This window comes from Shewanella aegiceratis, assembly GCF_019457495.1.
GTDB lineage: Bacteria > Pseudomonadota > Gammaproteobacteria > Enterobacterales > Shewanellaceae > Shewanella > Shewanella loihica.
The window spans coordinates 1958204-2880949 of sequence record NZ_CP080416.1 but is presented as its reverse complement, the minus strand read 5'-3'; the positions used below and the strand labels follow the sequence as shown (position 1 = coordinate 2880949).

The 922746-nt window shown below is 52.9% G+C and carries 741 protein-coding genes, 26 tRNA genes, 3 rRNA genes, 1 riboswitch and 1 other annotated feature (2 of these 772 only partly in view); of the genes, 391 read left to right on the top strand and 379 right to left on the bottom strand.

Translation table 11 applies throughout. The features are described from left to right. The 3 genes in view from K0H80_RS12680 to dinG are tightly spaced (at most 38 nt apart) and all read right to left on the bottom strand, a layout consistent with a single transcriptional unit that may run on beyond the window. Window positions 1-269, bottom strand: the 5' end (the start) of a protein-coding gene (locus K0H80_RS12680; RefSeq protein WP_220071812.1) for a primosomal replication protein. It extends 394 nt beyond the left edge of the window; only the first 269 of its 663 coding nucleotides appear in the window; its start codon is at window positions 267-269; its stop codon lies off the left edge, out of view. Then, window positions 266-1039: a sulfite exporter TauE/SafE family protein gene (locus K0H80_RS12675; RefSeq protein ID WP_220071811.1), complete on the bottom strand. Its 774-nt coding sequence runs from the start codon at window positions 1037-1039 to the stop codon at window positions 266-268. The genes K0H80_RS12680 and K0H80_RS12675 overlap by 4 nt, the downstream gene beginning before the upstream one ends. Before the next feature lie 38 nt (window positions 1040-1077). Then, window positions 1078-3150, bottom strand: a complete 2073-nt coding sequence (gene dinG / locus K0H80_RS12670; RefSeq protein WP_220042836.1) for an ATP-dependent DNA helicase DinG — start codon at window positions 3148-3150, stop codon at window positions 1078-1080. 138 nt (window positions 3151-3288) lie between these two features. On the opposite strand from dinG, the gene K0H80_RS12665 reads away from it, so the two are divergent. The 10 genes from K0H80_RS12665 (at window position 3289) to K0H80_RS12620 (ending at window position 17150) form a co-directional block, all read left to right on the top strand. After that, complete coding sequence (locus K0H80_RS12665) at window positions 3289-5703, top strand: DNA polymerase II (RefSeq protein WP_286670252.1); 2415 nt, start codon at window positions 3289-3291, stop codon at window positions 5701-5703. 233 nt (window positions 5704-5936) lie between these two features. Further along, entirely contained in the window at window positions 5937-7148 is a 1212-nt protein-coding gene (locus K0H80_RS12660; RefSeq protein WP_011866278.1) for a porin, read from the top strand. Window positions 7149-7995: 847 nt separating this feature from the next. After that, window positions 7996-10626: a TonB-dependent receptor gene (locus K0H80_RS12655; RefSeq protein WP_220071810.1), complete on the top strand. Its 2631-nt coding sequence runs from the start codon at window positions 7996-7998 to the stop codon at window positions 10624-10626. A 110-nt stretch (window positions 10627-10736) separates the two neighbouring features. Further along, window positions 10737-11696 (top strand): class I SAM-dependent methyltransferase, encoded by a 960-nt coding sequence (locus K0H80_RS12650; protein WP_258406090.1) that lies wholly within the window; start codon window positions 10737-10739, stop codon window positions 11694-11696. A gap of 502 nt (window positions 11697-12198) precedes the next feature. Beyond that, window positions 12199-12981 (top strand): DUF3450 domain-containing protein, encoded by a 783-nt coding sequence (locus K0H80_RS12645; RefSeq protein ID WP_011866275.1) that lies wholly within the window; start codon window positions 12199-12201, stop codon window positions 12979-12981. Then, a complete protein-coding gene (locus K0H80_RS12640) occupies window positions 12981-14336 on the top strand; it encodes a MotA/TolQ/ExbB proton channel family protein (RefSeq protein ID WP_011866274.1) in 1356 nt (451 codons plus the stop codon). The genes K0H80_RS12645 and K0H80_RS12640 overlap by 1 nt, the downstream gene beginning before the upstream one ends. Beyond that, on the top strand, window positions 14336-14863 hold the full coding sequence (locus tag K0H80_RS12635; protein WP_011866273.1) for a MotA/TolQ/ExbB proton channel family protein: 528 nt from the start codon (window positions 14336-14338) through the stop codon (window positions 14861-14863). The genes K0H80_RS12640 and K0H80_RS12635 overlap by 1 nt, the downstream gene beginning before the upstream one ends. A gap of 13 nt (window positions 14864-14876) precedes the next feature. Beyond that, window positions 14877-15281, top strand: a complete 405-nt coding sequence (locus tag K0H80_RS12630) for an ExbD/TolR family protein (protein WP_011866272.1) — start codon at window positions 14877-14879, stop codon at window positions 15279-15281. Window position 15282: 1 nt separating this feature from the next. Continuing rightward, window positions 15283-15900, top strand: coding sequence for an energy transducer TonB (locus K0H80_RS12625; RefSeq protein WP_011866271.1), 618 nt, complete (start codon window positions 15283-15285; stop codon window positions 15898-15900). Between the two features lie 2 nt (window positions 15901-15902). Continuing rightward, entirely contained in the window at window positions 15903-17150 is a 1248-nt protein-coding gene (locus tag K0H80_RS12620; RefSeq protein ID WP_011866270.1) for a tetratricopeptide repeat protein, read from the top strand. 59 nt (window positions 17151-17209) lie between these two features. On the opposite strand, the gene K0H80_RS12615 is transcribed toward K0H80_RS12620, so the two are convergent. Further along, window positions 17210-17719, bottom strand: coding sequence for a GGDEF domain-containing protein (locus K0H80_RS12615; protein ID WP_011866269.1), 510 nt, complete (start codon window positions 17717-17719; stop codon window positions 17210-17212). 79 nt (window positions 17720-17798) lie between these two features. On the opposite strand from K0H80_RS12615, the gene K0H80_RS12610 reads away from it, so the two are divergent. The 6 genes from K0H80_RS12610 to K0H80_RS12585 all read left to right on the top strand — a co-directional run bounded on the left by K0H80_RS12610 (window position 17799) and on the right by K0H80_RS12585 (window position 23341). Further along, on the top strand, window positions 17799-19640 hold the full coding sequence (locus K0H80_RS12610; RefSeq protein ID WP_220071808.1) for a DUF885 domain-containing protein: 1842 nt from the start codon (window positions 17799-17801) through the stop codon (window positions 19638-19640). Window positions 19641-19731: 91 nt separating this feature from the next. After that, the gene (locus tag K0H80_RS12605) at window positions 19732-20010 is read left to right on the top strand and encodes a peptidylprolyl isomerase (protein WP_011866267.1); all 279 of its coding nucleotides are present in this window, start codon (window positions 19732-19734) and stop codon (window positions 20008-20010) included. Window positions 20011-20017: 7 nt separating this feature from the next. Continuing rightward, complete coding sequence (locus tag K0H80_RS12600; protein ID WP_220073978.1) at window positions 20018-20563, top strand: GNAT family N-acetyltransferase; 546 nt, start codon at window positions 20018-20020, stop codon at window positions 20561-20563. Window positions 20564-20611: 48 nt separating this feature from the next. After that, a complete protein-coding gene (locus K0H80_RS12595) occupies window positions 20612-20842 on the top strand; it encodes an RNA-binding S4 domain-containing protein (RefSeq protein WP_011866265.1) in 231 nt (76 codons plus the stop codon). A 32-nt stretch (window positions 20843-20874) separates the two neighbouring features. Continuing rightward, window positions 20875-21261 (top strand): ribonuclease E inhibitor RraB, encoded by a 387-nt coding sequence (locus K0H80_RS12590; protein ID WP_011866264.1) that lies wholly within the window; start codon window positions 20875-20877, stop codon window positions 21259-21261. A 109-nt stretch (window positions 21262-21370) separates the two neighbouring features. Then, window positions 21371-23341 (top strand): NERD domain-containing protein kinase family protein, encoded by a 1971-nt coding sequence (locus K0H80_RS12585; RefSeq protein ID WP_220071807.1) that lies wholly within the window; start codon window positions 21371-21373, stop codon window positions 23339-23341. 3 nt (window positions 23342-23344) lie between these two features. Here the strand turns inward: K0H80_RS12585 and gcvA are convergent, their stop codons facing one another. Further along, window positions 23345-24268, bottom strand: coding sequence for a transcriptional regulator GcvA (gene gcvA / locus K0H80_RS12580; protein ID WP_220071806.1), 924 nt, complete (start codon window positions 24266-24268; stop codon window positions 23345-23347). 110 nt (window positions 24269-24378) lie between these two features. On the opposite strand from gcvA, the gene K0H80_RS12575 reads away from it, so the two are divergent. From K0H80_RS12575 to K0H80_RS12530, 10 genes are all read left to right on the top strand, one after another. Continuing rightward, window positions 24379-25143: a TSUP family transporter gene (locus K0H80_RS12575; RefSeq protein ID WP_220071805.1), complete on the top strand. Its 765-nt coding sequence runs from the start codon at window positions 24379-24381 to the stop codon at window positions 25141-25143. 167 nt (window positions 25144-25310) lie between these two features. Further along, a complete protein-coding gene (locus K0H80_RS12570; RefSeq protein WP_220071804.1) occupies window positions 25311-27632 on the top strand; it encodes a hypothetical protein in 2322 nt (773 codons plus the stop codon). A 9-nt stretch (window positions 27633-27641) separates the two neighbouring features. Next, window positions 27642-29414 carry a toxin-antitoxin system YwqK family antitoxin gene (locus K0H80_RS12565; protein ID WP_220071803.1) on the top strand — a complete coding sequence of 591 codons (1773 nt, stop codon included), beginning with the start codon at window positions 27642-27644 and terminating at the stop codon, window positions 29412-29414. A 105-nt stretch (window positions 29415-29519) separates the two neighbouring features. After that, complete coding sequence (locus K0H80_RS12560) at window positions 29520-31838, top strand: toxin-antitoxin system YwqK family antitoxin (protein ID WP_220071802.1); 2319 nt, start codon at window positions 29520-29522, stop codon at window positions 31836-31838. A gap of 110 nt (window positions 31839-31948) precedes the next feature. Further along, the gene (locus K0H80_RS12555; protein ID WP_220071801.1) at window positions 31949-32992 is read left to right on the top strand and encodes a toxin-antitoxin system YwqK family antitoxin; all 1044 of its coding nucleotides are present in this window, start codon (window positions 31949-31951) and stop codon (window positions 32990-32992) included. 105 nt (window positions 32993-33097) lie between these two features. Next, the gene (locus tag K0H80_RS12550) at window positions 33098-33445 is read left to right on the top strand and encodes a hypothetical protein (protein ID WP_220071800.1); all 348 of its coding nucleotides are present in this window, start codon (window positions 33098-33100) and stop codon (window positions 33443-33445) included. Between the two features lie 243 nt (window positions 33446-33688). Continuing rightward, window positions 33689-34549 (top strand): glutathione-dependent disulfide-bond oxidoreductase, encoded by an 861-nt coding sequence (gene yghU / locus K0H80_RS12545; RefSeq protein ID WP_220071799.1) that lies wholly within the window; start codon window positions 33689-33691, stop codon window positions 34547-34549. Between the two features lie 239 nt (window positions 34550-34788). Further along, window positions 34789-35931 (top strand): exonuclease SbcCD subunit D, encoded by a 1143-nt coding sequence (locus tag K0H80_RS12540; protein WP_220071798.1) that lies wholly within the window; start codon window positions 34789-34791, stop codon window positions 35929-35931. Then, window positions 35928-38984 (top strand): AAA family ATPase, encoded by a 3057-nt coding sequence (locus K0H80_RS12535; protein WP_220071797.1) that lies wholly within the window; start codon window positions 35928-35930, stop codon window positions 38982-38984. Before K0H80_RS12540 ends, K0H80_RS12535 begins: the two co-directional genes overlap by 4 nt. A gap of 246 nt (window positions 38985-39230) precedes the next feature. After that, a complete protein-coding gene (locus K0H80_RS12530) occupies window positions 39231-40487 on the top strand; it encodes a peptidoglycan DD-metalloendopeptidase family protein (RefSeq protein WP_258406249.1) in 1257 nt (418 codons plus the stop codon). A gap of 76 nt (window positions 40488-40563) precedes the next feature. Here K0H80_RS12530 and K0H80_RS12525 read toward each other — a convergent pair whose 3' ends face one another. The 3 genes from K0H80_RS12525 to K0H80_RS12515 form a co-directional block, all read right to left on the bottom strand. Continuing rightward, a complete protein-coding gene (locus K0H80_RS12525; RefSeq protein ID WP_220071795.1) occupies window positions 40564-41070 on the bottom strand; it encodes a M48 metallopeptidase family protein in 507 nt (168 codons plus the stop codon). Between the two features lie 75 nt (window positions 41071-41145). Further along, complete coding sequence (locus tag K0H80_RS12520) at window positions 41146-41586, bottom strand: DUF3010 family protein (RefSeq protein ID WP_011866250.1); 441 nt, start codon at window positions 41584-41586, stop codon at window positions 41146-41148. A 337-nt stretch (window positions 41587-41923) separates the two neighbouring features. After that, window positions 41924-43267, bottom strand: a complete 1344-nt coding sequence (locus K0H80_RS12515) for a DEAD/DEAH box helicase (RefSeq protein ID WP_220071794.1) — start codon at window positions 43265-43267, stop codon at window positions 41924-41926. A gap of 253 nt (window positions 43268-43520) precedes the next feature. Between K0H80_RS12515 and rssA the strand changes: the two genes are divergently transcribed. The 6 genes from rssA (at window position 43521) to ribA (ending at window position 49710) form a co-directional block, all read left to right on the top strand. Beyond that, complete coding sequence (gene rssA, locus K0H80_RS12510; RefSeq protein ID WP_220071793.1) at window positions 43521-44468, top strand: patatin-like phospholipase RssA; 948 nt, start codon at window positions 43521-43523, stop codon at window positions 44466-44468. A gap of 205 nt (window positions 44469-44673) precedes the next feature. After that, the gene (locus K0H80_RS12505; protein ID WP_220071792.1) at window positions 44674-45381 is read left to right on the top strand and encodes a Rossmann-fold NAD(P)-binding domain-containing protein; all 708 of its coding nucleotides are present in this window, start codon (window positions 44674-44676) and stop codon (window positions 45379-45381) included. A 250-nt stretch (window positions 45382-45631) separates the two neighbouring features. Beyond that, entirely contained in the window at window positions 45632-47749 is a 2118-nt protein-coding gene (gene nrdD / locus K0H80_RS12500; protein WP_011866246.1) for an anaerobic ribonucleoside-triphosphate reductase, read from the top strand. 120 nt (window positions 47750-47869) lie between these two features. Continuing rightward, the gene (gene nrdG, locus K0H80_RS12495; RefSeq protein ID WP_220071791.1) at window positions 47870-48343 is read left to right on the top strand and encodes an anaerobic ribonucleoside-triphosphate reductase-activating protein; all 474 of its coding nucleotides are present in this window, start codon (window positions 47870-47872) and stop codon (window positions 48341-48343) included. A 158-nt stretch (window positions 48344-48501) separates the two neighbouring features. Further along, window positions 48502-48858, top strand: a complete 357-nt coding sequence (locus tag K0H80_RS12490; protein ID WP_011866244.1) for a YibL family ribosome-associated protein — start codon at window positions 48502-48504, stop codon at window positions 48856-48858. A gap of 234 nt (window positions 48859-49092) precedes the next feature. After that, window positions 49093-49710 (top strand): GTP cyclohydrolase II, encoded by a 618-nt coding sequence (gene ribA / locus K0H80_RS12485; protein ID WP_011866243.1) that lies wholly within the window; start codon window positions 49093-49095, stop codon window positions 49708-49710. A 126-nt stretch (window positions 49711-49836) separates the two neighbouring features. On the opposite strand, the gene K0H80_RS12480 is transcribed toward ribA, so the two are convergent. The 19 genes from K0H80_RS12480 to K0H80_RS12390 form a co-directional block, all read right to left on the bottom strand. Beyond that, window positions 49837-50313 carry a hypothetical protein gene (locus tag K0H80_RS12480; RefSeq protein ID WP_220071790.1) on the bottom strand — a complete coding sequence of 159 codons (477 nt, stop codon included), beginning with the start codon at window positions 50311-50313 and terminating at the stop codon, window positions 49837-49839. 144 nt (window positions 50314-50457) lie between these two features. Further along, window positions 50458-50808 carry a VF530 family protein gene (locus K0H80_RS12475; RefSeq protein WP_220073977.1) on the bottom strand — a complete coding sequence of 117 codons (351 nt, stop codon included), beginning with the start codon at window positions 50806-50808 and terminating at the stop codon, window positions 50458-50460. Between the two features lie 99 nt (window positions 50809-50907). Continuing rightward, window positions 50908-53319 (bottom strand): S8 family serine peptidase, encoded by a 2412-nt coding sequence (locus K0H80_RS12470; protein ID WP_220071789.1) that lies wholly within the window; start codon window positions 53317-53319, stop codon window positions 50908-50910. A 712-nt stretch (window positions 53320-54031) separates the two neighbouring features. Continuing rightward, window positions 54032-54346, bottom strand: coding sequence for a rhodanese-like domain-containing protein (locus K0H80_RS12465; RefSeq protein WP_398351624.1), 315 nt, complete (start codon window positions 54344-54346; stop codon window positions 54032-54034). A gap of 92 nt (window positions 54347-54438) precedes the next feature. Continuing rightward, window positions 54439-54651, bottom strand: coding sequence for a YgaP family membrane protein (locus tag K0H80_RS12460; RefSeq protein ID WP_011866238.1), 213 nt, complete (start codon window positions 54649-54651; stop codon window positions 54439-54441). Window positions 54652-54662: 11 nt separating this feature from the next. After that, a complete protein-coding gene (locus K0H80_RS12455) occupies window positions 54663-57917 on the bottom strand; it encodes an efflux RND transporter permease subunit (protein ID WP_220071788.1) in 3255 nt (1084 codons plus the stop codon). Between the two features lie 30 nt (window positions 57918-57947). Continuing rightward, window positions 57948-58964, bottom strand: a complete 1017-nt coding sequence (locus K0H80_RS12450) for an efflux RND transporter periplasmic adaptor subunit (RefSeq protein ID WP_220042810.1) — start codon at window positions 58962-58964, stop codon at window positions 57948-57950. 114 nt (window positions 58965-59078) lie between these two features. Continuing rightward, window positions 59079-59789 (bottom strand): SIMPL domain-containing protein, encoded by a 711-nt coding sequence (locus K0H80_RS12445; RefSeq protein WP_011866235.1) that lies wholly within the window; start codon window positions 59787-59789, stop codon window positions 59079-59081. 74 nt (window positions 59790-59863) lie between these two features. Next, on the bottom strand, window positions 59864-60250 hold the full coding sequence (locus K0H80_RS12440; protein WP_220071787.1) for a VOC family protein: 387 nt from the start codon (window positions 60248-60250) through the stop codon (window positions 59864-59866). A gap of 105 nt (window positions 60251-60355) precedes the next feature. Next, on the bottom strand, window positions 60356-61672 hold the full coding sequence (locus K0H80_RS12435; protein WP_220071786.1) for an OmpP1/FadL family transporter: 1317 nt from the start codon (window positions 61670-61672) through the stop codon (window positions 60356-60358). Window positions 61673-62053: 381 nt separating this feature from the next. Next, window positions 62054-63505, bottom strand: coding sequence for a sodium/proline symporter PutP (gene putP / locus K0H80_RS12430; RefSeq protein WP_220071785.1), 1452 nt, complete (start codon window positions 63503-63505; stop codon window positions 62054-62056). A gap of 375 nt (window positions 63506-63880) precedes the next feature. After that, entirely contained in the window at window positions 63881-64585 is a 705-nt protein-coding gene (locus tag K0H80_RS12425; protein ID WP_220071784.1) for a DUF3379 domain-containing protein, read from the bottom strand. Continuing rightward, entirely contained in the window at window positions 64578-65141 is a 564-nt protein-coding gene (locus K0H80_RS12420) for a sigma-70 family RNA polymerase sigma factor (RefSeq protein ID WP_144200587.1), read from the bottom strand. Before K0H80_RS12420 ends, K0H80_RS12425 begins: the two co-directional genes overlap by 8 nt. A gap of 84 nt (window positions 65142-65225) precedes the next feature. Continuing rightward, window positions 65226-66866, bottom strand: a complete 1641-nt coding sequence (locus K0H80_RS12415) for a BatD family protein (protein WP_220071783.1) — start codon at window positions 66864-66866, stop codon at window positions 65226-65228. Next, window positions 66860-68917 carry a vWA domain-containing protein gene (locus K0H80_RS12410; protein WP_220071782.1) on the bottom strand — a complete coding sequence of 686 codons (2058 nt, stop codon included), beginning with the start codon at window positions 68915-68917 and terminating at the stop codon, window positions 66860-66862. The genes K0H80_RS12415 and K0H80_RS12410 overlap by 7 nt, the downstream gene beginning before the upstream one ends. Then, a complete protein-coding gene (locus K0H80_RS12405) occupies window positions 68914-69933 on the bottom strand; it encodes a vWA domain-containing protein (RefSeq protein WP_220071781.1) in 1020 nt (339 codons plus the stop codon). The genes K0H80_RS12410 and K0H80_RS12405 overlap by 4 nt, the downstream gene beginning before the upstream one ends. Continuing rightward, a complete protein-coding gene (locus K0H80_RS12400) occupies window positions 69921-70415 on the bottom strand; it encodes a DUF4381 domain-containing protein (RefSeq protein ID WP_220071780.1) in 495 nt (164 codons plus the stop codon). The genes K0H80_RS12405 and K0H80_RS12400 overlap by 13 nt, the downstream gene beginning before the upstream one ends. Next, window positions 70416-71345, bottom strand: a complete 930-nt coding sequence (locus K0H80_RS12395; RefSeq protein ID WP_220071779.1) for a DUF58 domain-containing protein — start codon at window positions 71343-71345, stop codon at window positions 70416-70418. After that, entirely contained in the window at window positions 71345-72301 is a 957-nt protein-coding gene (locus K0H80_RS12390; RefSeq protein ID WP_011866224.1) for an AAA family ATPase, read from the bottom strand. The genes K0H80_RS12395 and K0H80_RS12390 overlap by 1 nt, the downstream gene beginning before the upstream one ends. Before the next feature lie 408 nt (window positions 72302-72709). Here K0H80_RS12390 and fadI point away from each other — a divergent pair, with 408 nt between their 5' ends. The 3 genes from fadI to K0H80_RS12375 all read left to right on the top strand — a co-directional run bounded on the left by fadI (window position 72710) and on the right by K0H80_RS12375 (window position 76510). Then, the gene (fadI, locus tag K0H80_RS12385) at window positions 72710-74020 is read left to right on the top strand and encodes an acetyl-CoA C-acyltransferase FadI (protein ID WP_220071778.1); all 1311 of its coding nucleotides are present in this window, start codon (window positions 72710-72712) and stop codon (window positions 74018-74020) included. Window positions 74021-74024: 4 nt separating this feature from the next. Continuing rightward, the gene (gene fadJ / locus K0H80_RS12380; RefSeq protein WP_220071777.1) at window positions 74025-76145 is read left to right on the top strand and encodes a fatty acid oxidation complex subunit alpha FadJ; all 2121 of its coding nucleotides are present in this window, start codon (window positions 74025-74027) and stop codon (window positions 76143-76145) included. Window positions 76146-76309: 164 nt separating this feature from the next. Continuing rightward, window positions 76310-76510 (top strand): hypothetical protein, encoded by a 201-nt coding sequence (locus K0H80_RS12375; protein ID WP_041406657.1) that lies wholly within the window; start codon window positions 76310-76312, stop codon window positions 76508-76510. Window positions 76511-76929: 419 nt separating this feature from the next. On the opposite strand, the gene K0H80_RS12370 is transcribed toward K0H80_RS12375, so the two are convergent. From K0H80_RS12370 to K0H80_RS12360, 3 genes are all read right to left on the bottom strand, one after another. Further along, on the bottom strand, window positions 76930-77565 hold the full coding sequence (locus K0H80_RS12370; RefSeq protein WP_011866219.1) for a hypothetical protein: 636 nt from the start codon (window positions 77563-77565) through the stop codon (window positions 76930-76932). Between the two features lie 150 nt (window positions 77566-77715). Continuing rightward, window positions 77716-81996, bottom strand: a complete 4281-nt coding sequence (locus tag K0H80_RS12365; RefSeq protein ID WP_258406089.1) for an EAL domain-containing protein — start codon at window positions 81994-81996, stop codon at window positions 77716-77718. Between the two features lie 631 nt (window positions 81997-82627). Beyond that, window positions 82628-85417, bottom strand: coding sequence for an insulinase family protein (locus K0H80_RS12360; RefSeq protein WP_220071775.1), 2790 nt, complete (start codon window positions 85415-85417; stop codon window positions 82628-82630). Between the two features lie 211 nt (window positions 85418-85628). On the opposite strand from K0H80_RS12360, the gene sixA reads away from it, so the two are divergent. Beyond that, the gene (gene sixA / locus K0H80_RS12355; protein WP_220071774.1) at window positions 85629-86099 is read left to right on the top strand and encodes a phosphohistidine phosphatase SixA; all 471 of its coding nucleotides are present in this window, start codon (window positions 85629-85631) and stop codon (window positions 86097-86099) included. A gap of 173 nt (window positions 86100-86272) precedes the next feature. On the opposite strand, the gene smrB is transcribed toward sixA, so the two are convergent. After that, window positions 86273-86800 (bottom strand): endonuclease SmrB, encoded by a 528-nt coding sequence (gene smrB / locus K0H80_RS12350; RefSeq protein WP_220071773.1) that lies wholly within the window; start codon window positions 86798-86800, stop codon window positions 86273-86275. A gap of 79 nt (window positions 86801-86879) precedes the next feature. Here smrB and prmB point away from each other — a divergent pair, with 79 nt between their 5' ends. The 6 genes from prmB (at window position 86880) to K0H80_RS12320 (ending at window position 92464) form a co-directional block, all read left to right on the top strand. Then, the gene (prmB, locus tag K0H80_RS12345) at window positions 86880-87824 is read left to right on the top strand and encodes a 50S ribosomal protein L3 N(5)-glutamine methyltransferase (RefSeq protein WP_011866214.1); all 945 of its coding nucleotides are present in this window, start codon (window positions 86880-86882) and stop codon (window positions 87822-87824) included. Between the two features lie 131 nt (window positions 87825-87955). Further along, a complete protein-coding gene (gene aroC / locus K0H80_RS12340) occupies window positions 87956-89050 on the top strand; it encodes a chorismate synthase (RefSeq protein WP_144200617.1) in 1095 nt (364 codons plus the stop codon). A gap of 232 nt (window positions 89051-89282) precedes the next feature. Then, complete coding sequence (locus tag K0H80_RS12335) at window positions 89283-90446, top strand: MFS transporter (RefSeq protein ID WP_220073976.1); 1164 nt, start codon at window positions 89283-89285, stop codon at window positions 90444-90446. Window positions 90447-90466: 20 nt separating this feature from the next. After that, window positions 90467-91633 (top strand): ATP-NAD kinase family protein, encoded by a 1167-nt coding sequence (locus K0H80_RS12330; protein ID WP_220071772.1) that lies wholly within the window; start codon window positions 90467-90469, stop codon window positions 91631-91633. 22 nt (window positions 91634-91655) lie between these two features. After that, complete coding sequence (locus K0H80_RS12325) at window positions 91656-91937, top strand: YfcL family protein (RefSeq protein ID WP_220071771.1); 282 nt, start codon at window positions 91656-91658, stop codon at window positions 91935-91937. A gap of 2 nt (window positions 91938-91939) precedes the next feature. Then, window positions 91940-92464: an RNA methyltransferase gene (locus K0H80_RS12320; RefSeq protein ID WP_220071770.1), complete on the top strand. Its 525-nt coding sequence runs from the start codon at window positions 91940-91942 to the stop codon at window positions 92462-92464. An 82-nt stretch (window positions 92465-92546) separates the two neighbouring features. Here the strand turns inward: K0H80_RS12320 and mnmC1 are convergent, their stop codons facing one another. Then, window positions 92547-94544, bottom strand: coding sequence for an FAD-dependent 5-carboxymethylaminomethyl-2-thiouridine(34) oxidoreductase MnmC1 (mnmC1, locus tag K0H80_RS12315; RefSeq protein ID WP_258406088.1), 1998 nt, complete (start codon window positions 94542-94544; stop codon window positions 92547-92549). 175 nt (window positions 94545-94719) lie between these two features. On the opposite strand from mnmC1, the gene fabB reads away from it, so the two are divergent. After that, window positions 94720-95931 (top strand): beta-ketoacyl-ACP synthase I, encoded by a 1212-nt coding sequence (fabB, locus tag K0H80_RS12310; protein WP_011866207.1) that lies wholly within the window; start codon window positions 94720-94722, stop codon window positions 95929-95931. Between the two features lie 187 nt (window positions 95932-96118). Here the strand turns inward: fabB and K0H80_RS12305 are convergent, their stop codons facing one another. Next, window positions 96119-96856, bottom strand: coding sequence for a YciK family oxidoreductase (locus K0H80_RS12305; RefSeq protein WP_011866206.1), 738 nt, complete (start codon window positions 96854-96856; stop codon window positions 96119-96121). A 260-nt stretch (window positions 96857-97116) separates the two neighbouring features. Between K0H80_RS12305 and K0H80_RS12300 the strand changes: the two genes are divergently transcribed. From K0H80_RS12300 to K0H80_RS12290, 3 genes are all read left to right on the top strand, one after another. Further along, entirely contained in the window at window positions 97117-99603 is a 2487-nt protein-coding gene (locus K0H80_RS12300) for a VolA/Pla-1 family phospholipase (protein ID WP_220071768.1), read from the top strand. Between the two features lie 128 nt (window positions 99604-99731). Beyond that, complete coding sequence (gene sohB, locus K0H80_RS12295) at window positions 99732-100763, top strand: protease SohB (RefSeq protein ID WP_220071767.1); 1032 nt, start codon at window positions 99732-99734, stop codon at window positions 100761-100763. Between the two features lie 138 nt (window positions 100764-100901). Continuing rightward, window positions 100902-101915, top strand: coding sequence for a helix-turn-helix transcriptional regulator (locus K0H80_RS12290; protein ID WP_220071766.1), 1014 nt, complete (start codon window positions 100902-100904; stop codon window positions 101913-101915). On the opposite strand, the gene K0H80_RS12285 is transcribed toward K0H80_RS12290, so the two are convergent. The 3 genes from K0H80_RS12285 to K0H80_RS12275 form a co-directional block, all read right to left on the bottom strand. Beyond that, window positions 101912-103147 (bottom strand): SO2930 family diheme c-type cytochrome, encoded by a 1236-nt coding sequence (locus K0H80_RS12285; RefSeq protein ID WP_220071765.1) that lies wholly within the window; start codon window positions 103145-103147, stop codon window positions 101912-101914. The two genes, K0H80_RS12290 and K0H80_RS12285, sit on opposite strands and share 4 nt — an antisense overlap. A 52-nt stretch (window positions 103148-103199) precedes the next feature. Next, a complete protein-coding gene (locus K0H80_RS12280; RefSeq protein ID WP_220071764.1) occupies window positions 103200-105851 on the bottom strand; it encodes a parallel beta-helix domain-containing protein in 2652 nt (883 codons plus the stop codon). A 551-nt stretch (window positions 105852-106402) separates the two neighbouring features. Beyond that, window positions 106403-106996, bottom strand: coding sequence for an arylesterase (locus tag K0H80_RS12275; RefSeq protein WP_220071763.1), 594 nt, complete (start codon window positions 106994-106996; stop codon window positions 106403-106405). 34 nt (window positions 106997-107030) lie between these two features. Between K0H80_RS12275 and K0H80_RS12270 the strand changes: the two genes are divergently transcribed. Both K0H80_RS12270 and K0H80_RS12265 read left to right on the top strand, forming a co-directional pair. Then, window positions 107031-107771 (top strand): ABC transporter ATP-binding protein, encoded by a 741-nt coding sequence (locus tag K0H80_RS12270; RefSeq protein ID WP_220071762.1) that lies wholly within the window; start codon window positions 107031-107033, stop codon window positions 107769-107771. Beyond that, window positions 107771-110221: an ABC transporter permease gene (locus K0H80_RS12265; RefSeq protein ID WP_220071761.1), complete on the top strand. Its 2451-nt coding sequence runs from the start codon at window positions 107771-107773 to the stop codon at window positions 110219-110221. Before K0H80_RS12270 ends, K0H80_RS12265 begins: the two co-directional genes overlap by 1 nt. Before the next feature lie 105 nt (window positions 110222-110326). Here the strand turns inward: K0H80_RS12265 and K0H80_RS12260 are convergent, their stop codons facing one another. Then, on the bottom strand, window positions 110327-111256 hold the full coding sequence (locus K0H80_RS12260; RefSeq protein WP_220071760.1) for a TIGR01777 family oxidoreductase: 930 nt from the start codon (window positions 111254-111256) through the stop codon (window positions 110327-110329). 96 nt (window positions 111257-111352) lie between these two features. After that, a complete protein-coding gene (folX, locus tag K0H80_RS12255) occupies window positions 111353-111718 on the bottom strand; it encodes a dihydroneopterin triphosphate 2'-epimerase (RefSeq protein ID WP_011866196.1) in 366 nt (121 codons plus the stop codon). 75 nt (window positions 111719-111793) lie between these two features. Here folX and K0H80_RS12250 point away from each other — a divergent pair, with 75 nt between their 5' ends. Together K0H80_RS12250 and K0H80_RS12245 are read left to right on the top strand one after the other, a co-directional pair. After that, window positions 111794-112963 carry an AI-2E family transporter gene (locus tag K0H80_RS12250; RefSeq protein ID WP_220071759.1) on the top strand — a complete coding sequence of 390 codons (1170 nt, stop codon included), beginning with the start codon at window positions 111794-111796 and terminating at the stop codon, window positions 112961-112963. Between the two features lie 63 nt (window positions 112964-113026). Next, a complete protein-coding gene (locus tag K0H80_RS12245) occupies window positions 113027-113950 on the top strand; it encodes a class I SAM-dependent methyltransferase (protein WP_220071758.1) in 924 nt (307 codons plus the stop codon). Between the two features lie 74 nt (window positions 113951-114024). On the opposite strand, the gene K0H80_RS12240 is transcribed toward K0H80_RS12245, so the two are convergent. The 4 genes from K0H80_RS12240 to ackA form a co-directional block, all read right to left on the bottom strand. Then, window positions 114025-114249 carry a hypothetical protein gene (locus tag K0H80_RS12240; protein WP_011866193.1) on the bottom strand — a complete coding sequence of 75 codons (225 nt, stop codon included), beginning with the start codon at window positions 114247-114249 and terminating at the stop codon, window positions 114025-114027. 763 nt (window positions 114250-115012) lie between these two features. Further along, window positions 115013-115444, bottom strand: a complete 432-nt coding sequence (locus K0H80_RS12235; protein ID WP_011866192.1) for a hypothetical protein — start codon at window positions 115442-115444, stop codon at window positions 115013-115015. A 327-nt stretch (window positions 115445-115771) separates the two neighbouring features. Continuing rightward, entirely contained in the window at window positions 115772-117910 is a 2139-nt protein-coding gene (gene pta, locus K0H80_RS12230; protein WP_220071757.1) for a phosphate acetyltransferase, read from the bottom strand. A 96-nt stretch (window positions 117911-118006) separates the two neighbouring features. Further along, window positions 118007-119203 carry an acetate kinase gene (gene ackA / locus K0H80_RS12225; protein WP_011866190.1) on the bottom strand — a complete coding sequence of 399 codons (1197 nt, stop codon included), beginning with the start codon at window positions 119201-119203 and terminating at the stop codon, window positions 118007-118009. Window positions 119204-119398: 195 nt separating this feature from the next. Here ackA and yfbV point away from each other — a divergent pair, with 195 nt between their 5' ends. Beyond that, a complete protein-coding gene (gene yfbV, locus K0H80_RS12220; RefSeq protein WP_220071756.1) occupies window positions 119399-119842 on the top strand; it encodes a terminus macrodomain insulation protein YfbV in 444 nt (147 codons plus the stop codon). A gap of 6 nt (window positions 119843-119848) precedes the next feature. Here the strand turns inward: yfbV and pflA are convergent, their stop codons facing one another. The 3 genes from pflA to K0H80_RS12205 all read right to left on the bottom strand — a co-directional run bounded on the left by pflA (window position 119849) and on the right by K0H80_RS12205 (window position 125072). Continuing rightward, window positions 119849-120589 carry a pyruvate formate lyase 1-activating protein gene (gene pflA / locus K0H80_RS12215; RefSeq protein WP_220071755.1) on the bottom strand — a complete coding sequence of 247 codons (741 nt, stop codon included), beginning with the start codon at window positions 120587-120589 and terminating at the stop codon, window positions 119849-119851. A gap of 103 nt (window positions 120590-120692) precedes the next feature. Next, entirely contained in the window at window positions 120693-122975 is a 2283-nt protein-coding gene (gene pflB, locus K0H80_RS12210) for a formate C-acetyltransferase (RefSeq protein ID WP_220071754.1), read from the bottom strand. A 564-nt stretch (window positions 122976-123539) separates the two neighbouring features. Continuing rightward, window positions 123540-125072, bottom strand: a complete 1533-nt coding sequence (locus tag K0H80_RS12205; RefSeq protein WP_011866186.1) for a DUF3360 family protein — start codon at window positions 125070-125072, stop codon at window positions 123540-123542. 961 nt (window positions 125073-126033) lie between these two features. Here K0H80_RS12205 and focA point away from each other — a divergent pair. Beyond that, a complete protein-coding gene (focA, locus tag K0H80_RS12200) occupies window positions 126034-127560 on the top strand; it encodes a formate transporter FocA (protein WP_220071753.1) in 1527 nt (508 codons plus the stop codon). A gap of 158 nt (window positions 127561-127718) precedes the next feature. On the opposite strand, the gene K0H80_RS12195 is transcribed toward focA, so the two are convergent. After that, window positions 127719-128633 carry a LysR substrate-binding domain-containing protein gene (locus K0H80_RS12195; RefSeq protein WP_220071752.1) on the bottom strand — a complete coding sequence of 305 codons (915 nt, stop codon included), beginning with the start codon at window positions 128631-128633 and terminating at the stop codon, window positions 127719-127721. Window positions 128634-128975: 342 nt separating this feature from the next. Here K0H80_RS12195 and yfcC point away from each other — a divergent pair, with 342 nt between their 5' ends. Further along, window positions 128976-130505 (top strand): putative basic amino acid antiporter YfcC, encoded by a 1530-nt coding sequence (gene yfcC / locus K0H80_RS12190; protein WP_220071751.1) that lies wholly within the window; start codon window positions 128976-128978, stop codon window positions 130503-130505. Between the two features lie 72 nt (window positions 130506-130577). Here yfcC and K0H80_RS12185 read toward each other — a convergent pair whose 3' ends face one another. Together K0H80_RS12185 and K0H80_RS12180 are read right to left on the bottom strand one after the other, a co-directional pair. Next, window positions 130578-133265: a TonB-dependent receptor gene (locus K0H80_RS12185; protein WP_011866182.1), complete on the bottom strand. Its 2688-nt coding sequence runs from the start codon at window positions 133263-133265 to the stop codon at window positions 130578-130580. Between the two features lie 985 nt (window positions 133266-134250). Further along, window positions 134251-135318, bottom strand: a complete 1068-nt coding sequence (locus tag K0H80_RS12180) for a methyltransferase (RefSeq protein WP_011866181.1) — start codon at window positions 135316-135318, stop codon at window positions 134251-134253. 254 nt (window positions 135319-135572) lie between these two features. On the opposite strand from K0H80_RS12180, the gene K0H80_RS12175 reads away from it, so the two are divergent. Then, window positions 135573-136229 (top strand): TetR/AcrR family transcriptional regulator, encoded by a 657-nt coding sequence (locus K0H80_RS12175; protein ID WP_220071750.1) that lies wholly within the window; start codon window positions 135573-135575, stop codon window positions 136227-136229. Window positions 136230-136289: 60 nt separating this feature from the next. Here K0H80_RS12175 and cysK read toward each other — a convergent pair whose 3' ends face one another. After that, window positions 136290-137258 (bottom strand): cysteine synthase A, encoded by a 969-nt coding sequence (gene cysK, locus K0H80_RS12170; RefSeq protein ID WP_220071749.1) that lies wholly within the window; start codon window positions 137256-137258, stop codon window positions 136290-136292. 263 nt (window positions 137259-137521) lie between these two features. Between cysK and K0H80_RS12165 the strand changes: the two genes are divergently transcribed. Next, a complete protein-coding gene (locus tag K0H80_RS12165; RefSeq protein WP_220073975.1) occupies window positions 137522-138751 on the top strand; it encodes an RDD family protein in 1230 nt (409 codons plus the stop codon). A 48-nt stretch (window positions 138752-138799) separates the two neighbouring features. Here K0H80_RS12165 and cysZ read toward each other — a convergent pair whose 3' ends face one another. After that, window positions 138800-139573 (bottom strand): sulfate transporter CysZ, encoded by a 774-nt coding sequence (gene cysZ, locus K0H80_RS12160; protein ID WP_011866177.1) that lies wholly within the window; start codon window positions 139571-139573, stop codon window positions 138800-138802. A gap of 188 nt (window positions 139574-139761) precedes the next feature. Between cysZ and smc the strand changes: the two genes are divergently transcribed. The 13 genes from smc (at window position 139762) to K0H80_RS12095 (ending at window position 156922) form a co-directional block, all read left to right on the top strand. Next, on the top strand, window positions 139762-143196 hold the full coding sequence (smc, locus tag K0H80_RS12155; RefSeq protein ID WP_220071748.1) for a chromosome segregation protein SMC: 3435 nt from the start codon (window positions 139762-139764) through the stop codon (window positions 143194-143196). Window positions 143197-143219: 23 nt separating this feature from the next. Then, the gene (gene zipA / locus K0H80_RS12150; RefSeq protein WP_220071747.1) at window positions 143220-144230 is read left to right on the top strand and encodes a cell division protein ZipA; all 1011 of its coding nucleotides are present in this window, start codon (window positions 143220-143222) and stop codon (window positions 144228-144230) included. Between the two features lie 67 nt (window positions 144231-144297). Then, entirely contained in the window at window positions 144298-146307 is a 2010-nt protein-coding gene (gene ligA, locus K0H80_RS12145) for an NAD-dependent DNA ligase LigA (RefSeq protein ID WP_220071746.1), read from the top strand. Between the two features lie 161 nt (window positions 146308-146468). Further along, the gene (locus K0H80_RS12140) at window positions 146469-146939 is read left to right on the top strand and encodes a DUF2919 domain-containing protein (protein WP_220071745.1); all 471 of its coding nucleotides are present in this window, start codon (window positions 146469-146471) and stop codon (window positions 146937-146939) included. Window positions 146940-147437: 498 nt separating this feature from the next. Further along, window positions 147438-148646 (top strand): cyclic di-GMP phosphodiesterase, encoded by a 1209-nt coding sequence (locus K0H80_RS12135; protein WP_434086649.1) that lies wholly within the window; start codon window positions 147438-147440, stop codon window positions 148644-148646. A 63-nt stretch (window positions 148647-148709) separates the two neighbouring features. Continuing rightward, complete coding sequence (locus K0H80_RS12130) at window positions 148710-149624, top strand: SDR family oxidoreductase (protein WP_220071743.1); 915 nt, start codon at window positions 148710-148712, stop codon at window positions 149622-149624. A gap of 221 nt (window positions 149625-149845) precedes the next feature. Next, window positions 149846-150478 carry a thiol:disulfide interchange protein DsbA/DsbL gene (locus tag K0H80_RS12125; protein ID WP_220071742.1) on the top strand — a complete coding sequence of 211 codons (633 nt, stop codon included), beginning with the start codon at window positions 149846-149848 and terminating at the stop codon, window positions 150476-150478. A gap of 310 nt (window positions 150479-150788) precedes the next feature. After that, the gene (locus tag K0H80_RS12120) at window positions 150789-151055 is read left to right on the top strand and encodes a DUF4212 domain-containing protein (protein WP_011866169.1); all 267 of its coding nucleotides are present in this window, start codon (window positions 150789-150791) and stop codon (window positions 151053-151055) included. Window positions 151056-151066: 11 nt separating this feature from the next. Next, a complete protein-coding gene (locus tag K0H80_RS12115; protein ID WP_220042760.1) occupies window positions 151067-152785 on the top strand; it encodes a sodium:solute symporter family protein in 1719 nt (572 codons plus the stop codon). Window positions 152786-152922: 137 nt separating this feature from the next. Beyond that, complete coding sequence (locus K0H80_RS12110; protein ID WP_220071741.1) at window positions 152923-153543, top strand: class I SAM-dependent methyltransferase; 621 nt, start codon at window positions 152923-152925, stop codon at window positions 153541-153543. Window positions 153544-153664: 121 nt separating this feature from the next. Beyond that, window positions 153665-155512, top strand: coding sequence for a DUF294 nucleotidyltransferase-like domain-containing protein (locus K0H80_RS12105; protein WP_220071740.1), 1848 nt, complete (start codon window positions 153665-153667; stop codon window positions 155510-155512). A 3-nt stretch (window positions 155513-155515) separates the two neighbouring features. Then, the gene (locus tag K0H80_RS12100) at window positions 155516-156193 is read left to right on the top strand and encodes an exonuclease domain-containing protein (RefSeq protein WP_220073974.1); all 678 of its coding nucleotides are present in this window, start codon (window positions 155516-155518) and stop codon (window positions 156191-156193) included. Between the two features lie 138 nt (window positions 156194-156331). Beyond that, complete coding sequence (locus K0H80_RS12095) at window positions 156332-156922, top strand: lecithin retinol acyltransferase family protein (protein WP_220071739.1); 591 nt, start codon at window positions 156332-156334, stop codon at window positions 156920-156922. Window positions 156923-157023: 101 nt separating this feature from the next. Here K0H80_RS12095 and K0H80_RS12090 read toward each other — a convergent pair whose 3' ends face one another. The 5 genes from K0H80_RS12090 to dapA (K0H80_RS12070) form a co-directional block, all read right to left on the bottom strand. Beyond that, window positions 157024-158091, bottom strand: a complete 1068-nt coding sequence (locus tag K0H80_RS12090) for a ketoacyl-ACP synthase III (RefSeq protein ID WP_220071738.1) — start codon at window positions 158089-158091, stop codon at window positions 157024-157026. Between the two features lie 99 nt (window positions 158092-158190). Beyond that, window positions 158191-158862 (bottom strand): GntR family transcriptional regulator, encoded by a 672-nt coding sequence (locus K0H80_RS12085; protein WP_011866162.1) that lies wholly within the window; start codon window positions 158860-158862, stop codon window positions 158191-158193. Window positions 158863-158968: 106 nt separating this feature from the next. After that, complete coding sequence (locus K0H80_RS12080; protein WP_220071737.1) at window positions 158969-160534, bottom strand: aldehyde dehydrogenase (NADP(+)); 1566 nt, start codon at window positions 160532-160534, stop codon at window positions 158969-158971. 26 nt (window positions 160535-160560) lie between these two features. Then, complete coding sequence (locus K0H80_RS12075) at window positions 160561-161562, bottom strand: 4-hydroxyproline epimerase (RefSeq protein WP_220071736.1); 1002 nt, start codon at window positions 161560-161562, stop codon at window positions 160561-160563. A gap of 20 nt (window positions 161563-161582) precedes the next feature. Further along, on the bottom strand, window positions 161583-162497 hold the full coding sequence (gene dapA, locus K0H80_RS12070) for a 4-hydroxy-tetrahydrodipicolinate synthase (protein WP_220071735.1): 915 nt from the start codon (window positions 162495-162497) through the stop codon (window positions 161583-161585). Window positions 162498-162700: 203 nt separating this feature from the next. Here dapA (K0H80_RS12070) and K0H80_RS12065 point away from each other — a divergent pair, with 203 nt between their 5' ends. The 3 genes from K0H80_RS12065 to K0H80_RS12055 all read left to right on the top strand — a co-directional run bounded on the left by K0H80_RS12065 (window position 162701) and on the right by K0H80_RS12055 (window position 165810). After that, window positions 162701-163741, top strand: coding sequence for a proline racemase family protein (locus tag K0H80_RS12065; RefSeq protein ID WP_220071734.1), 1041 nt, complete (start codon window positions 162701-162703; stop codon window positions 163739-163741). Between the two features lie 14 nt (window positions 163742-163755). Continuing rightward, window positions 163756-165069: an NAD(P)/FAD-dependent oxidoreductase gene (locus K0H80_RS12060; protein WP_258406087.1), complete on the top strand. Its 1314-nt coding sequence runs from the start codon at window positions 163756-163758 to the stop codon at window positions 165067-165069. Between the two features lie 162 nt (window positions 165070-165231). Further along, window positions 165232-165810 (top strand): uracil-DNA glycosylase family protein, encoded by a 579-nt coding sequence (locus K0H80_RS12055; protein WP_220071732.1) that lies wholly within the window; start codon window positions 165232-165234, stop codon window positions 165808-165810. An 81-nt stretch (window positions 165811-165891) separates the two neighbouring features. Here K0H80_RS12055 and K0H80_RS12050 read toward each other — a convergent pair whose 3' ends face one another. Next, window positions 165892-167211 carry an aminopeptidase P N-terminal domain-containing protein gene (locus tag K0H80_RS12050; RefSeq protein WP_220071731.1) on the bottom strand — a complete coding sequence of 440 codons (1320 nt, stop codon included), beginning with the start codon at window positions 167209-167211 and terminating at the stop codon, window positions 165892-165894. A 179-nt stretch (window positions 167212-167390) separates the two neighbouring features. Between K0H80_RS12050 and gmhB the strand changes: the two genes are divergently transcribed. From gmhB to K0H80_RS12015, 7 genes are all read left to right on the top strand, one after another. Continuing rightward, a complete protein-coding gene (gene gmhB, locus K0H80_RS12045) occupies window positions 167391-167945 on the top strand; it encodes a D-glycero-beta-D-manno-heptose 1,7-bisphosphate 7-phosphatase (protein ID WP_220071730.1) in 555 nt (184 codons plus the stop codon). Between the two features lie 602 nt (window positions 167946-168547). Further along, window positions 168548-170090, top strand: a 16S ribosomal RNA gene (locus tag K0H80_RS12040). 204 nt (window positions 170091-170294) lie between these two features. Continuing rightward, a tRNA-Ile gene (locus tag K0H80_RS12035) sits at window positions 170295-170371 on the top strand. A gap of 114 nt (window positions 170372-170485) precedes the next feature. After that, window positions 170486-170561: transfer RNA gene (locus K0H80_RS12030), tRNA-Ala, on the top strand. A 245-nt stretch (window positions 170562-170806) separates the two neighbouring features. Further along, a 23S ribosomal RNA gene (locus K0H80_RS12025) occupies window positions 170807-173699 on the top strand. A 122-nt stretch (window positions 173700-173821) separates the two neighbouring features. Continuing rightward, a 5S ribosomal RNA gene (gene rrf / locus K0H80_RS12020) occupies window positions 173822-173937 on the top strand. Together the 16S, 23S and 5S rRNA genes with 2 tRNA genes alongside form the textbook arrangement of a ribosomal RNA operon. 1048 nt (window positions 173938-174985) lie before the next feature. Then, on the top strand, window positions 174986-175873 hold the full coding sequence (locus K0H80_RS12015; protein ID WP_258406086.1) for a patatin-like phospholipase family protein: 888 nt from the start codon (window positions 174986-174988) through the stop codon (window positions 175871-175873). 88 nt (window positions 175874-175961) lie between these two features. On the opposite strand, the gene K0H80_RS12010 is transcribed toward K0H80_RS12015, so the two are convergent. Next, window positions 175962-176705 (bottom strand): DUF2057 domain-containing protein, encoded by a 744-nt coding sequence (locus tag K0H80_RS12010; RefSeq protein ID WP_049766526.1) that lies wholly within the window; start codon window positions 176703-176705, stop codon window positions 175962-175964. 191 nt (window positions 176706-176896) lie between these two features. On the opposite strand from K0H80_RS12010, the gene K0H80_RS12005 reads away from it, so the two are divergent. Further along, window positions 176897-177265, top strand: coding sequence for a hypothetical protein (locus K0H80_RS12005; RefSeq protein WP_011866151.1), 369 nt, complete (start codon window positions 176897-176899; stop codon window positions 177263-177265). Between the two features lie 161 nt (window positions 177266-177426). Then, entirely contained in the window at window positions 177427-178374 is a 948-nt protein-coding gene (gene corA / locus K0H80_RS12000; protein ID WP_011866150.1) for a magnesium/cobalt transporter CorA, read from the top strand. Window positions 178375-178448: 74 nt separating this feature from the next. Here the strand turns inward: corA and K0H80_RS11995 are convergent, their stop codons facing one another. Continuing rightward, the gene (locus K0H80_RS11995) at window positions 178449-178757 is read right to left on the bottom strand and encodes a DUF3135 domain-containing protein (protein WP_220071729.1); all 309 of its coding nucleotides are present in this window, start codon (window positions 178755-178757) and stop codon (window positions 178449-178451) included. A gap of 89 nt (window positions 178758-178846) precedes the next feature. Continuing rightward, window positions 178847-180112 carry a cyclic di-GMP phosphodiesterase gene (locus K0H80_RS11990; protein WP_011866148.1) on the bottom strand — a complete coding sequence of 422 codons (1266 nt, stop codon included), beginning with the start codon at window positions 180110-180112 and terminating at the stop codon, window positions 178847-178849. Window positions 180113-180232: 120 nt separating this feature from the next. Here K0H80_RS11990 and K0H80_RS11985 point away from each other — a divergent pair, with 120 nt between their 5' ends. After that, window positions 180233-180928 (top strand): 2OG-Fe(II) oxygenase, encoded by a 696-nt coding sequence (locus K0H80_RS11985; protein WP_220071728.1) that lies wholly within the window; start codon window positions 180233-180235, stop codon window positions 180926-180928. Here K0H80_RS11985 and K0H80_RS11980 read toward each other — a convergent pair. Both K0H80_RS11980 and K0H80_RS11975 read right to left on the bottom strand, forming a co-directional pair. Next, the gene (locus tag K0H80_RS11980; protein WP_220071727.1) at window positions 180925-182274 is read right to left on the bottom strand and encodes an ATP-binding protein; all 1350 of its coding nucleotides are present in this window, start codon (window positions 182272-182274) and stop codon (window positions 180925-180927) included. The genes K0H80_RS11985 and K0H80_RS11980 overlap by 4 nt on opposite strands. Continuing rightward, window positions 182265-182939, bottom strand: a complete 675-nt coding sequence (locus tag K0H80_RS11975; protein WP_011866145.1) for a response regulator — start codon at window positions 182937-182939, stop codon at window positions 182265-182267. The genes K0H80_RS11980 and K0H80_RS11975 overlap by 10 nt, the downstream gene beginning before the upstream one ends. Window positions 182940-183178: 239 nt before the next feature. On the opposite strand from K0H80_RS11975, the gene K0H80_RS11970 reads away from it, so the two are divergent. The 3 genes from K0H80_RS11970 to K0H80_RS11960 are packed head-to-tail and all read left to right on the top strand — an operon-like array spanning window position 183179 to window position 186259. Beyond that, window positions 183179-184033 carry a putative selenate ABC transporter substrate-binding protein gene (locus K0H80_RS11970; protein WP_220071726.1) on the top strand — a complete coding sequence of 285 codons (855 nt, stop codon included), beginning with the start codon at window positions 183179-183181 and terminating at the stop codon, window positions 184031-184033. Window positions 184034-184037: 4 nt separating this feature from the next. Continuing rightward, window positions 184038-184712, top strand: a complete 675-nt coding sequence (locus K0H80_RS11965; RefSeq protein ID WP_220071725.1) for an ATP-binding cassette domain-containing protein — start codon at window positions 184038-184040, stop codon at window positions 184710-184712. Between the two features lie 32 nt (window positions 184713-184744). Then, window positions 184745-186259, top strand: coding sequence for a PhnE/PtxC family ABC transporter permease (locus tag K0H80_RS11960; protein ID WP_220071724.1), 1515 nt, complete (start codon window positions 184745-184747; stop codon window positions 186257-186259). A gap of 75 nt (window positions 186260-186334) precedes the next feature. Here K0H80_RS11960 and K0H80_RS11955 read toward each other — a convergent pair whose 3' ends face one another. Together K0H80_RS11955 and K0H80_RS11950 are read right to left on the bottom strand one after the other, a co-directional pair. Then, window positions 186335-186670, bottom strand: a complete 336-nt coding sequence (locus K0H80_RS11955) for a hypothetical protein (RefSeq protein ID WP_220071723.1) — start codon at window positions 186668-186670, stop codon at window positions 186335-186337. 96 nt (window positions 186671-186766) lie between these two features. After that, on the bottom strand, window positions 186767-187543 hold the full coding sequence (locus tag K0H80_RS11950; RefSeq protein ID WP_220071722.1) for a hypothetical protein: 777 nt from the start codon (window positions 187541-187543) through the stop codon (window positions 186767-186769). 337 nt (window positions 187544-187880) lie between these two features. Between K0H80_RS11950 and K0H80_RS11945 the strand changes: the two genes are divergently transcribed. Together K0H80_RS11945 and K0H80_RS11940 are read left to right on the top strand one after the other, a co-directional pair. Continuing rightward, entirely contained in the window at window positions 187881-189515 is a 1635-nt protein-coding gene (locus tag K0H80_RS11945) for a sensor histidine kinase (RefSeq protein ID WP_220071721.1), read from the top strand. Next, window positions 189515-190867, top strand: a complete 1353-nt coding sequence (locus tag K0H80_RS11940) for a sigma-54-dependent transcriptional regulator (RefSeq protein ID WP_220045291.1) — start codon at window positions 189515-189517, stop codon at window positions 190865-190867. The genes K0H80_RS11945 and K0H80_RS11940 overlap by 1 nt, the downstream gene beginning before the upstream one ends. An 80-nt stretch (window positions 190868-190947) precedes the next feature. Here K0H80_RS11940 and K0H80_RS11935 read toward each other — a convergent pair whose 3' ends face one another. Next, on the bottom strand, window positions 190948-191445 hold the full coding sequence (locus tag K0H80_RS11935; protein WP_220071720.1) for a protein disulfide oxidoreductase: 498 nt from the start codon (window positions 191443-191445) through the stop codon (window positions 190948-190950). Between the two features lie 69 nt (window positions 191446-191514). Continuing rightward, window positions 191515-192108 (bottom strand): acyl carrier protein phosphodiesterase, encoded by a 594-nt coding sequence (locus tag K0H80_RS11930; RefSeq protein ID WP_220071719.1) that lies wholly within the window; start codon window positions 192106-192108, stop codon window positions 191515-191517. A 176-nt stretch (window positions 192109-192284) separates the two neighbouring features. Between K0H80_RS11930 and K0H80_RS11925 the strand changes: the two genes are divergently transcribed. From K0H80_RS11925 to K0H80_RS11885, 9 genes are all read left to right on the top strand, one after another. Then, a complete protein-coding gene (locus tag K0H80_RS11925; protein ID WP_220074042.1) occupies window positions 192285-192446 on the top strand; it encodes a hypothetical protein in 162 nt (53 codons plus the stop codon). Window positions 192447-192517: 71 nt separating this feature from the next. After that, window positions 192518-193555, top strand: a complete 1038-nt coding sequence (gene queA / locus K0H80_RS11920; protein ID WP_220071718.1) for a tRNA preQ1(34) S-adenosylmethionine ribosyltransferase-isomerase QueA — start codon at window positions 192518-192520, stop codon at window positions 193553-193555. 168 nt (window positions 193556-193723) lie between these two features. Continuing rightward, on the top strand, window positions 193724-194848 hold the full coding sequence (tgt, locus tag K0H80_RS11915) for a tRNA guanosine(34) transglycosylase Tgt (protein ID WP_011866134.1): 1125 nt from the start codon (window positions 193724-193726) through the stop codon (window positions 194846-194848). A 27-nt stretch (window positions 194849-194875) separates the two neighbouring features. Continuing rightward, window positions 194876-195208: a preprotein translocase subunit YajC gene (gene yajC, locus K0H80_RS11910; protein WP_041406650.1), complete on the top strand. Its 333-nt coding sequence runs from the start codon at window positions 194876-194878 to the stop codon at window positions 195206-195208. 39 nt (window positions 195209-195247) lie between these two features. Then, window positions 195248-197098 (top strand): protein translocase subunit SecD, encoded by a 1851-nt coding sequence (secD, locus tag K0H80_RS11905; RefSeq protein WP_220071717.1) that lies wholly within the window; start codon window positions 195248-195250, stop codon window positions 197096-197098. A gap of 13 nt (window positions 197099-197111) precedes the next feature. After that, a complete protein-coding gene (gene secF / locus K0H80_RS11900; protein WP_220071716.1) occupies window positions 197112-198059 on the top strand; it encodes a protein translocase subunit SecF in 948 nt (315 codons plus the stop codon). Window positions 198060-198231: 172 nt separating this feature from the next. After that, window positions 198232-198549, top strand: coding sequence for a putative signal transducing protein (locus tag K0H80_RS11895; protein WP_220071715.1), 318 nt, complete (start codon window positions 198232-198234; stop codon window positions 198547-198549). A 70-nt stretch (window positions 198550-198619) separates the two neighbouring features. Further along, entirely contained in the window at window positions 198620-199531 is a 912-nt protein-coding gene (locus K0H80_RS11890; RefSeq protein ID WP_220071714.1) for a precorrin-2 dehydrogenase/sirohydrochlorin ferrochelatase family protein, read from the top strand. Between the two features lie 68 nt (window positions 199532-199599). Continuing rightward, the gene (locus K0H80_RS11885; RefSeq protein WP_144204362.1) at window positions 199600-200139 is read left to right on the top strand and encodes a YaeQ family protein; all 540 of its coding nucleotides are present in this window, start codon (window positions 199600-199602) and stop codon (window positions 200137-200139) included. A gap of 135 nt (window positions 200140-200274) precedes the next feature. On the opposite strand, the gene K0H80_RS11880 is transcribed toward K0H80_RS11885, so the two are convergent. From K0H80_RS11880 to K0H80_RS11870, 3 genes are all read right to left on the bottom strand, one after another. Continuing rightward, window positions 200275-201711, bottom strand: coding sequence for a carbon starvation CstA family protein (locus K0H80_RS11880; protein WP_011866127.1), 1437 nt, complete (start codon window positions 201709-201711; stop codon window positions 200275-200277). Between the two features lie 119 nt (window positions 201712-201830). Then, window positions 201831-202541, bottom strand: a complete 711-nt coding sequence (btsR, locus tag K0H80_RS11875; RefSeq protein WP_220071713.1) for a two-component system response regulator BtsR — start codon at window positions 202539-202541, stop codon at window positions 201831-201833. Continuing rightward, window positions 202538-204235 carry a sensor histidine kinase gene (locus K0H80_RS11870; protein WP_220071712.1) on the bottom strand — a complete coding sequence of 566 codons (1698 nt, stop codon included), beginning with the start codon at window positions 204233-204235 and terminating at the stop codon, window positions 202538-202540. The genes btsR and K0H80_RS11870 overlap by 4 nt, the downstream gene beginning before the upstream one ends. 157 nt (window positions 204236-204392) lie before the next feature. Between K0H80_RS11870 and K0H80_RS11865 the strand changes: the two genes are divergently transcribed. Continuing rightward, a complete protein-coding gene (locus tag K0H80_RS11865; protein ID WP_041406649.1) occupies window positions 204393-204635 on the top strand; it encodes a YecH family metal-binding protein in 243 nt (80 codons plus the stop codon). Between the two features lie 62 nt (window positions 204636-204697). Here K0H80_RS11865 and K0H80_RS11860 read toward each other — a convergent pair whose 3' ends face one another. The 6 genes from K0H80_RS11860 to suhB form a co-directional block, all read right to left on the bottom strand. Continuing rightward, window positions 204698-205042 (bottom strand): replication protein RepA, encoded by a 345-nt coding sequence (locus K0H80_RS11860; RefSeq protein ID WP_220042713.1) that lies wholly within the window; start codon window positions 205040-205042, stop codon window positions 204698-204700. Beyond that, entirely contained in the window at window positions 205029-205697 is a 669-nt protein-coding gene (locus tag K0H80_RS11855) for an AAA family ATPase (RefSeq protein ID WP_011866122.1), read from the bottom strand. The genes K0H80_RS11860 and K0H80_RS11855 overlap by 14 nt, the downstream gene beginning before the upstream one ends. 113 nt (window positions 205698-205810) lie before the next feature. Further along, on the bottom strand, window positions 205811-206113 hold the full coding sequence (locus tag K0H80_RS11850; RefSeq protein ID WP_220071711.1) for a PilZ domain-containing protein: 303 nt from the start codon (window positions 206111-206113) through the stop codon (window positions 205811-205813). 320 nt (window positions 206114-206433) lie between these two features. Further along, a complete protein-coding gene (locus tag K0H80_RS11845; RefSeq protein WP_011866120.1) occupies window positions 206434-206838 on the bottom strand; it encodes a phosphate-starvation-inducible protein PsiE in 405 nt (134 codons plus the stop codon). Between the two features lie 108 nt (window positions 206839-206946). Beyond that, entirely contained in the window at window positions 206947-208119 is a 1173-nt protein-coding gene (locus tag K0H80_RS11840; protein ID WP_220071710.1) for an NnrS family protein, read from the bottom strand. 347 nt (window positions 208120-208466) lie between these two features. Further along, window positions 208467-209270, bottom strand: a complete 804-nt coding sequence (suhB, locus tag K0H80_RS11835; RefSeq protein WP_011866118.1) for an inositol-1-monophosphatase — start codon at window positions 209268-209270, stop codon at window positions 208467-208469. A 157-nt stretch (window positions 209271-209427) separates the two neighbouring features. Here suhB and trmJ point away from each other — a divergent pair, with 157 nt between their 5' ends. The 20 genes from trmJ to K0H80_RS11735 all read left to right on the top strand — a co-directional run bounded on the left by trmJ (window position 209428) and on the right by K0H80_RS11735 (window position 230369). Continuing rightward, entirely contained in the window at window positions 209428-210183 is a 756-nt protein-coding gene (trmJ, locus tag K0H80_RS11830) for a tRNA (cytosine(32)/uridine(32)-2'-O)-methyltransferase TrmJ (RefSeq protein WP_220071709.1), read from the top strand. A gap of 7 nt (window positions 210184-210190) precedes the next feature. Beyond that, window positions 210191-211012, top strand: coding sequence for a serine O-acetyltransferase (gene cysE, locus K0H80_RS11825; protein WP_011866116.1), 822 nt, complete (start codon window positions 210191-210193; stop codon window positions 211010-211012). A gap of 196 nt (window positions 211013-211208) precedes the next feature. Next, complete coding sequence (gene iscR / locus K0H80_RS11820) at window positions 211209-211670, top strand: Fe-S cluster assembly transcriptional regulator IscR (RefSeq protein ID WP_011866115.1); 462 nt, start codon at window positions 211209-211211, stop codon at window positions 211668-211670. Between the two features lie 77 nt (window positions 211671-211747). Beyond that, a complete protein-coding gene (locus K0H80_RS11815; RefSeq protein ID WP_220071708.1) occupies window positions 211748-212962 on the top strand; it encodes an IscS subfamily cysteine desulfurase in 1215 nt (404 codons plus the stop codon). Between the two features lie 36 nt (window positions 212963-212998). After that, window positions 212999-213382 (top strand): Fe-S cluster assembly scaffold IscU, encoded by a 384-nt coding sequence (gene iscU, locus K0H80_RS11810; protein WP_011866113.1) that lies wholly within the window; start codon window positions 212999-213001, stop codon window positions 213380-213382. A gap of 14 nt (window positions 213383-213396) precedes the next feature. After that, window positions 213397-213720, top strand: coding sequence for an iron-sulfur cluster assembly protein IscA (gene iscA, locus K0H80_RS11805; RefSeq protein WP_011866112.1), 324 nt, complete (start codon window positions 213397-213399; stop codon window positions 213718-213720). 15 nt (window positions 213721-213735) lie between these two features. After that, a complete protein-coding gene (gene hscB / locus K0H80_RS11800; protein WP_220071707.1) occupies window positions 213736-214257 on the top strand; it encodes a co-chaperone HscB in 522 nt (173 codons plus the stop codon). 72 nt (window positions 214258-214329) lie between these two features. Beyond that, complete coding sequence (gene hscA, locus K0H80_RS11795) at window positions 214330-216192, top strand: Fe-S protein assembly chaperone HscA (RefSeq protein ID WP_220071706.1); 1863 nt, start codon at window positions 214330-214332, stop codon at window positions 216190-216192. A gap of 8 nt (window positions 216193-216200) precedes the next feature. Beyond that, on the top strand, window positions 216201-216536 hold the full coding sequence (gene fdx / locus K0H80_RS11790) for an ISC system 2Fe-2S type ferredoxin (RefSeq protein ID WP_011866109.1): 336 nt from the start codon (window positions 216201-216203) through the stop codon (window positions 216534-216536). Window positions 216537-216655: 119 nt separating this feature from the next. Then, window positions 216656-216847 carry a Fe-S cluster assembly protein IscX gene (iscX, locus tag K0H80_RS11785; protein WP_220071705.1) on the top strand — a complete coding sequence of 64 codons (192 nt, stop codon included), beginning with the start codon at window positions 216656-216658 and terminating at the stop codon, window positions 216845-216847. A 201-nt stretch (window positions 216848-217048) separates the two neighbouring features. Then, the gene (gene ndk / locus K0H80_RS11780) at window positions 217049-217480 is read left to right on the top strand and encodes a nucleoside-diphosphate kinase (RefSeq protein WP_011866107.1); all 432 of its coding nucleotides are present in this window, start codon (window positions 217049-217051) and stop codon (window positions 217478-217480) included. 144 nt (window positions 217481-217624) lie between these two features. Then, entirely contained in the window at window positions 217625-218755 is a 1131-nt protein-coding gene (locus tag K0H80_RS11775; protein ID WP_220071704.1) for a 4-phosphoerythronate dehydrogenase, read from the top strand. A 2-nt stretch (window positions 218756-218757) separates the two neighbouring features. After that, on the top strand, window positions 218758-219774 hold the full coding sequence (locus K0H80_RS11770) for an aspartate-semialdehyde dehydrogenase (protein WP_220071703.1): 1017 nt from the start codon (window positions 218758-218760) through the stop codon (window positions 219772-219774). Between the two features lie 200 nt (window positions 219775-219974). Then, on the top strand, window positions 219975-222638 hold the full coding sequence (locus tag K0H80_RS11765; RefSeq protein ID WP_220071702.1) for a FimV/HubP family polar landmark protein: 2664 nt from the start codon (window positions 219975-219977) through the stop codon (window positions 222636-222638). A gap of 216 nt (window positions 222639-222854) precedes the next feature. After that, window positions 222855-223640 (top strand): tRNA pseudouridine(38-40) synthase TruA, encoded by a 786-nt coding sequence (truA, locus tag K0H80_RS11760; RefSeq protein ID WP_220071701.1) that lies wholly within the window; start codon window positions 222855-222857, stop codon window positions 223638-223640. Between the two features lie 44 nt (window positions 223641-223684). After that, window positions 223685-224977, top strand: coding sequence for a bifunctional tetrahydrofolate synthase/dihydrofolate synthase (gene folC / locus K0H80_RS11755; RefSeq protein WP_220071700.1), 1293 nt, complete (start codon window positions 223685-223687; stop codon window positions 224975-224977). Beyond that, a complete protein-coding gene (dedD, locus tag K0H80_RS11750; RefSeq protein ID WP_220071699.1) occupies window positions 224978-225712 on the top strand; it encodes a cell division protein DedD in 735 nt (244 codons plus the stop codon). Between the two features lie 218 nt (window positions 225713-225930). Next, entirely contained in the window at window positions 225931-226419 is a 489-nt protein-coding gene (locus K0H80_RS11745; protein WP_011866100.1) for a CvpA family protein, read from the top strand. Between the two features lie 87 nt (window positions 226420-226506). Continuing rightward, window positions 226507-228021 carry an amidophosphoribosyltransferase gene (purF, locus tag K0H80_RS11740; RefSeq protein WP_011866099.1) on the top strand — a complete coding sequence of 505 codons (1515 nt, stop codon included), beginning with the start codon at window positions 226507-226509 and terminating at the stop codon, window positions 228019-228021. A 230-nt stretch (window positions 228022-228251) separates the two neighbouring features. Beyond that, entirely contained in the window at window positions 228252-230369 is a 2118-nt protein-coding gene (locus K0H80_RS11735) for a methyl-accepting chemotaxis protein (RefSeq protein WP_220071698.1), read from the top strand. Between the two features lie 158 nt (window positions 230370-230527). On the opposite strand, the gene K0H80_RS11730 is transcribed toward K0H80_RS11735, so the two are convergent. Next, complete coding sequence (locus tag K0H80_RS11730; RefSeq protein ID WP_220071697.1) at window positions 230528-230803, bottom strand: hypothetical protein; 276 nt, start codon at window positions 230801-230803, stop codon at window positions 230528-230530. Window positions 230804-230967: 164 nt separating this feature from the next. On the opposite strand from K0H80_RS11730, the gene K0H80_RS11725 reads away from it, so the two are divergent. Then, a complete protein-coding gene (locus K0H80_RS11725) occupies window positions 230968-232968 on the top strand; it encodes a DNA topoisomerase III (protein ID WP_220071696.1) in 2001 nt (666 codons plus the stop codon). Between the two features lie 146 nt (window positions 232969-233114). Here K0H80_RS11725 and K0H80_RS11720 read toward each other — a convergent pair whose 3' ends face one another. From K0H80_RS11720 to K0H80_RS11710, 3 genes are all read right to left on the bottom strand, one after another. Further along, window positions 233115-235058 (bottom strand): glycoside hydrolase family 97 protein, encoded by a 1944-nt coding sequence (locus K0H80_RS11720; protein WP_220071695.1) that lies wholly within the window; start codon window positions 235056-235058, stop codon window positions 233115-233117. 150 nt (window positions 235059-235208) lie between these two features. Next, complete coding sequence (locus K0H80_RS11715) at window positions 235209-236798, bottom strand: PEGA domain-containing protein (RefSeq protein ID WP_220071694.1); 1590 nt, start codon at window positions 236796-236798, stop codon at window positions 235209-235211. A gap of 279 nt (window positions 236799-237077) precedes the next feature. After that, a complete protein-coding gene (locus tag K0H80_RS11710; protein WP_220071693.1) occupies window positions 237078-239882 on the bottom strand; it encodes a TonB-dependent receptor in 2805 nt (934 codons plus the stop codon). Between the two features lie 333 nt (window positions 239883-240215). Here K0H80_RS11710 and K0H80_RS11705 point away from each other — a divergent pair, with 333 nt between their 5' ends. The 3 genes from K0H80_RS11705 to K0H80_RS11695 all read left to right on the top strand — a co-directional run bounded on the left by K0H80_RS11705 (window position 240216) and on the right by K0H80_RS11695 (window position 245270). Continuing rightward, entirely contained in the window at window positions 240216-241091 is an 876-nt protein-coding gene (locus K0H80_RS11705) for a helix-turn-helix domain-containing protein (protein ID WP_011866092.1), read from the top strand. A gap of 347 nt (window positions 241092-241438) precedes the next feature. Next, entirely contained in the window at window positions 241439-243589 is a 2151-nt protein-coding gene (locus tag K0H80_RS11700; protein ID WP_258406085.1) for a glucosidase family protein, read from the top strand. 112 nt (window positions 243590-243701) lie between these two features. Next, window positions 243702-245270: a tryptophan halogenase family protein gene (locus K0H80_RS11695; RefSeq protein WP_220071691.1), complete on the top strand. Its 1569-nt coding sequence runs from the start codon at window positions 243702-243704 to the stop codon at window positions 245268-245270. Between the two features lie 62 nt (window positions 245271-245332). Here the strand turns inward: K0H80_RS11695 and K0H80_RS11690 are convergent, their stop codons facing one another. Then, window positions 245333-246232 (bottom strand): LysR family transcriptional regulator, encoded by a 900-nt coding sequence (locus K0H80_RS11690; RefSeq protein ID WP_220071690.1) that lies wholly within the window; start codon window positions 246230-246232, stop codon window positions 245333-245335. A 128-nt stretch (window positions 246233-246360) separates the two neighbouring features. Between K0H80_RS11690 and K0H80_RS11685 the strand changes: the two genes are divergently transcribed. Both K0H80_RS11685 and K0H80_RS11680 read left to right on the top strand, forming a co-directional pair. After that, window positions 246361-246897: a DMT family transporter gene (locus K0H80_RS11685; RefSeq protein ID WP_220071689.1), complete on the top strand. Its 537-nt coding sequence runs from the start codon at window positions 246361-246363 to the stop codon at window positions 246895-246897. Next, window positions 246894-247430, top strand: a complete 537-nt coding sequence (locus K0H80_RS11680; RefSeq protein WP_258406084.1) for a DMT family transporter — start codon at window positions 246894-246896, stop codon at window positions 247428-247430. The genes K0H80_RS11685 and K0H80_RS11680 overlap by 4 nt, the downstream gene beginning before the upstream one ends. A gap of 120 nt (window positions 247431-247550) precedes the next feature. On the opposite strand, the gene K0H80_RS11675 is transcribed toward K0H80_RS11680, so the two are convergent. Continuing rightward, window positions 247551-250760 (bottom strand): NPCBM/NEW2 domain-containing protein, encoded by a 3210-nt coding sequence (locus tag K0H80_RS11675; RefSeq protein WP_220071688.1) that lies wholly within the window; start codon window positions 250758-250760, stop codon window positions 247551-247553. Between the two features lie 478 nt (window positions 250761-251238). Between K0H80_RS11675 and K0H80_RS11670 the strand changes: the two genes are divergently transcribed. From K0H80_RS11670 to galE, 4 genes are all read left to right on the top strand, one after another. Further along, window positions 251239-252345, top strand: coding sequence for a UDP-glucose--hexose-1-phosphate uridylyltransferase (locus K0H80_RS11670; protein ID WP_220071687.1), 1107 nt, complete (start codon window positions 251239-251241; stop codon window positions 252343-252345). A gap of 41 nt (window positions 252346-252386) precedes the next feature. After that, the gene (gene galK / locus K0H80_RS11665) at window positions 252387-253580 is read left to right on the top strand and encodes a galactokinase (RefSeq protein ID WP_220071686.1); all 1194 of its coding nucleotides are present in this window, start codon (window positions 252387-252389) and stop codon (window positions 253578-253580) included. 95 nt (window positions 253581-253675) lie between these two features. Then, a complete protein-coding gene (locus K0H80_RS11660; RefSeq protein ID WP_220071685.1) occupies window positions 253676-255235 on the top strand; it encodes a sodium/sugar symporter in 1560 nt (519 codons plus the stop codon). Window positions 255236-255262: 27 nt separating this feature from the next. Continuing rightward, complete coding sequence (galE, locus tag K0H80_RS11655) at window positions 255263-256273, top strand: UDP-glucose 4-epimerase GalE (RefSeq protein ID WP_220071684.1); 1011 nt, start codon at window positions 255263-255265, stop codon at window positions 256271-256273. A gap of 31 nt (window positions 256274-256304) precedes the next feature. Here the strand turns inward: galE and K0H80_RS11650 are convergent, their stop codons facing one another. Beyond that, window positions 256305-256499 (bottom strand): DUF4250 domain-containing protein, encoded by a 195-nt coding sequence (locus tag K0H80_RS11650; protein WP_258406083.1) that lies wholly within the window; start codon window positions 256497-256499, stop codon window positions 256305-256307. Between the two features lie 313 nt (window positions 256500-256812). Here K0H80_RS11650 and K0H80_RS11645 point away from each other — a divergent pair, with 313 nt between their 5' ends. Continuing rightward, window positions 256813-257970: a porin gene (locus K0H80_RS11645; RefSeq protein ID WP_220071683.1), complete on the top strand. Its 1158-nt coding sequence runs from the start codon at window positions 256813-256815 to the stop codon at window positions 257968-257970. A gap of 123 nt (window positions 257971-258093) precedes the next feature. Here the strand turns inward: K0H80_RS11645 and K0H80_RS11640 are convergent, their stop codons facing one another. Beyond that, entirely contained in the window at window positions 258094-259617 is a 1524-nt protein-coding gene (locus K0H80_RS11640) for a sigma-54 interaction domain-containing protein (protein ID WP_220071682.1), read from the bottom strand. Between the two features lie 195 nt (window positions 259618-259812). Here K0H80_RS11640 and K0H80_RS11635 point away from each other — a divergent pair, with 195 nt between their 5' ends. The 7 genes from K0H80_RS11635 (at window position 259813) to K0H80_RS11605 (ending at window position 267379) form a co-directional block, all read left to right on the top strand. Continuing rightward, on the top strand, window positions 259813-261372 hold the full coding sequence (locus tag K0H80_RS11635) for a flavocytochrome c (protein ID WP_220071681.1): 1560 nt from the start codon (window positions 259813-259815) through the stop codon (window positions 261370-261372). 96 nt (window positions 261373-261468) lie between these two features. Then, entirely contained in the window at window positions 261469-263067 is a 1599-nt protein-coding gene (locus K0H80_RS11630; protein WP_434086648.1) for an HAL/PAL/TAL family ammonia-lyase, read from the top strand. 67 nt (window positions 263068-263134) lie between these two features. Further along, window positions 263135-263515: a cytochrome c3 family protein gene (locus tag K0H80_RS11625; RefSeq protein ID WP_011866076.1), complete on the top strand. Its 381-nt coding sequence runs from the start codon at window positions 263135-263137 to the stop codon at window positions 263513-263515. 220 nt (window positions 263516-263735) lie between these two features. Then, entirely contained in the window at window positions 263736-264644 is a 909-nt protein-coding gene (locus tag K0H80_RS11620) for a LysR family transcriptional regulator (protein WP_220071679.1), read from the top strand. Window positions 264645-264951: 307 nt separating this feature from the next. Next, window positions 264952-265392, top strand: a complete 441-nt coding sequence (locus K0H80_RS11615; RefSeq protein ID WP_011866074.1) for a DoxX family protein — start codon at window positions 264952-264954, stop codon at window positions 265390-265392. Between the two features lie 78 nt (window positions 265393-265470). Further along, window positions 265471-266445 carry a glutathione S-transferase family protein gene (locus K0H80_RS11610; RefSeq protein ID WP_220071678.1) on the top strand — a complete coding sequence of 325 codons (975 nt, stop codon included), beginning with the start codon at window positions 265471-265473 and terminating at the stop codon, window positions 266443-266445. 55 nt (window positions 266446-266500) lie between these two features. Continuing rightward, window positions 266501-267379 carry a DODA-type extradiol aromatic ring-opening family dioxygenase gene (locus K0H80_RS11605; RefSeq protein ID WP_258406082.1) on the top strand — a complete coding sequence of 293 codons (879 nt, stop codon included), beginning with the start codon at window positions 266501-266503 and terminating at the stop codon, window positions 267377-267379. Between the two features lie 577 nt (window positions 267380-267956). On the opposite strand, the gene K0H80_RS11600 is transcribed toward K0H80_RS11605, so the two are convergent. The 8 genes from K0H80_RS11600 to K0H80_RS11565 all read right to left on the bottom strand — a co-directional run bounded on the left by K0H80_RS11600 (window position 267957) and on the right by K0H80_RS11565 (window position 275771). Further along, on the bottom strand, window positions 267957-268571 hold the full coding sequence (locus K0H80_RS11600; protein WP_220071677.1) for a hypothetical protein: 615 nt from the start codon (window positions 268569-268571) through the stop codon (window positions 267957-267959). Between the two features lie 95 nt (window positions 268572-268666). Further along, window positions 268667-269062, bottom strand: a complete 396-nt coding sequence (locus tag K0H80_RS11595) for a hypothetical protein (protein ID WP_220071676.1) — start codon at window positions 269060-269062, stop codon at window positions 268667-268669. Further along, window positions 269052-269318 (bottom strand): hypothetical protein, encoded by a 267-nt coding sequence (locus tag K0H80_RS11590; protein WP_220071675.1) that lies wholly within the window; start codon window positions 269316-269318, stop codon window positions 269052-269054. The genes K0H80_RS11595 and K0H80_RS11590 overlap by 11 nt, the downstream gene beginning before the upstream one ends. Window positions 269319-269442: 124 nt before the next feature. Continuing rightward, window positions 269443-269721 carry a hypothetical protein gene (locus K0H80_RS11585; protein ID WP_220071674.1) on the bottom strand — a complete coding sequence of 93 codons (279 nt, stop codon included), beginning with the start codon at window positions 269719-269721 and terminating at the stop codon, window positions 269443-269445. Window positions 269722-269849: 128 nt separating this feature from the next. Then, window positions 269850-270419 carry a hypothetical protein gene (locus tag K0H80_RS11580; protein ID WP_220071673.1) on the bottom strand — a complete coding sequence of 190 codons (570 nt, stop codon included), beginning with the start codon at window positions 270417-270419 and terminating at the stop codon, window positions 269850-269852. Window positions 270420-271266: 847 nt separating this feature from the next. Then, complete coding sequence (locus K0H80_RS11575; protein WP_220071672.1) at window positions 271267-271839, bottom strand: hypothetical protein; 573 nt, start codon at window positions 271837-271839, stop codon at window positions 271267-271269. Beyond that, complete coding sequence (locus tag K0H80_RS11570) at window positions 271832-273508, bottom strand: choice-of-anchor X domain-containing protein (protein ID WP_220071671.1); 1677 nt, start codon at window positions 273506-273508, stop codon at window positions 271832-271834. The genes K0H80_RS11575 and K0H80_RS11570 overlap by 8 nt, the downstream gene beginning before the upstream one ends. Before the next feature lie 973 nt (window positions 273509-274481). Continuing rightward, complete coding sequence (locus K0H80_RS11565; RefSeq protein WP_220071670.1) at window positions 274482-275771, bottom strand: alpha/beta fold hydrolase; 1290 nt, start codon at window positions 275769-275771, stop codon at window positions 274482-274484. Between the two features lie 186 nt (window positions 275772-275957). Here K0H80_RS11565 and K0H80_RS11560 point away from each other — a divergent pair, with 186 nt between their 5' ends. The 7 genes from K0H80_RS11560 to K0H80_RS11530 all read left to right on the top strand — a co-directional run bounded on the left by K0H80_RS11560 (window position 275958) and on the right by K0H80_RS11530 (window position 283661). Further along, entirely contained in the window at window positions 275958-276602 is a 645-nt protein-coding gene (locus K0H80_RS11560) for an MBL fold metallo-hydrolase (RefSeq protein ID WP_220071669.1), read from the top strand. Between the two features lie 176 nt (window positions 276603-276778). After that, window positions 276779-277843 carry an XdhC family protein gene (locus K0H80_RS11555; protein ID WP_220071668.1) on the top strand — a complete coding sequence of 355 codons (1065 nt, stop codon included), beginning with the start codon at window positions 276779-276781 and terminating at the stop codon, window positions 277841-277843. Continuing rightward, window positions 277840-278586 (top strand): nucleotidyltransferase family protein, encoded by a 747-nt coding sequence (locus K0H80_RS11550; protein ID WP_220071667.1) that lies wholly within the window; start codon window positions 277840-277842, stop codon window positions 278584-278586. The genes K0H80_RS11555 and K0H80_RS11550 overlap by 4 nt, the downstream gene beginning before the upstream one ends. 79 nt (window positions 278587-278665) lie before the next feature. Then, window positions 278666-279172 (top strand): (2Fe-2S)-binding protein, encoded by a 507-nt coding sequence (locus K0H80_RS11545; protein WP_144202869.1) that lies wholly within the window; start codon window positions 278666-278668, stop codon window positions 279170-279172. Continuing rightward, a complete protein-coding gene (locus tag K0H80_RS11540; RefSeq protein ID WP_220071666.1) occupies window positions 279169-281412 on the top strand; it encodes a xanthine dehydrogenase family protein molybdopterin-binding subunit in 2244 nt (747 codons plus the stop codon). The genes K0H80_RS11545 and K0H80_RS11540 overlap by 4 nt, the downstream gene beginning before the upstream one ends. Window positions 281413-281646: 234 nt before the next feature. After that, window positions 281647-282141, top strand: a complete 495-nt coding sequence (locus K0H80_RS11535; protein ID WP_144202875.1) for a DUF1097 domain-containing protein — start codon at window positions 281647-281649, stop codon at window positions 282139-282141. Between the two features lie 71 nt (window positions 282142-282212). After that, window positions 282213-283661: a methyl-accepting chemotaxis protein gene (locus tag K0H80_RS11530; protein ID WP_220071665.1), complete on the top strand. Its 1449-nt coding sequence runs from the start codon at window positions 282213-282215 to the stop codon at window positions 283659-283661. A 239-nt stretch (window positions 283662-283900) separates the two neighbouring features. On the opposite strand, the gene xthA is transcribed toward K0H80_RS11530, so the two are convergent. Genes xthA through K0H80_RS11515 form a run of 3 tightly spaced genes read right to left on the bottom strand, consistent with a single transcriptional unit; the run spans window position 283901 to window position 285578 of the window. Further along, entirely contained in the window at window positions 283901-284710 is an 810-nt protein-coding gene (gene xthA / locus K0H80_RS11525; protein WP_220071664.1) for an exodeoxyribonuclease III, read from the bottom strand. A 23-nt stretch (window positions 284711-284733) separates the two neighbouring features. Beyond that, entirely contained in the window at window positions 284734-285033 is a 300-nt protein-coding gene (locus tag K0H80_RS11520) for a YciI family protein (protein WP_011866059.1), read from the bottom strand. Then, window positions 285033-285578, bottom strand: a complete 546-nt coding sequence (locus tag K0H80_RS11515) for a septation protein A (protein WP_011866058.1) — start codon at window positions 285576-285578, stop codon at window positions 285033-285035. The genes K0H80_RS11520 and K0H80_RS11515 overlap by 1 nt, the downstream gene beginning before the upstream one ends. A 386-nt stretch (window positions 285579-285964) precedes the next feature. Here K0H80_RS11515 and K0H80_RS11510 point away from each other — a divergent pair, with 386 nt between their 5' ends. Continuing rightward, a complete protein-coding gene (locus tag K0H80_RS11510) occupies window positions 285965-287149 on the top strand; it encodes a cyclic di-GMP phosphodiesterase (RefSeq protein WP_220071663.1) in 1185 nt (394 codons plus the stop codon). 121 nt (window positions 287150-287270) lie between these two features. On the opposite strand, the gene K0H80_RS11505 is transcribed toward K0H80_RS11510, so the two are convergent. From K0H80_RS11505 to K0H80_RS11470, 8 genes are all read right to left on the bottom strand, one after another. Continuing rightward, window positions 287271-287801 (bottom strand): CIA30 family protein, encoded by a 531-nt coding sequence (locus K0H80_RS11505; RefSeq protein ID WP_220071662.1) that lies wholly within the window; start codon window positions 287799-287801, stop codon window positions 287271-287273. A gap of 93 nt (window positions 287802-287894) precedes the next feature. Beyond that, window positions 287895-288500: an HAD family hydrolase gene (locus tag K0H80_RS11500; protein WP_220071661.1), complete on the bottom strand. Its 606-nt coding sequence runs from the start codon at window positions 288498-288500 to the stop codon at window positions 287895-287897. A 293-nt stretch (window positions 288501-288793) separates the two neighbouring features. Beyond that, window positions 288794-289597, bottom strand: a complete 804-nt coding sequence (trpA, locus tag K0H80_RS11495; RefSeq protein ID WP_220071660.1) for a tryptophan synthase subunit alpha — start codon at window positions 289595-289597, stop codon at window positions 288794-288796. Next, window positions 289590-290798, bottom strand: coding sequence for a tryptophan synthase subunit beta (trpB, locus tag K0H80_RS11490; protein WP_041407223.1), 1209 nt, complete (start codon window positions 290796-290798; stop codon window positions 289590-289592). Before trpB ends, trpA begins: the two co-directional genes overlap by 8 nt. A gap of 51 nt (window positions 290799-290849) precedes the next feature. After that, window positions 290850-292301 (bottom strand): bifunctional indole-3-glycerol-phosphate synthase TrpC/phosphoribosylanthranilate isomerase TrpF, encoded by a 1452-nt coding sequence (trpCF, locus tag K0H80_RS11485; protein ID WP_220071659.1) that lies wholly within the window; start codon window positions 292299-292301, stop codon window positions 290850-290852. Next, on the bottom strand, window positions 292301-293356 hold the full coding sequence (trpD, locus tag K0H80_RS11480; RefSeq protein WP_220073970.1) for an anthranilate phosphoribosyltransferase: 1056 nt from the start codon (window positions 293354-293356) through the stop codon (window positions 292301-292303). Before trpD ends, trpCF begins: the two co-directional genes overlap by 1 nt. After that, window positions 293353-293961: an aminodeoxychorismate/anthranilate synthase component II gene (locus K0H80_RS11475; protein ID WP_220071658.1), complete on the bottom strand. Its 609-nt coding sequence runs from the start codon at window positions 293959-293961 to the stop codon at window positions 293353-293355. Before K0H80_RS11475 ends, trpD begins: the two co-directional genes overlap by 4 nt. Beyond that, complete coding sequence (locus K0H80_RS11470; RefSeq protein ID WP_220071657.1) at window positions 293958-295511, bottom strand: anthranilate synthase component 1; 1554 nt, start codon at window positions 295509-295511, stop codon at window positions 293958-293960. The genes K0H80_RS11475 and K0H80_RS11470 overlap by 4 nt, the downstream gene beginning before the upstream one ends. A 447-nt stretch (window positions 295512-295958) precedes the next feature. Between K0H80_RS11470 and rnm the strand changes: the two genes are divergently transcribed. The 7 genes from rnm to K0H80_RS11435 all read left to right on the top strand — a co-directional run bounded on the left by rnm (window position 295959) and on the right by K0H80_RS11435 (window position 304365). Continuing rightward, window positions 295959-296819: an RNase RNM gene (gene rnm, locus K0H80_RS11465; protein ID WP_220071656.1), complete on the top strand. Its 861-nt coding sequence runs from the start codon at window positions 295959-295961 to the stop codon at window positions 296817-296819. Then, the gene (locus K0H80_RS11460; RefSeq protein ID WP_011866047.1) at window positions 296816-297436 is read left to right on the top strand and encodes an L-threonylcarbamoyladenylate synthase; all 621 of its coding nucleotides are present in this window, start codon (window positions 296816-296818) and stop codon (window positions 297434-297436) included. Before rnm ends, K0H80_RS11460 begins: the two co-directional genes overlap by 4 nt. A gap of 163 nt (window positions 297437-297599) precedes the next feature. Next, window positions 297600-298388 carry a segregation and condensation protein A gene (locus tag K0H80_RS11455; protein ID WP_220071655.1) on the top strand — a complete coding sequence of 263 codons (789 nt, stop codon included), beginning with the start codon at window positions 297600-297602 and terminating at the stop codon, window positions 298386-298388. 15 nt (window positions 298389-298403) lie between these two features. Beyond that, the gene (gene scpB / locus K0H80_RS11450) at window positions 298404-299021 is read left to right on the top strand and encodes an SMC-Scp complex subunit ScpB (RefSeq protein ID WP_220073969.1); all 618 of its coding nucleotides are present in this window, start codon (window positions 298404-298406) and stop codon (window positions 299019-299021) included. Beyond that, window positions 299014-299880, top strand: a complete 867-nt coding sequence (gene rluB, locus K0H80_RS11445) for a 23S rRNA pseudouridine(2605) synthase RluB (protein ID WP_220042662.1) — start codon at window positions 299014-299016, stop codon at window positions 299878-299880. Before scpB ends, rluB begins: the two co-directional genes overlap by 8 nt. A 302-nt stretch (window positions 299881-300182) precedes the next feature. Then, the gene (locus tag K0H80_RS11440; protein WP_220071654.1) at window positions 300183-301097 is read left to right on the top strand and encodes an exo-alpha-sialidase; all 915 of its coding nucleotides are present in this window, start codon (window positions 300183-300185) and stop codon (window positions 301095-301097) included. Between the two features lie 589 nt (window positions 301098-301686). After that, window positions 301687-304365, top strand: coding sequence for a TonB-dependent receptor (locus K0H80_RS11435; protein ID WP_220071653.1), 2679 nt, complete (start codon window positions 301687-301689; stop codon window positions 304363-304365). Between the two features lie 222 nt (window positions 304366-304587). Here K0H80_RS11435 and K0H80_RS11430 read toward each other — a convergent pair whose 3' ends face one another. After that, a complete protein-coding gene (locus tag K0H80_RS11430) occupies window positions 304588-304944 on the bottom strand; it encodes a TraR/DksA family transcriptional regulator (protein ID WP_011866041.1) in 357 nt (118 codons plus the stop codon). A 252-nt stretch (window positions 304945-305196) separates the two neighbouring features. Beyond that, on the bottom strand, window positions 305197-306126 hold the full coding sequence (gene dusC, locus K0H80_RS11425) for a tRNA dihydrouridine(16) synthase DusC (protein WP_220071652.1): 930 nt from the start codon (window positions 306124-306126) through the stop codon (window positions 305197-305199). Between the two features lie 441 nt (window positions 306127-306567). On the opposite strand from dusC, the gene K0H80_RS11420 reads away from it, so the two are divergent. The 8 genes from K0H80_RS11420 to recR all read left to right on the top strand — a co-directional run bounded on the left by K0H80_RS11420 (window position 306568) and on the right by recR (window position 314982). Beyond that, a complete protein-coding gene (locus K0H80_RS11420) occupies window positions 306568-307008 on the top strand; it encodes an HvfA family oxazolone/thioamide-modified RiPP metallophore (protein WP_011866039.1) in 441 nt (146 codons plus the stop codon). 102 nt (window positions 307009-307110) lie between these two features. Beyond that, window positions 307111-307947 carry an HvfB family MNIO-type RiPP peptide maturase gene (locus tag K0H80_RS11415; protein ID WP_220071651.1) on the top strand — a complete coding sequence of 279 codons (837 nt, stop codon included), beginning with the start codon at window positions 307111-307113 and terminating at the stop codon, window positions 307945-307947. After that, the gene (locus tag K0H80_RS11410; RefSeq protein WP_220071650.1) at window positions 307948-308691 is read left to right on the top strand and encodes an HvfC family RiPP maturation protein; all 744 of its coding nucleotides are present in this window, start codon (window positions 307948-307950) and stop codon (window positions 308689-308691) included. Window positions 308692-309023: 332 nt separating this feature from the next. Continuing rightward, the gene (locus tag K0H80_RS11405; protein ID WP_220071649.1) at window positions 309024-309392 is read left to right on the top strand and encodes a YbaN family protein; all 369 of its coding nucleotides are present in this window, start codon (window positions 309024-309026) and stop codon (window positions 309390-309392) included. A 159-nt stretch (window positions 309393-309551) separates the two neighbouring features. Further along, window positions 309552-310106 (top strand): adenine phosphoribosyltransferase, encoded by a 555-nt coding sequence (gene apt / locus K0H80_RS11400; protein ID WP_083764354.1) that lies wholly within the window; start codon window positions 309552-309554, stop codon window positions 310104-310106. Window positions 310107-310491: 385 nt separating this feature from the next. Continuing rightward, window positions 310492-313812 carry a DNA polymerase III subunit gamma/tau gene (dnaX, locus tag K0H80_RS11395; protein WP_220071648.1) on the top strand — a complete coding sequence of 1107 codons (3321 nt, stop codon included), beginning with the start codon at window positions 310492-310494 and terminating at the stop codon, window positions 313810-313812. 238 nt (window positions 313813-314050) lie between these two features. Further along, the gene (locus K0H80_RS11390) at window positions 314051-314380 is read left to right on the top strand and encodes a YbaB/EbfC family nucleoid-associated protein (protein ID WP_144202934.1); all 330 of its coding nucleotides are present in this window, start codon (window positions 314051-314053) and stop codon (window positions 314378-314380) included. A gap of 2 nt (window positions 314381-314382) precedes the next feature. Beyond that, window positions 314383-314982 carry a recombination mediator RecR gene (gene recR / locus K0H80_RS11385; protein WP_144202937.1) on the top strand — a complete coding sequence of 200 codons (600 nt, stop codon included), beginning with the start codon at window positions 314383-314385 and terminating at the stop codon, window positions 314980-314982. A 7-nt stretch (window positions 314983-314989) separates the two neighbouring features. Here recR and K0H80_RS11380 read toward each other — a convergent pair whose 3' ends face one another. Continuing rightward, window positions 314990-315136 (bottom strand): hypothetical protein, encoded by a 147-nt coding sequence (locus tag K0H80_RS11380; protein WP_220071647.1) that lies wholly within the window; start codon window positions 315134-315136, stop codon window positions 314990-314992. A gap of 2 nt (window positions 315137-315138) precedes the next feature. On the opposite strand from K0H80_RS11380, the gene htpG reads away from it, so the two are divergent. From htpG to K0H80_RS11355, 5 genes are all read left to right on the top strand, one after another. Next, window positions 315139-317058 (top strand): molecular chaperone HtpG, encoded by a 1920-nt coding sequence (gene htpG / locus K0H80_RS11375; RefSeq protein ID WP_220071646.1) that lies wholly within the window; start codon window positions 315139-315141, stop codon window positions 317056-317058. A 119-nt stretch (window positions 317059-317177) separates the two neighbouring features. Next, the gene (locus K0H80_RS11370) at window positions 317178-318017 is read left to right on the top strand and encodes a co-chaperone YbbN (RefSeq protein ID WP_220071645.1); all 840 of its coding nucleotides are present in this window, start codon (window positions 317178-317180) and stop codon (window positions 318015-318017) included. Between the two features lie 543 nt (window positions 318018-318560). Next, entirely contained in the window at window positions 318561-319205 is a 645-nt protein-coding gene (gene adk, locus K0H80_RS11365; RefSeq protein WP_011866028.1) for an adenylate kinase, read from the top strand. Window positions 319206-319341: 136 nt separating this feature from the next. Then, window positions 319342-320355 (top strand): ferrochelatase, encoded by a 1014-nt coding sequence (gene hemH, locus K0H80_RS11360; protein WP_220071644.1) that lies wholly within the window; start codon window positions 319342-319344, stop codon window positions 320353-320355. 197 nt (window positions 320356-320552) lie between these two features. Then, window positions 320553-321857, top strand: a complete 1305-nt coding sequence (locus K0H80_RS11355) for an inosine/guanosine kinase (RefSeq protein WP_220071643.1) — start codon at window positions 320553-320555, stop codon at window positions 321855-321857. 174 nt (window positions 321858-322031) lie between these two features. On the opposite strand, the gene K0H80_RS11350 is transcribed toward K0H80_RS11355, so the two are convergent. Next, on the bottom strand, window positions 322032-323351 hold the full coding sequence (locus K0H80_RS11350; protein WP_220071642.1) for a dicarboxylate/amino acid:cation symporter: 1320 nt from the start codon (window positions 323349-323351) through the stop codon (window positions 322032-322034). A 216-nt stretch (window positions 323352-323567) separates the two neighbouring features. Here K0H80_RS11350 and K0H80_RS11345 point away from each other — a divergent pair, with 216 nt between their 5' ends. After that, window positions 323568-326027 (top strand): Ig-like domain-containing protein, encoded by a 2460-nt coding sequence (locus K0H80_RS11345; RefSeq protein ID WP_220071641.1) that lies wholly within the window; start codon window positions 323568-323570, stop codon window positions 326025-326027. A gap of 638 nt (window positions 326028-326665) precedes the next feature. Here K0H80_RS11345 and astB read toward each other — a convergent pair. Continuing rightward, window positions 326666-328003: an N-succinylarginine dihydrolase gene (gene astB / locus K0H80_RS11340; protein WP_220071640.1), complete on the bottom strand. Its 1338-nt coding sequence runs from the start codon at window positions 328001-328003 to the stop codon at window positions 326666-326668. A gap of 358 nt (window positions 328004-328361) precedes the next feature. On the opposite strand from astB, the gene topA reads away from it, so the two are divergent. The 6 genes from topA (at window position 328362) to K0H80_RS11310 (ending at window position 334007) form a co-directional block, all read left to right on the top strand. Beyond that, entirely contained in the window at window positions 328362-331010 is a 2649-nt protein-coding gene (topA, locus tag K0H80_RS11335) for a type I DNA topoisomerase (protein ID WP_220071639.1), read from the top strand. Window positions 331011-331197: 187 nt separating this feature from the next. Further along, the gene (locus K0H80_RS11330; protein WP_258406081.1) at window positions 331198-331773 is read left to right on the top strand and encodes a YceI family protein; all 576 of its coding nucleotides are present in this window, start codon (window positions 331198-331200) and stop codon (window positions 331771-331773) included. Between the two features lie 119 nt (window positions 331774-331892). Continuing rightward, window positions 331893-332243, top strand: coding sequence for a DUF3802 family protein (locus K0H80_RS11325; RefSeq protein ID WP_011866020.1), 351 nt, complete (start codon window positions 331893-331895; stop codon window positions 332241-332243). Between the two features lie 99 nt (window positions 332244-332342). After that, entirely contained in the window at window positions 332343-332630 is a 288-nt protein-coding gene (locus tag K0H80_RS11320; protein WP_150099962.1) for a hypothetical protein, read from the top strand. Between the two features lie 17 nt (window positions 332631-332647). Further along, on the top strand, window positions 332648-333022 hold the full coding sequence (locus K0H80_RS11315; protein ID WP_220071637.1) for a SpoIIAA family protein: 375 nt from the start codon (window positions 332648-332650) through the stop codon (window positions 333020-333022). 130 nt (window positions 333023-333152) lie between these two features. Then, complete coding sequence (locus K0H80_RS11310; protein ID WP_220073968.1) at window positions 333153-334007, top strand: putative ATP-dependent zinc protease; 855 nt, start codon at window positions 333153-333155, stop codon at window positions 334005-334007. Window positions 334008-334065: 58 nt separating this feature from the next. Here K0H80_RS11310 and K0H80_RS11305 read toward each other — a convergent pair whose 3' ends face one another. Together K0H80_RS11305 and K0H80_RS11300 are read right to left on the bottom strand one after the other, a co-directional pair. Continuing rightward, entirely contained in the window at window positions 334066-336705 is a 2640-nt protein-coding gene (locus K0H80_RS11305) for a PAS domain-containing protein (RefSeq protein ID WP_220071636.1), read from the bottom strand. Window positions 336706-336834: 129 nt separating this feature from the next. Then, the gene (locus K0H80_RS11300; RefSeq protein WP_220071635.1) at window positions 336835-338337 is read right to left on the bottom strand and encodes a methyl-accepting chemotaxis protein; all 1503 of its coding nucleotides are present in this window, start codon (window positions 338335-338337) and stop codon (window positions 336835-336837) included. Window positions 338338-338729: 392 nt separating this feature from the next. Between K0H80_RS11300 and pheS the strand changes: the two genes are divergently transcribed. From pheS to lpxM, 4 genes are all read left to right on the top strand, one after another. Then, window positions 338730-339713, top strand: coding sequence for a phenylalanine--tRNA ligase subunit alpha (pheS, locus tag K0H80_RS11295; protein ID WP_041407220.1), 984 nt, complete (start codon window positions 338730-338732; stop codon window positions 339711-339713). Between the two features lie 15 nt (window positions 339714-339728). Then, window positions 339729-342116, top strand: coding sequence for a phenylalanine--tRNA ligase subunit beta (pheT, locus tag K0H80_RS11290; RefSeq protein WP_220071634.1), 2388 nt, complete (start codon window positions 339729-339731; stop codon window positions 342114-342116). 4 nt (window positions 342117-342120) lie between these two features. Then, window positions 342121-342417: an integration host factor subunit alpha gene (gene ihfA / locus K0H80_RS11285; RefSeq protein WP_011866012.1), complete on the top strand. Its 297-nt coding sequence runs from the start codon at window positions 342121-342123 to the stop codon at window positions 342415-342417. A 120-nt stretch (window positions 342418-342537) separates the two neighbouring features. Continuing rightward, window positions 342538-343473, top strand: a complete 936-nt coding sequence (gene lpxM / locus K0H80_RS11280; RefSeq protein ID WP_220071633.1) for a lauroyl-Kdo(2)-lipid IV(A) myristoyltransferase — start codon at window positions 342538-342540, stop codon at window positions 343471-343473. 117 nt (window positions 343474-343590) lie between these two features. Here lpxM and K0H80_RS11275 read toward each other — a convergent pair whose 3' ends face one another. The 17 genes from K0H80_RS11275 to hisG all read right to left on the bottom strand — a co-directional run bounded on the left by K0H80_RS11275 (window position 343591) and on the right by hisG (window position 368127). After that, window positions 343591-345753 (bottom strand): M3 family metallopeptidase, encoded by a 2163-nt coding sequence (locus K0H80_RS11275; protein ID WP_220071632.1) that lies wholly within the window; start codon window positions 345751-345753, stop codon window positions 343591-343593. Between the two features lie 827 nt (window positions 345754-346580). Then, on the bottom strand, window positions 346581-347687 hold the full coding sequence (locus K0H80_RS11270; protein WP_220071631.1) for a phosphoribosylaminoimidazolesuccinocarboxamide synthase: 1107 nt from the start codon (window positions 347685-347687) through the stop codon (window positions 346581-346583). Window positions 347688-347969: 282 nt separating this feature from the next. Further along, a complete protein-coding gene (locus K0H80_RS11265; protein ID WP_220071630.1) occupies window positions 347970-349130 on the bottom strand; it encodes a proprotein convertase P-domain-containing protein in 1161 nt (386 codons plus the stop codon). A gap of 81 nt (window positions 349131-349211) precedes the next feature. Beyond that, on the bottom strand, window positions 349212-352688 hold the full coding sequence (locus K0H80_RS11260; RefSeq protein ID WP_220071629.1) for a S8 family serine peptidase: 3477 nt from the start codon (window positions 352686-352688) through the stop codon (window positions 349212-349214). 387 nt (window positions 352689-353075) lie between these two features. Further along, window positions 353076-353198, bottom strand: coding sequence for a pentapeptide repeat-containing protein (locus tag K0H80_RS19790; protein ID WP_220071628.1), 123 nt, complete (start codon window positions 353196-353198; stop codon window positions 353076-353078). Between the two features lie 287 nt (window positions 353199-353485). After that, a complete protein-coding gene (locus K0H80_RS11250; protein ID WP_220071627.1) occupies window positions 353486-355303 on the bottom strand; it encodes a S8 family serine peptidase in 1818 nt (605 codons plus the stop codon). Window positions 355304-355813: 510 nt separating this feature from the next. Next, on the bottom strand, window positions 355814-358096 hold the full coding sequence (locus K0H80_RS11245) for a tetratricopeptide repeat protein (RefSeq protein WP_220071626.1): 2283 nt from the start codon (window positions 358094-358096) through the stop codon (window positions 355814-355816). A gap of 6 nt (window positions 358097-358102) precedes the next feature. Continuing rightward, window positions 358103-358843 (bottom strand): response regulator, encoded by a 741-nt coding sequence (locus K0H80_RS11240; protein WP_220071625.1) that lies wholly within the window; start codon window positions 358841-358843, stop codon window positions 358103-358105. Between the two features lie 445 nt (window positions 358844-359288). Further along, window positions 359289-360338, bottom strand: coding sequence for a GGDEF domain-containing protein (locus tag K0H80_RS11235; RefSeq protein ID WP_220071624.1), 1050 nt, complete (start codon window positions 360336-360338; stop codon window positions 359289-359291). 515 nt (window positions 360339-360853) lie between these two features. Continuing rightward, a complete protein-coding gene (hisIE, locus tag K0H80_RS11230; RefSeq protein ID WP_220071623.1) occupies window positions 360854-361474 on the bottom strand; it encodes a bifunctional phosphoribosyl-AMP cyclohydrolase/phosphoribosyl-ATP diphosphatase HisIE in 621 nt (206 codons plus the stop codon). A gap of 28 nt (window positions 361475-361502) precedes the next feature. Continuing rightward, the gene (hisF, locus tag K0H80_RS11225; RefSeq protein WP_220071622.1) at window positions 361503-362276 is read right to left on the bottom strand and encodes an imidazole glycerol phosphate synthase subunit HisF; all 774 of its coding nucleotides are present in this window, start codon (window positions 362274-362276) and stop codon (window positions 361503-361505) included. After that, entirely contained in the window at window positions 362258-362995 is a 738-nt protein-coding gene (hisA, locus tag K0H80_RS11220; RefSeq protein ID WP_220071621.1) for a 1-(5-phosphoribosyl)-5-[(5-phosphoribosylamino)methylideneamino]imidazole-4-carboxamide isomerase, read from the bottom strand. Before hisA ends, hisF begins: the two co-directional genes overlap by 19 nt. Continuing rightward, the gene (hisH, locus tag K0H80_RS11215) at window positions 362992-363666 is read right to left on the bottom strand and encodes an imidazole glycerol phosphate synthase subunit HisH (protein WP_220071620.1); all 675 of its coding nucleotides are present in this window, start codon (window positions 363664-363666) and stop codon (window positions 362992-362994) included. Before hisH ends, hisA begins: the two co-directional genes overlap by 4 nt. After that, window positions 363663-364733 carry a bifunctional histidinol-phosphatase/imidazoleglycerol-phosphate dehydratase HisB gene (gene hisB / locus K0H80_RS11210; RefSeq protein ID WP_220071619.1) on the bottom strand — a complete coding sequence of 357 codons (1071 nt, stop codon included), beginning with the start codon at window positions 364731-364733 and terminating at the stop codon, window positions 363663-363665. The genes hisH and hisB overlap by 4 nt, the downstream gene beginning before the upstream one ends. Window positions 364734-364810: 77 nt before the next feature. Continuing rightward, window positions 364811-365890 carry a histidinol-phosphate transaminase gene (hisC, locus tag K0H80_RS11205; RefSeq protein ID WP_220071618.1) on the bottom strand — a complete coding sequence of 360 codons (1080 nt, stop codon included), beginning with the start codon at window positions 365888-365890 and terminating at the stop codon, window positions 364811-364813. A gap of 1 nt (window position 365891) precedes the next feature. Further along, a complete protein-coding gene (hisD, locus tag K0H80_RS11200; protein WP_220073967.1) occupies window positions 365892-367193 on the bottom strand; it encodes a histidinol dehydrogenase in 1302 nt (433 codons plus the stop codon). Between the two features lie 34 nt (window positions 367194-367227). Continuing rightward, complete coding sequence (hisG, locus tag K0H80_RS11195; RefSeq protein WP_011865995.1) at window positions 367228-368127, bottom strand: ATP phosphoribosyltransferase; 900 nt, start codon at window positions 368125-368127, stop codon at window positions 367228-367230. Between the two features lie 68 nt (window positions 368128-368195). Continuing rightward, window positions 368196-368316 (bottom strand) — a sequence feature (His leader region). Between the two features lie 280 nt (window positions 368317-368596). Here hisG and yoaA point away from each other — a divergent pair. Then, complete coding sequence (gene yoaA, locus K0H80_RS11190) at window positions 368597-370522, top strand: DNA repair helicase YoaA (RefSeq protein WP_220071617.1); 1926 nt, start codon at window positions 368597-368599, stop codon at window positions 370520-370522. A gap of 12 nt (window positions 370523-370534) precedes the next feature. Here yoaA and K0H80_RS11185 read toward each other — a convergent pair whose 3' ends face one another. After that, window positions 370535-371836: an NAD(P)/FAD-dependent oxidoreductase gene (locus tag K0H80_RS11185; protein ID WP_220071616.1), complete on the bottom strand. Its 1302-nt coding sequence runs from the start codon at window positions 371834-371836 to the stop codon at window positions 370535-370537. 12 nt (window positions 371837-371848) lie between these two features. Next, entirely contained in the window at window positions 371849-372763 is a 915-nt protein-coding gene (locus K0H80_RS11180; protein WP_220071615.1) for a DMT family transporter, read from the bottom strand. A 417-nt stretch (window positions 372764-373180) separates the two neighbouring features. Between K0H80_RS11180 and tsaB the strand changes: the two genes are divergently transcribed. The 7 genes from tsaB (at window position 373181) to rnd (ending at window position 380097) form a co-directional block, all read left to right on the top strand. After that, window positions 373181-373894, top strand: coding sequence for a tRNA (adenosine(37)-N6)-threonylcarbamoyltransferase complex dimerization subunit type 1 TsaB (gene tsaB, locus K0H80_RS11175; protein ID WP_220071614.1), 714 nt, complete (start codon window positions 373181-373183; stop codon window positions 373892-373894). 65 nt (window positions 373895-373959) lie between these two features. Next, window positions 373960-374328: a hypothetical protein gene (locus K0H80_RS11170; RefSeq protein ID WP_220071613.1), complete on the top strand. Its 369-nt coding sequence runs from the start codon at window positions 373960-373962 to the stop codon at window positions 374326-374328. Window positions 374329-374457: 129 nt separating this feature from the next. After that, window positions 374458-375159 (top strand): M50 family metallopeptidase, encoded by a 702-nt coding sequence (locus K0H80_RS11165; RefSeq protein ID WP_220071612.1) that lies wholly within the window; start codon window positions 374458-374460, stop codon window positions 375157-375159. 82 nt (window positions 375160-375241) lie between these two features. After that, window positions 375242-376090 (top strand): class I SAM-dependent methyltransferase, encoded by an 849-nt coding sequence (locus tag K0H80_RS11160; RefSeq protein ID WP_220071611.1) that lies wholly within the window; start codon window positions 375242-375244, stop codon window positions 376088-376090. Window positions 376091-376092: 2 nt separating this feature from the next. Beyond that, on the top strand, window positions 376093-377028 hold the full coding sequence (locus K0H80_RS11155) for an alpha/beta fold hydrolase (RefSeq protein ID WP_258406080.1): 936 nt from the start codon (window positions 376093-376095) through the stop codon (window positions 377026-377028). A gap of 198 nt (window positions 377029-377226) precedes the next feature. Then, window positions 377227-378900: a long-chain-fatty-acid--CoA ligase FadD gene (gene fadD / locus K0H80_RS11150; protein WP_220071610.1), complete on the top strand. Its 1674-nt coding sequence runs from the start codon at window positions 377227-377229 to the stop codon at window positions 378898-378900. A gap of 90 nt (window positions 378901-378990) precedes the next feature. Next, window positions 378991-380097 (top strand): ribonuclease D, encoded by a 1107-nt coding sequence (gene rnd, locus K0H80_RS11145; protein WP_220071609.1) that lies wholly within the window; start codon window positions 378991-378993, stop codon window positions 380095-380097. Between the two features lie 109 nt (window positions 380098-380206). Here rnd and minE read toward each other — a convergent pair whose 3' ends face one another. The 3 genes from minE to minC are packed head-to-tail and all read right to left on the bottom strand — an operon-like array spanning window position 380207 to window position 381969. Further along, entirely contained in the window at window positions 380207-380467 is a 261-nt protein-coding gene (minE, locus tag K0H80_RS11140) for a cell division topological specificity factor MinE (RefSeq protein ID WP_011865984.1), read from the bottom strand. A 2-nt stretch (window positions 380468-380469) separates the two neighbouring features. Beyond that, entirely contained in the window at window positions 380470-381279 is an 810-nt protein-coding gene (minD, locus tag K0H80_RS11135) for a septum site-determining protein MinD (RefSeq protein ID WP_220071608.1), read from the bottom strand. 24 nt (window positions 381280-381303) lie between these two features. Next, a complete protein-coding gene (gene minC, locus K0H80_RS11130; RefSeq protein WP_144203067.1) occupies window positions 381304-381969 on the bottom strand; it encodes a septum site-determining protein MinC in 666 nt (221 codons plus the stop codon). A gap of 126 nt (window positions 381970-382095) precedes the next feature. On the opposite strand from minC, the gene K0H80_RS11125 reads away from it, so the two are divergent. From K0H80_RS11125 to K0H80_RS11095, 7 genes are all read left to right on the top strand, one after another. Continuing rightward, window positions 382096-382377, top strand: a complete 282-nt coding sequence (locus tag K0H80_RS11125; protein WP_011865981.1) for a YcgL domain-containing protein — start codon at window positions 382096-382098, stop codon at window positions 382375-382377. An 81-nt stretch (window positions 382378-382458) separates the two neighbouring features. Beyond that, window positions 382459-383385, top strand: a complete 927-nt coding sequence (locus tag K0H80_RS11120; RefSeq protein WP_258406079.1) for a lytic murein transglycosylase — start codon at window positions 382459-382461, stop codon at window positions 383383-383385. Window positions 383386-383500: 115 nt separating this feature from the next. Beyond that, window positions 383501-383941: a YcgN family cysteine cluster protein gene (locus tag K0H80_RS11115; RefSeq protein ID WP_041406638.1), complete on the top strand. Its 441-nt coding sequence runs from the start codon at window positions 383501-383503 to the stop codon at window positions 383939-383941. Window positions 383942-384709: 768 nt separating this feature from the next. Next, window positions 384710-384997, top strand: coding sequence for a DUF3892 domain-containing protein (locus K0H80_RS11110; RefSeq protein ID WP_220071606.1), 288 nt, complete (start codon window positions 384710-384712; stop codon window positions 384995-384997). A 353-nt stretch (window positions 384998-385350) separates the two neighbouring features. Next, complete coding sequence (locus tag K0H80_RS11105; RefSeq protein ID WP_220071605.1) at window positions 385351-385977, top strand: hypothetical protein; 627 nt, start codon at window positions 385351-385353, stop codon at window positions 385975-385977. 240 nt (window positions 385978-386217) lie between these two features. Continuing rightward, window positions 386218-386475: a hypothetical protein gene (locus K0H80_RS11100; protein WP_258406078.1), complete on the top strand. Its 258-nt coding sequence runs from the start codon at window positions 386218-386220 to the stop codon at window positions 386473-386475. A 141-nt stretch (window positions 386476-386616) separates the two neighbouring features. After that, the gene (locus K0H80_RS11095) at window positions 386617-387213 is read left to right on the top strand and encodes a hypothetical protein (protein ID WP_011865975.1); all 597 of its coding nucleotides are present in this window, start codon (window positions 386617-386619) and stop codon (window positions 387211-387213) included. Between the two features lie 515 nt (window positions 387214-387728). Here K0H80_RS11095 and dsbB read toward each other — a convergent pair. After that, entirely contained in the window at window positions 387729-388244 is a 516-nt protein-coding gene (gene dsbB / locus K0H80_RS11090) for a disulfide bond formation protein DsbB (RefSeq protein WP_011865974.1), read from the bottom strand. Between the two features lie 87 nt (window positions 388245-388331). After that, window positions 388332-389927 (bottom strand): sodium/proton antiporter NhaB, encoded by a 1596-nt coding sequence (gene nhaB, locus K0H80_RS11085; RefSeq protein WP_220071604.1) that lies wholly within the window; start codon window positions 389925-389927, stop codon window positions 388332-388334. 298 nt (window positions 389928-390225) lie between these two features. On the opposite strand from nhaB, the gene fadR reads away from it, so the two are divergent. Further along, window positions 390226-390987, top strand: a complete 762-nt coding sequence (gene fadR, locus K0H80_RS11080) for a fatty acid metabolism transcriptional regulator FadR (RefSeq protein ID WP_011865972.1) — start codon at window positions 390226-390228, stop codon at window positions 390985-390987. A gap of 90 nt (window positions 390988-391077) precedes the next feature. Here the strand turns inward: fadR and tamB are convergent, their stop codons facing one another. Together tamB and K0H80_RS11070 are read right to left on the bottom strand one after the other, a co-directional pair. After that, window positions 391078-395007 carry an autotransporter assembly complex protein TamB gene (gene tamB, locus K0H80_RS11075; protein WP_220071603.1) on the bottom strand — a complete coding sequence of 1310 codons (3930 nt, stop codon included), beginning with the start codon at window positions 395005-395007 and terminating at the stop codon, window positions 391078-391080. Next, window positions 395004-396851, bottom strand: a complete 1848-nt coding sequence (locus K0H80_RS11070; protein ID WP_434086626.1) for an autotransporter assembly complex protein TamA — start codon at window positions 396849-396851, stop codon at window positions 395004-395006. The genes tamB and K0H80_RS11070 overlap by 4 nt, the downstream gene beginning before the upstream one ends. Window positions 396852-397023: 172 nt before the next feature. On the opposite strand from K0H80_RS11070, the gene K0H80_RS11065 reads away from it, so the two are divergent. The 3 genes from K0H80_RS11065 (at window position 397024) to K0H80_RS11055 (ending at window position 402521) form a co-directional block, all read left to right on the top strand. Beyond that, window positions 397024-398031, top strand: a complete 1008-nt coding sequence (locus K0H80_RS11065; protein ID WP_220073964.1) for an isoaspartyl peptidase/L-asparaginase family protein — start codon at window positions 397024-397026, stop codon at window positions 398029-398031. A 434-nt stretch (window positions 398032-398465) separates the two neighbouring features. Beyond that, a complete protein-coding gene (locus tag K0H80_RS11060) occupies window positions 398466-401303 on the top strand; it encodes an ExeM/NucH family extracellular endonuclease (RefSeq protein WP_220071601.1) in 2838 nt (945 codons plus the stop codon). 288 nt (window positions 401304-401591) lie between these two features. Next, the gene (locus K0H80_RS11055) at window positions 401592-402521 is read left to right on the top strand and encodes a universal stress protein (RefSeq protein ID WP_011865967.1); all 930 of its coding nucleotides are present in this window, start codon (window positions 401592-401594) and stop codon (window positions 402519-402521) included. Window positions 402522-402719: 198 nt separating this feature from the next. On the opposite strand, the gene K0H80_RS11050 is transcribed toward K0H80_RS11055, so the two are convergent. The 4 genes from K0H80_RS11050 to K0H80_RS11035 form a co-directional block, all read right to left on the bottom strand. Further along, the gene (locus K0H80_RS11050) at window positions 402720-403040 is read right to left on the bottom strand and encodes a YdbL family probable chaperone protein (protein WP_220042610.1); all 321 of its coding nucleotides are present in this window, start codon (window positions 403038-403040) and stop codon (window positions 402720-402722) included. A 21-nt stretch (window positions 403041-403061) separates the two neighbouring features. Next, entirely contained in the window at window positions 403062-403205 is a 144-nt protein-coding gene (locus tag K0H80_RS11045) for a YnbE family lipoprotein (RefSeq protein ID WP_160290154.1), read from the bottom strand. Between the two features lie 183 nt (window positions 403206-403388). After that, window positions 403389-407342, bottom strand: coding sequence for an intermembrane phospholipid transport YdbH family protein (locus K0H80_RS11040; RefSeq protein ID WP_220071600.1), 3954 nt, complete (start codon window positions 407340-407342; stop codon window positions 403389-403391). Window positions 407343-407538: 196 nt separating this feature from the next. Further along, the gene (locus K0H80_RS11035; protein ID WP_220071599.1) at window positions 407539-408393 is read right to left on the bottom strand and encodes a D-hexose-6-phosphate mutarotase; all 855 of its coding nucleotides are present in this window, start codon (window positions 408391-408393) and stop codon (window positions 407539-407541) included. A gap of 251 nt (window positions 408394-408644) precedes the next feature. Here K0H80_RS11035 and K0H80_RS11030 point away from each other — a divergent pair, with 251 nt between their 5' ends. Then, entirely contained in the window at window positions 408645-410435 is a 1791-nt protein-coding gene (locus K0H80_RS11030) for an acyl-CoA dehydrogenase C-terminal domain-containing protein (RefSeq protein WP_220071598.1), read from the top strand. A 151-nt stretch (window positions 410436-410586) separates the two neighbouring features. On the opposite strand, the gene K0H80_RS11025 is transcribed toward K0H80_RS11030, so the two are convergent. The 3 genes from K0H80_RS11025 to K0H80_RS11015 form a co-directional block, all read right to left on the bottom strand. Beyond that, window positions 410587-411189, bottom strand: a complete 603-nt coding sequence (locus tag K0H80_RS11025) for a DUF938 domain-containing protein (protein WP_220071597.1) — start codon at window positions 411187-411189, stop codon at window positions 410587-410589. 123 nt (window positions 411190-411312) lie between these two features. Next, window positions 411313-413391 (bottom strand): bifunctional 2',3'-cyclic-nucleotide 2'-phosphodiesterase/3'-nucleotidase, encoded by a 2079-nt coding sequence (locus K0H80_RS11020; RefSeq protein ID WP_220071596.1) that lies wholly within the window; start codon window positions 413389-413391, stop codon window positions 411313-411315. Between the two features lie 311 nt (window positions 413392-413702). Next, complete coding sequence (locus K0H80_RS11015; RefSeq protein WP_220071595.1) at window positions 413703-415883, bottom strand: M3 family metallopeptidase; 2181 nt, start codon at window positions 415881-415883, stop codon at window positions 413703-413705. Between the two features lie 263 nt (window positions 415884-416146). Here K0H80_RS11015 and K0H80_RS11010 point away from each other — a divergent pair, with 263 nt between their 5' ends. Both K0H80_RS11010 and K0H80_RS11005 read left to right on the top strand, forming a co-directional pair. Continuing rightward, entirely contained in the window at window positions 416147-417862 is a 1716-nt protein-coding gene (locus tag K0H80_RS11010) for a dipeptidase (RefSeq protein ID WP_220071594.1), read from the top strand. Between the two features lie 120 nt (window positions 417863-417982). Then, window positions 417983-419554, top strand: a complete 1572-nt coding sequence (locus K0H80_RS11005) for a methyl-accepting chemotaxis protein (RefSeq protein WP_220071593.1) — start codon at window positions 417983-417985, stop codon at window positions 419552-419554. An 84-nt stretch (window positions 419555-419638) separates the two neighbouring features. On the opposite strand, the gene ggt is transcribed toward K0H80_RS11005, so the two are convergent. After that, a complete protein-coding gene (gene ggt / locus K0H80_RS11000) occupies window positions 419639-421369 on the bottom strand; it encodes a gamma-glutamyltransferase (protein ID WP_220071592.1) in 1731 nt (576 codons plus the stop codon). Between the two features lie 118 nt (window positions 421370-421487). On the opposite strand from ggt, the gene K0H80_RS10995 reads away from it, so the two are divergent. Next, on the top strand, window positions 421488-422879 hold the full coding sequence (locus K0H80_RS10995; RefSeq protein WP_220071591.1) for a GNAT family N-acetyltransferase: 1392 nt from the start codon (window positions 421488-421490) through the stop codon (window positions 422877-422879). 129 nt (window positions 422880-423008) lie between these two features. Here K0H80_RS10995 and K0H80_RS10990 read toward each other — a convergent pair whose 3' ends face one another. The 3 genes from K0H80_RS10990 to K0H80_RS10980 all read right to left on the bottom strand — a co-directional run bounded on the left by K0H80_RS10990 (window position 423009) and on the right by K0H80_RS10980 (window position 426042). Then, entirely contained in the window at window positions 423009-423626 is a 618-nt protein-coding gene (locus K0H80_RS10990) for a LysE family translocator (RefSeq protein WP_220071590.1), read from the bottom strand. Between the two features lie 123 nt (window positions 423627-423749). Next, window positions 423750-424790 carry a 4-hydroxyphenylpyruvate dioxygenase gene (hppD, locus tag K0H80_RS10985; protein WP_011865953.1) on the bottom strand — a complete coding sequence of 347 codons (1041 nt, stop codon included), beginning with the start codon at window positions 424788-424790 and terminating at the stop codon, window positions 423750-423752. A gap of 91 nt (window positions 424791-424881) precedes the next feature. Beyond that, entirely contained in the window at window positions 424882-426042 is a 1161-nt protein-coding gene (locus K0H80_RS10980) for a homogentisate 1,2-dioxygenase (protein ID WP_220071589.1), read from the bottom strand. 154 nt (window positions 426043-426196) lie between these two features. Here K0H80_RS10980 and K0H80_RS10975 point away from each other — a divergent pair, with 154 nt between their 5' ends. Continuing rightward, window positions 426197-427102, top strand: a complete 906-nt coding sequence (locus K0H80_RS10975; RefSeq protein ID WP_220071588.1) for a LysR family transcriptional regulator — start codon at window positions 426197-426199, stop codon at window positions 427100-427102. An 88-nt stretch (window positions 427103-427190) separates the two neighbouring features. Here K0H80_RS10975 and K0H80_RS10970 read toward each other — a convergent pair whose 3' ends face one another. Further along, entirely contained in the window at window positions 427191-427535 is a 345-nt protein-coding gene (locus K0H80_RS10970) for a hypothetical protein (RefSeq protein WP_011865950.1), read from the bottom strand. A 355-nt stretch (window positions 427536-427890) separates the two neighbouring features. On the opposite strand from K0H80_RS10970, the gene K0H80_RS10965 reads away from it, so the two are divergent. Then, window positions 427891-428268 (top strand): DUF6508 domain-containing protein, encoded by a 378-nt coding sequence (locus tag K0H80_RS10965; RefSeq protein WP_220071587.1) that lies wholly within the window; start codon window positions 427891-427893, stop codon window positions 428266-428268. 136 nt (window positions 428269-428404) lie between these two features. Here the strand turns inward: K0H80_RS10965 and K0H80_RS10960 are convergent, their stop codons facing one another. Next, the gene (locus K0H80_RS10960; RefSeq protein WP_220071586.1) at window positions 428405-428632 is read right to left on the bottom strand and encodes a PGPGW domain-containing protein; all 228 of its coding nucleotides are present in this window, start codon (window positions 428630-428632) and stop codon (window positions 428405-428407) included. Window positions 428633-428852: 220 nt separating this feature from the next. Between K0H80_RS10960 and K0H80_RS10955 the strand changes: the two genes are divergently transcribed. Then, window positions 428853-429629: a substrate-binding periplasmic protein gene (locus K0H80_RS10955; protein ID WP_258406076.1), complete on the top strand. Its 777-nt coding sequence runs from the start codon at window positions 428853-428855 to the stop codon at window positions 429627-429629. Between the two features lie 87 nt (window positions 429630-429716). On the opposite strand, the gene K0H80_RS10950 is transcribed toward K0H80_RS10955, so the two are convergent. Next, window positions 429717-430124, bottom strand: coding sequence for a YccF domain-containing protein (locus K0H80_RS10950; RefSeq protein WP_220071585.1), 408 nt, complete (start codon window positions 430122-430124; stop codon window positions 429717-429719). 230 nt (window positions 430125-430354) lie between these two features. Here K0H80_RS10950 and K0H80_RS10945 point away from each other — a divergent pair, with 230 nt between their 5' ends. Further along, window positions 430355-431281, top strand: a complete 927-nt coding sequence (locus K0H80_RS10945; protein WP_220071584.1) for a 1-aminocyclopropane-1-carboxylate deaminase/D-cysteine desulfhydrase — start codon at window positions 430355-430357, stop codon at window positions 431279-431281. Between the two features lie 149 nt (window positions 431282-431430). On the opposite strand, the gene K0H80_RS10940 is transcribed toward K0H80_RS10945, so the two are convergent. Further along, window positions 431431-431604: a hypothetical protein gene (locus K0H80_RS10940; RefSeq protein ID WP_011865944.1), complete on the bottom strand. Its 174-nt coding sequence runs from the start codon at window positions 431602-431604 to the stop codon at window positions 431431-431433. Between the two features lie 490 nt (window positions 431605-432094). On the opposite strand from K0H80_RS10940, the gene K0H80_RS10935 reads away from it, so the two are divergent. Both K0H80_RS10935 and K0H80_RS10930 read left to right on the top strand, forming a co-directional pair. Then, on the top strand, window positions 432095-433708 hold the full coding sequence (locus tag K0H80_RS10935) for a mechanosensitive ion channel family protein (RefSeq protein ID WP_220071583.1): 1614 nt from the start codon (window positions 432095-432097) through the stop codon (window positions 433706-433708). A gap of 108 nt (window positions 433709-433816) precedes the next feature. Next, complete coding sequence (locus tag K0H80_RS10930) at window positions 433817-434770, top strand: chemotaxis protein CheV (RefSeq protein WP_220071582.1); 954 nt, start codon at window positions 433817-433819, stop codon at window positions 434768-434770. Window positions 434771-434830: 60 nt separating this feature from the next. Here K0H80_RS10930 and K0H80_RS10925 read toward each other — a convergent pair whose 3' ends face one another. After that, the gene (locus K0H80_RS10925; protein ID WP_220071581.1) at window positions 434831-435499 is read right to left on the bottom strand and encodes a hypothetical protein; all 669 of its coding nucleotides are present in this window, start codon (window positions 435497-435499) and stop codon (window positions 434831-434833) included. 57 nt (window positions 435500-435556) lie between these two features. After that, complete coding sequence (locus K0H80_RS10920) at window positions 435557-435931, bottom strand: DUF2750 domain-containing protein (RefSeq protein WP_415837055.1); 375 nt, start codon at window positions 435929-435931, stop codon at window positions 435557-435559. Between the two features lie 255 nt (window positions 435932-436186). Between K0H80_RS10920 and K0H80_RS10915 the strand changes: the two genes are divergently transcribed. The 4 genes from K0H80_RS10915 to K0H80_RS10900 all read left to right on the top strand — a co-directional run bounded on the left by K0H80_RS10915 (window position 436187) and on the right by K0H80_RS10900 (window position 439400). Further along, window positions 436187-437374 (top strand): lytic murein transglycosylase, encoded by a 1188-nt coding sequence (locus K0H80_RS10915; RefSeq protein ID WP_220071580.1) that lies wholly within the window; start codon window positions 436187-436189, stop codon window positions 437372-437374. A gap of 113 nt (window positions 437375-437487) precedes the next feature. Further along, window positions 437488-438360, top strand: a complete 873-nt coding sequence (locus K0H80_RS10910; protein WP_220071579.1) for a WYL domain-containing protein — start codon at window positions 437488-437490, stop codon at window positions 438358-438360. 74 nt (window positions 438361-438434) lie between these two features. Further along, a complete protein-coding gene (locus tag K0H80_RS10905) occupies window positions 438435-438917 on the top strand; it encodes an FKBP-type peptidyl-prolyl cis-trans isomerase (protein WP_011865937.1) in 483 nt (160 codons plus the stop codon). Between the two features lie 258 nt (window positions 438918-439175). Continuing rightward, complete coding sequence (locus K0H80_RS10900; protein WP_220071578.1) at window positions 439176-439400, top strand: DUF3389 family protein; 225 nt, start codon at window positions 439176-439178, stop codon at window positions 439398-439400. Window positions 439401-439521: 121 nt separating this feature from the next. Here K0H80_RS10900 and K0H80_RS10895 read toward each other — a convergent pair whose 3' ends face one another. After that, window positions 439522-440529 carry a glutathione S-transferase family protein gene (locus K0H80_RS10895; protein ID WP_220071577.1) on the bottom strand — a complete coding sequence of 336 codons (1008 nt, stop codon included), beginning with the start codon at window positions 440527-440529 and terminating at the stop codon, window positions 439522-439524. Window positions 440530-440721: 192 nt separating this feature from the next. Here K0H80_RS10895 and K0H80_RS10890 point away from each other — a divergent pair, with 192 nt between their 5' ends. The 3 genes from K0H80_RS10890 to K0H80_RS10880 all read left to right on the top strand — a co-directional run bounded on the left by K0H80_RS10890 (window position 440722) and on the right by K0H80_RS10880 (window position 444588). Next, the gene (locus tag K0H80_RS10890; RefSeq protein ID WP_220071576.1) at window positions 440722-441396 is read left to right on the top strand and encodes an alpha/beta hydrolase; all 675 of its coding nucleotides are present in this window, start codon (window positions 440722-440724) and stop codon (window positions 441394-441396) included. Between the two features lie 604 nt (window positions 441397-442000). Beyond that, window positions 442001-443704 (top strand): bifunctional UDP-sugar hydrolase/5'-nucleotidase UshA, encoded by a 1704-nt coding sequence (gene ushA / locus K0H80_RS10885; protein ID WP_011865933.1) that lies wholly within the window; start codon window positions 442001-442003, stop codon window positions 443702-443704. Between the two features lie 446 nt (window positions 443705-444150). After that, window positions 444151-444588 carry an Hsp20 family protein gene (locus K0H80_RS10880; RefSeq protein ID WP_011865932.1) on the top strand — a complete coding sequence of 146 codons (438 nt, stop codon included), beginning with the start codon at window positions 444151-444153 and terminating at the stop codon, window positions 444586-444588. Between the two features lie 94 nt (window positions 444589-444682). On the opposite strand, the gene K0H80_RS10875 is transcribed toward K0H80_RS10880, so the two are convergent. The 10 genes from K0H80_RS10875 to rmuC form a co-directional block, all read right to left on the bottom strand. Continuing rightward, window positions 444683-445687 carry a D-alanine--D-alanine ligase gene (locus K0H80_RS10875; protein WP_220071575.1) on the bottom strand — a complete coding sequence of 335 codons (1005 nt, stop codon included), beginning with the start codon at window positions 445685-445687 and terminating at the stop codon, window positions 444683-444685. A gap of 141 nt (window positions 445688-445828) precedes the next feature. After that, window positions 445829-446752: a hypothetical protein gene (locus K0H80_RS10870; RefSeq protein WP_220071574.1), complete on the bottom strand. Its 924-nt coding sequence runs from the start codon at window positions 446750-446752 to the stop codon at window positions 445829-445831. After that, a complete protein-coding gene (gene recD / locus K0H80_RS10865) occupies window positions 446749-448737 on the bottom strand; it encodes an exodeoxyribonuclease V subunit alpha (RefSeq protein WP_220071573.1) in 1989 nt (662 codons plus the stop codon). Before recD ends, K0H80_RS10870 begins: the two co-directional genes overlap by 4 nt. Next, window positions 448734-452429 carry an exodeoxyribonuclease V subunit beta gene (gene recB / locus K0H80_RS10860; RefSeq protein WP_220071572.1) on the bottom strand — a complete coding sequence of 1232 codons (3696 nt, stop codon included), beginning with the start codon at window positions 452427-452429 and terminating at the stop codon, window positions 448734-448736. Before recB ends, recD begins: the two co-directional genes overlap by 4 nt. 1 nt (window position 452430) lies before the next feature. Further along, window positions 452431-456057, bottom strand: a complete 3627-nt coding sequence (gene recC, locus K0H80_RS10855) for an exodeoxyribonuclease V subunit gamma (protein ID WP_220071571.1) — start codon at window positions 456055-456057, stop codon at window positions 452431-452433. 218 nt (window positions 456058-456275) lie between these two features. Then, window positions 456276-458318, bottom strand: coding sequence for a transglutaminase TgpA family protein (locus tag K0H80_RS10850; RefSeq protein ID WP_220071570.1), 2043 nt, complete (start codon window positions 458316-458318; stop codon window positions 456276-456278). Further along, window positions 458308-459303, bottom strand: coding sequence for a DUF58 domain-containing protein (locus K0H80_RS10845; protein ID WP_258406075.1), 996 nt, complete (start codon window positions 459301-459303; stop codon window positions 458308-458310). Before K0H80_RS10845 ends, K0H80_RS10850 begins: the two co-directional genes overlap by 11 nt. Window positions 459304-459330: 27 nt before the next feature. Next, the gene (locus K0H80_RS10840) at window positions 459331-460242 is read right to left on the bottom strand and encodes an AAA family ATPase (RefSeq protein ID WP_220071568.1); all 912 of its coding nucleotides are present in this window, start codon (window positions 460240-460242) and stop codon (window positions 459331-459333) included. A gap of 318 nt (window positions 460243-460560) precedes the next feature. Beyond that, window positions 460561-462498, bottom strand: coding sequence for a transglycosylase SLT domain-containing protein (locus K0H80_RS10835; RefSeq protein WP_220071567.1), 1938 nt, complete (start codon window positions 462496-462498; stop codon window positions 460561-460563). Window positions 462499-462589: 91 nt separating this feature from the next. Then, window positions 462590-464065 carry a DNA recombination protein RmuC gene (gene rmuC, locus K0H80_RS10830; protein ID WP_220071566.1) on the bottom strand — a complete coding sequence of 492 codons (1476 nt, stop codon included), beginning with the start codon at window positions 464063-464065 and terminating at the stop codon, window positions 462590-462592. Between the two features lie 181 nt (window positions 464066-464246). Between rmuC and msrP the strand changes: the two genes are divergently transcribed. Together msrP and msrQ are read left to right on the top strand one after the other, a co-directional pair. After that, window positions 464247-465272, top strand: a complete 1026-nt coding sequence (gene msrP, locus K0H80_RS10825) for a protein-methionine-sulfoxide reductase catalytic subunit MsrP (RefSeq protein WP_258406074.1) — start codon at window positions 464247-464249, stop codon at window positions 465270-465272. Window positions 465273-465310: 38 nt separating this feature from the next. Next, window positions 465311-465928, top strand: coding sequence for a protein-methionine-sulfoxide reductase heme-binding subunit MsrQ (gene msrQ / locus K0H80_RS10820; protein ID WP_220071565.1), 618 nt, complete (start codon window positions 465311-465313; stop codon window positions 465926-465928). On the opposite strand, the gene K0H80_RS10815 is transcribed toward msrQ, so the two are convergent. Continuing rightward, entirely contained in the window at window positions 465925-467283 is a 1359-nt protein-coding gene (locus K0H80_RS10815) for a GGDEF domain-containing protein (RefSeq protein ID WP_220071564.1), read from the bottom strand. The genes msrQ and K0H80_RS10815 overlap by 4 nt on opposite strands. 14 nt (window positions 467284-467297) lie before the next feature. Continuing rightward, a complete protein-coding gene (locus tag K0H80_RS10810; protein WP_220071563.1) occupies window positions 467298-468278 on the bottom strand; it encodes an ABC transporter substrate-binding protein in 981 nt (326 codons plus the stop codon). Between the two features lie 225 nt (window positions 468279-468503). Between K0H80_RS10810 and K0H80_RS10805 the strand changes: the two genes are divergently transcribed. Next, window positions 468504-470150, top strand: a complete 1647-nt coding sequence (locus K0H80_RS10805; protein ID WP_220071562.1) for a methyl-accepting chemotaxis protein — start codon at window positions 468504-468506, stop codon at window positions 470148-470150. A gap of 35 nt (window positions 470151-470185) precedes the next feature. Here the strand turns inward: K0H80_RS10805 and K0H80_RS10800 are convergent, their stop codons facing one another. Beyond that, window positions 470186-470500: a hypothetical protein gene (locus tag K0H80_RS10800; RefSeq protein ID WP_220071561.1), complete on the bottom strand. Its 315-nt coding sequence runs from the start codon at window positions 470498-470500 to the stop codon at window positions 470186-470188. Between the two features lie 209 nt (window positions 470501-470709). Here K0H80_RS10800 and K0H80_RS10795 point away from each other — a divergent pair, with 209 nt between their 5' ends. Next, entirely contained in the window at window positions 470710-471204 is a 495-nt protein-coding gene (locus K0H80_RS10795) for a putative 4-hydroxy-4-methyl-2-oxoglutarate aldolase (protein ID WP_220071560.1), read from the top strand. Between the two features lie 37 nt (window positions 471205-471241). After that, the gene (locus K0H80_RS10790; protein ID WP_220071559.1) at window positions 471242-473086 is read left to right on the top strand and encodes an AsmA family protein; all 1845 of its coding nucleotides are present in this window, start codon (window positions 471242-471244) and stop codon (window positions 473084-473086) included. Window positions 473087-473300: 214 nt separating this feature from the next. On the opposite strand, the gene K0H80_RS10785 is transcribed toward K0H80_RS10790, so the two are convergent. Next, window positions 473301-474836 (bottom strand): LysM peptidoglycan-binding domain-containing protein, encoded by a 1536-nt coding sequence (locus tag K0H80_RS10785; protein WP_220071558.1) that lies wholly within the window; start codon window positions 474834-474836, stop codon window positions 473301-473303. Between the two features lie 98 nt (window positions 474837-474934). Continuing rightward, window positions 474935-475714 carry a hydroxyacylglutathione hydrolase gene (gene gloB, locus K0H80_RS10780; RefSeq protein WP_220071557.1) on the bottom strand — a complete coding sequence of 260 codons (780 nt, stop codon included), beginning with the start codon at window positions 475712-475714 and terminating at the stop codon, window positions 474935-474937. 137 nt (window positions 475715-475851) lie between these two features. Here gloB and K0H80_RS10775 point away from each other — a divergent pair, with 137 nt between their 5' ends. After that, complete coding sequence (locus tag K0H80_RS10775; RefSeq protein WP_011865911.1) at window positions 475852-476574, top strand: methyltransferase domain-containing protein; 723 nt, start codon at window positions 475852-475854, stop codon at window positions 476572-476574. Window positions 476575-476618: 44 nt separating this feature from the next. Here K0H80_RS10775 and rnhA read toward each other — a convergent pair whose 3' ends face one another. After that, window positions 476619-477095 carry a ribonuclease HI gene (gene rnhA / locus K0H80_RS10770; RefSeq protein WP_144204276.1) on the bottom strand — a complete coding sequence of 159 codons (477 nt, stop codon included), beginning with the start codon at window positions 477093-477095 and terminating at the stop codon, window positions 476619-476621. 68 nt (window positions 477096-477163) lie between these two features. On the opposite strand from rnhA, the gene dnaQ reads away from it, so the two are divergent. The 5 genes from dnaQ to K0H80_RS10745 all read left to right on the top strand — a co-directional run bounded on the left by dnaQ (window position 477164) and on the right by K0H80_RS10745 (window position 481893). Then, the gene (dnaQ, locus tag K0H80_RS10765; RefSeq protein ID WP_220042563.1) at window positions 477164-477892 is read left to right on the top strand and encodes a DNA polymerase III subunit epsilon; all 729 of its coding nucleotides are present in this window, start codon (window positions 477164-477166) and stop codon (window positions 477890-477892) included. 10 nt (window positions 477893-477902) lie between these two features. Next, window positions 477903-479225: a TIGR03503 family protein gene (locus K0H80_RS10760; RefSeq protein WP_220071556.1), complete on the top strand. Its 1323-nt coding sequence runs from the start codon at window positions 477903-477905 to the stop codon at window positions 479223-479225. Between the two features lie 117 nt (window positions 479226-479342). After that, window positions 479343-479419: transfer RNA gene (locus tag K0H80_RS10755), tRNA-Asp, on the top strand. Window positions 479420-479468: 49 nt separating this feature from the next. Continuing rightward, a tRNA-Asp gene (locus K0H80_RS10750) sits at window positions 479469-479545 on the top strand. Window positions 479546-479961: 416 nt separating this feature from the next. Next, entirely contained in the window at window positions 479962-481893 is a 1932-nt protein-coding gene (locus K0H80_RS10745) for a cation:proton antiporter (RefSeq protein WP_220071555.1), read from the top strand. 107 nt (window positions 481894-482000) lie between these two features. On the opposite strand, the gene fadE is transcribed toward K0H80_RS10745, so the two are convergent. Beyond that, entirely contained in the window at window positions 482001-484448 is a 2448-nt protein-coding gene (fadE, locus tag K0H80_RS10740; protein ID WP_220071554.1) for an acyl-CoA dehydrogenase FadE, read from the bottom strand. Between the two features lie 240 nt (window positions 484449-484688). Here fadE and K0H80_RS10735 point away from each other — a divergent pair, with 240 nt between their 5' ends. Beyond that, window positions 484689-485474 carry a class II glutamine amidotransferase gene (locus tag K0H80_RS10735; protein WP_011865905.1) on the top strand — a complete coding sequence of 262 codons (786 nt, stop codon included), beginning with the start codon at window positions 484689-484691 and terminating at the stop codon, window positions 485472-485474. Between the two features lie 257 nt (window positions 485475-485731). Here the strand turns inward: K0H80_RS10735 and K0H80_RS10730 are convergent, their stop codons facing one another. From K0H80_RS10730 to K0H80_RS10720, 3 genes are all read right to left on the bottom strand, one after another. After that, complete coding sequence (locus K0H80_RS10730) at window positions 485732-486535, bottom strand: DUF3108 domain-containing protein (protein ID WP_220071553.1); 804 nt, start codon at window positions 486533-486535, stop codon at window positions 485732-485734. Window positions 486536-486582: 47 nt separating this feature from the next. Continuing rightward, window positions 486583-486909: an MGMT family protein gene (locus K0H80_RS10725; RefSeq protein WP_186300680.1), complete on the bottom strand. Its 327-nt coding sequence runs from the start codon at window positions 486907-486909 to the stop codon at window positions 486583-486585. Between the two features lie 375 nt (window positions 486910-487284). Beyond that, window positions 487285-489006 carry an MFS transporter gene (locus K0H80_RS10720; protein ID WP_220071552.1) on the bottom strand — a complete coding sequence of 574 codons (1722 nt, stop codon included), beginning with the start codon at window positions 489004-489006 and terminating at the stop codon, window positions 487285-487287. Between the two features lie 179 nt (window positions 489007-489185). On the opposite strand from K0H80_RS10720, the gene def reads away from it, so the two are divergent. From def to K0H80_RS10695, 5 genes are all read left to right on the top strand, one after another. Then, window positions 489186-489677, top strand: a complete 492-nt coding sequence (gene def, locus K0H80_RS10715; RefSeq protein WP_220071551.1) for a peptide deformylase — start codon at window positions 489186-489188, stop codon at window positions 489675-489677. A gap of 300 nt (window positions 489678-489977) precedes the next feature. After that, entirely contained in the window at window positions 489978-490778 is an 801-nt protein-coding gene (gene imuA, locus K0H80_RS10710; protein WP_220071550.1) for a translesion DNA synthesis-associated protein ImuA, read from the top strand. Continuing rightward, the gene (locus K0H80_RS10705; RefSeq protein ID WP_220071549.1) at window positions 490779-492788 is read left to right on the top strand and encodes a Y-family DNA polymerase; all 2010 of its coding nucleotides are present in this window, start codon (window positions 490779-490781) and stop codon (window positions 492786-492788) included. Further along, window positions 492788-496024, top strand: a complete 3237-nt coding sequence (locus K0H80_RS10700) for an error-prone DNA polymerase (protein ID WP_220071548.1) — start codon at window positions 492788-492790, stop codon at window positions 496022-496024. The genes K0H80_RS10705 and K0H80_RS10700 overlap by 1 nt, the downstream gene beginning before the upstream one ends. 166 nt (window positions 496025-496190) lie before the next feature. Further along, the gene (locus K0H80_RS10695) at window positions 496191-496742 is read left to right on the top strand and encodes a DTW domain-containing protein (RefSeq protein WP_220071547.1); all 552 of its coding nucleotides are present in this window, start codon (window positions 496191-496193) and stop codon (window positions 496740-496742) included. Here K0H80_RS10695 and trhA read toward each other — a convergent pair. After that, complete coding sequence (trhA, locus tag K0H80_RS10690) at window positions 496716-497426, bottom strand: PAQR family membrane homeostasis protein TrhA (RefSeq protein WP_258406073.1); 711 nt, start codon at window positions 497424-497426, stop codon at window positions 496716-496718. The two genes, K0H80_RS10695 and trhA, sit on opposite strands and share 27 nt — an antisense overlap. A 517-nt stretch (window positions 497427-497943) precedes the next feature. Between trhA and K0H80_RS10685 the strand changes: the two genes are divergently transcribed. The 9 genes from K0H80_RS10685 to K0H80_RS10645 all read left to right on the top strand — a co-directional run bounded on the left by K0H80_RS10685 (window position 497944) and on the right by K0H80_RS10645 (window position 507717). Beyond that, on the top strand, window positions 497944-498849 hold the full coding sequence (locus K0H80_RS10685; protein WP_220071546.1) for a hypothetical protein: 906 nt from the start codon (window positions 497944-497946) through the stop codon (window positions 498847-498849). 147 nt (window positions 498850-498996) lie between these two features. Further along, a riboswitch (TPP riboswitch) is annotated at window positions 498997-499095 on the top strand. Window positions 499096-499275: 180 nt separating this feature from the next. Next, window positions 499276-501297: a phosphomethylpyrimidine synthase ThiC gene (gene thiC / locus K0H80_RS10680; protein WP_220071545.1), complete on the top strand. Its 2022-nt coding sequence runs from the start codon at window positions 499276-499278 to the stop codon at window positions 501295-501297. 2 nt (window positions 501298-501299) lie between these two features. Beyond that, window positions 501300-503021: a bifunctional hydroxymethylpyrimidine kinase/phosphomethylpyrimidine kinase gene (locus K0H80_RS10675; RefSeq protein ID WP_220071544.1), complete on the top strand. Its 1722-nt coding sequence runs from the start codon at window positions 501300-501302 to the stop codon at window positions 503019-503021. Continuing rightward, complete coding sequence (locus K0H80_RS10670) at window positions 503008-503856, top strand: HesA/MoeB/ThiF family protein (RefSeq protein ID WP_220071543.1); 849 nt, start codon at window positions 503008-503010, stop codon at window positions 503854-503856. Before K0H80_RS10675 ends, K0H80_RS10670 begins: the two co-directional genes overlap by 14 nt. Beyond that, the gene (gene thiS / locus K0H80_RS10665; RefSeq protein WP_011865891.1) at window positions 503849-504058 is read left to right on the top strand and encodes a sulfur carrier protein ThiS; all 210 of its coding nucleotides are present in this window, start codon (window positions 503849-503851) and stop codon (window positions 504056-504058) included. The genes K0H80_RS10670 and thiS overlap by 8 nt, the downstream gene beginning before the upstream one ends. A 1-nt stretch (window position 504059) precedes the next feature. Continuing rightward, entirely contained in the window at window positions 504060-504833 is a 774-nt protein-coding gene (locus K0H80_RS10660) for a thiazole synthase (protein WP_220071542.1), read from the top strand. A 4-nt stretch (window positions 504834-504837) separates the two neighbouring features. After that, the gene (gene thiH, locus K0H80_RS10655; RefSeq protein WP_220071541.1) at window positions 504838-505956 is read left to right on the top strand and encodes a 2-iminoacetate synthase ThiH; all 1119 of its coding nucleotides are present in this window, start codon (window positions 504838-504840) and stop codon (window positions 505954-505956) included. Between the two features lie 102 nt (window positions 505957-506058). Then, on the top strand, window positions 506059-506328 hold the full coding sequence (locus K0H80_RS10650; protein ID WP_011865888.1) for a hypothetical protein: 270 nt from the start codon (window positions 506059-506061) through the stop codon (window positions 506326-506328). 15 nt (window positions 506329-506343) lie between these two features. After that, on the top strand, window positions 506344-507717 hold the full coding sequence (locus K0H80_RS10645) for a putative metalloprotease CJM1_0395 family protein (RefSeq protein ID WP_434086625.1): 1374 nt from the start codon (window positions 506344-506346) through the stop codon (window positions 507715-507717). Here the strand turns inward: K0H80_RS10645 and K0H80_RS10640 are convergent. Genes K0H80_RS10640 through cmoA form a run of 8 tightly spaced genes read right to left on the bottom strand, consistent with a single transcriptional unit; the run spans window position 507694 to window position 516412 of the window. Then, window positions 507694-508605: a LysR family transcriptional regulator gene (locus K0H80_RS10640; protein ID WP_220071539.1), complete on the bottom strand. Its 912-nt coding sequence runs from the start codon at window positions 508603-508605 to the stop codon at window positions 507694-507696. The two genes, K0H80_RS10645 and K0H80_RS10640, sit on opposite strands and share 24 nt — an antisense overlap. A 15-nt stretch (window positions 508606-508620) precedes the next feature. Continuing rightward, complete coding sequence (locus tag K0H80_RS10635; RefSeq protein ID WP_220071538.1) at window positions 508621-509772, bottom strand: DUF3541 domain-containing protein; 1152 nt, start codon at window positions 509770-509772, stop codon at window positions 508621-508623. After that, window positions 509747-511486 carry a hypothetical protein gene (locus K0H80_RS10630; protein WP_220071537.1) on the bottom strand — a complete coding sequence of 580 codons (1740 nt, stop codon included), beginning with the start codon at window positions 511484-511486 and terminating at the stop codon, window positions 509747-509749. The genes K0H80_RS10635 and K0H80_RS10630 overlap by 26 nt, the downstream gene beginning before the upstream one ends. Beyond that, complete coding sequence (locus K0H80_RS10625) at window positions 511449-512405, bottom strand: alpha-L-glutamate ligase-like protein (RefSeq protein ID WP_011865883.1); 957 nt, start codon at window positions 512403-512405, stop codon at window positions 511449-511451. The genes K0H80_RS10630 and K0H80_RS10625 overlap by 38 nt, the downstream gene beginning before the upstream one ends. 2 nt (window positions 512406-512407) lie before the next feature. Beyond that, the gene (locus K0H80_RS10620) at window positions 512408-513913 is read right to left on the bottom strand and encodes an inactive transglutaminase family protein (protein ID WP_220071536.1); all 1506 of its coding nucleotides are present in this window, start codon (window positions 513911-513913) and stop codon (window positions 512408-512410) included. A 15-nt stretch (window positions 513914-513928) separates the two neighbouring features. Then, a complete protein-coding gene (locus K0H80_RS10615) occupies window positions 513929-514666 on the bottom strand; it encodes an ATP-dependent zinc protease family protein (protein WP_220071535.1) in 738 nt (245 codons plus the stop codon). Between the two features lie 25 nt (window positions 514667-514691). Then, window positions 514692-515684: a tRNA 5-methoxyuridine(34)/uridine 5-oxyacetic acid(34) synthase CmoB gene (cmoB, locus tag K0H80_RS10610; protein ID WP_220071534.1), complete on the bottom strand. Its 993-nt coding sequence runs from the start codon at window positions 515682-515684 to the stop codon at window positions 514692-514694. Continuing rightward, complete coding sequence (cmoA, locus tag K0H80_RS10605) at window positions 515681-516412, bottom strand: carboxy-S-adenosyl-L-methionine synthase CmoA (RefSeq protein ID WP_220071533.1); 732 nt, start codon at window positions 516410-516412, stop codon at window positions 515681-515683. Before cmoA ends, cmoB begins: the two co-directional genes overlap by 4 nt. A 383-nt stretch (window positions 516413-516795) precedes the next feature. On the opposite strand from cmoA, the gene K0H80_RS10600 reads away from it, so the two are divergent. The 7 genes from K0H80_RS10600 to K0H80_RS10570 all read left to right on the top strand — a co-directional run bounded on the left by K0H80_RS10600 (window position 516796) and on the right by K0H80_RS10570 (window position 528162). Next, window positions 516796-519582 carry a transporter substrate-binding domain-containing protein gene (locus K0H80_RS10600; RefSeq protein WP_258406072.1) on the top strand — a complete coding sequence of 929 codons (2787 nt, stop codon included), beginning with the start codon at window positions 516796-516798 and terminating at the stop codon, window positions 519580-519582. Between the two features lie 169 nt (window positions 519583-519751). Next, window positions 519752-521530, top strand: a complete 1779-nt coding sequence (aspS, locus tag K0H80_RS10595; RefSeq protein WP_220071531.1) for an aspartate--tRNA ligase — start codon at window positions 519752-519754, stop codon at window positions 521528-521530. A 70-nt stretch (window positions 521531-521600) separates the two neighbouring features. Then, window positions 521601-522347 carry a YebC/PmpR family DNA-binding transcriptional regulator gene (locus tag K0H80_RS10590; RefSeq protein WP_220042536.1) on the top strand — a complete coding sequence of 249 codons (747 nt, stop codon included), beginning with the start codon at window positions 521601-521603 and terminating at the stop codon, window positions 522345-522347. 7 nt (window positions 522348-522354) lie between these two features. Then, window positions 522355-522876 carry a crossover junction endodeoxyribonuclease RuvC gene (gene ruvC, locus K0H80_RS10585; protein ID WP_220042535.1) on the top strand — a complete coding sequence of 174 codons (522 nt, stop codon included), beginning with the start codon at window positions 522355-522357 and terminating at the stop codon, window positions 522874-522876. Then, window positions 522873-523490, top strand: a complete 618-nt coding sequence (gene ruvA, locus K0H80_RS10580) for a Holliday junction branch migration protein RuvA (protein ID WP_220071530.1) — start codon at window positions 522873-522875, stop codon at window positions 523488-523490. The genes ruvC and ruvA overlap by 4 nt, the downstream gene beginning before the upstream one ends. Before the next feature lie 19 nt (window positions 523491-523509). Then, window positions 523510-524523, top strand: a complete 1014-nt coding sequence (gene ruvB, locus K0H80_RS10575; protein WP_220071529.1) for a Holliday junction branch migration DNA helicase RuvB — start codon at window positions 523510-523512, stop codon at window positions 524521-524523. A 1128-nt stretch (window positions 524524-525651) separates the two neighbouring features. Then, window positions 525652-528162 (top strand): TonB-dependent receptor plug domain-containing protein, encoded by a 2511-nt coding sequence (locus tag K0H80_RS10570; protein ID WP_011865872.1) that lies wholly within the window; start codon window positions 525652-525654, stop codon window positions 528160-528162. Between the two features lie 60 nt (window positions 528163-528222). On the opposite strand, the gene gloA is transcribed toward K0H80_RS10570, so the two are convergent. From gloA to K0H80_RS10500, 14 genes are all read right to left on the bottom strand, one after another. After that, complete coding sequence (gene gloA / locus K0H80_RS10565; RefSeq protein ID WP_220042531.1) at window positions 528223-528633, bottom strand: lactoylglutathione lyase; 411 nt, start codon at window positions 528631-528633, stop codon at window positions 528223-528225. A 603-nt stretch (window positions 528634-529236) separates the two neighbouring features. Continuing rightward, window positions 529237-529878, bottom strand: coding sequence for an endonuclease III (gene nth / locus K0H80_RS10560; RefSeq protein ID WP_220071528.1), 642 nt, complete (start codon window positions 529876-529878; stop codon window positions 529237-529239). Window positions 529879-529881: 3 nt separating this feature from the next. Further along, window positions 529882-530580, bottom strand: coding sequence for an electron transport complex subunit E (locus tag K0H80_RS10555; RefSeq protein ID WP_220071527.1), 699 nt, complete (start codon window positions 530578-530580; stop codon window positions 529882-529884). After that, window positions 530573-531211 carry an electron transport complex subunit RsxG gene (rsxG, locus tag K0H80_RS10550; protein WP_220071526.1) on the bottom strand — a complete coding sequence of 213 codons (639 nt, stop codon included), beginning with the start codon at window positions 531209-531211 and terminating at the stop codon, window positions 530573-530575. Before rsxG ends, K0H80_RS10555 begins: the two co-directional genes overlap by 8 nt. A gap of 20 nt (window positions 531212-531231) precedes the next feature. Then, window positions 531232-532284, bottom strand: a complete 1053-nt coding sequence (rsxD, locus tag K0H80_RS10545) for an electron transport complex subunit RsxD (protein WP_220071525.1) — start codon at window positions 532282-532284, stop codon at window positions 531232-531234. 2 nt (window positions 532285-532286) lie between these two features. Next, entirely contained in the window at window positions 532287-534935 is a 2649-nt protein-coding gene (gene rsxC, locus K0H80_RS10540) for an electron transport complex subunit RsxC (protein ID WP_220071524.1), read from the bottom strand. After that, window positions 534929-535498: an electron transport complex subunit RsxB gene (gene rsxB / locus K0H80_RS10535; protein WP_144204256.1), complete on the bottom strand. Its 570-nt coding sequence runs from the start codon at window positions 535496-535498 to the stop codon at window positions 534929-534931. Before rsxB ends, rsxC begins: the two co-directional genes overlap by 7 nt. A gap of 2 nt (window positions 535499-535500) precedes the next feature. Continuing rightward, window positions 535501-536079 carry an electron transport complex subunit RsxA gene (gene rsxA, locus K0H80_RS10530; RefSeq protein WP_220071523.1) on the bottom strand — a complete coding sequence of 193 codons (579 nt, stop codon included), beginning with the start codon at window positions 536077-536079 and terminating at the stop codon, window positions 535501-535503. A gap of 83 nt (window positions 536080-536162) precedes the next feature. Further along, window positions 536163-538091, bottom strand: coding sequence for an EAL domain-containing protein (locus K0H80_RS10525; RefSeq protein WP_220071522.1), 1929 nt, complete (start codon window positions 538089-538091; stop codon window positions 536163-536165). Between the two features lie 116 nt (window positions 538092-538207). Continuing rightward, window positions 538208-538283 (bottom strand) — tRNA-Asn (locus tag K0H80_RS10520). Window positions 538284-538307: 24 nt separating this feature from the next. After that, window positions 538308-538383, bottom strand: a tRNA-Asn gene (locus K0H80_RS10515). Window positions 538384-538407: 24 nt separating this feature from the next. After that, window positions 538408-538483, bottom strand: a tRNA-Asn gene (locus tag K0H80_RS10510). A 26-nt stretch (window positions 538484-538509) separates the two neighbouring features. After that, window positions 538510-538585 (bottom strand) — tRNA-Asn (locus tag K0H80_RS10505). Window positions 538586-538626: 41 nt separating this feature from the next. Continuing rightward, window positions 538627-538702 (bottom strand) — tRNA-Asn (locus tag K0H80_RS10500). A 745-nt stretch (window positions 538703-539447) separates the two neighbouring features. Here K0H80_RS10500 and uvrB point away from each other — a divergent pair. Further along, on the top strand, window positions 539448-541466 hold the full coding sequence (uvrB, locus tag K0H80_RS10495; protein WP_220071521.1) for an excinuclease ABC subunit UvrB: 2019 nt from the start codon (window positions 539448-539450) through the stop codon (window positions 541464-541466). Between the two features lie 141 nt (window positions 541467-541607). Here uvrB and rrtA read toward each other — a convergent pair whose 3' ends face one another. Beyond that, window positions 541608-542192: a rhombosortase gene (gene rrtA / locus K0H80_RS10490; RefSeq protein ID WP_220071520.1), complete on the bottom strand. Its 585-nt coding sequence runs from the start codon at window positions 542190-542192 to the stop codon at window positions 541608-541610. Then, window positions 542186-542869: a 7-cyano-7-deazaguanine synthase QueC gene (queC, locus tag K0H80_RS10485; RefSeq protein ID WP_220071519.1), complete on the bottom strand. Its 684-nt coding sequence runs from the start codon at window positions 542867-542869 to the stop codon at window positions 542186-542188. Before queC ends, rrtA begins: the two co-directional genes overlap by 7 nt. A 184-nt stretch (window positions 542870-543053) precedes the next feature. On the opposite strand from queC, the gene queE reads away from it, so the two are divergent. Further along, entirely contained in the window at window positions 543054-543722 is a 669-nt protein-coding gene (queE, locus tag K0H80_RS10480; RefSeq protein WP_011865859.1) for a 7-carboxy-7-deazaguanine synthase QueE, read from the top strand. A gap of 146 nt (window positions 543723-543868) precedes the next feature. Here queE and K0H80_RS10475 read toward each other — a convergent pair whose 3' ends face one another. The 4 genes from K0H80_RS10475 to K0H80_RS10460 all read right to left on the bottom strand — a co-directional run bounded on the left by K0H80_RS10475 (window position 543869) and on the right by K0H80_RS10460 (window position 545560). Continuing rightward, window positions 543869-544930 (bottom strand): PLP-dependent cysteine synthase family protein, encoded by a 1062-nt coding sequence (locus K0H80_RS10475; protein ID WP_220071518.1) that lies wholly within the window; start codon window positions 544928-544930, stop codon window positions 543869-543871. Window positions 544931-545231: 301 nt separating this feature from the next. Further along, window positions 545232-545316 (bottom strand) — tRNA-Tyr (locus K0H80_RS10470). A 43-nt stretch (window positions 545317-545359) separates the two neighbouring features. After that, window positions 545360-545444: transfer RNA gene (locus K0H80_RS10465), tRNA-Tyr, on the bottom strand. A 31-nt stretch (window positions 545445-545475) separates the two neighbouring features. Then, a tRNA-Tyr gene (locus K0H80_RS10460) sits at window positions 545476-545560 on the bottom strand. A 125-nt stretch (window positions 545561-545685) separates the two neighbouring features. Here K0H80_RS10460 and K0H80_RS10455 point away from each other — a divergent pair. From K0H80_RS10455 to K0H80_RS10445, 3 genes are all read left to right on the top strand, one after another. After that, a complete protein-coding gene (locus K0H80_RS10455; RefSeq protein WP_041511182.1) occupies window positions 545686-546174 on the top strand; it encodes a VC2046/SO_2500 family protein in 489 nt (162 codons plus the stop codon). Between the two features lie 72 nt (window positions 546175-546246). After that, window positions 546247-546534 carry a DUF406 family protein gene (locus K0H80_RS10450; protein ID WP_041511183.1) on the top strand — a complete coding sequence of 96 codons (288 nt, stop codon included), beginning with the start codon at window positions 546247-546249 and terminating at the stop codon, window positions 546532-546534. Between the two features lie 159 nt (window positions 546535-546693). Further along, window positions 546694-548853 (top strand): sensor domain-containing phosphodiesterase, encoded by a 2160-nt coding sequence (locus K0H80_RS10445; protein WP_220071517.1) that lies wholly within the window; start codon window positions 546694-546696, stop codon window positions 548851-548853. Window positions 548854-549061: 208 nt separating this feature from the next. On the opposite strand, the gene K0H80_RS10440 is transcribed toward K0H80_RS10445, so the two are convergent. Further along, window positions 549062-549541, bottom strand: a complete 480-nt coding sequence (locus K0H80_RS10440; RefSeq protein WP_220071516.1) for a YchJ family protein — start codon at window positions 549539-549541, stop codon at window positions 549062-549064. Next, on the bottom strand, window positions 549534-550100 hold the full coding sequence (locus K0H80_RS10435) for a YybH family protein (protein ID WP_220071515.1): 567 nt from the start codon (window positions 550098-550100) through the stop codon (window positions 549534-549536). Before K0H80_RS10435 ends, K0H80_RS10440 begins: the two co-directional genes overlap by 8 nt. A 479-nt stretch (window positions 550101-550579) precedes the next feature. Between K0H80_RS10435 and smrA the strand changes: the two genes are divergently transcribed. Next, window positions 550580-551170: a DNA endonuclease SmrA gene (gene smrA, locus K0H80_RS10430; protein ID WP_220071514.1), complete on the top strand. Its 591-nt coding sequence runs from the start codon at window positions 550580-550582 to the stop codon at window positions 551168-551170. A gap of 214 nt (window positions 551171-551384) precedes the next feature. Here the strand turns inward: smrA and K0H80_RS10425 are convergent, their stop codons facing one another. Beyond that, the gene (locus K0H80_RS10425) at window positions 551385-553253 is read right to left on the bottom strand and encodes a M2 family metallopeptidase (RefSeq protein ID WP_220071513.1); all 1869 of its coding nucleotides are present in this window, start codon (window positions 553251-553253) and stop codon (window positions 551385-551387) included. A gap of 219 nt (window positions 553254-553472) precedes the next feature. On the opposite strand from K0H80_RS10425, the gene psrA reads away from it, so the two are divergent. Both psrA and K0H80_RS10415 read left to right on the top strand, forming a co-directional pair. Continuing rightward, on the top strand, window positions 553473-554111 hold the full coding sequence (gene psrA / locus K0H80_RS10420) for a TetR family transcriptional repressor PsrA (RefSeq protein ID WP_220071512.1): 639 nt from the start codon (window positions 553473-553475) through the stop codon (window positions 554109-554111). Between the two features lie 8 nt (window positions 554112-554119). Continuing rightward, complete coding sequence (locus K0H80_RS10415; protein WP_220071511.1) at window positions 554120-556396, top strand: acyl-CoA dehydrogenase; 2277 nt, start codon at window positions 554120-554122, stop codon at window positions 556394-556396. A gap of 125 nt (window positions 556397-556521) precedes the next feature. On the opposite strand, the gene pyk is transcribed toward K0H80_RS10415, so the two are convergent. Further along, window positions 556522-557961, bottom strand: a complete 1440-nt coding sequence (pyk, locus tag K0H80_RS10410) for a pyruvate kinase (protein WP_041511192.1) — start codon at window positions 557959-557961, stop codon at window positions 556522-556524. A 183-nt stretch (window positions 557962-558144) separates the two neighbouring features. Then, window positions 558145-558999 (bottom strand): MurR/RpiR family transcriptional regulator, encoded by an 855-nt coding sequence (locus K0H80_RS10405; protein WP_041511193.1) that lies wholly within the window; start codon window positions 558997-558999, stop codon window positions 558145-558147. A gap of 308 nt (window positions 559000-559307) precedes the next feature. Between K0H80_RS10405 and zwf the strand changes: the two genes are divergently transcribed. From zwf to K0H80_RS10385, 4 genes are read left to right on the top strand one after another with little or no spacing between them, the layout of a single operon-like run. Next, a complete protein-coding gene (gene zwf / locus K0H80_RS10400; RefSeq protein ID WP_041511194.1) occupies window positions 559308-560780 on the top strand; it encodes a glucose-6-phosphate dehydrogenase in 1473 nt (490 codons plus the stop codon). 12 nt (window positions 560781-560792) lie between these two features. Further along, window positions 560793-561491: a 6-phosphogluconolactonase gene (gene pgl / locus K0H80_RS10395; RefSeq protein ID WP_220071510.1), complete on the top strand. Its 699-nt coding sequence runs from the start codon at window positions 560793-560795 to the stop codon at window positions 561489-561491. Between the two features lie 9 nt (window positions 561492-561500). Further along, a complete protein-coding gene (gene edd / locus K0H80_RS10390) occupies window positions 561501-563327 on the top strand; it encodes a phosphogluconate dehydratase (protein ID WP_220071509.1) in 1827 nt (608 codons plus the stop codon). Between the two features lie 21 nt (window positions 563328-563348). After that, window positions 563349-563990 (top strand): bifunctional 4-hydroxy-2-oxoglutarate aldolase/2-dehydro-3-deoxy-phosphogluconate aldolase, encoded by a 642-nt coding sequence (locus K0H80_RS10385; RefSeq protein WP_144204237.1) that lies wholly within the window; start codon window positions 563349-563351, stop codon window positions 563988-563990. 103 nt (window positions 563991-564093) lie between these two features. Here the strand turns inward: K0H80_RS10385 and eco are convergent, their stop codons facing one another. Continuing rightward, on the bottom strand, window positions 564094-564651 hold the full coding sequence (gene eco / locus K0H80_RS10380) for a serine protease inhibitor ecotin (RefSeq protein ID WP_220071508.1): 558 nt from the start codon (window positions 564649-564651) through the stop codon (window positions 564094-564096). A 424-nt stretch (window positions 564652-565075) separates the two neighbouring features. Here eco and dmeF point away from each other — a divergent pair, with 424 nt between their 5' ends. From dmeF to K0H80_RS10360, 4 genes are all read left to right on the top strand, one after another. Continuing rightward, complete coding sequence (gene dmeF, locus K0H80_RS10375; protein ID WP_220071507.1) at window positions 565076-566212, top strand: CDF family Co(II)/Ni(II) efflux transporter DmeF; 1137 nt, start codon at window positions 565076-565078, stop codon at window positions 566210-566212. A 42-nt stretch (window positions 566213-566254) separates the two neighbouring features. Further along, entirely contained in the window at window positions 566255-566668 is a 414-nt protein-coding gene (locus tag K0H80_RS10370) for a MarR family winged helix-turn-helix transcriptional regulator (protein ID WP_220071506.1), read from the top strand. Between the two features lie 566 nt (window positions 566669-567234). Beyond that, a complete protein-coding gene (locus K0H80_RS10365) occupies window positions 567235-568863 on the top strand; it encodes a phosphoethanolamine transferase (protein WP_220071505.1) in 1629 nt (542 codons plus the stop codon). Window positions 568864-569012: 149 nt separating this feature from the next. Further along, window positions 569013-570041 carry a GGDEF domain-containing protein gene (locus K0H80_RS10360; RefSeq protein WP_220071504.1) on the top strand — a complete coding sequence of 343 codons (1029 nt, stop codon included), beginning with the start codon at window positions 569013-569015 and terminating at the stop codon, window positions 570039-570041. A 153-nt stretch (window positions 570042-570194) separates the two neighbouring features. Here K0H80_RS10360 and K0H80_RS10355 read toward each other — a convergent pair whose 3' ends face one another. After that, entirely contained in the window at window positions 570195-572897 is a 2703-nt protein-coding gene (locus tag K0H80_RS10355) for a bifunctional acetate--CoA ligase family protein/GNAT family N-acetyltransferase (protein ID WP_220071503.1), read from the bottom strand. A gap of 293 nt (window positions 572898-573190) precedes the next feature. Between K0H80_RS10355 and K0H80_RS10350 the strand changes: the two genes are divergently transcribed. Continuing rightward, window positions 573191-573634, top strand: a complete 444-nt coding sequence (locus K0H80_RS10350) for a DUF3718 domain-containing protein (RefSeq protein ID WP_220071502.1) — start codon at window positions 573191-573193, stop codon at window positions 573632-573634. 60 nt (window positions 573635-573694) lie between these two features. Here K0H80_RS10350 and K0H80_RS10345 read toward each other — a convergent pair. The 3 genes from K0H80_RS10345 to K0H80_RS10335 all read right to left on the bottom strand — a co-directional run bounded on the left by K0H80_RS10345 (window position 573695) and on the right by K0H80_RS10335 (window position 575484). Next, window positions 573695-573771 (bottom strand) — tRNA-Val (locus tag K0H80_RS10345). A 20-nt stretch (window positions 573772-573791) separates the two neighbouring features. Continuing rightward, a tRNA-Val gene (locus K0H80_RS10340) sits at window positions 573792-573868 on the bottom strand. 230 nt (window positions 573869-574098) lie between these two features. After that, entirely contained in the window at window positions 574099-575484 is a 1386-nt protein-coding gene (locus K0H80_RS10335; protein ID WP_220071501.1) for an MATE family efflux transporter, read from the bottom strand. A gap of 28 nt (window positions 575485-575512) precedes the next feature. Here K0H80_RS10335 and K0H80_RS10330 point away from each other — a divergent pair, with 28 nt between their 5' ends. Beyond that, entirely contained in the window at window positions 575513-576124 is a 612-nt protein-coding gene (locus K0H80_RS10330; protein ID WP_220071500.1) for a riboflavin synthase subunit alpha, read from the top strand. Window positions 576125-576257: 133 nt separating this feature from the next. Here K0H80_RS10330 and K0H80_RS10325 read toward each other — a convergent pair whose 3' ends face one another. From K0H80_RS10325 to K0H80_RS10315, 3 genes are all read right to left on the bottom strand, one after another. Continuing rightward, window positions 576258-576458 (bottom strand): CPXCG motif-containing cysteine-rich protein, encoded by a 201-nt coding sequence (locus tag K0H80_RS10325; RefSeq protein ID WP_011865833.1) that lies wholly within the window; start codon window positions 576456-576458, stop codon window positions 576258-576260. Then, on the bottom strand, window positions 576455-577201 hold the full coding sequence (locus K0H80_RS10320; protein WP_220071499.1) for an SDR family oxidoreductase: 747 nt from the start codon (window positions 577199-577201) through the stop codon (window positions 576455-576457). The genes K0H80_RS10325 and K0H80_RS10320 overlap by 4 nt, the downstream gene beginning before the upstream one ends. A gap of 192 nt (window positions 577202-577393) precedes the next feature. Next, window positions 577394-577669, bottom strand: coding sequence for a hypothetical protein (locus tag K0H80_RS10315; RefSeq protein ID WP_220071498.1), 276 nt, complete (start codon window positions 577667-577669; stop codon window positions 577394-577396). Between the two features lie 318 nt (window positions 577670-577987). Between K0H80_RS10315 and thrS the strand changes: the two genes are divergently transcribed. From thrS to rplT, 4 genes are all read left to right on the top strand, one after another. Beyond that, window positions 577988-579916: a threonine--tRNA ligase gene (gene thrS / locus K0H80_RS10310; protein WP_220060710.1), complete on the top strand. Its 1929-nt coding sequence runs from the start codon at window positions 577988-577990 to the stop codon at window positions 579914-579916. Between the two features lie 3 nt (window positions 579917-579919). Beyond that, entirely contained in the window at window positions 579920-580462 is a 543-nt protein-coding gene (infC, locus tag K0H80_RS10305) for a translation initiation factor IF-3 (RefSeq protein ID WP_041406632.1), read from the top strand. An 87-nt stretch (window positions 580463-580549) separates the two neighbouring features. Next, the gene (gene rpmI / locus K0H80_RS10300) at window positions 580550-580744 is read left to right on the top strand and encodes a 50S ribosomal protein L35 (RefSeq protein ID WP_011865828.1); all 195 of its coding nucleotides are present in this window, start codon (window positions 580550-580552) and stop codon (window positions 580742-580744) included. Window positions 580745-580762: 18 nt separating this feature from the next. Then, window positions 580763-581122 carry a 50S ribosomal protein L20 gene (gene rplT, locus K0H80_RS10295; RefSeq protein ID WP_011865827.1) on the top strand — a complete coding sequence of 120 codons (360 nt, stop codon included), beginning with the start codon at window positions 580763-580765 and terminating at the stop codon, window positions 581120-581122. Window positions 581123-581413: 291 nt separating this feature from the next. Here the strand turns inward: rplT and trxB are convergent, their stop codons facing one another. Together trxB and ald are read right to left on the bottom strand one after the other, a co-directional pair. Then, entirely contained in the window at window positions 581414-582364 is a 951-nt protein-coding gene (gene trxB, locus K0H80_RS10290; protein WP_144204223.1) for a thioredoxin-disulfide reductase, read from the bottom strand. A gap of 131 nt (window positions 582365-582495) precedes the next feature. Next, the gene (ald, locus tag K0H80_RS10285; protein ID WP_011865824.1) at window positions 582496-583611 is read right to left on the bottom strand and encodes an alanine dehydrogenase; all 1116 of its coding nucleotides are present in this window, start codon (window positions 583609-583611) and stop codon (window positions 582496-582498) included. A 179-nt stretch (window positions 583612-583790) separates the two neighbouring features. Between ald and lrp the strand changes: the two genes are divergently transcribed. The 6 genes from lrp to serS all read left to right on the top strand — a co-directional run bounded on the left by lrp (window position 583791) and on the right by serS (window position 590837). Next, a complete protein-coding gene (gene lrp, locus K0H80_RS10280) occupies window positions 583791-584294 on the top strand; it encodes a leucine-responsive transcriptional regulator Lrp (protein WP_011865823.1) in 504 nt (167 codons plus the stop codon). Window positions 584295-584476: 182 nt separating this feature from the next. After that, window positions 584477-587002: a DNA translocase FtsK gene (locus K0H80_RS10275; protein ID WP_220071497.1), complete on the top strand. Its 2526-nt coding sequence runs from the start codon at window positions 584477-584479 to the stop codon at window positions 587000-587002. A gap of 145 nt (window positions 587003-587147) precedes the next feature. Next, on the top strand, window positions 587148-587774 hold the full coding sequence (lolA, locus tag K0H80_RS10270; protein ID WP_220071496.1) for an outer membrane lipoprotein periplasmic chaperone LolA: 627 nt from the start codon (window positions 587148-587150) through the stop codon (window positions 587772-587774). Between the two features lie 58 nt (window positions 587775-587832). Continuing rightward, a complete protein-coding gene (locus tag K0H80_RS10265) occupies window positions 587833-589164 on the top strand; it encodes a replication-associated recombination protein A (RefSeq protein WP_220071495.1) in 1332 nt (443 codons plus the stop codon). After that, window positions 589157-589531 carry a fluoride efflux transporter CrcB gene (crcB, locus tag K0H80_RS10260; protein ID WP_011865819.1) on the top strand — a complete coding sequence of 125 codons (375 nt, stop codon included), beginning with the start codon at window positions 589157-589159 and terminating at the stop codon, window positions 589529-589531. Before K0H80_RS10265 ends, crcB begins: the two co-directional genes overlap by 8 nt. A 19-nt stretch (window positions 589532-589550) precedes the next feature. Further along, window positions 589551-590837, top strand: a complete 1287-nt coding sequence (serS, locus tag K0H80_RS10255; protein WP_220071494.1) for a serine--tRNA ligase — start codon at window positions 589551-589553, stop codon at window positions 590835-590837. Window positions 590838-591061: 224 nt separating this feature from the next. On the opposite strand, the gene K0H80_RS10250 is transcribed toward serS, so the two are convergent. The 6 genes from K0H80_RS10250 to punR all read right to left on the bottom strand — a co-directional run bounded on the left by K0H80_RS10250 (window position 591062) and on the right by punR (window position 594401). Continuing rightward, the gene (locus K0H80_RS10250) at window positions 591062-591385 is read right to left on the bottom strand and encodes a TusE/DsrC/DsvC family sulfur relay protein (RefSeq protein ID WP_434086647.1); all 324 of its coding nucleotides are present in this window, start codon (window positions 591383-591385) and stop codon (window positions 591062-591064) included. 8 nt (window positions 591386-591393) lie between these two features. Next, window positions 591394-591675 carry a sulfurtransferase complex subunit TusB gene (gene tusB, locus K0H80_RS10245; RefSeq protein ID WP_220071492.1) on the bottom strand — a complete coding sequence of 94 codons (282 nt, stop codon included), beginning with the start codon at window positions 591673-591675 and terminating at the stop codon, window positions 591394-591396. Further along, window positions 591675-592031: a sulfurtransferase complex subunit TusC gene (gene tusC / locus K0H80_RS10240; RefSeq protein ID WP_220071491.1), complete on the bottom strand. Its 357-nt coding sequence runs from the start codon at window positions 592029-592031 to the stop codon at window positions 591675-591677. The genes tusB and tusC overlap by 1 nt, the downstream gene beginning before the upstream one ends. Before the next feature lie 36 nt (window positions 592032-592067). After that, window positions 592068-592457 carry a sulfurtransferase complex subunit TusD gene (tusD, locus tag K0H80_RS10235; RefSeq protein WP_220071490.1) on the bottom strand — a complete coding sequence of 130 codons (390 nt, stop codon included), beginning with the start codon at window positions 592455-592457 and terminating at the stop codon, window positions 592068-592070. A 186-nt stretch (window positions 592458-592643) separates the two neighbouring features. Further along, the gene (locus tag K0H80_RS10230; protein ID WP_011865812.1) at window positions 592644-593303 is read right to left on the bottom strand and encodes a Bax inhibitor-1/YccA family protein; all 660 of its coding nucleotides are present in this window, start codon (window positions 593301-593303) and stop codon (window positions 592644-592646) included. Window positions 593304-593498: 195 nt separating this feature from the next. After that, window positions 593499-594401, bottom strand: a complete 903-nt coding sequence (gene punR / locus K0H80_RS10225) for a DNA-binding transcriptional activator PunR (RefSeq protein ID WP_011865811.1) — start codon at window positions 594399-594401, stop codon at window positions 593499-593501. A gap of 131 nt (window positions 594402-594532) precedes the next feature. On the opposite strand from punR, the gene punC reads away from it, so the two are divergent. Next, entirely contained in the window at window positions 594533-595825 is a 1293-nt protein-coding gene (gene punC / locus K0H80_RS10220) for a purine nucleoside transporter PunC (RefSeq protein ID WP_220071489.1), read from the top strand. Between the two features lie 80 nt (window positions 595826-595905). Continuing rightward, window positions 595906-595996, top strand: a tRNA-Ser gene (locus K0H80_RS10215). Between the two features lie 561 nt (window positions 595997-596557). Here the strand turns inward: K0H80_RS10215 and K0H80_RS10210 are convergent. From K0H80_RS10210 to K0H80_RS10200, 3 genes are all read right to left on the bottom strand, one after another. Next, window positions 596558-599740: an efflux RND transporter permease subunit gene (locus K0H80_RS10210; RefSeq protein ID WP_220071488.1), complete on the bottom strand. Its 3183-nt coding sequence runs from the start codon at window positions 599738-599740 to the stop codon at window positions 596558-596560. A gap of 6 nt (window positions 599741-599746) precedes the next feature. Further along, complete coding sequence (locus K0H80_RS10205; protein WP_220071487.1) at window positions 599747-600934, bottom strand: efflux RND transporter periplasmic adaptor subunit; 1188 nt, start codon at window positions 600932-600934, stop codon at window positions 599747-599749. A 688-nt stretch (window positions 600935-601622) separates the two neighbouring features. Further along, complete coding sequence (locus tag K0H80_RS10200; RefSeq protein WP_258406071.1) at window positions 601623-602765, bottom strand: ecdysteroid 22-kinase family protein; 1143 nt, start codon at window positions 602763-602765, stop codon at window positions 601623-601625. Between the two features lie 237 nt (window positions 602766-603002). Between K0H80_RS10200 and K0H80_RS10195 the strand changes: the two genes are divergently transcribed. Continuing rightward, window positions 603003-603698: an SDR family oxidoreductase gene (locus K0H80_RS10195; RefSeq protein ID WP_220071486.1), complete on the top strand. Its 696-nt coding sequence runs from the start codon at window positions 603003-603005 to the stop codon at window positions 603696-603698. 90 nt (window positions 603699-603788) lie between these two features. Here the strand turns inward: K0H80_RS10195 and K0H80_RS10190 are convergent, their stop codons facing one another. Next, window positions 603789-604868 (bottom strand): hypothetical protein, encoded by a 1080-nt coding sequence (locus K0H80_RS10190; RefSeq protein ID WP_220071485.1) that lies wholly within the window; start codon window positions 604866-604868, stop codon window positions 603789-603791. 131 nt (window positions 604869-604999) lie between these two features. Between K0H80_RS10190 and K0H80_RS10185 the strand changes: the two genes are divergently transcribed. The 4 genes from K0H80_RS10185 (at window position 605000) to K0H80_RS10170 (ending at window position 607871) form a co-directional block, all read left to right on the top strand. Continuing rightward, window positions 605000-605554, top strand: a complete 555-nt coding sequence (locus tag K0H80_RS10185; protein ID WP_220071484.1) for a GNAT family N-acetyltransferase — start codon at window positions 605000-605002, stop codon at window positions 605552-605554. Window positions 605555-605614: 60 nt separating this feature from the next. Continuing rightward, complete coding sequence (locus K0H80_RS10180) at window positions 605615-606946, top strand: NAD(P)/FAD-dependent oxidoreductase (protein WP_220071483.1); 1332 nt, start codon at window positions 605615-605617, stop codon at window positions 606944-606946. Window positions 606947-607060: 114 nt separating this feature from the next. Then, the gene (locus tag K0H80_RS10175; protein ID WP_011865802.1) at window positions 607061-607336 is read left to right on the top strand and encodes a hypothetical protein; all 276 of its coding nucleotides are present in this window, start codon (window positions 607061-607063) and stop codon (window positions 607334-607336) included. Between the two features lie 202 nt (window positions 607337-607538). Continuing rightward, window positions 607539-607871 carry a hypothetical protein gene (locus tag K0H80_RS10170; protein ID WP_220071482.1) on the top strand — a complete coding sequence of 111 codons (333 nt, stop codon included), beginning with the start codon at window positions 607539-607541 and terminating at the stop codon, window positions 607869-607871. Between the two features lie 116 nt (window positions 607872-607987). Here the strand turns inward: K0H80_RS10170 and gap are convergent, their stop codons facing one another. Then, entirely contained in the window at window positions 607988-608998 is a 1011-nt protein-coding gene (gap, locus tag K0H80_RS10165) for a type I glyceraldehyde-3-phosphate dehydrogenase (protein WP_220071481.1), read from the bottom strand. Between the two features lie 211 nt (window positions 608999-609209). Then, window positions 609210-610016, bottom strand: coding sequence for a DUF2989 domain-containing protein (locus K0H80_RS10160; RefSeq protein ID WP_220071480.1), 807 nt, complete (start codon window positions 610014-610016; stop codon window positions 609210-609212). 236 nt (window positions 610017-610252) lie between these two features. Here K0H80_RS10160 and K0H80_RS10155 point away from each other — a divergent pair, with 236 nt between their 5' ends. From K0H80_RS10155 to K0H80_RS10135, 5 genes are all read left to right on the top strand, one after another. After that, the gene (locus tag K0H80_RS10155) at window positions 610253-611689 is read left to right on the top strand and encodes a glyceraldehyde-3-phosphate dehydrogenase (protein ID WP_011865798.1); all 1437 of its coding nucleotides are present in this window, start codon (window positions 610253-610255) and stop codon (window positions 611687-611689) included. A 233-nt stretch (window positions 611690-611922) separates the two neighbouring features. Then, a tRNA-Gly gene (locus tag K0H80_RS10150) sits at window positions 611923-611998 on the top strand. A gap of 35 nt (window positions 611999-612033) precedes the next feature. Continuing rightward, a tRNA-Cys gene (locus K0H80_RS10145) sits at window positions 612034-612107 on the top strand. 38 nt (window positions 612108-612145) lie between these two features. Beyond that, window positions 612146-612232, top strand: a tRNA-Leu gene (locus tag K0H80_RS10140). Window positions 612233-612626: 394 nt separating this feature from the next. Beyond that, window positions 612627-613820 (top strand): amino acid aminotransferase, encoded by a 1194-nt coding sequence (locus tag K0H80_RS10135; protein ID WP_220071479.1) that lies wholly within the window; start codon window positions 612627-612629, stop codon window positions 613818-613820. Between the two features lie 62 nt (window positions 613821-613882). Here K0H80_RS10135 and yvcK read toward each other — a convergent pair whose 3' ends face one another. Beyond that, window positions 613883-614794 (bottom strand): uridine diphosphate-N-acetylglucosamine-binding protein YvcK, encoded by a 912-nt coding sequence (yvcK, locus tag K0H80_RS10130; protein WP_220071478.1) that lies wholly within the window; start codon window positions 614792-614794, stop codon window positions 613883-613885. Window positions 614795-614929: 135 nt separating this feature from the next. Between yvcK and K0H80_RS10125 the strand changes: the two genes are divergently transcribed. Further along, window positions 614930-615757, top strand: coding sequence for a glucosaminidase domain-containing protein (locus tag K0H80_RS10125; protein ID WP_220071477.1), 828 nt, complete (start codon window positions 614930-614932; stop codon window positions 615755-615757). Then, window positions 615735-616358, top strand: a complete 624-nt coding sequence (locus tag K0H80_RS10120; RefSeq protein ID WP_220071476.1) for a DUF2987 domain-containing protein — start codon at window positions 615735-615737, stop codon at window positions 616356-616358. Before K0H80_RS10125 ends, K0H80_RS10120 begins: the two co-directional genes overlap by 23 nt. Window positions 616359-616438: 80 nt before the next feature. Here K0H80_RS10120 and ttcA read toward each other — a convergent pair whose 3' ends face one another. The 11 genes from ttcA to ccoN form a co-directional block, all read right to left on the bottom strand. Beyond that, window positions 616439-617392: a tRNA 2-thiocytidine(32) synthetase TtcA gene (ttcA, locus tag K0H80_RS10115; protein WP_220060731.1), complete on the bottom strand. Its 954-nt coding sequence runs from the start codon at window positions 617390-617392 to the stop codon at window positions 616439-616441. Window positions 617393-617476: 84 nt separating this feature from the next. Then, window positions 617477-618409, bottom strand: coding sequence for a universal stress protein UspE (gene uspE / locus K0H80_RS10110; protein WP_144199325.1), 933 nt, complete (start codon window positions 618407-618409; stop codon window positions 617477-617479). Window positions 618410-618503: 94 nt separating this feature from the next. Further along, a complete protein-coding gene (etrA, locus tag K0H80_RS10105; RefSeq protein ID WP_011865791.1) occupies window positions 618504-619253 on the bottom strand; it encodes an electron transport transcriptional regulator EtrA in 750 nt (249 codons plus the stop codon). 55 nt (window positions 619254-619308) lie between these two features. Continuing rightward, complete coding sequence (locus K0H80_RS10100; RefSeq protein WP_220071475.1) at window positions 619309-620001, bottom strand: sulfite exporter TauE/SafE family protein; 693 nt, start codon at window positions 619999-620001, stop codon at window positions 619309-619311. Continuing rightward, window positions 619998-620183 (bottom strand): cbb3-type cytochrome oxidase assembly protein CcoS, encoded by a 186-nt coding sequence (gene ccoS, locus K0H80_RS10095; RefSeq protein ID WP_220042481.1) that lies wholly within the window; start codon window positions 620181-620183, stop codon window positions 619998-620000. The genes K0H80_RS10100 and ccoS overlap by 4 nt, the downstream gene beginning before the upstream one ends. Further along, entirely contained in the window at window positions 620180-622591 is a 2412-nt protein-coding gene (locus K0H80_RS10090; protein ID WP_220071474.1) for a heavy metal translocating P-type ATPase, read from the bottom strand. The genes ccoS and K0H80_RS10090 overlap by 4 nt, the downstream gene beginning before the upstream one ends. 6 nt (window positions 622592-622597) lie before the next feature. Continuing rightward, the gene (locus tag K0H80_RS10085) at window positions 622598-623077 is read right to left on the bottom strand and encodes a FixH family protein (protein WP_220071473.1); all 480 of its coding nucleotides are present in this window, start codon (window positions 623075-623077) and stop codon (window positions 622598-622600) included. Between the two features lie 110 nt (window positions 623078-623187). Continuing rightward, on the bottom strand, window positions 623188-624156 hold the full coding sequence (ccoP, locus tag K0H80_RS10080; protein ID WP_220045271.1) for a cytochrome-c oxidase, cbb3-type subunit III: 969 nt from the start codon (window positions 624154-624156) through the stop codon (window positions 623188-623190). A gap of 2 nt (window positions 624157-624158) precedes the next feature. Continuing rightward, window positions 624159-624326 carry a CcoQ/FixQ family Cbb3-type cytochrome c oxidase assembly chaperone gene (locus tag K0H80_RS10075; RefSeq protein WP_011865785.1) on the bottom strand — a complete coding sequence of 56 codons (168 nt, stop codon included), beginning with the start codon at window positions 624324-624326 and terminating at the stop codon, window positions 624159-624161. A 15-nt stretch (window positions 624327-624341) separates the two neighbouring features. Next, complete coding sequence (gene ccoO, locus K0H80_RS10070) at window positions 624342-624947, bottom strand: cytochrome-c oxidase, cbb3-type subunit II (protein ID WP_011865784.1); 606 nt, start codon at window positions 624945-624947, stop codon at window positions 624342-624344. Between the two features lie 12 nt (window positions 624948-624959). Further along, a complete protein-coding gene (ccoN, locus tag K0H80_RS10065) occupies window positions 624960-626387 on the bottom strand; it encodes a cytochrome-c oxidase, cbb3-type subunit I (protein WP_220073878.1) in 1428 nt (475 codons plus the stop codon). Between the two features lie 318 nt (window positions 626388-626705). Between ccoN and K0H80_RS10060 the strand changes: the two genes are divergently transcribed. Beyond that, a complete protein-coding gene (locus tag K0H80_RS10060; protein ID WP_220073877.1) occupies window positions 626706-627149 on the top strand; it encodes a hypothetical protein in 444 nt (147 codons plus the stop codon). Window positions 627150-627333: 184 nt separating this feature from the next. Here K0H80_RS10060 and K0H80_RS10055 read toward each other — a convergent pair whose 3' ends face one another. After that, on the bottom strand, window positions 627334-628905 hold the full coding sequence (locus tag K0H80_RS10055; RefSeq protein ID WP_220073876.1) for a response regulator: 1572 nt from the start codon (window positions 628903-628905) through the stop codon (window positions 627334-627336). Between the two features lie 322 nt (window positions 628906-629227). On the opposite strand from K0H80_RS10055, the gene K0H80_RS10050 reads away from it, so the two are divergent. Beyond that, window positions 629228-630499: a tyrosine-type recombinase/integrase gene (locus K0H80_RS10050; RefSeq protein ID WP_220073875.1), complete on the top strand. Its 1272-nt coding sequence runs from the start codon at window positions 629228-629230 to the stop codon at window positions 630497-630499. Window positions 630500-632210: 1711 nt separating this feature from the next. Here K0H80_RS10050 and K0H80_RS10045 read toward each other — a convergent pair. The 5 genes from K0H80_RS10045 to K0H80_RS10025 form a co-directional block, all read right to left on the bottom strand. Beyond that, on the bottom strand, window positions 632211-633110 hold the full coding sequence (locus K0H80_RS10045) for an AraC family transcriptional regulator (protein ID WP_220073874.1): 900 nt from the start codon (window positions 633108-633110) through the stop codon (window positions 632211-632213). Then, window positions 633097-633753, bottom strand: coding sequence for a flavodoxin family protein (locus K0H80_RS10040; protein ID WP_220073873.1), 657 nt, complete (start codon window positions 633751-633753; stop codon window positions 633097-633099). The genes K0H80_RS10045 and K0H80_RS10040 overlap by 14 nt, the downstream gene beginning before the upstream one ends. A gap of 136 nt (window positions 633754-633889) precedes the next feature. Then, window positions 633890-634825: an alpha/beta hydrolase gene (locus K0H80_RS10035; RefSeq protein WP_220073872.1), complete on the bottom strand. Its 936-nt coding sequence runs from the start codon at window positions 634823-634825 to the stop codon at window positions 633890-633892. 73 nt (window positions 634826-634898) lie between these two features. Next, on the bottom strand, window positions 634899-635813 hold the full coding sequence (locus tag K0H80_RS10030) for an alpha/beta hydrolase (protein WP_220073871.1): 915 nt from the start codon (window positions 635811-635813) through the stop codon (window positions 634899-634901). Between the two features lie 421 nt (window positions 635814-636234). After that, window positions 636235-637170, bottom strand: coding sequence for a GGDEF domain-containing protein (locus K0H80_RS10025; RefSeq protein ID WP_220073870.1), 936 nt, complete (start codon window positions 637168-637170; stop codon window positions 636235-636237). Between the two features lie 312 nt (window positions 637171-637482). Here K0H80_RS10025 and K0H80_RS10020 point away from each other — a divergent pair, with 312 nt between their 5' ends. Continuing rightward, window positions 637483-639885, top strand: coding sequence for a Lon protease family protein (locus K0H80_RS10020; RefSeq protein ID WP_220073869.1), 2403 nt, complete (start codon window positions 637483-637485; stop codon window positions 639883-639885). A gap of 217 nt (window positions 639886-640102) precedes the next feature. On the opposite strand, the gene K0H80_RS10015 is transcribed toward K0H80_RS10020, so the two are convergent. Continuing rightward, on the bottom strand, window positions 640103-641023 hold the full coding sequence (locus K0H80_RS10015; protein WP_220073868.1) for a manganese-dependent inorganic pyrophosphatase: 921 nt from the start codon (window positions 641021-641023) through the stop codon (window positions 640103-640105). A gap of 236 nt (window positions 641024-641259) precedes the next feature. Next, entirely contained in the window at window positions 641260-641826 is a 567-nt protein-coding gene (locus tag K0H80_RS10010; protein ID WP_220073867.1) for a GNAT family N-acetyltransferase, read from the bottom strand. 375 nt (window positions 641827-642201) lie between these two features. Between K0H80_RS10010 and K0H80_RS10005 the strand changes: the two genes are divergently transcribed. After that, window positions 642202-643344: a serine hydrolase domain-containing protein gene (locus tag K0H80_RS10005; protein ID WP_220073866.1), complete on the top strand. Its 1143-nt coding sequence runs from the start codon at window positions 642202-642204 to the stop codon at window positions 643342-643344. A 96-nt stretch (window positions 643345-643440) separates the two neighbouring features. Further along, complete coding sequence (locus K0H80_RS10000; protein WP_258406225.1) at window positions 643441-644859, top strand: Xaa-Pro dipeptidase; 1419 nt, start codon at window positions 643441-643443, stop codon at window positions 644857-644859. A 639-nt stretch (window positions 644860-645498) separates the two neighbouring features. Here K0H80_RS10000 and K0H80_RS09995 read toward each other — a convergent pair. The 3 genes from K0H80_RS09995 to K0H80_RS09985 all read right to left on the bottom strand — a co-directional run bounded on the left by K0H80_RS09995 (window position 645499) and on the right by K0H80_RS09985 (window position 648075). After that, window positions 645499-646248, bottom strand: coding sequence for a tRNA-uridine aminocarboxypropyltransferase (locus K0H80_RS09995; RefSeq protein ID WP_220073865.1), 750 nt, complete (start codon window positions 646246-646248; stop codon window positions 645499-645501). 169 nt (window positions 646249-646417) lie between these two features. After that, window positions 646418-647731, bottom strand: coding sequence for a CDP-diacylglycerol--serine O-phosphatidyltransferase (pssA, locus tag K0H80_RS09990; protein ID WP_220073864.1), 1314 nt, complete (start codon window positions 647729-647731; stop codon window positions 646418-646420). 11 nt (window positions 647732-647742) lie between these two features. Beyond that, window positions 647743-648075 (bottom strand): DUF1904 domain-containing protein, encoded by a 333-nt coding sequence (locus tag K0H80_RS09985; RefSeq protein ID WP_220073863.1) that lies wholly within the window; start codon window positions 648073-648075, stop codon window positions 647743-647745. Between the two features lie 230 nt (window positions 648076-648305). On the opposite strand from K0H80_RS09985, the gene K0H80_RS09980 reads away from it, so the two are divergent. Together K0H80_RS09980 and dacB are read left to right on the top strand one after the other, a co-directional pair. After that, complete coding sequence (locus K0H80_RS09980; RefSeq protein ID WP_220073862.1) at window positions 648306-648482, top strand: hypothetical protein; 177 nt, start codon at window positions 648306-648308, stop codon at window positions 648480-648482. A gap of 127 nt (window positions 648483-648609) precedes the next feature. Then, window positions 648610-650136, top strand: a complete 1527-nt coding sequence (gene dacB, locus K0H80_RS09975; RefSeq protein ID WP_258406224.1) for a D-alanyl-D-alanine carboxypeptidase/D-alanyl-D-alanine endopeptidase — start codon at window positions 648610-648612, stop codon at window positions 650134-650136. A gap of 107 nt (window positions 650137-650243) precedes the next feature. On the opposite strand, the gene K0H80_RS09970 is transcribed toward dacB, so the two are convergent. The 10 genes from K0H80_RS09970 to aroA form a co-directional block, all read right to left on the bottom strand. Further along, a complete protein-coding gene (locus K0H80_RS09970) occupies window positions 650244-651995 on the bottom strand; it encodes an acyl-CoA dehydrogenase C-terminal domain-containing protein (protein WP_220073860.1) in 1752 nt (583 codons plus the stop codon). Window positions 651996-652189: 194 nt separating this feature from the next. After that, window positions 652190-652732, bottom strand: a complete 543-nt coding sequence (locus tag K0H80_RS09965) for a DUF2058 domain-containing protein (protein WP_220073859.1) — start codon at window positions 652730-652732, stop codon at window positions 652190-652192. 38 nt (window positions 652733-652770) lie between these two features. Beyond that, window positions 652771-653586, bottom strand: coding sequence for an SDR family oxidoreductase (locus tag K0H80_RS09960; RefSeq protein ID WP_220073858.1), 816 nt, complete (start codon window positions 653584-653586; stop codon window positions 652771-652773). A 63-nt stretch (window positions 653587-653649) separates the two neighbouring features. Further along, a complete protein-coding gene (pyrF, locus tag K0H80_RS09955; protein WP_220073857.1) occupies window positions 653650-654345 on the bottom strand; it encodes an orotidine-5'-phosphate decarboxylase in 696 nt (231 codons plus the stop codon). 35 nt (window positions 654346-654380) lie between these two features. Beyond that, window positions 654381-655541 (bottom strand): lipopolysaccharide assembly protein LapB, encoded by a 1161-nt coding sequence (lapB, locus tag K0H80_RS09950; protein ID WP_220073856.1) that lies wholly within the window; start codon window positions 655539-655541, stop codon window positions 654381-654383. A 1-nt stretch (window position 655542) separates the two neighbouring features. Beyond that, window positions 655543-655860, bottom strand: coding sequence for a LapA family protein (locus K0H80_RS09945; protein WP_041407148.1), 318 nt, complete (start codon window positions 655858-655860; stop codon window positions 655543-655545). Window positions 655861-655982: 122 nt separating this feature from the next. Next, a complete protein-coding gene (gene ihfB, locus K0H80_RS09940) occupies window positions 655983-656270 on the bottom strand; it encodes an integration host factor subunit beta (protein WP_011865753.1) in 288 nt (95 codons plus the stop codon). Between the two features lie 72 nt (window positions 656271-656342). Further along, window positions 656343-658010 carry a 30S ribosomal protein S1 gene (gene rpsA, locus K0H80_RS09935; RefSeq protein ID WP_011865752.1) on the bottom strand — a complete coding sequence of 556 codons (1668 nt, stop codon included), beginning with the start codon at window positions 658008-658010 and terminating at the stop codon, window positions 656343-656345. A gap of 99 nt (window positions 658011-658109) precedes the next feature. Continuing rightward, on the bottom strand, window positions 658110-658802 hold the full coding sequence (gene cmk, locus K0H80_RS09930; RefSeq protein WP_220073855.1) for a (d)CMP kinase: 693 nt from the start codon (window positions 658800-658802) through the stop codon (window positions 658110-658112). 176 nt (window positions 658803-658978) lie between these two features. Continuing rightward, a complete protein-coding gene (gene aroA, locus K0H80_RS09925; RefSeq protein ID WP_220073854.1) occupies window positions 658979-660259 on the bottom strand; it encodes a 3-phosphoshikimate 1-carboxyvinyltransferase in 1281 nt (426 codons plus the stop codon). A 389-nt stretch (window positions 660260-660648) separates the two neighbouring features. On the opposite strand from aroA, the gene K0H80_RS09920 reads away from it, so the two are divergent. Then, entirely contained in the window at window positions 660649-661839 is a 1191-nt protein-coding gene (locus K0H80_RS09920) for an amino acid aminotransferase (protein WP_220073853.1), read from the top strand. A gap of 67 nt (window positions 661840-661906) precedes the next feature. Here K0H80_RS09920 and serC read toward each other — a convergent pair whose 3' ends face one another. Both serC and gyrA read right to left on the bottom strand, forming a co-directional pair. After that, window positions 661907-663001 carry a 3-phosphoserine/phosphohydroxythreonine transaminase gene (serC, locus tag K0H80_RS09915; protein WP_220073852.1) on the bottom strand — a complete coding sequence of 365 codons (1095 nt, stop codon included), beginning with the start codon at window positions 662999-663001 and terminating at the stop codon, window positions 661907-661909. Between the two features lie 130 nt (window positions 663002-663131). Next, entirely contained in the window at window positions 663132-665771 is a 2640-nt protein-coding gene (gene gyrA / locus K0H80_RS09910) for a DNA topoisomerase (ATP-hydrolyzing) subunit A (RefSeq protein WP_220058219.1), read from the bottom strand. A gap of 253 nt (window positions 665772-666024) precedes the next feature. Between gyrA and ubiG the strand changes: the two genes are divergently transcribed. The 5 genes from ubiG (at window position 666025) to yfaE (ending at window position 671855) form a co-directional block, all read left to right on the top strand. Beyond that, window positions 666025-666813 carry a bifunctional 2-polyprenyl-6-hydroxyphenol methylase/3-demethylubiquinol 3-O-methyltransferase UbiG gene (gene ubiG, locus K0H80_RS09905; protein ID WP_258406223.1) on the top strand — a complete coding sequence of 263 codons (789 nt, stop codon included), beginning with the start codon at window positions 666025-666027 and terminating at the stop codon, window positions 666811-666813. Further along, window positions 666806-667525, top strand: a complete 720-nt coding sequence (locus K0H80_RS09900; protein WP_220073850.1) for an HAD family hydrolase — start codon at window positions 666806-666808, stop codon at window positions 667523-667525. The genes ubiG and K0H80_RS09900 overlap by 8 nt, the downstream gene beginning before the upstream one ends. Before the next feature lie 502 nt (window positions 667526-668027). Next, complete coding sequence (gene nrdA, locus K0H80_RS09895) at window positions 668028-670316, top strand: class 1a ribonucleoside-diphosphate reductase subunit alpha (RefSeq protein ID WP_220045152.1); 2289 nt, start codon at window positions 668028-668030, stop codon at window positions 670314-670316. 59 nt (window positions 670317-670375) lie between these two features. Next, on the top strand, window positions 670376-671506 hold the full coding sequence (gene nrdB / locus K0H80_RS09890) for a class Ia ribonucleoside-diphosphate reductase subunit beta (RefSeq protein ID WP_220073849.1): 1131 nt from the start codon (window positions 670376-670378) through the stop codon (window positions 671504-671506). Further along, the gene (gene yfaE, locus K0H80_RS09885; RefSeq protein WP_220073848.1) at window positions 671475-671855 is read left to right on the top strand and encodes a class I ribonucleotide reductase maintenance protein YfaE; all 381 of its coding nucleotides are present in this window, start codon (window positions 671475-671477) and stop codon (window positions 671853-671855) included. The genes nrdB and yfaE overlap by 32 nt, the downstream gene beginning before the upstream one ends. 250 nt (window positions 671856-672105) lie before the next feature. Here the strand turns inward: yfaE and K0H80_RS09880 are convergent, their stop codons facing one another. Beyond that, window positions 672106-672537: a YciI family protein gene (locus K0H80_RS09880; protein ID WP_258406222.1), complete on the bottom strand. Its 432-nt coding sequence runs from the start codon at window positions 672535-672537 to the stop codon at window positions 672106-672108. Window positions 672538-672748: 211 nt separating this feature from the next. Further along, complete coding sequence (locus K0H80_RS09875) at window positions 672749-674764, bottom strand: NADPH-dependent 2,4-dienoyl-CoA reductase (RefSeq protein WP_220073846.1); 2016 nt, start codon at window positions 674762-674764, stop codon at window positions 672749-672751. Between the two features lie 165 nt (window positions 674765-674929). On the opposite strand from K0H80_RS09875, the gene sppA reads away from it, so the two are divergent. Both sppA and ansA read left to right on the top strand, forming a co-directional pair. Then, the gene (sppA, locus tag K0H80_RS09870; protein ID WP_220073845.1) at window positions 674930-676771 is read left to right on the top strand and encodes a signal peptide peptidase SppA; all 1842 of its coding nucleotides are present in this window, start codon (window positions 674930-674932) and stop codon (window positions 676769-676771) included. A gap of 121 nt (window positions 676772-676892) precedes the next feature. Continuing rightward, window positions 676893-677906, top strand: a complete 1014-nt coding sequence (gene ansA / locus K0H80_RS09865) for an asparaginase (RefSeq protein ID WP_220073844.1) — start codon at window positions 676893-676895, stop codon at window positions 677904-677906. A 222-nt stretch (window positions 677907-678128) separates the two neighbouring features. Here the strand turns inward: ansA and K0H80_RS09860 are convergent, their stop codons facing one another. From K0H80_RS09860 to K0H80_RS09840, 5 genes are all read right to left on the bottom strand, one after another. Continuing rightward, a complete protein-coding gene (locus K0H80_RS09860; RefSeq protein ID WP_011865737.1) occupies window positions 678129-678410 on the bottom strand; it encodes a YeaC family protein in 282 nt (93 codons plus the stop codon). After that, window positions 678407-678724, bottom strand: coding sequence for a hypothetical protein (locus K0H80_RS09855; protein WP_011865736.1), 318 nt, complete (start codon window positions 678722-678724; stop codon window positions 678407-678409). The genes K0H80_RS09860 and K0H80_RS09855 overlap by 4 nt, the downstream gene beginning before the upstream one ends. A 9-nt stretch (window positions 678725-678733) precedes the next feature. Next, entirely contained in the window at window positions 678734-679861 is a 1128-nt protein-coding gene (locus K0H80_RS09850; RefSeq protein WP_220045144.1) for a M14 family metallopeptidase, read from the bottom strand. Between the two features lie 125 nt (window positions 679862-679986). Further along, complete coding sequence (locus K0H80_RS09845) at window positions 679987-680667, bottom strand: response regulator transcription factor (protein ID WP_220073843.1); 681 nt, start codon at window positions 680665-680667, stop codon at window positions 679987-679989. Between the two features lie 164 nt (window positions 680668-680831). Beyond that, window positions 680832-682610 carry a DUF885 domain-containing protein gene (locus K0H80_RS09840; RefSeq protein ID WP_220073842.1) on the bottom strand — a complete coding sequence of 593 codons (1779 nt, stop codon included), beginning with the start codon at window positions 682608-682610 and terminating at the stop codon, window positions 680832-680834. Window positions 682611-683360: 750 nt separating this feature from the next. Here K0H80_RS09840 and K0H80_RS09835 point away from each other — a divergent pair. Further along, the gene (locus tag K0H80_RS09835; RefSeq protein WP_220073841.1) at window positions 683361-683903 is read left to right on the top strand and encodes a substrate-binding periplasmic protein; all 543 of its coding nucleotides are present in this window, start codon (window positions 683361-683363) and stop codon (window positions 683901-683903) included. 29 nt (window positions 683904-683932) lie between these two features. Here the strand turns inward: K0H80_RS09835 and K0H80_RS09830 are convergent, their stop codons facing one another. Then, window positions 683933-684811 carry an endonuclease/exonuclease/phosphatase family protein gene (locus tag K0H80_RS09830; protein WP_220073840.1) on the bottom strand — a complete coding sequence of 293 codons (879 nt, stop codon included), beginning with the start codon at window positions 684809-684811 and terminating at the stop codon, window positions 683933-683935. Window positions 684812-684975: 164 nt separating this feature from the next. Between K0H80_RS09830 and cls the strand changes: the two genes are divergently transcribed. After that, window positions 684976-686502: a cardiolipin synthase gene (gene cls, locus K0H80_RS09825; RefSeq protein WP_220073839.1), complete on the top strand. Its 1527-nt coding sequence runs from the start codon at window positions 684976-684978 to the stop codon at window positions 686500-686502. Between the two features lie 166 nt (window positions 686503-686668). Here the strand turns inward: cls and K0H80_RS09820 are convergent, their stop codons facing one another. The 9 genes from K0H80_RS09820 to astE form a co-directional block, all read right to left on the bottom strand. Then, a complete protein-coding gene (locus tag K0H80_RS09820) occupies window positions 686669-687013 on the bottom strand; it encodes a zinc ribbon domain-containing protein YjdM (RefSeq protein ID WP_011865729.1) in 345 nt (114 codons plus the stop codon). Window positions 687014-687199: 186 nt separating this feature from the next. Continuing rightward, window positions 687200-687391, bottom strand: coding sequence for a ribbon-helix-helix domain-containing protein (locus K0H80_RS09815; RefSeq protein ID WP_144199243.1), 192 nt, complete (start codon window positions 687389-687391; stop codon window positions 687200-687202). A gap of 337 nt (window positions 687392-687728) precedes the next feature. Next, a tRNA-Ser gene (locus K0H80_RS09810) sits at window positions 687729-687816 on the bottom strand. 135 nt (window positions 687817-687951) lie between these two features. After that, complete coding sequence (locus tag K0H80_RS09805) at window positions 687952-689940, bottom strand: methyl-accepting chemotaxis protein (RefSeq protein ID WP_220073838.1); 1989 nt, start codon at window positions 689938-689940, stop codon at window positions 687952-687954. Between the two features lie 314 nt (window positions 689941-690254). Next, window positions 690255-691322: a quinolinate synthase NadA gene (gene nadA, locus K0H80_RS09800; RefSeq protein ID WP_220073837.1), complete on the bottom strand. Its 1068-nt coding sequence runs from the start codon at window positions 691320-691322 to the stop codon at window positions 690255-690257. 119 nt (window positions 691323-691441) lie between these two features. Further along, window positions 691442-693004 (bottom strand): dihydrolipoyllysine-residue acetyltransferase, encoded by a 1563-nt coding sequence (locus K0H80_RS09795; RefSeq protein ID WP_220073836.1) that lies wholly within the window; start codon window positions 693002-693004, stop codon window positions 691442-691444. Window positions 693005-693015: 11 nt separating this feature from the next. After that, window positions 693016-693993, bottom strand: coding sequence for an alpha-ketoacid dehydrogenase subunit beta (locus K0H80_RS09790; RefSeq protein ID WP_011865724.1), 978 nt, complete (start codon window positions 693991-693993; stop codon window positions 693016-693018). A gap of 3 nt (window positions 693994-693996) precedes the next feature. Next, entirely contained in the window at window positions 693997-695175 is a 1179-nt protein-coding gene (locus K0H80_RS09785) for a thiamine pyrophosphate-dependent dehydrogenase E1 component subunit alpha (protein ID WP_220073835.1), read from the bottom strand. 183 nt (window positions 695176-695358) lie between these two features. After that, entirely contained in the window at window positions 695359-696411 is a 1053-nt protein-coding gene (gene astE / locus K0H80_RS09780) for a succinylglutamate desuccinylase (protein WP_434086646.1), read from the bottom strand. A 334-nt stretch (window positions 696412-696745) separates the two neighbouring features. On the opposite strand from astE, the gene msrA reads away from it, so the two are divergent. After that, the gene (gene msrA, locus K0H80_RS09775) at window positions 696746-697225 is read left to right on the top strand and encodes a peptide-methionine (S)-S-oxide reductase MsrA (RefSeq protein WP_220073833.1); all 480 of its coding nucleotides are present in this window, start codon (window positions 696746-696748) and stop codon (window positions 697223-697225) included. A 159-nt stretch (window positions 697226-697384) separates the two neighbouring features. Here the strand turns inward: msrA and pgm are convergent, their stop codons facing one another. Together pgm and seqA are read right to left on the bottom strand one after the other, a co-directional pair. Continuing rightward, window positions 697385-699052, bottom strand: coding sequence for a phosphoglucomutase (alpha-D-glucose-1,6-bisphosphate-dependent) (gene pgm, locus K0H80_RS09770; protein WP_220073832.1), 1668 nt, complete (start codon window positions 699050-699052; stop codon window positions 697385-697387). A gap of 44 nt (window positions 699053-699096) precedes the next feature. Further along, window positions 699097-699627, bottom strand: coding sequence for a replication initiation negative regulator SeqA (gene seqA / locus K0H80_RS09765; protein WP_220045131.1), 531 nt, complete (start codon window positions 699625-699627; stop codon window positions 699097-699099). 300 nt (window positions 699628-699927) lie between these two features. Here seqA and K0H80_RS09760 point away from each other — a divergent pair, with 300 nt between their 5' ends. The 9 genes from K0H80_RS09760 to K0H80_RS09720 all read left to right on the top strand — a co-directional run bounded on the left by K0H80_RS09760 (window position 699928) and on the right by K0H80_RS09720 (window position 707413). Then, on the top strand, window positions 699928-700686 hold the full coding sequence (locus tag K0H80_RS09760; RefSeq protein ID WP_491572526.1) for an alpha/beta fold hydrolase: 759 nt from the start codon (window positions 699928-699930) through the stop codon (window positions 700684-700686). A gap of 81 nt (window positions 700687-700767) precedes the next feature. Then, window positions 700768-700989, top strand: a complete 222-nt coding sequence (locus tag K0H80_RS09755; RefSeq protein ID WP_011865717.1) for a DUF2788 domain-containing protein — start codon at window positions 700768-700770, stop codon at window positions 700987-700989. A gap of 11 nt (window positions 700990-701000) precedes the next feature. Then, on the top strand, window positions 701001-701273 hold the full coding sequence (gene ybfE, locus K0H80_RS09750; protein WP_011865716.1) for a LexA regulated protein: 273 nt from the start codon (window positions 701001-701003) through the stop codon (window positions 701271-701273). A 50-nt stretch (window positions 701274-701323) separates the two neighbouring features. Beyond that, window positions 701324-701851 (top strand): flavodoxin FldA, encoded by a 528-nt coding sequence (gene fldA / locus K0H80_RS09745; RefSeq protein WP_011865715.1) that lies wholly within the window; start codon window positions 701324-701326, stop codon window positions 701849-701851. A gap of 224 nt (window positions 701852-702075) precedes the next feature. Further along, window positions 702076-703245 carry an elongation factor P maturation arginine rhamnosyltransferase EarP gene (gene earP, locus K0H80_RS09740; protein ID WP_220073830.1) on the top strand — a complete coding sequence of 390 codons (1170 nt, stop codon included), beginning with the start codon at window positions 702076-702078 and terminating at the stop codon, window positions 703243-703245. A gap of 47 nt (window positions 703246-703292) precedes the next feature. Further along, a complete protein-coding gene (gene efp / locus K0H80_RS09735; RefSeq protein ID WP_011865713.1) occupies window positions 703293-703853 on the top strand; it encodes an elongation factor P in 561 nt (186 codons plus the stop codon). Between the two features lie 278 nt (window positions 703854-704131). After that, window positions 704132-705346 carry a pyridoxal phosphate-dependent aminotransferase gene (locus K0H80_RS09730; RefSeq protein ID WP_220073829.1) on the top strand — a complete coding sequence of 405 codons (1215 nt, stop codon included), beginning with the start codon at window positions 704132-704134 and terminating at the stop codon, window positions 705344-705346. Between the two features lie 125 nt (window positions 705347-705471). Further along, window positions 705472-706059 (top strand): 5'-deoxynucleotidase, encoded by a 588-nt coding sequence (yfbR, locus tag K0H80_RS09725; RefSeq protein WP_220073828.1) that lies wholly within the window; start codon window positions 705472-705474, stop codon window positions 706057-706059. 28 nt (window positions 706060-706087) lie between these two features. After that, entirely contained in the window at window positions 706088-707413 is a 1326-nt protein-coding gene (locus K0H80_RS09720; RefSeq protein ID WP_220073827.1) for an anti-phage deoxyguanosine triphosphatase, read from the top strand. Window positions 707414-707501: 88 nt separating this feature from the next. On the opposite strand, the gene K0H80_RS09715 is transcribed toward K0H80_RS09720, so the two are convergent. Beyond that, complete coding sequence (locus K0H80_RS09715) at window positions 707502-708137, bottom strand: YchE family NAAT transporter (RefSeq protein ID WP_041406624.1); 636 nt, start codon at window positions 708135-708137, stop codon at window positions 707502-707504. A gap of 320 nt (window positions 708138-708457) precedes the next feature. Here K0H80_RS09715 and adhE point away from each other — a divergent pair, with 320 nt between their 5' ends. The 3 genes from adhE to K0H80_RS09700 all read left to right on the top strand — a co-directional run bounded on the left by adhE (window position 708458) and on the right by K0H80_RS09700 (window position 713135). Further along, window positions 708458-711076 carry a bifunctional acetaldehyde-CoA/alcohol dehydrogenase gene (gene adhE, locus K0H80_RS09710; protein ID WP_220073826.1) on the top strand — a complete coding sequence of 873 codons (2619 nt, stop codon included), beginning with the start codon at window positions 708458-708460 and terminating at the stop codon, window positions 711074-711076. A gap of 254 nt (window positions 711077-711330) precedes the next feature. After that, window positions 711331-711993 (top strand): 2OG-Fe(II) oxygenase, encoded by a 663-nt coding sequence (locus K0H80_RS09705; protein WP_220073825.1) that lies wholly within the window; start codon window positions 711331-711333, stop codon window positions 711991-711993. Between the two features lie 515 nt (window positions 711994-712508). Next, window positions 712509-713135, top strand: a complete 627-nt coding sequence (locus K0H80_RS09700) for a hypothetical protein (protein ID WP_220073824.1) — start codon at window positions 712509-712511, stop codon at window positions 713133-713135. A 92-nt stretch (window positions 713136-713227) separates the two neighbouring features. On the opposite strand, the gene K0H80_RS09695 is transcribed toward K0H80_RS09700, so the two are convergent. Beyond that, complete coding sequence (locus tag K0H80_RS09695; RefSeq protein WP_220073823.1) at window positions 713228-713656, bottom strand: GFA family protein; 429 nt, start codon at window positions 713654-713656, stop codon at window positions 713228-713230. 280 nt (window positions 713657-713936) lie between these two features. On the opposite strand from K0H80_RS09695, the gene K0H80_RS09690 reads away from it, so the two are divergent. Next, window positions 713937-714350, top strand: a complete 414-nt coding sequence (locus tag K0H80_RS09690) for a GNAT family N-acetyltransferase (protein WP_220073822.1) — start codon at window positions 713937-713939, stop codon at window positions 714348-714350. A 189-nt stretch (window positions 714351-714539) separates the two neighbouring features. On the opposite strand, the gene K0H80_RS09685 is transcribed toward K0H80_RS09690, so the two are convergent. Together K0H80_RS09685 and K0H80_RS09680 are read right to left on the bottom strand one after the other, a co-directional pair. Continuing rightward, window positions 714540-716585 (bottom strand): dipeptidyl-peptidase 5, encoded by a 2046-nt coding sequence (locus K0H80_RS09685; RefSeq protein WP_220045121.1) that lies wholly within the window; start codon window positions 716583-716585, stop codon window positions 714540-714542. Window positions 716586-716761: 176 nt separating this feature from the next. After that, window positions 716762-718285 (bottom strand): fumarate hydratase, encoded by a 1524-nt coding sequence (locus tag K0H80_RS09680; RefSeq protein WP_011865702.1) that lies wholly within the window; start codon window positions 718283-718285, stop codon window positions 716762-716764. A gap of 127 nt (window positions 718286-718412) precedes the next feature. Between K0H80_RS09680 and pabB the strand changes: the two genes are divergently transcribed. Both pabB and K0H80_RS09670 read left to right on the top strand, forming a co-directional pair. Next, entirely contained in the window at window positions 718413-719846 is a 1434-nt protein-coding gene (gene pabB, locus K0H80_RS09675; protein WP_220073821.1) for an aminodeoxychorismate synthase component I, read from the top strand. 17 nt (window positions 719847-719863) lie between these two features. Next, window positions 719864-720445 carry a CoA pyrophosphatase gene (locus K0H80_RS09670; protein WP_220073820.1) on the top strand — a complete coding sequence of 194 codons (582 nt, stop codon included), beginning with the start codon at window positions 719864-719866 and terminating at the stop codon, window positions 720443-720445. Window positions 720446-720590: 145 nt separating this feature from the next. Here the strand turns inward: K0H80_RS09670 and K0H80_RS09665 are convergent, their stop codons facing one another. Beyond that, the gene (locus tag K0H80_RS09665) at window positions 720591-720926 is read right to left on the bottom strand and encodes a hypothetical protein (RefSeq protein ID WP_011865699.1); all 336 of its coding nucleotides are present in this window, start codon (window positions 720924-720926) and stop codon (window positions 720591-720593) included. A gap of 246 nt (window positions 720927-721172) precedes the next feature. Between K0H80_RS09665 and asnS the strand changes: the two genes are divergently transcribed. Beyond that, complete coding sequence (gene asnS / locus K0H80_RS09660; RefSeq protein WP_220073819.1) at window positions 721173-722573, top strand: asparagine--tRNA ligase; 1401 nt, start codon at window positions 721173-721175, stop codon at window positions 722571-722573. Window positions 722574-722768: 195 nt separating this feature from the next. Here the strand turns inward: asnS and K0H80_RS09655 are convergent, their stop codons facing one another. From K0H80_RS09655 to K0H80_RS09630, 6 genes are all read right to left on the bottom strand, one after another. Beyond that, window positions 722769-723542 carry a DUF2971 domain-containing protein gene (locus K0H80_RS09655; protein WP_258406221.1) on the bottom strand — a complete coding sequence of 258 codons (774 nt, stop codon included), beginning with the start codon at window positions 723540-723542 and terminating at the stop codon, window positions 722769-722771. A 282-nt stretch (window positions 723543-723824) separates the two neighbouring features. Then, window positions 723825-724859, bottom strand: a complete 1035-nt coding sequence (locus K0H80_RS09650; RefSeq protein WP_220073818.1) for an FAD:protein FMN transferase — start codon at window positions 724857-724859, stop codon at window positions 723825-723827. Then, window positions 724856-726193 (bottom strand): DUF3570 domain-containing protein, encoded by a 1338-nt coding sequence (locus K0H80_RS09645; protein ID WP_258406245.1) that lies wholly within the window; start codon window positions 726191-726193, stop codon window positions 724856-724858. The genes K0H80_RS09650 and K0H80_RS09645 overlap by 4 nt, the downstream gene beginning before the upstream one ends. A gap of 175 nt (window positions 726194-726368) precedes the next feature. Continuing rightward, window positions 726369-726587, bottom strand: a complete 219-nt coding sequence (locus K0H80_RS09640) for a DUF4266 domain-containing protein (RefSeq protein ID WP_220058257.1) — start codon at window positions 726585-726587, stop codon at window positions 726369-726371. After that, window positions 726577-727146, bottom strand: a complete 570-nt coding sequence (locus tag K0H80_RS09635) for a TlpA disulfide reductase family protein (RefSeq protein WP_220073817.1) — start codon at window positions 727144-727146, stop codon at window positions 726577-726579. The genes K0H80_RS09640 and K0H80_RS09635 overlap by 11 nt, the downstream gene beginning before the upstream one ends. A 201-nt stretch (window positions 727147-727347) precedes the next feature. Next, the gene (locus K0H80_RS09630; RefSeq protein ID WP_220073816.1) at window positions 727348-729282 is read right to left on the bottom strand and encodes a VRR-NUC domain-containing protein; all 1935 of its coding nucleotides are present in this window, start codon (window positions 729280-729282) and stop codon (window positions 727348-727350) included. A gap of 318 nt (window positions 729283-729600) precedes the next feature. Between K0H80_RS09630 and K0H80_RS09625 the strand changes: the two genes are divergently transcribed. Then, window positions 729601-730020: a secondary thiamine-phosphate synthase enzyme YjbQ gene (locus tag K0H80_RS09625; protein ID WP_011865691.1), complete on the top strand. Its 420-nt coding sequence runs from the start codon at window positions 729601-729603 to the stop codon at window positions 730018-730020. Between the two features lie 43 nt (window positions 730021-730063). On the opposite strand, the gene K0H80_RS19755 is transcribed toward K0H80_RS09625, so the two are convergent. The 4 genes from K0H80_RS19755 to K0H80_RS09605 all read right to left on the bottom strand — a co-directional run bounded on the left by K0H80_RS19755 (window position 730064) and on the right by K0H80_RS09605 (window position 738126). Then, window positions 730064-733483 carry a DEAD/DEAH box helicase gene (locus K0H80_RS19755; RefSeq protein ID WP_258406220.1) on the bottom strand — a complete coding sequence of 1140 codons (3420 nt, stop codon included), beginning with the start codon at window positions 733481-733483 and terminating at the stop codon, window positions 730064-730066. A gap of 240 nt (window positions 733484-733723) precedes the next feature. After that, window positions 733724-734944 carry an RsmB/NOP family class I SAM-dependent RNA methyltransferase gene (locus K0H80_RS09615; protein WP_220073815.1) on the bottom strand — a complete coding sequence of 407 codons (1221 nt, stop codon included), beginning with the start codon at window positions 734942-734944 and terminating at the stop codon, window positions 733724-733726. Between the two features lie 181 nt (window positions 734945-735125). Beyond that, a complete protein-coding gene (locus K0H80_RS09610) occupies window positions 735126-736391 on the bottom strand; it encodes a sugar MFS transporter (RefSeq protein WP_220073814.1) in 1266 nt (421 codons plus the stop codon). Between the two features lie 109 nt (window positions 736392-736500). Next, entirely contained in the window at window positions 736501-738126 is a 1626-nt protein-coding gene (locus K0H80_RS09605; RefSeq protein WP_220073813.1) for an alpha-glucosidase family protein, read from the bottom strand. Window positions 738127-738611: 485 nt separating this feature from the next. Between K0H80_RS09605 and K0H80_RS09600 the strand changes: the two genes are divergently transcribed. From K0H80_RS09600 to K0H80_RS09590, 3 genes are all read left to right on the top strand, one after another. Further along, complete coding sequence (locus tag K0H80_RS09600; RefSeq protein ID WP_220073812.1) at window positions 738612-741440, top strand: TonB-dependent receptor; 2829 nt, start codon at window positions 738612-738614, stop codon at window positions 741438-741440. A gap of 173 nt (window positions 741441-741613) precedes the next feature. Continuing rightward, window positions 741614-743578, top strand: a complete 1965-nt coding sequence (locus K0H80_RS09595) for a glycoside hydrolase family 13 protein (protein WP_220073811.1) — start codon at window positions 741614-741616, stop codon at window positions 743576-743578. Beyond that, a complete protein-coding gene (locus K0H80_RS09590; RefSeq protein WP_220073810.1) occupies window positions 743578-745581 on the top strand; it encodes an alpha-amylase family protein in 2004 nt (667 codons plus the stop codon). Before K0H80_RS09595 ends, K0H80_RS09590 begins: the two co-directional genes overlap by 1 nt. A 216-nt stretch (window positions 745582-745797) precedes the next feature. Here K0H80_RS09590 and K0H80_RS09585 read toward each other — a convergent pair whose 3' ends face one another. The 3 genes from K0H80_RS09585 to K0H80_RS09575 all read right to left on the bottom strand — a co-directional run bounded on the left by K0H80_RS09585 (window position 745798) and on the right by K0H80_RS09575 (window position 749018). Further along, a complete protein-coding gene (locus K0H80_RS09585) occupies window positions 745798-746151 on the bottom strand; it encodes a hypothetical protein (protein ID WP_220073809.1) in 354 nt (117 codons plus the stop codon). Window positions 746152-746208: 57 nt separating this feature from the next. Beyond that, window positions 746209-746901 carry a hypothetical protein gene (locus K0H80_RS09580; RefSeq protein WP_220073808.1) on the bottom strand — a complete coding sequence of 231 codons (693 nt, stop codon included), beginning with the start codon at window positions 746899-746901 and terminating at the stop codon, window positions 746209-746211. A gap of 638 nt (window positions 746902-747539) precedes the next feature. Next, entirely contained in the window at window positions 747540-749018 is a 1479-nt protein-coding gene (locus tag K0H80_RS09575; RefSeq protein ID WP_220073807.1) for a DEAD/DEAH box helicase, read from the bottom strand. Window positions 749019-749453: 435 nt separating this feature from the next. Here K0H80_RS09575 and K0H80_RS09570 point away from each other — a divergent pair, with 435 nt between their 5' ends. Together K0H80_RS09570 and K0H80_RS09565 are read left to right on the top strand one after the other, a co-directional pair. Then, a complete protein-coding gene (locus tag K0H80_RS09570) occupies window positions 749454-749690 on the top strand; it encodes a hypothetical protein (RefSeq protein ID WP_011865681.1) in 237 nt (78 codons plus the stop codon). A gap of 342 nt (window positions 749691-750032) precedes the next feature. Beyond that, complete coding sequence (locus K0H80_RS09565) at window positions 750033-751319, top strand: HD-GYP domain-containing protein (RefSeq protein ID WP_220073806.1); 1287 nt, start codon at window positions 750033-750035, stop codon at window positions 751317-751319. A 1-nt stretch (window position 751320) separates the two neighbouring features. Here the strand turns inward: K0H80_RS09565 and K0H80_RS09560 are convergent, their stop codons facing one another. The 5 genes from K0H80_RS09560 to K0H80_RS09540 all read right to left on the bottom strand — a co-directional run bounded on the left by K0H80_RS09560 (window position 751321) and on the right by K0H80_RS09540 (window position 754568). Beyond that, window positions 751321-751722: a DUF3465 domain-containing protein gene (locus tag K0H80_RS09560; RefSeq protein ID WP_220073805.1), complete on the bottom strand. Its 402-nt coding sequence runs from the start codon at window positions 751720-751722 to the stop codon at window positions 751321-751323. 192 nt (window positions 751723-751914) lie between these two features. Beyond that, window positions 751915-752355, bottom strand: coding sequence for a hypothetical protein (locus K0H80_RS09555; RefSeq protein WP_011865678.1), 441 nt, complete (start codon window positions 752353-752355; stop codon window positions 751915-751917). 50 nt (window positions 752356-752405) lie between these two features. Then, a complete protein-coding gene (locus tag K0H80_RS09550; RefSeq protein WP_258406641.1) occupies window positions 752406-752837 on the bottom strand; it encodes a GNAT family N-acetyltransferase in 432 nt (143 codons plus the stop codon). Window positions 752838-752977: 140 nt separating this feature from the next. Continuing rightward, the gene (locus K0H80_RS09545) at window positions 752978-754063 is read right to left on the bottom strand and encodes an NAD(P)H-dependent flavin oxidoreductase (RefSeq protein ID WP_220073804.1); all 1086 of its coding nucleotides are present in this window, start codon (window positions 754061-754063) and stop codon (window positions 752978-752980) included. Window positions 754064-754163: 100 nt separating this feature from the next. Then, window positions 754164-754568 carry a GFA family protein gene (locus K0H80_RS09540; protein WP_011865675.1) on the bottom strand — a complete coding sequence of 135 codons (405 nt, stop codon included), beginning with the start codon at window positions 754566-754568 and terminating at the stop codon, window positions 754164-754166. A 681-nt stretch (window positions 754569-755249) separates the two neighbouring features. Here K0H80_RS09540 and K0H80_RS09535 point away from each other — a divergent pair. The 6 genes from K0H80_RS09535 (at window position 755250) to K0H80_RS09510 (ending at window position 767529) form a co-directional block, all read left to right on the top strand. Then, complete coding sequence (locus K0H80_RS09535) at window positions 755250-757250, top strand: glycoside hydrolase family 97 protein (RefSeq protein WP_258406218.1); 2001 nt, start codon at window positions 755250-755252, stop codon at window positions 757248-757250. Between the two features lie 386 nt (window positions 757251-757636). After that, on the top strand, window positions 757637-759136 hold the full coding sequence (locus K0H80_RS09530) for a M28 family metallopeptidase (RefSeq protein ID WP_220073802.1): 1500 nt from the start codon (window positions 757637-757639) through the stop codon (window positions 759134-759136). Window positions 759137-760062: 926 nt separating this feature from the next. After that, on the top strand, window positions 760063-761613 hold the full coding sequence (locus K0H80_RS09525) for an MFS transporter (RefSeq protein ID WP_258406217.1): 1551 nt from the start codon (window positions 760063-760065) through the stop codon (window positions 761611-761613). A gap of 90 nt (window positions 761614-761703) precedes the next feature. After that, window positions 761704-764205, top strand: coding sequence for a glucan 1,4-alpha-glucosidase (locus K0H80_RS09520; protein WP_220073800.1), 2502 nt, complete (start codon window positions 761704-761706; stop codon window positions 764203-764205). 529 nt (window positions 764206-764734) lie between these two features. Further along, the gene (gene fusA / locus K0H80_RS09515; RefSeq protein WP_011865670.1) at window positions 764735-766819 is read left to right on the top strand and encodes an elongation factor G; all 2085 of its coding nucleotides are present in this window, start codon (window positions 764735-764737) and stop codon (window positions 766817-766819) included. 95 nt (window positions 766820-766914) lie between these two features. After that, window positions 766915-767529 carry a 3'-5' exonuclease gene (locus tag K0H80_RS09510; protein WP_220073799.1) on the top strand — a complete coding sequence of 205 codons (615 nt, stop codon included), beginning with the start codon at window positions 766915-766917 and terminating at the stop codon, window positions 767527-767529. On the opposite strand, the gene K0H80_RS09505 is transcribed toward K0H80_RS09510, so the two are convergent. Together K0H80_RS09505 and K0H80_RS09500 are read right to left on the bottom strand one after the other, a co-directional pair. Continuing rightward, complete coding sequence (locus tag K0H80_RS09505; protein WP_011865668.1) at window positions 767526-768554, bottom strand: LacI family DNA-binding transcriptional regulator; 1029 nt, start codon at window positions 768552-768554, stop codon at window positions 767526-767528. The two genes, K0H80_RS09510 and K0H80_RS09505, sit on opposite strands and share 4 nt — an antisense overlap. Before the next feature lie 64 nt (window positions 768555-768618). Continuing rightward, entirely contained in the window at window positions 768619-769311 is a 693-nt protein-coding gene (locus tag K0H80_RS09500; RefSeq protein ID WP_011865667.1) for a DUF3334 family protein, read from the bottom strand. A 392-nt stretch (window positions 769312-769703) separates the two neighbouring features. Between K0H80_RS09500 and K0H80_RS09495 the strand changes: the two genes are divergently transcribed. From K0H80_RS09495 to K0H80_RS09430, 14 genes are all read left to right on the top strand, one after another. Continuing rightward, a complete protein-coding gene (locus K0H80_RS09495; protein ID WP_220073798.1) occupies window positions 769704-771341 on the top strand; it encodes a methyl-accepting chemotaxis protein in 1638 nt (545 codons plus the stop codon). 239 nt (window positions 771342-771580) lie between these two features. After that, window positions 771581-771973, top strand: a complete 393-nt coding sequence (locus K0H80_RS09490; RefSeq protein ID WP_011865665.1) for an ACT domain-containing protein — start codon at window positions 771581-771583, stop codon at window positions 771971-771973. 31 nt (window positions 771974-772004) lie between these two features. After that, a complete protein-coding gene (locus tag K0H80_RS09485) occupies window positions 772005-772262 on the top strand; it encodes an HPr family phosphocarrier protein (RefSeq protein ID WP_011865664.1) in 258 nt (85 codons plus the stop codon). A gap of 11 nt (window positions 772263-772273) precedes the next feature. After that, on the top strand, window positions 772274-773980 hold the full coding sequence (gene ptsP / locus K0H80_RS09480; RefSeq protein ID WP_220073797.1) for a phosphoenolpyruvate--protein phosphotransferase: 1707 nt from the start codon (window positions 772274-772276) through the stop codon (window positions 773978-773980). Between the two features lie 66 nt (window positions 773981-774046). After that, window positions 774047-774556 (top strand): PTS glucose transporter subunit IIA, encoded by a 510-nt coding sequence (crr, locus tag K0H80_RS09475; protein WP_011865662.1) that lies wholly within the window; start codon window positions 774047-774049, stop codon window positions 774554-774556. Window positions 774557-774843: 287 nt separating this feature from the next. Beyond that, window positions 774844-775188, top strand: coding sequence for an ArsC family reductase (locus tag K0H80_RS09470; protein WP_011865661.1), 345 nt, complete (start codon window positions 774844-774846; stop codon window positions 775186-775188). Then, entirely contained in the window at window positions 775185-776315 is a 1131-nt protein-coding gene (gene dapE, locus K0H80_RS09465) for a succinyl-diaminopimelate desuccinylase (RefSeq protein ID WP_220073796.1), read from the top strand. Before K0H80_RS09470 ends, dapE begins: the two co-directional genes overlap by 4 nt. Further along, window positions 776309-777073, top strand: coding sequence for a M15 family metallopeptidase (locus tag K0H80_RS09460; RefSeq protein ID WP_220073795.1), 765 nt, complete (start codon window positions 776309-776311; stop codon window positions 777071-777073). The genes dapE and K0H80_RS09460 overlap by 7 nt, the downstream gene beginning before the upstream one ends. 6 nt (window positions 777074-777079) lie before the next feature. Continuing rightward, window positions 777080-777916 carry an alpha/beta fold hydrolase gene (locus K0H80_RS09455; protein ID WP_220073794.1) on the top strand — a complete coding sequence of 279 codons (837 nt, stop codon included), beginning with the start codon at window positions 777080-777082 and terminating at the stop codon, window positions 777914-777916. Window positions 777917-778055: 139 nt separating this feature from the next. Beyond that, window positions 778056-778667 carry a carbonate dehydratase gene (can, locus tag K0H80_RS09450; RefSeq protein ID WP_011865657.1) on the top strand — a complete coding sequence of 204 codons (612 nt, stop codon included), beginning with the start codon at window positions 778056-778058 and terminating at the stop codon, window positions 778665-778667. Window positions 778668-778921: 254 nt separating this feature from the next. Continuing rightward, on the top strand, window positions 778922-780109 hold the full coding sequence (kdnA, locus tag K0H80_RS09445; RefSeq protein WP_220073793.1) for an 8-amino-3,8-dideoxy-alpha-D-manno-octulosonate transaminase KdnA: 1188 nt from the start codon (window positions 778922-778924) through the stop codon (window positions 780107-780109). 89 nt (window positions 780110-780198) lie between these two features. After that, window positions 780199-781269: a 3-deoxy-alpha-D-manno-octulosonate 8-oxidase KdnB gene (gene kdnB / locus K0H80_RS09440; protein ID WP_011865655.1), complete on the top strand. Its 1071-nt coding sequence runs from the start codon at window positions 780199-780201 to the stop codon at window positions 781267-781269. Window positions 781270-781353: 84 nt separating this feature from the next. Next, window positions 781354-782091, top strand: coding sequence for an 8-amino-3,8-dideoxy-manno-octulosonate cytidylyltransferase KdsB (gene kdsB / locus K0H80_RS09435; RefSeq protein ID WP_011865654.1), 738 nt, complete (start codon window positions 781354-781356; stop codon window positions 782089-782091). Between the two features lie 30 nt (window positions 782092-782121). Next, the gene (locus K0H80_RS09430) at window positions 782122-782373 is read left to right on the top strand and encodes a DUF2897 family protein (RefSeq protein WP_220073792.1); all 252 of its coding nucleotides are present in this window, start codon (window positions 782122-782124) and stop codon (window positions 782371-782373) included. A gap of 103 nt (window positions 782374-782476) precedes the next feature. On the opposite strand, the gene K0H80_RS09425 is transcribed toward K0H80_RS09430, so the two are convergent. From K0H80_RS09425 to dapA (K0H80_RS09395), 7 genes are all read right to left on the bottom strand, one after another. Next, entirely contained in the window at window positions 782477-783847 is a 1371-nt protein-coding gene (locus tag K0H80_RS09425) for a hypothetical protein (protein ID WP_220073791.1), read from the bottom strand. A gap of 440 nt (window positions 783848-784287) precedes the next feature. Continuing rightward, window positions 784288-784605, bottom strand: coding sequence for a hypothetical protein (locus K0H80_RS09420; RefSeq protein ID WP_011865651.1), 318 nt, complete (start codon window positions 784603-784605; stop codon window positions 784288-784290). 247 nt (window positions 784606-784852) lie between these two features. Further along, window positions 784853-787981, bottom strand: coding sequence for an efflux RND transporter permease subunit (locus K0H80_RS09415; RefSeq protein ID WP_220073790.1), 3129 nt, complete (start codon window positions 787979-787981; stop codon window positions 784853-784855). Next, window positions 787978-789063, bottom strand: coding sequence for an efflux RND transporter periplasmic adaptor subunit (locus K0H80_RS09410; RefSeq protein ID WP_011865649.1), 1086 nt, complete (start codon window positions 789061-789063; stop codon window positions 787978-787980). Before K0H80_RS09410 ends, K0H80_RS09415 begins: the two co-directional genes overlap by 4 nt. A 163-nt stretch (window positions 789064-789226) precedes the next feature. After that, window positions 789227-791599, bottom strand: a complete 2373-nt coding sequence (locus K0H80_RS09405; protein WP_220073789.1) for an EAL domain-containing protein — start codon at window positions 791597-791599, stop codon at window positions 789227-789229. A gap of 292 nt (window positions 791600-791891) precedes the next feature. Beyond that, window positions 791892-793013 (bottom strand): NlpB/DapX family lipoprotein, encoded by a 1122-nt coding sequence (gene bamC, locus K0H80_RS09400; RefSeq protein ID WP_220073788.1) that lies wholly within the window; start codon window positions 793011-793013, stop codon window positions 791892-791894. A gap of 4 nt (window positions 793014-793017) precedes the next feature. Continuing rightward, the gene (dapA, locus tag K0H80_RS09395) at window positions 793018-793902 is read right to left on the bottom strand and encodes a 4-hydroxy-tetrahydrodipicolinate synthase (protein WP_011865646.1); all 885 of its coding nucleotides are present in this window, start codon (window positions 793900-793902) and stop codon (window positions 793018-793020) included. A 243-nt stretch (window positions 793903-794145) separates the two neighbouring features. Between dapA (K0H80_RS09395) and K0H80_RS09390 the strand changes: the two genes are divergently transcribed. Together K0H80_RS09390 and bcp are read left to right on the top strand one after the other, a co-directional pair. Further along, on the top strand, window positions 794146-794700 hold the full coding sequence (locus tag K0H80_RS09390) for a glycine cleavage system transcriptional repressor (protein ID WP_011865645.1): 555 nt from the start codon (window positions 794146-794148) through the stop codon (window positions 794698-794700). Continuing rightward, window positions 794697-795167, top strand: a complete 471-nt coding sequence (bcp, locus tag K0H80_RS09385; protein ID WP_011865644.1) for a thioredoxin-dependent thiol peroxidase — start codon at window positions 794697-794699, stop codon at window positions 795165-795167. The genes K0H80_RS09390 and bcp overlap by 4 nt, the downstream gene beginning before the upstream one ends. 117 nt (window positions 795168-795284) lie before the next feature. Here bcp and K0H80_RS09380 read toward each other — a convergent pair whose 3' ends face one another. Then, window positions 795285-795908, bottom strand: coding sequence for a LysE/ArgO family amino acid transporter (locus K0H80_RS09380; protein ID WP_220045078.1), 624 nt, complete (start codon window positions 795906-795908; stop codon window positions 795285-795287). 137 nt (window positions 795909-796045) lie between these two features. Here K0H80_RS09380 and K0H80_RS09375 point away from each other — a divergent pair, with 137 nt between their 5' ends. Further along, window positions 796046-796933 (top strand): LysR family transcriptional regulator ArgP, encoded by an 888-nt coding sequence (locus tag K0H80_RS09375; RefSeq protein ID WP_220073787.1) that lies wholly within the window; start codon window positions 796046-796048, stop codon window positions 796931-796933. Window positions 796934-797005: 72 nt separating this feature from the next. Here the strand turns inward: K0H80_RS09375 and K0H80_RS09370 are convergent, their stop codons facing one another. Both K0H80_RS09370 and K0H80_RS09365 read right to left on the bottom strand, forming a co-directional pair. Continuing rightward, window positions 797006-798106: an AI-2E family transporter gene (locus K0H80_RS09370; RefSeq protein ID WP_220073786.1), complete on the bottom strand. Its 1101-nt coding sequence runs from the start codon at window positions 798104-798106 to the stop codon at window positions 797006-797008. Window positions 798107-798274: 168 nt separating this feature from the next. Further along, complete coding sequence (locus K0H80_RS09365) at window positions 798275-798496, bottom strand: sulfurtransferase TusA family protein (protein WP_220073785.1); 222 nt, start codon at window positions 798494-798496, stop codon at window positions 798275-798277. Window positions 798497-798665: 169 nt separating this feature from the next. Here K0H80_RS09365 and bepA point away from each other — a divergent pair, with 169 nt between their 5' ends. From bepA to K0H80_RS09350, 3 genes are all read left to right on the top strand, one after another. Continuing rightward, the gene (gene bepA / locus K0H80_RS09360) at window positions 798666-800123 is read left to right on the top strand and encodes a beta-barrel assembly-enhancing protease (RefSeq protein ID WP_491572523.1); all 1458 of its coding nucleotides are present in this window, start codon (window positions 798666-798668) and stop codon (window positions 800121-800123) included. A 108-nt stretch (window positions 800124-800231) separates the two neighbouring features. Next, window positions 800232-800579: an arsenate reductase (glutaredoxin) gene (gene arsC, locus K0H80_RS09355; protein ID WP_220073784.1), complete on the top strand. Its 348-nt coding sequence runs from the start codon at window positions 800232-800234 to the stop codon at window positions 800577-800579. A 14-nt stretch (window positions 800580-800593) separates the two neighbouring features. Beyond that, window positions 800594-800965: a DUF2069 domain-containing protein gene (locus tag K0H80_RS09350; protein ID WP_220058297.1), complete on the top strand. Its 372-nt coding sequence runs from the start codon at window positions 800594-800596 to the stop codon at window positions 800963-800965. A 142-nt stretch (window positions 800966-801107) separates the two neighbouring features. Here the strand turns inward: K0H80_RS09350 and hda are convergent, their stop codons facing one another. Together hda and K0H80_RS09340 are read right to left on the bottom strand one after the other, a co-directional pair. Continuing rightward, on the bottom strand, window positions 801108-801818 hold the full coding sequence (gene hda / locus K0H80_RS09345; protein ID WP_220045073.1) for a DnaA inactivator Hda: 711 nt from the start codon (window positions 801816-801818) through the stop codon (window positions 801108-801110). 90 nt (window positions 801819-801908) lie between these two features. Further along, complete coding sequence (locus tag K0H80_RS09340; RefSeq protein ID WP_220073783.1) at window positions 801909-803039, bottom strand: DUF2066 domain-containing protein; 1131 nt, start codon at window positions 803037-803039, stop codon at window positions 801909-801911. Between the two features lie 197 nt (window positions 803040-803236). Here K0H80_RS09340 and K0H80_RS09335 point away from each other — a divergent pair, with 197 nt between their 5' ends. Further along, complete coding sequence (locus K0H80_RS09335) at window positions 803237-804472, top strand: uracil-xanthine permease family protein (protein WP_011865634.1); 1236 nt, start codon at window positions 803237-803239, stop codon at window positions 804470-804472. A gap of 119 nt (window positions 804473-804591) precedes the next feature. On the opposite strand, the gene K0H80_RS09330 is transcribed toward K0H80_RS09335, so the two are convergent. Continuing rightward, window positions 804592-804942, bottom strand: a complete 351-nt coding sequence (locus tag K0H80_RS09330; RefSeq protein ID WP_011865633.1) for a Grx4 family monothiol glutaredoxin — start codon at window positions 804940-804942, stop codon at window positions 804592-804594. Between the two features lie 231 nt (window positions 804943-805173). On the opposite strand from K0H80_RS09330, the gene sodB reads away from it, so the two are divergent. The 4 genes from sodB (at window position 805174) to K0H80_RS09310 (ending at window position 811005) form a co-directional block, all read left to right on the top strand. Then, window positions 805174-805758, top strand: a complete 585-nt coding sequence (gene sodB / locus K0H80_RS09325; RefSeq protein WP_011865632.1) for a superoxide dismutase [Fe] — start codon at window positions 805174-805176, stop codon at window positions 805756-805758. Window positions 805759-806213: 455 nt separating this feature from the next. Next, entirely contained in the window at window positions 806214-808148 is a 1935-nt protein-coding gene (locus K0H80_RS09320) for a PrkA family serine protein kinase (RefSeq protein ID WP_220073782.1), read from the top strand. Window positions 808149-808195: 47 nt separating this feature from the next. Next, the gene (locus tag K0H80_RS09315) at window positions 808196-809464 is read left to right on the top strand and encodes a YeaH/YhbH family protein (RefSeq protein WP_144199091.1); all 1269 of its coding nucleotides are present in this window, start codon (window positions 808196-808198) and stop codon (window positions 809462-809464) included. Window positions 809465-809472: 8 nt separating this feature from the next. Continuing rightward, window positions 809473-811005, top strand: coding sequence for a SpoVR family protein (locus K0H80_RS09310; RefSeq protein ID WP_220073781.1), 1533 nt, complete (start codon window positions 809473-809475; stop codon window positions 811003-811005). Between the two features lie 96 nt (window positions 811006-811101). Here the strand turns inward: K0H80_RS09310 and rplY are convergent, their stop codons facing one another. The 15 genes from rplY to K0H80_RS09235 all read right to left on the bottom strand — a co-directional run bounded on the left by rplY (window position 811102) and on the right by K0H80_RS09235 (window position 824959). Beyond that, on the bottom strand, window positions 811102-811389 hold the full coding sequence (gene rplY, locus K0H80_RS09305; protein ID WP_011865628.1) for a 50S ribosomal protein L25: 288 nt from the start codon (window positions 811387-811389) through the stop codon (window positions 811102-811104). A 136-nt stretch (window positions 811390-811525) separates the two neighbouring features. After that, window positions 811526-812074: a peptidoglycan L,D-endopeptidase MepK gene (mepK, locus tag K0H80_RS09300; protein ID WP_220045070.1), complete on the bottom strand. Its 549-nt coding sequence runs from the start codon at window positions 812072-812074 to the stop codon at window positions 811526-811528. Between the two features lie 111 nt (window positions 812075-812185). Continuing rightward, window positions 812186-813562 carry a L,D-transpeptidase family protein gene (locus tag K0H80_RS09295; RefSeq protein WP_220073780.1) on the bottom strand — a complete coding sequence of 459 codons (1377 nt, stop codon included), beginning with the start codon at window positions 813560-813562 and terminating at the stop codon, window positions 812186-812188. A 129-nt stretch (window positions 813563-813691) separates the two neighbouring features. Further along, on the bottom strand, window positions 813692-814258 hold the full coding sequence (locus K0H80_RS09290; protein ID WP_220073779.1) for a prepilin-type N-terminal cleavage/methylation domain-containing protein: 567 nt from the start codon (window positions 814256-814258) through the stop codon (window positions 813692-813694). A 205-nt stretch (window positions 814259-814463) separates the two neighbouring features. Next, window positions 814464-814550 (bottom strand) — tRNA-Leu (locus K0H80_RS09285). A 39-nt stretch (window positions 814551-814589) separates the two neighbouring features. Continuing rightward, window positions 814590-814663, bottom strand: a tRNA-Cys gene (locus K0H80_RS09280). A 12-nt stretch (window positions 814664-814675) separates the two neighbouring features. Beyond that, a tRNA-Gly gene (locus K0H80_RS09275) sits at window positions 814676-814751 on the bottom strand. A gap of 140 nt (window positions 814752-814891) precedes the next feature. Further along, window positions 814892-815449: a CDP-diacylglycerol--glycerol-3-phosphate 3-phosphatidyltransferase gene (gene pgsA, locus K0H80_RS09270; RefSeq protein ID WP_011865624.1), complete on the bottom strand. Its 558-nt coding sequence runs from the start codon at window positions 815447-815449 to the stop codon at window positions 814892-814894. 47 nt (window positions 815450-815496) lie between these two features. Continuing rightward, the gene (uvrC, locus tag K0H80_RS09265) at window positions 815497-817326 is read right to left on the bottom strand and encodes an excinuclease ABC subunit UvrC (protein ID WP_220073778.1); all 1830 of its coding nucleotides are present in this window, start codon (window positions 817324-817326) and stop codon (window positions 815497-815499) included. A 31-nt stretch (window positions 817327-817357) separates the two neighbouring features. Next, complete coding sequence (gene uvrY, locus K0H80_RS09260) at window positions 817358-818002, bottom strand: UvrY/SirA/GacA family response regulator transcription factor (RefSeq protein WP_220045265.1); 645 nt, start codon at window positions 818000-818002, stop codon at window positions 817358-817360. Window positions 818003-818270: 268 nt separating this feature from the next. Continuing rightward, on the bottom strand, window positions 818271-819440 hold the full coding sequence (gene prpF, locus K0H80_RS09255; RefSeq protein ID WP_220073777.1) for a 2-methylaconitate cis-trans isomerase PrpF: 1170 nt from the start codon (window positions 819438-819440) through the stop codon (window positions 818271-818273). A 58-nt stretch (window positions 819441-819498) separates the two neighbouring features. Next, window positions 819499-822087, bottom strand: coding sequence for a Fe/S-dependent 2-methylisocitrate dehydratase AcnD (gene acnD, locus K0H80_RS09250; protein WP_220073776.1), 2589 nt, complete (start codon window positions 822085-822087; stop codon window positions 819499-819501). 86 nt (window positions 822088-822173) lie between these two features. After that, complete coding sequence (prpC, locus tag K0H80_RS09245) at window positions 822174-823298, bottom strand: bifunctional 2-methylcitrate synthase/citrate synthase (RefSeq protein WP_011865619.1); 1125 nt, start codon at window positions 823296-823298, stop codon at window positions 822174-822176. 101 nt (window positions 823299-823399) lie between these two features. After that, the gene (gene prpB / locus K0H80_RS09240; RefSeq protein ID WP_220073775.1) at window positions 823400-824278 is read right to left on the bottom strand and encodes a methylisocitrate lyase; all 879 of its coding nucleotides are present in this window, start codon (window positions 824276-824278) and stop codon (window positions 823400-823402) included. Window positions 824279-824290: 12 nt separating this feature from the next. Next, a complete protein-coding gene (locus K0H80_RS09235; RefSeq protein ID WP_011865617.1) occupies window positions 824291-824959 on the bottom strand; it encodes a GntR family transcriptional regulator in 669 nt (222 codons plus the stop codon). Window positions 824960-825356: 397 nt separating this feature from the next. On the opposite strand from K0H80_RS09235, the gene K0H80_RS09230 reads away from it, so the two are divergent. Together K0H80_RS09230 and fabA are read left to right on the top strand one after the other, a co-directional pair. After that, on the top strand, window positions 825357-827066 hold the full coding sequence (locus tag K0H80_RS09230; protein ID WP_220073774.1) for a S16 family serine protease: 1710 nt from the start codon (window positions 825357-825359) through the stop codon (window positions 827064-827066). A 67-nt stretch (window positions 827067-827133) separates the two neighbouring features. Next, window positions 827134-827649, top strand: a complete 516-nt coding sequence (gene fabA, locus K0H80_RS09225) for a bifunctional 3-hydroxydecanoyl-ACP dehydratase/trans-2-decenoyl-ACP isomerase (protein ID WP_144199071.1) — start codon at window positions 827134-827136, stop codon at window positions 827647-827649. 58 nt (window positions 827650-827707) lie between these two features. Here fabA and rmf read toward each other — a convergent pair whose 3' ends face one another. The 5 genes from rmf to rlmKL all read right to left on the bottom strand — a co-directional run bounded on the left by rmf (window position 827708) and on the right by rlmKL (window position 834233). Then, on the bottom strand, window positions 827708-827884 hold the full coding sequence (gene rmf, locus K0H80_RS09220; RefSeq protein ID WP_011865614.1) for a ribosome modulation factor: 177 nt from the start codon (window positions 827882-827884) through the stop codon (window positions 827708-827710). 185 nt (window positions 827885-828069) lie between these two features. Further along, window positions 828070-829923: a DUF3466 family protein gene (locus K0H80_RS09215; protein ID WP_220073773.1), complete on the bottom strand. Its 1854-nt coding sequence runs from the start codon at window positions 829921-829923 to the stop codon at window positions 828070-828072. A gap of 24 nt (window positions 829924-829947) precedes the next feature. After that, window positions 829948-831867, bottom strand: coding sequence for an ABC transporter ATP-binding protein (locus K0H80_RS09210; protein ID WP_220073772.1), 1920 nt, complete (start codon window positions 831865-831867; stop codon window positions 829948-829950). Window position 831868: 1 nt separating this feature from the next. Next, a complete protein-coding gene (locus K0H80_RS09205; RefSeq protein ID WP_144199065.1) occupies window positions 831869-832105 on the bottom strand; it encodes a glutaredoxin family protein in 237 nt (78 codons plus the stop codon). Further along, the gene (gene rlmKL / locus K0H80_RS09200) at window positions 832098-834233 is read right to left on the bottom strand and encodes a bifunctional 23S rRNA (guanine(2069)-N(7))-methyltransferase RlmK/23S rRNA (guanine(2445)-N(2))-methyltransferase RlmL (RefSeq protein WP_220073771.1); all 2136 of its coding nucleotides are present in this window, start codon (window positions 834231-834233) and stop codon (window positions 832098-832100) included. Before rlmKL ends, K0H80_RS09205 begins: the two co-directional genes overlap by 8 nt. A 270-nt stretch (window positions 834234-834503) precedes the next feature. Here rlmKL and K0H80_RS09195 point away from each other — a divergent pair. The 4 genes from K0H80_RS09195 to K0H80_RS09180 all read left to right on the top strand — a co-directional run bounded on the left by K0H80_RS09195 (window position 834504) and on the right by K0H80_RS09180 (window position 834952). Beyond that, window positions 834504-834580 (top strand) — tRNA-Met (locus K0H80_RS09195). A gap of 47 nt (window positions 834581-834627) precedes the next feature. Next, window positions 834628-834704, top strand: a tRNA-Met gene (locus tag K0H80_RS09190). Between the two features lie 47 nt (window positions 834705-834751). Continuing rightward, window positions 834752-834828, top strand: a tRNA-Met gene (locus K0H80_RS09185). Window positions 834829-834875: 47 nt separating this feature from the next. After that, window positions 834876-834952 (top strand) — tRNA-Met (locus K0H80_RS09180). A gap of 835 nt (window positions 834953-835787) precedes the next feature. On the opposite strand, the gene K0H80_RS09175 is transcribed toward K0H80_RS09180, so the two are convergent. The 13 genes from K0H80_RS09175 to K0H80_RS09115 form a co-directional block, all read right to left on the bottom strand. Next, entirely contained in the window at window positions 835788-836321 is a 534-nt protein-coding gene (locus tag K0H80_RS09175) for a cell division protein ZapC (protein WP_011865609.1), read from the bottom strand. A 159-nt stretch (window positions 836322-836480) separates the two neighbouring features. Continuing rightward, window positions 836481-837506: a quinone-dependent dihydroorotate dehydrogenase gene (gene pyrD / locus K0H80_RS09170; RefSeq protein WP_011865608.1), complete on the bottom strand. Its 1026-nt coding sequence runs from the start codon at window positions 837504-837506 to the stop codon at window positions 836481-836483. Between the two features lie 62 nt (window positions 837507-837568). Then, on the bottom strand, window positions 837569-842413 hold the full coding sequence (locus tag K0H80_RS09165) for an NAD-glutamate dehydrogenase (protein WP_220073770.1): 4845 nt from the start codon (window positions 842411-842413) through the stop codon (window positions 837569-837571). A 264-nt stretch (window positions 842414-842677) separates the two neighbouring features. Continuing rightward, window positions 842678-844981, bottom strand: coding sequence for an efflux RND transporter permease subunit (locus K0H80_RS09160; RefSeq protein ID WP_220073769.1), 2304 nt, complete (start codon window positions 844979-844981; stop codon window positions 842678-842680). A gap of 12 nt (window positions 844982-844993) precedes the next feature. Next, window positions 844994-846007, bottom strand: a complete 1014-nt coding sequence (locus K0H80_RS09155; RefSeq protein ID WP_220073768.1) for a WD40/YVTN/BNR-like repeat-containing protein — start codon at window positions 846005-846007, stop codon at window positions 844994-844996. 115 nt (window positions 846008-846122) lie between these two features. After that, complete coding sequence (locus K0H80_RS09150; RefSeq protein WP_011865604.1) at window positions 846123-847487, bottom strand: DUF1329 domain-containing protein; 1365 nt, start codon at window positions 847485-847487, stop codon at window positions 846123-846125. A gap of 18 nt (window positions 847488-847505) precedes the next feature. Next, the gene (locus tag K0H80_RS09145) at window positions 847506-849554 is read right to left on the bottom strand and encodes a DUF1302 domain-containing protein (RefSeq protein WP_220045042.1); all 2049 of its coding nucleotides are present in this window, start codon (window positions 849552-849554) and stop codon (window positions 847506-847508) included. A gap of 325 nt (window positions 849555-849879) precedes the next feature. Beyond that, window positions 849880-850098 (bottom strand): DUF2835 domain-containing protein, encoded by a 219-nt coding sequence (locus K0H80_RS09140; RefSeq protein WP_398351467.1) that lies wholly within the window; start codon window positions 850096-850098, stop codon window positions 849880-849882. A 156-nt stretch (window positions 850099-850254) separates the two neighbouring features. Continuing rightward, window positions 850255-852816: an aminopeptidase N gene (gene pepN / locus K0H80_RS09135; protein WP_220073767.1), complete on the bottom strand. Its 2562-nt coding sequence runs from the start codon at window positions 852814-852816 to the stop codon at window positions 850255-850257. A 72-nt stretch (window positions 852817-852888) separates the two neighbouring features. Next, entirely contained in the window at window positions 852889-854934 is a 2046-nt protein-coding gene (prc, locus tag K0H80_RS09130) for a carboxy terminal-processing peptidase (protein WP_220073766.1), read from the bottom strand. A gap of 31 nt (window positions 854935-854965) precedes the next feature. Continuing rightward, window positions 854966-855610, bottom strand: a complete 645-nt coding sequence (gene proQ, locus K0H80_RS09125; RefSeq protein WP_220045263.1) for an RNA chaperone ProQ — start codon at window positions 855608-855610, stop codon at window positions 854966-854968. A gap of 272 nt (window positions 855611-855882) precedes the next feature. After that, the gene (locus K0H80_RS09120; RefSeq protein WP_220073765.1) at window positions 855883-856341 is read right to left on the bottom strand and encodes a GAF domain-containing protein; all 459 of its coding nucleotides are present in this window, start codon (window positions 856339-856341) and stop codon (window positions 855883-855885) included. A 17-nt stretch (window positions 856342-856358) separates the two neighbouring features. After that, on the bottom strand, window positions 856359-856655 hold the full coding sequence (locus K0H80_RS09115) for a YebG family protein (RefSeq protein WP_220073764.1): 297 nt from the start codon (window positions 856653-856655) through the stop codon (window positions 856359-856361). Between the two features lie 244 nt (window positions 856656-856899). Here K0H80_RS09115 and K0H80_RS09110 point away from each other — a divergent pair, with 244 nt between their 5' ends. From K0H80_RS09110 to K0H80_RS09095, 4 genes are all read left to right on the top strand, one after another. Next, window positions 856900-857526, top strand: a complete 627-nt coding sequence (locus tag K0H80_RS09110; RefSeq protein ID WP_041406612.1) for a paraquat-inducible protein A — start codon at window positions 856900-856902, stop codon at window positions 857524-857526. Continuing rightward, on the top strand, window positions 857519-858151 hold the full coding sequence (locus K0H80_RS09105) for a paraquat-inducible protein A (RefSeq protein ID WP_011865595.1): 633 nt from the start codon (window positions 857519-857521) through the stop codon (window positions 858149-858151). The genes K0H80_RS09110 and K0H80_RS09105 overlap by 8 nt, the downstream gene beginning before the upstream one ends. Next, entirely contained in the window at window positions 858138-860762 is a 2625-nt protein-coding gene (locus K0H80_RS09100; RefSeq protein WP_220073763.1) for an MlaD family protein, read from the top strand. Before K0H80_RS09105 ends, K0H80_RS09100 begins: the two co-directional genes overlap by 14 nt. A gap of 157 nt (window positions 860763-860919) precedes the next feature. Further along, on the top strand, window positions 860920-861939 hold the full coding sequence (locus K0H80_RS09095) for a GGDEF domain-containing protein (protein WP_011865593.1): 1020 nt from the start codon (window positions 860920-860922) through the stop codon (window positions 861937-861939). A gap of 66 nt (window positions 861940-862005) precedes the next feature. On the opposite strand, the gene K0H80_RS09090 is transcribed toward K0H80_RS09095, so the two are convergent. The 3 genes from K0H80_RS09090 to pdsO are packed head-to-tail and all read right to left on the bottom strand — an operon-like array spanning window position 862006 to window position 865916. After that, window positions 862006-862785 (bottom strand): class GN sortase, encoded by a 780-nt coding sequence (locus K0H80_RS09090; RefSeq protein WP_258406216.1) that lies wholly within the window; start codon window positions 862783-862785, stop codon window positions 862006-862008. Then, window positions 862785-865121 carry a marine proteobacterial sortase target protein gene (locus K0H80_RS09085; protein WP_220073762.1) on the bottom strand — a complete coding sequence of 779 codons (2337 nt, stop codon included), beginning with the start codon at window positions 865119-865121 and terminating at the stop codon, window positions 862785-862787. The genes K0H80_RS09090 and K0H80_RS09085 overlap by 1 nt, the downstream gene beginning before the upstream one ends. Before the next feature lie 39 nt (window positions 865122-865160). Further along, on the bottom strand, window positions 865161-865916 hold the full coding sequence (pdsO, locus tag K0H80_RS09080; protein WP_220045034.1) for a sortase-associated OmpA-like protein PdsO: 756 nt from the start codon (window positions 865914-865916) through the stop codon (window positions 865161-865163). A 219-nt stretch (window positions 865917-866135) separates the two neighbouring features. Between pdsO and pdsR the strand changes: the two genes are divergently transcribed. The 3 genes from pdsR (at window position 866136) to K0H80_RS09065 (ending at window position 870293) form a co-directional block, all read left to right on the top strand. Further along, window positions 866136-866828 (top strand): proteobacterial dedicated sortase system response regulator, encoded by a 693-nt coding sequence (pdsR, locus tag K0H80_RS09075; protein WP_011865589.1) that lies wholly within the window; start codon window positions 866136-866138, stop codon window positions 866826-866828. 2 nt (window positions 866829-866830) lie between these two features. After that, a complete protein-coding gene (gene pdsS, locus K0H80_RS09070; protein WP_220073761.1) occupies window positions 866831-869005 on the top strand; it encodes a proteobacterial dedicated sortase system histidine kinase in 2175 nt (724 codons plus the stop codon). A gap of 100 nt (window positions 869006-869105) precedes the next feature. Further along, window positions 869106-870293 carry a cystathionine beta-lyase gene (locus tag K0H80_RS09065; RefSeq protein WP_220073760.1) on the top strand — a complete coding sequence of 396 codons (1188 nt, stop codon included), beginning with the start codon at window positions 869106-869108 and terminating at the stop codon, window positions 870291-870293. Between the two features lie 180 nt (window positions 870294-870473). Here K0H80_RS09065 and K0H80_RS09060 read toward each other — a convergent pair whose 3' ends face one another. Further along, on the bottom strand, window positions 870474-870971 hold the full coding sequence (locus tag K0H80_RS09060) for a CreA family protein (protein WP_220073759.1): 498 nt from the start codon (window positions 870969-870971) through the stop codon (window positions 870474-870476). Window positions 870972-871046: 75 nt separating this feature from the next. Beyond that, on the bottom strand, window positions 871047-872432 hold the full coding sequence (gene yegD / locus K0H80_RS09055; protein WP_220073758.1) for a molecular chaperone: 1386 nt from the start codon (window positions 872430-872432) through the stop codon (window positions 871047-871049). Window positions 872433-872604: 172 nt separating this feature from the next. On the opposite strand from yegD, the gene K0H80_RS09050 reads away from it, so the two are divergent. Together K0H80_RS09050 and K0H80_RS09045 are read left to right on the top strand one after the other, a co-directional pair. Beyond that, window positions 872605-874092, top strand: coding sequence for an NfeD family protein (locus K0H80_RS09050; RefSeq protein WP_220073757.1), 1488 nt, complete (start codon window positions 872605-872607; stop codon window positions 874090-874092). A 9-nt stretch (window positions 874093-874101) separates the two neighbouring features. Further along, on the top strand, window positions 874102-874905 hold the full coding sequence (locus K0H80_RS09045; protein WP_220073756.1) for a slipin family protein: 804 nt from the start codon (window positions 874102-874104) through the stop codon (window positions 874903-874905). Here K0H80_RS09045 and K0H80_RS09040 read toward each other — a convergent pair. The 4 genes from K0H80_RS09040 to trhO all read right to left on the bottom strand — a co-directional run bounded on the left by K0H80_RS09040 (window position 874902) and on the right by trhO (window position 879208). After that, window positions 874902-875930, bottom strand: coding sequence for a DUF2955 domain-containing protein (locus K0H80_RS09040; protein WP_011865582.1), 1029 nt, complete (start codon window positions 875928-875930; stop codon window positions 874902-874904). The two genes, K0H80_RS09045 and K0H80_RS09040, sit on opposite strands and share 4 nt — an antisense overlap. A gap of 9 nt (window positions 875931-875939) precedes the next feature. After that, a complete protein-coding gene (locus K0H80_RS09035; protein WP_220073755.1) occupies window positions 875940-876998 on the bottom strand; it encodes an HlyD family secretion protein in 1059 nt (352 codons plus the stop codon). Window positions 876999-877003: 5 nt separating this feature from the next. Then, window positions 877004-877483 carry a transcriptional regulator SlyA gene (gene slyA / locus K0H80_RS09030; RefSeq protein WP_220073754.1) on the bottom strand — a complete coding sequence of 160 codons (480 nt, stop codon included), beginning with the start codon at window positions 877481-877483 and terminating at the stop codon, window positions 877004-877006. 744 nt (window positions 877484-878227) lie between these two features. Then, complete coding sequence (gene trhO / locus K0H80_RS09025; protein ID WP_011865579.1) at window positions 878228-879208, bottom strand: oxygen-dependent tRNA uridine(34) hydroxylase TrhO; 981 nt, start codon at window positions 879206-879208, stop codon at window positions 878228-878230. A gap of 285 nt (window positions 879209-879493) precedes the next feature. Here trhO and K0H80_RS09020 point away from each other — a divergent pair, with 285 nt between their 5' ends. Further along, window positions 879494-880165: a glutathione S-transferase gene (locus tag K0H80_RS09020; RefSeq protein ID WP_220073953.1), complete on the top strand. Its 672-nt coding sequence runs from the start codon at window positions 879494-879496 to the stop codon at window positions 880163-880165. 65 nt (window positions 880166-880230) lie between these two features. Here the strand turns inward: K0H80_RS09020 and K0H80_RS09015 are convergent, their stop codons facing one another. Further along, window positions 880231-882114 carry a choice-of-anchor I family protein gene (locus K0H80_RS09015; protein ID WP_220073753.1) on the bottom strand — a complete coding sequence of 628 codons (1884 nt, stop codon included), beginning with the start codon at window positions 882112-882114 and terminating at the stop codon, window positions 880231-880233. Window positions 882115-882345: 231 nt separating this feature from the next. On the opposite strand from K0H80_RS09015, the gene K0H80_RS09010 reads away from it, so the two are divergent. The 4 genes from K0H80_RS09010 (at window position 882346) to ilvN (ending at window position 887331) form a co-directional block, all read left to right on the top strand. Beyond that, window positions 882346-883233: a class II glutamine amidotransferase gene (locus tag K0H80_RS09010; protein WP_220073752.1), complete on the top strand. Its 888-nt coding sequence runs from the start codon at window positions 882346-882348 to the stop codon at window positions 883231-883233. Window positions 883234-883437: 204 nt separating this feature from the next. Further along, window positions 883438-884661 (top strand): multidrug effflux MFS transporter, encoded by a 1224-nt coding sequence (locus tag K0H80_RS09005; protein WP_220073751.1) that lies wholly within the window; start codon window positions 883438-883440, stop codon window positions 884659-884661. Between the two features lie 454 nt (window positions 884662-885115). Further along, complete coding sequence (locus tag K0H80_RS09000; RefSeq protein ID WP_011865574.1) at window positions 885116-886837, top strand: acetolactate synthase 3 large subunit; 1722 nt, start codon at window positions 885116-885118, stop codon at window positions 886835-886837. Next, entirely contained in the window at window positions 886837-887331 is a 495-nt protein-coding gene (ilvN, locus tag K0H80_RS08995; RefSeq protein WP_220073750.1) for an acetolactate synthase small subunit, read from the top strand. Before K0H80_RS09000 ends, ilvN begins: the two co-directional genes overlap by 1 nt. Before the next feature lie 188 nt (window positions 887332-887519). Here ilvN and K0H80_RS08990 read toward each other — a convergent pair whose 3' ends face one another. Further along, entirely contained in the window at window positions 887520-888002 is a 483-nt protein-coding gene (locus K0H80_RS08990) for an excinuclease (RefSeq protein WP_220073749.1), read from the bottom strand. Window positions 888003-888303: 301 nt separating this feature from the next. Here K0H80_RS08990 and K0H80_RS08985 point away from each other — a divergent pair, with 301 nt between their 5' ends. Next, window positions 888304-889224 (top strand): LysR family transcriptional regulator, encoded by a 921-nt coding sequence (locus K0H80_RS08985; RefSeq protein WP_220045018.1) that lies wholly within the window; start codon window positions 888304-888306, stop codon window positions 889222-889224. A 92-nt stretch (window positions 889225-889316) separates the two neighbouring features. Here K0H80_RS08985 and K0H80_RS08980 read toward each other — a convergent pair whose 3' ends face one another. From K0H80_RS08980 to K0H80_RS08950, 7 genes are all read right to left on the bottom strand, one after another. Continuing rightward, window positions 889317-889904 (bottom strand): cytochrome c3 family protein, encoded by a 588-nt coding sequence (locus tag K0H80_RS08980; protein ID WP_011865570.1) that lies wholly within the window; start codon window positions 889902-889904, stop codon window positions 889317-889319. A gap of 10 nt (window positions 889905-889914) precedes the next feature. After that, on the bottom strand, window positions 889915-890394 hold the full coding sequence (locus K0H80_RS08975) for a nitrate reductase cytochrome c-type subunit (protein ID WP_011865569.1): 480 nt from the start codon (window positions 890392-890394) through the stop codon (window positions 889915-889917). 11 nt (window positions 890395-890405) lie between these two features. After that, window positions 890406-892895, bottom strand: a complete 2490-nt coding sequence (gene napA / locus K0H80_RS08970; RefSeq protein ID WP_220073952.1) for a nitrate reductase catalytic subunit NapA — start codon at window positions 892893-892895, stop codon at window positions 890406-890408. A gap of 2 nt (window positions 892896-892897) precedes the next feature. Further along, window positions 892898-893155 (bottom strand): chaperone NapD, encoded by a 258-nt coding sequence (locus K0H80_RS08965; protein ID WP_041406610.1) that lies wholly within the window; start codon window positions 893153-893155, stop codon window positions 892898-892900. Window positions 893156-893194: 39 nt separating this feature from the next. Beyond that, window positions 893195-893353 (bottom strand): nitrate reductase, encoded by a 159-nt coding sequence (locus K0H80_RS08960; RefSeq protein WP_011865566.1) that lies wholly within the window; start codon window positions 893351-893353, stop codon window positions 893195-893197. A 418-nt stretch (window positions 893354-893771) separates the two neighbouring features. Beyond that, complete coding sequence (hrpA, locus tag K0H80_RS08955) at window positions 893772-897659, bottom strand: ATP-dependent RNA helicase HrpA (protein WP_220073748.1); 3888 nt, start codon at window positions 897657-897659, stop codon at window positions 893772-893774. 156 nt (window positions 897660-897815) lie between these two features. Further along, window positions 897816-898232, bottom strand: a complete 417-nt coding sequence (locus K0H80_RS08950; protein WP_011865564.1) for a CBS domain-containing protein — start codon at window positions 898230-898232, stop codon at window positions 897816-897818. A gap of 342 nt (window positions 898233-898574) precedes the next feature. On the opposite strand from K0H80_RS08950, the gene hyaA reads away from it, so the two are divergent. The 12 genes from hyaA to K0H80_RS08890 all read left to right on the top strand — a co-directional run bounded on the left by hyaA (window position 898575) and on the right by K0H80_RS08890 (window position 910683). Continuing rightward, window positions 898575-899711: a nickel-dependent hydrogenase small subunit gene (gene hyaA, locus K0H80_RS08945; RefSeq protein ID WP_011865563.1), complete on the top strand. Its 1137-nt coding sequence runs from the start codon at window positions 898575-898577 to the stop codon at window positions 899709-899711. A gap of 4 nt (window positions 899712-899715) precedes the next feature. Next, window positions 899716-901422 carry a nickel-dependent hydrogenase large subunit gene (hyaB, locus tag K0H80_RS08940; protein ID WP_220073747.1) on the top strand — a complete coding sequence of 569 codons (1707 nt, stop codon included), beginning with the start codon at window positions 899716-899718 and terminating at the stop codon, window positions 901420-901422. 10 nt (window positions 901423-901432) lie between these two features. Then, window positions 901433-902104 carry a Ni/Fe-hydrogenase, b-type cytochrome subunit gene (gene cybH / locus K0H80_RS08935; protein ID WP_011865561.1) on the top strand — a complete coding sequence of 224 codons (672 nt, stop codon included), beginning with the start codon at window positions 901433-901435 and terminating at the stop codon, window positions 902102-902104. A gap of 11 nt (window positions 902105-902115) precedes the next feature. Then, window positions 902116-902679: a HyaD/HybD family hydrogenase maturation endopeptidase gene (locus tag K0H80_RS08930; protein ID WP_220073746.1), complete on the top strand. Its 564-nt coding sequence runs from the start codon at window positions 902116-902118 to the stop codon at window positions 902677-902679. After that, a complete protein-coding gene (locus K0H80_RS08925) occupies window positions 902660-904444 on the top strand; it encodes a NiFe hydrogenase (RefSeq protein ID WP_220073745.1) in 1785 nt (594 codons plus the stop codon). The genes K0H80_RS08930 and K0H80_RS08925 overlap by 20 nt, the downstream gene beginning before the upstream one ends. A 1-nt stretch (window position 904445) precedes the next feature. After that, window positions 904446-906815: a carbamoyltransferase HypF gene (gene hypF, locus K0H80_RS08920; protein ID WP_258406215.1), complete on the top strand. Its 2370-nt coding sequence runs from the start codon at window positions 904446-904448 to the stop codon at window positions 906813-906815. A gap of 151 nt (window positions 906816-906966) precedes the next feature. Further along, a complete protein-coding gene (gene hypB / locus K0H80_RS08915; protein WP_220073744.1) occupies window positions 906967-907767 on the top strand; it encodes a hydrogenase nickel incorporation protein HypB in 801 nt (266 codons plus the stop codon). 2 nt (window positions 907768-907769) lie between these two features. After that, on the top strand, window positions 907770-908018 hold the full coding sequence (locus K0H80_RS08910) for a HypC/HybG/HupF family hydrogenase formation chaperone (protein WP_220045013.1): 249 nt from the start codon (window positions 907770-907772) through the stop codon (window positions 908016-908018). Beyond that, window positions 908015-909130 carry a hydrogenase formation protein HypD gene (gene hypD, locus K0H80_RS08905; protein WP_220073743.1) on the top strand — a complete coding sequence of 372 codons (1116 nt, stop codon included), beginning with the start codon at window positions 908015-908017 and terminating at the stop codon, window positions 909128-909130. The genes K0H80_RS08910 and hypD overlap by 4 nt, the downstream gene beginning before the upstream one ends. 2 nt (window positions 909131-909132) lie before the next feature. Continuing rightward, window positions 909133-910143: a hydrogenase expression/formation protein HypE gene (hypE, locus tag K0H80_RS08900; RefSeq protein WP_220073742.1), complete on the top strand. Its 1011-nt coding sequence runs from the start codon at window positions 909133-909135 to the stop codon at window positions 910141-910143. After that, on the top strand, window positions 910143-910493 hold the full coding sequence (gene hypA, locus K0H80_RS08895; RefSeq protein WP_144198980.1) for a hydrogenase maturation nickel metallochaperone HypA: 351 nt from the start codon (window positions 910143-910145) through the stop codon (window positions 910491-910493). Before hypE ends, hypA begins: the two co-directional genes overlap by 1 nt. A gap of 25 nt (window positions 910494-910518) precedes the next feature. Continuing rightward, a complete protein-coding gene (locus K0H80_RS08890; protein ID WP_181006099.1) occupies window positions 910519-910683 on the top strand; it encodes a hypothetical protein in 165 nt (54 codons plus the stop codon). 1164 nt (window positions 910684-911847) lie between these two features. Here the strand turns inward: K0H80_RS08890 and K0H80_RS08885 are convergent. Continuing rightward, a complete protein-coding gene (locus K0H80_RS08885) occupies window positions 911848-914250 on the bottom strand; it encodes an SIR2 family protein (RefSeq protein ID WP_220073741.1) in 2403 nt (800 codons plus the stop codon). A gap of 704 nt (window positions 914251-914954) precedes the next feature. Then, the gene (locus tag K0H80_RS08880; protein ID WP_220073740.1) at window positions 914955-916457 is read right to left on the bottom strand and encodes a hypothetical protein; all 1503 of its coding nucleotides are present in this window, start codon (window positions 916455-916457) and stop codon (window positions 914955-914957) included. 783 nt (window positions 916458-917240) lie between these two features. Here K0H80_RS08880 and K0H80_RS08875 point away from each other — a divergent pair. Continuing rightward, a complete protein-coding gene (locus K0H80_RS08875) occupies window positions 917241-917477 on the top strand; it encodes a hypothetical protein (protein ID WP_220073739.1) in 237 nt (78 codons plus the stop codon). 295 nt (window positions 917478-917772) lie between these two features. Here the strand turns inward: K0H80_RS08875 and K0H80_RS08870 are convergent, their stop codons facing one another. From K0H80_RS08870 to K0H80_RS08850, 5 genes are all read right to left on the bottom strand, one after another. Further along, the gene (locus K0H80_RS08870; RefSeq protein WP_220058355.1) at window positions 917773-918162 is read right to left on the bottom strand and encodes a hypothetical protein; all 390 of its coding nucleotides are present in this window, start codon (window positions 918160-918162) and stop codon (window positions 917773-917775) included. Window positions 918163-918297: 135 nt separating this feature from the next. Continuing rightward, complete coding sequence (locus tag K0H80_RS08865) at window positions 918298-918696, bottom strand: hypothetical protein (protein ID WP_011865545.1); 399 nt, start codon at window positions 918694-918696, stop codon at window positions 918298-918300. Window positions 918697-918743: 47 nt separating this feature from the next. Continuing rightward, a complete protein-coding gene (locus K0H80_RS08860) occupies window positions 918744-919196 on the bottom strand; it encodes a GNAT family N-acetyltransferase (RefSeq protein ID WP_011865544.1) in 453 nt (150 codons plus the stop codon). Between the two features lie 26 nt (window positions 919197-919222). Beyond that, window positions 919223-919828 (bottom strand): GNAT family N-acetyltransferase, encoded by a 606-nt coding sequence (locus K0H80_RS08855; RefSeq protein WP_011865543.1) that lies wholly within the window; start codon window positions 919826-919828, stop codon window positions 919223-919225. A 261-nt stretch (window positions 919829-920089) separates the two neighbouring features. Continuing rightward, on the bottom strand, window positions 920090-920593 hold the full coding sequence (locus K0H80_RS08850) for a GNAT family N-acetyltransferase (RefSeq protein WP_220058358.1): 504 nt from the start codon (window positions 920591-920593) through the stop codon (window positions 920090-920092). A 76-nt stretch (window positions 920594-920669) separates the two neighbouring features. On the opposite strand from K0H80_RS08850, the gene K0H80_RS08845 reads away from it, so the two are divergent. Both K0H80_RS08845 and K0H80_RS08840 read left to right on the top strand, forming a co-directional pair. Then, window positions 920670-921287: a chemotaxis protein gene (locus tag K0H80_RS08845; protein WP_220073738.1), complete on the top strand. Its 618-nt coding sequence runs from the start codon at window positions 920670-920672 to the stop codon at window positions 921285-921287. 40 nt (window positions 921288-921327) lie between these two features. Further along, entirely contained in the window at window positions 921328-922059 is a 732-nt protein-coding gene (locus tag K0H80_RS08840) for an oxygen-binding di-iron domain-containing protein (RefSeq protein ID WP_220073737.1), read from the top strand. A 246-nt stretch (window positions 922060-922305) separates the two neighbouring features. Here K0H80_RS08840 and K0H80_RS08835 read toward each other — a convergent pair whose 3' ends face one another. Beyond that, window positions 922306-922746: the 3' portion of an NAD(P)H nitroreductase gene (locus K0H80_RS08835; RefSeq protein ID WP_220073736.1), read on the bottom strand. The gene runs 108 nt beyond the window's last position; only the last 441 of its 549 coding nucleotides appear in the window; its start codon lies beyond the right edge, outside the window; its stop codon occupies window positions 922306-922308.

Below are 922746 nucleotides of genomic sequence, written 5' to 3'. Positions count from 1 at the left end.
TCCTGAATACCTTCGCAGGCCAGGGCGATGGTCGTCGCCGAAATATTGCCCTGGAGCAACTTCTCGAGCTGAGCAATCTTCTTACTGAGCTGATCTATGCAGGGGCCAAGCTGAGCACCCGCCTGATTAAACAGATTGTCGTTAAATCGCTCTGTATCTTGCAGCAGCTTCCGCTCGCCCTTAGGCAATAGGCTGTCGTGTTGCAGCACCTCTTGCTCTAACTGTTTCAGTTGGACTCGCAGGCGGTGGATAAGTTCATTTGTCTTCATGCCCAGGCTCCCCAGGCCAGATTAATGGCGATGAGTATCACTATGCTAATAAACAGGGGGCGAATAAAAGGCACACCAAACTTGATGGCGGTGCGGGCGCCGATGAATGAGCCAAGCATCATACACAGCCCCATCGACAGTCCGACCATCAGGTTCACCTGGCCTAATGCCAGAAACACACTCAGTGAGGTGAGGTTGCTGATCAGCGTCATGGCTCTGGCAAGGCCACAGCTATTGAGTACAGGCAGCTTATATTGAGACACGCTGCTGATGGTCCAGAAGGCGCCGGTCGCCGGGCCGGCAAATCCGTCGTAGAATCCAAGCGGTAACCCTTGGCGCCACTGCTTGAACTTCGAGGGCGGCTTTACCGGTGGCTCATAGGTGGGGCAGCCCATGGCATTGGGTTTTAGTAGCGTATAAAGTGCCACGGCGATGATAAATAGCGGTAGCCACTTCTCGAGCCATTGATTGTCGATGAGGTAGACCACAAAAGTGCCTATGACAGCGCCGATAAAGGTGGCAATGGAGGCGTGATACCAAAATCTGGGGGTGAAAAACTGCTTGCGATAGTAGGTGAAGGCCGCCATGGAGGAGCCGAAGCTGGCCGCCAACTTGTTAGTGCCCAGTGCCGTATGGGGTGGAATGCCTATGGTGAGCAGGGCCGGGATCGACAGCAGGCCACCGCCACCGGCGACGGCATCGATAAAACCTGCGATAAAGCCGGTCGCAGCCAGAATCGCCCAGCTACCTGGGTCGAGTAATAGATCCAATGGTTATCCTATTCGGTTGCTTTCTATTAGATTGCTTTCTATTCAATGACTTGACGAAAGGGAGGCAGGGCATCCAGTAGGGATTTGCCGTAGCGTTTGGTCACTAAACGGCGATCCAATATGGTGATTCTGCCATAATCCTCTTCTTTACGCAGTAATCTACCACAACTTTGGATCAGTTTACGCGAAGCATCTGGGATCGTCAGCTGCAAGAAGGGATTTCCTCCCTTTGCCTTAATGTATTCCGCGTGTGCCTGTTCCACCGGTGAGGTGGGCACGGCAAAGGGCAGTTTTGTGATGATCAGGTTCGTCAGGTAGTCGCCGGGAAGGTCGAGACCCTCAGAAAAACTGCCGGTACCGAAGATGATGCTGACCTCGCCGTTATCGCAGCGCTGCTTATGATCTTGCAGCAGCTGCTGACGGGAGGCTTCCCCTTGGATAAGCAGCGGCGACTTTATCTTGCTTCTGACCAGATCGGCCACCTTCTCCATCTGCCAGTAGGAGGCAAACAGTACCAGGGTCGCCATCTCACCGTCGATTAGGGTGAGGATCTGTTCCGCCAGCTCGTCGGTATAGCGATCGTCCGTAGGTTCGGTGCGCATCTTGGGCAGATACAGGGTGGCGTTCTGCTGGAAATCAAACGGACTGTCCATGGCCAGATAGCGACTGCCATCGTTGATAGAGAGTCCTACCTGATGGGTAAAGTGGTTGAAGTTATTAAGTGCCCTTAAAGTCGCGCTACAGAGCACCACGCCGGCGGCCTTCTCCCACAGCAGGGTTTCGAGCATATAACCCACCTCAATCGGCGAGACGTTAAACAGATAGTCGCTCTGCTTACCTACCAAATGCTCGACCCAGCGGGCCATGGGGGCGCCCTTGGCGCTGTCTTCCTTGGCCATCATCTTCCACAGCTTCTGCAGATTCTCCAGACGCTGCAACATGAAGCCAGTCTCACTCAGTAGCTGCTCCGACTGATGCTTAGGTAGCTCGCCATCCTTAATCGCCTCGTTGAGCAGCACCAGCATCTTATTAAATTGCTTGAGCGCGCTGCTCGACGCCGTGGCCAGGTTTTCCGCCAGCATGGTCAAGGCCGCCGGCAGCTTGCCGTGTTCGAAGCGGATGCGCCGCTCGGGGTTATCAAACTTCGCCGCCTGGCCGTCGCAATATTGGGCGACGCTGGTGAGCAGGCTGGTGAGATCGTTGATGTGATCTAGCATGGCCTGGGCTGGGGCGATGATGTTGTTGCTCTTGAGCTGGTTCTGCAGCTTGGCGCTGGTCTTGCCGACCTTTTCAAGCCAGTCGATGGCGCCCCTGAGGGTCGCTTGGGCGCTGGAAAAATCTCTGGCCACTATCGGCAGGTGATGGGCTTCGTCGATCACATAATAGAGCTCTTCCGGATCTGGCAGAATCACCCCGCCGCCCAGCTCGAGATCGGCAAACAGTAGGCTATGGTTGGCAATAAGTACGTCCCAGGTGTCTACGTCTTCACGGGCCTTATGGAAGGGGCAGTGTCTGTGGCTGGCGAGCTGTCTGTGGCAGCTGTGTTTATCACAGGCGATCTGCTGCCACAGGTGATCCGGCAGCTGCTGAGACAGTGTGTCTCGCTCGCCGTTCCAGCGTCCTTCGTGAAAGTCTTTCAGCAGGCCTTGTAAGAGCTCGACCTGGCTATGATCCGGCTTGGTCTGCCACATGGCCATCTGAGTGCCGTCATCGCCGCCGATCAGCATCTCAAGCTTAGAGAGACAGACATAGCGTTGACGTCCCTTTACCAGGCCGAAGGTGAAGTTGAGCCCTGATTGTTTGGAGAAGAAGGGCAGGTCCTTGTTGAGCAGCTGCTCCTGCAGAGCAACCGTGGCGGTGGCGATACAAACCTTCTTCTTGCTTGCCAACGCCAGTGGAATCGAACCTAAGATATAAGCCAGCGACTTACCTATGCCTGTGCCTGCCTCGACCACTATGATGCGTCTATGCTTGTCATATTCTCCGGCGAGTGTCTTGGAGATCTCGGCGACGATATAATTTTGTTCCCGACGCGATCTAAAGTTAGGCAGGGCGGCGGCAATCTCTTTGTAAATCGTTCGGATCTGGGTTTTAACGTCGGCAGATAACATGAAGGCTTAGTGCTGGCAAATAATGCTGTACATAATAACAGTGATTACATAGCCTAAGAAGAGTAGAAGTAAGGAATTCACGACTTATTTGTTGTCGTGTCACCTAATGTGTTGAAATTAATTGGATAATAGCCAGGCTTGCATGATTTAAACATCCCGCTGGTGAGCGTAAAAGGGCGGATCTTAACCCGTCACCACCAAGGCAGCGAATTACATTATTATCTTAGTACGGCCGAAGGGCCGGCTCGGGTCATTGTGCCCAATGCCGAGCGCATCTGTTTTTGTCGCACTCAGGATGAGTTGAGCCTTCTCGGCGGCAACCATGAGAGTGGGGTACGCAGCGAGGCGCTTAATCTGACCACCTTCGACGATGAGCCGGTCAGCGCCCTCTATTTCGCCAATAATCAAAGCTTTCGTCATCTAAGCCGTATCGCCACCGATAAGGGGATCTCCCTTTACGAGTCTGAACTCAGGGCCGAGCAGCGTTATCTCATCGAGCGTTACATCGCCTTGGACGTAGAGTTTATCGGCCGCTGGCAAAGCAGCCAAGCACTAGACACGCCAACGCTCATCGCCGAGCGGGCCAGACGCTGTGAGCTAGATGTTAATCGAGAAGTTAAGCTGGCTGTGGTCTCGCTAGATTTCGAATGTGCCATGGATGGTGAGCTTTTTAGCGTCGGGCTGTACGGCCAATCGGCCAGCGGCGAGCCCTATCAGCAGGTGATCATGGTGGGGGAGGCGTGTGACTCGCCGCCTGAGTATCTCGAGCTTGTGCCCAATGAGGCTGCGCTGATTAAGGCGCTGCTCGACTGGTTTAAGCTGCATGATCCCGACATCATCATAGGCTGGGCGGTTGTGACCTTCGACCTGGCGCTCTTGTATCGCAGGGCCAAGGTGCTCAATATTCCGCTGACGCTTGGCAGGCTAGGCACTCAGCTTTCCTGGCGTGTCGATAACAAATATCGACCGGAGACCTTAATCTTGCCTGGCCGTGTGGTGCTCGATGGCATCGACTGGCTCAAGGCGGCCTTCTATCAGTTTGACAGTTTTAGCCTGGAATCTGTCGCCAGAGAGCTACTCGGCGAGGGGAAGGCGATTCACAACGTCAGTCACCGCGCCGAGGAGATAGCGACCCTGTTTCGTGAGGATAAGGCGGCGCTGGCCCATTACAATATTACCGACTGTCGCCTGGTGTGGGAGATCTTTGCCAAAACCGATTTGCTGGCCTTTGTGATGGAGCGTTCGCGTCTAACCGGCTTGGAGCTTGGCCGCGTCGGCGCCTCGGTGGCGGCGTTTAATAATCTTTATCTGCCCCATCTGCACCGCGCTGGCTATGTGGCCCCCAGTGTGCCGGTCAGCGATGGCATAGAGAGCCCCGGCGGCTATGTGATGGATTCCAAACCCGGTCTCTATCAACATATATTGGTGCTCGATTTTAAGAGCCTGTACCCGTCGATCATCAGAACGTTTCTAATTGACCCCAAGGGGCTGGTGGAAGGATTAAAAGCAGGGGCTAATGCTGGGGTAAGGGGAGCAAATGAAGGCAATGATACCGTGCCTGGCTTTTTGGGCGCCCAGTTTAGCCGCAACTCGCCCATTCTGCCTGAGCTTATCGCTAGCCTGTCTGCCAAGCGCGAGGAAGCCAAGCGCGAAGCCAATGCCCCCCTGTCGCAGGCGATAAAGATCATCATGAACTCACTATACGGCGTGCTGGGGTCTCGCGGCTGCGTATTCCATGATGCGCGCCTGGCAAGCTCAATTACCCTTAGGGGTCATGAGATCATGAAGCAGACCAAGCAATGGATTGAGGCGCTGGACTTGACCGTTATCTATGGCGATACTGACTCTACCTTCGTGCATATCTCCTCGCCCGAGCGTGTCGGTGATATCGATGCCTTTGCCAGGGAGCTGGTGGCATCCATCAACGAGAAATGGCGACTCAAGCTCAAGCAGGAGTTTCAGTTAGATTGTTATCTCGAGCTTGAATATGAGCGACATTTCGAGCAGTTCTTCATGCCGACACTGCGTGGCTCTACCGAAGGCTCCAAGAAGCGTTATGTTGGCGCCTACCTGCAGGAGGACCAAAGCCTCAAGCTGGTGTTTAAGGGGATGGAGCAGGTGAGGAGTGACTGGAGCCCCTTGGCGCGGGAGGTGCAGGCCGAGCTCTATTATCGACTGTTTGCCAAGCAGGATGTGCTTGGCTATTTGAAACAAATTGTGGATGCGCTGCAGCGGGGAGAACTCGACGACAAGCTGATTTTTTCTAAACGCCTCAGGCGCAATATCGAAGACTATACCGCCAAGTCATCACCCCATGTGAAGGCGGCGACTCTTTGGTGTCAACGAAGTGGCGATGACAGTCATGGCAAGCGGGGCGAAAAAATAAGCTATCTGATGACACAAAACGGCGCAGAACCTGTACAGCATCTACTCGGAAAGATCGATTATCAGTATTATCTGGATAAACAGATCGCCCCCATTTCTGATCCCATACTTTCAATTTTAAACACTAGTTTCAATAATCTTGTGGCCAAGCAAATGTCGTTAATTTAGTTGTTTTCTGGTTGTTGAGATAGTGATGAGTTGTTAACGTTTGGTGTAAAGTCTGAGTTTTCTGGAATTCTTTAGTTAACTTGGTGAAAAATAGCGCCGTTATTGTGATATTCGTCTTTGAGGGAATGCTAATCTTTTGCTAGTCTTTAGCTGAAATTGGAACGAAATAAAACAACGGAATGTCGCACAATAAGATAAAGCAAACTGAACATAACAAAAGGTTAGACTAACAGATGAAGAAGAGTGTAATAGCAACAGCGTTAGCGGCTGTCATTTTTGTCCCCGCTGCATCCGCTATCGAAATCTATAAAGACGATAAAAATGCGGTAGAAATTGGTGGTTTTATTGATGCCCGTGTTATTAACACTCAAGGTTCAACTGAAGTGGTTAACGGTGCGTCACGGATCAATTTTGGTTTCACCCGTGAGATGAGCGACGGCTGGAAGGCGTTCACTAAGCTGGAGTGGGGTGTTAACCCATTCGGTAACAGCGAAATCGTTTACAGCAGTGAGAGTAACTTCGAATCTAAGAGCGGTGACTTTCTTAACAATCGTCTAGGTTATGTCGGTATCGCCCACGATCTTTATGGTAGCCTGACCATAGGTAAGCAGTGGGGTGCTTGGTATGATGTGGTTTACAACACTAACTACGGTTTCGTATGGGACGGTAACGCTGCCGGTGTTTACACCTATAACAAGGCAGATGGTGCGGTAAACGGTGTGGGTCGTGGTGACAAGATCGTTCAGTACCGTAACAGCGTAGGTGACTTGAGCTTTGCGGTTCAGGCGCAGCTAAAGAACGATAAGTTCTATACCTGTGAATATGATCCTAACCTGTCTACCGACTGTAAAGAGCGTTGGGACAGCCAAGATCCTGTCTTAGATTCAGAAGAAGTTAAGTACAACTACACCTATGGCGCGTCTGCGACCTATCAGGTTAACGACAAGCTTTCTGTCTCTGCTGGTATCAACCGTGGTGAGTTTGATGTCACCTTCAGAAAGACCTCAGAGCAGATCACCGCAATCGACGTGATCTACGGTATGGGTGTGACCTGGGGTAACTGGGACGCCGACGGTTTCTATGGCGCGGCTAACTTTAACAAGAACGAGAACCACGATACCGATAACCTGGGTCGTCTGATCAAGGATTCGTACGGTGTCGAAACACTGTTCTCTTACAAGTTTGATAACGGTTTCCGTCCTTTTGTTTCTTACAACATCTTAGACGCGGGTAAGGACTATGTGATCCAGCCTAACAACGTTGACCCTAACTCTTCGTTCAAGCGTCAGTTCGTGGTTGTTGGTCTGCACTATGTGTGGGATGCCAACACAGTGCTTTATGTTGAAGGCCGTAAAGACTTCAGTAAGTTTGAAGGTGCCGATGCTGAAGCCCAGGCTAAATTCGAAGAAGACGGTATAGCCATAGGTATTCGTTACACTCTGTAATACGCCTTGTCATTACGAGTGAAAGTCTGAACAATTCAATGAAAAGCGCCTAATAGGCGCTTTTTTATTACCTTTCTAAAATCCCAATTCTTATCCATTGATGGCGAGTGATGACCCTGCCATAAGCTACTCTATTTATTCTGCTCGACTGGTTTTTCACACTAATATTTGAGTGTCTATCAAGAGTCGAAGCTAGGTCTCATTGCCTGGCTCGAGGCTAGTCTCTATCTGCGCCTAGTCTAGTCTTAGTAGGATCTGGGTCTAACCTTAGTCCTTACCTTGTTTTATCTTAACTACCCCTAATGCTGCCGAATTTGCCTTATGTGAGAGGTATTGCGATTTAATCTCTAACAGCAGGTTAATTTGTAATCAATTCTTTACGTACGGTTGCTGATTTTACCCAATTGACAGCGTGATTTTACAATTAAGCTTCTTTGTTACAACTACTGATATTTAACATCTTGTCGATCATTGGTTTGATGAATCGCTAATTAATAGCCCACCTAAATTAGTTTTATCTGTAATCAGTGTCCGTATGTCAAAATACTATATCTCATTGGTTTTGTGGGGTTTATTTATAACTCCTCTCTGTTCGCAATACTTTGTTGCGGCAATTTTTGCCCTAAATCGTCGACTTGCTACATCTAGCAAAAATCTGACTTATTGTGACAGGCGTCTACAAATTGAGCGATCGCCAATTAAATCTGTGAAAATAGTGATGCGATTGTTGATTAAATGTTTCACATGTGGTTCTATTTGTTGGCGAATGTGCACAAGTGTAACGATTGATGTTTATTTGTGTTTACTTTCACAAAAAAATAAAAAATAAAGTCCAGGGAGAAACAACATGTATAAGAACAGCTTATTAGCTAATTCAGTGCGTTTCGCACTAGTTGGCGGTGCAGCTATGACAGCTTTTACTGCTCCAGCAGTATTCGCGGCAGACGAGCAAGCTGCAGATAAAGTTGAACGTATTGAAGTTACTGGTTCACGCATTAAGCGTAGTGATCTTGAAGGTGCTTCACCTGTAACAACGATCACTGCAGACGATATGAAAGTTGAAGGTAACTTTACAGTAGCCGATGCGCTACGTAACAGTAACTTAAACTCTTTTGGTTCATTCTCTGAGCGCTCTGGTAGCTCTGCTCAGTCTCAAGCAACAATCAACCTACGTGGTGCTGGTTCAAGCCGTACCCTAGTTCTGATCGATGGTAAGCGTTTCCCAGGTTCACCTACTCTAGGTGGTTCTTCTGCTAACCTTAACGCCATCCCTATGGCAGCGGTTGAGCGTATTGAAATTCTAACCGACGGTGCTTCTTCTACTTACGGTTCTGATGCGATTGCTGGTGTTGTTAACATCATCATGAAGAAGAACTTCCAAGGTATCGAATTCAACGTTGGTGGTGGTTCACGTGACCGTGACGGCGGCCTGACAAGTAAAGAATTCTCTGTGGTTGCTGGTTATGAAATGGATAAGGGTAACATTACCTTTGCATTCGACCATCAAGACCGTAAGGGTATCGCTGACGGCGACCGTGCTTTCTCTGCTCCTTGGATGCGTGACCTGAACGGTGACGGTGAAATCCAGGCTTACAGCGAAACTGATGGCTGGTCTATCTATGGTGCAACCATTGCTTCTCCAGACTTCTCAGAAGCTCAAGCTTCACCACTTTGTGATGACTTAGCAGCACAATACGGCGACAACGTATTCAAGACTGTTAAAGCTGACGATGACTGGGGCCCAGGTTCAACCTACTGTATGTATGCATACGGTAACGTTTCTTACAACAAAGCTTCTGTTGACCGTAACACTGTATATGTAGATGCAAACTATGAAATCGCTGAAGATGTAGAGTGGTTCGGTCGCATCATGTTTACGCAGAACAACTCTTTCGGTCGTTATGCGCCTCCAGCAGCTGCTTGGAACAACATGTCTGCCGATAACCCACATAACCCTTACGGCGAAGAAACTCGTGGTTACTTCCGTTGGGTTGGTATCGGTACTCGTGACGGTAACGTAGATGACTACAACCAAGATTACCTGACTGGTCTTCGTGGTTCTATCAGCGCATGGAACGATGCGACTTGGGAATTCTACTACCACTACAACAAGGCCGATAACAAGTCTATCGGTGAGTACTACCTGAGCTACTCTGGTCTTGCTTACAACGAAGCTAACGGAATCGATCTAGGTTCTGAAGCCGGTGTAAACAACATGAAGGCCACTACTCTGACTCAAGACCGTGCTACCTTCCACCAGTACAATGCTGGTATCGGTTTCGATGCATTTGAACTGCCAGGTGGTGCTGTTGCTCACTACTTCGGTTTAGAGTACTTCGAGCAAGATTTCGCTTCTATCTATGACGCGCAATCTGAAGCGGGTCTAATCGGTGGTAGCGCAGGTAACTCTGCTGGCGGTGACCGTCAAGTATGGGCTGCATTCTATGAAGCGGCTATGCCTCTAACTGACACCATCGAACTGAACATCGCAGCTCGTTACGATGATTACAGCGATTTCGGTAACAACGTAGCGCCTAAGGCATCTGTTCGTTGGCAAGCTCTGGATAACTTGGTTCTACGTGCTTCTTACTCAGAAGCGTTCCGTGCACCAGCTCTGGATCAGCTATATGCTGCAACCACTTTCAGTGCTGATGACGGTACCGACTACCCATACTGTGTATCTAACGGCATTGCTGATTGTCCTGAGAAGCAATACGATACATACATCCGTGCTAACAAGGACCTAGGTCCTGAGACTTCTGAGTACATCAACTTAGGTCTTGCATGGGATATCGTAGATAACTTTGGTATTAAGGTTGACTACTTCGACCTGAAGATCGATGACGTTATCAGCCGTCGTTCTATCACTAACGTAATGCGCGGCATTGCAAGTGGTAACTTGGCTCCATCTGATACCTTCTACGTAGTTCGTGCTCCAGGTGAAGCAGGTAAACTAGGTAAGGCATTAGAAGTTGGTACTGGTTATGGCAACAGCGATAAGCTACAGATCAAAGGTATCGACGTTGGTCTAAACGGTAACTTTGAAACTGATTTCGGTGACTTCGGTATCGCATGGACTAACAGCTTCGTTCTTGAGTATGTTGAAGAAGTTGAAGGCGGTTCAGGTGCAATCGACACTGCTGGTTGGTCAGGACAGCCTGAGTACAAGTCTGTATTTACTACTACTTATACAATGGGTGACCACCGCGTATCTTGGAACATGAACTACACTGACAGCACTTATGAGTCAAGCAAGTCAGTTGGTGACACTATTGTTCCAGAAGGTAGCTTAGATTCATGGTTGATCCACAACATCAGCTACACCTATGATGCAGGTTCTTTCGGTCGCATCATGCTAGGTGTTAACAACCTAACTGACGAAGATCCAGTTCTATCTTCAGACGGTAAGTTTGAAAACGCTGATCTGTACAACAACTATGGCCGCGAATACCGCGCAAGCTACACTCTGAAGTTCTAAGAGTAAGCCAATAGTTTTAGTATAAATATCTGATAAAAAGGCCCTATTTAGGGCCTTTTTTTATGGTATTAATAAAAGCCGATAACAAAAACGACAAAAGGGCGAGCATTATGAGCCATCATTGGGACGAATACTGGCAACAGGGACATCTGACATCTTTTGGTGACAGTTTTTCTGGCAATTACTCAGGCGTGCTAGAGACAAATTGGCATCAGGATTTTAATGCCTTAGCAGACAACTTTAAGGTGCTGGATCTCGCGACTGGCAACGGGGCATTACCGCTGCTGTTGAATCAACATTTCAAAGGCGCTAATAAGAAAGGTGAAGTAATAGGTGTAGACCTTGCCCAAATTAATACAAATTTAGATGAGTTAGCGTTAAATGAACAGGTGAGGCTATCACTGCTTTCCCACATAGATTGTTCAAGCTTGTCTTTTGAGGACAGTAGTTTTGACCTGGTTATCTCCCAATATGGTTTAGAGTACTCTGATTTAGCCCTTTCTATTCCGGAGGCGATTCGTGTGCTTAAGCCCGGAGGCAGACTTAGCTTGGTGACTCACCATAGCCGTTCGATGATCATTAATCGAAACCGGCGAATTTTGAATGTCGTCAGTCAGCATTCGATAACCAAAGTATTCGAGACCATAGAAGCGCTCATTTTGAAAATGGGCACGCTCACCAACGCAGAAGATGTTCAGCGCATCAAGCAAGATATCGAGTGCGAGCAATTGCGCCACCAATTGAATCAAGAGATCTCAACCCTGGCTCAGTCCGATGAGGAAGGGCTGAAGGACAGTGAGTTGCTTACCTATGTGGCGAGCCTTTTTCAACAAGGCCTCTTTTGGCCCTTGGCAAAGAAGCAGCAATATCTCGCTTTTGCACGGCAGCAGATTGAAACATTAAGAGATCGCCTCGGTGAGCTTGTCGAAGCATCTCTAGATGAATTGGCACTTTCAGCCATGTTAGCTAATCTAATTGAACTGGGTGCGAACTTAAGCAGCATTAATCAGATTGAAGATAATGCCGGTCAGGTTTTGGGTTGGAAGATTGTTATAAATAAAACTATCTAGTATCTGCAGGCCCCAATTCGCTATATGTATAAAAGATGTTTCAGATAGACCACGTGGTAATACCAGCACAACATAATTTGATGCAAACGTTTGCGATAAAGTTATTTGGTTAATAGTTTGTTAACAGTATATTTGGTTTTTGTTGTTTGTTATATCTTATTAAAATCATGTGGTTAGATATGTATTGTTGTTTAAATCGACTCGTGGGAATTAGAATTGTAAATATTGACTTGTTTGAAAAAACACCTCTTGTGTTATTTTCAGCCCCTAAGAGCTTTTTCTGCTAGTTTTAGCCGTTTCCAAATGTTGACACAGGTCAACATTTTGTGAAATGATGCCTGCGGGTCTACACCTTGATTGGTGTAGAAAAGGGAAGATAATAACTAACAATCACAAGAGAAATGCACACTTATGGTGGCGGAATTCATGCAAATATAAGCAGAAAACCCGTGTTACCAATAAGTTAAACCTTTTATTTTTCACTTCAAATTGGTTGGGAACTATGTCCAAGGTAAGCAATAGAACTAAAATCGCTACGGCGCTCATTGGCGCGCTGGCCTTAGCAGGCAGTAACTTAGTGGTTGCCGATCCACTTTCTGATGTTCAGAAAGCGGATGCGAAAATTCATGCAGATGCAGCCGCATCTCAAAAGAAAGTTGATAAGTATTACGATCAAGCGCAAGACATGGCGTTTGAATATGGCCAAGTTGCAGACACTCGTGAGTCAACTAAGTCATACAACGATTATGTAGCTGGCCTGGTAGCAGACCAAGAAGCCACCATGAAGCTTATCCAAGAAGACATCAACGGTGTTGATAAGCTACGTCAAGGCGTTGTACCGCTAATGTTCAAGATGGTTGATGCACTAGAGCAGTTTGTTGCTCTGGATCTGCCATTCAACAAAGAAACTCGTGAAGCCCGTATCAAGCGTCTTCGTGAAACTCTAGATACCGCTAACGTAACGCTAGCTGAAAAATACCGTCTGATCCTTGATGCTTATAACATCGAGCGTGAATATGGTTCTAAGTTGAATGTTGAAACCGGTAAGCTGCAACTTGACGGTAAAGAGATCCTGGTTGATTTCATCAACTTCGGTCGCGTTGCCTACTACGCACAAAGCCTAGATCAAAAGTCTGCATGGATGTTCAATCCTGAGACAAAAGCATGGGATAAGCTAGAAGATAGCTATCTACGTAACATTACTAAAGCAATTCGCCAGGCTCGTGGCCAGGGTGCTCCAGATATGTTCGCGTTACCAATCCCAGCTGCGGAGGCTGCACAATAATGAAAAAGTTAATCTCTACAGCAATCGTTGCTGCAAGTCTGTCTTTAACTGCTGGCATGGTGAGCGCTGCTGATGCGCCTAAGAACATCGACCAGCTACTTAAGCAAGTTCAAACCGACCGTGCTAACGCTGCTAAAGTAAACAAGAAGCGTGAAGCCGAGTTCCAAGCCGAGCGTGGCGATAAAGCTGCACTGCTAAAGCGTGAAAAAGCGGCTCTAGCGGCTGAAGAACAACGCGGTAAAGATCTTTCTCAAGCATTTGCCGATAACGAGCGTAAAATCGCTCAGTTAGAAGAAGACCGTAAGATTGCTCAAGGTGACTTGGGTGAGATGTTCGGTGTTGTTAAAGGTGAAGCCGGTGATTTCGCCGGTAAGCTTGTTTCATCAAACGTAAGCGCTCAGTTCCCTGGTCGTGATGCTTTCATCGCCGAGCTAGGTGCACGTAAAGAACTGCCAAAAATCGAAGAACTAGAAAAGTTCTGGGAAGAGCAGCTATTCGAAATGGCTGAGTCTGGTAAAGTGGTTACTTTTGAAGGTGCCGTAACTGGTATCGACGGTAACGTTCACAACACCAAGATCACTCGTGTTGGTGCTTACAACCTGCTAGCCGATGGTCAGTATGTTGTTTATAACGCCGATCTAGGTCTGGTTCAGCAGCTTTCACAACAGCCAGGTAGCGAGCAAGTTGCCAGCGTTAAAGACTTTGAAGGTCAAACTTCAGGCGTTCACAAGCTGTTTGTTGACCCTGCACGTGGTGTACTGCTAAACGTGTTCACTCAGAAGGCAACTATCGAAGAGCGTATCGAAGCCGGTGGTACTATCGGTTACATCATCATCGGTCTGCTTGTTCTTGGTGCCCTGATCTCTATCGAGCGTCTGGTGACTCTGTATGTTGTTGGCGCGAAAGTTAACGCTCAACGTAAGAACATCGACAACCCAGGTAATAACCCACTGGGTCGCGTACTTAAGGCATATCACGACAACAAAGATGTTGACGTTGAAACCCTAGAGCTGAAACTTGACGAAGCGATTCTGAAAGAAACTCCAGCACTTGAGACTCGTATCTCTATCATCAAGGTTTTAGCGGCTATCGCACCTATGATGGGTCTACTGGGTACAGTAACAGGTATGATTGCAACCTTCCAAAGCATCCAGCTATTCGGTACTGGTGATCCTAAGCTAATGGCTGGTGGTATCTCTATGGCTCTGATGACAACCGTACAAGGTCTAGTTGCTGCACTGCCACTAATGCTAATGCACGCTATCGTGATTGCACGTAGCAAGTCAGTTGTTCAAGTACTTGAAGAGCAAAGTGCAGGTATCGTTGCCGAGCACGCTGAGAAGAGGAACGCCTAATGATGCTATACCTGATGGACATCTGGGATTCCGTCAGGGGCTTCATGGCCTCCGGAGGCGACGTCCTCTGGTTGGTTGCGGCAGTGCTATTCCTCATGTGGGTGTTAATGCTTGAGCGCTATTGGTATCTCAATCTGATTGCGCCAAAAGAGCACAAAAACATTATCACCGCATGGGACAAGCGAGAGGATTCAACCTCTTGGCATGCACACCGTATCCGTGAAGCTTGGGTATCCCAAGCGAAACAAGATATGAATGCTCGTATGCTGATTATCAAAACCTTAGTAGCCATCTGTCCAATGATCGGTCTACTAGGTACCGTAACCGGTATGATACAGGTATTCGATGTGATGGCAGTTCATGGGACGAGTAATGCTCGTATGATGGCAGCTGGTATTTCAATGGCAACCATGCCGACAATGGCGGGAATGGTCGCAGCGTTATCGGGAGTATTCTTTAGTACTCGCCTAGACGCCAAGATGAAAATCAGTATGGAAAAGCTAAAAGATAGCCTGCCACACCACTAGAGAGAGATTGAACATGGCACGTAAAAAGCATTCAAGTATAGAAGAAGAAGCGCAAATTGATATGACACCGATGCTCGACATCGTGTTTATCATGTTGATCTTCTTTATCGTAACAACGTCGTTCATTAAGCCATCTGGTCTTGACTACAACAAGCCAGAGGCTTCTCAAGCGACAACTCAGAAGTCGGCAAACATCTTTATCGGTGTGAGCAAGACAGGCGTGATCAAGATGGAAAACCGTCAGGTTGACATCGAGCGTGTAACAGCAAACGTTGAGCGTATGCTGGCTGAATCACCAGAAGCGGCTGTATTGATCGAAGCAGATAAAGAAGCTGAACACGGCATTGTTGTTAAGGTTATGGACAATGTGAAGAAAGCTGGGATCAACAAGATTTCGGTATCAGCGGGGAAAGACTAATATGCTGAGAGGAATAGTATCATTATTAGTTGGTGGTGCTGTTACTTTCGCCCTGTTTGTTTTCATGGCCTTCTTGGTCGGTGGCGGCGCGAAACGCGCCGACACTGCCACTGATTCTCCGGTTATTGAGATCAGTATGGATAAACAGGATACGAAAGTGCAGGACAAGCCTAGGGTTAAACCTAAGCCACCTACACCGCCTGAGCAGCCACCTTTACCAGATACGCCACCGCCTGATAGCTCATCAGACATCGACACTAACATGTCTTTCAACATGACTGGTGTAGTAGCAGGTGCAGCATCTACCGGCTTTAAGCTGGGTAACATGATGACTCGTGACGGTGATGCAACACCTATCGTTCGTATCGAGCCACAGTACCCGATTGCTGCAGCGCGTGACGGTAAGGAAGGTTGGGTTCAACTTAGCTTTACCATCAACGAACTTGGTGGTGTAGAAGATGTGCAAGTGATCAACGCCGATCCTAAGCGTATCTTCGACAAAGAAGCTAAGCGTGCACTGAAGAAGTGGAAGTACAAGCCAAAGATTGTTGACGGTAAAGCCCTTAAGCAACCTGGTATGACTGTACAACTAGACTTTAAACTTGATGGAGGCAAATAGAGATGCAAAAGGTTAATACACTTGCAGCCGCACTATTGCTTGCCATTGGTGGAAGCCTAGTCGTTGCACCAGCAGCAAACGCTGCCGAAAAATGCCCCATTGAGAAGCGCCAGTCTAAGGCTGTAGGCCAAAGCTCGGCAAAGAAAGTGCAAAAGTCTTTCGAAGCTTATCAAGAAGGCAATATCGACGAAGCGATTGCCGTGTTGCTTGAAGCCAGCCCACGCGATGCTTTTGATAAGGCCTATATTGCCCGTATGTTGGGTAACTTTTACGCCGAAAAAAATCAGATGGGTACGGCGATCAAGTACCTGAAGCAAGCCGTTGACGCTGATGTACTTGGCGGTACAGACCATGGTGCAACCCTGCGTCTATATGCCGACCTGTTGATTCAGGAAAAGAAGTTTAAAGAGTCTATCCCTTATTACTACGAGTGGATGAAGTTTACCTGTAAAGAAGATCCACAAGTGTATCGTCGTATAGGTATCGCTTATTCAGAGCTCAAAGAGTGGGATAAGGTGCTCGGCGTTGTCGATAAGGGTCTGTCTATCAGTACTAAGCCAGATAAAGGCTTGTACCAGATGAAGCTGACTGCTTACTTCAACAAGAAAGATTATAAAAATGCGATTAAAGTCCTAGAGACTATGGTGCCTCTTTTCCAAGAAGATGGCCGTCTATGGGTACAGTTAGCGCAGTTTTATTTGATGACTGAAAGCTATGATAAGTCTTTAGCAACCTACGACTTAGCTTATAAGAATGGATTTTTAGAGACGTCGGGTAACATCACGCGTCTGTCTCAACTGCTGGCGCAAAATGGTTCACCATATCGCGCGGCGAAAATCTATGAAAAGCATATGAAGAGTGGCCTGATTAAGGAAGATGAGAAGACTTTCTCTATCCTGGGTGGCTTCTATCACAATGCTAAAGAGCTAAAGGAAGCGGCGGATTATTATGGTAAGGCTGCTGCCATCAACAACGATGGTAAACTTTACCTTAAACAAGCCCGTCTGCTCACTCTGCAAGAGAAGCACAAAGAGGCGATCCCTGTGCTGAAAAAAGCATTGGCTGCCGGCGGTGTGAGTGAAGGTGAAGTTGAGTTTGAACTAACCTTGGCTTATCTAGGTACTAAGCAGATTAAAGCAGCATACAATGCCTGCTTGAAGGCTGCTAAGGATGAGAAGACTAAGCGTTCAGCGACAAGTTATCTCGCCTATATCAAGGAAAAGGCACGTATTTATAACGTCGCACTTTAAGCCTTAAAATAAAAAGCCCCGCAAGGGGCTTTTTTTATGCCTGTAGATAAGTAAACAAGTTAGTTCAGACAATGCATCGCCGTATGGTGTTCCTTCTGCCCCTCTAAGGTGTGGGTCAATGAGCGGACATCTTCAAACAGGTTTTCGATGTTGAGATCGCTCTCGGGTTGGCAGAGACACCCGGCCAGCTCATAGTCGATGCGGTTGCTGTGTTTGCGTTGATAGTCTTGATTGAAGTCCATTATTTTCTGTTCTATGCGGGCGATAACGATTTCGGTTCCTTCTCTATCTATGTTAAACAGCCCCAAGGCAAAGTTATCCTGATTCAGTCTGGCGACCATATCCGTTGTCCTAAGTATCGCTTCTTGAACCTGTTTCATGAATAATTCCAGTAAATGAGGTTGCTTTACTGTTTCATGAATGTGTGGGCAAAGATACAATAAGGCCAGCGTCTGGCGTTCGCGCATGTGGCGGTGCCACTCACGGTTAAACACCTCCATAAAATAGGTTTGGTTGTAGACGCCAGTTTCGGGATCTCTGAATCCAGAATTACTAAATGAGTAAATCATTAGCTCGCTCCTCAGATACACCTAAGGTAATTATAGAAAACAACACTCACTTGCACAGAATATGAAGGATATAACTCGAATGAACAAAACGCTTCTCGCATTGACGATATCAGCTTTAGTGGCCATGGTGGGCTGCTCAGACAAGGAAACCAGTGCAAGCCAGGCCAAGAGCAATGCGCCAGCGCCAGAACAGACTGTGGCGCCTCAGGCACAAAGCGCAGAGCAGGAATACCTCGCCTTAGTGGATCGTTATTTTAACGACATGCTCAAACTAGAGCCAATGTACGCCACCTTTGTCGGCGTCAATGACTACAACGACCAGTTTGGCGGCGATCTGACTGAGGAGTATCTCAAGGCGCGTCACGAGCTTAACAGTCGCTACCTGAAGGCGGTAAAGGCGATAGATCGCAGCGCCTTACCCGAGTCGCTGCAGCTGAGCTATGACATGTTTACCTACGACAGAAACATGGCGCTGGTGTCCGAGACCTTCCCATCCTATTTCATGCCAATGAACCAGTTCTACAGCACAGTCATTACCATGGTGCAGCTGGGCAGCGGTGAGAGCGCGCAGCCATTTAACTCGGTTAAAGACTATGAAAACTGGCTATCGCGTCTATCGGGCTTCATCAACTGGACTAAGTTGGCCCAAGCGCGCATGGATGAAGGTATCGCCAGCAAGGTCGTTTTACCAAGAGTCTTGGTCGAGCGCATCATACCGCAGCTGGAGGCCCAACTGGTCGAGCAGCCGAGTGACAGCCTCTTTTATGCGCCTATCACTAATCTGCCAGAGAGCTTTAGTGAAGAGGAGAAGCAGAAGCTGACCCAGCAATATGACACTCTGATCGGCAAAGAGCTGATCCCTGCACTGGCGTCGCTCAAGCAATATTTCCAGGAGACCTATCTGCCCGTGGCCAGAGCCAGCGATGGATGGTGGGGACTGCCTAACGGTAAACTCTGGTATCAGCATCTAGCCAATGCCCACACCACGACCACTATGCCGGTTGATGAGATCCACCAGATTGGCCTTAATGAGGTGGCGCGTATTCTCAGCGAGATGGATAAGGTCAGAGAGCAGGTGGGCTTCACGGGCGATCTCAAGGCCTTCTTTGCCTCACTGTCTTCTGAGCCGCAATATTTCTTTAGCGAGCGTCAGGGGCTGATCGACGGCTACATGGTACTGAAGGACAAGATCAACGCCGTATTGCCTAACTACTTCAATGTCATGCCTAAGGCCGACTATGTGGTCAAGCCGGTCGAGAGCTTCCGCGAGCAGTCTGCGGCCGGTGCATCTTATGAGGCGCCTGCGGTCGATGGTTCGCGTCCAGGTGTGTTTTATATCAACACCTACAATCTGAAGGCGCAGCCTAAGTGGGGGATGACGACACTGTCACTGCACGAGGCCGCACCTGGGCATCACTTCCAGATCGCCATCAAGCAGGAGCTGACCGGTGTGCCTGAGTTCCAACGCTTTAGCGGCTATACCGCCTTCGAAGAGGGCTGGGCCCTGTACGCCGAGTATCTCGGCATCGAGATGGGCCTGTTTGAAGATCCTTACCAGTATTTCGGTAAGCTATCCGATGAGATGCTGCGCGCCATGCGTCTGGTGGTCGACACAGGGCTACATGCCAAGGGCTGGAGCCGCGAACAGGCCATTCAGTATATGAAGGATAACTCGCCGATGGCCGAGACCGACATCATCGCCGAGGTGGAGCGCTACATGGCTATCCCTGGCCAAGCCCTCTCATACAAGGTGGGACAGCTGAAGATCTTGGCTCTGCGCGCCGAGGCGGAAAAGGCTTTGGGTGATAAGTTCGATCTCAAAGGGTTTCACGATCAGATCTTAACCTCTGGCTCGCTGCCGATGGCGGTAATGGAGCAAAAAATCCACCGCTGGATAAAAGCTCAGGGCGCAAAGGCATAATCTGAGCGTTATACCTTTTTAAACCCAGCAAATGTTTTATACTTGCTGGGTTTTATTTTATTCATTTTTAGGGAAATCAAAGGAGTGCCACATGGTACAAGCAACAGCACGTCATCTATTGGTTAGCAGCGAAGAAGAATGCGCACAGATCAAGCAACAGATCCTGGATGGCGCAGATTTCGGCGAGATGGCCAAGGCGCATTCATCTTGTCCATCAGGGGCGCAGGGCGGCGACCTGGGGTCTTTCGGTCCTGGCATGATGGTACGTGAGTTCGACGAGGTGGTCTTCAGTGCGCCGCTAAACGAGGTGCAAGGCCCGGTTAAGACCCAGTTCGGTTATCACCTGCTCGAAGTGACCAGCCGCGGTTAATCTCTTGATCGTCGAGTTATATACAGACAACTTAAAGATCCGCTCGCTCATGCCTGAGGACTGGCCGAATTTCTTGTCGGTCCATCAGGATGAGCGGCAAAACCGCTATGTCAGGGCGCCCCAAACTGAAGGCGTGATCCGGGAGAAGTTTGAGCAGCGTCTCGCGCCCTGGGATTACGAGTCTGGTGCCTGGCTGACCCTGGTGATTGAAACCATAGAGGATGGTGAGTTTATCGGTTTCACCGGCTTCTATGGCGTCGATACCAGCCTGGGTCAGGTCGAGGTGGGCTATATGCTAAGCAATAGTGGCCAGGGGCGCGGTTATGCCACCGAGAGCCTCAGGGCGGTGATCGATTGGGCCTGCCTGCAGTTTAATGCCCATAAATTTATTGCGCTCTGTACCGACCAGAATCTGGCCTCGGCCCGGGTGCTTGAGAAGTGCGGCTTTATCCTTGAGGGCACCTTAAGGCATAACTTCAGGCTAAATGATGCCTGGGTGGACGATCGTTATTATGGATTGCTCGCCTCGGAGCGCAGTGATAGCCCGCAATAGGCCAGAGTGATATACTCCCGCCGACTCAGTTAAATAAAGGTAGTTAGTGTGACCACAGAATCTCAAACCTTGACCCTGTTACCGGGTGAAGAGTTTATTGAACTCTATAAAGTATTGAAGGTGCAATCCATGACCTCAGGTGGCGGCGAAGCCAAGATGGTGATCAGCGAAGGCCTGGTGACCGTCGACGGTGAAGTCGAGACCCGTAAACGTAAGAAGGTGATTGCCGGACAGGTGGTCAGCTACAACGGCGAAAGCGTGACAATTGTCGCTGAGTGATTCGTCGCGACAGATCCAGAAGGAGTCAAACTATGCAGTTCCCAGATGATGATAATGGCAAGATGTTAGCCGCCATGGCCGAGGCCGGTATCGATTTAACCAAGGCCTTGGATGTGGATTTTTTCCTGATCTTCGACGATCAGCGCGATGCCGAATCCGCGGTGGAAGAGCTTTCCCAGTCAGAGCTAGAAGGTGAGTTGGAGCTACACCTCAACGATGAGCTCGGTAAGTGGGAATTGATCGTCTGCATCAACATGGTGCCGGAATATCAGGCCATCGTCGATCAGGAGGTTGAGCTCAACGAGTTTGCCGCCGAGTTCGGTGGGGCGACCGATGGCTGGGGCGTGATGCAGCATCAGGAAGGTGACGATGAGTTTGCCGACCATGACCATGAATGCGATGACGACTGCCATCATTAATCGCGACTAATTCAAAGTGCCACTAATTTAATAAGCCACTATTTATAGTGGCTTTTTTTTGCGGTAACGTAAGCAATAAGATAAGCGAGCCAAGGATTAGGGAGAGCAGATGGCGAAGCAGATCAGTTTTGGTACCCCGGTCAACGACGCCGAGCGCTGGGCATTTGCCATGCTGGCCGACGAGTTGCCCGACAACTACATACTGCTGACCAATGTGGAGATCCCCACCAAGTCGGGACAGGCGATGGAGGTCGATGCGCTGGTGATCGGCGAGTGGGGCGTTTATGTAGTCGACGTGAAGGGCTATATCGGTCGTCTGGACGCCGGCCTGCATGCCTGGTCGCTCGATGGCCGTCAGGTGGATAACAGCCTAGCCAAGGCCAACTATGTGGCTCGCGTGCTGGCAGGCAACGTCAAACACAAGATCCCCGTGGGGGTCTATGCGCCCTGGTGTCAGGGGATGGTGTTTGTCACCGGCCGCAAAGGGGAGGAGATTGAGCTTGAGAAACAGCAGGGCTCTTTGAGCATCTATACTCCGAGTCAGATAGTCGCCGCGCTCACCAAAGAGTGGGGCCTCACGGCGCCGCGTAAGCATCAGGTGACCGACAAGCAGAAACAGATGGTGCTGGAGACCATAGGCCAGGTGGCCTTGGTGGAGCAGCGCAACAATAAGATCCAGGATTTCGTTAAGCTCAAGTGTCTCTTCATCCAGAGCGGCCTCGAGGTGTGGCAGGCGGAGTACAGCCCCGGCGGTTGGACGGCGCCCTGGCTGCTCAAGGTATTGGTGCCGACTCAGTTTGAGAACAGCGATGAGTCGCTGCAATATGAGCTGCGTCTGCGCGATGAGTTTAAGCGCCTGCAGACCCTGGCGGGCTGTAGCTGCGTGCCGCAATGCGCGCCGCTTATTCAAGATGGCGAGCAGTTGGTGTTGCCCATTCGGATGCCACGGGGCGTGCCACTGGATGTGCTCGAACATGAGCAGCTGACCACCTATCAGCTACTTGAGATCCTGCGCCGCGCCGTCTCCGGCTTGCAGCAGATCCATCGTCGTGGTGTCACGGTTGGCGGCTGGCAGAGCAACTGTCTGTTCGTCTCGGATCTCGGCGATGTCGAGTTTATCGATATCAAGGACAACCTCAATGCCAGCCAAGATATCGCCGCCTTCGCCGCCAGTTTTCTTTCATTGGCGGAGCAGACACGTCAGCCGAGGATCTATCAATGGTTTCGCCAGGCTGCCAGTGGCAGTACCACAGATCTGGATATGATCCGCTGTGATATCGCGGCATTAATAGACAACGGCGTCTGCGACACCCTGCCGGAGCACATCGAAATTGCCAGCGGCGCCATTATCGATCATCACTATCAGCTGGAGCAGTTCATCGCCGCCACCGACCATAGCCAGTTCTGGCGCGCGCGTCATCTTCAGGGCAACTATCCCTGTGGCGTCTCAATCTATGCCAAAGTGGAAACCGACTGGCTGATGCTCAGCAGCCTCTATCGCAGCCTGTCGAAACTCTATCACCCCCATGTGGAGCAGGTGCTGAATTTCGGCCAGCTGCCCCAGAGCGATGAGCTGTTTATCAGCCGCGCCTGGGAGCGCGGCGTGTCGCTGGATGAGCTAAGGGATATTCAACTTGGGCAACCGGCAACCTGGTTTACTCAGTTATTGTCGGCACTGCAGTATCTGCATCAGATGGATATCTATCACGGCGCCATCTGCCCGAAAAACATCATCTGCAGCGAAGATAAGGCTGTACTGGTGAACTTCGGCATAGGGCTGGATATCGCCACCAGTCATTATGCTCGCCGTTACGCCGACCCTCAGCTGTGGGCCGCCGAAGGGGAGGCGGAGAAGGACCTCTACGGTTTGGTGGCAAGCTTTATCGCCACCCTGACGCCGGTCAAACTCCAGGGGGATGGTGGTCAGGCTGGGATCATCAAGGCGCTGTATGCCTTCGACCGGGAGTGGTTTGGTGAGAAGACCTTCGATACCTGCCTCAAGGTGCTCAACTTCGAGTTCGATGTGGGCCAGGGCGTTAACTATCTCGACGCCTTCGACGCGAGCGATCTGCTTGAGTAAGTTCTAGCTTAGATCGTCGCTTTGGTGGCGGTATGGGGCAAAGATCTCCAGCAGCCAGTCGATAAAGGCCTGAACCTTGAGTGGTCGCTCACTTTGCTTTGACGGCGGTAGATTCGGCGTCAACACATAGTAGGCGTAGGGGCTGGTAAATTGGGTCGCTAAGGGGATCACCAGGCTGCCCTCTGCCAGCTCCTTTTCGATGAAGAAGCGGGGGATCAGGGCAAGCCCCATGCCACTGACCGCCGCCTGGCTCAGCATATAGAAGTGCTCCATCCCAAGCATCTTGTCTGTGGTCAGCTTGAGCCCCACTTTCTCGGCCCACAGTGGCCAGAGCTCGGGGCGGGTGGTGTGCTTCAGTAACGTCTGACGGTTGATATCTTGAAGGCTGTCTATCTGCTTGGCCAGCTGCGGGGCGCAGACCAGGCAGAGATCTTCATCCATCAACTTGAGCACATGGCAATGGGTCGGGCGCACGGTGGCGCTACGAATGGCCACATCATACTTATCCCGCTTGAAATCCACCTGAAAGTCGCCGATGGAGAGATCCACATAGAGGTGGGGATGGCGGGCCTTAAACTCCTCGAGTCTCGGGATCAACCAGTTGATGGTGAGGCTGGGCAAGACGTTGATCGACAGCGCCTGCGCGATACCCGGTTGTGACCTCAGCTCCTCTGTGGCCTGGCTGATGCTTTGCAGTGCGCTGCTGATATGGCGCAGATAACGCTCGCCCTCAGGCGTGAGGCTGAGCTGTTTATGCTGGCGGCTGAACAGGCTGACATCTAGGTAAGACTCTAGTGTTTTTATCTGCTTACTGATGGCGCCATGGGTGACAAAGAGTTCATTCCCGGCGCGGGTAAAGCTTAGGTGTCTTGCCGCCGACTCGAAGGCACGCAGGGCATTTAGGGGCGGGAGTGTCAGTTGATCCATATTTTATTTGTGAGATTATTTCACGCTAAGGCGAGGATAACTCCTTTGCCAAATGGATGCAAAGCGCGTTTAATAGCGGCCAATTGTGAATAAACCTTTATAGAGTCCCTATGTCCCTCGAACTGAGTTATGAACTGATGGCACTGCTGTTTGCAGTGGCCGCCCTGGCCGGTTTTATCGACGCCATCGCTGGAGGCGGCGGCCTGATCACCATTCCAGCGCTCATGTGGGCCGGCCTGCCACCTACGGCGGCGCTGGCGACCAACAAGCTACAGGCCTGTGGTGGCAGTTTCTTTGCCAGTTTCTACTTCGTGAGAAAGGGGATGGTGGATCTCAGTAAGATGAAATTAGCCATCTGCTGCGCCTTTCTTGGCGCCGCGCTTGGGACGGTCGCGGTGCAGCTAATCGATGCCAGTGTGCTTAAGCTGCTGCTGCCTTTCTTGATCCTGGCGATCGGCTGCTACTTCCTGTTTTCCAAGTCCATCAGTGAAGAGGATAAGCATCAGGTGATGTCGCCAACCCTCTTTGGCCTGACGGCCGCCTTAGGGGTAGGCTTCTACGACGGTTTCTTTGGCCCAGGCACCGGCAGCTTCTTCGCGCTGGCCTTCGTGTCGCTCGCCGGATATGGGCTGGCGAAGGCGACCGCCCATGCCAAGGTGCTCAATTTCTCCACCAACATTGCCTCACTGATCTTTTTCGCCTTGGGCGGCAAGGTGCTCTGGCTGCTGGGCGGTGTCATGCTGCTGGGTCAGGCGATTGGCGCTACCTTAGGTTCGCGCATGGTGGTAACTAAGGGCAGTAAGATCATTCGCCCGCTGGTGGTAACCATGTCGATCGCCATGAGCGGCAAGTTGCTGCTGGAGCATTACCTGTAGTACTTTCTCTGACATAAAAGAGCCGTAGTCTCTGTAAGTCAGTGACTTAGGGGATTTGACAGCGGAAATCGAATGCTGTGTATTTCACCTGAGTTTTGTGTAGAATGGCTGAAGGTTTAGTTTAATCTAATTACATTTCAGTAACATGCAAAGCCAGGGAAGTTAGGATGGCCTTTAGCCAAAACAGGATTGTTTGTACGGCATTGACGCTCTGTTTGAGCCTGTTCGCGTCTCAGAGTCATTATTGTAAGGCGCATAGCCGGGAAACGGATGCCCGCGCCCATGAATATCAAGTCACCATGAGTACCCTCTATGCCCATGGTGACAGCCAGCAAGTCGGCGTCCGGGCCCGGGCGCTCCTCAAGTATCAAACTGATTCTGCATCGAGTAACACCGAGTCGGTTAGCCTCTCTGTTATCCCGACTATGTTGCAGTATCAAGACCCTGCCTATCGACTCAATATTAATAGTTTCGATGATGCCGGCCGCGGCGCGGCCCTGGCCAAGATAGTGCGTCAGGGAGCGCAATTAAGCGGTGACGACAAGGTCGCTACAAGTCAAAGCCAGGCGCGTTTCAAGGCTCAGGATGAATGGGATGCCTATCTCGCCAAGCAGGGCAAAGAGGCAACTAGGGCGCTGGCACCGCTGAAATCCCTGTTCACGCTCAATCCGCTCATACCCTTAGCTCAAAGGGAAGCTAAGGCGGCTAGTGTGGGTGACACCCTTGTGCTCGGTGACCTGTTTCAAATCGCAGCGAGTGAGTCAGCACCCTGGCAGATAACCGCCATCGAGGGGCAATGGGTGACGGCGACGCTCGAGCAGAGCAGTGTGCAACAAGGAATAGAAAACCGACGCTATGGCCAGCTGAGGTTCGATAGGCATACCGGCTGGCTAGATAGGCTCTTGTGGGTGGAGCAGCAAGAGAAAGGCGATAGGAGGCAGACGCGTCGCTGGCTGCTGGCACCTAAATCGACTCTCTATGTGAGCGACATGCTGTGGCAGGATGATGGAAGCACTTTCGATGATAGTGGCTTCCCCCTTGAACCTGATGATGATCTCTTTGAGATCCCAACCTTGCCCATGACGCCGGACGACCCTGATGCTAGCCTCCCTATGATGGAGCCGGACCAAGGGATCATGTCAGCCGGTTGGGGCGGTGATGATATCGAGCTGCGCTACATTCATGGCCTAGTCGCGGGGGACTTTGCCACCTCGGTCGAATACCAAAATATCCAGCTTATCGACTGGCGGGACAGAGAGATAGATCTGCCCTTGTGGCGCCATAGTGTCCGCGGCGCCAGCGCCCTGGAGGGTGTGGTCAGCTCAGGGGTTAATCTGCTGCCGCTCGGCTGGGGCGAGAGCCGGGCCAAGTTGGAGGAACTCTATCAGATCCGCGCCGAGGTGAACTTCACTCCGGTACGCACATACACTGAGCAAGTCTCCTGGCAAGCGCTGTTGAAGCAGTCTTACCGCTTTGGTGAGGCGACGCTAACACTCAGTGCACTGAACAAATCCGGTCGCTATCGCCTGGTCGTGACTAATCGTGGAGTTAACAGCCTGTCGCCTGATTTCAACGGCCTAAACGGCAAGTTGGGCTTCGAAGCGCCAGTAGGTCAGGGGCCTAAGTGGCTGACGAGCACAGAGCAGCTACTGCTCGAGGAGCTATTTTTCCGTGAGCAGGCCTCCCGTGAACAGGTTTCTGGCGAGCAGGCCTCCCGTGAGCAGACTAGTCATGTCTACATCTTGCAGTTAGCAGAGGTGCCCACATCACTCTCAATCCTCCATGGCGAACAGCTAAGAGATAGGGTGAGGACAAAAGCGATCACCTTTGTGACTCAGTCAGACTATGAGGCGAACCTCGCCAATCCACCGCTAACGCCAGTCTCAAGGTACAGCTTTGATGGCGATGCATCTGCTAAGTCGAGGGATAGATGGCAGTTTGCCGAGCCATCGGTCGTCTCTCGTACAGGGAACGATCTCTATATCCCTATGCCGACGGCCCTTGCCGAGGTGTGTCGGCCGCAGATAGATACAGGATTTAGCGAGGCCGGTAAGCCGGTACAGTGGCGCCTTATCGATAACGGTCAGGGGCAAAGCGCCTATGTGCTGGCCAGCCAAGATGGCAGCCGGCGCTATTTCTACGACAAAAGCATCCAAGGCAGCATTGTCTGTCAGGGGCGCCCACAATGGCAGAGCATTGGGCAGGGCGATAAGCGTCGTCCCTGGCTGGTGGATCTAACCCCCTGGCTATCTAATCTGGATAAGCGCAAGGCTAAGGTGAGTCGTTTATATCGTTCGCTGCTGATAACAGACGCCGAGGGACGGCCACTGTCGCCGCGTCTGCCTAAGAATGTCGAGGGGCTGGAGAAGGCCTTGGTTGAGGGGCGATTTCTTAGCGTCGATGGCGCGGCGAGCAGCGCCGCCTATCTCGCCATCGGCGATGAGCCTATGAGCTTTCCCTATCAGTTTAAGCTCAAGCCACTGCCCTAGGAGATGAGTATGCAGCGTATCTTACTGTTTCTGCTTGTCTTGTTTTTAAGCTTGGGCGCCGCCGAGGCGAGCATCTGGCTCGATAAGGACTGGCAACCGACCGAGCTAAAGAGCGAGGCCAAGTTTTATCTCAAAAAACCACTTGAGCCTCTGCCCGGCCCGTCCTTGGGGCGGTTTCGCTTCGAGCCCTATTATCTCGGCACAAACATCAAGCAATTTAGTGGCGACCTAAGCAGTGACCGCCTGGGAGATAAGGGCACTCATCCCGTGGGGCCTTATCGCTTCTTCGCCAGCGATGGCGCCTTGATCGAGCAGGGCGAGTTTAATGACCAAGGGCAGCGCCACGGTCAGGTGAAGATTTACGATGAGCAGGGAAAACTCAGCTGCGACTGTCAGTTCGATAGGGGCGAAAGAGAGGGCGCGCAGAAAGAGTATTACCCAACAGGCGAGCTTAAGCGCGAGTCTGTTTATCACCAGGGTAAGCCAGTGCAGCAGGAGATGGTCTATACACAGACCGGGGCGCCGGTACGTACCTTTTGTCATACCGGGCGGTGCAGTGACCGCTTCTACAACCCACAAGGTCAGCTGACCATGGAAAGCCAGAAACGAGGTGGGCGTAAACATGGTACCGAAACCTTCTGGCAGGATGGCAAGGTGGAGGTGACCCAGGCCTATCGTGACGGCAAGGAGGAGGGGGATTACTTTGCCTATTTTCAAAGTGGTCAGCTCAAGCAGCATCTCAGATGGAAAAATGGGGTCAAGACCGGCGAGCAGCTGAACTATTTCGAAGATGGTCGCCTGGCCAAACGCGAGGTCCTCGATGAACGTGGCCGCACCGAGAGCGTGGTCGAGTATCGTGACAATGGTGAGAGCTATCTCGAGGCGGAATATCGCTACCTCGCCGATGGCGACCGCCAAGAGGTGAGGCGCTTCTATCAAAAAGAGGTCTTGGTCAAGCAGATAGAGCAGCACAAACAGAGGCAGTGGCGTCTGGTCAGCCAATATCTTGAGGGCGAGATGATAGGCCGCGAGGAGACTATAGCGGGTAAGCTCACCGGATTAAAAATTGAGGCAAAGCTTGGCGGTAACAACAGGCTTGGCGCCAACAATAGCCACGCCACTAATAATAACCACGGCCGGAATAATCAAGTCGCCTGGATAGAGAAGAGCCACTATCACGACGGCGTGAAGCAGGGAAAGGCCGAGAAACGAAGCGGCGATGGCAGGCTCATCTATCAGGGAGAATATGCCGCCGATAAGCCGGTGGGTGATTGGGTGATGCAGAGCCGCGAGATGCGCACCCAGTGCCACTATAACCGCCATGGCCGGCTCGATGGCGAGTATTTATCCCTGGGGGAGGCGGATCAGGTGTTGGAGCGAATCCATTATCGCGATGGCGAGCTGACCGGCAAATTTGAGCGCTACTATAGCGACGGCGAGATCTACGCCCTAGGGCAATATCTTAACGGTCAGCGTGACGGCGATTGGATAGTGCCGCCGAGCGAGGGGGATTATTCGCCGCGCCCCGTGACTCGGCGCGAAAATTGGCAAGGCCGATATCGGGCAGGCAAGCAGGTGGGGAAATGGCAGCGTTTCAGCGCCCAGGGCTATAGGCTGGCTATCGCGAAGTTTGATGAGCAGGGGCGCCTGCATGGCACTCAGTATGCGTTTTATGATGATGGCGCCCTGAGCAAGCGAAGCGAATATCGCCACGGCGAGCCGACCGCGGCAGAGCAAAGCTGGCCCTATCGCACTCAGCATGAGCGGATCTTCCAGCGATAGCAGCAGGGCCTGGCTGCTCACAGCATTATTCAGTAAATATTATTTTTTAGACGTCTTTTAGAAACATGTTTTTAGGAACAAATGGTTAGGTACAAGGAAGCTCATATGCACTCTAATTGCGCTTATTCTGTGTTGTTGGCTGGGTTCGGCCTGGGCGTGTCTAGCTTTATTGCCAGCCCCGTGGCGGCGAGTCAGAATCTTTCCTCTCTGATGGTGGAGATCCGCCAGCAGGAAGGGATCGCCACCTACTACAACCTGGCCACCGGCATGGCGCTGAGTGGTCAGGTGACCCTGGTGCGGGATAATCAAGGCTATACCCTGGGGGAGTTTGCCCAGGGCGTGCCCAATGGTCGTTGGCAGGTCTATCTACCTAATAATCAGAAGTTGGTGGACGGTGAGTATGTCAGCGGCCTGCAGTCGGGGCGCTGGCAGCTGTTTAGCCCAAACGGCGAGCTCAGCGAGGAGCAGTTCTATCTCAACGGCGTGGCAAGCGGCGAGTGGGCCGAATATGATGACTTGGGTAATCTGTATCAGAAGACGGTCTATGAGGCTGGGGCGAAGACCCAGGTGCTGCGCTATTTCGCCAGCGGTAAGCTTAAGGCCAAAGAGACTTATGTCGATAATCTGCGCCACGGAGTGTGGGAGACCTACCATGCCAACGGCGTGCTGGCTCAGCGCCAGCAGTATGCCAATAACCAGTTATCCGGCCCTTATCTTGCGCAAAATAGCGAGGGACAGGTGATTGAGACAGGCACGCTAGATGCCAATGGCGAGCGTCAGGGCCGCTGGCAGACGTTCTATGATGATGGCACGCCCGAGCGCGACGAGCATTACGTCGCCGGTCGCCTCCACGGCGAGAGTCTAAGCTACTATCCCAATGGCCAGTTATCGCTGCAGGGGCAGTATCGTGAGGATCTGCGCCAAGGCACTCTGGTGCATTACAGCGACACTGGGGTCAAGCTCGAGGAGGAAAACTACCTCGATGGCGAACATGACGGCATTCAGCGCTATTTTAACCGCGCCGGTATCCTGGTGAGCGAGCTGAACTATAAGGCGGGCTTGCAGGCGGGCGAGCAGAAGACCTATTTTGACGATGGTAAACCCAAGAAGGTGATTCGCTACCAGGATCAGATACTGGCCGACAACGGGCAATATCCCTTGCATGGCCTGCAGCAGCGCTTCGATCCGGCGGGTAACCTGCTGGCCACTGAGCATTACGATATGGGGCTGAAAGATGGCAAGTTCGAGACCTATCGTCAGGGCAAGTTGCAGCGTCAGGAGCAGTGGCGTCAGGGCGCGCGCCATGGGGATTTCATCGCCTATTACGATAATGGCCAGTTGCGCAGCTTGGATCAGTATCAGGACAATCGCCAGACAGGCAAGGCCGAGCGCTATTTCGACGACGGCACCCTCAAGGAGCGCGGGACTCGCATCGACGGGCAATGGGTCGGCAAATATGAATCCTTCTATGAGACGGGTAAACCCAGAGAGCTTATGCATTATAGCGATGAGAAAATCGCCGGTCGCAGCCGCTATCCGCTTCATGGCGAGTTTTCCCGCTGGTATGCCAACGGCGATCTCAACGAGGCTGGCGAGTACAAGGATGGCGAGAAACAGGGTCCCTGGCGTCAGTATCGTCAGGGCATAGTGAGCCGCGAGATGACCTTCGAGGCGGGTAAGCTAAACGGGCCTTACAGAGAGTTCGATAACGGACGTCGCCGGGTGACAGGTCATTACCTTGAGGATCGCAAGGAGGGCGAGTGGACCGAGTATCGCTACCAGGAGAAGGATCCCAGCTTTGGCCCTATTCCCGAGGGCAACATCTATCGTGTCAGCCATTATCGCCAGGACAAACTCGAGGGCGAGCGGGCCTATTACAGCTTTAAGCAGGTGCGTTATCGCAGCGAGCAATATCAGGCGGGTGAACTCAGCGGCCACTACAGCGAGTACTACGCCAATAACGGCCAACTCAAGCGTGAGGGCGAGATGCTCAAGGGGGAGCAGGTCGGACTCTGGCAAAGCTGGTTTGAAGACGGCGTGCTGTCGGAAAGCGGCGAGTATCTTGCGGGTAAACTTAACGGCGAGTACGCCAAATATTACCCCAATGGCCAGCTAAAGGTGCGCGCCCACTACCAGAATGACAAGCTGAGTGGCGAGCAGCTCAGCTACTTCCAGACGGGTAAGCCCCAGGCCAAGGAGCAGTGGCTGGATGGTCAACGTGAAGGCGAGGCCAGCTATTTTCACGCTAATGGTAAGCAGGCCGAGCAGGGGGCCTTCCTGCGCTCTCGCAAGGAAGGCTTGTGGCGCGCCTACTGGCCAAGTGGTGAGCTGCGAAGCGAAGGCAGTTATATCGCAGACCGTCAGGCCGGCGACTGGGCCTTCTATGATCAATTCGGCAAGCTGATCAAGACGGAACATCACTAGATGAGAAGAAGATTCGTGCCATTTATCCAAAGGACGCTGGAACAGCTCAATTTGATCAAAGCAGGAACAAGAATTCGAGCTTTGCTCGAAAAAATTGGAGCCGGGATAAGATGAAGCCTGGCGTCAAGCTTTTCTCCCCGGCGCTCTTTGCCTTATTGCTGTTACCTGGCTGCCATCAGGCGCCTCAGCTGCCCATCGATGAGCAGTTACTTACGCCTATCGCGTGCAGCAAGCAGGAGGTTTACGGGATCTGGGTCGAGACCGATTGCCTCACTGGCTATCGCGGCAAGCCCTTTAGCGGCATAGCGACCCGAGGCGAGCCGGCGACCTACTTTGGCGCCACCCAGTACCTCGAGGGGAAACGTCATGGATTTAGCTTCTCGGCCGAGGGCAGTCGCATCTTGTCCCAGGGTTGGTATCGCCAAGGGATAAGAGAGGGTGAGCACTTAGACTACCATATGCAAAGCCAGCGACCGAAACGTCAGGCCATCTACAAGAATGGCGAGGAACAGGCGGTCGCCCTGTTCGATGAGGCTGGCATCATAGAAAGTTATCGCCGCCTGGAGGGCGATAAGACAGTAGAGTCCATCACCTATGAGCAGGGACGCCCCTGGACGCACCTCTTCTTTCAGGACGGCGAGCAGCGTGAGCGCCAGCGTCACTATTTCCCAGACGGTAGCTTGGCCAGCGACGCCCTGTTTCGTAAACAGGATCTTAAGCGGCTCAGCGAGATAACCTATTATGCCAGCGGCAAGGTCAAGACGCGCTATGCCTATGATAGGGAGAGCAACCAGGCCACGCAGCAGACCTACTGGCCAAACGGTCGCCTACAATCGCAGCAGCAATATGGTTTCGATCCGCTGATTGTGCGCCATGGTGAGCAGCGCAGTTTCTGTCAGTCTAGCGGCGCGCTCGAGGAGCTCGCCCACTATGAGATGGGCGTCGAGCAGGGGCGATTCGAGTCGTATCACTGCAATGGCCAGCTGATGAATGCCAAGGAGTATCGACAGGGGGTCATGGTGGATACAGAGGTGAAGACCTTCGATGAATCGGGCAACTTGATTAAGCGTGAGCGCTTCGACGGCCAGGGGAAATTGCTCGAGGCGTTTTACTTTAATGCTGCGGGTCAGCAGACCTATTACGAGTGGCCATGAACCAAGACTATGACTCAGGGGCTTTGATCCGGGCGCTATGATCCAGGTCCTGTTTTGTTATCTCAGGGAAAGGTAATATAGCCGTCTTATTTTTCGTCAGATTCGATGGAGATTTCAACGCCCGTGACGCGCAAGCCTGATAGCACCACCGCCATGTTACAGCTGATCGATCAGGTCAAACAGACGATGCCGCTCAATGAGCCCGAGACCTTCGTCTGTGGCCCTCAGGGTTCCTGTATCGGTTGCCCCAAGAAGTTACTCGAGCTGGTAGACAGCGAGATGCGCTATTGGGAAAGCGCCATACAGCAGGGGGATACGCCACTACTCGGTGAGGTGAGCCGCTTCGCCAAGCTGTGCCGCAATGTGCATCGCGGACTTGCCCGCAGCGGGATCTTAGAAAGATATCAGGCCAAACAGGCCGGCGAGTCGGATGCTGATGCGGATTCGGATTAAGTCAGTCTGAAACGCCTTTTATTGAGCGAACGCCTGTCAGTTGTGGCCTTGCGGCGAATGGCGATTTTCTTTCATGCCAATTCAGTTGGCTCTATAGCCAAAGGTTCTATCCAATTGACCCCACAAGGGTTTAAATTGTCAGCATACGCCCCGAGATCACTCCAGGACAGAGTATGTCCCCAGCGGGCATGGCGCGACGACACTATTGATCGCGACACCAACTAATAAGATAAAGGAAGCAGTATGTCTGAAACCTATATTCCCCCGAAAGTGTGGACCATGGACAGCGAAAATGGCGGTACCTGGGCCAGCATCAATCGCCCCACGGCGGGCGCCCGTCATGAGGCCAAACTGCCCCAGGGCGAGCATGGCTTGCAGCTCTATTCTCTGGCGACACCTAATGGCCAGAAGGTCACCATTATGCTCGAGGAGCTTCTCGCCCTCGGCGCGGATGCCGAGTATGACGCGCATCTTATTCAGATAGGGGAGGGCGAGCAGTTCTCCAGCGGCTTCGTGGCGGTCAACCCCAACTCTAAGATCCCCGCCTTAATGGATAAGACGGGTGACACCGAGGTTAATGTGTTCGAGTCTGGTGCAATCTTGCTCCACCTGGCTGAGAAGTATGGCCATTTCCTGCCAGCGACTGGTCATGAGCGCACTCAGGTACTCAACTGGCTCTTCTGGCTGCAGGGCGCGGCGCCCTATCTCGGCGGTGGCTTCGGCCATTTCTACGCCTATGCGCCGGAAAAGTTTGAGTATCCTATCAATCGGTTCTCCATGGAGGTGAAGCGTCAGCTGGATCTGCTGGACAAGCAGCTGGCCGAGCACACTTATATCGCCGGGGACAACTACTCCATCGCCGACATGGCGATCTGGCCCTGGTATGGCAATCTGGTGCTGGGTCATGCCTATGACGCCGCTGAGTTCCTCGACGTCGACAGCTATCTGCATCTCAAGCGCTGGGCCGAGCAGATCGCCGCGCGGGACGCGGTGAAGCGCGGTCGCATCGTCAATCGCACCTGGGGTGAACCTTGGGAGCTGCTGGCCGAGCGTCACAGCGCTGATGATATCGACGCCGTGCTGACGTTGACGCCGGAAAAATAGCTTTTGCGTAAAAGCTTTGTAAACAGAGAAGGCCCACCCGTTAAGGTGGGTCTTTTTTATTTAGACGAAATAAAACGCTGGCCAAGAGTTTTTGGCAGGGCAGGTTTGGGCCTAATACTGAGCAGCTGCTAAGCCGCTTTCACAAAGCCTTGGGCAGCGCATTGCCTAATGGGGTGACATTTCTTACTATAGCCTGCAGAGCTTCTCTTCCTATCCTCCTCATTTTTAAACGAGAAAAGATGAAATTTATTCATACCTCAGACTGGCATATCGGCCGTCAGCTGCACAATCAGAGCCTGCTGGACGATCAGCGTCATGTGCTCGATCAGATAGTCTCCCTGGCTAAGACCCATGAGGTCGATGCCCTGATTGTCGCCGGTGATATCTATGATCGCTCCGTGCCGCCGGCCAACGCTGTGGCCCTGCTCGATGAGGTGCTCAACGAATTTATCGCCCTTGGGATCGACATCATCATGATCGCCGGTAACCATGACGGCCATGAAAGGCTGGGGTTTGCCGCACGCCAGATGCAGGCCAGCGGCCTGCACATCATAGGTCCCTTGGCGCCCAAGGTGAGCCCCATAAGATTAAGCTCAGGCAGCGGCGATGCTGTTTTTTATCCGCTGCCCTATGCCGAGCCCGCCACCGTCAGACAGCAACTGGAATGCGAGGCCAGCAGTCATGAGGAGGCGATGGTCGAGCTGCTCAAGCAGGTGCAGGACCATGACAGTCAGGGATTGCCTAAGGTGGTGATAGGCCACTGTTTCCTCGACGGCGGCAGCGAATCGGACTCAGAGCGACCACTGAGTATCGGCGGCGCGGACAAGATCTCGCCTAAGCATTTCGTGCCCTTCGACTATACGGCCCTGGGCCATCTCCATGGCCCGCAATACAAGGGGGCGGAGCAGGTTCGCTACTCTGGCTCCATCCTCAAATACTCCTTTAGCGAGCAGCATCAGAACAAGTCGGTTACCCTGGTGGAGCTCACGGCAGACAGCCAGGCTGTCATGACACTGCTGCCGCTCAGCCCACTTCGCGATGTGCGTATCATAGAGGGCGCGCTCGATGACTTGTTGCAGCAAGGGGTAAAAGATCCCGGCCGAGAGGATTATCTGATGGTGCGTCTGCTGGATAAACACGCCATCTTAGATGCCATGGGCAAGCTCAGAAGCGTCTATCCCAACGTGCTGCATCTGGAGCGCACCGGCCTGATGGCCAATAGCCAGCAGCTGGCCATCGCCTCGGATCACATCAAGAAAGGTGAGCTCGAGATGTTTAAAGATTTCTTCACACAGGTCTCCGGCGATCCACTTAACGAGGCGCAGCTTGAGCTGATCACCCAGACCCTGGATGAGCTGCACAAAGGGGAGGCGGCGCAATGAGACCACTGCGACTGACCATGACCGCCTTCGGCCCCTTCGCCGACGAGCAGACCATAGATTTTGCCGCCCTGGGCAGTAACCCGCTGTTTCTAATCAACGGCCCCACGGGGGCGGGTAAGACGACGATTCTCGATGCTATCTGTTTCGCCCTCTATGGCAAGACCACAGGGGATGAGCGCGAAGGTACCCAGATGCGCTGCGACATGGCCGATGAGCAGAGGCTGACTCAGGTCAGCTTCGAGTTTGAGCTGGGCAGCACGCGTTATCTCATTCGCCGCGTGCCCGAGCAGCCAAGGGCCAAGAAGAGTGGTGATGGGGTGACGCTGCAAAAGAGCGAGGCGCAGCTGTCTCGCGTCGACACGGATGGCAGCGAGACCCTGCTGGTGGCAGCCAAGGTGTCTGACGCCACCGCGCAGATAGAGCAGCTGACTGGCCTGGATGTGGATCAGTTTCGTCAGGTGATGGTGCTGCCCCAGGGCAAGTTTCGCGAGCTCTTGATGGCCGACTCCAAGGCCAGGGAGAAGATCTTCAGCCAGCTGTTTCAGACCCATATCTATCGCCGCATCGAGGAGCGCCTCAAGCAGCAGGCGGCCGGGATCCGCCGAGACGTCGAGGCGATGCGCAATCGCCGTGGTGGTATTCTGGAGGGCGCTTCGCTTGAGAGCGATCAGGCACTTATCGATGAGCAGGCACTCATTGCTCCCGAGCTGGAACTTGCCCAAGCGCAAAAGCAGCAAGCCGAGCATACGCTGCTGACCGCCAATCAGAATCTGGACAAGGGCCAGAAGCTGCAGAGCGATTTCAATCGCCTGCAGGCGCTGCAAAGCGAGGGCGAGGGGCTCAAGGCTCGCCAGCTTGAGGCGACTTTGTGGCAACAAAGACTGCAGGCGGCCGGTCGAGCCAATAGCCTAAGCCCCCTTTACCGGGCGATGCAGTCCCGCCTCGGCGAGCAGCGCTCGGCAAGCCAGCACTTAGGTGAGTGTCAGCAGATTCAAGCAAGCGCCGAGCAGGCATTGAATCAGAGCCAGCAGGCATTCGAGCAGCTGGGCGCGCTCGAGCAAGAGCAATTGAGCCAGCAGCAGCGCCTGACCCAGCTCGAGGCTCTAGCGCCTCAGCTTGAACTGCTTAATCAACTGAACCAGCGACTCGCCGATGGTCAGGCCAAGATGCAGGCAGCCGAGACCAGTGGTAAGCAGAGCGCCAAGCAGCTAGACGAGCTTAATCAGGCCCGGCAGGAGATGGTGAGTCGCCGCGAGACCCTTAAACGTGACGCCGAGCCGCAGCTCGCGTTGCAACAATCTCTGAGCGACGGTCGTGCCCAGCTCAAGGTGTTTGAGCGCTGGCAGCAGCAGGGGCTGGAAATAACGGCGCTCGAGCAGAAGTTAACGGCGGCTAAGACAGCTGGCAGTGAGCTTGCCGAAAAGCACCAGCAGGCGATCGATGCCCATAAGCGTCTGGAGCTTAGTTGGCATCGCGGTCAGGCCGCGCGCCTGGCGGCAGAGTTATCACCGGGCGAGCCTTGCCCCGTCTGTGGCAGCCTGGAACACCCAGAGCCTGCCATGGGCGAGTTTGACCTGCCGAGCGACGAGGCGCTGGCCCAGGCCAAGCAGCGAGAGAGCGACGCGCTTAATCTGCTGCATCAGGCCAGAAGCGAGTATAAGCTGCTCCAGCAATCCCTTTCGAGCCTGCAGCTAAGTGCATCTCAGCTACAAGAGGAGCTTGGCGAGGCGGCGGGTTTGTCGTTTGATGAGCATCAGGCGCGACTTGCAGAGCTCAGCGACGGGTTCGAGCGGGCCAAGGCGGCGCAGCAATCACTTGCCCAGTTAGAGACTCAGCTTGAGCGCAGCGAGCGCCAGGGACGAGAGCTACAAACCGTGCTGGATGAGGCGCGTGCCCACTACGGCAAACTGGCCGAGCAGCTGGCCAGCGACAAGGGGCAGTATCAGCAGATAAGTGCGGTCATTCCACAGGGCTTTAGTGACATGACTACGCTCGGCGCGGCCATCGCCGATCTTACCAAGACTATCGATGAGCTTAAGTCGCGCCAGCAATCGGTGAGGGTGGCCCATGCCAAGGCGGAGCAGGATAGTGCGGCGGCCAAGGCCTCGCTGGAGGCGGCGAGCCGCCGTCTTGGTGAGGTGAATGCTCTAGCCGAGCAGGAGAGCCTGAGTTTCCAACAGGCGCTAGCGGCTTCGGAATTTGAAAGCGTTGCCGCCTTCGAGCAGGCCAGCCTGACCGAGGCCGAGCAGGCCGAGCTGTCCAATCAGATTAAGGCGTTCGAGCAGGCGCTTATCACTCATCAGGCCAACCTGTCTCAGCTCCAAGAGGCCTTAGCCGGTTGTGAGGCGCCGGATATGAGTGCGCTCGAGCAGCAAAAAATGGACGCCGAGCAGGTGATGCAGCAGACCTTGGCTCAGTGGCAAAAGGTGAGCGCCAGGGCGGCTCAGCTAAGTCAAACCCAGGAGCAGCTCAAGGCGCTGGATCTTAAGGCCGGCGCTCTCGAGCAGCAATACGCCGTGGTCGGCACCCTGGCCGATGTGGCCAATGGCAACACGGGTAACAAGATAAGCCTGCAACGTTTCGTGCTGAGCGTATTGCTGGACGATGTCTTGCTGGAAGCCAGCCACAGGTTGCAGCTGATGAGTAAGGGGCGCTATCGCTTGCTGCGCAAGGAGGAGAGGGCCAAGGGTAACAAGGCCTCTGGCCTTGAGCTGGAGGTGGAAGATGCTTACACCGCCAAGGTGCGTTCAGTGGCGACCCTGAGTGGCGGCGAAAGCTTTATGGCGGCTCTGTCCATGGCCCTTGGCCTGTCGGATGTGGTGCAGGCCTATGCTGGCGGCATTAAGCTCGACACCCTGTTTATCGACGAGGGCTTCGGTAGCCTGGATCAGGATTCTCTCGAGCTGGCCATCAGAACCCTGATGGATCTGCAATCGGCCGGTCGCATGGTGGGGGTGATCTCCCACGTGACCGAGATGAAGGAGCAGATCGCTAGCCGCATCGATATCCTTAAGAGTGCCGAAGGTAGCGAGATTAAATTAGTTTTACCTTAAGCTGGATTAAGAAGGGTGCTGATATCAGTGGGATTTTCAGCACCTTTTTAGTTTTTTTGTCTGTTTGGTCGCCAAAAACCTCTGTTTATTCCATTAAATTGTGTTGTTGATCGGTTTGTAAATGCCGCTATTTTTGATATAACTTGGCATCGACCCCATGTTTTATGGGGTTTTGGGGTCTAATGATAAGCATAATAATGAAAAATGAGGCACAGGTTGCGCGCAGGTAAAATTTCTTTTTTGAGCATGTCTCAATCCCGTATCATGGCGTTACCCTCGCCCCACAAGAAGATCTTATTGGCGGCCGGGCTGGTCGTGGGCGCGGCGCTGCTTTGGCCAAGCCAGAAACAGGCCCTGCCACAACGCATTCCGGTGGCGTTGGATATTGAGTCTCTGGTGACTAACCTGCACCTGGGCGACGAAGCGGTCGAAACCCTGTCTCATGCCGATTTTGTTAAGACCATAGTGTCCGGCGATACCCTCAGCGGCTTGTTTGTCGAGGCCAATGTGGATCAGCAGACCATGTACAAGGTGTTGGAGGCGGATCTGAATATCCTGGCCCTCGATACCTTAAAACCCGGCAACATCATACGTTTCTGGCTCGATGATTCGGGTCAGCTGGAGAAACTCGAACTCTACTTCAATGCGGCGCGCCAGGTGGTGTTTAGCCGTTACGAGGAGGGGGGATTCAGCGTCGATGAGATCAATATTGAGGGGATCTGGCAGGACAGGGCCTTAAGCGGTGAGATCCAGGGCTCCTTCTATCTGTCGGCTCAGCGTATCGGCCTGAATGCCGGTGAGATCCAGCGTATCGAGTCTCTGCTGAAAGAGAAGCTGAATTTTGCCCGGGATCTGCGCGCGGGCGACCGATTCTCTGTGCTTAAGAGCGATCAATATATCGACGGTGAGGTGACGGGTAACAGCGACATTCTCGCCATCACCATAGAACGTGGCCGCAGTACGATCAACGCCTACCAGAATAGCGACGGCAACTTCTATGACGAACAGGGCCGCAGCCTGGCAAGGGCCTTCCAGCGTGTGCCGCTGCAGAAGAACTACCGTGTCAGCTCGCGCTTCAATCGTCATCGTCACCATCCGGTCACGGGTCGCACCGCGCCCCATAACGGCACTGATTTCGCCACGCCGATTGGCACTAAGGTGGTAGCCCCTGGTGATGGCATAGTCTCTTTGGTGACCGACCATAGATATGCGGGTAAATATGTGGTGATCGACCACGGCAACAAGTACCGTACCCGTTATCTGCATCTCTCCAAAGCCTTGGTGCACAAGGGACAGAGGGTGTCTCGAGGTCAGGTGATTGCCCTGTCGGGTAAGACGGGCCGCATCACAGGGCCACATCTGCACTATGAGTTTCATATCAATGGCCGCCCCGTGGATCCTATGAAGGCGGATATTCCTATGGCGAGTAAGCTGTCGAAGAAGCAGATGGGCGAGTTTGCTCAGCTGGTCAAGGTGCGTCAGATGATGATGGGCCAAAGCTAAAAAGCTAATTAATACCGATTGATATAACTGTTTATCGAATATAAAAAACGCCACATGATGTGGCGTTTTTTTATGGTCAGGCTTTCTCTTGGGCCTCGAGATCCAGCATGGTAAGCCATAGCCGCAGGTCAAATTCCAGCTGATGGTAGTCACCCAGCATATGGCAGCAGAGCTGATAGAAGGCCTTGTTGTGATCCTTCTCTTTAAGATGCGCCAACTCATGTACCACCACCATACGCAGCAGGGGCTCGGGCACCTCCTTGAGGTGCGCGGCGATGCGGATCTCATTCTTCGACTTGGTCTTGCCGCCGTGATTCTTGGCGACATAGCTGTGCAATCCCAGGGCCTGCTTCTTGAGAGTGATCTTATCGTCAAAGATCACCTTACTCAGGGGCGAAGACTTCTTGAGATAGCGGTTCTTCAGCGCCATGGTGTAGTCGTACAGGGCCTTGTCGCTGCGGATTGTGTGACTGTCTGGGTAGCGGCGTTCGAGGACACTTCTCAGTCGATTGGTCTCGATCAGTTCGTTGACCTGGCTGATAAGCTCGGGCCGATAGCCTTGCAGATAGGGCAGTGATGACATAAGCGAAAGCCTAGTGGATGACGGCTGAGATGACGCGATTAGATAATGCCGGGCGGGATGCGCCCGGCAACAGGCTTAATCTTTCTTGGCGAAGATGCACTTGTTTTGGTAGCAGTAGGCGACCTCGAAGGCGCTCTTTTGGAAACGCTTGAGATCCAGTCCTTCGAAATCCACCATAGGTGGATTGCGCTTGAGCTGTTCCTTGATGTTGACCGGTGAGATCAGCTGCACCGGCAGGCCGCAAAGCTGAATCGCCGCTTCCATCTTGAAGCTGGTGGCGCTGCCCGCTAGTTTACCTTTCTGCTCGCGCTCTATGATGGCGACCTGATCGACCTTGTAGTCTTGCATCAGCTTGCTGAAGGCGAAGTGGAACTCTTTGATCGACTCAGTGCTGGCCGAATTAGAGATGGTCAGTGAGCGAGAACGGCAATCTGGGATGTTAAAGGTCTCACCCTCATAGCTCAACAAACAGATGATGGCTTCGCCACCTTTTAACTCAACGCCACAAACTCTCATGATAACCCTAATATAAAAAAATCAATGGCGGCTATTGTAACCTTAATTGGTCCGATTGAGCACTAGTTGTTAGGTGAAAATCGCCGCTATCGTCTGCCGCTTGATTTAAATATGGTGACATGTGCCATAGATAACCGCCCGACACGATTGGCGTCGGGAGATGTAGAACAAATACAGAATAGATGCAGAACGGGTACAGAACAGTAGAGAGCAGATAGACAAGAGGTAAAACGGGCAATAAAAAGCGGCCCTCAGTGAATACTTTGGGACCGCTAAGTGACCGCTAAGTGCCCGCTAAGTGACCGCAAATCATAGGTTTTTGGCTCGGGGCCAGGCGTTAATCTTCAGGCGTATCCTGCAGTTTTGCCTTGGGCTTTCTAAGCATAGGCGCATCGCCTACATCGACGCCTGTGATGAAGCGCTTATCTCGCGGCTTCGTCGGCTTGGCGCTGCTGGCGGCTTTAGCCTTCTTGGCCTTAGGTTTCGCCTGCTGCTTACCTTGGCGCTTCTCCTGGCTCGGCTTGTCTTTTAGCCCCTTAAACTTAGGCGCCAACTCCTCCAGCTCGCTGAACTCAAAGCTTTTACGCAGGAAGTTTTGTACCTGCTTGAAGTTGACCCAGTCTTTCGGGCCTACCAGGGAGATAGCATCGCCCTTGGCGCCGGCGCGGCCGGTACGACCGATGCGGTGAATATACTCTTCGGCAAACTTTGGCATGTCGAAGTTGATCACCAAGGATACGTTAAGCAGATCCAAGCCGCGGGAGGCCACGTCAGTGGTGACCAATATCTGCTGCTGACCGCGGCTGAATTGGTCCATGATCTGGTTACGCGCCGCCTGTTTCAACTCGCCGCTGAGGGAGCTGGTGCTAAAGCCCTGTTCGGCCAGCACGCCGGCCAGGCGGTCGGTATCGCCACGGGTGGCGGTGAAGATGATCACCTGCTTGTGGGGCTCAAGCTGTAGCAGGCGGGTGAGCAGCTGCTCCTTGTGGCTCAGGTTGTCGCACAGGTAGATCTTCTGGGCGATATCCTGGTTCTCCACATGAGAGGCGCCTATGGCAACATGCTCCGGCTCCTTGAGCAGCTCGGCGGCAATCTCGTTGATCTGGCCGTGATCTAAGGTTGCCGAGAACATCAGGGTCTGGCGACGCTTGTGATCGGCGGCCTGGTTGATGGCCCTGAGCTGCTCGGCGAAGCCAAGATCCAGCATGCGGTCGGCCTCATCTAAGATAAGCAGCTCGAGTCCGTTGAGGAACAGGTGACGCTGAGCCAAATGATCCGCCAGACGGCCAGGGGTTGCGACCACGAAGTGGGGGTCTCTCGCCAGGGCCTTGGCCTGATCGTTAAAGTTCTCGCCGCCGAGGATCTTGATCGCCTTGTATTGGGTGTTGGCGACTAACAGACGCAGTTGACTGTAGACCTGGGTGGCCAACTCTCGGGTCGGCAGCAGGATCAACACCCTGGGATCGCGCTTGCTTAGCGCCTTGGTGGCGATGACACGCTGCATTGCTGGCAACAGGAAGGCCAGGGTCTTGCCCGAGCCCGTCTTAGACGATGCCATAAGATCTCTTCCCGATAAGCCTACGGGTATCGATTGCGTTTGGATCTCGGTCGGCGTGTCGATGCCCATGTGTTCAAGGCTGGTCAGTAGACGTTTATCGAGTGAAAAATCTGAAAATTGCAATGCTGTGCTCCGAAATATAGATAGGGGCGCATTATACATCGCTGTGAGCGATTCAGCCATGACTTGCGCGCTGGCTCGTCGCCAGTCAATGCTAAGGCGCAGCGCTTAGATTAATTTTTTTCCGCTATAGGCTGTGCGGCGTCATGGTTTGGCTTATGATGAAAGCTAAAGACAATAAGACGCGGCTTGCTCAAGTGACTTACTTAAGTGACTAACTTAAGTGGCTCGCGTCCCGGGGAGAGAAACAGAGAAGATGGCGAATATCGGCATTGCACTGGGCAGTGGTGCGGCGAAGGGATGGGCCCACATAGGTGTGCTAAACGAGCTGGCGAACATGGGAGTCTTCCCCAACAAGGTGGCCGGCTGTTCTATCGGCGCCGTGGTGGGCGCCGCCTATGCGCAAGATAACCTTAACGATCTAGAGGCTTGGGTGACCAGCTTTTCCAGCTGGGATGTGTTGGGCCTGATGGATCTGAGCTGGCGCAAGGGCGGGCTGATTGGCGGCGAGAAGGTGTTCGACGTGATGCAGCAGCATATCGGCAACCTGGATATCGAGCAGATGCAGATGCCCTTTGCCGCGGTGGCGACCGACCTTTATACCGGCCAGGAGATCTGGTTTAAGCAGGGTAGCCTGCGTCATGCGGTGCGAGCCTCCTGCTCTATGCCGGGGATCTTACCGCCGGCGCGCATTGGCGAGCGCTGGCTGGTGGATGGCGCCGTGGTTAACCCTGTGCCCGTATCGGTAAGCCGGGCCATGGGCGTCGACTTGGTGATTGCCGTGGATCTTAACGCCCACAGGAAGACCCGCCATCAGCAGCTGCCTGTGGCCATCTCTTCCGACGTGAAGGCGAGCCAAGCAGAGCAGGTGAAAGCCGAGAAGGAGCTGGAGAGCGGCTTCATGGATCTCTTGGCCCGGGGACGGGATTATGTCAGCGGCCTGACCGATAAGTTTTCCCTCGGCAATCGCAGCGAGCCAGGCATGTTGGCTGTGATGTCTCAGTCGATGGATATCCTGGAGCAGCGCCACAAGCGGGTGCGCCTGATGGGGGATCCACCGGATATCCTGATCACCCCTAACGTGATGGAGATAGGCACCATGGAGTTTCACCGCGCTGGCGAGGCTATCGAGGCGGGACAGGAGGCTGTAAAACAGGTGGCTCATATCATCCGCGCCCGTATCGATGAGCTGGAGCGTCACTGATAGCCTAAGTAATAGTCTAAGTAATAGTCTTTAGGCGTGACTGCGTAGTTGTTAGCCCTTAGGCGTCAGTCCTTATAAACAGGAGTTGTTTAAATAAACGGCTAACATTCCCTAAGGCTTGTCTCTTTAGGAGCTCTGGCTAGGTCTTTGGCCTGGTTTTTGCTGCTTGTAGGGATATTTCTCTGCAGTAGTCGAAAAATTGACAATGAATTCAATTAGCCAGGCCATTAATGGTTCACAAGCCAATCTGATCGCCAACAGCTATGGCCAAGAAACACAGGGTCAGGACACACGTAATGTCGACGGATCATCGGCCAGCGACAAGGTGACCCTGTCAAATCAAGGCTCCAAGGTGCAAACGACAGGACCAGATATCCCCCAAGAGGCGGTATTTCTCTCGCCAAGGGCCGAGCGGGCGCAGAAGATAGAGGCGATGGCCAAAGACTTCTTCTCCAAGGGGCAGTTTGGCATCGGCGATATTCCCAAGTTAATTCAGCGTCTGCATCAGGACGGCATCTTGTCAGAAAGTCAGCTTAATCGCCTGAGTCAGGCGGGCTTTGAGATCCCAAGGGGCGATGGGGCGCAGCCGTCACTGCTTGATTTTATCGCCAGCCAGCGCGAGCAGCTCAAGGAGAGTAATCCCGATAGCGTGATGATCGCCATGCTCGATGACGCCGAGTCTGTGCTTAAGCAGATGGACAGCCTCGACAGTCAGGGTTTGAACCAGAAGGCGGCGCGGGTATCGGCCCAGCTGTCGGTGTTTGTACAGGGCGATAACGGTCTGGCGAGCAGAGACAAGGAGATGTGGCAGGCGCTTAAATCCACCATGCAATTGGCCGCCGCATCGGGAAGTTCGCAACAGGCTTCCGGGCAATTACAGCGTTATCTGGCACTATCTAAACGAATTACGTAATTTATTCACAGCTTGTCCCATTTTTATCCCGCATCTAGCTCCCTTTGCCGACTGGGTCAAGGCAAGTTTTAACGATAAGTGGCCCAGTTGGCAGTAATCTTGTGTCACAAAATTCCATCCGCAAATTAATGATCTGGATCAAGGTACTTGAGCCTAACTTGTAGCTTAATGCGCTACATATTGTGTTCATCGTCTATATTAACACTATATATGGTGTTAATTTGGCCGTTACTTGAGGAGATATTGAACAATGCCAGTGGTTATTAAGCGGGATGGTTACCGCACGCCTTTTGACGAAACAAGGATTCGAGATGCAGTGGTTGCTGCAGCAAGTTCGGCAGGTATTGATGATGTTGCCTATGCCACCGAGGTGGCCTTACAAGTACGCCAGTCGGTGGCCGAACTCGAGCAGGTGGATATTCACGACCTGCAAGATGCGGTAGAAAATCAGTTGATGGAAGGCCCCTATAAGCAACTCGCCAGGGTCTATATCGAGTATCGCCACGACAGGGATATTCATCGTGAGTTGAGCAGCCGTCTCAACCGCGAGATCCGTGGCTTGGTCGAGCAGAGCAATGCGGCGCTGCTGAACGAGAACGCCAACAAAGATTCCAAGGTGATCCCCACCCAGCGTGATCTGCTGGCGGGCATTGTGGCCAAACACTATGCCACACGCCATATTCTGCCTAAGGATGTGGTGGCGGCCCATGAGTCGGGTGAGATCCATTATCACGATCTCGACTATGCGCCTTTCTTCCCCATGTTTAACTGTATGCTGATCGATTTGGCAGGCATGTTGACCCATGGTTTCAAAATGGGCAACGCCGAGATCGAGACTCCTAAGTCTATCTCGACTGCGACTGCGGTTACAGCGCAGATCATCGCTCAGGTGGCCAGCCATATCTATGGCGGCACCACTATCAACCGTATCGACGAGGTGCTCGCGCCTTTCGTTGCTAAGAGTTATGACAAGCACTATCAGGTCGCGCTGACCTGGGGGATCACAGATGCCAAGGCTTTTGCCACGGCGCAGACAGAGAAAGAGTGTCACGACGCCTTCCAGTCGCTGGAGTATGAGGTCAACACCCTGCACACAGCCAACGGCCAGACGCCTTTTGTCACCTTCGGCTTCGGCCTGGGCACCTCCTGGGAGTCGCGCCTCATCCAGTCATCCATGATGAAGGTGCGCATGACGGGCCTGGGTAAGAACCGTAAGACGGCGGTCTTCCCTAAGCTGGTCTTCGCCATTCGCGATGGCATCAACCACAAGGCGGGCGACTGCAACTATGATATCAAGCAGATGGCGCTCAAGTGTGCGTCGATGCGCATGTACCCGGATATCCTCAACTATGAGCAGGTCGAAAAGGTCACCGGCTCCTTTAAGACGCCTATGGGGTGTCGCAGCTTCCTCGGTACCTACGAGGAGGAGGGCGAGCTGGTGCACGAAGGGCGTAACAACCTTGGTGTGGTCAGCCTGAACCTGCCGCGAATCGCCATCGAGGCTAAGGGCGACGAGACGCGTTTCTATCAGCTGCTGGATGAGCGTCTGGCGGTGGCCCGCCGCGCCCTGGACACGCGCATCGAGCGTCTACAAGGCGTGAAGGCGAGGGTCGCACCAATTCTTTATATGGAAGGCGCCTGTGGCGTGCGTCTGCGCGCCGACGATGAGATCAGCGGCATCTTTAAGAATGGCCGTGCCTCTATTTCCCTGGGTTATATCGGCCTGCATGAGACCATCAATGCCCTCTATGGCAGCGAGACCCATGTGTATGACAGCGAGGCCCTGCGCGGCAAGGCGCTTGCCATTATCGAACACCTCAAGGCGGCGACCGTGCGTTGGCGCGAGGAGTCGGGCTATGGCTTCAGCCTCTACAGCACGCCGAGCGAGAACCTGTGTAGCCGCTTCTGCAAGCTGGATACCGAGGCCTTTGGGGTGATCGACGGCGTAACAGATCGCGGCTATTACACCAACAGCTTCCACCTGGATGTGGAGAAGAAGGTGAATCCGTACGATAAGTTGGATTTCGAGCAGCCCTATCCGGCACTCACCAGTGGCGGCTTCATCTGCTACGGCGAATACCCTAACATGCAGCACAATATCGAGGCGCTGGAAGATGTGTGGGATTATAGTTACAGCCGGGTGCCTTACTATGGTACCAACACCCCGATTGATGAGTGCTACGACTGTGGCTTCACCGGCGAGTTTAGCTGTACCAGTAAGGGCTTTACCTGTCCTAAGTGTGGCAACCATGAGCCGAGCCGGGTGTCTGTAACCCGCAGGGTGTGTGGCTACCTGGGCAGCCCGGATGCAAGACCCTTCAACTATGGTAAGCAGGAAGAAGTTAAACGCCGGGTGAAGCACCTCTAATGAGCTGAGCCAAGCAGCATTAAGTTTCGGCTGCGGGCACAAAGTGAATGTAGAAAGTGAAAGAAAAGATGAAGATAGCAAGGCGCCCCGGGGCACTTGCTATCTTTGTATGAGGGGCACATGAACTATCATCAATATTTTCCCATCGACGTGGTCAATGGACCCGGCACCAGGGCGACCCTGTTTGTCTCGGGCTGCGAGCATCAGTGCCGGGGCTGCTACAACCAATCGACCTGGAATCCCGAATCGGGCCATCTGTTCGACGAGGCTATGCTTGAGCAGGTGATTAAGGATCTCAATGATACCCGCATTGTGCGCCGCGGCCTGTCGCTCTCTGGCGGCGACCCGCTGCATCCGGGTAATCTCGATGTCATCTTGGCCTTAGTTAAACGTGTAAGGCAGGAGTGCCGGGGCAAGGATATCTGGCTGTGGACTGGCTATAGACTCGATGAACTCAGCCCGGCCCAACAAGCGGTTATCGCCCATGTGGACGTGCTGGTGGATGGCAAGTTTGAGCAGTCGCTCGCCGATCCCAGTCTGGTGTTTCGCGGGAGCAGCAATCAGGTTATTCACTATCTCACCGAAAAACGCTGAAATTAGCGGCAGATACTGCTGTGGCTAGGACGCTGCCGATGCCGGATGACTTGTTCGTACCTTCCTCATTAGTGGTATAATGTTCGCCAAACTGGCAAATGCTGCCTATTTTTATCTGAGTGGCATTTGTATATTCGCGAGATTTTTAAGGCAAGTTAATGAATTTAAAGCAAGAGTTACAGCAGTTAAACGATCGTCTCGATAAGTATCGTCGTAAATTAGATGCGGCAGAGAAGCGTGGCGATCAGGCGGTTATTTTGCAATTTAAGCAAGAGATCAATGCGGTAACTAAGCAAATTACCCATGTTAAACAGCAGCAGAGCCGTCAGTTGAACAAACGCGGCACAGAGGTGAGCGAACTTGCCTTTAGCCGTGCGCTGACCAAGGCCGAGCAGGCGGATATGGGTAAGCTCAAGCGTTCGGTGAAGGGCTTGATCGTTGTGCATCCCATGACGGCCCTTGGGCGCCAGATGGGACTGACTCAGGTGACTGGATACGCGCCTAAGGCCTTCTAGGCCATAGAGGTTTTTGATGGCGGCGTGAGCGACTTCATAGCCTTGCCGCCACTCAGGGCGTATCCTTATAAGCCAAAGCGGTTGCGGTGAAGCAATAACCGATTTCATCACTCGGGTATTTCACTGTTAGGCAAAAACACATAGAATGCTCGGTCTGAGAAAGGGGAGAGTCTCTCCTCCTGGTTTTCATTTTTCGTTCGCATCTCAGACAGAGCGAGTTGTAAAGGTTATTTCATGTCGATTAAGTATGTCGCCACCTCAAAGCTTCCCACCCCTTGGGGAGTGTTTGCCATGCATGGTTTCGAAGATACAGAGACGGGCAAAGAACATGTGGCGCTCACCTTTGGCGAGTTAGATGCGAGCCAGCCCATTCTGGGCAGAATTCACTCCGAGTGTCTGACCGGCGATGCCCTGTTCAGTCTGCGCTGCGATTGTGGTTTTCAGCTACAAACCGCGATGCAAAATATCGCCGAGGCGGGTCAGGGATTTATTCTCTATCTGCGTCAGGAAGGCCGTGGTATAGGCCTTCTCAATAAGATCCGTGCCTATGAGCTGCAGGATCAAGGCGCCAATACGGTGGAAGCCAACGAGCGTCTGGGTTTTGCCGCCGATATGCGCAAATATGACATGATCAAGCCCATGCTTGAGAAGATTGGTGTGCAGCAGGTGAAGCTGATGACCAATAATCCCCGCAAGGTGAAGGCGATGAAGGAACTTGGCATCGCGGTTATCGAGCGTGTGCCACTGCAGGTGGGTAAGAATCGTTATAACGAGGCCTATCTGAAGACCAAGTCGACCGAGCTGGGTCACATGATGTCTGAATATCACTTCACCGAAGAGCATCAAGACTAATCCTGCTTTTGCCGTGGCTAAGTTCACGGTATAGGCTTTGGGATAACTTCTAAATATGAGTTAGCACCGTGGTGACCTTAATGTGTCGCCACGGCCTACATGCTGACAACTCTTCCTCTATAGATACTATTCTCTGGGTTGAACCTGCTTCTCTTTGGCCTTAAGCAGGGCCATCAGCTGGTTGGTGGTGATGGCTATCTGATCTTGTATCTGCTTGCGCTCCAGCTCTGCCGCCTCAGAATCGTCTCCCTGCAGGGCCTGAAGCTCTAGCTGTAGCTCTTCGAGTTTCTGTTTTAATTCTTTGATCTTCTTGTCGATATCAGACAAGTTTTCATCGTCTTCTGCTTCCTCAGTCTTGCGCGCCTTGTCAGTCTTGGCGGCTTCGCTGTTGTGCAGCGCCTTGCCGGCTGCATCGGCGAGGGCCTTCTTGCCGGCCTCAGACAGGCTGACTCTGTCACTGCTGGACTGAGTTTGTTCACTCTGGTTTCGGTGACTTGGATTTTGAGCCGCCTCGGGCGCATTGGAATCGCGCACATCGACTGAGCTTAGGCTCTGAGGGCCCAGGCTTTGGGCGCCGAAGGCGTTTATACCGTGAACATTCATCTGCTTAACCTTCCTTGTTACTTCATTAAAGAGATGCAATTAAAAGTATGCCTGACGTTAGTATCGGCAGGCAGGGAAGAAGCTTAAGCGGATTTTGATGGGATTAATCTGATGAGGCTCGATTTTCTGGTGAAATCACCTGGCTTAGTCGTCAGATTTGCCCCAAATATGTTGGTTGACACCGCTGGTGCCTGAGCTTTCCGCCTCATCGTCAGTGGTGCGTTTAGGCTTGGGGGCATCTATAGGACGACTGGCATCGCCGCGTAGGTGCGCCGGGATAGGCTCGCCAATCATCTTGAGGTAGAGGCGCTCCACCTTTTCCCTGGCCCACTGGGTCTTACGCAGGAACTTGAGACTGGATTTGATGGATGGGTCGTGGTTAAAGCAGCGTATGTCGATACGTCTGCCAAGCTCTTCCCAGCCGTAGTGGTCGACGAGGTCTGTGAGTAGGGCTTCGAGTTTGATGCCGTGTAGTGGGTTATTCGCCTGAGTCATGGTGATAGCTGAGTAAAAAATTTGGCCCATTATATCAGCTTATCCAAGGCGTTTTCGATAAAAAAGGGGACCCTGAGGTCCCCTATCTTGATGATGCGATTATTGGAAGCTTAGCTGCCACGCATCGATAGTGCCTGTGTCGCGACGGGCGCTATCAACTGCCTTCAGTGTCCAGGTGCCGGCAGATTCAACGCCAGACATGTCGACTGTGTAGCTCTTGATGATGTTGTCGGCACTGCCGCCACTGTTGTCATGTAGCACGGCTACCTGACCGCTTGGGCTGTGCAGTTCAACCTGCAGATCGCCGATGTAGGTGTGGGTAATGTTAACTGTTACCGTTACCGTGCCAGAGTCGCCGCTGCGAGTCACATCGATTGGGCTGCTGATACCCGCAGTGTTGTTGTCAGGGATCGCATAGCTGGTGTTGTTGGTATAGGTGGCCGGGCCGCCTGTGTTACCGCCAGTGCTCTGCTCTGTGTAGCTGGCTGTCAGGCTAACACCGCTAAAGTCGCTATAACCTTGAACCATCACATAGTAGGTACCCGCCTGTGGCGTGCTCACTGGGCAAGACTCGCTGTTGCCACCTTTCCATGGACGACAGTCGTAGCTGCTCAGCGTAGGTGCCGCGCCATATTGAACGTAAAGGTCAGCATCGCCAGTACCACCGCTCATGGAGAAGTTCAGATCGCTGGCACCGGCTGGTACGTCGATAGAGAAGTGTAGCTCGTCGCCTTTCACGCCAGTCAGGTTGGTCTTAGCCACGCCATTTTCCAGCACGTTACCACCTGTGCCAGTACCTGGATCGGTTGGGCCGTTACAAGAGGCATCTAGGTACTCTTTGGCGGCAACCGCGTTAACCAGACCGTAACCAGTCTTGTCGTCGCGACCGGCAACGTCGAGATCTTCAGCCGTTGCTGTTAGCGCAGCACGCACCTGAGCGGCGCTACACTCTGGGTGGTAGCTCCACACCAGGGTTGCAACACCCGATACGTGTGGTGTCGCCATAGAAGTACCATTGTAGTACTCGTAATCTTCACCACTAGTGTTGGCTACTGTGACGTTAGTGCCTAGGTGAGCACGTAGTGCCTGACCTGTGGCGCGATCGACAGACACAGAAACCATTGGGGCTTCGTTGTTGGTGTCAACCAGGAAGGGGTTTTGCAGACCTGGCAGCGCAGTGTTACTGAACACGATAGCTGCCTGTGCGCCGGCGTTGTTACATGCCTTAACCGCGTCGATTTCTGGGTAGCTGGCGCCTTGGTTGCCAACACGCTCAACCAGACAGACTTTGCCAGTCATGTCGCCACAGTTAAAGACACCGCCCGATACGCTACACTCGGCCAGCTCGGCTGTGACAGAACCTGTGATAGGAGTGCCAACATAGTTGCCGCTGCTGTCTTTCACATAGCGGTTGTGAGGCACTACGCCATTGTCGAAGTATGACTGACCACCGGCGGTGATGTTAGCCAGACGACCTTCACCGCGTGTAACGGTTGAAAGAATCGCTTCACCTGGACCAGAGATCTCCACCTGGTTGGTGTACTGAGAGAAGGCCGCGTGATCTTTGTTGTTATCAACTGCAGCTACAGACATAACCGCATCGTATGATGCTGGGTAGCTGTGGGTGTTGTTACCGTCGTTACCGGCCGCTGCGATCAGCAGCACGCCATTGTTGGCGTGAGCGGCTAGGGCGTTTTTCTCTGTGGTGGTTGACTGAGAGCCACCCAAAGACATGGTCACTACGTTCGCGCCGTTGGCCACACAAGTGTCAACCGCCGAAACCAAAGATGATGAGTAGCCCCAACCATCTGAGTTAAATACTTTCACTACGTGGATGTTGGCGTTCTGGTTTGGCATCACACCGACCACGCCGTCGTTGTTGGCAATTGCAGCTATGGTGCCCGCTACGTGAGTACCGTGAGCGTTGTGGGCGCCTGGCTCATACCAGTTACCCGTACCTGAGTTGTTGGTACCTGTGACATTGTTGCCGCTCAGCTCGCTGTGGCTACGATCGTAACCCGAGTCGATGATACAGATGGTGCGGTTGCCGGCCATGCTGTCGCTCAGGCTGGTGGCGCCCACAAAGGTTTGACCCCAAGGTGTGGTCTCACTCAGCAGGTGGCGCGGCATATCTTCTTCAACATAATCAACGTCGGCGCGCAATTTCAGGGCCTTAACGCCATTGTTATCCAGCTGCGCCGAGTAAGCGTTTGAGCGACCGATGCGCTTCATCTGCTTGGCCTTAACGCTGTTCAGTGCTCTGTGCTGAGAGAAGACTTCGTTGGCTCTTGGTTGATAGTCGTTCAGGCTGTTGGCATCGGCCTGTGCGGCGGCCTGGGCATTCTTAAACTTGACGATATAGCGCTTAGGCAGGGGAGATGCTTGATTGATACGAGCATTTTCTGCCTGAAGGTGGAGTCCTTTCGCAGGCGCCGCATTGACGTTTGCTGCAATTGCCAGGGCAAGCGCAGACAAAGACATAGCGACCGCAGTTGTCTTTTTAACTGTCATATTGTCTTCCATTTTAAAAGTTAGAATTAATAATTATTATTGGAGTGCATAGCAGCATGACTGCCATCATATGCGTTACTCGACAGTGAATTTATCTGCTGATGAAACATTTGTAAACAAGCTGTTAAGTCAGTGTTTGGGTAAAAGAAGCGATCTGTGTAGAGCATTTTTATGCAGAAAATATTCAGTGAATACGATTGTTTCGCCGATGGGATAGTGTGTTTTTGAGTATTTATTCGAATTTTCAGCCTGTTTATTTGCTCGGTGCGTTGCCTGATTACCTGCGACGTAAAATTGACCTTAATTTATAACTTATTGTAATTATAGGATAATCGTTATTCCATAAGTGTAATAACATATAGCGAATAGTTATATGTTGTTTCAATTGTTACAATTTGGCAGCGTCCTAATGTCGCGAGATCCTTAGCCTTCTAAAGGGGGAGGCATGCATTATCTGTGAAAAGGCGCCTGTTTAAGAAGGTCGCTAACGAACCAGCTTGCTAATGAGCGAGGCTGCTAGTCAACAAGGCTGCTATTGAACGAGGCTATTAGTGAACACGGCTACTAGTGAATAATACTGGGAATTAAAAGGCAGCTAATGAAAAAGGCAGCTAATGAAAAAGGCAGCTAATGAAAAAGGCAGCTAATGAAAAAGGCACCCTGGGATGCCTTAGTCGGTTTAGGGATGTCTGAGCGTTAAGCTCATCTTCTCCTAGTGCTTAGCCAGGCTCTGATAGCCGCCACCATTATAGGTGTTGCTGTAGCCTAGCTTTACCAGACTCTCCTGAGCGATGCCGCTGCGACGGCCACTGCGACAATAGAGCACCACAGACTGATCTTTGGCGATGCCGCGCTTGGTAAACTCTTCGGCAATGTTTTCAAAGGGAATATTAATCGCGTTCTCTAGATGTCCCTCGGCAAACTCCTCCGGGGTTCTGACATCAACGACCATGGCCCCTTGCTGTATATGCTCCCAGGCAACCTTAGGGTTTTTCTCTTCGCCATAGCTTGGCGCCGATACGCCCATGATGGCGACAAATAGCAGCGCCATCAGGCTGATGATTGATTTGGGTAGCATCTTATTGGCTTGTCTCACGTTGGCTCCTTGTGATCTGTGAGTTATTTCATGCGGGCCAATTCCGCTTCCGTCTTGATCCCCATCTTCTTCATTAACATGGCGGCCGGACAGAAGCCGGTAAAGGCGCTTTGAAATAGATTAGCGCCTACAAAAGCCGTTAGCCAGATAAAATTAGGGTGGACAAAGGTCGTGAGCAGCAAAGACAACATGACCATAAAGCCTGCAAAGGCGAAAATACTACGTTCGACAGACATACTGTATCTCCTTAAGATTGCGGATTAACCGCGGCAAAATATTCGGGGCGGTGACGCATCACGGCGTAATAGAGCACGGGGATCACCACCAGGGTTAACAGGGTTGATACCAAGATGCCGAAGATCAGGCTGATGGCCAGGCCGTTGAAGATCGGATCATCTAAGATGAACAGGGCACCAATCATGGCAGCCAGTCCCGTCAGCATGATGGGCTTGGCCCTGACGGCGCCAGAATGGATCACCGCCTGCTCGAAGGGCACACCCGCGGCGGTTTCCTGATTAATAAAGTCCACCAAGAGGATGGAGTTACGCACTATGATGCCCGCCAGGGCGATCATGCCTATCATAGAGGTGGCGGTAAATTGTGCCCCCAGTAGGGCATGGCCCGGCATCACCCCTATGATGGTGAGCGGAATAGGCGCCATGATGATCAGCGGCACGCTGTAGGAGCGGAACTGACCCACCACCAGGAGGTAGATGGCGATCATGCCCACGCCATAGGCGATACCCATGTCTCTGAAGGTCTCATAGGTGATCTTCCACTCGCCGTCCCAGAGCACGGCTATGCTGTCCAGCCCTGAGGGTTGCTTGACATAGTGTTGATCGAAGCCCAGACCACCCTCTTGATTGATGCTGCCGGCGATCTCGAACATGCCATAGAGCGGGCTGTCCAGTGGACCTGCCATGTCGGCGACCACCATGATCATAGGGATCATGTTCTTGCGTATGATAGGCGCGTCTATGGCTCGCTTGTGTATGGTGATCAGCTCAGAGACGGGCACAGAGTTCCCCGAGGCATTGGTGAGCCTGAGGTTAAGCACCTGCTCGAGATCCACCTTGGCGCCTTCCTCCAGCTGAAGTTTGATAGGCACTGGCGACTTTTGATTCGGCTTGTGCAGGTAGCTCACCGCCTTGCCGCCCACCGAAGTGGCCACCAGATCGACGATATTGCTGTAGGGCACGCCCATCAGGCTGGCCTTGGCGCGGTCGATATTGACCTGCCATTTCTGTTGCGCAGCGGGCAGGTAGATGTCGATATCCACCACATCCTGGGTATCGTGGAACAGCTGCTGCAGTGCATTGGCTGCGGTCTCACGCATCTCGGCGTTAGGGCCATAGACCTCGGCCAGGATCGGCGACCACACAGGTGGGCCAGGGGGCACTTCCACCACCTTGACGTTGGCATTGTATTGCTTGGCGGTGGCCTGCAGCGCGCGGCGCACCTCTGAAGCTATGCTGTGGCTGTCTCTGTCGCGATCGCCTTTATCAACCAGATTGACCTGAATGTCTCCCAGCTCCTGGCTCTGTCTGAGGAAGTAGTGGCGCACCAAGCCGTTAAAGTTCATCGGCGCGGCGGTGCCGGCGTAGAGCTGATAGTTGTCCACCTCTTCGACCTTATCCAGCTCCATGGCTAGGGCCTTGAGTACGCGCTGGGTCTGCTCAACCGGCGTGCCTTCTGGCATATCCAGCATCACCTGAAACTCCGACTTGTTATCGAAGGGCAGCATCTTGAGCACCACCAACTGACCCACGGGCAGGGAGACGGCGATCATGATCAGCAGGGCGATGGCCGCGCCCAGGCCAATCCTCGCCTTACCGGCCTGTTTGCCTCTGACGAAGGGGGAGATCAGCCCAGTAAACAGCCTTAGCATGCGATCGTCTACATCATGCTCGCCATCACCACCTTGGTGTTGATGACCCTTGAGCAGCTTAGTGGCCAGCCAGGGGGTGACGATGAAGGCGATGGCCAGGGAGATCAGCATCCCCATGCTGGCATTGATGGGGATCGGGCTCATGTAGGGGCCCATGAGGCCGGATACGAATGCCATCGGCATCAGCGCGGCGATCACGGTAAAGGTCGCCAAAATAGTCGGCCCGCCCACCTCATCGACGGCGACGGGGATCAGCTCCACAAAGGAGCGTTTGCCCAGCGCCATATGCCTGTGGATGTTTTCCACCACCACGATGGCATCATCGACGAGTATGCCGATAGAGAAGATCAAGGCGAACAATGAGATACGGTTAAGGGTAAAGCCCCAGGCCCAGGAGGCAAACAGGGTGATCGCCAGGGTGATGATGATGGCGATGCCCACCACCACAGATTCGCGTAGCCCCATGGTGAGGAAGACCAAGATCACCACGGCCGAGGTGGCAAACACCAGCTTGAGGATCAGGGTGTTGGCCTTGTCGCCCGCTGTTTTACCATAGTTGCGCGAGACCGTGATGTTGACATCGTCGGGCACGAGTATGTTGTCTATCTTGTCCAAGCGCTCGAGGATCACATTGGCGATATCCACGGCGTTCTCGCCGGGCTGCTTGCCGATGGCGATGGTGACCGCAGGATAGATGGCCGACTTATCGCCGTGCCAGGCGTGCTGGGTCGGGATGTCGCTATTGAGCCTAATCTTGGCGATATCGCCCAGGTACACGGGGGCGCTCTGGCCCGACTCGTCCTGATACACGGCGACAACCAGCTGCTCAACCTCTTGTTTCGATTTTAAAAACTGCCCAGTCTGAACCTTGATCTCCTGATTATCCTGCACCAGAGATACCGGCATGGAGACATGGTTATTGCTCGACAGGCTACGGTTGATATCGTCGTAGGTGAGGCCATAGAAGCTCATCTTGGCGGGATCGATCCGCACGTTGAGGCTGATCTCATGGCTGCCGACGCTGTAGATCTCGCGGGTGCCCGGAATGCGTTTCAGCTCGCTCTCCAATCCCTTGGCGATATGGGTTAGCTGCTCGGCAGATTGCGCCTTGTCTTTCGACCATAGGGTCAGGCTAACGATGGGCACATCGTCGATGCCGCGGGGCTTGATCTGTGGCTCGCCCACGCCTGCCTGGCTGGCAACCTTGTCCTTGTTGGAATAGACCTGATTGTAGAGCTTGACGATCGCCTCGTTGCGCGGGATCCCCACCTCGAAGATGGCGATGATCAGTGCGCCGTCTGGTTGTGAGAAGGAGTAGAGGGTGTCTATTCCCTTGATCTGCGAGATCACCTCCTCCATGGGCTGGGTCACCAGATGCTCGACCTCGCTCGGCGTGGCGCCGGGGAAGGGGATGTAGATGTCGGCAAAGGTGACATCTATCTGCGGCTCTTCCTCTTTGGGGGTCACCATGACGGCAAACAGCCCCAGCAGCAGGCCAAGCAGGGCCAGCAAGGGGGTGATGGCGCTCAGCTGGAACATGGCCGCCAGGCGTCCGGAAAATCCCAGACGTTTTGGGCTGTGCGGATTATCTTGGTGTCGATCTTGCTGATTCATATCTATACGGCTCCTATTCGATCACCAGATCTATTGTTTCAGCTTCAGCAGCACTTGATAGGCGTCGATGGCGATGGTGTCGCCATCACTCAGGCCCGAAAGCACCTCGAAGCTATCGCCCTGCTTGTTGCCCAGGCGCACCTGATTGAGCATGAATTGATTGTTCTGCATCAGGTAGACCGCGCTCAGTTCGTTGTTGTAGATCACCGCTGACTCGGGGATGGTCAGGGTATTGCGATCGCCGGCGTTGAAGCTGGCCTTGACCCACATGCCGGGCATCAGGTTGGGCTCCTGCGGTGGCAGGTCGATACGTGTCTTATAGCTGTGGCTCTTGGCATCGGCGAAAGAGAAGATGGTCAGGGCGTCTGATTCGAGCTCCTTGCCGTTGGTCAGTACTAGCTTCATCTTGGGATTGGCGCGCAGCGCATCTATGTAACGCAGGGGCACATGGGTGACGGCGCGCATATGCTCGGTGGCAAAGCCGCTCAGCAGTGCCTGGCCGGGAGACACGGTTTCGCCCACTTCTACATGGCGCTTGGTGACCACGCCGGCAAAGGGGGCGCTGACAGTGGTGTACTGCAGAGACTCGTTGGCCTGGATGATACGGGCCCTGGCCGCGCTGACCGCCTGGGCCGAGGCGCGGGCGTTGGCGATGGCCTGATCCATATCGCCTTGGGAGATGGCCCCCTGGGGGAACAGCTGCTCATAACGCTTACGCTGTTTCTGCGCCTCTTCGTTTTGGGCCTGGGCGCGGGCAAAGTCGGCCTCGGCGGCCGCCAGCTCGGCGCCCTGGGCCTTGCTGGTGATCTCCAGCAAGGATGCGCCCTGGGGCACGATATCGTTGACGTCATAGTTGATCTTGATGATGCGGCCCGAGGTTTGCGCCGATACCGTCGCCGATTTTACCGCCTCAAGCTGTGCATCTAAGGTGATCCACTGGGGCTGAGAGTGTTTGGCTACCGTCATGGTGGGCAGTTCGCTGGCGCCAGATACCAGGCTGACGAGTGACAGCAAAATGCCGATGGAAAGTGTGTGTTGTACTTGCATGGAAGATCACCTCTTAAAACTTCATAAGAAAATTCTAATGGACTTTTTAAGCTTGTGCAATCTTTTATTAGAAAAATACGATTGAAGGGGCGAAAATCCTTTGCCCCTTTAAAACTAATCGTTTAAGTAATAGGTTAGGGTCGAAACCACCCTGACTTTCTTGATACTCGGCGTGTTGCTGTCACGGTTGCTGATGGTAAATTGCCCCTGAGACGCCTGTTTAATCTTGCCAAGTTGGGAGGCGGAGTCTTTGGCAAACTTCTCGGCGGTTTGGCGGGCATTCTCCGTGGCCGTCTGCACCATCTGCGGCTTAAGCTCATTCAGGCCGGTGAAGAGAAACTCGGTGCGGCCATTGTAATCCTGGTTGGAAATGGCAATCCCTTCCTTAGTCAGCTCGATAAGATTGCGCTGGGTGCCCAGCAGCAGATCCACCCGCTTAGTGTAAAGGGATACGGTGACCTGGGCCGCGTAGCGGTATTTGACGTTAGGGTCTACATAACCCTGGGCCTGCCTGTCTTCGATGGAGGGCAGGGAGCTTGAGATCTCATCTTGCGTAAAGCCTTGTTTAATCAGGAAGGCTATCACCTTATCCGTCTTGCTTTGCACCTCCTGATAGAGGTTATTGAGATCATTGTCTACCTGGGTGAAGCGGATGGGCCAGATGGCGGTATCGGCCTTTACCTCGACTTCGGCGAGGCCCTTGACCGTGACGGTTCTTTCCATGGCACGCATCTTGATGATGCTATCGCCAAGGCTAGTGCCTAACAGATAGAGACCGGCGCAGATGAAGCCGCCTAAGAGAATACTTGCCAGTGATTTTTGCATGGATAAGCGTCCGAGTTGCTATGGGATAAAGCCAGCATATGCTTGTTTCGTTTGGTTTTCCAGGGAAACAGCGCTCAGGTTTGGGTGCTTGGTTGCCAGAGCTCGACCTTGTTGCCGTCGGGGTCGATAAACCAGCCGAATCGGCCAAATTCTGAGTCCTCGGTTTCGGCCAAAAGCTCGGCGCCGCCTTCGGCCACCTGGGAGAGGGCCTCGTTGAGATCGTCGACGATCAGGTTAAACATAAACTCTTTGCTAGAGGGGTGAAGATAATCTGTGTCTCTCCCCATTGGGGTCCAGACGCTGTAGCCGGTGGCGGCCATCGGCATCAGATTATTGAGGTAGAAGGCCGCGCCGCCCCAGTTTTCTACCGGCACCTGCAGGTAGGTCTTGTACCACAGTGCGAGTCGCTGGGGATCGTCACTCTTGAAAAATATGCCACCTAAACCAATTACTTTTGCCATTGTCCATCTGTCGTCACGGGAGCTTTGTATTAACTGTAGAAAAGTTTTCCGATAACTACAAAAAAGCCGCAGTAGGCTGCGGCTTTTTGGGGGCAGTGATACAAGTTAGAACTTGTAGTTGTACTGCATAGAGTAGTAAGTGGCGTTCGAGCGTGTGGTCGCGTGAACCATGCCGGTATCAGGACCGATTGGCAGACCGCCTGTGATGGCGCTGTGCTCGATAAGGTCTACATCTTCACCGCGGATGAAGGCGACACCGAAGTCCAGGCTCGCGTGTTTGCCCAGGTTATAGGTGGCACCAGCGGTGAACCACTGACGGTCAGAGTCAGGGATGGAGATAGAGCTGACTTCGCCAACGACGCCTTGGTCAAACATGTAACCGGCACGTAGTGTCCAGTCTTGGTTGAGGGTGTAGGTACCGCCGACGCTGAACAGCCAAGAGTCATCCCAGGCGTAGGTCTTGAGGCTAGCCTCTGGCGCCACAGGCACGCCGCCTATGGTGCCGTCGGTCACTGTGATCTCTTTGAAATCGCCCCAAGTGGTCAGCTGCGCCGTGTAGTGCAGGGCAAACTTCTCGGTTAGCTGATGGAAACCCGCCATCTGGAAGATATCCGGCATAGGGATGTTGATCTCATCGAAGGCGACGTTGGCACCGGCAACTGGGTTATACATGTTGATGTCGCCCGTCGCCTTGAAATCTGGGCTGAAACGGTAGCTCATACCGAATCTGTGATCGGCATTGATCTCATACACTGCCCCTATGATGCCGCCAAATGCTACGCCGTCGGCGTCAACATCCACAAGATCTTGCTGCACTGCACCGGCTTGAGTCGGTACCAGGCCGCCGCGGGTCAGGGTGCCTTGACCATAGATCACATCGACGCCGGCGCCGACGCTGAAGTGGTCGTTAAAGCGGTAAGAGGCGCTCAGGTTGAAGTTGAGCGTGGTCACTTCTGTCTTACCCAAAAGATCTAGCGGGGCAGGCAGGCCGTTAACCAGCTGCTGTGACATAGGGGTAGTGTCGGTACCTGTGCCAAAGTTGCTGAACATGGCAACGCCATAGGCAAACTTGTCGTTAACTGGGCTGACATAGTAGAAGTTAGGGATGATCTTGGCTTCTGCCGCATCATCCACATGACCATAGTGGATCGGGCCCACTAGCGAGTCGATGTAAACATCTTTAACACTGACTTCGACATCGGCGTAGGTCAGGCCCATAGAAAGTTGCTTCTCGTCAAACAGGGCCATGGCCGCTGGGTTGCGAGACAGCACTGAGGCGTTGTCAGCGATGACGGCATCACCGGCAAAAGCGCGGCCGACACCAGTGGCTGACTGGCTGTTGAGTTGGAAACCGGCGGCCATCGCCTGTGAGCTAGCGAGTGTGACGGCTACTGCGAGTATTGTCTTGTTGAAACGCTTCATAGTTTGTTCTCGTTATTGTCGGCCCGGCTGCATATTGTGCTCATGCTTGTGCCTGAGTCGTGGCGGCCAGGTCCATTTTATAATTCCCGTGCATAGTAGGGATGAGGTGTTACCTCAACAACTCCGACCAGATACAACTTTTTGTTGATTTTGTGTTAAATGGATGGCCGGTTTTATGCGGGAAAGTTAGCTGTTGTTTGAAGAGGTGCTTGATGGCGCTATGCCACGTAGCTTCTGGGTTTGATTAAGGTTTTGCTAAAAGTTAATGGGTTGTGAAATGGCAAATTGTAAGTAAAATTTATGCGGTATAAAAAAAGCGTACACTTGTACGCTTTTTTGATCTTCCGCTCATTTTTACGTCAGCGAAGTGGGAGCCTTGCCTCAGAGTTTCTGGCTAAATTGCTCAAATTGTTCGCGGGTGCTGTCGGCTGGCGCCGAGACCAGGCTGACTAAGACACCGGCCAGGGTGGCGAAGAGGAAGCCAGGCAAGATCTCATACAGGTCGAAGATGCCACCGGTACTCTGCTTCCAAAGCACCACTGTGATAGCGCCAACGATGATAGTGGCTACCGCGCCATTGCGGCTATAGCCACGCCAGAAGAGAGACAGGATCACCACAGGGCCAAACGCCGCGCCGAAGCCTGCCCAGGCATAGCTTACCAGGCTCAGCACACTGCTCTCAGGGTTCAGGGCGATGACGCCAGAGATGACGGCTATGGTCAGCACGCCGATACGGCCAATCATCATCAGCTCCTTGCTGCTGGCATCGGGTCTGAGCCACTTCTTGTAGAAGTCTTCGGTGATCACGCTAGAGCAGACCAGCAGCTGTGAGTCTATGGTGCTCATGATGGCCGAGAGAATCGCCGCCACCAAGAGGCCACCGATCCATGGGTTAAAGGCGGCGTGAGCCAGGTGGATAAAGATGGTCTCTGGGTTGTCGATAGGCTGATCGGCAAAGTAGAGGGTGCCGGCAAGACCGGTCGCCAGCGCGCCCATCAGCGCCACTATCATCCAGCTCATGGCGATACGGCGCGAGACCTTAAGATCGTCGGCGCTGCCGATGGCCATGAAGCGCGACAGGATATGGGGCTGACCGAAATAACCAAGACCCCAGGCAAGCAGAGATGCCAGGCCTATCATAGTGGTGTTATCGCTCAGCAGTGACAGCATGGCAGGATCCAGGCTATGGATGCCGTTCTGGGTCTCAGGCTGGCTGAAGATGGTGACCGGCACGATCAGCAGGGCGATCAGCATCAGACAGCCCTGGAAGAAATCGGTCCAGCTCACGGCGAAGAAGCCGCCGACGAAGGTGTAGGCCACTATGATGCCAGAGCCGATAAGCAGGGCCAGGTTGTAGTCAAGGCCAAACACCTTCTCGAACAGTATGGCGCCGCCCACCATGCCTGACGAGGTATAGAAGGTGAAGAAAACCAGAATGGTGATCGCCGAGACCAGCTTAAGCACGGACTGCTTGTCTTCGAAGCGTTTCTCGAAGAAGTCCGGCAGGGTGAGGGCATTGTCGGTAAACTGGGTGTAGATCCGCAGGCGTTTGGCCACGAACAGCCAGTTTAGCCAGGCGCCAAATACCAGGCCTATGCCGATCCAGGCTTCGCCCAAGCCGCCGAGATAGACGGCGCCGGGGAGTCCCAGCAGCAGCCAGCCGGACATGTCCGAGGCGCCCACGCTGAGAGCGGTGACGGCTGGTCCCATGGAGCGGCCACCCAAAATATAATCGTCGACAGAGTCGGTTGCTTTATATGCCCAAAGGCCAATGCCCATCATGAGGATGAGGTAGCCGAAAAAAGTAACTAATATCGGTAATTCAATATTCATGCTTTCGCCATATTGTTCTCATGCCAATGCCTTTTGTTAGCCGGGATGTGAGCCCAGCGTCAAAGTGCGCTGACATGTCTGTTTTAAATGAGCCTGTATGCTAGCAGATGTTTGAGCGCTAGCCCAAATCTGCCGTGAAATGTGATCAAGATCTAGGCTTTATCGGTCGATTAATTGCCAAGTTATGCGGAAATGTTGTGGCTTTGTTGGTCATATTGGCGGATTGCGGCTCGTATATGTTAGTGGCCGTGGGGTTAAATCAAAGCTCGCAAGTGTAAGTGCAAGTGCAAGGGAGCCAACCTGTGGTCGACTCCCTGTATTAGCTTACCTGACTAATTGGAATGTGCCTTGGACTCTGGTCTAACGGTAGGAGCCCTAGATGAAAGACTCTTTCACTTCGTCTCTGACAAAATCCAGATCTGTGGCATGCTCGCCGACCAAGAGGACGTAGGCGTTGTCAGACTTGAAGCCCATTCCCTGATAACGGTTGTCGGCAAAGGCCTCCTCGAGCACCATGCGATCTTCCAGCGGCACGATAAATAGGGTGACCTTGCCTTGCTTGCCCTGCATCACCAGATGGATACTCTTCACCCCCTGGAAGTCACAGTAGGTGCTGTAGAGCACGCGACCGGGCTGCTCGGTAAAGTGGGCATGCTTCAGGCTAGTCAACGAGGCCAGCTGAGTATTGACCTCATCGACGCTGATGTTCTCTTCACTCTTCATCGCCATCTCTTCATGATAGACATGAGCCAGGGCGTGCTGTCCCAGATCCACCGGGGCGAGACGCAGCAGGGTGAAGCTGATGCCAGCGATGAAGGCGATAGAGGCCACCAGGGCCAGGGTAAAGCCTGTCTTGCGGCGATCCACCTGATGCTGATGCAGCTGTTGATTGAGCAGCAGTTTAGCCTCGAGATCCTCTGGCACCTCTATCTTGAGGGCGGATTCGAGTTTCTTGTCTAATAGCTTGAGATCGTTGACAAAGGCAGTGCGCTCACTCGACTCGTGCATCGACGCAAGAAACTCGTCGTCTTGACGGTTTGGATTTTCATAGGCCTCGCGGCGGAATTTGAGCTCATCCATTAGAGCGCCCCCTGGTTTGCGTGTCATCGAGTATCTCTTTTAGCTGATTTCTGGCGCGAAATAAGCGAGTCATTACGGTATTACGATTCAGATCTAAGATATCGGCGATCTCTTCGCCGCTGAAGCCGCCGATCACTTGCAGGATCAAGGGCTCGCGGTATTCGGCTTCGAGCTTGGCTATCTGGCGTCTGAGCATATGCTGCTCCATGTTCTCCTCGCTGGAGGAAGAGATATGGTCGGCGATATCGGCCTGCTCCACATCCGAGTAGTCGAACTGCTTACGCTCGAAGCGGCGGGCGTTTTCACGCCGTAATATGGTGATCAGCCACGCCTTGGCGGCCTTGTCATCTTTGAGTGATTCCAAGGAGCGCCAGGCGCGTAAGAAGGTTTCTTGGGTGATATCTTCAGCGATATGTTTATCCCCGCACAGCCAGAAGGCGTAGCGGAACAGATCGCCATGAAGTGCCCTGACAAGGCTATCGTATCGTCGTTGTTTATTCAGCATGTCTCTATTGACCGACTTTTTCGGTTTTTTATTTCGTATCACGCTAAACATTTTTTACTCGCAGCATAGAAAGGAGGGGAGGCGCGTCAATTGTTTCGACTACGTTAACGCCATTGGCGCGCCTGAGGCAAGTTGTTAGAGCGGATTTAAGGGCCTTAAAGCAGATTGTGTGCTGTGGGGCGCAGCTTTTGGGGCATTTTTCACCGCAGTGATCACTTTTTCAACCTCTAGCCCCTGGCCATCAGGGCTGTATCCCTGACGCTGAATGGCTTGAATCGCCTGGTCGAGATCGTAGCTTAGGGCCGCGATATCGGTCAGGGTCATTGGCTTGCCGGCCTGCTGGCTCATGTGACGCTGCAGGGCAACTAGGGCATCGCCCGTCTTACCATCCCGGCAGGCGATTTCAAATTGACGTAACGCATCCGTGGCTTTGGGCGCGTGACTCGTAGCACCTTCGTCTGCACCGCTTGGCGTGGCGCGATAACGATAAGCTTGGTAGTGACGGTACCAGAGCAGGCTAGTCGCCAACCAGAGCAGGGCAAACAGGGCGCTGATGGCCGGCCAGAGGCCGCTCGAATCCGATTGTGGTGTTACCGTGGTGAGCTGCGGACTCTCCTGGTTGGCGCTAGCCGGCGCGACGCTGATGTTGCGCGCGGGCAGGGTGGCGAACTCCTGCTTCTGGGTACGGCTGTTCCACCAGGGAATACGGATCTCGGGCAGGGTATAGCTGCCGGGCTGTGTCGGGACTATCGCCGTGGTCTGGTTGAGCTGGGCGACCACCTGCTTATCGCGCACATAGGTCTTGCGCTGGGGTTTTTCCGGATAGACCTTAAAGGAGTCAGGCAGGCTCAGGCTGATGCTGGGCAGGCTGGTGTCGTCAGCATTGGAGGCCAGCAGGCTGATGTTGCGGGTGATGGGCACGCCTACCTGATACTGGGCATCTTTTTTCCAGTCCTCTTTTAAGACCACGAGATCGCTCACCAGCCAGTCGCCCTGATAACCTGCGGGGATAGGCAACACCTCTATCTCACTCGGGGCGGCCTTGGCCTGCATGGGACGGCTCTCGTTGAAGGAGAACATGCCGCCGCGACGGGAAGATTCCACTAAGACATCACCGGAGAAGCTGGCGCCGGAGAGCGACAGCGTGCCGGGCTCGTCGGCGATCAGGCTATAGGTGCGCTCGATCACCCGGTAGCGACGGCCATCGATGATCTCTGCGCCATCGACATCCTCCCCCAGTTGCTTAAGCTGCGCCCCCTCGACGTTGGGCGCGCTGAGTACGCCCCGTTGCAGCTCGACGCCCAGGTAGAGTTTGACCTTATAGGTGATCAGCTGGCCCACATAGGCGGTCTCGGTCGAGACACTACTGCGGATGAATAGATTCTTCATCTGCTCGGGTTGGCTGCCGGGGGCGGCCACCTTGAGCTCTATGGGATCTGAACTTATGTTATCTATGGTCATGGCGGGAATGATCACAGTGCCGGTTTGCTTGGGCGCCAGCAGGATCTGCCAGCGGGTCTCTTTGCTGGCGTCGAAATTCATGATCTGGGTGCTGCGACTGACACTGGTACGCCCGACGATAAAGTCTTTTAACAGACCGCTGGTATCCAGGCTGGCGTTGTCCACATCGTCATCGGCCTTGATGCTGAGCACCAGATATTCCCCCTGGATGGCGGGGTTTCTGTCTACCGATGTTTCTACCTTGGTTAAGGCATAGGCTGGCGCCGACAGGCAGAGCGCCAAACAGGCTAAGGTCAAAAAGCGTCGTATTACCACTGTTGATTGTCCTTTATGGTCGCCCCCTGACGGCGGCGTTTTTGATATTCCAGTTGCATCTTGTTGCGCAGCAAGACCTGAGGGTCGTCTATCACCCCGGTAAGGGCGCGCTGCATCTCGGGGGGCAGATCTTCTGGCGCAATGGCGTTGGTTGCGGCCGCGACCGGCTCGCCTTGTTCATCGCCCTCGCCGGGTTTGCCCTGGGTCATATTCGCGGCCTGGGCCTGATTCTCGGGGCTGTCTTGTTCGTCTTGCGCCTGCTGCCCCTGTCCCATCTGCTGGCCAGCGTCGGATTGGCTCGCGTTGGCGTCCATTGGGTTTTTGGCGTCCTTGGCCGGATCGGCGCTCATCTGAGCGTCATTAGCGGCGCCTGCCTGCTGGTCTTGCGACTGACCATCCTGGCTGGCATCCTGCTCGCCAGAGGCTTGTTGTTCAGGACTTTCTTGGCTAGCGCCTTGCTGGCCAGTGCTTTGTTGGTCAGTGCCTTGCTGGTTTGAGTCTTGCCCATTCTCTCCCTGAGCATTCTGGCCCTGATCATTTTGGCCTTGAGACTGCTGGCCTCTCGATCCCTGGCCCGATTGCTGATCGCCTTGGCCTTGTTGCTGGCCTTGATTTTGCCCGGCGCCATCTTGTTGGGACTGCTCTTGCTTATTTGAGTCCTGATTCGACTGGTCGTTATCATATTGGCCTTGATCTTGGCTAGCTTGCTGTTGCTGCTTTAGCTGCTCTGCCATCTCAAGATTTTGCTTGGCCTGAGTAAGCTGAGGGTCTTTCTTGAGCGCCTGCTGATAACGCTCGATGGCCTTATTAAGGTCATTGAGTTGCATCAGGCTGTTGCCCTGATTAAACAGGCCACTCGCCGAGTCATCCTGCTCGAAAAGCTCGAGCGCCTCTTGATAATCACCATTCTTGTACAGGGATGCGGCCTTCCACTGGGGCGAGGTAAACTGCTCGGCCGCACCTTGATAGTCTTGCGCCTGATAGGCCTGCATCGCTCTCTGATCGTCTGTGGAGAAGGGGTGTTGCCAACTGGCAGCCTGGGCCTCAGGGCTCGGGGCGAGAATTGCCAGGCAGGCCAGTGCGGCGAAGGCGTGTCTGAAACTCAGCAGCGCCGGTAGCAGCAGGAGCAGGGTTAGATAGGGGCCGAGATCTTGCCAGGCTTCTCCCTGGAGATCTGCGGTCTTGGCATCGCTCTCCAGGCTTAAGCTTTGGGTCAGTGACTCAAGATCTTTGCCATCGGCGCGGTAGGCAAACAACTTGCCGCCGCTGTTGCCAATTAAACTATTAAGCTGAGCGAGGTCCGTTTGACTGACCACCACCTGATCGCTTTGGTCACGCATCAGTTGTCCATCCGGTAAGCGGATGGCGGCGCCCTGGTTTGTCCCCATGGCGATGATGGAGAGACGATACTGAGTATCGTCCAGTATCGATTTGGCTTCGCCGATTTGGTCCGGATTCACGCCATCGGCCAGCAAGATGATCTCGCCCTTGAGGTGACCGCCCTGAACAAGTAACTGCTTGGCCTGCTCTAGCGCCGCTGGCAGGTTGGAGCCCAGCACAGGCATGATCTCCGGCGACAGGGTTGGCAGCAGGTTTAGTAGAGTTGATTTGTCCCGGGTCAGCGGGCTGATGGTAAAGGCGTCGCCGGCGTAGGCCACAAGACCCGTCTCGCCCTCCTTGAGGCTTTTAATCAGATCCGTTGCCTTGAACTTGGCCTGAGTCAGCCTGTTAGGCGCCAGATCGGTTGCGTACATGGAGAGCGACATATCCATCACTATCACCCTGCCAAGGTTGGCTTCAAATACCGGTAGTTGCTGCTTGGTCAGCGCCGGGCCAGAGAGCGCCAGGACGCTAACGAGCCAGATAAAGGCGATGAGGCCCAAGTGTTGTTTCTTGTTGCTTGCCTGACCGCTCACTAACACCTTGGCTAGGTGCGGCGCGATATAGCGATTCCAGCTAGAGGCCTGATGTCGCTGGCGCTTTCGCAGCCAGAGCAATAGCGCCAGGGGGATGAGGGCCAACAGCCATTCGGGACGGAGAAAATGGATCATGAGGCGCTCCGTGGTAAACGTTGAACTAAGGCCTGCACGGCAGCGAAGCCACTTAACATCATGAGCACACTGACAAGCAGGGCAATGGTCAAGGGATAGTAGAAGAGCTCCGCCTGTGGTCGATAGCTGAGTTGGTCGCTGTCGGTAGGCTCTAGCTTGTCTATCTCCTGATAGATCTGCTCTAACTCATCTGAGTTACGTGCCCTGAAGTAACGCCCCTTGGTCTTCTGGGCCAGCAGGGTGAGCTGCGTCTCATCGAGATCCATCGACGGATTGACGCGCTCCTTGCCAAACAGGGTGCGGCGCTCCATCACCTCGGCGCCCACCCCTATGGTGTAGATGGTTACGCCTCGCTTGGCGGCGATATCGGCGGCCTGCTCCGGCGTGATGCTACCCGAGTTATTTGAGCCATCGGTGAGCAGGATAAGCACGCGGTTGCTCTGCTCGGCCTTGTCGAAGCGTTTAACCGCCAGCGCGATAGCTTCGCCGATGGCGGTCTGTTTGCCCACTAGGCCGATTTGCGCCTCGGTGAGAAACTGGGCCACCGAGCGTCTGTCCTGGGTGAGCGGCGCCTGCAGATAGGCGTGATCGGCAAACAGTATCAGCCCCAGCTTGTCGCCCTTGCGGCGCTCAATAAACTCACTCATTACCTGCTGTACCATGGCGAAACGATCGACCGTCTTACCATTCAGCACCATATCTTCTATCTGCATACTGCCTGACAGATCCACCGCCAGCATGAGGTCGCGTCCCTTGCTGGGGAGCTCTATTGCATCGCCAACCCATAGCGGGCGGGCAACGGCAAATACCAGCGCCGTCCAGATGAGCCAATAGGGCCAGCGGCTTCGGCGAGGGGAGTGATCGAACCTTGTCGTTGGCGCTTCAGCGACGCCGGGCATCTGTAGATGACCGCCGCCCGTCTGCGTGGCTTGTTTGCTGCCGCTTGCTTTGCCGAGAGAAAAAATCAGCGGCAGCGGGAGTAATATGAGTAGCCAGGGCCAGGCTAGTGTGAACATGACGCCTCCTTGCCAGCCTTGAGTGGCAGCGCCTGCTGTAGCCAGGCTTTGGCGCCATCGAGGAGTTGCGTGGCCTCACTTGGTGAGAGCTTATCTGCTTGGAAACGCTTCTCCAACAGGCTTGGCAGCATAGGATCCATGCTCGGCACTTGGGCCCTTAGCCAGGCATACCAGGCATCGCCCTGTAGTGAGGCGACCTGCTCCCGGGGCAGATAACTCATGGCGCTGCGTTTTAGCAGGCTGTTGACCGCCAGCGGTAGTTGAGGGGCCTCTGACGTCACCTTAGAGAGAAGAGTAAGCGCCTCGCGTTTGGCCGCCAGCAGCTTGCCTCTGCGTTTAATATAGATGAACAGGGCCGCTATCAGCATAAGCACTAGTAGCGCCAGCAGGTAATAACCATAGGCGAGGGGCCAGACGCCGACCGGGGGCGGGGTGATGATATCCTGCAGATTGGCGAGCGCAGGTTGACTTGCCGCTTGCATTTACCTCAGGGCTCCAATTTGTTGGTTTAACGGCTGGGCCGCGTCGATGCGTCTTGGCCGCGCGTTGATCTGATTCATCATGGTGATAAATCCCTGTTGCTGTGTTTGTTGCTGAGCCAGCCAGGCATCGTAGCTGCGTCTGTCTAACATCAGCTCCTTATCGCCATCCCTCACCGGAAATTGAAACTGGGGCGGCAGCTTAAGGGTGCCTTGCCTGAGGGGGTCAGTGATCAGAAAGGCGCCGATATCGCAGTGGCGTTTAAGCTCGCTCAGTGGTCCCAGACACTGGGGGCCGAAATGGCTGCCATCGCTGATGATCCAGATTAGCGAGCCAGGCTTGGCGATTCGCCTCAGGCGCTGACAGGCCTTGAAGATGTGCTCGGGCTGTTTCACCGGCTGATTTAGCTGATGAAGTTGCTGCTGGTGGACCTGCTCTATGGCAGAGATAAGTGCCAGCATGCCGGTTTGTCGGCTGCGGGGTTTAAGCTCGAGATGCTCGGCCTCGCTGGCGATCAGTGCGCCCAGGCGATCGCCGTGACCGACGGCGGCCCAGCCCAGGGTGGCTGCCAGATGCGCCGCCTGCACCGATTGTAGCATTAGACTCGAGCCGAAATAGAGGCTGTGGCTGAGATCCAATAGCAGTAATACCGGGCGCTCACGCTCCTCGACAAAAAGCTTGGTATGGGCCTTGCCGGTGCGGGCAGTCACTCGCCAGTCTATGGTGCGCACATCATCGCCGGCTTGGTAATGGCGAACCTCGGCAAACTCCATTCCCCGTCCCTTGATGCTGCTGGCTCTGTGGCCGGCTAGTGCCGCGCGCGCCTTGCTCTTGCGCTCGGGCAGGGCCCGGGCAAGATTTTGGCAGGCTAACAGCTCTTTCTGATTGAGGGAGACGCCATCGGCAAATAGGGGTAAAGCATTCTGTCCCATTAAGGCACCGCTACCTGACTCAGAATATGGTTTATTACCTGATCGCTGCTCACGCCTTCGGCCTGGGCTTGATAGCTGAGTAGCAGGCGGTGACGCAGTACGTTGGGCACCACGGCCTGAATATCTTCCGGCGAGACAAAGTCGCGTTCCATCAGCCAGGCGCGGGCGCGGGCGCAGCGCTCGATGGAGATGGTCGCACGCGGGCTGACGCCATACTCCAGCCAGTTAGCCAGTTGATCGCTGTATTGCTGTGGCTGGCGGGTGGCCATCACGATGTTGACAATATACTGCTCCAGCGGCTCGGCGAGATAGATATCCAGCGCGGCCTTACGGGCGGCGAATACCTCTTCCTGGGCGATAGGCTCAACCTTTGGCAGCTCCTGGGTGAGGGCTTCACTGCGGGACAAGCGCATGATCTCAAATTCGGTGGCGGCGCTGGGGTAGTCAAGATTCAGGTGCATCAGGAAGCGGTCAAGCTGCGCCTCGGGCAGGGGATAGGTGCCTTCGTTTTCCAGCGGGTTTTGTGTCGCCATCACCAGAAACAGTTTTGGCAGCTTGTAGCTCTGTTTACCCACGGTAACCTGGCCCTCGGCCATGGCTTCCAGTAGCGCCGACTGTACCTTAGCTGGCGCACGGTTGATCTCATCGGCCAGGATAAGGTTGTGAAAGATAGGGCCTGCCTCAAACTCGAAGGTGGCCGTCTGGGCGCGATAGATGTCGGTGCCGGTGAGATCCGCCGGGAGTAGGTCCGGGGTAAACTGAATACGGTGAAAGTCCCCCTCTACGCCATCGCTCAGCGCCTTGACCGCACGTGTCTTGGCCAGACCCGGCGGGCCCTCAACCAGTAAGTGACCATCGGCAATCAGTGCGATCAATAAGTTTTCGGTAAGAGTGGGTTGACCCAGGATCACTTTATCCAGGTATTCACGTAATGCATGAAATCGACTTAAGGGCATGATGCTACTCGGTATTATCTATTGTGTGAGCTGTAGACAGCGTATCGGGTAAAAAATTCAGTGATAAACGCCTTACCTCAGCCTTAGGTGAGTTGGATGACCTTGTGGGCTTGGCGGCGCCAAATTTCAATCAGCAAAATAAGTTAGCATGCTTAAACTGGGAATTAAACCGGCATTAATGGCTAATTTTGCTTTTATTAAACATTGTTAATCAACATCTTTTTCGATATTTGTCGTTTAAAAACCAAACAGGTGTTTAAAACCTTGAAATAAGAAGTTAGAATCAGATCACACTTTGATGGTCTGACCTGTTGCGAGAGTGTAGCGAGATACCCGGCAACGGGGTAGGGAAGAATAATAACGGCGTTAGTAGAAGCGTTTCTATCAGACGCGTCACGAGGGCAAAAGATGAGTGAATTACAGCAAGTAAGGAACGCGAAGGGCGATCGCATTGCGATAGTGATGGGGCTTAGAACCCCCTTTGCTAAACAGGCGACCGCGTTTCATGGGGTGTCGGCATTGGATATGGGCAAGATGGTGGTGAACGAACTCCTGTCTCGCTCGGAACTCGACCCGAAAGAGATTGAACAGCTCGTTTATGGTCAGGTAGTACAGATGCCAGCGGCGCCCAACATCGCCCGCGAGATAGTCTTAGGCACGGGCATGAATGTGTCCACCGATGCCTATAGCGTGACACGTGCCTGCGCCACCAGTTTCCAGTCGACGGTCAATGTGGCCGAGTCCATCATGACGGGCAATATCGAGATAGGGATTGCCGGCGGCGCCGACTCATCATCTGTATTGCCTATCGGCGTGTCGAAGAAGCTGGCTCACGCCTTGGTAGATCTCAATAAGGCGCGCAGCTTTGGTCAAAAGTTGGCTATTATTCGTCGCCTTGGACTGAAAGATCTGCTTCCTGTGCCCCCTGCGGTTGCCGAATACTCGACCGGCCTTTCCATGGGACAGACCGCCGAGCAGATGGCCAAGACCTATAACATCAGCCGCGCCGATCAAGATGCCCTGGCGCATCGCTCACATACCCTGGCGACAGAGACCTGGGATTCGGGCCACCTGCGTGATGAGGTGATGGTGGCGCACGTACCGCCATACAAATCCTTCATCGACAGAGATAACAACATTCGCGAAAACTCTTCGCTCGACTCTTACGCCAAGCTGCGTCCAGCCTTCGACCGTAAACACGGCTCTGTGACGGCGGCCAACAGTACGCCACTGACCGATGGCGCCTCGGCGGTCCTCCTGATGAGCGAGAGCCGTGCCAAGGCCCTGGGTTATGAGCCGATTGGTTATATTAAGAGTTACGCCTTTAGCGCCATCGACGTGTGGCAGGATATGTTGATGGGGCCTTCCTATGCGACGCCGTTGGCACTGAAACGTGCCGGCATGGAGCTTGAGGATCTTACCCTTATCGAGATGCACGAAGCCTTTGCGGCGCAGACCCTGGCCAACATGCAGATGTTTGCCTCGAAGAAGTTTGCCAAGGAGAAACTGGGTCGCGATCGCGCCATCGGCGAGATCGACATGACTAAGTTCAACGTCTTGGGCGGCTCTTTGGCCTATGGTCACCCGTTTGCGGCGACCGGGACGCGTTTGATCACTCAGGTGTGTCGCGAGCTCAAACGACGTGGCGGCGGTACCGGTCTGGCAACAGCCTGTGCGGCGGGCGGTTTAGGTGCAGCTATGATAGTAGAAGTGGAGTGATCTCATGGATAAGAGTTTTACATTAAATCGTCTCGACAACGGCATCGCCGTGCTGACCATGGATGTGCCTGGCGAGACCATGAATACCCTTAGAGCCGAGTTTGGCCCGGAGATCTGTGAGATGTTGGCCGAGATCAAGGCCGATACAGGGATTCGCGGTGTGGTGATCATCTCGGGTAAGAAGGACTCCTTCGTAGCGGGCGCCGATATCTCTATGCTGGATGCCTGCGCTACCGCCGAAGATGCCAGGGAGCTGTCTAAGCAGGGCCACGAGGTGTTTTTTGCGCTGGAGTCGCTCTCGATTCCCGTGGTAGCGGCCATCAATGGCGCCTGTCTCGGTGGGGGGCTAGAGCTGGCCCTGGCCTGTCATCAGCGTGTCTGTACCGACAGCAACAAGACCATGTTGGGATTGCCCGAGGTGCAACTTGGTCTGCTGCCAGGTGGCGGCGGGACTCAGCGTCTGCCACGTTTAGTGGGTATTGCCAAGTCGCTGGATATGATGCTCACCGGCAAGCAGCTGCGCGCCAAGCAGGCATTGAAGATGGGGCTGGTTGACGATGTGGTGCCGGAATCGATTCTTTTGCAGACGGCGATAGAGATGGCGCTGGCCGGAGCACGTCCGGCGAAGAAGCCAAAGCTGTCGACAGTAGAGAAGCTGCTCGAGGGCACACCTGTTGGTCGTAACATCATCTTCGAACAGGCGCTTAAGCAGGTCAATAAGAAGACTCAGGGTAACTATCCTGCGCCAGAGAAGATCATCGATTGTGTGCGTCAGGGCGTGACCAAAGGCATAGTGAAAGGCCTAGAGGTTGAGGCGCAGCACTTTGGCGACCTAGTGGTCTCCAGTGAGTCAGAGGCTCTTCGCAGCATCTTCTTTGCAACCACTGAGATGAAGAAAGAAACTGGTGCCGGTGATGTATCGCCAAAGGCCGTCAACAAGGTGATGGTACTGGGCGGTGGCCTGATGGGTGGCGGTATCGCCTCTGTGACCACCACCAAGGCGAAGATCCCGGTGCGGGTAAAAGATATCAGTGAGACTGGTTTAAGCAACGCACTGGCCTATGCCTATAAGTTGCTGGCCAAAGGGGTGAAACGTCGTCACATGACGCCTGCGGTGCGTGACAATCTGATGGCGCTGATGACCACCACCACCGAATATAAAGGGATCAAGGATGCAGACATGGTGGTGGAAGCCGTGTTTGAAGATCTAAACCTCAAGCATCAGATGGTGAAGGATGTCGAGCGTGAATGTGGCGAGCATACGATTTTTGCCTCGAACACCTCATCCCTGCCCATCAAGCAGATCGCCGAGGCTGCCGAGCGTCCTGAAAATGTGATTGGCCTGCACTACTTCTCGCCGGTTGAGAAGATGCCGCTGGTCGAAGTGATCGCCCATGACAAGACCTCTCCCCAGACTATCGCCACTACGGTTGCCTTTGCCCGCAAGCAGGGTAAGACGCCTATCGTGGTGAAAGATGGTGCAGGTTTCTATGTTAATCGTATTCTAGCGCTCTACATGAACGAGGCGGCGAATCTGCTGCTGGAAGGGCAGAGCGTAGATCACTTGGATAAGGCGCTGGTGAAGTTTGGTTTCCCGGTAGGTCCTATGACGCTGCTCGATGAGGTCGGCATAGATGTGGGCGCCAAGATCTCGCCGATTCTGGAGAAGGAGTTGGGTGAGCGCTTTAAGGCACCCGCGGCTTTTGACAAGTTGTTGGCCGATGACCGTAAAGGTCGTAAGAATGGCAAGGGCTTCTATCAATACGGTGCTAAATCGAAGAAGAAGCTGGTGGATGAGAGCGTCTATGGTGTGCTTGGGTTAACACCTGGCGCCGACAGCGAGCCAAGAGCGTTGGCTGAGCGATGTGTGGTGCAGATGCTTAATGAAGCGGTTCGTTGTCTGGAGGAGGGGATTATCGCCTCGCCACGAGACGGTGATATCGGCGCTATATTTGGTATCGGCTTCCCGCCATTCTTGGGTGGACCTTTCCGCTACATGGACTCCCTGGGTGCCAAGCACTTGGTTGAGGCCTTGAAACGTTATCAAGATCAATTCGGGGAGCGTTTTGCGCCTTGTGATCGCCTAGTCGAGATGGCCGAATCTGGCAGTAAGTTCTACGAATAGCCCTCTCTATATTTAACAATGCGGCAACATAATGCCGCATTTTTTTTGCCTTAGGATTATTTTTGCCTGTTTTTTGTTCATTCAAGGCGTGGATTCGGTTATCATGCTGGGCTCGTTTTGGCTGTTTTTAGCCTTATTGACGCCGTTGTTGTGAGGTAGTGTCTGTGGTGATTTACATTCTTGGTGTGTTGATGGTGAGTAGTGTGGCGATGGGCAATATGGCATTTCGCGCCGGGCTAGGGGTGAAACGCTGGGCCATGCTAGGACTCATCATAGGGCCGGTCGCCTATCCGCTATTTAGCACTCACAAGCGATTCGCGCAGAAGCGGGCGCAGGGTAAGCAAAGCATGTCTATTAAGGTATAGAGCTATTAAGGTATAAAAGCCATAAGGGTGTAGCGCTATCAAGATGTAGAGCAGTGGTGGATATGAGTGACTTATTAGCAAGTTTGAAGTGCCAGCAGATGCCATCATCTCTGCTCGTTTAGCGTGGCATGGGCGTTGGGCCTAGATATCTACATCTCGGATAATAGTCAGTTAATATAAAGAAATAGATAAAAAAATCAGATAGATAAGTCAGATAAAAAAAGGAGCCTCTTGGAGCTCCTTTTTTATGTGTCTGGTTTTCGAAAGACGTTTGAAGTCAATTAGTTCCACCAACCTTTTGCTGGGATCACCTCTAAGTGATTCAGGCCTTCTGGAAGCTGTACTTTTTTGCGCTCTGGTTTGTGAGTAAGTCCTAGAGCTTTTTTCAATGAATCTAACATAATCATTCTCCTTAAGACTTAAGCAACGGCTGAGTTGATGAATTTGACGTGTGGGTAGCCAGCGACTTCTACAGGCTTGAATTTAACGTGTGGGTAGCCAGCGACTTCTACAGGCTTGAATTTAACGTGTGGGTAGCCGGCAACTTCGACAGGCTTGAACTTAACGTGTGGGTAGCCAGCGACTTCCACTGGCTTGAACTTAACGTGTGGGTAGCCAGCAACTTCTACAGGCTTGAATTTAACGTGTGGGTAGCCGGCAACTTCTAGAGGCTTGAACTTAACGTGTGGGTAGCCAGCGACTTCTAGAGGCTTGAACTTAACGTGTGGGTAGCCAGCGACTTCTAGAGGCTTGAACTTCACGTGTGGGTAGCCAGCGACTTCTACAGGCTTGAACTTAACGTGTGGGTAGCCAGCGACTTCTACAGGCTTGAACTTAACGTGTGGGTAGCCAGCGACTTCTAAAGGCTTAAACTTAACGTGTGGATAGCCAGCGACTTCTACAGGTTTAAACTTAACATGTGGGTAGCCAGTTACTGCTAATTGCTCGGTCTTTTGCACCGCAATATCTGACACAATCGACACTTCGTCTGTATTAATGTTTGCAGTTGTTAAGCTTGTTGCTAAAGCGATGGCAGTAACTAGTCCGTTAATCATTGTCTTTATCTCTCAGGGTTATTGAAGTTATAGTGCCAACAATTTGTTGACGTCTGAGAGATGTATTGCAGGTGTTATGCCAATTTTTATTTTTAGCTTAATTTTAGTTAAACATATTCCTCTTTAAGTGTGTGTTTTCCCATTCTATGGCTAGGCTTTCTTGTGTTGTGAGACAGGTGTATAGGTAAAACTTTCCTGTTTTAGTAACTCGGTGAAGCTGGTTTCATCTACCGCCTTGCTGTATATAAACCCTTGTATTTCTTCGCATTTTAGTGCTTTCAATATGCTGAGTTGAGAGGCTTCCTCGACGCCTTCACCGACCACAGAGAGCCCCATGTTATGGGCGATAGTGATAATAGAGTCGACCATCTTTAGATCTCTGTCAGATTTATCTATGTCGTCAACAAAAGCCTTATCGATTTTTAGGGTGTCAATTGGGAAGCGCTTTAAATATGACAGTGACGAATATCCTGTGCCGAAGTCGTCTAACGCAAGGCTGACGCCCATCTTAGAGAGTTGCATCATCACTTTTATCGCTTTTTCTGGCTGTTTTATGACGGTGCCTTCGGTAATTTCAAGCTCAAGGTTGGCTGCAGGCAGTTGAGTTAGACGTAAAATTGACTCTATCCGTTGTTGTAAGTCCGGAAGAGCGAATTGTTGTGATGATAAATTGACAGCGACCCGGCCGTTGAACAAATTTTGACGACGCCAATTTTGTGCCGCGAAGCAGGCTTTACGTAGTACGACCTCGCCAATCTCGACGATGAGTCCATTCTCTTCGGCCAGTGGGATAAAGTCGCCTGGCGGAATGAGACCGTGTTCAGGATGATTTAATCTCACCAGGGCCTCCATACCGGCCATCTTGCTGGTTCTAAGGTCAATCTTAGGTTGATAGTAGACTTCGAAGAGATCGTCCCTTAAACCTTCGCGGATAAGGTTCTCCACTTCCAGCTGGCGAATGGCATTACGGTTGAGAGACTCCGAATAGAATTGATAACGATTGCCACCGGCAGATTTTGCGTGATACATGGCAATGTCTGCCTTGCGCAGAAGCGCCTGTTCATTTTGATCGTCTTCTGGGTAGAGCACTATGCCTATACTGACGCCGACAACAACTCTGTCTTTGGTGAGCTCGAATGGGCTTGAGAAGGCATCGACAACATGATTAGCGATGACGGCGCTGGAGCCGATATCTGGATTGTTATCGACCAGTATGGCGAACTCGTCGCCCCCCAAACGATAGATACTCGTATGGTAAGGAACAGTGGATTCGATGCGTCTCGCTACTTTGATCAATAGCTCATCACCCACCTGGTGCCCCAGTGAATCATTGATCTTCTTAAAGTTATCTAAGTCCAAAACCATCAGGGTGTGATGGGTATCTTTCTTCACCAAGTTACCCAGGGTGACCATGAGGCTAGAGCGGTTTGGCAGACTGGTGAGTAGATCGTTGTTGGTTAGTTTACGTAACTCTTCTTCCTGCTGCTTACGACGGGAGATATCAGAGAACACCCCTACATAGTGGGAGAGGACACCTTGTTCATCGTAAATCGCATCGACGGTGAGCTCCATCAGGAAGCTACTGCCGTCGCCCTTGGCGGACTCGACTTCGTTACTCCAGCTGCCTTGCTGCTGCAGAATATGACGAATTTGCTCTGAGTAACTCTCGGGATAAAGGTCAAACTTAAACAGCTCGCCAATAAAGTCATTGCGACTCTTCTCACACAGATCGCAGCAGGCCTCGTTGACCTCAACAAACTTAAATTTGTTGTCCAGGATGAACATGCCTTCTGAGATGTTCTCGATGGCGCGTTCGAACAGTCTGAGCTGCTCCTCGGCTTGTTTGAAGTTGCTGATGTTTTTGATTGTACCTGTCATACGCAAGGCTTTATCTTCTTCATCGCGTTCAACGATCTTTGCTCTATCCAAGATCCAGACCCATTGGTCATCTTTGCCCTTAACGCGATAAGCTGCTTCGAAGTGATCGGTTTCACCGTAGAAGTGTTTATTCAGCGCCGTGTTAACACGTTCTTGATCCATCGGGTGAATGTTACTCTCTTCACCTTCCTCACCGGAGCGTTGACCATCTCGTGGAAACTCGAGAGACCCCCAGATATTTGAGCGGTAGATTTGACCCGTTTCGATATCCCAGTCCCACATCTCATCACCACTCCCCCACAGGGAGAGTTTCAACCGTTCTTCCGACTTAGCGATCTGACGCTGTACCTCTCTTCTTCTAAGCGCTGCCTTGACTATGATGCCCGTGATCAAGAGGGTAATAAGCAGGTAGACGACTTTAGCTTGAATCGATAACCACCAAGGAGGGGTGATTTCAATTGAAAGACTTTGTGTAATACCTAATTTTTTTGTTAAGGGGTCTATGGTGTGTACCTTAAAATAGTATTCACCTGGTGATAAATTAGTGTAAGTCGCGGAGTTAATGCCTTTAGAGTTTATCCATGTATCTGAAAGTCCCTCCAACTGATAGGCATATTCTAATGTTTTATCTATGTTTCCTGGGGTACTAAATTTCAGTGTAAATGGATAATCAGAATACTTTAGACTTATCCTCTGGGTCTTAGGTAGTTGTTTCTTTAATATGCCACCGTTTACTTTTTCTGGTACATTAAAAACTAACAAGGTGTCCACAATTACTTTTGGAGGTATTCTTTCTGTTAAGAAGTTAGAAATTTTTCTTGTATTTAAAACGCTTAATCCATTTATACCACCTATGTAAATTGTTTCGTCTAAGCTGGAGATGGCCTGAGAGTTATATTCATCTTGGCTACCATAAGATGAAGGGAATGAGTACATATCGTGATCGTTTGTGATCAAAAAGATTTCAGCATTTGAAGAAGCTATTATGTTGTCACCTGATTTTTCAATGGCATAAATAGGCTTGCTACTTTTAAATATTTCTGTTACGAGATTTGTTAAGGTGTCATATTTTGAAAGTGAATTTCGAGTTGTAAAGTATACTGTGTTCTCATCTATAAAAATGCTACTAACTAGGTCGGCGGCAACGACTTTAGAGACCACGCCAGAATTCAATGAAAATAAACCGCTCTGAGTTGCCACCCAAGTAGTGTCTTTTTTTATTTTTATATCATATATCGGATTGCCACTATCAATAGTGACTGGCGTTGTAATTTCGTCATCTAGGCTATAAAAAAATACTTTACCATCAAATGAGCCAGTGATAATTCTATTCTTATCCTTATCGCTTCTAACAATCAAAAATCTATTGTTGCTCAGAACTTTATGCTCTCTGCTTGAGATGTCTATTGATTGTAGCCCTTCGGTGGAAGCAATGTATATCTTATTGTTCTTTATTATCGCAGACTTTGGACCTGCAATTTTCGAGTCATAACTATTAATTAATGTTAAGTTCTTATCAAATACTTCTATTAAAGGTGAGTCTGAAGCGACAATCAATTTCTCTTTATTATAGCTGTCAATTGACCATACATTTTTGTTTGATATGTAGTTCTTTATTAGGTTTCTATCATGTTTTATGATCGTTATCCCGTTGTTTATTGTTGCAATGTAGATCCCTTTATTACTTGAATAAACTAGCGGTGGGTAAGTTGTCGCTGAGTCAGTTTTTAATGTTCCTATTACCTCTACTTTTAGGTTGTTATCAATAGTCGTAATTAGATTATCTGTTAAGATTACCGGAGTTGAGTTGTTTTCTGAAATGCTCGTGATTTCGCTTGGGAATAGTACTTTTTCTTTTGTTAATATATTGACGAGGTTGTATTTTTGTAGGGTGAAAATACTGTTTTTAAATAAAAGTAACCCTATTGAATTTTTAGTGACTAAGTTAACCCTTCCTTTGGTGTACTCATAGATTTCACCATCATAATTTCTAAGGTATATTTTGTCGTTGAGTGAAATAGTCTTTTTTATACCGCCAAAATCATAATTTGTTAGCAGTTGAACTTTGTTTTCTGATTTGTTTATTTCAATTAAGTTACTTTCTGTTCCAATCAAAATTGATTTTTTATCTTCACTAATAGACCAGATTGCTTGCTCTTTTATTAGTTGGTTTTCAAAGCTTTCAAAATTGTCTAAATCATCATTGTAGATGACTAACCCTTTGTCTGTACCAACTAGTAATCTACTACTATCGTCTATATACAGGCTTCTAATGAATGAACTTGGTAATGACCCATCTACCCCTTCGGCAAAATATTGTTTAAATTGGGTGCCATCAAAGCGATTAAGGCCATTTAACGTACCAATCCATATATAACCATGCTCATCTTCGACGATGGAGGTGACAGTACTCTGCGATAAGCCTTCGGGAACGTTATAGTGATCGACCTTTAAGATCGGCGCGTTGCTTGGTATTTCACTAGCGGAGACATAGCTGGAGACAGTCAGGGCCATTAGCAGTGAGAGTAGCAATCTTGAGAGGATTTTAGGCATAATTATTAGTTTGATTATTAGCCAATAATGCATAGGCAACAGTTATTTAACCTACTTTATTCAGAAATAGGGGGATTTGTCAAAAGAACACTGAATTTTCTTGTTTGCAAATTACTTTCATTTTCATTGTCTTTTAGGGTTTTGTACTGCTAAATCTTCTTTGTGATTTGGCTTTGTCTGTTGTGTGCGAGCCAATCAGACGTTCGAACTATATCGCGTATTTTAGCGGTTGAAGAAAAAAGACGCTAATAATCAGTGTCATGGCGTTGGGATAATGTTGGGTCGGGGCTGTAAGGTAAAAGCAGATTCGATCTGTTAACGATTCTCACAGTAGTCTCGTAGTGGATCAGATAGGGGGTAAGCGCTTAAAACACAAGAACTAACCAAAGGACTAAGACGAATGTATCAAGTATTGAGGTTAGCAACTCTGTCTTAAACTTGCGAAGTGAACTACTCCTTTTCAAGAATATGCCTTAAGCATTTTATCAGAAGTATGCTAATTAAAGAGCTGCGCCTTTAACACTTTACCTTTTAACTATGTGCGCAATCTAAAGCCCAAGGCCCAAGGCCCAAGGCCCAAGGCCCAAGGCCTTAGACATAAGAGTGCCAGATTTTAGGGGAGGGCGTTAGCCTAATAGCTAAACTTGGCGGCTCGCTGTTTAAAGCTTCTCAGATCTGTGATCATATTGTCTGAGGTCAGCTGTTCCTGATTTCTGTGTTGCTCCCCTGTGGTGAAGAGGATCAGGCGGTCGCCGTGTTTGGTGCGCATCTTCTGCATCATAAACTTAATCAGATCCGAACGGGTGAGTTCGCCAATTTGCTCGGCGACCAGTTCTCGCTGGTTAAAGTCGTAGTCTTTGTTTCCTATGCTCGACCAATATCTCTGCCCCCGGGTCTTAAGATTGGGGTCGTGTTCCATGATCTGGTTGATCAGCCCTTGCTTGGTGAGTTCCCATTGATCATTGGTGATCTGCATGACGGCGTAGTTAAAGTCGGCAATAAACTCATCTATGGCCTCCAGTAGCTTTAAGGGGCCGGCAGTGGGGGACTGTACATAGAAGATCATCCCAGGATAACGATTCAGCGGCAGATAACCTGTGCCCACCATGTAACCTAGCTGACGCTTGGTTCTCAGCTCGTGGAAGAAGGTCGAGGACATGGTGTGATTTAACAGGCTAAACAGGGCCATCTTTAGCGGCGTTGCCTGGGCCGACTGGTAGTAGACTATGATGCTGCTGTCCTGATGATTAACGCTGACCTCACGCATCAGGGTGCCGACATTCTCAAGTTTGATCAGCTCTCGCTCAGACTCGCCGCTGGGTGAGGAGACCAAAGAGAGTATGTGATCCAATCGTTTACCCAGGGCCTGAGCCTCTTCGGTCAGCCAGTCGCCATAGACCAGACCCTCGAGATGGATCTTCTCATAGAAGGCCCTCACATGGTTGTGGAGATCGTCCAGGGTGATGTCTTCTAGCTCCTCAGCCATACGTTGGGGCTCGAAACTGCGTTTCTGCAGCGTTACCGTCAGGCTGGTAAATAGCTGAGAGATGGGCTTTGCGCGGCTCTGATTAAACCAGTTGCGTAGGATCTGCTTCTTTATCTGCTTAAACCTGTCCTGGGTAAAGTTACGTTCCCTGGCTTTGTTGATCAGCAGTGACAGTAGGGCCTCTTGTTTACCGGTCAAGCCCGTCAGATGCAGAGTGATCCCCCCTTGGTGAGGGTAGATGTTGTAGCTGAGCCCGGCGACTTCTGCTGGATAGGTAAACTCGGTTAGATAATCGAGCAACATCTCCACGTAGAGGCGGGTCAGCGCCGCATGTTTTGGGGTTGCGGCTGCTTGGTGCGAATCGAGGGACAAGTACATATGTCCCTTTGGCACGTTAAACTCGTCATCTTTCTTGTGCCAAATTCGATAGCCGGTTTCCTGACAGACGACAACTGGCACCGGATGGTCACTCTTAACGTCTCTGGCGATCGAGTCTTCGATAATAAAGGGGTTAGGCTCCGGCAGTTTAAGTGCCTCTCGAATCTCAGGCTCGCGCCAATGCTTGAGCCTCTGTGCATCTATGGGCTTCATCTGATAGGGCGAGTGATACCAAGCGGCCTGTTTCTCTGTATCTAAGTCGGGTGAGATCAGCTGAATACGCAAGTTATCCGGGCTCATCAGGTCCAGCAATTCGGTGACCTGAGCTACATCCAAACCATCCATGCGATAGTCGCCATAGATGAGATCAGATACCTCGTAGTGGTGCATGTTGATGCTGAGATGACTGGCCAGATCCAGTGGTTTTATCTGTTCCTGATATTTGAAGGCAAGCTTGAGCAGGTTGGCTCGCTCTTGATAGCGCCATGCCTGCATGCCCTGGGTCTTGATCAGCTTCAGGTATTCGAAGCTTGCCTGAATCATATCGTCGAGCTGTAACAGGCCTTTCTCGGTCAGCTGAATGCTGATGTTATAGTCTTTAAAGTTATAGCCATTGACCCCGCCACCGGCCGAGAGGTTGATGGCCAGTCCCTGATCCTTGAGGTGACTCAGCAGGCTGCCCTTGCCCTCAAAACCCAATAGATGACTGATAAAGGTCAGCGGCTTGCGCTTATAGAAGCGGTCGATAGCGGGAAGGGGAAAGGTGATCGCCACGCGTCGCTGCTCTTTTAGCGGCACTATGTTGATCTGCTGGCCAAGCTGGGCGGCTTCATAGATAGCCACATTTGGGTATTGCTTTGCCAGTTTGCGGTTTTCAATCGGTGCAAAATAGCGCTCGGCCAATGCCAAGAGTTCATCTAGTGGTAAGGGTGCTACCAGACACAGGGTCATCAGATTGGCGCTGTAATGGGTCTGATAGAAATCCAGCAACTCCTGTCTCAGGGCTTTCTCATCGCCGTCTAAGGTCTTGAGATTGCCAACCGAAAACTTTGAAAAGGGATGAGCCGGATTAACCGTTTCCTTCTGAACCTGATAGGTGCGGCGGATATCATCTTTGAGTTTTAGGCTGAATTCAGACTCGATGGCATGGCGCTCTCTATCGACCAGCTCAAGATCGAAGCAGGGCGCGATAAAAAACTGGCTAAATCTATCCAGAGACTCTTCAAACACCTCGGCGTCGATGGAGAAGAAGAAGTTGGTCTGCTCAGTGCCTGTCCAGGCATTGTTGCTGCCGCCGTGTTGATTGATGAAGGCATGGTATTCGCCAGACTTGGGGTATTTTTCTGTGCCCAGAAACAACATATGCTCAAGAAAATGAGCCATGCCAGGACGCGAAACGGGATCGTCAAAATGGCCGACGTTGACCGCCATCGATGCGGCGGCCTGTTGCGCCTGGAGATCTTCCACTAGCAATACACGTAGCCCATTGTCCAGCTGCAGATATTGATACTGGCGATGATCGTTGGGGCTTTTAGTGATCGGCATAGATGTTTGCAATGGCTGGCTCCATCCTTATGCTGGACAAACGTATGATATTCATCGGAGTTTAGGCGACTAAAGCGGTAAGCCTACATATTGAGCCTCAAAAAAGACTTTGGCAAATATCTTATCCATTATTCGACTAATTAATAACAGGGTTAAGGTTTGTTGCGCTGCACTTTAACGCTACAATTCATAGTAGAACAAGAATAATCATAGCGAGAGTAGTATGAAGCTATATTTGATGCGACATGGCGAGGCGGGTTATCACGCCCACTCAGATCGAGAACGAGTACTGACAGAAATCGGCCGTTATCAGACTGAATTGATGAGTAATTGGCTGGCCCGTGATGTGACCGAGTTCGATCTCGTGTTGGTGAGTCCCTATCTGCGTGCGCAGCAAACATGGCAGGAAGTGAGTAAGCACTTCCCCGAACCGAGAAAGTGGCTGGTATTAGACGAGCTGACCCCATCGGCCGAGCCGACCCTTGCTGCCGATCTGACCATGGCCTATGCCGAACAGTATAAGGCAGACAGTGTGTTAGTGATTGCCCACATGCCGCTGTTGGGCTATATGGTTAGCGAGTTGGTGCCTGGCATAGAGCCGCCGCTGTTTGCCACCTCAGGTGTGACCCTGATTGATCGTCACGGTGAGCGTGGTTCGCTCAGCTGGCAGCATACGCCTCACACGGTGAGCTAACTCAGAGAAAAGTGCATTAACGCATTTGCGTAACCATTGAGCACATAAACAAAAGGACGCCTCGGCGTCCTTTTTGATCTCTACAGAAATAAGAAGGCGGCTATTCAGTCCGCTCGTCAATCAAGCAGTGAGCTTTATCGTTTCCGCCGGTCACATTTCCAAAAGACAAAGGATTAATCCCAGCTCGGTAACTCGCCAACGTCAATCAACACCAAGAGGGCCGCATCGCCGCCCCATTCCTTAGGCGCCTTGTGAAAGGCCTTTACCTGAGGGTGCTGGGCAAGCCACATGGGAAGATTCTGTTTTAAGATGCCGGTGCCATGGCCATGCATGACGCAGCAGCAGTGGCTGTGCTGTTTAACGCAGGCCTGGATCAGGGCCGCAAGTTCGAGTTTGGCCTCGGTTTGGCGCATGCCGTGTAGGTCCAGCAGCAGATCCGGTTGATAGTCGCCGCGTCTGAGCCGTTTGAGTTCGTGGCTGTCGACATCTTCTCTCGCCCAGCGCATGGCGCCCTCCAGGGGCAGCAGGGGCTGGTAGGTATCGGAGAAGTAGCTATCGGCGTGCAGCTGGGTGGTGGCTATCTCCAGCTCTCGCTTCGGTTTTTGCGGCGCGGCGAAATGACGCTTATCCTGTTTAAGCGGCTTTATCCCTTTGGTTAACGCCGAAAAAAGCGCCAATTCATCATCATTTTCTTTATTCATGGCGCTATTTTATTGAATCCGATGCCATATGAATAGAGTTCAGTTACAATGAGGCGGAACTATCTAGCGGGAGCCAGTTTTGGACAAGATTTTTGTTGATGAAGCCGTGACGGAATTACGTACAATCGGCGATATGTTACGTTGGGCGGTGAGCCGCTTTAACGATGCCAATATCTACTATGGTCATGGTACCGATAACGCTTGGGATGAAGCCATCGCCCTCGTATTCCATGCGCTGCACCTGCCAGAAGAGATTGGTCAGCAGGTGATCCATAGCAATCTCACCAGCAGTGAAAAGCATAAGATTGTCGAGCTCATCATTCGCCGGGTACGCGAACGTCTGCCCGTGCCTTATTTGACCAACCGCGCCTTCTTTGCCGGCCTGGAGTTCTATGTGGACGACAGGGTGTTGGTGCCGCGCTCGCCGATCGCCGAGATGATCGCTAACCGTTTCAGCCCTTGGCTCTATAACAAGCCAGTCAACCGTATCCTGGATCTTTGTACCGGCAGCGCCTGTATCGCCATCGCCTGTGCCTATGAGTTTGAAGATGCCGAGGTCGATGCTATCGACATCAGCAGCGATGCCCTGGAAGTGGCGCAGATCAACATTGAATCATTAGGCGTGATGGACAGGGTATTCCCTATCGAGTCTGACATGTTTGCCGCTATCCCTAAGGGACCGCAATACGATCTGATCGTCTCTAATCCGCCTTATGTGGATGCCGAAGATATCGGTGACATGCCAGAGGAATATCACCACGAGCCAGAGCTAGGCTTAGCCTCGGGTCGCGATGGTCTGGATCTCACCAAGCGCATCCTTGCCAATGCGGCCGATTACCTGACTCAAGATGGTCTGTTGGTGGTCGAGGTGGGTAATTCTATGGTTCACCTTATGGAACAGTTCCCCGAGGTGCCATTTACCTGGGTTAACTTCGAACATGGCGGCGACGGCGTGTTTGTGCTGACTCGCGATCAGTTAGTTGAAAATGAATCACTTTTCGCCATCTACAAAGATAGTGAATAATGTATGGTCGGCTAGAGTCTGATTGGCCAATGTTTTGTCGGCTTAGAATGACTAAGCCGATTTAGGAATATAGCCAGTGGCGGCTTTAGGTTATGCTGAGGCAAATAATCAAGTAGAGGTGAAGTAAGCGAATGTCGGGTAACAGTATCGGTCAAAATTTTGTGGTGACGACTTTTGGTGAGAGCCACGGTAAAGCCTTAGGTTGTATTATCGATGGTTGCCCTCCGGGTCTGGCGATCGATGAAGCCGATATGCAGCATGATCTCGACAGGCGCCGTCCGGGCACCTCGCGTTACACTACAGCCAGACGTGAGCCGGATCAGGTGAAGATCCTCTCGGGTGTGTTCGAGGGGCAAACTACCGGCACCTCCATCGGCTTAGTGATCGAGAATACCGATCAACGTAGCCAGGATTACTCCAACATCAAAGATCAGTTCCGTCCGGGCCACGCCGACTACACCTATCAGCAAAAATATGGCCTTAGGGATTATCGCGGTGGCGGGCGCTCATCGGCGCGGGAAACCGCCATGCGTGTAGCGGCCGGCGCTGTGGCCAAGAAGTATCTAAAACAGGTGCACGGCATAGAGATCAAGGGTTATCTGTCGCAGCTTGGGCCTATCTGCGCCGAGACCCTGGATTTTGATCAGGTTGAGCACAATGCCTTCTTCTTTCCCGATGCCGCTAAGCTAGAGCAACTCGACGAGTATATGCGTGAGCTTAAAAAGAGCGGTGACTCCATAGGCGCTAAGGTGTCTGTGGTGGCGACCAATGTCCCGGTGGGACTGGGCGAGCCGGTGTTCGACCGTCTCGATGCCGATATCGCTCACGCCCTGATGGGGATCAACGCCGTTAAAGGGGTGGAGATTGGCGATGGCTTTGCCGTGGTAAACCAGAAGGGCTCAGAGCACAGAGATCTGATGTCGCCCGAGGGGTTCGCCTCTAACCATGCGGGCGGTATTCTCGGCGGGATCTCATCGGGTCAGCCTATCGTTGCGCATATCGCCATGAAGCCGACTTCCAGCATCAGCGTGCCGGGAGAGAGCATGACGGTGCAGGGTGAGCGTGCCGAGGTGGTTACCAAGGGACGTCACGATCCCTGTGTAGGCATTCGTGCCGTGCCGATCGCCGAGGCCATGTTGGCTATCGTCCTGATGGACCATCTCCTCAGGCACAGGGCACAAAACATGAATGTCGAGAGCATTACCCCTGTGATTGGGATGAAGTAATACGTAATTGAGCGAAAAAGAGGGCACAGTATTGTGCCTTCTTTTATGGGAGCCATTAATGCTATGGGTTCCAGTCATTATAAGAATTCAGAATTAAAGTCATTATAAGAAGTCGCTCCGAGTCACCTCGAGAGCAGATAGTAACCCTGCTAGAAATCGCCCTACACATAGGAATAGCCCTACACAAATGTCGTCCAACGCCCAGTCATCCACTAGCATGTCGCCTAACGGCATGCAACAGTCTGATCCACAACACCAACTGTACTGGATTAGCGCCTGTTACTTTTTCTTCTTCGCGATCCTCGGCGTGCTGGTGCCTTATCTCGGGGTCTTCTTCGAGAACCGGGGTTTCGATGCGCAGCAGATTGGCTTTTTGCTCGCCATCCTGATGGCGACACGCATCATAGCCCCCAATATCTGGGCCATGGTGGCCGATAAGACAGGCATGCGTGGTCAGTTGGTGAAGATGGGGGCTGCCTGCTCGGCGGTCACCTTTATGAGTTTCTTCTATCATGGTGGCTTTGTCTATCTGGCCATCAGCCTCAGCATCTATACCTTCTTCTGGAACGCTATCTTGGCCCAACTCGAGGTGATCACCCTAGAGACCCTAGGGGAGAACACCGGGGGCTATGGTAAGATCCGCAGCTTCGGCAGCCTGGGTTATCTGGTGTTCGTGGTCAGCGTAGGCTTTGCCATCAGCCAGTTCGGCACAGAGATCTTGCCCTTTGTCGGTCTCGCTCTGTTCCTTGGCTTGCTGGGTTGCTCCCTGGCTCTGCCAAGTACCCGGGTGAAAGTTGATAAGAGTCAGGCACCCACGCCGCTAAAGCTAGATGCGGGTATCATCTGGTTCTTGCTATCGGCCATGTTATTGCAGATGAGCGCCGGACCTTTCTACGGCTTTTTTGTGCTGTATCTGAAACAGGTGGGTTACAGCGAGTCCAGTGCCGGCATCTATGTCGCTCTTGGGGTGCTGGCCGAGATAGTGATGTTTATGTTTGCGCCGAGATTGTTGGGTCGATATGGGGTCAGTGTATTGTTGGTTATCTCTATTGGCTTCACGGCGGTGCGGTGGCTACTCATGGCCTTTTGTGCCAGCAACATGGTCTGGCTCGGGGTTAGTCAGCTGCTGCATGCCTTTACCTTTGGTCTGGTGCATGCGGCCTCGATTCAGTTCGTTCATCAAAGATTCGACGTGCGCCACCGCAGTAAGGGGCAGGCGCTCTATGCCAGCCTAAGTTTCGGTGTCGGCGGCGCGCTGGGCACCTGGCTGTGCGGCTTTATCTGGGGGGACGGTTCCCAGGCATGGCTGAGCTGGTTGGCGGCTGCCGTTTGTGCCTTGCTGTCCATGCTTGCGGTACTGTTAATCCCTAAGACGCGCGAAGTTGCAAAACAATAAGAGATGATAAGGAAATATCCATGAAACAGACATTTCGCCTCGGCGTGATCATCAATCCTTTGGCTGGGCTTGGGGGCAGTGTGGCACTCAAGGGGAGCGATGGCGTGGCGGATGAGGCGATAGCCCGCGGCGCCGAACCTAAGGCCCATCTGAGAATGGCCCAGGCGCTAGAGGTGATTAAACCTTATCTGGATAAGATCACTGTCGTTACTGCCTCAGGTGCCATGGGCGCCGATTTAGCCGCGCAGATGGGATTTAACCATCAGGTGGTTTATCAGGTGGGTGATACTACTGCGGCCAGCGATACTCAAGCTGCCGCCAATGCGCTGCAGGCCGCAGGCGTGGATCTCTTGCTGTTTGCCGGTGGCGACGGTACGGCGCGGGATCTGTTTGAGGTGATCGATGAGACTCAGCCCGTGCTAGGCGTGCCGGCCGGGGTGAAGATTCACTCGGGCGTCTATGGTATTACGCCTCACGCCTCGGGCATGGTGGTCAAGTTGCTGCTCGAGGGGGCTTTGGTGAGCCTGATGTCGGCCGATGTGATGGATATCGACGAGGTGGCCTTCAGGCAAGGTGTGGTAAGGGCGCGCCGATTCGGCGAGATGCAGGTGCCTGCCGAGCCACGCTACATTCAGGCAGTTAAGATGGGCGGCAAAGAGGTCGATGAGTTGGTGCTGGCGGATATCGCCGCCGAGGCGATTGAGCAGATAGGCGATGGGCTCGCCATCATGGGCTCGGGCAGCACAGTCGCCGCCGTGATGGAGGAACTTGGGCTGGATAACACTCTGCTGGGGGTGGATCTGATTGACGCGGGCGAGCTGCTTGCCAGCGATCTCAGCGCCAAGTCACTGCTCGAGGCGACCTTAGGCCGTGAGTGTAAGTTAGTGATCACCCTCATTGGTGGCCAGGGGCATATCCTGGGGCGGGGCAATCAACAGTTGTCGCCGGCGCTTATTCGTCAGGTGGGCAAAGAAAATATTATCATCCTGGCGACAAAAACTAAGTTAAAAGCACTTGAAGGTCGGCCCTTAATTGTGGATAGTGGCGACCCAGAGTTAGACAGCAAATTATGTGGTTATTATAAAGTCGTGACCGGCTACCACGATTATGTGATGTATCAGGTGGCTAATCCTGACCTAATCAGCCTAGATTTAGTCAGCCCAGATGTGATCGGGCAGCCTGAATAGCAAGAAGACAATTGGAGACACAATGTTAGAGCAGTATGAGCAAGCATTAGACGAGTGGATCGCCACTAAGGTAGCAGGCGGTGATGACGACCAACTCTTTGCCAGTGGTTACCTACAAGGGCATGTGGCCGTGGTGCTGTCAGAGCTCGAGCAGGAAACGGTGCAAGACAGCGAGGCGCTGGAGGCTAAGATGCAGGTCTGTCTGGAAACGGCCAAGTCTGAGCTCGAGCCTGCCGATCTTGCCCTGGTGGTTAATGCCTGGGCTGAGCTGCGCGAGAAGATGGCTCAGGTAGCAAACGCCTAGTTATGGCTAATGCGAGCAAGGTGATCATAGGGTTGCAAAACCCAAAGAGCCCGACGAACGTGGGCGGCGTGATGCGCGCCGCGGGCTGTTATCGCGCCGATGAGGTGCGTTACACGGGTAAACGTTATGCGCTGGCCGCCAAGCACAGGGGCGAGCAGTACAATACCGACACCAAGCGGGTGAGTCAGCATATTCCCCTCAATGGCGTAGAGTCGCTGCTTGACTCACTCGATGCCGATACCAAGGTGATCTGCGTCGATCTGGTGGAAGGCGCCACGCCATTGCCAGCCTTTAGCCATCCGCAGAAGGCCATCTACCTATTCGGCCCCGAAGATGGCACCCTAGATCAGGCGCTTATCGACTGCGCCGATGAGGTGGTCTATGTCCCGACCGTGGGCTGCATGAATCTGGCCTCCTCGGTCAATGTGCTGCTCTATGACAGGTTGGCCAAGGGGGAGCATCTCTCGGGCGATGACCTCATTCGCGCCAGTCGTGACACCAACAACCGCGTTAAGGTCAAAGCCTAACTCATCTGGTGGATCACTTACCAAGGGCTTAACGACTCGCCCTTGGTACTCATTGCTTACCCTTAATCTCTCAATTTAGCGCTTACAGCGCTTTACCCTTAATCAGCTTTCTCATCCACATGCGGTTGGGGTTGAGCAGGGCTAATATATCCTGAGTGGCGGGCAGGAGCTCGCCGCAAAGCTGGGCGGCTAAGATCTCTGCCGCCAGTGGGCCAGAGGTGAGGCCACGCGAGCCAAGTCCGCCGAGAATAAACAGTCCCTGATGCACCGATGCCGGTGTCGTCTGCCAATACTTGGCGCTTTCCTTGGTACTCTTCTTGGTTTGCTGATGGTTGAGATAGGTAGCCGATATCGCCTCAAAGTCAGGTGCACAGCCCATCATAGGGGCGTGATCCCGTGTGACCATGCGCACCCCTACGCGAGCGCTATGGCCTGTGATATCCACCGCCTTGGTCCACTCGCCGCCGTAGCTGGTGCGGATCTTGTCTAAATTCTCCACCTGCTCCACCGCGCTGTAGTCCAGGTTACTGGCGTCTTTCACATAGCTGGCCCCTGTGCAGTGCAGCTTATCGTGGGCAGGCGTCAGGTAGCCGTGGGCGCAGAGCACCGTCTTAAGATCCTTAAGTGGCGCTCTTGCCGGAATATGGCTAACCTGGCCACGAAAACCGCTGATGGGTAGGCGGGCGGTTTGCGCGAAATCGGTCAGGTGGCGGCCATTGGCCAGCACCAGATTGGCAAAGGGGCCAAATTCAACTTCTTGACCGTCTTGACCACCTTGAACCGCCCTGAGATACCACTGCTGGCTCTCGAATCTAATCGCTGTAACTTGGCATTGGTAGTGGCTGGTTTGTGTACCTAACCGTTCGGCCTGGATGATGGCGGCGCGGGTAAAGGCTTGTGGCGACACCCAACCCGCGAGCGGATAGTAGAGTCCCTGGTGTTCTATGCTGACCCCGGCGAGCGCCGTGGCCTGGGACGCATTGACGGGCAGAGCGATCGATTCCGCCCAGGGCTGGGCGTTGATTATCTTAGTGAGGCGCTTATGGCTGCGCTCATCGTGACCGGTCTGCAGCACGCCGCAAAAATCATGGGGGATCTCATGGCCAGCCTCAAGGAGCTGCTTGATCCTTTGACGACTAAAGAGGTAACCCTGCAGAAAATAGTGACTCAGGCTGCTATGCTCTGGGGTGAGCAGGGGATAGATGGCGCCCTGTTTATTGCCCGAGGCCTGCTCGCCCGGCGCCTTATCCATACAGAAGAAGCTAACCTTTTTGCCGCGCTCGGCCAGTGAGAGCGCCAGGTTCGCGCTGGCGACCCCACCACCTATGATGGCGGTTTCTCCCTCACGACCTTGTGTCAAAGGATTGAAAGCGAACTTATCTAATTGTTGGCGCCTGAGGGCGCGCCGCTCCACCATGGCGATATCCTGCGACGCTAGACTTGGTTTTTCGGCCAGAGTCACGAGCTGGTCATCTTCTGGAGATAAGTTAAGGCGATAGCAGGTAAAACCCGCCTTGATGATCAACTGGGTCAGTAAGTTTGTATTGGCGTTATCTGAAGTCTTGTCTAGATTAACATCGACATTCTCGAGAAGGAGAAACTCGGCGTTATCTTGGCTGAGGCGCGCCATCTGCCAGATAAGCGCCTCATCGGTAGCCTGGGTATCCGCCAACCAGCCTTGGATTGCTTGACTTGCTAAGCTTGGGGCGACTAAGTCCTTGAGTTGGGAAAGCGGATCGCCAAGATGGATGTCGATGATTAGCCGGGCGTTTGCCAGCTTGAGCCTGTGACAGCCCGACACCCGAGCGTCGTAAATTGCCTTAATTTGTTCTTTGGCTGGTGACGATAGGGACTCATTCTCGGCAAGAGTCTTAAGCCAGGTTGCCTGATGTTCGGCAAACAGGTGTAGATGAAGATGCTGCTTTTGAAGGTGCTGCTTTGAACCGGCTTGTGTTAGTCGCTCTGTTATAAGCGCGGCTGGCCAGTTGGTGTCATGGCTTGGGAGTAGGGCGATAATTTGGTGAGAGTTTTGACTCTTTACCGCCGATAAATGGCTGAAAATTGCGTCGAATGTAGGCATTTTGTCACTATTTTGTGCGTTATTCGGGTGTTCGGTGGCCAATGAATTTACTCTCAAGGGGATATTAGGCATTATTTTACCTGCCTTTATGGAAAGCTGACCACTTAAATGCAGTAAAAGCGATACTATTGGCGCAGCTAAATTGGTACTAGACGTACGGAATGGATAGTAAATAATGAAAAGAGTCGTGATCACCGGCCTTGGCATAGTGTCAAGTATCGGTAACAACAAGCAAGAAGTCACCGAGTCACTCAAAGCGGGTCGCAGTGGTATTACCCACTCAGATCAGTTTGAAGAAATGAAGCTTCGTAGCCATGTTTGGGGCGACATTAAGTTAGACCCTAAAGAACATATCGACCGTAAAGCATTACGTTTTATGGGTGATGCAGCCGCATACGCTTATATTGCCATGGAGCAAGCGATAGCCGATGCTGGCCTCACCGAAGAACAATATTCAAATCACCGCGTCGGTATTATCGCCGGTACTGGCGGCGCGTCATCGGCTAACCAGGTTCAGGCTGCCGATACCCTGCGTGAGAAAGGTGTGAAGCGCGTTGGTCCTTATATCGTGCCACGCATCATGTCGAGCACGGCCAGTGCCTGTTTGGCTACGCCTTTTAAGATCAAGGGCATGAACTACTCAATCAGTTCGGCTTGTGCCACCAGTGCTCACTGTATCGGCCATGCGGTGGAACTCATTCAGATGGGTAAGCAAGACATGGTCTTCGCCGGTGGTGCCGAAGAGGTGGATTGGACCCTGACCATGGGCTTCGACGCCATGGGCGCACTATCGACTAAGTATAACGACTGCCCTGAGAAGGCTTCTCGTACCTATGATGCGGACCGTGATGGTTTCGTTATCTCTGGTGGCGGCGGGATCGTGGTTGTCGAAGAGCTTGAGCATGCGCTCGCTCGCGGCGCTAAGATCTATGCCGAAGTGATCGGTTACGGCGCTTCTTCAGATGGTTACGACATGGTTGCACCATCGGGTGAAGGCGCGGTGCGTTGCATGAAGATGGCCCTCGAAGGTGTAGACACACCAATCGACTACATCAACACCCATGGTACTTCAACGCCTGTTGGCGACATGCGCGAGTTGGAAGCCTTGGCCGAAACCTTCGGTGACAACCTGCCTGCTATCGCATCGACCAAGTCTTTGACTGGTCACGCTCTGGGCGCCGCGGGTGTGCATGAGGCGATCTACAGTCTGATCATGATGGAGAACAGCTTCATCGCACCGAGCATCAACATAGATACTCTCGACGAGAAGGCCCAAGGTATGCCTATCGTGACCGAATATCGCGATGCCGAGCTTAACACTATCATGAGCAACAGCTTCGGCTTCGGTGGCACAAACGCTACCCTGGTCATGCGCAAGTACAAGTAATTGCTCAGCTGTTTTTGACAGTTATTAGAAAAGGGAAGCAGATGCTTCCCTTTTTTGTGCCTAGCTTCTGCTGGTCATCTTACTGATAAAAAGTGAAACACGCCCATAAATACGGGCGTGTTTTTGATGACTGAGCTTTAAACTACCGTGGCTTAAACTACTGAGTCTTAAACTACTGAGTCTTAAACTACTGAGCGTTAAACTGCTGGCCCGTGACGCCCTTAGCATCGTCACCCATGAGGTAGAGATAGGTCGCCATGATCTCTTCTGGCGCCTTGAGATCCTGTGGGTTCTCTGCCGGGTAGGCATTGGCGCGCATCTTGGTGCGGGTGGCGCCTGGATTGATGCTGTTGACTCTCAGGTTGCTGTCTTCATATTCGTGGGCCAGAGACTGCATCATGCCTTCGGTGGCAAATTTTGAGATGGCATACTCGCCCCAGAAGGCGCGTCCCTGACGGCCAACGCTGCTGGAGGTGAACAGGATAGAGGCTGCAGGAGCTTTCTTCATCACGGGAAGCAGCGCCTTGGTCATCATGATCTCTGCGACCAGGTTAACCTGTAGTACTTCTTTTACCGAATCCATCGAGATATGTTCGAACGGGCCCAGTACACCCAAGAGGCTGGCGTTGTGCAGCAGGCCGTCGAGGTGACCAAACTGCTGCTCTATGGTTTCGGCCATGTCCTGGTAGTTTTGCTCTGTGGCGCCCTTGAGATCGAGTGGCACGATAGCGGGGGTAGGGTAGCCGGCCTGTTCTATCTCATCATAGACGGCTTCCAGTTTCTTGACTGTCTTGCCCAGTAAGATCACCGTGGCACCATGTTCAGCGTAGGCCAGAGCAGCGGCGCGGCCAATACCATCTCCGGCGCCTGTGACCAGTATCGTTTTATCTTTAAGTAAATCTTTTGCTGCCTGATATTCCAACATGAGTCAATTTTTCCTGTTAGCGGAATTCCCCGCCATTTCTATGATTTATTTGAGCCTGAAACGAATGTTTAAAACAAATGACTGATTAATGACCATCGTTCTGTTGTTTGTGTGTGACAAAATTGTAGCTAACTCAATAATTTTGCGTTAACTTGAGTAGCCATAAGGACACTAAAAGTCCTATTGGTCACACAAGGAAGACTATTGTGACCAATTTTTGGGGAAAACAAAATTATTACAACAAGATTTGGGGAAAAAAGATGAAAAGACTCTTTTTGGGTGTCGCAATTGCATCCGCATTGGGAATGGCTGGTTGTAGCGAAGATAGCGTCGATCAACTCGCAGAGAAGACTGAGCCGCTAATCCCTCTTTCACACATGGTATTCGATCCTGCTAACAGCAAGGTACCATTACCCAACGATCTACTCTTTAGTGGCACCACCGACGGTACCTTGACCATGCCGGGCGAAAAAGCTGACGGCTCAAGCGATTACACCGACCCTCAGATGGCGCTGGGCGCACTGGACGGTTGGTCTACCACCTCTCCCATCTCTATCACGGTTGAACCTGCTACCGACCATGACGGTACCATGCTGACGCTGGCGGCTGCCTCTGTGGCCCAGCCTGGCGCGGTGCGCATGTTCGAAGCCACTGTAGGTGGTCCGCTATCATCGGATCCCGAGTGTCAGTCTGCGCCATCTGTGTCAGCCTGTAAGATAGGCAACGAGCTTCAGTTTGGCGTTGATTTTGTTGCTAGCGCCTCGGGCAACACTATCGCTATCGTACCGCTTAAGCCACTTAAGGCGGGCCAATCTTATGTGTATGCGACCACAGACCTGATTCAAGACTCGGCTGGCCGTTCTATTGCGCCGTCGACCACCTATGCCACGCTGAAACTCGATATCGAGACCAAGCCGCTGCAGACGCCAGATCAGCTGATGCTGCAAACGCTGGTGAACAGTTATGAGAAGGGCATGGCTGCTGCTCACGGTGTAGATAGCGCGACTATCAGCTATGCGGGCCTGTTTACTACCCAGGCGATCAGCGATGTCTATGAGACGACTAAGTTACTGATGCTGCAAGAGGGCACACCTTTTGCGCCGTCTATCTCTGTGCCTCAACCGCATCCGCTGGGGATCACCGTCGCTCAGGCGGCTGGCCTGACTCCTGCCGATGGCGTGGCCTATGTGGTCTCTAGCCTGGCCGATGTTTATGTTGCTGAACTGACCCTGCCTACTTATGGCGCCTGTAACTCTGTGATGTGTAATGGCATTAACGGTAACTGGCATGCGCTGGGCGACAGCCCTGTAGCCGTATTGTTAGCCCTGCAATCGGGTACCCTGAGTCAGCAAAATTACGGCGCTCAGGCCGTGGCGCACGGTATCGACCCCGCAGCGGGTCTGGCCGATCCTGCCCTGTTAGCGGGTAAGACCTGGCTACTTGATGATGGCACACCGGCCGATAAGGCCAAGCACCTGACTAAGTTCAACCCTATCCCTGCACCAACCGGTGCAGAGAAGGTTCCTGTGTTGATCTCTATGCCAAACGCCGAGCGTCTGGCGCAGTTCTACGCCTCTCAGGGATTACCTTTTACCCCGCCAACGGGTGGTTGGCCGACTACCATCGCCATGCATGGCCTGGGCGGCGGTAAAGAGATGTCACTGGCCTATGCCGGTAGTTATGCTGCCATGGGGGTTGCCACTATCGCCATCGATATGCCGCTGCACGGCGCTCGCTCATTCGACGCTAACGGTGACGGCATCTATGAGGTATCGGCTTCAGATCCAGCATTTGGCGCTGTGATAGGTAACCCTGATGCGTTCCAAAACGGTAACCCCTTGGTGTTTGTTAACATAGCGAGCACTCTGGCGGTACGTGATAACTTCAGACAGGCAACGGTTGACCATCTAGCGCTTCGCGCCGCCCTCACAGGGCTTGCCGGTGGCTTGGCCGCCGCGCAGATGCCGCAGATGTTCGATATCACCAAGATCAGCGCACAGGGCCTGAGCCTTGGCGCCATCGTCGGTACCGACTTTGCTACCTATGCTAACTCTGGCCTGAGCCATCCGGCTAACGGCGCAGACCTTAGCTATGTGCATAAGCTCAATGCGGTTTCTCTGGTTGCGCCAACTGGCGGCTTGTCGGGCACCTTCATCGGCTCTGCCACCTTCGGCCCGCTGCTGTTTGAAAACGTGACCGCCAGCGATACCTTCAAGGCATTGGTGGATGAGGCTAACGTTGCCGGTTATGAGCCTGGTACGCCTGAGTATGCGGCCCTGGTTCAGACTGTGTACGCCGAGTTCATTCCAACCTTCGCCTTCGCGGTACAAACGGCGGTAGATGGTGCGGATCCTATCAACCATGCAGCGACGCTTAAATCGACTGGCCTGCCTGTACATCTGATTGAAGTCGTGGGAGATGGCAGCAACTTAGGGGATCAGGTACTGCCGAATCGCGTAGACAAGTTCCCTGTGGCGGGTACCGAGCCGCTGATTGCCAACCTGGGTCTTGAGTGTATAGATACCACGACAGTTGGCTCTGGCGCCGTGCGCTTTAGCAAAGGTCATCACAGCTCGCTGATTAGCCCAAGTGAGGTTCCTGGTGTGACAGATGGTAGCGCCGCCGCAGCTACAGTTGAGATGCAGCAGCAAGTTGCCGCGTTTGCCCTGACTGCGGGTAAGGGCCAGGCAAGCGTACTGGTGCAGGATGATTCAGTGATTCAGCCTTGCGCGGTGCCAGCTAACTAAGCCTAAATCCAAAAAGGACTAAATAAAAACCCAGCCTGGCTGGGTTTTTTTATGGCTGGATTTGTTATTGCCCTCAGGGCTGATAGAATAGCGGCCAGATTTTAAAGGCCTGATCACGGAGCTGAATTTTGGAATTTTTGTACGAGTATGGACTCTTTCTGGCAAAAGCCGTCACCATAGTGGTGGCTATCGTCGCCGTTGTGGTGCTGGTGCTGGCCTCGGCGGTGAAGCAGAAGGCCGATAAGGGTGAGCTTAAGCTGACCAATGTGTCTGAAGATCTTAAGGCACTCAAACACGACTTGAAGGAAGAACTGCTGAGCAAGAAGCAGTTTAAGGCCTACGAGAAGGGCCTCAAGGCCGAGGCAAAAGCCAAGGAGAAGGCAGAGAAGGCCGATGGCGAAGCCGCGCCTACACCTCGTGTATTTGTTATCGACTTCAAGGGCAGCATAGATGCCCATGAGGTGGCGTCACTGCGAGAAGAGATCAGCGCCATCCTGGCCATTGCCGAGCAAGGCGACGAAGTGGTTGTCAATGTCGAGAGTGGCGGCGGCATGGTACATGGCTATGGCTTGGCGGCGAGCCAGCTCGACAGACTGCGAAGCGCGGAGATCCCACTGACCATCTGTGTCGACAAGGTGGCCGCGAGCGGTGGCTATATGATGGCCTGTGTAGCCAATACCATCTATGCTGCGCCTTTTGCCATCGTAGGTTCTATCGGCGTGGTCGCGCAGATCCCTAACTTCAATCGTCTGCTGAAGAAGCATGATATCGATTATGAGCAGCACACCGCCGGTGACTTCAAGCGTACCCTGACCCTGTTTGGTGAAAACACCGACGAAGGAAGACAGAAGTTCCAGGAAGAGCTGGAAGAGACCCATGTACTGTTTAAAGCCTTTATCAGCAAGTATCGTCCTACATTGGACATCGCCAAGGTGGCGACCGGTGAGCACTGGTATGGTCAACAGGCGCTGGATCTTGGCTTGGTCGATGGCCTCTCTACCAGTGACGATGTGGTGATGAAGCTTGCCGAAGAGAAGACGGTGATCAAGGTTCGCTATCAGCTGAAGAAGAAGATCGCCGACAAGTTTGCCCATAGCGCCTCACAGGCGGTCAATGCCGTGTTCAATCGCTTGGCAGAAAAGAATCAACCCCTTAACTAAGGGGTGTGACTTTCACCGGATAAAAACCCGCCCTCGGCGGGTTTTTACATATTTGTAACTTTTTATCCCTGCTGGGCTTTTACTCGTCTCTAAAATCTTATACAAAATACTATTATCCTTGGATGTTGTAATGATGAGATGACGAGTAATACCCGCTATCAGGCGACATTAAAAGTTGGCGATCAATCTTATCCCGCCTATGAACTGAGAAGCCTGGTTCATTTCCTGGCCGAGCGTTACGGCGAGCATCATGCCGAGCAGCTATGTCAGGAGATAGGCCTGGGGCTTAATGAGCTGGCCAAGTTAAACTTTGTCTATGTCTGGCAGGTGGATTACGCCATGGCCTTTTTGGGGAACTTAGCCGATGACCCTCAGATAGGTGCGCGGCTCGGCGAGACCTACAAAGTGGAAGAGCTGGCGCTTATCTGGCCCTATCTGGCCAAGTGTCAGACCTTAGGAGAGTGCCTTGAGTTTGTTATCGCCCATCCCGAGCTGGTGGGCAGCGTCTCCGATACCCTGGTGAGCCATGGCGAGCGATGCCTCTATTTTCGCTGGCTCAATACGGCGAAGATCTCGGCGCCCTATTTCAGCCTGCAGTTTCAAAACAGCGTCTGCTCCATGTTAGCCCTGGCGCGTCAGCTCACGGGGGAGATGGTGACACTCGAGCGGGTGCAGCTGGCCACTCCGGCCCATGACAGTGAGTTCCTGGCGGCCTTTTGCCAGGCAGATGTTGGTTTCGACGGCGAGTTCTTCGAGTGGGCCATCTCCCATGAAATGCTTTCGCTGCCTGTTGTGTATGACTTCTCCCTACTACAACTTGATGAGCAGGCCCTGCATGACACCTCCTTGATCGAGAAGGTGCTGGCCATCCTAAACCAGGATTTTCCCAATAACCCTAAGCTGGAGTCGATGGCGCTGAGACTCAACATGAGTGATCGCACCTTGAGACGACACCTAGCGAGTGCCGGCACCAGCTATCAGAAGCTGGTGGATCAGGTGCGCTGTCAGACGGCTATCGGCCTCATCGTTCAGGGCGACAAGAGCATAGTGGATATCGCCGACATCATGGGGTTCGGCGATGTGAGCCATTTCCGCCAGAGCTTCAAGCACTGGCTTGGCTTGCCGCCAGGCCAGTTTATTCGCAAGATCTAGCCTGCATGTTGGCAGTTGCCTAAACTTGGCGACAGGCTATCTATCCAGCTTTGTAGCACGGTCAACGCCTCCACATGACTCAGGCTTCGGCCAATAGGCGGCATGCGATCTTTGGGGGCATCAAGTATCTGGCGATAGAGCAAGATGGAGTGCTCGCTATCTCCGGGGATGATGTCGTAGGAGAGCCCCTTCTCGCCGCCGTCCCAGCCAGGTGGCTGCTTACAGATCCCATATTGATAGCTGGTATGATCCACATAGAAACCCAGGCGCAGCCCCGAGATGCTGGCAAAGCCTTCGGCCCTGTGACAGTGGGCGCAGTTGATATCCAAATATCCCTTGGCTCTAATGGTCAGTTCGCCGCTCCCATCTGTGATCGCCGGCGCCGAATCTGGGGCGCCGCCCACTGGTAAGCCGTTTAAGCGCCCCTGGTCGCGCCAATGCTTGAGCTGATTCACCGTCTGATTATCGACTAATACTTCATGGTTTAGCAGGTAGGGCTTGAGGCCTATGGGATAGATCTGGGCGCCATTGTCACCAGCGCGTTGATGGCACACCTTACATTCTGCCCGGCTGGGCACATGGTAGGTGAACTCCAGTTGCTCGCCTTGACGCGTCAGGCTGTGGGCCTGATTGGCGCCAGCAACGGCGAGGCGCGCCTCGCCGCCTTGCCAGAGATAGGGCAGCGCCGTCCAGCCGCTCTCGCGGTGGATAAGCAGCCGGGTCTCGACCAAGGTCTCGTTGGCTTCATCTGTGAGCTGGGTGTCGCTCGGCAGGGCAAAGGTTTTAACCAGCACAGCGCCTACCGGTAGGTTGAAGGTATCGCTCGGGTGATAGTCGATTTGGCTGCCATCGGGCAGGAAGATGAAACGGTATTTATGGGCGTAGTCGGTAAATAGCTGGCTGGAGAGTTCGTAGCTAAAACCTGGGCCATTAGGAGCTGTGGTTGGTTTATCAGGCTGCTGAAATAGCCGATATTGGGACAGAAGCTGACAATCTTGCTCCATCAGCGCCTGCCAGTTGATCTCCCCCTCCTGGCTATCGCAGATATCCGTAGAGGGATCTGTGCCGCCCGTCGGCGGGGTCACAGGTGTGCCAGGCTGGTTGGTGTCTGTGCCTGTTGGATTGGTCGAGGAGTCATCGCTGCCGCCGCAGGCCGTGAGGCATAGCAGCAAGAGAGCTAATAAAACTGGGCTCGAAAGCGGCAGCAAACCTTTTACTGGGCTGGTTAACATAGTTTCGGCTCGTGAGAAAAAGGGCCGCCAGATGGCGGCCCTTGGGTTGGGATTATTGAGAGCAGGTGGCCAGCGGTAATCGCTTGATCCACTCGGCAATCAATGCCGTGCCTTCGGTGTGGGACAGGCTGCGACCTATCTCTGGCATGCGATCGCCAGGTGTCGTGCTATCCATACGGAAGTGCAGGATAGAGGTCTCGCTCGAGCCCGGCACCACATCGTAGCTCAGCGAGCCACCGCCATAGGCGATTGGCGACTTACAGGTACCGTGAGAATAACCGCTGTCCTCCTCGTAGGTACGCCAGTACTCCAGCTTCAGGCCTGTGTTAGAGGCGTTGCCTTCTGGGCGGTGACAGTGAGCGCAGTTGATATCCAGGTAGCCCTTGGCGGTTTGCATCAGCTCGGCGTCTGTCATGGCTGCTACCTTGGCCTCATCGCCATCGTGGAAGGCGGGCACTGTGGGGATGCTTGCCGTGTCTGGCACGCCCTGCAAGATACCGGCGGCCTGCCACTTCATCAGCTGATTTATGGTGCCGTCGCTATAGGCGTAGTCCTTGTTCAGATGACGCGCCTTAGGGCCTATGGGCACGAATACCGCGTTACTTGCATCATCACTCTTAAACTGGTGACACTGCTTACACTGGTTCATGCTGGGGACCACATAGTCGAAGTCCAGCGTCTTGCCGTTGTGAATCACCTGCTTGGCCTGGATGGCACCGGCCTTGGCCAGTACCGCATCTGTCTGCTCTGCGTTAAACACATAGGGCAGGGCCGACCAACCTGTGGCGCGCTTGATCAACAGTCGGGTCTCGACCAGTGTCTCGTTGGCCACACCGCGCTTGCTGGTGTCGCTAGGCAGGGCGAAGGTCTTAGTGATCACAGTACCGACCGGGAAGTCCATGCTCTCGTTGGCCGAGTAGTTGGCTACCTTGCCCTCTGGCACGAAGACGAAGCGATACTTGCTGGCATAGTCGGTAAACAGCTGAGTGTTGAGATCGTAAGGAATACCGCCTGAGTTCGCCCCAGTGCTCGGATCCTTGGTGTCGGCAAACAGCTGATAGTTTGAGAGGTTAGGGCAGTTGGCGCCCAGCAGGGCATCCCAATTTACGCCCGGGGTGGTGGTGCTACACAGGCTAAGGTCACCATCGCCCACCAGGCCGCCTTCACCTTCGCCTATGGTGCCGCCACCACCGACCAGGTTACCGCCGTCACAGCCCTCGACATCGTCATCCACGCCGCAGCCGAAGATCTGATCGCCAAAGGTGACAGTATGCACAGGCAAACTGACCTGGGCACAGTTCATGATCTTATCCTGGGTCTTCTCATAGAGGACGTCGGCGATGCTGATATCTGTGTTGTTGTTGGCATAGAGACGACCGAAGGAGACATCGCCGTTATCCCGGGCACAGATGTTGTCGCTGCCATCATCGGCAAAAGGCAACTCCTTAAGCCCCAGGTAGGCGGCGGTGCCGTTGTTGGAGAGCATCTCACCCAGGCCATCGTAGAGGATCCCCGGGAAGGCGCCGTGGCTCAGGAGGTAGGCCTTGATGATATCTTCAATCAGATAGCCATTAGGCTTCTTGCCATAGTCTGTGATGACGTTGTCATGTAGATAGATGTTGCGCGGTGTCGGGCGCCAGCCATCTTCAATGGGCTGGCCCGGCTGGCCATAGTTGCCCACAAAGCTGGTCATATCCGGCTCGGCGATGAAGAAGCTGGAGACGGTCACACCTAAGGTGTCGTGGCCGGTGATCTCGTTGTTGAAGATCTCCACATCGTTGGTGGAGAGGATGATCACCCCTGTGCCCGGCGGCACGATATGCACTCCGGCAGGGTTAGAGGAGGCGTTGGCGAAGTTAGGGGTATTGTTGTTATACACCTTGTTGTTGAAGATACGCACGCTGGAGCCATATCTGTGGTTGTTGATCGGCAGATCGAATACCAGGATGCCGCCTGTGTTGCCCATGGCTTCGTTGTCGTAGACGTCGGCGTATTTAGAGTTTTCAATCTCGATACCGGCGACGTTTTCCTTGGCGATGTTGCGGCGAACCACTATGTACTCAGACTGACCCACATAGATACCGGCATCGGCGCTGCCGCGCACATAGGTGTCTTCGATGAGGATGTTTTCACACTCCACCGGATAGAGGCCGTAGGCGCCGTTATCTTCATCCAGCGCACCTTCCCATACGGTGGCCAGGCGTCTCAAGATGATGCCGTTGGTGTTTTTCAGCTTGATGCCGTTGTTCTTGGCCTCATTGACCGACAGATCCTGGATAGTGATGTTAACGGCGTTCTGCACGAAGATACCATCGCCGGTGATCGACTCGGAGAAGTCCAGCACAGTCTCTTCCATGCCGTAGCCCATGATAGTGATGTTCTTGGCATAGGCACCGTCACCATCCACGTCACCGTCAAACAGCAGAGTAGACTCTATCTTAAAGTGTCCCTTAGGCAGCACGATCACATCATTGCTCTGGGCGTTGATCAGGGCTTCCTGAATGCGGGTGGTCAGGTTCTCACCATCTTCGATGATGATGGCACCGACCGGAAAGCTTGGGCCGGGATCCGTTGGTGTGGTGGTAACAGGTGGTGTCTCGACGTTAGGGGTATCTTCATCATCAGAGGAACAGGCGGTGATGGAGAGGGCCACTGCACTGGCCACTAGACTTGGGAGCAGCCATGAAGGCATCTTGTTGAACATAGTATCTCCTACTTATTGTTATTATTCCCACTCTAGATTGCACTGGCGTACTAGATAAGCAATGTGAAATCCGGCCAACAAATCATTAACATCCGTAACAGTCAGTGGCTTAGTACATTTATTAAACAAGTGTTTGAGATAAAATTGAGGGAAAACAGTGAGGTGTGCGATTTATCAAACGGTAAAATTTACCACACTCAACTGGTAGGAGGAGTTGATTTTGGCGTTCAAGCCTGATAGGGAGCCTAAACCGTTAGCTTTAGGGCCGTTGCTTGGGGCGTAGGGCTTAGAGCTTAGAGCTTGGTGGCATGGGCGTAAGCCGTTTGCGGTAAATCGTGGCGAGGCACGGATAGGCAGAGGCGTAAGAATTAGCACGGGCTTGAGCAAGCAGGGCCTTGGAGACATCTGGGCGCAGGTTGGTGCACAACAGGAAGGGGAAAGCCAAGCCTACAGTCAGGGGGAACTGTCAGCACTTGGCGTAAGAATAAATCACTCGGGCAAACAGGTGTGCATACCGGGATAGCCTGCCCAAATGCGTGCCCGAGGTGATCCTATTCACTCGGTTGCTGCGTATCGATAAGCCAAGGGCGAATAAAGCTGACAATCTGTGGCTGCGCCTCCTCGTTGGGGTGTATGCCGTCGGCCTGCATCAGCTCGGGATGAATGGCTATCTCTGTCATGAAGAAGGGCACTAAGGTGACCCCTTGCTCGCTCGATAGCTCCTGATAGACCTGGGTAAATTGTTTGGCGTAACGCGGACCATAGTTGGGCGGCACCATTACCTCGCTGAGCAGCACCTCGGCGCCTGAGTCCTTGGCGAGCAGTATCATTTTTGTAAGATTATTTTTCAATTGCTTAGGCGAAAATCCGCGCAGGCCGTCGTTGCCGCCGAGCTCGATAAAGACCCGCTTGGCCTTGGTCGAGTCAAGCAGGGCGGGCAGTCGGCGCAGACCGCCCGCCGAGGTTTCGCCGCTGACCGAGCCATTGATTATGGTGACATCGGGGGATTGCTGCTGCAAAAGATGCACCCAGCCCTTGTCTTGTTCCATGCCGTAGCTTGCGCTTAGGCTATCACCTAAGATCAATATCGGGTTAGCATGGGCCTGGGGGATCAAGAATATGACAAGCAGGCAAGTGGCTTGCACAAAACGGCTTAAGCGACGAAGCGAGAAGGAATTTATGTTAGAAAATAGTGCTATCAAGGTCAGTGATCTCTATAAATCGGTAACTACCCAAGAGGGAGAGCTTACTATCCTCAATGGCATCAATCTGGATGTCAAGTCGGGGGAGAGTGTGGCGATTCTTGGCCCCTCTGGCTCGGGCAAGTCGACTCTGCTCGGACTGCTGGCGGCGCTCGACTCGCCCAGCAAGGGGGAGATAGTCCTTGATGGCGTGACCCTCAATGGTTTGGATGAGGAAGGCAAGGCCGCACTGCGTAAACAGAAAGTCAGCTTTATCTTTCAGTCTTTCATGCTGGTCGATACCCTCAACGCCCTGGAGAACGTTATGCTACCGGCCGAGCTGTCTGGGATCGGTAACGCCAAGCAGAAGGCGCAGCAGATGTTAGAGCGAGTGGGATTAAGCCACAGACTCAACCATTTCCCCAACCAGCTGTCGGGCGGCGAGCAGCAGCGTGTTGCCATCGCCAGGGCCTTCATCTGTGAGCCTAAGGTGCTGTTTGCCGACGAGCCGACGGGAAACCTGGATGGGGCCAACAGCGACAGGGTGGCGGACATGCTGTTTGAGCTCAACCGCGAGAGTGACACCACCTTGGTACTGGTGACCCATGATCTCCAGCTGGCCAATCGTTGTCAGCGCCGCCTGAACATGCAGGCGGGGCAGTTGAGTGAGGTGATGAGCGAAACTGACAACAGCGGCGAGCAAGAGATGGCCCGTTCGAGCGCAGCGGAGGCGAGTTAATGGAGTCTCGCATCGCATGGAAGTTGTTTAAACGAGAGCTGCTACAGGGGCAGCTCTTACTCATCATTTTGGCGATCACCCTTGCTGTATTGTCGGTATCTGGTCTTGCGCGGGTGAGCGAGCGCCTGCAGCTTGCCATTAACGGTCAGGCCTCTAAGTTTATCGCCGCCGATCGCATCATTAACTCGCCGGTTCCGCTGGACGAAAAGATCTTAGCCAAGGCCGACGCACTGGGGCTCAGACACGTTGCCAGCATGCAGTTTAACTCTATGGCTTATGCAGGTGATGCCTTTCAGCTGGTGACGGTAAGGGCGGTCGGCGACGGCTACCCCTTAAAAGGGGTGATAGAGCTGAGCGATGGCCCGACCGATAAGCTGCCCAAGGCGGATCAGATCTGGTACGAGACCCGCCTGGGTGGGATCTTGGGTTACCCTAAGCAGCTCGAGCTAGGTAATGCCAACTTCAGCCTGAGCGCCGAGATAGCCAGGCTGCCCGATGCGGGCTTTAATCCCTTCGCTTCATCGCCTGTGGTGCTGATGCGTCTGCAAGATGTGCCCAAGACGGGAGTGATTCAGCCGGGCAGCCGGGTGAGCTATATCCATCAGTTCGCTGGAGAGCCTGACCAGCTCAAGGCCTTCGAGGCCGAAGTTAAGCCGCTGCTCAACAACAGTCAGCGCTGGGTCGATGTGCAGTCGGGGGACTCGCCAATCGCCGGCGCGGTCAAACGGGCCGAGCGCTTCTTGCTGCTCGCCAGCCTGCTGGGGATAGCGCTTGCCTGCGCCGCCTTAGGGATCGCCGCGCAGCGCTACTGTCAGCGCCATTTCGACGTGGTGGCCATGCTCAAGACCTTCGGTGCATCGAGTCGGCAGATCCGCATTCTCTTTGGCCTGCATCTACTTTTAGTAACCCTTGCGGGTATCGCGTTGGGGCTCATAGGCGGTTTCCTGCTCGATACGTTGATCAGCGCCTATCTGCCGGCATCTATTTCGGCGTATTCGCCGCCGCTGTTTAGGCCTATCGCCTTAGGGGTCGCCACCGGGCTTATCTCGGCCTTCATGTTCTCGGCCTATCCGCTGATGAGGCTGCTGGCTATTCCGCCCCTGAGGGTGTTGCAGCGCCAGCTGGAGGGGATCCAGCTGGGGATGTGGCTGCACCTGGTGCTTAGTCTATCGGCGATGGCACTGCTTGGGTATCTCTATTCACAGAGTCTAGTACTTACCTTGACTGTAGTTGCTGCCGTCATGTTGCTCGGTGTCTTGCTGAGTCTGTTTGGTTTCTTGTTGATCCGCGCCGGTCACAGCGTAGGCATGAAGACCACCAATCCGATGCAGCTGGCCTTGGCGGGGCTCAGACGCCGCGCCAGGCAAAACGCGGTGCAGCTTGTGGGCTTTAGTAGCGCCCTGGTGTTACTGCTGACCATCATAGCGCTTAGGCAAGACCTGCTCGATGAGTGGCATAAACAGCTGCCCGAACAGTCGCCCAACTACTTCCTGGTCAACATAGCGCCCGAGGAGCAGGCGCCGCTGGAGGCCTACTTCAGCGACAATCGCGTCAAGGCAACCGATATCTATCCTGTGATCCGTGGCCGTCTGGTGGCGATCAATGGCGAGACGCTGATCTCTGCCGAGCAGGCCGATGAGGGGGCCCAAGGCCGAGTAGGGATTTCCCGTGAGCTGAATCTGACCTGGCGGACCTCTCTGCCGCCTAATAACGAGCTGCTATCGGGTCACTTTAACCAAAAGGCCGATGAGGTGTCGGTGGAGTCAGGCGTGGCCGAGCGTCTCGGTATTGGGCTCGGGGATGAGCTGAGCTATGTGATAGATAACCAGCCGCTGACCGTAAAAGTGGCCAGCATTCGCGCCGTACACTGGGAGACGATGCAGCCTAACTTCTTCATGATCTTCCACCCCGACGCCTTAGCCCCCTTTGCCTATACCTCAATGGCAAGTTTCTATCTGGACGATAGCAAGCGACCTTTGGTGATCGAGTTGATCAAACGCTTCCCCACGGTATCCATCATAGATGTTGGCGCCATGGTGAAGCAACTTAGGCAGATCATCGATCAGGTCTCTCTGTCGCTGACCCTGGTGTTGGTGTTGGTACTGCTGGCCAGCAGTCTGGTGATGATAGCGCAGACCGAGGCGGGAATGGCGACGCGTCAGCGCGAGCTGGCGGTGCTGCGCACCTTCGGCGCATCGGGTTGGTTGCTGCGAATGGCCACGGCACTGGAGTTTGCCCTGCTAGGGCTTATCGCCGGCTTGCTGGCCGCCATAGTGGCCGAGTTCACCATCTATCTGCTGAAGACTCAGGTGTTTGAGCTGGTGGTCTATATGCATTGGGATTGGTGGCTGTTAGCGCCGCTTGCTGGTGCGGCCATCGTTGCGCTGCTGGGCACCTGGCGTTGTCGTCAGCTGCTGCAGAAGTCCTGCCGACAACTCCTGCAAGGTTAACGGGAAGTAAAAGAGAAGAGCGGCGCGAGTGGTTAGCGCGCCGCTGGTTCAAAGTTCAAAGTTCAAGGCTCAAGGTTTAAGCCTTTAAGGCTCGAGGGGAAGACTTTAGCTTGTGGAGGCGCCAAATAGATTTGTCAGCGCGTCATCCAGATGGGTGTAATGAAAACTAAAGCCCTCTTGGGTTAGCCGATCGGGGTAGACATATTGGCCTTCCAACAAGAGCTGAGACATCTCACCTAGAGCCAGACTTAGGACAGAGGCAGGCATGGGCAGCAGAGTTGGGCGGCTCAGTGCGGTGCCCAAAGAGTTGGTAAATTCGCGATTACTGACCGGGTTAGGGGCGGTGGCGTTATAGATCCCCTGGCACTGCTCGTTATTTAACAGAAACAGTATGATGGCGATAAGATCTTCTCTGTGGATCCAGCTCATCCCCTGTTTGCCAGAGCCCACCACGCCGCCAGCGCCCAGCTTGAAGGGCAGCAACATCTTCTTCAGTGCGCCGCCGTTTAAACCTAGCACCAGGCCAATACGAATCACACAGACCCTGCTCAGCCCCTGGCACTGCAGGGCTAACTCTTCCCACTTGGCGCAGACGCTATGGGGGAATTTCTCCTCTTTGCCTGTGTCTTTGAAGTGGGCGAGATCGAAACTCTCATCCAGGTGCACTTGCTTGTCATGATCGCCATAGATGCCGATGGCAGAGCCGCTGATGAAGACCTTAGGCGGTGTCTTGCTGGCCTCGAAGAGTTTGGCCAAACGCGCTGTGGTATCCCAACGACTGTCGCAGATCTTCTGCTTTACCTCCAGGCTCCAGCGCTTATCGGCAATGGGTTCACCCGCCAGGTTGATGACGGCATCGAAGCCGTCGAGATTGGCTAGGGCGCCAAGGTTACCCAGTAACTTGTGTTGGTTACCAAGGGTGAGATGGGCCTTGCCGGCCGAGCGGGTGAGCAAGGTGAGTTGATGTTCGCCTTCCAAGGCCTTCACCAAGGCCTTGCCTATGAATCCGGTTCCGCCGGTGATCAAAATCCGCATGCCGACTCCAATTTTTTAGGGGATATCAAAAATATACACCATAGCGAGGGATTCGGATCACTTTTAGGCGGCAGGTAATTAGGGAATGGGTGAGGCTTAGCCCTTTTGGTAGCAGAGCTGCATCGAGACCGAATCGGCAAATCTCAGGGCGTGGGGCTTGTCTATCTCGACCGAGGCGAAATCGACCCATTCATGATCGCTGGCAATGCTTAACACCTGATCCGTGAGGTGTTCGAGCAGTGAGAAGCGATTGTTTTCAACTAAAGCAATGATTTTTTTCGTTATCGTGCGATAATTCAGGGCGTCTTGCATGTTGTCGCTGTTACGGGCCTTAGCGGCGCAGTAATGGATTTCTGCGTTGATGGTGACGTCCTGTTTGTTGTTGATCTCATCTTCCTTGATGCCAATGTAGGTACGAAGACGGAGATTTTTAATTCGAATGATGGCGATTTCTGGTTTCATGATCGTAATTTTTCTTGTGTAAGATTTAAGTTAAGCCTATCAATATTATGGGTAATTCAGAAGGACTTTATTTAGATGACTCGATTTGATAATCAGGGGGTCGCGTTTAAAGGTTTTGCCATCATGGCGTTTATCGTCGTGATTTTGGCAGGGATAAAAGCCGCCAGCCCTATCGTGGTTCCCTTTGTGTTGTCGGCCTTTATTGCGGTGATCTGCAACCCGGCAATCAATGGCATGACCCGCCTTAAGCTGCCCCGCGCATTGGCGGTGGCCATCATGATGGTATTTATCGTGCTGATGGGGCTCTGGCTGGCCTCCTTGGTGGGGAGCTCAATCAACGAATTTTCCCGTCAGTTGCCCCTTTATAGGGATCAGCTGGTGGAGCAGTTTTCCTGGGTATTGACCAAGTTACAGGCGCTGAATATCGAGGTCTCCAAGGAGCAGATCTTGGCCTATTTCGACCCGGGTATTGCGCTGTCGATGACCACCAACATGTTGTCCAGTGTCGGTGGCGTGATGGCTAACCTGTTTCTGATCATTCTGACCGTAGTGTTTATGTTGTTTGAGGCCCAGGACTTGCCCAAGAAGCTGCATTTCGCGCTGGACGATCCTGACATGCGCATCAAGCAGATAGACAAGTTCCTGCAGTCGGTAAACCAATATATGGTGATCAAGACGTTGGTGAGCGTGGGGACCGGCGTGGTGGTCGGGACGGGGTTGGCGCTGATGGGCGTCGATTACGCCTTGCTCTGGGCCGTTGTCGCCTTTCTGTTTAACTATATCCCCAACATAGGCTCTATCATCGCCGCGATTCCGCCTGTGCTGCTGGCCTTTATTCAACTGGGCCCTGCCGGGGCGGGGGGCACGGCGCTGCTCTATCTGGCGACCAATACCGTGATGGGTAACATCGTCGAGCCCAAATATATGGGACGCGGCCTGGGACTCTCGACTCTGGTGGTGTTCCTCTCCTTGATCTTCTGGGGCTGGCTGCTGGGTTCTGTGGGCATGTTGCTCTCTGTGCCGCTGACCATGATCGTCAAGATAGCGCTGGAGTCGAGTCAGAGTGGTGGTTGGCTGGCCATCTTGCTGGCCGATCGCGTCGATGAGACCCTGGTTAACGCCGATGCACAGGTTAATGCCGAGGTACAGGTTAACGCTGAGGTACAGGTTAACGCCGATGCTCAGGTAAGTGGCAAGGCCAGCAAACAAACCGATGCCGGCGAACAAGCCGACGCGGAAAAGTAGTTCATTATTCGATAAAGCAAATAGCATTAGTTAAAGCATAAAGTAATAGGTAAATAGCGTTAGATGGAGTCATTTAAGCAAGCAATACAGCAGGTGCAATTCTCTGATGAGGCCGAGCGGTTGTTTCATGGCCGTGGTGGTCGTTATGAGGGCGCCGAGCATCTGTGTCTCGACTGGTTTCCCCCTGTGCTCCTGCTCACCAGTTTCAAAGAGATCGATGAGGCGGCGCTTGAGGAGCTGACTCAGGCGATTCAGGCGCGTTGGAGAGAAGAGCAGGGAGAGCAGGGCTTTAACCTGGTATTCCAGCTCAGATGCGCTGGGCAGACCCAGACCCATCTGCTATATGGTGAGGTGCCCGAGCCACATCTGGTGAGTGAAAACGGGGCGCGTTTTCAGATCCATCTGCTGCGCGGGCAAAACCATGGCCTGTTTCTCGATATGCGCGCCGGGCGCGCCTGGGTGAAGGCTAATGCCGCCCAGGCCAATGTGCTCAACCTGTTTGCCTATACCTGCGGCTTCTCTGTGATGGCGCTACAGGGCGGTGCGGATCAGGTGGTCAATATCGACATGAGCAAGGGGGCGTTAGCCATAGGCAAGCAGAACCATCTGCTCAACGAGTTCCCCCATGGTGCACGCTTCTTGGGGCACGATATCTTCAAGTCTTGGGGCAAGCTAACCAAGATGGGGCCTTATGATCTCATCATCGCCGATCCGCCGAGTAATCAGCGCGGCAGCTTCGTGGCGACTAAGGATTATGCGCGCCTGCTGCGCCGCCTGCCTCAGTTGTTGGCGCCAAAGGGCGAAGTCCTGCTGTGTCTCAACGCGCCCGAGCTTGGCATAGATTTTCTCAAACAGCAGGTGGCAGAGCAGAGTCCGACGCTGGAGTTTGTCGAGCAGCTGGCTAATCCCGAGGTGTTTCTAGATAAAGATCCCGACAAGGCGTTGAAGGTGCTGCGCTATCGTCAGCGCCAAGCAGAATCAGAATAGGCTTTAAGGGCTAATGAGCCGCGCTCATGGCCAGATCTATTAAAGCCATGAGCCTCTAGTTTGTAGGGGTAGAGTTAGTAGCGGTAGAGTTCCTGAATCAAGGACTGACCGTGAGATTCGATGACCTGGGCTATCTGTTGGTGGTCCAGATTTTTTAATGCCGAAATTTCGTTAAACAGTTTCTCTTGTACGTCGAAGGGCATGGACATTGAGTCCATGAATAGGTGGATAGATAAGGTGTCTCCCTGCGTAAACAGGTCGGCTAGCCTTTGGGCCTCAAATTCGATCAGCGTGTTCATTGCATCACCTCACTCCTGCTTGCGCAAACGATTCGCTATTAATTAATTGATAGCAGTTCTCATTTGAGTCATTAGATCGTTTTATTGTAAAGAAAATGTTTTTTAGTTTTCGCAGCAGTAAAAAAATGAAAGACTTTCACCCTGACCATTGAATATTGACACTTTTAGGCGTTTTTTTGCTAAATGTGGCCACAATACTGAAAGTTTTCTGTAAGTCTCACTTTTTTAGTGTTACACTAGCGCCCATGAGTTAGCAGATAGTTGCAGCTTATACCCAAGGCAAAATGCACCAATAAAAAAGCATGCCTGTACCCTACACAAAAATCTGGAGTTGTTATGGAAGCCCGTGAATACGAGAGCGCTTATTACCAAGTACAAGATGAAGTAATTGAGTCATTACCCGTTGAGATGGATGACGAAGCGTTTTTGGATTAAGGAAATATCCAAACTGAATTTTCACTTAAGTGCTGAGTCTGACTGGGTGCGTTAAGTTGGGAGTCTTCAGACAGAAAGAGCAGCCCTAGGGCTGCTCTTTTTTGTGGTCGGTAGGTTTGTTTCTTTCTTATGCCGCTTTATGGGCGACATGATCGGCCGTGTTTTTGTAGGCTCGGCCTCTAAGCTCGATCTCTAAAGCGAGGCCTCCAAAGCTAGGCCTCTAAACCTAGGTCTCTAAAGTTAGAAGCCTGGCATCGGCCACTTCTGTCGAGACTAGCATTTGTTGATATTAGCGCTTGAAGAGACTAACGCATGAAGAGACTAGTGCTTAGTTGAGGTTGCCTTTCTCCGGCAGAATTTCCACTATCACCCAGCGTTTATTGACCTTGTGCAGGCGTATGGTGCGATCGTCTATCCAAGGTTGGCCGCCCTTGAGTCCCGTCATTTTGACGATCACCGTGACATCCTTGGTAAATTTGCGGAAGAAGTCGATATCTATCTCTTCGATCTCCAGGGTCACATCGCGCATGGAAAGGTTTAACACGTGGCGCTGCACCGAGGCGGCGATGTAGTAGTGCGACAACACCTTCTGCATCGGCTCGTCGACAAACTGCTTGGCCTTCTCGACATCTCTGTCGACATAGATGGCACGAAAGAATCCTAATGAGACCTGCTCAGGTGTCATGACGCCCGACACGGTTTCCGAGTCTGGGCTGCATGCCGTTAAGAATAAAATGAAGATAAAGAGTAATTTTTTCATAGGGTTTAATTGAAAGTCTTTGACCTAGTATCGCGATTCTCTAAAGCCTTGGCAAGCGGGGCGCGTCAGTCGAAAGTACTTGACTCTTAGGAGCTGGGCTGGCATATCTGAATGAACAAATTGTTACGGTTATCCACAGAATCTGTGGACAAGTATGTTGAAGAGTCGATGCATAACTCTTAAGTGACTGAACTTAATTGGTAAATTTGTGTGGTCATTTTTTGACGCATTGTGCATCTCTGAATATTTTTTAATCTTGCCAAACCGTTCCTGTATAAAAAAAGCCTGTCTCGTGACAGGCTTTTTCGATCTTACGGCGAGTATAGATTAGTTCTGTGAGGCTTGAATCGCCGTTAGGGCGATGGTGTAGACGATGTCGTCGACCAGGGCGCCACGAGACAGATCGTTAACCGGCTTGCGCATACCCTGCAGCATAGGGCCGATACTGATCAGGTCCGCACTACGCTGAACCGCCTTGTAGGTGGTGTTACCTGTGTTCAGATCTGGGAAGACGAACACGGTTGCCTGACCGGCCACAGGGCTGTTAGGCGCCTTAGACTGAGCCACGTTTGGCATCACGGCGGCGTCGTATTGCAGTGGACCGTCGATCACCAGCTCAGGGCGTTTCTCCTTGGCGATACGGGTTGCTTCACGCACCTTATCGACGTCTGAACCTGTGCCTGAGCTACCAGTTGAGTAGCTGATCATAGCAACCTTAGGCTCGATGCCGAAGGCGGCGGCGCTGTCTGCCGACTGAATGGCAATATCCGCCAGCTGCTCGGCGTTTGGATCTGGGTTGATGGCACAGTCACCATAAACCAGTACCTGATCCGGCATCAGCATGAAGAAGATAGAGGAAACCAGGCTAGAACCCGGCGCCGTCTTGATCAGCTGTAGTGGCGGACGTATGGTGTTGGCGGTGGTGTTTACCGCACCAGAGACGATACCGTCGACTTCACCCTGGGCCAACATCATGGTACCCAGTACCATGTTGTCTTCAAGCTGCTCACGGGCGACCACTTCTGTCATGCCTTTGTGGCGACGCAGTTCAACCATAGGCGCAACATAGCGCTCACGAGCGGTTTCAGGCTCGATGATTTCAACGCCTTCGCCCAGGGTTACCCCCTGTTGGCTGGCGATACGCTGGATCTCTTCACGGTTACCAATAAGCACACAGCGGGCGATACCACGCTCGGCGCAGATGGCGGCCGCCTCGATGGTTCTTGGTTCGTCACCCTCAGGCAGAACCACTGTCTTGGCCGCAGCGCGGGCAAGTTCGGTGAGCTTGTAGCGGAACGCTGGTGGCGACAGTCTGTGCTCACGCGGTGAGTTCATGGTGACGCTTTCTACCCAGCTCTGGTCGATATGGCTGGCAACATATTCCTGCACCTCTTCGATACGCACGGCATCATCCACAGGCACCTCATGGTCGAAGCGCTGGATGTTGAGCGAGGTCTGCCAGGTGTTGGTGTCGATCAAGAATACCGGCAGGCCTGTCTCGAAGGCTTGCTCACACAGGGCCATGATCTCAGGCTCTGGCTCGTAGCTACCTGTCAGTAGCAGTGCACCCACCTTGACGCCGTTCATCGCCGCCAGACAGGCAGAGACGATCACGTCCGAGCGGTCGCCCGAGGTCACTAGCAGAGAGTCTGTCTTGATGTGGGTAACCATGTTAGGAATACTGCGGGCGCAGAAGGTGACCTTGCGCAGACGACGGGTATTCATCTCACCGGCGTTGATGATGCGGGCACTCAAGTGCTTGGCCAAATCTGAGGCGCGTGGGGCGACCAGATTCAGGTTATATGGCACGCTACCTAAGATACGTAACTTGCTCTTACCTGGAAGCTGGAACATGCTAGCGGCGTCTGGACGCTGCACATCCTGGTGATCGAACACCTCTGACAGATCCGGGCGGGCACGGCCTTCATCGTCTACCGGGGCACCAATCTTGTTGATGATGGCGCCGATGAGGCGTTTGTTCTTGCTGCCACCCCAAGCGTTGTGGGCGATCTCGAGACGATTCATCAAGGCAGTCGGGGTTTCGTTACCCGGCGCGGCGACGAAGATGATGTCTGCATCCAGTGCCTTGGCGATCTCATAGTTGATGTCATCAGAGAAAGGGTGGTTGCGGGTTTGCACCAGACCTTCGACGATCAGAGTCTCGCTTGGGTCGGCACACTCGGTTGCGCGGGCGATGATCTGCTCCATCAAGACATCAGTCTGATCGGTGCGGATCAAGTGCTCGGCGTGAGCCATGTCGAAGGGCTCGAGCGGATTAACCGTCGGCGACTTGCTTAGGATGGTGGTCGAACGCTCAGGGCCCTTATCGGTTGGGCGCTGCTGGGCGATAGGCTTGAAGAATCTCACCTTTACCCCGTGGCGCTCCAGCGCGCGTACCATGCCTAGACTGATAGAAGTCAGGCCGACGCCGGTACCATTGGGGATGAGCATAATATTGCGAGACATAGTTACCTCTTATGCCCCGGCCAGATACTTGGCCGGGTCTTGTCAAAATTGGTGGCGGCGTTTGGCGCCGCGATAGCATTTACTGCTTCGATAACATTACTTTAGCAGTGAAACGGCGTCTTCGGCGATCACCCACTCTTCGTTGGTTGGGATCACCATGGCAACTGGGCCATTATCTGTGGTGATCTGACCCTGGTTACCAAAGCGTGCCGCCTGGTTACGCGCTGGATCCACTTCGAAGTTGAAGATAGCGAGCAGGTTAAGCACCTTCTCACGGATAAGATCTGAGTTCTCACCGATACCGCCGGTGAATACCAAGGCGTCCAGACGACCCAGTGGCACAGTGTAAGAGGCGATATATTTGGCCAGACGGTAGCAGAAGATCTCAAGCGCCAGCGTCGCGCCCTTGTGGCCTTCGGCGTAGCCTTCTTCGATGCCGCGACAGTCGTTAGTCAGCTCAGAGATGCCCAGCAGACCGCTCTGCTTGTTCATCAGGTTGTTGACTTCATCTAAGGTGTAACCCAGACGATCTACCAGGTGGTAGATGATAGAGGGGTCGATGTCACCACAGCGGGTACCCATGACCAGACCTTCGAGCGGTGTCAGACCCATAGAGGTATCGACACTCTTACCGCCTTTAACCGCGGTGACAGACGCGCCGTTACCCAGGTGGGCACAGATGACGTTGGTGTCGGCTAACTCTTTACCCAGCGCCTTGGCGGCTTCGCGGCTCACAAACAGGTGGCTGGTGCCATGCATGCCGTAGCGACGGATGCCATGCTCGCGATAGAGTTTGTAGGGCAGGGCATACACGAAGGCGCGCTCTGGCATGGTTTGGTGGAAGGCGGTGTCAAACACGGCTACCTGTGGCAGGCCAGGGAAAGATGCCTGGGCGGCGCGAATACCGATAAGGTGCGCAGGGTTGTGTAGCGGTGCCAGAGCGGCACAATCTTCGATACCCGCGATCACGCTGTCATCGATCACCACAGAGTGGGTGAACTTCTCACCACCGTGAACCACGCGGTGACCGATTGCCTGGATCTGGGCGGCGACGTCAGGATACTGGCCCAGAATCTCTTTAACGATAAACTCGACCGCCTCGCGGTGGGCGGTGAAGGCCCCTAGCTTAGACTCGAATTTGTTGCCATCGACTTTCCACTTGATGCGTGAATCTTCCAGACCAAAGCACTCTGCTAGACCTGAGATCTGGTCGTCACCCGTAAGCGCGTCGATAATGGCGAACTTCAGTGATGAGCTGCCGCAGTTTAGTACCAAAACCAGTTTGTTAGACATGTTTAAAACCTTTTGCAAAGTGAGTGAATGACTGGCATTCACCAAAATTAAATGACCACAAAGCCTAGGGCCGGTGTCGCTTTAAATTCTCGTTCCTGAGATTAAGATTCGGTCTTTGCCAAGGCGATGCCGCTTGGGGCTGACGCTCGCCTTGTGCTATGGTAAAGACAGTCTCTTAAGTGTTAGGTGTCATCATTGACTGTTCAAGTGTTAAAAACCTTAGGGGTCGGTCGTCGCTATATGAAGACCTGGCCTATGGTTAGACAACTTAGTTTTTATTTTCCAGAGTATCGCGTGATCCACGCGACGGCTCTGGCGATTCGCTTGATGCCGCTGCTGGCCCTGCTGGCCGGCGGCAGTCAACTCTATCTGTATGGCTGGGCCTGGTTACCTCAGGCTATCACCATCGCCTTATTCTTTATTAGCTTGCCTATTCAAGGCTTGCTCTGGCTCGGTTGGCGAGCCAAGCATCCGCTGCCACTTTCTCTGCTGGATTGGGGCAATAATCTGTCCGCCAAGCTCCAGGGGATGGGAGTGGCTTGTCCCCCGCTAGGTGCCAGTGCCTGTTATCTTGACATGGCGGTCATCTTGAAGATGGCCTTCGAGCGTCTCGATAAACACTACTGGGAAGCGCTCTAACCTTTGTTAGTACACGGCAGCTATGCCGGCTTCCACAAACACCTGTTTAATCTGTTCCATGGTCTCGCGCGATGGGGGAGAGATATCCTTGAGGGTGTACTCTTCGCCCATGGCTTCCCATTTGTGTTTTCCTAGCTCGTGGTAGGGCAGTAGCTCTACCTTCTCCACGTTGGTCATAGGTTTAATAAATTCTGCCAAGCCCTTTGCCGAAGCAATATCATCGGTGTAGCCGCCCACGACCACATAGCGTATCCACACTTTTTGTTGGCGTTTTTGGAGATACTGGGCAAATTGCAGCGTGCGATGATTGCTGACATGGGTTAAGGCGATGTGTTGGTCGTCATCGATATGTTTGATATCGAGCAGCACCAAGTCTGTGTTATCGAGGAGTTCATCGATAACAGGGGTGTATTTACGTACGAAACCGTTGGTGTCTAGGCAGGTATGTATCCCTTGCGCTTTGCAGGCCTTAAACAGGGCCGCGACAAATTCGGCTTGCAGTATGGCTTCGCCGCCACTGGCAGTGACGCCTCCGCCGCTGGACTCGAGAAAAGGTCGATAGCTGATGATCTGTTCCATCAGCTCGTCGACCTCAATTTCACGTCCACCGTGAAGATCCCAGGTATCACGATTGTGGCAGTATTGGCAGCGCATCAAACAGCCTTGCATAAAGGTGATAAACCGAATGCCGGGACCGTCAACTGTGCCGAAGGATTCCAGTGAGTGAATCCGCCCTTTTACTGTCATTGTGACTCCGAAAACTTCAATTAAAGTAGGCTGTGCTAAATTAGTGCACAGCCTAGCTTATATTCACCAAAAATCTAGCGTTTGACCGCTCGATTGACGGAAATTACATCCCTTTGGTGAAAGTACGTGTAATGACGTCCTGTTGCTGCTCTGGTGTCAGTGCGTTGAAGCGCACGGCGTAACCAGAAACACGGATAGTCAGCTGTGGATACTTGTCTGGGTTAACCACGGCATCTTCCAGCATTTCGCGGTTCATCACGTTCACGTTCAGGTGTTGACCACCTTCGCGGGTCTCGTTGTGAGCGAAGTAACCGTCCATGAGCGCAGCCAGGTTAGCGCGGCGGCCGTCGTCATCTTTACCCAGGGCATTTGGCACGATAGAGAAGGTATAAGAGATACCGTCCTGTGCGTGAGCAAATGGCAGCTTGGCAACAGAGGTCAGTGACGCGATAGCGCCTTTCTCGTCGCGGCCGTGCATTGGGTTTGCACCCGGAGCAAATGGCGCGCCGGCTGGACGACCGTCTGGCGTAGTACCCGTCTTCTTACCATAAACCACGTTTGAGGTGATGGTGAGGATAGACTGAGTCGGGATCGCGTTACGGTACATCTTCTTGTGACGGATCTTAGCCATGAAGCGCTCAACCAGCTCGGTAGCCAGGTCATCGACGCGTGCATCGTTGTTACCAAACTTAGGATATTCACCTTCGATGTCGAAATCGACGGCGATGCCGTTTTCGTCACGAATTGGCTTAACCTTGGCAAACTTGATGGCAGACAGTGAGTCGGCAGCAATAGACAGACCAGCGATACCACAAGCCATGGTGCGACGTACGTCTCTGTCATGTAGCGCCATCAGGGCCGCTTCGTAAGAGTACTTGTCGTGCATGTAGTGGATAGCGTTCAGTGCAGACACATATTGGGTGGCTAACCACTCCATCATGGTGTCCAGGCGGCCCATCACATCGTCAAAGTCCAACACTTCATCTTTGATTGGCTCAAACTTAGGACCGATCTGAGTCTTAAGCTTCTCATCCACACCGCCGTTGATGGCGTAAAGCATGGTCTTGGCCAGGTTAGCGCGGGCGCCGAAGAACTGCATGTGCTTACCAACAACCATAGGGCTCACACAACAGGCGATGGCGTAGTCGTCAGAGTCGAAATCTGGACGCATCAGGTCATCGTTTTCGTACTGGATAGAGCTGGTGTCGATAGAGACCTTAGCGCAGTACTTCTTGAAGTTAAGCGGTAGCTTCTCTGACCAAAGCACTGTGATGTTTGGCTCAGGGCTTGGGCCCATGTTGTACAAGGTGTGCAGGAAGCGGAAGCTAGACTTAGTCACCAGTGTACGGCCATCAAGACCCATACCTGCGATAGACTCGGTAGCCCAGATTGGGTCGCCAGAGAATAGCTCGTCGTATTCTGGTGTACGTAGGAAGCGCACCATACGTAGCTTCATCACGAAATGGTCAACCATCTCCTGAGCTTGCTGCTCGGTCAGGACACCATTATTGATGTCGCGCTCGATGTAGATATCCAGGAAGCTAGAGGTACGGCCAAGAGACATGGCGGCTCCGTTTTGGCTCTTCACTGCGGCCAGGTAGCCGAAGTAGGTCCACTGAATCGCTTCTTTAGCGTTGGTTGCTGGACCTGAGATGTCACAGCCGTAGCTGGCAGCCATCTGCTTCATCTGACCCAGGGCTTTGTGCTGCTCGGCGATCTCTTCGCGTAGCTGCATGGTGGCTGAAAGATCTTCACCCGCTTCAAACTGCGCCTGCAGTGAGCTGAACTGAGCAAATTTTTCCTGCATCAGGTAATCGATACCGTACAGGGCGATACGACGGTAGTCACCAATGATACGACCACGGCCGTAGGCATCTGGCAGGCCTGTCAGTACGCCAGACTTACGGCAGCGCATGATCTCAGGGGTGTAGATGTCGAACACGCCTTGGTTGTGGGTCTTGCGGAGCTCTGAGTAGACATACTTGATGTTTGGATCCAGTTCGCGACCATATGCAGCGCATGAACCTTCGACCATGCGGATACCGCCATTGGGTAACATGGCACGCTTAAGTGGCGCGTCTGTTTGTAGACCGACAATGGTTTCAAGATCTTGGTCGATGTAACCTGCTGCATGAGAGGTAATGGTAGAGACTTTGTCGGTATCGAAATCAACCGGCGCGTGGGTGCGGTTTTCCTGCTTGATACCTTCCATCACTTTGTCCCAAAGCACACTGGTCGCTTCGGTGGCGCCTGCTAGGAAAGATTCGTCTCCTTCATAGGGCTTGTAGTTCTTTTGAATAAAGTCGCGTACATTTACTTCAGACTTCCAATCACCAGGAGTAAAACCTTCCCACGCTTTGGTGAACAGCTCAGTTTTTTCGGTCATCGTACTAATACCTTCTGTTTGAGATAAAGGTTATTGGTTATCGAGAGGCTGTCACTGCAGACGTTGCGATACACCAATAGCTATTCTTCGCAGCTCCCTTCAATGTATTACCCGGATGATGGGAACTGAATTATCGAACCGGTAAACCGTATCGATTTAAATCTGTTTTACGCGATATCCGAAGCCGTTTGACACTCACTGTCTAAATTGATTCGGCTATCATTAAATTGGTAAGACCAATTAACCATGTGCATAGTACCATATCTCCCTAGGCGCTGCATCTGAATCGGTCCGCTTTTGCCCGAGTTAATGCCAAAATTGCTATCTGGTTATCATTTTTGGCGCAAAATTTCGTTTGCATCTCACCTAAGAGTCGGTTATTTGCGCGAGGTGGTTCACACCTTTGTCTGACTGCCTATGACATCAAAGATAAGGGCGATTCCCCGGCGTTATGAGCGTCATGCCCATAGGGCATATTGATGCCTGTTATCAGCAAGTTTGATGTAAGTATAGGGGAGATAAAAATGAAGAGGGCCTAAGCCCTCTTCGTTGTCGTTTGCGCGATTAAAGTAGCGCCGGGATCCCTTGAATCATCCCCACCGCGAGCATGGCGGCGAGACAGATAACAAAGGCCAGACCCGGAATGATCAGCCTGTCGGCAAGGCTCAGGCTAGCGGCACGTTCTTTGTCGCCAATCAGGCCGTTATTGTCTAACAGCATGGTGAGTGCCCAGGCCAGCACAGGGTTGGCGACGAATGATGCGAAGATACAGATCCCCGCCGCCTGGCTGCTTTGGGTGTCTTTCACCATCTGCATGCCGGCTTCCAGTAGCGGCAGGAATACGCCAACCAGCAACGCGATTGACATCACTGGACGCCATACGGTGACATCCATTGGGTAACCCAGTACCGCGACTATGATACACAGGCTGCCCAGCAAGATGGCGCCGGCAGGAATAGGACGCTTAGCGATCGCCGCCGGGATCATGTAGGTACCCCATGAAGAGGTGATGTTACCACCACCCACAGCCGTACCCACGATTTGACGTAGCGAGCAGGTGGTCATGGTGTCATCCACATCCATCAGCACTTTCTCTGTGCCTTTAGGGTAGTTCAGCTCCTGGAAGATACGGTGACCTAGGAAGTCTGGTGACCACATGGCAACCGCCAGGATGGCGAAAGGCAGTGATGCGATGAAGTGCTCGAAGTTAGGTAAGCCTAGCTGCCAGCCGTGTTCGGTAGAGCCCCACCAGTACACTGGGTTCAGATTAGGGATGCCAGGCGCGGTAACAAACTGCAGATCTAAACCGGCGCCGAGGGCGAAGGCCAGCGCAATTGCCGCGATAGAACAAAGCGGAATAGCCAGCCAGCGTTTACCCACCTTGGCCAGGTAGGCGTAGAGAACGACGTTCACCAAGAGGATGAAGAAGGCCACGTAGCCCAGGCTATAGTCCAGGGCGTGCTTGGCCTGCAGGCCGCCGGCCCAGTCAAACAGCGAAGTGATCTGACTCTTAGCGCCCATGAAGCCGAGGAAGACTAAGAGTCCCCCCGCGACGCCGCTGGAGGTGAGGTTTACCAACCTGGAGCCACCTTTAAAGTAACTGAGCAGCAGACCAAAGATACCCAGAAGGATCGCAAGCGCTAATGGGTGCGCGCCAGCTAAGGCGATGGTACCGATAAGCGGGATCATGGGGCCGTGGTTGCCGCCAAGGTTAGCGCGAGGGTTGATAAAGCCGGAACTGATGATACAGAAGAGCAGGGCGGGGATGAGCATTTCGACGCGAACCACCTGAATGGCGAATTCGGCGCCTAGGTTGATGTGTTCCCAGCGCTCACTCAGGCCCGATGCCCAGGCGGCCATGACGGCGGAATACATTACCGTGATGCCGATAGTACCAGCGATGGCGGGTACTAAGTCTTCCCACTCGAAACGGAAGTCGCGTCCCGGCAGGTTGAGGCCCCAACGTCTGGGCTTCATGATCTGTAATTCGTGGTCTAAATATTCTTCACGAGTGGCAAACTCGCTGGCAGGACGGTGAAGCGCCTTGTAAGTCAGCTCAGAGGCTTCCATCTCTTCTTTTTTGACTGTTTCTGACATAATTTCTCATTCTCCGAAAAGAACTTATTGACTCATCAATTCGATGAAGACTTAGAGGTAATCCTTGCAAGTCAGCGAGTGTCGTTTGTTGATAAACCCCCAGGTGCCACTCGAGTAACTTGTCCGCCCCCTAGAATGGATAAAACACCCTAAATCCGGCGAGCAGTTGCATCCCTAACGCTGTTTAAAATTGGTCTGACCAATTTACCTCATAAATCTTAACATAGTGAATTTCACCTGACATTAACTATCAATAAACTTGAAACTGGTGATTAGATGATTTGGGAGCTAGTTAACATCTTGTATCGCCATTTCAGATCAATTTTTACATTAGGCATATATATTGCGTTTGGATATGGATCGCGCCTTTTGTCACTTTTGGGAGCCACTCCCCCCATTCTCAGCAAATTAGAGATGCTTCGCACGGCTCACATTTTTGGCTGGGGCGGGCTTCACAAAAAGCCAGTACGGTGTGCTTCGTGTCTCGAAAATGCTCATCTGGGTCTGCCGCTTCGTCTCCTGCGCGCCCACACAAAGGATTCGCCAGGGATGTTAATCAAGATGCCTTATAGCTTAGGCAATAGGTGGTTAGTTGCCAGTTTGCCCTTGTGAGCCGCACGCCTTTACACCTCATGGGCGCTTTTATCTCTATTTTCCCAAGTAACATTTGGTTTCTTATAACTTATTGTATTTAATCGCTTTAAAGGTTATTTGTTGCTGACTTAACAACTTGCTTACCTCCAGGTTTGATTATCAATTTTACTGATTACCTCATTCATTATTATCAAATTTTATTTCCTTCTTTTAATGGCTAATCTCGGCATCAGAGAGTGAGGCAATAGGCTAACTCTTTGTAAAAACATTTATTAATCAATAGCCGTCTTTCGGGACTTGGCACTTGCGGAGATGATGTTAATGAAATTTCACCCCTGTTTTACGCTCGGCTGGAGATGGACGCGCCATGACGATACCTAATCTAGTGCCACTTGCAGCCAGGCGGGTCGAGCCAGCGCCTTCGATCGAGCCTAGCCTGTGTCAACGCGCCGCGACTTATGGTCAGGAGAAGGTAACTAAGCAGGCGATGCAGTCTATCGGTCAGGCGATGTTTGCCGGCGCCTTTATCGCACTCGCCTTCGTGTTTTATCTCACCGTCACTACGGGAGCGTCGGGCGATTGGGGCATGGTGCGGCTCGTTGGCGGCCTGGCCTTTAGCTTGGGGCTGATGTTGGTGGTGATCTGTGGTGGTGAGCTGTTTACCAGTAGCGTGCTGAGCAGCGTCGCCTGGGCGCAAAAGCGTGTCAGCACGCGGGAATTGTTGGCCTGTTGGGGACGTGTCTATCTGGGTAACTTTTGCGGCGCCATGTTTATGCTGGCTTTGATCCTCAGTGCCAAGATGTACCTGTTGGACGGTGGACTCTGGGGCCTCAACGCTTTGAAGGTTGCCCAACATAAGCTGCACCACTCCTGGGGCCAGGCGTTCGCACTGGGCATCTTATGTAACATGCTAGTTTGTTTAGGGGTTTGGATGACCTTCGCCAGTAAGGAGGCGCTGACTAAGGCCATCTTGTTGATGCTACCCGTGGCGATGTTTGTCAGCAGCGGCTTCGAGCACAGCATAGCCAATCTCTTCATGGTGCCCCTGGGGATCGCCATTAAGCAGTTGGCCATCTGGGGCTGGTATCAGATCCCCGGATTTACCGCCGAGCAGTTTAGTGATCTGACGCTGCTTCATTTTCTAACCAATAACCTGATCCCTGTGACCGCGGGCAATATCGTCGGCGGTGGCCTAGTGGTGGGGCTGGGTTACTGGTGGATAGATTCAAGTAAGGCACATGTTGGCCCACTCGCTCAGGTGACATCTATGACGGTGCATCTCGAGCCTGTGTTAAGCCGCAGTGATCAGAGTAACAGACAGGACAACGGCAGCGAGCTCGCTGCACATTCAATCTCAATATTATCTAGTAAAGTTTGTAGGGGAGAGACCCAAATGCCTAAATCGATTCAAAAATTAAATGTCAGCGCGCTGATGGAGCAGACACCTTTTACCCTAGCACCTGAGCTCTCTGTGTATGAGGGGCTGAAGCAACTCAACGAGAAGCAGCTGCGCGGCGCGCCCGTGGTTGATGCTAAGCAACGTCTGCTGGGTTTTGTCTCTCAGCAAGATCTGCTGCGTAGCCTATGGTCAGAAGAGTTTGTCCGTGGCATTAGCTACAAGGTGGCCGATCTGATGCAGACCCGGGTGCTGACGGTAACCCCTGATGATGCGGTGGCCGATCTTATTGAGGTGATGGTGGTAGATCGTGACAAGCTGTTTCCCGTGAGTGACATGGGGGTGCTGACCGGCCATACCTATGCCAGTTACGAGGAGCGACTGCGCCACGCCAGCGCCAGTAAGCCCAGCTGTTTTCCTGTGGTCAGTGAAGGCAAGTTAGTTGGGGTGATTAACCGAGAGTCCATCGTAGCCAAGGTATGCGCCATCTACGAATAGTGGCCAAGACCAGCTGTTAACAACAAAAAAGGGGCGAATGCCCCTTTTTAATGTCTACTGAGTTACTAGCTCAACTGTCTGTTCGATTTGCAGTTCAATTGCCTATTCATTTACCTTTGAGTTAAGCAGTCAGTGAGTTGTGCAACTAACCAAATTCGCTATTTATTGCCTTTGACGTGCTGGCGATGTTTGCTCAGGCGTCTGGCCTCGGTGATCACGCAGTCACGTAGCGGATTCTCGCCTGAATCGCAGCGCCATACGAAGGAGAGGTGCCTCTGCATATTGAGCTGCGGGGTCGGTAAGATAACCAACTCGCCGGCGGCCACCTCTTTCTCCACATCCAGGAAAGGTAGGCTACTCAGATAGGGGCCATTTTTCACCAAGGCCTTGAGCAGGGAGACATGCTCATACTCTTTCCATACGTGAAGCTTTTCGATGACGCCGTGGATCGCCCCCTCGAAGATGCGGCGGGTCCCGGCGCCTTGCTCGCGCAGCACCCATCTTGCCTGTTCAAGCTGCGCCAGGCTGATGTTGATCTGCTTGGCATAGGGATGATGAGGCGAGGCGACTACCACCAGATGATCGTCTAACCATTGCTCCTGATAGAGTCGGCTGTCGTCGTTACGGCCTTCTATGATGCCAAAGTCATATTCGTAATTAAGTAAGCCCTCGACCACGTTCTCGGTATTTTCCACTGTGAGCTCGATCCTAAGTTCGGGAAAATCGGTATCGATTTTACTGATGAGCTCGGGCAGCAGATGCTCGGCTGCCGTCTGACTCGAGCATAAACGAAAACGACCGCTTATAAGGTGTTGTTCGTGAAGGCCTAATTCGATCTGTTGTGCATCCTGTAGCAGGCGTCTCGCCCTTGGGCGTAACCAGTTTCCCCAGTGGCTGAGGGTGAGGCGATTGCCCTGTCTGATAAACAGGGGGCGGCCGAGCAGGTTCTCCAACTGGCCAAGGGACATGCTGACTGCAGACTGAGTCATCGACAGTTTTCGCGCCGCGGCACTCACACTCTCCAGGCTGGCTACGGCATCGAACACCATGATTTGTTTTAGTGAGTACTTCATCGAGCTTTTGGCGTCCTAACTGATTTAAACAATAAAGAAAACTATCAATAAAATTGATGCTTGTGTGATATTGATTGTATGAGCGCCCGAATGCTTTCACAAGTAAAGCGTTGATTTTATCTAAGTTACTCGACCTGCCTCACTCTTTGGCGGCGTCTTGTGCGCCCCATGACAATTTTGACCAATACGTGCATCCTATCCAGGGATGCTTGAGCAATATGGCCGCCTGGTTTGAGGGTTATCCCTTATTGGCCTGCGCGGGGGATTCTTGTGCAGCAAAAGGGGAATTGGTTTATATTGGCGGGCAATAACTTAGACTCCAAGAATAACCACGGAAAAGCAATGGCAAATCAAGCGCCTTCCCCGGCGGCGAACCCGCAAAATAAAATCCCTTTACCCGATACCTTAGTGATCATCTTCTTCGTGGCCCTGGCTGCCATGTTGCTGACCTATCTGGTACCTGTTGGCTCCTTCGAGACCCAGGAGATCCATTATCTTGCCGATGGCGTCGAAAAACAGCGTAGTGTGGTCGACCCGAACTCGTTTCGCTTTAGCCTGGATGAGGCCGGAGAGCATCTCAAGCAGCCGGTCGCCTTGTTTGAGGGAGGCGGAGGCATAGGTTTCTTTAACTTTGCCTTCGAAGGCTTAACTTCGGGTTCTAAGTGGGGCACCGCCATCGGGGTGATCATGTTTATGCTGGTGATAGGCGGTGCCTTCGGCATAGTGATGGAAACCGGCACCATAGATAATGGCATCATAAGGCTTATTGATAAGACCCAGGGTAATGAGCGCCTCTTCATTCCCGTGCTCTTTATCCTGTTCTCCCTTGGCGGCGCCGTGTTTGGCATGGGGGAGGAGGCGATCGCCTTTGCCATCATTATCTGCCCTTTGATGATACGTTTAGGGTTCGATGGCATCACCACAGTGATGGTGACTTATGTGGCGACACAGGTGGGTTTTGCCAGCTCTTGGATGAATCCCTTCAGCGTGGCGATTGCTCAGGGCATCGCTGGCATTCCCGTGCTTTCCGGGGCTGGGGTAAGGGGCCTAATGTGGGCAGGCTTCACCCTGATGGGGGTGATCTTTACCATGCGCTACGGCGCTAAGATCCAGGCCAATCCCCAAAGCTCACTCTGTAATGAGTCGGACAGATATTTTCGCGAGCATCATGGAGCGAACGAATTACAGAGCCGGTTTAACCTCGGCGATAGCCTGGTGCTGCTTACCATCTTGCTAACGGTGATCTGGGTTATTTGGGGCGTTGTCGCTAACGCTTGGTTTATTCCCGAAATAGCCAGTCAGTTCTTTGCCATGGGGATTGTTGTGGGGATGATTGCTGTGATCTTCAGGCTCAATGGTATGACGCTGAATCGTATGGCGACCAGCTTCAAACAAGGCGCTGGCACCATGCTTGAGCCAGCTCTGCTGGTAGGCTGCGCCTCGGGGATCTTGCTGCTTCTCGGTGGCGGTAAGCCTGATGAACCTAGCGTACTTAATACCTTACTCAACAGCGCAGGCAGCCTGATTGGCCAGTTACCTGCGGTCGCCTCGGCCTGGTTTATGTTGCTGTTTCAGTCGGTGTTCAACTTCTTTGTGACTTCGGGGTCGGGTCAGGCCGCGTTGACCATGCCCTTGATGGCTCCTCTTGCCGATATCGTCGGCGTGTCCCGTCAGGTGGCTGTGTTGGCCTTTCAATTGGGCGATGGTTTTACCAATGTGCTGGTGCCGACGTCGGCGTCATTGATGGCCACCTTAGGTGTTTGCCGCGTCGATTGGGGCATTTGGGTCAAGTTTATCTGGCGTTTCATGCTGGCGCTGTTTTTGGTCTCTAGCCTAGTGGTAGTCGCCGCTCACTATCTCGGCTTTGTCTAAGAGCAAGTTTTTAATTTTGGCAATAAAAAACGGCATCCTAGGATGCCGTTTTTTCATTAAAGTTCAGTTAGATTAGAACTTCACTTCACCTTCTAGGAACCACTCACGACCACGTGCGTTGTACACTGAACGTGGGTAGTGCGGCCAAGAAGTATCGGTTGGGTCAAAGTTAGGACCTGCATCGAACAGGTTAACTACGCCAGCTTTCACCTTGATAGCATCAGTGATGTTGTAACCTGCAGTCAGGTTCCACTTAGTTTGTGATGCCACTTCGTGTGCGCTTTCGTCGAATGCTTCGTTGTTGTCGATAGCAGATTGCTTGAACGTCTTGTATTGAACACCGTGCATACGCGCAGTGTGGTAAGCACCTAAGGTCGCTTCGAAGTCATCGATGTAGTAACCCAGTACAACGTTTGCACGGTACTGTGGCAGACCACCGTTTTCTAGATCGTCTTCAACTGGATCAGTTGGTGACAGTTGGTACTCAGACAACAGGATGTAAGTACCGGTGAAGTTAAGCTTCAGCTCACCAATGTTGTCCAGATCCCAGCTATAACCAGCAGTGATATCTAAACCACGTACTTTTTGGAATGCCAGGTTCTGTGCAACGGCGTTCACGTGAGTGATAGTGCCGCTTGCATCACGAGTCAGCATGCTTTCGTACTGTTCGTATTCACGAGCAGCCTTGCTAGCGCTGATGTCGCTAACCATGTCATCCAGTTTCCATTCCCATAGGTCGAATGATGCGTTGAGTGCATCACCGCCCCATACCGCGCCTATGTTAGCTGTGTAACCAGTTTCGGCTTCCAGATCTTTGTTAGCACCTGTTGTAGTGTCTACGTGAAGTTCCTTACAAACAGCATTCAGTGTTTCATCGCCTGGGTAGCCCTGACCTGGAATACCACCAAGTGCTTGACACTGTTTGAAATCGATAACAGTAGAGAAGCCCTTAGTCGCATCACCATATACACGATGCATGTCTGGTGCGCGGAATACTGAGCTGATAGAACCACGAACCAATAGCTCGCTTAGTGGACGGTATTCAATAGTCAACTGTGGAGACAGGTTGCCACCGAAATCATCGTAGCGGTCATAACGTAGTGCCGCGTCGACAGTCAGTACGTCAAGAACAGGTAGGCTCAATTCGGCATAAGTTGCCCAGAAAGAACGCTCACCGGCACCTGAAGAACCACCAGTGGTAAGGATGTTACCTTTCTTAGACTCTGAATCTGTGTTGGTTTCATAGTCTTGCTCTGTGTACTCAGCACCGAATGCAAACTGAGCGTCACCCGCTGGCATTTCGAACGCCATACCAGAGATGTTAGCCTGGATGTTCTTCTGAGTAGACTGAGCCTTCTCAAATGGTGAGTAAGAGGCTTGTTCTACATCTTCTGCGCTCATGTTCTTCAGCAGAGAGTTGCCGTTTTCACCGGCAGTGATGTAGTCGAACATGCCGCCAACAGTAGCATAGCCACTGCGGAACACGTCTACGTTAGTACGGCCGTAGTTAACTGATGCATCCCAGCTGTATTCATCAGCCAGTGTGCCTTCCAGACCAGCGGTGAAGAAGTAGTTACGCGTCTTAGTCTCGCCAGCACGGTTGCTGAACTCGTGTAGACGACGTAGGTAGTTGTAATCACCATCGGTTGCGTTGGCGAAGTCACCGCCTAGGGCAGTAGTCTTGTCGTTGAAAGTCTTGCTTAGATCGCCATTGCTTACGGTGACGCTGTTGCCTGCGACTTTGATGTCGTAGTCATTGATCGCCATAGGCTCGATGTTAGTGGTAGATTTCGCTTCGGCGAAATCTAAACGACCTACGAAGCTAATGTCATCGGCCAGCTCATAGTTGAAGTTGGTTGAGCTGATGAAACGTGAGCTCTTAGGTTGTAGGTCGCGCCATTCTGAACGGTCGAAACCACACAGAGAGCCAGTCCACAGGTAACCGCCAGCGGTACATTCTTCTTCAGTCAGTTGACGTGCGCCAGTACCAGAACCTACGATGCGAGCACCGTATGAGCTGTAAGCAGAAAATTCGCTGTATGGTACTTTGTCAGTGTGTAGACCGAAGTTTTCACGATCAGTCGCTTTTAGCTGCTCGTTATCGGTAAATTCGATGAAAGTCGATACGTTACCGCGATCAGATGAAGCACCTAGAGAAAGCGCGATACGGTCACTTCCGCCGCCACCGTTTGTGGTGTCACCGTGACGGTACTTAAGTGCTACACCTTCGAAGTCTTTTTTCAGGATGATGTTGATCACACCACCAACGGCGTCAGCACCGTAAATAGCAGAACCACCAGATTGCAGTACTTCGATACGTTGTACCGCTTCCATAGGTAGGTTAGCAGTATCTACGAAGTTATCGGTACCACCAGATGGCTTTGGATATTGGTTTAGACGCTTACCATTGATCAGTGTCAAAGTACGGTTAGCACCGGCGCCACGTAGACTGATAGATGAGGCGGCTGGTGTGAAACCATGAACTGACTGGGTGGTCATTGCACTGGTGGTTGAAGTTAGGCTTTCCAACGCATCTTGAACGTTAGTGAAACCCTGTTTCGCCATGTCTTCTGCGCTCATGACGGTAACAGGTGTAGCCGTTTCCATATCGGTACGCTTAATACGTGAACCTGTTACTTGAATACGTTCTACGCTGTCTTCGTCCGCCGAATAAACGGCAGGTACGCTTAGTGCTGCCGTCGCGGCACCACCAATTAATGCGAAACGAACAGCTTTAGCCAATATAGAATTAGGCTGCATTGTGTTTCTCCCTGAGACTTATTTTAATTTTTGATTTAACACTTATGGACTGACCGTTTGTATTCGATCTAAGTGTCGATCTTTATTTAGTAAAAACTTTTCAAATATTTACTTATATTGATAAATCTTTACCTCGTGCTCGATATAATCATAGAGAGGTAACAACTGCAACAAGGTGGCTACAGCCGATACGCCTACTCACGCACTTAGATTTTTATCCTTTTTTTAACAAAGAAAAAACAATTAACATTGCAAGATGGGTGTTAAATAAGCGATTTATTTCAAAATGCTTCCTAATGTTATTTTTTGTGGTCGCTTGTAAAGGTGGTGTGAAATCTTGTGCGATTATTTGTTTTTCATTTGTTTTTGTTTTTGTGTCTAGTTGTTTTTTACTTGTGCTGTTTGTTATTTAAAAAAAATACAAAAAATATGAAAAATATTGTGGAAATGATTTGTTTGTGACCAAAATCACCGCTATTCATGTCTGTTTAATTGTTTGTATATTGTTAACGGCAAGGTGTGAGGGGATTAAATTCTAATACTAATGTGCGGTGTTTTTCTTAATTCATGGTCTATTTGGCGCTCATGATAAGTCATTATTATTAAGTTTGAGGGTTAGGCTTGTTAAATCTGTGTTGCTCTTTTCCGCTCGACTATTTGCACCAATGAGAGGGCAAAAGGAAGGAAAAGGGAAAGGGAAAGGGAAAGGGAAAGAGAAGTCACTTTGACGGGCGACGGTTTGTTGGCTGAGAAGGTGCTTAGCAACACAGTTGGCCCTGTCGAATTGGCTATTAAGCTAATTAATCTAGCGTCTATACATCTATTAACCCAAACCTAGCGCTATTTAACAGAGTACACATCGGTACTATAGAGACTAGAGAAAGTCGAGAGCTAGGTAGACCGCATACCTGAGGTCATTGGTCTACCTAAGATTTTTAAGGTTAAAGATTTAAGGTTAAAGATTTAAGAATTTAGGTTTAAGTATTTAAGGCTTTCTACGACAGCGCAGCAAGGTATGACCTAGTCCTATGTTATCGATATCCTCGTCGACATAGAGGCCCGCCGATGAGATCAGCTTGAGCAGATCTTTCGAGTGGTACATGCGGCTATTGCCGTTTGCCATGGCAGTGAAGTAGAGCGAGGTGGCATTGACACAATAGGCACCGGCTTCGCAGGGTTGTCTGTCCCAGAAGGTCTCTAAGATACAGAGTTCGCTATGGGAAGCCATATTGGCGGCGGCTAGTTTTAATATGGTCAGTATCTGCTCCTCGGAGAAGCAATCTAAGAACTGACTCATCCAGTAAAGATCCCCTCCCTTAAAGAAGGGCGTATCTGCCTTTAACAGATCGCATTCGAAGCCATGGATACGGTCACTCAAGCCCTTGTCTTTGGCATTTTCCATGGCGACCTTCAGCTGACCCGGGAGATCCATGATGGTGACTTCGACCTCGGCATCGTAGCGGGTGCAGGCGAGTGCCCATTTTCCCGTGTTACCACCTATATCCACCAGTGTCTTCGGCTCGGCCTTAAAGATCAGTGGCAGCACAGTGCCAAAGGCGTGATCGGAATAGAAGTGGTCGAATTCGAACCAGCTCTGCTTGGCCGCCGGTGGCAGCTGGCTTAGGCCAGGATAGATGGTCTGCCAATCGCCAAACACCTTCAGACCACTGGCTTCGCCATTCTCCAATGCCTTGTCGAGCTCGAACATCCCTTGATAACAAACGTCATGGTTGAAGTTAAGGTTGACTCTGGACATCTCATCGTGAAGCAGGAAGTGGCCTATCTTGTCCAGGTGAAAGCCTTGATCATCTTGCCAGACGAGTCCCATGCTCAGGGCCATATCCAGCAGGACACCGACGGCATAGTCTGATAGATCAACCAGACTCGCGAGCTGTGGGCGGCTCGAGCCAGGTTTAGCTTCGATTTGGGCTAATAGATCGAATTTCAGCAGGCAACGGGCAACCTGGAAGGTTATTGGAGCGAATGCGATTTTTTGTGCTTCAAATTTGGCATCAAATGCCGATATCTGTTTCGGCGATTGGTAAAAGTCCATCAGAGTCCTGACGCTTGAGTGAGTGAAATGCCATCCACTCTAGCCCGATCCCCTGCTGAGGACATCAAGTCTATGTCGTTTTATCGACCTGGCTCGCGAAAACAGTCCCAAGATAGCCGAAATTATCTACGATACAAGGCGTTATTGATCGTTGAGAGGGGCGTGTAACGATGCTGTGCTAGGTCAAGTGTTACTCCGGTGTTAACATAGCATCAGCTCTGTCGCCGATGGTTTAGTTCGATAAGGATAGATAAATGCAGCAACCTCTTAGTTATGTTGGACGTATCACCCACAGGGCCGATGGTGAGGCGCGGCGCGTGGCCATCTTAGAGGCGACTCTAAGGTTGATCGTCAAGGAGGGGGTACGCGGCGTGCGTCATCGCGCCGTGGCAACAGAGGCGCAGGTACCGCTTGCCTCGACCACCTATTACTTTAAAGATATCAAAGATCTGATCAGCGACGCCTTAACCTACTTTGCCGAAAAAACTCTGTGGATGAACAACACTCTGGAGCAGAAGAGTTTTCAGTTGCTCGAGGCACTTAAGGCAGACAGTCACCAGATGGCCCCGGACAAGGTGGCGGCGCATCTGACCGAATTTCTCTGTGAACATATTCAAACCCAAGTGAGTCATAGGGACGATCGCATTCTCGAGGTCGCGTTTCACGAAGAGGCGCTGCGTAATCCCGCGCTCGCCGAGGCGATTCAACTGTTGGACAATGGCTTTGTCAGCACTATCGAGCAGTTTTTTACCGCCTTAGGATCAACCACGGCCAATGCCGATGCCCATCAGCTGTTGGGGCTGATTCGTTGGGTGGAGTATCAGAGCATTATCAGTGGCAATCTGGACAGCGACTTTTTGCAGCAGACCCTTGGCGCCTGTATCGACAAGATCCTGTGTGCCATAAAATAAAGCCCCAATATTAAAACTATCGGGGCTTCAAGTGAGTTAACCTGCCTTATTAGGCGAGTCTTACTGAACGTTTTCCGCGTCGCCAAATTGGCCTTGGAACAGGACAGAAGAGAGGTAACGCTCGGCCGCAGATGGCAGGATCACTACGATGTTCTTACCTTCAAACTCTGGCAGTTCGGCGATACGGTTAGCCGCAACAACCGCTGCACCCGAAGAGATACCTACCAGGATACCTTCCTCTTTCATCAGGCGCTGGGCCATCTCGATCGCTTCTTCGTTGGTCACGGCTTCTACGCGATCGATCACGTCAAGGTCTAGGTTGCCTGGGATGAAACCTGCGCCGATACCTTGGATCTTATGTGGACCAGGCTGCACAGGTTGACCGGCCATGGTCTGGCCAATGACAGGAGAGTCTGCAGGCTCAACTGCAACCGAGGTGATCGCCTTGCCCTGGGTTTGCTTGATATAACGACTCACACCTGTGATGGTGCCGCCGGTACCCACGCCCGCCACAACCACATCGACTTCACCGTCTGTGTCGTTCCAGATCTCAGGGCCTGTGGTCTTCTCGTGGATCTCTGGGTTAGCTGGGTTATCAAATTGACCCAAGATCAGGTATTTTTCTGGCGCAGATTGACGCAGCTCTTCAGCCTTGTCGATGGCGCCCTTCATACCCTTGGCACCTTCGGTCAGCACAAGATTGGCACCCAAAGCTTTAAGCAGTTTGCGACGCTCGAGGCTCATGGTGTTTGGCATGGTCAGGGTTAGCTTATAACCACGGGCCGCGGCGACATAGGCCAGTGCAATACCTGTGTTGCCTGAGGTCGGCTCAATCAATTCTTTGTCTTTAGTGAGCAAGCCCTTCTTTTCGGCGTCCCAAATCATATTCGCGCCAATACGACACTTTACACTAAAGCTAGGGTTACGGGCCTCAACCTTGGCGAGCACATTTCCCTTGCTGACGCGATTTAGGCGAACAAGAGGTGTATTACCTATGGTATATGAATTGTCTTCGAAAATTTTACTCATGGATTACTTGCTCCTTAATGTTTACAGCTAAATCATAGTGTGGTTTGGGCGCATTAGAAATGATAGTTTCATCTTCGTTATTCTTTTCTGTTATAAAAGCTGTCACTTATATCATAATTACATCGCTAAGGGGGCTGGTCTAATGGGGATCCTATTGATAAGTTAGCGAAATGTATCAAGCCCGCTAGCCAAAATAAGCAGAATAAATCGCAGGGAGCAGATGAGTGAGCAGCACAAACGATAGGATAGGGGATGTGGCAAATATGCCGAGCACAGCGCATCAATCTGCGAGCCCTGATTCAGCTAAAAAATCTAAGACAAAAGCTCCAAACTCCAAAGATCGTAAGACCAAAGATCCTAAGAGCAAGGACCCTAAGACAATAGTCACCCCCTTCGCCTTTCACGTAGCGCCAGAGCTGCTCTATACCCCGCTGGCCTCGCCACTCAAGCGTGGCCTGGCGATGCTGATCGATGGTTTGCTGATTAGCGTATTAGCTGAGCAGGCCGGCGCCCTGTTTATTCTCCTGGTCGGCTTAACCTTAGTCATTGAGCGTCGCAGCCATCAACTGGGCAAGGCATTGAAGTGGGGCCTCTATCTTGCCATGCTCTTGATGACAATCTGGGTCACCAGCGACAACATCATCTCCTACGGCGATGCGAATAAAGGTAAAGACGGGGAGAAAGTGGCGCAAACCACGGGTCAGCAGGCGGAGTCACTGAATGCACTTAAGGTCATGCCGCAGATCATAGCCCTTAGCCTGTGTGAGGAGGCAAGCTGCGCCGACGAGAAATTAACTAAGCTGCTTAGCGCGATGGACAGCTTAGAGGCAAGCGACAGGGAGAAAGTGGCGCTGGCATCTCAGCTGATCGACGAGCTGTCTCTGCCGAGTCAGGAAAAACAAGCACTGATGCAGCGCCTAAAGCAGGCTTACCCTAATGGCTATGCTGTAAAGCAAGGCGAGGTTAAGCAAGACGTGGTGAATTCAGAAGCACTGAAGCAAGAGACGGTGAAACAAAGCACGGTGGAGCAAGAGGCAAGTGAGCCAAGCCAACAAGCCTTAATGGATGAGCCAGCAGCGCTCGGGATTGACCCGGATAAACTTGATGAAGAGGAAGATAAGCCTTCGCCCTACAGCCTGCTGGAATGGGCCAAAGGTATCTTAAACGATCTCGGGCTCGGCTTTGGCTGGGCCGCCTTCTACTTTACTATCTTTACCGCCTGGTTCGATGGCCAGACGCTGGGTAAGAAATTGCTCAACATTCGGGTGGTGCCGCTGGATGCCTCATCTATCTCGTTATGGGATGCCTTTGGACGTTATGGCGGCTATGGCGCCGGTTTCGCCACAGGTTTACTCGGCTTCCTACAGATATATTGGGATGCTAACCGTCAGGCGATTCAAGATAAGATCTCAGAAACTGTCGTTGTTGATCTCTCTAAGCCAAGAGAAACCCCAGCAGGGGAGAGCTCCCCTGAGGTATATGGTGGCGCCTGATTCGTAATAAAAAGGCCTGCAATTGCAGGCTTTTTTTTGAAGTGAGCTTTATTCAGGGGCAATCTGCTCATTGCGATAGGCGGCGCGGTATTTGTCGACCCACATAGAGGTGGCGCCACAGATGGCAACCGGCATCACGATAAAGTTGATGATGGGGATCATCGAAAACAGGGTGACGGCTGCGCCGAAGCTAAAGCTACTGCCCTTGGTCTGATTAAGGGCAAACTTCATATCATTAAAGGGCACCTTGTGGTTATCGAAGGGATAGTCACAGTATTGGATCGCCATCATCCAGGCGCTAAACAGAAACCAGAGTACAGGCGCGGCGGTCTGGCCGATGAAAGGCACCCAGAACAAAATGAGAAACAGTATGGCTCTGGGCAGATAATATTTCAGTTTTATCCACTCGCGCCCCAGGATACGCGGCAGATCTTTGATCAGATCTATGGTGCCACCGGTATTGAGGTCTTTGCCGGTGAGATACTGCTCAACCTTCTCCGCCAGCAGGCCGTTGAAGGGGGCGGCTATCCAGTTCATCACAGAGCTGAAGATAAAGGAGAGCACTACCAAGAGGGTGAGCACCGCCAGCGGCCAGAGCAGGAAGTTCAGCCAGCTCAGGTATTCGGGCAGTTGACCATTGATCCACTGAAACACCTGTTCCAGCTGACCGATGGCGAAGTAGATCACCGCCGCAAACAGCACTAGGTTGACGCTCAGCGGGATGAAGACGAAGCGTCTCAGCCCCGGCTGTTTGATCAGTCGAAAGCCATCGAGAAAATAGTTCACGCCACTCTTAGCGGGCTTGCTTGCTTTTTGATTCATAGTCTTATCTGAATATCCTTATGTCTTGCTTAAGGCCGATTGTGTGTCAGCCCTGTTATAAAAACAAGGGTGAAATCACGCCGCCTAACAGAAAAAACGTTACAAAATGCGGCATGCTTTGATAAAGTGGTTAGTAATAATAACAGCGATATCAAGCGCGCCTCCCAATAGACGACCAAACTGGCACAATGAGACTCACACAGATAAAACTTGCTGGATTTAAGTCGTTTGTCGATGTCACTAAAATCCCTTTTAACCAACCGCTTACGGCAATTATCGGCCCCAATGGCTGTGGCAAGTCCAATGTGATCGACGCGGTGCGCTGGGTGCTGGGCGAAAGCTCTGCCAAACACCTGCGCGGCGACTCCATGGCCGACGTTATCTTTAACGGCTCCTCGGTCAGACGCCCGGTCTCCGTGGCCAGTGTCGAGCTCAGCTTCGACAATCAGCAGGGCCGTCTGGGCCGTCTGGGCGGTCAGTATGCCAGCTATCAGGCGATTGCCGTGAAGCGTCAGGTGAGCCGCGACGGTGAATCCAGTTACTTCCTCAATGGCCAAAAGTGCCGTCGTAAGGACATTACCGATCTCTTCATGGGCACGGGACTCGGTCCGCGCAGCTACGCCATTATCGAGCAGGGCACCATCTCACGGCTTATCGAATCTAAGCCTCAGGAGCTGAGGGTCTTCATAGAAGAGGCCGCCGGCATCTCCCGCTACAAGGAGCGGCGACGCGAAACGGAAAACCGCATTCGCCATACCCGCGAGAACCTCGAACGCTTAGGGGATATCCGTCAGGAGCTGGGCCGACAGATAGACAAGCTCGCCGAGCAGGCAGAGGCTGCGCGTCAATATCGGGCGCTGAAACAGACGGAGCGGGATCAACATGCCCAGCTCGAGGTGGCCAAATACCTGGAGCTGAGCGCCCAGTCTGACAAGTTATCCCAGGAGATAGAAGCCAAGACGCTGACCCAGAGCGAGGGCGACGCCGGGCGAGAAGCTCTGTCGCGCAACTTGACCGAGCTAAAACTCAAACTCGATGAGCTTGAGCGCCAGGAGCAGCAACAGGTCGAGGCCTTCTATCTTAACGGTAATCAGATCGCCAAGCTCGAACAGGAGGTCAAGCATCGCCAGCAGCAAGATGCGCACCTCAAGCAGCGTATTAAGCAGGACGAAGATAAGCTGGCACTGTTAAAAGCTCAGGAGCAGGCGCTTATATTGGCGCGCGGCGATCTCGATGAGCGTCAGCACGATGCCCGGCAGGCCCATCAGACCTTGCAGCTGCAGCTCGAGCTACTCGATGAGCAGCTTGGCGAGGTCGAGTTATCCCTGGAGCAGGCACAGGAAGCCGAGAGTCAGGCCAAGCAGGCGGTTAACCAATGTCAGCTACGCCTGGAACTCACCAAGGGGGAGCTCAAGCATAAGAAGAGCGCCCTGACTCAGCTTAAGTCGCAATATGAGAGCGCGTCACGCCAGCTCGAGCAATTATCCCATCAGGATGAGAGCGCCAATCTAGCGCTGCAACATGCTCAGTGTGAACGTCTCGCCCAGCGGCTCGATGAGCTGAAGGGCGAGATAGAGCTGGGGGCTGCCACTCAGTCTCAGCGACAGGAGCAGGCGCGCCAGACCCAGGCGCAGGTCGAAGCCCTGTCGCAGTCCTTGGCCGAGGAGCGGGGGCGTCTGGCGGTAGTCAAGCGTATCTTACCTCAGGAAGACGCGCTTCAGGGCCGCGCCCTCTGGCAGGCGATTCAGGTGACGCCCGGTTGGGAAGCGGCGGTCGACCTGTTGCTCGACGGTCTGCTCACTCAGAAGGTGAGTGACAAGCACAGCACAGAGGAAACAGATAATGAGGGCGGCTTTAAGTTAAGCAGATCTCAGCAGTGGACAGGGCTCAGCAGCGAGGTCAACCTGGCGCCCTGGCTGTCCAGGCTTAGCTGGGTTGATAGCCTGAGTCAGGCTAAGGCGATGCTGGATTCACTCGAAGATGACGAGCGTATCGTCACCGCCGATGGCTATATCGTCGGTAAAGGCTTTGTGCTGCAAAAGGCCGAGCAGGGCAGCCAGTTGGTGCAGCTCAAGGCCGAGCAGGAAGCATTGGAGCTCAGCATAGCGGCCAGTGTCGAGGCGATCGATGAGCGCAGGGCGGTGCTTGCCGAGGTCAATCAGGGCTTGGATGAGCAGCGTGAGGCGCACACCCAGCTTAATACCAGTTTGCAGGGGACGCAGCTTGAGCGTGAACGCCTGCTGGCGCAGGCTCAGGCGACTCAGGAGCGTATCGCCCAGCGAGGGGAGCAGCAAGCCAGGTTAAAGGCCTTGCTCGAAGAGCAGAGCGGCGAGCTAGAAGCTGTGGAACAAAGCCTGAGTGAGCTTACAAGTCGCCGCGATCAAGACGAGGCGCAGCTGACCGAGCTGACACGCTCAGCTGACAGCCAGGTGGCAGGACTTGCCGATCGCCGCGCCCAGCATAAGGACCTTGGTCGCGAGCGTCAGGCCTTGGCGCAGCAGTCCCAGCAGCTACAGCAGTCGCTGCAGGCGATCAATACCGAGCAAGCGCTTAGCCGCCAGCAGGGTGAGCAGCTCGAGCGGCAGATGACGGAGCTGGCCCAAGAGCTGAGCGAGCTTCAAGGGCAACTAGAGGGGCAGGATAAGCTAGATGGTAAGCTGCAAGCCGATGCCATGACGGCCCAGCTCAATGATGCGCTGGCGCGTCAGGGGGAAGCCCAGGCGGCGCTCGATGCCCTGCGTCTGCAGCAGACTGAGCTGCAAAATCAAGCAGACGAGATCAGCGCCAAACAAAAACAACAACTTGGCAAGTTAGAGCACTTGACTCAAGCCATCAGCGCGTTAAAGTTACGTCGCGAAGGGATAAAAGGTCAAATTGACAGTCAGTTGGCCCAGATCAGGAGCCAAGAGGTGGATATCGCCGAGGTGCAAGCTTCGCTGGATCTGACCGTGAGCCTAAGTCATCGTCAGAAGATGCTTGAGCGCACAAAGGCGCAGATTGAACATCTTGGCGCGATAAATTTGGCGGCGATAGAAGAGTTCGAGCAGCAGAGTCAACGCAAGGCCTATCTCGACAGTCAGGATGCGGACTTGGCCAAGGCCCTTGGCAGCCTGGAGGAGGCGATTCGCAAGATCGACCGCGAGACCAAGACGCGCTTTAAGGAGACCTTCGATAAGGTCAACCAAGATCTTGGTGTGCTGTTTCCTAAGGTGTTTGGCGGCGGCAGCGCCTATCTGGCGCTGACCGATGATGATCTGCTGGAGACTGGGGTCACCATCATGGCCAGACCGCCGGGGAAAAAGAATAGTACGATTCACCTGCTTTCGGGTGGAGAAAAAGCATTAACCGCTTTATCATTGGTATTTGCGATTTTCAGGCTGAATCCAGCGCCATTTTGTATGTTGGATGAGGTCGATGCACCGCTCGATGATGCCAATGTCGACAGGTTCTGCCGGCTGGTAAAAGAGATGTCTCAGAGCGTGCAATTTGTTTATATTAGTCACAATAAGATCACCATGGAATTGGCCGATCAACTAATAGGTGTCACTATGCACGAGCCAGGGGTTTCACGCATAGTTGCCGTCGATATCGATGAGGCGGTGGCATTAGCCGACGCAGTATAATTTTGGGAAAAACAGGGTAATCAATGGAAAATTTGCAACTGGTATTGTTCGTGTTAGGCGCGGTAGCCATTATCGCGGTACTTGTGCATGGTTTTTGGTCCATTAGGCGGCAGCAACCTAAATCATTAAAAGAATCGCCCATGACAGGGCTATACACAGATAAGACACGTGACAGTGACGGTTTCGACGCAGATGGCGTTGGCCCTGTAAGAGTAATTAAAAATAACGGCGAAGATCGCAGCATTCCTAAGGCCACCTCGACCAGTCGTGCCACACCTATTGGTGCACGCGCGCAAGAGAGCGAGCCAGCAGAAGTCTCGCCCAGTTTCTCCCTGTCGGATGAGCCTAAGCAGAAGGCGCCGCGTTCGCGTCAAGAGCCGGTGATGTCGGTAACCCCTAACGAAGACCTTAGCGATGCACATCTCGAGCAGATGGAGCTTGGCCTGGGTCAGGCCCCGGCGCAGCCTTCGCTGTTTGAAGACCCTGTTACCGAGCGTAAGCAGGAAGCAGTGCGCCCCGCACCGAGAGTCGAAGCGACTCAGTCAGTAGCGCCTGCGTCTGTAGAGCCAGTGCCTGTTGAACCAGAGCCCGAGCCAGAAGTGGCCGAAGAGGCGCCGCTTGGCGATCCGCAGGATGTACTGGTGCTACACGTGGTGGCCAAAGAGGGTGAGGCCCTCAATGGTGCCGAGCTGCTACCTAGCCTGTTAACCCTTAACTTCAAGTTTGGTGACATGGATATTTTCCATCGTCATGAGGATAATGCTGGCACAGGCAAGGTGCTGTTTTCATTGGCTAACATGGTTAAGCCTGGGGTATTCAACCCAGATGAGATGGAGCAGTTTACCACTCAGGGCATAGTGCTGTTTATGACGTTGCCTTGCTATGGCGATCCTCTGATGAATTTCTCAATCATGCTTAACTCGGCCCATCAGCTGGCCGATGATCTCGGCGGCGAAGTGCTCGACGGTGGTCGCGGCGCCTGGAGCGAGCAGACTAAACAGTCTTACCTGCAGCGCATTCGCGCGCAGATGTGATACCTAGACCGACATTGAAGTAGAGGCCGCATCAGCGGCCTCTGTTGCTTAAACTGGATAAGAAATCATGCAAGCCATACAAGACGAGATTAAACAGTTAACCGACGAGCTTAATCAGCACAACTATCGCTACTATGTCGATGACGCGCCCTCAATTCCCGACGCCGAATATGACCGTCTGATGCGTCGCCTGCAGGAGCTGGAGGCCGAGCATCCCGAGCTGGCGCTGGCCGACTCGCCAACCCAGAGAGTCGGGGGCGAGGCGCTGAGCAAGTTTAATCAGGTGGCTCACCTCAAGCCCATGTTGAGCCTGGATAACGTCTTTAGCGAAGAGGAGTTCAACGCCTTCTATAAGCGTGTCGGCGATAAGCTGCCGGAGGCGCCGGCATTTTGCTGTGAGCCTAAACTCGACGGTCTGGCGGTGAGTATCCTCTACCGCGATGGCGTGTTTGAGCGCGCCGCCACCCGCGGCGATGGCACTGTCGGTGAGGACATTACCGAGAACGTGCGCACCATCAAATCTGTGCCATTGAGACTTAGAGGCAGCGGTTTCCCGCCACTGCTCGAGGTGCGCGGCGAAGTCTTTATGCCTAAGGCAGCTTTCGAGGCGGTCAACGATAAGGCCCGCGCCAAGGGCGAGAAGCTTTTCGTCAATCCGCGTAATGCCGCCGCCGGTAGTCTGCGTCAGCTAGACAGTAAGATCACCGCCAGCCGCTCCTTGGCATTCTATGCCTATGCCCTGGGCGTGGTGGAGCCAGAAACCTGGCCGCTGGCAGCCAGCCATTTCGAGCAGTTGATGCAGCTTAAAGAGTGGGGCTGTCCGGTGAGCAGTGAAGTCAAGGTATGTGAGGATATCCCCAGCGTGCTGGCCTATTATCAGGACATACTGACCCGTCGCAGCGAGCTGGCCTATGAGATTGATGGCGTGGTGCTTAAGGTGAATGATATCGCCCAGCAGCAAACTCTTGGTTTCGTGGCTAAGGCGCCTCGCTGGGCCACCGCCTATAAGTTTCCGGCCCAGGAGGAGATCACCCTGCTCGAAGGGGTAGACTTCCAGGTGGGCCGTACCGGCGCGGTGACCCCGGTTGCGCGCCTGCAACCTGTCTTTGTCGGCGGGGTTACCGTCTCCAACGCCACTTTGCATAACGCCGATGAGATCGCCCGTCTCGGGGTGATGATAGGCGATAGCGTGATCATCCGCCGCGCCGGTGACGTGATCCCTCAGGTCGTTGCCGTGGTGCCCGAGAAGCGCCCGAGTGATGCCCAGCCGATCCAGTTCCCGCCGCAATGCCCCGTGTGTGGCAGCGACGTGGAGCGCGTCGAGGGTGAAGCGGTTGCCCGTTGTACCGGTGGTCTCTATTGTGAGGCCCAGCGTAAGGAGGCGATCAAGCACTTCGCCTCTCGCAAGGCGTTAGATATTGATGGCATGGGTGACAAGGTGGTGGAGCAGCTGATCGATAAAGAGCTGGTGACCAGCCCTGCGGATCTCTTCAAGTTGACCGCCTCGGCGATCACTATGCTGGATCGTATGGGGATGAAGTCGGCCACTAATTTGGTCAATGCCCTGGAAGCGGCCAAGCAAACCACCTTTGCCCGTTTCCTCTATTCGCTGGGGATCAGGGAGGTGGGTGAAGCCACCGCCGCCAACTTGGCTAACTATTTCAAGACCCTTGAGAAACTTAAGCAAGCGGACGCTGAGACCTTTATGAAGGTTGACGATGTGGGGGTGATCGTCGCCCAGCATCTGGTGCACTTCTTCGAGCAGCCCCATAACCTTGAGGTGATCGATGGCCTGTTGCAAGCTGGAGTGCACTGGCCCGATATCGAAGAGGTTGCCGAAGAGGCGCTTTCCCTGAAGGGACAGACCTGGGTACTAACCGGCACTCTGACGCAACTCAATCGCAACGATGCCAAGGCTAAGCTGCAGGCATTAGGTGCCAAGGTCGCGGGTAGTGTCTCGAAAAATACCGATTGCTTGGTTGCCGGAGAGGCGGCCGGCTCTAAGTTGACCAAGGCGCAGGAGCTTGGGGTGAAGGTGATCGATGAGGCCGAGCTCTTGGCAATCCTAGGCTCTTAAATTGGCTGTGTGAATTAGCCGACTAAATTAGGTCGAAGTTAAACGAGAGCGTCATCGAGAGATGGCGCTTTTTTTATCGTTCACCGCCTCCATTTGTTATCAGATATTGAAATCTGCGACATCATCACCATATAGAGAGAAACGGGGGAGGGAGAACACTATTGAATTTTGGACATATTAATTGGTTAGACGATAAGGGACACTTTAAGCCGCCGCTTATGTTGTACCTGATGCTGGCCTTTATCGCCCGGGGATGGTGTGTGTTTATCGCCTCCCTGACTCAGGCCAGCGATCGAGCCGGTTTGGTCGCCCTCATCTATCCGCAAAAGTCTGACTTTCTGATGGCCTTGGCGGCCGGTGTCGGTGGCTTATTTCTCTATGGCTTAGTGATCGCCGAGCGCAAACGCGCTCCACTCTGGTTAAGACCTGCCTTTAATCAACTCAAACCTCTGCTGATCGCGCTCTTGATGTTAGATGCCGGTCTCTTGTTGCAGCGCCTGATTCATAACCATTTTCTTTATAGCTGGAGCTTCGGTCTGGACGCGCTGTTTCTCTTCTGGAGCCTGCTCTACATCGGCAAGTCGAAGCACCTTAAATACTACCTGCAGGATTGGCGTAATCAGACGGATTAGCGAATCGCGGTCAAAAAAAAGCGCTGCAAGATGCAGCGCTAAGCATATCTCTTTGAATGAAAATTCAGTCTCAAGATATCGGAATGTTACAAAATACCTTATAAATCAATGTGAAAAACAACAAATTCACAGGACTTATATTAAGGACAATTGACAGCAACACTCTTTAAAGAAACATAATCCGGGGTTGCTACGTATCTCTAAAGAACAGAAGCATACTAACATCAATTGAATATTGTATACAATAAATAATTTCAATCTTAGTTTAGATTTTTTGCATATCTTATAACCAGCAGCTAATTGTCTCTCGGTGCACTTTGGCGTCAATCTGTGCGTAAGTGGTCAATTTAATGACAGATTGTACAAATTGAGTTGCTATTGACTATAGTTATGTTATTAAAGTTAGGTTGCTTTTCATATTCTTAGGGGATCATCCCGCATCCAGATCTGGAGCAGGGGACCCAATGGGTATGGGGAAAATCAATGGAGTTGCTTCGAGTGGCCAGAACTGAGCCGATACAATTACCCCTGTCTAAGTTACAAACAGGTATCACTGTTAAGTTACCCTTGTCTTGGAAAAACCATCCTTTCCTTTTTAACCGCATCAAGATTGAAGAAGAGGCGCAGATAGAGCTGATCAAGAGTCTTGGCGTGCCCTATGTTCTGTTGGTGTCGGGTGAAGAACTGTTGGAAGAGGAGAATGATGAGGGGGACGAGCAGGCTGAAAAGGCAGAAGAGGTGGTGGATCCCATCATAGAAGCCAAACGCAATGTGCGCAAATCCCTGCGTCTGAGTCAGAAACGCTTCATCGATTGTGTCAACGAGTGCCGCTCGACCTTTAGCAAGATAGCCAGCGATCCCGAGGGTGCCTATCGTGAGGCCGCCTCGCTGGTGGAGTCGCTCATCGAGCATATGTTTGAGTATGAACAGACCCACCTGGCGTTAGTGACTGCAGGTGAGAGCGACAATAGCGTGACCCAACACGGCATCTCGGTGGCGGTATTGGCGCTGATGATCGCCAGGGCCATGGAGCTGCCCAAATCGGATATGCGCGACATCGCCCTGGGCTGCCTGTTCCATGACATAGGTAAGCTCAAGGTACCTGAGTCTATCCGGCGCAAGAAGACACAGTTAACGGCCTCCGAAGCCAATTTCCTCAAGATGCACCCCAACTTTGGCTACGAGATGCTCAACAAGACGGGCCTGTTTAATAAGGCGGTGCTCAGCATCGTCCTGCATCATCACGAGTTTATCGATGGCTCGGGCTTTCCCGACGGCCTGACAGAGAAGAAGATCCCCATCACCACCCAGCTGGTGAGCCTGGCGAATGATTATGACGGTCAGCTGTGGGCCGAAGAGAGCCGCTCGCCTCAGATAGCCCTGGGTTATCTGTTTAAGAACCATGCGGGGAAACATTCGGAGACGCTGATCGCCGTGTTGGTCAAGCTGCTGGGGATCTATCCGCCGGGCACTCTGGTGCGTCTCAGCGATGGCGATGTCGGTAAGGTGATGGTCACCACTCAATCGGTGAAACAACCTCAGGTGTGGGCCTGTCATCCCGACGGCAGTGAGCCGGGCCTGCGTTTCCTCAGTCAGGAGGAGGTGTTTGTCGATAGCGTGCTAAAGCTTGAAGAATTAACCGAAGGTGCAATGCGAGTGTTACAGGCCGACAGTGGAATTAGTTTTTATTTTGCTGGTACCCCCTAGTCCCCTTGCGTTATTTTAGAAGTCTGGTTTCAAGTCAAAATATTTTAATTTAGAGCATTCAAGATGATAACTTCTGTTGCCGTCGTCGGCTGCGGCTGGTTTGGTCTGCCTTTGGCCAAGGTGCTGGTAAGCCAAGGATTAAAGGTCACGGGCTCCAAGCGCTCGCCAAAGGAGGCCGAGGCCTTATCAGCCGATGGAATCGCAGGCTTTGCGCTGGATTTAGAAGCACTCGAGAGTGAAGGTTTGTCCTCTCAGGCCCGTGAAGCGATAACTCAAGGCCTCGCCTGCGATGCCATAGTGATCAACATTCCCCCCGGACTTCGCCGTGGTGATAACGGCTATTTGGATCGTCTCAAGCGCCTCAAGGCGTTAATGGGGACTCACGAATATCAGCGCATCATTTTTATCAGCACGTCTGGTGTCTATCCTGCCGGTGGCGGTTGTTTTTCGAGCGAGAGTGCTGAGAGTGGTTGCGTCGAGAGCGATGCTAAGGTCCACAGCCCGGCGAGCGAGACCTTGCTGGCCGCCGAGGCGCTCTTCTCTGGTGCTAACTCTGCCGATGGCGTGTTTAACAATCACTCCGCTGGTGGCGAGTCTAAGAATAACTGCGTCGTCGTGCGTTTTGCCGGTCTCATAGGTCCCAAAAGGCATCCAGGGCGATTCCTAGCGGGAAGAGAGAATGTGCCTGGTGGTAACCTGGCGGTGAATATGGTGCATCTCGATGATTGCATTGGTGCCGTGACCTCACTGCTGAAAGCCGAGGGGCCTTTATCGCCAGCCTATAATCTCTGCGCGCCGCTGCATCCCACCAAGGCGGAATTTTATCAAAAAGCGGCGACTCAGCTGGGGCTCACGCCGCCAAGCTTTATCGAGGGACACTTAGCTGAAGATAAGCGCGTCGATGGAGGCCTTATCACTCGGGAGTTAAACTATCAGTATAAGTTTACCGATCCCTTAGCTATGTTGGTCCATTGCTAGGCTAATGCTTGTGAAAGCTAGTGTTTGTGAAGGCTAATGTTCATAAAGGTTTGCGTTCAAAAGGCCGAGAGCGTATTTGATTAACCTTTTAACTGAATTTATGAGTCCTTGTCTTGGTAAGAAAAGATGGTAAGAGAAGATTGTGAGATAAGGTTGCAAGATAAATAGCCTCAGCTAAGCCTGGGGTAGAAACATTTTTTCAATAATAAGAAGAGTTGGTTATGAAAAGAGTCGTGAATCTATGTCGTTATGTGAGTCTGTTATTTATCGCCCTGGCCGCCTTTCAGGTTAGCGCTCAGGCTAAGTATGTCGAAGGGGTCGACTATGTGAAGGTGGCGGGGATCCCTGAGGTGAATCAGCCTGTGGTGCGTGAGTTCTTCTCCTATAACTGCCCCCACTGTTATCGTCAGGATGGCTTGATCACCTCGGCCGTGTCCAAGTTAAAGGCGGAGCTGGGGGATGAGCTGGCATTTGAGCGCACGCCGGTGGCGGGCGGCCGCGCGGCCTGGCAGCTGAGCCAGGAAGCCTACTACCTGGCGAAGAAGTTCCATGTGACCGAACAGACCCATGGCAATCTGTTTAAGCGGATCCATGAGGGTAACGGCGCCTTTAAGCGTCAGGAGGAGCTGAGTCAGTTCTTCGTCGAGCAGGGCTTGTCCAAGGCTGAGGTCGACAAGGCGCTGGCGTCGGTAGATAACAAGTTGGCGATCGCCGATTATGATACTCAGGCGCAATTATCTGGGATCCGCGGGGTGCCTTCGCTGCTGGTGAACGGCAAATATCTGGTGAGCAATAAGCAGCGCAGCGCCGAGGAGTTGGCCGATCTGCTTGCCTATCTTTCGACCCTGAAATAGGCCACTTCTTACTAGGAAGTCCCTCAATAGAGAGTCTCTTAATTGGAAGCCTCTCTAATCCATCAGCCGCCACTTGGCGGCTTTTTTGTACATTCCATTAACAATTCTGTTCGACCTTAGTCTAGTTTGCAAGCCTATGAAAATTATAGCTTTACGCTGGCGTCAACTTTGATCTTATTGTTTTGTAAAGAAAATGTTTTAATTCGCGCTCAGGTTGACGCTGGCGTTAGACCAAAGTCGCGATTGTCCTAATGACTGCGCTTGCTAGATTAATTCATGACTTAATAATAATCAGCACAGGGGAGTCGCAATGGCTTTTGAAAATAACGAAAAGGCAGAAGGTTACTGGCGTGAAAATTTACGTCTAGTGCTCGGACTGCTAGCAATTTGGGCTGCAGTGTCATTTGGCTGCGGTATTTTATTGGTCGATGTACTCAATGAGATCCATTTCATGGGCTTCAAACTGGGCTTCTGGTTTGCTCAGCAGGGGGCCATGTATGTATTCGTTGCACTGATTTTTGTCTACGTGGCGAAAGCCAATGCGCTGGACAAAAAATACAATGTTCATGAAGACTAAGGAGCAATGAGATGGATGTTCAAACGTTAACTTATTTGATAGTGGGCTTTACCTTTGCCCTCTATATTGGCATTGCGATCTGGTCTCGCGCCGGTTCAACCAAAGAGTTCTATGTTGCTGGCGGTGGCGTACACCCTGTGATGAATGGTATGGCCACGGCGGCAGACTGGATGTCGGCGGCGTCTTTCATTTCATTGGCGGGTATCGTCTCCTTCGTCGGTTATGACGGCTCCGTCTACTTGATGGGCTGGACTGGCGGCTATGTGCTGCTCGCGCTCTGTATGGCACCTTACCTGCGTAAGTTTGGTAAGTTTACCGTGCCTGACTTTATCGGCGATCGTTACTACTCCCAGGCGGCCCGTACCGTTGCGGTAGTCTGTGCCATCTTCATCTGTTTCACCTACATTGCCGGTCAGATGCGCGGTGTGGGCGTGGTGTTCTCACGCTTCTTGGAAGTAGAGGTCGATACCGGTGTTTATATCGGTATGGCCGTGGTCTTCTTCTATGCGGTACTCGGTGGCATGAAGGGCATTACCTATACCCAGGTGGCTCAGTACTGCGTATTGATCTTCGCCTTCATGGTACCTGCTATCTTCATCTCTGTGATGATGACAGGCCACATCCTGCCGCAGCTTGGCTTCGGCGCCGAGTTGGTGGATGCCGCGGGCAACAACACGGGTGTCTACCTGCTTGAGAAACTCGACGGTCTGTCAGCTCAGCTTGGCTTCTCTCAGTACACAGAGGGCTCTAAGGGGATGATCGACGTCTTCTTCATCACGGGCGCACTCATGTTCGGTACTGCGGGTCTGCCACACGTTATCGTTCGCTTCTTCACCGTGCCTAAGGTGAAAGATGCACGTGTCTCAGCCGGTTGGGCATTGGTGTTTATCGCCATCATGTACACCACTATTCCTGCACTGGCCGCCTTCTCTCGCGTGAACATGATTGAGACAATCAATGGTCCTGAGTCAACGGGTGTGGCTTATGAGACGGCACCAGATTGGATCAAGAACTGGGAGAAGACAGGTCTGATCAAGTGGGACGATAAGAACAACGACGGCAAGATCTACTATGCCAAGGGCGAAACCAACGAGATGAAGATCGACCGCGACATCATGGTACTGGCTACTCCTGAGATCGCTAATCTTCCAGCCTGGGTGATCGCTCTGGTTGCGGCAGGTGGTCTGGCGGCGGCGCTGTCAACTTCTGCGGGTCTGCTACTGGTTATCTCAACGTCGGTATCGCACGATCTGTTGAAGAAGAACTTCATGCCGGATATCTCGGATAAGCAGGAGCTGCTCTATGCTCGTATCGCTGCGGCGCTGGGTATTGTCATGGCGGGTTACTTTGGTATCAACCCTCCAGGCTTCGTAGCGGCCGTGGTGGCAATCGCCTTCGGTCTGGCGGCATCGTCACTCTTCCCGGCGATCATCATGGGTATCTTCTCTCGCACCATGAATAAAGAGGGTGCCATTGCCGGTATGGTGATAGGTCTGCTGTTCTCGGCAAGCTACATCATCTACTTCAAGTTTGTGAACCCAGGTGATAACAACGCGGCGAACTGGTTGTTTGGCATCTCGCCAGAAGGTATAGGCATGCTGGGGATGATCATCAACTTCGCGGTAGCCTTTATCGTCAGCAAGGTAACGGCTGCAGTACCACAGAATGTGGTTGATATGGTGGAATCAATCCGCTTCCCTAAGGGAGCCGGTGAGGCCCACGACCACTAATCGATAGACTTATCGACCTAGGGAGCGCAGTGCGCTCCCTTTTTTTATTTCATATCTTATTGATTTACCTTTTGCTTATCTGGCAGTCTCAGGGTTTGTGTTTAGAGTTTATGGTTGGAGTTTTCGGGGGAGTAGGGGTGAGTAACTATCAATTATCTGTGGCCACCTTTAATAAGCTGGCGCGCCAGTATCAGGATAAATATATGCAGATGCCGCTCTACGAGCCCACCTATGCCCGCTTGAGTGAGTTACTCGGCGAGCAAGATAGGGTGCTGGAGCTTGCCTGCGGCCCAGGTAACATCGCCCGCTATCTGTTAGCGCGCCATCCTCAGCTCGATTATTTGGGGACAGATCTGGCACCGCAGATGGTGAGCCTGGCAAGAGAGAATAATCCCACCGGCAAGTTTGAGGTAATGGACTGCCTGGCTATCGACAGTCTAACCGTGATGTTTGATGCCATAGTGTGTGGTTTCTGCCTGCCTTATCTCAATCGGGACGAGGCAAAGGCCTTGATCCTGGCGATGGCAAGAAGGCTTAACGCTGGTGGCCTGCTCTATTTGAGCACCATGGAGGGCGATTATGCCGCCTCAATGCTGCAGACTTCCAGCACTGGCGATCAGGCTTTCATCTATTATCACTGCGGCGAGTGGCTCAGCGCTGAGCTGAGCTCGGCAGGTTTTGAGCTGCTAAACTGCCACCGTCAGGACTATCCCGAGCGGGGCGATGTGGATCTCTTCATCATTGCCAGGCGGCGCTAGGGAATCGGCTGGCCTTTAGTCGTATAGCAAGAGTTTGTTTGTTAAGGCTATAGTGAATAAAACGGCCGATGCTTGGCGAGAGTCTAGGGCGAGATGCCGACCATAACGTAAGAGGGAGATCATGGACGCGAGCGAACTGCAACCTATTACCCAATTTCTTGGCCAGCTGACGCCCTTTGACAGCCTATCTGAGCAGACTCTGGAGCGCTGCTGCCGTGCCCTCACCGTCGGTTATTACAGCCGCTCCTCTGTCTATGTGCCGCTGGATGAGGAGCATCCTCAGCTCTATATCGTCCGCAGTGGCGCCTTCGAGGTGCGCGGCGAAGATGGTGACCTGATCGACAGGCTCGGCGACGGCGATTTTTTCGGCTTTCCCTCGCTGCTCTCCGGCGAGAAGGTGAGCAACAGAGTACAGATCCTCGAAGATGGCCTTGTGTATCACTTAGACCCAGAAACCTTCAATCAGCTAAGAAGCGAGAGCCGCGAGTTCGATCGCTTCTTTAACCGCGCCTTTGCCAAGCGGCTGCGCCATCAGGGGCGCTTCAAGGCCAAGGAGCTTGGCTCTACCAATAGGGTCAGCAGCCTGATGTCCAAGCAGCCCCTGTGTCTGGATATCAATGCCAGCGTCAGCGACGCAGCCCGCCTGATGCGGGATAATCGGGTCTCATCGGTACTTATCATAGATAACCACAAGCTTGCGGGGATCCTCACCGACAGGGATCTGCGCAATCGCGTGCTAGCCGAGTCCCTCGACGGCAGCCTGCCTGTGCATCAGGCGATGACGGTAACCCCGACCACCCTGAGTGCCAATGCCCTGGTGTTCGAGGCCATGTTGCTGATGAGCCAGCACAATATTCACCATCTGCCCATCATGGACGAAGAAAACCCCATAGGGGTGATCACCAGCACAGATATTTTGCGGGGCCAGAGCTCGCAGCCCTTGCTGCTGATTGGCGAGATAGAGCGACAACATGATCTCGAGAGCCTGATCCATGTCTCTAAACAGATCCCGCTGTTGCTGCAAAACCTCATCAGCGCCGATGCCAGGGCCGAGGAGATCGGCAGGGTGCTGACCTCGGTAACCGATGCCTTGACCCGGCGGCTGATCGTGCTCAATCAGCAGATCCTCGGTCAGGCGCCTATGCCATTTTGCTGGCTGGCGTTTGGCTCTCAGGGGCGCCAGGATCAGGCGGCCTGTTCGGATCAGGATAACGGCCTGCTGTTGGCACATGAGATGGATGAGCATGCCCAGGGCTATTTCGAGGCCCTGACCAAGGCGGTCTGCGCCGGGCTGGATCGCTGCGGTTATGTCTACTGCCCTGGAGATATCATGGCGCAGAACCCTAAATGGCGAATGACGCTAGCCCAGTGGCAACAGAAGTTTGCCAACTGGGTCGAGCATCCCGAGCCTAAGGCGTTGATGCACGCCAGCATCTTCTTCGATATGCGCTGCGTCTATGGGCCGTCGAGCCTGTTTGAGGGGCTGCAGTCTCAGGTGCTGGAATCCACTAAGGATAACGATATCTTCCTCGCGGGGATGGCGGGCAACGCCCTGCAGGTGTCACCACCGCTGGGCTTCTTCAAGAAGTTTGTCCTGGAGCGTGACGGTCAGGAGGTGAAAGGCATCGATCTTAAGCACAAGGGCAGCGCGCTCATCAACGATATCGCCAGAATTTACGCGCTGTCGGCGGGCATTAGCGAGGTCAACACCGCCAAGCGTATTCGCCTGCTGATGGAGCAGAACATCATCAATCGCAAAGATGCGCTGAATCTCGCCGATGCCCACGAGTTTATTGCCCATATGCGCCTGTCGAATCAGGGCTATCAGTATACCCATAACCAGCCCCTCACTAATTATCTGATGCCCCAGCAGCTCTCCTCTCTGGTACGTCATCAGCTGCGTGACGCCTTCAAGGTGGTACATGACGCGCAGGCGGGTCTAAAACTTAAATTTACCCGGAGCTTCTAGGTGCTGGCAGGGATTAAGGTCAGGTCGCAGCTCTGTTGGCGAGCCCTGAAGGCAAAAGATGCCGGGCTCAAGGCCTATCAGCAGGCGTTGATGCCGGTTATCGACAAGTCATTCGCTGAGGCGGAGCTGCTGGCCATAGATCTTGAGATGACAGGGCTTAATGCCAGCTTCGATCAGATCTTGAGTATCGGCGTGGTGCCTATCCGTCAGGGGCAGCTTATTCTCAGCGAGGCGCAGCACAAGTTGGTGCAGATAGAGGGCAGCGTCGGCCAGAGCGCCACCATACACGGCATCTTAGACACCCATCTGGATGCGGCCTTGACCCCGGAGCAGGCGATGGCCTGGTTTTTATCCGTGAGTGAAGGCAAGGTGTTGGTGGCCCACCATGCGCCGCTGGATCTCGCCTTCTTACAATCTGGCCTGCAGGCCTGTTTGGGAGAGAAGCCGCGCCTGCTAGCCATCGATACCTTATTGCTAGAGAAGCAGCGACTGCTCAGACAACAGGAACATCTGCAAGAGGGCTGTCTGCGCCTGGGGCGCAGCCGCGCCCGATATGGTCTGCCCGTGTATGCCGCTCATAACGCACTCATCGACGCGCTGGCCTGCGGCGAGTTGCTGCTGGCGCAGGTGGCGGCCATGGGCGGCGCAACTAAGGTGAAGATCGCCGAGCTGCTGCCTTAATACCTGATTATACTTAGTTACATTTTGCGCCTTTATCTTTGGCGACTTTCCGCCATTATCTCAGTAGAGACAAGATGTTGGACGCATTGAGACAAGTAGGTGTCCGGCAGTGTAACGGTTAGAGCAAAGAGGTTAATCATGGCGCTTCCTTTACTCTGGCTCGGCGGGGCCGCACTAGGGGCCGCCTTTATCGCCGACGCCAAACAGAAACAACGACAGTTGACCTTAGACAGGCGGTTAGGCCGTGCGCCCAAGGCGCCAGAGGGTAAGCGGGTGAGCCCACTCGCCCCCAGTGTGTTGCACCTTGGTGAGGTCAAGGTCACGCCGCCTCCCGGCGCTATGGTGTGCTGCTTCGTCTTCGGGGTGATAGAGCATACAGGTATCTGGCTTGGCGACGATACCTTGGTTGAGCTGCACGGCTGCGGTCTGATCCGGCCTGTGTCATCTAAGCGTTTCTTGGCGGGGCGCACCGGTAGCCGTATCTTCGTCGCCTGTGACCATCAACATAGACCCTTAATTGGTGAATCCGTGCTTGAGAGGGCGCAGCAGGCCATCTATCAGTATCGCGACTATGATCTCTTCGATAACAACTGCCATCGCTTCGTCTGGTATTGTCTTACCGGCGAGGAGCTGAGTATCTCGAGTTTCGATAAGTTTAATCGTCTGCTGGCCAGCCATTTCGCCCAGGCCATCTATTGGGATGAGGCGGCAATAGCGAAACGCGATTAAGAAAGGCTTAGCTTGGACCTGGTTCGAAGGTCAATTCATTAAGTGTTAAGCTAAAAAAAATGCCGACATCATGTCGGCATTTTCTGTTTCCAATCTGACGATTATTCGCCGCAGAAGTAGTTCACGGCGCGCTTCACCAGCTCGATGCCTGTCTGATCGCATGGCGGTAGCTCGGCATCCGATTCGCTGATCGGTGTCACGCGCTCGCCCCACTTGAACAGCACTGCTGCCGAGGTCAGGCCGGCACCAAAGGCGCAAGACAAGATGGTTTGATTTGGCTTGATCAGACCCTTCTCCAGCGCATCGCAGATGGCGATAGGGATAGTGGCCGCCGAAGTGTTGCCGTAGTTGGCGATATTCACCACTGCCTTCTCTTTCGGGATCTTCATGCGGTTGATCAGGGTATCGATAATGCGCTCGTTCGCCTGATGCGGGATCACCAGATCCACTTCGTCTTTGTCGACGCCACATTTTTCCAACACTGTGTTGCTGAGCTTACCCATACCGGCGATGGCGCGTTTAAAGATCTCTTGGCCGTTGAACTCGATATAGAAATCCAGTGAGGCGGCGTTGAATCTGTCCATGGCGGTACCAAAGCCAGCCTTGAGGATGTCGCGACCGGCTGGGTCGTTGTTGAGCTCATAGCCCAATACGCCGCCAGGCTGGTCTGTGGCTTCGACGACCACGGCGCCTGCACCGTCACCGAAGAGGACCGCGGTTTCCCGGCGAGACCAGTCGAGGTAGAAGGAGAGACGCTCGGCGCCGATCACCAATACCTTCTTCGACTGACCACTCTTGATCTGTGAGCTGGCCAAACCTAAGCCGTAGAGGAAACCACTACAGGCGGCGTTGATATCGAACGCACCACAGCTGGCGCCAATGTTGGCCTGTACGGTTGATGCTATGTTTGGAATCAGCGTATCAGGGCTGGCGGTCGCCAGTATGATAAGATCTATCTCTTCGCCCTTAACACCGGCAGCGGCCAGGGCGCGCTGGGCGGCAACGGTGGCTAGCTCAGAGGTGTTGACATGACTGATGTGTCGCTGACTGATCCCAGTACGCGGCTTAATCCATTCATCGGAAGTGTCGATAAAAGTGGCAAGATCATGGTTGGTAAGCGTTGCGGGGGGAACACATTTTCCCCAGCCGGTAATGGTGGCGTACTGCATCTGAATATTCTCTCAAAAATAAAAAGGCAGAGTACATCAGCTCTGCCTTATCAAACTAATCTAATAAGCCTAGCAATAAGTCAAGCAAGCTACAGTGATTTAGCTCACCTGTTGGGCAACCAGCTCACGTATGGCATTGGCTGCATGTAATATGTGGTCTCTCAGAAGCGTTACTGCCTTGTCAATTTCTTGGTTACGACAGTAGGTGAGCAAGTCTCTATGATCTTGCGCCGCTCTGGGGATGCCGCCTGCCAGCAGAAGCTGTAGACGTATGTAGCGATCACAGTTGGTATTTAGACCGTGTACCACATCCATGGTGTGAGGACGATCGGCCGCCTGATACAGGCAGGTGTGGAACTTGGTATTGAGTTCACTCCAGCTGCTCACGGCATCTTCCTGTTGGAAAGCCGCCTCCAGTTCATCCAGGTACCCCTGGGCCTGAGCCAGCATCTCATCATCGAGATTCGGGATCGCCTTGGCAAGCAGATCGGTTTCGATAAGGGCCCTTAGCTCAAACAGCTCGGTAACCTGATCGACCGATAATTCGGTGGCAGTAGCGCCCTTATGGGCTTCAAACTTTACGAGTCCTTCGGCTTCGAGTTGCAGCAGGGCTTCTCTGACCGGGATGCGACTGACGTTCAGTGCCTCGGCTAAGGCGCTCTGGCGTAATGGTTCGCCGGCGGCAATTTCGCCTGAAAGGATTTTCTCTCTTAAGACTTCCACCACGACCTGGGTGCGCGTTTTATGAACGATTGGAGTTGTTCGGCTCATAGTTCCCGTAATGTCTTTTCGTTATTATATGTGATCCGCATAAGATTACCGCTTATAGCACTATAAATAAAGGGAAACCGTGGTTTCCCTTTATTTAATATGCCTGTTAGAAGTGCTTTAGGAGACTTTGTCCATCTCGCAATGCTTCGGGCAGCAAAGCAGATGGCATGTTTTGATAGCAGATGGGCCGTGTCCAGCGGTGTATCGCCATGCTGCCCACCGAGGTGCTGCGACTGTCGGTGCTGGCAGGGTAGGGCCCGCCATGGTTCATGGAGTGACACACCTCGACGCCTGTTGGCATCTGATTGAAGATAAGCCTGCCAACACGCTGACCTATGGCATCCACTAGGCTATGGGCATGAGCCCAATCGCCCTCGTTGCCATGAAGCGTGGCGGTAAGTTGCCCCTCAAGCTGCTCGGCAACGGCCTGCATATGCGCGCCGTCTTGGCACTCTACCACTATCGCGAAGGGACCAAAGACCTCCTGTTGCAGCGCGCTGTCGGCCAGATAACCGGCAGCATCCACCTTTACCGCCGCCGGGCGGGTATGGTGGCTGGCCTCGGCCGCCTTGCCCTGGGCCAGAAGCGTTAGCCGTGGATTTGCCAGCAGGGCCTCGGTTTGCTGCTGATAGGTGGCGGCGATGCCTGGGGTAAGCATGGCGCTTGCGGCTTGTTCGGCCAGGGTCTGGCTGAGTCTGTCACAGTAGCGGGTCAGCGCCTCGCCCTTGATGGCGACAATCAGCCCTGGACTGGTACAGAACTGACCGTGGCCCATCATCATAGACTGCACCTGAGTCTCGGCCAGCGTCTCTGCCTGCTCGGCGAGTATTCCTGGCAGTAGGAATTGTGGATTGGTAGAGCCAAGTTCGCCATAGAAGGGGATTGGCTCGGGGCGCGCCGCGCAGCGATCGGCCAGGATGCGACCCACCTTTAATGAGCCGGTGAAGCCCACCGCCTTGATCTCTGGCGCCTCGACCAAGCCTGTCGAGAGGTCCGGGGTATGTCCCTGCAGCAGACTAAATACGCCGGCTGGCATGTCGCAAGCCTTGATAGCCTTTTCTATGGCCTGGGTGACCAGCTCGCTGGTGGCAGGGTGCGCCGGGTGGCCCTTGACGATAACGGGGCAACCAGCGGCGAGCGCCGATGCTGTATCGCCCCCCGCGGTGGAAAACGCCAGCGGGAAGTTAGAGGCGCCGAAGACGGCCACAGGCCCTATGGCAACCTTGCCTAGGCGGGTATCTGGCTTTGGCAGTGGCTGACGCTCTGGCTGAGCCATGTCGGCAATCGACTGCTCTATCGGGTTAACAAGGTTTTGGGCAAATAGGCGCAGCTGACCACAGGTGCGCCCGGTTTCGCCCTGCAATCTAGCCAGAGGCAGGCCGGTTTCGAGGTGGGCGGCTTCTATGATCGCCTCTTTGTCGGCCTCGATATGCTCGGCAATGGCGCTCAGAAAGGCGGCGCGCTCGCTGTCGCTCTTGCTGCGATAGCTGTTAAAGGCCTGCTCAGCAGCCTTGGTGGCGAGTGCGAGCTGCTCATCATCCGCGCAGGCAAAGTGCCAGGCAATTGGAGTATTAGCGACGGGGTTAAAGCTTTGAAAGGCGCAGGCTTCGCCCTGCCACTCGCCATTAATGTAATGCTGGCCGGTTAATCTGTTGGTGATGCTTAGTGTCATTGCTATTGTCCTTTTGGGATGGCCGGTTAGACCACCTGAAATCCGAAGGCATAGGGATCGTCATCGTCGACCGTGATGGCGTTATGCCCGGTGATCCGCGCCCAGCCCTTGATACTCGGCATGATGGCGTCAAACGCACCCACCTTGGTGGCGGCTTCGATGCGACCGACAAACTGGCTGCCTATGATGCTCTCGTGGGTGTACTCATCGCCGACCTTGAGTTCGCCGCGGCTATAGAGCTGAGCCAGACGGGCGCTGGTGCCTGTGCCGCAGGGTGAACGGTCGATCGCCTTGTCGCCATAAAACACTGCATTCGCGCCATTGGAGCCTTCGCTGATGGTGTCGCCGGTCCAAAGTACGTGGGAGACGCCGTTGACCGTGGGGTCGTCTGGGTGCACGCAGTTTAGTTCTCTGTGGGCGATTTCGCGCACGATCGGGCTCCAGCGCAGGATATCGCCGGCGTTCCAGTGGCGCAGGCCAGGGAAGTTGGCCTGGGGATCGACGATGGCGTAGTAGTTACCGCCGTAGGAGACATCTATCTTGAGCGGCCCAAGGCCTGGGATATCCAGCACCACATCTTTATGGGCCAGATAGGCGGGTACGTTGAAGATCTTGACCCAATCCACTTTGGCGCCGCTTTGCTGATACTGCACCTTAATCTGCCCGGCGGGTACGTCTATGGTGAGCTGACCGGGCGTTTTAGGGGCTAACAGGCCAGACTCGAGCGCGGCTGTGATGGTGCCTATGGTGCCGTGGCCACACATGGGCAGGCAGCCGCTGGTCTCGATGAACAGGATGGCGGCGTCGGCGTTGTCGCTGCAAGGGGGGTAGAGGAAGGCGCCAGACATCATGTCGTGGCCCCTGGGTTCAAACATCAGCGCCTTGCGGATCCAGTCATACTGCGCCAGGAAATCCTGGCGCTTCTCGCTCATAGTGCGACCCTTGAGGTCCGGATGGCCACTGGTGACCAAACGGACCGGGTTACCGCAGGTATGAGCATCGACGCAAAAGAAGGTACCTTTTAACATCTATGCCATACTCCCTAGAATTAGTTGAGGTTGTACTTGTCGAGATCCAGGCGGGTAGCCAAGGCTTCGGCCATCACCTTTTCCACATAGGCACGCTCTTCACCGATCAAGGTCATGCGAGGCAGGCGCACATTTTCGCTGCCGCGGCCGACGATCTGCTCGGCAAACTTGATGCACTGTACCAGGGTCGGAATGGTGTCTAGGCGCAGCAGCGGCATGAACCAGCGGTAGATCTCACGGGCTTCTTCGATACGGCTGGCACGGGCCAGTTTAAACAGAGTAACAGATTCTCTTGGGAAGACATTGGTTAGGCCAGAGATCCAACCTGTGGCGCCCAGCAAAATGCTTTCCAGCGCAATATCATCGACACCGCAGAGGATGTTGAAACGATCGCCAAAGCGGCTCTGCAACTCGGTGAGGCGGCGAGTATCTGTGGTCGATTCCTTGATGGCCACTATGTTTGGCTCTTCGGCCAGCACTGCGGTCATCTCCAGGTTGATGTCGACGCCATAACCCACAGGGTTGTTGTAGATCATGATTGGCAGCTTGGTCGAGCGCGCTACGTGTTGGTAGTGGGCGATCACCTCGCGGTCAGTGCCGCGGTAGACCATGGCGGGCAGTAGCATCAGGCCATCGACGCCGAGCGCCTCGACATCCTGGGCGTATTTTGCCGCCTGCTGGGCTGTGTTCTCGGTGCAGCCAGAGAGCACCAGGATGCGGCCATTGACCGTCTCGACCGTGTGCTTGATGAATTCACGTTTTTCTTCCGGAGAAAGGGAGGCGTTCTCGCCTATGGTACCCAGGGCGATCACCCCATCGATACCGTCACGAATGAGGTCTTCCAGCATTCTTGCGTTCGACTCATAGTTGATCGAACCATCGTCATTAAATTGGGTAGAAATTGCTGGGAATACACCTTGCCAGTTTACTTTCATGTTCAGACCTCTATAGATATTGCCGTGCAACGTGCGCGGCGAAAAAGTGATATCAAGTTTTGGCGTTTACCAAAAGCTATAGTATATTGTATACAATTTTAAGGGGAAGAAAAGCCCCTTGATGAGATTGCCGCTATTTATGTTTTTATCTCTCACCGGTAAATACTATATATTGCATACAAACAATAACAAAGGAAGTCCCTATGCGCCTATTAGATTTAAGTCCTAGCTATCTCGATGCTTGTACCCGATTTAAGACCCTCGACGCTCACACCGAAGGCGAGCCGTTGCGGATCCTGCTGGAGGGATACCCCGAGATCCCCGGAGACACCATTTTGGCCAAACGCAGATATCTCACGGCGCATCTGGACCATTATCGTAAGCTCTTGATGCATGAGCCCAGGGGCCATGCCGATATGTACGGCGCCATCATCACAGCGCCTATCACCCCGGGCGCCGATTTCGGCGTGCTGTTTCTCCATAACGAGGGTTACAGCAGCATGTGCGGTCACGGGATCTTGGCCTTGGTAACAGTGGCGGTCGAGACGGGCACCCTAGCGCTTGGCGATACGCCAAGAGAGATAAAGATAGATGCGCCTGCAGGGCTTATCCATGCCAAGGCCTATCGTGATGAGACGGGAGAGCTTAAGGTGAGCTTTCGTAACGTGCCTTCCTGGGCCGAGGCGCTGGATTGTCGCGTAACCGTCGAGGGCATTGGCGAGGTGGCTTACGATATAGGTTTCGGCGGTGCCTATTACGCCTATGTCGATGCCGATGGGCTGGGGTTAAGCTGCGCACCAGATAATGTCGCCCAGCTGATAGATTGGGGACGTCGTATCAAGCACGCCGTGATGGCTCAGCATCCGCTAGCTCATCCATTAGAAGCGGATTTAGGCTTTCTCTACGGCACTATATTTACGTCAAATAAGACCAGCTCCAATGATGCCCACTCGCGCCATGTGTGCGTCTTTGCCGATGGCGAGGTGGATCGCTCACCAACGGGAACAGGGGTTGCGGGTCGAATAGCTTTGCTTCATGCTCGCGGCGAGGTCACACTGGGTGAGCGCCTGAAGATTGAGAGTATCGTCGATGGCGCCATGCAGGTTTGCGCGCTGGAAAACGCCGATTTTTATGGCAAGGCAGCGGTGATACCCGAGGTGAGCGGCCGCGCCTTTATTACCGGGCGTCATGAGTTTATCTTAGAGCCTAAGGATCAGTTTCAGCAGGGATTTATGCTCAGATGATCGAGGCTAATCACATGACAAACCATGAGTTAACTAGCCAGGATAAAGCCTCACAGGCCAACGTGTCTTCTGCCCGAAACGTGGATGTCACTGTAATAGGCGCTGGCGTTATAGGGCTTGCCAATGCCATCGCCTTGCAAAAGGCAGGTTTTAGTGTGCGCGTTATCGACAAGCAAGGGGTGGCGGCGGGCGCCTCCTTTGGAAACGCGGGCCACTTCGCCACCGAGCAGGTGTTTCCCCTGGCCGACCCGGCTATGTTACTCAAACTGCCCGGCATGTTGCTCGACCCATTAGGGCCGTTTCGCATTCAGCCGCGCTATTTCCTCAAGGCCTTGCCTTGGTTTATGCGCTTCTTAGTCAATATGTTGCCCGCAAAACGTGCCCACAACTCGGCGGCGATCAAGTCGTTAAATCAAAAGAGTATCCATGCCTGGCAGCAGCTGGTGAGCGAGTGCGGCTGCTCCGAGCTACTCAAACTCGAGGGCAGTCTCTTGGTGTTTGAGCAGACGCCTCTTGTCGAGGTCGAGCGGGTATACAAGAGCTACCGTGATGCCGGCGTGGCGGTGAAGCTAATCAGTGGTGAGGAGGTGAGGGCGCTAGAGCCGGATCTTAGCCTCAATATCAACCACGGACTATGGTTTACCCAGGTCGGCCATACGCCGGACCCGGCCGAGCTGTGTCATCGCTTGGCAACCCAGTTTGAGAAGCTGGGCGGCAAGCTGGTGATAGGTGAGGTGACTCGATTGGCTAATATAGGCAAGGGCGAGCAATGTGTCAGCGTCTGTGTGGGTGAAGGTGTTAATTATCAAAGTGATAAGTTGCTACTCAGCGCCGGCGCCTGGTCAAAACCTTTGGCGCAGCAGCTTGGCTTTAAGGTGCCGCTGGAAACCGAGCGTGGTTATCATCTGATGATGCCACAGCAAAGCCGTCTGCAGCGGCCGGTGGCATCTTTCGAGCGTAAGTTCATCATCACTCCCATGAATCGGGGGATTTGTCTGGCCGGCACGGTTGAATTTGGCGGTCTCAAGGCGCCGCTGGTCGAGGCCAGAGCCGACTGTCTACTGCCCCATGCCAAGGCGCTGCTGCCCGAAGTACTGGTTGGCGCTACAACTTCTCAGGGGGAGCGGTGGATGGGCTTTAGGCCATCGCTGCCAGACTCCCTGCCTGTGCTGGGTGCCTCACCCAAGAGCGATAAGATCTTCTTTGCCTTTGGTCATCAACACCTAGGACTCACCTGGGCCGCCTTTAGCGCACAGCTCATGGCGGAGACCATCAAAGGGGAGAAGACTCAGGTGGATATGACCCCTTACCGTATCGACCGATTTTAAGCGGCATGCTAAGAGACAAACATAGTGATTTAAGGAAAACGAGATAGAAGGAAGGCGAGCATGCATGTTTGTAAGATCGCATCTCGGTAAAGATTCGATTGCGCTTTAGCTCTGGCATTGCTGTAGCATTATAGTGGCTAATAATATTTTGCCGGAGCCTCTATGGAAACCTTAGATCAACTACTCGAGCGTATTGCCCGCTGTCAGATCTGCCAGCCGCATCTTAGCCATAAGGTGCGGCCCGTGCTGCAGGCGGCATCGAACGCCAAGGTGTTGATTGTCGGTCAGGCGCCGGGCACTAAGGCCGCGGCCAGCGGACTTCCTTTCGACGATCCCAGCGGTGACAGGCTCAGGGATTGGCTCGGTGTTAGCCGCGAGCAGTTTTACGATTCTTCCCTGTTTGCCATAGTCCCCATGGGGTTTTGTTATCCGGGGAAGGGACGCTCTGGGGATTTGCCGCCAAGGGGAGAATGTGCGCCGGCCTGGCGAGAGCCTCTGCTGGCACATCTTAAGAATATTCAACTCACCCTGGTGATTGGCCAGTATGCCCAGGCCTATCATTTCGGTAAGCAGTGTGGCGGGGTGACCGAATGCGTGCAAGGCTGGCAACTTTACGGCAATCAGATCATGCCGCTACCGCATCCCAGCCCTCGCAACAATCTCTGGCTCAGGCGTAACCCTTGGTTTGAAATCGAATTATTGCCCGTACTCAAGGCTCGGGTGGCGAGCGCTATCGCGTAATAGCTTTTTTAGAGTTCTAAGCCCAAGAAACCTTGAGTCATTAGAGCCCTAATGCTGTTATAGCGCTCACGTCATTAAAAACTAGCCGCGCGCCATGAAGGCCTCGATCTCGGCAATTGACCTAGGTACTTTCTCTGACAGGTTTTCATGGCCGTCAGCAGTGACCAAAATATCATCTTCGATGCGGATCCCCATGCCGCGATAGGCTTCTGGCACATCTGTGGCTGAGGATGGAATATAGATGCCTGGCTCTATGGTAAAGATCATCCCTGGCTTAAGCCTGCGCCACTGGCCATCCTCATCGTGATAGGGGCCGACATCGTGGACATCCATTCCCAGCCAGTGCCCTGTCTTGTGTACCGTGAAGCGCTTGTAGCTTTCGCTGGCCATCACCTCCTCATAGCTCCCCTGTAACAGGCCGAGTTCGATGAGGCCGCGGGCCATTACCTGCATACAGGTCTCATAGAGGTGGTTCCAGGGCGTGCCAGGTTTGACTTTGGCGATGGCGGCATCGAGGGCGTCGAGCACAAGCTGGTAGATAGCTTTTTGTGCCTGCGTAAAGCGGCCATCTACCGGATAGCTGCGGGTGATATCGGCGGCGTAGTGATTGAGCTCGGCGCCGGCATCGATCAGCAGCATCTGACCTGATTGGGTCTGACAGCAGTTCTCCTCATAATGGAGGCAGCAGGCGTTGTCGCCCGCCGCCACTATGTTGGGGTAGGCTACCTCATTAGCGCCGTGGGCGGCGATGGCATAATTAAAGGTGGCGGCAAGCTGCGCTTCATTTATCCCTGCGCGGCAGGCTGTCATTACTGCTTTATGGCCGTCGATAGAGGCGTTGACCGCAGCGCGAATAGCAGCCTGCTCGCTCTCATCTTTGATCACTCTCAGTGGATGCAGATGCTTGGCCAGCGGCGTGATGCTGCGAAAGCATTTAGGCGTATCGAAGGCGCTGCCATGACGCTGGGCGTTACACCACGCCAGCAATTTATAATTAAAACGGCCCAGCTCGTCGCTGATAAATACTTGAGTCTGATGAGTGAGGCTGGAGGCGATGACGCTGTCTAGCTCGGCGATATCAAACGCCTGGTTGGCGCCAAAATCTTCGATGGCACCCGTGACGCCGGCTCTGGCACCGAAGCTGACCTCTTGTTGGGGATCTTTTGGGCGGCAGAGCAAGGTGTAATTTATCTCGCCTTGCGGGCTACGATAGAGCAGAGCGACCGCATCAGGCTCGTTAAAGCCGGTGAGGTAGAGAAAATCATTGTCTTGGCGAAAGTGATACTTGATGTTCTTGCTGCGCACCTTTTGCTGATAACCCACGAGGATCACAAAGCTGTCCTCGGGTAGGCTATCCATGAGGCGTTGGCGTCTAATTACATATTGGCTGTTTGCGGGCATCTCTATCCCTATCCCTATCTTTTTATAGCGGTATGCGAATGGCTTAACTATATTTGTATATTTTATTCATTTCTAGTCCTCATCGACTTTATTCGTGATTGTTCGGTGCATTTTGTTGATTCAAGTGTGATAATAATGGTCAACTAATTTTTGGGTTCAGTCGGATTGGGGAAGTTTTCGTGAATCGTGCCGTTTTCCTAGATAGAGATGGAGTGATTAATATCGACCATGGTTATGTGCATCAGGTCGATGATTTCGAATATGTCGAAGGAGTATTCGATGCGTGCGCCGCGTTAAAGCAGCAAGGCTATAAGCTTGTGGTGGTGACCAATCAGTCGGGCATTGCCCGCGGACTCTACACTGAAGATCAGTTTCACAGCCTGACCGAATGGATGGACTGGAACTTCGCCGATAAGGGTGTCGACCTCGATGGCATCTATTACTGTCCTCATCACAGCGAAAAAGGCATTGGCGAGTATAAACAGGACTGTGATTGCCGTAAGCCTAAACCCGGCATGCTCAAGAGTGCAGCGCAGTTTTTAAAGATAGACCTGAGCCGCTCTGTCATGGTGGGGGATAAGCGTGACGATATGCTAGCTGCCGAGGCCGCAGGGGTGCCGACACGTATCTTAGTGCGCACTGGCAAAACGGTAACAGATGAAGCCATAGCCGCGGCTACTGTTGTTTTAGACTCTATCGCCGATGTGCCGACTTACCTCGCGTCGCTAAACTAGTTACAAGTCCTTATAAGCTAGTGATCAAGTCATTATCGGATTAAGCCGTTATCTGATGAATGTGTTATCTGATGAATGTGTTATCTGATGAATGGTTATCAATAGCTATTAAGTCGCCTTTATATGCCTTTGATGGACGAATCTAGTCAGAATCGCCTTTTTGCTCGTTTATCTCGACCAGATTAGACGAACCTAGTGACCGAAAATCACTATATCATTCCTCAAAATGTGCCTTTTCTGATGGCTAATTCGTCATGTTGTTCGATGTTTGAGCATTTGAGCCGAATTTATAAAACAATCTGAGAAAAGGCCTTGACGCCTCGGTCGCCCTGAGTAGAATACGCAGCCCTAGCCACTTGGAACTGCCGAGATGTGCTAGCGCTCATGAGGTGTTTAAGCCACCATGGGCACGCTCTTTAACAATTTATCAAGTAATCTGTGTGGACACTCACAGGTATTGAGTTAATCGAAAACGATTTAGATCTCAATGCAACGATGAGTGTTCATAGCAATATGTACAAACATGTAGATGATTCTTCCGAGTCATTTATGTGAATCAGAATTCATTGAGTCGTTTGGCGTAAGTCAAACACAAAAACTTTTAATTGAAGAGTTTGATCATGGCTCAGATTGAACGCTGGCGGCAGGCCTAACACATGCAAGTCGAGCGGTAACAGGAGGTAGCTTGCTACTTTGCTGACGAGCGGCGGACGGGTGAGTAATGCCTAGGGAACTGCCCAGTCGAGGGGGATAACAGTTGGAAACGACTGCTAATACCGCATACGCCCTACGGGGGAAAAGAGGGGATCTTCGGACCTTCTGCGATTGGATGTACCTAGGTGGGATTAGCTAGTAGGTGAGGTAATGGCTCACCTAGGCGACGATCCCTAGCTGTTCTGAGAGGATGATCAGCCACACTGGGACTGAGACACGGCCCAGACTCCTACGGGAGGCAGCAGTGGGGAATATTGCACAATGGGCGCAAGCCTGATGCAGCCATGCCGCGTGTGTGAAGAAGGCCTTCGGGTTGTAAAGCACTTTCAGCGAGGAGGAAAGGTTAACGGTTAATACCCGTTAGCTGTGACGTTACTCGCAGAAGAAGCACCGGCTAACTTCGTGCCAGCAGCCGCGGTAATACGAGGGGTGCAAGCGTTAATCGGAATTACTGGGCGTAAAGCGTACGCAGGCGGTTGATTAAGCGAGATGTGAAAGCCCCGGGCTTAACCTGGGAACTGCATTTCGAACTGGTCAACTAGAGTCTTGTAGAGGGGGGTAGAATTTCAGGTGTAGCGGTGAAATGCGTAGAGATCTGAAGGAATACCGGTGGCGAAGGCGGCCCCCTGGACAAAGACTGACGCTCAGGTACGAAAGCGTGGGGAGCAAACAGGATTAGATACCCTGGTAGTCCACGCCGTAAACGATGTCTACTCGGAATTTGGTGTCTTGAACACTGGGTTCTCAAGCTAACGCATTAAGTAGACCGCCTGGGGAGTACGGCCGCAAGGTTAAAACTCAAATGAATTGACGGGGGCCCGCACAAGCGGTGGAGCATGTGGTTTAATTCGATGCAACGCGAAGAACCTTACCTACTCTTGACATCCAGAGAACTTTCCAGAGATGGATTGGTGCCTTCGGGAACTCTGAGACAGGTGCTGCATGGCTGTCGTCAGCTCGTGTTGTGAAATGTTGGGTTAAGTCCCGCAACGAGCGCAACCCTTATCCTTACTTGCCAGCGGGTAATGCCGGGAACTTTAGGGAGACTGCCGGTGATAAACCGGAGGAAGGTGGGGACGACGTCAAGTCATCATGGCCCTTACGAGTAGGGCTACACACGTGCTACAATGGTCGGTACAGAGGGTTGCGAAGCCGCGAGGTGGAGCTAATCTCACAAAGCCGGTCGTAGTCCGGATTGGAGTCTGCAACTCGACTCCATGAAGTCGGAATCGCTAGTAATCGTGGATCAGAATGCCACGGTGAATACGTTCCCGGGCCTTGTACACACCGCCCGTCACACCATGGGAGTGGGCTGCACCAGAAGTAGATAGCTTAACCTTCGGGAGGGCGTTTACCACGGTGTGGTTCATGACTGGGGTGAAGTCGTAACAAGGTAGCCCTAGGGGAACCTGGGGCTGGATCACCTCCTTACCTATACGATTGACTGATATTTGTTGAGTGTTCACACAGATTACTTGATAGAAGATAGAGCAAAGATATACACGTCTATTTAGACGCTGTTAATTTGTTTCAGCGCTAGGCGTTTGAATTGCTAACGAAGGAATGTAGATAACTACATGACTGAGTGAGTAATGAAAAACAACAACGCGATGGAGCAAAGAAACAAGTATAAATGGGTCTGTAGCTCAGCTGGTTAGAGCGCACCCCTGATAAGGGTGAGGTCGGTGGTTCAAGTCCACTCTGACCCACCAATTCTTCGTTGATGCTGCGTTATGTATTTTGTCGTTTAGCAGGCTAAACGTCCTCAATACATGCCTTGTTTCAACTCGAATTGGCAATGGTATACTTTGTTCGCTGCATGTAATGGGGCTATAGCTCAGCTGGGAGAGCGCCTGCCTTGCACGCAGGAGGTCTGCGGTTCGATCCCGCATAGCTCCACCATTTGCTCTTAAAGAGAGCATGCAGTTATGGTTAGAGATGCCAAAGATAAATGCAGAATTTATCTTTGGCTTTTTTAAGCCCGCTCTTTAAAAATTTGGAAAGCTGATAGTAATAACCGAAAGGTTATTGCGAAAAATAATTGAGTTCTCAAAACACACTTTAATCAAGTGACTTGAGTATTCTTTTGGCGAAAGTAGAAACCGTTAGTTGCGATGCGACTCAGATGAAACTCATTTGGGTTGTATGGTTAAGTGACTAAGCGTATACGGTGGATGCCTTGGCAGTCAGAGGCGATGAAGGACGTAGTAACTTGCGAAAAGCGTTGGCGAGCTAGTAACAAGCATTTGAGCTAACGATGTCCGAATGGGGAAACCCGGCACCATAAGGTGTCATCACTAAGTGAATACATAGCTTAGTGAGGCGAACGAGGGGAACTGAAACATCTAAGTACCCTTAGGAAAAGAAATCAACCGAGATTCCCCTAGTAGCGGCGAGCGAACGGGGATTAGCCCTTAAGCCTAGAGGGTGTTAGTGGAATGTGTTGGAAAGCACAGCGATACAGGGTGATAGCCCCGTACATGAAAACTAACTTTAGGTGAAAACGAGTAGGACGGGACACGTGATATCTTGTTCGAATATGGGGGGACCATCCTCCAAGGCTAAATACTCCTGACTGACCGATAGTGAACCAGTACCGTGAGGGAAAGGCGAAAAGAACCCCTGTGAGGGGAGTGAAATAGAACCTGAAACCGTATACGTACAAGCAGTGGGAGCGGTTCTTGAGACCGTGACTGCGTACCTTTTGTATAATGGGTCAGCGACTTACATTTTGTAGCGAGGTTAAGCGAATAGCGGAGCCGTAGGGAAACCGAGTGTTAACTGCGCGTTTAGTTGCAAGGTGTAGACCCGAAACCCGGTGATCTAGCCATGGGCAGGTTGAAGGTTGAGTAACATCAACTGGAGGACCGAACACACGTATGTTGAAAAATGCGGTGATGACTTGTGGCTGGGGGTGAAAGGCCAATCAAACCGGGAGATATCTGGTTCTCCTCGAAAGCTATTTAGGTAGCGCCTCGAGCGAATACCATTGGGGGTAGAGCACTGTTAAGGCTAGGGGGTCATCCCGACTTACCAACCCTTTGCAAACTCCGAATACCAATGAGTACTACTCGGGAGACACACGGCGGGTGCTAACGTCCGTCGTGAAAAGGGAAACAACCCAGACCATCAGCTAAGGTCCCAAAGTTATTGCTAAGTGGGAAACGATGTGGGAAGGCTTAGACAGCTAGGATGTTGGCTTAGAAGCAGCCATCATTTAAAGAAAGCGTAATAGCTCACTAGTCGAGTCGGCCTGCGCGGAAGATATAACGGGGCTAAGCAATACACCGAAGCTATGGGTACTAGCGCTTGCGCTGGTGCGGTAGAGGAGCGTTCTGTAAGCCGTTGAAGGTGAAGGGGTAACCCACGCTGGAGGTATCAGAAGTGCGAATGCTGACATGAGTAACGATAAAGGGGGTGAAAAACCTCCTCGCCGAAAGACCAAGGGTTCCTGTCCAACGTTAATCGGGGCAGGGTGAGTCGACCCCTAAGGCGAGGCCGAAAGGCGTAGTCGATGGGAAACGGGTTAATATTCCCGTACTTCTGCTAACTGCGATGGAGAGACGGAGAAGGCTAGGCTAGCGCGGCGTTGGTTGTCCGCGTTTAAGGCTGTAGGTAGGGTGCTTAGGCAAATCCGGGCACCTAATACTGAGAGTTGATGACGAGTCACTACGGTGATGAAGTAGTTGATGCCATGCTTCCAGGAAAATCTTCTAAGCTTCAGGTTAGCAGGAATCGTACCCCAAACCGACACAGGTGGTCGGGTAGAGAATACCAAGGCGCTTGAGAGAACTCGGCTGAAGGAACTAGGCAAAATGGTACCGTAACTTCGGGAGAAGGTACGCTCCTGTTGGTGATGAGACTTGCTCTCTAAGCTGACGGGAGTCGCAGATACCAGGTGGCTGCAACTGTTTATCAAAAACACAGCACTGTGCAAAATCGCAAGATGACGTATACGGTGTGACGCCTGCCCGGTGCCGGAAGGTTAATTGATTGGGTTATCTTCGGAGAAGCTCATGATCGAAGCCCCGGTAAACGGCGGCCGTAACTATAACGGTCCTAAGGTAGCGAAATTCCTTGTCGGGTAAGTTCCGACCTGCACGAATGGCGTAATGATGGCCACGCTGTCTCCAGCCGAGACTCAGTGAAGTTGAAATTGCGGTGAAGATGCCGTATACCCGCGGCTAGACGGAAAGACCCCGTGAACCTTTACTATAGCTTGGCACTGAACATTGACCCTACATGTGTAGGATAGGTGGGAGACTTTGAAGCGGGAACGCCAGTTCTCGTGGAGTCATCCTTGAAATACCACCCTTGTAGTGTTGATGTTCTAACTCTGGCCCCTGAATCGGGGTTGAGGACAGTGCCTGGTGGGTAGTTTGACTGGGGCGGTCTCCTCCCAAAGAGTAACGGAGGAGCACGAAGGTTGGCTAAGTACGGTCGGACATCGTACGGTTAGTGCAATGGCATAAGCCAGCTTAACTGCGAGACATACACGTCGAGCAGGTGCGAAAGCAGGTCATAGTGATCCGGTGGTTCTGAATGGAAGGGCCATCGCTCAACGGATAAAAGGTACTCCGGGGATAACAGGCTGATACCGCCCAAGAGTTCATATCGACGGCGGTGTTTGGCACCTCGATGTCGGCTCATCACATCCTGGGGCTGAAGTCGGTCCCAAGGGTATGGCTGTTCGCCATTTAAAGTGGTACGCGAGCTGGGTTCAGAACGTCGTGAGACAGTTCGGTCCCTATCTGCCGTGGGCGTTGGATGATTGAAGGGAGCTGCTCCTAGTACGAGAGGACCGGAGTGGACGAACCGCTGGTGTTCGGGTTGTCATGCCAATGGCATTGCCCGGTAGCTACGTTCGGAATCGATAACCGCTGAAAGCATCTAAGCGGGAAGCGAGCCCTAAGATGAGTCATCCCTAGACCTTTAAGGTCTCTAAAGAGCCGTCCGAGACTAGGACGTTGATAGGCAGGGTGTGTAAGCGTTGTGAGGCGTTGAGCTAACCTGTACTAATGACTCGTGAGGCTTAACCATACAACCCAAAAGGGTTTCGTATAATGGTTTTACGTAATCAAAAGAATACAAAGTACTTGATTGAAGTGCGAACTCAGATTGACTCTTAGATAAGAGTACAGCTTTCCGAATTTCCAAATTTGTCTGGAAACCATAGCATTGTGGTCCCACCTGATCCCATCCCGAACTCAGAAGTGAAACGCAATCGCGCCGATGGTAGTGTGGGGTCTCCCCATGTGAGAGTAGGTCATTTCCAGGCGCCTAATAAACGAAAAAATCCCCAGCACTTAGTGCTGGGGATTTTTTCGTTTAACAGCTTTTGAAATATCGACTCGAACATGGGGAATATAAAGAGCCCGAACGTAGTGAGGTGCATTTCCATGTGAAGTAGGGCGAATATCGCGATAGCGATGTGCTTATGAGCGCGAAGCTTTAGCGGAGCTGGCCATGACAGGCGCCTAAATTGCTCCCAGCAATTTAAGGCACTTCCTACATCCATGTAGGTCGCGCGAAAGTGCTACTTCACATGCAGCCCACAGCCACTTCGTGGGTGGCAGTTAAGTGCTCCAATCATTAACTGCATTTCCGCCATCCATGGCGGTCAGGCCCCTCAGCTCGCAGCATAGCTGCTTCGCGCTACAAAGCCCTTATATGCTACGCATCTATAGCAGGGCTTCTCCGCCCCCATGTGAGATGAGTCGTTAATAACCACCTGATATTTTATTTGAATATGACTATGACAGGTGCCTAATATTACCGCTGAGCTTGGCCATAAACTGCATCCTGCGTTTATAGCATTCGGCACATCCATGTGCCTTGCCCCTCAGCTTGCAGCATAGCTGCTTCGCGCTCTAGCCATCCATCAGGCTTCGCTTGATAAGCGTATAACTTACGCCCCCATGAGAGAGGCAGTCTGCGTACGCCATTTCTTTTGCTAGGCCTCGACCTAACAGTTTATCTCCATCCGTTAATAAGCACTGAATTGGCAGATGTCTTACGCCTCTATGTGAGAGGCTCGGATAGGTTACTTTGAGCTTACTTGGGCGTTAATAGATGTTTTCTATCTGCGCGATTTGATCATTCAATTATACAGGGGAGCTAGGGGGATTTAGATTTAGGTTATGAAGCTAATGGCTAACTGGGGCACTAAATCTGTGATGCATTCTCTTAATACTGGCTTTCCTAATGCTGGTTTTTCTACTGCTAGCTTTCCTAACAATGGTTCTCAAAATAATGATTCTACCGGCTCGCTTTCTCTGTTGGGGTCATCCTTGACTCCTAGGGGAGAGGACAGTCAGCTAGGGCAAGTGCTAACGCCCGTTCAGGCTAATACGGCGCTGATCGCCGAAGGGGGTGGGCAGCGGGGAATATTTACCGCCGGTGTATTAGATGCCTGGCTTGAGAGGGGTTATAACCCTTTTGCGCTGCTCATCGGTACTTCGGCTGGTGCGCAGAATCTCTCGAGTTATCTCACGGGGCAGATTGGCTTTGCCAAGCAGGCGATTAAGGGCTTGTCCCGCGATCCGCAATTTGTGAAGGTGAGTCGCGGTCTTGCTGGGAAGAGTACTGTGGATCTCGATTGGTACTTTAATCAGGTGCAAGGCGAGTCGTTAGGCTTGGATCTGTCTGCCGGGATGCGGGCATTGACCCATCGCCGACTGCTTTTTAGCATGACCAATGGTTCTAACTATCAGGCGATATTTCGTCAGCCCGATAAGCAGAACTGGCTGGAGTTACTCAAGGCGTCGAGCGCGCTGCCGTTTCTCTATCGCCAAGGAGTGCCTTTAGAGGACAGCTTTTATGTCGATGGCGGCCTGTCGGCTCCGTTGCCGGTGGAGGAGGCCTATCGGCGTGGGGCGACTAAGATAGTGGTGATCCGTACTATGCCCGAGGAATATCAGGCTTATACCCCTTGGGTGAATCGTCTCAAGTCTTGGATCTGTAGCTCGAATCGCTGCCCTAGGGCGATTGAGTTTTACCTGCATCATGAAGCGGAATATAAGCGCTCACTTTCCTTTATCGACAATCCACCTGAGGGCGTGGAGATCATTCAGCTATTTCCCCGCCGGGCACTAGCGAGCAAGTTACTCGGCAGTTCGACGGCAGAGCTTGATAGGGACTATCGCCTCGGGCGGCTGGCGGGATTTAAGTTCCTGAAACAGGATAGCCTTTCCACCATGAAATGCGCCGCATAACGTTATGCTGGCTAAAGCTATTTTACTTAAAGCTATTTCATTGAAAGTCATGCCGCCTATCGATACCGAGAGTATCTAACCGGCTGGCTTAGTGCCCGTCTCGCTGAGCCTGTTCAATGAGCCCTATACGCTTTTTAAAGGCTTCTCTGGTGGCTTCATCCGCTTGTTCGTACCAGAAATCTAGCATCTGGCCGACATTGATCTGATCGCGGCGCGGCGTGCCTGTTTGACTTACAGGCTGGGTGTTTGGTTGACTAGTTGGCTGGCCAACCGGCTGAGCGCCTTGTGGCGCAGTGGTTTGCTGCGCTGCCAAGGCCGTTGAGGTCGCCGCAGGACTTGCCGCGCCGCTTGAGGCACTGCTTGAGGTGCTAGGTGCCATCTGGACAGGCTGATTGATCGCTATGGCCGCAACGCCTTGGCCGATGTTGTAGGCCTTTATCTCTTCGCTGTAATTGCGGCCTATCTGAATTCCATCCTTTAGCAACTTATCTATCTTGTAAGCGACCTTATTGCCCTGGGTATCCGTGAGACCAATTTGAGGGACGTCGTTAAATTTCTCCGCCGATTTAGGTGAGCTGATCTTAGGTAGGCTGACGCGATAGTGATTGTTTTCGCCAGAGAAGGTGACGATAAGGGTTTCTGAGACGAAGCGCTTTTGTTGGCCAAATTCCCGGTAGCTGGCGCGGGCATTAAAGACCAGCTGCTGCGGGCCATTTTGTGAGATCAGCTGATGGCTAGTGATATCCTTACCGTTAAGCAGCAGTGGCTCTGCGCTATCTGGCAGTGTGATGGTGACTTCGGCGTGCGCTTGTACAAAAAAGAGTGGGATCAAGAATAGGCAATGGATTAAAGATTTCATGGTAAACCGGGAAAAGAATAATTTATCTGTGTTATAGCACCTCGTGGCCCAGTTGGACAACTTTACAAGCGGCCATTGGGCTTTTTGAGCATCCTGGGGGATGGATTACAGTAATTTGTTTGCTAAGACTCTATAATGGTGGGGATTAATTTCAGGAGCTTAGCGTGTTAACTAAAATTTTAGTGACTCTGTTAGTGATTGCCGCGGCGATCGCCTATCTTCGACGACCTAAGGTGGTCAGCCAACCGACGGCCAGTCAGTTGGGTCAGCGAATCGTATTTAAATACCTTGCCTTTGGTATCGCCGCCCTGGCACTGCTGGGGAGTGCTGGCTACTGGTATTGGTCCTGGCAAGAGGGCAATCAGCTAGTGTATGTCACCATTATCTCGCCGGCGTCTGCCTCGAAAGAGGTCTACCAGGTACGTAAACGCGAGTTACAGAGCGATGCCTTCACCACTGTCGACGGCCTCAAGGTTCGCTTGTCGACTCAAGAGCGGATCGTGATAGCCGATACCCCGCCGAATATGAGGTAGGCTGGTTTTTAACACCGCTTCATTTTTATTTTGGTTATATTCCCTTCATTAGCAGTCGATTAGGCTGTTCAATGGCGCGTTATTCGGTAGAATAACGCCAAATTATACCCTGCGCTTGGATGTGGTGCGTTTTCATCTAAGTGTCTTTTTCAGGAGGTCCTATGATCACGGCTTATGTCTTTCAAGCGAATAAGTTATCCATTGTCGAGTTGAATATTCGAGACAGTGTTCCCGAGGGTACCTTATGGCTGGATCTCTACAAACCTGAAGATGACGAACGTGAATGGCTGAGGGGCTATTCGGTAGAGGAGCTACCGGACGAGGAAGATATTAACGAAATTGAGGCCTCGGCGCGTTTCTATCAAAACAAGGATGGTCTACACATCAACTCATTGTTCCCCCAGCGTGTGGGACAGGATGTTAAAGGGGTGAACGTCTCCTTCAACCTGCGTCCACAGTTTCTGGTGACCCTGAGGGAAGATGATGTGGGGCTGATCCGCTTACTGCGTAACTATCTGCGTTTAGGCCGCTTAGAGGTACAGACGCCACAGGCGCTGTTCCTGGAGCTGTTCAATCTTAAGGTGGATTACCTCTCGGATCTTATCGAAGATGTCTATTCCGTGCTTGATAGTGTGGGTGAGCAGGTGTTTGAGAGCAGTGAACTCGACGATGTGTTTAAGCTGATCACCTTGCAGGAAGACTCCAACGGTAAGATCCGTCTGAGTTTGCTCGATACCCAGCGTTCCCTGCGTTACATGCAGCGTTATTATCGCGGTAAGTTGACCGATGAAGATCTGAAAGATCTGCGGGAGATGTTGTCGGACATCGAATCTCTGATGCCCCACAGTCAATTCATCTTCGATAAGTTGAACTTCCTGCTCGATGCGGCTATGGGTTTCAGTGGGCTACAACAAAACAAGATCATCAAGATCTTCTCGGTTGCGGCGGTGATCTTCCTGCCTCCGACCGTGATTGCCAGCGCCTATGGGATGAACTTCGCCAACATGCCAGAGCTTGAGTGGCAGTGGGGTTATCCTATGGCGATCATGATGATGATTGGCAGCGCGGCCTCTACTTATTTCTTCTTCAAGCGTAAAGGCTGGCTCTAATATCAGTCTGAGGTTGCTACCGGCCTGGCTTAAAGCTTTGGCCGGCAGTCAAACGCACATCTTAACGGCGTGAGCTATCTACCTGGATAACAGAGCACCTTGGCTCTGTTATCTGTGTATAGGTCGGGCTGATTGATCACTTGGTTTAAGGTGATGAACTTGTCATTCATCAGCCGCAGCGCCATATAGCAGCGGGCGTAAGGCGTGGTGCAGCGCGACAGCTTGAACTCGAGATGATGACGAATGGTTTCCAGTTGGGCGCGGTTGTTGGCATGGGCCTCGTTGATCAAAGCCTGGTTGAGATTTTTCTGCAGGGTGGCCAGTTGCTGCGGCGCATGCTGCGCCAGCCATTTCAGGCTGTCGAAATCGGGTAGCTCTACCATACTCTTTCCCCTTAGCGCATAAACGCCATAATGCAAGGCCAGTACTCTAATTTTAGTCTGGCCTGCGGAGAAAGACAGTCAGGTGTGCGTTACGCCTTCTTATCGCCACCAAAGAAATAGCTGACCCGCTCTCTGGGACTCAGGTATTTGAAGATCTTTTCCGGCAGGGCCGAGGGGGCGATACACCTGACGATAGTTAGGCCTTCGCTCTCCAGATCCACGATAGGCGCCTGCTCTTTCGGCACGAGCGCGTCGTATACCAAGATCCTTGGGAAGAGGATCTTCTCGAGATTCACCGCCATCACCATGGCATATTGTCCGCTGGAAAGTTCCACCACACTGCCAGGCGGATAGACGCCGAGCATCTTGATGAGCTTACCAATCGCCTCCTGATTTAGCCGCTCCTTGTAGTTCTTGTACAGGTAGCCCAGCGCCGCATAGGGGGTTCGCGCCTTAACTTGCCCCTCTGGATGGCAGAGCTGATCGTAGAGGTTGACCGCGGCGACCAGCTGGGTTGGCAGGCTGATCTGTTCCGCCTTCAAGCCCCTGGGATAGCCGCTGCCATCGAGAAACTCATGATGGTCTCTGACGATTGGCGCCGCATCTTCGGGGAAGTTATTGGCCAGCTTCAACAGTTCTATCCCCATGGCGGGGTGCTGCCGGATGAAGTTCAGCTCGGGCTGAGTGAGCGGGGTTTTCTTGCGAAGCAGCTGAGGCGGGATCTTGAGTTTGCCCGTATCGTGAAACAGGGCGCCCATGCCGACGGCCTCGATATCCTCTCTTGGCCAGTCCAGCTCCTTGGCGATCATCATAGAGAGCACCGCCACGTTGAGGGAGTGATAGTAGATCCCGTCGCTGTCTTTGGCGTCACTCATCAGGTGCAGCACCAGGTTGTCAGAGTTGAGCAGCTCTTCGGTGATGCTGTTGATCAGCTCCTTGGCATCGGAGATGGCGTTAAGCGGGCGATTTCTCAGCTTGGCGATCAGGTTGCGCATCATGGCAACTGAGCGGTCAAATTCCTGCTCGGTTTTCTTGAGATCGCGCTTGAGTTTCTTGAGGTGCTCGATACGCTCCTGCTTGTTTTGATTCATCTGCTGACTGAGTTTGGTCAGGTCGCCGTCATCTCTAAAGCTTGGGGCATCGTAGGCATCTTCTTTGCCCAGCGGCGGCGCTGAGCTCTTATCCAGGTCGACAAACACATACTCGATACCGAGTTTTTTGATCAGTTCGATCTGAGCTTCTTGCTTGAGTCTAAAGGAATTAAATAGAAAGGGATGGTCTTTCCAGGAGACAGGTAATCTAACAAAATTGCCCACTTGTAGTTGGTTTGTGTTTACCTTACAGCTTCTGCTCATGTGTCTTTACGTTTGCCTTAAGTTGCGCGTTATTTTATCTGAACCAGCTGGCTTTACAATTACTTAAGCTATGTGTCAGCATAGTTGCATCACAAATTTGTCTAATTTAGCGAGTTGTACATGGATTTCATCGAAGTCTACCCCAATGCCATTCCAGATGAACTGTGCGATCGTCTCATCGAGACCGTCAACACACATCCTGGTGTCATTGATGGTATTACGGGTCATGGTGTTGACCTGGAAAAGAAAATTAGCCGTGACATAACCATGGATAACTTTCAGGAGTTACTGCCACTGAGAAACGAACTCCTTAATTATACGCTAAAACACAGCGCGCAATATTTTGAAAAATATGCCCTGGGTTTGATGGGGGCGGTGGCGGTCACTCTGGCGGACGAGCAGGGTAAGCCGCAGACGCTGACCCCGGACAACTTCGATACCCTGGGAAGGCACAGGGTACAGCCTTTGGTGCAATACCTGTATCGCAGCGGCACCATTAATATTCAGCATTATCAGCAGGGTAAGGGGGGCTATCCCCACTGGCACTCGGAGCAGTTTCCGCAGATGGGACATAACGAGGCGCTGCACAGGGTCGTGCTCTATATGTTTTATCTGAACGATGTGGAAGAGGGCGGTGAAACCGAGTTCTTCTATCAGCAGCGTAAGATTAAGCCGAAGAAGGGTACCATGGTGATCGCCCCTGCTGGCTTCACCCACAGCCACAGGGGTAATATGCCCATCAGTGGCGATAAGTATATCGCCACCTCCTGGGTGATGTTTAATCGCGCCGAGAAGCTATACGCCTCTGTGGGTTAAAGCGGGATCTTGATGGTGAACCTCGCCCCCTCGAGGGATGAGGTATCTATGCTGAGGCTGCCGTTGTAACTGGAGACGATTTCGTTACAGACGGCAAGCCCTATGCCTTGGCCAGCCTTCTGAGTGTCGGCGCGCACGCCGCGCTCAATGATACGTTGACGAATGGCCTCGGGAACCCCCGGGCCGTCATCTTCCACGATCAAGATAAACTCGCTGTTCTCGCCGTAACGGGCGGTGACCGCGACCTTGCTGATACAGAGTTTGAAGGCGTTCTCCATCAGATTGCCGCACAGCTCCATCAGATCGCCTTTGTCGCCGGGGAACACCTGATCATCCGGGATATCGGCGCTAAATTGGATCTGCTTGTCACGGTAGACCTTAAACAGCATCTGCGACAGCTGGTCGATCAGCGGCGCAACCAGGGTCTGCTCCTGTTTCAGGCCCTTACGGCCGAGCATGGCACGCTTGAGCTGATACTTGACCAACTGATCCATCTGACTGACTTGTTCCATGATCTTCTCGCTGGCACTCGACTTGCTCAAACTCTGGTCGTCCGTGATGGCGTGCACCGCCGCCAGACGCGTCTTCAGGCTGTGGGCGAGATCGTTCATCGCGTTCTGGTAGCGCTCCTGCTGGGCGCTGGATTGTACCAGCAGCTGGTTGAGCGCCTGGGTGACCCCTTCGAGCTCCACAGGGTAATCCTCGGAGAGCGCCTTGGCCTTGCCGCTGCTGACCTGGTGCAGCTCGTTACGCATACGCACCAATGGACGCATTCCCCAGTAGCCAGCACTGATCAATAGCACTAAGGCCAGGGCCAAGATCATGCCGAGGCGCCAGTAGGTGCGGCGACTGAACTTGTCGAATTCCTGCTCCAGCTTCTGAGCGTCTTTCATCACCAGCAGGTTGTATTTTTGCTTGGCGATCTCCACCGAGAGCAGGTAGACGAAGTAGTTTTTACTGTCGGCGAGATTGAGGTAGTAGGGCGGCGAGTCGAAGCGTATCTCGTTGAAGCGCTCGCAGGTATCGAACAGACCACGGTCTACGGCCAGAGAGGAGGTCCATACCTGCTTAAAATCCTCGTTGCAGCTGGCGATGATATATTTTTCCGGGGTGTTGTTCTCGTCCAGCCATTCTGAGGTCTCTGGGATCAGGTCGTGCTCCCTCAGCTCGGCGGCCACCTTGGGGATCTCGGCGATAAGCTCGGCGGTTTCCTCGTTGTAGCTATTCTGGGCATACAACAGGTTGACCAGCCAGGCGAGGCCGAAGCCCACCAAGGCGATGATGGAGAGCGAGGTGAGAAACATCCGCGTGAGCAGACGCTGTTTGGGCTTAAACCTTATTTGCATGGCAGATTAAACTTGTAGCCCTGACCGCGAATGGTGGCGATGGGGTTTTCCAGTCCGCCCTTGGTCAGTTTCTTGCGCAGACGGCTCACCATTACTTCAATTGTGTTGGGATCGCCTTCCTTATCGCCATAGATCACATCCAGCAGTCGCTGTTTAGCCACCACCTCGTGACAGTGGCGCATCAGGTATTCGAGGATCTGATATTCGAACGCGGTCACCTCCATGGGGCTCTGATCCAGGGTGACCTGTTTGGCGGCCAAGTCCAGCTCAAGCGGTCCGCTGGTGATCTGCGGCTTGACGAAGCCCGCACTGCGACGCACCAGGGCGTCGAGCCTGGCGACCAGCTCCTCTTTTTGGAAGGGTTTCACAAGATAGTCGTCGGCGCCGGCGTTGAGCCCCTCGACCTTATCCTGCCAGTTGACCCGGGCGGTGAGGATAAGAATAGGCGCCTTAAGTTCGGCCTTGCGCAGAGACTGGATCAGCGAGATACCGTCTTGATCCGGTAGGCCAAGGTCTATGATGGCAATGTCTATGGGATAGTTAGTCGCTTGATAGAAGCCTTCTTTGGCGGTCTGGGCGACTTGAACCTGGTTGCCTAACTCGCTCAGTTGTACCTTGAGGTGGTGGGACAGTAGGGGATCATCTTCAACGACCAAAATTCTCATATGCTTTGCCTATGTTTATTTAAGTGCTCGCTCGGTGACCCGTTAGGGCAATTGTTAGCCAAGCGGAGGACGTTTTATAAAACATTAATTTATAATAGGTTAGCTTAACAGGGACTGACTCATCTTCAAACAAAGTTTAGTTGTTAGATTTTTGTGAGCAATAAGGTCATGTTCCGCCTGTTAATTTGCCTGTCAAATGGTTAGAATCCGGTAAATTTCTTACTCGTTTAGGCCTAGATATGTCCTTCGCTAAAATTCTACCCTTAATCTTTACCTGTTTGTTTGTGCCGGCGACATTAGCCGAAACCTTTACCTTTACCGCCATCCCTGATGAAAACGAGAGTCAGCTAAAGACGCGTTTTAACAAGGTAGCAAAGTACCTGGAGACTGAGCTGGGCGTTAAGGTGAACTATGTCCCGGTCAAATCTTACTCGGCAGCCGTTACCGCGTTTCGTAACAATCAGGTGCAGCTGGCCTGGTTTGGTGGCCTCTCTGGCGTGCAGGCGAGACGTCTGGTGCCTGGCTCACAAGCGATTGCTCAGGGTTATGAAGATCAATACTTTAAGAGCTTCTTCATCGCCAATGCCTCGACTCCGCTCGAGCCGTCGACCAACTTCCCTAACCTGAACGGTTATACCTTTACCTTCGGTTCGAAAGGATCGACCTCTGGCCGCCTGATGCCGCAATTTTACATCGAGCGCAACATGGGCAAGCAGGTGAAAGATATCTTTACCCGTATCGGTTTCTCTGGCGACCATAGCCGCACCATCGCCCAAGTCGAGGCCGGCGCCTACCAGGTGGGCGCGGTAAACTACAAGGTGTGGGAAACCGCTGTAGCCAATGGCACAGTCGATACCAGCAAGGTGAAGGTTATCTGGGAAACCCCTGCCTATCCCGACTATCAGTGGACGGTACGCGCCGACGCCGATCAACGTTTCGGTGCAGGCTTTACCGAGAAGCTGACCAAGGCGCTACTGGAAATGAAAGATCCGGATCTGCTGGCCAGTTTCCCACGTCAGTCGTTTGTTGAGGCAGACAACGCAGATTACGAGCCTATCGAATCTGTGGCCACGGCGATCGGCCTGCTAGATTAATTCTGTGCTCCAAATAGAATCACTCTCCCTGAGTTATCGTGAGACTCGGGTCATCGACGATCTCGACTTGTCGATTAAACGGGGAGAGTCTTTAGCCATAGTCGGTCCTTCTGGGGCGGGTAAGTCGACGCTGCTGAGTTATATCTACGAGCAGCTTAAGCAAGACGCCGCCCTATGCAGTCAGTCCCAAGGTTTGGTTGATGCCCTGAGCGTGTTCCATAACGTCTATATGGGCGCGCTGGCCAGACACTCCTTTGCCTATAACCTGTTAAATCTCGCCTGGCCATTGGCGGCGAGGCGTGAAGAGGTGGCCAAGCTGTGCGCTGAGTTGTACCTTGAGGCGCCGCTGCAGAAGCCTGTCTCTTCGCTCTCTGGTGGCCAGCGCCAACGGGTTGCCCTGGCGCGGGCGCTCTATCAGCAAAAACCTAGTTTCATCGGCGACGAGTCGTTTTCCGCCCTGGATCCCGTGATGGCCCAGCGCCTGCTGAGTCTGGTCAAGGCCCGTCACGAAACCGTGATCATGGTGCTGCATGACAGCGACTTAGCCCTGAGTCACTTCGATCGCATCATAGGCCTTAGCGAGGGAAAATTGGTGCTCGATAAGCCGACGTGTGAGCTCGATGGTGAGCAGCTGGCCTGCTTCTTCGATAACCAGATGGCGGCGAGCGGGGATGTTTAAAATTAGATGTTCACATTCGATGTTTAGATCAGATGTTTAAGTTTGTCGGGCCCTGGCAGCGGCTGACATTGGGCCTCTGGCTGCTGGTGGCGATCAGTCTGCTGTTTGTCGATATTGAGATCATCAGCCTGGATCCCTGGGGTGAGCTGCTGCGCATGGGGCAGGGGCTGCTGACGCCAGATTTCTTCGCCACCGAGTCGCTGGTCAATGCCCTGTGGCAGACGGTGAGCTTTGCCCTGCTCGGGGTGAGTTTCGGCCTGCTGCTCGGCTCTCCTTTGGCGCTGATTTATCGCTCCCCTTGGGTCGCGGCCTGCTGCGCCATGGTGCGGGGGATCCATGAGATCTTCTGGGCGCTGCTCTTTCTGCAAGTCTTTGGCCTGTCGCCGGTGACGGGGGTGCTGGCGATCGCCTTACCCTATGGCGCCACCTTCGCCAGGGTATTTCATGACATACTGCTGCAGGCACCCATTAGCACCAATGACACCTTGCCTTTCGGTTGCGACAGGCTGAGTGCTTACTTCTACGGAAAGCTTGGTCATGTGCTGCCTTTGATGCTGGCCTATGTGCGCTACCGGTTCGAGTGTGCCCTGCGCAGCAGCGCCGTGCTGGGCTTTATCGGCATGCCGACCCTGGGTTTCTACTTGGAGACCGCCTTTCGTCAGGGTAAGTATCATGAGGGGGCGGCGCTGCTCATCCTCTTCGTGGTCCTGATCGGCACTATCCCGCTCTGGTCACGCAGGCGTCTGCTGCCGCTCTATCTGTTGGCGGCGCTGTTTACCCTACCTAAGCTGACCAGCGTGGATCTGCAGCTGGTTTGGCAGTTCTTAACGGTAGATATTCTGCCTCCGGGGATCCGTGAGGTGATCTATGGGCAGCAAGAGCTTGCTCAGGGACTGTCGCGATTTGCCAGCTGGTGGCAGCGTTTGACTGTTGAGCAGGCCTTACCCGGCGTGGGGGCCACCTTAGTGCTGGCGATAAGCGCACTTGGCTTGACCCATCTGCTGGCACTTTTCGGCCATCGTTTTGCCAGCATGCATAGCCGCGGCAAGTTTTCTATGCCCATAGGGCAACTCTTGTTGCTGATCCTGCGCTCCATGCCAGAGTATATTCTGGCGTTCATCTTCATGATGCTCTGTGGCCCTTCCATGTTGCCCGCCATCTTGGCTTTGGGGCTGCACAACGGCGCCCTGATCGCCTACCTGCTGACGCGCCAGGACAGCCTGGTCAAACCCAGCGCCCTGTACCAGCGCCGCAGCGACCACTATGGTTATGAGGTGTTGCCGCGCATCTATCCCAACCTGATGTCGCTGCTCTTCTATCGTTTCGAGGTGATACTGCGGGAGACCGCCATCTTTGGCGTGCTGGGGGTGATGACCCTAGGTTTCTATATCGATAGCGCCTTTAGCGAGATACGTTACAACAACGCCTTCTATCTGCTTATCGTGACCGCTTTACTCAACGTGCTGGTGGATAGCCTGGCGCGGCGAATGCTGGCCAAGCGCCTGAATCAAGGGATGGCGGTCGGCCAGGTATCTTGCGTGGTCTAACTTTTTTGCGAAAGACAAGTTAGCGAATGATTCGTTAGTGCATGACTTATTAGCGAATGACTATTAAATGAGAGTCTAGCGCCTAGCCTGTCGCAGGCGCTGCACGCCTTGGCAGCAAAATGATGCCAGCAGGGTAAACAGGGTCACCGCCGACATTATGATGGCGAGTCTTAGCCAGGGGGCGTCCATCGAGATGCGCATCTGTACATAATCCAGGCCGCTCAGGCCCCAGACGAAGATGGCGCTTAAGATAAGCACCAACTGTAGGGTGCGGGTGATGGCCACGTGGCGAATGAGTAACAGTAGTGGCGCTGCGATGAAGGCCGCGCTGATCAGCGTCTGGCCGAAGCGCATAAAGTGGGCACCGAGCAGTGCGAAAGCGAGAAAGATGATGAGAATGCGCCACCACATGATAATTGCCTCAAGTTGTCGGAGTGAGAGTAAACATCTTGGTGGCAGATTACCTTGGGGCAGCGGCGCATTCTATCGCATTGTTCACAATTTCATTTATTTGCGATCATCATTGTTTAGCGCCTGTTGAAGTTTGCGCCTTTGGTCATCGCTCAGCTTGCCGGTTTCGATAAGCTGGATCAGCTGCTCCACATCGGCTTCGTCATCGCCTCTTATCACCACAAACTCTCGCTCACCGTCACCGTGGTATTTCATTTCGATCTCGGCAATCTCGGTGGCGATCTCGGCGATATCGTCCGACAACAGCTCAATGTTCTTATTAAACTCGCCGTCTTGCGTATCTATAATCACCTCAAATTCACGGGCCTTAGCCTCAAGCTCTGCGGCTTTACGTTCCATTTCGGCTCTTTTGGCTTCCATTTCAGCACTTTTGGCCGCAACTTTAACTTCTATCTTGGCGATGTGCTTGGCTAGTTCGGCCTCTTTCTTGGCCATCTTCTTGGTGAGCGCGTCCATTCTGGCCTGATCGGCTTCAGATAGCTCACTGTGGCGCAGATAATGGTAGTGAGACTCGTCACGGTCGATCTGCTTGAGCAGGCGAACCATCTTATCTTGGGTCTCTTTAGGCAACTTGGCGAGCTTCTGTCTAATGAGCTTCTCATCTTTTATCTCATCATTGCTGAAGCTGTAGTGGTGCTGCTTACCTTCAAGATCCAGAGTCAACTTAGTGTCCTTGTCGCCATCTTGAATCAAGTTGGCCTTGAGTTGATTGTCATTAAAATCGATTTGACGCACGTCGGTAGGTGCCGCCGCCAGGGTAAATGACAACAGCGCAGAGCAGGCGATAAGCGAAGTGAGATTATTGAGTTTCATGGTGTTTCCTTCCGTAGTGATGAATTATGATTTCCCTATGTACTGCTAGAGGCGTGCCAAACTAGCGAAATCCAGACTGGATAAGGCATTCGCGAGCAGTTGTCGTTAAAACTCGCCTGTCGCCATTGCCGACTTACCCCCATATGGGACATAGATTTCCCGATATGGGGAAATTTAAATCTTAACCTAGGCATGGCTGGAGACACCCGGCGGCTAATCGGGTGATCCACAAGGGGTTTTATCTTGGTACTGTTTTTGTATAACCTGAGAGACGGGCGCTCTATTACTAATCTTCTCAAGCGCCGGCGCGGCATTGTTATCGAAACGAGAGGGCTCTATGTCGATTAAAGGTTATCTGTTTGTGCTATTTGGCGCGCTCATCCTGATATTGGGGGGCAGCCAGCTGCTGGTTTCCCATTTCTATAAGGCGCAGCTGCAGAGCGAGCTCAGTGAACGCTCGCGGGATCTGTCGCAAAACCTGGTGAAGGTGCTGATCGACAACGTCGGCACAGAGCAAGAGTTTGTGGTGCAGTTTGATGAGCAGGCCCTGCAGGAGTCGCTTCAAGATGCCGAGGCGCTCAGGCAGGAGTTTGAGCAGGATATCGAATCTGTCTCCCAAGCGATTGCCCAGCTTAGCGAAGAGGTGGTGCGCATGGAGATGGAGACGGACAACGCCTCTGCCGAGCAGAAAGCATTCTTTCGCGCCAAATTGGCGGCCAAGCAGCAGGAGCTTAGGGATCATCTCAACGCCATGATGTCCTACGAGAAGGAGCTGAAGCAGCGCCAAAGAGCCAGTATTGCCGAGGCCAAGCGCGAGGCCGCCGATGAGTATCGCCGGCGCCTGCATGACGCCGTGAGCCAGATTGAGATCGACACCAACAGCTGGCTCGACAAGGGTAACGTGGCCATCATAGACGCGCCTATCTCGCCCACCACGCCTGAGAAGGGTAAGGTTGCGGTGGAGTTTGCCCATGATATCAACTTGCCTAATCAGGAGACCAACGAGCAGCTGGAGCGTTTCAGCGAGTCCATGATAGGGGCGATTCTGATGAGCTCACTGGCTGGCCTCTTACTGGTCTATATGCTCAGCCATGTGATCAGCGCGCCGCTATCGGCCCTGGCGAAGGGCCACAAGAAGTTGGGACAGGGGGAGCTTGGTTATCAGGTGGATGAGCGTGGGGTCAAAGAGTTAAAGAGTATCCTCAACGGCTTTAATAAGATGAGCAGTCAGCTCGCCTCCCTAAGCGAGCAGAAGAAGCAGATGGCGCAGCAGAAACAGCTTGCCGAATTGGGTGAAGTGACTCGAGGGATCGCCCATAGCCTGCGTAATCCGCTGCACACCCTGGGGCTCTTGTCTGAGGCGGTCGCCCAGTCAGCGTCAATCGATGATGCCAACAAGCTGCTCAGCCAGATGCAGCAGAAGATCGCCATGATGGATAAGAGCATTCAATCTCTGCTGACACTGTCGAGCACTCAGGTGAATCGCCAGTCTTGGGTACCACTGGCGGCCACAGTGCAGGATATCTTGCTGGAACTGTCGATCAACGGCAGCAAACCCAGCATCGCTTTTCACTGTGAGGATCAAGGGGTTCAGGTGCAGGGCGCCGAGTCGGAGATCCGCAGCATCTTGCATGCCGTGATGATCAACGCGGTGGAGGCCACCCCGGACACAGGCCGTATCGACCTGACCCTGGCGGAAGATGATGAGAGTTATACCTTAGTCGTGGCCGATACAGGCAAAGGGATCAGCCCTGAGGTGCGTGATAAGCTGGCCCAGCCCCATGTGACCACCAAGGCAGAAGGTACCGGCATGGGGATCTATATCGCCGAGCGTTTGATTCAAGGGCATTATGGTGGGCGCATCACCTTCGATGATAATCCCGGCGGCGGCACTCTGGTGACCCTCTATTTCGCCAAGCCGGATAGTAATAAAACACAGCAAGAAGATAAGCCCCAGACAGAGGAAGTATGATGGAGCAGCCTAAGTTGCATATTTTGGTGGTAGAGGATGAGCCGGATCAGAGAGCATTGATCGTACAGATGTTGACGGCCAACCAGTATTTGGTGGAGAGCGCCGACAGCGTCGAGCAGGCGATCGTGATGATTAAGGCATCGGCGCCGGATCTGGTGTTTTCCGACTGGAAGCTGGGGCAGTTAACCGGCATGGATCTGCTTAACTATGTGCGCCGCGAACATCCGGACATGGGCTTCATCATCGCCACCGCCTACGGCACCATCACCCATGCGGTGGATGCCATGCAGGCGGGGGCAGACGACTATCTGGCCAAGCCCTATCAGCGCCAGAGTCTATTGTTGGCCATAGAGAAGGTGGCCAAGTCTATTGCGCTGAAGCGGCAGAACCGCCGCCTCTCTTCCGAGCTGTCTCAGCAGCAGGAGCTGGTGGGGCTGGTGGGGCGATCTGCCCTGATGCAGAAGGTGTATCAGAGGGTACAGAGGGTGAGCGCCACAGATGCGACCGTGCTCATTGGCGGCGAGAGTGGCACGGGCAAGGAGCTGGCGGCTAGGGCGCTTTACCAGCTGTCGGCGCGTAGCCATAAGCCCTTCATCGCCATCAACTGCGGCGCTATCCCAGAGTCTCTGGCCGAGGCAGAGCTGTTCGGCGCCGAGAAGGGGGCCTACACGGGGGCCAATACCCAGAAGATAGGTAAGCTAGAAGCGGCCGATGGCGGCACCGTTTTTCTCGATGAGATAGGCGAATTGCCCCTGCTGCAACAGACCAAGTTGCTGCGTTTCTTGCAGGAGGGGGTGATATCCCGTCTCGGGCAGAACAGTGAGATCAAGCTGGATGTCAGGGTAATCGCCGCGACCCATAGGGACCTGCAGCAGGAGGTGGCCGAAGGGCGTTTTCGCGAGGATCTCTATTACCGTCTCAACGTGGTGCCTATCCATATGCCGGCGCTTAGGGAGCGACCCGAGGATATCGGCCGACTGGTGGAGCACTTTCTTAAACTCCACGCCAATCAATATGGCATGGAGGTGCCCAAGCTAAGCCGGGATACCCTAAAGTCGCTGCTGGACCATAGCTGGCCGGGTAACGTGCGCGAGTTGGCGAATCGCATCGAACGTTTCGTGTTACTCGGCGATGAAGAGGAGATGGTGCAGGAACTCGGCGCCGCGCCGCAGCCGCTGGATACCAGGCGTTTTGTCTTGCCCGAGGCGGGTATCGAGTGGGAGAGTTTCGAGAAAGATTGCCTGCGCCAGGCCTTGGACCGTTTTGAAGGCAATCGCACCAAGGCCGCCAAGTGTTTAGGCCTGAGCTACAAGGCCTTCCTCTATCGATTAGAGAAATATCAGCTGGTCTAGATTAGCTGTGTTGCCGCATTAGCGGCCTGCTGTCGCTCGAGAAGGCTATTGATAGCGTCTATGTCAATTAAAGCGATAGCTCACCAGGCCGCGAGCAACAGCCTGAGTCTCATGCCCCAGCTGCTGGTGGCGCCAGAGGTCTTAAAACGAATTTGCCCTTGCTTGTCGACGATATAGATGGCGGGGAAAACGTTTGCGCCCCAGGCTTGGTGCAGCATCTCCTCATCGCTGATGACGTCAAACTGATAGCCGTGCTCCGCCATGAATTGGTTGATCTCACCATCCGTGCCCGAGGCAACGGCTATGCTGATCACCTTGTGCTGCTCGGAAACGTTACTGACCATGGGGGAGGTGACGCGGCAGACCGGGCACCAGGTGCCCCAGAAATAGACCAGGGTAACTTCCCCCTGCTTAAGTGCAATGGGCTGGCCTTGGATGGTGAAGCCGCTCAGGGGCGGCGCCTCGCCTGAGATCATGTTGCGCTGCTGATAGCTGAGCACCGCAAAGGCAACCAGCACCATTAACGCGGCATCTCTGAGATAGCGATAGCGCTTGCGCCTAGGCCTAACGAACGGCATTAGCTTGCTTGCCAGGCTTTTGAAGGTCGATGACACAGAATTGAACCCTTAGGTTTAGCGCTTCACCGGCTAGAGAAACTCGGGCGGCGTCTGGCGGGTCCAAATGCGGCTGTAGGCCATCAGCTGGGGATAGAAGGTGCGAAAGGCTATCTCTATCTCGGTATCCATCCGCTTAACCGTGTCGATGGCGCCATCGAAAATTTCGGGCTTAGAGACCCTTTTGCTCACCGCCTTGATGGTCTGATTCAGCCCTTCACGGCTTTCATAGGCGATAAGCCAGTTTTCCTGGCGCATGCGAATGATGATATCGCTCAGATTAACAGGCAGCTGCTCGGCGCTGCTGAGCGCTAGGTAAGCCTGCTGGGCAAAGTCGGGCAGGGACAGGTGATGATACTCTTCCCAATATTTGGCCAGCATATGGTCGAAGGCCAGATCGATCAGTATCGGCGCGGCGCGTTGCAGCGTCTTGGGAAAGGCCGCCTTGAGCTCCTTGGTGAGTTCATGGCTATCGGTAAGCGAGTCTATCTGCCTGTGCAGCCAGATCCCCTGTTGCAGGGCTTTGGGATGGTCGGCGATATTGCCCTTGGCAAAATCACCGGCAAGGTTGGCGGCAAGATCGGTTTTACTGTTATCTGCCAGGTGCAGATGAGCCAAAAAGTTCATTAGATAAAGTTAATTGCTTTGTTAAATCACGCTTTTCACGTTATCATGCCAGAAGGTGCGATGAAACCTTTATTCTACGCGACGTTATCTTTAACCGACTGCTCGCTTAGGTATTGGGATCGGCAGGATGTGCACCTATGACTCCTCATATTAATTATCGGTTTAAAGGATCATGGATGATGTGGAACTGGTTAATGAAACGCCTAGGCAAAAAATCTTCCTCTCGACGGCGGCGGGTCGAGGTCGATATCCCCTTCGAACAGCACAGTTATCGAAAAGCCAGCTTAGATCTTCAGGCCAATCTTGTTGTGGCAGACAAGGAGAAGAAGGCCAGCTAAGCTGTGTGTCTTGATCTTATCATCATCTGCCAATAGACTAGCGGCCGATTTATGCTAAGCAGAGACAGACTATGCGCGTTGCCGACTTTTCTTTCGATCTTCCCGATGAGTTGATCGCCCGTTACCCCATGCCTAATCGCACGGCGTCCCGACTATTGACACTCGATGGAAATAGCGGCGCGGTGGCGGACAAGCAATTTACCGATATCCTGGAGATGGTTAACCCTGGCGATCTCATGGTGTTCAACAACACCCGAGTGATCCCGGCGCGCGTCTTCGGTCAGAAGCAAACCGGTGGCAAGCTGGAGATCTTGGTCGAGCGTATGCTGGACGACAAGCGTATTCTGGCTCATGTGCGTAGCTCCAAGTCACCTAAGCCCGGCACCATCATCTGCTTAGATGGCGGCTACGAGATGACCATGCTTGCCCGTCACGACACCCTGTTTGAGCTTGAACTCAATAGCGAGTCCAGCATACTCGAGGTGCTCGAAGAGGTTGGTCATATGCCACTTCCGCCCTATATCGACCGTCCCGATGAGGATGCCGATAAGGAGCGCTATCAGACCGTCTACAACCAGAATCCTGGCGCGGTGGCTGCACCGACTGCGGGTCTGCACTTTGACGATGCTCTGCTCGCCGCGCTGAAAGAGAAAGGGGTAAATGTTGCCTTCGTGACCCTGCATGTGGGCGCGGGCACCTTCCAGCCGGTTAGGGTCGACAGCATCTTAGATCATAAGATGCACTCCGAGTGGGCCGAGGTGCCTCAGGATGTGGTCGATAGCATTAAGGCCACCAAGGCGGCCGGTAAACGCGTCATCGCCGTGGGCACCACCTCGGTGCGCTCATTAGAAAGTGCGGCCAAGGCCAGCGAAGGGGAGCTTAAGGCTTACAGCAACGACACCGACATCTTTATCTACCCAGGTTATGAGTTTCAAATTGTCGATGCCATGGTGACTAACTTCCACCTGCCGGAATCGACCCTCATCATGTTGATCAGTGCCTTTGCCGGCTTCGATGAGGTGAAAAACGCCTATCAGCACGCGATTGCGCAAAAATACCGCTTTTTCAGCTATGGCGATGCCATGTTTGTGACTAAAAAAGCGATCTAAGCGATGATTTTGCTTTAAAATACCCACCCACACTTGAGGTGGGTATTTTTTTAGAGATTTTTATTGATTAGGGTTGATACTGAGTTGTTTGCCCTTATCTCTATTGTTCAGCTGTGTCTGTTTTAATGGCACGAAGAGAGTCAGACTGTTTCTCTGGCGAGGTTAAAAATGAAATTTGAATTAGATACAACCGATGGTCGCGCGCGTCGCGGTCGCTTAGTGTTCGAACGCGGTACGGTAGAGACGCCGGCATTCATGCCTGTGGGCACCTACGGTACGGTTAAAGGGATGACGCCAGAAGAAGTGCGCGCCACGGGCGCCGATATTCTGCTGGGGAACACCTTTCACCTTTGGTTACGTCCTGGTGAAGAGATCATGCGTAAGCATGGCGATCTGCATGACTTCATGAACTGGCAGCGTCCTATCTTAACCGATTCAGGCGGATTCCAGGTATTTAGCCTGGGTGACATTCGTAAGATCACCGAAGAGGGCGTGCATTTCCGCTCGCCAATCAACGGCGAGAAGATCTTCATGGACGCGGAAAAGTCGATGCAGATCCAATACTCGCTGGGCTCAGATGTGGTGATGATCTTCGACGAATGTACGCCATACCCGGCGACCCACGACGAGGCACGTAAATCGATGCAGATGTCGCTGCGTTGGGCACAGCGTTCACGCGATGAGTTTGACCGTTTGGAAAACCCTAACTCCTTGTTCGGGATCATTCAGGGCAGTGTGTATGAAGACCTGCGCGATGAGAGCCTTAAAGGCTTGTTAGAGATAGGATACGACGGTTATGCCGTCGGCGGTTTGGCGGTTGGGGAGCCAAAGGAAGATATGCACCGCATTCTGGAGCATGTCTGCCCACAGATCCCGGCCGATAAGCCGCGTTACTTGATGGGGGTAGGTAAACCGGAGGATCTCGTTGAGGGGGTACGTAGAGGTGTCGACATGTTCGATTGCGTCATGCCGACTCGTAACGCGCGCAACGGCCACCTGTTTACCAGTGAAGGCGTTATCAAGATCCGCAATGCGCGTCATCGTGATGATACTTCACCGCTCGATGCTAAGTGTGACTGCTACACCTGTAAGAACTACTCACGGGCGTATCTGTACCATTTAGATCGTTGTAATGAAATTTTAGGAGCACGTTTAAACACCATTCACAACTTGCGTTACTACCAAATGTTGATGGAAGGTTTGCGTGGTGCTATCGAGACAGGTACATTAGACGCCTTTGTTGAGGAGTTCTATACCAGTCAAGGTCGCGAAGTTCCTAAGTTATCCGATTAATTTTACTGCTAATAAGAAGAGAGAAATATGTTCATTTCAAATGCATACGCAGCCGATGCGCCAGTAGGTGGTGCGGGTGGTACCATGGAACTGGTTTTCATGCTGGTCATTTTCGGTCTGATCTTTTACTTCATGATTTTCCGTCCGCAATCTAAGCGTGTAAAAGAACATAAGAACCTGATGAGCTCGTTGAGCAAGGGTGATGAAGTGCTCACTAGTGGTGGGATCTTGGGTAAGATCGCTAAGATCAGCGATGACAACGATTATGTGTTGCTGACGATCAACGAAACCTCAGAAATCACAATCAAGAAGGATTACATAGCGGCTGTTTTGCCTAAAGGGTCTATTAAGTCACTTTAAGTTGAAAGTTAAGTCACTTTAAGCCAAGAGGGCGATGGTGTGTTAAATAAATACCCAATGTGGAAGAACCTGATGGTGGCGTTGATCATCGCCGTCGGTGCCTTCTACGCAATACCAAATTTATTTGGTGAAGATCACGCGGTGCAAGTCGTGGCCACACGTGGCGCGGAAGTTAATGCTTCGACTCAGAGTGAAGTCACTGACATCCTGTCGGCGAAAGGCATCGCGGTGAAGCGTTCAGAGTTGGAGAACGGTCAGCTATTGGTACGTGTTGCCGATGCAGACCAGCAACTGCTGGCGAAAGAAGCAATTGCCGAGGTACTCGGCGACAAATATATCGTGGCGCTTAACCTGGCCCCGGCTACGCCTCAGTGGCTGGAGTCTATGGGTGGTAGCCCGATGAAGCTGGGTCTGGACCTTCGCGGTGGTGTGCACTTCCTGATGGAAGTGGACATGAGCGAGGCGATCCGTAAGATGACCGAAGCGAAAATTGCCGATTTCAGAACCGATCTTCGTGGTGAAAAAATTCGTTATGCGGGTATTCGCAATACCCCTAAAGGGATTGAGATCAAGTTTCGTGATGCCGAGAATTTAGCCAAGGCAGAACGATTCCTCAAGAGCCGCACTAACGAGATGGTGTTCGTCGATGCGTCGTCTGGTAGCGATTTCATGCTGCTAGCGAACATGAGCGAGATCTACCTCAAGCAAGTGAAAGAGGAAGCGCTGCAGCAGAACATCACCACCTTGCGTAATCGTGTAAACGAGTTGGGTGTTGCCGAGCCTGTGGTTCAGCGCCAAGGCGCGGAGCGCATCATAGTCGAACTACCGGGTGTTCAAGACACGGCCCGCGCCAAGGATATCCTAGGTGCTACCGCGTCTATTGAATTCCACATGGTAGACGAGAAGGCCGATGCGGCGGCGATTGCAGCCGGTCGCGTATCACCAGGTTCGCAGATCTACGATCGCCGCGAGGGCGGTAAAGTGGCCCTGCACAAAGAGGTGATGCTCACCGGTGACCATATCCAGGGCGCACAACCAAGTTTCGATGAATACAGCCGTCCTCAGGTGTCTATTAACCTGGACTCTAAGGGGGGTTCTATCTTCTCCAACGTGACCAAGGACAACATCGGCAAGCCGATGGCGACCCTGTTCATCGAGTATAAAGATAACGGTGCCAAGAATCCTGACGGCAGCGTGAAGATGGATAAGATCGAAGAGGTGATTTCGGTTGCGACCATCCAGGGGCGTCTGGGCCGTAACTTCGTTATTAACGGTCTTGATCACTCTGAAGCGCAAAGCCTTGCCCTCTTGCTACGTGCCGGTGCCTTGATCGCGCCAGTCTCAATTGTCGAAGAACGCACCATTGGTCCTAGCCTGGGTGCGGAGAACATCGACAACGGTCTGCAGGCGATGATCTGGGGTATGGCGGTCGTGTTGATCTTCATGCTGGTCTACTATCGCGGCTTTGGTCTTATCGCTAACCTGGCGCTGACGGCTAACCTAGTAATGGTAGTGGGCGTCATGTCTATGATCCCCGGCGCCGTGCTGACCCTACCGGGTATTGCCGGTATGGTATTGACAGTCGGTATGGCGGTTGACGGTAACGTATTGATTTACGAGCGTATTCGTGAAGAGTTACGTGCAGGACGCAGCGTACAACAGGCGATCCATGAAGGTTATGGCAACGCGTTCTCAACCATTGCCGATGCCAACATCACAACCTTTATGACGGCCTTGATCCTGTTTGCCGTGGGTACGGGTGCCGTGAAAGGCTTCGCCGTGACCCTGATGATAGGTATCGCGACCTCTATGTTCACCGCCATCGTGGGTACTCGCTCGATAGTTAACGCTATCTGGGGCGGTAAGCGCGTGAAGAAACTGTCTATTTAAGGGGACGTTGACCATGTTCGAGATTTTATCAATTAAAGGCACGATCAACTTCCTGCGTCACGCCGTAGCTATCAGTGCGCTATCACTCATCTTGGTGATCGGCTCTCTGGCTTCTCTGGCGATTAATGGAATTAACTGGGGTCTGGATTTCACCGGCGGTACCGTCGTTGAGATGGAGTTTAAGAACCCTGTCGATCTGAATCAGCTGCGCGCAGCCCTGACCTCAGACGAGACAGATGGCGCCGTGGTGCAGAACTTTGGTTCGAGCCGCGACGTGCTCATTCGTCTGCCGGTAAAGGAAGGCGTTAAGAGCGACCTACAGGTTGCGCATGTGATGGAGGCTGCGGCCAAAGTCGATCCTGGTGTAAGCCAGAAGCGTGTCGAGTTTGTTGGTCCTCAGGTGGGTAAAGAGCTCGCCGAGCAGGGCGGCCTAGCCGTCTTGGTGGCGCTGATCTGTATCCTTATCTACGTCTCTTTCCGTTTCGAATGGCGTCTGGCGCTCGGTTCGGTGGCGGCATTGGCGCACGACGTGATCATCACGCTTGGTGTGTTCTCGCTGTTCCAGCTGGAGTTCGATCTGACGGTGCTGGCGGGTGTGCTGACGGTAGTAGGTTACTCGCTCAACGATACTATCGTTGTGTTTGACCGTATCCGTGAAAACTTCCTCAAGATGCGTAAGGGCACCCCTGAAGAGGTGGTAAACAACTCTATTACCCAAACCATGAGCCGTACCATCATCACCACAGGTACGACCCTGGTGGTGGTTGTGGCCCTGTTCCTCAAGGGCGGCACCATGATCCACGGCTTCGCGACAGCCTTGCTGATGGGTATCTTCGTGGGTACCTTCTCCTCTATCTATGTGGCGAGTTTCCTGGCGGTCAAGCTGGGGATCAACCGCGAGCATATGATGCCTGTGGAGATCGAAAAAGAGGGCGCGGATCAGGATGCATTGATGCCGTAGGCACATGCTGCCCGACCAGTGTCATGAAAAAGCCACGATTTCGTGGCTTTTTTATTGCCAATTTGGCCGGATCCCGACTCGACAAAATGTAAGTTTTAAGGCTAGGATGTTCAGCGATTAATCAATACACCTGATAATTTGCCAAAAAGAGCAAGCGTTGTAGGGGATAAAGATGGAAGAGCGCAGTAAGTTGGTGGCCGGTGGTAACTTATTACAGGCCCATGCTTGGAAAGGGATGTTGGAGGCCTGCGGTATCGGGGTCGAACTGCGAGGCGAGGCCTTGCTGGGGGGGATCGGCGAGTTGCCGGTCGACTTGCAGGATGTCGAGCTTTGGGTGGCCGAATCGCAATACGAAGATGCCAGGGCGCAGCTTGAGACCCTAAACAGCGAGAGTCCAAAGTGGCAGTGCGTCAAATGCCACGAGATGAATGAAGGTAACTTTGAGCTCTGCTGGCATTGCAGCGCCGAGCGTAGCGAGCAGCTTAGCTAGTAGTGCTTGCCGCTCGCAGAGGCTTACTTTACTCTTGTCTTATCCTTAGTCGAGACAAGTCATTTAATCGATGCAATATTTTCCCATTTTCGCCCAGGCCGATGGGCTGAAGATCCTGATGATAGGCGCAGGCGACGTCGCCAGCCGCAAACTTGAGTTGCTGAGCCGCACCCAGGCCCATATTCGGGTGATCGCCCCAGATGTCTGTGACGCCGTGATGGCCATGGCTAACCAGGGGCAGATCGCCCTGGAGCAGAGATTTGCCGAGCTCGATGACCTCGAAGGGATAGATCTGCTTTATATGGCCACCAGTGACGAGCCTCTCAATCGTCAGTTTGCCCTGCAGGCCAAGGCAATTGGGCTCTGGGTCAATGTAGTCGATGCCCCCAAGCTCTGTAACTTCATCACCCCCGCCATCGTCGACAGGGGCCGCTTACAGGTTGCTATTAGCACCAGTGGCGCCGCCCCCGTGTTTGCCCGCGAGCTTAGGGCACGTTTGGAGACCTGGCTGCCGGCTTCCTTGAGTGAACTGTTCGATTTTATCGCAGGTAAACGCACCGAGGTGCAGCATCGCCTGCCGGCATTTGAGCAGCGTAAGCTGTTCTGGGAGCAGTTCTTCCGCCTCAATGGCGACAGATTCGATGAGCGCTCGGGTAGCTATTTCGAGCAGGCGTTCGGTACGCTTTCGGGTAGCGGCGAGCTCTTGCTGCTAGAGGCCCACACCCCAATCGATCTGCTGCCTCTGGCCGCCGTGCCTATGATGCAGCGTCTCGACTGGCTCTGTAGTGACTTAGCGTTGCCAGAGCGCCTGTCTGAGTTGGTGCGCCGCGACGCCGGGCGTCAGCCCATGTTACCGCTCAGTGAGTTGTCAGCCAGATTAGACAAGGGCGAGCGGGTGATGGTCTACGCTGAAACTGAGACTATAGCTCAGCTGGTGGCCCATTTCCCCATGGCGAAACACCTGCGCCCGGGCGCACTGTAACGCATCTCTTGCTCAAAGGGCGCCTATTTAGGGTAAACTAGGCGCTTTATTCTTAACGACTGAGCATTATGGCGCCCAAAGCAACCGTTTATAAAGTGCAGCTGCAGATTGCCGACATGGATCGTGGCTACTATCAAGATCATTCCCTCACGCTGTCACAACACCCCTCCGAAACCGATGCCCGCATGATGGTCAGGCTGCTCGCCTTTGCCCTGAACGCCAGCGACACCCTGGCCTTTAGCAAGGGGCTGTGCGTCGAGGGTGAGCCCGAGCTGTGGCAGAAATCCTTGAGCGACGAGATAGAGCTGTGGATCGAGTTTGGTCAGAGCGATGAGAAGTGGCTGAGAAAGGCCAGCAGCCGCGCCGATAGGGTGTTGCTCTATACCTATGGCGGCCGCGCCGTGCCTATCTGGTGGCAGCAAAATGAGCAGGCCCTCAGCCGTTATCAGAACCTTGCTGTGTGGAACCTACCCGAAGAGCAGGTGAAGGCAATGGGCGAGATGGTCAGTCGCAACATGAGCCTGCAATACAATATCAGCGAGGGTGAGGTGTGGCTCTCCAACGATAGCGGCAGCGTGCATATTACCCCTGAGCAGCTAAAGGGATAAATCGCTCAGGCGTATAGCGCTAAAAGGATTGGTGTTGAGCGTTAAAAGGATTGGTGTTGTGAGCGACACCGACACAGACATAAAAAAACCAGTCTCGCGACTGGTTTTTTACTTTGGGGATGTTACTGGAGAGAATTAGGCTTCTTCGGGTAACTCTTCTTCGCCGCGGCCCTTAGTCTTCACTATGATGAGTGCGGTAATGACCAAGGTCGATACCACACCGGCAATGGTAGAGACTGTCATAGGTAGGCCAGCACCTAAGGTGGCAGAGTTCAGCAGGAAGCTAATAACCACAGTGGTCATAAACATGGCCGGTACGGTACAGATCCAGTGCAGCTTGTTATGGCGCAGCAGGTAGGCAGAAGCGGTCCAAAGCATCATCACGGCCGTGGTCTGGTTAGCCACACCGAAGTAACGCCAGATCACCCCGAAGTCAACCTGAGTCAGAATCGCACCAATCACAAACAGTGGGATAGCCAGAACCAGACGCTTAGGCAATGCAGTCTGTGGCATCTTGAAGAACTCAGACAAGATAAGACGTGCAGAGCGGAATGCGGTATCGCCAGAGGTGATAGGGAGAACAATCACACCTAGGATAGCCATGAATCCACCCACAGCGCCTAGCAGGCCTGTAGAAGCTTCATACACAACGTTTGCAGGGTTGCCCGCCATGCCGGCATTCAGGCCTTCTACACCGCCGAAGAATGACAGTGCGATAGCACACCAGATCAGGGCGATAATACCTTCACCTATCATGGCACCGTAGAACACGAAGCGGCCGTTAGATTCATTCTCGACGCAGCGAGCCATCAGCGGGGACTGAGTGGCGTGGAAGCCAGATACGGCGCCACAGGCGATGGTGATGAACAGGGCAGGCCAGAGTGGCATGTCGTTAGGGTTCAGGTTAGACAGGAAGTCACCGGCGCTGAAACCTGGCAGCAATGTGTGCTCGCTAGAGACGATCAGTGCTATGGTCAGACCCACAGACATGAACAGCAGCAGGGCGCCGAAGAAGGGATAGAGGCGACCAATGATTTTGTCGACCGGCACGATAGTGGCGATCAGATAGTAGGTGAAGATGATGCCGAGGAACAGGCTAACGTCCCAACCGGTTAACTTACCGAGGAGGCCAGCTGGCGCCGAGATGAAGACCACGCCCACAAGCAGTAGGAGTATGATGGCAAACACGTTCATGAAGTGCTTGGCGCTGTTGCCCAGGTACTTACCGGCAAGGTTTGGCACAGACTGGCCATTGTTACGCACCGACAGCATGCCAGAGAAGTAGTCATGCACCGCACCGGCGAAGATACAACCGATCACGATCCACAGCATGGCGGCGGGACCATAGAGGGCACCTAAGATAGGGCCGAAGATGGGGCCGACGCCAGCAATGTTCAGCAGCTGGATCAGATAAACCTTACCTTTTGACATAGGCACATAGTCGACGCCGTCTGTCTTGGTAAAGGCGGGGGTTTGGCGAGCGGTATTGATACCGAACACCTTCTCAACAAACTTACCGTAGATGAAGTATCCGCCGAGTAGCAGGCCGACACACATTAGAAACCACATCATAATTAGTACTCCCATTTAAAGTTAACAAGAGTGTAACCTGTCGGCAATTTAAGGAAACCGACATTTAGGTGAGTGGTCGAATAAGCAGATTAAGCGGTAAAATCGAGCCAGTAACTGTATTAGTGAAAGCCGAAGAGCTGTTTTATCGGTTTCAGGAAGCGGCGGGAGACGGGAACCGTCTTCCCCGAGTGGGTCAGGACCTCGGCGCCGTTTTCTAAGATAACTATCTCGCTGATCGCCTGGGGCGAGACCAGATACTGCTTATGGCAGCGTACCAGATCTGTCTTCTCCTCCAGCACCTTGAGAGTTAGATGGGTGTGCACCTGCTCCTGTGCCGTGGTGACATGAATGCCGCTGAGATCGCTAAAGGCAAACTCCACCTCTTCGACGTTGATCACCTTGAGACGGTTACCGCAGTAGCAGGGGACATGTTCGAGCATCGTTGGCAACACGGCATCGAGTGGCACTTGGTGCAGGTCTCTGCGCACCCTGGATATAGTGGTGGCCAGGCGCGCCTCGTCCACGGGTTTGAGCAGATAGTCGAAGGCATGATTGTCGAAGGCCTTGATGGCGTATTCATCGAAGGCGGTGACAAACACGACCCTGGGCATGCTGTCGGGATCCAACATGGCCACCATCTCGAGCCCGCTTATCTTGGGCATCTGAATATCGACGAAGATCAGCTGCGGCTTGAGCTTGCCTATGGCCTGCATCCCCTCGATGGCGTTACTGCATTGGCCTATCACCTCGAGATCGGGATAGGCTTGAAGTTGGTCGTTGAGGGCTTCGCGGGCAAAGGGTTCATCATCGATAATTAAGCAAGTGATCACGCTGTGGGTTCCGTTTGTGCCACATCATTTAGCGGCAGGGTAATAATGACTTGAGTAAAACGGTCCTTCTCGCAGTTGATCTTAACGCCATAGTGGGGGCCAAATAGGCTCTGGATCCGCTTATGGACGATGGACATACCTAATCCTGAGGTGTCTGCATTGAGCTCTTCTCGATACAGACCTGCATTATCTTTTACTTCCAATATTAATAAATTTTGCTCGGCTCTGCCACTGACCCAGATTTCCCCGGGCTCCAGCAGGTGTGAGGTACCATGCTTCACCGCATTCTCTATGATGGGCTGCAGGGTAAAGGCCGGTAGGCGGTACTGATGCAGCGTGGCTGGAATGTCGATATGCACGCTGAGCTTATCGATAAATCTCGCCTTTTCTATGGTGAGATAGGCGTCAATATGTTCCAGCTCGTCGCTGAGGGTCACCAGGCCTGTGGTGCGCTTGAGGTTGATGCGCAAAAACTGCGACAGATGTTGCAGCAGCTGCCTCGCCATCAGGGGATCTTTGCCTATGATGGCGGCGATGGTGTTGAGCGCGTTAAACAGGAAATGGGGATTGACCTGCGCCTGCAGCAGTTTGAGCTCTGCCTGAGTCAGCAGGCTCTGTTGCAGCTCGTAGCGACCATAGAGGATCTGGTTACTCATCAGCCTGGCGATCCCTTCACCCAGCGTGCGGTTGATGTTGAGAAACAGCTTATTCTTAGGCTCATAGAGCTTGATGGTGCCTATCACTTCAGACTCGCACCTCAATGGGATCACCAAACTGGAGCCGAGGCGACACTGAGGCGAGATTGAGCAGGCATAGGGGGTCTCCACACCGTCGGCGAACATGACGCAGTTCTGCTCTATGGCATCTTGGGTGATCTTAGATGAGATGGGCGTGCCGGGAATATGATGGTCGTCACCGATGCCGATGAAGGCCAGTAGCTTCTCCCTGTCGGTGATCGCCACCGCGCCGACATTGGTCTCCTCTAAGATGATCTGCGCCACCTTAGTGCTGCCCTCCTGATCGAACCCCTTGGAGAGGATCCCCACGCTGCGCTCGGCAATCTTAAGTGCCTTGGTGGAGAAGGCTGAGGAGAGCTTGTCGAACATGGTCTTCTGATCCCGCACCATGCTCATGAAGAGGGCGGCGCCGATGGAGTTGACCGTCAACATGGGCAGGGCTATCTGTTTCACCAGGGCTAGGGCCTCGCCATAGGGTTTGGCGATGGCCAGGATCAGCGCCATCTGTAACATCTCGGCGGAGAAGGTGACCAGGGCGACCAGCAGCGGCGCATAGACCATCTCGCTGCGGTTTTGCTTACGCAGGTAATAGCCGACTATGCCCGCCGATAGGCCCTCTAACGTGGTGGAGATGGCACAGGCCAAGTCGGTAAAGCCGCCCATGCTGTATCTGTGCAGGCCGCCGGTTAGGCCCACCAAAAAGCCGGTAACCGGTCCGCCTAACAGGCCGCCGAGCACGGCGCCCATGGCGCGGGTATTGGCGATGGCATCGTTGGTCTGCTCGCCAAAATAGGTGGCCATGATGCAGAAACCCGAGAAGATAAGATAGATGTAGATCTTATGAGGCAGACGGGTTGCCGTCTCGGCAAATAGCTTAAACAGTGGCGTCTTACTCAGCAGGTACACTATGACCAGGTAGAGGCACATCTGTTGGGTGAGCAGGAGGATTAAAGGCATAGAAACTTGGGTACTCGTGTGGGAGAGGCCTTAGTGATCCTCAGCATAGCACTGGCGCTGGTTTTAGGACAAGGGCGGGCTTTGGGCTCGGGATCAAAGTTTCTGCTACCGAGATAGGTTATAAAGAGATATCTATTTTATATCTTTTAGGAAGAGTATGTCAGATTCAATTCATGGCCATCAGGTGATGGAACTTATGTTGTCCCTGGGCCGCGCAATATCTAAGGGGGAGCTGACTCAGCTCATGCATAAGGAGTTTGGTGAGCAGGCTCGTTATCATACTTGCTCGGCCAGCGAGATGGACGCCCAGGAGCTGATCGCGTTTCTCGAGCGTAAGGGTAAGTTTACCGAGTCGGCCGAAGGGATAGCCACCGCAGCCGATCGTATCTGTAATCACTAACGACTTGTCATCAACGACTTGTCATCAACTAATAGCCACTAACGAATAGCCCCTACGGATGACTAGTCTTGGCTGAGCTCTATTAGCACCTCTAGCTCGGCCTTGGATTTTCTGGCGAACTCGGTGATCATCATACGGATCAGCCGAGACTTGGCGACCTTGCTCTCCTTCGCCAGCGTATTGAGCTGGGCTATGCTGGTCTCGGTCAGGGTGAAGGTGGCGTGGCGAAAGATGCGACTCGCCTGTTTCTTCTGATTGACCGTGGTGTTGGTTTTGCGCGATTTCTTGACGCGATTGGCAAGGCTCGGCTGACCAAACGCATAGTTGTTGGCATCCTCGATAAAATCTTCAACCGACAATTTCTTGCGAGGTTTGGATTTACGACGTTTAAGATCAGTTAAGCTCATAGGAATTTTCTGGTGGTATCGCAAACAGTTCATCGGCGATAGCACGTATCTCGGCGGCGGCTTTTCCATCCGGTTCGATTTCGATGACCGACGATCCCTGTTCTTCACTGTCATCGTAGACGTTGCGGCTAAAGGTTACCGCGTCCAATACCCTCAGCCCAAATGACTCAACCACCTCTTTGGCCTCCAATATGCGTTTATATTGGCTGGGCAGCGCAGGGCATTGCGTCATCACCACGGTTGCAACCATCTTAGGGTTAACCATCTTACAGGTGCTGAGCATATCTTCCATATGGGGGAGGGTCTTGAGATCGCGCCGCTTGGGCCTGAGTGGCAGCACCACATAGGTGGCTACCGACATGGCCGCACGCATCGCCAGGTTATCCTGACCGCCACAGTCGACGATCACATAGTCAAACCTTTGGTCCAACCCAAGCAGATCATTACGAATTTTACCGTACAGTTGGATACAGTTGATCGCAGGCAGGCTGGCATCTTCGTTACGGGCCTGGATCCAGTCTGAGGTGGTGCGCTGGGGATCACAGTCGACCATCAATACGTTGGCATTGAATTTTTGAGTGATATGTACGGCGATATTCTGGGCCAGGCAACTCTTGCCCGCGCCGCCTTTCTCACCCCCAACAAGCAGAATCATAGCGTGTCTCCCTCAAGCATTGGCACTGATTTATGTCGCAGAACTTGTGCTGTTTAGTATAGAACAGAGTTATGGATACTGCCTGAACTCCCGTTTTTAGTTCACTGAAAAGCCTAAATAATTTGCATCGCAACCTGGAAACGGTGCGGGGCACATTCGCTGCAGCGACACACCTGAGCCTTGATGCTGTTTTGTTTATCTGTGTTGGGATTGAAGGTAACGGTGAGCAGCTCGCCCAGGGTAAAGGCCTGCTTGTATTCAATCAGCACACCACGACGTGCCAGATCCATACAGATAGCATCATCTGTGTGCACCACGCCTAAGCCATCTGTCCATGAGATCTGTATGCGTTCGGCTTCCATGTCAACCCGCAGGGATTGACGGCGTTCTTCAAAATCTTCGTGGCTTTGATCCATCAGAGTATTCCTTGCTGTTAGAGATAGGGGTAAAGCCTTTTAAACGTAGCACAGTTTATGAGGGAAATAATAGTTATAACAACATGAATAACGGTTAGTTATTTGCAGGCGAGCTGATGGGGTAAACCGGCTAGTGAGGAGCGATGAGGAGTGAATAGGCGCACAGTGACGCTTGAGGGATTTACGTGTGTCGGCCGAGTCAGGCATTTTGTGATAAGAGGGGCGGCACTTACCGTCTTAATAGCATACCGTCTTAATAGCTTACCGCCCCATAACTTGCTGGCCATTGCCAGCCTAGAGCTCACTGGCTCTTAAACAGGCTAGTGGTCGTCCTCTTTGCGCGGATAGGGGAGTTTTAGCTGACCCCAGCGGATCACGATAACCGTGCTGGCAAGCACCAGGGTAGATACTGAGATAGCCAGAATGCGCCAGTCTTCCATTCCCTTCATATCCAATATCAGATAACGGGCCAGGGCGACGATGGCGATATAGAGCGGCATCCGCACCGGCAACTTACCCGACTCGGCGTAGTTGGCCACCATGGCCAGCACCTCAAGATAGATGAAGAGTAGCAGTAGATCCGCCAGTGCCACCTCTCCCATCTTGATGATGTGCGCTATCTCTTGCCCTATGGCCACTATGGTGGCGATGGCGATGATAATTAAAACAAAATGTTCTATTGCTTTGAGGCTTTTAGAGCCATATTGCGTGTAGAGTTTTCCCATAAATAGCGCTCAATTGTGTTTTTATAGATGGTAACAAGTATTGAGCGCTACGCCAGCGTCTGGGTGTGATGCTTTTCACAATCTGACGCTTTAGCCTCTGTTAGGCGCCTAGCCCGGTCTGCCATCTACCCTTGGCGTGAGCAAAATGGGGGCATAGCAGATAACGAAGGTGCCAAAGGCGAAAATCCAGGCGACCAGTGCGATGGTTAGCCAGAGCATAAACTGCGCCGGGAACAGGCTGGCCAAGACCCGGGTGATGGTCGAGATAAGGATCAGCGCAAAAGCACCCGTCATCACCTTAGGTGGCAAGAGGTTGCGACCCGTGTGACCTAGCGAGACTCTGGCCATCATCGCCAGGATCATGCCGCCGAGTCCCCCCACCGTCATGGCATGCAGACCGGCGGAGACGCTGGCGCCCACAGCGATCAGCAGCAGACCCACAGGGATGCAGAGATAGCTCAGATGTAGCGACCAGAGCAGTGGCACGCCAAAGGTAGACTGCACGCCCCAGCGGGACCAGCGCACCAGTAGGGTGATCCCGGCCACGGCGGCGCAGAGCATTATTGCAAGAGACTGACCGATAAGCATGGCGATAAAGAGTGCCATCAGGCTGACGAAGGTGAGCTTTTCCAGCCAGGAGATGTTGTCCAGTCGCTGCCACTGTGTGGCTCTGTCGGTGAAGAAGGGGATCACCCGACCGCCGATGAGGGCCACTATGGTCACCATCAAGATGGTGGCGCCGTGAAACGCATGGGACACCAGCAGGCTGTTTTGGCTGCTGACGCCGTAGTAACTCAGGGCGTTGGCTACCGTCAGCAGGAGGAGAATGGGGATGAAGGCAAAGTTGCGCCACTGCCTGACGGCAATCACCTGTCTCGCCAGTACCAGCGCGGCCGCCGGAGCGAAAAGCAGATCCAGCATGGCGACCACCTCAAATGTGCCCCATTGATTGTTTGCCAGCAAGATGCGCGGCGCCAGCCATAGCAGGAAGAGGGCGCCTAGCGGCCAGCCCTTGATGCTCTTCTGGCCGGTCCAGGTCTGGGCGGCGGTTAACAGGAAGCCGGCGACAATCGCCATTACGAAGCCGAATAGCATCTCATGGCCATGCCACCATAGCGGATTTCCATGGGGCGTGAAGCCGAGACGACCGGTGAGAAAGCTTCCCCACAGCGCCAGGGCGACCAGGCTGAACAGGGCGCCAAACAGGAAGAAGGGACGAAATCCCAAACGCAGCAGGGCGAGTTTGGGTTGGAGATGGGCGGGTTCGTCTATGTTAAGCATACGCGTCTCATTAAATATCCGAGTAATTATGTCAGATATTATAAGGTGTAATTTATATGCATGTAAATAAGCGCAGCTTGCTTTTAATGAATGTCGATTGAATCAGGGCAGCGGCTTTGAATGAAGGTGGCTTCTTCATCTGGGACGGTAATTTCGCGTGGTGGCTTTTAACAAGGCGCACTCTTGAGGAAAGCTTACGGCAACTAACAGTTGAACGTAGGACAGACATAGAGAAAAGCGCTACTCATAGACAGAAACAAAATCTATTAACAGATGTCTTAATTTTCAGGCAAAAAAAAACCGCCATGAAGGCGGTCTTTAGCGTGCGATGCTGTTTAATCCGGGGATTAACGCTTTAGGGCATCGCTCAGCAGAGGGCGGAAGCTCTTCACCATGGCAACAGTCGCCTTAGGGCTACCAGCGATGATGTTGCCTGAACCCATGTAGCCATGGTTACCGGTAAAGTCGGTAACGGTACCGCCGGCTTCACGGACGATCAGATCGCCAGCGGCTATATCCCAAGGCTTGAGACCGATCTCGAAGAAGGCGTCCATACGACCCGCTGCTACGTAAGCCAGATCCAGGGCGGCTGAACCTGCACGGCGCAGATCGGCACATTGGCTAAAGGTAGAAGCAAAAAGTTTCATGTAAGTTTCAGTGTGTTGCTTCGCCTTGAAGGGGAAACCTGTACCCACGATGGCCTCATCAAGATCGCTCGCCTTGCTTACGCGAATACGGAAATCGTTTAGCTTGGCGCCTTTACCGCGCACAGCAGTGAACAGCTCGTCACGAACAGGATCGTAGACGACGGCAACTTCTGTCTTGCCTTTGTGTTGTACGGCGATAGATACCGCGAAATGAGGGATGCCTCTAACAAAGTTGTTAGTGCCATCCAGAGGATCGACAATCCACATGTAGTCGCTGTTTTGACCCTTGTTCTCACCATTTTCTTCACCAACTATGGTGTGGTCCGGGTACGACTTGCGGATTTGATATGTAATGGCAGCTTCTGCTTCTTTATCTACGTTAGTCACGTAGTCATTGATACCTTTTGCGCTAACTTCTACACGGTCGAGTTCGGTATAGGCACGCATAATTGTTTGGCCGGCGGCGCGAGCGGCGCGCACGGCGATGGTCTGCATCGGATGCATTACAATCCCCTGGATGTTAAAGAACAGATATAAATAATCGGCGCGTATTATACGCTTTTCAATCGTTATATCAAATATAGATTTTTATATTAAGGGATCCCCTTGCGCTGTGATACCATCAATCCACTGTTCTATAGAAAGAAATCAAACTTGTTTCATGCTTAGCAATATTCGTGTCGTTCTCGTAGGAACCACTCATCCAGGTAATATAGGTTCAACCGCCCGTGCCATGAAAACCATGGGCCTTTCCACGCTTTATCTCGCCGAGCCCAAGGTGGCACCCGATGGCCAGTCTGTAGCCCTTGCCGCCGGGGCGTCGGATATCCTTAAACATGCGGTGACCGTCGATTGTCTGGAAGATGCCATCGCAGACTGCAGCCTGGTGATCGCCACCAGTGCTCGCAGCCGCACCCTGGACTGGCCCATGTTGGATCCCCGCCAGGCGGGTGAGAAACTCGCCGGCGCCGCCGTTAACGGCCCAGTAGCCATCGTCTTTGGCCGCGAGAGTAACGGTCTGAGCAACGACGAACTGCAAAAGTGCAACTATCATGTGACCATACCGGCCAATCCTGAGTACACCTCGCTTAATCTGGCCCAGGCGGTGCAGATCATCTGTTATGAGGCGCGTGTTGCGCACCTCGCCATGGATCCCGAGACGGTAGAAGAGCAGGCGTATCCCCTGGCCAAGGAGCAGGAAAACTTCTTCGTTCACCTGGAGAAGACCCTGTTGTCGACCGGATTTATCATCAAGCAACATCCGGGGCAGGTGATGACTAAGCTCAGACGCCTCTTTAGCCGGGCGAGAATCGAGAGTCAGGAGATGAATATTCTCCGCGGTATCCTGACCTCGGTGGATAAGAAGGTTGAATTGGCACAGCAGGCCACACAAGACGCACAGTCAACGAAGGAATAATAGAGCCATGGGCGTGATTTCCAGAATTAAAGATGACATAGCCTCCATCTATCACAGAGACCCGGCGGCAAACGGTACCCTAGAGATCCTGCTCAACTACCCTGGTATGCAGGCGATTTGGATCCACCGTGTCAGCCATAAGCTTTGGAAGGCCAAGTGGTGTCTCACCGCACGCATGATCTCTACCTTCTCCCGTTGGCTGACCGGGGTGGAGATCCATCCTGGTGCCACCATAGGCGACCGTTTCTTCATCGACCACGGTATGGGCGTGGTGATAGGTGAGACTGCCGAGATAGGCAACGATTGTACCCTTTACCATGGTGTCACCCTGGGAGGAACGACCTGGCAGGCGGGCAAACGTCACCCGACCCTGGGCAACAATGTAGTAGTGGGCGCCGGCGCCAAGATCTTGGGGCCGATCACCATGCATGATGGGGCGCGTGTCGGCTCTAACTCTGTGGTGGTCAAAGAGGTGCCAAAAGATACCACTGTGGTGGGGATCCCTGCCCGTGAGGTGGCCAGGCCCAGCGAAGAGGCCAAGGAGCATGTTCAGCGCCGCACCGAGATGGCCAAGAAATATGGCTTCGATGCCTACGCGGTATCGCCCGATAATCCGGACCCTGTGGCCAATGCCATCGGCAAGATGCTGGATCATATGCACCTGATGGATTCTAAGGTGCAAGAGGTGTGTCAGGCCGTGCAGAGCATGGGCGGCAGCGTCTGTACCGAGCGCCTTCCCGAGCTTGAAGTGGGTGAATTTAGCGACGCCGAGCAGGCCGCGGCCGAGAAGCGCCAGCAGGCGATAGATGAGTTTGATCCCATTATTTGATAAAGAGTGAGATTTATTGCCCTCTGAGCGTTGAATCTTTGCCTTGAAACAGGTTAAATACCCCAGCAACGAAGCAGGGTATTTCCTGTTTCCGATAACGTCCTTAATACCTGACTAATCTGCTAGGTTTTATACTTGACTAAAACAGTCAAGTATGGTTGAATTGACCTAAGCATTTTAGAGAGCAGTGGTAGCTATGAAACTAACTTCAAAAGGTCGGTATGCGGTAACGGCAATGTTAGACGTTGCAATGCATTCTACTTCTGGCCCGGTCCCATTAGCTGACATCTCCGAGCGTCAGGGAATCTCCCTTTCCTATCTTGAACAACTCTTCGCTAAATTACGTAAGCATGGTTTAGTCTCCAGCGTCAGAGGACCCGGTGGCGGTTATCGTCTCGGTTTCGACGCGAGCGACATCTCCGTGGGCATGGTGGTTAGGGCGGTAGATGAGTCGGTCGACGCCACACGTTGTCAAGGTTTGGGAAATTGTCAGAGCGGCACCCGATGTTTAACCCATTCGCTCTGGGGCGATTTGAGCAAACAGATTTCAGATTTTTTAAATGGCATTAGCCTTGCGGGTCTGATGAACAAGCGAGATGTGCAATTTATCTCAATCAAGCAAGACAAGATGCAACAGGAACAAAGGGTAACCCTGTAAGTTAACTTTGTTATTAATTATTACTATATGTACGTGGTTAAGTGGTCGCGCCATGACTACTCAGTACGGAGTGTGAGATGAAGCTTCCTATTTATTTAGATTACGCTGCTACGACGCCGGTCGATCCGCGCGTGGCAGAGAAAATGATGCAATACATGACGATGGACGGGATTTTTGGTAACCCCGCTTCACGTTCTCACCGTTACGGCTGGCAGGCCGAAGAGGCGGTGGATATCGCCCGTAACCAGGTCGCCGAGCTGATCAACGCCGATCCACGCGAGATCGTTTTCACCTCGGGTGCTACCGAGTCTGACAACCTGGCCATCAAGGGTGTTGCGCATTTTTATCATAAGAAAGGCAAGCACATCATCACCAGCAAGACAGAACATAAGGCTGTGCTGGACACCTGTCGTCAGCTAGAGCGTGAAGGCTTCGAGGTGACTTACCTTGAGCCTGAGTCAAACGGCATCATCCCTATCGAGAAGCTCGAAGCGGCGATGCGTGAAGACACCATACTGCTCAGCCTGATGCATGTTAACAACGAGATAGGCGTGATCCATGATATCGACGCCATCGGCGAGCTATGCCGTGCCAAGAAGGTGATCTTCCACGTGGATGCTGCTCAGAGTGCCGGCAAGCTACCTATCGACCTGCAACAGAGCAAGGTCGACCTCATGTCTATCTCGGCGCACAAGATGTACGGCCCTAAAGGCATTGGCGCCCTGTATGTCCGTCGTAAGCCACGTATTCGTCTGGAAGCGACCATGCACGGTGGTGGACACGAGCGTGGCATGCGCAGTGGTACCCTGGCGACTCACCAAATTGTGGGCATGGGGGAAGCGGCGGCGATTGCCAAGTCCGACATGGAAAGCGATAACGCCCGTATCCGTCGTCTGCGCGACAGACTGTGGGACGGCATCAAGCATATCGAAGAAACCTATATCAACGGTGATGCAGAGCAAAGATACTGCGGCAGCCTGAACGTCAGCTTTAACTTCGTCGAAGGTGAGTCTTTGATGATGGCGCTGAAAGATCTGGCGGTCTCTTCTGGTTCTGCCTGTACCTCAGCAAGTTTAGAGCCTAGCTATGTGCTTCGTGCATTAGGATTAGACGATGAAATGGCGCACAGCTCAATCCGTTTCTCTATTGGTCGTTTCACGACTGAAGAGGAGATTGACCATGCGATCGAGACCATTACCAAGTCTATCGGTCAGTTGAGAGAGATGTCTCCATTGTGGGAGATGTTTAAAGATGGTGTTGACTTGTCAACAGTGCAGTGGGCACACCATTAATCCGGCCGATAAACGAATAGAGATTGGAGCAGAATCATGGCTTACAGTGAAAAAGTAATAGATCATTATGAGAACCCGCGTAACGTAGGTTCATTCGACAAGAACGACCCTTCAGTGGTTACCGGTATGGTAGGTGCGCCTGCCTGTGGTGACGTTATGAAGCTTCAGCTGAAGATCGACGACAACGGTATCATCGAAGATGCCAAGTTCAAGACTTACGGCTGTGGTAGCGCTATCGCGTCAAGCTCTCTGGTCACCGAGTGGGTGAAGGGCAAGACGATTGAAGAAGCGCAAGCGATTAAAAATACGGATATTGCTGAAGAGCTTGCCCTACCGCCTGTGAAAATTCACTGCTCAATCTTGGCTGAAGACGCCATCAAGGCAGCGTTAGACGAGTACAAGGCTAAGCACGAAAAGTAATAGTCGGAGTAATAATGGCAATAACGATGACACCGGCGGCGGCCGATCGAGTAAGAAGCTTCTTGGCCAACCGCGGTAAAGGTATCGGATTACGTTTGGGACTGAAGACGTCCGGCTGCTCCGGCATGGCGTACGTGCTGGAGTTCGTCGACGAACTCAACGACGACGATGAAGTTTATGAGATCGATGGGGTGAAAATCATCATCGATGCCAAGAGCTTCATCTACCTGCAAGGGATCGAGTTAGATTTCGTCAAAGAGGGACTCAACGAGGGCTTCCAGTTCAACAACCCCAATGCAAAAGGGGAGTGTGGCTGCGGCGAGAGCTTCACCGTTTAGAGCGAATCGAGATACATGAACTATTTTGAGTTGTTTAGTTTATCGCCATCGTTTGAGCTAGATACCGCTGTGCTTTCAGAGCGGTATCGCGAACTGCAGCGTGCGGTGCACCCTGACAAGTTTGCCAATGCCAGCGAGCAGGACAAGCGCCTGGCGGTGCAGCACACCGCCCAGGTCAACGATGGTTATAACACCCTGAAACATCCCATCTCGCGCGCCGAGCACATGCTCTGCCTCAAGGGAATCGACCTCAGCCACGAATCCACCACGGTTAAAGACACAATGTTTTTAATGCAGCAGATGGAGTGGCGCGAGGCGCTGGAGGAGATTGCCGATAGTGACGATCCCGACGAGGCTATCGAGCACTTGCATCAATCCTTTGGCGAGTATCGCAGCGACATCACGGCGCAGCTCGCGCAAAAGATAGGCAGTGAAGAGGCTTCAGTCCTGGAGCAGGCCGCCGACCTGGTGCGTAAACTCAAGTTTATGGATAAGTTGCAGGCGGAACTCGAGCGAGCCGAAGACGCTCTCTATTAAGCGCGAATGTTTTTTATGGCTCTGTCGTCGATTACGGTCGACTGAGCCTTTATTTTTTTAAGTTGGAAAGATATGGCACTTTTGCAGATCGCTGAACCCGGACAGAGCGCCGCACCGCACCAGCACAGGCTGGCGGTAGGCATTGACTTAGGTACGACCAACTCACTAGTGGCGGCCGTGCGCAGCGGCGTAGCCGATACCCTGGCCGATGAATCCGGCCGTCATGCCCTGGCTTCCGTTGTGCGTTACAGTGAAGACGGAGTTCAGGTTGGCGTGGATGCCGAGCGTTTCTCCGCCCAGGACCCGCTCAATACCGTGGTCTCTGTGAAGCGTTTCATGGGCCGCAGCCTGAGTGATATTCAGGCCAAGGACGCCTCGTTACCTTATCATTTCTCTGCCAGCGAAAATGGCCTGCCACTGTTCAACACTCAGGCGGGGCAGTTTAACCCCATTCAGATCTCTGCCGACATCCTAAGGCCGCTAGTGGATCGCGCCGAGAAGACCCTTGGTGGTTCCCTAGAAGGCGTAGTGATCACTGTGCCAGCCTATTTCGATGACGCTCAGCGTCAGGGCACCAAAGAGGCGGCAAACCTGCTTGGTGTCAAGGTGCTGCGTCTGCTCAACGAACCGACGGCGGCGGCCATCGCCTATGGTCTGGACTCAGGCCAGGAAGGGGTGATTGCCATCTATGATCTGGGCGGCGGCACCTTCGATATCTCTATCCTGCGCCTGAACAAAGGCGTGTTTGAGGTTCTGGCGACCGGCGGCGACTCGGCGCTGGGTGGTGATGACTTCGACCACGCCCTGGCCGAACATCTGCAGAGTAGCTGGCAACTGACCAGCCTCACTGCCAGTGAGCGCCGCGCACTTTTAATCGAGAGTCGCCGCGTGAAAGAGGCCCTGACCGAACAGGCAAGTGTGACCGCGAGTCTGACCCTGGAGCAGGGCAACGTTCACGAACAAGTTGTCGACAAGGCGCAGTTTGACGCCTTGATCGAATCTCTGGTGAAGAAGACTATCGCCAGCTGTCGCCGCGCGCTGCGCGATGCGGGGATCAGCAACGATGAAGTGCTGGAAACCGTGATGGTGGGCGGCTCGACCCGCGTGCCTCTGGTGCGTGAGCGCGTCGAAGGCTTCTTCGGTAAGGCGCCGCTGACCTCAATCGATCCTGATCGTGTGGTCGCCATCGGCGCCGCGATTCAGGCTGATATTCTGGTGGGTAACAAGCCAGAATCGGATCTGCTATTGCTGGATGTGATCCCGCTGTCGCTGGGTATCGAAACCATGGGTGGCCTGGTGGAGAAGGTGGTGTCTCGTAACACCACGATTCCGGTCGCCCGCGCCCAGGAGTTCACCACCTTTAAGGATGGTCAGACGGCCATGGCATTTCATGTGGTGCAGGGTGAGCGTGAGCTGGTGGCCGATTGTCGCTCCTTGGCACGCTTTACCCTCAAGGGCATTCCGCCTATGGCAGCCGGCGCGGCGCATATTCGCGTCACCTTCCAGGTCGATGCCGATGGCTTGCTCAGCGTGACCGCCATGGAGAAGTCGTCTGGCGTGCAGGCGAGCATTCAGGTGAAGCCTTCATTCGGTCTGACCGACGAAGAGATCGGCACCATGCTCAAAGATTCGATGGCCCATGCCAAAGAGGATATCGAGCGCCGCATGTTAGCGGAGCAGCAGGTAGAAGCGGCCAGGGTATTAGAGTCCCTGTCGGCGGCGCTGGCCAAAGATGGCGATCTGCTGGACGAAGCGGAAGCGGCGACCATCCAGGCGGGCATGGCCAATTTGGCACAGGTGGCGAGCCAGTCTGATACTGACGCCATCGAGAAGGCAATTGCTGCGCTGGATGATGCCAGCCAGGACTTTGCCGCGAAACGTATGGATAATTCCATTCGATTGGCGCTCAAGGGCCAGTCGGTTGACAATATATAGGTAACAATATGCCTCAGATAGTTTTTTTACCCCATGAAGAGTTATGCCCGGACGGCGCGGTAGTCGAGGCCCAAGTGGGCGAGACTGTGCTGGATGTGGCGCTGCGTAACGGCATCACCATAGAGCACGCCTGTGAGAAATCCTGTGCCTGTACCACTTGTCATGTGATCATCCGTGAAGGCTTCGATGAGCTGGAAGAGAGCGATGAGCTGGAAGATGACATGCTGGATAAGGCCTGGGGCCTCGAGCCTGAGAGCCGTCTGTCGTGCCAGTCTAAGGTACCTGACAGCGATCTGGTGGTAGAGATCCCTAAATACACCATCAACATGGTGAGTGAAGGCTAAGACTGATTAGCGTATTAGCTATCTCAAAGAAAGCCGGTCTATCAGATCGGCTTTTTTGATCCCGCTATCTGCCTAGGGGCTAAACTTAAGGGATAAGCATTTGCGATAGAGGTAAGACAATGAAATGGATAGATTCTCTCGATGTGGCGCTCAGTCTGCTCGAGGCCCATCCCGATGTGGATCCCGCCAAGATCCGCTTTACCGATCTGCGGGAATGGATCCTGGACCTGGATGAGTTTGACGACGACCCAAACCATTGTAACGAACGGATCCTGGAGGCGATTCAGGCCTGCTGGATCAACGAGTACTGAGCCTGTATCGAGGTTTAAAGTCTCGCTTGCTTACTAGCTGGTTTCGATTTGCACATGCCAGTTTGCTAGCCGGATCGCGCCAGCCTAGATGACGGTTTGATGAATGTCTCATTCATCTCGCTATAAAGGTAGGTTTTTCGGATTTAATTTCGTATAATCCGCGCGAATTTTTAAAAACCTGTTTAATGAAGGAAGCTAGACATGGCTATCGAACGTACTTTTTCTATCATCAAGCCTGATGCTGTTGCTAAAAACCACATCGGTGCTATCTACAACCGTTTTGAAACCGCTGGCCTGAAAATCATCGCTTCTAAAATGGTTCACCTAAGCAAAGAACAAGCTGAAGGCTTCTACGCCGAGCACAGCGAGCGTCCTTTCTTCGGCGCACTGGTTGAGTTCATGACTTCTGGTCCTATCATGGTTCAAGTACTGGAAGGCGAAAACGCTGTTCTGGCTAACCGTGAAATCATGGGTGCAACTAACCCTGCTGAAGCGGCTCGTGGCACTCTGCGTGCTGATTTCGCTGACAGCATCGACGAGAACGCCGTTCACGGTTCTGACGCCGTTGCTTCTGCAGAGCGTGAAATCGCTTACTTCTTCAGCGCTGAAGAACTTTGTCCACGTACTCGTTAATTCGAGTCTGATGCAAAACTCTCGAAAAGGAGCCTTAGGGCTCCTTTTTTGTGCCCGAAATTTACTGCAAAAAAATAGTGCGGCAAAATAGTACGGCGAAATAATACGATAAAGTAGCCCTAAGTAAACTGTGAAGAGAAGTCGATGAAAATTGTAGCCGATGAAAACATGCCCTATGTCGAAGCCCTGTTTGCCGATCTTGGTGAGGTGGTGATGGTCGATGGCCGCACCCTGACCCAGGCTCAGGTAAAAGATGCCGATGTGCTGCTAGTGCGCTCCGTCACTAAGGTGAATAAGAGCCTACTGGACGGCTGCGACAAGCTCTCCTTTGTGGGCAGCGCCACTATAGGCATGGACCATCTGGACTTGGACTATCTTAAGCAGCGCGGCATCTTCTGCACCAATGCACCGGGCTGTAATGCGGTGGCCGTCGGTGAGTACGCCTTCAATGCCATGCTGGAGCTGGCCAGACGCTTTCACAGCCCGCTTAAGGGCAAGACGGTCGGCATAGTCGGCGCGGGTAACACGGGCACGGCGCTGCAAAAGTGTCTGCAGGCTTATGGGGTGAAGACCCTCCTGAACGATCCCTTGCTCGAAGAAGCGGGTGATGCGCGTGAGTTTGTCTCGTTAGATACGCTTATTGAGCGCTGTGATGTGATCTCTTTGCATGTGCCCCTGACTCGAGATGGCGAGCATCCCACCCACTATCTATTTGACAAGGCACGCCTTAACACACTCGGTGAAGGCACCTGGCTGCTGAACTGCTGCCGCGGTGAGGTGATCGATAACCGCGCGCTTCTCGAGGTGAAACAGCGGCGCAGCGATCTCAAGCTGGTGCTCGATGTATGGGAGGGGGAGCCGCTGCCAATGCCTGAGTTGGTGCCACTGGTTGAGATAGCCACCCCACACATAGCCGGCTATAGCCTGGAGGGTAAGGCCCGCGGCACCTTTATGCTATATCAGGCCTTGATGGCGCAGCTGGGCAGGGAGGTCGACAAGTCGCTTGCCAGCCTGTTGCCAGTGCTCTGGAGTCATCAGTTGTCGCCCTTGTCTGTGCCCGATGAAAAGGCCTTGCTCAGCCTGGTGCGACTGGTCTATGACCTACGCGATGACGACGAACTGTTTCGCCAGCGCTTTCAAAATAACAAAGGCTTCGACCTGATGAGAAAAAATCATAAGCATCGACGTGAATTTAGCGCGTTAATGCTAGCCAATACCGCGGGTTCTGATGTAGATTGGTTGCTCGAATTAGGTTTTTCAGGAGTCGGTCTGTAATTATGTCGCAGGAATTTAACGTCGTCGTTTTAGGTGCATCGGGAGCCGTGGGTCAAACAATGATTGAGATCCTCGAAGAGCGCAACTTTCCCGTTGCCAACTTGTATCCTCTGGCCAGTAGTCGTAGTGCGGGCGACACGGTAACTTTCCATGGTAAACAGGTCGAAATTTTAGATGTGGAGACCTTCGATTGGTCTCAGGCGCAGATAGGTTTCTTCTCGGCGGGCGGTGACGTGTCGGCCAAGTGGGCGCCCATCGCCGCCGAACACGGTTGTGTGGTGATCGATAACACCTCGCACTTCCGTTACGACATCGATATCCCTCTGGTCGTTCCCGAGGTGAACCCACAGGCGATCGCCGATTTCCGTAATCGCAACATCATCGCCAACCCGAACTGTTCGACTATCCAGATGCTGGTTGCCCTTAAACCTATCTATGATGCTTACGGGATCTCACGTATCAATGTGGCGACCTACCAGTCGGTATCTGGCTCGGGCAAGCAGGCTATCGAAGAGCTGGCTAATCAGTGCGCCAAACTGCTTCAGGGGCTGCCGGTAGAGCCTACGGCGTACCCTAAGCAGATCGCCTTTAACGTGTTGCCGCAGATCGATAAGTTTATGGACAACGGCTACACCAAAGAAGAGATGAAGATGGTCTGGGAAACCCAGAAGATCTTCGGCGATGACCAGATAGTAGTTAACCCAACCGCGGTACGTGTACCGGTATTCTACGGTCACTCTGAGGCGGTACATATCGAAACCGTGCAGCCGGTGAGCGCCGAGGATGTTAAGGCCGTGTTGCGTGATGCGCCGGGTGTTGAGCTGTTCGAGTCTAACGAAGAGTACCCAACGGCGGTGACTGAGGCGGCAGGAACCGATCCTGTATACGTGGGCCGCGTGCGCGAAGATATCTCTCATCCTAACGGCATCAACCTCTGGGTTGTGTCTGATAACATTAGAAAAGGCGCGGCGCTCAACAGCGTGCAGATCGCCGAAGTCTTGGTCAGAGACTACTACTGATCCCTGGCCCTGACGGGCTAAGTAGCGCATAAGTGGAGAAAAAGCCTGCAGTTTGCAGGCTTTTTTTGTGTGATCACTTGTTTTTGAAATGTGAACAGTAGCAGGCCACCTAAAACTGGTTTATAGTAATCTCAATAAATACAATTGCCTAAAGCACACTGCCAAATGGCAGTCCATCATCGCTTGAAAGGGAAGAATTGATGAACTTTCGCACATCGCATCTTGCTGGTTTGCTAGCCAGCGCTCTGCTTGTTCTCTCGTCGACTTCGGGTCTTTTATCTGCCGCAGAACCTCTCAATATTACCGGCCCAGATGGCGAAAGTCGCCAGACTCTGCGTCAATACGGGCCGACCACGGCATCCGATACCTTCTGGAGTATTGCACAGAAAACCCGTCCCGATGCGAGTGTGACCATCTATCAGGTGATGGCAGCGATTTATGAAGCCAATCCTCATGCGTTTACCAGCGACAACTACAACAGCCTAGAGAAGGGGATGATCCTGCTGATCCCATCTAAAGAGGTGATGCTGGCTATTCCTAAGAGCCTGGCCAAACAGCAGGCAGAGAGTAACGATAAAGGCTGGCGTCAGAAGCCGCAGACGGCAGCAAAGCCTAAGCCGGTAGTGACACAGACTAAACAGGCTCAGGCGTCAGAAGCTAGTCAGCCAGAGATGGTTCAGGCTGATAAGCCTAGCGCCGAGCAGCAGAAGCAGATCGAGGCGTTAACCGCCAAGCTCGAGGCTGAGCAGGCCAAGAACCTGTCGCTCACCGACGAGCTGGCCAGGGCACAGGATAAGTTAAACCTGGGCAACAACGACAGCGAGATGCTGCAGGCTAAGATAGACGAACAAAGCAGCCGAATCGCCGAGCTGGAAGAGGCGCTGCTGGTTCAAAAAGAGCAGAAGGCGCAGCTGAACAGCGAAGTCGAGCAGCTTCGTCAGCAGCTGGCCGCCGCGACCCAACCGGCCAAGCCTAAAGAGGTGGACGACAGCTGGCGCACCATGATGGACAACCCCCTCTATCTCGGTCTGTTCGCTGCCATTCCGGCGCTATTGCTGCTGGTATTGGTATGGTTATTCATCAAGCGTCGCAACAACAAGAGCGAAGCGGTAGAGTCGAGCACGCCCGTAACGCCGCCGATGGACGACAAGCCAGTCGCGCCAGCGCCTGAAGATAGCGAAGAGATGATGGCGGTGCATCTGGATACAGATGATGAGGCCGATTCGCTGGATTCCTTGATGAAGGTCGATGAGACTCAGCTTAAGCCTGAGGCGGATCTGAGTGATGAGCTGCCCCAAGAAGCTGCCGAGATGGTAGTGGATGCGGGTGATGAGCAGGTGATGTCACCGATTGAGGATGAAGGTCAATCACTGGACGATCTCTGGGCCGAGGCCATGGGTGAGCAGGAGCAGGAAGAAGCCAAGACAACTCAGGAAGATGATCTCGATAGCCTGCTTGCCGAACTGGATGCCCCGCAAGAAGCGCCAATCGAAGAGACGCATGTCGAAGAGAAGAGCATCGAAGAAACTGCCTTCGAGGCGCCAACTTTTGAAGAAGAGGCGACCACAGAGACAGATCTCGATGAGTTGCTAGCCGAATTTGAGCAAGAGACGCCAAGCGAAGACGCTAAAGAGGAAGACTTGGATGCGCTGCTGGCGGAGTTTGACCTGCCGGCAGAAACTGCGAACGAAGAGGCTAACGTAGAAGAGATTAAGCCAGAAGAAGCCGTCGAGCCTGAAGCGACAGCAGCGTCCGAGGAAACCTTGGCCGATGAGATCGCTCAGGAGCTTGAAGAGGCGATCGAGGCCAAGGGCGATGAGGGCGATGTCGATGAGACAGATCTCGACGCCTTGCTGGCCGGATTCGATGCCGAGCCGGCAGCCCAAGCGACCGATAGCGAGGATGATGAGATTGCTCGTCAGATCGCCGCCGAGCTTGAGGAGGAAAACGATGAAGTCGAAGAGGCGGATCTTGATGCCTTACTGGCCGAGTTCGAACCTGCTGCATCGACAAGCGAGCCAGAAGCTGAAGTCGCCGATCTTGAGTTCGCCGAGGCTGAAGCTGAGGAGACTGCACCTGAGGAGACAGGGCCAGAACTTGACGTTGCAGCCGAGTTAGCCGCAGAGCAGGAAGAGAGTAAGCCGGCCGGTCATGCGCCGCTCGAGTTCGACCTGGGTGAAGATAAGCCGGCTGTAGAGGCGGAAGCTGAGGAAGAGATTAAGGCCGAAGATGACGGCGAGGTGGATCTCGACGCACTGCTTGCCGATCTCGAATCGGTCGAAGAGGCGGAAGAGCCTAAGGTTGAAAAGGGCGAATCGGGTTTCTTCGGTGATCTCAAGGGGAACAAGCGTAGCAGCGATAATATGCTGGAGTGGGAATCAGCCTTGACCAGCGACGCGCCAAGCACCCAAGAGACGCCGGTTGAGGACGATGACGACGCTATCTCGCTGCAGCTGGACGATGACGATAATCTGACCGTAGATCAGGCCTTGGCTGCCCTGGATGCGGCGGAGAAGAAGCGTCCCGCCAGAGCCGTGCCCGAGCACGACCTGACCGCCTTCCAGCAAGACAACGGCTTTATCGATATCGACAGACTGCTCAATGAGGCCGACGAGGAGCAGCTGGATGTCGATAAGTACAAGGAGCTGGACGTCGACATGGGCGAGCTCGATAGCCTGATGGGCAACGCCGCCATGGTCGATGTGGACGATGAAGAGAATGCGGTGAATGCCAAGCTGGATCTGGCCCGCGCCTATATCGAGATCGACGATATGGACAGCGCCAAGGCGCTGCTTAAAGAGGTCGAGCTGGACGGCAACGAGCGTCAGCAGCAGGAAGCCAAGAAGCTGCTAGACGAGCTCTAATTTATACGAGATTTAGTCTAGAAAAGCGATTTGAAAAACGGTGCTTAGGCGCCGTTTTTTTATGGCGGCGAGCCAGAGCGTTAACTATGGGGGCAGTTAACTCTCCAGTTAACGCGCCATTTACTATCCAGTTAACACCTAGCTTGTGCTAGAATCCGCCGCCTAGCGAACAGATTTATTTATACATGAGTAATTAAACATGAGGACAGGTATTTCATGCGCGTAGCATTAGGTATCGAATATGATGGCAGCCGTTATTTTGGCTGGCAACGTCAGGCCGAGGTGGACTCGGTACAAGCCCAGCTCGAGAGAGCCCTATCTTTCGTTGCCAACGAACCTATTTCGATTCAATGCGCCGGACGTACCGACGCGGGCGTTCATGCCACGGGGCAGGTGGTGCATTTCGAGACCAATGCCGTGCGTAAAGAGAGTGCCTGGACCCTAGGGGTCAATGTCAACCTGCCGGATGATATCGCCGTGCGCTGGGCCAAGGATGTGGATGACGAGTTCCACGCCCGTTTTACCGCCACCGCCCGCCGTTATCGCTACATGATCTATAACCATCAGTTCAGACCCGGCATTCTCCGCTCTGGCGTGAGCCACTATCCGGGGCAGATAGATGAGAGCAAGATGCATGAGGCGGCCCAGTATCTGCTGGGTGAGCAGGACTTTACCAGCTTCCGCGCCATCCAGTGCCAGTCAAACACCCCGTTTCGCTGTGTTCACGAGGTCAATGTGACCCGCCAGGGCATGTATATCTGTGTCGACATCAAGGCCAACGCCTTCTTGCATCACATGGTGCGTAATATCGTTGGCTCCCTGCTCGAGGTGGGCTATGGCCGTCAACCTGTGAGCTGGATTAAAGATCTGCTGGCGCTGAAGGATCGCACTCAGGCGGCGGCGACCGCTAAACCTAACGGCCTCTATCTGGTGGATGTGACCTATCCCGAGCACTATGCCCTGCCTAAACTGGCCCTGGGGCCACTGTTTATGCTCGACTAACCCAAACTAAACATCTGATTACCAAAGATTAAAAAGATTCTGATATGACGCCTGTACCCAACGCACAATCTGGCCTTAACGACTGGCTGAATCATTTGATGGCTATCCATCCCACAGAGATAGATATGGGCCTTGGCCGCGTTGCGGCCGTTGCCAAGGTCATGGGGCTGGACAGCCTCGAGGGCACCAAGGTGGTGACCGTCGCCGGCACCAATGGCAAGGGAACCACCTGCGCCATGATAGAAGCCATCATGAGAGAAGCCGGGCAGCGCGTCGGTGTTTACAGCTCGCCTCACATGCTCAAATACAATGAGCGGGTACGCATCGATGGGGTCGATGTCAGCGATGAGGCGCTTATCGAGGCGTTCTGCGCCATAGATGCCGCGCGCGGCGACACCTCGCTGACCTTCTTCGAATATGCCACCCTGGCCGGACTCTACCTGTTTAAGCAGGCGAAACTGGATCTCGTGTTACTCGAGGTGGGTCTGGGTGGACGCCTGGATGCCACCAATATTATCGATGCCGATATCGCGGTGATCACTGCCATCGACATCGACCACCAGGAATACCTGGGCGATACCCGGGAGTTGGTGGGCCGCGAGAAGGCGGGGATCATGCGCGCTGGCCGTCCCGCGGTGATTGGCGACCCAGATTTGCCGGCAAGCGTTATTGAATACGCCGAGTCTATCGGCGCCAATATGCTGCGGGTGAATCATGAATTTAGCTACCAGGCGAGCGAGACTGACTGGTGTTTTGAGCTAGGTGATATGCCTCAATCGTCTGTGCCTCAATTTTCATTGTCAGGCTTGCCATTGCCAACCTTACCCTTGGCCAATGCGGCAACCGCCCTGGCTGTGGTGCAGCAACTTTTGCCGGAACAGTTTGTGACAGCAGCGGCTCGTACATTTATCGATGCCGGGCTAAGCGGGGCTAATTTGACTGGTCGTCTTGAGGTGGTCAGCGAGCAGCCTAAGATCATCTTAGATGTGGCCCATAACCCCCATGCGGCGGCCTATCTGGCCCAGCGACTCGAGGCTTACAAGGGTAAGCGTATCTTCGCCCTGTGTGGCATGCTAAAAGATAAGGATTGCCGCGCCGTGCTCGGCCTGCTCGAGGATCAGATCCACGCCTGGTATCTGACGGACCTTAACTGTGAGCGCAGCGCTAAGGCGCAAGATCTGCTCAGCTATTTGAGTGGCGATAAAGCTGCCTATGGGTTTGCCTCGGTTGAGCAGGCATACCAGGCGTTAAAGCCAGAGATTGGCCAATCCGATGTGGTAATTGTGTTTGGCTCCTTTTACACTGTGGCAGAGTTTAAGCAATTGGACCTAAGTTAAATGCAGGTGGATGAAGTAGAAGCCAAACAAGAGAAGGTATCGAGCCAGTTTCAAAACCGTCTGGTGGGCATCATAGTCTTGGTGGCCCTGGGGGTGATCTTTTTGCCCGATATCTTAGATGGTAAGAAGCAGCATCAGGAAGAGCAGTTTGCCGAGATCCCATTGCGGCCCCAGGCCGAGTCCCGCCTCGATGAGCAGGAGAGTATTACGGCCATTGACCTGAGTGAGCAGCAGGCTCAGTTTGACAACCAGGTGAGCGCCCAGAATGATAGCGTCGGCCAAGCCTCAGCCGAGCAGCAGGGGACGAATGATGGCGCGGATGATAAGACAAGCGCGGCGAAAACGGACGGCTCTAATACCAGCGTAGCTAAAACCAGCGAGCCTAAAACCAGTGAAGCTAAAACCAGTGAAGCTAAAACCAGTGAAGCTAAGCAAACCCCAGCGAAAGTCACGCAAGCTAAGGCGACTGAATCTAAGGTTGAGGTCGCAAGCTCGGCCTATACCCTGCAACTGGGTAGCTTTAAGAATGCCGATAATGTCAATGCCCTGGTCAAGCGTCTGCGAGGCGAGGGTTACCGCGCCTATACTGTGCCGCAAAAGCCGGTGGATGGTCAGCTGACTAAGGTGTTTGTCGGCCCGGATATCTCCAAGAGCAAGCTACAAAAGCTGCAGACCAAGCTGGATAAGTTTACCGGCCTTAAGTCGGCGGTGGTCGACTATAATCCGCTGCTCTAATCCACTGCACCGATTTGCAGTTATCACTTCCAAACGCCCAGACTTTGTCCTGGGCGTTTTTGTCTGCGCTACAGGGTGAAAATAGCCTCAAGTCAGAACTCAGTGTCCGTAATTGCGGATAAACTAAATCACTTTTAAATCAGGCTAGGGGGTGAGAATGTCTTCAGTCTCTGGTAAAATCCCGCCGTCTTAATGCTAATGCTGGATCACCTTATTCAATGGTTTGGATCGATTATGCCATTATTGCGGTCATCGCAATCTCGACTTTAATTAGTCTGCTTCGTGGTTTCGTTAAGGAAGCCATGTCACTCGTGGTCTGGTTTGCCGCCTTCTTCGTGGCGAGTCAATTTTATGAAGATCTCGCCGTCTACCTGACCCAGATGCAAGATGAAATGGTGCGTAACGGCATCGCCATCGCCATCCTGTTCATCTCGACCCTTATTCTCGGTGCCTTAGTCAATTACCTTATCGGCCAACTGGTGGTCAAGACGGGCCTGTCTGGCACAGACAGGGTGCTGGGCCTCTGTTTCGGCGCCCTGCGCGGCGCACTCATCGTTAGCGCGATACTCTTTTTCCTGGACGCCTTTACCGGGGCGCCCAAGACAGACTGGTGGGCCAGCTCGCAACTGGTTCCCGAATTCGGAGTGGTTATCCAGTGGTTCTTCGACTATGTGGAAAACACCTCAAGCTTTGTACCTAAAATATAAGAATGCGTAAGCATAGGCGTGCCTTAACCTCAGGTCATGGCCGCAGATAATAATTATCAGAACATCTTAAAATGAGGAAACCTACCCATGTGTGGTATCGTCGGAATAGTTGGCCGAACATCGGTTAATCAGACAATCTATGATGCACTCACTGTGCTACAGCATCGTGGCCAAGACGCCGCGGGCATTGTCACCGTTGATGGCAATGCGTTTAGATTGCGTAAGGCCAATGGTCTGGTAAAAGACGTATTTGAACCTAAGCATATGCAGCGCCTGCAGGGCACCGCCGGCATAGGTCACGTGCGTTACCCAACTGCGGGTAGCTCGAGCGCGTCTGAGGCGCAACCTTTCTATGTTAACTCTCCTTTCGGGATCTCTCTGGCGCACAACGGCAACCTGACCAACACGGTCGAGCTGCACGAGCGTCTGGTGAAGCAACGTCGTCACGTTAACACCACCTCAGATTCTGAAGTCCTGCTGAACCTGTTGGCCGACGAGCTACAACACACCAAGAGCCAGTACCTCACTGCCGACGAGGTGTTTGAGGCGGTCACTAAGGTACATGAGCTGACACGTGGCGCCTACGCCGTGGCGGCGATGATCATCGGCCAGGGCCTGGTGGCGTTTCGCGATCCTTACGGCATCCGTCCTCTGGTACTGGGTAAGAACGAGACAGAGCAGGGCACCGAATATATGGTGGCCTCTGAGAGCGTGGCCCTTGATGCCGTAGGCTTCGAGACGGTACGTGATGTCGCTCCAGGCGAAGCCATCTATATCTCGTTAGATGGTCAGCTCTATACCCGTCAGTGCGCCCAGTCGCCAAGTTATTCACCTTGTATCTTCGAATACGTTTACTTTGCACGTCCAGACTCGACCATCGACAAGGTGTCTGTCTACGGCAGCCGTGTTAACATGGGTACCATGTTGGGTGAGAAGATCAAGAAAGAGTGGGAAGATCACGATATCGACGTGGTGATCCCGATCCCTGAAACCTCATGCGATATCGCCCTAGAGATCGCCCGTAACCTGGACCTGCCATACCGTCAGGGCTTCGTGAAGAACCGTTACATCGGCCGTACCTTCATCATGCCGGGTCAGCAGGAGCGTAAGAAATCGGTTCGCCGCAAGCTAAATGCCATCAACGCCGAGTTTAAGGGCAAGAACGTGCTGCTGGTGGATGACTCTATCGTGCGCGGTACTACCTCAGAGCAGATCATCGAGATGGCCCGTGAAGCCGGTGCCAAGAAGGTTTACTTCGCCTCGGCGGCCCCTGAGATCCGTTTCCCTAACGTCTATGGTATCGACATGCCAACCTCGAGCGAGCTGATCGCTCATGGTCGTGACGCGGAAGAGATCAACAAGCTGATTGGTGCCGACGGCATCATCTTCCAGGACCTGCAAGATCTTATTGAAGCCGTACGTCAGCAAAACCCGGATATCAAACGTTTCGAGACCTCGGTATTCGACGGTAACTATATTACCAACGACGTGGATCAGGCCTATCTGGATCACCTGACCCAGCTGCGTAACGACGATGCCAAGGCCAATCGCATCAAGGATATCGGCACTAACTTAGAGCTACATAACGTCTGTCATCCCTAAGGGATAGCGCATGCGTTAGCTAAAAACCGACCCCTAGTGGTCGGTTTTTTTATGGGAGTGGTCGGTATTTTTATAGAAGTGGTCGGTTTTTTTATGGGGCATTTTGCTACATCTCTTCTTCTGCAAGGGTAATTAAATACCTGATAGCATGGTGTTTTAATGCTTTAGTGCTATGTTTAATGAGTGAAAGTATTAAGCCTCGAGCCTGCCGTCATCCCTAGGAGTGATAAATGAAACACTTGTCCATCAGTACTAAGTTGCTTTGGATCACCTCAGCGCTGTTTTTGATCATAGTCGCCATCCTCTCCTTCAGCCTCTGGTGGTCGCTCAGCGATAAAAACGCGCAACTGGCAGGCCAGGTGCAAGGCGCGCTGCATGATGAAACTCGCCAGCGCCTCAGTGCCCGGGCCGGTGAGTATGGCGAGCGGGTGGCGGGTTTTATCAATGAGGCCTATCGGATCCCCTTTTCGTTTGCCGGCATGATAGAGCAGAGCGCCGCTAGCCAGCCGCTATCTCGGGAAGGGGTAGAGGAGTCGGTGGCCGGCGTGCTGCGAAAGAACAGTCAGCTCTCCTCCATGTATGCCCAGTTCGAGCCCAACGGCTACGATGGTCGCGACGGCGACTATACCCAGAAGATCAGTCATAGCGTGCCCGAGGTGGGTACCCTGGAGATCTATTACACCCGCAGCGATGATGGCAGCGTCGAGCATCAGCAGGTGGATGACGCCAGCGAGAAGTACGATGCCACCCTCAAGGAGTTTGGCGTACGCGAGGCCGAATGGTACCTGTGCGCCAAGGATACTAAGCAACCTTGCCTGATGGAGCCCTACCTGTATGAGATAAGCCCGGGCAACACGGCGCTGATGACCTCCTTAACCGTGCCTGTGGTGGTGGGCGGCAGCTTTCGCGGCGTAATCGGCGTGGATGTTAATCTGCCCGTGTTTCAGAAGCTGATCGACGAGCTCTCAGCCAGCCTGTATCAAGGTAAGGCCAAGGTGACCCTGCTGAGCCAGAAGGGTTTAGTGGTGGCGGCCAGCCACTATGATAAGAAGGCACGGCCACTGGGCGAGTCTATCGCCCCGTCGCTCGCCAGTCAGTTGACCGGGCTACATCGCCAAGGCGGTTATCTGGAGCAGGGCGATAACATCGTAGTTGCCTATCCCATCGAGATCCCGCTCGCCAAGGCGCAGTGGTCACTGGTGATTGAGGTGGCCAAGGCCGATGCCTATCAGGCGGCGAATGCCATGGATAAGGCGATGTCTGCCATGGCCAGCTCTCTGGGCAGCCTGCTGCTGATCGTAGGCGTCATCGTCTCGCTGATCGCCGTGGTTACCATCAGCCTGGTGATCCGCTCTATTGTCGCGCCGCTCAAGGTGATTCAGAGCCGGGTGGAGAACTTAGCCAGCGCCGAAGGGGATCTGACCCAGCAGGTCACGGTGGAGTCCCATGCCGAACTCATCGCCCTGGGCGGTGGCATTAACGGCTTTATTAATAAGTTGAGGCTGCTGATCGGCGAGCTTAAGGAGCTGGCGTCACGCTCGCAGGCCGAGAGTCAGGTGGCGGCGGAGATCGCCCAGCAGACCCACAACAGCGTCAATCGTCAGTACAGCGATATCGAGAGTGTGGTGACTGCGGTTAATGAGATGAGCGCCACCGCGCTCGAGGTGGCCAAGGCGTCTGAGCAGACGGCGTCGGAAACCGAGGCGATGACCCTCAACGTCAAGGCAGGTGAGGACAGCCTGAGCCAGGCCATGGGCTATGTGACTCATATGTCTCAGGAATCCCTGCTGGCTAAGGAGGCCGTGGGTAAGGTGGCGGAAAGCAGCACCAACATCAGCAAGATCCTCGAGGTGATCAGCGCCATCGCCGAGCAGACCAATCTGCTGGCACTTAACGCCGCCATCGAGGCCGCCCGCGCCGGTGAGCAAGGCCGGGGCTTCGCCGTGGTCGCCGATGAGGTGCGCGCGCTGGCCTCCAAGACCCAGAGCTCGACCGATGAGATAGGCAAGTTGATCGAGGCGCTGCAGCGCGAGGTCAACAGTGCCTCGCAGATCATCGACCAAGGGGTGGACGGTGCCCAGCGCGCCGTGGCCCAGACAGAGTCGGCCCTGAGTTCACTCAACACCATAGTGAATCAAATTCAGGAGGTCTCCAGCCAGGTGACCCATATCGCCACCGCGGCCGAGGAGCAGAGTGCCGTCACCGAAGAGGTCAGCCGTAACATCACAGGTATCTCAGATTCCGCCTCTGAGCTGGCGAGACTCGCCGACGAGGCCCAGCAGAGCAGTGCCAGCCTGGCGGGCCTGGTAGAGCAGCAACATCAGCAGCTGGGTAAGTTAAAGACCTAAAGCTGAGGTTTTCATATCTGTAATATAGGCGTCTCCTGGGAGGCGCCTTTTTTGTGGTCAGATGGCAGTCGCATCGAATGCACGGCCGTGGCTGTGGGAGGGGCAGCGGCCGCGGCAGAGCTAAGTTTTAGCTTATAGGGGCAAGCGCAGGTTAGCGATCACACCGGCATGAGTAACCCCTGGCTTACCCACACCATTAGCCAGAGGCCGAAGAGCAGCCCAAGGGCCGGTCTATGGTGTGCGCCATGGCGTGCGAGGGCAAACAGGGTGCCGGCGCAGCTTAGCAACAGCAGCAGGCTAAATTGCACCAAGGGATCCAGGCGCCAGGGAAAGAGAGAGGATGACAGCGAGAGTAACAGCAGCGCCGTCGTCATCAGTGTGGCGTAAATCAGTAGGTGTTCGGGTCGTTGTGGGGTCTTGAGTCGTGTGTGCATATTTGCCTCCGTGAATTGCCCTCAGACTAGCCCTTAGATTAGCCATTAATGAGAATGATTCTCAACAAGATTTACACGTAAGCATGAGATCGCCTTTCCTATTTGCGCCAAGGCCGCGAGTGGTTTAAAGTTACTGTTAATTTATACAGTAATTTGATGTCAGCATGATCTTATACATAGCAGAGAAGCCCAGTCTCGGGCGGGCAATCGCCGATGTGTTACCTAAACCCCACAAGAAGGGCGAGGGCTATATCACGGCGGCCAATGGCGATACCGTCTCTTGGTGCATAGGCCATCTGCTGGAGCAGGCCGAGCCCGACAGCTATGATCCGGCCTTCAAGTCCTGGTCGTTCGACCACCTGCCCATAGTGCCGCAGCAGTGGAAGATGACCCCCAAGAGCAAGACCCGTGGTCAGCTCAGCGTGCTGAGAAAACTGGTCAAGCAGGCCAGTCAGTTGGTGAACGCCGGGGACCCTGACCGTGAAGGTCAGCTGCTGGTGGATGAGGTGATCGCCTATCTGGGGGTCAAGGGCGACAAGCTAGAACAGACCCAGCGCCTGCTGGTGAGCGACCTCAACCCCCAGGCCGTTAAACGGGCCTTGGGGCAGCTGCGTAGCAACCGAGAGTTTATCCCCCTGTCGACCTCGGCCTTGGCGCGATCCCGCGCCGACTGGCTCTATGGCATGAACATGACCCGCGCCTATACGCTGCAGGGTCGCAAGGTGGGCTATCAGGGGGTGCTCTCTGTCGGCCGGGTGCAGACGCCCCTGCTGGGCCTGGTGGTGCGCCGCGATGAGGCCATTGAACATTTTGTCAGCAAGCCTTTCTATGAGGTGCTGGCCAATCTCTATACCCAAGAGCAGGCGCATTTTAAGGCCAAGTGGCAGCCCAGTGAGGCCTGTCAGCCCTACATGGATGAGGAGGGGCGGGTGCTGTCGCGCCGTCTGGCGGAAAACGTGGTAGGGAGGATCACAGAGCAGCCTGCCAAGGTGACGGATCTGCAGGCTAGAGATAAGCAGCAGGGCCAGCCCTTACCCTATAACCTTTCGTCGCTGCAGATAGATACGGCGAAGCGATTTGGCATGAGCGCTAAGACGGTGCTCGATACCTGTCAGTCACTGTATGAGAAACATAAGCTGATCACCTACCCGCGCTCCGATAGCCGTTATCTGCCCAAGGAGCAGCTGGCCCTGGCCCCCAGGGTGATCGATGCCGTGCTCAAGGGAGCTGGCGAACTCACCGCCCAGTGCGCCTCGCCGGATCCTAAGATAGTCTCTAAGGCCTGGAACGATGCCAAGGTGGATGCCCACCACGCCATAGTGCCCACCGAGAAGGTGGCCAACCTGAGTGCCCTGACTCAGGCCGAGAAACAGATCTACCTGCAACTGGCCCGTCAATATCTGGCGCAGTTTTACCCCGTCTATCGTTACCATGAGACTCAGGTTGAGGTGGAGATCGCCGGCGGCCATTTTCACACCAAGGCTAAGCAGGAGATCGCCCCCGGTTGGAAGCAACTGTTCCCTAAGCGCAGCGATGACAAGGCCGACGGCGAGGGCGACGAGGCGCTGGCCCAGCTGCCGCCGCTACATAAGGGGCAAGAGCTGCATTCTGGCCAGGGAGAGCTTATCGAGAAGCAGACCCAGCCGCCCAAAGCCTTTACCGATGCGACCTTGCTTAGCGCCATGACGGGGATCAGCCGTTATGTGACCAACCCAGAGATCCGTAAGATCCTTAAAGAAACCGACGGCCTGGGCACAGAGGCGACCCGCGCGGGGATCATCGAGTTGCTGTTCAAGCGTGGTTTTCTGGCCCGCCAGGGGAAGTCTATCGTCTCGACCCCGGTCGGTCGCGGCCTCATCAACAGCCTGCCCGAATCTGCCACCACGCCTGATATGACGGCACTGTGGGAGAGTCACCTGGATGCCATCAGCCGTAAAGAGGCCAAGTACCTAAGCTTTATGGCGCCGCTAGTCGAGTCGCTCAATGGGCTTATCATGCAGGCAGGTGCCCAGCTGCCCAAGGCCTTGCAAGGTGTCGAGGCGCCTAAGCGTTCGTTTAAGAAACGTAGCTATGGCAATCGACGCGGCGGGACGACAAGTGCCAAAGGCAAGGCTAGCGGGGCGAAAAAGACTGCGACTAGAGCCGCGGCTAAGGCAAAGGCCTAAATAAGAGGCTAAATAAGAGGCTAAATAAGAATCTGAGCAAGAGATAAGGGCCTAAGCAAGGGCATAGGCAAGGGCGTAAGCAAGAGAAAAGGCAAGGGCCTGAACGCATGGAATGTGATGCAACTCAGACCCTTGGGGTGGGGCGTTTAACGCTTGATCAGCTGTATGGCATAGCCGCCGTTGGCCGCCATGTTGAGATCTAGGCTGTCGCCCTTGGTAACGGTTTTCTTGATCAGCTTATAGTCTTCGGCGAAGTTACCCGCGTTGATGCCATCTTGCAGCAGCTGCATCTCATACTCACCATCTCCAAGAAAGTCCAGGCTGATCTGCTGACTTCTCGCCTGGGTATTGGTCATGGCGCCAATGTACCAGTTATCACCTGCGCGTCGCGCTATGGTGAAATACTCGCCTATGCTGGCATGCAGCACCTTAAAGTCATCCCATACCGTAGGGATGGCGGCGATAAAGCGCGGGATCTCAGGTTCGGCGCGGTAGCTGGTGGGGGTGTCGGCGAGCATCTGCAGCGGGCTCTCGTAGATCACATACATGGCAATCTGTTGCGCCCGGGTGGTGAGGCTCATGGGGCGAGACCAGACCTTGTTGAAGTTCTTCTGTTGGGCATTGGCCATGGCGCCCGGGGTGTAATCCAGCGGACCCGCTATCATGCGGATGAAGGGCAGATGCAGGTTGTGGGTAGAGGTCACCTCTGACCATTTGTTGTTCTCCAATCCTCTGACCCCCTCGCGGGTCATCACGTTGGGGTAGGTTCTGTGGATCCCCGCGGGCTTGTAGGCGCCGTGGAAGTTGACCATCAGCTTGTACTTGGCGGCCATGGCGGCGGCGCGCCAGTAGAAATCCACCCGCTTGATGCTGTCGCTGTCCATGAAGTCTATCTTGACGCCGTTGATCCCCCATTTGGCGTAGAGCTTAAACGCCTCTTCCAGGTTTTTGTCCAGCGCCGAATAGGGCACCCATAGCTGTACCCCGACGCCTCTGGCCTTGGCATGGGCGATGATCGCCTGCATGTCGATCCCCGGCAATACGTTAAGTACATCCTCCTGTGACGACCAGCCATCGTCGATCAAGATATTTTCGATGCCAAAGTCGGCGGCAAAATCGGCGTAGTATTGGTAGGTCTCGGTATTGATCCCCGCCTTGAAGTCGACCCCCTTGAGGTTGTTTTCGTTATACCAGTCCCAGGCTATCTTGCCGGGTTTGATCCAGGAGGTGTCTTCGATGCGTGATGGCTCGGCCAGGGTGTAGCTCATCTGGTTATCGAGCAGTTCGCCGTCGCTGCGGGCGATGGCCAGGATGCGCCAGGGGTAGCTGCGGGACTTGCTGACGATGCCCAGATTTTGGGTGTACTGCTCGTCTTTATCCAGCTCGAACGGATGCACGCCATAGACATTGCCATCGCCCTTGCCCCTTAGCCAGAGACCGGGGTAGCTCTGTAAGTCAGTCTCTGTCAGCAACACATTGATGCCATTGACCACAAACAGGGCGGGCAGGCTGCCCAGCTCGTCGCCATCGATCCCCTTGGCGGCGATGGGGGTAAATCTGGGCTGGGTGGCGCTGGCAAATTTTTTCTCGAAGGGGAAGTAGGCGAAGGCACCTTTGGCGAAGTTAAACTCGGCCTGCTCAGAGGTGAGGGCACTCTTGCCAGACTGCTGGGCGCTGAAACGATAGGCGACTCCTTCATTGAAGGCGCGAAACTCCACCCGGTAGTTATCTTTGAAACTCAGGCTCAACTGGTTGTATTGGTTGTCTATCTTGGCGGTACGCACCTTGATAACCGGAGTGAGCTGCTCTGAGATAGCACTGCGCTTGACCTCAACAACCTGAGGCGCGTTGCCGAGCGCCGTGCCATCGGCAAAGGTCATGGCGATGTGTGATGGGGCCAGGATGGTCTGGCCGTCGACGCTGACGCGATAGCTGAGTTGCTCCTCGGCGATGACATCGACCAAGATGCTGCCGTCCGGGGAGCTGAGTTGATAGGTCTCGCCCATGGCCAGTGCGCTGGGAAGCGTTAGTACTCCTGCCAACATCAGCTGCTTATACGCTTGGGGCGCCGTCAAAAAACGCTGCAACATGTTTCATTACTCCTGATTCATACGGGGAAATTCCCGAAGGTAAGTCATTGAAGCATGTCGATTGACGCCCGGGCGCATGAAAACGGGGCTAATGTTTCCCGAAAAATAACCTCTGTTTCGCCCCGCCTGCTGCGTGTTAGATAGATACTCCTAGAGCGAGTGCGCCATCAGTGCTCTTAGCTCAATTAAGATCTCATCTAAGTCGAGGTGCTCATGTTCAATAAAGGTTTTTTTGCTGGTTAAAAGCCCGCTGGCTAAAAGCCTGCTGGCTTGGTCAATGGGCAGCGTGATTACACGCGACGACTGCTCCTCTGCTAGCCAAGGCGTAAAGCTGAGACGGGCGCTGGACGGCTCGCCGCAGAGGCTTTCATCTAAGGTGAGTGCTAGGGTGCCATCGCCGAGCAGGTAGCTGACGGTGTGGCGATTGAGGCAGAGCTGCTCACCGGACGGGATCTGACCAAATGAGACCCGGCCATCTCGATAGGGTCGGCTCACCGTCTGCCAGGACACCTTTTGTCCGGCGATCTTGTCATAGAGCAAGGATGTTTGAATCAAGGCCTCTGGCGCCGTCTGACTCGAGGCGTCTGATGCTGCTTGACCTGCGGCGCTCGAGCACAGGCCTAAGGCGTCTTCGCTGACGCTACAGCCGAGCAGGGCGTCCGGGCCTATGCCCACATAGCTGGCTTGCTGTTTCACCTGGCCGCGAATGAGGTCTCTATACCAACTCATCCAGGGCCAGCTGTAGTCGTATACCTCGGCGGCGTGGACCACCTGGCCGTCGCTGCTGGGCTGGGCATAGCCCTGATCGGGAAAGAACCACTCCGCCGTGGTGTGCAGCCACTCGTGGATGTACATGCCCGGATCTCTGTCATTTGCCTTGGCCGCCTCGATACGCCCGCTAACATCATCATAGAAGCGTATCGTGTAGTAGGAGGCGTCTGAGTTGAGCACGCGATAGTCATACCAGGCGATGCCCTTGAAGTCGTCTATGTAGCAGTCATCGCTGCCGGCGCCGCCGCGAAAGAAACTGACGATGAGGTCATAGTCGCCCTTGTCGACGTTCGTCAGATAGGGCTCGATCTCCGCCGGGCCGATGAGCTTTTCATTGCTGAGGGTCACCACCTCATCCGTGATATCCAGGCGCTCAAACTGCCAATCCATGGTGTGATAGCTGTAGGGCTCGACGCGCTCCTTAAAGCTCCAGCGAAAGAAGTCAAAGCCAGCGTCGAGCTGCTCGGTCTGGTATTGGCTGACACAACTATCACCCTGAGCCTGCACCTTGGCCACACCGATAAACAGCGCCTTCCAGGCCTTGGGCGCCTGGCGATCGCTCTCATCCAGCGCCAGGCTAATGGTCTGGTCGGCCTCTACCTGAACCGTGTGTCTAAGATACTGCTCACTCTGGTTGAGCCCCACGCCTATGGTGTATTCGCCGGGCTCGAGGGTGAGTTCGGCCGGGGTCAGCTTGCCAGTGAAGCGCCCATCTAGGTAGATGGCGGCGCCGCTCTCACTGGCGCTGACTGTGAGACTCCCCTCTGGTGTCGGTGTGGCTACCGGTGGTGTAACCGCTGGCTCGCTAGTTTGGCCGTCATCGCCACCCGAGCCGCAGCCCGGCAGGCTGAGGCCTATGACACCTAAGAAGAGTAGGCTCAGTAGGGTGGATGCTCCGTGCTTGCTTAACTGTATGTTTGGCTTATTGCTTAATTGCCTGTTTGGCTTATTGCTCAGTTGTTTGTCCATGTGAAAAATCTCCCTGTCGATGAAGAAGTAGGTGATTGTGTTGGTGATGGATTGATATCCATGGGCGACTAAAAATTAAGCTATCCAGGCTGACCCATTCAAGGGCTAATCAGCCCTAGAGTAGTTTTCGAGAAACACTATTAATTATTCAGGAATATCAGTTGGATAAGTTGAGTTTTGCGGCGGGAAATGGGGATAAAAAAGCCCATCACCTAGTGGTAATGGGCGAACAAAACGATTGCTTAAATTGTCTTTGAGCGAATCATTTAACAAGGGAGATTAAAACTTGAAGCGAACCCCCGCACGATAACTACGGCCCCAGCTGGAGATATAGTCCACGTGGTTCTTGTCCCCGTTCAGGTACTGCACATAATCGGGGTCAAGCAGGTTGTTGGCCTCGAAGGTGAGGGTGATATTGTCTGTGACGTCATAGCCCACCTGCATATCCAGCTGGCCCCATTCGTCGACCTGTAGGGTCTCTGAAGTCCAGTCGTTGAGGGCATTTGACCAATACCACTGCTTGCCCAGGCTGTACTCGGAGCGATAGTTATAGGCCACATTGACCTTAAGCCCATGGTTCTCGTAGAAGGCGACCACATTGTACTGATGATCAGACAATCCCTTGAACGGCAACTGCTCGCCATCGTCCGTGTATTCACCCGACTCGCTGTTGTTATAGGTATAATTGGCCTGCACACCGAAGCCCGCGAGGGCATCAGGCAGGAAGTCGTCGAAGGTCTGTAGCCAGTTCAGCTCATAACCCCGGATACGCGACTGGTTTTCATCGTCGTTGTAGGGGCGGGTGACCTCGAAGCTGGCGCCATTGATGGTTTCCCGCGTCGGCTCGTAGATCACGAAGCCGTGCAGCTCCTTGTAGTAGAAGGCCAGGTTGAGGGTGCCGCTATCGCTGTAGTACCACTCCAGCGTGGTATCGAGCTGATCGGCATAGTAGGGCTCCAGGCCTGGATCGTTCTCATAGATGAAGTTCTCCGGCGGCGTTTTCTCTTCGTTCTGCCAGATAGAGGTAACCGGCGACAGGTTGGTCAGCGGCGGACGTGATATCGCCTGTGACAGCGACAGACGCCAGACTAAATCATCGGTTAGCCCCAGCTTACCGTTGAAGCTCGGCAGCAACTTGTTGTAGTCGCCTTCAAACTCCACCAGGCCGACGGTATCCACCGCGTCGGTAAACAGGCCGTTTTCATCGAAGGCGATGTTGGCGGGATCTTGAGAGTAGCCCCAGGAGGTAACGGTTGTGTCTATATAGCGCAGACCGAAGTCGAGCATATAGGGCATGCCGGCAATCTCATCTTCGAGGATCAGCTCGGCGTAGGCGTGGATGGTCTCCTCTTTCACCCCATAGGTGTTGCCGCCAGTGAGGTTAGGTCTGGGCACCAGGTATTGATCGAACGCCTCGCTGTCCAGCGAGCGATAATAGTCGAACAGCCCGGGAATGTTGATCCCCGCCCAGGTGTTGGGCAGCATGGCGTTTGAGCTACCCATGAAATCGTCGAAGTTGCCCGGATTGAGGGCCGTCGCCGGTAGTGGCCCCCAGAGGGTGTTGCCGGCAATATCCACCTTTTCGCTATCGGGGGCATTGATCCACTCACTCTCTGTGACGCCGTTGCGGAAGGTATAGGCGCTGGGGTTTTCCTGGCTCCAGTAGGTCTTGCCCTTGTCTTGCATGTTATAGCCGGTGCCGAACAGCACCTTGCTGATGATGCCATCGTCCGGCTCATAGGTGCCGTTGAAGTTAAAGTTACCCGTCTTGTCTTTCACCTTGTCGCCGTCGATGCGGGCATACCAGGCGCCATAGTCGATATTCTCGTCCAGCACTGTATCGCCAAAGGAGATGTCGGGCACCTGCTCGCCGTTATCCCAGTTGACCGTGAGGGTGTCGATGGCGGTGCGCACCACCACCCAGCTGACCGCCGCCGAGGCATCTTCCGCCTCCGAGTAGGCCACATCGAAGTTAAAGTTAAAGTTGTCCCAGATATAGTTGAGGTTCAGCCCCACCTGCATGGCATCACTGTCGCGGGGATTTTGCGATTCCAGCAGCTCGGCGATGGCCGGCGAGTCCATGTTGCCCGGCTCACCGATAGTGATGCTGTTGGTGTGACTGTCGGCGCCAAACTGCACATCCTGGATGTTGTCCAGGTTGGTGCCCTCAAACAGGGCCAGGGAGATCATGTTCCCCGTGGATTCAATCTCATACTTGGTATAGAGGGCGTCGAAGTTGATATCCAGGTTCGGGGTCGGCCGCCACTGCAGCGCCAGCGTACCGCCGCTGCGCTCGCGCTGATCCGTGCTCACCATGATGTTAGGCCAGCTGGGGAAGCGGCCCGACACGTTAGGATCGCCGTTTGGCATCAGCTCGGCCTCGCTCCACTCGTTCCAGCCCCACTGAGCGCTGTGGCTGTCGAAGCGGGTGAAGGAGGAGGTGTGGTTGGCGGAGATCAAGATCCCCAGCTCGTCGTCGTTAAAGGTCTCGCTGATCAACAGCGAGGCCTGGGGATCTGTCTCACCGGCGCGCTCGTTATAGTAGCCCTCGATAGAGCCGGCTACCTTACTGCCCACGTTGAGGGGCTTGAGGGTGTCTATGTTGATGATGGCGCCTATGCCGCCTTCGGGCAGGGAGGCCTGCTGGGTCTTGTTGACCTGAATGCCGCCAATCAGCTCGGCGGCGATCAGATCATAGTTAAAGTCGCGCCCCACGGTTTCCGAGGCGATCTTTCTGCCGTTGAGCGTAGTGACGTTGTAGTCACCACTCAGACCGCGCACGGTCACGCTCTGACCCTCGCCGCGCAGGCGGTTAACGCTCACCCCAGGGATGCGCTGCATCGCCTCGGCGACGTTGCTGTCGGGGAATTTACCTATATCTTCGGCGACCAAGGCGTCGACCACGTTGTCGGCTTCCTTCTTGATCGACTGCGCCTCTTTCAGACTGCTTAAGATCCCCCGCACCTCGATGACTTCCATCTCGGTCTCATCATTTTGTTGCTTCTCTTCGTCGTCGGCCCCGTAGGCGGGAAGTGAAGAGGCCAATGCAAGGCTAATCGCAAAGGCAAGATAATTTCTTTTCATAGTGTTCCCTTCGTGTTTTCAGGCTTTTTGAGCTTTATTGTTTGGGCTGAATTAATTCTTATCAGGCTCAATAAACTAATTTTTGAAATCAGTTCACACTGATATTTATATCCCCGAGACTGGAAGGGAAACTTCCCGAAATAGTGCCTATGATTTCCAGAAAATATCCTAACGAATATTTAACATCTGGCGTTTTCATGTTTGCTACTTGAGTAAGTTTCACTCTGAACCTTCCTGAAAATCAGGTATAACTTCCCGAAAAATAACTTATGTTTGTTAATCAAATGTATTTGGGTTAGGTTCGCTTGAGGTGGGTTAACCGGGGTTATCCTTATGTTCGAATGGGTCGAGAAAATTTCGTTTAGTGAAGCCAGTCCGTTAACGGCGCAGGCGCAGGACAATAAGTTTGGCTTTCATCGTAAGCGGCCAGAGGTGATGGCCCACAGCCATTGGCATGGCCATATAGAGATTAACTACCTCTTTGATTGTTCAGCCGATTATTTGATTAATGGTCAGGAGATCTCTGTGCCCGAGGGGCGGATGATCATCTTCTGGGCTTCGATTCCCCATCAGATGACCGCTTGTCATGGCGACGGTGAGATAGTCAATATCTACATTCCGCTGCAGGCCTTCCTCACCTGGATGCTGCCGGGGGAGTTTGTCAGCCAGCTGCTCCACGGCGAGGTGATGGTGTCGGACAGCCTCTATGTGTGCGATCGCCAGCTGACGCAGATCTGGGAGGCGGATATCGCCAGCCAGGAGCCTCTGCTCGCCAGTCAGGTGATCAACGAGATCCGCAACCGTATCCGCCGCATGGCGATAGAGCATTACAGCACCTTTAATCTGGCTCATCGTAGCGGCCATGGGGTCGACAAGCCGGTGTTTGGTGGGCTTAACCATATCCAGACCATGCTGCGTTATATCGCCGACCATTATGATCAGAAGATCACCATAGAGAATGTGGCCATGTCCACCGGGCTGCACAAGAACTATGCGATGAAGCTCTTCAATCGCGTAATGAAAGTCTCAATAAAACAATATATTAACCAGCTACGGTTGCAGCATGCCCAGGCCTTGCTGATCGATACCGAGAATCCTGTGCTGAACATAGCGCTGGAGGCGGGATTTGGCTCGGTGAGCCGTTTCTATGACATCTTTCAGCGTGAGTTCAACATGTCGCCGCTGGAGTTTCGTCGGCGGGTGGGATGAGGGTTATTTTTCGAGAAAGTGTCATTGTTTTTTAGTAAGCCTGTTGCCGCTCTCGCGTGCTTCAATCTGTAAAGCGCTAGCGCTTAGCCCGTCCAGACTGGCTAATCAACAAAGGCGCAGCGAATAAAGGCTTGGCAGGTAAATAGAGAAGGCTATTTAACAAGAGTATCTATTTCCTTGGATATTTATCGGCACGAGCCACTTATAAAAAATAATACTGAATAGTAATAACCGAGTGTCTTTGATTATTGGGTTAAGCCTTAATGGCTTATTTTATATTTTGACTTTATAGATAGCCAAATATTCGGATGACACAAGATAAAAACGTTATTAATACCGAGAAGAGTATGAAAAAAAGCATTTTATTATCGGCATGCGCAATCTCCATCCTATCGGCCTGTTCTTACCAAGCGCCCCGTTCAGGCGAGCAGCAAGTCGCCCCAGAAGCCCCTCAGGCCCAAATGCAGTTAAACGATCAGGTGCAGTTAAACGATCTCGCCAATACCCTAAATGATCGCTGGCAGTTGGGCGATGAGGGGATCACCTGGCAGGTACAGGACAAGCATGAGGATCATATCGAGATGAGCGGCGAGCAGATCTCGGCCATCATCTACTACGGCAGCGACGAGCAGGGACAGCTGACCCTGAAGCGTAAGCTGGTCTGGCCCATGCTGCGCACCATTCCTAACGACACCCATGCCAGCCTGATCCATGATTTTCCACTCAGCGTCTCGCCTGAGATCATGCTTGGCGGTAAGCCGCCTGCGAAAGAGTCACTTGCGCGTGTGACCATAGATGGCACCCTGAATCTAACCAGCCAGCTATCCGATGCCCAGGGCAGCAAGGTCCGCCTCAGTCGTACCCTGTCACCCAGCACCACTGGGCCTAAGATGATCGAGCGCTTGCGGTTTACTAACCAGGGCGAGCAGGCCGTCGTGCTGGAATTTAAGCCTTTAGATTACAGGGTCGAGACGGATGCGGATAAGGGGGTCTATGGCCGCTACCTCATCCAGGCTAGCAGCGACAAGGCGGGGCAGTTCAGCCTGGCGCCCGGCAGCAACCTGGAGCTCTTCGTGACCTTCGAGGCCCACAGAGCCGACAAGCAAGCCGGTGAGGCGGGTCCTGGCCAGGCGCGAAATCAGGCAAATGATCTATCTCAAGCGAACCAGCTAACGCCGGCACAGGAGATAAGCGCACGTAAGGATTATGTCGCCGAGCTGAATCAAAACCTTCGTCTGGAGACGCCAGATCCTGTGCTCAACAAGATGTTTGAGTTTGCCAAGCTGCGCAGCGCCGAGTCTATCTTCAGAACCAAGGGCGGCTTGATGCATGGCCCCGGCGGCGGTCGCTACTACGCGGCGATCTGGGCCAACGATCAGGCGGAGTATATCAACCCCTTCTTCCCCTTCCTGGGGGATAAACGCGGCAACGAGTCGGCCATCAACAGCTTCGCCCACTTTGCCCGTTACATGAACGATGAGGGCCGGGCGATCCCATCCTCTATCATCGCCGAGGGTGACGATTACTGGAACGGCGCCGGTGACAGGGGCGATTGTGCCATGATCGCCTATGGTGCCAGCCGTTTCGCCCTGGCCTATGGTGACAAGCAGCAGGCCCGCGAGCTACTGCCTCTCATCGACTGGTGTATCGACTTTAGCTACAAGAAGCAGACCCAAGATGGGGTTATCGCCTCCGACAGCGATGAGCTGGAGGGACGTTTCCCCGCAGGAGAGGTGAACCTCAGTACCAACATGTTGACCTATGGCGCACTGATCTCCTCGGCCTACCTGAATCAGGAGCTGGGCCGCACTGAACTAGCCAGCGACTATCGCCAGCGAGCCGAAGCGCTTAAGGCCGCCATCGAGGGTTATTTTGGCGCGAACGTGCAGGGGTTCGATACCTATCAGTATTATCAGGGCAACGACAAGCTGAGGGCCTGGATCGCCTTGCCGCTCACCTTCGGCATCTTCGACCGTAAGCAGGCGACCCTGGATGCCCTGCTGTCGGACTACCTGTGGAGCCCAGAGGGGATCTACAGCGAGGCGGGCAACAAGACCTTCTGGGACAGGGCGACCCTGTACGCCTTCAGGGGGATCTTCAGCGCCCAGGAGACAGACACCGCCATGCGCTACTTTAAGTATTATTCGCGCAAACGCCTGCTGGGTGAGCATGTGCCCTATGCGGTCGAGGCTTGGCCCGAGGGTAATCAGCGCCACCTCTCGGCCGAGAGCGCCCTCTACGCCCGGGTCGTGACCGAGGGGATCTTCGGCATGGAACCCATAGGCTTTAATCGCCTCAAGGTCGCCCCCTATCTGCCGACCGGTTGGAATAACATGTGTTTAAGGGGGATCCGCGCCTTCAACAGCAAGGTAGATCTCTGCGTCAATCGCACCCAGGCTAAGGGCGATGATGCCTACCAGATCAGCGTTAAGCAGCCAGATGGCAAGGAGCAGAAGTTCAGCTGGGACGGCCAGGGACCTGTGTCGCTCTCGCTCTAAGCTGTTATCGCTAACAAGCGCCTTTCTGGCCTTTAAGGGGGCGGAAGGGCGCGTCTTCAACTTGTTGCGAGTCAGGTCTGAATCGCCTTAGCCCATATCGGAGGCCCTAGCTGTGAGCATCTTATCCATTGCCATCGTCGGTGGCGGCGCCAGCGGTTGGCTGGCCGCCAACCATCTGGGCCTGGCGCTCAAGGGACGTAGCCCTAAGGTGAGCATTACCCTTATCGAGTCGCCCGATGTCCCCACCATAGGGGTGGGTGAAGGCACAGTGCCCATGATCCGCAAGTCCCTGCAGGCGTTCGGCATTGAGGAGACGGCGCTATTCAGGCGCTGCGATGCCAGCTTCAAGCAGTCGATCAAGTTCATCAACTGGCGCCACCGCATGCCTGGCAGCGAGATGAGCGCCTTTCATCACCTGTTCGACCCGCCGAGTCCCTTTGGTGTGGATCTCAGCGGCTTCTGGCTCGATGGGTTCGCAAAGGGTGAGAACCCCATGGGGTTCGATGAAGCCCTGTCGCCCCAGAGTTTCAGCTGCGAGGCGCAAAAGGCGCCTAAGACGCTCGCCTCCGCACCTTATCAGGGGGCCCACGCCTATGCCTATCACTTCGATGCCGCCAAGTTTGCCGAGCTGCTCAGGGAGAATGCCATAGAGCGTTTCGGCGTCGAGCATATCCAGGATCACCTGCTCGAAGTAGAGACGGACAGGGCTGAAGTGGGTAATGATAGTAAAAATGATAAGAGGATAGTGGCCCTGCATCTCAGGGAGGGCGGTCGCCGCTGTTTCGACTTCTATCTAGACTGCTCAGGCTTTAGTGGCCTCTTGATGGAGAAAGCCCTCGGCGTCGAGTTTACCTCCCTTGCAGATAAGCTCTGGATGAACAAGGCGTTAGTGACTCAGGTGGCCAGCGCGCCCGATGCGCCGCTGCCGCCCTATACCCAGGCGAGCGCCCATCAGGCCGGTTGGATCTGGGATATCGCCCTGCCCAAGCGGCGAGGCGTGGGGCTGGTCTATTGCGACCGCTACCTGAGTGACGATGAGGCGCGCCAAAAGCTAAAGCGGTATCTGGGTGACCAGCTGCCAAGTGCCGGCGAGTTTCGCAGCCTCACCATGCGGGTAGGCCACCTGCAAAAGTTCTGGCAGGGCAACTGCGTCGCACTTGGGCTGGCCCAGGGCTTTCTCGAGCCCCTGGAGGCGACCTCTATCCTGCTGACCGACTTCGCCGCGTCATTACTTGCACGAAAATTCCCCACAGACAGTGAGACACTGCCTGTGCTTGAGGCCAGGTTTAACCGTATCGTCGGCCACGCCTGGCAGGCGGTGATCGACTTCGTGGCGCTGCATTATCAGCTGTCGGATCGTAGCGACTCCGCCTTCTGGCGCGATTATCGTACTCATCTGAGTGCCCAGCCGACGTCCGAGGAGCTGGCGCGGCGACTCGCCCTGTGGCAACACTTCACGCCCCATCCCGACGACTTCTTCTCTCAGTTCGAGGTGTTTGGGGTGGATAACTATCTCTATCTGCTCTATGGCATGGGCTTCAGTACCCAGCCAAAGACCCTCGATGACGCGGCGCGCCAGCAGGCCAGGGCCCAGCTGGATAAGATCGCTCACGCCAAGGCCTTTCTGGCGCAGAAGCTGCCGGATCACAGGGCCTTTATCCGGGCGATATCTCAGGGCTAATCTCAGGCTTTTTCTCTGGCTTAAGCGAGGTCAGGCTAAAGTGAGGTCAGGCTGGAAAGGTGTTACCAGTTCGCCCCGCGCTCCGCCAACGCCTGCTTGAGAAAATCGATAAACACCCTGAGCCGGGCGGGCATATGTTGCCGCTCCGGGGTGAGGGCGTAGATGCCATGTGTCGGCGCCTGGTAATCGCTGAGCACTGGCACCAGGGTGCCCGCAGCCAACTCCTCTTCCACCAGATACCTGGGCATCAGGGCGATCCCCATGCCATCGAGCAGCAGGCGGCGGATCACCTCGCTGTTATTCACTTTGATGTTGCCTTGGGGCTTGATTCGGTTCACCTCGCCGCGCCGCTCAAAACTCCACTCCAGTCCGCCGCGAAAGTAGGAATAGAAGAGGCAGTTGTGCCCTCTGAGATCCGTAATGCTTCTTGGATGGCCCTGGCGCGCAAGATAGTCGGGGGAGGCGCACAACAGGCTGTGACAGGGGGCGAGCTTCACCGCTACCAGGCTGGAATCTGGCAGATCGCCTATTCGCACCACCATATCCAGGCCCTCTTTAAGCAGATCCACCACGCGATCGTCCAGGCTCACCTCTAAGTTGATGGCCGGGTATTGGCGGCTAAATTCGCTCAGCAGCGGCGCGATATGACGCTGACCGAAGACGTTGGGCAGGCTCACCTTTAGGTTGCCCTGTACTGCCCCCTGTTGGCTGGCCAGGGCATCCTGGGCCTGTTGCATCAGGGCGGCCGCCTGGTGCACATACTCATAGTACTGTCTGCCGGCATCTGTGAGGTGCAGTCTGCGGGTGGTGCGCTGGATAAGCTTGACCCCTAAGGCCTGCTCTAAGGCGCTGATGCGCTTACTCACCGCCGACTTGTTGATGCCTAAACGCCGTGCGGCCTCGGAGAAACTGCCCAGCTCGACCACCGAGACAAACAGGGGAATGTTGGCGTAGATGTCCAAATATAGTTTCCATTATGGCAACAAAGAGTTTCGAATATAACGGATTATCTATTTTATAGGAACAGATTAAAGTAGCGCCATCGAGATTAAGATGACTGATAAGACGCTACTTAGCGTGGAACGAGACGATGACGAAACAGCTAATACCACAACTTATGCCACAAGAACCGACAAGCCAGGCTCACATTGACCTTAAGCCACAGGCGAGCACGCCACTAAACCTGATGCTTGGGCTGCTGGGCGGAGTGGCCCTGGCGGTGATGATCGCCCTAAACAGCGAGCTGGCCAAGTATGGCTCGCCGCTGCAAGCCTCTTGGGTCGCCCATGGGGTCGGCACTCTGGTCTCGCTGTTATTGTTGGGCGCGGTGCGCCTCAGACAAGGTGCCCTTGCAAGGTGCAACGAGGCAGCGCCCTGGTGGGCCTATCTGGGCGGTCTGCCCGGCGCCTTTACCGTGGTGTTGGGCGCCATGACGGTCAACAGCACCCTGGGGCTGAGCGCTAGTATCGCCTTTATCATGGCGGGGCAAATTCTCTTTGGCCTCTTGTGCGATCGTCTCGGATTATTAGGGATGGTCAAGCGTCGGCTGACCTGGGGCCAGGGGGCGGCTCTGACCGTGATGGCCCTGGGCGCGCTGATTGTGTTGCTGGCACAGGAGGGCGCATGATGATAACTCTTATCTTACTTGCGCTGCTTAACGGCGTCTGTATCGGCCTGTGCCGCATCCTCAATGGTCGCTTGGGTCAGGCGAGCGATGCCTACTATGCCTCACTTTGGAATCATGGGGTGGGCTTTGCCCTGTTGAGTCTGTTGTTGGTATTGATGCCGACTACCCCCATTAGCGGCCTGCTCGATGCGCCCCTCTATGCCTGGCTTGGCGGCGTAGTGGGCGCCGGATTTGTGGTGCTTAACACTCAGGTGATCCTAAGGCTGGGGGCCACCCTCTGCAGCCTGCTGGTGATCTCGGGCCAGCTCTTCTCCGGCGTACTGTTTGACTTGATCGTCAAAGAGGTCAATCAGCTGCAGCTACTGGGTGTACTCTTCATCTTTATCGGGGTGCTAGGCTTTCGCCGCATGGAGGCCCAGGCAGATAGTGCAAATGCAGACAGTGCAAAGGCTGATAGCGCAAATGTCAGTAGCGAAAATGCAGGTAGCGCAAAGCCAGAGCTGGTGGAGACTGAACCTGAACCAGCTAAGTGATAATCAAGGACACCGTAAGAAATTAAGCATCTGGTTTCTAATGTGAGGTGAGCCGCCGAATGTAAGAAGGCGAGTGGGGCTAGCCACACTCGCCGCAAAGGTGGCACTCGAGCCTATCGGCTAGTGACCGTTTTGAATGAGCACAGGCTCGGCCCAGTCGGCATGATCGAAGTTGATGTTATCGCCGCCGTCTGTGGTGACCAGACGCATCTGCTGGGCGCCGCTGACATCGACGGCGATGGCATGGGGGGAATCGCTGCCAAGCAGTGTGCCAGAGTCGTAGGCGAGCTGACCATCGAGGTAGATCTCAAAGGCCACACTACCATTGGTGCCGGTCTCATCGTCAACGCCGACTTTGGCCTCGAAGTCGCTATAGAGGCCCTTTAGGTCGTAAACAAGTTCGCTGGTGGAGTGGGTACCTATGCCAGTCGCAAAGGTCTGGCCGCCCAGGGTGAGCGGATTGCCCTCTATGCTCCTGTCATACTGCATGTTGCCCCAACCTGTGCTGGCACTCAGGGGCGTGAGGCTGGTCAGCGGCACTGTTACCTTCTGGGTAAGGCGGGGCTGTAGCCAGTCGGCGTGATCGCTGTTGATGCCATCGCCGCCATCCTCAATAACCAGCCTAAGCTTCGAGACTCCCACGACATCCAAATCGAGCGCACTGGCGGCGTCACTGCCTGTCTTCACGCCTGAGTCGAACGCCAGCTGATTGTCAAGATAGACCTTGAAGCGCACCGAGCCGTTGCTGCCCACCTCATCGTCGACCCCCACCAGAGCGGTAAAGCCTTTGTACTGTCCCTGCAGGTCGTAGATGATCTCGCCACTTGCATGTGTGCCTATGCCGCTATCGTATTGCTGACCGCCGACTCTCAGGGGGTTACCGTCCACGCTCTTATTAAGATTGATGCTGCCCCAGTCGCTCTGCTGGCTGACGGGCGTAAGATCTGTCAGTGGTGTCCAGGCTACAGGCGGCTCTACCGGTGGTTCGACCGGCGGCTCGGTGCCATCTTCTGAGGTCGAGACAACAATGCTCTGGCCGCCGTTGAGGTCGAGATCCACATAGGAGAGGGTGACGCCGTTGATGCTTGCCTGGCTGGCGGTCAGGGCCTGACCATCTACATAGAGACTTGGGTAGCTGCCGATAAACTGGGCGCGCCAGGTCAGGGGCTCGCCGCTACCTGCGCTACGGCTCAGTGTCGTGCTGTGCTGGCCGTCGTGACGCAGAGTGAGCAGGCTGTCTATCTCCCTGTGATAGTCGCTGGTCTGCATCAGGCTCTGGCCAAGGGGGAGGTTGGCTACCTCGACATGCCCAAGGCTCGCCGGCAGGCGCGATAGGGTGCTGACGCTGTGCTGGGGTACATTGGGCTCGAAGCCCATCATATGGGTCACCAGGTTGGAGACGTTGGTGAAGGCGATCTCAGGATAGGTCTTGATCACCTGATCGTCACTGCGATCGGCGAAGAAGCGTTTGAGCCCTGCCTGCATCCAATACCAGCCGCGGTCGTTCTGGCCGTAGTTGAAGAAGGCCTCAGGCAGGTAGGTTTTGGCCTCTTCGTTGAGGTTCTCCGAGTTATCGTGGATAAAGCTTAGGTAGGCGTCGGCCTTAGCCCCAGGCTCCAGCAGATCTTTCATCGGCATGAAGAAGCTGTTTTCATGGCCCCAGCCGAAGATGGCGTTGCCATAGCCGTCAAACGCCCTGGCGTAGGTCAACTGTGTATCGTCGTACCAGCGGGTCTGGAAATCGCTCAGCAGTGACTGGGCACTGACCTGATACTGGTCGGCCTTGGTGATAAGCGTCGCGGCCTCCTGGTTGTCGTTCACCAGTAGCGCCTTGGCGCGCAGCATCTGCTCATAGGCCAGTATGGCCTGGTACTGAACGCCCAGGGTATCCCCGGCTTCGACCACGCGGTTCATGTTATTCTCGATGCGATAAAGATCGCGGTTTTCCGTTGGTGTCTGGCTGAAATCCAGTGTTAGATTTACATCCTGCAGATTGTTCCAGTCCAGGGTGACGCTGTGTTGACTCAAGATGGCATCGGCGTAGCTGTGGGAGCCAGATTCTACCACCAGGCGGGCTTGGCTGGCATCGCTAAACTGGAAGCCGAAGGAGAACTTATAACGATAGGAACTGTTGTCTATAACCCTATCGAAATAGCTCTTGCTGAGGGTTACCTGATTGCCGTTGACGCTATAGTCACTGCCCGGCACCAAGGCGCTCTTGCCATCGGTGAGTGCAGTCAGTGTGACGCCGGGCGCTCGGTTAAAGCTGAGCAGCAGATCTTGGGTTGGCTGGGTATTTTCGATAAACAGGTAGTCGTTAGAGAGGATAGGTGCCTCGCCCGTGGCGGAAGTCAGGTTGTTTATTCTGACCCTGAGGTAGTCGTCGCGGCCGTTTCTAAATCTCACCTTAAGGCTCATGTCCTGCACATGGAGTCGGGCGAAGTAGCCCTTGTCGATGATGAGACTGCCGCCTTGCTGATCCGCCGACAGGCTAAAGCTGAGTTCGTTGTCACCGATATGGCTGGCGCCCTCAAACTCCCACAGGGTGGGCAGTATCCCTTCGTTACCGCGGTTGTCGACTATGCCGTTGCCGTTAAAGTCGTAACGACTGGCGAACTCATTGAGCAGCTGCTCACCATAGTCCATGAAGGTCTGGGATAACCAGCGCTCATCGCCGGTAAATCGATACATGCGATAGACTTTTTCTAACAGCTCAAGCGGCGCGGGCAGTTCCTGAAAACCTGCATCCATATAGTAAGGTGCGCCGTAGAAGTTGTAGGACCATAGGGTCCAGTACTCCTGCCAGAAACTCTTAGGGCGCGCCGAGGCCCAGGGGTCTAAGGGGTCGAGATTGGGGTCGCTGACTTCAACTCGCTTATCCTGCAGGGCGTCGAAGGCGAAGCGGGTCAGCATGTCGATATTTTCTTCGTTGAGGCTCAGCAGGGCCGCGCCCTCAGTCTGATGGGCGACATCCCGCAGGCAGAAGTTTTCTCTGTAGCCCGTGGCATTGGCCGTCGGTGTGCCGTGGTAGCTGCCCCACAGGGAGGGAACGGCGGGTACCCCAGCATCGCGAAACTTAGTGATCCGCTCGGCTTCTTCCGTGGTGGGGTATTGCTGAGGGCCGACCACCAGATAGTCGTAGATGTAATCGACCGAACGTGCGATGGCGAGATCCAGCTGAGGATCGCTGGAGCTAACCGTGATCTGGGTGTCAGGCCTGATCCTGGGGTCGCGGATCAGGCCATCGGCCAGACCGGCCTTAGGCAGGGTGCCCAGCGCGAGGCCGATAGCCAGGGTGAGAGTTACACAGGGTCTTGGGGTTATTTTCATTGTTAAACTCCTGATGAGTTATTTATACATGATGATTAACCTCAGCAACTTCAGCCGAATCAACAGTTTGGCTATGCAATAATTATCGGTGGCTTTCTTTTTGATAAGCCAGACTATCCAAGCATCCCAAGTTGTAATGGATCACCTCGAAAATACGTCAATCATTATTGAAAAATCAGTTTTGGGCTTTTTAACACCTTTTGCTGCCAGCCTGATTTTGCCGCCAATAGTTGGCCCGCTATGCTCCGGCCGCAAAGCTTTAGCCGTAACGTTTTGGTTGTAAAATTTTGGCGGCGATTGTTGGGCTAAGATAGTCATTTTGTTTGCACGGAATCGAATTAAGATTGCGCGGTAGAGAGGGGCTCATAGGGTTCAGGCAAGAAAATGGGAAATAAAAGCCCCTTTTCAGGAATGACGAAGCAGGGGCAACTGGCCGAGCATAGCGATCACTTAAGAACCAAGGATGTAGATCGCTATTATGTTTCAAAAGACCCAGGCTAAGCCGCAGTTTTCAACCGATGAACACCCCCATCGCCGTTTCAATCCTCTCACCGGCGAGTGGGTGTTGCTGTCACCTCACAGAAGTAAGCGGCCCTGGCAGGGACAGACCGAGGCGCTGGATCTGACCACGGCGCCCAGTTACGACAGCGAGTGCTTCCTCTGCCCTGGCAACAGACGCATCAATGGCGAGCAAAACCCCAAGTACGACACCACCTTCGTGTTTCAAAACGACTTCGCGGCCCTCAATAGTGACGGTCCCAAAGCTCAGGGGGAGGACCCGCTGTTTCGCTTCAAGACGGTAGAGGGGGAGAGTCGGGTGCTCTGCTTCTCGCCGGATCACAGCCTGACGCTGGCGCAGCTCAGCCACGAGGCGATGCAGGCGGTGATCGCCGCCTGGCAGAGTCAGAGCGAGCTATTGGGGAAGAAGTATCTCTGGGTGCAGGTATTTGAAAACAAGGGCGCCGCCATGGGTTGCTCTAACCCCCATCCCCATGGGCAGATCTGGGCCCATAACCATCTTCCCACCTTGGTGGCGACGAAACAGCAGCGCCTTGCGGATTACTACCTGCAGCATCACGGCAATCTCCTGGGTGACTATGTCGAGCGTGAGCTACAGCAAGAAGTGCGCATTGTGGTGAGCAATGATGATTGGGTGGCGCTTGTGCCTTACTGGGCCAGCTGGCCCTTCGAGACCCTGGTATTGCCAAGATTCGACATCCGTCGCATGCCGGAGCTGACGGTCGAGACCCGGGCGACGCTTGGGGCGATCATAGGCGCGCTCACCGTGCGTTACGACAACCTGTTTCAGTGCGCCTTTCCTTATTCCATGGGTTGGCACGGCGCGCCGTTTGATGGCCAGGACCACCCCGAGTGGCGCCTGCACGCCCACTTTTATCCGCCGCTGCTGCGTAGTGCCAGCGTGAAGAAATTCATGGTGGGGTACGAGCTGCTGGCCGAGATCCAGCGGGACATCACCCCAGAGCAGGCCGCCGCGCGCCTGAGGGAACAATCCCCAATCCACTACAAGAGTTGCCATTACAAGAACAGCCAACACAAGCAGAGTCACAACAAGCAGAGCCAATAAAAACACAGATAAAGCCAGGCTTTAAATAAAAGGACAGAAAGATGAAAAATGGCGAGCTAACTCAAGCCCTTACCTATGCCTTCACCCAGGCCTTCACCCAGGCCTTCGGCCAAGAACCGGCGTTGGTGGCCTATGCCCCGGGGCGGGTCAACCTGATTGGCGATCATACCGACTACAACCTGGGCTGGGTTTTACCTGTGGCGCTCGATAGAGGCACCTGGGTGGCAGCGTTACCGAGCGATGAGCCGCAGATCCAGGTGGTGGCGAGAGACATGGGCAATGAGCAGGTTAGCTTTTCGCTCGATGACCAGGCTGTGGCGCAGATGCCACTGGATAGCGTCTCGCCCTGGAGCAACTATGTGCGTGGCACGGTGAAGATGCTAAGCGCCTATCTGGCCGAGACGGGTCAGCCACCTCTCAGGGGCGCTAGCCTGATGATCACTGGCAATCTGCCTAAAGGAGCTGGGCTTAGCTCATCGGCGTCCCTTGAGGTGGCGCTTATCAAGGCCTTCGCCGGGCTGTTCGATCTTAAGATTGACGGCATCAAGGCCGCGCAGCTGGGCCAGCAGGCGGAGAATGATTTTGTCGGTTGTAACTGCGGCATCATGGATCAGTTGATCTCGGCCATGGGAGAGGCGGAGCGCGCCATGCTGCTCGATTGTAGCGATCTCGCTATCAATCAGGTGCCGCTGACTGAGGGGCTTAGGCTGATGATCATCAACTCTAACGTGAAGCGGGCGCTGGTGGGCAGCGAATATAACCTGAGGCGTGAGCAGTGCCAAAAAGTGGCGCAGCATTTCGGCGTGAGCTCGCTACGGCAGGTGAGCTATGAGCAGCTGTGTCAGGCAGAAGCCTCGCTCGAGTCCACTCTGTTTCGGCGTGCCCGCCATGTGGTGAGTGAAAACGCCCGGGTGCTTGAGATGGCTGAGGCGCTAAGCGCAGGCGACAGCGCCCGCATTGGCCATCTGATGGCCGCCTCTCATCGCTCGCTGCGGGATGATTTTGCCGTGAGCACTCCTGAGGTGGACTGTCTGGTGGCACTGGTTAGCGAGGTGCTGGGCATGGATGGCGGCGCGCGCATGACTGGCGGCGGCTTCGGTGGCTGCGTGGTCGCCCTGCTGCCAGAGCACAAGATAGCCGAGGTGCGCGAGACAATCGCCGCCGAGTATCAGGCAAAGACAGGGCTGACGGCGGACATCTATCTGTGCCATAGCGGGGCGGGGGCCTTCGCCTAAGCGTCTAAGCGCCTAAAGGCCTAAGCGCTTAAGCCTGTTTTGGGGGCGGGCCAGGGGCTCGCCATAGAAAACGATAAGAATAAGAGAAGACGACTATGTTAGAGACATTGGATATTGGCATATTGCTGGTTTACGCCCTTGGGCTGTTGGGGTTGGCGCTGTGGATCTCCCGCCAGGACAAACGTCATGAGCGAGACACAAAGGACTACTTTCTGGCGGGCAAGGCTTTGCCCTGGTGGGCGATCGGCGCCTCACTCATCGCCTCTAACATCTCCGCCGAGCAGATCATCGGCATGTCGGGCTCTGGTTATGCCATCGGCCTGGCCATCGCCTCTTACGAGTGGATGGCGGCGATCACCCTGATCTTGGTGGGCAAGTATATGCTGCCCATCTTCATCAAGAACGAGATCTACACCATGCCCCAGTACCTGGAGCAGCGCTTCGACAAGCGGGTCAAGACCACGCTGGCGCTGTTCTGGTTGTCTGTCTACATCTTGGTCAACCTTACCGCCGTGCTCTGGCTCGGCGGCCTGGCGATCGAGACGGTGGCAGGGATCGACTGGCTCTATGGCATGGTGTTGCTGGCGTTGTTTTCCCTGGCCTACTCCCTCTATGGCGGCCTCAAGGCGGTGGCCTACACTGACATCATTCAGGTGGTGCTGCTGATCTTCGGCGGCCTGCTGCTCAGCTATCTGGCGCTGGACAGGGTCGCCGACGGGCAGGGCGTCTGGGCCGGATTCGACAGGCTTTCCAGCGCCTTGCCGGAACATTTCGAGATGATCCTGAGTCAGAGTAACCCCCACTACATGAGCCTGCCGGGGATCTCTGTGCTGGTGGGCGGCTTGTGGATCATGAACATCAGCTACTGGGGCTTTAATCAGTACATCATACAGCGCGCCCTGGCGGCCAAGAGCGTGGCCGAGGCGCAGAAAGGGATCGCCTTCGCCGCCTACCTCAAACTCTTGATGCCGCTCATCGTGGTGCTGCCGGGGATCGCCGCCGTGCTCCTCTATCCCGGGCTGGAGTCGCCGGATCAGGCCTATCCTTCCATGATGGCCCTGATGCCCGCCGGGGTTAAGGGGCTGGTGTTTGCCGCGCTGGTGGCGGCCATCGTCTCCTCCCTGGCCTCCATGACCAACAGCATCTCGACCATATTCACCATGGATATCTACGCCATGTTGCGCCCGGCCAAATCCGAGGGGCACTATGTGTTGGTGGGCAGGCTGTCTAGCCTGATAAGCCTGTTGATAGCCCTGGTGATGGCCCAGCCGCTGCTGGGTGAGTTCGAGCAGGCCTTTCAATATATTCAGGAGTTTACCGGGGTCTTCACCCCAGGGATCGTGGTGATCTTCCTCACGGGCATGTTCTGGCGCCGGGCGACCTCTCAAGGCGCGCTGGCGGCGGCGCTGGGCTCGGCCATCTTCTCCTTCGGCCTGAGGTTCTACTGGCCCGAGCTACCCTTCATGGATCGCATCGGCCTGGTGTTCCTGCTCTGTCTGGCCCTTAGCGTGATGGTGTCGCTCATGGGGCGCTCTCTCGAAGAGGGGGCGAGTGTGGCGCTAGGCGGTGTCAGCTTCAAGACGGGCAGAGCCTTCAACCTCAGCGCCCTTGGGGTGGTGGTGATCCTCAACTTCCTCTACGTCACCTGGTGGTAGGGCATTCAGCAGATGAAAGGTGAAAAGATGAACGTCTTAGTCACAGGGGGCGCCGGCTATATCGGCTCCCATGCCTGCGTCGAGCTGTTAAGCGCAGGCCATCAGTTGGTGGTGCTGGATAACCTGTCGCGGGCCAAATTCGAGTCCCTGGCGCGGGTCGAGCGGATCACTGCGGCTAAACTCATCTTCGTCGAGGGGGATATTCGCGATGAGCGGGCGCTCGATGCCCTGTTTGAGCGTTATGTAATAGATGCCGTGATGCATTTTGCCGGACTCAAGGCGGTGGGGGAGTCGACCCGGCTGCCACTGGAATATTACGATAACAATGTGGTCGGCTCCATGCGGCTGCTTAGCGCCATGACTCGCCACGGGGTGAAGACCCTGGTCTTCTCCTCCTCGGCCACCGTCTATGGGGCCAATCCAACATTGCCCATCACAGAGTCGGCGCCCCGTTCCAGCACTAACCCCTACGGCCAGACCAAGCTGGTGGTGGAGCAGATGTGCGCCGAGTGGGCCAGGGCGCAGCAAGATGTCAGCGTGATCCTGCTGCGCTACTTTAATCCCGTCGGTGCCCACGAGTCCGGACTGATTGGTGAAGATCCCAAGGGGGAGCCCAATAATCTCTTGCCCTACATCACCCAGGTCGCCATGGGACGTCGGCCCTATCTGTCGGTGTTTGGTAGCGACTATGCCACAACCGATGGCACAGGTGTGCGCGACTATATCCATGTGGTGGATCTGGTGCAGGGGCATCTGGCGGCCCTGACGCGGCTACATGGGGTGGCGGGGTGCCATACCTTTAATCTGGGTTCGGGGCAGGGCTATTCTGTGCTTGAGATGGTAAGAGCCTTCGAGCAGGCGAGCGGTAAAGCCATTGCGCTGCATATGGCGCCGCGCCGCCCCGGGGATATCGCCGCCAGCTATGCCTGTCCGGATAAGGCGGCGAGTGAGCTTGATTGGCGGGCGGCGAGAGATCTTACGCAGATGATGCAAGACAGCTGGCGCTGGCAGTGTCGCAATCCCCAGGGATATAGCTAAACAGCTTCTTAACTCGCTGGCAGGTTAATCGCTATTTGCAGGCCTTGTATTGGTTGCTGATGGGGTCATATTCGAACCCAGAGGCCGCCAGCTTCTGCTCCAGCTGGGCACTGGGAATGTCCAGCTGGTAGAAGAGGTCTTGCTTGTCATGACAATTCAGCCTGAGCTGCTCGTTGACTATGCCCACCAAAATATCGCCGCTTAGCTGGGTTAAGTGGTAATCCATCTCGTCCTCCTGCATCTGAGTATGCATCTGTTATAGGTTTAGCCCAGTTTTTATGGGCTGACAACGGCGCTGTTACCTGGCTCCGCCCTTTGATGACACCTCTTTCCATAGCTATTTACAACGATATTTAACTGTTAACACGATATTTAGTGATGACGTATCACGATATTTCGTGAACGTTTGATCTTATTCTAACTTCCTGTCGATACAGCCCTTTTATCCAGTGCTGGCACGTTAGCTGCTGGTAGAGAGCTCATTGGGAATACCCAAGCTAACAAAAAAACAGCGTAAACACTGATAAAGGGAAAATGTGATGAATAAGAAGTTATTGGCTCTGTTGATCCCATCTGTATTGATGGCCAGCTCGGCGCAGGCTATCGAGTTGTACAAGGATCAAACCAATGCTCTGAATATGATGGGCTGGCTAGGTTTTGCCGCGGTCAACGATGGTGATGATACTGCCGTAGTTGATAATTTTTCGCGTGTCGGCTTCCGGTTTGACCGTCAGGAGAAGAACGGCTGGCGCAGCTTCGCTCACACCGAGTGGGGCATCAACATGGTCACCAGCGACGATTCGCTCAAGTATGTGGGCGGCCAGCTGGGCGCGCAGAAGACCTCAGACTTCCTGTTTAACCGCCTGGGTTATGTCGGCCTGTCTCACGCCAAGTGGGGTAGCCTGAGCTTTGGTAAGCAGTGGGGTGCTTACTATGATGTGGCCTACACCACCGACGTGCTCAACGTCTATACCGGCTACTCGGTCGGCGCCTATACCTTCGGTGACGGTGGCCTAACGGGCGCGGGCCGTGCCGATTCAGCCTTCATCTATCGCAACATCTTCGGCGACCTGGATATCGCGCTGCAATACGCCGCCAAGCAAAATGGTGACGTCGCTCTGTTTGATAAGAATGGTCAGGCGGTGGACGATGGCTCTCACCTGAGCTTCGACACCAGCTATGGCGCCAACCTGACCTATCATGTGACCGATAAGTTCAAGGTACTTGCCGGCTTTAACCGCGGCGATTTCGAGGGTGAGTTGGCCGGAGTTAGCGTCGATGATACCAACGAGATCATAGGTATCGGCGCCCAGTATGGCTCCTTCTACCAGTATGCGCCGGGCCGCGACGCCAAGGGCCTCTATGTCGGTTTCAACGCCCATCAGAGCAAGCAAAACGAATTGGTGGCCGGTCAGCTGTATGACTCTACCGGCGCCGAGTTCCTGCTGGCCTACCACTATGACAATGGTTTCGTGCCAAGCTTCCTGATCTCTTATCAGGATCTGGATACCGACGAGACTACGGCCATCAAGGGTAACTGGACACGTCAGTTTGCCGTAGTAGGCCTGCACTATCGCTACAGCCGCGATACCGTGATGTTTGCCGAAGCTAAGTTCGACTTCAGCGACATGGATGACAAGGGGTTCGAGGCGGCACAAGACAACAGCTACGCCGTCGGTATCCGCTACTTCTTCTAGTTTGATTGTTCCCTGCAAAGTTCAAAGCACTCCTCGGAGTGCTTTTTTGTCTCTGATATATAAAGGCCTAGCGCCAAGATTTTAACGCTAAGCTATTAATACAAAAGCATTTAGCTCTGGCAGTTAACACAGCCCCAGCTTCTTCATCTTGCTGCGCAGGGTGTTGGGGTTGATGTCCAGCATCTCGGCGGCGCCGCCCGGCCCATAGAGTTTACCGCCGGTGATCCGCAGTGCATGGGTGATATACTTACTCACCATTACATCCAGGGGCACCAGCTTATCGCTGGCATGGCTGGGATCGATAATAATGGTCTCATGTTTGCTGCTGGCCGCGGGTTCCACTTTGTCCACCTGAGTCAGGTTGAAGTTAAGCGGCCCCTCTGGGGTTTCGATCATGGCCCTTTCCAGCACGTTGATCAGCTCACGCACGTTGCCCGGCCAATGGTAGTGATTCAGGCTGTCGAGTTGTTCACTGCTGACTCTGGGGAGCTTGTCCAGATTAAACTTGGCCGCCAGCACCTCGATAAAGTGCTGCACCAGCAGGGGAATGTCCGAGCGGCGCTGACGCAGCGAGGGGATCTCGATAGGAAAGACCGCTAGGCGATACCAGAGATCTTCACGAAAGGTCTGCTTCTTCACCATGGCCTGCAGGTTTCTATGGGTGGCGGCGATCACTCGAATATCTAGGTTAATGGCATCGAAACCGCCTACCCGGGTGATGGTGCCGTTCTGCAGCACCCGCAGCAGCCGTACCTGTACCGACAGGGGAAGCTCGCCGATCTCGTCTAAGAAGATGGTGCCGCCGTTAGCCTGTTCGAAGAAGCCCGCCTTACGCTGCTCGGCGCCGGTGAAGGCGCCTTTCTCGTAGCCAAACAGCTCAGAGTCGATGAGGCTCTCTGGGATGGCGCCGCAGTTCACCTTAATGAAGGGCTTGTCGGCCCGCTGTGACTTGCAGTGAACGGCGTTGGCGATCACCTCCTTACCACAGCCAGTTTCCCCCAGGATCAACACGCTGGTATGCAGCTTGGCGATCGCCTCTACCTGGGTCATCACCCGCTTAAGGCCAGAGTCGGCACCTATCACCCCGCAGGGATTGAAGGCCTGTTTGAGTAGGCGGTTTTGCTGGGTGAGTGCCTGATTGGCCCTGAGCAGGTTGCGCCCCTTGAGATTAAAGGCGGTGATCAGCGACAGGGTGTCCTTGTGGGGCTCGATAAGCTCGGCGTGGCGATGACAAAACTGCGCCTTCTGCTTGGCATAGAAACCCACCACCCCCAGATGGGTGTTGCCGCTGAGCATGCGCAGCAGAATCACCGACTGGATATTGGGGATCACCTGAGGCGCGACGAAGCCTGTCACCTGATCGTGCTCGAGATCGTTGATGATGCGGATCACCGGGCGGTCGGGCTGGCTCAGTAGGGTCTCCATCTCGGCGGAGATCTTCACCTGTTTATTCAGCGCCGTAGTCTGCGCCTCATCCACATGGGCCAGAAACTGGATGTCGCCATATTCGGGGCGGTAGATATTCAGGTAGATGCCGTCGATGGGCAGGTGCTGCCTGACATATTCGAAGTAGGCTCGCAGGGACTGCTCCAACTCCAGGCTGCTACAGAGTCGCTGGGTGGCTTCGAAATAGAATTGTTTTTGCATTGATATGTCACGGTGATCACGAAGTTTCGTGATTGTAGATCATCATATTTCGTGATTCTGTGCCCCCCTTCATAAATTGTTCCTTATCCCCCTCTTTTTAGGTAGTTGGCATGCCGGGTGCAATCTTATCTGCATGAAATCGAGGTGAATTCCCCCGATTCTACTTTGCTCAAATGGTCGAAAGGAAAATTAAAAATGAAACAGAAAGATCTGATAAGCCCGGGTCGTCGCCAGCTGTTAAAAGGCGGCGCCGCGATGGCCGTCAGTGTGGCGGGACTGGGTGCCATGAGCGCCCAGGCGGCCGAGTGTAGTGGCGATAAACCGCCTCATTTCGATGAGATAGTCGATGTCTTGGTGATTGGCAGCGGTTTCGCCGGCATGTCGGCGGCGCTGCAGGCCAAAGAGGCCGGTGCCAGCGTCATGGTGATCGATAAGATGCCCGTGTTTGGCGGCAACTCCACCATTAATGGCGGCGCCATGGCGGTGGCCGGTTCTAAGTTGCAGGCTAAGGAGGGGATCAAGGATTCGGTCGATACCATGGTGGCCGACATGCTCAAGGCGGGTCGCGGCATGAACGATGTCGAGATGCTCAAGCTGGTGTGTAACGGCACCGCCGAGTCTTGCCAGTGGCTGGAGGCCTATGGCGTCGAGTGGAAGCCTTTTGTGCAGCACTTCGGTGGCCACTCGCTGCCGCGTGTGCTGCAGACGGTGCAGAGCTCAGGCGCCGGCATCATTCGCCCTCTGATCAAGGCGGCGAATCAGCATGGTATCGAGATGCGAAATCAGACCAAGCTCGAATCTTTCGTGAAAGATCCGGCCGGTCGCGTGATCGGTGTCCAAGTTCGCGATGGCTATTATTTCCCGCAGGAGCGCACGGGTAAAATGCGGCTTATCGGCGCTCGCAAGGGGGTGATCATGGCCACCGGCGGTTTCTCCCGGGATCTCGAGTATCGTCAGATGCAGCAGCCTGAATTAAATGGCGATCTCGACTCGACCAACCATCCCGGCGCGACCTCTGAGGCCCTCAAGCAGATGATGTTGATCGGCGCCAACCCGATCCATCTGGACCAGATCCAGCTCGGCCCCTGGGCTTCACCGGACGAGAAGGGCTTCGGCACCGCCTCTCAGTTCAACACCATCGCCACTTATCCCAGCGGCATAGTGGTGGATGTGCGCACCGGCGAGCGTTTCTTCAACGAACTGGCGGACCGTAAGGCTCGCGCCGATGCCATCATGACCCGCCGTGATGACCAGGGTAATCCCGTCTATCCCGTGGGATTTACCAATGCCAAGGGCGCGGCCCAGGCCCAGACCCTGGAGTGGGGCCTCAAGTACAAGGTGATCCAGAAGGCGGACACATTAGAAGAACTCGCGGCCCTGTATCAGATCCCCGCCAAGGCATTGAAAGCCCAGGTGGCGCGCTGGAACGACGCGGTAAAAGCCGGCGAAGACAAGGAGTTTGGTCGCCCCATGCAGAAGGCCATGGCGCTGGAAGAGGGCCCCTGGTATGGCGTGCGTATGTGGCCCAAGGTGCACTACTGCATGGGCGGCGTGAAGGTGAATACCCAGTCTCAGGTGCTGCACCTGGTGAGCAACGAGCCGATCGATGGCCTGTATGCCGCCGGTGAGGCGACGGGTGGCATCCATGGGGCGAGCCGTCTCGGCGCTTGCGCCGTGGCAGAAGGTGTGGTGACGGGCAGAAACGCCGGTCGTATCTGCGCGGCGAGCGCGGCAATCGAATTAAAACAGGCTTAGCACAGGTGTGCAGCCGAGAAAAATATTAAGGAATTGATGATGAAAAAAGTAAATACTCTGTTGGCAACTACCGCCCTGGCCACTAGCGCCTTGGCGATGACTGCAGGCGCCGCCATGGCAAGCGATACCGTGGTGCTCGACGGTCAGCATCTGACTCAGGCCCAGGCCTGGGCGATCGCCGATGGCGCTAAGGTAGATATCGCGCCTCAGGCGGCCTCCGCTTTGGTGAAGGCCCACGATCTGCTGATGGAAGCGGCGCGTCTGGGTAAGCCTGTGTATGGTCTCACAGTAGGCGTTGGCCTGAACAAGGACCACAAGCTGTTCGATGCCAACGGTGAGTTAAGCGCCGAGGTGATGGCGGCCTCTAAATCCTTTAACTACAGCACCCTAAGAGCACACAGCGCGGGCGTTGGCGAGCCGATGCCGGTAAGACTCACCCGTGTCGCCCTGGCGGTTCGCTTAAATACCATCTTGTCTGGTCACACCGGCGTGCAGCCCTATGTGGCCGAGATCTACAAGGCCTACCTGAACCAGGGGATCACGCCTGTGATTCCATCGCTGGGTACAGTAGGCGAGGCGGACATTTTGCTGGCATCCCACGTGGGCCTGGCGATGATCGGCGAGTGGGATGTGTTTTATCAAGGCAAGCGCATGAGCAGCCTCGATGCGATGAGCAAGGCTGGCGTCAAGCCGCTTAAGCCTATCGGTAAAGATGCGCTCTCTATTTTGTCGAACAACTCGGTCGCCGTGGCCTACGCCATGCAAGGTTATCAGGACGCCGAGCATCTGCTGCAGGTCTCGCCAACCGTGTTTGGCCTGAGCCTGGAAGGGCTAAACGGTAATGTGGCGCCATTCCTGCCACAGACCAATGACATTCGTCCTTTCCCTTATCTGAAGGCGACCACTGAGGATATCTTAGGCTCACTTTCTGGCAGCTACCTGTGGGATCTCAACAGCGAGCGTCCGCTGCAAGATCCGCTGAGCTACCGCACCACCGCCTATACCCTGGCGAGTGCCCAGAAGGCGCTGTCTGATCTCGGTCAGGTGATCGATATCCAGATCAACCACTCAGACGATAACCCTGGGGTGATCCTGGGCGCCAGCAAGCAGTACGCCGAAAACTCTCAGGTGGCCAAGTACCTGGTAGAAGGCAAGGGCGGTGTGTTCCCAACCACCAACTTCGAGCCGCTCCCCGTGGCCCTGGCGGTGCAGCAATTGAGTGTGGCCCTGACCCATGTGTCTCACAACAGCGCCATGCGCACCATTCACCTGTCGGACGATCACTTTACCCATCTGCCACGCTTTTTGAGCGCGCCGGGTAACAATGGTCACGCCTTCGGCGCCATCCAGAAGACCTTCGTGGATATGCAGGTGCGTAACAAGATGTTGGCGACCCCTGTGTCATTCGACGGCATCCAGATCGCCGGTAACATCGAAGACACCTTCACAAACCTTAAGCTGGCGAGCGATAACCTGATCCAGATCGTCGACAACATCAACACCATGTATGGCCTGGAGTTGTTGCACTCTACCCAGGCGATCGACCTGCGCAAGGCCGCCAACGCCGACCTTAAGCTAGGTAAGGCGACCCAGGCCATGTACCAGGCGTATCGTCAGCAGGTGTCATTCGTCGAGCTTGACCGTCCGTTCACGCCAGACATTCAGGCGTCACACGACTTCATCGTCAAGTACTGATGGGTTGGGCGTTAGCCTAAGCAAGTTATTAGCTGGGGCGCTGGGCGCCCCACAATAAGGATTCAAGATGTTAAGAGTATTATCGGCCCTCTGTTTGGCGGCGCTACTGAGCGCGCCGGGCGCACAGGCCATGAAGTTAAAAGATTATCATAAAGAGATCATGACCAACGAGCAGGGCAAGGTGGAGTGCAGCGCCTGTCATGGCGAGGCGAAACGCAAGAGTATACCTAAGATGAGTGCCTGCGAGTCTTGCCACGGCACGGCGGCCGAGATGGCCGAGCTGACCAAGCGTCCCGAGGGGGCAGGCCACAGCGTAGAGCCAAACCCCCACGACAGCCTGCACTATGGCAGCGATCTTCCTTGTACTTACTGTCATCAGGAGCACAAGGAGAGCAAGGTGTACTGTAACCAGTGTCATGAGTTTAAGTACCCTAAGATGAAACGTTAGCCAAGTTAGGCTAGGGCGCCCAGTGCCGAGTCTGGGGACAAGGGCCACAGCGCACGCTCCCGCTGCTGTGGTCTTTTTCTTTGCTTTTTTCTTTGTCTCTTCCCCGCAATTTTCCAGCTATTACCTTCAGTTATTCGATTAAATAGGCTACTTTGTCTTTGATTATCAACATCTGATGACTAATTTGGCGACTGATTAAGAACGAATAGGGGAGCTTATCTTGGATAGAATCGATACCATGAAGGCCTTTACCGCCGTGGTGCAGGAGGGCTCCTTCACCAAGGCGGCAGACAGGCTAGGACTCTCCTCGCAGCTGGTCAGCAAGTATGTGTCTCAGCTCGAGGAGCATCTCAAGGTGCGCCTGCTCAATCGTACCACGCGGCGGGTCAATGTGACCGAGGCGGGCAGGGCCTACTTCGAGCGTTGTCAGCAGGTGCTTATCGATATCGAGGAGATGGATAACGCCCTGACCAACCTCAGCGAGACCGCCTCGGGTCTGCTTAAGGTCAGCGCCCCCATGTCTTTCGGCATTCACCATCTGCCGAGCGCCCTGGTTCAGTTCCAGCAGCAACACCCGGATGTCAGGCTGGATATCACCCTGACGGACAAGAAGGTGGATCTGCTGGAGGATGGCGTCGATGTGGCGCTGCGTATCGGTCAGCTCTCGAGCTCCTCGCTTATCGCCAAGAAGCTCACCCCGATCAAGCTGGTTGTCTGCGCCTCCCCCGAGTATCTGGCCGAGCGCGGCGAGCCCAAGACCCCGGCGGATCTTATCCATCACAACTATCTGCACTTTAGCTACTCGGATCTTGGCGCGGCATTCGGTCGTTTCGGAGAGCATTTCTCGGCGCTGAAGATCCCAAGCGACCTGGCCTGTAATAACGGCGACATGCTGGTGGAGGCAGCCATCGCCGGTCGTGGCATAGTGGTGCAGCCTACCTTCTTGGTGAGCAAGGCCCTGCGTAGTGGTAAGCTGAAAGCGATCCTCACCGACTACACGCCAGAGCCCTTTGGCCTGTACGCCGTCTATGTGCACCGTAAGTTTCTCGCCAGCAAGGTGCGCTGTTTCGTCGACGCCCTGAGCCAATACTATGGCAAGACCCCTTACTGGGATGCGATAGACGACTAGCTGGCTTTGGCTAGCTTTATAGCTTTAGCCAGCTTTCTCGTCCTCAAGCTTTCCGCGCCCGAGCGCTAAGCCTTAAGCCCTAAGCTTCAAGACTAATGCTCCAATACCAAAGCTAAAAGACGTAAGCCCCATCTGCCGTCTAGGTTTATTATCGCCATTTTGTTGTTAATCATTAAATGATAGTGATGTTTATCAATTTAGCGTTGAGAGCTACATTTACCTCATCGGCAGCGAATGGCTAATGACTTTTATCTAATCAAAGTCAAAGGCCAAAGGCTGCAAACCAAACATCTTTGAGGAGATCACTATGAACAAGCAAACGTTAATCAAACTACTTAACAGCGATGCAGGACTGGCCCCCTTGGTACTGCGTCTACCCCTAGGACTCATCTTCGCCGCCCATGGCGCCCAGAAGCTGTTCGGCTGGTTTGGCGGCTATGGCCTGGAAGGAACAGGGCAGTGGATGGCCAGCGTCGGCTTCGAACCCGGTTACCTGATGGCCCTGCTGGCCGGTAGCGCCGAGTTCTTCGGTGGTCTGGCACTGGTGCTGGGTCTGCTGACCCGTCCCGCCGCCGCGCTGACGGCCTTCACCATGGCGGTGGCCATGACGCTGCACGTGGGCAACGGCCTGTTTGTCTCTAATAACGGCTACGAGTTTGCCTTGATATTGCTGGCGGCCTCACTATCTCTGGCGGTGCAGGGCGGTGGACGCTACTCGGTCGACAAGCTACTGACCGGTCGTCTCTAAGGTTAGCCAATTTTACGGTAGGGGCGGGTGTAGGAGACTATGCCCCGCATCCTGTTACGGGTTTAGAAGGAGAAGCAGATGTTAGTCGATGGTCGTTGGAATGGAGATTGGCAGCCGGTGCAGGCGAAGGATGATGAGGGGCGTTTCGTGCGTCAGATCTCTAGCTTTCGCAACTGGATAACGCCGACAGGTGAGGCTGGCCCTACGGGTGAGGGCGGTTTTAAGGCGGAGTCTGGTCGCTATCATCTCTATGTCGCTTATATCTGCCCCTGGGCCTCACGTACCCTGATGGTGCGGGCGCTCAAGGGCCTTAGCGAGCATATCAGTGTCAGCGTGGTCAACCCCGTGCTTTCGGAGCAGGGCTGGCAGTTTGGCGGCGCGATTGATAGCAAGGTAGTTGGAGACAGCGACATCCTCAATGGCCACAAGTATCTGCATCAGCTCTATACCCAGGTGGATCCACGCTTTACCGGCAGGGCGACCGTACCCGTGCTCTGGGATAAGCAGCGCCAGGTGATAGTGAATAACGAATCGGCAGACATCATACGCATGTTAAACACCGCCTTCGATCACCTTACCGACTCGGCACTAAATCCGGCATTGGACCTCTATCCGCAGGGGCTGCATCAAGCTATCGATAGCCTGAATGAGCGTCTCTATCATGAGCTAAACAATGGCGTCTACAAGGCGGGCTTTGCCACCAGTCAGTTTGCATACGAAGAGGCCTATCAAGGCGTCTTTAGCCTGCTCGATGAGCTGGAGCAGACCCTGAGCGATGGTCGCCCCTACTTGCTCGGCGAGCAGCTGACCGAGTCGGATATTCGCGCCTTCGTGACTCTGGTGCGCTTCGATGTCGCCTACTATGGCCTGTTTAAGTGTAACCGTGAGCTGATCGCCCAGAAGCCGCAGCTACAGGCCTATCTGCAGCGCATCTATGCCCTCGATGGCATCGCAGCCTCGGTCAATATCGAGCATATCAAGCAGGGCTACTATTCGATCAAGGCGCTGAATCCGACAGGCATAGTGCCTGTCGGCCCTCAGGTTAGCTTATGACGCCAGGTATGGAGTCGAAAGTGAGTTCAGAAAGAGTTTAAAAGTGAGTCAAAGCATGAGTACAAGACAAATCTCCCCTGAGGTGAGTGAGCAGCTAAAGGTAGCAACCATAGCAACAGCAACCAGCGCCGGGCTAATGCCCAGCCTGTTCGTCTCCCACGGCTCGCCCATGTTGGCCCTGGATGACAGCGACAACGCCGCGTTTCTCGCCGAGCTGGGCCAGGTGCTGCCAAGGCCCAAGGCGATACTGGTGTTTTCGGCGCACACGGATCTCAGTGGCAAGGTGCGTATCGCATCTAGCGAGGCCCCGCGCACTGTGCACGACTTCTACGGCTTTCCCGACGCCCTCTACCGAGTCAACTATCCGGCCCCTGGCGCGCCTAAGCTGGCTGGCGAGGTCGCGGATCTTCTGCAAACCGCCGGGTTTGACGCCAAGTTAGATGAGCAGCTTGGCTGGGATCACGGCCTCTGGACGCCGCTCAGCCGTCTCTATCCCGAGGCGGATATCCCTCTGGTGCTGGTCTCTATCGACAGCCGTCAGGGCGCAAACTATCACTATCGCCTGGGACAGGCGGTAAAATCCCTGCGCGCCGACGGCGTGCTGGTACTGGGTTCGGGTGGCATCAGCCACAACCTGGGCGAGTTGTTTCGCCGCCCCGGCGACCCGCAAAAAGTAGAGAAAATGCAAAGCTTCGTGAATTGGATCGCCGATAAGCTTTCCCAAGGAGATCTACCCGCGCTGCTGGATGTCGAGCGCCAGGCCCCACACGCCAGGTTTAACCACCCCAGCATAGAACACCTGATGCCCTTCTACGTCGCCCTAGGCGCAGGACAGGGCGAAGGAGTTAATGAGGCCACTAAGCCGCCACTACGACTACACCAAAGCGTCGAACTACAAATCCTCGCCCTAGACACCTACGCCTGGCTCGAGTAACTATCAGCGTGGTAGAGGTGTCTTGCGCGACATAACTTATTTTGGACAAAAGCAAGTAGACCGTCGAATAAAGGTATTGGCTTTTTAGATTGTAACCTTTAGCGGCATAGGTTTTTACTTCGCTGATGGTAGCGTTGACCATCATGGTTTTGAATTGCCTGCGGCAAGGCTTATGTGCAAACACATTTGTGACACGGTGAGTGAAGCCTAGCTTCGTGCATACGAACGAGAGGCATGGATGCCGAACTGGCCGTTAGACAAGGATGTTGTTCGAGCACTTCCCTGTGAGCTCTACCTCGGCATCTGACCTCCACGGAAGGAGGGAATGCCAAAAATGTCGGGAACATTTTTGGCCATACATAGGAAGGTCACAAATGTGTTTACACCAGTATCTATCGTCTCTTCGATTTGACGTTACAGGACAGCCCAGCTTTAAAATATTCTTGGACATTTTCGAGTTAAAGCCTTAACTCTAACCTGTCAGTTTCGGATAAAAATTTCTATGGGATAACACCCAAATCATGGGCAAATGTGGAGCGCAGCGGAAGATTTGTCCCTGTGCCTGCGTTTGTTATGCCTAAACCCACGATGAGGTTAAATCACCATGGCAAATAGCTCTATCGAATAGATTGTTTACCAAAATTGGTTCATAGACATAATCTTTGTTTAATGGATCAGTTACCATAGCAACTGGTTGACCGGCGAGCTTTCCTTTGGCCGCTAATGAAAACTGAAGAGTAAGATCGATAACACTCAGATCGAACGAAGTTATCCAAACGTGTATGTTAACGTCTGAAACGCCTTTACCTTTCTTTATTAAAGCCTCTATTGACTCCTTACTTGCTAACGATGGCTCTGGCTCACCTTTGTAATAGACATTGCCCACGGTCAGAAAGAATGGCAGCTCAGGTAATCGGCCTCGGTCTTGTAAATCCTCAATTAATTGAACTGCGTAGGTGGAATACTCTAAACATTTATTCGCAGGTTTAACAAAGCCTTTGTTAATTAATTGTTCCTTTAGCAGCTCTACTAACTCTTTATTAAAAGAACGGTTGCGATTTTGACTCCCTGATTTTTCAATTCTATCAATAAAATCCCCCAACTCATCTGCATCTACTGACCAGCCTGAGAGCAACTGGTTACCAAGCTTGATAGCTTCCAAAAACTTTTCTTTATATTCAGATTTACACATTGGGGTTCCAAATATTTAGGCATAACGCCCAAAGCAGCGGCGCGCGTTAGCGCGTCCAGCCCGCAGGGCGAAGCTGCGTTTGTTTGTTAGCTGTTTTACTCTTGCTCAGAGTCTTTTATCTGGCATATAAGGAAATCAGTTGTACTTTCTTTCCAGTTTAGCCACATTGCAATAAGGCTAGCAACAAGCCAGATTCCAGAACCAATTGCGGCTAAAATAAAAACCGCTTCCCATGTGTTTGCGGGGATTCCGAATTTTTCAGTGAACGCAGCAGATACATTTGCTAGAACTACCGATATGAAAAGACCCAAAGGAGCTAGCCAGCCTTTTCTTGTTCCCATTTTTTTAAGATGTTTCAAGAGAATGTTTTCTAGCTTATCTTCAGTAATTTCAATTAAGTCAGATTTTACGTTTGAACGACGTTCATTGACAAAGCGACTTTCACTAGCATCACTTGTTTCGAAGCTGGCTATTTGCTCATTATTTTCCATCGGTTCCTCCCTCTTTAGGAAGCATATCTAAAGCTCCTAACGCATGAGAGGTGATTGCGCCGCAATTATTGCAAGCGATATGTGCCACAGGCACACTCGGGCCTCCTATGAAAAAACCAGCAGAAAAATCATCTTGGATCTGGATATTTGTGAAGCCCTCTAGAACAGTAAAGGCATTCTGCCCACAACGATGACAAGGACGAGTAGCCCCCTTCTCGCTTAATTTCTTTGCTATTTTATCTCTATCAATTGCCATTAATTTTAAATCCTTCCTTCGAGATTACGTAACAGCTAACGCCGCGAACACGGGCCGGAAAAGCGCGCAGCGCTTTGGAGGTCCAGCCAGCTTCGCTGGCGAACGTGCTTTGCTTTGTTAAGCATTACTTGATTTCATACTGTGCCAGGCCTTGCCAACCATCGACATGTGAAACGGTACGATAGATTTGGTTACCTCTTATTTCATATTGCGGAAGCCCTTGCCAGCCGTTTACATGTGAAACTGTTCGGTATATTTCGTTGCCTCGGATTTCATACTGGGGCAAACCCTGCCAGCCATCGACGTGCGAAACAGTACGATATATTTCGTTACCACGGATCTCATATTGTGGGAGACCTTGCCATCCATCAACGTGGCTAACCGTTCTATAAATTTGTGCCATTCATAAACTCCTGTAAATTCTGGTTTTGATGCTTAACGCCACCTTAAGCGGCTAAATATAGTTGGCTAAAATATTGAACGGAGTGAAAATAGCCAACTGTATTTTGTCCGTTTGAAGGCCTTGTTAGGCTAGTTATCACCACTATTTAATAGTGGCTTTATTTTATTATTTATTAGATCACAACCTGTTTTGATTGCACTTTCTAACTCTAAAATACCACCTGAAATTCCTAATTCTTTCTTTATAACAGAAATAACCTTAGGCATTTTTAACATGTGATCAGTGTGCTTTGAAAGTGCGAATGATAAAAGCTCTCGTGAGTCACACTCTGGGCTACCTTTCTTTAAAGAAATTTCAAAGATGGTTTCAGCTATATTAGCTAGATACTCTAGAACAACTTTTGATGTTTCTGCATTTGCGGCTGTAAACATTTGACCAAAAATGAATTCATTTTCTGAGAGCACTTTATTAATATCAGCCTGTTCAGTATTAACGTCGGCCATTTTTATAATTAATTGAGTTTGCCTATTGATAGCTCCCGAGACTTTTAAAAGCGTATCCTTTTTTATATCTTTCTTATGGTTCTTATAATTCCAAGCGTTAGTAACAATAAATGTTATAAAAGCCACACAAACCGCAACGATAGAAATGATTTCACGTGTACTCAATAATTCAGATACAACCTCAGGTGTGCTCATAACTTTCCTTAGTAGCCTAACATTTTATTAGTGCGCATGCGCGTTTACCTCGTTGGACCAGTGAAAACGCGCACAGTTAACTATCTGTATACAATGAACTTATCAGCATTTTGCTAAATATACCATCTGGAAAAACGCGCATGCGCGTTTGCCAAACCTATTATCTCAAGTCGTCAACACATAACTGATTGATAAAAATGAGTTATATGAAATATCACGTGTACAAACGCGCGTTGGGTATAAACAAGTTAACTTTTTGACTCCTTTCCGCACTCAATGGGACCAAATCGAAGAGACGTTTAGATACTGGTGTAAGCACGCTTTTGGCTCTCGGCGGCATGGACGCCGCCGTGAAGCCCACACGGATGTGCTTGCGGCGTGCCAAAAGTGTGCTTGCACATCCCTCGCCGGGCAGGCGTTAGATAGCAATGAAGGTTCGACCTTCAAATCACCTTAACAAACGCCAACACCGCTAACGGCGAAAGTAATCATGCTAAAAATATGAAAAAGCCTCGACGGACGAATCGGCTAACGAAACAGGAAATGAGCAAGAGATAGAGCAGGGGAAAAGGGGCGAGCGATACGCCCCCGAGAAGATTTACCTAAGCCTCTCCCCAAGTTGATTCGATTTAATCTTGTGAGAAACTTTTGGACAGAAATGCGATAGAGCATGAACTCTAAAGCTAGGGGGGAGGAAAAATATGGTAATCAAATAAAGTCTACTCTTACCCCACATATCACTGACTCCACATATCATATGGCGAGCCCGATTAATTTCTTTTGCGCTCTAGAGACGGGCTTGAGTGATGTTGAAGTGTTGTTGGATGGTATCCATAATTTATGCAATTTACTTCTTATGCCAAAAAAATGAGGGATCGGATGACCATGTTCCACTTTTAATATCCAGAGTTCCCCAAAATGATTCTCTAACATACACCGCAAACCGCCCATGCTTTTCTAGATCCCAGGAAACATCAGTTTCTACTTCACTGGGAAATTTATTATTGGCGTAAACACTAATAGTCCAATAATGAGGTCTAAATGGATCAAATAAGCTTCTAGTCCTTGGAACTGCTATGAAATCGCTATATAAGATATTGTTGTTATCCAAATACTGTGTGGCGGCGGCAACTATCTTGCTTGGGGGCTGATAGACTCTTTTTTCAACAGGATATAACAAGACAACAGCCAACATGCCTATGGTTCCAAAAACCAACATATTCGGCCATTTAGCAGGCCCGAAATACCAAGCGATAAGACCGGATAATATTAGCCAGATAGCAAAGCATATGTAGAGCGGCTCTAAATCCAGCAACATAGGGAAAAAAGAGATACCTGTATCCCCAGGCGCTGCACTGTAAAACAGTGCTGCGCCGAATAATAGCGAACACAACGCCTCTAACATTCTTAACTTAATCAAACTGAATGCTCCACTGTGTTAACGTGCCAAAATTATCTTTCTTTTGATCGCTAACCTTGAGCAAATCACCGTCATAGTCATTTTGGGCTACATGTATATACATGGCTTTTCCAGTAGAAGTGACCTCATCGCCTACCGCAACGGGAGTGGCATTCTCGGCCGTTGAACAGCCTAGAAATTCCCAGCAGGAATATAATGCACTGGTTGCCACATTCCTTTTAGATATAACATTGCCACCCTTTATCAAGGGGTACATGGTTAATTGGTTTATTTTCAATGCTGTGTTTGATTGTAGTTTTGCAAAATCAGCAGCAGGAATGGAGAATGTAATTCTGTTAATCCCTTTCTTCAGTTCGATGTCAGGATTGCCATAGACTCCGACATGCTCGTCACCGACAGTGGTTATTGTGGCCGAATAGCCAAACTTTGCTGCTGCGGGAAGCGTATCCACCTCAAAGGATACGTTTATCATTTCGATGAAACGTCCATCCGCGCTGTCAATGGGCTCGAATGTCACATTACCTAAATAAAGTAAATCGTCTCGTTCCCAGGAATCTTGTTCAAAATATGAAGTAGTGTAAAAATTATCTTTATCTTGAATCCTCAAATAACCATAATCAAGCCAGAAATCTGAAACTGTAAATTTACCTGAATATCCTAGGCTCCTTAGTTTCTCCCCCTTAAACGTTACAAAAATTTTATTTTTTGTAGCATCCATTTTGTTCCCTGCAAAAATTTTAGTACCATCTTCGGTCTCTAACGTAACCCCGTTGTAATAAAATCCTGTCGATTGAAATGGGCCTGCAGTCTCAAACTCCAATCTGAGTTCATCAATATAACCATCTTTATCTAAGTCGACCAATATCTCATTAACACTGCCGGTAACATATACTTGTGGGAGTATAGATTTAAAGCTTTGGTCAACACTGACTTCAAACCTCTCACCGTTTAAATTAGTACCATTAATTCTGACAAGCACAGTGTACTCCCCCTCAACCTCAGGGATGAAAAAAGCATGATAACTCCCATCACTGGCTTTGAAGTCCATTCCAGAGCCATCATCTACAGCTATAATCTTGCTGACTACAACACCATCTTTCACAAACTCAAAAGAGGCTTCGGCTGTAGCCAGTGGAACGCCATCATCATACAGTTGCACATCGACAGGAAACATATTTCCTACGCTAATTGGTTTTTTATTTGGACCAACCTCGCCAACTGTTAATGCAACATTTATCTTTGATGTAGGGAATTTTATACTGATTGGGATAAGAGTTTGAGAGCCACTCGCCTTTCCTGTAATGACATAGTTACCTGAGGTAACATTATTGAGCTCTATGATAAGGCTCTTTTCTAACGAAATTAAGTGTTCTTGTGGAGTCAATGGGGTAAAGAATAGAAAGTTACAATTGTAATTTGAAGCATTCTCAGAATTAATGACAACTCCACTCGGCATAATTAACTGAATATTGCTAATGTTCGTATCATCAACCATAGAGATCGAAATGACAAACTTTTCAAGAGCAGGTGACATAAATGATGTTGAAAACTCACCATTTATAATCTCGCCAGACTTATTAATCTGTATGCTTTGTGGTATTGAACTAGCACTAAAAGTATTGAGTACAGCCAAGATACCTAAAAATGTACTTAAAATCAGCTTGTTCATTTCAAATTACTCCACCCCAACATTCCACCAAGCACATCGTCTATGACTTGTCCATCTGTCCAGACCTGGTGCCAAGATTTCCATAAAGTACGATTGCGTGATTCCGGCTGTTTTCCCAATTAAATAGGGTCAGAGTTAACTTATTGAGGGATTTGATTGGTGCTTGTTGGTTTTTTCATTCCCTGTATGGCGTCGTCGATGTTTGAATCGAGTTGGCCTAGCTCTGTCCTTGATTGGTGAAACTTTAATCTAATCTATAGTTGGTATTCAACATGACGCGTCATATTTTATGCGCTGTTTTCCTTAAAAATAATAGCTTATATCAACGAGAAACAGATGAAGCTAAATCGAGGAGATGTTAGATACCGAGTGCAGATACGCCGGTGACCTTCGGTTTCAGGGATGAAACCGCAGAGCGGTCAAGGCCAAAAATGTTCCCTACATTTTTTGGCATTCCCTACATCCATGTAGGTCAGAAGGCGCACAGCGTGTCACAGGCGTATCTGCACATCCGTCGCTCCTTCACATCCCTGTGATTACGACATTTGTACTTCCATGTACAGCACCCGCCGGAGCAGGCGTTAGATTGCCATGAAGGTACAACTCCCAACTCACTTAACAGATGAACAGTTACAATTACTTCTCGTAACAAATGAAGCCAAATCGAAGAGACGTTGGATACCGAGTGTAGATACGCCGGTGAGCTTCCGAAACAGGGATGTTTCGGTAGAGCCTAAAGGGATTTATTCACGGCGTCTCACAGGCGTATCTGCACATAAGCCTGCCGCAGGCAATTAACAGCAATGTAGGTACGATCTTCAAATCATCTCAACAAAATCCATCACCGCCAACGGCTAAAATAACTATGCTAGAAACGCGAAATAGCCTCGATGTTCGAGCCGCCGAATGAAACAGGAAATGATCAAGAGATAGAGCAGGGGAAAAGGGGCGAGCGATACGCCCCCGAGAAGATTTACCTAAGTCGCTCCCCTCGATTAATCTCAATCAACCTATCCAATATATGCTCCCCATCCATACGGATGCCATTATGCTCATATTCAGAGGTGAGCCAGTACCTCAGGTTACCCACCTGAGCTGCCGTCTCCAGGCTGTAATTCATCTCCACAAACATATCTTCGCTGTAGATGGCTGCAGCGACCGGCACCTGGTTGTCGGCCAGCTTGGCGGGATCGTAGAGCATGGGCCAGTCGGCCTTGTCGGCCAGCAGGTGCGCCGCGTGTTTCAGCGGTTTCAGGTTAGTGAACTGATCGAAGAACCAGGGGTAGACCATCTCGCCGGTAAACAGGAAGGGCTTGTCTGCCTGGTAGTTAAACTCGTTATAAGTCTGTCTTACCCTATGGGCCGCCCAGCTCGAGGCGTCTTGCTGACAATAGATGCTCTCGTGCAGCAGGGCGAAGATGGGGTTGGTGTTAAAGTCCAATAGCTGGCAGAAGTGAGCCAAAAACAGTGGGTTGACCTGAGTGCCCTGGGTCGTCTCTATCAGGGCCTGCTCCAGCAGGTAATAGACGGGTTCGCCGCCTTGCTCCATGCCTATGTTGATCCCAAGTAGTTGCAGCATCTCCACCGTCAGACGCTCGCCGGTGGCGATGCGCACTTCATTTTCTTGCAGGTAGCTGGCCAGGCGTTTAACCAGCTCCTGCGCGTCTGGGAAACGGGCGAAGAAGTCCTGGTTCTTGGCTAGCACCCGCTTGTAGGCGGCCTGATAGACCTCATCGGCGCTGCGGGTCAGCGAAGGGATGCCGCCCGTGATATAGGCCTCATGTAGGCCATGGGGCGCATCGTTTAGGTATTTCAGTACGCAGAAGCCGCCGAAGCTCTGACCGAGTATGCTCCATTTCTCATCGCCTATGAGCTGCGCGCGAATAAGCTCGGCATCCTGGATGATGCTGTCGGCGCGAAAATGGCTGAGGTAGTCGGCCTGGGCTTGTGAGTCCAGATGGGCCAGTGAGGCATAGTTGATCGGGCTCGAGAGGCCGGTGCCGCGCTGATCCAGCAGCAAGACGCGATATTCCTGCAGGGCGCGCTTTATCCAGCCGCCGTTGGCTGCGGGTCTGATGGCGCCAAAGCCAGGGCCGCCCTGGAAGTAGACCAGATAAGGCAGATTGCGATCAGTGTGTTCAGGCGTCACTAACTCCCGGGCGAAGACTGTGATGCACTCGCCATCCGGGGTTTGATGATCCAGTGGCAGCGAAAAAAAGTGTTTGCGGCAATGGATGCCGGCGAGGCGTTGTAGATCGGACATGATGAGCCTTTGATTGATTCTTGTTGGTAATGCTTTTTGATGAATAAATGTGCGCTAATGTCAGGCAGCAGGGTACTAAATGACGCGGATAGGTTATCCTAGATCAATCTTTTTGTCAGTGCCGTTAGAGAATCCCAACCCGATGATTTAACCTATGCCGGGGTGGATGAAAGTGGAAAGAATAAGATGAAGTATCAAATTGTGCCTGTGACGCCATTTCAGCAAAATTGCAGCATCATCTGGTGTGAAAAAACCAAACAGGCGGCCGTGGTCGACCCGGGTGGCGACATAGAGCGGATCCAGCAGCAGCTGGCCCATCATGGCTTGACCCTAGAGAAAATCTTGCTCACCCATGGCCATATTGACCATGTGGGCGGCGCCAAGGCGCTGGCCGACGCGGCGGGGGTGCCCATCATAGGCCCCCATAAGGATGATGCCTTCTGGCTGGAGACCCTGCCGCAACAGAGCAAGCACTTTGGTTTTCTGCCCGTGGCCGCCTTCGAGCCAGCCCAGTATCTTGTATCGGGCGATCGCGTCACCGTGGGCGAGCAGACCCTGGAAGTGCTGCATTGCCCCGGGCATACGCCGGGCCATATCGTGTTCTACAGTGAGGCCGACAAGCTGGCCTGGGTGGGTGATGTGCTGTTTAAGGGCTCTATCGGCCGTACCGATTTTCCTCAGTCGAGTCATACGGATCTGATAAACTCCATCACCCAGGTGCTCTGGCCTTTGGGCCGTGAGGTGAGCTTTATTCCCGGTCATGGGCCTATCTCGACCTTCGGCGCCGAGCGTCAGCAAAACCCCTTCGTGGCGGATCAACTGCTGAACTGATCTCACTAACTAATCTTGATAATCAGGATTCTAAATACTTGTTTTAAGACGGCGGTTCATTCGAATCGCCGTTTTTTCGTTGTGAAATCTTTTGCAACGCTTTGAGTCTGTTTTTTATTTCTGTGTCTGCTAGGTTAAGGCATTAGTCCTTAATTTTGCCTAAGAGACACAGGGATATGTCACATCACATCGAAGATCTGCTCAACGCCTGGTCGGCGGCGCCCCAAGATGATTGGGTGCTGGCCGTGGTAACCCATGTGGAGGGCTCGGCCTATCGGAAGGTGGGCGCCATGATGCTGATCCACGGCATGGGTATGAGTGTCGGCCTGGTGAGCGGCGGCTGCCTGGAGGCCGACCTGCGCCGCCTGGCCCAGAAGGTGATCCAGACGGGGCAGGCCGCCAGCGTCTGTTACGATGCCACCGACGAGGCCGATGCCAGCTATCAGCTGGGCTGTGGCGGACTCGTTCATCTCATGCTGGTGCCCCTGTGCGCCGCCAATCACTATCTGCATTTTCAGGCGCTTAAGGCCGCGCTCGCCAGCCAGGGGCGATGCCATTATCAGCTAGATCTTGTCGATGCTTCGCTGTCGCTCGATTCGACTAGTGCCGCTGGCTCCTCAGATTCAGTTGACGCCCAGGTGTGGACCAGTCAGCAGGCCCTGGATGATGCCAAGGCGGGCTGGCAACTGAGCGACTTTCCCCGTCCCGGCGTCCTGCAGGGTGAGCTAGCCAGTCTCATAATTCCCCTGCGTGAACGTCATCGCATCGCCATCTTCGGCGGCGGCCTGGATGCCCAGCCAGTGTGTCAGATTGCTCAGCAGCTGGGCTGGCGAGTGGATGTGGTCGACCGTCGCACCAGCTATGCCAGGGAGTATGACTTTGTCGGCGCCAACATCATCAAGCTGCCGGTCAACGAGCTGCCACAGAGTTTCTGGATCCGCCTCGATGGCGCCATCGTCATGCAGCACAACCTGGAGCTGGATGCCCAGGCCCTGGCGGCAATTCATCAACACGCCCGGGAGCTTAGCTACCTGGCGCTGCTGGGCCCTGGCCATAGGCGTGACAGGGTGCTGGCCCTTGCCGGGCTAGAGGTTGCAAGCTTTGGCGCCTATTTCTCGGCGCCGGCCGGCCTGGCGTTAGGGGGCGAGCTGCCATCTTCGATAGCCCTCTCCATATTGTCCGAATGTCACGGCGTGCTGCACGGCGCCAAGCGGGTCGCCCTCAAAGAGGTGATGGCGTGAAGCCTGATACCTGTATCCAAGGTAAGGTGATGCTCGCCCTGCTGGCGGCGGGGGAGAGCCGACGTTTCGGCGGCGTGAAGCTGGCGCAGTCCCTAACAAATGATGATTTGGCGAGTGATGACTTAATCGCTAATGACCTAGCAAGTGCTTCGTCAGAACCTAAGCCGACTGAATCTAAAAACATAGTGGCTCATTACGTTGCCGGTCCATCCCCGACGACCCTGATAGGTCACCAATTTCATGCGCTAAGTGAGGTGGCAGCCAGATTAGGCGCGAGTCTTTGTGTGATCACCGGTGCCTACCATGAGGCGGTGGCAGCCTGCTTGCCGCCATCGGCTAAGCTAGTGCATAACCCTGACTGGAAAGGGGGGCTTGGTCACTCTATCGCCGCGGCGGCCAAGGAGGCCAGGTCGAAGCGCGCCGAGACGCTATTGATTGCCCTTGGGGATCAGCTGCTACTGGGGGCTGATGATTACCTTGGGCTGTTTCGCGCCCGCGTCCGGGCAAACACCCGGGTTTGTGCCTATTATGAGTTAACTCTGGGGGCGCCGGCGCTGTTTCATTTTGACGATTATGAGGCGCTGTCTAACCTGAGCGGCGATCGCGGCGCCAAGGCCCTCTTGTCTCGACGTTACCAGGAGGGCAGCCTCATCGCCATGGCGATGGAGGCTGCCAGCGTCGATATCGATACCCGATCTCAGCTAATGGCGTACTTGGCGAGGAGCAAGGCGGGCGCCCAATGACACCACCGACTCGAATTAAAACTATTCAAATTAAAGCAAGGCCGTTAACCATAGCCTATTGGTCAACAAGGAGAAACTGATGTCCCAATCCAAACTAGGACTCAAGATAAACGGAAAAGATTATACCTTAGATGCCGATCCCAATATGCCAGTGCTCTGGGCCATCAGGGATCTCCTGGGGCTGACGGGTACCAAATATGGCTGCGGCGCCGGTCTCTGTGGCGCCTGCACCATACATGTCGATGGCGAGCCCGCCAGGGCCTGTCTGACCAGCCTAAAGCAGGTGCAGGGCAAGCAGGTGACCACCATAGAGGGGCTGGCGGCCGATGGCCTCAAGCAGGCCTGGCGCGACAATAATGTGCCCCAGTGTGGCTACTGTCAGGCGGGGCAATTGATGTCGGCGGCGGCGCTGCTGAGTCAATATCCTCAGCCAAACGATGCCCAAATAGAGGAGGCCATGGTGGGTAACCTGTGTCGCTGCGGCACCTATACCCGCATCAAGGCGGCGATCAAACAGGCGAGCGGCACAGCGGCTCAGCTTGATCTGAGCGAAAGGGATGTGAGCGAAAGGGAGGTCGAGGCATGAGTCAGTTCAGCGCGGTACAAAATTTCAGTCGCCGGGATGTGTTAAAGCTGTTTGGCGCGGCCGGTGGCGGTCTGGCCCTGGGAGCCAGTGGCCTTGCCTGGAGCCCGATGGCGCTGGCCCAAAACGGCGAGGCGCGCCTCAATCTGTTCATCGCCATCGGCGAGGATGACAGGGTCTATCTCACCTGTCACCGCTCCGAGATGGGGCAGGGGATTCGCACCGGTATCCCTCAGGTGCTGGCGGACGAGCTAGGCGCCGACTGGGACAAGGTCGTGGTGGTGCAGGGGCTGGCGGACAAACGCTACGGCAGTCAGAACACTGATGGCTCCCGCAGCATACGCAAGGGGTTCGACAAGATGCGTGAGATGGGCGCCATGGCCCGTACCATGCTGGAGCAGGCCGCGGCCGAACGTCTCAAGGTGCCGGTAGCCGAGCTGAGCACGGCCGATAACAAGGTCACTCACTCGGGCTCCGGTCGCAGCCTCAGCTTCGGTGAGCTGGCCATGGCAGCCGCTAAGCTGCCACTGCCCGAGGTGACCGGCCTTAAACTCAAGTCAGCCAAGGCCTTTACCCATATCGGCAAGGGCCACACCATAGTGGATATGGAGGCGATTTTAGACGGCAGCGCCGAGTATGGTTACGACATCCAGCTGGAAAACATGCTCTATGCCAGCATAGTGCGCCCGCCGGTGCTCGGCAGTAAGGTGGACAAGCTCGATGATAAGGCGGCCCGCGCCGTCGCCGGAGTGGTGGATGTTATTACTTTGCCGGGACATCAAGGCGCACCAAGTTTTCAGCCGCTGGGCGGCGTCGCCGTGCTGGCCACTAACTCCTGGAGTGTGGCCCAGGGGCGTAAGGCGCTTAAAATTAGCTGGAGCGACTCACCAAACCATGGGCACGATTCCAGCGCTTATCTGGCGCAGCTGAAGCGCGCGGTGCAGAAGAGCGGCAAGCCCGTCAGGCAACTTGGCGAGCAGAGCCAGAGCTGGCCGGCGGACAAGACCATAGAGGCGGTCTACAGCGTGCCCTATCTGGCCCACGCCATGATGGAGCCGCCGGCGGCGGCCGCCAGCGTGACCGATAAGGGCGCCGAGATCTGGGCATCGACCCAGACGCCTCAGAGTGCCCAAGGCACAGTTGCCGCAGCCTTGGGGCTGCAGGCCGAGCAGGTGACAGTGCATGTGACTCTGTTGGGCGGCGGCTTTGGTCGCAAGTCTAAGCCAGATTTCTGTGTCGAGGCGGCGCTGCTGTCCCAAAAAATTGGGCGGCCGGTCAAGGTGTGCTGGAGCCGGGAAGATGAGCTGCAAAATGGTTACCTGCATGCCATCAGCGCCCAATATTTCAAGGCCAGAGTCGGCGACAAGGCGGTCGAGGCCATATTGCAGCGCACCGGCTTCCCCAGCATCAGCTCCACCTTCGCCGAAGGTGTGGATGAACCCAGCGCCTCCGAGCTGGATCTGGGCTTCGTGGATGTGCCCCTGGCCATCGACAGCCTGCGCTGTGAGTCGGTAAAGGCCAGCGCCCATACCCGTATCGGCTGGATGCGCTCTGTGTGCAACATTCAGCATGGCTTCGGCATAGGGGTATTTGTCGATGAACTGGCAAGCAAACGCGGCCTGGATACCTTTACCATGTGGCGCGAGCTGCTGGGTAAGGACAGGCTGGAGACCTTTAGCGATCAGCAGTTCAACTATGGCAACTATGGCGAGACGTTAGAGCGTCACCCTGTGGACACCGCCCGTTATAAGGGGGTGATCTCAGCGGTGGAGCAGAAGGTGAAGCAGATGGCTAAGCCTGAAGCAGGCCAGGGGTGGGGCTTTGCGGTGCACCGCAGCTTTACCGCCTATGTGGCGGCCGCGAGCCTGGTGGAGGTGACTCAGGATAAGCAGCTTAAGGTGCTTAAGACGGTTATCGCCATCGATGCCGGCACCCTGGTCAACCCTGACCGGGTGGCCTCTCAGCTAGAAGGCGCCGTGATGTTTGGCCTGAGCATCGCCCTGATGGGGCGCATTAGCTTTAAGGATGGACGGGTAGAGCAGTCTAACTTTCATGACTATCCGCTGCTGCGACTGAGTCAATGCCCCGAGATAGAGACCATCTTGGTGCCATCTATGGCGCCGCCCGCCGGGGTGGGCGAACCGGGCGTACCACCCATCGCGCCCAGTATCGTCAACGCCATCTATGCGGCCAGCGGCACGCGCATTCGCGATCTGCCCCTGAGCGATCATTTCAAGATCTAGCCGCTATCCATAGATAGGCTGTAGACCATTAAAGCCAGTCGTTATATCGACTGGCTTTTTTCTCGCCGTTCTTATGCACTTGTGACACGATTTTTGGTTCTTTTACTACAAATGCTGCCGGTTTTTCAATTCAATAACATTTAATCCGGTTTATTTGGCCTAGATCCTGTTTTTGTCATTCAATTTGGAGTAATTTAACCAAAAATAATATTCCACTGTAATGAGGGGTCATACATGGAAAATCGTATGCAGGTCGCATTATCTGCAGGGCTACTTGCTGCCGTTTGGGCAGGGGTCGCCGATGCATTTCACTTAGTCACTTGGGTTGGCTTTCTCGCGTGTAGCACTTTCTTCGCTCAGCCAAAGGCGGGCTTTCAAGGGGTGTTAATGACTTGGTTCACTAATCTCTCCGGCGTGTTCTGGGCCTGGGTGGTGATCTCCGGTGGTAGCTATTTCGATACGCCGCTGGTGGGTTATCTGCTGACAGGTATCGTTACCAGCCTGATGTGTCTGCAAGCCAGCTATCAACGACTCGCCTTTATTCCCGGCGCCTTCATCGGCTGCTGCATCACCTTCGCCCTGGGTGGCGATATGGCAAGCATACTGCCGCCACTCGTGATAGGTGCGCTGTTGGGTTATGCCATGACACTCCTAACGGGACAGATGGTGGCTTTTACCGCCAAGACTATACCTGCCATAAAGTTACGTCTAATCAAGGCTCAACAATAAAAATTGTGCTTAACTTGATTCTGTAGGTCGAAAGAAATTGTCAATTTAGCCTGATAAACAAGTGGGTTTCCATGAAAGCTATCCAGTTTAGAAAGATAGATGCCTTGCTGATCAAACTCAGTCTTAACGGTAAATTTTGGGTGGTCTGCTCTATGGTGACGGCCATTACCCTGACCATCGCCTTGCTGAACTTAAATGCCGCCAACAATCAATTGCACGCCGGCTCGGCGGCCCGGGTACAGGCGAGCGTCGATGCCTATGCCAAGGTGGCGAGCCAGATGGGCTTAAGTGGTGACTCGCTGGCGCGTTTTGCCCAGGACAACAGCCTGAGGCTGGCATCTCGAGATGAGCAGTCGCGCCGCGGTGATAGCGTGACCGCTAGCGCGCCGGTCGCCGGTCAATATCTGCAGCTGAGCCAGGACGTTGCCGCCTGGGAAGCCGAAGGCAAGAGCGATGCCTGGTGGATGCTGTGGGTCGCCCTTATCGCCCTCTATCCGCTGTATCAGCTAAGTTACTGGATCTCTACCTCCCTGGGCGGCGGCCTGTGGGACATGTATATCGCTATCAAGCGCTTAGCCGATGGCGATCTCTCCTTCAGACTCAATTTCTTCGGTAAGGATGACTTTAGCCTTATCGCCAGGGAGATCGACCGAAACGCCGACAACATGAGCGAGATGGTTAAGGCCATAGGCAACAACGCCAGGACGCTCGCTAATGCCTCCGATGAGTTTAATCTGCAGGCGAAGCAGAACGATGAGCTGGCGCAGTTCCAGCATCAGTTTCTCGATACCGTCGCCGTGGCGATGGATCAGATGACCGCCGCCATCGAAGAGGTGTCCCATAACGCGGCAAACACCTCAGATCATACCAAGCATAATGCGACGGCCGCGGCCGACAGCAAGCAGCGTATCGCCGAGGCGGTGCGCCGTATCGGCCAGTTGACTGGCCAGATAGATGCGGCCTCCAGCGCGGTGGATCAGCTGTCGGGCAACGCCACAGAAATTGGCGCCGTGGTGACCACCATCAACGGTATTTCCGAGCAGACCAACCTGCTGGCGCTGAATGCGGCCATCGAGGCGGCGCGTGCCGGTGAGCAGGGCCGTGGCTTTGCCGTGGTGGCCGACGAGGTTCGTACCCTGGCGGGACGCACCCAGCAGGCGACGGTGGAGATACAGTCGATGATCGAGGGGCTGCAGTCGGGCTCGGGTCAGCTGGCGGATATTACCCATGAGATCGTCGAGCAGGCCGAACTTGGCCGCGCGGCCATAGAGTCAGTGGGCAGCGATGTGGATACCATGGCCGATTCTATCGATCAGGTGTTCGACATGAGCTCGCAGATCGCGGCCTCGGCAGAAGAGCAGAGTGTATCGGCGCGGGATATCGCCTCCCAGCTCAATGAGATCCGTGACCAGTCCCAGACCATCAAGGAGACCGCCGAGCGTTCGGTGGTCTTGGCTAGCGAGCTGCAGCAGTCTTCCACTGAGCTGGATGGGATTTTGTCGCAATATCGCTTGCAGTAGCTAGATGAATCAATAGTCTATAAAAGTGACTCAATAAAAAAGGCGCCCTCGGCGCCTTTTTCGATCCATCAACTAATGATACCAATCGTAGTAAATAATTGATCATGCTAGCTGGTTAGAACCTCCGCTAACGGCGTTACTATTTTTGATTGTAGAATAATTACTTATCGAAAAATACTGCCTTGTTCTCGACCGTTTTTCCTGTGCTATTTCTGATCACTTATTTACCGTGATTGGTATTAGTCTTTGAAGCAGCTCCAGATGGGTGCATGATCGGAAGGCTTGTCGATACCGCGCAGATCATAGTCTACGTCAGATTCGGTCAGGCGCTCAGCCAGTGACGGCGTTGCCAGGATCACGTCGATGCGCAGGCCGCGGTTATCATCGAACCCCTTGCTGCGATAGTCGAACCAGGAGTAGCGCTCAGAGCGTGTCGGATGCAGCTGACGGAAGGTGTCGATTAATCCCCAATCCAGCAGCGTCTGTAGCCACTCACGCTCTTCGGGCTGGAAGCTACATTTACCCGTCTTCAACCAACGCTTGGCGTTGACTTCACCTATGCCGATATCCAAATCGATTGGCGAGATGTTGATGTCGCCTATGATGGCGATATCTTCATCTGGACTATGGTGCTGCTGCAGATAGAGCATCAGGTCCTGGTAAAACTTGCGCTTGGCCGGATACTTGGTTTCATGGCTGATGTTCTCGCCCTGGGGGAAGTAACCGTTGAGCACCGTCAGTTGACGGCCGTTGGCCTGGGTAAAGGTGCCCATGATCATCCGGCGCTGGGCTTCGTCATCATCTGTGGGGAAACCTTTCTGCACCTTGACCGGTGGCAGTTTGGAGAGCATGGCCACGCCATAGTGGGCCTTGCCACCATGGTAGTGCACCTGATAGCCCATGGCCTCGACCTCGGCCAGGGGGAAGGCCTCGTCGTGGACCTTGGTCTCCTGCAGGCCGATGATATCCGGGCTATGGCTGTCGATCAGCGCCTGTAGCTGGTGCAGTCTGGCCCTGAGACCATTGATGTTAAATGAAACAATTTTCAAGTGCTTGCTTCCTGCGATTTTGGTTAAGGGAGTACGCGCTTAAAGGGTTTTACGATGACGCTTTGGTAGACGCCGGCGGCCACGTATGGGTCTTGATCTGCCCAGGCCTGCGCCGCTTCCAGTGAGTCGAACTCGGCAACCACCAGAGAGCCTGTAAAGCCGGCTTCACCTGGGTTGTCGCTGTCGATGGCTGGGTGTGGGCCTGCGATCATCAGGCGCCCCTCGTCAGAGAGCTCCTGCAGGCGTGCCAGGTGGTCAGGACGGGCTTGAAGGCGTTTTTCTAAGCTGTTTTCAACATCTTGAGATGAGATCATGTACCACATTATTTGAGTTCCTTTTTATGTTCTTCAGGCATGTGTTTGTAGAGGTATACCACAGTGATCACTGTGTTGATCAGTGTCAGGGCCGTGAGGCCAAACACCTTGAAATTGACCCAGGTTTCCTGAGACAGGTTAAAGGCGACATAGATGTTAACCAGGCCACAGGCGAGGAAGAAGGTGACCCAATACCAGGTGACCCGCGACCATATCTTGTCGGCGACGATAAGCTCCTTACCTAGCATCCCTTTGAGGATTGGCTTCTTCAGATATTGGCTCAGGGCCAGCGCCAGGGCGAACAGGGCATAGACTACAGTGACCTTCCATTTGATAAAGGCATCGTCGTGAAAGACCAAGGTGAGGGTGCCGAAGAAGCTCACCATGGCGAAGGTGATCAGGTGCATCTTCTCTATCTTCTTATAGAGCAGATAGGTGACTACCAACTGCAGTGCGGTGGCCACGATCAGGGCGCCGCTGGCGATATAGATGTCGAAAAATTTATAGACGGCGAAAAAGATCACCAGAGGTAAAAAGTCGAGCAGTTGTTTCATGTAGGCTAGTTCACCAAACAAGGGATATAGATGGCTGGCAGTGTAACATGCCTCTTGAGTGGGGCAAACGTTGGGGCGCGGTGAAAGCGGCGCAATTGGGATGAAATTCCCTTAATCTGGGATAGCGCACATCTGGTGTTTGATAATTAAGTGACCATGCTGTTGCTCTTTTGCGCAGTCAGGCTAGCCTTAGTGGATATTTGTTGTTTGTATGTTAATGATTATTGGTGAGATTTTTGATTTGTCTCAAATCTTGATGCTATTGAGGCGCAGTTTTTTGTTTAAGCTTGTGTTACATTTTTGCAGATGATGCCAAGTAGGTTTTTGAAAACCTTGGCGTCTCAGAGCAAGCAGCGAATTTCCTCCTGGGGGCAGGCGTACAGCATATGAAAGTGGAACTGGATGTTTCTGAACTGGCCGTTGGCATGTATGTGGTTGAGATCACTCAGCCCAAGAACAAGTTTCAACTGGCGGAGCAGGGATGGATCACTAAACAGCAGGTGATTGATGGCTTTAAGCGTAAAGGCATTGAGAAGCTGTTGGTCGACAGCAGCAAACAGCGTGTAACACCAGCTGAGCCTGCCAAGGTTAAACAAGCCGCCCGGCTAACGAAACCTCCTGGACTGTTTAAACAGCGACTTAGCCAGGCCAAGCAGCTGTTTAACGAGTCTAAGGCGATACAGAGACGCCTGTTTGACGATGCCCAAGCTGGCGTGCCCCTGACGCTGGAGCCGGTGAGACGGGTCACGGAGCAGTCAATCGAGGCGATATTCGATAATCCCGATGCGCTGGCCTGCGTGATCAACATACGCCATAAAGATCAATATCTGCTGGAACACTCGGTGGCCGTCTCTGTGCTGATGACGATTTTTGCCTGCTATCTCAAGATAGATAAAGAAATAGTGAGTGAGCTGGCGATCGGCGCCTTCCTACACGATGTGGGTAAGATCATGATCCCCCCAAGCATTCTCGATAAGCCGGGTCGGTTGACGACCGAGGAGTTTGAGGTGATGAAGACCCATGCCAATCACTCCATCCGCATCATAGAGAATACACCCAACATCAGCCCGCTGAGCCTTGAGGTCGCCAGGCTGCATCATGAGAAGCTCAACGGCAAGGGTTATCCCTTTGGCGTCAGCGCCGAGGCGATCTCCCGTTTTGGCCGGATGATCGCCATCTGTGACATCTTCGATGCCTTGACCGCCAATCGCTGTTATAAGGCGGGTTATCCTCAGGTGAAGGCCTTTAGCATACTGCGCGCCCTGGGGGAGAATAACGAGCTGGATGCCGAGTTGGTGGATCACTTCATCAAGTGCATGGGGGTCTATCCCGTGGGTTCTCTGGTGCAGCTGGAATCTAACCGTCTGGCGATCGTCGAGAGTCATAATCATCAAGACCCTATCCGCCCCAAGGTGAAGCCCTTCTATAGCCTGAATCCCAATCATTTCGAGATCTCCGCCAATATCGATCTGGCGGCGATGCGTGACGACATCATAGTCAAGAATGTGCGCGCCGATGATTTCGACCTCGACATGGATGAGATCATCGAGTTTCTCTCCCACGAGGGCTAGCGCTTTTTTGGACGAGCCCTAGCTTATTAACGCCTTAGCTTTTTAGCCCTTAGCTCATTTAACCCTTAGCTCATTTAACCCCTAGCTCTTTAACGACCGGAGTTAATTGGGCTTTCCTGGATCATTGCGAGGCCGGTGTGTATTGAATTGCCAGCTCGGCGAGTTGCAGCTCAAAATCTCCCGCTTGGCCATTACCAATCAAGAGACCAACGGCGACCAGTTGCGTCAGGTCTGGGTAGGGCCGCGTTGGATAGTCCGCGCCGCGAAAGGTCTCGATAAACTCCCCTGGGGTAAATGTCCACTGCTCGAGTCTGCCCGCCTGGGTATCGAAGTTTGCCTTGTAGCTGACCAGCTCGCCCTGCTTAAGCACTTTGAGTCTGAGCTGGTAGTGCTTGCCATCACCTAAGGTGGTGAGGCGAATGCCGCCTGGACGAGCCTGTTGCAAAATCTGCTGCTCCTCCTGGCTTAATGTGCGCGACACCGAGGCGAAGCCGCCGTTGTTCTCGAGGGAGACATTGCCGCTAAAGCGCAGTCGATATTGCTGATTGGCGTTGAGGAACTCACTCAGCTCGCTCTGGGAGCGGCCTCCCATTACCCCATCGTTGACGATTTGCCAGTGACCTGGATGAGTCAGTAAGGCTAATGTTTCCATCTTAGTATCGACTCCTTGGATAGTGAGAAGGTAAGGGCCTAGCAAGGTCAAGCCAAGTAGCATCTTCATGTGCGCTGCTTATTGTTTGCAAGCTCAGGCGCACAGAGAGATGGACGGCAAGGCCCTGTGCAGCGCCATGAGATCCCTGAAGATGTAGCTGGCGTCATGCTGCTCGCCATAGGCTCTCTGCTCGCTGACTAGCACAGATGGCATGCCCGCTCGTTTGGCCGCCTGGATATCATAGTGATGGTCGCCCACATAGGCTATCTGCGACGGCGGCAGCTGCCACAACTTTGCTAGCGCCAGCAGACAGCTGGGATCTGGCTTGGCCGGGCCATCGTCGCGGCTGAGAATGAGATCGATTGGCAGGGCGCAGCGCTCTATCTTTAATTCGGCCGCCTGGCGGCTGTTGCGGGTGACGATTGCCGTTGGGATCTGTTGCAGCAACAAAAAATCCAGCAGGGCTAAGGCGCCACTCATCGCCTTGGCGCTCATAGCGTCCAGGTGCTCGGCCTGGGTGATGATGCTATGGGCCTTCTTGGCGCGCTCTGTTGGCAGTTGCTGCACGAAGGCGAGAATATCCTGGTCTAACGGGCAGCCGACCGCCCGCTTGAGGGCCTTAAAGTCGAGGGAGCTGCTCACTAAGGTGCCGTCGAGGTCGAAGATCACTCCCTTAAACAAGTTATTAAAGCTCTGCATGAAGAGTCCTTATCTAGATTCAAGGCGAAGGTTGTTGTTAAGAAGGTTGCTGTTAAGAAGGCTGTTGTTAAGAAAGTCGCTAGCTTAATAGCTATCAGTATAGCCAGTAGCTGCCTGTCACTCCTGTTAGGGCTGACATTAGCGAGCGTTTCAAGCGCCAACTCCCTTTTGGTTTGTCTGAGGTGATACGGCGCCGGGCGACTAATGGATCAGTAATGGGGAGTAGCGGATAAAAAAATCCCCGCTGGTGCGGGGATTTTAGATTGGATGAGAAGGGGGTTAGACGTTTAGGCTTAGGTCGCCGCCTTCATCTCGCGGGTAAACTGACCCAGGGCGCCGAGCAGGGCCTGCTCGTCGTCTTGATGGGCCTCGATGATCTTCACCACGGCAGAACCCGAGATGGCGCCCGCCGCGCCCGAGTCGATGGCGGCCTTGACTTGAGCTGGCTCTGCGATGCCAAAGCCCAGTAGGGGCGGCGGCGCGTCGAAGGCTTTGAGCTGGGCCAGGATATCATCCAGCGGCATGCCGGCCTTAGACTCTGTGCCCGTGACGCCGGCGCGTGATAGCAGGTAGGTGTAGCCCTGGCCCTGCTCGGCCACCTGGCGCAGCGTCTCGGCATCGCCATTGGGCGGCGCGATAAAGATTGGCGCTACCTCGTGGGCCTTGGCGGCGGCGATAAAGGGCGCGGCTTCTTCCACCGGCACGTCGGCGATAAGCACAGAATCCACGCCGGCGGCCTTGGCTTTGGCGTAGAAGGCTTCGACGCCGTTGGCATACACCAGGTTGGCGTATAGCAGCAGGCCGATGGGCAGCTCAGGGTACTTGGCGCGCACCGCAGTGATGATCTCGAAACAGCCACCCGGGGTGGTGCCCGCGGCTAAGGCGCGCAGGTTTGCCCCCTGGATCACCGGGCCATCGGCGAGAGGATCTGAGAAGGGAAAGCCCAGCTCCAAGGCGTCGGCGCCATTCTCTACCAGGGTCTCGATGATCTTCAGCGACATTTCTTTATTGGGATCGCCTATGGTGACGAAAGGCACGAAGGCGCCGCGCCCGCTTGCGTTAAGTGCGGCAAATGCTGCCTGATAACGGTTACTCATTGCCGCTCTCCTCGTTGTTTGCTTGTTGTTTCTCTAAGATGTCGGCGACGGTGAAGATATCCTTGTCGCCGCGGCCAGAGAGGTTGACCACCAATAGGGTCTCCTCGGTGGCGGCCTCGGCCAGCTTGATGGCGTAGGCTAGGGCATGGGCCGATTCCAGTGCCGGGATGATCCCCTCGCTGCGGGCCAGCAGCTGGAAGGCTGCTAAGGCCTCATCATCCGTGGCCGACTCATAGGTGGCGCGACCGGTCGCCGCCAGATGGGCGTGCTGCGGGCCCACCGATGGGAAGTCTAAGCCTGCCGAGATGGAGTAAGACTCCTCAATTTGGCCCTCTTTATCTTGCATCAGCGGCGCCTTCATGCCGAAGAAGATCCCCGTCTTGCCGTGCTTGAGCGGCGCGCCGTGTTTAGGCGTGTCTATGCCGAGTCCTGCGGGCTCGACACCGATAAGCTTTACCGAAGGCTCGTCGATAAAGTCGGCAAACATGCCGATGGCGTTTGAACCGCCGCCGACACAGGCGATCACCGCATCGGGCAGACGTCCTTCACGTTCGAGTATTTGCGCCTTGGTCTCTTCGCCAATCATGCGCTGGAATTCGCGCACTATGGTGGGGAAGGGATGGGGACCGGCTGCGGTACCCAGCAGGTAGTGAGCCTTGTCGTAGCTGGCTGACCAATCGCGCATCGCCTCGTTACAGGCATCTTTCAAGGTGGCAGAGCCTGAGGTGACGGGAATCACCTCCGCGCCCATCAAACGCATGCGGAACACGTTGGGCGATTGACGCTCGACATCTTTGGCGCCCATGTAGACCTTACACTTGAGCCCTAATAGCGCGCAGGCCAGGGCAGTGGCCACGCCGTGCTGTCCGGCGCCGGTTTCTGCGATGATCTCTTTCTTGCCCATACGCTTGGCCAGCAGGGCCTGCCCCAATACCTGGTTGGTCTTATGGGCGCCGCCATGGAGCAGATCTTCACGCTTGAGGTAGATCTTCACCAGAGGATTGGGGCTGAGGTTACGGGTCAGCGTCAAGGCGGTCGGTCTGCCGGCGTAGTTTTTCAACAGATCGGTAAATTCGGCTTGAAAGCTCGGATCGTTTTGCGCATCGACGAAGGCGGCTTCGAGCTGCTTGAGGGCGGGCATCAAAATCTGCGGTACAAACATACCGCCATATTCGCCGAAATAAGGGTCCAGCTTAGTCATCATAAAGCTCTCTCTGTATGGAGCGGCGCCGTTAAGGTGCGCCGCAAAACGTTAATATTCTCTAAGGGCGGTAAAGGCTTGCTTGATAAGCTCCTCATCCTTGACGCCGGGAGCCGACTCGAGGCCCGAGTTAAAGTCCAGGCCGAAGAAGCCCTGCCTGGCGGCGTCGAAGGCGTTGCCTGCGTTAAGCCCTCCGGCCAACATGGCATCAGCCTTGTTCGGCAGTTGCTGTTGCCAGTTAAAGGCATGGCCCGTGCCGCCAAACTGCACGCCGTTTGCCGCCTTTGTCTTGCTGTCGTAGAGCAGGCGATCGGCATTGGCTGGCGTGGAGGGGGCCTGGCAATCGTCGCTATCGACGCTGACGGCTACCGCCTTCCAGATCTGGGTCTGGCAATCAAGTTCATTTAGCTTAAGTCTGAGCTGATCGATATCATATTCGCTCTCGCTGCCGTGAAGCTGCACCGCAAACAGGTTTAAACGTTTGGCCAGCTCGGCGATGATGGAGACCTCTTCGTTGACGAAGACGCCGACAAAATTCAGCCCCTTACCACTGCTTCGCTGCTGCTCGACTATGTCTAGCGCCTGCTCTTGGGTCACGTAGCGAGGCGATTTCTTGGCAAAGATTAGTCCGCCATAGAGGGCGCCGGCGTCAGCGATGGCACGCACATCTTCGCTGCGGGTCAGGCCGCATACCTTGTTGTGGCCAAGGGTCAGGGCGCGGCAGGCGAGATCCAGATCGGCCTCGGCCATCAGCGAGCTGCCCACCAGGAAGCCATCCACTAGGGGGCTCAGGCGTCTCACCTGCTGCTGAGTGTAGATGCCTGATTCGCTTACTACCACGCGGTCGGCCGGGATATGCGGTGCAAGCGCCTCCGTGGTCGCCAGATCTGTGGTGAGATCTCTCAGGTTGCGGTTGTTGATCCCTATGATGGCGGCGTCTAGGGCGATGGCGCGCTTGAGCTCTTCTTCATTGCTGACCTCGGTCAGCACATCCAGCCGGTACTGGGCCGCCAGGCTTGCCAGCTGGCGGTAATGCTCATCATCCAGTACCGACAGCATCAGTAGTATGGCATCTGCGCCCTGGTGGGCCGCCAGTTTCACCTGATAGGGATCGACGAAGAAATCTTTACATAAGATGGGTTGGCTCACCCGGGCACGTACCTTGGGTAGGTAATCCATGTCGCCCTGAAAAAACTGCTCGTCGGTCAGCACCGAGATGGCCGCAGCATAATGCTTGTAGACATCGGCGATGGCCTCGACATCGAACGCTTGTCTGATCAGGCCCTTAGAGGGGCTGGCCTTCTTGCACTCGAAGATGAAGCCGGCATTGGGCGCCTTGAGGGCCTGATACAGGCTGCGATCCGACACCTTGGGCGTTAGCGAGGCCTCGGGGAAGCGCTGTTTCAGGGCGGCGATGTGGGCTGGCTTAGTGTCGACGATACGGGTCAGCACATTGCTGCTTGTGTTCGACGTACCTGTTTGACTGTTTATACTCGCTTGCATCAGTTTGTTCCTAGGTTGTCACTTTGGCTCGCGCGAGCAAGCTGCTCGAGTAGGGTGTATGCCTTGCCGCTGGCGAGGGTCTGTAGAGCCAGCGCCGTGCCTTGCTGTGGGCTGTCACAGCAGCCGGACACATAGAGGGCGCAGCCCGCATTGGCAGCTACCGCCTCAGTGTGCGCCAACTCGCCATGGCCTTGCAATATGGCGCGGGTGATTTCGGCGTTTTCTGCAGGGCCTGCACCGGCGAGATCGCATATCTCGGCGCGGCTGAGCCCCAGGGCCTCGGGTGAGAGGTAATATTCGACAATTTCGCCCTGTTTCAACTCACAGACTAAGGTTTCGCCGTGTACCGCCACCTCATCAAGGCCGCTGCCGTGAACCACCATGGCGCGTTTGACGTCCAGCGCCTTGAGCACGTCGCAGATAGGACGCACCAGCATAGGATCATAGACCCCCAGCAGCATGTAGTCGGGCCTAGCCGGATTGATCAATGGACCTAATACGTTAAACAGGGTGCGGGTCTTCAGTGCCTGACGCACAGGTACCGCGTGGCGCACGCCGCCGTGATAGTGGGGCGCGAACAGGAAACAGAGCCCAAGATTGTTGAGACAGTCCCTAGCTGTTTCGGGCGCCATGGTGAGATCGATACCAAACTGCGCCAGTAGATCCGACGAGCCAGACTTGCTCGACACGCTGCGATTGCCGTGTTTGGCCACCTTAGCGCCCGCCGCCGCGGCCACGAAGGCAGAGGTAGTCGAGATGTTGATGGTGTTGTGACCGTCTCCGCCTGTACCCACGATATCCACTATGCCCTGGGTGCGTGTCGCCTCACTGGGGGCGGGAAACGCCTTGGCGGCTTGCAGCAGGGCGTCGGCGGCGCCTGAGATCTCATCTATTGTCTCGCCGCGCATCTTCATCGCGACCAACATGCCGGCCATGGCCACGGGATCCATCTTGCCCTCGACTATCTCGCTAAACAGCGCCTTGGTCTCCTCGCGGCTGATGGTTTGCCCCTGATAAAGCCTGTCGAAAATCGGCTGTAGTTCACTCATTACTATACTCCTTGGCCGCTGCTTAATTGGGCATCTTGGGTCAGATAGGTCAATGTCTGGGTCAGTAACTGGCTGCCGAGCGTGGTCAAGATAGACTCGGGATGGAACTGAAAGCCAACCGCCTTGACGCTCTTGTGGGAGATGGCCATAGGCATCTCCTCTGTGGTGGCGATCACCTCGAGGCAGTCGGGCACCTGTGTCGCTACCAGGCTGTGGTATCGGGCTACCGGCAGCGGCGAGGGCAGGCCGGAGAAGATCCCCTGGCCGTTGTGTATCGTAGGGCTGGCCTTGCCATGAACCACCTGTTTGGCGCGCTCCACCTTGCCGCCGAAGTGTTCGATCATCGCCTGGTGGCCTAAACAGATCCCCAGCATGGGCACCTTGCCCGCCAGGAGGCCGATGAGCGCCATCAGGCAGCCCGCCTCATGGGGCGCTCCCGGGCCGGGGGATAATACCAGCGCCGCCTTGCCTTGCTCTTGCAGTAGCTTGTCGGCGATAAACTGGGCATCTAAGTCGTTGCGGTAGATCACCACCTCGAAGCCCAGGCTGCGGAACTGATCCACCAGGTTGTAGGTAAAAGAGTCGAAATTATCCAGTAGGTAGAGCTTCATTGTCCGCCTCCCATCTTGATGGCTGATATGACCGCCTGGGCCTTCTGGCGGGTCTCGTCGGCTTCGGTCAGGGGATCTGAGTCATACACCACACCTGCGCCGGCTTGAATATGGGCCGTACCCGCTTTAACGAAGGCGGAGCGGATCACTATGCAGGTGTCCATGTCGCCAAGGCCGTTGAGATAGCCCACGGCGCCGCCATAGCTGCCGCGACGTGTCTTTTCGGCGCCGCGAATAAGCTGGGCCGCGCTCACCTTGGGCGCACCGGTAAGTGTGCCCATGTTCATGCAGGCCTGGTAGGCGTGCAGGGCATCGAGATCGCTTCTAAGCTGGCCGGTGACCCGGCTGACCAGGTGCATCACGTGGGAGTAGCGATCCACTTTCAGCAACTCGGCCACCTTGCGGGTGCCGCTCTGGCTGATGCGGGCCACATCGTTTCGGGCCAAGTCCACCAACATCAGGTGTTCGGACAGCTCTTTCTTATCCAGGCGCAGTTCCAGCTCGATGCGGCTGTCGAGATCGAAATCGATCTCGCCGCTCGCAGTCTTGCCGCGCTTGCGGGTGCCGGCGATGGGGTAGATCTCCACCTGGTTGGTGCTGGCCTCATACTTGAGGGCGCTCTCGGGCGAGGCGCCAAACAGGGTAAAGTCATCGCCTCTGAAGTAGAACATGTAGGGGCTGGGATTGGTTAGTCTCAGGGCGCGGTAGGCGCCCAGGGCATTCGGGCAAGGCAGGCTGAAGCTGCGCGATGGCACCACCTGAAAGATATCGCCGGCGACGATATGAGACTTAAGATCTGTCACTATGTTCTTAAACTCATCATCTGACACATTAACCTGGGTCTCTGCATCCACAGGGCAGAGCGGGGCGATATCGGGAAGCCTGCTACAGGCCTGGTGCAGCTGGGTGACTCGCTCGGCCAATGCCGCCTTAACTTCTGCCTGTTGGGTAAAGTTATGGCTGATGATATCGGCGCTGCGCGCTTGGTGATCGACCAGGATCAGGGTTTCGGCCAGGTAGAAGAGGTAATCAGGGCAGCTATTGGCGCTCTGGCTCACCTTGGGAAGCGGCTCTACCGTGTCGATAAGATCGAACGCCAGTACGCCGCCGAGGAACAAACTTTCAAACTGGGCATCATCGCCCATGTCGATATGCTTTATCAGGCTGCGTAGGCCATCGAGCGGTGAGGTAGATTTTAATCTGGCATCTTCATCCAGGAGCGAGGTGTCTTTTTGTAGGACTAAGGTCAATGTGTTGTCGATGACCTGACTTTCATCTTCGCCGAAGAAGCGGGCGATGGGGACCAGCAGCGCCTGACCATTGTCGCTCAGCGCGGTGAAACAGAGTTGGTAACCTTCACACCGTATGGCCAGGGCGGCGTGGGTCATGATGATGCTTTTAAGGTGGTCCTTACTGTCGATCTCAGCCGACTCCAGCAACATGGTATGTGCCGCATCCTGCGTCAGGTGCTGATACAGCTGGAGCGGATCATCATGATAGGTGATCCGCTCCTTTATGGTGTTGACGCTGGCCAGAAACTCTTGCCCCATATTTGCGCTCCTACTTGCCGATAGTAGACTAACTTGTTTATGCGTTTGGGTTAGTCGTTTATAAATCTATTAATAAAATTAGGTGATTAAATGCAAAAAGCCCGCATCGAGTGCGGGCTTTTTGTTTAAATCTTGTCTCTTTTACATGAGCACAGAAATTCACACCACCCGCTATGTTGGGAAGTGCCACCACCAGTTGATGTTGTTGAATAGCTGCGTTGTCATTTCAGTGTCTATCTCATGTAAAGGTAAAATCTTGTTGATGGCTATATAAAAACATCCCCCCCGCAGCCTTGTCAATTGAATATTTTTCTATTTGGCTGTTATTTAGCACTTTAAGATCACAATCTGCAGCGATTGCCGAGGAGATTTAACGAATCTCATGCAATTTCGTCCATTTTCATCCAATTAGATGTTTCTAATAACAAAGTCGAGTAGAATAAAGGGATGACAGATGAAACGCGTTTAATCGATCTTCACAGCCACACCACGGCATCCGACGGCCAGTTAACCCCGTCAGAATTAGTGGCCCGCGCCCTAGACAATGGGGTGCAGATGCTGGCCATTACCGATCACGATACCTTAGCCGGTCTTAAGGAAGCCCACAGCTTCAACGACAGTCAAGCAGAGCCTCTAACTCTGATTAACGGCTGCGAGATCTCTACCCGCTGGAATAACTTCGATATTCATATCGTCGCCTTGAATATTGACCCTGAACATCAGGGGCTGGATACCTTCCTGACCCAGCAGAGGGCCTTGCGTGAGGCGCGGGCGATGGAGATAGGCGTGCGCCTGGAGAAGGCGGGCATCAGCGGCGCCTATGAAGGGGCTAAGGCGTTAGCCGAAGGTGCTGCGCTGAGTCGTGGCCATTATGCACGCTGGCTGGCGGACAACGGCTATGCTACCAATGCTGCCGCCGTGTTCAAGAAATACCTGGCCCGGGGCAAGACAGGCTATGTGCCAAACAATTGGTCTGACATGGATACAGCTATCGCCATCATTCATGAGGCGGGCGGCGTCGCCGTGCTGGCACACCCTAGCGGCTACAAGTTGTCGGCCAAATGGTTAAAGCGTCTGGTACGTGAATTTAAGGCCGCCGGTGGCGATGCCATGGAAGTGGTGCTGGGTCAGCAGACCCTGGACGATCGTAACAATTTAATTGCCTTGAGTCGGCTCAATGAACTGCATGCCTCGCTGGGAAGCGATTTTCATTTTCCCGGTAGCTGGCTCGAGTTAGGCAGAAATATGTTCCAACCCCAAGGTGTCGATTGGGTTTGGCAAATGGATAATTGGATGGGAAACCCATGAGTCAATTTTTTTATGTACACGAGGAAAATCCTCAGGTTCGTCTGATTAATCAGGCGGTCAATGTGATCAAGCAGGGCGGTGTGGTGGTCTATCCCACAGACTCGGGCTATGCCCTAGGTTGTCTGCTGGGTGAAAAAGATGCGATGACCCGCATAGTGCGTATTCGTCAGATAGAGAACGATCACAACTTCTCCTTGATGGTGCGTGATCAATCAGAGCTGGCGACCTATGCCAGGGTGGATAACCAGGCTTACCGCGTGCTCAAGCACAACACTCCTGGTCCTTTTACCTTCATCTTCAAGGCCACCAAAGAGGTGCCTAAGCGCCTACAGAACCCGAAGAAGAAGACTATCGGTATTCGCGTGCCAGACAATGTGATCGCCCTGGCGCTGCTTGAGGCGCTCGATGCGCCGCTGATGTCTACTAGTCTTATCCTGCCAGGTGAAGAGTTTACCGAGTCAGATCCCGAGCATATCCGTGACATCCTGGAGCATCAGGTAGACGTGATTATTCATGGCGGTTATCTGGGTGAGAAGCCGACGACGGTTATCGATCTCTCCGAGGGCGATATCGAGATCTTACGTGAAGGTGCAGGGGATGTTAGCCAGTTTGGCTAAAGCCCTGTCTATTGGTCAAATTTGCAGGTATAATCGCGCGTTTGGTGTCGATTAGCCTCGCCAGAAACCGGTGATTATTCGCCCTAAATGGCGGTAATTTATCGTTATTATCTAACCTTTAGCCTGTGGCAGGCAATTGCCTGTCTGCTGACTTGGAGAGCGGATGCAGGGGACTCAGCAAAGTTTACCTTTGGCCGTGGTCAGGGGCGAGCCCGTTAAGGAGCTGCCGGCGGATCTCTTTATTCCGCCCGAGGCGCTAGAGGTGTTTCTCGAGTCTTTCGAAGGCCCGTTGGATCTGCTGCTCTATCTGATCCGTAAGCAGAAACTGGATGTGGTCGAGATGGCCATTTCGCCGGTGACGGATCAATATCTTGAGTATATCGAGCTGTTGCAGGGGGCGAGGGTGGAGCTTGCCGCCGACTATCTGGTGATGGCCGCAACCCTGGCCGAGATCAAGTCGCGCCTCTTGCTGCCAAGACCCGAGCTTGCAGAGGAAGATGAGGCCGATCCCCGCGCCCAGCTGATCAGACAGCTTAAGGCCTACGAGGTGATTAAAGATGCGCAGCAAAGGCTAGATGCCTTGCCGCGACTCGAGCGAGATGTGTTTCAGGCTAAGGTGTTGCCCGCGCCTGATATCAAGCCGGTGTTAGTGCCGCCGTCTGTTTCTCTAGTGGAGTTGGCCGGTGCCTTCGCCGCCGTGTTAAAGCGGGTCGAGGCCACTGAGCATCACCATGTGCAGCGCGAGCATCTGTCGACACGGGAACGCATGACGCAAATATTGGCTATGCTAGAAGGCAAGTCCTATGTGCCTTTCGAGCAGCTGTTTGATGTTTCTGAGGGGCGAGCCGGCGTGGTTGTGAGCTTTCTTGCGCTGATGGAGCTGGTAAAAGAGCTTTTGGTCGACCTTATTCAGGCGCAGCCGCTGTCGACCATACATGTTAGGGCCTATTGATTGTCGAGTAAGAAACTGCAAATAAACCCGGATCAGCTCAAGCAGCTGATTGAAGCCAGTCTGTTTGTGATGGCTAGGACTGTCTCTATCAAGCACTTAAACGAGAGTGTGCTGGCAAACTTTAGCGTCTCCCGCGCCAAGGTTAAGGCCGCCATAGAGGAGTTGCAGCAAGATTATCAGGGGCGCGGCATAGAGTTAGTCAAGGTGGCGGGCGGATATCGTTTTCAGTCCATCGAAACCTTGAGTCCCTATCTGCAGTCACTGTGGCAGGAGAAGGCGCCGAGATACTCCCGGGCGACCCTGGAGACCCTGGCGGTGATCGCCTATCGTCAGCCGGTCACCCGCGCCGATATTGAGTTTGTACGTGGTGTGGCCGTGGGAAGCCATATCATCAAGAGTCTATCCGATAGACACTGGATTAAGATTGTCGGTCATAAAGAGGTACCGGGCAGGCCCGCGCTCTATGCGACCACAAATGAGTTTTTAGCCTATTTTGGCTTGGACAGGATAGCGGACCTTCCTCCCTTATCCGATGCCGAGTCACTAGCGGCGCTGTTTGGACAAACCCAGGCGGTCGAGTCGACCCCTGACAACACAGCGCCTCAAACCGATGAAGAGTCTACTAATGAGTGAAAAATTGCAGAAAGTCTTGGCCCGTGCAGGCCATGGCTCCCGTCGTGAGATGGAGGCATGGATTGCTGCAGGCCGAGTTAGTATAGACGGTGAAATTGCCAAATTGGGCGATCGTATCGAGGCCGATGCCAAGGTGCGTATCGATGGCCGTACGGTATCGATTAAGTCGGAAGACGACTTGGTGTGCCGTGTGATCGCCTATCACAAGCCTGAAGGGGAGATCTGCAGTCGCAAAGATCCCGAAGGGCGCCCGACGGTATTCGACCGTCTGCCTAAGACCCGAGATTCTCGCTGGGTGGCGGTAGGTCGTCTGGATATCAACACCTCAGGCTTGTTGCTGTTTACCTCTGACGGTGAGCTGGCCAACCGCCTGATGCACCCGTCTCATGAGGTGGAGCGTGAATACGCCGTACGTACCTTTGGTGAGGTGACTGACGCCTGCATTCAGCGTCTGCGCAGTGGCGTTACCTTGGAGGATGGCCCGGCGCATTTCGATAAGGTGAAGCCTGCCGGTGGCGAGGGCATGAACAAGTGGTGGCATGTGTCGCTGGCCGAAGGCCGTAACCGCGAGGTTCGCCGTCTGTGGGAATCGCAGGAAGTGCAGGTGAGCCGCCTGATCCGTATTCGCTACGGCATGATAGATTTGCCTAAATCCCTGCCTCGCGGTGGTTGGGTCGAGTTGCCAATCGAGCAGGTGAACTATCTGCGTAAACTGGCCGGTATGGATGAGGAGACGCGCACCCTGCTGGGCACAGACAAACACAGTGTGGCCCGCGCCAAGGTAAAAAGCGCCAAGATCCGCCGCGCCGTGCGTAAGCACAAGACCACAGCGGGTAAAACGCCGCGTCAACGCAGCTAAAAAAGTGTGTAGTAAAAGCCGCCTCGTGCGGCTTTTTTTATGCCTTTTTCTAGTGTTGCCTAAGGAAGGTGCGAACAAGTCGTCGCAAAGCCCCGCAGGGCGAGGCTTACAGTGGTATTTACTGCGTTACAGTTCTTGCGAAGGACTAGGGCCATTCGCTGCAAACTGTGCCTTGCATCTACCCACTTTAAGCACACGCAGAGCAAGCACGGGACTTATTCGCACCTTCCCTAAGCCTCACAGACTTGAGTCATCTGTCGTCGTCAGCCATGATGAAGCTTATTAGCTTCAGGAAGCGCAAGATGAAATTATGCTCAGTCACCAAAATATGGGATAAGTCGGCTCACAATGCCTTTACCGATCTTGCTCTCTATCGCGGCAAGCTCTATTGCGTATTCAGGGAAGCCAGTGCCCATGTGTCACCTGATGGCGCGCTGCGGATCCTATGCTCCGATAATGATGGACAAGACTGGCATAGTGTTGCCCTCATCGAGGCCGATTTTGCCGACCTTAGGGACGGTAAACTGGTGATCGAGGGGGATAGCCTGTTTCTGTTTGGCGGCGCCGCTATGCATGAGGGCAAGGGTGAGGGCATGCGCTCTTACTGCTGGCAGTCTGATGATGGGATACATTGGTCTGCGCCAAGGGCGCTGGTGAAAGAGAGAGAGTGGCTGTGGCGCATCACGCCCCACAAGGGCTACTTCTATGGCATAGCCTATTATTGTCATGAACATGATGGCTATGCGGCGCTGTATAAGAGTGACGCTAATACCGATTTTTATCCCCTGGTGGAGAAGCTTAGTCAGGCCGGTTATGTCAATGAGTCTGGTTTAGTGTTCGACGAGGAAGACAAAGCCATCTGTCTGCTGCGCCGGGATCCACTGTGGCTGACCGATGAGCGTGCATTGCTGGGCGAGTCAGCGCCTCCATATACCCAGTGGCATTGGCAAACGGCGAATTGCCGCGTAGGGGGACCCGTAACCTTTCTCTATCAAGGTCAGCTTTATGGCGTGGTGCGCCTCTATGATGGTCGTGTGCGTACCGCTCTGGTGGCGATCGACAGACAAAGCGCGCAAATAGCGGAGTTGCTCACCCTGCCTTCGGGCGGCGACACCAGTTATGCCGGTGTCGTGCTCAGTGACAATATCTTGATGGTCAGTTATTACTCCTCCCACGAAGGCGACTGCGCCATTTATTTCGCTAAAATTGCCCTTTAACCTATTTAAGACCGAGTGAGACATCATTTGGTCTTTATCACTTCTGTATTTTCGCATTTTGTTTAGTCAAATATCCTGAATGTCAATTCTTTCTAATTCTGTGGATTTTTAATTTATTTTTAAGGTAAAGGTTAAGGTGCGTAATAGATAAGTTTTAATGTTTTTGTTGTTAAAATTGTTGTTTACCATTTCTTACTATCGAGATACATTATTTTACATTGTTACTTTTGTGGTTGTTTTTTATATTTAATTGATCTTTCGTTAAACTATTAAACATATTTGGTACAGACGTATTAATTTGTATCGTCTGATTGTTTTTTCATTTTTACATTTTCTGACAATCTTGGTGTTATGAAAACTCGTTGTAAATCAAGTGTATGTGTTGTTTTTGGCGGTTGAGTGTTATCGGTTTTTATTATCGAGTTGTATCAATGTTTATCATTGTGGTTATTTTCATGTTAACTGCGTTGACTTATTTTATCTTTTTTCACAATATCTTCACCGAAGGACATTCTTCTTATTTTAAAAATAAAAAATAAATTAATGATCGAAACTCAGATTGTCTGGTTTCGTATTGTGAGGGAAACATATGAACTCTTTGACCTTAACAGCAAAAGCGGTTCGCGTAGGCTTATTTGCCGCCGCGACATCTAGCATTGCATTTTCTGGTATCGCAATTGCTGAAGAGCAAAGCGATAAAGTTGAACGCATCGAAGTAACTGGTTCGCGTATTAAGCAAGTTGATATGGAGACTTCGTCTCCTGTGACTGTATTAAGTGCGGCAGATATCGCGTTGACCGGTGAAAAAACTGTTGCCGACGTATTGAATAACTCTTCTATCAACGCCTTTGGTTCTTGGCGTGGTACTTCGGGTTATGGTTCGGGTGCGAGTGCGACTTCAACAGTCAACATGCGTGGTTTAGGTTCTCAGGCTACCTTGGTATTGCTTGATGGCCGTCGTATGCCTGGTACCAGCTCTAGCTCGGGTGCCGAGGCAGATACATCTCAGATTCCACTAGCAATCGTTGAACGTATCGAGATCCTACGTGATGGTGCATCTGCAGTTTATGGCTCAGACGCCGTAGCAGGTGTAATTAACATCATTACCAAGAAAGAGTTTGATGGATTCCAAGTCGACTTCAGCACAGAGCAGCCTAGCGTAGAAGGCGGTGATGCCAATCGTTTCTCTATTGCGGCTGGCTTCAACTCTGAGAAAGGTAATGTGACTTTTACCTATGAGTACTATGACACTAAGGCTGTGATGGACCGTGACATCTGGAACATGGATGATCCTAGCTATGGTGACTACAGCTCTTTTAGCTCTGTGCCGAATGGCTATTATAACACCGGCGAGAAAGATGCCGATGGCGATGATATCTATGCATTCTACTCAAACTCTGAGATGTGTGCCGATACCGATAACGTTGCCGATACCACAGATGGTCAGAACAATGGTCGCTGTCTATACAGCTATGGCGCGGTAACCAAGCTATTTGGCGACATGACCCGCAACTCTTTCATGACCAACTTTAACTATGACATCACGGATAACATTCGCTTCCGTGGTCGTGGTACCGCATCTTTGAGCGAAACCAACACACGTTATGCCGGTACACCCGTATCGACTAACTATCCTGTGATGAGCGCGGATAACCAATATAACCCAACGGGTAAGGACATGACGCTGTACATGCGCTCTGTTCAGATTGGTGAGCGTGACACCCTAACCGAAACAAACAGTTTCGATATCCTAGGTGGCTTCGTGGGTTATGCCGACGTGGGTAATGGTATCGATTGGGAGCTGAACGCGCAGCATTCTGCATCGACCACTAACGCCTTTAACTACAACCTGATCAATGACAACATCATTCAGAGCGAGATCGATACTGGCAACTATGATGTCTTCAATACCTCAGGTATGAGCTATGCAGAGTGGGAGCAGCAGATGACTGCACTGTATTCTGCCGCTAATCACACAGGGGTATACCAAGGTAAGTTCGACAGCACGCAGATCGACGGTCTTGCCAGCACCATGCTGTATGAACAAGGTGATTTCTCAGTGGCCATCGTAGGTGGTTTAGAGTATGAGATGATCAACTTCAAGCAAACCTCTGATCCAGAGTCGGCTTCTGGCATTATCTCTGGTGGTTCGGGTGGTGACGATGTTGATGCTGAGCGTACACGTCAGTCTGCCTATACCGAAATCCAGATGGCACTACCTGCCAACTTCGAACTGTCAGCGGCGCTACGTTATGAGCGTTATGAGCAGGAAGGTACCTTGACGGGTGCAGAAGGTCAGGTGACTAACTCTTCTACGTTCGATGCTGTTGTACCTAAGTTTGGTTTGAGCTGGCGCCCTGTCGATTCGTTGCTGCTTCGTGCTAGCTACGGTGATTCATTCCGCGCACCCAATATGGGTGAGATGTTCTCGTCGCAATCTCTGAGCTTCGAGAAGGCCTACGATTCGGTTTGGTGTGAAGCCAACAACAACTCTGACGCCAACTACTGTGCTACAGGTAACCAGCACAAGACTTGGTTTGGTGGTAACCCGAATCTAGAAGCGGAAGAGGGTAACTCACTGACATTGGGTGGCGTCTGGAACGTGACCGATGCGTGGAGTGTTGAACTGTCATATTACTCAATCACTTATGACAACAAGATTGAAGCCGTTAGCGCATCAGACGTGATCCGTGATGAGAAGATCAACGATGGCTCTGACTTCGTGACTCGTGGCCCAGATGGTAAGATTGAGTACCTTGAAAGTGGTTATGTGAACAAGGCATCGCTGGAAACGTCTGGTTTTGACTTTGCTTCTTCATACAACTTCGAGACAGGCTTCGGTGACTTCAACCTTAAGCTAGATGTTACTCACATCCTCGACTTTAAAGAGCAGGCCGATGCCGAATCAGAGAAGATCGATTACTCAGGTACCCAAGACTATCCTGATTGGCGTGGTAACTTCGCCGCGGCTTGGTACTACAACGATTTCAGCGCGGCTTGGACAACCGTGTATATCGGTAGTCAGTCAGGTGCAATGTGGCGCGACCTTGGTTACGACTACATCATCGACACACCAAGCTACTTCAAGCATAACTTCCAGGTGGGTTATACCCATGATTGGAACGGTACCATCACAGTGGGTGTGAACAACCTGTTCGATGAGAAAGCACCGACTTGGTATGACTATGCGGGTTATCGCGATGTGAACACCAACCTATACGATGTATTGGGTCGTACCTTCTATCTGCGTATTAACCAGAAGTTCTAAATCGTTATTCACCCTCCCTGTGACTTAACGATAAAAGCCTCCTGATTCAGGAGGCTTTTTTTATGGGGGTCATTAAGTGGACTGTCTTTTAAATTAGTTGTCGACTGGCGCGGCTATCGTGACTGGCGTGATTAATTCGGCTGACGCGACAAGCTCACTAACTCAATTGGCGCGATTGAGCGAACTGCTCGATTAGCAAGCAGCCCGCTTAGGGATGTGTGCTTAGTGGGTGAGCCTGAGCTCGTGCCTGTGCTCGTGGGCGTAATCGGCGGCGCACTGGGTGCAGCGCTGCTCGAGCGGATTGGCGTTGAGCCGCTCGGCTTCGATATCGGCCTCACAGTCTGAGCATAAGCCGTAGAGACCCAGATCCAGCTGGCACAGCGCCGCATCGAGTTGGGTCAGTTTGATAAATAGGGGCTCGTCGGCCAGTTTGGCCGCGGTCATCTCGTCGATGAGGGAGGTCAGCGAGAGTTGCTGGGTATCGAGCGTTATTTGATGTAATGCCAGCAGGGTACCTAACTCTTTCCTGAGATTCGCTTCAAGCACCGACAGTTCATGTCTGATATGGGATCTGCTCACAAATCATTGCCTAGTTGATATTCTTAGATAATCAGTCTAAACCGCTTGGGCGTATTGGCTATGACTAAGATCAAAAGTCGGTGACTTTTATAGTGAATCGCGTTGAGGGATGTGAAGATCAGACCAGTTAAGGCGCGACTGGGCTGGCTATTTGTCGCGCCTTGAGATAGGGAAGGCTTGAAGGTTAGCAGTGCCTGATGCCCTGAAGCATCATAGAGCCTACAGATGCGACCGTCAGGCACAAGTATCTTGCTAGCAACTGCGTAGCAGGGACAAGATGCTCTGGGTATCTTTCAGTACGCGTACCTGGCGGAACAGGGCTTCGCCCCCCTCATAGTGGCGGGCGATAAACCTCAGCCACTGTTTGATGCGCGCCGGATAGTACTTCTCTTTCTCGCTGACTATCTCAAACTCTGAATATTGCAGCAGCAGCGCCAGCACCTCGGGCCAGGGCATAGGCGTCTGCTCGCCTTTAACGACGTGGGCCAGGTTGGGGATGGTCAGGGCGCCGCGTCCGAGCATGACATCATCACAGCCGCTGGCCTCGCGGCATTTGAGGTAATCTTCTCTGCCCCAGATCTCGCCGTTGGCGATGATGGGCAGGCGAGTGACAGATTTTATCTGCGCGATATATTCCCAGTGCGCCGGCGGTCGGTAGGCTTCCTCTTTGGTGCGGGCGTGCACCGTGAGTTCGGTGGCGCCGGCTGCCTCGATAGCTTGGGCAATTTCGGTGCAGCGGCTCTTGTCATCCCACCCCAGGCGGATCTTGGCCGATACAGGCTTGTCCTTGGGCACCGCCTGCCTCACGGCCTGGGTTACCCGGTAGATGGTTTCGGGCTCTTTTAACAGCGCCGCGCCGCCCTTGCTGCGATTGACCATAGGGGCAGGGCAGCCATAGTTAAGGTCGACGCCGCGAGAGCCGAGCTCGACGGCGCGAATGGCATTCTCGGCCATCCAGTTAGGCTCCTGCCCCAGCAATTGCAGGCGCACGGGAGTGCCCGAGACGGTTCTGCATTGGTACTTAAGCTCGGCGCAGAGTCGGTAGAAGACTTTTTCCGGCAGCAGCTGATCGACGACACGAATAAACTCGCTGATCACCATGTCATAGCCACCAACGCTGGTTAGCAGGGCTCGCATCGGGGCGTCGGCAACGCCTTCCATCGGGGCTAAGATGACACGCATGATTCTTGTTTTCTCATTAATTTAAGGCGCAGAGCCTAAAAAGGTGAACCTGTCGGCCATGGTGTACGTATTGCTTTAGTACTGCATTGCCAGGCCGGGTAAAAAGGCGCTTATTCTACGTCAAGCGCCTGGCAGATACAAAGCCTGTGTGCGTGCGGGAAGGTGTGGGGATAACGGCTGTGCCCAGCCAAACTTATGAGTCAGATACGAGTATCTTTTGTTATTGATGACTGGCTTCTCGATTTTTAGTCAATAAAGACGTGAGATCAATCGATTACTGCTGTTTAGATGCTTGCGCTAACACATAATTTGGGTCATAAATGTGATGCCTGATAAGTTTTTTGAAATAAAAATCTAGGGGGCCGGGTCATATTATCCGAGCCAGCAACGCACTGATGTTGGCAAACCATTGCATATAAGAGATCAACAAAGGAAGAGATTATGAAATTAGTTAAGAATACTGCTGTTGCTGTAGCGTTAGGCACTGTGTTTGTTGGTAGCGCGTTTGCGGCGCAGGCTCAAGCTAATCCGTTTGGTTACAGTGAAATGCAAGCTGGTTACCAGATCGCCGATGGCGAAGGTAAGTGTGGCGAAGGCAAGTGCGGCGAGAATATGAAGAAAGGCGCCAAAGAAGGTAAGTGCGGCGAGAACATGAAAGCCAAAGAGGGTAAATGTGGCGAAGGCATGAAGAAAGGCGCCAAAGAAGGTAAGTGTGGCGAAGGTAAATGCGGCGCCCAGATGAAGGCCCATAAAGAGGGTAAGTGCGGCGAAAACATGAAAGCCAAAGAAGGTAAGTGTGGCGAGAACATGAAGGCCAAAGAGGGCAAGTGTGGCGAAGATATGAAGAAGGGTAAAGAAGGCAAGTGTGGCGGCCATAAGTAATAGGCCTTAAGGCAATTGCCCATGTCGATTAGGCCAGTGAATACTGGCCTAATTCTTTTTACATAAGGTAAATGCGTCAATTTGTTCACTAGAGGTGGAGTGATGATGACACAAGCTAAGGTGGGGCTCGGCCTGCGCCGCGAGATGCTAGATGAGTTTTGCCAGTCTGTCCCCGGTGCCATCGATTTTTTCGAGGTGGCGCCTGAGAACTGGATGACACTTGGTGGTAAGTTTGGCCGTCAATTTAGGCAGTTAACCGAGAAGCACAAGTTTTTCTGCCACGGACTGTCGCTCTCTATCGGTGGCCCAGAGCCCCTAGATACGCGTTTCGTTAAGCAGATTAAAACCTTTCTAGACCATCACGACATAGAGATTTATTCGGAGCACTTAAGTTACTGTTCGGGCAAGGGCCATCTGTATGACTTGATGCCAATCCCCTTTACTGATGAGGCGGTGCGCCACGTGGCAAGGCGTATTGAGCAGGTACAGGATATCCTTGAGCGTCCCTTTATTCTGGAAAACGTATCCTTTTACGCCTCGCCCGCGAGCGAGATGAGTGAGTGCGAGTTTGTCAGCGCCGTGCTGGAAGAGGCAGATTGTCGCCTGCTGCTGGATGTGAACAACATCTATGTTAACTCGATCAATCATCAGTATGACGCCGAGGCCTTTCTGAAGGCCATGCCCAGTGAACGTATCGCTTACCTGCATATTGCCGGTCATTACGATGAGGCAGAAGATCTTAAGGTCGATACCCATGGCAGCGAGGTGATCGACCCCGTGTGGCGTTTGTTAGCGATCTGCTATCAGACCCATGGTGTGTTTCCAACCTTACTAGAGCGTGACTTTAATATTCCAGCCACCTCAGAGTTGCTCAAAGAGATCAACAAGATACATGACTATCAGACTAAGGCATTGCAGCCCAGTCATCGGAGCGCCTAGATGAGTTTTACCCAAGTTCAGCAGTCGTTTATCGATTACATCAAAGACCCTTCATCGCCCCTGCCTCAGGGGACGGACGAAAGGCGTATGGGGATCTATCGCGAACTGTTTTTTAATAATGTGAAGGGGTTTGTCGCCAGCGGCTTTCCCGTGCTCTGCTCCTTGTATGAAGAAGATGACTGGCAGGCGCTGGTGCAGCAGTTTTTTGTGACCCATGATTGTCAGACGCCGATCTTCATCGAAATCGCCCAGGAGTTTTTGCTGTTCTTGCAAAACGAATATCAGCTGAGCGAGCAAGATCCCGCCTTCATGCTAGAGCTGGCTCACTATGAATGGTTGGAGCTGGTGGTGGCCACGGCGCTCGATGACAGACAGTCGCAACGTATTGACGAGCAAAGCCTGGAAACCCAGCCCCTGGGGTTAAGCTTGGCCGCCAGGGTGGCCCAATACCATTTTGAGGTGCAGCGCATTAGCCCCGACTATCGCCCCGAGGCGCCTAGCGAGCAGCCAAACTTTTTCTGTATCTACCGGGATGCTGACGATGAAGTCTGTTTCTTGCAGCTTAATCCGCTTACGGCACAGGTGCTGGCCTATATCGAGCAGCAAGATGGTGTGGAGTTTGCTGCGCTATGTGACTGGCTTGCAGCCCTTTATCAGCAGATGCCGAGGCCTCAGATAGTAGAGGGTTGTCGGCAGTTGCTGCTGGATATGGCGCAGCGGGGCATAGTGGTCGCCGCGAGATAAAATTTGTCCAAATTAAGCCTTTCTATCGTGCTGGCTTGTCACTATAATGGCGGTGAAAATTGATCTAGATCAATAAAAGTTGTCAATCATGAGTGAGGAAAGTATGAGTCAGCCGTTTAAAGACCCGTTTAATTTTGTTTATTTTCTTGGTTTCTTGCTGGTAATGATGTTGCCTACGCTGCCAGCTACCCTGTCATGGTTGAAACACCTAAACCTGATCTCTTAAGCGTTAGCCTTAAGCATTAGCCTTAAGCGGTTAAGCAGCTAGCTTAGCGGGCTAAGTCGGGTATACTAACCACTCATTCTTGAGTGGTTTTTTATGCGAGGAATTCATGGTTATCAAGCGGGGCTTCTATCTACTCCTAGGCCTTAGCAGTCTGTTTCTCGGCCTGCTTGGCATTGCCCTTCCGCTGCTGCCGACCGTGCCTTTTATCTTGCTGGCAGCCTTTTGTTTCGCCCGCTCGAGTTCGCGCCTGCATGACTGGCTGATGACCCATCCTTGGTTTGCCGACGCGCTGCAGAACTGGCATAGCGAGCGCGCCATTCGCCGCGGCTTGAAGCGCAAGGCTTATATCGCCACCTGTTTAAGTTTTAGCGTGAGTATCATCTTGGTGCCGCTGCTGTGGGTGAAGTTGACGCTGCTGGCCATGCTGACAGGCTTGCTGCTTTACCTCAGGCAAATTCCCGAATTAGACGACTGATTGTGAACTTAGGTTGTGAACCTTGGCGGTGAGTTTGGTTAAGCTTTGTGACATTCGCTGTTGCAACCCATATCAAAGGAGCTTAAGCTTTAGCCGAAAATTCTAGTCAAAACTGGCCCTATGGCCAGTTTGTCCTTTTTAAGGGCTCAAACGAAAAAGATGGTAGTAATGAATACAGACAAGTTAGCCTTGATCAAGCAGAGCATTAAGACAATTCCAGATTATCCGAAACCAGGGATCATGTTTCGCGATGTAACCAGTTTAATGGAAGACCCAGCGGCCTATCAGGCGACGATTGCCCTGTTTGTTGAGCGCTATAAAGATCTTGGCGTGACCAAAGTGGTGGGCACAGAGGCGCGTGGCTTCCTTTTCGGCGCGCCGCTGGCGTTAGAGTTGGGCGTCGGTTTCGTGCCTGTGCGTAAGCCGGGTAAACTGCCGCGCGAAACTATCTCTGAGAGTTATGAGTTGGAATATGGCCATGACATGCTGGAGATCCACACGGATGCCATTAAGCCAGGCGATAAGGTATTGGTGGTCGACGATCTGCTGGCTACAGGCGGTACTATCGAAGCGACGGTAAAGCTTATCCGTCAGCTCGGTGGTGAGGTTGAGCATGCGGCGTTTGTGATCTCTCTGCCAGAGCTTGGCGGCGAGCATCGTCTAGCCGAGATGGGCCTCTCTCTGATGACCCTGTGTGAGTTTGAAGGCGAGTAATACCGTCTAATTGATCACTCTGGTTGATCATATAAGTGCCGTGGCTATGCCGCGGCATTTTGCTATCTGGACATCTGTGATGTTAGGCCTGTGACATATGTGAGCCTGTTGTCTACCCCATGGGATTGATGGGTGAGGGAGATGGCTAATATTGCCTTGTCAACTCGCTAAAGACTGGCTAAAGAGTGGCTCATGATGGCTTAGCATTAGGCCTCATCTGGGCGGGCAAAGCGGGTGATAGGTTAAACATGAAGCAAGCTGGCTTAACAAAGATAAATTAAGGCGCGCTAAGCGCTTAGCTTGCTAGCGAGATGGACCTTGGCATGTTATTGTTTGCTGATTAATGAAGTGTGCTTCGTAATAGTTACCAACCTTGGGGAGTTCCATGTCATATCAGGTGTTAGCCAGAAAATGGCGCCCTGCAACATTTGAGCAAGTTGTCGGTCAGTCACATGTGCTGCATGCCCTTACCAATGCCTTATCGCAAAACCGTCTACATCATGCCTATCTGTTTACCGGTACCCGAGGGGTAGGTAAGACGAGTCTGGCCAGGCTATTTGCCAAGGGATTGAATTGTGAGCAAGGAGTAACGGCCACGCCCTGTGGCCAGTGTGCCAGCTGCGTCGAGATCGCCCAGGGTCGCTTTGTCGATCTTATCGAGGTGGATGCGGCGTCGCGCACTAAGGTTGACGACACCCGCGAGCTGCTGGACAACGTTCAGTATCGCCCCACACGTGGCCGCTTCAAGGTGTATCTCATCGATGAGGTGCACATGCTCTCGCGCAGCAGCTTCAATGCCCTGTTGAAGACGCTGGAAGAGCCCCCTGAGCATGTTAAATTCTTGCTGGCGACCACAGATCCCCAGCGTCTGCCGGTCACCGTACTCTCCCGCTGTCTGCAATTTAACCTTAAGAGTCTGACACTCGATGAGATCTGCGTGCAGCTTGGCCACATCCTGGCGCAGGAGCAGGTTGGCTATGACGATGGCGCGGTAAAACTACTCGCCAAGGCAGCCAACGGCAGTATGCGTGACGCCTTGAGTCTGACGGATCAGGCCATCGCCTTCGGGGCTGGTCAAGTCAGGCTCACTCAGGTGCAGACCATGCTGGGCACCATAGATGAGCATCATGTGATTGTCTTGCTAAAAGCCCTGTGCGATGGCGATGTGGATCAGCTCATGAAGGTGACTGGGGATGTTTTATCCTTCGGCGCCGATCCCCATGAGGTTTTGCGCAGCCTGCTGGAACTGCTGCACCAGATCACCTTGACCCAGTTTGCGCCCAGCGCCGCTCAGCTGTCGCAATATGCCGAGCAGATCAAGGCCTTCGCCAAACAGTTAAGGCCCGAGCAGGTACAGCTCTATTATCAATTATTGCTAAACGGTCGGCAGGATCTACCCCATGCGCCCGATCCTAAGTCTGGCCTAGAGATGGCGCTATTGCGCGCTATCGCTTTCGTGCCCGAGGCGCCCGTGCAGCGCTGGATGGGCGAGGCCGGTAGTGAGATCCTCTTGCCTGAACCTCTCTTACCAGAACCGGGCAAGGGTGAAGATGTTGCGCCAATCTCTGCTAAGCCAGATGAAACAGTTAAGCCGGTAAAACCTGCTGCGTCTGTGTCAAACAGTCAGGGCGAAGTGGAAGCCGAGGTTGAAGAAAAGACTAAGGTAGAAGAAAAAGCTAAGATTGAGGCCAGCAGTAAAGCAAGTGCGGCAATGTTTTCTCAAGACGATGCACAAGCAACTGCTGAGCAGACGAAAAAGTTAAACGATACTGACGGCCCAATTGAAGCGGATTTAGTCGAAGCGGACTTAGTTGCAGCGGATTTATTCGAAGCGGATTCAGCTGAGCAGGAAGAGCTTGAGGAGGATGAGGGCGCACTCGATCTGTTTGCCGAGCAGCAGCTGATCTTGAGCCAGGCCCAAAGCCAAGGGCACAGCCCTGAGCTTAGCACTAACCACAGCCCTGAGCCTAGCACTGAGCCTGTGTCTAGCCTTGAGCCGAGCTCGCAAGAAACAAGCTCGGCAAATAAGAGTCCCGTAAGCGAAGCATCTGCCGATTCTAAAGCGGATGTGTCGACGAGTGCTGCGACAGCACAAGGCGGTGAAGCGGTTCAGCCTAGCGAGCTAAAAATGCCGGCAGAGACCGTCGAGCAAACAGCTTCAATAGCCGAGCAAGCTGCATCATCGGCAAACGAGAGTGGCAGTTTTTACGATGACCTCTATTTCAGTTCAGATGGCGATGAGTCCGGCGACCCAAGCGACTATGAAGCCTACCTTGCCTATCAACAGGGCCAGGATAGTCAGGCATCTGGTGATATCTCTTCCTCTGCGGCAACAAGGCCTGTTGACAACAGTGCCCAGGCTAGCGCTTCGGTAAATGAAGATGCCCCCCATGGCGGCTTGACGCCCGATACAGCATCGCCAAATGAAGAAACAACGTCCAACCTGTTAGAAGATGATCTGCTCGACGCCGTATTGAACGCGCGTCAGAGCCTGCTTAGCGATCTTGAGGAAGATGCGGCTAAGGAGGACGCGGCTAAGGAGAGCGCATCAAAAAAGCCTCTAGTCGGCGCTAAGAAGCCTGGGGCTAACCAGGTTCAACCGAGTAGCGAACAGCTGACGGGCGAAGAGAACAAGTTTGGCGCAGAGCCTTATGTGCCACCCAAACGGCCAGAGCAAGCAGCCCTGAGCGGAGAAAAAGCAGCCCTGAGCGGGAATGATGAAGCCCCGAGCGTAGGTGAAAATGCCTTGAGCGGGGAAGCTACTCCCCAGAGCTTTGGTGAGACAGCTCAGAACGATCAAGATAATGCCTTGAGCGTCGAAGCTGTCTCGAACATGACTGCGATGACGGAGCCTGGGACGGATGCGTCTGAGACGCAGAACAATAATTCTGCGCAGCAGCCTACTGCATACCTAAATGATGAAGACAGGCCGCCTTGGGTGGCGCCTGAGCCGAGCCAGCAGGCAGTTACTGCCCCAAGCGATGACGCGCCTAATCTTGCTGGGCAAGTTGATACTCAATCTGAGTCACACGCCCGCGCCGATGCAGTTGCCCAGACTGAACAAGGCTTGGATGCTCGCAGCTTGGAGGACCATAGCTCGGATGACCAAAGCCCAAATGAAAGCGCTGCTTTCGGCAACCATCCCGTCCAGCGCCCTGCAGCGCAGGAATCTTCTGCATCTTCAGCAGTAACCGAGCCCGTCAGTCAGACGACCCGGGTGGCCTTTGTGACTGATGAGATCACAGGGCACGATACGGATCTTAAGTGGTACCGCTTGATGTCGGCGCTGGAGATCGGCGGCCGGGTAAGACAGCTGGCGGTCAACGCCGTATGTCAGGCCTTTAGTGAGCCGCTGCCTTTGGTGCTCAAACCCAATCAGAAGCACTTGGCGGCGCCAGGCGCCATCACGCAGCTCGAAGATGCCTTGTCGAAGGCCTTGGGCGGCAGTTGCCAGGTGGCGTTTAGTGTCGGCGTCGAGCCGGAGCGCGAGACGCCGCTAGAGATACGTCAGCGTTTTCATCGCGAGCTGCTCGAGCAGGCGCATCAGGGGTTATTACAAGATGAAAACATTCAATGGTTGACACAGATGATGCAGGCAGAGATGGAGCCAGATAGCTTAAGTTATCTGCCAGAGCTGCTGGGTAAGCGGGGCCAGACGATAGCACTTATCGATAAGTCGAACTTTGTGGCGACAGAGGAGTCTTAACTTTCGCGAGTTATCGCTTACATTAGTCATGCTTGAGTCAGGCGTTAGTGCGACTAACTAATATCGTGAGCAAATGCAGTGAGCTCGTGCAGTAGGCTCGATAGAATGAATGAATGGAGCGAGCAAAGCGAAAGGGCTCGCAGGTCATAAGTTTTAAGATTGGTGATCAGCTTTGATTGCTTATTGGTGCTAATTCAGTAAGATTAGCCAGTTTTTTTAATATTGAAGAGAACTCGATATGTTTGGAAAAGGCGGTATGGGCAACCTGATGAAACAGGCCCAGATGATGCAAGACAAAATGGCCAAGGCGCAAGAAGAGATCGCGCGTATGGAAGTCACCGGTGAAGCCGGTGCGGGTCTTGTTAAAGTCACTATGACAGGCTCTCACAGCGTACGTAAGGTCGAGATCGACCCAAGCCTGCTAGAAGATGACAAAGAGATGCTCGAAGATCTGATCGCGGCGGCTTGTAACGATGCGGCGCGTCGTGTCGAAGAGAGCCAGAAAGAGAAGATGGCTGAAGTCACAGGCGGCATGCAGTTGCCACCTGGCATGAAGATGCCTTTCTAACGATGAAATTTAGTCCCCTGGTCGATGAGTTGATCCAGTCGCTGCGCTGCTTGCCTGGGGTTGGCCCTAAGTCGGCTCAGCGCATGGCGTTTCAGCTGCTTGAGCGCGACCGCAAGGCGGGTCATAAGCTGGCTCAGGCATTGTCGAGCGCCATGAGTGATGTAGGGCACTGCAGCAGCTGTCGCACCTTTACCGAAGAGAGCCTGTGCCCCATCTGCGCCAGTAGTCGCCGTGGCAGCTCAGATCTGATCTGTGTGGTCGAGACGCCTGCCGACGTGCTGGCGATTGAAGCCGGCGGTCACTTCTCTGGCCGTTATTTTGTGCTCTTAGGCCACCTGTCACCCCTCGATGGTGTGGGACCGGACGAGCTCGGGCTGAGCCTGCTGGAGACCCATCTGGCCAGTGGCGAGGTGAGCGAGCTCATCCTGGCGACCAACCCGACGGTAGAAGGGGACGCGACGGCGCACTTTATCGCCGATATGGCCAAGCAGCATGAGGTCAATGTGAGCCGAATCGCTCATGGTGTGCCCGTGGGCGGCGAGCTCGAGTATGTCGACAGCACCACGCTGGCGCTCTCCTTTAATGGACGCATTCCGTTATAAGGCCCCTTTAAAGTCCAGCAATAAAATCCAGTTCATCTTGAGCTGGATTTTTTTTGACCAAATAAAATCCTTTGTCTGTTTTTGGCTTGAAAAGCAAAAATCCAGCCCCATCTCTAATGCCATAAGCGTTTTTGTGAAATAGAGAAGGAAACATCCATGTCACATCAAGAAACCCATGGCTTTCAAACAGAAGTCAAACAACTACTCAATTTGATGATCCACTCTTTATACTCCAATAAAGAGATTTTCTTGCGTGAATTGGTCTCTAACGCCGCCGATGCGGCCGATAAACTTCGTTACGAAGCCCTGACTAAAGATGAGCTTTACGAAGGCGACGGTGAGCTGCGCGTACGCGTCAGTGCCGATAGCGAGAAAGGTACAGTGACCATCGAAGATAATGGTATCGGTATGACCCGCGATGGCGTGATAGAACATCTGGGTACCATCGCCAAGTCGGGCACCGCAGAATTTTTCAAGAATCTATCGGGCGATGAGTCTAAAGACTCACAACTGATTGGTCAGTTTGGTGTGGGCTTCTACTCGGCCTTCATCGTTGCCGACAAGGTGACCGTACGCACTCGCGCCGCCGGCCATGGCGCCGACGAGGCGGTGCAGTGGGAATCAGCCGGTGAGGGCGAATTCACCGTCGAAAATATTGTCAAAGAGAGCCGCGGCACAGAGATCATTTTGCATCTTCGCGAAGAAGAGAAAGAGTTTGCGAGCGATTATCGTCTGCGCTCTATCATCACCAAATACTCAGATCATATCTCGGTACCGGTAGAGATGTGGCAAGAAGGCACGCCAGCCCAGGAAGCGACCGAGGAGGGCGGTGAGGCCATTCCTGCTACCGAAGGTCACTGGCAGGCGATGAACAAGGCGACCGCCCTGTGGACTCGTAACAAGAGCGATGTCACCGACGAAGAGTATCAAGAGTTCTACAAGCATATCTCCCATGATTTTGCCGACCCTCTGCTGTGGAGCCACAACCGCGTTGAGGGTAAGCAGGAGTACACCAGTCTGCTTTACATACCATCGAAGGCGCCTTGGGATCTGTGGAACCGCGACCGTAAACACGGCCTGAAACTCTTCGTGCAGCGCGTATTCGTGATGGACGATGCCGAGCAGTTTATGCCGAGCTACCTGCGTTTCGTACAGGGTCTTATCGACTCAAACGATTTGCCGCTGAACGTCTCGCGTGAGATTTTACAGGACAACAAGATCACCACGGCGCTGCGTACTGCGGTGACCAAACGCGTGCTTGGCATGCTAGAGAAGCTGGCTAAGAACGATCCCGAGAAGTATCAAACCTTCTGGGCCGAGTTTGGCCAGGTACTGAAAGAAGGTCCGGCGGAAGATTTCGCCAACAAGGAGAAGATTGCCGGGCTGCTGCGCTTTGCCTCGACTCACACCAACGAGGCGGCCCATACCGTTTCACTGAGTGACTATGTTGAGCGCATGAAGGAAGGTCAGAGCAAGATCTACTATATCGTTGCCGACAGTCATGAAGCGGCGGCCAACAGCCCACACCTAGAGCTACTGCGTAAGAAGGGGATCGAGGTGCTATTGATGTCAGAGCGTATCGATGAGTGGTTGATCAACCATCTCACCGAGTTTGACGGCAAGCAGCTGCACTCGGTGACCCGTGGTGATCTCGAACTGGGCGAGCTGGAAGATGCCGCCGAGAAAGAGGCCCAGGAGAAGCTGGAAACCGAGTCTGAAGGCCTGGTTAAACGCGTCAAAGAGGTGCTGGGTGATAAGGTGGCCGAGGTGAAGGTAACCAGTCGTCTAACCGACACCCCAGCCTGTGTGGTCGCCGGCGCCGGTGAGATGTCGTCGCAGATGATTAAATTGATGCAGGCTGCAGGCCAGGCCGTGCCAGAGAGCAAGCCTGTGTTTGAGCTTAACCCCGAGCACCCGCTGGTGAAACGTCTGGACACAGAGCAGGATGAAGAGGTGTTTGGTCAGTGGGCCGAGCTCTTGCTGCAACAGGCGCAGCTATCTGAGAAAGGCAGCCTGGCTGACCCATCAGCTTTTATCAAACTGATGAACAAGATGTTGTTAGCCAGCGTTAAATAAATCTAAGCTAGAGTTAGTAAGAGGCAGTTTGACTGCCTCTTATGCTATCTACTTATCGCTAACTCATTAACAGAGACAAGCTCTCTCAAAAAAGAGACGCTCTCGATAAAAGAGATTTTATGGATTCAGTATTGGATTTAACCAAAGAAAACATTCAGCAAGTGGTCGATGCCTCCATGCAGCAGGTGGTGGTCATGACGTTTTGGAGCCAGCAGAGCCCAGAGAGCCTGCAGCTGATGCAGATGCTGACCCAGATAGCCGCCCAGGGACGTTTCCTGCTGGCTAAGGTCAACTGCGATCAGGAGATGGAGATAGCCAACTATTTTCAGATCCAGAGCCTGCCGACCACCTTGGTGTTAAAAGAGGGTAAGCCGGTCGATGGCTTTGCCGGCCTGCAAGAGGCGGCGCAAATCGAGGCCTTACTCGACCAGCATCTGCCTAAGGCCTGGCAAGTCGCCCTCAATCAGGCCAAGGTCCAGCTCGCCGAGGGCGATGCAGAAGGGGCGTTGCCGCTGCTTAAGCAAGCCTATCAGGAGTGCCAGACGGCCGAGATATCCTTAGTGTATGCCGATGCGCTGCTGGCCGTGTCAGACATTAATCAGGCTAAGGTGTTGCTCGATGGTATCGGCCTTGCCGATCAAGACGCCTACTATCAGAGCCTCAAGGCCAAGCTCTCCCTGGCGCTGGACGCCGCCGATACGCCGGAGATTAGAAGTCTGCTGGATGATGTCGAACAAGACCCCAGCGATTATGCCAAGCTACTTTCCCTTGCCAAGGCACTTCATGGCGCCAAGCGCGATGAAGAAGCGCTTGAGCGTCTCTATCTGGTGTTAAAGACAGATCTGCAGGCTCAGCAAGGTGAGATCAAGCAGCTTTTCATGGAGATCCTCACCGCATTAGGTCAGGGACATGCCGTGGCCAATCAATATCGCCGCAAATTATACACCTTGCTCTACTAGGGCCTGTTGATCTTTGCTGTTTGTTTTTGCTGCAGTTTGTAGGTGATTTATACAAGGCAGAGCCTGTGCGTGTAGTGTTTTTATAAACCAGAGTTACACAAACGGGCGATAACGCTGTAAAAATGGCCTACAAACACTGCCCAATGGGTTCATCTAAACACGCACTGCACTTTATGAAAGGCTTCCTGCCTTTCACCGTGGGCGGTCAGCAATGCTGTTAGAAATCGTTCCAGACGATTTCTTGGTTGTTCGCCATTCACATAGAGTAACTATGCTTCATGACTCTCGCCTCGTGCAAAACGCGTTTAGATTGAACAAAAATCAAACTTGAAAGTACAACAGTCCCTAATGAGTCTCTGCATCGGGTTATCATACCAGTGATATATGCTGACCCGGTTGCTTTATGAGGTGGTATGTGTGGTATCAGCCTAAAGTCGAATTAAAACTGGCCATGCGGCCCTTCAAATAGGCGCCCATTTGTGCGAAGATCGCCGCCCAGATAAAACTAATAATCAAATTTATGCGAAATAAGAGGACTCTCAGATGCGCATTATGCTATTAGGTGCCCCAGGTGCCGGTAAAGGTACTCAAGCCCAATTCATCATGGAAAAATACGGTGTGCCACAAATTTCTACGGGCGACATGCTCCGTGCAGCCGTTAAAGCGGGAACGCCTCTGGGTCTAGAAGCCAAAAAAGTGATGGATGCAGGACAGTTGGTTTCTGATGAGCTGATTATTGGACTGGTTAAAGAGCGTATCGCCCAAGACGATTGCGCCAAGGGCTTCCTGCTAGACGGTTTCCCACGCACCATTCCTCAGGCAGATGCCATGGCGGCTAGCGGTATCGATATCGATCACGTGATCGAAATCGACGTGCCAGACGAAGAGATCGTTAAGCGCATGAGCGGTCGTCGTGTACACCCAGGCTCTGGCCGTGTTTACCACATCGTTTACAACCCACCTAAGGTGGAAGGTAAAGACGATGTAACCGGCGAAGATCTGGCTATCCGCCCAGATGATGAAGAGAGCACAGTGCGTAAGCGTCTAGGCATCTACCATGAGCAGACTAAGCCGCTGGTTGAGTACTACGGTAAAGTCGCCGAACAAGGCAAGCTGACCTACAACAAGTTCGACGGCACTCAGAGTGTTGGTGCTGTGAGCGAAGCTATCGTTAAGGCGATTGGCTAATCCCGCTGCTATAAAGTAAAGCGCTATATGAGCTGCTTCTCATATTTGAAAAAGCCCACCTAGGTGGGCTTTTTTTATGTCAGGGTGGGTGCTAGCCTAGCGCTATCCTTGCCAGAGAATATGAGTAGAGTAATTCTTGAATAAAGTCGACAACTTATCTCCCGCTAAGCTTGGTGTCTTGCTGGTTAATCTCGGCACGCCCGATACGCCCACGCCTAAAGATGTAAAGCAGTTCTTAAAACAGTTTCTCAGCGATCCCCGTGTGGTCGACCTAAATCCTTGGATCTGGAAACCCATACTCAATGGCATCATCTTAAATACGCGTCCCAAGGCCGTAGCCAAGCTCTATGAGTCTATCTGGTGGCCCGAGGGCTCGCCCCTGATGGTGATCAGCGAGCGTCAGCGTGAGGCGCTGAGTGCGATTCTAAAAGCGCGTCATGGCAGCGATATTCCGGTGGAGTTGGGGATGAGTTACGGCAATCCCTCACTGTCGTCGGGAATAGACAAGCTGATAGTACAAGGCGTTGAGCGCCTGGTAGTGCTGCCGCTATATCCCCAGTATTCCTGCTCCACCGTGGCACCGGTATTCGATGCCATCGCCAGTGACTATAAGGGCAGACGCAATTATCCCGAGACTCGTTTTAGTAAAGAATACTATCAACATCCAGCCTATATCGCGGCGCTGGCCGATTCAGTGCGGCGTCATTGGCAAGATAAGGGCCAGGGCGATTGCCTCTTGATGTCCTTTCATGGCGTGCCGCTACGTTATGTCACCGAGGGTGACCCCTATCAGCGTCAGTGTCAACGTACTGCCGAGCTGCTGGCCGAGGCCTTGGGGCTTACAGAGTCACAGTGGCGCCTGTGTTTTCAATCGAAATTTGGTAAGGAGGAGTGGCTGACACCGGCAACGGATGCGCTGCTCGAGAGCCTTCCGGGTCAAGGGGTAAAGCGCGTGGACATTCTCTGTCCGGCTTTCGCCGTGGATTGTTTGGAGACGCTTGAAGAGATCTCCATTGGCGGCAAAGAGAGCTTTATTGAGGCCGGCGGTGAGGCCTATCATTTCATCCCTTGTCTGAACGAGGATGAAGCTCACATGCAGCTGCTTGCGGACTTGGTCGACGAACATGCGGCGGGCTGGCTTAAATCTTAAGCAAAGAATCTTAGGTAAACGGCATAAATCACTGCCCGATGCTATTTTATATGGTACGATCTGCCGCCGTTTTTTTGAGGCGATGGCGTCCGCGTAGCATTAACCATAACGCGGCCTGGTAGACAGCAGACTAAGGGGGTCTAGTGTGCTGTTTATTCTTATTTGATTCTGCATGGATGCATTAGAGTGAGTTCTGTATGAAGTTTCCCGGTCAACGTAAGTCGAAACATTACTTTCCAGTTAAGAATCGCGATCCATTATTGGCGCAGTTAACCCTGCAGCCGCAGCATATTTCCACCCATATCAGCGGGATTGATCAGACGCTGGTCGACATCGAGGCCAAAGTGGGGGACGAGCTGCTTAGCCGTTACGCCCTGCCGAAAGGAAACTCGACGCTGATCGATGACGAGAAGGCGCACCAGCTCTACACCGAACTGAAGTCTTCTGAGCTGATCAGCGATGAATTTGCCGGTGGCACCATAGGTAACACGGTACACAACTACTCTATTCTCGCCGACGATCGCTCAGTGCTGTTTGGGGTAATGAGCAACCACATCGAGGTGGGCAGTTACGCCTATCGTTATCTGTGCAACACCTCTTCTAAGGTAGATCTTAATTTTCTGCAGCCGGTGGATGGGCCTATCGGTCGTTGTTTCACCCTGATCTCAGAGTGCGGCGAGCGTACCTTTGCCATCAGCAAGGGCTCGATGGATAAGCTTACGCCTGAATATATCGACCAGGAGATAGTGCAGACCTCGTCGGCGCTAGTGCTTACCGCCTACCTGATGCGCGCGAGCGGTGGCGATATGATCACAGATGCCGCATTAAAAGCCATCGAGTATGCCAAGGCGGCAGATGTGCCCGTGGTACTGACCTTGGGGACACGCTTCCTTATTGAGGAAGATCCCCAGTGGTGGATCGAATTCATTAAGGAAAATGTCACCATACTGGCGATGAACGAAGATGAGGGCGAAGCCCTGACCGGCTTTAAAGACCCCTTGAGTGCCAGCAACGCGGCGTTAGAGTGGTGTGATATGGTGCTTACCACGGCAGGCCCGCTGGGGCTCTACACCGCAGGCTATACCGAGGACTCTGAGAAGCGCGAAACCAGTCATACGCTGCTACCCGGCGCAATTCCAGAATTTAATCGCTTCGAGTTCTCAAGGCCTAAACTAAAGCGTGACTGTCAGACGCCGATCAAGGTATTTGCGCATATCTCGCCTTATATGGGCGGTCCTGAGATCATACGTAACACTAATGGCGCGGGAGATGGTGCGCTGGCGGCGCTGCTGCATGACCTTGCCTCTAACACCTATCATAAGGCCAATGTGCCGGGTTCGAGCAAGCATAAACGCGACGGCCTGTGTTACTCCTCTTTCTCGCAGATCTGTAAGTATGCCAACCGCGTGGCTTACGAGGTATTGGCGCAGCACAGTCCACGCCTGTCTCGCGGCCTGCCAGAGCGGGAAGACAGCTTAGAAGAAGCCTACTGGGAAAGATAGGCTATTGGGAGTGATAGGCTTTGGCTGCTTTAAATAGGCATGTGCTGTTTTAAAGAGGCTTGTGCTGATTTAGAAAGGCTCTAATAGAGCTAATTCCTGTTTTACCGTATATCAATAGAAAAGGCGCCCATTGGACGCCTTTTCGTTTTTACAGATTGATGATATCTAGCATATTTACTCTTTGAGCTCGGCGTTTACCTGATCGACAAAGCTGCCTGCCGTCTTACCTGCTTGAGGATCATCGAAAGTAGCTTGGTTAAAGGCATTTTCCGATTTGGCGATGATCACAGTCGCCACCGAGTCGCCGGTCACGTTGACTGCGGTTCGCACCATATCTAGCAGTCTGTCTACCCCCATGATGAGGGCGATACCTTCAACAGGCAGACCCACCTGATTGAGTACCATTGCCAGCATGATAAGACCGACGCCAGGTACACCTGCTGTGCCGATAGAGGCGAGGGTCGCTGTGACCACCACCATGGCATAGTCGGTAATGGTGAGATCGATACCAAAAACCTGGGCGATAAAGACTGTGGCGACACCCTGCATAATTGCCGTGCCATCCATGTTAATGGTGGCGCCCAGCGGCAGAGTGAAAGAGGCGACCTTATTATCCACCCCTAGACGGTGCTCAGCGGTCTCTAGTGTCACTGGCAGCGTGGCATTTGAGCTGGCCGTACTAAAGGCGAACAGCTGCACATCACGCATCTTACGAATAAAGGTAAAGGGACTGAGTCCGGAGAAGAGTTTTAATAGCACAGGGTAGCTCACGAAGGCGTGCACTAATAACACCGCCAGAACTACCGCGAAATATTTAACAACGCTTTCAAAAGTCTCGAGACCTAAGGTTAAGGCGAGTTTACCCATGAGGGCAAATATACCGTAGGGGGCCAGTTGCATGATGAGGGTGACCACACGCATGATCACTTCATTTAAGTCATTAAATAGTGCCGATACACGTTTGCCGCGCTCGCCAATATGGGAAATAGCAAAGCCAAAGATCACTGCGAAGATGATGATCTGCAGCATATTGCCCTCTGTCATTGCCTGTATCGGGTTGCGGGGAACCAGGTTGATCAATACGTCCGAAAGGCTAGGGGCCTCTTTAACGCTGTACTGCATGTTCTCTGCCGCTAGCGAGGCGTTACCTGGATGAACGAGCAGCGCGACCAAGATGGCCATTGAAAGGGCAATCGCCGTGGTAAACAGATAAAAAGCGATGGTTTTTCCGCCGAGCCTGCCAAGGGATGATGGGTCACTCAGCGAGCAGGTACCACAGACCAGGGAGATGAAAACCAGAGGGACGACCAACATCTGTAAACTCGAGATAAAAATACTGCCGACCACGTTCAATAAGCCGTTAGTAATATACTCTTCGATAAACTCACTACCGGGGAAAAAACTGCGTAGCAGTAGCCCGGTTAAAATGCCTCCGGCCATACCTATGAGTATTTTTCCGGTGAGGCCTAATTTTTTGTTTTGCGTGCCAGCCATAGTGCTTCCTGTATTATTTTTATGCTTTTCAATTTGCACCTAAAGCCTAGCAAGAAACCCTAGGTGATGAAACGGCTAAATAGTTAAAGTTTTTGTCACTTTTACGCTCTTAATTGCGATTAGTGATGGAAAAGTTATGGGAAAATTGTGTAATGTTAGCCTATAAGTAATAAGCAGATGCTTTTAATGATAATCTGAGTAACAGGGAGTCTGACAATGAAGTCAGCGTTTAAAGTTTTTACCTCATATTTATTTTTGCTTTTTATTGTCGCCTGTAGCGGCGGGGGAAATGTCACAGATGGTGGTGGCGGTACGCCGACTCCAGGTGAGGACTCTTATAGTTTGTCGCTTGCGTTAGTTAATGGAAGTGGTGAACCAACTACTGACATTTCCAATGCTCAACCTGGGAAGTTATATGCAACCCTAACTAAAAATAGTTCTCCTTTATCTGGAGGCAGAATAGTTTTTTCACTTCAAGGGGAAGGGGTGCTGACTCCTGATAGTGGTGTTAGTGATGCTGATGGTAAAGTCTCGATAGATGTACTTCCTGGAGATAAGTTGGGGTCAGGTAAGATAACCGCATCCTATGAAACTATAGGCGGTACGACAGTAGAAGCTTCCGTTTCTTTTAATACTCAAGGTGATGGCGGCGCAGCAACAGGTGGTGCGCAAGTTGCTCTGATATTAGTTGACGATTTAGCCACTATGACTCCGATTAGCACTATATCCTCATTATCGCCAGGTTATTTGGTCGCTACAGTAACGGGAATTTCCAAAGCAACGATTGTTAAGTTCACTAGTGATATTGGCGAACTACCTATTGAGACCGCTGCCACAGAAGATGGTAAAGCTTATGTACAGATATTAGCTGGTTCTCAGCCTGGTGCGGGCATTGCCACTGCAACACTTGTAACGGGGGAAAAGGCTGAATTAGTCTTTAAAGTTGGGGCGACAAATGTGTTGATGGGAAGTGGTGATCCGTTCCAATCTGAAGTAGCCGCTGTTTCGCCTGCTGTTGTCTCTGCAGGCGGTACGGCGAGTATCTCTGTTACGCTTCAAGATGATGCCGGTAATCTTTTTAGCGAGCCGGTTGAAGTTAAGTTTTCATCTGTTTGTGCAAATAAAACACCAGCAGAAGCAGAAATCAGTTCTCCTGTTGTAGCCGTAAATGGTGTAGCGACCACAACTTACCTTGCAAAGGGGTGTGTGGGTGACGATGCTATTAATGTGAATGCAGTCGTTGGTAGTAAATCGTTGTCAGCCAAGGCTACACTCAACGTTTTGTCGGCTAGTGTAGGAAGTATTAAGTTTGTTGAAGCAATACCTGAACTTATTCGATTAAAGGGAACTGGAGGCGCTGAATCATCAACAGTTAAATTCCAGGTGATGGATAAGAATGGTAATCCTGTCAGCAATCAAAGGGTGAATTTTTCGCTTAACTCGGATACTGGTGATATTGTACTCGATCCGACAACTGCAACGACTAACAGCCAAGGTATAGCGCAAACAGTGGTTAACTCTGGTACCGTTGCTACATCTGTTAGAGTAACTGCGGTTGTTGACGGCAGTTCACCTGAGATTTCAAGTCAATCTAATTTATTGGTTATATCGACAGGTTTACCGGATCAGGATAGTTTTTCGCTTTCTGCTGATATTCTTAACCCCGAAGGTTGGGATTATGATGGTGTCGAAGTTAACATAACTGCGCGTTTGGCGGACGCATTTAATAACCCTGTACCTGATGGCACTGCGGTCTCCTTTACAACAGAGGGTGGCGTAATTGATTCATCGTGTACGACACAGGATGGTGTATGTTCGGTGAAGTGGAAGAGCCAAAACCCAAGACCTACTGGTAAGACACTTTTTGAACTTGGCCAAGAACCTACGCTGGGAGCCGACATTGGGCAACCGTATGGCGGACGCGTGACTATTTTGGCGAGAGCAATCGGTGAAGAGTCTTTCCCCGATCTTAACGGAAATGGTCGTTTCGATTTAGTTGAATTTGAAGACTTTAAAACTAAACAGGACGTATCGGGTAACCCTTATGATTTAGATGAAGCTTTCGTCGACCATAATGAAGATGGATTATACAATCCAAAGTTCGATGGCGAAGCTGGTGGTGATGCCGAAACTTTTGTTGATTTTAATAATAACAAAGAGTTTGATGTAGCTGATGGTCTATATAATGGTAGTTTGTGCGCCTTAGATGAAACTGGTGCGCCGCACGCGGGGTGTTCTTCGGTGAAGAAATCGTTAGACGTAAGAGCCTCTTTGGTTTTAGTTATGTCAGGAAGCACTGCCGTAGCGTCCACTCCTATTATTGTGGATAGCTGTACTGAAGATACGTCACTTACTGACGATCCTTGTAAAGGTCTTAATGGAAACCAAACGATCGATATCCTGGGCAAGTCAACGGGTGGTGTGTCGATCATTGTCGGTGATCTTCACAACCAACCACTGCCACAGGGAACAGTAATAACTTTTACTCCATCAGCAGGTAGCTTGGCAAGTAAGGGAAGCTATACGGTTACATCAACCAATGTTAATAGAGCGGAACCTTATAGTGTGACTATTAAAGGTGCCGATCAACCAGATGCGGGTACGCTTATAATTGAAGCAACAACGCCTAAGGGTGATATTAGTGAATTGGCGAAAATTCCAATCACGATTCACTAAATTGAATTTGGTTATTTATAGAAGCGCGCAGTTTACTGTGCGCTTTTTTTTGGGCAATCTGAAACCACCTCCTATGGAGGTGGTGATCGTTCCTTCTGGGCTATGCCCGTACTTTCTCCTAGACAGTATCTCTCGTATTTTCAATCTTTCCCTATTTACTCAAAACATCTTTGTTGTTAAGTGTTTGAATAATTTTGTGATTATTCTGGTTTAGGTATTGCCTGTGGTGGAATGATTGAGGAAGAGTGAAAACTAAAATAATGTTGCTGAAGACGAAAGTAGGTCATAGAGAACACTAAAATCTCTATGGCACCCTTATAGAGTACCTCAAAAGCAAATCCACCTGCTATGCAGGTGGATTTTTACATGCCAAAGAGTTGATTTAAAAATAGAAATCGTCTGAAGTAAAAATATAATTTGATGGTAAGTTATAGAAGGTGCTTTAACTATAAAAATCATGGGTCGAAATCGGCTAACTTATTGATTATATTGATTTAAATTCTTATGTGAGATGTTGGGCTAGAATTACGTCACTATGGGAGAAATTTAGACAAGGGATTGTAAGCACCTGATATTAGCATTAAGTGAAAAAGCCATCTTTTCAGATGGCTTTTCAGTTTTAACTTAGTAATTAATAGCTATTTCTGGAACTGATACACGCTGCCGAGCTTCATGATCTGTGTCAGTTCGTCCAGCGCGGTGCGCGATTCGACGATGAGCTGTGGATCGGCGAGATCGTCGATGGCGAGCTCATCACGATAGTGTTTCTCTACCCAGAGGTTCAGCCTGTTAAACAGCTCATCATTCATCAAGGTGTTGGGGTTGACGGCAGCAAGCTCGGTCTCGTTCATGGCGACGCGCAGGCGCAGACAGGCGGGGCCACCACCATTTTGCATGCTCTGCTTCACATCGAAATAGTGCACCTGCTTGATCGGTGTGCCCAAAGTGACGAGCTCATTAAGGTAGGCATATACCGCTTGATTTTCCTGACAGTTTGTCGGCGCAATAATTGCCATCTCACCGTTTGGTAGGGTGACTATCTGGGTGTTGAATAGATAGCTCTTTACTGCATCCTGAATGCCGACTTTGGCGGTAGGGACTTCAATAAAGTGAAGCTCTTTACCGTTGAATTTATCTTGGATTTCGGCCAGTTTCTTTTGTGTATCGACAAAGGCCTGCTCGTGGTAGAAGAGCACATTCTGGTTACCCACGGCAATCACATCGTTGTGGAACACGCCTTGATCGATGACATCGGGATTTTGCTGGATAAAGACGCTGCTCTCATCATCGAGCTGATGCAGACGGGCGATGGCCTGTGAGGCTTCGAGTGTCTGTCTTGCCGGGTATTTCTTTGGCTTTGGCGCGTTAGGGTTGGTCGCTTCCTGACCGTAGACGAAGAGTTCGATACCGGCATGACCGTATTCGCTGCACAGACGCGTATGGTTAGCAGCGCCTTCATCGCCGAAACTTACGTGTTCAGGCAGATGCTGATGGTGATGGAAGTAACGCGAGTTATTAAAAGTAGCGGCCAAGATGTTACCTGTGGTCACAGGCTCAATGCTGCGATGGAGTTTGTCTACCAGGTTTGCCGGGGTGAAATGAATCTTGCCATCATGGGTATCGGCGCTTGGTGAGACGGTTGCCGCATTGGCCGTCCACATGCTAGAGGCGCTGCAACAGGCTCTAAGGAGCGCAGGGGCTTGTTTGGCGGCTTTATTTAATACTTCGGCGTCTGTACCAGAAAAACCAATTCGACGCAGTGTGTGAAGATCTGGACGCTCCTGAGGGGCAAGCATCCCTTGGGCCAAGCCTAAATCGGCGAGGGCTTTGGCTTTCTTGAGGCCTTGTTTCGCAGCCGCCTTAGGGCTGGATATTGCGGCGGCGTTATTTAAAGAAGCCACATTACCGTATGACAGGCCCGCATAATTATGAGTCGGTCCGACGAGTCCATCAAAATTCGCTTCGTAATGCTTCATTGCATATCCTTCAAGTTATTATTGCTTTAATAGGGCGTCAACACAGGGTAGAGGTGGCGCCGCAATTCGTTGAATTTGTGCTCCAGTATACTTGAGCTTTGGGGCATAACAAGCTAGGGGGAAGGGGCCTTATCTGTGATATTGGCTCAGAAATGCATAAGTATTACTTGCTAGTTGGGGAATAATGAAATATTAGTTTTTAATTACGCAATATTATTTTTCACATTTTTTTCAAAAACGGTTAAAAATTGGCTCGCCGTAACAAATAAAACAGGGATTAGCTTGAAACTATTGATACAACCCTCTATATATGGAGCCAATTTACAGAATTTTGAGACTTTTTGGCGCAGATCATTCTATGGGTAAATCGCTAGTTATTGTCGAATCACCGGCCAAAGCCAAGACTATTAACAAATATCTCGGCAAAGATTACATCGTAAAATCGAGTGTGGGTCACATCCGTGATCTCCCTACCTCATCCTCCAGTGACGCCAGTTCGTCGACTAAATCGCCCGCCGAAGTGCGCAAGATGTCCCCCGAAGAGAAGGCTAAATATAAGGCAGAGAAAGCGAAGAAAGCCCTGGTTGCGCGCATGGGAGTGGACCCAGAGCGAGGCTGGAAGGCTAAGTACCAGACGCTTCCGGGCAAAGAAAAAGTCGTTAAAGAATTACAGTCACTTGCTGAAAATGCAGATCATATCTTCCTCGCAACCGATTTGGATAGAGAGGGGGAGGCAATTGCATGGCATCTTCAAGAAGTGATTGGTGGGGATCCTGAGCGCTACCAGCGCGTGGTCTTTAACGAGATCACCAAGAGCGCGATTCAAGAGGCGTTCAGCCATCCGTCGCAGCTCAACACCAATATGGTTAATGCCCAGCAGGCGAGACGTTTCCTCGACCGTGTTGTGGGTTTCATGGTGTCCCCCCTGCTATGGAAGAAAGTGGCCCGTGGCCTCTCCGCAGGGCGTGTGCAATCGGTTGCGACGCGTTTGGTGGTCGAGCGTGAAGGCGAGATTAAGGCGTTCGTACCTGAAGAGTTCTGGGACATTCATGCAGAGCTGACGACCCTAGGTAACGAAGGGCTCAAGATGCAGGTGGCTAAGTTTAAGGGGGATAACTTTAACCCTGTAAACGAAGCCCAGGCTATGGTGGCGGTTAACGCACTACAAGACAGCAAGTACCAGGTTTCTAGCCGTGAAGTCAAAGCGACGTCTAGCAAGCCCTCGGCGCCCTTTATCACCTCGACCCTTCAGCAGGCGGCCAGTACCCGCCTAGGCTTTGGGGTGAAGAAGACCATGATGATGGCTCAGCGTCTCTATGAAGCGGGTCATATCACCTATATGCGTACCGACTCGACTAATCTAAGTCAGGAAGCCCTCGATAGTGTGCGTGACATGATCGGCAAGGAGTATGGCGATAAGTACCTGCCCGATGCACCGATCCGTTATGGCAGCAAAGAGGGGGCACAGGAGGCTCACGAAGCGATTCGTCCGTCCGATGTGAACGTTAGTGCCACCAGCCTTAGCGATATGGAAAGAGATGCCCAGCGTCTCTATGAGTTGATCTGGCGCCAGTTTGTTGCCTGTCAGATGACCCCAGCCAAATATGATGCGACGCGTTTGACCGTGACCGCAGGGGATTACGAACTCAAGGCCAGTGGCCGTACCCTTAAGTTTGACGGTTGGACTCGGGTTCAGACCGCGCTTAAGAAGAAAAACGAGGAAGATAACACCCTGCCGATGGTTGCCGAGGGTGATGTGCTGGCATTAGAAGAGTTATTACCCAAGCAGCATTTCACTAAACCACCGGCGCGTTATAGCGAAGCATCACTGGTGAAAGAGCTCGAGAAGCGTGGCATCGGTCGTCCATCGACCTATGCGACCATCATCTCAACCATTCAAGATCGTGGCTATGTGAAGGTCGAGAATCGTCGTTTCTACGCCGAGAAGATGGGTGAGATCGTTAGCGAGAGCCTCATCGGCAGCTTCGAAGAGCTGATGAGTTACGACTTCACCGCCGGCATGGAGCAGACCCTGGATAACGTCGCCCAGGGCCAGCTCGAATGGAAGAAGGTGCTGGATAACTTCTATAAAGGCTTGACCGCTCAGCTCGAAAAGGCCGAGCTACCGCCGGAAGAGGGCGGCATGCGCCCTAACGAGATGGTGCTGACCGATATCGCCTGTCCAACCTGTGGACGCCCAATGGGTATTCGTACCGGTACTACCGGCGTCTTCCTCGGCTGTTCAGGCTATGCCTTGCCGCCAAAAGAGCGCTGCAAGACGACCATGAACCTGACGCCGGGCGAAGAGGCCGTCAGCGAAAACAGCGAAGATGCCGAAACCGATGCACTGCGCGCCAAGCACAGATGTGATGTCTGCGGCACGGCGATGGATAGCTATCTTATCGATGAGAAGCGCAAGCTGCATGTGTGTGGTAATAACCCCATCTGCGGCGGCTACGAGGTCGAGCAGGGGCAGTTTAAGATCAAGGGGTACGAAGGGCCGATTATCGAATGTGATCGTTGTGGCAACGATATGGAGCTGAAGAATGGCCGTTTTGGTAAGTATTTTGGTTGTACCAACAGCGAGTGTAAGAATACGCGTAAACTGTTGAAAAATGGTGAAGTGGCGCCGCCAAAGGAAGACCCAATCCACCTGCCAGAACTGAAATGCACCAAGTCTGATGGCTATTTTGTGCTAAGAGACGGCGCCGCAGGCATCTTCTTGGCGGCGAGCACCTTCCCTAAATCCCGCGAAACCCGCGCGCCTTTAGTGGAAGAGCTGGTGAAGTACCGTGAGCTCTTATGGCCCAAATATCAATATCTGGCCGATGCCCCTGTATCGGATGATGACGGTAATAAGGCAGTTGTGCGTTTTAGCCGTAAGACCAAGGAGCAGTATGTGGCAACCGAAATCGACGGTAAGGCGACCGGTTGGACGGCCAAGTTTGTCGGCGGTAAGTGGGTAAGCGAAGCCAAGGCTAAGCCAAAGGTGAAGAAAAAAGCCTAACTGACAGACTGTCATTTATCTAGCAAGAGCCCTAACTGAGTTAGGGCTTTTTTATTGGGATAAATATTAGTGGTTCATAATCTGTTGTATTAGGCTAATATAGATAAGATTACCTTGCTAATCATTAAACTAGCTGGGTTTCATCGCAGAGGTTTCGACGGACTACGGGTTATAAATGGAGCGTAAAATGAAAACACTGATCATGGCAGCAGGACTTGGGATCTTAAGCTTAAACGCCTATTCGGCCGATTGGCAGGTGAGTAACCAGGGCTCACGGGTTAACTTTATCTCAATCAAGAAGGGCGATATCGCAGAGGTGCATCATTTTACTCAGGTCTCGGGTCAGCTTAGCGACGCTGGCGCCTTTAGCCTGTCTATTCCCCTTAACAGTGTGGTCACCAATGTGGAGATCCGCGACCAGCGTATGAAAGAGATACTGTTTGAAACCGCTCAGTATCCGAGCGTCGAATTAACTGCCAGTCTCGACGGACAAGCGATCGACAAAGCCAGTGTCGGCACCATAATGTCGATGAGTGTCGATGCCAAGGTGAGCCTGCATGGTAAGACCCAGACTCTTCCTGTGATGGTGAGTGTGGCCAAGGTGGCCGGTGATAAGTTGATGGTGGCCAGTGAGGCGCCACTGGTAGTCAATGCAGGTGACTTTGGCCTGACACCTGGGGTTGAGAAGCTCAGAGAATTAGCCGGTCTGCCTGCTATCAGCAAGGCGGTGCCGGTTTCTTTCGTGTTAACCTTAATGCGATAGAAAAACGTGCACTAACAACAAGATTGGATACTCGATTTATATCATAATGGCGGTAGAAACTGGATATTGAGCATGGGCTATACCATGCTCATATATAAGTCGCGTGTTTAGGGTAAAAAATGGTTACTGATAAAGACGGATACATACATCTAATACAATATCTTACCGAGCATCTAGGCCTGTTTGAGGCCTCCGAAGCAGGTGGGGTAGCGGGTGACACCGTCATGGAATTGTTTGAAGAGCAGTTGGCGGCGCAGATCATCATGGTGTGTGGCCAAAATCCTTCCTTAACCTTTGCCGAACGCAACATGGTAATTCGCGAAGTCGACGCCATCGTCTATGACTTAGAAGAGATCTTAGCCAAGGTGGCTAACCACAATGCCACCCAAGAGCAGACCCTGTTTATTACCGAGTTTTCGGGATTGATCAAAAATCTGTTCGATCAAGAAATTGCCAAGATGCAAGCTTAGGTTTTGCAATCCGAAACAGGTGTTTACAACTCACTGCTTGAGAATGTCAGCCTTTATTCCTACTGTTAGCATAAGTGCGAAATTGGGAAGTTTGTGTGCATGTCTGCAACCTCTATCAGTAAACAACATTTTGTTATCTATGCGGTACTCGTGTTGTTTTGGGTCATTTTTCAGATCTTTAGTGCTAACGCCTTGGCGTTTGGCTGGGGGTTCATTCCGTTTGTCATCTCCTTGCCCTTTGTGCCCTTCATCTTGGTCTGGTTGGGGGTGCAGTTTGTACGTCATTACAGGTACATACGATTAGGGCCCAACATCAGCGAGCACCTGGTGCATTGTGTCTGTACCTGTACGCTATTTTGTCTCTTCGTCTATCATTTTGTTTATTAGTTCAAAAGGAGTGGTTGATGATAGAACTACTGTCGGGATTTCATCATGATACCGTGGCGGTCAAAGCCAGAGGCGTGCTCTCTCGGGCCGACTATGACCAGACTCTGGTTCCGGCGATAGAGACCAAGTTGCAAGATCACTCAACCATTAAGCTCTGGTATGAATTTAGTGAAGAATTTGAAGGGGTTTCTGTTGAAACCTTGTGGGATGATGCCAAATTAGGATTCTTTCATTTGACGGACTTTTCCAGAGTCGCCATCATCACAGATAGCGAGTGGGTGGCCAACACTGCCAAAGTGATGGCCTATATGGCGCCCTGTCCGGTGAAGGTGTTTGCCCGGCAGGCGGCGGATGAGGCGCTGCGCTGGCTGAGTGAGCGTTCGCCGGATTAAGATTGTAGATAGGCCGACACTCAGTCGGCTTCGTTTCATTGGGTTTAGGATATTTTTTATGATTAGAATGTTGACCTTGAGCATGTTGACCTTGAGAATGTCGAGCCTTAAATCGTTGACCAAAGCATTAATGTTAGTGGCGCTATTTCTGCTTGCGCCTGCCTATGGCGCCGATAAAGCCGTCATTGGCCAGACGGCCATGATGACGGTCGATGAAGCCGGGCTCGTCTATCAGGCCCGCATCGATACCGGCGCAGGTAATACCTCCTTGCATGCCTTCGACCTTGAGATCAAAGGGGGCAGCGCCAAGAAGATGGCTGACAACGTGGGTAAGACCATCTGGTTTACCACAGAAAACGCCGCAGGTGAGCGTAAGCGCTTGAGCGCCAAGATAGTTAAAACCTCCACCGTCAGCAACTCTCAGGGCACTGAGACACGTTACATGGTGGAGATGCACGTCGGTTTTGCCGGTGAAACCCGCAAGGTCAAGGTAAACCTTAGAGACAGAGGCCACATGGATTACAAGCTGCTGATCGGCCGTAACTGGCTAAAAGGCAAGTATGTGGTGGATGTGTCTGAAAAGCGGGTGATAGGTGCCAGGGCCCCCATCAGCATTCTGGAAACTGGCCTCTTGTTTGATACCCGTATCGATACCGGCGCGGTAGAAAATTCGCTGCACGCGGTGGATCTCAAGGTGGAAAATGGCGTCGAAGATATGGAGCAGAATGTCGGTAAGATGCTCGCTTTCACCACGGAAAACGAGAAAGGTGAAACAAAACGTGTCCATGCCCGTATCGTCGAAACCTCGCTTATTCGCAATGCCCAGGGCAGTGAGGTGCGCTACATGGTGGAACTCAATGTGGGTGAGCCGGGCAGGGAGTATAAGGTCAAGGTGAACCTGAGAGACCGTACAAAGATGACCAACAAGCTCTTGATAGGCCGTAACTGGTTGCAAGGCCACTATCTGGTCGACGTCGCGAAGTAACCTGTTAGTCAAGGCAGACAAAATAGCGTCCCCGGAAGTGGCTACCTCCGGGGATTTTTTACGCCTTATCGAGATGTAACTCGCATACCAGCTCGGTAAACTGCGCGCTCTGGCTGCTGACAGTGAGTCTGCCGTTGAAGTGAGCCTTGAGCCACTGATTGATATGGATGAGGGAGCCTTGTCCCTTGTCATTATTATTGCTACTGCTGTCTAGCGCGTGAGTGAGTTTCTCCAGCCGAGCTTGGCCAATCCCCAGGCCGTTGTCTCTCAGAGTCAGAGTGAGCAAGCCTTCTCGATAGCGAATACCTAGGCTCAGCTGTTTCGGTCGATTGAGTGCCTGACCGTCGGGAAACGCATGTTGCAGGCTGTTGCCGAGCAATCTGTGGCAGAGCACCAGAAAATGCCAGGGTGAGATGGGCAGTGTCAGGTGATGGGGACAGTCTATCTCCACCGCTACGCCCTTGGCGTCGAGCTGAGGCCTTAACATGGCCACCAGGTCTTGCAAGAAGAGGTCGGCAACAGTGGCGCGAACATCTGTGATGTCTGCGCTGATCAAGGATTGACCATGACGTATGATATCTATCTGGGAAGTCAGGGCCTCGGTAAATTTGGCAAGCTGAGGTTCATCGATATCACCTGCATCTAACTGACGCAGCATGATAAAGATCTGCTCTAGCGCCTGCAGCTCCTGGCGCAGTAACTGATGAACGACTTGAGGCAAGATAGCCTGCTGGGCCAGCTCTATCTGTTTAAGTTGCGCCAGCCCCTTGGGATCTATTCCTTCTTTTACCACGGCTTGTGGCTTGGCATCTAAGGCCTGCTTTAGCTCAGTGTTTCTTGCCCCCTGTAGCTTGATGGTTTGTTCCAGCTCTGCCTGCTTGGCCTTGAGGCTGCTGATATCCACTGCCATGGCACCCAGGGCGATAATATTGCCATCCTTGTCTTTGATTGGGTACTTGGTGATCAGGTAGATACGCTCACCATGTACAGTCGGCATGGGCTGCTCGAAGCTCTGGGCCTGATCGCTGCCCAAGATGATGTGGTCGTGATGATTGATGATCTCGGCAATATGCGCCGGATAGAGGTCGCTGTCGCGCATGCCTATGACCCGGGCTCGCTCTATGCCCATCACCTCGCAAAACTTGTCGTTGACCAAGGAGTAACAGCCATGGGTGTCCTTGATGCAGATGAGGTTTTGCGAGGCGTTGAGCAGGGAGTTGATCAATTCTTTCTTGTTCTCCAGCTCCTGCTGCGCCAGTTGCTGCATCGCCAGTTGTTGCTCCAACGCTAGGTTGCTGGCATCGAGACTGGCATAGGCGATCTCCAGCTGATTGCTGCGGGCGATGAAGGCCTTAGCCAGTTGGCCAACCTCATCGTGGCGCTTGTTGGCATCGAGCTCCAGCCTGCCCAAGTTACCGCTTTGCAGCGCCGAGACGATCTGAAAGATTGGCCGGATAAAGAGCTTGTGCTGGAAGATAAACAGAATGAGCAGGGCGATAAGCTGCGCCAGCAACAGAAACGCGCCTATCTTCAGCGCGATGGCGTTGGCCTGGGATGCGAGGCTCGACAGCGGCGTTACCAGGATGATCTTCCACTGAGTCTGGGCCATGGTGAGGATAGACACCAGCACCGGTTCCTTAAACAGGGGATCGCTACTTAGCTCCAGGGTCACTATAGGCGTCTTGCCATGGCTTCCCCTGATAGAGGCATTGATGAGTGTGGTTAAGCGCTCTCGCTCCTCTCTAGGCGTCTGTACGAGCACTTTCTCGAGCTGTTCGGGGCGATAGGCTGGGCTGGTCATTATCTGCTGACTAAAGGTCTGGTCCATCGTCTCTATGCGTTTGGCAATGGGGGCGAGCTGCGGGTAGCGCTGAATAAGTCTGGAGAGCGGCTGGCCGAGCATGGAGGTCTGCTGCTTATCAGACTCGTCGAAAGGATCCGCCAGCAGATTGTTGTAGCTGTCCAGCGCCAGGATATATCCCTTCGACAGGGGATTCTGGTCGGAAAAATTAAAGCGCTTATCCAGGCCGCGCAGGGCGATGTCGACTGTGGCCACGCCGATAAAGCTGTGGTCGGCACGCATGGGTACAGAGGCGGTGATCATCACCTCCTTGGTGTAGGGGTCGACATAGGACTTAGACCAGTGGGTATGGCCGTCTTGGAAATATTTTGCCGGCAGGTACCAGAAGGCCTGATGATAGCCAGGGCCTTCGGCGCTGTTGTAGTTGTCTAGGTATTGAAACTCATCATGCTTGTCCCGCGCCCAGAAGAAGCTGTTGCGCGTCTTCTGTTTACCGAACATGCCGGGCTCGGGCCAGATCCCGCCGCCGGCGATCAGCTGATGGCGCTCGCCGATATCCAGCAGGGAAGGGATCAGCTCTGTCACCACCTCATCTTGGCCGCGATAGGTTTCGCCCACTATGCCTATGGTGTTCGCCAGTGTCTCGATTTTGGAGGTGACCTGTTGCAGCTGCTCTATGACCGCCAGGCCATAGTTCTGGCTCAGCGAGAGCTGGGTGTCCATGTGATGTTTCTTCTCGGTTGAGAAGATCAACCAGATGCTTGAGGCGATGATCAGAACCGCGACCACAAATTGGACTATGGTGAATTTAAAGGTAAGGCTGTTTTTCCACTGGGTGTTTAATGAGCCGGCCTCGTCTTTCTCATTGGCGACCATAGGGGCTTGTGATCCATTCATGCATTAGTGATAGCTCAAGATTAAATCAAAATGCGACAGGATTAAACTCTTATGAAGTCGGCTTAGGGTGACGAGTTGCCTCCCTAAGCCGTTAAAGTGACTAGCTTTTAGTGACTAGAGCATTGGTGACTAGACTTTCAGTCCAACCAATAGCTGATCCAACTGCTCGGCGGTGGCGTGCAGCTCGTCGCAGCCTGAGACAGACTGGTTGGCAGACTGCTCCACATCGTGCGATTGGTTGCGGATCTCCATCAGGTTGGTGGCGATCTCGTTGGCGACCGCCGATTGTTCCTCGGCCGAGGTGGCGATCAGCACGCTCATCTCATACACCCGCTCGCTGTGGTGGGCGATGGCCTTGAGATCCTCACCGGTTTCCAGCACATGCTGCTTGCCGTCCTGGGCCTTCTCGACCGTGCGTTTCATCACCTGAGTGAGTGCGTGAGAGCCTGTCTGCAATGCCTCGATCATCGACTTGATCTCAACCGTGGCGGCCTGGGTGCGTCCGGCCAGGGTTCTGACCTCATCGGCGACCACGGCAAAGCCGCGACCCTGTTCACCGGCGCGGGCCGCTTCGATGGCGGCGTTAAGCGCCAGTAGGTTGGTCTGCTCTGAGATGGCGTTGATGGTGGTGACCACCTCGTCGATTTTGGCGGCATTGTCGTTCAGGGTATTCACCGCCGTCGAGGCGTCGCCAATCTCGTTGGCAAGATCGCCAATGGCTTCAACCGTGATGGCGATATCTTTCGAGCCCGCCTCAACCTGTTGGTTGGCCTCTTGGGTCTCGTTAGATGATTGCTCGGCGTTGCGGGCCACCTCTTTCACCGCGGCGGTCATCTCCTCCATAGCCGTGGCCAGTGAATCCAGATGCTGACGCTGTTCGGCGGCCAGAGTTTGTCCCTCCTGGGCCGTCTGCCTGAAGGCCTGCACTACGGTGCGGATCTGGCTGCTGGCCTGAGTCATGCGGCTCACCAGCTGATGCTGACGCTCGACGAGTGTGTCTATGCTCACCGCCAGGATGCTGAACTCATCTTTCACCTCAAAGAAGTTCAGTCGTCCGGTGAGATCGCCATCGGCCGCGCGTTTAAGTGCCATCACGTTGGTGTAGAGGGCGCCGCCGACGAAGGTGGAGATATAGTAGCTGCTTAGCAGGATAACAAAGATAAGCGCCACCAGGCTGATGATGACCACGCTCTGAGCAGAGCTCAGTACCTGGTCGAGATCTGTCACCTCTGTTTTGGCTACCAGGTTGGCGCTTGAGGCGCGGCTATGGGCTGTCAGGCTGTCCCCCTGCATTAAGGTGCCACCACCGGCCTGTACCAGGCGGCTCGCCTTGGCGTTGAGGGACGATGGGTTATCGGCAAAGCCGGCACTGACCAGTTCCTGCTTAAAGCTCGCCGCCTTGTCATTTGGCACGTACTTAAGGCTCAGGTCGATAAGCTCCACCATCTTCTGGGCATCTGCCAAGGCACTCTGTTGGTGACTCTGCTTAATCTGGCTATTGAACTGCCCATAGAGGATATAGGAAAGCCCCATTAGGGTGATGATGGGGATGATGGCCAGAATGGTAAATTTGGTTTTCAGGGTCATATGGATAAGATACTGATCTATCCATCGAAACTTTACTTCTCTCATAGCTTTTCTCTGCCGCCTGGGGATGATCTCGTTATCGGATCGCAAAGTGATTACTTAACGAGAATTTTGCCCCAGGGCGTTTGTTTGTTGTTTATTTGTACTGGGATTTTATCGTTATTGTTAAATAAGGTACGGCTCAAGTGTACATGCTTGCTGAGATCGCGGCGAATCAAAATTACATTTTGGGATGGCTTTTTAGCCTATCTGAGTTTGATGCTTAGCCAGCTTGGCCTTTTCTCACGGATTTCGTTAGAAAAATACCAAATAAGCCCTAGTCAAACGTCTTATGGTCACGTAAAATTTGTCTCTTTTTCTATTTTCGTAAAGATTAAATAGTCAGCATATAGAAAGTCTTGGCTCTCAGCGTGAGGGCGGGCGTACTGGAAGAGATGATGTCAGAGTTAACAGAAATCGTAGAACAGGCCTTACAGGCAATCGAAGGGACAGATGATCTGAAAGCCCTCGATGACCTTCGTGTCGATTACCTGGGTAAGAAGGGTAAGATCACCGACATGATGAAGATGATGGGTAAGCTGAGTCCAGAGGAGAAGCCGGCCTTCGGTCAGGCGGTCAACCAGGCGAAGCAAGCGGTACAGCAAAAGCTGTCTGAGCGTATCGAAGGCTTAAAGGCTCAGGAGCTCGAAGCTAAGCTGAGCGCCGAAAGTATCGACGTGACCCTACCTGGACGTCGCATCGACAATGGTGGCCTGCATCCTGTGACCCGTACCATCGAACGTATCGAAACCTTCTTTGGTGAGCTGGGATTCAGCGTAAAGCAGGGGCCAGAGATCGAGGACGATTTCCATAACTTCGATGCGCTCAACATTTCTGAGCATCATCCGGCACGTGCCGATCACGATACCTTCTACTTTAATCCTAAGCTGATGCTGCGTACCCAAACCTCGGGCGTGCAGATCCGCACCATGGAAACGGAAAAGCCGCCGCTGCGTATCATCTCTCCGGGCCGCGTTTACCGTAACGACTATGACCAGACTCATACGCCTATGTTCCATCAGGTAGAAGGTCTGTTTGTCGATGAAAATGTTAACTTCGCGGAGTTGAAAGGGATCTTGCATGATTTCCTGCGTAACTTCTTCGAAGAAGATCTACAAGTACGCTTCCGCCCCTCTTACTTCCCATTTACAGAGCCTTCGGCCGAAGTTGACGTAATGGGTAAAAACGGCAAGTGGTTAGAAGTCTTGGGTTGCGGCATGGTTCACCCGAATGTGCTACGCAGCGTTGGCATCGACCCCGAGAAGTACCAAGGTTTCGCCTTTGGTATGGGGGTAGAGCGTCTCTCTATGTTGCGTTATGGGGTTAATGACCTGCGTTCTTTCTTCGAAAACGACCTACGTTTTCTTAAGCAATTCAAATAACGGAGCGAGTAAATAATGAAATTCAGTGAGTCTTGGCTTCGTGAGTGGGTCAATCCAAATATTTGCCGTGACGATTTGTCACATCAGATCACCATGGCGGGCCTGGAAGTCGACGGTGTCGATCCGGTAGCCGGTGATTTTTCAGGCGTGATCGTGGGTGAGGTGGTCGAGTGTGGCCAGCACCCAGACGCCGACAAGCTACGTGTCACTAAGATTAATGTTGGTCAGGATGAGTTGATCGATATCGTCTGCGGTGCGCCAAACTGCCGTCTGGGACTGAAAGTGGCCGTGGCTATGGTGGGCGCGGTATTGCCGGGCGACTTTAAGATCAAGAAGGCCAAGCTACGCGGTCAGCCATCATTTGGCATGCTCTGCTCCTATGGCGAGCTGGGTATCGACATCGAGAGCGATGGCATTATCGAGCTGCCGCTCGATGCGCCTATCGGTCAGGACGTACGTGAGTATCTGGACCTTAATGATGCGGTGATCGATGTCGATCTGACCGCTAACCGCGCCGACTGTCTCGGCATGGTGGGTCTGGCCCGCGAAGTGGGCGTGCTTAACCGTCAAGCGGTTGTTGCCCCGACATGGGAAGCGGTCACCCCTAGCATCGAAGATGCTATCGAGATCGATAATCAGGCCCCTAGCGCCTGCCCACGCTACCTGGGTCGTGTGGTGAAAAACGTTAACGTTAAGGCGCAGTCGCCACTCTGGATGCAGGAAAAACTGCGTCGCAGCGGCATTCGCTCTATCGATCCTATCGTCGACATCACCAACTATGTGTTGATCGAGTTCGGGCAGCCGATGCACGCCTTCGATTTGGCGAAAATCGACGGCAAGATCCAGATCCGTCTGGGTGATGGTGAAGAGAAGCTGACTCTGCTCGATGGCAACGAAATTACCGTACCAAACGATACCCTGGTTATCGCCGATAACAGCCAACCTCTGGCCCTGGCCGGTGTGTTCGGTGGTGAGTACTCGGGTGTGACCGGTGAGACCCAAGATATCCTGCTGGAGTGCGCCTTCTTCGCGCCGCTGGCGATCATGGGTAAATCACGTCGTCTTGGCCTGCACACAGACTCGTCACACCGCTTCGAGCGTGGCGTTGACCCTGAGCTGCAACATAAGGTGATAGACCGTGCTACGCGCCTGGTACTAGAGATCTGTGGCGGCGAAGCCGGCCCTGTGGTTGAGTCTAAGGCCGACGAGCATCTGCCTCAGCCTGCCAACATACTGCTGCGTCGCAGCAAGCTAGATCGCGTGCTCGGCCATCATATTGCAGATGCCGATGTCACCGAGATCCTTGAACGTCTTGGCTTTGGCGTGTCACGTGTGGATGACAACTGGCAGGTCGTTACTGCGACTTACCGTTTCGATATGGCGATCGAAGAAGATCTCATCGAAGAGGTTGCCCGCATCTATGGCTACAACAACATTCCGAATGTTGCGCCTGTAGCGGCCCTGAGCATGCCTCTGCACAATGAGTCAGATATCGACCTTAAGCGCGTGCGCGCCATGATGGTGGCCCGTGGCTTCCAGGAAGCCGTGACCTACAGCTTCGTCGATCCTAAGCTGCAGCAGTTGGTACATCCGGGCGTAGATGCCATGGTGTTGCCAAACCCTATCTCGGTTGAGATGTCGGCCATGCGTTTGTCTATGTTCACCGGTCTGTTGACTGCTGTGGGCTACAACCAGAGCCGCCAGCAAAACCGTGTTCGCCTGTTTGAAACCGGTCTGCGTTTCGTGCCAGATGCCAAGGCCGAATCGGGTGTGCGTCAGCAGGCTATGCTAGGTGCCGTCATTGCCGGTAACCAAAATGACGAACATTGGTCGATGGAATCAAAAACTGTAGACTTTTTCGACCTTAAGGGCGATCTCGAAGCCATTATCGGCTTGACAGTTTCAGAGGATGAATTTACTTTTAAAAAAGCATCTCATCCGGCGCTTCATCCGGGGCAATGTGCTGAAATCTTAAGAAATGATCGTGTGATTGGTGTCATTGGTGCCGTCCATCCGAGCCTGGAAAAGCCTTTCGGCTTAAATGGTAAAACCATCGTATTCGAGCTCGAATTAGACGCCTTATTGCACGCAAGTTTGCCGCAAGCCCAGACTGTGTCTAAGTTTCCAGCAAACCGACGTGACATTGCCATCCTGGTTGATGAAGATGTCTCGGCAGGAAATGTTGTAAATTTGATAAGAAAAGTTGGCGAAAATCAGTTGGTTGGCTTAAACTTGTTCGATGTATACCAAGGTAAAGGTGTTGAACCAGGTAAAAAGAGTCTGGCGATTGCACTTACACTACAAGACAACGCTCGTACACTTGAAGAGAAAGAAATTGCTGAAATGGTAGAAAAGGTAGTTTCTGAACTCAAGACCGAGTTCAACGCACTGTTGAGGGATTAAAAGTATGGCACTTACCAAAGCCGAAATGGCAGAACATCTTTTTGAAACGCTTGGCATTAACAAGCGAGTTGCGAAAGAGATGGTTGAGGCATTTTTCGAAGAAATTCGTCAAGCCCTCGAGAACGGTGAGCAGGTCAAGTTATCTGGCTTTGGCAACTTTGACCTAAGGGACAAAAATCAAAGACCGGGTCGCAACCCTAAAACAGGCGAGGATATCCCGATTTCTGCTCGCCGCGTGGTGACTTTCCGTCCAGGGCAGAAACTTAAGAGTCGTGTTGAAGAGGCTAACGCCGGTAAATAATCCGACTTAATACATAGAGAAGGCCACTCCTTGAGTGGCTTTTTCTGTTTCTTCTGAACTGGTTATCTGTTGTTTCAGCCTGTGTGGTCACAGGCGCTGGATGAGTAAGAGGTTGTACTCTTGTCTAGAAAACCTAAGTATTTCGATCGCCGCTTTCGCGCCGAGTTATTACATCCTAAGCATTGGCCGACCTGGTTTGCCATAGGGCTGTTGGTGTTTTTCGGCCTTATGCCCGCCTGGCTAAGGGATCCGATAGCGCGCCTGCTCGCGCGTCTGGTGAAGAAGATCGCCAAGAAGCCCCTCAGGGTGGCCAGGGCAAACCTAGAGACCTGTTTTCCGGATAAATCGAAGGGAGAGATCGACAAGCTACTCGATGAGAATATTGAGAATTTCGTGTTGATCCTGTTGGCCCAGTCTGAGCTGCTACTGCGCTCAGATGCTAATCTGCGTCGCCGGGTCCAGCTTGAAGGCTTCGAGCATGTGCAGCGTGCCCGTGATGCAGGTCAGCCGGTGATCTTCATCATGCCCCATGTATGGGGCATAGAATACGCCGGGCTCAGGTTGAACCTGGAGCTGCCCATGGTGACCATGGCCAAGGCCCATCGTAACAAGCTGTTTGACTGGTTCAATAACCGCATGCGCAGCTCCAAGGGCGGCAACGTCTATATGCGCGAGGCGGGTATACGTGCGCTCCTGTCAGAGCTGAAAAACGATAACAGTTTCTTCTATCTACCAGACGAAGACCTAGGCCCAGAGAAGAGCGTCTTCGCGCCATTTCTTGGCACTGTTAAGGCCACTCTGCCTGTGGTGGGGCGTCTGGCCTCGGCGGGCAACGCTCAGGTGATGCCGGTGAAGATTGGCTATGATCAGCAAAAGCGTCAGTACCTGCTGACGGTACTGCCGCCCATCTCACCCGAGGAGATGCAGGGCAAGGAGAATGAGGCCTTAGCATTAAACCGCGCGGTGGAGCAGGTGATAAACGCCTATCCAGAGCAATATATGTGGTTCCTCAAACTCCTGCGTACTCGTCCGCCGGGCGAAGCCTCTATCTACTAGCTTTTAAAGTAAGCTCTTGAAAGTTTGCGTTAGAGTTAGGGAAAAGATTGCACTGAAGCAGATAGCGATAAAAAAAGCGGCTCAATGAGCCGCTTTTTTAATGCCTGAAATCCAGACTTATTCCGTCAGGCCTCTGTGCTTTAACAGGGCATCCACGGTTGGCTTTCTGCCGGTGAACTTGATGTAGTCCTGCATCAAATCTTCACTGTTACCCTTAGACAGCACGTTGTCGCGGAACTTGTTACCGTTCTCCAGTGACAGGCCGCCGTTGTGGCTCATGAAGTCGAAGGCGTCTGCCGCAAAGACCTCGGTCCATAGGTAGGCGTAGTAGCCCGCTGAATAGCCGCCGGCGAATGCATGGCTAAAGTAGGTTGACTTGTAGCGTGGCGGGATAGGCGCAAAGTCGATGCCGTGTTTCGCCAGTGCCTGCTGCTCAAACTTAGCCACGTCGTCGATCTTGGCATCGACACCAATTGAGTGCCACTCCATGTCCAGGATTGCCGCCGCTAGATACTCTGTAGTATCGAAGCCTTGTCCAAACTTACTCGCCGCCAATACCTTCTTCAGCAGCTCGGCAGGGATAGGCTCGCCGGTCTGATAGTGCTTGGCGTAGTTGGCCAAAACTTCAGGATCGATAGACCAGTCTTCGTTGGCCTGTGATGGGAATTCGACGAAGTCTCTCGGTGTCGCCGTACCTGCCACACTTGGATATTTCACCTGAGAGAAGAGACCATGTACGGCGTGACCGAACTCGTGGAACATGGTGCTGACTTCATCATAGGTCATTAGGGTTGGGCCTGAGGCTGGCTTTGGAATGTTCAGCGCGTTATAGACCACAGGCTTAGTGCCCAGCAGGCCGCTCTGAGTCACAAACTCATCCATCCAGGCGCCGCCGTTCTTACCTTCTCTGGCGTAAGGATCCAGATAGAAGATACCGACTGAGCTCTTGTCTTTGTTAAAGATCTCATAGGCCAGCACATCTGGGTTCCAGACAGGCAGATCTTTGCGCGGCTTGACCGTGATGCCGTAGAGTTTTTCCATGGCGAAGAAGAGGCCGTCGTTGAGGACGCGGTTAAACTCGAAGTAAGGCGTAACCTGACTCTGATCCAGGTCGTACTTGGCCTTACGAACCTTCTCGCTGTAATAGGCCCAGTCCCATGGTGCCAGTTCGAAGTCTTGACCCGATGCCTTAATCTGCGCCTGTATGTCCGCCGCCTCTAGCTTGGCCTTGGCCACAGCTTTAGGGGCTAGGTCATCTAAGATCTCATACACGGCCGTCGGCGTCTTGGCCATCTGATCGGCTACAGTGTAGGCTGCCCAAGAGTCATAGCCAAGTAGCGCCGCCTTTTCAGCGTGCAGGTGTGACTGCTTGACGATATTCGGGCCGTTAAGCGCCATGGCGCGGTTTGCCGAGGTCTTCCACACTTTCTCTCTTAGCTCGCGATTGTTCAGGCTGGAAAGAATTGGTTGACGGGTGGTGTTCACAAGAGTGATCAGGTATCCCTCTTTGCCGGCATCTTTTGCGGCCTGGGCGAGGGTAGCGATTTCGGCGTCAGATAGGCCGTCGAGCTCCGCTTTGTCTTTAACTATGATCACTTCGTTTTTAAATGAATCGAGAACGTTCTTAGAAAATTCTGTGGTTAGGCTGGCGAGCTGACCGTTGAGATCGCGCATCTTCTCTTTATCTGCGTCAGATAGCTTGGCACCGGCGCGCTCGAATGCCAGGTAGTAATACTCGACTAAGTGTTTATCTTCGGCGCTCAGGCTGTCGCGGCTCTTGTAGACGCTCTCGACGCGGTCAAACAGCTCAGGGTTAAGGAAGATGTTGTCCCAGTGCGCAGACAGCTTAGGTGCTAGCTCGGCTTCCAGGGTTTGTACCTGGCTGTTAGAGTTAACGCTGGCCAGGTTAAAGAAGGTCTTGGCCACGCGGGTAAGCAGGCTGCCAGACTTTTCCATGGCAACTATGGTGTTGTCAAAATCTGCGGCTGCCTGGTTGTCGATGATCGCCTGGATCTCTTTATCATGCTCTATGATCCCTTGGGTGAAGGCGGGGGCATAATCGTCGAAGGTGATCTTATCAAACTCAGGCGCCTGATACTGTAACACGCTCTTCTTGAGCAGTACGTTGCTGGCATTGATTTGACCTTCACTCGCCTGTACGGCAGGCTTCGCCGCTTCGCTACTTGCTACTTCTGTATTGCTTGCTTCCTGGCTTGCTGGTGTACAGCCAGTGAGATATAGACCGGCTAAGATAGCCGTGGTGAGGATAGACTTGCGCATGGGTTCTCCCTGTTGCTGGCGCCCAATCGTTTTTTTATTGCCTAACAGGCATGGGGGCGCTAAAGATGTGATTGCCGCCATACCTTATCAAGCGGGGCAGGGGCGCGGCAAATCAAAAGTTTAAGATTGGATTAATAAAGTTGTGAGAAAATGTTAAGGCCATCCTTTTAACTGGGTTCTGAACTGTGGTTTCAGTTGCCAGATCCCGTCTTGTCTGTCTCTCGTTAGTTAATGTTTATTTCATTGCCTTAGCTTTATGAAGTTGCGGCGAGCGGTGCTTTAGAGACGAGTTGCAGCTTTTATCACCACCGAATACCCAGGCCTGAGTGGATTGAGGCTTGTATATCATCCTGATTTTAATGGTTATTGTGTGTTAATCATTTAAATGGATGTGCTGGCGCTATTTGAGCTAAGCCATGCCGGCCGACCGCGTATGAGGTTTCCCACTCTGAGGTAAGTTGCCATCTTGGTCATGTTTGGCCAAAGCGAATCATTGGCGCAGATTAAGCGAATTTTTAGTCGCCGTTCGATGGCGCGCCTATCTGCTTTAGCAGATTAATTTTCTTTCATCATCGTCTTATGAGCGAGCTGTGGCAGGTTTTAGCGCCATTGCTGGCGGCTTTTAGGGCTCAAGCTCAAGCATGATAAAACCACTTCTGGGTGACTTTCCAATAAAAAGGCCCAATCGAATCTCAGGTGAAACGCAGATAAACACGCATAAAAAGGCCAGCGTCTGTTGAACGCTGGCCTTCGTTTTCTAGTCTGCCCTGATTATCTCATCTTGCCCTGGCAAATTATGCCAGTTGAGCATCAGGAGCTTAGCGCCATTAGGCTTGGATCAGCTGATACTCATCGCGCAGGATATCGATGATCTCCTGACGAGGATTCTCGCTCAGGTGTAGCTTATGACCTATGATGGTCTCGGCGATGCCTACGTAGGTGTTAGAGATATCCATCATCACCTCGGTTGGCAGCTTGTTGTCGCGCGCCAGGGCGAAACGCTCAGGCATACGCTCCTTGTTGAGCAGAATATCGGGATCTGGGAAGTGGTTTAGCAGCCACTGTCTGAAGCCTTCTTTCGACTTCTCGACGATTTGGCCGTTACGACGGGCTTCACCGTCCCAGATACGTGATGAGTCAGGGGTGCCGACTTCATCCATATAGATCAGCTTTTCCTGACCACTGGCATCTTTCACGTAACCAAATTCAAACTTGGTGTCGACGAAGATCTGATCTTGCTCGGCCAGGGCCTCGCTGATCACCGCAAAGCCCTCTTTAAGCAGCTTCTCGTAAAGGTCGATATCGCCCTTGCTGTGGAAGTTGAAGCCTTCAAGGTGACGCTCCAGATCCGCACGTGAGACGTTAACATCATCGGCTTCGGGGACGCCCTCAAGACCTGTCAGTACACCTTTGGTCGATGGGGTGATCAGCACCTCTTCCAGCTTCTGATCCTTCTCCAGTCCCTCGGGTAGTGTGATACCACAGAAGTCGCGCTCGCCCTTGCTGTAGGCACGCCACATAGAACCTGTGATGTACTGTCTGGCGATCGCTTCGACCATCACTGGCTGCGCCTTCTGCACGATCCACACGAAAGGATGTGGAACATCCAGAATATGGCTGTCTGCTAAGCCTTTCTCTTTAAATAGCTTGAACCAATGGTTAGAGATAGCATTAAGCGCCGCCCCTTTGCCAGGGACGCCGTTGAGGCCGTTTTCGCCTTGCCAGATGCAGTCGAAGGCAGAGATACGGTCACTGATCACCATGATCGCCAGCGGCGTGTCAGCGGGAACGTCATAACCTTTCTGCTCGATCAGGCGCGCACTGTCTTCGGCGGTTAACCAATAAACACTGCGGACTTTACCTGAATGTACCGGCTTGTCGGTGCGGATGGGCAGATCATCGTTAACGGCTAGAACTTTATTAGATTGATTCATAGGGTACTATTTTTATATGTAATGTTAGAGGAGGAAATTACGGCGAAATTGTAGCAGAACTGCTATGGGACAACAGCTTTTTTGCTTTAATTCTTTTGCGAAAACAGAGTGTTCTCATTGGCAGAAGGTGAATGCAAGATGCACGATAAAATAGGCGTTTTCTCGCGCGAAATGGCGGCTTTTTAGGCGAGTATGCTTGGATGTTGCTCTGCCGTGATTCAGTACGTATCTGGCTCATGTCATTGCATGGATTATGGACTTTGGTCTACGGAGGACTAAGGACTAAGGACTAGCACTTATCTCTTGTGGCTGAGCAGCCGAGTAACCCGAGATGAGGAGTTGCCAGCCCCTTAGCGTGCCTACATCGCCTGCTGCCAGGTCACTCACCTTGAGGGTCCAGTCGCCTCTTATCGCCTCGTGATTGAAGGCCTGGGTACGATAATCTCGATACTGACTGTCTTTTCCAGCATGGCTTTCGCTCACCAACTGATAGCTTGTGCCCATGGGGGAGGTAAGGGTCATGCTAAGATCCCTGTGCCAGGTGTGGGCGATATTGACCAAGATGCGCACGCCAAAGGCGGCAAGTTCATCTTCGACGGCGATGCGACTCACTGTTCCCTCAGGAGTATTGTCTATGATGGGATGCCAGGTGAAGTTGGCCTGCTTTATCTCGCGTATGTCGCCGGGAAGCAGGCTGAGATTGACACTTTGCTGCTTGACCCAATTGCCGCCGTCAGCCGAGGCGGTCACGGTAAACATGTAGTCGCCCCATCGGGCGTCACTATTTGATGGCACCAAGAGGCTGAATGTGTCGCCAGGATGAATCCTTTCCTTAGTAAGCCTGGCGCCGGGAAGCGAGGAGGCCAGGCTCAGGCATATCTGTCCCCCTAATTTCTCGCTAGCCAAACTCGTTCCTGTAAGGCTAGTGTCTATAAGCGCTCTCTGTTCAAGTGCTCTGTCTTCAGGTGCTTTGTCTACAAGAGTTCTGTCTTCAAGTGTCGAGAAGTGATAAATCGCAGTCTCACCGGCAGCTTTGCTTAAGCGTTTCTCTTTTACCGACAGCACGAAACCGGGCGTCAATTCCGTAGGCTTGTCCTCTGGAGTGGCTGAAGCCTCCTTTTGAACGCTCGCTATCGGCGTCTTGCTTTTTGTGTTCGTTTCGCTGATCCGTTTGGGTTTTATCTCTACCGAGCCGATAGTTGCCTTGTGCTGGGCGTTAAACTTTTCAAGCGTTTCCCTGTCCTCGGCAACCATATTGAGCAGTGGGTCGTCATAGCGGCTCTGGTAGGCGCGAAATTCGCTCGAGCCATGGGTGAAGGGCGTTAGCATAAATAGCAGGAGTATCGCGAATAGGGAGAGTCGGTTGTTGTTCACCGCTTGTGCCTCGGGTGTCTGCCCGGCCTGGATATAGGTCAATCCAGCGGCGGAGTGATTGCTTTTCATAACGTTAGATAGCGTTAGCTAAAATTAGATATAGATAGAAAAAAAGGAAGGCTCTTGGCAGAGCCTTCCCTGGGTTACAACTTACTTGTTTCTACCTTTAGTCTTAGGAGTAGCCACAATGGTTTCCTCTAAAGAACAGGTGCTTGTGCCAGTTTCACATACTTGGTAAGTGAAGCTAGTAGCGTTAGAGCTGAAGCGATCTGTGTAGCTTGTTTTTCTTACACCAGAGCTTACTAGGGCACCGTCGCGGTATACATCGAAGTTTACCTTATTCTTCGAAGTCCAAGACAAGCTTGCTACCACACGGCTACCATCACTGCTTGCGCTGCCTTCTAGTACGATAGATGGCTCAGTTACAGTTACTTCTTTAGTGACTGAGTGCTCGGCGCCATCATCATCGCTAACGGTCAGGGTGACAGTGTAGATGCCTGCGGCGTCATAGCTGTGGCCTGGGTTTGCCAGCGTTGAGCTAGCACCGTCGCCGAAGTCCCAAGACCAGCTGCTTATCGCGCCGTCGCTGTCGCCTGAAAGGTCGCTAAAATGCACCGCTAAGAAGTTAGCCGCGAAGCTGAAGTCAGCCACTGGGGCTTCGTTAGCAGGCGCATCTAGCACGGTAAAGCTTACCTGTGCCTGGTCGAATGCGTCTTCAGAGTCGTGAGCTACTGCTGTCACTATGTGGTCGCCTGCGACGAGTGAGCTAGTCGTGAATAAACCACCGGTACCAATCTTACCGCCGAAGTTTGAGTACCAGTCGATACGTGAACTGATGTTACCTTCTTCTGCGTCGATTGCAGTACCTGTGAAGGTGATGCTGTCGCCTAGGTTGAAGCTAGTACCACCCATAGGTGCATTGATAGTCATCACAGGCGCAGTGTTTTCAGCAGGAGGCGGAAGTACCGCATCGCCGTTTGAAACCGAGATGCTCCAGTTGTTCAGTACGCCATTCATGATGTAGCTAGAGGTATCTTCTACAAACAGACGCCATGTACCCATGCTCGACTCACCTGCGAACTCAACCGGGTTGAAGGTCTTAACCAGGTCTTTGTTCCAGAACTGACGCCAAGTCACCAGTTTAACCAGGGTGCCAGACGGAGACTGTAGCCACACGTTCAGGTATTGAACCGATTCGAACGAGATATCGACATTGACTTCGATTGCATCGATAGCAACGCCGGTAGGCAGGTCGATTTCAGTAAATACCTTGCCGCCCATCTCAGGCATAGCAATAGCCGTGTTATTAGCACCGCTTACTGTAGTGTTAGCATCGGCAACAGATAGCTCAACAGTTTCTGTGCTTGCCTGGCCTGCTGAATCAGTAGAGGTCGCAGTGATCACGTGGTCGCCTACTGACAGGTTAGACTTAGTGAAGGTTGCGCCGTTACCGATAACGCCGTCGATGCTTGAGGTCCAAACGATGCCAGACGTCAGGTCGCCGTCTTCGGTGTCGTTTGAGCTTGCGCTGAAGCTGACGGTTTCACCGGTCAGGTACGCGCCTTGGTTAGCAGGTGTCGCTATCTGTACGTTTGGTACGAAGTCCGTGCCTGCCGATGGCGCGCCAGTCAGTTTTAGCGACCAGCTGTTGATAGCACCCGTGTCGCCCGCAACTTCGTCAACAACTTTCAGTGTCCACTCACCCAATGCGTTGTCCAGCTCGTATTCGGTAGGAATAAAGTTGCCAACAAGGCCAGTACCATTGCCGCCCGCACGGTCGTGCAGAATGACTTCTTCGCCGGCTGGTGAAATGACAGACACAAGCATGTCAGGTGCCCAGGCGTGGGTGATGTCAACAAATATTTCAACCTGAGTCAGCGTCATGTCGTATGGAACATTGATGCTGCTGGTTGCAGGGAATGAAGGATCGTTATCGCTGATAGGCACGACTTGGTTGCTGGTCAACATAGTAGAAACAGTACCTTGAGGCCATACTTTCAGCTCCAGGTTGATGTTCTTAGACACGGCTCCGTCAGTGGCGTTGACCGTCATGTTGTACGTACCTGGCGCAGTTTGCTCGGTCGTATTGATAGTCATAGTGTTAGTGGTGTCGCCCGCAACCGGGTTTTGTGCAAATACCACTTCTGCGTTGAGCTCAGGCACGCTGCTCAGACTCATAGTCGCTGTGCCGTTGAAACCGCCCGCAGCCACCAGATCGATAGCATAAGCTTGGCTGTCGCCTTGGTTGACGGTCGATTTAGTTGGTGTTGCTTCCATGAAGAAAGAAGGACCCGCTCCGCCTGAATCGATCAGGGCGTTGGCAAGGTTCAGGCGCTTACCTGAGATGGTTTTACCTTGCAATGCTGTAAGCGCATCACCAGTATTCATGAGTACACTTTTTAGCTGAGACGTGGTCAGGTTAGGGTTACCTGCTAGGATCAGGGCTGCGGCGCCGGCTACGTGCGGTGTCGCCATAGAGGTACCGCTGAAAGTGTCGTAGCTGTTGTTAGGCGTCGTTGACAGGATGAATGAACCCGGTGCAGCCAGGTGAACCAGTTGATCGCCGTAGTTAGAGAAACCAGACAGGTTGTCGGCGCTATCGGTAGAGGCTACCGCCACTACGTTAGGCACATCGTAACCGGCAGGGTAGAAACCACCGTTGTCTATGTCTGCAGAATCGTTACCCGCAGCCGCAACGAAGAGGATGTCGGCATTGTTGGCCGCCGAGATGGCATCCTTTAGGGTTTGGGTGAAGCCACCGCCCCCCCAGCTGTTGTTCAGCACGCGGACGTTGTTGCCGGCGTTTTTAAGACCGATCATATAGTCGATACATTGAACGCCATCGGCTAGGGTACCGCCGCCTGTGCCGAGGAAGCTACAGCCGACCATGTTGGTTTGCCAGTTTACCCCGACAACACCCAGGGCGTTGTTACCTTTGGCACCGATAGTGCCAGATACGTGAGTGCCGTGAGCACCTGTATCAGACGGGTTACCGTTATCTAGGATAGCTGAGATACCGTGGATATCATCAATGTAGCCGTTGCCGTCGTCATCGATACCGTTGCCCGCGATCTCATTTGGGTTGGTCCAGATGTTGTCAGCTAGATCTGGGTGGTTGAAGTCGAAGCCGGTGTCGATAACACCAACAACAACAGAAGAATCACCGATCACATAGTCCCAGGCAGTTTCAGCTTGGATCTTCTGCATGCCGTAAAGGCTTGCATATGAAGTATCGTTGGGCACTGCAGTGGTGTGTACTATGTAGTTAGGTTCTGCGTATTCAACTAGAGGGTGGTTTTTCAGGCTGTTGAGGACGGCCTCTACCTGGCGACCCTGGCCCAGATCCAGCACGGCCAGGCGACCATTGGCGATGTTACGCAGGCGGTCATCCACGCCGTCGTTGTTCTTATCTTTGAAAGAGACGCCCAGGTTACGGGTTAGCGCCTTACGATCTTTCTTAGTGACTTTCTGCTTGAACTTGACCAGTACGCTTTGGTTATCGTACTGCGGCATTGCCTTCAGCGGCGCCTTGGTTACGGCCAGTGCTACAGGGCTCAAACCAGTTAAGAGTGAGGCACCTAATAGTGTTGTGAGCAGCTTGGAAGATGATTTCTTGGGTGTAGTCATCAACTGTTCTCCTGTTGTTATAAAATTTATAAGTACTCAGTGTTGTCGCACCCAGTTACTTGATGAGGTCTTCAATAGGGCTATATCACATACAAATGTATTCGATATGTATACATTTATATACCTCGATTTGGTTTTGATCAACATTTGTTTATCAAAAATGTCACAAATTAGTCTTAAATGTGAATTTATGTATATAGGTTTTTGTGTGTTAATCTGACTGAGTGGTCGCAATGGACTGATATTTATAAATAAATAGCATTTTATTGGAGATAGACGCGATGGAGAAGGGGAGTGCTCTGTAAATAGTGTGGAAGTGGTGAAGCAGTGTATGAGTTGGGGAAATGTACTGGGATCGACGAATCCCTAGACGACAAACACTGGGATTCAACTAATGTTGCTTAATCGGGCACTGTTTAATCGAGCCCTATCTAGCCGAGATTTGTCTAGTTGAGCTTTGTCTAATCTCGCCCTGTCGAATTGAGATATGTCTAATTGAGCTCTGTCCAATCAAGAATAAGGGCAGAGATCAAATGAGATGATCTCCGCCCTTCAATTTACTTACGCATAAGGCGCTCGTGTCTAACGAGTTTGTGCTCAATCAGCTTGTGCTTTACGAGCCTTTTCTTAGCGAGCCTTTTCTTAGCGAGCTTTTTCTTAGAGAGACAGTGCCCAATGAGCTCACGCTTGATGAGCTATTGCTCAATGGCTAGCGTCAGCCGCTATAGCACTCATCTCTCAGGCTATCAGCACCTTACCAAATCGCCTTGATTAGCTGCAGCGACAAATCTCAGTGACTAGAAGTTGACGCTTTGGGTCTCGGTACAGATCTGGGTATTTTCCTCACAGGCCTTGTAGCTGAAGTTGCCGCTTGCCTTGCGACCAAAGCTATCGGTATAGAGGGTGTTTGCCGCTACCGTGGCGATGAGCTGCTCGTTACGGTAGATGTCAACCTTAGGGCTAGATGCCGCGACCGTCGTCAGGTTAATCCTGTGTTTGCCTCGCGCGTATTCATACTCGGCGTTTAGGCTAAAGCTGCCCGGCGTGCCGCCTTGACCGTTACAGCCACTGCTTTGCAGATAGTCATAAGCGGCCTTGGCCTTGACTATGCCATAGCCAAAATACTCATCGTGTCCAGGTATGCCCTGATCTTCGGCGGTCGCCTTAAGTGCTTGACGGATCTCGCTACCAGTACACTCTGGGAAGTTTGACCACACCAGTGCCGCAACGCCCGACACGGCAGGGGTCGCCATCGAGGTACCGCTCATATAGCCATAATCACCACTCGCGATAGACACAGATGCCTGAGTCGCTGCCATTAAGGCTGTGCGGTCACTGAGCGCCGCACCCACGGCGGGAATCTGAGTGCTGTTGGCGTCACCCAGCGTGCCATATAGCATGCCGTCGACGTTATTGACAATGATGGCGCCGATACCGCCAGAGGCCTCACAGTTGGCGACCTTGTCATGGAAGGAGATGTTGCCGCGATCGATAACGCAGACACTGCCCTGTGCTCGGGTGTCTAAGGTTTCGGCCGTGCCCATGAAATAGGTGCCGCCACTGGCGCTGCCGATATTTTCCATGGCCGAGGCCTCGAAGAAAACATCATTCGCCGACATGGCGGCTATGGTGGCCATTTTGGCGGGATAGGTCGACAGCGTTTGTACGCCGCCAGCGGTGACTTCTACGCAGGTCGTTTCATCTTGGGTTGCATGTTTGCCTCGGCCACTGCTACAGCTAGGAAATTGCGAGAAACTGGCGATATTATTATCGGCGTCGTTAGCGCCAACCATCATGACGGCGGGGTAGGCGGCCGGGTAGGAGCGGGCGTTGTTACCATCGTTGCCCGCGGCGGCGACCACCAGGCCACCTGCCTGGGTAAAGGCTTCGAAGGCGTTAGATTCGATGCTGTTCGCACCGCCACCACCCAGGCTCATGCTGATGATGTTGGCGCCCGCCTGGCTACAAAGGTCGGTGGCATGAGCCAGATCAGAAGAGTAGGCCCAGCCGCTGGCGGTAAAGACCTTGATGATATGCATATCGACCCCAGGTGCCATACCAACGACACCTATGCCGTTGTCGGCCGCGCCTATGGTTCCGGCAACGTGGGTACCGTGAGGTCCGCCGTTGACATCCCAATCGCCTGTGCCTGAATCGTTATCGCCTGTGATGGCTCCCCAGTTAAAGTCAGGGTTGCTTCTATCCAGGCCCGAGTCGATCACGCACACCTTAATGCCGGCGCCCGGCACGAAATCAACTTGATCTGCCTGAGACTGATAGATGGCATAGGGGGTGAGTTGGCTCAACATAGGGTCGCCTGCATCATCCTGATAGAGTGACTGCAGGGTACGGCGTTGGTCTTCCTCGACCAGCTTCACATGGGGATTGTTTAACAGGCCTTTGACCTGGGCGAGATCTTGGGCGTTAAAGCTGGCGGCGAAGAAGCCATCACCGTCGAGTTCGATTGTCGCGCCCGACTTGACTGCCAGGGCCTTCACTATGCCCTTGTGTTGATTATCGACTTGAACCACATAGCGGTTGTCTGCTGCCTGACTCGAGGCGGCGATGCCCAGTGTGATTAGGGAGATCATGCCTGCTAGTTTACTGATTTTCATCTTATATGCTCCACGATTTCCTGTTGCATTGGCTGCTTGCATATCCTGCTATACCGCTGCCGGCTCAGGTGCCTCGTTGTTATTGTGTGTGGTAGGGATGAGCTAGGCTCATGGCGCCGCTCCCCTTGCTGAGGGGGATTTCTCTGCAAGATTTACAGCTTTAAATATACATTTATATGCAAAAATATTCATTTGATCAAATATATTTAACAAATAATAAACATTTTTTAGGGTGGTTTAGTAGATTAGGCGGAAAATGTTGGGATGCAACCGGATGAACTCTCGTCGCTTGGGGGTGAAAAGTTGGCTTATCAGCAGGGAGATTAGCAGGGGCATTAGAAGAGGAAGGGGGATGAGCAGCGAACTGGCACTAGCAGCGGATCGGTTTTATAGACCTGTTTCTACAGGCTTTACCGACTTTCTGTTTCTGGCTTATCTGTTTTCAGGGGCTTTGCTTGTGGCAGCTTGGTGAGCGGCCGCTTGATGTTCCGTTGCCTTATGTTCTACCGCTTAGTGTTCAGCTGGCTTGGTTGAAGAATTTTTGTTATCAGACTCTCTGTTAACTAAAGGGCAGGCGAGCGACAACTTAGCGCCGCCGAGCTTGGACGAGGAGATGGTGAGGGCGCCACCATGGGCTTCGCATATCTTCTTGGCCAGCGCGAGACCCAGGCCGATACCGCCCGAATCCCGACAACGGCTTTGATCGAGCCTGACGAAGGGCTCAAATACCCTTTCTCTCTGCTCCGTGGGGATCCCTGGGCCATCATCTTCGATGATGACCAGGATACGGGACTTTTCTTGCTTGAGGCTAATGAGTACCTGAGAGCGGGCGAAGCGCGCCGCGTTGCGCAGTATATTGGAAAATGCCCGCGCAATCTGGGTGCTATCGGCCTTAACTAGACAAGTTTCGCTTGGGTTAACCTCCAGCTTAAAGGCCTTATCGGGATAGAGGACACTATTAGCGTCCATCAACTCACCCAGCAGCTTATTGAGGTTAACCTGTGAGAGGTGCAACGGCCTGGATTTACTCTCTATCTGAATGAAATCCAGCGCCTCTTTGATCAGCTTCTCCAGCTCACTCAGGCCTTTGTTGATGGTGTCGATGAGGCGAGTGGGTTTGTCCTGCTCAAACTGTTCTTCCAGCATGTCGAAGGCCAGCTGAACCCGGGCAAGCGGGGATCTAAACTCGTGGGCAACGGCTTGAATTAATTCACGTTGAGATTGAATGTTCTGATTGAGCGAGGCGTTGATCTTGCGCTGGTGATGACGATTCACCAGCAGGAGCAGGATGATAAACAAGACGCTCAGACCACCTAGCCATACGTTGCGCTGATAAGTATGTTGCGCCAGTTGGGTCTTCTGCAGCGCCTGATCGGCCTGCAGCAACTTTATCTGCTGTTCCTGCTGCTCGGCCTCGAAGTGGCTGAGGAGAAAGGCCATTCTCTGGTCGCTCTCAGAGTTAAACATCTCATCGTTCACCTGCTTAAAGGCTTCCAGACTCGCCAGTGCCTGTTCGGCCTGCCCGAGATGTTTGTAAAGCTGATAGCGAAACTCGTGTGCGTCGCGCACGATACGCTTATCTTGCAGCTGCTGGGAGCTGTTTAACGCCGCCGCACTCAAGGTGAGGGCGCGTTCACTGTTGCCGCGTAGCTTCTCCACCTTGGCGAGGGTCAGCAGGCCATAGGCGCTGAGGGAGACGATGCCGAGCTTATTGGCCTGATCTAAGCCCGTGGTGATCTGCTTGAAGGCCTGTTCGGGATCATCGAGTTCGATATAGGCATTGGCGAGATCTATGTTGATCCTGGCCTCGAGCGCCGTATCTGGGATCGCCTTGGCCAGGGACAGAGCCTCTTGGTACTGCAACAGCGCCGATTCCAATTGATGCTCGTGCAGATGGACCATGCCTAGGTTGCCGTGGATCTCGGCGATGCCCTGTTGATCCTTGAGGGATTCGTAATAGCCCAGAGAGCGTTGCAGGTAAGAGAGGGCCTGTTCGCTGTCCTTCAGATAGAAATAGGTGAGGCCGATATTACCCAGGATCTGCGCCAGGCCAGGCAGATCGTTCAGCTCCTCGCGAATCTTCCTCGACTGCAGTTGATAGTCCAGCGCCAGGCTATAGTTGCCGCTGGTGCCATACATGTTGGCGATGTTATTGAGGGAGACGGCTATGCTCTTCTCATCACCCACCTCTTTTTGAATGTTGAAGGCGCGGATGAAATAGTCGAGCGCCTTCTCAGGTTGGCCCAGGGTCTGGTAGATGATCGCCATATAGTTGGTTGTGCTGGCGATTCCCCTGAGATTCTTCTCCTGCTTGGCTATCTCCTGCGCCTGTTCGAAGGTCTTGAGGGCGGTCTGATAGTCCGCCTTGCGCCAATAGATGATCCCCTGCATGGTCTGTGCGGTAAAGAGTCCATGTGGGTCATTGCTTGCCTTGGCCAGTTGTTTGGCTTGGTCGGTGCGCAGCTGGGCATTTTCATACTGACTCAGGGAGACATATATCCAGGCCATGTTGTTCAGCACTGTGACTTTACGGATATCGTCGGGGATCTTGGAGAAGAGGGTCAGCGCCTGTTCACCATAGGCCAGGCTCTTGAGGGGGTCGTTGTCGCGATAATGTTTGACCAGCGCGGTGAGCAGCTCTCCCTGCTGGTTTTCCGGTAGCGTCGTCAGCTGCGCCTCTCGCTCTGTGATGTCGGCCCTTGCCTCGGGAGGATCCATACGTGCGGCGATACCGACCAGGCTTAGGCTGATCAGTATCGCGAGCAGTAGTAAGGCAATGGGCTTTTTTCGCATCTAGAGTCAGTCTCCGACAAACAGATAACCCTTGCCGTGGATCGTCTTGATGCGGGTGGCGTGGCTGGGATCGTCGCCAAGCTTGCGGCGAATGCGTGACACCCTGAGATCTATGGTCCTGTGGGAACTCTCGTATCCCAGGTCGCTGAAGTAATCAGAGATAGAGTCTCTGTCGCAGATCTCGCCGGGTCGGCTGGCCAGCAACCACAGCAACTCAAATTCGGCAGTGGTGAGTTCGATATCCTGTCCATGTTGTTGGATACGTTGATATTTCTTATCTATGCTGAGGCCGTCAAATTCGATGAGGCTTTCGTTATTGCTGTGAAGCTTACTGAGCTTCTCGGTGACAGGTGGCTCAGGCTTACGTCTCAGTAGGGCCCGGACTCTGGCGAGCAACACCCGGGAGCGCACGGGTTTGGCCAGGTAGTCGTCGGCGCCTGTCTCCAGGCCGGCAACTTCGTCGATATCGTTGTTAAGGGCGGTCAGCATCAGGATAGGGCCGTTGTAGCTACCCTCGATCCCCGTATGGCCATGACGCACCGCGCGGCAGATGGACAAGCCGTCCATGTCGGGCAGCATCACATCTAAGATAACCAACATAGGTTGCTCGGCAATGATGCGCTCGACGGCCTTGGCACCGTTATGTTCTATCTCGGTTTTATAGCCGTTCATTTCGAGAAAATCGGCGACCAGATTTGCCAGATCGGCATCGTCATCGACAATCAGTATCCAGTTATTATCCTTCACGATATCCCTCTGAAGTGTTGCAATACTGTAAAAGGTTTATTGCCAGTTATTATATATCACTTTTGTATTCTAATGTATGTTTATGTATATAAAACTTGTTGTGAAAGCAATAGTTAGCGCAAAATCGGTCCAACTTAGTGGCAAACAAGCTTATTTTCCAGTCTCTTTTTGACGTTTATTTTCGAAGCTTAATTTCGAAGCTTAATTTCGAAGAGTGGCTAGAAACTATAGCAAGCGACATAAGCTAGCAGCATAAGTTAGTGACATAAGTTAACTGCGTAATGGAAGGGTTAGAAGCTGAGGGGAGATAAAAAAGTTTAAGGCTTCCCTGCCTTAAACATGAAACCTAGCACTTAGCACTTAGCACTTAGCACTTAGCACTTAGCACTTAGCACTTAGCACTCAGAACGAGATAAGGCTGTAGTAGGGGGGTTAGAAGTTTTGCTTAAAGAGCGGCTTTCCTTAGATCAAGACTCTGCCTGGACAATGGCTTAGATGAAACCATAGCGATTCGAGGGATCTTGGTGGGGTCTAATTGCAGCTCATCCGGGATAGGCAGCTGGTCACTCCCCATGTAACTAAACCAGGTATTGCGCGAACTCGTCTTGGCTTGGTATAGCGCTATATCGGCAAGATGAACCACCTGCTCCCAGCTTATCCTGTCCGCCTGGGCTGTGGAGAAGGGGTAGGGCGCGGCGCCGACCGAGGCGGTGATCTTTATGGTGCGCTTAGCGTCGAGTTCGATCTCCATCGACTCGATGGCGTGACGGACTTTTTCCGCGAGCTGGTTTATCTCTTGGCGATCGATAAAGCGTGCTACCACCAGAAACTCCTCACCGCCCCAGCGCACCACATAATCATAGTTGCGAAACAGTGTAGTCAGTCGCTGACCCACCTGGCTCAGGACGCGATCGCCGGCCAGATGACCATAGGTGTCATTAATGGGCTTAAAGTGATCGATATCTATGATGAGCGCCAGCAGGTCGGCTTTGCTCGGCGTGCCTTCACCCCTTAGCTGCGTGGCGTCATAGCTGCGGTCGACCCGATTCAGGTCTTGGGCAATCATCTCTTCGATGAAGCGGCGATTCTTAAGGCCGGTCAGGGGGTCTCTGTGACTCATCTCCTGCAGGCGCAGGTTTTCAAGTTGCAGCGCCTGAGTGCGTTCATCGATCGCTTGCTCCAGTCGTGTTCTGGACAGGGTACTGGCCTGTCTGTAGACCCGCTGCATCACCAAGGCGATGGCAATGAGCGGCGCAAGATAGTGAAGCAGCAGATTCGGATAATGGGCTTTGAGCTTGCCCAGCCATGAGGAGGCAATGCCGGCCTGGCGGCTTGGGTCGTACGGCGGTGATGCTGAGGCCTTGGAGTTTTGGGAAAGGCCTACGGAAGCCATGTTAGATTGCGCCGGGGCATACCGGAATGGTTTACCGCTCAGCTCAAGTCTAGGGCTTGCGGTGGCGACCATGCTATAGGGGGCGGCCAACGTACTAGACATGAGGGCGTGAGATGTGAGTGCATAAGGCATGATCATAGGCTGAGCCTGGCTAGCACTCGCCGCGACTTGGCTAGAGACTAGTAGCATTAAGCTACAGGCAAAGCATGTAGTTGTTTTGAGTGTGAGCTGTCGAAAACGCCTAGCCATAACCGGATACCTCTTGTTTGAACGCTAACATCAGTGGGCATTTCATCGGTGAATTTGTAATGAATTTGTTGCTAATAAGTCCGTTTGTTACACTGTGTATTCTTTTGTATATGAATGTATATTATTCAGCAAGGTGGATTTTTGCAATAGCGGTGTGGATTTTTGCGCCAGGGAAGTGGATTTTTGCGATAGCGTAGCGGATTTTAGAGATAGCGTAGTGGATTTTAGAGATAGTGGCTTAAGTCACCCAGAGGAGTAAGAAAAGGGGGATAGCGTGGGGATGGGCATAAACCGTCATGGCAAGATATAGAGCTGGGCGCCGGCTTCTCCCGGACGCCCTTAATTGTATGGCTAATGCTAGCCTTGGCCTATTTGCTGGCGGCGCTGTGACGCGCCAGCAGGTTGGCGGTGATATCCTTCAGGCTAAGGTCTTGATCTTCAAGCAGCACCAGCAGGTGATAGATGAGATCTGAGGCCTCGTTGATCAGCTCCTCCTTGTCATGGGTGGCGGCTGCGAGGGCGGTCTCCAGTCCCTCTTCGCCGACCTTTTGGGCGATCCGTTTGGTGCCGCGCTCGAACAGGTGCGCCGTGTAGCTGCTCTTGGCATCTTGTCCCCTGCGCGAGGCGATGAGATTTGCCAGATTGTCGATAAAGGGATGTGCCTCGCCGTCGGGCCAACAGCTTTCTCGTTCCAGGTGACAGGTGGGGCCATTGGGGATCACCTGCACCAGCAGGCTGTCGTTGTCACAGTCGCTGTCGATGGCAATCAGATCTAGGGTGTTGCCCGAGGTTTCGCCCTTGGTCCACAGGCGCTGCTTGCTGCGACTGAAGAAGGTGACCTTGCCGCTTGCCAGGGTCTGGGCCAGCGCGTCTTGGTTCATATAGCCCAGCATCAACACCTTGCCCGTGAGGTGGTTCTGGACCACGGCGGGCAGCAACCCCTGCTGTTTGTCCCAATCTAAGTTGTTAAAATCTTCTAGGTTTTTCATCTTTATTCCTTGAACAAATTTGCGGCGGTTACAGGCGCATCTGTACACCATTGTCGAGCAGGTATCGCTTAAGCGCCTCTATCTCTATGATCCCTTTGTGAAAGACGCTGGCCGCGAGGGCCGCATCCACACCCGCCTGGGTGAACACCTCGAGGAAGTGTTCCATGGTGCCGGCGCCGCCCGAGGCGATGAGGGGCACGTCGCAGATGGCGCGCACCATGGCGAGTTGCTTGATGTCATAGCCTTGGCGAACGCCATCTTGGTTCATCACGTTCAGCACTATCTCGCCGCAGCCACGTCTCTGCACCTCTTCCACCCAGTCTTGGGTATACCACTGGGTATCTTTGGTGGCGGCCTCGTCACCGGTAAATTGCTTCACCTTGTAGCTGTTGGTATCGGCGTCATAGTAAGAGTCTATGCCTATCACGATACATTGACGGCCGAATTCATCTTGCAGGCGATCGATCAGGCTGGGATCGCTCAGGGCCGGCGAGTTTATCGAGATCTTATCGGCGCCGAACGCCAACTTTTCCCGCGCCTGCTCGATACTCTTGATGCCGCCGGCGACGCAGAAGGGGATATCTATCTGCTCGGCGACGCGGCTGACCCAGCTCTTGTCCACCACTCTGTCGTGGGCGCTGGCGGTGATGTCGTAAAATACCAGCTCGTCGGCGCCCTCTGCGGCGTAACGGGCAGCCAGGGGCACTATGTCACCGACGATCTCATGGTTACGAAACTGAACCCCCTTGACCACCTTACCGTCACGGACATCCAGACAGGGAACTATGCGTTTGGCCAGCATGCGATCGCCTCCTTCACGGTAAAGTTGTTGATGAGTAGGGCCTTGCCTATGATGATGCCGCTGGCGCCGCTATCACGCACGGCGCTCACATCTTCCAGGGTGGCGATGCCGCCCGAGGCCTGCCACTCAATATCGGGATAACGCGCCGCGATCTCCTGATAGAGCTGGGTATTGCTGCCTTGCAGTGTGCCGTCTCGGCTGATGTCGGTAACTAGGGCGTGCTTGAGCCCATAGGGGGCGAAGGTGGCCACCAGAGATTCCAGTGTCTTGCCGCCGCCACTCTGCCAGCCCGACACGGCGACTATCTTCTCGCCCGCCTCGTTGATGTTTACATCCAGTGCCAGGCAGATGGCGTCGCTGCCATAGGTCTCGAGCCAGGATTGCACCAGCTCTGGCTGTTTGACGGCGAGCGAGCCTATCACCACCCGCTTGACGCCGAGATCTAACAGCTCCTTGACCTGGGCCTCGCTGCGAATGCCGCCGCCGACCTGAATATTGGCCTCGAGATTCTCGACCAGTTCACCTATGAGTCGGGTCTGGCGTCTGTCTGGGTCTTTCGCGCCGGTTAGATCGACGATATGCAGCCAGGTCGCACCTTGGGCCTGATAGGCCTGTAGCTGGGCGAGCGGACTCAGTTCGAAGGTGGTCTGCTGGGCATAATCGCCCTGGTAGAGACGCACCACTTGGCCCTCGATGAGATCGATTGCTGGGATGATCATTGGGCGCTCTCCTGTGTAGATTTGTGGTTATCGGCAAAACTGTCGGCATTCATTTTCATAAAGTTTCTTAATATGGTGGCGCCCACCGCGGCGCTTTTTTCCGGGTGGAACTGCACCCCCATGAAGTTGTCTTTTGCGATGGCGGCGCTAAAACCCTCGCCATATTCGCACTTGGCGATGGTGAAATCGCCAAGCGGCGCCCGGTAGCTGTGAACGAAATAGACATAGCTGCCCTCGGCAACCCCGGCAAACAGTGGGTGATTGCCCGGGCTTATCTGATTCCAGCCCATATGGGGTAGCGGCAGGCCCTTTGCGTCCAGCTGCTCTATATTAGTGTCGATCAGCCCAAGGCACTGACAGTTCTTGCTACTATTCCCGTAACTTAAGCCACCGCGCTCCTGTGAGGCCTTGGTCAGCATCTGCATGCCGAGGCAGACGCCAAGCACAGGCTGGGTGAGGGAGCAGATGGTGTCGATAAGCTTCTTGTCCTTCAGCGCCTTCATGGCGGCCCTGGCGGTACCTACGCCCGGCAACACGACTCGGGTGGCTGCTTTTATCTTGTCGATATCGTCACTCACCTCGACGTCGGCGCCGATCCGCTCGAAGGCGTAACGCACCGAGCTTAAGTTGGCGCAGCCGGTATCTATGATAATGGTATCAGGGCTGCTCATAGCACCCCCTTGCTCGATGGCAGGGCGTCACCTTCGACCTTCACCGCCTGGCGCAGGGTACGGCCAAAGACCTTAAACAGGCTCTCCACCTTGTGGTGATCGTTATCGCCCTGGGTCGAGAGGTGCAGGGTGCAGCGAAGGCCATCGGCGAGGGAGCGGAAGAAGTGAGGTACCATCTCAGTGGCCATCTCGCCTACCATCTCGCGCTCGAACTGCCCCTCAAACTTGATGAATGGGCGACCCGAGAGATCCAGCAGGCAGCTGGCACTGGCTTCATCCATGGGGATGCTAAAGCCGAAGCGGGCGATGCCGCGCTTATCCCCAAGGGCCTGTCTGAGGGCATCACCAATGGCCAGCGCCGTGTCTTCCACGCTGTGGTGATCGTCGATTTCAAGATCGCCATCGACGCTGACATCTAGCCTGAAGTTACCGTGGGTGGCGATCTGATCCAGCATGTGGTCGAAGAAACCGATGCCGGTATTGATGCTGCTCTTTAGCTGGCTGTCGAGATCGACAGTGACCTTAATGTCGGTTTCCTTGGTGGTGCGAACCACAGTCGCCACGCGATTACCCCCAAGCAGTTGTTCGGCGATGGCGTCCCAGTTCAAGGTCTCGCGATTGTACTGTATGCCTGTGATGCCCATCGCCTCGGCCAGGCCAAGGTCTGTCTCTCTGTCGCCGATCACCGCCGACTGGGTAAAGTCGACCCGGCCCTCGGTGAGGTAAGCCTTGACTAGGCCCAGCTTAGGTTTGCGGCAGCTACAGTTTTCATCGTCAAAGTGTGGGCAGATGAGCACATCATCGAACTTGACCCCCTGGCTGTTGAAGATCTGCATCATCATATCCTGGGGCGCATCGAAGTCATCCTTGGGGAAGGAGGGGGTGCCCAGACCGTCCTGATTGCTCACCATCACCAGGCGGTAGCCGGCGCCCTGTAGCTTAAGCAGTGCGGGGATCACCTTAGGCTCAAATACCAGCTTGGCCAGGCTATCGACCTGCTTGTCGGTGACCGGCTCCTCGATCAGTGTGCCATCGCGGTCGATAAAGAGGATTTTCTGTTTCATCATGCTTCTACCTTAAATCTGCTTCTATCTTAAATTTGTCGTTATTGTCTGGCTGGGTGCGGATTTACTTCGTTTTGCCATTAGGCCTTGAGTATGGCAAGCAGCGTCTCTGTCTGGTCGTCGCTGGCAAAGCTAAAGCGTATCGCATCGGCAAGGGCCGGGTCTTTGTAGGCCCTGGCGACCACACCCGACTGTTTGAGACGTGCCTGCATCTCACCGATTTTTATCTCATTTGCCTGGTCGAAATAGGCCAGCACGAAGTTGCCATAGGCGGGCAGCACTCTGGCGCCAGCTTCCCGTAGGGCATCGGCGAGTCGTTGGCCATTGGCCTTGAGCTGAGCGACCTGGGTCTGCATTCGGGCTATCCCTTCCTTACTTAGCGCATCTATGGCCAGCTTGGCGACCGGTAGCGGTACGGGATAGGGGGCGATCACCCGCATCACCATCTCGATGACCTCAGGGTTTGCCAGCATGAAGCCGCAGCGGGCACCGGCTAGGGCGAAGGCCTTGGACAGGGTGCGCAGCACCACCAGGTTGTCGTACTTATCCAGCAGGCTTGCCACGCTGTAGTCTGGGCAAAACTCGATATAGGCTTCATCCACCACGACCAAGGTATCTGGCAGGCTGCGGATTACCGCCTCTATGGTGGCCGGGGCGATCACCGTGCCGGTTGGGTTATTGGGATTGCAGATAAACACCAGCTTGGAATCGCCGACCTGACTGCAAAGTGCTTGTGGCAGCTGATACTCATCATCCAGGCGCAGCGCCTTGACGCCGACGTTGAAGGTCTTAGCGCTGATGGCGTACATGCCGTAGGTGGGGCCGAAGCAGGCAATGCTGTCCCGCCCCGGGATACAGAAGGTGCGGATAAGCAGCTCTATGGCTTCATCGGCGCCGCGACTGGTAAGCACCTGTTGATTGCTTACGCCCGCATACTCGGCGTAACGCGTAATAAGCTTGGGCGGCTGGCACTCAGGGTAGCGGTTGAGGCCATCCAGGTCACTGTTGTTAAAGGGCGACTCGTTGGCATTGATCCAAATTTGCCCCTCGCCACCGATGCGCCGCGCCGACTGATAGGGCTCCAGAGTCAGGAGCTCGGGTCTGGCGAGACGCTCGGCGAGCGATGTCGCGTTAACATTCATCTTAGCTTCTACACTCATCTTATTTCTCCTCGCCCGTAAGCGTGGCAAGGCGCACGGCGACGGCATTTCTGTGGGCATCGAGCTGCTCGGCGCTGGCCAGGGTCATCACGCACTCGCCCAGTCTCTGTAGCCCCTGGGCGCTCAGCTCCTGCACGGTGAAGCGGCGGCTAAAGTCGGCCAGAGACAGGCTGGAGACGGCGCGGCTATAGCCATAGGTTGGCAACACGTGATTGGTGCCGCTGGCGTAATCGCCAACTGACTCAGGTGTGTAGGCGCCAAGAAATACCGAGCCGGCGGCGCGGATTTTACTCAGCAGTTCACGGGGCGCGCGGGTCTGAATGATCAGGTGCTCAGGGCCATAGCGGTTAGAGACCTCGGCGGCCTGGGCCATATCCGCAACAATCAGGGTGCGACTGGCGCTCAGGGCCTGCATGGCGATCTCGGCCCTGGGCAGTCTTGCCAGTTGCTCGCCAAGGCTCTGGTTGACCGCGTCTGCCAAGGTTTGGCTGTCGGTGACCAGCATCACCTGAGAGTCGGGGCCGTGCTCGGCTTGAGAGAGGAGATCGGCGGCGATGAAGTCGGGGTTGGCATCGCCATCAGCGATCACAAGCACCTCTGAGGGGCCGGCGGGCATGTCTATGCTGACCACGCAGCGGCTGTCCTGGGCAACTAAGCGCTTGGCCTCGGTGACATAGCGGTTGCCTGGACCGAAGATCTTGTCAACCGCAGGCACAGATTCAGTGCCCAGGGCCAGGGCGGCGATCGCCTGGGCGCCGCCTATCTGATAGATATCTGTGATGCAACAGGCCTTGGCAGCGTAGACGATAGCATCGTCGATCGGTGGCGGGCTGACCAACACCCGCTGCTCACAACCGGCTATCTTGGCCGGCAGGGCTAACATGAGCACGGTAGAGATGAGCGGCGCACTGCCACCGGGAATATAGAGGCCCACCTTTTCGATTGGCTCGCATCGCAGCTCGCAGCGTACTCCGGCTTGGGTCTCAAGGTCGATCCCCTTGAAGGCCTGGGCCTGGTGAAAGGTCTCAATGTTCTGTTTGGCCTGCTCGATAGCTGCCTTGATCTCGGGCGTGACTCGCTCGCTGGCGGCTGCTATCGCCGCATCGCTAAGGCGCAGGGCGTCGAGTTCTACCTTATCGAATTTTTGTGAGAAGGCTTTTAGTGCCGCGTCGCCCTGGCTGGCCACCTGGTCGATGATCGCCTTGACCTGCTGCTCAAGGTTGGCATCGCCAATCAGGGGCGAGCGCGACAGCGCCTCCCGTCTTGCCTGGTCATCGAGCGCCTGCCAGTCGAGGCGCTGCATCTGTGTGGATGTCATGGTGTTTGTCGTCATGGCGTTATCCCATCATCTTTTCGATTGGCATCACCAGGATGGAGCTGGCACCCAGCTGGGTCAGGGCCTCCATGGTATCCCAGAAGAGATCTTCGCTGCTGACTGCGTGGATTGCCACACGATTGGTGTCATCGTTGAGCGGCAGTACGGTCGGGTTCTCGGCGCCTGGCAGTAGGGCGACGATCTGATCCAGTGTTTCGGTCGGGGCGTGTAGCAGGATATATTTGCTCTCCTTGGCGCGCACCACACCGTTGACGCGGGAAAGGATCTTATCGATCAGTGCCTGTTTAGCCTCGCTCTGCTCCTGGGTCGATTGGATGATGCAGGCCATGGAGCGGTAGATCACCTCAGTCTCGTACAGGCCGTTGGCCTCTAACGTGGCGCCAGTTGAGACCAGATCGCAGATACCGTCGGCCAGGCCAGCACGGGGGGCCACCTCTACCGAGCCCTTGAGCATACAGTCGCGATAGCTAATGCCTTTCTCCTGCATGTAGCGACGTAGCAGGTTAGGGTAGGAGGTGGCGATACGCAGCCCCTCGAGCGAGCTGGCGTCTTGATAGCGAAATTCGGTAGGCACCGCCAGCGACAGGCGACAGGCGCCGAAATCCAGTTGGCGCAGCTTGATGCACTCGCTCGGCTTATCCAGGGTTTGACGCTCGATCTGCTCCTCTTCGAGGACGTTCTCGCCTATGATGCCAAGGTCGACCACGCCGTCCATCACCAGGCCGGGAATGTCGTCGTCACGGACCCGTAAAAGGTCGATAGGCATGTTGTCAGAGTGGGCGATGAGGCGTTGTTCGTTAACGTTAAACTTGATGCCGCAGCTCTTGAGCAGCTTCTGGGATTCCTTGGACAGGCGGCCGGACTTTTGAATGGCGATACGTAATCGGTTTGACTCTGACATAGGATGTTTCCTCATTTGTTGATTCAGTAAAATTGTTTAAATCGTTTTAAAACAAAATCTTAAGCTAAAAACTAAAAACCCCCGGAATTCCTTCCAGGGGTCTTAGATCGCTTTTGAATCAACCGCCAGAAGGAAATAGTCCTCCGGCAGTAAGCATCCGAAGGCTACCGCATATGATGGTGATGATGGATAGTATTCAAACGCTGTGTCATGTTCTGTCTTCTCTCGCTTAGTGCGTATCAATGGGCAGTGTCTGCCCTAAGTTGTATTTAAACTAATCAAGTTTTTCGGTGTATGCAAGCGCTAATTTGGGTCGATTGAAAATTATTCAACTAACACTGCAATATCCCCATTGGATCTCAATGATTTCCTGTTTATTTATCGCGGGTGCTTTGTGGCTTGTACTGGGTAAGAAAATCCGCATAATGCCAGCATGTCATTTTAAACATTAACTATCATCAGCCATTCATTGAATAAACGACTGACCCAAGATGTACAGCAGGTATTCGCCCCAGATGGCAGCTTAAGCCGTCATATCAAGGGCTATAGCTGTCGCGTTCAGCAGCAGACGATGGCGACTCGGGTGAGTGAGACCCTGCAAAAGGGCGACAACCTGGTGGTCGAGGCGGGCACGGGCGTGGGCAAGACCTACGCCTATCTGGTGCCGGCACTACTCAGCGGTAAGCAAATCATTGTCAGCACCGGCAGTAAGAACCTGCAGGAGCAGTTGTTTTTCAAAGATCTACCCGCACTGCTCAACATCTTAGGGATCAGGCCAAAAGTGGCTCTGCTTAAGGGGCGCAGTAACTACCTGTGCCAATACCTGATGGAGAAGCAGCTCAGCGGTGTCGAGGTGAACGATGGCAAGATCCTCGACGACCTGCTGCGAATCGATCAGTGGGCCAGCCAGACGGTGGATGGCGACATCGGCAGTCTCTACGCCGTGCCGGAAAACTCCCCGGCGATCCCGCTGGTGGTCAGCAGTAAAGAGTCCTGCATAGGTAAGGCCTGCGATCACTATGAGGCCTGCTTTACCCGCAAGGCCCGCGCCAAGGCACTCGATGCCAAGATCATAGTGGTCAACCATCACCTGTTTTTCGCCGATCGCATCCTAAAAGAGACGGGATTTGCCGAGCTGCTCCCCGACAGCGACGTGGTGATCTTCGATGAGGCGCATCTGCTGCCAGATATCGCCGTGACCTATTTCGGCCAGCAGCTCAGCATCAAGAGCCTCATCCGCCTGCTGGAACGTTTTAACGAACTCTATCGTACTCAGATGGCCGATTCGCCGCAGATTGGCGCTATGACGGCCCGCTGCCATACTCAGCTGATCCATTGGCAGGGACTGCTGTTTGCCAGCGAGGAGCGTGACTGGCGAAGGCTTATCGGCGATAAGGCACTGATGGAGGCGGCTTGGTCGCTGGTCTCCGAGCTGACCGCCTATCGCACCATGTTGCTGGGTTACCTTGGTCGCAATGAGGCGTTCGACGACGGCGTCGAAAAAATCGATGGGCTGCTCAGCAAGTTAACCGTGTTTATTCAATGCGATAACCCTGATAGCGCCTACAGCATAGACTATGGTTATCAGCACCTGACCTTGAGGATCTCGCCCATCAAGGTGGCCAAGGAGTGTCAGTCGCTGTTTAGCCCGGATGTCAGCTGGATCTTTACCTCGGCTACCTTGCAGATCAATCGCGACCTGTCGCTGTTTACCAAGGCGATGGGGCTGGAGAAGGCCAACACGAGTATATTGGACAGTCCCTTCGACTATCGGCGCCAATCTCTGTTCTGTGTGCCGCGCCATCTGGCGTCGGTCACCAGCCAGGAGCGCGCCGCCAGGCAACTGGTGGAGGTGGCGGTGAAGGCGATAAACGCCGCCAAGGGCCGCACCTTCATGTTGTTTACTAGCCATCGCATGCTCAATCTGGTGGCGGTGATGTTACAGGGACGGGTCGATTATCCGCTCCTGGTGCAGGGACAGGCGGGCAAGCAGACGCTTTTGAAGAAGTATCGACAGCTGGGCAACGCCGTGCTGCTGGGCACGGGCGCCTTCTGGGAGGGGGTGGATGTACGCGGTAAGCTGTTGAGCTGCGTCATCATCGACAAGCTGCCCTTCGTCTCGCCGGACGATAACCTCTACAAGGCCAGGGCCGACGGGGTGCAGCGTGAGGGCAAAGATCCCTTCATGACCCTGTCACTTCCCCAGGCGGTGATAGCGCTTAACCAGGGTGTCGGCCGCCTGATTCGCGATGAGAAAGACAGGGGCGTGTTGATCCTGTGCGACAATCGCATCGTCAATCGCCCCTATGGTCAGGCCTTTATCAACTCGCTGCCGCCCATGCATCGCACCCGGGATCTCGACAGGGCGGTGCGTTTCCTGCAATCCATAGACTAGCGTTAAGCCTGCTTAGTGCAGCTTCATCCGTGGGCGCACCACTCGCATCATCTTCTCCACCAACCAGAGGGCGATGGTCTTGGCCAGGCCGTGAATTGCTTTTTGGTGCATGCGGTAGAGGGAGATATACATGAAGCGGGCGATCTTTCCCTCGACAAACATGCTGTCTTTAGTGAGGTTACCCATCAGGCTGCCCACGGTACTAAAGCGTGACAGATTGACCAGGGAGCCGTGATCCACATACTCATACTCGGTGAGACCTAGGCCTCTGAGCTCGTTGAGAATATTGTGCTCGACACACTGGGCCATCTGGTGCGCCGACTGCGCCCTGGGCGGAACGAAGCTGCCATCGGCCTGCTCGCAGGCGCAGCAATCGCCGATCACATAGAGATCGTCGTGCCCCTGGGCCTGCAGGGTAGGACGCACCAGGATCTGATTGGCGCGGTTGAGGTTAAGTCCCTCTATCTGCTTGATAAAATCTGGCGCCTTGACCCCGGCCGCCCACAGCATCAGGTTGGCGGCGATCAACTCGCCGTCTGCAGTGACAAAGCCCTTAGAGCTCGCCTCTTCGATGCGGGTGCTCTGACGTACCGATACGCCCAGTTTAATCAGCTCACGGGTGGCCGAGGCGGCGATACGCTCGGGCAGGGCGGGTAGGATGCGCGGGCCCGCCTCGATCAGTGTGATACTCAGCCTGTCGGCGGTCATCTTGCTCAGGCCATAACTCTTGAGCAGATCGGTCACATGGTAGAGTTCGGCTGAGAGTTCCACCCCAGTCGCGCCGCCGCCGACGATGGCAATATTGAGCTTTTGCTGCTCCTCAGATTGATGCATGCGGGTGAAGCTGTCGAGCAGGGCGTTGTGAAAACGGCTCGCCTGGTGGTGGGAGTCGAGAAAGAAGCAGTGCTCCTTCACGCCCGGGGTGCCAAAGTCGTTGCTGACGCTGCCAACGGCCAGCACTAAGGTGTCGTACTCAAGTTCTCTGGCGGGCAGTAGCGCCTCGCCCTTATCGTTGCTGATGGCGCCAAGCTGCAGCCGTTTGCCTTGAAGGTCCAGCCCGGTGAGTTCCCCCAATTGAAACTGGTAGCCATGTTTAACCGCATGAGCGGAGTAGACCACGCCGTCGAGGTCGGCGTCGAGTGAACCTGTGGCGACCTCATGGAGCAAGGGTTTCCAGATATGAGTGCGGTTCTTGTCTATCAGTAGGATCTCGGCCCGCTGCTTCTTGCCTAGCTTGTGTCCCAGTTGGGTGGCCAGGCCGAGTCCGCCGGCACCGCCGCCCACTATCACGATTCTTGGGATCTTTGCACTCATCGACAACTCCTTCTATTGGGGATTAGGGGCCCGGCGCCGTTTGCGCGTCTGTATCAGTCCGGCGCAGATGATAAGGCCACAGCCCATTAATTGTATCGGGGTGAGGTGCTCGGCAAACAGGCTCCAGCCGAGGATCACCACTGTCACAGGTTCGATATAGGCCAAGGTGCCGAAGGTGGCCGCGGGCAACACCCGTAGCGCCTTGACCGCGAATAAGATCGCCAGAAAGCCGGGAAACACGCCGATCAGCGCCAGCCAGAACCACTGGGTTAAGCTGGGGAGCACGGCTTGATGCAGGGCGAAAGGCAGCAGGCAGAGGGCGCCGAAACTCAGTTGAATAAGCGTGCTCTGGTAGGGGCTGGCACTTGCGGGGCGGCGATTGATTAACATGAAACCGCTGTAGCTCAAGAGAGCCAGCAGGGCAAAGCCATAGCCCTTGAGTTCGGCCGTGCTGCCCGTGAGGCTCTCAAGGCTCGGCAAGATGGCTACGACGCCAATAAGGGCGATGCCTATGGCCAGCAGGTCCTGGCGCCTAAGCCGCTCATGGAAGAGGAAGTGAGCGCCAATGGCACTGACCAGGGGGGCGAGATAGATCAGCATCACCGCATTGGCCATGTTGATGTAACCTATGGATTGCACGTAAAACACCATGAAACCGGCGAGCATAGCACCATTAAACAGATGGCGTTTCCCTGGACGATGGAAGATCTGCCGGGCCTTGCCTGTGGCAAGCATGTAGGCGATGAGGCAGGCGGCGCCGATCAGCAGGCGATAGAAGGTGATGATACTGGCATCGAGGTTGGCGGTGCGCGCCAGTGCGCCGATTGTGCCCATTAAAATGGCCGAGCCTAGTGCCATCATCACGGCCTGGGAGGAGTGGGATGGCGATTGTGACAGAGGTTGGGACTGTGCTCTTGATTGACTCATTACGTCATTAGCCTACATCTGAGTGCGACTCTAGATCCTTGGGTTGAGTGTCTGTGCTAGCTTTCTGTATTTGATTTTGTATTAGGTCATTAGCTTTCGTGCAGATTTAAGTGCCAATTTAAGCTAAGAAGCCGATAAGCGTGAGCCTATCCTATCGGGTTTATCTCAAAGAGAAAACGGATTTTTTGCCCTGGCGTCGATATCAACTCAAGGGGCTATAGGGCCAAAGGGCAAGTGACGTCTAGTCGCTAAAATACCTAGGTTGACCGCTATGGAGCGGGCAATTAAGGCTATACCTAAGCGGGTTTTACGTTATAATCGGCGCCATTCATCCTATGGTTTTGGCGATGAGGGGTTTGCGCAGTTCGATTAGCAGCGCAATGCCATGATATCGCGACAGATTTGGTTCGTTTTTGCATGCCGGAAAATAAAGATTTCTCAGCCCCATTAAGTTTACTCGCCCTGGACACCTGCACAGAGTTTTGTTCGGTCGCCCTGCAATATCAGGGACAGGTGTTTGCCCGTGAGGCCGACGCGCCGCGGGAACACAGCCAACGCCTGCTGCCCATGGTGCAGGAGGTACTGCAGGAGGCGGGGATCGAGCTGAGTAAGGTGGATGTGATCGCCTATGGCCGCGGGCCAGGCAGCTTCACCGGAATCCGTATCTGCACCTCTATGACCCAGGGGCTGGCTTTAGGCCAAGATCTTCCCGTGGTGGGGATCTCAACCCTGGCGGCCATGGCCCAGGCGGCTATCGAGATAAAGGGCGCGACTCAAGTAGCGACCGCCATCGATGCGCGCATGGGTGAGATTTACTACGGCGAGTACCTGTCTGTAGATGGCTTGGCCAGCCTGGTTGGGGAAGAGCGGGTCTGTGCGCCAGAGGAGTTGTCGAGCCAGCTGGCTTTTGATACGCCCCTTGCCGCCTGTGGCACAGGCTTCGATGCCTATCCGGCGCTATTGACCGAGCAGATGAGCCTGGTCGAGGAAGCCAAATTCCCACTCGCGCGCTTTATGTTGCCGCTGGCAGAAGCCGCGGTGAAGGCGGGGCAGGCGACCGATGTGGATCAGCTAAAGCCTGTGTACCTGCGTGATACCGTGACCTGGAAAAAACTGCCCGGTCGCGAGTAATTTGGTGTAGGCTTGAAGCATAATCGCGTAACCAGACTGTTAGGAGAGAAGGGGAAATTACTTTGATGCAAGTTTCGTCATCTAACCTGATACCTGGGCTCTCTTCTGGCGCCTCTGCCATTAGCGATGCTATCGCCCCACAGCAGGATCTGCGGACCAATGTTATCGATGTGACGCCAGTGGGGCCGGCCGTACCTGCTAGAGACGAGATCCAAGTTGCGGCAAATGCTAGTGCCACTAGCGATGCAAATAGCGACGCTACTCAGTTGGTCGAGCGCAAGCAGGAATCCCTCGAAGAGCGGCTCAGCGCCAAGCTTGAATACGATCAACAAACTGGCGGCAGTCGCGGCGCCATAGGCCAATATCTGCTGCACCAACACGCCGCCCAGCGCGATGCCATCTCCCAGATGGTGGGCATAGACACCTATGTCTAGGTTCATGTTTAGTCTCGTAAACAGGGATATGTTTAGTCTTCAATAAAGGAAGATGTTTCGGCGTAGCGCCAGCGTGTCTAAATTGCCGGCCATTAAGGCATCAACAACCTATAGGACGGGTTCTTCAGTATGGCTTTTTCTATCGATTCTCCCTCTTCTCGCTCTGGTATGCCATCTCGCAGCCTCTTCATGGTCGAGTTACTGCTGGCTTTAGTCGTCACCCGCATTCCCTATCTGAGCGTGCCCTTCAAGTGGCTGGAGAGTTATTTTCACGAGGCGTCTCACGCCCTGGCGACCCTGATTAGCGGCGGGATAGTGAGTCATATCGAGCTCTATCCCAATGGCGCCGGTCTGTGCGTGAGCCAGGGGGGCTGGCCTGTGCTGATTGGCTTTGCCGGCTATTTCGGCGCCGCGCTCTGGGGGCTACTCATCTTTCATTTGGCCACCTGGGCCAGGGGGATCCGCGTGAGTTTTAGCTGTCTCGGGCTGGTGGTACTGCTGAGTATCGTGCTCTGGGGGCGGGATCTGCTCACCGTCGCCATCTTGCTGATCCTCGCCTTGCTGTTTCTGCTGCCGTTAAAACTCAGTCATAGTCCACTGCTGACCTTTGCCCTCAGGGTGATGGCGCTGATGGTGATGTTGAACGCGCTAGCCAGCCCGACCGTGCTGCTGGGCATGCCGGGGCGCGGCGATGCGGCCATGCTGGCGGAGCAGACCTGGATCCCGGCCTGGATCTGGGTAGGCATCTGGCTGCTCACCAGTTTAACCATGCTCTGGCTCTGCTGGCGCCGGGTCGATAGTGCCAATCAGCTGAGCGCGCAAAAAGTGTAACCGACTGTATATCTAGTTTAATTTTCGTTATTAGCCTGATAGCTTAGGTGTTTTAGCCTTATCTAATATCTAGGGAGAGAATATGAAAAGTTTAACCTTAGCGGCCTCACTGGCATTAGCCATAGGCGTGGCGGCGCCTAGCCTGGTCAGCCCAAACTATGCCCAGGCTAACGAGACACACCTGGTCAATCAGCAGGTCACAGATGCGCTCACCAATCCACTGAGACAAGCGGCAAACATGGAGCGTGATCAGTATCGTCACCCGGGTGAGACCCTGAGCTTCTTCGGCGTTAAGCCAAGCGATACCCTGGTGGAACTCTGGCCGGGCGGTGGCTGGTACGCCGAGATCCTCGCCCCATACTTGGCGAAAGAGGGTCACTATATCGCCGCGAATTTCGATGCCAACCCGCCAGAGGGCCTAGAGGTGCCGGGCTATCGTATTCGCCTGGGTAAGGCGCTGGACAAGTGGCTCAAGGATCATGGCGATACCTTAGGTCAGGCGTCGAGTATCAGTTTCGATCCCCCAAGGCTTGCGGAACTCGGCGCACCTAACAGCGCAGATGTGGTGCTGACCTTCAGAAATCTGCACAACTGGGCCAAGTCCGGAGTATTGGAGCAGGTGTTCGACTCGGCCTACAAGGTGTTAAAGCCTGGTGGTACCTTTGGCGTGGTGGAGCACAGGGCAAACCCTGGCATGGATCTGAGCACAGGCTACATGGTGCAGGATGAGATGATCGCGCTTGCCGAGAAAGTCGGCTTTACCCTGGTGGCCAGCAGTGAGGTCAATGCTAACCCTAAGGACAGCAAAGATCATCCTAAGGGCGTCTGGACTCTGCCGCCGAGCCTGCGTCTGGGCGATCAGGATAAAGCCAAATATCTTGCCATCGGCGAGAGCGACCGCATGACGCTTAAATTTGTGAAGAAGTCTTAACCATGAGCGATCCGCTAGCCCCTCTGTGTCAGCCCTCAATTGATGGCAATGAAGTGATGCTTTCACTGCCCCATATTCGTCTCTCTGGTCGGCTGTGGGGGGAGGCGGATAAGCCCCTGCTATTGGCGCTTCACGGTTGGCTGGATAATGCCAACAGCTTTGCGCCCTTGGCGGAGCACCTAAGCGAGTATCGACTGCTGGCGATCGATTGGCCCGGTCATGGCGCGTCACAGCACAGGCCCGGTGGCTATCCGCTGCACTGGATAGACTACCTCTATGATCTCGAGCTGCTTATCGATGCCATAGTGCGTCATCAGCCCCTGCATGGCGTGATAGGTCACTCGCTGGGCGGCATAGTGGCCTCGGCCTACAGCGCCGCCTTTGCCGAGAAGGCTAAGCATTGGATCGTTATCGAGGCGCTCGCGCCCCTGTTTGAGGCGCCCGCTAAGAGCAAGTTAAGGCTCAGGCGCAGCTTCGATGCCCATCAGCGGGCCGCCATGAGTCAGCAGACCCCCAAACCTGTGGTGCTGGATGCCGCCGTCAGGGCAAGGCATAAACTCACCGGGCTGGATATGCCCTGGTGTAGGCTAATCCTCGAGCGCAACCTGCAGCTAACAGACGGTCACTACTACTGGCGTAGCGACCCCAGACTCAAGTTAGATTCCCCCATGCGGCTCGATTTTGACCATGTCAGCGGCCTGATGCAGGGCCACGCTGGCAGGGTGCTGGTCATTAGAGGCAAAGAGGGTTATCCCCTGATGGGCTATCACCAGACAGAAAAGGTGTCTGAAGCCCATGACACGGCTGGCGATGAGCTATGCGAAACCGCCGCTTCTTGGTATCAAGATCTCACTCAGGTGACCCTCGAAGGTGACCATCATCTCCATATGGGCAATAGCCTGGAGGTGGCTGCGGCAATTAAGGCATTTTTAGCGTGACAGCCCCTCGGGGAGGGATGGTAAAATTACACTAGGATTTTTACTCTAATTGTGTGATGATGTTCAAAATTAAAACGCCCGTATGATTTTTTGGGTGTTACCTACAATATTTATAAGTCAGTGTTTAGTTTCTGTTTTTGAAACCTTAAGTGAATGACCTCATTCACCTAACTCTGCCTGGGGATTTAGGAGAGACTCGTGGAACAGCTTTGGACGAAAAATTTACCCCATGATGTGCCCGCTATTATCGATGCAAAGCAATACAGCTCGCTGATCGACCTGTTTGAAAGCTCGGTAGCCAAGTATGCCGATCAGCCCGCCTTTGTGAACATGGGCGCGACGCTGACCTATCGAAAACTCGAAGAGCGCAGCCGTGCCTTTGCGGCTTATCTGCAAAACGAACTCAAGCTGCAGAAGGGCGATCGCGTGGCGATCATGATGCCTAACCTGCTGCAGTATCCCATCGCCCTGTTTGGCATATTGCGTGCCGGTATGGTGGTGGTCAACGTGAACCCTCTGTATACCCCAAGAGAGTTGAAGCATCAGCTCAACGACTCGGGTGCCAAGGCGATCGTCGTGGTATCTAACTTTGCCAATACTCTGGAGCAGGTGGTGGATCAGACGCCGGTGAAGAGCGTGATCTTAACCGGTCTTGGCGACTTGCTCAGCGCGCCTAAGCGCACCCTGGTGAACTTTGTGGTGAAGTACATCAAGAAGATGGTGCCTAAGTATCATCTGCCACATGCCATCTCTATGCGTCAGTCGCTCTCTAAGGGACGCCGCCTGCAGTATGTGAAGCCGACTATCAAGGGGGACGATATCGCCTTCTTGCAATACACAGGCGGTACAACCGGTGTGTCTAAGGGCGCTATGTTGACCCATGGTAATATCGTCAGCAACCTGCTGCAGGCCGACGCGGCCTATTCGCCGCTGCTCGCCGATGGTAAGGAGTTTGTGGTTACCGCACTGCCGCTGTATCACATCTTCGCCCTGACGGTGAACTGCCTCTTGTTCCTCCATAAAGGCGCGAACAACCTGCTGATCACTAACCCAAGGGATATCCCGGCCTTCGTGTCTGAGTTGAAGAAGCATCCATTCACGGCACTTACCGGGGTGAACACCTTGTTTAATGCTCTGGTGAGCTCGGAAGAGTTTAAGACCTTGGATTTCTCCAACCTTAAGCTCTCTATCGGTGGCGGTATGGCGGTGCAGCGCGCCGTGGCCGATAAGTGGCAGGGGATCACCAAGACACGTCTGCTGGAAGGTTACGGCCTGACCGAAGCATCGCCGCTGCTGACCTGTTGCCCCTATAACCTGGAGGGCTACAACGGCTCTATTGGTTTCCCGGTCGCCAATACCGACATGCAGGTGCGCGACGAAGAGGGCAATGTGCTGCCTCAGGGCGAGACCGGCGAGCTCTTTGCCAAGGGCCCTCAGGTGATGAAAGGCTATTGGCAGCGCCCGGAAGAGACGGCCAAGGTGATCGATAAGGATGGCTACCTGGCCACCGGCGATATCGGTTACATGGATGAGCAAGGCTTCTTCTTTATCGTGGATCGCAAGAAGGATATGATCTTGGTCTCTGGCTTTAACGTCTTCCCCAACGAGGTGGAAGAGGTGGTTGCCCTGCATCCTAAGGTGCTGGAAGTGGCCGCAGTCGGCGTTCCCCATGAGGTGAGCGGCGAGTTGGTGAAGGTATTTGTGGTACCAAAAGACAAATCTTTGACCGAAGAGCAGGTGATCAAGCATTGTCGTCATCATTTGACGGGATATAAAATTCCTAAGCTGGTAGAATTCAGGGATGAGCTACCTAAGAGCAACGTGGGCAAGATCTTACGCCGCGAGTTGCGTGACGAAGCCAAATCGGCCTAGTTATATAGGAAACCACCCGTTGTAGGTGACTCAAAGCCGGCATTATGCCGGCTTTTGTGTTCACCGAGCCATAGCATTTGGAGATGAGATTTGACCTTTCAATATGTAGAGGATGACGCCAGCCTAACAGAGCTGGTGGCTAAGTATCGTCAGGCTAAGGTCCTGATGTTGGATACCGAATTCGTTCGCACCCGCACCTATTACGCCAAGCTGGGACTGATCCAGGTTTATGACGGCGAGACCCTGGCGCTGATCGATCCTGTTGCGGTAAGCGATCTCTCTGCATTTTGGGCCCTGCTGGAGCGCGACGATATGATTAGCGTGCTGCACTCTTGCAGCGAAGATCTCGAAGTCTTGGCCCGTTACGGTCGCTGTCAGCCTAAGGTGCTGTTCGACAGCCAGATCGCCGCCGCCTTCTGTGGCTGGGGTCATGGCATGGGCTACGCCAAGCTGGTGGAGCACTGCCTGGGCGTGCAGCTGGATAAGGGCGAGTCGCGCACCGACTGGATGAAACGTCCGCTCAGCGATGCTCAGCTGCAGTATGCGGCTAACGATGTGGATTATCTCTATCGGCTCTATCCTCAGCTGCTAGAAAAGCTGCAAGAGTCTGGCAGAATGCCTTGGCTGCTCGAAGAGGGCGAGCGCATGACCCAGGGGCGTCTTGAGAGCCCGGATGGTGACACCGCCTACCTCAAGGTGAAGAACGCCTTCCAGCTAAGCCCTAAACAACTGGCCTATCTGAAGGTGCTGGCCAAGTGGCGCCTGCAAAAAGCGCTGGACCGAGACTTGGCCCTGGGCTTCGTTATCAAAGATCACGCGCTGCTGGCGCTGGCCAAGAAGCAGCCCAAGAGTACAGGCGAGATCTTCAGGATGACAGAGCTGACCGAGCAGGAGAAGCGCCTGCATGCCAAGGCAATCATCGCCGAGATGGCCAAGGCGGATCTGGATAACCTGCCCGAGGCTATCGACGTGATCGCCCTGAAACCCGGCTACAAGTCGGCCTTTAAGGCGATCAAACAGGCGCTGACCCAGGTGGCGGAAACCAATGAGGTGCCGATGGAGCTGCTTGGCTCTAAGCGTCATATTCATGAGTACCTTCAATGGCGCTGGAACGATGGTCAGGGCGAGATGCCCTTAGTATTACAGGGCTGGCGCGGTGAGCTGAGTAAGGACGCCTTGGCCGAGATCAGCTGTTAAGGCTGGATTATTTAAGTTGCTATTAGCCAAACGGCGCCCATGAAAAAGCCCTCAATTGAGGGCTTTTCTGTATGCATATTCTGGCTATTGAGTAAGACCTGCTCGTCGCCTAAGGCTTTTCCGGCAGGGTCACGTTCAGTTCCAGTACCGACAGGTTGTCGTCGTTCTGATCCAGCTGCACCGATACCTGATCGCTGTCTATCTGCACATACTTGCGGATCACCTCGATGATCTCCTGCTTCATCGCCGGAAAGTAGTCTGGCGCATCACGCTCGCCGCGCTGATGGGCGACGATGATCTGCAATCTCTCCTTGGCGGTGGTTGCGGTCGTAGGCTCTTTTTTCGCTCTGAAGTAATCGAGTAAAGACATAATTAGCTACCAAATATCCTTTTCAAGAATCCTTTTTTCTCTTCGGTGACGAAACGCATCTCTACGTCTTCACCCGTTAGTCGTGCCACGGCGTCGCTGTATGCCTTACCGGCATCGCTCTCTTGGTCGATGATCACAGGTACGCCCGAGTTAGAGGCCTTGAGTACGGCTTGTGACTCGGGGATCACCCCAAGTAGCGGAATGGCCAAGATCTCTTCCACGTCGGCTACGCTCAGCATCTCGCCGGTGGCGACGCGGGTAGGGGAGTAACGGGTCAGTAGCAGCAGCTCCTTGACCGGCTCCAGGCCCTCTTCGGCGCGCTTAGACTTGCTCTGCAACATGCCCAGGATACGGTCAGAGTCGCGTACCGAGCTCACCTCAGGGTTGGTGGTGACGATCGCCGTGTCGGCAAAATAGAGGGCCATCATGGCGCCTGTTTCGATACCCGCAGGTGAGTCGCAGATGATGTATTCGAAATCTTGTTTAAGCTCGTCCAGTACGCGGCCCACGCCCTCTTTGGTCAGGGCGTCTTTGTCACGGGTCTGAGAGGCGGGCAGCACGAACAGGTTGCTGGTGCGCTTGTCTTTGATCAGCGCCTGATTCAGGTTGGCTTCGCCGTTGATCACATTGACGAAGTCGTACACCACGCGACGCTCGCACCCCATGATGAGGTCCAGATTACGCAGGCCGATATCGAAATCGACTACCACGGTTTTATGTCCTTTCAATGCCAGGCCGGTGGCAATGGCCGCACTCGAAGTGGTCTTGCCCACTCCACCCTTACCTGAGGTGACAACAATAATTTGTGCCATGTTTGTTTCTGTCCTTTTCAATTTCTATAGCGATAGTGCTTCGACGGTAAGGCTGTCGCCGTCAAGCCTGATGCAACCGCTCTTGATCGAGGCATGTGCCTGTAGATTCTCGGTTAACCAATATTGCCCGGCGATGGAGACCAGCTCGGCATCGATATTCTGGGCGATGATCACGGCATTCTTGTCGCCATTGGCACCCGCCATGGCCTTGCCTCTAAGACTACCGTATATGTGTATGCTGCCATCTGCAATCACTTCTGCGCCATTACCCACGGCGCCTATGATGATGAGATCGCCATTTTGCGCGTAAATCTGCTGCCCGGAGCGAATGTTCTGCTTCACTATCTTGGTGGTTTTCGGCAGCTGCGGCTGGGTCTGACTCTGTTTGCCAGACTTGATCAGCGCAAGCCCCAAGGCCTTGGCCTGATTAGCGATAGCACTCGGCGCGCCGGTGATCCCCACAATCACCAACTGCCTGGAGATCAAGAGATCTTTGAGGCCGGCGAGGTTGTAATCGGGGTCTGAGATGGCGCTGAGGTTGACCACCAGGGGCGCACCAAGAAAAAACTGCGGCGCGATGGCCAGTTTATCGTCGAGTTCGCGGGCAATTCCGTCGAGATCTGCATCATTAATATGCAGCACTGAAAGCGTAAATGAAGAGCCTTTTAATTCGAGGCTAGGTTTCTGCATTCCTAAACTTGCTCTTGATAAAATTAACCGGCTCGCGCCGGCTAGATATTATTATAATCCTTGCGCTCCATGTTATAGTGTGCGCAATTTGCTGGCAAGTTGAATAAACTGGAAATTTCACCCTATATGATCTGTGCTGTATATAAGAGTCGCTTAAAACCCGATAGCTATCTTTTTGTGGAGAAACGTAACGATTTCGAGCGTGTGCCCGAGCCTCTGATGAAGATGTTTGGCACGCCAGAACTGGTGATGTTGCTGCCGCTAAACAAACGGGAACAGTTAGCCCTTGCCGATATAGAAAAAGTAAAAGTTGAACTAGCCGAGAAGGGGTATTATCTTCAATTACCACCACCGCCGGTTAACCTACTCGAAGAGTACAAGAAAGAGATAGGTTATAGCAGAGACTAGTTACCGATAGGAAAGTGCATGTTTTTGAAGAATGTTTTGCTAAGTGCTCTACTTGCAAATGGCTTGCTTTTGGCCAGCCCCTTGCAAGCCCAAGAGTCAGCGCTCAGTTATGATCAATATCTCTCTGAGTTAAAGCAGCAAGCAGTCGAGCAGGGGATCGCCCAAGGCACCATAGACGCGGTTTTCGATCAGATAAAGCTGTTCAAGAAGGCGGTGGTTAACGAACCCGCCGCCAATGGCCCGCAAAATGGTCCGCAAAATCTGGAAACCTATCTCCCAGAGCGGGTGAGCGAAGCCCTGGTAGAGCAGGCGAGAAGCCTTTATCGCGACAACAAGGCGCTTTTCGACCGTCTCGGTAAGGAATATGGCGTCCAGCCAAGGTTTGTACTGGCCTACTGGGGCATAGCCTCGGCATTCGATGCCAGCGACTATCCGGCCCTGACGGTGATCGCCTCCAACGCCTATCATGGCGAAGGCCAGGATGCGGCGTTTCTCGCGGCGCTCAAGCTGATGGAGCGTGACCAGCTCAGCTTCGACAGTCTCAAGAGCGATGCCACCGGCCTGATGGGCTACCCCCACTTTACCCCCAAGCAGCTGGCCAAATACGGCAAAGATGGTAATGGCGACGGTAAGGTGGATATCTGGCAAAACCTCGCCGATGCCTTCGCCACCACGGCAAATTATCTCAAGCAGCTCGGCTGGGATTATGATGGCACCTGGGGACGCCAGGTGAAATCCCCTAGCGAACTGCCCAAGGATCTGGTGGGGCTCGAGGTACACAAAGGCTTTGATCAGTGGCAGGCGCTCGGCGTAAGGCGCTTCAATGGCAGCGACCTGCCGTCACGCAAAGATATGCAGGTGTCGCTGATTAGGCCCGATGGCAAAGGCGGTCGCAGCTATCTGGTGTATGACAACTACCGGGTGCTGAGACAGACACAGGCGTCGGATCATCTGACCCTGGCTGTGACCTACCTGTCAGAAAGAATTAAGTATCCTGAGATAAAATAGGCTACTCGAGACGCTTAGCCGGTTTAAGCTGGCTCGGCGCCTAAGCACTCCGCCAACTCCTGGTCATTGAAATATATGGCCTTTAAAAGAGTTGGCCCTTGAAAGAATTGTAAAGATGTCGTTTTGGAAAGAGAAAACCCTCGCAGAGTTGAGTGCCCAGGAATGGGAATCGCTGTGCGATGGCTGTGGTAAGTGTTGCCTCAACAAGATCATCGACGATGAAACCGATGAGCTCTACTACACCAACGCCGCCTGTAAGCTGCTCGATGCAAAGGCGTGTAATTGCATGCACTATGAGCAGCGTTTTACCTTCGTCCCCAGCTGCACTAAGGTGACGGTGGATAACATCGCCGAGCTCACCTGGCTGCCAGACAGCTGCGCCTACCGCCGCCTGTATCAGGGCAGGGACCTGCCGAGCTGGCATCCGCTGTTAACCGGCGACAAGACCAAGATGCATGAGTTGGGGATGTCGACCCGCAACAAGATAGTGAATGAGAACAAGGTTAGGTACCTTGAGGATCATATCGTGTTGTGGCCGCTCAAAGATTGCGACTAGTTCTTCACTTAACTCGTGAAAAGTGGTTTTAGTCTTCTTTGATTGACATCACTTAGCTGTAGCGTTAACCGTTAATGTTACTTATTGCCTGCGGCAGGCTCTTCGTGCAGGTGCCGCTGCGGCACGCTGTAAACCCCTCCCTGGGCGCTCTACGACAGCATCCCTGCTGTCGAAGGCCTCAGCCGCACCTGCACCAAGTTAATTGTCTCTTCGATTTAACCTTTCTGGTATCGGATAATGTTTGGGCCTGAGCGTCTAGCTACGTTTTGTATTTGGAAGGGCACCTAGAATCATCACTTCATGGTGGATCAATTGCCTCCGGCAGGCTTATGTGCAGATACATCTGCTACACGCCGACTCTTTGTTTTAAAGGGAGTCATCCTTGGAGGCTCGACGATGGCATCTCTGCCATCGACGTCTGCAGATGCATCTACACTCGGTGTTTAATGTCTCTTCGATTTAGCGTCATTGGGCGGGTATTGAGACAAGTTATTCTTTTTAAGAAAAAAACGTACAAAAATGTGACGGAACTTGTTGATTGTTACCTGACCAATAGCTTAATGTGTAACCAATCAAGGACAGAGCTAGGCCAATTCGAATCAAACATCGACTACGCCATTCAGGGAATGAAAAAGCCAACCAATATGCTTCAATCTAATCCCTCAAAAGTTAACTCTGACCCCATTTATTTGCATGCTTGGACTCCTACCTTGCAAGGTATCACTAATAAGTTGTTAGGCTAAAAACCAAAACACAAGGAGTAGAAAAATGGCTGAGAATCATCAAATAAAATGTATCAACAAAACCAATCGTCAAAGTGCCCATGAGCGTATTAGCCATGTTGGTGGTACTAACGGTGATGGAAGTCGTTGGAAACTAACTTTAGATCGAGCTATAGAAGGAATCGAGTCCGGTAAGTGGAAATTCTATGTGAGTGTAAACGGCCAATCAGTTTGGGTTGTCGTTTCAACCAGCGCAGCTGGAAATAAATACTTAAAAACGCAAAATGACGGCGAACAACCAAATAACTTGCTTAGTTTACCTGAATGCCCTTAAAGCCAGAGATTTCTCAATGACTTATAGAACTTTTACTAAACTTCAATGTAATTGTGGTCATGTTGGTCAAATTGTCGAAAGCGAGAACGACCAGCCATACTCTAAAGAGTGGTCGAAAACCAGCCTCAGAGATCTCGATGGAAAGGGGCAATATTCGGGCGCTCATCACCTTGTGGCAAAAATGAGACCGTCCTGCCCCATATGTGGTCGCTCATTAACACCTGAGCACATCGTCAATGAATAAGCCTAACAAACGGCAGCAATCGCTCCCTACGGGAGCTGGGACAGCCAAAACGCTGCGCTTATTTGTCTGCCCTTGTGCCGGGCGTTAGCCTCATAAAGAAATATTCGTTATGAAAAAAGAAGATGGCAATCCTCATTCTCCAATTTGGCTTATTGGAGACTCAGAACCGCATAAATTAGCGTCGATACTCGAATTTCCTTTAGATTCAAGGCATCCGACAAGACATAACATTTGGACACCAATTCTTGATCAAATTCAAGAGGTTGTATTTACTCAAAAATTAAACAGATTATCTCAAAATGCTTTTTACATAAGAAATGCTGTATCCAATTCAGAGTTAAAGAAAAACCTTACTAGCAGCTCGAAAAACTTAGATCGTGAAATAAATGAGCTTAATGAGCTTTTTAATCGCTACAAACCAAAACTAATTTTTAGCTTTGGTTCATTTTCATTCGAATTTTGCAGGCGAGCATTAAATGAAACCGTTAAACATGCACCATCATATTGGTCAGTTGAACGATTGAATAATGAGTTTACTGCGAGAATCGCATCTACAACATCATTAATCCCTCTATTACATGCTGTGATTGCAAGAGGTCAATTTATGCTTTGCCATCAAACATTCTCTGGTAATACTGGTAACTATTTTTCACATACAGGTTCATTGCTAGCAGAAAGAATTCTTTATGAATGCGGCGATAGAAGTGACGTGTGGATGCATAACGCTAATAAATAATTGGTGTGGGACAGCACGCTGCCCCACAATTAGAAGTTAATTGGAAGGGGCATGTACAAGCTTCTAGCCTAACCGAAAACGACATATCTTGGGCAGCGAGAATAAATGGGGGCAGAGTAAGCTTTTTAAGAGAGTTGATTGGCACATGATTCTTGTTGAATTTTGTGTTCATCGTGCGATGGGGTAGGCTGGGTAGTAGCGTTGCTTACGCTGAATACGGTGTTATATGGAAATCGAGTTATGGAGAAGTCGATGAGGATAGAGAAATGGAAGCAAGTACGTGCCAAGGGCAAAGCTAGGTTTATCTGGATGAATGGCTTTCTACTTTGGGGCGTTTCTACTGCAGTGCTATGGTCAATTTTGATGCAGGTCTTTCAGCCACAAGAACCTATTTGGGTTAGACCGCTTGTCGCTATTATCGTTTTTCCCGTTGGCGGTTTAATTTGGACCAATTGGCTTTGGTACTTCTCAGAGCGCAAGTATCGTAAAAAGGCATAATAAGCCAATTAAAGCTGGAATTATAAATCTTGGCTCAATTTTTGCTCAATTTGGCTTTGCTAAACAGTATAGCCAAGTATTATCAGCCCATTATTGTGGTATTAGCCACTACTTAATTAACTAGAACTAAGGAGGGTTCTAATGAAAAATATTTTTGCTCTATTGTGTTGTATAGTTTTCTATTCTCCTCAGTTAAAAGCTGATGAATCTTGGGATTTCATCCAAATTTCCTGTAATAAAGATTTGTCATACTTTTCTCTTAATACGTTTCAGGTATGGAACCCTAGCTATGAAGGCATGGAAAAGGATTCAAAAATTGTAACGGCACATGAGCTACAAAAAAGTCCTTTTATATGCGATTTAACAAAAGACGTTACTGTTGAAGTAAAAGGCTACTGTAAGTCTGGAGCTGGAGAGTGTGCTCCCGGTTTTGGACCTGCTGCAGAAGGTTTTGCTGTGTTTATAAATGGTAAAATATGGCCTTTAAAGTCTGGATACCCACCCTCAAAGAAAGAATATCTAGGATGGATTGAATACACCCAGTACAGAAATTGGTCTGTATCAAACAACATTGGGCTTACGGTCAAAACATACGATAATGGAAAAGGCTATGTGATTAATGCACGGCATTGCAGAATAGAAGATAAAGTGGCACCAATGTACTCTGATATAGATACCGATAAAATGGAGTATGAAAGTTTAAAGTCGTATTGTGCAAGGTACAGATTTTCATCTTAATGATTTGGTTACAAAACAAGTATTTAAAAGTGAAGCCAACAGGTGGAATTTTTGTCTCCGTGTTAGGGTTTGTGCTTATCGTAGATGACTTAGGCTAGGGGGTATCATTACTCACACTGAATGTGGCGTTTAGCCTATTTATCTTAGTTTTCACACATCCTAGCTCCCTATTCTTAAGAAGGGGCTTGTACCTCTAATCTCTGTCTTATCTTCTTTTCATTACCAATGCCGCCAAATCGAAGAGACGTTAGATACCCAGTGTAGATGCATCTGCGGACGTCGATGGCAGGGATGCCATCGTCGAGCCTCCAAGGATGGATTTACGGCGTGTAGCAGATGTATCTGCACATAAGCGAGCCGCAGGCTATTAACTAGATTGAAGGAGTGATTTTCACATATCAATTCAATAGGATTTAAGGTAGATGTGTGAACAAGCGACTTTCGTGGCTAGGCGATAGCTAGCCACAAAAAACGCCCATTAAGGGCGTTTCTTAAAAGCGATAACCTAAACGCAATTAGGCTTTCTTAGTCGGCATTAGTGCCGGAACAATAAACACCACCAGGGCAATCAGGTAGGTGCTGAAGGCCACCACCATCCACTGTGACATAGTGATGCCAAACATCTCCCAGGGGATGTCGGTGCACATGCCGGTGGGCAGGAAGACTGACGGGAACCATTCGTGTAGCGGCATCCATTCTGGAAATTCCGGCAGGAAGGAGCAGGTGGAGAAAGGTGATGGGTTGGTCTGCATCTCGACCAGTTCAAGTGCCAGCTTGAGGCCCCAGGCGGCGCTAACGCCCCAGAGGAGTACGCCGAGGAAACGCAGCAGGCGGAATTGATGGCCAACCACGCCAATGAGGCCGGCGGTGAGTACGCCGAGCACCGCTAAGCGCTGATAGATACACATGACACAGGGGTCGAGTTTCATCACGTGTTGAAAGAAGAGGGCACAAGCTTCCAGGCCTACGGCTGTGAGTAGCAGTAGAGTCCAGGCTAAACGAGACTGTGCAAATCGGGTCAGGGCACTCAACGATATTCTCCTATAAAAAAACGCCTCTAACTGCTAGAGGCGTTTTTAAGACTTTACGAAACTAGATAAGTTCAGTCAATCAACAAATTAGTGTCCGGTGACTGCGCCTTTGGCCGCTTCCGCCACCGAGTGGTGGATCAGCAAATGGGAATCGTAGAAGTATTGGGTCATCTCGCCCAGGAATCCTGTCTCGATGGCCAGGATGCCCACGATAGACAATACGATAGTGTAGGGCAGCGCCATCCACACCATGCGACCGTAGGAGAGTCTGATCAATGGGGCAATCGCCGAGGTCAGCAGGAACAGGAAGGCTGCCTGACCGTTAGGGGTTGCCACAGATGGCAGGTTGGTACCCGTGTTGATGGCAACCGCCAGCAGGTCGAACTGGTCGCGGGTGATCTGGCCATCTAACAGCGCGGCTTTCACCTCGTTGATATAGACAGTACCCACAAACACGTTATCACTCACCATAGAGAGCAGGCCGTTGGCGATATAGAAGATCACCAGCTGGGTGTTACCCTCGTAGCTCAGTGCCCACTGGATCACAGGGGCGAACAGTTGCTGGTCGATAATCACGCCCACGATGGCGAAGAAGACCGCCAGCAGCGCGGTGAAGGGCAGTGCCTCTTCGAAGGCCTTGCCCAGGGCGTGCTCGTTGGTGACGCCGTTAAAGGCGGTGGTCAGGATGATAACCGACAGACCGATAAGACCCACAGAGGCTAGGTGGAAGGCTAGGCCGACGATCAGCCATACACCCACAAACGCCTGGATAACCAGCTTGATCTTGTCATGCTTGGTGCGGTGCGCATCTTCATAGGAGGCGTAATCGGACAGGATCTTATGTACCGCCTCTGGCAGCTGTTGGCCATAGCCAAACCACTTAAACTTTTCCACCAGGAAACAGGTGGCGATACCCGAGATGAACACAGGCACTGTGACCGGGCCCATGCGCAGGGCAAACTCACCGAACTGCCAGTTGGCCTGGGCGGCGATGATCAGGTTTTGCGGCTCACCCACCATGGTGCACACACCACCCAATGCGGTACCAATACCGGCATGCATCAGCAGGTTACGCAGGAAGCCACGAAACGCCTCCAGCTCATCTTCACACAGGGGATGGCCTTCACCGTGACTATCTGAGGTGTGGTCGTGATCGTCGGTAAAACTCTTGCCTGAGGCTACCTTGTGGTAGATGGAGTAGAAACCTACGGCCACGGCGATGATCACGGCGATTACCGTCAGCGCATCGAGGAAGGCAGACAGGAAGGCGGAGGCGATACAGAACATCAAGGAGACCACTACCTTAGAGCGGATCTTGGTGATCATCTTGGTGAACACGAACAGCAGCAGCTGTTTCATGAAGTAGATGCCGGCCACCATGAAGATCAATAGCAGCAGTACTTCCAGGTTGGCTTCTATCTCATGCAGCACCTGACTGGGCGAGGTCATGCCTATGATGACGGCTTCGATGGCCAGCAGACCACCGGGTTGTAGGGGATAACATTTCAGCGCCATTGCCAGCGTGAAGATGAACTCGACTACCAGTAACCATCCGGCGACGAATGGGTTGAGGTAGAAGACGATCGGGTTGATCACTAAGAATGATAAAATTGCGATTTTGAACCACTTAGGAGAATTTCCTAAGAAATTGTCAATAAACGCCTGACTCATGGTCACAGGCATGGCATCCTCTCATCTATATAATTATTTTTTGACAGAAAGTTAACGAACTGTCCGCTGTTCAATTCAGTGTATCCTAATGATATGTAGAATTTAATACCTTTATGGTCCCCATTGCCCAAAAACAGACATTAACTGCAATCTATATCACAAGCTTGTTGATGTGGTGTGTATTTTGCTCATTAATGAGATCTGAGTCCTTGATCTTATCCAGTAATGTTACGGATTAGGTTTCCATTTTTTACCGCTCTGGTATGATCAGTTCCCAAGATAACTTTGAATAAATTGGAATAGTGGCCTGATGACAACTGTCCCCCAAGTACCTGTAGCGCCTAAAGACAAAGATATTATTGAAGCGAAAGGTCCTGCGAGCTTTGCCGAAAAGTATATTGTTCGTTCGATTTGGGAGGGAAAGTTTCCACCCGGTTCCATTCTACCCGCCGAGCGTGAACTGTCTGAACTGATCGGCGTGACACGTACTACGCTGCGTGAAGTGCTGCAGCGCCTGGCCCGCGACGGCTGGTTGACCATTCAACACGGTAAGCCAACACGAGTTAACGATATCTGGGAAACCTCGGGTCTGAACGTGCTGGAAACCATCGCCGATCTTAACCCTGCCGGTGAACCTGTGCTGCTGGAGCAGCTGCTATCTGCCCGCACCAACATCAGCGCCATCTATTTTAAGGGCGCCGTGCGTTACAACCCAGACAAGGTGCTTGAGGCGTTAGCGCCACTGGCCACCCTGAAAGATGATGCCAAGGCCTTTATCGAGTTTGATTACCAGTTGCATCACACCCTGGCGTACCACTCGGGTAATCCTTTGTATGTGTTGATCCTCAACGGCTTCAAGGGCCTCTATAGCCGCGTGGGTGAAGAGTACTTTGCCATCGAGAAGGCGCGCGAGCTGGCGCTGGACTTCTACCAGGCGCTCGAAGCCCTGGCCAAAGATCATAACCACAACGACGTACCTGTATTGATGCGCAGCTATGGCATCAACAGCGGTAAGGTGTGGCAGCGTTACAAGGCCAACCTGATGCAGTCGGCCGAGGCGAGCAAGGCTTAAGCGCCAGCCGCAACACCCTTTGATAAAAAAAGCCGCTCATTGAAGCGGCTTTTTTTATGGCGTCTTTTTATCTGGTAGTTTTTCGCGGCGCTAATCGATGTCGAAGTTGTAGTAGATATCCAGGGTCTTGGAGATGGTACCCGAGACGCTCTCCAGATAGAGCTGAGACATCAGGTAGTAGCGCACCGTCATCTCATAGCCTGGGTTGAACACCCCCACACCATATTTGACCATGAGATCTTCGCCGATGAAGCCGCTGATGGCGACCTTGCCTTCGTCGTTGGCGTCGAACTGCACGTTGGAGATGCCGAACTTCTCTATGATGCCGGAGGCGGAGCTGCCGAGATTGCTAAAGGCGTTATCTCCCAGCTGATTGCCCAGGGTGAGGGCGGCGCCCATCATCAGGGCATTGTTCTGATCTGAGCTCGAGTTATTCAGCCCAGTGCCCTTGATGATGTAGGAGAGGATCTCCGCCTGCTCCTTGGCGGGATTGGAGAAGAGGGTGACCACAGGTTTTAGCGGCGTGCCCGTAATGCGCACCCCGGCGACCACATCTTCATCCTTGATCTCGCGGATCGCCTCGATATTCAGGTTAGGCACCGCCATGGGGCCGATAAATTGCACCTCGCCCGCCTTGATCGACAGTGTTTGACCCATAAATTTGTAGTTACCGTTAACCACCTTGATGTCGCCATAGAGCAGCGGCGGCTTAAAGGCGGCTTGGCGCAGCTCCAGGGTACCGACTAGCATGCCTCGCAGCCCCATGCCGTCTATGGTGAGCTTGTCGCCTACCTTGACCGCTATCTGGCTGGTGACGGCGATGGGATCTTTTACCTGGCCTTGGCTGGCCAGGCTGTCGTTGAACACCACATCGCTGGACTCGGCCACGCCGCCCTCGGGCAGCTGGACGATTTTGATATGCCCAGATGGCACATCCAGCTTGCCGCGAATATCCAGGTGCTTATCGCTAAAGCTGATGTCGAGATCCGGTGACACATCCAGTATCGCCAGCGGCGGCTGAATGATCGCCAGCTTGTCGCCGCTAAAGTTAAGATCCCCCTTGAGTCCCTCTTGCCAGCCGATCACGCCATCTAGGCCAGCCTTGCCATCGCCCATGGTCCACTGACCCTTCACCTGACCCGTCTGCCCCAGCAGGGTGAGTTTGAGGTTGATGTTATCCAGCAGGGTCGGGTTGGCGGCGGCCGCCAGTTGGCCGTCGATGAGATCTACTGTGCCGCTGAGATCAGGCTCGCTCAGCGTACCGCCCAAGATGATGGCGCTGGAGACCTTACCGTCGAGCACCTCAAGCTGGGGCGTAAAGTCGGCCAGGGCATGCAGGTCGATATCTTTGAGATCTATCTTGCCGCTCAGCCTGTGCTCTGGGTCGGTACTTATGGTGAGTTGACTGTCTATCTTGGCAAAACGCTCAGATTCCAGCTGAGTATCGATGGCAAGTTGTAGCTCATCCAGGCGAGCCTTGAGGTTGAGGTAATGGTATTGGGCCTCGATATGGCGCTTGGTGGTGGTGAGATCAAACTGTCCCGGCGCCATGGCCAGTGTCAGCTGACCCGTGGGCTTGGCGCCCTTGGCCCATTGCAGCTCGCCATCGAGCTGAGTCGGTCCCTTCCATTTGAGGTTTTCCGGCAGCACGGGTGCCAGCAGGGCGCCGAGATCGCCGGCAAATTGCAATCGGGTATCGCCCTTGTCGCCAAGCTCGGCTGTGTCGGTGAGGCACAGGCTGGCGGCATCATGGCGCCAACAGAAGGGGGAGATCTCGCCCTTGGCGTGCTTGTTGTCCCAATAGAGGTCGAAGGGTTCATCCAGCGCCATGGCGCCGAGGCGAGAATTGAGGCTGATGCGCTTTATCTTGGCGTCGAAGCGCTGGGTTTTCTCGTCGAAGGTGGAGGCGATAGAGGTGTTGAGCTGCAGGTTACCATAGGTCTGCAGGCCCAGTTTCTGTTTGGCGATATCCCCCTTGAAGCCCAAGGTGAGGTCGCTCAGTGCCATGCCTTGCCCCTTGATACCCGTAGATTTTAGTGACAGGGCAAATTGGTGCGCATCCTGGGGGCGGTAGAAGGCGATGAGCTTAGCCTTGTCTACCGTGATATCGGCGTACTTAAACTCTATGGTGTCGGCGTTGATGGCCACTTCCGGGTGCTCGTCATCGCCCGAGACATTGATCACCGCCTTGATGGCGCCGCTGGCGCTCGGATCCCACAGGCTCAGGGCAGGCACGCTCAGCTGGCCATCTAGCGCCCAGGCATCATCGACCCGTCCGGAGAGGGTGAGCTGTGACTCAAGGGCGTCGAGCTGCAGATGCTCGGCGTTAAGCTGGAACTTATCGTTTAGGGAGATATCCCCCTGGAGCCTCAGTGGATATTGATCCACCTGGCCTTGGAGATCCGCCTGGCTGATGCCTACTGACCACTGCTTGTCGCTAAAGCGTCCCTGGCTATGCAGGCTGCCGCTTATCTGGGTCTCGGGCAGGGGCTTGTCTGGCATCACGTCCAGCTGGGCAAGATCTAGGTCTTGGGTGTCGGCCTCGAGCTGCCAGCTAATCGCCTCGCCGTAACCCAGCTTGCCCTTAAGATCCAACTTGCCCATCTCGCTGTCGATGGAAAGCGCAGCCACCTCGACGTTTTGGTCTTGATGGGTCAACTGGGTGTTCAGGCTTAACCATGGATGATAAGGGGTCTTAAGCTCACCGGTCAGTTTGAGATTTTGGGATGCCAGGTTGCCGCTCGATTCAAGCGCCAATGCCTTGGCCTCATATTGCGCCTGGGTAAGTGGCCACATCAGGTGCGGGCTGGAAAGCGTTATCTCGTAGGGCATCGCAGGCGTGCTCAGGTTTCCTTTGGCGTCGAGATCCAGCTCGAGGTGGCCTTCGCCCTTGAGCTTGACGGCAAGGGCCGAGAAACCGCCGTTGATCTCGGCGTTCAGGCGCTGGTGCTTGAGTTCCGGCAGCTCGCTGATCTTGTTGGCATTCAACTCCGCCTCGAGATGCAGCGCCATGGGATAGTCTTGAGTCAGGCTCATCTCGCCATCGAGGCGCGCCTTACCATAGTCATGACTGAAGGCCAGGCTATCGACGGTGATCTTATAGCCAAGGTAACTGCCGGACAGATCGATAGCGGCAAATTTGTCTATGCGCTCGCCGAGCCTGAGCTCGCTGTCAACCAGATGCGCGCCATCGACGAAGATGGGTATGGGGATCTCGACCTCGGGTAGCTGACTCAAGGGCCAACTCGCCTTCGTTTCTTGCTGGTCAGTTTTTACCTGATTTTGAGCCTGCATTTGGCTATTAGTTTGATTTTGCTGCGCGCCATCTTCGCTCTGCCCAAGGGGAATCGAGACCAAGAGTCCGCTGCTGTCGAGCCGATTGACCCTCAGGCCTGTCTCTAACCAGCTGGCCTTGACCGCGAGCTGCTCGGCATTAAACTGCATCTCATTGACCCGCACCCTAATCTGATTGAGATCGCTCTGGTTGAGTATGATGCCGATAGGCAGGGTGAGCGGGCCATGGTCGCTTGTTTCGTCAGTCGGAGCTGTCTCCTCGAGAGGAGACTCTGGCGATGATGCGGTGAGCAGGTCTGTATCAATATCGACGCGCACCGCATCGGCGCCTAGCGAGTCGACACACACCTGGCGCTGCAGCAGACACAGGGGGCGCCAGTTGAGGCTAAGCCCCTCTGTTTCGACCTCTATGCCCGTCATCTGCCACTTAGCATGCTCCAGTTGCAGCTGACCGTTGAGGGTACCGCCGCCATAGCTCAGGCTTAAGTCCGGCACCAGGAGATCGGCGAGGTTGACCGCGATGCGACTGCCAAAGGGGGTGCCTATCAAGATGGCCAGCAGGATGAGCAGGGCCAGTGGCAGATAGAGCAGCACCCGAACAAGGTTACGCAGCCAGCAGAGCAGGCGGTATAGCAAAGATCTTGGCGGCGCTTCGCCGCCCTGCGCCGATAGCGGCTGTTCCTGGGTCATCTGCCCTTGGTCGATTCCATCTGGCCGCTCTATCATAGCTCGGCCCCCATGGTGATATGGATGCGCCAGCTGCGATCAACTGTCTCTGTTTCCTTAAGGCCGACACCGAGATCCAGCTTGATGGGGCCGATAGGGGAGATCCAGTGGACACCGCCGCCCACAGAGACGATGGGCTCGAACTGCTGATTGTCGAAGGCGTTACCGGCATCGACGAAGGTGGCTAGACGCCAGGTGGGGGTGAGGTAGTATTGATACTCCAGGCTGCCGACCATCAGGTAGCGGCCACCCACTACCATGCGGGCCAGCTGATCTTGGCTGTTGGTATATTCGATATAGGGGCCTAGCTCCTGGTAGCTATAGCCGCGGATGCTTTGATCGCCGCCGGCAAAGTAGCGCAATGAAGGCGGAACCATGGGCAGATCCTCTTCGCTCACCAGGTTGGCGCCCAGATCCAGCCGGGAGACAAACCTGTGCTTGTCGAAGAAGGTGTCTATCCACTTAAACTTGGCCTGGAGCCGGGTCAGACGCAGATCTGAGCCAAGACTCGGGTCGGCATACTCCAGGCTGTAATATTGGAAGAAGCCCGACTTAGGATCCAGGCTCTTATCGCCCCTGTTGGTCTTGGACAGGCTGGTGCCGAGCAGCAAGATGTCGGGATTATATTTGATATCCGACTGGGTATACTCTTCGTTGATGGCATCTAACGAATAGGTAAACAGCCATTGATTGTGCAGGCGTTTTTGCCTGACGACCCCCACGAGTTTCTTGACCGACTCCAGCTCACCCGTGTTGCGATAGTCGCGCTTATCGGGGTCGTAGATCTGGGTCACCCCATATTTGTCCCTCAGCAGGCCGAGGCGTAGCTTGAGCTGATCATCCAGCGGATGGGTGAGGGGAATGGTATAGGTGGTCAGAAACTTAGGTCTGTCCGGCGACCATTCCAGGCTGGTCTCCTGGGAGTGGCCATAGCGATTGATCTGCGGCGTGCGCCAGGTGACTCTGACTCTCGGCTCTATGTTATTGTCGATGGAGTTGCCTATGTCGGCGCCCAGACCCAGCTCGATGGAGTGGCTGGGTTTAGGTGTCACCTCAACCCGAATCGGCACCCTGTCATCCTGCATCTTGTCCAGCTGCGGCAACACCTTAATGTTGGTGAAGTAGCCGGTATCTACCAACTCACGATTGAGGGCGCCTATCTTACCCGTGCTGTAGTGGGAATCTGGCTCAAAGGGGATCAGCTTGTCGAGAAAGCCGGGCACCAGGTCGTGACCGTTGAAGCTGACCTCGCCGATGCGATAGCGCGGGCCGGAGTCGTAGTGCAGGCTGATCTGCGCGATGTCGAGATCCCGGTTGACCACTATCTTATTGGTCAGATATTTGCCCTCGAAGTAACCCCTGGCCAAGGCGTAGGTGAGCAGCTGCGACTTGATCGCCTCATATTCGCCATGATTGAGCACATCACCGGGTTTAACCTTTATCTGTCTGAGCCAGGCGTTGATCACCTCATCATCGAGGATCTCACCCGAGAGCTGAATATCTATCCACTGGATCACCGTCGGGGCGCCCGGGGTGACGGTGAGGCGGAGCGTCCAGGGGCCGGATTCCGGGCTCTCCAGCTGCTGGTCTATCTTGCCCTTGTAGTAGCCAAGGGAGTGAAGCGCGGCCTCTATATTCTCTTCGGCGTTGAAGATATAGGCACGGCGCTGCACCTCTGAGCTTGGGAGGGCGCCGAGGTGGGCGGTGATGTTGCGTTTGAGCGACTCATTCGCGCCGTCGACCTCGACCTTCAACCAGTCGTTTGCCCAGACGGGGGAGATACCCACGCTGAGGCTGAGTAGGGCGAGTATCGATAGCCGGGATAAGGTCGCAAAGATCCGCAAGAAAAAGGCTCTATCTAGTTGAAAAGTTTGTTGCTGTTTATTGTCGCAGATTATAGAGGCCAAGCAAGATGGTGATTGTAATTAATGATGAAAATCGGTACAAAGAAGGCAAACAATAACGAGGAAGCCTACCGTGAGAAGCACTATTACCCCCTCCCTACTCGCCGGCCTGATGGGCCTGTTGATCAGCACTAGCACTCTGGCCGAAACCCAGCCATTTTCCATCGCTATCCATGGCGGCGCCGGCACTATCTCTAAGGCCAATCTGACCGAGGCGCAGCAGCAAGCCTACCGCGACAAGTTAAAAGAGGCGGTGGATGCCGGCTATAAGGTGCTGGAGAAGGGGGGCGATAGCCTGACGGCGGTGACTACTGCCATCAATATTCTCGAAGACAGTCCGCTGTTTAATGCGGGTAAAGGCGCGGTTTACACCTATGACGGCACCCATGAGATGGACGCCTCCATCATGGATGGTCGCAGCCTCAACGCCGGCGCCGTGGCCGGGGTGAAGCATATCAAGAACCCGATCAATCTGGCGCGCGCCGTGATGGACAAGTCGCCCCACGTGATGCTATCGGGCCAGGGAGCGGAGGAATTCGCCCTGAGTCAGGACTTTAGCCTGGTTCCTGTGACCTATTTTGATACCGACAGCCGTTATCAGCAGCTTATCGGTGCTAAGGCCAAGCTGAAAGCGGCCGAGAGCAAGGAGGCGGGTAAGCCAGACTATCAAGCTTCGGTTAACTATCTGGATCTGGATTACAAATTTGGCACCGTGGGCGCCGTGGCGCTGGATAAGCAAGGCAACCTGGCGGCCGGCACCTCGACCGGCGGCATGACGGTCAAGCGTTTCGGCCGTATCGGTGATTCGCCGGTGATCGGCGCCGGCACCTACGCCGAAAATCAGGTGTGCGCCGTGTCGGCCACCGGTCATGGCGAGTATTTCATTCGCTACCATGTGGCGGGGGATATCTGCGCCAAGGTGAAATATCAACAAAAATCGATTCTGCAGGCGGCAGATGAGGTGATCAATCAGCGCCTGATCACCGCAGGTGGTACCGGCGGGGTGATTGCCATCGATCAGCGCGGCAACATCGCCACCCCATTTAACACCGAAGGCATGTACCGCGCGACCCGCAAGGGCGGCGAGCCGGCCAAGGTGATGATCTGGCAGGATAACTAAGCACTTTTAACAATCAGTACATTCAACAATAAGCTATCTAAAGTATTAGCTTGTTTTTAGCCGGGCCTGGGCGTATAGCCTTGGGTCTGGCTTTCGCTTCTAACATCTCTTTTTAGCTTTATTTCAAAAACCTATTCGTACTTCTTCACGTCAGATTCTAAATCCGTCTACCTCAGTAAGCCTCTATTGAATGACTTCATCGAACCGCTCATTGAAGAGGATTGTGCTGCAAAATCGCCTCTAAGCTGTCAATTGTGCTTAACACCTAATGCATTAACTTTATGTAAAATTTGTAACCTCTTTGTCACTAAGCTGATTTATAGTGTGCGCTGGTCGAAGGATCAGCACCGCAGTAATTTGAGCGATAAGACTCGGATACTGTCTAGCACAGCACTAGTTAAACACTAGGTTAATGGATAATTTTAGGGGTTAATATGTTTACCAAAGCAAGCGCGCTTGCCTTGGCGATTGGTGGTGTCTCCACCTTTGCCCAGGCCGCAGACGATCTGATCATCTCAGAGTATGTAGAAGGCAGCAGCAACAACAAGGCCGTCGAATTCTACAATCCCACCGGCGCCGCCATCGATTTAAGTCAATATCAACTCGAGTTCTATTTTAATGGCAGCACCAGTGCTGGCTCTACTATAGCCCTTACCGGTAGCCTGGCCGCCGGCAAGACCTATGTGCTGGCCGACAACGATGCCGCCGGTGAGATCTTAGCGGTCGCCGACCAGCTAAGCACGGCCAGTTTCTTCAATGGTGACGACACCTTAGTACTGCGCAAGCAGGGCCAGGTTATCGACAGCCTTGGCCAGTTGGGTACAGATCCGGGGTCTGAGTGGGGTAGCGGCGATCTGTCGACCCAGAATAACACCCTGCGCCGGGATCCTAACCAACTGATCGCCGATACTCAGCTCGATGATGCCGTGACCCTGGCCACCTGGACAGGGCATGCACAGGATGATTTTAGCGATCTCGGCCAGTTTGCCGGTCAGGGACCGACAGACCCAACCGATCCGACGGATCCGACCGAGCCGCCGGTGAGTCTGGTCTGTCATGATCCGGCCATCAAGATCTCAGAACTCCAGGGCAGTGGCGATATCAGCCCGCTCAATGGTCAGAGTGTAACGGTCGAGGCGATCGTCACCAGCAACCAGGAAGCCGGCCTCAAGGGGCTGTTCCTGCAGATGGCCGATGCCGAGGCTGACGCTGACATCAAGACCTCTGAGGGGGTCTTCGTTTATACCGGTGGTTCGCTGGGTTATCAGGCGGGCGATCGCGTGCGTCTGACTGCCACGGTCAAGGAGTACAACGGCCTGACCGAGCTGACCAATGTCAGCGAGCACGCCTTGTGTGACAGCGATCAAGAGTTGCCGAGCGCCGCCGAGGTGAGCCTGCCGCTGGCTCAGAGCAGCGACCTGGAAGCGGTCGAAGGCATGCGCGTACACTTTACCCAGAACCTGGTGGTGAACGAGGTCTATAACTTAGGACGCTACGGCGAGATCCTGCTTGGTAGCAAGCGTCACTTCATCGGGACTCAGGTGGCCGAGCCTGGCAGCGAGGCGCTGGCGGTGAGTCAGGCCAACGCCTTAGACTCAGTGCTGCTGGACGATGGATTAACCTCGCAAAACCCAGATCCTGTGCGTTATCCAGCGCCTGGCCTGAGCGCCGATAATACTGTGCGTGTGGGCGACTCAATTACCGAGCTTCACGCCGTGATGCACTATGGCTTTGGCAAGTACCGTCTGATGCCAATCGATACGGTTAATTTCGTGGCGACCAACCCAAGAAGCAGCGAGCCAGCCCTGGTCGCCGGCGGTAACCTCAAGGTCGCCAGCTTCAACGTGCTGAACTACTTTAACGGCGATGGCCTGGGCGGCGGCTTCCCGACGGATCGCGGCGCCGACACGCCGAGCGAGTTTGCCCGTCAGCGCGCCAAGATCATCAGTGCCATGGTGAGCATAGACGCCGATATCTTCGGCCTGATGGAGATAGAAAACGACGGCTTTGGTACTGAGTCGGCCATCAATGACCTGGTTAGCGGTCTGAACCAGGCGGTGGGTGAGGCAAGATACCAGTTTATCTCGGCGCCAACGCCAACCATAGGTACTGACGCCATTACCGTGGGCATGCTGTATCGTAGCGATCGCGTCACGCCCGTGGGCGCGGCCAAGGTGCTGTCTAGCGCCAACTCGCCGCTGGATGAGCAGGGTGAGGTGCTGTTTAACGATGGTAAGAATCGTCCGAGTCTGACCCAGGCCTTCGAGGTCTTGGGTGAAGAGCAACAACTTGTGGTGGCGGTGAACCATCTTAAGTCTAAGGGCAGTGATTGTGTCAGTCTGGGCGACCCAGATCTCAACGACGGTCAGGGTAACTGTAACCTGACTCGTACCCGTGCGGCGACCGCCCTGGGGGCTTGGCTGGCCAGCGAGTATGGTGAGCTGCCGACCCTGGTGATTGGTGACATGAACGCCTATGCCAAAGAAGATCCAATCGATGCACTACGTGGCGCAGGATACCTCGAGCTGTTCGACCATCTGGGCAAGTCGGGAGCATACTCCTATGTCTTCTCCGGTGAGACGGGGCAACTGGATCATGCACTGGCCAATACCCAGTTGGCCGACAGGGTTGTCGATGTGACCGAGTGGCATATCAATACCGACGAGCCAAGACTGCTGGACTACAACGAAGAGTTTAAGTCTGCCGGTCAGATTGAGTCCCTCTACAGCAGCGATGCCTATCGCTCTTCGGACCATGACCCTGTGGTGATCTCCCTGCTACTAGAGCGTGAGACCATAGCGCCAGTTGCCAGCTTTAGCTATGAGCTGCAGGGCCGCACCCTGAGCCTGGTGAGCAGCGCCACGGATGAAGATGGCGAGATTGTCGATTATCAATGGGATCTTGGCAATGGTGAGACCGCCAGCGGCCAGCAGCTAAGCTATCGCTATGCCAAGGCCGGTGAGTACCCAGTGACCCTGACGGTAACCGACAACGATGGTTTGAGCCATAGCGTGACTCAGGTGGTGAAGGTACAGGTGAAGCAGCAAAAGCCTGTTGCCGTTATCGAGCATCTGGATCTCTGGTTTATGCATCTGTTTGTCTCGCTAAGCTATGACACTGACGGTGAGATAGTGTCGCAGTCGTGGAAGTTTAACAATGGCGGCAAGCAGACGGGCCCTGTGGCCATCAGCTTGGGTCACCGCGCCAGTAAGGTGAAGCTGACCGTTGAGGATAACGACGGCCTCAAGGGTAAGGCTAAGTTAAACTTCTAATGTTTAGCTAATACAGTTTGAAAAGGCCGCCCTAGGGTGGCCTTTTTTATGCTTAATATATATCAAATTCTATGTAATCTGGTGATTTTAATGGTTAAAAAGCCATTTTGCGCTCAGCTAATAGCTAAAGGTTTGCATTGGGGCTAGGTTAGCTAAAAATGTTCTTAACAATAATCATTTCTATTATCATAAAGTTGCCGCAAACCCACGCCAATAAAGGGCTAGCGCCATTTTGGCGCCTCTGGCTTGAGCTACAATTAGGTGCGAATCCTAGGTGAGAGCAAAGTTATGGATAGCTATCAGAGACTTTTAGTGGTTGTAGATGAACACGATTTCAGTTTAAAGGCCGTTTCCCGAGCCGTGTATCTGGCCAGTAAAACCCACGCGGCAATCATAGTGATGATGTTAGAGCACAGCCATTTCGTCAATCGTCTGGTGGACACCTTCGAGGCCGATGGCAACGAGGGGCAGACCCAACCCCTGACCAAGGAGCGTAAGCTGAGCTGCTTAAATGCCTTTATCAGTCAGGCCGCCCAATCGGGGCTCTCTATCTCCAAGGCGTCTATCGCCTGTCATAGCAGCGACGATGTGCTGCAGTTTTGCGACGACTTCAAGGTGGATGCGGTGATCTTGGCCGCCTCGCGCCATAAGCTATGGAACTGGCTGACCATCAAACCGCTGGATGTGCGGCTGATCCGCGAGTCTTCCCGCCCCGTGGTGGTGGTTAAGGACCATCTGTGGCAACCCGGCGGGCACATTCTTTCCCTGGTTGAGCCCTGCGCCGATGATGTTACCCATAGGGCGCTCAATGACGCCGTGCTGCAGACCTCTGAGCATTTCTCTCAGCTGCTGGCTGGGGATTGTCATCTTATCGATTGCTACTATGGCGAGACGCCAAGCATCTCCTTCCATCAGGCGCTGGCCCCTGCCAATGATGAGAACTACCACCTGCAGAAGATGTCCAGTTATTCCAGCCGCTATCACCTGCAGCCAAAGGGGGCGGCGGTGAGTAATCATCATCTTCATCTGGCCAAGTCACTGCCGGAAGATGCCATCGAGTCCTTAGCCAAGGAGGTGGACTCTGAGCTGGTGATCGTCGGCGATACCGGCAATGGCAGCATGTTTTCCAACATGTGCGGTCATGTGGGGGAGCAGGTGATAGACAGGATCCAGTGCGATCTCTTGGTGGTTAAACCCCAAAGCGCTCACGCCATCTAGTTTTTTTAGTTGAATGAGCCACTGTGAGAGTAGGTGGTTAGTCGGTTAGATAAATGAGAGTTAAAGAAACCAATAAGCGACGCATTAGGCGTCGCTTATTGGTTAGGCACTCATCATAAATTGAGGGGAACTAGCAGCCAGGACTATCAACGGCGACTTTTTGCCCATCTATTTTTACCCCATCTATTCTTTGACCATTTATTTCTTGACCCATTTTCCTTGGGGAGTCTGAATGTAATGGCCCTTGGCGGTGGCCGCTATCGCCTTCTCGGCGGCTAGCTTGGCCACATCATCTACGCTGATCTGGTTCTTGCGGGCGATCTTTTCGTAGTGCGCCTTACGCTTGGCGTTGACCGACTTGGCCAGGGCGCTGGCTTCACTATTGCTGACCACCACACCTAGATAGCCGTTGACCTGTTCGCCCACTAACCCTTGCGCCTTGGCGTCTTGCAACGAGATGGCGAAGGCATTGAGGCTGAGAAGAAGTCCGGCCATGAGGAGGAGTATTTTGCTTTTCATTGGGATCACCTTATACCTTGATTAGAAGAGTTCATCGTTGTTGATCAGCTCATCGAGCTCTTTATCCACCTTAATCTTGATCTCATGTTCAATCTTAACGTTAAGGTTGATAACGATAGGCTTCTCAGGTGGCTCTATCTTGACCGTTGGCGTGCAGCCGCCCATGAGCAGCAGGGCAGCCAGGCTCAGGGTTATCGTCGGCAAGGTTAGCAATTTCTTCACAGTGCTTCCTTAATCTGGTTGAAAATTCTATTGGCTATGGTCTTAGTGTAGATCCCTAAGATGACCATAGGCTGAACGTTTGCATTTGTCGCTGGCTATGACTCTTATGTCGATGCTTGTGCGAAATTAGTTGGCCATGGCCCGCTCGATTTCAGTCTGCAGTCTATCACCGATTTGTAAACTCTTGAGTAACTGCAACATATTTTCTTCCTGAGCGTAGTTTAAATGGATAGGACGTTCAATATCTTTGGCCCGGCCTTTCACCTGAACCTTTAGCAGGGCATCGCCGTTGGGGGCCATGTCGAAACTGCTGGATAGCTGGGTGTAGTGCAGCTCCTCCAGCGCCGAAAAGGCGAAATCGAGATAGGGCTGCGACAGGCGCATCTGCAGCACGGCCGGATTGTCATCCACCTTGATGAGGCCACCGGGGGCGCGCGCCGCGAGCTGCCCATTGGTGATGCTTACCTGACCATGCTCCAGTTGCACCGGCAGCACGCCGTCGAAGATGCCGTCGGCATAGATGCCGGTTTGGGGCTGGGCGGCGAGCAGCTGCTCGAGATCCAGCCCCTGCAGTACCAGATAGGCGGAGGAGGGGGCGCCGAGGTTAAGGTTAAAGATGGGCAGTAAGATCTCGCCCCCCAAGGTGTTGGCCCTGGCATCGAGCTTGACATCGGCGCCGCTGAGCGCCAATTCAGCACCTGTTTGAGCACCGAGTGCAGCTTCCGTTTCTCCCTGGGTCAGATCTAACTCTAGCCTGGCGTGGGCGTTTATGTCGGTGATCAACACCCCTGGATTGAAGGCGGCGACCTTGAGTGACAGCGGCTCACAGGCAAGCTTTGCCGTTTGAGAGTGAGGCGCTTTGACACCATCTAACTGGCATTGGCCAATAAACTCTGCCTGCTCGAACGGCAGGGCGTTATAGCTACCCTCGCTGAGCTTAACCTCTGGGGTCAAGGCAAAGGCAAAGTCCATCTTATCGCCATGCCATTTGAGGTTATGCTGGCTGGTGAGATTGATATCGCCAATTAAGGGATTTTCCAGGCTTGCGCCCTGCATTCGAGATAAACGCTTCATCAGCTCGTTGGCATCACTTGCTAGTGTGAACTCTCCGGTAAGCAGGCTTGGCTTAAGTGAATGAGTCAGCGCAAGAAGATGCTCGCTGTAAAATGGCAGGCCATCCAGGTTCCACTCTTCTTTGGTTGTCAGCCCGTAGTGCCCACTCAAATCGCCGGCTGATTGGATCAAAATTTTTGATGGCTCAGCTACAGGCTCTGAATAGGACTTAGTGCCTGAGCTGCCTGAAGTTTGCAGGGAACCTTGCCAAAGCAGCGACTGACTCAGGCTGGCGTTAGGGAGCTTAAGCAGCGTCTTGCGGCGCAATTTATTGAGGCGAACACTCTCCTCGCTCACCTTAAGATTGGTCAGCTGGTAGTTCACCTCACTCTGCCAGGGGAAGGCTAACAGGGCATCTGGCGACAGTGATAGCGTCGACTGTGATAGTGTCACCGCTTTGTTTTCCGCTTCTGTCCCAGCCTTGGTGGCTCCTGGCGTTAGCGCTATGGTTTGGGTGGCAAGGCTTAACTCATCCAGGTTGACCCGAGTGGTTCTAACTTGAGTTGTTTTAACTTGAGTGGTTTTAACCTGAGCTTGAGCCTGTTCTTGGCCCTTTCCCTTAACGGCTTTCTGTTCGCTGGCGGCCAGCGCAATAACCTTTAAGCCGACGGGCGGGATCACCAGTGCTTGCGCATCGAGGCGCAGTGGCTGCGCGGCTTCGAGTACAAATTCACTGGCGGTAAGTTCACGCTCCAGCGGCTTTGCTGCTTTCTCTGTTTTTGAGGCGCCTGTCATTGAGGTGTCTGTTATGGAGATCTCACCCATTGAGGCCTGTGGCAGCGTCAGATGAGGGGAGCGAGTGACACTCATAAAGCTCGCTAACTCGGCCAGAAGAGGCTTACCTGGGCTAAAGGTAAAATGACCTGCGCCAAAACTCGTGCGGGTCTGTTCGCTGGTTAGCTGTGCTTTTGGCTCTTTGTTAGCCATCTCCTGCATCGCTGGCCAGCTTAGATGATGCCCATCGATCGCGACGTTTAGCCCTTGCCAATCGAGGTTTAGCTTAAGTTCTGGCCCAGTCTCGAGGCTGAGATTAAGAGGCGCCGGAATTTCTGTGGCGATTTGGCTAGCGCCCACCTTAAGGTCTCTGTGATTAAATTCGGGTTGCGCTAGGTTCAGCTCGCCCGCCAGGGTTAGATTGAGAGTGCTATTTTTTTGCGAATCATTTGTCGCATCATCTGTCGCATCTGCTTGTCTGGCATCCAGCTCGCCTTCGAGTTTCAAGTTTGCTTTAGCAAGCGTGAGGCGGTTGTCTATGTTGGTTTTATTCTTAGGCCGATCCTGACAGCCGTTGCCTGTCTCTGGATAGGGCGGCAGGATTAGGCACAGCGGCTGCTTAAGCACTGCATCAAGTTGCCAGTTGCCGGTGAGCTGCCAGGCCGAAGTTGGCTTTGACTGAGGATCTGAATCAGGATTTGAGGCTGACTTTGGCTGGCTAACGTGTTCTAGCCTAGCTTTTTCAAGCTTAGCTGCGAGCATCAGGCCTTGAGTTTCAACCTTGGCGGTGAGAACTCCTAGCTGCAAGTCTACATCTTGGAGCGAAAAATCGAGCGCATCTTCACCACTCATCTCTTGGCCAAGCTCCAGAGAGAGCTTGGTGGTTTGTTCATCGGCTGAGCGCTTGTTTGGAGCTCGCATATCTGGCGTCTGCTTATCATGTGCTTGCTCATCTAGAGACTTTTTATCATTAGACTGGGCCTTAAGTGCCGTGAGCAGGGCTGTGAGCGGCTCAGATTCGCCTGCCAGTTCTCCAAGCTGCTCCAGCGATGTGCTGCTGGTGACTAAGGTAGGCGACAGCGTCAAATGCAGATCGTTAAGGGGGCCATTCAGTCCAAGTATCATGCTCTGATTGGACTGAGCCTGATTGGACTGAGCCTGACTGGACTGAGCCTGACTGGACTGAGCCTGACTGGTCTGAGCCTGATTGGATTGTGCATGACTTGATTGAGTTTGACGGGACTGACCGATATTAGCGCTTTCTTGTTTAGCTTGCGCCTGGCCAGTCACGGCAATGCTTAGCTCTGGAGAAAGCTGCTGGCCACCTAACCGTTTTAGCTGAATCTTGAGCCCATCAAATTCATGGCTTGAATGCAGTTCGCCCTTGATAAGGTCTAATTCGCCGCGGGAGCTGAGACCGCCACTTAGGGTAAAGATTTCGGTTAAACGCTTATTAACATCATGCAGGGCCGTGACTAATGCGGGCGCCTCTGAAACGCCAGACGTCTCTGAAGCGTTAGATGCCTTTTGCCTAGCTGAAGTGTCTGGCTTTGGTTCGCTTTGGCCGGCAGAGGTGAGCGCACTAAGTTCGCCGATGAGGCGGCCAAGGGGCTCGAATTCGAGGCGACTCTCGAGTCGCCAGCGGGTCTTCTCGAGTGTCGCCGCAAGGCTCAGCAGTGGCGCCTGATAGAAGCTGAGGGCGCCGGTGAGCTGACCTTGATTATCCAGGTTAAGATAATCCAGCTTGAGGCCCAAGGGTTGCGTCTTTAAGGAGCTAGCTTGTTTGCCTAACAGGTTGAAGCTGACTTCGCCTAGGGCGATCTGCGGCAGGGCGCCCAGATTGAGGGCGCTGCTGGCGCCTGATGCTTGCTCACGACCTAAATTATCGAAATAGTCCTGGCTCAGTGACACCTCGGCGCGCCGCACCGAAAGCGAGTCTATCTGGGTGAGACCCATTGGCGCCGATAACCAGTCTTCGGCGAGTGTAAGCTGAAGATCGTCGAGTCTCACCAGATTATTATCGACCTTAAGCTGCGCCATGGGCAGCTTAAGCGCCATCAGATCGCTGGAGCTTAAGCGCAGCGCTTCTATGCTGATGCCGGCATCAGCCAGATAGGGATTGGCGAGACGTTTAACCAGGTATTCCAGTTGACTCGCCGCTAGCACAAGGAGCAGCAGCAACAGCAGTAGGGACATCGCCATGGCGCCGGCTATCCATTTTATGCTGCGGGAGGTAAAAAAGCGTCGCGACATCTGTCCCTGTCTCTGATTATTTAGCGAAAGTTGCTAGCGCTGGTTACTTAAGGTCTCAATGATTGAAACTAACCTTTCCATTTTAGCGCTCTTGCCAGTAAAACCAATGACCAATAGGAGAGAACGGCTTCGATGCATCGCTAGTTTACCTGGCTAAAGAGGGTACCTTATTAACCTGGTGCCCAGAAACTCAAGTTTAGCCCTGAGGTTGCCAGCGGATATGAGTGCTCAGGGTATGGGATTCACCCGGCGCCAGCTCGACCCTATCTTCTAATACATTAGCGGCCTCGAGGCAGACCATGGTGAGATAATCCTGGTCGTTAAAGCGCGACAGACGCTTAGACTTTTCTATCCAAGGATTCCACAGCACCGCCGATCGGCTGTTATCACGGCGCACCTCTATGATCCCCTGTGGGGTATGCAGTAGCTGGCAGTCGCCAAGCTGGGTGTAGACACGGTCGGTTTCCCGATCAAAGTGCACCTCATCTCCCTCCTGCTCGAAGGGGCCTTCGCCAAATTCGATATAGCGGGCGCCGCTAAAGCCACTGGCCTTAAGCTGATGAATATCTTCGATAGGGAGGTAGGTGTGCAGCGCCTGGGTCAGGTTGAACGGCGCATCACCCAGGTTGGTGTTGACCAGGCTGACGCTTAGGCTATCGCTTAAGGTAAAGATGAGCTCGACCCTGCTCGGATGCGCCCAGTACTGCCTGTCTTCATCGCTTACCGTCAGGCTGAATCTGAGCTCCACGACCTGATCCAGCATCTGCACCGAATCTAAATTCCATAGGCGGGTACGGGCAAAACCGTGTTGCGGCCACTGAGGGTTCTCATGCATGCCAAACCAGGGCCAGCAGACAGGGATGCCGCCACGAATGCCGCTACCCGGCTGGTAATCGTCGGCGCTAGACACCCAGAGCAGCGGGGCTTGGCCCTTAGGCTGAAACCTGTCTATCTGGGCGCCTTGCATGAAGATGCGCGCCTGACAGAGATCGGTATCGACCTCGACATATTCGAGTCCCTGGGGATGTTTTTTTACGGTTACAGAACCCATAAATGCTCCTCACGAGTTAAGCCGGGCTGGTCATTTAGCTGATGACCTAGCTTACAGAGTTTTCGCGCTAAGCTGTAGTATGACCTTGATTGTTTTTAGGCTTTTTGACGATTGAAATAAAACAGCTGAGTTTAAGGGCTGTATTTTTGAGCAGATTTGGGTAAAGTGGTCGGAGCACTATAGTTGAGCGAGCGCTAATGTCCCGGCTAGCGCCTGTTCGTTTTGGGTTTCGACAAAAGAAGGATTAAGGAATGCCAATCTATCAAGCTCCACTGCGCGACTATCAGTTTATTCTCTCCGAGCTACTTAACATCTATGGGCGCGATGACCTTCAGGGATTCGATGAGATCGACGCCGAGCTGACTGACGCCATTCTTCAAGGGGTCGCCGACTTCACCACAGAGATCATGCTGCCGCTCAACAGCCAGGGCGATACCCAGGGTTGCCAGCTGGTGGACGGTCAGGTGCGCACCCCCGAAGGCTTTAAAGATGCTTATCAACAATACGTGGATAACGGCTGGGCGACGCTCACCAGCGACCCAGAATATGGCGGTCAGGGTCTTCCCGAATGTATCGGGGTGTTTGCTACCGAGATGAAGACGGCGACCAACATGGCCTTTGCCATGTATCCAGGCTTAACCCACGGCGCCTATGCGGCGATCCATGCCCATGGCAGCGACGCCCTCAAGGCCAAGTACCTCGAGAAGCTGGTCTCGGGCGAGTGGACCGGCACCATGAACCTGACAGAGGCCCATGCGGGTACGGATCTGGCGCTGCTGCGCACCAAGGCTAAGCCGGTGGGCGAAGACACCTATGCCATCAGCGGCGAGAAGATCTTTATCTCATCTGGCGATCACGACCTGGCTGACAACATAGTGCACCTGGTGCTGGCGCGCCTGCCCGATGCGCCCGATGGCGTGAAAGGGATCTCCCTGTTTGCCGTGCCCAAATATCTGGTGAATGACGATGGCACCTTAGGTTGCCGCAACGGCGTCGAGGCCAGTGCCCTTGAGCATAAGATGGGGATCCACGGTAACTCTACCTGTGTCATGGTGTTTGACGGCGCCATCGGTGAGCTGGTGGGTGAACCCCATCAGGGGCTGAGGGCCATGTTTACCATGATGAATGAGGCCAGACTCGGCGTGGGCGTGCAGGGGCTCGGGGTCTCTGAGATCGCCTATCAAAATGCCCTGAGTTACGCCAGAGAACGTCTGCAGGGGCGCGCCTTAAGTGGCGTCAAGGCAAGCGAGTCACCGGCCGACCCGATTTTGGTTCATGGCGATGTCAGACGCATGTTGATGGCCCAGAAGGCCTTTAACCAAGGTGCTAGAGCCCTGATGGGTCAGCAGGCTCTCTGGCTCGACGAGTCCCATCGTCATCAGGATAAGGCCAAGGCGACTACCTCGGCCAAGTTAGCGGCGCTCTTTACCCCAGTGGTGAAAGGCTTCGTGACCGATCAAGGCTTTAAGGCCTGTGTCGATGCCCAGCAGGTCTATGGCGGCCATGGGTATATTCACGAGTGGGGCATGGAGCAATTTGTGCGCGATAGCCGCATCGCCATGATCTACGAAGGTACCAACGGCGTGCAGGCGCTGGACCTCGTTGGCCGTAAGCTGCTTGCGGATAAAGGCGAGGCGCTGGGGCTCTGGTCTGAGATGGTTAAGCCGTTCCTGGCTAAACATCTCGAGGATGAGGCGCTGAAACCTTCCCTGATGCCGCTGATGGAGGCCACTACAGATCTCGAGAAGGCGACCCAGTATATCGTCGCTAATGGGGTGAAAAATCCCGACATCATAGGCGCCGCTTCTATGGGTTATCTGCAGATCCTGGGTATAGTGGCTCTGGGCTGGATGTGGGCGCGCATGGCGGTCAAGGCTCATCAGGCCACGGTGGCGGGCGAAGAGGAGGCCTTCTACGCCAACAAGCTGGTGACGGCGAAATTCTACATGAGTTACTGGGCGCCTCAGACCCGGAGTATTCGCTACCAGATGGAGCGTAGCTGTGAGCTGCTGACTCAGTTACAAGACGGCGATTTCGACTAAGCCAGATTCGATTCGGCCAGATTCGATTCGGCCAGATTCGAATGGGCAAGTTAGGATTGAGTCAGATTCGATCTAGCAAGAAGGGCCGCAAGGCCCTTTTTTCATGCCCATTCACTTGCTGATTTAAAGAGTAAGCGACAGGGGGATGTCGTTATCGCATGAAATGCAGCAAACGGTTGTTGGCCGGCATCTCATGGTCGGCCTCTAGGCTTAGGCCTGCAGCCTCGGCGAGTTCAGTTATCCATTCTATGTCGCGGATGCCACTGTGGATGTTGCGATGCTTGAGCCAGATATCGAACTGGCGATTGCTGTCGCTGGTGTATTGGTTGTGGTAGTTGAAGGGGCCGTAGACGCAGAGGCTGCCAGTCTCGCTGAGGTGGCGATCAACCCCCCTGAAGAAATCGGTCACCATGGCCTCACTCATGATGTGCAGCGTATTGGCGCTGAAGATGCCGTCGACCTCTCCCTGGGCCAGGGGCCAGGGGGCGGTGACATCTAAGCTAACGGGCTTAGCGATATTATCGCCGCCTTGCAGGGCGATTCGCTTCTCGAGCGGCTCGATAAATCGCGGCTGATCGCTGGGGCACCAGGTGAGATGGGGCAGGTGCGCCGCAAAGAATACCGCGTGTTGGCCCGTGCCGCTGCCGATTTCAAGCACTCGCCGTGTGGTCCTAAAGCTCTGTTGCAGTACCGCCAGAATAGGCGCTTTGTTGTTTTCGCAGGATTGTGAAAAGGGCAGTTGGCTGAGAGACATAATGCATGTTAATTGTGGGCAGTGAGTGTCAATCTACGATATTTCAGCGCCTGTTCGCAAGCCAATAAAAAAGCGCCCGCAGGCGCTTTTGGCTATTTAGCTAAGATGCTCATTACAGAATGATCATTTCGCGACGGGTTCGCTGGTCAGATCGATGCGGTAGATGGCAAAGCCAAGGGCATCTGGCTCGGCCAGCTTTTCCATCTTGCGCAGCTGGTTGTCGCTGATGAACTTGTCGGCCTTGTCGCTGTTCTGAGTCTCGAAGCGAATATCTAGCGCCACCTGAGTGTTGATGGTCTTGAAGTCCCAGTTGTAGTCGGCTCTTGGGTCGACCATGTCATCATAACCCCCCTGATCGTTTGGCTTGGATTGCGCCGTGATATAGGCGGCCAGGGCCTCACGGTTGGTGTCTGGCAGCTCCATCACCACATACTCTGAGCCCGTACCGGCAAATTTACCGCCAAAGGCGCGGTAGTTGTTAGAGGCTACGATAAACTCCTGGGCGCTTAGCGCATCACCGGTTAACACCTCGCCCGTTGGCGTGGTGTAGGCCAGATCGACGATACGCTGGGCGTTCTCGTTGCCAGCAATAACGGCGCAGTCACGGTCAAACTTGCTAGGCTGAGTGACATCTATCTTATAGGTTACGCCGTCGATCACATCGAAGTTGTAGGTCGGATGGCCATTCCAGTTGATCAGCGACTGAGGCTCGCTCGAGCTTGGATCGATCTGATTGAACTGGTTGGCGCTACATTCGAGCCAGTCTTTCAGCTCGACACCTGTGATCTTCACCGCCACCATGGTATTAGGGTAGAGATAGAGATCGGCGGCGTTCTTAAAGGTCAGATCGCCGGCATCCACCTGCACGAACTGTGAGGCATCGGCCTCGGTGGCGTGACGCCCACCCGCCTTGAAGGGGGCCGCTGCTGAGAGGACTGGGATCCCCTGTAGCGATTCGGGTAGCTTGGCGCTCACCTGGGCAATCTGTGCATCCGAGACGATTTGTACCGTAGGATCATCTTGTACCAGAGTCAGGAAGCTATACATATCCGCCGCGGCGACCCCTATGGGCTGATCAACGAAGGTCAGGGTGCCTTGATGCTCAAGTTCGACCGCATCGTGAATATCCTTGTCGGCATCGACCAGCGCTACCTTGTTGGCGCCATCATAGATGGGACGCGCCTCGGTCTGGGCATCGGTTACCGACCAGGCGCCATCTTTGAGGGTCAGCTTAAGATCCACCACCCCTAAGTTGTCGCCCCAGCGGCCCGGCATGACGGCGGCTACGCCGTTGAGCAGACCCTTCTCCACATCGGTATTGGGCAGATCGGCATAGTTAGCGTGTGGGAAGATAGAGTGGCTATGGCCGAACATGATGGCATCGATGCCTTCGACATTGGTGAGGGCGAAGGTGGCGTTCTCGGCCATGGCATCGCCAGGGTTTTCCGTCGAGCCTATGCCAGAGTGAGGGATGGCGATGATCACATCGGCGCCCTCGGCCTTCATCTTAGGCACGAACAGCTTGGCGGTCTCTATGATGTCTTTGGCCTCGACCTTACCGGTCAGGTGCTGCTTGTCCCACAACATGATCTGTGGCGGCACGAAGCCTATGTAACCTATCTTGATGGTGTGTTCACGCCCCTGGGTGTCGATAACCACTTTTTCCTTGATCAGGTAAGGGGTAAACAGGTTGTCGCCTTTCTTGATGTCATTCCAGCAGTCATCGGCCGCGCAGTAGACGTTGGCGTTGATATAGGGGAACTCGGCGCCGCTGAGGGCCTTCTCAAGGAAATCCAGGCCATAGTTAAACTCGTGGTTGCCTATGTTGGCCACCTCATAGTCTAAGGTGTTCATCGCCTTGTAGGCTGGATGGACATCACCTTCCTTGAGGCCGATCTTGGCCATGTAGTCGCCCATTGGACTGCCCTGCAGCAGGTCACCGTTATCCACTAGCACGAAGTTAGCTGCCTCTTTACGGGCGGCGTGGATCAGGCTGGCGGTGCGCGCCAGGCCTATGGTGGGATCGACCTTAGACTGGTAGTAGTCATAGTCCATGATGTTAGTGTGCAGATCTGTGGTTTCCAGTACCCTGAGCTCCACGTTTGCCGAGGTGATCGTATCCTCATCATCATCGTTCCAGCTACAGGCGGTGAGTCCGATACTCGATGCGATAACCACGGCTAATAGTTTTTTATTAAACATATCCATCAATCTCTATTAATTATTGTTTGACCCCGAAGCCGCTGTTGATTTCAGTTGGGCTTCATTTGTGCGGCAAGGCCTTGGTCAGGCTTATTTTAGGCCTGCTTAATCCCGAGTGCCGCCTGGCGAATTATAGAGAGATGAAATGTAAAAACTGTGACAGTAAGCGACTGTTTATGTGACAGTTTGTATCGACTTGCTATGAATCGGTGAACCCTTGAGCAAGTTGCGCGGGAATTGTGCAATCTCGCGGTTTGATGGGATAAAAAAAGCACGCCGGAGCGTGCTTCTTGTCGATTGACAAATGCAGCTTACTTGGCGAGCAGGCCACGACTGCGAAGCAGCGGCTCGATGCCCGCTTCCTTACCGCGGAACTGCTTGTAGAGCAGCATAGGATCTTCGCTGCCACCTTGAGACAGTACGTTGTTTCTGAAGGCGTCGGCGGTTGCCTTGTCGAAGATACCGTTCTCTTTAAAGGCCTCGAAGGCATCGGCGCCCAGGATATCAGACCATAGGTAGCTGTAGTAACCGGCCGAGTAACCACCGGAGAAGATGTGTGAGAAGTAGGTGCTGCGATAGCGCGGCGCGATCTCCTCGATAAGGCCCATCTTGCTCAGCGAGTCGGCTTCAAACTTGGCCGCATCTTTTGGCTCGAAGTCACTCAGGGTGTGCCAGTCGAGATCCAGCTTGGTCGCCGCCATATATTCAACCGTGGCAAAGCCCTGGTTGAACTTGCTGGCCGCCTGAATTTTCTCAACCAGGGACTGAGGGATCACTTCGCCCGTCTTGTAATGCTTGGCAAACTGCGCCAATACTTCTGGTTGGGTCATCCAGTTTTCCATCACCTGTGATGGGAACTCTACATAGTCACGTGGCACAGAGGTACCGGCCTGTGAGCGATACTCGACATCTGACAACATGGCGTGCAGGGCATGACCAAATTCGTGGAACAGAGTGCTGGCCTCATCGAAGGTGAGTAGCGCCGGCTCGTCGCCTACCGGACGTGGGTAGTTGAGTACGTTCACGATAATCGGCTTAGACTCGACTCCATGCATTCTGTACTGCTTACGATAGGCGTTGGCCCAGGCGCCACCACGCTTGCTGTCGCGCACATAGTAGTCGCCCATGAAGATCGCCATCAGCGAGCCATCTTTGTCATACACTTCCCAGGTACGCACTTCGTCGTTGTACTTAGGCAGGTCGGTGCGCTCTTTAACTGTGATGCCGTAGAGACGGTTGGCGGTGTAGAACACGCCTTTCAGGGTGTTTTCCAGCGAGAAATATGGGCGGGTTTCCTGCTCGTTGAAGCTGTACTTGGCCACACGGATCTTGTCTGCATAGTACCACCAGTCCCAGGCCGCCAGCTTGAAGTTGCCGCCTTCGGCGTCGATAAGCTCCTGCATTACGGCGACTTCTGCCTTGGCTTGACCAAGGGCTGCCGGCCAGACCTTATCTAACAGACCGTAGACATTTTCAGGGGTCTTGGCGGTGCGCTCTTCCAGCACGAAGTGGGCGTGACTCTTATAGCCCATCAGCTGGGCGCGCTCGGCGCGCAGGGCCGCCATCTGAGCCAGGATCTTCTTGTTGTCGTGGGCGTTGTTATTGTTGCCACGCTCAACGTATCCCTTGTAGATCTTCTCACGCAGCTCGCGGTTGTCGGCATAGGTGAGGAAAGGGGTGATAGATGGACGCTGAGTGGTGAATACCCATTTGCCCGGATGACCCTTCTTCTCGGCTGTTTGCGCGGCGGTGTTGATCACATCCTGCGGCAGACCTTTGAGGTCGGCGGCGTTATCGATAACCAGCTCGAAGGCGTTGGTTTCGGCCAGTAGGTTATCGCCAAATTCCAGGCTCAGCTTGCCGATCTTCTCGTTCAGGGCTCTGAGTTTAACCTTGTCGGCATCGCTCAGGTTAGCGCCGCCGCGAGTGAATGACTTGTAGGTATCTTCCAGTAGCTTCTGCTGGGCGGTATTAAGCGCCAGGCTATCGCGCTGGTCATATACGGCCTTGACGCGCTTGAACAGCTGGTCGTTGAGCAGGATGTCATCACCGGCGGCAGACAACATAGGCGAGACCTCTTTAGAGATCGCCTGTAGCTGCTCGTTGGTGTCGGCACTGGTCAGGTTATAGAAGACACTGGCCACCTTAGTGGTGAGATCGCCGGCAAATTCCATGGCTTCGATGGTATTGGCGAAAGTAGGGGCCGCCGGGTTATCGATAATGGCCTGGATCTCAGCCTTGTGCTGGGCGATACCCGCCTTGAAGGCTGGCAAGTAGTGCTCTGGTTTGATCTTGTCGAAATCTGGCATACCCAGGAAGGTATCGTAGGGCTTGAAGAAGGGGTTGCTGGCGTTGTTGTCTATGATGCGCTGCGCGACCACGTTGGGTGCGACTTCCGCTTGCTGGCTGCTACCTTGCTGGGCGCTACAGCCGCCTAAGGCGATGGCGAGTGCCATGGCCGACACGATTGGCTTGAGGGTCAATCCCTTCATAGTTAAATTCCCCGATGATTGGCTTGTTTTAGGCCGCGATCTGGCGTCACGACTCGTTAAGCGGCCAAATTGACCGCGAATATCTGCGCTTAAATTGGCTTAAGCGGCGACATTAAACTGCTCATTATCAGGTTTCTGACGGTTAAATCTATCGATTTTGTGTTTTGTTTGTAACAAATGTTTTGAGTTGGCTGTTTTTGCACCCTAGATGCACATAAATGTGGCAAAATGCGTCAATTCAACGTTAAAAATGATAATAACAGATGACTCTTAAACTCTCCCTTAAAGCCGCCAGCGCCCTTAGTCTATTGCTGTGCAGCGGCTTAACTTTTGCCACGTCTCAAGCCGATTCACAGCTTAGTGCTCAAACTAGTTCTAATGCCCCTCTAAAAGCCGCGCCTAAGGTCTCGGCCCTGGCCGACCGAGTGGCTCAATATGCCCTTAATACCTATGGCGATGAGACCATCTCCGCGCTATCGACCCTGATCCCCTTTAAGACGGTGGAAACAGAGGGGATGACCCCCTTGACCCATCCCGAATTTATCGGTTTCAAGGCGCAGTTAAAGTCTTTGAGTCAGAGTTTGGGGCTGGATTATAGCGATCAAGGCTATGTGGTACTCATCGGTCTGGGGGAAGGGGAGCAGAAGCTTGGGGTGATCACCCACGGCGATGTGCAGCCTGCCGATGCCAGTTTCTGGCAGCAAGACCCCTTTACTCTGGACAGTCAGTCACAGCCAGGTTTTTTGATTGGTCGCGGCACCGAAGATGACAAGGGGCCCATAGTCACCGCCATGTATGCCATGAAGGCGATCAAGGACAAGGGCCTAGCTTTAAACAGGCGCATCGAGCTGCTGGTCTATCTGGCCGAAGAGTCGGACTGGGCGCCGCTTAAGGCCTTTTTGACCGAATTTACCCCCGCCGATATCAATATCACCATAGACGCCGAGTACCCGGTGGTGACCGCCGAGAAGGGCTGGAGTGAAATTCGCCTGACTATTCCTAAGATGCCCAAGACGGCCAAGATGCCTAAGGATGGTAAAGCCGCTTCTGGCGCGATGGCCAGCCTAGATAGTTTTTCTGGCGGCGCCTTCGACAGCCAGGTGCCCCAGCAGGCGGTGGCCAAGATCTCTGGGCTAGATAAGAAGACAATCGCTGCGCTTAAGGATAAGGCCAGCGCCCAGCAGGGGATGAAGTATCAGTTTGAGCAGACATCATCTGCGGGCCAGGTTAACGGACTGCTGACCATCACTGCCGAGGGCAAGTCGACCCACTCTTCTACGCCCGAGGCGGGGGTCAACGCCGTGACCCATCTGGCCGAGCTGTTGAAGGGGATTCATTTTGCGCGTAGCGAGTCGGCGATGACGGCGCAGTTTATCCAGCAGATGGTGGGGCTAGGGCTCTATGGCGAGCAGTTTGGCGATATCGCCTATGAAGATGATTTTATGGGGCCCATGACCCTGGCCGCAACCCTGGTGAAGCCAAATGAGCAGGGCACAGAGATAGTGCTTAACTTGAGGCGCCCCGTGGGCAAGACGCCCGAGCAGCTGGACCAAGAAACGTATCAGGCGCTGGAGAGCTGGCAGGCGCAGCAAAGTGTGTCGCTTAAGGGGATCGAGACCTATTGGGGCGAACCTAAGTCGATGGACAAGGCGCCGCATCTGCAGACCCTGCTGTCGGTATTTGGTCACTTTACCGATACGCCATCGCCAAGGCCTGTGGCCATCGGCGGCTCGACCAACAGCAAGCTGTTTCCCAACGCATTAAGTTTTGGCCCCGCCATGCCCGGCGTTGAATATACCGGCCATAGCGAGCACGAATTCATCACCAAGGCGCAGTTTATGCTCAATCTACAGATGTATACCGCCGCCTTCGTCGAGCTGGCCGTATCGACAGAGCAGCTATCCGAGCAGGCTAAGCAAGAGACTAAGCAAAAGACTAAGCAAGCGGCTAAGACCGGGGCGCAGCGCACCAGCGATTAAAGCTTGCAAAATAACCTGACTGTTTTTAAGGTAATTTAGTCTTTGTTGATAATTATCAATGACTTTTTAATTGCGTTAGATAAGCATAGCTAACGTCTTTGTACCCAGAAGAACAATAATATGAAAAATAACCAACCTGTCACTCAGAAAGAGAAGGTGTTTGCCGCCGACACTATCTTGTTGTCGACCACAGACCTTAAGGGCAAGATCAAATACGCTAATGCTGGCTTCACTCAGGTGTCTGAGTTTACCCAGGATGAACTCTATCGCCAGCCACACAATATTGTTCGCCACCCGGATATGCCGCCGGCGGCCTTCGAGTCCATGTGGTGTCGCCTCAAGCAGGGCAAGCCTTGGATTGGCATAGTGAAGAATCGCGCTAAGTCGGGAGATCACTACTGGGTCAACGCCTATGTGGCTCCTGTGTTCGAAGGCGGCCAGGTACACGAATATCAATCGGTGCGCAGAAAGGCCACCCAGGCGCAGATAGATAACGCCCAGGCCCTCTATGGCGAGCTCAACGCTGGTAAACAGCCCCGCGCCCTCAAGGCGGCGCGCCTCGGCTTTGGTAAGCGTTTGGGCTTGGTCCTGCTGCTGAGCCTCGGCGTCGGCGTCGCGCTCGCCGGCTATTCGCCCCTGCTGGCACTGCTGGTGGCGGCGGGCCTGGGACTAGCCGGACTCGCTCTGCTCCTCAAGCCCTTTAATGCGCTGGTTGAACAGGCGAGCGGCATCATAGACGATCCGCTGGCGACCGCCGTGTACTGTGGTCGTCAGGATGAGCTGGGTAAACTCAGTTTCGCCTTGCAGTATCTGCTGACTGAAACCGGCGGCGCCGTGGGACGCATGGCGGACTCGGCCGAGTCGATACAGGAACTCAGCGTCAGTCTGAATGAGACCATCAGCCATACCCGGGATCGCGCCGACAGTCAGAGCCAGCAGACCAGCCAGGCGGCTACCGCGGTGGAGGAGATGAGCGCCAGCTTTAATGAGGTGAGCCAGAATATCCAGCATGCGGCCGAAGAGATGTCGATGAGTCATGAGGCGGCCGAGAAGGGCCATGAGCTGCTGGTCGAGGTGATTCAGGCCATCAAGGGTCTGCATCAGGAGGTGAGTAACTTCTCCGCCGTGGTGGCCTCTATCGAGCAGGACAGTCAGGAGATCAACGAGGTGCTGGAGGTGATACGGGGTATCGCCGAGCAGACCAACCTGTTAGCGCTCAATGCCGCCATCGAGGCGGCCCGCGCCGGTGAATCTGGCCGGGGTTTCGCCGTGGTGGCCGATGAGGTGCGCCAGCTCTCCAGCCGCACCAGCGAGTCGACCAGCCATATCGAAGCGATCGTCAGCAAGTTCAGAGACAGCACCTTAAAGGCGAGTCAGACCATGCAGGCGGGTCAGCGTCAGGCCCAGCACTCGGTAGGCTTGGCCCAGCAGGTGGATGCCTCCTTCGAGGAGCTGCGCGCCTCTATCGATAAGATCAACCAGATGAGTGATGCCAACGCCGCGGCCATGAGCCAGCAGACGGCGGTGGCCAGTGAGATCAGCCAGTCGATTCAGCTGATCAACGAGCTAGCATTGGCCAGCCTGAGTCAGACCCAGGCCGCGGCAGAGCGGGGCGGTCAGGTGGCGCGTCTGTCGGCCAAGACCCATCATCTGTCACAGCAGTTCTGGCGTCAGAGTCTGCGCATTAAGTGATAAAACATTGAGTAGAAATATTGAGTAAAGAAAAAAGGGAAGCTTAGCTTCCCTTTTTTGTGGGTCATTCTACTGCGAATGATACTAGTAACCCGCAGTCGCGCTGCCGGCGCGGCGAGGATCTGAGGCGCCAAACAGGCCCTCATCTGTGATCATGATCGACTGAGTCGAGCCCATGGCATCTTTGACGCTAACCTTGTGACCTCTGGCTTCCAATAGCGAGATGGTGTCGCGATTGAGGCTCTTCTCCACTCTCAGCTCATCTGGCAGCCATTGGTGATGCACACGGCTGGCGTAGCTGGCCTCGGCGATATTGAGTCCATGATCGATCACATTCATGATGATCTGCAGTGTGGTGTTGATGATGCGTGATCCACCTGGGCTGCCGGTGACGATGAAGGGCTTGCCATCTTTCATCACTATGGTGGGGCTCATAGAGCTGAGGGGGCGCTTGCCGCCTTCGACCGCATTGGCATCGCCGCCGATCAGGCCATAGCCGTTAGGCACACCGGGTTTTGCGGAGAAATCGTCCATCTCATTGTTGAGCAGAATGCCCGTGCCTTCGGCCACCAGGCCCGAGCCATAGCTGAAGTTCAGGGTATAGGTGTTAGCCACCGCATTGCCCCACTTGTCGACCACTGAGTAGTGGGTGGTCTGTGGACTCTCGTAACCGGCGAGCTTGCCCGGGGCAATTTCGCTGCTTGGGGTGACGCGGTTGATGGCGATCCCCTTGGCGCGGGACTTGGCATAGTCTTTACTGATGAGCGCTTTCACCGGTACCTCAACAAAATCGGGATCCCCCAGATATTCGCTGCGATCGGCATAGGCGCGTTTCATCACCTCGGCCATCAAATGCAGGGTATCGGCCGTATTATGGCCTAACTTGGCGATGGGATAAGGCTCGAGCATGTTGAGCATCTCGATAATGTGTATGCCACCGGATGAGGGGGGCGGCATGGAGATCACCTGGTAGCCGCGATACTCGCCCTGCACGGGCTGACGCTCGACCACACGATAGCCTTTAAGATCATCTAGGGTCATGATGCCGCCGGCCTGGGTGACGCTGGCGACTATCTTATCGGCGGTTTCGCCCTCATAGAATCCCTTGCTGCCGTGCGTCTTGATCAGCTTGAGTGAGTGGGCCAGCGCCTTTTGGCTGAGGGTGTCACCTATCTCGAAGTTGCTGCCATCTGGGCGATAGAAGATCGCCTTGGAGCTTGGCCACTGAGAGATGCGACGTTTAAGCCCGACAAGGGAGGTGGCGAGATCCGGGGTGACTGTGATGCCTTGCTCGGCAAGCTTAATGGCGGGCTCGATCACCTGGGCCATGGTCATGGTGCCATATTTCTTAAGGGCCAGTTCCATCCCCATGACGGTGCCGGGTACGCCTACAGCCAGGCCATGTTCGCGGCTGAGTTTGGCGACCGCATCGCCTTGCTCGTTAAGGAAGATATCCTTGTGGGCGCGTTTTGGGGCAACCTCGCGATAATCGATGGCGACCGTCTTGTTGCCCTCGGCCAAATGCACCAGCATGAAACCGCCACCGCCTATGTTGCCGGCCCTTGGCAGGGTGACCGCCAGGGCAAACCCGACGCCGACCGCCGCATCGACCGCATTACCGCCTTGCTTGAGAATATCGACCCCGACTTGAGTGGCTACGGCCTCTTGGCTGGCCACCATGCCGTGCTTGGCCCAAATAGGCTGAACTGTGGCGCTGTGGCTATAGATGGAGGATTCGGTGGCCTGGGCAAATTGACCTGCGACGAGCGGCAGGCTGAGGCTGATGGCAAAGAGTAAGGTTTTTATTGGACGCACACGGGTTCCTTAATGATTAAAGTAATAAGAGTATTGCAATGAATACGCGCGTTAAGAGTAAGAAGAGTGATAAGAATATTAAGCGTGTTAAGCTACTGAGTCAGTTCTCTTGGTTTCAATGTGCCGATTTTCACTGCTGAAATCAAGCCATCTTTTTAAGGAGCAGGTCTTGGCGGTATCATATTCGATTCAGTGTGTTAGTCAAATCGCTATCCTGGGGGCGCCTCTGTGGAATGCCCTGATGGCGAGCGCGAACATGCAGGATCAGAACGGACAGGCTAACCCCTTTTGTCGTTATGAGTATCTACATGCCCTCGAGCTAAGCGGCTGCGTGGGGGAGCAGACGGGTTGGCGACCCATGCATCTTGTGGTCAGCAAGGCCGGGCAAATGGGGGATAATAATCAGGCGAGTGCTCAGGGAGGTGACAGACAGCTTGATCCCAATAAGGTGCTTGCCGTGATGCCGCTCTATCTCAAGGGGCACTCCTATGGCGAGTATGTGTTTGATTGGGCCTGGGCCCAGGCCTATGAGCGCCACGGGCTCGAGTATTACCCTAAGCTGGTCAATGCTATCCCTTTTACTCCGGTAACGGGGTCGCGCATCGGCTTTAGAGCCGGTCTGTCTGAGGCGCAAAAAGCGGGGCTTATCGGTAAAATTGGCGAGCATCTGGACTTGCTGGCCAAGGCCTGCTCGGCATCGAGCTGGCACAGCCTGTTTCTGTTAGAGCATGAGCGGCTGCCTTTGGTGAGTCAGGGGTATCTTGAGCGCCTCGGCACTCAGTTTCACTGGTTTAATAAAGGTTATCAAAGCTTCGATGATTTTCTCTCGAGGCTTACCAGTCGCAGACGCAAGTCGATCCTCAAGGAGCGCCGCGCCATCGTAAACGCTGGGCTGAAATTTCGCTTCATCGACGGAGTAGATATCACTGAAGATGAACTCACTCAATTTGTGCGCTGCTATCAGCGCACCTATTACAAGCGCTCCGGCCATCAGGGCTATTTAAACGCCGCCTTCTTCAGCGCTATCGTCAAAAATATGGCCGATAATGTGCGCCTCTTAATGGTTGAGCGCCCGCAAGTTAACAAGCTTGAAGCCCAGGCAGGGAGTGAGGCAGGGAGCAAGGCAGAGAAGGAGGCAAAGAGCACGCAAGAGTGCGCGCAAGAAATCGAGCCCATCGCGGCGGCGCTCTATTTCGTCGGTAATGATTGCCTCTATGGCCGTTACTGGGGGGCTCTGGAGGAGATAGAGGGGCTGCATTTCGAGACCTGTTACTACCAGGGGATAGACTATGCCATCGCACAGGGGCTTAAGAAGTTTGATGCCGGCGCCCAGGGAGAGCACAAGGTGCTCAGGGGCTTTGAGCCTATCCCCACCTATTCGATACACGAGAACTTACACGGTGATTTTCGCCGCGCCATTGCCGATTTCATCGAGCAGGAAGCGCAGGCGGTGAAGATCTATATGAGTGAGCTTGAGGCCATCTTGCCCTTTAAGCGTGAGGGAGACTAACTAAGTAAGCTAAGAAAGCTAAGAAAGCTAAGAAAGCTAAGAAAGCTAAGAAAGCTAAGTAAGCTAAGTAAGCTAAGTAAGCTAAGTAAGCTAAGTAAGCTAAGTAAGCTAAGTTAACTTAAGTTAAGCCTAGCCCAACGCCAGCCAGAATCCGACCCCTATCATCAGAGAGCCCGCGATACGATTGAGCCACTTGATGTTATCGCCCTTGGCCAGAAACAGTTTGAGCGACTTGCCGCCGCTGGCGTAGGCCAGCATGCTGACAAATTCTGTCATCATGATGATCATCAGTAGCAGGCTCAGCTGCGGCGCCACCGCGCGCTCTACATCGATGAAAGGCGGCAGCAGAGAGATCATAAAGGCCCAGCCCTTGGGGTTAGCGATGGCGGTAACAAAACCCTGTGAGATCAAGGCCTGGTTGCTGATCTGTGTACTTTGGTTATCAAGGCTCGCCATCTTGCCCTTGGCGCGCCACATCTGTATGCCGATATAGCCAAGATAGGCGCCGCCGACCCACTTGAGGACCTCGAAGATCTGCGGATAGTTTAGCATCATGGTGGCGACTCCCATCACGGCGGCAACGGCCACCAGGGCTACACCGGCCAGCTCGCCTATCATCATCCACAGGGTGCGGCGCACTCCTATGCTCATGCCGAGGGTCATCGCCAGTGTCATGCACATCCCGGGTGTAATGGAGACGAAGAAGAAGGTGGGCAGAAAAACGGCAATAAGAATATGATCTGACATCTTGCGGTGCGATGAGTGAGTGACTAGGCAGGCTAGTGTAGTGATTTATCGCCTTGCTGCAAAGAAAAAAACCAGCCGGTGAGGCTGGTTTTTAGTGTCACACTGCTCTGTATGAGCCAATGTTTAGAGTACGCCGCGACGAACCTGGTCACGCTCAATAGATTCGAACAGCGCCTTGAAGTTACCCTCGCCGAAGCCCAGGTTGTTCTTGCGCTGGATGATCTCGATGAAGATAGGACCAAACAGGTTCTTGGTGAAGATCTGTAGCAGGTAGCCGTCCTCGTCTCCGTCCACCAGGATCTGGTGATGCTTGATGCGCTCTCTGTCTTCGGTTACCTGTGGCAGCTTGTCGAAGATGGTGTCGTAGTATTCAGGGATGATATCCAGGGTCTGAATCGAGCTACCTTCCATCGCATCCAGTGAGGCTACGATGTCGCGGCTGCGGAACGCCAGATGCTGTACGCCTGGGCCGTCATATTCTCTCAGATACTCGTCGATCTGGTTTCTGTCATCGCCTTTACCTTCGTTGATTGGGATACAGAAGCTGCCATCGGGAGAGCGCAGCGCATAAGAGATCAGTGCGGTCTGTGAACCCTTGATGTCGAAGTAGCGTACCTCGGTAAAGCCGAAGATATCTTTGTAGAAGTTTGACCAATGCTCCATGGTGCCTTTGTAGACGTTGTTGGTCAGGTGGTCGACTTCGATAAAGCCTTTCTCTTGTACGATTTCTGGGTTTTCAAGATCGACAAAATCTGTGGCGTAGATGTTGTTGTCCGCGCCGAAGGTGTCGATAAAGTAGATCAGGCTATCGCCGATGCCGTAGATGGCCGGATAGGGCAGGTCTTTCACCTCATCACCTGCAGGCTTGGCGCCACGGGCAACCGCACCCTCGAAGGCGAATTTGGCATCTTCTACGCGCCAGCCCATAGAGCTGATGGCAGCACCGTGCTTCTTGGCAAACTCGGCGGAGAAGCCGCTCTTCTCGTTATTTAGCAGGAAGTTGATGTCGTTTTGTTTGTAGTAAACGATATCTTTTTGCTTATGCTTCTTCAGCTTAGAGAAACCAAAGTCGATAAAGACCTTGTGCATAAAGTCGAGATCTGGGGTGCAAAACTCGGTAAATTCGATGCCCAGTAATCCCAGTGGATTTTGTTCGCTTGCCATGTGAGTATCCTCGTTCAATTTGTTACAACCACAGTCACTCTTTGGTGACTTGTCTGGCTATTCATTGTGATTCGGTGTGTACCGAACGGTATTAGTCTTCTAACCAAGAGCGGTTGTAGTCTTTACTCATGCAACCTTGTACATGTTGGGTTAGCTGCAGTGGGGCGAAGGTGTCGACCATCACTGCGTATTCATAGGTCTCTTTCTTGCCGACCGAGGCCTCGGTGCGGCCAGGTTGTGGTCCGTGTGGTACCCCTTTCTGGTGCAGCGTCATGTAGCCGACCTCGATGCCGGTTCGGCTCATGAAGTCGCCGTCGACATAGTAGAGCACTTCGTCGCTGTCGATATTGTTGTGGTAGTAAGGCGCCGGGATCGACTGGGGATGGAAGTCGTACGGGCGCGGCACAAAGTTACAGATAACGAAGTTGTGGGCGGTAAACACCAGATGATCCGACGGCGGCAGGTGGATCTGACCCACCTTAGGGGCGTAATCCTGAATGTTGAAAGCCCAAGGGTAGACACAGCCGTCCCAGCCCACGAGATCGAAGGGATGCCATTCAAGCTGTGTCAGCTGATACTTGTCACCAAATTTACACACCAAGGGGAAGGCGCCTTTCTCTACTACGGCTTCTTGTAGGCTAGGAACTCGGATGTCGCGCTCACAATAGGGAGCGGACTCCAAAAGCTGTCCGTACTCGTTTCTAAAATGCTTAGGTACTTCAACCATTGAGAAGGCTTCGATAACAAACAGGCGAACCTGTTGGTAGTCGTCAAACTTAAGCTGGTAGGTGGTGCCGCGCGGGATAACCAGGTAGTCCCACTTTTTCACCTCGAGCACACCATATTCGCTATAGAGCTTGCCCTGGCCCTCGTGGACGAAGATCACCTCATCGGCGTAGGCGTTGCGGTAAAACTCTTCGGTGTCTTGAGTGACCTTGGCGCTGTACATGGCCACGTCGTTATTAAAGAAGATCTTGTTGCGCGCCGAGTAGAAGTTACCCTCGCGGTCGGCCTGCTTAGCGTCCAACTTATAGTTCTGAATCAAGGTGTCTTGCCAGGTTTGGCCGTGATTGACCTCGAACGGGCTCACCTCTAATGCCTTGGTCGGCATGTTGTGGTGATACTTGTTGGAGTAGATATTGGAGAAGCCATGGGTGGAGAAGAGTTCTTCCCGGTAGAGTTCACCATTCGCTTTCTTGAAGGTGATGTGGCGTTTATGGGGGATCTCCCCCTGTCTTACATAAAATGGCATGGCTTCTTTCCTTGGGTGCTTTAGCGGGCACACTTATGTTTATGTGATCTAAGTAACAATTTAGTTGCTGGCATGAACAAAAAAAAGAATAATAAATAGCTTAACTCAATCTAAATTTTAGATGGTTGTCTTTTGTTTACGCCGAGGATGTGAGATGAAGATCGATGTGGAAGCCTTTAGAGTGTTGTCGATTCTGGTAGAAGAGGGCAGTTTCGCCAAGGCTGCCGAGCGATTGCACAAGGCGCAGTCGGCGGTGAGCTATCAGGTAAAGAAGCTGGAACAGCACCTGGGTGTAAAGCTTTTTTGTCGGGATCAGTATCGCGCCGAATTAACCCCAGAGGGTAAGGTGATCCTTGCCGAAGGCAAACGCTTGCTGCAATACCTTGGCAACATTGAACATTTAGCCAGCCGTTTCAGCGAAGGCTGGGAGCCTAAACTCGAACTTGTGGTGGATGGCTCACTGCCCATGGAGCCTATCATGCGGGCGCTGAAGCGGGTGTCTGAGCATAAGATCCCTACCAAGATCCAGCTCAACATGGAGTTTCTCGGTGGGGTACAACACAGGTTCGAGCGGGATAATGCCGATCTCATGTTGGTGAAAGACTATCGCACCGGGCCTAACTATCGGCCGCAGCCTCTGCCTGACATCAACAGCATACTGGTGGTGAGTCGCTCTCACCCCTTAGCCAAGGCCAAGGAGCTCAGCCTGTTTGAGTTGCTGCAGCATGTGGAGCTGACCATCGAAGATTCCTCCCCCGGCAAGATCCACAGCGATGAGCTGCAATTTGGCGGCGATAAGGTGTTTTACCTGTCAGGCTTTATCATGAAGAAGAATGCCCTGCTGATGGGACTGGGCTTTGGCTGGATGCCTGACTTTCTGATCAAAGAGGAGCTGGCCAGCGGTGAGTTACAGGAACTGGATTTTCTCGGTGGCAGTCGTTACAGCTTTACCCCTCAGTTGGTATCGACCATGGAGCGCCCCTTAGGTCGCGCCGGCCGGCTCTTTACCAGCCTGATCCTGGAAGAGTTTAACCTTTACCAAGCCCAGGCCAGTCGTTAAAGCCGATATTTTTAGATCAAAAAAGCGAGCCGTTAAGCTCGCTTTTCTATATGGCTAGTCTTAATTGAAAGCTAGTCGCTAATAATAGCTAGTCGTTAATAATGTCTAGGATACGACGTGTCTTGTCGTGCAGCTTAATAAAGGTGCCATCGACATCTATGGTGATGTTGCCGTCACGGTCGATAGGCACATGGATCTTGCCGCGATCATAATAGTCATCAGACAGGTAATCGCCCTTGTGCAGTTTCTTCTGCCAGCCCGGTGGTAGCGGCTCGCCGCGGGCCACCTTCTTCTGCAATCCTGGTGGCAGGCTCTTTTCGTTATGGGCCTTGGCACCATGTTCATGCTTATCGTTTTTAGCCAGGGTTAGCGGTGAAAAACCGATAGACAGTCCCAGTAGGATAAGGCTAACGCCTGTGGTGTATTTCTTCATCTGAATTCTCCAGCGCAATCATTGCGTTCTCAGCTAGCATATGGTCTCGCCCTGTTAATGTCCAGCCAGTCAGGACCTTAGCCATGTTCAGCTTGTATTCAGCATCTTCTCATTAACCTGGAGTTAAGTCATTGATAAAGCGCCGGGCGCACCAGGCTATTAGCCTCCTAGATAAGCTGTGGTACGGAGTATGCAAATTCTCTAGGTAAGGGGCTTAGCGAATGTCTTCTTTTTAAGACTCAGCAAGCTTTTTATGAGATGTGAAGTCAGGTAAACGCCTAGAAAGTAAGGCGAAAGGCGTTAGGGCAATGGGGGCCGCTAAGGGCAACCAGTCCTTGGGACTAAGGAGTGCGATATGAAAAGTGTAATATCTTTGCAGATAGCAAATCTCTACTCTCAATATGCCACGCAGTTTGCCCGTGGCGATCAGGCCAGCAGTCAGCTGACGATGCAGGGCTTTGTCGAGCAGCTTGCTCAGCAGGGACTGTTACTCGATACCCTCAACTGGCAGGAGTGGTACCAAAATGCTCATCTGGTCGATAAGCCAGATTATATCCGCGAGGCGAGCTTTTATCAGTGCCGCTTACTGTTAACCGCCATGAGCCGCTTGGAGCGCTTCAGCCGAGGCGTATTGGAAAATATGCGCAGGCAAGGGGTGTTGCTGGCGATTCTGGAGCGGCTCAACGTATTGACTCATAAGAGCTGCGGGCGCGACCTCTTCGCGCTGGCCTAACTCTTTGTGCTGACCTTGCTTTTTGTTGGTTTGCCACCCTTTATTGGGCTAAGGCGCCTTAGCGCCCAAGTCATCATTGGTGGGGAATAAGCACTATTGGCGGGAAATAGCGCTAATGGTGGCAAATAGCCGCATATTAGCGGCTGTAACGCCAATCGCGCAACTTGGCGTCAAGCCAGGCGGCGCTGCGGGTCATCTGTTTCTGGCTCTTCTTTAGCCAGCCTCTGGCCCAGTGGTACTCCAGGCTTAATACGGCAAGTCCTATGGGGAGCAGTAACCAGGCCGGGCCAGGCAAGATAACCAGCGCCAACCCGAGTAGACAAAGTGCGCCGCCGATGACGGTGATCAAGGTTTTTCTCAGCATAAATACCTCATTTGACCTTCTCTCCTATACTTGTTTTGCATCATCTTGTTTATCCATGCCAGTGAAAATGTGTAACAAAAGGACATCTATGGTGCGATGGAGTGCGGCGAAACAGTGATTCGGGGGAAGGGTATTGATGAGACTAAGCGGCTTTAACTTAAGCATAAAAAGAGCTAATAGGCAGTCCTTGCTCTCTACGTCGCTATTGCCAGCACCGCTAATGCCAGTAAAGCTATGGCCAGCAAGGCTACGACGCTTCCATTTACTGCTTGTCTCCATCTTCATTTCTACCTTGTTGTGTGTTGCTTCAGCCCCGAAGGCCGAGACACTCAAGCTTTCCTCTTTAAATTGGCCACCCTATTCGGGGCCGACGCTGAAGGATGGCGGCGCCTGTGTGGTGGTGGCCAGAGCCGCACTTGCCGCTATGGGTCATGAGCTTCAGGTGGACTATTTCCCCTGGAGCCGCACTGTGCGAGTGGTGACCCGTGATGACTCCGGCTATCAGGGCTATTTCCCCGAGTATCATCACCCAACCGATAAATTCATCTTCTCCGACTCCATGGGACAGAGTCCCCTGGGGATCTTGGAGCAGAGCCAGCACCCCATTACCTGGTCGCGGGTGCAGGACCTCAATGCCTACACCTTGGGCGTGGTCAGAGACTATGTGAACACCCAGGCGCTCGATGAGATGATTGCCATCGGCGCCCAACCGGTAGAGCTGGTGAGCTCAGATGAACACAATATCCGCAAGGTCGCCACAGGAAGGGTTCAGGGCGCCGTCATGGATCTCTATGTTTATCAGTTTCTCATCGAGCAGCCACACCTGAGCGAACTCAAGACTAGGCTGCAATTTAATAAGCAGTTACTGGAGTCGAAACAGCTCTATATCGCCTTTAGAAACACCCCAGAGGGGCGCAGGTGGCGAGAGATCTATAACGCTGGCCTGGCCCGTATCCAAGTCGAGCAGCTCCTCGAAGATTACCTGCAAAGCCTCTAGTTCGTCGTACGGTAGTAATCCTGATTCGCTTCTGCTGTCGAGGTTCGCGAACTCCCCTCCAGCCCCTAAATCAAGCCTTTAAGGTTTTTAAGCCTTTGCCGTGATCGTCTGCCCTATAGGGGTCAGGCTCAGCAGTGCCAGTTTTAGATGCTGAATACCAAAAGGGATCCCTATGATGGTGATGAAACAGGCCAGCGCGTGGGTGATATGACCGATGGCAAGCCAGATCCCGAAGAGCAGGAACCAGATGATGTTACCTACCATGCCGAGCGGGCCTGTGCCGATATCATCGACCCCTTGCAGCGCGCGGCGATTAACGTTTTGCTGACCAAAGGGCCAGAAGGCCATCTCACCGATAACGAAACAGGCACGGCCGAAGGGGATGCCTATGATGCTGATAAAACAGAGTAGGCCAGCCAGCCACCAGGCCAGCCCCATCACGAAGCCGCCTAAAATAAACCATGCAATATTAAAGATTAAGCGCAGTAGTGCCATGAAGAGCTCCTTGTTGCAGTGCTTTTATTGTTGTTAAGGCATTGGCCTTAAATTAGATCTACTTCGGAATAAGCGAAAAGCATGCCATATTATATCTGTATGTTTTTATTGGTTATTGTGCTGGTGTGATTCTGGGGTTATTGACATAATATGCCAAAAGTCGGTCAAATTACGCATTTGCCGTTAAAGGGTGTACACTCTGGCGCGTCATTTCATTCAGGCCCGATAACATGAAGCTTAGCCACACGCCCGTAGAGGCTGTCTGCCTTGGGGAGCACAAGGTCTATGTGAAGCGCGACGATCTGCTGCATCCCGAGTTTTCCGGTAATAAGGCGCGTAAGTTCGCCTATTTTCTCGAGAACGACTTTCCCACTGTTAGGCAACTGATTGGCTATGGCTCGCCCCAGGCCAACTCCCTCTATTCGCTTTCGGCCCTGGCTAAGCTCAAGGGGTGGCAGCTGGATTTCTACGTGGACCATCTCCCCGGTTATCTGACGGAGCATCCCTGCGGCAACTACCTGGCCGCGTTAAATAACGGCGCTAACATAATAGATCTCTCAAGAAAGACGGATCGAGATGGATTGGATAGCGAAGCCTATATCAGGCAAAGGGTGTTAACGGGCAGTGATGAGCAGCTGTTTGTGCCAGAAGGCGGGCGCTGTGCCTTTGCCGAGCCAGGTGTGGCCCAGCTCGCCCGCGAGATAGCCAGCTGGAAAAACGCGCAGCCACTTAACGAGTTAGTGGTGTTCCTGCCATCCGGCACAGGTACCACGGCGCTCTATTTGCAAAAACAGTTCCTAGCTATAGATCCCTGCATCAGCGTCATGACCTGCGCCGTGGTGGGGGGCGATGAGTATCTTAAGAAGCAATTTTTAGAACTTGAGCAAGACGAAGCGCTGCATCCTCAGATTATCCCGGCTGCCAAGCGCTACCACTTTGGTAAGCTGTACCCTGAGTTTTACCAGATGTGGCATGAACTCGAGTCGACGGGGATAGCGTTTGAGTTGCTCTACGATCCTCTTGGCTGGCTCTGCCTTAAGCAGCTGTGGCAACAGGGGTTAGCTGCGCCCGTGCTCTATCTGCACCAAGGGGGCTTGCTGGGTAATCAATCTATGCTGCCTAGGTATAGGCGTAAGTTTGGTGAGCTAGAGAGATAAATGCCATTTGGCCAGGTCGGTACCTGTGAAAGGGGTACAACCTGAGCCAAATGTTACCTGCTGAGTCGTTGACGAATGGGGTCAATCCTACTTGTTGCCTGGGCAACCTTCGATACGTGTGAGAGGAGGTGTATCGAATAGCGTGGGGGTTATTTATTGCTTGAGAGCAACCATTTCATAAATTGCAGGGCGTCGGTACGCTTAGCAAAAGTTTGTTTGTTTTTTCCTAGGCTATCGGTAAATGCGATAGAGGATTTGTTGACTGAAATTGAGTCCACCGGGAAGTTTACCGTGATCTCATGACCGTTAACTTTGTACGACATAGGCCATACTCCTTATTACTATAACTGCCTTGTGGCAGTAAAAATTTAACAAATAATAGATCCTTAGCTGTTGCGAAAGATGAATTAAATCCTTTCTGAGACTACCCAGCCTAATTTAAATAATCAAGTGATCTGCCTCGCTAAAGCCGTTGCTTGGGCCCTAAACGGGGGCTTTTCACCGGATTGGACACAGTAAATCATCAATAAATGACAATAGTGTGACGAGATAACTGCGAGTTGTTGAAGCGATGACTATGCGATGATTTAGAGTCTAGCGATGCAAAACTTGAAGGCAGAAAACTTAAAGCAGGGTACTGCAGAAGGAACGCATTATAATCTCGGCGGCGTACTTGTCAATATTTAATCAATTCTGTCGATTTGACCAGGCCCATGGCGATGAAAAGGCCCGTTCCTGCTTCGCTTTCTACTGTGCAATTTAGGAATAAATGCTAATATTTCTAGGCGCTTGTTAACAATTAAGGGGACTGGGATGCGCTTTGTTGTTTGGCAGTTTATGTTGGTGATGAGTTTTTTTGTTGGCAGTGCCTGGAGCGCGGCGCCAAATAGTCTGGTGGGGGCCTTAAGTGATGCCGCCGCCGACAGTGGTCAGAGCCAATTTGTGCGCTCGGTTGAGCACTTCGATTATCAGGATAGCCTGCAGCGTGATACCCCAAGGGGCACGGTAGAAGGTTTTATGGCGGCGGTTTATGAGCAGGATTATGAGAAGGCGGCAGAATATCTGGATCTGCGTTACCTGCCCGAGGGGATGTCGGCCAACGAAGGCGCCGAATATGCCAAACAGCTGCAGCTGATCATAGAGCGTAATCTCTGGCTCGACCTGGGACAGCTTAACGATACTCCACTTGGACAGGATAACGATCAGCTTCCCGCCTATCGGGATCTCTTCGGCCGGGTCGCCTTGCAGAGCGATCAGATAGCCCTCTATCTACAGCGGGTGCCCAGCGAAGGCGGCACCATCTGGAAGGTCTCTAACGCTACCGTCGCCAAGGTGCCTCAGCTCTATCAAAACCTGGGCTATGGGCCTGTGGCCGAGTGGTTTGTCAATCATATTCCCGAGGGGCGCTGGTTTAACGTCAACCTGTGGGAGTGGACCCTGCTGCTGGCGTATCTGATCACCGCATTTCTGGTGATGGTGCCCATTACCTGGATCATCAAGCGCGTGATCTTGCTAACTCAATATGAGCTTAAAGAAGAACTGGCCTATATCGTCGCCGGGCCATTGCGTTTGCTGGCGGCCGTGTTACTGGTCAGAGCCTGGGTGTCTCATAGCAGCATCTCTCCGGCGGCAATCGAGATGATAGACACGGGATTCTTGTTAGTGTCGGCCATCATCTGGTTTGGCTGGAGCGCCATGGGGATCTTCCAGCAGGGTCTGAAGAAGCGTTGGAAAGAGCAGGGCAAAGATCAGGCCGCCTCTCTGCTCCGGCCGCTGACCAATTTCCTGCGGGTGATCTTCGTGATCATGGCGGTGCTGTTATGGCTAGAACACTTAGGCTTCAACGCCAGCGCCATCATCGCCGGCATGGGGATAGGGGGCATCGCCATCGCGCTCGCCTCCAAGCAGTCGATTGAGAATTTTATCGGCACCATCACCCTCTATTCGGCGGCGCCGATTAAGGTGGGTAATCTGTGTAAGTTTGGTAGCATCAGCGGCACGGTCGAGGAGATAGGCCTGCGCTGCACTCAGATCCGCACCCTGGACAGGACGCTTATCCATGTGCCTAACGCTAAGTTGGTGGAGATGGAGATCGAAAACATCTCCCAGCGCGAGAAGATCCGTTTCAAGGCGGATATTCGTCTCGATTATGCGGTGACCACCTCAGAGCAGCTCAAGGCGATTGTCGCCGAGATAAAAGCCATGCTCGAAGAGCATGAGCTGGTGCTCAAAGAGCCCCTCAGGGTCACCTTTAAGGGCTTCGGTCTCCATGGTCTACAGGTTAATGTGCTGGCCTATATCGGCACCAAGAGTTTTCCCACCTTTCAGTTGGCATCGGAAGAGTTACATTTAAAAATCATGGATATAGTGGTGAAGAATGGCTCTCGCATCGTGCCGGTGGCACCGGTTGCCCTGAATAATGGATAAATGTTAAAGCTGTGATCTCTGGGTCTTGATGTCGGCTCGAAATCCGGGGATCATGGCTATAATTAATGGCGTATCGCGTCCATCACATCATGACGTAGTGAGAATTGTATGGCTAAAGTGCTAGAGAGTGTCGATCAGCGTACCCAGTTGGTTGGCGAAAACCGTCTCGAGCTGTTGCTGTTTCGTATCAATGCGACGCAGCTGTTTGCGATCAATGTGTTTAAGGTCAAAGAGGTGGTTAAGCTGCCAAAGCTGAGCGCCTTGCCAGGTAGCCATCCTAGCATCAAGGGGGTCGCCAACATTCGTGGCACCTCGATTCCCGTCATCGATCTTCGTGCCGCCATCGGTTTTCAGCCCATGAACAGCGACCAGGAAGCGAACCTTATCATCACCGAATATAACCGTAGCGTGCAGGGCTTCATGGTGGGCAAGGTCGACCATATCATTAATATGACCTGGAGTGACATCATGCCGCCGCCCAAGAGCACCGGCAGTCACAACTATCTGACCGCCATCACTAAGGTGGAGGTGGATGGCGCGACCCGTCTGGTCTCCATTATCGATGTGGAGAAGGTGCTAGCGGAAATCGTGCACTATGATATCGCCATCTCGGAAGGGGTGTTAGATGAGGCCTTGGTGGATAAGATGATAGGGCGCAAGATCTTGATCGCCGATGATTCGGCTACCGCCCGCCGCCAGGTGAAAGACACGCTCGCCCCGCTGGGTATCGAGGTGATAGAGACTTCGGATGGCCTGCAGGCACTTAAGCTGTTGAAGTGTTGGTGCGATGAGGGCCGCGATATCAACCAAGAGATACTCATGCTGATCACCGACGCCGAGATGCCCGAAATGGACGGTTATCGTCTCACCTATGAGGTACGTAACGACAAGCGGATGGCCAATCTCTTTATTACCCTCAATACCTCACTGAGTGGCAGCTTTAATAATGCCATGGTGGAGAAGGTGGGGTGCGATCGCTTTATCTCTAAGTTTCAGCCCGATCTTTTGGTGGATGTGGTTCAGGAGCGTCTACGTACTCAGTTGCCCGAACAGGTAAATTAAGCGGAAATCTTTCGGTACTTTTAGTCAATTACTAGCCAACTACTAGTTATTGTCGGCAAGCTATTTATCGTCTAGCGAATCATAGTCGAGTGTCTGCTCGGCAAGGATATCTCGCAATACCTGACGCTTGACCACGGCGGTGGAGACGATATTGATCCTGGCGATGCGCACCGCGTAGCCGAAACGGTCACGGCCGACGGCGGCCAGCAGCTGATGCAGAAAGGCCTTATCCAGTCCCAGCATCTTGGCGTAATGTTCCACGGCCTTGGCCAGCGACGAAAATTGCACGCCATCGAACTCAAAACCGCCGCCAAAACCAGCTGTGTCGAGTGGGATCCCCTTGAGGCTGAGGGGCCAGGGCGCAACGCTCACCCGAGCTTTGGCGACCTGATACATAAACCAGGCGCTCTTCTTAAAGCCTTCGAATACCTTACAGCTAAATTCCGACTCTTCGAGCTCCTCTTGGGTCCAGTTTTCGCCTATGGCCAGGTGTTTGGCATAGCGGCGCATTAACTCGTCTTTAACTGCGCTGTGACAGTCCCAGATAGAGCTGAGCGGTGCCTTCTCGGCGATCTGCAGACACTCCTTACAGGCGGGAACCGCTAGCGAAGGGTGAGGACAATGGCCCAAGGCGTGATAGTCAAACTGATGAGCACAGGGCTCGGCGCAGAACCAGCATGTATGGCGTCTGTCGAAGGGGATGTCGACCAGGGGCAGGCTTGCAGACAAGGGCTATCCCCTGTCTGCGACTTGGCATAAGCGCATATTAAAGCGCAAGCTCTGGGCTTACTCTTGCTCTATGTCGACCAGGCTCTTGGCCAGGGTGATAGGGTCGAGCTCCAGGCATTCCTGCTCGGCGACCCAGTCGATACCCACTAATACGCCGTCATCGTGCAGATCTTGAATCCAATATTCCAGCAGCTCTTCCAGTGGAATGGGAGCCGGCTGATAATCCTGCCATTCTTCAGTGCAGTGTACTTTGGCCTGTGCTTCGCTAGACCACAGCGGCATCACATCCGTTTCTTCATATTCTGACGAGTCACACACGACCCAACCTTCGCCAGTTTCATCTTGCAGGCCCCAAACGGCTTGCTGCTCTTTTACGTTGTCGATAAAGCTTGCTAAAACGGGACTGTTGTCTGTCATCTTAGTGTCTGTCATGTGAGTTCTCTTAGAGTAGGTAAAATCGAGCCCATTATACGCGATGTGGCTAACGAGCCAAGCGCTAGGTGACCCGAACAGTCCACTATTTATCCGCTCACGGTGCAAACTGGTCTTAGTTCGAATAATTAATCATAAATCATTTAGTATAAGTGCCTCGAGTCGTTATCATGTCTGGGGAAGGTCTGGTTTCTCGCCGGCTGCAGATCATTAAGTTTCTTATTTTTTTAGCCGTTTTCTCTTGGAGTCTCTATTTTGAAAAAATTGCTCACCTTTGCATCCCTGATCCTGGCAACCGGCTTGCCAAGCCTTAGTGTGCTCGCCCAAGATTTCGATACCTGTGTCAGCGCACTCAAGCAAAAAGCGCTCGCCGCCGGAGTGTCGAGCAAGACGGTAGAAGAGGGTCTGGGTCAGGTGAAATATGTGACCAGGGTGATTGAGCTGGATAAGAAGCAGCCGGAATTTAGTCAGACCTTCGACAACTATTTCTCCAAACGCGTCACTGACTGGCGGGTGCAGGAGGGCAGGCGTTTGCTTAAGCAGCATGGCCCGCTGCTGCACAAGTTGCAGCAAGAATATGGTATACCGCCCCAGTATCTGGTGGCCTTCTGGGGACTGGAGACCAATTTCGGCTCCTATAAAGGCAAGATGCCGGTGATCGACTCCCTGGCAACCCTTGCCTGCGATCCGAGACGCAGCGACTATTTTACCGGTGAATTGATTCAGGCGTTGAAGCTTAAAGAGGCCTACCAATTTGATAACGCCCAGATGCAAGGCTCTTGGGCAGGCGCCATGGGGCACACTCAGTTTATGCCCTCGGCCTATGCCAAGTATGCGGTGGACGCCGATGGTGACGGCAAGGCCGATCTGTTTAACAGCACTGAGGATGCTTTATCTTCGGCAGCTAACTTCTTGAATAATCTCGGTTGGATGCGCAACGAGCGCTGGGGCCGCGAGGTCTCCCTGCCAAAGGATTATGATTTTCGGCATCTTGGGCGTAACGATAAACAAAGTTTAACCACCTGGGCCGGTTTGGGGATCACTCAGGCCAATGGCCGCGCGCTGTCGACTCCCGACATGCAAGCCGCCCTCTATCTTCCGGCCGGGCATACTGGGCCGGCATTCTTAGGTTATGCCAACTTCGATGTGATCATGCGCTGGAACCGCTCAGAGTTTTACGCCATCGCCGTCGGGCATCTGGCCGATCGCATCAATGGTGGGGCTCGCCTGCATGTGGCGCCGCCGAAACATGACAATATCAGCCGCGCCAAGCTTAAGCAGTTGCAGGCCAAACTCAACGAGAAGGGCTATGAGGTGGGTAAGCCAGATGGCGTGCTTGGAGTCAACTCCCGTGCCGGCCTGCAGGCCTTTCAGCGCAGCATTGGCCTGGTGGCCGACGGTTTTCCAAGCGATGAGACCTTCAGCGCCCTGGGCATCAAATAGTGCTAACCATTATGATTGCATCTCGATAAGAATTACATTAGCTTAAGATTTTGGCCGGGCATTTTGCTCGGCCAAATTGTAACAACTAACGAGTGGCCACATAAGGTAGCAATATGGATGCGATGGAGAGTTTGTCATTTGCCCAGCGGCAACGTCTGGCGTTTATCGACTTTAGTTTGCAATATTTTGGCCAGGTATCGCGCCAGGACTTGATCGCCAAATTCGCCACAGGCCTGGCGGCGGCGACAAGGGATTTCGCCAGCTACCGCGAGTTGGCGCCCCACAACATGGAGCTGGTGCATCAGACCAAGCGCTATCACAGACGCGCCGAGTTTATCCCCCTGTTCGACCATGATCCCGAGGCGATCCTCCATGGATTGGCCAATGGCTTCGGTGACGGGCTATCCCATCCGGTGACACCAAGTAGCGTCTGTCTGGATGCGGTGCAGCTTATTCATCCCGATACCAATATTATCGCCGCCGTGATGCGGGCTATCGCCCATAAGCAGGCGATAGCCGTGACCTATGTGTCCGTGTCATCGGGGGAAACTCAAAGAGAGCTGGTGCCGCACACCCTGGTGAACAACGGTCAGCGCTGGCATGTGCGATGTTTCGACCGCACCCATCAGGTGTTTACCGACTTTGTGGTGACCCGCTTCAAGGCGGTGACTCAGAGCGCCACCGAGCCCTTCGATCATGAACTGCAAGACAAAGATGGCTACTGGCAGAAGCTGGTTTGTCTGGTGTTGATCCCCCATCCCAGCTTGAAGCATCCCGAGGCGATTGCGCTGGACTATCAGATGAGCGAGGGGGAATTGGTACTCAGTTGCCGCGCCGCCCTGGCGGGTTATCTGCTGCGCCAGTGGAGCGTAGACTGCTCGGCCCAGCATCAGATCCGCAGCGGCGTCTGTCAGCTCGCCCTTAAGAATCACGCCATCTTAAGCGAGATAGAGCATCTGGCCATAGTGCCGGGCGCCAAGGCATAACAGGCGTAGCGCCCCGGGGGAAGTTTTGCTAAGCTTCGCCCACTTGATGAAAAGAGACTAACTAAGGACGCTTGATGAGCATTAAAGACGATATGGTCGTGCAGTTTAACTACACCTTACGCGATGAAGCAGGTGAAGTGCTCGAAACCAACGAAGGATTAGATCCTATTGCCTACCTACATGGGCATGACAACATGATGCCTGGCGTCGAGAAGGCGATGGAAGGTAAGGCTGTGGGTGAGAAGTTTTCTGTGACCCTGCCACCGGAAGAAACCTATGGCGTACGTAACGAAAACGGCGAGCAGCGCGTGTCTATCAAGCATCTGCAAGGCGCGAAAGTGTGGAAGCCTGGCATGCGTGCCATCGTGAGCACAGACCAGGGCCAGCGCCAGGTGACTGTACTCAAGGTGGGTAAGTTTATGGCGACCGTGGATATCAACCATCCTCTGGCTGGCCGCGAACTGACTTTCGATCTTGAGGTTGTCGACGCGCGCGAGGCGACTGCCGAAGAGATCGCCCACGGTCACGCCCATGGCGTCGGCGGTCACCACCACTAGAATGGTCACGGCCACTAGGCTGGTGGCGAGCACCTGAATAACCATAGAGACCCGGGCGAACCTGGGTCTTTTTATATCAATCACGGTAAGTAAGTGATCAGAAGTTGCGTTGGAAAACGTTCGAGAACAAGGCATGATTTTTCGATAAGTCATTATTCGACAATCAAAAAATAATAACGCCGTTATCGGACGATTTAACAAGCTAGCATGATCAGTTATTGACTAGGATTGGTATGATATCAATTGAAGGAAGAGCTTGTGGTCATCGAATTTTCAGGGGGACGGATAATCGTCTCGCCCCAAGAGGTGCTGGTAAAACTCACCACTGGTGTCAGCCTCTTTGCGATGGCCGATGATCTGCGCCTGCTCAGCGCCGGCAACATCATGGTGGCCGATGCAGGCGCGGTGCGTTGGCACCTCACCTTAGACGATGCAAATCAGCTAGGTGATATCGCCGAGTGTCTCGGTATCGATATCGCCTAACTACGTTTGATTTTTACTTCATCAGTTGCTGCCCATGCCGCCCGTTAATGGCCATGCTTGTGGCGAATAAGCTGGTCGCGGCTAAGCAAGTCTCATCTAAGCAAGTCGCGTCTAAGCAGGGCTAATTGTGGCCAAGTTTGTCGCGGCCGTGGGGCGAGTCGAGATCTAACCTGGGCCCCTTGGGAACCACGCGCGTCGGATTGATCTGGCCATGGCTGAAATAGTAGTGCTGCTTGATATGCTCGAAGTTGACCGTCTTGGCGACCCCAGGGTGTTGGTATAACTCTTTCAGGTAGGCCTGGATTGCCGGCATGTCAGCGATGCGATTACGATTGGTCTTGAAGTGACCCACATAGACGGCGTCGAAGCGCACGAGTGTGGTAAACAAGCGCCAGTCGGCTTCGGTAATTTGGTCGCCCACTAGATAGCGCTGCTGGCTAAGACGTGTCTCTAAGGTGTCTAAGGCGTCAAATAGCGCGTCGAAGGCCTGCTCATAGGCCGCCTGTGTGGTGGCAAAACCGGCTCTGTATACCCCGTTATTGATCTTGTTGTAGACCCAGTGATTGATCTCATCTATCTCCTCTCTGTGAGCGGCGGGGTAGAAGTCGAGATGATTGCCGGTGATCTCGTTAAAGGCGCTGTTAAACATGCGGATGATCTCCGCCGACTCGTTACTGACTATCGTTTGGGTCTGCTTGTCCCACAGCACGGGCACTGTCACTCTGCCGCTATAGTCGGGTTTTGCTAACTGGTAGATCTGATAGAGATAATCTTTGCCGTTGAGCCTGTCGATCTCGCTGCCTTCTATGTGCTGGGCGCTCTCACTCTGCTTGGGGCCACTAAACTCCCAACCGTTGCTCAGCATATGGGGCTCAACGACCGTGACGCCGATATGGGCCTGCAACGACTTCAGCTCGCGAAAGATAAGGGTTCTATGCGCCCAGGGACAGGCGAGAGAGACATAGAGATGGTAGCGACCCGACTCGGCTTTAAATTCGGGCTCAGGCTCATCTGCGCTTGGCGCCTTTATCCAGCGGCGAAAGGCGGCGTCTTCTCTCTCAAACGCGCCCTTGCTCTTATCTGTGTCATACCATTTATCGACCCATTGGCCACCTTGAAGTAATCCCATCTGTGTCTGCCTCGCTTTTCTAACTCGTTAAGTGCAGTGTAACAGTCGCCTAAGCGGATAAAAAACGCGAAAACTGGCGTTTTTTATTCGACTTTATCGAATAGTTGGGCGGGCTATAGTTGGGTGGACTTAGGCTTCCTGATATGATCGGCCGCACATAAACACCTAATGAAGAGTAATAAAGGAAACCCTATGTCTCAACAGCCGTTAGAGCGGATCACCATAGAACCTCAATCCCAGTGCCGCGCCTGCGTGATCTGGTTGCATGGCCTTGGCGATTCCGGTGCCGGTTTTGCCCCTGTGGTGCCACTTCTGGGTCTGCCCGATGAACTCGGCGTGCGTTTCATCTTTCCCCATGCGCCAAGCATACCGGTGACCATCAACCAAGGGTATGTGATGCCCGCCTGGTATGACATCAAGGGGATGGATGTAGACAATCGCGCCGATATGGCTGGTGTGTTGGCCTCTGAGCTGGCGATTGCAACACTTATCGAGGAGCAGATCGCCTCTGGCGTGCCGAGCGATAAGATAGTCCTGGCCGGTTTTAGCCAAGGCGGCGTGATGAGCCTGTTTACCGGCTTACGCTTCCCTAAGTGCCTGGCGGGGATCATGGCACTATCTTGCTATCTGCCGACGGGCCATGCCATGCCCGATAACTTGAGTGAGGCCAATCGTAATACGCCGCTGCTGCAACAACACGGTGAGCAGGATGAGGTGGTGCCACTGGCTCTTGGCCGCGCGGCCTATGATCTGATTTCCAAGGCGGGCTATTCCAGCGAGTGGCATACCTATCCTATGGGCCATAGCGTGTTGCCAAATCAGCTTCAGGAGATAGGTCAGTGGCTTAAGGCGCGTCTGAGCCAATAGGCTACCTGTTTACCTGGCTATTACCTGCCTGATCTGAAACAGGATTATTACAATAAGTGAGGGGCGCCAGTTGGCGCCTCTTTTTTATGCTTGCAAGAGTGTGATGGATATCACGTCAATCAATTGGCGGGTACAGCCTGATCATTTTGCCGTAACCATAAGTTAACAATTACCGATAAATGGCGACCTTTGCGGCTAAAAAAGCATCGATTTGTGCTGTATTACGTTTTACTGCTTTAGATAAAGTTGATCTAGTGTGAAATTTTTACCGGTTTTGTGATCTAGGTACGCTAGAGCTTGTTTGTTTAATGGGAGTATCCTCATTTTTTAGAAAATAGGTGCAAGTTAATAAAATAGATGGGAAATCGATATCTATGGCCGTTTTAATTTATCGATAGGTCTCGCGATTCATTTTTACCTTGTTCTGATGGTGAAACAATGAAAGGCGTAAAACGCTTTTAAAATAAACATTTGCCCTATGTTTGTTCATAAAAATGCCACATTTCCTAGATATTGTTTGCTATTATATTTCGCGGCGAGATTATGACGTTCGCTATCAAAAAATATGATGGTTAATAAAAAAGATAATCTAGGGGTTGATGTAATGACAAATAAGCTTTTAAAAGGATTAGTCGCTACCGCTGTATTAGCAGCACTTGCTGGTTGTAACAGCAGCGATGACGACAAGGCGCCAACAACATGTGCTGAAGCTGGCACTGCTTGCACCAAATTTACCGTACTGCACACCAATGATAACCATGGTCGTTTCTGGGAAAACAAAGACGGCGAATATGGTATGGCGGCACGTAAGACGTTGATCGAAAAGATCCGCGCCGAAGTGGCGGCCAATGGCGGCGAAACGCTGCTGCTTTCTGGTGGTGATATCAATACAGGTGTACCTGAGTCTGATCTGCAAGACGCACTGCCAGATTTCCTTGGTATGAACGATATCGGTTATGACGCTATGGCGGTCGGTAACCACGAATTTGATAACCCATTGGCGGTACTGGATTCACAGCGTTCTATCGCTAACTTCCCAATGCTAGCGGCTAACATCTACAAAGAAGATGGCACTCGCTACTTCGAAGCCTACAAGGTATTCGATGTTAACGGCATCAAGATTGCTGTTATCGGTCTAACCACCGAAGACACGGCTAAGCTGGGTAACCCAGAATTTATCTCAGGTCTTAAGTTCACCGATCCTAAAGAAGAGATCGTTAAGGTGATCAAAGAGATCAAAGACGCTAAGGCAGCCGATCTTATCTTCGCAACGACTCACATGGGTCACTATGCGAACGGCGAACACGGCAGCAACGCACCTGGCGACGTGGCTCTGGCCAAGGCGCTTGAGCAAGGTCAACTTCAGGCTGTGATCGGTGGTCACTCACAAAACCCAGTTTGTATGGAAGGCGGCGAATATGCTGACTTCGCACCGGGCGACGAGTGTACGCCTGATCAGCAAAACGGTACCTACATCATGCAAGCTCACGAGTGGGGTAAGTATGTTGGCCGTGCCGATTTCGAATACTTCAACGGTGAACTGCACCTGGCTAACTACAAGCTGGTTCCAGTTAACCTAGTGAAGAAAGTAAAAGATGAGCAAGGTAATGAGACTAAAGTACTGGTAGGTGAAGCGATCGAGGCAGATGCTGCACTGAAAGAGATGCTTTCTTACTACCAAGAGCGTGGTCAAGGCCAACTGGATGAAGTGATTGCTTCTACCGATGGCTTACTAGACGGTGAGCGTGCAAACGTACGTTACATGCAGACTAACCTGGGTCGTCTGATCGCCGATGCACAGCGTACCAAGGTTGCAGCCGATGTGGGCGTGATGAACTCTGGTGGTGTTCGTGCGTCAATCGAAGCCGGTGACATCTCTTACCGTGACGTTCTGACTGTACAGCCTTTCGGTAACATGGTGACTCTAAGCACTATGACAGGTGAAGAGCTTAGCGCTTACCTGGGTGAAGTGGCTAGCCTACAGATTGGTGCAGGCGCTTACGCTCAGATCACTGGCGTTAAGATGACGGTTGACTGTGCGGCTAAGACAGTGGCTATCAGCGAAGTTAACGGTAAAGAGTACAGCGCGACTGGCTCTTACACCATGACAGTACCTAGCTACAACGCGGCAGGTGGTGACGGCTATCCTAAGCTAAACCCAGTACAAACCGGTTATGTTGATGCCGAAGTACTGTACACCTTCTTCAAGGATGCAGGCACTATCGTAGCGGCCGACTACAACCCAGTAGGCGATATCGTTTACGAAAACTCTGAAAGTGTTGAAGGTTGTCAGATCACTGCTCAATAAGCAGGATTAAGCGACACAAAGGGCAGCCTCAGGGCTGCCTTTTTTATGCCCGAGATTGCGCATTCACCGTATTGGGACCTAGTCAGTTTATGAGAGGAATTAGCCGGGTCATTCTCTTGGTGATTCTCTAGGCCATTCTCTGATCCACGCTCTGATTCGATTTCTGGTGCAATTTCTGGGTGATCAGCTTGTGTATTTGCCCATTCATAAGCGCAGAAAAATTTTTTAAATTTCTTCCTTGAAATCATAAATGCCTATCCACATATAGTGAGTATGGGGCGCTCATCGAGGCCCCTGATGTTACCCAAGATGTTGATCTTGTTATGGCAGTGCCTTTGGGCTGCCCGGTGATATCACTAAAAGGCGCGGCGCAATTTATTCGAATCATATCGTGTGAATTATTGTCGGCCACTAACCTCTATATTGCTTAATAAAAGGATATACCTATGCGTAATTATGATTTAACCCCTCTATACCGTAGTGCCATTGGATTCGATCGTTTAGCCCAGCTTGCCGAGCATGCTGCATCGAACAAGGGTAATTCGGGTTATCCCCCATACAACATCGAGTTGCTGAGCGAGAATCGCTATCGCATCACCATGGCGGTGGCCGGCTTTGCGATGGAAGAATTAGATATCACTAGCGAAGGCGACAAGCTAGTGGTGAAAGGCACCAAGGCGGAGCAGGAGAGCGAGCGTAAATACCTGTATCAGGGTATCGCTGAGCGCGGTTTCGAGCGCACCTTCCAGCTGGCCGACTATGTGACTGTGATTGGCGCCGATCTTGAAAACGGCCTGCTCAATATCGATCTGCAGCGTGAGATCCCCGAGGCCCTAAAGCCGCGCAAGATTGAGATCTCAACTTCAAGGCTGCTAGACGCCTAAATGAATGTCTAAGTGCAGCGCTTTAGAACGCAGCATCGAATAAAAAAGGGAGCCCAGGCTCCCTTTTTTGATGGCTATCGTTCACTTTTCTGGCTTAGCGATTAAGCCCGGTCAGAATGGCTTCGTTCAGGTATTGGCTAAAGTCATCGCCATGGTTGGCCAGCATCTTAGGGAACATAGATATCGGTGTCAGGCCCGGGAAGGTGTTGATCTCGTTGAGTAAGATCTCGCCCTCTGGCGTGAGGAAGAAATCGATGCGCGACAGGTGTCTAAGCTTCATGCCATCGAATACCTTTACCGCATAGGCGCGGATCTGCTGGGCTATCTCATCGCTTACCTCGGCCACGACCCGAGTGGTGGCCTTACTGTCGGCGGCATACTTTTCATCATAGGTGTAGAAGGTGCCACCGGCGCAGATCACCTCGCCAGGCAAGGTGGCGACTGTCTCGCCGCGATATTGATAGACGGCGACTTCCAGCTCACGCGCCTGAATGGTCTTCTCCACCACCACATAGGGCGAATAATGAAACGCATCGGCCAGAATGGCCGGGATCTGCGCCGCGTCATCGACCCGGTAACAGCCCACAGAGGAGCCTTGTGAGGCGGCCTTTACGAATACTGAGCCCCACTTGGCTAGGGCGTCTGTGGTCTGGGCAATTGCCTGCTCGTCCAGTTGATTCAGGAAGAGGTAGGGGGTGTTAGGGATCCCCAGGGCGCTAAACCACATCTTGGCGGTGATCTTGTTGAAACAGTTGCGCGAGCCCTCGGCGTCACAGCCGAAATAGGGCAGATTTATGAGTTCGAAATAGGACTGAATGTCGCCGGTTTCGCCAGGGTAGCCGTGAATACAGGGGATCACATAATCCACCGGCCAGTGCGCCAAGCTCTCATCTTCGAAACGGATCTCACGGCGGTTGGTCAGCTCACAACGCTCACCTGATTTGGTTTGATATTGTCCCTTGGCATCGAGTTCGACCCGCAGCACATTCAGGTGGGGAAGTTTCGCCAGCGAGGTCTCGAAGTAGTTGGCCGACAGCAGGGAGATGGCGTGTTCATCGCCGCCGCCACCGCATAAAAGTAAAAGGTTGATCGGATTCATCGGGTCTCCGTTTTCGACTCAGTATCGTTTTCCATGCTCACTATGACGTGCTGATTTTTTTATGCAAGTCCTGGATGCTGCTTAAAGAAAGCTTAATGTCTGACCGGGCAATTTGTGGCCGAAATCATTATCTATGGCGCCTTAACGCCCGGCCCAAGGCGCCTCATAGAGCGCATCATAATCGGTTTGCGCCAGCACAGTTACGCCTACCGCCTCAAGAAACAGCGCTTGTCCCTGGGAGATGGGCTCACCGGCGTAAACATAGTAGGCCGCGCGCCTGCGCTCGGGAAAGGCCTTATACAGCTTGGCGCGCTCGATAAGCAACCAGCGCAGAAAGATCTCGTTGCTTTCAAGCCCGAGTCCGATAAACACCAGTTCGTTATGCAGCAAGATATTGAGCCAGGTGCTGTTGCCGCGCCAATGTTCCTTTAGCGCCTTTTTAAAGCCACCACCCAGATGGCCCTGATGCAGAATATCCCTGGCCCTGTCTACCGCCCCCATGTAATGACTCAGTCCAAGGCGCACGCTGCGGGCATACCTCTGCATGCCGTTAATGTGCCAGATGGCAAACTCTTCGGTGGGTGAGGCGATGGGCGCGCTAGCGAAGTAGCTGGACCAGGGGTAGAAGTCGGTAAAATGTTTGGCCTGCAGGTGATGTAGTTTAAGTTGGTGACTTTTCGCGAGGGTCTGTTCGAAGTTGGTGGTCAGCACGGGCGTGTTGTTCGCCGCTGCCCAGGCAATCATTCGTTGGTGTTGACGCTGGGGTTGCCAGCTGGCCATAAGATTACAGAACGCTTTTTGTAGCTGCGTGTTGGGCTTACTGCTAATGAGATCCAGCGCATCATAAAACTCGGTGAGGGCGATGCCTGCCGGGATGCTGGCCACCTCATCGCCCTGGTGGGCACGCCAAAGGCTGAGAAGCATCTTATCCCAGGCGTTGATGCTGGTTACTTGCTCGTCACTTTGACTGCGAGGGCGATAGCGATTGATGCCGTTACCCACCACTAATGCCCTCGGATGGGCACTCGGGCGCTGGTTGAGCAGCTGGGACAAGGTTTGAGTCATGCTGGCCACAACCTATGTGCCAGACCCGAGGCCCTAAGGGTCGCCTGGCTGCAGGCCGCCTCGAACACCGCCTGGCTGCCAAGACAGCTAAAGTGTCCCTTGGCGCGGGTGATGGCGGTGTAGACCAGCTCTTTGGTCAGTAGCTGACGCTGGGCGACGCTGGGCCTTGGCGGTAAGACGAAGGCGACCTGCTGAAACTCGCTGCCCTGACTCTTATGCACCGTCATGGCGTAACAGGTCTCGTGGCTGGGCAGGCGGGCGGGCAGTACCTTGAGCAGGCTGCCATCGGCCTGAACGAAATAGGCCATCAGGCGGTGAGTGGGGCCGTGACCTGGCAGGATCACCCCAATATCGCCGTTAAACAGCCCTAGGTTATAGTCGTTACTCTGAATGATGATGGGACGTCCGGCGTAAAATTCGCTGGATGGCTGGATCAGCTTGGCATCTTTCAGTGCCTGGGTGACCGCCGCGTTGATCCCCTCGACGCCATATTCGCCGGCACGCATGGCGCAGAGGATACGGAAGTCGTTGAAGCGAGTGATGATCTGGTTGGCGATTTCGTCCAGATCCAGTTGTTGATCTGACTCTTTATCTACTTCTTGAACCTGCTCTTTGTTGGCCAGGTGACCGACCAAGTCCAGATAAGGACGATATTTGTCGACGCTCTGAGCCATCAAGGCCGTGAGTCCGGCATTGCCCTGGGGCGAGAGTTGATGCTCAAGCCAGCTAAGTTCGTCGTATCCTTTCTGCCAGACACTTAATATGCCCGTCAGATCTCGGCGGTTGACGGCGCCGGCTAGCTGTCCTATACCGGCATCGCCCTTAAATCTGTGGCTGTGCATCAGCATGGCCAGACTATCGCCCAGTGCCGGGCGCGCATCGATATAGGCGCTGAGATCTTCCTTGGTTAATTGACTGAGGAGTGCTGCCTTCTCTTGTGAGTAGCGCATGCGCCAGCCACTTTCCTGTGAGTCTGTCTGTTTTAGCCCTGCGCAGATATCAGCCAGCACGGCGCCGGCCTCGACCGAGGCGAGCTGGTCCTGATCGCCAAGCAGAATAAGCCTGGCGTGCTCCGGCAGCGCTTCCAGCAGCTTGTGCATCATGGGCAGATCTACCATGGAGGCCTCATCGAGGATCAAGAGATCCAGCCTGAGAGGATTGTCCTTATGGTGCCTGAATCTGTGGGAGCCGGGGATCACCCCCAGCAGACGGTGCAGGGTGGCCGCCTCTTCGGGGACCTGCTTAAGCTGCTCAAGATCTAACTCGTCGCCATAGGGCGCCAGCTCCTGGGAAAGCCTCGCCTTGGAGGCCTTGATCGACTCGCTCAGGCGCGCGGCCGCCTTACCCGTTGGCGCCACCAACTTGATGGTGAGTTGCTGCTCCAGACAGAGCAGCAGTAATAGCTTAGTCACTGTGGTTGTCTTGCCCGTACCGGGCCCGCCGGTGATCACCGCCAGTTTCTGGCTAAAGGCGGTGGCGGTGGCGATCTTCTGCCAATCGGGCTTCTCGGCCTGACCGGCAAACAGAATATTCAGTATGCTGGCTACCTTATCTGGCGCCGCAACTCTGATGGGCTGATTGAGGCGAGTGAGACGCTCGGCCACCTGAGTCTCAAACTGGTAGTAACGCTGCAGGTAGAGCCTGTCGCCATCGAGGATCAAGGGGGTGTTTAGCTCGCCATCGGCCGGGCTAATGGCTTGATATTGCGTCAACTGCTCGGCCAGTGCCTGGGGCGACAGTTCAAGTTGACATTGGGGCAGCTGCTCATGCAGCGGGTTATCCCTGTCTATCTGAGTCAGGGGCAGACAGGTGTGTTGCTGAGACAATTGACGGCTGAGCAGGGCGCAGATCAGGGTAAAGAGATCGTCGCCATCGCTGTGCAGGGCTTGCATCTGCAGGGCAAAGTGGCGATCCAATGGGGTCAGCAGTCCCTCCTGTTGCCAGTGCTTAAGCAGCTGGCTAAGTGGCTGTGCTAGCTGGATCATAGGTCTAGCTCTCCTTGTGCAGGGCCTGATGGCATGTCAGATTGCCTGTCTGTTGGCGAGTGCGACTCAGGCTCAGCTTGAGACTCAGCTTGAGACTCTGCTAGTGACTCAGCTTGAGACTCTGCTAGTGACTCAGCTTGAGACTCGCTGGTTTCTGCCTCGCTAAGCAGGGTGTCCAGGGCCTGGATCAGCCCAAGGGGCGGCTTGTCGTAATAGACACCGGTACTCGGTGAGTTGGCCGACATGCCCCTAAGGAAGAGGTAGTAGCAGCCGCCCACATGTTGGTCATACTGGTAGCCGGGCAGGCGCAGCTTGAGGTAGCGATGCAGTGCCAGGCTATAGATGATGTATTGCAGGTCATAGTGGTGACCGGCGATGGCCCGCTGCATGGCGGGCTTTTCATAATGACTCAGGTGATCCCCCAGATGATTGGACTTATAGTCGGCGATATAGAACTTGCCCTGGTATTCGAAGGTTAAGTCGATAAAGCCCTTGAGCATCCCCTCTAGGGTCTCGAAACTCAGTGTGGCGCTATAGCCATACTGACTCAGCAGCTGATTAAGCCCATGTGCATCGAGCTTGCCTATTGGCATATAAAACTCCATCTCCACCAGTTTTTGTGCCTGGCTGAGGCTCGCGAGACGCAGCCCATCACCATCGAGCGGCACATGCAGCAGATCCAGATACCAGGCATGCAGCATCGCTTGCCACTCGCTATCGATGCCGAAGCGCTCCATCGCCTTGGGCAGCTCGTCGCCTAGGCAGGTATCGGCCTGGGTAAAGTCTATCTGCTCCAGCACCCAGTGGAGGAAACTTCCCGCGTTGGCGCCGCGCTCGAAGCTGAACCTGGACAGCTGCTCGCTATCGGTAGCTAACTGTTCAAGCTCGGGAAAGGCCTCATCGCCCATGCCTGGGCTGACTTGTTCGTGAGCCGAATGTTTCACCAGGCCTGAGTAGCTGCCCACCCGCCAGGGGATCTCGCGCCTGCGGCTAAGTGGCCGCGGCGCCAGCTTGGCGGCATCGGTAGTGTCGATAGGGTCAAAGTCTAGTTTGGGCGCGTCGCTTTCCACCAAGTCGACCGAGATCGCCTCGCTCGCCAGTGCCTGAGCGGCGGCCTGAATGTCGGCAAACTCGCAGGCCTTGGTCTCTATGCCCAGAAGGTAGCCGATGGCAGTCTCGAATAACTGGCTGCTGATCCCGTCACGCTTGGTGAAGCGCGAATGGTTGGCGACATAGCAGTAGCAGGCCAGCACGGGTCGGGTAAGCGCCACATAGAGCAGGCGCAGATCTTCGGCGAGATTCTCCGCCTTGTATTTGGCCCAGCCCTCGTCGCTCTGGTCGATATCCCACACCAGGGCGTCTTGCTCATGGTAGAGCATAGGCGCCGGCTTGCGGCGATTGTCTCTGGCCAGGCTGACGAAGGGCAGGAAACAGATGGGATATTCCAGTCCCTTACTCTTGTGTATGGTGACTATCTGTACCAGATTCTGCTCGCTCTCCAGCCTGAGCTGGGCCTCTTCCGTGCTGCTCACCTCGATCAGCGTCTGCTGATACCAGTTAAGCAGGGCGCAGATGCCGTCCAGCTCCATCGCTTTTTGCTGTAGCAGTTCGCCCAGGTGCCTGAAATCGGTCAGGCGGCGCTGCCCTTCATCTGCAGTCAGCAGACGCTCGATGAGGCGGGTATCGGCCGCCAAGGCCATCATGCAGGGCATGATCCCGCGCTTTAGCCAGGTCTGATGCAGGTTGTCGAAGGCCTCGAGCTGCTGCTGACGCACGTCTTCATCCAGATTAAAGGCATGGATCGCCTGGGCATCATAGTCCAGCAGGGCGGTGGCCATGGCGCTGCGCAGCGCGCGCTCATCCTTGGGATTGGCGATGGCCTGTAGCACCAGGGCGAGTTCCTTGGCCACCAGGGTATCGAATACGCTGTCACGGCTGAGAAAGACGGCGCCTATCCCCCGGCTACTCAGTGCCGATTTGATATAGGCGGCCTCGTTGCGATCCCTGACAAGCACGGCGATATCTTTTGCCTTGAGTGGCTTATTTTGCTTCAAGCACTCGCCGCGCTGAGCCTCGTTGAGCAGCCTGGTTATCTCGTTGGCGGCATCTTCGGCCAACTGGCTGCGGGCGCTGGCTTTGTTAAGCCCGGCGTTGGGATCTTCACCAAGCAGCTTAAGCCGCAGCGCGCTCGTTTGGGGGACCTTCTCGACCAAGCGTTTCTCTGCCGCCATGGGGGAGGGCTTGATGCGCTCAAAGGGGATCGCCTGGCTGATAAAAGGATCGTCGCTTCTTGAGAACAGCTGATTGACCGCCTCGACCATGGCTTGGCTGGAGCGGTAGTTGGTGTCCAAGCTGTAGTGGTTTTCCGTCTGGCCCCTGGCATGGATATAGGTGTGGATATCGGCGCCGCGAAAGGCGTAGATCGCCTGCTTAGGATCGCCAATCATCAAGAGGCTGAGGTCGCTGTCTGTTGAGACCTGCTGGCCTTGATAGATGCGGCTGAAGATCTGATATTGCAGCGGATCTGTGTCCTGAAACTCATCGATAAGGGCGATGGGAAAACGCTTGGCGATGGCATGTGCCAGCGCCTGCTCTTTGTCGGTTTCTTCGCTTAGGGCGTCGGCCAGAGCGATCAGCAGATCGTCCGGAGTGCGAAGATTCTTAAGCTGTTTCTGCGCCGCAAAGCGGCGCTTAATCCCATCACGGGCGCCATAGAGGAAACTGGGCACTAAGGTGTCTATGGTTTCTGTGACGCGCTCGATATGGGCAAGCAGCGGCGCCTGTTCCGGCGTTGGGATCTCGCCGCCCTTGTTGAGCTTGAGGCCGCCTAATGCCAGCGCCCCCAGCACCTTGTTGTCGGGCAGGGAGAGCGGCTGAGCCGCCCAGTTATCCATGGCGGCGAACAGGGTCTCGAGCTTGGGATAGCCCTGATCTTTCTTGCCAAAGCGGGTGCCGTTGAGCGGCAGCGCCTTGAGCAGCTCAAGGGTGGCATCGCGCTCGCGCGGCCAGATGAGCCTGAGTCTCGAAAGGCTCTGACTCAGGCGCTCCGCCACCTGACTGAAGGCTTCGGGTGTCGGCGAGACGCTGGCCTGATTGGCGCCGAGAAGCGGCCTTAGCTGCTTGGTCAGGCCGTCGGGATCGCTAAACTTGTTGCTGATGATCTGCGCCAGATAGCCGGGCAGCGGATAGCAGGCCTCACGCCAGAAGTCGCGCACCGCATGGTGCAGGTACTCGCTGTCGTCCAGGGTAAATTCAGACTCAAACAGCAGGGATGATTCGAACGCCATGTCCGACAGAATGCGCTGGCAGAAACCATGTATGGTAAAAATGGCCGCCTCATCCAGCGACTTGAGCGCGAGATCCAGGCGTTTTAGCGCCTGACTGCGCGCCTCGGGCTCAGCCTCAGAATAGAGTGTGTTGATCAGCGGATCGTCCACCTCCATGCCGAGAAAGGCGCGGTAGGCCAGCTGGATCTTCTTGCGGATACGATCCCTAAGCTCCTGGGTGGCGGCGTTGGTAAAGGTCACCACCAGGATCTGCTCGCAGCTTAGCGGCGCACGTTGGCTATCGCCCAATAATAAACGCACATAGAGCCCGGCGATGGTGTAGGTCTTGCCGGTACCCGCGCTGGCCTCGATGAGGCGAGTGCCCGACAGCGGCAGGCTTAGGGGATTTAGTGTCTGTGTCGCCATCTTATTGGCCCTCCACGAAATCGGCCAACTCGCTCAGCGGCGCCTTGTGATAGAGACTCAGCATAGGCGAGAGCAGCGTGCTGGCGATGGTGCCAAAGCCTGCCTCGCTAAAGTCATCGGGGAAAGTAAACAGCCGCTGATAGTGAGCCTCCTGGCCTTCGCCCAGGTTGGATTGTTCATCCAGCCATTGTGGCTGGGCGGCGATCAGCTTCTCAATATGATCACCCTCGGCTTCGACATAGGCAAAGGCGGTTCTTGGCATGAAGGGCAGGGGCTGGCTCTGCCCCTGATGATAATGCTCGGCCCAGAGCGAGAGCTGATTGAGCGCCTGCTCAGGCGTTATCGGCGCGAAGGCGTGGAAATGGCCGATATCGAGCAGATAGCTGTGTCGCTGCCAGGGCGTGGCCTCATGGCTTTCCACGTCGCTATTGTCGCTAAGACTGGTTTTGAGGCTGGCGTTAAGACTAGCGTTAAGACTGGCGTTAAGGCTAGCGTTAAGGCACAGGTGACGCAGATAGACACGGATCAGATCCCGCGCGTTCGCCGTTCCCGGACGGTAGTTGACCAGCCCCTTGGCGCTGACGCCGTCGATTCGCCCAACCAGAGCAGTTGCGGCGCTGTCAACCAGGAGAAGATTGATATCCTGGGTATGGCTGCTCTCACCCTGCAGATAGAGGGTGCGACCGACCAGGGCGCGAATATCGTGCTGATACTGTTTAAGCAGGAGATCATCAAAGGGGGCAAGAGGTAACTGACCCGAGAGCCGCAGCCGCTCTAGCAGCTCATTTGATGGCCGCTCATCGCCGGATTTGACCGCATCTTCTATCAGGGTCGATTGCAGCTGATAGCGAGACAGGGGATTGAGGGCGAAAGGCTCATCGTTTTCATCCGCCTGTATGCTGAGATTAAGATCCAGCTTGAGGGTGCGATTGAAAAAATACTGCGCCGGATTACGGTAGAAGCGGATCAGCGCCGAGAGCTCAAGCGGCTCGCCCTTATCTTCATCGGCGACCAGACTCAGCGGCGCCTCGATGAAATGACCAGCACTTGCTGGCTTGGCACCCTGCTCCCCGTCGTGCTGCTTATCCTGCTCAGTAAGGGCTCGGGGACACCACTGCTCGCTATAGCTCTGGCGAAGACGTCTTGGCTCACTCTTTGCGCCTTCACACTCTGCGCCTTCAGACTCGTCTGCCAGATAGAGGCGTTCATCGAAGGGCTGCAGCGGCATGGTGATGATTAGCTGGTCTAAGATGGCCTGCTCGATTTGGGTGATATCTGCCGTGCTTGTGTCATCTTCACTCGCTTTATTCAGCAGGTGGGCACAACTTTCCGGCAAATAGCAGAGCTGACAGTATTCGATGAGCTCAGATACCAGCATAGAGGGGATGCGCTCACTGTTATCCCGCTCGCTATGGCCGATATAGCTGATGTAGAGCTGCTCTCTGGCAGAGAGCAGCGCCTCGAGGAACAGGTATCTGTCATCCAGCCTGCGGGAACGGTCGCCCTTACGTGGCCCTTCTTGCGCTACCAGGTCGAAGCCGACTGGGTGCTGTACCCTGGGGTAGACGCCATCGTTCATCCCCAGCAGACAGACCAGCTTAAAGGGGATGGAGCGCATCGGCATCAGGGTACAGAAGTTGACGCTACCGGCTAGATAACGCTGTCCCACTCGGGACTCGGTGAGGTGACGGGTAAACCAGTTCTGCATCACCTCAAGTTCGAGTTCGCTCTGATACTGTGTGGCGGTGAGCTCCTCATTCAGACGGGTGATTGCCTGTAAAAGCTCCTGTTTCTGACTCAGCTCCTCATCGACACAGTCGTAGAAGGTCTCCACCAGTGATTGCAACTGAGTGATGCGCACGCTTAAGGGGCAATGCTCGCCAAGCGCCAGGTTAAACTCGTCGATTGCCTCGATAAAATTAAGCAGTTTACCCAGAGCCTGGGCAGACTGCCCCTCGACACCGGGGAGGGCCAGGCTGTCATGATAGATGGGGGCCTCATCGCTGAAGCTATAGCCCAAGATCAGTCGCTTGATACCAAAGGCCCAGGAGTTGTGTTCGAAGGCAGGCAGCTGCTGCGCCTGACGGCTGTGCTCATCCCGTCCCCAGCGCACGCCCGCCTGCTCCAGCCAGCGGCGGATAAGCAGGAGATCATCATCGTCCAGGTCGAATCGGCGCATCACGGCGGGCACCTCGAGTATGCCTAAGATGTCCGTCAGGGCGAAGCGGCTCTTGTTGAGATCTAGCAGGTGCAGGAAGCTGTTGATCAGCGGTGATTCCTGTGCCGCGCCGCGATCGGCAATGGCATAGGGGATAAAATGATCGCCACGCTTGGAGGCAAACACCGCATCTATGTAGGGCGCGTAGGTCGCTACATCAGGCATCATCACTACGATATCTTTGGGGGCGAGACCATCCGAATGCGACAACTGCTCCAGCAGATGATCGTGCAGTGTCTCGAGCTCTCGCAGCGGGCTGTGACAGCTCCTGAGGGTCAGGGAATCATCGTCATTCTTAAGTACTCGTCTGCCTTTGGTGGTGAGATAGAGTTCGGCGTCCGGCCCTAGGGTTTCGCCCCGGGTGCAAAGCTCGAGGATATCTTGCTGCACGCCGTGGAGCAGGGTGTTTGAGCCCGGATCTTGATAGCACTCGAAGTTGAAGTTGGTGTCATTTTCCGGCAGTTCCAGGATAAGGTCTAACAGCTCGCGGCCCATCTTGCCGTTGTTGGCCAGCAGGGGATTGCCCACCTCAAGCTTACTCTCCCAATCGATGGCGAGTTGCTGCTTGTCGCCATATTGCAGCGCCATTCTCGCCCTGAGTTTAGGATCTACTATGTCGCCCCAATAGTGTTGGCAGGGGCTTAGGTTGAGCATCACTACATCGATCCGTTTGGCCAAAAAGTAGAGTACTTCCAGGGTCTGCGGCGCCATGGAGGAGATACCAAAGACAAACAGGCGCGGCGGCAACTTGCTAAGATCGCACTGGGGATCGCTTAAGGCATCAAACAGCGCCTGATGCAGGTTCGCCCTGTGATAGCGACTCTGGTTCAGCGTGTGATGATTGTAGTGGATAAGTTCGCGCCACAGCAGGCTTTGCCACTGCTGGTTGGCCGCTAGCGGGCGCTCCTTGGGGGGCAGTCGATCCTCACCCTGTTCCCAAGCCAAGATCCAGTCGGGGCGATAGACCAGGTATTGGTCGAAGATGTCGGCTATCTGGCTGCAAAGCTGAAACAGTTTTAACGAGTGCGGCGCCGCGCTGTCTGTGAGTATGGCATCGTCTTTCAGATAGTTTGCCAGCGGGGTAAACACCTCCTGAGACAGGAGGCCTGGCAGCAGCTCCATCAGCTTCCAGGTCATGGCCGGTTTGGTAAAGGCGTTCTCCTTGGGGACATCCGGCAGCAGCTGGTGGCAGAGTTGCCAGATAAAGCTCGACGGCAGGGGGAACTCCAGCGCCGCCGCGACATGGTTTTGTTTGGCGATGGCGAGCCTGAGCCAGGTGGACATGCCGGGACTCTGGACTAAGATCTGCTCATTGCTCAGCGGCGACTGACCCGGCAGGGGCGTCTGTAGCTCGTTGGCGAGCAGCTCTGCCAAAGCCTCCATTCGATTCGATTGCACCAAATACAGCATGAGATCACTTATCCATTTCGTTGTTCTGTGGCCATTCTAGGGCATCTGGGTTTTCCGGCCAATGCTCGCCGTACAATATCGGTGTAATTCGATATGTTAGCTCAGTTTATGCTTGTTTTTCACACATTTTCAATGGCTTTGCTTGAGGATTAGCCTGCATCAAAAACGCTTGAATGAGTATCCTGACGCTATCGATCTAATTTGTATTTATGTGGCCACTAATCTGTGGTTTCGCTGGTATCCAAGCGGCCCTTGAGTCTGAGGATAGCGAGACGCAGGCGGCGCAGATCCTGTTTCAGCTGGCGCTTAAGCTGTTTGCTGGCCTTTAGAGAGGGCGCGCGATATTTCAGCGTCATATAACTTGTGGTGTAGCGCGTCATTGGCTCGCTCAGCTCGGGCGCGGCAGCGAGTACCCGTGTTTGATAGGCATCGACCGATTCACCCTGAGCACGGGGCAGGCCGCGTTTGGCCAGCATGGCGCCTATCTGCTCAAATCCCGCGACGACAGGGTCTGGGTGACGAGTAAAGCGCAGCAGGCCGACGCTGTAGGCGATAAACAGGGCGATGACGCTGAAGGAGGCGATGATGAAGATCGCCAGCTTGGTGGCGTTGATCTCGCCAAGTAGTTCCTTGAGCAGCTGGCTTTGTCTCTCTTCATCGAAGCCCAGTACCCACTTGCTCCAGTAGTAATCTATGCTGGCCAGGGACATGCGCAAATTATTGAGCAGGGGATACTGACGCAGCCTCAGGCTGCTAAAGGGGTTGTTGATCAGATAGCTCTGCTCGGGGGAGAACATGGCATCGAAGCCTGCCTCGACCCGTTCGGGGGCGATCATGGCGGTGGGGTCATAGCGGGTCCAGCCCTTGCCCTCGAGCCAGACCTCGACCCAGGCATGGGCCATATATTGATAGACGCTGAGGTAATCGCCGGCCTGATTCCACTCACCGCCCTGATAACCCGTGACCATGCGGGCGGGCAGGCCAGATTGGCGGGCGAGGAACACCATGGCACTGGCGTAGTGGGCGCAGAAACCGGCGCGATTCTCAAACAGAAAGTCATCGATCTGCTGTGGGCCGACCCTAGGCGGCTCCAGGGTATAGAAATAGGGCGACTCGTTAAACAACGTCATGATGGCTTTTAGGCGACGCTCGGGATTTGGATAGTCGCGTTTCAGTTCAAGCCCTAGTGCCCGGGATCTTGGATTGGTATTTGGCGGTAACTGCAGGTTGCGGCGTCTAAGCTCTGGTGACAGACGAGGATCCAGTTTCGCCTCCGGATAGGAGGAGACTCGATACTGGTATTTCTGACTCAGGGGCGCCTTGGCGTAGAGGCGGCCATCGGGCAGCTCAAGGATCTCCCGGGTATTAGTGTAGGCGAGATCCAGGCCGAAGAGCCAGTTTTGGTAACTGGGCTCGGCGATCACCTCATAATTTATCGAGGTGCCTTCGGGGCTAGGGCGAGCGTTTGACACCGTGAGCTGGCGCTGCAGCGTCTTGATGCCTGGGTCTTGGGTCCAGGTCTTGCCATCATAGTGATCCAGCACCAGGGCGCGCCAATAGAGCTGATTGTTGGCAGGACGGCTGTTATCGAAGGTGACGCGATAGGCCAGGGCGCTGGAGCGGGTCAGCTTGCCGATATCGCCGAAGGAGAGCTCGTCACTGAGCCCTGTGGTGGCATTCTTGGGATTTGGCACCAGCCAGAGTGGTGGCAGTCTTGGCAGTACCATAAACAGGACGATAGCCAATGGCAGGCTCTGCAGCATGATTTTGGCACCAAGCTTGGCGGTGCGGCGAATTGAACTGGCATTAAGATAGAGGCTGACTAGCACACAGATGTTAATGGTGGCGACTAGGGTTAGTTGCAGGGTAAACCAGAGACTCTGCTTCTCGATTAGCGTGACTGCGATGAGGAAAAATCCCACCAGCACCACGGCGCGCACGTCGCGTCTGTCACGCATCTCGATATATTTGAGGGCATAGCCCAAGATCAGCAAATTGATCAAACCGTTAAGCAGGCCTATCTGCGCTGTGACTAAGGCGAGAGTGACGGCGGAGGCGATCGCCAGCGTGGTGACCAGGTATCTCGGCGGCTTGGCGACTTTACCGGCAAAGATCCCCACTCGCCACAGGAGGCAGATGGCGCAGATGGCCATGCTCCAGGGGGTCATCTTATCGTAGAGGGGCGCCAGCACGCTTAGGTTAACTAGCAGTAACCAGAGCAGGCTTTGACGGCCGATATTTTCGCTCTTGCTATCGGCCATGGGGACTCTCCAGATGCTCAGGATAGACGGCGACAGGATAGACGGCGAGAGTGGCGAGCACTAAACGTCTGTGTTGCTCGCCGCTGGCGGGCGCTAAGGTTTTGTTCGGTAACTTGAGGCCGAAGACCTGTCCCTTGGCAGCAAGCCTATCTGCCGCCCAGGTCAGCAGGCTAAGTTGCTCCTCTAACGGCGCGTTAGTGTCTAAGGTAAGCCATTGAGGCGCACTCTGGGGCTGTTCAAACTCTTTGGTAAGCATGCCGCGGCCCTGGGCCAGTTGTTTCCAGGCGATCTGGTTGAGCGACTCGCCGGTGACGAAGGGCTTGAGACCACGAAACTCCTCGACGCCTATGACGCTCTTACCCATATCTTTCGCCTGATGATCGTCGCCTTGCAGCTCGGCGCTGAGCTCATATTGGCCTGCCTTGGGCCGCGCAAAGGCGATCTGCGCATTGGCGAGATCCACATGGGACCAGGCCCGGCAAAGGCCCAGCGGATAGCGGCTTTCTACCTTAAGGCGGCCGGGAGCGATCCAGCCTCGTTGGTTGTTGCTCAGGGGGATCAGCGCTTCTTGGGGCTTATCATCTACCCTGTCTATGGTCTGTACCTGGTTCTTGTCATAGCTCAGCTCCACCTGATGTTGCACCTGTTTGGCATGGAGGGAGATGCCATAGAGCAGGGTCTCGCCGGCATAGACCTCGGGCCCGGTTTTCGCCTCTAATGTCATGCCCGCCAGATTACGATAGCTGTAGATGATGCAGGTGTTGAACAGGCTGAGCAGCAAGATAGAAAGCCCGATCACCAAATTATTCTGATAGTTGGTGCCAAAAAGAAACAGCAAGACCACAAACAGCAGCCAGAAGAGGCCAAAGCCCGTGGGCAGGATAAAGATGCTACGGTGGGCCAGGGTCACCTTAGTGCTGGCAGGCAGGCGTCTGGCGATCCAGGCCTGCCACCATGCTGTTAATCTACTGCTTTTCGTCTTCATGCTGGCCATGGGCTTAATAAGTGAGGCTTACAAGATAGGATTGGTACTGGCGAGCAGGCGCTGAGAGAGGGCCTCGCCCTGTTGCTGGCTGGTGTGCCTTAGCCTGTGTTCGGCCACGGCGGCAAACACCGCCTGCACATCGTCGGGCACCAGATAGTTGCGTCCCTGAATGAAGGCCCAGGCCTTGGCGGCATTGAGCAGCGCCTTGCTGGCCCTGGGCGATAGTCCGTAACCTTCGTTGAGCTGGCGCGAGCCTTTTATCAGGGCGAGAATATAGTTGAGCAGCGCCTCAGAGGCCTTAACCTTAGCCACCTGAGACTGCAGCTCAATCAGGGTGAGCGGATCGATACAGGCGGGCAGGTGTTGCAGTTGCGGCGAGATATCTTCCCCCTTCAGCATGGCCAACTCGGCGGTTTCGTCGGGATAGCCGATGGAAATCCGCATCATGAATCGGTCGAGCTGAGATTCCGGCAGGGGAAAGGTACCCGACTGCTCGCTGGGGTTCTGGGTGGCGATCACGAAAAAAGGGCTGGGCAGGGCGTGGGTAACGCCATCGACCGTGATCTGCTGCTCGGCCATGGCCTCGAGCAGCGCACTCTGGGTCTTAGGGCTGGCACGGTTGATCTCATCGGCCAGGATCATCTGCTTGAAGATGGGACCTGGATGGAACACAAACTGGGACTGCTCCTTGTCGAAGATGGAGACGCCGAGAATATCCGCCGGCAGCATATCGCTGGTAAATTGAATGCGTTGGTGGCTCAGCCCCAGACTCTGGGCCATCCCCTGGGAGAGACTGGTCTTGCCCATGCCGGGCAGATCTTCGATAAGAAGGTGTCCCTTGGCGAGGATGCAGGTGAGGGCCAATTTTATCTGATGGGGTTTACCCAGAAGCACTCGTTGCAGCTGGTTTAAGATCGCCGTGATGCTGGTATGAGACATGGAACTCCTTAATGGCGAGCAGGTATTAATCAAAGAAAAAGTCGAAAGTCACCATGATGATGACCTTTAACTATGAGGCAGAAGTCTATGATTGGCCAGATTTTTTCATCTTTTTCTTAAGAGAAATATTGCTCTGAGTTTTGCCAGAATTTTGACATGTCCTCTGTACTATTATCGGGGGGACTGCGGGGCCTATTGTGGGGACTTGTTACGAGTAGCGAGTTGAGGCAAAGGTTTCATATAAGCGCCAGCCTCTTGACGGCCAGTTGGACTTATCAAGAGGCTAACTAAGCAGCAGATGAAGGGGGAGATGAAGGGTTAATACTTGAACGCTAGCTCCTCGGCGGAGAAGAGGGCGACTGGCTTTTGCTGTCTTGCCTGATAGATGGCGCGATAACTGAGCACCGCCTGCACATACTCGCGGGTCTCGGTGAAGGGGATCGACTCGATAAAGGCGAACACATCCAGCTTGCCCTGGCTCTGCTCTAACCAGCGGGTTACCCTGTGGGGGCCGGCGTTATAGGCGGCAGTAGCCAGCACCCGGTTGCCATCGAACTTGTCCAGTAGCGACTTGTAGTAGCGGCTCCCCAGGGCAGTATTGAGGGAGACGTCGTAGAGGCTCTTGCTGCCGGTGTATTTCATGCCGTGCCTGCGGGCGGTTTCTTTTGCCGTAGCCGGCATCAGCTGCATCAAGCCGCGGGCGCCCACGCCAGAGGTGGCGTAGGGATAGAAGGCGGACTCCCTGCGGGCGATGGCGCGGATCTCATCGATATCGACCTTGGCGCTCTTGCTGGCGGCCTTGAAGGACTCGTCGGCGGCGTAGGGAAAGCGCAGCGTCATGTCGTTCCACAGCTGCCCCTGTATACTGGCCTGCACGGTCAGATCGTGCCACTGGTTGCGCTGAGCCAGCAGGGCATATTGCGCCTGTTTGTTCTGTGGATGGCGGCCCAGCAGCAACACCCATTCGGCGCGGGCATCGATTTTTTTATCCAGCGCCAACAGCTCCTCGACCCGGGCAAGACCCGGGTCTTGGGCGAGCTGTGGCGTCAGACTCTCGTCGAGCTGTGTGTCTATCTGCGCTAGGTTTATCGAGGTCGATACCAGATCGGCCGCGGTAAAGCCGTAGAAGTTACGCTGCTTACTTAAGCTCGGCAGCGCGGTCTCGGCCAGCTTTGCACCTGTTTCCATCTGACGCCTGGCTATCCAATATTGCCAGCGGGCCTTTTGCCGCTTAGCCTCGCTTAGCAGGGGCAGGTAGTTGTCCAGACTCTGATTGTCCGCCTCTCGAATCGCCCAGCGCAGGCGCAGCGCCTTAAGATCGTCGCTGTCTGTCTTGGGCAGGCGACTGTCGACGAAGGCTTTGAGCTCTGTCTCCTGAGCAACTAGGGCCCGTTTCATCAGGTAGCGGGCCAGTTTCTGCCCCTGATAGTCGCTGAAGCGATGGGCCTTTTCATACTTAGTAAACAGGCTGACTGCCTTAACAAGATCTTTTCGGGCCAGACGCCTGAGACCGGCATCGACGATATCACCATAGATGGTGGCCTTAACCTTGAAGCGTTTGGTGTGTCTCAGGCTGCGGGGATCTTGATAGACGGCCAGGAGTTGTTTGGCCTCTTTCTGGTGGGCGGTGACCTTACTGGCAAGATACTTGAGCAGGCCATACTCGCCACCGTTGAAGGCCAGTAACATGCGCGACCAGAGCAGAGATTGGCTACGATGGCCAGCTTTTTCCCAGGCGTTAAACAGGGGGTCGCACTCTTTGGGGCGCGAATGGCCGTGGAGCCATAGCTTCTCGGCGCCGTCGAAGGCAGCGGCCTTATCGCCCTGGCTTAGTTGGGCGCGGTAGTAATAGCACTGCAGGTTGATGCTACGGGGCAGGTCAGGGCTCATGGCGAGAAAATCCTGCCAATGTTTTTGCTTACCGGCATGTTCCAGATAGCGGTGACGGGCGCTGTTATAGAGAGGTGTCCCATCGAAGCGCGCCATGGACTCCAGCGCCTTAGCACCCGGCGCGTCGAGAATGGTATCTATCTCGGCGTGGTAGTCCAGATAAGGGGTGAGGGGATAGCCATTGAGCTGTTTTCTCAGAGTCTGATAGCTGTCTAGTTGGCCCTTATCCAGCGCCTCTCTGGCATCCAGGTAGCGCTGCTGGGTTGGGGTTAAGCTGGCGGCCGACAGCGTCATGGGGATGAGCGCCCCTAAGCCCAAGAGGAGATAACGTTTTGCCTGAAAAAGTGTGCCTAACCGCTTTGGCATTGTCTTCCTATCCTTGTTTTCCTGCAGTGCTCGATTCGTCCAATGACGCAGATTTACCCATCTACTTACCCATTTATAGTGTAACGCTGGATCAATTCAGTTTTATGTCATGCTCCAGGTGGTCACTGAGGGCCTTGTCGAGCAACTGGTTATCCAGCTGCTTGTTGGTGGTGACGCCCATCTGCTGCATCTGATGGGCCTGGCGGATCAGGTTGCCCTTACCCGTACTCAGCTTGCCCATGGCCGCCTGGTAGTGCTTGTCCAGCGATTCCACCGCGCGGCCAATCTTTTCCATGTCTTCGAGATAGCCGCATAACTTGTCGTAAATCTTACCCGCCTGCTTGGCAATCAGCTGGGCGTTCTGGTTCTGATATTCATATCGCCAGATGTTGTTGATGGTACGCAGCGCCACCAGCAAGTTTGTTGGGCTCACCAGCATGATATTGTTCTCCAGCGCATAGTTGATCAGGCTGGGTTCATGCTCGAGCGCCAACAGGAACGCGGGCTCCAATGGAATAAACATTAGCACATAATCCAGGCTTGTTAAGCCGTGAAGCGCTTGATAATCCTTTTGACTGAGGCCCTTGATGTGGTTGCGGATCGACAGGCAGTGCTCCTTGATAGCGGCCGCCTTGACGGTCTCATCTTCGCTGTTGAAGTAACGCTCGTAGGCCACCAGCGACATCTTGGCATCGATCACTACATCTTTGTTTTCAGGCAGGTGCACGATCACGTCGGGCTTGAAGCGTTTACCGTTGTCGTGTTTGAGATCCTGCTGGGTCTCATACTCGTGACCCTCTCTGAGGCCGCTCTCTTGCAGCACCCGCTCGAGGATCACTTCGCCCCAGTTGCCTTGCTGCTTGTTGTCGCCCTTAAGTGCCTTGGTGAGGTTGATGGCATCCTGACTCATCTGCAGATTTAGCGCCTTGAGCGATTCCAGCTGATGCTTGAGGGCGCTACGTTCATTCTGCTCAACCGTGTAAGATTCCTGGACTTGCTTTCTAAAACCTTCAAGCTGCTGTTTAAAGGGAGACAGCACATTAGAGAGCTGTTGCTCGCTCTCATGCTGTAAACGTTGCGCCTTGGCATCAAAAATTTTGTTGGCGAGATTTTCAAACTGTTGGGTCAGGCGGGTCTCTGATTCATGCAGGTGCTTAATCTTGTCTTCCAGCGCCTGCTGCTCCGTCTCAAACTTTACCGTCAGGGTCTGTTGAATAGCATTAGACTTGGACAGGGCCAGTTGCGTCTCCATCTGTTTACGCTGGCTCTGCTGGAGCTGCTGCTCAAGATCGTCCGCGCGCTGGGCCTGGGCCTGGCTCATGCCGAGTAGATTGATCTGGTGTTCAAGCTTCTGGTTGAGCTGGGCGACATCGCTGCGCTTCTCTTCCAGCGAGGCTTCCAGCAGCGCGATGGCCGTGGTGTGCTCCTGGACGAGCTCCTCTCTGACCCTCTGCCACTTACTGCGGGTGAGTCGCTGATTGAGCAGGGCTCCGATCAGCAGTGCTAACATGGCCACCGCGCCTAAGACGATGATTTGTGGGAGAGATAAAGGAAGTTCTGTCAACATAGTCGATACCCGTTATAAGCTTGGCGTTAAGCCTCTCATGAGGCCAGTGCAGGTTCAAGGGGAGATAGGGCAAATGACGAACACTCGTTCGTTAAATATTATTTAGGTGAAATTTTTTAAGGGTTTTGACTATCTAATTAAGCATGGGCTGAAACGCAATGGATAAAAGGTGGTAACAGATATGGCGAAGGGCATCATGGGTACAGGAAGAAAGGCTTGGCAAGAGAAGAGTGCGCACGTCACGCCAGAGGCGGTATTTAACGATAGACGCAATATCATCAAGGCGCTCGGCCTGGGCGCGCTAGGGGCGAGCATACCCGGCCAGGTGCAGGCAGGGCTGTTTGATCTGTTCGGTAAGTCTGAGCCCCACGCCCCTTTTGTGACCCATCCGTTAGCCTTTAGTGGCAACAAGGCTTACGGCCAGCAGGAGATCCTCACCCCAGAGAAGAAAGTGACCACCCACAACAACTACTACGAGTTTGGTACCAGCAAGACCGATCCCTTCGAGAACGCTCAAGGCTTTAAGGTGGATCCCTGGACGCTGAGGGTCGAGGGTTTGGTGGATAATCCGCTGACACTGGATCTGGATGACCTGACCAAGTTGCTGCCACTGGAAGAGCGCATCTATCGTCTGCGCTGCGTCGAGGCCTGGTCTATGGTGATCCCTTGGGTGGGCTTTCCCCTGAAGGCGCTGCTGGCTAAGGCCGGGGTCAAGGCGGGCGCGACCCATGTTGCCTTTGAGACCCTGTTCGATCCCGACCAGATGCCGGGGCAGAAGAGCCGTTTGATGGGCGGCGGTATACATTACCCCTATGTCGAAGGGCTAAGGCTGGATGAGGCAACCAACGAGCTTGCCTTTATGGCCGTCGGTCTCTATGGCAAGACGCTACCGCCGCAAAACGGCGCGCCCATCCGTCTGGTGGTGCCCTGGAAATATGGTTTCAAGAGCATCAAGTCGGTGGTGCGGATCCGCGTGATGGACAAGCAGCCACCCACCAGCTGGAATCAGTTGGCGCCTCACGAATATGGCTTCTACGCCAACGTGAACCCTGAGGTGGACCATCCAAGGTGGTCTCAGGCGACGGAGCGTCGCATAGGTGAGGGCGGGATCTTCTCGGCCCAGCGTATCGCAACCTTGCCCTTTAATGGTTATGGCGAGCAGGTAGCCCATCTCTACAAGGGGATGAACCTACGCCAGTACTATTAAGCCCTCATACATTAATTTGACCCAGTAAGGAGAAGCCTTTGTTTCGATTGCAAGCCAGGCATCTGTTGCCCTTAAAGATAGCTTTTCATCTTATCGCCCTGGTGCCCTTGGTGGTGCTGGTGTGGCGCGTATTAAATGACCAGCTTGGGGGCGATCCCGTCCAGTACATCATCCACTATACCGGGATGGGGGCGATCAATTCACTGATCGCCGTGCTGCTCATCTCGCCGGTGGCGAAACATTTAAAGGTAGGGCTTTTGATGCAGACTCGCCGTTTAGTGGGCCTGTATGTGTTTGCCTATGCAAGCTTACATATATTGGCCTTCTTGAGTCTGGATCTGCTGTTCGCCTGGCAACTGCTGCTGAGTGAAATTGTTAAGCGGCCCTATATTCTGGTAGGTGCCACCGCCTATCTTATCTTGGTGCTGCTGGCGATCACCTCCTTTGCAAAGGTCAAACGTGCCATGGGGCGTCGCTGGCAACAGCTACATAACTGGGTCTATTTGGTGGCCTTGTTGGCGCCGATCCACTTTTATTGGTCGGTGAAATCTGAGGTGATAGAGCCGAGTCTCTATCTTATCGGCTTGATTTGCTTGCTACTTATCCGGGTTAATCTCAAGCAGTTGCAGCGGCGACTGTCGCTGCGGGCCAACTAGCCCACCTGGCTTTCATCTATTTGACTCTCGTCTACCTGGTGTTTGTCAACCTGGCGGGCTACCTGCTCGGTAAAGCGGTGGCTGTTCCCCTTAACCTGCTTGGCTTGGTACATGTTGTCGTCGGCGACTTTGATCAGGCTGAGGCGGGTGAGTTCGTCGCGCGGATACATGGCCACGCCTATGCTGACGGTGAGTGAAACCGTGGTGCGGCCACAGACGATAGGCGGTGAGATCTGACGTATGATCTTATCGATCACTATGGTCACCTCTTCGATGTCGTTGATGGGTTCGAGCCAGACCACGAACTCATCTCCCCCCAGGCGGCCGCAGATGTCTGAGCTTCGCACCGCACTCTGTATACGCCTCGCCGCCGTCGACAGCACCTTATCGCCATTGTCATGGCCCAAGCTGTCGTTCACCTGCTTAAATTTATCCAGATCGATAAACAACATGGCGGCATGCATCTGGGTGCGTTGACACCGGGCGATGGCGGTATCTATCTGGCGCTCGAAGGCGCTGCGGGAATAGAGGCCGGTGAGATCGTCGTGCTCCGCCACATACTTGAGCTTCTGAGTCTGGCGCTTGAGCTGTTTGGTCTGCGCCGCCACTTCGCCCTGAAGTGCCTCCTTGCGTATGGTGGTCTCCTTGAGCTTGTGGGTCATGGTGTTAAATTTCTGAGCCAGTATCGCCAGCTCGTTCTGGTGGACTATCTCGATGTGACTGTCCAGATCCCCCTGGCTGAGTTTGCTGATCCCCATCTTCATGCGGTGCAGGCTCTCTCTGAACGCCTTGAGAGTCGACATGGTGACCAGCAGCGAGATGACTGAGCCTGCCAGCAGGAACAGAATCGTGGACGAGAGGATCTGCGATTGCTGTTCGGCCAGGCTGTCGATCACCAGGCGCTGCAGACTGGTGAGATCTTCACTCATCGACTGTATCGTGATGTTAAACCGGGTGGTTAACATGCCGCGGGCGGAGGTGATGCCCCGTTGTGGCGGCGAGCTCATATGCTGCTGGGTGAGTTTGAGCAGTGCGGCCAGGCTGTCTGCCTGACGATTCAAATTGGTGGTTAATACTTTGGTTGCGGGCGCTAAGAACTGCGCCTCGGCAAGTTTGGCCTTGAGCTGTTGATGGGCGTTGAGGGTCTGGGTCAACACCTCTTCATCCTGAAACTCCTGCAGGGCCCAGAGCCGGCTCCTGAGCACGTCTATGCTGCTTTCCAACTGCATGATATGGGAAAGCTGCTGCAGGTTCTCCTGCTGTATGTGTCTCAGCCCGGCAAAGGTTAACAGTATGGTAGTTGTCAGAAAAAGGCTGATAAAGAGCAACAATTTCAACCGGGTATTGATCATCATTTGCTGTTAACGTCCTAGTTATCGAGCGCCTGCTTGAGTGCTGAATCATCCAGAAGCAGCCTAAAATCCGGGGTGGTCTGTGCATCGACGGCGCCGCTGGCAATGGCCCAGCGCGCCTGCGCATGTAAATTTGAGATCAGTGAGTTATTTAAAGATAGCCGAAATACGTAATCATTCCACGCCCACTCTAGCTCGGACAAGGAGATATCCAGATAGTCGCTGATGATCTGCTTGGCACTTTGAGGGTGCTGATTAATAAAGTTTTGTGCACTCTTTAACGCCCGCAGAATGTCGGCGTGCTGCTTCTCATGCAGCCTGGTGTTGACCGCCGAGGTAACCAGGTTGAAGGAGAGGTTGTAGATCCCTTTACCCGGATACTGGTAGATGGCATCGCCATGTTCTTCGATCAGCTTATAGCCGAAGGGTTCCCATACCGAGATGGCGTCGACGTCACCGGCCAGCAGCGCTGGCCCTAACGCCTGGGGGGACATGAAGACCTTCTGAAAATCCTGCTGTTGATGACCACTGATGATCAGGAAAGCATCGGCAAAGAACTCGCTGGAGCTGGCTTTGACCATGCCTATCTTCTTATCGGCGAGCTGGGTGATGCTCTTGGGGTGTTCATCGTTGAGGGTGAGCAGCTTGAGATCGTTATCCGACTCGACAAAACTTGCCAGCAATCGAAAGTCGCTGCGCTGAAAGCCGTTGAACATTATCACGGTTTCCGAGCTGGTCGCCAGATCCGCAACGCCCTGGATCATAGCCTGAAAACAGAGGTGACCACCGCGCAGCGGAATAAGTTCGATATCCAGGTTATAGGGCTTAAACAGCTCAAGCTCCCTGGCGATGATCAGCGGGGCACTTAAGGGAGTGGTAGAGGTTGCTATTTTTAACTTAATGGGTGGCTCGGTAGCGGGCGCCTTGCCACCCCACCAGTTGATCGATAAGAGCCCCATAACGACTAAGACCAGAAGCACTATTCCCTTAGCTTTCATCGTGAAAGATTACCCTTATAAAAAGTACTGACACTTTAGTTTAGTTGTTATCGGCCGACAGAGACGAATAATTAACCAATAGGTATTATATCCTGCTTTTGACCCCTGTTTATTCCACTAAAGTATGCATTTATAGGTAGTTAGCGGCTTTGACAAAAGGTTTTGAATGGGCGAGATTTAAAGGGTTGCCCTATTTTTCCAGTCACTTGCCTGAAGGTGATCGCCATGAACGCCATTTACGCCCTGTTTCGCAAGTTTAAAATTGCCCATCGTTTACTGTTTATGTTGCTGCTGGCCATCGTCGCGACCGGCATCATGTTTGTGTTTGCGTTGGCAAATATCGAAGAGGTCTTGGTTCAGGAGAAACAGGCCAAGTTATCGGCCCTGTCCGACGTGGGCGAGAAGGTGATAAGCCAGTTTTATGAGGCGTCACAAGCAGGCACCATGAGTGAGGAAGAGGCCAAACGTAACGCCATCGCCGCACTGGATACCCTGAGGTATGAGGGTAACGAATATTTCTGGACCATAGATAGGCAGGGGATCATGGTGCAGCATGCCTTCGCCAAGAAGCTGGTGGGCACCAATGTGTTGGGAATGAAAGATCCCAATGGCGTCAGGCTATTTGAGAAGATGGTGACAGGTACAGCAAACAGCGATTATGCGCTGATCGAATATATGTGGAATCGCCCCAATGCCTCGGCGCCGAGCCCTAAGATGAGTGTGGTCAAACGCTTTACTCCCTGGGGATGGATAGTCGGGACCGGCATCTATGTAGATGATATCCAAGAGGAGATGCAGGCCTTCATCTACAAGTATCTGCTGATCTGCATTGCGGTGTGGCTGCCGGTGATCCTGATCTTAGGGGCGATTTCCCGTAGTATCTCGGCGCCTATGGCCGACACCATAGCCGCCTTCGAAAATATCGCTCGCGGCGAAGGCGATCTTACTCTGAGGCTCGAAGAGTCGGGCCGGGATGAACTCAAACAGGTGGCGGCGAGCTTTAATGAATTCGTTGCCAAGATACAGGCGCTGGTTAATTCGGTAAGCGCCTCAGTGACCCACAGCCGCGAACTGGCGGAAGGCCTGGCGGATATCTCGGCCCAGGCCAGTATGGTGACGGCCAACATGCAGGCGGAGACGCAAAGTGTCGCTACCGCCATCAATGAGATGTCCATGGCTTCCTCCGAGGTGGCGTCCAATGCCCAGCTAGCGGCTGATAGTGCCGGCAGCGCCGATGGCGAAGCCGATGATACCGTGGCCGTGGTCGACGGCGCCGTGGCTAAGATAAAAGGCCTGTCTAACGAGTTAGAGGTGACTGCCGATGAGGCTCAGGCGCTGCAGATAAGTTCAGGCAAGATAGGGCAGATCTTGGATGTGATCGTCGGCATCGCCGAGCAGACCAATCTGCTGGCGCTTAATGCGGCCATCGAGGCGGCGAGGGCCGGTGAGGCGGGGCGCGGCTTTGCCGTGGTGGCCGATGAGGTGCGCACCCTGGCCAGTCGAACCCAGGAATCGACCCAGGAGATCAATGCCATCATAGAGGCTATCCGCGCCTCGGTAGACAGTGTCAATGCCTCAGTGGCCAGGGCCAAGGCGCAGTCGGAGCAGACGGTAGGTGAAACCAGTCAGGTGGTGGAGGCGCTGCAGACCATCAAGTCCTCTATCAGACAGATCTCCGACATGAATATCCAGATCGCCACGGCGACCGAGGAGCAGAGTGCGGTGATCGCCGAGTTGAATATGAATGTGACCCGGATTAACGATATTTCGCTGGAGAACCAGCAGAAGAGTGAAGAGATTGGCAGTACCAGTGAGCAGATAAAATCGGGCTCGGCGGATCTTGAATCTCTTATTTCGACCTTTAAGCTCTAATGAAAAATAACCTGCTATCTGGCAGGTTATTTGGATTACTTTGTTCCTTGCTGCATGATCTCAAGTACGCGGTCGTAAGAGATACCATATTCGCGGGACAGGTTAATTACCTTGGTCTTATAGGTCTGAATGTTTTCCTGGCGGGCCAGATTGGCCTGCTCTTCGTCGACCAGCTTACCAACGACCTCTTGCAAAATCAGCAATCTGCGTAGGTTGAAGTCTAACGATCTAAGATATTTATCCATCTGCGCATGGGTACGGGCCTGACTCAGTTCGCTGCTGTGTTTCTGCTCGTAGCCATATTCGTCGAGCGCAGCCATTGCATCATGTAAATTGAGATGATCTGTCATGTGATTCCATTATCGATTGGTCGATATTGGTCAATATCGACGTGTCTATTAGCCAGGGTCTAGTGTTTATTATCTTGATGATTAAATCGCCAACCTATATTAGCGAAGGCACATTCTAAAACCGATCGAATTTAAATTCATCTAATTTTCATTTTATATTCGCCTTGTTATAGTAACTTAACTTTTCTCAGTTCTGCAGGGAGGCTGCAATGCAAGATCTACTGCCCGATCTCTTTGACCACTATGAGACTCAACTGTCGTTATTGGCGCCCCATTATCGACAATTTGGCCAGAAGCGAATCTTCTGGGGAGAGGTGGTCACGGTAAAGTGTTTCGAAGACAACTCCAAGGTCAAGCAACTGCTGGGACAGCCCGGAGAAGGCAGAGTCCTGGTGGTCGATGGCGGCGGTTCGAATCGGCGCGCGCTGCTTGGCGATATGATTGCCCAGAGTGCGGTGGACAATGGTTGGAGCGGCATAGTGATCAACGGTTATGTGCGAGATGTCGGCGCCTTGGCGCAGATGCCCATTGGAATTCAAGCACTTGGCGCTAACCCCATCAAGACGGATAAACGGGATCTTGGCGATGTTAACGTTACGCTTGAGATAGATCGCGTTATAATAAAGCCAGGTATGATGCTTTATGCCGACGATAATGGCGTTGCCGTATCGTCAGAGCAGTTGGATCTCTCGCAATTGGCCTAACGGGCCAATTGCTCACCCTTACCAGACGGAACCTGTTATGAAATTTGTAAAATGGCTACTCATAGTATTTGCCTCCCTTTTCCTATTACTGATCGCCTATCTCACCCTTATCTTCGATCCCAATGACTTTAAGCCGCAAATTGTCGAGGCGGTGAAAAAGCAAACTGGGCGCGATCTACTTATTAAGCAAGACCTCAGCTGGACCTTCTTCCCCAGCATAGGCATCGCCCTTGGCGACATCAGCCTGTCGAATCCTGAGGGGTTCAAACATGACACCATGCTTAAGGTCGATGGCATAGTGGCCGAGGTGGCACTGATGCCGCTGCTGAGTAAAGAGGTGGAGATTGCCCAGCTTAACTTAGATGGCCTGACCCTAAACTTCGACAGCTATAAGAATGGCCGTAGCAGCATGGATGGTTTGACGTCCGCCGGCGAGAAGGCCGATAAGGCTGGCGACAAAGCCGGTAGCGATGGTGCCGCTCAGGGCAGCGTGCAGCTGAGTAGCCTGAATATTGGTGGCATCGCCATCACCAACACTCAGGTGAATCTTTATGATGAGGCGACAGGTAAGATCCAGTCACTGATACTTGAATCCTTAACCTTAGGCGAGTTCTCTTTGGGGCAGTTTGCCGATCTGGGTTACAAGTTCTCCATGACTCAGCCTGAGATGAAGGTCAGCAGTCAAGGTAAGGGGCAGATCAAGGTCGACCCAAGTCTTGCGAAAATCGCCATCAAGGATTTTGAGATTGAGAACAGCCTGGAAGGTGATGCCATTCCCAATAAGCGCATGAACATCAATCTCACCACTCAACTTGAACTGGACAACAACGCCAAGACCATGGCCTTGGTGCTCTCAAGTCTGAATGTCGAGCAGATTAAGGCCCAGGGCAAAATGTCGGTCAATTACGGCGCCAAGGTGCCAGATGTGGTGGCCTCTATGAGCTTTGGCGATGTCGATGTGACGCCATTTATGGCCAAAGATGATGGTGCTAAGAGCGAAGATAAGACGGCTAAAGGCGAGGGCGCGGCACCTGCCAAGGAGCCTGACCTTAGCGGCATGAAGGCGGTTAACCTCAAGCTGGATCTTGATGCCAAGTCTGTGACTGCCGATAAGATCAAGACAGAGAACTGGTTGATGAAGCTGACCCTGAAAAATGGTGTGCTGGATGTCAGCCAGCTAAGCGCAGAGCTCTATCAGGGTAAACTACTTGCCAGCGCTCAGCTCGATGGTCGTAAACCTGTGGCCAGCTACCGCTTCAACAAGAAGATCTCCGGCATCAAGGTGCGTCCTTTGTTGACCGATGCCGCCGAGGTCGACATGCTGGCCGGTACCACCAACTTCGAGGTGACAGGCAGCGGCCACAGCCTGATCCCGGATAACATCAAGCGTAACCTCGATGCCAAGGGACAGTTTGAGATCGCCGACGGTGCGCTTTATGGGGTGAACATTCCTCAGATGCTGCGTGACGCCAAGGCAAAACTCGGTGGTAACTTGAATGCGGCCTCCAGCGGTGAGAAGAAAACCGATTTCACCAGCCTGACTGGCAGTTTTACCATGGCCAAAGGGATAGTGAATAACCCGGATCTCAACATGGCATCACCGCTGATTCGTTTGCAGGGTAAGGGCAATGTGAATCTGCTCTCCGAGGCGATCGATTATGCGCTGAAGACTTCGGTGGTCGGCTCGTTAGAGGGTCAGGGCGGCGCAGAGAAAGATGTGCTCTACGGCGTCGAGATCCCCTTTGCCATCGCCGGCACCATCAGCGAGCCTAAGTTCTCCCTCGATACCGCAGCCCTGTTCGATGCCAAGCTGAAAAAGGAAACCGAGAAGGCGACTGACGAGCTAAAAGACAAGCTGTTTAAGAAGTTAGGCGGTCTGTAAGCGAGCTTTGTAACCGATAAACAAGCGCTAACAAAGAGCACTAACAAAAAAGCACTAATAAAAAAGCACTAATAAAAAAGCGATGCCTCGGCATCGCTTTTTTGTGTGTGGTAATTGCTGCTTAAATTAAAGCTGTCATGAGGGTAAAGCTGTCATGCTTGTATGTGTGCGAGATTACACCTGAGACTTTAGACCCGAGCTTTACACCCGAAATTTACACCCGAGATTTGGTCACATCCACATACAGGGTCAGCTTCTGTCCTGGTTGCAGGTACTTCTTGGTCGAGAGGCTGTTCCACTTCACCAACTGGCTCACGCTGACATTAAACTTAGTGGCGATTTTAGCCAGTGAGTCGCCCGAGCGTACCGTGTAGTTCACCGTGCGGGTCACTGCCTTGCTGTCGCCCTGTTGCCAGATCACCAGCTTCTGTCCGATAGAGAGGGGATCCTTAGGCGCCATACCATTCCACTTGGCAAGCTTGGCAACGCTGACCTTGTGCTGCTTGGCGATCAGCCAGAGGGAGTCGCCAGACTTCACCTTGTAGCTCAGTTTATAGCCGCTGCCGCCGGACTGACGCTTTTGCAGGCGCTGCTCGGCCGAGAGTAGATATTTTGCCGGATCCTTTGAGGAGACGGGGATCAACAGATGCTTACCTGCGATGATGCGGTTGTTCTTAATGTCATTTACCGCGCGAAGGGCCGACGGCGTAGTGTTAAAACGTTTGGCGATCAGCCCCAGGCTATCGCCGGACTTGATCTTGTAGCGCTGCCACTTGAGACGCTGGTCTTGGTCGCTCGCGGCCAACTTGGTCTCAAACAGCTCGGCGTGATCCAGGGGAACCACCAGACGATGTGGGCCTTCGGGCGCCGTCGCCCACTGGTTAAAGCCTGGGTTGAGCGAATGCAGCTCGTTGAGCTTCATGCCGGCCATGTCGGCGGCCAGTGCCAGATCGATCTGACTGCCCACCTCGACAACCTTGAGCTGTGGTTCATTAGGAATGGGGTAGAGGGAGATGCCGTAATCATCGGCGTTGGCGATCACATCGGCCAGTGCCAGTAGCTGAGGCACGTAGCGCTCGGTTTCCCGCGGCAAGTCAAGTGCCCAGAAGTCGGTCGCCAGCCCCTTGGCCTCGTTGCGCTTAACCGCGTTGAGTACCCTGCCTTCGCCCGTGTTATAGGCGGCGATGGCGTACAACCAGTTGTTGTGCGTCTTCTGGTAGAGGTACTCCATCATATCCAGCGCGGCAACGGTGGCGGCGGGCACATCGCGGCGACCGTCGTACCACCAGTTCATCTCCAGGCCAAAGTGTTTGGCCATGGGGGCGGTAAACTGCCACAGGCCTGACGCGGCGCCGTGGGAATAGGCGAAGGGATCGAAGGCGCTCTCGACGATCGGCAGCAGCGCCAACTCTATCGGCAGGTTGCGCTTCTCAATTTCTTCGACGATCAGGTACATGAAGGGCTCGGCGCGCTCCGATACCCGTGCCAGATGCTGTGGGTGTTTCAGGTACCAGTTACGGTATTGATTAACCAGTTTCTGATCTGGTACCGGCAGGCTAAGTCCTAGGCGGATACGTTGCCACACATCGGTGATCTGAATTGGCTCAGGCTCGACAGGAGCGATAACTTGAGGCTCGACGACCACGGGCGCTGTGGTGATCGCCGGCGCAGCCGGTTCCGGCTGGGTAAAAGTTTGACAGCCTGTGAGCAGGGAGAGTCCCCCTGCGACCAAGACAATGGGTAAGCGCATCGACAATAATTCCTTACTTTTGGGTCCCTCTCGGCGAGGCGATAACCCTAGGGCCGTCTCGGTGGGGACTTAATTAGCGCGCCATTGTATAGGAATTATCAGAAATTGTCCTTCCATTGACGTAGAAGCGTGAAACTGGTGGTGTCATCTGTCACATCCTGGGCGAAATGGCGACTCAGATTCTGTTTTATGCTTGCCTGCTCAGGGCGCAGGAAGGGGTTGATCTGCTTCTCCAGCCCTATGCTGGACGGCAGACTCGGCAGGTTTTGATCTCGAAGCTGTTTGACCTTGGCTGCGTGGGCGATGAGGGCCTCATTGTCATTTTCGACAGTCAGGGCAAACGCCAGATTGGCCTGGGTGTATTCGTGGGCGGGGTAGACGAGGGTATCGTCATCGAGCTGTGCCAAGGTTTGCAGGGATAGGCGCATCTGAGCTGGAGTGCCCTCAAACAGTCGGCCGCAGCCTGCGCTAAACAGGGTATCGCCGCAGAACAGATGATCGTCAATCAGGTAGGCAATGTGCCCCAAGGTGTGGCCGGGAAGATGAAAAACCGCGGCGTCACTGTCGAGTTTTTCTGGCTTAACGGACTCAGTTTGCCCCGAGATAGGATGATTGATCCCTTTGATGTTTTCGTTATCCGGACCGTAGACAGTGAGTTTATGGTCATGGTTTGCCTGTAGCTCGGCGATGCCGCCAGTGTGATCTTGGTGATGGTGGGTGATCAAGATGCCATCGAGCACAATTTGATGTTGCTCAAGATAGTCGAGCACCGCCTTGGCATCACCGGGATCGACCACATAATGGCCGCCGCTTTCTTTTGCATTAATCAGCCAGATATAGTTATCGTTGAAGGCGGGGATGGGGGTAACAGTATGCATACTCGTCTCTCACAGGGATTGGGTGACACGGATTTAGTTTACTGAGCAAAGCTATTGCGTGTATAGCGCTTTAAGGATTTAATACTAAAATAGTCAAATCATTAGGGAAACCGGAAAAGTGAGTCGCGGAGTGGCCAGTGTCCTTTAATGTGATAAAACCCCAGGCTTGGCAGGAGTTGCCTAACGGCTTGTGGCTGCAAGAGGCCATCGAGGATAAGTTGATGCCCTGGTGGCCCAAGGTGTTTGGCTATCATATGCTCTGCATGGGGCCCCTCAGTCATGCGCTTGAGAAGCCTAACCTGCCTATCGGCCGTGAGTTTTCTCTGTGTGAGTCTGCCTTGTGTTGCCTGCAGGGAGAGTATTCCCAACTGCCGATTCAAAATGGGGTGATCGACGCCGTGGTCTGTTCCATGTTGCTCGATTTTGAGGCCAATCCCTATAGCGTGCTGCGCGAAACCGACCGGGTACTTATCTCTGGCGGCTACCTGTTTATCATAGGTTTTAACCCCCTGAGCCCGGCTTTCTTCGGTAAGATGCTCCCCAGTCGTCAGGAAAAGCTCCCCTGGAGCGGCCGTTTCTTTACCCCCGCTAGGGTCAAGGACTGGCTCGGTCTGCTGGGCTATCAGGTGGTGGGTGATGAGCGTTTGGTCTACCATCATCTGCTCAGTGAGATCCGCGGCGACTCCATCTGGCAACATGCGCTGCAGGCCTGGCTGCCTGGCAGTGGCAGTGTCTATATTCTGGTGGCTCGCAAGTTAGACTCCCCCATGACGCCAATTCTGGACAGGCAGAAGGTGCGTCAGCCTAAATGGTCTACCGCGCCAACTGCGGGAAGGGTCAAGCAGTTTAAGCTTAAGTAATGAGGCGTTAATTAGTTAGGTGTTAATTAATTAGGTGTTAAGTTTTAGCCTTTCGCCTGATAGCCGGTATCTACCTCACTCGGCCCAGCCTCGGCGGCTTCTCGTGCCAGGGTATCGCAGCGCTCATTTTCGATATGACCCGCGTGACCCTTCACCCAGCGCCAGTCTATCTTATGCTCACTGGTGGCGGCATCCAGGCGCTGCCAGAGGTCGACATTTTTCACCGGCTCCTTGGCTGCGGTGAGCCAGCCGCGCTTCTTCCAGCCATGGATCCATTGGGTGATCCCCTGGCGCATATATTGGCTGTCGCTGGTGAGAATGATCTGACAGGGCTCCTTGAGCGCCTCCAGCGCCATGATCGGGGCCAGGAGTTCCATGCGGTTGTTGGTGGTCAAGGCAAAGCCGCCGCTGAGTTCCTTCACGTGGGCCTTATATTTCATCACCACACCATAGCCGCCGGGACCCGGATTGCCCAGGCAAGAACCATCGGTAAAGATTAAGAGTTGTTTCAGTCCGTGCATCAAGTTGCTACCATAGCCAAATAGGACTGCAGTATACCCAATATTTTTTTGTAAAAGCGTGTAATTATATGAATATCATCTCCAATGCTAAGCGCCAAGTGATTCTCGATACCGAAACCACGGGTATGAACCAGGGGGCCGGTGCCGTCTATTTTGGCCATCGTATTATTGAGATAGGCTGTGTCGAGGTGATTAACCGTAAGCTGACCGGTCGCCATTTTCACGAATATATCAATCCGATGCAGGCGATCGACGAAGAGGCGATCACGGTGCACGGTATCACCAACGAGTTTGTGGCCGATAAGCCTGTGTTTGCTCAGATAGCCCCAGCCTTCCTCGAGTTTATCGATGGCGCCGAGATTGTGGCACACAACGCGAACTTCGACGTGAGCTTCATGGACCATGAGTTTTCGCTGCTCACCCCCAGGGGACCCAAAACCACAGATATCTGTCAGGTGCTGGACTCGCTGGAGATCGCCAAGTTTCTTCATCCAGGCCAGAAGAATAACCTGGACGCCCTGTGTAAGCGTTACGGCATAGATAACTCGCGCCGCGAACTCCACGGGGCATTGTTGGATGCCGAGATCCTGGCCGATGTATACCTCATCATGACGGGGGGACAGACCAAGTTTGAACTCTCAAATGAGAAGCCGGGACAGGAGAGTGGCGGCATCATACGTCTCGCAAATAATCGTCCAAATCTTAAAGTGATTGGCGCATCGGCCGATGAATTGAATATGCATGAGCAAAGATTAGATTTAGTCGAAAAATCAGGACAATGTATTTGGCGAGGATAAACGTCATCCTATGAGAAATTGGCTGCTACGCGCGATTTTCACCTCAGGATTATTGCTGCTTACTTTGAATGCTACGGCCCAGGTCGTGCCATCATCCCAGGCGAGCGAGCTTAAAAACCGTTTCAGGATCGATCATATGGTCGATGAGCTGACCCTGTTTGTGCAGCGCGACTATGGCAGCGCGCCTGTGATCATCGTGCTGCCCGACGGCAGCAAGTGGTATGTCTCGCGCCATCCAGAGTCGGTGCAGTGGGTCGATGGCTTAAGCGGCGACATCATCACCATCAAATCTCCCATGCCTGGGCCTTGGCAGCTGCTGGGTAAGGTCGCTAAGGGCTCTAAAATCGATAAGGTCTCCAAGCTGGGGATCGAGGTCGACCCCATGCCACAGCCGCTCTATCAGGGTGAGCGAATCAAGGTAACCGCCAAGCTGTTAGGCGACGAGCAGCGCATGCGCATGCCTGGACTGGACTATTTGGTGGACTGGACGGCGAAGTTTATCAGTGAGCACAGACCCGGGGACGAGAACTTTGCCGCCGGTACCCTAATCGTCGGCAGCTATAAGGATAACGGCGAAGGTTTGGATGGCGCCCCCGACGATGGCATCTTTACCGCCGATATCAACCTCAATCAGCCCTGGGGCCACTATCGTTTTCTGGTCAGCGCCAAGAACAACACCTTTAGCCGCGAGGTTGGTGGCGACATCGTCTTGTTGCCTATGCCGGTTTCTCTCTCTGTCATCGCCCCGAAGGATCACCTTAAAGGCCGCTGGCAGGTGGAGGTGATTGTCGATGATGAGCAGTTGCAGCTGGCAAACACCCATTTCGAATTTGAATTAGTCGGCCCCGCCGGGCTGCAGCTGACCCTCCCTGTACAAAGTGTTACCGATAAGCGTATGCAGTTGACCCTGCCTCAGGTGTCTGAGTTCGGCAGTTATCGAATCAAGGGGATTGCGGCGGCCACCTCTGTCTCCGGGCGCGAGGTGCTGCTCACTCTGCCTGAGAAGTTCTTTAATCTGGTTCCACCACCCGAGCCACCGCCAACGGCTGAAGAGCTGGCGGCCATAGCGGCCAAGAAGGCGGCTATAGCCGAGGCCAAGGCAAAAGATGATGCTATGTTCTGGATAGTTACTGTGAACCTTAGCCTCTTGGTCTTGGGCACGCTGGCGCTACTGGTGTGGCGCAAGCGACAAAATCTTAAGCAGGCGCTGGCGGTAACCGCGGCGCGCCTCGAAGAGCAGCGGGCTAAGGAGATAGGGCCGACCCTGGATGAGATCGACCTGACCATGCCGGAAGAGGACGATCTAAAAGGCGCCGAGCCGGAGAAAAGCTAGCCGCTCTTGTTGAATAATCAGGCTTGGTTGGCGAATTTTTAACTGATTAGTTTGTTTCAGGAAAAAAGTTATTGACGGGACTAGGTGGCCTAAGTATTATCCTTCGCAACTTGATGTGGAGCGGTAGTTCAGTTGGTTAGAATACCGGCCTGTCACGCCGGGGGTCGCGGGTTCGAGTCCCGTCCGCTCCGCCAGTCAAGTACCTAATTTTGATGAGATGCCAAGGCGTTTTATCCGAGTTTAGGAGCGGTAGTTCAGTTGGTTAGAATACCGGCCTGTCACGCCGGGGGTCGCGGGTTCGAGTCCCGTCCGCTCCGCCAACTACATCGAAGCCTCGTCAGCAATGACGGGGCTTTTTTGTATCTATTTTTCTTTGATTTGCATAGGTCCCAGATTACCAGGGTTTTAGGATAAGCACTGTAGCTCAGTTAGTTAGCGCTTTTGAAACCATGGCGGCATGTCATACCGGAGGGCGCAATTTCGAGTCCTGTCCAACTCTCCGACAAGATTCAGGTCTCAATGGTGAAGGGACGAGCAATCTTTCCAATATCTTGTTTCTGTAAGGAGCAGACTCTCCAAACTGCGCTGCTCGCATCCAGTTGTCCTATACATTTGAGCTGACAGTGTTATCTTGCAAACAAAGGGAAAGTAGGCGTGCTATATTAGTCGCCCGTCTTGGCTATACTCATGCTAGTTACTGGGACGAGTCAGCCTTAGCGCATTAAGGATAAAAATAATGGTAGAAAAGATCACGGCCATGTTGGGGTTAGTGGGGATCTTGTCAATCGTGTGTCAGTGGCTCGGTTGGCGGCTGCGACTGCCGGCGATTCTCCCCTTGCTGCTCTGTGGTCTGTTGGTGGGGCCAGTTTTTAATTTGCTGGATCCCGACGCCATTTTTGGCGATTTGCTGTTTCCAGTGATCTCCCTCGGTGTGGCGGTGATCCTGTTTGAAGGTGCCCTGACACTCAATTTCTCCGAAATCCGCGAACATGGCCGCATGGTGACCCATCTGGTGTCACTCGGCACCTTAGTCACCTGGCTCTGTATCGGCGTAGCGACGCACTTCATCATGGGGTTCTCTTGGGAGCTGGCCATGTTGTTTGGCGCGCTGGTAGTGGTGACCGGCCCTACGGTGATCGTGCCTATGCTGCGCAGCATCAAGCCAAAATCGCAACTGGCCAGTATTTTGCGCTGGGAAGGGATAGTGATCGACCCCATCGGCGCCTTGCTGGCCGTCTTAGTATTTGAATATTTGACTGTGGCCGCCGAGCCCGCCAGTCATGTGCTGTTATCGCTGTTTTCCATGCTGGGTGTCGGCCTGGGACTTGGCGCCCTGTTTGGTTATGGCATAGGGGTGATGCTGCGCCGCGCCTGGGTGCCGCATTATCTTAAGAATACCGCCGTGCTCACCATCATGCTCGGCGCCTTCGTGGCCTCTAACCTGCTGCAGGAAGAGTCTGGCCTGCTTACCGTGACCGTGATGGGGATCTGGCTGGCGAATATGCGCGGTGTGGATATTGGTGAGATCATCGAATTTAAGGAGACGCTTACCGTACTCTTCATCTCGGGCCTGTTTATTCTGTTAGCGGCCAGATTGGACTCTACCGCGCTAATGCAACTGGGATGGCAGGGGCTGGCGCTTTTGCTGGTGGTGATGTTTGTCGCCAGACCATTAAGTGTCTGGTGCTGCGCCGTGGGCACCTCGCTGCCTCGCGCCGATAAATGGTTTCTCAGCTGGGTGGCTCCGCGGGGGATAGTCGCGGCGGCGGTGTCTTCACTGTTTGCCATCAAGCTTGAGCGACTCGGGGTGGCGGGGGCCGACAAGATAGTGCCGCTGGTGTTTTTAATCATCATAGGCACAGTGGTTTCTCAGAGCCTCACGGCCGGTGCCTGGGCGCGGTTCTTGGGGGTGAAGGCGGGTTCCGCTCAGGGGCTGCTGATTTTTGGCGCCTCCAAGTTTGCCAGAGAGCTGGCTAAGGTGCTGATTCAAAAGAATGTGTCCGTGGTCTTGGCAGATAACAACTGGGATAATATACGTTTATCGCGCATGGATAATATTCCCGTGTACTTTGGTAACCCGGCCTCAGAGCATGCCGATAACGCGCTGGATATGACGGGATTGGGTCGCCTCCTGGTCTTGTCTCCCTATCGTCAGCTCAATCCGCTGGTGACTTTTCATTTTCAAGATATTCTCGGCAAGAATAAGGTGTTTGGCCTGGGAAGCGGCGAGGGTAACAGCGCCCGCCATCAGTTGTCCGAGTCATATTTAAAGCGTCTGTGCCTGTTTGGTGACAATGTTACCTATGCAAGGCTCGCCAGCACTATTGCCAAGGGTGGTAAGATCAAGAGTACCAGCCTGACGGAGAACTTTAGCTTTGCCGATTTTAAGCAGCGCTACGGCGAAGGTGCCTTGCCGCTCATCTATCTGCAAGAGGGTAAGGTGAAGCTTATTACCCAGGCGGTGGATGACTTGCCGGTGGGCATAGAGCTTATCAGCCTACTATCCGAGGAGGCGCTCAATGAGGCGCTGCTGGCCGACGAGAAGAAGGTGGCAGCGTCCCTTGAAGACGGTGAATGTGTGCCTTCTACGTCAGTTGATGGGAATCAGGAAAGTAAAAGCAGTCAGCAGCTGTCTGCCGTGACGTCCGACGAGAAAGCGGCAGGTTAATGTTTTAGCGTTAATCTTTATCGCTTGAATATTAGCGTTGGCAGTTTTAGGAGATAAAAAAGGAGGCGATTGCCTCCTTTTTTTACGAATCAGTTATCGCCTCGAGTTCAGGCGGCCTGATGTTGAGTCTCATCGTTTAGGGTCTGCGCTCTGAGCTCGGCTGGGTCGAAGTCATCGACATTGATTGACTTCATGCGGCCAATTTCGGCGCGCTCGAGCAGTGCTACTTCCTCATCGCTCAAGATCCCCTGCGCCTTACCCTCGGCGGCTAACTTATCCAGCCACATGAAGGGGTGGCGTTTACCGGTTGCCTTGCAGATCTTATCGTGCAGCGGTTCACAGGCCAGAATGTCCTTAAACGTCTGCTCCTGAATACCAACGGCGTTGAATGGAGACGGTGTCCAGAACTGGCCTTTACCCAGACGATCACGGCTGGCACAAGGGGTTTGCATGATCTTAGCCACCTTATGATCCAGCACATCGCTTGGACGCTTCAGTGGACGACCAAATGGGAAGAGGATGACTCTTAGCACGCGGCCCAGTCCCATCGGGAAGTTGTTGAGCAGATCGTCCAGCGAGTCTTGCAGCTTGTAGAGGGCATCTTCAACCGCCCATTGTACTAGCACAAGATCTTCACTCTGACGGCCTTCGTCCTGATAACGCTTCAGGGTCGCCGAGGCCAAATACAGCTGACTTAGCAGATCGCCAAGACGGGCAGAGACGCGCTCTTTACGCTTGAGGCCGCCACCAAGGGTTGCCATGGCCAGATCCGATAGCAAGGCCAGGTTAGCACTGAAGCGGTTCATGTGCTGATAGTAACGCTTAGTCTTGTCCTTGTATGGGCTGTTCGAGAAGTAGCTCGAGGTCAAGCCCAGCCAGAAGCTACGCACCAGGTTGCTGGTGGTGAAGCCGATATGGCCGAACAGGGCTGAGTCGAAGTCATTCAGTGACTTGTGCATGTCAGGATCAAACGCCGCTTCCATTTCGGCCAGTACGTAAGGATGGCAACGGATCGCCCCTTGACCATAGATGATCATAGAGCGGGTCAGAATGTTAGCCCCTTCAACGGTAATGGCGATAGGCGCCGCCTGATAGCCTCGGCCCAGGTAGTTGTTCTCGCCCAGACACACGCCCTTACCACCGTGAATGTCCATGGCGTCAATGACGCATTTCTGCATTCTGTCGGTCAGGTGATACTTAACGATGGCCGAGATCACCGAAGGCTTCTCGCCAAGATCGATACCTGTGGTGGTCAGGGTTGTGACCGCATCCATCAGATAGGCGTTGCCGCCGATGCGTGCCATTGGCTCTTCGATACCTTCCAGCTTACCGATAGGTAGCTTGAATTGACGACGAATGCGGGCGTAGGCGCCTGTGGCCACCGCCGCAGTTTTGATGCCGCCGGCCGAGTTAGAAGGGAGTGTGATACCACGTCCAACCGAGAGACACTCGACCAGCATCCGCCAGCCCTGGCCGGCCATCTCTGGACCACCTATGATAAAGTCCAGCGGAACGAACACTTCGTTGCCGCGTGTCGGACCATTTTGGAACATACAGTTAAGCGGGAAGTGACGACGACCGGTTTCGACGCCAGGCACATCCGTTGGGATCAGGGCACAGGTGATGCCTAGCTCTTCTTTGTCGCCCAGCAGTTTGTTGGGATCTTGCAGCTTAAACGCCAGACCCAGCACGGTCGCAACCGGCGCCAGGGTGATATAGCGCTTGTTCCAGGTCAGTTTCATCCCCAGCACTTCTTCGCCTTGCCATTGGCCTTTACAGACGATACCAAAGTCAGGGATGGCGCCGGCATCCGAACCCGCTTCAGGGCTGGTGAGGGCGAAACAGGGAACTTCCAGGCCTTTGGCCAGGCGAGGCAGATAATGATCTTGCTGCGCCGGGGTACCATAGTGTTGTAGCAACTCGCCGGGACCGAGAGAGTTAGGCACGCCAACCGTTGAGGCCAGCTCGCTAGAGACGCCCGCCAGCTTTTGCAGTACGCGAGACTGGGCATAGGCAGAGAATTCCAGACCACCGTACTTCTTCTTGATGATCATGGCGAAGAAGCCGTTGTCTTTGAGGTATTGCCAGATAGACTCTGGCAGATCGCCGAGCTGATGAGAAACCTGATGCTGGTTGAGCATCTTACACACTTCCTCAACCGGTCCCTCGATAAAGGCCTGCTCTTCGGCGGTCAGACGGGCGACAGGGTAGTTATGCAGCTTCTTCCAGTTAGGCTTACCGGCAAAGAGATCCGCTTCCCACCAGGTGGTACCGGCTTCGATCGCTTCTTTTTCGGTGGAAGACATCTCCGGCATGATCCCTTTATAGAGTTTCAGCAGCGGACGGGTGATCACGCTTTTTCTGAAGGCGCCTATGTTAAGCGGTAGGGCGATGGCCAGAAAGACCAGCCAGGCAAGGGGGGAAATGCTCGCGGTTGCTGTGCCCAGTGCCATCACGATAGCCGCGATGATGGTCGAGGTCAGCAGGGATACTCTAAGGTAGGCTAAGGCGCCTAACGCAAAGAGCATCACAAAAATCCAAAGTAAGCTAGTCACGGTAATTCTCCTTCAATAGCGACCGAAAGCTGCTCTATGTCAGCATTTTTTATATGACCATAATCACAATTATAGATGCTGGTCAGACCTGTGTCGCATAAAATCTAACCCTATGGCGGGTTTTATACAAGCATTTTTCAAACAATTGTTTAACTTTTTTGTTGAGGCGAGGATTCCACAAATTGGGTCAAGTCGTTAGAATTAAATAAGATAAGCAATTTAGAGTTAAGGTGTCTGTTTATGTGTGAGTTGCTGGCCATGAGTGCCAATGTGCCCACGGATATCGTGTTTAGTTTTACCGGGCTGGCAGAGCGTGGTGGCGTCACAGGTCCCCATGTCGATGGTTGGGGAATCACCTTCTATGAAGGTAAGGGCAGCCGCACCTTCAAGGATGCCTGCCCCAGCAGCGAGTCTCATGTGGCGCAGTTGATCAAGTCTTACCCTATCAAGAGTGAAGTGGTGGTCAGTCATATCCGCCAGGCCAATCGCGGCTGTGTGTCGCTGGAAAATACCCATCCCTTCACCCGTGAGTTATGGGGACGCTACTGGACCTATGCCCATAATGGTCAGCTTAGCGATTATCAGCAAAAATTTGCGGTGCGCCGTTATCAGCCTGTGGGTGACACCGACAGCGAACTGGCGTTTTGCTGGATTTTAGAGAAGGTGGTGGAGCGCTTCGGCGATCAGGCGCCTGCAGATCTGCTGCCCGTTTATCGGTTTATCGCCACCTTGGCCGATGAGATCCGCGCCCTTGGGGTGTTTAACATGATCTTGAGCGATGGTGAGCACCTGATGAGCTATTGCAGCAATAACCTGTGCCACATTACCCGCCGGGCCCCCTTTGGTAAGGCCAAGCTTATCGATACCGACGTGGTGATCGATTTCGACAAGGAGACCACGCCCAACGATATCGTCACCGTGATCGCGACCAGGCCGCTGACCGATAATGAAGACTGGCATATTCTTAAGCCCGGAGAGTGGAAGCTGTTTGCCCGGGGCGAGCTTGTTTTAACTCAAGAAGGCTGAAGCCAAGAGAGTTGAAGTCATGAGAGCTGAAGCCAAGCGAGCGTAGGTTAAAAGGGCTTAAGTTAAAAGGCTTAAGCCAAGCAAACGGTTAGTTGTAAACTGTGGAAAAAGAGAAGGGGCCTAAGGCCCCTTTTTAATGCTGATGTTGGTAACGCCAATCCTTCGGGCAGAATGTGCGAGTGATTCAGACAAGTAATTCAGTCTATGTCTGATTTTCATGGCCGACTTTTTATGGCTGACTTTCTACGGTTGACGTTTTATGGCTGAGACTGGTTCTGTCTGTCTGCGAGGGCCTTGGTCTGTTCACCTGTCTGTTGATTCGCCTGTTTACTCGCCTGTTTATTTGTCTGCTCGCTGGTTTGTGCCATGGTCGGCTCGCTGTACTGATAATTAAGCAGGGTGATATCCAGCTGTTTGCTGCCCTTCTCGAAGTGGGTGAGCCTGACGGGAAGATAGCCGAGCTCGGGTGACATCCAGAAAAAGGTTTGGCGTTTATCGTTGTCCCGCACCACCTCTATCTTGACCGTCTCATAGGTGCCACTGGAAATCATCATGCGCTCCTTACCGACCACCTTAAAGTCATACTCATCGATCTCGCCGCTCTTGAGCATCTTGTAGTGCAGCTTATTGCTGCCCTTCATGATATCTAGCCTAAACTGCAGCTGAACCATCAAGGGGTCGAAGAGATCCGGGGTATAGGGAAACTTAGCCCGCTCATCCTTGTAGCGGCTGTGCACCAGTTTCTGATCCAGCACATAGGCGGATTGCTCCTGATAGTCGGAGCCGGTACCGCTGCGATTATGGGTGAAACGCATGGGAATAAGCTGCTCTCCCTCCTTGCTGAAGGTGCTGATGACGGTGCGTTTATCCCACAGCATCAAGAGGCTGACGTCGCTGTCAAAACGGTATTGGTATAAGTTGCCCTGAGGCGCCGGCAGTTGATAGCGCGCCTTACCCAGCTCTATGCTGCCGTAGTTCACCTGATACTCGGCCGTGTGGGGGGTCAAAGGGTATTCATCGGCCTGTGCGGTAAGGGCAATGGCACAGAAAGATGAAATCATGAATGCGGATTTGAATATCGACAAGGCCTTCTCCCGGTAACTAAAGGTTAAAAGGGTAATGCAAACACTAGGGTCGCCAGATCCGGCTGCCACTCATACTTGGACAGCTTAACCCTACCTCGGTTCACTTCTATCGCTTCACTTCTTAATCTCTGCATCTGCTCGATAAAATGGGGGCTGGTCTCGGGAAAGGCGATTTTGCCTTGGCTGTTGATCACCCTATGCCAGGGAAGCTCCAATGTATCGGGCGCCATTTTGAGGGCGCGGGAGACGTAGCGTGCCCGTCCGGGCAGCCCCGCGAGATCGGCTATCTTGCCATAGGAACTGACCTTCCCCTCGGGGATCAGGGCAATCACATGCCATATCTTGGCCATGGGCGATAACTGTGTCTGATCCACGCGTTCTCCGTTTTGGCCCTAAGGCATCTGTTTATTAGGTTAGTGATCTATTGTTTAAGCCCAGAGTGTTTAACTCAAAGTGTTTAGCTCAATGCGCTTAATTCAGTGCGCTTAACTTAAGCACGCCTCTGTCTAGCTTAAGGCTATGTTCTGATAGTAAACCAGATTTTTTATAATTTCTAAGGTTAAAAGGAGAGTCAATCTATCCGAGAGCCTGAGCGGCGAAATGGGTAAGTGAGGTGAAAAAGCCGAGGCTATGGGTTTGCAGGGGCAAAAGAACAGACAGGTTCTTGTCGCTTGGCCTGTCTGTTCAACTGTCTGTTTACTTATCTGTGTAAAGCGGCGGTTTCGCTAGCCTTGCGCGCCCAAGGCGGTTGGCTGCGCCTGTGATAACGCCTGTTTGGCACCAAAGCGGTGAAACAGTACCAGGCCTATGGCGGCCAGCAGGCCGAAGCCGCCTATGATGTACCACATCAGGGCAGGCTGCCCGGCGCCCTTAGCCACTTCGGCGTAGAGGTAACCCGATAGCGGGCCCGCCAGCAGGAAGCCGATGGCCGATGAGACGAAATAGTAGCCCATGAACATCGCCTTCTTATCCTGCGGCGCGAAGCTAGCCACATATTCCTGGCTCTTAGGTGATGCCACCATCTCGCCAATGGAGAAGACCAGGATAGAGGTAAGCACCATGGCGCCGCCCATGAGTATGCCATGAGCCAGTCCGCCAAGTGCCGTGCCCAGTGCCAGGATGAGTGTGCCAGCCACCAGTACGGGTAGTGGACTGAAGCGCTCGGCGATGCGACTCACCATCACCTGCATCAGCACGATCGAGAGAAAGTTCAAGCCGATAAGGTATTCTGGGTTCACCTGACGATACTGCTGGGCGAACTGCTGGCTATATTGACTCGCCAGCTCCGGGCTTTGCGCGATTGCGCCAAGGGCTGCGCCCAGCTCCTCCTTTGGGATCATCACCTTGGCATGTACCAAGTCGAAGTAGGCCTCTGACAGACTCAGACTCCCGGTGGTGTAGGCTTTTGCCGCGCTCAGTAGCTCGTCGCTGAGCAGAGAGATATCTACGAGGGCGAAGAAGTCGAGCAATCCTGGCCAGGGGGCGAGCATAGCGACCAGGTCTGAGGTATCGACAAAGTCACGGATATAGATGGGTAGGGTGATGAAGATCTGCTGGTAGACCATCCAGAAACCGGAGAGGATAAGCAGGTAGATCACGAAGGGTTTGTTGCCCAGGGCGATCTTCTGCTTATACCAGGGCAGTTGCTTGTCTGACTTGGCCAGCGTGTTCCAGAGAAAATGCAGACTAAACCACACCAGATAGATGGTGAGGCACTGCTCGCCACTGATCCACTTGGCGCCGTAGGAGAGCAGGATCACTAAGGTGCCGAAAAACAGCAGGGCGAAACGGGCATTGCCCAGCACCTCTTGGATGTCTCTCAACACCTGAGACAGCGGCTTGCCTCGTTGCTGGTGGGGATCCGTCGGCTCGCGATAGAAGAAGGTCGCCGGTATGAAGTTAATGCCTATCCAGATCGCCGACATGATGAAGACCCAGTCCCAGCTGATGGCGCGGACATAACCTGCGATGAAGGGGCCGAGGAAGCCGCCCACATTGACCATCATATAGAAGATGCCAAAACCCAGGCCGCGGTTGGTGTGATCTGTGGTGCGCGCCACAGTGCCAGTCACCACAGGTTTAAAGCAGGCCGCGCCGATGGCGACCCCCATGAAGGCGATGAAGAAGCCGCTAAAGCTGCTCACCTGACCCAGGAGGAAATAGCTGGGGCACATGATGGCGTAGGCGATCAGAAACATCTTACGGTAGCCATACCGATCGGCCAGGGCGCCGGTAAGTACAGGAAACAGGTAGAGAAAGAAGGGGATCATTCCCTGCAACAGGCCACGCTCCTGTTCGCTAAAGCCTAAGCCGCCTTGATGGGCGGGAGAGGTCATATAGAGGGAGGAGAGGGTAAAGAAGCCATACCAGGCGAGACGCTCGAAGATCTCCATGGTGTTGGCCACATAAAAGGTACTGGGCAATGGGGTACGTGTAGGGGTCGTCATTATTATTCTCGTATATTGTATACATTTGTCTGGTCATGCTATCGACTTGAGCGATGAAATACAAGTCGGCGGCATGGCCTGGCCTGAAGGGAAAACCCGATTGCGGTTGCCTTTAATGTGATTTCGGTCATAATGGCGCCACTTTATATGCCTAATTTGATTAATCAGAACCTGAGACTATGCCTGTACTCGATATATTGACCATTCCCGATGAGCGCCTGAAACGTAAGGCCAAGCCCGTAGAAGACATTGCCGCCGTGCAAGGTTTTATCGATGATCTTATCGAAACCATGTACCACACAGACGATGGCATAGGGCTCGCCGCTACCCAGGTGGGCAGCGAACACGCCATCTTAGTGATCGATCTGTCTGAGGATCGCGATCAGCCCATGGTGGTGATCAACCCTGAGTTCGTCGAGCGTTCGGGCGAGATCGTCGGTGAGGAGGGATGTCTCTCAATTCCTGGCTACCGCGCCAAGGTGACACGCTTCGAGAAGGTGAAGGTCAAGGCGCTTAACCGTGAGGGTGAGGCCTTTGAGATCGAGAGCGATGACTTCCTGGCTATCGTGCTGCAACACGAGATGGATCATCTCGATGGCAAGGTCTTTATCGAGCATCTGTCGACCCTCAAGCAGCAGATAGCACTCAAGAAGGTAAAGAAATATCGCTAATCTATACTGCTAATCAATAGCGATAATCGATAACCAATGAAACCACCCTAGGGTGGTTTTTTTGTGCCTGTCTGCCGCTTACTGGCTCGATGCTTTGACATGATCTTCCACTCCAATCTTAGGTTTCTCTGCTTGCGATCTGCCAATTTATAAATATACTGTATTTATATACAGTATTTGTGCGATATTTCTGTTGAGTGTTGCTCGGACGTCAGGCATGGCGATAGCTTAAGTCAGGTCTAAGCCTATAGTCCGATTTCCGAGGGGCGCTTAACCGAACTGAATGAGAGCGGGTGCATCATGGCCTTGGCAGATCTTCAACTTGAACGTTTACTCCAGCGCAGCGATCTCTGGCGCGGCGATGCCTATCATCCCCAGCAGATGGGGCTGGATAGCGGCTATCCCGAGCTTAATCGTCATCTGGGACAGGGGGGCTGGCCCAGTCAGGGGCTGTGCGAGATCTTCTGCTCCAGCGAAGGGATCGGCGAGCTGAGCCTGGCGCTGCCTCTGATGCGCCGTCTGATCCCTAGGCAATCGAGAGAGGGAAGTTCTGCCGGGTTGGTGAGTCTGGTGGCGCCGCCTCACGTGCCTTATCCCCAGTCGCTGGCGATGCAGGGGATAGATGTCAGCCGTCTCCTGTGGGTCGATACTCAGACGCCTAAGGAACAGCTTTGGGCGCTCGAGCAGATCTTAACCAGCGGCGCCTCACCCCTGGTCTTATGTTGGCTCGAGGAGCTCAGTGTCAGTCAGGCCAGGCGCTTGCAGCTTGCCTGCGAGAAGGGTGAGAGCCTGTGTCTCTGTTATCTGCCAAGCAAGGTCAAGGATCAGGCTCATCCCGTGCCACTGCGGATCGCCTTGCAACCCAGCACAGAAACCAATACAGAAACGGGGAGTGCTAGGCTTCTCGAGACCCAGGTGGATATTCTAAAGCGCCGTGGGGGCTGGCCGGCGCCGCGCTTCTCCTTATCCCTGCTACCTGAGTTGCTGGCCCAGAGTCTGATGCTCGATGTGACTAAACAGCAGGAGCAGGATAAGAGATTGGAAAATGAGCTGGATAAGCAGCAGAGCGGTCAGATCTTACAAGGTCCCTGGAGTGCGTAGATGTTGTGGCTGGCGGTCTATTTTCCCCACTGGTTACTCCAGTATCAAAGCTATCATCAAGGCTTGCCCCAAGGCGGCGAGCTGGCCCTATTTGAGCGTCAGTCGAGTCAGATCCTGATCGCATCGAGTGCTGCGGCTAAGCTGGGCGTGGAGCCGGGGCAGAGCCTGGCTACCGCCCAGACGCTCAGTCCATCGCTGCAACTGCTGGCCTATGACCCCTCCTTGAGTCAGGAGGCCAGCCATTGGTTGTGCCAGTGGAGCTATGGCTACAGTGCCAGGGTCGTGCCGCCTGTCTGCCCGTTTGAACAGGCCCAGCAGCATAGGCTAGATAAGGTGGTTCAGCCGAGTAAGCCACATAAAGCAAGTAAACCCACTGGTACGCCGAGTGTGACAGACACCCTGCTGCTGGAGGTGGGCTCCATGGCAAAGATCTTCGGCGGTCTGGACAGGCTCATTAGCCAATATCGGAAGAGCGCCCAAGGCTATGGCCTCGAGTGTCAATTTGCCCTGGGGGAGAATGCACTGCTGGCTCAGCTGGGAGCCAGGTATCTGCCGCTCACTCTGCCTGCAGATGTCACCTGTGATAACAAGAGGAATCCGGAAGAAGCTCGCGAGTCTAGGTGCACTAAGTTAGGGATCTCTGAGCAAGGGAACTCTAAGCGAGGGAACTTTGAGTCAGGGAGCTTAGAGTCGGAAATAGGTGCCACAGCACCCACATATCTCGCCAAACGAGAAGATAGAGAATCGGCAAGTGAGAAGGAAGCCCAAGGAGTAGAACCCCAAGCGCAATCGATAGATGATCGGACAGGCGCGTATTCGGTGAATTTACCTCAGATGGCTCTCGAGCAGATCGCGCCCCTGCCGCTCTCTATCTTGCCACTGCCTGAGCATGTGCTGCAGGCCTGCGAGAACATGGGGCTGACTCAGGTGCAGGCGCTGCTCGCCTTGCCCCTCAAGGAGCTTGGTGAGCGCTTTGGCGAGAGTGTCTTAACCCTGCTGGCTCAGCTCAAGGGGCAGCTGCCTCAGGTGCATGAGTTTTACCTGATGCCAGAGTCTTATCGCCATAAGCTTGAATTGCTCTATGAGGTGAGCCACCTCGAAGGCTTGGCCTTTCCCCTCGGGCGCATGCTAGCAACCCTATCGGCCTATCTGGTGCAGCGTCAGCAGGCGGTGCTGGCCCTGTCATTAACCTTAGTGTTTCGCGACTTGAGTCTGGCGCCACTGCGCTGCGAGATCCGTTATCCATTCGCCGAGCATAGGGGGGATGCCTTACTTAAACTCTGCCGTGTGCAGCTAGAGAGCCTCACCCTGGCGGCGCCGGTGATCAGTCTGGCTATTCAGGCCGATACCCTGGTGCCGCTATTGGTGCAGACATCCAATTGGTGGCAGGGCGAGGGTAAGAGTGATGCCAGCATGCGCCTGCTCTCACTGCTTGAGGCGCGTCTAGGCGCGGATAAGGTCAAGGGACTTGAGCACTGCAGTCACCATCTGCCGGAGCTGAGCTGGCAGAGCCGCTCGCTTTCTCAGAGCCGAGTTTCTCAAAGCCGCTCGGGTGCTCAGGGGGGCAAGCGATCGAATCAAGCTGTTTCTCAAAGCACTTCCCGTCAAAGCACTTCTCGTCAAAGTATTTCTAGTCAAAGCGTTTCTACTCGAGGTGCTTCCTGCCAAAAGTTTGAAAGCCAAGCGCTTGAGCGCCAAGCGTATGATCGGTGCGCCGAGCCGAGGGCCAGCTATCAGGGAAAGACTCGGGCGCTGAGCGAGGAGGCGACCTTGTTTACAGATCTGTTTCATGGCCTGTGCGATGGCCGCATCCGCCCTAATTGGTTACTGCGCCAGCCCGAACCGTTGGCGCCGGAGTCGGTGAGCCTCCTCAAGGGGCCGGAGCGGCTGCATAGTCCCTGGTCGACGGCCTCGCCGCGGGATTATTACCTTGCCCGTATGCATCAGGGGGGGCTCTGCTGGGTATTTCGCTCGCCAGAGGGGTTATTCCTACAGGGGTGGTTTGGCTAATGTACAGCGAATTACAGTACGCCGAGTTGCACGTCCTCTCGAACTACAGCTTCTTGCGCGGGGCTTCCCATCCTCACGAGCTGGTGGAGCAGGCCAAGTGCCTTGGTTATCAGGCATTGGCGCTGACTGACGAATGCTCCTTTGCCGGTGTGGTCAAGGCCCATGAGGCGGCCAAGCGCTGCGATCTTAAGCTGATCCTGGGCGCCGAGTTTCATCTCGACGAGGGGCTGTTCGTGCTGCTGGCGCCTTGCCGTTTGGCTTATGGTGAGATCAGTGCCCTGATCACCAACGCCAGGCGAAGTCAGGGCAAGGGAGAGTACCGGGTGAGCCTGGAGGCAATCTTGGCTCAGCAGCAGAGCCAACTGCTGTGGCGCCCGCCCACGCTGGCGCAGTTCAGGCAGGCTGGCGAGGCAAGGAGAGATGAGGCAAGGAGTGATGATGCAAGGAGTGGCTTGGCCGTAAACGATACGGCAGAGAGTGAGATGGCTGGGGGCGATACGGCAAAGGGGAGTGCGGCACAAAGCGATGAGCCTAATCTGTTGTCTCGTTATCGCGAGCACATAGCGAGCATCGCCTCACGGCTGGTTGTAGCCTTCCCGGATCGTCTGCATCTGTTGATGGAGCGGCTCTTACTGCCGGGAGAGGCCCTTAATCTGCAGCAGTGGCAATGGCTGAGTCAGGCACAGAACATTCCTTGCGTGGCGGCTGGTGGTGTGCGCATGCACGAGGCTGCGCGTCAGCCGCTGCTGGATATTTTAACCTGTATCGCCCATGGGCGGGATCTCGACAGCGGCGCGGCGCTATGCTCCATCAACGCCGAGGCCAGCCTCAAGCCGATTGCGGCGCAGCGTAAACGTTATCCTCAGGAGTGGATCGATAACGGCCTGGCCCTGGCCCGTCGCTGCCACTTCTCTCTGGATGAGCTCAAGTATGAGTACCCGGCCGAGGTGGTGCCCGCCGGCATGCAGGCCAGCGACTATCTGGCGCAGGCGGTGCGTGAAGGTGCTAAACGCCGCTTTCCTAATGGGGTGCCCGATAGGGTGAAGGCGCAGTATGAGAAGGAGCTAGAGCTGATCGCGGCGATGGCCTATGAGTATTTCTTCCTGACCATCTATGACATCGTCTGTTTCGCCAAGTCTCAGCAGATCCTCTATCAGGGAAGGGGCTCGGCGGCCAACTCGGTAGTCTGTTATTGCCTGGGGATCACAGAAGTGGATCCCACCAAGATCAACATGTTATTCGAGCGCTTCATCTCCAAGGAGCGTAACGAGCCGCCGGATATAGATGTGGACTTCGAGCATGAGCGGCGCGAGGAGGTGATTCAGTATATCTACCGCAAATATGGTCGTGAGCGTACGGCGCTGGCCGCGGCGGTGATCTGCTATCGCTTCAAGAGTGCCATGGGGGATGTGGGCAAGGCGCTGGGGATAGATGCCGAGCAGGTAGCCCTGATGATAAAGAATATCGATCGCCGGGATCCCAAGCATCACTGGACGGCTCAGCTTGCCGCCATGCTGCCAGAGGCTGGGCGCGGGCGCATGTTGCTGCCCTTGGTGCAGACGCTGATCGGTTTTCCCCGCCATCTGTCTCAGCACGTGGGAGGCTTTATCATCTCGGCAGGGCCCTTGTCTGAGCTGGTACCCATTGAAAATGCGGCCATGGCGGATCGCACCGTGATCCAGTGGGATAAGGATGACCTGGAGAGCCTGGGGCTGTTAAAGGTGGATATTCTGGCCCTGGGGATGCTGACGGCGATCCGTAAGACCTTCGCCTTGCTGAGCGGCCCAGAGAAAGCCTTTTCCATGGCCGATGTGGCATGGGAGGAGGCCGGGGTCTATCACATGTTGCAGGCGGGCGACAGCATAGGGGTGTTTCAGGTCGAATCACGGGCGCAGAGCGCCATGCTGCCAAGGCTGAAGCCAGCCTGTTATTACGATCTGGTGGTGCAGATCGCCATTGTTAGGCCAGGGCCTATTCAGGGGGATATGGTGCATCCCTATCTGAGGCGGCGGGATGGCCTGGAGGCGGTAGAATATCCCAGCCCGGCGGTCGAGTCCGTGCTGTCCCGTACCATGGGGGTACCTATCTTTCAGGAGCAGGTGATCCAGCTGGCTATGGTGGCTGCGGGGTTCAGTGGCGGCGAGGCGGATCAGCTGCGCCGGGCGATGGCGAGCTGGAAGCGTACCGGTGAGCTTGAAAAGTTTGAGGTTAAACTGCTTCAGGGGATGGCGGCGCGGGGGTACAGCCAAACATTCGCCGAGCAGATCTACAGGCAGATCAAAGGCTTTGGCGAGTATGGCTTTCCCGAGTCGCATTCGGCCAGCTTTGCCCTGCTGGCCTATGTGTCGGCCTATCTTAAACATCATTATCCGGCGGCCTTCTGCTGCGCCTTGCTTAACAGCCAACCCATGGGTTTCTATAGCCCGTCGCAGCTTATTCAGGATGTGCAGCGCCACGACGTCATGGTGCTGCCGGTATGTGTCAATCACAGTGACTGGGATAATAGCTTGGTGCCTCTGCTGGAGGCTGAGCAGCCTGCGATACGCCTGGGCTTTAGGCAAGTGAAGGGACTCTGGCTGGAGGAGATCAAGACCCTTATCGCGGCGCGACCCGAAGGCGGCTTTACCCGGGCCGAGCAGCTCTATGAGCTAGGTTTGTCTCAGGGCTGTCTGACATTACTGGCCAGTGCCGATGCCCTGTTGACGCTGGCCGGGCATAGGTATCAGGCGCGCTGGCAACTCAGCGCCTATCAGCCGAGTCTTCCGCTGTTCGATGACTTACCAGCTGTCGCCAGTGAGGTGGTGTTGCCGCCCCCAAGTGAGATGGCTGCCATGCAGAGCGACTATCGCCATCTGGGGCTCAGCCTGGGGCGCCATGTGATGGCTCAGCTAAGAGGGTTGGCGCCATTTGTGGGCTGTCGCCGTGCCAGTGAGTTAGCCGATTGTCGTCATGGGCAGCTTGTGCATGTGGCGGGCGTGGTGGTGGGGCGTCAGCGTCCCGGTACCGCCTCTGGGGTCACCTTCGTGACCTTAGAAGATGAGACGGGCAACATCAATGTGATCGTCTGGAGCGCCACGGCCAGGGCGCAGCGTCAGCCATTTTTAACATCAAAAATTTTAAAGGTAACCGGGGTGCTTGAGACCCAGTCTGGCGTGTCACATGTTATCGCGGGTAGGCTGGACGATCTATCGGCTCTGGTGAATGATTTTGAATCGAGTTCGCGGGATTTTCGTTAGTGGCCGCGTGTTAATGATGCCACCCTGGCAAGCTATAACAGGCCATCAAGGATTGTCCCTGTCATTATCCTCGTTCTAGCCCTATGAGGTATACTCATCGCCTTTGGTTTACCGATAGGCGTGAGTTTAGGCTCCAAATACCAGCAAAATGACCGGGAGAGATAGGGTGAAGTTTGTCTTGCTAACACACGAGCGGGAGTACGATCGTCCCAGTAACACAGGCCAGTTGGCGTTAGCCGCATTCCCTGAGCTGTGTAGCCGTGTGCTCTGGTCGCGGGTTACGCCCGATGAGGTGTTGAAACAGGCCTGTGAATTGGGTGAAGCTCTGCTGCTCTTTCCAAAGGAGTACGACACAGACGAAACGGACTCAGGTTCGAGAATGGGCTCGAGCGTGAATCAGGTTAGCACGCTCGAGCAACTCCTAGCCAAAATAGATGAAGAGCAGGGCATGCGTCAGGTGATCATTCTCGATGCCACCTGGAAGGAGGCCAGAAAGATGATGCGTCAGAGCCCCTATCTGCAAGCGGCGAGAAGGTTGACGCTACAGGAGAGCGAGCCGTCACGTTATCGTCTGAGGCGAAATCAATTATCTCAAGGCTTGTGCACCATAGAGTGCATCATCAGCCTGATGCACAGCTTAGGGATGAGCCAGGAGGCACAGCAGCTCGATGAGGCGTTTGATCTCTTTATGTTAGATCACCGTCAGGTAGACGCATAGGAAGTGGCTGAGGGCGCCGGCGAGGACAAACAGATGCCAGATGGCGTGATTATAGGGAATGCGTTTACCCACATAGAAGATCACCCCGACGCTGTAAAAAATTCCGCCAGCCAAGAGGAGCTTAAACCCTAGTGGACTCATGGCTGCAAGCAGCTGCTTCATAACTATGACACACAACCAACCCATCACCAGATAGAGTACCAGGCTAAAGATCTTGAAGCGATGAATAAACAGCGTCTTGAACAGGATCCCGCCTAGGGCCAGACTCCAGATGGCGATGAGAATGGCATCGGCCTCGACACTGTCGAGCAGGATCTGCATCAGCGGCGTGTAGGTGCCGGCGATCAACAGATAGATGGCGCAGTGATCGGCTATCTTGAGTTTATGCTTTAACTTAGGTGCCGAGACGCTGTGATAGAGCGTTGAGCAGAGAAACAGGAGTATGATGCTCAAACAATAGAGTGCCAATCCGCCCAGTTGAAGATCGGTGAGCCTGTCCCATCCCTTATGCAGTGAAAACGCTAGCGCCAGAATACCTGCAATCACACCCAGGCCATGGCTGAGGGCGTTTGCCAGCTCTTCTGCGCGGCTATAGGGAGCGGCCGTAGCAGCAAAGCTGGGCTGACTATTCAGGCCGATCTCTTGGGGCTGTATGGTTTGTGGCGGCAGGGACTGTGGTGGCATTAGACTCTCTAAAACTGGTTAGACCTCGTTAATGGTGAGTCTAACAGCATGCTGGTGCAAAAGAAACAGTTAAGCGTACATGTGTACGCCTAATTCGGATTTTGTTTTGTTAGTAATTGTATTTATTGCTTTTTAAATTTCAGACTGTCCACCATCTATCCTTGGTTGAACTAAAAGCTTCTCTTCTTCTCTAAAATGCTAAGTTTTCTAAGGAAAGAATGAGTTGCTATTGCGAGTGCCCCCTAAGGATAGCCAATCTAACAGGCTCGATATCAATTTAAATTTTAACTTCAATCTTGATAATGATGTCGAGCAATTAGCCTTCATCCATCTAGCCAACGATCCATTAGCAAGAGAGCCTTTAGCGAGAGATCACGCCGACCAAGGCGCTCATGCTGAGGAGCTTTTGGTTAAGGAGCTTTCGCTTGAGGAACTTTCGCTTAAGGAGCTTGTTCCTAGCGCACCTCTTGAAGGCCCACTTTCTATCGCTCTAGCTGCAAGGATTGGCTGGAGAGAGTTGTTTATCTTCTTGGTTGTCTTGCTGGCGCACCTTGCATTGCTGGCCCTGCTGAGTTGGCAGTTTAAGGGGCCATACCTGGCTCAGGGTTCAATTAAGCAAGGCAAGAAGGCCATCAGCGCCTATATGCTGACTCAGGCAGAGTTTGATGCCATGAAGGCCAAATCTCGCCCTGCCGAGGTACCAGTAAAAGCACTTCTGACGAGCGAGCCAAAGCAAGATACGCTTAATCAAAGGGTTGAAGTGACAGAGAACAATCCGGCGCCGATTTTCACTCAGCAAAGTGCGGTGCCGATTAAGCCGAGTCCTGAGAAGGGGACGTCAGCGACTCAAGTTACTCGTTTCCAGCCTAATGTTGTCCAAACAAGTGTTGAGCCTGCCCTTGAGCCTGCAGTTGATCCCTCCGAGTCTAACATCGTCTCTAAAATCGAGGCTCCCGCTGATACTCAGAAAGAGAATGAAGCATTCTCCTTCGATGGTGCGAAAGGTCTTAATCTGGAGAGCAGCGCGGCAGCAGACTCGGGAGCGGTAAGCGCTGCAACTGGCGATTATATGGCGAGATACAGGCAGGCACAGCTGGATAAGCTAGTTGAGCACGCCGCCGACAAGGCCACCCAGAAAAAGTCGATGAGCGAGATGGATGGCAAGATGAGGGTGTTAGCCCTGCCTAAGGAGAACGAGTATGAGACGGCAATCACCTTAGACAGCAAGGTGGATCCCAATCGCATCGTCAAGATAGGGGATACCTGTTATCGCGTGGTGAGTGTGGCGACACCAATTAACCCCCACGGGGAAAACTTAGGCTTCCCCTTTAAGTGTGGTGGCGATAAGGTGAAACAGGCGATTAAAGACTCCCTTGATAAGCATCTGAGTATGATGGGAGTAGAGATTAAAGATAAAAACTAGTGTGATATATTTTCAGGCTTAAATTAACACTATGCTTTAAATTTTATATAAATGTTTGATTTTTATTTATTATGTGTGTCGATTAATTTGATGCAAGCATTCATTTGAAGGGGCTTGCCACCCTCACTCCCTTATGTCTATACTGAGCCCCTCTTGTCGGAGTGCCATTAGGCTGAGACCGTTTATTCGGGATCCGTTGAACCTGATCAGGTTAGTCCCTGCGAAGGAAACAAGCATAATATGACCTTAGTGTCCCGCCGTATTTTATCGGCTAATGGGATTAAAATCGCCGCAAATTTGGCGAGCGCAATCCCAGTGACACCCAGCATATTTTTGAATCAGACCATTCGTTAGCCTGGTTCAATGCCCTCAACGCCAAACTTCTCCAGACAAGCAACTTCATCTAACCCTATAGTGAGATTGCTTATGTCAACACGTCGCGAAATGCGAGCAGAGGCCCAGGCCTTTATCGATAACCTCAAGCCCTTACAACATCCCAATTCGCAGAAATTTTATCTCAGCGGCAGCAGGCCAGATCTCAAGGTCGCTATGCGGCAGATCTTTCAGTCAGACACCCTGATTGGCGGCACGGCTGAGGCGCCTGTCTATGAAAAGAATACCCCCATCACAGTCTATGACTGCGCCGGGCCCTATTCAGATCCCGAGGCCGATATCGATGTACGTCGTGGTCTTGTTAAGCTGCGCAGCGAGTGGATCGCTGAGCGTGGCGATACCCAGGAACTCGAGCAGGTCAGCTCAGGTTTCACTCAGCAGCGTCTAGCCGATGAGGGGCTGGATCATCTGAGGTTTGAGCAGCTGCCCAAGCCAAGACGCGCCCTTGAAGGCAAGGTGGTGACTCAGATGCACTACGCCAGACGCGGTATCATCACCCCAGAGATGGAGTATGTGGCCCTGCGTGAGAACATGGCTCGCGAGAAAGTGACCGACGAGGTGCTCAATCAGCGCGCCCCGGGTGAGAGTTTCGGTGCCATGCTAGGTGAGCCGATCACGCCTGAGTTTGTGCGTCAGGAGCTGGCGGCGGGCCGGGCAATCTTACCGCTTAACATCAACCACCCCGAGGCCGAACCTATGATCATCGGCCGAAACTTCCTGGTGAAGGTCAACGCCAACATAGGTAACTCGGCGGTCACTTCGTCTATCGAAGAGGAGGTGGAGAAGCTGGTGTGGGCCACCCGTTGGGGCGCGGATACAGTGATGGATCTCTCGACCGGTCGTTATATCCACGAGACCCGCGAGTGGATCATACGTAACTCGCCGGTGCCCATCGGGACTGTGCCAATCTATCAGGCGCTGGAGAAGGTCAATGGCGTCGCCGAAGATCTCACCTGGGAGATCTTCAGAGATACCCTGATTGAGCAGGCGGAGCAGGGGGTGGATTATTTTACCATTCACGCCGGTGTGCTCCTGCGTTATGTGCCCATGACGGCCAAGCGCCTCACAGGCATAGTCTCTCGTGGCGGTTCCATCATGGCCAAGTGGTGCCTCTCTCACCACAAGGAAAACTTCCTCTATGAGCACTTCGATGAGATCTGCCAGCTGTGCGCCGCCTACGATGTCTCCCTCTCGCTGGGGGATGGCATGCGACCAGGTTCCATCGCCGATGCCAACGATGAGGCGCAGTTTGCCGAGCTGGAAACCTTAGGCGAGCTGGTTAAGAAGGCTTGGCAGTATGACGTGCAGACCATCATCGAAGGGCCGGGTCATATTCCGATGCAGCTGATCAAGGAGAACATGGATAAGCAGCTCGAGCTGTGTGACGAGGCACCGTTTTATACCCTAGGCCCTCAGACCACCGACGTTGCTCCAGGTTATGATCACTTCACCTCAGGCATAGGGGCGGCGATGATCGCCTGGTATGGCTGCGCCATGCTCTGCTACGTGACACCCAAGGAGCATCTTGGTCTGCCAAACAAGGAAGATGTGAAGCAGGGGCTGATCGCCTATAAGATTGCCGCCCATGCCGGCGATGTGGCCAAGGGCCATCCCGGCGCGCAGATCCGCGACAACGCCTTGTCTAAGGCGAGGTTCGAGTTCCGCTGGGAAGATCAATACAACCTGGGACTGGATCCCGACACCGCCAGGGCGTATCACGACGAATCACTTCCTCAGGAGTCGGCCAAGGTAGCCCATTTCTGCTCCATGTGCGGTCCCAAGTTCTGCTCGATGAAGATCACCCAAGAGGTGCGCGAATACGCTGCGGCCCAAGCGATTGAGGTGAGGGAGGTTGAGGTTAAGCAGCTTGACGTTACTGCTAGCGCGGCAAAGGCGGAGATCCAGCAAGGAATGGCGCAGATGTCGGCGCAGTTTAAGCGAAGTGGTAGCGAGCTCTATCACAGTGGGATAAGACAAAGCCCTGCCGCTGAAAGCGCCTCTCTCGAAAATACCGCTCTTGAAAGTACTGCTCTCGAAAAAGCAGAAGAGGTGTAGCCATGTCCGCTAAAAAACCTATCGTCTGGACCATTGCCGGTTCAGACAGCGGGGGCGGTGCGGGCATTCAGGCAGATCTTGCGACCATGACGGACCTGGACTGCCATGGTTGCAGTGTGATCACCTGCGTCACCGCGCAAAACTCGGTGGCGGTTAATGGTGTCGAGCCTGTGAGTGAGGCTATCTTGCTCGCTCAGCTCGATACCTTGCTGGCAGATCTGCCGCCAAGGGCGATCAAGATAGGGCTGCTTGCCAATCAGCGTCAGATTAATCTTGTCGCCGATTGGCTGGTGACCCATATGGCGCCACTAAAAACGGATGATGGCCAGCCTATCCCGATTATTCTGGATCCCGTGATGGTGGCCTCCTGCGGTGATGCCTTGACTGGTGAATCTGCTGTTCAAGCCTCTGCCCAGCCCAAAACTAAGCTCAAAACTGAGCTCAAAACTGAGCCCAAGCACCTTGCCGGGTTGGATTTCAGTCCCTTCGCTAAGCTGCTTACCCTTGTTACACCAAACGCCAGCGAGTTTGGCAAGTTAGTGGGCGAAGAGGCGAAAACAAACAATGAGATATTAAGTCAGGCAAGCGCACTCTCAAGGCGCTTAGCCTGTAATCTGCTGATCACAGGCGGTGACAAGGGCGCGCTCTGGCATAGCGATAAGGCGGAAGATCTCTTTATCTGTAATGCGGTGGCGCATACCTCGCCGCTGCACCAGCACACTAGCTTTCGCCTGAGCGGCGAGCGGGTCGATAACCCCAATCATCACGGTAGCGGCTGCACCTTGTCATCGGCGATCGCCAGCTTTCTTGCCCAGGGTCTGGTGCTTCACGACGCTGTTCTGCTCGCTAAAACCTATGTGGGCCAAGGGATAGCGTCGGCCAAGGCCTTGGGCGCCGGTGCCGGACCACTGGCGCGTACCGGCTGGCCCTCTGACCTGGTATCGCTTCCCCGTATCACAGAGTTTGCTGGCATCACTTCGTTAAGCTCTTCAGATCGCGCTTCAGATGCCTCCTCGATACTGAGTTTTCCAAGGCTTAGCTTCCCAAGGCATAGCTTTCCAAGGCTTAAGCATCCCATTGGGGTGTATCCCGTGGTGGATAACCTGATGCTCTTGGAGCAGGTGCTGGCCGCCGGTGCAAGCACGGCGCAGCTGAGGATCAAGCTTGAGGATTATGGCCAAACAGCTAGCAATCAAGAAGAGGGCGCAGGCGCTGCCGCGTTAGAAGCGCAGATCCAAGGGGCTATCGCGCTGGGGCGCAAGTACGATGCTCAGGTGTTTATCAACGATCACTGGCAGCTGGCGTTAAAGCATGGTGCCTTCGGCATCCATCTTGGACAGGAAGATCTTTTTGAAGCGGATCTCGATAGAATCGCCGAGGCGGGTATAGCCCTAGGCGTCTCTAGCCATGGGGTGTTCGAGTTGGCGCTGGCCAGTCAGCTTAATCCTTCCTATCTGGCGCTGGGGCATATCTACCCCACACCGACGAAATCTATGCCTTCCAATCCTCAGGGGTTGAGTACGCTCGCTCGTGTGGTCGCGCTTTGGACGCCCGATTGCCCCAGAGTCGCCATAGGCGGCATAGATGCTTCGCGTTTGGAGCGGGTTAAAGCAACAGGTGTTGAGGCGGTGGCCGTGGTGCGCGCGGTGACTCAGGCGGACTCGCCGGGCGAGGCCTATACACAGCTTGCCAGGACGTGGGAGAACGCCTATGTCCCTCGATGATAAGGCATTTATTCAGTATTCACGGCAGATCATGTTGCCCGAGGTCGACGAACTGGGCCAGCAAAGGCTGATGGAAGCAAGTGTCGCCATAGTCGGCGTCGGCGGTTTGGGACAGCTCTGCGCCCAGTATCTGAGCGCGGCGGGGATCGGCCGCTTAACCCTGATCGATGATGACAAGGTGGAGCTGAGTAACCTGCCCAGGCAGCTGCTGTTTTCCTATGACGATTGCGGCCAGTATAAGGCTGAAGTCGCCAGAGATAGGCTGGTAGGAAAAGGCACAGGTGACAAAAGCCAGGTATCGGCTTTTGGTCAGGTAGCGGCCAAGGTTGTGCGTCTGGATGGCGATAACGCCGAGTCTCTGCTTTCAGGTGCTGACCTGGTGCTCGATTGCTGCGACAACTTTGCCACCCGTCAGCACGTCAATGCCGCCTGTGTGGCGCTGAGCACGCCTAACGTGGTGGCTGCCGCTGCCCACTTTGCCGGTCAGTTGATGGCGTTTGATCTGAGCAAATCCCCGGACAGCGGCTGCTATCACTGCCTGTTTCCGGCCGAACTTAGGGTGAGCGAGAGCTGCAGCACCATAGGCGTTCTTGGGCCCATGGTGGGCACCATGGCCTCGATGCAGGTGCTGCTGGCGATAAAACTATTGCTGGGATTACCGGGTCTAGGTGTACTGCATAGGTTCGACGGATTAACCGGTGAGATGCGAAAGTTCACGCTGCGACGAGATCCCAAGTGCTCGGTCTGTGCGGCAATTAAAGAATCGAATATAAAGGCTTATGCTGCATGCGGTGAGTTAGCCTGTTCATCGGCCTTAGGAGAAAATGATGAGTGAGATCAGCTTAAGTTTGAATGGTCAGTTAATACAGGTGGCTGCCAATGCGAGTCTGCTGTCCATGTTGGAGAGCCAGCAGATAGCCCTGGATAGCGTGGCCCTGGTGCGGGCAGGCGAGGTGGTCCCCAAGTCGCAGTGGGCATTGACCCTATGTGAGGCGGGCGATGTGATTGAACTCTTTGGCGTAGTGGCAGGAGGTTAATATGTTAACGATAGGCGATAGTCGGTTCTCTTCACGCCTCTTTACCGGCACAGGCAAGTTTGCCAGCTCTGATCAGATGTTGGCGGCCTTGGCGGCCAGCGGTTCGCAATTAGTGACACTGGCGATGAAGCGGCTCGACCTTAAGGCGGGTTTCGATGATATTCTGGCGCCCATACGCCAGAGCGGCGTTAAGCTGCTGCCCAACACCTCGGGGGCGCGCAATGCCAAGGAGGCGATCTTCGTCGCCGAGCTGGCCCGAGAGGTGCTGGGAACCTCCTGGATAAAACTTGAGATCCATCCCGATCCTAAGTATCTGATGCCGGATCCCATAGAGACCTTTAACGCCGCCAAGGTGCTGTGTGAGCGCGGCTTTACCGTGTTGCCCTATGTGCATGCCGATCCAGTGCTCTGTCGCAATCTTGAGTCTGTGGGCTGTGCGGCTGTGATGCCTCTGGGTAGCCCCATAGGCTCCAATCGCGGGCTGGAGACGGCGGCATTTTTGAAGATCATCATAGAGCAGGCCAATGTGCCCGTGGTGGTCGATGCCGGGATCGGCTCACCCTCTCAGGCGACGGCGGCGATGGAGATGGGCGCGAGTGCCGTGCTGGTGAACACGGCAATTGCCGCCAGCCGCGATCCGGTGAAGATGGCGCTCTGTTTTGCCGACGCCGTCGCCACGGGACGTAAGGCCTATGAGGCCGGATTGGCTCAGGTGCATCAGAGGGCGATTGGTACCAGTCCCCAGCAGGCGCTCACCGCCTTCTTATCGGAGTAACGCAATGAGTTTCTTCGATACCTTGAGTGGACTCTCTCGCGAGCAGTTGCGTATGGCGCTCTATTCCACTACGCCGACCCAGGTAGAGGCGGCGATCGAGGGTGAGCAGGGCAATTTGAGTCATCTGTTAGCCCTGCTATCGCCTGCCGCCGAAGCCTACCTAGAGCCGATGGCGCAGCGTGCTGCCGCCTTAACCCGGCAACGATTTGGTCTTAACATCGGACTCTATCTGCCGCTCTATCTCTCAAATCTCTGCGCCAACGAGTGTGACTACTGTGGTTTTACCATGAGCAACAAGATTAAGCGCAAGGTGCTCAGCCATGATGAGCTGGCGGCCGAGATGGCGGTGATCAAGCCGCAGGGGTTCGATTCCATCTTGCTGGTTTCTGGCGAGCATGAAACCAAGGTCGGCATAGATTACTTTGCCGAGCTCTTACCCTTGGTGAAGGCGGAGTTTAGCCATGTGGCCATGGAGGTACAGCCGCTGAGCCGTGAACACTATGGCAAATTGGTGGAGAAGGGGCTGGATGCCGTGATGCTCTATCAGGAAACCTACGATCCTGAGACCTATCGCAAGCATCACCTGAGGGGCAATAAGCAGGACTATGGCTATCGTCTCGAATCGCCGGAGCGGATCGCACAGGCGGGCGTGGATAAGATTGGCCTAGGGGTGCTGCTGGGTCTCGATGATTGGCGCATGGACGCGCTCTTGATGGGCTATCACCTGGATTATCTCGAGCGCCGCTTCTGGCGCAGTCGTTACAGCATATCCTTGCCCAGGCTCAGGCCCTGCGTCGGCGGTATCACGCCCAAGGTGCAGTTGACCGACAAGGGCCTAGTGCAACTCATCTGCGCCTTTCGTCTCTTCAATGAGCAGCTTGAGATCAGCCTGTCGACCCGGGAGACGCCTAGTTTGAGAGATAACCTGTTAGGGCTCGGCATTACCCAGATGAGCGCGGGCAGTCGCACCGAACCGGGTGGCTATGTCAATCCGGCGACTCAGCTAGATCAGTTTGAGATTAGCGATGAGCGCAGCGCCGCCGAGGTTGCCAGTGTCCTTCGAAGCCGTGGCTTTACCCCAGTTTGGAAAGACTGGGAGGCTGGCTGGATAGGCGCAGGCTAACCAATTCAAGATGTTAGCCGCGCCCTCTGTAATGCTGTACTTTGCTTGGCTTTTGATTAATAATTAGCCATAACTGTGACTCATGAAAAAGGGCCATCAATTATGGAAATACCATCGAGCTTTTCATCCGGTCTGGCCGGCTTGCAGAGCGCCCAGTCTGGCCTGACTCAGGCTACTGTGGATGTCGCCAAACCCAGCCAACCTCAGGTGAGTGAAGCTGGCGGCACAGAGACGACCAATCCGGTCAACGCCACAGATAAAACTGAGGCCCTGGTCTCGGCCATCGAATCGAAAAACCAAGGGGAAGCCGCGGTTGAAGTATTAGAGACCGCAAACGAAACCCTAGGTACAGTGATAGATATCAAGGTGTAGGCCGTGGCTGGCGCCATGACTACGCCATCCTTAACGGCGATGCGCCTTAGCGCATTGCCGTCTTCTTCTGTTTTAACTTCTTCAATTTCCTCATCCTCCGCAGCTTCTTTATCTTCTTCAAATAGGGCTTCAAGTTCCCAAAGTACAGCTTCAAGTTCCATAAGCTCCGCTTCAACGCCAGCAGCCTCTCATCAAACGTCACATGCCAGCCTGAAGGCCAACACGGCGGTTTCCTCGACGCCTTCGGGTGCAACCAGTCTACTTACCTCTGCTCACTTAAGTTCTAGCCTGTTAACGCAAAGCGGCTCAAGTATGAGCCGTCCTGTCTTCAATGGAAGTTCGTCGACTCAAGGGGGATATAGCCTCTCCAGCGGGCCGCTCGGAGTCGGCGGCCTACTCAATCAAACGGCGAGCTCTGGTTTTAGCAATGGCTTGAGCAAAGGCGGCGGGGCCGATGGCGCTTCTACACTACCGGATGCGGGAGGTAGCGCAGCAGGCTCTGGTTTACCCCCTAGTTCGGGAGGTAGCAATGGCAAGCCAAATGCGAGTACAGCAGGCGGACAAGGCGGCGTTGACGTTAGTCGCGGCAGCTCAATTGAGGGCGAAAAGCCGGTAGTCGATATCTTTGGTGGGGCCGAGGAAACCCGCGGCGAGGCATACAACCCCTTCGCGGATAAGCAAGAGCGAAAGGACGCACCAGGTGATGAGAGCCGCTCACAAGACCCTGAACTTGCCCGTCAGGAAGCCGAGCTAAAAGAGCTGTCCAGGCGTGACGCCGAGGTGAGAGCCCATGAGCAGGCCCATGCCAGCGTTGGGGGCACCTTCGCGCGCAGCCCAAGTTTTAAGTATGAGCAGGGGAGCGATGGCAGGCGATATGCGGTAGATGGCGAGGTGGCGATCGATATCTCCTCGGTGCCAGGGGATCCCCTGGCTACCCTGAATAAGATGAAGCAGGTTTACGCGGCGGCGATGGCGCCCGCGACCCCTTCGATGGCAGATATCCGGGTGGCCAGCGAAGCCCTGCGTAAGATGAATTCGGCAAAGGCCGAGCTGGCTAAGACGCGTCAACAAAGCGGCATCACCCCTGAGCAGATGAAGCCGCTTATCGATGCCGGTAAGAGTGAGCAGCAGCGCCAGCTGCCAGAGCCTGTGACGCCTAAGGTGAGCGGTAGTGTGGATGATCAGGGCAAGATCTCTGCGGCCAGAATCGATTCCCCCTCACCGCTGGATGATGACAAGAGCCCTTCACAATCGATAGAGCGGATCAGTCGCCAGCTCCTGGCGGACAATGGTCTTCTGTTTAGCGCTGAAGTCCTGTCGATGCGTTACCAAGCGGGCGAGTCTGACTCTTCTTCAGCATCTTCCTCATCCTTCGCCTTCTCCCTCTAAGACAGAGTGATTCTTGAGGATCAACTGCTCAAGCAACTGTGAGGCGGGTCCTTGCTTATCGCGGTTGGGGATAACCAGGCTGAGCGGCACCTGACGATGACTCGAGCCCTTGAGCGTCAAGCGGGTGAGGCGACCTTCCCTGATGGCATCGCAGATCAGATGACTGGGGATCCAGCAAAAACCGAGCCCCTTGGACAGCACCACCAGGGCCTCATGGAAATTGGCTACTGTCCAGCGCCGCTCCGCCTTGAGCCAACCCAGCTCGCCGCGGGCGATCTGACCCGTATCTTTGATCACTATCTGTAGCTGCTCCGCCAGGGTTTGGTCGTCTAGCGGCAACTCCATGCTCGCCAAGGGGTGAGAAGGGTGACAGACCAGGTGAAAATCGACGTTGCACAGGGGCTGAGCCAGATGACCCTTCGGCGGCGCGCCGCCTATGATGGCGAGATCCACGGCTTCCGACTCGACCAGCTCTGCGCTGCCGCTGATCACCGAATCTAGGATGGTGATCCGGGTGCCGCGCCCCTGAGGCTCAAACTCGGCCAAGGCGTCGATGAGATGCTCCATGGGATAGATCATCTCGCGGGAGATCAACAGGCTCGGCTCCCAGCCTTTCTCCAGATTACTGGCTAACTGCTCCAGCTCACTCACCGAGCGGGTGATGTGGCGAGAGCGCCGCAGTAGCACCTCGCCGCTCTCGGTAAGGTAAGCCTTGCGTCCTCTTACTTCCAGCAGGGCGACCCCCAACTGGGTCTGCAGTTTGGCCACCGCATGGTTAAGGGACGACTGACTCTTGTTAAGCTTCTCTGCCGCCTGGGCGTAGCCACCACAGTCGACGACCGCCTGTAGGATGCGCCACTGCTCGAAGGTCGATTTTGCCTGACTCATGCTGCTCCTTCGCTCCTAATGCGTTTCGGCTTTAGATTTTGCTTTATCGGTTTTTCCCTTTGCAGCATCTGCCTTGATGCTGACCAGCTTAGGCAGATATTTCTTGGTCGCCTTAAGCTGATGGAAATAGGGGCCCTGATGCAGAGTCTTAGGCCAATCTAACAGCATCATGGCTAACACGTTACGGTGTTCGCCCAGGGCGAGATCTGGGTTGCCACGGGGTGAGGGTATGGTCTGCGCCTTAGGATCGAAGGCGGCCATGATGTGCGCCTGAGTCTTCTTCACCACAGGATTGTCTGACATTCCCGCCAAGTGGAAGCTGATGCCCACCTCTGCGATGATATCGTCGGTGGCATCTTTCAGGATCCTGTCCATGTTGGCCTCGAAGTAATCTAAGATCCAGGCAAATTCCTTTCTATCGACCGGATGCTGATAGTACTCACTGGCGGCAAAGATAAAGTGGGTCATGCCGTAGATCTTATTGCGAAACTGCTTCTTATCGAGTTTGGCGTCGCGACGCTGAGGATAGACGCGATTGAAGCCGTCCTTATACTCCTGCACATAATCACCCACACCAAGCTGTTTCGCCCAGTAAACATAGTTCACCAGCTGCGCCGCCCAGGCTTCGATCATCGCCTTGTCGGTGAGCCCGCGTTTAAGATCGGTGGCCTTTAGTGCCTTGACCAACTTGTCGTGGCAGGGACCTTGTAGACCAAACTCATCGATGCGGCTCGAGAACCTTAGTAGTACGTCGGTATAGAAGAGAAACTCGGGGAAGGCAGCAAGCGCCTTCTTGCGAGCCTTGGCTCTGGGGCCTTTACCGAGCACGTCGATGGCGGCCTGAGCTTCTTGCTCGATAAACCCCGGCTTATCCAGCTGGCAAGCATAGAAGGCCTGAGACTCGGTGACGGCGTACAGATCCACCAGGGCCGCATTGGCATACTTGTCATCGCCCGTCATGCGATACAGGCGGATGCCGTAATGTCCCTGCACCCTTGGTGGCAGCTGGTAGAGGTTATCTTCCAGATTTTGTTGGATCGCCTGTTTGACGCCCTGTGCGTCCAGTGATGCTGTCGTCTTAGCCGAGGCAGGTAGGCTAGGGAACAGCAGGGCGGAGCTGAGTGCGAGTGCCCCAAAGATTCTAGTGTACGGGCTTAGGTTGATCATGTTGGCTCCTTTCTAGGATGGTGGCGACAGATTGCGCGCTGCCAAAAATTGCGGTGAGTTGCTCATCAAGGGGCTGTTGCTGCTCGTTGATGAGAAGGAGTTCAAAAACGCTTGTTGCCTCCAGCTGAGTGTCACTCAAGATCTGCTCAGCTAGGCGTTGATGCCACAGCGTAAGATAATAGAGTGGCCCTTGAGTCACCACACCGGTAAAACTGTAGAGGGCGTCATCGGCACCAGGCCAGGGCGCGCCGAAACTGGCACCAAACTCCTGGCTGAGATCCCGGTAGAGTCGATTATCAGAGGTTTGATACGCAGACAAAGCCAGCTTGCTGCGAAATACCTTTAGCTGCTTGGAGAAGGCCTTAAGCTCGGCTTCGCGGCTATTGGATGACAACTCGGGTAGCAGCTGTTGGCTCAGATATTGATTCAGCCAGAGACTGGCGATCGCCTGGCCATCGCCCAAGGTGTTGTTGAGATAGTAGCGCCCGCCGGCGAGCAGCCGAGACACCATCTCGGCCACCGCTGCGACAAGCTGTTCCTGACTGCGATAATCATTTACCTGATCTGGCAGGGTCAGGGTCAGCTGACCAAATTGCTGCCCGACCACGGTTTGTCTCAGGGGGCTCAACTGAGCCTTAGGTTCCTTAAGCGCCGGGGGTTGCTCTTGTTTTCCTAATGGCGGATTAGCTAGCTGCGAACCTGCTATTTGGAGCTTGGGCGGACGATCGAGAAATACATCCCCCAGCAAACGCCCATTATGCCAAAGCCGCAGCATATTGACGTTAACGGTTTCAAATTCAAGGCCGAAGGGCAAGAGCTCGGCTTGAATATTATCCAGCAGCTGCTCGCCCGAGCGCGGTGTTACTTCGACCTTGGAAAGCTTTGCAAGTACGGCCCCGAGTGCCCAGGGGGCAGGAGCTAGCTGGGTCTGGCTGTCCAGAAAATGTTTGACCTGTGCGGGGGTGGCGAGCAGCTGATGGCTCAGGGCCCAGCTTGCATAGTCGTCGGCGCCATGCTCGAGCGCTATCGTCTGTTTGGTCGCCATGATGAGGGAGATGGCCGCCTGATTCTTCTGTTTGGCCCTGACCTGGTAGGCCTGCCACACTAGGCGTTTACAGCTTTCATCTTGTTGATGAATAAGGTAGCTGGCTATCGAATTATCGAAGGCCTGCTCCGTTTGGTCAGCGTGATCCGTTTCTTCATCAGTAAGGCGACACTGACTCTGACCTATGCTGAGCGACAGGTCTTTCTGCTTCAGGCCGTGGGAGATGCTGGCCTGGGCGGTATGGATCTTCGCCTTCTGCTGCTGGTCAATCTGCTCGGCAATCTGCTGCGTTAGCAACTGACCAAACTGGCGCAGCCCTGGCGAATCGCTTTGAGACCAGTTCTGGCTTTGGGTCTGGAGCCAAGGCTCGTGTGCCAGGCGGTCAAACTCATCGGCCAGATGCAGCTGACATTGCAGCAGCGCCTCTTTATCTTCGGCATTTAAGGGATAGTGGCGATAGAAGCGCACACTGTCTTTGAGATTAAACAGGCCGATCAACTCGCGTTCGAGTCGTACGCTGGCATCGAGCTGCGTGGGGCTTTCCTGAGCCTGAGACAGGGAAACCTGATAGTCGATACACTGCTCGCTGAGCAGTGTGATAGGAGAGGCGGCCTGGGCCGCCGGGCTGAAGTTAAGCGCTAGGGAGACTGCTAAAATGCGTTTTAGCATAGGCGACGCGCTCTTCCACTGACATAGATTTGTTCTTCATCTGCTCCACATGTTTGAGCCTTGGTAGCAGGCCCTGGCCGTTGGCGATCTGAATCGCCAGACCAGGACGGGCGTTGAGCTCAAGCAGCAGAGGACCAAGCTTCTGATCCAGCACCATGTCGGTACCCAGATAACCCAGCTCACTCATCTCATAGGCCTTAGAGGCCGTATGCAGTAGGGTATCCCAGTGGGGTACCTGGATCTCGGTGAGCTTTTTGTCGGTATCCGGATGCAGATCGAGCGGACGGTCAAACTGCACCGCATGCAGGCCACGGCCGGTACCGATATCCAGGCCGACACCTACGGCGCCTTGGTGCAGGTTGGCCTTACCGTCGGACGCCGCAGTGGATAGCCTGAGCATGCCCATTACAGGGAAGCCCTTGAAAACGATCAGGCGAATATCGGGCACCCCTTCGAAGGAGTAGCCGTCAAATACGGGGTCGAACTCGATGAGTCCCTCGACGATGGCCACGTCTGGCTTGCCGCCCAGGGAGAAGAGACCGCTCAAGATGTTAGAGATATGGCGGTCGATCTCGCTTGGGGTCACCTCGTGACCGTTGGGCTTGAAATAGTGGCCATTTTCCACCTTAGTGATCACCAAGATCCCTTTACCGCCCGAGCCCTGTGACGGCTTGATCACGAAACCGTCACGGTTGTTGACCATCTCGGGGATGTGCATGATCTCATGTTGCTGACAGACGGTGCCAATTAGCGCCGGCACGGCGATATCGTTCGCCAGGGCCAGTTGCTTGGTGGTGAGCTTGTCATCCACTCGCTTGTAGAACTTGCGCGGGTTATATCGACCTATGTAGTCGATGTTGCGCTTGTTCATGCCAAGTACGCCGTTTTCCTTCAGCTTTCGGGGCTTTGCAAACAGCATAGTTATTCTCCCGCTAAAGGTCTAAAGCGTCTAAGTTCCAATAACTTATAACCTGTGTATTGGCCCATCAGGAGTACAGTTGCCAGGATCACCAGGTGGATACCCAGGAAGTTAAATACCCAGTGTTGTACCCAGGTAGCGCTCATGGCCAGGTAGGCTAAGGTGGCAACAAACAGGCTGCCGCCACCCTGAACCATTACCTCTTTGGCGCCTTCCTCTTCCCAGAGAATCGACATACGTTCGATGGTCCATGCCAGGATGATCATCGGGAAGAAGGTGATGGTGAGACCCTCGCTCAAACCGAACTTATAAGAGAGCAGGGTAAACAGGCCTATGATGCCGATCACCACAATGATCACCGCGGAGATCCGCGAGATCAGCAAGAGGTTGAGATCCGACAGATAAGAGCGGATCATCAGGCCGAAGGCGACGATCAGCAGGAAGCCGACAAGACCGGTCAGCAGGGTGGTTTGAATAAAGGCCAGGGCGATCAGCACGGGCATGAAGGTACCCGAGGTCTTGATGCCGATAATCACCCGCAGGAACACCACCATAAGCACGCCGATAGGGATCAGTAAGATACCCTTAAACAGGCTCTGCTCTTCCAGCGGTAGCTGATAGAGGGAGAAGTCCAAGGCATTCTTGTTCTTCAGCATGTCGATAGAGGTGGCGAGCGCCGAGCGGGTGTCTTGTAACATGGAGAAGTTAACTTGAGAGTTAACCCCGCCTACTACGTCCAGGGTCGACTTGGCGGTTCTATCCCAGATGAGCAGGTTGTCAGGGCGTCCCTGAGTACCATCGTTGGGATTGAAGATGATCCACTGACCCTGATGATAGACCTCAACATAGTTGGTCAGCTGCTGACGACGACGTTGATCTTCTAAAAACAGACCGCTGACCTTCTTGGCCGGGATCCCTTTGCTGTTGAGCATGCGGATAAACAGCTCGGCACGGGAGTTGCTGGTCAGCAATAGCTCAAGGTTCTGGCTACGCTCGGTGGCGTTGAAGCTCTTGTTAAGCTGCTGGGCAAACGACAGGTTAGTGGCGCTGCGCGACCAGATCTCGTTCATCACCTGCTCGGCGGCGGCCTTCTCGGTGGCAGGCCAGTTGTAGGGCTGCGGCGCGTCGGGCTCTTTATCGGCTGGGATCTCATTCTTGCCGGTCGGTACCAGAGTGACCTTATAGTAGAGATCTTGCTGACCGATCGCCTCGCGGGTCGACCAGGTGACCTGACGGCCTGTGTCATCCTCTGTAGCTGACAAGCCGTAGCCTGGAGAGGTGGCGTTTTCCGCTAAGATCTCAAAGGCAGGATCCTTGGGCAGCGAGAAGGTCACCTCGGCAGGCTCGCCTGTGCCCTGGAAGCTCACCTTGGCATCCACGGCCCAGCTCTGTACCTGCTCGCCCGGGAGGAAGGGGACATTGTGTTCTATGCCGCGATAGACGCTGGCGGCGATGCCTGCGATAAACAGCAGGGCCACTAAGATATAAAAAGGTTTTTTAGAGTGCATCGAATTTACATCCTATTATTTGGCTGTTTTTGATGGATTGTTCTTACCGTGCACAAAAGTCTGTCCTACATCGACGACGGCAATGTCTTGCATAAACTTACGTCCCAGCAGCAGCTGATAGTCGAGGTGACTACGATCGACCAGGTTGAGATCGGTTTCCGCCTTGTAATTGCCAATCTGTAGATGGGCATGGATCACCGGGCGTCTGTCATTCTTATCATCGGCATCTTGCTTGATGCGCACGAAGCGCTCGACCTTAGACTCGAAGGTTTGTGATGGCTTATCGGCGCCTTGAGTGAGGACATCGAAGCGCACCCACTGCTTGCCATTACGCTCGAACAGTATGATGTTGTGGGCATCGAGGGATGAGGATTCGGCGCCGGTGTCGATACGGGTCTCGAAGCCAGCCTTAATCTCATCGACATAGACGTGTTCTACCGCGCCTAGGATAAACTTGTCACCGATAGGGGATGGGTCGCACTGCACTGGCACCTGTACCACCTGCTTCTCGGGTTGGGTCTTGACGGCCGCCACCTGCTTGGACAGCTGCTCTAGCTGGGCAGACAGGGAAGTCAGCGCCGCCTGCTGTTCGCTTTGGCTGGTGCTTATCAGGGTGACTAGCTCGCTCTTCTGCTCGCTCAGGCTGGCATTGAAGGTGTCGACATCGACAGGCGCGGGCTGCTTAGGATCTTGGGTGGCCGCGCAGCCTACCAGGCTGGTTACCAGGGCGAGAGTGGTCATCTGTTTTAACATAGTGCTTCCCGTTTACTATTTTTGTTTAAACCAAATCTTTGTTAGGTTGATTCTTAACGGCGATAAAAGTGGCGCGTTTGGGCGCCGGATACCCCTCAACCGTCAGGCTGACATCGTTAGGATCCAGGTAGTCCACCAAGGACTCATTAGGCATCCATTCTGTGCTGCGCTGCTCAGCAAGCGAGGTAACATCGATATCGACGCAGCGAACATCGACAAAATCCGCCTTCTTCAACCAGGCTTCCAGGGCCTTGGCAGACGGCAGGAACCAAACATTGTTCATCTTGCCGTAGCGCTCCCCTGGGACCAGTACGGTATTTTCATCGCCATCGACCACTAAGGTCTCGAGGACGAGTTCACCGCCGGTCCTCAGTTGATCCCTTAGTTGCAGCAGGTGATCTATGGGGGAGCGTCTGTGATAGAGCACGCCCATGGAGAAGACGGTGTCGAAGGCATCCAGCGGCGGTAGCTGCTCTATGCCCAGAGGCAGCAGATGCACTGGGTGATCATTGCCCGCCAGGCGTTTTACCGCCTCAAATTGACACAGAAACAGCGGCGAGGGGTCGATACCCACGACGCGTTTAGCGCCATCACCCAGCATACGCCACATGTGATAGCCGCTGCCACAGCCGACATCCAGCACGGTGCGATTCTTCAGTGGTGAGATATGCGGCTGAACTCGCTCCCACTTCCAATCTGAGCGCCACTCGGTGTCGATATGGATGCCATGCAGATCGAAGGGGCCCTTGCGCCAGGGGCAGAAGAGTTTAAGCAGGTTCTTGAGTTTTTCCTGCTGTCCCTTGCTGAGCTGCTCGCCGCTGCCGACCTCTACCTTAGTGGTGAAATCGATTCTGTCCGGCGCAGGATAGTGCAACTTATTGAGCACCTTCTCCCACTTGGGTAGGTTGCCATGCTTATGTTCACGTTGCCACTGGCCGAGGATCGCCGGCAACTCTTCTAACCAATGTTGAAGATTGGAGTCGGCAATTTGTTGATAAAAGGAGCTGAAGCTGATCACTTGATGGCCACCATAGATGCGAAATTAAAACATTGGAACCAGACGCTGAAATGGCTAAAGCCTTGGGCTTTAAGTCGTTGCTGATGCTGGGGCAGGGTGTCTGGCTTCATTACATGCTCGAGCGAGCTGCGCTTTTGGCTGATCTCAAGCTCGCTATAGCCGTTGGCGCGCTTAAAGTCGAGGTGTAGCTCGTCCAGAAGATGCTGCACCGGCTCGTCTTCGAACACTAATTTCTCTGATAGCACCAGAATGCCGCCGGGCTTGAGCCCCTGATAGATCTTGGCGATCAGCGTCTGTCTGTCTTCCGGGGCCAAAAACTGCATGGTGAAGTTTAAGATCACCATGGAGGCATCTTGGATCTCGATATCGCGTATATCGGCGCAGATAAGGTCGACCGGGGTTTCGCTGACATAGGCGCTGAGGTTCTGTTTACAGCGCTCGACCATAGACTCACTGTTGTCGACGGCGATGATCTCACATCCGCGACCTTCGATGCGGCGACGCACACTCAGGGTGGCCGCACCCAAAGAGCAGCCCAAATCATATATCTTGCTATTGGGGGTGACACATTTGTCGGCGAAATCGCCCAGGGTGTTGATGATCTGTCCATAGCCGGGAACAGAACGGCGGATCATATCGCTAAAGACGCCTGCGACTCTATCGTCGAATTGAAAGTCACTGATATGTTCACAGGCCTGTGCGTAAATAGTATCTTGAGTTGAGTTCATCAGAGTTTTTTGAGTAAATTCAATATTTCATTCTAGCTAATGATAACAGTTCGCAGCAAGTCTGGTACTGGTAATTAGGAATAAAATTCTGTCTAATATCCTAATAACAACATATATTTTACAGCGCGGTGACTTTGCGCTCGACGCAGGGATGCTAAGGTTATTTTTTGTAGCCAGCTTGTAATATAAGCTGCCTTTTATAAGCCCTTTTTATAAGGGGCTGTTTTAGAACAAGTGATAGCTTGGCTTGATATAAAAATGATAATAGAAACTGGAACCTACCTTTGACACCACTACACTCTTTTGCTTCGGCCTGTGTTGCCTGGCGACGTCTCCTGTCGGCATGCATCGTCTTTGCGCCGCTTATGATGGCCCGTTTTGTTATGGGAACTGCCGCGTTGGCGCTGAGTTTAATGCTCAGTTTTCAGGTGTCTGCACAAGAGCAGCAAGCCCCGCTAGTCTTGGTAATGGGGGAAGACAGCTACCCTTATCAGTTCGTCGATGAGAATGGCGATGTCAAAGGGGTCTTGGTGGATCTCTGGCGTGAGTGGTCGTCTCAGACTCAGGTGCCAGTGGTATTTGTCGCCCGTCATTGGCAGGACTCCTTGAAACAGCTGGCGCAGGGGGATGCCGATATCCATATTGGCCTTGGGATCACCAAGGAGCGGGATAAAGATTTCGATTTCGCGGCGCCCATCGCCTATGTCAGTACCTATCTCTATGTGCGCAACACGCTAAAGGGTAAGAAAAGTTTTAGCGATCTCCAGCCCTATCGCATCGGCATAGTGACCGGCTCATCCCATGAGTCCATTCTCAATCAGCAAGTTAATGGATTGAGTTACCGCTACTATAATAGCCGCGCCGAACTGCTCCGCGGTGTGGTGGCCGGTGAGGTGGATGTCTTCGCCGGCATGGAAGGCTACTTAAAGGATAACGCCGTTAGCCGCGCCGTCCTGGAGGAGTTTCCCCTTGATAATCGGCTGCTTATTAAGAAGACGGCGCTGGTGCCCGCCGTCAGCAAGGGACGGCTGGATCTTATCACAGAGATCAACCGCGGCTTCGAGCGTCTGAGTCAAACCAGCCGCGCCGAGATAGACAAGCGTTGGCTAGGTTTTAGCCATGATGCCAACACCTTAGTGATTGCCACCACGACAGGAATTCAACCCTTTGTCGATACCGGCGGCGACGGTGAGCCACACGGTCTCTATATCGATATCTGGAAGCTCTGGTCTAAGAAGACGGGCATAGAGGTCGAGTTTCGCCCCGCTGCTATGGAAGATGGCCTGGATGAACTCAAGTTTCACCGCGCCGATATTCATGTGGGGTATCCAGAGAGTGATACCATGAAGACCAATCTCACCCGTGCCTGGCGCACCTATCAGGTCAAGAGTCGTCTGTTCAGTTATGGTAAGGCGATCAATAGCCTGGATGAGCTAAAGGGTAAGCGTGTCGGCGCCGTGCCCACCGCGCCTTATCTGGATAAACTCAAGCAGGCGCTGCCGAACTCCGAGCTTAAGCTCTATACCGATGTGACCCAGATGATCCAGGCCGCCCAGCAGGGGCATATCGCCGCCTTCGTGGCCGCGTCTGCCTGGACCCAGCACTATCTGCTGCGCGCCGAATCCTGGTCTGACTTTCACCAGTATCGCAAGCTGGCCTTTACCACAGACATCTATGCCTTGACCCGCAACGAGGACAAGGGACTGGCTCAGCGTATCGCAGCGGGTTTTCGTCTGATCAGCAACGCCGAGCTCGCCGCGATAGAGAATAAATGGATCTTGGATAGAGACGACAGGAGCGTGCAGTCTCTGCTTAATCCGCTCGCTATCACTGAGGAGCAGCGCCGTTATCTAGACAGCTTGGGCACCTTAAGAGTCGGCTACCTTGCAGCCTGGGCCCCCATGGAGTATCAAGGGCCGTCCGGTGAGTTTATGGGGATCAACAGCGAGATCAGCCACTGGGTCGCTGAGCAGCTGGGGTTAACCATTGAGGGGGTGCCGTTCGATCGCTGGAGCAGTCTGCTGGAGGAGCTTAAACAGGGTGACATCGATATCGTCGGCAGCGTCGCCCATACCCCAGAGCGGGAACGGGAGATGCTCTTTACCACCCCCTATTGGCCATCGCCCTGGGGATTGGTGACTAACCTCAGTCAGGTGACGGTATTTAACCTGAGTCAGATGAGCGGTAAGCGCTTGGCGATTGTCGAGGGGTATCATCTCATCGCCAATCTGATGAACAAGGCGCTGGGCATCGAGCTGGTGATTGTGCCCAACAGCCGCGCCGGTGTCGATGCGGTGGCCCAGGGCAAGGCCGATGCCTTCATCGAGAAGGTGATCAACATGGCCATGGTGCTAAAGGAGTCAGACTACAAGGCGCTTAAGATGTCTGTGCTGGCGGATTTTTCCCAGCAGCAGAGCCATTTTGCCCTGAACCCTAAGTTTGCTGCGCTGGTGCCCCTGTGGGATCAGGCCATCGCCCAGATCACCCCAGAGAGGCAAGAGGAAATTTATCAGCACTGGGTGAAAGATGAACCTAGCAGTTGGAAGGCATGGGTGAACTATCAGAGCGCCTTCTATCTTCTGGCGTTACTCAGCTTTGTGGTGTTTGTCTATCTGATCTGGCGCGCTCAGCGCAGCCGCTTGGCGGCCGCCAAGGAGCTGGCCCATGAGCTGACCCGGGCGGGGCAGTTCGATGCACTCACCGGCTTGCCGAATCGCAGCCTGCTCGATGACAGATTGCAGCAGTCTGTGCTCCTACATCGCCGCGAGATGCAGCCCTTTGCCGTACTCTTTATCAGCTTCGATAACATGCGTGAGATCAACCAGACCTATGGCCATCAGGTGGGCGACAGGGTACTGGCCAAGGGCGCGCAGCGCCTCAAGTCGGCGGTGCGTAAGTCAGATACCCTGGCGCGTTTCGGCGGCAATGAATTTGTGATGGTGCTTAATCGCAGCAAAGATCTCGATACTGTGTGCCAGGTGGCCGATGGCATAGTCGGTGGCTTTAGCGCCCCCTTTGCGATCAACGGCCTGGATGTGGCACTATCGGTCAGCATAGGGGTGGCCATGTTCCCAAGCGATGGTGATACTGTGGTGGAGCTACTCAAGACCGCCGACAAGCTGATGTCGCGGGCGGTGAAACAGGGTGGGCGCTGTTACCAGAGCGCCTGATCTGTGACCCCAGTTCAGGATTTGATGGATATTTATCCAACCCAAAGGTTTACTTCATTTTAAGCGGATGAAGTTGTTTTGAAATCGGCAATATTTCACTATAATGCCGCTTTTGTCATGTATTGAATATCCTCAAGCACGGACTTGACGGATGAAAGGAAAGTGTTAGATGCGCAGTCATTATTGTGGAGACGTTAATCGGTCTCATGTTGGGGAAGAAGTTACTCTCGTAGGTTGGGTAAACCGCAGTCGCGATCTCGGCGGCGTGGTTTTTCTGGATTTGCGCGACCGTGAAGGCGTGATTCAGGTAGTATATGATCCTGATCTGCCCGAGGTATTCGATGTCGCCAGCACACTGCGCAGCGAGTTCTGTGTGCAGGTGAAAGGCCTGGTACGCGCACGTCCTGACAGCCAGATCAACGATCAGATGCGCACAGGTGAGATTGAGGTGCTGGGTAAGGCCCTGACCATTCTCAACAGCGCACCGGCACTGCCGATCAACATGGACAAAAATCAACACAACACCGAAGAGCAGCGTCTTAAGTATCGCTACCTGGATCTGCGTCGCCCAGAGATGGCCGAGCGCATCATCTTCCGCTCTAAGGTGACCAGCGCCGTGCGTCGTTTCCTCGACGGTAACGGCTTCCTCGATATCGAGACCCCAATTCTGACCAAGGCAACCCCAGAAGGTGCCAGGGACTATCTGGTGCCTAGCCGTACCTACAAGGGCCAGTTCTTCGCGCTGCCACAATCACCACAGCTGTTTAAACAGCTGCTGATGATGTCTGGCTTCGACCGTTATTACCAGATCGTGAAATGTTTCCGCGACGAAGACTTACGCGCCGACCGCCAGCCTGAATTTACTCAGATCGATATCGAAACCTCTTTCATGACCTCTGCGCAGGTGATGGACAAGACTGAAGAGATGGTACGCGGCCTGTTTAAAGAGCTGCTAAACGTCGACCTGGGCGAGTTCCCTAAGATGACCTTCGCCGAGGCAATGCGTCGTTATGGCTCAGACAAGCCAGACCTGCGTAACCCGCTGGAGCTGGTCGATGTAGCCGACCTGGTTAAAGATGTCGACTTCAAGGTGTTCCAGGAGCCAGCCAACGACAGCGAAGGCCGTGTTGCCGTGCTGTGTGTGCCGGGCGGCGCTAGCCTGTCACGTAAGCAGCTCGATGAATATGGCAAGTATGTAAACATCTATGGCGCCAAAGGCTTGGCGTGGATGAAGGTCAATGAGCTGGAGAAAGGCCTGGAAGGCATTCAGTCGCCAGTGCTTAAGTTCTTAAGCGAAGAGGTGGTTAAGGGGATCCTGGAGCGCACAGGTGGGGCCAACGGTGACCTTATCCTGTTCGGTGCCGACAAGGCGAACATAGTGGCCGAAGCCATGGGCGCACTGCGTCTCAAGGTAGGTGAAGATTTCGACCTGCTTCAAGGCGACTGGAAACCACTATGGGTGGTTGACTTCCCAATGTTCGAGCGCACCTCTGACGGTGGCCTGCATGCCATGCACCATCCGTTCACTGCACCGAGTGGTATCACGCCAGCCGAGTTGGAAGCGGATCCAACGGCGGCCATCTCTGATGCCTATGACATGGTGCTTAACGGTTGTGAACTGGGCGGTGGCTCGGTACGTATCTACGATGCCGAGATGCAGTCTGCCGTATTCAGAATCCTGGGGATCAACGACGAGGAAGCCCAAGAGAAGTTTGGCTTCCTACTCGAAGCGCTCAAGTATGGTACGCCGCCACACGCAGGTTTGGCATTCGGCCTCGACCGTATGGTGATGCTGATGACAGGTGCCAGCTCGATTCGCGACGTGATGGCCTTCCCTAAGACCACCACGGCAGCCTGTCCGCTCACCAACGCCCCTGGCTTTGCTAACCCGGTACAGCTCGAGGAGCTTGGGGTCAGCGTAGTGGAAGCGAAAAAAGAGCAGGAATAAAACAAGATTGAACCAATAAGCCGAGCATCTTGCTCGGCTTTTTCGAGGCAAACTCGAATAAGGAGTCCCTATGGCCGGTCACAGTAAATGGGCCAACATCAAGCACCGTAAGGCGGCACAAGACGCCAAACGCGGTAAACTCTTCACCAAATTCATTCGCGAACTCACGGTAGCGGCCAGAGAAGGCGGCTCGGATCCCGATTCCAACCCGAGACTCAGGGCGGCAATCGATAAGGCGCTGTCAAATAACATGACCCGTGACACGGTCGAGCGAGCCATCAAGCGCGGCGCCGGTGAGCTCGATGGTCAGGTACTGGAAACCATCATGTACGAGGGTTATGGTCCTGGCGGCACCGCCGTGATGGTCGAGACCATGACAGACAACCGTAACCGCACCGTCTCTGGCGTACGTAACGCCTTTAGCAAGTCTGGCGGTAACCTGGGCACGGATGGTTCTGTAGCCTATCTGTTCGAGAAGCGTGGCGTGATCTCTTACGCCGAAGGCAGCGATGAAGACACCATCATGGACGCGGCGCTAGACGCCGGCGCCGAAGATGTGGTGACCAATGATGATACCTCTATCGATGTCTACACCACGCCTGAGGCCTTTGGTACGGTTAAGGATGCATTGGACGGCGCCGGGCTCGAGGCGGTTAACGCCGAGGTGACCATGGTGCCATCGACTAAGGCTGAGCTGGATGCCGAGACGGCGCCTAAATTCCTGCGTCTCATCGATAACCTTGAAGATCACGACGATGTACAAGAGGTCTATCATAACGCCGAGATCTCCGATGAGATCTTAGCCAGCCTCGAATAGGCTGACTATGCCGATAATCTTGGGGGTGGATCCCGGCTCGCGGATCACAGGCTATGGGGTGATCCAGTGCCAGGGCAGGCAGCAGATCTACCTGGGCAGCGGCTGTATTCGTACCCAATCCGATGATCTGCCCTCCCGTCTCAAGGTGATTTTCGACGGGATAAGCGAGATCATCCGCCAATACCAGCCGGACGAATTTGCCATCGAGCGGGTGTTTTTGGCTAAGAATGCCGATTCGGCGTTAAAGCTCGGCCAGGCGCGCGGGGCGGCCATCGTCGCCGCCACCAATGCTCAATTGCCGGTGGCCGAATATTCGGCGACCCAGATCAAGAATGCCGTGGTAGGCACGGGACGGGCGCAGAAGAGTCAGGTACAGCACATGGTGCAACAGATCCTCAAGTTGCCGGCGGCGCCGCAGGCCGATGCGGCCGATGCGTTAGGCGTTGCCCTGTGCCATTTCCACACATATCAGAGCCTGATCGCCATGGGCGGTAAGGCTAGCGCGAGAACTTACGGAAGATATAGATGATAGGTCGTTTACGGGGATTACTCGTCGAGAAGCAAGCGCCCGAGGTGCTGATTGAAACTGGCGGTGTCGGCTATGAGGTGCAGATGCCGCTCACCAGTTTTTATGAATTGCCGGAATTAAACCAAGAGGCGGTGATCTACACCCACTTCGTGGTGCGTGAAGATGCCCAGCTGCTGTACGGTTTCATCACCAAGCAGGAGAGGTCACTGTTCAGGCTGCTGATCAAGACTAATGGCGTCGGTCCTAAGCTGGCACTGACCATACTCTCTGGCATGACGGCGGGCGAATTTGTGAAATGCGTCGAGCATGACGACATCGCAACCTTGGTTAAGCTGCCGGGTGTCGGTAAGAAGACCGCCGAGCGTCTGCTGGTTGAGATGCGCGACAAGCTCAAGAGCCTGATGGAAGCCTCCCATGGCAACGAGCGCGAGTTTGTGCTGCAGTCTAACTATACTCCTGCACCTGTGGCCAACACGGCCGAAGAAGATGCCATCTCGGCGCTTTTGGCGTTAGGATATAAGCCGGCACAGGCCAGTAAGGCGGTGTCCAGTGTCTTCGAAGAGGGCATGGATTCAGAAACCTTGATCAAGGCATCGCTGAAATCGATGCTCTAGCGCTCAGAGTGAGAAATAGATGATTGAAGCCGATAGGTTAGTTCACGCCCAGCCCCAAGGCACTGAGGAGCGGGACGAGCAGATAGATAGGGCGATGCGTCCTAAGCTGCTGGATGAATACACGGGCCAGGACGATGCCAGGGCCCAGCTCAAGGTGTTTATCGAGGCGGCGCAGAAGCGCAGCGAGGCCTTGGATCATATGTTGATCTACGGACCTCCTGGCCTGGGTAAGACCACGCTCGCCATGATCGTCGCCAACGAGATGGGGGTTAACATCAAGTCCACCTCGGGCCCCGTGCTGGAGAAGGCCGGGGATCTCGCGGCGCTGCTCACCAATCTCGAGGCCGGTGATGTGCTCTTCATCGACGAGATCCACAGACTAAGCCCTGTGGTGGAGGAGATCCTCTACCCGGCGATGGAAGACTATCAGCTGGATATCATGATAGGCGAGGGCCCGGCGGCGCGCTCCATTAAGCTAGAGCTGCCTCCTTTCACCCTGATTGGCGCCACCACTCGTGCCGGCGCACTGACATCGCCGCTGCGTGCCCGTTTTGGCATCCCACTGCGTCTCGAGTTCTATAACGTCAAAGATCTTAGCAGTATCGTCACGCGCTCGGCCAAGGTGCTTGAGCTGCCGATCGATCAAGAAGGCGCGGTAGAGGTCGCCAGACGTTCTCGCGGCACGCCGCGTATCGCTAACCGTCTGCTCAGACGGGTGCGAGACTACGCCGAGGTGAAGCATGATGGCGAGGTCAACAAGCTGGTCGCCGAGAGCGCTCTGGATATGCTGGATGTGGATGTCGAAGGCTTCGATTATATGGACCGTAAGCTGTTGCTGGCCATCATAGATAAGTTTATGGGCGGCCCTGTGGGTCTGGATAACCTGGCCGCGGCCATCGGCGAGGAGCGTGAGACTATTGAAGATGTGCTCGAACCCTTCCTGATCCAGCAAGGCTTCATACAGCGCACCCCAAGAGGACGTATCGCGACGGCGAGAGCCTATCAGCACTTTAACCTGATCCAGCCGGAATAATCGCTAGGCGAACGGCTATTATTTTTCACATTAGTGAGTTGAGCGTTAAAAAGCGTGGTCGAAAGACTGCGCTTTTTTGTTTTCACCTACTGGCTCTACATACGACGCCTTTGCTGTCTACCCAGTACCTCCCTGTCTGACATTCAATCAAAGCTTTCACTCAAAGCCTTCAATCAAAGCCTTCAAACAAAGCCTTCAAACAAAGCCTTCAAACAAAGCCTTCAAACAAAGTCTTCAATCTGAGACGCTAACAAACGTCTTCATGGGTGTGCCGTGAGCGTCATGATCTTGCGGCTGTCGCTCTGTCGTTGCTGGGGACGCACTCGAATTTCTATGCAATCAGTCGATGATTCGAGTCGGTTGCTGTCTAGCTATTCCTGAATCCTATTTCAGAATCCTTTCGTTTAAAATTTAAGCTAAAAGAGTTTCTGTTAAGGGAATGAAAGATACAAAGCGTTACACTTATATAATTTAATAAGCCTACTTGTTAGTGAATTTGTTAATCCTCCACAAAGATTGAGTGTATTTAAATTGAAGATTGATTCGTATCCATTTTATTAATTCTGCACTTAGTTACTCTTTAGAATTAAATGCGTTAAGTCAGTAATTGATTTAATGCCGTGGCGTGGAAGCTAGGTAGAGAGATAAGTTAACTAACGCTGAGTTTCTGCGCGTTTGTAAAATATTGTAACAAGCAAGTCTAATCATCGCTCAGCATCCTTATTCATTTAAGGCTCAGGTCGGCGGATTTGTTAATGGTGGCGTGTTTATGTGCCTGCGGCGTAAAAACACCAGATTGAAACAAGTGTTTAGACCGTTATTTTGTGATAATGATCACACTTTCGTCTTTTGTGTGCGTTGTGATTGTGTTGCAACTCTTACGGAGGAAAACACTGGCTCGGATCAAATTTTCTAGTTAATTAAACCAGGTGAATGCTTATTCACTCTCTGGGGTGAAATATTAAACTTGCGTTGTTACTTAAATAATACTTTGTATTAACTTTTATTTTTCATTGGTTAATAAATTGGTGGATTGACGCATTTGGGGTGAAAGGAGAGTATCGAATCGAGCGTTGAATAAATAAAAGAACGGCGCCGAATAAAAATTGAATTAGGGAGTAGACCTACATGATTAAAACAAGCAGATTAGCTGCGGCAGTTAAATTAAGTTTAATTGCGACAGTGTCGACCAGCGGATATTTTGTTGCCAACAATGCCGTTGCTGCCGAAGAAAGTGCCTCTTTTGAACGTATCGCGGTAACGGGTTCACGCATTCAACGTCAAGACATGGAAACGGCTTCACCTGTTACCGTTATCGACGCCAGTGCTATTCGCGCCGAGGGTTACAACTCGGTCGATGAGATCCTACAGGCGCAACCTGCCATGGCGGGTATGGCAGTAGGCTCTACCACTAATAATGGTGCCGACGGTGTCGCCCAGGTGGATCTACGTGGTATGGGCGCAAGCCGTACGCTAGTGCTGTTAAATGGCCGCCGCATGGTGAACTCAGGTTCTGGCGCCGACAGTGCAGTGGATTTGAACACTATCCCAGTGGCGATGATCGCCCGTGTGGAGATCCTGAAAGACGGTGCCTCAGCGGTTTATGGCTCTGACGCCATTGCCGGTGTAGTGAACATCATCACCAAGAAAGATTTTGAAGGCTTCCAGCTGGACATCAATGGCGGCGCGACCGACAAGGGCGACGGCGAAAACGTTGAGATCAGTGCGCTTTACGGATTCAATACCGACGGTGGTAACTACACCTTTGGTGTGGCTTACTCAGACCGTGGCGGCGTGATGCAAAAAGATCGCGACTGGGTAGAGAAGGGTGCCAGTAGCTTTATCCCAACCGGCTCTTTAGGCGGTAAGGTACAAGATGAAAACGGCAACTGGGTCGATCGCACCGAAGGTTATGACTTTACCCAGGACAGCTGGCTACAGACGCCTAACGAGCGTTACAGCTTCTTCGCCAATGCGACCCAAGAGTTTGCGAACGAAATCGTCTTTACCGGCGACCTGCTTTACACCAAGCGTCAATCTGAGCAGATGATGGCGGCTCAGCCAGCTTCTGTGATGTTAGATGTGTGCACGCCGACTTCTACAGGCAACTGCATCACGCTAACCGACGAGATGGTTGCCGGTGGCATCACGCCTGACGACCAAGGTCGCGTCGAATATCGCAGAAGAACCACAGATGCGGGTAACCGTATCTATGAGCAAGACACTGACACCCTGCGTGTCTCAGCGGGTCTGGCCGGTGAATTCGATGTTCACACAGGCATCGCATGGGATCTTTCTTACACCTATGGTAAGAACAAGGCAGAGACCTGGGTGCACAACTCAATCAACGCTAAGAACATGGCGCAGTCTGTCTATGACAACCAGGATGCCTGGTTCAGCGGTGACCCACTGTCTCAAGCCATCGTCGACGATATCAGCTACCTGGAAAGCACTACCGGCGGTAACGAGCAGCACATCGTCTCTGGCGTGATCAGCGGCGAAGCCTTCGACCTGGAAGCGGGCCCAGTGGCTTATGCGATTGGCGCCGAGTATCGCCATGACAGCGGTTACTACAATCCAGATCCAGTGATCGTCGCCGGTGAAGGCACTGCAGCCCAGCAAGATCCTACCGATGGTAGTTACAGCGTGGTGTCTGTCTATCAAGAGGTGAGCGTACCTTTCACCGACAAGCTGACCGGTGAATTTGCGCTGCGTTTCGATGACTACTCAACTTTTGGTAACGCATCGACTTGGAAGATAGGTTTGACCTATGAGGCGACCGATGACCTTATGCTTCGCGCTGTAGCGGCAACCGGTTTCCGCGCGCCAAACGTGAGCGAGCTGTTCGGTGGTAACGTGGGTTCATACGACTACCTGGACGATCCTTGGGGCAACGAGCAAGACCCACAGATCCTGGTGAACTACACTTCAGATCCCGATCTGAAGGCTGAGTCTTCAGAGTCTTACACAGCTGGTCTGGTCTACTCGCCAAGCTATATCGACGGTATGTCACTGACGCTGGACTACTGGCGCTTCAAGATCAAAGACGCCATCTCGCGTCTGGACGTTCAAGCGGGTCTGAATGCTTGTCACGCCGGTGATACTACAGCTTGTGAAACCTTCGGTATTACCCCTGACGGTAACCTGGAGAACCTGACTAACCCGCTAACCAACGTGGGTTATCAAGACACAAGTGGTATCGACTTTAACTTGGCTTACCGTTTCGAAGGCCTGGGTCTGGACTGGAGCATCAGCAACGATCTGACCTACCTGCTCGAATTTGAACAGGATGGCATCGACTACACTGGCACCATCGGCGGCATGTTCGGTGGTTACGCTAAGGTGAAGAATAACTTCAGCGTAAAGGCCGGCCAGGGTGACTGGAGTCTGATGTACTCTAACCGCTTTATCGGTGAGATGGATGACATCAACTATGGTGACACAGTTGATTCAGTGCTGTACCACAACATCTCGGGTATGTACCACATCAACGACAGCATTACGGCAAGCCTGGGCGTGAAGAACTTCACCGACGAGAAGCCTGTGATGGTGGCAAGTGGTAACGAGGCAGGCACAGTGCCTGAGGTTTACGACACTATCGGTCGTCAGATCTACGGCGGTGTAACCGTTAAGTTCTAACGAGCAGTTGGAAATAAAAAAGCGCCCTAGGGCGCTTTTTTTTTTATGTGAGTATCAAGATTAGCCTAAGCCGTGCTGGGCAGATTTCATTTGAATGAACTCAATCTTGTAGCCATCAGGGTCTTCAACGAAGGCTATCTCAGTCGTGCCACCGGCAACCGGGCCAGGCTGACGGGTCACCTTACCTCCGGCGGCTTCGATAGCGGCGCAGCGGCTGTAGATATCCTCTTCGCCGATCGCCAGATGACCAAAGCCGGTACCGAGATCATACTTGTCCGTATCCCAGTTGTAGGTGAGCTCGACCACAGCGGCGCCAGTCGCCTCTTCGTCGAAACCAACGAAGGCCAGGGTATAGCGGTATTCTGGATTCTCGGACTTGCGCAGTAGCTTCATGCCCAGGATCTCGGTGTAAAAATGTATGCTACGATCGAGATCGCCGACCCTCAGCATGGTGTGTAAAAGTTGTGCCATAAGGACCTCTTTTTAGGGGAATGCTAGGCCCAAGTATACCTTATTTATCCGCCATTTAAATCTGCGCTATCGGTTTGCTTGCTCAATAACAGCCTGGGAATAACAGGCGTAAATCGCCATGATCACTGTCACAGAATGGGGTGATGTCACTGGTGTTAACCCGGATGGCTGAGATAATTGAGCTTGGTTACTAGAGGAGTTGTCGATGCCAAACGAATTGAAAATGGCCCTGGGATTAACGGCCACCATAGCACTGTTTCTATCTGTGTTTTTTGTCTGTATGTTTTGATACCAATCGTAGTAAATAACTGATCACTCTAGCGTGTTAAAACGTCCGATAACGGTGTTACCATTTGTGATTGTAGAATAACTACTTATCAAAAAATGCTGCCTTGTTCTTGAACGTTTTTCCCGTGCTATTTCTGCTCACTTACTTACCGTGATTGGTATAGCTCAGCAGCGAACCCTCGCTACTGAGTCTGAAAAAAGCCGCATCTGCGGCTTTTTATCTTTGAGAGCTTATTTTTATTCAAGAGTTTGCTTAAGTGTTTGCTCAAGTATTAGTTCTAGAATCAGCTCAAGAATCAGCGCAAGCCTGAACGCCTATTCGTCTGGATAGACCTTCTCTTTAAACTCGCAGTGCTCTTCAATCAAACAACTGCCACATCTTGGTTTGCGGGCGACACAGGTATAACGCCCGTGAAGAATAAACCAGTGGTGCACATCTACCTTAAACTCGGCCGGTACCACCTTTAACATCTTCTGCTCCACCTGATCTACATTCTTACCCATGGCAAACTTGGTGCGGTTGGCGACGCGAAAGATATGGGTATCGACGGCAATGGTCGGCCAGCCGAAGGCGGTGTTTAATACTACGTTGGCGGTCTTACGACCCACGCCAGGCAGGGCTTCGAGCGCCTCCCTGTCTTCGGGCACCTCGCCGCCGTGCTTCTCCAGCAAGATCTCGCAGGCCTTGATGACGTTGATTGCCTTGTTATTATACAGGCCTATGGTCTTGATATATTCCTTGAGCCCCTCGATGCCTAGGTCATAGATGGCTTGGGCGGTATTTGCGACGGGAAACAGCTTGTCGGTGGCCTTGTTGACGCTCACGTCCGTGGCCTGGGCCGACAGGGTGACGGCAACCAACAGCTCGAAGGGAGAGGAGAAGTTAAGCTCGGTTTCTGGCTTAGGATTGTTATCGCGAAAGATCTCCAGGATCTTACGACGTTTCTCGGTATTCATTACTTAACTCACCTTGGTAATGCGTGCGCGGGTGACGGCTGGCGCGGCCTCTGGGGCTGGTTTACGCGCCTCGAGCTGCTTGTCGATCATGTTCTTGATGGCGATAAGAAAACCCATGGCGATAAAGGCGCCGGGCGGCAGCATGGCCAGCAGGAAGTTGGTATCCACCTGCCAGAGATGAATCGTTAGCCCTTTAGCCCAGTCGCCAAGCAGCAGATCGGCACCGTCAAACAGTGTGCCCTGGCCCAAGATCTCGCGGCAAGCGCCTAACAGCATGAGCACCAGGGTGAAGCCCAGTCCCATCATCAGGCCATCGAACGCCGCCTTAACCACGCTGTTGCGTGAGGCGAAGGCCTCGGCGCGGCCAATGATGACGCAGTTGGTGACGATAAGTGGCAGGAAGATCCCCAGTGACAGATAGAGGCCATAGGCATAGGCGTTGATCAGCAGCTGTACACAGGTCACCAACGCGGCGATGATCATTACAAATACGGGTATGCGGATCTCTTTGGGCACAAACTCCCGCACCAGAGAGACCAGCACGTTGGAGCCCACCAGAACAACAAGCGTCGCTAAGCCAAGGCCTATGGCGTTGGTTAGGGTGGCGGTGACCGCCAGCAGCGGACACAGGCCCAGAAGCTGTACCAGGCCCGGGTTATTCTTCCATAGCCCTTGCCAGGCGATATCACGATAGTTACTCATACTGGACCTCACAGTTGGCAGGGCGGGTTAACAGGGTCTGCTGGTTGGCGTTGAAATAGGCCAGGGTGCGCTTAACGGCGCCGACATAGGCCCTTGGCGTGATGGTGGCGCCGGTAAACTGGTCAAACTGACCGCCATCTTTCTTCACCGCCCAACGCTTGTCTTGTTCGCCCTGAATACTCTGGCCCTTAAAGCCCAGTACCCAGGAAGACTTACGCAGATCTATCTTATCCCCAAGGCCCGGTGTCTCGTTATGGTTAAGGGTTCGCACGCCTAAAACCTCGCCCTTGGCATCGATGGCGACGATCAGCTTAATCTGACCGTTGTAGCCGTCCGGTGCGACGGTTTCCATGGCGATGGCTACCGGCTCACCACCTTGGCTGGCGATGTAGGCGGGCAGGGGCTCATCTATACCCAGGACATCTGCGTCCTGGATCAGGATGCAATGCTCAATAAGCGCGTTGTCATGCATCTCATCAGGGATGATCTGATGCAGGGTGCGCATCAGCTCGAGATCTTGCTGCTGCTTGATCCGCTCGAAGGTAAACTGGTTAACCAGGGCCACCAAGGCGGTACACAGGAGGGCGAATAACCCCAATAAGCTAGCATTTTTGACGATAGAACGTTTCACTTCATACTCCTGCCGTGGGCTTAGCGGCTTGCTCTGTGGCCGTAGGCTCGGGGTTTGACATAATAATCGATAAAGGGCGCGCACAGATTTGCCAGCAGCACGGCAAAGGCAAAGGCATCGGGATAGCCGCCGAAGCTGCGGATCAGATAGACCAGGAGACCGATCAGGGCGCCGAAGATCAGTCGGCCGCGGGTGCTGGTCGCCGCGGTCACAGGATCGGTTGCGATAAAGAAGGCTGCTAACATGGTGGCACCGGAAAACAGATGCAGCAAGGGGCCCATGTGGGTATCAGGGCTCAGCAGATAACCTATGCTGGCGCAGACAAACAAACTGGCCAAGATGGCGGTGCTTATCTGCCAGCGGATCAGCTTAAGCTTGAGCATTACTAGGCCGCCAGCCAGGTAGGCCAGGTTTATCACCGCCCAGCCTATGCCAAAGCCGTCGCTAAAGCTGGCCTTAGTTAAAATTTCATCCAGGGTCAGACCGGTGGAGAGGCCTGTCTTGACCGCATCCAGGGGGGTGGCCATGGTCACGCCGTCTATGCCGGCGCGATAGGCGAGGATCTGCTCGGCATCGGCGCCCTGGAAGATGATGCTCAGGCTCTGCATCAGCCCTAGGTCATGCAGGGCGGCGCCGCTTGGGGCGAGCCAGGTGGTCATCTGCACCGGGAAGGAGATTAGCAGCATCACATAGGCCGCCATGGCAGGGTTGAAGATGTTATTGCCAAGGCCTCCGTAGAGCTGTTTGACCACTAAGATGGCAAAGACTACGCCTATGGCCGCAATCCACCACGGTGCCAAGGCTGGAATCGCCACACCTATGAGCAGGCCGGTAAGGGCCGCGCTGTTGTCACTGATGGTCTTGCCTACGGGACGCGCACGTAACTTTAATACCGCCGCCTCTGTGGCCACTGCGATGGCAATAGCCAAGGCTATCTGGATCAGGGTTCCCCAACCGAAAAAGTAGCACTGGGCCAACGCGCCGGGCAGGGCGCACAGCATGACCTTAAACATCAGGCCACGGGTTTGTGCCTTGGTGGATAGGTGTGGCGATGAGGCCAACTTAAATGCCATGATTAATCCTTGTGCTCATTGTTTGGGGTCTCTTCTTGGGCCTTAGCCAGCTTCTTCGCCTTGGCCTTGGCGACAGCGGCGGCTATCTTGGCCTTCTTGATGGCCTCTGGGCTGCTGGTATCTGCAACGTCTTCGGTATCGGCAAAGTCTTCGATATCGGTCTCGCTTTCACTAGGCGCGAGCTGTTCATTACTTGCGCTTGCCTGAGCGGCCTTTTTCGCCTTGGCCTTAGCGACCGCTGCGGCTATCTTGGCCTTCTTGATGGCTTCAGGATTGTTGGGCTCTGCATCGTCGATCGCCTCAGCTTGTAAAGTTGCCGCTTTAGCTGGCTCTGCATCAGTTGTGACTTCCGCCTTTGGCTCATCGCCAGATCCGGCCTGCTGAGCCTTCTTCGCCTTGGCCTTGGCGACAGCGGCGGCTATCTTGGCCTTCTTGATGGCTTCAGGACTGTTGACCTCTGCATTGTCTATCGCCTCAGCTTGTACCTGTGCCGCTGGATCTAGCTCTGCATCAGTTGCGGCTCCTGCTTTTGGCTCCTCGCCTGATCCGGCTTGCTGTGCCTTCTTGGCTTTAGCCTTAGCGACGGCGGCGGCAATTTTTGCCTTCTTAGCTGCCGCAGCATCTGCCTTATCGGTGGCTTCGGCATTGTCTGTGCTAGCACTCTGGCTTTCGCTTGGCTTAGCAGTCTCTTCGCTGCGCTCAACAGTCGCGGCTTGCTGTTCATTTGAGTCAGCCTGAGCGGCTTTCTTGGCCTTGGCGCGGGCGATTGCCGCCGCGACCTTCTCTTTCTGGCTTAATGGCGCAGTCTCAGCACCTTGCTGAGCGGGCGCTTGGCTTGCTTCAGCGGTATCGGCCGTGTCTTGTGCGGCCTTCTTCGCCTTAGCCCTGGCGATGGCGGCGGCCACTTTCTCTTTCTGACTCACAGCGGTCGATTCACTATTGTCGGCACCAGTGAGTTTTGATGCTGGTAGCTCGCTCGTCTCAGCTTCCGTTATGGTCTCTGCTTTCTGCGCGGCCTTCTTAGCCTTGGCTCTTGCAATAGCTGCTGCGACCTTGTCTTGTGGCTTCTCTGTCGCAGCACCTGCTGAGGCTTGGGCTTCTGCGGCCTTCTTGGCCTGGATTCTTGCCATGGCGGCGGCGACGGCATCTTTATCTGAGCCAGTCATCTGCGCCTTGCGACGCTCTGCCGCCTGTTTGGCCTTCTCTTCACGCGCCAGTTTCTCCTGCTCGAGACGCAGGGTGCGGGAATCGAATCTCTGCTTGGCAAGCTCTGCCTGTTTCTTCTCTTCCGCCTCTTGGCGCAGGGCCGATTTGGCGACGCGATAATATTCCACTAGTGGAATGTCGCTGGGGCAGACATAACTGCAGCAGCCACATTCGATGCAGTCGCGCAGATTGTAGCTGGCAGCTTTATCATATTCCTGGGCCTTGGCATGCCAAAACAGTTGCTGAGGCAGCAGCTGCGCCGGACAGGCCTGGGCACACTCGCCGCAGCGGATGCAGGGCTGCTCCGGACTCGGCGGGGCTACTTCTTGCTCGCTCGGCATCAGGACACAGTTGGTGCCCTTGGTGATAGGCGCCGCCACGTTCGGCAGCATGTAGCCCATCATGGGACCACCGATGATCACCGGGGCATTGGCATCGCCCCTAAATTGACCCACCTCTAGCAGGTGCTCGACTGGCGTGCCGATAGGGACCCAGTAGTTGCCGGGTTTGGCAATATTTTGGCCGCTCAGGGTGACCACGCGCTCGATCAGCGGCATGTTGCGATAGACTGCTTGGGCGATGCTGTAGGCGGTGCCGACGTTTTGCACCAAAATGCCCAGGTTGGCCGGAATGGCGCCCGATGGCACCTCTTGTCCAGTGAGGATCTGGATAAGTTGCTTCTCGCCGCCCGACGGATAGAGCGTGGGGATCTTGCTCACTCGCGCGCAGTGACTGGGCAGCTGGCTGCGGTTGAGCGCATGGCTCATCTGCTCGATAGCCTCAGGCTTATTGTCTTCGATGGCGACAATAATGCGTTTCGGGCTGAGTAACTGATGGACTATCTCTATGCCGCGGACGATCTCATCGCAGCTTTCCTGCATCAGCTTGTCGTCAGAGGTGATATAGGGTTCACACTCGACGCCGTTGATGATCAGCAGTTCAATCTCGCTAACCGGTTTGAGCTTGATATGAGTTGGGAAGGCTGCGCCGCCAAGGCCTGCTATGCCCGCCAACTGAATCCGCCTGATGATGGCGTCGTTGTCCATCTCGGCCACTTGTTCAAGACTCAGTGGCGTATGAACGCTTTCGATCCACCGCTCCTGATGATCGTTTTCAAGCACGCAGGTGAGCACGGGGAGTGCGGAGGCGTGGTTGCTGGCACGCTCTTCGATGGCGACGACTCTGCCTGAGACAGGCGCATGGACCGGCAGATGGCGAAAGCCTTCGCCCAGGGTCAGGGGCTGTCCCTTGGTGACAGTGTCGCCGACTTTCACGGCTAAGGTGCAGTTTTCGCCGACGCCCGGGACAGGAATGAGGTAGTGGTCCGCAAGGGGCAAGCGGCTTATCTTGCTCTGGTTGGAAAGCGTTTTATGTTCGGGTGGGTGAATACCGCCGGGGATACGCCAGAGTGTGCCTTTATCTATCTGTTCTAACAAGGTTAACACTTAGATTCCTCGCTAATATTGACCACGGGTATGGCATTGAGCTGCCAGCTCCAGTTTTGCAGTGTCTCGGCGACAGGGATCATGTCGATACAGTCTACAGGGCAAGGCTCGACACACAGATCGCAACCTGTGCAGTAGTCTGTGATAACCGTGTGCATCTGTTTGCCTGTGCCTAAGATCGCATCGACCGGACAGGCCTGAATACATTTAGTGCAGCCGATACATTCAGCCTCGCGAATAAAGGCAACCTTCTTCACCTGGGTCTCGGCGCTGGCGGTGAGCGGCTCTGGGTCGACGCCCATCAGCTCGGCAAGTTTCTCCATGGTGGCGGTGCCGCCCGGTGGACACTTATTGATCTTCTCGCCGTTGGCGATCGCCTCGGCGTAGGGACGACAGCCTGGGTAGCCGCATTGGCCACATTGGGTTTGCGGCAGCAGTGCCTCGGCCTGGTCGATTATGGGGTCACCTTCGACCTTAAATTTTTCGGCGGCGTAACCCAGCAGCGCACCGAAGGCGAGGGCGAGTAACCCTAATAGGATGATGGCAATAATAACTTGGCTCATGCTTAATTAACCAAACCTGTGAAGCCCATGAAGGCCAAAGACATCAGGCCTGCGGTGATCATGGCGATGGCGCCGCCCTTGAAAGGCGCCGGAACATCGGCGGCGGCGAGGCGCTCACGCATGGCGGAGAAGAGGAGCAAGACGATGGAGAAACCGACCGCCGCGCCAAAACCATAGATGGCCGACTCGATAAAGTCGTGTTTCTCGTTGACGTTGAGCAGGGCTACACCCAATACGGCGCAGTTGGTGGTGATCAGCGGCAGATAGATACCCAGGGCCCTGTGCAGGGCGGCACTGGTCTTCTGTACCAGCATCTCGGTAAACTGCACCACGACGGCGATAACCAGGATAAAGGCCATGGTGCGCAGATAGCTGAGATCGAAAGGGGTCAACAGATAGGTGTCGACCAGGTAGCTTAAGATAGAGGCAAGGGTGAGCACGAAGGTGGTCGCCATCGACATGCCGATAGCCGATTCCAACTTACTCGAGACCCCCATGAAGGGGCAGAGGCCGAGAAATTTAACTAATACAAAGTTGTTGACCAGCACTGTGCCGACCAATAGGAGGAGATATTCGCTCATCTCAATGGGTTATCTATATCTAATTTACGGGCTATTATCGGCCTTTCGGCCGGGATAAACAACACAAAGAATGAAGGGATTATTTATCCCGCCGTCTGACTGCGCGCAGATTGTTCATCCTTTACGGTGAATGGTTTAGGCTTAGCGATGTAAAAGCCTTGCAGGCCGTCCACCAAAAGCTGCTCCAGGGCAAACTTCTCTTCCTGACGCTCGATACTAGAAGCGATCACCTTAACCGACTGCTTACGGGCCACATCGACTATCATCTTCACGAAGAAGCGATTGTTGCTGTCTGTGTCTATTCCCTGAGAATAGCTGCCATCAAGCTTAATAAAGTCGGGTCTGACCTCTTTAAAGAACTTGAAAGAGGTGAACCCCATGCCAAAGTGCTCGACCGCCACCCGTGCGCCGACGCTGTGCATGTCTCGCACAAACTTATGGGCCTGGCGGATATTGGCCTGCATTCCCGCCTCATTCACCTCCAACACCAGGCGCGAGGCGATCTGGCGCTGACGCACGAAGATATCTTTCAGCCAGGCGGTAAAGGCGGGCTGGTTGACCGAGGCGGTACTGATGTTGATCCCCAAGGCGCCGGTGAAGGTTGGGGTGTCGAGCAACAGGCGCAGGGTGCTGAGTATGATGATCTTATCCAGCTCTACGCTGAGCCCATGACGCTCGGCCATGGCGATCACTGTGCCTGTGGGCAGAAACTTGCCCTCGCTGCTATAGAAGCGCGACAGCAGCTCGCGATAGACGTTGTCGGCGCCGCGACAGGGTTGAATATCCTGGGCGTGAAACTTGATGGCGCGGCGCTTGATAATATCTTCGATGGCCAGCTTCCAGTGAGAATCGCCAACCAGCTCCTCATCGTTGAGCTTCTCCTGCACATGATAGCTGTTGGGGCCGAGTGTCTGAGCGATGCTGACGGCGGCGTCGGCAATATAGACCAGAGACAGGGCGTCGCCGCCTTGCTCATAGGGCACCATGCCGATATAGGCGACCGAATCGAGATCGCTGCCTTGCTGGTACTCATCGAACTGGGCTTTTAGCTTTTCCAGCGGCTGCTGGGCATCCTTTAATACCAGATCCGGTATAAAGACGGCAAAATCGGCGCTGCTGATCCTAAACGCCTCGATATTGGGCATTCCCTGCAGTGCCTTACGGATGCAGGTGGCGACGCCTGCCAGATAGTCATCACCCGCTGCGCGCCCCTGGCTCTGGTTAACATGACCAAGCTCGGTGGCCTTGATCATCGCCATGAGTCCGATGCGTGACTTGCCGGGCTTGGCGAGGGCGTCGAGCTTCTCGGTAAATTTAGGGCGGGTGCCAAACAGGGTAACGGGATCTTGATAGGCCTCACGATTAAGCTGCTCTGTCTGTTGCTGCAGCTGATCGAACTTGTCATGCAGGGCAACGCGACAATGCTCCAGCGCCTTGCCCAAGGGTTTGAGTTCGCCGTGAAAACGTGAATGGGCGATGGCATCAAATTTAAGCTCGGCGAAACCGTCCAGGGCATTGACCGCATAGCCTATGGTCCGCTTCTGTCTGGCCATCAAGAGGGTAAAGAGTACCGCCAGGGCCAGATAGCCTCCGACTATCCAGATAAGAGTTTGGGTAAAATGACTCAGCGCATCCTTGGCTATGGCGCGGCTGGAGAGTTTCACCTGCAGGCGGCCTTGGGGCAGTGCCTGGGTGTTTTCCCTTGGCTGATTAAAGAGCACTGTGGCCAGATCCGTACCAGAGGCGATAAGTTCGCCCTGGGTGTAGTTAAGGTTGCCGTCTAATTGGTGTACATATTGGAAGAACTGAAACTCGTATTGCTTAGTCAGCAACGTAAAGAGTGCTTGGCCTTGTTCGGGTAGGGGCTGTTGCCAGATGGGATCGGCCTGATATTCCTTAATTTGGAAGTCGGCTATTGCGGCGATCTCTTGTCGCTGGTTGAGATAGGCCAGCGCCGTCAAGGCAAGACAAGCCGTTATCAGCAATAGATGTATAGATTTTCCAACGCCCATAAGAAAGTAACCTAAATTGATCGACTGCTCATTCTAGCTAAATTTGAAACAGATAGTCTAACGCTTTATGGCCGATGAGTTTTTTAGGTTAACGCAGAGGGTAAAACTTAAGAAGGTGGCTCCCCAGACTGGACTTGAACCAGTGACATACGGATTAACAGTCCGCCGTTCTACCGACTGAACTACTGGGGAATCGAGAGAGATATGATTGTGAAGTGGCTCCCCAGACTGGACTTGAACCAGTGACATACGGATTAACAGTCCGCCGTTCTACCGACTGAACTACAGGGGAGTAGATACTTCTCTATGCTATAAGTGGCTCCCCAGACTGGACTTGAACCAGTGACATACGGATTAACAGTCCGCCGTTCTACCGACTGAACTACTGGGGAATTGATACTTATATGGTTAACTAAATTGGCTCCCCTGACTGGACTCGAACCAGTGACATACGGATTAACAGTCCGCCGTTCTACCGACTGAACTACAGGGGAACATCTTATATAGCTAACTCATCTTCTTCAATTTGACGCTTTGGCTCCCCAGACTGGACTTGAACCAGTGACATACGGATTAACAGTCCGCCGTTCTACCGACTGAACTACTGGGGAATCGTGTAAGCGACTCGTCGTTGAAGACGGAGCGCATATTAAATCGCTCTTACACATGAGTCAACTCGACTTGGCAAAAAAAGTGTAATTATGCTGTTAAGTGCTCATCTAATGCGCACAGTGATCGCTAAGTGCGCATTTTGCTGCTTTAACGGCCATATCTGGCTGAAATTTATCGGCTATTGGCATTTTATGCTGACACTATAATGACAGCCGACGACGCTCCTCTGATAGGCTGGGTTTTCAAATGTAGTAAAATTACATCCCTTTAGAGAAAAGGGCGGCTATGTGCAAAAGGGGCTAAAGCCGCGATTATCCTGAGGTTGCGGGAGTTATCCACTAAATCTGTGGATAAGCCTGTGGGTTAGGCACTAAATCGCCGGGCAAACGCAGTGGCTCTGCGGGTTGTACTTAAAATGACAAGAATTAGCGCATCTTAATATTGGCAACAATTATCAACAACTTATGAAAATCAAGCCCCTTAATGCAATTATCTGCATGACGTTACAGATATGTAATGAGTTTTGGCCCTTCGCTTGTGTATTAAATTGGCTACAGGCGTGAGTTTTAGCCTGTTTTTTGACCGCCGAGTACAAATTTGCCGCTTGTACAAAACTTACATGACAAACCGATGACATTTATGGGACGATTCGGTGAATTCTGCCTAATAAGAAAATGAACCCTCTCATTGGCTAATAGCTGTGGGTACTTTAAGATAGGTGCACAGCTATAAAGGAGTGCACCATTGAGTGAATCAGCATTTGATCTCGTTTCGCAGTACGCGCCGGCTGGCGATCAGCCCGGGGCGATCAAGCAACTTGTCGACGGCCTGGATGCCGGGTTGGCAAGCCAGACATTGCTTGGGGTAACGGGATCCGGCAAAACCTTTACCATCGCCAATGTTATCAAGCAGATGCAGCGCCCAACTATCATCATGGCGCCCAACAAGACCCTGGCGGCCCAGCTCTATGGCGAAATGAAGGAGTTCTTTCCTAATAATGCCGTCGAGTATTTCGTCTCCTACTACGACTATTATCAGCCCGAAGCCTATGTGCCGTCGACCAATACTTTCATCGAGAAGGATGCCTCGGTCAATGCTCATATCGAGCAGATGCGACTCTCGGCCACCAAGGCGTTGCTTGAGCGGCGCGATGTGGTGCTGATCGCCTCTGTGTCGGCCATCTATGGTCTGGGCGACCCTGAGTCCTACATGAAGATGTTGCTGCATCTGCGTCAGGGCGATTTTATGGGCCAGAGGGAGATCCTGCAGCGCCTGAGCGAGCTGCAATATACCCGCAACGATATCGAGCTGGATCGCGGTACCTTCAGGGTGCGCGGTGAGGTGATCGATATCTTCCCCGCCGAATCTGACAAGCAGGCGATCCGTGTCGAACTGTTCGACGATGAAATAGACCGCCTCAGCCTGTTCGATCCCTTGACCGGCCATATTCTGCAGCGCATCGCGCGCACCACTGTCTATCCTAAGACCCACTATGTGACGCCCAGAGAGAAGATCCTGGCGGCCACAGAGGAGATCAAGCAGGAACTCAGAGAGCGCAAGCAGTATCTGCTGGACAATAATAAGCTTATCGAGGCGCAGCGGATCTCTGAGCGGGTGCAATACGATATTGAGATGATGACAGAGCTGGGGTACTGCTCTGGCATCGAAAACTATTCCCGCTATCTCTCTGGCAGACGTCCGGGTGAGGGGCCGCCGACCCTGCTGGACTATCTGCCTGCCGACGGCCTGTTGATCCTCGATGAGTCCCACGTGACCGTGCCGCAGATCGGCGCCATGTATAAGGGTGACCGTTCGCGCAAGATGAATCTGGTGGAGTATGGTTTCCGTCTGCCCTCGGCGCTGGATAACCGTCCGCTCAAGTTCGAAGAGTTTGAGTCTTTGATGCCACAGACCATCTTCGTGTCGGCGACCCCGGCGCAATATGAGCTGGATAAGAGTGACGGGGAGATCGCCGAGCAGGTGGTGCGTCCGACAGGCCTGCTGGATCCCGAGATAGAGGTGCGCCCGGTCGCAATTCAGGTGGACGACCTCTTGTCTGAAGCCAACAAGCGCGTCGCGGTGAACGAACGGGTGTTGGTGACCACGTTAACCAAACGTATGGCGGAAGATCTTACCGAGTATCTCGATGAGCATGGCGTGAAAGTGCGTTATCTGCACTCTGACATAGATACGGTCGAGCGGGTGGAGATCATCCGCGACCTGCGCCTGGGTGTGTTTGATGTGCTGGTCGGCATCAACTTGCTTAGGGAGGGCCTGGATATGCCCGAGGTCTCTCTGGTGTGCATCTTAGATGCCGATAAGGAAGGCTTCCTGCGCTCGGAGCGCTCCCTCATTCAGACCATAGGTCGCGCCGCCCGTAACGTGAACGGCAAGGTGATCCTCTACGCCGACAATGTGACTAAGTCGATGGCTAAGGCGATCGGCGAGACTGAGCGTCGCAGGGAGAAGCAGCATGAGTTCAACCTGGCCAACGGCATCACACCGAAGGGTGTGTCGAAGAAGATAGCCGATGTGATGGATCTGGGGGATTACAACGAGCATACCGCCAAGGTGTTGCCGAAATACCAGAAGGTGGCCGAGTCCAGAACTACCTATGCCAAGCAAGACGCGTCCAGCCTCAGCCATCAGATAGATGAGCTGGAGAAGCGAATGCACCAGCATGCCAGAGACCTGGAGTTCGAGCAGGCGGCAGCGCTGCGTGATGAGGTGCTGGCCCTGCGCGAGGCGCTGATTAAGGCTTAGCACTAGCGCATAAGCGATGCAACAAAGAAAAGGCTCACCTAGGTGAGCCTTTTTATCTTTTCTGGGCCAATGTTATAAGCAATGCCGTTAACTCGGTTATTAGCGTTAGGTTATTAGCGCTTTGTCATTAGTGCCTAGTCATTAGCGCGCCAGTCGCTTGATGAGACGATAGAGCAAAAAGACCAGCACGCCGCTGATCACCCCAACCAAATGCGCCTCTGTGGCGACCCTGGCATCGATCAGCTTAGTGATCTGATCCGTGGCACCGTAATACTGCTCATAAGCCACCTTGAAGCAGACGCCGGCAAATAGCAGGTAGCCGGAGCGGATCTTCATCTGAATATCTTTTAGGGCGCCGTAGGCAAACAAACCATGCAGCATGCCGCTAAGGCCCACATAACCGCCTAAGGTGGGAAAAAACCAGTAGAGCCCCAGTCCCTGAAGCAGGCAGAGCAGGGCAAGCAGTAGGGTGAAATTACCGGCGCGGTAGTGGTTCTCGTGCAGAAAACTGATCACCCACAGACCCGCCAGGTTCATCAGCAGGTGCCAATGATTGGTGTGCAGCAGATTGCCGCTAACCAGGCGCCACCACTCTCCGTGGGCAATGGCACTGCGGCGAAAGGCGAGCGTGCCGTCCAGGTGGAGAAAGTAGAGCAGGGCGCAGAGTATGCTGATCCCCAGCACCACGCCATAGGGCGTTGCGCGTGACGTCAGCCGACCTAACATTTTGCGTCCAGTTCGGCCATGACGCCTGCTTTGTCATCCAGATAGTCATTCAGTCCCTTGGCTCTCAGCAGGCAGGCGGGGCAGGTGCCGCAGCCACTGCCGACGATACCGTTGTAGCAGGTGAGGGTCTGGTCTCTAACCAGCTCCAGGCTGTGGTACTTGTCTGCCAATGCCCAGGTCTGGGCCTTGTTAAGCCACATTAAGGGAGTGACAAGCTTAAGTTCACGATCCATTCCCTGTTCGAGCGCCGATTGCATTGCCTTGATAAACGAGTCGCGACAATCTGGATAGCCGGAGAAGTCGGTTTCACACACGCCGGTGATCACACTCTCGGCGCCCAGCTGATAGGCGTAGATCCCGGCCAAGGTGAGAAACAGTATGTTGCGGCCGGGCACGAAGGTGTTGGGCAGGCCGTTTTCCATCAATTCATTCGACACAGGGATGGCATCACGGGTCAGGGCTGAGATAGCCAGCTCGTTCAGCACGGTTACATCTAATATCTTGTGGCTGGCGACTTTGAGGTCCTTGGCCAGCTTGGCGGCGGTGGCGATCTCTTCGCTGTGGCGCTGGCCATAATCGAAGGTAACCGCATGCACTTCATCATATTGATTCAGGGCTTGAATTAAACAGGTGGTGGAGTCTTGTCCGCCACTAAACACAACAACAGCTTTAGACATCTGCTCTGTCCGGATAGAAAATTTGTCGATAGTTTAACTGACCATGAAGGCCTTGCAAATTTTCTTGTGGCGATCCGCCTAAGCCATGGACAAATTGGTGAAACCTTGGGGAATTAATGGGGTTATACTTGCTTGTAGGGGCAAAATCTTCTATAAAAGCCGCCCGCAAGTGACGAGGTTTAAGATGAAGTATCCGGTTAATGAAGTTTTTGAAACCATCCAAGGTGAAGGGGTATACACGGGCGTGCCGGCGATCTTCGTCCGTCTGCAGGGCTGCCCTGTGGGGTGTTCCTGGTGCGATACCAAACATACCTGGGAAACCTTAGCCGAGAACCGCGTCTCCTCTGAGCAAGTGATCCAGGTGGATGGCGCCATCGGCCGCTGGGCCGAGCTGGATGCCCGTGAGCTGTTGATGCACTTCAAGGTGCAGGGCTTTAGCGCCAAACATGTGGTGATCACCGGCGGCGAGCCTTGTATCTATGATCTTATCGCCTTGACTCAGGCCTTTGCCGATGCCGGCATGCAGTGTCAAATTGAGACAAGCGGGACCTTCGATGTGTTAGTGGACCCTCGTGCCTGGGTGACGGTGTCGCCTAAGATCAACATGAAGGGCGGATATAAGGTGTTAGAGCAGGCGCTGGAACGCGCCGATGAGATCAAACACCCGGTCGCCAAGGCCTCCCACATCGAGGAACTCGACGAGCTGCTCAAAGGCATAGACACCCTTGGCAAGACCATCTGCCTTCAGCCGATTAGCCAGAAGCCCCGCGCCACCGAGTTGGCGATGAAGGTCTGCATCGAGCGCAACTGGCGCCTCTCTATTCAGACCCATAAATATCTGAATATCGATTGAGCATCAGGGATACTTATATTTACATAAAAAAACGGCGCCAACCGGGAGTAAACAGTTAAAGGCGCCGTTTTTGTTGATGACTCATTAAGCTTGCTTATCTTCTCTTCTCTAAAGTCCTTGCTCGAGAGCCGAAAAGATAGAACTGGCTATTCCAAATGCCCCGACTCGTTAAAGGCCGCTAGCTTGGTCTGATATTCCGTGATATCGCCAATATGCTCATCTACCCATTGCTTGTCGTAGTAGGTATCGAGATAACGATCTCCCGAGTCGCATAGCAGGGTCACGATGGAGCCGGTTTGGCCGTTGGCAAGCATCTCGCTGGCAAGTTGCAGCGCGCCATAGAGGTTGGTGCCGGTCGAGGGGCCTGCCTTGCGGCCGATCAGCGTCTCTAACCAATAGATGGTGGCGATCGATGCGCTATCATCAATCTTGACCATATGGTCGACAACCCCGGGGATAAAAGAGGGCTCTGCCCGCGGCCGGCCTATGCCTTCGATACGGCTGGCGCCGGCGCAGCTGATACTGGCATCGCCACTATGGTAATAGTCGTAGAATACCGAATTTTCTGGGTCCACCACACAAAGCTTGGTCTTGGCACACTGGTAACGAATATAGCGGCCTATGGTGGCCGAGGTACCACCGGTGCCAGGGCTCATCACGATCCAGCTGGGGACTGGATGCGGCTCTCTTTGCATCTGCTCGAAGATGGAGTTGGCGATATTGTTGTTACCGCGCCAGTCGGTGGCTCGCTCTGCATAGGTAAACTGATCCATATAGTGGCCCGATAGCTCGTCGGCCAGGCGCTGTGACTCGGCGTAGATCTGACTCGAATGCTCGACGAAATGGCAGCGTCCACCATAAAACTCGATCTGTTGGATCTTCTTCTTGGCGGTAGAGGCGGGCATCACGGCGATGAAGGGCAGACCCAGTAGGCGTGCGAAGTAGGCCTCTGATACTGCAGTACTGCCGGATGAAGACTCTATGATGGGCGTATCTTGGGTGATCCAGCCGTTACACAGGGCGTAGAGAAACAGAGAGCGCGCCAGGCGATGCTTGAGGCTGCCTGTGGGATGGGTGCTTTCATCTTTTAGGTAGATATCGATGCCGGGCAGCATGGGCAGTTCCAGCTTGATCAGATGAGTGTCTGCACTGCGTTGATAATCAGCCTCGATCTTTGCGATGGCCTGGTTGACCCAAGATTGATCCATTGTGGCTCCTGAGGTTATTGAGCGGATAGACCTTATAGCTTAACGAAATAATTTATAACGAAAAGGAAAATCGAAAAGAAATGCGACCGAGCATTGAGGGTAGAAGCAGTGATGGAAAAAGGAGCGACTGGAAAATTGCTTAAGCCCTAGGCTGCAGTGGGTAGCAAACGGGACGAAATTAGTCTTGCTTAAAAACAGATGCGCTTTAAAACAATAGGTAAACCAAACAGGGAAGCTAAGTCTTAAGATAAAGCTGAGGTTTAGGGTAAAGCTGAGAGATGAGATAACGCGGGAGAAAAAATGGTGGAGGGAGAAGGATTCGAACCTTCGAAGGCTGAGCCGTCAGATTTACAGTCTGATCCCTTTGGCCACTCGGGAACCCCTCCATATTTTTTGGTACAGCAGCACAAGGTATTAATGAGATAAAGATGGTGGAGGGAGAAGGATTCGAACCTTCGAAGGCTGAGCCGTCAGATTTACAGTCTGATCCCTTTGGCCACTCGGGAACCCCTCCACGAGTATCTCTTTATTACATTGTAGGCAAATGGTGGAGGGAGAAGGATTCGAACCTTCGAAGGCTGAGCCGTCAGATTTACAGTCTGATCCCTTTGGCCACTCGGGAACCCCTCCTCAATTGCGGCGGCCATAGTAGTCAGAATCCTTGGCGCTGTAAAGTCCCAATTTAAAATAATTGCTAAAGTTATGGCGTAAGTGGTCGATTAAATAGCAACGAGCTGTTTTATTGATGTTTTTTTATGCGAACTAGTCAGTTGATCATCAACGAGAATCAATTAGGGACCCGACTCAACCAGGCGATAGTCGATCATCGCCGGGGAGAATTTGGTCTGCTGCTGGCCATGTTGTCAAACGATGCCAGAGATATGGCGCAGTTTCATCTGGATCAGGCGCCAAGCGATGTTGAGACAAAACTCAAGCGTCAATTTGAGTTACCCGAGCCACAGGCGCTGACCAGCGCACTTCATCTGGGTGAAGACAGAGACAACAGCGAGCAGTTTCACCAGGCAGGGCTAAGCGGTTTTCATCTGCAGCAATATCTGAGTCCCGAACCCTTAGTCCACAGAGGACGGGATCCGCTGGCGATGCAAGAGGTGCTGGCTAACTGCGATCCCGTTACCCTGGCGCGTTTTCACAATGAACTCGATGCCGACGCACCTAGTTTGGAATTACCGCATTTTACCGAGCAGATCGTCAGGCAACGTGCGTTAGGAGACATTTTGGCTTAGTTTTAAGTGCGGTAGCTCGGCTTTTGCTATATATAGCTATGAGCATTTTCAGTTAAAAGGTTAAGGGTCAAAATGAAAAAGATTCAAGAGGGTCAATCAGAGTTGGTAAACGATACCTGTAACGATTGTGGCAGCTATGCCGATATCGGCGCCGTGATCGATGAGTTTGATACCGTACTGACTCTGGTACGTGATGGAGAGAACGCCCAAAGTGAGTTGCAAGCCATGGCACAGGCGGCTAAGCAGCGTTTCGAGGGTGTTGAGAGTGAGATCAAGGCAGTAGAAGGTGGCCAGGAGCTGCGCCTCACCTTTGGCTACAGCGCCGAGAAGATGATTTTCCAACTCGAACACGGTCTCTAGCAGCGCCATCGAGATTAGCTTGCTAATTAGCGAGTTATTCGTGTAATGTGCACAAATTGAACATTTAATAATAACAATAACATCTATGTTGTTACCGCCTTTGGCGGTTTTTACCTCGGTAACCTTTTATCGGCAGAAGGTTATCGGCAGTAGGATTTTATGACCAAGCGCCAATTTCAACATCTGCTTGAAACCATAGTCAATTCGACGCAAAAACAAGAAGGCCTGTTTAAAGAGACGGCCGAGCTTGCCTGCGACCTGCTCAGTCAGTCCCTCGAGGTGGACAACATAGGTGTTTGTCTGTTTTCCGGCAGCCAGGCTTGTGAGCTCATCGCTCATACAAGTTTGCAAGGCCCGGCTTCACGCCCCGCGCAATCGCTATGTCCCAGTTATTTCGATCAGCTCAAACGCAGTCGCACCATAGACGTGGTCGACGTCGAAAATGATGGCCGTGTCGCCGAATTAGTCGATTACCTCAATGAAAATCAGGTGGTCTCGCATCTTGATGTGGCAATTCGTATCAATGGACATCTCGAAGGGGTGCTCTATCTCGAATCGGGTCAGCTGCATGAATGGCCAGAGAGCGAGATCCATATCGTTTCCCAGGTGGCCGATCAGCTGGCATTGACCCTGGCGACGCAACGAGCTTACGACACAGACGAGCGCCTGAGCCTGTTTTTAAAGGCAATCGAACAGTCGGAGCAGATCAGCATGGTGGTCAACCTGGCCACAGATAAGATTGAATATGTTAATGGCGCACATCATGCCATCTCAGGTGTGCCTAAGAAGCAGATCTTGGGGCAACCCTTAGCTTGTCTGGATTTCTTTAAGCAGTCGCCGGTCCAGGCCGACGCCGTGCTGGCCCAAGTCAAGCTGGGTAAGATTGCCAAGGGAAATACCCAATTGACCCGTCGAGATGGTGAGAGTTACTGGCTGCGTTATCGGGTTCGCCCCTTTACCACCCCTAGGGGCAATCACTACGCCCTGGTGACCGCCGAAGATTGTTCAGAAGAGTTGGTGCAGCAGAATGAGCTCGAGCGTTTGGCTTGGCGCTGCTCGCTAACCGGCCTCTACAACCGTAGCTATTTCAATCGCGCATTGGAAAAGCTACGCAGTGGTCACCTGATGCTGATCGATCTCAGGGGCTTTAAGCGCTTCAACGATACCTACGGCCATGAGAAGGGCGATAGCCTGCTGATCGAGGTGGCTCGCCGCATCAAACACTTTGCCAGCGTCAAGAAGGCCGAGCTGATGGCCCGTGTGGGCAGCGATGAGTTTGCCTTGGTGCTTGAGGGTATCGAGGATGAGCAGAGTCTGGACTATGTCATCAAGCGTCTCTATCACCAGTTAAATTTGCCTGTCCAGGTGGGCGCCGAAGCTTTCGAGGCTAAACCTGCACTGTCGGTCGTCGAGATAAACGCGCTAGAGGCAGGTTTTTCGGCGCTCACCTGCGCCGATATTGCTGTGCAGTATGCCAAGAAGAAGCAGGGGAGTGCGATACAGATCTTTAATCACGCCCTGTTAAAGTCGTTCAAAGAAGATGCCCAGATTGAGCGGGATCTGCAGGCGGCGCTGAAGAATCGTGAGTTTGAGCTCTATTACCAACCCCTGAAAGATCTCGGCCGTCAGGCCTATATTGGCGCCGAGGCGTTGATCCGCTGGCATCATCCCAAGAAAGGGGTTCTCTATCCCGGTGCCTTTATCGATATCGCCGAGCAAACCGGCATGATCGCGGCCATCGGCGAATGGGTGTTGGAGGCCGCATGTCGCCAGCTTAACCTGTGGCAGCACCATAACATTAACCTCTCCATGCATGTGAATGTCTCTGCGCGCCAGTTTTTCAGTACTCAGCTCTATGATCAGGTGTGGCAACTGGTGACTCGGTACCGTATTCGACCTAACACCCTGATTTTGGAGATCACCGAGACCGAGCTGATGGAAGATGTGGTCTATGCGACCCATCTGTGCAAGGAGCTGGCCGAGTTAGGGGTAGGGCTGGCCATCGACGATTTTGGTACGGGTTACAGCTCGATGCGTTATTTGAAGCAGTTCCCCATCTCCAAGCTGAAGATAGACAGATCTTTCATCTCAGATCTCAGTGTCAGCCGCGAGAGTCGCGAGATCGTCAGTGCCATCATTGCCATGGCCAAGGCGCTCAATCTATCGCTGACGGCCGAGGGGGTCGAGACTGCCGAGCAGGAATCTTTCCTGTCGGCGTTAAGCTGCCATCAGGCGCAAGGTTTCCTCTATAGCCCGGCGCTGCGAGAAGCCGAGTTCAGCCAGTTCCTACGTGCCAATACAGAGACGCTGCTGCATTAATCTGGCGGCAATAGCCGGTCAGTCATTGATAGGTAGTAGCGCGATAGCTTTTGAGATGTAAGCTAGTTAGCCGTGAGCCTGTCAGCTTGCTTGCCTATTGACGTGTCTAATGGCTCTGCCTGATAGCACAGTCTAATGGCCCAGTCTGATAGCTAACTGACCATCTTAGATGAGTTTCCCAGCAGTATAGGTTTTCTACGCTGCCTTACTATTTAAGACAGCACTGTTTAAACTTCTTACCACTCTGACAGACACAGGGATCGTTGCGTTTAGGGTATTTGGGCAAGAGTTGCTCACCCTGGGTATACAACCAGCGTCCATCCTGTTTAACAAAGTCTGAGATCTCATGAATGGCATCCAGTCCATCTTCTGCCCGATACCAGGCGTGAAACTCAACCATTCCCTTATTCTGTTCGCTGCGACTCTTGTTGACGCTGAGCGCCAGCCAGTGAGTATGATTCTCCTGGTCGAGGATCTGCACGCTCAGGCCGTTAAGATAGTCGGGATGATGGGTATCGATAAGATACTGATGGCGTTTGAGCACAAACGCCGAATAGCGGCTGCGCATCAAGGATTCAGGATCCGGCGCGATGCCGCCGAGATGATAAGGTTCACAACACTCTTTGTAACTTAGCGGCTTATCTTTTACCGACCTGCCACAGGGGCAAGGGAGGGAGGGGTTAGTCATGTTTGCTGCTTGACTCGCTCAGGGTCGAAAACTGACGACCATAATAGAGGTTGGGTAAGGGCTTGGCACTATAGTAAAACGACGGCTCAGAGCGGTTGTTGGTATCGACCGTGAGGTACCATTTGCCGTCCGTCTTCTTCTTGGAGACGATCACAAACTTGCCGGCAAACTCACTTACCGGTTCTTCGGTTTCTTTAGGCGGGTAGAAACGGATCAGATAGTAGCCCACGTCGGTAGCCTGTTGCTTGTCCAGTTGACGCTCGACCACGCGAAAATCCACTTCTATCTGCGCATTCTTGTGTTTAATCTTGCCAAAGAAACGCTTGTAGAGCGCGATAATATTATCTCGCCCCATGGTGATCTCTTTATTCTGTTGCTCTGGGATGTAGCAGGCGTTTTCTGCATAAATATCTTGAATAACAGACTCATCGAGCTGTTCAAACGCGACGCTGAACTGCTTATAGAATTGATTTAAGGCGTCATTGTCATTCTTCTGGGCTAAGGCTTGGAAATTGAGAGCACAGAGCCCCAAGATAAGGACAAATTTGAAGAGTTTCATTTAGCTATACGCTGCTGCTAATACTAGGGTCACTATAATCCATGGCTTTTTGATGCGAAAGATTTAGTTCTTAACAAATTGTGTCTCCGGCACCGGACGTTGTTTTTTTCTGCAATTAAGCGGTTGTTCGCCTGACTCTTAGTCTTTTCCGCCACCATAGGTGATGTTGTTGAGCCGGCGTTGAGCTTTCCATGATGCAGCCTTGTTTTTGACTGTCCTCCTGGTGATTTTTGAGGCGTTTAGTCTGCCATGGGTTATAGGGGGCTTGAGTTTTTGAGAGCCTAAACGGATACTTTTACCTGACTGGGATGCTGAGAATTTCCCAATGATGAGCATTTCTGCCAGAGCGACGGTATAGTCGAGATGTATAATCGCGATTGATAGTCTTGATGGCTAGTTGTGGCAGATTGTGTAACAGGTTCGCCTGCACCAAAGTGATCACGCCGGTGTAGTTAAAGGCAGGAGTGGAGGAGATAGGCATGAGTGAAGATGACAGCGCTTTATTTCTCGCTTCTATGCAAGGTGTTAAGCCGTTAAAGGCAAACAATGCGGTCGCCCCGAGCCAAGGCGGGACGAGTCCGGAGGGGCAAAGACGCCACCAAGAGGCGCTACGGCGCTTGGCGCTGGAGAAACTATCGCTCGAGTTGGATGATATCACCCCATTGGCGCCACAAGCCGTCGTGAGCGTTAAAAGCCAGGGCGTGCAGGGACAGGTGTTTAAGCTGTTTCGCCAGGGAAAGTATGAGATACAGGCCGATCTGGACTTAACCGGCTTGAGCTTAGCCAGGGCGAGAGAACTGCTTTATGATTTTGTCACCAATAGTCATAGCTCCGGGCTGAGAAACCTCATCGTCATTCACGGTACGGGTGTGAATAGCCAGCCGATCCCCGCAAAGCTTAAATCTTATGTCAGCGCCTGGTTGGCCGAGATAGAGGGAGTACAGGCCTTTCACAGTGCGCCGCCTGCCTGGGGCGGTGCTGGTGCCATGATGGTGATGTTGGCCAAATCGGCCCAAGATAAGTTAGATACCGCAGAGCAGCATCACAAGGGCACTCATAGATGGGCCTAGTAATGAGAACGCCTTGAGTTGAGCTAACACTTATATTCGGTCGACGATGGTTGTTTTAATCAGGCCCTAGTAAGCGCCGAAAAAAAAATCACCTCCAAGGAGGTGATTTTTTGTTTTTGCTATCTCAGCTCCAGCGTCAGCTCCGGTGCATCACGTCTTTTAACGATAATGCCGGTTACCAGCAAGAATTACTGGCAAGAGTTACTGGCAAGAGTTACCAGCCACACTGGCGATTAGCCTGCTTATTCTGCTCATCCAGCCAGACTTTTAGCGGTGCAAAATAGTCGATGACGGCAGAGGCATCCATGGTCTTCTTGCCCGTCACCACTTCCAGGGCTTCCGGCCAAGGCTTGCTCTGACCCATCTCTAACATGGCATTGAGCTTGGCGCCCGCCGCCTTGTTACCATAGATGCTGCAACGGTGGACTGGGCCTGTATCGCCGGTGATATCACACAGTGCCTTGTGGAACTGGAACTGAAGAATATGCGCCAGGAAATAGCGGGTGTAAGGCACGTTGCCAGGCACGTGATACTTGGCACCCGGATCGAAGTCGGCTTCGCTACGAGCGATTGGCGCCTTAACGCCTTGGTACTTCTCACGCAGATCCCACCAGGCTTGGTTGTACTGTGCCGGAGTGATCTCGCCGCTAAAGACCTTCCAGCGCCATTGATCTATCATCAGACCGAAAGGCAGGAAGGCAACCTTATCCAGCGCCTGTCTTAGCAGTAGGCCGATATCCTTAGAGGCGTCGGGTACCTGTTCGAGTAGGCCGATCTGTTTCAGGTAACTTGGGGTGATCGACAGTGCTATGGTATCGCCGATCGCCTCGTGGAAGCCGTCGTTGGCACTGTTCTTAAAGATGAAGGGCTGCTCTTTATAGGCGCGCTGATAAAAGTTATGACCCAGTTCGTGGTGGATAACGGTGAAGTCTTCGGCCGTCTTCTGGATACACATCTTGATACGAATATCATCTAAGTTGTCTAGATCCCAGGCCGAGGCGTGGCAGACCACGTCACGATCCTTGGGCTGCACAAACAGCGAGCGGCTCCAGAAGGTGTCTGGTAGCGGGTCGAAACCCAGCGAGGTAAAGAAGCTTTCGGCTTGTTTTACCATCTTATGCTCATCGTAGCCCTGTTTCGCCAAAAGCTCGGTCACGTCATAGCCGGGATCCGCATCTTGCGGCGCGACCATGTCATAGACGTTGCCCCATTGCTGTGCCCACATGTTACCTAAAAGGTGTGCAGGAATGGGCCCCTGCTTAGGTGCCACCTGATCGCCATATTGTTCGTTCAGCTCACCTCTGACGTAACAGTGCAGAGATTCATACAGGGGTTCAACCTGGCCCCAGAGTCTGTCGAGTTCGGTAGAGAAAGCATCGGGCTGCATGTCGTACTGGCTGCGCCAGAGTTCAGACAGGTTGGCATAACCCAGATCCTTAGCGCCTTCATTGGCTAACTCGACCTCACGTTCAAACAGCGGGCGCATTGGCTTGGCGATTTCACGCCAGCCCTGCCAGATCTCCTCGAGTTCTTTGGGATCGCGAGAGCTGGCCATGATGCCCGAAAGCTCAGGTTGAGTCAGACAGCGTCCATCGGCCAGGCAATATTTGCCCTTACCATAGAGCCCATTTAGCTCGGCGCTGATGTTAGCAAGCTCGGCATTCTTCTTAGGATCGAGTGGCGCAGGTAATACGAGAGCGCTGCGTAATATGTTGAGTTTACGTGCGTTGACCTCATCCAGAGGTAGCTGGCTATAGTTAGCGGCCTGGGTCGCAAGCTGTACCGACAGGGCGGTCTGACGCTCGCCAACAGAGGCGGCGAGGGCGGTCGTGTCTTCAGTGATAAAGTTACTGTAGATCCATTCGGCGCGATTCTGTTCGATGGACAGTTCGGCCAGTTGGTTTTCGGCCTTGTTGATAAATTGGTTAGCCTGGGCTACTGGATCTTGTTTCGGGCTCGTTTGAGCGGCTTTCCCTTCGCCGTTAGACTTAGCCGCGTTGGTCTCACCTTCACAGCCGCTGATCCCTAGAGAGAGTGCTATGACCACGGCAATCGGGGTCAACTTGGCACAAATTGGTTTCATAAGAGCTTCCTTTGTTATTTTTGTGGGGCTTTTTGTGAGGCATAGTTTACTCAATTTCGCCAAAGTTTACAGTTTATGGCGTCTCTGTGTGTTTCGCGATCGCCTTTATTGGCCGCAAACGAGTGTTACTAGGCGCAAAGCATGTCGATTTCCATTTGACAATAAGTGAACCAGTGTTTAATTTAAACACACGTTTAAATCAGAGTTGTAGGTCACGGAATGGCAAATCGATCCGACACGAAAACAAGAATACTGGATGCGGCAGAAAAGCTATTCGCCGAGCGCGGCTTTTCAGAAACCTCCTTGCGACTGATCACCAGCAAGGCAGAAGTTAATCTCGCCTCGGTTAACTATCATTTTGGCTCTAAGAAAGAGCTGATCCGCGCCGTGCTCGCGCGCTATCTGGATCGTTTTATGCCAGAAGCCTCCGATGCGGTAGTACAATTAAAACAGGTCAGCGAACCTAGCCTGAACGAGATCTTCTCGTCGCTGGTCAAGCCGCTGCTCGAGCTGAACAAGTTCAAGGCCGATGGCACTCGCACCTTCCTACAGCTGCTGGGTCGCGGCTATATCGAGAGTCAGGGCCATTTAAGATGGTTCATCACCACACATTATGGTGAGCATCTGAGTGAGTTCGTTAAGGCCGTTGCCGAAAGCGCACCACATATTCCCCCCGCAGAGATGTTTTGGCGATTACACTTTACCTTAGGCACCGTGGTCTTCACCATGGCATCCGCCGATGCCCTGACAGAGATTGCCGAGGCCGATTTCAATGAGCACAACGATATCGAAGCCGTGATCCGCAAGGTGATTCCGTATCTGGCTGCCGGTGTGGCAGTGCCTGTGACAACGCAGTAGGGGGCAATATGACACTCTTTATTCTGGCACTATTGGTCATCATAGTGCTTTTCGGTGTGAAAAATATCCGTATGCAGTGCATCACTCGGCCGGTGTTCGCCTTCTTTAAGAAGGTGTTACCGCCGCTCTCCGATACTGAGAAAGAGGCGATGGAGGCCGGCGATGTGTGGTGGGAAGCCGAACTGTTTCGCGGCAAGCCCAATTGGGACACGCTCCACAGCTATGGCCGCCCTCGACTGACCGAAGAGGAGAAAGCCTTCATCGATGAGCAGGTGATGACGGCCCTCACCATGATCGATGATTTCAACATAGTGCAGGAGCGCAAGGATCTGCCGCCCGAGCTATGGGACTACTTTAAGAAAGAGGGCTTCTTCGCACTGATCATTCCTAAAGAGTATGGCGGTAAGGCCTTTTCTGCCTATGCCAACTCCACCATAGTCAGTAAGCTTGCCAGTCGCAGCGTTAGCGCGGCGGTGAGTGTGATGGTGCCAAATTCCCTAGGCCCAGGTGAACTATTGACTCACTATGGCACCAAGGAGCAGCGCGATCATTGGCTGCCCAAGCTGGCCAGCGGTGAGGCGGTTCCCTGTTTTGCCTTGACGGGCCCGGAGGCTGGGTCTGATGCGGGCGCCATTCCCGACACCGGCATAGTGTGCCGAGGTGAGTTCCAGGGTGAAGAGGTGTTAGGCCTCAAGCTGAATTGGGATAAGCGCTATATCACCCTGGCTCCGGTGTCGACCGTATTGGGCCTGGCGTTCCAGATGCGCGACCCGGATGGCCTGCTGGGCGACAGAGAAGAAATTGGTATCACCTGCGCCTTGATCCCAACGGATCATCCTGGGGTCGAGATTGGCAATCGCCATAATCCGCTTAACATGGGATTCATGAACGGCACGACCCGCGGCGAAGATGTCTTCATTCCGCTGGATTGGATCATCGGCGGGCCACAGTACGCGGGCCGAGGCTGGCGCATGCTGGTCGAGTGCCTCTCTGCCGGTCGTGGTATCTCACTGCCAGCCCTGGCGACGGCTTCGGGTCATGTGACCACGAAAACCACCACGGCTTATAGCTATGTACGTCATCAGTTTGGCTTATCGATTGGCCAGTTTGAAGGGGTGCAAGAGGCCTTGGCACGCATCATCGCTAATACCTATCAGCTGGAGGCGGCGCGTCGCCTGACTACCACGGGGATCGATCTTAAGGTCAAACCTTCTGTGGTTACCGCCATCGCCAAATATCATATGACAGAGATGGGCCGTGACGTGCTCAACGACGCCATGGATATTCAGTCGGGCAAGGGGATCCAGCTCGGGCCTAAGAACTATCTGGGTCATGGCTATATGGCCACGCCGATATCTATTACGGTTGAAGGGGCAAACATTCTTACCCGTAGCCTGATGATCTTTGGTCAGGGGGCGACCCGTTGTCACCCCTATGTGCTGGCTGAGATGGAAGCGGCTGCCATGGAAGATAGCGGCGAGGCCTTAGAGCGTTTCGACAACCTGTTGCTGGGTCATATGGGCTATGCGGCGCGTAATGCCCTAAGTTCACTCTTGGGCGCCTTAACCGGTAGCCGCTTTAACTCTGCGCCCGTATCCGGGGAAACCAAGCAGTATTATAAGGATATGACTAGGCTCTCCGCGGCCTTAGCCTTCGTGACAGATCTTTCCATGTTGGTGATGGGCGGCGATCTTAAGCGTAAGGAGATGTTGTCGGCGCGTCTGGGAGATGTGCTGAGTGAACTCTACCTAGGTTCGGCGACCCTCAAGCTGTTCGAAGACAATGGCCGTCAGCAGGACGATCTGCCCACAGTGCATTATGTGATGCAGTTAAGGCTGCAAAGGGCGGCGAAGGCGCTATACGGCGCGCTGCGTAACTTCCCCAATCGTCCGCTGGCCTATGCGATGCGCGCCCTGGTGTTTCCACTTGGCAATCACTTCAATGGCCCGGATGACAAGCTTACCATTGCCGTTTGTCAGAGCATGCTTAGACCCGGCCCTGCTCGCGATAGATTGACTCACCTATGCCCGGATTTTGACGGGGATAAGAGCGGCATCGCCGAAGTGGAAGATGCGTTTATCGCCCAGCACAAGGTAAAGCATCTGCTTAAGACGCTGCGCAGTGCTCAGAAGGAAGGTAAGCTTGAGCGTAAACAGGCTAACGATGCCTTGTATGCCCAGGCATTTGAGCAAGCGATCATCAACGAAGCCGAGCGCGATACGCTACTCGAGGCCGATAGGCTACGTAAGATTGCAATTGCGGTGGATGAGTTTGAAAGTCTGTAACTAAGCGAATGCTTTGAGCTTTCATTAATAGATAGCTTTGAACATAAAAAAAGGTACGCATTGCGTACCTTTTTCTTTATTTGCTTAGGCCAGGAATATAAAGACCTAGCGCTCAGCGAGTCGTCTTAAGCAACGATCAGTACCTTACAGGTGTTGGTACCGCCGATGGTTTCCATTGCGTCACCTTTGGTCATCAGTACCATGTCACCAGAAGAGAGGTAACCCGCTTCGGTCAGGGCTTCTAAAGCCTTCTTCGCAAGCTCATCTGCGCCGTAAGCGGTTGAGTCGAAGTAGACAGGCTGTACGCCGCGGTAAAGCGCCATCTTAGCCAGGGTCACATCGTGACGTGACAGTGCCAGGATAGGCAGTGCAGAACTGATACGCGACATAAGCTGAGGCGTCGCACCAGATTCGGTCAAGGCTACGATTGCCTTAACACCTTCGAGGTGGTTAGCCGCATACATGGTCGATAGCGCAATTGTCTCTTCAACAGAGGTGAAACGCTCATCCATGCGGTGCTTAGACACCTGAACACTTGGGTGTGACTCGGCGCCAAGACAAACGTTAGCCATAGCCTTAACGGTTTCTTCTGGGAAGTCACCGGCTGCAGTTTCTGCCGACAGCATCACAGCGTCAGTGCCATCAAGCACGGCGTTAGCCACGTCCATTACTTCTGCACGGGTTGGCATTGGGCTGGTGATCATAGACTCCATCATCTGAGTCGCGGTGATCACGCTCTTGTTCAGCTGACGAGAGCGGCTGATGAGCTTCTTCTGTACGGCAACCAGGGCCGCATCACCAATCTCAACACCCAGGTCACCACGGGCAACCATGACTGCGTCAGAGGCCAGGATAACGTCGTCCATCGCTTCGTCTGAAGCTACGGCTTCTGCGCGCTCAACTTTAGAGACGATCAGCGCATTGCTACCAGCCTTCTGTGCCAGTTCACGGGCATAGTTTAGGTCGGCGCCACTGCGTGGGAATGAAACAGCCAGGTAGTCTACCTTGATGGCTGCTGCGGTGATAATGTCTTGCTTGTCTTTCTCGGTCAGAGCTGCGGCAGACAAACCACCACCTTTCTTGTTGATGCCCTTGTTGTTAGACAGGGGACCGGCAACAGTCACTGTGGTGTGAACCTTATTACCTTCAACTTTCTCAACTTTAAGCTGAACACGACCATCGTCGAGCATCAAGATATCGCCGATGCTGACATCCTGCGGTAGCTCTTTATAGTCGATACCCACTTGGTGTTCGTCACCTTGGCCTTTTTCCAGGTCGGCATCTAAGACGAATGCCTGACCAAGATCCAGTTGCACCTTCTTGTTATCTTTGAAGGTAGAGACACGGATCTTAGGGCCTTGTAGGTCACCCAATACAGCAACGTGTACACCGAGTTCTTTGGCGATATTTCGCACGTCGGTGGCACGTTTTAGGTGATCTTCAGGTGAACCATGAGAGAAGTTGAGGCGAACAACGTTTGCACCAGCTTTGATAATACGACGTAGATTGTCGTCACGATCGGTTGCTGGACCCAGAGTCGTTACAATTTTGGTTCTGCGGAACATGAGATACTCCGTTAAGTTTTAAATAATCTTACTCTATATTAACAGACAAAATGGAGTTTTGTAGGAAAATTACAAACAAAATGATCTATCTCAAATTATTAATTTTGTGAACCGCTGCGATTAAAAGTGAAAAAAAAGGCGGCTCCTTATACAAGGGCCGCCTAATATCCTTACAAAACTGGACTATATAGTCGCTTCTTTGTCGATACGAGACTCTTTCAGCACCTCTTTCACGCGCTTTAAACTCTCTCTGAAACGTGGGCCGCGGCGCAGGGTGAAACCTGTGGCCAACACGTCGACAATTACCAGCTGTGCCAGGCGCGATGCCATGGGCAGATACATGTCGGTATCTTCAGGCACTTCCATGGTGACGGGGAGGGTGCATTCGGCGCTGAGCGGCGAGTTGCGCGAGGTGATAGCGATCACCGCGGCGCCGTTCTCGCGGGCTAGGCGCGCGATATCGATGAGTGACTTGGTGCGGCCTGTGTGGCTGATCAACACGACCACGTCGCCTTCGCTACTGTTGATGCAGCTCATGCGTTGCATCAGTACGTCGTCGAAGCAGATCACCGGGACGTTGAAGCGGAAAAATTTGTTTTGTGCGTCATGGGCGACAGAGGCCGATGCGCCAAGGCCGAAGAAGGAAATCTTCTTTGCCTGGGTAAGAATATCGACGGCCTTGTTGATGGCTGCCGTGTCCATGCTCTGTCTAGCCGTATCCAGTGCCGCCATAGAAGACTCGAAGATCTTGGTGGTGTATGAATCTGGACTGTCGTCTTCCTCGACGTGGCGACTGACATAGGGGGTGCCATTAGCCAGGCTCTGTGCTAAGTGCAGCTTAAAATCGGGAAAGCCTTTAGTGTCGAGACGGCGGCAGAAGCGGTTCACCGTAGGCTCACTCACATCGGCCATTTTGGCTAAGGTGGCGATGCTGGAGTGAATCGCGGTTTGTGGTGACGCCAATATCACCTCAGCCACTTTACGTTCCGACTTACTGAAATGTGTTAGGTTTTTCTGAACCTTTTCTAGGGTATTCATATGCGTACATCCACTGGATTGTAATGTAATTATATTTATTCTTTTATGTCATGATAGAACCAAACAAAAAGTGCTACAGTTTGGTTTATATGACGAATTATGATCTAACTACAGAGCAAACTTTCTACTATATATAGTAATTTAATCACAAAAAGCATATCAGATTTTGGTGTCTCGTTGCTAGTTTACTAATAGGTCATTTTTTGCAAAATTTAGATGCAATTAACAAATTCTGTTGTTATATTACAACAAACATGTGAGCTTCTCATCGAAACGATGGGACACAGTACATAGGAGATTTTTAAGCTATGGGCATGACATCACCAGAAGCCAAAGCTTGTGATTTTGTATTGTTCGGCACCAAAGGCGACCTCGCCAGACGTAAGTTACTCCCTTCGCTTTATCAATTGGATAAGGCCGGTCTGCTCAACGAGGAGACTAAGATAGTCGGGGTAGCCAAAGACGCCTTTAGCCATGATGAGTATCAGGAGCTGGTTGTCACGGCGCTAAAGAGCTTCGTTAAAGAAGCCTTGTGTGATGAAACCCTTACGCGATTCCTCCAGCGCTGTGTCTACATTGGGACTAACTTCACCGAGGCAGAAGGTTACAGTGCCTTCCATGAGATCCTCGATCCCAAGAAGCGCGTCATGGTGAACTACTTCGCGACGCCGCCGGCCATCTTTGGCGATATCTGTCGCTGCCTGCATGAACAAAACCTCATCTATCCAGATACCCGTGTCGTCCTCGAAAAGCCCATCGGCTCAGATCTCGCTTCTTCTAAAGTCATTAACGATCAAGTCAGCGCCTACTTTAATGAAAACCAGGTCTATCGTATCGACCACTATCTAGGTAAAGAGACGGTACAGAACCTGATCGCGCTGCGATTCGCTAACTCCTTGTTTGCCTCTAAGTGGGATAACCGTACGATCGACCATGTGCAGATCACCGTTGCCGAAGAGGTAGGTATCGAAGGACGTTGGGGTTATTTCGACAAAGCGGGTCAGATGCGCGACATGATCCAAAACCACCTGCTGCAGGTGCTCACCCTAGTCGCCATGGATCCACCGGTTAACCTGGACGCTGACAGCATTCGTGACGAGAAGGTAAAGGTACTTAAGTCACTGCGTAAGATAGATGCCGATAACATCTATGAAAATACCGTACGCGGACAATATTCGGCCGGTTTCTTAAAGGGCGCTCCTGTGCCTGGCTACCTCGAAGAGGAAGGGGCTAACACCCAGTCTCACGCCGAGACCTTCGTCGCCCTGCGCGTCGATATCGACAACTGGCGCTGGGCCGGCGTGCCTTTCTATCTGCGTAGCGGTAAGCGTATGCCGACCAAGAGTTCTGAGATTGTCGTCTATTTCAAGAACCCTCCTCACAACTTGTATCGCTCGAGTTATCGCAACCTACCGCCGAACAAGCTGACTATTCGTCTGCAGCCTCACGAAGGGGTTGAGATTCAGATGATGAACAAGGTGCCTGGTCTAGAGCAGAAACAAAGATTGCAAACCACCAAGCTGGATTTGAGTTTCTCCGATACGTTTAAAAACGATCGCATCGCCGATGCCTATGAACGTCTATTGTTAGAGGCCATGTTGGGCAATCAGGCGCTGTTTGTGCGCCGCGACGAAGTCGAGCAGGCTTGGACCTGGGTCGATGGCATCATCCAAGCGTGGGAAGAGAGCAACGAGAAGCCTAAGCCATACCCGGCAGGTAGCTGGGGCCCCGTGGCATCAGTCGCTTTGATCGCTAAAGACGGACGCTCTTGGGACGAGTAAGGAAAATTTAAGATGATTAAAGAATCCGTATTCAAATCTTTTGATAGCAAAGCCAGCCTAGAGGCACAACTGGCCGATCGCATCGCCGAGCAGCTACAGGCTGCCATCGATGCTCGCGGTAAGGCGAGCCTGGTCGTGTCTGGCGGCTCGACGCCCCTGGCGCTATTTAAGTTGTTAAGCCACAAGGCAATCGAGTGGAACGATGTTTATATCACCCTGGCCGATGAGCGCTGGGTCGATAGTGAGCACAGCGATTCTAACGAGCGCCTGGTGAGACAGCACCTGCTGCAAAACCGCGCCGCGGGCGCCAAGTTTCGCGGTCTGAAGAATATGTTTACCAAGCCAGAGGCTGGGGTCGACATGGCTATAGAGCAGCTTGCCAACTTCCCGAAACCCTTCGATGTGGTGGTGCTTGGCATGGGAAACGATGGCCATACCTGTTCCTGGTTCCCTTGCTCGAAAGAGATAGAGCAGGCATTGAGCACCCAGGCACTCTGTCTGGCGGTGAATCCGGGCGAGGCGCCACACGGACGCATGACTATCTCTAAGACTGGGATCTTAGCGTCACGCCAAATCTATTTACACATAGTCGGTGAACAGAAGCTAGCCGTTTACCGACAGGCGCTTGAGAATGACGATGCTAAGGCGATGCCGATACGTGCGGTACTGGCCCAGCATAAGACACCCGTCGATGTTTATTGGAGCGCTTAAGGAGCGATTATGCATTCAGTAGTACAGTCAGTTACCGACAGGATCATTGCCAGAAGCAAAGCGACTCGCGAAAAGTATCTTGCGGCGCTGGGCGAAGCAAAAGCTAACGGCGTTCACCGCAGCAGCCTAAGCTGTGGCAACTTAGCCCACGGTTTTGCCGCCTGTAGCCCGGCGGATAAGAATGCCATCAAGACATTCAACAAAGCCAACATAGGTATTGTCACCGCCTTCAACGATATGTTGTCGGCCCATCAGCCATACGAGCATTACCCTCAGCTGCTGAAAGAGGCCTGTCACGAGGTTGGCAGCGTTGCCCAGGTGGCAGCCGGTGTGCCAGCCATGTGTGACGGTGTGACCCAAGGGCAACCTGGCATGGAGCTCAGTCTGCTGAGCCGCGAGGTAATTGCCATGTCAACGGCTGTGGGTCTGTCTCACAACATGTTTGACGGCGCCTTGCTATTGGGGATCTGTGACAAGATAGTTCCAGGCCTGTTGATCGGCGCCCTTAGCTTCGGTCATCTGCCCATGCTGTTTGTACCAGCCGGCCCGATGAAATCCGGTATTCCTAACAAAGAGAAGGCGCGGGTTCGTCAAAAGTTTGCCCAAGGGCAGGTGGATCGCGCCGCGCTATTGGAAGCAGAATCTAAGTCTTATCACAGTGCAGGTACTTGTACCTTCTACGGTACGGCAAACAGTAACCAGCTGATGCTTGAGGTAATGGGGCTGCAACTGCCAGGTTCCTCATTCGTGAATCCTGATGATCCGCTGCGTGAAGCCCTCAATAAGATGGCGGCCAAGCAGGTGTGTCGTCTCACAGAAATGGGTACTCAGTACACGCCAATCGGTGAGGTGGTTAACGAGAAATCTGTGGTCAACGGCATAGTTGCCTTGTTGGCAACGGGTGGCTCAACCAACCTGACCATGCATATCGTTGCCGCTGCCCGTGCTGCCGGGATTATCGTTAACTGGGATGATTTCTCTGAGCTGTCAGATGCCGTGCCGTTACTCGCCCGCGTCTATCCTAACGGTCACGCCGACATCAACCACTTCCACGCCGCTGGCGGCATGGCCTTCCTGATCAAGGAACTGCTCGATGCCGGACTGCTGCATGAAGATGTGCTGACGGTGGCCGGTCCTGGTCTGCGTCGTTACACCCAGGAGCCACGCCTTATCGACAATGAATTGGTTTGGGTCGAAGGCCCAAGTCACTCTCTGGATAAAGAGGTGCTGACGGCCGTGGCATCGCCATTCCAGGCCAACGGTGGATTGAAGCTGCTTAAGGGTAACCTGGGTCGTGCGGTGATCAAGGTATCAGCGGTTGCCGAATCGCACCGATTTGTCGAGGCGCCAGCCGTGGTGATCGACGATCAGAACAAACTCGAAGGCTTGTTCAAGGCCGGAGAGCTCGACAGAGACTGTGTCGTCGTGGTTAAAGGCCAAGGGCCCAAGGCGATCGGTATGCCTGAGCTGCATAAGTTAACGCCAATCCTGGGCTCGCTACAGGATAAAGGCTTTAAGGTTGCGCTGCTGACCGATGGCCGTATGTCTGGTGCATCCGGTAAGGTGCCTGCGGCGATCCATCTGACGCCAGAGGCATTAGACGGTGGTCTGATCGCTAAAGTTGAAAATGGTGACCTGATTCGTGTCGATGCTAATACAGGTGAGGTGAGCCTGCTGGTCGATGAGGCTGTACTGGCGAGTCGTGAAGCGGAAAAAGTCGATCTACGCAGTACCAGTTTCGGCATGGGCCGCGAACTGTTTGCAGCCCTGCGTTCCAATTTAAGTAGTCCAGAGACGGGTGCACGCTGCACCACGACCATAGACGAAAATTATTAATCATTGAGGAAGCTTTTAGCAATGGCTGAGAATAACTGGTCAATTCAACCCCAAGATATTTTTAAACGTAGCCCGATCGTTCCCGTCATGGTGATTAATAAGATTGAGGATGCGGTTCCACTCGCCAGAGCCCTGGTCGAAGGTGGCATCAGCGTATTGGAAGTGACGCTGCGTACTCCCTGTGCGCTGGAAGCGATCACCAAGATCGCCAAAGAGGTGCCCGAAGCCTTGGTTGGTGCGGGTACTGTGCTTAACGAAGCGCAGCTGCAGCAGGCAATCGATGCCGGAGCTCAGTTTGTGATCACCCCGGGTGCCACGCCTGAGCTGCTAAAGGCGGCGATGAAAGGCAGTGTGCCGTTAATCCCTGGCGTTGCTAGCATCTCTGAGGTGATGGCGGGTATGGCCTTGGGTTACACCAACTTTAAGTTCTTCCCTGCTGAGGCATCTGGCGGCGTGAATGCGCTGAAGGCTTTCTCTGGTCCGCTAGCCGACATACGTTTCTGCCCAACCGGTGGTATTACCCCGAGCAGCTACAAAGATTATTTGGCGCTTAAGAATGTCGATTGTATCGGTGGCAGCTGGATTGCCCCAACCGATGCGATGGAGCAGGGCGACTGGGCGCGTATCACTCAGTTGTGTAAAGACGCCATCAACGGCCTGTAATTACGCTTTGTAATTACAGATAGCGTTATAAAAAAACCTCTGCCTAGGCAGAGGTTTTTTGTATCTGATTAATATGAGCTACAGGTCGTCAGCCTGAACAAAACTACTTGGCTTCGCTGTACTGATAGTCGCTGCTGGCCTGCCAGATGCGGTATCTAAGCTGAGCACCTGCTGGCAAGTAAAACACCTTAGGTAAGCGACTGTCGTAGGCTAAGGTAAGTTTCTCAGGCAGGGTGAGAAATGCTGTCTTCTTTGCCTTATCGAAACAGGCCATCATGGTGCTAGGACCTTGATGTATGGCATCCACCTGATAGTAGTTATAGCCCCAGCCTTTTACCGTATGCTGAGTTATCTCCCCCGACAGCCCATGCTTGTTGCAATCTACCTCTTCGCTACGGCCGATGGCTATCTCCAGGCGATAGTCGCCCTCATTGGCAAGCTTTGGCAGGGTAAGAATATGTTGCACCAGGCCGTCTGTTGGCGCAGGAAACATCTTAGTTGCATCCTCGGCTTGATAGTCGCTTGCAGAGTAGCTTATTGCGACCGGCATGGTTAACTGCTGTGGCTTAGCCGGACTGGTCGCCTGGGCACAAAAGGTGCTAAGGGAGAGACCCAGGCCGATTAATAGGGAAGATGTATATTTGTTCAATGGTAATTTCATGAAAGCTCCTAGCGTTAAATTGAACGGTTATACCAGGTATAAACGCTAGCATAGAGGAAAAGGGTTAAAAGCAAAGAATAATTTTTAATTTATTGTTTTTAGGTAATTTTTAATATGGCTTGTGACGAGAATGGCAGTTTTCTATTCGAACATCTCATGTTTGTTTACTTTGAAAATCAAACTAGTTAATATGCTGACTGTTTGGTTTTCAAAGTATTTGGGCTGAGCGTCTCGGGTACTGATAAACACAAACTGCTAGCTTCGAATCAATAAACGAGCCTATGTACAAAGCTATGTACGTACCTATATACGAACCAGTAGAAGTTAACCGTTAAAAGCTAAACAACCCAAGTTAACTAGCCAAAGTTAATTAACCAAAGTAAACAGCAAAAGCTAACCAATAAAAACGAATAGAGAAACATTCATGCCTAACGTAAAGGATCATCTAGCCCCCTGGCAGCACAGCCACCAGTTCGCTAATTTAAACAGTGATGGCGAGCGCAACACCCGTTATGTGTTACTGCTAACCCTATTTACCATGATCGCCGAGATTGTTGCTGGTACCGTATACGGTTCGATGGCCTTATTGGCCGACGGCTGGCATATGGGTACCCATGCCGCAGCGTTTCTCATTACCCTGTTTGCCTATCACTATGCGAAGAAACATGCCAACAGCCCTGATTTTGCCTTTGGTACAGGTAAGGTTAGCGTATTAGGGGGCTTTACCAGTGCCGTTGCACTCGGACTGGTAGCGCTGCTTATGGTGGTTGAGTCGGTGAGCCGCCTGTTTAACCCCGAGCAGATCCACTTTAACGAAGCCATCTTTGTGGCGGTGATCGGCCTGACGGTCAATGTAATTTCTGTGTTTCTGCTAAAAGACCACCATGGACATCACCACCACGGGCATCATCATGATCACAGTCACGGGCATCATCAGGCTCACAACCATGAGTACGCACACAGCCACGAGCATGATCACAGCCATGAGCACGATAATAGCCACGACCTTCACCACGACAGTCATCACCATGATCATAGCCACGAGCATGACGCTCATTACCACGTTCATGAGCATAAACATGAAAAAGCGCATGCACACGGTGACAAGGGTCATCATGATCACAACCTGCGCGCTGCGTATTTCCATGTAATGGCCGACGCCTTGACCTCTCTGCTCGCCATTGGCGCCTTACTGTTCGGTAAGTATCTGGGACTCACCTGGTTAGATCCCGTGATGGGCGTGGTTGGCGCTGTGATCATCACCAGCTGGGCGTGGGGCTTGATGAAGCAAACTGGGCCGATTCTGCTCGATGCCAGCATAGAGAAACAATACGTTAAGCAGATGGTCGAGTTGATCGAGGCCGAGCAAGATCATCAGGTGAGCGACATTCACGTCTGGCGTGTTAGCGCCGATCATTATGCCGCCATGGTCTCTATCGTCAGCCATGCGCCGAAGGAGCTGGATTATTTCAAGCAGAAGTTGGCCAAATTTGAACGTATTGACCATCTTACGGTCGAACTCATCACTTGTCGCCAAGTAGCTTGCCAAGGGGCTGAATAAGCTTAAGTTTCGAACTCTTTAAAAAGGAATTGTGCGTTAACGATGAATAAAGACCTATTGAGCCACACCATAGTCGAATTTTATGAAAAGCTCTCCTCTTGGGAGATGGCCGTAGTCAAGGATGCCGGCCACTCCTTGCCTCAGATCCATGCCGTTGAGATTTTGGGCGGCAATGGTGACATGCGCATGAAAGAGCTGGCGGAGAAGATGGGGATCACCACAGGTACTCTGACGGTGCAGATCGATAAGATGGAGCAGGCGGGTCTGGTGGCACGCAAGGCCCACCAGCAAGACAGACGCTCGATTCTGGTTGGTCTAACCGAACAGGGGCAGGCTGTCTACCGAGAGCATGACCAACTGCACCATGGCTTGTCCGATCAACTTACCGCTAAGTTCTCCGACAGCGAACGTGAGCTCTTGCTGAGTTTTTTTCAGCGCATGAACAGCGAGTTTTAACCCGCAACTCATGCACTGCGTCTGTAAAAACACTTTTTTTTCACCTCGGGTGTGTAAACTCCCGAGTGTTAATTCAAAACTTTCAAAGATGCTGGTTAATAGGCTTACGCTATAAGCAAATAGCAGTTAACAAATGGCCTTTCAGCTATCGCCCTTAAATCATAGCTGTTAACAAAGGTGTTCTGTGCCTGTGTTGGTTGGCGGATAGCGATTACAATTGTGGCGCGCTGTGTTGATTGGTAATATTGCCGCAACATTTCTGCGCCAAGGCTATCCGAATTTTGACTAAAGGCAAAATTTTGATACCTAAGTGCTATGTGAGAAGTGCTATTAGCTAAGTACTTTTAGTTAAGTGCTGCTAGCTAACTGTTAAAAGTTAAGTGCTAAAAGTTAAGTGCTTTGAGCATGAATTGCTTCTGACTCAGGCCAGGTTTGGCCCTGATGTGAAAGATGATGCAGGAAATGAAAAAGAAGTCTTGGCGTTATTTGATTGGCAGGTCGTTATAACCGGCGGCTTGGCGAGTTATTTAACGTCATTTTAGGTTTATTTACAGAGAGAACACTCAGTGCTGTCACGCGTTAAAACCCTTTCGGTGAATCAGTTTACACTGATCACCGCGTTATTTTATGTAGGCGTATTTAATATTCCGCTGTTTCAGATCGTTCAGCAGGGTATAGAGAAGCAGGGTGAGGTTAATTACCTCTTCATTGCCACCATTCCGCTATTTCTTATCTTCGCGTTAAGCTTCATCTTCTCGCTTTTTTCGGTGAAGTATCTGCTTAAGCCGTTTTTCATCATCGTTACCCTGATCTCTTCCAGTGTGTTTTTCGCCGCGCTGCAATATGGCGTCGTGTTCGATTACGGCATGATTGAAAACACAGTGCAGACCAACAGCGCCGAGGCCTTAACCTATCTTAACTGGTCTTCAATCTTAAACTTTACCCTGACCGGATTGCTGCCGGCGCTGCTGATCTTTAAGGCCGATATCGTCTACAAGCCTTTCCTGAAAGAGCTACTGCATAAGCTTGCCTTCATGTTCGCCATGCTTGCCGGTATCGCGGTGATCGGCTTCTTCTATTATCAAAACTATGTCGCCTTTGGCCGTAACAACGATCAGATGAAGCGCTACATAGTCCCGACCTATGCCATCGGATCTATGATCAAGTATGTCAAGGTTAACTACTTCCAGGAACCGCTGGTCTATAAGGTGCAGGGCAAAGATGCCAAGAATCTGACCCTAGATCATAACGACAAGCCTAACTTGGTCGTGGTTGTGGTCGGCGAGACTGCCAGGGCCCATAACTATGAGTACTATGGCTATGACAAGCCAACCAACGCCCATACCAAGGCTTATGACATGATTGCCTTTAAAGATACCGAGTCATGCGGCACGGCAACGGCCGTATCTCTGCCATGTATGTTCTCGAGTATGGATAGAGAAGATTACGACGCGCGCCAGGCACAGGCCCAGGACACCGCCATGGACGTGCTGGATCACGCTGGTATCTCGCTGGACTGGTTGGATAATGACAGTGGCTGCAAGGGCGTGTGTGACCGCGTTAAACACATCAACATAGATCTCAATAGCGACCCAGAGCTCTGCGACGGTCACTACTGCTACGATCAGGTGCTGCTGAATGAACTCGATAAGCGCCTTGCCGACGGTGTCACCAAGGATACCCTTATCGTGCTGCACATCATAGGGTCACACGGCCCGACTTACTATTTGCGCTACCCAGAAGCCCATCGCAAGTTTGTGCCCGATTGTCAGCGTAGCGACATCCAAAACTGCAGCGATGAAGAGTTGATGAATACCTATGACAACACCATCTTGTATTCCGACTATATTATCGCTCAAGTGATCTCACGTCTCAAGGCGCAGCAGAACAAGGCCGATACCGCCTTGCTCTATGTGTCCGACCACGGCGAGTCGCTGGGGGAGAGTGGCATGTACCTTCACGGCGCACCTTATACGATAGCACCGGATGAGCAGATCAAGATCCCTATGCTGGCCTGGCTCTCAGCGGATTTTGCCTCCGAAAATGGTTTAGACAAGCAGTGTCTACGTGAATACGCCACCAAGGGCGGCTTCTCACACGATAACCTCTTCTCCAGCCTGCTTGGTCTGATGAACGTATCGACCGAGGTGTATCGCAAGGAGAAGGATCTATTTGCGACTTGCCGGGTAAAATAGTGGTTTGTAACATAAAAACAACAAAAATAGCTGGTAAGGCTTAAAATTTTCGTTATTGTAGAGATTGCGCCTTCATTCATTAAATTACGCGGATGAAGGCGCCGAGTGTGCGCTAGTGTTTCTCTAATAATAAAATGGCGAAAATCTCTATGAATTTGGCTAAACAACTTACCGAGACCGAACTTTCCGCTAAAATTCTCCGACATGCCGTTCCGCGCATGTCAGAACTCAATATCCCAGTAACCCCAGATAATTATGCCGTTTGGTATGAGTATTTCCGTGGGGTCAATCTGGATCTTAAGCGCGCCATCGACACCCTGGTGGCCAGTCGTGCTCAGTTTACCTCTGAGGTCAATGCCGGCCTTTATAACAGCTTCATTCGCGAGCAGTCACCCGAGGTGATCGAGAATGTGCAGATTGAGACGCAGATCTTGATCAATAATTTTATGACCCGTTTATCCGAGGTCACTGCAGGTACGGCGCAATTTAATCTAAGCCTGACCACCTTTCAGCAGAATATCAGCCAGGACCCAGACCCTAAAACCCTCGAGCGCCTGGTCGATACCCTGGCCGAAGAGGTGTCTCAGGTGGTGCTCAGCAATCGTCAGATGGAAGCTAATCTGAAGACGATGAATCAGGAGGTCGCCGCGCTGAAGGCGGAGATGGAAGATCTCAATATCGCCGTGATGACAGATCAGCTCACCTCGCTTCGTAACCGCCGCGCCTTCGATGAGGAGGTGCTGGGTCATATTCAAAGGTTCAGAAGAGAGCAGCGCCTTAGCAGCTTGCTGCTGGTCGACATCGACAACTTTAAGCAGTTTAATGACACCCACGGTCATTTGGTGGGCGATAAGGTACTTGCCTATATCGCACTGGCATTAAAACAAGGGGTGAAGGGGGATGACTTTGTCGCGCGTTACGGCGGTGAAGAGTTTGTGATCTTGCTGCCCGATACCGAGCACTCTGGCGCCATGGTGGTGGCCGAGCAACTTAGGGCTCGTATCGCCGAGCGTCATCTAAGCATAGGCAAAGACAAGAAGCTTTCACTTGGGGCGATCACCGTCTCCATAGGGGTGGCGACACTGCGCCATGATGATGACAGAGAGTCTTATCTGGTGCGCGCCGATGAAGCCCTATACAGAGCCAAGTCGGCGGGCCGTAACTGTGTGAAGGGCTAATAGGCTCAATAAGTAACTGTTTCAAAGGCTAGCTCTGTTGTGAGCTATCTTCTCTGTATGCAGGTGTGAAAGCAGATTTAGCAGCTAAACGTAAAATGGTTAGTGCTTAGCAAACATGCTAAATAAGCAAGGCTTACAAGCTGGGCGCACCAGCTAGTCTTGTTTCGGCTTGAGGGGCATGTCCATCTTGATCAGATGCTCCTCCATGTCGAAGGTAACGCTAAAGCCCAATTTCTTCGCCAGGCTTGCCATGTTGCGGTTTTCAAACATGGTGAAGCCGGTGAGCAGCTCGGTGTCATTAGCCTTGTAATAGGCGATCAATTTTTCCAGTAATAGTTTACCTATGCCTATCCCCTGATGGTCGCTGCGCACCGCCATGGCAAACTCCGCCTCGGTATTGTCGGGGTCGATGGAGGCCCTCACGGCGCCTAAAGTAATATCATCACCATCGGCGCCCTTAGTGGTGGCGATAAAGGCCATCTCCCTGGCGTAGTCAATCTGCGTCAGTACTGCCATCTCTTCATGGGTCATCTTAGAGCGCACACCAAAATAGCGTTTATATCTGTCTTCGTCCGAGAGGGAGTTGTCAAAGGCCAGATGCTTAGGCTCATCTTCCGGCAAAATTGGCCTTAGCATGATCTTCAAACCGTTTTTTAATACCGCATGCTCTTCAAGCTCCTTAGGGTAGGGACAGATAGCTAAGCGGTTGGTATTGTCCTGGGCATTGGCATTGAGCTGAATATTCACATCTAACAGGGTGATCTGCTCACCGGCGCACAGCACAGGGTTAAGATCTAAGCCCGCGATCTCGGGGCAATCTATGATGAGATGGGAGATCTGGGTGAGCATGACGCACAGAGCGTTCATGTCTAAGCCCAGCGGCAGATGCCTGTCTTTGAGCTTGTGGGTCTTCAGCGCCTGGATCACCATGTAGCGGGCCAGAGTCATATTCAGTGGTGGCAGGGCAACCGCCGCATCTGTGCTGGGCTGCCACTCGGAGCCGCCTTCACCAAGCAGAATCGCCGGGCCAAACACGGGATCATGGGTCACCGCGACGCGTATTTCCTGGGTGCCGGCGGTGAGTGCCATCTTCTGCACTATGAGCCCCTGGATGTCGGCGTCCTGGTTGAGAGAATGTACCCGGCCGACCATGGCATCGGCGGCCTGTAACACCTCCTGATGGGAGGTGAGGTTGAGCATAACGCCGTGAACATCGGATTTATGGTGAATATCCGGCGATTGCACCTTGAGGGCGACGGGATAGCCTATCTGTTCGGCGATTTCGGCGGCGCGCTCCGCACTGGCGGCAAAGTGGGTCTCTATGGTGTTAAGCCCATAGGCTTTGAGGATGGCGCTTGCCTCATGGGTCTCGATCACCTGCTTGTTATCGGCAATCGCTCTTTGCAGCAAGGAGCGCGCAAGTTGGGCATCGGTGGGAATATTATCTGGGATAGATTGCGGCACTTCCTGCAGCAACTTTTGGTTGCGTCTGTATTCCACCATATGCATGAAGGCGCCAACGGCTCCCTCTGGTGTGCGATAGGTGGGCACCCCGGCGCGATTAAAGTGCTTACGGGCTTGATAGGCCGAGTCTTCGCCGCTCCAGTTGGTGAGCACATTGACCTTGTGACGCCTTGGATGTTTTGAGACAAGCTCTATGATGCTGTCGGCGATCTCTATGCTATCTCCAAGAGCAGAAGGAGAGTGCAACACCAAGATGGCATCGGCCACATCGGCGTTCATCAGAATGTCCAGGCTCTGGGTGTATCGCTTGGCATCGGCGTCGCCACCTATGTCCACCGGATTTTGCCCGGACCAGGTATCGGGCAGCAAGGCATTGAGTTTGTCAAAGGTATCATCGTCTAGGGTGGCGGCTTTACCGCCGCCGAGAATTAGCTGATCTAGGCCTAGTACGGCGGGACCGCCGCCATTACTGAGAATCGCCAAACGCTCGCCCTGCAGGGGCGCCGAGTGGGCCAGGGTTTCTACTGCGGCAAACAGTTCTACCAGATCGTTTACCCTCAGCATACCCGCGCGTCTGAAGGCGGCCTCGTAGACGGCGTCGTTACCCACTTCCCCACCTGTGTGAAGCTTTGCGGCTGTGGTGCCCTCAATGCTGCGACCCGATTTGATCACTAATATCGGCTTGTTACGGGCGGCGGCGCGGGCTGCGGAGAGAAAATGGCGCTTCTCGTTGACTGAATCTATGTAGAGCATGATCGCCGTGGTGCGCGAGTCTCGCCCGAGAAAGTCCAGCAACTCGTCGAAATCGATATCTGTGGCATCACCCAAGGAGATAAAGGAGGAGAAGCCGATCCCCTTGTTGTTGGCCCAGTCCAGTACTGTGGTGCAGATGGCGGCAGACTGGGAGACAAACGCGATTTTACCGGGTAGGGCGCTTGTGTGCGCCAGGCTGGCGTTGAGGCCGAGATTAGGCAACATCATTCCCAGGCTGTTGGGACCGAGGATTCGCATGCCGTAGCGTTTGGCGTGGGCGCGGGTCAGCGTCAGTAGATTCTGCCCCTCTTCATCGAGCTGATTGGCCATGCCGGAAGCATTGATAATCGCTACCTTGCAGCCAAATTGGGCTAGACGTTCGACAATGGCGGGGACGCGGCTGGCCGCGGTGCAGATGATGGCCAGATCGGGCTTAAGCGGCAGGGCTTCGATATTGGGGTAGGCCAGCACGCCCATCACTGCATCGTATCTAGGCGTGACCGGCATGATAGGCCCGGAAAACCCGCTGGAGAGCAGGTTGCGCATTACGACATTGCCGGCGCGCTTGGCGCCGTTAGAGGCTCCAATAATGGCCACCGACTTAGGTTTAAATAGGGTGTGTAATGTACGCTGGCTCATTCCTGGCTCCTGTTGTCACTCGCCAGCAAACAGTGTACCTCAGTTGTACTTTTTTTCTCTAGGATTTTAGTAGGATAAGCAGCGTTCACCATGCCCTTCATTTGGGCTACACAGCTTGCAACACTTTGACATCAAGGGTTAACAACCTTGACGCGGTTTTTGGGCTTTACTTGAGGAGAACTGATGCGCCGAGGCCACAGGCAATGCAATGAGATGCAGACCAAAGTCCCTTTGCGGATCGGCAGTAAACAGGTATCGCGGCGCCGTTATCAATACGGCTTAAGGAGTTGAAGATGAAAACAGGGGCGTTTGTTTCTATCGGTGTAGCTGTTACGGCTCTAGGTTTAGGCTTGAGTTCACAGGCGGCAGTGGGTGAAGAGGCAGCAGCCACTGCTAATACCAGCACTAACACCAATGCCAATTATAGATTTGTGGCGCAGGACAGTAGCGTCGAGACCAAGATCTGTATTGCGGCGGGTAGCGATAACAGTTCGGCGTTAAAGCGTAAACTGGTTAACTATGACCATAACATGCGCTTTGGGGTCAACAGCATCTCCTGCAATGGCGTGAGTCTGGCGCAATTTGCCCACCAGTATCAGGCATCACAAAGCTTTCAGTTTCTTGAGCGACACTCATCGATCGCCAATCGCGTGAAGACCAAGGTGAGCATTACCGATCTTGCCAGCAATAGATCCGGCGGTGGTGAACCGATTGTGGTGATGGTGAGTGCGAAGTAGGCTGAATAGCGAGTAACAGGCATAAAAAAACCAGCTTGCGCTGGCTGATATTTTACAAGATGGTACAACCGAGTGGATTCGAACCACCGACCCCCACCATGTCAAGGTGGTGCTCTAACCAACTGAGCTACGGTTGTACTGTTATCTCTTGTAAAATTGGTACAACCGAGTGGATTCGAACCACCGACCCCCACCATGTCAAGGTGGTGCTCTAACCAACTGAGCTACGGTTGTACTGCTTTACCGTTCACGACCTCTCGGCCAGCGAACGAGCGCTATATTACGAGGGATGTGATGTGAGTTGCAAGTAAAAAATCGTAATTTTTCAATCAAGCGGTGATTTGCTGCGCAACTTGATCTTTTTAACGCCAAAGCGTCGTTATATTCGGCAAAGCGTTTACATAAAGATTCAGGCAAGATGATGATTATTTAGCTAAACATCAGCTTGCCTGTGTCGATCTTGGCTATAGGTCGGTGTGATTAATCGGCTGATCAACCAAGGCCAGTTGCTTTGGATGCTTTTGAATATGCTGAAGCCTCAAGGCAAACAGCAGTGCGGCGCTGGTGAGGCCGGCGATCAAGCCAATCCAGAAACCGTGGGCGCCCATGGCAGGAACCAGTATGTCGGTTTCTGCCAGCAGATAGCCGAGCACCATGCCGATGGCCCAATAGGAGACAAGGGTAATGTAGAAGGCGCTGCGGGTGTCGTGATAGCCACGCAGGGCTCCAGCAGTAACTACCTGCACCGAGTCAGACAGCTGATACAGGGCGGCCAGGAACATAAGGCTGCTTGCCAGGGCGACCACCTCGGGGTTTTGGTTATAGAGCAGCGCTATCTGAGTGCGAAACACCACAGTGATGACGGCCGTGCAGGCCGCCAGGCTAAAGGCGATAGCCAGACCGACTTTAGTCACTAGCTTAGCCACGTCCGCCTTATCCTGTCCGAGGTAGTATCCAACCCGTATCGACACGGCGATGCCGATAGAGAGTGGCAGCATAAACACTATGGATGAAAAGTTAAGCGCGATCTGATGGCCGGCTACAACGTCTGCGCCGAGTGGGGCGAGCAGCAGCGCTATGATGGCAAAAAGGCTCACCTCGAAAAACAAGGCCATGGCGATGGGCATTCCGTGTTTGGTCATTCTCTTCATGGTCTTAAGATCCGGTAGGTGGAAGGCACCTAGCGGTTTGATAACGGCGAAGCGCTTATGCCACTGCATGTAAATGGTCATGGCGATAAACATGGCCCAGAACACCAGGGCCGTTGCGATACCACAGCCCGCACCGCCCAGCGCGGGCGCACCTAGATGGCCATAGATGAAGATATAGTTGGCCGGGATGTTTACCGCCAGGCCAACAAACCCTATCACCATAGTCGGCAGTGTGTAGGAGATCCCCTCGCTACATCCTCGCAAGACCTGATAGAGCACGAAGGCGGGGACGCCCCAGGCAAATCCATGGAGATAGCTGACACTCAGCTCGGCTAGCTCGGGGGACAAATCCATTAATTTGAAGATCTGCGGCGCAAAAAGCAGAAAGCTTATCACTACGGCCGCGCCGATTATGGCAATATAGGCAGCCTGAAAAGCCATCGGCCTGATAGCATTTTGATTATCGGCGCCATGATGGCTGGCAAACACAGGGGTAAAGGCGACCAGCAAACCCTGTACAAACAGTAGCGCCGGCAGCCACAGACTGCCACCGATGGCCACCGCGGCCATATCTAATGCGCTGACACGTCCGGCCATGACGGTATCGATAAAACCCATCATGGTTTGGGTGACCTGGGCGATAAGCACAGGCAACGCGAGATGGACGAGCTTTTTGGCTTGAAAGCCGAATTGATTCATGAAAACGCCTTAATGCAGAGAGTAAAAAATGTTTACAGGTATTGTTCAAGCCACATGTGAAGTGGTGGCTATTCATAAAAAAGATGGTCTTAATACAATCGAAATTGCGATGCCGTCACACCTGAAGGAAAACTTGCAGCGAGGTGCAAGTGTCGCCAATAACGGCGTCTGTCTGACCGTTACCGAGATGGCAGATGATAGGGTGTTTTTCGATGTAATGGAAGAGACATTGAGGCTTACCAATTTGGCCGGTCTGTCTGTGGGTAGCCAGGTTAATATCGAGCGCTCATTGACCTATGGCAGTGAGATAGGTGGCCATGTGTTGTCGGGTCATGTGCACACTCAGGCAACCGTGGTCGAGGTGAGTCATACGCCTGCCCATTTTGATATCCGTCTCGAAGTTGACTCTAAATGGATGAACTACATTCTCTACAAAGGTTTCGTTGGCGTGAATGGTTGTAGCCTGACCGTAGGAGAGGTCAGCGAATCTGGCTTTATGCTGCATCTGATCCCGGAAACTTTGGAGATCACTAACTTAGACAAGGTTTCTGTCGGCACCATGCTTAATATCGAGATAGACAGTCAGACTCAGGCTATCGTGGATACGGTTGAGCGGGTATTGGCCAAGCGTTTGGGTTAAACGTTTTGGTTAACGGATAAGGCTTGGCGTTTAGTCGTAGATTAAGGTGTAGCCTGGTGTGGGTAACCTAATCTCGCTGAATTTAACGCAGCAGTACTTAGTCTAAGTTGGCCTACACTGAGTCTTAGTTGGCTTAATAGTACTGCTCATCGTCCGAGTCCACATAGACCTCTATTTTCTGTCTGGAATCGTCTATGTGGGTTCGAAAATGGATAGGGTTACAGCAGACGCGACAATCGTCGTAGTAGTCCTGATCGCCACAGCTGATATCTAAGTTGATATGTTGATGGTGCCCACAGTGGGGACAACAGATCACTTTATCAAAAATTTTCATCCGTCGGCTCCTGTATATCCGGTTGCGCTACGACCGCCATCGATAGCGATCACCTGACCATTAAGGTAGGGGCTTTCCAGGATAAAACATACGGTATCGGCGATATCCTCGGGGCTGCCGGCTTTAGCCAGAGGTATGGCCTGAGTGACGCTGGAGATAGCCGCTTGATCGCTCTGGGATGGCCAGAGTATCGCGCCTGGCGATATACCGTTGACCCTTACCTTAGGCGCTAACTCCTGGGCCAAGGCTCGGGTCGCCATGTTTAATCCTGCCTTAGATATTGAGTATAGCCCATGGTGTTTTAAGGGGCGGTCGCCGTGAATATCCACCAGGTTGATGACGCAGCCGTCATTGCTGGCGAGGTTTTCACTAAGCTTGGTGGCTAACAGGTAGGGCGCGAGCAGATTAAGGTTTAACAGCTGCTGGCTCGATTGCCAGTTTTCAATACTGCTGTCTGGTACAAACAGAGAGGCGTTATTGATAAGAGCGCCAAGCGAGAGTTGATTGTCATTAATGTGTTGGATAAGGCTAAGGGGCCCTTGTTCGGTGGCGAGGTCGGCCTGAACAGTCTGGCACGAGTTTACCCGGCTGAGGTTAAGCTTGCCTGCGAGCGCCCTTGCTTCACTTTCTGATCCATTAAAGTGCAGCAGTATATTGAAGCCTTTACCGTGCAAGGCTGATACGATCGCTTCACCAATACGTTTGGCACCGCCGGTTACCAGTGCCCATTTGTTCTTTGTCATCTAAGTTGCTCATTATCTTTTGAGCACAATCTTGGATGACTTTCCTCTGTATAGCAATAGGTTGCGATAGCATAGCAATAGGTTGCGATAGCATAGCAATAGGTTGCGATAGCATAGCAAGTGCTTGGGCAATAGCAGGCCTATAGTGCAGTTGAAGCCCAAGGCAACTGACGTCATCGGCTTCAACCGTTATCAGTTTTGGCTGGCGAGCAGCTCCTGATCGCCGCCTTGCTGCGGCAGCTCGGCATGTAGTGCCTTGAGCTGCTGGTCGAGTTCAATAGCGATCTCACTTTCCAGTTGGCTTACATCCAGGCTAATAGTCGATGTTTGCAGTTCGATACCTTTGGTTTCGAAAGCCTGCACTTGAGTTTGCTGCGTAGCAGTTTCTAGCATAGACGCGCCGCGAGTGCCGTCATTAGGGTACAAAGGCTGATAGAAGAGTGCGGTCAATAATATAAGCTTCATCATGGTCGGGCTCCTTAGCGAATTAGCCATAACGATATGGCGGCTAGAGTAGGGGCCGTCCATGACTTTTCGATGACATCCAGATGGACAATTGGTGACAGATTTAACGACCTGTAGCCGGCTAGTCAGATTCGCGCCTATTTTTTTTAAGGCGAAGCGGCGGCCTTAAACCTTGCGATTTGCCCGATGCGGCCCTAGAATGTCAGGCCTGCGCTGAAGTAGATCAAAACTCCGGTAATGTTTTGCGCTTCAGTTGCTTAAATTTTTCTCAATATGACCAAGTGGCCCTACGTAGGGGTCACCACTGGATAAGGATTATACATGCCTGTAATTACACTTCCCGATGGCAGCAAGCGCGAGTTTGCTAACGCCGTTTCTACCCTAGATGTCGCCGCGGACATAGGTCCTGGTCTCGCAAAAGCCTGTATCGCAGGTCGCGTCAATGGCGAGCTGAAAGATGCTTGTGACTTGATTGAGACAGATGCCGATCTCGCTATCATCACCGCAAAAGACGATGAAGGGGTAGAGATCTTACGTCACTCTTGTGCTCACCTATTGGGTCACGCCATTAAGCAGATGTGGCCTGAAACCAAGATGGCCATCGGCCCGGTGATCGATAACGGTTTCTACTATGACGTGGATCTTGATCATAAGCTGACCGAGGAAGATGTAGCCGAGCTAGAAAAGCGTATGCTGGCACTGGCTAAGACAAACTATGATGTGGTGAAGCGCGTCGTCAGCTGGCAAGAAGCCCGTGACACTTTCGAGTCACGCGGCGAAAGCTACAAGATGGCAATCTTAGATGAGAACATCAGCAAAGACGACCAGCCTGCGCTCTATCATCACGAAGAATATACCGACATGTGTCGTGGCCCCCATGTGCCTAACATGAAGTTCTGTCACCACTTCAAACTGATGAGTGTTGCTGGTGCCTACTGGCGCGGTAACTCAGACAACAAGATGCTGCAGCGTATCTATGGTACCGCTTGGGCAGACAAGAAGGCCCTTAAGGCGCATCTGACTCGCCTCGAAGAAGCGGCCAAGCGCGACCATCGTAAAATAGGTAAGCAGCTTGACCTGTACCATATGCAGGAAGAAGCCCCTGGCATGGTGTTCTGGCACAACGACGGTTGGAGCCTGTTCCTCGAGCTTGAAAGATTCATTCGTCAGAAGCTGGGTCAGTACACCTATCAGGAGGTGAAAGGCCCCTTGATGATGGACCGTGTATTGTGGGAGCGCAGTGGTCATTGGGATAAGTATTCCGAAGCCATGTTCACTACTCACTCTGAAAACCGTGAGTACGCGGTGAAGCCGATGAACTGTCCGGGTCACGTGCAGATCTTTAATCAAGGCCTCAAGTCATATCGCGATCTACCACTGCGTATGGCCGAGTTTGGTTGTTGCCACCGTAACGAGCCGTCGGGCTCTCTTCACGGCTTGATGCGTGTTCGTGGCTTTACCCAAGATGACGCGCACATCTTCTGTACCGAAGAGCAGGTACAGCAAGAGGTGAGTGGCTGTATCAAGATGGTCTACGACACCTATGCGACCTTTGGTTTCCACGATATCGTGGTGAAACTCTCTACTCGCCCAGAGAAGCGTATCGGTGACGATGCCATGTGGGACAGGGCAGAGCAGGCGCTGATGGATGCACTAAAAGCCAACGACATCGAGTATGAGATCCTACCGGGCGAAGGTGCCTTCTATGGTCCTAAGATCGAATTTACGCTCCATGACTGCTTAGACAGGGCATGGCAGTGCGGTACAGTGCAGCTCGACTACGCCTTGCCTGGACGTCTAGGCGCGACTTATGTTGCAGAAGATAACAGCCGCCAAACGCCTGTGATGATCCACCGTGCGATTCTAGGCTCTCTGGAGCGTTTCCTAGGGATCCTGATCGAGGAATACGCAGGTAAGTTCCCAACCTGGTTGGCGCCGGTTCAAGCCGTTGTGATGAATATTACTGACAAACAGTCTGAATATGTTGACGAAGTGGTCAAATTATTTAAAGATCAGGGAATTCGTGCCTCGAAAGACTTGAGGAATGAAAAGATTGGCTTTAAAATACGCGAACACACCCTAAGGCGTGTTCCCTATCTATTGGTCGTGGGCGATCAAGAGATGGAAAATAGGGAAGTCGCGGTGCGAACCAGAGATGGTGTTGACCTAGGTAAGATCAAAATCGATCAATTTGCTGCCATGGTTAAAGAACAGATTTCGCTCCGTAGTCTAAATTTGTTGGAGGAATAGGTCATAAAGATCAAGAAAACAGACGTGCGTAAAGCAGCGGCGAATAGAATTAACGAACTCATTGTTGGCGTATCAGAAGTACGCCTCAATGGATTAGACGGTGAAACTATCGGCATTGTGAGTCTTCGTGAAGCGCAAGAACTTGCAGATGAAGCGGGCGTAGATCTCGTAGAGATCAGCCCAAACGCTGAGCCGCCTGTATGTCGCATAATGGACTACGGAAAGTATCTTTTTGACAAGGCTAAGGCCCAAAAAGAGCAAAAGAAGAAGCAGAAACAGATACAGGTGAAGGAAATAAAATTCCGTCCCGGTACTGACGAAAACGACTATCAGGTAAAACTACGCAACCTGAAGCGTTTTCTAGAAGACGGCGACAAGGCGAAAGTTACGCTGCGTTTCCGTGGTCGCGAGATGGCTCACCAGAGTCTTGGTATGAATCTTTTGAATCGTATTAAAGACGACCTGGCTGAGATAGCAGTTGTGGAGGCTTTTCCAAAAATGGAAGGTCGCCAGGCTGTGATGGTGCTCGCGCCGAAAAAGAAATAGTAAGGCAAATTTAAAAGTAGCAGAGACCTCTCTGAGGGCCTCTGCTCGCCTTGCGTTTTATTAATTTCCCAATGCGGAGTTTTAGCAATGCCTAAAATGAAAACAGACAAGGGTGTACAAAAGCGTTTTAAGAAAACCGCTAACGGTTTTAAGCGCAAGCAAGCCCATTTACGTCATATTTTGACCAAGAAGAGCACTAAGCGTAAACGTCACTTACGTGCTAAATGTTTAGTTGCGAAGTCTGATGTGCCAGCAATTGCACGTCAACTACCATACGCTTAATTAGAGGAGTAAAGAACAATGCCTAGAGTTAAGCGTGGTGTAACCGCTCGTGCTCGTCACAAGAAAGTATTAAAACTAGCTAAAGGTTATTACGGAGCTCGCTCACGTACTTACCGTGTTGCTAAGCAAGCAGTAACCAAAGCTGGCCAATATGCTTACCGTGACCGTCGTCAGAAGAAACGTCAATTCCGTCAACTGTGGATTGCACGTATCAACGCGGCTTCTCGTCAAAATGGTCTGTCTTACAGCCGTTTCATCAACGGTCTGAAAAAGGCGTCTATCGAAATCGATCGTAAGATTTTGGCAGACATCGCTGTATTCGACAAAGTGGTTTTCGCCACTCTAGTTGAAAAGGCAAAAGAAGCTCTAGCTAAGTAATTAGTGAGCTTTGCTTTGAAAGGGACCCCAGGGTCCCTTTTTTTGTGCCCGATCACCGCAAATTTATTTGGCTGAACTTATACCAATCGTAGTTAATAACTGGTCATTCTAGCTTGTTTAAACGTCCAATAACGGTGTTATCATTTTTGATTTTAGAATAACTACTTATCAAAAACTCTGCCTTGTTCTCGAACGTTTTTCCCGTGCTATTTCTGAGTACTTATCTACCGTGATTGGTATTAAAGACAAAAAAAAGCAGGCACTCGGCCTGCTTTCTTATTAAGCGTAACGCTACTGTGCGTCTAAGAAACGCTCTGCGTCCAGGGCAGCCATACAGCCGGTGCCAGCAGAGGTGATCGCCTGACGGTAATGTTGGTCCATCACGTCGCCTGCGGCGAATACTCCAGGAATGCTGGTTTGGGTAGCGTTACCGCCAAGACCGCTCTGCACCTTGATGTAGCCGTTGTTCATCTCTAGCTGACCTTCAAACATCTGAGTGTTTGGCTTGTGGCCGATGGCAACGAATACACCCATGACATCAAACTCTGTGATGGCGCCATCTTTGGTGCTCTTGATCTTCACACCGGTCACACCCATGTTGTCGCCAACGACTTCGTCTAGTGTGCTGTCGAGATGCAGTACTATGTTGCCGTTCGCAACCTTGTCCATCAGGCGTTTGGTCAGGATCTTCTCTGAGCGGAAGCTGTCACGGCGATGGATAAGGTGAACCTCTGATGCGATGTTGCTCAGGTAAAGTGCTTCTTCAACTGCAGTGTTACCACCACCGATCACCGCAACCTTTTGGTTACGGTAGAAGAAACCATCACAGGTGGCACAGGCCGAAACACCTTTACCCTTGAAGGCTTCTTCCGACTCAAGACCTAAGTACATGGCCGAAGCACCGGTAGAGATGATTAACGCATCACAAGTGTATTCGCCGCTGTCGCCTTTTAGTTGGAAAGGGCGCTCTTGCAGGTTAACTTCGTTGATGTGGTCGAAGATGATCTCAGTCTCGAATTTTTCGGCATGCTTTTGCATACGCTCCATCAAAGCTGGACCGGTTAGATCGTCGGCGTCGCCTGGCCAGTTTTCAACTTCGGTCGTGGTCGTTAGCTGACCACCTTGCTGCATACCTGTGATCAATACAGGCTTTAGGTTTGCTCTGGCAGCATAAACAGCGGCGGTGTACCCAGCAGGGCCCGAACCCAAAATTAATAAGTTACAGTGTCTAGCTTGGCTCATCTTTTTCTCCGTGCCTTTAGCGAATTGCAGCGATTGTAGGGAATTTCCCCTAAGGGGTAAAGGCAATCTTTTAGATTGTTCTAATCGAAAAAGGGAGCCATTGGCTCCCTTTGTTTACACTCTTTACTTGATTAAGCGAGTAGTACGCTTGGATCAACAAACTCGAAGTTCAGGGCTTCGGCAACTTCTTTACAGGTTACCTTACCATGCATTACGTTCAAGCCGTTTAGCAGGTGCTTGTCTTGTCGCAGTGCTTCGCGGTAACCCATGTCGGCCAACTTGATGATGTAAGGCAGGGTCGCGTTGTTCAGCGCGAAGGTAGAAGTACGAGCCACTGCACCTGGCATGTTAGCCACACAGTAATGTACTACTTCATCAACGATATAAGTTGGGTCTTGGTGAGTCGTAGCATGAGAAGTCTCAACACAACCACCTTGGTCGATGGCGACGTCAACGATAGCGCTGCCTGGCTTCATACGCTTGATGTGATCTTTGGTTACTAGCTTAGGTGCTGCAGCACCAGGAACCAGTACGCCACCGATCACTAGGTCGGCTTCCAGTACGTGCTTTTCGATAGCGTCGGCAGTCGAGTAGATCGCCTTAACGCGGTTGTCGAACTGAGCGTTCAGACGACGCAGCGCATCGATGCTGCGATCTAGGATAACCACGTCTGCGCCCAGACCTACGGCCATCTGCGCTGCGTTGGTACCAACCATACCGCCGCCGATGATAACGACTTTAGCTGGCTCAACACCAGGTACGCCGCCAAGTAGCATGCCGCGGCCACCCATTGATTTTTCCAGTGCCATGGCACCAGCCTGGATAGACATACGACCGGCAACTTCAGACATTGGCGCCAGTAGCGGAAGGCCGCCACGGGCATCGGTTACTGTTTCATAGGCGATACAGACGGCACCGCTCTTAATAAGATCTTCAGTTTGTGGCAGATCGGGAGCAAGATGAAGATAAGTGAACAGCAACTGATCTTCACGCAACATGGCACGCTCGACCGCTTGAGGTTCTTTTACCTTAACGATCATTTCTGCTTTCGCAAAAACTTCAGCTGCAGTGTCTAAGATTGACGCGCCTACATCGACATAGTCTTGGTCGCTAAAACCGATCCCAACACCTGCATTCTTCTCTACAAATACTTCATGACCTTTTAGGGTCAATTCGCGGACACTTGACGGCACCATACCAACACGATATTCGTGGTTTTTGATTTCTTTAGGTACACCAATTATCATCTTCGAGCCTCAAATTGAATAAAAACCCATTTATTCTGGGTTGAATTGTTATTTTATAGGTCCTGAACGTGATTGTTTCAGGGAAATCTAGTATAGTATCACTTCGGCAGTTAATGCTGCTGAACTTTTGACATACGTAGCAGTAAATGTTGTTTTAGTGATAAAGCAAGGTTAAAAATATGGTTAATAATAAAAAGAGTCCTATAAAAGACTTAGATCGGATCGATCGTAACATCCTTAACGAGTTGCAAATCGACGGCCGCATTTCCAATGTGGAGTTGTCAAAGCGTGTAGGGCTGAGCCCCACTCCCTGTTTAGAGAGAGTTAAAAGACTCGAAAAGCAAGGTTACATCAATGGATATACTGCGCTAGTAAATCCCCATTATCTTGGGGCTTCATTACTTGTGTTCGTAGAAATCACGTTAAATCGCGATACTGCAGAAGTATTTGATAAGTTTAATCGTGCCGTACAGCTGCTCGATGATATTCAAGAATGTCATCTGGTTTCTGGCGACTTCGACTATTTATTGAAAACCCGTGTTTCTGACATGTCTGCCTATCGTCGCTTGTTAGGTGAAACTCTACTTAAGTTGCCCGCTGTTTCTGATACTCGTACCTACGTTGTGATGGAAGAAGTCAAGCAGACCAATAGAGTTGCAATCAATGTAACGCTTGAGTCTTAAAAACGATTTATGTCGTAAAAAAGGAGCCATAAAGGCTCCTTTTTTTTCACCTCGAATAGTTTTTCACCAATGAAGGCCTTTTGCCTTGCTATTGTGCTGTATAGGCAGGTAAAACGCTGCATAGCACGAATTATTTTGATATCTTAGGCTCACCTTTTCGTTTTTGCTTTGTGGGTTGTCTTTTGTCTAAGGGAAATAGTGTCAAAACACTCAGCGGTCTGCAGCGTCTGCTTGAAGGCGGACTCATCCTCTGCTGCATGGTCGCCACCTATATTCTGCTTGCACTGAGCAGCTTTCATTCGTCTGATCCTGGATGGAGTCAGTCTAATTTCGAAGGTGAGATTAAAAACGTTACCGGCGCCGTGGGAGCATGGCTTGCCGATGTGCTTTTCTATTTCTTTGGTTACACCGCCTACCTTATTCCTATCATAGTGGCGGTGACCGGTTGGCTGTTGTTCAAACGTATTCACCGCCTGTTGGAGATCGATTATTTTTCGGTAGGGCTAAGGCTGATTGGTTTCTTGTTGATCACCTTCAGCCTTGCGTCCCTTGCCAGCATGAATGCCAATGACATCTACGAGTTCTCGGCTGGCGGCGTCTCCGGTGATGTGATCGCCGATGCCATGTTGCCTTATTTCAATCAACTGGGCACCACCTTGCTGCTGCTCTGTTTCGTCGGCGCCGGCTTTACCTTGCTGACCGGCATCAGCTGGCTAACCGTGGTCGAGGTGGTTGGTTTTGCCACCATCTGGTGTTTGAAGCAGCTTAAACATGTTCCCGAGAAATTCTCGAGTGCGCCCGAAACCGATGATACCAAGGGGTTCATGTCGGTATTTGACCGATATAAGGAGTCTCGTCGTCAAAAGGCTTTGGCTAAGGCCGAAGAAGAGGTCTATGAAGAAGAACAGGATGATTACGATGATGAATATGATGAAGATGAGGCTCAAGAAACTTCTTCTCGCGGCCGGGTTAAGGAGCCAAGCTTTAGCCTGCCAACGGCAAAACCCGCTGCCGAGGTAGAAGCGCAAGAGACTGCTCTGAGCTTCTCTGCTCAGGATGATGAAGTCTCGATAGATTTCGATACCAAGCATTCAACTGGCGCCGTACTGCCCAAGAAACTGCCTAAAAATCAGAAGGTCGAGCAGGCAAAGATTGTCGATGGCATAGTCGTGCTGCCGGGTGGGGAAGAGGCTCAGCCGAAGAAGCCTGTTACGCCGCTGCCGGATATCTCACTGCTTGATGTACCAAATCGTAAGACAAACCCAATCAGTCAGGAAGAGCTGGATCAGGTGGCGCGTCTGGTCGAGGTCAAACTTGCCGACTTTAACATTGTGGCCAAGGTGGTAGGGGTCTTCCCTGGTCCAGTGGTGACCCGTTTCGAGCTTGAGCTCGCGCCAGGCGTCAAAGCGTCTAAGATCACTAACCTGTCGAAAGACCTCGCGCGCTCGCTGCTAGCCGAGAGCGTTCGTGTGGTCGAGGTGATCCCGGGTAAGGCCTATGTGGGTCTGGAGATCCCTAACAAGTTCCGCGAAACCGTGTTTATGCGTGACGTGCTGGGCAGCGAAGCCTTTGAGCATAGCAAGTCTCATCTTAGCATGGTGCTGGGGCAGGATATCTCGGGCGAGCCTGTGGTGGTGGATCTCGGTAAGATGCCACACCTTCTGGTGGCCGGTACCACAGGTTCGGGTAAGTCTGTGGGGGTCAACGTGATGATCACCAGCTTGCTCTACAAGTCTGGGCCGGATGATGTACGCTTCATCATGATCGATCCTAAGATGCTGGAGCTTTCTGTGTATGAAGGTATTCCGCATCTACTCTGTGAGGTGGTCACCGACATGAAGGAAGCGGCCAACTCCCTGCGCTGGTGTGTAGGCGAGATGGAGCGTCGTTATAAGTTGATGTCGGCCTTAGGGGTGCGTAACCTCAAGGGCTATAACGCCAAGATCAAGGAAGCTAAGGAGCGCGGTGAGGTGATCACAGATCCGCTGTGGCGCTCACAAGACAGCATGGAAGAGCAGGCGCCTGAGCTAGATAAACTGCCGTCTATCGTGGTGATCGTCGATGAATTTGCCGACATGATGATGATCGTCGGTAAGAAGGTGGAAGAGTTGATCGCCCGCATCGCCCAGAAGGCCCGCGCCGCCGGTATCCACCTTATTTTGGCTACCCAGCGTCCATCGGTCGATGTGATCACGGGCCTGATTAAAGCCAACATCCCAACCCGTATGGCGTTTCAGGTGTCATCTCGTATCGATTCGCGCACCATCTTAGATCAGCAAGGCGCTGAAACCCTGCTGGGTATGGGTGACATGCTCTATCTGCCGCCGGGGACCAGTGTGCCAATCCGCGTTCACGGCGCCTTTATCGATGACCATGAAGTCCATGCTGTGGTGGCCGACTGGCACAGTCGCGGCAAGCCGCAATATATCGATGAGATCTTGCAGGGCTCGGCAGAAGGGGAGCAGGTGCTGCTGCCGGGTGAAGCCGCGGAGAATGATGAAGAGATGGACTCTCTCTACGATGAGGCGGTGGCCTTTGTTACCGAGACCCGTCGAGGTTCTATCTCCAGCGTGCAGCGTAAGTTTAAGATTGGCTATAACCGCGCCGCTCGCATCATAGAACAGATGGAGATGCAGGGCGTCGTCAGCGCTCAAGGCCATAACGGTAACCGTGAGGTGCTAGCGCCTCCGCCGCCGAAAGATTATTAAGCTCTCGTTAATATTTCTCGTGACAAACTCGTGGGACACTCTCTGATAAAACGTAGAGAGTTATAAGTCAGGACTTTAAACTCCTGAGTTTATGGGGACAGTAACCCGCGTGAATAGCGAGCGCTTTTACATGAAAGGAATTGAAATGCTAAAACCCTTATCTCAATTAGTCTGTGCCTTGCCTCTAGTCGTGGCGGTATCGAGTTACGCCGATGATTCGGCAGCCCTAAAGGATAAGCTTGCCAAGCTGGATAACCTTAAGGCAAATTTTAGCCAGCAGGTAACCGACGTTAACAATAAGGTGATCCAGCAGGGCTCGGGCACCTTCGCCCTGGCGGTACCTAACCAGTTTTATTGGCATCTGACCCAGCCGGAGGAGTCGCTTATCGTTGCCGATGGCCGCGACGTGTGGATCTACAATCCCTTCGCCGAAGAGGTATCCGTGTTAGATTTCAATCAGGCCATCGATGCCTCGCCGATCGCACTTTTGGTACATCGCGACGAAGCGACCTGGCAGGCCTATAAGGTAAAGCGTCAGGACGATTGTTATCAGATCACCCCAAAGTCCGTCGATGCTAGCGTGACCGGCGTTGAGGTCTGCTTTAAGGATGAGCAACTCGAGGTGATGAAGCTGACAGATCAGCAGGGGAACCTCAGCGTCTTCAATCTGTCAGCCCAGGCGCCTTTGAAAGACGCCGATGCTAACCTGTTTCAGTTTACCGTCCCCGAAGGCGTCGATATTGACGATCAGCGCCTCAAGGCATTGGATTAAGTCTTTGAATTAGCCATTAGAATAAGCCATTTGAATAAGTCATTAGAAAAGGCCATTTGTGTCTAGCTTAAGTTTCGATTTCGCGCCAGACTTCCGCCCGCTTGCCGCAAGAATGCGGCCGGAAACCCTGTCGCAATATATAGGGCAAGATCATCTGTTAGGTGAGGGTAAGCCGCTGCGTCAGGCCCTCGAAGCTGGCAGGGCTCACTCCATGATGTTCTGGGGCCCCCCTGGAACCGGCAAGACCACACTCGCCGAGTTGGTTGCCCATTATGCCAATGCTCATGTCGAGCGCATCTCTGCGGTCACCTCAGGCGTGAAAGAGATCCGCGCCGCCATCGAGCACGCCAAGAGTGTGGCCCAATCGCGCGGGCAGCGCACCTTGCTGTTTGTCGATGAGGTGCACAGGTTCAACAAGAGCCAGCAAGATGCCTTCTTGCCCTTTATCGAAGATGGCACTGTGATTTTTATCGGTGCCACCACGGAAAACCCCTCGTTTGAGATCAATAACGCATTGTTATCCCGCGCCAGGGTCTACCTGATCAAGCGATTACAAGACGCTGAGATCATCAAGATAGTCCGTCAGGCGCTGGAAGATGGGGAGCGTGGTCTGGGTAAGCGTCAGCTTAAGATGCCTAATGAAGTGGCGGGCAAACTCGCTAGCCTCTGTGATGGTGATGCCCGTAAGGCCCTTAATCTTATCGAATTGATGAGCGACATGCTGCCGGATGGCGGCGAGTTTAATGCTCAGATGCTCATCGAGGTGGCCGGGCAACAGCTCGCCGGATTCGATAAGAATGGCGATCAATATTACGACCTTATCTCTGCGGTGCATAAGTCGATTCGGGGCTCGGCGCCGGATGCGGCGCTCTACTGGTATTGCCGCATGCTCGAAGGGGGCTGCGATCCGCTGTACGTTGCCCGTCGCCTGCTGGCCATCGCCTCGGAAGATATAGGTAACGCCGATCCTGTCGCCATGTCGGTGGCGGTCAATGCCTGGGAATGTTTCCATCGGGTGGGACCGGCCGAAGGGGAGCGTGCTATCGCCCAGGCCGTTGTCTATCTCGCCTGCGCGCCCAAGAGTAACGCCGTCTATACCGCCTTCAAGGCGGCGCGCGAGCTGGCGCGGGAGACCGGCAGTCAACCTGTGCCGAACCATCTGCGTAATGCGCCGACTCAGTTGATGGCCGATATCGGCCTTGGCGAGGGGTATCGCTACGCCCATGATGAGCCCAATCATTATGCCAGCGGTGAGTGTTATTTCCCCGAGCCGCTAGCTGGCACCCAGTTCTACTACCCTAGCGAGCATGGGTTCGAGAAACGTATCAAGACCAAGCTGGCCACCTTGGCCGAGATGGACAGGGCAAGTGAGGTGAAACGCTATGAATAATCTCATTTTTGTGGCCCTGGGTGGTTCCATCGGCGCGGTATTTCGTTATCTTATTTCAATATTCATGATTCAGGTGTTTGGCTCTTCTTTTCCTTTTGGTACACTCATGGTCAATGTGATCGGCTCCTTCCTGATGGGCGTGATCTATGCCCTAGGTGAAGCGAGTCAGGTTAGTCCTGAAATCAAAGCATTAGTAGGTGTTGGGTTATTAGGAGCACTTACGACGTTTTCAACTTTTTCGAACGAAACCCTGTTATTGATGCAGCAGGGCGCCTGGTTGAAAGCATTTACAAATATCGCTCTGAACCTATGTCTATGTTTATTCATGGTTTACTTAGGACAGCAGTTGGTTTTTTCTCGCATTTAACTATTAAGAAACTAAAAACATGTTAGATCCCAAATTTTTACGTACTGAATTAGAAGCGACCGCCGAGCGTCTCGCCACCCGTGGTTTTATCCTGGATGTGGATCGTCTCAGCAAGTTAGAGGAAAAGCGTAAGTCACTACAGGTGGCGACAGAAGAGCTGCAAGCGTCCCGTAATGCGATCTCCAAGTCTATCGGTCAGGCTAAGGCAAAGGGCGAAGATGTTGCGCCTATCATGGCTAAGGTCGGCGATCTTGGCGCCGAGCTTAGCAGTAAAGAAGCCGAGTTAAAGCAGCTGCTTGAAGAGTTGAATGCTATCGCCATGAGCGTGCCTAACCTGCCGGACGAGTCGGCGCCTATTGGTGCGGACGAAAACGACAACGTCGAGATCCGTCGCTGGGGTGAGCCTAAGCAGTTTGATTTCGAAGTGAAAGATCATGTGGATCTGGGTGAGCAACACGCAGGCCTTGATTTCAAGAGCGCCGTTAAGATCACTGGTTCTCGTTTCATCGTGATGAAAGGGCAGATCGCCCGCATGCACCGTGCGCTAACCCAGTTCATGCTGGATCTGCACACAACAGAGCATGGTTACACTGAAACCTATGTGCCTCTACTGGTTAACGAAGATAGCTTGCTTGGTACCGGTCAGCTGCCTAAGTTTGGTGAAGATCTGTTCCACACCAAGCCTGCGACCGAAGAAGGTCAGGGCCTAAGCCTGATCCCGACCGCTGAGGTGCCGCTGACTAACCTGGCTCGCGATACCATTATCGATGAAGATGAGCTGCCGATTAAGATGACGGCTCATACGGCTTGTTTCCGAAGCGAAGCCGGTTCATACGGCCGTGATACTCGTGGTCTTATTCGTCAGCACCAGTTCGACAAGGTAGAGTTGGTTCAGCTGGTGAAGCCTGAAGAATCTATGGCCGCGCTCGAGAGCCTGACTCAGCACGCCGAAACCGTGCTGCAACGCCTGGGTCTGCCATATCGCACCGTAGTGCTCTGTACCGGTGACATGGGCTTTGGCGCGGCGAAGACCTTCGATATCGAAGTCTGGCTGCCGGCGCAGAACACCTACCGCGAGATCTCATCTTGCAGCAACATGCAAGATTTCCAGGCCCGTCGCATGCAAGCGCGCTACAAGGCCAAATCTGCCAAGAAGCCGGCATTGCTGCACACACTGAACGGTTCAGGTCTTGCAGTCGGCCGTACCTTAGTGGCTGTGCTGGAAAACTATCAGAATGCCGATGGTTCAATCACAGTACCCGAGGCGCTACGTCCATACATGGGCGGCCTGACTCAAATAGGCTAACGCGATAAAGAGATAGTGTGAAACATGGATAACGGTGGGCGCTATTTTCAGTGGCTGACCTATGTCGTCATTATCTGTATCTTCGTCGCAGTAATGTTAGCAACATTTGGGAAAGCGATTATGTTAGTGATGAAAAATCTCTAACCACAAAAAAACCTTCGCAATCGCGAAGGTTTTTTATTATCTAAATACAATTAATTAGACGGTCATTGACGGCTTAAAGTTTAGATACACTTGGCTGGCTTGGGTAGCCCAGCTATCTTTGTCGCCTGTTTGGCCGGGCCGAGGGGGAAGAGGGTATAGAGATACTTGGAATTGCCCTTTTCGGCGCCGAGCTTCTGGCCTATGGCCTTGACCAACACACGAATGGCCGGGCTTGTCTTAAATTCCATGTAGAAATCGCGTACAAAATGCACCACTTCCCAATGCGCTGGCGTTAGAGTTATCTCTTCTTCGGTGGCGATAAGTACTGCCAGTTGTTCATTCCAGTCACTGACATTTTTCAAATAGCCCTGCGGATCCGTGGGGATCTGACTATCGCCATACATAATAAAATTTACCAAGTGATCACCTTAGCGTGAGTTAATGTGTAGTGGACAAATTCAGCCTGACTAAGTTGCTTATATTGGCCCAAGCGAGATTGTAAGCCTCTGGCGACCAGATCTTGCTCAAGCAGGCAGATCTGGGTATCAGCCAAGGCATGTTGCCATTTTTGTAGCAGCAGAGCGTTTACGCCATCGCCGAGCAACAAGAGGGTGTCTTGGGGCTGAATGTAGCGAAGGCAGGTGGCAAGGGCGTTATCTTGAGTCGCCGAGTATTGAACGATATGTAGTATCATCAGTAGACAAAGACCTCATCGGCTTGGGTTAGCAGCTCACCTATATCGACTGGGTTTTTGACCTCCAGCGGGATGGCCAGGGCCGATTCATCCAGTTGATAGTCTGCCAGACTCTGCCGACAGGCATAGACGCTCTCGATATCATACAAAGGGAGCGCCTTGAAGGCTGCCAGGAAATCTTTGGCCCCTATGGCTTCCGGCGTCTGTTGTGGCAAAAGATTAAGTACGCCTTCATCGACGAAGATGAGGCTGACCTCTTGCTCGAAACTGGCGCTGAGCAGCGCAAAATCCAGTCCTTCCCGACCTTTGGCACTGCCATGGGGCGCGTGTCTGAAGATAATGGTGATCTTTTTCATCATTTTTCCAAAAAGCGAATGCTTAACATCTGGCGTTTAAAAACAGATCACGCGATCGGCTTGCTCTATACCGGTCACGAGTTCGCCAAGGCCGCCCATCTGAAAGGGGGGCTCGAGATTCCAGTGCTGCAATTGGTTTTCAGCCGATTCGGCCGCAGACAACACGCCACGACGCAGCGCCGCCGATACGCAATTGACCAGGGGCACCTGATGTGTCTGTCCTAGATCTCGCCAGGCCTGGTAGAGGGCAAATTCATCGGAGGCGGGGGACTGCAGATGATTGGTCGACAATACGCCGTCTTGATAGAAGAAGACCTTGACCACTTGATGGCCGGCGTCGATAGCCGCCTTAGTAAATTGCAGCGCCTGATAGCTGCTACCCTGGCCGTAACCAGCCTGATTGACTTGAATGATGAGCTTACTCATTAACCCTAACTTAATATTGCGCCGTAATAGCTCGGCTTTGAGCCGCTATTCTATCTGTTTTTTAAATCGATCCCAAATGCCTGGTGGATAAGGAGGGAGTTTTACCCAAGTGAAAGACCAATTAGTCATAGAAACGGGCATAAAAAAAGCCCGCCGATGAGGGCGGGCTTTCTAAGCTTAGCTTGCTTAATCGTCACTGCCTGCACCCAGCAGGTGCAAAATAGAGATAAACAGGTTGAGGAAGTCCAAGTACAGCGACACGGTAGCGCGTATGTAGTTGGTCTCTCCTCCGTTGACGATGCGGCTGGTGTCGAACAGGATAAAGCCTGTCATCAACAGGGCGATACCCGCGTTGAGGGCCATGAACACCGCGCCGCTACCGATGAAGATGTTGGCGATGCCTGCAACGATGGCAATGACTAGACCAGCCAGCAGGAAGCCACGCATGAAAGAGAAGTCTTTCTTAGTGGTGATGGCATAGCCGCTCAGGGTTACAAACACCACTGCGGTTAGGCCTAAGGCCTGCATGATCAGCTGAGGACCGTTGGCCATGCCGGCATAATGATTAAGCATGTAGCCAAGCGAGGCACCTTCCATTCCGGTAAAGGCGAATACCCAAAACAGACCCGCGGCCGACTCGGCTTTTCTCAGGGTGACAAACAACAAAATGAAACCACCGATCGACAGACCGATAGACATGAGAGGACTGATTTGCAACACCATTGCCAATCCTGCACAGAGCGCGGAGAAGCCCAGTGTCATTGAGAGCAGCAGATAGGTATTTTTAAGCAGCTTATTCACTTCTTGTGTCGAAGCATGGCTTGCATATAGTGTTTCTTGCGTCATCTTTATCTCCAGTGACTATCACTAACTTGATGGTTTATTTGAGTCAAATCGGTTGCAAGAGTTCCATTTCATGAACCGGATTTAACTTGTTTTGCAAGGCTATTATCATAACCGAGCCAAGGGGAGGGCGAAAGCCCATCTGCTCGATAAGCGGTTAATTAAGCCAGTAAATTTAATGGGACAAATTTAATGTGATCAGTTAAACCAGTCTCGCTGCAGCTTTTCACTATCACCAAGATAATCCAGCACCCAAGCCATGGCGGGGGACATGTTGGCGTCGTTCCAGGCCAAGCAACAGGGGCTTGGTGCCTTAGGACGCTCCAACTCTTTTTCTATCAGCGCGCCGGCTTGCACAAAGGGGGTGGCGAAGTGCTTGGGCATGTAACCTATGCCCAGGCCTTCGCGGAAACAGTTGATGGCGCGGATCCAGTCTGGTACGACTAAGCGGCGCTGATTGTCTAATAGCCAAGTCATGCGTTTTGGGATCTCGCGAGAGGTGTCTTCCAGGCAGATAGAGGGGTAGCTACGTAGCTCATCGTCTAGCAGGGGCCTATCTATTGCGGCCAGGGGGTGATGCTTACTCACCAGGAAGGTCCATTCGATATCGCCCATATCCTTAAAGCGATAATCACCGCCCACAGGAATCGCGGTGGTGGCACCGATGGCGATGTCGCTGCGACCGGTGGCGATCGCTTCCCAGACGCCGTTAAAGACTTCGATGCGTATGATCAGCTCGACATTGTCGAAATGGCGATAGAAATCGGCGATCAGGTTACTGATCTTATCGGCGCGCACTATGTTATCCAGGGCGATTGAGAGTGTGGGTTGCCAGCCGTTGGCCACGCGTTTGGTGTCTTCTTTTAGCGACGCCAAATGGGTAAGCATGGAGCGCACCTGCTTGACGAAATGTTCGCCTGCCGGGGTGAGGCTCACGCTTCTATGGTGGCGCTCAAACAACACGACCCCCAAATCTTCCTCAACCTGCTTCACGGCATAACTCACGGCAGAGGGCACCTTGTGTAACTTGTTGGCCGCCGCGGTAAAACTTCCGACTCGGGCCACCATATCAATTAATTGCATCGACTGTTCTGAAAGCATCTCGAATTTGCTCCTAAATTTGCCGTGAGAATATTTGAAGGCTGTAAGCAAAAATAAACGTTTCACAAGCAATTGGCAAGTCAATAGACTCACCGACTTCTTTGGTTAGTTAAAGTGAATCTTCTAATTTTATGAATAAAATCGCTAATTTTTCTTTTCTTATCTATCTAGCGCTACTTAGCATGTTGGGCTTTATTGCGACTGACATGTATTTACCTGCTTTCAAAGCAATTGAAACAAGTTTAGATGCCAGTGCTACTCAGGTCGCAAGCTCGCTGACTTTCTTCCTCGCCGGTCTGGCCTTGGGTCAGCTCTTGTATGGCCCCTTGGTACAGGCCGTAGGTAAACGTCTGAGTCTGGTATTGGGTCTCGTTCTGTTCGGCGCAGCCAGTCTGGTGATTGCCAATAGCGACTCAATTGCCATGTTTAATGTGGCGCGTTTCTTCCAAGCATTAGGTGCCTGTAGCGCTTCGGTGATCTGGCAGGCGATAGTGATAGATCGTTATAAGGCCAGCGAGGCGCAGCAGGTATTTAGTAACATCATGCCGCTCGTGGCCCTGTCGCCGGCCTTAGCGCCTATCCTGGGTGCCTATCTGCTGGAGTGGCAGCAGTGGCACAGCATCTTCTTCATCCTGGGCGGCTTAAGCCTGCTGCTTATCCTGGCGACCCTTGCCTGGGTCGAAAGCAAGGAAAGCCTTAATAGTAAGGCCGACGAGGCAATTAGCCAGCAAGGCAGTACAGACACACAAGTTCAAAAGAGTGTGCGCGAGAGCTATTTGGCCATGCTGGCCAGCCCCAGATATCTGGGCAACGTGCTGATATTTGGGGCCTGCTCCGCGGCTTTCTTCTCTTACCTAACCCTCTGGCCGATAGTGATGGAGCAACATGGGTATGAGGCTAAGGCGATCGGCTTGAGTTTTATTCCGCAGACCGTGATGTTTATTCTCGGGGGCTATCTGAGTAAGTTGTTTATTCGTCGCTTAGGCGCCGAGGTGACGCTTACCTGGGTCTTGTTGCTGTTCGGCGCTTGTGTTGCCGGTATCGCCCTGGTCACCCTGTGTTACCCATCGACCACTATCTGGCCTCTGTTGAGCATCTTCTCTGTGATGGCGGCGGCCAATGGCGCTTGTTATCCCATAGTGGTTAACTCTGCGCTGCAGGTGTTCAAGCAGGCATCGGCCAAGGCGGCGGGATTACAAAACTTCCTGCAGATCAGTATCGCCTTTGGTGCATCCTCTCTTGTGGCGTTATGGGCAAGCAGTGGTGAGAAGGCAATTGGTGTCGGAATAGTCGTCAGTGCCATAGGCGTATTAATTGGCTATCAGGTGAGAGGTTACGACAAGTGGCGAGCCGTGTTCGGCGCCATCTCTACACCAGATCCGGCTAAAATTGCGCTGCATCAGGAGGAAGATTCGACAAAGTGAGCGTAAGTTCGCCAAATGCGCTTTTTAGTCATATTTTCCCTTTACAAGTGAAATAGGGCGCTATATTATTCGCGGCGTTCGGAGAGATGGCAGAGTGGTCGAATGCACCGGTCTTGAAAACCGGCACGGGTTTATAGCCCGTCTAGGGTTCAAATCCCTATCTCTCCGCCATATTAAGAAAAAAGGCTTCCAGAAATGGAAGCCTTTTTTCGTTATGGACTCGATAAGCGCTAACTAGTTACTAGGTAAACGGAAGTAAATTGAACCCAGGCTTCCTAATACTTAAATCAGGCTATCTCTTCACCACATTAACAAGGCCCGCTAAGAAGCGGGCTTTGTGTTATCTAGCATATCGGAAATGAGCAATAACCGGGTTCCTAACGCTAATGCCTTTCAACAGAGTGTCCGGCTATCTTTCCTCCACATTAAGAGAAAAGGCTTCCAGTAATGTAGGCCTTTTTTCGTTCTGACAGGCAATTACCTAAATTCTGGCTATAGGAATTATTTGAACCCAGGGTTCCTAATGCTCACTTTTTGTTAGAGAACGCTGGCTATCTCTTCATCACATAAAGAATAACGCTTCCAGAAATCAAAGCCTTTTCTCCTTTCTTTGTTCATTTTTAGGGAATGTTTGAATCAAGGTGCCTAAGCTTTCTGGCGCTGGAGAAGAGTTTGGTTGTAAAAAAGCCCGCTGTTACGCGGGCTTTTCTGTTTTAGCGAGTGGCAATTAGACTATTGCTCTGAAACCACAGGCTGGTTCACCTTAACGCCGGTAATTCGGTTGTATATCCAACTAAACGCAGACTTGGTATCTTCGATTGCCACATAGAGACATGGAATGAGTACCAGAGTCACTATGGTGGCGAACAGTACGCCGAAGGCGAGCGATACCGCCATTGGGATCACCATTTGCGCCTGCATGCTGGTCTCGCTCATGATGGGCACCAGGCCAATAAAGGTGGTCAGCGAGGTGAGCAGAATTGCCCTAAAACGACGACAACCTGCCTCAATCACGGCAACCTTCATGCTGATACCGGCCAGTCGGGCGCGGTTGATGTAATCCACCATCACCAAGGAGTCATTCACCACCACCCCGGCGGCGGCAATGATGCCGAAGAGGGAGAGGGCGCTTAGGTCTATCCCAAGTAGCATGTGGCCAAGCACAGAGCCTATGATGCCAAAGGGGATCACCGACATGATCATCATGGGCTGCACATAGGACTTAAGCGGCACGGCCAACAGGCTGTAGATCACCAGCAGCGAGATGATGAAGTTACGCATCTGTGTATTGGCGCTGTCGATCTGCTCCTGAATGTTACCCGCCACCTCACTCTTCACCCTAGGATATTGACGCAGCAGCTCAGGGATAAAGTTATCACGAATGTCCTGGGCTAGCTTAAATGGCTCGGCCTGAGAGGCGTCCACCGAGGCCCAAACGTTGATGGTGCGATTGCCATTTTCACGCCGGATACCGCTGACCCCTTGTGTCACCTGGATCTCGGCGACCTCTGAGAGCGGGATCTCTGCGCCCTGTGGCGTGAGGATCATCACCTCGGTCACATGGGCGATGGAGTTACGCTGTTCCTCGGGATAGCGCAGCATCACCTTGATCTCCTCGCCGTTACGCAAAATACGCTGGGCCTCGAGACCGTAGAAGCTGGCGCTGACCTGAGAGGCGACATCGGCAAGGGTAAGGCCGACGCTGTTGGCCAGAGGCTTGAGGCTAAATTGCACTTCTTTGGCACTGGACTGGCGGCTGTCGTTGACGTCGCCAACGCCCTGCAGGCTGTTAAGCTTAGCCTTGAGCGCCTTCGCCGCGGCGATGAGTTGTGCCTCGTCTTTGCCTTCAAGACGGAAGCTGATGTCGCCATCGTCGCGGCCGCCACCGAAGAGGTTATCCTGAATATTGAAGGACTTCACCCCTGGGATCTGAGGCATGGCTGCACGCCAGCGTTCGGCGAGGGCAAAGGTATCTATGGGCCTTAGCTCTGGGGTCACCAGCTTAGTCATCACCTGGGCACGGGTTCGGCCCTGAAGATCGACCTGCATGTCGGCGATCATTCGTTGGCCAAACTCTTGTTCCAGCTGATCATCGACCTTATGTAGCGCTGCCTCGATCGCCAATGCCGCAGACAGGGTCGCTTGCTCTGATGAGTCCAGGTTCATCTCGACGCTGATACGTGGGAAATCATGGGGGATCTTAGGTTGTCCCACGTAGCGCAGGATCCCGCCGGAATAGAGGCCGGCGCACACCAGAATTAAGGAGATGAACAGGGCGATGATCATATATCTGTATTTCACCGACAATGTTAATGACGGCTTGTACAGACGATAGATCACAAACTGCAGTCCATTGTCCACCTTGGCCTGTAGATAGTTGACCCCGATACGCAGCAGGTTGATGGGATTCTTCGAGCCAGGCTTAACCTGGGTTTTATGTTTCATCTTGGCTAAGTGCGCCGGTAAGATGAGCTTAGACTCCACCAGCGAGAACAGCAGACACAAGATCACCACATAGCCGATTGACTGGCCGAAGGCCGAAGAGGGACCATCGTCCATGGTGATGGGCAGGAAGGCGGCAATGGTGGTCAACACGCCGAAGGTGGCGGGCATGGCTACTTTCTTCACGCCGCGGATCACATTGTCAATGCTCTGGCCTTTCTCTTCACATTCGGTATGGGCGCTCTCACCCATGACGATGGCATCGTCGACCACTATCCCCAGTACCAAGATGAAGGCAAACAGGCTGATCACGTTTATGGTGACATCTATCATGGCGGTCGGCATCAGCAGCAGCGTGCCTAAGAAGCAGACCGGCAGCCCCATCATCACCCAAAAGGCGAGGCGAACACGCAGGAAGAGGGCCAGCATGATAAACACCAAGATGGCGCCGCTCTTCATGCTGTCGAGCATAAGATCCAGACGGCCCTGCAGGTAATAGGTCATATCGACCCAGGTCTCCAGGTTCAATCCCTGGGGCAGTGAGGCCTGTTTATCTTCGACGTATTGGTTCACTACCTTAGCGACATCCGTCATGCTCTGATCGTTTGATGCGCCCACGAAGAAAGTCACCGAGTTCTTACCGTTGAATTTGGAGTATTGAATACCCTCTTCGAAACCGTCGACCACATTGGCCACATCGCCAAGCAGCAACTTGGTGCCATCTTCTAGGGTGATCAGCGGCAGATTCTCAAACTCGTAACCGACATAGGCTTGATTTTGCACCCTCAGGCTGATGTAACCGTTTTCAGCCTTGATTTGGCCGGCCGACATGTTGCGCGAATAACCGCGAACCGCCTTGGCGACATCGTTGAAGGAGATGTTATATTCGCGCAGCTTATCCTTGCTGACCTCGATGGACATCTCATAGTCCAGCCCGCCATAAAACTCTGTGATGTTTACCAGCGGCAGCTGCATCAACTCATCGTGGATCTTCTCGCCGAACTCTTTGAGCTGCTTTGGCGGCAGGTCGCCATAGAGGCTGATATAAAACACCTCCTGTCGATTCTTGATGCGCTCAACCCGTGGTCGTTCCATACCATCGGGGAAGCTCGATATAGAATCGATCTCAGATTTGATCTCATCCAAGACCACCTGAGGGTCGTAGGAGTCTTCGATACGAAAATAGCCCGATGCCGAGTTACGGTTAGAATAGGTGATAACCCGCTTCAGGCCCTGTACCCGCTCCAGGGCTTCCTCGACCTTGATGGTGATCCCTTCCTCTACTTCTTGGGGCGCGGCGCCGGGATAGAAGGCGCTAAACTCGACCCAGTTGGTTTCTGTCTGGGGAAAAAACTGTTTACGTATGGTGCTGGCGGTGAGGAGGCCGCCGATAATGATGATGATCATTAGCAGGTTCGCCGCCACGCTGTTGCGGGCAAACCAGGCGATCATGCCTTTATTTGGATCTGGCATTCGCCCTTACTCCTTATCTTCCATGGCCAGCTGCTCGGCGACGGCTTCATCTTGGGTCGGCGTCTGTTTGTCATCGGCCAGGGCAAGTTTCATCCCTTCGATGGGATAATCCAGCGCCGAAGTGATGAGGCGCATGCCATCATCTAACCCGTCACCGATCACTACCTGGGTGTCTTGCTGACGCAGGATATCTACCGATTTAAATGCCAGGGTGTTTTCCGGCGTCATGATGGCGACCTTGTCGTTAACCACCAGATGTCTGGCGATGGTGGTGACATCCTGGGCCTGTGAGCCGTGGATCTGCGCCGTGATATAGCTGCCATATCTTAGCGGCTGTTTGTTGTCCTTGAGCCCATAGGGATCGATCACCTCGGCCACCAGGTAGGTCATGCGGCTACGATTGTCGATAACGCCTTCGCTGCGCACTATTTGCCCTTTCCAGGAGGTGTTCTCACCGGCGAAGTTACCCTTGACCATGACCTGAGCACCCAGGCCCTTGTTGTCAAGATAACGTATCTCCTTATCGGGGAGGGGAAGGCGGATCTCGGCTTTTTCCGTGCTAAGCAGCTTACCCACTTGGGTGCCGGCAGAGACGTATGAGCCCAAGCCTATATGACGGCTCTCGATCAAGGCATCATAGGGCGCCTTGATCACAGTGCGTTCGAGATTACGGGTCGCGCGCTTAAGGCCCGCTTCAGATGAATTTAGGCGGGCAACTTCTTGAGCCAGCTGGGGTTTACGCAGGCTGAGCTCGGTAGGGGTGCCGTTTTCGATTCGTTTCCACTCTTCGGCGGCCACCTTGCCATAGGCTTTTTCTTGTACCAGAGTCGCCTTTGCACTGGCCACTGTGGCCTTGGCATCGATAAGGGCGGCCTCGTAATCGCTAGGATCTATCTTTGCCAGTATCTGGCCTTTCTTCACGAAGCCACCGCGAACGAAAGCGTCGCTCAGGTAGACGATCTCACCGGTAACCTGAGACACAAGGTCAGTTTCATACTTGGCGTTGACGATACCGTAGGAGTTTACGGTAAAGGTCATGGGCTCCTTGTCGATAATCTCGACGGCCACGACGGGCGTATTGTCAACGACAGGTTTCTCTTCTGGTGGTTTTTTCATCGATGCTAGCACGGCAAAGGTGCCGCCCCCGAGCACTAGCACGGCGATGGGCAATACGAACTGTTTTACGGTAGCCACAAACACTTCCTCTTGTTGGAGCTAAGATAATAAATTTATTAATAAAAACGCTTTTATACTTAGGCGAAAGATTTTTTGCAGGGTAAATGTTATCGAAATAGGTAATTTGTTAAAGCGCTTAAATGTAAACAGGTATGTAATTTGCGATGTATGGGCATTGGCAATTTTCGCTTGAGGCGCAAATGCACCAGAACAAGGTCGCGAGAAATGTAAAAGATTAGGCAAGATAGAGTCGAAAGAATCAGGCAAAAGAAAGAGAGTGTGATGCCGCGTTATTGGCTAACTTAGATAGCACATTTGGGTACTCACCCGTTTGCGTATATCGAGCACTCTCTTAGTATGATTGTAGCCCTTTTGGTGTGATTTGCCCCCTGTTTTCGGGCCTTTTGGACGCTTTGGGGGAGTCAGTAAATAGGACCTGATTTTGGGGGCTAGTTTTGGGGTGTGGAGGCGCTTGCTGAAGCTACTCAACATCGACTCAATGGCTCTACTAATAGTCTTTAATCGGTCGTCTTAAATCGGTCGTCTTAAATCGGTCGTCTTAAATCAGTCGTCTTAAATCAGTCGTCTTAAATCAGTCCTCTTCAATCAGTCGCCTAAACCAACAAACTTATACAACATTCTTAGACATTGGACTCAAGCAATAAACTTAGACAATAGGCTTAAACAATGGACTTAGCTACCGTGCTTAGCCGAGCGCCTTTAGCGCTCTCTGAGTCATATCTTGGCTAAAGCCGTTGCGCTTATGATGCTCTGGCTGCCAGCCAGCAAGAAAGCGCTCAAAGTCGGCCCAGGCGAAGGGAAGTAGGTCACTCCACTCCGCTACCAAAGCCTCAATTTGCTCAGCCGCCCAACGACCAGAAAGCTGCTGTTTAAGGGACTTAAAATAGTGGCTACAGGCAGCGTCATAAATAGTCACCAACTGAGCCTCGTCCAGGCAGCTGCCCAGCAGATAGATAAAGTCTTTTACGCCAATGCCGGCACCGACATATTGAAAATCTAACGCCGCCATACCGTTAACGCCTAAGCTTTCAACCTCTTTGTGAAAGCAGAAGTTGGCAACCTTAGCATCGCCATGAACTAAGGTTTGAAACCTGGCTTGATTAAGCCTAGCGTCGATCACTTCTGAGGCGCGTTTCAAAGGTGAATCTGTCATAACTTCAAGCTCATCGGGCCGGGTTGCCAGGTGCCAGTAGGTGCCTATTGGCCAAAGGCCAGCGTAGGGCGCTGCATTTGGAAACTCCTTTTCTAACGGATGGTCTTTTGGTGAAGCTTCTGAAGCTTCATAGGCAAATTCATTGGCAAGTTGATAGCCAAGTTCATCGGCACATTCATAGGCAAACATGGCATGAAAACGGGCCAGCCATTCTATGCAGGCGTAAAGCTCGGCCTGGGTCAGGTTGATGCGGCGCTGATCGAACCCCTGTGCGTCGAGGTCGCTCATGACGAGCAACATCTCTTGGGTCACAGTATCTTGCTCAGCCGCTAGAAGTTGGGGGAGGTTAAGCACGCCCTGACAACGGGGAGCGAAGTCACGATACCAATTGAGCTCTACCTGATAAGAGCGCATCTTGCGTTGATGAGAGACTTCTGTGTCCCATTGGTGGGGATGACAGCTCTGTGTTGGCGGCGCGATATGCTTAACGATGACAGTTTGCGAAGCAGGCCTGTTAATTAAATCATCACGGGCGTTCTCCTGCGGTCTTTTAGGCAGGTAATGCACCATAAAGCGGGCTATCTCGCCATAGCCACTCCAAAGGGTCTGCAGTTTACCTAGTTTTATAACTTTTTCGCATGAGAGTGTTTCGCAAAGCAGTTGCTCAATATTCAAGATAGAGGATTCCTAGCTAGTCACTGACAGGGCATGCTGACATGACATAGGTTGTCATCAATTTGTCCCTATTGTCGCAGACAATAAAAACCGAGGAAAGGCGGCTTGCCGTCTTCCTCGGTTGGCCGTTTGCATATCCAGCGGTTATAGACTCGCAGAAGATGGGTAAAACAGGCAAAACATCGAACCTTAGGTTATGATTCTTGTTGTTAACTATTGATGATGTAAGGAGTTGTTATGACAAAGCATGTGGTGATCACAGGGGCAAATCGCGGGATAGGCTTAGGCTTTGTCAGGCATTATCTGGCTAAAGGCGATAGAGTGAGTGCCTGTTGCCGGCAGCCCGCTCAGGCAAGTGCCTTGATCCAACTGGCGGAGATCCATGCCAATCTCAACATTATTCAACTGGACGTTACCGATGATGTCTCGGTGCACGCCTTACCCCAGCATTTAAATGACGCGGCCATCGATATTTTGATCAATAACGCCGGCTACTATGGCCCTAAGGGGATAGGTTTCGGTCAGCTTAGGGCGGCAGAGTGGCAAAAGGTGCTTGCGGTTAATACCATAGCCCCCATCATGGTGACTCAGATCTGCTATCCCATGTTGCAAAAGGCGACTAATGCCAAAGTGATCTGTATCTCCTCAAAGATGGGGAGCATAGAGGATAACCAGAGTGGTGGCAGCTATCTCTATCGGTCATCAAAGGCGGGACTCAACGCTGCGCTTAAGAGCCTGGCTATCGACTTGAGTAGCGAGGAGATCTACTGCCTAGCGTTTCATCCTGGTTGGGTACAGACAGACATGGGCGGGCCCAACGCGCTGATCACAGTAAATGAGGCTGTAGATCAGATGGCTAGATGTATCGAAAACCTGAACGCAACTCAGTCAGGCCAGTTTTTAAACTTCGATGGCCAGCAGATCCCTTGGTAGCGGTTAAGGCAATTGTTGACTGGCTTGGGCGCTATGATAAACGGACTTTTATTAACGGTCTATGGCTAACGCCAAAGCGAAGTATTTAGCCTATTTGGCCGGAAAGGCTGGTGAAATACATTTTCTTACCGTAAAGCGATAACGGTATTTTGCCGTATCGTCTGGCACCACCTCGAGAATTTCATAGTCGTTGAGCTCAACCACGTTGGCATTCTCATTCTTTTCACAACGAGAGCGGCTATCGGCCTCGAGACGGTAGGCAAACTCGGCGATTAACTCGCGGATCTCACCCTGATAGGCGTGACGTAGCGAGGCGTATTCTTTTGCTAACGATGCCTCGCTCTCTGCTTGGCGAGATTGTTGATCATCTGGCTTTAGTTGGGCAGTTTCGGCGTTTGATAACGCGTCATCCTTCTCTGGCGCTTCAACGCTGGGTTGCGCCTTCATTTCTAAATTGGCGGCCACCTCATCAGTGTTTGCGGTTAGCAGCTTGTCTTGACCTTTGTTCGACTCTCCCTTTACCGATTCCTCAATGGTTTTTAAATCGTTCAGCGCCGATTCCACTCTCTCCTCCACATCACCGATTAGCAAGATCAAATGGTAGAGCAAGACCAAGGAGAGTACGAATCTCACCATCAGGGTGGTGAAACGGTAATGACTGTTACCTGTCAGCGAAAAGAGTTTGATACCAATGGGTTTTAACATCAGGGCTATCATGAGATAGAAAGGCATCAACAGCTGCACAAACAATAGTCCGATGGCGCTAATGCCCAAGATCCATGCGGGCAGAAGCAGCAAGATGGCAAAGTTATGAGTGTAATTAAAATGTGTTGCCGGTACGCCCACCACCTCGTTAACAATGGCACCGGCCATTGCCAGAGCATAGTTGGCCACGATAGCGTAGAAGAGCAGCAATACCGCCTTACCGGCGAGCGAGTGCCAGATACGCTCAAACAGAGGCCAAAACTCCAGGGTGAGGGCAATTGTGGTAATGATGGCCACTAAGCCTAAATGTTCGCTCATCAACAGTGGCGCGGCCAGTAGGTAAAGCCTTTGTGGCAGGGTGAGGCGTTGCCACACGTTCTTAAGGCCCTGGTTGAATCTTTGTGGTATCGAAGTGATCCGGTTGAGTTTGTCTTCCAGCGCAGGTTTTGAGAAATCTGTATTCACCCAATGACTCCATTATGATTTGGGATTGTTCAAGAAATATGCGCTTAATCGCATCCTTACTTCATTTAAGGGTTTTTATGTTACCTTGAGGTTAATTTAAGGTAAACAAACGAGTGAGGGATGAGTAGTAAATGGAGATAAGACCCTTAGCGCAGGAAGATTTTGAGCGAGTCATCGCCCTTGGTAATCTGGTGCATGGCGATGGCTATCTCGATGAGCAGATGCTTAGCGAGATGCAGCATAAGGCTTTTAAATCTGGCCTCAATGCAAACTTTGTTGCCTACTTAGAGGGCGAGTTAGTCGGCTTTCGGCTTACCTACGCGCCAGGCAATTGGTCGCTGGATCGCTGGTGCTCGCCAGCGCTTTGGCCTGTTGCACCCGAACAGTGCTGTTATTTTAAATGTAATACGGTCGCCGAGGAGGCTAGGGGACTCGGCATAGGTAAGGCCCTGCTTGAAAGCTCGATTGAAACCTGTAAGGCCCAAGGCGCCTTGGCTGGGGTGAGCCATCTCTGGAAACAGAGCCCAGATAACTCAGCCGTGGGCTACTTTACCAAGGCTGGAGGCAAGCTTATCAAGGAACATCCTGAGCGCTGGAACAATAACCCAGATCATCCCGACTATGTCTGCGTGCTGTGTGGCAGCGAATGTCATTGTGTCGCCTGTGAGATGATCCTGACTTTCTAGGTTAGGGAATTAACCAGCCATAACCTTATACGTCATCACTTTTTATAAGTCCTAAAAATTATGTCCTACGATCCTTTACTCAATGACTTTCCCGATGGTCAGCCCTGGCCAGACTCTTACTGGGCGACGACCGTCTCTCGTCCTGCACTCTTGCCAGCTCTCAGCGGCCGGATGCAAACTGATGTAGCCATCGTAGGTGGAGGCTTTACTGGTCTGCTGACCGCCTATTATCTTGCCAGCGAGTTTAATATTGACGCCAGGGTGTTAGAGGCAAATCAGATAGGCTTTGGCGCCAGCGGCCGCAATGCTGGTTTCGTACTCAAAGGCTCTGGACGTATGGGCTATAGTCAGATGGCCAAGAAGTGGGGCATGGAGACCACCAAAGGGATCTATGGTGAGTTCACGAGCGCGGTTTGCCGTGTCGAGCAGTTGATTGAACAGCATGAGATTGCCTGCGATCTTCAGCCCAAGGGCTATCTTAAGATAGCGCACAACGCCAAGGCCTATAGCACGTTAAAGGGAGCGGCCGACTTCATCGCCGAACATCTCGGCGATGATGCCCAGTTTCTCACGCCCAGTGAGCTTAAAGAGAGCTACATGGACAACCATCAAGCCTATGGCGCGCTGCGCCTTAACGATGGTTTCGGTGTAAACCCCCTAAAACTCTGCTTGGGCTATAAGCGCGTGGTGCAATCCCTTGGCGTTTCCTTGCATGAAAATAGCTGCGTGAGGGAGTGGTTAAAGGAGGGACCTCATCATAGACTCATAACCGATAAGGGAGAACTGATCGCAAAGCAGGTTGTCAGTGCCGGTAACGCCTATACGCCTAAACGTTTTAATCAAGTGGTTGATAATCGCTACCTGCCCATACTGAGTAACATCATAGTGACTGCGCCTCTCACTGATGCGCAACTTGAGGCGACGGGCCTTAAGACACATCAGGTGGTTATGGATACCCGCAGGCTCAAGTACTACTATCGCCTGCTTAGCGATAATCGATTGCTGTTTGGTGGCCGCGGCGCGATAAGCGGCGCCGATGCCAGCGATCCTCGCTATGGCGAGCGTTTAAAGAGTGCTATGGCAGATTGCTTCCCGGCGCTTGCCGAAATAACAGTTGATCATAACTGGACCGGATGGATCGCTGCCGCCTTAGATGATATGCCCCATGTATTTAGTCAGGGAAATATGGGTTACAGTCTGGGCTATTGCGGCTCAGGTGTCGCCTTCTCGGCCCAGGCTGCCTATCGCCTGGCGCAGCATATTGCCGGCGAGCGCTTGCCTGAGCTGCCGCTTTACCAATCACCACTGCCTAAGTTTCCCTTCGCGCGACTGCGACGCTTAGGACAAAGTGCCTATTATCAATATGCTTGGCTCAGGGACAGGTACAGTTAGGGCTGAATTTTTGATACCATAGCTCAACCACACGCAAAGCCGATGAGATGTTCTATAATTTTCTACTGTCGTTTTTTTAAACAGGTTAGAACTCATCGATAAAGGTTACCCGCTATGAAACATGTTGTAGATAAGATGCTCGATAAACATCAGAAACTGGTGCATTCAGAGGGCGTGAAAATTTTATCCCATACCCAGAGAGAGATTGATGAATGGGTGCAACATACGGTAACCATAGAAGGTTGTGACGCCCCCTTTAAGTTTCGCCGTACGAAGAAGTACCGCAGCCTACAGGGACACAAGGTGAATATGACCTATTACCCCGAAACCGAAACCGTTGCGGGCTTCGATTTCGAAGTGATGAAAGTGGTGCGTATCAAACGCTTCTAGCTTGATGCCATGTGCGTGCTATGTGCTTAGTGCAATTTGAGACGATAGCGCACGATAGACGGCAAGGTTCGGCGGATTTAGTTTAAGATTTGGCGCCTGAACTGATTTAAAAGCTGATTAATCCATTTCGGGTAAGCCGCTGTTCAGTTTGTGGCCAATATAATAGTGAAACGAAATAAGTGTTAGGCTTAAGAGGTTCACTATGCAAGCAAATGCCACCCCAAGACTCCAAGCACAGCTTAAACATATTCCAGCGGCGCAGGCCGGTGCACTTCACGCCGCCAATAGCCGAGCCTATTTTATCAAGCGTCTTATTCAGAGCGATTGTCAGCGGGTCACAGATTGCCTGGCGGAGCATTACTTCTTACCCGGCGCTATCAGTGTTAAGCAGCTCCTTTCCTATAAGAGTCGATTACTCGAACTCTATCGCTATGTGCTGTCGGCTGATCTTAGCAGTGTAGAGACAGACATTTTACTTGGGTATCTTTCACAGGGGATAGCGAGCCTGGACGATGCCATGGCGCGCACTGTGTAAGACGATTAAAATCACACTAAGCCTTGCGACAAAACAGAAAAAGAGTTGAAAGACTGACACAAAAAAGGAGCCATTTAGGCTCCTTTTTTATGAATGTAACTCAAATATAACTTTGCTTACTTAGCAGTCATCAGCGCAACTGCGTTGTCTAGCATACGGTTACTGAAGCCCCATTCGTTGTCGTACCATGCCATCACTTTAACCAGACGACCATTTACACGGGTCTGTGTCGCATCGAAGTTAGAAGAGAATGGGTTATGGTTGAAGTCGATAGAAACCAATGGCTCTTTGTTTACCGACAGCACTTCGCTCATAGGTGCAACACTTGCAGCGTTCTCGATGATGGCGTTGATCTCTTCAACAGTGGTGTCGCGCGCGGCAACGAAAGAGAGATCCACCAGAGATACGTTTACTGTAGGTACACGTACTGCCATACCGTCGAACTTACCAGCCAGCTCAGGTACCACTAGACCAACGGCTGCTGCAGCACCAGTCTTAGTTGGGATCATAGACATAGCAGCGGCACGAGCACGGCGTAGGTCTGTGTGATAAACGTCAGATAGACGCTGATCGTTAGTGTAAGCGTGGATAGTGGTCATCAGACCCGATTCGATACCAATCTCGTCGTTCAGCGGCTTAGCAAAAGGCGCCAGACAGTTAGTGGTACAAGAAGCGTTAGAGATCACAGTCATGTCAGAGGTGATCACATCGTTGTTTACGCCGTAAACAACAGTCGCGTCAACGTTCTTACCCGGTGCAGAGATGATCACTTTCTTCGCGCCAGCGTTTAGATGTGGCTGAACCGCTTCTTTAGAAGTGAAGATACCGGTACATTCGAACACAACATCGACTTCAAGCTCGGCCCAAGGCAGTTTAGCTGGGTCACGCTCAGAGAAAGTTTGGATTTTGTCTTCGTTGACGTAGATAGCTTCGTCGTCGTGCTCAACTTTGGCGTTGAAGCGACCATGTACAGAGTCGTACTTAGTCAGGTGAGCGTTGATTGAAGCATCACCCAGATCGTTGATGGCAACGATTTGGATGGGGTACTGCTTTTCGCTTTCATAAAGTGCGCGAAGTACGTTTCTACCGATACGGCCATAGCCGTTAATTGCTACGCGGATAGTCATCTCATATCCCTCAGGTAAATGTATAAAAATATCTGGTAGTAAAATTACCAAATTGACAGCTATCGTCAAGCAATATCGGGTTTTATTGGCTAGTTAGCTTAACAAATTTGCTGTTTTCTTTACAAAGATCAGATTTTTTACAAAAACCGGCTCGATTTCTGTAAAAAAAATACTAGTGGCAAACATTTTGCCAGCAAGGAGAATGGCTCAATTAAGACGAGGTATTTAACTGAGCGCGGATCTCACTAGAAGCGTAGTCACCGTTTTTCAGATGTTCCACTAAGGTATCGGCTTGTTCATCTAAAAAATGCGCCAGTTGCTGGTTGCCATTGATTAAGGCGTTCATTTTGGCATCGGACGCCGTGTTGCGCGTCATCAATACGTTGGCTTTTGAGAAGAGATAGGTTTTTTCCAGATCGTTTTGCTGGTGGTAGATGCTGGCGAGGCCTAATAGCCAGTCGGGATTAAAGCTGTCCGGATCGGCACTGTCTAACAGCTGCAGATAGAGCGTCTTAGCCTTGTCAAGATCCGACTTCTGGTAATAAGAGGCGAGACTGGCCAGGATATCGAGATCATTTATGCTACCTGCCTGTTGTGCCTTTATTACGCGAGACAGGGCCGCCTGGTCATTGAGGCGGATCCAGTGATAGTAGGAGAGATAGAGATCCGGGTTGTCCTTGGTCGTCTCTCTCAGCTGCGCCAGGTTCTGGGCGCTGATGCCAAAGGCTCGCACCCTATCGTTGGTGCGCTCTGGGTGCATGATGTGCTGCACGCCAGCGGCCAGTTCGATACATTTACTGTAGTTTTCCAGATTGATCAGATGCTGATAAATCTGCTTGCCGGTGGGCAAGGGGGTGTTTTTAAGGGTGTAACGCTTCTGGATTAGGTCGGCTCGCTCATATCGACACCAGCTATCACGATGTAAATCGTCGCAAAGCTCAGGATTATTTTTACAAATCGTGGCGGTATTAGCAGCATTATCACAGCCAAACAGGCTGAAAAGCGCCAAAAGAGACATAATTGGTGTAATGATTACAAAATTTAATCTCAAAAGCGTGTCTCCTTAGGATTTTATCTAATAAAATTACACGGTTAGAGAAAATATCTTACTAGATCGCAGGCTCACTTTTCATTACAATGGCGCCGACCAATAACAGGATTGACGTCCGATAATAATAGAGTATTGGTCTTTTCTTTTTGTTACTCAATCATTTCTACAATAAATGTAGTAAAAGTGAGATAAAGGATCTGTAAATGACCGCTGATAAACACCTACAAAGCTGGCAAGAACGTTTCGAAATGGCGGAGGCGATGCAGCCTCTACTTGGTAAGTTATATCGTAACCAAGGTGTAGAAGTCGTTCTATACGGTAAGCCACTTCTTAATGCTTCCACTATCGAGATCATTAAGTCACACCGTTTAGTGCGTCGTCATGTGGGTGACAAACTCAGATTACGCGAAAGTTTCCCGTTTGTTGAGGCACTTAGCAAACTAGCGGTGAAGCAATGTAAAGTTGATATCGGTAAATTAGCGGTTAACTACTGGCGCGAACATAAGGATGCGAGCCAGATCGAAGCCTACATGTCACAAGAGCTGGCTTCGGCAATCGATCATGAAGACAACCAAGAAGCACGCGATGTAGTGCTATACGGTTTCGGCCGTATCGGTCGTCTGCTTGCGCGCCTACTGATCGAAAGAACGGGTGTGAGCAACAAGTTGCGTCTTCGCGCTATCGTTCTGCGCGGCGGTCGTAAGGGCGATCTCGAGAAGCGCGCCAGCCTGCTGCGTCGTGACTCGGTACACGGTCCATTCAACGGCTCAGTAGAAGTCGATGAAGAGAACAACGCTATCATCGCCAACGGCACCTATATTCAGGTGATCTACGCCAACTCTCCAGATGAAGTGGATTATACGCGTTACGGCATCAACAACGCGCTGGTGGTTGATAACACAGGTATCTGGAAAGATGAAGATGGTCTGGGACTACACCTAAGATGTAACGGCGCCTCTAAGGTGCTGCTGACAGCACCGGCCAAGGGCGCAATTAAGAACATCGTTTACGGCGTTAACGAAAACGATATCCTGGATGAAGACACTATCGTCTCGGCGGCAAGTTGTACGACTAACGCCATCACGCCAGTACTGAAGGCGGTCAACGACAAGTATGGCATCGTCAACGGTCACGTTGAAACGATTCACTCATACACTAACGATCAAAACCTAATCGATAACTACCACAAAGCCGATCGTCGTGGTCGCAGCGCACCGCTGAACATGGTGATCACCGAAACTGGTGCGGCCAAGGCTGTTGCCAAGGCACTGCCAGTGCTTGCTGGTAAGCTAACCGGTAATGCGATTCGCGTGCCTACACCAAACGTATCTATGGCAATTATCAGCCTGAACCTGAATGGTGAAACCAGCAAAGAAGACATGAACGAGTACCTACGTAACGTCGCGCTATGTTCTGAGCTGCAAAACCAAGTTGACTTCACCGAGTCTACAGAGATCGTTTCTTCTGATCTGGTTGGTTCTCGCTACGCGGGTGTTGTCGACTCACAGGCGACCATCGCCGAGGGTAACCGTGCCATTCTTTATGTTTGGTACGATAACGAGTTCGGTTATAGCTGCCAGGTTGTTGGCGTAATGCAGAAGATGCTTGGTCTAAACTACCAGTCTCTGCCTGCTGCTTAAGCTTAGACGCTAGATAAATCTAAACGCCTCGGTAAGTACCGGGGCGTTTTTTTATCCATAAGAAGTTGAATATGCTTAACAAAGAGTCACAAAGGTGATTAATGCAGCAGTTGATGCAACAAACCTTGTTTAAGCCATAAATAGACGTTGACACTTTTAGGTAAATCGGTAGAATTCCTTTCCGCAGTCAGGGGAAAGCTCGATAGGGCACTTGGCTGGCAAGCGTTTCAGATGCGACATTAGCTCAGTTGGTAGAGCGATACCTTGCCAAGGTATAGGTCATCGGTTCGAACCCGATATGTCGCTCCAAATTTACGGTCAAACCGTAAACCGCTTCAGATAAAGGCGCGATGGCAGAATGGCTATGCTGCGGATTGCAAATCCGTCGATCTCGGTTCGACTCCGGGTCGCGCCTCCACTTTTCGTTTTAACGTAAATCACGATAAAACACACTAGGCCCGAGTGGTGGAATCGGTAGACACAAGGGATTTAAAATCCCTCGCTGGTAACAGCGTGACGGTTCAAGTCCGTCCTCGGGTACCATCATTATCAAAAGAATATGATTGAAATGAGCCTCGCTAATAAGTGGGGATTTGTTGTATTTGGGCAACCACTTTCTTATCTAACCTTAGAGTTAGCGTTCCATTTAATGTCAGCACTGCAACCCGGTTCTTACCATCAGCAAGTTTAGGTGTGTAAGTCTACTCCTTTAACAAAGCTAATGTGAGCCTGATCTCATCTTAAAGGATCTGCTAAATTTTGCTCATATCGTTCGATAATCTCTAAAAGAATTACGCTTTAACCCTTTAAAAATCAGGAAAGCTAGGGCGGGATAAGAAAAATATTGATATAGAAAAATATCCGCTTTGAAGGGCGATAAGACAGTGGTATAACTAGCCCCGACCCCCTTCTTATATCGACGTTTAGGAACACCACCATGATATTTAACCAGGTTGTACTGGCCCCCGCAGATCCCATTCTTGGTCTTACCGATGCTTTTAAGGCCGATCCTCGCGCAGATAAGGTTAATTTAGGTGTTGGCATCTATAAGGATGAGTCTGGCCAGACGCCGATCCTCAAGTCAGTTAAGTTAGCCGAGCAAAAGCTACTGGAAACCGAAACCAGCAAGAGTTATCTGGGTATCGATGGTGTGATCGCTTATAACCAAGCGGTACAAGGTTTGTTGTTTGGCGCAGATCACGTCGTGATGAGTGAGAAGCGCGCGGTAACGGCTCAGGCGCCGGGCGGTACAGGTTCGCTTAGAATGGCGGCCGAATTCGTGGTACGTAATACCGATTCTCGCACCGTTTGGGTAAGCAATCCTACCTGGGCAAACCACAACAACATTTTCCAGTCTGCCGGTCTAACCGTTAAGCAATATGGTTACTACGATGCGGCCAGTCATGACATCGATTTCGACGCCATGCTTACCAGCTTGGAGCAGGCCGACAGCGGCGATCTACTCTTGCTGCATGGCTGCTGCCACAACCCAACGGGTATCGATCTTAACATCAGTCAATGGGAAGTGATTGCCCAGCTTTGTGTCGACAAAGGACTGATCCCTTTGTTTGACTTCGCCTATCAAGGTTTTGGTGCTGGCGTAGAAGAAGACGCTCAAGGACTTCGTCTGGTTGCGAGCAAGGTGCCTGAACTCTTGGTAGCTAACTCATTTTCGAAAAACTTTGGTCTCTACAATGAGCGTATTGGCGCCGTGACCTTAGTCGCCGAAGATGAAGAGACGGCCAAACGTGCCTTTAGCCAGATCAAGAGTACCATCCGCAGCAGCTATTCTAATCCACCGGCACATGGTGCATTGATTGTAGCGACCATTCTCGGTGACGCTGAGCTGCGCAAGTTATGGGAAGAAGAGCTGACACAAATGCGCGAGCGTATCGCAGAGATGCGCGTACTGTTCGTCAAGACATTATCTGAGCAGGGCGTCGAGCAAGATTTCAGTTTTATCTCGGCGCAAAACGGCATGTTTAGCTTCTCTGGTCTTAATAAGGATCAGGTGGCACGCCTGAAAGAGGAGTTTGGCGTCTATATCGTAGGTTCGGGCCGCATCAGTGTTGCCGGCATGACCCGTGCTAACATGGATACCATCTGCCGCGCTATCGCACAGGTGCTGTAAGCTTTATAATAGGTAAAACACGATTAACAAAAACGCCACGCTAGCAATAACGTGGCGTTTTTTTATGCCAGTGCATCGAGCGCTTGCGGCTCAACGATGAGAGACAGAGCGTCTGCCAGCGCCGCTCTATCGTGGAGCGCCTGATGATGGCGACTACGTAGCGGGTAGTGGGTGACTATGCCTGTGGTGAGATATCTGTCACCGTGACAAAGCACATGATCGACGGCTTTATTGCCCATTACCTGTTTAAACCAGCCAAGGCGTTTCTCCAGGCTGAAGTTCGCCGCGGCCGAGGGCTCCTGGGTGAGATTATCGATCAGAATCACTTTCGCCTTAGAGGCATGCAGCGCCTCAGCTAGCTTAGGCAGCAGGAGTGGCGGCATTATGCTAGTCAAAAAGCTTCCAGGGCCTAAGATGATGAGATCGGCTTGACGAACCGCCTCACAGGCCTCGAGGGTGGCATCCACCATAGGTTCCAGCGATAGGGCGATAGGGTCTTCACACTTCTGGTCCACCTCGACTTCGCCGAAGATACGATTACCACACGACTGAATCGCGACCAGATGGGTAGGCTGCTCCGACATGGGGATCACCTTGGTCTCAATGTTGAGCAGCTTGCGGATCAGATTGACCGCATCTAACGGCCGCACACAAAGGTCGTCAAGCGCCATCAGCACCAGGTTACCCAGATTGTGATTAGCAAGTTCACTATTACCGCCGAATCGATATTCAAACAGCAGTGAGCCGACGGAAGGGCGGCTGGCGAGTTGGGACAGGCAATTACGCAGATCGCCCCAGGCGATGCAGTCTTGTTGCTGGCGTAGTCGTCCGGTAGAACCACCGTTATCTGTGGTCGCGACTATACCCGTCAGTTTAGGGCCGAGAAATGAGAGAGAGGATAAGACTCGGCCCAGTCCATGGCCTCCGCCGATGGCGACGACATGTTGATATTGATTGATGGCACAATCGCGCATTTCGGGTATTTCCTTCCTGAATCCCCATTTACCTGCCGCTCATTATAACCAAATCCCCCTCTAGGTATAGCGGTTTTGTTCATCGCCTAGATGACATATAATGCCGCCCATGAACTCATTATAAGAGCGAAGCATTTGAGAACAGGTCACATCAACAAGTTGATACTTTCCTTAGGAATCGTTGCGCTGGTGGTATTGGCGGTAAAGCTATTCTTGATAGAGCGCAAAACCGAGCCAGACCAGGCGCCGGGGACGATTTTGAAAAATCGCAGTCAGTTTAGTGCCATCCCAGATTTTCAGGCGATCGGCGATGTCGGCACGAAAAAGCAGGCCTTCTTCGATTTCCTTCGCCCGGCTATTAGGCATCACAATGCGGTGATTAGCGATGAGCGTAAGTTCCTGGAACAATCTCGCGCACACCTGGCTAACCAACAGCCCCTGTCCGAGGCCGAGGACTATCGTATCTTGCAGCTCGCGAGCAAATACCAGTATTCGATGCGCACCGCTACCCTGGAGTCTCTTGATGAGCTACTAACACGGGTCGATACCATTCCCGAAGACTTAGTACTCATTCAGGCGGCTAACGAGACAGGTTGGGGCAGTAGCCGTTTTGCCAGAGAAGGGATGAACTTCTTTGGGCAATGGTGCTTTAAGAAGGGCTGCGGTCTGGTGCCGCAATCGCGAAGCGAAGGGCTAAGCCATGAAGTGGCCGTCTTTAAGAGCGTAGAAGATTCGGTGGGCTCCTATATGCGTAACCTCAATTCGAATGCGGCTTATTCGCTGCTGCGCGCCATTCGCGCCGATCTAAGGGCGCAGAATCAGCCGGTTAGCGCAGAGAAGTTGGTGTACGGTCTAATGAATTACTCAGAGCGTCAAGAAGCTTATGTTGAAGAGCTGCTTGATATGCTACGTCATAACAATCAATTTTTGGTGGAAAATCATGAACAAAGGCCTGCTGTGTAGTTGCCTGCTTCTGGCAACGAGTGTTGTTCAGGCAACGCCCATCTCTCTCGACTATCAGGGCTTCTATCAAAGAATGAAGCAGATGAACAAAGGCAACTATTCGCTTATCGATATCGCCTTTTCCGTCCCTAAAGCGAACGGCTGTGTTATCGAGAGTGGCTCAATCACCACGGAGAAACGCAATTATCCATTGACGATCTCCAATGACCAACGTCTGTATATTCCGTTCGATGAGACCCTAAAGTCCGAGCGTGCCCTGATCAATCTGCAGATGAAAAATGATGCCACCCGCTGCGGTGTCGCCATGCAGATCCGCGCCAAATCACCTTCGCGAGACTATAGCCAGGCAGCACTCAGCGAGCTGGCAACCCAGATGGATGAGCTACTCAAGCAGATGCAGGGCTTTCCGATGAAATATTTCGCCGAGGATATTGCCGGCGTCAGCTTTGAGTTTGCGGGTAAGGCGCAGGTGACGATCGATGGTAAAGCGCAGCAGGTTGACGGCATCTATCGCTTAGCAAGTGATGAAATAAGAGCGCTAAGTAAGATAAGTTTTAGTGAAACGCCTAAGGTGGTCAGCCCTTGGGTGAAAAGCTCCTAATCTAAGCGCCTCATTGGTCACGATGACTGAATAATAAAAAAGCCCTCAACTGAGGGCGTTTTTATATCTGAGATACGCGCCTAAGGCGTATAGGTGCTCACCACATCGATTTTGAGCAGATCACTGCTGCGTTTAGCTGCGTCGAGATCGATATGACCACTGTTGGCCAAGTCGAGGAAATCGAATGCCGGCAGGTCTGACTCGGCAACATCACCTTTCATCGGTGCATCGGGATCTTGCTTCAAAGAGACGAAATCAAACTGGTCTCGGTCAACGCCCTGTGACGGGCTGGTATTTTGCATCGCGGTGAAGATAGTTTCGATACGGCCCGGGAACTGCTTATCCCAGCTCTTGAGCATCTCTTTTACCGCCGCACGCTTAAGGTTTTCCTGTGAGCCACATAGGTTACAAGGGATGATAGGAAATGCCTTTAACTCGGCATATTCGGCGATATCTTTCTCGCGGCTGTAGGCGAGGGGACGGATCACTACGTTAGCGCCATCATCTGAGAGCAGCTTAGGTGGCATTGCCTTGAGCTTGCCGGCGTAGAACATGTTGAGGAACATGGTCTCGATGATGTCGTCTCTGTGATGACCCAGGGCGATCTTAGTCGCGCCGATCTTCTGGGCAAAACCGTATAAGGTGCCGCGGCGCAGACGACTGCAGAGCGAGCAGGTGGTCTTGCCTTCGGGGATCTTATCTTTAACGATAGAGTAGGTGTCCTTCTCGAGAATATGGTAAGGCACCTTTAGGCTATCTAAGTAAGCCGGCAGAATATCTTCTGGGAAACCGGGCTGTTTCTGATCCAGGTTGACGGCTACCAGGTTAAAGTTAACCGGCGCTCTCTGCTGCAGATTGACCAGGATATCCAGCATGGCATAACTGTCTTTGCCGCCGGAAAGACAGCACATGACGGTGTCGCCCTCTTCAATCATGTTGTAATCGGCGATGGCACTACCGACTTCGCGCCTTAGGCGCTTTTGTAGCTTGTTTAGCCGAGTTATCTGTTTCTTTGAGAGGGTTTCTTCAGACATAATAAAAAACGCGCCTAGTATCGTAAAATTCTGGGCGCGTAGTATAGCTTAAAAAATGGGGCTAAAGAAGATGGCCTAAGGCGATCATTCCTCTTCTAACGGTGACTTATAACCGTCGGGCTTAATCGCCAGCAGGTCGCAGTTGATGCTGTCGATCACATGCTCGGCGGTGTTACCGATAAGCGCCGCCGAGAAGCCTGTGCGACCCACGGTACCTAAGATCACCAGCTCGGCATCGAGCTGCTCGGCGAGCTCAGGGATCACATCCTCAGGCAGACCTTCCTTGATATGGCAGAAGTCGCTAGAGATACCATAGTTGCTGGCAAGGTAACAGACGCGCTGCTCATGCTGCATGCGAATAGTTTCGCTATAGGTGTGCGCATCGAAGTCAGGTAGCTCGATGGCCAGGTTTACTGGGGTACCAGGGTAACCATTCACCAGATGTACCTGAGCATCGAATTTCTTGGCCAGATCCAGGGCATGTTCGATGATCTTACCGTTAAGGGTTTGATGATCGTCATCTTCCGAGGCCACGTTGATGGCGCACAGGATCTTACCGGCCACCGGCCAGTCATGTTCTTTCACCAAAAGAACCGGCACTGGCGCCTTACGCATCAGGTGCCAATCGGTCGGGGTAAAGATCACCGACTTGAGTTTGTCGTGTTCGTGTGTGCCTTTAACGATCAGATCATAGCCGCCTTCGATGGCGTGTAAGATGATGCTCTCGAAGGGACGATTGTGCCAGATCACTTCGCTGTCGATGGCGACGCCGCTATCTTTGTAACCGGCGAGGATATCGTCCAGCCAGGCTCTGCGCTGGGCAATCACGCCTTGGCGCATGGCTTCGCGTTCATGACCGGACAGGATAGAGGTCATCTCGTAGGAAAAATCGAAAATAGAGAGAAAAACGGTGATTGACGCTTGGTTTTTAGAGGCCAGTTCGACGGCTCTGGCGAGGGCAGATTGCTTGTCGCTTGTTGGATCCACTACAACAAGGATCTTATGATAGTCCTTCATAGATTCTTCCTTTATCTGAGGTGGTACTTAAATAATGAGCGATATAGGGCAAATTGCCTTGTTTTAGATCAAATTTGCCCAGAAAATCGGCTAATTAGCGGCCTATCTTGTTGTTACCGGCTAACTTGTTGAGCGAGTCAAAATCGACGATGGTAATGTACTTTCCTTTTACCTCGATCAATTCTGCTTTTTGGAAGCGTCCCAGGAGACGGCTGATGGTTTCAACAGTCAGACCAAGATAGTTACCAATATCACCGCGTGTCATGGTGAGACGGAACTCTTTGGGCGAGAAACCACGGCTGCCGAAACGGCTGGCCAAATTACTGATAAATGCCGCTAGACGCTCCTCGGCGTTCTTCTTACTAAGTAGCAAGATCATCTCTTGGTCGCTTTGGATCTCGTTGCTCATCAGACGCATGATCTGCTGTCTGAGCTTAGGCATGGTGCCGGAGAGTTCGTCTAAGGTATCGAAAGGAATTTCACATACCATAGAGGTCTCTAGTGCCTGGGCGAAACTCTGGTGGATCTGAGAGTGAATGCCATCGAAACCTATCACATCACCGGCCAGATGAAAGCCTGTGATCTGCTCATCACCCTGTTCGGTGATGGTGTAGCTCTTGATGGTACCTGAGCGAATCGCATAGAGAGATTTTAACGAGTCGCCAGACTTAAAAATTTGCTCGCCTTTCTGTATCGGTTTCTTACGTTCAATAATGTCATCAAGCTGATCTAGCTCGTTGTTATTCAACGTGAAAGGGATACACAAAGTACCCATGCTGCAGTCATGACAATGAATGGCGCATCCGGGTACAGCCGAACGACGACTTTTAATATTATCTGTCATAATCTCTCTCGAATTTCACAATTAGGCTTATGTTAAACTAATTTAATAGTCACAGCTAGCCTAGCTGCGCAAATGCAATATACAAAGTGTGTATGCCAAAGCTTACTAAGATTAAGCCACTGATAAGCCTTACTTTTCGTGCCTGTACTAGCTGGGCAAAATAGCGTGCGGCGATGCCGACACTGACCAGCGCAGGCAGGGTGCCTAGACCGAAGGCGGCCATGATCATCGCCCCTTGCTGCGCCGAGTTTGCCGCAACCGCCCAGGTAAGTGTGCTATAGACCAAGCCACAGGGCAGCCATCCCCATAGCAGACCCGCCGCAAAGGCTTGTTTTAAATCTGTTATCGGTAACAACTTATTCGCAATAGGACCGATGAATCGCCACAATAATTTCCCCACGCGCTCAATCTGCACCACTCCAGACCAGATCTGCGCAATATAGAGGCCAGTGACTATCATCATCACACCGGCAAATACACGCATGCCAATCAGGTAAGCATCGATGCTAAAGAGGGTGCTGAGCAGGCTGGCCGAGCCGCCAACTAGCGCTCCTGCCAGGGTATAGCTGAGAATACGGCCCAGGTTATAACTCAGGATAAACTGCAGTTGACCCAGCAGGATATTATCGCTGGCCTTTCTTGGGAGCTGCTGGGAGAAGGCGCCCACCAGGCCACCACACATGCCGATGCAATGGCCTGCGCCCATCAGGCCGACGAGGAAAGCGCCGGTAATGCTAAAGTCGATCAACGCGGCGTCGACTCATCGCTGGATTCGCTTGGCTTCTGTTTGATGTCGTCATCGAACAGGATAGACACGCTCTGTCTGTCGAGATCGTCAAATTGTTCAGATTTAACCGCCCAGAAGAAGATGCCTACGGCAACCAGCACGAACAGCATGGCGATAGGGATCAAGACATAGATAATACTCATACACGAACCTTTAGTAGTCTGAGGCTATTGGCGACAACAATTAATGAGCTGGCCGACATACCTATGGCGGCAATGTAGGGTAACACGTGTCCAGTTACCGCTAAAGGAATGATAAGCAGGTTATAGCCAAGCGCCCAGATCAGGTTTTGTCTGATGATCTGCTCGGTCATCTTGGCGATGCGAACAGCCTGAGGAAAGCGTGATAGCTGATCGCCGAGCAGGATAAGATCGGCGCTGTTTTTAGCAATGTCCGCGCCGCTGCCCATGGCTACAGACAGATTGGCACCTGCCAGAACTGGCGCATCGTTTACACCATCGCCGAACATGACGACCTGCTTGCCCTCATCTTTTAGCTGATTGATAAGTTTAAGTTTATCTTGGGGCTTGAGGCCTTTGTGCAAGTTTTCTATGCCAACTTCTTTGGCAACTTGCTCTACGTGTTCACTGGTGTCACCACTGGCGATACAGGTAGCAAAGCCCATCTCTTTGAGGGTTACCAGAGTTGCCTTAGCATCTTCTCGCACCGTATCGCTAAGGGTAAAACCGGCGAGTAGCGCGTCGGTATCGGCAAGATAGACGCTGTGCTGGCCGTCGATAGCGGTAAGCCCTGTGTTTTGGCGAATGAAATCCGCGCTGCCGAGATAATAGTGAGTGCCATTGACCTTAGCCTGCACGCCCGCACCTGCTAGATACTGACTCTCATCCAAGCGATAGCCACTCTTGTAGTAAGGTGCAAACGCTTTAGCGATGGGATGAATCGAATGCGACTCCATGGCGGCGGCGATGGCCAGCACATCGAGAGAGGCATCCTGGTTAAAACACTGAGTAAATTTCTTAGTCTCGCGCAGCGTGAGGCTGCCGCAGGTGAGAGTGCCCGTTTTATCAAACACCACCTGATCGACTTTGGGTAGCTTCTCAAACACACCTGGACGGCGAGCAACCACACCAAGCCTGGTAAAGAGGCCGGTAGCGCAGGTGACCGCCGTCGGGGTCGCCAACGCCAGCGCGCAGGGGCAGGTAGCGACCAAGACGGAAAGCGTGACCCAAAAGGCATCTTCCGGCCAATAGTGCTTCCATACCAGATAGGTGAGGGCGGCAACCACTAAGATGGTCCAGGTAAAATAGTTGGAGATGGTATCGACGTAGAGCGCCACCTTAGGCTTGTTGTTCGATGCCGCCTCTTGCAGGCGAATGATTTCGGCGACCAATTGGTCTTGCCCAGTCGCGGTGACCTTGACCTTTATCGGATGATCCACATTGATGGTGCCCGCATACACCTGGCTGGTGATATTCTTGGTCACCGGCATCTGCTCGCCAGTAAGCATGGCTTCATTGACGCTGCTCATCCCCTCTATGATATCGCCATCGGCGGCAATTACCTCGCCGGGTTTGACCATGATGAGATCGCCAACCTTGAGACGCTTGGCCGGCACTTCGGTTTGATTACCTTCATCGTCCAAAAGGTTAGCGGTAAGCGGGATCAATTTGTGCAGGTTATTGGAGCTAATGGAGGCTTTTTGCCGCGCATTTTGCTCGAAATAGCGTCCCAGCAGCAGGAAGAAGGTAAACATGCTGACGGATTCGAAATAGACTTCGCCCTGGCCAGATACCGTGGCGATACAGCTGGCGATATAGGCGCCGCAGATGGCGATGGACACAGACACGTCCATATTGAGCCGGCCTGATAACATGGCGCGCACGGCGCTGAAATAGAAGGGCTGCGCCGAATAGAAGACCACAGGCGCGGCGAAGATCATGCTGACCCAGCGAAAATAGTCCCTGAACTCCACGTCGAGATCGGTAAAGTAATCAGAGTAGAGCGCCAGGGCAAACATCATCACCTGCATGGTGGCAAAGCCTGCCAGGCCAAGTCTGAGCAGGAACTTACGACTGTTCTTCTTGCTCTGGATCTCTTCGTCATCCACCTGATAAGGGGCCGCCTGATAGCCGATACGGCTGATCTGCGCCAGGATCTCTGACAGCTTGAGTTTTTCGGGATCCCAGCTGACCTGGGCCCGCTCTGTGGTGGTGTTGACCGCTATCTTATTGATGCCTTCGAGATGCTGCAGCTTATGTTCGATCAACCAGGCGCAGGCCGCGCAGGTAATGCCATCTATGGTTAGAGAGGTGCTGGCACTCTGTTTGTCTTGATGCACAAAGTCCTGCTGCACCTCTTTAAGATCGAAGGCGGAAAATGCGTTAAGGGCTTCGGGCACCAGCGCAGTCTGCTTGCTGCCTGGCTCGGTGCGATACTTATAATAGTTAGTCAGTCCCGCCTCTATGATGGCGGCAGATACCGCCTGGCAGCCGGGGCAACACATGGGCTGAGGGACATTGTCGATAAGGGTCTCGAACTGGCGGCCGGTGGTTACCGGCTCGCCGCAATGAAAGCAGTTTAACGCATCCATAAAAGATTAATTTAACCAGTATTGTTGATTATCTTTTAGCTCGAGACGTTTCTGGATGCGCCATGTGCCATCAAACCCTTCCAGTCTGACTTCCCAGCTGCCCTGAAGTGGCGAGTTGAGCGCAATATGGTAAACCTGATTACCGTCGGCGGTGGCAACCTCGGCGAAATCTTTCTCTTGTAGCGTTGGATGATAGAAGGATACGTTGAGCGCAGCTGTATAGGGCTCACCGCCATGCTGGGTGAGGGTGAGTTCATCTTGGGTCAGATGCAACTCAAACTGCAAGCCAAGTTGCTTGGCGTGTTTAATCTTACGCAGGTCCATGTTAATGGCCTTGCCGTCTTTGTAATAGTCTTCCGATACCAAGGAGTCTTTATTTTCGACTGCGAGCAACACCAAATTCACACTGGCAAATACGGCACACAGCGGCAAAATAATCAGAAACCAAGGCCAAAACTGTTTATACCAAGCTTGTGGTTTATTCATGGATACTACCTGTTATTTTTGTTGGCCATATCTTACCGTTAAAAGGCAGTGATAGCACTTAAAAAAAAGGCCTCGATCTGTTTCGAGGCCTTGGTGTTACTTATATGTAATTACTTGTTTGACAAGCTATAAACATACGCTGCGATGACGTGAACTTTCTCTTCGCCCAAGACATCTTTCCAAGCAGGCATTACACCAGAACGACCGTTCTTAATGCTCTCTTGGATCACACCACGACTACCGCCGTACAACCAAGTGTTGTCGGTGAGGTTAGGTGCACCCATGAACTTGTTACCAGTACCGTCCATACCATGACAGGCGAAACAACCTTTCATGAATGATGCCTGACCTTGTGCGGCCAAGGCTTCATCGTGGTCGCGACCAGACAGTTTAACTACGTATTCAGCCAGGCCTTTCAGCTCGCTGTCTTCGATAGGTAGACCGCCTTTTGGTGGCATCATGCCGTTGCGACCGTTCATGATAGTGGTCTTGATAGTGGCAAGATCGCCGCCATATAGCCAGTCACCGTCAGTCAGGTTAGGGAAGCCCTTGCTACCGCGCGCGTCACTACCGTGGCACTGAGCACAGTTTTGCAGGAACAGACGACCACCCACTTTTAGGGCTTCTTCGTTCTTCACTAGCTCTTCGAGCGGTGTAGCTAGGTAAGCCGCGAAGATCGGGCTGTACTTAGCATTGGCTTTCTCAACCTCTTGGTCATACTGAACCCAGCGATGTTCATTTGCAGCCAGTTCAACGGCAGCGGCAGAATCTTCCTTGATACCTTTGTCGGTACCAATGCTTTGGTTCGAGCTTGACCAGCCTAGGAAACCTTTATAGTTACCAAGACCTGGGTAGGCTGCCAGATAGACCACACCGAAGATGATGGTGATGTAGAACATATAACTCCACCACTTAGGCAGCGGGTTATTGATCTCTTCAATGCCATCAAAGCTGTGACCCATTGATTTGCCTTCTTCAACACCTGTGGTGTTTTTAGAGACAACAAACAGTAGGATGAAACATCCTGCGATTACCACAATTGTGAGTACGGTAATCCAAATACTCCAGAAGCTACTCATCATCACTTATGTTCTCCTGAGTCCTTGTGCTTCTCATCATCTGAGAAAACAAGGTTAGCGGCCTCGTCAAACTGCGCTTTACGGCGACCGCTATAAGCCCATGCAAAAATACCGACAAACGTCACCATGACAACAATGGTAATAATCCCTTGTACTGTGCCGTAATCCATATTTATGCCTCCAATTTATTTCAGTGCGTGACCTAGCGACTGCAGGTATGCAATTAGTGCCTGCATCTCAGTCTTACCTTCAACCGCTTTCTTAGCGTTGTCGATATCATCTTGAGAGTAAGGCACGCCGAAACCACGGAACACTTCCATCTTCTTAGCCGTTAGCTCGCCATCTAGGACGTTCTCGGCCAACCAAGGGAAGGCAGGCATGTTTGATTGTGGTACTACTGCGCGAGGATCAAGTAGGTGAACTTCATGCCACTTGTCGCTGTAACGACCGCCAACACGGGCCAAGTCTGGACCAGTACGCTTAGAACCCCATAGGAACGGGTGATCCCAAACTGATTCACCGGCAACAGAGTAGTGACCGTAACGCTCAGTTTCTGCACGAAGCGGACGAATCATCTGGCTGTGACAGCCTACACAACCTTCACGGATGTAGATGTCACGACCTTCTAGCTCAAGCGCTGAGTATGGACGAAGTCCGTTTACTGGCTCAGTAGTGTCTTTTTGGAAAAGCAGGGGAGTGATCTGTACCAGGCCACCAATACTGATAGCAATCACGGTAAAGATACCCAGCAGACCGATGTTTTTCTCGACTATCTCATGATTAAATTTCATCAAATCTACTCCTTATGCTTCAGCCAGCGCTGGCAAAGATTCTTTTGGCGTTTTTACTGTCTTAACCACGTTGTATGCCATTAGCAGCATACCAGTGACGAAGAACAGGCCACCTAAGAAGCGAACAAAGTAGAATGGGTATGATGCTTCCAGACCTTCAACGAAGCTGTAGGTTAGGGTGCCGTCAGAGTTAACTGCACGCCACATCAGACCTTGCATAACACCCGAGATCCACATTGAAACGATGTAAAGTACAGTACCGATAGTCGCTAACCAGAAGTGAACGTTAATCAGTTGTGTGCTGTACATACGACCGTGACCGTAGATAGCAGGGATCAGGTGGTATAGCGAACCGATAGATACCATAGCCACCCAGCCAAGTGCGCCTGAGTGAACGTGACCTATGGTCCAGTCGGTGTAGTGAGACAATGCGTTAACTGTCTTAATGGCCATCATTGGACCTTCGAAGGTCGACATACCATAGAAAGACAGAGAAACGATCAAGAAACGTAGAACAGGGTCAGTTCTTAGCTTATGCCAAGCGCCTGACAGGGTCATGATACCGTTGATCATACCGCCCCAAGAAGGTGCGAACAGGATCAGAGACATCACCATACCCAGTGACTGTGTCCAGTCTGGTAGCGCTGTGTAGTGCAGGTGGTGAGGACCCGCCCAGATGTACAGTGCAATCAATGCCCAGAAGTGAACGATAGACAGACGGTAAGAATAAACAGGACGACCTGCTTGCTTAGGTACGAAGTAGTACATCATACCCAGGAAACCGGCGGTCAGTAGGAAGCCAACGGCGTTGTGGCCATACCACCATTGCACCATGGCATCGACGGCGCCAGAGTATAATGAGTATGACTTGAACAGGCTGACAGGTACTGCCATAGAGTTCACGATGTGCAGAACTGCAACCGTGATGATGAAGGCGCCGAAGAACCAGTTTGCCACATAGATGTGTGACGTGGTTCGTTTCACAATTGTGCCAAAGAACACAACGGCATAGGCTACCCACACTATGGTAATAGCGATGTCGATAGGCCATTCAAGTTCAGCGTATTCTTTACTGCTGGTTAGACCAAGCGGCAGAGTAATAACGGCTGAAAGAATAATGGCTTGCCATCCCCAGAAGGTAAATGCAGCTAATTTAGGTGCAAATAGGCGGGTTTGGCAGGTACGCTGGACGATATAATAGGATGTTGCAAATAACGCTGAAGTACCAAACGCGAAAATCACGGCGTTGGTGTGCAGAGGTCTTAGACGACTGTACGTTAGCCATGGAGTTTCGAAGTTAAGTTGTGGCCAGATTAACTGGGCCGCGATCAATACACCTACTGTCATACCGATAATGCCCCACAAAACTGTGGTGAGGGCAAATTGGCGGACAACAGTGTAATTGTAATCAGCGCCTTGAGGCTGGGAATGGTTCATCATATTGCTTCCACTGCTTATTACTTATACTTATTGTTTGAGTAAAGCGGCACTTTACCCGGTAAAATGACATCAAAGGCTTGTTTCCCTACGAAACAAACAAGATTGTGTCAATGTGTCACGCAACATTAACGCAAATTAATGCCGAGTAACGCAATGATACTTGAGCAATATCAAAAAAGATAGGAATTATGCGGCCTAGGATATTGATCCAGATCAAACTACCTGGATAGAATGTAAACACTATGATTCAAAAGGTTAATAATTGTGCTACTGAATCGACAAATCTCCCTAATTACGCTGACTGCAAGCCTATTTCTAATGCCCCTGTTAACGGGCTGCGAAAAAGCGCCAAAAGCCCCTAAACAAGATGTAAAAGTGGCTGACGAAACCGCCTTTGAAATGGACCAGAGTCTGTGCGATTTCCATCAAAAAACCTGCAATAAAAAACTCGGTGAAACGCTTATTTCATTGGCAATTTCACCTGAAGATACCCCTAGCGAGAAGCCGTTAACGGTGACCTTGAGCAGTAGTGAGTCACTGGAAAACCTCCAGGTTCGTGTTGAGGGTAGAGATATGTTTATGGGGGTTATTCCACTCATTTTAAGTGAAACTAGCAAAAACACCTATCAAGGAACGCTAATATACGGTTCTTGCAGCAGCAATTATATGGTGTGGCGTCTTATCGCCAGCTTCCAGATAGGCGGTCAATCTAAGACCATTATGTACGACTTTTTGGCCGATAATCCGGCTAAGAATGGCTAAAAGCTGTGCTAATCGACTCAAGCTGCCTTGTAAGGAAAGAGCCTTTTAGGCAGCTAGCTTCATCTAAACCACTCGACTCAAATATTTAAATTCAAATATTTAGACTCAAAAAATAGACACAACTCACTAGATCAATAAAACCCGCTCACGCCGACCGCTTATTGATTATGGCTAATCGCTAACCTTAATTGCTGTCAGACAGGGCTAATCGCACCTTATTGAAGCGTTCTATGTTATCGATAAAGAGTGAGGTAAGGTCAGGATCAAAGTGGGAACCTGCACCTTTAGCGATCTCGGCTATCACTTCATCTAGTGGCCAGGCCGGTTTATAGCAGCGCTCGTGGGATAGCGCATCGAACACATCTGCGATAGCGACAATGCGTGCAAAGATATGAATTTCATCGCCTTTTAATCCATCAGGATAACCACTGCCATCGTACTTCTCATGGTGTTGCAAGGCGATGATGGCGGCGGCGTTAAGAATAGGGCGCTCTGAGTTGCCCAAGATCTGGTGACCGATGGCGGGATGCTGACGCATGATCTGCCACTCTTCATCGTTTAGTTTGCCAGGTTTTAACAGCACGGCATCCGGCGTCGCAATCTTACCTATGTCGTGCATGGGTGATGCGTGTTTAATGAGATCGGCCTGTTGATCATCGAGCCCGGCCAATTTTGCCAGGATATAACAGTACTCGGCCATACGCTTCACATGGTTGGCGGCTTCCTTCGAGCGGCTCTCGACCACATCGCCTAGGCGGAAGATCAATTCTGACTGGGTATCTTCGAGCTCTTTGTTCAGCAGCAGATTCTCGAAGGCGACGCCGACATTGATGGCAAAGATATCGATAAGCTTCTTATCCAGATCACCAATGGCATGTATGTTGTCCATATACAACAGGTTGATCCAACCACTCTTTGCTGGGAAGTAACCCACAAACAGATTGTCTTCATACAGGCATGTCTGTTCCTGTAGTGCCCGTTTAAGCAGCTTCTCGATGGGCTCGGGGATGGCTTGTTCATGGTGGCTGGCAAATTGGCCAGTACCGGCTAGGATATGGAGTTTGTCGGTACTTAAATCCTTGCTCATCGCATCGATGGCATTGCAGGTTAGCAGTAAGGTCTCGTTGTTGAGGTTAAGCAGGTTGGCGACCTGAGTCAGCAGGCCGTCGGCAAAATGATACAGAGTTCTGAGTTCAAACAGGCCTGATGTCGCCTTAACGACACGCTCTAGCCCCTCGCGGTAACGGATCTGTGTCTGTTTCGCCGCTTCGATCTCCATGATATCGCGGTAACTTCTCAGCGCAGAGTAGACGCTAGTGATCAGCTTACGTGAATCCAATTCAGCCTTTGCCTTGTAATCGTTGATGTCGTAATTGACGATCACATCTTCTTCAGGCGCTTGTCCCGGCTGACCGGTACGCAGGATTAATCTGATGCTGCGGTCGTTATGATCTTCACGGATCCATTTGACCAGCTCAAGACCGGCGTGATCGCTCTCCATGACCACGTCGATAAACGCCATGGCCACGTCTTTTTCATCTTGTAACACCCGCTTTGCTTCTTCGCCGCTATAGGCATTAATAAACTCTATGCCGCGGTTATCTAGTTTAAACCGCGACAGTGCGAGTTTTGTCACTGTGTGTACATCGGGCTCATCGTCTACGATCAGTATGCGCCAGGCCGGTCCTGTTTCTGTTTCGGCTGCTTTCTTCTTACCTGAGAACAGTGGACTCTTTTTCGCCATATCAATTAGCATCCGTACCCCTCTTAGGTGAACTAAATTGACCTTATTTATTAGTGTAGTAACTCACGTGGCATTTAGCTGGAGAATTTAGAAGGTGAGAAATTGAAATTGCAGATTAAATGAGGCAGTTAGCCCTCTTTGTTGCGTATCGCGTGACGATAACAGGGCGGTGAACATAAGAGCGGAAAACATATACTTGTGTTTACTGAGCAAGCGCTCTTTAATCTAACCGATCAAATACTGATCTAACGTGCCAATTTTATTAAATATTTTCCCGCTTTTGTTGCTATAGTGCGTAGGGCATCCCATGGCGCTTTTTTAATGGAGTCGACTCTTGCACGCCTTACCTCTATTTGAATCGATTGACTATATCGAAGCCGGCAACCCCATCATCAATCAGCACATTACGGCGATAGCCATGAATAGCGTCGAAGATGCAGGTTTGGTTTATGAGCTGGCATCCGATCTACTGTTCGCCCAGCGGGAAAATGAGAACAGTTATAAGAGTTTTCGTAGTGAAATCACCTGTTTTCTGCATTGGTGTTTCGATGTGGTGCAGCAGTCGCCGGGGCAGATAAGTAGGCGTGACATGGATAAATTCGTGGCCTACTGTCAGTCGCCACCAAAGGAATTAATCGGTCAGTTTAATGTTGCCCAGTTTAAACTCGATAAGGCGAGTCAGCAGCGCGTGCCCAATCCGTTATGGCGCCCCTTTGTGGGAAAACGGGGGGAAGAATACCGCCTTAGCGATAACGCCCTCAAGACTAAGATGGCGATACTCTCCTCATTCTATGGCTTCTTGATGGCTGAAGATTACTGTGAACGCAATCCTGCTCAGGCCTGGATGAACCATTCAAAGTTTGCCCATAAACGAAAGTTCGCCATGAGCGAAGAGGAGGGCAGTGGACTCGCCTTTACGGAATTGCAATGGTCCTACGTGATCTCAAGTGTCGAACAACTTGCCATCGCGGAACCTGAAATCCATCAACGCAGTTTGTTTCTTATCAAGTTGATTTACGGTTGTTATTTGCGTGTATCTGATGTGAGTGCGCGAAGCGGTTACAGCCCTATCATGGGACAATTTAAGCAAGACAAGCAGACAGGGATCTGGCGTTTTCATATTCCCAAGAGTAAAGGGGGCAAGCGGCGACAAATCCCCTTGTCCAATGCATTAATAGAGGCACTCAAACAGTACCGGCAACATTTGGGGCTGTCACCTTTACCCGGCTATCAGGAACAGACACCAATTTTCGTGCGCCATAGGGCCGCAGGGCGAGGACGTGAAGCGGGATTGGTCGACGCAAATCTGGGCATTCGCCAGGTGAGGGAGGCGGTGCAGTCGCTGATTAATCACGCCGCCGACAAAGCGGCAGCGGACGGGCTTTTGGAAGATGCAGAGGTGATGCGAAAACTGACAGTGCATAGCATCCGCCATACCGGGATCACCCATGACATTAACCTCAATGGTCGGCCCTTATCCCATGTTCAGGCGGACGCAGGGCATGAGAGCATCGATACCACATCTCAGTATCTGCACACATCTCAGGCCGAAAGGCATCAGAGCGCAGCTAATAAGCCTATGGACAGATTAGCCGGCATCGAATGATCAAAAAAGCCCGTGTCCGGGAAGACACGGGTAGGGAGCCTAAAGCGGTCGCATCGCTTAAGTATCTCAACAAGAAAAGACTTAATAGACAGGGCTCTAATTTGAGTTGACGATAATAGTTTAAACAGGCTGTTTTGCGATTCCATGTCATTCAGATGACGCTTTAGTTAATGCTTAACTAAAGGTTTCTGCCAACCTATAAACATTACGATGACCGGGTGCGTAAATTTTAGCCATACTGATAACCTTACTTTTAACATATGAGTGGCAGCCATTTTTCAAATCGCTTAATGCCGATAAGTATCATTATCGGCATCTGACTAAAAACTTGTTTTAGCTAATTCTCTAGCTAGTAACTCTCATTCAATATGACAATTCCCAATATTATGAGGTCTAAGTTACTTAGGTTACTTTTGAACGTTTGCATCTGAGGGGCTAGATTGAATTATTTGTTAAGCTGCTAAGGCGTACGGATTGCGTATTGCTAGCCAGATTATGAGCTGCAGTTAGGTTAGTCATGCGCTTAGTATTGCATTACTCGTCTATTGAAAGCCCCCAGATTAAACATCTAAAGGTTAAAAATTAGGTTAAGCACTCCACTGAAGCATTTAAAGTAATGCGCCGAAACGATCAAACCGGCAAGCCTGGTTGGTTCCTAACTAACACCCGTAACACTAAGAGCATCTAAACTAACTTTAGCTTTCCAAGTGCTTGCTAATTGAAGGCTATGTCTGCACTTGCTTCAGTAGTTCGCAAAATTCTTGCGTTATTAAACAAATAGCTGACGCAGGGAAAATCCAACACAAATTGCACGCGTCGCTACGTGCACGAAATGACTTAAACAAGGGGATTACCCACCAGATTTCACGTAGCGACGCCTAATGATTGAGCAAACCATGGCAAGTAAAACCCTGGATGCTGATTAGAATGCTCCACAGAAAGAATATCTCAATGCGATAGATACCATTAAGGACTTTAGAAAAGCTAAGACGATTCTTTAACGGACTGCCTAAAGGCCAGTAGCTGAATTAAAGTATCGACTCGGAGCTCTTGTTGAGATGCAAGTCTTAGTAAGTTCGCTTTGTATGAAAAAGTATAGCGATACTGTAGTAACTGTAACTCAGCCAAATGAGCTGAATCTCTGTTGCCATAAAAAGAGATAGCGCTGATAAAAGAAAGAGAAAGGACTTAGTATTATTCAATGAGTTCATTCTATTGGGCGTATTCGAGACAGATAGCTTTTAAGCTATAAGCCGATAAGGCAAATTTAAAAGTGAAAGTAGAAATGGCATATAGGCTAGTCTTTGTAAGATTGATATTTGGCTCACTCTCCACCACAGTCTTAGACATATAATTGTGCGCACAATGTATATTATGTTAAATAAGGTGTGTAAGGTTAATTAATTTCCGGAAAATTCTAGGCATTTTCATTCAGACTGAGATTCTCGTTCACCGCATAGCTAATTCAATAATCCACCACTCTGCTACAGCGCGTCACACGATTGCTGTGTTAGACATTTAGGATTTACGCCAGCAAGGCTGCTGCGACACAGTAAGAAAGCTTGATGATTTGGTTTGGATTTAATTGGCTCAGATTCTGAGTTTAAGTGAACATTTCCATGGAGGTTGTCATAAGCCTGCAGATGACCTTTTCCGATACAAGTTATCCGTCGCAATGTCGCGTACCACTCTAGGAGCACAACATTATTCATTACGCCTGACGTAATCGCTGGATATCCTTTTGTGGAGGAAGCCCAAATAGCCGACTGTATTCACGACTAAATTGAGATGGACTCTCATAGCCAACGACTCCGCTTGCCTGGCTGGCATCTAAACCATTTAACAGCATCTGGTCCCTCGCTTCCTGCAGGCGCAGATGCTTGAGATATTGCAATGGGCTGCTACCCGTCAACGCTTTAAAGTGTTGCCGAAAGGCTGATGCACTCATATGGGCTTTGTCAGCTAATTCATTGATGCCTATCGCTTGAGCGAAATTCTGCTTCATCCAAGCCACTATCTGTACGATTTGCCTGCTCGGCGAGCCAACCGACGCCAAATGTCGCAAGTGCATTCCATGTGGGCCATGGAGCAATCGAATAACGATTTCCTTTTTATACAGTTGTGCCAAGCTTTCGATATATTCAGGCGTATGATGTAACCCCAGCAAACGGCTCATCGCATCACACAATCCAGTATCGATATCTTGGGTAGAAATGGCTTGATATCTAAGATCTTTGGATGGTCTTTCCAGATTAAGTTCAGTGCAAGTCTGGGCAATTAATCCATAGTCCAACTTCAAGACTAAACCGATAAACGGATGAAGCCTTGTCGCTTCAGTTACATGGGAAATGACAGGCAAATCAAATGTCGTCAGCATAGATTGTCCTGCGTTACAGACGCGCAAACGGTCGTCGATAGCGACTTGTTTACAGCCTTGCAAGATAAGCGACAGACTCAAAGTATAGATACAGTGCAGTGGCTCGGTCGGGTTGTTTCTGATGTGAAGCGTCAGGTCAGGGATGCTGGTGTCATGGTCACCTTCCCTTCTCCCGTAAGCAAATGCTTTATCTGCTAGAGATTGAATCATGCTGTTACCGCTAGTGATTAACATAGACATGCCCTACTTGCTTGACCTCGTTAGATTGCGCGTCAAATTCTTTCAGCATCTGCTGCTGTGAAATTTGGTCGCCCATACGACCTCGTTTTACGTACCTGTGCTTGAATGATTTGGCGCCTTTAGCAAAAACCAATTTAGCAAAATCATCAATGTATTGCTGCTTAAACTTGCTGTTGAAGGTATTAAATAGCACGACGTTTTTGCCAGTAAAATCATTGTCTTTGACAAACTGCCAAATCGGTGGTGCCGGGCTATAGAGCCAGATCGGCGAACCTAGATAGACAGTTTCATAAGGCTCGAGATCAATATGCGATGGCGAAATGTCGGCGACATTGCTTCTTGCGTCTTTCAGCGCGTTAATCCAGCCCGGGATCCCAAGTTGGTAACTCTCGGCCGTGATCTCATACACATAACCCGCGGTTTGCTGCGCAATATGGTCCGAAAGGACGCCAGTATTGCCAGAGCGGGAGAACACCACAATAGCCGTATTGACCTCGGCCACTCGACTGGTCGGTGTGCTGGACAGATGCGATCTATTTTTGGCGTCCTGGGCGTTTTCAATCTGCGTCACGACTAAGGCAATTAATGTTACTAATGCGAGCGCAATCAGCAAACCAATCAATATCCAGCGACCCATAGTTGCTTCCTTTGTTACTTTTGGCTATTTATCGCTAAAGCCAATATGCCTTAGCGCAAACCCGCTGCCTTGTAAAAAGAGAACGTGCCCTTGTCAGTGTTCAGGACACGTTCACCTCTTTGGTTAGAAGTGTTGGTTAGAGGTGTTGGCTAAGGAAAGGACCAATTTTTTCCATTGCCAGACTCACCGCTTGCGGATGGTCATAGAGATCGTAGTGGGACCAATCCTGCAATTCGACCAACTGGCGGTCTTTGGACACAATTGAGCGGCCATAGATCTCGTGTCCGTCACGATACGCGCCAAATGCACCTACTTTTTGACCGACAACTGCCATCATTGGTTGCGTCATCAGGGTTTCTACAAAGGCGAAAGCATCCCAACTCAGCGTTTTTTGCGCATGAGAGAACAACATACGCGTTGCCCCGCCCTCGGCCTGCCCTCGTGGCGTTTTATAGTAATCCGTGGCTTCGAACAGGTCGCGTTCGGTCAATCCATTTTGTTTTGCAAACTCAGGACTCGGCGGCAGAAGCTCATTGACCTGTCGCTTCTCACCCCTCGCTTCAGCAGTGCGCTGGGTGGCCATAGCTTCTAGTGCTCCGATTGGATTGTACTGGCTGAATCCTTCTCGGAATAAGCGTCCCAAGTTTACCGGGGTGATACCAACAACCGCCTTCAAACGCTTTTCTGTCAGAGCGGAACTGAAAATATATGCGCCGCCACCACAGATACCAAGACCACCGATTCTATCTTCGTCGACATAAGGTAAACTAACCGCATAGTCGATCACACGGCTGATGTCTTCGACCCGTTGGCTTGGGTCTTCGACGTAGCGAGGTGACCCGCCAGATTCGCCCTGAAAACTGGCGTCAAAAGCGATCACCACGTATCCCAGCTCAGCCAGCGCTTTACCGTACACGGCACTGGATGTTTGCTCTTTACAGCTACCAAATGGATGGACACTGACCATAGTTGGGTAGCGTTTTGACTCGTCAAAGCCTTCGGGCAACAGAATGAGTGCCGACATATCCCAGGCCATATCTGCATTTCTGAATGTCACTTTTTGGATGTTCATAATGAAAGCCTTATCTGATAGAAAGGCCCAGTAGCATTAGGCCTTTCTATTTGTTAATACCTTTGGCGCGTGGTTACAGCGTGCGCTGGAAGAATGGTGCTAGCACACCGATAGCTTCGGCAATTGGGGACTCACCATCATAGAGATCCATGTGATTCGCGCCGTCAACGACATACATTTGTTTGTCGCTACTGGCCGCGCGCGCCATCAAGTCATCACTCATCCACTTACTGCCGGCATCACTACCGACAACGGTAAGCAGGGGTTGAGTCAAAAAGGCCTCGGCCTTGAAGAAGGCATCGTAGGTAATAATTTGCGTCAGACTGCGTGCTGTCGCAAAGCCCGGCGCAGTGCAATAGGCCGCGCGATCGGTGTGGTAGTATTCCCACGCTTGGCGGAGTTCTTCGTTAGGTGCGTCTTCTTCTTTTAATGGTGCCATTGGAATGGTGGCGATTTCTGCGCCGCTAGCATCTGACGTTCTGGCACCAGAGCCTGCCTCTATGTATGGCAAAGCGTCGCTATCCTTAACATTGTTATCCCAGCCGTTGCGGAACATCTGACCGATATTAACCATACTCACGGTACCGACCGCTTTAATGCGGCGATCGTTTATCGCGGCATTGGCTGTGTAACCTGCGCCCGCACAGATGCCCATGGCTCCAATGCGATCGTTGTCTACATAGTTGAGCGTTGTAAGGTAATCAATCACAGCGCTAACATCTTCGGTGCGCACATGTGGGTTTTCCAGCTGACGGGGTTCACCTGTGCTTTCGCCCTGATAAGAAGCATCATATGCGATAGCGATAAAACCTTTTTCGGCCAGCTTCTTAGCGTAAGTGCCTGCAGTCTGTTCTTTTACACCGCCGCCAGGATGAGAAACGACGATCGCTGGGTAGATTTTGCTTTCATCAAAATCTGCAGGGAAATTGACAAGCCCAGCTAGGGTGATATCTAGGCCATTGGTATTTGGAAAGGTAACTCGGTTCATCTGCTTTACTCCGTACTCGTTATCGGTAGCAGGAGAGAAAATACCTTCAAGTATCTGCCCTCCCGACTTACGATTCAGTATAGGAATCACAGCAGAGGTGGGTTTGCACAAAGTGACTTATTGATTGCCTAAAATGACATATCCGCTCAAGGATAAAATAGGCGCTAGATAAACAATTGTTATTAAGGTGCTGAATATTATGAAGTAATTAATTCAGTGTGACAGCCTGGGCAGGCTCAAAACACCAAAATATCAGTGTTACCAAAATATAGGTGTTAACAAAATATCAGTATTACCAAGAGACTCTCAAATTAGCGTCGTAGGATTTACAAGCCATGAGACGCTTAAATGGGGCAGAACGAGTATTAGCCTGAAGCAACGTTAGCAACTTTTACTTTAAAATAACAACCAAGTCAGCCAGCTACCAACTTACATTATCGCGACCGGCATCCTTTGCCCTGTAAAGCGCAGCGTCTGCATCGTGTAGCATCTGCGTCAGGCTCTTACCCGGCTCGAATGAGCTTAGGCCACAGCTAAAAGTGATCTGCAGCGCGTCATCACCGATCTGAAAACGATTTTGTCTTATGGCATGACAATAGACCTGTGCACGGGCTTCGAGATAAGTCTCGAAGTCTTGGTCCGTGCCAAAGGGACGATTAACCAAGACGACAAACTCTTCGCCGCCCCAGCGCATCAGCACATCTTCGGGATCCTGCTGTTGCTTTAAGGTCGCCGCAATATGGCGCAGCGCATCATCGCCGACCATGTGGCCGTAGGTGTCGTTGATCAACTTGAAATAATCGACATCGATAAGGATGACGCCCAGTTCTCCCTGCTGCTGACTACAGGCGTGATATAGGCGCTCGCCAATGGCGATACCCTCGCGGCGGTTATAAAACTGCGTGAGGTCGTCATAGATAGCATGGTGTGTCAGCTGGGCTTCCAGCGCCTTTAACTCTGTGATATCGAATATCACACCAATTAGGCCGGCCACCTCACCACGATTGTCGTTAAAACTCGTCTTATGAAAACGCACAAAGACAGAATCACCTTCACGGGTCTTTATCTGCTTCTCGTAGATCTGTACGCCAGGATTGTCGAATAACGCCTGATCGGCGCGTTGGTAGACTTCGGCGAGCTCTTCGTCGAACAGCTCATAGACGCTCTTACCAATTAATTCGTCCCGGGTGAGTTTAATGAAGGATTCAAATGCCTTGTTACAGCCCAGATAGACGCCAGCCTTATCTTTATAGAAGATAGGCACAGGTAAGGTATCTAATGTCAGTTGTAACAGATAGCTGTCACTGGCCAGACATTGGAGCAGATCTGGATGTAGATTGGGCGCATCATACGGCATATTTAGGGTCTCTTCTTGTTTAAATTGACGTTCCCTGTACCTAACAAGAGTATAGTTGTGTTAACTACGAGTGCTATATTAACAAGTTATCTCGGCGCTGCGGGATTTATCGGACCGTTTTTGTGGTCCTGAATCGTCAAAATAATCATCTTGAGCCGCTTTACTTCGAAAGCGTTAGCGATTTGTACAGATATTGAGCGAACAAATCAATTGGCGCGCCTAAATACCTCTTTCAACATAAAAAATGATTGTAAATTGAAAAATGAGCTGCCTACACTGGGGTTAACATTTGTCATATGAGGGCACTCGCCTATGTCCATTTCTCCTCTTGCCAGTGACAAGCTATATCGTTCTTCCACACTTGCCCTACTCGATCCCAGCATTAAATCGACTAAACAGCTGACGCCGCTCAACGAAATTGTCGGCCAGGAACGCGCCCAACAGGCGGTTGAATTTGCCATGTCGATGAAAGATAAGGGCTACAACATCTACGCCATCGGCCGAAATGGTCTGGGTAAACGTACTATGGTAATGCGTTACCTGGACAGATATGACCCCAACGGGCATCACCAACTCTTCGATTGGTGCTATGTGGTGAATTTCGACGATGCCCGCACGCCTAAGGTGCTTAAACTACCTCGTGGTCAGGCCCAGGCCTTCAAGGCTGATATCGAAAACTTGATGAAGCGCCTGGTTAAGGCCCTGCCGTTGGCCTTTGACAATGAGCTCTACTATTCGCGGGCCGAGAAACTAAAGACACAGCTGGCCGAGAAGCAAGAATCGGCGCTGGGGCAGATAACCAAAGAAGCCGCCGCCAAGCAGATCAGCCTGTCCATCAACCCACAAGGCAGCTACGAGCTGGTCGCCATGAATGGTGAGGAGCCACATACCGAATCGAGTTTTTCCGAGCTAAGCAGCAAGGAACAGGCAAAACTCGAAAAAAATATCGGGTCCCTCGAGTCTAAGCTTAGGGAAGTGGTGCGTAAGTTTACCGCCTGGGAAGAGAGTTATTCGGACAAGCAGCAGAAGCATGACGAGCAGGTGGCTCAGGAAGTCTTGGTGCATCTGCTTGACTCCCTTAAGGAGCGTTACGCGCAATATCCCGAGGTGAAGGCGCACCTAAATGAGATGCACAAAGATATCTTAGATAATCTGGACATCTTCCTCGAGCAAAATGAGGAGCAGATCGCCCTCTCCTACGCCTCCCTAGCTAAGAAGATGCCGAGGCGCTATCAGGTCAATGTGTTAGTTAATCATGCCGATATCCCTATGCCCATAGTGATTGAGGAGAGCCCTAACTATCACAACATCTTCGGCTATATAGAAAACGCCACCTATAAGGGCACCATCTTTTCCGATTTTTCCTTAATCCGCCCAGGCAGTCTGCATAAGGCCAACGGCGGCGTGCTGATGATTGACGCCATCAAGGTGTTGGAGCAGCCCTACGTATGGGACGGCTTGAAGCGCGCGCTGCGCTCTCGTAAGTTGAGTCTCAGCTCATTAGAGCGCGAGGTAACGCTATCGGGGACCATCTCGCTGGACCCAGAGGCAATCCCATTAGATGTGAAGATCATTTTGTTTGGCGACTATCAGACCTATCAGCTTTTGCAGCATTATGATCCTGAATTTAAAGAGCTATTCAGGGTCACCGCCGATTTTGAAGATGAGATGCCACGTACCGATGCCTCCGAGGTGCAGTACGCGAAATTTATCTCCAGCATAGTGGTGGGCAACAAGATGCTGCACTGTGACCGCGGCGCCATAAAACGTGTCATAGAGTTCAGCGCCCGCCAGGCCGATGCGCAAAATAAGCTATCCCTGCATTCGGCGGATATCGCCAACCTGCTGCGGGAATCTAATTATGTGGCCAGGACGAGTAAGTCGAATATGATCCGAGCAGGCCATGTTGAGCAAGCACTGCATAATCATGAGCTCAGGGTCTGTCGCCTGCGTGATCATGTGATGCAAAGCTTCATCAATGGCACCACGCTCATCGATACCCAAGATAGTGTGGTTGGTCAGATCAATGCCCTGTCTGTGGTGGCGACCTCGGATCATCAATTCGGCGCCCCAAGTCGTATCACCGCCAGTGTCTCACTCGGTGAAGGCGCCGTGTTCGATATCGAGCGTAAGGTAGAACTCGGCGGTCAGATCCACTCCAAGGGGGTGATGATTCTAACGGCGTATCTCGCGACGATTTTCGGTCAGACGGATAAGATACCGCTAACCACACACCTCACCTTCGAACAAAACTATTCGGGTGTCGACGGTGATAGCGCCTCGATGGCAGAACTGTGCGCCATCGTCTCCGCCTTTGCCAAGGTGCCACTGCGCCAGGATGTTGCCATTACAGGTTCGATGAACCAGTTTGGTCAGGCACAGCCCATCGGCGGCGTGAATGAGAAGATCGAGGGCTTCTTCGATGTCTGTAAGATAAAGGGACGTCATAAGGGCCAAGGAGTGATCATTCCGCGCACCAATATACAAAACCTGATGCTTAGAGCCGATATCGTCGATGCAGTGAGCAAGGGAGAGTTCTCCATCTGGGCGATCGATCATGTCAATGAAGCGGTCGAGATCTTAACGGGTATTCCGGCGGGTGAACGTGATTTTGAGTTCGAAGACTATCCGAAGGACAGCCTCTATGCCATGGCCGATGCCAGACTGCAGAAACTGAGGGATCATGTGAAGCGCACTCAAAAGGCTAAGGTTTAAGAGCGAAGATTTAAGGAAAAAAATGTTAGGGTTTGAGGATTAAGGTTTAAGTGCCGATTTGAGACTAGAACCCAAATCATTAGCCAATAAAAAGCCGGTACTAGACCGGCTTTTTTAATCTTCTTAGCCACTTAGCCACTTAGCCACTTAGCCACTTAGCGAATGCTAAGAGCATTGCCATTAATGCTAAGTTATTAAGGCTAAGTTATTAAGCTTATTAAGCGAAGGCTTCTTGCAGCGGCGGAACCACCTGCTTCTTACGGCTGAGTACGCCATCTAACCATACACGGCCGTTTTCAGCTGCCTTGCCATAGGCGCGCTCGGTGAGGTCAGCATCATCAGACACGACCAGCATCTCAGAGCCTTCTTTCATGATATCGGTCAGCAGCAAAAGCACGCTATGGCGATTGCCTTCAGCCTTAAGCGCCGCGATATCGGCTTCGAGTTCAGCCTTAACCTTATCGAATACTGATAGATCGATAACTTCAAGCTGACCAATACCGACCAGGTTACCGTTCATGTTGAAGTCTTTAAAATCACGCATCACAAGATCGCGAACCGGTGTGCCTTCGACAGCCGACTTAACCTTGAACATCTCCATGCCAAGCGCCTTGTAGTCTTCGATACCGGCGATCTCTGCCAGGGCTTCGACACACTTGATATCGGCCGTGGTGCAAGTTGGAGACTTGAAGATCACTGTATCGCTCAGGATGGCGCACATCATGATGCCGGCGATATCTTTAGGGATCTCGACATTGTAGAAGTCGTACATCATCTTGATCACTGTGTTACTGCAGCCCACAGGACGGATCCAACACTCAAGCGGTGTAGAGGTCGTCAGGTCGCCCAGTTTGTGGTGATCGACGATACCGACAATAGTCGCCTCGGCAATATCATCCGGTGCCTGTGTCAGCTCAGAGTGGTCAACGATGTAAACCTGCTCACCGGCGTAGTGCTCTTTATACAGCGGGGCTTCAAAACCAAAGCGTTCCAGGATAAAGGCGGTCTCTGGTGATGGCTCACCCAGTCTTGCGGCAATGGCTTCTTCACCGATCTGGTTTTTAAGGTAAGCCAGTGCAATCGCACCACAAATTGAATCTGAATCTGGGATCTTATGACCCACAACGTACATTGGCATAATTAACTCTCACAGTAAATTTTGCGGCATTTTACCAAAAGGAAAATCAATTTACATTACTCCCCAGCCTTTAATTGGTTAGACGCTAGTCTAATGCAGGGGTTCAAGATAAATGGTACGCCCCAATAGGAGCTAAATAAACGTTATTTATGGATAGCCTAGCGGAAAATGCCCTTGCTCTTAGGTCTATCGGCTAGATAAGGTGCTAAACCTTGGTGCCCATAAGCTAGTTTGCGTTAAACCGCCATGCGGTATAACACCACCTCGACCTCGCCTTCCGGGGTATCGACACTAGTGTTTTTAATATACTCCATGCCAAGCTTGGTCATAATATTGATTGACCCCTTATTATTCGGGTCTGCGATGGCGCTGAAATGGGTGATAGCCTTGCCATTACCACTAGACTGCTTAACTAGCGCGTTGCAAACCGCCTTGGCAGCCTCAGTGGCGTAGCCTTTTCCCCAACTCGCCTGAGCAAAACGCCAACCTACCTCGAGATCCGAATGCTTTGGCTCATCGGTATAGAAATCCATCGGTCGCACCAGGATCCAGCCGATAAAGGTATCGCCAAGGTCCGATTCGCTGGCTAACGTAGTAACTTTCCAGAGACCCCATCCCGTGTCGCTATTGGAAAAGCCTTGGATACGCGGGATGAAATAGTCCTCAATCTCGGCCATGGTCGAAGGCTTGCCACCGTTGATATAACGCATTACCTCGGGATCTAGATTTAAATCATAGAGCAGCTGGGCGTCTTGCTCGGTGATCATCTCAAAACTTAATCTCTGGCTATCGGCTATCTTCATCTTTTACTCCCTTATTTCCAACAGATAACGAACCGAGCATCATAACCTTGGGACAACAAGCAGGTAAATAGAAACCTTACTTAGTGTCTAGTAGCGTTAGATTTCAAACCCGTGTCACTTAATCTTAGCTTGCTAGCTGAATTTCCTTGCTGGGTTTGCCGAACAATTGCGCAGTTACCAGATTGTTACACCGCCACGACTTACATCTTCAACCACCTTTAGTTAGTATGGAGTGAACGTCAAAGTCATGACAGAGATTGTGATTTTGACGCGCCCTTTTTCTAAAGGGCATGATTTTTAAGATAATAACTAATACAAACGTACATAATTTACAGACGTTGATCGTTTCACTTTGTTTATTCGGGTAGCTTATTCATGTCTTTCAATACGGTCCTGTCGTCATTCGCCGTGTGCTGCTGCGCACTCCTTTTCAATGCCTCGACAATGGCCCAGTCTTATCAACACCTAGGCAAAAGTTTTCAGCAAAATTTTAAGAAGCAGCTCAAGGCGAACAAAGTACCCGGCGGCGCCTTTGTGATCGTCCAGGGCAACAACATAGTTACTCTGGATACCTATGGTAAACGCCATCAAGGCGGCAGCAAGAAGATCAATGCCAACACTGTGTTTCGCCTGGCATCCGTCTCAAAAACCTTTGCCGGGGCACTGGCCAGTCAACTTGTACACGAACATAAACTCAGCTGGCAACAACCTATCAATCAATACCTTCCTGACTTTTCCCTGGCTAAGCCTGCCGATAGTCAGGCGATCACCTTAGGCCATGTGATAGGTCAAAGCACGGGCCTGATGCCAAACAGCTACGATAACCTGGTTAATGCCAACGTTAAGTTGAATAAGATCATTCCCAAATTTGCCGAGCTGACCCCCATCTGCCCGCCGGGCGTCTGTTACAGCTATCAAAACGTCGCCTTCTCCTTTATCGAGCAGGCGATCGAGCAGGAAAGCGGCCAGCCCTATGAAGAGTTGATCGACAAGCGTATCTTCGTGCCACTTGCCATGGAAACGGCCTCTATCGGCTATGAGGCCTTTACTCATACCAGCAATCGGGCCGAGCCCCATATCAAAACGAAACATGGATTTAAACAGGTTAAGGTGAAACCTAACTATTATCAGCTGGCGCCGGCGGCTGGAGTCAATGCCAGTATCAAGGATATGGCTAAGTGGCTCATGGCTAACATGGGGCATGAACCTAAGGTGCTGTCGCCTCAGGTGCTCGAAGATATTACTACCCCGGGGGTTCGCACCACTAAGGAGCTGCGCCGGCGCGATTGGAAACCCTATCTTAACGATGCTCATTATGGCAAGGGCTGGCGCATCTACCAGTTTAACGGCCATCGGCTGATCTATCACGCCGGTTGGGTCGCAGGTTATGTGACCGAAGTGGCCTACTCACCTGAGCTGGATCTGGGGATCGCCATCTTACTCAACGGAGAGTCACGGATTATCAGCGCTCTCGGCGCAGAGTTTTGGCAACAGGTGTTCGCCACTAAGCAAAGTTAACAGCTAAGGACTGACGTTAAAACTTACTCGTCTATTCGGCCCAATATGACTTAAGATGACTCTTGCGTTACCCATTAATAACAATAAGGAAAACCTATGATGTCGCAACGCCCCTATGATGATTCTCAGCAAGGAGCATCTTTTTCCCTGCTAGTCACAACCAAACCTTTGAGCACACTTGCACTGGCCTTGGCGCTAGTACTGCCAAGCTTTGCTCAAGCTCAAGCTCAAGTCCAAGCAGAGACTCAGGCTCAGGCCCAAACTCATGCCCAAACGCTGCAACAAAAGCAAGACACCTTGCTACTTGCTAAAGGCTATGTTGACGTCGCTAAGGGAAAGACTATCGAAGATGCAGCCATAGTGGTGCGCGGCAATCAGATTGTCTCGGTCGGCCATCAACACAGTGTGGCTAAGCTAGGTAGTGTGGCAATGCAAGGCAAATATCGGGTGGTCGACCTTAAGGATAAGTATCTGTTACCTGGGGTCATGGATATGCACGTGCATCTCTCCAGCGACGCCGAAGATAACTTTCTCGAATCGATGAATTACTCCATTCCGAGACAGACGGTGAAGGCGGTTAAGAATGCCCGCAGCACCCTGATGGCAGGTTTTACCACGGTGCGGGACCTAGGTGCCTCTGGTTACTCGGTTATCGCAACGCGCGATGCCATCGACGCTGGTGAGATCCCCGGGCCCCGCATCTGGGCCGTTGGCCATGCGCTCAGTATCACTGGAGGCCATTGTGACGATAACTTTGCCGCGCCAGAGGCACATAGTGTCGCAGGTGGTGTCGCCGATGGCCCCTGGGCTGTCAGGCAGAAGGTGCGCGAAAATATCAAATATGGCGCCAATGCTATAAAGATCTGCGCCACCGGCGGCGTTTTTTCAAAGGGAACCAAGGTCGGCGTGCAGCAATATAGCGAGCAAGAACTGGCCGCGGCAGCCGACGAAGCCCATCGCCGCGGTTTAGTCATTGCCGCCCATGCCCACGGCACCAGTGGCATCAAGGCCGCTATTCGCGCCGGCATAGATAGCATAGAGCACTGCAGCTTTATGGATGAGGAGGCGATTAAGATGGCGGTTAAAGCCGGAACCTACCTGTCCTGCGATATCTACAATACCGAATATACCCTGGCCTTTGGCGAAGCCAATGGCGTCCCTCAGGCCAACATAGAGAAAGAGAAACAGGTCTCTAAGGCCCAGCGTGATAGTTTCAGACGCGCCACCTTAGCCGGGGCCAAGATGGTGTTTGGTTCGGATGCGGCCATCTATCCCCATGGCGATAATGGTAAACAGTTCTCACGTATGGTTACCTTTGGGATGACGCCAGCCCAGGCGCTGCAGGCCGCGACCGTTAACAGTGCGGCGTTGATCCAGCAAGAAGACAATCTCGGCCAGCTCAAGCCTGGCTTCTATGCCGACATCATCGCCGTGGATGGCGATCCGTTAGCAGATATATCTGTGATGGAACGGGTAAGTTTCGTTATGAAGGATGGCGTGATCTACAAAGATTAGTCCGTAGGGGGCATTTGTCTGTTGGCTAGTTGTCTTAATAGCGAATAAGTCGGCAAGTTAATAGGTAAATGTCCCTATGCGTATCCTTGCTTCTCAGGCTCGGCCAGTAGATACAATAAGCGTGTCAGTAAGAACAAAAAAGATGGCTAAGAGATGCAAAACACCTATCTCGAACATCTAAGCTGCGCTAACTATATTTCAGGGCTCAAACCTTAGGCGAGCCGTGTAACACCCAGCTCGCCCCAACTCTGGCAAAACGCCCAACGATTTTGTTTACAAAAATAGATGGCTTGATACCTGTTGTAGCTCACGGTATCCACACCAATAGCCTGATTTGAGCCGTTACCGATTTGGCTTGGCGTACCACAGCCCATTAAGAGGAAGAGAAAGAGCACGAGTGAGTAGCCGCCCGCGGTTAAACTATGCCTGCATATGCGCAAGTTTCTATGTAAAGGTATATTTAACATAGCTACTCCTTATTTTGTTTGATGCTACACCCCGTTGAGCAAAAGCCAATATCGAATAACCCGACTCAAACACGCCCAACCTCTGGCATAGCCCCTTATTTCACTATATGAGAATATTCCCCTCGGCGCAAAAATCAGACAAGCTTGTGACTTTAAGGCTCTACTTTAACGTTTACTTTAAAGTCTTTAGGAAAGCGGCTTTCAAACTGTCGAGTGACGCCAGATCTTTAGGGCTCTTGCGGCTGCGGCTATAGAGGGATGATTCGATAAACAGCGAGAACCAGGCCGACAGACTGGCTGCATTCTCGGGCTCTGCGGCAGCGCTAAGTACAAGACTCGCTACCTCGGCGGTACCAAGCTGAAAGTCACGACTTCCCTTACGTAGGCCATATCGCGCCGCGGCGTCCGGTGCAAACGACAGCATGGGCAGATGGTGCAGATATTCACTCTTGTTAAACATCTTGATCGCCTCACGCCAGCTGCCATCGAGTAACACAAACAGCGGGCGTTTGGTTTCCGAGGCTAAGCGCGTTTTAAGCGCTACATCGGGCACTACGGCCTGAGATGGCATGGCATATTCGCTGGGGAAAACCAGATAAGGTTGATATTCAGGAGATTCGAGTAGCGCCAGGAGTTTGCGATTAGTCCGAGTGCGATCCCAGATATAGGCATGGGTATCGGGGATCAGATCGGCAATTAAGCGACCAGAATTACTGGGTTTTAACACCTCATCGTCATACATCACCAGCAAAAAACTAACCTCGGATTGCAACAGCGCGCGGGTATCGCAGGTGCAGTAGTGCTGAGCCAGCAGGCACGCCTCACAGCGCTCAAGGTTTTTTCCCCGGGCATTATAGGGCCGGGTAGAGATCGCCTTTCGATATTGGTAGCGTTGATGCACCGCATGGGGAGGAAGTGTCATTGGATAACCTATTAAAAACTTGGGGCTTACTTGTCACGGCTTGCCTTGTTAAGTATAACCCGGGCAACACCATTTAAATCTCATTCATAAAAAAGGCGAACCATGATGTTCGCCTGTTTTTATGCTAACTCATTATCTATGCGCGACGACAACGATTCGCCTTTATGCTTTACAAGATACGGCGTAGCAGGAAATCGGCGCGCAGACGTCTAATACGATTCATGATCTTACGTACCGGCTTAGGATAGTTATTTAGGGTATCTATCTGGCTGTAATGATAGAGACGCTCGGTATGCTCTAGGATATGCGCCTGTTCCTGTTTAAACTCTTCGGTCCAGGCTTGGGTCTCATCTTGCAGCAATAAGCCGTTCTCTAAATCCAGCGCCCATGCCCTTGGATTAAGGTTAGAGCCAGTGATCAGATGCAGGCGATCATCGGCGCTAATCCCTTTAAGGTGATAGCTGTTGCGATCATGCTTCCACAGATGAATGTTGAGTAGCCCGGCATCAATGGCCCATTGCTGACGCTTGGCAAATTTACGCAGCGACTGCTCATACATGTAGGGCAAGGCACCGATAGTCGAAAACTTCTCTTCCGGCGGAATGTAGAAGTCATTAGCCGTCTTATCGCCAACCACTATGTCGATTCGTTTGCCTTTTCGCAGATGCTTAGCAAGCGCTCTGGAGAGAATATAAGGCGGATTAAAATAGGGGGTGCAGATAAACAGCGAGCGCTGAGACTGGGATACCAGATCGATCACTAGCTTGTTTAACTTATTCTTCTTGCGCCCTAAACCAACCACAGGAGTGATACGATTGCCCGTCTTGGTACTCGCAAAACGATATTTGGCCTTAGCCAGACGCTGTTTCAGGCTGCGAACATCATTTTTTTCCGGCAGCTTTTCGGTCGCCTTGTCTTGGGTGAGCGAGGTCACGGCTCTGTCACTGGCGATGTACTCCATCACCATGTTACGCATGGATTCTGCCAAGGGTTTAGATTCGATCACATGGTAACGGTCGAAACGGTATTTCTCGCCCTGGTGCAGATAGATGTTATTCAGGCTGGCACCGCTGTAGATGACAGTGTCATCTATGATGAAACCTTTAAGGTGGAGTACGCCCATAAATTCGCGGGACTTTACCGGTACGCCAAGAATATTGATTGGATGCTCTGCGGCGTTAACCACCTCTTGATACATGAGGTAGTTGCCGCTGTCACCCTTATGGCCGATAAGCCCACGTCTGGCACGATGAAAATCCACCAAAACGGTAATATCCAATTCGGGTGTGGCTGCCTTGGCCGCAATAAGGGCAGCCAACACTTCCCTGCCCGCCTCGTCGTCTTCGAGATAGAGCGCGGCAAGGGTGATCGCTCGTTTAGCGTTCGCGATCTGTTTGAGTAATTCGGCTTTAAGCGCCGCAGGCGTTAGCAACCAACGTATGGCGTCGGCGGGTAACGCAATTCCACCTAGCTTATCCAGCAAGGTATCCTCCTTTAAAAATGCTTCCCATCACGGTAGTAGCATTGTGGCGTGAGCGCCATAAACATGATTGAGATATGTTTTGCAGGCGAATAGTGCGCTAATACGGCCTGACGAATGATCTGCTCTACTGCGTGACGAATTTCGGGATCTTTAGGAAACCAGAGCACCTCAACTTGCACGAATGTCGTATCGACCTTGCCGGCGCGATAACTGACGCTTGGCTCCCAGTCTAAGGTGAAGCTCTCAGCCTTGATTTGACAAAGGTTTGCAAGCTCATCGAGTAAGGTCTCACTGATTCGACATACCGCCTCTTGCGGTAAACCGCGCATACGAATGTGTGGCATACTGGTTCCATCCCAAATCTTAAGGGGTAGAAATTACCCATTTACCGGGTTTGGGGCAAGGGTTTTCTGTTGTTGTCAGTCGCACTTGAGACAAACCGGGTTAAAATTAAGCAGAATCAGTGGCTAAAGTGCCAAGTTTTGCATCCTTAGTCTTAATTCTCGTTTAACGCTCCGACATCGGGCGTAAAACACCTTACAATAGGCTTATCCATCTTCGTTTAGGTTCCAGCATGAACAAAACCATTCTTCTTACCTTGGCATTAACCCTGTTAGCCGCATGGGGCATCTTTCATTTTAAGGCGCAGCTCGGTTTTCTGGTGCTGCCGCTCTTTATTGTATTAGTGCTATTTGTGACCCTGCGTTTATACCGTTTGATGGAAAAAGATGAGCCTTCAACGGACGATTAGCCAAAACCGAAAACAAGGATCTGTTTCGACGCTTATGTATACAAGATTGACTAAAGGGCTAAACGCCCTTCCCCTTAATTTCCCAAGCTTGCTGACTAAGGCGATTTCGGCTGCAAAACCATTCGCCTTGTCTCTAGCTGTCGCGGCTGCCTTAATACCTGCAGTCAGCAATGCCGGGACCGACGCTAATACCAATACCAATACCAAACAGATTGATAGCAAGGGTTATGATAATCAAAGCTATTATGACAACCTCTTATCGGTGATCGCGCCGCCTCACTCGCAACTGTCTATTTGGGCTCAAGATCTCAGCACCGACGCGATACTGTATCAGCACAACGCCGATACCCTGTTGCTGCCTGCCAGTACGCAAAAATTACTCACGGCCGTCGCAGCGATGCGGGTATTGGGTGAAGAGTTCAGCTTTGCTACTCAATTTTCAACCAAGGGGCGCTTGTCTCACGGTGTGTTGACGGGCGATCTCTATCTCTCCTTTAGTGGCGACCCCACCTTAACCACAGACGATCTACGAGCTATGTTAAAGAGCTTGAAAGATGCAGGCATTCATACCGTTAAGGGAAATCTCTTGCTTGTGGGGCAAGCCAAGGAGCAGACGCGCGCCCCCGGCTGGGTGTGGGACGATCTTGGGATCTGCTACGCCGCGCCAGTTTCCAGCTTTATCGTCAATCAAAATTGCGTCAAGGGCCAGTTAAAGCCAAAGCTGGCAAGTAATGCCGGCCAACTCAACTTTCCGCGATATCTGCCCATCAAGGTGTCGACAACGGCGGTGTTTGATAAGACGCAGCAAGAGCCCTTCTGTGAACTCAACTTAGCTAGGCTACCCGACAATCATTACCACATCAGTGGCTGTTATCCGGGTGATAAGCCGCTTAATCTGGCTATCGCCGTGGATGACCCAGCGCTTTACGCCAAGGAGATGCTAACGCGCATGTTAAAGAGCGCCCACATCAAGATGAGTGGACAAGTAGCTATCGCCCACAGAACGCCGATAGGCCTTAAGCCCTTAGTGACCCACAAATCGGAAAGGCTTGAGGCGCTACTTCGCACCATGCTGCTCGATTCAGATAACTTGATTGCCGACAGCCTGTTTAAAGCCGTAGGCGCACACTATTACAAGGTGCCAGAAAGCTTTCATGCCGGCGCCAGGGCCGTTAAGACGATACTCGAGGCGGACGGGATAGATCTGAGCCACTCGCAGATCATCGATGGCTCGGGCCTTTCTCGCTATAACCTTATTTCGGCCAGGCAACTGGCTGAGGTCCTGGGCCTGATGGCGAAGGATGAAAAATTACGCCCCCTTATTGAGCTGCTGCCGGTTGCGGGAGTTAGCGGCACCCTCAACTACAAGCGCGGCTTTCATCAGCCCCCTTTGATGAATAAGGTCTCGGCCAAGACAGGCTCGATGCAGGGTGTCGATAATTTAGCGGGCTACCTTTCACTCGGTACAAGTCACCAATTGCTCTTCGTAGTCATGGAAAATGGCCAGAGCCAGAAGAGTAAGAAACAAAGCCCTGCCCCCTTTAGCGCCCTCTTCCTGCAAAGTCTGCTGGATAATCAAGGACAGACAGTCAAAAGCCAAGGCAATGAGGACGAGGATAAGAAGAACAACCCAAAAACGCTCACTGCGCAATAACATGCACTTAGTAAAATATGCTTAGTAACATGCGCTTAGTAAAATAGGTGAAATAAAAACGCCCGGGCCTAATGAACCGGGCGTTTTCATTTTATTAAATCTACCTGCTAAAACAGCTCTTCTGCCATAGCCATCACGCTGGCATCGCCGGCGTTGACCTGCGCCAGATGGTAGTCGACCTTAGGCAGCAGCTTGGCCAGATAGAAATCGGCCAGCTGTTGTTTCGCCGTGCTAAAGCTTGCATCTTGGTGATCGGCAGCCCTATCGGCCATCAGTAACCAGAAATAGCCATAGATCAGATGACCAAAGGCATCGAGGAAATCGACGGCGCAGGCGTTGATCAAGGCCGGATTGCTTAGCTTATTGGCGTTGATATATTCACCGCTTGCGAGTAAGGCGTCGAAACGCGATGTGATAAGCGCCTTTTGCGCATCCGTAACATGGGTCATGGCTGCCAGCTGTCTCTGGCACTCACCAACAAATTCAGTCAATGTACGCAGATCGTCTCCTGTGGTCTTTCTACCCAGGAAATCGATGGCTTGAATGCCGTTTGTGCCCTCATAGATTTGAGCGATGCGGGTGTCACGAACCAGTTGCTCGATACCTGTCTCGCGAATATAACCGTGACCACCAAACACTTGCTGCGCCATTACGGCGGCATCCAGGCCTCTGTCACTCAAGAACGCCTTGGCAACGGGTGTCAACAGGCCGACATAACGAGCCGCCTTCTCCTGCACCTCTCCCTCTGCGTGTTTAGCGAGATCCAGTTGCTGACCGGTAAACACAGACAGCGCGCGTCCCGCTTCGGTAAAACAGCGTATGGTCATTAGCATGCGGCGCACATCACCGTGAACCAAGATAGGATCACTGGCATTGTCGCTGCCACCTGCTGCCTGACCCTGTAGACGCTCCTTGGCATAGTCGCTGGCCATCTGGTAGGCAGCCTGAGAAGTGCCTAGACCTTGAATACCAATCGCCAGACGCTCATAGTTCATCATGGTGAACATGCACACTAAGCCGCGGTTTGCCTTACCGATCAGATAACCCTGGGCATCGTCAAAGTTCATCACACAGGTCGCCGAGCCCTTAAGCCCCATCTTGTGCTCAATTGAGCCAACGGTCACACCGTTGGTTTCGCCCAGCTCGCCGTTATCATCCACCTTGATCTTAGGCACTAAGAAGAGTGAGATACCGTTTGAGTCCGGCAGCTTTGCCAGTACCAGATGAATAACGTTTTCGGTGAGATCATGGTCACCGCCGGTAATGAAAATCTTACTGCCAGAGATAAGATAGCTGCCATCATCCTGTGGCATCGCCTTGGTGCGGATGTTACGCAGATCTGAACCTGCCTGTGGCTCTGTCATGTCCATGGCGCCGGCCCATTGACCCGAGTAGAGGTTAGGCAGGTACTTCTCTTTTAGCTCGTCACTGCCGTGGGCATTGATACAGAGGGCTGCACCCGCGGTGAGTGAACCATACAGAGTAAAGGCGTTACAGGCGCTATAGGCCATCTCATCGACCAGCACGCCAAGCATCTTAGGCATGCCCATGCCGCCAAACTCAGGATCGCCGCACAGCCCTACCCAACCGCCTTCGGCATATTGGTCATAAACCTCACGATAGCCATCGGGTGTGATCACCTTAGCATCTTCAAAGCTTACGCCTTGCTCGTCACCGGGACGGTTAATAGGATGGATAAGATCCCGTGAGATCTTCTCTGCTTCATCGAGGATCGCCGTTGCCGTATCCATATCGACGGTCTCGGCCAAGGCCGCTAGTTCACCCCAAGTTTGTGGAGCGTCGAACACGCGCTCCAACAGAAATTTCATGTCGGCCAATGGCGCCTGGTATGGATTCATCTCGCCTCTCTCAAACGTAAGATTAAAACAGTTGTTTTAATCTATCTCAGTTACGGCTGAGAATAAAGCCCTTTAGTCAAATATTGTCCGCCGGTGCAAATAAAAAAGCCCCGCGTAATTTGCGAGGCTTTTTAGGTTACTGTGATTTACCACAAGCGGTACTTAAAAGACTAGGTTCTTAGCACATGAGGCTCTTACCACATCAGGTCGTCAGGGATCACATAATCTGCGTATGGGTCATCTTCTTCCACCACTTGGGTGGCATCTTCTGCCTGCCACAGGTAACCGCACCAGTCGGGCACCAGCAGGTTAACCCGCTCGGCAAGCTTATGAGGCACCAGGTAGCTCACCTCTTCGTGGCGAACTATCCCTAACTGGCCATTAAGCAGTTGGCTCTGCAGTTTTTCGTTCACGTACAGGCTAAAGATCTTAGTGCCTAGGGTGTAGTTAAATTTAACTTCGGCATCCTTGGGCGGTTCGATGGCGCAGCGCTTAAATTCGGTGATTAGCCCGCGCACCTGGCCCTTCTCCATCGCCTCGGCGAAACGTTGTTCGTTTAGCGCCTTATCCTTATCGAGCTGGGCTTGTTTCTTCGCTGCTATCTCTTGTTTCAAGGCCTCTGAGCCATCATCGACCTTAGCTTTACGATCGCGACGCTTCTGGGTCTTGGCATCGCGAACCTTCTGTTTGCTGACCAAGCCAGCCTTGAGCAACTGCTCTTGAAATGGGTTTGCCATCTTTCTTCTCACTCATTGGGTAACACTATCTGCGCTACCTACTTCTCTTTAGGTTGTTGGGCTAATTTGCCTAACTGACTCATGGCCATGCTAGCACCGCCGAGGGACCAACCGCCATCTACTGGCAACACGGTGCCGGTAATGTAACTGGCCATGGGTGAAGCGATAAACATAACCGCATTGGCAATATCATCCGTGCTGCCGTTGCGCTTAAGAGGCACGCTTTGGGCAACGGCCTGTTGCAGCGCATCGCTGGGTGCCAGGCGATTGAATCCTTCTGTGCCGCTTATGGGGCCGGGCACTATAGAGTTAACCCTGATCCCCTCAACGCCCCACTCCAGTGCCAGACTCTTGGTCAGCATGTCGACCCCGGCCTTGGCCGCGCTCACATGGGACTGCATCGGCATGGCGATATAGGCCTGAGGCGCCGAGATCTGTACTATGGCGCTGCCGGGGCGACACATCAAGGGATAGGCCTGTTTGAGCACCTGAAAACTGCCCAGCAGATCGATATCCATCACCGACTTGAAACCGTTTTCGGAAAGCTCCGCCGCCGTCGCCGGGAAGTTTCCGGCCGCGCCACTGACCAACACATCCAATTGGCCATAGGCATCGGCTATCTGTTTAAAACCTGCCTTTAGCGCGTCGAGATCCCGAACATCGAAGGCGACGCCAAGCATCTTACCTTGACCATTAATCGCGTGCAGCGCCTCTACGGCTGCATCAACCTTTTCCTGACTGCGGCTGGCCACGGCAACGTTAGCGCCTGCCTTGGCAAAAGCCTTGGCGATACCCAGGTTAATGCCACTGGTACCGCCCACCACAAAGACGTTTTTACCTTGATAATCGAACATCTTCTTTCCCTGTCTAATAAAACCTTAAGAATTAAATTAGGAGGCTCGAAGTGTCAGGTCAAGCTATTTAAGTGATGCATGGATCTCGGTCAATGCCGCGAGTGGATTAGCCGCCTTGGTGATAGGACGGCCGATCACCAGGTAATCAGAACCCGCTGCCAGCGCCTGCGTCGGTGTCATCACGCGGTGCTGATCGCCCTTGTCGCTGCCGGCTGGGCGAATACCCGGCGTGACCAGCTTAAAGTCGGCACCAAACTCTGCCTTTAGCATGCTGGCCTCCTGGGCCGAACAGACAATGCCGTTCAATCCAGCCTGTTTAGTGAGGCTTGCCAGGCGCTTGACATGCTCGGCCGCCGGCACATTGATGCCAAGCAGTGCGAGCTCTTCGTCGCTCATTGAGGTCAGTACCGTCACGGCGATCAGCAGCGGGGCCTTGTCGCCATATGGAAGCAGCGCCTCGCGAGCTGCCTGCATCATGGCCAGTCCACCGCTGGCATGCACGTTAGTCATCCACACCCCTAGCTCTGCCGCAGCAGCGACGGCCTTGGCGACTGTGTTCGGAATGTCGTGGAATTTGAGATCCAGGAAGAGGTCAAAGTCGCGACTGTGGATCTCTTTAACCAACTCAGGGCCAAAGAGGGTGAACATCTCTTTGCCTATCTTGAGGCGGCACATCTTGGGGTCTAGCTGATCGATGAGCTGCAAAGCTTCGGATTTATTATCGTAATCTAACGCCACTATAATAGGTTTGTTGCTCATGCTGTTCTCCTGTTGCTTTGCATTTTATTGTCTATTTACTCCCCGTCGAGTCCGCGGATCCGCTTGATGGTGCCCCAACTTTTACAGGAAGGACAATGCCAGTAGAGGGTGTGGGACGGGAAACCACACTCGATACAGCGATAACTGGGACGGAATTTTATCTGCTGCTCAACCAATTCGGCGAGCATGTTCAAACTCTGTTTTGCCTGACCATCTTCGGCGTGTTGGATCTGCATCTTCATCAGATGCTGGAAACTCTTCATGGTCGGATGGCGATAGAGGCCGTCGAGGATCAACTTCTCGGCGTCTTGGGTTTCTCCCTGAATGATCATCTGCTGCGCCAAAGTGATGGCGACACTCGCGCCAGCCCCCTGCTCTAACGCCTCGCGTAGCAGTTCACGATAGGCGCCGAGATCCTCGGTCGATTGATAAACTTCTTTGGCGATGGCGAGCGCCTCGGGAAAGAGCTCGATATCGGCATCTTTCAACCGGCAGAGCATCTCCTTGGCGCGGCCAAATTCCTGCTGGGCGAGGAACAGCTTGGCGCTGGTTAACATGGCGCGGCCACATAGGGGATCTTGCTTTATCGCCTGCGCCAGGTGTTTAAGCTTGAGCTCGCTATCGCTGGCCTCATCGGCAAGCTCACAATAGAGATGGGCCTGCAGGTGTTTGAGCGATTGCTGACGCTTACGCTTGAGGCTCTTGATAATATCGATCGCTTTTTGCCAGTCTTTGGTCACCTGGTAGATGGCGATCAGCTGATCTTCTGCCTCTTCGCTGTGATCTTCCTGGCGAACCAGATTAAGGAAGATCTCCTCGGCCCTGTCGTAGAAGCCGGCGGCCAGATAGTCTTTGCCCAGCTCCATCATGGCGATGTCACGCTGCTCGGTTGTCAGTGTTGGGCGGGCAATCAGGTTTTGGTGAATACGAATCGAGCGGTCTACCTCGCCTCGCTTGCGAAACAAAGAGCCGAGGGAGAGATGGGTATCTATGGTGTCATCATCCACGTCGAGCATGGAGATAAAGAGATCGACCGCCTTATCCGATTCATTAGACAGAAGGAAATTAAGGCCGGTAAAGTAATCGCGGCTTAACTGCTTACGTTTACTATTCTGCTTATGCCTGAAACTACGGCGACCCATGTACCAACCGTAACCGGCGGCAATGGGTAACAACAGAAACAGAATCTCTAACATATTAAGCGTTTACTTCCTTCGCTTGATGTTCGATTTGGGTAGATGGTGGGAGTATCTCAACCGGTAACTTGGCTTCTAACTGCTCTAACTTCTTGTTGGCCTTGCGCAGTTGCAGCCTTACCTTAGTAATATGGTAGATGGCAAACAGCCAGCTAACCAGGAAGCCTGCTAGAAACACCACGCCGAGCACGACAGGCAGTCGATATTCACCCTGAGCGACAAAATAACTGATGGTCACCAGCTGTTCATTGCGTGCACCAAACAATAAAGCCAAGACGAAAAACAGGGCGACAAGCACGGTCGCGATAAATGACTTCACGTTACTCTCCATAAACCCGTGGTGGTGGGTTGATTATCCAAGAAATTTAGCGAACTAGCTAGCCATACCTAGAATTTAGGCATAAAAAAACCTCCTTTCGGAGGCTTTTAAAACAATGTCATTTACGAGTTGATAGCATCAACGCGCTCACGCAGTTCTTTGCCAGGCTTAAAGTGCGGTACATACTTGCCTTCCAGTTCAACTGAAGTGCCAGTCTTAGGATTACGGCCTGTACGTGGTGCACGATAATGAAGGGAAAAACTACCAAAGCCACGGATCTCGATACGGTCACCGCCTTCCAATGTCGTTGCCATCTGCTCCAACATCTCTTTAATAGCGCTTTCTACTTCTTTTGCCGACAGCTGCGACTGCCTAGTGGCAAGTTTTTCGATCAGTTCGGATTTAGTCATCCTGTACCCTCTATAATCAAGCCAAACACAGTCACCTAGCGGGGATGTTACCATCCCCGAACTTCAGGCGAATTATTTGCGAGCCGCTTTGAACGCTTCAGCCATGGCATTGCTCATAGCAACGTCATCTTGCTTGTTCAAGTTAGCCATCGCTTCCTTCTCATCAGCTTCGTCTTTCGCGCGGATAGACAGGCTGATAGAACGGTTCTTGCGATCAACACCCATGAACTTAGATTCAACAGTGTCACCTACTGAGTATACAGTAGATGCATCTTCGATGCGCTCACGAGAGATGTCAGAAACACGTAGGTAACCTTCTACAGTTTCAGCCAACTCGATAGTAACGCCTTTCGCGTCTACTGCAGTAACAGTACCAGTTACGATAGCACCTTTCTTCTTATCTGCAAGATAAGCGTTGAATGGATCGTCTTCAGTCTGCTTAACGCCTAGGCTGATACGCTCACGCTCTGGGTCAACTGACAGTACAACTGCGCTGATTTCGTCGCCTTTCTTGTAGTCAGATACGGCTTCTTCGCCAGTACCGTTCCAAGAAATGTCAGACAGGTGAACCAGACCGTCGATGCCGCCGTCTAGACCGATGAAGATACCGAAGTCAGTGATAGACTTGATCTTACCAGTAACCTTGTCGCCTTTCGCGTAACGCTCTGCGAAATCATCCCATGGGTTAGTCTTGCATTGCTTCAGACCTAGAGAAATACGACGACGCTCTTCATCGATGTCCAGAACTAGAACTTCAACTTCATCACCTAGGTTAACAACCTTAGATGGGTGGATGTTCTTGTTAGTCCAATCCATTTCAGAAACGTGTACCAGACCTTCAACGCCTTCTTCGATTTCAACGAAGCAGCCGTAGTCAGTTAGGTTAGTTACGCGACCAGTCAACTTAGTGTTTTCTGGGTAGCGCTTGCTGATTTCTAACCATGGGTCTTCGCCAAGTTGCTTAAGACCTAGTGAAACACGAGTGCGCTCACGATCGTACTTAAGTACTTTAACGTTGATTTCGTCACCAACGTTTACGATTTCAGATGGGTGCTTAACGCGCTTCCAAGCCATATCTGTGATATGTAGAAGACCGTCAACGCCACCTAGGTCAACGAATGCACCGTAGTCAGTCAGGTTCTTAACGATACCCTTAACGGCTTGACCTTCTTGTAGGTTTTCAAGTAGCGCATCACGCTCTGCACTGCTTTCAGATTCGATAACAGCACGACGAGAAACAACAACGTTGTTACGCTTCTGGTCTAGCTTGATAACCTTGAATTCTAGTTCTTTGTTTTCTAGGTGAGCAGTGTCGCGAACTGGGCGAACGTCAACTAGAGAACCTGGTAGGAATGCACGGATACCGTTTAGTTCAACGGTGAAACCGCCTTTAACCTTACCATTGATGACACCGATTACAGTTTCAGCATCTTCGTAAGCTTTTTCTAGAACGATCCAAGCTTCGTGGCGCTTAGCTTTCTCACGAGAAAGTTGAGTTTCACCGAAACCATCTTCAACAGAGTCAAGGGCTACGTCAACTTCATCACCAACAGCGATTTCTAGAACGCCTTGAGCGTTTTTGAATTGGTCAGCTGGGATTGGGCTTTCAGACTTAAGGCCAGCGTCAACCAGTACCATACCGTTCTGGATTGATACTACAGTACCACGAACGATAGAACCTGGACGGAACTCAAGTTGTTGAAGGGATTGTTCAAATAGATCAGCAAAAGATTCAGTCATGTTAATTTACTTTAAGTAATAAACCACGGCCCATCCTAGACGTGGAGTCAGATTAATCATTTGTCGCATCCATGTGACAAATCGTAACGACCCTGCCCCCTAGAGAACAAGATCAGGTAATTTTTCTTTGATGTGAGAGAGCGCAAGCTCAACTACTTCATCAATGCCTATGCCAGTCGTATCTATCACCAGCGCATCCTCGGCAGGAACCAGAGGAGCGACCGGGCGATTCATATCACGCTCATCGCGTTCAACGACCTCGGCCAAAAGACGGTCGATATTAACATCGAAGCCCTTGTCCTGCAACTGATTATAGCGCCTTTGGGCCCTTTCCTCAGCTGACGCGGTTAAATAAAGTTTAGCTGGAGTTGTGGGAAAAACGACCGTGCCCATGTCGCGACCATCGGCAATCAAACCTGGCGTCTCGGCAAAGGCGCGCTGACGACGAAGAAGCGCCTCACGTACGCGAGGGAAAGCCGCGACTTTTGAGGCTGCATTAGAGCACTCTTGGCTACGGATAGCGTGGGATACATCCTCGCCTTCCAGGACCACTTTAATGCCGTTGCCATTAGCCGTAATGAATTGCACATCTAAATGCGCGGCTAACAGGGCCAGCGAGGCTTCGTTATCTAACTCGACGTTGTGGTGAATTGCCGCGAGGGCCAAGACACGATATATGGCACCGCTATCAAGCAGCTTCCATCCTAAACGCGAAGCAAGTATCTGACTAATAGTGCCTTTACCTGCACCGCTTGGGCCGTCAATAGTGACGATGGGAGCCCGTTGTGACATATGATTCTCCAAATTAAATCTATCTTCCCTAAAGATCCTGAATGTCGTCCACGAAAAAACTGCGCGCGCATTATAAACTAAAAGCAATCATAAAGCGGCAAAAAGTTACGAATTAACATAATTGGATCACTTATTATCGCGGGTCAAAAGCCTTGACCCGCGATGAGAGACTGCGTCTACTGGGCAAGTGCCGCAAACTGGGCGAAGTAGTCGGGGAAGGTCTTGGAGGTACAATCGGGATCGTTGATGGTAATGCCACAATCGGCAAAGGCCATCAGCGAGAAACACATGGCCATGCGATGATCGTTATAGGTATCGATATCGGCCGTATTTAACTGAGCCGGCGCCGTGACGCGAATATAATCATGGCCCTCTTCTACCTCGGCGCCAACTTTACGTAGCTCGGTAGCCATGGCAGCGAGACGGTCCGTCTCCTTGATACGCCAGTTGTAGATATTACGCAGCGTCGTGGTGCCTGTGGCGAACAGCGCCGCGGTCGCTATGGTCATGGCAGCATCCGGGATATGGTTCATGTCGAGATCCACCCCATGTAGCGGCGCACTTCTGGCGATGATGTAATCGTCCCCCCACTCTATCTCTGCGCCCATGGCTTCGAGCACGTCGGCAAATTTAACATCCCCTTGAATGCTTTTCAGCCCAACGCCGGTGACCTTAACCTCGCCGCCCCGGATGGCTCCCGCCGCCAGGAAGTATGAGGCCGATGAGGCGTCGCCTTCGACCAGCACAGTGCCGGGGGAGACATATTTCTGGCCTGCAGGGATCTCGAAGCGCTGATAGTCGTGATTAATAACCGTCACGCCAAACTGCGCCATCAACGCGATTGTGATATCGATATAAGGTTTGGAGACCAGCTCGCCTTTAATCTTGATATTCACCTGGGCCTTGGCAAGTGGCGTCACCATCAGCAGCGCGGTTAAAAACTGGCTAGACAAGTCGCCAGCGATCTCAACATCGCCGCCATTGAGTCCGGTCGCATTAATCGTCAGTGGCGGAAAGCCAGGCTGTTTCAAGTATCGGATGTCGGCGCCAAGTGCGTTAAGGGCATCGACCAGGTCACCAATGGGACGCTCCTCCATTCGCGGCTCACCGGTTAAGGTAAACTCGCCGCAGCCTAAGGTCAGCGCCGCACATAAGGGGCGCATCGCCGTACCGGCATTACCGAGAAACAGCGTCTGGGCTGTGTCGCTATTAATTACGCCGCCCAGCCCTTCGAGTTCGCAAACCCGGTTATTGTCAGATAATTGATAATTAACCCCGAGCTGCTTGAGGGCAGTAAGCATGTGACGAATGTCGTCAGAATCGAGCAGATTGGTCAGTCGGGTTTTCCCTTCAGCTAAGGTCGCCAATAACAGAGCGCGGTTAGAGATACTCTTAGAACCGGGAATATTCACGGTACCATGAACCTTAGATATGGGATCGAGTCGTAGTTGTTTCATTAATCACTTCTTAATTGGTTGCAGCCAGAATTGACCGCGGATTATTGATACTGTTAGATACTAAAAACTTGCCATCACGACAAAATGGCTATCTGCTCAATAGACCTGAGCCTCGTGGTTATAAAATTACTGATTGAGGCGGACTATTCAACCCTTTTTTACGATTTATGGCCTTTAATGAGTAATTTTCTTTCTTAGCACTTTGCATGCCCACAAAAAATCACCAGAAATAGACCCGTCTCCCGCCACTGGCATGAAAATTTGCCAAATTTAAGTTTCGATAAAATCGCGCATTGCGCTGTAAATTCCGCGCAAAATTAGTTTATCCTAAGGCCACGCACAGCGAAGGCCATTTAGGGCCTATAACAAGACATAAGGTAGTTGGAGCCATGTTCGAGAATCTTTCCCCTATGCCCGCCGATCCTATCCTAGGGCTAATGACAAAATTCCGTGAAGATCCCCATGCAAATAAGGTGGATCTGGGCGTAGGTGTATACAAGGATGAAGCGGGAAACACCCCGATTTTAGCCTGTGTCAAACGCGCCGAGCAGCACCGTATCGACACAGAGGCAACCAAAGTTTACATTGGCCCAACAGGTTCTCCTGCCTTTAACCAGCTGATGGGAGAACTGGCTTTTGGCCAGGACAACCCAGCACTGCTAGCCGATCGCATTCGTACAGTATCGACTCCGGGCGGTACGGGCGCCCTTCGCGTCGCGGCAGATTTCATCAAGCGTGTTAACCCTAATAGCGTGATCTGGGTAAGCGATCCTACCTGGGCCAACCACACGGGTCTGTTTGAGGCGGCCGGTATTAAGGTTAAGACCTACCCTTACTATGACTATCAGAACAAGACTCTGAAATTTGATGAGATGCTGGCAGCCCTTTCCCAGATTGGCGCCGACGATGTGGTCTTGTTCCACGCCTGCTGTCACAACCCAAGCGGCATGGACCTCACTAACGAGCAGTGGGATCAGGTGATCGCGCTGACCAAGCAACAGGGGTTCACGCCGCTTATAGACATGGCCTACCAAGGCTTTGGCGATGGTGTCGATGAAGATGCCTACGGCGTGCGCCAGATGGCCGCTAACGTCGATGACATGATCCTGTGTAGCTCTTGCTCGAAAAACTTCGGCCTCTATCGTGAGCGTATCGGCGCCTGTTCTATCGTCGGCAAAGATAGCCATTCGGCCAATGTAGCCTATTCGGTGCTGCTCTATGTGGTGCGCTGCATCTACTCTATGCCGCCGGCTCATGGCGCCGCCATCGTCGAGACGATTCTGGGATCGAGCGAGCTTAAGCAGCAATGGCTAGATGAGTTGAAGATCATGCGCGATCGCATCAACGGCAACCGCGCCATGCTGGTCAATAAGCTGATCGAAAAAGGTGTCACCCGAGACTTTAGCTTTATCGCCAAGCAAAAAGGCATGTTCTCCTTCCTCGGCGTTACCCCAGAGCAAGTCGCTAAGCTTCAGGCGGATCACAGCATCTATATGGTCGATTCGAGCCGCATCAGCATCGCTGGTATTGGCGAAGGTAATGTGGACTATCTGGCGGAGTCTATCGCCAAGGTGCTGTAATACAGCCTGAAAACTCATAAAAAAGGGGACCATCTGGTCCCCTTTATGTTTTGATGTTTTTTTAAAGCTAAGCCGCGTGTTTTTCGGCGAAGGCTTTCATGAAGCTCACCAAAGCCTCAACACCCACTAATGGCATGGCATTGTAGAGGCTGGCGCGCATACCGCCGACACTGCGATGACCCTTTAGCGCCACTAAGCCTGCGGCCTTAGCCTCGGCTAAAAATGCCTCGTTCAACGACTCATCTTTCAGATAGAAGGTTACGTTCATTTTCGATCGGTTAGCAACTGCGACGCGGTTTTCATAGAAATCGCCGCTGTCGATATAGGCATAGAGCGTCTCGGCCTTACGATCATTGACCTTGGCAACCTCTGCCACCCCACCCTGCGCCTTGAGCCATTTGAAGACTTCGGCGGCCAGATACCAGGCGAAGGTCGGCGGCGTGTTGAACATGGAGTCATGTTTTACCGCCAGGCGATAGTCCATGATAGATGCCTGGGTGAGCTGCGGATACGCAAGTAAGTCGTCGCGAACGATGACGATGCTTAAGCCCGATGGTCCGATATTCTTCTGCGCACCAGCATAGATGAGTCCATAACGGCTGACATCTATCTCGCGCGACATGATGTTTGAAGACATGTCGGCAACGATCGGCCAAGGTGAATTAATCTCTTCAAAAATTTCGATGCCATCTACCGTCTCATTTGGGCAATAGTGCAGGTAACGATAATCTTGTTTGATCTCGTTAAGATCTGGCACGACAATGCGGCTGATACCATTGACTTTTTCAACAATGTTTAACGTATCTATCTGCGCGTCACCGGCGAGTTTCTTGGCTTCTTCAACCGCCGCAGATGACCAGCTGCCATCGACCAGATAGAGGGCCTTACCCTGTTGACCCAAAAAATTATTCACAACTGCGGCGAACTGTCCGCGGCCGCCACCATGCATAAAGAGCACATGGTAGTTGCTGGGAATATTCATCAAATCTCTGATGTCGGCCTCGGCCTGCTCGGTAAGCGCGATAAACTCTTTACTACGATGGCTGATCTCCATTACGGAGACACCCTGCCCGTTCCAATCCAATAACTCCTCTTGTGCTTTTTGCATCACGGGCTGAGGTAACATGGCCGGCCCTGCACAGAAATTATATGTCGCGCTCACTGCTTTCTCCTTTGCTCTTCTTTCAACTGTGTTGCGTCAGATTAAATGCCATTGGCGTATTTTATTATCGGGTTTCACTTGCCGAAACAAAACGAGCGTCCATAAGGACGCCCGTTAATTTCGTTAAACGTTATTCGTTTGGCTCAACGTCTGGCTCGGCCTCGGGCGCTTCGCCTTCGACTTGCTGCTCATCGACAGTATCAGTGATGATAGGGTTGCCCTCTTCGTCAAACTCCTGTTCATCCTGGATCTCATCGATACGCTGTAGCCCAACGACCGTTTCGTCGGTTGCCGTACGGATAATGGTCACACCTTGAGTATTGCGGCCTATGGTTGATACGCCAGATGCCGGTGTACGAACCAAGGTACCCTTATCGCTGATCAACATGATCTCGTCGTTTTCGAGTACTTGTACCGCTCCGACGACAGCGCCATTACGCTCGCTCACCTTGATCGATACTACCCCCTTGGTCGCGCGGCTCTTAGCTGGGTATTCATCCAACTCGGTACGCTTACCATAACCATTCTCGGTAACGGTCAGGATGGCCCCGTCGTTCTTAGGTACGATGAGTGAGACCACGCTCTGGCCATCTTCGAGCTTGATACCGCGAACACCTGTTGCGGTACGGCCCATGCCACGAACCTGATCTTCGCTAAAGCGAACGACCTTACCTTCGTTGGAGAAGAGCATCACCTCGTTGTCACCGTTAGTGATGTCGACGCCGATCAGCTGGTCGCCATCTTTCAGGTTAACGGCGATGATACCGTTAGCTCTTGGGCGAGAGTATTGATCCAACGAGGTCTTCTTCACGGTGCCGTGAGAGGTCGCCATGATCACATACTTGTCGGCGTCATATTCACGCACCGGCAAGATAGCGGTGATGCGCTCACCTTCCGCCAGCGGCAGCAAGTTGATGATAGGACGACCACGGGCCTGACGACTTGCCAGCGGCAGCTGGTACACCTTGAGCCAGTACATCTTACCAAAGTCAGAGAAACACAAGATGGTATCGTGGGTGTTGGCGACCAGCAGTTTCTCGACGAAATCTTCATCTTTCACCTTAGTCGCGGCCTTACCTTTACCACCACGGCGCTGGGCCTGGTAATCGCTCAAAGGCTGATACTTGGCGTAACCCAGATGCGACAGGGTCACTACTACATCTTCTTCGTTGATCAGATCTTCAAGGCTGATGTCGACCGCAGAGGCATTAAGCTCGGTGCGACGCTCATCGCCAAATACTTCAAGCACTTCCTGAAGCTCTTCTTTGATCACTTCCATCAGACGCTCAGGGCTGCGGAGGATATATAGCAGGGCTGCGATTAGCTCGAGTAGCTCTTCATATTCGCTTAGGATCTTCTCATGTTCCAGACCGGTCAGCTTGTGCAGACGCAGATCCAGAATCGCCTGAGCCTGTTGCTCGGTCAGGTAGTAGAGACCATCACGAATACCGAACTCTGCTGACAACCACTCAGGACGCGCCGCATCATCACCTGCCTTCTCCAGCATACCTTGTACATTGCCAAGGGCCCAGCCTTGAGAAACCAGCTTAGTCTTGGCTTCGGCCGGTGTTGGCGATGCCTTGATCAGTGCGATGATAGGGTCGATGTTAGCAAGAGCAATCGCCAGTGCTTCAAGAATATGAGCACGTTCGCGTGCCTTACGCAGTTCGAATACGGTACGACGGGTCACCACTTCACGACGGTGAAGGATGAAGCACTCGAGCATCTCTTTAAGGTTAAACAGCTTAGGCTGACCATTGGTCAGGGCCACCATGTTGATACCAAAAGAGGTCTGCAGCTGAGTCTGGGCGTAGAGGTTGTTAAGGATCACCTCACCCACTTCGCCGCGTTTTACTTCGATAACGATACGCATACCGTCTTTGTCTGACTCGTCGCGCAGGCCGCTGATGCCTTCGATCTTCTTATCTTTTACCAGCTCGGCGATCTTTTCGATCAGACGTGCCTTGTTTACCTGATAAGGGATCTCGGTAACGATAATGCGCTCACGACCGTTGTCTTCAGTCTCAACGGTTGCGCGGGCACGCATGACCGCCTTACCACGACCCGTCTTATAGGCATCTTCGATACCCTTACGGCCGTTGACGATCGCCGCCGTTGGGAAGTCTGGCCCTGGAATATGTTCCATCAACTGCTCGATAGAGAGACTTGGCTCATCGATCAGTGCCAAACAGCCGGAGATCACTTCTGACAGGTTGTGAGGAGGAATGTTGGTCGCCATACCTACGGCGATGCCCGATGAACCGTTTACCAGCAGGGCCGGAATACGGGTTGGCAGTACCGCTGGGATCTGCTCTGTACCATCATAGTTAGGTACGTAGTCGACGGTTTCTTTCTCTAGGTCAGCCAGCAGTTGATGCGCCAGCTTGTCCATACGAATTTCGGTATAACGCATGGCCGCCGCAGCGTCGCCATCGACCGAACCAAAGTTACCCTGACCATCGACCAAGGTGTAGCGCATAGAGAAAGGCTGCGCCATACGAACGATGGTGTCGTAAACCGCAGAGTCACCGTGTGGGTGATATTTACCGATAACGTCACCGACGACACGCGCCGACTTCTTATAAGGTTTGTTCCAATCGTTCTTCAACTCGTTCATCGCGAATAATACGCGGCGATGAACCGGCTTTAGACCGTCACGTACATCGGGTAACGCACGGCCAACGATCACGCTCATGGCGTAATCCAAATATGAATTCTTTAATTCGTCTTCAATATTAATTGGTGTTATAGATGAAGCCAGATCAGTCATAAACTGCTCGATCCCTTGAAATTTAGCCGACAAAATACTGCTTAAAAACCAGGCAATATTTTACCAAGCCTGAAAACGTGATTTGGCATTCTAACACAGATATTTAAAGGCGCTAGACCCTATTGAAATTTCACGCCAAATATCTGTTTACGACCCAAAACCCCGCCTCGTTTTGACCAAGATGAGCGCTTTAACAGCAATCTGATGACAAAGCAGACATTTTCGCCGGGTTCTCCTTTGTTTATCTAAGGCGATGGGTATAATAGCTACATCATTTATTCCCTTCAGAGGACTCTCCGTGTCTAACCTTTCTGAGACAAATTTTTCTGAGACTAATAATGCCAATGTCGATCCACAAGAAATCGCTAAGTTTGAGAAGATGGCTGCCACTTGGTGGGACCCCGAAGGAGAATTTAAACCCATCCATAAGCTCAATCCCCTGAGACTCAACTATATCGATCAAGCCGTTGGCGGTCTGTTTGGTAAGCGTGTGCTAGATGTCGGCTGCGGCGGCGGTATTCTCTCTGAGAGCATGGCACGTCTTGGCGCCAAAGTAGATGGTTTGGACATGGGCGCCGAGCCCCTCGATGTCGCGAAACTTCACGCCTTAGAGATGGGGGTTGAGATAAACTATATCCAGGACACGGCGGAGCATCACAGAGACAGTCATCAGAGCCAGTATGATGTGGTCACCTGCATGGAGATGCTCGAGCATGTGCCCGACCCTGCCTCTGTTATCAAGGCCTGTAGCGACATGGTTAAGCCTGGCGGCTATGTGTTCTTCTCGACCATTAACCGCAACATCAGAGCCTATGTAGAGACAGTGATTGGCGCCGAGTACCTGCTTAAGATGCTACCGGTAGGCACTCACGATCATAAGAAGTACATCAAGCCTGCCGAACTTATTGGCATGGCGGATGCGGTCGATCTCGAGTGCGTCGATGCGACCGGCATCACCTACAATCCGCTGACGGAGATCTTCCGCTACACCAAGTCGCTAGATGTCAACTATATGATCGCCACGGTTAAGCAGGATGACTGATCAAACCCTGCCTGGTGCTAACGCTGAAACGATTGATGGTAAGCGCACTGCTACTAGGCCAATAAAAGGTGTGCTGTTTGATCTCGATGGCACCCTGGTCGATACGGCGCCGGATCTCGTGCTGGCGCTCAATCTGGCGCTAAAAGACTTTGGGCTGCCGAGCCAACATCTGGAAGATATTCGCTATGCGGCTTCCCATGGCAGCCTGGCATTAGTTAACGCCGCCCAGCCTCATCTTAATGATGAGGAAAAAGCGGCCATCCAGCAGGCGCTGCTTGAGCACTACCATAATGTTAACGGCCAAGAGGCTAAGCTTTTCGATGGCATGAGTGCCCTGCTCGAGCACCTCAGCGGCCAGCAGATCCCCTTCGGGGTGGTCACCAACAAGGCGGCGCGTTTCGCGAGGCCTTTGCTGCACAGACTCGCGTTAGCCAACAAGATGCCGGCCATCATCAGCGGCGACTCCACCACTCAGAGTAAACCCCATCCTGCGCCCATGCGTCTGGCAGCGTCGCAAATTGGCGTCAGCTGCCAAGGAATTCTCTACCTAGGCGATGCCAAACGTGACCTAGAGGCGGCTCGCAATAGCGACATGCTGGGGGGCATCGCCCATTGGGGTTATATTGGAAACAATGATCAGGCGCACCTCTGGCCTCACGACTTTGGCTTCGACACCCCGGTATCCGTGCTTGAACTCCTAAGACAGGGCTAAGTGGCGGTTAAGTCGTGCATAAGTCACGGTTAAGTCACAATTAAATGAGATGCATCACGTGCTCTGGAGCTAGGGCGTGTGACACATCAGTAAAAAGTCGTCGAAGCTGAGATCGCGATCCTTTTTCGACGCAAAAAGATCGCGAGGATCTGGCCAATATTTTAGCTTTCATGATAGGGCGAATCAGTCGCCTAAAACTTGACCCGCCGGTGCTATCGTAATTGAAAACAAGGGTTAAAGGTAAGCCGTTACTAACCCTTTGGTTTACCCCCAAGATATCCACAACTTGTCCCCTAAAAACCCGCTTGCAATATCCCACCAACCTCACTATCTTGTATCCTATAAAAGAAAAAACACCATATCTTGTGTATGGGCGGCGGTCGAAGCCACTAGAACTGCAGTAGTGCTCAGGTACTTTTTTTACATCTTCGATTGTTTTTACATGGAAACGTAGGGCGGAGTTTTCCCCTCCCAGCGATATTTAATTCAAGGCTTATCTTCAATGAACAGCAATATGCAAGTCACGAAGCGCAGTGGCGAACGTGAAACCATCGATCTCGATAAGATCCACCGAGTGATCACTTGGGCGGCCAAAGGACTGAATAACGTCTCAGTATCGGAAGTCGAATTACGTTCACACCTTCAGTTCTATGATGGAATCCCAACTGAAGCGATCCACGAAACCATTATTAAGGCCGCTGCCGACCTTATCTCGCCAGAGTCACCAGACTACCAGTTCCTCTCTGCACGTCTGGCCATCTTCCACCTGCGTAAGAAAGCCTTCGGTCAGTTTGAGCCGCCTTCGCTGTACGACCATGTGGTGAAGTTGGTTGAGCTGGGTAAATATGACACGCATATTCTGAACGACTATAGCCGCGAGGAGTTAGACACGCTCGACAGCTATATCGACCACTGGCGCGACATGAACTTCTCTTATGCCGCGGTTAAGCAGTTAGAAGGTAAGTACCTGGTTCAAAACCGTGTGACTCACGAAGTCTACGAAAGTGCGCAGTTCCTCTATATTCTGGTAGCGGCTTGTCTGTTCGCCAACTACCCGAGAGAGACGCGTCTTCAGTACGTTAAAGATTTCTATGACGCGACCTCGACCTTTAAGATCTCGCTACCGACACCTATCATGTCAGGTGTGCGTACACCGACACGTCAGTTCAGCTCTTGCGTGCTGATCGAGTGTGGCGACAGCTTAGACTCAATCAATGCGACCGCTTCGTCTATCGTGAAGTATGTGTCGCAACGTGCAGGTATCGGGGTCAACGCAGGTCGTATTCGCGCGCTGGGTAGCCCAATTCGCGGCGGCGAGGCATTCCACACAGGTTGTCTGCCTTTCTATAAGTATTTCCAGACAGCGGTGAAGTCTTGCTCTCAAGGCGGCGTACGCGGCGGTGCGGCGACCCTCTTCTACCCTATGTGGCACCTGGAGGTTGAGTCTCTGCTGGTGCTTAAGAACAACCGCGGCGTCGAAGATAACCGTATTCGTCACCTCGACTACGGCGTGCAGCTGAACAAGCTGATGTATCAGCGCCTTATCCAGGGCGGCATGATCACGCTATTCAGTCCATCAGACGTCCCAGGTCTGTACGATGCCTTCTTCGAAGATCAGGCAGAGTTCGAGCGTCTGTATGTGAAGTATGAGCAGGATGAGAGCATACGTAAGAAGCAGATCAAGGCGGTCGAGCTGTTCTCCCTGATGATGCAGGAGCGTGCCTCTACCGGTCGTATCTATATCCAGAACGTCGATCACTGTAATACCCACAGCCCGTTTGACGCTAAGGTTGCCCCTGTACGTCAGTCTAACCTGTGCCTTGAGATCGCATTGCCGACCAAGCCGCTGAACAACATCGACGATCCCGATGGTGAGATCGCCCTGTGTACCCTATCTGCGTTGAACCTGGGTGCCATCAAGAAACTTGATGAGCTGGAAAGCCTGGCAGATTTGGCCGTGCGCGCGCTCGATAGTCTACTCGACTATCAGGACTACCCTATCGTCTCGGCACATAAGGGCTCGATGAACCGTCGTACCTTGGGTATAGGCGTGATCAACTTTGCCAACTACCTGGCTAAAGAAGGTGTGCGTTACTCAGACGGCAGCGCCAACGGCATCACCCACAAGACCTTCGAAGCGATCCAGTACTATCTGCTCAAGGCCTCGATGAATCTGGCGAAAGAGCAAGGCGCCTGCCCTGCCTTCCACGAGACCAATTACGCTAAGGGTATCCTGCCTATCGATACCTACAAGCGTGACCTCGATAAGATCTGTGACGAGCCACTACACATGGATTGGGAAACCCTGCGTGAGGAGATCAAGACTCACGGCCTGCGTAACTCGACCCTGTCTGCCCTGATGCCATCTGAGACCTCATCGCAGATCTCTAACGCGACTAACGGTATCGAGCCACCGCGAGGCCTGATCAGCGTTAAAGCGAGTAAGGATGGTCAGCTCAAGCAGGTGGTCCCTGATTTTGAGAAGTACCAGTACAGCTATGAGCTGCTGTGGCAGATGCCAGGCAACGAAGGTTACCTGCAGCTGGTCGGTTTGATGCAGAAATTTGTTGACCAATCTATCTCGGCCAACACCAACTATGACCCAAGCCGCTTCCCAGGCGCCAAGGTACCTATGCAGGTGCTGCTGAAAGACCTGTTGACCGCATACAAATACGGTGTGAAGACACTTTACTATCACAACACGCGTGACGGTGCGTCAGACAAATATGACGATATCACCTCCATTGAGAAAGAAGACGATAGCTGCGCAGGCGGCGCATGTAAGATCTAACTCTACGTGTTTTAACCTTTTATCAGGGGGCTTTGCCCCCTTTATCGGAAGATAGAAAAATGGCCTATTCAACATTTTGTCAAACACCTAACAATGCCCTGCTGGAACCTATGTTCCTCGGCCAATCGGTTAACGTTGCCCGTTATGATGTTCAAAAATATGAAGTGTTCGAGAAACTGATCGAGAAGCAACTCTCCTTCTTCTGGCGTCCAGAAGAAGTCGACGTCAGCAAAGACAAGATCGACTACGCGGCGCTGCCGGATCACGAGAAGCACATCTTCATCTCTAACCTCAAGTACCAGACACTGCTGGACTCAATTCAAGGCCGCTCGCCAAACGTCGCCTTCCTGCCGCTGGTGTCGCTGCCGGAACTTGAGACCTGGATCGAGACCTGGTCTTTCTCTGAGACGATTCACTCACGCTCTTACACCCACATCATTCGTAATATCGTTAACGATCCTTCAGTGGTATTTGACGATATCGTACAGAACGAAGAGATCCTCAAGCGCGCCAGCGATATCGCCGATTACTACGATAACCTGATCGAGCTGAGCCAGACCTATCACCTCATGGGTGAAGGCACCCACGAGATCAACGGCAAGACGGTAGAAGTCACCACCCGCGCGATCAAGAAAGCCCTCTACCTGTGTATGATGTCGGTTAACGTGCTCGAGGCGATCCGCTTCTACGTCAGCTTCGCCTGTTCATTTGCCTTCGCCGAGCGCAAGCTGATGGAAGGTAACGCCAAGATCATCCGCCTAATCGCCCGAGATGAAGCACTACACCTAAACAGCACTCAGCATATCCTTAAGCTGATGCAAGGTGGCAAGGATGACCCAGAGATGGCCGAGATCGCCAAAGAGTGCGAACAGACGGCGATCGACATCTTCGTTAAGGCTGCAGAGCAAGAGAAAGAGTGGGCCAAGTACCTGTTCAAAGATGGCTCTATGATCGGCCTGAACGAGCAGATCCTCTGCCAATATGTCGAGTACATCACCAACGAGCGTATGAAGTCGGTTAACCTGGTAAGCCCTTATGCCGACCAGAGTAACCCGCTGCCGTGGATGAAGAACTGGCTCGAGAGTGATTCGGTACAGGTTGCGCCGCAGGAAGTTGAGGTGTCTTCTTACCTGGTTGGTCAAATTGACGCGTCTGTGGATGAGAGTGAGTTTGCCGACTTTGATCTCTAACAAGGCGGTCTTTAGTCAGGCTGTTTTTAAGAAGGCTCCGATCGTGAGCCTTCATGGACAGCCTGTACTTCTCTATACCAGTAACCACCAGAGCCTGTTAGCGGCACTCGAGCAGAAGAAGGTTCGTATCTTCTCTGAGTGTCGTAACGGCTTTTGTGGTGCCTGCAAGACCAAGATTAATCGCGGTAGCGTCGTCTACCACACGGAGCCACTGGTCGAACTGGAAGCCGATGAGTGTCTGCCCTGCTGCTGTCATCCCGACGGCGATCTCGACCTGGCACTTTCTGCCCAAGGTGCCGAGGTGGTATCGACTCATACATCTGAGCCTGTTGCCTGCACCGCCGAATAGTGCGCTACTGGAACTAAGCCTGACCTGAAACTAGGCCTAACTAGGTTTAAACCAAATCTCGCCTCAAACATGGCCTAAACTTGCCTTTGGCGAAAACAGTCAATCTCCAAGCTAATCCCAAGCAAAATCCATGGCAAAACTCTGATTAAATTCTGGCATTCCTTTGCAGATTAACCAGAAACTTGTCTCAAACAGAAGCATTAAACAGAAAAGCTGACTGATACACAGGTCAGATTCGCGAGATAATCTGTTAGATCGCCTTCTTCGCCAGCTTATGGTGTAGTCGGTTCACCTCCATCAGGGCGGCGCTGCCATACCAGGGATGCAGCTCCATCACCAGGCGTCCGGCCTTAATGGCGGGATCGGACTCTGTTAACGCCTTGGCCTCCTCGACACTGGTGACGTTAAAGATATAGATGCCTCTTAACGCCCCTTCTTCCAAGAAAGGCCCTGCCAGCACCAGTTTACCCTCCTCGGCCAGTCGGCCGATATTATCCAGGTGTGCGCGCTGCAGCCGCTCTGCCTCTTCTTCGGATTGGCTGCGATTAGGGCCACTCTTGAGCATGGCCATCACGTAACGCTTCATACCATAGTCATCGGCGCCGACTCTTGCCGCGAGCTCGGCATCATAGCTTTCCGCGCTAAGAGGCAAACTCACCACCAGTGCCGCTACTACGCCCATCAAAGTAACGAGCAAGCGATGGTTTTTGGTACTCGTTCTTGTATTCGCTTTTGTTCTAGTTTCGATCATTATCTAATCCACCTTAGTAAGCATTAGCTTAAGTTATGCCAAAGCCATAAAAAAAGCTAACCCAAAGGATTAGCTTTTAACTTTTTATAACCGCAAACTAGTTTAATAACCACAAGCTAGCGGTAGCCGACTTTTTAATTTTTTAGATGCGTGCGGCCAGCTCTGCGCCTTGGCGGATCGCTCGTTTGGCATCGAGCTCGGCGGCTACATCTACACCGCCAATAAGATGCACAGGCAGACCTGTGTTGTTCATCTCATCGACCAAGCTGCGATTAGACTCTTGTCCGGCACATAACACCACATTGTCTACCTCTAGAACCTGAGCAGCCTCACCGACTTTGATATGTAGGCCTTGCTCATCGAACTTCTGGTAGCTGACACCGTTTAGCATCTCGACATCATGGTGCTTAGCCACAGCGCGGTGGATCCAACCTGTGGTTTTACCGAGTCCCTTGCCCATCTTGCTGGTTTTACGCTGCAATAGATAAATTTTTCGGCTTGTGTGTTCCGGCTGCGGCGTGGTTAAACCGCCTCGCTCACCATAGGCCTTGTCTATGCCCCACTGCTTGAGCCAGGTATCGGGCTTGAGTGTGATCGACTCCTGCTCTCCGAGATAGTGAGCCATATCGAAGCCAATACCACCGGCGCCGATCAGGGCAACCCGCTCGCCTACTTCGACCTCGCCATTCAGCACCTGCTGGTAATTCACTACCTTGGGGCTGTCGAAACCGGGCAGGTCGAGCGCTCTAGGCACAACACCGGCGGCAATCACCACCTCATCGAAAGGCTCGTCTCTCACCACAGAGGCGTCCAATCGGGTGTTGAGCCTTAGCTCGACCTTGTTGAGCTTCATCTGCTCGGTGAAATAGCGGATGGTCTCATCAAACTCCTCTTTACCCGGGATCTTACGGGCGAGGTTAAACTGACCACCGACCTCCCCCTTGGCCTCAAACAGCACCACCTGATGTCCTCGGCTGGCGGCATAGATGGAAAACGCCATTCCGGCTGGGCCTGCGCCCATGACGGCGATCCGTTTCTTGTTCGTCGCCGGCACAAAATTAAGCTCTGTCTCGTAACAGGCTCTGGGGTTGACCAGACAGGTGGCGCGTTTCAACGCGAAGGTATGATCCAGACAGGCCTGATTACACCCGATACAGGTGTTGATCAGCTGACTCTCCCCCGCGGCCGCTTTGTTGACGAAGTCGGCATCGGCCAGGAAAGGACGCGCCATAGAGACCATATCAGCCTGACCCGATGCAATGATCTGCTCGCCGATTTCAGGGGTATTAATACGGTTAGTGGCGATAAGGGGTACACTCACCTCCTGCTTGAGGCGCTCAGTTACCCAGGCAAAGGCACCGCGGGGCACACTAGTGGCAATGGTGGGTACTCTGGCCTCATGCCAGCCAATACCTGTGTTGATAATGGTCACGCCGGCGCTCTCCAGCCACTTGGCCAGCTGCACCACCTCCTCCCAGGAGGAGCCGTTGTCCACCAGATCAAGCATAGAGAGGCGAAACACTATGATGAAATCGCTGCCGACCGTTTCACGGATTGCCTTGACGATCTCCACAGGGAACTTAGCCCTTTGGCTGAACTCACCGCCCCACTCGTCGTTGCGCTTATTGGTTCTGGCGCAGATAAACTGATTAATAAGGTAACCTTCAGATCCCATTACCTCGACGCCATCGTAGCCCGCCTTCTTGGCCAGCGCCGCTGTGGTGGCGTAATCTTTGATGGTGCTTCTTACCTGACGGGCCGACATGGCCGAGGGGGTAAAGGGGGTAATAGGCGACTTAATCTTGCTAGGCGCCTGTGAAAAAGGATGATAGCCGTAACGTCCGGCGTGCAGGATCTGCATACAGATCTTACCGCCCGCCTCATGCACCGCGCTGGTGACAATCTTATGCTTGGCGACCTGCCAGGGAAAGCTTAGCTGACAAGCATTGGGCGCCAAACGACCTCTGAGGTTAGGCGAGATCCCGCCGGTAACAATCAGGCCAACACCACCGGCGGCACGTTCTTGGTAGAATTTTGCCAGTTTCTCAAAACCGCCCTTTTCTTCTTCGAGCCCGGTGTGCATGGAGCCCATGAGCACACGATTCTTCAGTTGTGTGAAGCCGAGATCTAAGGGTTCTAATAAATGCGGAAACGACATTTAAACATCCTTTTTAAACAAGTGATTTAAATCAGCATACCCGCTGTTTGGATTTAGCTCAATACTCAATGCGTGCCAAGCCTTAAGATTCATTTACAATTGTGTTTCGCCCCTATGGCCGTTTTCAGTTAGCATAGAGGGAACAGAGTCATAAAGGAGTGGATAATGTCCGCTAAGCCCTCAATATTTAAACGGATCTTTTCCACCTTGTGGAAGGTGGTCAACACCACACGCAAGGTGATCTTAAATCTATTCTTCTTCGGTTTTATTGCCCTCTTGTTCGTGATCCTCGCCGGTGAGGAGAGTCCAACGGTCGAAGAAGGTTCGGCATTAGTGCTGGATCTCTCGGGTAGCGTGGTTGAGCAGAAACGTCAGGTGGACCCCATAGAAGCGGCCATGAAGAGTGGTAAAGGGAGCCAGAGCGATGGCGAGATCCTACTTGCCGATCTGCTAAATGCTATCGACAATGCGGCCAGCGACAAACGCATCTCCGCCTTAGTGCTCGACATAGGTCACCTAAGATGGACAGGGATCAGCAAGCTGCAGAGCATAGGCGACGCATTGACCCGCTTTAAAGCCTCAGGCAAGCCGATTATCGCCATGGGTAACTGGTATGGACAAAACCAGTACTTCCTCGCCAGCTTCGCCGATACCATCTACCTCAACCCTCAGGGTTCGGTGGAGATCGAAGGCCTAAGCCGCTATCGCCAATATTTCAAGTCGGCGCTGGATAAGCTCAAGATCAAGGCGCACGTCTTCAGGGTGGGCACCTTCAAGTCGGCGGTCGAGCCCTTTATGCGCGACGACATGTCTGAGGCGGCGAAATCGGCCAACCGCGAGCTGCTGCAAGATATTTGGGACAGCTTCGAAGCTACGGTCAGCGAAAACCGTGGCATCAAGCAAGACGACCTGATGCTGAGCGCCGAGCGTTATCTTGCCGAGCTTAATAAAGCCAATGGTCGCTCATCCGAGATGGCCATCAACCTTGGCTGGGTAGATAAGCTCGCCTCTGCCGAGCAGTTCCGCCTGGACATGGTCGAGCGTGTAGGAGAAGCAAAAGAGGGTCACAGCTTTAAGCAGATCAGCTTCTATGACTATCAGAGCGTGATCCAGCAGTTCCCACCAGTGTTGATGCACGACGCCGTCGGCATCATAGTCGCCAAGGGCAACATACTCAATGGTCACCAAGCAGCGGGCCAGATCGGCGGCGAGAGCACTTCTGCCCTGCTGCGCAAGGCGAGATTCGATGACAAGGTGAAGGCTGTGGTCCTCAGAGTCGACAGCCCTGGCGGCAGCGCCTTTGCCTCCGAGCAGATCCGCCAGGAAGTGTTGGCCCTCAAGGCGGCCAACAAGCCTGTGGTCGTTAGCATGGGCACCTACGCCGCCTCGGGTGGCTACTGGATCTCGGCAAGCGCCGACTATATCTACGCCACACCAACGACACTGACCGGCTCTATCGGTATCTTTGGCATGATGACCACCTTCGAAGACTCCTTGGCAGAGCTTGGGATCCACACAGACGGCGTCTCCACCTCAGGCTGGACCGCATTCTCCAGCACCCAAGGGATCAGCGAAGAGCTCAAGGAGATCATTCAGCGCCATATCGAGCGTGGCTACCAAGACTTCATCTCGCTCGTATCAGAGGAGCGCGACATGAAACCCGAAGAGGTGGATAAGATTGCCCAGGGCCGTGTCTGGTCTGGCAAACGCGCACTTGAGCTTGGCCTGGTCGATGATCTTGGCGATCTTGAACAGGCGGTGACTAAGGCAGCCGAGCTGGCTAAGCTTGAGAAGTTCGATACCAAGCTTATTGAGCAGGAGCTGTCGCCACAGGAGCAGTTCATCCAGCAGATGTTTGCCCAGGCCATCAGCTATATGCCACAGAGTCTGTCTCAGAGCAGCTTAGTCGAACAGCTACTTGGTGAGGTGAGCAGCGTAGTCGAAGAGTTTAACGCCTTTGACGATCCAAACGGACTCTACCTCTACTGCGACAGCTGTAACTATTAATCACTCAGCTATTAGCACTGCAAGTACACAATGACAGAAAAGCCCGCCGATGCGGGCTTTTTTATTGGCGCTATCCTAAGTATAATCGCGCCAATCCTGCATCAATAAAGCTATCACTATAATGAAAAAACCCTCCATCTATGTCGCCTATACAGGCGGCACCATAGGCATGCAAAAGACAGATAATGGTTTCGCGCCGGTACCAGGATTTCTCACCGACTGCGTCAAAGCCATGCCCGAGTTTTTTCATCAGGAGATGCCAGACTTTGTCATCAGTGAATATTGTCCGCTGATCGACTCTTCAAACATGGCGCCGACCGATTGGCAGATGATCGCCGACGATATCAAGGCGAACTACGACAAGTATGATGGCTTCGTGATCCTCCATGGCACAGACACCATGGCTTTTACCGCCTCGGCCCTCTCCTTCATGCTGCAGGGACTGACCAAACCCGTTATCGTTACCGGCTCGCAGATCCCCCTGGCCCAGCTGCGCTCAGACGGCCAAACCAATCTGCTTAACGCCCTCTACATCGCTGCCAACTATCCGGTGGCCGAGGTATGCCTCTTCTTTAACAACAAGCTGTTTCGTGGCAATCGCACCACTAAGGCCCATGCAGATGGCTTCGATGCTTTCGCCTCGCCTAATTTCCCAATGCTGTTAGAGGCAGGCATTAAGATCCGCCTTAAGGCGGGCCGCATCAGCGAAAGCAAGGCCAATACCCTGACGGTCAACAAGATAAGCCCTCAGCCCATAGGTGTGGTTACCCTCTACCCAGGGATCACCACAGAGATCATCGATAACATCTTACAGCAGCCGGTAAAGGCGCTAATTTTGCTTACCTATGGTGTCGGCAATGCGCCACAAAACCCAGAGTTACTGGAGTGTCTGCGCAAAGCCAACGAGCGCGGCATCATCTTAGTGAATCTGACCCAGTGTCTGCAGGGTAAGGTCAACATGGGCGGCTATGCCACGGGCAACGCGCTGGCAAAAGCCGGGGTGATCAGCGGCTTCGACATGACCACTGAAGCGGCGTTGACCAAACTGCACTACCTGCTATCTACGGAGCTTTCACCGAGCGATATTCGCGTGCAGATGCAGCAAGATCTCTGCGGCGAGCTCACCGAAGACTAATACCAATCGTAGTAAATAACTGATCATGCTAGCTGGTTAAAACATCCGATAACGGCGTTACTATTTTTGATTGTAGAATAACTACTTATTTAAAAATACGGCCTTGTTCTCGACCGTTTTTTCTGCGCAATTTCTGATCACTTACCTACCGTGATTGGTATAATTGCTTTAAGACTAACAATGCGAAATAAAAAAGCCCCTGTCATCAGGGGCTTTTCACTCTTAGAGGTCTTGCTCTTTGAAGGCGGCGATACTCTCGCCCTTGAACTGACGTTTCAGCTCGGCCTTTGACAGTTCGTTCAATTCACCTTGATTATTGATGGTGAAATGATCTGTCTGGTTCAACCTGCGAGCCTGGTAAAGCATCACCAGCTGCAGTGTCGAGTCTTTCTGCTCATCAGACAGCACAGTGCCATCTTCCCACTTGCCGAGTTCGGCGGCGCTGAGTAATCGCTCGTATACCTCTTGAGGCATATCGTCGATCACTTTATTGATATCACTCATATACTCTTCCGTTTATGTAACACTATGCGGACTCTGGCTATCAGATAGCCGACGAAGCCAAAGACGAAGCAGATGCCGGCGATATTGGCTCTGAGCCCTTCCGCCGGCTCGCCGCCCCAAAACCAGATCACAACACCGGCAATAAACAGCGTCATCGCCAGAAAGCTCTGGTTCATCAGCTGATTGGTACGCTTGATATGGCTGATCCGATTAAGCGACTCGTTATCCCCAGACAAGCCCGAGGAACAGTGCGGGCAGCTCTTAGCCAAACTCGATATGCGCTTTTGACAACTTGGGCATTCTACTAAGGCCATTGCGGACTCCTATCTTAGCTTATCGACCACGGCCAGCATGGCTAGCAGTGACGCCTCACCCAGATAGATACAACGCTCAGGCGACCAACCAGACATAGGATCTGGCATGTTGGCGTTATCTTTAAATGGCATCTCCAGGGTGTTAGAGAGACAGCCGAAGGTCTGCGCGACCCAGTTTGAGGCAACCGTCAGGTTGGCCTGGCCTGGCTCGTCTTTATCATAGCCAAACTCATCTTGGAAATCGGCGCTGGCCATCAGCAATGCCTTAACGAAATCGGCCTGCAGATCCGCCATCTTTTGATTGTAACCCGGCACGCCTTCACAGCCTGCGAGGAACACGTATGGCAAGCCTTCATCGCCATGCACATCGTAGTAGAGATCGACGCCAGTCTCTTTCATGCGATTGACCACATGATACACCTCAGGGCTCTTCTCCAGCGACGGACTCTGCCATTCGCGGTTTAGGTTAACACCTTTAGCATTGGTTCTCAGGTGGCCGCGTACGCCGCCATCCGGGTTCATGTTAGGTACGATATAGAAGTTGGCCTTATCCAGCAGCGCCTTGGCCGTCGGACAATCGCCATCGAGAAGATTATTAAGCAGGCCTTCCACCAGCCACTCGGCCATGGTTTCGCCAGGATGTTGACGTGCGGTGATCCAGATCTTAGCTTTCTCTTCATCTTCATCACCCACCTTAACTAGGGTCATGTCGCGATCGTCTAAGGTCTTACCAAGATGCTCGAGTGAGACAAGCGGATGCACCTGAACGGCGCTAAGCAGATCCTGATGACGCTCGTAGCTATAGGGCGCGAAGTAGGCGATCTGGATCATTTCGCAATCCAGCTCGACCTCTATGGTGAGTTTGCCATCTTGATACTGAGTCGGCAGGCGGAACCATTGCTGTCTGTCGTAGGTGGCCGCAGCCTGATAGTCTTCCCAGCCCTTAGTGTAAGAGGCTTGGCCCGCGTTGATGATATTTAGGGTATAGCGCTGGCCTACTTCACCTTGCAGACGAAAGTTGAACCACTGGAAAAACTCGCCCCCTTCATCGGGTCTAATGGCCAGTTGCACATTATTGATATCATCTTGGTTGATGACCTCAATATTACCGCCGTCAAAATTGGCACTGATTAGCATATCCATTCCTTCATTGAGTTAAGGCAGACATCTTGGGTCTGCTGATCCCCTAAGGATAAACTAATTCGCCCCGTTTTCGCACCGCTAGCGCCAAATAAAAGCCAGTTTTTTTGCTGTCATTTTGACTAACACAGAAAGCTGTAACCCTGTCCTCGCACAGTGTTGATGATGGTTTTTGGCAGACAGATCTTGGCAAGCTTACGCCGGGTATTACTGATGTGCATATCCAGATTACGATCGAACTGTCCAAGATCTTTCTTCAACACACTTTTCTGCAGCTCCTGTTTAGTGATCACCTCTCCTTTGCGATCGAACAGGTATTTAAGTAGCTTAAACTCGGTCTGAGTCAGGGCGACGCGCCGCTCAGCCACCTCTATGCTGAAATCATTCTGATTAAAATAGATCGCCTTGATCGGTAGTGGCAGAACTTCGGTCAGCTGCGCCTTGGTAATAGCCGCGCGGCGACGCAGGGCATCGATACGCACCACCAGCTCACGTACACTCACAGGTTTAGAGAGAAAATCGTCGGCGCCAAGACGAAACCCTTTTACCCGCCGCTCCTCTTCATCGGTGGCCGAAATCAGAATCACCGGCAGGTTGTCGCTGCGCGCCTCAAGAAACGCAAAACCATCCACAAGGGGCATCTCGATATCCAAGATAATGAGATCGATCGCCATTTTGCCTAGAATAAGCAGTGCTTCCTGGCCATTACTGGCACAATGCACCTGATACCCGCTGGCGACTAGGCCAAGATAGAGGACTTCGCGCGCAAAGGGATCATCATCAACGAGTAACACTCTTTCCATTTAAGAACCTTAATGATAATTGTTATCATTAAGGTTACATTAACTCATCGGGCCAATCCAGTCCTTTATACCTCTAAAGGATAAAACTTTGACCAGCATCCCACCCCATTGATACTCGCGACATGAAAAAGGCCCCTTTTGGGGCCCTTAAAGACAAGTTGTCTCTATTTGAGCATCAACTGGCGAATGTATTTCACCGGCGCGCTACCATAGCTTAAGAACTGTTCGTGGAAGCCTTTAAGGTTAAAGTCTTCTCCCTGCTTAGCCTTAAGTTCCTCACGGAAATCATAGATCTCGCGATAACCCGCGTAGTAACTGGTGAGTTGCACCTGGCTCAGAGTCGCGCGGCGCCATTTGCCTTCGGCCTCAGCCTGTTGCTGGAAGGCTTCCTGAGTCATCAGCGCAATCGCCTCCTCCTCTGTCATCCCCTTAACCTGAATGCTGTAGTCCAGAATGGTGTTGGCAATGACCCTTAGGTTCCACTTGTAATACATGAGCCACATCTCTGGCTCGAAGTTACCATAGCCCTCTTCCAGCATCATACGCTCGGCGTAAACCGCCCAACCTTCAACCATGGCACCGTTACCAAATAGGCTCTTCACCAAGCTTGGCGACTCGTTAGAGTAAACCAGTTGGGTGTAGTGACCCGGGATCGCCTCGTGAATGTTAAGTACCTGCAAGATCCAATGGTTGTATTCTCTCAGGTAACTCTCTGCAGAAGCGTCGCTCATGCCATCCAGCGGTGTGACGTTGTAGTAGGTATTACCCGTCTTCTCATAGGGGCCAGGTGCGCTAATCGAAGCGCCAGCAAAACCACGCATATATTCTGGGGTTTCACGCACCACTAGCGGCTTGTTAGGATCTAACGTCACCAACTGCTTCTCGTTGACGAACTTGACCAACTCAGGGATCTGGGCGCGCACCTCGGCAACAAAGTCTTCGCGTTTCACATGGCGGGCCGACAGCTTGTCGATCAGCTGACGAGTCGCCACCTTAGTGTCGCTGGGCATCTCTGTCTTAAAATACTTGCTCCACAGCTGCGTGGTGATCTTAGCCATCTCGCCCTGAACTCTTGCTTTATCCGCCAGGGCCTTCTCATAGAGCTGCTTGGCCGACATGCCCGATTGAATATCGAAGGCAAACTTCTGCTCATAGAGCTCTTCACCAATTCTAAAGCTACGAGCGCCCTCTTTAGTCAGCTTGGCTTCCAGGCCAGTCAACCAGTCGATATGTTGATTAATGGCATCGACCGCGAGCTTGAAACGGGTAGTGAACAGGGTTTTCTCATCATCACTGAGACCCGAGGCGGCAACCTGCTTCAATAAATCATCTGAGAAGACACTGAAGGCGCCGCGGTTTTGCATTATGGCTAATTGGGTATGCTCTAGGGTCGGCTTGTCGATATTCTCTTTTGCCGCGGCGTAGTAGGCAGGAACATTCTCCATGCGAGCCAGGAATGAGCGCAGACGCTCGTCCAGCGGCGCAAAGTCTTCGTTAACCAGCTGAGCAAATCCACCGGCTACATTGTAGTTCGCAGGGTTCCATTGCCAGGACTTGAAGGTGTCTATCTCCCAGCGGTCTTGCTTCAACAGGTTCTCGATAAGCTTGTAGTCAATAAGCTCACTCGGGGTTAGCTTATTCACATCAAAGCCATTTAACAGCTTAAGCTGGGCGTCGACGAAGGCTAAGCTCTCGATACGGCTTTGGGCATTAGGCACCTTAAGCACACCGTCATATTTGTGATAACCACTATAGAGCGCCCAGGTCGGCGACTGCTGCCACAAGGCATCGATAAATTGATTGGAAAACTCGGCAAAACTCAGTGCCTGTACCTCGGCAACGCTCGCCTTCTGAGTACTTGCAGTTTCGCTAGTGTGTGTCTGACAGGCGGTAAGACTACCTAGCCCCAGGACGATGGCGGCAGCGATGACGCTTTTCTTCATGATTCTTCTTCCCTTCATTCTTATTATTAACGGCTTTCTTTTAACGGCTTTCTAATAACGACTTCTTAGCTTGCAGCTTAAAACTTGCCTTTAACGGCCTTACTCGACGTTTTTAGCAGCAGTGAAACTTGAACCGATAGATGAGCCAATACATGAGCTTAGCCCAGTTGGCCCATAGTAAATCACGTTGCCACGAAAATTGCAGCTATCACACCATCTTAGACAAGCTTTGTTACAAAGGTCTTCGCCAGACTTAACCCTCTATCGGTCAAGCGTTAAAAGCTGACCTTGCACCAGAGTTAAACGCTTAGCTCATACACACAAGGTATAAAGTAAGCGGCTTTTGACACAGAGTTGACGGGCACTACACTGAATTTAGAGCCTCAAGAGGTAGTCATGCTGAATAACACCCAGTCCAAAGCCCAATTTAGCGCGCAACCAAACGCTCAGATAAGCGTCCAATTAAAAAGCAGGAAAAGTGACCCTTCTAGGCAACTTTCTTCGCATTATTTAGCCATGAAAATATTTTGCGCCAGTCTATTGGTTTTAGGCACCCTACTCTTCATGGCAGCTAATGTTACAGCAACAGAGGATCAAAATAGTTCATCACAAAAAGACGAGACTAAGCGAGCAACTCCTAAACTAGTAACAATAGCAACGCAGGAATGGGCGCCCTACCATAGCCAGGAGAGAGACGCACAGGGCGTCGCCCATCAAGGCGGTTTTGGACTAACCGCGCTCGATTGTGTCATGACAAAAATCGATCAAGCCTACAGGGTGATCTTCCTTCCCTGGGGCCGGGCTCAAAACAGCGTTAAACAGGGAAAATATGATGGCTTCTTCTCCGCCTCGCGCAACGAATGGCGCGATCAATTTGCCGTACAGAGTAATACCTTTATTCAACAGGAGTGGAACTTCTATTACCACAACGAGTACCGGATCCCAACCAGCGTGAATAGCCTGAAATCCGATACCCTGTTTGGCGCGCGCATCCATTCCAATAGCGCCCATTGGTTAGCCAAGAATAAGTTCAAAAAGGTGAAGATCTTTCCCACCATCAACGAGCTGGTCAAGTTACTGGACGCCAGGCGCATTGATGGTGTGATGGAGAATGCGCTACTGTTCGAGGAGCAGGTACGTCAGTCGCACCTCTCAATGGACGCCTTCGTCAAACGCCCGAACATGCGTATCGATCTCGGGGTCTACTTTGGTAAAACCTTCCTGGCCAAGCATCCTGGCTTCCTCGCCAGGTTTAATCGCCATACGGAGGAGTGTCGTTTCGACTATCAATGAGCTTCGACTGGTGGTGAGGTATCGAGGGGCTAATGTGTCACTGGCTTTAACCTGAACTCGGCCCAGATGGGATTGTGATCCGATGCCTGGCTGGTAAAAGACTCGGCCGCAACCAGATTCAGGCCACGATAATAGAGATGATCCAGCGGCAAGCCGAACACCCGCTGACGCTTGTCTTCTTCGTATACCGCCTCCTTCAGCCTGAGCTGGTGGGCGAGCTGCTCGATATAGGCCATACGCTGCCCCCGCCAGGTATTAAAATCGCCGCCTAAGATCACAGGTCCCTGATGCAGATTGATTTTCTGTACTATCTGCTGCCACTGGGCGCGATAGCTCTTAAGCTGCCAGTCGAAGTTGATGCCGTGGAGATTGACCACTAGTAGGGTCTGTCCATTAGACAGGGGGTAACGAGAGATGAGGGTGGATTTGGCAAAACGGATCCAGGGCTCCACTGCATGATAGGCGCAGGCATCGCGTGCCTGCTCAGTGGCGAGGTTCATTACCCCTACGGGAGATTTCAGCAGCGAGAAGGCCTTAGCCATCACCAGATGCAGGCTAGAGCCATTAAGATACTGATTAAAGCCTGCGTTTAACTTAGCTTCCTGCAACAACATGAGCTCGCTACGTTCGGCGATCTTACTGAGATCATGTTGCCAGCCACGCTTTTGCTGCTTATAGATGTTCCACACACCGACCCTGAGTTGCCCATCATTATCCAGCGCCTGACTAGTGTGCGCGGCAACACATTGGGAGACAAAAAACGGTTCAACCTCACTCATCATCACCTCTGGCTCGCCGTTAAGATAGGTCACCACGGCCACGTAAGCAGCCACACTTAGGAGTAATAATAGTAATGATTTTATTCCCCAGCGCAGTAAACGCGGCGAATTGGATCGGTTTTGGCTCACAGAGTTACTCTACTGTCGAAGTGACTGTTGTTAAATCTAGCTGATAAAAATAGTGCTTTAGCACCAGCAGCTTAGCCTATATGATAGCGATCAGGCTATATTTAGATTCAACGCCATTATCGAATCATACTCGAGCGAGTGCAATTCAGGCTCAAACAGACATTATGGAAAATGTACATCAAATCCTCGCCATTGCCGGCGTATTCATCTATTGGCTGTTTCTTGGCGCCATCGCGCTGCGCTTGGTGATTAAACGCCGCACCATAGGCGTCTCCTTCTCCTGGATATTGGTGATCTATTTTCTCCCCCTCGTCGGTATCATCGCCTACATCCTGTTTGGCGAGCTGCATCTGGGGCAGACCCGAGCGAGTCGCTCAAAAGCGATGTTCAAACCCTACGGCCAGTGGTTTGCGGCCCTGTATCAGCATCCACTGCACACGCCAGAGCGCCAGAGTGACCATGCCAGAGCCATCAGTCAGCTGTGTGATACTCAGCTCGGCATCCCCTCGCTCAGCGGCAACCATCTCTGCTTGCAGCATACGCCATCGAGCATACTCAATTCCATCATCCAGGATATCGACGCGGCCAAGGAGAGCATAGTGATGGAGTTCTACATCTGGCATCCTGGCGGGCTGGCCGATGATGTCGCCAGGGCCGTGATAAAAGCTTCAAAACGTGGTGTCACAGTAAAACTCCTGCTGGACGCCGCCGGGAGCCGCACCTTCTTTAACTCCCCCTGGCCGGCACAGCTGAGCAAGGCCGGCGTAGAGATATCTCAGGCCCTAAGCGTTAGCCCCTTGAGGATGTTCTTTAGGCGCCTAGATCTGCGCCTGCACCGTAAGATAGTGGTTATCGACAACCGAATCGCCTACACGGGCTCGATGAACCTTGTAGATCCTAAGTACTTTAAGCAGGGAGAAGGCGTCGGCCAGTGGATCGACGTCATGGTGCGCATGGTGGGGCCAGCAGTACCGCTAGTCAATACGGTCGCCGCCTGGGATTGGGAGGTGGAAACCAGCGAGCGTTATTTGCCCGAGCCACCGGGCAATCCCGAAAAACCATATGCATTATCACACGAGATAACACACGAGATAACACACGAGATATCATATGAGCCATCAGGTGAAGTAATGCGTAGGGCGGATTCCCTGGTACAGGTGATCCCCTCAGGACCGGGGATGCCTGAAGAGGTGATCCATCAGGTGTTGCTACAGAGCCTCTACCAGGCTTGCCATAAGATAGTGATCACCACGCCTTACTTTGTACCCAGCGAGAATCTACTCGATGCCCTGGCAACAGCAGCGGCGCGGGGCGTCGATGTCAACATCATCATTCCCCAGAAGAATGACTCGACTATGGTTAAATGGGCCAGCCGCTCCTTCTTTGCCGAGCTGCTCAAGGCTGGTGTGAAGATCCATAGATTCAGGGGCGGCCTGCTGCATACCAAGTCTGTGTTGATCGATGATGAGCATAGCCTCATAGGCACGGTTAACATGGATATGCGCAGCCTTTGGCTCAACTTCGAACTGACTCTAGCGGTCGATGATAAGACATTTGCCGAGGAGTTAAGAGTGCTACAGCAGGGCTATATCGACAATGCCGAGCAGCTCGAATACAAGCGTTGGCAGAGTAGACCACTATACCAAAGGGTGATTGAACACCTCTTCTATCTCTTCAGCCCTTTACTTTAATTGGCTCACGGCTACTGCATGAAAACCTTGATTGGCATTCATAGCTAACGTTTACAAAGCTCAAACTTAGCTTAGATACAAAAAGACCCGCCAGCTGGCAGGTCTTTTTATTGATTCTTTGGGCTTAGTCCAAAACTAGAACTTAGCCTAGGCCTAGTCAGAGATCTTAGCTCTGCTTCTTCACGAACTTAGACTTCAGCATCATCTGGCCGTGACCATCAACCTTACAGTCAATATCGTGGTCGGCGTCGACGAAACGGTTGATCACCGCCTTGGTGCCCACTTTCAGCGTCAGTGAAGTGCCCTTCACCTTAAGATCTTTAATCAGGGTTACCTTGTCACCCTCTTCTAACAGGTTGCCTACCGCATCTTTCAGGATGATCGCATCGGGATCGACAGCCACTTCGTTAGGGTTCCATTCATGAGCACATTCTGGACAGATCAACAATGAGCCATCTTCATAGGCATAAGGTGACTCACATTTTGGGCATGGTGGAATTGTATCGCTCATAACTCTTTCTCTTTCATTAAAAAGGTAAGGATCGGTCTAAGTATCCGGCCTGTCACTTAAGATGACTTTATGACCTTCTACTGGTAACCGCTCACAATGATAATAGTATTATAATAAAATTATCATACTCAGGCCAGCTAAGATTCTAGACGCCGCACTTGGCTACACCCACCGTTAAAGTTGACCTTAAGATTTGACCTTAGGATTCTTGGTCGGCTCAGCCTGCCCATAGCTCACCCCATGTTGTTCTAAGTAACCGCGGATCAGCTGTCTGACGACCTGTGAGGGCGTCAAATCCTGAGAGGCGCACAACTGTTCGAATGCCTGTTTCTTACTGGGGTCGAGTAACACGGTAAAGCGTGCCGTCTTATTTTCCATTGCCAACTCCTCGCACTAAAAACATTATCATTTGATTATAATCATTAAGACGCCGCCTGCCTATAGCCTGCCCCTAAGCGTTGAGAAAGAATAACCAAGCTATGAAGTTAGCCTTGTGTACCATGTTAGCTAGTGGGCTAAGGGTCTCATCGGATGTCACGCGAATTTGCACGTTGGCTATAGCGGTTTGGAGGATAGACAGTTTTTATCAGAAATATGTTCTGGAGAGTGACAACTTGCGCCCTAAGCCAGTCATAAATAGGACAGGCATAAATATGACAGGCGCCGAATGACAGGCATAAAAAAAGACGCCCTTAGGCGTCTTTCTTATTGAATGTGGCGGTGAGTGAGAGATTCGAACTCTCGATACGTTGCCGTATACACACTTTCCAGGCGTGCTCCTTCAGCCACTCGGACAACTCACCGAAGCGTTGTGCAATGTCCAATAGGAATCGCATCAACGGAGCGGTACTTTACGCAAATCGCTAAACAGGGTCAAGTTAAAAAACTTTCAACTCAGGCATTTGCGTAATAGATCGCCAATTCGCTGCATATCCGCCCTATTTGAACTTACTCACCAGTTCCGACATGGCGCTCACATCGTTAAGCAGTGACTCGTTGAGCTGGCTGAGACGATCGGACACCTCGTGGGTATTACGATAGATGTCGCTGATCTTCATCGCATTTTGGTTCACCTCTTCGGACACCGCCGATTGCTCGTGGGTTGCCGCCGCGATCTGCTCGTTCATGCTGTCGATGACGCTCACCTCGCTGACGATACGAATAAGCTCTTCACCGGCGCGCTTGGACTCGACCACACTGATCTCCGCCTTGTTGCGACCGCTTTCCATCGCCTTCACTGCGATCTTAGCGCCACGCTCCAGTCGTTCCGTCATGCTGCGAATATCTTCGGTGGAGGTCTGTGCCCGCTGGGCCAGACTGCGCACCTCATCGGCGACCACGGCGAAGCCACGGCCCATCTCGCCGGCGCGGGCTGCTTCGATGGCTGCGTTAAGCGCCAGCAGGTTAGTTTGCTCTGCGATACCGCTGATCACCCCAAGCACATCAACGATGCCTTTGATGTCTTCATCCAGGTTATTGATGGCCTGAGCCGCATCGGCGATCTCCTGAGCCAGTTCATTGATGGAATCTGCGGTACGTTCAACCTCCAGGCTGCCCTCTTTCGCCTCCTTGTTGGCCTGGGCCGAGGCTTCAGAGGCCTGCACCGCATTTTGGGCGATCTCTTGTACCGTGGCACTCATCTCTGTCATCGCCGAGGCAACCTGATCCACCTCGCTGTGACCCAAGGCCACATCTTCACGCATGATGCGGGCGCAGCCTTCCATTTCCTGGGACGCGGTGAGCAGACCCTGAGTATTGGTCCTCACCATACCAATCACCTTCTCGAAATCGGCCATCATGTGGTTAAAGGCAGAGCCCAGCTGCCCTATCTCATCCTTACCCTTAAGGTCGACCCGCACGCTGAGATCGTAATGTTTCTGCGACTCGGTCACCTTGTGATAAAGATGTCTGAGTGAGGCATGCAGGTAACGTCCGATAAACAGCGATAGCAAGATCACCACGAGGCCTGATACCAACATCAAGACGATAACACTCACCATCAACGACTTGGCATTGGCGAGCGCGCTGCGAGTATCGGTTAACAGATGATGAGACAGTTGACGCTCGAATTGACGCAGGGCGTCGATACGGGCGGTGGATTTGGCAAACCAGTCGGTAGAGCTCTGACCGCTCAGGGCGCCAGCGTCCTGGCTCATCGCCTTGTCACGCAGTGCATTGACCGCCATGAAGGTGGGCGAAGAGGCGACCTGCTGATAATCGGCGTTTACCTTATCGGTCGCCAAGGCTAAGAAACGCTCCTGATAGGTGTTCTGCTCTGAGACCAGATTGACAAACTTGAGGAACATACCGGGTTTAAAGGCGCTGTTACCAAAAGTGGAGCTTAGCACGGCGCGCTCGATACCGGCGCGCTCTTTCATCTGCAAATAGGCGGCAAAACTGGCCGACTCCACCGCGATCTGGCGGCTAGCCCCCTGTTGACTGGTCTGATCCACAATCGCCAACAGCAGGCCATTGAGCTTGGTGTAATAGGCCACCTCTTCCGGCACTGAGATGCTTAAGCTGTCGACCCTGCTGCGGATATCGCCCAGCTGGTTAATCATCTGATTGACCTGGCTCATCTGCTGGGCAAACGCCTTAGGCAGCTCATGGCTGGCCGTAAAGGCCTTGAAGTTATTAAGCTGCTCGTCACTCAACTGACGCTGCGTTGGCAGCTTATCGCCAAAACTCTTGCCTTTTGAGCCGAGAAAGCCGGCGCTCATGCCTCGCTCTTTTTGCAGCTCATGCACAAAATCACTGTTCACCACAGCCAGCTCGGAAAGAGTCTCTACCTGACTCAGTCCCTGATGCAGCTGATATTGGCCATAGACCACGAACAGACCGAAGAAAGTTGCCCCCAGAATAGGCGGCACTATCACCAGCAAAAGCTTATTTTTTATATTGAGATCACTGATCCATTGCATATTCATCTTGCGTTATCCCTAACCATCGCGGGTTGATAGAGTGGCGTTGCGTCACTTCATAGACAAGGCGCACTTAAGCCTTGCCCATTACCGTATTAACACTAGCATAAAAATCTGACGTTAAAGTAAAACTCGCCTAAAAACATGCACTAAAGGCATCAATAAAATGACACTATTCACTTTTTAACATGCCTTAAGCAGCCTCACAATGCCCATAAAGTCTAGTATAGCCGGGGCACTGTCTATCGACAGGCAACAAAAAAGCGCCCTAGTGGCGCTTTTAACGTTAGCAAAGTGTGCTAGCAGAAGCTGTTTAACGCCTAGGCGTTACCTTTAACCTGCATGTTCAACGTCTTGGCAAAATCCAGCATACGATCGAGCGGCAACAGCGCACGCTCTCTGAGCGATTCATCGACGAAGATCTCATGCTGCTCCGAACCATCGTTAAGCAATGCCGCTTCTATCGCCTTAAGGCCGTTCATCGCCATCCAAGGACAGTGGGCACAGCTACGACAGGTCGCGCCGTTACCGCCGGTGGGCGCCTCGATTAGGGTCTTGTTCGGCGCCGCCTGTTGCATCTTGTAGAAGATGCCCTTGTCGGTTGCCACGATAAAGGTGTCATTGTCCAGGGTCTGCGCCGCCTTGATCAGCTGACTGGTGGAGCCAACGGCATCGGCCATCTCGACCACGCTTGCCGGTGATTCGGGATGCACCAGCACTGCTGCATTGGGATACTGCTCTTTTAACTGACGCAGCGCCTTGGCCTTGAACTCATCGTGAACGATACACTCGCCCTGCCACATCAGCATGTCGGCGCCAGTCTGCTTGGCGATATAGCTTCCCAGGTGACGGTCAGGTCCCCAGATGATCTTCTTACCCTGACTGTCGAGATGCTCGACGATCTCAAGGGCGATACTCGAGGTCACTACCCAGTCGGCCCGCGCCTTAACGGCGGCCGAGGTGTTGGCATATACCACGACGGTATGGTCTGGATGGGCATCACAGAAGGCGCTAAAGGTGTCGATAGGACAGCCTACGTCCAGTGAGCAGGTGGCATCCAAAGTCGGCATAAGCACAGTCTTTTCCGGGCTTAAGATCTTAGAGGTCTCGCCCATAAACTTAACCCCGGCCACGATCAGCGTCTTGGCCGGATGGTCACGGCCGAAGCGGGCCATCTCTAGAGAGTCAGATACACAGCCGCCGGTCTCTTCCGCCAGCGCCTGGATCTCAGGATCGGTATAGTAGTGGGCCACCAAGACAGCCTCTTTCTCCTTCAACAGCTGCTTGATGCGCGCCTTGTAGGCCTGCTTCTCGCTATCGCTTAAGGGAATGGGCTTTGCTGGAAACGGATACTGAATATTTTCGATGCTTGGTGCTACTTGACTCATGCTCAAACCAAAGAGTGGGACTAATTAGCGGCATTATACTTAATCTGACGCCAAAGATTAACTCTGGATAAAAAAAAGAGCGCCAAATGGCGCTCTAATTACTGAACTGCTACATGCGATTAGTGCATCGCCAGTAACATCTCCTGTGGTGACTCGAGATACAGCTTCCACAGGTTGCAGAAGCGGGCTATGGTGCCGCCGTCTATCACACGGTGATCGCCAGACCAGCTGATCTGCATGATCTTACGGGCCTCGACCTCACCCTTATCGTTGAAGCGCGGCAGGGTCTGCAACTTTCCGAGGGCGACGATGGCCACCTCAGGCTTGTTGATAATAGGCGTTGCCACAGTACCGCCCAGGGCGCCGATATTTGAGATGGAGATACTGCCGCCCTTAAGGTCCGCCGGGCTGACACGACCGCTGCGGGCATCCTTGGTCAGGCGGGTAATTTCGGCCGCAACCTCAAGGATAGATTTTTGCTGCACATCCTTCACGTTTGGCACCAATAGACCCACCTTAGAGTCTACCGCCATGCCTATGTTGTGTGACGCCAGGAAGGTCTGCTCGGTGCAATCGTCGTTCACACGGCTGTTAATGCCAGGGAACTGAGTCAGCGCCAGCGACATCGCCTTCATGAAGAAAGGCATCATGGTCAGCTTGAGATCGTCGCTCGAGTAGCGCGCCTTCATCGATTCGCGAAGCGCAACCAGCTCGGTGAGATCCAGCTCTTCACAATAGGTGAAGTGCGGGATGGTAGAGACAGACTCTGTCATCATCTTGGCCATGACCGCCTTGACGCCGCGAATAGGCTCGACGCGATCGCCTGCTGAAACCGCTACAGGCTCTGCTGTTGGCTCGCTTTGGGTCTGTGCTTTCGCCGCCTTAGCCTTCACGGCTTCGCCGCTACGGAAGCGCTCGACATCTTCCTTATAGACTCGGCCATGTTTACCAGAACCCGGTACCAGGCTGAGATCGATATCATAGCTGCGCGCCAGACGACGCACGGCTGGGCTGGCCAGCGCCTTGCCATTACCTGCAGGGGCGTGCAGTTCAACCTCTTCATGGTCAACCGCAGCGGGAGCGCTATCTGCTACCGGCGCGGCAACGGCGCCCTCTTCGCTCTCTACCTCGATAGAGAAAAGCGGGGTGTGCACCTGCGCCAGCTGCCCCTTACGGTAATGAAGTTTAACCACCTTACCGCTCTTGATGGCCGGGATCTGCACCAGTGCCTTGTCGGTCATCACATCGGCGATAGGTTGGTCTTCCACCACCATGTCACCTTCGGCCACCAACCACTCTACCAACTCGCACTCGACGATCCCTTCACCGATATCAGGTAACAGGAACTCTTCGACACGTTTGCCGCCGACAACTTGCTGTGAATCAGATTGAACGACAGTTTCTTCATCTGCCGATTCTGTGGTCGCACCCTCTTCTAGCTCACCATCGATTTCCACCGAATAGAGCGGTTCGTGGACGATAGCTATGTCACCTTTCTTATAGTGAAGTTTTTTGATAACACCACCGTGAACCGCCGGGATCTGTACCAGCGCCTTGTCTGTCATCACGTCGGCAATGGGCTGATCTTCGGTGACGGTATCGCCTTCGGCAACCAACCACTCGACCAGCTCACACTCCACCACGCCCTCTCCAATATCGGGCAAAATAAAATCTTTAATCATGCCTGGGGCTCCTAGTATTTCATCGATGCTTTGATCGCTTCAAAGGTCTTGAGCGCATCAGGCATATATTCTTTCTCATGGATCAGCGGATATGGGGTATCCAGACCACATACGCGGCTAATTGGCGATTCCAGATAGAGGAAACACTCCTGCTGGATAGTCGCGGCGATTTCGCCGGCAAAGCCACCGGTCAGCGGCGCTTCATGGTTGATCACCAAGCGTCCGGTCTTCTTCACCGATGCCGCAACGGTATCAACGTCCCAAGGCGCTAGTGTGCGCAGGTCGATAACCTCACAAGAGATCCCCTTCTTGGCCGCCATCTTAGCCGCCTCTTCGACGATCTCCATTTGAGCGCCCCAGGCCAACACGGTAATGTCTGTACCTTCCTGAACCACTTCGGCCTTGCCCAGCTCAATCTCATAGGCTTCATCAGGCACCTCGCCCACGCTGGCGCGGTAGAGACGCTTTGGCTCGAAGAAGACCACAGGGTTCTTGTCACGAATCGAGGCAAGCAGCAGGCCCTTAGCCTGATAGGCGTTACGGGGCACGACCACCTTAAGACCCGGTGTCTGAGTGAAATACGCTTCTGGCGATTGCGAGTGGTAGTGACCACCGGCGATGCCGCCACCATAAGGGGTACGGTAGGTGATACCACCCACATTAAACTCGTTACCGCTGCGGTATCTGAACTTGGCAGACTCGTTTACGATCTGGTCGAACGCCGGGAAGATATAGTCGGCAAACTGGATCTCGGCAATGGCCGTCATGCCATTAGATGCCAGACCGTTGGCAAAACCAGCGATACCCTGCTCTGTCAGCGGCGTATTGAAACAACGATCGCGGCCAAACTTATCCTGTAGGCCCGAAGTAGCGCGAAATACCCCACCAAAATGGCCAACGTCTTCGCCGAAGATCACCGCCTTGTCGTCGGTTTCCATCGCAATGGTCAAGGCATCGTTGATGGCTTGTAACATATTAATCTTTGCCACGATTTAATCTCTCCCTGCGCTGCGTGGATAGGAATCAGGATATTTCTTGATGTGCTGCTTAAGCTCGGTCAGTTGCTGCTTGAGTCTCGGCGTCGGCTCGTCGAGGACATCTTCAATGATCTCGTCAATCTTAGGCGCTGGTAGCTTCTCGGCAACCTTCACTGCGGCCAGCACCTCTTCCCGGTACTTCTCATACATAGCCGCATCGTCACTCTCGGCGAGCCAGCCTTTGTTGATCAACCACAGTTTGAAGCGCTTAACCGGATCATGCTGCTGCCACTTGGCCTCTTCATCCTTAGAACGGTAGCCAGATGGGTCGTCCGAAGAGGAGTGAGCGCCAAGACGATAGGTCATGGCTTCGATCAGCACAGGTTTGTTGTGCTCCAACGCATAGGCTCTTGCCTGCTGGGTCGCGGCCATTACTGCCAGCATGTCGTTACCGTCCACGCGAATGGTGTGCATGCCATAGCCCACACCACGACTGGCGATACCGTTACCGGCAAATTGCTCGTTGGTCGGGGTCGAGATGGCGTAACCATTGTTACGACAGAAGAAGATAACTGGAGAGTTCAGCACTGCAGCCATGTTTAGACCAGCGTGGAAATCGCCCTCTGAGGCAGCGCCTTCACCGAAGTAGCAGATGGCAACGTTACGTTTGCCCTGCATCTTGAGGCTATAGCCAACACCCGTCGCCTGTGGGATCTGAGTGGCTAACGGCGATGAGATGGTCTGGTAATTGAGCGCCTCACAGCCGTAGTGGATCGGCATCTGACGGCCCTTACCCAGATCTTTCTCGTTACTGAACATCTGGTTCATAAACTGCTCAGTGGTAAAGCCACGATAGCGAATCGCCGCGTGCTCACGGTACTGGGCTAAAATAACATCGTCTTGATCCAGGGCGGCGACACTGCCGACCACGGCGGCTTCTTCACCGGTACAGGTCATGTAGAAGCTGATCCGTCCCTGACGCTGAGCGGCTAACATGCGCTCATCGAGTACTCGTGTGAACACACAAGTATCATAAATTTTGGCAGCCAAATCCTGATCGATCACGGGTAACACAGCATTTTCAAAGGTGGTACCGTCGGCTTGAAGGATCTTCAGGATCGGGATCGATAATGAATCCTTATCGAGAAAACTGACGCGATGGACAGTCTCTGTATTGCTCGTTGCGTTGCTCATACTATTCTCTTATCAGCTGAGTATTCTTGTTATCTGACTGCGAACAGCCTAAGTTGTTCACTATTCTCTATTATGACGCGGCCTTAAAGTTACGTTAACGTAAACTACCTAGCAAGCTATCACGGGGCGCGATTAGCAACTAGCTACCCTCACCCATGTATCGCTAGCTTTACAAGCCAGAGACTAAACCACGCGATAATCTTTGGCAGGCACTAAACACAGCACAGTGCGCTGGCCAACCGGCACATTGGCGTTGGGAAACACGATAGACTCAGATTCGGCCTCGACCTTAATCTCAGTCCCGCCATCCTTAGCCAATATATAACCTCTTGGAAACGCCGTAAAATTCTCTACGTCGTCGGCAAAGGTAAAGCTAAAGTCGTCAAACTGCTTGTTGATTGAGCGATTAACCTGGTAAAGATTCACCTGGCTCGGGTCAAACTCTCCGAGCTCGAGATCCCGGCCGCTTACCAGACGGGTCAACATCTCTTTCACCGCGATAAAGCGCGTCATATCGTTCTGCCCCATGGGCATCACCTTGCCAAGCTCTATGGTAAAGGCGTGGGCCTGATAACCGTGGGCCGAGAAGTAACTAAAGGTGGTCGTAGGTTCGTGGTGGAACAGCACTGTGTTGATGCCACAAGCGGCCAGGAACATGATCTGCTCACTGCTATAGGGCTCGCCATGGGGATAAGGGTAGATGGCAAACTTCTCATGCTTAGAGGCGCGAATTGCCGTGTGCAGGTCGTAGTGATAACGACTGCCGCCTTCTGGAGCAGCGTTGAAGAAGCGATCCACATACTGCTCCAGCTTCTTAGCACGGACCCGCTCGGCATTGCTCTCCCCCTTGGCATGGGCGCCGCTGAAGAGACGATTGAGGTTCTCTTCGACGAAACGTGTGCCATTGAGTATTGCAGGTGGGTTACCGATTAGAAACAGCAGGCGATGACGGGCGATCAGCGTCTCAGATAGTAGCGCAGTAATAAGCTGATCACACAGCTCGATAGGCGCCGTCTCGTTACCATGAACCGCCGACGAGAGCACTATGCTCTTAAGCGCATCTTCCTTTCCGTCTTGCTCGCTCTCTTGATTAGCTTCATGCGTAACGAGCGGCTCAAATTGGATGACGCCGGTATCCCATACCGACACCTGTGTGTGTTGCCCTAGGGTAAATTCAAACGCCTCGAGGCCGACAGGATTGTCTAGTGTCAATTGCAAAAAGTCTTTCGACAACATCAGGGTGTCTTGCACTGCAAACTCCTTACTGCATCACTACCACAGCGCCCACCTTGTAGGCCTGAAAGATAGCGACTCCTTGGATTTATTAGCATTATTATCAGTTGGCCAGCATAGTAACACTTAAGCGAGTCGACGACCACGCGGGCCAGTCGATCGCCGCATATTTTCCCTGTTGCATTCGTTAATCAGATAATACAGAATAAAGCCGTCTAGCCATCTAAACGTATAAAATTAACTGCGCTAGACGATTCGTTAGATAATTTAGACACTAGATAATTCGTTATCTAGATGAACAAAAGATAGATAAGCGTTAATCGAGAAGAGGTCGTACATGGCATTAGCAACATTTGGCGCAGGCTGTTTCTGGGGCGTAGAGTATTTTTTCAAGCAGATAGACGGCGTTACCTATGCCACCTGTGGCTATATGGGCGGTGACGACAAGGCGACCACCTATAAAGAGGTTAAGACGGGCACAACCGGGCACGCCGAGGTGGTACAGGTCGAGTTTGACGAGACCAAGGTGAGCTTCGACGATCTGCTGGCCGTGTTCTGGAGTAACCATAATCCCACCATGCTCAATATGCAGGGCGGCGATATCGGTAGCCAGTATCGCAGCGCCATCTTCTTCCACGACAAAACGCAGAAGGAACAGGCCGAAGCTTCAAAGTTAGCCCTCGCCCGCAGCGGTAAATGGGGGCTAAGACCCATAGTGACTGAGATAGTCCCAGTACTCACCTTCCATAAGGCGGAGGAGTATCATCAGAACTATCTGGAAAAGAACAACTTGCCTAGCTGTCACCTCACCTACTAGCACCGAGTTTTACATGCAGCCGATGCAAGTTGCGCCCACAAAAAAAGCCAGTGATTCACTGGCTTTTTTATTTTGTCTAAGTATTAAGCTGCTATGGAGTAACCGACCAAGGTTTAGTCAAGAGCAAGTTAGACCAGAGCGAGTTTGGCCAAACTTCGATTAGGCCAACAGCCGCTCTATCATCTGCTGGGCCTGCTCCAGCACCCTCTCGAGATGCGCCTCGCTGACAAAGCTTTCGCCATAGAGCTTAAACAACGCCTCTGTGCCCGATGGGCGCGCGGCGAACCAGGCTTTTTCGGTCACTACCTTGATGCCGCCGATAGTCGCGCCATTGCCCGGGGCATGGGTCAGCACCTCGAGGATGGCATCTCCCGCCATGGCTTCACAGCCAAGATCGCTGACATTCAGGGGCTCGCTCACCAACTGATTAAACTTAGCCTTACGCTTAGGGTTAACCGGCGAGTCGATACGCTTGTAGAAACTCTCGCCGTGACGCTCGACCATCTCGGCATAAAGCTTAGCAGGCGTCTTACCCACTACCGCCAGTATCTCTGCAGCCAGCAGCGCCAGGATGAAACCATCTTTATCGGTACACCAACTGCCGCCGTCACGACGTAGGAAGGCGGCGCCGGCACTCTCTTCACCGCCGAAGGCGAAGCTGGCATCGGCCAGGCCATCGACGAACCATTTAAAGCCTACCGGCACCTCACAGAGGCTACTCTGCTGCTCACGGCATACCTTGTCTATCATGGCGCTGGAGACCAGGGTCTTACCTATCTTAAGATCGGCCGACCACTGCGGGCGATGGGACAAGAGATATTCGATAGCCACCGCCAGATAATGATTAGGGTTCATCAGGCCGCTGCCTGGGCAGACGATACCGTGTCTGTCGTAATCGGGATCGTTACCGACACAGATATCGAAGGCATCCTGGTGGGCCAGCAGACCCGCCATGGCATAGGGCGACGAGCAGTCCATACGGATCTTGCCATCCTTATCCAGGGGCATAAAACCAAAGGCGGGATCGATGCGATCGTTCACTAGGGTAATATCCAGCCCATAGCGCTCGGCAATCTTGGCCCAATAGTGAATTCCTGAGCCGCCGAGGGGATCGACGCCGATACGAATACCGGCCTGCTTAATGGCCTGCATGTCAATCACCTGCTCGAGATCTTCGACATAATCCGCCATCAGGTCGCGCTCTTGAATAAGACTGGTCGTGACCGCTACTGAATAGGTCAGGCGCTTAACGCCTTCTAGCTGCTTGGCCAGATACTCGTTGGCGCGCTGCTCGACCCAGGCCGTGATGCCGCCTTCGGCCGGACCACCATGGGGGGGATTATATTTGATGCCACCATCTTGAGGCGGATTGTGAGATGGCGTGATGATAAGGCCATCGGTAAGCCCATAGGTAAGCCCAGCCCCCTGCACTCTGTTGGCCGCTATGATGGCATGGGACACCACTGGGGTCGGGGTATACTCATCGTTCTTAGCGACGATCACCTGTACGCCATTGGCGGTTAACACCTCAAGCGCCGTGACATAGGCCGCCTGAGACAGTGCATGGGTGTCGATACCGACGATCATCGGCCCCTTGATACCCGCCTCGATGCGGTGATCCACCACCGCCTGTACAATCGCCAGGATATGTTTTTCGTTGAAACTCTTATTAAAGGCACAGCCTCTGTGGCCCGAGGTGCCGAATGTGACCTTCTGCGCATCATTGGTCACATCCGGTGAGAGCCGATAGTAGTGGCTCATCAGTTTAGGAATATTAATCAAGTCCCTTTGTTGTGCCGGTTTACCGGCTCGCTCGTGTAGCGCCAAAATGTACTCCTAAGTGTCGGGTAGATTGAGCCTCAGTATCTCACTTAAATATGACCGATAATGGATTCAATCTGTTTTTCTTGCACGCCAAACTGACCTAATACTTCGCTTAGGATGGTGCGCTTCTTCGCCGTGTTGTTGTTGGTGGTGACCCAGAAGCCACTGTTACCAATCTCTTTCGGGTTGGCCGACTTGCTGGCCTTGAGTAGTGACTCTTTAGAGGTCGCAAAATAGAGACGATCGCGCCCCTGGATCTGCAGCACCTGGTCAAACTGATTAGGCGTCGCTTTATAGATAGCCTCTAAGGTAAACAGAAAACGGCCAACGGCGCCTTTTTGCTGGGCCAGTGCCCCCTTGTCGATCAAGGTCTCGGGATCGATACTTGCCGCCTGGTGAGATTGCGCCACCTCTTTATCAAGGCCTGGCTGGCTGATCTGCTTAGGCTGCTCCATGGCAACCGTCTCTACGTCAAGGCCGAGTAATCGTCGCAGGATCTCTGAAGCACTCTCTCCTATGCGCTCTGTCTTGCTGGCAATATGGCGATATAGCTCTTCATCAATCTCAATATATTTCATGACTAGAATCTTCCTTAGACGGTAAAGGTAATTAGGTTATTGTTATCGCGAACGCGATCCGCAGCAACTGATGCCAGATCCGTTCAAGTGTATGCTATCTTTCCCACAGGAATAAAGAGCGATCGCATTAAAAATCCACAACTTGGTTACAAGATCAATAAATTACGCCTCAAGTGCGCAAAAACCCGTCAGAGAATGGCGCGATCGCGCTTAATGCTGTCTTTTGCAGCGATTTACAGGCACAATTTGGGCAATTATTTTAACGCTTAACTTTCCAAGACCAGCCTTTCCATGACCAGCTTGAATTACACCCAATCGGGACAAGGTAGCCCGGTTATTCTTATCCACGGCCTGTTTGGCAACCTGGATAACCTAAAGACCTTAGGCAATGCACTCGAAGATCATCAAGTGATCCGCATCGACGTGCCAAACCATGGCCTCAGCCCACACTGGCCCAACATGGATTATCCCATGTTGGCCGAGGCTGTAATTGGTTTGATGGACGAACTCGAGCTGGGATCGGCGCACCTGGTCGGCCACTCTATGGGCGGCAAGATCGCCATGGCGACGGCCCTGCTTTATGGCGATCGCGTCAAGAGTCTGGTCGCGGCAGACATTGCGCCCGTCGCCTATCAGCCCAGGCATCAGACCGTGTTTGCAGGGCTAAGCAACCTAGATCTTAGCGCGCTGGCTAACCGCGCCGATGCGCAAAAGCAGCTGCTCGGTGCCGGTATTGATGAAGGTACGGCGCTGTTTCTGCTGAAAAACCTCACCAAGGATGAGCAAGGCTTTGCCTGGAAGATGAACCTGGCCGGTCTGAAATCCAGCTACGAGCACCTCATTGGTTGGCCGCTGGCAGATAGAGCCTACACTGGCCCTAGCCTGTGCATTCGCGGCGCCGACTCAGACTATGTCACCGCGGCGCACCGCCAGGCGTTCCTATCTCAGTTTCCCAAGATCCAAGCCAAGTCACTGGCTGGCACAGGTCATTGGTTACACGCACAAAAACCGGCTATTTTCAATCGCATCGTCGCCGAGTTTATCGCAGAAAATGACTGAATCTTGTCTGTAAAGCGTGTAGCAGATATCGCTTAACTATGGTATATTCGCGCCTCTTTTTTTAGCCTGAGGGAACGCAGCATGTTATCTCAGTATATGGAACAGATAGAGGCAGTTGGCTTAAACCTGTTCTTTGCGGCGATATTTTTCTTTATTGGTATGGCAATACATGACGTGCTCAAACAGGGAAATGTCCCTAAATTTGGCCGCTATATTGTTTGGTTAGTATTATTTCTCGGCTGTGCCGGGTTTATAGCTAAGGGCTTGATCCAACTCTCTTGGGAGAGCTCTGGCATAGGTTAAATGAACATTCGATGGCAAAAGAATCTTCAGACAGAACAACGATAGACCTGTTTGCAACGGAGAAACGCCGAGGACGCCCTCGCAGCAATCCCCTTCCCCGGGAGCAACAACTAAAGGTCAATAAGCGAAATCAGATCCAGCGCGACAGAGCCGCAGGATTAAAACGAATAGAGTTAAAGGTGTCACAAGATTTATACGACGCCTTGAATGAAAAGGCTTTGGCCAGTAACATCAGCCGCAGCCAATTAATCGAATCGATACTGCTTAAGCAGGTCAGAAGCTGATCTTAAGTGGTATTGAAACAAACGTCAGTGAACTAGATAAAGGAAAGACAATGGCAACTGTAGGTCTTTTTTTCGGCAGTGATACAGGTAATACCGAAGCCGTCGCCAAAATGATCCAGAAGAAACTGGGTAAGAAGATGGTCGACGTTAAGGATATCGCTAAGAGTACCAAAGAACAGATTGCAGAATATGATCTGCTGCTATTCGGTATCCCGACCTGGTATTACGGTGAAGCCCAATGCGATTGGGACGATTTCTTCCCTGAATTAGAACAGATCGATTTCGACGGTAAACTAGTCGCTATCTTTGGTTGTGGTGACCAGGAAGACTACGCCGAGTATTTCCTCGATGCCATGGGCATGGTTAACGAGATCGTTGAGGCGCGCGGCGCCGTGGTTATCGGTCACTGGCCAACCGACGGCTACGACTTCGAAGCCTCTAAAGGCATGGCCGACGATAAGCACTTCGTGGGTCTGGGTATCGACGAAGATCGTCAACCTGAGCTGACCGAAGAGCGTGTCGATGCCTGGGTTAAGCAGATCTACGAAGAGATGTGCCTGGCAGAGCTGGAAGACTAATCTTTCGGCCACATCAGTATAAAAAGCGGCGAATAGCCGCTTTTTTTAGCACTGATACATTGGCCCTGATATATGAGCCCTAATATATTAGCCCGTTTGCAAGACTTAACCCTCGCCTTTGCGAAGCAAGAATGGCGAAGGCACAATGGCAAAGGGATAGTGGCGAAGAAATAAGTCGCGTTAAACACTCCCCGAGTAATAGAGAACCCAAATTAGCTAACCCCATGCAGAGTCAAACACACGCCACCCACTGGGATATCTTCTGCGCCGTCGTCGATAACTATGGCGATATTGGCGTCACCTGGCGTCTGGCCAAACAGTTAGCAAAAGAATATGGATTGGCCATCACCCTATGGGTGGATGACTTAGCCAGTTTTGCCCATATCTTGCCAAAGCTGGACCCTTTATGTACTAACCAAAACTTCGAGGGCGTCTGCATCAAACAATGGGACGCGCCGCTAAGCCAGGAGTATCTGCCGGGCGAGGTGCTTATCGAGGCCTTTGCCTGTGAACTGCCCCCCGAGGTGCTCGGCAAGATAGCTGCGCTACATCAAGGCGGTTACAAGGTGCCCGTCTGGCTAAACCTTGAGTATCTGAGCGCCGAAGATTGGGTCGAGGGCTGCCACGGCCTCCCCTCATTGCAGCGCAGTGGCCTGAAGAAGCAGTTTTATTTTCCAGGTTTCACAGAAAAGACTGGCGGCCTCATCTGCGAAGCGGATCTGCTGGAGCGCCGTCAAATGTGGCAGGAAAACAAGGAGCGACAAGGCTATTTTGAGGCTCTGGGCTTAAGCGGCATAGAGGCCGATGATACCGTCATCAGTCTGTTTAGCTATGAAACCGAAAGTCTCAATGCCCTATGCCGCCTTTGGCAAGATGGTGAAAGGCAAGTGCATTTGTTAGTGCCTATCGGCCGCAGCCTCAATAGCTTGGGAGCCTTCATCGACCAGCAGCAGGCTTTGACACCTGGAAGCCGTTTTCACCATGGCAAGCTGACCATACATCTGCTACCGATGACAGATCAGCAGGGTTACGATCGCCTGCTATGGAGCTGTGACTTCAACATAGTGCGCGGTGAAGACTCCTTCCTGCGCGCCCAATGGGCGGCGAAACCCTTTATCTGGCATATCTATCCCCAGGAAGAAGACTATCACCTGATAAAATTAGAAGCCTTTATGGCACTTTATTGTCATAATCTGGCCCCAGAAATCGCCAGCGCCTGGAAAAAGCTCAATATCGGCTTTAACCAAGGCAAGCAGGAAAGCCTGCTTTCCCTGTGGCAACAAGTAGATCACGCGCATTTGGTCCTCACGCAACATGCACAAGATTGGCCGAATGAAGCATTAAATGATGCAGATCTTGCAACACGACTAGTTCAATTCGTTAAAAATAGCTAAGATACTGCGTTGAAATAGAAACACCCTAAAATATAGGAAATAGAGAAATGAAAACTGCTCATGAAATCCGTCCAGGTAACGTGATCATGTTAGATGGCAGCCCATGGGTTGTTCAAAAGACTGAAACAACTCGTTCAGGCCGTAACGCGGCTATCGTTAAGATGAAGCTGAAGAACCTACTTCAAGAATCATCTACCGAAACCACCTTTAAGGGTGAAGACAAGATGGAAGATATCATTCTAGACCGTCTTGATTGTACTTATTCTTACTTCGCCGATCCTATGTATGTCTTCATGGATGCCGAATACAACCAGTACGACGTTGAAGCCGACAACCTAGGCGATGCAGCTGCTTACATCGTTGACGGTATGGAAGAACAGTGCCAGGTAACTTTCTACGAAGGTAAGGCTATCTCTGTTGAACTACCAACCACAGTAGTACGTGAAGTGACCTACACTGAGCCTTCAGCTCGTGGCGACACCTCAGGTAAAGTTATGAAGCCTGCCACTATCGCTGGTGGTGCAACCCTGAGCGTTGCAGACTTCGTTAAGACTGGTGACCTGATCGAGATCGACACTCGTACACACGAGTTCAAGAAGCGCGCTTAAACAAGCCGTTAACTCGATAATAAAAGCCAGCGTAATTCGCTGGCTTTTTTGTGCCTTAAGCTGACAAAAGCAGTGATAACAACTACCAACAGCAAACACGTCAGAATAAAACTCCGATTTTATTTTTAACAAATAACCTATTCAGCATTTTCCTCTAAAAATATTTCCTAAATTGCAGCAAAGCCCCTTTTAAACAATACTTTTTTTCGTTATTGTTCGATAACTTACGAGCTTAGACACAATCAGCTTTTTTCTTTACCGGCTATCACGAGGTTTCGATGCGCCCTATCATTAAATCCAATAAACTCGACACCGTCTGTTACGACATCCGCGGGCCTGTCCATAAGGAAGCCAGGCGCCTGGAAGATGAAGGCCATCGCATCCTTAAGCTCAACATAGGTAACCCGGCCCCCTTCGGTTTCGAGGCCCCGGAAGAGATAGTGCGCGACGTTATCCTCAACCTACCCAGCGCCCAGGGCTACAGCGAATCCAAGGGGCTGTTCTCCGCGCGCAAGGCGATCGTGCAGCACTACCAGAGCCTGGGGCTATTTGGCGTCGATATCGAGGATATCTACATAGGCAACGGCGTGTCGGAACTCATCGTGATGGCGATGCAGGGCCTGCTCAACAGTGACGATGAGGTGCTGGTGCCCTCTCCCGACTATCCCCTGTGGACGGCGGCGGTACATCTCTCCGGAGGCAAGGCGCAGCACTATCGCTGCGATGAAGAATCAGACTGGTTTCCCGATCTCGACGATATTAAATCTAAGATTAGCAGCCGCACCCGCGGCATAGTGCTGATCAATCCCAACAACCCAACCGGCGCCGTCTACTCCCGCGAGCTACTGCTGGAGATCATCGAGCTATGCCGTCAGCACGACATCATCTTGTTTGCAGACGAGATCTACGACAAGATCCTCTACGATGGTGCGGTGCACATTCCAGCAGCGACGCTGTCGGATGATATTCTGACCGTGACCTTCAATGGTCTCTCCAAGTCATACCGCGCCGCGGGCTTTCGCGTCGGCTGGATGATGCTCTCGGGTAACCTCAAGGCCGCTAAGAGCTATATCGAAGGCTTGGACATGCTGGCCTCCATGCGTCTGTGCTCCAACGTCCCCAATCAGCATGCGATTCAGACCGCGCTGGGCGGCTATCAGAGCATCAACGAGCTTGTGGCCCCCGAGGGAAGACTCACGCTGCAGCGCAACACTTGCTATGAACTACTCAACCAGATCCCAGGCGTAAGCTGTAAGAAACCTAAGGGCGCGCTGTACGCCTTCCCTAAGCTGGATGCCAAGAAGTTTAACCTGAGGGATGACGAGCGATTGGTGCTGGATCTACTCAAAGAGAAGAAGATCTTACTGGTACAAGGCACCGCCTTTAACTGGCCAGAGCCGGATCATCTCAGGGTGGTCTTCCTGCCCCACAAGGAAGATCTGCACAAGGCACTGGTGGAGTTCGGTGAATTCCTCACCAGCTACAGCCAATAAGCTTTCTAGCGGTAACTAAGCAAAGAAAAGGCGATCTCAGGATCGCTTTTTTTATCTTTAAGGCCCTGTTTCTATTTACTTGCCCTGTGTTACTGTTAAAGCAACTTAGCAACAGGGATAGCAGTATGAGTCATTTGTTCGCCCACCTGGCCAGGATGAAGTTGATCCAACGCTGGCCGCTCATGTACAACGTCCGCCCGGAAAACGTGCAGGAACATTCGCTACAGGTCGCCATGGTGGCCCACGCCTTAGCCATCATTGCCAATAAAAAATTCAACAAGCAGCTTAGCCCGGAGCGCGCCGCCACCCTGGCGATTTTTCACGATGCCAGCGAGATCCTCACCGGCGATCTGCCCACTCCCGTCAAATATTTCAATAAGGAGATCGAGGCCGAGTACAAGAAGATAGAGGCGATTGCCGAGCGCAGGCTGCTGGAGATGGTGCCCGAAGAGTTTCAAGAAGATTACCGGGACCTTTTACTGAGCGACCAGGCCGACGAGGAGTACAAGCAGCTGGTGAAATCCGCCGATACCCTGTGCGCCTACCTCAAATGCCTGGAGGAGCAGACGGCCGGCAACCATGAGTTCAATACCGCCAAGCGCCGCCTCACCGAATCCCTCGGCAAAAATCCGGATCCGGCGGTAAAATATTTTATCGATACCTTTATTCCCAGCTTCGAGCTAAATCTCGACGAGATCAATCGCCTGCTATAGCACTAAAGGCTGGCAAAGAGGAGAGCATATGACATCGGCCATCTGGCATGAAAGACGCTTGGGCGAAGATAAACTCAGGCGCAACGACCATCGCAGCCCCTATCAGCGCGATCGCGCCCGCATTCTGCACTCGGCCGCCTTCAGACGTTTACAGGCCAAGACACAGGTACTGGGTGTCGGCATGAACGACTTCTATCGCACCCGCCTCACCCACTCGCTCGAGGTGTCGCAGATAGGCACAGGGATCTGCGCCCAACTCAAACAGAAATACCCGGACTTGCATCATCTGCTCGACTCCATGAGCCTGATAGAATCCCTCTGTCTGGCCCACGACATAGGCCATCCCCCCTTTGGTCACGGCGGTGAGGTCGCGCTCAACTATATGATGCGTAGCGACGGCGGCTTCGAGGGCAACGGACAAACCTTCAGGATCCTCACCGCACTTGAGCCCTATACCCAGCACTTCGGCATGAACCTCACCCGGCGCACCTTGCTGGGGATCCTCAAATATCCCGCCAGCCACAATGAACTGTATCAGTCCCAGCCAAGGCCAGAGGTCGACAGCTATCGTCAGCTTAAGCCAAGCCAGTGGCGTCCGGTTAAAGGGATCTTCTTTGAGGACAAGCCAGTGCTCGACTGGGTACTCGAGCCGCTATCGACCCAAGACAGAGAGCGGTTCGTCTCGGCAGAGCCCGGAGCAAGAGATCAACACAGACGCACCCGATATAAGTCGCTCGACTGCTCCATCATGGAGCTGGCGGACGATACCGCCTATGCCATTCACGATCTCGAAGATGCCATCGTCATGGGAATCGTCACCCAGGCCATGTGGCAGCAAGATGTGGCCAGCCTGCTAGCGGGCAGCGACGATGAATGGATTGCCAAGGAGTTCGCCACCATAGGCGATAAGCTGTTTGCGCTGGAAAATCACCTGCGCAAAGACGCCATCGGTACCCTGGTTAACGGTTTCGTCACCGCCATATTGATCGATGAAAACCCCAATTTTTGCGAGCCGCTACTCAGATATAACGCCCGCCTGGAGCCTCCCTTCGCCGAGGCGCTCCATGTGCTTAAGCAGTTTGTCTATAAGCGGGTGATCCGCAAACCCGAGATCCAGATGTTGGAATACAAGGGCCAGCAGATAGTGATGGAGCTGTTCGAGGCCTTCGCCTCGGATCCCGAGCGTCTGTTACCGCTCAACACCCAGGAGCGCTGGCAACAGATGGCCCAGCAAGAAGGCAACTGCAACCGGGTGATCGCCGACTATATCTCGGGAATGACAGATGAGTTTGCCGCCCGCCTGCACCAACATCTGTTTAGTGCCAAGGCGGGATCGCTGATTGATCTGCAGTAAGCCCAACGCAATCGCCCCATAAAAAATAGGCATAAAAAAACGCGCACCAGGCGCGTTTTTCTTATTCAGAGGTTTTTTCCAAAGCTGGTCAGCTGCCTATCAGGCTGGGGAACAAGCCCTTGAAACCGGCCGCCATCACCTCGATACCGATAGAGAGCATCAGCAGACCCATGAGACGGGTGATCACGTTAATGCCCGTCTTACCCAGCAACTTGAAGATCACCGGCGCCATACGAAACAGGGTGAAGCTGGTGAGGCCGAAGATCACCACTGTGATCGACATGCCAATAAGGTCGCTAAAGGTGTTGTGCTGCGCCGCCGAGACGATCACCGAGCTGATTGCGCCAGGCCCGGCCATCAGTGGCAAGGCTAGAGGCACTACGGCAACCGACTCCATGCCCGACGCCTCCCTGTCTTCTTCCTGGTTACGCTTCACCTCGCCCAGCTTACCTTGCAGCATGGACATGGCGATGATGGCGATCAGGGTACCGCCGGCAATTCTAAACGCCGACAGCGAGATACTAAACATGTTGAGGATATGCTGGCCGGCGATGATGGTCACAAGCAAGATCACCACCACGGCAAAGTTGGCGACCTTGCCAGTATGGTTGCGCTCCGCTTCCGTCTGGTGACTGGTCAGACTCACAAACACGGGCAGCAAACCTATGGGGTTGATTATCGCTACCAAGCCAAGAAAAAATTTAACATAAAGTGTTAAATCCAATGTCATCTCCTCAAGTGACGTTATAGTCGGTTAAAAAGCAGTATGGTTGAAAAACGCTTACTGTACAGTATTGCTCTCCCGTGGAAAAACGAGATTTTCTATCACAATTCACAACTTTGACTTAAATATTCTATTTTTACCCGACTAAAATTAACCCAGTGAAAGCCGTCACATTGTGCTCACAATGTCATTTTATTACATTAACAGGCGGTTTTGCGGCGCTGATCACGGTTATTACCCCACTCAAGGTGTAATTTTCCTTCATAAAGAGAATTTAGCCAAAACCGATTTTCGCTAAATTTTTTTCCAAGGATCTTATTATGACTGTTAGCAACCAACAGGAACTCGACCAACTGGTCGAACGGGTCGCCAAGGCCCAGGCACAATTTGCCAACTTTAGTCAGGAGCAGGTCGATAAAATCTTCCGCGCCGCCGCCCTGGCCGCGGCCGATGCCCGTATCTCCCTGGCCAAGATGGCGGCCAACGAAACCGGTATGGGTGTACTGGAAGATAAGGTGATCAAGAACCACTTCGCCTCCGAATACATCTACAACAAGTATAAGGATGACAAGACCTGTGGCATCCTCGAGGAAGACCCAACCTTCGGCACCATCACCATCGCCGAGCCCGTTGGCCTCATCTGCGGCATAGTGCCAACAACCAACCCAACGTCTACCGCCATCTTCAAGGCGCTGATCAGCCTCAAGACCCGTAACGGCATCATCTTCTCGCCGCACCCAAGAGCCAAGGTTTCAACCACTACCGCCGCTCGACTGGTGCTTGAGGCCGCAGTCGAAGCCGGCGCGCCGAAAGATATCATCGGCTGGATCGATGAGCCCAGCGTGGCCCTGTCTAACCAACTGATGACCCATGACAAGATCAACCTGATCCTGGCCACAGGAGGCCCAGGGATGGTGAAGGCCGCCTACTCTTCAGGCAAGCCAGCAATCGGTGTCGGCGCAGGTAACACCCCTATCGTTATCGACGAGACTGCCGACATCAAGCGCGCGGTCAGCTCTATCTTAATGTCCAAGACCTTCGATAACGGCGTGGTGTGTGCGTCAGAACAGGCCGTGGTGGTGGTCGATGCCGTATATGACGCAGTCAAAGAGCGTTTCACCAGCCATGGCGGCTACATGCTTTCAAGTAAAGAAGCCAAGGCGATGCAGAAGGTGATCCTTAAAAATGGTGCGCTCAACGCCGACATCGTAGGCCAGAGCGCGGCGACCATAGCGGCAATGGCCAACATCAAGGTGCCCGCCAGCACTAAGGTGCTGATAGGTCAGGCAACCGAGATCAGCGAAAGCGAGGCCTTCGCTCATGAGAAGCTCTCTCCGCTACTGGCCATGTACCGCGCCAGCGACTTCGACGACGCGCTCAACAAGGCCGAAGCCTTAGTGACACTGGGCGGCATAGGCCACACCTCAGGCCTCTATACCGACCAGGATACTCAGACAGAGCGGGTAAGAACTTTCGGTTTTAGAATGAAAACCGCACGTATTCTGATCAACACCCCGGCCTCACAAGGCGGCATCGGCGATCTTTACAACTTCAAGTTGGCGCCATCACTCACCCTGGGCTGTGGCTCATGGGGCGGTAATTCCATCTCAGAAAACGTAGGTCCTAGCCACCTGATCAACAAGAAAACTGTCGCCAAGCGAGCCGAAAATATGTTGTGGCATAAACTCCCCTCCTCTATCTATTTCCGCCGCGGCAGCTTGCCTATCGCCCTCGAAGAGTTAAGCGATAAGAGACGCGCGCTGATCGTTACCGACAAGTATCTGTTTAATAACGGCTACTGCGATGAGACCATCAAGATCTTGAAGTCTCAGGGCCTGGAAACCGAAGTCTTCTACGAAGTAGAGGCCGACCCAACCCTGGCAATCGTTAACCAAGGTGCCAGCGTGGCTAAGAGCTTCCAACCCGATGTGATCATCGCCCTCGGCGGTGGCTCACCTATGGATGCGGCCAAGATCATCTGGGTGATGTATGAACATCCAGAAGTCGACTTTGCCGATCTGGCGCTACGCTTCATGGACATTCGTAAGCGTATCTACAAGTTCCCTAAACTGGGCAAGAAGGCCAAGATGGTAGCGATCCCTACCACCTCAGGCACAGGTTCAGAGGTCACGCCATTTGCCGTAGTCACCGACGAACAAACCGGCATGAAATACCCAATTGCCGACTATGAGCTCACACCTAACATGGCGATCGTCGACCCTAACCTGGTGATGGACATGCCAAAGTCGCTTACCGCCTTCGGGGGTATCGACGCCATTACCCATGCGCTGGAAGCCTATGTCAGCGTGATGGCTAACGAGTACAGCGACGGTCAGGCACTGCAGGCGCTGGATCTGTTAGTTAAGTACCTACCAGACTCATACGCACTGGGCGCTCAGGCTCCAGTTGCCCGTGAGAAGGTACATAACGGCGCCACCATCGCCGGCATCGCCTTCGCCAACGCCTTCCTGGGGATCTGTCACTCTATGGCTCACAAGCTGGGCGCCGAGTTCCACCTGGCACACGGTTTGGCAAACGCCCTGCTGATCAGCAACGTGATCCGCTTTAACGCGACCGATCTACCGACCAAGCAGGCCGCTTTCAGCCAGTACGACCGACCCAAGGCCCTTTGTCGTTACGCAAAGATAGCCGAACATCTAAAATTAAAAGGCGCGACAGGCGAAGGCATTAGCGATGAAGAAAAAGTGGAAGCGTTGCTCGAAAAAATCGATGAACTCAAGAAGACGATTGGCATTCCGGCTTCGATCCAAGAAGCAGGCGTCAACGAAGCCGACTTCTTCGCTAAACTCGACGAGCTTGCCGAAGATGCCTTCGACGATCAATGTACCGGGGCAAACCCAAGATACCCATTGATTGCCGAGCTCAAGGCGATCCTCACCGCCAGCTTCTACGGTAAGAAGTATCAAGACGTCATCTAATCGCTTGAGGGACTCACGCGAGCGCTAGCATCGCGAATTACATCTCTCCTTCATAATAAAAAAGGTGCTCACAGAGCACCTTTTTTATGTCTCTATTACAGCCCCAAGCCCTACTCCTGAATAGCGATATCCAGTTGTTTTTACACATCAATAAATAAAGAAAAAGCTTTTTACCTTGACCACAAAAATTATTAGTTAGCAAGACTGTCAGCTTAGGGCTATAAGGCTTCACCCCATGCTAGGATCCTAAGCCATTGACAGCACATTTAGACTTAACGTCAGATTCAACATCAGATTCAGAACTCAAAGATATCCTGTTTGCCGACATCTGCGATCGGCTTGCGACCCATGGCTATGTTGTGCTGCACAACGTTTTGCCACAGCCTATGTTGCAACAACTGCTGGATGGCATCACAGGGATTGCCGAGGAAGACTTTAAGGCCGCCGCCATAGGTCGTCAGCAAGACCAACAGGTCGTCGAGTCGATTCGCCGGGACAAGATCTGCTGGTTAAACGAGTCGGTAGAGTTCGCCAAAGCCTATTTCGATTGGTCTGAAGAGCTGCGCCTCGCCGTCAACCGCTATCTCTATCTGGGCCTGTTCGATCAAGAAGCCATGCTGGCCTACTACGCCCCAGGTGCCTTCTATAAACGTCATCTCGACGCCTTCAGAGGCCAGACTAACCGCAAGCTCACCAGCATCCTCTATCTCAACCCCGACTGGCAACCCAGCCACGGCGGTGAGCTACTTATGTACGAAGGCGACGAAACAACCCCATTCCAAGTTGTCGAGCCAAGGTTCGGTACCATGGTGATCTTCTTAAGCGAACTCTTTCCCCACGAGGTCTCCCTGTCCCACCACGACAGATACAGCCTCACCTCTTGGTATCGCATCAACGACGGCATGCCAGGACACTAAGCGTCGCAGCATCGAAAGCAAGTCCCCAGAATTCCCCTAAGGTGTAATCCAGATGCATTTGCGAGCTCATCAATATCTGAGCTCGCGGTGAATCACACAGCAAGCTACCGACCAGCGCTCTTGCTTAGTAAATCTCCCTCGCTCCCCCAATTAAACCTATTGGCAACCTGCCAAATACGGTGCTAAGTTATTGTAAAATAAATTATCCCCTTTAGAATTTGCTAGCAAAGCTGGCCAGGTGCGCCGAGCAAGGTGCGCGTTCTTAAGAGATGAGAGATGAGAGATGATAGGGATGCCACATGAAAAAGATTCTTTGTTTACTCATTCTGAGCGTAAAGCCTGTCGCTTGAAGTGCCTGTTGCTTGAGATGACTCTCGCTTGAAATGATTGTCGCTTGAGACGCCGCTAACCGCATAGAAGATGACAAGTCATAACTGACGCCGACACTAAGATTCAATACACCCATAGTATTACACTCTGTCCCTTAAGGAGTAATGCCATAGAAGGAAACGCCCATGAGAGCCATTAAGGACATACGAATCAACAAGTTCGAACTAAAATTAGCTGACACGGATGACCCCGTTGCCGAAAAGACCAGCTGGGATCCGCTGAAATCTGGCGGCTCAAACTTTAAAACACAAGATATGGTCGAGACCCAAGGCCGGATTGTTATTAAGCACTCTGTCACGGCTATTATTTTATATTCGATGTTTTTGCTACCTGGTTTAGGGATATTTTTCATCGTCAGTCCCACCCTGTTTCTCGAAGGTGAATCTGGTGGCGGCATCGCCATGGCGATACTCGGCGCCCTATTCATCGGGGTTAGTCTCTTGATGCTCTCCAGCAAGAAGCACATGACCTTCGATAAAACCTTAGGCACCTATTTTTGCGGCAAAAATTACGATGGCTCTCAAAGAGGTGATGCCAGTCGCCAGGGACGACTCAGCGACATCTACGCATTGCAGATCATCAGTGAGTCTATACGCTCTAACAATCGCTCCTATCGCAGCTATGAGCTTAATCTGGTCTTTCGCAATGGTGAGCGAGCCAATGTGATGGATCACGGCAGCGAGTTAGAAATCGAAGCCAGCGCTAAACAGTTGGCCGCATATCTCGACCGACCACTTTGGAAAGCGACATAGATTTTTCAGGCCTCATCACAGGTTCCGCTGACGGAGATAACACGCTTAATTTGATAGGGTCTTCCTGAGAAATGACGAGCCGATAGTGATCGTCAATTTGATCTTTGCAATGCGTTATTAAGGGTTTCCATATCGGGCATCTCTTCAAATTGTGCTCCGCTGTCACCGATAATGTCCCAATGGGCTTTAGACTCAACAAACAGATGCGCGACGACACGACTATCTTTCGCATCATCGAGTAATCCGGCTGGGATCCAATACTGCTTTTTATTACTCATCAGGTGAGGGACTGTACTGCCACACTTGCTACAGAAATCAGAACGATAACCGGTTTCACTGACGTACGAATTAACAAGGGACTCACCTTTAATCCATGTAAATTGCGCTTTATTAAGAAATGTGGCGGTATCTGACGAGGAAGCAGACAACTTTCGACATAAAGAACAATGACACTGATAAAAGTGAGGAAGAGGTCCGCTTATGTAAAACTCCACATCTCCACACAGACATTTACCTTTCATCTTGACTAACTCTCCTGACACTAGGTGTACTATTAAAAGAAATCTGCAGGCCCACTGTATTGATTGTTCGAATGGAACGCGCAAAAGCGATTCGCCTCCCAAAGGATGCATATATCTGCATCGTACGCGACTGTCTTTGAAAATTGGATGTTCACTGGCTATTAGTTGTCGTGGGGCTAAGTCTATTAAATACCCATTACAAATGCGTTTGACAAAATATCATAAAATGAATCAACGAGATAAATCTTTAGCAAGATGAGGAAACACCACAAGGAGAAAGATGGAAGTGAGAATAAGCAACCGGGCACCTGATCTCGAAGAGTTCATGACTTTGCGAACTGCAGTTGGCTGGACAAACCCCGAGCCTGGACTGGTTCAACAAAGCCTGAATAACTCGCTTTTTCACGTTTGCGCCAATATCGATTCAAAGCTTGTGGGTTACGGCCGTATTGTGGGCGACGGCGCTATGTATTTTTATCTGCAAGACATAGTGATCTCACCCGAGTATCAAAACCAAGGTGTAGGCAGATCTATTATGCAAGAGATAGAGAGTTTTCTTGCAGACAACGCCCTGCCCGGCGCCACCATTGGGCTGTTGGCCGCCTGCGGTAAGGAAGCGTTTTACGCTCGATTTGGCTACAGCCCCAGAACCGGGGAACCTCTCGGACTAGGCATGTGCAAATTTGTCGAATGAGGGCGCCATATAGCCAAACGATTGCTCACCCTACCCGCTTTTCTCTGAAAGCCCATGTGAACTAGACTAGGGCAAGCTAATCGCATACAAAAAACGCCCACAAAAAAGCCAGAACTGAGTTCTGGCTTTTTAATTTTTATGATCGGGTGACTAAATTATCACCCACATCTTGCGATCGTCTATCTCGGCTTACTTCTTGGTCCAGCGATCCATCCAGCCCAGTACGTTGGCGTACCATTGCTCCAGGTTGTCTGGGTTAAGGATCCAGTGGTTCTCATCTGGGTAGATAAGCAATTCAGATGGGATCCCTTTGCGCTGCATGAAGCTAAACGCCGCCAGGCCCTGTCCGTAAGGCACACGGAAGTCTTTCTCACCATGGATCACCAGCATAGGTGTCTGCCAGTTGTCGACATAGTTAACCGGGTTAAACTTCTCGAACAGTTCCTTGTTGTCCTGGTAGGTGCCACCGAACTCATACTCAGGGAACCACAGCTCTTCTGTCACATAGTACATAGAGCGCATGTCGAACAGACCCGCGTGGTTAACCAGACACTTGAAGCCGTCGTTCCAGTTACCTTGGATCCAGTTCATCATGTAGCCGCCGTATGAACCACCCAGGGCGCAGGCGCGATCGCCATCTAGCCACTTCTGCTGAGCGGTAACCGCAGCTAGACCTTTCTGTAGATCTTCCAGCGGCTTGCCGCCCCAATCCTTAGAGATAGAGTCGGTAAAGGCCTGACCATAACCGGTAGAACCGTGGAAATCGATCATCACCACACCGTAACCGGCACCCGCCCATAGCTGCGCATTCCAGCGGCTGCTGAATGAGTTGCCGAATGAGCCTTGTGGGCCACCGTGTACCAGGAAGGCAACGGGATACTTCTTACCTTGCTTGTAGTTAGCAGGCTTGATCCAGTAACCATAGACCTCTTCGTTGTTCCAGCCCTTGAAGCTGAACTGTTCAAACTCGCCAAACTTGATCTTAGCCAGGTTGTCTTTGTTCACCTCGGTCAGGCGATTTACATTCTGACCGTCCAAAGACATCGTATAGAGATCGCCCGGCTCAACCAGACTCTTGTGGTTGAAGACGATCTTGTCGCCTGTCACACCCAGGATGCTGTTGCTGCCGTCGTTGTGTAGCGTCTTCACGTCACCAAATTGAGTGTTGACCTCGAAGATGCTTACCTGACCCAGATCCTGCGCAGTCACGTAAAGTGTGCGGTTATCTGCGCCGAAAGTCAGCGAGCTTGGGCTGCGATCCCACAGCGGCGCCACTTCTTTCTCTTGGCCGGTCACAGTGTCACGCAGCATGACGCGGTAACGGTCCGCCTCGAAGCCAGGCTTGCTCATGGCCAGATAAGCCAGGTAACGGCCGTCGGCCGAGAAGGTTGGCTGTGCGTCCCACGCCTTGTTGCTCTCGGTCAGGTTTTTCGCCTCACCACCCAGCACGGAAACCTGCCACAGGTCGTAGTTGGTTTCCCAAGCCTGTGACTTGCTCGGCGCCTTGGCGCTGTAGACCACATACTTACCGTCTGGGGTAAAGGTCACCTCTTCCATGCCAGAAAATGGCAGTGGTGGGGTTTCGGTATCCAGGCCTTTAGTCACATCCACGGCAGTGTCGATCATCTTGCCGTCTAGTTTTGCCACAAACAGGTGGCTGCGGCTATGATCGCCCCAGGTATCCCAGTGGCGCACCATCAGCTGCTTGTATTCGCGGCCGGTAGATTTGCGCTCGGCTTCTTGCTCTCGCTTGTCGGCGGTGCACTTCAAGGTGTCACACTCAGGGTAGACACGCATGTTCATCACGACCTGAGCGCCATCTTGAGACAGCTTAAAGCCTTCAACGTCCAGCGGCAGATTAGAGATCTTAACCGCTTCGCCGCCATCGAGTGCCAGCTCATACAGTTGTGAGCTGCCATCGCGCGCCGCCAGGAAGTAGATCTTCTTATCGTCTGCGCTAAAGGCAACGCTATGCTCAGTGCCTTTGGCCGAGGTCAGGCGTTTTACCTTGCCATCGGTCAGCGACTGAAGATAAAGGTCAGATTGCGCATCACCCTTATCATCAAATTTTTTAACTGCATACACGATTTTAGTGCCGTCATTAGACAGTGCACTGGAATGCAGCTTATTCATTTTAACGAGATGTTGTACCTTGAAAGGCTCTGGTGCTGCGGCGTGAGCGCCAGACACCAGGCCGGCTGTCGCCAAGGCAAGTATGATTGCAGTTTTTTTCATTGTTATAGTCATCTTTATGGTTGAACGGCAAGGCGACAATGCTTAATGCTAAGAAATGGCGCCTAAAGCCAAAAAGTGTCGCCAAAATACGCAACAGACACTAAACAAAAATGGGGGGTTAAGCAAGTCGTCTGACTCACCTAAAACCCACCCACTTCTTCATGCTTTACTCTGGGTTAGGCAAGTTTGACGCGCCAGGTCGCAGGGCCGGTTTCGTGGGCATTGACCCCTTCGCTGTCTACGGCAACGGTCACCGGCATATCGGTCACGTCGAACTCGTAGATGGCTTCCATACCTAAGTCTTCGAAAGCAACAACGCGTGACTTCTTGATCGCCTTAGACACCAGGTAAGCGGCGCCGCCGACGGCCATCAGGTAAACCGCCTTGTGCTTCTTGATAGACTCGACGGTGGCCGGGCCACGCTCAGCCTTGCCAATCATGCCCATCAGACCTGTCTTATCCAGCATCAGGTCAGTGAACTTATCCATGCGGGTCGCCGTCGTTGGACCGGCTGGGCCAACCACTTCGTCACCCACAGGATCGACCGGACCAACGTAGTAGATAAACTTACCGGTGAAATCGACGCCTTCTGGCAGGCCTTCACCGCTCTCGATAAGGGTTTGAATGCGCTTGTGCGCCGCGTCACGACCGGTCAACATCTTACCGTTTAGCAGCAGCACATCACCGCTCTTCCACTGCTCGATGTCAGCTTGGGTAACAGTATTAAGATCCACGCGGCGTACGCCCTCGCCCGCTTCGCGGGTGATCTCTGGCCAATCTTCCAGCTTAGGCGTCTCCAGCTCTGCTGGGCCTGAACCATCTAGGTGGAAGTGTACGTGGCGAGTCGCCGCGCAGTTAGGGATCATCACCACAGGCTTTGAGGCCGCGTGGGTTGGCGCCGATTTGATCTTGATATCCAGCACAGTAGTCAGACCGCCAAGGCCCTGGGCACCTATGCCTAGCTTGTTGGCACGCTCGAAGATATCCAGACGCAGCTTCTCTTCGGCGGTTTCGGCGCCCTTGGCTTGCAGTTCGTGAATGTCGACAGGATCCATCAGGGCCTCTTTGGCCATCACGGCCGCCTTCTCGGCTGTGCCGCCGATGCCTATGCCCAGCATGCCTGGAGGACACCAGCCGGCGCCCATAGTCGGTAGTGTCTTCTCGACCCACTCGGCGATATCGTCAGATGGGTTAAGCATCACCATCTTAGACTTGTTTTCCGATCCACCGCCCTTAGCGGCGATGGCGACTTCGACATGGTTACCCGGCACCATCTCAACGTGTACCACAGATGGCGTGTTGTCTTTGGTGTTCTTGCGGCCACCGGCTGGATCGGCAACGATAGAGGCGCGCAGCGGGTTATCTGGGTTGGTGTAGGCGCGTCTTACCCCTTCATCCACCATCTGCTGCACTGTCATGTCTGTCTTGTCCCACTTGACGCCCATGCCGATCTTAACGAAACAGGTCACGATACCTGTATCTTGACACAGCGGGCGCTTGCCTTCGGCGGACATACGAGAGTTGATCAAGATCTGCGCGATAGCATCTTTTGCCGCCGCACTCTCTTCACGCTCATAAGCCTCGGCCATGGCATCAACGAAATCTTTAGGGTGGTAATAGGAGATATATTGTAGTGCGTCGGCGACACTCTCGATGAGGTCCGCTTGCTTGATGATGGGCTGTTCTATAGTCACAGACATTTCCTTACTCACGTTTTGGTTATTCACCGCCCTTTTGCAGGGTCGCGTATTTTTTTTGAATCCGTTCACAATATGATACTCTTTCGCGACTTTTAGGGGAACATCACATTTTAGATAAGGGTTATCGATGGATATTTCGTCGACTCAAGGCGTTGCACTGCAAAAGTTAGACTGGCAACTCTCCACCATTGAGGTATTTGACTGCTTCGCTCACCTGCCTTGGGCCATACTGCTGGACTCCGCCGGCGCAGATCATATAGACGCCCGGTACGACATCATCAGCTTCGATCCCCTGGCCACCATCACCAGCCAGGATGGTGTCACCCAAACCAGGCATCTGCGTCCCACTGCGGCTAGTGCTACAGAAGAAAACCGTTATAAAAACAATGATGAAACTAGCCAGGACGATCCCTTCTCGATATTGCAAGCGGCGATAGCCGACTATTTCCCAATTCAGCATGCCTGTGAGCTGCCCTTCAGCGGCGGCGCCCTGGGCACCTTTAATTATGATCTGGGCAGACGCATAGAGAAGCTCCCAGCCACTGCAGCCCAAGATATCGAACTTCCCGAGATGAATGTCGGCCTCTATGACTGGGCGCTGCTGTTTTGCTACCAGAGTCAGACATGGTCTCTGGTGCACTATCGAGGTGAAACGGCGCTTAAAGAACGCCTAGCAGACATTGAGGCTAGGTTAAGTTCGCGGTCAAGCGAACAAGCCAATGGTGAGAAGTTTGCCCTGAGCCGTGACTGGCAGCCACAGATCACGAAAGACGAATACAGAGACAAGTTTGATCGGGTGCAGGACTATCTGCACAGCGGCGATTGCTATCAGATCAACCTGACTCAACGCTTCGAGGCAGAATATCGCGGTGATGAGTGGCAGGCCTACCTGAAACTCAGGGCCAGCAACAAGGCGCCCTTCTCTGCCTTTATCCGCCTGGATAAGCACGCCATCCTCTCCATTTCGCCGGAGCGCTTCATCAAGCTTAAGGCCGATGCCATAGAAACCAAACCCATCAAGGGCACCATGGCGCGATCTAGCGACGCCCAGGCCGATAAGGCCGCCGCCGAAGCCCTGGCGGCATCGGAGAAGGATCGCGCCGAAAACCTGATGATCGTGGATCTGCTGCGTAACGATATCGGCAAGGTGGCAAGCCCTGGCAGCGTGCGGGTGCCCCATCTGTTTGCCATCGAGAGCTTCCCGGCGGTGCATCATCTGGTAAGCACTGTCACCGCCAATCTGGCTGCCCCCAACAGTCCCTGCGATCTATTAAGGGCAGCATTTCCCGGTGGCTCAATCACGGGCGCACCTAAAATCCGCGCCATGGAGATCATCGAAGAGTTGGAGCCATCGCGCCGTAGCCTCTACTGTGGCTCCATCGGCTACATCAGCCAGGACAGGCAGATGGATACCAGCATCACCATACGCACCCTGGTGGCCGAGCCACCACGTCTCTACTGCTGGGCGGGTGGCGGCATAGTAGCCGACTCGCAGGTCGATGCCGAATATCAGGAGAGTTATGATAAGGTGAGTAAGATCCTCCCCGTGCTGAGTCACTGACAAGTAATTAGGCAAATATGACACTGGACGAGTTTAAACGGCGCTACGCTCTGCACCAATTGCCCACTGACACAGGGCCGCAGATCCATCGCACATTGCGACAGGCCGCCGTGCTCGTTCCTCTGATGGAAGCCAGTGGTCAGCTTGAACTGCTGCTCACTCGCCGGCCCACCCACCTCAGGGCCCATCCGGGGCAGATAAGCTTCCCCGGCGGCAAGGTTGAAGAGAGTGACGCCAGTTACGCCGACACCGCCCTGCGTGAGGCGTTTGAGGAGATAGCCCTACCGCGAGACAATGTCGAGGTGCTGGGCCAATACCCCATGTTTAACACCTTCACCGGCTTTGCCATCACCCCTATCATAGGTGTGATAAGAGAAGCTTTTGAGCCTGTGCTCGATCCCGGCGAGGTGGATGAGCTGTTCAGCGTGCCCCTGAGTTTCCTGTTAAATCCTACCAATCGCATTCAGAAGCAGTTTTCCCGCCGCGGCGTGAATTACCCCGTCTACTTCATCCCCTATGGCGATTATTTTATCTGGGGCGCCACCGCCGCCATGATAGACAGGCTCTGTCGCCAGATAGGCAATGAACAACCGCTCTAAACCCTGTCGTTACAAAAATGGCTAAGCCCACTCCAAATAAGAGCTAAGCCCCAGCTAGCCCACACTACGAAAACCTCTTGGCGTACATGTGCCAGCAAATAGTGAATACAGCGAAAATAAATGTGCTGAAGCCCTAGACGAAGAACTAGACAAAAAACTTAAGATAGAGACCTGCCGCGGTAGAGGTTAACAAGAGCAGCGGGATATTAAACCAGTAGCCCATGCGGCTGTGGTGGGCCACATAGAAATTAAAGGCCAGGTTGATCAAACTGATGGCGGCGCAGCTCCAGATCACATACTCCAGCCTCAGGGTGATGGTGGGATCCCAGGTAAGACGCACGCTCGCCCCTTTACTGAGAAAGTAGCCCACGGCGCGATCCGGTCTGGCCTCACCAAAGAGCAGTAATGCGTACACGGCCAAGGACCAACCTAAGATCGACAAGGTGCCTAAAAAAATCTGGAAAATTTTGACTTTTTTCATTTAGCCCACTGAATTAACTGGCCATATTTTAAGCATAACAAGCTTTCCAGCCTAACACCATTCACGGATAAACAGCAGATTAAGGCCGCTTTTTCACGGCGCTTACGCCTGCCTTAGCTGAAATGCCCATTTTATTTGCCTTTAGGCCAATCTATCTGCTGTTTTTCCCTTGAGAAAAGCCACCAGCAAGGTAATATAAACCTCCAAAATTTTTAATAAAACGTTTCGTTGGAGAACTAAGCAACAATGAGCATTGCATCTGTCGCTTCTGTATTTAAGGGTGATTTTGCGGTTGGTTCGCAAGTTACCGTTCGCGGTTGGGTAAGAACTCGCCGAGATTCCAAGGCCGGCATCTCTTTTCTTGCCGTATATGATGGTTCCTGTTTTGATCCCATTCAGGGCGTTGTGCCAAATAGCTTAGACAATTATAACGACGAAATCTTACGCCTCACGGCCGGTTGCTCAGTCGTGATGACGGGTGAACTGGTAGAGAGCCCTGGTAAGGGTCAAGCATTTGAGATGCAAGTGACTAAGGTTGAGGTTACGGGTTGGGTTGAAGATCCTGATACCTACCCTATGGCGGCCAAGCGTCACTCAATCGAGCATCTGCGCGAACTGGCTCACCTGCGTCCACGCACCAACATCATTGGCGCCGTGGCCCGTGTGCGTAACTGTCTGTCTCACGCCATCCACAACTTCTATAACGAAGAAGGCTTCATCTGGGTATCTACCCCGCTGATCACCGCTTCTGACTGTGAAGGTGCCGGTGAGATGTTCCGCGTCTCGACATTGGATCTGGAAAACCTGCCACGCACCGACGATGGCAAGGTCGATTTCAGCGAAGACTTCTTCGGTAAGGAATCTTTCCTGACGGTATCGGGTCAGCTCAACGGCGAAACCTACGCCTGTGCACTATCTAAGATCTATACCTTCGGCCCGACCTTCCGCGCCGAAAACTCAAACACCAGCCGCCATCTGGCTGAGTTCTGGATGGTTGAGCCGGAAGTGGCCTTCGCCGATCTGAACGATGTTGCCGGTCTGGCCGAGCGTATGCTGAAGTACTGTTTCCGCGCCGTGCTTAACGAGCGCCGTGACGATCTCGAGTTCTTCGCCCAGCGCGTCGACAAGACGGTTATCGAGCGTCTAGAAAACTTCGTCAACAGCGATTTCGCTCAGGTGGATTACACCGACGCCATCGAGATCCTCAAGGCCTGTGGCAAGAAGTTCGAATTTGACGTCGAATGGGGTATCGATCTGCAGTCTGAGCATGAGCGCTACCTGGCGGAAGAGCACTTCAAGGCACCTGTGGTCGTGAAGAACTATCCAAAAGATATCAAAGCCTTCTACATGCGCCTCAACGAAGATGGCAAGACAGTTGCGGCCATGGACGTACTGGCTCCTGGCATCGGTGAGATCATCGGTGGTGCCCAGCGTGAAGAGCGTCTGGACGTGCTAGATACCCGTCTGGACGAGATGGGTCTGAGCAAGGAAGATTACTGGTGGTATCGTGACCTGCGCCGCTACGGCACTGTGCCACACTCAGGCTTCGGTCTGGGCTTCGAGCGTCTGGTCTCTTACGTGACCGGTGTATCGAACATCCGCGACGTGATCCCATTCCCACGTGCGCCTAAGTCAGCGAACTTCTAAAGCCAGTTCTGCAAAAAAACGCCCTACGGGGCGTTTTTTATTGACGCAGGTTTCAGATAGCAATTTCTTTGGGCTAATGCCCAATTAAGGTGTGAAGCACGCAACCACTACATTTAATCAAACCACCGTAAACACTTAATTTAACCCAAACAAAAAATGCCAAGCGTGCTGAATCACTCTTAAATGTTTGTTATATTAATTAGTTGACACAATTTCGATGGTACTACTTCTTTCCTTAGAGTATTTTCTCTCGATATGACTCGGTAGATTACAATCTAAGTATTCAATTGCCCTTTTATCCATCCTACAGCCAAAAATGATAGATTTAATCCATTCCGGCTCATAGGACACAATTGAGAACTTATCGGTCTTTTTTTGTACTAGGTGGTTCATTCCATTCCCGAACTGAACTCTATGTTCTCCTTCATATTCCCATGCATCGAGTTTTACTTTAAGCGCTTTCCAAATATTCCGTCCAACTTCGTCGTTATTCAGTAATCCAAACTGCATCTTGATAACATCCAATAGTTCGAATGTTGCTATCTCACTTTGGTAAGTTACTCGCTCTGCGTTGATTTTTGTTGCATCCCACTCTAAGCAAAAGCCTTTATGCGAGTTCGCATAATGAGACCACATAAGGTTGTTATCAGGCTTATCTGCTAAACAAAAGAATAAATAACTATCAAACCTTTCATTTACTCTCCTTTTGAAATCAGCAAAATTACGTTTACCATTTTCTCCAAGGAATACTTCTTTGAACTCACGTTTATGAGCTCCTTTAAGCATTGAGTATGTTTTCTTTAACTCAAGCTTGTCCGGCACTCGAAAATCAATTTTAGAGTCGAAAAGATCATTAAAGTTACCTCTAGTTGAAAATGTAACTTGATTATTCAATGCGTTGATTATTGCATACTCTTTATCCAGATTATCGAAATCATACACTGGACAATACTTATATAAAGATTTCACGAGAGCTCCAAATTAATATAACTTTTTATTAGTGCTCCTGCGCATCTATTTGGCAAAACGTGCATGCGCATCTGATAAACCTATTGTTGATGGCTTACTAAACTAAAGTCATTGATTTAACGACACTCTAGCAAAATCCTGCCGGATAAACGAGCATTACAGTCATGCCGTATCAACAGCACCAGAATGGGCAAGGTGAGCGTTGATATTGGCTCGCTAGCGCACCTTAAATATCTGAGGGCTGATCATAGAAAACTAGCCATGAAAAGCTGTTCATGAAAGCTAGCCACGGATGATATGGTGAACGGTACCCTGACCGACGAGAAAGGTCTCAGCCTCCTCCCCCTGTAACATGGCCAGAGTCGCCAGCATACCGGCGACCACACACTGTGGGGCAAACACACTCACCGATAGCGGTGCACCAATTATCGGATATCCAGTGCTGGGGTCGATGATGTGGCCATAACGTTTACCTTGGTGCAGTAGATAACGCCGGGAGTGTCCGCTGGTAGCCAGCGCGCCAGATTTCAGCGTCACCACACGTGCGGGGGTATCTAGCTTGTGGGGATCTTCAATGCCTATCTGCCAGGGCTGCTCGCAACCGGGAGAGGCAATCATGTCTCCGCCAAGATTCACTAAGAGATCATATTCGGGCAGTTCATGTCGCAGCACCTCTATGGCCCTATCGGCGGCATACTCCTTGGCTATCCCGCCGAGATCGATCCCCATCCCATCGGGTAAAAAGAGGCGCTGCTCCTCGATAATCAGCCGCTCGAAGCCTACTTGAGCAAGCGCTGCCTCTATCTGGCTGTCACTCGGCGGGACTGCACTCTCTCCAACGCCGAATGGCCAGAGGGCCAATAAGGGCTCTGCGGTCACATCAAAACAGCCTTGGCTAAGTCGGTAGCAATGCTCGGCAAACCTGAGTAGTCCAAGGGTTTCATCGCTGATCGCTTGCCAGTCTCCGGCGCCGCGATTGATTTGAGTTAATACGCTGTTCTCGCTAAAACGGTTGTACTTAGCCTCGATGCGCTTAACCTCGACCATGGCGCGGTTAAAGGCCTGAGTTATTCGCTCTAGGCCAGTCTTGTCACCTTGAGTCTTGTCACCTTGCGCCTTGCATACTGCTTGCTTAGGACGCGCCAGGAACTCACAGCGACTGGCCATGGCCATAAACTCGCCTTTGAGCCCCTTAAGGTTCTTGTGATCATATTGGCTATCGGCGAAAGCATGGTCGCTTTCAACTGAGGCGACCACCTGTTGATTGTCTAAATCAACGAGCGGCGACAGTTTGAGTCCTTCATCTGTTGAGATCAAAATCGCATTCCAAATTGCAGCACGATCGCATCGAGGCGCGGGAACTGATCGAAACTGGCGAGCTCACCTGGCAACTCGACACCCGGGTTTTGTGGGCGCTGCTGATAGTAGGCGAGACGCACACTGGCCTGCATCCCCTGCTCTAGCCTCTGGCCATATTTGACGCCTATTGTATAGGTCTGCATCTTACCCAGACGATGATCCGCCGAGGCGAACTCGGGCAAGGGTTCACCCTCGGTGAGATAGAGATGGTAAAACTCGGCCGCATCCTGCAGATAAACCCTAAACTGCCATTGCCAATAGGCGGCGCCGCTAAGGTTGTAGCGATAACGGGCGTCTAAGGTGTGGGCCTGCAGCGACCAGTCATCATTACTGTAGCGATAGGAGAAGGTGAGCGTGCCGCTATCCAAGGCGCCCTTGGTCATCAAATAGAGGTTGTGCTTGAGTCGCTCGTCAGGGCGCTGCTCATAGTGGTAACCAAGCGCCTGCCCTCTACTATCGACCCGGCTAACCACCTTGTAGGCATCATTTAGATAACCATTGACGGCCGAGAGGCCATAACTAAGCTGGGCCTGCCAGCGACGATTCAGGGTTTGGGTGATGCCCATATTGAGATCTAAGGTTCGCTTGAGGGCGCTGTCATAAAAACGGGTGTCATCGAATGCCTGCCTGAACTCGGCCTCGCTGGCAAAGTCTTTACGAAACACCATCTCACTCATCCCAACGGGCCGCCCGCCCACTGGATTGACGATATCGAAATAGTAGGCCGCGCCGGCAAACACCTGGGTATTGCTCTGATTGAAGGAGTGCTCGAGCCCTGCATTGACACCGAGTGAGGTGTAATCATATTCGCGAGAGAGATACCCACCGAGGCTTGCCTGCCACTTGGCAGAGAAGAGATGCTGCCAATTGGCGCTGAGCTGCAAGCGGGTATCTTTGAAGGTGTCATCCAACGGCAGTTCTCCGGCTCTCGCCTGATAGACGCCGGTACCCGAAGGCCGGGCAAAGCTTTGGGGGCTTGCCTGGATCACTGCGCCATTGGCCGAGGCGCCAGTTAGGGCGTCCAGTGCTATCTTGCCGCGAATAACATTGGCATCATCGAGCGCCTGACGATAGTTGATGATCCCTTCTGCCGCCGTGACTCTGTCCTGCTCCTGATAGTAGACCAGGGCCGCATCTATGGTCGCGCCGGCGAGCGGATCGATCGCTTGTTCCTCTTGCTCTACGGCGTTATCACGCGTCTGGGCGGCTCGTTCGCCTGCAAGCGCATTGTCACTGGTTACCGCCGTGCCGACACCGAGAAACAGGCTGCTGGCCATCAGCAGAGATGCCATCACAGACTCGCTTTCTAGCGAGGCACTTTTTGCAGAAACGTTTGTTACCGAGGCGCTTTTTAGCGATTCACTTTTTAGCAAAGCGCTTTCTACTGTCCCGAGTTGATTTGGTGTCGGCCTGTCCTTCATGTCGCTCAAGCGATCATCCTTATTACCTGTTAGCTCTTAAAACAACCTAGTTACAACCGCAGCCACCACCGGCAAGGGTACGGCCGCCGCTGGCGCCCTCCTTACTGAAATAGATATGATCTTCTATCGCCATATCCAGCTCATCGGCCTCTAGCTGCATATCCTCCCGGGCAAACTGTCCCCGCTCCCAGGGCTTTACGCCGAGATTAGCGCAACCAGACAGCAGCGCTACCAAGATGAGCAGCAGCGTTAAATCAGTTCGCATCGGCTGACCTCTTCTTCAACAAAGATTGGATCTCCTGCTCGACGGCAACTTGCTTGGACTTGAAGAAGCCCAGATGCTCGCTGACCAAGTGCCCGTCTCTATCAAACAGATAACTGCTGGGCATCCCCTGCAGATTAAAGTGGCCGGCCACCTCCCCCTTGGGATCGTAGAGGATATCGAAGCTAGTGTTGAAATCGGCCAGAAAGGGCCCTGCCATCTCACTCTCTTCATCGAGATTGATCGCCACGATCGCCAGCCCCTTGTCGCCATAACGCTGATGCATCAGCTCCATCCAGGGAAAGGAGTCGCGACAGGGTGCGCACCAGGAGGCCCAGAAATCCACATAGACCACCTTGCCCTTATAGGACTCAAGAAACACGCGCTCGCCACTTTGTGTCTTGGCGCTCAAGTCCAGACGCGGCGCAGCGTGACTCGTCAGCACCATAGACAGACATACGAGCATTGCCATCAATAGCCAAAGACACTTGGCCATCATGGGGGATCTCATTCTCCCCTCTACCGACGGCTGAACGCCTTGCATCTTCTGTTCTCGTGACATCACAAATCCTTCACAGCTGGTTAAACACTTTCTTTATAGCTTGTACCGGGCGTTTACTAACAAAAATCTCCTATCTTATTAACGAGGTTAGCAAAAAATCATGGTATTAGGACAGGGAAAGATGCTGTTGTCACGACTTAGCAAGAAAGAGTATGCGTTATGAAAACACCTGAGCGAACACCCTTTTTTAGTCAAGGCTACTCAATGTAAGTCGAGCCAAGAGAGATAACAGACGCTGGCCTTAACGCCGTTTCGATTAAACCAATCCAGCCAGATTGTCTGATTATCTCTTAGGGCATCTCCCGGGCCCTTCACCTCGATAAGCTCGGCTGTGACTCTGTTATGAGCTAAGCTTGGTGCCCCGTCATCGGTTGCTTGATTCTCTGTTGCTAGAAGCTCAGTTGCTGGACGTTCGGCAGTTATATGAAAACAGATGAGATCCGGAAAGCCCGCGCGGTAATAGCGAAGATCGAACAGCATATGTCGAAATAGTTTCGCCAGAAAGGCGCCGCTGAATGCTGTCAGCGCCAGCTGCAGTAACAGGGGGGTCTGATCCTTGTCTCGGCATTGGGCTGATTCCAACCCTAAGTCATCAAAGCTTAACTCCTCAAACAATGGCCAGTGCACCCAGTCGTTGGTGATGCCGCGTTTTTGATGAAAATGCTCCATGATCATCTGGGTGTCACCCGCGGCTACTGCCGCGAGTCTCTTATCTATCGCTTGTTTGCGCCTTGGATAGAACTCACTCTGGTACATGTCGCTCGGCCTACTTTGGTAGGGATTGGCAAAGGCTCCCCGCACATCGGCGAAGATGATGTCCCAGAAGGCCAGGCCGAACAGGCTGCAGAAGAGGCGGTTCTCTACCTCGACACAAAGCCGCAGCGGCTCACCCTGCATAGTGCTCAGGTGTCTGGCGGCGCATTGCTCGACACGCTGGGCGTTTGACTCTTCGCCTTCTAGGCTCTCATCGGTAGCTGTGCGCTGACACTCAAGCTTGAAGGTATCAAACTCCCCTTGCCAAGGCTTGGGCGCCTCCCGTCCCAGGCTGCGATGAAGGCTTTTCTGCAAACGCCTGGCGACCAGACGTTCACTCTCCTCCAAAGGTTCCGCTAACATCAACTCAACTAGCCCTAACGCCTCATCATCACGGCCAAGCTTATTCAGGCAGCGCGCCCGGCGCTCCCGGCTCGGCGGTCTCTCGGTGTTTCCATACAGAGCTAAGGCGCGCTCAAAATGACCCAAACGCTCTAATTGGCGCGCCGCCATTAACCAGAGCCCCTGGGTCATGCGGTTAAGCTTTTCATTCGCAGTCTCTTTAGAGAAATCGGGCAGCTCGGTGAGCATCTGGCAAAATGAATCAAATTTTTCGATACTAATGTCACTGGGCCTACCGCTTAGTCCACCCTCCTCAAACTCTTCGTATAGGCTAGACAAGCTATACAAACCTTCTATCTCGACTCGTGTATTGAAGCTTCGGCTGGCTATACTGGTCGAGTAGACTTCAAAATTATGAATGCCAAGATCGGCCAAAATAAACTGACTCAAGGACTGACTCATGCGCTCGAAATAGAGTAATTCGAAGCGGCGATAGACAGCCTGAGGGCTAAGGCGGAACCAATACTCCTCAGGTGCCAGTTTGCTTAGCAATTGTGGTAACAAACCTTCAGCTTGAGCATACTGGATAAGCTCACTCTTCTTTAACCGTTTGATATCCTTTTGCATTTTATAGGCGTCAATCCCCCTTTCCTCAGACAATGCCCCTTCTCGCACCGATGGCTCATTTGTCTCAATCAAGGCTTGGCTTGTCTCTGCCAAGGCCTGGCTCAGCTCCGTCTTAGTGCTCTTGTGCAGCAGCCAGGACTCATCGGGCTGCTCATAGCAGATAAGACTTTTCTTACAAAGCTCGGAGATGGCCCCTGGAACCCCTTCGATCTCACTGTAATTTAGCTGAGCCTTACAGAACCAGGGGCCCTTGCGGGAGATAAGCCTGACAAGCAGACACTGGGCATCAGGGGTCAAAGCTGAGAAGGTATCGATGAAGCCAAGCTCAACCTCATCGAGGAGATCGCCATAGCGACGGGCGACGCCCTCAAGCATGAGCTGAAAATTGCTGAGGTAGTAATAGGTCGGTAGCACCTTCGCCGTGCTTAACGCTGCTCCACTTATCCTTACCGGTTTTTTAACCCCTACTGGCTTTTCGTTCTCTCGCTGCTTCATTGAGGTTCAGGTCTCTATATCGTGTTCGCGCGGTCTTGGTCGCTCTGCCTTGACCAATTCTCTTCCACTAAGCAGCGATTATACTCTTAGTGGTGATTCCTTTTATAACAGCCTCTACAAGCCTATTTACTCGCTTACTTAAAAGCCTATTTACAAGCATGAGAAGTTGAAGCACTCTTAGCAAAATAACAAAAAGTGCCGCAATTTGGCGATAAAAATAGCGTAGGAAAATTGATCATGTGGATTCAAGTCGAGATAAATCTAGCCCCGAGACAACGCGGTTATCATCTGATCACCGAAGAGATCTATCGCGCCGCTCCCCAGCTTAGCGAGATTAAAATAGGTCTCGCCCATCTCCTGTTACAGCATACTTCGGCGGGACTCACCCTCAACGAGAATGCCGACCCCAGCGTGCGGGAGGACTTCGAGCGCTTCTTTAACCGTCTGGTGCCGGAGAATGAGCCCTACTACACCCATACCTATGAGGGTGATGACGACATGCCGGCGCACCTTAAATCATCCCTGCTGGGCTGCGAGCTTACCCTGCCGATCACCGACGGCGAGTTTAATCTGGGTACCTGGCAAGGGGTCTACCTGTGTGAGGCCCGCAACCGCGCCAGTGGCCGCACCTTAATACTCACCATTCAGGGCGAGTAGCCCCTACCCATCTGTAACTGGCGGTTCGGTGGATTGGCTGCGCTTAGACAGGCTGCTCAGTAATGGGCTGTAAGAGGGCCAGCCAATCATCTCTGTCCATCTCGGCGGCCGTGAGGCTCTCGGTCTGATACATGCTTTGGGCCAGCGCCTGCTTACTCTGCTGCAGCTGCTGAATGCGCTCCTCGACTGTGTTCTGACAGATAAGCTTATAAACAAATACCGGCTTATCCTGGCCGATACGATAGGCCCTGTCGCTGGCCTGCTCTTCGGCGGCCGGATTCCACCAGGGATCCACATGGATCACCACATCAGCCTCGGTCAGATTGAGTCCAGAGCCGCCAGCCTTGAGGCTGATGAGGAACACATTGACCTCACCGCGACGAAAACGCTCTATGATGCGATCCCTATGACGACTGCGCCCGGTGAGCATCTCATAGCCTATCTGCTGGCGAACCAGCTGCTCGGCGATCAAATCCAGCATGCTGGTAAATGATGAAAAGATCAGTATGTTGCGACCATCTTCTATCATGCTCGGCAACTTGTTCTCCAGCCAGGCAAGCTTGGACGACTCGGCGTTAAGCTCATCCTGTGCACCATCTAAGCCCGTTACACCTTGGCGAGAGTCAACTTCGGGAGACATCGCCACTTTTGAATTCTCTGTCTCACCAACCTGCCCCAACTGGCCTAGGTTTAACATTGCCGGATGACAACACACCTGACGCAGCTTAAGTAGCGCATTGCTGATCATCAGGCGGTTGGCCTTGGCGCCGGTTTGCCTCAGGGCCAACTGCACCTGCTCCGCAACGGTGAGACGTATAGTCTCATAGAGATCCGACTGACTCTGGCTGAGCTCGATCAGGGTATTGATCACTGTCTTGGTGGGTAGCTCGGTCGCCACCTGGCTCTTGGTGCGCCTTAGCATGAAGGGGACAAGCCTCTGAGCCAGTCGCTGACGACTGGCATCGCAATGATCTTTCTCTATCGGCTGTTTAAATTGGCGTTGAAATTGAGTTGCGGTGCCGAGAAAGCCTGGCATCAGGAAATGGAACAGCGACCAGAGCTCTCCAAGATGGTTTTCCATCGGCGTGCCCGTGAGACAGAGACGATGCTGAGTCTGCAGCCGGTTCACCAGCTTAGTGATGCGGCTACGACTGTTCTTGATGGTCTGGGCCTCATCCAAGATCACCTGATGCCAATTGAGCTTGGTCAGCCGCTCGGCGTCTTGGGCCAGGATCCCATAGCTGGTGATCAGCACATCGACATCCGTCAGCGCCTGCTCGTTATCATGGCGTGCACGGCCGCTCCAGACGAAACTAGTCAGGCTAGGCGTAAACTGGGCGATCTCCCGCTGCCAGTTGCTGAGCAAACTGGTTGGGGCGATAACCAACACGGGCGCCTTGGTCACCCCGGCCTGTTTATCCAGCAAGATGCTGCACAGGGTCTGCAGCGTCTTACCCAGCCCCATGTCATCGGCCAGTATGGCGCCGAAGCCATGTCGCTTAATAAATTGTAGCCAGGCGACCCCCTCTACCTGATAGGGACGCAGCTCGGCGTTGAGCCCATCTGGGGTAACAAAGTCTATGGTGCCCAGCCTGTCTGCGCGCCTGCTCTGCTGCTCGTTGAGATAACGCCCGAGCGCCTTGGCATGTTGCCTCAGCTTGGCCTCACCCGACCAGGTCAGCGCCTGCTCAGATTGACTCAAGGCATCATCGAGCAGCGGAATGCGCCCGAGGTGATGGCGTGCCAGCACCAGCTTTTCCTGATCGTTGAGCGGCTGCTGCGCAAATAGCTCGTCGAGCACCGCGAGTATGCGCTGAATACGCGCAGCCGGCAGGGTTAGTATGGCGCCAGATTCCAGCTCCAGCGCAACTTCCTGCGGCTGAGTCTCACTTTGGGTTGCGTCAGACGGTCCGCCGCTCGTTACCTGATTGAAATCTCGGCTAAGCTTGCCCTGACGAATGAGGTTGACCAGCAATGGCAGGAGGTTAACCCGCTTTCCTTCGACCTCAACTCCAAGGCTCAGCTCGAACCAATCCTTGTCGGCGCTGTTCACCTCGCCATACCAGGCATTGGCCGCCACCTGAACGAAACGTTGCTTGGCCACCAGTTCAACCTGCCAGCCCTTGAGCGAGAGCGTGCGCAGCAGAACCACATGCTCACTCGCCTCACCCGGTACCAGACGCAGGCCCTCGCCGAGTGATTCAGTCACAGCTGGCTCGAATTGACTGGTGAGTAGCGGCAAGGGATTAAGCAGCAGCTGGCATTTGGCAAATTGCGCCATGAAGGCCTTATGGCCCGCACCAAGATAACTGAGCGACTCGAAGTCATAACGCTGGCCGCGGTGAACCATGGAAAATTTGGCCACATCGATCGGTGCCAGCATAGGTTCAAGCCAGTTTTGATCTAGGCTCTCACGGGCGATCTCTAGCCTTGGCAGCCAGTCGCCGTCGAGATCCACGCCTTCTAACAGAGTTTGATTCACCCGCACGTCACGGCGTTTATCTATGATCCCTGTAACCGAGCAGGTATCCAGCCAGACACCGGGGCAAAGGGGCAGCATGAAGCTTTCATCCAGGTAGTCTTCATCATAGTGGGTAGAAAGCCGCACCGGCTCCCCCGCCACCTTGCCAAAGAAACAGCGACCACTGGCAAACAGCAAGCGATAGAAATCGCTGCCAAGCTGCGCCGAGCTGTCATTGGTTTTATCTGTATCGCTATTCGTTTCCGCAAAGGCGCAATCGAGATCGATAATGATCGCCTGCTCGCTTGATGTTTCGGCCGGAGACAGATCTTGCTGCGCCGTTTGAGCCTCCAGGCTCGAGGCCACAGAGGTTAAATAGTCGGGTAACTTGGCTTGGCCAATCTTTTCACTGCGGCTTTCGGCGTTGAAGTTACTGCTGCTTTCGCTAACGCTACTACTGCCTTCCGTGCTGCTGCCAAGAGCATTGCTGAGTTCACCGATATTGTGACTGCTAAAGTCAGCGGCCAACGCTCTAAGCGTGTGCAGCAGCTTGAGATCTGTCTGACTGACATACTTGGGCACAGGCTGGCTCTGCAGCAGCTCGAATCCAAGTGGGCCCTTGAGCTGGTAGCGGCCATTCTTATTCAGATAGCCTTTTAACACCTTAAGCTGTAAGCCTGTGTCGCTCGGCACTAACAGATAGAGGATGCGATGGCGCGCCATGGTGGGGAAAGGATCGAAACGCTCCTTGAGATCGCTTCTAAACAGGCGAATGGCGGTATCTGAGCGCCGGGAGCGCCCCTGCTCATCAAGGGCGCGAAGCGCCGCCTGCTCCATCACTAACGCCGCCTGATGGGCACAACGAGGCTGACCACAATCGCAGCGACCGCTTATCTTACCCTGATCGTTGAGGGAGACCTGGCAGGTTATTTTAGGTTCACCGGCAAAGACGCCGCGGATGATATGGGCCTGGCGCTGACACTCCAGCAGCCGACCGCCCAATAACGCTTGCAGCGCGGAAAACCTTTCTTGATGTGAAAACTCTTGTACAGCCGTTTGTAATAACATCGTCCGAGAAAAAAGCAGATAGACCAAGATCAGCGATTGAAAGGAGAGATGATATCACTATTTGTAAGGCTTGTTGTAGCCTACTAAGGTCAAGTGTCGGCTTACTGCGCAGTTACCCACGCCCTAAACCGACACCTGTGACTGAGATCAAAAAATTACGATCTCGAGAAAGGATTAGGCAGACTCGGCGGTACGCTTCATACGCGCCAGATAGAAGCCATCGAAGCCGGTATCGGCCGCGCTCACGGTTTCATCATCGATAAAACTAAAGTGTGGGTTGGCGGCCAGGAAGGCATCGACCTGCTGGCGGTTTTCCTGAGGCATGATAGAGCAAGTGGCGTAGATCAAGATGCCATCGACCTTCACCATACGGCTGTAGCTCTGCAGAATCTCCTTTTGCAGCTCGACCAGCACGGGCAGGCGATCCGGCGTATCGCGCCACTTGGCATCCGGATTACGCTTGAGAACCCCAAGGCCAGAACAAGGCACGTCCAGAAGTACCCGGTCGGCACTCAGCTTAAGACGCTTAATGGTCTTGCTACTGGCGATGATACGGGTCTCGACATTGTGGGCACCGGCGCGGCGCGCACGCTGCTTGAGGTTATCCAGTTTCCACTGCTCCACATCCATGGCCAGCAAACGCCCCTTGCCCTGCATCTGTGCGGCGATGGCCAGCGTCTTACCGCCGGCACCGGCGCAGGCATCGATCACCCGCATGCCAGGCTCTGCGCCCACGGCGGAGGCCACGTGCTGAGAACCGGCGTCTTGCTGCTCGAATAGCCCCTGCTTGAAGCACTCGGTACGAAACAGCGCCGCATCTGAGATCACCTCGAGCGCGCTTGGCACGCCTGGAACCTCACGGGTCTCGACCCCTTCCTTGGCAAGACGCTTGGCGAGATCTTCGCTATTTGTCTTAAGCGGGTTAACGCGTAGGTAACGCTTAGGCGCCTGTGCCAGGGCTGCGCGCTCCTTGGACCAATCATCGCCTAACTGCTCCTGGCCTAAGGTATCGAGCCACTCGGGACAACCATCGAACAGTGCCGGTTGCTGCTTGGCCGCTTCCTGGCGCTGATTAAAATCATCTTCTTCGATCGCCAAGGTGTACTGCAACTTAGGGATAGGCAGCTCGTTCGCCATGTGCCAGGCATTGAGCAGGCGTGACCCCATACGGGCAATCTCATCGGTTGAGATATCTGCCAGATAGCAGTAGAAGTTGAGGCGGCGCAGCAGATCACCGGTGACATAGGTGATACGCGCCTGCTCTGACGGCGCTAACTTGAGTCCAGAGAAATGATGTGAATAGGCTCTGTCCAGCGGTTTGCCCTCTTCGAGCACCATGGCCAGCACATTGATAACTAATTCGGTTGAACTTGGAGATAGCGACGCATTTAACATAGTAGAGCCTAAAGTAGCAGAGCCTAGATAATAAAAATCGCTGGCGATCATAGGAGTTAAGCCCCTAATAGGCAAGCGCTAGCGGCCATTATGGCAATAAAAAAGGCAAGCATTGCTGCTTGCCTCTGAATTATAGGTTTAAAGACCTAAGCCTTAAAGCATAGCCCTTAGAGCATAACCCTTAGAGCTTAGAGCCCTTCACACCATAGAACATAATGAACAGGTAACAGATGATCGGCAGGAAGAAGGCATGCTGAATACCTATGTTATCCGCCAGTACACCCTGCAGCAGAGGTAGGATCGCGCCGCCGACGATGGCCAAGCAGAGTACGCCCGAACCTTGTGAGGTGTGAGGGCCGAGATCCCGCAGCGCCAGGCTGAAGATGGTCGGGAACATGATGGAGTTGAACAGGCCAACCGCCAGAATTGCCCACATGGCCACGGTGCCAGTGCTGGTCATCGCCAATGCAACCAGTAGAGCTGCCATTAAGGCGTTGAAACCGAGCACAGTACCGGCTGGCACCTTCTGCATCACGGCACTACCTATGAAACGGCCCACCATGGCGCCGCCCCAGTAATAGGTGATGTAACTCGCGGCGCTAGCCTCGCTGAGTCCGGCAATGTCATCCTGGGCCAGGAAGTTAACAAGGAAGCTGCCGATAGACACTTCAGCACCGACGTATACGAAGATCCCCACGGCGCCGAGCACCAGATGGAGTGATTGCAGCGCGCTGGTCTGGCCATTATGCACCACCTCGCCCTGCTCGCCGCTTTGACAATGTTCTTTGATCTGCGGCAGATCCAGTTTGGCAAATACCAGCGCCAGGACGCCTAATGCGGTGGCCAGGATCAGATAAGGCAATTTAACCACTTCCGCCTCGGCTTGTGCCTGAGTCAGGGTCTCGCTGGCTTCAACGGCGACAGAGAGGATCAACACGGCGCCAAAATATGGCGCAACCGTGGTACCCAGGGCGTTGAAGGCCTGAGTCAGGTTAAGACGACTTGAGGCGGTCTCTACGCTACCCAGTGCGTTCACATAGGGGTTCGCCGCCACCTGCAAAATAGTGATCCCAGAGGCCAACACGAACAGCGCGCCGAGGAAGAGTCCGTAGGTGGCCAGCGCCGCCGCAGGATAAAAGAGCGCGCAGCCCAAGGCCGCGATCAGCAAGCCTGTCACTATTCCTTTCTGATAGCCAAGGGCCTTAACCAGCTTACCGGCCGGCATAGAAACCAGGAAGTAGGCGCCGAAGAAGCAGAACTGGATCAGCATCGCCTCGGCATAGTTGAGCGAAAACGCCGCCTTGAGATGGGGGATCAAGATGTCGTTCAGACAGGTGATAAAGCCCCACATGAAAAATAGCGAGGTCAGGGAGACTAACGCGAAACGATAGTTCTCCTGCTCACCGCCAACCCCGGTAGCCGTGCTACTTTGTTGCATCATTGCCATGGTGTAGTTCTCTTTTGTTATTGTATATTTTGTTTGTGCTGTTAAATCTTTTCACGCAAATAGCCGGCTAACAAGAGCCAGCTATTTTGATAAGCTATATCCAAGCCCTTTACTTCCAACAATAGAAGCAACCGAAACCGTCAAACTGAATGACATCGCCTTTCAACTCGGCCTTAGGCAGACCATGGCCTTCCAGTGGCGTCAGACCTTGCTCGCCCAGACCTGCCAGGCTATAGCTCTGCGGCTCACCACTCAGGTTAAAGGCAACCAGCAGGGTCTGCTCACCCAGGCGACGCTCAAACAACAAAAGTGAATCGGTTGACTCAATGAATTTGATATCACCCGTGACGAGTATGGGGTGCTGTTTACGCCAGGCCAGCATGTGACGGTAATGGTTCAGAATCGACTCAGGGTTGGCCTCCTGCACATCGACCGCTACTGCTTTGTGATCGGCCGGTAGCGGCAGCCAAGGCGTGTTGTCACTGAAGCCGCCATGGTTAGCGTCATGGCGCCAAGGCATAGGCGTGCGACAACCATCACGGCCCTTGAACATAGGCCAGAAGGTGATGCCAAACGGATCTTGCAGCTGCTCATAGGCGATCTCTACCTCGCCAAGACCCAACTCCTCACCTTGGTAGCTACAGACACTGCCCCGTAGCGAACAGAGCATGGCGTTGAGCATCTTGGCCATATCGCTATTGAAGGTGTCTCTGCCCCAACGTGTCGCGACCCGCTGCACGTCGTGGTTGCCTATCGCCCAGCAGGGCCAGCCATCGCCAATGCTCTGCTCCAGCGCCTCTACCGTGTGGCGGATATAGGCCGGGCTGAAATCGTCGGTCAGCAGCTCAAAGCTGTAGGCCATATGCAGGCGATCCTCGCCCTGAGTATATTCGGCCATGGTCGCAAGCGAATCTTCCGAAGAGACTTCGCCTAGGGTGACCACGCCAGGATATTGGTTGATCAGCGCGCGCAGCTCTTCGATGAAACCAACAGTCTGCGGGCGGGTGTTGTTATAGTAGTGATACTGATAGGCGTAAGGGTTATCTTCACTAAAGCCCCTGCCCTGACGCTTGTCTTCAGGCTTTGGCGGATTGTCTCTTAGCTGCTCATCGTGATAACAGAAGGTGATCGCATCTAGGCGGAAACCATCGACTCCCTTATCGAGCCAGAACTTAACATTATCCAGCACAGCTTGGCGCACATCAGGGTTATGGAAGTTCAAATCCGGCTGGCTGGTCAGGAAGTTATGCAGATAATATTGCTGACGACGTGGCTCCCACTCCCAGGCACAGCCACCGAAGATAGCCAGCCAGTTGTTAGGCGCTGTGCCGTCCGGCTTAGGATCGGCCCACACATACCAGTCCTGCTTGGCATTGTCCCGGCTCTGGCGACTCTCGCTAAACCAGGCGTGTTGATCTGAGGTGTGGCTGAGCACCTGATCGATAATCACCTTGATGCCGAGGCCGTGCGCCTTGTCGATCAGCTCGTCGAAGTCCGCCATGGTGCCAAACAAAGGATCGATAGCGCGGTAGTCACTGATGTCGTAACCGAAGTCTTTCATCGGCGACTTGAAGAAAGGCGAGATCCAGATGGCATCCACGTTCAGACTCGCAATGTAGTCGAGTTTACTTATGATGCCTTGTAGATCCCCTACACCGTCGCCATTGGAATCCATTAAGCTGCGAGGATAGATCTGATAGATGACGGCGCCGCGCCACCAGGAGAGTTGGTTCATTATCGCCCCTAGGTCACCAACGACTATATTAAAGGCAGGTGCCTGCCCCTGGGTTGCATACCTGTTACCCGATCGTTGTCGACGAACAATTGTTATTAGAATGAAACGAGCATACGTCATCCGGGAAATCGGGTTCAACACCACTGCATACGTATGCAAAACAGACAGGCTTAAAGCACCTTCTGACCACCTAGAACAAAAACAAATATAAACATGTGGTTAGCATGAATTTTGCAGGCCATTTTGTGAGCTGGCGCACCCCAACAGACGCCCTTTTTGAGGCCGAGGTCACTTTTGAATACGTATGCATAATATTGTGACCGCGACGAGTGCGAGAGTAGTATCGGTGCTGCTACATAACAACTTAGAAACAAGTACAATAACAAGCACTCTCATTCACCTATATAGCTGTGAACAAGGGTCCCCCCTTATTTCACACATAAGAAGTAATACAGAATGAATAGAGTGAAAAAAGGGGAAGATGGATGTTTCAATTTAAACCTAACCTACTCACGCTAGCCCTGCTCTCGGCCGGCGTTTGTATTAATGTCTATGCAGCTGATAACGAGGCAGCGAAGGCTGAGGCGGCAGCAACGACTCAAGACGAGTCGATTGAAGTGATCGAGGTACGTGGCTTCCGTACCAGTGTGATCAAGTCGCTCAACAACAAGCGTTTTGCCGATACCGTATCAGAAACTATTTCTGCAGATGACTTAGGCGCCCTGCCTGATCAATCAATTGCCGATGCCCTAACCCGCCTGCCAGGTGTTACCGCCGTACGTACCGGTGGCCAGGCAAGTGGTCTTAACATTCGTGGTCTGGACGGTGATTTCGTTGCCGCGACATTAAACGGCCGCGAGCAGGTTACCACTGGTGGTAAACGCGCGATCGAATTCGATCAATACCCTTCTGAGCTGATCAACCAGGCGCAAGTTTATAAGTCGCCAAAGGCTTCTCTCATCGAAGGTGGTGTTGCCGGTACAGTCGAGCTTAAAACAGCCGACCCGCTGCAGGCACCAAAAGACCACAACTTTACCGTTAACGCTCGTGGTAGCTTTAACGACCGCGCCGGTGAAATTGCCGACGCAGAAGAATATGGCAACCGTCTAAGCTTCTCTTACCAAGGTAAGTTCCTCGATGAAACCCTTGGTGTTGCCGTGGGTTACGCACATCTTTATCAACCTTATGTAGCAAGCCAGTTCATCGGCCTACGTTTCAACGACGACAGACGTGATGTCAACGGTGATGGCAACCTTGAGTCCGTCAGCGAAGGCTTCGAGATGCAACAAAAAGGTGGTACCGACACCCGTGACGGTTACATGGGCGCCATCCACTGGCAACCCAATGACAACTGGAGCTTTAAGGGCGACATCTTCCACTCTAAGTTCGATTCTGAGAACTTTGCCCGCGGTTTCCGTGTGAAATCATTAAAGAACGGTCAGATCAGTGATGCCATTGTCGAAGACGGCTCTATGATCGGTGGCACAGTGTCTACCGATGGTACTGATAACTTTGCCGTTTTTGTGGTTAACGATAACGACTCAAAATATTCAGAGCTCACCTCTGGCGCAGTTAACATCGAATGGACCAATGGTGAAAACCTCACCATCGCCGCAGACATCAGCTACTCTTCTGCCGACGGTGAATTCGTCAACGGCGGTACCCGCGCCGTTATCTATGACGACATGGCTAACAATGTCAGATCGGCCGAGTCGATCACTTATAAGCTAAACAACCTCAATCCAGCCGACATCAGTTTCGCCAAGGATTACACAGATACTTCGACCCTAGGTCTGAGAGAAGTGGGTATGTGGCCTTATGATCAACAAAACGATCTGATCGCCTACAAACTCGACCTGAACTACCAGTTAGACAATAGCTTCGTGTCGTCTATCGACGTCGGCGTAAGATACTCTGAGCGTGAGTTCAACGCGCAGCGCTCTCAAGCAGGCTATGGTTTCGAATTTGGCACCAACCCAGACAATCAACCTGTGCTGGCCCTGACCGATGATATGACCCGTGTGGTTAACTTTGGCGGCGAGCTTTCAGGCTACCCAAGCTTCCTGGCGATCGACTTTGATAAAGCTGTTGATCTGGTTAACGCACAACTGGCGGCAACAGGACAAGATCCTTTCGTCCCTACCGCTAACTGGGCCAACAACTGGACCATGATCCAAAGCGGTACGGTAAATGAAGACGTGCTAGCCGGTTATGTGCAGGCTAACCTGGACTTCGAGATTGGTAGCATCCCAGTAACAGGTAACATCGGCCTGCGTGTGGTTAACACAGATCAGTCAAGTACAGGTCTACAACAAGTAGGTTTCGGTCTGGGTGAAGAGATCGTCGATGAAAAAGGCGTGGTCAGCACCGACTATATCCACAACAAAGTGGGCAAGTCTTACACCGACTACCTACCTTCGGTTAACTTGAACTTCCACCTGACACAAAACGATCAGATCCGTTTTGCCGCAGCATCGGTTATGGCTCGTCCACCAATCGACAAGCTGAAGTCTGGCATGGGTTCTTGGTATGACGACTCTGCAACACCAGGTTACAAGAAGTACAACGCATGGGGTAACACCAGTCCGCTACTGGATCCTTTCTATGCCGATCAGTACGACCTGTCATATGAGCACTACTTTGAAGAGTCTGAAGGTGCGATCGTCTTTGCCGTGTTCTACAAAGACATCAAGTCGTTCATTAACAACTTCACTATCCAGCCATTTGACTTCGAAGAAGCTGGCTTCATCGTGCCAGACACTATTGTCGACAACGGTGTAGAGTTCCCTGTCGTTAAGAATGAAGGCCAGTATCAGACGGCGGTTAACAACGATAACGGCGGTTATATTCGCGGTATCGAACTTGCCTACACTCAGGTATTCGACTTCCTACCGGGCGCACTGAGCGGCCTAGGTTTCACCGGCAGTTACGCATACTCTGACAGTGAAGTAGAGTTTGAAACCGACCTAAGTGGTGAAAGCTTAGCTATCCCGCTACCAGGCCTGTCTGAGCACGTATTGAACACCACTCTGTTTTACACCTTGGATGGTTTCGATACCCGTTTGAGCATGCGTTATCGTAGTGAGTATGTTTCTGAGCAAGTTGCGGTTGAATCTCAGCTGGCCTTCTTCGATGCAGAAACCATTCTCGACTACCAGGCATCTTATGCGATGGACAATGGTCTTAAGTTCCTGTTCCAGGTTAATAACCTGACAGACGAAGCTAACAAGACCTACTTCGGTCAGACGCACCAAACTGGTACCATCCAGAGCTTTGGTCGCCAATACTTCCTAGGATTTAGCTACACTATGTAATCTTAGGTATTAGCCGAAAAACACCTGCTTCGATCCCTTGAAGCAGGTGTTTTCATATTAAGCTAACGAAAAACTGTGTCACACCCAGAAAGTTAACTCAGTCACACCTAACACCTTAATGTGTCATCACGCTAGGCACAGCATCAAAAGGTCGAACGCCGAAAGGACTGCCCATGAGACGTACTAATAACCAGTTGAAACTCACACTCATCGCCACCTCATTACTTATGCTCGCCCCTTCCGCCTTTCAGGTGATGGCATCTGTGCTACCGGCAAGCAGTTCCATTATCAGCGAAAATACTAGCGCCCAGAAACTGCGTATCGAGCCCCTCAACTGGTGGGCGGGCATGCAACACAGTCAGCTGCAGCTGATGGTTCATGGCGAAAACATCGCTAAGGCTAAGGTAAGCGTAAAGGCCGATGGCGTAACCCTTAAAGGCGTTGAGACCACAGAGAACCCCAACTATCTGTTTGTTAACTTAGACACCCAAGGCGCCAAGGCGCAGACTTTTGAGCTGACATTCGAACAAGCGGGGCAGGCGCAAATTAGCGTGGCCTACGAGCTGCTCAAGCGCGATAAGGGCAGCGCGGCTCGCGAGGGCTTTAGCAACAAAGATGTTATCTATCTCATCACGCCGGATCGTTTCGCTAACGGCGACCCCGCCAATGACAACCAGGCCGACATGATAGAGCAAGCCGATCGCAGCAATCCGGGTGGCCGCCACGGCGGCGACATTCAGGGGATCATCAATAACCTGGACTATCTGGCAGACCTTGGTGTCACTCAGCTGTGGATCAACCCGCTTACCGAAAACAATCAGGCCGAATACTCCTACCACGGCTACTCGGTCACCGACCACTACCGCATCGACCCAAGATTTGGCAGCAACGACGATTACCGCCAACTGGCCATCAAGGCGAAAGAGAAAGGCATAGGCATCATCGCCGATGTGGTGGTCAATCATATCGGCGCTAACCACTGGTGGATGGATGATCTGCCCAGCCAGGATTGGGTTAATCGTCCTGAGGGCGCATTAGCTCAAGATTCCTCGGCCATCGATTTCACCACCCACAGGCGTACCACGCTGCAAGACCCCTACGCGGTTGCCAAAGACAAGCGCGACTTTAGCCACGGCTGGTTTGTCGAGTCCATGCCGGACCTTAACCAAGAGCAGCCACAGCTTGCTAACTACCTGATCCAAAACAGCATCTGGTGGGTAGAATACGCTCATCTGAGCGGCATACGCGAAGACACTTACTCCTACGCCGATAAGGATTTTCTGGTGGACTGGACCCGCGCCATCATGGCTGAGTATCCCAAGTTCAACATCGTCGGCGAAGAGTGGACGGGCAACCCAATAACCGTCTCCTACTGGCAGAAGGGCAAGGTCAATCAAGATGGCTACCAGTCAGAGTTGCCGAGCCTGATGGACTTCCCCCTCTATGAAACCCTGATCAAGGCGCTGAGCGAAGAGGAAGGCTGGAGCGAAGGTATGATGCGCCTGTATGAGTTCCTCGCCAACGATGTGGTCTATGCCGACCCGACGCAACTTGTACTGTTCGAAGGCAACCACGACACCAATCGCCTCTACAGCCTGCTGGGTGATAACTTAGCCCTGACCAAGATGGCACTGGCCTACGTGCTCACCAGCAACCGCATTCCACAGATCTTCTATGGCTCAGAAATTTTGATGCAAAGCCCGACCAAAGATCGTAATGATGGTGTCACCCGCTCAGATTTACCCGGTGGCTGGCAGGGAGATGCCATCTCAGTTTTTGATAACAAAGGCCTGAATAAAGAACAGCAATCTATGTTGAGCTTCACCCGCGCCCTGCTTAACTTCCGCAAACAGGCAGACTTCATCCACAGTGGCGGCCTGCGCCACTATGTGCCTCAGGATGGCGTATATGTGCAGATGCGCTGCGCCAAACAAGATTGCAGCGACAAGGCGCGCCTCATGGTGATCTACAACAAGTTGGATAAGGCAGTCGAATTACCTCTCGCGCGCTACCGTGATCTGCTGGGCAGTGCCCGCATGGCTCAAGATGTGATCAGCGGCGATACCGTCACGCTGGATAAGACCCTCTCAATCAAGGGACAAGGCGTTACCCTGTTAGCCATAGAGGAAGCCAAATAATGACTAGTGCTTGTCCCGATTTGAATAGGCTCTTGAACAAGTCATTGAATATTAATTTAAACGTTCCATTCAATAAGTTAAGTGCTGCCCTGTGCAGCGCCGCGCTAATGATCTCAGCCCAGGCCTTCGCCCTGCCCCAGATGGAGGCGGCGACTATAGCAAAAACGGCTAGTGCTCAATCAAATGCCATGCCGTCGACAAACGGCGAACATGTGACTAAGCCTGTCATCTATCAGGTATTCACCCGCCTCTTCGGTAATACCCAGACCGCCAACATCCCCTGGGGCACCAAGGCGCAAAACGGCGTAGGCAAGTTCAGTGACTTTACCCCCAAGGCGCTAGAGAGCATCAAATCCCTGGGGGTCAGCCATATCTGGTATACGGGGATCCCCCATCATGCCTTGGTCGGCGACTACAGCCAGTATGGCATCGGCACTGATGATCCCGATGTGGTCAAGGGCCGCGCCGGCTCCCCCTATGCGGTGAAAGACTACTATAACGTCAATCCGGATCTGGCAGACGATCCCGCCAAACGCCTTGAGGAGTTCGAGGCGTTGATCGCCCGCACTCACGAAGCTGGCATGCAAGTGATCATCGACATAGTGCCCAACCATGTGGCGCGCGGCTATCACTCCCTGTCGGCACCTATTGGCGTCACAGACTTCGGCGCAAGTGACAACACTCAGCTCAGTTATGCCAGAGACAACAACTTCTACTATGTGGTGGGCACGCCTTTCGAGGTGCCGAGCCTAAGCCCAGATTTAAAGCCCCTCGGCGGCGAGCCACATCCACTGGTCGATGGCAAGTTTGACGAGTTTCCCGCCAAGTGGACCGGCAATGGCGCGCGCGCGGCCAAGCCAGATCAAAACGACTGGTATGAAACCGTTAAGATAAACTATGGCATCACGCCAGATAGAAGCCTAGATTTCCCTCAGCTACCTGAGGGTTACGGCAAAAAGTCGGCCGCCGAGCATTACGCCTTTTGGCAACGGGTGCCAAAGGATAGCATCCCCAGCTCCTGGATTAAGTTCAACGAGATAGCTCAATATTGGCTCGCCAAGGGCGTAGACGGATTTCGCTATGATATGGCTGAGATGGTGCCGGTTGCCTTCTGGAGCTATCTGAACAGCCACATCAAGCACACCAATCCCGATGCCCTGCTACTCGCCGAGGTCTATACCCCAAGCCGTTACCGCGACTATATTCACCTTGGCAAGATGGACTACCTCTATGACAAGGTAGGACTCTACGACAGCCTCAAGGCGATCATCCAGGGCAAGGCTGGCACCGAAGCGATCGAGCGCGATCGCAACAGCGTCGAAGATATCGCCGCGCACATGCTGCATTTTCTCGAGAATCACGATGAGCAGCGCATCGCCAGTCCTGAGTTTGCCGGCGATCCGTTAAGCGCCCTGCCTGCCATGGTTGTCTCCACCACCTTAAGCCAGGCGCCCACCCTGCTTTATTTCGGCCAGGAGGTCGGCGAAGATGGCAGCGAAGACGCTGGCTTTGGTAAACCGAGCCGCACCAGCATCTTCGACTATATCGGCGTACCGGCCCACCAGCGCTTTATGAACCTGGGTAAATTCGACGGCGGTCAGTCTTCAAAAGAAGAGCTGAGTCTGCGAGCCTACTACGCCAAGATGTTAAACCTCAGCCATAGCCTAAGCGCCCTAAGCGGTGAATATGGCGATCTGCACAGAGCCAATATCGATCAGGCCAAGGGCTATGATGCAGACCTATTCGCCTTCAGCCGCTTCGACGACAAGCAGAAGGTCATCATCGTCAGCAACTTCGCTAAAGACAAGGCAAAGCACCTCATTATCGATCTCCCCGCAGCCTTAGTTAAACGCTGGCAACTCGCACCAGGCACCTACCCGCTTAAAGAGATGCTAAGTGATAAAACACCCACGGTGCCAATTACGCTAACGACGAAGGAAGGCCAAGTCACACTAAACCTTGCGCCTCTAGAATCTAAGGTGCTTGTGGTAGGAGAGAAATAAGCCCGGTCACTTCAAGATATCAAAGCGAGTAGAACGAGCATTAACCACGCTCATCCTACTCGCTTTTGGTTTCGACTCATTCAGTCAGATACACCAATATGACAATTCTTACATGTTAACGCCCCACTTAGCGGGAGCTGACTGCCCGGCTATAATTCGCGAGACACGAGCGCAGCAGACCTGGCTGAAATCCGCCTACAGTGCCACGTTATATGCCTAGCTACACCATTCTCCTAGCGCATCACCTGATGAGGAACCATACATCTTCAAATCTAAGGAGTCGAAACCAAATGCAAGTGCAAACAGCTGTTCCCCTTCGATTGTTAACAGCCAGTTCACGCCAGCTCTAGCTACGGCCCAAACAGTCGCTGACTTGTATATATCGAAATCAGCGTCATTAATAATCGAAGATGTCTCCTTTACTAATACAGGATCAATAATTGACTGAAGTAACCCTTCCGACAGTTGTCGAATATGCTCTTCATAAATCATACCTTTCGGCGTAATTATCTGAGGCTCACTAATATCTAAAGAGGCCTGAATCTTGTTTATGGCATCGATTTTTTTCATCGCATATAACGCCACAAGCAACGGACGCACGTCAGTACCCCCGATTGGCTTTTCTTGTTACGCATGGTCCAGTTCCTTAGCCAGATCATCTACGAATTTTGACAGATTCTTGTAACAGGCCTCTAAGAAAGGAACAACTTCGATTTCTTTGCCTTGAAAATGTATTCTGTTGTTTTCAGTGATCAATGTTTGACCTGAGACAGGCCTAATTCTAGTTGTGCCATCAGGATCTATAAAAACATCATCTTGAAGCACACCATTAACCCTAGTGCCAGTCATCGACACCTGAGCTCCCTCTCCTACTTCCACAAGTGGCATTCCACCTTGAAAGATAATTCTACTCTTTCTATTCTCGGTTTTATTTAAGTTGTTATGTTTCGCATCATTAGTTAAACCACATAGATCAACTAGCCAAGGGTCACAACTTTTAAATGGCTGCATGGCTTGTACCATGGTGTAAATCGATGGCATATGCTCCGATAAACCAGGAAGATTTCGCTTTACACTATTCTTGAAGTGGTTTTCCCTTTGGCCATACGGGAAATACACCTTTTCTGGTATTCTATTTTTGACAAGAGACTTCAGCTTACATTGCATATCTTGAGCAGCGTAGTCGAGAACACTACGCAAATTTTCCAATGTATTTTTCAGCGCCACTTTATTTATTGTTCCATCTCTGGACTGCTCAGAAATAGAGGATATTTCATTCTGAGCATGATCAAGTAATTCTTGTATGTCTCGATTATGCATCTGTACTCCCTATTAATGCCTAACGCTTATTAACAAGAATGCCGCCCATGTAAATCTGCACCGTCTAATGCAGAACGCGACAAACTAGAGTAATCATATGAAATTAAGCAATAACTGCATTACATTACAAGGAAAAAGTTAGCTATCCTAAGACAAAGCAGTTTTAGCCAAATGACGTAGTAGGAAGCGAAAATGAGGCTTACTCACAATATCCCATCATACCTATGTATATCCTCAGCCTAGCGATAAGAGATAGCCAGTCAGTAGCATTTTCAATTAACCACCTAAAAGTTATCGAATGACGCCAAATCGAAGAGATAGAAAGATCCAGTGTGGATACATCTGCGGACGTCGATGGCAAGGATGCCATCGTCGAGCCTCCACGGACGGATTTACGGCGTGTAGCAGGTGTATCTGCACATAAGCCCACCGCAGGTGATAGATTGCCATGAAGGTATGAACTTTAATTCACCTCCCTGTGCCCATTAACATAAACACCAAAAGTTAAAAACTAAGATGCCTCGAACAACGTCCTAGCTTTCAATACCCTGTCACAACGTACGTGTATCAGATGACAAAACCACCAGCCACAAAAAAGCCCTCAATCTGAGGGCTACTAACTCTTCTACCTTTAAATCCTATTTCTTACCCGGCCGACTATCGGCCCAAGGATTAAAGGCTGGCTTTTGTTCAGCTTTATGCGCTGACCTTTGATCTTTCCCACCGCGATCACCAGGCGCTGCTGATTTAGCTTTAGCAGGCCGAGCCTTCTTATCAGCGGAGTGACCTTTATAAGGGGATGCCTTAGCTTGAGGCTTGGATTGAGGCTTGGATTGTCCTCTAGGCTTATCTTCTCTGCCTTTATCCTTAGCGTCCTTAGGACCCTTCTCAACGTGGCTAGCCGCTGCTTCGCCACCCTTCTCACCCTGCGCCTGCTCACGCTTTGCCTTGGGCACATAGTTGAGGATAGAGATGGGTACAGGTTTTCTCGGCGCGAAACCTTCTATCTCTCGACGCTCCAGCAAGTGATCGAGGCGGCTCTCGATCATGCAGAGGTTCTTAAAGTCATCTTTAGACACCAGGGAGATCGCCTCACCCTTGGCGCCGGCTCGGCCGGTACGCCCGATGCGATGCACATATTCATCGGCCGGAAACGGCAGGTCATAGTTGATCACCAGCGGCAGGTTGTCGATATCGATCCCCCGCGCCGAGATGCCGGTGGAGATAAGGTAGGCAATCTTGCCCGCCTTGAAATCTGCCAGGATCTGCTCTCGTACCGCCTGAGTTCGGCCGCTGTGAATACACTCGGCCTGAATGTCCCGCTTCTCTAGCTGACTCACCAGCTTAGCGGCGCCATGTTTGGTCTCGATAAAAATAAGCGCTTGGGGCCAGGCATTATCTTTAATCAGCTGACTGAGCAGCGCCGACTTCTTATCCTTATCGACCGTGGTGATCCACTGCTCAATATCTGGCTGGCTATCTTGATTCTTAGTGACCGACAGATGGATCGCCTTAGGCACCGCCTGTTTCGCCAACTCGCGCACCGGGCGAGACAGGGTGGCGGAGAACAGCAGGTTCTGTCTCTCCTCTGGCAAGGTATCTAAGATCTTGGTGATATCCTCGATAAAGCCCATATCCAACATGCGATCGGCTTCATCGAGCACCAGTAGCTCCACTTCATCGAAGCGGATCGCTCTCTGGGTATAGAGATCCCGCAGTCGACCCGGGGTGGCCACCACGATATCGACGCCCTCGATCAACTGCTGCTTCTGCGCCTGCACGTCGACGCCGCCATAAACGGCCATGGATACCAGCCCTAAGCCTTTACCATATTCGCCAATGCGATCGTTTACCTGCAGCACCAGCTCGCGTGTCGGCGCCAGAATGATCGCCCGCGCCCGCTTCTTGCGCTGTGTCTGGCCCTGCATCAGGGTCGTGAGCATAGGCAGCACGAAAGTTGCCGTCTTGCCACTGCCGGTTTGCGCCGCCGCGATTAGGTTTTTGCCCTTGAGCGCCAGGGGAATGGCTTCTTGCTGGATTGGCGTTGGCTGGCTGTAACCAAGTTGCTCAAGGTTAGTGAGCACAGCGTTTGGCAGGCCAAGGTTTGCAAAGGTCATGGATTCTCTCTCAGGGTCGCAAGGGCAAAAATCGTCAGCCAATCGAGCGGCTGGTATTTGAGGCGCGCTAGTATAACAGAGCCGTTTGCTAAGACTAGCCCAGTTTACCCAAAGTAAACCAATAATATAGGAAGCTTTAGTGACCTGGCTTTAGTGATCTAGCTTAAATCGCCTTAGCGCCTCTCAGCCAATCACTGTTAGCTATCTCTAACTGCTACCACAGCCAGCTTTTTGCTGGGCCAGGTCACCTATCCGATTTCATCATGGAAACTAACTTAACCTATCGCGCGTATCGAGTCACTATGGCCCTAACGATGTGCTCGCCGGCTAAGCAGCGACAGATGAAGCACTACTAGCACTCACAGATGGCCCGGCTAAGGATGACGTTAAAACCGGCCAGTGACGCGATAAACATGAGCGATAAAAGGAGCGATTATGAAAACACTATATACCCTTGCCGCGATCTTACTGTTAAGCGCCTGTGCAAGCAGCGATCCTGGCTCGACCCACACCATACACAACACAGGCGGCTTTTGTGATTTTCACTGTCAGCGCCTCGAAGATGAGCTGATCCGCCGAGACATAGAAGATCGCATCATAGAACGCGAAATCGACAGAGAGATCATCGACGAGCTAACGCCGCCAGACGATGTCCCGGCTGAGCTTTATTAAGACGCAGTGCTGACTTACGAGCTCAGGCTTAGGACAAGACAAGGCCTTTCCATATAGTATTGGTCACATTTTCATACAAAAGAAACAGTTTAGAGAAAGGTAAATTAGCCCGCGAGCCGCGTTATGGGTAATAATGAAGGGGTGAACCAAGGCGCGGCAACTAAGAGTCAACGCAGTAAGGAATCAACACAGTAAGATTCCACCTTTGCGCGTCATTAGCTGTCGAGTGCGGTTCACATAGCGAATTTATAGAGCTTATATAGCTAGGTGCGCAGCAGTTAGGATCTCGCCAGAGAGGCTGCGCCGGTATTGAAATCCCTCTGGCAGTGCAAAGGATTGACTATGGATGCCCCTAATTTTGCCCAAACGGCCGCACACGAACTTCACGATACCTTGCCCATCTGGCGCGAACTGATCTTCAAGCGCCTGTTTGGCCTCCTCGCCATCTTATGTGTGCCCGTCTACATCACCAGTGTCTACCTCTGCATCCAGATGGGTCTGGTCGGCATGGCCGCCTTCGATACCTTGGCCTATCTGTTGCTGCTCTACATCTTACTGGCGAGAGGATTGAGGCAGACGCTACGCTACTGCATAGGGTGTTTGATGTTCTTCGCCATCGGCGTGGCCTTCCTAATCACCATAGGCCCAACGGGCGCCGGGTTCTTCTGGCTGTTTATCTTCCCCCCGCTCACCAGCATATTGATTGGGAAGCGGGCCAGCCTCTGCGCCCAGCTGCTTAACGCTGCGGCTCTGCTGGCCATAGGGCTGGTCTACCATACGCAAGGCTTTCAATGGCCGGAGACCCAGGGCTATAGCAGCTTCATCTGGTTTGTAGTGGCGATAAACTTCATTGTCACCAATGCCATAGTCACTCAATCCGCCGCCTTCCTGCTGGGTAAACTGACCCAGTCGCTGCGATCGACCATAGCATCGCGGCGCGCAACCGTGATGGGGCTGGCAAAACTGGCCGAATACCGGGACAACGAGACCGGCGCGCACCTGATCCGCATGCAGCACTACGCCAAGATGCTTGCCACTCAGCGACAAACCGACATTGATGCCCCAGCAGAGTTAACCGACGATTTTATTCAGGAGATCAGCCTCTCCTCGATTTTGCATGATATCGGCAAGGTGGGGATCGCCGATGCCATCTTGCTCAAGCCCGGACGGCTGACAGCGGAGGAGTTTGAGCAGATCAAGGCACACCCGGTTATTGGCGCTCAGGTATTAGCGAGTCTGCTTAGTTACGCGCCAGAGTGTCCTTACATAAAGATGGGGCGTGATATCGCCGGTGGGCACCATGAGTGGTGGGACGGCAGCGGCTATCTGGCTGGGCTTAAAGGGGAAGCGATTCCCCTCTCGGCCCGTATCGTCGCCCTGGTAGATGTGTATGACGCCCTGACCTCACCGCGCTGCTACAAACGCCCCTTTAGTCATCAAGAGGCGCTAGAGTTAATCCATCAGGATAAGGGCACCCATTTCGACCCTAAGCTGGTCGAGAGCTTTATCGCCATCAATCACAGGTTTGAACTGCTGTCGAAGGCCTCTCTGTTCGAGCGGCCCCCCAAGCAGTCACTCAGGGGCCAGGTCGCCGTCGTGAGCGAATCGGAGCTAGAAACCAGCCAGTAGCCTACTGATATTTGCGGCCGCCATGGCTTAACCAGCCCGCCGGGTGACGCCCCCTTGGATCATGGTGTGTCCAGTGGATCACACCGCCGCGATCATTCCACTCATATTCACCGAAGAAACCCACACTGTCACCGACCTTGAGATCGGCAATGCGCGGCGCCAGATCGATATTGTGGGCCACCAGCAGCGTCTGACCACTGGCCAGGCGCAAAATGAAGCGCTGATGACGACTGCCCTTGGTATCATCACTGAGCAGGCGAATCACCTCGCCTTCCCCCTGGATCTGTACGCCACTCTGCTTCTGCTCAAACACCTGGCCCAGCAAGCCGTCATCGGCCAGGAGTGGCAAACTAACGGCGAACGACAAGATGATGAGTAATAGCCCACGGCAGAATCTATTCATAGCCTGATTTCCTTACTAGCTATCATTAACTTGCTATCCTGAAATTGCTAGGTTGAATGCTTACTCGGTAAAAGCCTCAATGGACATTTCAGGTCATCCGAGACTGAACACTCGGAGCAAGTACTTTAGACCGAGCATTGGAGACAGAGTCTTTGTGACAGAGAGCTTTAGACTAAACAATTGAAATTAGACTTATTGCTGTTGGCTCTCTATGAGGTGACGAGGCATCACCTTTGACGTCAACAACGCCTTTACGGGCAGATGCTCAGGGTTATCGTCACTGGCAAGATAACGGACCTTAGGCATCTTATTTAGTCTTGCTTGGGTCATCCAACCTTCGGGGCTGGAACTTACCAGAGTCTTACTCACCTCATTGCCCTCACTATCTATGACCACATGATAACTAAACTGGCCCATCCCTTTGGGAATCCACTTAGGGCGGGACTTCAGCATCACAGGTTTTGTCGACTTGGGCTTCCAATAATCACTTAGGTTTTCCCCGCTCACCTCAAGCAGATTGCCGGCCAATAAGGTGTTATTGACCGATTCCGAGTTACCGGGAGTGTTTTGGGTGGAACTGCAGGCAGTTAATGCGAGTGTCAGCAGGACACCAGCAAACAAATTTTTAGACATTTATCTTCCTTGAACAATGGATTAATTAAAGATTCGTCTCAGCGAATCGCTTAGCGAGTCACACTATCACAATAGCGCTTAAACAGAAAATAGCGGGCTGGACTGCCATCAAACGCAGGGATAATGCCTGCGACGCTAAAGCCAAGTTTTTGGTAAAAATCCGGCGCCTGAAAATCTAAGGTATCCACCTGAGCCTGCTGGCAACCGCGGCTAATTGCCACGCGCTCCGCCTCTAGCATCAGGTCGCGTCCAAGCCCTGTGCCGCGGGCCGTTTCATCCACCCAGACCACATGGATGAGGAAGTTTTTATAGATGGTGCGGCCATAGACGCCGCCAATCAGCTTACCGGTTTTGTCGTGGGCCGATACAGTCAGCGGCTCAGACGTCTCCTTGCCCATCTTGTCGAAGTTGTACTGGCGCACACCATCGACCAAGGCATCGACCAGTTCGCTATTTTCACCCTCAAGTTGGCTGACTGTGATACCTAGCTTAGATTCAAGCGCCTGTTTTTCTGCCTCTGGTTTATCTGTCTCTGGTTTCTCAATCTCAGGTTTCTCAATCACGGGATCACCTTTCATCTGCATCTGCTCTATTCGTTATTATTTTTAATTTGTTGCCGTAATTACTCTAGTTGCGTGACTTGCTGCATTAGCGCCAGGGTCATCTCGCCTGCGGAGATCTTTTTGCAGCTGCCGACATTTTGCCCACACCAGAGGGGCGAGAAATCACTCATGCCGCGGGTCTCACTCGCCTTGCGTAGCTGCGCCATAAGGTTAGTCGCATAGGGAAAGGCCGGGGTCGAGTCGTTTATAGCCCCAAGCTCTGACATGGCGCGGTTAACCAGGCCCCTTGCCGGTCTACCCGAGAAGAGATTAGTGAGCGCAGTACAGCCTTCAGCCCTAACCGTACTCCCTTCTGTATTAGCCGCATGCTCTATGGCCGCTCTATGCAGACTTGAGGTATTGGCCTCATCACACAAGAGATACGCGCTGCCTACCTGCACGGCGCAGGCCCCCATTGATAAGGCGGCTTGTACCCCGTGCCCATCGCCTATGCCACCGGCGGCGATCAGCGGCGCATCGACTCGCGAGGCGATCTCAGTCAGCAGGGGTTCCAATTCCACCTGAGTGCTCACATCATCACTAAGAAACATGCCGCGATGACCACCCGCCTCGACGCCCTGAACGATAATGCCATCCACGCCTCGCGCCGCCAGATACTCGGCCTCGGCTACTGTGGTGGCACTTGAGATCACCTTTGCACCCCAAGATCTCACCCGCTTAAGCAAATCCTCTTGTGGCAGGCCGAAATGAAAGCTAATCACCTCTGGCTTAAAGGCTTCTATGGCATCTGCGATCTCATGATTAAATGGCATGCGACTCGCGCCGCCTTGGCCGAGATCGGCCGCTATCTCAAGTTCATCAAAATATGGCGCTAATAGCTCATGCCAGCGCGCTTGGGCTCGATTGTCGAACGGCGGCAACTCATGGCAGAAGAAATTAAGGTTTAGTGGCGCGCTGGTCGCCGCCCGAAAACGTTTAATTTCATCGACTATCTGCGCCGAGCTCAACATACCGCAGGGGATTGACCCAAGCCCACCGGCGTTAGCCACCGCGATGGCGAGTTTGCTGTCTTGCACCCCAGCCATCGGCGCCTGAATGATAGGCAGCTCTGTACCCAGTAATGCCTTGAAGTTTTTGCTATTCATGACCCATCCTTAGTGAATCGATTCGAGCTTCATGTTCTGCATGATCGTATTACTATGCTGACAGCTATCAACTAGTAGCGAATAACTGGCTCCTGAGAAACTACCTGCCGGGCTCGTGGCCCTCATACCAGGGTAACTTAGCATCCATCTCCTCCCAGTTCGCCTTGGAGGTGACAAAGTTATGAGACATGGGGCGCTCGTTGATCGGCGAGTCCAATATGCCGAGTCTGAGGCGAATACGCTTACTATCCTGGTCGTTGGCGCTGTAGATAGGCGACGCACAGTGACGGCAGAAATAGCGTCGCTTTCCAGGAGAAAACTCAAAACTTGTGAGGAAATCGGCCTTATCCGATAGATTGAAGTCCACCAGTTCGACGAAACCATTGGTGGCGAATGCCGTGCCGCTCGATTTACGACACAGGGAACAGTGGCAATGAATGATATGACTTATGGGTCCGCTGATGGCGACTTTAATGCCACCGCATAGACAACTTCCTTGATACATGGCTTTCCTGATCCGGCTGTAAGTGACGACGAAAAATAGCTGCAATAAAAGACGATGAAAAAGCTGCTGCGATAAATCGACTGCACAATTGTAATCGGGCCCTATGCTGCCACAACTTGCGACGTCAGATCAGCATAAATCTCTGCGCTAACCCCCTAAATTCCGTAACTAAATGTGGCAAAGCGTTGAATTTATCTTTTGCTATTGTTTTTGCAAGTACTGACTGCCCAACCTTTTCACACACTTATACCCTGTAAACCGAGCACTGAATAATAAGTGACTGAGGCCGCCCTCATTGAGGGATCATCCCCGCTGTCACTTGCTGGCTTATCGCGGAGATTGCCGCGAACTAACGACCTGGCAGGTGAATACGTATGCAGCGCATTGCTCCCCTCGCGCCTTCCCTTCTAACATGACTAACACTCATGGCTATCAATCATGGCTATCACTAATGACTATCACTAATGACAAGCAATCTTGCCTGCAGCCATGACGAGCAATAACCCTAACCCTAAAAACGACAATAAAAAGGTACACGGAATGTCTTTCACCTCGACTCACTTAACAAGCCACCAAGCGAGCCCCCACTCCAGATCCCAGCCCAGATCCGAGCCCAGATCGCCGTTTCGTCCCACGACCACCCTATCGGCACTTACCCTTGCCATAGCGGCGACCGGCATCATGCTACCAAGCACTGGCCTGGCCAAGACAATCTCTCTGACCTCGCCTGACAAGCAGATCGTGGTCAGCCTGAGCGATGATGATCAAACGCCGCGCTACAGCGTAAGCTTTCATGGCAAGAAGGCGATCGAACCCTCCAAGCTTGGAATGGTGTTTGAGTCTCTTGGGGAGTTTGGCACTGACTTTAGCATTCAAGAGGTCAAGCGCAGCCAGGCCGATGAGCGCTGGCAACAGCCTTGGGGCGAACGTGAATGGGTTGTCGATAAACACAATGGCCTGACAGCCACCCTGAGTAATGGTCAATATCGCTTTGTGGTCGAGTTCAAGGTGTTCGATGATGGCCTGGGCTTTCGCTACCAGATGCCGAAGCAAGGCGATTTAGACAAGCTCAACATCACTTCGGAGCTCACCGAATTTACCCTGCCGCAACCCGAGAAAGTCACTGCCTGGTGGATCCCGGCACGTGGCTGGAACCGCTACGAGTACCTGTATCAGAAGACACCGCTCAAACAGGTCGATAGGGTTCATACCCCCTTTACCTTCACACTGGGCGATGGGGTGCACATGAGCATCCACGAAGCGGCGCTGGTGGACTACGCTGCCATGACGCTGGATCAGCGCAGAGACGGCACCCTGCGCGCCGATCTCACCCCTTGGTCGGACGGCACTCGCGTCAAGACCCAGGTGGGCTTTAGCACACCCTGGCGCACCATACAGATCGCCGACAAGGCCACCGGCCTGCTGAACTCAGATCTTATCCTCAATCTCAACGAGCCAAATAAGCTAGGAGATGTGGATTGGGTCGAGCCCGGTAAATATGTGGGGATCTGGTGGGGCATGCACCTCAACGAGAACACCTGGGGCTCTGGCGACAAACATGGCGCCACAACCTCAGAGACCAAACGCTACTTGGATTTTGCCGCCGAGAACGGTTTCGCGGGCGTATTGGTGGAAGGCTGGAACATAGGTTGGGATGGCAGCTGGTTCCACAACGGCGACGTATTCAGCTTCACCCAAGCCTACCCAGACTTCGATCTCCCCGAGATCTCTGCCTATGGCGCCAGCAAGGGCGTTCGCCTGATCGGTCACCATGAGACCTCTGGCTCGGTCACCAACTATCGCAAGCAGATGAGCGATGCCTATGATCTCTATCAGAAATATGGTGTCACTCAGGTGAAGACCGGCTATGTGGCCGATGGCGGTGATATCAAGCGCGTAGATGAACAGGGCATAGTGCACCACGAATGGCATGATGGCCAGTTTATGGTCAACGAATACCTGCATAGTGTCACCGAGGCGGCCAAGCGCCACATCAGCATCAATACCCATGAGCCGATTAAGGATACCGGCCTGCGCCGCACCTATCCTAACTGGATAAGCCGCGAAGGCGCCCGCGGTCAGGAGTTTAACGCCTGGGGCACGCCGCCAAACAACCCGTCGCACACTACCACCCTGGCCTACACCCGCATGTTGGCAGGCCCCATGGACTTCACCCCGGGTATCTTCGACCTTGCACCTAAAGGCCTGGATGCGGTTAACCGGGTGCAGACCACGTTGACCAAGCAGTTGGCCCTCTATGTGGTGCTCTACAGCCCGATCCAGATGGCCGCCGATCTGCCCCGCAACTACAAGCAGCATCCCGATGCCTTTAAGTTTATCCAGGATGTGCCCACCGACTGGGCCCAGAGTATCGCCCTGGCCGGTGAGGTAGGAGAATATGTAGCCTTTGCCCGTCAGGAGCGTGGTGGCAAGAGTCAGGGCAAAGATTGGTACCTGGGCGCGATCACCGACGATGATGCCCGTGAGATCGCGATCAAGCTCGATTTCCTCGACCCGACGCTGACTTATGAGGCGCAGATCTACCGAGACGGTGACAAGGCCGATTGGCGCACCAATCCCTATGACTATGTGATTGAGACCCAGAAAGTGAATAGCAAGCAGCAGCTGACGTTAAAACTTGCCAGCAGCGGCGGCGTCGCCATTCGCTTCAAGGCGCTCTAGGGCTCAGGTGTAGCACTCGCGATCTAGCACTTAAACTACATTAGAGGATGCAAGTCTGTATAGGCAGGCTTGCATCCTCATTTTATTCTGGCAATGCCCTTCGCCAACTCCTGCGTTGTCTGCCATATCGGGCCAAGACCAATCATCTGCAACATTTGTTTACCTTTTTCCGGCGATTCCCCCCACATTTCTACGACTAAAGCCGCGATCCCTCATCCTAGCTTGGGAGTTATTCTGCTAAGGTGATTTGTGCACTCCTAGCCCACGCAGAGCGAGCCAACGTTGGTCGCTTTCCAGCTCGCCTAGCTGAGCGCATAGCCAGTTCAACGCAAAACAAGTTAAGTCCATAGAAAACATCGAAAAATAACAAGAAAGAAGAGCAGAACATGACAATCAAGGCATCTATCGGGAAGACCCTAGTATTCACGGCCATCAGCGCTGGCGCCGCCCAAGCAGCGCCTCCGGCCACACCACTACATCATGCAGCAAGCAGCCATACACTATTAAGCCAAAGCGCTCTTAATAAAAACGCACTGGGCCAGAGTCCTTACACGGCACCCTCCCAGGAAGATCTGCGCCTGTATGAGATTGCTGGTGCGCCGCAGCCAGCACGCATACTGCAAGATATACAAACCTTAGTGAATTTTGGCACCCGTCATACCCTATCGAGTCAGACGGATAAAGATCGCGGTATAGGCGCGGCCAGAAACTGGATCAAGGCCGAGTTTGAACGTATCTCCGCCGCCTGCGATCACTGCCTTGAGGTAATAGAGGTGGGCGACACAGTATCAGGCAAACGCATTCCCGAGCCGACACGGGTGGTGAATATTATCGCCATTCAACGTGGCACCTTAGATCCTAACCGCGTGGTGATGATGAGCGGCGATATCGACTCTCGGGTCAGCGACGTGATGGACGCCACCTCCTTCTCCCCCGGCGCCAACGATAACGCCTCGGGCGTCGCCGGTGCCTTAGAGGCCGCTCGCGTCCTCAGCCAGTATCAGTTTGGTGGCACCATAGTGTACGCGGCACTATCGGGCGAAGAGCAAGGCCTTTATGGCGGCGCCGGACTGGCCGACTTTGCCAAGAAGCAGGGCTGGCAGGTCGAGGCCGTGCTCAACAACGACATGATAGGCAACATCGAGGGGATCAACGGCGTGGTGAGCAACCACACGGTGCGGGTGTTCTCCGAGGGCGTGCGTATCGCAGAAACCGAGGCAGAAGCTAAGGAGCGTTACTTCAGCGGCGGCGAGAACGACTCCGCCTCGCGTAACCTTGCCCGGCATATCAAGCAGCTGGCCGATCAGTATATGACTAACCTGGATGTGCAGCTCATCTATCGACTCGATCGCTTCGGTCGCGGCGGCCATCACCTGCCATTTAATAAGGCGGGCTTTCCCGCGGTGCGCGTGATGGAAACCAACGAGAACTACAACCGCCAGCATCAGGACATACGCACGGAGAACGGTATTGCCTATGGCGACGTGATTGAGGGGGTAGATGAAGCCTTCGCCGCCAAGCTCACCGCCCTCAACGCTATAAGCCTGGCGTCAATGGCCTGGGCACCAGCGCCGCCAACACAGGTGAGCATCTCGGGACAGGTCTCGGCCGATACCCAGCTTAGCTGGCAGGCGGATGCCACCGCCGAAGTCGCCGGTTATCGTATCTATTGGCGCAAGACCACAGAGGCAGAATGGAGCCATAGCCGTTATGTGGGCAAGGTAAACAGTTTCACCCTGAGCAACATGGTGATCGACAACTACCTGTACGGCGTTGCCGCCGTGGGCTTTAACGGTAACACCAGCCCTGTGGTGTTCCCTGGCGCGGCAGGTGCCTTCTTCCGCCCGGCAAGCGATGCAGATTCAAACGCAGCGAAATCGCACTAATGAATTTGTAAGCTGAATTCGAATAAGTCTCGAAATGATGCATCTAAAATTTTGAGTCAAATTTAGATAAAACTAAAATCAGGTCGCGATCGCGGCCTGTTTTTTTTATCCCATACAATTTGACCTCAGTTAAACAAATTCAAACTTAATTAGGCAATACGGGAAACTCTTTGGGCGCACAGCAGTTCAATCAAATCAACAAAACCTATGCCTAGACCTATACTTAGACCTAAAGCAAAAATTTTCACCGCAAAATTGAGTTTCACCTTAATGAGCATCAAATTTTGGTTAGAATACCTAGCCTAACTAGCCTAACTAGCCTAACTAGCCTAACTAGCCTAACTAGCCTAACTAGCCTAACTAGCCTAACTAGCCTAACTAGCCTTTCACAATGCCGCTTCTTTCCTGCTTTTTGCGTCATTATCGATACGAGTTTGGCCATGTTGCCCATTGTTACAAACCCCAACCCATGTAAAGCGGCTGGCTTGCCAAAAACTATTTAACCAATTGTTTTTAAATGACCATTCATATTTAAACTTAGGCAAAGCCAGGTTAACAACAGGCTACATAAAGGTTAATGCCTGATGATGAATACGTATGTAATCGGTTGTCGCCTGTTTCGGCTCAGGGTTAACATGCCTTGGTGTTTAATTTCATGTGTAACTTCCTATGAAATTGGCCAGGTCGACGCTCACCTCATCAGGCACTGAAGGCATGGGAGGTGAGCGCTAGAGTCTCTATCTACTCATCAAGGCTTAAACCTAGTGAATAAGCCTAGAGAAGTAGAACCCTAGCTTTTGGCGAATACCCGTTTGAGGGAAGCGTGTATTCGCCTCTTTTTTCACTCGACCGACTTCCATAAAATACAGATTGCACGCCCTTAGACGCTGTGCAGATCAATAATGAATAATAAAGAGAAGCATCGGATGTCACAAAACACCCTATCCGCCCAAGGCACCCCTATGGTTAAACCTGCACTCAGCTTCTGGCAGATCTTCAACATGTGTTTCGGTTTCCTGGGGATCCAGTTTGGCTTCGCGCTGCAAAATGCCAACGTCAGCCGAATCTTTCAGACGCTGGGTGCGGCGATTGATGACATCCCCATTCTCTGGATAGCCGCGCCGCTCACCGGCCTGCTGGTGCAGCCGATCATCGGCTATATGAGTGACAACACCTGGGGCCGCCTGGGCCGTCGCCGCCCTTATTTTTTGATCGGCGCCATCTTTACCACCTTAGCCATCTTCATCATGCCACACTCGCCCGTACTCTGGGTCGCTGCGGGCATGCTGTGGATCATGGACGCCTCAATCAACATCGCCATGGAGCCGTTTCGCGCCTTCGTGGGCGACAACCTGCCCAGCAAACAACGTCCCCTTGGCTACGCCATGCAGAGTTTCTTCATCGGTGTCGGCGCCGTAGTGGCCTCAGCCCTGCCTTACCTGCTGACCAACTACTTCGATGCGGCTAACACGGCGCCCGAGGGTGAGATCGCCGATTCGGTGCGTTACGCCTTCTATTTCGGCGGCGCCGTGCTGCTGTTAGCCGTCAGCTGGACTGTGTTTACCACCAAAGAGTACTCGCCCGAGGAGTTGGCCCGCTTCGAACAGGAAACCGGCGAGCAGGTCACCCTGCACCACGATCGCAGCTGGCAGGCTTATCAGAAAGGCGCCATGCTCTGGAGCCTGGTGGGCGCCATCTTAACCGCCGTCATCTTCTTGCAGTCTCTCGATAAACAGCTCTATCTGCTTGCCCTTGGGATCTTCGCCTTCGGCCCACTCCAGTGGTTCTGCGCTAACACACTGAAGCATATCAAAGGCGAAGAGCGCCACCAGCAAGGCATGGTGTTTAGCGTAGTCGATGCCCTGTTCCATATGCCAAAGGCGATGCGCCAGTTGGCTGTGGTGCAGTTTTTCTCCTGGTTCGCCCTCTTCTCTATGTGGATCTACACCACGGCGGCGGTAACGGATCATCACTATGGCACCCAGGATGTGTTGTCTAAGGCCTACAACGATGGCGCCGACTGGGTGGGCATGCTGTTCGCCTCTTACAACGGCTTTGCCGCGGTGGCCGCCATCTTCATCCCTCTGCTCGCCATGGCGGTTGGCCTCAAGATCACCCACCTGATCAACCTCTGCTGTGGCGGCATTGGCTTGATTAGCTTCTACTTTATTCAAGACCCAAACCTGTTATGGCTGCCCATGATAGGTGTAGGTATTGCCTGGGCCTCTATCCTTTCTATCCCCTATGCCTTGCTGTCAAATGCACTGCCCGCGGCCAAGATGGGGGTCTACATGGGGATCTTTAACTTCTTCATCGTGATCCCTCAGCTGCTGGCCGCCAGCGTGCTTGGCGTGCTGCTCAATGCCTTCTTCGATGGCAAGCCGATCTTCGCCCTCATCCTGGGTGGCAGCTTCATGATCCTGGCTGGAATTAGCGTGCTATTTGTCAGCAGCGAAGAGAGCAAAGCCGAGCGCTAATGCGTAAGGCTTGAGCTTTCACAAATATACAGACTTAAACGACTTAACTGACTTAACCAAAATATAAACATAATAAACGAGACCCTTAATATGACGTCTAAGCCAGTACCTTTTACGCGCACTCTGATCGCCCTCTCCCTGGGCGCCCTGCTTAGCGCCTGTGGCGGCGCCAAGAGTGATATCGACGCCGCACCTGCACCAAGTGCCAGCGTATCTGAGACAATTTCAGTTGCACCGGGCGCGCCCGGCGCTTCCCCTACCTGGGCCTTTTCCGGCAAGACAGGGATTGGCACCTCGTTCGAGCCCTATGTGACCAATGCGCAAGGCGCCGATCAATACCTGAGCAGCCAGGCTAATCCTGTTAGCCGGGTATGGTTCTCGCTGGCGCAGGGGATCCTCACCGAGACCATGTATGGGCTTATCCATAACGCTCAGCTCAAAGAGGCGCAGTTCATCATCAGCGGCAACGGCTTCGTCGATACCGAAAAAGACAATACCATCACCAGCATAGATTACCTGCACAAGGATGAAGCTGGGCGACCATTGTCCCTCGCCTATAAGGTGATAAACAAAGATATCGAAGGTAAATATCAGATAGAGAAGCACTTCTTTACCGATCCCGATCGCGACAGCCTGGTGATGCAGGTGTTCTTTACCGCCTTCGAGCCGGGGATCACCCCCTATCTCTACGTCAATCCCCATATCGACAACAGCGGCGCCAACGATATCGCCAGCGTAAGCCAAGATGGCAACAGCCTCTACGCCTACACGGGCGATAAAGATTCCAGCGTGCTGACAGTGCGCGGTGACATTCCCTTTACAGCAACTAGCGTGGGCTTTGTCGGCGAGTCTGATGGTCTCACCGATCTTAAGGGCAACGGCGTGCTGAACTGGCATTACGCCAGCACCAGCGCTGATAAGCAGAGCCTAGGTAATGTCGCCATGACGGCGGCGCTGCCTACTCTGGAAGTGGGCGATGCTAAGCGTCCAAGTCTTAGCACTACCTTGGTATTTGGCTTCGGCGCAGATAAGGCCAGTAGCGAGCAAAATGCCAAAGACACCCTTAAAGATGGTTATGACAAGGTGCTCGCCGCCTATAACGGTGAAGGTGATGCCATCGGCTGGCAAGATTATCTGCAGTCGCTCTCAAGTCTAAATGCCATGACGGCCAATACCGCCGATGAGGGTAAGCTACTCTATACCAGCGCCATGGTGCTCAAGGCCCAGGAAGATAAGACCCACGCCGGTGCCCTTATCGCCTCACTCTCTAATCCCTGGGGTGACAGCGTCTCGGCCGTCACCGGCTCGACCGGCTACAAGGCAGTCTGGCCGAGGGACTTCTATCAATGTGCCATGGCGTTTCTGGCCATGGGCGATACCCAAACCCCTAAGGTGGCCTTCGAATATCTAAAGAAGGTGCAGGTTACGGCTGCAACTCCCGGCTATAGCGGCGTGCCCGGCTGGTTCCTGCAGAAGACCCATGTGGATGGTCAGATAGAATGGGTCGGCGTACAGCTGGATCAGACCGCCATGCCTATCATGCTCGGTTGGAAACTCTGGCAGGCTGGCGTGCTGAGCGACGATGAGATCGCCAGCTGGTATCAGACCATGTTGAAGCCGGCGGCCGATTTTCTGATAACTGGCGGCGAGGTCAATCTAGATTGGAACCACACCCAGATCACACCGCTTAAGACACAGCAAGAACGCTGGGAAGAGCAGCAAGGCTACTCCCCCTCTACCGCAGCGGCGGTGATAGCTGGGCTTATTACCGCCAGCGATATCGCTAAGCAGGCAGGCGATTTGGACTCAAGCGAGAAATATCTCGCCAGTGCCAAATCAATGGTAGAGAAGCTCGACTCCTTGGTAGTGACCCAGCAAGGCCTACTAAGCGCAGAGGATGGCACAAAGGCGCCTTACTATCTGCGCCTTGCGCCCAATGGTACGCCGGACAGTGCAGATAAGCTTGCCGACAACAATGGCCGCGCAGGCTTAGATCAACGTGAGGTGTTGGACGGCGGCTTCCTGGAGTTGGTGCGTTACGGCGTGAAGAGCGCCAACGACAAGATTATCAATGACACACTTAAGCTTATCGATAACACGGCGCTCGAGGATAATCTCAGGGTCAGGTATGAATTTACCGCCAAAGATGGCAGCACGTTCCCAGGCTTTAGACGCTACGGCAACGACGGCTATGGCGAAGACACCGCCACAGGCGCCAACTATGCCGAGAGTGGCAGCAACACTCCTGGGCAACGCGGCAGAGTCTGGCCATTTTTCACCGGCGAGCGCGCCCACTTCGAGCTGGCCAAGGCGATCGCCGATGGCACGCTCAATGATGCAAGCAAGACGCAGCTGGTACAGACCTATGTCAAGGGGATGGAGGCTTTTGCCAATGAGGGACTGATGCTACCCGAGCAGGTTTGGGATGGTGTCGGCGACAAGACCCGTTTCAACTATCAGCTTGGCCAAGGCACTAACTCGGCCACCCCGCTTGCCTGGACCCACGCCGAATATGTCAAGATGGTGCGCTCCATCACAGATGCTAAGGTATGGGACCACTATGAGGATGTGGCCAAGGCACTTAACAACTAAACAGGCAAAAAGCCTCAGTCAACATAGATAGAGCAAAGCCGGTCGCAATAGCCTTTCCCAAAGCCAGTCCAAGCGACTGGCTTTTCTTTATCATATCGTGATGTATCTAGATACGGAGTCGCAGGCATCCGCCTAAGGTGTCCTAACTGCCCCCTTAGCATAATTTAATCTGGCCGCTCCAAGTCTAAAGAAGCCGCTTACAAAGGCGCTTTTCAACGTTAATCTTTTTCGCCCGAGTTCCCCCTAAAATCCCCCTCTTCCATAAAGGCTGTAACCTGGCTGTGATCCCCCACCACATCCCCATATAAAAAGATATAACGAAATTTCGGGTTATAACATCATGTTCTTTTTATGAGCGAAATCCGCACCGGCTATGGGTTTGCCCCTTATGTGGAGGATGCTAGAGTGGGTAATTTCTCCCGATAAAGATGATATTTCAGCAAAATTGATAAAAATGAATAAAAAAATTTGAAAAGTATTGATATACTTCCCCCCGAATTTTAGAACGTAACTCCAATAGAGTAGAAAAATGACTGATTTATCAAAGTACAGAAACATTGGTATCTTCGCTCACGTTGATGCGGGTAAGACCACCACAACAGAGCGTATCCTAAAGCTAACCGGTAAGATTCATAAGATCGGTGAAGTTCATGATGGTGAATCTACAACCGACTTCATGGAACAGGAAGCTGAGCGTGGTATTACCATTCAGTCTGCTGCTGTAAGTTGCTTCTGGAACGATCACCGTTTCAACGTCATCGACACCCCTGGCCACGTTGACTTCACAGTTGAAGTTTATCGTTCTCTAAAAGTACTAGACGGTGGTATCGGTGTATTCTGTGGTTCTGGTGGTGTTGAGCCACAATCAGAAACCAACTGGCGTTATGCAAACGAATCTGAAGTTGCGCGTATCATCTTCGTAAACAAGTTGGACCGTATGGGTGCCGACTTCTTACGCGTTGTTAAGCAAACTAAAGACGTTCTTGCGGCTAACCCACTCGTAATGGTACTGCCTATCGGTATCGAAGATGAGTTCAAGGGTGTTGTCGATCTACTAACCCGTAAAGCATGGGTTTGGGACGAATCTGGACAAGCTGAAAACTACAGCATCGAAGATGTACCTGCTGACATGGTTGACATGGTTGAAGAATACCGTGAGCAACTGATCGAGTCTGCCGTTGAGATGGACGACGATCTGATGGAAGCTTACATGGAAGGCGAAGAGCCAGCTATGGAAGACATCAAGCGTTGTATCCGTGAAGGTACTCGTACCATGCACTTCTTCCCAACATACTGTGGTTCTGCTTTCAAGAACAAAGGTATGCAGCTTCTACTAGACGCGGTAGTTGATTACCTACCTGCGCCACAAGAAGTTGATCCACAGCCTCTGACTGACGAAGAAGGTAACGAGACTGGCGAACACGCTATCGTTGACGCTGATGCACCTCTGAAAGCTCTTGCGTTCAAGATCATGGATGACCGTTTCGGTGCCCTGACCTTCGTACGTATCTACTCAGGTCGTATCAACAAGGGTGACACCATCCTGAACTCTGCTACAGGTAAGACTGAGCGTATCGGTCGTATGTGTGAAATGCAGGCTGACGAGCGTAACGAACTTGAAACCGCACAAGCTGGTGACATCATCGCTATCGTGGGTATGAAGAACGTTCAGACTGGTCACACTCTGTGTGATGTTAAGCACCCATGTACTCTGGAAGCCATGGTGTTCCCAGAGCCAGTAATCTCTATCGCAGTAGCCCCTAAAGACAAGGGCGGCAGCGAGAAGATGGGTATCGCTATCGGTAAGATGATCGCAGAAGATCCATCATTCCGCGTTGAAACTGACGAAGATTCAGGCGAAACCATCCTTAAGGGTATGGGTGAACTTCACCTAGACATTAAGGTAGACATCCTGAAGCGTACTTACGGCGTTGAGCTGATTGTAGGTGAGCCACAAGTGGCATACCGTGAAACTATCACTCAAGAAGTTGCTGATAGCTACACTCACAAGAAGCAATCTGGTGGTTCTGGTCAGTTCGGTAAGATCGACTACGTTATCCGTCCAGGTGAAGCAAACACTGGCTTCACATTCAAGTCTTCTGTTGTTGGTGGTAACGTACCTAAAGAATACTGGCCTGCTGTTGAGAAAGGTTTCGAGAGCATGATGCAGACTGGTACCGTTGCTGGCTTCCCAGTACTAGACGTTGAACTAGAACTGACTGACGGTGCTTTCCACGCAGTTGACTCATCAGCTATCGCGTTCGAAATCGCTGCTAAAGGCGCATTCCGTCAATCTATGCCAAAAGCTGGCGCGCAACTACTTGAGCCTATCATGAAAGTTGACGTATTCAGCCCAGAAGACAACGTAGGTGACGTAATTGGTGACCTTAACCGTCGTCGCGGCATGATCAAAGATCAGCAAGCTGGTGTGACTGGTGTTCGTATCAAGGCTGACGTACCGCTTTCAGAAATGTTCGGTTACATCGGTTCTCTACGTACAATGACCTCTGGTCGTGGTCAGTTCTCTATGGAGTTCTCACACTACTCACCATGTCCTAACAGCGTATCTGAAAAAGTTATCGCTGAAGTTAAAGAAAGAGAAGCTAAGAAGTAATCTTACTCCTTAACTGAAGTTTCTTTACTAAAAACCCTAACAATGTATGTTGTTAGGGTTTTTTCTTTTGTGTCTTTTCCCTTACAGGAGCCCTTATGTCCCAAGATGCCATAGTGGTATTGGATTTTGAAACCACAGGCCTCTCCCCTTTACAGGGCGATCGCGCCATCGAGATAGGGGCGGTAAAATTACAGCAAGGTGTAGTGGTCGATAGATTTCAGCAGCTGATGAATCCCGGCTTTGCCGTCAGTAGTTTCATCGCCGATTACACAGGGATCACCAATGCGATGCTCAGTGATGCACCAAGTTGCGAGACCGTCATGGCTGACTTTGCCGACTTCATCCAGGGATGTCATCTGGTGGCTCACAACGCCAGTTTCGATCAGAAGTTTTTAGCAGCGGAATTTGCGCGCATCAACCTGGAGCAATCCCAGCCCTTTGCCTGTTCGCTGCTGCTGGCAAGACGCCTGTTTCAAGCGGCGCCTAACCATCAGCTAAGCACCCTAGTGAATTATTTAGGTATCGCCAACGATGGCGTGTTTCACCGCGCGCTGAACGACGCCGAGGTCACCGGCGCCTTGTGGCTGGCGCTGAGCGATGCGGTATCACTGAGATGGGCCTGCCCTGCACCCAGTTTTGAATTGATGCTTAAGCTACAACGTCAACCTAAGCATCAGCTAGAAAAGTTTATGCGAGCCTATTTAGGCTAACGCTTTTCGCCGCAGGACTCGCGCTCGATCAGGCTGGTGGGGATCAACTGATTGCTCACCTCCTGCCCCTTTATCTGCTTCAGCAGGCTCTCAACCAAGATCTCGCCAGCGAGTTTAGTGTTCTGCTTGATGGTGGTCAGCGGCGGATTGGCGAAGCTCGCCACAGGAATATCGTCATAACCCACGACAGACACATCCTCAGGCACCCTCAGTCCCTGCTCTTTCAACGCCCGCATGGCACCGATGGCGATGAGATCGCTGGCGGCGAAGATGGCATCGAAAGAACGTTTCTGCGCCAGCAGTTGATTGGCCGCCTCGAAGCCCGAGCTCTCCGTGCTGATGGCATCCACCTGCAGGTTTTTCTGTAGCGGCACACCTGCCGCCTTGAGCGCCTGTTGATGGCCTAGGTAGCGCGCCTGAAATTCAGGGCTATGGCTGGAGGCATCGCCGATGAAGGCGATATTACGCCGCCCCTTGGCCAGCAGATGCTCTGTGGCCAACACGCCCCCTTGACGGTTATCACAGCCAATGGAGAGCACGGAGGACTTATGCTGCGCCGGTCCCCAAATCACTAGGTGGGTATTCTGCGCCGCCAGCTTATTGAGCTTCTCCTCGTAATCCATGTAGTCGCCGTAACCGAGCAGAATAATGCCATCGGCCTTATTGCTGTCTTCATAATCGGCATGCCAATCGCTGCTAAGCTGCTGAAAGGAGACCAGGAGATCATAGCCCTGCTGCGCCGTTGCCCGGGTGATAGAACCCAACATGGAGAGGAAGAATGGATTGATCAGCGAATCGTCGTTGGTGGGATCTTCACATAATAACAGCGCCAGGGTCAGACTGCTTTGGGTGCGCAGGTTGCTGGCGTTCTTGTCGACCTTGTAATTAAGTTCCTTGGCAATGGCCTGTACTCTCAAGCGCGTCTCTTCATTGACGAGCGGACTGTTTCGCAATGCCCGTGATACCGTGGATTGTGACACCCCGGCGCGGTAGGCGATATCGATAGAGGTAGCTTTCGTTGTCATAATTATGGGCGACCTTGTTATACACAAACAGGGCGAGCAAGCGCCCGCCCCTTAAGAAGCTCGATTATATCCCAAGCTCCTTCATCAGATCATCAGAATCGTCGACCACAACGGCACTATTGACCGCCGCCGACCAGGAAGGGTCTGCCGCCTGGCTTCCCTGACCGTGCTGGGCCAGCAAGGCATCGGGATCGTCTTCCTCATGCTCGAAATCTGCCAGCTTGATAAATTCAGTCTTATCCATGGCGTATTCCAGATAGAAGATATGGTTTCTGGCGGTCTTGAAGGCGACGCGGCGCGCCACCGCCTCATCCAGATTGGTGTCGATGGAGATGGTCAGTTCTTTGTTAATGGTCAGCATCTTAGGCTGACTCTGATTGATCGAGGTCTGCAGCTCCTTGTTTACCTTGACGATAAAATCGCCCAGTATCTGGTTCATCAACTCGCCCATCACATCCCCCACCTCATCCGAGGTATGGGAGAAGGCCAGCTCAGATTCGGGCATCCCCATCTGCTTCATATAGGCTTGGTAGATCTCCACCGCCGCCGGGGCCGAAAAGTTGATCACCACAAGGCCTGAGAATCCACCGTCGAAGATGGAGAAGCAGCCAAGATCCGGCTTAAGGCAGGTCTTAGTAATGCTCTGCACCATGGCGGCATGGCTCACCTGGCTGCCCGTGGTACTGGTTAGCACACGGCACACCGAATGGCAGAGTTTTAGCAAAATATCGTCGGAACTGATCACTTGCGAGGTCATAGTCTCATCACATGTCAAAAAAGAGTCATACTCCATTCTGCGCGCTATTACGATAAAAATCAAAATCAAAACAGGGGATTAGTTAATTCTCATTCAGCGGCGAAATAACGACCAGTTTCATAATTGGTAAAATGGTGACATCTTGCCCGGCGCTTCAACTGTCGCTCCCTATCAAAGGCCTTTAAAAAACGCCGTTAACCGCCTCACAAAGGAAGCAACACACATTGTTCGATTGCGTAAAAATGCCAAAAGGATCCAGAGTCAACGTGAGCCAGTTCAATTAATTAACAATAAACAGTCAATCGATTGACTATTCGTTGCCACCGCATTCTCAACCCTTTCGTTAGCCTGTATATTAGCAACATTTAACCGGGCTATTGATAGGACATAACATGCTTGCGATCCTCAGAAGGTTCACCATTCTACAGCGCCTCATCTTAATGCTGGTGCTTGCCGCCATAGGCACCTTTGTCTTCGCCAGCTTTTCGATCAACGAGCAGCGCAACAACCTGATTAAGCAGAAATGGCTGCAAAACGACGCGCAGCTATCCACTCTCCTGAGTGTGATCGACACTCACTACCGTCAGAGCCAGCAAAATATCCTGACACCGGAAGAGGCCCAGCGTGAGGCGGCGAATCTGGTCAATCAGATCCAATATGGCGAGAGCGGCTATTTCCTGCTGTTCGATGCTAATCATACCCTGCTGGCCAATGGCGCATCGCCCGACCAGCTCGGCATTAAGGCATCAAAGCTTACCAGCCAGATGGGCGGCAAGGCTTTAGATAAGTTACTGGATAAAGCCATGGCCTCGGGTATCGCCAAGGCCAGCATGGAGATGAGAAACCCCATCACAGGCGAGCAGGAAGAAGCCCTGATGGAGGCCCGCACCTTCCCCGCCTGGCAGTGGACACTGGTGACTACCTCTTACATGAGTGATGTCAACGACACCACCATCAGCGTGATGTACAACTACCTGGGGATCATGTTGCTGATCTCCGTGCCTATCTTTGCCTTCTTCCTGATCCTCAATCACTCCATCAGCTCACCGCTAAATCAGGCGATCGATGCGATGAAAGATATCGCCGAAGGTGAAGGCGATCTCACCAAGCGCCTGCCCACCCAAGGCAAAGATGAAGTGGTGGCTCTGGCCATCGCCTTCAACAACTTTGTAGGTAAGATCAACAAGATGGTTGCCGATCTCCAGCCAGTGGGGCAAGACCTTAACCAGGACGCCGACCGTTTATTTAATGCCGTTGCCGAATCAAACGCCAGTGTCGATCACCTGCATCAGGAGACCAGTAGCGTTGCCACCGCCATCAATCAGATGCTCTCCACCACCCATGAGATGGCCAGCAGCACCCAGCAGGCAGCCGATGCCGCCAATAGCGTCAAGCAGCAGGCTCAGGACAGTAAGCAGCAGATGGACGGCACGGTCGAGAATACCCATAAGCTGGTTCAGGAGCTGAAGAATGCCGAGAGCATCACCCAGCACCTTGGGGTGTCTTCCGAGCAGATCGGTAGCATCTTGGATGTGATCCGCGGCATCGCCGATCAGACCAACCTGCTGGCGCTTAACGCCGCCATCGAGGCCGCCCGCGCCGGCGCCCATGGCCGCGGTTTTGCCGTGGTGGCCGACGAGGTGCGCGCCCTGGCCAATCGGACCCAGGACTCCACCAACGAGATCCAGAAGATCATCACAGACATTCAAAATGGCGTCGCCAACGTGATGCACAGCAACAGCGATACGCAGACTCAATCGGTCGAGCTGCAGCAGCAAGCCCAGGCCGTGGGTGACTCACTTAACACCATCCTAGAGCTGATCGCCCATATCAGCGACATGAACACCCAGCTGGCCAGTGCCACCGAGGAGCAATCCCTGGTGACCGAAGAGATCAACCGCAACATCTGCAGCATCACAGAGCTGTCTGAGGTATCGGTCAAGGCCAACGAGAGCAATCGCATGGCCGCAGAGTCTCTGCGTCAAATAAGTCAGACCAGCGCCAAGATCTTGGGTCAGTTCAAGGTATAAAACTATTCTCTTAATTGGACAGCGTGAGCCAGACTAGAGATAAAGAAGGGAGCCAGACTAGAGATAAAGAAGGGAGCCAGATGGCTCCCTTTTATTTTGCCGCAAAGGCGAAAAGTAGTTTATCGTCCGCCCTTGAACACAGGCACTAAAAATCCCAGCTCAAAGCTCGACAGCGGGCGTTAAATCTGTGATAAGCTTAACGACATCACATTTTTCAGCATCGATGGGATCACATAACCATGGCTCGAATGACGTTAGCGGTACATCCTCAGCTATACAGTATTCACAGCTTCAGCCCAGACAGTGAGTTAGTGCCCGAGGTGTTTCGTCAGCCCATGTTTTTCATCGGCAAGACCAAAGATGAACTCTCAGTGGTGGTTCCCGCCGAGCTGCAACTCGACAGTCTCGAAGAGGAGAGCGACTGGCGCTGCCTCGAGGTGGTCGGTCCACTGGGTTTCTCCATGACGGGGATCCTCGCCAGCGTCTCAGGCACCCTGGCAGAAGCCAAGATCAGCATCTTTGCCATCTCTACCTTCGATACCGATTATATTCTGGTGAAGAAGGACAAGCTGCAACAGGCGATACAGGCGCTGAAGAAAACCAACTATCAGATCATTCATTACCAGGCCTAAGCGCCGCGCGTCATTTCCAAAGAGCGAGTTTATGTACCAAAAAACAGTCACCATCATGGCCGAGCACGGCATTCATACCCGGCCAGCCGCCCTGCTCGTGAAGGCAGCTAAGGCCTATGATTGTGACATCATAGTGGAATGTCAGGGCAAACAGGCCAGCGCCAAGAGCCTGTTTAAGCTGCAGACCCTGGGCCTTTACAAGGGCGTGGAGGTCAAGGTCAGCGCCGATGGCGAGCAGGCAAAGCCAGCGGTTGATACCGTTGCCGAGCTGCTCATCACCTTAAGTTAACAGGAGTCAGGATGACGATGAGAGGCATAGCGGTATCGGCGGGCATCGCCTTCGGGCAGGCCAAGGTGCTTCGCACCTATGAAAGCAAACTCGACTATCACCTCTTGCCTCCCTCCCAGCTCGCCCGCGAGCAGCAAAGACTCAATCGCGCCCTCAAGACCCTCATCAAACAAAGCCAGGCCTGCGCCGCCAAGCTAGATCCCGAATCGGACAACTACCAGCTGATCGAAGCCGATCTCCTGCTGTTAGAGGATGAAGAGTTACTGACCGAGCTCAGCGACACCATAGGCAAGCGCCAGTTTTCAGCGGCCCTGGCGGTGGAGCACAGCTTCGCCAAACAGGCCCAGGCGATGCAAGAGGCAGACTCCCCCTATCTCGCAAGGCGCGCCGAAGATGTGCTGAGTCTGGGTCAGCGCCTGATCCGCACCCTGCTTACCGGACACTGCGACAACCTCAGCCGCCTGCCGGAAAATGCTATCGTCCTGGCCAAAGATATTACTCCGGCCGAGTTCGCCACCCTGCCACTTGAGCGCGTCAGCGCCCTGGTACTGCAAACCGGCGGCGTCACCAGCCATACCGCTATTTTGGCCCGTAGCGCGGGCATTCCCACCCTGATGAGCTGCCCCTGGCAGACATTAGAGGTGACAGATGGAATGGTGCTGGCGGTGGATGCCATCAATGGCGAGCTTTATCTGGAGCCCGACGAGACGCAGATAAACGCTCTTGACGCCCAGAAACAGCAGGCGGACGAGCGCAAGTCGGCGCTACTGGCCTTAAAAGGTACCGTTACCCAGACAAAAGATGGCCGCTCAATTCCCCTGCTGGCAAATGTCGGCTGTATCAGCGAGATCAATCATCTGGCCGATGTGGGCGCCGAGGGGGTTGGCCTGTTTCGCACCGAATTTCTGTTTATGAACAACCACGAGCTGCCAGACGAGAACCGCCAGTATCAGCTCTACTGTGACGCTTTGCAGCTGCTCGACGGCAAGCCGCTCACCATTCGCAGCATGGATCTGGGCGCCGACAAGGAGGTGCCAGCCCTCGCCATGGACAGCGAGGAGAATCCGGCACTGGGCCTCAGAGGCGTCAGGTACACGCTCGCCCATCCCAAGCTGTTTAGCGCCCAGCTCAGGGCGATCCTCAGGGCCGCCAACCATGGGCCTATCCGCCTCATGTTTCCCATGGTCAATCAAGTGGAGGAACTCGAAGCGGTACTTGCGCTGCTGGAGCAGTGCAAACAGGAGCTTGTGGAGGCGGAGAAAGGCTTCGGTGAACTCGAGCTTGGTATAGTGGTGGAAACCCCGGCGGCGGTGTTTAATCTTGCCTCCATGCTCCCCCTGCTGGATTTTGTCAGCATAGGCACCAACGATCTCACCCAATATACTATGGCCGCCGACCGCGCCAATCCACTGCTGATCGACCAATATCCGGTGCTCTCGCCTGTGATCATCCGCCTGATCGCCCAGATTATCGAACAAGCCAAGGCTGCCAAGGTGCGAGTCTCCATGTGTGGCGAGCTGGCCAGTAACCCCAGCGCCACGGCGCTCCTGATCGGCCTTGGGCTAGAGGAGTTTAGCGTCAACCTGGCCTCGCTACTGGAGGTTAAACAGGCCCTCAGTCGTTGGTCTTACCCAGATTGTGTCGAACTTGCGCACAAGGCCTTGCAAATTTCGCGCATCGATGCGTTAAATCAATTATTAACACACTGTCACTCTTGATAATTTTTGAGTATGCTAGGCATAATTTATCACGACACTACCGCGTGCTAACACAGGGGCAAGTTAATGGGATTTTTGAGCCGCATAAGACGTTTAATTTCTGGTCAGCCACCCATCACGGGCGGTATAGATGTGTACGCGCCAGTGTCGGGCGAGATAGTGGCTATCGAGAAAGTGCCGGATGTGGTGTTTGCTGAGAAGATAGTCGGCGACGGCATCGCCATCGCGCCCAAGGGCAAACAGATAGTGGCGCCGGTAGATGGCACCATAGGTAAGATTTTCGAAACCAACCACGCCTTCAGTATCGAGTCACCCCAAGGGCTCGAGCTGTTTGTGCATTTCGGCGTCGGCACGGTAGAACTCAGGGGCAACGGCTTTACCCGTCTGGCCGAAGAGGGTCAACAGGTTAAGGCTGGCGATCCCATACTCGAATTCGATCTCGACTACCTCAAGGCCCATGTCGAGAGCCTGCTCACGCCTGTGGTGCTGGCGAACATGGAAGATATTCAGGGACTCGACAAGCGTCACGGCAGTATCGAAGCCGGTAAAGATGTGATCTTCTCGGTTCAGCTTTAATCCCTATCCCGGTAATTAGCTAATCTCTTTCTGACTGATATAACTCTCGTTTTCCCCGGTGTCTTGGCGCCGGGCAGCGGCTTCTCACCTAAACCTGGGTGATTTTTTTTCAAACAGACACTTGCGTCCTGCTTACCCCTTGAGGCAAAGGCGACTCGGTGCCACAATAACCAAAAAAAAGACCTGCAAGTCACTGCACTTGCCAGCAACGCTGACCGAAGTGACTGACACGAATAAGACATCACAACGTTTCTGGTCGGACGTTACCCCATACGGAGAATCAGATTTTGACCCTATACGGTATTAAGAATTGCGACACAGTTAAGAAAGCCCTCAAATGGCTCGATGCCAACCAACAAGCCGTCACCTTTCACGACTTTCGCGTCGACGGTCTCACCGAAGCGCAGCTTAACACCTGGGTCGAACAGATTGGCTGGGAGAGCCTGTTTAACAAACGCAGCACCAGTTTCCGTAACCTGAGCGACGCCGAGAAGGCCGACATAGACCAAGCCAAAGCCGTTGCCCTCATGCTCACCTATCCCACCCTGATCAAGCGCCCGGTGCTGGAACATCAGGGAGAGCTCAGCGTCGGTTTCAAGCCGGCACAATATGAGGAGATCTTCAACCGATGAGCCAGGATGTCCTCACGCTGGCCCAGGATCTGATTGCCAGAGCCTCGGTCACCCCGCTAGACGAAGGTTGTCAGCCACTGATGGCCAAACGCCTCGCGGCCAAGGGATTTAATACCGAGCCTATGGTGTTTGAAGACACCACCAATATGTGGGCGCGACGCGGCGATCAAGGCCCGCTGTTTTGCTTTGCCGGCCATACGGATGTGGTGCCAGTGGGCGATCTTAATCGCTGGCACACACCGCCCTTCGAGCCCGTGGTGATCGACGGCTACCTTCACGGACGCGGCGCCGCCGACATGAAAGGCTCACTGGCCGCCATGGTGGTCGCCACCGAGCGTTTCGTCGACAAGCACCCGGATCACAAAGGCTCCATCGCCTTTCTGATCACCAGCGACGAGGAAGGCCCCTTCATCAACGGTACCACGCGGGTGATCGACACCCTGGAGGCCCGCAACGAGAAGATCACCTGGTCTCTGGTTGGCGAGCCATCATCTACCCATAAGCTGGGGGATATCGTCAAGAATGGCCGTCGCGGCAGCCTCACGGGTAACCTGACGGTCAAAGGGATTCAGGGCCATGTCGCCTATCCCCATCTGGCCGACAATCCTATCCACAAGACGGCCCCCGCCCTGGATGAGCTGGCACGCATGAAATGGGACAACGGAAACGAGTTTTTCCCGCCCACCAGCTTCCAGATAGCCAATATCAATGGCGGCACCGGCGCCTCTAACGTAATCCCGGGTAGCCTGGAGGTAATGTTTAACTTCCGCTACTCCACCGAAGTGACTGCCGAGATCTTGATCCAGCGGGTGCTCAACATCTTAGATGCCCATGGGCTGGACTATGAGATCAGCTGGATCTTCAACGGCCTGCCGTTTCTCACCGACGCGGGGCCGCTGCTGGACGCCACCCGCGAGGCGATCTATGAGATCACGGGCACAGAGACCGATCCCCAGACCTCGGGCGGCACCTCGGATGGGCGCTTCATCGCCCCCACGGGCGCTCAGGTGATCGAGCTTGGCCCGGTTAACGCCACCATTCACAAGGTCAATGAATGCGTCAAGGTCGAGGATATCGAGCAGCTAGCCAAGGTGTATGAACGTATCCTGGAAAAACTGCTTTGCTAACCCCTGACGCCAATCGCCGTAAGGCCGCCGAAACCCCTGCTAGCACTAGCGAGCAAAACCTAAACGGCCTAGATCTCTACGGCGATGGCTTCTTGCCCCTGATGGATTGTCAGGGGCATAGATTAGCCCCCGAGTGCGCCGCCCAGTTCATTAAGATGCAGACAGCCGCCGCCATTGATGGCATAGAGATAGCCATCTGCTCTAGCTACCGCGATTTTGACCGCCAGCTGGGGATCTGGAATGCCAAGGCGAGTGGCAAACGGCCTGTATTGGACGCAGGTTCACAACCCATAGATATCCAGCGCTTAGACGATAATCAGCTGCTAGATGCCATCCTGCTCTGGTCGGCAATGCCGGGCATGTCGCGCCATCACTGGGGCACAGATCTCGACCTATATGATGCAAAAAACACCAGCCGTGAGTCATTACGGCTCGTCGACACCGAATATCACCCGGGCGGCCCCTGTCATCAGCTGCATCTGTGGTTAATGGCAAATGCCGCCGATTTCGGCTTCTATTTCCCTTATCAGTTAGGTCTCAGCGGCGTCAGCCCAGAGCCCTGGCACCTGAGCTATTATCCCCTCGCCGATACGTATCTGGCCGCCTTCGATACAGATAAGCTTAAGGCGCGGCTCGAGCAGGCGGATATTGAGCTTAAGGCCCCTATTCTCACCCGTCTGGAGGCGCTGGTTTCGCGCTACGTCTATTTCGTCGCGCCCTCACCAAACGGGCCGGTTAACCCCATTATCAAGAAGTGATTTCACATGAACCTCGACAATTTTCGTCACAGTTTCAATCTAAACGGCCAGCAGATGAGCTATCTGGATATCGGCCAGGGTCCGGTACTCCTGCTGGGCCACAGCTACCTTTGGGACAGCGCCATGTGGGCGCCGCAGATCGCCCACCTGAGCCAGCACTACCGCTGTATCGTGCCCGATCTCTGGGCGCATGGTCATTCTGATGTTCTGCCAAACGATTGCCGCTCACTCAAACATCTGGCCGAGCACTATCTGGCACTGATGGACAGCCTGGAGATAGATGAGTTTTCCATTCTTGGCCTGTCAGTTGGCGGCATGTGGGGCGCAGAGTTGACCCTGATGGCTCCGCGCCGGGTGAAGAGCCTGGTGATGATGGGCTGTTTCCTCGGCTTCGAACCTGAAGTCAGCCGCGCCAAGTATTACGCCATGCTTGATGCCATGATCGCCGCAGGCCGGTTACCTGAGCCGCTGATTGAGCAGATAGCGCCGCTATTTTTTAGCGATAATGTCGAGCAGACACAGCCTGAGCTTATCGCCTCCTTTAAGGCGTCGCTCGCGAGCATTGCGCCAGAACGGCTGGAGAGCATATCGCGCCTTGGCCGCATCATCTTCGGTCGCCGCGACATCATGGAAGATATCGAACAGCTGACCCAGCCGACCCTTATCATGACAGGCACCCAGGACAAGCCCAGACCCGTGCTGGAGGCCTATCTGATGCACGACGCCACCATCGACGGCAGCGAGTTTTTGCATATCCCGGAGGCGGGACATGTCTCGACACTGGAACAGAGTGAGTGGATCAATCAGCACCTGAGTGACTTCTTCGGAAAGCACCTAGGATAAGGCGAACATACAGGTCGACGGCTATCCGGATTAGCCCTAGTTAAGGGATAGCATCTAGACTGAGTAGACCAGCAGGGTAACTATTTGATGTTAGAATGCTGCCCTGCAAAATCTTCTTCATAGACATGATTTTAACTAAATGAAACTACTTAAACCTTTGTTCGACAACAACCGCCGCTGGGCCAACCGCATCCTGGAAGAGAATCCTAAGTTCTTTGAACAGCTGGCCCAACAGCAAAATCCCGAATATCTGTGGATTGGCTGCTCGGACAGTCGGGTACCGTCGAACCAGATCATCGACCTCATGCCGGGCGAGGTGTTCGTTCACAGAAACATCGCCAACATGGTGATCCATACGGATCTTAACTGCCTCTCGGTGCTGCAATATGCCGTCGAGGTGCTCCAGGTTAAACATATCATGGTGGTCGGCCACTACGGCTGCGGCGGCATCAAGGCCTCCATGGGCAATGATCGCCTCGGACTCATAGACAACTGGCTGGGTCATATCCGCGATATCCATCGCCTGCACGCCAAGGAGCTAGCGGAGCTTGATGAGAAGACCCGCTTCGATCGCCTGTGTGAGCTCAACGTCATCGAGCAGGTTGGCAATGTCGCCAGCACCACCATAGTGCAAGACGCCTGGGAGCGCGGTCAGAAGGTGGCGGTACACGGCTGGATCTACAGCGTCGAAAACGGCCTGCTGTCGGATCTCGACGTCACGGTAGACAACGAAACCTTCGCCCGCCGCTAGGTTAAATTCTCCGTCAGATAAGGGCCATCTTGCTCTTTCGTACAGGCCTGCATCCCATTCAGGAGCGGCAATCTCAGCGCATGATGGTCAAATCATGCGCTATCGCTAAGCACCCTCGCCTAAAAGCCAAAAAAAGCCGCTTATTTCAGTAAATATTCCTTAATAAACATCGCAGTTTTACACCCATCGCGTTTATAATTCGCTTTGATTTATTTTTCGCGCCGCGGGCGCAGCGAATGCTAAGGAACTATTCCATGCCTGGTTTTGAATTATTTGGTCCTGAAGAGAAGCAGGAAGTTGCTGACGTAATGGAAAACGGTTTTACCTTCCGTTACAACTTTGATCACATGCGTAACGACCGCTGGAAGACGCGTGAGATGGAGCAACTGCTCTGCGAGAAGATGAATGTCAAACACGCCCACCTACTCTCGAGCGGTACCGCTGCCCTGCAGACGGCACTGGCCGCCGCAGGCATAGGCGCAGGCGATGAAGTGATCGTTCCTCCATTTACCTTCGTGGCCTCTGTCGAAGCCGTGTTTATGGCCGGCGCCGTCCCCGTATTTGCAGAGATCGACGAGACCCTGTGTCTGTCACCAGAAGGCATTGAAGCCGCTATTACCCCACGCACCAAGGCAGTAAACCTGGTACACATGTGTGGCTCTATGGCCAAGATGGATGAGATCAAGGCTATCTGTGAGAAGCACAACCTAGTGCTACTGGAAGATGCCTGTCAGGCCATCGGCGGTAGCTACAAGGGTCAGGCACTGGGCACTATCGGCCATGTAGGCTGCTACTCTTTCGATTCTGTTAAGACCATCACCTGTGGTGAAGGCGGCGCGGTGATCACCAATGATGAGGCCATCTACAACCACGCCCACATGTTCTCTGACCATGGCCATGACCATGTTGGTAACGATCGCGGCGCAGAGAGTCACCCTATCATGGGCCTGAACTTCCGTATCTCCGAGATGAACTCGGCGCTGGGCCTGGCACAGCTGCGTAAGCTAGACACCATCATCGACATTCAGCGCAAGAACAAGAAGCTGCTTAAAGATGCCATGGCCGAACTGCCAGAGGTGAGCTTCCGAGAGATCCCGGATCCAGAAGGCGACTCAGCCGGTTTCCTTAGCTTCATGCTACCTACCGAAGCGCGCACCCAAGAGATCAGCAAGAAACTGGCCGAAAACGGTGTTGACGGCTGCTTCTACTGGTATGTAAACAACTGGCACTACCTGTCAAACTGGAAGCACATTCAAGAGCTTAAATCACCAGCCGCTCTGCCGATCACATTAATTGCCGACAAACCTGACTATACTCAGGTGTCTGTGCCTAAGTCTGATGCCATCATGAGCCGCACCATTTCGATGCTGATCAAGCTCTCTTGGACTGAAGAAGAGATCGCCCAGCGCATCGAGAACATCAAGCGTGCCTTCGCCGCTTAATTAGCGTCTCTCAAATTCCCTGTCGCAGCGGCCAATTTGGCCCTGCGACGTTACTTTTTACACTAGATGTCTCAATGGAGAATGCTGTAATGAGTTTTAAAAATTTCAAATGCGTACCAAAAATGATCTTTGGTCGTGGTTCTTTCGCGCAACTGGATACAGTGCTCGAGGAAGAGCGTAAGCAAGGCGACGATTTCGTGGTCTTCCTGATTGATGATGTACATCAGGATAAGCCCCTCGCCCAGCGCGTACCCGCTAAGCCACAGGATCTTGTGATCTACGTGAATGTTGACGACGAGCCAACCACAGAGCAGGTAGACAACCTCACCGAGCAGGTGCAAGCCTTCAACAGCAAGCTACCTGTCAGTGTTATCGGTCTGGGTGGCGGTTCCACCATGGATCTGGCCAAGGCAGTATCACTCATGTTGACTAACCCAGGTGGCAGCGCCATGTATCAGGGTTGGGATCTGATCAAGAATCCTGCGGTGCACCATATCGGTATCCCAACGGTTTCTGGTACCGGCGCAGAAGCTTCTCGCACCGCGGTACTGTGTGGCCCTGTTCGTAAGCTAGGTCTGAACTCTGACTACACGGTATTTGACCAGATCATCATGGACTCAGAGCTGATCGACGGCGTGCCGACAGATCAGTGGTTCTACACAGGTATGGATTGCTACATCCACTGTGTCGAGTCGCTACAAGGCACCTTCTTGAACGAGTTTGCTAAGGCCTTTGCCGAGAAGTCGATGGACCTTTGCCGTGAAGTCTTCCTGGACGATCACCCAGAGAAGGATGACAAGCTGATGATGGCCTCTTACATGGGCGGCATGAGCATCGCCTACAGCCAGGTTGGCGCCTGTCACGCCGTTTCATACGGCCTTGGCTATGTACTGGGTTACCACCATGGCATCGGTAACTGCCTGGCGTTCGACGTGCTGGAAGAGTTCTACCCAGAGGGTGTGGCCGAGTTCCGTCAGATGATGGACAAGCACAACATCACACTGCCTAAGAACATCTGTAAAGATCTGCCAGATGAAACCATCGCTAAGATGGTTGCCGTCACCAAGAGCATGGGGCCACTATGGGCCAACGTCTATGGCGAAGGTTGGGAAGAGAAAGTCACAGACGAAATGTTGACTAAACTGTTCCGTCGAATCTAACCTGTAAGCTCAAGGTGTAAGGGGCTCCTAGTGAGCCCCTTCTCTTATGCACTGCGGCACACTGTAACTGATAGGTATATCCAAATGAATGTGACTCTGTTAATCCCTGCTCGCTATGGCTCAAGCCGTTTTCCGGGTAAGCCATTGGCGCCGATTAACGGTAAGCCGATGATCCAGCACGTTTACGAGCGTGCGGCGCTGGCAAAAGGCTTAACTGCCATCTATGTGGCCACCGACGATCTACGCATCAAGGAGGCCGTGGAAGCCTTTGGCGGCAAGGTAGTCATGACAGATGCCAATGCTGCCTCCGGCACCGACAGAATCGAGGATGCCATCACCCAGCTTGGCTTGGCGGACGATGACCTGGTGATCAACCTTCAGGGCGATCAGCCGCTGATCGATCCTATCTCCATCGAGCAGATCATCACACTGTTTGAGCGTCATCCAGGGGAGTTCGGCATGGCGACCCTAGGCTATGAGATCACCGAAGAGCATGAGCTTAACGATCCCAAGCACGTCAAGATGGTGTTCGACAACCAATTTAACGCCCTCTATTTCTCTCGCGCCCGCATCCCCTTCGGCCGTGACACAGACGACTACCCGGTCTACAAACACCTGGGCGTGTATGCCTACACCCGCGAGTTTGTCAGAACCTTCAATAAGCTGCCACTTGGCCGTTTAGAAGATCTCGAAAAGCTTGAGCAGCTGCGCGCACTGGAACATGGCCACACGATCAAGGTTGCCATCAGCGCCTTCGACTCGCCCGAGGTCGATACCCCAGAAGATATTCGCATCTGCGAAGCACGCCTTGCGGTAGACTAGCCGTTACTGAATCAGGAGAGGGAAATAGCCATGTCGAGTCTCGAAGTCTGGCTCATCATCATCTTAGTGCTTGGGGTGATTGCCAGTAACCTGGCGGTGCTCAAATACAGCAATAAGTTTAAGATGACGCAATTTGGCAAGCCCCATCATAAGCCTCAGGTAAAAAACCAAGGCGCTAATGACATAAATGGCAAAGATAGCGCAGGCAAAAATAGTGTAGACAAGGCTAACGCAGATAAAGCTAGCACAGATAAAGCTAGCGCAGATGAAAATAGTCACTAGACTCGACGATTTCGCATCACTACAGAAAAGGCTTACCTAGGTAAGCCTTTTTTATTGCGCATCTTAATAAGCCTTATTTCGTCAGCTCAAACATTTCACTTTCCTATTGGAACAGCATAGCCCTGTGCCCCAATGGCAGAGTATCGTCCCGGCTCAGCACTAAGGTGTAATTACCCGTCTGATCAATAGCCTGCGCATCCGACTGATACACTAAGGTCAAGGTGCCGTTATCCTCCTTGTGTACCAGGCTGATATCATAATCGCCCGTCGGCAGGTTGATCTGCGCCAGCTCGTTGAAGCTCAGGTAAGTCAGCTTATAGGCCGCCGTATCTATGGTCTCACCATCGCGCACTAAGTAGAGATCCAGGCTGTCGTAGGTATCGATGAGATTGGCTACCATCAAGGTATGCTCGAAGGCGTTCGGCCTGTGATCGTGAGCGATGGTCATGCCCAGGGTTTCCCCAGCCTGGTTATCATAGATAACTAAGGTCTTACTCTCATCCTGGTTGAAGGTCACCAGCAGGTTATTGGCCAGCAGATCAGCAGAACCTGTATCGAACACACTAACGCCATAGTCGTTGTAATCTATCGCGCTGAAATCACTCAGGGTATTAGGCGTAAGCGCCGCCAGGTTAATATTCTGGGCATCGCTGCTCAGCTGTAGATCGAGCGATCGCGCCTGGTTCATGGCGTTGTAGACCCTGAACTCGGCGTCGGCATCTTGATTGACATACCCCACAGGCGTGCCGGTCGAGTCAACATTATCCACAACTAACTTAGGCTCACCAGGACCGAAGCTGTTATGCAGCACCAGCTTATTGACCGTCTCGCTGGTTAACACCATGGTACTGGTGCGAAATACCGGCTGACTCTCACCCGGCTCAGTCAGATAAAGGACATATTCTCCGGTATCTAGCATCACAGCCTCTGTATTCTCTTTGTAGCTGAGGCTGCCCAGCAACTCAGCCTCGCTGAAGCTCGAACCGGCCTTGGCCAGGTACAGATCATAGGCCCCCTCGCCCATGGCCGCGTGCACCGCCAAGAGCTGCATCTTGCTCTCGTCGCTGTCGGCATCATCGTTGATCTCATCCATCTCGCTGCGTTCATAACGTATGTCTAAGTATTCGCTACTCTCATAGTCGCCGATAAGCACAAACAGGTGATTGTCGCCATCTTTGAGATCCAACGAGAATTCATGCAGCTCGACCGTATCACCACCTGCATCATAGCCGCGAATACTGGCCTCGGCCTCTCCCAGCGCATACTGATAGCGAGGCAAGGCATCACTGAACTCCACCGCGGTATAGGCATGCTCATCCAGCACCAGGTGGGTCGCTACACTGTTGGGCGAGGCGTTATAGAACTGAATGTAGGCCGCTGCATCACTGCTGGTCTCATCCGAGTTACAAGCGGCCGTCATCACAGCCACCCCAGCCAGCAGAGCCAATTTCCAATTGCGTTGTTTAATTAACATAAATTTCCTTAACAGATTAATTACAAAGGCCTTACCTATGACAAACTTTTTGCGTCAAGAAACGTCAACCTGGGTAATAGACTGAAAAGGAGTGCATGCGCTGTGCATGCTAGGCTTTAGCTATGTCTAGCGCCATGTCGGCTAGCGCTCTGGGCTTGCCTATCTGAAATGTAACTAAGCCTGGAAGTAAAGAACTCGCAATGCAAAGAAACAGCTAGAGATACGGTGAAAACATAAAGGAAGTGGTAAAACAAAAAAGGCCAGCCCAGACAGGACTCGCCTTTTAGTTAGTGCTAATGAAATGAACAAGGTCCAGATATCAGCACCCGGATGAATCTCTATTGCCTTATGCACTTACTTTAAGAATGACGCCTTAAATTCAGGCGTTACAATTAGAGTTATAAACGAGCTGGCGACCAGCTAATACCTTGTGTACCTGATTATGAAGAGAGACTCTTCACCCAGGCCTCGGGATCGGCGACGATAAACTGATAGCGATCACCATTGCTGAGGCTCACCTGGATCCCATCTGGCGTGATCGGTAAGATCCCGGCGCCCTTGCCCCAACAGGTCTCGACCTTGACTATCTCTTTGAGTGGCAGGTGGTATGGGCCATAGAGGCAATTTGAGCTAAACGATTTGAAGTCGAGCGCCTCTCGACTCATACTGAGGCGTCCATCGACTCGAATGGCGTTTTTCTGCAGTGTTGCAGGCGCCGACTTGGGTTGATGCTGCTTAGTCTCGATTGATAATGTCATCTGCATTCTCCCTGTTGCAACCAAGTTCTGTTTTCACTCTACTATATTCGCCGTCACTTGTTAATGAGACGTTAGTGGTCAAATTCCATTATTTAGCGATTTTGAATGAAGTTTTTTGCTTTAGTTTTTAAGAAGCTGTCAAGCTGACCATACAGTTCCAAAAACCATTGCAGCCGCTGAATCAAAACCAGATAAGTGTCTTACGGAGACAAAAAAGGCCAATCTTGTGATTGGCCTTTTAACTTATCTAGTCGGCATTTCTCAGGCCTGACTCGTGATGTTGATCTTGAGCAAGTTCGGCTTCCAATCGCTGACTGATCTCCTCCGGCGAACCGGTATTTCTGGCGATCAGGCCATAGGCCACCGGGATCACCAGCAGCGTAAAGAAGGTCGCCAGTATGATACCCGACAGGACCACCACGCCGATCACGAAGCGTGTCTCGGCGCCTGCGCCCTGGGCCAACACCAGCGGAATAGCACCGGCCGCCGTGGTGATCCCTGTCATCAGGATTGGACGAAGACGCTGGCTTGCAGCCTGGATGATCGCAGTATCGAATTCGATCCCTTTATCCCGCAGCTGGTTGGCAAATTCGACGATCAAGATACCATTCTTGGCCGCCAGCCCCACTAGCATGATGATGCCTATCTGGCTATAGATGTTCAGGCTCTGGCCTGTCACCCAGAGGCCGATTAGGGCACCCAAGGTGGCCAGAGGTACGGTCAGCATGATCACCATAGGGTGAATATAGCTCTCGAACTGGGCCGCGAGTACCAAGAAAACGATACCTAGGGCCAGCAGGAAGACGAAATACATCGAGCTGCCAGACTCCTGATAGTCCAGAGACTGCCCCTTATAGCTGATCACCGCCTCGGCCGGCAGATAGGTGTATGCCAGATTGTTAAGGTAATCTAGCGCCTCACCCAGGCTATAACCATCGGCCAGGTTGGCCTCTATGGTTATGGCGCGCATACGGTTGTATCGGTTTAGCTGACTGGCGTCGGCAAACTCCTCCACCGAGACCAGGTTCGCCAGCGGGATCAGCTCACGGCTGCGGTCCGAGCGTACATAGATGTTGCTCAAATCGCTGGCGGTATTCTGATTATCCCGGTTACCCTCGATGATCACGTCATACTCTTCGCCGTCACGCATGAAGGTGGTCACCAAACGCGAGCCCAGCATGGATTCGAGCGTGCGGCCTATATGCGAGATAGAGACCCCAAGGTCCGCCGCCCTGTCTTTGTCTATCACCACCCTCAGCTGAGGCTTGGTCTCCTGATAGTCGTGGTCCAGGCCGACCAGGTTAGGATTCTCCTTGGCCTTCTCCAACAAGATGTCGCGCCACTTGGCGAGCTCTTCATAGCTTGGGCCTCCCAACACGAACTGCACCGGCTTACCCACGCCGCGGCCGAAGGCCTGACGCATCACGGGGAAGGCGCGCACACCGGCGAGATCCGACAGCCGGGCACGAATGTCACCTATGATCTCAAAGGCGCTGCGACGTTCCGCCCAGTCTTCCAGTACTATGATCGCCATGCCGTTAGAGAAGTTGGCACTGCGACCAAAGCCGCGCGGCGCACGAATAAGCAGACGCTTGATGTCACCGCTGTCCACCAGGGGCATCAGGCGATTTTCAATTTCATCCATGTAGGGGCTGATATACTCGAAGCTTGCCCCCTGAGGACCGTTGACGATCAGGAACATAGATCCCCTATCCTCCTGAGGCGCAAACTCCTGCGGCACCTTAGTCATCAGATAACCGCTAAGCCCTAAGGCGATAACCACCAGCGAGCTGACGATAAAGGGGTGGACCATGGCGCGCTTAAGCGTCGCACGGTAACCGGCCGACAGCCAGTTCATCCCTGCATCTATCTTGCGCACCAGCCAAGGATCTTGCCCCGCAGGCTTAAGCAGCTTAGAGCACATCATAGGGCTCAGGGTCAGCGCAACCAGACTCGAGAAGATCACCGCAGCGCTCATGGCCACCGCAAACTCCTTAAAGAGTTTACCCAGATCTCCCTCGAGGAAGGTGATCGGCATAAACACGGCCACCAACACCAGGGTGGTCGCCACCACGGCAAAGGCCACCTCGCGAGAACCTAAGTAGGCCGCCTTGAGGGGCGAATCGCCCTCCTCGATGCGTCTGTGGATGTTTTCCAGCACCACGATGGCATCATCCACCACCATACCGATAGCCAGAATCATCGCCAGCAGGGTCAGCAGGTTAATGGTGTAACCCAGGGCGTAGAGCACGATAAAGGTCGCCATCAGGGAGACTGGTACCGTCAGCGCCGGGATCAACATGGCGCGCACGCTGCCAAGGAAGAGATAGATCACCACTATCACCAGGAACATGGCGATAAACAGGGTCTGATACACCTCCTTGATAGAGGCCTCGATAAACACCGAGCTGTCGTAGGAGCGTTTGATCTCCATGCCGGCAGGCAGTGTCGGATTGATCTTATCCACCAGGGCGTTGGCGGCGCGGGCCACTTCCAGTGTGTTGGAAGTCGACTGCTTGGAGATCCCAAGGCCTATCATGGCCTCGCGGTTACCGCGGAAGGTAATGCGCTCCTCTTCCGAGCCAATCTCTACCCTGGCCACGTCACCCAGCTTGATGAGGTAACCATCTTCCCCTTCGGCCAGCACCAGATTGTTAAAATCTTCCGCTGTCTTGAAGGTACGTTCCAAACGTACTGTGAAGTGTCTGTCCTGAGATTCCACCGAGCCGGCCGGCAGCTCGACGTTTTCTGAGCGCAGCACAGATTCGATATCCGATACCGTCAGGTTACGGGCCGCCAGGGCCTGCCTGTCGATCCACACCCGCATGGCGTACACCTTACCGCCACCGATACGTATATTTGCCACGCCATCGATCACCGAGAAACGATCCACCAGGTAACGGCGGGCATAGTCGGTGAGCTGCAGGGTGTTCATCTGATCCGAGACCAGGTTGAGCCACATGATCACCTCATCGCCACCATTGGCCTTTTGCACCTCTGGGGGATCGGCCTCTTCCGGCAGGTTGTTGAGCAGACCCGAGATGCGGTCACGCACATCGTTGGCCGCCGCCTCGATATCACGACCGACATCGAATTCCAGGGTCACGGAGGAGCGACCATCGCTGCTGGAGGAGTTGATGTTGCGGATCCCCTCAACGCCACTGATCCTGTCTTCCACCAGCTGCGTGATGCGACTCTCCACCACGGCGGCACTGGCGCCGCGATAGTTGGTTTGTACCGAGACGATCGGCGGATCGATATTGGGGTACTCCCTCAGGGGGAGTTTATCGAAGGAAACCAAACCGAAGGCGATTAATAACATGCTGATGACGGACGCAAAAACCGGTCGTTTTACCGACAAATCCGTCAAGATCATGCTAGCGGCTCCACCTTAGCTTGTTGGTTGAAACTGAAATGTTCGCTGTACTGCACCTTGACGGTATCCCCAGGGCGCACCTTGAGAATGCCGCGCACCATCACCTGCTCGCCAACATCGACGCCGCCGACAATCTCAACCCAGCCGCGTTTACGCAGACCTAGTTGCACCTGACGACGCTCGACCACGTTCTCATCATTCACCAGATAGACGAAGTGATCTTTCTGAATTGGGATAATGGCTGCCTCTGGGATGATGAGTGCTTCGCGGCTCTGCTTGATAAGCTTCACTTTCATCAACATGCCGGGTAGCAGACGCATCCCCTTATTGGGGATCTCGGCTCGCACGGTCACCGCGCGTGTGGTTGGATTGATGCGGCTATCGACAGAAACCACCTTACCGGTGAAGAGCTCGCCTTCGAAGGCCACGGCGCTGGCCTCGACCGACTTACCTATCGCCAGAGACTGCAGGAAGCGCTCAGGCACGGAGAAATCCAGTTTGATGGTGGATATATCATCTAAGGTAGTGATCACAGTACCAGGGGTTACCAGGCTACCCTGACTGACCTGACGCAGGCCCAGGCGGCCAGAGAATGGTGCCAGTATGCGTCTGTCCTTGAGGGAAGATTCTGCCTGATCCAGCTCGGCCTTGGCGGTATCGATAAGGGTCTGCAGCCTGTCGCGCTCCAGTGCCGCCACCGTCTGACTGGTGACCAGAGAGCTGATACGCGCCAGTTCGCGCTCATGATCTTTCATCTTCACCCGGGCCACAGTCACGCGGGCGATCTGCTCTCTGTCTTGCAAACGCACCAGAAGCTGGCCCTTGTCGACCATCTGACCGTCGTTGAAATTAATCTCGGTCACCATGTCGGTGACCTTAGGGGTCACAGTGATCGATTCGTTGGCCTTGCCGGTTCCCAGGGCCTCGACTTCGTCACGAATCGGCTGCATTTCGGCCTTTGCCACTACCACGTTAGGCGTAGGCCGCCCGCGTGGCCCCTTAGGCGTTTCGGTTTGCTGAGTGAAATAGTAGGTGGCGGCGCCCGCCGCTAAAAGCATTGAGATTATTATCGTTTTTTTCATCAATCTTCCGAAAGAATGCGCGTTATGTTATCGGTAGTTTACCTAGGAATATAAGTGCTTCAAGGCGTTTTACCTTTGCTTACAAACTTAACACACCATTTACATTTGCGCCCGGCGAGAGCGACAAAAGAGTATGGTATCAATCACTAAATGATACGCGAGATCATCTATAGAGATGGGACTCTGTCAGCATAAGCAGTAGTTTTTCCTCGCTGACGGAGGGATTCATAAATTCCCCCTGACCATAGTTGCATCCCAGGGCCCGCATCGTCTGATACTGCTCGCGGGTTTCAATTCCCTGCGCCAGGGTATCGATATTCAGCGTACTGGCGAGATTGATGATGGTCTCCAAAATAACCTGGTTGTCATAGGCCATCTCCATGGGGCTGATGAGCCCCTGGGCTATCTTGAGGCGATCGAACCTGAACTCCTGCAGATATTTAAAAGTAGCGTGGCTGGCACCTACATCATCCAGGCTCACCAGCACGCCGAGGGATTTGGCCCTGACGATACAGCTTACGACTGCCTCAAACGAGGCGCCTAGGCTGGATTCAGGGATCTCTATGCCCATATAAGATGCCAGCTCAATGCCCTCCCCAGCCATTCTCTGCAGCTCATCAAACAGCGCCCTACCGTCACCGGCTATGTTCACGCTGAGGCGAAATCCCTCGGGATAGGCGCCGTGATAACGCTTAAGATGGGCCAGGATAAGCTTAGCGACCACGGCATCTACCAGCTCGAGGGCGCCTTGTCGGCGCAGCGGCGCCAGCAGTCGTCGTGGTGAGATGGTACCTAGTCTTGGATGCTGCCAACGTAGCAGCGCCTCTGCCCCAAGGAGTTTGCCATCCTTGAGCCGGTATTGAGGTTGAAAACTGAAATAGAGCTCTCCCTGAGCGGCGGCCGTCTGAAACGCCTGACAAATCTGCGCCTCCTGCAGCTCCGCCTGCTCGCCACTTGTGAACACACAAAGCCTGTGCCGTCCCATCAGCTTAGCCCTTAACAGCGACTGATCCCCCATGCGCAGCAGATCCGTCACCTGCATCCCAGATAAGAAACAGGTCACCAGCCCCATGCTGACGGACAGATTCAGCGAGATCCCGCCGAGATCTAACATGGCTTGCATCTGCTCTCGCAGCGCCTCGACCCGCTCCAGGCACTGCGCCTCTGAATTGATATCCACCAACAGCAGGCCGAACTGATCTCCCCCGAGTCGGCAGAAGGTATCCTGGCTCGCTATCGCGGCCTGGATGCGCTCGGCAAACACCTTAAGCAGCTCATCCCCCAGATGGTGACCATAGGTATCGTTAACCGCCTTAAAATGGTCGATATCCAGCAGCACCAGCCCAACGCCAGCAGTAGATGCAGCGTCGCCACAAGCGTCGTTCAGTTTGGCGATGGCCTGATTGAGCCGGTCGATAAACAGGGTGCGATTGGGCAGGCCAGTTAAGCCATCATAGAGGGCCATCTCGGTGAGATTAGCCTTGAATTTCATGCGACTGATGGCATTACGTATATGCTTGGCGGTAAACACCAGCAGCTGCTGATCGGCTTCGCTATAACGATAATCACCATGATAACTCTGCACCACGACGATGCCGCGAAACGCCTCGTCGCCAAAGGGCACCCCGAGCCAAGCCGTTGGCATGGCGCCATTGATCACTATCTCCCCCTGATCCACCAACGCCTGAATCTGCTGCTCATGGGCCAACAGCGGCCGATTCTTAAGCAGCGCATAGCCAGTGATCCCAAGACGGGTCGGTAACAGGGGCAACTCGGCGTCTTCTGCAAGCTGATCGTACTGATCTACGTGGTAGGGAAAGTGCAGGGTTTGGCCATCATCGCTGAGCAGCGCCACATAGAAGTTGTCAGCCTTGAGCAGGCGGGCGATACAGGTGTGCAGCTTTTGGTAGAAGGCCTTGATCGAGTCGGTCTCGAAGATGATCTCGGCTATGGCAAACAGGGTATCTTGGATCTTGCTGGCATATTCCAGCTCGGCCACACGTTTTTGCAGCGTCACCAGATTATTGGCTCTGTGTATCTTCAGCGCCGCGATAGAGGCCAGCGCAAACAAAATTCGCTCATGCTGGGGGGTATAGAAATTCTTCTTTGGATGTTCGGTATCTATCACTCCGATCACCTCACCCTCCATCAACATGGGCACGGCGAGCTCGGAGAGCCTTGGGGCATCATCGACGATATAGTTGGGGAACTGCCGGGTATCGGTAACGTTCAGGGGCTGCTTGGTCTTGGCCACGGTACCAACCACCCCTTCCCCCAGCTTGAGCTCTATGGGCGCGAGGATCTCATGGCCGCTAGGATTCTTGTCGCCGAAGCTGGCCTTCTGCATCAATACACCCCGGGCGGGATCCAGCAGATAGACCACCACATCATCGAAACCCAGCTGGGAGACCACATTCTGCGCCAGATGCCAGAGGATCTCATCCACGCCGCTCAGAGAGAGCATGTCGATGGCAAACTCACTGATGATCTTAAGATATTTTGCGTCTACATCCTGCAGTGGCACCTTAGCTGGCATCTCAACCTCGGCAGATATACTCCATCAAACTTATGACCGACAATCTCACTAACTATATGGCATAGAAGGCCCACTCGCCATCTACTGTCATACTTAAAATAGCTACTCTAAACAAGACAGACCTGAGGGTGGCGCCCTTACTTTAAACAAGTGGTTAAAGGAGAGAGAAGCAAGGAAGAGGTTCGGCCTGAAAGGAATCCATACTCAGGCGTGATGAAGCTATAAGTACACAAAAAAAAAGAGGCCTCCTGGCCTCTTTCTTCATCTAAGCATTTCTCTGAATGAATTAAGCTTATCTAACCTTACGGTCTTCGCTCATCAGCTCGGCCATGCCATCGTAGACGGCCTCGACCACTTCATTGCTCACAGGACTATCTTCCTTATCTTTGAGGTAGATGCGAGTCTTAGAAGTGTCGCTCTTGTCTTGCTCAATCTGCAGACGATAAGAGCCCTCTTCCATCGGCAGCTTCTTATCGCTCCACAATGAACTCCAGAAGCCAGAATCGTCGCTCACATTGATATAGTAGAGTCCCTTGTTGCTATCCATATCGACGATCTCAAAGCCCAGCTCAGGCAGTACGATACGCAGACGGTCCCAGGTGCGGCTGTAGCTGGCATCGGCCAACCAGAAGCTTTGCTCTGGCGTCTCGTTTTCGGCAACGGCAGGCGCCTTAACCAGATCCACGTCGATACCCAGGCTCTCACGCAGGCGCTTGGCTTTTATCGCCTTGGCTCGCTTGACGCTCATGTAAGCGATGGTGTTGTTAAGCATATCTACCGTGTAGCGGCGCTTATCTTCACCAGTAAGCAGAATATCCTGCGCCTTACCATCGAAGCTCTCTTCGTGATCAATCAATTCGATAGCAAGGTTACCGCTACGGCCGTGAGGACGCACGTTGACGCTGAAACGATAGCGTTGACGCACCGAATACACTTCATCGGAGCCCCACAGAGATGAATCGATAACTTCTTGATTTTCAATCCAATCAGTTTCAATCACACCTGTATCTCTATCCTCTTTGAGGATCTTAATCTCGTGCTGACTAAAATATTCATCCAAGATGCTGAACAACTCGCTGCGCAGATCGATATCGTTATCGATAGACTCGACCACGATCTTGATGCTGTCGCTTGACTCCTCCACATGGGTACCTTCTGCCATCGGCAGTACCTGTAGCGGCGGACGAATGTCGAGTTTCTTGCCAACCAAGGTCTTGTCGACCTTACTGCCGACCTCAGGAATATCGAATTCGGTATTGTATTTCGGCTGATTCAATCCAGCTGGGATCACCAGTTTGGGCTGAGACGTCACATTGGCGTATTCGTCATCGCCATTAGCCTGGCGTCTGTCGATAGGCGTGCTGCAGGCCGTAACGGCGGCAACCAGTAGGATTGGGGTGACTTGCTTTAGCATCTAATTATTGAACCTCTATTCCGGCATTCTTCATCGCTTCTAGCAACAGACCATGATATTGCTCGGAAAGTTCCGTTAATGGCAAGCGAATATGTCCTTGGCTGATCAGCCCCATACGATGCGCCGCCCATTTCACAGGAATCGGATTGGCCTCGCAAAATAGCGCGCTGAACAGATCTTTCATTGGCGCCTCGGCCTTGAGGGCACCCTCGAGATCGCCCTTAAGGGCCGCATCGCACATCAGCTTGAACTGCTTAGGCACTATGTTGTTGGCCACAGAGATCACGCCATTACCACCGAGAGTCAGGAACTCACGGGCGGTGGCGTCATCACCGCTGTAGAGCATGAAGTCATCGCCACACAGCTCGCGCAGCCTAGCCACGCGGCTTAGATCGCCGGTCGCTTCCTTCACACCTATGATGTTTGGCACGTCGACCAACTGGGCAACGGTTTCGGGCAACATGTCCACCGAGGTACGGCCGGGCACGTTGTAGAGAATTTGTGGGATATCGGTTGCGGCCGCGACGGCGCTGTAATGGGCAACCAAGCCCTTAGGTGTCGGTTTGTTGTAGTAAGGCGTTACACCTAACATGGCGGCCACACCTAGGTTGGCCTGCGCCTTGGTCAGCTCGATCGCTTCGGCGGTGGCGTTTGCACCATTGCCACCTATCACTGGGACGCGTCCGGCGGCAAATTTTACCGTGTGGGCAACCACTTCAATATGTTCTGAAAGAGGTAAAGTGGCTGACTCGCCAGTCGTGCCGACGGCAACAATGGCGTCAGTACCCTGTTCAATATGGTACTCAACCAACTTCTCGAGACTTGCATAATCGACTGAGCCATCACGATTCATGGGCGTGATTAAGGCTACGATGCTTCCGTTTATCATGTGATTTCCCCAAGGATTCAGGACTGGCTATGGTACTGATGCTCACAGGTAAAAACAAGCATAAGTATCCCTAGATCACAGAGAATGATAACACCGCTCCCCATAGGTCAAATGTTTGACTCTTTATCACGACAGGGATCTCAAAACTGATAACTTGTGATAGCATAAGCCACCTAAAAAACGCCGACATTATTCAATCGACGCTTATTTGTACAACGAGTTACCAATCAATGGGGGAATTTCATGTCCAATCATCTGGTCGTTACCGCACTGGGTTCTGATCGTCCTGGTATCGTCAGTAAATTTGCCAGACTCGCAAGCGAATGCGATTGCGATATCGTCGATAGCCGTATGGCCCTCTTTGGTGGTGAGTTTACCTTGATCATGATGATTTCAGGCGCCTGGGCATCGATCACTAAGATGGAAGCCAGCCTCCCTGCTCTGAGTGTCGAGCTTGGGCTGCTAACGGTAATGAAACGCTGCTCACAGCACACACCGCCAAACTATGTGTCTCGCCTCGAAGTGACCTTCAACGGTAAAGACCAGCGCGGCACCATGAAGCGTATCACCCAGTTCCTGGCCGATCGTTCGCTGGATCTCGCCGCCGTACGCTCCCACGCCGAAGAAACCCCAGACGGTGAGCCGGTGCAGAATGTCTTCCTAACCATCAACGTGCCGGAAAAGGTCGATATCGAAAAACTCGAACAAAATATCGCCGCACTCGCCGAAGAGATGAACCTAAGCTGCCATATCGAACGTATGCAGGGTATCGAAACACAACCTAAGGATGATCTATGAAAACCTTAACCCAGGGCGATAAGGCCCCCGACTTTACCCTACAAAACCAAAATGATGAATCAGTTTCCCTTGCCGATTTTAAAGGCAAGAAAGTTCTCGTTTACTTTTACCCACGAGCCTCTACACCAGGTTGTACTGTTCAAGCTTGTGGGCTAAGGGACACTAAATCAGAGCTTGATGAACTGAACGTTGTGATTATTGGAATTAGCCCTGATACACCGAAGAAGCTCACAAACTTCACAAACAAACAGGAATTGAACTTCACCTTACTGGCGGACGAAGAGCATGCCGTATGCGAAGCTTATGGTGTTTGGCAACTCAAGAAATTCATGGGCCGTGAAAACATGGGCGTGGTACGCACCTCTTTCCTCATTGACGAAAGCGGCAACATCGAACATATCTTCAACAAGTTTAAAACCAAAGATCACCATGAAGTTGTCTTGAAATATATTCAAGAAAATAGCTAATGCTAGTTAGTCCTCGACAAAAAAAGCCGGCAATGCCGGCTTTTTTACTATCTAAAGATTCGTCAACGACTAGCTCAACAACCAATTAATCCACCAACCAATCAGCTTAACAGCCAATTAGCCCATCATGGCCTTAACATAAGGCCAAAGCAGCGCCGCCGCGATACTCCACATAGTCACGAAGATGAATCTGTCTAAGTAGCACCAGGCCTTTGGTTTTTTAAACAGCGGACTTAAGTACCTGGCGCCCAGGCTCAAGGCGAAGAACCACACGAATGATGCGAGCACGGCGCCGGCGCCAAACATATGCCTGTCTTGCTGCTCGAACTGAGTGCTGATGCTGCCCAGCAAGACCACGGTATCCAGATACAGATGGGGGTTAAGCAGGCTGATCCCCAGGGTGGTGAGCAGCGCCGCTCGCAGAGTGTCCGCCCCCTGTGTCGACTCGGTATCCAGTCCCTGAGCATTAAAGGACGCGCGCAGTGCCTGAGCGCCATAGACGAGCAAGAAGGCCGCTCCCCCAAGACTGGCGATATCCTTGATTAAGGGAAAAGCCAGGATCAGATGGCCAAGGCCCGCCACGCCTGCGGTGATCATCACGGCATCGATAAAAGAACACAGGGCAGCGATGGGCAAAGAGTGGGCGCGCTTTAAGCCCTGCTTTAATACGAAGGCATTTTGCGCCCCAACGGCGATGATCAGGCTGCCACCAACACCTATCCCCTGAATGAATGCTTGCACGAGAAAACTCCAAAATAACCACGACTAGAAAGAGAGGTCGCAAGCATAGCGAGCTTCTAGAAATAAACCCAACTAATAAATTTAATGTATCATTAGCTGAGCTTATAACCATGAAAAGTAGGAGCCTGGAGAATAGGATGCTGGATTACGCCCACCTGAAAGCCTTGAGCGTGGTGATCGCCGAAGGCGGCTTCGAGCGCGCTGCCAAGGCACTGTTTATCACCCAATCAGCCGTATCGCAACGCATCAAGGCGTTAGAGGAGAGAGTCGGCCAGACCCTGGTTATTCGCAGCAATCCGGTACAGGCGACCCCCATGGGCAAGCGTCTGCTCAGGCACTACGCCCAGGTAAGCCTGTTGGAGAGCGAACTCAGCGCGGAGATCGACGCCGACGATCCTTCACTGCCCACTGTGGTGAAGATAGCCGTGAATGCCGACAGCCTGGCCACCTGGTTTCTGCCCGCCCTCGCCGAGCTGTTTAAGCGCCACCGCTGGCTGCTGGAACTGATTGTCGACGATGAGTCTTACACTCACCATCTGCTGAAAAGCGGCGAGGCTGTAGGCTGCGTGACCACCACAGATGCGCCGCTTGCAGGCTGCTCCAGCGAGTACCTTGGCCAGATGGAGTACATTTGCGTCGCCACCCAGGACTTTATTCAGGAATATTTCGCCGATGGTGTAACGCCTAGCCGTCTGCGTCAGGCGCCGGCCGTGGTGTTCTCCACCAAAGATGAGCTGCATGAAAAGTTTTTAGGGGAGCATTTTGGCATTGAGCCTGAGCAATGGCGGGAGCATCAGATCCCCTCCTCCGAGAGCTTTCTGGAGGCGATATTGCTGGGCATGGGTTACGGCCTTGTGGGCCATCTTCAGGCCGAGCCATTGCTGCAAAGCGGCGCGTTAAAACTAATTGCCCCAGATTGCACCATGAAGGTGCCCCTCTACTGGCAACATTGGAACATCAAGGCCAAGCAGACCACACTTGTCTACCGCGCCCTGGCTGCGACGGCCAAGCAGGCGTTGAGATAAGCCACAAACACTTTCTGTGTATATTTGACACAAAAAAGGAGCCTAGCGGCTCCTTTAACGTTTAAATACAGATTAGTTTGCGCCCTGCTCGGCTTCAGTCTTAGGCTTTTCCTGCTCAGGCTTATCGGCTTTAGGCCAGGCATTAACCACCGCCTTCACCAAGGACGCGAGCGGAATGGCGAAGAAGACGCCCCAGACGCCCCAGAGTCCGCCGAAGACCAACACGGCCGCGATAATAAACACGGGATGGAGATCCACCGCATCGGAGAACAGTATCGGCACCAGCAGGTTACCATCCAGCGCCTGAATGATACCGTAGCCCAGCATCAGATAACCAAATTCCGGGCTTATCCCCCACTGGAAGAAGGCCACCAGGGCGATGGGCAGGGTCACCAGGGTCGCGCCCACATATGGGATCAACACGGAGAAGCCTGTCAACACACCAAGCAGCGCGGCGTAACGCAGATCCATGATGGCGAAGAAGATATAACTTGCGGCGCCTATGATGACTATCTCGATCACCTTGCCCCGAATGTAGTTAAAGATCTGCTGGTTCATCTCCAGCCACACCTTACGGGCCAAGTCGCGATTGGCTGGGATGAAACGCTTGCTGCCTCGAACCAGCTCATCTTTATCCTTGAGGAAGAAGAACACCAGCAGCGGCACTAAGATGGCGTAGACCATGAGCACCAAAAGTGATGCCGAGTAGCCGATCAACTGCTTACCCAGATCCAGTATGTGTTGGGTATCCAGCAGCTTCTTGAGCTCGCCCACCGAGGCATCGAGCTGTTCGACACTTAAAAACTGCGGATACTGCTCGACGAAGCCCTTGAGGGTGATGAAACCTTTATCCAGCATGGTGGGCAGATCCGTCACCAGAGCCACCCCCTGACGCCAGATGCTGGGCACCAGACCGAAGGTGATCAGCAGCATCACACCAACAAACAGCACAAGTACCAGAGAGGCCCCCGTGGTGCGGTTGATACCTATCTTGACCATCTGCGCCACCGGCCATTCGAGCAAAAATGCTAGCACCAGGGCGACCAGCAGGGGGGCCAGGAGTCCCCCGGCAAAATAGATGATCAGGGCGATCCCAAGCAATATCAGCATCAGGGTCACCGCCTGGGGATCACTAAATCTCTCTTTATACCAATTGGTAATGATTGAAAACATCTACTCTTCCTATTTAGAAACCAAGACCCGCCGCTCTGTAAATTAAGCGTTTAGGTCTGCAACATCGAGCATCATGAAAAATAATTAATCGGCGCCTCTGAAGCTAAAGACTCATTTCTCTCTAAAGGCGCGTTAGGGTCGATATCTAAAACTCCCCCAGGATAAAATTTAGTCGCCTCGGGTTATCGACAACACCAAGATCTCAGCATCGTTTTGTATTTCAACATATTGCCAGTTGGCCTTCTCAAGAAACCTGGGCACATCCTGGCGCGAACCACTGTCTCTAAGCTGTACCCGCAGCACATCACCACAGGGCAACTGCTTGAGCGCCATCTTTAGCTTAACTAAGGCCAGGGGACATCGGTAGTGGGTTAAGTCAATAAAAGTCATAATGATCTTGCTAAAGGCAAACTCGGGCTATTATCCTAAGTCTCCAGTGAAACCACAAGCGAACAATGATGGCGAACCGCTCGCCTCATGGGCCAGACAAACTGAACTAATTGGCTCAATTTGGTTCCAACAAAGCAGACCCAGTTATCTATAAACGCTAAGGATAAGTTTGAGTAAAGTTAACAAAGCAAAATCCCTGGTTGCCGGCGCCTTATCGATGGCACTGTTCTCTATCGCCCCCTTAGGCTTTGCCAACAACGATCTGCCGGATCTTGGCACCGCGGCGGTGAACACCTTCAGCCTGGAGAAAGAAAACAGCTACGGCGACGCCTATATGCGGGTGATCCGCTCATCGGCGCCCATGCTTAACGATCCCGTACTCAATCAATATCTGACCGAGCTGGGTAACCGCCTGGTGGCCCACGCGACAGGGGTAAAGACCCCCTTCTATTTCTTCCTGCTTAGAAACGATGAGATCAACGCCTTTGCCTTCTTCGGCGGCCATGTGGGGGTTCATACCGGCTTGTTCCTCAACGCCGATAACGAGAGCCAACTGGCCTCGGTATTAGGCCACGAGATCACCCACGTGACCCAGCGGCACCTGGCGCGTTCTCTCGAGGCCCAGCAGAAGAGTTCTCCGGCAACAATTGCAGGGCTGCTCGGCGCTATCTTACTCACCATTGCCGTACCTCAGGTGGGCATGGCCGCCATGGCGACCACCCAGGCCCTAGCGACTCAGGCGCAGATCAACTACACCCGCCTGCACGAGAAAGAGGCGGATCGAATCGGCATGCAGATCTTGGTCGACGCAGGCTTCGATCCTAACGGCGCGGCGGACTTCTTCTCTAAGCTGGCCACACGCTATCGTTTTACCACTAAGCCGCCGCAGATGTTGCTGACGCACCCCTTGCCCGAATCGCGAATTGCCGAGGCAAGAAACCGGGCGGCGCAATATCCCCACAGGTATGTGGCCGATAATCTGGATTTTCAGCTGGCCAAGGCGCGTATTCAGGTGCGCTTCTCTAGCTACAGCGAAGAGGCGGCGCTGGCGCTATTTAACGACCAGATAAGAAAGAACAGCTACCAATTTGAAGAGGCGGCCCTGTACGGTAAGGCGCTTGCCCTGCTGCGCGCCGAGAAGGCCAAGGAGTCTGAGGCCATCATAGACAAGCTGCTCGCCAAAGATCCCAATAACCTCTTCTATATCGACACTAAGACAGATCTCCTGCTGGAGCGCCATGAGCATCAACAGGCGATCGATCTACTGACCCGTGAGCGTAAGCTCAAACCCACCTCTCAGGTGATTAACATCAACCTGGCCAACGCGCTTATCGAAAATGGTAAGGCCAAACAGGCCATTCCTCTGCTGGAAGATATGATCTTCCTCGATAAGCAGAATCAATTGCCGCTGCAGCTGCTGAGCGACGCCTACAAGCAGACCGGCAACCGCGCCATGGAGCATTTTGTTAAGGCGGAGACAATGGCACTGGCGGCCGACTATGATGGCGCCATAGATCAGCTCAACTTTGCCTACCGGCTGTCGGAGAAAAATCCGCTGCAACTGGCTAAGATAGAGGCCAGGATCCGTCAGTTCAAACAATCGAAGAAACAACTCGAACTGCTTTAAAGCAATCACAAACTGCTTTAAACCAATAAAGGTGAGCCAAGGCCCTGTGACTCGGCTCACCTTTTGCAGTAGAATGGCGGCAAATTTCTAGATATGGATAGAACTGCCATGACGCAAGTAAGCATAATTCATAACCCTCGTTGCTCTAAAAGCCGCCAGACTCTGGCGCTGCTGGAAGAGAAAGCCTGCGATATCCAAGTGATCGAATACCTCAAGATACCACTGACCAAGGTGGAGATCCACAGCATCTTAGATAAGCTCGGCCTAGCGCCACGTGAGCTGATGCGCACCAAGGAAGAGGAATACAAGGCGTTGAACCTGGCCGACGTCACCGACGACGAGGCGCTTATTCAGGCCATGGTCGATACTCCTAAGCTGATCGAACGTCCTATTGTGCTGGCAAACGGTAAGGCGGCAATTGGTCGCCCCCCAGAAAACGTACTGGCCATTCTGTAAGGCTGAGAGTCGAAATGAGCTCAAAGACACTGTTTCAAATTAGCCGCGCTGCCTATGTGGCGCTGCTGCTGTTGATGACCGCCTGGTTTGGCAATCAGGGATTGACCGGACAATATTCGCTGATCTTCAGCCTGCTGTGGATCTTGCCCCTGCTGGCACCGCTTAAGGGGATCTTAACCGGTCAGCCCTACACCTATGCCTGGGCAAGTTTCATCATCTGCCTCTATATGTTGCATGGCCTGACCCTGCTCTATGTCACCGAGACGGCGCTGGTCTTCGCCATCTGCGAGGTGGCACTACTGAGCCTCTTAATGGTCACCTTGCCCTTCTACGCGCGCATTCGCGGTCGCGAATTGGGCCTGGGACTGAAGAAGCGCAAGAAATAGCTGGCTAGATAAACAGGCATCTAACGTAAAAAGGCACCGATAAGGTGCCTTTTTTGTGGTGAGTAGTTAACGACTTGATATCCTGATAGCTAAAATGCTGACCGTTAAAAGCGCTAGGAGACCAACGCGATTAAAACAAGCCCTACAGGCGCAGCATCTCTTTCACGAAAGGAATGGTGAGCTTACGCTGATGGACCAGTGATGCCTTGTCCAGGCGATCGAGCACATCGAACAGGGTACGCAGATCCCGCGCCAGACGATTGAGCAGGAAGCGCCCCACATCTTCCGGCAGCTGTAATCCGCGCATCGCAGCCCTGCGTTGCAGCGCCGCCAGTTTCTCCTCATCGGCCATAGGCTGTAGCTGATAGGTCAGCCCCCACTGCATACGAGACACCAGATCCGGCAGGGCAAATCCTGCATCGCTGGCCGTTGCACTGGCACTCACCACCAGGGCGCAGCGCTTATGTTCCGCCACCCGGTTATAAAGATCGAACAGCGCCTCCTCCCACAGAGGATGCCCCGCAATGGCATCGATATCATCGATGCAGACGAGATCTAACTGTTCCAGACCCTCTAGCAGTTCGGTGGAGATGCTGGCGTGTATGCCAAGCGGTAGATAGAAGCTACTACGATTGAGCTCATTGGCTCTGGCACAGGTGGCGTGCATCAGGTGGGTACGCCCTGCCTTGACCGGGCCCCATAGGTACACGGCCTTGTTGGCCCGCCCTTCGGCAGATGCCTGCAGGCTCTGGATCAGCTCGTCGTTACCGGCCGCGGGATAATAACTGTTAAAGGTCTCATCATCGGGCAGATAGACGGGTAAAGAAAGTTGTACCGGTGAATGGGGTGACACGTATAGGGATCTCGATCTTATCTTGTAACTGTATTGCCTGGGCGGCCTAATTTAGCACTCAGCATATTACCATTAGGCGCCCAGCTTACCTTAACGTCCTTGCCAAATATACTCGTGGCGTGGAGTCTGTGACGATGATAACGGATCCACCCTCTCATCGACACCCAGTTGCGACTGATTGTTGAGCTGATCCGGGCTATTTGATTGCTCCAGGCCGCGGATCTTAGGCTCCAGGCTGATCAAACGATATAGATCTTCTTCACTGCCAAAGAGTTGCAAGGAAAACTCGGCGGTGATCCCCTGCAGCTTAGTCAGAGACACAGACTTAACCGCACTGAGCTGATGCAGGTATTTCTCAATCTCCAGCAGCTGCTGACGGTCTGTTATCTCGACGAACGTCAGCTGAGTGCTGTTCGCCTCGCCGCTATCGGCAATGGCGTAGCGCTCCACATAATATTGACTGATCGCCTCGAAGATCGCCGTTACCGCCGCGTCCATATCGGTAACCTGAGCCGATTGTGTGGTCAAGGGGTTAAACAGCGGCTGCTCGCTATTTGCCGGGAAGAGGGACAACTGATAGCTCACCTGGCCATCTGGCTGATTATCCAGCGACACCATGGCAAAGTAGTCACTGCCATAACGCTGACTTGCCTTAGCCACGGTATCGGCAAACATACCACGCACGTCGGTGACGCTGATGGCCATAGAATCATCGAGATCCATCATAGGCAGTAGCATGGGCACGCTGCGCGTCTGCGACATATTGGCGATCAGGCTGCGACTCTCCAGCACAGAGGAGTCGTTAAGTAGCTCACGCTTGCCCTCGTTCTCCTGTGCCAGCCACAACAGCGTCAGTGGGCGCTGCTTGCCCCAAACGGGCAGCTGAGCCTGACGCAGTAGGCTGATGATCTTACTGTGGTCGAATGAAGCCTGCAGGAACTGCTCGCCGCCCTGCTCCTGGTAGCCAAACTGACGAATATAAGCGGTTGGTTCGGCAATGGCTTGGGCCACCAAAGGCGCGCTGAGGGCGGCGCGATCGCCGGTATTTTTCAATACTACCTCTTGCATCGCCTGGCTTAGCGCCTGATTCTTTACCTGCTGGCTGCGATCGGCGATCTTAATCGCACTTCTGTCCAGCTCGGTCACCTCGACGGCGGCAACATTCAGACTCGCGGCGCAAAACGTACCGGCAAGCACCACTGAAAAAAGACTCTTAAACATCCGTATCTATATCTATTCACGAATACAATGGCGGCAGTGTAACACATAAGCCTTGGCCATGCCTGTCTGCAAACGCCGTCAAATTCGCTTTTTTCTATGGCTTTAACGAGGCAAGCCGGAGAATGTGATCAAGTTAAGTGCAAATATGCTGGCAAGACGTTAACATTGTGCGGTTTAGCCATAAAAAGAGAATAACAATGAAACGTTTAGCAATCCCCCTACAGGGCGCGCAAATGCTGTTTGTCGCCTTTGGCGCCTTAGTATTGATGCCGCTGTTAACCGGGCTCGATACCAACGTCGCCCTCTTTACCGCCGGCATTGGCACCTTGCTCTTCCAGCTGGTGACCAAACGCCAAGTCCCCATCTTCCTCGCCTCCTCCTTCGCCTTCATCGCTCCCATCCTCTACGGTGTACAAACCTGGGGAATTCCCGCGACCATGGGCGGCCTGATGGCGGCAGGATGCGTCTATCTGGTGCTGGCCACCCTAGTGAAATTCAGAGGTGATGCTTTCATCAAGAGACTGCTGCCACCGGTAGTTGTGGGTCCAGTGATTATCGTGATCGGTCTGGGTCTGGCGCCTGTGGCCGTCAACATGGCGCTCGGTAAGAGCGGCGATGGTGGCCTGGTTCTGGTCGATCCGGAACATGCCCTGATCATCTCCCTCGCCTCGCTGCTGACCACCATAGCGGTGGCTATCTTTGCCAAGGGTATCGTTAAGCTAATGCCAATCTTGGCTGGCATCATAGTGGGTTACGGTCTTAGCCTCTTCTTCGGCGTAGTCGATTTTGCCCCGGTCGCCCAGGCAAGCTGGTTGGCCATGCCAAACTTTGTCGCACCTGAATTTAACTGGCACGCCATCGCCTTCATGATCCCCGTGGCCATCGCCCCAGCGGTCGAGCATATCGGCGACATACTAGCGATCTCAAACGTCACAGGTAAAGACTATATGAAGAAGCCTGGCCTGCACCGCACCCTGAGCGGTGACGGAATCGCGACCATAGCAGCATCGGCGCTTGGCGGACCACCAAACACCACCTACTCAGAGGTAACTGGCGCGGTGACGCTGACCAAGGCCTTCAACCCAGCCATCATGACCTGGACCGCCATCACCGCCATTCTGCTGGCCTTTATCGGCAAGCTCGGCGCGCTCATGCAGACCATCCCCGTACCTGTGATGGGCGGCATCATGTGTTTGCTGTTCGGCTCAATCGCCGCCGTCGGTCTGAACTCACTGATCAAGAATCACGTGGATCTTAGCGAGCCAAGGAACCTCTGCATCGTTGGCGTGACTCTGGTCTTTGGTATCGGCGGCATGGCATTTGGTATCGGCTCTTTCAGCCTCACCGGGATCAGCCTTTGCGGTATTGTGGCCATCACCATGAACCTCCTGCTGCCCGAGACCCACGCCCGTCAGGAGCAGGAAGTCGCCTAAGGATCTTTGGACAGTCAAAATGCTTGATGCATGGATTTTAGACACAAAAAAGCCCTTCATTTGAAGGGCTTTTTCTTATCGGATAGGAAGGATTCACCTTCCGCTTGGCTCAATTAAGATTAAGCCTCACCCTCTTGATCAGCATATTTGGCCGCAGTATCGGCGATCAGTGTCTGTAGCTCACCCTTCTGATACATCTCGGTCAGGATGTCGCAACCACCAATCAGCTCGCCTTCAACCCAAAGCTGTGGGAAGGTTGGCCAGTTTGCATATTTAGGCAGCTCGGCACGGATATCGGGATGCTGCAAAATATCAACATAGGCAAATTGAGCACCGCAGTTAATCATGATCTGCGCCACTTGCGAAGAAAATCCACAGCTAGGTAGCTTAGGAGACCCTTTCATGTAAACGATGATAGGATTTTCAGCGATTTGCTGTTTGATTTTTTCTACAGTTTCGTTTGTGTCCATCTTCTTTCCTAAATTTTGCAGCAAAGCTACGTCAACAAATTTAGCCTATTGTACGCTAGGTTCACAGATAACGAAAACCTACTTTTTTCAGGGTTATTCACTGAGTTAGGTTATCGATTGAATTAATCTAAAAAATCAAACAAACAATGATTCACATCACAACTTTATCAGGTAGAATGTGCCTCTGTGAGCAAACCTAAAAAGACAATTGAATGTCAATGGAGAAAAAACATGGCTTTTGAATTACCAGCACTGCCTTATGCGAAGAACGCACTCGAGCCCCATATTTCCCAGGAAACCATCGAGTATCACTATGGTAAGCATCACAACACCTATGTAGTGAAACTAAATGGTCTTGTTGAAGGTACTGAACTTGCCGAAAAGAGCCTAGAAGAGATCGTTAAGACTTCTACTGGCGGCATCTTCAACAACGCAGCTCAAATCTGGAACCACACTTTCTACTGGAACTGTCTAGCACCTAACGCTGGCGGCGCAGCAACTGGCGACATCGCCGCAGCTATCGACGCAGCCTTCGGTTCTTTCGATGCATTCAAGGCACAGTTCACCGATGCAGCCGTTAACAACTTCGGTAGCGCTTGGACGTGGTTAGTGAAGAAAGCTGACGGTAGCCTGGCCATCGTTAACACTAGCAACGCTGCTACCCCACTGACTGACGAAGGTGTTACACCACTTCTGACTGTTGACGTTTGGGAGCACGCTTACTACATCGATTACCGTAACGTACGTCCTGACTACATGGCGGCGTTCTGGAACCTGGTTAACTGGGAATTCGTTAACAGCAACTTCGCTGCTTAATCTAATTCAACCGGATTTGAAAAGGAGCCTCCCGGCTCCTTTTTTATTGCCCGGCAAAAACCTTAGCCCCTTACGCTAACCCAGGCTAGCAACACGTTTCAAGCAACTTAAACGAGTTAAGTTCATTGCTAAATAACCGATATCGCCCGCACATTACCCACTCAAGAATGCACTCAAATACACACTCAACTTCTGTTGAAAATGATCTCTCAAATTCGATGGATCATCACCGCTCTTACTCTCCACTCCTCCACAACTAAGCAGCCGCTAAGCCCTGTAAGCAAACTAGCCTAATCAGGCTGCTACAGTTGCAATAATTGCATTTGCAACTGTTTGTCATTGTTTTTATTGTCTTTTTTGATACCCAGATCTCGTTTAGAGACTATTATTAGTAGTAGGTCACTGATTTTCAGTTGTCCCTTAAGACATATCGTTGGCTTTTCAGGGGGTGGAACATGGGCATTTTCGAGCATTATCAACAGCGCTATGAAAAAAAATTAGACGAAGAGTATTCACTGCAAGAGTTTTTGGCTATCTGTAAAGAAGACAGGATCGCCTACGCATCGGCGGCCGAGCGACTGCTTGCGGCTATCGGTAAGCCGGAGGTCATAGACACCTCTAAAGATCCGATCCTTAGCCGCATCTTCTCCAACAGGCTTATCTCTCGCTATCCCGCCTTTAAAGATTTTTACGGCATGGAAGACTCTATCGAGCAGATCGTCGCCTACCTCAAACACTCGGCCCAGGGACTGGAAGAGTCGAAACAGATCCTCTATCTCCTCGGACCTGTGGGCGGCGGTAAGTCCTCCCTGGCCGAGAAACTAAAGTCATTGATGCAGAAAGTGCCCATCTATGTGCTGAGCGCCAATGGCCAACGCAGCCCAGTCAACGACCATCCCTTCTGTCTGTTCAATCCGGAGGAGGATGGGGAGCTGCTTAAGAACGAATACAACATACCCGAGCGCTACCTCAAGACCATAATGTCGCCATGGGCGGTGAAGCGCCTACATGAGTTTGGCGGCGATATCTCCCAGTTCAAGGTGGTCAAGGTGTTCCCCGCCATCCTGGATCAGATTGGGATAGCTAAGACAGAGCCAGGCGATGAGAACAATCAGGATATCTCATCGCTCGTCGGTAAGGTGGATATCCGTCAGCTGGAACACTATGCCCAGCATGACGCCGATGCCTACTCCTACTCGGGCGCCCTGTGCCGTGCCAACCAAGGCCTGATGGAGTTCGTTGAGATGTTTAAGGCGCCGATCAAGGTGCTGCACCCCTTGCTGACCGCCACCCAGGAGGGTAACTACAACGGCACCGAAGGCCTGTCGGCCCTGCCCTTCAACGGCATCATTCTGGCGCACTCCAACGAGTCGGAATGGACCACATTTAGAAACAACAAGACCAACGAGGCCTTCTTAGATAGGGTCTACATAGTCAAGGTGCCCTATTGTCTCAGGGTGTCAGAAGAGATCCAGATCTACGAGAAACTGCTCACCAACTCAGAGCTGGCTCAGGCGCCATGCGCGCCTTATACCCTAGAGACGCTGGCCCAGTTTAGTGTGTTGTCGCGCATCAAGGCGCCGGAAAACTCTTCCATCTACTCTAAGATGCGAGTCTATGATGGCGAGAGCCTGAAAGATACCGATCCTAAGGCCAAGTCTTATCAGGAGTATCGCGACTATGCCGGTGTGGATGAAGGGATGCAGGGGCTCTCTACCCGCTTCGCCTTTAAGATCCTCTCTAAGGTGTTTAACTTCGATCACAGCGAGATCGCCGCCAACCCTGTGCACCTCTTCTATGTGCTGGAACGCCAAATCGAGCAGGAACAGTTCCCAGCCGAGACGGCCGAGCGCTATATGGAGTTCCTAAAAGGCTATCTCACCCCTAAATATATCGAGTTCATCGGTAAAGAGATCCAGACCGCCTACCTGGAATCCTATTCGGAATATGGCCAGAACATCTTCGACCGCTATGTCACCTACGCCGATTTTTGGATCCAGGATCAGGAGTACCGGGACCCAGAGACGGGCCAGCTGTTCGATCGCGCCGCACTCAACGCCGAGCTTGAGAAGATAGAGAAACCTGCGGGGATCAGTAACCCGAAAGACTTCCGCAACGAGATCGTTAACTTCGTACTGCGCGCCAGGGCCAACAACGAAGGCTCTAACCCGCTGTGGACCAGCTACGAGAAACTGCGTACCGTCATCGAGAAGAAGATGTTCTCCAACACGGAAGATCTGCTGCCGGTTATCTCATTCAATACCAAGACCTCGACAGACGATCAGCGTAAGCACGACGATTTCGTCAATCGCATGATGGAGAAAGGCTACACCAAGAAACAGGTCAGACTCCTGTCTGAGTGGTATTTACGGGTTCGTAAATCATCTTGATACCCGTACACGGGGAGCTTGCTCCCCGCTAGTCTTGGGAGGTGCGCATGGCTAATTTTATCGATAGAAGATTGAATACTAAGGGAAAGAGTACAGTCAATCGTCAACGTTTTATCAACCGCTATAAGCAACAGATCAAAAAGGCCGTCAGTGACGCCGTGACCCGGCGCAGCGTGACCGACATAGATAAAGGCGAGAAGATCAGCATCCCTACCCGGGATATCAGCGAGCCCACCTTTCATCAGGGACAAGGGGGCATGCGCGAGCGGGTGCATCCGGGTAACGATCAGTTCTCCCGCGGCGATAAGGTAGAGCGTCCGCCCCAGGGCGGTGGACAAGGCAGCGGCCAAGGGGATGCGTCTAACTCAGGCGAGGGCCAGGACGATTTCGTATTTCAGATCTCCAAAGATGAATATTTGGAGCTGCTGTTTGAAGATCTCGAACTCCCCAACCTGCAGCGCAATCGCCTCAACAAACTGGTGGAGTATCAAACCTATCGCGCCGGTTTTACCAATGATGGCGTGCCCGCCAACATTAACATCATTCGCTCGCTACGCTCATCCCTGGCACGGCGGATCGCCATGTCATCCTCGAAGAAGGCGCTGCTGAAAGAGCTAAAAGCAGAGCTGGAGGCCCTAGAGCAGACTCCCGGTTCGGAGGCGGAGAAGATCATCGCCCTGAAGGAGCAGATAGCAGAGCTTGAGGCCAAGATTGCCAAGGTGCCCTTTATCGACACCTTCGATCTCAGGTACAACAATTTCGCCAAACGTGAGGTACCCTCGAGCCAGGCAGTGATGTTCTGCCTCATGGATGTGTCTGGCTCTATGGATCAGGCCACCAAAGATATGGCCAAACGCTTCTATATCCTGCTCTATCTGTTTCTCACCCGTACCTATAAGAATCTTGAGGTGGTCTACATTCGGCACCACACCCAGGCCAAAGAAGTGGATGAGCACGAGTTTTTCTACTCCCAGGAAACCGGCGGCACCATAGTCTCCAGTGCGCTCAAGCTGATGCATGAGATCCAGCGTGAGCGCTATCCAGAGAGCGAGTGGAACATCTATGCGGCCCAGGCATCGGATGGCGACAACTGGGCCGATGACTCCCCTACCTGCCGTCAGATCCTCGAGCGTAAGTTGCTGCCCGTGGTGCGTTACTTTAGCTATATCGAGATCACCAACCGCGCCCATCAAACCCTGTGGCGCGAATACGAAGGACTACAGAAGACTCACGATAATATTGCAGTTCAGCACATTAAACAGGCCGAGGACATTTACCCTGTATTTAGAGAACTGTTTAAGAAACAAGCTGTTTAGGGGGCCTTATGAGTTCAAAAAAGAAGCGCACTGTATTAGATGACGGCCCGGACTGGACCTTCGAGCTGTTGGAATCTTATCTCACCGAGATAGAGCGGGTAGCGGATCACTACCGTCTGGATACTTATAAGAACCAGATTGAGGTGATCACCGCCGAGCAGATGATGGATGCCTATGCGGGGATCGGCATGCCCATTGGCTACACCCATTGGTCCTTTGGTAAGAAGTTTATCGAAACCGAGCAAGGCTATAAGCGTGGCCAAATGGGGCTGGCCTACGAGATAGTGATCAACTCAGATCCCTGTATCGCCTACCTGATGGAGGAGAACACCATTACCATGCAGGCGCTGGTGATGGCGCACGCCTGTTTCGGCCACAACAGCTTTTTTAAGAGCAACTATCTGTTTAAGACCTGGACCGACGCCAGCTCTATTATCGATTATCTGGTGTTTGCCAAAAACTATGTAAGAGAGTGTGAAGAGCGCTATGGTGAGGAACAGGTAGAGTTAGTACTGGACTCTTGCCACGCCCTGATGAACTACGGCGTCGATCGCTACAAGCGCCCCAGCGAGATCTCACTCAAAGAGGAAAAGGTACGCCAGAAAGAACGTGAGGCCTACCTGCAGAGCCAGGTGAACGATCTTTGGCGCACCATCCCCTTGACGCCGGACACCCAAAAGCAGCAGAGCGCCCCCAATTTTCCCGCCGAGCCCCAGGAGAATATCCTCTACTTCATCGAGAAGAATGCCCCCCTGCTCGAACCTTGGCAGCGGGAGATAGTGCGGATCGTGCGTAAGATGGGACAGTATTTCTACCCACAGAGGCAGACCCAGGTGATGAACGAAGGCTGGGCCACCTTTTGGCACTACATGATTCTCAACCACCTCTACGACGAGGGGCTGGTCTCCGACCGCTTCATGATAGAGTTTTTAAAAAACCACACCAATGTGATCGCCCAGCCGAGCTATAACAGCCCCTACTACTCAGGCATCAACCCCTATGCCTTGGGCTTTAACATGTTTGTCGACATCCGCCGCATCTGCGAGTCGCCCACCGAAGAGGATAAACGTTGGTTTCCCGATATCGCCGGCAGAAACTGGCTCGATACCCTGCACTTCGCCATGGAAAACTTTAAAGACGAGAGCTTTATCAGCCAATATATGTCGCCTAACATCATTCGCCAGTTCAAGTTTTTCAGTATCCTGGACGATGACAAGAAAAACTATCTCAGTATTTCGGCGATCCATGACGATCTGGGTTACCAGGAGATCCGCCAAACACTGTCCCAGCAGTACAATCTGTCTAACCTTGAACCCAACATTCAGGTGCAGAGCGTTGCCATCTCTGGCGATCGCTCGTTGACGCTGCGCTACATCCCCATCAATCGCATTCCATTGGATAAGAGCTGCCAGCAAGTGGTCAAACACCTGCACAGGCTCTGGGGCTTCAATGTCACCTTGGAAGAGATTAACGATCAAGGCGAGCCTATAGTGATTGCCAGCTGCCCGGAAAAACTCTCGGAATCTGATCCTGCGGCATAGAGGGATAGGAAAAGAAGGGAATGGGTAAATAGGGATACAGGAAATAGAGGCATAAAAAAAGCGCCACTAAGGCGCTTTTTTATTTCAGATCCGCTATTAAGCGAATTTGAAATCCACGTGCTCGATCATAGGCTTGAACGCGTGACGTTGCATAGCTTGAACACGAACTTTAACTTCTTTACCGTCTAGAACGATAGTGATGTCGCTGTTGTAGAAATCATCGTTAGTTTGGATGTTGATGATTGAACGGTGTTCGAATTCGATAGAAACAGCTTCTTTGCCCGCACCATAGATAACTGCAGGAACTTTACCAGCATGACGTAGGCGGCGGCTCGAACCTTTCCCAATTTCAGTGCGGGTTTGTGCGGTAATTGTGTAAGACATAATTTACTCACTTAAATCAATAGTAATATAGGTGGTCATCGCTTTCGACCAACAATGACCTCATTTAAAGCGAGCGAATACTAGCACAGTGATCCGGCTTTAACAAACCTTAAGTGAGCCAAAGCCGGCGTTTAGCTTACCAGGTACGGATGGGGCCGGTATCCACGTGGACAAAGCCTGAGCTTGGGTAATAACCAACACCGCCGAGTTTTAGAGAGATCGCCGCATCACGCAGATCTTTAAGATTAACGTCAGGCAGCGCGATATCCATTGCCATCCCCTTCATATGATAACTCTTCTTCGCCACCCCAGAGCTGCGACTGGCCAGCATCTGATTGGTCTTAGGCGAGCGATACCCAGAGATCACATGAAAATCTTCATCAACCTGTAGGGTCTGCTTCAGCGAAAAAAGCAGATCGAATAGACGCTTATCCATGGGCGCCGTCTCGTTTTGACGATGATCCCGCAACAGGTGATTAAAATCATTCAAAGTATTTGTTTGATAATCACCATCGATCCAATAGCTTCCCTGCCCCCGTTCTCCTGTATGCCTATTGTAAAACCCTAGGGATCTTACTCCTTGTGTCGAGCGACTCGCTCGCGCTTTAGACGGCACCATAGAAAACATTGCTACACCACCTAGGCCTAATAACAACTGCCTACGCGCAGGACAAACTATCGTCACATCAACACCACCGTTTACTTTTTAACCAAAACAGCGGACAAATTAACCTTAATTTAGAGGGAGATCAAGTGTTACTTTTTGCCAGAGGCCAGACAAACACTGGGCTAGCGGCTATTTAGCGGCGTGCAAACTCAGACTAATATTTTGATTCTTTTTGTATATGTCATCTCTAAACTGGGCAACATTGTCGCCATCCAGCCAGGAGGTCCAATACACCAGATGGATAGGCAGGCCCGCATCGAAGGCAAACCACTGGGTCTTATCACGCTCGATTTGCATACGTACCCAGGTCTGCTTGTCACGCACCAAGTGGGAAGCCATCCAGTTGGCTAACTGCTCAACCTTTTCAATCCGAATACAACCCGATGAGAGCGCCCTGTCGCTGCGCTGGAACAACGCCTTATCTGAGGTATCGTGTAGATAGACGCTGTATTCGTTGGGAAAGAAGAACTTGTAGCGTCCCAAGGTATTTCCAACCCCAGGCTTTTGCACCAGGCGATAGGGAAACTTACCCTTGGCGATGTCGCGCCATTCATCGTCACTCTTGATAACCCGCTCTCCCTGATAGTCAAACACCTCGAAATTGCGACTGCTGATGTAGCTCCCATCCTCTCTCACCTTGGGCAGGAGATCATGGGTCAACAAGCGCCGCGGCACCCGCCAGCTGGGATTAAGCACCAGATTCTTTATCTCGCCGCTGATGATAGGCGTCTGGCGATAAGGCTTACCGACGATCACCTTAGACTTGAGCGCCACCTGATTATCATCCACCAGCCACATCTCATAGGCGGGGATATTAATAAGCAGATAGCGCTCCCCTATGTCAGCCAGATACTCGGCCCGGCGGATAAAGTTGACCGCCAAGAGCTGAGCACGCTCTCTGGGAGTGCGATTAAGCCAACTAAGGGTTGCGGGGCCTATGATGGCATCTGGCTTAAGGCCATGGCGGGTCTGGAATTTGATCATGGCCGCTTTTAACGTCTCATCGAAATAGAGGCCACTGGTATCCCCTTGGGGATAATCTCCCAAGGCGTGAAGGCGCACTCTTATTTCTGGAATGATTCGATGACTGTCGCCGGGCTTTAGCCAGCCCTGGGACTCGAGTGGCAACCAGGACTCATGGCGTGCCAACCAAAGAAGATAGCGCACGCGATTACTCAGCATCAGATAATCGGCTACCTGGGGCTCGCTTGCGATAACGCTGGTATAGGGATCGTCAGGCGCCGAAGGAAACTCGCCGGTCGCTATGCCTTGGCGCTGCCAAAACTGAGCGGCGGCCTGGGCTATGGTATAGAGCCTTGCAGGGGAGAGCGCTCCTTCCGCGCTAAGCTGCTCACGGTAGCGCTCAAACTCGCTGGAGGCACTGGCAAGGTGGATCACTTCCACCTGATCGAGCAACGCCTGATTTGCCGCAGCGAGACGCTCATCGGCAACGCCTAAGCATGACCAACACAGCAGAAGCAATATGAAAATGCGTCTCAAAGCCATAAAAACCTCCTTGGATAATTATGGCTCATAGTTGACAGGGCAACCTAGGCGACTAAAGACGGATTTTTTATAAGCTAATGCCCGGTCCTAACAAACCAGGCATGTTGAAAAAGAAGGCTAGGACGCGAGTTAGCTGAGGGTCGAACGTGTGATTAAGGTTTTACCCGTGCCTGGATAGTACCTTAACTGCCAGTTTTCACTGCCTTTTGCTCTGTTGTCGCGAATATAGTTAAAGTAACAATAGGTGTTGCTATTACTGATCTCACCACCAGAGAACCAGTAGATGATATCGTTACTGCCACCAAACGACGCATTATCATGTGGCGCCAGCTGGTAGTCGTTATTATCTAACAAGCCTTCCCAAAGTTGACGACAAAACTCCCCTTGCAGCAGGGTACCATTGTTTCCACTTGTCTGGGTTGTCTGCCCCAGCGGGTAGCCTGTGGTGGTCGAATCGATAGTACCATCACCAAAGCAGGCGAGATCCACCACATGACCACTCGCCCCTGAAGCCGCCCAGCAGCTGTGATAGAGAGATACACCCGAGGTAAAAGCGGCAAACGCTCCCTTGGCCGCGCTGTCGTGGGCATCCTGGCCCACAGAGATAAACCTTGGCAAGGCAACCACGGCCAGTATCGACAACACGACAATCACCACCACTAACTCAATCAGGGTAAATCCGTTAACTCTACGCATCTGAATTCAAGACCTTAATAAGCATTACATAAAAAAATGCAGTAAAACGATTCTTCAAATAATTGTATTACGCCTATAGCAAAATCCCAGCCGGCAAATGTGCAAAATGCGATAGGCACATGATTTTTATTAATTAAATTGAATATTTTTAGTGAACAAACAAAAAGGCCCCAACTTACGTTGAGGCCTTTTTGTCATCAATTAATGGTACCCGAGGCCGGACTTGAACCGGCACGCTGTTACCAGCGAGGGATTTTAAATCCCTTGTGTCTACCAATTCCACCACTCGGGCAAAGTGTGTTCTACCGCATATTTGCACTAAAACATAAAGTGGAGGCGCGACCCGGAGTCGAACCGAGATCGACGGATTTGCAATCCGCAGCATAGCCATTCTGCCATCGCGCCTTAGGTTAAGATTGGAGCGACATATCGGGTTCGAACCGATGACCTATACCTTGGCAAGGTATCGCTCTACCAACTGAGCTAATGTCGCTTACTTCATCTTATTCCGCGTCAGAGTCTTAACAAGCTTTCCCCTGACTGCGGATTGGCATTCTACCGATTTACCCTCAAGTGTCAACGCCCTATTTCACCTTAATGCACTGTTTGAACACTAAGTGATCGCATTGCATTTTAATTGTTCGATTCGTCTGTGAGATCCGCCCAGGCCGCCATAATGTAGCTCACCATGGACCAAAACGTCAGGATAGCCGCCACGTAAAACAGTGCCATCGCCGTGTAAGTTAGAAACTCGTTAGGCTTCCAGATAAGGCCTATGATGGCCACCATCTGCGCCGCCGTCTTATACTTGCCTATCCAGGACACGGCAACCGCACCGCGCTTGCCGATCTCGGCCATCCATTCACGCAGTGCTGAGATCACTATCTCGCGGCCAATCATAAACAGCGCCGGCAGGGTCAGCCAGATACTCTTATATTCTGCCACCAAGAGCACCAACGCCGTGGTCACCATGATCTTGTCGGCGACAGGATCTAAGAATGCACCGAAACGGGTCGATTGCTGTAATTTTCGCGCCGCGTAGCCATCTAATGCGTCAGTCACCGCCGCCAGCCAAAATACGAAGGCAGCCGCAAAGGGTGACCAAGTGTAAGGCACATAAAAAAGAACTACAAAAACAGGTAGTAATATTAATCTAAAAAATGTGAGAGCTATCGGTACATTAAACGGCATGTGAAAACCAATTATCTAAAAGCAGCGCCAATCTTGCCTTAATTTTCTCACCCTCGCAACGCATCATGTATTGTTTGTGCCATTTCTAGGCTAATGCCCGGCACTTTAGACAATTGCGCTACGCTGGCCCCCTTAACCTGCTGTAAACCACCTAAGTATTGCAACAACGCCTTACGACGCTTAGGCCCCACCCCAGGGATAGACTCGAGCGACGAGGTATTACGGGTCTTCTGACGTTTGTTGCGGTGGCCGGTTATCGCGAAACGGTGTGACTCGTCGCGAATATGTTGGATCAGATGCAGCGCGCCGGAATCTGCCGGTAAGCTAAAGGCCACCTCGTTCTCGCCATAGATGAGGGTTTCGAGTCCAGGCTTGCGCCCCTCCCCCTTGGCGATACCGATGAGTGTCGGCGCCACATCCAGGTGAGCAAACTTTTCATTTACCACCTTCTGGGCGATCCTCAGCTGTCCCATGCCGCCGTCGATAAAGAGGATGTCGGGGATCTTGCCGTCTGCCTCTATCTTATCGAACCGGCGACCGATCGCCTGTTTCATCGCCGCGTAATCGTCCCCCGGAGTGATCCCAGAGATATTATAGCGGCGATATTCCCCCTTGCTCGGCCCTTCGCGATTAAACACCACACAGGAAGCCACAGTACTCTCCCCCATGGTATGACTGATATCGAAGCATTCCATGCGATTGATCGCCTGACTCTGCTCCAGCGCCTCCTCTAGCAACAGGAAACGCTCCTCGACGGTATTTTGGTGGGACAGACGTGTCTCTACCGCATTCTTGGCGTTAGCATCGGCGATACGCAGGAAACTCGCGCGTTCGCTGCGCACCTTGGTCTTGATCAACAGGCGTCTATTGGAGGCCTGGGCGATCGCCTCCTCCAGCTCATGAATATCTTCAAACTCGTGGCTGACCACTATCTCTCTCGGCAGGGTGCGCTGGCTGTCGACATTCAGATAAAACTGTAACATGAAGGCGCGCAGCACCTCGCTGACCTCAGTCTCGTCCGGCACGCTAGGATAATAGCTGCGACTGCCGAAGATCTTACCGTTCCGAATAAACAGCAGATGGAAACAGGCGATGCCCGAGGCGTAGTAGGCGCCAATCACATCCATGTCGCCTGAGTCGCTGGACACCTCCTGCTGCTCGGCGACGCGGCGAAGCGCACTGATCTGGTCGCGATAGCGGGCGGCATCCTCATAATTGAGGTCCATAGCCGCCTGCTCCATCTTGCCCACCAGGGTGGCGATCACCTGTTGGTCCTTGCCCCGCAGAAACAGGCTCGCCAGCTTTACCTGCTCGGCGTAATCTTCATCGCTTATCTTACCCACACAGGGGGCGCTGCAGCGGGCGATCTGGTACTGCAAACAGGGGCGGGAGCGCGCCTTATAATAAAGATCGTCACACTGACGGATAGGAAACAGCTTCTGCATCAGATGCAGGCTTTCACGCACCGCGCCGCCATTGGGATAGGGACCGAAATAGTGCCCCTTCTCCCGCTGAGGCCCACGGTGATAGGCAAGCCTTGGATGACGATGGCCGCTCAGGAAAATATAGGGATAAGACTTATCGTCTCGAAGCAGTACATTGTATCTGGGCATGTACTGTTTGATGTAATCGTTTTCCAGAATAAGCGCGTCGGTCTCGCTGGGGGTCAGAGTCACATCGATATTAGCGATGTGAGACACCAAGGCCTGAGTCTTTACATTGGGCAGATTACGTCTGAAATAGGAGCTGAGGCGCTTCTTGAGATCTTTGGCCTTGCCCACATAGATAACGACCCCCTGTGCATCGTACATGCGATAAACGCCGGCAGAGGAGGAAACGGTTTTTAAAAACTGGGTCGCATTAAAGCTATCTGTCACATCGAGGCCATAAAAGTCACGCGGGTTAACACTAGAACTGGCCGGTATCCAACATCTTGTAGCGGATCGCCAATCGGGTAAGCTCGACATCGCCGCTGATCCCAAGCTTGGCAAACAAGCGATAACGATAGCTGTTGACCGTCTTGGGGCTCAGGTTGAGCTGCTCAGAGATATCGCTGACCCGCTCGCCATTGGTGATCATCATCATGATCTGCAATTCGCGCTCAGACAAGGACTTAAACGGATTTTCTTCCGACTGGTTGAACTGACTCAGGGCCATCTGCTGAGCAATCTCCGGCGACAGATAACGCTGGCCGTGTGCCACCTGACGAATTGCCTGTATCACCTCGGGCGGCGTCGCTCCCTTGGTCAGATAACCTGAGGCGCCTGCCTGCATCACCTTGGTCGGGAAAGGATCTTCGGTATGTATGGTCAGGACAATGATCTTGGCGTGGGACTGATAGCGCAAGATCTTACGGGTCGCCTCGAGTCCGCCAATGCCAGGCATATTCATGTCCATCAGGATCACGTCAGCCTCGTTATTACGGCACCACTGCACGGCAGATTCGCCATCCCCTGCTTCGCCGACAACCTTGATACCGCGCTCATCCTCGAGGATGCGGCGGATTCCTGTTCTTACTAACTCATGGTCATCAACTAAAAATACAGAAATCAACTTCAATCTACCCTTCAGCTAATACTCGGCCCACATAGACGGCATGTCGGCAACAGATTGTAATTTATCCCAAATGGGGTAAAGAAGAAAGCGGAAATTAAGTGCAACTAAGCATATGAATTATAAGTGAACTATTTTTATCCGCCGGCAAGCTTATGGCGCAATTATAGCACTCAAGCATGAGTCTCCAGTGCCCTTCATACTAAAGCACTAGCAGAAAAAACAAAAAAGGATGCCGAGGCATCCTTTTTATCGAGTGTGTATCGCCTTACCCCAAAGACTCGGGCACGCAGACCCAGCCTTGCATCAGCACGCGCGCGCTGCGACTCATGCTGACTTTTTCGACCTGCCAGAGACCCTCTTGCTCGCTCGCCTTGGCGCCCACCTTGAGGGTGCCAGAGGGGTGACCGAAACGCACGCTCTCACGGGCCTGCCCGCCGGCCGCCTGATTGACTAAGGTGCCGGGAATCGATGCCGCCGTGCCTATGGCCACCGCCGCGGTTCCCATCATGGCATGATGCAGCTTCCCCATAGACAGCGCCCGCACGTGCAGGTCTATCTCATCTGCTGCGATCTGCTTACCGCTAGAAGAGGTATAGGCCTTAGCCGGAGCGACAAATGCAACCTTGGGCGTGTGTTGACGACCAGCAGCCTCCTCGAGAGACTGAATCAGCCCCATCTTGAGGGCGCCGTGGGCACGAATGGTTTCAAAGCGCTCAAGCGCCGCGGCATCGCCGTTGATCGCCTCTTGCAGTTCAATCCCCTCGTAGCCCAGCTGCTCCGCCTTGAGGAAGATAGTAGGGATCCCTGCATTGATAAAGGTGGCATCGAAGACAGGTTCGCCCGGCACCTCCAGCTTGTCGACCAGATTACCCGTAGGGAACATATCACCCTCGCCATCGGCCGGGTCGACAAACTCCACCAACACCTCTGCCGCCGGGAAGGTCACGCCGTCGAGTTCGAAATCCCCCAGCTCCTGCACCTCACCATCCGCCATAGGCACATGGGCGATGATGGTCTTGTTGATATTGGCCTGCCAGATCTTCACCACGGCTATGCCGTTGTCTGGGATCTTCGCGCTATCCACCAAGCCCTGGGTGATGGCAAAGGCGCCCACCGCCGCGGTCAGGTTACCGCAGTTACCGCTCCAATCGACGAAAGGCTTATCTATGGCCACCTGACCAAAGAGGTAATCCACGTCATGATCATCGCGTTGACTCTTATCCAGAATCACCGTCTTACTGGTGCTGGATGTAGCCCCGCCCATGCCATCTGTCTGCTTGCCGTAAGGATCTGGACTGCCGATCACCCGAAGCAATAAGGCATCTCGGGCCGGGCCCGGCTGCTGGGCATTTAAAGGCAGATCCTTTAACGCAAAAAAGACACCCTTGCTGGTGCCACCACGCATATAGGTTGCCGGAATTTTCATCTGTTTCATTGGCTTATCCTTTAAGAAGCGGGCAAGGCATAATCGCCCTACCCGCTATTGACTGCCCTTAGGCGTTCGCTTCGAGGAAGTCCTGCGCGAAGCGCTGCAACACACCGCCTGCCTGATAGACAAGTACCTCATCGGCGGTGTCTAAGCGACAGGTCACAGGCACCTCGACACGCTCACCGTTTTGACGGATGATCACCAGCGTCAGATCTGCCCTAGGTGTCGGCGAGCCAATCACATCGAAGGTTTCACTACCGTCTATGCCATAGGTGTGACGGTTTTCACCGGCCTTGAACTCCAGCGGCAGTACGCCCATACCGACCAGGTTGGTACGGTGAATACGCTCGAAGCCTTCGGCGACAATCGCCTCAACCCCAGCCAGTCTCACCCCTTTGGCCGCCCAGTCGCGGGACGAACCCTGACCATAGTCGGCGCCGGCGATGATGATCAGCGGCTGCTTACGATCCATATAGGTCTCGATCGCCTCCCACATACGCATCACCTCACCTTCTGGCTCGAGGCGAGTCAGTGAGCCTTGCTTAACTTCACCGTCCACCAGCGCCATCTCGTTGATCAGCTTAGGGTTAGCAAAGGTCGCGCGCTGGGCCGTCAGGTGATCGCCCCTATGAGTAGCGTAAGAGTTAAAGTCCACCTCGGGCAGACCCATCTTCGCCAGGTATTCGCCGGCGGCGCTGGTGGCCAAGATGGCGTTTGAAGGCGAGAGGTGATCTGTGGTGATGTTATCCCCAAGGACCGCCAGCGGACGCATGTCCTTTAGAGTACGCTCACCGGCAAGCGCGCCTTCCCAGTAGGGAGGACGACGGATATAGGTACTCAGTGGACGCCAGTCATACAGAGGGTTCACATCCTCTCCATAGTCCACCGCCAGGTCGAACATTGGGGTGTAGATATCCCTAAACTGCTGCGGCTTAACGCTCGCCTTGACGATGGCATCGATCTCTTCATCGCTCGGCCAGATATCCTTGAGGCGAATTGGCTCGCCCTTGTCATCATGACCTAAGATATCTTTCTCGATGTCGAATCTGATGGTACCCGCGATGGCATAGGCCACCACCAATGGCGGCGATGCCAGAAACGCCTGCTTGGCATAGGGGTGGATACGACCGTCGAAGTTACGGTTGCCCGACAATACCGCCGTGGCGTACAAGTCTCTGTCGATCACCTCTTGCTGGATCACAGGGTCTAGCGCCCCGCTCATGCCGTTACAGGTGGTGCAGGCAAAACCTACTATGCCAAAGCCCAGTTGCTCAAGCTCAGGCAGAAGCCCCGCATCTTTCAAGTAAAGCTCGGCCACCTTAGAGCCTGGCGCGAAAGAGGTTTTCACCCAGGGCTTACGCACTAAGCCAAGCTCATTGGCCTTCTTGGCGAGCAAGCCCGCTGCTATTACGTTTCTTGGGTTACTTGTGTTGGTACAGCTGGTGATGGCGGCGATGATCACTGCGCCATCTGGCATCAGCTTCTCGTCCTGCTCGACCACACCGGCGATGCCTTGGCTGGCCAGCTCGCTGGTCGCCACACGGCGATGGGGGTTAGAAGGACCGGCGATGTTACGCACGACGCTCGAGAGATCGAAGGTCAGCACCCTTTCATACTCGGCATCTTTAAGGCTATCGGCCCACAGACCCGTAGTCTTGGCATAGTTTTCCACCAGCTTGACCTGCTCGCTGTCACGACCCGTGATGGTGAGATAGTCGATGGTCTGCTGGTCGATATAGAACATGCCCGCCGAGGCGCCAAATTCAGGCGTCATGTTGGAGATGGTGGCGCGATCCCCAAGGGTGAGATCCGCAGCCCCTTCACCGAAGAACTCAAGATAGGCCGAAACCACCTTCTCTTGGCGTAAAAACTCCGTCAGTGCCAGCACGATATCCGTGGCCGTGATGCCGCTCTGACGTTTACCCGTCAGCTCGACACCGACGATGTCAGGCAGACGCATATATGATGGGCGACCCAGCATGACGTTCTCGGCTTCGAGACCGCCCACGCCTATGGCGATAACCCCAAGGGCATCCACGTGAGGCGTATGGCTGTCGGTACCCACAAGCGTATCGGGGAAGGCCACGCCGTCACGGGCCTGGATCACCGGCGACATCTTCTCTAGGTTGATCTGGTGCATGATGCCGTTGCCGGGCTGGATCACATCGACATTCTTAAAGGCCGTCTTGGTCCAGTTGATGAAGTGGAATCTGTCTTCGTTGCGACGATCTTCAATCGCACGGTTCTTCTCAAAGGCATCTTTTTCAAAGCCCGCATGTTCAACCGCCAGCGAGTGATCCACGATCAGCTGAGTCGGCACCACAGGGTTAACCTTTGAGGGATCCCCGCCCTTCTCGGCGATGGCATCACGCAGACCTGCCAAATCAACCAGAGCCGTCTGGCCGAGAATATCGTGGCACACGACGCGCGCCGGATACCAAGGGAAGTCGAGATCACGCTTCCGATCGATGAGCTGACTCAGGGCGTCGTTAAGCAGTTCGGGCTCGCAGCGTCTTACCAGGTTTTCTGCCAGCACCTTAGCGGTATAGGGCAGTTTGTCATAGGCGCCTGCGCTTAAGGCCTCGACGGCGGCGCGGGTATCAAAGTAATCGAGCGCGCTGCCGGGAAGCGGTTTACGATGTAAAGAGTTCATAAAATCATCCAAACGATTTAAGAGTTGAAGCAAGCAAACCAAAACAGCCCCTGAGCCTTGAAAGGCAGAGGGGCTGGTATCTAGGCTTATCTTTCGCTGATTGGCACCACTTTACGCGGCGCAGAGCCGATATAGTCCGCACTCGGTCTGATGATGCGGTTGTTGGCGCGCTGCTCCATCACGTGGGCTGCCCAGCCGGTCAGGCGCGAGCAGACGAAGATAGGGGTAAACAACTTAGTTGGGATCCCCATGAAGTGATAGGCTGACGCATGGAAGAAGTCGGCGTTACAGAACAGCTTCTTGGTGTCCCACATATACTCCTCACAGGCTACTGAGATATCGTAGAGTGAGGTGTCGCCAAACTCTTTAGCCAGCTTCTCAGACCAGGCCTTGATGATCACGTTGCGCGGATCCGACTCACGGTAGATGGCGTGACCAAAGCCCATGATCTTCTCTTTACGCTCCAGCATGCCAGCCATCTGCACCTTGGCATCTTCTGGCGAGCTGAACTTTTGGATCATCTCCATCGCCGCCTCATTGGCACCGCCATGCAGCGGGCCGCGCAGCGAACCGATAGCACCAGTGATACAAGAGAACATGTCAGACAGAGTCGATGCACAGACGCGCGCGGTGAAGGTCGAGGCGTTGAATTCATGCTCTGCATAGAGGATCAGCGACACGTCCATCACGCGGCGATGTTGATCCGATGGCGTCTTGCCGTTGAGCAGCTTAAGGAAGTGGCCACCTAGAGAGTCTTCGTCGGTCACGCAATCGATCTCGACGCCGTCATGGCTGAAACGGTACCAGTAGCACATGATGGCAGGAAACGCCGCAAGCAGACGGTTGGCCGCCTTGTTTTGCTGGCTGAAATCTGTCTCTGGCTCAAGGTTACCCAGGAAAGAGCAGCCGGTACGCATCACATCCATAGGATGGGCATCGGCCGGGATGCGCTGCAGCACCTCTTTGAGGGTCTGCGGCAGGTCGCGCATCGACATCAGCTCGCTCTTGTAGGCATCCAGCTGCGCCGCATTGGGCAACTCACCATTAAATAAAAGATAAGCCACCTCTTCAAAGGTGGCGTTATCGGCCAGATCCGACACATCGTAACCACAATAGGTTAAACCTGAGCCTGATTTGCCCACTGTACATAACGCCGTTTCGCCTGCACTCTGTCCACGTAGTCCGGCGCCGCCTAATTTTTTATCTACCATAACGTCTTCCTATTATATTTTTGTCTGTCCCTAGTACTGCATCATCTAGGTTGTAGGGGGTATGCTGTCAATCTGGCCCGCCCTGGACGGGCCATGCTGTGTTACTTGTTCTTACCTTCAGCAAACAGGCTGTCGAGCTTCTGCTCGTAGGCGTGATAACCGAGATAGTCATAAAGCTCCATGCGAGTCTGCATGGTATCGATTACGGCCTTCTGGTCGCCGTCGCGCAAAATAGTTTGATATACATTCTCTGCCGCCTTGTTCATGGCTCTGAAGGCGCTCAATGGATAGAGCACCATGGCCGCGCCCCACTGACCTAACTGCTCGCGATTCCACAACTCCGTCTGACCAAACTCAGTGATATTAGCCAGAATAGGCACATCTAGGGCTTCGGCGAATGCACGATAATGCTCTTCAGTTTTTACCGCCTCGGCGAAGATGCCGTCGGCACCAGCAGCCACATAGGCCTTGGCACGTTCGATGGCCGCTTCCAATCCTTCCTGAGCGAAGGCATCGGTACGGGCCATGATGAAGAAATCGGGGTCTGTGCGCGCATCGACCGCCGCCTTGATACGATCCACCATCTCCTCAACAGAGACGATTTCCTTGTTAGGACGGTGACCACAACGCTTCTGAGCGACCTGGTCTTCCATGTGAACGGCCGCGGCACCCGCCTTTTCCATGTCTTTGATGGTCTTGGCGATGTTAAATGCCCCGCCCCAACCTGTGTCGATGTCCACCAGCAGCGGCAGATCGCAGGCAGAGGTGATGCGCTGCACGTCGACGATCACATCGTTTAGGGAGGTCATCCCCAGATCCGGCAGACCATAAGAGGCGTTGGCTACCCCGCCACCAGAGAGATAGATCGCCTTGTGACCGATCTGCTTGGCCATCATGGCCGTGTAGGCATTAATGGTACCGACAATCTGCAATGGCTTGTTGTCGGCCAAGGCCTGACGGAATTTCTTTCCTGCGCTCATGCTCGCTTCCTCTTATGACTGAATTGATGAGAGTTTGTTTCTGATGTTGTTTCTTGAATAGGTGATATGTCTGCGCATCAGCATCTCGGCCAGCTCCTGATCGCGATTGGCGATGGCCTGCACTATATGCCTGTGTTCGTCATAGGCTGTGGTGACTCTAGGCCCCGCCATGCCAAGCTGAACGCGGTACATACGCACCAGATGATAGATGCCGTCGAACAACATAGAGATAAGATGCTTATTCTTGCTGCCCAATATGATGCGGTAATGAAAGTCCACATCGCCGGCCTCTTGGTAATAGGATTCACCCTGTTTGACGTCTTGAAAATGGCTGACCAGCAGGGCTTCGAGCTCCGCTACCTCTTCATCGCTCATGTTCTTCGCCGCCAGTCGCGCGGCCATACCTTCGAGGGACTCGCGGATCTCATACAGGGCCAGCAGCCCCTCTTCACTGAGCGCCACCACTCTGGCGCCCACGTTGGCCCGACGCTCGACGATATGACAAGACTCGAGACGATTGATCGCCTCGCGGATCACGGCGCGGCTAACCCCATAAGTTGTCGACAATTCTGTCTCACTTAACTTAGCACCCGCAGCAATTACCCCTTCGACAATGTCTTGCCTGAGTTGATAAAAGGTTTTATCTGCCGTTGTCACGGGGGTTTGGCTATATCGAGTCATGATGAATGTGATCGCCGTCAAACAATTAGTTGTCGACAATATAGCCGCCAAATTCACTTTTCTCAAGCTAAACACCGAAAATTGTCGACAAAAAGGCTGGTTTTTCGACTAAAGTCGTAACGAACTCGATACAAAGCAGGACAGAAAACGACCCGAAATCAGGTCATTAAACCGTCATCTAGATTTAAACCGTGCAAGCTAATCGCCCCGCCACATCGACTCGCACGCGCGCTTGAGAATGGGTATTGACTAACGACAGCCTCCAAGTAAACCCTCTGAGATTGTCGACAAATCACTACAACCAAGTGAATCCTTAAGATTCTATACTCGAAACAAAGATCGAGCCTTGGCTAATCTGTGCTAACATCACCCCATGTCTCAATAATTCACCCCAGAAATGATCGCACATTCCATCGACGCCGCCGCTTTATCGCCCCAATTTAACTTACCCCAAGTCGACCAACTTAAGCCTAACTTGCACAGTCGACTCCTTGGCCAGGAACGCACACTTGATGCCTTCAACCTATTAGCCAAGGCCTGCGGTCAGCATATGTATCTGGCCGATCAGAGTGGTATCGATAGACTCGCCCTCATTTCAGCCCTGGTCGACTATCAGGGACACAGAGCGACCCACTATCTTAACCGTTTGGCACCAGATGCCAGTCTGGCATGGCAGACCGAGGCGGGTGATGAGTGCCTATGCAGCGCGAGTAAACCCTATCGCTATCTGAGCGGCGCCATTAGACGCAGGGATCTCATAGGTCATCTCGATGCCCACAATCCTAATGTCTATCATCCGGGCGCCATGGCCGACTGTGATTACCTGTTTATCTGCGCCGAATCGCTGTGGAAACGCGAAGCCCTGTGGGAATTGGTAATGGAAGCCGCCCATCGCGGCGAATATCAGCTGCACTCTGGCTGGCCGACAATCCCCCTGCACAGCAAGATCATCCTGGTAGGCAGTAGCACCTTATATAGCGTCAGTTACCTGGAAGAGCGTAACTTTCCTGCGGCCTTTCCCCTGCTCGGTGAGTTAGTGGATGAAATAGATCTTAATGAATTTAGCGAACTCGACTATGGCAACTATCTAGTCGAACTGGCAGAAGCCAACCAGCTCACGCTGGAACAGTCAGCGCTGGCGCCTTTGTTTAATTACAGTGCCCGCTTGGCAGAGCATCAGCGCCACCTGAGCCTTGAGACGCTGGGGATCAGTCAGCTCATGGTACAGGCTGCCCTCTACGGCAAGAGCAAGCAACTTAACGGCGAGAACATCGCCCTCGCCCTCGCCCGCCATCAGACGCGCCACAACGCTTCTCAGAGCCTGTCAGCCCAGAGCTTCGATGACAACTTCATCAACCTGCCGACCCAAGGTGCCATGATAGGCCAGATCAACGGACTGACCGTATTGGATGCCGCCGAATACACCTATGGTGAGCCGGCGCGGATCACTGCCGCCGTGCACTATGGCGACGGCGAGGTGGCCGATATCGAACGTAAATCAGAACTTGGCGGCAACATACACGCCAAGGGCCTGATGATCCTCACCTCTTGCCTCTACCGTATCTTCGGTAAGGATGCGCCGCTGCATCTTAATGCCAACATAGTATTCGAACAGTCATACCAGGAGATCGATGGCGACAGCGCGTCACTGGCAGAGTACTGCGCCCTGATGTCGGCCATTGCCGAGCAGCCAATAGAGCAAGGTATCGCCGCCACCGGCGCCATAGATCAGTTTGGCCAGGTACAGGCCATTGGCGGTGTTAACGAGAAGATCGAAGGCTTCTTCGACCTGTGTCAACGTAGAGGACTCACGGGCACCCAGGGGGTGATCATCCCAGCCTCTAACGTGCAGCAACTCAACCTGGCTCCAGCCGTGATAGCCGCCGTCAAGGCAAAAGAGTTTCACCTGTACCAGGTCGAGCATACAGATCAAGCAGTAGCCATCTTGATGAACAAACCCGCAGGCAGCCGAGATGATAATGGGCAGTTCCCCGAGGAAAGCCTATATGGCATGGTACAGGCGCGATTAGAAGGACTCGCCGGTTATCCCGATGAAGAGCGATCTTTTTTTGCCAACTTGCTCCATAAACTGAAACTTTCTAGCTGATCGGAGTTGTTTGGCGTACACGTGTTAGCTAACCTTGGCGACTCAAATTGCTAGAGTGAAGTTAACAATGAATAAAGCAAACAGTTTCAGTAAAGAAGAATTAGTCGCCTGCGGGCACGGTAACCTATTTGGCGCCAACTCGCCTCGCCTACCTATCGACAACATGTTGATGATAGACCGCATCACTAAGATCAACGATGACGGCGGTGAGTTTGGTAAGGGTGAAATTGTTGCTGAGCTGGATATCGATCCATCACTCTGGTTCTTCGGCTGTCACTTCGAGACAGATCCCGTGATGCCTGGTTGTCTGGGCCTAGACGCCATGTGGCAGCTGGTCGGTTTCTTCCTCGGCTGGGAAGGCGCCGAAGGTAAGGGCCGCGCACTGGGCGTTGGTGAAGTGAAGTTTACCGGCCAGGTGCTACCCGATGCGAAGAAGGTTACCTACAAGCTGACCATTAAGCGTAAGGTCTACAGAAAGCTGGTGATGGGTATTGCCGATGCGGTAATGGAAGTCGATGGACGTGAGATCTATTCGGCGACGGATTTAAAAGTCGGTATCTTTACCGATACCTCAAGCTTCTAAGCGATTTGCGATAGCTCATTGACGAAAATGCCCTCTAAACAGAGGGCAAACAGCTAAATCACTTGTTGAACAGGCCGCTGAGACGGCCATCGACGCCTTCGCGCCACCCTCCGAGCCAGTGTGATTTAGAGTCTAAAGTAGAATAAGGACAGTTATCCTTCGAGCGGCCACCTATCCCGGCCTGGAATCCCTTTGAAAAAGCTCTATCGAGACGATCTCTTTTTTGTCTTTTCATGCAAGCATCCTCTGTTCTCAAATCCTAAAGGCCGAAGCCTCATCCATAGAAATAGAACTTTTTCATCACGAGATCAATCAAAAATTCGCCTTTCGATAGGGTTATTTTTTAAACGCATGAGTTCCTTATTAATAAAAAATCGGGGCATTCGCCCCGATTTTTAGTTCGATAAGTTCTAACAACCCTTAGGCCTGAACACGACGTCTCAACCAAACCAATGGCAGCAGCAACAACCAGGCAAAACTGGCGGCGCCTTTACGCTCATATTTACCATTACCCGAGTTATCTGTCTCTTCAACTTCACAGGCCGTACCCGATGTGGTCGGCTTTAGCACCACCATACGTGGCAGATAGGCGGTTACCGGCTGACCATTGGCATTGAGTGAGAATAATGGCTTACCGTTCTCACCAATTATTAGATTACCCTTCTCATCATACTGATAAGAAGGCTTACGAATGAAGGCTGTGCCCACTATGGTGCCATCATCGTTAATGCTGTTGGCTTCTACGATGCGGATCTCGCTATCATAGTAAAGGGTCTTGCCATCACCATCGACCACCTCGACCTGGTTACGGGTCCACTTGCCGGCATCGTCTTTAACATAACCCTTAGACTCACACACAAGGAGATCGTCGATAACGTTAAACTCGTCACTCGCCTTGTCATACAGGAAGGCACCCTTCATACGTGGCTTCTCTTTCTCGCTGGTAACCTCGACGAAACCTACGACCTGATCTTTGTTGTTGATATCACGTGGACGCGAGCTGCGATCAGACATCACCTCATAAAAATCATTCGGCGTCACGAAGGTTGGATCTTCGGCGTTGGTGTCCAGATAGAAGAACTTGTCACGCAGGTAGCCTTCGATGTAGCGGCGGTAGCTGCCCACCAGAATGCCATTGTCGTTGATGTCATAGGCAACAGATGACAGCTGATCGTTAGTCATCTTCACCCAGTGATATTGGTAATCACCTTGAGCATCTTTCTTCCAATAGGCGGCATCGAACGCCAGCTTATCCTTGTTATCGTTACGATATACATGAGAGCGACCAGCAATCACACCCTCACTGTTCAAACCAATCCCCTGAGCGGTGAACACACTGTCTGAAGTCGACTCAAGTCCCAGCGGTAACTCGGTCGGCGTCACGTCCGTACCATCGAACTGCCACACAAAGGCGCGTGTCTGATAAAGAATACGGCGCGCATTGTTGCTATCTGGATATTGATCCCTCTGCACACAGACATCGATTGGATAGGTCTCACCGCTGATACAGTTATCGACACGGGTTTGACTCGTCTTGGCCAGTTCTGTGGTCGCATAGCCTGTGATCAGGTTATTGTCGTTGATGGCCGCCGCCACAGAAACCCCGCCCACAACTACATCCGTATCGTCTTTGCTATAAACGGTATAGGGTGGTACCAGGGCGATATCTGTCCCTTCTGCAGTCTTGAGGAAGCCACGCTCCTCAAATTCACGGTAGTACCAATATTCCTGATCTTGGTTACTGTCGTTGCGCTCGCCAGTAAACTCGGTTTTCTGCTCAGGCGCGGTATAGCTACCTACCTTGATCCCATTATTGTTAATGCCATAGTAATAGGCATTGATCGAGTTAATGGTCTCCGGCTGGTCTTCATCGGTATCTTTCGGATGAGTAGTGCCGAAAACCGAATCGAAGGTTGGGATCCAGCTGCCGCTTGCACCATTGCCATCGGCGGAAAAGGTAAAGTTATTAGCAATGATGGGCGCGTTAATTGAGTAAGACACTAGTTGCTCAGGCGGAATACCATCTTCGATATCGATGGCACCACCAGTCTCGTCGTCAACCTCTAGCTTCTTCTTACCCTTAGAGATCCCCACCATCTTATCTTGCTGATTAACAAACATGCCGTAGCCGTTGATGGTCGACTCTAAGGTACCATTAAGATCATAGTCTTGAATATTCTGGATCTCATAGACAGGTGCAGCGTGAGCCGTCTGCAGCGCGGTGATCACTCCGGCGGCGACTAAAGAGATGGCTCTATCAAACTTCAACTTCATGTACTTTTCCTATTATTCTATCGTCTATTTGAGGGCTTCTAGCTCTTCCCAACGTCCGAAACACACTTCTAATTCCTGTTCCAGCTCTGCCAATTCATTTAATCGGCTACTGACCAGGTCTTGTGCTTGAGTATAAAAATCGGGCTCATTGATAACGGCCTGCAAGCTTTCGATCTCAGCTTCGAGTTGCTCCATCTTAGCAGGCAAGGCATCGAGTTCTCTCTGTAATTTATAAGAAAGTTTCTTCTCTGCTTTAGCGGCCGCCTTGGTTTCGCGCTTAACCGGTTCGGCAACCTTGGGTTGGACAGCGTCCTTGGCAACTGGTTCCTCAGAATAAAATTTTGCCCCCTGTGACACGGCATCTTGGTAGCCGCCAACATATTCGCTCCAGCCGCCGTTACCGGTAAACCACCAGGAGCTGGTAACCGTGTTGTCGATAAAGGCACGATCGTGACTCACCAATAACAAGGTGCCTTGATAATCGGTCAACAGCGACTCTAGCAACTCTAAGGTCTCGATATCAAGATCGTTTGTCGGTTCATCGAGAATGATCAGGTTTGCTGGCCTTAGCAGCAGACGCGCCAACAGTAATCGATTCTTCTCCCCACCGGAAAGTGCCTTCACCGGCGTGCGGGCGCGCATGGGTGAAAACAGAAAGTCCTGCAGGTAGCTTAAGATATGCCTGTCCTGACCATTGATGGTCACCGTCTTCTTGCCTTCACCTACGTTGTCTTCAACGGTTTTTTCCGGATCAAGCGCCTCACGGTATTGGTCAAAATAGGCCACTTCTAACTTAGTGCCCACTTTCACCTCGCCGGACTGAGGCGTAAGCTGACCAATCAACAGCTTGATCAGGGTCGACTTACCACAGCCGTTAGGGCCAATGAGGGCGATACGGTCGCCGCGCATCACAGAGGTGGTAAAATTCTTCACCAGGTTCTTATCTGGCAGGTTGTAGTTGAGATCTTTGATATCAAATACCAGCTTACCCGAGCGCTCGGTATCGGCCACGGCCATCTTAGCGCCGCCCTGACGATTGATACGTTCCATACGCTCCATACGCAGCGCTTTAAGCGCGCGCACGCGGCCTTCGTTACGGGTACGGCGCGCCTTGATCCCTTGGCGGATCCAGGCTTCCTCTTCGGCCAGCTTCTTATCGAACTGAGCGTTCTTCTCCTCTTCAACCCTGAGCCATTCTGCCTTGCCATCGAGGTAGGTCTGATAATCGCCGGGCCAGGAGGTCACCACACCTCGGTCGAGATCCACGATACGGGTCGCCATGCGCTGAATGAAGCCACGGTCGTGACTGATAAAGACGATGGCGCCGCGATAATTAAGCAGAAACTCTTCCAGCCATTCGATAGTGTCGATATCCAGATGGTTGGTCGGCTCGTCGAGCAGCAGCAGATCCGGCTCGCTCACTAAGGCGCGCGCCAGGGCCACCTTACGCTGCCAGCCGCCAGACAGACTAGCCAGGCTCGCATCTGCGTCCAATCCCAGCAACTCACAGGTCTGATTGATGCGGGTATCAAGCTGCCAGCCGTTGAGATGATCGAGATCCGATTGAAGACGTTCCATCTGCTTGAGCAGGCGCTCCATCTCCTGGGCGTCAACGAGGGCAACATCGTGAGACAGCTGATGATAACGCTCGAGCTTCTCGCCCACCTCCTGCAAACCCGCCGAGATATAGGCGTAAACCGTGCCCTGCTCAGCCTTAGGTGGGTCCTGTTGCAGTCTGCTAACCTTAACGTCGGTCGCAATGTTAAACTCGCCATCGTCAAGTAACACCTCACCGCCAATCACCTTCATCAGGCTCGATTTACCGGCGCCGTTACGGCCCACGATACAGACGCGCTCGCCCGGCTCTATGGTAAAGTCGGCGTTTTGCAATAAGGGGGTGTAGCCATAGGCCAATGAGCCGTTATTAATACGAACCAGACTCAATTTATGCTCCTGTAAATTGTTGCAACTGCTCGCTGTCGAAAGGCCAGCCTAACTCGGCGTCATCGGCCCTACGCAGCAGTACTGGGATACGCACGCCATAGCGCTGCGCCAGTTGCTCGTCATCGCAGATATCCTGCAAGACAAAATCGATGTTCAGCGCAGTGATAAGCGCCTGGGCCTGCTCACACAGGTGGCAGGCATCGGTATGAAAAAGAATATAGCCGCTGGTCTTAGGCATGCTGAATCAACCAGGTGTTATGAATATGCGGATTACGCTTGTAATCCAGAGGTAACGTCTGCTTATCCAGGTTAGTGATCGACAAACCAAGGGCACTGAGTGCCTCGGTATCCATCTTAAATTTGCGCTTGTTGTTGGAGAACAGTATCTCCCCGCCCGGACGCAGCAGCTTCACCAGCGCGCTCAACAACTTGACGTGGTCGCGCTGCACATCGAAAGAATCTTCCATGCGCTTGGAGTTAGAAAAGGTCGGTGGATCGATGAAGATCAGATCATACTGTTGGTCACAATCATCTATCCACTGCAGGCAATCGCCCTGAATAAACTGATACTGCTTGCCTTGAAGGCCATTCAACTCGAAGTTGTCCTGCGCCCAGTTGAGATAAGTGTTAGACATATCGACTGTGGTCACCGACTTAGCACCACCCAGGGCGGCGTGCACCGAGGCGCTGCCGGTATAGGCAAACAGGTTAAGCACGTCTCTGTCTTTCGACTTCTCGCCCACTAATTTGCGGGTCAGTCTGTGATCTAAGAAGAGACCTGTATCCAGGTAGTCTTTCAAGTTGAGCTTAAACTTGGCGCCGTACTCAGTGGTGACCAGCTCGAGCTTAGTGGCATCCAGTTTCTGGTATTGGTTGGTACCCTTCTGACGCTCACGGGTCTTGAGAATAATCTTATCGGGGTCGACACCGATGGCCTGCGGCAGTACCAGTAAGACATCGGTCAGGCGACGCTTAGTCACCGCCTCGGGAATCGACTTAGGCGCCGAATACTCCTGGATCACCACATGATCCAGATAGATATCTACCGCCACATTGTACTCGGGAATATCGGCGTCATAGAGGCGATAGCTGTCTATCCCCTCGCGCTGAGCCCATTTGCTCAGCTGCTTATGATTCTTCTTGATACGATTGCTAAAGGCCGTGGCGACCTCGCTCACCTCACCGCCCTGGCTCAGCACCTGGCTAGGGTCAAGGCGACGGGTGCTGTTGGCATGCAGCGTATAGAGGTTAAAGGCACACTCGAGCGCGCCATTATACATCTTCATCTGCTTGTCGGCTTTCAGCTTAAGAGCTGAGAGGAGTTCGATGTCGCTGTTGAGCACGGCCACCTGCCAGCCGCCAAATTCGGCCTTGAGCTTGTCACCCAGTTGATAGTAGAGCTGTAACAGCGAGGTGACATTGCCCAGACGCTCACCATAAGGCGGGTTGGTGATCAGGTAGCCCTGCTCCACCGGCGGCGTCACATTGAGGGCGTTAGATACCGAAAACTCGATAAGCTCGGCAACACCAGCGTTTTGCGCGTTACGCTTTGCCAAAGCGACCAGACGCGAATCGATATCCGATCCATAAAACTTGATCTCACAGCGCTTGGTGCCGATAGAAGCGCGAGCCTTGGCCTCAGCGAGCAGCTCCTGCCAGTCGGCCTCTTGATGGCGTAGCCAGTGCTCGAAACCGAAACGGCGACGCTGCAACGCTGGGGCGATATCACAGGCCATCATGGCCGCCTCAATTAAAATGGTGCCACTACCGCAGAAAGGGTCTAGCAGATCTTTAGGCGCTTGTTGCCAGCCGCTACGCACCAGCATGTTTGCCGCCAGATTTTCTTTTAGCGGTGCCTCCCCCGTGGTGGAGCGATAACCGCGCTGGTGCAGTGCAGGTCCGGAGAAGTTAATCCCCAGGGTAATTTGGCCACGGCGATAATGGGCATCTATCTTAAAGTCGGCATCGACACGGGCCACATCAGGACGTGGACAGCCATCGTCACGAAAACGGTCGACGACCGCATCTTTTATCTTAAGCGCGCCAAACTGTGAGTTCTTAATAAAGCCACCCACACCATGAAAATCTATGCTGAAGCTGCTCTTATTGGAGAAATGGGTCTGCCAATCGATGCAGTAGGCCGCATTATAGAGCTGCTCGGGATTCTCACAGGGCCCCTTATAGATCACCAGAATGATACGGCTGGCGAGTCGCGACCATAGGGTTATACGGTAAGCCAGATTAAGGGGCGCAGAGAAATAGACGCCGGCAACGCTTTCCTTTATCTCGGCGGCGCCAAGCTCTGCCAGTTCCAACGACAGGGCGTACTCATAGCCTCTTGGGGCTGCGGCAAAAAAATTCAACATGGATAGATAGACACACTTCAAAAATCAATCCGTCATTATACCTTGTCCTCAGATTAAATGATAAAAAGTTCTGCCAAATGAAGGTTTAAAATTTCCCGGCTTGATCGATAAGCCAGCACATTGACGGATTAATAAACGCTTGACGCGAAATTCGTAATCGTTACTTGCATTGGCTCCGCCATGTCGATATAGTTCGCCCCGCTTTGACGCACTGAGTACTACACAGCAACTGAGCTGTTGGCGCAACAGGGGTTAGAGTAAACATCCGGACGCGGGATGGAGCAGCTTGGTAGCTCGTCGGGCTCATAACCCGAAGGTCGTCGGTTCAAATCCGGCTCCCGCAACCAATTTCTTTCGTAGCAAGAATCAAAACAACTACAGCGTATCTCACGGACGCGGGATGGAGCAGCTTGGTAGCTCGTCGGGCTCATAACCCGAAGGTCGTCGGTTCAAATCCGGCTCCCGCAACCAATTTCTTTCGTAGCAAGAATCAAAACAACTACAGCGTATCTCACGGACGCGGGATGGAGCAGCTTGGTAGCTCGTCGGGCTCATAACCCGAAGGTCGTCGGTTCAAATCCGGCTCCCGCAACCAATTTCTTTCGTAGCAAGAATCAAAACAACTACAGCGTATCTCACGGACGCGGGATGGAGCAGTTTGGTAGCTCGTCGGGCTCATAACCCGAAGGTCGTCGGTTCAAATCCGGCTCCCGCAACCAATTTCTTATGTAAAAACTCTCCATTATCATTAGCTCCCTAACCAAGAGAAAAGCGTAGCTCGCCTGGCTCAACTCACGCTATTAGCTTCGAAAGTCGTCGACGGTGTGCCGCCCAGTTCAAATCCGGCTCCCGCAACCAATTTCAGATTTAACCCCCTTTATATATACTCAAGCGTAGCTCGCTTGGTTCAACTCGCGATATGAGCTTCGAAGGTCGTCGCCGGTATGCCGCCCAGTTAAAATCCGGCTCCCGCAACTAATTTCTTACGTAAACAATTCCCCTCTTTCCTAACTTAATCAATGCAGAAAAGAGTTTGGCTACTTGTCAGATTCAACTCTCTACACAATCAGTAATCACAGTGATCAGCATTCAATAATCAACATAGACCTCTGACCTACTTCACCATGCTTTAAAGAAACCTTTATCAAAATCCAAGCCAGTAAACTCGCTACAGTTGTAATTATTCCCATATTCACAAGCCTTAATATGACTCTCCTTTGGACCTCTACCCAATGCGCCAATCTAAAGGCGTGATCATAAGATAGACAGCAAAGCATTATTGTCTGGCAAGTTTTCGTTTTCTCTATTGTGTTGCGCAGATGAATACAATCAAGAGTGCCTATTTAATGAGCACTTACCAGCTTAATCAAAGACGGGAAATCAAAGAAGAAAAAGAAAGAAGAAAAATAAAGAAAAAGAGATGAGAAAACACTATGGATCGAAAAAATGATTTAGATTCGATCATCGCAATAAAATAAATAGATCAAACAGCGGGCATAAAAATGGGGAGCGGTCGCTCCCCATCCAATTAATCTATTCTCGCTTTTAGCGTTATTAAGCCGCGGCTATCTGACGATTGGCCTTTAGCGGATGCAATCTATCGTTCATCACCTTAATGCAATCGAATTGGCGCATCGCCTTACTGTCGCTCAAATGCAATTCAGGCGATAACAACATAACCAAGGATGCCTGAATGTTAGACTCGACCACCAGTACCTGCACCACCTCACCTTGGCATTTCAACTGGAACACCTTGCCCAGTTCACTGTATACACAGACGGCAGATGTTTCAAAAAACCACGACTTAGGCATCTGAGGTTTTAATAGAAAATGGGCCGCCGTGGCATTAAGCGCCAGCTGTACCCTTACTGCGTCGGCTATATTTAATGACTTACCGATACGCTCAATAAACTCTATATAGAATTTGGCGTGCTCGACATTAAATTCCGTGGTGGCCAGGGCATCAGGAATAAGTGCTTTCGTTTTATAGGGAGTCAGAAATTCCATATCCGAACCTAACGAAACGCTTAAAACCCCATACGAATCGTTATATATCCATTGCCAATCCCTTTGTGGCATTAATAACATAACGTGTACCTATATACTTTAATACAGCTCGATAATAGATGATATTTCATCCAATATCAAAAAAAATATTATAAATATGATATAGATTACAACACGTTATCACGATCAAACGCGATCTAAATAAGATCGCGCGATCGTTTTAAGATCTAAAATAAGATCTTATTTACTTTTTACGCGATAAGCATCGACGATCTCTTTAATTAATTCTGGTCCGCGATAAATAAAACCAGAATAAATTTGTACCATGGTTGCACCCGCATCGAGTTTATCGAGCGCATCGGCAGCACTGTTAATACCACCAACCCCTATGATGGGCACCTGACCTTTCAGGCAATCAGCTAATTGCTTTATCACTTTTGTTGACAATGAATTCAATGGCTTACCGCTTAAGCCACCGGCTTCGTTGGAATTCACCAAGCCGCTGACACCGTCGCGAGTCAGCGTGGTGTTGGTGGCGATAGCACCATCGAACTCGTTACGAATGAGCGACTCGGCAATCTTCTCAATCTCGTCTGGCTCAAGATCCGGCGCAATTTTCAGTGCGATCGGCACATACTTTCCATGACGCTCGGCAAGATCTTTTTGCTTAGCTTTTAGTGATCCCAAGAGATCATCAAGCAGATCGCCATACTGCAAACTACGCAGGCCTGGTGTGTTTGGCGATGAGATATTGACCGCAATATAGGCTGCATAGGGATAAACCTTCTCCATACAGATGAGGTAATCCTCTTTGCCCTGCTCTACCGGCGTATCCTTGTTCTTACCGATATTCACCCCAACCATGGCACCAGACTTAGCAGCCTTCAGGTTAGCGACCAGATTATCGACACCCTTATTGTTAAAACCCATGCGATTGATAATCGCCTTGGCCGGCTTTAAACGAAACAGGCGCGGCTGATCATTACCAGGCTGTGGACGTGGCGTTACCGTACCCACTTCCACATGGCCAAATCCCATGGCGTGGAACGCATCGATACATTCACCATCCTTGTCCATACCGGCAGCTAAGCCGACAGGATTTGGAAAGGTCAATCCCATAAACTCGACAGGGGCCGCTTGCAGCTTCTGTGCATAAAAGCAGTTTAATGGCGAATTCGCAGTTGATTTCAGACTGCCTATAGCAAGGTTATGGGCCTTCTCTGGATCCATCTGAAACATCACTTTCTGTGCGATTTTGTAAAACATGCATTCTCCTAGACCGAAAAAAGCCCCGGCGATTGCCAGGGCTCATGACTAATTTTTATTTTTTACGATTGACCTTCGCAATGAAGGATCAACAGATTCAGCTCACGTAGGGCGACTGAGAACTTCGCAAACTCATGGGTCTGCGAGGTCTTAAAGTCTGCAAGCATGTGGAACCATCTCTCCAATAAGCCCTGATTGGATTCGACCCACTGATCGATAATGGCGTCAGCGTCGCAAACCGATGGGCAGGTACGTAACACCACTGAACTCAGTGAACGTTGTTGCCAATCGAGTTCTTCCCTAAATGCCGCTCTCGCCAGCGCCTGCCAGTGGTTAGCCACAGGCTGGGCACTGATCTGCTCGAGGAACCAGTGTAGGTCGATACGAGCACCTAACTTGTAGTAGGTCTCGGCAACCAAGGCCACTGGCTTGTCTTCCAGCTCGGCAATTTGTGAGATGTCCAGTGCAGAGAAGAGCGTGCTCATGTTGACGACATCGGTCGCCACCTGCTCTGGTACCCCTTCTTTCACCAGCGCTGCAATCTCGGCGCGGATGCCGTTAACTTCATCTTCCACCAGATACTGATGAACGTTCTGACGAAGTTCCTGGAACACTGGGCTAAAGAAGGCCACAACCTGCTCGATGCTTTGGTTACGGTTACGATGACGTAAGAACCAACGACACGCGCGGCGTAGATTACGACGCAACTGATGCAGCATCTCACCCTGAACCACAGCAGGTACCACACCGTTTAGCGCCGTGATCGATTTAGTTAATTCAGCTAAACCAAATACTTCACGAGCCATAGTGTAGCAGATAGCGGCTTCGGCGACTGAGGCACCAGTCTCATCTTGCATACGCTGAACGAAATTCAAGCCCATGTCGTTAACCAACTCGTTGGCCAAAGAGGTAGCAATGATTTCGGCGCGCAGCGGATGGGTAACCATACGCTCGCTGTACTTCTCTTGCAGCTGACGAGGGAAGTATTCGATAAGCAGCTGGCTCAGGAAAGAATCGTCGGTAATTTCCGGTGTGAGCAGTTGCTCTTTCAATACCATCTTGGCGTAGGCCACCAGTACAGAAAGCTCAGGGCGAGTCAGTGACTTACCGTTCGCTAAACGCTCTGCTAACTCATCATCGGTCGGCAGGAACTCGAGTGCTCTGTCTAGCTTGTCTTCCTTCTCCAGATAATGGATGAAGCGGATCTGCTCTTTCAACTGCTCGGCGCCGCGCACCTGAGTCACAGAGATGGTACGTGTCTGATCCTTACAGTCTTGCAGTACGATGCGGCTGACTTCGTCAGTCATCTCAACCAGCAGACGGTTACGCTGTTTCACCGTCATCTCACCTTCGGCCACCATGGCATTCAGCAAGATCTTGATGTTAACTTCGTTGTCCGAACAGTCCACACCACCCACGTTATCCACGAAGTCGGTGTTCATGCGGCCACCGTTGGCGGCATATTCGATACGACCCAGTTGAGTACAACCTAGGTTGCCACCCTCGCCTATGATGCGGGCCTGAACCTCGTTACCGTTAACGCGCAGTGCGTCGTTGGCGCGGTCACCCACCTCGGCGTGCGTCTCGCTGGTCGCCTTGATGTAGGTACCGATACCACCGTTCCAGATCAGATCCACCTTCATCTTCAGCAGCTCTTTAAGCAGCTCGTTTGGTGTCATAGATGCTTTCTTGGTATCCAGCATCTTCTTCATTTCTGGCGTCAGTGTGATTGACTTGGCCGAGCGCAGGAATATTCCACCGCCCTTAGAGATCAAATCTTTATTGTAATCTTCCCAGCTTGAACGTGGCATCTCGAACAGACGCGCACGCTCTTTATAGCTGCTGGCGGCATCCGGATTCGGGTCGATGAAGATATGCATGTGGTTAAATGCCGTCACCAGGCGGGTGTGCTCAGAGAGCAGCATACCGTTACCGAATACGTCACCGGCCATATCACCGATCGCCAAACAGGTGAAATCTGTGGTCTGACAGTCAACGCCGATTTCACGGAAGTGACGCTTAACCGATTCCCACGCGCCGCGCGCAGTGATACCCATCTTCTTGTGGTCGTAACCGTTGCTACCACCCGATGCGAAGGCGTCGCCTAGCCAGAAGCCATACTCTTCAGAGATAGCGTTGGCGATATCAGAGAAGGTCGCGGTACCTTTGTCGGCCGCCACAACCAAATATGGATCGTCTTCATCGTGACGAACCACGTTTGCCGGAGGCACGATTTCGCCTTCGACGATATTGTCAGAGATATCCAGCAGACCGCGGATAAACAGGCGGTAACACTCTTGGCCTTCGGTGAAGAAGGCATCGCGGCCACCTTCGGTCGGCAGTTGCTTACAGACGAAGCCACCCTTGGCGCCCACAGGTACGATAACTGTGTTCTTCACCTGCTGTGCTTTCACCAGACCCAGTACCTCGGTACGGAAGTCTTCACGACGATCAGACCAGCGCAGACCACCACGGGCAACCTTGCCACCACGTAGGTGAACACCCTCTACTCTTGGTGAGTAAACGAAGATCTCAAACTTAGGCAGGGGACGTGGCATCTCTGGGATCTCTTCAGGCGAGAACTTGAATGACACGTATGGCTTGTTGCTACCGTCTGGCAGCACCTGATAGAAGTTGGTACGCAGCGTGGCGTTGATCAGATCCAGGTAACGACGAATGATACGGTCGTCATCCAGGCTAGACACATCTTCCAGACGCATATCGATCTGTTCAACAAACTTAGCCAGAGTACGAGTCTTCAGCTTAGGGTTGAACTTACGGATAAACATCTTCACCAGCAGATCGGCGATCTGTGGGTAGCTGCTAAAGGTCTCTTCGATATAGGCTTGACTGAAGGTGGCATCGATCTGACGCATATATTTAGCATAGGCACGCAGCACAGACACTTCGCGGCCAGACAGACCGGTCGCCAATACCAGACGGTTAAAGCCGTCATCTTCAAGCTCTTTACGCCATACCTGAGACAGGGCTGTTTGGAATCTATCTTGGCTATCTGCCAGGTTATCAACCGCGGCGCCTTGTACCGTCATCAAGAAGTCAAGGATCCAGAAAGTAGAACCATCAGCGGTCATCACTTCATATGGACGCTCGTTGATCACGCGCAGGCCGAAGTTTTCCAGCATAGGCAATACATCAGACAGATGGATTGGCTCATCTTTATGGAAGAGTTTCAGGCGCACCTTGTTGTCTTTAAGCGCTGTTTCCTGTGGCTGATAGAAGAGCATGCCAAGCTTGTGATCGTCATCCAGCGCTTCTAAGTGCTCGATATCCACCACGGCAGAGCTAGGCAATACATCTTCTTTGTAGCTGCGTGGGAACGCATTCACATAACGTTTGACCAAACGGTTGCCAGACTCTTCGCCTTGGGCAGTGATCAGCGCTGTGTTTAACTTGTCTTCCCATGAACGCGCAGCTTCAATTAGATTGTTTTCGATGGCAGCCACATCTACATCCGTAATATTATTATCGACTTTGACTATATAGTGAGTACGCGCGAGCGTAGACTCAGAGAAATAAGTTGTAAATTCAACATCTTCTTTAGTGTTGAAGTGCTGCGCCAGAATACGTTGAGTATCTTCACGCAGCTTAGTGTTGTATCTGTCTTTAGAGACGTATACCAGGCAAGATAGGAAACGACCGAAGCCATCCTTGCGCACAAACAGCTTGAGTTTGTCGCGATCTTGCATCTCGAGTACACCGTGAGCCATGCTGGCCAGTTCAGATTCCCGAGCCTGAACGATCTCGTCACGCGGCAAGGTTTCAAGAATGTGCATCAAAGCCTTGTAGTCGTGAGAATGCGGCGTCAGGCCAGAATCGTCCAGTACGCGCTGGATCTTCTCTGCCAGCAGCGGGATCTCACGTGGGCTACGGTTGTAAAGGTTTGAGGCGTACAGGCCGATGAATCTGTCTTCACCAATAACATTACCCTTCTCGTCGAAACGTTTGATGCCGATATAGTCGACATAGGCTGGGCGGTGAACGCGGCTCTTCTCAGTGCTCTTGGTCAGGATAAGCAGACTGCTGTCGAGTGCTTCTTTACGAGCGGTATCTGACAGACTGGAAAGCATGAGTCCCTTAGAACTCTTAGGCTTACCCGGTACATTCATCAGACCCAGGCTGGTCTCGTTAGCCGGCAGCAACTCGAGATCGCCCTCGACCTTGTGCAGGTCGTAACGGCGGTAACCCAGCAGGGTGAAATGGTGATTGTTCAGATAGGCCAGGAAGTTGATGGCCTCATCCAGCTCACGCTTCTCACCCGGGAATGGACGGCTAGGCAGCTCGGCGATGGTCTCGCTCAGCTTGTTCGACATCGCCTGCCAGTCGTTGACCGATGCAGCCACGTCACCCAATACAGATTGAATCTCTTTTTCCAGGCTCTTGATATCGGCGTCGCTGCTTAGTCTGTCCACCTCGATCAGGAACACGGCAACCTTGTCGTTGCTCTCATCCTTGTCGTCGTTATAGCTAACACCTGTGATCACGCCTTGGTCACGCTTCACGGTTAACGGCGTGTGCAGCATCATGTGAGTGGTGATGCCCATGCGGTTAAGCGCCATGCCTACAGAGTCAACAAGGAAAGGCATATCCGGTTGAATCACCTCGATAATTGAGTGGGATGATTTCCAACCATGCTTAGATTGACTCGGGTTAAACACGCGAATATGGGTCTCGCCAACTGGCGTCTTGTTCGCGGCATTCCAAAGGCTGAGGACGGCGCCGTAAAGATCACTGTCATTGCGGTGTTGCAAGTCATCTTTCGACATGTGGGCATAAATACAAGTTGCGAACTGTTCAACTTGTTTGGCTTGTGTATTGGGAACTTTCGAATGAATTAGGCTGACTACGTTCTCGAGTAGTACTGAAGGCATTGCATCTTTCAAGGCCATGTTGCTGTTTCCTTTAGGGTCTATGGCAGCGTTTTTGTAATTTTATGGATGCTTGAGCATATGACAGGCCAAATCTAATTATGTGACCTAAGTCATAGCGCGAAGTTTATTACTAAATGTGCCAATTTTCGAGAACTATTTTAGTGGTAGATCCTCATCCCTCGGGGTTTTGCGGCCCTATTGATGTGCATGATGAAAAAACAATCGTAAAGTGAGCGTAACTATGCAAAAAAAGAGAGAGCTAATGCTCTCTCTTTCAGTTCACTATCGCGGCTTACGCCAGAAAACCGCGCCTATCGCAGGCAAAATAATTATTGCACCCAACATATTCACTAAAAACATGAAAGTTAACAGGATCCCCATGTCCATTTGGAATTTAAGTGCCGAGAAGAACCAGGTGCTCACGCCAATCGCCAGTGTCAGACCGGTGAAGATCACCGCGCTGCCCCGCTCAATAAGCGCCTGATGATAGGCGGTCTGCACCGGCATGCCGTCTCTGAGTTTGACCGCCATGGTCGACAAGATGTAGATACCATAATCCACACCTATCCCCACACCTAGGGCGATCACCGGCAGAGTGCTCACCGCCAGACCGATATCGAGCTGAGTCATCAGCGCCTGCGCCAGGGTCGATACCACATAGAGCGGCAGGATCACCGCCACCGTCGCGCGAATCGATCTGAAGCTGATTAAACAAAGCACAAACACGGCGCCATAGACATAGAGCATCATAGGCAGTTGCGCCTCGGCCACCGCCTCGTTGGTCGCCGCCATCACACCAACCGGACCTGAGGCCAGCTTAAACTTGAGCTTGTCGCTGTCCATCTTGGCCGACAGTGTCTTGACCTTGTCGATCACCTGCTCAATGGTCTCCGCCTTATGATCCTTAAGGAACAGATACACAGGCATCACAGAGCAGTTACCATCTAGCAGACCCGAGGTGGTTGGGATCTGCCCTACCGCCTGAACCAGACTCGCCGTGGTGCGAGGCAGCACCTGCCACTTAGGGTTACCCTCGTTAAACCCAGCGTTAACGCGCTTGGCGATAGAGGCAAGACTCGCGGTCGACTCAACCCCCGGAGTATTAGCCACCAACCACTCAAACTCATCGATCTGGGTTAGCACATCATGATAGGTACAAGCCTCGGGAAACGCCTCGACGATCACAGTCATCACATCTGTAGTGATGGAGAAGTGATCGGTAATATAGAAGGTGTCCTGATTATAACGACTGTCAAAATGCAGCGCAGGCGCGCCGCCTTGCAGGTCGCCGATCTTCATCTTACTCGCCTGCTGCAGGCCGATGCCATAGAGGGCGACGGTGGCCAGCAACACGATAACCGCATACTTAGGCGTGGCGAAATTAGAGAGCTTACGCCAGAGCGCATCCACCTTACCGTTTGACTTGGTAGGCAGCGCCTTGACCTCGGTAAAGGAGATCAGTAGTGGCAGCAACACCAGGTTGGTCAGGATGATCACCGCCACCCCCAAGGAGGCCGAGATCGCCAGCTCGCGAATGATACCGATATCGATGGCCAGCAGTGTCATGAAGCCCACGGTATCGGAGAGCAGCGCTACCCCGCCTGGGATCAGCAGGCTACGAAATGCCAGCGCTGCAGCGGCCTTAGTGGTTTCCCCCTCACCCACACGGCGCCTGACGGCGTTGATCATCTGCACACCGTGACTCACCCCGATGGCAAACACCAGGAAGGGGATCAGAATCGACATAGGGTCCAGACCAAAGCCAACCACAGTAAGCAGACCCAGCTGCCAAACCACAGCTACCAGGCTACACACCAAAGGTAGTAGGGTCAGCTTGACCGAGTGGGAGAAGAGATACACCATCACGGCAGTTACCAAAATGGCGATGGCGAAGAAGAGCACCACGCCCTTGGCCCCCTCGGCCACATCGCCGGCCATCTTGGCAAAGCCAATGATATGGATCTTTATCTTGTCGTTTTCATACTGGCCACGCAGCTCCTTCTCGAGCTGACTGGCAAAGGCCAGGGTATCGAGTGGCTCGCCGGTCTGAGGATCGAAGTCCATCAGCTGTGCGGTCACCATGGCCGCCGAATAATCTTCGGCGATCAAACGCCCGACGATGCCCGCTTTCTCTATGTTGCTACGCACCACCTCAAGCCCGGCAGGGGTAGTCGAGAAATCCGCCGGGATCACTGGGCCGCCGGCAAAACCATCTTCCACCACCTCGGTAAAGCGGGTCGAGGGCGAATAGAGCGACTTCACCTGGGCGCGATCGACGCCTGGGATGAAGAACAGCTGATCGTGTACCTGTTTTAGGGTATCGAAAAAGTTGGGGTTGAAGATGTTGCCACTGCTGTCTTCTACCGCCACCATGATGCTGTTGGCGCCGCCAAACTGCTTCTGATGCTTCAGATAGGTCTGCATATAGCTATGATTGAGCGGAATGTTCTTAACGAACGCCGCATCCATCTTCAGATGGCTGGCTTGGAAGCCGAGAAAAAGAGTTGCCAGCAAGAAGGCGAATATCACATAGGCCCGTTGCCGAAACAGGAAGGATTCTAATCCATTAACTAATTTATCTAACATGCCTGGGCCTTATTATTTTTGTTGTAATGCAACTAAGCCTTTGGTACCGGCAATCCACAGTGTACCCGTCTTATCCTGACCGATAGCCACCAGGTTTTCCCCCTGACGCTGCGTTACCGTAGTCACGCTATCATCGCTGGCCACGTCGATCACCACACCGCCGTTGCCGACCAACCTGACCTTGTCGTCACTCAGCACCACTCCGCCATTGAGGGTCGATTTTGTGGTCAGCTCAATCTCTTGCCACTGCTCGAGATCCCCATCACTCTTAAACAGGTGACCGCGAAGGCCGAGCACATAGATACCCTGTTTAGCCACTAAGATGTTAAACAGCGAGCCCTCATAGGGGAATTCGATACGCTGCCAGGTGAGGCCCTTATCTTGTGATTGGGCCGTTAAACCGAGTTCGCCCACCATCAAGAGGCGATCATCGGCCAGGCGCACCACGCGATTAAAGTGAGGCAGTAAGGTGCTGCGCTCTTTCAAGTAAAGGCTTTCATCTTCCGCCTTTAACTCATCGAGATACGCCTGATCTTCTTCATATAAGAGCTCGGTGTGAAACTCTTGCTGCCACTGCTTACCGCCATCCTGGGTGCGGTAGAAGAGACCATAGGCGCCAATGGCGATACCATGCTCGGCATCGAAGAAGAGTACATCCAAAAACGGCTTTTCAATTTCAGGAGAGCGCATCTGCTCTACCCAGCTGTTACCGCCGTCTTGGGTATGTAAGATGGTGGCATCATGGCCCACAGCCCAGCCAAGCTCAGGCGTTAACAGGGTCGCCTTGGTCAGCAAGGCACGGCTCGGTGAACTCACCTGCTGCCAGCCATCGGTGAAACGGAACAGATGACCGCGATCGCCTACGGCAATCATGGTCTCGCCCTGCTTGGCGATATCCAATACCAGGGAGTGCGTCGCCAGCGGCTGAATATCGGAGCCTGTCACCTCGGTTGCCGCTTGGGCCCCGCCGAGAGTGACAAAACAGAGTGAAGATAAAGCGACAAGCCGAAGCATGCTAAACCACATACAAACTTCCTTTCGTGAAATGAGGGGCCAACAGGCCCCTCTACGCTAACTCTTTAAAGAATGAGTCATTAATACACAAGTACCTAGGCAAATATAAGTGCCTAGGTATAAGCGCTTAACGAATACCAGCGCGTCTCAATGCCGCTGGGGTAAAGTTCGCTTCGCTCAACTTGGCATCGAAGTTATACATACGACCCTCGTTGTCCAGACCCATGGCCAGGTAACGACGAGATTGTAGATCGTGGATCACTTCGAGTGTGGTCCAGTGAGTCGGCACTTCGTAGTAGTTGATGGCGTGCGCCACGGCGACGCGATAAAGCTCATCGCGGTTGTCGTACATGTCCGCCATAGACACTTGCCAAGAATCCTCATCCAGGTAGAAGACACGAGTCTTGTAGATATGACGCATCCCTTCCTTTAGCTGAGCCTTGACCACCCACACGCGGTGTTTCTCCCAACGCACATAATCTGGGTTGATGTGGCCAGGTTTCAGGATCTGCTCATACTTGAGCTTATCTGAGTGCAGCTTGTAGTCGTTGTAAGGAATGTAGATCTCTTTCTTGCCTAGCAGTTCCCAGTTGTAACGCACTGGCGAGCCGTTGAACATATCGAAATCATCTGTGGTGCGCAGACCATCAGACACAGTACCCGGAGTATCGAAGGCGACGTTTGGCGCCTTGCGCACGCGGCGCTGCCCCGTGTTATAGGTCCAAGCCTGACGCGGTAGCGCCTCTTGATCCATGGTCTCCTTCACCAACAGTGCAGTACCCGCCAGACGCGCCGGCTGTGTCACCACCTGCTTAAAGTAGAACAGGGTGTTCGACTCTTTTAGTTTATCCAGAGTCATCTCGGGACGAGAGTACTCGAAGCGGATCTCTTCGGCGGTTTCCACCAAAGTGTAGCTACCAGATGCTGTAGGCGCCGCCTGGCTACGGGCGGTTTCCACATCTACGCCACGAAAACGCAACACGTGGTTCCAGATAGCCTCGAGACCATTTTGTGGGATCGGGAAAGGCACGCCAATTGAGGCGCCAGAGATACCGTTACCATCGGCCACCAATTCGGCGCGCGAAGCATTGGCCTTTGTGGCATCGTAGACAAACTGCGGCACAGAGGCGGTGCGGCGTGTCTGATAGACATTCATCTTAAAGGTATCAGGATAGAGATCGAACAGCTTGAGCTGGCCTTCGGTCAGATTATCCTTGTATTGCGCCTTGTTGGCATTGGTGATGGTAAATTCAATCTTATCGCCAGGGAAAGGATCTGGATGATGCATCCCCTTCTCGTAGCCCGCAACAGGTTTGGTGATGCCGCCATCCCAGGCAGGGATAGAGCCATCTGCGTTACCGGCCTTTTCACCGCCGAGCGGCGTGAGTTCGGTGCCAAGCTTGGCCGCCTCGGCCTCTGATACTTTTGCAAAGGCTGTTGGCGCGGTCAATGCGACGATCACAGCTGCCGACAATAGTGTTAGTTTTTTCATTCTTATTGTCCTTGTGAATTAGATTGAATACTTGATGTTAAACGACACGTAATCGCGATCTGACATCAGATTCGTGGTGCCGACACCACCGAAGAAGGAGTTGTAGGAGAAATCTGCACCCCAACGACTCTGATAATCGAAGTTCACGCCGATAGCGACGGACTTCTTACCTTCGGTGAACAGGAACATAGGATCGGGTGTGATCCCGTCAACATCATGTGAGAAGATGATGCGCGGCGCCATGTTGACCCCGGCAAACAGGTTGTTGTATTCGGCCTTGGCCACCAGACGATAACCCCAGGCAAAATCTGTTGGGAAAGGGTTAGTCTCAGGACCATTGTGAACTGCCTCTATGATGCCAGGCATATTTGGGTTGCCGCCAGAGCGCGCAGTACCTGGTCCATTGAGACGCAGCTCATCGAAGCTTGGCATGTCGTGGATCCACACACCACCAACCTCGGCCAGCATGACTAGGTTATCGGTACCCAGGGTTGGACCAAATAGATGGGTAAAGGTCACCTGTGCCTGAGTCGTATCACGGCGGATATAACCTTCGGCCGCTTCACCAGAGCCAATGCCTTTTACCTGAGAGATGCCATCAAACTCTGGACGCAATCCCGCATTGGCCAGCTGCTGTGGCATGGCGGCAAACAGGAGTTCAACGTCATCTATCTGTAGCGGCTCATCTTGGCGGTGAGCGATCTCACCGGCCACAGAAGTGTCGCCAATCAGGGTGTTGAAACTAAAGCCATAGAGCTTGATATCTTCTGGGTATTCGATCTGTGCCTTAGAGAAGGTCTCTAGACCCAGCAGTGTCTGACGATCGACCGTACCACCAGTTGCCCCAAGGGCTGCCAGAGTCGCTAAATCTTTACCAATCGCTTCCTGGGTAAAGTTAGCCGCGGTGCCGCTGATCAGCGGGCGACGGCTATGATAGTTCATGTAGTAGAAACCAAACTCGGTTTCCCCTAGCTCTGGCGCATAGTAACCTAGCTTGATACCGTACTGGCCCGAGTCGCTGGCGCTCGCCTGATCTTGCATCAGGGTCACCTTAGTCGGATAAGCCAGAGCCAATGAACCCAGTGTCGCCGCATCATATTGACCCGATGCCACCATGGCCGCCAGCTTCTGATACTCGCCAATCAGGAAGTCGAGATTGATATCCGGGTTAGCGTTGAAGCCCAGCTGCGCATTTTGCGAATAGCCGCCGTAGCCGGCGAAATCATTGGTTGAGAAGTAAGAGCCCGGAGTCGGCACCCAAACCGGTTCCCAATCATATTGATAGAAGGCTTCAACCGAGAGCGATTCGGTCACTCCCAGTGACGCCCAGATCATTCCCTGAGGTCTGAAGGCTTCTTTAAGCTCGGCGCCCGGCGCATTGAGAATGTTAAGATCCACCGGGTTGATAACACCAATACCGTGCGGGATCAGGGTGCTTTCCCCCCAAGAGACCACCTGGTTACCGATACGAACGCTAAGTGGGTTGGCACCATCGTTAAGATCGAAATCGCCATAGATGAAGGCATCTAACAGGCGCACATCTTTACACTGTACCTTAGAGGCTTCGGAGTCGGCACAAGGATCATACTCTTTGCCGGTTATCGGATCGCTATAACCATAGCTGCCGTTATTGGCCTTCTGATCGTAGAAATACATGCCACGGGCAAACAGACCGAAATTCTTATATTTGAGTGACAGTTCATGCAATCCCTTGAACACCATAGAGGTTACGTCACCCTGAGAGTAGAGCATGTTACTCAAGTCACCATTACTCGAGTAGGAACCTGGCTGAGCCCAAATCTCGGCCGAAGTATATTTGGTGTTACCGAATGCGGTATAGTTTGACCAGTCAAAGCGCGGGTGATTCACCTTACCGATCTGATTATCCCAGTCTCGCTCCTCAACACGCCAGCTTGCACCGGCACTGAATGTTGAATCGAACGAACCTTGAACTTCTCCCCAATCGAACGACACGGCTTGCACGCCCGTAGTCGCTCCAATACTCAACGCTGCGACGATCCCCAAAGCTAGCGCTGACTTGTTAAAGCCATTTTTAACGTTTTTCATTTTAGCTCTTCTCCGTAACCTGCTGGATTCTTTGTTATAGGAATGGTGGCCAACATCTTGTTAGCGTACAGGTAACACCATTGTTACAGCATTTAGGGGTGATGAGCAAGGCGAAAAAACAGAAAATTACCTTGAGATTTGTGCACTTAAGCTAAAGGGCTTACGTAAATTCAAACACACGATTTAAATCTATTCTAACAAGTCGTACCAGATGAAAAACGCCCGTTGAAAAAGCAAGCATAAACAGGCAATTAAACTTGTATCATCGAAAGCTAAGCCTTTGATGAATCGAAATCGCCCGTTTGAAGTATATACTCTAAAAATCTTAAACTTGGGTCAGAGAAACCAGTTTACCTTCATCATCGAGTTGCAGACGAAAGTAACCCCTGATGCCTGAGGTGGTCAGAAAGGGTCTGAAGTGGCGGGCGTGGATCCAGAGGGTCTTACCTGAGCTGTCTTTCACCTCAATCTTATCGATACTGCCTTGATAATAATTAAGAAACTCTTGGTAACTCACCTGCATGGGAAAGGTAAATATCATCATAATTTGCTTTCTAAAATGGGGCGAGATGCCAAGCACCTCGCCCTACTCTCTTAGACTATCTGTTTAAGGTAACTCAGCCTAACGATTCGCTAACGGCTAAGCCAGTAACTAAACCAAAAACTGAGCCTGTAACTGAATCAGATCATAAGCCAGCAATTAAGCCAACGCCTTAGAGACCTTCTCATACAGGTCTTTCGACAGATCCGGCAAGGCCAAAATCTCTTGCAGGGCGCTACGCATCAATTGCTGGCGCTTTTCATCAAACTTCTTAAATTGGATCAGCGGCGTAATGATACGTGCAGCCACCTGAGGATTTAAGGTATTAAGTTTAATGATAGCTTCAGTCAGAAAGCGATAACCACTGCCGTCGATGCGGTGAAACACCTCTGGGTTTGCCGCCGCAAACGCGCCGATCAAGGAGCGTACCCGGTTGGGATTGGCGAAGCTAAAGGCACTATGCTGGGTAAGCTCACGCAGTGCGTCACAGCGATCTTTACCCGGGCAGCATGCCTCCAGCGTCAGCCATTTATCCATCACCAATGGCGTATCGGCCCACTTCTGCTGAAAGTCTTGCAGTAGACTGGCGCGCAGCTCAGACTGCTCAAGGTTGAGCGCGGCCAGAGCGCCCAGGCTATCAGTCATGTTGCCCGCCTGCTCATATTGGCGCTGAGCCAGGCCTTGATGAGCATCTGACGTTTGCAGCAGTAAACCGAGGCAGGCATTCTTCAGGGCTCTCGCCCCGGCATCGTCTAACAGACTCAGCTCACGATAACGCGCAAGCAGCTCATCTTCACAACCAGCGGCGATCTCTTCGAGCATAAACTCGCGGGCCGCAGCCAGGGCATCGAGATCGACACTAGTCACCTGCTCTACCAGTGTATTTAAGCTTGGGAACCTAAGTACCTCTGCCAGCAATGCCTGATCCAGCTGCTCATCGAGCAGTAAGCCTTTCACCCCATCGACCAAACGAGGGTCGACATACATCGCCTTCTGCGCCTTAAGATGGGCCACATTTTGCCAAACCGCCTGGCTAAAGAGTGCGGCCGAGGCCTCCCACTTGGCCACCTCGCTGCTGGCATAGCGCATCAGGTGAATAAGTTGCTCTACGCTGTAGTCGAAGTTAAGTCTCACCGGCGCGGAGAAATTTTGCAGCAATGACGGCACAGGCTGCTCGCTCATGCCGTTAAACACCAATTCTTGCTCTGCCTCTGTGATGCTAAAGACCTGGCTGAGCAGCGAACGGCCGTCGCTGCCAAGCAGCTCGAGATCGAGCGGAATGTGCAGCGGTAACTTCTCACTCTGCTCCGGCGTCGGCGGCGTATGCTGGCGCAGGCTCAGACGATATTCTTGTTTTTCGGCGTCATAGCGCTCGGCGACTGAGAGCTCAGGGGTACCCGACTGGCTATACCAACGTCTGAACTGAGTCAGATCCACGCCGCTGGCATCTTCCATTGCCGCGACGAAATCATCACAGGTCACCGCCTGACCGTCGTGGCGCTCGAAATAACACTTCATGCCCGCCTGGAAGCCCTGTTCACCGAGCAGGGTGTGCATCATGCGGATCACCTCTGCGCCCTTGTTGTAGACGGTTACGGTATAGAAGTTATTCATCTCAATCACAGACTCGGGACGAATGGCATGGGCCATTGGGCCGCTGTCTTCGGCGAACTGCTGATTCTTGATCACCTTGATGGCATGGATTCGGTTGACCGCTCGGGAGCCCACATCTGAGCTGAATTCCTGATCGCGAAACACCGTCAGGCCCTCTTTCAGACTCAGCTGGAACCAATCGCGGCAGGTAACACGGTTGCCAGTCCAGTTATGGAAATACTCGTGGCCCACTACAGACTCGATGCCGTGATAATCTTCATCAGTTGCCGAGTCTTTATCTGCCAACACATATTTAGTGTTGAACACGTTTAGACCCTTGTTCTCCATGGCGCCCATGTTGAAGAAATCCACCGCGACTATCATGTAGATATCGAGATCATACTCAAGGTCGAAGCGGCTCTCATCCCATGCCATCGACTTCTTCAGCGATGCCATGGCGTGGTGCGCCTTGTGCAGGTTGCCCTTGTCGACGAAGACCTGCAGCGCAACCTCGCGGCCGCTTTTAGTGGTAAAGCTATCGTCCAGCAGATCGAAATCACCCGCGACTAAAGCAAACAGGTACGCAGGTTTCGGGAAAGGGTCTTCCCAGCAGACGAAGTGACGTCCGCCGTCAAGTTCGCCTGAATCGACACGGTTACCATTGCTCAGAAGGTAAGGAAACGCCGCCTTGTCGGCTTCGATGCGAACCTTGTAAATCGCCAGCACATCGGGGCGATCGAGGAAATAGGTGATGCGTCTAAACCCTTCCGCCTCACACTGAGTGCAGTAGGCACCATCTGACATGTATAGGCCTTCAAGCGCCAGGTTTGCCTCGGGATCCAGCTTGGTCACTATGGTGAGTTCAAAGTCGGCTAAGTCGGTTTCGATACTCAGCTGCCCCTCGGTGACGCGATAATCATGAAGCTTACCATCGACCAGCAGCTGGCTAACGTTTAAGCCTTCACCGTCCAATTCAAGGGTGTGTGCAGCATCGTTTAGACGCTTCACCTGGCTGACCGCAGTCACCTGAGTATTGGCACCATCGAGCACAAAGGAGAGGTCCACCTGAGTAATAGTGAAATCCGGTGCGCGATAGTCTTTTAAATATTTGGCCTTAACCTGTGCCATTAAGATTCCCTCATCTGAAAAGATTATAAAAAAACGCGCCAATAGCGCGTTTTTAAAAAATTTGGCTCAATATTATTTCGCCTGATTTTTAGCCACTCTTTCCATATCCACTAGATCCAGTGTGATATAGACAGTCTCGTCGAGAAATGCATCTGGCGCCTTCACATCTTCTTCGGCGTCATCCAGAGACTTAAGTGCTTCGAGTCCATCCACGGCGCGGCGCTCGTTGAGACGCGCAAGTTGCTTCTCATCGTTGGCTTCACGCTCGGCCACACGCTCTTTTTCGACCAAAGAGACGCTGGTTTCTTTGTGACTCTTCTTGAACTCGGCAATATCTTGATAGATATAGCCAAATTCAACGTCTTTCTTGATACGTTGCTGGTGACGCGAATCGAGATTAGTCACTAGCTCTGGAGTGATATCCCCAAGCGTACCGTACTGGGCCACTGGCACCTTATCCCAAGGCAGTGCGTTGGCTTCCTCGGCTTCGCCGTATTCACCTGGCTCTAGGGCACTTGGGAATGGAATGTCCGGCGTCACGCCCTTAAGCTGGGTGCTACCGCCATTGATGCGGTAGAACTTGGCGATGGTGTATTGCACATGGCCGATAGGCTTGTCGTACATATCATAGATACGGCCCAGGCTCTTATGCTGCTGCACTGTGCCCTTACCAAAGGTCGACTCACCCACGATAAGTGCGCGATCATAGTCTTGCAGTGCGGCGGCGAAGATCTCAGATGCCGAGGCACTGTAACGATCCACCATCACGGTGAGCGGTCCAGAATAGGTCACACGGCCGTCATTGTCGCGGTTTTGCGACACCTTACCGTTAGCATCGCGGATCTGCACCACAGGGCCCTGCTCGATAAACAGTCCGGTAAGCAGTGTCGCTTCGGTTAATGCGCCGCCACCATTACCTCTAAGGTCGATAACCACACCTTCAACCTTGGCCTCTTTTAGCTTAACCAGCTCTTTGGTGACATCTTGAGACAGGTTCATATAGAAACCTGGGATCTTAATCACCCCGACCTTGCGGCCGGCGTAATCACCGGTTTCCGGCTCGATCACCTCAGAGGTCGCGGCGCGATCCTCTAGGCGGATCTTGTCACGCACTATGGTCACGTCGATTGGCTTGGCAGAAGAGCCGCCCTTCTTAGGCAGGATCTGCAGCACAACCTTGCTGCCCTTAGGCCCCTTGATCAGCTCGACCACATCATCCAGTCGCCAGCCGATCACATCGACTATCTCTTTACCTTCCTGGCCGACACCCACGATACGATCTTCCGGCGCCAGCTTTTCGCTGTTGGCCGCAGGGCCGCCAGCAACCAGGCTCTTAATCACTGTGTAGTCATCATCCATCTGCAACACGGCGCCTATGCCCTCAAGGCTCAAGTTCATCTCCATCTGGAAACGCTCGGCGTTGCGCGGTGAAAGGTAGCTGGTGTGTGGCTCGACGCTACGAGAGAAGGCGTTCATCACACCCTGGAAAACATCTTCACTCTTAGTCTGGCTCAAACGCTTGATGGCATTGTTGTAGCGCTTATCGAGCACCTTAACAATTTCATCCCAGTTCTTACCGGTCAGCTTGAGGTTTAACGCATCGTACTTGACCCGTTGACGCCACAGTTCGTTGAGCTCGGCTTCATCTTTTGGCCAGGCGGCATCATCTCTGTCGTATTGATAACTGTCGCCGGGGACGTTAAAGTCCATCTCCTTGTCGAGCAGGGATAAGGCGTAGGCAAAACGGTCATAGCGGCGCTGCTGCACCAGATCGAACATCTTGTAGGCGGCAGTGAGATCGCCGCTCTTCAACATGTCGTCGAATTGGGTCGCATAGGGCTTGAAACTGTCGATATCACTCTGAAGTAAGACATTGCGGCGATAATCGAGCTGCTTAAGATAGCGATCGAACACCTGCTCTGAGAAGGCGTCGTCCAGATCGAATCTATGATAATGGGCGCGAGTGAACAGACCCGTCACTCGCTTACTCGCTACTTTATGTTGCGGCTCTTGCGTTAGAGAGGGCAACTCGCTAGATGGAATACTGGGCGTCAGTGCCCATGCCGAGAATCCTACAAAGATGCTGGCAATGGATGCTGCCAGAGTGAGTTTTCGCATCAACAAGTTACTCCTTTTAAACGATGAACAGTTATAACAGGATATGCTCTACCGGGACTTTTACCGTTAATCCTGAATCTAACTGCACTTGAACATCTTCTTTCTTGATGTCCAGGACAACACCTGCAACAGGCGATTTACCTAGTTTGACACTCACGCGTTGATTTGGTTTCAACTCAGTCAGTGTTGCCGGGGTTAAATCCTTTGCTTCAACCTGTGGCTTAGCCGCTTTAGGCGCTGGTTTGCTACTACGCTTAGGCAGTGGCTTCTTGAAGGCTTTCTTCTCAGGCTTAGGACCAGACTTGTCTGTCTTCTCTGCTGCCGCTTTCGCCGCACGCTTTGCCTTAGCCTTCTCTTGGCTCTCCTTCAGTGTAGCCTGTGCATGGTCGATATGCTCTTGTTCCAGCTCGCCACACTCGTTGCCGTCAAGATCGACACGCTGTGCCCCAGCCTTAACCCCTTTCAGGTAACGCCAGCTACTGGTGTAACGGCGTAAGGCGATTCTTAATTGCGTTTTACTGACTTTAGAATCATCAGCTAACCTTTCAGCCAAGTCTTGAAACAATCCTATTTTTAGAGGCTTAGTTTCACCTTCAGCGATAAAGCATAAAGGAAATGTTTCATATAAATACGCAAGAATTGCGTTGGTGTCGGTCAACTTTTCTGTTGATTCCATCATTACTTCCACAGTTTAAAAGGGACTATCACCTCGCCGGGTTAACATCGGCACTGGCGTGTCGTTCATATTGGTTAGACATCGGGTCGCTTATTTGCCCCTGGGCGGCGACCACACAATCCAACATACCTTATCAATTACAGTCAATAAACGCCATGTATTCATTTCAACTAATGAAAAATGTCACGGCGTGTTTTTGAATTCATCAAGCGGCCTATTATAAGGGCGCGCCAGACGAAAGCGACCATCAATTGTGCAAAATTGGTTGTAGTTTAAGCAAATAAAGCCTTTTCCAGACTTTTTACGCAGGACTCAAGCCCCAATTGATCCGCCTCGTCGAAACGAGAGAATGAGGGGCTATCGATATCGAGCACGCCAATCACCTGACCGTCGCGCCGCAGCGGAATAACAATTTCCGAGTTGCTGGCGGCATCACAGGCGATGTGGCCGTCGAAGGCATGGACATCGGCGATGCGCTGGGTGGTGTTACTCTGGGCCGCGGTGCCGCAAACCCCTTTACCCATTGGGATACGGGTACAGGCCACTTTCCCCTGGAAGGGACCCAGGACCAGTTGTTCACCTTGCAGCACATAAAAGCCAACCCAGTTAATATCATCCAGATGCTCGTTAAGCAGCGCCGAGAAGTTCGCCATCGCCGTAACGAGATTATCTTCGCCGCTAAACAGGGCTTCAACTTGACGGGTAAGCGTCGTATAACAAGGTGTACTCATACAAATTTCCTAACAATTTATGTTTTCGTTTCAGCTTTTGATTCTGCTTTTTTGGCAGGTTTCTTAGCCGGTGTCGCCTTAGTCACTGCGCCACCTTTTAAGAGTCCCATGAGCTGATCTTTATGTTCTGCCATGTAGAAACAGAGTTGTTCCAATGCATTTTCATCTAAGCCTAAATCAACTTGCTCGATAAAAGGAAGAAGATTATCCGCGATATCGAGCATCTTATCGTAGGCATCCGCCTCCTTCTTAGATGTGAATGTCATCTTCTCCACCCCTTCTCTGACTACGACAAATTTCGTTATAACTGCCATATCCGCCCTCACACTGTTTTTATATACAGTTGTAGAATCTCATAAATACAACTTCTTATGCAAGTCTCAAACTTTATCTGTTAGAATCTGCGCAACTATTGGCTCCGGATTTGGGAGCCACCTTATTAGGTATTTCAATAGATTGACTATAGTAATATCTTATAGGCAATAGATTACTGGTCTATATCAAGAAATTTGCACTCTTGCTATGACCTTAGATGACAGGAAGCGCCCCAGAACAGATATGAAAACAGAGGTGTTAGATAAGAGTATCGTTCTCTGCCGTGCTTGCGATCTGGTCGTGAGAAAACGCGCTTTGCCAACGGGTGTGCGGGCCCTCTGCCCTCGCTGCCACACTAACCTCTATGATACCCCTTACTGTTCGCTCAACGGCATGTTGGCCCTGTGTATCACGGCGCTGGTGCTCTATTTCCCTGCTAACTTTTTCCCCGTGCTTGAGATGCACTTTCTGGGCAGTATTCGCACCACCACCATAGCCGGCGGCGCCATGGCCGTTGCCTCACAGGGTTATTGGGTGGTGGGCATTGCCGTATTAGTTGCGGCGGTGATCGCTCCCGGCCTGCTTATTCTGTCGATTCTGACCCAGGTGCTGATCGTCAAATACCGACTCAAGGTGCCCTTCTTTCGCAACATCTATAAGAAGCTACTCAAACAGCACAGCTTATTGGCCCAGCTCTCCATGCTGGAGATCTATATGATCAGCATCTTCGTCTCGGTATTTCAGCTCTCCGATTACACCGACCTCTATTTCGGTATCGGCACCTTCTGTTTCACCATGCTGTTTATCATGGTGATCTTCATGCAGCGTGAATATGACATCGAACATATGTGGGGCGTACTGGATGAGTAAGCTCAGCAAGCCTCCTCAAGGCGAATCATTGGGGCTGACCAACTGCCCTACCTGCAAGTTTCTGTGCCATCTCGAGCAGGGTAACTGCCCGCGCTGCGGACAAGCGGTGCAGAGCCGGGATCGCACCAGCGTACAGAAGAGCTGGGCGCTACTGATCACCGCCGCCATCTTGCTGTTTCCGGCAAACCTCTACCCCATCACTATCATGACCAGTCAAGGGCAGGTTCGCCAGGACACCATCTTCAGCGGCATCAACCATCTGGTGCACCTAGACCTATTACCTATTGCCATTATTCTGTTTACCGCCAGTATCTTAGTGCCCATGTTGAAGATTTTTGGGCTGGCGCTCTATCTGACGGCGATCAGCTATCGCCTGCCGATCTCGAAAAAGACACTCATGGCCGGCTTTCATATCATCGAATGGATAGGTCGCTGGTCCATGCTGGATCTGTTTGTGATCTCCATTACCGCGGCGCTCATAAACATGGGACAGATTTGGGATGCCAAACCCGCGCCAGCAGCCACCGCCTTCGCCTTGGTGATCCTGCTGACACAGCTGGCCGCAAAAGTATTAGACACGCGTTTACTCTGGGACCGATTGGAATCGAAAGATGACACAAATTGAAACACCAAAAGTCGTTAAGAAAAAACTCTTCTCTCCCATCTGGCTACTTCCCCTGATCGCCCTGGCACTAGGTGCCTGGCTGGGCATCAAGAGTATTCGCGAATCCGGCGTCGAGGTGCGCATTCACTTCCCCAGCGCCACGGGGATAGATGTGGGTAAGACGCTGGTCAGATACCAGGGCCTCACCGTGGGTAAGGTGGTCGATATCAGTATCGACGACCAGCTTCAGGGCGTATACGTAGATCTGCTGATGGACTACCGCTCGACGCCCTTCCTACGCGATGAAACCAAGTTTTGGCTGGTGACCCCTAAGGCCTCGATCACCGGCGTCGAGGGGCTGGACGCCCTATTCTCGGGCAACTATATCGCCATCCAGCCTGGCGAGGGGGACTACAAGAACGAATTTACCGCCGAAGATCAGGCGCCGCCCGTGGCGCCGGGCTCAGACGGCTTGATGATAGAACTGACCAGCGCATCCCTCGGCTCCTTAGATGTGGGCTCTCAGGTGTTTTATCGGCAGATCCCGGTAGGAAAGATCGTCAGCTACCGCCTGGTGAACGACGACAGCATCCTCTTCAATGCCTATATAGAGAAGAAGTATGCCCATCTGGTGAAACAAGACTCGCGATTCTGGAATGTCTCGGGCCTAGCGCTGGACGCCTCGCTCTCAGGCATCAAGGTCAAGACTGAGAGCCTGTCGGCCATCCTCGCCGGCGGCGTCAGCTTCTCATCCCAGGGCAGCAGCGAACAGGCTAGCGTCAATCAGACCTTCACTATCTTCGAAGATAAGGAACATGCCCTCGGTGGCATCACCTTTAGCCTCACGGCCAAGGATGCCGATAGCCTTAGCACAGGCGCCGACATCGTCTATCGCGGCATCAGTATCGGCCAGATCACCCAGACTCACCTAACTGAAGCGGGCGTCAGCTTCGATGCCAGCATCGCCACCCAATATGCTGAGCTGTTAGGCACAGACAGCCAATTCTGGCTCGAGGGCGCGGATCTTTCCCTCAGCGGCATCAAGCATGCCAGTCGTTTGGTAACCGGCAATGTCGTCGCCTTCCTGCCCGGCAGCGGCGAGCATCAGGCCAGCTATCCGTTGCTGGCCAAGGCGCCGCAACACTCACAAACGCCACTCATGCTCAGCCTTAGCGCCGAGGAGAACCCGGGGATCAGCGCCGGCGCCGAGGTGCGCTTTAAGCAGTTGCCCATAGGTCAGGTAGATAGCGTCGAGTTTAAGCCTGACTATTCGGGTCTTGCCTACCGTATCCAGATCTGGCCCGAGTTTGCCAAGCTTATCCATCAGGGGAGCTACTTCGTTACCGAATCGGCCCTGGCCATCGATGCGTCGCTTGACGGCGTGAGCGTAAACACAAGGGATCTGACCACACTCACCAAGGGCGCCATCAGTCTGGTACAGGGGCGCAGCAAGAAGACCGCTAATCCTAGCCAATCGCTGCCGCTGTTTGCCAACACCAAGCAGGCCGAAGGCTATCACGCCAAGCAGAATCGTCTCAAGATAGTGCTTGGCAGCCCAGATGGTGCCGGGCTCGCCGCCCACTCCCCCATCTACTACAAGAAGATGCAGATTGGCGAGGTGCAGGGAGTCAACTGGCGCGCCAGCAGCGAAGACTTTGCCATCGAACTGGGTATCGACAAGCAGTTCGCCTCTCTGGTTAAGCCAAGCACCATCTTCTGGCGTAACGGCGCGCTGAGCGTCGATGCCAGCCTCAATGGCGTCAAGGTAGACGTGGCGCCGCTGGAAGGCGCATTAAAGGGTAGCGTCTCCCTTGGACTGCTGGAACAAGACGATATCGGCAATCAAAGCCACCTCTATGGCTCAGAGACGTTAGCCCGCGCCAAGGCCACCCCCATTAGCATAGTCTTCGATGCCAGCACCCGCCTGAGCAGCCACGCGCCGATACGCTATCAAGGCCACCAGATAGGCGAAGTGGAGCGGGTCAAGCTGTCACAGGACTTACACAGCGTTAGCGTGGATGCCTACCTCTATGGCGACTATGCCGCGCCATTCCTGGCCGACGACGCCCAATATTTTATCGTCGATGCCAACATCTCGCTTTCCGGCGTCACCGCTGCCGAAACCCTGATAACCGGCCCCTATGTGTCTGTGCTACCGGGCCAGAGTGGCAATCAGGTGCATGACTTTATGGGCAGCGTCGAATCGCCCACCCTGCTCAGTCAAGATGCCCTCACCTTCACCCTGGTGGATGACAACCTGGGCTCGGTCAAGATAGGAACGCCTATCATCTTCCGCGGCATTAAGATTGGTGAAGTCAAACAGGTGCAACTCTCGACCACGGGCACTCAGGTAGAGATGACGGCGCAGATTGCCAAGGGCTATAGCCACCTGGTGAACCAGAGCAGTCAGTTCTGGGATCTCTCCGGCATCAAGGTAGATCTCGGCCTCTTCTCCGGCGCGCAGATAGAAACCGGCTCCCTTGAGACCATTATCGCTGGCGGCATAGGCGTGGCGACTCAATCCCCCACCACAGCCAATAACCGTATCGGTCAGCATCAGGTATTTAGTCTGCAGAGCAAACTGGATCCTAATTGGCTAAAATGGGCGCCAAATCAACAAAGTCTTAATTAAGGCTCTCTAGTATAGAAAGGCAGGGCGTCACTTTGGTGGCTATGCTTTAATTAGCGACCGCTTAAGGGGCGTCATCTGCCAACGGCAAGACATTGCACCACTTAGCGCCCCCTTGATCTACTTGGCGCAAACGAGACCACGTTTTTCTGGAGTCGATATGAGCAAAGATTTGCTGCGCGAAGCCGCAATCAATCTCAAGAGAGCCGTCCCCTTGATGTTAAAGCATCAGATCCCGACGACCCCCACCAACTATGCCCTCTGGTACGCCTACGTAGGTCAGCAAAATCCAGAACTCATCACCAAGATGGACAGGATAGTCAATGAGTACAACACCTGTCCGCCGGTCACCGCCGAGCTGCTCTACCGCGAACATATTGCCGATCCCAGCGAGGTCAATGTGCTCAACATGCGCCAGAATCTCGAGGCCATGACCATAGAGCTGTCGCAATCGATCAAGGATACCAACCAGGACGCCACCGTCTTTCAGCAGCGGGTGGACAGCAACTTCAATCGCCTCAATCGCATCGAGGAGGAGGGCCTGAGCCTGGAGAAGGTGTTGGGACTGGTGCGGGATCTGGTGAAGGAGTCAGACGACATTCGTCAGAGTACCGAATATTTTACCGGCCGGCTCGACAAGGCCCAGGAAGAGATAGCCGCGCTGAGAGAGGCGCTGAAACGCTCAGAACAGGACGTCTACCATGACGCCCTCACAGGTGCCCTCAACCGCCGCGCCTTCGACCAAGATCTCAAGGGCCTGCTCGCTCAATCTCCAGAAGGTACCTGCCTCATCTTGGCCGATGTGGATCATTTCAAGAGTTTTAACGACACCTATGGCCACCATCTAGGCGACAATGTGTTAAAGGCCGTGGCTAAGCGCCTCAACGAATCTTGCCGCGACGGAGTCAAGCTCTACCGCTATGGCGGCGAAGAGTTTGCCTTAATCGTGCCAAACAGCCATCAGCGTAAGGCGCGCCATCTGGCCGACGCCATGCGTCGCACACTTGAGAAGATCTCCCTCAAGGACAGACGCAAGAATCAGACGATCGATAAGATCAGCGCCTCATTTGGGGTGAGCGAATGGCAGGCGAAAGACACCTTCGAGTCGCTCATAGAGCGCACAGATGGCTTTCTCTACGATGCCAAACGCCTAGGGCGAAATCGGGTGATGCCGCTCTGATCCCAATTCGATGAGCACTAATCCCTATTCTATGAGCGCTATTCGCTAATCTGTGAACGCTAGTCGCTAGGATTGAAGTCGCCCAGATTGCTGACGTAACTGAGGGGACTGAGGTGACTGATATCCCTGAGGCGACTGAGGTAAACTAGATAGCTCAGTTTCCTCAGAGATAATCGGCGTATCGGGCGATGTGGGCAGACGCGTCGCAACTGCCTCTTCTGCCCCATTCTCTCCCTCCCCCTCACTAAGCATGGGCTCGGCGATCACCACGAAGCGCTGACGACTCTGGCCGCCCAGGCTGTCGAAGGGATAACAGGTGACTAAGGTCAGACGCAGTGCATCTTCTTGGGCCAGCAGCGCCGTGTCTTGCTCATCCACCACCTTAGTGCCCAGCACCCGATAACTCATCGTCTCGGCCGAGGCATCCTGCAGGGTGATCACCTGACCAGGGTGGATCCCCTCGAGCCTGGCGAAATGGGTATCCCTGTGACCGGCGATAACCGTGTTACCCCAATGATTGATCTGATTATCCGCCAGGATGGCGGCGGGTCCGAAGGCCAGATTGCGCCCGGAGGCGCCCGCCAGCACATACAACGGCGCGCCGCGGCGCCGCCCCTTTTCGTCCTGAAAGTGCAGCTTGGCGATCGGATAGGTATCGGCCCAGCTCCAGGGCTTATGTTGCTGGCGATCCGCTAAGGTTCTGTCCCATGCCCGCTCGATCAGGAACTGGGCAAAATGTGCCTTGGCTTGCATATAGCCTCCTTTAAAGATCAGTGTCATTGCCGCCATCAAGGCGGTTAGAAGCAAAACATGCCTGAGTCCCAGGCGTCTGCGACGATTCATCATCAGGCCTCCAAGCGTCTGCGCCAAAGCCCGCGCAGACAAGGCAGATAACTCACCCAATAGGCGCCGATCAGGAGCAGCATCATGGCGCCCAGCGCCAAGTAGAGACGACTCTCGGTGGCGGTCTGCGGCCACTGATTTTGCATCGGCATAGGAGCCGGTTTAAACAGTTCCATGGCATCCATTGCCTCGGGGCGTGATGGCGTCCTATCCACCGCCACCAGGCTGGTGTAAGGGCTGACCAGGTGGTAATCCATCGCCAACCGGGTCACGCTCTCTTTTATCGCCGCCTGATTCTTGGCGTTTTTACTCAGCTGCAGGCTGGCTATCTGATTGCGAGCCCAGATAAGATCTATCCCCCTGGGCTTATCGCCCCCCGTCAAGGCCAGGCGGCGCTGCCAGTTCTTGCCATCGAGATCGCCCGAAATGATCAGGGCATCGCTGCGCGATCTCTGTGCGGGCGTGAGTCGCAGTGCCACCATGATGGGCTCATGGGCATAGAGATCGCCTATCTGCACCGGCCAGTAATCGGGAATCGAGCCATCGTCCAAGGTCAGAGTCACATCGCTGATCTGCGGCGATTCAATCTTCTCCAGCAGCTCACCTATCTTGGCATCCACCTCGCTTATCTTGCCCACATAGGTGTAAGTGCCCCGTCCCGCCCTGGCCGCGCGCTCCATAAAGTAGCCGTTAGGCGCCGCGCCTATGCCCACGGTAAACAGCCGCTGGCGGCCGATATTGGCGGCGATCAGCGCAAACAGCGAGGCCTCGTTGCCCACGGCGCCGTCTGTGATAAACACCACCTGTTTCAAACGCTCGGGTTTTACGGCCGAAGCGATGGGCGACACGCGGGACTCTGGCTGACTCAAGGCCCGCAGCAGCGCCGGGGCCATCTCGGTTCCGCCATCGGCCTCCAGGCTCTGAACGAACAGATTGGCCTTGCCCAAATTGGCGGCGGTGGCTGACAAGGCCACCGGCGACAGGCTGCGCACGCTGCTGTCAAAGGCGATCACATTGAAGGTATCCTGGCTGCCAAGGCCTGCTAAGGCGTTTAAGATGGCCGACTTGGCCTGGGCGATAGAGTCCCCCGTCATCGAGCCCGAGGTATCGATCACCAGTGTCAGCTCTCTTGGCAGGCGCACCCTCGCCTTATCCTGGGGCGGCATCAGCATCACCAGGGCGTAGCTGTCTTGCGCCTCTTTATCACTCGCTTGCGCCTCGGCTGGGTGATTCGCTTTCGCTTCGCTCACCACCTGAGCGTTGCCTGCCTGTGAAGATGCAAGAGATTCTTCATTCTTGAATTCATGGTTCTTGAATTCATGAGTCTTGCCTAATTGCGCAAACATCACGGCGCTTGGCTGCTCGGCAAGCAGCGGCCGCCACTTAAGCAGAAAGTCGCGATCGGGTCTCAGGTTGGCAGTGAGATTGAGCCCTATCTTAGTGCCGCCAAGCTGGGTCTGGCGCATCTGATGATAGGGGGTCTCCAGTCGGCTGATGGCCATGCCAGCATCCAGTACCACATCCAGATAGAGCTTCTGCTCATTGGGCTGTGCGCCCTCATTCAGGGCGTTAAGTCCTTGAGCATCGTTAACTGATGCTTGTTCTAAGTCTGGAGCGTGCCCCTTTGGAAAATATCTCGGGGTGATTGCCGTAGGAAAACGCAGACTGAACTCGCCATCTTGATAACGCACCTGCTGCTGATAGGCGATCTCCACCACCAAGGCCTCGCCGGGCCCCAGGTTCGCCACCTCTGAGGTGAAGATGTTGGGTCTTTGCTGACTCACCAGGCTGGCCTTCTTGCCGCTGGCCTTGGCCTGTTCAAAGGTTTGCCTCGCCACTGCCTTGGGCTGGATCTCACCGATTATTACCCGCTGGCCGATATGTAGCTTGAGGCTGTCGACCGCGGCATCGTGAGGCAGCGGAAATTGATAGCGGCCATTGAGCCAATGCTCACTGTCATTCACAAACACCTGCTTGACCGACACCCGATTGATCCAACCTGAGATGTTCATCTGCACCTGGGTATCCACGGCAAGGGCCGTGGCGGGCAACTCGCTCGTTAGCTGAACGCCATCTAAGCGATATTCGAGCACACCCTGACCTAAAATGGGCTCATCGGCGGCGGGCAGATCGAAATGGTGCAGCTGCTCACCATATTTGGCAGCCGTCACATTGACGCCGGCCGGTTGCCCCATGCGCGCGAAGGCCGGCGTCGTCGAGCCAATCGCGCTGACGCTAAACACCAAGGCGGCGAGCACCAGACGCTGGCAAGAAAAAAGCGCCCCCCTCGGGGGGCAAAGGTCGGTCTGGTTCATCCTGAGACGCGGGCGTGGCAACATCTTACTTCTCCTTTTACGCGTTGCTTCATGGTGCGGGATCTAGTTAGATGCCAGGGCGGTATCGCCAGGCAGCAACTTGATGGTGACGCGGCGATCGAAGAAGTCATTTTCGAAGCTCTGTTCATCCTTCACCGGCGCGCTGGCGCCATAGGCCTTGGCATCCAGACGGGCCTCATCCACGCCTCTGGAGACTAGGTAGCTTCTCACCTCGGCGACGCGCTGCTCTGACAACGCCTGGTTGTAGCTGCTGTCACCGCGGCGATCGGCGTAGCCGGTAAGATCTAATTTCAGCTGCGGCGAGATCGCCATGGCATCGGCCACCTCGTTGAGCTGGCTCTGAAAGTGCGGCTCGACGGTAGATGAGCCCGTTTTAAACTGGACGTTTAGCCCCAGGGCCAGCTCTTCCAAACGGGTGCCCTGATGCTGTCTAAGCTGTGCCAGTTCCACCTTGGCCTCTTGATACTCCTGCTGCACCGTCAGCAGCGCCTCATTTTGCTGCTTGAGCGCCATCATACGGCTCTCCTGCTCGGCTAACGTGGCCTGCTGCTGTTTGATCTCGCTGTCGTTGGCCACAGTCTGGCCTATCATGCCGCCGGTGAAGGCGCCGATAATAGCCCCCACAGGGCCGGCAACCACGGCACCCAGCACTATGCCAGAGCCAACACCGATAAGCGCCTCTTCATCAGCCGAGCTATTGTTTGTACTTTGAGTCGCTTGAGTTGCGGGGGCAGCGAAAGCCATTGAGCTGCCAAATAACGAAACACTGATTAATGCGGCAATGATCTGCTTCTTCATGGGAAAATCCTCAAGTTGACATGGATTGGTGAATAAGAACCCTGTGGTTCCTGTCGATGAGGTCATTAAACCTGAGTGAAATGGCAAGTCCGGGGTGCAAAAATGACGATGCGCAGACCAAATGTGGCAAGAAAATGGCTTTTACCCCGGGCCACTTTTCTCCCGGGTATTTTGCTGTATAGTCACACTCCAGAAACCCTAAGCTGTAATGGATGGATCATGAAGCGTATTGCAATAGTGGAAGATGAGGCGGCTATCCGCGAAAACTACAAAGAGGTGCTGCAGCAGCAAGGCTACTTTGTGCAGGCGTACGCCAACCGCCCCAGCGCCATGGAGGCCTTCAACACGCGTCTGCCTGACTTAGCAATCATCGACATCGGCCTGGAAGATGAGATAGATGGCGGCTTTACCCTGTGCCAGTCACTCAGGGCCATGTCGAACACCCTGCCTATCATCTTTTTGACCGCCAGAGACAGTGACTTCGACACCGTCTGCGGCCTGAGACTGGGCGCCGACGACTATCTGAGCAAAGATGTCAGCTTCCCCCATCTGATCGCCCGCCTCGCCGCGCTATTTAGGCGCTCGGACATCCAAAATGGCGCTAATCCACAAGATGGCATGATAGAGCACGGCAACCTGACCATAGATGTCAACCGCATCCAGGTCTACTGGAAGCAGCAGCCAATCGAGCTGACGGTAACCGAATTTTGGATGGTGCACGCCCTGGCCAAACGCCCAGGCCATGTGCGTAGCCGTCAGGCACTGATGCAGGACGCCAAGATCTATGTGGATGACAGCACCATCACTTCCCACGTGAAGCGGATCCGTAAGAAATTTATCAGCCAGGACCCAGAATTCGATTGCATCGACACCGTCTACGGCATGGGCTATCGCTGGGATACCCAAGACTAAGCATGTTTAATCTGCCCATCGGCCTACGCACTAAGGTCGCCGTACTCTCCCTGTTCCTGCTCTGCCTGCCCTGGCTGGGTTATCAATATGTGTGGGAGATGGAAAAATACCTGCGCCACGGCCAGGAAAAGACTCTTGAAGGCACCACTCAAGCCCTAACCACAGCCCTGCATGAACGACCCAAACTGTTCGACAAGCAGGCAAGCTTTCTGTCACAGGTGAAGAAGGGGCGGGATCTTTACGCCTATCCCCTAACCGGCCCTATCCATCTGGATGGCAAGCTGGGCGAATGGGCCTCTAACCGCCACCGCGCGGTGACCTATGGCGCCGATCACCAGCTGTTTAAAGCCGATGACGGCAACCCCCTCAACGTCAGTTTCACCCATATGGTGGGCAAGTATGCCGGCTACCTCTATGGCTATTTCGAGGTGACAGATCCTAAGGTGATCTACCGCGGCACCAACAGCCTGCGCATCGACAACAACGATCATCTGGCCATCGCCACCCTGGCGCCCGACGGCCAGTTTCGCCGTTACATCGTCGCCACCATACGTGACGGCTGGATCAGCGCCTTCGAGCTGCCCGCCGATCCCCGCAAGTCCCAGCCCGTCAACCCTGAGGTACGCATTCAGGGCAAGTGGCTGAAGACAGATAAAGGCTACAACATCGAGCTGAGGATGCCGCTTGAGATGGTGGGCAGCAAGCTGGGCTTTGCCATCGTCGATGTTAACGACAGAAAGGAACGTAACGTCGAGGCGATCGTCGGCACCTCGGCTACGGATGATGTTACCAAGCTGGGGACGGTACTGGTGCCTTCGCCGGAGATCGAGAGCATCATCAAGGGGATGAGCCACAACAGCTCGCGGATCTGGGTGGTTGATCGCCACGGCCGGGTACTGGCGAAATCCGGCGACATCTACAGCAGCACCAATGTGTGGGCGCAGACGGCAACCGAGCAGACACCAGACACCTTCTGGGGCCGCTTCAAGCAGCAGTTCCTGCACCCGCTCTACTATCGCATTCTGACCACGCCGCCTAAGCATTTCGTCGACTCGCTAAAAGACTCTACCGTGCTGGAGGGCAGCCATATCCGCAAGGCCCTGGCCGGTCAGTTTGGCTCCACCTGGCGCCTCAGCCCAGATGGCAAGGCGGTGATCCTCGCCGCCGCCAGCCCCATCTGGATCGACGATACCGTGATGGGCGTAGTGATCGCCGAGGAGACCACCCACGGCATCCGCACCCTGCGCAACAAGGCGCTGGAGAAGCTGTTTAACGTGATCCTGACCGTGATGAGCATGGGCACACTAGCGCTCTTCTTCTTCGCCTCCAGCATCTCCAGCCGCATCCGTAAGCTAAGGGACGATGCCGAGCAGGCGATCGACAGCCAGGGGCGGATCAGAAAGGCGATAGTCGGCTCTAAGGTGCGTGACGAGATAGGCGATCTCAGTCGCAGTTTCGCCAGCATAGTCGGCCGACTGAGCCAATATACCCACTATCTGGAGAACATGTCGTCGCGCCTTGGCCATGAGCTGCGCACCCCGGTTGCCGTGGTGCGCTCGTCCCTCGAGCACCTCAACAGCCAGGATCTGCCGCCGCAACATCAGAAGTATGTGGACCGCGCCCACGAAGGGGTGAGCCGCCTTAACATGATCCTCAACAACATGAGCGAGGCCACCCGTCTCGAAGAGGCGCTAACCGACGCCGAGGTGGACAACTTCCCCCTCTCCAAGGTGATCTCAGGTTGTATGCAGGGCTATCAGATGACCTATGCCAATCAGGTATTTGAGCTAGAGATAGATAAGGAGCCCATGACCATGCGCGGGGTGCCTGAGTATATCGCCCAGCTGATGGACAAGCTGATCGCCAACGCCATCGAGTTCAGCCAGAGTGATACGCCGATTAAGGTGTCGCTCAAGGCCAAGGGGCGTCAGGCACTGCTGAGCGTGAGTAACCTGGGGCCATCATTGCCCGCCAACATGGGCGAGCAGATCTTCGAATCCATGGTGTCTGTGCGCGCCCAGAAGGCGCAGGATAAGCCTCACTTGGGGCTGGGGCTCTATATCGCCCGCTTAATTACCGATTTTCACAAGGGCAGCATACGCGCCGAAAACCTGATGCAGGATGGTCAGGCCACCGGCGTGGTTATCCATATCCGTCTGCCGCTGGAGGCGCAATAGCCTCCACGCTAAAAGGAAAACCACTCCAATAAATCTCACTTTCATTTAGCCGTATAGATGTTAAGATGGCTGCATTGAGTTGCCAACACGAGAGTATGGGATGAAAAGAGAGACCAAGATAGTCAGCGTCGGCCGCGACAAGAAGTGGAGCAAGGGGGTGATCAACCCGCCGGTATTTCGCGCCTCCACCGTGGTGTTCGACACCATAGAGGATATGCGTCATGCCACCAAGAACCGCGCCAACGGCGAGATGTTCTATGGTCGCCGCGGCACCCCAACCCACTTTTCCTTCCAGGCGGCCATCGCCGAACTCGAAGGCGGCGTAGGCACAGCCCTGTACCCTTCGGGTTCGGCGGCCATCTCAGGCGCCCTGCTCTCCTTCCTCAAGGCGGGCGATCATCTCCTCATGGTCGATACCGCCTATGAACCGACCCGGGATCTGTGCGACAAGCTGCTCAAGGGCTTCGGCATAGAGACCACTTACTATGATCCCCTCATAGGTGATGGCATAGAGGCGCTTATCCGCCCCAATACCAAGGTACTGTTTCTCGAATCTCCCGGCTCCATCACGCTAGAAGTGCAGGATGTGCCGACCCTAAGCGCCATCGCTCATCGCCACAACCTGGTGGTCATGTTGGATAACACCTGGGCGTCACCCATCAACTGCCGCCCCTTCGAGCTTGGGGTGGATATCTCGATTCAGGCGGCAACCAAATATATCGTCGGTCACTCGGATGTGATGCTGGGAACGGCCACCGCCAACCAGGCTCATTGGGATCAGCTCAGAGAGAACAGCTACCTCATGGGGCAATGCACCTCGGCGGACGATATCTATCTCGCCAGCCGCGGCCTGCGCACCCTGGGAGTACGCATGGCCCAGCATGAGAAGAATGGACTAGAGGTCGCCAACTGGCTGGCCACACGCCCAGAGGTGGATCATCTGCGCCATCCCGCCTTTGCCTCCTGCCCTGGGCATGAGTTCTTCAAGCGAGATTTCAGCGCCTCTAACGGTCTCTTCTCCTTCGTGCTCAAACGCGGCAACATCAAGGCGATCACCGCCTTCGTCGAGGGCATGGACCACTTCAAGATGGGCTTCTCCTGGGGCGGCTACGAGAGCCTGATCTTGGGGGTCTTCGGTATCGACAAGCTGCGCACCGCCACCCAGTGGGACAGCAGCAAGCCGCTGATCCGCTTGCATGTGGGCCTGGAAAATCCTGAAGATCTCATCAAAGATCTCGAGGCCGGCTTTGCCCGCTACAACGCGGTATTGGATGGCCAGAGCGACTAGCGCCTCACCTGAATAAGCTTAAGGATCCCCCTTAAAAAAACGCCGTCAGATGACGGCGTTTTCTTTGTTTTGATTAGCTGCAGGTTTTTCCGATTCACGCTAGCGAGTCGCAGGCATTCCGTTTTGCGCCACTTGCGATCAGTTTTTAGCCGCTGACTCTCAGCTCTTAGCCGCTGGCGCTCAGTTCTTAGCCGCTGGCGCTTCGTTTTGCGCCGCAGGCGCTTGCCAGGCCTGGGTGCCATACAGGGGCACGGTCGACAGGCTGTGCTTATGGCTGCCATCTGTCTCCTTGGTGGAGTAAGAGAGATAGATCAGCGTCTGGCTGTCGGCGTCATAGATGCGTCTCACCTTGAGGGATTTGAACAAGATACTCAGTGAAGCCTTAAACACCACCTCGCCGCCGTGGCTCTTGTCGATGTTGGCGAGATCCGCAGGCAAAATCGGTCCGGTCTGACGACAGGCGATCCCCATATCCGACGGATCGGCAAAGTCCAGATTCGCTTCGATACGACTGATATGACAGGTCACGCCGGGGATTTTAGGATCTTGCCTGGCCTCGATGATCACATCCTTGGTGGTAAAGACCCCCAGGCTCACCTTGCCCACATCATCGCCGCAGCCGGTCAGCAGGCTTGTTGCTGCTACAAACATGATTCCAATCCAAGCTTTCATCTTCATTCCTTTTTGCCTTGTTGTCTCGTTGTTTTGTGGTCTTATTGCCTTGACGCCTTGACGCCCTAACACCTTATTGCGTTAGCCAAACACCTTCTGCGCCCAGCGGGTTAGTCCGGCGGTCACACTGCCAAAGTGGTCACCGACCACTATTTCAGTCTCAGGATACATCTGGGCAATCTTCTGGTAAATCGCCGGGCTCTTGGCCGTACCGCCAGTGACATAGATAATATCGGCCTGCGCCTTGTCCGTCGCCTTATCTGTTGCTTTGGCCATTGCCTCAGCCATTAAGGACTGGATCAAGCCCACAGGCTGAGCGATCGCATCAACGAAACCTTGCTGATCGACTTCGGCTACCAACGCAGCATCGACATAATCCAGACTCGCCTGAGTGGCGGCATCATCTGACAGGGCAATTTTCGCCCCCTCGGCGCTGCGCACCAATCGATAACCGAGCTGATCCCGCTGCACCTTGAGTAGGCGCGACAGCAGATCCGAGCGCTCAGCATCCTTGATCAGTTCCTCGATCATCTTGCGGGTCGTCAGGCTGGCAAAGTCGCGCTGTGCGCTGATGTCGTTGACCGCCACCGCATTCCAAAAGGGTTGGCTGGGCACAGGCAGGCCATTGACCATATGAGACCCCAGCCCAAGGTGGGGCATGAAGGCCTTCATCGCCAGGGCGATATCCAGATCGTTACCGCCGATGCGCTGACCACTGTGGCCAAGAAAATCCTCTCTGCGATCGGCCTTAGCGATATGAGAGGGCCCCATCTTTACCACAGAGCAGTCTGTGGTGCCGCCGCCCACATCCACCACCAACACTGTCTTGTCCTGGGTCAGACTGGCCTCGAAATCCATACCCGCCGCCAGGGGCTCGAACAGAAAGCTCACCTCGATAAAACCGGCACGTTTGGCCGCCAGCGCCAGGATGGCTTCGGCCTGGCGGTTACTCTCCTCGCCGCCTATGCCCTGAAAGTTGACCGGGCGACCGATCACCGCATGGGTGGCGCTTCCCTTAGTGCCCAACTGCTTATCCGCCAAGCTCTTGATATGCATCATCATCAGGGTGACGATATCTTCAAACAGGGCAATTTGATCCGCTCGCAAACCGGTTGCCCCCAGGAAAGACTTGGGCGAGCGCACATAGAAGCCCTCTTCGGGCATCTCAAGATAATGGGCCACCGCCTGCTCACCGACAAACACCGCCTGCTCATCACCGTCGAGATCCAGCGCCTGACGGGCATGACGGGCGCGGCTCAACTGCGCCGAGCGCAGCTTGGCATAATCAGCCTTCAATTCACCAGCTAGCTGCTGATAGACGGCCTCGGCAATCAACTCACGGTCGAAGGCATATAGGGTCGATACCAGGTAGTGAGAATCCCCCGCCAGGGGCAATAGCTGCACCCTTTCACCATCCATAATACCGACGGCGCAGTTGGCGCTGCCATAATCGAATCCAACAAACATGCTAAGCGCTCCCGCCCATGAAAAAGCCGAGCAAAATAACACACTCAGCATAAAAGACAAGCGGCCGACTCAAATACCTACCATCCAAGCGCCGACAAAAGCGCCCGCCAATGCCGACGCAAATATCGCCCATGGGAAATCGACTAAACTTAAAGGGATATTGGGAGTCGTTATGCACTGCTTAAACCGACGTTCACTGAGTATTATCCCCCTGCTCTTGCTAATAGCGCTGAGCCTGGGTAAGAGCGTGTCGGCGACGGAGGAAAACAGTGAGTCCGCGCAGCAAACCACGCCCCAACCCATTCCCCTGCTGCAGTTTAGCGGCGCCATAGGCCCAGCCATAGGCGAATACCTAAGCGAAGAGATAGACCACGCCAATCGCCTGCCGGTTGAGCAGCGACCCGAGCTTATCATGATAGTGCTAGATACCCCCGGGGGACTGGTCACCAGTCTCAGAAGCATCAATCAGGCGATCCTTGCATCCAAGATCCCCATCGCCTGCCTTGTAGCCCCGCCGGGCGCCAGAGCCATGAGCGCCGGCACCTATATGCTCTATGCCTGCCATATCGCCGCCATGGCCCCCGCCACCACGCTAGGCGCGGCGACGCCTGTGCAGCTGGGCATGCCCTCCTCCCCCCAAGACTCCGGTTCTGGCTCTGGTTCTGATCCCAAAGAGTCTGGATCCCAAGATAAGGCAGCACGAGACGATGGTTCGGGTCAGTCTAGTCCCGAGTCAACGCCAAAGGACAACAAGGATGCCATGGCCCACAAGGTGCTTAACGATGCGGTGGCCTATATTCGCTCCCTGGCTAACCTAAGGGGTCGTAACGTCGAGTTTGCCGAGCGCGCGGTTATCGATGCCGCTACCCTCACTTCAGATGAGGCGCTGGCCCAGAACGTGATCGACCTGATAGCAGCCGATCCCCAAGAGTTGGTGGCCAAACTCGAAGGCTTCAGCGTGGTGGTGGATGGCAAGGCTAAGCGCCTGTCCCTTGCTGGGGCGAATCTAACGGCCCGTCAGCAGAGCTGGCGCAATCGCGTCATCGCCACCATTACCGATCCCAACATCGCCTATATTCTGATGTTGATCGGTATCTATGGCCTGCTGCTGGAGTTTTACAGCCCGGGCATTGGCGTTGCCGGCGTCACCGGCGGTATCGCCCTCTTGGTCGCCCTCTACGCCTTTCAGCTGCTGCCAGTCAACTACACCGGGCTTGGGCTGATCCTGCTGGGCATAGCCCTTATCGTCGCCGAGTCCATGGTGCCCAGCTTCGGTATTCTTGGCCTGGGTGGTATCGCGGCCTTCGCCCTGGGCTCGCTGTTTCTTATCGATGCCGAGGGCGGCGATCTCTCCATCTCGCTGCCGCTTATCGCCGCAGTGACTGTGACTGCGTCTGGCTTCTCTCTCTGGGTACTCTCCAGCCTGTGGAAGGCGCGCAAGGCCGCCAACGTCAGCGGCGACGATCTGCTCATCGGCGCCAGTGCTAAGGTGGTGAAAGGCTTCGAGAAGTACGGCCTGGTTACCCTGGGCGGCGAGTGTTGGCAGGCCAGATCCGATACTCAGACCCAGACGGGCGAGACGGTTGTCGTACTCGGACGCGACAAACTGACCCTGATCGTCACCCCAGCGGCGACGCTGCCCGATTCAGACAATCCTTAGGAGGTTGATATGCAAGCCTTAGCCTACAATACCCAGCTGTTCTTCGTCGCCCTCATCTTCCTGCTGGTGTCACTGCTTATCAGCACCTTCAAGATCCTGCGGGAATATGAACGCGGGGTGATCTTCATGCTGGGTCGCTTCTACCGGGTCAAGGGCCCAGGCCTCATCATAGTGATCCCCCTGGTGCAACAGATAGTGCGGGTGGATCTGCGCACCGTGGTGATGGACGTACCGACTCAGGATGTGATCAGCCGCGACAACGTCTCGGTGCAGGTCAATGCGGTGATCTACTTTCGGGTGATAGATGCCCAGAAGGCGATCATCAATGTGGAGGATTTTCTGCAGGCCACCTCCCAGCTGGCGCAGACCACGCTGCGCTCGGTACTCGGGCAACATGAGCTGGACGAGATGCTGGCCAATCGCGACATGCTCAACACAGACATTCAGTCTATCCTCGACAGCCGCACCGACGGCTGGGGGATCAAGGTCTCGAACGTGGAGATAAAGCATGTGGATCTCAACGAGACCATGGTGCGCGCCATCGCCAGACAGGCGGAGGCGGAGCGGATCCGTCGCGCCAAGGTGATCCACGCCTCGGGCGAGATGGAAGCCTCGGCCAAGCTGGTAGAAGCGGCGCAGAACCTGAAAAAGTCGCCCAACGCCATCTTGCTGCGTTACCTGCAGACCCTGACAGAGATCGCCGGCGAGAAGAATTCGACCATCCTCTTCCCCCTGCCGATGGATCTCCTCAAGGGGGTGCTAAATCGGGTTAGCGACCAGGAGGAGACCCCGGCAAAGAAAACGGAAGACTAATGGCCGAAACGGGTGGCCTCGAAACGGTTAAGCAGCAGATGCACCAGGTAACAGGCCATCAGAGTAAGCACTATGGCGCCTAAGATACTCGCGCCGCGATAGAGACTGCTGTAGATGAGATCGTTCGCCGGCGTCAGGTTTTGACCATAGAGGGCGCCCATGGTGGTCATGGCGCCGAATCCCACCCCAGAGCCCATCGCCTCTGTCACATGAGCCTGACTAAACAGCAGAGTCACCAACCAGAACAGCGGCAGCAGGAGCACCAGCTCATGGGCCCAGGTATAGAGCAGCAGCTGCATCAAGAGGCCACAGGTCACCCCGAGTATGGTACCTACGGCGCGGCGTCTGGCATAACCCAGGGCGCCGTTCCAGTGCATGGGAAAGAGTAACAACAATGTGGTCGCCTGGGCCGCCAGAGAATCACGCAGATCAAACACCTGAAACACGGCGAAGGAGATGGTGGCGATAGTCGCCCCCATCAGCGCCTCGTGACGCATGCGATGGGGCGCCTTAGGCATAGCTGCCATAGGCGCCCGTGCATCGACGTCGGGAAACAGGTACATCATCAGATAGGCAATAAGCACGGAAAAACCACAACCCATAAAGTTATTGATCGCCAGCTCTGTCACATCTGTATCCGGATAGCTGGCAAAGTGCAGCATGATGCTCAGACTAATCACCCCTGTGGCGCCAAACAGGAACAGGCTGCCACGGGACATGCAGGCAAAGCGATAGAGAAACAGCAAGAAGGCGACGATAGACATCACTATCGGGTGCGAGCCCAAATACTCGGCCAGCAGCGCCACCTCTATGATGGCGATGGCGGATGAGGCCATCACCTGCCGCACCACATGCAGCGACATCTTAGGCAAGATCCCCAGCATCAACATGGGCAGAACGGTAAAGAAGACCCCGTAGTTAAATTCCAGCACCTTGCAGCTGAGAAAGCCCAAGGTGGCACCAGTCGCGATACGCAGACACTGGCGCAGATCGTTAGCACTTAAGGGATGATGACGAATTAACACCCTTCGCCCCTAGTAGATGTAATGCAGCAGGCTGATGAACTTGATCTGCACCTTGGCAAACAGCTCATAGATCACATTGCTTGGCTGAAGCTGCACGGTTGCCTTGGCGCCGGCCGGCAGGGTTATGGCCACATCGGGTGCAAGCTCCAGATGAAGACGGAAACGCTGGGCATCTCGCACCCAACGATTTGACTCGGTTGGGGTCGCCAGACGTCCATTGGCATCGAACTGGGCCTGACTCACACCGGCATCGACACTACTGACGCTCGCCTGAAACAGCTCACCCGGGCGACCATCGAAGGCCACCAGCGCGGTCGCACCAGGGGCGATGTGGCGCAGGTTCTTCTCACGAAAATCGGCGATCACATCCACATTATCCAGCAGCAGCGCCATGACGGGCGTCGACTGATTCACCATGTTGCCCGAGGCCAGCTGCACGTTGGTGACTACACCATCGTGTTCGGCGCGGATCTGGGTATAACTCAGGGCCAATGTTGCCTGAGACAGACGATTCTTGGCCTGACGCAGCTTGAGGTTATCCTCGCCCGGTAACCCCCTCAGGGTCTGCACCTTAGCCAGCTGCGCCTTGGCGGCCAGCAACTGTGAGCGACTGGCTTTCACCTCAGTTTGGGCCTGATCGATCATCTGCTGCGACACGCTCTGATTGGCATAGAGTGATTGAATACGTTTGGCCTCACGCTGCTTGAGTGCGTAGGCGATCTCCTTTGCGTTCACCTCGGCAGTCGCGGCGGCAATCGCCGCATCCAACTCGGCATTATCTTGTCTCGCCTGCTCCAGGGCCAACTCGGCCTGCTCCTGGGCCAGCAAGAAAGGGGTGGCATCCAGGCTAAACAGCAGATCGCCCTGCTGCACCTTCTGGTTATTCGCGACCTGTACCGAGATTACTCGGCCACTCACCTGAGGCGCAACCTGGGTAATAGTGCGTGTCGCCATCGCCTGGGTAGTCAGCGGCATCTTAAGGTCGGCCACCAGGAAATAACCAAACAGCAGGATGAAGCCGATGCTGGCAAACTTAACTAAACGGGCAAATTGCTGATCCGGTGTCATGCTTTCTACTTTTCCTCTTTATCTGTGGCGGTGGGGTGTAATTTCTTTACGGCGTTTTCGCTGATGCGGTTGAGCACAAATTCGAACGCCTCTAGCTGCTCTGGGCTGACGCCCTGATAAAGCTCGGCGCGCAGATCGATAATGCGCTGACGGATGAAGGCCAGCAGATCCAGGCCAGCCTGGGTCAAAGAGACGCGCCGTACGCGCTTGTCATGCTCGCAGCAGTGACGCTCGATAAGGGCCTGCTGCTCCAGCTGACTCAGGGTGCGCATCAGCGACGCCAACTCTATCTCGAGGGCCTCGGCCAGATCTTTCTGACTGGTCTGCTGGCCCATGCGATAGAGCTTCCAAAGCACACTCCAGCGGCTATGGGTCAAGCCCAATGGGGCAAGCTCTGCGTCGGCGACCATGCGCCATAGTCTTGCGAGCCTAGCGACTCGCTCAGCATTGGACGATTCGGCCCAATCTCGATTTTCTGCAGTCATCTTGATCCTCATTGCTGGGTAGCGACACTCGATAAATTACTTAGCATGCTAAGCATTATATTTATTTAGCAGGCTAAGTAAATAGCGAAATGAAAATAAATTACATCCAGGGTCTGCATCGCCTGGCGCCCTCGCCGACTAAGAAGTTTGAAAATAATGACTTAGGTGAGTTTTGGGTTATGCGTAAAAACAGAATATCAGAAGTAGAGAAGCTGAGAGCAGAAGGTAGAGGAAATGAGCCTAAAAAACTGAAAATTAAGAAGTATAGTGGATTTTGCGGGATGTTTTTTAGAAGAGGATACCGACACAGGGTTAACGGAAAAGGACCAGTTTGCTGTTAGCCGTCTGCACCTAACACGTCTCCACACTTTGCCCCGCACAATATGCCCCCATAAGTAGGAGGTTCAGGGCAATTAGATCAAATGCAGCAACTGACTTGTCTTCTGCTCACCAGAAATAGGTCGACCAAACGCAACCAATAAAGGATGCAGTCAATCAGTAAATGGGCAATCAGCATGCAGCCAATAAAAAAGCGAGCATTGCATAACACAACACTCGCCTTTGCTTCTTACTCTGAATACATTGGCTCAGACTCTAAAAACTGAAAGGCTATCTACATCCTCGCCAATGCTGCTCATCAAGCAGACAGGTCGCCCGATGCAACTCATCTCTAGCAGCCCTTTAAGTATAGAAGCCGTTCTGGCTTTTCGCCCAAACAATCGTGCAGATATCAGAGCCGACCAGTTAGCCTTCCTGGTGCTGGCGCTGTTTGCGCTCGACCTTGTCCTGACGGCGCGCCTCGATCACCTGCTTCACATCGCTGCCGATATGGCTCTCACCGCGTGACTTGGCCAGTTGCACCTGACGCTCACGCTCGACGAAACGCTTGCGCTGCTTGTCAGACAACTTGTCTATGCAGTGTGGGCAGCTTACGCCCTGCACATAATGCTCGCTTTGTTTGTCTTCTTCGGTAATAGGCAGACGACAGGCATTACACTGGTCGTACTGACCCTTTTCCAGCTGATGGTTGACCGACACGCGATTGTCGAACACGAAACACTCGCCTTCCCAGAGACTCTCCTCGGGCTTAACCTCTTCCAGATACTTAAGCACGCCGCCCTCAAGGTGATACACCTCATCGAACCCCTGCTCTTTGAGGTAGGCGGTGGATTTCTCGCAGCGAATGCCGCCGGTGCAGAACATGGCAACCTTCTTGTGTTGCTTAGGATCCAGATTCTGCTTCACATAGTCGGGAAACTCTCTGAAGGTCTGGGTCTTAGGGTCGACCGCATTCTTGAAGGTGCCTATGTTGACCTCATAGTCGTTACGGGTGTCGATTAGCAGCACCTCGGGATCTGAGATCAGCTTGTTCCAGTCCTTAGGCTTCACATAGGTGCCCACCACCTTACGGGGATCTATGCCTTCGACCCCCATGGTGACTATCTCTTTCTTCAGCTTAACTTTAGTGCGATAGAAAGGCATCTCATCGTCAAATGACAGCTTGTAGACGATATTATCCAGCCCTGGCTGGGCGTCTAACCAGGCCAGCAGACTATCGATCCCCGCCTGACTACCGGCGACCGTACCGTTAATCCCTTCGCTGGCCAGCAGCAAGGTTCCCTTGATCTCTAAAGACTCCATCTCCTTCAGCAACGGCTGCTGCAGGGCTTCGAAGGCCGGCAGGGAGACAAATTTATATAACGCACATACAACAAACTGAGACATATCAACCTCTTAAACTGCTCGCTGAGGCTTAATCCCCAGTGCATGAATAGACGCGCTCACAACCTAGGAATAAACCTAAGTATTAACCTAAGCATGGCCATAAGTGACATGGCGCGCAAAATGGAGGCGAATTCTACCTAAATCACAGTTAAACAAACAGGCATAAAAAGTAAGGGTATTTTATGACCCCTTGCGCGGGCGCTTACTCAAAACCACTAAACGCCATTCGGGGTTGCGATTTGGCGCAAAGCCATGAAGAATAGCGCCAGCAATCAAGGAGACCCCATGGCCTACCCCACATTATATTCGTTTCGTCGCTGCCCCTATGCCATGCGCGCCCGTCTGGGCCTCTTTCTCGCTGGCCAGGAGGTGGAACTCAGAGAGATAGTGCTCAAACATAAGCCCGAGCCCATGTTAGCGGCCAGCCCCAAGGGCACTGTGCCAGTATTGATTCTAGAAGATGGCAGCGTCATCGACGAGAGCCTGTCGATCATGCTGTGGGCGCTCGGTAAGAAGGCCAAAGACGGAGATGAGAAAACAGAAGCGCTGCTCCTCAGCCATAAGCCTGACCTGCAACAAGCGGCCATGGCACTGATCGGCGAAAACGACAATGAATTTAAGCCCTGGCTGGATAAGTATAAGTACGCCGATCGCCACCCAGAGCAGACGCAAGAAGACTATCGCGCCCAGGGCGAGCACTTTATCGCCAGGCTGGAAGCCAGATTGAACGAACATGCCCAACTGATGGCAGACGTTACAACCCTCGCCGACTATGCCATCTTCCCCTTCGTACGCCAGTTTGCCCACGTGGATAATACCTGGTGGCAACACGCCCCCTACCCTAAGGTGCGCGCATGGCTCGCCAATCATATCGATAGCCCAGTCTTTACCGCCATCATGAAGAAATACCCCACCTGGCTCGACAGTGGTGAGAGCTTCTCACTGCTAGAAAACTAACCGGGATCATACAAAAAAGGCGCCCTCAGGCGCCTTTTTCTTTCCTTATCTGTCTATGCCGAATTTCACTGCAGCGACAGCTGGTACACGCTGGTGCTGCCGCTCACCTCATTGCCTATGATCAGCAGCGGCTTACCGTTGGGGCTGTCGGCCGCTGCCACAAAGCTCATCCCTTCTGGGCCGAGATCCCCCGCCGCCTCAGGCGAACCTGTGATGTTGCTGCCATCGATCTCGAAGCCAACCTCGAAGTCACGATTGACCACATAGTCGACAAACTTCACCGCAAACGGGTTGGTGATCTCATAGATCATGAAACCAGAGGTACGCTCCAGGCCGATGAAGGCGTAGCGCTTACCCTCAATCTCGCCAATCGCCAGCGCCTCGGGCTCGGCGCCCTTATCGTCGCTGCGGCTGTCGCCCTTGTTCTCTTCGTTATTGTTGTTGAAGTTCATCCCCAGCAGTGCTGCCGTGATGCGGGAGAAATCGCTGCCGCTGTCAAACACCTGCTGACCGTTTTGATCCCAAATTGAAAATGAGCGACCGCCGTAGGCCACAATCTTGTCAAAGTCACCGTCACCATCTTTATCTCCCATAGAGGTAGTCACCTTAAGGCGCGCCAGTTGCGTCTTGTCCTGGGCCGCGGCAAACTGCGGATGGTTAACATCGAGCGTGAGGTCACCGGCGCGGGCCTCTTCGGAGAAGCCGCCGTAGTCGCGAGAATCCCCCTCGTTGGCCGTTACCACAAAGTCACTGCCATGCCACTGGTAGCTGGCGATAGTATCTGGCTGATACAGGCCAACCACGCCCGGATAGGTCTGAATATTGACCCTATCATCCTTGTCGCTGGCATCGATCGCATTCTTCGCTAAACCAAAATCCTTAAAGCCGAGGGGCCAGATGGCCTTAACTGCTTTGCTTGGAATGTCGATCACCGCAATTGCGTTGTTTTCCTGCAGGCTGACATAGGCGAGCTTATCGTCTGGCGATACGCTGATATATTCAGGCTCCAAGTCTTGTGCGCGGCTGGCACCCGGGCCGTTGATCTTGATGTCGCTCGACAGCTCGGCTTCGCGCGCGCCGCCCAGATTAAAGTCGCTGAAATCCAGTAAGGTCGCGCTGGCCGCTGGCATACCATCGGTCACGGCTATGATGGCCACCGTGCCCAGCGGATCGACGCTGTAGTCATCGCTGGGTTCACCTTCACCGGCCACCAATACTTGCTTGCCATCATGGCTGAATACGACATTGTCTGGCAGCGCACCGACCTCAACACCATGGATAAGGCTGGCTTCACCAGCGCTATCGATGCGATAAAAGGCAACATAACCCATCCCCTGCTTGCTGTTACCCGCCTCATCGCCGCGCTCTATGGCCACCGCAAGCAGATCCCCATGTATAGCCAGGCTGTTGACGCCGCCAAGACGTGCCAGGCCAAGATCTTGCGCCACATCCAGCACTGCCAGCTTAGGCAGGTTATTGAGCAGCAGGGCATCACTGCCTGCAGCCGGGCTGGCGGCTAAGTTGGCCGCATCGACGATATCTACCTTACCACTCTGGGCATTCACCACGAAGATACGTTTGCTCGCCACATGAAAACCGACGATCTCGGCGGCGCTCTGACCATAGACACCAGACTCATAACGCCCCACCAGCTCGGCACTTAGCCCAGATACCGTCTCACGGCAAAGGTATTGAGTCTGCTCAGCGTTAACTTCGTCGCTGTCCAGCACGCCGTTGCCATTGAGATCCAAGCCTGTCTGTATCATCTGTCCACCGAGTGGACACTCAAGGTCGCCCGCAGGCAGCTGGGTAAATGCAACCAGGCTACTCGCGCCGTTTGTGCCATTGCTACCATTTGCACCATCTTTGCCGTCATCGCCGCTGCAGGCCGTCAGACCCAAAATTGTCATGACCACAGCTATCGCCGTTTTTTTCATCTTGTTATTCATTGCTTAATCCTTTTGCTTGCCCTGAGTACGCCTAAGTAAGAACCGCCAAAAGGCGGATAAATAGGCTATAAATTGCGCTAAGCTAAGGCGGAGATAAGACGAATTCATGACGTGAAGGTGACAGTTTAACGACAGGCAAGGGGAAAATTGCCTTAGGGCGTAAATTTCCCTTTGTCGCCCGCGTGATTCGCGCTAAATTTTGAGTCGGTATGATTTCGGATAGATGAGTCCATGTGCAGATTTTTAACCTATAGCGGCCCCAAGGCGCTGATGTCCCCCCTGATCTTTAAGGCCTCCAACTCGCTGGTGATGCAGAGCAAATACGCCCAGAAACGTAAAGTGCCCACCAACGCCGACGGCTTTGGCCTGGGCTGGTATCCCACCCAGGATGATCCTATCCCGGCGACCTTCGTCAATGTGGATCCCGCCTGGAGTAACCGTAACCTCAAGATGATCGCCGAGAAGGTAGAGACTCAGCATTATTTTGCCCACGTGCGCGACGCCTCCAAGGGAATGCCGGTGAGCCAAGCCAACTGCCACCCCTTCTCCTGCATGCATTACCTGTGGATGCACAACGGCCGCCTGGATCAGTTCGATAAGTTTCGTCGTCAGCTGCTCAATCAGCTCTCGGATCGCGCCTTTGCCTTAATTAAAGGCAACACAGATTCTGAATATGCCTTCGCCCTCTTCATGGACAAGCTGGAATTTGCCGAGCAGGCCAGTCTGAGTCAGCTGGAAAACGCGATGGAAGCGACTATCGCCTGCATCATGCGCCTACGTCAGGCAGCGGGTGCCGACACCAACGCCTTCATCAACTTTGCCGTCACAGATGGTAAACACACAGTAGTCACACGTTTCGCCACGCTTGAAGGCGTCAAACCCGCCTCCCTCTTCTTCGGTCGCGGCAAGGTTGACGAATGCCAGGAGGGGATCGAATTTATCCCCCACACGGAAGAAGTTCAGGACACAGATCAGGCCTGCATCATCATCTGCTCGGAGCCGCCAACGGATCAGAGCGAGCACTGGACCAAGGTGGAGCGCAACCACATGGTGAGCGCCATAGGCAACGAGCGGGTGAGTCAGCGCAAGCTGGACCTGCCGTTTCAGTCCGAGCTTTAACCCAGGTTAGATGACTCGCTAGCGGGCGTAGCCCGTCTAGCAAGGTTTTGTTACAAATCGGCTCGCCTTGCATTAGCCTAAGCGCAATAAAGCATTGGCCAAGGCGAGGCGAGATCCCGTACAATCGTTCTTCTCCCAGATAACATCCCCATCACCTGTTATCACCCCCACAAATTGTCTTAAATTCGGTCACAAGAGGTATGAGTGAACAAAGCGTCGATCCCGTCATCTGAGCTTAGCCAACCCCAGGGCATCCCCAATCTGGCCCTGTTGATCCCCATGTTATCGGCCATCGTCGCCATTACGCCGCTGGCGATCGACATGTACCTGCCGGCCATGTCGACCCTGGCCGAAAGCTTCAACTCCAGCGTCACCACTGTGCAGCAGTCGCTGAGTCTCTATCTGGCGGGCTATGCCCTTGGCATGCTCACCTTCGGCCCCATCGCCGACCGCATCGGCCGCCGCCCGCTAGTGCTGCTTGGTTTAACCGGCTTTGGTTTGATCAGCCTGGCACTGGCCTTCGTCACTAGCGTCGAGGTATTTCTGGGGCTGAGATTTCTGCAGGCCTTCATCGGCGCCGCCGCCACAGTGGTGGTGCCCGGCTACATCAAGGAGGTCTATGGCAAGAATACCGCCAAGGGGATGTCCTATGTCAGTCTGATCATGATGCTGGCGCCGCTCATCGCCCCCACCATGGGCAGTCTGATCCTCGAGCTGGGCGAGTGGCATCTGATCTTCTTCATCTTGGCCTGTTACGCCAGCTTGCTGCTCGTTTTAGTTCTTACCAAGCTAAGAATGCCCAGTGACGCGCAAACAAGCGGCCGCAGTCAGCGCTCCTTCTTCGGCGCCTATGCCGTGGTGTTTACCAAGCCAGGCGTCAAGCTGCATATCGCCAGCGGCGTGATGACCTCGTTTGCCTTCTTCTGCTACCTCACAGCCTCGCCGTTCGTCTACATGGAGGTGTTTGGTCTGGATAAGAGCCTGTTCGCCATCCTCTTTAGCACCAATGTCGGCGCCCTGATGCTGGCCAACGTGATCAACAGCCGCATCGTGGTTAAATATGGCTCTCGCCGCATGCTCAAGGTAGCCACCCTGCTGGCGGCCGTCGCCGGTATCGGCTTATTAAGCGTTAACCTACTGGGACTCAGCTATCACTTTACCGTGGCGGCGCTCATCCCCTTCATGGGTTTCCTGGGCGTAATGTCGGTCAATGCCGACGCCATAGTGCTGATGAAGTTTCAGCAAGAAACCGGCACGGCGACGGCGGTGATCGGCACCCTGAGATTTGGCTTTGGCGCCCTGGCGGGTCCTTTGTTGGCGCTCTTCTACACCGGGACAGCTGTGCCCTTCTCGGCGCTCATGTTAGGCGCCGTACTGCTGGTTGGCCTATGCCAGTTCCTGGCGCATTCACAGCAAAGACAGGGCTAACGGTGCTGATACGTCAATTACCGCATTAACTTGCCACGATTACGTTAGATTCACCGTCAAGCTCGCCATTAACTTCGCCACCATGACAAACGCCGCCCGATGACCCAATTGGGCGGCGATGCCACAAAATAACCTTCTGAGACTAAAGTCTACATCGCCCGATTAAAGATTAATGACGGCGCTCAACCCCCCATCAAACCGCCACTTAAGGCAAAGGCTATCCCACCTCGAACGTGAGTTTTGCTCAACATGGCAAACTTTGCTGATAAAAGGCTTGAATTCATTTATCTATTGAATATGATGAAATTCTGTTCATTGGCAACAGTCACCCCAAGCCGACCGCTTTCGGGTGAAGCGCGAGTCTGGATTACCCTCCAGACTCTTTGTTTAGAGCGATTACCGTCGCTGTATCAAGATACTGCATACCGTCGCGGTAACTTAAGAGGGATCACCAATGGAAAAACTTTCCGGCGCCAGCATGATCGTCCGATCATTAATCGATGAAGGCGTTAAACACATTTTCGGCTATCCAGGTGGCTCGGTACTCGATATTTACGATGCCCTGCACCAAAAATCCGGCATAGAACATATTCTCGTGCGCCACGAACAGGCGGCCGTGCACATGGCCGACGGCTATGCCCGCGCCACCGGCAAGGTGGGCGTGGTACTGGTCACCTCGGGCCCAGGCGCCACCAATGCCATCACGGGGATCGCCACCGCCTACATGGACTCAATCCCTCTGGTCGTGCTCTCAGGACAGGTTCCCAGCAACTTAATTGGTAATGATGCCTTCCAGGAATGTGACATGATAGGTATCTCCCGCCCCGTGGTGAAACACAGCTTCCTGGTGACAGACGCCAAGGATATTCCTGCCATCATCAAGAAGGCCTTCTATATCGCCTCTACCGGTCGCCCCGGCCCTGTGGTAGTAGACATTCCCAAGGATTGTCTCAACCCACAGATATTGCACGAATACCAATACCCGGATGAGATAAACATGCGCTCCTATAACCCGACGACGACGGGCCATAAGGGACAGATCCGCCGAGGCCTGCAGGCCCTGTTAAAAGCCAAGAAGCCGGTACTCTATGTGGGCGGCGGCGCGGTGATCTCGGGCGCAGACCAGCAGATTCTAAAATTATCCGACAGACTCGGCCTGCCGGTGGTCAGCACCTTAATGGGGCTGGGCGCCTTTCCCGGCACCCACGCCAACAGCGTCGGCATGCTCGGTATGCATGGCTGCTATGAGGCCAACATGGCGATGCACAACGCCGACCTTATCTTCGGCATCGGGGTAAGATTCGACGACCGCACCACCAACAATGTGGAAAAGTATTGCCCCAACGCCACCATATTGCATATCGATATCGACCCGTCATCCATCTCCAAGACGGTCAGGGTGGATATCCCCATCGTGGGCTCGGCCGATAGCGTGCTCGATGACATGCTGGCCCTACTTGACGATGAGCCGTCGATGAAAAACGATGAAGGCGCCATCGACTACTGGTGGAGCGAGATCAATCAGTGGCGCAGTCGCAACAGCCTGGCCTATGACAAGAGCAGCGAGCGCATCAAGCCACAGCAGGTGATCGAGACGCTGCACAAGCTGACCAATGGCGATGCCTATGTGGCCTCGGACGTGGGTCAGCATCAGATGTTTGCCGCCCTCTACTACCCCTTCAACAAGCCAAGACGCTGGATCAACTCGGGCGGCCTGGGCACCATGGGCTTTGGCTTGCCGGCCGCCATGGGGGTGAAGATGGCCAAGCCGGACGAGACTGTTATCTGCGTCACCGGCGATGGCTCGATCCAGATGAATATCCAGGAGCTGTCTACCGCGCTGCAATACGATACGCCGGTTAAAATTATCAACTTAAACAACCGTTTCCTCGGTATGGTGAAGCAGTGGCAGGATATGATCTACTCGGGTCGTCACTCCCACTCCTACATGGACTCAGTGCCTAACTTTGCCAAGATTGCCGAGGCCTACGGCCACGTGGGCATGACCATCAGCGATCCGGCCGAACTGGAAGCCGGGCTCGAGAAGGCCCTTGCCATGAAAGACAAGCTGGTCTTCGTCGACATCAGCGTCGATGAGACGGAGCACGTCTATCCAATGCAGATCCGCGGTGGCGGGATGAATGAAATGTGGCTAAGCAAGACGGAGAAAAGCTAATGCGTCGAATTATTTCTGTATTACTCGAAAACCAACCCGGCGCCCTATCTCGCGTGGTAGGCCTTTTCTCCCAGCGAGGCTACAACATCGAGAGCCTAACGGTGGCGCCGACGGATGATGTTACCCTCTCCAGGCTCAACATTACCCTGGTGGCCGACGAGGAGGTGCTGGAACAGATTGAGAAGCAGCTGCATAAGCTGATCGATATTCTCAAGGTATCCAACATTACCGAGTCCAGCCATATTGAGCGCGAGCTGGCGCTGATCAAGGTGAAAGCCAAGGGCGCGGGACGTGAGGAGGTGAAGCGCACCGCCGATATCTTCCGCGGTCAGATAGTGGATGTCACCTCTGAGCTCTATACCATTCAAATGGCCGGCACCTCGGATAAACTCGATGCCTTCATCGCCGCCATCGGCGAGGTGACTAAGGTGATTGAGGTCTCCCGCTCAGGTGTGGTCGGCCTGTGCCGCGGCGAGAAGGCGATGCGCGCCTAGCGCATACCCAATCGTTAGCGACTAATCAATAAGCACAAAAAACGCCAGCATTTGCTGGCGTTTTTACTATTTTGAACGAAAAGCCTCAACACAAGCGCTTTAAACCAAGAGCCTCAACCCAAGTGCGTTAAACCAAGGGCCCTAATCCAAGTGTTCTAATTCAAAATAATCCTTGGATATTAAACGATTTATTTACCGCTTTCAGGATTAGCTGTTTCAGAACTAGCACTCTCGGCCAGCTTAACCACCTCACCGGTCAGCGCAACACCCGCCATCAGGGCGCCGGCGCCGCACTGGAAGGTCTCTTCGCTCGAGGTCAGGTTGTTCTTATAGTTAGACTTGATATTCACTATGGCGTTACCGCCCTGCTTCAGCGCGCTGTTTTTCAGGGCAATCATCGCCGACAGGAAGACCCATTCGCAGGCTTCCTGATCTGACTTATTAAACGCATTGGTCTTCTTGTTGGTCTTAAGCTCACCCAGTTTCTGCACAGGCTCACCATAGGCCTGTTCACCAAAGTAGAAGCTGACATCACTGCCCAGCTTGGCCTTGGCCGCATCTGAATTAAGCACTGAGACGATGTTATAGTTGCCGACATCATCTCTGGCAAAGGCCAGCGGAGAACATAGGGTCAAAGAGGTCAAACCTACAAGCAGTATCTTTTTCATCATTACAAATTCCGTTGATTTGGCATGAGTTAACCCTCACGCCGCGCACTAGTTCACACTAGCACTTCCATTTACATTACCAGACCGACAGTCCTGTCAGCGTCCAACTTATTTCCCGGCGCACGAGAATAATGCCAGATTAGTCATAAACAGCCAAAGGCAAACGCCGTGGGAATCGCCGAGCATAACCAACTCCTTGGCTAAAGGTAAATAGCCAAAGGCAAACTTTGAGATAGAGCTACCTAAAAACCTGCCAGCTGGCTATCATGGCAGCAGTTAACACCATCCCCAACCGGAATTCCCATTGAAAGCATTCGACTTTAACCTGCTTCCCCTGCTGGAGGTGTTGCTGGAGGAGCAGAGCGTCACGGCCGCCGCCGAGCGCCTGCATCTGAGCCAATCTGCGGTGAGTAAACAGCTCAATAAGCTCAGAGACTCCTTCGACGATCAGCTGTTCGAGCGCACCGCCCACGGCCTGCGTCCAACCCCCAAGGCCAAGCAGCTGGGGCCGGAGATCCGTCAGATCTTGAGTCAGGTCTCCTCCCTCACCCGACCCAGCGACTTCGATCCCTCCAAGAGCCACAGACGCTTTCGGCTCGAGTTGGTGGAGACCGCCTACTCGCTAACCTACCCGCGCTTCATGCCCAAGCTGCTCAAGCAGGCACCTAAGATCACCTTAGACAGCCACACCTGGCATAGTGAGAGCATGGAGCGGTTGCTGCGCTGCGATACCGATCTTGGTATCGCCTGCCGGGAATGGGACGAACGCTCGCTGCAGCATATCAACAACCTGCCCAGCGCCCTGCGCTTCGTCGAGCTGACTCGGGATCACTCCCTCTGTCTGGTGCGCGAAGGTCATCCCCTGCTGCAAGAGGAGTGGAACCTGAGTACCTTTTTGAAGTATCGCCATCTGCAGGTCACCTTCGGCGGTATATCCCACTGGCTGCTGGATGATGTGTTGCAGATGAAGCACCTCAAGCGGGACATTGCGGTCAATCTCACCGATTTTAACAGCGCCATGCAGCTGTGCGAGCAGAGCGACCTCATCCTCTGCTCGCCCGCCAAATACGCCAAGGTGATGATGGGGCAATTTAAGCTGGTATCACTGCCGATCCCCACACAAATGGTGCCCGGCACCTATGTGCTGCTCTGGCATAAACATTTCGATCTTGACCCCAGCCATCGCTGGCTCAGGGAACTGATCATCGACTCGGTGCAGTCCTAAGCTGCTAGATAAAAAAACGCCAGCGAGATGAATGCTGGCGTTTTTACTTGGAGATGGTGTCTAAAGCGCTAATGCCCAACGAGCAGGCTTAACTAGAAGCCTTCGACCCCTTTCATATCAGGTAAGTGGTGAGCAATACCCTTATGACAATCGATACAGGTCTTCTCGCCGCTGGCCAATGATGTGGAGTGCATATTGGCCGCACGTGTCGATTGACGAGTAAAGTCCATGTAGTCGAAATTGTGGCAGTTACGACATTCAAGCGAATCGTTGGCCTTGAGTCGTGCCCATTCATGCTCTGCCAGTTCGCGGCGCTTGGCCTCAAACTTGTCACGCGTGTTGATGGTGCCGAATACCTTGCCCCACACCTCTTTCGAGGCCTGCATCTTACGGGCTATCTTATCTGTCCAGTTGTGAGGCACGTGACAATCCGGACAGGTCGCACGCACACCACTGCGGTTGGTAAAGTGTATCGTCGACTTCAGTTCCTGATACACGTTATTTTCCATCTCGTGACAGCCGATACAGAAGGCTTCCTGGTTGGTGGCTTCCAGGGCGGTGTTGAATCCCCCCCAGAAGATCACCCCCGCGACGAAGCCGCCTAAGGTAAGAAAACCTAAGCTAAAATGCACGCTGGGCTTTCTTAACACCTGCCAGATTTTTTTCAACTTATCTAACATACGGCCGCTCCTAGTGCTTAGCTGCTTCAGCTTTAATCAAGTGGTCGATATCGATAAAGTCATTACCTACCAAGGTTTTTGCATCCAGCTGGGGCACATGGCACTGAGTACAGAAATAGCGACGTGGAGAAAGATCCGCTAAGAAGTTGTTTTCCCTGTCCATGTAGTGGGTCACACTCACCATAGGAGCCTGTGAGTCGCCAACACGCTTACGGGCGTGGCACGACATACACTTATTCACCTTCAGGTCTATCTGATAGCCGTCGATCTTATGGGGGATCACCGGCGGCTGCATCGGATAGTTACGCACCTGCTTAACGTCTGTGTTACGCACCTTCTGCATCACAGGCGGCGTCGGGTTAGTGTCGAGCGGCGCCTGCCTGAGGGTGGCAACCTTCTCATCGGGCACGCTGGCAGCCACGCTGCTAAAGGTCGCGCCGACAGAGAGAGTCACCAGAGTCGCCAAGGTTACAAGTTTCAATGATTTCATGGTGATTCTCCTTATGCCTTAACTACTTTAACTGCGCACTTCTTAAAGTCAGTCTGTTTAGACAAAGGATCCGTCGCATCAAGCGTCACCTTGTTAATCAGCTGGCTGGCGTCGAACCAAGGCACAAAGACCAGACCGACAGGCGGCTTATTACGGCCACGGGTCTCGACACGTGTCTTGATCTCACCACGACGAGAAACCACCTTCACCTCATCACCGCGACGCAGGCCGCGTTTCTTGGCGTCTTCTGGATGCATGAAGCACACGGCATCCGGGAAGGCGCGGTACAGCTCGGGCACACGCTGGGTCATAGAACCTGAGTGCCAGTGCTCCAGCACACGACCGGTCGATAGCCAGAGGTTGAACTCTTCATCTGGCGACTCGGCGGCAGGCTCGTATGGCAGCGCGTAGATAACCGCCTTACCATCTGGCTTACCGTAGAACTGGAAGCCTGTACCTGGTTTCACATAAGGGTCGCTGCCTTCGCGGAAGCGCCACTTGGTCTCTTTACCGTTAACCACAGGCCAGCGCAGACCATGCACCTCATGGTAGGTATCGAAGTCAGCCAAGTCATGGCCATGACCGCGACCGAAGGTAGCGTACTCTTCAAACAGACCCTTCTGAACATAGTAACCAAAGTGCTTGGCTTCATCATTCATGTACTTAGGATCGGCCTGCTCCAGTGGGAACTTATCTACGTTACCGTTCTGGTAGAGTACCTGGAACAGCGTCTTGCCCTTGTACTCAGGGTTCGCCGCCAGCACCTCTTTTGGCCAGACTTCGTCTGTGGTGAAGCGCTTAGCGAACTCCATCAACTGCCACAGATCTGAGCGAGACTCGCCCGGTGCCTTCACCATCTGATGCCAGAACTGGGTACGACGCTCGGCGTTACCATAGGCGCCCTCTTTCTCCACCCACATGGCAGTTGGCAGAATCAGGTCGGCAGCCTGTGTAGTTACCGTTGGATAGGCGTCAGACACCACGATGAAGTTTTCTGGGTTACGATAGCCAGGTAGACCTTCCTCGTTAATGTTAGGACCGGCCTGCATGTTGTTGTTTACCTGTACCCAGTAGGCATTGATATCACCATCTTTCAGACGACGATTCTGCTCAACCGCATGGTAACCAGGCTTAGGCGGAATGATGCCATCTGGGATCTTCCAGATCTTCTCGGCAATCTTTCTGTGTTCTGGATTATTCACCACAAGATCTGCAGGCAGACGATGTGAGAAGGTACCCACTTCACGAGCGGTACCACAGGCAGAGGGTTGACCGGTCAGCGAGAATGGGCTGTTACCCGGCGTCGAGATCTTACCTGTTAGCAGGTGAATGTTATAAATCAGGTTGTTACACCACACACCACGGGTATGTTGGTTGAAGCCCATGGTCCAGAATGAGGTCACCTTGGTATTTGGATCGGCGTAGAGTTTCGCCAGTTCAATCAGCTTATCTTCTGGCACGCCAGAAAGCTTGCTGACAGAGGCCACGTCATAATCGGCAACGAAGGCCTTGAAGGCGTCAAATTCGATTGGCGTAGACTTGCCGGCCGTCTTAACGTTCTTGGCTTTTTGCTGCAGCGGATGGCTTGGACGCAGGCCATAGCCGATGTCGGTTTCACCCTTGCGGAAGTTAACGTGCTTGTTGACGAAATCCCAGTTTACCGCATCATTTTGAATGATGTAGTTGGCGATAAAGTTCAGAATAGCCAGGTCGGTCTGCGGCGTGAAGACGATACCGAGATCGGCCAGGTCGAAAGATCTGTGGGTAAAGGTCGATAGCACAGACACCTTAACGTGTGGCGCGCTAAGACGACGGTCGGTAACACGGCTCCAGAGGATGGGGTGCATCTCGGCCATGTTAGAACCCCAGAGCACGAAGGCATCGGCGTTTTCCATGTCATCGTAACAACCCATAGGCTCATCGATACCGAAGGTACGCATGAAGCCACCTACCGCAGAGGCCATACAGTGACGGGCGTTAGGGTCGATGTTGTTAGAGCCAAAACCGGCCTTCATCAGTTTAGAGGCGGCGTAGCCTTCCCATACTGTCCACTGGCCTGAGCCGAACATACCGATGGCGGTTGGGCCCTTCTTCTTGATGGTGGCTTTCCACTTCTCTGCCATGGTATCGAAGGCAGTGTCCCAGCTCACAGGAGTGAACTCACCATGCTTGTCGTATTTGCCGTTGGTCATACGCAGCATAGGGCTCTGGAGTCTGTCCTTGCCGTACATAATCTTAGACAGGAAGTAACCCTTGATACAGTTCAGGCCACGGTTTACCTCGCTCTCGGCGTCGCCGTGAGTCGCAACCACCTTGCCGTCGCGTGTCGCGACAATGACCGAACAACCTGTACCGCAGAAACGACATGGCGCCTTGTTCCACTCAAGTTTAGTCTGCTCTGAACTGGTAATTAGGTTGCTTGCCGTTGCAGGCAAGGCCAAACCAGCCACTGAGGCAGCGGCCATGGCCGCATTTGCCTTCATAAATTCGCGTCGATTCATCTTCATTTTTCAACCTCTTCAAGCACTTCACTCTGGTGATACACCATGGCTGCGGACAGCACGCCCTCAATCTTGTTGATCGCCTCTATGTCAGCCATCAGGCCCTTCTGGGTCATGCCTTCCAGCACAACGACCAGCTTGACCTCATCGTTTACAGACAACTCGGCATTTTCCATCTTCATGATTGTCTGTCTGACACTCGACATAAATTCAGGCTTAACCTGAACCACTAAACTGGTGACGTGAAGTTCATTGCTCATTGACATTTACACTCTTAATAATTGTTCGAATACAGTGGGTTAACCTGCACCTGGCGGGCCGGTAAATATCTGGCTAAACCAGATAGCGAAGCCCAAACCAGAAACGAGTAACACTGACAGCAGGGGAGCAAGAAAAACGGTTAGAAACACAAATATTTTTAGCTCTAAACTTTTCTCTTCATTAGGTGTGGAACTCATGCATCCTCCAACGGGTCATGCCGGTTTTCATAGCAGATAAAGCAGGCTAGCCAGTGGTTGGTGTGGACCAATCAAACGATAAAACCATACTTTTCTTCCTGTTATTTATGGTATCAATAACTTCTTAACATTCTGTATACCCCTAAATCGGTAAATTCTATGCAGGTTTGATCTGGATCATCCTTTTGTCGCAGATAAAACCCAGATCACCTCTCCTAGACACGTATTTCGATTGAGAAAGCAACAAAATGAATAAATTAGCTATTCATAAACAACTAAAACATAGTCACAAAATGGCGATTTCGTAAGTCAAAATGTGATCTAAATCGTAAAAATATATCGATGGGGGTAGAGGGGGATTTAGTGGGGTAAAAAAAAGCACCCGTTGCGGGTGCTTCTTTAGTCTTTATGACAATAATCAGGCTTCGGCGATGCGGTTGAGGATCCGCTTCTCCGAGATGGGATAGGCGGTACCTAACACCTGAGCGAAACAGGAGACGCGATACTCCTCTATCATCCAGCGAGCCTCCTGCAGTGCCTCGGGCACCGCCGCGCTGCGGGGCACCTTGGCCAGCTGGGCTGCCAGGGTCTGCTGCACATTGTTGATGCTGTGCAGGTGCAGGCGGTCACGGTTAGGATCCACTGGCAGCTTATCTAAACGATTATCTATCGCCTTGATATAACGGATTAAATCAGAAAGTCGCTGCCAACCGCACTGCTCGACAAAGCCCTTGAATACCAGGTTATCCAACTGGGTCTGAATGTCACTCATGGCGAAGGCGATATCCAGGCTGATCTTGCCCTTGAGGCGCTTCTTCACCTTCTGATACAGGGTCAAGATCTCCTCCACCTGCAGGGCGATCTTGGCCGCCGTGGGGTTAAGATCCTGACGCACCAAATCTTTAGCCTGGTCGAACTGCTCGGCGCTGCGCACATCTAAGCCCTTCTCATCCAGCAGTTGCTGCACCGCCGCCGACAGGATATCGTCGATCAGATACTGCACCTGGCCAAAGGGGTTGAAGTACATGGCCAACTTGGCCTTATTGGGCAGGGTGTTCTGCAGGTGCTTCACCGGCGATGGCATGTTAAGCAGCAAGAGGCGCTGCAGACCCGCCTTATGGCAGCGGCCGGCCTCATGTTCATCATCAAACAGCTTGATGGCCACGCTATCCTTATTGTCCACCAGCGCGGGGAAGGCCTTCACCTGGAAGTTACCCCGCTTCTTCTCATACTGCTTGGGCAGATCGCCAAAGCTCCACTGAGTCAGCTCACTCTGCTCTATACCGCTCTCGGCGACGTTGCGAATCGCCTGGGTTACCCTGCCCTGAAGTTTATCTTTTAGCTGCTCAAGCTCCCTGCCCTGTGCGATCAACTTGCCCTTGTCATCTTCCACCTTGAAGTTGATCAGCAGATGAGGGGCGAGCTGGGTGAGATCGAAATCATCGACCGAGATACGCACGCCGCTCATGCGCAGAAGTTGCTTACACATGGCCTCCAGCAGACTCATCTCACTGCTGCTGTTAGTATTAGCCATCGCCTGTAAGCAGGCCCTGGCATAATCCGGCGCCGGCACGAAGTTACGTCTCAGTGTCTTAGGCAGGGACTTGATCAGCGCGGTGATCTTCTCTTCGCGCAGGCCCGGCACCAACCAGTCGAAGCCCTGGGCCTCGATTTGATTGAGCAGCGCGACGGGGAGATGCACCGACACGCCGTCATCTACATCCGCCGGCTCAAAGTGATAACTCAGCGGCAGGTTAAAGTTGCCCTGATGCCAGTTGTCGGGGAAGTCCAGCGCCGAGATATGCTCGTCGCTGCGCTTCATCAGCTGTTCACGTTCAAAGTCCAGCAGATGCGGCTGGCGCTTCTTCTCCTGCTTCCACCAGGTCAGCAGCTTAGGCGCGTTGTAGATCCCCTCGGGGATGCGCGTCTCATAGAAATCCACCAGCGCCTGCTCGTCCACCAAGATGTCGCGGCGGCGAGACTTGTGCTCCAGCGCCTCGATATCGTCGATCAGGGCGCGGTTCTTGACGAAAAACGCCTCCTTGGTGCGCAGCTCACCTTCGGCCAGGGCGCTGCGAATGAAGATCTCGCGGGCCTCCACCGGCTCCACCGGGCCATACTGCACCCGGCGGCGATTGACTATGGTCAGGCCGTAGAGCTGTTGGTTTTCCAGCGCCACCACACTGCCCTGCTTGGCCTCGAAATGGGGCTCTACATAGCTTTTCTTCACCAGATGGCCGGCCAGAGGCTCGACCCATTCGGGCTGGATCTTGGCGCAGCAGCGGGCAAACAGGCGTGAGGTCTCGGTCATCTCGGCGGCCATGATCCACTTAGGTCCCTTCTTGGCGAGCGGCGAGCCGGGGAAGACGAAGAACTTGCGGTTACGCGCCCCCAGATACTCGTTGTCCTTATCCTTGAAACCGATATGGCTCAGCAGGCCGGTCAGCAAAGATTTATGCAGCAGCTCATAGTCGGCGGGCTCGCTGTTGAGCTTCCACTTGAGGTCGTGCACCGCCTGTCGCAGCTGGGTATAGAGATCCTGCCATTCACGCACCCGCAGATAGGCGAGAAACTCCTGCTTACACAGCTTACGGAACTGACTCGCGGACAGGGCTTTCTGCTGCTCCTTGATGTGATCCCACAGCTTGACCCAGGCGATGAAATCAGAGTCCTTGTCGTTGAAGCGTCTGTGGGCCTCATCGGCGGCCTGCTTCTTATCCATTGGGCGCTCGCGGGGATCTTGGATCGACAAGCCTGCGGTGATCACCAATGTCTCATGCAGGCAGCCATATTCCTTGGCCTGCACCACCATCCGCGCCAGGCGCGGATCCACAGGGATACTCGCCAACTGACGTCCAAGGGGCGTAAGTTGCAGCTGCCCCTTGTGTTTGCGCACCGACTGCAGCTCTTCCAGCAGCAGGAAACCATCACGGATATAGCGGGCATCGGGTGGCTGAATGAAGGGGAAGCCTTCGATGTCGCCAAGGCCGATGGAGAGCATCTGCAAAATGACAGAGGCCAGGTTGGTCCTTAGGATCTCGGGGTCGGTAAACTCGGGGCGGTTGTTAAAGTCCGCCTCATCATAGAGACGAATACAGATCCCCGGCGCCACACGGCCACAACGGCCCTGACGCTGGTTGGCGCTCGCCTGAGAGATAGGCTCAATAGGCAGACGCTGCACCTTAGTGCGATAGCTGTAACGGCTGATGCGCGCCGTACCCGGGTCGATCACATACTTGATGCCGGGAACCGTCAAGGAGGTTTCCGCCACGTTGGTGGCCAGCACTATGCGGCGTCCGCGATGACTCTTAAATACCTTGGACTGCTCACCATAGGAGAGGCGCGCATAAAGGGGTAACACCTCGGTATCTCGGTACTGCTGTTTGTTGAGCTGGTCCGCCAGGTCACGGATCTCGCGCTCGCCGTTGAGGAAGATCAGGATATCCCCCGGTCCCTCGGCCATCAGCTCCTCCACCGCGGCGAAGATGCCATCGGTGAGATCTAAGTCTTCATCCTGCTCGCCCACTAGCGGACGGTAGCGGGTCTCCACCGGATAGGTACGGCCCGAGACCTCGATCACAGGCGCATTATTGAAATGCTTAGAGAAACGCTCCACGTCTATGGTGGCCGAGGTGATGATCACCTTAAGATCCGGACGGCGCTTGAGCACGCTCTTGAGGTAACCCAGGATGAAGTCGATATTCAGGCTTCGCTCGTGGGCCTCATCGATAATGATGGTGTCGTACTGATCCAGGTATTTGTCTGAACTCAGCTCCGCCAGCAAAATACCGTCTGTCATCAGCTTGATGTAAGAGGTCGGCTTGATGGCATCGGCGAAACGCACCTTAAAGCCCACCACCTCGCCCAGTGGGCTGTTTAGTTCCTCGGCCACACGGCTCGCCACGCTGCGGGCGGCCAGCCGCCTTGGTTGGGTGTGGCCAATCAGGCCGCGGGTGCCCAGGCCAAGCTCGAGACAGATCTTCGGCAGCTGAGTCGTCTTACCCGAGCCGGTTTCACCGGCCACTATCACCACCTGGTTGTTGGCGATCGCCTCGGCTATCTCGCCTCGCTTTTGCGACACGGGCAAGGCGTCGGGATAGTTGATCTCGGGGCGATTCTGCCTGCGGCTCTCCACCTTAGCTGCGGCGGCAATGGCCTGCTCTTCTAACTGGGCCAGCGCCTCATCTTTCTGCTCACCGTCGGCTTGTTTTTTCAGTCTATGAAGGCGGCGCTTGATGCGAGAGGCATCGGCCTGAAAACACTGGTTGAGAAAGGCATGAGACAGGGGGTGACGTGGCGAATTCAAAGGAAAAACCCATATAGCAAAACACAAAGCAGGGATCCTACCAAGGAACGCGCCATTTTGATATGGAAAATCGCCTCTAGCGGGCGAATTTGTTCACCTGATTATCGGTTATGCCGTGTGGTGCTTGCCGATAAAAAGGTGAACATAAGCATTGACTTAGGCAGGTTTAAGATAACACTCCTGCATGGAGGTGTTGATCGCCCTCAATACGGCATTTCTGTCTATGATGCCGACCACCCTGCCCTGGTCGATCACAGGATAGATCTTAGGCTTGGGCAGCAGCATCTGCTCCGCCAAACTGATGATGGGCTCATCCTTGCTGACGGTAAGCACATCGGTGCGCATGCAGTCACTCACGTTGGCGGTGAGATCGCAGTGATAGGTACTCTTAAGCATCACGGCTAAACAATCTTGTTGCGACAAAAACCCCACCAAATGACCCTGTGCATCGACCACGGCTGCGCCTAGTTTTTTTTGTGAGAGCAGCTTCTCGACCGCGGCCGCCAGTGTCATGTCTGCCTGTAATAACACCGGCTGGCGATCCATATAATCAACGACTTTCATCGATTCCATATTCTGACTCCTTAATCGTGTCCGCACCTTAAGTGTAATTAAGGTTGGTCTAAAAAGCCGAAGTTTTAACCAACTTTATTTATAAGCATACAAAACAAACATTTATGCAACAGTCATAAAGTTTGAAGCGGATCAAATGCCGCCAAAAAGTGGGACATTTTGACCCATGTTTTTAAATAAACTTGATCCAGCTCATAGCTATAGAAGGTGGAATGCCCTTGCGGATCACAAGGTTTATAAATGTTGACATACATCAACATTCGCACGGAATTTGAGGCCTAAACTAAGTTACTGAATCGTGCCACTACATTTTCGCATCAAAATGAAAACAAAGGGTTAACCATGGACACACATGCCGCCTTATATCAACAAGGCCAAGCACGCCTCGAAGAGTTACGTCGCTTGGCGCCTCGTCATGCTCAGACATTGCAAGACAAGATGGAAGAGCATGGAATCACCCGCCGAGACTTTATGAAATGGAGCGCCGCCGTCACCGCTATGCTGGCGTTGCCACTTCCCTTTAGCACACTGGTTGCTGAAGCCGCCGAGTTGGCGGACCGCGTACCACTGATCTGGTTGCACATGGCCGAATGTACCGGCTGCTCCGAATCTCTGGTGCGTGCAGACACCCCTAACCTCGACTCGCTGATCTTCGACCATGTTTCATTGGAATACCATGAAACTCTGATGGCCGCCGCCGGTTGGCAAGCCGAAGAAAACCTGGAACACGCACTGGAAACCTACAAGGGTAACTACCTGCTGGCCGTCGAGGGGGCTATCCCTACCGCCAACAATGGTGCCTTCCTCACCGTTGGCTGTAAGGGTCACACCGGCCTTGAGATCATCAAGCATGCGGCCGAAGGCGCTGCCGCCATCATCTCAGTCGGTACCTGCGCCTCCTTCGGTGGTGTACAGGCCGCCGCTCCTAACCCAACCGGTGCCAAGGGCGTCGATAAGGTAGTCAACAAGACAGTGGTTAACTTAGGTGGCTGTCCACCGAGTGAAAAGAACATTGTCGGCACCCTGATGTATTTCATCATGTTCGGCAAACTGCCTGCGCTTGACATGTTCAACCGTCCTAAGTGGGCCTACGGCGCACGGGTACACGATAACTGTGAACGTCGCGGCCGCTTCGATGCCGGCGAATTTGTCGAGCAGTTCGGCGATGAAGGCGCGAAAGAGGGCTACTGCCTCTATAAAGTGGGATGTAAAGGGCCTTATACCTATAACAACTGCCCCACAGAAAGATTCAATCACCACACCAGTTGGCCGGTACTTGCGGGTCACGGATGTATGGGCTGCTCCGAGCCTAACTTCTGGGACGACATGGCCGACTTTGAAAAACCCCTTGGCAGACAGCTCCTTCACGGGCTGGACGCAACGGCCGATACCGTCGGCGCAGTGATCTTGGGTGCCACAGCTGTAGGTATCGGCGCTCATGCTGTTGCCAGCGTATTTGCCAATTCGAAGGAGGACTAATTCAATGAGCAAACGTGTAGTTATCGACCCTATCACTCGAATCGAAGGCCATCTGCGCATCGAGGTCGAAGTCGACGAAAATAATGTTGTTCAAAAAGCCTGGTCCTCCTCCACCCTTTGGCGTGGCATCGAGGTGATCCTCAAGGGACGCACTCCGATGGATGTGGGCCTTATCGTTCAACGTATCTGTGGTGTCTGTACCTATTCACACTATCGCTGTGGTACAGAGGCGGTTGAGAACGCCTTAGGGGTGAAGATCCCGCTTAACGCCAAATACCTGCGCTCGCTCATGCAGACCTCGCTCTATATGCATGACCACATAGTGCACTTCTATCACCTCCACGGCCTGGACTGGGTGGATGTGGTCTCGGCCCTGAGTGCCGATCCGGCCGCCGCCGCACAGGTGGCACTGAAATATACCCACAACCCAATCGCCGCCGGCGAGGGTGAGCTGCGCGCGGTACAAGAGCGCGTCAAGGGCTTCGTCGAAACCGGTAAACTTGGCCCCTTCGCCAACGCTTACTGGGGCAACGGCACCTATAAGTTTACCCCTGAGCAGAACCTGATCGCCCTGTCTCACTACCTCAAGGCACTGGAAGTACAGCGCGTTGCGGCCGAGATGCTGGCCATCTTCGGTGGTAAGCAGCCGCATCCTCAGTCACTGGTGGTCGGTGGTGTTACCTCGGTGCGTGACATGTTAAGCCCTGCCCGCCTACAGGAGTGGAAACAGAAACACGCCATCGTGGCCGACTTTATCAACCGCGCCTATAAGGCGGATATCGTCATGGCGGCCGAAGCCTTCGGCGGCGAACCTAGCGTGCTGGGCGGCGTCAACGTGAAGAACTTCCTGGCAACCAACGACTTCGTCCTCGCCGACGGTCAGTACATGTTCGATCAGGGTGTGATCATGAATGGCGATCTGGCCAATGTCACCGATATCAACCCAGATCTGATCAAGGAAGATGTGAGCCACGCCTGGTATGACGCAAGTGAACCACAGCATCCATATGACGGCACCACAATCCCTAACTACACAGGCTTCGTGGAGCGCGACACCGTCTACGGCAAGCTGCCGACACTGGATGGCGACGGCAAGTACAGCTGGGTGAAATCACCACGCTACCAGGGCGAGCCTGTCGAGGTGGGTCCACTCTCTAGCCTGCTGGTCAGCTATGCCCGCGGCAACAAAGTGGTGGTCGATGCGGTGAACGGTCTGCTGGAAACCACTGGCCTGCCGGTTGAAGCCCTGTTTACTACACTTGGCCGCACCGCGGCGCGCATGCTGCAAACCGTTATCGTGGCCGAGCAGGGTCTTAAGACCTTCGACGCCCTGATCAACAACCTGCTTGTGGATGAGGCAACCTATGTGAAGCCCGAGATCGACCCAAGCAAAGAGTATGTGGGCCACGCCATGATCGAGGCGCCGCGCGGCATGCTCAGCCACTGGATCCGCATCAAGAACGGTCTGGTGGAGAACTATCAGGCTGTGGTGCCCACCACCTGGAACGCAGGCCCTGTGGACGCCGCCGGTAAGGTAGGTCCCTATGAGGCATCCCTATTGGGCCTCAAGCTGGAAGACCCAACCAAGCCACTGGAAGTGATACGTATCATCCACTCATTCGACCCATGTATGGCCTGTTCGGTACACGTGATGGACTATAAGGGCCAAGATCTGGGTGAGTTCCGTATCGACCCAAACGGCAATAACTAAGGAGCAACTCATGGCTACAACCAATGTACCCTATGAGAGAGCCTTTATCTTCAGCGCCGCGATCAGGATTTTCCACTGGTTGCGAGCGCTCTCCATACTGGTTCTTGTCATAACAGGCTTCTATATTGCCTGGCCATTTTTGGTGGCGCCGAGCAGCACGGATGTGTTGGTACAAGGGTGGATAAGATTTGCCCACCTGATCTTCGGCTTCGTGCTGTGTGCCATCACGCTTGCCAGGGCCTATCTGTTCTTCTTCAGCAAGAGCGACATTGAGCGGCGCTCCTTTAAGGATGTCGCCAGCGTTAACAGCTGGATAGTGCAGCTTAAGTCCTATCTCTGGATGGGGCACCTGGACAAGAAAGGTGTGTATGGTCCCTTGCAGTTTGTCACCTACTTTGCCGTGTCAGTGATCGCAGCGCTTATCTGCATCACAGGCCTGGCACTGTACGCCAACGTCTATCATCTCGGCCTTGGCGGCATGTTAGGCGACTTCGCGGCCTGGTTGACCGGCGCAATGGGCGGCCTGGCCCAGCTGAGGATCTGGCACCATTACTTTACTTGGGTGTTTATTATCTTTGTGGTGATCCACGTCTATATGGCGGTTTGGACCGGCATCAGATTTAAACATAATTCGGTAGATTCCATCGTCTCTGGCTATGACTACCATCCTAAGAAGCACTAAATAAGGGCGCCATGAAAATACTGTTACTCGGTATTGGTAATGTGCTGTACGCCGATGAAGGGATCGGCGTACATTTTGTCAATTACCTGCAAGAAAACTATCGCTTTAGCCATCCGTCGCATCAACTCGATGTGATGGATGGTGGCACCTTAGCCCAAGGGCTAATTCCCATTATCTGTAAATACGACTATCTTGTGGTGGTAGATACGGTCAACGCCCACGGCGTCGGACCAGGAGAGGTCTATTTTTTCGATTTCGACAAGGCTCCCAGCGAGATCGATTGGCAAGGAAGCGCACACGAGGTGGAGATGTTACAGACATTGACCATGATGGAGATGGTCGGAGACAGACCAAAAACTTTCGTACTTGGCTGCACGCCAACCGTACTCGAACCTATGACACTGGGGCTCACCCCGCGTGTCGCCGCCGCCGTTCCCCTGATGGAAACGACAATACTCACCCATTTCAAGTCCCTCGGATTCGAGATCGAACGGATCAACGACTTGACTATTGAAACGCTCATTCCAGATTCTTATAAGCGCGGTGTAACCCTAGATGAAGACAATCAAATTTGAATTTACCTGCTCACGGCAGGTGCCGCTTTACGCGCATTTATGTAACCGATACCTAAATTATGGTGAACTAAATATCCATGTCGGTTACCAGGGCGGCGCCTATTTTATCGAGGCCGAGGGCAAACAGAGCGAGCTGGAAGCCCTGGCCGATGATATCGCCCAGGATTTTCTGATCTCCGTATGGCTCACCGATTCCCGCATCGACCTGATCGACGCGCCGACCGGCAGCAAAGCCCCCTTGGCAACCCAGCCACTGGTGCAGGAGTTTTGTCAGCAGTGCGCGCCCCACTTTGGTGATAATCAGGCGCCAGAATTTGGCCAGCTGGATCTTGCCTGCGACTGCTGCCACGGCGAGCGCCGCATCCATCAGGATTATCGCGGCTTGACCGCAGGCGACATTCAGGCCATGTATCAGCGCCTGATGACTCAGGGCGAACTAGAGCTGGCGGGCGGCATTCGGCTAAGCCTGAGCCCGGTTGACAACAATCCCAATGGAAGTTCCCATAAAAAGAGTCAGCGCCCTCGCCTACTAGTCTGTAATCCCAACACTTTAAATGCCCAGTTCCACCTCAGCGATCCTCAGGTGTTGGCGCTGTCGAGTATAGAGAAGCCTCTCATCTGCGTACGGCCCATCAAAGATCATCCAAAACTCGCCCAGCCGCTTTACGATCTCTGCTTCGCCTACAATCGTCTCTTAGTGATCCTGGCCGAGCATCTGCGCCAGCACGGCACAGATTGGATCTATTTAACCGATCCCGCCCAAGGCGAGGCACTAGCCTATATCGACGGTCAATGGGCCGAAATCCACACGAATGCGCCAAATAGCCTGCGCATCGACTCGCCCAAGCAGCCACTACATGAGACTGTGCTGCTGGCAGGCAAGGACACCTACTACTACGCGAGTCACAGCGATAAACAGGGCGGCCACTACCTGCTGGAACAAGGCAGTGACGTCAAGAGTCGCCACGGCGCCATGACGCCTGCTATCTTGGGCGATGATGACCTGGCACTGTGCGCCCTGCACAGCGTGAATCTCGAGCATGGCCTTGATAAGAACAGCGCCATCATCTACCTCAGCCGTGATCATGGCGGGCAGATCTACACCTTAGATGGCAAGTGCGAGGCCGAGCGTTTCTTCGCCCTGCCCGAGCTGCCGGAAAACGGCTATGAGATCTATCATCAGCTGGAGCAGAGCCCCCAGCGCAAGGTGCTGGAGAAGTTTAAGCAGCGCTACCCCGAAGATTATCTCAGGCTACTGGACCTTAAGCTTCCCAATGAGCGCCACAGCCTTAGCGCCCTATGGGCGGTGGGCGCGGTGATCCTGGGCCTCGAGAGCCGCTCCTTGAGCGTTGGCGATCTCAATGACGCCCTGATGGCCGCAGCCATGGCCCATCGCGGCAGCAACTCGCCGCGCATCGACTATCCGCTCACCCGCGGCGAAGCCTATCGCAGCCTCAACTGGTGCAAGACGCTGGGCAGCCTGATCAGCTTCCGTCTGGCCGACGACAGAGACAGCCAGAAACTGGCCTTTGGCATGCACGACTCCTTCGCCGACTACCTGGCCAACTGGATTGAGCATCTGGATCTCAACCTTGGGGTCAAGTCGGTGGCCCTGGCCGGTAGCGAGTGGGTTAACCCCCTGCTGTGTCAGCGGGTCGCCCTAAGGGTCGGCAAGAACTTCCCGCTCAAGCACAACCAGCTGCTGGAGATCGATGGCAACAACCATGCTATCGGCGCCCTGCTGCTCAAAAAGCGCAGGCTATAGCATGTCGAGCGGGTTACAAAGGTCCATGGCATCGACCAAGCGTGTACGGCTGGCGGTAACGGGTATAGTTCAGGGGGTCGGCTTTCGCCCCTTCGTCTACCGCTGGGCGACTGAGCTTGGTCTGCTGGGCCTGACCTTCAACCACAGCAAGGGGGTGACGGTAGAGCTGCAAGGCAGCGATGCGGCGATTAGCGCCTTCGTCGAGGCCCTGACCCAGACGCCGCCGCCACTTGCCCGCATCGACAGCCTGAGCCAGACAGAACTGCCGCTTGAAGAGTGCGACAACTTCGAGATAGTGCACAGCCAGGCGGATGCCAAGGCGGTGGTGGCCGTCTCCAGCGACAAGAGCAGTTGCCAGGAGTGTCTCGATGAGATAATGGATCCCGGCAACCGTCACTATCAGTACCCTTTTACCAACTGCACCAACTGCGGCCCCAGATATACCCTGATCCGCGCCCTGCCCTATGACAGGCCCAACACCGCCATGGCAGAGTTCGCCATGTGTGATGCCTGCGCGGCGGCCTATCAGAATCCGCTGGACAGGCGCTACCATGCCCAGCCGGTGAGCTGCCCGGATTGCGGCCCACAGCTCAGCCTGCTGGCACAAGATAAGCGTCTGCTTGGTGAGCGTAACGCTGCGCTGGACCTGGCCGTCGAGCTGCTGGCCCAGGGCAAGACCTTGGCCATCAAGGGGCTCGGCGGTTTTCATCTGGTGTGCGATGCCACCAATGATAAGGCGGTGATGCAGCTGAGATCCCGCAAACAGCGCCCGGCCAAGCCCTTCGCCGTGATGTGCGCCTCGCTCAACATGGCCAAGACACTGGTCAACGGCAGCCACGCCGAGTGGCAACTGCTGCAAAGCGCCGAGCGGCCCATTACCCTGCTGCAAAAGGCGCTCAACAAAGATGAATCCAGTGGCGATGCGCTGAGCAGTTGCGTGCTAAGCCCCGCCGTGGCCCCCGGTATCGACAGACTCGGGCTGTTTCTGCCCTACACACCGCTGCATCAGTTGCTGCTCAGCAGGCTAAACCGTCCGCTCGTGGCCACCAGTGCCAACCGTAGCGGCGAGCCCATCATCACACACGCCGAGCAGATCTTCGAGCGCCTGGGCGAGGTCGTCGATGCCGTGCTGGATCATAACCGCGAAATCCTTAACGGCTGTGACGACAGCGTGGTGCAGATGGTGGATGACAAGCTACAGGTGATCCGTCTGGCGCGGGGCTATGCGCCGCTAACCCTGGCCCTGCCCGAGGAAGTCCCCCAAGAAACCTTGGCCGTGGGCGCCCAGCAGAAGAACAGCATCGCCTTCGGCTTCGATCACAACCTGGTGCTCAGCCCGCATATCGGCGATCTCTTCAGCATTGAGGCGGAGCAATATTTTATCGACACCCTGGCGACCTTTAAGCGCCTGTACCAGTTCAGCCCCAAACAGCTTGTGAGCGACAAGCATCCCGATTACGCCTCGACCATCTGGGCCCAGCAGCAAAAGGATGCCCAAGGCATCGCCTACACTCAGGTACAGCACCACTACGCCCATATCCTCAGCGTCATGGCCGTCAATCAGAGAGTCGACAAGGTATTGGGTTTCAGCTTCGATGGCACGGGCCTCGGGGATGAGCGCCAGCTCTGGGGCGGCGAAGCCATGCTAGCCGATATCTCAGATTTCAAGCGCGTCGCCCACCTGAGTCCTATGGCGCTGATCGGCGGCGAGCAGGCGATTAAAGATCCCCGCCGCATCATGCTGGCACTGCTGTTCCAGCGCTACACGCCTGAAGAGATAAAGGCGCTGCCACTGGCATCGCTTGAGGGACTGCCAGCCAGCCTCATCGGCAACCTGCATACCCTGTGGCAAAAGGGGGTCGCGACCCAGATGACCAGCTCCATCGGCCGTCTGTTTGACGCCACCGCCTGCCTACTCGGCCTGATGCAGACCACCCAGTTTGAGGGTCAGGCCGGCATGTTGATCGAGGCCAAGGCCAATGAGGTCAGTGAGGCGCAGTTAGAAAGCGAGCTAGCAGCGGCGGATCTGGCCTTTAACCTGAGTGAGAAAGACGGCGTATGGCAGCTAGAAGCCCTCTGGGCGCAGATGGTGGATGCCCTGCTCAAATGGCAGCACAAACCCGAAGGCATAGGCCTTATCGCCCGCGGCTTTATGAACGCGCTGGCCCAGGCGGTCACCGACTGCGCCATCAAGCATAGCGGCTTCGACGTGGCGCTTTGCGGCGGCGTGTTTCAAAACCGCTATCTGCTCAGCGAGACACGTAAACGCCTAGAGATGGCTAAGATTAAGGTGCTGGATTCGCATCAGGTACCGGTTAACGATGGCGGCATTGCCCTGGGGCAACTCTGGTACGCCATACACAAGCATTAACTCGGCTTAAGCCGCGCCCTAAATCGCCCTGCGATAAGCGCTTGAGCCAATTTGATTAACAGGATTTTGCCTAAAACTGACCCGGGTCAATGAAGTCACCGGGCCCCTAGCGCAAAATGGCATTAACGCCTTAGATTTTTTGGAGTTCATTATGTGTAAAGACTGCGGCTGCTCTATCACTCGAAATCATGATCACCACCATGATCACGACCATCACCACAGCCATGAGCATGATCATCATCACGAGCACAGCCACGGGCATCATCACGACCACGGCCCCCTGCGTAGCAATCCCCAGCTCAACGACAAGAAGACACTGTCTGTCATCCATAAGATCCTCGACAAGAACGATCACGAAGCAGCCCACAACCGCGCCCATTTCGAGGCCCACAATATCACCGCCTTCAACCTGATGAGCAGCCCAGGCAGCGGTAAGACCACACTGCTCGAGCACCTCAAAGAGTACACAGACCTTAACTATGGCGTGGTCGAAGGCGATCTTGAGACCTCTCGCGACGCCGACCGCCTCACCGCCAAGGGCATTCCCGCCTTCCAGATCCAGACCGGCTCCGCCTGTCACCTAGACGCCTTCATGGTGCACGACGCCCTGCATCATGTGGATCTAGCGGCCCTGGATATCTGCTTCGTAGAAAACGTCGGCAACCTGGTCTGCCCCGCCTCGTATGATGTGGGCACCCACTTCAACATAGTGTTGGTGTCTGTGCCCGAAGGCGATGACAAGATAGAGAAATACCCTGTGATGTTCCGCAAGGCAGATCTGGTGTTGATCACCAAGGCCGACCTGCTGCCACACTTCGATTTCAGCGTCGAGGAAGCCAAGGCCCAGGTGAAACGCCTCAACCCAGAGGCCGAAGTGATCACCACCTCCATCAAAGATGGCGGCAGCATGCGCGCCGTGGTCGACTGGCTAAACGCCCACAGGAGCCAATGACCATGTGCCTATCCATCCCCTCAAGAATTGTAGAACTCCACCCCGAGGAGCAGGCCGTGACGGTCGAGACCCTGGGGGTGAAGCGCAAGGTCAGCAGCCATCTGATGGAGGAGCCACTGGCCCTCGACGACTATGTGCTGATCCATATCGGCTTCGTGATGAACAAGATAGACAAGGCAGACGCCGAGCAAAGCCTGGCCCTGTATCAGGAGATCGTCGCCAAGATGAATGAGCAGGAGGCCCAGGCATGATAGCGCTCAAGCAGCTGTATCAGGGCTTTAGAGATCCTGAAACCATACACAACCTGGCTAAGGAGATCGCCCTGCACGCCGCCAAGCATGAGGGCAACATCTACATCATGGAGGTGTGCGGCGGTCATACCCACACCATCATGAAATATGGCCTCAATCAGCTGCTGCCAGACAACATCGAATTTGTCCACGGCCCAGGCTGCCCCGTGTGTGTCATGCCCAAGGAGCGCATCGATCACGCCGCCATCTTGGCCTCACAGCCCGATGTGATTTTGGTGACCCTGGGGGATATGATCCGCGTGCCCGGCTCAAAAGGCAGCCTGGCCGAATTCAGGGCCAAGGGGTGCGATATCCGCCCTCTCTACGATCCCATGGACGCCCTGACCATTGCCAAGGAGAACCCGGATAAGCAGGTGATCTTCTTCGCCATAGGGTTCGAGACCTCCACCCCCATGACCGCCGTGCTTATCGAGCAGGCCGAGAAACAAGGGCTTGATAACCTGCTGTTTCATATCAACCATGTGCTGGTGCCACCGGCCATCGACGCCGTGATGGCCGATCCCCAGGCCAAGGTGAATGCCTTTATCGGCCCGGCTCACGTGAGCGTGATCGCCGGCGCCAAGCTCTACCGCCCCGCCGTGACCCAATACGGCACCCCAGTGGTGGTCTCCGGCTTCGAGCCTGTAGATGTGATGGAATCTATCCTGCGCATCGTCAAGCAGAAGGTCGAAGGGGTCGCCGAGCTGGACGTACAGTACAGCCGCGCCGTGAGCGAGGAAGGCAACGTCCACGCCCAGCAAAAGGTCAATCAGTACCTCACCGTCAGGCCGCATTTTCGCTGGCGCGGTCTGGGACCGCTGAATGAGTCGGCGCTGATGCTAAGGCCCGAATTTGCCCACCGCGACGCCGAGGTGATCTATCGCGACAAGCTGGATGTGGCCGATATCGACGATCACAAGGCCTGCCAGTGCGGCGACATCTTAAGAGGCATCGCCAAGCCGAAAGACTGTAAGGTCTTTGGCCGCGGCTGCACCCCAGAGACGCCCCTCGGCAGCTGCATGGTCAGCTCGGAAGGCGCCTGCAACGCCTATTACCGCTATAACGGAGTCTAATCATGGCCGACAACGAAAAAACCGTACAACTCAGTCACGGCGGTGGCGGCAAGGAGATGAACCGGCTGATCAAGTCTATCTTCTTCAAGGCCTTCAACAACCCGATTTTGGCAAGCGAGGAAGATGCCGCCCTGCTCCACTTCGAGGGTCAGGCCGCCTTCACCACAGACTCCTTCACCGTATCGCCGCTGTTTTTTGCCGGTGGCAACATAGGCAAGCTCGCCGTAGCCGGGACGGTCAACGATCTGGCCATGATGGGCGCCGAGCCCCAATACCTGAGCTGCAGCTTCATCATCGAAGAAGGCTTTGCCATCAAGGATCTGAAAACCATCGTCGATAGCATGGCCGAGGAGCTGCACAAGAGCGGCACCCGCATCGTCTGCGGCGATACCAAGGTAGTGCCTAAGGGCTGCGCCGATGGCCTGTTTATCAACACCTCCGGCGTAGGCCGCGTGTTGAAGCCACAGATCTCGGTGAAAAACCTGCGTCCCGGTGATGCCATTATCGTCTCGGGCGATATCGGTCGTCACGGAGCCGCCATCTTGATGGCCCGTGAGGGACTCACCCTGGAATCTGAGCTGGTCAGCGACTGCGCCAACCTCTGGCCCGTGGTCGAACAGTTGATCGCCTGCAACATAGAGGTACACGCCATGCGCGACGCCACCCGTGGCGGCCTGGCGGCGGTACTCAACGAATGGGCCAGCGCCTCAGAGGTCGGCATCAATGTCGAAGAGAGCAAGATCCCCGTGTGTGACGAAGTGAAGGGCCTGTGTGAGCTCTATGGCTTCGAGCCCCATGACCTGGCCAACGAAGGCACCTTCATCCTGGCGGTGCCAGGTGAAATCGCCGACGGCGCACTGGAGATCATCCAGCGCTACGGCCACTGCCAGCAGGCGGCCATCATAGGCCATGTGGAAGGGACTCATCCGGGTAAGGTGGTGCTCAAGACCCCATGGTGCAGCAGCCGCTACCTCGATCTGCCCCAGGGTGAACTACTGCCAAGGATCTGTTAATGCACGAGTATTCGATTGTCACCGCCCTGCTGGAACAGTGTGAACAACACGCCATCGCCAATCAGGCGAGCAGGATCACTAAGGTGGTGATAAAGATCGGCGTCCTCAGCGGCGTCGAACCCGCCCTACTGGCGACCGCGTTTGAGACCTTCAAGCTGGAGGGGCGCGCCAGAGAGGCGAAACTTGAGATTCTACATCAGGAATTGGTGCTCGAGTGCCAGGCTTGCCAAAGCACTCATACCATCAAGGAACGAAGTGTCATTTGTCCTAGTTGTCACAGCTATGAGACCCGCATCATCGAAGGGGAAGAATTGCTGCTGATGCAACTAGAGCTAGAAACCGATGAATAAAACCAAACATATATGGAGTATTACAATGAAAAAAGCCTCACTACTACTCGCTAGCCTTCTTCCTGCAGCGGCTTGGGCACACCCAGGGCACAACGGCATAGGTCTATTCCACCACCTCAACGACCTACTCCCCATCATAGCGCTAGTGATCATCGTCGCCGGCGTGATGCTGTGGAAGAAACGCTCTTAATCCAAGCGTAACCCTAAGCGTATCGACAGCGTTAGACTCCCCAGAGTCTAGCGCTGTCTCGATCCGCCTAGCCAAAGCTCAATTTACACAAACACACGCTCGTCACTTTGCCAAAAGTCGACAGTTTACGCTACCTCCCCCCAATAGACCTTAAATCCGGCTTAAATCATTCAAATAATAACCTTTAAGTCATCTACAGGCTATCCATATAACTTTGTCATCGCTCAACGCATTTTTGGACATAAACCGTTAGATTTATAACTCTAACCATTTGTTTACCAGTTTAAATTATCTATAGTTAATATCATGTTTTTGTGTGAACTACGCAATCACAAAACTCCAACACATTTACTAATCATTAATACTATGCATAATAAGAGTATCACTCGTTACAGAAATAAAAATGCCTTTTGTGCATAAAATCTAGTCTCTGCTTTTCGACTATATCGACATAAGAAAAAAGTTAGGCTAACCATCAGACCAAGTCGTAATGAATGATTATCCGTAAATTCTATCTACGCCTTGTCCATATATTTTTTTGCAAAATACAATTTCAAATTATTATTGAGAAGCATCTCGATTGGATATCAATAAATAAAATCCAACAAAACCTCCAAAAAAATCTATAACTTAATTGGCAACTACGCAATTTAGGTTAAAACCATCCAGAGTTCATTGGAAACTATAACCTTAAACATTTACAACTTTTCACCAACGAATCTTCAACCTAATCCTAAGCAATAAATAGTTAAAGTTGTGCATGCAACCCTGTTATTCTTGCATCTCGCAAGTTCAACATTTTCAAATTAACAATACTTCACAAACAAACATGATGAAACTCAAAAATTAAAAGTCAGATTAATTACAGCAAAAACAATCAATGACAAATTAGACTAATTAAAAGAATCTTTAGATACTTTGATTAAATTCGACATTGTAATGAAAATACATCCGTCGTAAAAAACAATAACAAAACCAATGGCAAGTAATATGACAAATTATTCATACATTCCAACTCTCTTTGCACAAAAGAATAACTGTAAAGGCATGGAAGTACATTTTACAATTAAAACCTGTAAAGGCATGGAAGTACATTTTACAATTAAAACCTGTAAAATGCACTCCCTACCACCTTTGCGCATCATGAATATAATTAAAAACAATTTATCTATTTTTCATTCTTTCAGCTCGCTGTATGTCACCCTTCCTTAACATAATGAAGTCATATTCCTCTTTGAACTCTAGTAATAGAAGCTTTAAGCTAGGAGAACTATCAATAATTTGAATCAAACTTTCCAAATAGCCACTCCCTTTTGAGGTACCAGATAGAAGCTCTATAACATACCTAGAATTAACCGCTTCATCTTTTATGCAATTATAACAAGAGCGAATAGTATCCCTGACTATCTCCGAGCTCAGCGAGCCAAGTAAATAACATTTTTTCAAGTTAATTAACGCCAACTGATTCCTTATATTCCTTTCTGTAGATTCAGCTGTTGCATATGTACTGGAAAACTTCAAATTCCTAATTATATCATCTAATCTTTCAACATCATCTCTATCTGAGTAAATGTTGTAATAAGCCTTTGAACGCTGAACATGAAATTCAGGTTCATTTGACACTAACTTCTCTAACTTATCATAAAGCTTTAATATTAAGTTTCCCGCGCCATGTCCAGCTCCCTGGCGTCTATCCCCAGAAAATAATTCATTAATAGTATCGAACAACAACCCTTTTATAAACAAAGAGGTATTATTACCTTTAAATCGCAAAAGAACATCTGTTATAGTCTTAACGCAGAAATCTGTTTTTTCTATATAATATCGCCTTAAGATTGAATACAGCCAAGCTTTTGAATTACAAACAACTTTAAATCCAGAATGCTCTTCCGCCTCATATATAGACACTTTCTCTAGTTCGACAAAAGGATGGTATCTATCTATCAATGCTTTTAAACTTTCTACATTCAAGCCTGCCTGATAAAAAGATTCTCCAGTAGCAGCAGAGTCTTGAATACCTATTACATATAAAAAACAGAAAAAATCAGAACTTAACTCAACATTGTCAACAATTACATTCCCACCAAAAACCTCAAAAGAATTATATATATTTTGCAATAAAGTTTGACCTTTATTAAACTTTGGGACTTTAACCTCATAAGCGAGAGTGTTAATATTATCTACTTCGCATTCACCTAATTTGCTACTTAAAAAGTGATGTGGCACATCATTAATGATTGACGGACATAGTATATCAAAAATCCTATTGTTATTTTTATCTAGAGCCACTACAATAGTTGTCCCCCGATCTGATAGCCCTTGAATTTCCTTCTTAATATTAGATCCAATATCCTCATCGATAGAGCCTGAATCAAAAAATATAACTGCATTCTCTCTCTTCAACAACTTAATTGCCACAAATTTATCAAGAAAATATTTAGAGTCTATAAAAAATACTTCCTTGTCTAACAATTTATTAGCTAAGGAATACATAAGCTGAGTCTTACCAGAAAAACTTCCACCCTCTATAACAACCAATGCATTACCTTTAATATCATTGACAATATCATCTTCAATCGTTCTCTCCCCATAATAATAAGGAATAACACGATTATCACTCCTATCTTGTATTTCAGTTATCCCTTTAATTAGGAATATTTCATTTTTGTCGGCATCTGGCTCTAACTTAATAGGCAGTTGTTTAAACTCAGAAAACTCAGGATGCTCATCCAAAGACTTCGCATATGCTTTATATATGGTATCATATACTTGATGGTGTTTACCTTGGTCATATGTTATTACGTAACTTATTCCCTGGCTCTTTAAATCTTGTTTCCTGACAATATCCAACTCATCACAAGTGAAAAATATATTATGATTTTCATTGTTGACCTCTGTATTTGAACTAATAAAAGATAATTCTATCTCATCATCCAAACTACACCCAATATAAACTATTGTCTTATTATTGAAATCTGACTTTATCACTGACAACACATATTTGTTTGCATCTAAGCTTTTAAAATACTGAGGTGAACTAAATATCAACTTGGAATCATCATGACAAATCTCATAATTTATATCACCATGAATCTTAAATAAACTCCTATTATTTTTAGACTCTTCATTGACTGGCCCAAAAGGTAAAATAACATTGAATTTTGAGCAAGACTCAATAGCATCATCTATATTTAAAGTATAGATATACTTCCAATCTATATCATTAACAAACCTCCTTCTACTTTCATCCAAAATCACTCCGTGAAAGTTTTGTTTCAAAATACTTTTAGATTTTGCACTAGAAACAAAGTTCTCATCAAAGAAAAAGTTTGCTATTTTTGAAAATTTTTCAGAACTAATTTTAATGTATGACTCATCATCAACCTTAAGTTTTATCTCATTCAGCATTAAACTTTTAAACTTCTGTCCTCCAGGTACAGCATTACCATTTCTCAATCTACATCCATTAGTAAACCCTGCTCCAACGATAGGGACTATACTGTTATTGGAAAATGCATTTGATAAAAGCTGAATTACTTCTAAAGAGTCAAATCTTTTTATTTCCATAATATTTTCTTAACGTCCAATTAATAAAGGCGGTGATGTTACATGCATAATATTTTAATTAGCATGTATAAACATTAAAATAAATGGGGGCAGAGTTAACTTTTTGAGGAATTCGATTGAAGCATCTTGATTGGCTTTTTCATTCCCTGAATGGCGTAATCTACTTTGATTCGAGTCGGCCTAGCTCTGTCCTTGATTGGTGATACTTTAATCTATTTTGTTGTCGGCATTCAACACGTCTAGTCATATTTTTAGTGTGTTTTTTTCTTAAAAATAGTGACTTGTATCTGCGAGCAGCAGATAAAGCCAAATCGAAGAGACGATAGATACCGAGTGTAGATGCATCTGCGGACGTCGATGGCTGGGCCAAAAATGTTCCCTACATTTATTGGCATTTCCTACATCCATGTAGGTCAGATGCCATCGTCGAGCCTACAAGGAAGTATTTACGGCGTGTAGCAGATGTATCTGCACATAAGCACACCGTAGGTGATAGATTGCAATGAAGGTGCGACCTTCAAATCTCCTATAGTGGGCATCCGAGCAATTTACCTATTAAAGCGACGGGCTTATTAAGCAGCCAAATAAAGTGTCGGCTACGCGACACTTTATTTATTAGTTGGTTTTTGACAAATGACTCAAACGACTTTAGTCGACTTGCTAGTCTTGATGTTTTTTCAAGCCAAGTACGTAACAGGCACCTTCTATGAGGGATTGGTGTTGAAGATGAAAAGCACTTCACCGTTTCCGGAGTTTCCGCCATAGGAAGTCGGGGCCTTGCTGTCCGTCCTGGTTGAAGGCATCGCGTAACTACCGCCACCGCCCCCGCCATAGCATCGGTAATCGTCCCCACCAGAAGCGTCCGTGCCATATACGGTACCACTGCCGCCGCCACCATAGCCGCCGCCACCGCCGCCACCGCCGCAGGTGGCCGGGTTACCGCCCTCGCCGCCTTTGCCGGCATTGACCGCCAGATTGGGGCCAGCGTTTATCCAGCCCTTTGATCCTTCGGAACCCGAACCTCCCGACGCTCCGCCGAATCCCTGATACCCGCCATTATGGCCATCGCCCCCGCAGGCCACGCCTTCCGTGCAATCGGTTCCGCCCCCGCCCATGCCGTTGGTATTGGTGAACCAAGACCCATCTAAAGAAGGCAGGCCATCGTAAAACGCGTTTGCGCCTACGCCGGTTGCCGATTTGCCAACCTGGCTTGAATACGCGAAGCCGCCGTTGCCACCGCCGCCGCCTTGCATAGAACCGCTGTAGAAGGCGCTGCCCTCGCCGCCGCCACCACCGCCGCCGGCGATCAGAACTATCTCGTTGTGCGGCAGGGAGCCGTCCGGCTCAAAGCTTGTCACGATCGTGGCAGCGCCTCCGGCCCCTCCGCTGCTATCGTGACTTCCCGCTTGCCCCAAGTAGTAGTAGAAAATCGCATTTCCGAAAATATTTCCATACTCGGTGCCTGTGGTTACCATCTGGGCAAAGCCTCCTTTGCCACCTTCTCCCGACCCGCCGCCTACTGAATTGTTAGTGCCGTTACCTCCTCCGGCGCCGATTGCCTGTATCCATAAGGTTGTATTCTCGTCTATGGCGCTGTTGAGGGGACTTGCCTGGGTTGCAATATTGGTCCAGAAAACCGCTTGATTACAGCTGGTATTTAGGCTGCAAACCACCTGGTTTGAATTGCCGGGGGCAAGAGAACAGGTTGCATCGCAGTCCTCGATAGCGTACGAAACCGCTCCACCCAGTTCGAAATTTGTCACAGCTGTGTGCATCTGGCCCACATCGTCCATGACGGTGAGCGTCGCCTGGTAGTTCCCCGAAACGTCTTTGACACCATTGGTTGAGGCGGTATCGGCGTAGGGGTGGACTTTCAGCGGCCCCCGGTTAGGCCCACCATCAATGGTAACCGGCCCATAGACGGTTTCGCCCGTATCCAGGTTTTTTACTGTGTAAGTATGAGCAATCAGTTTTCTCTCACCGCCTGCAACGGAAAAACTACCATCGAGTTCCATTCGGCCGGGCACGTTAGACGATTCCATTGCCGTCAGTCGCGCAGTCGGACCGTTTTCACTACCGTCACAGCCCTGCAGTGCGCCCATTGAGCAGGCCAGCACTATGAACGCTGGTTTCGATGAATGGGCGAAATTCGTCAACCCTGTGTACAGACGATGGATCCGGCTTAAAAAAGCTGGTGATAAAGACATTCGGTTTCCCCTTGATCTTCCTTTTTCCTGGGCGTTGTAACGATTCAGCATCGGCAAGGAAGGATTGATTTGACCATTTCCACAAATGGCCTTTTTTTGCCAAAAAATGAGTCAATCCAAGTTCCTTTTGTGCGACTAACTAAAAAGCCCCAGTGTAAGTCAATAATTTGATTGAAAATAAATGTGCGAAATACAGAGTTTTCCTTGGATTTCATCAAGGATGACCGCGTAACCTTGGTGCACAGGCAAACTGAATACCACGAATTCACCGCCAATGAAAACAAAATTGCAACATATGTACACTTCTGCTCTTTCGCATTCCTATGTTCACATCCCTCTGTTCAGGACATTAGTGCTTCCATGTACAACACCCGCCGGCCAGGCTATTGATTGAAAGATACGGCCTTCAACTCCACCATGTAGATACGAATGCAGGCATACGCTGGACTGACAATTAACAAAATGAGCGCCGAAATCGCTCACTAATCAATCACCAACAAACCCCAACTCAAGCCCCACCTCAACCCTCAAACCGCTAGTCAAAAACAATGCCAACTCCCTCACTTTCCACTCAAACAGAGTCAAAAAATAGATCCTTTGCTAATAAAATGACAGCGTCATTTTTACATACATAAGCAAGCGCTTAATAAATCTTAAGCCATTAAATACAAATGGTTACACAGCATAGTGATACACTGAAAAGCGGCAAAACATTGACAGTTTATTTCCTAAAAAAAGCGGCGTATAGTGCGTTTCTAATTTAGTGACACCAGGGTGAAAATCATGTTCCGCTTTACAATTTATTCCATCGTGGCCTATGCCTTCTGGCTGACCTTTGTCGACGTATCCAACTATTTGGGTGCGGAGGAAGAAGATGGCTGGCTGTCCACCATCAAGAGCGAGTGGGCCAGCTTTAAAAATGATGAGCCGCCACTGAACGCTAACTATCTCAGCAGCCAGGCCACTGATTGTCAGGCCAGCAACTCTTGCTATGAGCCGAGTGAGCCACTGGGCGAATAAACTCAAGCGAAGAACTTAAAGCGACAAACCGGTGAACAACCTCAGCCTAACACGCACTAAGTTTCGCCTTGCCATTACATCTTGGGATGACACTATTTCACCCTTTGGCTCATGCCAGAGTCACCCCAAGATGTCTGCTTTTGAATTAAAAGCCAGATTCATAGCCCAGATCATAGTTAGCGCCACGCCCAGTTCTAAACCCTAGTTCTAAATCTAAGTTTTAAACCTTAGCTCTAAACCTTAGCTCTAAACTCTAATTCTAAACCTTAGCACTCTCCCAGATGCACTATCGGAATTAGCCCAGAAAAATTCCTGCCAGGGTAAAGGCGCTCACTAGGGCGAAGAAGATCCACTGAAACAGGGAGCGAAATGCGCCCTTTATCTCGGCAAAGTATCCTATGTAGATCTGCCAGACCGCAAACAGCACGAAGTTCAGCGCGATAAACAGCAGCAGGCCATAGCTTTGCATGTTTGAGACCATGGAGAAGGAACAGGCAAGAAGCACCAGCGCCGAGAGCACCAGAAATACCGAGATGTAGTGAAACACGCAGTGCATGACAGATTTGGCGATGGGGTCGAAATCCGCCTCAAGCATAGGGGTTAAGAAACGTTTTTTCCCCAGGGTAAAATGGCCGACGCAGGTCAAGATGGCGATGATGCCGGCGATGAGAAAATAGATGTTCATCGAGTCTCCATGAAAACGGGCGAGTAAAGATCACCCTTATCTAGACCAGTCTAGTCGATTCCCTGTTTCATGCATGATCGAAAAAGAGTGCGCCAGCGCACTCTTTTCTTGAAATTTTGTCTGTGACAGAGGCGCTTACATGGTCGCCATGATCCAGTAGTCCAGACGCTCCTGCGGGTTGGCCATCAGCTTCTGACAAGGGCCCTTGTAGCGGTTCATCAGGCTACCTAGGTTGTGGTTGCTCGGCAGGCTGGCCTTCTGCTCGGCGACGGTTGCCGCTAGTTGCTGCTCTACCTTATCGGCATCCTGATACTTCTTCGCCAGCGTCACGGCATCTTCGCCAGACTGCTTAAGCCTTTCGCCCACAGGCTTCATCTGCGGCGCATTCATGCCTGAAATGGTCTCTGAGGCGATTTGGTAATAGGCGGCGCACTCCAGCACCTCTTTGTTAAATGCCAATTCGGCTTCTGAGGGGGCGGCAACGGCGCTATTGGCCATGAGGGCGAATAGCGAAAGTGTGAGAGTCTTGCGCATCAATACTGTCCTTGAGCAATGAGTTTGAACCATTTCTACTTTAGATGTCACTGAATATCAAGGTTATAGCCTAAAAATTCTTGCTCCAGCTGGAAGCCGAGCGACTCATACAGGGCCTGGGCCTGATGGTTATCTTTATGGGTTTCGAGAAAGATCGAGGCGATCCCCTTGGCCTTGGCATAATCGATGGCGGTCGTCATCAATCGCCGCCCCACCCCGACACAGCGGGCATGCTGGGTGACATAGAGGTCGCTCAGGATTAGGTTAGCGCGGGCATGGATAGAGCTGAAACTGGGATAGAGCTGACAAAAGCCCAGGCCATTGCCCTGAGCATCTAACATCAAGAAGATCACCGCATCCTTGCGCGCCAGTCTGGCATTGATAAACTTGTTGGCCAGGTCGATATCGCTCGCCTGACCATAGAACTGACGATATTCGTTAAACAGACCCGCGACAACGGCCGCATCTTCCAAACTTGCCCTGCGTAATTCTCCCGACATTTATCCTCCCTGATATTTTGGTTAATTTATTGGTTTTCTAGATACTGACGCATTCGAAACTTAAGGTTTTGCTTCACGCTTGGCCACTCTGAGGCGATGATGGAGTAGACCACAGTGTCCCTGATGGTGCCGTCTTTCAAAATGCGGTGATTGCGCAACACGCCATCTTGCTTGGCGCCCAGGCGGGTGATCGCCTCGCGGGAGCGCTGATTGTGCCAGTGGGTACGAAATTCCACCGCAATCACATCTAAGGTCTCGAAGGCGTAGGTGAGCAGCAGGAGTTTACACTCGCTGTTGACCCCGGTGCGCTGGGCGCTCTTGGCATACCAGGTATGGCCTATCTCGATGCGTCTGTGGGTCTGATCCCATGACATCAGGCGGGTACAGCCGACAATCTCCCCTGAGTGTCTGTCTCTGACAGCAAAGGCCAAGGCCTCACCGCGCTGCTCGCTGGCCAGAGCCTGCTCGACATAGGTCTTCATCTCATCGGGATGGGGCGCCGAGGTGTACCAGAGGTTCCACAGCTCGCCGTCGCTTACCGCGATGGACAAGGCGGGAATATGCTCTTCCTGCAGCGGCTCTAACACCACACGCTCACCACTTAAACAGCCTCTCAATGCGTCCTGACTCATGTTGATGCTCCAATGGGTTTGTTATAACAAAGCCATATGACCGATAGATGAAATTGCCTGTCTAGCCTGCGGCCTTGTTTACTCGCGATGACCTTTTTACAAGACTGCTTTTTACAAGGCTGCTTTTTACAAGACTGCTTTTTACAAGACTGCTTTTTACAAGACTGCTTTTACAAGACTGCGACCAGATAGTTTCTAAGTTTGTTTACAAGCTAGATCACGAGATTGCTAATACACACGCTAACAAAATAGCCAATTTAATTAAAGTGTTATCTTGTAAAGTAATACTTCGTCACCCTCGCCCCAGGCGATTAGCTCCTGACACTCGAAGCCGAGCTTCTCAAGCAGCGCCCTGGAGGGACCATTGCGTTCTTTCACTATGGCCAGCAGGCTGCTTAGCCTGAGCGCCTTAGCATGGGCTAACACGGCGCGGCTGGCCTCGACCGCATAACCTTTACCTAAAAATTCCGGCAACAGGGCATAGCCAAGGTCGATACCGGGCAGCTGCTCGCGGTTCACCAGGCCGGCCACGCCGACGGGCTCGCCACTTTGCCTGAGCTCGATGCAATACATGCCATAACCATGTTCCTGATAGCTGTTGATCGGCCCTTCGATGAGGTGGTTTTCCGCCTGCGCCAGGGTGCGCACGCCGCGATCGCCTATGTTGTCGAGAAAGCCCTGACTGTTGAGCAGGGTCAGCATAAAGGGGGCGTCTTTTACTGTCATTTCACGTAAGACAAGACGCTCTGTTTCTAGGGTAAGCAATTCATTCTCCTAGGTTACTTTCGCATTGGGTGATCTCGACTATACTGTGATTGGTTCTACATAGGAAGTGGTTCTAATGACACAACACGCGCCGAAAATCAGTCAATATCATGTCATTGCGGCAGTGGTCGCCGCCGAGCTCAATCAGACACTTAGCTACTGCAAACAGATAAATCTCACCGCCAGCAATGCCCAGGCAGCTTCGGCGCGGGTGGGCAATGCGGCGCTCGGTTTCAAGGCGCTAACCGGCTTCATCGACGATCTGGCCTCCTACACCATGAAGGCGGCCACCGACATCAATCAACTGGCCCACCAGGCCAGTCGACTCGCCACAGAGACAGCCCGGGCGGCGGTTGCTCTAAATCATTTTCAGCAGGCGAAACTCAAGGCCAATGGCGCGCCCTATGGCGACACCATCAACCCGGCCGTCGCCGCGACTCAGACCCATCACAGCAAGTTACAGCAGGAGTTTGATCGTCTCATCGACAAGATGGAAAACCAGCTGTTTGAGCTGAAACGCAACCTGCGCACCGCCAACATACTGGCCTCCATCTGCCGCATCGAGGCCTGCCGGGTCGACACCGCCAACCAGACCATATTTAACGACGTGGCCAACCGGGTGGATGATGTGGCCCAGTTGATCCGACGCCGGGTCGACCATGCCATTACCCTGTTTGGCAACACAGCCCCCTGATCCCCCTTTTACCGAAAAGCTAACGACAAGGAATCGCACCATGAAGAGTGAGCTGATCATCGAAACCCCTACCCACAAATGGCTCTACTTCGGTCGCGACCCCGAAAAACCCGATAAGATCATCGACACCAACCAATACATGGTGGTGAGTAGCCATCACGCCCTGTTGATGGATCCCGGCGGCATAGAGCTGTTTGCGGCCATGCTGGCCAATATCGTCAAGCATATCCCCCTGAGCCAGCTGACCCATCTGTTTGCCTCCCACCAAGATCCGGACATCATCTCCTCCCTCGGCCTGTGGGATCAAACCCTGCCCAAGGCCAAGCTCTACTCTCCCTGGCTATGGGAAGGGTTCATCCGCCATTTCGGCATGAATAACATCAGCTACGAGCCCATCGCCGACAATGGCGGCAGCGTGAGCCTAGATCAAGTTGAGCTGCAGTTTATTCCCGCTCACTACCTGCATGCCTCGGGTAACTTTCATGTGTATGACCCTGTGACTAAGGTCTTGATGAGCGGCGATATCGGTGCGGCGCTGGAGGATCCCCAGGCCGATATCTATGTGGACGATTTCGAGCAACACTGCGCCAAGATGGCGTACTTTCATCAGAGGTGGATGCCATCAAACCGTGCCAAGAATGATTGGATAAAGCGGGTACGCAAGCTGGATATTCAATACCTCTGCCCTCAGCACGGCAGGATCTTCCGCGGTCCCCAGGTAAAGCAGTTCCTCGACTGGTTCGAGGCCCTTAATGTGGGTGTGGGGGTATAAATAAGAATATAGGCAAGAGTAGGATAAGAGTGTAGAGAAGGCATTCAGAATGGGGCTAGCGGCAACATCTAGCTCCCCTCTTCCGGCAGACAAAAAAATGCCCGCAGCAAGCGGGCAACACAATCACTTAGGGTGAAAACCTTGCATAGGTAGGATGCAGGCTCCCCTTAACTTTGCCAGTTTTTACTGCCCTGTAAACCCGACCAAAGTCGAAGCTATGGCACCTGGCTTCACATTCTCGCCGTATTAGAGGTAACGCACCGCAGAGTCGGCCGATTTCTGCGGCTTTAACGGGGCCTTCACCGCTGGCGTGCCCAGATAGAGGAAGCCCACTATCTGATCTTGCTCGCCCAGACCCAAGGCCTGATGCAGATGACGATTAAAGGCCAAGGGGCCGGTGCGCCAGATGCCGCCCAGTCCCAGGGCAAAGGCGGCCTGCTGCATCGCCATACAGGCGCAGCCCGCAGCGATATGTTGCTCCAGTACCGGCACCTTAGGATGCTCGGTTACCTTGGCCACTACAGTGACTACCATGGGGGCGCGCATCGGCATGTTGGCCGCCTTAGCGACCGCTGCCTCATCGCCACCCTCCTTTTCCATCGCCTCTACAAAATGGTCAGCCAGGCGCGTTAGGCCATCGCCCTCGGCGACGATAAATTCCCACGGGGTGAGACCTGCATGGTCCGG

Excerpts from the sequence above, each read along its gene's own strand:
- dinG (WP_220042836.1), bottom strand. The coding sequence starts at position 3,150 with ATGTTATCTGCCGACGTTAAAACCCAGATCCGAACGATTTACAAAGAG.
- K0H80_RS12660 (WP_011866278.1), top strand. The coding sequence starts at position 5,937 with ATGAAGAAGAGTGTAATAGCAACAGCGTTAGCGGCTGTCATTTTTGTC.
- K0H80_RS12655 (WP_220071810.1), top strand. The coding sequence starts at position 7,996 with ATGTATAAGAACAGCTTATTAGCTAATTCAGTGCGTTTCGCACTAGTT.
- K0H80_RS12650 (WP_258406090.1), top strand. The coding sequence starts at position 10,737 with ATGAGCCATCATTGGGACGAATACTGGCAACAGGGACATCTGACATCT.
- K0H80_RS12645 (WP_011866275.1), top strand. The coding sequence starts at position 12,199 with ATGTCCAAGGTAAGCAATAGAACTAAAATCGCTACGGCGCTCATTGGC.
- K0H80_RS12640 (WP_011866274.1), top strand. The coding sequence starts at position 12,981 with ATGAAAAAGTTAATCTCTACAGCAATCGTTGCTGCAAGTCTGTCTTTA.
- K0H80_RS12635 (WP_011866273.1), top strand. The coding sequence starts at position 14,336 with ATGATGCTATACCTGATGGACATCTGGGATTCCGTCAGGGGCTTCATG.
- K0H80_RS12630 (WP_011866272.1), top strand. The coding sequence starts at position 14,877 with ATGGCACGTAAAAAGCATTCAAGTATAGAAGAAGAAGCGCAAATTGAT.
- K0H80_RS12625 (WP_011866271.1), top strand. The coding sequence starts at position 15,283 with ATGCTGAGAGGAATAGTATCATTATTAGTTGGTGGTGCTGTTACTTTC.
- K0H80_RS12620 (WP_011866270.1), top strand. The coding sequence starts at position 15,903 with ATGCAAAAGGTTAATACACTTGCAGCCGCACTATTGCTTGCCATTGGT.
- K0H80_RS12615 (WP_011866269.1), bottom strand. The coding sequence starts at position 17,719 with ATGATTTACTCATTTAGTAATTCTGGATTCAGAGATCCCGAAACTGGC.
- K0H80_RS12610 (WP_220071808.1), top strand. The coding sequence starts at position 17,799 with ATGAACAAAACGCTTCTCGCATTGACGATATCAGCTTTAGTGGCCATG.
- K0H80_RS12605 (WP_011866267.1), top strand. The coding sequence starts at position 19,732 with ATGGTACAAGCAACAGCACGTCATCTATTGGTTAGCAGCGAAGAAGAA.
- K0H80_RS12590 (WP_011866264.1), top strand. The coding sequence starts at position 20,875 with ATGCAGTTCCCAGATGATGATAATGGCAAGATGTTAGCCGCCATGGCC.
- K0H80_RS12585 (WP_220071807.1), top strand. The coding sequence starts at position 21,371 with ATGGCGAAGCAGATCAGTTTTGGTACCCCGGTCAACGACGCCGAGCGC.
- gcvA (WP_220071806.1), bottom strand. The coding sequence starts at position 24,268 with ATGGATCAACTGACACTCCCGCCCCTAAATGCCCTGCGTGCCTTCGAG.
- K0H80_RS12575 (WP_220071805.1), top strand. The coding sequence starts at position 24,379 with ATGTCCCTCGAACTGAGTTATGAACTGATGGCACTGCTGTTTGCAGTG.
- K0H80_RS12570 (WP_220071804.1), top strand. The coding sequence starts at position 25,311 with ATGGCCTTTAGCCAAAACAGGATTGTTTGTACGGCATTGACGCTCTGT.
- K0H80_RS12565 (WP_220071803.1), top strand. The coding sequence starts at position 27,642 with ATGCAGCGTATCTTACTGTTTCTGCTTGTCTTGTTTTTAAGCTTGGGC.
- K0H80_RS12560 (WP_220071802.1), top strand. The coding sequence starts at position 29,520 with ATGCACTCTAATTGCGCTTATTCTGTGTTGTTGGCTGGGTTCGGCCTG.
- K0H80_RS12555 (WP_220071801.1), top strand. The coding sequence starts at position 31,949 with ATGAAGCCTGGCGTCAAGCTTTTCTCCCCGGCGCTCTTTGCCTTATTG.
- K0H80_RS12550 (WP_220071800.1), top strand. The coding sequence starts at position 33,098 with ATGGAGATTTCAACGCCCGTGACGCGCAAGCCTGATAGCACCACCGCC.
- yghU (WP_220071799.1), top strand. The coding sequence starts at position 33,689 with ATGTCTGAAACCTATATTCCCCCGAAAGTGTGGACCATGGACAGCGAA.
- K0H80_RS12540 (WP_220071798.1), top strand. The coding sequence starts at position 34,789 with ATGAAATTTATTCATACCTCAGACTGGCATATCGGCCGTCAGCTGCAC.
- K0H80_RS12535 (WP_220071797.1), top strand. The coding sequence starts at position 35,928 with ATGAGACCACTGCGACTGACCATGACCGCCTTCGGCCCCTTCGCCGAC.
- K0H80_RS12530 (WP_258406249.1), top strand. The coding sequence starts at position 39,231 with ATGTCTCAATCCCGTATCATGGCGTTACCCTCGCCCCACAAGAAGATC.
- K0H80_RS12525 (WP_220071795.1), bottom strand. The coding sequence starts at position 41,070 with ATGTCATCACTGCCCTATCTGCAAGGCTATCGGCCCGAGCTTATCAGC.
- K0H80_RS12520 (WP_011866250.1), bottom strand. The coding sequence starts at position 41,586 with ATGAGAGTTTGTGGCGTTGAGTTAAAAGGTGGCGAAGCCATCATCTGT.
- rssA (WP_220071793.1), top strand. The coding sequence starts at position 43,521 with ATGGCGAATATCGGCATTGCACTGGGCAGTGGTGCGGCGAAGGGATGG.
- K0H80_RS12505 (WP_220071792.1), top strand. The coding sequence starts at position 44,674 with ATGAATTCAATTAGCCAGGCCATTAATGGTTCACAAGCCAATCTGATC.
- nrdD (WP_011866246.1), top strand. The coding sequence starts at position 45,632 with ATGCCAGTGGTTATTAAGCGGGATGGTTACCGCACGCCTTTTGACGAA.
- nrdG (WP_220071791.1), top strand. The coding sequence starts at position 47,870 with ATGAACTATCATCAATATTTTCCCATCGACGTGGTCAATGGACCCGGC.
- K0H80_RS12490 (WP_011866244.1), top strand. The coding sequence starts at position 48,502 with ATGAATTTAAAGCAAGAGTTACAGCAGTTAAACGATCGTCTCGATAAG.
- ribA (WP_011866243.1), top strand. The coding sequence starts at position 49,093 with ATGTCGATTAAGTATGTCGCCACCTCAAAGCTTCCCACCCCTTGGGGA.
- K0H80_RS12480 (WP_220071790.1), bottom strand. The coding sequence starts at position 50,313 with ATGAATGTTCACGGTATAAACGCCTTCGGCGCCCAAAGCCTGGGCCCT.
- K0H80_RS12475 (WP_220073977.1), bottom strand. The coding sequence starts at position 50,808 with ATGACTCAGGCGAATAACCCACTACACGGCATCAAACTCGAAGCCCTA.
- K0H80_RS12470 (WP_220071789.1), bottom strand. The coding sequence starts at position 53,319 with ATGACAGTTAAAAAGACAACTGCGGTCGCTATGTCTTTGTCTGCGCTT.
- K0H80_RS12465 (WP_398351624.1), bottom strand. The coding sequence starts at position 54,346 with ATGGGCGTATCGGCGCCAAGCTATGGCGAAGAGAAAAACCCTAAGGTT.
- K0H80_RS12460 (WP_011866238.1), bottom strand. The coding sequence starts at position 54,651 with ATGTCTGTCGAACGTAGTATTTTCGCCTTTGCAGGCTTTATGGTCATG.
- K0H80_RS12455 (WP_220071788.1), bottom strand. The coding sequence starts at position 57,917 with ATGAATCAGCAAGATCGACACCAAGATAATCCGCACAGCCCAAAACGT.
- K0H80_RS12450 (WP_220042810.1), bottom strand. The coding sequence starts at position 58,964 with ATGCAAGTACAACACACACTTTCCATCGGCATTTTGCTGTCACTCGTC.
- K0H80_RS12445 (WP_011866235.1), bottom strand. The coding sequence starts at position 59,789 with ATGCAAAAATCACTGGCAAGTATTCTCTTAGGCGGCTTCATCTGCGCC.
- K0H80_RS12440 (WP_220071787.1), bottom strand. The coding sequence starts at position 60,250 with ATGGCAAAAGTAATTGGTTTAGGTGGCATATTTTTCAAGAGTGACGAT.
- K0H80_RS12435 (WP_220071786.1), bottom strand. The coding sequence starts at position 61,672 with ATGAAGCGTTTCAACAAGACAATACTCGCAGTAGCCGTCACACTCGCT.
- putP (WP_220071785.1), bottom strand. The coding sequence starts at position 63,505 with ATGAATATTGAATTACCGATATTAGTTACTTTTTTCGGCTACCTCATC.
- K0H80_RS12425 (WP_220071784.1), bottom strand. The coding sequence starts at position 64,585 with ATGGATGAGCTCAAATTCCGCCGCGAGGCCTATGAAAATCCAAACCGT.
- K0H80_RS12420 (WP_144200587.1), bottom strand. The coding sequence starts at position 65,141 with ATGTTTAGCGTGATACGAAATAAAAAACCGAAAAAGTCGGTCAATAGA.
- K0H80_RS12410 (WP_220071782.1), bottom strand. The coding sequence starts at position 68,917 with ATGATCCATTTTCTCCGTCCCGAATGGCTGTTGGCCCTCATCCCCCTG.
- K0H80_RS12405 (WP_220071781.1), bottom strand. The coding sequence starts at position 69,933 with ATGTTCACACTAGCCTGGCCCTGGCTACTCATATTACTCCCGCTGCCG.
- K0H80_RS12400 (WP_220071780.1), bottom strand. The coding sequence starts at position 70,415 with ATGCAAGCGGCAAGTCAACCTGCGCTCGCCAATCTGCAGGATATCATC.
- K0H80_RS12395 (WP_220071779.1), bottom strand. The coding sequence starts at position 71,345 with ATGGGACAGAATGCTTTACCCCTATTTGCCGATGGCGTCTCCCTCAAT.
- K0H80_RS12390 (WP_011866224.1), bottom strand. The coding sequence starts at position 72,301 with ATGCCCTTAAGTCGATTTCATGCATTACGTGAATACCTGGATAAAGTG.
- fadI (WP_220071778.1), top strand. The coding sequence starts at position 72,710 with ATGAGTGAATTACAGCAAGTAAGGAACGCGAAGGGCGATCGCATTGCG.
- fadJ (WP_220071777.1), top strand. The coding sequence starts at position 74,025 with ATGGATAAGAGTTTTACATTAAATCGTCTCGACAACGGCATCGCCGTG.
- K0H80_RS12370 (WP_011866219.1), bottom strand. The coding sequence starts at position 77,565 with ATGATTAACGGACTAGTTACTGCCATCGCTTTAGCAACAAGCTTAACA.
- K0H80_RS12365 (WP_258406089.1), bottom strand. The coding sequence starts at position 81,996 with ATGCCTAAAATCCTCTCAAGATTGCTACTCTCACTGCTAATGGCCCTG.
- sixA (WP_220071774.1), top strand. The coding sequence starts at position 85,629 with ATGAAGCTATATTTGATGCGACATGGCGAGGCGGGTTATCACGCCCAC.
- smrB (WP_220071773.1), bottom strand. The coding sequence starts at position 86,800 with ATGAATAAAGAAAATGATGATGAATTGGCGCTTTTTTCGGCGTTAACC.
- aroC (WP_144200617.1), top strand. The coding sequence starts at position 87,956 with ATGTCGGGTAACAGTATCGGTCAAAATTTTGTGGTGACGACTTTTGGT.
- K0H80_RS12335 (WP_220073976.1), top strand. The coding sequence starts at position 89,283 with ATGCAACAGTCTGATCCACAACACCAACTGTACTGGATTAGCGCCTGT.
- K0H80_RS12330 (WP_220071772.1), top strand. The coding sequence starts at position 90,467 with ATGAAACAGACATTTCGCCTCGGCGTGATCATCAATCCTTTGGCTGGG.
- K0H80_RS12325 (WP_220071771.1), top strand. The coding sequence starts at position 91,656 with ATGTTAGAGCAGTATGAGCAAGCATTAGACGAGTGGATCGCCACTAAG.
- K0H80_RS12320 (WP_220071770.1), top strand. The coding sequence starts at position 91,940 with ATGGCTAATGCGAGCAAGGTGATCATAGGGTTGCAAAACCCAAAGAGC.
- mnmC1 (WP_258406088.1), bottom strand. The coding sequence starts at position 94,544 with ATGCCTACATTCGACGCAATTTTCAGCCATTTATCGGCGGTAAAGAGT.
- fabB (WP_011866207.1), top strand. The coding sequence starts at position 94,720 with ATGAAAAGAGTCGTGATCACCGGCCTTGGCATAGTGTCAAGTATCGGT.
- K0H80_RS12305 (WP_011866206.1), bottom strand. The coding sequence starts at position 96,856 with ATGTTGGAATATCAGGCAGCAAAAGATTTACTTAAAGATAAAACGATA.
- K0H80_RS12300 (WP_220071768.1), top strand. The coding sequence starts at position 97,117 with ATGAAAAGACTCTTTTTGGGTGTCGCAATTGCATCCGCATTGGGAATG.
- K0H80_RS12290 (WP_220071766.1), top strand. The coding sequence starts at position 100,902 with ATGACGAGTAATACCCGCTATCAGGCGACATTAAAAGTTGGCGATCAA.
- K0H80_RS12285 (WP_220071765.1), bottom strand. The coding sequence starts at position 103,147 with ATGTTAACCAGCCCAGTAAAAGGTTTGCTGCCGCTTTCGAGCCCAGTT.
- K0H80_RS12280 (WP_220071764.1), bottom strand. The coding sequence starts at position 105,851 with ATGTTCAACAAGATGCCTTCATGGCTGCTCCCAAGTCTAGTGGCCAGT.
- K0H80_RS12270 (WP_220071762.1), top strand. The coding sequence starts at position 107,031 with ATGTTAGAAAATAGTGCTATCAAGGTCAGTGATCTCTATAAATCGGTA.
- K0H80_RS12265 (WP_220071761.1), top strand. The coding sequence starts at position 107,771 with ATGGAGTCTCGCATCGCATGGAAGTTGTTTAAACGAGAGCTGCTACAG.
- K0H80_RS12260 (WP_220071760.1), bottom strand. The coding sequence starts at position 111,256 with ATGCGGATTTTGATCACCGGCGGAACCGGATTCATAGGCAAGGCCTTG.
- folX (WP_011866196.1), bottom strand. The coding sequence starts at position 111,718 with ATGAAACCAGAAATCGCCATCATTCGAATTAAAAATCTCCGTCTTCGT.
- K0H80_RS12250 (WP_220071759.1), top strand. The coding sequence starts at position 111,794 with ATGACTCGATTTGATAATCAGGGGGTCGCGTTTAAAGGTTTTGCCATC.
- K0H80_RS12245 (WP_220071758.1), top strand. The coding sequence starts at position 113,027 with ATGGAGTCATTTAAGCAAGCAATACAGCAGGTGCAATTCTCTGATGAG.
- K0H80_RS12240 (WP_011866193.1), bottom strand. The coding sequence starts at position 114,249 with ATGAACACGCTGATCGAATTTGAGGCCCAAAGGCTAGCCGACCTGTTT.
- K0H80_RS12235 (WP_011866192.1), bottom strand. The coding sequence starts at position 115,444 with ATGAAAAAATTACTCTTTATCTTCATTTTATTCTTAACGGCATGCAGC.
- pta (WP_220071757.1), bottom strand. The coding sequence starts at position 117,910 with ATGTCTCGCAATATTATGCTCATCCCCAATGGTACCGGCGTCGGCCTG.
- ackA (WP_011866190.1), bottom strand. The coding sequence starts at position 119,203 with ATGTCTAACAAACTGGTTTTGGTACTAAACTGCGGCAGCTCATCACTG.
- pflA (WP_220071755.1), bottom strand. The coding sequence starts at position 120,589 with ATGACAGTAAAAGGGCGGATTCACTCACTGGAATCCTTCGGCACAGTT.
- pflB (WP_220071754.1), bottom strand. The coding sequence starts at position 122,975 with ATGACCGAAAAAACTGAGCTGTTCACCAAAGCGTGGGAAGGTTTTACT.
- K0H80_RS12205 (WP_011866186.1), bottom strand. The coding sequence starts at position 125,072 with ATGTCAGAAACAGTCAAAAAAGAAGAGATGGAAGCCTCTGAGCTGACT.
- focA (WP_220071753.1), top strand. The coding sequence starts at position 126,034 with ATGACGATACCTAATCTAGTGCCACTTGCAGCCAGGCGGGTCGAGCCA.
- K0H80_RS12195 (WP_220071752.1), bottom strand. The coding sequence starts at position 128,633 with ATGAAGTACTCACTAAAACAAATCATGGTGTTCGATGCCGTAGCCAGC.
- yfcC (WP_220071751.1), top strand. The coding sequence starts at position 128,976 with ATGGCAAATCAAGCGCCTTCCCCGGCGGCGAACCCGCAAAATAAAATC.
- K0H80_RS12185 (WP_011866182.1), bottom strand. The coding sequence starts at position 133,265 with ATGCAGCCTAATTCTATATTGGCTAAAGCTGTTCGTTTCGCATTAATT.
- K0H80_RS12180 (WP_011866181.1), bottom strand. The coding sequence starts at position 135,318 with ATGGACTTTTACCAATCGCCGAAACAGATATCGGCATTTGATGCCAAA.
- K0H80_RS12175 (WP_220071750.1), top strand. The coding sequence starts at position 135,573 with ATGCAGCAACCTCTTAGTTATGTTGGACGTATCACCCACAGGGCCGAT.
- cysK (WP_220071749.1), bottom strand. The coding sequence starts at position 137,258 with ATGAGTAAAATTTTCGAAGACAATTCATATACCATAGGTAATACACCT.
- K0H80_RS12165 (WP_220073975.1), top strand. The coding sequence starts at position 137,522 with ATGCCGAGCACAGCGCATCAATCTGCGAGCCCTGATTCAGCTAAAAAA.
- cysZ (WP_011866177.1), bottom strand. The coding sequence starts at position 139,573 with ATGAATCAAAAAGCAAGCAAGCCCGCTAAGAGTGGCGTGAACTATTTT.
- smc (WP_220071748.1), top strand. The coding sequence starts at position 139,762 with ATGAGACTCACACAGATAAAACTTGCTGGATTTAAGTCGTTTGTCGAT.
- zipA (WP_220071747.1), top strand. The coding sequence starts at position 143,220 with ATGGAAAATTTGCAACTGGTATTGTTCGTGTTAGGCGCGGTAGCCATT.
- ligA (WP_220071746.1), top strand. The coding sequence starts at position 144,298 with ATGCAAGCCATACAAGACGAGATTAAACAGTTAACCGACGAGCTTAAT.
- K0H80_RS12130 (WP_220071743.1), top strand. The coding sequence starts at position 148,710 with ATGATAACTTCTGTTGCCGTCGTCGGCTGCGGCTGGTTTGGTCTGCCT.
- K0H80_RS12125 (WP_220071742.1), top strand. The coding sequence starts at position 149,846 with ATGAAAAGAGTCGTGAATCTATGTCGTTATGTGAGTCTGTTATTTATC.
- K0H80_RS12120 (WP_011866169.1), top strand. The coding sequence starts at position 150,789 with ATGGCTTTTGAAAATAACGAAAAGGCAGAAGGTTACTGGCGTGAAAAT.
- K0H80_RS12115 (WP_220042760.1), top strand. The coding sequence starts at position 151,067 with ATGGATGTTCAAACGTTAACTTATTTGATAGTGGGCTTTACCTTTGCC.
- K0H80_RS12105 (WP_220071740.1), top strand. The coding sequence starts at position 153,665 with ATGGACGCGAGCGAACTGCAACCTATTACCCAATTTCTTGGCCAGCTG.
- K0H80_RS12095 (WP_220071739.1), top strand. The coding sequence starts at position 156,332 with ATGGCGCTTCCTTTACTCTGGCTCGGCGGGGCCGCACTAGGGGCCGCC.
- K0H80_RS12090 (WP_220071738.1), bottom strand. The coding sequence starts at position 158,091 with ATGCAGTACGCCACCATTACCGGCTGGGGAAAATGTGTTCCCCCCGCA.
- K0H80_RS12085 (WP_011866162.1), bottom strand. The coding sequence starts at position 158,862 with ATGAGCCGAACAACTCCAATCGTTCATAAAACGCGCACCCAGGTCGTG.
- K0H80_RS12080 (WP_220071737.1), bottom strand. The coding sequence starts at position 160,534 with ATGACACTAAGCATCACCAACAGATTAACCGGCCAGCATTACATTAAT.
- K0H80_RS12075 (WP_220071736.1), bottom strand. The coding sequence starts at position 161,562 with ATGTTAAAAGGTACCTTCTTTTGCGTCGATGCTCATACCTGCGGTAAC.
- dapA (WP_220071735.1), bottom strand. The coding sequence starts at position 162,497 with ATGAAAGTAAACTGGCAAGGTGTATTCCCAGCAATTTCTACCCAATTT.
- K0H80_RS12065 (WP_220071734.1), top strand. The coding sequence starts at position 162,701 with ATGCGCCTATTAGATTTAAGTCCTAGCTATCTCGATGCTTGTACCCGA.
- K0H80_RS12060 (WP_258406087.1), top strand. The coding sequence starts at position 163,756 with ATGACAAACCATGAGTTAACTAGCCAGGATAAAGCCTCACAGGCCAAC.
- K0H80_RS12055 (WP_220071732.1), top strand. The coding sequence starts at position 165,232 with ATGGAAACCTTAGATCAACTACTCGAGCGTATTGCCCGCTGTCAGATC.
- K0H80_RS12050 (WP_220071731.1), bottom strand. The coding sequence starts at position 167,211 with ATGCCCGCAAACAGCCAATATGTAATTAGACGCCAACGCCTCATGGAT.
- corA (WP_011866150.1), top strand. The coding sequence starts at position 177,427 with ATGATCACGGCTTATGTCTTTCAAGCGAATAAGTTATCCATTGTCGAG.
- K0H80_RS11995 (WP_220071729.1), bottom strand. The coding sequence starts at position 178,757 with ATGGTAGAGCTACCCGATTTCGACAGCCTGAAATGGCTGGCGCAGCAT.
- K0H80_RS11990 (WP_011866148.1), bottom strand. The coding sequence starts at position 180,112 with ATGAGCAGAAGCTGTAAGGTAAACACAAACCAACTACAAGTGGGCAAT.
- K0H80_RS11985 (WP_220071728.1), top strand. The coding sequence starts at position 180,233 with ATGGATTTCATCGAAGTCTACCCCAATGCCATTCCAGATGAACTGTGC.
- K0H80_RS11980 (WP_220071727.1), bottom strand. The coding sequence starts at position 182,274 with ATGCAAATAAGGTTTAAGCCCAAACAGCGTCTGCTCACGCGGATGTTT.
- K0H80_RS11975 (WP_011866145.1), bottom strand. The coding sequence starts at position 182,939 with ATGAGAATTTTGGTCGTTGAAGATGATCCCCTACTGTCCCACCACCTC.
- K0H80_RS11970 (WP_220071726.1), top strand. The coding sequence starts at position 183,179 with ATGTCCTTCGCTAAAATTCTACCCTTAATCTTTACCTGTTTGTTTGTG.
- K0H80_RS11960 (WP_220071724.1), top strand. The coding sequence starts at position 184,745 with ATGTTTAAGTTTGTCGGGCCCTGGCAGCGGCTGACATTGGGCCTCTGG.
- K0H80_RS11955 (WP_220071723.1), bottom strand. The coding sequence starts at position 186,670 with ATGTGGTGGCGCATTCTCATCATCTTTCTCGCTTTCGCACTGCTCGGT.
- K0H80_RS11950 (WP_220071722.1), bottom strand. The coding sequence starts at position 187,543 with ATGAAACTCAATAATCTCACTTCGCTTATCGCCTGCTCTGCGCTGTTG.
- K0H80_RS11945 (WP_220071721.1), top strand. The coding sequence starts at position 187,881 with ATGTCGATTAAAGGTTATCTGTTTGTGCTATTTGGCGCGCTCATCCTG.
- K0H80_RS11940 (WP_220045291.1), top strand. The coding sequence starts at position 189,515 with ATGGAGCAGCCTAAGTTGCATATTTTGGTGGTAGAGGATGAGCCGGAT.
- K0H80_RS11935 (WP_220071720.1), bottom strand. The coding sequence starts at position 191,445 with ATGCCGTTCGTTAGGCCTAGGCGCAAGCGCTATCGCTATCTCAGAGAT.
- K0H80_RS11930 (WP_220071719.1), bottom strand. The coding sequence starts at position 192,108 with ATGAACTTTTTGGCTCATCTGCACCTGGCAGATAACAGTAAAACCGAT.
- K0H80_RS11925 (WP_220074042.1), top strand. The coding sequence starts at position 192,285 with ATGATGTGGAACTGGTTAATGAAACGCCTAGGCAAAAAATCTTCCTCT.
- queA (WP_220071718.1), top strand. The coding sequence starts at position 192,518 with ATGCGCGTTGCCGACTTTTCTTTCGATCTTCCCGATGAGTTGATCGCC.
- tgt (WP_011866134.1), top strand. The coding sequence starts at position 193,724 with ATGAAATTTGAATTAGATACAACCGATGGTCGCGCGCGTCGCGGTCGC.
- yajC (WP_041406650.1), top strand. The coding sequence starts at position 194,876 with ATGTTCATTTCAAATGCATACGCAGCCGATGCGCCAGTAGGTGGTGCG.
- secF (WP_220071716.1), top strand. The coding sequence starts at position 197,112 with ATGTTCGAGATTTTATCAATTAAAGGCACGATCAACTTCCTGCGTCAC.
- K0H80_RS11895 (WP_220071715.1), top strand. The coding sequence starts at position 198,232 with ATGGAAGAGCGCAGTAAGTTGGTGGCCGGTGGTAACTTATTACAGGCC.
- K0H80_RS11890 (WP_220071714.1), top strand. The coding sequence starts at position 198,620 with ATGCAATATTTTCCCATTTTCGCCCAGGCCGATGGGCTGAAGATCCTG.
- K0H80_RS11885 (WP_144204362.1), top strand. The coding sequence starts at position 199,600 with ATGGCGCCCAAAGCAACCGTTTATAAAGTGCAGCTGCAGATTGCCGAC.
- K0H80_RS11880 (WP_011866127.1), bottom strand. The coding sequence starts at position 201,711 with ATGATGTGGTTTCTAATGTGTGTCGGCCTGCTACTCGGCGGATACTTC.
- K0H80_RS11870 (WP_220071712.1), bottom strand. The coding sequence starts at position 204,235 with ATGCCTTTAATCCTCCTGCTCACCCAACAGATGTGCCTCTACCTGGTC.
- K0H80_RS11865 (WP_041406649.1), top strand. The coding sequence starts at position 204,393 with ATGTCAGATTCAATTCATGGCCATCAGGTGATGGAACTTATGTTGTCC.
- K0H80_RS11860 (WP_220042713.1), bottom strand. The coding sequence starts at position 205,042 with ATGAGCTTAACTGATCTTAAACGTCGTAAATCCAAACCTCGCAAGAAA.
- K0H80_RS11855 (WP_011866122.1), bottom strand. The coding sequence starts at position 205,697 with ATGATTCTGCTTGTTGGGGGTGAGAAAGGCGGCGCGGGCAAGAGTTGC.
- K0H80_RS11850 (WP_220071711.1), bottom strand. The coding sequence starts at position 206,113 with ATGGATCAAAGCCACGAAGATTTTGAAGAACGCCGTCAATCCCTGCGG.
- K0H80_RS11845 (WP_011866120.1), bottom strand. The coding sequence starts at position 206,838 with ATGGGAAAACTCTACACGCAATATGGCTCTAAAAGCCTCAAAGCAATA.
- K0H80_RS11840 (WP_220071710.1), bottom strand. The coding sequence starts at position 208,119 with ATGCTTAACATAGACGAACCCGCCCATCTCCAACCCAAACTCGCCCTG.
- suhB (WP_011866118.1), bottom strand. The coding sequence starts at position 209,270 with ATGCATCCGATGCAGACCATCGCCGTGCGCGCCGCTCGCGCCGCCGGC.
- trmJ (WP_220071709.1), top strand. The coding sequence starts at position 209,428 with ATGCTTAGCAATATTCGTGTCGTTCTCGTAGGAACCACTCATCCAGGT.
- cysE (WP_011866116.1), top strand. The coding sequence starts at position 210,191 with ATGGGCGTGATTTCCAGAATTAAAGATGACATAGCCTCCATCTATCAC.
- iscR (WP_011866115.1), top strand. The coding sequence starts at position 211,209 with ATGAAACTAACTTCAAAAGGTCGGTATGCGGTAACGGCAATGTTAGAC.
- K0H80_RS11815 (WP_220071708.1), top strand. The coding sequence starts at position 211,748 with ATGAAGCTTCCTATTTATTTAGATTACGCTGCTACGACGCCGGTCGAT.
- iscU (WP_011866113.1), top strand. The coding sequence starts at position 212,999 with ATGGCTTACAGTGAAAAAGTAATAGATCATTATGAGAACCCGCGTAAC.
- iscA (WP_011866112.1), top strand. The coding sequence starts at position 213,397 with ATGGCAATAACGATGACACCGGCGGCGGCCGATCGAGTAAGAAGCTTC.
- hscB (WP_220071707.1), top strand. The coding sequence starts at position 213,736 with ATGAACTATTTTGAGTTGTTTAGTTTATCGCCATCGTTTGAGCTAGAT.
- hscA (WP_220071706.1), top strand. The coding sequence starts at position 214,330 with ATGGCACTTTTGCAGATCGCTGAACCCGGACAGAGCGCCGCACCGCAC.
- fdx (WP_011866109.1), top strand. The coding sequence starts at position 216,201 with ATGCCTCAGATAGTTTTTTTACCCCATGAAGAGTTATGCCCGGACGGC.
- iscX (WP_220071705.1), top strand. The coding sequence starts at position 216,656 with ATGAAATGGATAGATTCTCTCGATGTGGCGCTCAGTCTGCTCGAGGCC.
- ndk (WP_011866107.1), top strand. The coding sequence starts at position 217,049 with ATGGCTATCGAACGTACTTTTTCTATCATCAAGCCTGATGCTGTTGCT.
- K0H80_RS11775 (WP_220071704.1), top strand. The coding sequence starts at position 217,625 with ATGAAAATTGTAGCCGATGAAAACATGCCCTATGTCGAAGCCCTGTTT.
- K0H80_RS11770 (WP_220071703.1), top strand. The coding sequence starts at position 218,758 with ATGTCGCAGGAATTTAACGTCGTCGTTTTAGGTGCATCGGGAGCCGTG.
- K0H80_RS11765 (WP_220071702.1), top strand. The coding sequence starts at position 219,975 with ATGAACTTTCGCACATCGCATCTTGCTGGTTTGCTAGCCAGCGCTCTG.
- truA (WP_220071701.1), top strand. The coding sequence starts at position 222,855 with ATGCGCGTAGCATTAGGTATCGAATATGATGGCAGCCGTTATTTTGGC.
- folC (WP_220071700.1), top strand. The coding sequence starts at position 223,685 with ATGACGCCTGTACCCAACGCACAATCTGGCCTTAACGACTGGCTGAAT.
- dedD (WP_220071699.1), top strand. The coding sequence starts at position 224,978 with ATGCAGGTGGATGAAGTAGAAGCCAAACAAGAGAAGGTATCGAGCCAG.
- K0H80_RS11745 (WP_011866100.1), top strand. The coding sequence starts at position 225,931 with ATGGTTTGGATCGATTATGCCATTATTGCGGTCATCGCAATCTCGACT.
- purF (WP_011866099.1), top strand. The coding sequence starts at position 226,507 with ATGTGTGGTATCGTCGGAATAGTTGGCCGAACATCGGTTAATCAGACA.
- K0H80_RS11735 (WP_220071698.1), top strand. The coding sequence starts at position 228,252 with ATGAAACACTTGTCCATCAGTACTAAGTTGCTTTGGATCACCTCAGCG.
- K0H80_RS11730 (WP_220071697.1), bottom strand. The coding sequence starts at position 230,803 with ATGCACACACGACTCAAGACCCCACAACGACCCGAACACCTACTGATT.
- K0H80_RS11725 (WP_220071696.1), top strand. The coding sequence starts at position 230,968 with ATGATCTTATACATAGCAGAGAAGCCCAGTCTCGGGCGGGCAATCGCC.
- K0H80_RS11720 (WP_220071695.1), bottom strand. The coding sequence starts at position 235,058 with ATGTTGCAGCGTTTTTTGACGGCGCCCCAAGCGTATAAGCAGCTGATG.
- K0H80_RS11715 (WP_220071694.1), bottom strand. The coding sequence starts at position 236,798 with ATGGACAAACAACTGAGCAATAAGCCAAACAGGCAATTAAGCAATAAG.
- K0H80_RS11710 (WP_220071693.1), bottom strand. The coding sequence starts at position 239,882 with ATGAAAAGAAATTATCTTGCCTTTGCGATTAGCCTTGCATTGGCCTCT.
- K0H80_RS11705 (WP_011866092.1), top strand. The coding sequence starts at position 240,216 with ATGTTCGAATGGGTCGAGAAAATTTCGTTTAGTGAAGCCAGTCCGTTA.
- K0H80_RS11700 (WP_258406085.1), top strand. The coding sequence starts at position 241,439 with ATGAAAAAAAGCATTTTATTATCGGCATGCGCAATCTCCATCCTATCG.
- K0H80_RS11685 (WP_220071689.1), top strand. The coding sequence starts at position 246,361 with ATGACGAAACAGCTAATACCACAACTTATGCCACAAGAACCGACAAGC.
- K0H80_RS11680 (WP_258406084.1), top strand. The coding sequence starts at position 246,894 with ATGATGATAACTCTTATCTTACTTGCGCTGCTTAACGGCGTCTGTATC.
- K0H80_RS11675 (WP_220071688.1), bottom strand. The coding sequence starts at position 250,760 with ATGAAAATAACCCCAAGACCCTGTGTAACTCTCACCCTGGCTATCGGC.
- K0H80_RS11670 (WP_220071687.1), top strand. The coding sequence starts at position 251,239 with ATGTTTCAAAAGACCCAGGCTAAGCCGCAGTTTTCAACCGATGAACAC.
- galK (WP_220071686.1), top strand. The coding sequence starts at position 252,387 with ATGAAAAATGGCGAGCTAACTCAAGCCCTTACCTATGCCTTCACCCAG.
- K0H80_RS11660 (WP_220071685.1), top strand. The coding sequence starts at position 253,676 with ATGTTAGAGACATTGGATATTGGCATATTGCTGGTTTACGCCCTTGGG.
- galE (WP_220071684.1), top strand. The coding sequence starts at position 255,263 with ATGAACGTCTTAGTCACAGGGGGCGCCGGCTATATCGGCTCCCATGCC.
- K0H80_RS11650 (WP_258406083.1), bottom strand. The coding sequence starts at position 256,499 with ATGGATTACCACTTAACCCAGCTAAGCGGCGATATTTTGGTGGGCATA.
- K0H80_RS11645 (WP_220071683.1), top strand. The coding sequence starts at position 256,813 with ATGAATAAGAAGTTATTGGCTCTGTTGATCCCATCTGTATTGATGGCC.
- K0H80_RS11640 (WP_220071682.1), bottom strand. The coding sequence starts at position 259,617 with ATGCAAAAACAATTCTATTTCGAAGCCACCCAGCGACTCTGTAGCAGC.
- K0H80_RS11635 (WP_220071681.1), top strand. The coding sequence starts at position 259,813 with ATGAAACAGAAAGATCTGATAAGCCCGGGTCGTCGCCAGCTGTTAAAA.
- K0H80_RS11630 (WP_434086648.1), top strand. The coding sequence starts at position 261,469 with ATGACTGCAGGCGCCGCCATGGCAAGCGATACCGTGGTGCTCGACGGT.
- K0H80_RS11625 (WP_011866076.1), top strand. The coding sequence starts at position 263,135 with ATGTTAAGAGTATTATCGGCCCTCTGTTTGGCGGCGCTACTGAGCGCG.
- K0H80_RS11615 (WP_011866074.1), top strand. The coding sequence starts at position 264,952 with ATGAACAAGCAAACGTTAATCAAACTACTTAACAGCGATGCAGGACTG.
- K0H80_RS11610 (WP_220071678.1), top strand. The coding sequence starts at position 265,471 with ATGTTAGTCGATGGTCGTTGGAATGGAGATTGGCAGCCGGTGCAGGCG.
- K0H80_RS11605 (WP_258406082.1), top strand. The coding sequence starts at position 266,501 with ATGAGTACAAGACAAATCTCCCCTGAGGTGAGTGAGCAGCTAAAGGTA.
- K0H80_RS11600 (WP_220071677.1), bottom strand. The coding sequence starts at position 268,571 with ATGTGTAAATCTGAATATAAAGAAAAGTTTTTGGAAGCTATCAAGCTT.
- K0H80_RS11595 (WP_220071676.1), bottom strand. The coding sequence starts at position 269,062 with ATGGAAAATAATGAGCAAATAGCCAGCTTCGAAACAAGTGATGCTAGT.
- K0H80_RS11590 (WP_220071675.1), bottom strand. The coding sequence starts at position 269,318 with ATGGCAATTGATAGAGATAAAATAGCAAAGAAATTAAGCGAGAAGGGG.
- K0H80_RS11585 (WP_220071674.1), bottom strand. The coding sequence starts at position 269,721 with ATGGCACAAATTTATAGAACGGTTAGCCACGTTGATGGATGGCAAGGT.
- K0H80_RS11580 (WP_220071673.1), bottom strand. The coding sequence starts at position 270,419 with ATGAGCACACCTGAGGTTGTATCTGAATTATTGAGTACACGTGAAATC.
- K0H80_RS11570 (WP_220071671.1), bottom strand. The coding sequence starts at position 273,508 with ATGAACAAGCTGATTTTAAGTACATTTTTAGGTATCTTGGCTGTACTC.
- K0H80_RS11565 (WP_220071670.1), bottom strand. The coding sequence starts at position 275,771 with ATGTCCGATCTACAACGCCTCGCCGGCATCCATTGCCGCAAACACTTT.
- K0H80_RS11560 (WP_220071669.1), top strand. The coding sequence starts at position 275,958 with ATGAAGTATCAAATTGTGCCTGTGACGCCATTTCAGCAAAATTGCAGC.
- K0H80_RS11555 (WP_220071668.1), top strand. The coding sequence starts at position 276,779 with ATGTCACATCACATCGAAGATCTGCTCAACGCCTGGTCGGCGGCGCCC.
- K0H80_RS11545 (WP_144202869.1), top strand. The coding sequence starts at position 278,666 with ATGTCCCAATCCAAACTAGGACTCAAGATAAACGGAAAAGATTATACC.
- K0H80_RS11540 (WP_220071666.1), top strand. The coding sequence starts at position 279,169 with ATGAGTCAGTTCAGCGCGGTACAAAATTTCAGTCGCCGGGATGTGTTA.
- K0H80_RS11535 (WP_144202875.1), top strand. The coding sequence starts at position 281,647 with ATGGAAAATCGTATGCAGGTCGCATTATCTGCAGGGCTACTTGCTGCC.
- K0H80_RS11530 (WP_220071665.1), top strand. The coding sequence starts at position 282,213 with ATGAAAGCTATCCAGTTTAGAAAGATAGATGCCTTGCTGATCAAACTC.
- K0H80_RS11520 (WP_011866059.1), bottom strand. The coding sequence starts at position 285,033 with ATGTGGTACATGATCTCATCTCAAGATGTTGAAAACAGCTTAGAAAAA.
- K0H80_RS11515 (WP_011866058.1), bottom strand. The coding sequence starts at position 285,578 with ATGAAACAACTGCTCGACTTTTTACCTCTGGTGATCTTTTTCGCCGTC.
- K0H80_RS11510 (WP_220071663.1), top strand. The coding sequence starts at position 285,965 with ATGAAAGTGGAACTGGATGTTTCTGAACTGGCCGTTGGCATGTATGTG.
- K0H80_RS11505 (WP_220071662.1), bottom strand. The coding sequence starts at position 287,801 with ATGGAAACATTAGCCTTACTGACTCATCCAGGTCACTGGCAAATCGTC.
- K0H80_RS11500 (WP_220071661.1), bottom strand. The coding sequence starts at position 288,500 with ATGCAGAGCTTTAATAACTTGTTTAAGGGAGTGATCTTCGACCTCGAC.
- trpA (WP_220071660.1), bottom strand. The coding sequence starts at position 289,597 with ATGAGTAACCGTTATCAGGCAGCATTTGCCGCACTTAACGCAAGCGGG.
- trpB (WP_041407223.1), bottom strand. The coding sequence starts at position 290,798 with ATGACTAAGCTGGACCCTTATTTCGGCGAATATGGCGGTATGTTTGTA.
- trpCF (WP_220071659.1), bottom strand. The coding sequence starts at position 292,301 with ATGCAAGCGAGTATAAACAGTCAAACAGGTACGTCGAACACAAGCAGC.
- K0H80_RS11475 (WP_220071658.1), bottom strand. The coding sequence starts at position 293,961 with ATGAAGCTCTACCTACTGGATAATTTCGACTCTTTTACCTACAACCTG.
- K0H80_RS11470 (WP_220071657.1), bottom strand. The coding sequence starts at position 295,511 with ATGGGGCAAGAGTTTCTGGCCAGCGTCAACACCATAAAGGAGCGGATC.
- rnm (WP_220071656.1), top strand. The coding sequence starts at position 295,959 with ATGACAGATGAAACGCGTTTAATCGATCTTCACAGCCACACCACGGCA.
- K0H80_RS11460 (WP_011866047.1), top strand. The coding sequence starts at position 296,816 with ATGAGTCAATTTTTTTATGTACACGAGGAAAATCCTCAGGTTCGTCTG.
- K0H80_RS11455 (WP_220071655.1), top strand. The coding sequence starts at position 297,600 with ATGCAGGGGACTCAGCAAAGTTTACCTTTGGCCGTGGTCAGGGGCGAG.
- rluB (WP_220042662.1), top strand. The coding sequence starts at position 299,014 with ATGAGTGAAAAATTGCAGAAAGTCTTGGCCCGTGCAGGCCATGGCTCC.
- K0H80_RS11440 (WP_220071654.1), top strand. The coding sequence starts at position 300,183 with ATGAAATTATGCTCAGTCACCAAAATATGGGATAAGTCGGCTCACAAT.
- K0H80_RS11435 (WP_220071653.1), top strand. The coding sequence starts at position 301,687 with ATGAACTCTTTGACCTTAACAGCAAAAGCGGTTCGCGTAGGCTTATTT.
- dusC (WP_220071652.1), bottom strand. The coding sequence starts at position 306,126 with ATGCGTGTCATCTTAGCCCCGATGGAAGGCGTTGCCGACGCCCCGATG.
- K0H80_RS11420 (WP_011866039.1), top strand. The coding sequence starts at position 306,568 with ATGAAATTAGTTAAGAATACTGCTGTTGCTGTAGCGTTAGGCACTGTG.
- K0H80_RS11415 (WP_220071651.1), top strand. The coding sequence starts at position 307,111 with ATGATGACACAAGCTAAGGTGGGGCTCGGCCTGCGCCGCGAGATGCTA.
- K0H80_RS11410 (WP_220071650.1), top strand. The coding sequence starts at position 307,948 with ATGAGTTTTACCCAAGTTCAGCAGTCGTTTATCGATTACATCAAAGAC.
- K0H80_RS11405 (WP_220071649.1), top strand. The coding sequence starts at position 309,024 with ATGGTTATCAAGCGGGGCTTCTATCTACTCCTAGGCCTTAGCAGTCTG.
- apt (WP_083764354.1), top strand. The coding sequence starts at position 309,552 with ATGGTAGTAATGAATACAGACAAGTTAGCCTTGATCAAGCAGAGCATT.
- dnaX (WP_220071648.1), top strand. The coding sequence starts at position 310,492 with ATGTCATATCAGGTGTTAGCCAGAAAATGGCGCCCTGCAACATTTGAG.
- K0H80_RS11390 (WP_144202934.1), top strand. The coding sequence starts at position 314,051 with ATGTTTGGAAAAGGCGGTATGGGCAACCTGATGAAACAGGCCCAGATG.
- recR (WP_144202937.1), top strand. The coding sequence starts at position 314,383 with ATGAAATTTAGTCCCCTGGTCGATGAGTTGATCCAGTCGCTGCGCTGC.
- K0H80_RS11380 (WP_220071647.1), bottom strand. The coding sequence starts at position 315,136 with ATGTTTCCTTCTCTATTTCACAAAAACGCTTATGGCATTAGAGATGGG.
- htpG (WP_220071646.1), top strand. The coding sequence starts at position 315,139 with ATGTCACATCAAGAAACCCATGGCTTTCAAACAGAAGTCAAACAACTA.
- K0H80_RS11370 (WP_220071645.1), top strand. The coding sequence starts at position 317,178 with ATGGATTCAGTATTGGATTTAACCAAAGAAAACATTCAGCAAGTGGTC.
- adk (WP_011866028.1), top strand. The coding sequence starts at position 318,561 with ATGCGCATTATGCTATTAGGTGCCCCAGGTGCCGGTAAAGGTACTCAA.
- K0H80_RS11355 (WP_220071643.1), top strand. The coding sequence starts at position 320,553 with ATGAAGTTTCCCGGTCAACGTAAGTCGAAACATTACTTTCCAGTTAAG.
- K0H80_RS11350 (WP_220071642.1), bottom strand. The coding sequence starts at position 323,351 with ATGGCTGGCACGCAAAACAAAAAATTAGGCCTCACCGGAAAAATACTC.
- K0H80_RS11345 (WP_220071641.1), top strand. The coding sequence starts at position 323,568 with ATGAAGTCAGCGTTTAAAGTTTTTACCTCATATTTATTTTTGCTTTTT.
- astB (WP_220071640.1), bottom strand. The coding sequence starts at position 328,003 with ATGAAGCATTACGAAGCGAATTTTGATGGACTCGTCGGACCGACTCAT.
- topA (WP_220071639.1), top strand. The coding sequence starts at position 328,362 with ATGGGTAAATCGCTAGTTATTGTCGAATCACCGGCCAAAGCCAAGACT.
- K0H80_RS11330 (WP_258406081.1), top strand. The coding sequence starts at position 331,198 with ATGAAAACACTGATCATGGCAGCAGGACTTGGGATCTTAAGCTTAAAC.
- K0H80_RS11325 (WP_011866020.1), top strand. The coding sequence starts at position 331,893 with ATGGTTACTGATAAAGACGGATACATACATCTAATACAATATCTTACC.
- K0H80_RS11320 (WP_150099962.1), top strand. The coding sequence starts at position 332,343 with ATGTCTGCAACCTCTATCAGTAAACAACATTTTGTTATCTATGCGGTA.
- K0H80_RS11315 (WP_220071637.1), top strand. The coding sequence starts at position 332,648 with ATGATAGAACTACTGTCGGGATTTCATCATGATACCGTGGCGGTCAAA.
- K0H80_RS11310 (WP_220073968.1), top strand. The coding sequence starts at position 333,153 with ATGTTAGTGGCGCTATTTCTGCTTGCGCCTGCCTATGGCGCCGATAAA.
- K0H80_RS11305 (WP_220071636.1), bottom strand. The coding sequence starts at position 336,705 with ATGAATGGATCACAAGCCCCTATGGTCGCCAATGAGAAAGACGAGGCC.
- K0H80_RS11300 (WP_220071635.1), bottom strand. The coding sequence starts at position 338,337 with ATGAGAGAAGTAAAGTTTCGATGGATAGATCAGTATCTTATCCATATG.
- pheS (WP_041407220.1), top strand. The coding sequence starts at position 338,730 with ATGTCAGAGTTAACAGAAATCGTAGAACAGGCCTTACAGGCAATCGAA.
- pheT (WP_220071634.1), top strand. The coding sequence starts at position 339,729 with ATGAAATTCAGTGAGTCTTGGCTTCGTGAGTGGGTCAATCCAAATATT.
- ihfA (WP_011866012.1), top strand. The coding sequence starts at position 342,121 with ATGGCACTTACCAAAGCCGAAATGGCAGAACATCTTTTTGAAACGCTT.
- K0H80_RS11275 (WP_220071632.1), bottom strand. The coding sequence starts at position 345,753 with ATGCGCAAGTCTATCCTCACCACGGCTATCTTAGCCGGTCTATATCTC.
- K0H80_RS11270 (WP_220071631.1), bottom strand. The coding sequence starts at position 347,687 with ATGAATCAATCTAATAAAGTTCTAGCCGTTAACGATGATCTGCCCATC.
- K0H80_RS11265 (WP_220071630.1), bottom strand. The coding sequence starts at position 349,130 with ATGAAAAGCAATCACTCCGCCGCTGGATTGACCTATATCCAGGCCGGG.
- K0H80_RS11260 (WP_220071629.1), bottom strand. The coding sequence starts at position 352,688 with ATGACTACACCCAAGAAATCATCTTCCAAGCTGCTCACAACACTATTA.
- K0H80_RS11250 (WP_220071627.1), bottom strand. The coding sequence starts at position 355,303 with ATGAAAATCAGTAAACTAGCAGGCATGATCTCCCTAATCACACTGGGC.
- K0H80_RS11245 (WP_220071626.1), bottom strand. The coding sequence starts at position 358,096 with ATGCGAAAAAAGCCCATTGCCTTACTACTGCTCGCGATACTGATCAGC.
- K0H80_RS11235 (WP_220071624.1), bottom strand. The coding sequence starts at position 360,338 with ATGTCTAGTACGTTGGCCGCCCCCTATAGCATGGTCGCCACCGCAAGC.
- hisIE (WP_220071623.1), bottom strand. The coding sequence starts at position 361,474 with ATGAAAAACCTAGAAGATTTTAACAACTTAGATTGGGACAAACAGCAG.
- hisF (WP_220071622.1), bottom strand. The coding sequence starts at position 362,276 with ATGCTGGCCAAACGCATAGTTCCCTGTCTGGATGTCCGTGACGGTAAG.
- hisA (WP_220071621.1), bottom strand. The coding sequence starts at position 362,995 with ATGATCATCCCAGCAATCGATCTCATCGAGGGCCAAGTGGTGCGTCTC.
- hisH (WP_220071620.1), bottom strand. The coding sequence starts at position 363,666 with ATGAGCAGCCCTGATACCATTATCATAGATACCGGCTGCGCCAACTTA.
- hisB (WP_220071619.1), bottom strand. The coding sequence starts at position 364,733 with ATGATGAAACAGAAAATCCTCTTTATCGACCGCGATGGCACACTGATC.
- hisC (WP_220071618.1), bottom strand. The coding sequence starts at position 365,890 with ATGAGTGTAGAAGCTAAGATGAATGTTAACGCGACATCGCTCGCCGAG.
- hisD (WP_220073967.1), bottom strand. The coding sequence starts at position 367,193 with ATGCAGCGCCTCGACTGGCAGGCGCTCGATGACCAGGCAAGACGGGAG.
- hisG (WP_011865995.1), bottom strand. The coding sequence starts at position 368,127 with ATGTCAGAGTCAAACCGATTACGTATCGCCATTCAAAAGTCCGGCCGC.
- K0H80_RS11185 (WP_220071616.1), bottom strand. The coding sequence starts at position 371,836 with ATGAGTGCAAAGATCCCAAGAATCGTGATAGTGGGCGGCGGTGCCGGC.
- K0H80_RS11180 (WP_220071615.1), bottom strand. The coding sequence starts at position 372,763 with ATGAGTCAATCAAGAGCACAGTCCCAACCTCTGTCACAATCGCCATCC.
- tsaB (WP_220071614.1), top strand. The coding sequence starts at position 373,181 with ATGCCGGAAAATAAAGATTTCTCAGCCCCATTAAGTTTACTCGCCCTG.
- K0H80_RS11170 (WP_220071613.1), top strand. The coding sequence starts at position 373,960 with ATGCAAGTTTCGTCATCTAACCTGATACCTGGGCTCTCTTCTGGCGCC.
- K0H80_RS11165 (WP_220071612.1), top strand. The coding sequence starts at position 374,458 with ATGGCTTTTTCTATCGATTCTCCCTCTTCTCGCTCTGGTATGCCATCT.
- K0H80_RS11160 (WP_220071611.1), top strand. The coding sequence starts at position 375,242 with ATGAAAAGTTTAACCTTAGCGGCCTCACTGGCATTAGCCATAGGCGTG.
- K0H80_RS11155 (WP_258406080.1), top strand. The coding sequence starts at position 376,093 with ATGAGCGATCCGCTAGCCCCTCTGTGTCAGCCCTCAATTGATGGCAAT.
- minE (WP_011865984.1), bottom strand. The coding sequence starts at position 380,467 with ATGTCTTTACTCGATTACTTCAGAGCGAAAAAAGAGCCTACGACCGCA.
- minD (WP_220071608.1), bottom strand. The coding sequence starts at position 381,279 with ATGGCACAAATTATTGTTGTCACCTCAGGTAAGGGTGGAGTGGGCAAG.
- minC (WP_144203067.1), bottom strand. The coding sequence starts at position 381,969 with ATGCAGAAACCTAGCCTCGAATTAAAAGGCTCTTCATTTACGCTTTCA.
- K0H80_RS11125 (WP_011865981.1), top strand. The coding sequence starts at position 382,096 with ATGATCTGTGCTGTATATAAGAGTCGCTTAAAACCCGATAGCTATCTT.
- K0H80_RS11115 (WP_041406638.1), top strand. The coding sequence starts at position 383,501 with ATGTCGTTTTGGAAAGAGAAAACCCTCGCAGAGTTGAGTGCCCAGGAA.
- K0H80_RS11110 (WP_220071606.1), top strand. The coding sequence starts at position 384,710 with ATGGCTGAGAATCATCAAATAAAATGTATCAACAAAACCAATCGTCAA.
- K0H80_RS11105 (WP_220071605.1), top strand. The coding sequence starts at position 385,351 with ATGAAAAAAGAAGATGGCAATCCTCATTCTCCAATTTGGCTTATTGGA.
- K0H80_RS11100 (WP_258406078.1), top strand. The coding sequence starts at position 386,218 with ATGGAGAAGTCGATGAGGATAGAGAAATGGAAGCAAGTACGTGCCAAG.
- K0H80_RS11095 (WP_011865975.1), top strand. The coding sequence starts at position 386,617 with ATGAAAAATATTTTTGCTCTATTGTGTTGTATAGTTTTCTATTCTCCT.
- nhaB (WP_220071604.1), bottom strand. The coding sequence starts at position 389,927 with ATGCCTGTGACCATGAGTCAGGCGTTTATTGACAATTTCTTAGGAAAT.
- fadR (WP_011865972.1), top strand. The coding sequence starts at position 390,226 with ATGACAACTGTCCCCCAAGTACCTGTAGCGCCTAAAGACAAAGATATT.
- tamB (WP_220071603.1), bottom strand. The coding sequence starts at position 395,007 with ATGATAGAGCGGCCAGATGGAATCGACCAAGGGCAGATGACCCAGGAA.
- K0H80_RS11065 (WP_220073964.1), top strand. The coding sequence starts at position 397,024 with ATGGGCCTGTTGATCAGCACTAGCACTCTGGCCGAAACCCAGCCATTT.
- K0H80_RS11060 (WP_220071601.1), top strand. The coding sequence starts at position 398,466 with ATGTTTACCAAAGCAAGCGCGCTTGCCTTGGCGATTGGTGGTGTCTCC.
- K0H80_RS11055 (WP_011865967.1), top strand. The coding sequence starts at position 401,592 with ATGGATAGCTATCAGAGACTTTTAGTGGTTGTAGATGAACACGATTTC.
- K0H80_RS11050 (WP_220042610.1), bottom strand. The coding sequence starts at position 403,040 with ATGAAAAGCAAAATACTCCTCCTCATGGCCGGACTTCTTCTCAGCCTC.
- K0H80_RS11045 (WP_160290154.1), bottom strand. The coding sequence starts at position 403,205 with ATGGGCGGCTGCACGCCAACGGTCAAGATAGAGCCACCTGAGAAGCCT.
- K0H80_RS11040 (WP_220071600.1), bottom strand. The coding sequence starts at position 407,342 with ATGTCGCGACGCTTTTTTACCTCCCGCAGCATAAAATGGATAGCCGGC.
- K0H80_RS11035 (WP_220071599.1), bottom strand. The coding sequence starts at position 408,393 with ATGGGTTCTGTAACCGTAAAAAAACATCCCCAGGGACTCGAATATGTC.
- K0H80_RS11030 (WP_220071598.1), top strand. The coding sequence starts at position 408,645 with ATGCCAATCTATCAAGCTCCACTGCGCGACTATCAGTTTATTCTCTCC.
- K0H80_RS11025 (WP_220071597.1), bottom strand. The coding sequence starts at position 411,189 with ATGTCTCTCAGCCAACTGCCCTTTTCACAATCCTGCGAAAACAACAAA.
- K0H80_RS11020 (WP_220071596.1), bottom strand. The coding sequence starts at position 413,391 with ATGTTTAATAAAAAACTATTAGCCGTGGTTATCGCATCGAGTATCGGA.
- K0H80_RS11015 (WP_220071595.1), bottom strand. The coding sequence starts at position 415,883 with ATGAAGGGATTGACCCTCAAGCCAATCGTGTCGGCCATGGCACTCGCC.
- K0H80_RS11010 (WP_220071594.1), top strand. The coding sequence starts at position 416,147 with ATGACTCTTAAACTCTCCCTTAAAGCCGCCAGCGCCCTTAGTCTATTG.
- K0H80_RS11005 (WP_220071593.1), top strand. The coding sequence starts at position 417,983 with ATGAAAAATAACCAACCTGTCACTCAGAAAGAGAAGGTGTTTGCCGCC.
- K0H80_RS10995 (WP_220071591.1), top strand. The coding sequence starts at position 421,488 with ATGTGCCGATTTTCACTGCTGAAATCAAGCCATCTTTTTAAGGAGCAG.
- K0H80_RS10990 (WP_220071590.1), bottom strand. The coding sequence starts at position 423,626 with ATGTCAGATCATATTCTTATTGCCGTTTTTCTGCCCACCTTCTTCTTC.
- hppD (WP_011865953.1), bottom strand. The coding sequence starts at position 424,790 with ATGGCAAGCGAACAAAATCCACTGGGATTACTGGGCATCGAATTTACC.
- K0H80_RS10980 (WP_220071589.1), bottom strand. The coding sequence starts at position 426,042 with ATGCCATTTTATGTAAGACAGGGGGAGATCCCCCATAAACGCCACATC.
- K0H80_RS10975 (WP_220071588.1), top strand. The coding sequence starts at position 426,197 with ATGAAGATCGATGTGGAAGCCTTTAGAGTGTTGTCGATTCTGGTAGAA.
- K0H80_RS10970 (WP_011865950.1), bottom strand. The coding sequence starts at position 427,535 with ATGAAGAAATACACCACAGGCGTTAGCCTTATCCTACTGGGACTGTCT.
- K0H80_RS10965 (WP_220071587.1), top strand. The coding sequence starts at position 427,891 with ATGAAAAGTGTAATATCTTTGCAGATAGCAAATCTCTACTCTCAATAT.
- K0H80_RS10960 (WP_220071586.1), bottom strand. The coding sequence starts at position 428,632 with ATGCTGAGAAAAACCTTGATCACCGTCATCGGCGGCGCACTTTGTCTA.
- K0H80_RS10955 (WP_258406076.1), top strand. The coding sequence starts at position 428,853 with ATGCCAGTAAAGCTATGGCCAGCAAGGCTACGACGCTTCCATTTACTG.
- K0H80_RS10950 (WP_220071585.1), bottom strand. The coding sequence starts at position 430,124 with ATGGCACTACTGCGCTTAATCTTTAATATTGCATGGTTTATTTTAGGC.
- K0H80_RS10945 (WP_220071584.1), top strand. The coding sequence starts at position 430,355 with ATGAAGCTTAGCCACACGCCCGTAGAGGCTGTCTGCCTTGGGGAGCAC.
- K0H80_RS10940 (WP_011865944.1), bottom strand. The coding sequence starts at position 431,604 with ATGTCGTACAAAGTTAACGGTCATGAGATCACGGTAAACTTCCCGGTG.
- K0H80_RS10935 (WP_220071583.1), top strand. The coding sequence starts at position 432,095 with ATGCGCTTTGTTGTTTGGCAGTTTATGTTGGTGATGAGTTTTTTTGTT.
- K0H80_RS10930 (WP_220071582.1), top strand. The coding sequence starts at position 433,817 with ATGGCTAAAGTGCTAGAGAGTGTCGATCAGCGTACCCAGTTGGTTGGC.
- K0H80_RS10920 (WP_415837055.1), bottom strand. The coding sequence starts at position 435,931 with ATGACAGACACTAAGATGACAGACAACAGTCCCGTTTTAGCAAGCTTT.
- K0H80_RS10910 (WP_220071579.1), top strand. The coding sequence starts at position 437,488 with ATGGATGCGATGGAGAGTTTGTCATTTGCCCAGCGGCAACGTCTGGCG.
- K0H80_RS10905 (WP_011865937.1), top strand. The coding sequence starts at position 438,435 with ATGAGCATTAAAGACGATATGGTCGTGCAGTTTAACTACACCTTACGC.
- K0H80_RS10895 (WP_220071577.1), bottom strand. The coding sequence starts at position 440,529 with ATGGGATTACTTCAAGGTGGCCAATGGGTCGATAAATGGTATGACACA.
- K0H80_RS10890 (WP_220071576.1), top strand. The coding sequence starts at position 440,722 with ATGTCTCAACAGCCGTTAGAGCGGATCACCATAGAACCTCAATCCCAG.
- ushA (WP_011865933.1), top strand. The coding sequence starts at position 442,001 with ATGACAAATAAGCTTTTAAAAGGATTAGTCGCTACCGCTGTATTAGCA.
- K0H80_RS10880 (WP_011865932.1), top strand. The coding sequence starts at position 444,151 with ATGCGTAATTATGATTTAACCCCTCTATACCGTAGTGCCATTGGATTC.
- K0H80_RS10875 (WP_220071575.1), bottom strand. The coding sequence starts at position 445,687 with ATGAATCCGATCAACCTTTTACTTTTATGCGGTGGCGGCGGCGATGAA.
- K0H80_RS10870 (WP_220071574.1), bottom strand. The coding sequence starts at position 446,752 with ATGACTCAAACCTTGTCCCAGCTGCTCAACCAGCGCCCGAGTGCCCAT.
- recD (WP_220071573.1), bottom strand. The coding sequence starts at position 448,737 with ATGATCCAGCTAGCACAGCCACTTAGCCAGCTGCTTAAGCACTGGCAA.
- recB (WP_220071572.1), bottom strand. The coding sequence starts at position 452,429 with ATGGCGACACAGACACTAAATCCCCTAAGCCTGCCGCTGTCGGGCACT.
- recC (WP_220071571.1), bottom strand. The coding sequence starts at position 456,057 with ATGCTGTATTTGGTGCAATCGAATCGAATGGAGGCTTTGGCAGAGCTG.
- K0H80_RS10850 (WP_220071570.1), bottom strand. The coding sequence starts at position 458,318 with ATGGCCGATAGCAAGAGCGAAAATATCGGCCGTCAAAGCCTGCTCTGG.
- K0H80_RS10845 (WP_258406075.1), bottom strand. The coding sequence starts at position 459,303 with ATGAAGACGAAAAGCAGTAGATTAACAGCATGGTGGCAGGCCTGGATC.
- K0H80_RS10840 (WP_220071568.1), bottom strand. The coding sequence starts at position 460,242 with ATGTCTCATACCAGCATCACGGCGATCTTAAACCAGCTGCAACGAGTG.
- K0H80_RS10835 (WP_220071567.1), bottom strand. The coding sequence starts at position 462,498 with ATGCCAAAGCGGTTAGGCACACTTTTTCAGGCAAAACGTTATCTCCTC.
- rmuC (WP_220071566.1), bottom strand. The coding sequence starts at position 464,065 with ATGTTGACAGAACTTCCTTTATCTCTCCCACAAATCATCGTCTTAGGC.
- msrP (WP_258406074.1), top strand. The coding sequence starts at position 464,247 with ATGGCGAAGGGCATCATGGGTACAGGAAGAAAGGCTTGGCAAGAGAAG.
- K0H80_RS10815 (WP_220071564.1), bottom strand. The coding sequence starts at position 467,283 with ATGATGATCAATACCCGGTTGAAATTGTTGCTCTTTATCAGCCTTTTT.
- K0H80_RS10810 (WP_220071563.1), bottom strand. The coding sequence starts at position 468,278 with ATGAAAGCTAAGGGAATAGTGCTTCTGGTCTTAGTCGTTATGGGGCTC.
- K0H80_RS10805 (WP_220071562.1), top strand. The coding sequence starts at position 468,504 with ATGAACGCCATTTACGCCCTGTTTCGCAAGTTTAAAATTGCCCATCGT.
- K0H80_RS10800 (WP_220071561.1), bottom strand. The coding sequence starts at position 470,500 with ATGACAGATCATCTCAATTTACATGATGCAATGGCTGCGCTCGACGAA.
- K0H80_RS10795 (WP_220071560.1), top strand. The coding sequence starts at position 470,710 with ATGCAAGATCTACTGCCCGATCTCTTTGACCACTATGAGACTCAACTG.
- K0H80_RS10790 (WP_220071559.1), top strand. The coding sequence starts at position 471,242 with ATGAAATTTGTAAAATGGCTACTCATAGTATTTGCCTCCCTTTTCCTA.
- K0H80_RS10785 (WP_220071558.1), bottom strand. The coding sequence starts at position 474,836 with ATGCGCTTACCCATTGTCTTGGTCGCAGGGGGACTCTCCCTGCTCACA.
- gloB (WP_220071557.1), bottom strand. The coding sequence starts at position 475,714 with ATGCATACTGTTACCCCCATCCCCGCCTTCAACGATAACTATATCTGG.
- rnhA (WP_144204276.1), bottom strand. The coding sequence starts at position 477,095 with ATGCACGGACTGAAACAACTCTTAATCTTTACCGATGGTTCTTGCCTG.
- dnaQ (WP_220042563.1), top strand. The coding sequence starts at position 477,164 with ATGAATATCATCTCCAATGCTAAGCGCCAAGTGATTCTCGATACCGAA.
- K0H80_RS10760 (WP_220071556.1), top strand. The coding sequence starts at position 477,903 with ATGAGAAATTGGCTGCTACGCGCGATTTTCACCTCAGGATTATTGCTG.
- K0H80_RS10745 (WP_220071555.1), top strand. The coding sequence starts at position 479,962 with ATGGTAGAAAAGATCACGGCCATGTTGGGGTTAGTGGGGATCTTGTCA.
- K0H80_RS10735 (WP_011865905.1), top strand. The coding sequence starts at position 484,689 with ATGTGTGAGTTGCTGGCCATGAGTGCCAATGTGCCCACGGATATCGTG.
- K0H80_RS10730 (WP_220071553.1), bottom strand. The coding sequence starts at position 486,535 with ATGATTTCATCTTTCTGTGCCATTGCCCTTACCGCACAGGCCGATGAA.
- K0H80_RS10725 (WP_186300680.1), bottom strand. The coding sequence starts at position 486,909 with ATGGCCAAGATATGGCATGTGATTGCCCTGATCCCCGAGGGGAAGGTC.
- K0H80_RS10720 (WP_220071552.1), bottom strand. The coding sequence starts at position 489,006 with ATGACGACCCCTACACGTACCCCATTGCCCAGTACCTTTTATGTGGCC.
- def (WP_220071551.1), top strand. The coding sequence starts at position 489,186 with ATGCCTGTACTCGATATATTGACCATTCCCGATGAGCGCCTGAAACGT.
- imuA (WP_220071550.1), top strand. The coding sequence starts at position 489,978 with ATGGCCTTGGCAGATCTTCAACTTGAACGTTTACTCCAGCGCAGCGAT.
- K0H80_RS10705 (WP_220071549.1), top strand. The coding sequence starts at position 490,779 with ATGTTGTGGCTGGCGGTCTATTTTCCCCACTGGTTACTCCAGTATCAA.
- K0H80_RS10700 (WP_220071548.1), top strand. The coding sequence starts at position 492,788 with ATGTACAGCGAATTACAGTACGCCGAGTTGCACGTCCTCTCGAACTAC.
- trhA (WP_258406073.1), bottom strand. The coding sequence starts at position 497,426 with ATGCCACCACAGTCCCTGCCGCCACAAACCATACAGCCCCAAGAGATC.
- thiC (WP_220071545.1), top strand. The coding sequence starts at position 499,276 with ATGTCAACACGTCGCGAAATGCGAGCAGAGGCCCAGGCCTTTATCGAT.
- K0H80_RS10675 (WP_220071544.1), top strand. The coding sequence starts at position 501,300 with ATGTCCGCTAAAAAACCTATCGTCTGGACCATTGCCGGTTCAGACAGC.
- K0H80_RS10670 (WP_220071543.1), top strand. The coding sequence starts at position 503,008 with ATGTCCCTCGATGATAAGGCATTTATTCAGTATTCACGGCAGATCATG.
- thiS (WP_011865891.1), top strand. The coding sequence starts at position 503,849 with ATGAGTGAGATCAGCTTAAGTTTGAATGGTCAGTTAATACAGGTGGCT.
- K0H80_RS10660 (WP_220071542.1), top strand. The coding sequence starts at position 504,060 with ATGTTAACGATAGGCGATAGTCGGTTCTCTTCACGCCTCTTTACCGGC.
- thiH (WP_220071541.1), top strand. The coding sequence starts at position 504,838 with ATGAGTTTCTTCGATACCTTGAGTGGACTCTCTCGCGAGCAGTTGCGT.
- K0H80_RS10650 (WP_011865888.1), top strand. The coding sequence starts at position 506,059 with ATGGAAATACCATCGAGCTTTTCATCCGGTCTGGCCGGCTTGCAGAGC.
- K0H80_RS10645 (WP_434086625.1), top strand. The coding sequence starts at position 506,344 with ATGACTACGCCATCCTTAACGGCGATGCGCCTTAGCGCATTGCCGTCT.
- K0H80_RS10640 (WP_220071539.1), bottom strand. The coding sequence starts at position 508,605 with ATGAGTCAGGCAAAATCGACCTTCGAGCAGTGGCGCATCCTACAGGCG.
- K0H80_RS10635 (WP_220071538.1), bottom strand. The coding sequence starts at position 509,772 with ATGATCAACCTAAGCCCGTACACTAGAATCTTTGGGGCACTCGCACTC.
- K0H80_RS10630 (WP_220071537.1), bottom strand. The coding sequence starts at position 511,486 with ATGCTAAAACGCATTTTAGCAGTCTCCCTAGCGCTTAACTTCAGCCCG.
- K0H80_RS10625 (WP_011865883.1), bottom strand. The coding sequence starts at position 512,405 with ATGCTGTTTGCAAAGCCCCGAAAGCTGAAGGAAAACGGCGTACTTGGC.
- K0H80_RS10620 (WP_220071536.1), bottom strand. The coding sequence starts at position 513,913 with ATGCACTCTAAAAAACCTTTTTATATCTTAGTGGCCCTGCTGTTTATC.
- K0H80_RS10615 (WP_220071535.1), bottom strand. The coding sequence starts at position 514,666 with ATGTTAAAACAGATGACCACTCTCGCCCTGGTAACCAGCCTGGTAGGC.
- cmoA (WP_220071533.1), bottom strand. The coding sequence starts at position 516,412 with ATGAACTCAACTCAAGATACTATTTACGCACAGGCCTGTGAACATATC.
- K0H80_RS10600 (WP_258406072.1), top strand. The coding sequence starts at position 516,796 with ATGGGAACTGCCGCGTTGGCGCTGAGTTTAATGCTCAGTTTTCAGGTG.
- aspS (WP_220071531.1), top strand. The coding sequence starts at position 519,752 with ATGCGCAGTCATTATTGTGGAGACGTTAATCGGTCTCATGTTGGGGAA.
- K0H80_RS10590 (WP_220042536.1), top strand. The coding sequence starts at position 521,601 with ATGGCCGGTCACAGTAAATGGGCCAACATCAAGCACCGTAAGGCGGCA.
- ruvC (WP_220042535.1), top strand. The coding sequence starts at position 522,355 with ATGCCGATAATCTTGGGGGTGGATCCCGGCTCGCGGATCACAGGCTAT.
- ruvA (WP_220071530.1), top strand. The coding sequence starts at position 522,873 with ATGATAGGTCGTTTACGGGGATTACTCGTCGAGAAGCAAGCGCCCGAG.
- ruvB (WP_220071529.1), top strand. The coding sequence starts at position 523,510 with ATGATTGAAGCCGATAGGTTAGTTCACGCCCAGCCCCAAGGCACTGAG.
- K0H80_RS10570 (WP_011865872.1), top strand. The coding sequence starts at position 525,652 with ATGATTAAAACAAGCAGATTAGCTGCGGCAGTTAAATTAAGTTTAATT.
- gloA (WP_220042531.1), bottom strand. The coding sequence starts at position 528,633 with ATGGCACAACTTTTACACACCATGCTGAGGGTCGGCGATCTCGATCGT.
- nth (WP_220071528.1), bottom strand. The coding sequence starts at position 529,878 with ATGAATACCGAGAAACGTCGTAAGATCCTGGAGATCTTTCGCGATAAC.
- K0H80_RS10555 (WP_220071527.1), bottom strand. The coding sequence starts at position 530,580 with ATGAGTAACTATCGTGATATCGCCTGGCAAGGGCTATGGAAGAATAAC.
- rsxD (WP_220071525.1), bottom strand. The coding sequence starts at position 532,284 with ATGGCATTTAAGTTGGCCTCATCGCCACACCTATCCACCAAGGCACAA.
- rsxB (WP_144204256.1), bottom strand. The coding sequence starts at position 535,498 with ATGAGCCAAGTTATTATTGCCATCATCCTATTAGGGTTACTCGCCCTC.
- rsxA (WP_220071523.1), bottom strand. The coding sequence starts at position 536,079 with ATGAGCGAATATCTCCTCCTATTGGTCGGCACAGTGCTGGTCAACAAC.
- K0H80_RS10525 (WP_220071522.1), bottom strand. The coding sequence starts at position 538,091 with ATGGGCGTTGGAAAATCTATACATCTATTGCTGATAACGGCTTGTCTT.
- rrtA (WP_220071520.1), bottom strand. The coding sequence starts at position 542,192 with ATGTTAGGTCGGCTGACGTCACGCGCAACGCCCTATGGCGTGGTGCTG.
- queC (WP_220071519.1), bottom strand. The coding sequence starts at position 542,869 with ATGTCTAAAGCTGTTGTTGTGTTTAGTGGCGGACAAGACTCCACCACC.
- queE (WP_011865859.1), top strand. The coding sequence starts at position 543,054 with ATGAAGTATCCGGTTAATGAAGTTTTTGAAACCATCCAAGGTGAAGGG.
- K0H80_RS10475 (WP_220071518.1), bottom strand. The coding sequence starts at position 544,930 with ATGGATCAATCTTGGGTCAACCAGGCCATCGCAAAGATCGAGGCTGAT.
- K0H80_RS10455 (WP_041511182.1), top strand. The coding sequence starts at position 545,686 with ATGCGAACTAGTCAGTTGATCATCAACGAGAATCAATTAGGGACCCGA.
- K0H80_RS10450 (WP_041511183.1), top strand. The coding sequence starts at position 546,247 with ATGAAAAAGATTCAAGAGGGTCAATCAGAGTTGGTAAACGATACCTGT.
- K0H80_RS10445 (WP_220071517.1), top strand. The coding sequence starts at position 546,694 with ATGACCAAGCGCCAATTTCAACATCTGCTTGAAACCATAGTCAATTCG.
- K0H80_RS10440 (WP_220071516.1), bottom strand. The coding sequence starts at position 549,541 with ATGACTAACCCCTCCCTCCCTTGCCCCTGTGGCAGGTCGGTAAAAGAT.
- K0H80_RS10435 (WP_220071515.1), bottom strand. The coding sequence starts at position 550,100 with ATGAAACTCTTCAAATTTGTCCTTATCTTGGGGCTCTGTGCTCTCAAT.
- smrA (WP_220071514.1), top strand. The coding sequence starts at position 550,580 with ATGAGTGAAGATGACAGCGCTTTATTTCTCGCTTCTATGCAAGGTGTT.
- K0H80_RS10425 (WP_220071513.1), bottom strand. The coding sequence starts at position 553,253 with ATGAAACCAATTTGTGCCAAGTTGACCCCGATTGCCGTGGTCATAGCA.
- psrA (WP_220071512.1), top strand. The coding sequence starts at position 553,473 with ATGGCAAATCGATCCGACACGAAAACAAGAATACTGGATGCGGCAGAA.
- K0H80_RS10415 (WP_220071511.1), top strand. The coding sequence starts at position 554,120 with ATGACACTCTTTATTCTGGCACTATTGGTCATCATAGTGCTTTTCGGT.
- pyk (WP_041511192.1), bottom strand. The coding sequence starts at position 557,961 with ATGTTCCGCAGAACCAAAATTGTAACGACTCTGGGTCCAGCAACCGAT.
- K0H80_RS10405 (WP_041511193.1), bottom strand. The coding sequence starts at position 558,999 with ATGAATACCCTAGAAAAGGTTCAGAAAAACCTAACACATTTCAGTAAG.
- zwf (WP_041511194.1), top strand. The coding sequence starts at position 559,308 with ATGGGCATGACATCACCAGAAGCCAAAGCTTGTGATTTTGTATTGTTC.
- pgl (WP_220071510.1), top strand. The coding sequence starts at position 560,793 with ATGATTAAAGAATCCGTATTCAAATCTTTTGATAGCAAAGCCAGCCTA.
- edd (WP_220071509.1), top strand. The coding sequence starts at position 561,501 with ATGCATTCAGTAGTACAGTCAGTTACCGACAGGATCATTGCCAGAAGC.
- K0H80_RS10385 (WP_144204237.1), top strand. The coding sequence starts at position 563,349 with ATGGCTGAGAATAACTGGTCAATTCAACCCCAAGATATTTTTAAACGT.
- eco (WP_220071508.1), bottom strand. The coding sequence starts at position 564,651 with ATGAAATTACCATTGAACAAATATACATCTTCCCTATTAATCGGCCTG.
- dmeF (WP_220071507.1), top strand. The coding sequence starts at position 565,076 with ATGCCTAACGTAAAGGATCATCTAGCCCCCTGGCAGCACAGCCACCAG.
- K0H80_RS10370 (WP_220071506.1), top strand. The coding sequence starts at position 566,255 with ATGAATAAAGACCTATTGAGCCACACCATAGTCGAATTTTATGAAAAG.
- K0H80_RS10360 (WP_220071504.1), top strand. The coding sequence starts at position 569,013 with ATGAATTTGGCTAAACAACTTACCGAGACCGAACTTTCCGCTAAAATT.
- K0H80_RS10355 (WP_220071503.1), bottom strand. The coding sequence starts at position 572,897 with ATGAGCCAGCGTACATTACACACCCTATTTAAACCTAAGTCGGTGGCC.
- K0H80_RS10350 (WP_220071502.1), top strand. The coding sequence starts at position 573,191 with ATGAAAACAGGGGCGTTTGTTTCTATCGGTGTAGCTGTTACGGCTCTA.
- K0H80_RS10335 (WP_220071501.1), bottom strand. The coding sequence starts at position 575,484 with ATGAATCAATTCGGCTTTCAAGCCAAAAAGCTCGTCCATCTCGCGTTG.
- K0H80_RS10330 (WP_220071500.1), top strand. The coding sequence starts at position 575,513 with ATGTTTACAGGTATTGTTCAAGCCACATGTGAAGTGGTGGCTATTCAT.
- K0H80_RS10325 (WP_011865833.1), bottom strand. The coding sequence starts at position 576,458 with ATGAAAATTTTTGATAAAGTGATCTGTTGTCCCCACTGTGGGCACCAT.
- K0H80_RS10320 (WP_220071499.1), bottom strand. The coding sequence starts at position 577,201 with ATGACAAAGAACAAATGGGCACTGGTAACCGGCGGTGCCAAACGTATT.
- K0H80_RS10315 (WP_220071498.1), bottom strand. The coding sequence starts at position 577,669 with ATGATGAAGCTTATATTATTGACCGCACTCTTCTATCAGCCTTTGTAC.
- thrS (WP_220060710.1), top strand. The coding sequence starts at position 577,988 with ATGCCTGTAATTACACTTCCCGATGGCAGCAAGCGCGAGTTTGCTAAC.
- rpmI (WP_011865828.1), top strand. The coding sequence starts at position 580,550 with ATGCCTAAAATGAAAACAGACAAGGGTGTACAAAAGCGTTTTAAGAAA.
- rplT (WP_011865827.1), top strand. The coding sequence starts at position 580,763 with ATGCCTAGAGTTAAGCGTGGTGTAACCGCTCGTGCTCGTCACAAGAAA.
- trxB (WP_144204223.1), bottom strand. The coding sequence starts at position 582,364 with ATGAGCCAAGCTAGACACTGTAACTTATTAATTTTGGGTTCGGGCCCT.
- ald (WP_011865824.1), bottom strand. The coding sequence starts at position 583,611 with ATGATAATTGGTGTACCTAAAGAAATCAAAAACCACGAATATCGTGTT.
- lrp (WP_011865823.1), top strand. The coding sequence starts at position 583,791 with ATGGTTAATAATAAAAAGAGTCCTATAAAAGACTTAGATCGGATCGAT.
- lolA (WP_220071496.1), top strand. The coding sequence starts at position 587,148 with ATGCTAAAACCCTTATCTCAATTAGTCTGTGCCTTGCCTCTAGTCGTG.
- crcB (WP_011865819.1), top strand. The coding sequence starts at position 589,157 with ATGAATAATCTCATTTTTGTGGCCCTGGGTGGTTCCATCGGCGCGGTA.
- serS (WP_220071494.1), top strand. The coding sequence starts at position 589,551 with ATGTTAGATCCCAAATTTTTACGTACTGAATTAGAAGCGACCGCCGAG.
- K0H80_RS10250 (WP_434086647.1), bottom strand. The coding sequence starts at position 591,385 with ATGTATGGCGATAGTCAGATCCCCACGGATCCGCAGGGCTATTTGAAA.
- tusB (WP_220071492.1), bottom strand. The coding sequence starts at position 591,675 with ATGATACTACATATCGTTCAATACTCGGCGACTCAAGATAACGCCCTT.
- tusC (WP_220071491.1), bottom strand. The coding sequence starts at position 592,031 with ATGAAAAAGATCACCATTATCTTCAGACACGCGCCCCATGGCAGTGCC.
- tusD (WP_220071490.1), bottom strand. The coding sequence starts at position 592,457 with ATGAGTAAGCTCATCATTCAAGTCAATCAGGCTGGTTACGGCCAGGGT.
- K0H80_RS10230 (WP_011865812.1), bottom strand. The coding sequence starts at position 593,303 with ATGACGCAAGAAACACTATATGCAAGCCATGCTTCGACACAAGAAGTG.
- punR (WP_011865811.1), bottom strand. The coding sequence starts at position 594,401 with ATGCTTTCAGAACAGTCGATGCAATTAATTGATATGGTGGCCCGAGTC.
- punC (WP_220071489.1), top strand. The coding sequence starts at position 594,533 with ATGAATAAAATCGCTAATTTTTCTTTTCTTATCTATCTAGCGCTACTT.
- K0H80_RS10210 (WP_220071488.1), bottom strand. The coding sequence starts at position 599,740 with ATGCCAGATCCAAATAAAGGCATGATCGCCTGGTTTGCCCGCAACAGC.
- K0H80_RS10195 (WP_220071486.1), top strand. The coding sequence starts at position 603,003 with ATGACAAAGCATGTGGTGATCACAGGGGCAAATCGCGGGATAGGCTTA.
- K0H80_RS10185 (WP_220071484.1), top strand. The coding sequence starts at position 605,000 with ATGGAGATAAGACCCTTAGCGCAGGAAGATTTTGAGCGAGTCATCGCC.
- K0H80_RS10180 (WP_220071483.1), top strand. The coding sequence starts at position 605,615 with ATGTCCTACGATCCTTTACTCAATGACTTTCCCGATGGTCAGCCCTGG.
- K0H80_RS10175 (WP_011865802.1), top strand. The coding sequence starts at position 607,061 with ATGAAACATGTTGTAGATAAGATGCTCGATAAACATCAGAAACTGGTG.
- K0H80_RS10170 (WP_220071482.1), top strand. The coding sequence starts at position 607,539 with ATGCAAGCAAATGCCACCCCAAGACTCCAAGCACAGCTTAAACATATT.
- gap (WP_220071481.1), bottom strand. The coding sequence starts at position 608,998 with ATGACTATCCGCGTAGCAATTAACGGCTATGGCCGTATCGGTAGAAAC.
- K0H80_RS10160 (WP_220071480.1), bottom strand. The coding sequence starts at position 610,016 with ATGTCTCTTTTGGCGCTTTTCAGCCTGTTTGGCTGTGATAATGCTGCT.
- K0H80_RS10155 (WP_011865798.1), top strand. The coding sequence starts at position 610,253 with ATGACCGCTGATAAACACCTACAAAGCTGGCAAGAACGTTTCGAAATG.
- K0H80_RS10135 (WP_220071479.1), top strand. The coding sequence starts at position 612,627 with ATGATATTTAACCAGGTTGTACTGGCCCCCGCAGATCCCATTCTTGGT.
- yvcK (WP_220071478.1), bottom strand. The coding sequence starts at position 614,794 with ATGCGCGATTGTGCCATCAATCAATATCAACATGTCGTCGCCATCGGC.
- K0H80_RS10120 (WP_220071476.1), top strand. The coding sequence starts at position 615,735 with ATGAACAAAGGCCTGCTGTGTAGTTGCCTGCTTCTGGCAACGAGTGTT.
- ttcA (WP_220060731.1), bottom strand. The coding sequence starts at position 617,392 with ATGTCTGAAGAAACCCTCTCAAAGAAACAGATAACTCGGCTAAACAAG.
- uspE (WP_144199325.1), bottom strand. The coding sequence starts at position 618,409 with ATGAAGGACTATCATAAGATCCTTGTTGTAGTGGATCCAACAAGCGAC.
- etrA (WP_011865791.1), bottom strand. The coding sequence starts at position 619,253 with ATGACAGATAATATTAAAAGTCGTCGTTCGGCTGTACCCGGATGCGCC.
- ccoS (WP_220042481.1), bottom strand. The coding sequence starts at position 620,183 with ATGAGTATTATCTATGTCTTGATCCCTATCGCCATGCTGTTCGTGCTG.
- K0H80_RS10090 (WP_220071474.1), bottom strand. The coding sequence starts at position 622,591 with ATGGATGCGTTAAACTGCTTTCATTGCGGCGAGCCGGTAACCACCGGC.
- K0H80_RS10085 (WP_220071473.1), bottom strand. The coding sequence starts at position 623,077 with ATGAATAAACCACAAGCTTGGTATAAACAGTTTTGGCCTTGGTTTCTG.
- ccoP (WP_220045271.1), bottom strand. The coding sequence starts at position 624,156 with ATGAGTAGCTTCTGGAGTATTTGGATTACCGTACTCACAATTGTGGTA.
- K0H80_RS10075 (WP_011865785.1), bottom strand. The coding sequence starts at position 624,326 with ATGGATTACGGCACAGTACAAGGGATTATTACCATTGTTGTCATGGTG.
- ccoO (WP_011865784.1), bottom strand. The coding sequence starts at position 624,947 with ATGAAATTTAATCATGAGATAGTCGAGAAAAACATCGGTCTGCTGGGT.
- ccoN (WP_220073878.1), bottom strand. The coding sequence starts at position 626,387 with ATGATGAACCATTCCCAGCCTCAAGGCGCTGATTACAATTACACTGTT.
- K0H80_RS10060 (WP_220073877.1), top strand. The coding sequence starts at position 626,706 with ATGCCCCTGTTAACGGGCTGCGAAAAAGCGCCAAAAGCCCCTAAACAA.
- K0H80_RS10055 (WP_220073876.1), bottom strand. The coding sequence starts at position 628,905 with ATGCTAATTGATATGGCGAAAAAGAGTCCACTGTTCTCAGGTAAGAAG.
- K0H80_RS10045 (WP_220073874.1), bottom strand. The coding sequence starts at position 633,110 with ATGTTAATCACTAGCGGTAACAGCATGATTCAATCTCTAGCAGATAAA.
- K0H80_RS10040 (WP_220073873.1), bottom strand. The coding sequence starts at position 633,753 with ATGGGTCGCTGGATATTGATTGGTTTGCTGATTGCGCTCGCATTAGTA.
- K0H80_RS10035 (WP_220073872.1), bottom strand. The coding sequence starts at position 634,825 with ATGAACATCCAAAAAGTGACATTCAGAAATGCAGATATGGCCTGGGAT.
- K0H80_RS10030 (WP_220073871.1), bottom strand. The coding sequence starts at position 635,813 with ATGAACCGAGTTACCTTTCCAAATACCAATGGCCTAGATATCACCCTA.
- K0H80_RS10025 (WP_220073870.1), bottom strand. The coding sequence starts at position 637,170 with ATGCCGTATGATGCGCCCAATCTACATCCAGATCTGCTCCAATGTCTG.
- K0H80_RS10020 (WP_220073869.1), top strand. The coding sequence starts at position 637,483 with ATGTCCATTTCTCCTCTTGCCAGTGACAAGCTATATCGTTCTTCCACA.
- K0H80_RS10015 (WP_220073868.1), bottom strand. The coding sequence starts at position 641,023 with ATGCCAATGTACGTTGTGGGTCATAAGATCCCAGATTCAGATTCAATT.
- K0H80_RS10010 (WP_220073867.1), bottom strand. The coding sequence starts at position 641,826 with ATGAAGATAGCCGATAGCCAGAGATTAAGTTTTGAGATGATCACCGAG.
- K0H80_RS10005 (WP_220073866.1), top strand. The coding sequence starts at position 642,202 with ATGTCTTTCAATACGGTCCTGTCGTCATTCGCCGTGTGCTGCTGCGCA.
- K0H80_RS10000 (WP_258406225.1), top strand. The coding sequence starts at position 643,441 with ATGATGTCGCAACGCCCCTATGATGATTCTCAGCAAGGAGCATCTTTT.
- K0H80_RS09995 (WP_220073865.1), bottom strand. The coding sequence starts at position 646,248 with ATGACACTTCCTCCCCATGCGGTGCATCAACGCTACCAATATCGAAAG.
- K0H80_RS09985 (WP_220073863.1), bottom strand. The coding sequence starts at position 648,075 with ATGCCACACATTCGTATGCGCGGTTTACCGCAAGAGGCGGTATGTCGA.
- K0H80_RS09980 (WP_220073862.1), top strand. The coding sequence starts at position 648,306 with ATGAACAAAACCATTCTTCTTACCTTGGCATTAACCCTGTTAGCCGCA.
- K0H80_RS09970 (WP_220073860.1), bottom strand. The coding sequence starts at position 651,995 with ATGAATCCATACCAGGCGCCATTGGCCGACATGAAATTTCTGTTGGAG.
- K0H80_RS09965 (WP_220073859.1), bottom strand. The coding sequence starts at position 652,732 with ATGGCAAACCCATTTCAAGAGCAGTTGCTCAAGGCTGGCTTGGTCAGC.
- K0H80_RS09960 (WP_220073858.1), bottom strand. The coding sequence starts at position 653,586 with ATGTTCGATTATCAAGGTAAAAACGTCTTTGTGGTGGGCGGTACCAGT.
- pyrF (WP_220073857.1), bottom strand. The coding sequence starts at position 654,345 with ATGAGCAACAAACCTATTATAGTGGCGTTAGATTACGATAATAAATCC.
- lapB (WP_220073856.1), bottom strand. The coding sequence starts at position 655,541 with ATGTTAGAGATTCTGTTTCTGTTGTTACCCATTGCCGCCGGTTACGGT.
- ihfB (WP_011865753.1), bottom strand. The coding sequence starts at position 656,270 with ATGACTAAATCCGAACTGATCGAAAAACTTGCCACTAGGCAGTCGCAG.
- rpsA (WP_011865752.1), bottom strand. The coding sequence starts at position 658,010 with ATGACTGAATCTTTTGCTGATCTATTTGAACAATCCCTTCAACAACTT.
- cmk (WP_220073855.1), bottom strand. The coding sequence starts at position 658,802 with ATGTCACAACGGGCTCCCATCGTCACTATTGACGGCCCAAGCGGTGCA.
- aroA (WP_220073854.1), bottom strand. The coding sequence starts at position 660,259 with ATGAAACAACTACGACTCGATCCCATATCTAAGGTTCATGGTACCGTG.
- K0H80_RS09920 (WP_220073853.1), top strand. The coding sequence starts at position 660,649 with ATGTTCGAGAATCTTTCCCCTATGCCCGCCGATCCTATCCTAGGGCTA.
- gyrA (WP_220058219.1), bottom strand. The coding sequence starts at position 665,771 with ATGACTGATCTGGCTTCATCTATAACACCAATTAATATTGAAGACGAA.
- ubiG (WP_258406223.1), top strand. The coding sequence starts at position 666,025 with ATGGGTATAATAGCTACATCATTTATTCCCTTCAGAGGACTCTCCGTG.
- K0H80_RS09900 (WP_220073850.1), top strand. The coding sequence starts at position 666,806 with ATGACTGATCAAACCCTGCCTGGTGCTAACGCTGAAACGATTGATGGT.
- nrdA (WP_220045152.1), top strand. The coding sequence starts at position 668,028 with ATGAACAGCAATATGCAAGTCACGAAGCGCAGTGGCGAACGTGAAACC.
- nrdB (WP_220073849.1), top strand. The coding sequence starts at position 670,376 with ATGGCCTATTCAACATTTTGTCAAACACCTAACAATGCCCTGCTGGAA.
- yfaE (WP_220073848.1), top strand. The coding sequence starts at position 671,475 with ATGAGAGTGAGTTTGCCGACTTTGATCTCTAACAAGGCGGTCTTTAGT.
- K0H80_RS09880 (WP_258406222.1), bottom strand. The coding sequence starts at position 672,537 with ATGGGCGTAGTAGCGGCACTGGTGGTGAGTTTGCCTCTTAGCGCGGAA.
- K0H80_RS09875 (WP_220073846.1), bottom strand. The coding sequence starts at position 674,764 with ATGTCGTTTCCGCATTTATTAGAACCCTTAGATCTCGGCTTCACACAA.
- sppA (WP_220073845.1), top strand. The coding sequence starts at position 674,930 with ATGTCCGCTAAGCCCTCAATATTTAAACGGATCTTTTCCACCTTGTGG.
- ansA (WP_220073844.1), top strand. The coding sequence starts at position 676,893 with ATGAAAAAACCCTCCATCTATGTCGCCTATACAGGCGGCACCATAGGC.
- K0H80_RS09860 (WP_011865737.1), bottom strand. The coding sequence starts at position 678,410 with ATGAGTGATATCAATAAAGTGATCGACGATATGCCTCAAGAGGTATAC.
- K0H80_RS09855 (WP_011865736.1), bottom strand. The coding sequence starts at position 678,724 with ATGGCCTTAGTAGAATGCCCAAGTTGTCAAAAGCGCATATCGAGTTTG.
- K0H80_RS09850 (WP_220045144.1), bottom strand. The coding sequence starts at position 679,861 with ATGCTAATCAGTGCCAATTTTGACGGCGGTAATATTGAGGTCATCAAC.
- K0H80_RS09845 (WP_220073843.1), bottom strand. The coding sequence starts at position 680,667 with ATGGAAAGAGTGTTACTCGTTGATGATGATCCCTTTGCGCGCGAAGTC.
- K0H80_RS09840 (WP_220073842.1), bottom strand. The coding sequence starts at position 682,610 with ATGAAGAAAAGCGTCATCGCTGCCGCCATCGTCCTGGGGCTAGGTAGT.
- K0H80_RS09835 (WP_220073841.1), top strand. The coding sequence starts at position 683,361 with ATGACAAAAATCGATCAAGCCTACAGGGTGATCTTCCTTCCCTGGGGC.
- cls (WP_220073839.1), top strand. The coding sequence starts at position 684,976 with ATGGAAAATGTACATCAAATCCTCGCCATTGCCGGCGTATTCATCTAT.
- K0H80_RS09820 (WP_011865729.1), bottom strand. The coding sequence starts at position 687,013 with ATGAGCGATACAATTCCACCATGCCCAAAATGTGAGTCACCTTATGCC.
- K0H80_RS09815 (WP_144199243.1), bottom strand. The coding sequence starts at position 687,391 with ATGGAAAATAAGACGGCACGCTTTACCGTGTTACTCGACCCCAGTAAG.
- K0H80_RS09805 (WP_220073838.1), bottom strand. The coding sequence starts at position 689,940 with ATGAATATGCAATGGATCAGTGATCTCAATATAAAAAATAAGCTTTTG.
- nadA (WP_220073837.1), bottom strand. The coding sequence starts at position 691,322 with ATGAGTCAAGTAGCACCAAGCATCGAAAATATTCAGTATCCGTTTCCA.
- K0H80_RS09795 (WP_220073836.1), bottom strand. The coding sequence starts at position 693,004 with ATGATTAAAGATTTTATTTTGCCCGATATTGGAGAGGGCGTGGTGGAG.
- K0H80_RS09785 (WP_220073835.1), bottom strand. The coding sequence starts at position 695,175 with ATGAGCAACGCAACGAGCAATACAGAGACTGTCCATCGCGTCAGTTTT.
- astE (WP_434086646.1), bottom strand. The coding sequence starts at position 696,411 with ATGTTGTCGAAAGACTTTTTGCAATTGACACTAGACAATCCTGTCGGC.
- msrA (WP_220073833.1), top strand. The coding sequence starts at position 696,746 with ATGGCATTAGCAACATTTGGCGCAGGCTGTTTCTGGGGCGTAGAGTAT.
- seqA (WP_220045131.1), bottom strand. The coding sequence starts at position 699,627 with ATGAAATATATTGAGATTGATGAAGAGCTATATCGCCATATTGCCAGC.
- K0H80_RS09755 (WP_011865717.1), top strand. The coding sequence starts at position 700,768 with ATGTTATCTCAGTATATGGAACAGATAGAGGCAGTTGGCTTAAACCTG.
- ybfE (WP_011865716.1), top strand. The coding sequence starts at position 701,001 with ATGGCAAAAGAATCTTCAGACAGAACAACGATAGACCTGTTTGCAACG.
- fldA (WP_011865715.1), top strand. The coding sequence starts at position 701,324 with ATGGCAACTGTAGGTCTTTTTTTCGGCAGTGATACAGGTAATACCGAA.
- earP (WP_220073830.1), top strand. The coding sequence starts at position 702,076 with ATGCAGAGTCAAACACACGCCACCCACTGGGATATCTTCTGCGCCGTC.
- efp (WP_011865713.1), top strand. The coding sequence starts at position 703,293 with ATGAAAACTGCTCATGAAATCCGTCCAGGTAACGTGATCATGTTAGAT.
- K0H80_RS09730 (WP_220073829.1), top strand. The coding sequence starts at position 704,132 with ATGCGCCCTATCATTAAATCCAATAAACTCGACACCGTCTGTTACGAC.
- yfbR (WP_220073828.1), top strand. The coding sequence starts at position 705,472 with ATGAGTCATTTGTTCGCCCACCTGGCCAGGATGAAGTTGATCCAACGC.
- K0H80_RS09720 (WP_220073827.1), top strand. The coding sequence starts at position 706,088 with ATGACATCGGCCATCTGGCATGAAAGACGCTTGGGCGAAGATAAACTC.
- adhE (WP_220073826.1), top strand. The coding sequence starts at position 708,458 with ATGACTGTTAGCAACCAACAGGAACTCGACCAACTGGTCGAACGGGTC.
- K0H80_RS09700 (WP_220073824.1), top strand. The coding sequence starts at position 712,509 with ATGAGAGCCATTAAGGACATACGAATCAACAAGTTCGAACTAAAATTA.
- K0H80_RS09695 (WP_220073823.1), bottom strand. The coding sequence starts at position 713,656 with ATGAAAGGTAAATGTCTGTGTGGAGATGTGGAGTTTTACATAAGCGGA.
- K0H80_RS09690 (WP_220073822.1), top strand. The coding sequence starts at position 713,937 with ATGGAAGTGAGAATAAGCAACCGGGCACCTGATCTCGAAGAGTTCATG.
- K0H80_RS09685 (WP_220045121.1), bottom strand. The coding sequence starts at position 716,585 with ATGAAAAAAACTGCAATCATACTTGCCTTGGCGACAGCCGGCCTGGTG.
- K0H80_RS09680 (WP_011865702.1), bottom strand. The coding sequence starts at position 718,285 with ATGTCTGTGACTATAGAACAGCCCATCATCAAGCAAGCGGACCTCATC.
- pabB (WP_220073821.1), top strand. The coding sequence starts at position 718,413 with ATGGATATTTCGTCGACTCAAGGCGTTGCACTGCAAAAGTTAGACTGG.
- K0H80_RS09670 (WP_220073820.1), top strand. The coding sequence starts at position 719,864 with ATGACACTGGACGAGTTTAAACGGCGCTACGCTCTGCACCAATTGCCC.
- K0H80_RS09665 (WP_011865699.1), bottom strand. The coding sequence starts at position 720,926 with ATGAAAAAAGTCAAAATTTTCCAGATTTTTTTAGGCACCTTGTCGATC.
- asnS (WP_220073819.1), top strand. The coding sequence starts at position 721,173 with ATGAGCATTGCATCTGTCGCTTCTGTATTTAAGGGTGATTTTGCGGTT.
- K0H80_RS09645 (WP_258406245.1), bottom strand. The coding sequence starts at position 726,193 with ATGGCATCTCTGCTGATGGCCAGCAGCCTGTTTCTCGGTGTCGGCACG.
- K0H80_RS09640 (WP_220058257.1), bottom strand. The coding sequence starts at position 726,587 with ATGCGAACTGATTTAACGCTGCTGCTCATCTTGGTAGCGCTGCTGTCT.
- K0H80_RS09635 (WP_220073817.1), bottom strand. The coding sequence starts at position 727,146 with ATGTCACGAGAACAGAAGATGCAAGGCGTTCAGCCGTCGGTAGAGGGG.
- K0H80_RS09625 (WP_011865691.1), top strand. The coding sequence starts at position 729,601 with ATGTGGATTCAAGTCGAGATAAATCTAGCCCCGAGACAACGCGGTTAT.
- K0H80_RS09615 (WP_220073815.1), bottom strand. The coding sequence starts at position 734,944 with ATGTTAAATGCGTCGCTATCTCCAAGTTCAACCGAATTAGTTATCAAT.
- K0H80_RS09610 (WP_220073814.1), bottom strand. The coding sequence starts at position 736,391 with ATGGCAATGATGCAACAAAGTAGCACGGCTACCGGGGTTGGCGGTGAG.
- K0H80_RS09605 (WP_220073813.1), bottom strand. The coding sequence starts at position 738,126 with ATGAACCAACTCTCCTGGTGGCGCGGCGCCGTCATCTATCAGATCTAT.
- K0H80_RS09600 (WP_220073812.1), top strand. The coding sequence starts at position 738,612 with ATGTTTCAATTTAAACCTAACCTACTCACGCTAGCCCTGCTCTCGGCC.
- K0H80_RS09595 (WP_220073811.1), top strand. The coding sequence starts at position 741,614 with ATGAGACGTACTAATAACCAGTTGAAACTCACACTCATCGCCACCTCA.
- K0H80_RS09590 (WP_220073810.1), top strand. The coding sequence starts at position 743,578 with ATGACTAGTGCTTGTCCCGATTTGAATAGGCTCTTGAACAAGTCATTG.
- K0H80_RS09585 (WP_220073809.1), bottom strand. The coding sequence starts at position 746,151 with ATGAAAAAAATCGATGCCATAAACAAGATTCAGGCCTCTTTAGATATT.
- K0H80_RS09580 (WP_220073808.1), bottom strand. The coding sequence starts at position 746,901 with ATGCATAATCGAGACATACAAGAATTACTTGATCATGCTCAGAATGAA.
- K0H80_RS09575 (WP_220073807.1), bottom strand. The coding sequence starts at position 749,018 with ATGACCTTTGCAAACCTTGGCCTGCCAAACGCTGTGCTCACTAACCTT.
- K0H80_RS09570 (WP_011865681.1), top strand. The coding sequence starts at position 749,454 with ATGAAAACACTATATACCCTTGCCGCGATCTTACTGTTAAGCGCCTGT.
- K0H80_RS09565 (WP_220073806.1), top strand. The coding sequence starts at position 750,033 with ATGGATGCCCCTAATTTTGCCCAAACGGCCGCACACGAACTTCACGAT.
- K0H80_RS09560 (WP_220073805.1), bottom strand. The coding sequence starts at position 751,722 with ATGAATAGATTCTGCCGTGGGCTATTACTCATCATCTTGTCGTTCGCC.
- K0H80_RS09555 (WP_011865678.1), bottom strand. The coding sequence starts at position 752,355 with ATGTCTAAAAATTTGTTTGCTGGTGTCCTGCTGACACTCGCATTAACT.
- K0H80_RS09545 (WP_220073804.1), bottom strand. The coding sequence starts at position 754,063 with ATGAATAGCAAAAACTTCAAGGCATTACTGGGTACAGAGCTGCCTATC.
- K0H80_RS09540 (WP_011865675.1), bottom strand. The coding sequence starts at position 754,568 with ATGTATCAAGGAAGTTGTCTATGCGGTGGCATTAAAGTCGCCATCAGC.
- K0H80_RS09535 (WP_258406218.1), top strand. The coding sequence starts at position 755,250 with ATGCTACCAAGCACTGGCCTGGCCAAGACAATCTCTCTGACCTCGCCT.
- K0H80_RS09530 (WP_220073802.1), top strand. The coding sequence starts at position 757,637 with ATGACAATCAAGGCATCTATCGGGAAGACCCTAGTATTCACGGCCATC.
- K0H80_RS09525 (WP_258406217.1), top strand. The coding sequence starts at position 760,063 with ATGTCACAAAACACCCTATCCGCCCAAGGCACCCCTATGGTTAAACCT.
- K0H80_RS09520 (WP_220073800.1), top strand. The coding sequence starts at position 761,704 with ATGACGTCTAAGCCAGTACCTTTTACGCGCACTCTGATCGCCCTCTCC.
- fusA (WP_011865670.1), top strand. The coding sequence starts at position 764,735 with ATGACTGATTTATCAAAGTACAGAAACATTGGTATCTTCGCTCACGTT.
- K0H80_RS09510 (WP_220073799.1), top strand. The coding sequence starts at position 766,915 with ATGTCCCAAGATGCCATAGTGGTATTGGATTTTGAAACCACAGGCCTC.
- K0H80_RS09505 (WP_011865668.1), bottom strand. The coding sequence starts at position 768,554 with ATGACAACGAAAGCTACCTCTATCGATATCGCCTACCGCGCCGGGGTG.
- K0H80_RS09500 (WP_011865667.1), bottom strand. The coding sequence starts at position 769,311 with ATGACCTCGCAAGTGATCAGTTCCGACGATATTTTGCTAAAACTCTGC.
- K0H80_RS09495 (WP_220073798.1), top strand. The coding sequence starts at position 769,704 with ATGCTTGCGATCCTCAGAAGGTTCACCATTCTACAGCGCCTCATCTTA.
- K0H80_RS09490 (WP_011865665.1), top strand. The coding sequence starts at position 771,581 with ATGGCTCGAATGACGTTAGCGGTACATCCTCAGCTATACAGTATTCAC.
- K0H80_RS09485 (WP_011865664.1), top strand. The coding sequence starts at position 772,005 with ATGTACCAAAAAACAGTCACCATCATGGCCGAGCACGGCATTCATACC.
- ptsP (WP_220073797.1), top strand. The coding sequence starts at position 772,274 with ATGACGATGAGAGGCATAGCGGTATCGGCGGGCATCGCCTTCGGGCAG.
- crr (WP_011865662.1), top strand. The coding sequence starts at position 774,047 with ATGGGATTTTTGAGCCGCATAAGACGTTTAATTTCTGGTCAGCCACCC.
- dapE (WP_220073796.1), top strand. The coding sequence starts at position 775,185 with ATGAGCCAGGATGTCCTCACGCTGGCCCAGGATCTGATTGCCAGAGCC.
- K0H80_RS09455 (WP_220073794.1), top strand. The coding sequence starts at position 777,080 with ATGAACCTCGACAATTTTCGTCACAGTTTCAATCTAAACGGCCAGCAG.
- can (WP_011865657.1), top strand. The coding sequence starts at position 778,056 with ATGAAACTACTTAAACCTTTGTTCGACAACAACCGCCGCTGGGCCAAC.
- kdnA (WP_220073793.1), top strand. The coding sequence starts at position 778,922 with ATGCCTGGTTTTGAATTATTTGGTCCTGAAGAGAAGCAGGAAGTTGCT.
- kdnB (WP_011865655.1), top strand. The coding sequence starts at position 780,199 with ATGAGTTTTAAAAATTTCAAATGCGTACCAAAAATGATCTTTGGTCGT.
- kdsB (WP_011865654.1), top strand. The coding sequence starts at position 781,354 with ATGAATGTGACTCTGTTAATCCCTGCTCGCTATGGCTCAAGCCGTTTT.
- K0H80_RS09430 (WP_220073792.1), top strand. The coding sequence starts at position 782,122 with ATGTCGAGTCTCGAAGTCTGGCTCATCATCATCTTAGTGCTTGGGGTG.
- K0H80_RS09425 (WP_220073791.1), bottom strand. The coding sequence starts at position 783,847 with ATGTTAATTAAACAACGCAATTGGAAATTGGCTCTGCTGGCTGGGGTG.
- K0H80_RS09420 (WP_011865651.1), bottom strand. The coding sequence starts at position 784,605 with ATGACATTATCAATCGAGACTAAGCAGCATCAACCCAAGTCGGCGCCT.
- K0H80_RS09415 (WP_220073790.1), bottom strand. The coding sequence starts at position 787,981 with ATGATCTTGACGGATTTGTCGGTAAAACGACCGGTTTTTGCGTCCGTC.
- K0H80_RS09410 (WP_011865649.1), bottom strand. The coding sequence starts at position 789,063 with ATGAAAAAAACGATAATAATCTCAATGCTTTTAGCGGCGGGCGCCGCC.
- K0H80_RS09405 (WP_220073789.1), bottom strand. The coding sequence starts at position 791,599 with ATGCCAGCTAAGGTGCCACTGCAGGATGTAGACGCAAAATATCTTAAG.
- bamC (WP_220073788.1), bottom strand. The coding sequence starts at position 793,013 with ATGCTAAAGCAAGTCACCCCAATCCTACTGGTTGCCGCCGTTACGGCC.
- dapA (WP_011865646.1), bottom strand. The coding sequence starts at position 793,902 with ATGATAAACGGAAGCATCGTAGCCTTAATCACGCCCATGAATCGTGAT.
- K0H80_RS09390 (WP_011865645.1), top strand. The coding sequence starts at position 794,146 with ATGTCCAATCATCTGGTCGTTACCGCACTGGGTTCTGATCGTCCTGGT.
- bcp (WP_011865644.1), top strand. The coding sequence starts at position 794,697 with ATGAAAACCTTAACCCAGGGCGATAAGGCCCCCGACTTTACCCTACAA.
- K0H80_RS09375 (WP_220073787.1), top strand. The coding sequence starts at position 796,046 with ATGCTGGATTACGCCCACCTGAAAGCCTTGAGCGTGGTGATCGCCGAA.
- K0H80_RS09370 (WP_220073786.1), bottom strand. The coding sequence starts at position 798,106 with ATGTTTTCAATCATTACCAATTGGTATAAAGAGAGATTTAGTGATCCC.
- K0H80_RS09365 (WP_220073785.1), bottom strand. The coding sequence starts at position 798,496 with ATGACTTTTATTGACTTAACCCACTACCGATGTCCCCTGGCCTTAGTT.
- arsC (WP_220073784.1), top strand. The coding sequence starts at position 800,232 with ATGACGCAAGTAAGCATAATTCATAACCCTCGTTGCTCTAAAAGCCGC.
- K0H80_RS09350 (WP_220058297.1), top strand. The coding sequence starts at position 800,594 with ATGAGCTCAAAGACACTGTTTCAAATTAGCCGCGCTGCCTATGTGGCG.
- K0H80_RS09340 (WP_220073783.1), bottom strand. The coding sequence starts at position 803,039 with ATGTTTAAGAGTCTTTTTTCAGTGGTGCTTGCCGGTACGTTTTGCGCC.
- K0H80_RS09335 (WP_011865634.1), top strand. The coding sequence starts at position 803,237 with ATGAAACGTTTAGCAATCCCCCTACAGGGCGCGCAAATGCTGTTTGTC.
- K0H80_RS09330 (WP_011865633.1), bottom strand. The coding sequence starts at position 804,942 with ATGGACACAAACGAAACTGTAGAAAAAATCAAACAGCAAATCGCTGAA.
- sodB (WP_011865632.1), top strand. The coding sequence starts at position 805,174 with ATGGCTTTTGAATTACCAGCACTGCCTTATGCGAAGAACGCACTCGAG.
- K0H80_RS09320 (WP_220073782.1), top strand. The coding sequence starts at position 806,214 with ATGGGCATTTTCGAGCATTATCAACAGCGCTATGAAAAAAAATTAGAC.
- K0H80_RS09315 (WP_144199091.1), top strand. The coding sequence starts at position 808,196 with ATGGCTAATTTTATCGATAGAAGATTGAATACTAAGGGAAAGAGTACA.
- K0H80_RS09310 (WP_220073781.1), top strand. The coding sequence starts at position 809,473 with ATGAGTTCAAAAAAGAAGCGCACTGTATTAGATGACGGCCCGGACTGG.
- rplY (WP_011865628.1), bottom strand. The coding sequence starts at position 811,389 with ATGTCTTACACAATTACCGCACAAACCCGCACTGAAATTGGGAAAGGT.
- K0H80_RS09295 (WP_220073780.1), bottom strand. The coding sequence starts at position 813,562 with ATGGCTTTGAGACGCATTTTCATATTGCTTCTGCTGTGTTGGTCATGC.
- K0H80_RS09290 (WP_220073779.1), bottom strand. The coding sequence starts at position 814,258 with ATGCGTAGAGTTAACGGATTTACCCTGATTGAGTTAGTGGTGGTGATT.
- pgsA (WP_011865624.1), bottom strand. The coding sequence starts at position 815,449 with ATGCCGTTTAATGTACCGATAGCTCTCACATTTTTTAGATTAATATTA.
- prpF (WP_220073777.1), bottom strand. The coding sequence starts at position 819,440 with ATGAAACAGATGAAAATTCCGGCAACCTATATGCGTGGTGGCACCAGC.
- acnD (WP_220073776.1), bottom strand. The coding sequence starts at position 822,087 with ATGAACTCTTTACATCGTAAACCGCTTCCCGGCAGCGCGCTCGATTAC.
- prpC (WP_011865619.1), bottom strand. The coding sequence starts at position 823,298 with ATGGTAGATAAAAAATTAGGCGGCGCCGGACTACGTGGACAGAGTGCA.
- prpB (WP_220073775.1), bottom strand. The coding sequence starts at position 824,278 with ATGAGCGCAGGAAAGAAATTCCGTCAGGCCTTGGCCGACAACAAGCCA.
- K0H80_RS09235 (WP_011865617.1), bottom strand. The coding sequence starts at position 824,959 with ATGACTCGATATAGCCAAACCCCCGTGACAACGGCAGATAAAACCTTT.
- K0H80_RS09230 (WP_220073774.1), top strand. The coding sequence starts at position 825,357 with ATGATCGCACATTCCATCGACGCCGCCGCTTTATCGCCCCAATTTAAC.
- fabA (WP_144199071.1), top strand. The coding sequence starts at position 827,134 with ATGAATAAAGCAAACAGTTTCAGTAAAGAAGAATTAGTCGCCTGCGGG.
- rmf (WP_011865614.1), bottom strand. The coding sequence starts at position 827,884 with ATGAAAAGACAAAAAAGAGATCGTCTCGATAGAGCTTTTTCAAAGGGA.
- K0H80_RS09215 (WP_220073773.1), bottom strand. The coding sequence starts at position 829,923 with ATGAAGTTGAAGTTTGATAGAGCCATCTCTTTAGTCGCCGCCGGAGTG.
- K0H80_RS09205 (WP_144199065.1), bottom strand. The coding sequence starts at position 832,105 with ATGCCTAAGACCAGCGGCTATATTCTTTTTCATACCGATGCCTGCCAC.
- rlmKL (WP_220073771.1), bottom strand. The coding sequence starts at position 834,233 with ATGTTGAATTTTTTTGCCGCAGCCCCAAGAGGCTATGAGTACGCCCTG.
- K0H80_RS09175 (WP_011865609.1), bottom strand. The coding sequence starts at position 836,321 with ATGTTATTAATGCCACAAAGGGATTGGCAATGGATATATAACGATTCG.
- pyrD (WP_011865608.1), bottom strand. The coding sequence starts at position 837,506 with ATGTTTTACAAAATCGCACAGAAAGTGATGTTTCAGATGGATCCAGAG.
- K0H80_RS09165 (WP_220073770.1), bottom strand. The coding sequence starts at position 842,413 with ATGGCCTTGAAAGATGCAATGCCTTCAGTACTACTCGAGAACGTAGTC.
- K0H80_RS09160 (WP_220073769.1), bottom strand. The coding sequence starts at position 844,981 with ATGTTAGATAAATTAGTTAATGGATTAGAATCCTTCCTGTTTCGGCAA.
- K0H80_RS09155 (WP_220073768.1), bottom strand. The coding sequence starts at position 846,007 with ATGTGGTTTAGCATGCTTCGGCTTGTCGCTTTATCTTCACTCTGTTTT.
- K0H80_RS09150 (WP_011865604.1), bottom strand. The coding sequence starts at position 847,487 with ATGAAAAAACTAACACTATTGTCGGCAGCTGTGATCGTCGCATTGACC.
- K0H80_RS09145 (WP_220045042.1), bottom strand. The coding sequence starts at position 849,554 with ATGAAAAACGTTAAAAATGGCTTTAACAAGTCAGCGCTAGCTTTGGGG.
- K0H80_RS09140 (WP_398351467.1), bottom strand. The coding sequence starts at position 850,098 with ATGATGATATTTACCTTTCCCATGCAGGTGAGTTACCAAGAGTTTCTT.
- pepN (WP_220073767.1), bottom strand. The coding sequence starts at position 852,816 with ATGGCACAGGTTAAGGCCAAATATTTAAAAGACTATCGCGCACCGGAT.
- prc (WP_220073766.1), bottom strand. The coding sequence starts at position 854,934 with ATGCGAAAACTCACTCTGGCAGCATCCATTGCCAGCATCTTTGTAGGA.
- proQ (WP_220045263.1), bottom strand. The coding sequence starts at position 855,610 with ATGGAATCAACAGAAAAGTTGACCGACACCAACGCAATTCTTGCGTAT.
- K0H80_RS09120 (WP_220073765.1), bottom strand. The coding sequence starts at position 856,341 with ATGAGTACACCTTGTTATACGACGCTTACCCGTCAAGTTGAAGCCCTG.
- K0H80_RS09115 (WP_220073764.1), bottom strand. The coding sequence starts at position 856,655 with ATGGCAGTTATAACGAAATTTGTCGTAGTCAGAGAAGGGGTGGAGAAG.
- K0H80_RS09110 (WP_041406612.1), top strand. The coding sequence starts at position 856,900 with ATGAAAACAGAGGTGTTAGATAAGAGTATCGTTCTCTGCCGTGCTTGC.
- K0H80_RS09105 (WP_011865595.1), top strand. The coding sequence starts at position 857,519 with ATGAGTAAGCTCAGCAAGCCTCCTCAAGGCGAATCATTGGGGCTGACC.
- K0H80_RS09100 (WP_220073763.1), top strand. The coding sequence starts at position 858,138 with ATGACACAAATTGAAACACCAAAAGTCGTTAAGAAAAAACTCTTCTCT.
- K0H80_RS09095 (WP_011865593.1), top strand. The coding sequence starts at position 860,920 with ATGAGCAAAGATTTGCTGCGCGAAGCCGCAATCAATCTCAAGAGAGCC.
- K0H80_RS09090 (WP_258406216.1), bottom strand. The coding sequence starts at position 862,785 with ATGATGAATCGTCGCAGACGCCTGGGACTCAGGCATGTTTTGCTTCTA.
- K0H80_RS09085 (WP_220073762.1), bottom strand. The coding sequence starts at position 865,121 with ATGTTGCCACGCCCGCGTCTCAGGATGAACCAGACCGACCTTTGCCCC.
- pdsO (WP_220045034.1), bottom strand. The coding sequence starts at position 865,916 with ATGAAGAAGCAGATCATTGCCGCATTAATCAGTGTTTCGTTATTTGGC.
- pdsR (WP_011865589.1), top strand. The coding sequence starts at position 866,136 with ATGAAGCGTATTGCAATAGTGGAAGATGAGGCGGCTATCCGCGAAAAC.
- pdsS (WP_220073761.1), top strand. The coding sequence starts at position 866,831 with ATGTTTAATCTGCCCATCGGCCTACGCACTAAGGTCGCCGTACTCTCC.
- K0H80_RS09065 (WP_220073760.1), top strand. The coding sequence starts at position 869,106 with ATGAAAAGAGAGACCAAGATAGTCAGCGTCGGCCGCGACAAGAAGTGG.
- K0H80_RS09060 (WP_220073759.1), bottom strand. The coding sequence starts at position 870,971 with ATGAAGATGAAAGCTTGGATTGGAATCATGTTTGTAGCAGCAACAAGC.
- yegD (WP_220073758.1), bottom strand. The coding sequence starts at position 872,432 with ATGTTTGTTGGATTCGATTATGGCAGCGCCAACTGCGCCGTCGGTATT.
- K0H80_RS09050 (WP_220073757.1), top strand. The coding sequence starts at position 872,605 with ATGCACTGCTTAAACCGACGTTCACTGAGTATTATCCCCCTGCTCTTG.
- K0H80_RS09045 (WP_220073756.1), top strand. The coding sequence starts at position 874,102 with ATGCAAGCCTTAGCCTACAATACCCAGCTGTTCTTCGTCGCCCTCATC.
- K0H80_RS09035 (WP_220073755.1), bottom strand. The coding sequence starts at position 876,998 with ATGACACCGGATCAGCAATTTGCCCGTTTAGTTAAGTTTGCCAGCATC.
- slyA (WP_220073754.1), bottom strand. The coding sequence starts at position 877,483 with ATGACTGCAGAAAATCGAGATTGGGCCGAATCGTCCAATGCTGAGCGA.
- trhO (WP_011865579.1), bottom strand. The coding sequence starts at position 879,208 with ATGTCTCAGTTTGTTGTATGTGCGTTATATAAATTTGTCTCCCTGCCG.
- K0H80_RS09020 (WP_220073953.1), top strand. The coding sequence starts at position 879,494 with ATGGCCTACCCCACATTATATTCGTTTCGTCGCTGCCCCTATGCCATG.
- K0H80_RS09015 (WP_220073753.1), bottom strand. The coding sequence starts at position 882,114 with ATGAATAACAAGATGAAAAAAACGGCGATAGCTGTGGTCATGACAATT.
- K0H80_RS09010 (WP_220073752.1), top strand. The coding sequence starts at position 882,346 with ATGTGCAGATTTTTAACCTATAGCGGCCCCAAGGCGCTGATGTCCCCC.
- K0H80_RS09000 (WP_011865574.1), top strand. The coding sequence starts at position 885,116 with ATGGAAAAACTTTCCGGCGCCAGCATGATCGTCCGATCATTAATCGAT.
- ilvN (WP_220073750.1), top strand. The coding sequence starts at position 886,837 with ATGCGTCGAATTATTTCTGTATTACTCGAAAACCAACCCGGCGCCCTA.
- K0H80_RS08990 (WP_220073749.1), bottom strand. The coding sequence starts at position 888,002 with ATGATGAAAAAGATACTGCTTGTAGGTTTGACCTCTTTGACCCTATGT.
- K0H80_RS08980 (WP_011865570.1), bottom strand. The coding sequence starts at position 889,904 with ATGTTAGATAAGTTGAAAAAAATCTGGCAGGTGTTAAGAAAGCCCAGC.
- K0H80_RS08975 (WP_011865569.1), bottom strand. The coding sequence starts at position 890,394 with ATGAAATCATTGAAACTTGTAACCTTGGCGACTCTGGTGACTCTCTCT.
- napA (WP_220073952.1), bottom strand. The coding sequence starts at position 892,895 with ATGAATCGACGCGAATTTATGAAGGCAAATGCGGCCATGGCCGCTGCC.
- K0H80_RS08965 (WP_041406610.1), bottom strand. The coding sequence starts at position 893,155 with ATGAGCAATGAACTTCACGTCACCAGTTTAGTGGTTCAGGTTAAGCCT.
- K0H80_RS08960 (WP_011865566.1), bottom strand. The coding sequence starts at position 893,353 with ATGAGTTCCACACCTAATGAAGAGAAAAGTTTAGAGCTAAAAATATTT.
- K0H80_RS08950 (WP_011865564.1), bottom strand. The coding sequence starts at position 898,232 with ATGGAATCGATGAAAGTCGTTGATTATATGGATCGCCAGCCGGTGTTA.
- hyaA (WP_011865563.1), top strand. The coding sequence starts at position 898,575 with ATGGACACACATGCCGCCTTATATCAACAAGGCCAAGCACGCCTCGAA.
- hyaB (WP_220073747.1), top strand. The coding sequence starts at position 899,716 with ATGAGCAAACGTGTAGTTATCGACCCTATCACTCGAATCGAAGGCCAT.
- cybH (WP_011865561.1), top strand. The coding sequence starts at position 901,433 with ATGGCTACAACCAATGTACCCTATGAGAGAGCCTTTATCTTCAGCGCC.
- K0H80_RS08930 (WP_220073746.1), top strand. The coding sequence starts at position 902,116 with ATGAAAATACTGTTACTCGGTATTGGTAATGTGCTGTACGCCGATGAA.
- K0H80_RS08925 (WP_220073745.1), top strand. The coding sequence starts at position 902,660 with ATGAAGACAATCAAATTTGAATTTACCTGCTCACGGCAGGTGCCGCTT.
- hypF (WP_258406215.1), top strand. The coding sequence starts at position 904,446 with ATGTCGAGCGGGTTACAAAGGTCCATGGCATCGACCAAGCGTGTACGG.
- hypB (WP_220073744.1), top strand. The coding sequence starts at position 906,967 with ATGTGTAAAGACTGCGGCTGCTCTATCACTCGAAATCATGATCACCAC.
- K0H80_RS08910 (WP_220045013.1), top strand. The coding sequence starts at position 907,770 with ATGTGCCTATCCATCCCCTCAAGAATTGTAGAACTCCACCCCGAGGAG.
- hypD (WP_220073743.1), top strand. The coding sequence starts at position 908,015 with ATGATAGCGCTCAAGCAGCTGTATCAGGGCTTTAGAGATCCTGAAACC.
- hypE (WP_220073742.1), top strand. The coding sequence starts at position 909,133 with ATGGCCGACAACGAAAAAACCGTACAACTCAGTCACGGCGGTGGCGGC.
- hypA (WP_144198980.1), top strand. The coding sequence starts at position 910,143 with ATGCACGAGTATTCGATTGTCACCGCCCTGCTGGAACAGTGTGAACAA.
- K0H80_RS08890 (WP_181006099.1), top strand. The coding sequence starts at position 910,519 with ATGAAAAAAGCCTCACTACTACTCGCTAGCCTTCTTCCTGCAGCGGCT.
- K0H80_RS08885 (WP_220073741.1), bottom strand. The coding sequence starts at position 914,250 with ATGGAAATAAAAAGATTTGACTCTTTAGAAGTAATTCAGCTTTTATCA.
- K0H80_RS08880 (WP_220073740.1), bottom strand. The coding sequence starts at position 916,457 with ATGTCTTTATCACCAGCTTTTTTAAGCCGGATCCATCGTCTGTACACA.
- K0H80_RS08875 (WP_220073739.1), top strand. The coding sequence starts at position 917,241 with ATGTTCCGCTTTACAATTTATTCCATCGTGGCCTATGCCTTCTGGCTG.
- K0H80_RS08870 (WP_220058355.1), bottom strand. The coding sequence starts at position 918,162 with ATGAACATCTATTTTCTCATCGCCGGCATCATCGCCATCTTGACCTGC.
- K0H80_RS08865 (WP_011865545.1), bottom strand. The coding sequence starts at position 918,696 with ATGCGCAAGACTCTCACACTTTCGCTATTCGCCCTCATGGCCAATAGC.
- K0H80_RS08860 (WP_011865544.1), bottom strand. The coding sequence starts at position 919,196 with ATGTCGGGAGAATTACGCAGGGCAAGTTTGGAAGATGCGGCCGTTGTC.
- K0H80_RS08855 (WP_011865543.1), bottom strand. The coding sequence starts at position 919,828 with ATGAGTCAGGACGCATTGAGAGGCTGTTTAAGTGGTGAGCGTGTGGTG.
- K0H80_RS08845 (WP_220073738.1), top strand. The coding sequence starts at position 920,670 with ATGACACAACACGCGCCGAAAATCAGTCAATATCATGTCATTGCGGCA.
- K0H80_RS08840 (WP_220073737.1), top strand. The coding sequence starts at position 921,328 with ATGAAGAGTGAGCTGATCATCGAAACCCCTACCCACAAATGGCTCTAC.